Source organism: Enterobacter cloacae complex sp. ECL411, from assembly GCF_021869665.1.
Lineage (GTDB): Bacteria > Pseudomonadota > Gammaproteobacteria > Enterobacterales > Enterobacteriaceae > Enterobacter > Enterobacter intestinihominis.
Genome location: NZ_CP091486.1, coordinates 2,580,542 through 3,503,287, shown reverse-complemented (window position 1 = coordinate 3,503,287; position 922,746 = coordinate 2,580,542). Strand labels below are relative to the sequence as shown.

Genomic DNA, 922,746 nt, shown 5'->3' with positions numbered 1-922,746 from the left:
CTGTTGATAACAATGCCCGCATGGACACGCCGCCAATTAGTCTGATACCAACCGGCCTCGTCAACCAGCCGACCAATATCGTGGTAGCGAGCTATGACGCAGTGCGCCAGGGGCAGCGAGTGGCTACCCTGACGGCATCCTGGGATGCGCCGGTCGACAAGAACGGCAAACCACAGGCGGATGTCATAGCCTATCGGGTGCAGTGGAAGCGCGGTGACAATGAGTGGGTTAACGTACCGGAGACCGGTCTTCGCAATATCGAAGTGCCTGGCATCTTCGAGGGCGATTATCTGGTCCGTGTACGCGCGATCAACTCCGGCGGTGCATCGAGTCTCTGGGCCACGTCTGCGTTGACTCATCTTACCGGACGCACGGGTGACGTTCCAAAACCTGTCGGCCTTACGGCCTCTGAAGATGTTGTTTTTGGTATCAATGTTACCTGGGGGTTCCCGGCTAATACCGGCGACACCCTGAGCACTGAACTGCAATACAGCATTGCCGCTGACGGTTCGAATCCGATGCTTTTGGCATCTGTACCGTATCCGCAGAAACTTTATCAGCAGATGGGGCTGAAGGCGGGGCAGGAATTCTGGTACCAGGCGCGGCTTGTCGACAGGATCGGGAATCAGAGCGGATGGACCGACTGGGTGCGCGGGCAGGCCAGCATCGATGTATCCGACATCACCGATGTGATCCTGGAGGAGATTAAAGATTCTGAGGTATTTAAGGATCTGATTGAGAGTGCTGTAGCCAGCAGCGAGAAACTGGCCGAACTTTCTGACGCGATTAAGGAGAACGCCGATGGTCTGGCTGCCGCCGTAGGTTCGAATAAGCAGACAGCAGAAGCAATCATTGGGAACGCCCTGGCTATTGCTGATGTTGTTGTGCGCCAGACTGCGCAGCAGGGGGCTAACTCTGCGACATTCGAACAGCTCCGGGAGGTGATCGCCACTGAGACGGAAGCACGCGTCACGGATGTTACCCGTCTTGAGGCACAAACTGCACAGAATGAAGCGGGTATTACTGAAGTTCGCCAGGCGTTAGCAACGGAAACTGAAGCTCGCGCTTCTGCGGTAAGTCAATTGACGGCTGCCACTCAGGCCGCATCTGACAAAGCTGATTCAGCAGCTGCTGTAGGTGCTCAGAATACTGCATCAATCACCAACCTTAGCCAGGTTGTCACAGACCTCGATTCCTCAATGGCATCACGTCTGGAAGAACTGGGAGCACAAACTGATAAGGCCAGCGGCGGTATTCAGAGTAACTCCATCGCGCTAATAACGAGTACGCTGGCGCAGGTTGATCAGCAGGTGAGACTCAGCGCGCAGTACGGTGACAGTAAGGCCAGCATCGATCGTATTGATAATGTTATGGCAAGCGACAGGGAGGCAACAGCGCGTTCGCTGCTGAGTTTGCAGACTGACGTGAACGGCAACAAGGCAGCAATCAACAGCCTGAACCAGACGTTTTCCAATTATCAGCAGGCCACGGCCACGCAGATAAACGGCATTACGGCGACCATCAACGGGCACACTTCAGCGATCACCACCAACGCGCAGGCCATTGCGAACGTCAACGGCGACCTGAATGCGATGTACAGCATCAAGGTCGCTGTTGATTCTAATGGTAATCAGTATGCAGCAGGGATGGGGGTTGGTGTTCAGAATACGCCATCTGGAATGCAGTCGCAGGTGCTCTTCCTGGCAGACCGCTTCGCTGTGATGACTCAGGCTGGCGGTACAGTTACGCTGCCATTTGTGATCCAGAACGGACAGACCTTCATCCGGGATACGTTCATCAAGGACGGTACCATCAGCAATGCCAAAATAGGAAACTACATTCAGTCTTCAACATGGGACGGCACCGGAAATGTTGGCTGGCACATCAACAAGTCTGGCTACGCGACGTTCAATAATGTGACCGTTCGTGGCTCCATTTATGCAACCAACGGTAATTTTTCATTTAACGGGTCCGGTAATACCACAGTCATTAATGGCAACGGCGTCACCATCAATATTCCGGGTGGTGGCCGGATCGTACTTGGGACATGGTGATAATATGCCGACAGGGTTATTGATAGAGCTGAACGACGGCGGGAAACCTATGGAGATAACGGCGGGGCTGAGATGCCCGTCATTTGGAGCAAGTTTTGACAGTGGATATCAGAAAGCCAAGTACGCGGATATTTCCGGTTATGTATCCGGTTCGCAGGTGCTGTTTATCCCTCACGCAACGGCTTATCTTGATTCAGGGCTGCTTCATAAAATGAACTCGGTCACCATATCCGGTGGCCGCGTGACGCAGAACTCCACGATGAAGGATGTAAGCATCAGTGAGCGTGAAAGTACGTACACGTTCCCCGGTAGCCTCTGGCAGATATTTCCGTCAGGCCAGCGTAGTGGTGTGGGTCTTCTCATCAGCAACAGTACTGACTTCACCTCAATAACCAATGCTACACAGTCAGGACAGTGTATCTGGAAGGGTGCCGTCAATGTTCCCACTGGCGGCTGGGCAGTTCCCACGATAGCGGGGTACGACAAGTCCAAATATATCGTCTTTGGGCGCTGCAATAGCGGTAACACAGTCGATTTCGATGGCAACACGGTCAGGTTCTTCAGCCCTCCATCCACCAACGATGATGCTCCGACGACCGGCACGATAGATATTGTCATCTTTGCCAGTGGCGTGGCGCCTCAGCCGGGCACCGGCCTCAACATCTTCAATGCAGCCGGGGCTTGCACGTTTTCGACGACAAAGCGGCCTTTCGTCTACCTCAACCAACTCTGGACGCCTTCGAAAAATGCCGTAAGCATCGGCAGCGGCTATGTTCCGCTGGGCAGGTTCGGGCTGATGGCTCACGAAGTAAATGGCATGTACGTGTATCGAATGTTCGGAATAAAAATACAGAACGGCAGTGCTTCAGTTCAGGGTGGGAAATATCTCGGGCGCGAACAATATGCCATTTTTGGTAATGACACGGTAACGCCCCTCAATCTTCCCGTTCTTCCCGATATGTACGTCTGAAAAATATCACCCTTTAAATGCACCCTCGCTCCGGCGGGGGTTTTTATTGCCTGGAGAAAACATGATTTATACCACCGGCACTATCGCCATCAGCGGAAACACCCTTACAGGTACCGGCACAAACTTCACTGCCGCTGGCTCACTCATCCGCAACGGCTGTACTGTCATTGCGCTGACCAGCCCCACACAGGTGTTCCAGATTACCGCTATCGGCGGGGCAACAAACCTCACCGTGACACCTGCGGCAAGTCCTGCAATCCCTGCGGGGACAAAGTTTTCGATTTTGCTGAGCGACAGCCTGAGCGTGGATGGACTGGCACAGGATATTGCAGAAACCTTCACGATGTACCAGCGCTACATGAGTGGGTTCGCTGATGTGATGAATGGGACATCTGACGTAACTATCACCATCAATGGTGTGGCCGTCACTGTGCCGGGTCAGAGATCGCTGGCAAAGAAAGGGGCTAACAGCGACATCACCAGCCTTTCCGGGCTGACCACAGCACTAAGCGTGGCGCAAGGGGGTACTGGTGCGAAAAATGCGGCAGATGCCCGCACAAACTTCGGGCTCGGAACCGCAGCACTCAAAAACAATGTAAACGGTACGCTCGGTGATGTCTTACTGCAAGGGTACGGCAATCTAGTTAAAATCCAGCAGTATAATCCCGGATTACCTCTGGGGCAGACCGGGGTATACGGACAGTCAAGCGCCGCAGGATGGAAGCCGTCAACAGCGGGCAGCGGCTTTATGACTGCATACTCCGACGACCGCCGCCAGCAGTACTGGATCAGCATTGAGCAGGGATTTTATGTGCGCCATATTTCTGACGCAGCCTTTGATATCGGTGCGAACGTTTACCCGTGGACGCAGATGCAGGCGGTTGGGACATCTGATATCAACTTTAAGAAAGATATCACTGAACTTGATACGGAAATCGCGCTGGCAAACATCGATGCGATGGAGTTCGTATCGTTCAGGTATAAGGATGACGACAGTGAAGCAGTACGCCGTGGTGTAATCGCGCAGCAAATTGAAAAGATTGACCCGGAATACGTTCACAGCGCCGAGGGAGTGGGCAAAATGACCCTTGACCTTAACCCATTGCTTATGGATGCTCTGGCCGCCATTAAGGCACTTAACGCAAAGGTAGCAGAACTTAGTAAACAGGTTGATGAGCTAAAACAGGGTGGAGCTTGATATACCTGAAGACAGCATATTGAAACGGCTTCGCTAAGAAAACCGCCGCCCGTCTTAAGAAAGAACGGGCGGCGGCTGGTTGCTCAGTGTTCATGCCCGAGCAAACGTGGGGAATATTAACCGAACAAGATTTATAGGCCAACCTGGCGAACAGCAGGAGACTCAGAGGTCAGCCACATATCGGACTCTTCAAACATCTCCTCCAGCAAGCGGTTCAGTTTTTCCCGATCGCTTTTGCTGGCATCGCTGTTCAGGCCGTTCGCCTGCATCGGCTTCACCTTCACTTCGGCATCAGGGAAAATCTGGTGCACCCGCTTCGTCAGCTCGTCCAGAATGATTTCTCTGGCCCCTTCGAGCCCTTCAACATTTCGCTTGTCATAAACCAGCTCAACGAACATCACTCTCCATCCTTGCTGACTTGATCTGTTGATACAAAAATACTACTGTATATGCATACAGTCAATAAGCAAGTGTGGGTGCTGCTATGCCTCGTCAATATGATATTCACGCAGCTTTTTTAGCCTCTATAGAGCAAAATCCAAAGGGTTACCTTTGTCTCAAAACGAACAAATTCATCAATAATTTGCGCGAGAAGAACTGGCACTTCAGCCGTGCAGAAGCTAACTCATGGATAGAACGCTATCAACCCGGTTTTGCAGATAAGACAACTGACGGCAGTGATAACAGATACTGGATCCTGCGTAACATGGGGAGGGTCCACTGATGGGATTTGCATCACCAGCAGCTGATTACGTTGAGCGCCAGCTCACTCCCGAAATTCTGTGCAACATGGGTGCCGACAGCAGGGTTCTTGAAACTGATATGGGATTCGCGGTTATCGAGCCTGTAGTGATGAAGACACCAGGAGATGTGTTGCTGATTTTGTGCGACGGACACACACAGTTTGCCAAGCTGATGGGACGATCGCTCATAACAGACGACGGCGAAGCGATCGAAGGGTCTGCGCTGGAAGAAGTTGAGGTATTGGGTAGAGTGACGTTCTTCATCAACCGTGCGCTGAGCGATGATGACTGCCCAACAATTTAATTTTCATTGCTTAACCGTAGGCACTCGTTATCACACGATGAACAGGAGATCGTATGCTGACGATTTGGGCGCTACAGTGTAATATGCATGCCAGTCGTTGATGGGGTAGTTACTGTGGAGTGTCCACCGCTGTGTCCATCAAGAAGATTTAATCCGCATAGCGAGTAAATAAATTCATACATATGAAGAACATAAGAAATTTCTCCATCATTGCTCACATTGACCACGGTAAGTCGACGCTGTCTGACCGTATTATCCAGATTTGCGGTGGCCTGTCTGATCGTGAAATGGCAGCCCAGGTTCTGGACTCCATGGACCTGGAACGCGAACGCGGTATTACCATTAAAGCCCAGAGCGTGACGCTCGACTATAAGGCTTCCGATGGTGAAACCTACCAGCTGAACTTTATCGACACCCCAGGGCACGTTGACTTCTCTTATGAAGTGTCACGCTCGCTGGCGGCCTGCGAAGGCGCGCTGCTGGTGGTGGATGCCGGGCAGGGCGTAGAGGCCCAGACGCTGGCAAACTGCTATACCGCCATGGAAATGGATCTCGAAGTAGTGCCGGTTCTGAATAAAATCGACCTGCCAGCCGCCGATCCTGAGCGCGTAGCGGAAGAAATTGAAGACATCGTCGGTATCGATGCGACCGATGCAGTGCGCTGCTCGGCAAAAACCGGCGTAGGTGTTCCGGATGTACTGGAACGTCTGGTGCGTGACATTCCGCCGCCGGAAGGTGACCCGGATGCGCCGCTCCAGGCGCTGATCATCGACTCCTGGTTTGATAACTACCTGGGTGTTGTCTCGCTGGTGCGTATTAAAAACGGTACCATGCGTAAAGGCGACAAAATCAAGGTCATGAGCACCGGGCAGGTCTACAACGCTGACCGCCTTGGCATCTTCACGCCAAAACAGGTTGACCGTACCGAACTGAAATGCGGCGAAGTGGGTTGGCTGGTCTGTGCAATTAAAGACATCCTCGGCGCGCCAGTGGGCGATACCCTGACCGGCGCACGTAACCCGGCAGATAAAGCGCTGCCAGGCTTCAAAAAGGTGAAACCGCAGGTTTATGCGGGTCTGTTCCCGGTCAGCTCCGACGATTACGAAAACTTCCGCGATGCGCTCGGAAAGCTGAGCCTCAATGATGCTTCCCTGTTCTATGAGCCAGAAAGCTCAACGGCGCTGGGCTTCGGCTTCCGCTGTGGCTTCCTCGGTCTGCTGCACATGGAGATCATTCAGGAACGTCTGGAGCGTGAATACGATCTGGATCTGATCACCACCGCCCCGACGGTTGTCTACGAAGTAGAAACCACGTCGAAAGAGGTCATCTACGTCGACAGCCCTTCCAAGCTCCCGCCGCTGAATAATATTCAGGAACTGCGCGAGCCTATCGCAGAGTGTCACATGCTGCTGCCGCAGGAGTTCCTCGGCAACGTGATCACCCTGTGTATTGAGAAGCGTGGCGTGCAGACCAACATGGTGTACCACGGTAACCAGGTGGCGCTGACCTATGAAATTCCGATGGCGGAAGTGGTGCTCGACTTCTTCGACCGTCTGAAGTCTACCTCCCGTGGCTATGCGTCACTGGACTACAACTTCAAACGCTTCCAGGCCTCCAACATGGTTCGCGTGGACGTGCTGATCAACGGCGAGCGTGTTGATGCCCTGGCGCTGATCACCCACAACGATAACGCACCGTACCGTGGTCGTGAGCTGGTTGAGAAGATGAAAGAGCTGATCCCGCGTCAGCAGTTTGACATTGCGATTCAGGCGGCCATTGGTAACCACATCATTGCCCGTTCAACCGTGAAGCAGCTGCGTAAAAACGTTCTGGCTAAGTGCTACGGCGGCGACGTCAGCCGTAAGAAAAAGCTGTTGCAGAAGCAGAAAGAAGGTAAGAAGCGTATGAAGCAGGTCGGTAACGTTGAGCTGCCGCAGGAAGCATTCCTTGCCATCCTTCATGTTGGTAAAGACGGAAACGGTAAATAACCTTAAGGAGTTGGCATGGCGAACATGTTTGCCCTGATCTTGGTCATCGCTACCCTGGTAACAGGTCTGTTATGGTGCCTGGATAAGTTTATCTTCGCCCCAAAACGCCGTGAACGTCAGGCTGCCGCGCAGGCAGCCACGGGCGATACGCTGGACGCGAAAACCCTGAAAAAAGTCGGCCCAAAACCGGGCTGGCTGGAAACAGGGGCATCGGTCTTCCCGGTGCTGGCGATTGTGCTGGTGGTGCGTTCATTTATCTATGAACCGTTCCAGATCCCGTCAGGATCGATGATGCCAACGCTGCTGATCGGTGATTTCATTCTGGTTGAGAAGTTTGCCTATGGCATCAAAGATCCGATCTACCAGAAAACGCTGATCGAAACGGGTCATCCGAAACGTGGCGACATCGTGGTGTTTAAATATCCGGAAGATCCACGGCTGGATTATATTAAACGCGCGGTAGGTCTGCCGGGCGATAAAGTAACCTACGATCCGATAGCGAAGGAAGTGAGGATTCAGCCAGGCTGTAGCTCTGGAACTGCATGTGAAAATGCGCTGCCAGTCACTTACTCCAACGTTGAGCCAGGTGATTTTGTGCAGACCTTCGCCCGCCGTAATGGCGGTGAAGCGACCAGCGGATTCTTCCAGGTGCCAAAAGGTGAAACCAAAGAGAACGGTATTCGTCTGGTTGAACGCAAAGAGACGCTGGGCGATGTCACTCACCGCATTCTGACCGTGCCAATCGCACAGGACCAGCTGGCAATGTACTACCAGCAGCCAGGCCAGCAGCTGGCGACCTGGATTGTGCCGCCGGGACACTACTTCATGATGGGTGACAACCGCGATAACTCTGCGGACAGCCGTTACTGGGGCTTTGTGCCGGAAGCGAATCTGGTCGGTAAAGCAACCGCTATCTGGATGAGTTTCGAGAAGCAGGAAGGCGAGTGGCCGACCGGCGTTCGCCTGAATCGTATTGGCGGAATTCATTAATTTTCGTCAAAAATAACACGTAGCGGCTTTTATTCGCCGCTACGTGAATTATTTCAGCGATAAATCTCTTTGAACTAACGACATCCCCTGTCGTTGCGTATAGAATATTCCCCCGAAGTTTAAGGTTGGCCCTGCAAGGGTGCCACGGCACACGAAACCGCGTTGGTTTTCTCAGGTCGGTTTCGTGTGCTGCATTTTTGACGCATTCATTTATTGGTATCGCATGAACCCCATCGTAATTAATCGGCTTCAACGGAAGCTGGGCTACACTTTTCATCATCAGGAGTTGTTGCAACAGGCATTAACCCATCGCAGTGCCAGCAGCAAACATAATGAGCGTCTCGAGTTTTTGGGCGACTCTATTTTAAGTTTCGTGATTGCAAATGCGCTTTATCATCGTTTTCCGCGTGTGGACGAAGGTGATATGAGCCGCATGCGCGCCACGCTGGTGCGCGGCAACACCCTCGCTGAAATCGCACGCGAGTTTGAGCTGGGTGAGTGTCTGCGTCTGGGGCCGGGTGAGCTGAAAAGTGGTGGGTTCCGTCGTGAATCCATTCTTGCCGATACGGTCGAGGCATTAATCGGTGGCGTGTTCCTGGACAGCGATATCCAGACCGTAGAAAAGCTGATCCTGAACTGGTATCAGATCCGTCTGGACGAAATCAGCCCGGGCGATAAACAAAAAGATCCGAAAACGCGTCTGCAAGAATATTTGCAGGGTCGTCACCTCCCGCTGCCATCCTATCTGGTGGTGCAGGTACGTGGCGAAGCGCACGATCAGGAATTTACCATCCATTGCCAGGTCAGTGGCCTGAGTGAACCGGTGGTCGGCACGGGTTCAAGCCGTCGTAAGGCTGAACAGGCTGCCGCCGAACAGGCGTTAAAAATGCTGGAGCTGGAATGAGCGAAGAAAAAACGTATTGCGGATTTATTGCCATCGTCGGACGTCCGAACGTTGGTAAATCCACCCTGTTGAATAATCTGCTTGGACAGAAGATTTCCATTACCTCGCGTAAGGCGCAGACCACGCGTCACCGCATCGTCGGTATCCATACTGAAGGCGCTTATCAGGCGATCTACGTCGATACCCCGGGCCTGCACATGGAAGAGAAGCGTGCCATCAACCGTCTGATGAACAAGGCGGCGAGCAGCTCCATTGGCGATGTAGAGCTGGTGATTTTCGTTGTGGAAGGCACCCGCTGGACGCCGGACGACGAAATGGTCCTGAACAAGCTGCGTGACGGCAAAACGCCGGTGATCCTCGCGGTCAATAAAGTGGACAACGTGCAGGAAAAAGCCGATCTGCTGCCGCATCTGCAATGGCTGGGCAGCCAGATGAACTTCCTGGACATCGTCCCGCTGTCTGCGGAAACGGGTCTGAACGTCGATACCATCGCGGGCATCGTGCGTAAACATCTGCCGGAAGCGACTCATCACTTCCCGGAAGACTACATCACCGATCGCTCTCAGCGTTTTATGGCGTCTGAAATCATCCGTGAGAAGCTGATGCGTTTCCTGGGCGCTGAACTGCCGTACTCTGTGACGGTGGAGATCGAGCGTTTCCAGAGCAACGAGCGTGGCGGCTACGATATTAACGGTCTGATCCTCGTTGAGCGAGAAGGGCAGAAGAAGATGGTGATCGGCAATAAAGGTGCCAAGATCAAAACTATCGGAATCGAAGCCCGTAAAGACATGATGGACATGTTTGAAGCACCGGTTCACCTGGAACTGTGGGTGAAAGTGAAATCTGGCTGGGCCGATGATGAGCGTGCGCTGCGCAGCCTCGGTTACGGCGAAGATCAGTAACCTAAGACGACGAGCATATGGATGGATGGCAGCGCGCCTTTGTCCTGCATAGTCGTCCCTGGAGCGAAACCAGCCTGATGCTGGACGTCTTCACGGAAGAGTCCGGTCGCGTGCGCCTTGTTGCCAAAGGCGCACGTTCCAGACGTTCTAATCTGAAAGGTGCCTTGCAGCCTTTCACCCCGCTGCTGGTCCGCTTTGGCGGGCGAGGGGAAGTCAAAACCCTGCGCAGTGCTGAAGCCGTCTCCCTGGCGCTTCCTCTTTCTGGTATCACGCTCTACAGCGGTTTGTATGTCAACGAACTCATTTCACGGGTTCTTGAACATGAGACCCGCTTCTCTGAACTTTTCTTTGATTACCTGCACTGTATTCAGGCACTTGCTGGCGCAACCGGCACCCCTGAGCCTGTGCTGCGTCGTTTCGAACTGGCGCTGCTCGGGCACCTTGGTTACGGCGTTGATTTTCTGCACTGTGCGGGAAGCGGAGACGAGGTAGAAGACACCATGACCTATCGCTATCGTGAGGAAAAGGGCTTTATTGCCAGTGTCGTCGTCGATAACAGCACTTTTACCGGGCGCCAGCTCAGAGCACTGTATGAACGCGAGTTCCCGGACGCCGACACCCTGCGTGCGGCAAAACGCTTTACCCGAATCGCGCTCAAGCCGTATCTTGGGGGCAAACCTTTAAAGAGCCGCGAATTATTCAGGCAGTTTATGCCGAAACGCTAATGTTTTACCCCTCACCCCAGCCCTCTCCCGGAGGGAGAGGGAGAAGGTAAATGACCAAAAATACCGAGGATTGTCATGGCTGAATTACTGTTAGGCGTCAATATCGATCACATCGCCACGTTACGTAATGCACGCGGTACCGCGTATCCCGATCCGGTTCAGGCGGCATTTATCGCTGAGCAGGCTGGCGCCGACGGCATTACCGTCCACCTGCGTGAAGATCGTCGCCACATCACTGACCGCGACGTGCGCATCCTGCGTCAGACGCTGGATACCCGCATGAACCTGGAGATGGCGGTGACAGAAGAGATGCTGGCGATTGCCTGCGAGACCAAACCGCATTTCTGCTGCCTGGTGCCGGAAAAGCGTCAGGAAGTGACCACCGAAGGCGGTCTCGATGTGGCCGGGCAGCTCGACAAAATGCGCGATGCCTGCAAACGCCTGGCGGATGCCGGTATCCTGGTATCTTTATTTATCGACGCTGATTTCACCCAGATTAAAGCCGCTGCCGACGTGGGCGCGCCGTATATTGAAATTCACACCGGCTGCTATGCCGATGCCGAAAACGACGCAGCGCAGGCGAAAGAGCTGGAGCGAATCGCCAAAGCGGCAACCTACGCCGCGAGCCTGGGACTGAAGGTGAACGCCGGTCACGGCCTGACCTATCACAACGTAAAAGCCATTGCTGCCCTGCCGGAAATGCATGAGCTGAACATTGGCCACGCCATTATTGGTCGTGCGGTGATGAGTGGCCTGAAAGAGGCGGTGTCCGAGATGAAGCGCCTGATGCTGGAAGCGCGTCAGTAATGGCTATTCTGGGCTTAGGCACCGACATCGTCGAAATAGTCCGCATTGAAGCGGTGATCGCCCGCAGCGGCGATCGCCTCGCAAGACGCGTGCTGAGCGATAACGAATGGGCTATCTGGGAGGCGCATCAACAGCCGGTGCGCTTTCTGGCAAAGCGCTTCGCGGTAAAAGAGGCGGCGGCGAAAGCGTTCGGCACGGGCATTCGTAACGGCCTGGCGTTCAACCAGTTTGAAGTGTTTAACGATGAGCTGGGTAAGCCACGTCTGCGCTTATGGGGCGAGGCGCTTAAGCTGGCGGAAAAGCTGGGCGTGGCGCACATGCACGTAACGCTTGCAGATGAACGCCACTATGCCTGTGCGACGGTGATTATTGAGAGTTAAATTTTGTCCGCATGGTGCATCAGGACAAACTTATCCCACAACTGTTCTTCATTCTCGACGTGTGCCGGATCTTTTAAGATCGTATTGGGAATTGGGCACACCTTCTGGCAGGTCGGCGTTTCATAGTGGCCGATGCATTCGGTGCAGCGGTCGCTGTTAATCTCATAAATGCTGTCGCCCATCGAAATCGCCTGGTTCGGGCATTCGGGTTCGCACATATCGCAGTTGATGCATTTTTTGGTGATTAACAGCGCCATCAGGAAATTCTCAGAAACATCACAAACAGGGCGGGCATTATACGCTCATTCGTTGTTCAAACCAGTTTTTTTACCAGCTCTTCGCTGTGACGAATACGCTCTGGCGCACGCTCCAGATCCTGCTGAACCAGCGCCATAAACAGCAGGTCCGTCAGCATCATCTGCGCACTCGTCGACGAAATCGCCGCGCTGCGAGTGGCCTGTTCCTCGGCAATGGTATACAGGCAGCGGGTTGCCCGTTGCTGGAGCGCATTCGGGCTAAATCCGGTAATCGCCAGAATTTTTCCCCCTACGCGCAGGGCTTCGTCGGTGGCCATATTAATTTCACGTCGCTCGCCGGAATAGGAGATGGCCAGCAGTAAATCGTCAGGATCCATGGCCTGCACGGTCGCCAGCAGCGCGTGCATATCCTGTTCAACGATGGCGTTATAGCCGATTTTTGTCAGCTTCCAGCCAAAGTTACGCGCAACCAGTCCGGAGGCGCCGATCCCGGTCAACACAATACGCCGCGCGTCGCGAAGCATGGCTACGCTTTCCAGCAGCTTCTCTTCCGTGTTTACATCCAGCGTGGCATGCATTGCCGCCACGTTCTCCTTGATCAGCTTTTCGCCCACCAGACGCATCGGATCGTCGCCACGGATCTGGTTATGCACCGGCATTGACTGCGGATTCGGGTTGCTCACCAGTGCTTCACTGATCGCCAGCTTTAGCGCCGGAAAGCCCTTATAGCCTATTTTCTGGGCGAATTTCACCACGCTCGACTGACTCACTCCGGCTTCGCCTGCCAGCTGCTGGGAGCTGAGGTGTCGCGCGCGATCGGGCTGAGAAAGTAAAAAATCCGCCAGCTTTTTATCACTCTGGGCAAACCCTGCGTAGCGCTGACGAATACGAATTAAACAGTTCATACGGTCTCCTGGCGAAAATGTGATTACCCGCGCAAATACGAATTTTGCTCGCCTGAATGAATTTTATATTCCATTATAGTGCGTTTATTATGAATTAAAAATTCCAGAGGTAAATAACATGAATCTTGGCTCTCTTGTTTCTGAAACGCGTAACCCGCAAACCATGGATCTTGATGCACTGTCCACGCTGGAGCTGGTAAACCGCTTTAATCAACAGGATACCCTCGTCGCGCTGGCAGTCAAAGAGACATTGCCTGAGGTAGCAAAAGCCGTAGACGCCGCTGCCGGCGCTCTGAAAGCAGGAGGACGCATTATTTATATGGGAGCGGGAACCAGCGGGCGCCTCGGTGTGCTGGATGCCTCAGAATGTCCGCCGACTTTTGGCGTTCCGCACGGGCTGGTCGTTGGCCTGATTGCCGGTGGCCCCGGCGCGCTGCTGAAAGCGGTAGAAGGGGCAGAAGACAATAAACAGCTTGGTGAAGATGATCTCAGGGCGCTGAACCTGACCGCGAGGGATCTGGTGGTCGGCCTGGCGGCTTCTGGTCGTACGCCGTACGTCATTGGTGGACTGGAATATGCCAGACAGACCGGGTGCACCACAGTGGCCATCTCCTGTAACCCGGGCTCGCCGATTGCGCAGGTGGCCGCCATTGCCATCTCTCCGGTCGTCGGGCCGGAAGCGCTCACCGGCTCCACACGGCTGAAGTCGGGTACCGCGCAGAAGCTGGTGCTCAATATGATCTCCACCGGCGCGATGGTGAAATTTGGCAAGGTCTACCAAAACCTGATGGTGGATATGCAGGCCACTAACATCAAGCTGGTGGACAGAGCGTGTCGCATGGTGATGGAAGCGACAGGCGCCAGTCGTGAAGAGGCGGAAAAGGTGCTTCAGCAGACCGATCACGATGTAAAACCCGCCATTCTGATGATATTAACCGGGCTGGATGCAGCCGCGGCCAGAGCCAGACTCGAAGCCCATCACGGGTTTTTACGGGCGGCATTAGAACACCAATAAGAGGCGTGTATGGACAAAACAGCAGCGCTCGCCAGCGACATCCTGCTCGGGATCGGTGGGGAAAAAAATATTCAGCGTCTTGAGAACTGTATGACGCGTGTTCGCGTCGAGGTGCATAACGACGAACAGCTTGATTTGACGCGCCTTAAGCAGCTTCCCGGCGTGAGCGGGTACGTTAAGCAGGGGCAACAGCACCAGTTGATTGTCGGTCCGGGCAAAGCGGCGCAGGTGGTAGATGCCATGCGCGCCCTGATGACGTGCGGTGAAACGGCTCCCGCCTTTGACGATGCGGAACGCACCAAAGCGCAGGCGAAAGCCAAATACAAAGCCCCTATGAGCGATGCGCTGCGCCAACTGGCTAACGTCTTTATTCCGCTGATCCCGGCGTTTATCGCGTCGGGGCTGATCACCGGGATTATCAATATTCTTAAGCGTCCGGATATTGTCGGGGATTTTGCCACGCAGTATCCGAACCTGCTGGGTATTCTGGCGATTTTCGGCAGCGCGGTGTTTGCCATCATGAACATTCTGGTGGGGGTGAACACGGCCAAAGTGTTTGGCGGCTCGCTGGCGATGGGCGGCGTTATGGCGGGTATCCTCTCCAGCCCGCAGCTGGCGCAGATTACGCTGTTTGGCGAGGCGCTTCAGCCTGGCCGCGGCGGGGTGATTGCCGTGCTGCTGGTGGTCATTCTGATGTGCTGGATCGAGAAAAAGCTGCGCGCGGTGCTGCCAGGCTCGATTGAGCTGATCCTCAACCCGCTGCTGACCACATTGATTACCGGGAGCGTGGCGATTGTGGCGCTGCAACCGTTAGGCGGCGCCATCTCTGAAGCCATCGCCCACGGCGCGTCTCTGGCTATCGATCGCGGTGGGTTATTGGTGGGGGCTGTGCTGTCCGGAACCTTCCTGCCGTTAGTGCTGACCGGTTTGCATCAGGGGCTAGTGCCGATTCATGTCGAACTGGTACAGGCGCACGGCTATAACGCCCTGCTGCCGATCCTGTCGATGGCGGGCGTTGGGCAGGTCGGCGCGGCCATCGCGGTGCTGATGAAAACCCGCAACGCACGTCTGAAAAAGGTCATTAAAGGGGCGTTGCCGGTCGGGTTGCTCGGTATCGGCGAGCCGCTGATTTTCGGCGTTACGCTGCCGCTGGGCAAGCCGTTCCTGGCCGCCTGTCTCGGTGGCGCGGTGGGCGGGGCGTTGATTAGCTACTGGAAAGTGGCGACCGTTATCACCTTCGGGATTTCCGGTTTACCGCTGGCATTAACCATCGTGACCGGAAAAGTGATGCTCTATCTGTTAGGCTATCTGGTAGCGGTGATCGCCGGGTTCCTGTTTACCTGGCTATTAGGATTCAACGACCCAGAGGAGTAAGGTTTGGCAAATCACGAGCGTCGCGTTGTCTTTTTTGATCTGGATGGAACGCTGCATCAGCAGGATATGTTCGGCACCTTTATGCGCTATCTGCTGCGGCGCCAGCCCCTTAACGCGTTGCTGGTATTGCCCCTGTTACCCGTTATTGGCATCGCGCTACTGGTGAAAGGCCGTTCAGCGCGCTGGCCGATGAGCCTGCTGCTCTGGGGATGTACGTTTGGTCATAGCGAAGCGCGTCTTAAGCAGCTTGAACAGGATTTTGCCCACTGGTTTCGCGGGCACGTCGCCGCGTTTCCCGTGGTCCAGGCGCGCCTGACCAGCTATCTCGACGCCAACGATGCCGATATCTGGCTGATTACCGGCTCCCCGCAGACGCTGGTGGAGCAGGTCTATTATGATACGCCCTGGCTGCCGCGCGTAAACCTTATCGCCACGCAGATCGCGCGCGGCTACGGCGGCTGGGTGCTCACCCTGCGTTGCCTCGGACATGAAAAAGTGGTGCAGCTGGAGAAACGCATCGGTACGCCGCTGCGTCTGTACAGCGGCTACAGCGACAGCAAGCAGGACAACCCGCTGCTCTATTTTTGCCAGCACCGCTGGCGCGTCACGCCTCTGGGCGAACTTCAGCAACTCGAATAGTCTTATCTGTACCGGCTGTGTATAATGCCGCCCGCTTTTCGACTGGAGTATCAGCCCTTGTCCAACCCTGAACACAATCATGAATACTGGATGCGCCACGCGCTGGCGCTGGCTCAGCGCGCCTGGGAAGAGGGCGAAGTTCCCGTGGGCGCGGTGCTGGTCCATAACAATCAGGTAATTGGTGAAGGGTGGAACCGTCCGATTGGCCGTCACGATCCTACCGCGCATGCTGAAATTATGGCGCTGCGTCAGGGCGGGCTGGTGCTGCAAAACTATCGTCTGCTTGATACCACCCTGTACGTCACCCTTGAACCGTGCGTGATGTGCTCCGGGGCGATGGTGCATAGCCGAATCGGTACGCTGGTGTTTGGCGCGCGGGATGAAAAAACGGGCGCTGCTGGTTCACTGATGGACGTGCTTGGGCATCCGGGGATGAACCACCAGGTGAAAACTATCGGCGGGGTACTTGCACCAGAATGTTCGGGTCTGTTAAGTGACTTTTTTCGAATGCGTCGGCTGCAGAAAAAGCAACAAAAGGCAGAATTGAAACCGCAGGGTGATTAAGCTCGTCCGGTGCGACCACCGGATAGCTTTCAGCCAGCTGTTGCGCCTCGGCCGCCTCTTTTTCTTTCTCCAGCAGATATCCCACCAGGCTTATCTGATACTTACGAATATTTTCCACGTAGGCATACGCTTCATGCCCGCGCGCATAGCCGTACGTCAGCTTCTGGTACCACTGTTTCTGGCTAAGCAGCGGCAGGCGCTGTTTTACATCTGACCAGCTGTCCGGGTTACCTTTGGTTTTTGCCGTCAGCGTCCGCGCGTCGAGCATATGGGCATAACCCATGTTATAGGCGGCCAGCGCAAACCAGATCCGCTCCCCTTCAGGGACCGTCTCCGGCACTTTCGCCATCATATCCTGTAAATATTGCGCGCCGCCGCTGATGCTCTGTTCCGCATCGGTTCGATCGCTAATGCCGAGGCTCTGCGCGGTATTTTTGGTCAGCATCATCAACCCGCGCACGCCCGTGGGGGAGGTGGCCTGAGCATCCCAGTGCGATTCCTGGTAGGAAATTGCCGCCAGTAACTTCCAGTCAATCTCCTGAGCGTACTTCTCGAACAGCGGTTGCAGGTCCGGCAGCACGCTATCTACCGCGCGCAGGAAGGAGCGGGTGTCAACGTAATCAAAATCGTCACCGTGACCGAGATATTTCTCTTCCAGACGCGCCAGGGTGCCGTCTTCATTGATGGAATTAAAGAAATCGAGCATAGCCGCAGAGACGGTTTGATCGTCGTCCAGCTGGGTAAACCAGGTCACCGGCTGTTCGTCGGTCACATCCAGCGCCACGGCGATTTCAGGATGAACGCGCTGGAAAAGACTGATCGCCACCGAATCAGCAATGGTATAGGCCAGCTTTTTATCTTTTACCTGCTCCAGCAATTCGGTCGTGCCGAGTTTAGGATCGACCGTCCAGCTGAGGTTAGGGTATTTTTTCTCTTTCAACGCCCGCAGATCGTCAATCACCACATGGCCTGGCGCAATGGTCAATTGCTGGTCGGTGATGTCGGCCAGTGAGCGCGGGCGCAGGCTACCCACACGATAAACCACCTGCTGCGACACGGAGTAGTAGGTCGGGCCCGGCTGATAGTTTTTGCTGCGTTCGCTGTTGTACACCAGACCTGCGGCGAGAATATCGGCACGGTCATGGTCTAAATCATCAAACAGCTGGTTGATGTTCTGCCGCACGGTGACTTTCAGCTTCACGCCCAGATAGTCCGCAAACAGCTGTGCCAGTTCGTAATCAAGACCAATGGTTTTACCGTTGATATCGTCGTATATAAGCGGAGAGGAGAGGGTACTGACGCGCAACTCCCCCCGCTCCTGAATGGCGGCGATACGGTTTTCGGCTTTGCCGAACCAGGGGATAGACGGCCAGAGGGCCACTGCCAGCAGCAACGTAACAATGCCGATGAGCAGATAATTAATCTTTAATTTTTTCAATTAGTTAATTCTCTGCGACGCCGGTTGCCTCAGTGTGCTGTAGTCATGTTAAGAGTAGAGTTTGCCATTGATTGAGCGGCATTTTGCGCAAAGTAGCGCCAGTTGGCAACCAATTAGAGAGACAGGTCACATCTATTGTTAAACAAAAAGGATGATTTTATTTCGACGCAAACGGTTTCGTCAGCGCTCAGGATTCTCTATAATGACGCCCGTTTTCCCCCCTTGCGCACACTGTAAGCGCCCCGGCGCTTCGAAGACGAGAGACTTATGATGGAAATTCTGCGTGGTTCGCCTGCACTGTCTGCCTTCCGTATTAACAAACTGCTGGCACGTTTTCAGGCGGCCGACCTTCCGGTAAGCAATATTTACGCTGAGTATGTCCATTTTGCTGACCTGAATGCCCCCCTGAATGCAGAGGAGCGCGTACAGCTGGAACGTCTGCTTAAATATGGCCCAAGCCTGAGCAGCCATACACCGACCGGCAAATTAATCCTCGCCACGCCACGCCCTGGCACCATCTCCCCCTGGTCTTCCAAAGCAACAGACATCGCTCACAACTGCGGCCTGAACCAGATTAACCGTCTGGAGCGCGGTGTGGCGTACTACGTGGAAGCCTCTACCCTGAGCGACGCGCAGTGGCAGGCCGTCACAGCGGAGCTGCACGACCGCATGATGGAGAGCGTGTTTGACTCTCTGGATGATGCGCAGAAACTGTTCTCCCACCATCAGCCTGCGCCGGTACAGAGCGTGGATCTGCTGGGGCAGGGGCGTCAGGCGCTGATCGACGCAAACCTGCGTCTTGGTCTGGCGCTCGCAGAAGACGAAATCGACTACCTTCAGGATGCATTCGTTAAGCTGAATCGCAACCCGAACGACATCGAACTGTATATGTTCGCGCAGGCCAACTCCGAGCACTGCCGCCACAAAATTTTCAACGCCGACTGGATTATCGACGGCGAACAGCAGCCGAAGTCGCTGTTCAAAATGATCAAAAACACCATGGAGCAAACCCCTGACCACGTGCTGTCTGCCTATAAAGACAACGCCGCAGTGATGGAAGGTTCCGAGGTGGGCCGCTTCTTCGCCGACCGCGAAGCAGGGCGCTATGACTTCCACCAGGAGCCTGCGCATATCCTGATGAAAGTGGAAACCCACAACCACCCGACGGCGATCTCCCCGTGGCCGGGTGCGGCGACCGGCTCCGGCGGTGAAATCCGTGACGAAGGTGCGACCGGTCGCGGCGCGAAACCAAAAGCGGGTCTGGTCGGTTTCTCCGTTTCCAACCTGCGTATCCCGGGCTTTGAACAGCCGTGGGAAGAAGATTTCGGCAAGCCAGAGCGCATTGTGACCGCGCTGGATATCATGACCGAAGGCCCGCTGGGCGGCGCGGCGTTCAACAATGAATTTGGTCGTCCGGCGCTGAACGGTTACTTCCGTACCTACGAAGAGAAAGTGGACAGCCATAACGGCGAAGAGCTGCGCGGCTACCACAAACCAATTATGCTGGCGGGCGGGATCGGCAACATTCGCGCCGATCACGTGCAAAAAGGTGAGATCGTCGTGGGCGCGAAGCTGATCGTGCTCGGCGGCCCGGCCATGAACATTGGTCTGGGCGGTGGTGCAGCCTCGTCTATGGCTTCCGGCCAGTCTGATGCGGATCTCGACTTCGCGTCCGTGCAGCGCGACAACCCGGAAATGGAGCGCCGCTGTCAGGAAGTGATCGACCGCTGCTGGCAGCTCGGCGATGCCAACCCGATTCTGTTTATCCACGACGTGGGCGCGGGTGGGCTCTCTAACGCCATGCCTGAGCTGGTGAGCGACGGCGGTCGCGGCGGGCGCTTCAACCTGCGCGATATCCTGAGCGATGAGCCAGGCATGAGCCCGCTGGAAATCTGGTGTAACGAATCCCAGGAGCGCTACGTGCTGGCGGTTGCTGCCGATCAGCTGCCGCTGTTTGACGAGCTGTGCCGCCGCGAGCGCGCGCCGTATGCCGTCATCGGTGAAGCGACCGAAGAGCAGCACCTGACTCTCAGTGATACCCATTTCGACAACCAGCCGATCGATCTGCCGCTCGACGTGCTTCTCGGCAAAACGCCGAAGATGACCCGCGACGTTACAACCCGCAAAGCGGCGGGTAAAGCGCTGGATCGTCAGGGCATTATTGTGGCGGAAGCGGTTAACCGCGTGCTGCACCTGCCTGCGGTGGCGGAGAAAACCTTCCTGGTCACCATCGGCGACCGTACCGTGACCGGTATGGTGTCACGCGATCAGATGGTCGGCCCGTGGCAGATCCCGGTCGCTAACTGCGCCGTGACCACCGCGAGCCTCGACAGCTACTACGGCGAAGCGATGGCGCTGGGTGAACGCACCCCGGTGGCTCTGCTGGACTTCGCCGCTTCTGCCCGTCTGGCGGTCGGTGAAGCGCTGACCAATATCGCCGCGACGCAGATTGGCGACATCAAACGCATCAAACTTTCCGCGAACTGGATGGCCGCTGCCGGTCACCCTGGCGAAGACGCGGGCCTGTACGAAGCGGTAAAAGCGGTGGGTGAAGAGCTGTGTCCTGCGCTCGGCCTGACCATTCCGGTGGGTAAAGACTCCATGTCGATGAAAACCCGCTGGCAGGAAGGCAGCGAGCAGCGCGAGATGACTTCGCCGCTGTCGCTGGTGATCACCGCGTTTGCGCGCGTGGAAGACGTGCGTCATACCGTTACGCCGCAGCTTTCCACTGATGATAACGCCCTGCTGTTGATTGACCTCGGCAAAGGCCATAACGCGCTGGGTGCCACCGCGCTGGCACAGGTTTATCGCCAGCTCGGCGAAAAGCCAGCCGACGTGCGGGACGTCGCACAGTTGAAAGGCTTCTACGACGCAATTCAGGCGCTGGTGGCGCAGCGTAAGCTGCTGGCCTACCACGATCGTTCCGATGGCGGCCTGCTGGTGACGCTGGCAGAGATGGCCTTCACCGGCCACTGCGGCGTTGAAGCAAACATTGCAACGCTTGGCGAAGACCGCCTGGCGGCGCTGTTTAACGAAGAGCTTGGCGCGGTCATTCAGGTACGCGCCGCAGATCGCGACGCGGTGGAAGCGATTCTGGCGCAGCACGGTCTTGCAGACTGCGTGCACTATCTCGGTAAAGCGGTGCAGGGCGACCGCTTCGTGATTGAAGCCGACGGCCACCCGGTGTTCAGCGAAAGCCGCACCACGTTGCGTATGTGGTGGGCGGAAACCACCTGGCAGATGCAGCGCCTGCGTGACAACCCGGAATGCGCCGATCAGGAACACAACGCGAAGGCGAACGACAACGATCCTGGCCTGAACGTGAAGCTCACCTTCGACATAAACGAAGACATTGCCGCGCCGTACATTGCGACCGGTGCGCGTCCGAAAGTGGCCGTGCTGCGCGAGCAGGGCGTTAACTCCCACGTTGAGATGGCGGCGGCCTTCCACCGGGCGGGCTTTGACGCCATCGACGTCCACATGAGCGACCTGCTGGCAGGGCGTACCGGGCTGGATGATTTCCAGGCACTGGTAGCCTGCGGGGGGTTCTCCTACGGTGACGTGCTGGGCGCGGGCGAAGGCTGGGCGAAATCTATTCTGTTCAACAGCCGCGTGCGTGACGAGTTCGAAACCTTCTTCCACCGTCCGCAGACGCTGGCGCTGGGCGTGTGTAACGGCTGTCAGATGATGTCTAACCTGCGCGAGCTGATCCCGGGCAGCGAAGCCTGGCCGCGCTTTGTGCGTAACCAGTCTGACCGCTTCGAAGCGCGCTTCAGCCTGGTAGAAGTAACCCAAAGCCCGTCCCTGCTGTTGCAGGGGATGGTCGGTTCGCAGATGCCAATCGCGGTTTCGCACGGTGAAGGTCAGGTTGAAGTCCGTGATGCGGCGCACCTGGCTCAGCTTGAAAGCAAAGGACTGGTGGCGCTGCGCTTTGTTGATAACTTTGGCAAGGTCACCGAAACCTATCCGGCTAACCCGAACGGTTCGGCAAATGGCATTACCGCGGTCACCAGCGAAAGCGGTCGGGTGACGATTATGATGCCGCACCCGGAGCGTGTCTTCCGTACCGTGAGCAACTCCTGGCATCCGGAAAACTGGGGCGAGGACAGCCCGTGGATGCGCATTTTCCGCAACGCACGTAAACAACTAGGTTAAGTTTCTACGCCCTGACTGTAGGCCCGGTAAGCGCGAGCGCCACCGGGCTTTTTTGTCTCTGTCGCAAAATCGCGACAACTCTCTGGTCTGAGTGTCTCCAAAAGGAGACATTTAACCTGTTGATTTATATGCGGCAGGACAGGTTCCCGTTAAGGTGTTGCTTAATAGCGACACTTAGCCTGGAAATCATTCACGTAACAATCAATACGTTTTGATAATAAAAATATTACTAATCATAAGGATAGCATTAATTTTTGCAATCTGGCACGCGTGTTGCATAATAGTAACCAGTGGCTCATTCACCTTCTTATGTCAGCCCCTTCGGGACGTGCTACATAAACTTCGAATGACGCACAAAAAGGTGCCTGCCGTCCAACTACTGATTATTGCAATGCTTTATCAGGCCAGGGCGAAACGTCGAGTTAGGCACCGCCTTATTCCATGACAAAGCCGGGTTTTTACCCGGCTTTGTTGTATCTGAAGGGCAGACTCAGTTACGCTCTCCTCAAACCCGGATGAAGAGAGTAATGTGTTGAAACGCTGGCCCGCTTTCCCTCGCTCCCTGCGACAGCTCGTTATGATGGCCTTCCTGCTGATCCTGCTACCTTTGCTGGTTCTGGCCTGGCAGGCCTGGCAAAGCCTGAACGCGTTAAGTGCACAGGCGGCCCTGACTAACCGCACCACGCTTATTGATGCTCGCCGTAGCGAGGCGATGACCAACGCCGCGCTTGAGATGGAGCGTAGCTATCGCCAGTACTGCGTGCTTGATGATCGCACGCTGGAGAGGGTCTATCAGAACCAGCGTAAACGCTACAGCGAAATGCTGGACGCCCACGCCGGGGTGCTGCCAGATGACAAACTCTATCAGGCGCTGCGTCAGGATCTGAACGATCTGGCGCAGCTCCAGTGCAAAAACAGCGGTCCTGATGCCGCCGCCGCCGCCCGACTTGAAGCCTTCGCGAACGCCAATACGGAGATGGTTCAGTCCACCCGTACGGTTATCTTTTCCCGTGGTCAGCAGCTCCAGCAGGAGATTGCCGAGCGCGGCCAGTTCTTCGGCTGGCAGGCGCTGGTGCTGTTCCTCGTCAGCCTGGGGCTGGTGCTGCTCTTTACCCGCATGATCATCGGCCCCGTGAAGGGGATCCAGCGGATGATTAACCGCCTGGGGGAGGGTAAATCTCTCGGGGATACGGTCGTTTTTAAAGGCCCGCGCGAGCTGCGCTCGGTCGGTCAACGCATCATCTGGCTTTCAGAGCGCCTGGCGTGGCTGGAATCGCAGCGCCACCAGTTCCTGCGCCATATCTCACACGAACTCAAAACGCCGCTGGCCAGCATGCGTGAAGGTACGGAACTGCTGGCCGACGAAGTGGCGGGGCCGTTAACCCCTGAGCAAAAAGAGATCGTGGCGATTCTGGATGCCAGCAGCCGCAATTTACAAAAGCTTATTGAACAACTGCTGGACTATAACCGCAAGCTGGCGGATGGTGCTGTGGTGCTTGAAAGCGTTGAGATTGAACCGCTGGTGGACATGGTGATCTCCGCCCATAGCCTGCCAGCAAGAGCTAAAATGATGCATACCCAGGTGGAACTCAACGCGCCAGCCTGTCTTGCAGAACCGATGCTGTTAATGAGCGTACTGGATAATCTTTATTCCAATGCGGTGCACTATGGTACTGAATCCGGTACCATTTATATCAGAAGCAATAACAACGGTTCGCGGGTATTTATTGACGTAGCGAATACCGGAAGCCCGATTCCGGATGATGAAAAAACGCTGATCTTTGAACCCTTCTTCCAGGGGAGTCATCAGCGAAAAGGTGCGGTAAAAGGAAGTGGTCTGGGGCTGAGTATTGCCCGCGACTGCATACGACGCATGCAGGGTGAGCTTAACATCGTGAGTGATGAACGCGCCGATGTCTGTTTTCGTATCGAACTGCCTCTTGAGCCGGAAAAATCAATGAAATGAATAACAACCTGGTGAGTATGTCACACGTCTTTTACCGCGCACTGCGCGCGGTGTTTTCCAGCAAAAATGTGCGCCACAGCCTGCCCTGCTTACTGCTGGCAGGCTGTGTAACCCATGCACCGAAAAGTGCAATTAGCCACAAACAGGAAGATAAATGGCCGCAAAAACAGCTGGCTGATTTCCTTTCGACACGTTGCGATGATATCTGGAGCCTGTCGGGGCGTGATGTTGAATCCAATCCGCTGTTCTGGCTGCGCGGAATAGACTGCGCCCAGCGGCTGGCGCCCGCCGAGGCCCGTGCCCAGGCGGCGATGCTGGTGGACGATACCTGGCAGGACGCGTTTAAACGTGGGATCGTGATGGCGGATGCCAGAATCACGCCTGTCGAACGCCGCGCCAACGTGACGCGGCTGGATACTTACGTAATCAATATTCCTCCGCAGGTGCGCCCGGTCTATCAGCTCTGGCGGGACGGACAAACCCTGCAATTACAGCTGTCTGAAGAGCGTTTCCGCTACAGCAAATTGCAGCAGTCAAGCGACAGCGAGCTTGATGCGCTTCGCCAGCAGCAGGAGTCGCTGCGCGAGCAGCTGGAAACCACCACCCGCAAGCTCGAAAATCTGACCGATATCGAAAGACAGCTCTCGACGCGTAAGCCGGCAGGCAGCTATCTGCCCGATGGGTCGAAAGGCAACTCTGCCACGACGCCAGACAGTGAGATGCCGAAACAAGAGGATGTGAAGCCATGACAAGCCGTAAACCAGCCCATCTGTTACTGGTGGATGACGATCCCGGGCTGTTAAAGCTGCTGGGGATGCGTCTGGTCAGCGAAGGCTACAGCGTGGTCACCGCTGAAAGTGGGCAGGAGGGGCTGAAAGTGCTCAGCCGTGAGAAAATCGATCTGGTGATCAGCGATTTGCGCATGGATGAAATGGATGGCCTGCAACTGTTCACGGAGATCCAGAAGCAGCAGCCCGGGATGCCGGTGATTATCCTCACCGCTCACGGATCTATTCCTGATGCGGTGGCCGCGACGCAGCAGGGGGTATTCAGCTTCCTCACCAAACCGGTGGATAAAGACGCCCTCTATAAAGCGATCGACAGCGCCCTTGAGCACGCGGCGCCATCCGGCGACGACGCCTGGCGTGAATCCATCGTGACGCGTAGCCCTGTAATGCTGCGCCTGCTGGAACAGGCGCGGATGGTGGCGCAATCCGACGTTAGCGTGCTGATCAACGGCCAGAGCGGGACCGGGAAAGAGATCCTCGCCCAGGCGATCCACAACGCCAGCCCGCGCAGTAAAAATGCTTTTATTGCCATTAACTGTGGCGCGTTGCCGGAACAGCTGCTCGAATCAGAGCTCTTCGGCCATGCCCGCGGCGCCTTTACCGGCGCGGTGAGCAGCCGTGAAGGGCTGTTCCAGGCGGCTGAGGGCGGCACGCTGTTTCTTGATGAAATTGGCGATATGCCCGCGCCGCTGCAGGTCAAATTGCTGCGCGTGTTGCAGGAGCGGAAAGTACGTCCGCTCGGCAGCAACCGCGATATCGATATCAACGTGCGTATTATTTCCGCCACCCACCGTGATTTACCCAAGGTGATGGCGCGCAACGAGTTCCGCGAAGATCTCTACTATCGACTGAATGTCGTCAACCTGAAAATCCCGGCGCTGGCCGAGCGTGCGGAAGATATCCCGCTGCTGGCAAATCACCTTTTGCGCCAGGCCGCTGACCGCCACAAACCGTTTGTGCGCGCGTTCTCCACCGATGCGATGAAACGCCTGATGACCGCAAGCTGGCCGGGTAACGTACGCCAGCTGGTGAACGTGATTGAGCAGTGCGTGGCGCTGACGTCATCGCCGGTGATCAGCGATGCGCTGGTGGAGCAGGCGCTCGAGGGGGAAAACACGGCCTTACCGACGTTTGCGGAAGCGCGAAATCAGTTCGAGCTGAACTATCTGCGCAAGCTGCTGCAAATCACCAAAGGCAACGTGACCCACGCGGCGCGCATGGCCGGGCGTAACCGTACCGAGTTCTATAAATTGCTCTCACGCCACGAGCTGGAAGCGAACGATTTTAAAGAGTAATACCGCAAAATTCGCCTGAATATGATACTGTGAGCAACCGATTACGAGGCTGCTTACTGGCAAGAGTTTAAGGACCCACCATGAAAAAAATTGATGCGATTATTAAACCTTTCAAACTGGATGATGTACGTGAAGCGCTGGCAGAAGTAGGCATCACCGGGATGACCGTAACTGAAGTGAAAGGTTTTGGTCGTCAGAAGGGCCACACCGAGCTATACCGTGGCGCAGAGTACATGGTGGACTTTCTGCCGAAAGTGAAAATCGAGATCGTGGTGAGCGATGATATCGTCGATACCTGTGTGGATACCATCATCCGCACGGCGCAGACCGGTAAAATTGGCGACGGGAAAATCTTCGTCTTTGACGTGGCGCGCGTGATCCGTATCCGTACCGGCGAAGAAGACGACGCGGCGATTTAACATTCTTGCCGGGTGGCGCTGCGCTTACCCGGCCTACAGAACCCTTCGCAGGTCCGTGCAAGCGCAGCGCCGCCGGGCGATTACAGCACTTTATGCGGGCCGAAACATTCGTAATGAATGTTGTCTTTGTTCACGCCCAGCTCTACCAGCTGCTTCGCGGCATACTGCATAAACGCTACCGGCCCACACACGTAGAACTGCATCCCCGGTGCGCTAAACGCCCCTTCGTGCTGCCCTAAATTCATCAGGCCTTCGCTGTCAAAACGTGCCGCTGCGCGGTCAGCTTCAGTAGGTAAACGATACCAGGTATGCGCGGTAAAGTGTGGCAGACCCGCTCCGAGCGCTTTCACTTCATCTGCAAAGGCGTGCACATCACCGTTTTCGGCCGCGTGGAACCAGTTAACCTGCGCGCTGTGGTTTGATTTTGCCAGCGTATCCAGCATCGCCAGCATTGGCGTTTGACCAACACCTGCGGAAATCAGCGTCACCGGGGTACCCGATTCCACCGCCATAAAGAAATCACCCGCTGGCGCGGCCAGATGAACGATATCACCCACGCTGGCGACGTTATGCAGCCAGCTGGATACCTGACCGCCTTCCTCACGTTTAACCGCAATGCGATAGCCTTTGCCGTCTGGCTTGCGGGTCAGGGAGTACTGGCGAATCTCCTGGTGCGGGAAGCCTTCAGGCTTCAGCCAGACGCCCAGATACTGCCCCGGCTGGTAATCGGCAACTGGCTGGCCGTCTACCGGCTCAAACTCAAAGCTGGTGATCAGTGCGCTGCGCGGGGTTTTCTCAACGATGCGGAAAGCACGCGTGCCTTCCCAGCCGCCATTCTTGCTGGCGTTTTCGCTGTAGATCTGCGCTTCACGGTTGATGAACACGTTTGCCAGCACGCCGTATGCCTTACCCCAGGCATCCAGCACTTCCTGGCCCGGGCTGAACATTTCGTCCAGGGTTGCCAGCAGGTGACTGCCCACGATGTTGTACTGCTCAGGTTTGATCTGGAAGCTGGTGTGCTTCTGGGCGATTTTTTCCACCGCAGGCAGCAGAGCCGGCAGGTTTTCGATGTTGCTGGCATAGGCGGCAATAGCGTTAAACAGCGCTTCGCGCTGATCGCCGTTACGCTGGTTGCTCATGTTGAAAATCTCTTTGAGCTCCGGGTTATGCGCGAACATGCGATCGTAGAAATGAGCGGTCAGTTTAGGACCCGTTTCAACCAGCAGGGGGATTGTGGCCTTCACGGTAGCGATGGTTTGGGCGTCGAGCATAGCAGCTTCCTTCTGATGTTACTTTAATGATGTATTTTATATGCATCTTATAAAAATACCCCTGCAATGTAAATGGTTCTTTGCATCGTGAAAAATATGCATCACAAAGCTGAAAAGAAATCCGTTGAAAATGGCGAGAGCTTTATTGCTCAAACCCTTGCTTGGCGTGGAGGTAAACGTTTGCGTAAAATCGTTTGTCAAGACCTGTTATCGCAGAACTATTCAGTTATACTGTTGCCCGTCGTCCAACAGGACTGCCTTTTCAGGCCAAAAATTTACTTGTTAGCTGAGTCAGGAGATGCGGATGTTAAAGCGTGAAATGAACATTGCCGATTATGATGCCGAACTGTGGCAGGCTATGGAGCAGGAAAAAGTACGTCAGGAAGAGCACATCGAACTGATCGCCTCCGAAAACTACACCAGCCCGCGCGTGATGCAGGCGCAGGGTTCTCAGCTGACCAACAAATATGCTGAAGGTTATCCGGGCAAGCGCTACTACGGCGGTTGCGAATACGTTGATATCGTTGAGCAGCTGGCGATTGACCGTGCGAAAGAACTCTTTGGCGCTGACTACGCGAACGTCCAGCCGCACTCTGGCTCTCAGGCTAACTTCGCTGTTTACACCGCGCTGTTGCAGCCGGGCGATACCGTTCTGGGTATGAACCTGGCGCAGGGCGGCCACCTGACTCACGGCTCTCCGGTTAACTTCTCTGGCAAACTGTACAACATCATCCCTTACGGTATTGATGAGTCCGGTAAAATTGACTACGAAGACATGGCGAAGCAGGCCAAAGAGCACAAGCCGAAGATGATCATCGGTGGCTTCTCTGCTTACTCCGGCATCGTTGACTGGGCAAAAATGCGTGAAATCGCTGACAGCATCGGCGCGTACCTGTTCGTCGACATGGCGCACGTTGCCGGTCTGATTGCCGCTGGCGTTTACCCGAACCCGGTTCCACATGCGCACGTTGTGACCACCACCACCCACAAAACCCTGGCGGGTCCACGCGGTGGCCTGATCCTGGCGAAAGGCGGTGACGAAGAGCTGTACAAAAAGCTGAACTCCGCCGTGTTCCCAAGCGCCCAGGGCGGCCCGCTGATGCACGTTATCGCCGCGAAAGCCGTCGCGCTGAAAGAAGCGATGGAGCCAGAGTTCAAGGTTTATCAGCAGCAGGTTGCTAAGAACGCCAAAGCGATGGTGGAAGTGTTCCTGAACCGCGGTTACAAAGTGGTGTCCGGTGGGACTGAAAACCACCTGTTCCTGCTGGATTTGGTCGATAAGAACCTGACCGGTAAAGAAGCTGACGCAGCCCTCGGCCGCGCCAACATCACCGTGAACAAAAACAGCGTGCCAAACGATCCGAAGAGCCCGTTCGTGACTTCCGGTATCCGTATCGGTTCTCCGGCCGTAACTCGCCGTGGCTTTAAAGAAGCGGAAGTGAAAGAGCTGGCGGGCTGGATGTGTGACGTTCTGGACAACATCAATGACGACGCGGTTATCGAGCGCGTTAAAGGTAAAGTGCTGGACATCTGCGCACGCTTCCCGGTGTACGCATAATTCTCTGCGTTGCAGAACTGAAAAAGGCCGCTCATGCGGCCTTTTTTTATGGGCTAACGTCGGTCGAGGGAGATGGCCCCCGGCCCGGTTATCGCCAGCAAAATAAAGGCGCCAGCGATACTCACATTTTTATAGAAGTTAATCATATTTGGCAGGACCGCATCGCCCGTCATATCCCAGTAGTGGTGTCCAATCACCGCCGTTCCCAGCGTATAGAAGACAAAGATCACCGCGAGGGGGCGGGTAAAAAAGCCCAGAACGATCAGAATCGCGGCGGGGATTTCCATTACCACCGCAATAATCGCGGCCAGCATGGGCATGGGGGCGCCGAGCGACGTCATGTACTGAACGGTGCCGCTAAACCCCGTCAGCTTGGGATAACCGAAAATAATAAACAGGACCACGATAGCAATGCGGGCAATTAAAAGCAGGAGAGAACGAGAGGATCCGAAATCGAAATAACGTAAGCTGTTCATGGCAAACGACCTCTTCAGGCGATGTCTTATAAACGTAATACAGTTTTACCGCTCTCGCCATACGCTGTACGGCTGGTGATGATGTTAATTTTTAGTTAATTTATAGCGCGCTAACGACTTGCTAAAGTCAGGGATTAACGCCAGACTATCGCCTCCATTTCGGGAGGGATTCATGGTCTTGCATTCCACGCGCTGGCTGGCGCTCAGCTATTTCACCTATTTCTTTAGTTACGGTATTTTTTTGCCTTTCTGGAGCGTCTGGCTCAAGGGAATTGGTCTGACGCCTGAGACCATCGGCATCCTGCTGGGCGCGGGGCTGGTGGCGCGTTTCCTGGGTAGCCTGCTGATTGCGCCCCGCGTCAGCGATCCCTCCTTACTGATTAAAGCGGTGCGTATTCTGGCCCTGCTGACGCTGGTCTTTGCGGCCTGCTTCTGGGTCAGCCACCAGTTTGCCTGGCTGATGGTGGTGATGGTTGGCTTTAATCTGTTCTTCTCCCCGCTGGTGCCGCTGACGGATGCCCTGGCGAACACCTGGCAAAAGCAGATCACCATGGACTATGGCCGCGTGCGCCTGTGGGGATCGATTGCCTTCGTGATCGGCTCTGCGCTGGTCGGGAAACTGGTCAGCCTCTATGACTATCGCGCCATTCTGGCGCTGTTAACGCTCGGTATCGCCTCGATGCTGCTCGGTATGTTGCTGCGTCCGTCGGTGATGCCGCAGGGCGAAAGCCGCCATCAGGAGAGCGCTGGCTGGCCCGCCTGGCGCTCGCTGGTGGCGCAAAGCTGGCGTTTCCTGGCCTGCGTCTGTCTGCTTCAGGGGGCGCATGCGGCCTATTACGGCTTCAGCGCCATCTACTGGCAGGGGGCGGGCTACTCGGCTTCTGCGGTAGGCTACCTGTGGTCGCTCGGCGTGGTAGCGGAGGTCATTATCTTCGCGCTGAGCCAAAAACTGTTCCGTCGTTTCGGGGCGCGTGACCTGCTGCTGCTTTCCGCCGTTTGCGGCGTAGCGCGCTGGGGCATCATGGGCTGGACGACGGATCTGCCGTGGCTGATTGTGGCGCAAATTCTGCACTGCGGAACCTTCACCGTCTGCCATTTGGCGGCGATGCGCTATATCGCGGCGCGAGAGGGTGGGGACGTTATTCGTCTTCAGGCAGTCTATTCAGCGGTGGCGATGGGCGGCAGTATTGCGGTGATGACCGTATTTGCCGGTTTCCTCTATCAGCACCTGGGCCACGGTGTGTTCTGGGTGATGGCGCTGGTCGCTTTACCGGCCATCGTCATCCGCCCTAAAGTCGCTGCTCGCACGTAACTAGGATTCGAGCATAACGCGAATATGTTCCTGCTGCTGCGTGTTCAGGGTCTCAACGGCATGAATGAGCGGCGGCGAGAACAGCGGCAGGGCAGTTGGATAAGGCGTAATAACCAGCGCCGCCTCGCGGGGGGCGCCCTCCTTCTTAAACGCTTCCAGGCTAAGATAACGAATATTGAGCGGCAGCAGCGTTAGCTCGCGAAGCTGCTGCTCAATTAACTCCTCGCAGGCTTTATCTTCCCCCGTTAACAGGACCACCTGTTTTTCATGAAGATCGGTTTCCTGCATCAGCCAGGCACCAAAAATCACCGCCACCAGAGCCATCTCTTCACCGGAGAATCGCAGGCCAAATTCGGCTTCCAGCTCAAACAGCGCCTCTTTAGTGGTGCGCAGCAGCCGGGGGTATAGACGGTGGATCTCTTCCGGCAGACTGTTGTCGATGCCGATGTCAAATAAGGAGCGGTCCAGCGCCTGAGCCAGATGAATATACAGCTGATCGGTCAGCCCTTGCTCATCGCTGAAGTTCATCCCGGTTTGCGCCCGGAAACGGGCAATCATACGCACGATGGCCCGACGCAGGCGCTGATCCTGCTGGTGTTTATCCAGTACCGGGTCGGGTGTGCGGAGCATCATAAACAGCAGCGCCAGGAACAGCTGTTCATCACAGTGCGTTCCCTGCGGGACGCGCCGTTTCCAGTGACGGACAATTTCCTGCGCCGTAAAGTATTCCCCTCTCGATTGCGTCCAGCTGCGCTGAACGGGTGAAAACTCCGGCGTATTGCCCAGATGATGCTGAATCAGACAATATTGCAGATAAAGCTGTAAAAACTGTACGTCGCGGGACTCAAACTGGCGCTGAAGCTTGCGCGCGCAAAAGTTGATAAGCGCCCGAAGGTTCGCATCGTCATAAAGCGGGCGGGCAATGCCGTGCTGTTTGAGCGCGGTTTTTAAGGCAGGGGTAAACTGTTGGGCGACAAAATGTGGACACAGCCGAAGCGCCCTGCGCAGCCAGTGCAGCAGGCACAAACGCTGATTCAGGGCGGAGCCCTCAATTCGGTAACAACCGTCATGGTGCGTGACGATATCAAGCCGATGATAGCGCTGGATTTCATCGCGCGTCTCGGCTATATCTTGCCGTGCCAGGACGTCGTCCACGCCGTTGGCAGCGATTATGCTCTGTGCGGTGACGGCAGCATCGGGCAGGTAAAGCATCAAAAGCACCTGGCAACGGCGCTGCGAACTGGAAAGCACAGATGGAATTTCAAGCGTCGTCATCATCTGTCGGGTATCCAGTGTGAATGTTTGATAAGAATAGCTAAAGGATGGGCGCTGAAAAGCGCGCCGGCAGGCCTTTCATTCAGGATTGCTGGCGAACATCACAGAATTTTTGACGTGAGGAATTGATGCAAACAGTTAAACAAAGCGTGACAGCGTTATTTTTGGCGGTTATCACCTCCGCCGCCAGCGCACATCCTCACAGCTTTATCAGCCTGAAAACCGAACTGGTGACGGACGGCACGCAGCTCAGCGGCCTGAAGATGCGCTGGACGATGGATGAAATCACCTCCGCCGACCTGCTGTACGATGCCGGAAACGCAAAGCCCGGCGACGAGATCTGGAAAAAGCTGGCGGCGGAAGTCATGGCCAACGTGCTGGGTCAGCACTACTTCACCGAGTTCTGGCACAACGGACAAAAGGTGAAATTTCTTAACCGTCCCACGGAGTACGGTATGACCCGCGACGGCCATCAGGCGGTGCTGACGTTTATCCTTCCGCTGGCGCACCCTCAGCCGCTGGCCGGGCAGAAGTACAGGTTTTCCACGTTTGACCCAACCTACTATGTCGATATGCATTACGCCCAGGACAGCGACGTGCAGTTGCCAGAAATATTGCAAAAAAGCTGCAAAATTGCCGTGCACACGCCGACGCCCAGTGAAGAGACGCTGAACTTTGCCGTTTCCCTTGATAAAGAAGATGCGCCTCCAGAAGACATGGAATTAGGAAAACAGTTTGCGCAGGAGGTGACGTTACAATGTCAGTGATCTCCTCCCCCGTCAGTAAGCCGCGTCGCTGGCTGCACCTCTGGCCTCTGGCGCTCTTTTTGCTGTTAGCGTCTGGCGGCGCGCTCTGGCTGTGGCAGGCATGGCCGCAGGTGATGATGAAAAGTATCCTCTGGCAGCGGGAAGTTAATCAGCAGATGAGCGGGCTGCTGAAAGCCGTGGCGGAAAATCCGTCCAAAGCGGGCGGCTCTCTTCTGGCGTTCAGCTTTATCTATGGCGTGCTGCATGCCCTGGGGCCGGGGCACGGCAAAATCGTCATCACGACCTGGCTTGCCACCCATCCGTCGAAGCTGAAATCGAGTATCGGCCTGACGCTGGCTTCCTCGTTACTTCAGGGCGGTGTGGCAATTGCGCTGGTCGTGGTCGTCCTTTCGCTGCTACAGCTCCCGGCCCGCCAGCTGCATATGAGCAGCTTCTGGCTGGAGAAGGGAAGTTACGCGCTGGTAGGCTTACTGGGGCTGATTCTCTGCTGGCGGGCGCTGAAAAAATTGCGCGCGTTGCTGCAAAAACCAAAATTCAAAATCTTTACGCCGCATCACCTTCACCATAAAAACTGCGGGTGCGGGCATCAGCATCTGCCGACGCAGGAACAATTACAGAATGGTGACGACTGGCGTGCGCGCCTGATGATTGTTCTCTCAATGGGGATGCGTCCATGCTCGGGCGCAATCATGGTGCTGTTGTTCAGCAAAGTGATAGGTGTATTTGGCTGGGGCATGATCTCGGCGCTGGCGATGGCGGCGGGAACATCTCTGACTATCTCTTCGTTAGCCTTGCTGGTGCACAGCTTCCGTCAGCTGGCGGTAAAACTCAGCGGCAATAAAACGCCGGTATTGTGGCGACAGGTTGGCTGGACGACGCTTGCGCTGGCGGGCGGGGTGATTCTGCTGGTGGCTGCGGTCACGATGTGGATAAGTGCGGTGCCGGTGGGAAGGGGGTTGCGGCCTTTTTAGCCATACCTGAGGGGTTTGTAGGCCCGGTAAGCGTAGCGCCACCGGGCTTAACAGACTGGATTAACGCTTCAGCGCATCGCTCAGTTCTTCACGCATGTTTGCCAGCATGGCTTTAACAACGCGCGGGTTACCTGCAACGATGTTGCCGGTAGACATATAGTTATGGCCGCCGGTGAAGTCACAAACAATCGCGCCAGCTTCACGTGCGATCAGCTCGCCCGCCGCGAAGTCCCACGGCTTCAGTGACAGCTCAAAGTAACCGTCAACGCGGCCGGTCGCCACGTAGGCCAGATCCAGTGCAGCAGAGCCGGTGCGACGGAAGTCCGCGCATTCGGTGAACAGTTTGCCGAGGATATTCATATAAGTGGTTGCGTGCTGCTTCGCCTTGAACGGGAAGCCGGTCGCCAGAATCGTGCCGTCCAGATCGCGTGCATTGCTGCAGCGCAGACGGTAGCCGTTCAGCTGCGCGCCCTGACCGCGGGTCGCGGTGAACAGTTCGTTACGCATTGGATCGTAAACAACGGCGACTTCAGTACGGCCTTTGATGCGTACTGCGATAGACACAGAGAAGTGTGGCAGGCGCTTAACGAAGTTGGTGGTGCCATCCAGTGGATCGATAACCCATTGAACATCCTGATCGGTACCTTCATGTTCACCGCTTTCTTCGGTGATGATGGTGTGCTGCGGGTAAGATTTGCGGATCGTTTCGATAATAATCGCTTCGGCGGCTTTATCGACGTTAGTCACGAAATCATTGCTGCCTTTCTGGCTGGTTTCTACGGAGTCTGGGGTTTCGTAGTGTTTGGCAATTACATTACCCGCCTTGCGCGCTGCGCGCACGGCGATGGTCAGCATCGGATGCATCGGTCTCTCTCACTGGATGTTAAAGAACAGGAAAATCGGCGCAGAGTATAGCAGCGGGATCGGATTATGTCTCTCGTTTATGATAATATGCCCGAATATTCTTCAGACACTGAATCCAGACATCTAAAAATTATGCTGCAAAACATTCGAATCGTGCTGGTCGAAACATCGCACACCGGCAACATGGGCTCTGTGGCCCGCGCTATGAAAACCATGGGCTTAACGAACCTGTGGCTGGTTAATCCGCTGGTGAAACCAGACTCTCAGGCTATTGCGCTGGCGGCCGGCGCCAGCGACGTGATCGGGAATGCACAGATTGTGGACACCCTGGACGAAGCCCTGGCCGGTTGCAGTCTGGTGGTGGGGACCAGCGCGCGCTCCCGTACGCTGCCCTGGCCGATGCTGGACCCGCGCGAATGCGGCCTGAAAAGTATCTCAGAAGCGGAACAGGCGCCGGTTGCGCTGGTGTTTGGTCGTGAACGCGTTGGCCTGACCAACGAGGAACTACAGAAGTGTCACTACCACGTGGCGATTGCCGCAAACCCGGAATACAGCTCGCTGAACCTGGCGATGGCGGTGCAGGTGATTGCCTACGAAGTACGCATGGCATGGCTGGCGACGCAGGAAAAACCGGTCGAACCTAAAGAAGAGACGGCCTACCCGCTGGTGGACGATCTGGAGCGCTTCTACGGCCACCTGGAGCAGACGCTGCTCTCGACCGGCTTTATCCGTGAAGGCCATCCAGGGCAGGTGATGAACAAGCTGCGCCGTATGTTCACCCGCGCGCGTCCGGAAAGCCAGGAGCTGAACATCCTGCGCGGGATCCTGGCGTCGATTGAGCAGAAGAATAAAGAGTAGTGTTGATTTCCCCCTCTCCCTGTGGGAGAGGGCCGGGGTGAGGGCATCAGTCCGCACCTTTGTTATGAAGGCACAGAAGGTTAAATACCTGACTAAAACAGTCAAGTAAATAGTTGACCAATTTAGTCAGGAATGTCAGACTTGGCCCTGCTATGCAATACCCCCATTTTACAATAAAAAACCCCGGGCAGGGGCGAGTTTGAGGTTAAGTAAGACATGAGACTGACATCTAAAGGGCGTTATGCCGTGACCGCGATGCTGGACGTTGCGCTCAACTCCGAAGCGGGCCCGGTTCCGTTGGCTGATATTTCTGAACGACAGGGGATCTCCCTCTCTTATCTGGAACAGCTGTTCTCCAGACTGCGTAAAAATGGACTGGTGTCCAGCGTTCGTGGCCCGGGCGGCGGTTATCTGCTGGGTAAAGACGCGGGCAGTATTGCGGTTGGCGAAGTGATTAGCGCAGTTGACGAATCCGTTGACGCGACCCGTTGCCAGGGCAAAGGCGGCTGTCAGGGCGGCGATAAATGCCTGACCCACGCGCTGTGGCGCGATCTGAGCGACCGTCTGACCGGCTTCCTGAATAACATCACCCTGGGTGAGCTGGTTAATAACCAGGAAGTTCTGGATGTTTCTGGTCGTCAGCACAGTCAGGATTCACAACGCAGCACCCGCACGCAGGACGCCATCGACGTTAAACTGCGCGCGTAATTAAAAAGATAAGTATTCAGAATCAGGCCGGGGTGGTCACACCCCGCGTACTCGGTCGTACATCCAGCCGGTTGCCTGATTCCTTGCATTGAAGCGATGTACGGAGTTTATAGAGCAATGAAATTACCGATTTATCTCGACTACTCCGCAACCACGCCGGTGGACCCGCGTGTTGCCGAGAAAATGATGCAGTGTCTGACCCTGGACGGAAACTTTGGTAACCCAGCTTCCCGTTCACACCGTTTTGGCTGGCATGCTGAAGAGGCGGTTGATATCGCCCGTAATCAGATTGCTGACCTGGTCGGTGCCGACCCGCGTGAAATTGTTTTCACCTCCGGTGCGACCGAATCCGACAACCTGGCGATCAAAGGTGCAGCCAACTTTTATCAGAAAAAAGGCAAGCACATCATCACCAGCAAAACCGAACACAAAGCCGTGCTGGACACCTGCCGTCAGCTGGAGCGTGAAGGGTTCGAAGTGACTTACCTGGCGCCGCAGAGCAACGGGATCATCGACCTGAAAGAGCTCGAAGCGGCGATGCGTGATGACACCATTCTGGTTTCCATCATGCACGTTAACAACGAAATCGGTGTTGTGCAGGACATCGCCACCATCGGCGAAATGTGCCGTGCGCGCGGCATCATCTACCACGTGGATGCGACCCAGAGCGTGGGCAAACTGCCTATCGACCTGAGCCAGCTGAAAGTGGACCTGATGTCCTTCTCCGGTCACAAAATCTATGGCCCTAAAGGCATCGGCGCGCTGTACGTTCGTCGCAAGCCACGTATCCGCATCGAAGCACAGATGCACGGCGGCGGTCACGAGCGCGGCATGCGTTCCGGTACTTTGCCTGTTCACCAGATTGTGGGCATGGGCGAAGCGTATCGCATCGCGAAAGAAGAGATGGAAAGCGAGATGGCACGCCTGCGTACGCTGCGTAACCGTCTTTGGGACGGCGTGAAGGATATGGAAGAAGTCTATCTGAACGGCGATCTCGAGCAGGGCGCGCCGAACATCCTCAACGTCAGCTTCAACTATGTTGAAGGCGAGTCGCTGATCATGGCGCTGAAAGACCTGGCCGTTTCTTCCGGTTCTGCCTGTACGTCTGCAAGCCTGGAGCCATCCTACGTGCTGCGTGCGCTGGGCATGACTGACGAGCTGGCGCACAGCTCTATCCGTTTCTCTTTAGGTCGTTTCACTACCGAAGAAGAGATTGACTACACCATCAAACTGGTTCGTAACTCCATCGGCCGTCTGCGCGACCTTTCTCCACTGTGGGAAATGTTCAAGCAGGGCGTGGATCTGAACAGCATTGAATGGTCACATCACTAATCGGTACATAAGGAGAATTCAATCATGGCATACAGCGAAAAAGTTATCGATCATTACGAGAACCCGCGCAACGTTGGCTCTTTTGACAACAGCGACGAATCTGTCGGTAGCGGTATGGTTGGCGCGCCAGCGTGTGGCGACGTGATGAAGTTGCAGATTAAAGTCAACAATGAAGGTATCATTGAAGACGCGCGCTTCAAGACCTACGGCTGCGGTTCTGCTATCGCCTCCAGCTCCCTGGTCACCGAGTGGGTGAAGGGCAAGTCTCTGGACGAAGCACAGGCAATCAAAAACACGGACATTGCTGAAGAACTCGAACTGCCGCCGGTGAAAATTCACTGTTCAATTCTGGCAGAAGACGCGATCAAAGCCGCCATTGCGGATTACAAAAGCAAACGTGAAGCAAAATAATTGAGGTTTGAGTATGTCGATTACCCTTAGCGACAGCGCTGCCGCGCGAGTAAGCTCTTTTCTGGCGAACCGTGGTAAAGGCTTTGGCCTGCGACTGGGCGTACGTACCTCCGGCTGTTCTGGTATGGCTTACGTACTGGAGTTTGTTGACGAACCGGCGTCTGATGACACCGTGTTTGAAGACAAGGGCGTGAAGGTGGTGGTCGATGGCAAAAGCCTGCAATTTCTCAACGGCACTCAGCTGGACTTTGTAAAAGAAGGCCTGAACGAAGGGTTCAAATTTACGAACCCGAACGTCAAAGACGAGTGTGGTTGCGGCGAAAGCTTCCACGTTTAACCGCGTTCCGCTGTTATACCGATTAATTCGTGTTGCAGAAAGGCGGCAAGCGAGTGAATCCCCGGGAGCTTACTTAAGTAAGTGACTGGGGTGAACGAGCGCAGACAACGCATCTGCAGCGCGAAGTAAGAAGGTATAACCCCACCGTGGCTGTGCTACGCGTGGGGTTTGTTCTAACAGGCTACCCCTGAGATTGTTATGGATTACTTCACTCTCTTCGGACTACCCGCTCAATACCCGATTGATCTCCAGGCGCTGACGATCCGTTTTCAGGATCTCCAGCGTCAGTACCATCCGGATAAATTCGCCAGCGGGACGCAGGCAGAGCAGCTGGCTGCGGTATCACACTCCGCAACCATCAACCAGGCCTGGCAAACGCTGCGTCATCCGCTGGCGCGTGCAGAATATCTGCTCTCGCTCCACGGTTTTGATCTGGCGAGCGAACAGCATACCGTGCGCGACACCGCGTTTCTGATGGAGCAGCTGGAGCTTCGCGAAGAGCTGGATGAAATTGAACAGGCTAAAGACGAAGCGCGTCTGGAACGTTTTCTCCAGCGCGTAAAGGGCATGTTCGATACCCGCCATCAGCAGATGGTTGAGCAACTGAACAACGAGACCTGGGACGTGGCGGCAGACACTGTGCGCAAACTCCGTTTTCTCGATAAACTGCGAAGCAGTGCTGAACAACTCGAAGAAAAGCTGCTCGATTTTTAATTTCGGAAGCAATTATGGCCTTATTACAAATTAGTGAGCCAGGCTTAAGCGCCGCACCGCACCAGCGTCGTCTGGCGGTCGGTATTGACCTGGGCACCACCAATTCTCTCGTGGCGACCGTGCGTAGCGGCCAGGCGGAAACGCTGGCTGACGAGCAGGGCCGCCATCTGCTGCCTTCCGTGGTCCACTACCAGCAGCAGGGTCACGCTGTCGGCTTTGATGCCCGCGCCAATGCCGCGCGCGATCCGGCTAACACCATCAGCTCGGTTAAGCGCATGATGGGCCGCTCGCTTGCGGATATCCAGACCCGTTATCCGCATCTGCCGTACCAGTTACAGGCCAGCGAAAACGGCCTGCCGATGATTGCGACATCTGCCGGTCTGCTGAACCCGATTCGTGTTTCCGCTGACATCCTCAAAGCGCTGGCGGCGCGCGCGACGGCGACGCTCGGTGGCGATCTGGACGGCGTGGTAATCACCGTTCCGGCCTACTTCGACGATGCACAACGTCAGGGCACCAAAGACGCCGCGCGTCTGGCGGGCCTGCACGTGCTGCGTCTGCTGAACGAACCGACAGCGGCAGCCATTGCCTACGGCCTCGATTCCGGTCAGGAAGGGGTGATTGCGGTTTACGATCTCGGCGGCGGGACGTTTGATATCTCTATCCTGCGCTTAAGCCGCGGTGTGTTCGAAGTGCTGGCCACCGGCGGGGATTCCGCGCTCGGCGGCGATGACTTCGACCATCTGCTGGCGGACTACATCCGCGAGCAGGCGGGCATCAGCGATCGCAGCGATGCGCGCGTCCAGCGTGAACTGCTGGATGCGGCCATCGACGCCAAAATCGCCCTGAGCGATGCGCAGTCCGTCAGCGTGAACGTCGCAGGCTGGCAGGGTGAGATCACCCGCGACCAGTTCAGCGAACTGATTGCGCCTCTGGTTAAGCGTACCCTACTGGCCTGCCGTCGCGCATTGAAAGATGCGGGCGTTGAGGCTAACGAGGTGCTGGAAGTGGTCATGGTTGGCGGCTCAACCCGCGTGCCGCTGGTACGTGAGCGCGTAGGGGAATTCTTTGGCCGCACGCCGCTAACCTCTATCGACCCGGACAAAGTGGTTGCCGTGGGTGCCGCTATCCAGGCCGATATCCTGGTCGGCAACAAGCCGGACAGCGAAATGCTGCTGCTGGACGTCATCCCGCTGTCTCTGGGTTTAGAAACCATGGGCGGCCTGGTGGAGAAAGTCATTCCCCGTAACACCACCATTCCGGTGGCGCGCGCGCAGGAGTTCACCACCTTCAAAGACGGCCAGACCGCGATGTCCATCCACGTGATGCAGGGCGAGCGCGAGCTGGTGCAGGACTGCCGCTCTCTGGCGCGCTTTGCGCTGCGCGGAATTCCGGCGCTGCCGGCGGGCGGGGCGCATATTCGCGTCACCTTCCAGGTGGATGCGGACGGCCTGCTGAGCGTGACGGCGATGGAAAAATCCACCGGCGTCGAATCGTCCATTCAGGTGAAGCCGTCCTACGGCCTGACCGATGGCGAAATCGCCTCCATGATTCAGGACTCAATGAGCTACGCCGAGCAGGATGTGAAGGCGCGTATGCTGGCGGAACAAAAAGTGGAAGCCGCACGCGTGCTGGAGAGCCTGAACGGCGCGCTTGCTGCCGATGCCGCGCTGTTAAGCGCCGCTGAACGCCAGGTAATTGACGACGCTGCTGCGCGCTTAAGCGCCGTGGCCGAAGGCAATGACGCTGACGCAATAGAAGAAGCCATTAAAAACGTTGATAAACAAACCCAGGACTTCGCTGCTCGCCGCATGGACAAATCTGTCCGCGTCGCGCTGAAAGGCCAGTCCGTGGACGAGGTTTAATATGCCAAAGATTGTTATTTTGCCTCATGCGGACCTCTGTCCGGATGGCGCTGTTCTGGAAGCGAAGACCGGTGAAACCATTCTCGATGTAGCCCTGCGTGCAGGTATCGAAGTGGAACACGCCTGTGAAAAATCCTGTGCCTGCACCACCTGCCACTGCATCGTGCGTGAAGGTTTTGATTCTCTCGCCGAGAGCACCGAAGACGAAGACGACATGCTGGATAAAGCATGGGGTCTGGAGCCAGACAGCCGCTTAAGCTGCCAGGCCGCGGTGACCGATGAAGATCTGGTCGTGGAATTCCCACGCTACACCATCAACCACGCACGCGAGCATTAATATGGGACTGAAGTGGACTGACAGCCGTGAAATCGGCGAAGCGCTCTACGACGCGAACCCGGATCTCGATCCGAAGACCGTACGATTCACCGACATGCATCAGTGGATCTGCGATTTAGAGGATTTTGACGACGATCCAAACGCATCCAATGAAAAAATTCTGGAGGCGATTCTGTTAGTCTGGTTAGATGAAGCAGAGTAAATCACTTAACGGGCTGCCTTCAGGCGGCCCGTTTGCTAATAAGGACAAATAAAATGACCGAAGCGATGAAGATTACGCTCTCCACGCAGCCAGCCGACGCACGCTGGGGCGAGAAAGCCACCTGGAGCATCAATAACGACGGTATTACCCTGCACCTGACGGGTAACGATGATTTGGGCCTGATCCAGCGCGCCGCGCGTAAAATTGACGGCCTGGGCATTAAGCATGTCACTCTGGCTGGCGAAGGCTGGGACACAGACCGCAGCTGGGCTTTCTGGGCGGGTTACAAAGGGCCGAAAGGCACCCGTAAAATTGAGTGGGCGAACCTCGATGAAGCCGGTCAGAAAGAGCTGGAAAGCCGCCTGAAAATTATCGACTGGGTGCGCGACACCATCAACGCCCCGGCGGAAGAGTTGGGGCCTGAGCAGCTGGCGCAGCGCGCGGTTGACCTGCTGTGCGGCGTGGCGGACGACAAGATGTCCTACCGCATCACCAAAGGTGAAGACCTGCGCGAACAAAATTACATGGGTATCCACACCGTGGGTCGTGGCTCCGAGCGTCCTCCGGTCCTGCTGGCGCTGGATTACAACCCAACCGGCGATAAAGAAGCGCCGGTCTTTGCCTGTCTGGTCGGGAAAGGTATCACCTTCGATACCGGCGGTTACAGCCTGAAGCAGAGCGCGTTCATGGACTCCATGAAGTCCGACATGGGCGGCGCGGCGACCATTACCGGCGCGCTGGCGTTCGCCATCACCCGTGGTCTGAACAAACGCGTGAAGCTCTACCTGTGCTGCGCGGATAACATGGTGAGTGGCAATGCCTTCAAGCTGGGCGACATCATTCGCTACCGCAACGGTAAAAATGTTGAGGTGATGAACACCGATGCCGAAGGCCGTCTGGTGCTGGCCGATGGCCTGATTGACGCCTCTGCGCAGAAGCCGGAGCTGATTATCGACATGGCGACCCTGACCGGCGCGGCGAAAACTGCCCTTGGCAACGATTACCATGCGCTGTTCAGCTTCGACGACAAGCTGGCCGCTCGCCTGCTGGCCAGCGCGGCGGCGGAAAACGAGCCGTTCTGGCGTCTGCCGCTGGCCGAGTTCCACCGCAGCCAGCTGCCGTCTAACTTCGCCGAGCTGAACAACACCGCGAGCGCGGCGTACCCGGCGGGAGCCAGCACAGCAGCAGGCTTCCTGTCTCACTTCGTTGAGAACTACCATGAAGGCTGGCTGCACATTGACTGCTCCGCAACCTACCGTAAAGCGGCGGTTGAGCAGTGGTCAGCAGGCGCAACCGGTCTGGGTGTGCGTACCGTGGCGAACCTGCTGACGGCTGAGTGATCTTTTTTGCCGGGTGGCGCTACGCTTACCCGGCCTACAAAACCCGTAGGCCCGTGCAAGCGTAGCGCCGCCGGGCAATTGTGAAGTAGCCAAACTATGTCAGAAACCAAAAACGAATTAGAAACCCTGCTGGAGCAGGCGGCGACCGAGCCCGCCCACCGTCCGGCCTTTTTCCGCACGCTGCTGGAATCCACCGTCTGGGTGCCGGGCACCGCAGCAGAAGGGGAGCAGGTTGTCGAAGACAGCGCCCTGGATCTGCTGCACTGGGAGAAAGACGACGGCACGTCGGTGATCCCGTTCTTTACCTCGCTCGAGGCCTTGCAGGAAGCGGTAGAAGACGAACAGGCGTTCGTGGTGATGCCGGTGCGCACGCTGTTCGAAATGACCCTGGGGCAGACGCTGTTCCTCAACGCCAAACTGCCGACAGGGAAAGAGTTCACTCCGCGTGAAATCAGCCATCTGATTGGTGACGAGGGCAACCCGCTCAGCACCCAGGAGGTGCTGGAAGGGGGCGAAACGCTGCTGCTGTCTGAAGTGGCTGAGCCGCCCGCGCAGATGATTGACTCCCTGACCACGCTGTTTAAAACCATCAAGCCGGTAAAACGCGCGTTCCTCTGCTCCATCAAAGAGAGCGCTGACGAAAAGCCTGTTCTGCTGATTGGAATTGAGGCCGATGGCGATATCGACGAGATCATCCAGGCGGCGGGAAGCGTAGCGACCGACACGCTCCCGGGCGATGAGCCGATTGATATCTGTCAGGTGAAGAAAGGTGAGCAGGGCATCAGCCACTTTATTACCGAGCACATCACCCCGTTCTACGAGCGTCGCTGGGGCGGCTTCCTGCGCGATCTCAAGACCAACCGCATTATCTGATTACGGCGGGGTGACCTTCACCCCGTTGCTTCCAGCAACAGTAAATCCATCAGCAGCACCAGATTCGACTCAAACGACGTCACCCCTGCGGCTTCGGCGGCGAAATGTACCGCTTCGTCATAGAGGGCAAAATGCACGTCGGCCATACCTGCCAGCGTATTGGCCGACGCGCGGGTAAACGCGACAATCGTCATGCCGACGTTTTTGGCGATCCGCGCTTTATCCAGCACCTGCTCCGTTTCGCCGCTGCGCGAAACGGCAATAAATACCTGATAGCGTGCGGCGTTGCTGAGAAAAATATTCCGGCTGTCCCCCGGTCCGGAGATGAACGCGGTTTTTCCCAGCACCTGCAACTTCTTGGTCAGGTACTCGGCAAAAAGATATGAAAACCCGGCGCCGTAGAGAAAGAAGCTCTCTTTCTGGCGCAGCAGGCTGGCAAACTGCTGGCGTTTGTCCTGGGTAACCCACTGGAAGGTCTGCTGATAGTTGGCAATAAACCGGGCAAAAAGCGCGGGCATTTCTGCATGTTGCGCAGACTGTACGGTGATATGCGGCGTGTCAGAAAGCAGCTGCTTGCAGTGCCAGATAAACTCGCTAAATCCGCTGAAGCCCAGCTTCTGGCACAGCCGCATAATCGTCGCGGTGGAAACAAATGTCGCCAGCGCCAGCTCGCGCACCGTGATATTGCCCACCAGCAGCGGATGCTCAGTGAGGTGGGCGAGGACGCGATACTCCGCGCGGGTCAGTGACGACCCGCGTGTTAACAGCGTTGCCAGGCGGTTATCCATTATTTCGCCGGTTCTACCGGCAGATCGTCCCGTGCACCCCATTCACTCCAGGCGCCGTCATACAGCGTCACGTCATTCGCGCCAAGGGTTGCCAGCGCCAGGATCACCACGCAGGCCGTCACGCCGGAGCCGCAGCTGGCAATAACCGGACGATGCAAATCCACGCCCTGACGTTCAAAAATGGCACGCAATTCATCGGTGGTTTTCAGCTCGCCTTCAAACACCAGATCGCCCCACGGCACGTTCAGCGCCCCCGGGATATGTCCGCGTTTCAGTCCCGGACGCGGCTCATCCGCTTCAGCGTTGAAGCGTGGAGCGGGACGCGCATCGACGATTTGGGCCGTGTTTTCATGGCTCACGACCAGCACGTCGGTCAGGCGTTTCACCACGTGTGCGTCGAACGTGGCATCGAATTCGCCTTCCGGCAGCGTCACGTCGCCCTGCTGAAGCGGCAGCTCGTCGCGCTTCCAGCCCGCAAGCCCGCCCGCCAGAATCGACACTTTTTCCACGCCGAAGTTTTTCAGCATCCACCACGCCCGCGGGGCGGAAAACAGATTACCTTCATCATAAACAACAAGATGTTTGTCTTTGCTGATGCCGAGCTCGCGCATCGCCACGGAAAACGCTTCCGGACGAGGCAGCATGTGCGGCAGGGGAGAGGTGTGATCGGAGAGGGCTTCGATATCGAAAAAAACAGCGCCAGGCAGGTGCCCTGCGCGATATTCAGCGGGAACGTCACGATGCTCCTGGCCCGGAGGGGCCATGCGCGCGTCGATAATCTGAACTTCCGGGTCGTCGCCGTGCTCAATCAGCCAGTCGGCGGCGACAAAATATGAGGTGGACATGGTTGCCTCCATTCTTTTCCGTAAAAAAGGATTGTCGGTGTTTTTTCTGACACCGACAAGTTAACCACGTTCAACTCGCGAGCAAGCCCCTATTTTTTCACCGCTTCACCGTCCTGCCATGCCTTTTGCAGCGCTGGCCAGTAGTCGCGGTTGGCTTCGATCATCTCATCCAGAATCGCTTTTGCGTGCTCCATGGTCGGCACGGTGCGGTTCAGAGTAAACGCCTGCAACGCTTTCTCGTAGCTGCCTTCGATGGTTGCCTCCACCAGCAACTGTTCAGAAGCGAGCTGCTGTTGCAGGAGCGTCTGGTGGAACAACGGCACCTGACCCACGCGGACAGGCTCCGGCCCTTCGGAGGTGATATAGGCAGGTACTTCCACCACCGCATCGTACGGCAGATTGGTAATCGCCCCGCGGTTTTCCACCATCACCAGATGACGTTGGCGCAGGTTGAATGCCAGCGAGCAGGCGACATCGACGATAAATTCGCCGTGAACACCTACGTGGAAGGCGTCCGGTAAGATCCCGCTGCGCTGGTACTCTTCGGCGGCGGCAAACAGCTTTTTCTCACGTCCGTTCATCACTTCGTTGGCACGGGTATAGTCCGGGTTCTGATGCTCCACAATCTGGTTCGGCATCAGGTAGTACTGTAGATACGGGTTCGGCAGGTACTCCGGGAAGTTATCCATAATCGGCTTGATGTTGCGCCAGGTTTTCACCCATGACGGATCCGAGTGCTGCGGGTCGGTTTTGGCCGCGTCTTCCGTCAGCAGGCCAAACATCGCGATATGTTTACGCAGCTCCGGCAGCTTGTCCTCGCCGTCCACCAGCACGCGGGTAAACCAGCCGAAGTGGTTGAGGCCAAAATAGTCCACCTCCAGTTTATGACGGTCCACGCCCAGAATGGCGCCCATATTGCGCATCGCGGCGACAGGCATATCGCAGATGTTCAGCACGCGTGCGTTGGGGCGCAGGCGACGCACGCCCTCAGCGACGATCGCCGCCGGGTTGGAGTAGTTCACGATCCACGCCTTTTCGTGCGCGTAGCGTTCCACCCTATCGATCAGCTCTACCATCGGCAGGATCGTACGCAGGCCATATGCCAGCCCGCCGGGTCCGCAGGTTTCCTGGCCGACCACTCCGTGGCGCAGCGGAATTTTTTCATCCTGCTCGCGCATTTTGTACTGTCCGACGCGCATCTGAGCAAAAACAAAATGCGCGCCGCTGAAGGCCACCTCCGGATCGCTGGTGACCGTGAATTTGATGCTCTGGCTGTGGTCGCGAATGACCTTTTCCACTACGGGCGCAATGGTGTTCTGGCGCGCCTCGTCGATGTCATACAGGCGAATCTCTGCCAGGGGGAAATCGTGCAGGCGTACCATCAGGCTTTTCACTATACCTGGCGTGTAGGTGCTGCCGCCGCCGGCAATCGACACAATGAATGGGGGTGTTAACATCTTTAGCTCCTTTCAGAGAAACGTCTCAACGGCTTCTCGCATTTTTTTGACATGCAGCCCGTAGACCACCTGAACGTTGTTACCTTGTTTGATAATCCCTTTCGCGCCGGTCGCTTTCAGGCGCGGTTCGTCGATGATGGCGACGTCCTTCACCGTGACGCGTAAGCGGGTGTAGCAGTTATCAACCACCTGAATGTTTTCCCGACCGCCCAGACCGACGACGATCGATTCGCCCAGCCCGTCGTTATTTCCCTTCGCCTGGTATTCCTGTTTGCTGTAGAGGCGCGTCTCCCGATCGTCATCTTCACGACCGGGCGTTTTCATGTTGAAACGCAGGATCAGGAAGCGGAACACCACGAAATAAAGGGCGAACATGATCAGCCCGACCACGATGTACATGGGCCAGTTGGACTTTTCCGTGCCGAGCGGCAGGTTGTAGAGGATAAAATCGATAATTCCGTTGGCGCCGATGGCGTGAACGCCAAACAGGGTGAACAGCATCATGCCAATGCCGGTCAGCACCGCATGCACCACGAACAACAGCGGGGCGACAAACAGGAAAGAGAACTCGATCGGCTCGGTTACGCCGACCAGCAGCGAGGTCAGCGCCGCCGGGATCAGAATGGCTTTCGCAATCGCTTTACGCTCTGGCTTCGCGGTCATGTACATCGCCAGCGCGGCGGCGGGAAGGCCGAACATCTTGCTGATGCCGCGAGCATCCCACACCACGGTGCTGCTGAGCTGCTTCACGTCCGGGCAGGCCATCTCGGCGAAGTAGATATTGCGCGCGCCCTGGTAAGCCGTACCGCACACCTCCTGCGTACCGCCCAGTTCGGTATACAGGAACGGCGTATAGACCAGATGATGCAGGCCCGTCGGCACCAGAATGCGTTCAAGGAAACCGTAGATCGCCACCCCAAACGGACCGGACCCTTTGATCGCCAGCGCCAGGGCGCTTATTCCATGCTGTGCGTACGGCCAGAGTTCGCTCATGACCACGCCGAGCAGCATAGAGACTGGCAACATCACTATTGCGACAAAGCAGTGGCCGGAGTATATCGCCATCGCGCCGTTAAACTGGACACCGGAATATTTGTTGTACAGATAACCGGAGAGCGCCCCGGTCAGGATCCCGGCGAAAACGCCCATCTCCAGCACCTGGACGCCCAGAACCATGCTTTGTCCGGCGGCTTTCATCTGCTCTGCAGGGGCCAGTTCTCCCTGAAGCTGTAACGTCACGTTCATCGCGTTAATGAATACGATAAAGGTCACCAGCCCAATCAGCGCCGCGTAGCCTTTGTCTCGGGTTGCCAGGCCAATGGGGATCCCGACGGCAAACACCAGCGCCAGGTTGACCAGCACCGACACGGCAGATTTGGCGATCAGCTGGCCGACACTCTGGATCAGCGGATGGCCGAGAAACGGCAGGTACTCGGCCAGATTGCCGTTACCCAGCACATTCCCAAAGGCGATAAACAGACCGACGATGGGTAAGATAAGTACAGGTCCGTAAAGTGATTTTCCGAAATTTTGTAGGGCGTTCACGGCTCGTTTCATGGCTTTCTCTCTTATTGAACCGCGCACTCGGGGTGCGTCATGGTCATAAAACTAGCAGGCATGATGAGAGCTTATCCAGCTATCTTCTTGTTTTAAAAACAAATGACGCGAAAGGTAACATGTTACGTTACGCTGTGTGATCGCGGTTCCACCCTCGCATGCGAGTACGATGCCATTCTGCGAGGCGCTTTCCAGATTATAAAATTGGACTTTTTGTATTAACGAAACTTGCGGATAATACTTATCCGGACGACGACCAACAGGCCCCTCAGGCCAGGGACATAGGATGAAACCGTTTCGCTTAGCTGCGATCTCTCTCGCGCTGCTCACCACCTTTACGCTTGCCGGCTGTGATAACAGCGATGACAAACCTCAGGCCGCTGCCCCCGCAGCGTCTACTACATCAGCACAGAAAACCCCGGTAAAACCGGATCCTGAAAAGCTGGCTAAGCTGGCCGCGCAGAGTCAGGGTAAGGCGTTGACGCTGCTGGATGCCTCTGAAGTGCAACTCGACGGCGCTGCGACACTGGTTCTGACCTTCTCTGTCCCGCTGGATCCCAGCCAGGATTTTGCGAAAACGGTGCATGTGGTGGATAAAAAAAGTGGCAAAGTGGACGGCGCCTGGGAACTGGCCCCCAATCTGAAAGAGCTGCGCCTGCGCCATCTGGAGCCGAATCGTAATCTGGTCGTCACCGTCGAGCGTAATTTGCTCGCGCTGAACAAAGCGACATTCGGCATTGACTATGAAAAAGCGATCACCACCCGGGATGTTGAACCGACGGTCGGATTCGCCAGCCGCGGATCGCTGCTGCCGGGTAAAGTGGTGGAAGGGTTGCCGTTGATGGCGCTCAACGTCAACAATGTGGACGTGAACTTCTACCGCGTTAAGCCGGAGTCGCTGGCCTCGTTTGTCAGCCAGTGGGAGTACCGTAACTCGCTGACCAACTGGGAATCTGACAACCTGCTGAAGATGGCGGAACTGGTCTACACCGGCCGTTTCGACCTCAACCCGGCGCGCAACACGCGTGAAAAACTGCTCCTGCCGCTCAAAGATATTAAGCCGCTCCAGCAGTCTGGCGTCTATATCGCCGTGATGAATCAGGCTGGTCACTATAACTACAGTAACGCCGCGACGCTCTTTACCTTAAGTGATATTGGGCTGTCCGCTCACCGTTATCATAACCGCCTGGACATCTTCACCCAGAGTCTTGAAAACGGTGCGGCGCAGTCAGGCGTGACCATTACCCTTCTGAACGATAAAGGACAGACCCTGGCCGAGGCGAACAGCGACGCCGATGGTCATGCGAAACTGGAAACCGATAAAGAAGCCGCGCTGATCCTGGCCAGTAAAGATGGCCAGACCACGCTTCTTGACCTCAAACTTCCGGCGCTGGATCTGGCGGAGTTTGATATCGCCGGTAACCCGGGTTACAGCAAACAGTTCTTTATGTTTGGCCCGCGCGATCTCTATCGTCCGGGTGAAACGGTGATCCTTAACGGCCTGCTTCGCGACAGCGATGGCAAACCGCTTCCCGAGCAGCCGGTAAAACTTGACGTGCTGCGTCCGGACGGCCAGGTAGCGCGTACGGTCGTTGTGCAACCTGAGAACGGCCTTTATCGCTTCAACTATTCGCTTGATAGCGGCGCCCAGACCGGCATGTGGCATATTCGCGCGAATACGGGGGATAACCAGCAGCGCATGTGGGATTTCCACGTCGAAGATTTTATGCCTGAGCGTATGGCGCTGAATCTGACCGGGCAAAAAACGCCGGTTTCCCCGCAGGAGGATGTGGACTTTAACGTTGTGGGCTATTACCTGTATGGCGCGCCGGCTAACGGTAATTCTCTGCAAGGCCAGCTTTTCCTGCGTCCGCTACGTGACGCGGTGCCTGCACTGCCTGGCTTCCAGTTCGGTGATATTGCCGAGGAGAACCTGAGCCGCAGCCTGGATGAAGTGCAGCTTAAGCTGGACGAACAGGGGCGCGGACAGGTTACCACCGAAAGCCAGTGGAAAGAGGTGCACTCGCCGCTGCAACTGATTTTGCAGGCCAGCCTGCTGGAATCAGGCGGGCGTCCGGTAACGCGACGCGCCGAGCAGGCTATCTGGCCTGCGGCTGAACTTCCGGGGATCCGCCCACAGTTCGCCAGCAAGGCCGTGTACGACTACCGCACCGATACCACCGTCAACCAGCCGATTGTTGATGAGAACGGCAACGCCAGCTTTGACATCGTCTATGCCGATGCCAGCGGGGCGAAAAAAGCGGTATCTGGTCTGCAGGTGCGTCTGGTCCGTGAGCGTCGCGACTACTTCTGGAACTGGTCCGAGAGCGAGGGCTGGCAGTCTCAGTTTGATCAAAAAGATCTGGTTGAGGGCGAGCAGGAACTTAACCTCAAGGCCGATGAAACCGGTAAAGTCACCTTCCCGGTGGAGTGGGGCTCATACCGTCTGGAAGTGAAAGCCCCTGATAGCATGGTCAGCAGCGTGCGCTTCTGGGCGGGGTACAGCTGGCAGGATAACAGCGATGGCACGGGTGCTGCACGCCCGGATCGTGTGACGCTGAAACTGGACAAGCCATCCTATCAGCCAGGCGATACCATCAACCTGCATATTGCAGCGCCGGCCGCAGGCAAGGGCTATGCAATGATCGAATCCAGCGAAGGGCCACTGTGGTGGAAAGAGATCGACGTACCGGTTAACGGTCTGGATCTTGCCATTCCGGTGGATAAGGCCTGGAAACGTCACGATCTCTACCTCAGCACGCTGGTGGTTCGTCCTGGCGATAAATCTAAATCTGCCACGCCAAAACGCGCGGTTGGTCTGCTGCATCTGCCAATGGGGGACGAAAATCGTCGCCTGAGCATCGCACTTGATAACCCACAAAAAATGCGTCCGAACCAGACGCTTTCTGTGAAAGTGAAAGCCAGCGTAAAAGAGGGGGCTGTGCCACAGAAGGTGAACGTGCTGGTCTCGGCTGTTGATAGCGGCGTGCTGAACATTACCGACTACGTCACGCCGGATCCGTGGGAAGCTTTCTTCGGTCAGAAGCGCTATGGCGCGGACATCTATGATGTTTATGGCCAGGTGATTGAAGGTCAGGGACGTTTGGCCGCACTGCGCTTTGGCGGAGACGGCGATGAACTGAAACGCGGCGGTAAGCCACCGGTGAACCATGTCACCATTATTGCTCAGCAGGCGCAGCCGGTTAGGCTTGATGCCAACGGTGAAGGCACCATCACGCTGCCGATTGGCGATTTTAACGGCGAACTGCGTCTGATGGCGCAGGCCTGGACGGAAGACGATTTCGGCAGCAGCGAAAGCAAAATCATTGTGGCGGCTCCGATTATCACCGAGCTTAACACGCCGCGATTCCTCGCAAGTGGCGATACCTCTCGCCTGACGCTGGACCTGACCAACCTTACTGACCAGCCGCAAACGCTGAACATTGCGTTAACCGCAACCGGTAAGGTGTCGCTCGAAGGTGCTCAACCAGAGCCGGTTAAGCTGCCGCCTGGCGCTCGTAGCACTCTGTTTATTCCGGTGCGCGCGCTGGAAGGCTATGGCGATGGTGAAGTAACTGCTCAGGTGACGGGGCTTCAGCTCCCTGGTGAGACGTTTGCGCCGCAGCAGAAGAGCTGGAAAATTGGTGTACGCCCCGCATTCCCGGCGCAAACGGTGAATACGGGCACGATGCTGAACCCTGGCGAATCCTGGAGCGCGCCAGCACAGCATATCGACGGTTTCTCGCCTGCCACGCTACAGGGACAGCTGTTGCTCAGCGGTAAACCACCTTTGAACCTGGCGCGCTACATTCGTGAACTTCAGGCCTATCCATACGGATGTCTTGAGCAGACCACCAGCGGCCTGTTCCCGTCCCTCTACACCAACGCGGCACAGCTTACGGCGTTGGGCATTAAAGGCGACACCGACGATAAACGCCGTGCGGCCATTGATATCGGCATCTCCCGTCTGCTGCAAATGCAGCGTGACGATGGCGGTTTTGCCTTGTGGGATAAAAACGGCCCGGAAGAGTACTGGCTGACCGCCTATGTTACGGATTTCCTGGTGCGGGCAGGGGAGCAGGGTTACAGCGTGCCTGCCGAGGCGGTGAATAACGCCAACAGCCGACTGCTGCGCTATTTACAGGATCCGGGGATGATGTCCATCCGCTACAGCGACGACACCCAGGCCAGCAAATTTGCTGTCCAGGCGTATGCTTCGCTGGTGCTGGCTCGTCAGCAAAAAGCGCCGCTCGGTGCACTGCGTGAAATCTGGGAGCGTCACGCTCAGGCCGCTTCCGGGCTTCCGTTGATGCAGCTGGGTATGGCACTCAAACTGATGGGGGATACACCGCGCAGCCAGCAGGCGCTGGATCTGGCTCTCAAAACACCCCGTAACGACAGCCGAAACTGGATGGCGGATTACGGCAGCCAGCTGCGTGATAATGCCCTGATGCTCTCCCTGCTGGAAGAGTACAAGCTGCTGCCGGATGCGCAAAACAGGCTGTTGAACGCGTTATCTGAAGACGCGTTCAGCCAGCGCTGGCTGTCAACCCAGGAGAGCAATGCGCTGTTCCTGGCTGGACGTTCACTGCAAACCTTGTCAGGCGCGTGGCAGGCAACGACCACCCTCTCTGAACAGATCCAGAGCAGTGATAAAGCGCAGGTAGAAAACCTGAACGGCGACCAGCCTGGTGCCTTGCAGGTGACGAATACCGGCACGACGCCGCTGTGGGTACGACTGGACACTACTGGCTATCCGGAGTATGCGCCCCAGCCATCTTCTCACGTCTTGCAGATTGAACGTCATATCCTGGCGACAGACGGCAGCAGCAAGTCGCTCTCTTCACTTAAGAGCGGTGAGCTGGTTCTGGTGTGGCTGGAAGTGAAGGCAAGCCAGAACGTACCGGATGCGCTGGTGGTGGATCTGCTCCCGGCAGGTCTGGAGCTGGAAAACCAGAATCTGGCGAGCAGCAGCGCCAGCTTGCAGGACAGCGGCAGTGAAGTGCAAAACCTGCTGAATCAGATGCAACAGTCTGATATTCAGCACATGGAATTCCGCGACGATCGCTTTGTGGCCGCCGTGCCGGTCAATGAAGGTCAGCCGGTCACGCTGGTTTACCTGGCCCGTGCCGTTACGCCGGGAACCTATCAGGTGCCTGTTCCGATGGTCGAGTCCATGTACGTTCCGCAGTGGCGAGCAACGGGGTCGGCCAGTGGCCCGCTGATCGTTGTTCCGTAAGATGCAGATAGCACGCCTGATTCGCTCCCGCTGGCTGTGGCTTGCGGGAGCGCTTCTCTTTTTAGGGGGGCTGATTGTCGCCGCTGACCGCGTGTGGCCGTTGCCCCTGAAAGAGGTCAACCCTGCGCGAGTGGTGGTGGATGAGCAGGGTGTTCCGTTGTGGCGTTTTGCCGACAGCGAAGGCATCTGGCGCTATCCGGTTACCATTGAAGAGGTTTCCCCACGCTATCTTGAGGCGCTGATCCAGTATGAAGATCGCTGGTTCTGGGATCACCCTGGCGTCAATCCGCTTTCTGTACTGCGTGCCGCCTGGCAGGATCTCACCGCCGGGAGAGTGGTTTCTGGCGGGAGCACGCTTACCATGCAGGTGGCACGCCTGCTGGATCCGCATCCGCGTACCTTTGGCGGTAAAATTCGTCAGCTGTGGCGGGCGATGCAGCTGGAGTGGCATCTCTCCAAGCGTGAAATCCTGACGCTGTATCTCAACCGTGCCCCGTTTGGCGGCACGTTGCAGGGCGTGGGCGCGGCAAGCTGGACTTATCTTGGCAAACCGCCGTCTCAGCTGAGCTATTCCGACGCGGCGCTGCTGGCTGTACTGCCACAGGCACCCAGCCGTCTGCGCCCCGACCGCTGGCCGGAACGTGCCGAAGCGGCGCGGAACAAAGTGCTCGACCGCATGCTGACTCAGGGCGTCTGGTCTGAGAAGCAGGTGAAAGAGTCCCGTGAAGAGCCGGTCTGGCTGGCCCCCCGGCAGATGCCGCAGCTGGCGCCGCTCTTTTCCCGCATGATGTTGAGTAAAAGCCGCGACACAAAAATAGTCACCACGCTGGATGCAGCTTTGCAACGACAGCTTGAAGAGCTGGCAATGAACTGGAAATCGCGCCTGCCTGCCCGCAGTTCACTGGCGATGATCGTCGTGGATCATACATCCATGAAAGTGCGTGGCTGGGTAGGCTCGGTAGATATCAATGATGGCAGTCGCTTTAGTCACGTGGATATGGTCAATGCGATCCGATCGCCGGGATCGGTCCTCAAGCCATTCATCTATGGCATGGCGCTGGACGATGGCCTGATCCATCCCGCTTCGTTATTACAGGATGTTCCAAGAAAAACGGGGGATTATCGCCCCGGCAACTTTGACAGCGGTTTCCATGGGCCGGTCAGCATGAGCGAAGCCCTGGTGCGTTCCCTCAACCTGCCTGCGGTGCAGGTACTGGAAGCGTACGGCCCAAAACGTTTTGCAGGCATGCTGAGCAACGCGGGATTACCGCTCATACTCCCCGCGGGGGCGCAGCCCAACCTCTCCCTGATCCTGGGGGGCGCAGGCGCACGCCTGGCTGATATCGCTGCCGCCTATAGTGCCTTTGCGCGTCAGGGTAAGGCGGGCCGGTTGCGTTTACAGCCGGGCGATCCGCTGATCGAACGTCCGCTGCTGTCGCAGGGGGCGGCGTGGATCATTCGTCGCATTCTCGCCAGTGAAGCACAGCCCCTGCCGGACAGTGCGCTGCCCCAGGTTGCGCCGCTGGCGTGGAAAACGGGCACCAGCTATGGCTACCGGGATGCCTGGGCCATCGGGCTGAACGCCCGGTATGTCATTGGAATCTGGACCGGACGTCCGGACGGCACGCCCGTTGCCGGGCAGTTTGGTTTCGCCAGCGCAGTTCCGCTCCTGAATCAGGTCAATAACATGCTTCAGTCCCGCTCGATGGTGGATGAAGCCCGTCTGCCGCGCGATCCGCGTCCTGCAAGCGTAGGACGGGGCGTGATTTGCTGGCCGGGGGGCCAGTCCCTGCCTGAAGGGAACGAAAACTGTCGGCGTCGGCTGTCAACCTGGCTGCTGGAAGGCAGTGAACCGCCTACGCTGCTGCTGCCGGAACAAGAGGGTATTCGCGGGATCCGTTTCCCGGTCTGGCTGGATAAAGAAGGCAAACGCGTCGCAGCGGATTGTCCTGATGCGACAGAAAAAGTGCTGGATGTCTGGCCGCTGCCGCTGGAGCCCTGGCTGCCTGCTGCCGAAAAACGGGCTGCTCGTCTCCCCGCCCGTTCAGCGATTTGCCCTCCGCTGGATAACCATAATGCGGCGCCGCTGATGTTGTCAGGCGTCAGAGAAGGGGCGGTAATTAAACGTCTTCCGGGTGAGAAAAACATGACCCTGTTCGTTTCAACCAGCGGCGGGGAGGGGCAACGATGGTGGTTTTTGAATGGCGAACCGCTGGACGGACATCAGAAGAATTATTCACTGCAATTATATTTGTCGGGTAAATATCAGTTAGTTGTATTAGATGAAACAGGACAAACGGCGACGGTCAATTTTGAGTTAGATCGCTAAGTGTTACTCCTCAAGAGTTAGCTTGATAATTATCAATATCCGTTCCTGAAAAAAAACGAGAATGCGTTTTTATTTTAAGGAACGAGCAATGGAAAAAAATAAACATCAGGGAGAGGGGACTATTCCCGCCATATCCCGGCGTCAGTTTATTCAGGCAGGATCGGCGCTCGCCGCTCTGCCTTTTGTCGTCAAAACCGGCAAAGTACAGGCACAGGGCGCGGCGGTTTCAGACACTACGCCTGAAGAAAAAGTGGTGCAAACCTGTAGTACGTTTGACTGCGGCGGCAAGTGTGATATTCGTGCTCACGTCAGTGAGGGCGTTGTGACCCGAATTTCTACGCGTCCGGATAACGCGTTGGATCCGCAAATGCCCGTAATGCGCGCCTGCGTGCGTGGCCGGGCTTATCGGAAATTTGTTTACCATCCCGATCGGCTGAAATACCCAATGAAACGTGTAGGGAAACGTGGCGAAGGAAAATTCGAGCGTATTACCTGGGATGAAGCCACCACCCTTATTGCGAATCAATTAAAAACTATTACGCAAAAATACGGTGCGGCTTCACGCTATGTTCATGTGGGCACCGCTGTGTCCGGCGGGACTTTTTCCGGCGATAAAATGGTTCGTCGTCTGCTCAACTTAACCGGCGGCTATCTCGAAAGCTATCACTCGGTCAGTATGGGTAACACGGCGGCAGCAACGCCGTATACCTATGGCACCGCTGCCAGCGGCAGCTCTCTGGACACGCTGCTGGACACCAAACTGGTCATCCTCTGGGGACATAACCCGACGGAAACGATCTTTGGTCACAGCAACCACTTCTACCAGAAGATGAAGCAAAACGGCACTCGCTTTATTGTTGTCGACCCTCGCTATTCCGATACGGTTTCCTCCCTGGCCGATCAGTGGATCCCGCTGCTTCCCACCACGGACAACGCCCTGATGGACGCGATGATGTATGTGATCGTCACGGAGAACCTGCACGATCGCGACTTTATTCAGCGCTACACCCTGGGCTTTGACGAAGACACTATGCCAGAAGGCGTTCCGGCCAATGAATCCCTGATGGCTTACCTGAGCGGCGCAAAAGATGGCGTGGCGAAAACGCCCGAGTGGGCAGAGAAAATCACCCACGTGCCTGCACAAACAATTCGGCAACTGGCGCGCGACTACGCAACCACCAAACCCGCTGCGCTGATCCAGGGCTGGGGACCGCAGCGTCATAACTGCGGCGAGCGCACCGCGCGCGGCTCGACGTTGCTGGCTACGCTCACGGGTAACGTCGGGGTGAAAGGCGGTTGGGCAGCAGGCTATGGCGGCTGCGCAAACCGGAAATTTGCCGCCGGGCCAGAGATGCCGGACAACCCGGTCAAAGCCAAAATATCGGTGATGAACTGGGTGCAGGCCGCCGACGATGCCTCTCAGGTCACCGCGGACGTCGGCCTGAAGGATGCCGAAAAGCTGGACAGCAATATCCGCATCCTGTTCTCGCTGGCGGGAAATTATCTGGCTAACCAGAACCCGGATCTTCATCAGGCAACCCGTGTCCTGGAAGACGAGTCGAAAATCGAGTTTATCGTCGCAAGCGATCTGTTTATGACGCCGAGCGCCCGATACGCCGACCTTCTTTTGCCGGAAACCAGCTTTATGGAACGCTGGAATATCGGCGAAACCTGGGGCACGGCAAGCTATCTGATCCTGTCAGAAAAGCTCATTGAACCTGAATTCGAACGCCGTTCAGACTACGACTGGCTGCGGGAGGTCGCCGCTAAGCTTGGCGTCGAACCCGCGTTCAGCGAAGGGCGTGACGAAAAAGCGTGGATTGAGCACATCTGGGAGCAGACGCGTCTTTCCATGCCTGACGAAAACCTGCCGGACTTCGCGACGCTACAGAAGACGCGTCAGCACCTTTTCAAAAGCGCGCCGTTCGTCGCCTTTGAAGACAACATTCGCGATCCGCAGAATCATCCGTTCCCGACGCCGTCCGGAAAAATTGAGATCTTCTCGAAGCGTCTGTACGACATGCATCACCCGGAAATTCCGGCGCTGTCGCACTACGTGCCTGCCCATGAAGGGCCGGAAGACGCGCTGGCGAAACGCTTCCCGCTCCAGCTGATTACCTGGAAAGGAAAAAACCGCGCTAACTCCACCCAGTACGCCAACCCGTGGTTAATTGAGGCGCAGCAGCAAAAGCTGTGGATCAACCCGCAGGATGCGCAAAAACGCGGCATTGCGCAGGGAGATACCGTGCGTATTCATAACGCGCGCGGCATTTGCGAGATCCCGGCGGAGGTCACGCCGCGCATCATTCCAGGCGTTGTGGCCATGCAGGCAGGTGCCTGGTGGCAGCCGGACGAGCAGGGTATTGATAAGGGCGGCTGCGCGAACGTGCTCAGTTCCGCACGTATTACCGCGCTTGCGAAAGGGAATTCCCATCAAACCATGCTGGTGGAGGTAGCTAAAGCATGAGTCAGTTTAAACATTACGCACCGGTAAGCGACAAACAGCTGGGTTTTTATATCGACTCTTCTCGCTGCTCGGGCTGCAAAGCATGTCAGGTAGCGTGCAAAGATAAAAACAACCTTGAGATCGGACGTCGTTTCCGTCGCGTGTACGAAGTTAATGGCGGGAGCTTTATCCCGACCGGGCAGGGTGGCGTCAGCAATAACGTTTTTGCCTACACGCTCTCTATCTCCTGTAACCACTGTGCCGACCCAATCTGCACCAAAAACTGTCCGACCACCGCGATGCATAAGCGTCCGGGGGACGGTATTGTGCGCGTAGATACTGATAAGTGCGTCGGCTGCGGCTACTGCGCGTGGTCATGCCCTTACGGCGCGCCACAGCTCAACGAGCAGACCGGGCAGATGTCCAAATGTGATTTCTGCGTGGATCTACAGGCGAAGGGGGAACAGCCTGTCTGTGTGGCAACCTGTCCACTCGAAGCGATTAAATTCGGGCCGATTGATGAACTGCGGGCGAAGTATGGTGCGGTCTGTGATGTGAAAGGCTTGCCTGATTCCTCCATCACCAAACCGAACCTGGTGATCAAAGCGCATCAGGGCGCAGAGAAAGAGGGGAAACGTCATGCATGAGTTACCGCTGCTGATTTTTACGCTGTTCCTGCAAGGATCGGTTGGCGTTACGCTGTGGCTGGCCTTCGGAAGCACGCAACGCAGCGTGCTGCTGCCGGCTGCCGGAGCGTTTGTGTTGGCCAGCCTCGGTCTGCTCGCCTCCGCGTTGCACATGGGCTATCCACTTAATGCGTTCAACGCGCTGCGTCACGTATCCAGCTCCTGGCTGAGCCGTGAGATTATCTTTGCCAGTCTTTATCTTGCGGCACTTGGCCTCGCAACGCTGCTGATGTTTGTCAAAAAACCAGGCTGGAAGCCGCTGTTGGTTGTGGCAGGTCTTGTCGGGCTGGTGGATGTGTTCTGCATGGCGCAGATCTACATGCATGCGTCCGTGGTGACGTGGCATCACATTAATACCCTGGTGCTGTTTATCGGTTCGGTGGGAATTATCGGTTCAGCCTGCATGGCCGTTGGGGCACGTTCCCAGACTCGCGTGCGAACGGCGATTGTCATTATCACGCTGCTGGTGATTGCACGTCTGGTGATGCAGCCCGTCTGGCTGGCAGATATTACGGCTATGGACAACACCGTTGTGACGTTCCCACACGCACCGTTACAAATGCTGGAGCAACTGCGAACCGTGCATCTGCTGAGCTGGTGCGTTTCTGTTGCGGGTATGCTGTGCTTTGCTGCGGGCGGCTTAAAAGCGGCGCGAGGCACAATGCTGTTGGGCAGCGCCTTGCTGATTGTGGGTGAGCTGATGCTGCGCTTTGTTTTCTTCAGTATTGGCTGATGGGCGGATTAACCTTTGCCCCGGCGATGGACGTGACGCATGCGTGCGTCCGTCGCCGTTTTCGTCACTCTTCCTGCTGCGCCTGCGCGGACGTCTGTCCCGTACAGGCTTTTTCTTTTACCGACACCGGCGTCTCGGTTGATGACAGCCGCTGTATTGAATGCAGTGACTGCCTGTTTGTCTGCCCCGCTGAAGCCATCACCGGCATCACGCCGCGAAAACGTTTTCTGTGTGGCGATACGCTTGTTGGGCCTTTTACTGACCGTGCGCCAGGGGTGAATGAGCTTCTGCTGTGGCACGCGCAGCACCACGTTCGTTTTATCAGTATCGACGCGGAGCAGAATCCTGACTGGTTGCTGGCGATTGCCCGGCTGAATCTGGCGCTTCGTCGACGTGGTGAAGCAGCGTGGGCGTTTAAATATATACCCGTCAACGAGGTAAATACCGCCCGGCGTGCGCTGATGCACGTTCCCCGTGAGGATGTCCGGGTCTGTTGCGTCGTGCCCGGTCAGCGTGAGCTGCGCAGGGCGTTTTCTGCGTTTAGCGAGGCAGAGATAACTCTCGATACCGAATCCTGCGTACTCTGCGGCGCGTGCTGGCGGAGTTGTACGGAAAACGCGATTCGGTTTGAGAACGCTGAACTGGTCGTGGAAACCGGACGCTGTACGGGGTGTGGCGGCTGCGAAGCGGTATGCCAGCATGCGGCGATAAACGTGACGCAAACAGACGGGACAGCGAAAAGCGTGACCATACCGGCATATGAAGCCGTTTGTTTGACGTGCCACCGTCATTTCTGGTCATTCAGTTCTGATGAAAAGCAGTGTCCGCTCTGTTTTCACCATCAGTACGGCATGCGAAATACGAGCTGTTGCTAATCTTCGTCTCATTTTAAAAAAATGTTATGCATAACCATAGGCAATGGCGCTATTGCTCTTTATAATCCGCGCCACACCATACTCAGGTATGCAAAAACAACAGAACATTTTACAGAGGTTATCAATGGCTATTGAACGTACTTTTTCCATCATCAAACCAAACGCGGTGGCAAAAAACGTTATTGGCAGCATCTTCGCTCGCTTTGAATCAGCAGGGTTTAAGATCGTTGGCACCAAAATGCTGCACCTGACCGTTGAACAGGCTCGCGGTTTCTACGCTGAGCACGAAGGTCGCCCATTCTTTGACGGTCTGGTCGAGTTCATGACTTCTGGCCCAATCGTGGTATCCGTACTGGAAGGCGAAAACGCGGTACAGCGTCACCGCGATCTGCTGGGTGCAACCAACCCGGACAACGCGCTGGCAGGTACTCTGCGCGCTGACTACGCAGACAGCTTCACCGAGAACGGCACCCACGGTTCCGACTCTGTTGAATCTGCTGCGCGCGAAATCGCGTTCTTCTTTGCAGAAGGCGAAGTGTGCCCGCGCACTCGCTAATAATTTCGTAAATGCCGCGTGCAAACGTGGCATCCCTGCGCCAGACTTTGTACAATGCAACGCCCCGGACGAGCAGACTGCTTACCGGGGCGTTTCTTTTCAACCCACCAAGGGCCACAACGTGTAACAACGAGGCCGGAAAAAATTATGTCTGAATTAGTGAATACCTCCGAAGTCGCCATTCCTGCGGTTCCCAATAAAAATGGAAAAATTAACCTGCTGGACCTGAACCGTCAGCAGATGCGCGAGTTCTTTAAAGAGATGGGCGAGAAGCCGTTTCGTGCCGATCAGGTCATGAAATGGATGTACCACTATTGCAGCGACAACTTTGATGACATGACGGACATCAACAAAGTGCTGCGCAATAAGCTTAAAGAAGTGGCGGAAATCCGCGCACCGGAAGTGGTGGAAGAGCAGCGCTCTTCAGATGGCACTATCAAGTGGGCCATTGCCGTTGGCGATCAGCGTGTTGAAACCGTGTATATCCCGGAAGACGATCGCGCCACGCTGTGCGTCTCTTCTCAGGTGGGCTGTGCGCTGGAGTGCAAATTCTGCTCTACGGCTCAGCAGGGCTTTAACCGTAACCTGCGCGTGTCGGAAATTATCGGCCAGGTCTGGCGTGCCGCGAAAATCGTGGGTGCAGCGAAAGTCACCGGTACACGTCCAATCACCAACGTGGTGATGATGGGGATGGGTGAACCGCTGCTCAACCTGACCAACGTCGTTCCGGCGATGGAAATCATGCTCGACGATTTCGGTTTTGGTCTGTCCAAGCGCCGCGTTACGCTCTCTACTTCCGGCGTTGTGCCTGCGCTGGACAAACTGGGTGACATGATTGACGTTGCGCTGGCCATCTCCCTTCACGCGCCAAACGACGCCATCCGTGACGAAATTGTGCCGATCAACAAAAAGTACAATATCGAAACTTTCCTGGCTGGCGTGCGCCGTTACCTGGAGAAATCCAATGCTAACCAGGGCCGCGTGACCATTGAATACGTGATGCTGGATCATGTTAACGACGGTACCGAGCATGCACATGAGCTGGCTGAACTGCTGAAAGATACGCCATGTAAGATCAACCTGATCCCATGGAACCCGTTCCCGGGCGCGCCGTATGGCCGTAGCTCGAACAGCCGTATCGATCGCTTCTCAAAAGTGCTGATGGAGTATGGTTTCACCACCATCGTACGTAAAACGCGTGGCGACGATATCGACGCAGCCTGTGGTCAGCTGGCGGGTGACGTTATTGACCGTACCAAACGTACGCTGCGTAAGCGTATGCAGGGTGAGTCAATCGCGGTTAAAACCGTTTGATTATTATGCAGACACGGCGCATTTTTTGCGCCGTGAAGCATTAATTTACTGAATAACCAGCCACAATCATCACGACTGATTAATAATTACGGTGCGTTTCATACGACTTTCGGGCAGTATGTAACGACGTAACAACAGTTTAGCGTGAAGGCCTGCCAGCGCTGTCATCTGCGGCCCGACAGTCTTATACTGTTTGTTCCAGGTTAACTGACCTAAAGTTTCGCGGTGCGGGTGGCATTGTGACTCACCGGCACCTGAACCCTTATTTTCACGTACCAGTAGTTGTAGCGAATGAATACTGAAGCCACTCACGATCAAAATGCAGCACTCTCCACTGGCGTTCGTCTTCGCAACGCCCGTGAACAACTCGGACTCAGCCAGCAAGCCGTTGCAGAACGCCTGTGCCTGAAGGTTTCCACCGTTCGCGACATTGAAGAAGATAAGGCGCCCGCCGATCTGGCTTCAACGTTTCTGCGCGGTTATATCCGTTCTTACGCCAAACTGGTTCATATCCCTGAAGACGAATTACTGCCGATGATGGAGAAGCAGGCGCCTGTGCGTGCGGCAAAAGTTGCGCCGATGCAGAGCTTCTCTCTGGGTAAACGTCGTAAAAAACGCGATGGCTGGCTGATGAGCTTTACCTGGCTGGTCCTGTTCGTGGTTGTCGGCCTGACGGGCGCATGGTGGTGGCAAAACCACAAAGCGCAACAGGAAGAGATCACCACCATGGCCGATCAGTCCTCCGCTGAGCTTAATCAGTCTGGTACTAACGGCGCGCAAAGCGTGCCGCTTAGCACCGAAGGGGCTGCGACCTCCAGCGAACCTCAGGCGACAGCAACCAGCACGCCTGCAACCGATCCAGCGGCGACGCCAGAATCGACGGCGAATACCGCACCGGCTACCCAGGCCCAGGATCAGAACGCGGTCGTATCACCTTCTCAGGCCAATGTTGATACCGCCCCTGCGGCAACGGCACCGGCAGATAACACCGCGGCGTCACTGCCAACTGACCCGGCGGGTACGGCGGCACCTGCCGTTGACCCGAATGCGCTGGTGATGAATTTCACGGCTGATTGCTGGCTGGAAGTGACTGACGCGACAGGTAAAAAGCTGTTCAGCGGCCTGCAACGTAAAGATGGCACGTTAAATCTAACGGGCCAGGCACCATACAAGCTTAAAATCGGCGCACCGGCAGCGGTACAGATCCAGTATCAAGGAAAACCTGTCGATCTGAGCCGCTTTATCAGAACTAACCAGGTTGCGCGTCTTACCGTTAATGCCGAACAATCAGCAGCACAGTAACAGACGGGCAATGCGGGAGATTTTACATGCATAACCAGGCTCCTATTCAACGTAGAAAATCGAAACGGATTTACGTTGGGAACGTGCCAATCGGCGATGGGGCGCCTATCGCCGTCCAGTCGATGACCAATACGCGTACTACGGATGTAGAAGCGACGGTTAATCAAATCAAAGCATTAGAACGCGTCGGCGCGGACATTGTTCGCGTCTCAGTGCCGACCATGGACGCCGCTGAGGCGTTCAAACTGATCAAGCAGCAGGTGAGCGTTCCGCTGGTTGCCGATATTCACTTCGATTACCGTATCGCGCTGAAAGTCGCTGAATACGGTGTCGATTGCCTGCGTATTAACCCAGGCAACATCGGTAACGAAGAACGCATTCGCATGGTTGTTGACTGCGCCCGCGACAAAAACATTCCAATCCGTATCGGCGTAAACGCTGGCTCTCTGGAAAAAGATCTCCAGGAAAAGTACGGTGAGCCGACGCCGCAGGCGCTGCTCGAATCCGCCATGCGTCACGTCGATCATCTGGATCGCCTTAACTTCGATCAGTTCAAAGTGAGCGTGAAAGCGTCTGACGTCTTCCTGGCCGTTGAATCGTATCGTCTGCTGGCAAAACAGATCGATCAGCCGCTGCACCTTGGCATCACCGAGGCGGGCGGTCTGCGCAGCGGTTCGGTAAAATCGGCAATTGGTCTCGGCCTGCTGCTCTCTGAAGGCATCGGTGACACGTTACGCGTCTCCCTGGCCGCCGATCCGGTGGAAGAGATCAAAGTCGGTTTCGACATCCTGAAATCACTGCGTATCCGCGCGCGTGGGATCAACTTCATTGCCTGCCCAACCTGTTCACGTCAGGAGTTTGACGTGATCGGCACCGTCAATGCCCTGGAGGAGCGTCTGGAAGACATCATCACCCCGATGGACGTTTCCATCATCGGCTGCGTGGTGAACGGTCCGGGTGAAGCGCTGGTGTCCACGCTGGGCGTTACCGGCGGTAACAAGAAAAGTGGTCTCTATGAAGATGGCGTTCGTAAAGATCGTCTGGATAATAGTGATATGATCGACCAGCTTGAAGCCCGCATTCGCGCAAAAGCGACGATGATGGACGAAGCGCAGCGCATCAGCGTTCAGCAGGTTGAAAAATAACGTGATGGGAAGCAGGCTGCTTCCCATGTATGATTGAACCCATTCTTTGGGTTCTTTTTTGTATATAGAAAGAGAATAAACGTGGCAAAAAACATTCAAGCCATCCGCGGCATGAACGATTATCTGCCTGGCGAAACCGCCATCTGGCAGCGCATTGAAGGCACACTGAAGCAGGTGCTCGGCAGCTACGGTTACAGCGAAATTCGTTTGCCGATTGTAGAGCAGACCCCGTTATTCAAACGCGCGATCGGCGAAGTAACCGACGTGGTTGAAAAAGAGATGTATACCTTTGAGGACCGCAACGGCGACAGCCTGACCCTGCGTCCTGAGGGGACGGCGGGTTGCGTACGCGCCGGCATCGAACATGGTCTCCTGTACAATCAGGAGCAGCGCCTGTGGTATATCGGCCCGATGTTCCGCCACGAACGTCCGCAAAAAGGCCGCTACCGTCAGTTCAACCAGCTTGGCGTGGAAGTGTTTGGTCTGCAAGGTCCAGATATCGATGCCGAACTGATTATGCTGACTGCCCGCTGGTGGCGTGCGCTCGGTATTTCTGAGCACGTTTCCCTGGAGCTGAACTCTATCGGTTCTCTGGAAGCGCGTGCGAACTATCGCGATGCGCTGGTGGCGTTCCTGGAACAACACAAAGAGAAGCTCGACGAAGACTGTAAACGTCGTATGTACAGCAACCCGCTGCGCGTACTCGATTCCAAAAATCCTGACGTACAGGCGCTGCTGAACGATGCGCCAGCGCTGGGTGACTACCTGGATGAGGATTCCCGCGAACACTTTGCTGGCCTGTGCAAGCTGCTTGAAGCGGCGGGCATTGCTTATACCGTTAACCAGCGTCTGGTGCGCGGTCTGGACTACTACAACCGCACCGTATTTGAGTGGGTCACCACCAGCCTCGGTTCGCAGGGCACCGTCTGTGCTGGCGGTCGTTATGACGGACTGGTCGAGCAACTGGGTGGTCGCGCAGCACCGGCTGTAGGCTTCGCGATGGGCCTTGAGCGACTTGTTTTGCTGGTTCAGGCAGTTAATCCGGAATTTAAAGCCGATCCTGTTGTCGATATATACCTGGTGGCCTCAGGTGCGGATACACAGTCTGCGGCGATGCAGCTTGCCGAACGCGTGCGCGATGCGCTGCCGGACGTAAAGCTGATGACCAACCACGGCGGCGGCAACTTTAAAAAACAGTTTGCTCGTGCCGATAAGTGGGGCGCAAGTATTGCACTGGTGCTGGGTGAGTCCGAAGTGGCCAACGGCGAAGTGGTGGTTAAAGACCTGCGCTCTGGTGAGCAAACTACGGTAACGCAGGATGGCGTTGCGGCGCACTTGCGCACTCTATTGGGCTAAGGAGAAGGACTGCGTGGAAATGTACGAGAACGAACACGACCAGGTTGATGCGGTTAAACGCTTCTTTGCTGAAAACGGCAAGGCACTGGTTGTAGGGGTTATTTTAGGTGTTGGTGCGCTGGTTGGCTGGCGTTACTGGAACAATCATCAGGCTGACTCTGCTCGCGGTTCATCCCTGAACTACGAAAACACCGTTAGCGCAATCCGTGCCGATCAGCCGCAAACGCTGACGGCTGCGGAGAAATTTGCCGCTGACAACAAAAACACCTACGGTGCGCTGGCTGCGCTGGAAGTGGCTCAGCAGTATGTTGATAAAAACGAACTGGACAAAGCCGCTGCGCAACTGTCTCAGGGGCTTGCTGCTGCCAGTGACGAAAATCTGAAAGCGGTGATCAATCTGCGCCTGGCACGTATTCAGGTTCAGCAGAAAAAAGCCGACGACGCGCTGAAAACGCTTGATACCATCAAAGGTGATGGCTTTGCCGCTATTGTCGCTGATCTTCGCGGTGAAGCACTGCTGAGTAAGGGTGATAAAGCGGGCGCGCGTAAAGCGTGGCAAGCTGGCGTGGATAGTAAAGCTTCACCTGCGCTGAGCGAAATGATGCAGATGAAAATAAATAATTTGTCCGTCTGAGAGGGACCCAATGCAATTGCGTAAATTACTTCTGCCAGGACTGCTTTCTGTTACGTTATTGAGTGGTTGTTCACTGTTCAGTGGCGAAGAAGACGTTGTCAAAATGTCCCCGCTGCCGACGGTTGAAAACCAGTTCACTCCGTCCACCGCCTGGGACACCTCCGTGGGTGATGGTATTGGCGATTTTTATTCCAACCTGCACCCGGCATTTGCTGACGGCGTGGTCTATGCGGCCGATCGCAAAGGCACCGTTAAAGCGCTGAACGCTGATGACGGAAAAGAAGTGTGGTCCATTAACCTGGCGGAAAAAGACGGCTGGTTCTCCCGTAAACCTGCGCTGCTTTCTGGCGGCCTGACCGTTGCCGGCGGTCACGTGTATGTGGGCAGCGAAAAAGCGCAGGTTTACGCGCTGAATGCCAGCGACGGTTCGGTTGCATGGCAGACCAGCGTTGCCGGTGAATCCTTGTCACGTCCGGTTGTCAGCGACGGCCTGGTGTTGATCCATACCAGCAACGGCCAGTTGCAGGCGCTGAACGAAGCCGATGGTCTGGTAAAATGGACGGTTAACCTGGATATGCCAGCGCTGTCTCTGCGTGGTGAATCTGCTCCGGCGACTGCATTTGGCGCCGCCATTGTGGGTGGTGACAACGGTCGTGTCAGCGCAGTACTGATGCAGCAGGGCCAGATGATCTGGCAGCAGCGTATTTCCCAGGCGACCGGTTCAACTGAAATCGACCGTCTGAGTGACGTGGACACCACGCCGGTCATCGTTGACGGTGTGGTTTACGCGCTGGCGTATAACGGCAACCTGACGGCGCTGGACCTGCGTAGCGGCCAGATCATGTGGAAACGTGAGCTGGGTTCCGTGAACGATTTCATTGTCGACGGCAACCGTATTTATATGGTGGATCAGAACGACCGTCTGCTGGCGCTGAGCACCGAAGGTGGCGTGACGCTGTGGACGCAGAGCGATCTGCTGCACCGTCTGCTGACCGCACCGGCACTGTATAACGGCAGCCTGGTGGTGGGCGACAGCGAAGGCTATATGCACTGGATCGATCCAGAGAATGGCCGCTTCGTGGCGCAGCAGAAAGTGGACGGCTCAGGCTTCCTGACCGACCCGGTTGTGGCTGACGGTAAACTGCTGATTCAGGCAAAAGACGGCACGCTGTACGCGATCACGCGTTAATTACACGGCGGTTGTAGTATACTAAACGGCTCCTGTTCACTCAGGAGCCGTTTTGACATTTTTAAAAACGCTGCGAAAGCGACGTTATTTTGAATTTTATGAGGCTTCAAACATGGTACCTGTGGTCGCGCTTGTCGGGCGCCCTAACGTTGGAAAATCCACTCTTTTTAACCGTTTAACACGCACCCGTGATGCGCTGGTTGCGGATTTCCCGGGGCTGACGCGTGACCGTAAGTACGGTCGTGCAGAGGTGGAAGGACGCGAGTTCATCTGTATCGATACCGGGGGTATTGACGGTACGGAAGACGGCGTAGAGACCCGCATGGCAGAGCAATCTCTGCTGGCTATCGAAGAAGCGGATGTAGTGCTGTTTATGGTGGATGCTCGCGCTGGCTTGATGCCCGCGGATTCTGCTATCGCTAAACATCTGCGTTCACGCGAAAAGCCAACCTTCCTGGTGGCGAACAAAACTGACGGCATTGATGCCGATCAGGCCGTTGCGGATTTCTGGTCTTTAGGCCTTGGCGATATTTATCCAATTGCGGCCTCGCATGGCCGTGGCGTCACCAGCCTGCTGGAAACCGTTCTGCTGCCGTGGGTTGATGAAGTAAACCCGCCGGAAGAGGTGGACGAAGACGCCGAATACTGGGCACAGTTTGAAGCCGGAGAGGAAGGCGAGGAAGAGCCGGAAGATGACTTCAACCCGCAGGATCTGCCGATTAAGCTGGCTATCGTTGGTCGCCCAAACGTAGGTAAGTCTACGCTTACTAACCGTATTCTGGGCGAAGAGCGCGTGGTGGTTTACGACATGCCAGGCACAACGCGTGACAGCATTTACATTCCAATGCAGCGCGATGAACGTGAGTACGTACTTATCGACACTGCAGGGGTGCGTAAGCGCGGGAAAATCACCGATGTAGTGGAAAAATTCTCGGTGATCAAAACCCTTCAGGCGATTGAAGACGCCAATGTGGTGCTGCTGGTTATTGACGCACGTGAAGGTATCTCCGATCAGGATCTCTCTCTGCTCGGCTTTATCCTTAATAGTGGGCGCTCACTGGTTATCGTCGTCAACAAGTGGGATGGCCTGAGCAATGAAGTACGCGAACAGGTGAAAGAGACGCTGGACTTCCGTCTGGGCTTTATCGACTTTGCCCGCGTTCACTTCATCTCTGCCCTGCACGGCAGCGGCGTAGGCAACCTGTTCGAATCCGTTCGTGAAGCCTATGACAGCTCTACCCGCCGCCAGAGCACAGCGATGCTGACCCGTATCATGAACATGGCAGCAGAAGATCACCAGCCGCCGCTGGTGCGTGGCCGTCGCGTGAAGCTGAAATATGCCCACGCCGGGGGGTATAACCCGCCTATCGTGGTGATCCACGGTAACCAGGTGAAAGACCTGCCGGACTCCTACAAACGCTACCTGATGAACTACTTCCGTAAGTCGCTAGACGTGATGGGTACGCCTATCCGTATTCAGTTCAAGGAAGGGGAAAACCCGTTTGCGAATAAACGTAATACCCTGACGCCGAACCAGATGCGTAAGCGTAAGCGTTTGATTAAGCACATTAAGAAAAGCAAATAAGCTATTAGGACGATTTACCAACAAGCACGAAAATCATAAAGCCCGCATATGCCGGGCTTTTTTGTTATCAGGGACTACCATAAAGACGCGACAAAGCGCATGATTGGCGTGTACACAGAGGTGTACCCACAATGCAAAGTTGTGCTTCTGGGTATACCTCTAAAAGATTTGGGTACATCTCAATGTGTACCCAACTTGATAACAGATAGGTTTTTCAGGTATTCGCACATGCCAAAACTTACAGACATGCAGATCCGCGCATGGATTAAGAGCGGGGAAAGATTCGAGGGGCGAGCGGATGGCGACGGCCTCTATCTGAGGTTCCGTAAAGAGGATAAAACTCCTTTTTGGCGTTATCGGTATAAGCTGGCGGGGAAGTCCCGCACGATGATGATCGGCTCTTACTCCGATTTCTCACTTGCCAAAGCCAGAGAGGTAGCTAAAGAACTATCCGCACGGGTAGCCCTTGGATATGACGTAGCCGCAGAAAAGCAGGAACGTAAAGCCGAGGCAATAGCGAAGATTGAGGCTGAGAAGAACGCTATTCACGTTTCAGAGCTTGCCGCTGAGTATTATTCCCGCCAGATAGAAACCACCTATAAACACCCGGAGCTTTTCCGCAGTAGTCTGCAAAAGAATATCGTAGCGCTCATTGGACGGATGAAAGTTGAGGACGTTCGACCACGCCATGTTGATGCCGTCCTGCAGGATGTCTTAGAGCGTGGCTCCCCCACAGTGGCTAATGATGTTCTTCGAATGCTCAAACGGCTGTTTGATTATGCAGTGGTACGCGGGATGATTGAGGTTAACCCGGCTATATCCTTTGGTTCGAAAGATGCCGGAGGGAAGGAGCAGGGGCGCAAACGAGCATTGAGCCGTGATGAACTAATCATGTTCTTTAAAGCGTTGCGCCGTGGCAGGGGTATAAGCCGGGAGAATGAACTCACATTCAAAATCATTCTGGCGCTGGGTGTTCGAAAGATGGAACTATGCGCTGCTGAATGGTCTGAATTTGACCTTGATAATCAGGTTTGGCATCTGCCTGGCTCTCGGGCTAAGAACGGCGATGATATCGATATTCCGCTGCCAGTGCCGGTGATCGAATGGATAAAAGAGATTCGACTTTTCGCCGGAGATAGCCGTTGGTTAATCCCAGCCAGACGAGCCAGAACAACGGCGCACGTTAGCCGGTCCACGCTTAATATGGTTATGCCGTCCGTGCTGAAAGAAATGGCAGATGTTGAGCCGTTCAGTATTCACGACCTACGGCGCACCATGCGTACCCAGATGGCGGCGATTGGTATTGACCCGCTAATAGCCGAACGTTGCTTGAACCACAAAATACCCGGCATAGAGGGAATATATAACCGTCACCAGTATTTTGATGAGCGTAAAGCAGCGCTCGCGCAATGGGCTGATCTGCTGGTGGCGCTGGAAAGTGGTGAAGATTACAACGTGACGCCAATCAGGAAGACGCATAAGCTATCGTAAGAATAGATTGAGCCTAGCCCGACGGGGCGAAAAGTGGGAGGCCTTACCGCTTGGCTCAATTCTTTTTAAGGCAGTGCGTAAAAGGTGACGCAATGGCAACAGATAAAAGCAAAGCCAATGGTTTAAAGGAAAGTGTATGGGAAAAAAATGATATCCCGCCGCTTGAATACTGCTCCCTAAACCGGGCGACCAGATTGTTGGGCTGTGAAATAGATGATCTGTGGCATTGGCAAAATATAGGAGCGATAAGGTTTGCCATAGACATTGGAACTGATGTGCCAATGAATGGAGCAATATTCCCGCCAGAAAGCGATGAAAACACAATCAAGCTAGAGAGCGTGATCGATATGGTAAAGCTGATTAGTGATGCTGTCGTTTATCATGGTTTATACAAGAAGGGTTTCGAATTTACACTTACTGGCGATCCAGCAATTTCAAATGGTCAGATTAACTTTGAAGGTCTTTGTGGCGGTGTCTTTAACTTTGAACTCACTATAGACAGGAATAATCCTGAGCGTTGGGGTTCCAAAAACTTTGTGAGGATAGAAGAAAATGAGTATGCCGATCTCTTCATCAGGGTTGGAGAGTTGAGTGATTTAGACGGTCAAGAAGATAAATTGTTCATTACCCGTGCATACATCGAGGAGATTCATAATGCCAAAGAAAATGGATTCTATTTGAGTTCAAAAGGCTATGTCGGACGTAGATCGTTGCCAACGGTACGCATTACTTCTTACCAGTCAGAGATGATTGCCTCTTTGTTGAGGATTGTCGGATTCTCTGATGATGAAATACATAACCTGCCAGCAGAGCAAATCAACACCAAATTGGGGCAAATGGCTGCCGTGAAAGGGGTTCGTATAGCCCAGCCAGATAAAAATACCTGGGCCAAGTGGAGAGAAAGATTTACCCGGTGATTGAGCAAAAATCCCTAAGATTTTTCAATATATCCATAAATAAACACTCGAATTTCTTTTTAATTAACCCGTAACGACGCACAAACCCTTAATAAGGAGTTACGGGACGCATGATTACAGATACCATTCCCAAAAAAGGATATATCCGTCGCTTTCGCCTGGCTGAATTGCTGGGCGTTAGCGTTTCCACTATTGACCGCAAGGTGCGCAACGGCTCACTTCCTCGCCCGGTTAAGCTGGGTGAGAAAATAACCGCATTTGACGCGGTAGAGATTAATAACTGGCTGGCAGAACGACGCGGGAAGGTGGCGTAATGGAAAAGAAAAACCGCCCAGTACAGCAGGCGGCTAACTCAGATATTCGCACGTCTGATATTACGCCGACCACCAGCCCGGTACAAGGACCTAAGCGTACCCCAAAGAAACACCGCGCCCGCGTCTATATGCTGCGCACTGGCGTAGAGGGATGGACAGAAAATGACATCCTGCGCTACTGCCGTCTTTCATCCGGGCGCAATTATGCGTCTGAACTGGAGCGCCAGCTTGATATTCAGCTTGAGCGTATCGACGAAAAGAATCCCGACGGGATCGGGTCACATTTACGCTATCGCTTTACCGGGCGCGGTGACGTTCTAAAAGTTATTCGGCTTGTGAACCATAACGCCGACGCTGGCGGCTATCAGGGACTTTCTCAGCCTGAAATTGCCGACATTCTCAATCTATACCCGGACAATCTCACCGCCGCATAACGGAGCCGAAAATATGACTATCGAAAAAAGCCGATTCAATTCGGAGGCCGCCCCACAATCCTGCGTTACCCAGAAAATTATTCCTCAAGCGGTCGAGGGCGATATTTCTGTTATCCGGTTTGGTGGCATCAAAGTTCGCATCGTCAATATGGGCGGTGATCCGTGGTTTATTGCCAAGGATGTTTGTGCGGCACTGGAAATTGTGGATCACAAAGTGCCTATGCGCCGACTGAACGACAACGAAAAGGAGGGGTATTCAATACCCACCCTTGGTGGCATTCAGACAATGACAATTGTCTCTGAGTCTGGTTTCTACAAACTGATCGCCCGCAGCCGTAAAGCGTCAATCCCCGGAACGGCTGCCAACCGATTCAGCGAGTGGGTATTTGGTGAGGTTATCCCGTCTATTCGTAAAACAGGCTCCTATGGTGTGCCGTTCGCCTTCCTGAACGACCACAGCAAACGCAAAGCAGCTTACGACAAGAAGGCCAGCAAGCGCGGTAAAGACCTGCAAGCCTGCAAAGGTGAGAAGTCCCGCCTTATCGCCGAAGAAGTTGAATTATGGCGCAAATATCAACCTCAATTGCCGGAGGTTCACTAATGCCCACCGTCCAGAATAAAGCCTTTCCCTTGGCTGGCCTGATGTATGCAAATGTTAACGTCTGGAGCAAAGCAGCCCGCCGCCAGATTGCGACAAATAGCGACGTTTGGAACCTGTCAAAACCTGACATTTGCCACCACCAGATCTTTACAAATCTTGGTGTTTTCGGGACAAGTACGCACGCGCATGAATGCGAAGCTGGCATAACAGTGCCAGCTAATGCCAGCTCCTCATTTTCTCGTCGTGGTGACGAGGAGAGTTTCGAGACCAGTACGCGCACGCGCGAAGGTGAGTTTCTGGAGTCCATAAAAAAGGGCTTGCCGACTATCGCCAACCCGGTTTATGGTTATAGCGCACCAGCAAAATCTGGTGCCGGGATTGGCGTCCTGATAATGTTACAGGCGACACATGACGCGCCGAGCGTCTTTTTTTGTGTCCTCGCATCTGCACCCCTCTTTCCCAGCGATATGGCTATAGCCCATATTGCTCAAAAAGTAATGGTGGGCTGGATGGGGGCGGAGCGATCCGCGCCGGTTTCCTGTAACGCCGGTTACGCCAACCCTGTTCAGCTCACCACCAGTGAAATTGGCGTTTCCGGTGGTGGGAATAAATCCCAGTTACAGGAGGCTGCCATAATGGCTACTACCCCTACCCAAAATCCGCAATTTATCTGGTTAATCGCTGCCGTTCGCCGCGACATGCCGACAATTACCGCCAAAATCCATCACATTGCTGCTGAAACTGAGCGCGAAGCTCGCCGCACGCTGGCGCGGGATCACGTCTGTTTCTTTGCAGGCCGTATCCGTCTGGAGGTGGCCGCATGAACATTAACGCTTTATACCGCCATCCGTCCGAGCTTGAAGCCGAAGCGATGTTATCCCGCGAGCAGGCTTACCCGGATGATTTTACGCTGGCAGACCGTACAGCAGAACGGATGACCCGCGCCCGCGATGGGTTGGCTCACGTAATGACCGAATTAGCCCCGCACATGGACGCAGAGCAAACAGCAGCCGTCCAGTGCTGGCTGATGAAGGTTTTGGCTATTGTCGATGCCACCCTGATTGATGCGGAGGCCAGCGCATGAGCCAGTTACAACTGATTGATGCTGCCTGCCAGATTGAACAGGCACAGGCTGTTTTATCCATGTGGCTGGAGAGCACCTCCAATAAAACAGATCCCGATTTACCGCGCCTGATTGGTTCCATTCTGACGCTGTTACACGGTGTACCAGAAGCAATGAGCGAGGCTGAAAGCAAGCTGGCTGACCATGTAATGCGTGAATATCGGGAGGGCAAAGCATGAGCAACGTACTGACCATTAAACCGGGAAATCCCGACCTGTTCCACGCAGAAGCCACACCGCACGGCGTAAACATCATGACCCGCAATGATGCCGGGATGTATGAGCATGTTTGCCTTGTCCCCTATTCAGACGCGGTAACTCATCTCGATAGCGGCAGGTATGACGACATCCCTGATGAAGGATTTACCCTGCATCTGGCAGTGGCTGACGGCGGGGAGCGTGGCTGGTTCGCCTTTACAGCGCAGCACGAAGTAACAATGTGGCGCTGGCTGATTGCTGCGACGTTCATTTCTGAGATGAAGCGTAATAACGGCACAACCACCGTTACAGAGTCTGACGGCACATCGTCGCAGGTGGCGATTTACTCCAATGGCACAGCGGGCATTGTGATTTACCCGTTTGCTGAACGGCTGGCGATGGCGAACAACATCGAGGGCGCAATGATTGAGCGCTACGGCGTTGAGCAGGGAACAGAGAACGCCATTGTGTTCTACCGCGCCATGCTGGATGCGGAACGCGGAGAGCTGACCCCATTCGGGCGTGAAACGCTGGCAGAGCTACACGATCACTTCATTGCCGATCTGGATGAAAACGGCTGGCCTGAAATGCCAGCGGCGCACTGAGGGGGCGACATGATTACCAAAAACTTCCGACTGAATGCGCTGGCAAATCAGTACGCAGCGGCGCTGTATAGCCACGTCACCGCCACCAGCGGCGACGAGTATTTCGTGATTGATGCGGCCGGCGAGTCCGTCCGTGTGAACATTCTGGGCGGCACAAAGGGAATGCGCGACCTTGTGGACGGCTACGCGCTGAAAGCAATCAAAGAGCATTACCCGGCGGCTCAGTGGGAAAGTATCGGGATAGCGTACCTGTCACGATGCGTTAATGCTGGCGGGCTGACTGATGCGGGATTAGAGGCGTGGGGCAATATGACCGCCGACATGGGCGCGACCGTGGCAGGAGGCAACCATGCGTAATATCGACCTTATCCGCGAAGTGACCGCCGCCGCTGCTGGTAACTGGCCTTATGTGCTGGCTGGCATGTCTATCGACGTGCCTGATTCATCACGCCGTCATACCCCCTGCCCCGCGTGCGGCGGTACGGATCGCTTCCGGTTTGATGATAACGGGCGCGGCAGCTTTATCTGCAACCAGTGCGGCGCTGGCGACGGTTTAGACCTGATTAAGAAGGTGAACAACTGCGACACCACAGAGGCGGCACAGCTTGCCGCTGATGTGCTGGGTATTGATTACCGGGCAGCGCAAACCGACCCGGCGGCAGCGAGCCAGAGAAGGGAGCAACTGGAGGCTGACCGCCAGCAGCGTGAGCAGGAGCGCCAGAAACAGGCAGCAGAGGACGCAGAGCAGCGAAGGGCTACGTTTGCCCGTCTGTATGCCGGAATGCGCCAGAGCGTCACACGGGGCGAATCTGAGTACCTGCAATCAAAAGGGCTGACCGGGTTTAACTATCCGGTTATGCCGGATGGTTCGTTATTGCTGGAGCTGGTGGACGAATCCGGCGCAGTGGCAGCAGCGCAGACCATTACACCGCAGGGAGAGAAGCGACTTCTGACAGGTTCAGCGAAGCGCGGGGCATATCACGCCGTAAACGCACCAGAACAGCCGCAGAGCGTATTAATTGCCGAGGGGCTGGCTACCGCTCTGTCTGTTCACCTGATGCGCCCGGAGGCGCTCACAGTGGCGGCAATTGACGCCGGGAACCTGATCCACGTTGCCGGAGTAATGCGCCGGAAACACCCGCAGTCGCAAATTATTATCGCCGCAGATAACGACCACCCTACAGCAGCCTCCGAAACCGGAGCCACCAACATCGGGAAGGAGGCCGCAGAGAAAGCGGCTTTATCCGTGGCTGGCTGGGTATCGCTGCCACCGACTGACAGCAAAGCTGACTGGAACGACTACCACCAGAAACACGGGCTGGAAGTCGCTACGGCTGCGTTTAACGATTCGATGTACCAGCCGCAGGGGGAATGCGTGAAACCACAACTACAGGCCATTGAGGGCGGTAAAACTGACCAGCCAGAGAAAGACCCTCTAAAACCGCGCATTGAGAGCCGCAAAGATGGCGTTTACTGGATCACGCCTAAAGTGGACAAGGAAAGCGGCGAGATTATCAACAATGAAAGCTGGCTGGCCTCACCGATGGACGTTATTGGCACCGGGCGGGACGATAAGGATCAGTATCTGATATTGCGCTGGCTGGCCTTTGGCGCAGGCATACCGACAACAGCGGCTATCCCCCTGGCTGATATCGGGGAGCGCGAAGGCTGGCGCACCCTGAAAGCGGGCGGGGTTAATGTCACCACGAAAAGCAGCTTACGGGCGATTCTGGCCGACTGGCTACAGCGTAGCGGCTCCCGTGAATTGTGGCGTGTTGCTCACGCTACTGGCTGGCAGTGCGGGGCATACATCATGCCGGATGGGGAGATAATCGGCGCACCTGCGCAACCCGTTTTATTCAGTGGCCGCAGTTCTGCCGCTGCCGGGTACACCGTGGCGGGAACCTCAGAGAGCTGGCGTAACAGTGTTGCGCGGCTGGCATACGGTAACTACGCGATGATGACAGGCATTGCCGCCGCACTGGCAGCCCCGTTAATCGGGCTGGCGGGTGCTGATGGTTTCGGGATTCACTTCTATGAACAGTCGAGCGCGGGTAAGACCACCACAGCGAACGTCGCCAGCAGTCTGTACGGCAACCCGGACTTATTGCGCCTGACGTGGTACGGCACGGCGCTGGGGCTGGCAAACGAAGCCGCAGCACACAATGACGGGCTGATGCCACTGGATGAAGTCGGACAAGGGGCAGACCCGGTAAGCGTGTCTCAGTCTGCTTACGCGCTGTTTAACGGCGTGGGGAAATTGCAGGGGGCGAAGGAAGGCGGCAACCGGGATTTAAAGCGCTGGCGCACCGTGGCGATCAGTACCGGGGAAATGGACTTAGAAACCTTCATAGCCACCGCCGGACGCAAGACCAAAGCCGGGCAACTGGTGCGCCTGCTGAATATCCCGCTGAGTAAGGCGGTGCGCTTCCACGACCACCAGAACGGCAAACAGCACGCCGACGCGCTGAAAGACGCTTACCAGCACCATCACGGCGCTGCCGGGCGGGAGTGGATCGGGTGGCTGGCAGACCACCAGCAGCAGGCCATTGATACCGTGCGTGAGTGTGAAGCCCGCTGGCGCAGTCTTATTCCTGCAGACTATGGCGAGCAGGTTCACCGCGTGGCCGCACGCTTTGCCATTCTGGAGGCTGCTTTGCTGCTGGGCGAGGTAGTAACCGGGTGGGATGCTCAGACGTGCCGTGATGCGATACAGCACAGTTACAACGCTTGGCTGCGTGAGTTCGGCACGGGGAACAAAGAGCACCAGCAGATTATTGAGCAGACGGAGGCGTTTTTGAATGCGCATGGCCTGAGTCGCTACGCACCGTTGGGTTATGACCCCCGTGATTTACCCATCCGTGATTTAGCCGGATACAGGAAGAAGGGGAACCACGAAAGCGACCCGATAATTTTCTACACCTTCCCGGCGACCTTCGAGCAGGAGATAGCCAGGGGATTCAATGCCAAACAGTTTGCTGAGGTACTTAAACGTGTCGGGATGCTCACCCCGCCGACCAGCGGCAGAGGTTATCAGGGGCGTGTGCGAGAGGATGGCAGGCAAATCCGCGTTTATGTGCTCAACTTTATGGCAGAGGAAAGCGGCCAGCCAGAGGAGTAATCTTTTTTCACATGCGTAGTTTTAGTGTTGTCTCGGTTGTCTTTGTTGTCTCAATTTGTAAATTGAATTGATTTATAAGGTTTTTATTTCATTTCCTGAGACAACAGCGAGACAACATTTAGCTGTTTTGAGACAACATAGGGAAAGTGTGATTTTTTGCCTGGCTGGCAGTGAGACAACATTTACCCTGCGTGAGACAACACAAAACCATCAATGTTGTCTCGGCCAAATCCAGACGTGGCGCGGCCTGTAGCGCCGTGAGACAACAAAGACAACTGAGACAACACTATTTCTGCTTACTATGAAAAAAAATCGGCAGGTGTCCCACGTTAAGAAATCGTCATTAGCAAAACTAATAATCCAGTGAGGTAATAATGACAGCACAAATTTCAGCATACGGGCGGCTGGTGGCAGATCCCCAGACCCGCACCACAACGAATGGTAACAACATGGCTATGGCACGGCTGGCGGTGTCACTCCCCTGTAATGCGGCAGAGGCGGGAGAGTCAACCTTCTGGCTGGGCGTTATTGCTTTTGGAAAGCAGGCCGATGCGCTGGCAAAGCACCGGAAAGGCGACCTTGTGAGCGTGGCGGGCAATATGCAGGTGAACCAGTGGACAGGGCAGGACGGTGGCACACAGACCGGATATCAGGTGATTGCCGACAGTGTGATCAGCGCAAGAACGGTGCGCCCCGGCGGGAAGGCAGGACAGCAGGGGCAGGCAACGGACGCACTGAGACGTGCGCAGCAGCCATCCCGTGATGAATACGACCAGCGCCCACCATTCGACGATGAAGCACCATTCTGAGGGAGATAAGCATGGTAAACGACAGTAAAGCCGAGGCTCTGGAAGCAAAGGGGCTGTATCGCAGGGCAGCGACACGCTGGCAGGAAGTCATGATGTTTTGTGCTGAGGACGATGATCGGGAATGGGTAAAGCAGCGCCGTGATACGTGTCTGACGAATGCGAAGCGCCCGCCAGTGAAAACCGATGATTATGGCGATCTGCATAAAGCAGTCACTGAGACACAACACCGCATGGGAATTGCCAGACCGAACGGCGAAGCATTCAGGCTGAAGGGCAAGGCTGTTTAGGCAATGGTAATGGAACGGGAGGCCAGTAAGTACGGGCTGTTTCCCGTTTAGCAAAACGCTGATAGGCTTTATTCACATTTACTTTTAGGGGATAAAGACATGAAGGTTGTCTGGGCTATATGCGCCATCGCTCTGACGCTTACCGGCTGCGGTGAGAAGACTGACGAACAATTAATAGGGAGTGCGCAAGAAGCTGTAAGTAAAGAGCTGGCGAGTAACTATAAGCCAGGCGAATGTGATAACTGGAAAGTTATGGCCTCCGGCGGAGTGACCTCGAACAGTGCGGCGGTAGCTGTCTGCGATAATGATTTCAATGTCAGCAAGGGCCTTACATTTTCCGACCTTAAGATTTATCGCCATGATAAACGTGCTGCCATCTGTGGCGTTGTATCTGGACATACAGACGTAAGCCGTATAGGTGCGCGATTTATTTATACTGTCGGCGATAAGAAAATTGTCACCATAAAACAATCAAAATATCCGCTGCTAAGCCGATATAAAGATCCGGCAAATATTGATCTTATGAAGCTACAAAGAGATCAATATGATTTGAGGGCAAAAAATTGCCAGTAACGAAGAACCCCGCTCAGTCGGGGTTTTTTATGGTTAACGCATCAATAAAATCGATCGTGAGCATTAAATAATCATTTCAATATTCGCAATTAAGTTATTAGCCGTTGCTGATTATGCAAGTATAATTACTGTATAAATATCAGGAGGTGCTAAATGGCTACACCATCAGTTAAACCAGTATTGCTCAGTCGTGGCCAAATTGAACAGCTTCGAGCCCTGCAGGAGCAGGAGCGTAAAAAATCCCCGCTGGGTCTCGCCCCAACAATTCACGTCATCGCGCGTCAGCTAATGGATCGCGCCCTGAATATGCCGAAGGAGGCGTAATGGAGCAGTTAACCAGGCTGGCAGATACCATCGCAGAAACCTATGTTCGTGAACTGGAACGAGTGACCGGCGGAAATACAGTTGAATATAACGGCGCCTCAGGGCGTGTAGTTCCCCATAAATTGTCATCTGGGCTGGTGGACAATGTTATCTCTGCCGTTCGTGAAGACGCTGACAAGGAAGCTTCGGCATATAAATTACTGGTGCGGTTAATTGATATTAACGGGCGCGAATACCGGATTACAGCGCATGGCGCACTGGTGATAGAAAGTATGCTCAGGAATGGCCTGATGAATAGCAACAAACGTGTAGTTCACTAAGGAGGGGCTATGGAAGTCGGATCAGTTGTCTATATCATCAAAGCAGAAACAGACCAACTGCTAAAAGCCAATAAGCAGGTCGATAAATTCCTTTCACAATTACAGTCAAATTTCGACGGAGCGGACAAAGCTGCTGACAACCTTGGTGGAACGCTCAAGCAGACAAGCTCCGCTATCGATGATACCAATGTCGCTGCGGGGGCTATGTCCCGGAATGTCGCCGCAGTAGAGGGGGCGGTAGGAAAGCTTAATACCAATATTAACTCTCTAACACGGGCTATTCTCGAATCCAGATCCGGAGTCAGCAGCGCCAGCTCTGAATTTAGCCGGGCAGAATCAATCATAGAATCGCTGGGCAACCAGCTCGCTATCCTTGAAGAACAGCAAGAGGGTAGCACCAGAAGCGCCGCTATTCTGGCTGCTCAGCTCCGGGCCGGGAGTAATGCCACTGAGGAAGAGAAAAAGTCCATAGCCGATTTGACTGGCCGGCTGTACGACATGAAGAACGGCACGGAGGCAGGGGCAAAGGGAACTAAAAACTGGAAATCCACCATGCAGCAGGCGGGTTATCAGGTAAATGACTTCATCGTACAGGTGCAGGGCGGACAGTCGGCATTGTTAGCGTTTAGCCAGCAGGGTTCTCAACTGGCTGGCGCATTTGGTCCGGGCGGGGCGGTAGTAGGTGCTGTAATAGCATTGAGCTCAGTGATTGGTGGCGTACTAATTTCATCCCTCAAAGGTGGCAAGAGTGCCACTGATGCTTTATCCGAAGCCGTCGAAACAATGGATAAAGTGATAACAGTTTCTCAAAATGGCGTGGCTGCGTATTCAGATAAGTATGCAGAGCTGGCTAAAATTAACGCCTCTATAGCCACATTAATGAGAAAACAAGCCGAGCTAGAGCTTCAGTCAGCCTTATCTAAGGTATCCAAAGAGGTACAGAACGCATCAAGCGACTTTATTACATTTGGCGATTCTTTAGTCTCCTCACTTGGTAATGGATATGCCAGCGTTAAGTTATTTGATGGCTACTTGTCCACTCTCAATATCACAACAAATAATTTCAGCGATGCTCTGAAGCAGGCCGCCGCTAGCGGACAAGCGGGGCAAACTGCGATGAATTCTATGATTGCGACAGTAGGGGTCCTTTCCAGTAAATTCGATATTAGTGATCAGCAGGCTTACCAGTTCGCAAAGCAATTATCAGACATCAGCAAAAATCCATCAGACGAAAAACTAAACTCCTTAGTCAGAACATTACAGGAGTTTGGTAGCGGTGCTTCTAAAGGGGCTGATACAGCACAGGAGTATGCGGATAAGCTTCTGAAAATAGTAACCAGTAGCGCTGATGCCACTCGTAGGTTGAAGTTACTAAAAGAGATGACAGACTCTCTGACATCCAGCCAGGATAGAGCGCTACAGCTGGCAAGGCAGGAGCTGTTCATTACCAAGCAGACTGGCGACGAAAAGTTAAAAGCTCAGGCATGGCGTGACGCCGAAACACAGGGGCTTAAGGAAGGTACTCAGGCATTCCGAGACTATTACAATGTCAGGCTCCAGACATACCAGCAGCAACAAGCTAATTTAAAATCAGCAAAGGATGAGCGTAACGAGCAAAGCGCAGCAGTGTCAGCAGCCAAGAAAGCTGAGTCTCAGGCGGAGCGTAATGCAAGAGTCCTCAATGAATATCGGCAGAAAGCAGATATATCAGCAGATTCAACCAGCGATCTGTCCAGGGAGCAGGCGATTCTTGCCGCTCGCCAGAAGTTAGCTAACCCTACTCCTCAGCAAATTGCCCAAGTAGAAAAGGATGCCGCAGCTGCATGGGATAAAGCCGCAGCTCTCAAAGCTCAAAATGCTGTCCCTGAACTTAAAGAGAACGCCAATTACAATGTCCAGCGCAAAGCTCTGGAGAGTCTGAAAGACCAGAGGGACGCGAACGGTCAGCTCATCCTTTCGCAGCAGCAATATTACCAGGCGAGTGAGCAGCTTGAGCAGCAGCACCAGGTTAATTTAGCCAAAATCAGAGCAGAGCAGGCATCTGTTAACCCCATTGCCGAGGCTAGAGGACAGGTTGACCCGGTTCAACAACTGGCTAATGAGAATACTCAAAAACTGAAGCTCATGCAGCAGTACCAGCAGCAGGAGCAGGCCGTTCTAAGCCAGTCGTATAAAAACGGCCAACTGACTTATGCGGAATACATCGCTGCCAAACAGACAACAGACGCTCAGTATCTCGCGCTCAGAACCGCACAGGAAACACAGTACGAACAGCAGCGCATTGAGGCGCAGTGGGAAATTTTCCGCAATCAAAGCCAGGCTAACGAGTTGCTGGCATCATCTCTGGATGGTCTGCAAAGTGGGGCCAGTAGCGCCATTACCGGTCTTATTAACGGCACTCAAAGCCTGCAAGAATCCTTCGCTAACATCGGCACTACAATCCTAAACAGTGTTGTTGGCAGTCTGGTACAGATGGGGATGGAGTACGTTAAAAGCGCGGTGATGGCTCAGTCTGCTAACGCTACCGCCGCAACAAGCGCCGCGGCAACAGGTGCGAGTATTACGGCTTCTATGGCTCCAGCAGCGGCAGCTACAAACATCGCCACGATGGGGCAGGCGTCAACTATCGGCATGGCGGCTATGTCGGCTGCTATTCCTGCAATGGTTGGGCTGTTTGGTGGTGCTCGTTACAACGGTGGGCCAGTAAATGGCAGCTCAATGTATCGTGTAGGTGAGCACGGAAAGCCTGAGATATTCCAGGCGGCCAATGGCAGCCAGTACATGATACCGGGCGACAACGGGCGGGTGATAAGTAACAAGGATATGCAGGGAGGCGGTGGCGCAGTCATTCACCAGCAGATGAATGTGACTATTCACACGACAAATGGCATTACAGAGGAAAATTTACGGCAGATTGAATCCCGAATGTATAAAGTTGGGAGAAAAGCGGCCCTGGATGAGATGTTTAACCAACAGAGGCCGAAAGGGATATTGCCTCCAAGGAGATAGTTAAAAAAGCTGGCAGGGATGTTACCGCCAGCTTTTTTATTGCTTTACGCCTCCTGCCCCATGAAAGGGCTACAAAATATTAGACTGTTCTTGACGGATTGGACCGCCGAATAAATAGAGATCCGCACCAGCGGCGGGCTAGACGCCTGATCGTGATTTAGGCCGTCCAAAATATTCAGATTCGCGCCACTGGTTCGCAGTACGCAGTCAGGTAGGCGACGAAAAGCTCACGAAATTTGGATTGTTCTGGAAGGATTGCGGTGAGGGATCGACAGAAAAGCCTCTCCAGCAAAGGGCTAAAGCAATATTGGCTAACTAACCCATCCCAAAACACGGTGCATGGTGCGCAGTCAGGTACGCGGCAAAACTGCGCATTCAGCGTGCGTACCATCCATGCGCCGATCCCCCTCATATGCCATTGCCGCACGTTATCCAGTCAGTTTGCATGACAAACAAAAAAAGCAGAGTGGTTACTTTTCAGAATCAGGCTTCAACCCGAACCACCGCTGGAGTTTACCGGAGCCATTTCGCAGAAGTGATGCGTGATTTGCACTAAAATACTCATATTATTTCGTATTCATTTTGCGAGGAAATTCACGTAGTGAGAGACAGAACGCGCAGCTATACGACCGACCTGCCCCGTATAGGGTTGCCATTCCTTGCGAACATGCGTAGCAGGCTGGCGGATGCTGAACCGGGTACGCAGCTTTATACCCAGACCGAAAGCGGAATGTTGTATACCTTCCGGCAAGCCGACAGCTACGCCATGACAATCAACGGCGTGACGCGGGCTATTCGCACCATAACCACGAAGGCCGGGTATGGCGTCCGGGAATGGTACGTTTGTCCCCACTGTATGAAACGGGCTGCAAAGCTGTATATCGGCAAGAAAGATATTGGTTGCCGGGAATGCTGGAAACTCCACTACAAATGCCAGAGCGCCGACAGACTGGACAGGATGCGCATGAAGATACGCCAGCAGCGATACACGATTTGGGGCAACAATGACCTTACCAATAATCTGTTTAATGACATTCGCATGTTCCCAAAACCAAAGGGGATGCGCTGGGCTACGTTTGACAGGAAGCGGGCAGAGTTATCAGTTATGGAGATGGCTTACTGGCAGGCATTCAGTCCGGTAGTAGATAGAATCAGGGGCGTGGTTGAGCGTAAGACGGGGAAAGCAGCGCGAGCTATAGGGCTGGAGTTGTAGCGATATTCTGGTTTTCTGACAGAATTAGCTAAAATCAGCCAGTTATCCACCACAGCAGGGGCTGCCATAGTGACACCACGTGAAATAGCAGCGCTGACCGCCGCCAAGCTGGAGCATGAAGGCCACCAGCTTACCCCGGCAGAGGTTCGGGAAATGGAGCGTATTATTGAAGCTGATACAGTCCGGCGTAAACGGTTCGGGGAGATGATGCGAGCGCCTGCCTACCAGTGGAAGAAGCCAGCGCCGCGCAGGTAGATACGGGATTATTCCCCATGTAACTTATGCGTATTAAGCAAATTACCTTTATTCACCTTTACAGAATTGTGAGTGCGTCAGTATCGTTATCCTTCCGATTCGCATTTATTCAGGATTTGCATGTACCAGCTAAAGATAACCATCCGAGACAGCAAACCACCAATATGGCGGCGTGTGCTGGTTCCAGAGCAAATCCCCTTTAGTGAACTTCACGCGGTGATCCAGTTGGCTTTTGGCTGGAATGACGAACATCTGTATATGTTCGAGAAAGGCCGTAAAGGTGATCTAGGTAGCGAGTATCGCGTATGGGGTGAGGGTGAAAGCATGGGTAATGCGGCAATCACACCACTATGGGCAGCGCTCCAGAATGATGGTGACAAGCTGGTTTACACGTATGACTTTGGCGACTGGTGGGATTGCGTCATTGTGCTGGAGAAGCAAACACACGATACGAGTAATCAGCCCATTAGCTGCCTGCGTGGGAAAGGCACCACCCCGGCGGAAAACTCAGGCGGCTTGCATGGTTACAATGAATTGCTATTACAGGCCAGAGAGTCTGATAATCCTGAGCAGGCCGAGATCCACAATTTCCTGATGCTGGATATTGAACGCCGGGTTTACGACCTGAGCCGCATCAACGACAGATTGCAGGCTATTAACTGACCCGCATGTATTCACCTGATATTGCGTTATCAGCGCCGCCAGTATCGCGCATAACAGCACAATGACCGGGTAAACCGTAACGCACGACCGTTGCGTTAGTCTCACCGCCGCGCCGTACCTGACGAGACTCATACACCGTCACACGCTCAAGCAACCCACCAGCAACCATACTTTCAAGAGTTCGCCGGGTTGATTCGAGCTGGTGGCGCTTATCGAACGACGCCATGCCATGAAGAAGGTAGGCCACGCCCGACACATCGAACGGCGGCGCACCAATCTCACCAGTAACCCAATCGAGGCTATCAGGTTCAAAGTAGCTGAGTATCTCTTTTTTGCGGTTGGTCATTCTCATGGCTGGTAGGTTCCTTATTGTGGGATAGAGGTATCATACAATAAGAGTGGTAGCGGTAAGATTGCGACGATGCTCAAGTTTGCATGGAAGAGGTGAGCACCTTCTAAAATCATGTACACATGGGTGTACACAGATCAATGTTTAATATATAAATTTCTATATATAACAATGTACTTGTTGGTTTTATTGTCTTTCACATTAAGAAAAGCAAATAATTCTTACCGAACTCACTAAAACCCGCGCCTGTCGCGGGTTTTTTTCGCTCATTCAAAAGGTCTGCCTTCCCTGTGTGATGTCAATCACTATTCGCTTTTAACCATGTTTATATCTAAGAAAGTAGACAATCGTCGAATTTTCATCTTAAAGTCCAAGGTTCGGTACTAGACAAAACTAGCGCCTGGTTATCAAATGGTTAACCAATATTTCGCCGCATGTAAAAAATCGATCGGATACGTAACCGTTCGGCGTACATGCTGGTGTTTACAAGCACGACACATACCTTTCGGGAGAATTATGCAATCCTCTGTTAATCAAAAAGAGAGCCGAACCTTCTTCGGCCATCCTTATCCGCTCGGTTCGCTGTTCTTCACCGAGATGTGGGAGCGTTTCTCGTTTTACGGTATTCGCCCGCTATTGATCCTGTTTATGGCCGCCACCGTGTATGACGGCGGAATGGGCCTGGCGCGTGAAAACGCCTCGGCGATTGTCGGCATCTTCGCGGGCACCATGTACCTCGCCGCACTGCCGGGCGGCTGGCTGGCGGATAACTGGCTCGGCCAGCAGCGGGCCGTCTGGTACGGTTCGATTTTGATTGCACTTGGGCACCTGTCGATTGCCCTGTCGGCCATTATGGGCGACAACCTGTTCTTCATCGGCCTGATGTTCATCGTGCTCGGCTCCGGCCTGTTCAAGACCTGTATCTCGGTCATGGTCGGTACCCTCTACAAAAAGGGCGATGCGCGTCGTGACGGCGGTTTCTCGCTGTTCTATATGGGCATCAACATGGGCTCGTTCATTGCTCCTCTGATTTCCGGCTGGCTGATTAAAACCCACGGCTGGCACTGGGGCTTTGGTATCGGCGGTATCGGGATGCTGGTCGCCCTGATTATCTTCCGCGTGTTTGCCGTTCCGGCCATGAAGCGCTACGACAGCGAAGTCGGTCTGGACTCCACCTGGAACAGTCCAGTAGTGAAACGTAACGGCGTGGGTGCCTGGCTGCTGGCGCTGGCTGTGGGTGTTGCAATCATCGTCACGTTGATTGCCCAGGGCGTGATTGTGATTAATCCGGTCGCGGTGGCCAGCGTGCTGGTATATGTGATTGCCGCCTCCGTCGCGCTCTACTTCATCTACCTGTTCATCTTCGCCGGGCTGAATCGCAAAGAGCGCGCAAGGCTGCTGGTATGCTTTATTCTGCTGGTCTCCGCCGCGTTCTTCTGGTCCGCGTTCGAGCAGAAGCCAACCTCCTTCAACCTGTTCGCCAACGACTACACTAACCGCATGATCGGTGATTTTGAGATCCCGGCGGTGTGGTTCCAGTCGATTAATGCCCTGTTCATCATTCTGCTGGCACCGGTATTTAGCTGGGCATGGCCGAAGCTGGCGAGCAATAATATTCGCCCGAGCAGTATCACCAAGTTCGTGATCGGTATTTTGTGCGCGGCGGCGGGCTTCGGCCTGATGATGCTGGCGGCACAGAACGTGCTGAGCAACGGTGGAGCAGGGGTTTCTCCGTTCTGGCTGGTGGGCAGTATCCTGATGCTGACGCTCGGGGAACTGTGCCTGAGTCCGATTGGTCTGGCAACCATGACCCTGCTGGCGCCGGAAAGAATGCGCGGTCAGATGATGGGCCTGTGGTTCTGCGCCAGTGCGCTGGGTAACCTGGCTGCGGGCCTGATTGGTGGTCACGTGAAGGCCGACCAGCTGGATATGCTGCCAGACCTCTTTGCCCGTTGCTCCATCGCGCTGTTGATTTGTGCTGCGGTGCTGATCGTCCTCATTGTTCCGGTGCGTCGCATGCTGGAAAATGTGCAGACAAAACCGGCTACCGAAGCCTGATACTATTCAGCCTGCCGGGGCAGTTATCCAGCCCCGGCCCACCTCAACAGGAGAGAGCATGTCGATAACCTGTCCGGATTGCCACGCAGCGCTCGAGCCGCAAAACGGTATCGCGCACTGCGACAGCTGCAATAACGATATTCCCCTCAAAGCGCGCTGCCCTGACTGCCATCAACCGCTTCAGGTACTCAAGGCCTGCGGTGCGGTGGATTACTTTTGCCAGAACGGCCACGGTCTTATCTCTAAAAAACGCGTGGAGTTTGTTCGGGCTGAAGGTTAATCGCACACGCAGCCTTCACCTTTCTGCCACAGTTCCACCAGCGACTCGGGTGCTTCCTGCTCGGGTACCAGCACGATGATATCGGCGTAGTGCGCCTGATTTTGGCCGGTCCAGATAATCTGGATGCGGAAATAGCGCTGGTCACCTCTGCCGGGGGAAGAGGCTTGCCCGGGCGGCTGGCCGCGCGGAAAAGCCTGCTCCAGAATGCTCACCAGGCGCTGGCGCTGGGCCTCATTAAGCGAGGAGAGCGCAATGGTGCGCTGGCCGCTCAGCTTAGGGATAAAAGCGACGCCGCCTTCCCGGGCCAGCTCAACCACGGCGTCATCCGTCAGTTCCGGAACCTGCATTTACAGCACTCCTACCTGTTCCCAGGCTTGTTTTATAGCCGCCCCAACGTCGCTACCGGAGCGTTTCTCGCCGTGCGCTATCGTCAGTTTTGCAAAGGCATCAAAATCCGCATCCTGCGCCAGGTTGCGATCGCAAACCGTGTCGTACCAGGCATAACCCGCTTTTTCCCAGGCGTAGCCACCGATCGCCGTTGCGGCCAGGTAAAACGCGCGGTTGGGGATACCGGAGTTAAGATGTACGCCGCCGTTATCCTCGCGCGTTTTAATGAAATCTTTCATATGCCCGGGCTGCGGATCTTTACCGAGCAGCGGATCGTTATAGGCCGTGCCGGGTTCAGACATGGAGCGAAGCCCTTTCCCGTTGATGCCCTCCGCCAGCAGCCCTTCACCAATCAGCCAGTCTGCCCGATCGGCGGTTTGCTTAAGATGGTATTGTTTCACCAGCGAACCGAACACGTCGGATAACGACTCGTTCAGCGCGCCCGATTGTTCAAAGTAGATGAGTCCGGCTTCGGTCTCCGTCACGCCGTGGCTCAGCTCATGCGCTACCACGTCGATGGCAATGGTAAAGCGGTTGAAGATTTCCCCGTCGCCATCGCCAAAGACCATCTGCTGGCCGTTCCAGAAGGCGTTTTGATACTCACGGCCATAGTGCACGGTGCCGGTGAGGATCAGCCCTTTGTTATCGAGCGAATCGCGCTGATATTCCTTCCAGAAGAAATCATGGGTAATACCCAGATAATCGTACGCTTCATCCACCGCCACATCTCCGTTGGAGGGCTGGCCTTCATAGCGTACCTGCGTACCCGGCAGCTCCTGGGTCTGTTTCGCATCGTAGATGTCACGCTCAAGCTGACCGGCTTTATTCACATGCGGCGCGGCGGGTTTGCCCGGCATATGGGCCATCAGCGTCTGGACGTGGGTTAAGGTCTGACGGGCGCAGCGCTGCTGCGGCTCAGAACCGCTTTCGATAATACGGCGAAGAATATACGGAGGGATGACGCTATGTAGATGGGGCATGCTGCTCTCCTTATTAAAAAAGGCAATAGCAGCAGTATAGTTTGTAACCGGCGAAGATTTATCCGCTTTTACGCTGACGCGTTTTTTTCACCGGTTTGATCTCTTTCACTTCACTCTCGACCCAGCCGTCAGAAAGCCGGGTGGTGAGCACATCCCCTGCTTTAACCTGCTTCGTCTGCTTCAGCACTTTGCCGTCCGTCGCGGTGGTCACGCTATAGCCGCGGGCCAGCGTGGAGAGTGGACTGACGGCTTCCAGATGGGTGACCGCATTGCCAAAACGCTCGCGGGTGGCGCTCAGGCGTGAGCGGATATTTTCCGCGAGGCGGAACTCAAGCTGCTGGATCCGCGTTTGTGCGCGATAAACCTTCGGCTGCGGATTCTGCTGGTTCAGACGCTGAGTCGTGCGCTGCTGGCGCGATATCGCTCTCTTAAGCTGGTTATCCAGCGCGAAGTTCATCCGCTGACGCAGACGCTCCAGTACGGTTTGCTGACGCGCCAGACGCAATTGCGGATGCTGCTGTTGCAGACGATGATGAAGCTGGGTAAAGCGGCGGGTACGGTTGGCGAGGAAGTAGTCCATCGCCATCTCCAGGCGCTGCTGCCCGTTCTGGATCTGGCGCAGCAGCTCCTGCTGATTACGGCTGACCACCTCTGCCGCCGCGGACGGCGTGGGCGCGCGTAAATCCGCGACAAAATCGGCTATCGTCACATCCGTTTCATGGCCGACGGCGCTCACCACAGGGATAAGGCTGGCAAAGATTGCCCGCGCCACGCGCTCGTCGTTAAAGCTCCACAGGTCTTCCAGCGAGCCGCCGCCGCGCCCGACGATCAGGACATCGCACTCCTGACGCGCATTCGCCAGCTCAATCGCGCGCACGATCTGCCCCGGCGCATCGTCACCCTGAACGGCAGTTGGGTAGATAATGACGGGCAGGGAAGGGTCACGGCGCTTCAGGACGTGCAAAATATCGTGCAGCGCCGCGCCGGTTTTCGAGGTGATAACTCCAACACAGTGGGCAGGTGAGGGCAGGGGCTTTTTAAACTGCTGGTCAAACAATCCCTCAGCCGAAAGCATGGCTTTTAACTGCTCGTACTTCTGCTGCAACAAGCCTTCACCGGCGGGCTGCATGCTCTCGACGATAATCTGATAATCGCCGCGCGGCTCATACAGGGTAATGTTGGCGCGAACCAGAACCTGCTGGCCATGCTGAGGGCGGAACGTCACGCGACGATTGCTGTTGCGGAACATCGCGCAGCGCACCTGAGCGGTGTCGTCTTTTAGCGTAAAGTACCAGTGACCGGAAGCAGGCTGTGTGAAGTTAGAGATTTCACCGCTGATCCAGACCTGTCCCATTTCCTGCTCAAGCAGCAAACGCACCGTCTGATTAAGGCGGCTGACAGTATAAATTGAGGGGGATTGAGAGGATAACATGTGAGCGGGATCAAATTCTAAATCAGCAAGTTATTCAGTCGATAGTAACCTGCTGAGAGGCGATCGCAAGCATTTTTTTCAAAAAAGTGTAGATGCAATCGGTTACGCTCTGTATAATGCCACGGCAATATTTAACCACCCAGGTCAGAGATATTGCCCATGCTACGTATCGCTAAAGAAGCACTGACGTTTGACGACGTCCTCCTCGTTCCCGCTCATTCCACCGTTCTGCCGAATACTGCCGACCTCAGCACGCAGTTGACGAAAACCATTCGTCTGAACATTCCTATGCTCTCCGCAGCAATGGACACCGTGACTGAAGCGCGTCTGGCTATTGCTTTGGCACAGGAAGGCGGCATTGGCTTTATCCACAAAAACATGTCTATCGAGCGTCAGGCGGAAGAAGTTCGCCGCGTGAAGAAACATGAATCCGGTATCGTGTCCGATCCTCAGACCGTTCTGCCAACCACCACCCTGCACGAAGTGAAAGCGCTAACCGAGCGTAACGGCTTTGCAGGTTACCCGGTTGTGACCGAAGACAACGAGCTGGTGGGCATCATCACCGGTCGTGATGTGCGTTTCGTGACTGACCTGAACCAGCCTGTCAGCGTCTATATGACGCCAAAAGAGCGCCTGGTGACCGTTCGCGAAGGCGAAACCCGCGACGTGGTGCTGGCGAAAATGCACGAAAAACGCGTTGAGAAAGCGCTGGTTGTGGATGCGAACTTCCACCTGCGTGGCATGATCACCGTTAAAGATTTCCAGAAAGCAGAACGTAAACCGAACGCCTGTAAAGACGAGCATGGCCGTCTGCGCGTCGGCGCTGCGGTTGGCGCGGGCGCAGGTAACGAAGAGCGCGTTGACGCGCTGGTTGCCGCGGGCGTTGACGTGCTGCTGATTGACTCCTCACATGGCCACTCCGAAGGCGTTCTGCAACGTATTCGTGAAACCCGTGCTAAATACCCGGATCTCCAGATCATCGGCGGTAACGTGGCTACGGGCGCAGGTGCTCGCGCACTGGCGGAAGCCGGTTGCAGCGCGGTGAAAGTGGGTATCGGCCCTGGCTCTATCTGTACTACCCGTATCGTCACCGGCGTGGGCGTTCCGCAGATCACCGCGGTGTCTGACGCGGTTGAAGCGCTGGAAGGCACCGGTATTCCGGTTATCGCGGACGGCGGTATCCGCTTCTCTGGCGACATCGCCAAAGCGATCGCCGCAGGTGCCGCAGCCGTGATGGTGGGCTCCATGCTGGCCGGTACCGAAGAATCCCCGGGCGAAATCGAACTCTACCAGGGCCGTTCTTACAAATCCTACCGCGGTATGGGCTCCCTGGGCGCGATGTCCAAAGGTTCCTCCGACCGTTACTTCCAGACCGATAACGCCGCTGACAAACTGGTACCGGAAGGCATCGAAGGCCGCGTGGCCTATAAAGGCCGTCTGAAAGAGATCATCCACCAGCAGATGGGCGGCCTGCGTTCCTGTATGGGTCTGACCGGCTGTGGTACCATTGACCTGCTGCGTACCAAAGCGGAATTCGTACGCATCAGCGGTGCGGGTATCCAGGAGAGCCACGTGCACGACGTGACGATCACCAAAGAGTCCCCGAACTACCGTCTGGGATCATGATTTTCTTCGCCCGACCTCGTGTCGGGCGATTTATTTAATCTGTTTCACTTGCCTCGGAATTAGCGTCAATGACGGAAAACATTCATAAACATCGCATCCTCATCCTCGATTTTGGTTCTCAGTACACTCAACTGGTGGCGCGTCGCGTGCGTGAGCTGGGCGTTTACTGTGAACTGTGGGCGTGGGATGTTACGGAAGCACAGATTCGCGAGTTCAATCCAAGCGGCATCATCCTGTCCGGCGGCCCGGAGAGCACCACCGAAGAGAACAGCCCGCGCGCGCCGCAGTACGTATTCGAAGCGGGCGTACCGGTGTTCGGCGTGTGCTACGGCATGCAGACTATGGCGATGCAGCTGGGCGGCCACGTAGAAGGCTCTAACGAGCGTGAGTTCGGCTACGCGCAGGTTGAAGTCGTCACCGACAGCGCGCTGGTGCGCGGTATCGAAGACTCCCTGACCGCAGACGGCAAACCGCTGCTGGACGTATGGATGAGCCACGGCGACAAAGTCACCGCTATCCCGTCGGACTTCGTGACCGTAGCCAGCACCGAAAGCTGCCCGTTCGCGATTATGGCGAACGAAGAAAAACGCTTCTACGGCGTGCAGTTCCACCCGGAAGTGACTCACACCCGTCAGGGTATGCGCATGCTGGAGCGCTTCGTGCGTGATATCTGCCAGTGTGAAGCCCTGTGGACCCCGGCAAAAATCATCGACGACGCCGTGGAGCGTATCCGCCAGCAGGTTGGTGATGACAAAGTGATCCTCGGCCTCTCCGGCGGCGTCGACTCCTCCGTGACCGCGATGCTGCTGCACCGCGCCATCGGCAAAAACCTGACCTGCGTCTTCGTGGACAACGGCCTGCTGCGTCTGAACGAAGCCCAGCAGGTCATGGACATGTTCGGCGACCACTTCGGTCTGAATATCGTTCACGTGGAAGGCGAACAGCGCTTCCTGGACGCGCTGAAAGGCGAGAACGATCCGGAAGCGAAACGTAAAATCATCGGCCGCGTATTCGTGGAAGTGTTCGACGAAGAAGCGCTGAAGCTGGAAGACGTGAAATGGCTGGCGCAGGGCACTATCTACCCTGACGTGATCGAATCCGCCGCCTCCTCAACCGGTAAAGCACACGTCATCAAATCTCACCACAACGTGGGCGGCCTGCCGAAAGAGATGAAGATGGGCCTGGTTGAGCCGCTGCGCGAGCTGTTCAAAGACGAAGTGCGCAAGATTGGTCTGGAACTGGGTCTGCCGTACGACATGCTCTACCGTCACCCATTCCCGGGCCCGGGCCTCGGCGTACGCGTGCTGGGCGAAGTGAAGAAAGAGTACTGCGACCTGCTGCGTCGCGCGGACGCGATCTTCATTGAAGAGCTGCACAAGGCTGACCTGTACAACAAGGTTAGCCAGGCGTTCACCGTGTTCCTGCCGGTTCGCTCCGTCGGCGTGATGGGCGATGGCCGCAAGTACGACTGGGTTGTCTCCCTGCGTGCGGTTGAAACCATCGACTTCATGACCGCGCACTGGGCGCACCTGCCGTATGACTTCTTAGGCCGCGTGTCTAACCGCATCATCAACGAAGTGAACGGCATTTCCCGCGTGGTGTATGACATCAGCGGCAAGCCACCGGCGACGATCGAGTGGGAGTAAGCCCATAACCTTTCCTGCGAAGTTATAAGCAGGTAAGACTGATAAAACCCTCTGTTTACAGAGGGTTTTTCTTTTGTAACTGATATCCGAACGGGACGTGAATTATTGGCTCATCTGCCGGGATCCACGGCAGCCGATACTGCGTCGCCATGCCCCTGGCGCCTGACCATACTGACGCTTAAAGCTGCGGTTGAAGGACTGCTGAGAATCAAAGCCCAGCGCGATCGCCACGTTCAGAATCGGTTCATCGCTTTGGGCTAAGCGCTCAACTGATTTTTGCAGCTTTTGCGCGCGAATATATTCAGCGAGAGGGGAGCCGGTATGTTCTTTGAAGATCCGCTGGAGATGCCATTTCGAATAGCCGGCTCGCCTGGAGACGGTTTCAATGTCCAGGCGGCTATCAAGGTTGTTGTCGATCCAGTCGAGCAAATCGTGAATGAATGCACCCGTGTTCATCTTGCTTCCCCCTACGCCACGCATTAAAAGCATCTTTGTTTGTTGCACTTAAAGGTGGCCCGTTTTGATATTAATTGCAAGTTTTATTGTTACATTTAAATCCCTTCTCAAAACCCGTGATTTACCTTCGCGGCAAATAGCACATAAAGTGCAACAATTATTCTTGCACTTAATTAAGCGCCTTCCTACAATCGCCGCGATAGTGTATTCGCAACTGTTACAGTTTTGTGGCGATGAACGACACAAATGGCCTTAAGCCAGACCGGACAAAGGAAGTGGCGCGGCGCCTCCCGCTGCGTCTTGCCCGGCGGCTACAATAACCGGAATAAAAATAATGAGCCTGCAAAAAACCTGGGGTTACTTTCATCTGAGCGCGACGGGGGTGGTTTTACTCTCCGCGCTTCTCGTCGGGTGCGATGACAGCGTCGCGCAAAATGCCGCACCGCAAGCGCCCGTCGTCAGCGCAGCTGACGTGGTGGTGAAATCCATTAGCCAGTGGGACAGCTTTAACGGTCGCATTGAAGCGGTGGAAAGCGTTCAGCTGCGCCCACGCGTCTCCGGCTACATTGATAAAGTGAATTACACCGACGGTCAGGAGGTGAAAAAGGGCGAGGTGCTGTTCACGATTGATGACCGAACCTATCGCGCGGCGCTGGAACAGGCGCAGGCGAACCTGGCGAGAGCCAAAACGCAGGCCAGCCTGGCGCGAAGCGAGGCTAACCGTACCGATAAATTAGTCAATACCAACGTGGTATCCCGTGAAGAGTGGGAGCAGCGCCGTTCCGCCGCTACCCAGGCGCAGGCCGATATTCGCGCGGCGCAGGCGGCGGTTGATGCCGCGCAGCTCAACCTCGACTTCACAAAAGTGACCGCGCCTATCGACGGTCGCGCCAGCCGGGCGCTGATCACCAGCGGTAACCTGGTGACTGCGGGTGACAGCGCCAGCGTGCTCACCACCCTGGTCTCACAGAAGACGGTTTACGTCTACTTCGACGTGGACGAGTCCACCTATCTTCACTATCAGAACCTGGCCCGCAGCGGGCAGGGGGCGTCCAGTCACCACACGGCGCTGCCGGTGGAGATTGGTCTGACGGGTGAGGAGGGCTATCCCCATCAGGGCAAAGTGGATTTCCTGGATAACCAGCTCACGCCGAGTACCGGTACAATCCGCATGCGCGCGCTGCTGGATAACTCACAGCGTCAGTTCACGCCGGGACTCTTCGCACGCGTGCGCCTGCCGGGCAGTGCGGAATTTAAAGCCACGCTTGTTGACGATAAGGCGGTGCTGACCGATCAGGATCGTAAGTATGTTTATGTCGTTGATAAAGACGGGAAAGCGCAGCGCCGCGATATTACGCCGGGGCGTCTGGCCGACGGTTTACGTATTGTACAGCAGGGGCTGAATCCCGGGGATAAAGTCATCGTCGATGGGTTACAAAAAGTGTTTATGCCGGGTATGCCGGTTAACGCGAAAACCGTTGCCATGACCGCCAGCGCCGCCCTCAACTGATCCCTTACCTGAGAATCCAATCCATGGACTTTTCCCGTTTTTTCATCGACAGGCCGATTTTTGCCGCCGTACTGTCGATTCTGATTTTTATCACAGGATTAATCGCCATCCCGCTGCTGCCGGTGAGCGAATATCCTGATGTCGTGCCGCCAAGCGTGCAGGTGCGCGCCGAGTACCCGGGCGCCAACCCGAAAGTGATTGCCGAAACCGTGGCGACGCCGCTGGAAGAGGCGATCAACGGCGTTGAAAACATGATGTACATGAAATCCGTCGCGGGTTCCGACGGCGTGCTGGTGACTACCGTCACCTTCCGTCCGGGTACCGACCCGGATCAGGCGCAGGTACAGGTGCAAAACCGCGTCGCACAGGCCGAGGCGCGTCTGCCGGAAGACGTTCGGCGTCTGGGCATTACGACTCAGAAACAGTCGCCAACGCTGACGCTGGTGGTGCATCTCTTTTCGCCTGGTGGTAAGTACGATTCACTGTATATGCGTAACTACGCCACGCTGAAGGTGAAGGACGAGCTGGCGCGTCTGCCCGGCGTGGGTCAGATCCAGATTTTCGGCTCGGGTGAATACGCGATGCGCGTCTGGCTGGATCCAAACAAGGTGGCGGCGCGCGGACTGACGGCCTCGGACGTGGTGACGGCGATGCAGGAGCAAAACGTACAGGTCTCCGCCGGGCAGCTTGGCGCCGAGCCGCTGCCGAAAGAGAGCGATTTCCTGATCTCCATTAACGCCCAGGGCCGTCTGCATACCGAAGAAGAGTTTGGCAATATTGTCCTGAAAACAACGCAGGACGGTACGGTCGTCCGCCTGCGCGACGTGGCGCGTATCGAGATGGGTTCCGGCAGCTATGCGCTGCGCTCCCAGCTGAACAATAAAGACGCGGTCGGGATTGGTATCTTCCAGTCGCCGGGGGCAAACGCCATCGATCTGTCTAACGCGGTGCGCGCCAAAATGGACGAACTGTCCACCCGTTTCCCGGACGATATGAAGTGGGCGGCACCTTACGACCCAACGGTATTTGTGCGCGACTCGATCCGTGCGGTTGTACAAACGCTGCTGGAAGCGGTGGTGCTGGTCGTGCTGGTGGTGATCCTGTTCCTGCAAACCTGGCGCGCGTCGATCATCCCGCTGATCGCGGTGCCGGTATCGGTCGTGGGTACCTTCAGCATTCTTTACCTGCTGGGCTTCTCGCTGAATACCCTGAGCCTGTTCGGGCTGGTGCTGGCCATCGGTATCGTGGTGGATGATGCCATCGTGGTGGTGGAGAACGTCGAGCGAAATATCGAAGAGGGGCTCGCCCCGCTTGCGGCGGCGCATCAGGCGATGCGTGAAGTGTCCGGGCCGATTATCGCCATTGCGCTGGTGCTGTGTGCAGTGTTTGTGCCGATGGCGTTCCTCTCTGGCGTGACCGGCCAGTTCTACAAACAGTTTGCGGTAACGATAGCCATTTCCACGGTGATCTCCGCGATCAACTCGCTGACGCTTTCTCCGGCGCTGGCCGCGCTGCTGTTGAAGCCGCATGGTGCCCCGAAAGATTTCCCGACCCGGCTTATCGATCGTCTGTTCGGCTGGATTTTCCGTCCGTTTAACCGCTTTTTCCATCGCAGCTCGACCGGCTATCAGGGACTGGTAGGGAAAACGCTTGGCCGACGCGGTGCAGTGTTTGCGGTTTATTTGCTGCTGCTTTGTGCCGCGGGTGTGATGTTTAAAGTCGTACCCGGCGGGTTTATTCCGACGCAGGATAAACTGTACCTGATCGGCGGCGTGAAAATGCCGGAAGGCTCGTCGCTGGCGCGTACCGATGCGGTGATCCGCAAAATGAGCGAAATCGGGATGAATACCGAAGGCGTGGATTATGCGGTCGCGTTTCCTGGCCTGAACGCGCTCCAGTTCACCAATACGCCGAACATCGGGACGGTCTTCTTTGGCCTGAAGCCGTTCGACCAGCGTAAACATACTGCAGCGGAAATTAACGCGGAGATCAATGCGAAAATCGCTCAAATCCAGCAGGGCTTTGGCTTCTCGATTCTGCCGCCGCCGATTTTAGGGCTGGGTCAAGGGTCCGGTTATTCCCTGTATATTCAGGATCGTGCTGGTCTGGGCTATGGCGCGCTGCAAAACGCGGTGAACACCATGTCCGGGGCGATTATGCAGACGCCGGGTATGCATTTCCCAATCTCAACCTACCAGGCTAACGTTCCGCAGCTGGATGTGCAGGTTGACCGTGATAAAGCGAAAGCGCAGGGCGTATCGCTTACCGATCTTTTCGGCACGCTGCAAACCTATCTGGGCTCGTCATATGTAAACGACTTTAACCAGTTTGGACGGACCTGGCGCGTAATGGCACAGGCCGACGGGCAGTTCCGCGACAGCGTGGAAGATATCGCGAATTTACGCACACGCAATGACCAGGGCGAAATGGTGCCGATTGGCAGTATGGTGAAAATCACGACCACCTACGGGCCGGACCCGGTGATCCGCTATAATGGTTACCCGGCGGCGGATCTTATTGGTGATGCTGACCCGCGCGTGCTCTCTTCCGCGCAGGCGATGACGCAGCTGGACGCCATGTCTAAGCAGATCCTGCCGAACGGGATGAATATTGAATGGACGGACCTGAGTTTCCAGCAGGCCACCCAGGGCAATACGGCGCTGATCGTCTTCCCGGTCGCGGTGCTGCTGGCGTTCCTGGTGCTGGCGGCGCTGTATGAAAGCTGGACGCTGCCGCTGGCGGTGATCCTTATCGTGCCGATGACGATGCTCTCCGCGCTGTTCGGCGTCTGGCTGACCGGGGGCGATAACAACGTCTTCGTGCAGGTGGGGCTGGTCGTGCTGATGGGGCTGGCCTGTAAAAACGCGATACTTATCGTGGAGTTTGCCCGCGAGCTGGAAATTCAGGGCAAAGGCATCATGGAGGCTGCGCTGGAGGCGTGCCGCCTGCGTTTACGCCCGATTGTAATGACCTCTATCGCCTTTATTGCCGGGACCATTCCACTGATCCTAGGTCACGGGGCAGGGGCAGAAGTCCGCGGCGTCACCGGGATCACCGTCTTCTCCGGGATGCTGGGCGTGACGCTGTTTGGTCTGTTCCTGACGCCGGTCTTTTACGTGACGCTGCGTAAATTCGTGACGCGCGGCAAAGCGGAAAGAGAGGTGTTGCCTGCGTAGGACGTAGCAGATAACAAAAAGCCGCCTTCATTGTGAAGGCGGCTTTTTTTTCGCAATCCGTCAGGATTAAGGCGCTTTTTTATGCTGCGTACAGAGTTCCGGCACCGGATCGCACCCGCTGGTATCGGCTTTTTTCACCTCTTCCAGCGCGCTGGCGACGGTATGGCGCGCTAAAACCGCTAACGAAGCCTGCTCCGCTTCATCAGCGATTGATTTGAAGTACCAGCAGGCGTTGGCGCTGACCACACAGCGGGCCGGGACGTCAGGACGGGACGCCCACAGCTTTTTATCTTCAGTGACGGAAAGGTAGATATCACGCAGGGTGATCTCTTCAGCCGGGCGGCCAAGGTGAATAGAGCCGTTGCGGCCAAGCGTGGAGACGATAATGCCGTCGCGGGCGAGAGGAACCATTAATTTGCGGATAAAGCTCGGATTCGCTTCCAGGCCGTAAGCCAGGATTGCACTCGTCGAACGTTCACCCGATTGCTCCGCCATCGCTACGCTGAGAACCATCTGCAAAGCTGTCGGGAAGCGGTAATCTAACATTTTTCTGTCCTGGGTTGCGGTGAATCTTGTTCTTTTTGGCACCGCAGAGGTGAATAATCAGTGAGTAACAATATAACAAATACGGTAATTTTATTGAAGCAATCTGCGGCATACGTGAAGTAACGCTGCGCTGACACATGTCAGGACGTGTAGCGCCGGGTATACGTTCATGCGAACGCCGGATTCGGGAAATCAACGGTCACCATAATACCACCTTCGGCTGACGTACTCAGATTGACCCTGCCGTTGTGTTGCTGCGTAACGGCTTTGATGATGGCAAGCCCCAGTCCACTCCCGCTTTGGGTCTGATTAGGATCGCGGAAAAATCTGTCGAACACGCGCTCCCGCAGTTCAACCGGGATACCGGGGCCCGCGTCTGAGACGCGCAGCTGAGCGGACTTATCACGCGATTGCAGTTGTACCTCAATGCGTCCACCCTCAGGGCTGTACTTCACGGCATTCTCAATTAAATTGTCGATCAGCGACACCAGACGTTCCCGAATGCCTGCGACATGGATTTCATCGTCACCGAAGAATTCAAACTCAATCCCGCGTGCCGATGCCAGCGGCTCCAGTGCGGCCATTCGCTCCTGAATAAGCGTTGTCAGCGGCACAGGCTCCATTACCGTGTCGATGTGCGCTTCGCTGTGCTTCATCAGCAGAAGCTGATTGACGAGACGAGCAGCACGGCTATTGCTGCGAACAATGCCTGCAAGCAGCTCCTGCTGGCTTTCGCTGATGACCCAGGACTGAAGCGCCTCGACGTTGATTCGCATCGCGGCCAGCGGCGTACGCAGCTCGTGCGCGGCATCGGCAATAAACACCCTTTCCCTTTCGGCGCTTTCCCGCACCCTTGCGAGAAAGTCATTAATCGCGTCCACCGTCTGGCGCAGCTCCCTGTGCCTGGGAACGGCTTTTAAGGGAGAGAGATCGTCTGGCGTGCGCAATGAAATTTCATTCACTACCCTGTTCCAGGGGCGCATCGCGATGCGGATTGACAGCCACGCGGGAAACAGAAGAAAAGGGATGCATACCAGCAGCGGCATGACGTAATAGCCGCGCGAGTTCAGGTAGATAAAGAAATTCCAGCTGCCAGCCGGGGTGAAAAGGGTGACTTCAACGTCGGAGCGCGCGGATTTGAGCGTGCGGCTCGTCCAGGTGTGGTCTCCGGTCCGGACGCGCTGCATTTCCCCCAGGCGGCTATTTTTCACCTCCGTTGGCGCGCCACGCGAAGAAAAAATAATCTCATTATGCTTGCGAACGATCAGGTTGATAGCGAGTTCCGGATCTTCACCGCCGCCATACCCCTCCCGCAGCGCCTTGCTGAACGCGGCCAGCACCTCATTACGCGCCTGCGGCCTATCCTCCATGCTCTCAACAAGGGAAAAGAGGGTTTCGTAAGTCTCACTGCCCGTGAGTATTGGAGGGCTGCGCAGGTCCTCCAGCAAAATGAAGGTTAAAAAGAAAAACCAGAGCAACGTAAGCAGCAGCATCTGGGCGACCAGCATTCGCCTGACCAGCGTAGGGAGCCTGAGGCGGTACCAAAAATTACGCATCAACCTGCCGCCTTCTGAACCGGTACGGTATCAATGACGTACCCTACGCCCCGCACCGTTCGTACAAAGCCATCGCCAATTTTTCGCCGCAGGTTACCCATATGCACGTCGAGCGCGTTGCTGAGATTTTCTTTCGTGCCGAATATCCTCTCTTCCAGATACCGCCGCGTAAGCACGCGATCGGCGCGCAGCATTAACGTTTCAAGCAGCGCATATTCGCTTGCCGTCAGCTCAACGTGGCGTGCGCTCACCGTTACGCGACGCGTCGGAATATGAAGCGACAAACCGCGAATTTCTATTGCCTCATTTTCAAAACCGTAACTGCGTCGCGCAAGGGCTCTCACGCGTGCCAGCAGCTCGGCGAGAACAAAAGGTTTGACCAGATAGTCGTCCGCGCCCGCGTCCAGCCCGCACAGGCGGTCCTGCAGCGTGCCTCGCGCCGTCAGGATAATGACGGGGATCCCCCGGAGCTGCTGACGCAGACGCGTCATCAGGCTCATGCCATCGCCATCGGGCAGCCCCAGGTCGAGCAGGATAAGCTCCGGCACGCAGAGCTCAAGCTGATGCAGCGCATCCTCTTTCCGGCGTACCCATATGACATCAAATCCTTGATCTGCAAGGGCGAAACGTACGCCGTTGCCGAGATCCAGGTCGTCTTCAATTAGTAGAATTTTCACAAAGGTAACGGTATCAGCAGTGGATGAAGAACAGCTTAAGAAAAAAACGGTATCAGGAAATCATTCAACTTTACAGAACCAGCACGTGCTTCAGCGTTTCTTCATTTTCGGCTCATAAGAACCTTAGGGAGGGTATTCAGAATGAGCGCGCTGGCGTTTAACACCGCCTGAATCGTAACCATCTGAATCCAAAAGGGCTTCTTTAATGAGAAACTGCAAACTGCGTCACAGGTTCCCCCGTTCACTCATCGGTCGCAGCGTGAAAAGCATCCTGTCGGGGGCCGTCCTGGCGTTACTGGCTACCCCGGCGCTGGCGGCCGGGCAGCGCCAGGGCAACGTTTTAACCCTGGGGGGCGGCGTGGATGTTGCGCCACGCTATTCCGGTTCGGATAAGAGCCGCGTTACTGCGGCTCAGGTGGTTGATTACGCGATGGCAAATGGGTTCTTTATCAGTACCACCCGCGGGCTCGGCTACGGCAACCGCGTTGGCAACCTGGATTACAGCGCTGCGCTGAGCTATCGCGCAGGACGTAAGGATCGCGACGTAAGCAGCGATTCAATCGCCTCCGGCAGCGACTATCTGCGGGGGATGGGTGACGTCAAAGGCTCAGCCGTCGTTGTGCCGGGGCTGGGGTACAGGGTAACTGACTGGCTTAACGTGCAGCTGCAGGCTGAGGTCCCGGTTTCGGAAAGAGACAACGGTGAGGCTGTGCACTTCGGCATTGCCAGCCCGCTCTACACCTCTCCTGAAAACTCGGTGACGCTGGCGCTGACCGGCAGCTGGGGATCCAGCAAGTACATGCAAACGTACTACGGGGTCAGCGCCGCCCAGTCGGCCGCATCGGGATTTGCCCGACATGATGCCGGATCGGGCATATACGCCTATTCGCTGAACCTGGACTGGACCCATAAGCTCACCTCCCGCTGGAGCCTGCTTGCCGCAGCTGGCGTTACGCAGCTGACGGGAGAGGCGGGCGATAGCCCCATTGTTCAGCGAAAAACGTCTCCTGTGGGAAGTTTGAAGGTGACGTATAGCTTCTGATGGTTCAGTGAGGGCGAAGGCGCGTTTGTGACAAAACCGCACATAACCCCGTTACAGGAGCCGCAAGTACATAAAGCCCGTAGGATGGCGTGGCCCGAAGTCGGACCGTTCATCATGCGGGCTTTTTTTATCACTGTTGACCCGATAACGCCTGTTCAATCGTACGGGTAACAACGTCCGGCTGGCTGACCATCGATACATGGCTTGCCGCAACCTCCGTGGTGTTGGCGTTGATTTTCTTCGCCATTGCGCGCTCAAGCTCAGGATTGATCATCCGGTCATTTTTGCTGACCACATACCAGCTCGGTTTGTCATGCCAGGCGGCATGCGCGACTTTCTCCCCAAACGCATTGGCCTTAATGGGGCTCTGCGTCGCGGCAATCACGCTGCGCTCAACGTCCTTCACGTCAGGGGCAAAATTCTCGCTGACCGCTTTTGTCGGCAGATATAAATACCCCTCTGCCGTTTTAGCGAGGCTGGCGCTCCCTGGCGGATCAGGGAAGCTATTTGCCAGTTCTGCCGTCGACTGGCCGGAATCCGGCGCAAAAGCGGCAACGTAAACCAGTGACTTCAGCGGGCATTGTTTCCCGCCTCGCTGATTACCGTCCCGCCCCAGGAGTGACCGACCAGCACCACATCCCCATGAGCCCGGGCAATAGCACGCTGCGTGGCGGCGACATCATCTTTCAGAGACGTGAGCGGAAGTTGTACCGCAATGACCTCGGTATGGTGTTTTTGCAGCCGGGTGATCACCTTATTCCAGCTGCTCCCGTCGGCAAACGCCCCGTGCACCAGCACCACGCTGGCTTTCGTCTCTGCCAGCGCGCTGGTGGAAACCGCCAGCAGCGCCGCTGTTAATACAGACAATGCTTTTATAACAGGCTCCTTAAAAGTGATGAACCGCCGCGTGGGGCGGTACGGTGAATTCAACGGTTTTATGGTCGATGGGCTTATGCGTCGGGTCGGCAACGATGATGGTTACCTTGTGTTTCCCGGCGGGCAGCCCGACCAGGATCACCGGCTCGCCGCTGGTTTCAGCCCAGTGCCAGGGCGCGTCATCCACCACTACGTGAATATGGCCGATACGCGGAGTGACTTTCAGCGCGTCGGGTCCAAATACAGGTTCAATGCGCAGGTTTTCGACGCGGTACTGAATAAAGACCGCACCTTTACTCAGCGGTCCCGCCAGCGGTGGGTCGACGATCAGTTTTGCTGGCGGCTGGGGTTTTTCCTGCGGCGCTAGGGCGGCCGGGCCATTAACATCAGCGGCGCTCAGGCCATCCAACGGTGCGGCCAGTGCGCCAGCAAAGGACGTCAGCGCAAATACAGGAAGCAGGAAATATCGACGAATCATCTGTGTCTCTCCTCATCAGTTTATTATGGCGAGGGACACAGAAGACCATTTTTATGTATCGGGGATGTTTGCTTTTGCGGGCGTTTTGTACCGGTTTGTCAGCGTAGCGCTCGGGATACAGTGCGATACAGTTTGTCTGCCTGGAGCGAACATGCTTTAGCGCTCGGGCGAATCCACTACAAGACCTGATTGCTGTGACTGAATTTTGTCCTGATGGTGATACCAGGCGCCAATGGAGGAATAAACAAAGCGGCCAAAGAAGAACAGGAAACTGATGAGCAGTATGATGCGGGTCATCCGGGTGTTAAATCGATGTCGTTTTCGCATACGCGTAGCCTGACTCACTTTCTTTTCCTGAGTATACCCTTTTGGGCGATACGGCTATTAAGGCACAGCCGCAAGTCGGGGTCAATTCAGCGAAATGTAAAATACCGTCAATGCTTACATTAATTTATGTTATTAAAAACAACGCTTTTATTTATCGCATTGATAATTACAGGAAAAATATTCAAATAAAACGTAAGAAATGTTTATTCAGATAAATTAATTTGATTTAGGTCAACGGCATCTCGTCGTTGATATTTAAAATCCCACCTCCACTGTGCTTGCCAGGAATTTTCCGGGCATCGTGTACGTCAGGTTGGATGCCTGTCTTCATTTACCCTCTGGAGCGCAAGGGTTGTAAACGAGCATCTATGAATATTCACCACATCCTGAAGCAAAATAAAGACCGCTGGTGGGCACTTCCTCTTATATTACCCGTCGTGTTACTCCCGGTGCTTAGTGTGGCTAATACCTTAACGCAGCTGGGCGACGGTATCGTTGCGCTCTATTATCTCCCGCTCTCCTTTCTGCTGACGCTGATGTTGTTCTTTGGCCTGGAAGCCCTTCCCGGAGTGGTGGTGTCGCTGTTTTTACGTTATTACCCGTCCGTTGGGTTGTTTGAAACCGTGACCGGCATTTTGCATTTTATCGTCCCCCTGGTGCTCAGCTGGGGCGGTTACCGCGTGTTTGCGCCCCGACGCAATATGACCGCTTACGGTGACATACGCCTGATGGGGCAACGTATCTTCTGGCAGGTGTTTTGCCCGGCAACGCTTTTTCTGGTGCTATTTCAGTTTGCGGTTTATCTCGGGGTCTATGAGAGCCGCCAGAGCCTTGCAGGATTGAATCCCCTCAATATTCGGACCCTTATTAACTATCAGGGGCTGCTGGTGAGCGGGCTGACGGGTGTGCCGCTAAGCTACCTGCTGATCCGCCTGATACGTCATCCGCGCTATTTCAAGGGACTGATGTCCCAGCTCCGCACGCAAATAGACAAAAAGGTGACGGCCGTTGAGTTTGTGGTGTGGTTTTTAGCTCTGGGAGGGTTGCTGGCTATGCTGCTGCTGCCCATGAATGAAAACAGTTCCATTTTCAGCACCAACTACACTTTGTCACTGCTGATGCCCGTGATGCTCTGGGGGGCGATGCGCTTTGGCTACAAGCTGATGTCAATCATCTGGACGCCGGTCCTGCTGGTGTCGATTCACTTTTTTTATCACTACATTCCGGTGCAGGGGGGTTATGGCATTCAGCTGGCGATCACCTCATCCAGCTATCTGGTCTTTTCCTTCGTTGTGACGTACATGTCGATGCTGGCGACACGCCAGCGGACCATCAATATTCGCTCCCGCAGTCAGGCTTTTCTCGATCCGGTGGTGCATATGCCCAACCTGCGGGCGCTGTCGCGCGAGCTGGCCAGTCATCCGTGGTCAGCGCTCTGTTTACTGCGCGTGCCCGAGCTGGAGGTACTGGGACGCAATTACGGCGTACTGCTACGGATCCAGTATAAACAGCAGCTGGCGCAATGGATAAATGGCACCCTTCAGCCAAAAGAGCAAGTCTATCACCTCACCGGATATGACATGGCGGTGCGTCTGGAGGCGGAGTCGCATCAACAACGCATTGAGACGCTGGACGAGCATATTAAGCAGTTTGTTTTTATCTGGGATGGTATGCCGGTGCAGCCTCAGGTTGGCGTGAGCTACTGCTATGTACGCTCACCCGTCAATCACCTCTATCTGGTGCTGGGGGAACTGGGCATCGTGGCTGACCTCTCCCTCTCAACGAATCACCCGGAAAATCTTCAGCAGCGCGGGGCTGTTCACTTGCAGCGTAGCCTGAAAGATAAGGTGGCGATGATGAGCCGTTTGCAGACAGCGCTGGAGCAGAACGCTTTTAGCCTGTTAGTTCAGCCCGTTCGCGGCCTGCGCGGCGATCATTACCACGAAGTGCTGCTGCGAATGCGTGATGATAACGGGGCGCTGATCTTTCCCGAGCAGTTCCTGCCCATAGCACAGGAGTTTGGTTTATCGTCGCGTGTCGATTTATGGGTACTGGAGCGTACGTTGAGTTTCCTGGCACAGCACCGCCAGCGTTTGCCGGGCCAGCGCTTTGCCATCAACCTCGCACCTTCAACCGTCTACCGGGCGCAGTTCCCCCTTGAAGTGAGCCGCCTGTTAGCCAGATATGCCGTTGAAGCATGGCAGCTGATCTTTGAAGTGACCGAAAGTAGCGCCTTTGGTCATGCGGATCTGGCGGCATCCACCCTCAGGCAATTGCAAAAAATGGGAATACGGATCGCCATTGATGATTTTGGCACCGGCTACGCCAGCTATGCGCGGTTAAAAAGCGTGGACGCCGACATTCTCAAAATCGACGGCGGCTTTATTCGCAATATTGTCAGCAACAGCCTGGATTACCAGATCGTGGCATCCATTTGCCATCTGGCCCGGATGAAGAAAATGCTGGTGGTGGCAGAATGTGTGGAAACAGAAGAGATACGTAGCGCGGTGCACGCGCTAGGTATCGATTATGTGCAGGGCTACTTGATTGGGTTGCCAGTTGAGCTTGATACGTTGCTCGAAACACAGCCTTCTCAGGAGAGCGCCTTAGCCGTTACGCTGCCGCCTCAGAACTCTCTTCTTCAATCTTCAACAGCCAGCCGGTGACCGCTTCCCAGTACTGCTGCTCTTTTTCCAGATCCAGCAGCACCAGCGCGTTCTGGCTAAACCAGTCGTGCGGGAAGCTCAGCGTCCAGTGATAGTCATCCGTTTTAAGCTTCAACGTCGGCGGCGTGGTGGTCGCCTGTCGCTGATTATTGAGCAGCACGCCCAGGCGCAGAAGCTGAATGAGTGGCAGGAACTGCTTTTTCTTAAATAGCGTAAAGCGCGGCAGATCGTCGAGCTTGATGGCTTTGCGGTGATAGCGCACCAGCGTCGCCATCATGGTTTGCTGCTCCTGGTTGAAGCCAGGCAGATCGCTATTTTGCAGAATATAGGCTGAATGGCGATGCATTCCGCTGTGGTTAATGTTCAGCCCCACCTCATGCAGCATCGCGGCCCATTTTAACAGCGCGGCCAGCTGCGGATGCGCCAGCTTTGGATTCTGCTCCTCCCACTGCTCGTACATCTGAACCGTGGTTTCCAGCACCCGTTTCGCCTGTTCGCGGTCGATATTGTACTGGTTGGCAAGGCTCTGCGCGGTGCGGCTGCGAATATCCTGATGACGGAAACGGCCTTCCATCTCATACAGCACACCTTCGCGCAGGGCGCCGTCAGAGAGGCGCAGCTCTTTGATCGCCAGCGCGTCAAACACGCCGCAGAGGATCGCCAGCCCCGGTACGAACACCGCTTTACGCTCGTCGGACAAGCCCGGCAGACTCAGGGCGTCGAAACTCTTGTGCTTAAGCACCTCTTCGGTGAGTTTCACCAGGCGCTCAGGCGTAATAAACCCGTCCTTTTCACCCATCGCCAGCAGCACTTCATGGGCCGCTTTAATCGACCCCGATGCGCCCAGCGCCACGTTCCAGCCCTGAATACGATACTGCCAGGCCAGATTTTCCAGTTTTTGCACGGCGGCCATGCGCGCGCGCTGGAAGTTTTCGCGGGTGATGACGCCGCCCGGAAAATACATTTGCGCGAAGCTGACGCAGCCCATACGGCGGCTTTCAACCAGACGCGGCTCGAAATCTTCGCCAATCACCAGTTCGGTTGAGCCTCCGCCGATATCAATCACCAGCTTGCGGCCTTTTTCCGGCTGCGTATGCTCCACGCCCATAAAAATCAGGCGCGCTTCTTCGTTACCAGAGATGATCTCAATCGGGTAGGGGATAACCTTTTCCGCGCGCTTAAGAAATTCCGGCGCGTTCAGCGCCTGGCGTAGCGTATGCGTCCCGACGATGCAGACGCTGGACGGCGAAAAGCCTTGCAGACGTTCTGCGAACAGCGACAGGCAGTTAAGCCCGCGCTCCATTGCCTCTTCGCTCAGCATGTTACGCGCGTCGAGCCCATCGGCCAGATGCACGCGCTGCTTCAGACGACCGATGATCTGCATCGCGCCATCCACCTCGCGGGCGATGACCATATGGAAACTGTTTGAGCCAAGATCGACCGCAGCGAACTCCTGCGGGCGTGGGGTATTATCGTTTATTGGCATAGGTTAATCGGGTTGCTCAAGTGATTTGATGTAATCGTAAATCGCCAACTGTGACCGCACTTTACGGCGATTGCCGCGCGGTACATAGCGATTACTGAGTTCTTTGTCGATATAACGTGCTTTCACCGTATCGCTGAACAGGATCTCGATAATGTCCAGGATACGCTGCTTCAGGCGAGGATCCAGCAGCGGTGCCGCCACTTCAATACGGTAATCAATGTTACGCGTCATCCAGTCGGCGGACGAGAGGTATACGCGCTTATCACCGGCGTTATCGAAAATATAGACGCGATCGTGTTCAAGATAGCGATCCACAATGCTGATCACGCGGATGTTGTCGCTGATGCCTTCCAGTTCCGGAATGAGCGAGCACATGCCGCGAATGAGCAGATTTACCGGAACGCCGGAGCTGGAGGCCGCATACAGGCGATCCACCAGGCCTTTGTCCACCAGATTGTTGAGCTTCAGCGTGATGCCGGACGACAAGCCGTTCTGCGCATTGGCAATCTCTTTGTCGATCATATCGTACAGCAGGCGCCGTGAGTTCTGCGGTGACACCAGCAGATAATCGAAGCTCACCGGGCGGTACGGGTTCTCAATGAAGTTGAACACCCGACGCACTTCGTTGGTGATGCGGGCATCGGCAGTCAGCAGTGAATAGTCGGTGTAAATACGCGCGGTTTTCTCGTTAAAGTTCCCGGTACCGATATGGGCGTAGCGCACCACATCGTCGCCCTCTTTACGGGAGATCAGGAACAACTTGGCGTGAATTTTCAGCCCCGGCGCGGAGAAGATGACGTGCACGCCCGCTTCCGTCAGTCGGCGCGCCCAGTGGATGTTGGCCTCTTCGTCGAAGCGAGCCTGGAGCTCAACCACCACGGTCACTTTCTTGCCGTTGTGCGCTGCGTGGATCATCGCATCGATGATGCGGGAATCTTTCGCCACGCGATAAATGTTGATTTTAATCGCCAGCACGTTCGGATCGAACGAGGCCTGACGCAGCAATTCCAGCACGTGTTCAAAGGTGTGATACGGATAGTAGAGCAGCACATCCCGCTCGCGGATGGCATCGAACCCGTTGCGGAATTTATCGAACCAGATATGGCGCAGGCGCGGCAGCGGTTTGTTTACCAGATTGGCTTTGCCGACGTTCGGGAAGCCAATGAAATCTTTAAAGTTGTGGTAACGCCCACCGGGGATTATGGAGTCGTAGCGGGAGATGGTCAGCTTATCGCGCAGCATCTCCACCATCGCGTCCGGCATATCGCGCTGATAGACAAAACGCACCGGCTCTGCCGTCAGGCGCTGCTTGAGGCTGGAAGACATCAGCTCCATCAGGCTGGCCTCCATCTCATGCACCAGATCGTACTCGGCGTCACGGGTCATCTTCATCGAGTAGGCGTTGAGCGCGTCGTAATCGAAGAAGCCTTTGAAGATATCGTCCAGACAGTAGCGCAGAATGTTATCCAGCAGGATCATCGGCTTACGTCGGCGCGGGGTTTCCGGCGGCAGATTTACAAAGCGCGGGACTTTATCAGACGGTATTTCCAGCAGCGCGTAGTTAATGGTCTCACCACGAATGATTTCTACCGCCAGATAGGTGTAATCATCTTTCAGGAACTGCACCAGATCGGTTTCACGGTTGATCAGAATCGGGGTGATATGCTGGCGCAGATAGTGTTTGAAATAGTGGCGCAGCCAGTTTTGCTGATTCGCGGAGAGCTGGCGTTCGTTGATCAAGAAGATTTGGTTGCGTGCCATTTCCAGCAGCAGCTCGTTATAGAGGCCATCAAATTCCTGATCGGCTTTCATGACGCGAGACTGGATTTTTCCAAGCAGATGCCGCGAGTGGGAGTTTAAGCCCTGTTCTTCGCTGATGATGATTCGGCGTTTCAGTTCGGCGAAGCGAACCTTGTAGAACTCATCCAGATTGTTGGAATAGATGCCTAAAAAACGCATACGCTCAATCAGCGGGTTACTTTTATCGGCCGCTTCCTGAAGTACACGTTCGTTGAATGCTAACCAGCTTAGCTCTTTCTCGATATATAACTTTTCCTGACCCATTACAGCTCACACTCCAGTTCAATCACAGGACGTGGTAAATCCGTCTCGTCCTTATTATGGCGAGCATTTCCACGATATGTCCAACAGTGCCAGAAAAGTATGACAGTTATTTTTTTTGTTGGGGATTTTAGGGGGTTGGAGAAGGGAATATCGGGTAATGCAATATGTAGGTCGGGTAAGCGCAGCGCCACCCGACAGAACAAACTACTCTTCAGCCGCATGACCCTGCGGGGGTAACTTCACGCCGTCCAGCCAGGCGGCACCGTCGCGCATCTCAAGACGGCCGTCAACAAACCAGCTTACCACCAGCGGATAAATGGCGTGTTCCTGAGCCTGTACACGTTCCGTCACGTCGTCTTCGTTGTCACCGTCAAAGACCGGTACTTTTGCCTGCAAAATGACCGGACCGCCGTCCAGCTCGTCGGTAACGAAATGCACGGAGGTACCATGCTCCTCATCGCCGTTCTCCAGCACCTGACGATGGGTATGCAGGCCAGGATATTTCGGCAGAAGAGAAGGGTGGATATTCAGCAAACGTCCGTTGTAATGCGCGACGAAGGACGGGCTCAGGATACGCATGTAGCCCGCCAGCACCACCACGTCAGGCGCGTAGGCGTCAATCTCCTGCACCAGCTCACGGTCAAAGGCTTCACGCCCGGCGAACTGGCTGGCTTCCAGCGCGTGCGCAGGAATGTTCGCTTCCCGCGCGCGCTCAAGGCCGAACGCATCGGCCTTGTTGCTGAATACTGCCCGAATGGTGCCATTGATTTTCTTCTGTTTGCAGGCGTCTATAATTGCCTGCAAATTGCTTCCGTTGCCGGAAATGAGCACCACGATGTTTTTCATTCAATGACCACACGCTGTTCGGAATCGGAAGCTTTAATCGTACCGATTTTCCACGCGTTTTCACCTTTTTCTGTCAGCAGTTTAACCGCTTTATCCGCTTCGCTGGCTGGCAGGGCGATAACCATGCCCACGCCGCAGTTAAAGGTGCGATACATTTCATGCTCGCTCACGTTGCCTGCGGATTGCAGCCAGTTGAAGACGGGCGGCCACTGCCAAGAGGAGGCGTCGATCACCGCCTGGGTATTGTCCGGCAGCACGCGCGGAATGTTTTCCCAGAAGCCGCCGCCGGTAAGGTGAGCGATGGCGTGCACCTCAACGTTCTCAATCAGCTCCAGCACGTTTTTCACGTAGATACGGGTCGGGGCCAGCAGGTGATCGGCCAACGGTTTGCCGTCCAGCTCGGTGGTCAGCGGGTCGCAGCCGCTCACTTCGAGGATCTTACGCACCAGAGAGTAGCCGTTGGAGTGCGGACCGCTGGAGGCCAGCGCAACCAGCACATCGCCGTCAGCCACTTTGCTGCCGTCGATAATTTCTGATTTTTCTACCACGCCGACGCAGAAGCCTGCGACGTCATAATCTTCTCCGTGATACATGCCAGGCATTTCAGCGGTTTCACCGCCGACCAGCGCACAGCCGGATTGCAGACAGCCTTCGGCGATACCGTTAATGACGCTGGCTGCGGTATCCACATCCAGCTTGCCGGTCGCGTAGTAATCCAGGAAGAACAGCGGCTCAGCGCCCTGTACCACCAGGTCGTTGACGCACATCGCCACCAGATCAATACCAATCGTATCGTGACGCTTAAGATCCATCGCCAGGCGCAGTTTTGTACCGACACCATCCGTACCCGAGACCAGCACAGGTTCACGATATTTTTGCGGCAGCGCGCACAGTGCGCCGAATCCACCCAGGCCACCCATCACTTCCGGGCGGCGGGTTTTTTTCACCACACCTTTGATTCGGTCAACCAGCGCATTACCTGCGTCAATATCAACACCGGCATCTTTGTAGCTGAGAGAAGTTTTGTTGGTCACGGCTTAAATCCCCACGCGATTGCATAGCTAGTAAGAAAAATCGGCGCAATTCTAACAGTCCAGGCAAACGTTTGCGAGCCTATTCTCGGCGCGGGGATCTTTTTTTCTGTGCGGACTGTCCAGGGCAACAAACTTGACTCCGTTCACGAAAATGAAACCGGTTTCGGCGATCTGCTTGCAACGGCTATCCCCTTTGCACATCATCAAAATGAAACCGGTTTCTGTAACTGTTTTTGCAGAAAATAACGCAGAATGAGGGAAAGCGAATGTCAGGATTTAAAGCAGGTTTTCTGTGGGGTGGGGCCGTTGCGGCGCACCAGCTTGAAGGCGGCTGGAAAGAGGGCGGCAAGGGCGTGAGCGTTGCCGATGTCATGACGGCAGGCGCCCACGGGGTACCGCGTGAAATCACCAACGGCGTGCTGGAGGGGAAAAATTACCCAAACCACGAAGCCATCGACTTTTACCACCGCTATAAAGAAGACATCAAACTCTTTGCCGAGATGGGGTTCAAATGCTTCCGCACCTCCATTGCCTGGACGCGTATCTTCCCGAAAGGCGACGAGCTGGAGCCGAACGAAGCGGGACTCAAATTCTATGACGATCTTTTCGACGAGTGCCTGAAGCACGGCATCGAGCCGGTGATCACGCTTTCCCACTTCGAGATGCCTTTCCACCTGGTAACGGAATACGGCGGCTGGCGTAACCGTAAGCTGATCGACTTCTTTGTCCGCTTCGCGAAGGTCGTTTTTGAGCGCTATCAGCATAAAGTGAAGTACTGGATGACCTTTAACGAGATCAATAACCAGGCCAACTTTCATGAAGACTTTGCGCCGTTTACCAACTCCGGGCTGAAATATGCGCCGGGAGAAGATCGCGAACCGGTGATGTTCCAGGCGGCGCACTATGAGCTGGTGGCCAGCGCCCTGGCGGTGAAAGCGGGGCGCAAGATCAACCCATCACTGCACATCGGCTGCATGATTGCCATGTGCCCCATCTATCCGCTGACCTGTGCCCCGGACGACATGATGATGGCGATGAACGCCATGCATCGCCGCTACTGGTTTACCGACGTTCACGTGCGCGGCAAGTATCCGCAGCATCTGCTCAACTACTTTGAACGTCGCGGCTTCGCGCTGGATATCACCGAAGAAGATAAAGTGGCGTTGACGCAGGGCTGCGTGGATTACATCGGGTTCAGCTACTACATGTCGTTCGCCACCAAAGCGACGGCGGATAATCCGACGCTGGATTATGACGAGAGCAAGAGCCTGGTTTCTAACCCGTACGTGCAGAAATCGGACTGGGGCTGGCAGATCGATCCTGTCGGGCTGCGCTACTCTCTGAACTGGTTCTGGGATCACTATCAGCTGCCGCTGTTTATTGTGGAAAACGGCTTTGGCGCGATCGACATGCAGGAGAGCGACGGCACGGTGAACGACCAGTACCGCATCGACTACCTTTCCGCCCACATCCGCGAGATGAAAAAAGCGGTGGTGGAAGACGGCGTGGATCTGATGGGCTATACCCCGTGGGGCTGTATCGACCTGGTCTCTGCCGGCACTGGCGAGATGAAGAAACGCTACGGCTTTATCTTTGTCGATAAAGATAACGAAGGTAACGGCACGCTGAACCGCAGCAAGAAGAAATCGTTCGACTGGTATAAGCAGGTGATTGCGAGCAACGGCGATAACCTGTAATTGTCGGGTGGCGCTAACGCTACACTACACGTAGGCCCGCGTAAGCGCAGCGCCACCGGGCAAGACCCCGCACCCAAACCGGAGCCCAGCCTCCGGCTTTTTTGTTTTTGATTGATGTACATCAAGCAACATGGGTATGGCGCAATCCGAAAAAAGCGGTATAATCCCGCGATTTTTTTGCGGATGCCACCTCAGAGGAGAAAGAGAATGAAGATTGTGGAAGTGAAACACCCACTCGTTAAACACAAGTTGGGCCTGATGCGTGAGCATGACATCAGCACGAAGCGTTTTCGCGAACTGGCTTCTGAAGTGGGTAGCCTGCTGACCTACGAAGCGACCTCTGATCTGGAAACGGAAAAAGTGACCATCGAAGGCTGGAACGGCCCGGTGCAGGTTGAGCAGATCAAAGGTAAAAAAATTACCGTTGTGCCAATCCTGCGTGCGGGTCTGGGCATGATGGAAGGCGTGCTGGAGCACGTTCCAAGCGCGCGTATCAGCGTGGTGGGTATCTACCGTAACGAAGAGACGCTTGAGCCGGTCCCATACTTCCAGAAGCTGGTCTCTAACATTGATGAGCGTATGGCGCTGGTAGTTGACCCGATGCTGGCGACCGGTGGTTCGATGATCGCCACCATTGACCTGCTGAAACAAGCAGGCTGCAGCAGCATCAAAGTGCTGGTGCTGGTCGCGGCGCCGGAAGGTATCGCGGCGCTGGAAAAAGCGCACCCGGACGTTGAACTCTATACCGCGTCTGTCGACCAGGGACTGAACGAGCACGGGTACATCATCCCGGGGCTCGGCGATGCCGGCGATAAGATTTTTGGGACTAAATAATCGAATAACGATAAAGAAGCCGACTTTGATAGTCGGCTTTTTTTTGAATAAAAACCAACAATGACACTCAGAGGAAAACACTATGACGCGCCGTGCTATCGGGGTGAGTGAAAGACCGCCGCTTTTACAGACAATCCCGCTTAGTTTGCAGCACCTGTTCGCCATGTTTGGCGCAACCGTGCTGGTGCCAATCCTGTTTCACATTAACCCGGCTACCGTGCTGCTGTTTAACGGCATCGGTACGCTGCTTTACCTCTTCATCTGTAAAGGCAAAATCCCGGCCTATCTCGGGTCGAGCTTCGCGTTTATCTCCCCGGTACTGCTGTTGCTGCCGCTGGGTTACGAGGTCGCGCTGGGCGGCTTTATCATGTGCGGCGTGCTGTTTTGCCTGGTCTCCTTCATCGTGAAGAAAGCGGGTACCGGCTGGCTGGACGTGATGTTCCCGCCTGCGGCAATGGGGGCAATCGTTGCCGTCATCGGCCTGGAACTGGCGGGTGTCGCGGCGAACATGGCTGGGCTGCTGCCTGCGGACGGTCAGTCACCGGATTCTAAAACCATTATTATTTCGCTGGTGACGCTGGGCGTGACGGTTTTCGGTTCCGTCCTGTTCCGCGGCTTTATGGCGATTATCCCGATCCTGATCGGCGTGCTGGCGGGTTACGCGCTCTCCTTCGTGATGGGCGTTGTGGATACCACACCGATTGCCGAGGCACACTGGTTCGCGCTGCCGACCTTCTACACCCCACGCTTCGAATGGTTTGCTATCTTCACCATTCTGCCTGCTGCACTGGTGGTGATTGCTGAGCACGTTGGCCACCTGGTGGTGACGGCGAACATCGTGAAGCGTGACCTGATCCGCGACCCGGGCCTGCATCGCTCCATGTTTGCCAACGGTTTCTCCACCATCATCTCCGGTTTCTTCGGCTCCACGCCAAACACGACTTACGGGGAGAACATCGGCGTAATGGCGATCACCCGCGTCTACAGCACCTGGGTTATCGGCGGCGCGGCGATCATCGCTATTCTGCTCTCCTGCGTCGGCAAACTGGCGGCGGCGATCCAGATTATCCCGGTTCCGGTGATGGGCGGCGTTTCCCTGCTGCTGTACGGGGTGATCGGTGCGTCCGGTATTCGCGTGCTGATTGAATCCAAAGTGGATTACAGCAAGGCGCAGAACCTGATCCTGACCTCCGTTATCCTGATCATCGGCGTGAGCGGCGCGAAGGTGCACATCGGCGCGGCAGAGCTGAAGGGTATGGCGCTGGCGACCATCGTCGGCGTGGGCCTGAGCCTGATTTTCAAGCTGATCTCGGTCATTCGTCCGGAAGAAGAAATCCTGGACGCTGACGATAGCGAAAAAGCACCACATTGATCCTTTAACCGGGCGGACGATCCGCCCGGTTCTCTCCTTGCTGGTTCCGTGTTAAACTCCATTCCGATTTTATGTAAGATCTCTGGTTGAGGTATTTCTGAACGGACCGGCACAGCTCTCTCTGCCACTTTATCTCCCTGACGACGAAACTTTCGCGAGTTTCTGGCCGGGTGATAACCCCTCTTTACTGGCTGCACTGCAAAACGTGCTGCGCCAGGAACACAGCGGATACATCTATATCTGGTCACGCGAAGGCGCGGGACGCAGCCACCTGCTGCATGCCGCCTGTGCGGAACTTTCGGCGCGCGGTGACGCGGTAGGCTATGTGCCGCTGGATAAACGCACCTGGTTTGTGCCTGAAGTGCTGGAGGGCATGGAACATCTCTCCCTGGTCTGCATCGATAATATTGAATGCGTGGCGGGAGACGAGCCGTGGGAAATGGCGATCTTTAACCTCTACAACCGCATTCTGGAGTCGGGCAAAACCCGGCTGCTGATCACCGGCGATCGTCCGCCGCGTCAGCTCAATCTGGGGCTGCCGGATCTGGCGTCTCGTCTGGACTGGGGGCAAATCTACAAGCTGCAACCGCTGTCGGATGAAGACAAACTCCAGGCACTTCAGTTGCGCGCCAGACTGCGCGGATTTGAACTGCCGGAAGACGTAGGACGCTTCCTGCTCAAGCGTCTGGATCGGGAGATGCGCACGCTCTTTGATACGCTCGATCAGCTCGATCGCGCCTCCATCACCGCCCAGCGCAAGCTGACCATTCCGTTTGTGAAAGATATTCTTAAGCTGTAGTTATGCCGGGTGGCGGCTGCGCCTTACCCGGCCTACATATGGCACCCGTAGGCCCGGTAAGCGCAGCGCCATCGGGCTAAAGATCTCCCATCAGGTGCTCAACCAGCAGCGGAATCGGTCTTCCCGACGCCACGCTTCTGCCGTTCTCACGCCACAGCGCCGTCCCGCTGATATCCAGATGTGCCCAGGGGATCGCCGGCGGACAGAAGTGATGCAGCAGCCACGCCGCCGAGGCGCTTATCGCCGCATTGTTAGTCGGTGTGTTGCACAGATCGGCAATCGCGCTGTCGGTCTGCTTTTTCAGCCGTGCGTCCAGCGGCAGAGACCACACCTCGTCACCGCTCCGTTTTCCTGCCTGCGTCAACGCGGCGCGCAGCGGTTCATCCTGGGTCATCAGCCCGCTCAGCTCATACCCCAGCGCTTTCACCACTGCGCCCGTCAAAGTCGCCATATCAATGATGTAGCGGGCCTGCGGGTACCGCTGGCTGGCCCAGGCAATGGCGTCAGCCAGCACCAGCCGGCCCTCGGCATCGGTATTATTGATTTCAACGGTGGTGCCGTTACAGGCTGTTGCCACCGTGCCGGGCTGCATGGCGTCGGGGCCGATGGCGTTTTCCGCCAGCGCCAGCACGCCCATGATGCGCACGGGTAATTTCAGCTCCGCAACGGTCAGCATCAGCCCCAGTACGTTGGCCGCGCCGCACATGTCATATTTCATGGTGTACATGCCCGCGCCTTCCTTCAGCCACAGGCCGCCGGTGTCAAAGGTAATGCCTTTTCCCACGTAGCAGCGCATCGGGCCGTCGTTGGCACCATCATAATGAATAGCCAGCAGACGCGGCGGGCAGGTCGCCCCTTTGCCAACGGCGTGCAGCAGTCCAAGACCCTGCTCAGCAATATCTTTTTCGTTCAGCACCTCGCAGCGCAGGGCAGGGCTGGCGGCACACAGTTTTTGCGCCTCTTCCACCACAAACTGCGGCGTGCAGCGGTCGGATGGCATATCCGCCAGACGTCGCGCCGCGATCATGCCGAGCGCAATGGCCTGCTGCTGGCGGAAGATCGTCTCCAGCTTCGCCTGCTGTTCCGGCAGGCAGAGGGCAGTGATGCAGGTAAGACGCACCGCTTCGTCCGTCTTCTTCAGCTTCAGGTCACTGAGCCTGTGCGCCTGATTAAAGAGAAAACGCAGCACCTGCGCCAGCACCACATCGTCGATATCCGTCACGTCCAGCACGAGTTCGGCGCTGGCGGGGGCGGTAAGCAACGGTCGCAGGGCGGTGAGCAACCCTTCGGTCAGGGCGTCATGCCAGATCGTGTCCGGCAACAGAGTAATGCGCGCAAACGGCGCGCAGCCAAAGCGCGCGTCCGCGACGGTGCTCTGCTGGCGCATTTCAGCGATAAGAGCGCTATCCGGTAACAGGGAACTGTCAGCGCGCGCAATCAAATGGCTGTTCGGCTTCGCGTCTGAAAGCGCGTTGATAAACTGGTAAGTGATCATCATGATTCCTCAATCGGCGCGCGGATCCGTGCGGCATAGGTCTGCATCCACTCCTCATCTACCGCGTGATAGTGCGTTTTCTCCCGGAGGCGTTCAGTACGAAAAACGGTGAGGGGCTGGCGAGCCGTCGCCACCACGAACGAGAAGGTTTTTATGTTGGTCGCGGCGCCAAATTCTCCTTTGCTGTTCATGCACACCACGGAGAGATCGCCCGCGCGACCGAAGCGCGACATCAGCTTGTCTTCCAGTTCGAATACGACTGAATCCGCCGCCTGCTGCGGCGTCATCCCTTGCGCCATCCGGCGAACGATTTCGTAGCTGGTACAGCCCTTCATCAGGTCTTCACCGACGCCTGTAGCGGTGGCCGCGCCGGTTTCGCTGTCGCAGTAAAAGCCGGAGCCGATGATGGGTGAGTCACCGAGGCGACCGCGTTTTTTCATAAACAGGCCACTGGTGGAGGTGGCGACGCTCATCGAACCCTGTTTATCAAGGCCAATGATGCCGACGGTGTCATGTCCGTCGTAGGGGCTTAACCCCTTATCCAGCGTTTCGCGGCAGCGCTTGCGGTAGTGCTGCATGGCGCGATCCGTGAGCATAGTTTTGTCGGCAAAGCCCTGGCTCAGCGCCCATTCGCGCGCGCCCTGGCCGACCAGCAGGCTGTTATAGCGCTGACGGCTGAGCGCGTGCGCCACGCGCACCGGGTTGGCGATATCCACCAGATTCCCCACGGCGCCGAACGCCAGCGTGTCGCCGTCCATATAGGCCGCGTCCAGCTCCACCTCGCCGTTTTCGGTCGGCAGGCCACCGTAGCCGACGGATTTATACAGCGGAAAGTCTTCCACGGAAGCGACGGCATCGACCACCGCCGAAGCGACCGGTTTTCCCGCCGCCAGGGCAGACGCGGATTCCGTTACCCCTTCAAGTGCCATTCGCCAGGTTGCGATAATTCCCCACATGCTTTACTCCTGTTTTGCAAGGGTGGTGTCGGGTTGCGTAGCGGTAGTCAGCTCCGCGGCGCGGTACTGTTTATCCACGATACGCATGAAAGGCAGGTACAGCATGGCGCCAATCAGCAGGTTGATCAGCTGCATCACGCTGCCGCTCAGGTGCCCGGTGACGATAAAGCCGCTGATAACCGGCGGCAGCGTCCAGGGAATAAACACCCCGGTGGTGACGGCGACCGCGCCAATTTTCATCGCCGCATACTGCACGGTGACCAGCACCAGCGGCACCAGATTAAACGGGATGAGCATGATCGGGTTCATGATCACCGGCAGGCCAAACAGGATCGGTTCGTTGATGTTAAACACCGAGGCACCCGCACCGAGGCGCGCCACCTCTCGCATGTTTTTGCTGCGGGCGAAAATCAGCATCGCTATCACCAGCGACAGCGTGGCGCCCGCGCCGCCCATCCAGATCATGTCAAAAAACTGTTCGGTGATGATGTGCGGCGGCGTCGTTCCCGCCTGGATCGCGGCGATGTTGTCGGTCTGGTTTTCCATCCACAGCGGGCGAATAATGCCGTTGATCATCGAACCGGAGTTAATGCCCACTGACCACAGAATGGTGATACTGAATACGGTCATCAGCGCACCGAAATAAGAGGTGCCGTAGTGGCGCACCGGGGTGGCAACCACTTCATAAATAAACTGGTGGATGGTGTGGTAGTGGGTGTTTTCAAATATGATGCGGATAATAAGCACCAGAATCATCACCAGCAGGGCCGGGATCAGCGCCGCGAACGACTCCTGTACCGCCGGTGGTACGCCGTCCGGCATTTTGATGACCAGCTTTTTGCGCTTCAGCCAGCAGAACAGTTCCGTCCACAGCAGGGAACCGATCATCGCCACAAACAACCCTTTGCTGCCAATCCACTCCACCGGCATCACGGTAATGCCGCCGTTTTCCGCCACTTTGATAAAGGGCGTCAGGATCAGGAAGGCGACCAGCGCCAGGATGCCGCAGGAGATGCGGTCCTCGCCATAGTGCTCAGCCAGGCGGTAGGCCACCAGGAAGCTGATAAACAGCGACATGGTTGAGAATACCGCGTTGAATGGAATCTCTATAATCGCACTCCAGCTCTCACCAAAGGCCTGAGACATAAACTGCTGATAGGCCTGATTCGGGAAGGAGGAGATCACCAGCAGGATGGAGCCGACGATGATAAACGGCATGAATGAAACGTAGGCCCCACGAATGGCCCCAAGATGACGCTGCTGGGCCGTTTTCGCCGCCAGCGGCATCAGTTTTGCTTCAAGAAATCCCAGAACATTGTTCATTGTGAACTCCGTACAAGATTGAGAGGTGTTGTTTATGTTATGTCTGTGGATTATCAGTGAAGCGCGGCGAGCGAAAGGTGAAATCGGTCACAAAGCATTCGCTGCTCTACTATAAATCTCATAAGATTAGTTTTGGAGAGAGACGCGATGGAAATCAAACTGCATGCTAACGCCACCACCACACCGCGTATCCGTCGCTATCTTCAGCAGTCAGATAAAAGCGACAGAGAGCTAGCTGTTGAACTGGGGATCTCGGTCACCACCGTCAGGCGCTGGCGCAACCGCGACCAGGTTTCGGATAACCACACAACGCCAAAAGTGATACACAAAGCATTGAGACAAGAGCAGGCGGCACTGATAAATGCCCTGCGGGATATCACTGGGGCACCGCTGGATGAACTGCTGCTGCTGGTGAATGACGGACTCGGGATCGCCGTTTCCCGCGCGACCCTGAACCGCTATCTCAAACCGGCTTCGGTAAGACAAAAGGGGGCGTCGTTGCAGGGCAAAAAGGCACTGAAGGCCGGTATCATGCCGCAGAAGCTACTTCTGCATCATCAGCCGCTATCGCTGCATATGGACGACGGTGGGGAGCAACACCTGCTCTGGGCGCGTGAACCCGTCAGCGGCTGGTGCTACGCCCGGCTTTATGCCGGTGTCTCGCCGCAGTTGCTGACCCGCTGGACGAACGAGGTGCTGGCTGCATGTCCGGCTGATATTCAATCTATTGAGACTTTTGGGCTAGAAGTGAACTTGCCGGAGCATAACGTCATCGTAAAAGCGCATTCACAGTATTATCTTGCCCTTCAGGTCGCCGTGCCGTTACGTGAGATCATTCCGCGCGTGAATAGTGAACCGGCGGGAGAACTGTTGATCCAGCTGTGTGAATTTTTCAACCGGGGAAAAGCGCAGAAAAAGCTGGGGGAGAGTACGCCGCAGGCGTTTCTGGAAGCGCTGCGGCGTAACGATTAGACGATCCCGAGTACGTCTTCCGGCGGACGGCCGATACGCGCCTTGCCGTTCGCCACGACAATCGGGCGCTCAATCAGCTTAGGATTGTCGACCATCGCCTGAATCAGCCGATCTTCAGTGAGACTGGTATCATTCAGATTGAGAGATTTATACAGATCTTCTTTCTGACGCATCAGCTCGCGTGCGCTGCCCATGTTCAGCATCTTCAGCAACTGGCGGATCGTCTGCGCGTCCGGGGGCGTCTCCAGATACAACACCACTTCCGGATCGATGTCGTTAGACTTCAGCAGATTCAGAGTCTCGCGGCTCTTGGAGCAGCGAGGGTTATGGTAAATTTTTACCGCGTCTGTCATGACTTCTCCTTTATTACATCTTCTCGTACGGCTTAAAACGTTGTTGCAGGCCACGCAGCTGGTCGATTCGCGCATCGTAGCGGGCCTGTTGCAGGCTGCCGAGCTTCACCTGTGAGCTGGCGCTGCTTAGCAGGGAAATGGCCTGATCGAGGCGCCCCGCCAGCGCCAGACCTTCCGCACGCGCGGCCAGCTCCTGATCGCGATTACCCAGTTGCCCCTGGGCCTGGGCGAGCAGCTCCCAGCCGTTCTGGTCATCTTTATTGTTAAAGGTATAGCGGTTCAGAATGGTCACCGCCTCGCCGGGCTGGCCGCCCTGTAAGTAGGCGTTCGCCAGGTTTAGCTGCAATACCGGATTGTTGCGAATGTCTTTCGCCCCTTTCAGACGGTTGATCGCATCGGTCGCCTTTTTCTGTCCTAAATCGATATCGGTTGCGAGGTCGAGATACCACGGATTGTCAGGCGCCGACGCCAGCAGCGGCTGTAGCGCTTTACGCGCTTCATCGTACTTGCTTGCTTCCATCGCCTGGAGTGCCTGACCATACTGCGCGGCGTTCTTCTCGCGCACGTTGCCTTTCGCCAGCGCGTCCAGCAGATCGCTGGTGAGCTGATTACGTCCGGAGTTGTACATGCCAAGCGTTCTCACTTTGGCCATGTAGAAATCCTGCGAGGACTGCACGACGACCGGACGCATCTGGTTAGCACGGTTACGCGCATCCGAGAGACGGCTTTCCGGCAACGGGTGGGTCAATAGAATTTCAGGCGGGCGCGACGAGTAGCGTGCCTGGTCGAGCAGTTTTTCCAGGAAGCTCGGCATGGCCTGCGGGTCAAAGCCGGAACGCTGTAAAACCTGAATGCCGATGCGGTCTGCTTCCTGCTCGTTCTGCTGGGTAAAGCTGATCATCCCCTGACGCGTCCCCGCCAGCGTCCCGGTAAGCGCCGCCATCCCGGCCTGCGGGCTGGCCATCGCCAGCAGAATAGAGCCCAGCGCGCCCACCCAGGTCAGGGGGGCGTTACGCTTCTGATCTTCCATCGCACGCGCCAGATGGCGCTGGGTGACGTGCGAAATTTCGTGCGCCATGACGGACGCCAGCTGGCTTTCGTTATCGGAATAACGGAACAACGCCGAATGCAGCACCACGTTCCCGCCAAAGAAGGCGAAGGCGTTGATTTCGTCGTTATTGATTAAATAGAAGTGGAAGGGCGTTTTTACCGAGTCTGCGTGCGCCACCAGTCGCATCCCCAGACCGTTGATGTACTGCACCAGCAAAGGGTCGTTAATCAGCGGAGCACTGCCGCGCAGCTGGCGTACGTAATAATCACCCATCTGCATCTCCTGCCCGATGGAGAGCGTGCTTCCTGCCGTGGTGCCCATGTCCGGCAATGAATCGGACGAGTCAGCGAAAGCGGGCAACACCTGACCCACCGTCACGGTGGCAATCAGTGTCGCAACCAGTGTTTTTCTCAACTGCCTGAACATAACCACTGTCCTGTATGTTGGATGTGCTAATTTGACCGATGAACCCGCATAACGTTCATCTCCGCTGCTCTGCGAGTGTAGCCGTGTTAAGAGATGAAGAAAATCCCATTCATCAGGGTTTTGCGAAACCTGACAGTGAAACAAAAAGGAAAGTCTTTTTTGTGACAGTTAGATACAATTCACCGTCTCACTCCCGCCATTCGATTCAGGGAAGGGTTGTATGCTCGAAATGTTAATGCAGTGGTATCGGCGTCGGTTTAGCGATCCGGAAGCCATTGCTTTGCTGGTCATTCTGGTTGCCGGATTCGGTATCCTGTTCTTCTTTAGTGGCCTGTTGGCACCGCTTCTGGTGGCAATTGTGCTGGCGTATCTGCTGGAGTGGCCCACCGCGCGTCTGGAACATATCGGCTGTTCCCGACGCTGGGCGACCAGCATTGTCCTGGTGCTGTTTGTCGGCATTCTGCTGCTGATGTCCTTCGTGGTGATGCCCATCGCCTGGCAACAGGGGATCTACCTGATCCGCGACATGCCCGGCATGCTGAATAAACTGTCTGATTTTGCCGCCACGCTGCCGCGCCGCTATCCTGCGCTGATGGACGCCGGGATCATCGATGCGATGGCCGAAAACATGCGCGCCCGCATCATGACCATGGGTGACTCGGTGGTGAAATACTCTCTGGCCTCGCTGGTGGGGTTGCTGACGCTGGCGGTTTACCTTGTTCTCGTGCCGTTAATGGTGTTTTTCCTGGTCAAAGATAAAGAGCAGATGCTGAATGCGGTGCGCCGCGTGCTGCCGCGCAATCGCGGTCTCGCCGGTCAGGTCTGGCAGGAGATGAACCAGCAGATCACCAACTACATTCGCGGCAAAGTGCTTGAGATGATTGTGGTGGGCGTGGCGACCTGGATTGGCTTCGTGATTTTTGGGCTGAACTACTCGCTGCTGCTGGCGGTGCTGGTCGGATTCTCGGTTCTGATCCCGTATATCGGCGCGTTTGTGGTGACCATTCCGGTAGTCGGTGTGGCGCTGTTCCAGTTTGGTCTGGGTACGGAGTTCTGGAGCTGTTTCGCCGTATACCTGATTATTCAGGGACTGGACGGGAACCTGCTGGTACCGGTGCTGTTCTCAGAAGCAGTTAACCTGCATCCGTTGGTGATTATCCTGTCAGTGGTGATTTTCGGCGGGCTGTGGGGATTCTGGGGCGTGTTCTTCGCCATTCCGCTGGCGACGCTGATTAAAGCCGTGGTCCACGCGTGGCCGGATGTGCCGGCGGTGGAAGAGAAGTAGATTTAGTGCGGGCTGATGCCCTCACCCAACCTTCTCCCACGGGGCTGAGGGATCCCCAGTAATTTTTTTATGCAGAAGCAATAAAGTTGCTTTCTAAATGACTGAGGGCTGTCAGCGATGCCCTGGTCCGGCTGTAAATCGCTGAGGCGTTTCCTGCAGGCCGGGGCGAGGCGCAGGGATGCGCCGAGAGGGCGGCTTTACAGGGACGTTGCCTCCGCCCGTACCCGATAAGCCGGAAGGAATAAGCCGAGGGCACCGCGAAGCGGCGATTTACCGCCGGGAGCCCGGGTCGCCAGGGTGGTGGCGACTGAGCCACCCTGGCACGTTCACCGGTCATGTCGTTACAGAGTAGCAAGGAACATAAAGTGAACGGAATGACCACCACCGCCGTATGTTCCCCTCACCCTAACCCTCTCCCCGGAGGGGCGAGGGGATTGCTCAGTGCTCGCATTAATTTGTGGGGAACCCTCAGTCCACGGGGAGAGGGGGCAAACACCAAAAACGGCAACCTGGGTTGCCGTTTTGCTGTTATCAGGCGCTTTGTTTCAGCCAGTTCAACACCACGTCGTGGTGGTTGCTGGTTTTGAAATCATCAAACACGTGCTCAACTTTACCGTCAGCGTCAATCAGGAAGCTGATGCGGTGAATACCGTCGTACGTTTTGCCCATAAAGGACTTCTCACCCCAGACGCCAAACTGCTCGCAAACCTGGTGGTCTTCATCGGAAAGCAGCGTGAAGTTCAGCAGCTCTTTTTCCGCAAAACGTGACAGCTTCTCTGGTTTATCGGTGCTGATGCCCAGCACTTCCACACCGACCTTTTTCAACTCATCCATGTTGTCGCGTAAACCGCAGGCCTGTACGGTACAGCCCGGGGTCATGGCTTTCGGGTAGAAATAGACCAGAACACGCTGTCCCTGGAAGTCGGTCAAATTTACTTGCTCGCCGTCTTGATCCGGTAAGCTAAATTTCGGTGCGATATCACCGGCTTTCAGTGGGTTCATTACTCAACTCCATCCTGTTCGTGCTGCGAATAATCGACGACGCTTATACTGCCTTGCGCGTGTAATTCTGTACAGAGGGCTTTGAACGCTTGCTCGATATTTGACGCATCCTGCGAGGCAGGGCTGTGGGCGGTAATTTGAATAAACAGCGTCGGGATGGCGTTTTCATCGCCAGGCTGCGTGCGGGAAACCAGTTCGGCAATGTTCATCTGATGGCTGTCAAACAGCGCCGTAAAACGTTCAATCAGATGAGGTGAATCAGGCACTTCAACCTGTACCCAGACTGTGGCAGGCAGAGCCGGACGCGGGCGCGCGGTGGTGCGCTTCATCACAATCAGTAAATCCAGCTCTGCGCCTTTCAGCGGCAGGGTAGATTCGATGAGGGTAATGGCATTCCATGTTCCGGAAAGCAGCATGATGAACGTGAACTCTTCGCCAAGCATAGCCAGCCGGCTGTCTTCGATATTGCAGCCGCAGCTGCTCACGTGGCGAGTGATGGTATTCACGATACCCGGCCTGTCAGCACCCAGCGCAGTGATAACCAGGTAATGTTGTGATGAGGTTGTCAAACCTGTTCTTCCTTTGCGTGGTTAAGTCTTCCTAAGGAAAGCATAAAAAAAACATGCATACAACCGCCTGAGAGCCTCAGGTCGCTTGCTTTTATTACAGTTCCAAACGTAACATTGAGGCTCTTGTTCGCACAGAGGATGGCTCATGTTCACGGGAAGTATTGTCGCGCTTGTTACACCGATGGATGAAAAAGGTAATGTCTGCCGGTCAAGCATGAAGAAGCTCATTGATTACCATGTCGCCAATGGAACCTCGGCGATCGTTTCGGTAGGGACTACCGGTGAATCCGCTACGCTGAGCCACGAAGAGCACGGCGACGTTGTGATGCTGACCCTGGAACTGGCGGACGGGCGTATTCCGGTCATCGCGGGTACGGGCGCAAACGCAACGGCAGAGGCCATTAGCCTGACTCAGCGTTTTAACGACAGCGGCATTGTTGGCTGTCTGACGGTGACCCCTTACTACAACCGCCCAACTCAGGAAGGTTTGTTCCAGCATTTCAAAGCCATCGCTGAACATACTGACTTGCCACAAATTCTGTATAATGTGCCGTCCCGTACCGGTTGCGATATGCTGCCGGAAACCGTTGGCCGTCTCTCGAAAGTAAAAAATATTATCGGGATTAAAGAGGCGACAGGGAACTTAAGCCGCGTTCATCAGATCAAAGAGCTGGTTTCAGACGACTTTATCCTGTTGAGCGGTGATGATGCGACCGCACTGGACTTTATGCAGCTCGGTGGTAACGGCGTTATTTCCGTGACGGCGAACGTGGCGGCGCGTGATATGGCTGACATGTGCAAACTGGCCGCAGCCGGTCACTTTGATGAAGCTCGCGTGATTAATCAGCGTCTGATGCCGTTGCATAATAAATTATTTGTCGAACCCAATCCGATCCCAGTGAAATGGGCATGTAAGGAGTTGGGGCTTGTAGCAACCGACACGCTGCGTCTGCCAATGACACCGATTACCGACCATGGTCGTGAAATTGTCGCTGGCGCGCTGAAGCATGCCGGTTTGCTGTAAAGTTTAGGGAGATTTGATGGCTTATTCAGTACAGAAGTCGCGCCTGGCCAAGGTTGCGGGTGTTTCGCTTGTTATGCTCCTCGCTGCCTGTAGTTCAGACTCGCGCTACAAGCGCCAGGTGAGCGGTGATGAATCCTATCTGGATGCGCCGCCGCTTGCTGAACTTCACGCGCCTGCCGGCATGATCCTGCCGATCCAGAACGGTGATTATAATATTCCGGTTACCAACGGCAGCGGCCTGGTGGGTAAAGCGCTCGATATTCGTCCGCCAGCTCAGCCTCTGGCGCTGGTGAGTGGCGCGCGCACGCAGTTCACCGGTGATACAGCTTCTCTGCTGGTGGAAAGCGCACGCGGTACCACGCTGTGGCCGCAGGTTGTGAGCGTCATTCAGTCGAAAAACTATACGATTGATAAACGCGACGACGCCAGCCAGACCTTAACCACCGACTGGATTGAGTGGAACCGTCTCGATGAAGACCAGCAGTATCGTGGTCGTTATCAAGTCTCCGTTAAGCCGCAGGGTTATCAGCAGGCGGTTACCGTTAAGCTGTTGAATCTTGAGCAGGCAGGTAAACCGGTTGCCGATCCGTCCGCCATGCAGCGCTACAGTACCGAAATGCTGAACGTGATTGCAGCGGGTCTGGATAAGAACGCTGCTGATGCCGCAAACGCCGCGCAGAACCGTAACGGCTCAACGTTTGACGTGCAGAGCGGTGCAGACGATACCGGCCTGCCAATGCTGGTGGTGCGTGCGCCGTTTAACCAGACCTGGCAGCGTCTGCCAGCCACGCTGGAAAAAGTGGGCATGAAGGTGACCGACAGCACCCGTTCAACGGGCAGCATCACAGCGACCTATAAGCCGCTGTCTGAAAGTGCTTGGCAGGAGCTGGGGGCAAGCGATCCACAGCTGCCTTCCGGTGACTACAAAATCCAGGTCGGCGACCTCGATAACCGCAGCAGCCTGCAGTTTATCGATCCGAAAGGACACACGCTGACCCAGGCGCAGAACGATGCGCTGGTCGCTGCCTTCCAGGCCGCATTCAGCAAATAATAGTGAGGGCTGGTTAATCCAGCCCTTTTTATTTTCGTGCCACGCAAACGTGTGCGTGGCATAATATAGCCAGTTTTGAATACAAATCATCACACCAGGAGTAATGAAGATGCAGAAGCAAGCTGAGTTGTATCGTGGCAAAGCGAAAACCGTATACAGCACGGAAAACCCGGATCTGTTGGTGCTCGAATTCCGCAATGATACGTCAGCAGGAGACGGCGCACGCATTGAGCAGTTCGATCGTAAGGGCATGGTGAACAACAAGTTCAACCACTTCATTATGACCAAACTGGCCGAAGCCGGTATCCCGACTCAGATGGAAGCGTTGTTGTCCGATACGGAATGTCTGGTAAAAAAACTGGATATGGTGCCGGTTGAGTGCGTGATCCGTAACCGTGCCGCAGGCTCCCTGGTGAAGCGTCTGGGCATTGAAGAGGGTATCGAACTGAATCCACCGCTGTTCGATCTGTTCCTGAAAAACGACGCCATGCATGACCCGATGGTCAACGAATCCTACTGCGAAACCTTCGGCTGGGTCAGCAAAGAGAACCTGGCGCGCATGCAGGAACTGACCTACAAAGCCAACGACGTGCTGAAAAAGCTGTTTGATGACGCGGGCCTGATCCTGGTCGACTTCAAGCTGGAGTTCGGTCTGTACAAAGGCGAAGTGGTGCTGGGCGACGAGTTCTCTCCTGACGGCAGCCGCCTGTGGGACAGAGAGACGCTGGATAAAATGGACAAAGACCGTTTCCGCCAGAGTCTGGGTGGCGTGGTCGAAGCGTACGAAGCGGTTGCTCACCGTTTAGGCGTTAAGCTCGACTAAACTGCGCATTTGCCAAAGGATGTTGGCATCCTTTGGCGTCTTATCCTTGTTTACTATGGTAATCCTTTCATTAACCGCCTACGATCATAGCTATTATAAATGGAATAGTTCGAGGTGTTTATGCGCTGGCAAGGGCGTCGTGAAAGTGACAACGTAGAAGACAGACGCAGCAGTGGTGGCGGTGGTCCGTCTATGGGCGGGCCAGGTTTCCGGTTACCCAGCGGCAAGGGCGGTATTATTCTGCTGGTCGTCGTGCTGGTAGCGGGCTACTACGGTGTCGACCTGACCGGTTTGATGACCGGTGAAACCGGGCAACAGCAGCAGTATTCTCAGCGCTCCATCAGCCCGAATGAAGATGAAGCGGCGAAATTTACTTCCGTTATTCTCGCGACGACCGAAGATACCTGGGGTCAGCAGTTCGAGAAAATGGGGCGGACTTATCAGCCGCCAAAACTGGTGATGTACCGGGGCGCAACCCGCACCGGCTGCGGCACCGGGCAGTCCGTTATGGGGCCGTTCTACTGCCCGGCGGACAGCACCGTCTATATCGATCTCTCCTTCTATGACGACATGAAAAGCAAGCTGGGCGCCGACGGCGATTTTGCCCAGGGCTACGTGATCGCGCATGAAGTCGGCCACCATGTGCAGAAGCTCCTCGGCATTGAACCTAAAGTGCGTCAGATGCAGCAGAATGCGTCTCAGGCGGAGGTGAATCATCTCTCCGTACGCATGGAGCTTCAGGCCGACTGCTTCGCTGGCGTCTGGGGACACAGCATGCAGCAGCAGGGCGTGCTGGAAACAGGCGATCTGGAAGAGGCCCTGAATGCCGCACAGGCGATTGGTGACGATCGCTTGCAGCAGCAAAGCCAGGGGCGCGTTGTGCCGGACAGCTTTACCCATGGCACCTCAGAGCAGCGCTACAGCTGGTTTAAGCGTGGCTTTGACAGCGGCAACCCGTCGCAGTGTAATACCTTCGGCAAAGCTATGTGATGTTGGGGGTTGAACAGCTGGTTAACCAGCTTCAGCGTACCGGGCACCGCCGGCTGGTGGTGCTTAGCGGCGATGAAGCGTGGACGTTGAGCCAGGCGACCATCCTGCGCGATACGTTACCAGGAGACTGGCTGTGGCTGGAGGAAAACCCCTCTAAGGCCATCAGCGGCCTGCTGGGACGTGAATATCTGCACGCCGTTTTTGACGCGCGTCGCGGGTTTGACGTCTCGGCCTTCGCCGCCCTCAGCGGGACCCTGCGCGCCGGAAGCCTTCTGGTGCTGCTGGTGCCGCCGTTCTCCGTCTGGGCTAACAGGCCCGACGCGGATTCTCTACGCTGGAGCGACAGCGCCGAGCCGATCGCCACCCCGCACTTTGTTTACCATTTTTGCCGGACGCTGGCCGCCGATTCAGATGCTATCGTCTGGCATCAACATCGTCCTCTGTGCCTTCCCGTTGCGCCAGATTTACCCGCCTGGCAGCCCGCCAGCGGTGAACCGCAGCGCGAGCAGGCTGCGATCCTCGACGCGCTTCTGACCATGCCTGCTGGCGTGGCTGCCGTGACGGCCCCGCGCGGACGAGGAAAGTCCGCCCTGGCGGGCATGTTGCTCAACGGCATTCAGGATAGTGCTGTAGTGACCGCACCGGCAAAAGGGGCGACGGATGTCATCGCGCGTTTCGCCGGGGAACATTTTCACTTTATGGCCCCGGATGCGCTGCTGGCCTCCACAACAGAAGCTGACTGGCTGATTGTCGATGAGGCGGCCGCCATCCCCGGCCCGCTGCTCGAGAAACTGACGATGCGCTTTCCCCGCGTGTTGTTGACCACTACGGTGCAGGGTTATGAAGGCACGGGCAGGGGATTCCTGCTGAAGTTCTGCGCCCGGTTCAGCGGTCTGCGGCGTTATACCTTATCCACGCCAGTTCGCTGGGCTGCCGGATGTCCTCTTGAGCGAATCGTGGCGAACGCGCTGCTGTTCGACGATGCGCTTATCGATCGCAAACCGGCAGGGGAGGTAAGTTTAACGTCGCTGGCGCCCGGGGTGTGGGAGAGCGATCCGGCGCGCGGGGCAGGCGTGTATGAACTGCTGTGTGCCGCGCACTACCGGACGTCCCCCCTCGATTTACGCCGGATGATGGACGCCCCCGGCCAGCACTTTGCTGTTGCTCAGGCGGGCGCGGAGATCGCTGGCGCGCTCTGGCTGGTGGAGGAGGGCGGCTTATCCCCAGAGCTTAGCCGCGCAGTATGGGCGGGGTTTCGTCGGCCGCGTGGAAATCTGGTGGCACAGTCGCTGGCGGCGCACGGCGGATCGCCTCTCGCGGCGACGCTGAAAGGCCGACGCGTCAGCCGTATTGCGGTTCATCCTCATCGCCAGCGGGAAGGCATCGGCCAGGGGCTGATCCGCAGTGCCAGCGGAGAAGATTATCTCTCGGTCAGCTTTGGCTATACCGACGAGCTGTGGCGTTTCTGGCGGCAGTGCGGGTTTGTGCTGGTGCGAATGGGCAGCCACCGGGAGGCCAGCAGCGGGTGCTATACGGCGATGGCGTTGCTGCCGCTGAGCGAGGCGGGGCATCAGCTCTGCGAAGAGGCGCATCAGCGTTTATGTCGTGATATGCGGGTCCTGTCGGCCTGGAATGGCGAAAAGATCCCGGTGATGGATGCATGGGAAGCTACCCTTAATAGTGACGACTGGCTGGAGCTGGCGGGGTTTGCCTTTGCGCACCGGGCGTTTTCAACCTCGGTTGCGGCGCTAACGCGATTGTTGTTAGCCGTGGATATGCCGCTCCCGGCGCTGCGTGGGAAAATGGAAGGGAATACGCACGATTTCGGGCGCAAAGCGTTGCTGGCGAAGCTACGCGAGGAAACCGCTCACGCGCTTGAAAGGCTTGATTACTCTCGTAGCCAGCGGCTGAAAGCCGACATTTTGCAATGGCAATTTTTTCAATGACTTCTTCAGTAAAGTGGCATGGTCATTACCCCGCAGAGGCGTAAAATCCTGCTTAACAATTAAGGAGATCGCCATGAAACATGACCATTTTGTTGTGCAAAGCCCGGATACACCTGCTAAACAGCTACTGCTTCTGTTTCATGGCGTGGGCGACAATGCCGTCAATATGGGACAGATTGGCAGCTGGTTTGCACCCGTTTTCCCACACGCGCTGATCGTCAGTATCGGCGGCGTGGAGCCCTGCGGTCCGGACGGGCGGCAGTGGTTTTCCGTCGAGGGCGTGACGGAGGAAAATCGTCAGGCACGTATTGATGCCGTTATGCCAGCCTTTATCAATACCGTGCGTTACTGGCAGCAGCAGAGCGGCGTAGGTGCCAATGCAACAGCGCTGATTGGCTTCTCTCAGGGCTCAATCATGTCGCTGGAAAGCGTAAAAGCGCAGCCCGGACTGGTGTCCCGCGTGATTGCCTTCAATGGGCGTTTTGCGACGTTACCGCAAAGCGCGACCACGCAGACCACGATCCATCTCATTCATGGGGGTGAAGACCGGGTAATTGAGCTTTCGCATGCGGTTGCGGCCCAGGACGCGCTGATGCGTGAAGGCGGGGATGTGACGCTGGATATCGTGGACGATCTGGGGCATGCCATTGACGATCGCAGCATGCAGTTCGCGCTCGATCATCTGCGTTATACCGTACCGAAGCACTACTTTGATGAAGCGCTCAGCGGCGGTAAGCCGAATGACGATGATATCGTCGAGTTTATGTGAGGTTTCCCCTCTCCTTAGGGAGAGGGGAAACAGAGCGATTACTTCTTCTGGTCCTTCTTCGGCCAGTCGTCTTCATCGTCCCACTTGTCGTTAAAATCACGGTGCGGCGGAAGATCCGGTTTGTTGGCAAGGAACTTTTTGTGGTCAACGCGCTTGAGATCTTTAATCACGTTAAGCAGCACGCCTACCAGAAATACCAACACCAGAATCCACCAGTACTTTGAAAGCCAGTCCATTCGCTAATCCTCTTTAAGCACCCGTCAGGCGACGAGCTGCTCCATAATACGTTGATACATGCGGGCCAGCAGTTGTAAATCGGCAGCGTTCACGCATTCATTGATTTTGTGAATCGTCGCGTTAACCGGACCCAGTTCGACAACCTGTGCGCCCATGCGGGCGATAAAGCGTCCGTCAGACGTGCCGCCCGTTGTCAGCAGCTGTGGCTTAATCTCATTATAGTGCGCGATGGCGTTCACTACCGCATCCACCAGTTTACCGCGCTGCGTCAGGAACGGCTGTCCAGACAGCCACCAGTCGAGGGTATAGCGCAGCTGGTATTTCTCTAGCAGCGCAATCACGCGCGCTTTTATCATCTCGTCGGTCAGTTCGGTGCTGAAGCGGAAGTTAAACTGGACGAAGAGATCGCCGGGAATGACGTTGTTGCTGCCAGTGCCGGCCTTGATGTTGGCTATCTGCATGCTGGTTGGCGGGAAAAATTCGTTGCCTTTATCCCATTCAATGCCCACCAGTTCGTTCAGCATCGGCGCGGCGCGGTGTACCGGGTTATCCGCCAGGTGCGGATAGGCAACGTGGCCCTGCACGCCATGAATGGTCAAATTGCAGGTCAGGGATCCACGGCGGCCATTTTTCACCACATCGCCCACCACTTCGGTACTGGACGGTTCGCCCACCAGACAGTAGTCCAGACGTTCATTGCGCGTCATCAGCGCCTCAACGACCTTCACGGTGCCGTTGTGGGCGCTGGCTTCTTCATCGGAGGTAATCAAAAACGCAAGACGGTTTTTATGGTTCGGATGCTGGGCGACGAAACGCTCTGCCGCCACGACCATCGCAGCCAGGGAACCTTTCATATCCGCAGCGCCGCGTCCGAAAAGCATGCCGTCGCGGATGGTTGGCTCAAAAGGCGGGTTGATCCAGCGGTCTGCGTCGCCTGCGGGAACTACGTCGGTATGTCCGGCAAACGCCAGCGTCTCCCCCTGACCGCGCCATGCCCAGAAGTTCTGCGTATCGCCAAAATCCATGTGCTCGACGGTAAAACCGATGGCACGCAGGCGCTCAATCATTAATGCCTGACAACCTGCGTCGTCCGGGCTAAGGGAAGGACGGCGAATAAGCTGCTGAGTCAGCTCAATGACCGGGCATGACATAGACTACACCTCAACGAATAAATCTGAATAAAGGGTTTCACTGAAACCCAGCAGCATAGGCTGACCTGGCTTGCAGAGCAATGGGCGTTTGATGATTGCCGGCATTTCAAGCATCAGTTTGGCTGCGCTGTCGGCGTCGTTGATCGTGGCCCGGAGAGATTCATCCAGTTTTCGCCAGGTGGTCCCGCGGGTGTTCAGCAGCGCTTCCCAGCCCAGTTCGTTGATGGCGGAATGGAGAAACGCGGGGTCAAGCCCGTCGGCACGGTAATCATGGAAGCGATAGTCGATGTTGTGTGCTTCCAGCCAGCGGCGGGCTTTTTTAATCGTATCGCAATTCTTAATGCCGTACATCACAACCATAGTGAATCCTTTTGTTCTTGTGTGGGTTAAATGTTCAATATTTTCGAAGATATATCCTTAAGTGGAATATAACATATTCGGAATTTTTCGTGATTTACAATTCTCCATAATTCAACGAACAGCTGTACGCTGAATAGTGTTCCATCTTTTAAGCATAGTTGTCCACTCTGTATAAATTGCCAATAAACTCAGGGGGAAATTAAAAATGCTGTCATTTTTCTGACTATTTCAAAATATTGCTGTAGGTCACATAAAATTTACCCGGCAACGCTCATAGTGATCCTAAACCTACCTACACAGCGAGGCTCAATCAAAGCAATCGGTTAAAGTGACTTCACAATGATGATACGTTTTCGTAGAATGCACATAATAATAAGAGAGGTTGTTATGATTGAACATGAACTGGGGAACTGGAAAGATTTTATCGAAGGCATGCTTCGTAAATGAATTTCCGGTAAGAAATGCAAGAGCACTTAATTAACTAAAATAACCATAGTGTGAAAGAATCACACAATAAAAAGGCGGCCTGTAAAGCCGCCTTTTTTTATTTCAACGGGTTATTCCGGCTTATCCTTCAGCGGGAAACGACGGCGTATCAGCACAAAGAACAGCGGTACGAAATAGATAGCCAGAATCGTCGCGGAAATCATTCCCCCCATAACGCCCGTTCCCACCGCGTGCTGGCTGCTGGAGCCTGCGCCGGAGCTGGTGGCCATCGGCAGGACGCCAAATACAAACGCCAGAGAAGTCATCAGGATCGGGCGCAGGCGCTGACGACAGGCGTGCAGCGTGGCGGCCATCAGTTCGTGACCTTTGGCATTCATCTCATTGGCAAATTCGACGATCAGAATGGCGTTTTTCGCCGACAATCCGATTACGGTGAGGAGTCCGACCTGGAAATAGACATCGTTTTCCAGGCCACGCATCCAGGTTGCCAGCAGCGCGCCGATGACCCCGAGAGGTACCACCAGCATTACCGAGAACGGCACTGACCAGCTTTCATACAGCGCCGCCAGGCAGAGGAACACCACCAGCAGCGAAAGGGCATACAGGGCAGGCGCCTGCGCGCCGGAAAGCCGTTCCTGGTAGGACATCGCCGTCCACTCCAGGCCAAAGCCGGTCGGTAACTGCTGAACCAGTTTTTCCATAATGTCCATTGCGGTACCGGTACTGACGCCAGGCGCGGCTTCACCGACAATCTCCAGCGCCGAATAGCCGTTGTAACGCTCCAGACGCGGCGAACCGGTCTCCCAGCGTGACGTCGCAAACGCCGAGAACGGCACCATGCCGCCGGTGTTATTGCGCACATACCAGCGGTTGATATCGTCCGGCAGCATGCGGTATTTGGCAGCAGACTGAACGTAGACCTTTTTCACGCGACCGCGATCCATAAAGTCATTCACGTAGCTTGAGCCCCATGCCGTTTGCAGGGTGTCGTTAATGTCGTCGATGGAGACGCCCAGCGCCTGCGCTTTACGCTGGTCGATATCCACCTGTAGCTGAGGGCTGTCATCCAGACCGTTATGACGAACGCGGGTAAGCTGCGGATCTTTCCCGGCCAGCTCGAGCAGTTTATCGCGAGCTGCCATCAACGCGTCATGCCCGGCACCCGCGTGATCCTGAAGCTCCATATCAAATCCGGCTGAGCTGCCCAGGCCACTGATAGCGGGCGGGCTGCTGGCGAAAACGCGCGCTTCCTTGATTTTGTTGAACGCTTTAGTTGCACGTTCAATGATGGCAAAGGAGGAGCCGCTATCGCTGTCGCGCTGGTCCCAGTCTTTCAGGCGCACAAACATACGCGCCACGTTCTGCCCGTTACCGCCAGGGCCAGAGCCGACGGTGGAGAAGACGGAGACCACGTTATCCTTCTCCTGAGTATGGAAGTAGTTCTCAACCTTCTGCACCACTTTCAGGGTCTGCTGCTGGGTCGAGCCGCTCGGTAACTGTACGGAGGTGATAAACATGCCGCGATCTTCCAGCGGCAGGAACGAGGTTGGCAGCCGCAGGAATAAGAAGACCATGCCGCCGAGCAGCAGGACATAGACCACCATCCAGCGCACGCTGCGGTGCAGTACTTTACCCACGCCCGCTTCATAGCGCGCCGCATTTCGGTTAAACATGCGGTTAAACCAGCCGAAGAAGCCTTTTTGACCGTGGTGTTCGCCCTTATGCAGCGGTTTGAGCAGCGTCGAGCACAGAGCAGGGGTAAGGATCATCGCCACCAGTACGGAGAGCACCATCGCAGAGACGATGGTGATCGAGAACTGGCGATAAATCGCGCCCGTAGTGCCGCCAAAAAACGCCATCGGGATAAATACCGCCGACAGCACCATGGCGATACCGACCAGCGCACCCTGAATTTGTCCCATCGATTTGCGCGTGGCCTCGCGGGGCGAAAGCCCTTCCTCGCTCATGATGCGCTCGACGTTTTCCACCACCACGATGGCATCATCCACCAGCAGGCCGATGGCCAGCACCATGGCAAACATGGTCAGGGTGTTGATGCTGTAACCGAAGGCATACAGCACCGCAAAGGTTCCCAGCAACACCACCGGCACCGCAATGGTGGGGATCAGCGTGGCGCGGAAGTTTTGCAGGAACAGGTACATCACGAGGAACACCAGCGCGATAGCTTCGAGCAGGGTTTTCACCACATCTTCGATGGAGGCTTTTACGAATGAGGTGGTTTCGTAGGCGACTTTGTACTCCAGTCCGTGCGGGAAGTAATGCGACAGCTCATCCAGACGCTCTAACACCCGCTGCGCGGTCGCCATTTCGTTAGCGCCGGAGGCCAGTTTCACCCCCAGGCCGGACGCAGCATTGCCGTTAAAGCGGCTCAGGTAGTCATATTTTTCCGCCCCCATTTCCACGGTGGCGACATCCCCCAGACGCACTTCCGAACCGTCCTGATTCACGCGCAGAGTGATATTGCGGAACTGTTCAGGCGTCTGGAGCAGCGACTGGGAGTTGATGGTGGCGTTAAGCGCCTGGTTATCCACGGACGGCGTACCACCGAGCTGCCCCACGGCAATCTGAGCGTTCTGCGATTCGATGGCGTCGGTGACATCTTTGGCGGTCATCTGCACGCTGTTCAGCTTGTTGGGATCCAGCCAGATACGCATGGAATACTGCGAGCCGTAGGCGTCGATATCACCCACGCCGTTGATACGGCTGAGCGGGTCCTGAATATTACTGGCGACGTAGTCCGCGATGTCCTGCTTATCCATCGAGCCATCGGTTGAAACAAACGCGATGGTCAAAATATTGGTGTCACCGGTCTTACGCACGGTCACCCCCTGGTTCTGCACCGCCTGAGGCAGTTTACGCAGGGCCGATTGCAGCTGGTTTTGCACCTGCTGCACCGCTTCGTCCGGATCCGTGCCCGCCGTAAAGCTCAGGGTTACCGTCGCCTGGCCCGTGGCGCTGCTCTGCGAGGACATGTACATCAGGTTATCAAGACCCGTCATGTTCTGCTCGATAACCTGCGTGACGGTATTTTCCAGCGTCTGTGCCGAGGCGCCAGGGTAGTTCGCCGTGATACGCACGTTAGGGGGGGCGAGGTCGGGGTATTGCTCAACAGGAAGGGAAGTAATCGCCAGGACACCCGTCAGACACAACAGGATTGCTAGCACCCAGGCAAAAATGGGGCGATCGATGAAAAAATTCGCCATTAAAATGTGACCTCGTTTTGCTGCACGTCATTATTGTTTATTGCCCGCCTAACTTTAGCGGTAAGGCCCAGGTCAAACGTGGAGAAATAAAGGAGATAATGTAAATTATCATGCGCTTTTTTCAGCGCGCCTTCTTTCCCGCTATTTTTCAGCCTGCGCCGCAGGTGTCCGGAACGTCACGCTGACCTGTGTACCGCCCTGTGGCGGCTGAGAAAAGTGTAATGTTCCGCCGAGCCGTCCCGCGCGTTCGCGCATGATATTCAGCCCGTAATGCCCCGGCGGTTCACTGGCGTCGCCGATACCAATACCGTTGTCGCGGATCGTGACCGTGTGAGTACCGTCCTCGGTGGTGACGCAGCTGACCACAATCTCGCTGGCGTCGGCATGTTTAATCGCATTCAGCACTGCCTCACGCACAATTTGTAAGAGGTGCACCTGTTTTTGCGCGTCCAGCGCAAGCGATGAGAGACGGCAGTCAAGCACCAGCTTCGCGCTGGTCTGGCTTTGCAAACCGTCGAGAGACTCCTGTAGCGCGGCAGGAAGATTGGCGTGGTTGAGCGTCAGGCGGAAGGTGGTGAGCAGCTCGCGTAGCTGATGCCAGGCGTTATTCAGCTCGCGGGAGAAGTCCGTAATGATGGTCTGCGCCGGGGCATTGTCGCCCGGCACGGCATGCTTCAGCAGCGTAAGCTGAATACGCAAATAGGAGAGCACCTGCGCCAAAGAATCATGTAGCTCACGCGCGATGGTGGCGCGCTCTTCCATCAGCAGCAACTGCTGATAATGTTTCTGCGCCTGATTGAAATAGAGTCCCCGGCCCAGCATCGTCGCCACGCTTTCCATGAGCGGCAGCGGAACATCCCCGGTCGCGCTTTGCCAGCGCAGTTCGCCGTACAGGGTGTCCTGCATTAATACCGGTAAATTGTGCATTTTCTCGCCCGGGGACTCCTGTCCTTCGTAAAGCTGCCAGTCGTCACTGGTGCGCAATTGCAGGTAATTCATCTGCGTATAGTCATGCACAATTTGCAAAATATGCCGGAAGCAGTGGCTGTCTATCTGCCCGGTATTCAACGCCTGTGAGCATTTGAACAGCATTTCAAGCTGCTGATGCGCTTCATTCAGGTGGCGGGTTTTTTCGGCAACGGAGTGCTCCAGGGAACTGTACAGGGTGTGTAATTCCGCCGACATATGGTTGAAGGCGCGGGAAAGCTGGCCCAGCTCGTTGGGAAGCATAATATCCGGCGCGGGGGTATCGAACTGCCCCTGTTCGATACGCTCGCTCGCTGCCACCAGATTATTCAGCGGCAGCACAACCTGACGGCGGATGCGCCGCAGGGTCATCACCGCCAGCAGCAGGATGCCCAGGCCGCCCGTCAGCGACATGAAAATCACCAGCTGTATCTTATGTTCGGTGTAGTGCTGTAGCGCCAGCACAAAGGCATCTATCCGGCCCACGAAATCCTCTATGTGGCTCTGATACCACCCGGTATCGCCGCTGGCGATACGCGTGTCCATCTCCTGCCAGCCAAGCTGCAACTGCTGGTAACGCTGTTTGACGTCCTCTGGCACATACCAGCGGTTTAGCTTCTGCAACGCAGGCGCGCTCAGCGTTTTCTGCCAGACCGCGCGGTGCTCTGCCAGTGACGGGCTGGCGCGCTGCATTTCGTAGCCCAGGCGGTAGCTCTGCATGCGCAGCGATCCGGCGATGTTAATCGCCTCGGCGTCGCGCTGGCTGCTGGCGAGTGTAACCAGCGCAATGGCGCTGATCAGAACGGACAAGACAATCATCGAAAAGAAAGCCCGAGCCAGGCTTCCCGATACGGGGCGTTTAACGGTCACTCATCAGCTTCCTGAATTAAATTGATCTGCCACAGGTTCACTGGAAATAGTTCGCCTTCCTGGGCATTTGAACATTGCGTCGCCATGCCACTGTGGGTAAATACGATAACAATATAAAGAATAAGGTTATTGAACCAAAAACAGGTGTTGTTATGAATCGTTTTATTATGGCCAACGCTCAACAGTGTATCGGTTGTCGCGCCTGCGAAGTTGCCTGTGTGATGGCGCACAACGGGGAGCAGCACGCGCTGAGCGAGCGCCATTTTCATCCCCGCATTACGGTCCTTACCTCTGGCTTGCGAAAAAGCCCAGTGACCTGCCACCACTGTGAAAATGCGCCCTGCGCGCAAAGCTGCCCGAACGGAGCCATCACGCAACACAGCGACAGCGTACAGGTCAATCAACAAAAATGCATTGGCTGTAAAGCCTGCGTGGTGGCCTGCCCGTTTGGCACGATGGACATGCTGATCACCCCGCTTGAAAACGACAGCGTAAAGGCCTCGGCGCACAAATGCGACCTCTGCCTGGAAAGGCCGCAAGGCCCGGCCTGCGTTGAAAACTGCCCGGCAGAGGTGCTTACGCTCGCCACCCCAGCCGTGCTGGATAAGCTGGTTAAACAGCGCCGACAGCGCAGCGCAAGGCTGGACGCGCTGCCGTGGCACAGCGAGGCGGTTCAGTCAGTCCCTCCGCAAACCAAACGGCAACAGATGCAAAACACCCCGGCGTGCGGTGAGCCGGATAAGCTCAGCCCCGACGCGCGCGCCGGCCATTTTAACGAGATCTACTTGCCGTTTCGCCCGGAACAGGCGCAGCGCGAAGCATCCCGGTGCCTGAAATGTGGCGACCACAGCATTTGCGAGTGGACCTGCCCGCTGCATAACCATATTCCGCAGTGGATTGAGCGGATCAGGGCGGGGGATATCATCGGTGCGGCTGAGCTTTCTCACCAGACTAACTGTTTACCGGAAATTACCGGCCGCGTCTGTCCACAGGATCGATTATGTGAAGGCGCCTGCACCCTGCGGGATGCGTCAGGGGCGGTAACCATCGGTAATATCGAACGATATATCTCGGATCGGGCGCTGGCGATGGGCTGGACGCCGGACGTCAGCCACGTTACACCGGTCGGTAAGCGCGTCGCCATCATTGGTGCCGGTCCGGCAGGGCTGGCCTGTGCCGACGTACTGGTGCGCAGCGGCATCGGTGTGACGGTCTACGATCGCCATCCGGAAATCGGCGGATTGCTGACCTTTGGTATTCCGGCCTTCAAGCTGGATAAATCCCTGTTAGCGCGGCGCAGAGAGATATTCAGCGCGATGGGTATCCGCTTCGAGCTGAACTGCGAGGTGGGAAAAGACGTGTCGATGGCCCAACTGCAAAACGACTACGATGCCCTTTTCATCGGCGTAGGGACCTATCGTTACATGAAAGCAGGTATCCCTCATGAAGACGCGCCGGGCGTGTACGACGCGCTGCCGTTTTTAGTGGCGAACACGCGGAACGTGATGGGCCTTGATCCTGCCGCAGACGAGCCGTTTATCGACACGCAGGGGTTAAACGTGGTGGTGCTGGGCGGGGGCGATACGGCGATGGACTGCGTGCGCACCGCGCTGCGACATGGCGCGGCGAAAGTAACCTGCGCCTATCGGCGGGACGAGGCCAACATGCCGGGCTCAAAGAAAGAGGTTAAAAACGCGAAAGAAGAGGGCGCGGCGTTTGAATTTAATGTCCAGCCGGTTGAGCTCACGCTGGATACCGACGGGAAGGTCAAGGGTATCCGGATGCTGCGCACCCGTCTGGGCGAGCCGGATGCGCAGGGGCGGCGTCGTCCTGTCCCGGTGGCGGGCAGTGAGTTTGTCATGCCAACGGATGTGGTGATCATGGCGTTTGGGTTTAATCCGCACGCCATGCCGTGGCTTCAGGCGCAGGGCGTTGAAACCGACGACTGGGGGCGCATCAGTGCCTCCGTGGAGAGCCGTTATCGTTACCAGACCTCGAATCCGCAGATTTTTGCTGGCGGTGATGCGGTACGTGGTGCGGATCTGGTGGTCACCGCGATGGCGGAAGGGCGCCATGCCGCGCAGGGGATCATGGACTGGCTTGGCGTGCCGCCGCGCAACATGCATTAACGCAGACGGGCGACAAAGCGGGCATCACGGCGTAGTATAAACAGACTCATTTTGCCGTGGAGCCCGTATGTCCCTGAACATTACCGTTATTAAAGACAAAATCCTTTCTGAAAATTACTTTGTCCTGCGTAACATCACTTACGATCTCACCCGTAAGAGCGGGGACGTCATTCGCCATAAACGCGAAGTCTACGACCGGGGCAATGGTGCAACCATTCTGCTGTATAACCGTGAAAAGCAAAGCGTGGTGCTGATCCGCCAGTTTCGCATCGCGACATGGGTCAATGGCAACGCGGACGGACGTCTGATTGAAACCTGTGCAGGTCTGCTGGACGACGATGAGCCGGAAGTGTGTATCCGCAAAGAAGCCATTGAAGAGACGGGCTTTGAGGTGGGGGCGGTGCAGAAAGTCTTTGAGCTGTTTATGTCCCCTGGCGGGGTTACCGAGCTGGTTCACTTCTTCATTGCGGAGTACACCGATGCCCAGCGCACGCACCGGGGCGGTGGCGTGGACGATGAAGACATTGAAGTGCTGGAAATGCCTTTCGCTCAGGCTGTCGACATGGTGAAAAGCGGCGAGATCCGCGACGGTAAAGCGGTGATCCTGTTGCAGTATCTGCAAACCAGCGGTTTGATGAATGCTGCGTCGGTAGCGTGATAAGTTGTATTTCAGATAAATCTATCCGATAAATCCGATTGAGCCAGCCCGCCCAGGGCACGAAGATACGCCCCAGATTGACCTATTCGTTTCCGGGGCTGTGCCGTTCATGCGCTACTGCGTTTTTCTTCTCTTCTTCATTTGCGTGCTTCCCGCACCTTTGGTGTGGGCTGCGCCTGCGCAGCAGTCTTTTTCAGACTGGCAGGTGACCTGCAATAACCAGAATTTCTGCGTAGCGCGCAACACCGGCGAGCATCGCGGTCTGGTCATGACGCTGAGCCGCAGTGCGGGGGCAAAAACAGACGCCAGCCTGCGCATCGATCTCGGCGGTCTTTCGACGCCTCCGGTGAAAGAGCCTGACATTGCCCCGCGCCTGCTGCTCGATAATGTGCCGCTTCAGCTCACGTCGCAACACTGGCAGTTAACCCCCTGGCATCTTAAAACAGACGATACGGGCACCATCACCACGTTTCTGAAAACCATTCAGGAGGGGCAGGCGCTGACCCTGCGCGGGGGGAAGCAGACAATCTCTCTGGCCGGTCTGAAAGCGGCGCTGCTGTTTATTGATGCCCAGCAAAAACGCGTCGGAAGTGAAACGGCATGGATTAAAAAAGGAGATAGTCCACCGCTGAGCGTGCCGCCTGCGCCGGCATTAAAAAAGGTGGCAGTGGTGAACCCCACGCCAACGCCGCTGACGCATAACGAACTTAACGATCTGCTGGATTACGGTACCTGGCGCATGAACCACAGCCAGTGCTCCCTCGATCCGAACCGGCGTGAAGTGCGCGTGACCGCGTTGACCGATGACAAAGCGCTGATGATCATCAGCTGTGAGGCGGGGGCGTACAACACCGTCGATCTGGCGTGGCTGGTGTCGCGTAAAAAACCGTTTGCTGCCAGAAGCGTGAGATTGCGCCTGCCGTTTACCCCTTCCAGCCAGAGTAGCGACATGGAGCTGATGAATGCCAGCTTTGATGAAAAGACGCGCGAGCTGACTACGCTGGCACTGGGACGCGGGATTGGCGACTGTGGGATCCAGACCCGCTGGCGTTTTAACGGCCAGCGCTTCCGCCTGGTGCGCTACGCGGAAGAGCCAAGCTGCGATAACTGGAATGGGCCAGATGCCTGGCCCACGCTGTGGATCACCAGGTAGGGCGCTGTCGCTTACCGGGCCTACGTTTTAGCGATTTGTAGGCCCGGTAAGGCGTAGCCGCCACCGGGCACGAAGACTGCACTACAGCACGCTCAGCGCCTTCTCCACCACGTTCTCAACGGTAAAGCCGAAGTACGGGAACAGCTTATCGGCCGGGGCGGATTCACCGTAACCCTTCATGCCGACAATCGCCCCTTTCAGACCCACATATTTGTACCAGTAGTCGGCAATGCCAGCTTCAACCGCCACGCGCGCCGCGACGTTTGAAGGCAGCACCGATTCGCGGTACGCCTCATCCTGGGCATCAAAGATATCCGTTGAAGGCAGGGAAACCACGCGCACCGCGTGACCCTCGGCGGTCAGTTTCTCGGCCGCTTTTACCGTGATTTCCACCTCTGAACCGGTGGCAATCAGGATCACGTCCGGTTTACCGCCGCTGTCTTTCAGGATGTACCCGCCGCGGGCGATATTTTTCACCTGCTCCGGCGTGCGCTCGATCTGCGCCAGGTTCTGGCGCGACAGGATCAGCGCTGTGGGTCCGTTATGGCGCTCTACGGCCAGCTTCCAGCCCACAGCCGCTTCAACCTGATCGCACGGACGCCAGGTACTGAAGTTTGGCGTCAGGCGCAGGCTCGCCAGCTGCTCTACCGCCTGGTGCGTCGGCCCATCTTCACCCAGTCCGATGGAGTCGTGAGTATACACCATGATTTGCCGCGCCTTCATCAGGGCCGCCATACGCGCCGCGTTACGGGCATATTCGACAAACATCAGGAAGGTGGCGGTGTACGGCACGAAGCCGCCATGGTGGGCGATACCGTTGGCAATGGCGGTCATCCCGAACTCGCGCACGCCGTAGTGGATATAGTTTCCGGCAATGTCTTCCTTCAGGGATTTAGAGCCAGACCAGATGGTAAGGTTACTTGGCGCCAGATCCGCCGAGCCGCCCAGCAGTTCGGGCAGGACAGGGCCAATCGCGTTCAGGGTGTTTTGTGACGCCTTACGGGTGGCAATTTTCGCCGGGTTAGATTGCAGGTTTTCAATCAGCGCCTGAGTTTTCTCTTCCCAGTCTTCCGGCAGGCCACCGCTCATGCGGCGGTTAAATTCGGCCGCCAGCTCTGGATACGCTTTTTTGTAGGCAGCAAACTTCTCGTTCCAGGCCTGCTGCGCTTTTTCACCTGTTTCGCGAGCATCCCAGGCCCTGTAGATCTCTTTTGGGATCTCAAAGGCCGGGTGTTTCCAGCCCAGTTTCTGGCGGGTCAGCGCCACTTCCTCTTCACCCAGCGCCGCGCCGTGCGCCTCTTCTTTACCCGCTTTGTTCGGCGAGCCGAAGCCGATGGTAGTGCGGCAGACGATCAGGGACGGTTTGTCCTTTACACTCTGCGCTTCCTGAATCGCTTTTTTCACCGCCTCAGGATCGTGACCGTCGATTTCGTGCACCACGTGCCAGTGATAGGCTTCAAAGCGTTTTGCCGTGTCGTCGGTAAACCAGCCCTCGGTTTCCCCGTCAATGGAGATACCGTTGTGATCGTAGAAGCCAATCAGCTTGCCCAGGCCCAGGGTGCCCGCCAGCGAGCAGACCTCGTGGGAGATCCCCTCCATCAGGCAGCCATCACCCATAAAGACATAGGTGTAGTGATCGACAATCTCGTGGTCGGGCTGGTTGAACTGCGCGGCCAGCGTACGCTCTGCAATCGCCAGGCCGACGGCATTCGCCAGCCCCTGGCCCAGCGGGCCGGTAGTAGTTTCAACACCCGGCGTATAGCCGATCTCCGGGTGGCCCGGCGTTTTGGAGTGCAGCTGGCGGAAGTTTTTTAACTCCTCAAGCGGCAGGTCGTAGCCGGAGAGGTGCAGCAGGCTGTAGAGCAGCATCGAGGCGTGACCGTTGGAGAGAATAAAACGGTCGCGATCGTACCAGGTCGGATCGGTCGGGTTGTGCTTCAGGAAGTCGTTCCACAGCACTTCGGCAATATCAGCCATACCCATGGGGGCGCCAGGGTGGCCGGAATTGGCTTTTTGTACGGCATCCATGCTGAGGGCGCGAATGGCGTTGGCGAGCTCTTTACGGGACATAGTTCACTCCGTGGCAAGGTTAAAGTTTGGCGGCGAGGAGATCTTCGAGTTTGCGCTGGTCGACGGCGAACTGGCGGATGCCATCCGCCAGTTTTTCCACGGCCATTGGATCCTGATTGTGCTCCCAGCGGAATTCCGCTTCGGTCATGGGTTTCGGTTTGGGCAGAACGGTAGAGGTCGGTACCAGCTTGCGGATCACCGTCTCTTCACTCTCCTGAAGCTTTTTCAGCAGGTCAGGAGAGATGGTCAGACGGTCACAGCCCGCGAGCGCCAGGATCTGCTCGGTGCGGCGGAAGCTGGCTCCCATCACGATGGTCTCGTAGCGATGCTGCTTGTAATAATCGTAGATATTACGCACCGATTTTACGCCAGGATCTTCTTCCACCACGTACGGATCCATTGGCTGTTTCGCCTGATACCAGTCGTAGATACGCCCGACAAACGGTGAAATCAGGAACACGCCCGCTTCGGCGCAGGCACGCGCCTGGGCGAAGGAGAACAGTAGCGTCAGGTTGCAGTGGATCCCCTCTTTCTCCAGCACTTCCGCCGCGCGGATGCCTTCCCAGGTAGACGCAAGCTTGATCAGAATGCGTGACTTATCGATTCCCTGCTCCTGGTAGAGTTCCACTATGCGGCGAGCCTTGTTGATGCTCTTTTCCTGGTCAAACGAGAGGCGGGCGTCCACTTCGGTAGAGACGCGTCCCGGTATGCTTTTAAGAATTTCCGCACCGATATTGACCGCCAGCTTGTCGCTGGCTTCGGCGACCTGCTGTTCCTGCGTTTTCCCGCGCTGTTTGCCGTAGGCAAGGGCGTCATCAATCAGATGACTAAAGTGCGCAAGACCGGCCGCCTTGAGCAGCAGAGAGGGATTGGTGGTCGCGTCTTCCGGCTGGTAGTGACGAATCGACTCGATGTCGCCGCTGTCTGCAACCACGGTGGTAAATTGTTTGATGCCGTCTAGCTGGTTCATAATTACTCCTTGGAAATAAAAGAGTTAGTCGAGTGCGTTAGTTCACACTTCTGAGAAAATCATGATGGACTTAACAAAAAAGCATAGCAGACGGGGGAGGCATTGCTTTCTGAGACGGGTAACATGGCTGTTATAAATTGATAACAATTTTTATTCTGCAATGGTGAGAGTTTGGCAGCCTTCAAAGTTTAGGAGCCTGCCTGCGGCGATACTATGCGGCACACCAGGGTGTGCATAGGAACGTCGACATCACCCTTTTTGACCGAAACGTGAAAGGAATAACAAGATGGATGATCAGTTAAAACAAAGCGCTCTCGATTTTCACGAGTTTCCTGTTCCGGGTAAAATCCAGGTATCCCCGACCAAACCGCTGGCGACCCAGCGCGATCTGGCGCTGGCCTACTCGCCGGGCGTGGCTGCTCCGTGCCTGGAAATCGAAAAAGATCCGCTGGCAGCGTACAAATACACCGCGCGCGGTAACCTGGTGGCCGTTATCTCTAACGGTACGGCGGTGCTGGGGTTAGGGAACATCGGTGCGCTGGCTGGTAAGCCGGTGATGGAAGGGAAAGGCGTTCTGTTTAAGAAATTTGCCGGTATCGACGTCTTCGATATCGAAGTGGACGAACTGGATCCGGATAAATTCATCAACGTGGTGGCGGCGCTGGAGCCGACCTTCGGCGGCATCAACCTGGAAGACATCAAAGCGCCGGAATGTTTCTATATCGAGCAGAAGCTGCGCGAGCGTATGAACATTCCCGTGTTCCATGATGACCAGCACGGCACGGCGATTATCAGTACCGCCGCCATTCTGAACGGCCTGCGCGTGGTGGAGAAAAATCTCTCCGACGTGCGCATGGTGGTCTCCGGCGCAGGCGCCGCGGCCATCGCCTGTATGAACCTGCTGGTGGCGCTGGGCATGCAGAAGCACAATATTGTGGTCTGCGACTCCAAGGGCGTGATCTACAAAGACCGCGAGCCAAACATGGCGGAAACCAAGGCGGCCTATGCGGTGGAAGACGACGGCAAGCGCACGCTTGAAGACGTGATTGACGGTGCTGACATTTTCCTCGGCTGTTCAGGCCCGAAAGTGCTGACCCAGGAGATGGTGCAGAAGATGGCGCGCGCGCCAATGATCCTGGCCCTGGCGAACCCGGAGCCGGAAATTCTGCCGCCGCTGGCGAAGGCGGTGCGTGAAGACGCTATCATCTGCACCGGACGTTCGGACTACCCGAACCAGGTGAACAACGTGCTCTGCTTCCCGTTCATCTTCCGCGGGGCGCTGGACGTCGGCGCCACGGCGATCAACGAAGAGATGAAGCTGGCTGCCGTTCATGCTATCGCAGAGCTGGCGCACGCCGAGCAGAGCGAAGTGGTGGCCTCCGCCTACGGCGATCAGGATCTGAGCTTCGGCCCCGACTACATCATCCCTAAACCATTTGACCCGCGTCTGATCGTGAAGATCGCGCCAGCAGTGGCCAAAGCGGCGATGGACTCCGGCGTGGCGACGCGGCCGATTGAAGATTTCGATGCCTACGTCGATAAACTCACCGAGTTCGTTTACAAAACCAACCTGTTTATGAAGCCGATCTTCTCCCAGGCGCGCGCCGACGCGAAGCGCGTGGTGCTGGCGGAAGGGGAAGAGGCGCGCGTGCTGCATGCCACGCAGGAGCTGATCACCTTAGGGCTGGCGAAACCGATCCTGATTGGTCGTCCGAGCGTGATCGAGATGCGTATTCAGAAGCTCGGCCTGCAAATAAAGCCGGGCGTGGACTTTGAGATCGTTAACAACGAATCCGATCCGCGCTTCAAAGAGTACTGGAACGAATACTATTCGATCATGAAGCGTCGCGGGATCACCCAGGAGCAGGCGCAGCGGGCGGTGATCAGCAACACCACGGTGATCGGCGCGATCATGGTTCATCGCGGTGAGGCGGATGCGCTGATCTGCGGCACCATCGGCGAGTACCATGAGCATTTCAGCGTGGTACAGGAGATCTTCGGCTATCGCGAGGGCGTCCATACTGCCGGCGCAATGAACGCGCTGCTGCTGCCAAGCGGTAACACCTTTATCGCCGATACCTACGTCAACGACGATCCCTCCTCGGACGAACTGGCGGAAATCACCGTGATGGCGGCGGAAACCGTGCGCCGCTTTGGTATCGAGCCGAAAGTGGCGCTGCTGTCGCACTCAAACTTCGGGTCATCCAAATCCGCAGCGGCGTGCAAAATGCGCCAGACGCTGGACCTGGTGCGCGAGCGTGCGCCGGAGCTGATGATCGACGGCGAGATGCACGGCGACGCCGCGCTGGTGGAGAGTATTCGTAATGAACGTATGCCGGACAGCCCGCTGAAAGGCTCGGCGAACGTGCTGATTATGCCGAACGTGGAAGCGGCGCGTATCAGCTACAACCTGCTGCGCGTGTCGAGTTCTGAAGGTGTGACCGTCGGGCCGGTACTGATGGGGGTGTCAAAACCGGTACATGTGTTAACGCCGATTGCCTCCGTGCGTCGTATCGTCAACATGGTGGCGCTGGCGGTGGTTGAGGCGCAGACGCAGCCGCTGTAATTTATTGCCCTCGCCCCTCACCCTAACCCTCTCCCCATAGGGGAGAGGGGACTGCTCTGAGCCGTCTTTTCACCCTCGCCCCTTTGGGGAGAGGGCCGGGGTGAGGGGTAAGGGTTAAACCCAGTCCCGAACCTTAATAAACTCACTCAAGGCAGCCTCCGGGCTGCCTTCTTTTGGCGCGTAGCTGTATTCCCAGCGCACCAGCGGCGGCATCGACATCAGAATGGACTCCGTGCGCCCGCCGGTTTGCAGGCCAAACAGCGTCCCGCGATCCCACACCAGATTAAACTCCACGTAGCGCCCGCGACGGTAGAGCTGGAACTCACGCTCGCGCACGCCGTAGTCGGTGTCTTTGCGGCGTTCGACAATCGGAAAATAGGCGTTGGTAAAGCCTTCACCCACCGCGCGCATAAAGCTGAACGCGGTATCAAAATCCGGCGTGTTGAGATCATCAAAGAACAGCCCACCGATGCCGCGCTGCTCGTCGCGGTGCTTCAGATAAAAATAGTCATCGCACCACTTTTTATATTTCGGGTAAACGTCTTCGCCAAACGGCAGGCAGAGGTCGCGCGCGGTGGTGTGCCAGTGCACGGCATCCTCTTCAAAGCCATAGTAAGGCGTTAAGTCGAAACCGCCGCCAAACCACCAGACCGGATCGGCCCCCGGTTTTTCCGCGATGAAAAAGCGCACGTTGGCGTGGCTGGTTGGCACAAACGGGTTATGCGGATGCACCACCAGCGAGACGCCCATCGCCTCGAAGCTGCGGCCCGCCAGTTCAGGCCGATGCGCCGTGGCGGACGCTGGCATTGCATCACCGTGGACGTGGGAGAAGTTGACCCCGGCCTGTTCAAAAATACCGCCGTTACGCAGCACGCGGCTGCGCCCGCCGCCGCCCGCTTCGCGCTGCCAGGTGTCTTCCTGGAATTCACCGCCGTCTGCGGCGGTCAGTTTCTGGCAAATCGCGTCCTGGAGCTGCATCAGGAAAGTTTTGACCAGCTGTGCATTCGGTTTCATCAACGTTTCCTGGAGTGCGCTTTTTGATTATCGAACCAGTTGAAATAACTGATGACCCCGGAGGCGATGGCGTTCGCGATCTTCTGACGAAACGCCTTAGTGCCGAGTAAACGCTCTTCTTCCGGGTTGGTAATGAACGAGGTTTCCACCAGCACGGACGGAATAGACGGTGACTTCAGCACCACAAACGCGGCCTGCTCGGTGCTTTTACTGTGCAGACGGTGCACGGGTTTAATCCGTTTGAGGATATGCGAGCCGAGCGTCAGGCTGTTTTTGATGGTATCGGTCTGCACGAGATCAAACAGAACCTGCTGTAACAGATGGTCTTTGTCGGTGGCTTTTTTCCCGGCCACTTCATCCGCCCGGTTTTCGCGATCGGAGAGGTATTTCGCCATGGCGCTACTGGCGCCACGGTTGGAGAGCGCAAATACCGAGGCGCCTGCGGCGGAAGGGTTTGTGAAGCCATCCGCGTGAATGGACATAAACAGGTCTGCGCCGTGCTTGTGGGCAATCTCCACGCGATCGTACAGCGGGATAAACGTGTCGCCCGTGCGCGTCAGGCGGGCGTCAATACCGTTGCTGCGTAAAATTGCGCGTACATTTTTTGCAATTGCCAGCACGACGTGTTTTTCTTTCGACCCGTTTCGGCCAATGGCGCCGGTGTCGATCCCGCCGTGGCCCGGATCGAGCATGACCAGACGCTTTGCGCCAGCTTTTTTGGTTTTCGGCTTGCTGTGTCCGTTACTGGTTTTAAGCGTGCTCTCTTCTTTTGCCTGAGCCTGCTTTGCGATACCCGATAACGTTAAGGCCGCCAGCCCCGCTTTGAGAACCTGACGACGCGATGTGAGTGCTTTTAATGGTTTGAATGTGCTCATGCGGCCTGAATTGTAAAAATTGGGGTCCTGGTGTTATATCGTATCGTGTTTCCCGTTACGACAGTCCTTATTGAGAATTGTTTTACTTTTCATTTCAATACGTGACAAAGTGACATTATGCCAAATTTTGGCGAGTTTTTCCCCGGTTATTGGCTAAACGCCCTGTTCACGCCATAATCACTGTTTTTAAACCCGAAAAGGCGGTTAATACCATGGAGATACGCGTTTTTCGCCAGGAAGATTTCGAAGAGGTGATCACCCTTTGGGAGCGCTGCGATCTGCTGCGTCCGTGGAACGATCCGGAAATGGACATCGAACGGAAGGTGAATCACGACGTCAGTCTGTTTCTGGTCGCTGAGGTCAACGGCGAAGTGGTCGGGACGGTGATGGGTGGGTACGACGGCCACCGCGGCTCGGCCTACTATCTGGGCGTGCACCCGGAATACCGCGCGCGCGGCATCGCCAACGCGCTGCTTAACCGTCTGGAAAAGAAACTGATCGCCCGTGGCTGCCCGAAAATCCAGATTATGGTCCGGGAAGATAACGACGTGGTGCTGGGCATGTATGAACGTCTGGGCTACGAGCACGCGGATGTACTGACGCTGGGTAAGCGCCTGATCGAAGATGAAGAGTACTGAGTTCCACCCTGGCGACTACGACGTTCACGGTCGTCTGCGTCTGCCTTTTTTGTTCTGGTGCGTTCTGCTGTTGCAGGCCCGAACCTGGGTGCTGTTCGTGATGGCTGGCGCGTCGCGCGGGCAGGGCGATACGTTACTGAATCTCTTTTATCCCGATCACGATGCGTTCTGGCTGGGGTTACTGCCGGGCGTACCGGCGGTCCTGGCGTTTCTGTGCAGCGGACGGCGGCAAGCCATTCCGCGCTTCTGGCGCGCGCTTCGCTGGCTGTTGATCCTGGCGCAGTTTGTGCTTCTGGTCTGGCAACCCTTGCTCTGGCTGTACGGCGAGCCGCTTTCGGGTATCGGGATTGCACTGGTGGTGGCGGATATTGTCGCGCTGCTGTGGCTGGTCACGAATCCCCGTTTACGCGCCTGTTTTACGCAAGAGCCAGATTAAAACGGCACTTTTTGTCGATACTGCACTCCAACAAGCGTTGATTTACTACGTAAGGACGTCTCAATGAAATCGCTGCGTTTACTTTTATGCGCTCTCCCGCTGGCGTTAACCGGCTGTTCCACGCTCTCATCCATCAACTGGTCTGCGGCCTATCCGTGGAACTGGTTTGGATCCTCAATGGAAGTGACCGAGCAGGGCGTGGGCAAAATCACCGCCTCGACGGCGCTGGATCAGGATGCCATTCAGGATGCCATCGGCAGTGATTATCGCCTGCGCAGCGGCATGAAAACCGAGAACGGCAACATCGTGCGCTATTTCGAAGCGTTGAAAGATGACAAGGTGGCAATGGTCATCAACGGCGATAAAGGTACGGTCAACCGCATTGCGGTGATGGATGAAGAGATCCCGACCTCAGGTGGCGTGAAGGTGGGAACGCCGTTTGGCGAACTCTATCAGAAAGCGTATGGCCACTGCGCCAGTGTGCCATCGGAGGAGAGCGTGGCGGTCGAGTGTAAGGCCGACGGCAGCCAGCATATTAGCTATGTGTTCAGCGGCACCTGGAACGGTCCGGAAGGGTTAATGCCGTCTGACGACACCCTGAAAAAGTGGAAAGTGAGCAAAATTATCTGGCAGCAGTAATTTGCGCCTGAGCAAGCCGCCTCGCTGAAATCCGGGTATAATAGCCGCCATCAATGCCACGCTGTCGTGGCATCTTTATTTCAGGAGGAGCGATGTCTCAGGTTCAGAGTGGCATTTTGCCAGAACATTGCCGGGCGGCGATTTGGATTGAAGCCAACGTCAAAGGGGACGTGGATGCCCTGCGCGCGGCCAGCAAAGTTTTCGTTGATAAACTGGCCACCTTCCAGGCCAAATTCCCCGAAGCCCATCTGGGCGCGGTGGTCGCCTTTGGCAGCACCGTCTGGCGTCATCTGAGCGGCGGCGAAGGCGCAGAAGAGCTGAAAGACTTTATTCCTTATGGCAAAGGTCTTGCGCCCGCTACCCAGTATGACGTTCTGATCCATATCCTCTCCCTGCGTCACGACGTGAACTTTTCTGTCGCTCAGGCTGCGATTGAGGCCTTTGGTGACAGTATCGACGTGCAGGAAGAGATCCACGGTTTCCGCTGGGTGGAAGAGCGCGATTTGAGCGGCTTCGTCGACGGCACCGAAAACCCGGCCGGGGAAGAGACGCGTCGCGAGGTGGCTGTAATCAAGGATGGCGTGGACGCGGGCGGCAGCTATGTGTTCGTCCAGCGCTGGGAGCATAACCTCAGGCAGCTTAACCGTATGAGCGTGCATGACCAGGAGATGATGATTGGCCGTACCAAAGATGCCAATGAAGAGATTGACGGCGATGCGCGTCCGGTCACTTCCCACCTGTCCCGCGTTGACCTTAAAGAAGACGGTAAGGGGCTGAAGATTGTTCGCCAGAGCCTGCCGTACGGCACCGCGAGCGGTACGCACGGCCTGTACTTCTGCGCTTACTGCGCACGCCTCTACAACATCGAACAGCAGCTGCTGAGCATGTTTGGCGATACCGACGGTAAGCGTGACGCCATGCTGCGCTTCACCCGCCCGGTGACCGGCGGCTACTACTTTGCGCCGTCCGTTGAGCGCCTGCTGGCGTTGTAAATCGCTCTCTATTCGTAGGCCGGGTAAGCGTGAGCGCCACCCGGCAATTTCTCCTGCACCTCTTATTCCCTTTTCTGCTTCTAAATCACCAAACGGTATATAAAACCGTTACTCCTTTAGACTCCGTTATAAATATTATGACTATAAGATAGTCATCACATTTATAAGGGTGCGCAATGGCCGTTACTGTACTGAAAAAAGGATCGCTGGCACTGGCAGGTTTACTGCTGGTGGCGCAGGCGCAGGCAACCGAGTTGCTGAACAGTTCTTATGATGTTTCGCGCGAGCTGTTTGCCGCCCTTAATCCCGCATTTGAACAGCAGTGGGCGAAAGAGAACAACGGCGACAAGCTGACCATCAAGCAGTCGCACGCTGGCTCATCTAAGCAGGCGCTGGCCATTTTGCAGGGGCTGAAAGCGGACGTGGTGACCTACAACCAGGTCACGGACGTGCAGATCCTGCACGACAAAGGCAAACTGATCCCGGCGAACTGGCAAAGCCGCCTGCCGAACAACAGTTCGCCATTTTACTCCACCATGGGCTTCCTGGTGCGCAAGGGCAACCCGAAGAACATCCACGACTGGAACGACCTGGTGCGTTCAGACGTAAAGCTGATCTTCCCGAATCCGAAAACCTCCGGCAACGCACGTTACACCTATCTGGCGGCGTGGGGCGCGGCGGACAAAGCTGACGGTAACGATAAAGCGAAAACCGAACAGTTTATGACCCAGTTCCTGAAAAACGTCGAGGTGTTTGATACCGGCGGTCGTGGCGCAACCACCACCTTCGCCGAGCGCGGGCTGGGCGACGTACTGATCAGCTTTGAATCCGAAGTGAACAATATTCGTAAACAGTACGAAGCGCAGGGCTTCGAAGTGGTTATCCCGAAAACGAACATTCTGGCCGAGTTCCCGGTGGCGTGGGTGGATAAAAACGTTAAGGCTAACGGCACAGAAAAGGCGGCGAAAGCCTACCTGAACTATCTGTACAGCCCGCAGGCGCAAACCGTTATCACCGACTACTACTACCGTGTCAACAACCCGGACGTGATGAGCAAGCTGAAAGACAAATTCCCGCAGACCGAGCTGTTCCGCGTGGAAGATCATTTTGGCGCCTGGCCTGAGGTCATGAAAACGCATTTTGTCAGCGGCGGTGAGTTGGACAAACTGCTGGCAGCGGGGCGTAAGTAATGTTTGCAGTGTCCTCCAGACGTGTGCTGCCGGGCTTTACCTTAAGCCTCGGGACCAGCCTGCTGTTCGTCTGTCTGATTTTGTTATTACCGCTCAGCGCGCTGGTGATGCAGCTCGCTGAGATGAGCTGGTCCCAGTACTGGGAAGTGATTACTAACCCGCAGGTGGTGGCGGCCTACAAGGTCACCCTGCTGTCTGCGTTCGTGGCCTCGATTTTTAACGGCGTGTTTGGCCTGCTGATGGCGTGGATCTTAACTCGCTATCGCTTCCCGGGCCGCACCCTGCTCGACGCGCTGATGGATCTGCCGTTTGCCCTGCCGACGGCGGTTGCCGGTTTGACGCTGGCGTCGCTGTTTTCCGTGAACGGCTTTTACGGTGAGTGGCTGGCGAAGTTTGATATCAAAGTGACCTATACCTGGCTCGGTATCGCGGTGGCCATGGCCTTTACCAGCATCCCGTTTGTGGTACGTACCGTGCAGCCGGTGCTGGAAGAGTTAGGACCCGAATACGAAGAGGCCGCAGAAACGCTCGGCGCCACGCGCTGGCAGAGTTTTCGCAAGGTCGTGCTGCCGGAACTCTCTCCGGCGTTGCTGGCGGGTATTGCGCTCTCCTTTACCCGCAGCCTCGGTGAATTTGGCGCGGTCATTTTTATCGCCGGGAACATCGCGTGGAAAACCGAAGTGACCTCGCTGATGATTTTTGTCCGTTTGCAGGAGTTTGATTATCCGGCCGCGAGTGCGATTGCCTCGGTGATCCTTGCCGCGTCGCTGCTACTGCTGTTCTCGATTAACACTCTGCAAAGTCGCTTTGGTCGACGTGTGGTAGGTCACTGATGGCGGAAGTTACGCAATTGAAGCGCTATGACGCGCCCCGCATCAACTGGGGCAAATGGTTTCTGATTGGTACCGGCGTGCTGGTCTCCGCATTCATTCTCGTCGTGCCGATGGTGTACATCTTCGTTCAGGCCTTCAGCAAAGGGATTATGCCCGCGCTGCAAAACCTGGCCGATCCGGACATGCTCCACGCCATCTGGCTGACGGTCATGATTGCCCTGATCACCGTCCCGGTGAATCTGGTGTTTGGCGTATTGCTGGCCTGGCTGGTAACGCGCTTTAACTTCCCGGGGCGTCAGCTGCTGCTGACCCTGCTGGATATCCCGTTTGCGGTGTCACCGGTGGTGGCGGGTCTGGTTTATCTGCTCTTCTACGGTTCCAATGGCCCGCTGGGCGGCTGGCTGGATGAACACGACCTGCAGATCATGTTCGCCTGGCCGGGGATGGTGCTGGTGACCGTCTTTGTCACCTGTCCGTTCGTGGTACGCGAGCTGGTGCCGGTGATGCTCAGCCAGGGCAGCCATGAAGATGAAGCCGCGGTGCTGCTCGGCGCTTCCGGCTGGCAGATGTTCCGCCGCGTCACGCTGCCGAATATCCGCTGGGCACTGCTTTACGGCGTGGTGCTGACCAACGCCCGTGCGATCGGTGAGTTTGGCGCGGTGTCGGTGGTATCCGGCTCGATTCGCGGCGAAACCCTGTCGCTGCCGTTACAGATTGAATTACTGGAACAGGACTACAACACCGTCGGTTCCTTTACTGCCGCAGCGTTGCTGACGCTGATGGCGATTTTGACCCTGTTTTTGAAGAGTGTGGTGCAGTGGCGTTTAGAGAATCAGGAAAAACGTCAGCATCAGGAGGGAAATCATGAGCATTGAGATTGCCAATATTAAGAAGTCTTTTGGTCGCACCCAGGTGCTGAATGATATCTCGCTGGATATCCCTTCCGGACAAATGGTGGCGCTGCTGGGGCCGTCTGGCTCCGGTAAAACCACGCTGCTGCGTATTATCGCCGGGCTTGAGCACCAGACCAGCGGACATATCCGCTTCCACGGTACGGACGTAAGCCGTTTGCATGCCCGCGACCGTAAAGTGGGTTTTGTATTCCAGCACTACGCCCTGTTCCGCCACATGACGGTATTCGACAACATCGCGTTTGGTTTGACCGTACTGCCGCGTCGTGAGCGTCCGAATGCGGCCGCCATCAAAGCGAAAGTGACCAAACTGCTGGAGATGGTGCAGCTGGCTCATCTGGCGGACCGCTTCCCGGCACAGCTTTCTGGCGGGCAGAAACAGCGCGTGGCGCTGGCGCGTGCGTTAGCCGTGGAACCGCAAATCCTGCTGCTGGACGAACCGTTTGGCGCGCTGGATGCGCAGGTGCGTAAAGAGCTCCGCCGCTGGCTGCGTCAGCTTCATGAGGAACTCCAGTTCACCAGCGTTTTCGTGACCCACGATCAGGAAGAGGCGATGGAAGTAGCCGACCGCGTGGTGGTGATGAGTCAGGGCAACATTGAGCAGGTTGACGAGCCAGAGCAACTCTGGCGTGAACCGGCGACCCGCTTTGTGCTGGAGTTTATGGGGGAAGTAAACCGCCTTCAGGGTACTATTCGCGGCGGTCAGTTCCACGTTGGCGCGCACCGCTGGCCGCTGGGGTATACCTCCGCGCACCAGGGGCCGGTGGATCTGTTCCTGCGCCCGTGGGAAGTGGACGTCAGCCGCCGTACCAGCCTGGACTCACCGCTTCCGGTGCAGGTGCTGGAAGCTAGCCCTAAAGGTCACTACACCCAATTAGTGGTACAGCCCCTGGGCTGGTACACCGAGCCGCTGACCGTGGTTATGCGTGACGACGAGCCGCCGCACCGGGGGGAACGCCTGTTTGTGGGGCTGCAACACGCGCGCATTTATCACGGCAACGAGCGCATCGAGACGCGCGAGGATATTGCTCTGGCGGAGTCAGCCTGATAGGTTATTGAGTATGTTTTTCGCCCGGTGGCGTGATGCTTACCGGGCTTTTTATTGAGTAAAAAACGTGAATACACTCGAACACACCATCGGCAACACCCCTCTGGTCAAACTTCAGCGCATGGGGTGTGACAACGGCAGCGAAATCTGGGTCAAACTTGAAGGCAATAACCCGGCGGGGTCGGTGAAAGACCGGGCGGCGCTGTCGATGATTGTTCAGGCCGAAAAGCGCGGCGAAATAAAGCCCGGCGACGTGCTGATCGAAGCCACCAGCGGTAACACCGGTATCGCACTGGCGATGATAGCCGCCCTGAAAGGCTATCGTATGAAGCTGCTGATGCCGGATAACATGAGCCAGGAGCGCCGTGCCGCCATGCGTGCCTACGGGGCCGAGCTGATTCTGGTGAGCAAAGAGCAGGGTATGGAAGGGGCGCGAGATTTAGCGTTAGCGATGGCGGAGCGCGGGGAAGGCAAGCTGCTCGACCAGTTTAATAACCCGGACAACCCGTACGCGCACTACACCACCACCGGCCCGGAAATCTGGCAGCAAACCGGCGGGCGCATCACCCACTTTGTCTCCAGCATGGGGACCACGGGCACGATCACCGGTGTGTCACGTTTTCTGCGCGAGCAGGAGCAGCCGGTGACGATTGTCGGCCTCCAGCCGGAAGAGGGAAGCAGTATTCCGGGCATTCGCCGCTGGCCCGCGGAGTATATGCCGGGCATCTTTAATGCGCAGCTTGTGGACCAGGTGCTGGATATTCATCAGCGCGAGGCGGAAAATACCATGCGTGAGCTGGCCGTGCGTGAAGGCATCTTCTGCGGCGTAAGTTCGGGTGGCGCGGTAGCGGGGGCGATTCGGGTGGCTAAGGCAAACCCGGGTGCAGTAGTGGTAGCGATTATTTGCGATCGCGGCGATCGCTACCTGTCGACCGGCGTCTTTGGTGAAGAGAGTTATTCGCAGGGGGCGGGGATTTAAGCGTCATGGAGATGATTTTATTCCGGGATAACACCCGGGCGCAGCAAACCGATATTGTCGCCGTTCAGTCGCAGGTGGTGTACGGCAGTGTGGGAAACAGCATCGCGGTGCCAAATATTCGCACCCATCGACTGAACGTTACCGCCGTGCCGACGGTGCTGTTCAGCAATACGCCGCACTACGACACCTTCTACGGCGGGGTGATCCCGGACGAGTGGTTCAGCGGCTACCTGAAGGCGCTGGAAGAGCGCGAGATCCTGCGCGAGCTTAAAGCAGTCACTACCGGCTATATGGGCAGCGCCAGCCAGATCGTGCTGCTGGCGCAGTGGCTGAAGGCGATCAAAGTGCAACATCCCGATCTGCTGGTGCTGGTCGACCCGGTAATCGGAGACATCGACAGCGGGATGTACGTGAAGCCGGATATTCCTGAAGCCTACCGTGAGCACCTGCTCCCGCTGGCCCAGGGCATTACGCCCAACGTGTTTGAGCTGGAAGTGCTGAGCGGCAAACCGTGCCGTACGCCGGAGAGCGCCATTGCCGCCGCGCAGGGGCTGCTGTCTGACACGCTTAAATGGGTGGCGATCACCAGCGCGCCAGTGGCTGACGATCCGCAAAATATCCACGTCGTGCTGGTGAGCGAGGAGGGCGTTACCGTAAGCGCACACCCGCGCGTTGAGACGGACCTGAAAGGGACGGGGGATCTGTTCTGTTCGGAGCTGGTGAGCGGTATCGTCGGCGGTAAAACCGTGGCCGACGCCATTCGCATGGCGGGCGACAGGGTGACTGACGTGATGATCTATACGCAGTCGAAAGGCTACGATGAGCTTATTCTGCCTGCATAAACAAAAATGGCGCCCGAAGGCGCCATTTTACCGTGCGGCAAGAATTACTTCTTGATGCGGATAACCGGGGTTTCACCCACGGTAACGCTGCCAGACAGTTTGATCAGCTCTTTGATTTCGTCCATGTTGGAGATAACAACCGGAGTCAGGGTAGACTTCGCTTTTTCTTCCAGCAGTGGCAGATCGAATTCAATTACAGGGTCGCCAACTTTAACACGCTGGCCTTCTTCCGCGATACGTTTGAAGCCTTCGCCTTTCAGTTCAACGGTGTCGATACCGAAGTGAACGAACAGTTCGATACCGCTATCGGATTCGATAGAGAACGCATGGTTGGTTTCAAAAATCTTACCAATGGTACCGTCAACTGGAGCAACCATTTTGTTGCCAGTTGGTTTGATAGCAATGCCATCACCAACGATTTTCTCAGCAAACACTACATCCGGCACGTCTTCGATATTGACGATCTCGCCGGAGAGCGGAGCAACAATCTCAATAGTTCCGGAGTCGCTATTGCTTTTGTCACCGAACAGTTTACTAAATAAACCCATTAGACTTATCTCCTAAGCAGTAATTTGGGCCGCATCTCGTGGATTAGCAGATTGTTTTTTCTTCAATGAACTTGTTAACCAGCGTCATTAACTCGTCCGTTGTCGGTTGAGCAAGAGCCTGCTCTGCTAATACCTTCGCATCTTCGAAGTTCGTGTTACGGATAATCTTCTTGATGCGCGGGATGGAAATGGCGCTCATAGAGAATTCGTCCAGACCCATACCCAGCAACAGAAGTGTAGCACGTTCGTCGCCTGCAAGCTCACCACACATGCCAGTCCATTTACCTTCTGCATGAGAAGCATCAATAACTTGCTTGATCAAATTCAGTACAGACGGCGACATTGGCTGGTAGAGATGTGAAATCATATCATTACCACGGTCAACTGCCAGGGTGTACTGCGTTAAATCATTGGTACCGATACTAAAGAAATCAACTTCTTTGGCTAAATGACGTGCAATGGTCGCGGCTGCCGGTGTTTCCACCATCACGCCGATCTCGATTGACTCGTCAAATGCTTTACCTTCGTCACGCAGTTCCTGCTTGTAGATTTCAATCTCTTTCTTCAGTGCACGCACTTCTTCAACAGAGATGATCATCGGGAACATGATGCGCAGCTTACCGAAAGCGGATGCACGCAGGATAGCGCGAACCTGGTCACGCAGGATCTCTTTGCGATCCATGGCGATACGTACGGCACGCCAGCCCAGGAACGGGTTCTCTTCTTTCGGGAAGTTCATGTACGGCAGCTCTTTGTCGCCACCGATATCCATGGTGCGGACGATAACGGCCTGCGAGCCGCACGCTTCCGCAACCGCTTTGTACGCTGCAAACTGCTCTTCTTCCGTTGGCAGGGCGTCGCGGTCCATGAACAGGAATTCAGTACGATACAGACCTACACCTTCCGCACCGTTGCGCTCAGCGCCGTCAACGTCACGTACGGTACCGATGTTAGCGCACACTTCAACCTGATGGCCGTCCAGCGTGATGGCTGGCAGATCTTTCAGTTTAGCGAGTTCCGCTTTCTCGGTAGCAACCTGCTCCTGAACGGAACGCAGCTGCTCGATCACATCGTTAGTTGGGTTGACGTAAACCACGTTGTTTACGGCATCCAGAATCAGATAGTCGTCGTTTTTCACCTGCGAGGTGACGCTACCGGTACCCACGATGGCTGGCAGCTCCAGAGAACGCGCCATGATAGAGGTGTGGGAGGTACGTCCACCTGCATCAGTAATGAAACCCAGCACCTTGTTCAGGTTCAGCTGTGCGGTTTCAGACGGGGTCAGGTCAGCGGCAACCAGGATGACTTCGTCCTGAATCGCGCTCAGATCGATGATGGCCAGACCCAGGATGTTGCGCAGCAGGCGCTTACCGATGTCACGTACGTCAGCCGCACGCTCTTTCAGGTATTCATCGTCCAGTTCTTCCAGGGCAGTTGCCTGACCTTCGATAACTTCATGCGCAGCCGCGTCGGCCGTCATGCCTTTATCTTTAATCAGGGCTATGATTTCCTGCTCCAGCTCCTCATCTTCGAGCAGCATAATGTGCCCTTCGAAGATGGCTTCTTTTTCTTCACCGAAAGTTTCGCCAGCTTTAGTTTTAATCGCTTCCAGTTGCGCAGATGCCTTGGCACGACCGCTCAGAAAACGTTCAACTTCCTGATCAACCTTGTCGGCAGAAATTTTTTTCCGGTCAATGACGATTTCGTCTTCTTTCAGCAGCAATGCTTTGCCGAAAGCGATACCCGGGGATGCTAAAATGCCTGAAATCATAACCCTACCTTACTTGTGACTGATATTGAAAAGAACCCGGTAAACTTACTCGAGTTCAGCCATCAGCTTAACCAGATGCTCAACTGCTTTCTGCTCGTCTTCACCTTCAGCGGAGATGGTAACAACGGTACCCTGAGTCAGACCCAGAGTTTGCAGCTTGAACAGGCTTTTTGCGCTAGCGCTTTTGCCGTTGGAAGTCACAGTGATTTCAGAAGTGAAGCCTTTCGCTTCTTTAACAAACTGAGCAGCAGGGCGGGTGTGCAGACCGTTCGGAGCGGTAATGGTAACTTCTTGCTGGAACATTGTATTTCCCCAACTTATAGGTTTAGTGTTGTGGAACTAAAGTCTAGCCTGGCGACTTAACTTTAGCCTGTATAGTTAGCGCTGACGTTTCAATCGTCATTAAACATTATGCAGTGAAAGCAAGACTTGAACCAAATCATAAAATCGATTCAGCAGCGCTATTTCGTTCACCGATTAATTTCGCGCATCAAAATAATTGCTGGTTTAAATACCAGACCCAACGGGGTGAAGCAATGCCAGGAGGGGTAAAACTTTGAAGCAGGCCACAAAAAAGCACCTGAAAAGGTGCTTTTTTACGCGTTTTTAACATACTGGCATCACTGTTGCAGTTCTTTCTCTGTGAACAGATCGGCAAACAGTGCTGTGCTTAAGTAACGCTCACCCGAAGACGGTAGGATAACCACAATATTCTTGTTGGTAAAGGTTTCGTCTTCCAGCAGTTTGAGAGCTGCAGCAACCGCCGCACCGGAAGAGATACCCGCCAGAATGCCTTCCTCGTCCATCAGGCGACGCGCCGTGGAGATGGCTTCTTCATTGGTGATTGCGACCACTTTATCGATCAGCTTCAGATCGAGGTTGCCTGGAATAAAGCCAGCGCCGATACCCTGGATTTTGTGCGGACCTGGTTTGATCTCTTCGCCTGCCAGCGCCTGAGCGATAACCGGAGAGTCGGTTGGCTCAACGGCAACGGTAATCAGATCTTTTTTACCTTTCGTGCCTTTAATATAGCGAGACACCCCGGTCAGCGTACCGCCGGTGCCTACGCCGGAGATAAACACATCAACCTGACCGTCGGTATCTTCCCAGATTTCCGGGCCGGTGGTTTTCTCATGAATTTCCGGGTTGGCCGGGTTGCTGAACTGCTGGAGCAGCAGATACTTTGCAGGATCGCTGGCGACGATTTCTTCGGCCTTCTGAATCGCGCCCTTCATGCCTTTCGCGCCTTCCGTGAGGACCAGATTCGCACCCAACGCTTTCAGCAGCTTACGGCGCTCAATACTCATGGTTTCAGGCATAGTCAGCGTCAGCTTATAGCCGCGCGCCGCCGCAACATAGGCCAGGGCGATACCGGTATTGCCGCTGGTGGGTTCAACCAGCTCAACGCCAGGTTTCAGCACGCCACGCTTTTCAGCATCCCAAATCATATTCGCACCGATACGGCATTTAACGCTGAAGCTTGGGTTACGAGATTCCACCTTCGCCAGAATGCGTCCATTACCGATACGGTTCAGTCGAACCAGGGGCGTATGACCGATAGTCAGCGAGTTGTCTTCATAAATCTTACTCATGGCCTGTCCTTAACTGTATGAAATTGGGATACCGACCCAGCATACCTGTTGAACAGGTATGGGGAAGTAAGGAAATCGCATATCTATATGCTGCAAGGAAATAATGGGGATCAGTATGGAATAAGGGGCGGCATAAGCCACCCCTCTTTTACACATTTTTGCATTACTTCCATAACGCGTGCTTAGCACGGTAGCAGTCCACCCACATCGCCGTCGCGCCGCAAACGGCAACGGGCATGATGAACAGATTCAGGAAAGGGATCATGGTGAACAGGCTGGTAAGGGCACCAAACTGCATATTGGCAACCTTCTGAGTGCGCAGGGCAGTGCGCATCTCTTTAAACGGCACTTTGTGGTTATCGAACGGATAATCACAGTACTGGATAGCAAGCATCCAGGCGCTGAACAGGAACCACAGCACGGGTGCGACCGTCTGGCCGATCCCGGGTACAAAATAAAGGATGAGCAGCACAATCGCCCGCGGCAGGTACCACGCAAACTTCTGCCATTCGCGCTTCATGATGCGGGGGACATCTTTCACGATCCCCAGTACGCCCGTGTCAGGCGGCGCCGCACCGGTCAGGCGCGCTTCCAGCTGTTCGGCCAGCAGACCGTTGAACGGCGCGGCTATCCAGTTAGCTATCGTCGAAAAGAAATAGCCGAAAACCAGCAGCACGGAGATAACCGCAATCGGCCAGAGCAGGTAGTCCAACCACTGTAACCAGTCCGGCACATAGCTCATCAGGGAAGGGATCCAGCTTTCCAGTCTGGTGAACAGCCACCAGAACGCGCCCCCCATCAGAATAATGTTGATCAGTAACGGCAAAACAACGAAGCGTCGAATGCCCGGCAGGGAGACCAGTTTCCAGCCCTGAGAAAAGTACCAGACCCCGCTACGTGGGGCAGAAGAAGATGTTGAAACCATACCAGGCTGTACTCCTTTTTACACAACCAGTGGAATTGCCCGCCTATATTATCCAGTTACGGGCCAATGACCAGTTCGGAAATGTTCGAAAAACCAGCAAAAAGCACGATTTAGTTCATCTTTATGCTGTGAATGCTCTGCATACACTTGCACTTGACGTAAACGGCAAATACTCTTAGTGAGTAAATGTTTGCCGTGGTGGCAAGGTGTTAGAACAACAGAGAATATAATGATGCAGGATTTGCGTCTGATATTAATCATTGTTGGCGCGATCGCCATAATCGCTTTACTGGTACATGGTTTCTGGACCAGCCGTAAAGAGCGTTCCTCTATGTTTCGCGATCGTCCACTGAAGCGCATGAAGTCCAGTCGCGAAGACGATGACGTTGAAGACGACATCGACGGTCTTGACGACGACGGTGTGGGTGAAGTTCGTGTTCATCGGGTCAATACTGCGCCCGGCGCAGCGCATGGAGAGCATGAAGCTCCCCGCGCTCCGCAGCACCAGTATCAACCACCGTATGCCTCTGCCCAGCCGCGCCAGCCAGCGCCGCCGCCAGTGGAAGAACCTGTTCGTCATCCGTCGCAGCAGCCTGTGCAACAGCAGCCCGTTGCGCCACAGCCTGTACAGCAGCAACCTGTGCAACAGCCTGCACAGCCAGTGCATCAGCCACAGCCAGTGCAACAGCCGCAGCCGGTAGAACAACCGCAGCCTCAGCCGCAGCCGCAGCCTGAACCGCCTGCGCCACAGCCCGCTCCGTGCGTTGAGCCAGAGCCTGTTGTTGAGCCAGAACCGGTTGTTGAAAAGCCGCAGCGTAAAGAAGCGGTAATCATCATGAATGTGGCTGCTCATCATGGCACCCATCTGAACGGTGACGTGCTGCTCAACAGCATCCAACAGGCAGGCTTCAAGTTCGGCGACATGAATATTTTCCATCGCCACCTGAGTCCTGACGGCAGCGGTCCGGCGCTGTTCAGCCTGGCTAATATGGTCAATCCAGGCACGTTTGACCCGGAAATGACCGGTGATTTCGTCACGCCTGGGGTTACGATCTTTATGCAGGTGCCGTCCTACGGTGACGAGCTGCAAAACTTTAAGCTGATGCTACAGTCCGCTCAGCACATCGCCGACGAAGTGGGCGGTGTTGTGCTCGACGATCAGCGTCGTATGATGACGCCGCAGAAACTGCGCGAATATCAGGACCGCATCCGCGAAGTTAAGGAAGCTAACGCGTAATCGTCGCGTTTACTTCAACTCCTCCTCAACCCCCGCCTGTCGGGGGTTTTTCTCATTGATGGTGCGATATGGACTCAATCGAACAACAACTTACTGAACTGCGAACCACGCTTCGCCATCATGAATATCTCTATCATGTTATGGACGCACCGGAAGTGCCGGATGCGGAATATGACCGCCTGATGCGTGAACTGCGCGAGCTGGAAGCGCAGCACCCGGAGCTGATTACGCCCGATTCCCCAACGCAGCGCGTCGGCGCGGAACCGCTGGGTGCTTTCAGCCAGGTGCGCCACGAAGTGCCGATGCTGTCGCTGGATAACGTGTTTGATGAAGAGAGTTTTCTGGCTTTCAACAAGCGCGTGCAGGATCGCCTGAAGAGCGTCGACAATCTGAGCTGGTGCTGCGAGCTAAAACTGGATGGTCTGGCCGTCAGCATTCTTTATGAGAACGGCGTGATGGTACGTGCCGCAACGCGCGGCGACGGCACCACCGGGGAAGACATCACCACCAATGTGCGCACCATTCGTGCGATCCCGCTGAAGCTGCGTGGCGATAACATTCCTGCGCGGCTGGAAGTGCGCGGGGAAGTTTTCCTTCCGCAGGCGGGCTTTGAGAAGATCAATGAAGAATCGCGTCGTACCGGGGGTAAAGTGTTTGCAAACCCGCGTAACGCGGCGGCAGGTTCGCTGCGCCAGCTCGATCCGCGTATCACCGCGAAGCGACCGCTTACTTTCTTCTGCTACGGCGTCGGGATCCTGGAAGGCGGTGACCTGCCGGATACCCACCTGGGTCGTTTAATGCAGTTCAAAGAGTGGGGTTTGCCGGTAAGCAACCGCGTGCAGCTTTGCGACTCTCCAGAGGCGGTGCTGGCGTTCTATCACAAGGTTGAAGAAGATCGTCCCACGCTTGGGTTTGATATTGATGGCGTAGTGATCAAGGTTAACTCCCTGGCATTGCAGGAACAGTTGGGTTTTGTTGCCCGGGCGCCACGCTGGGCAGTGGCCTTTAAGTTCCCGGCGCAGGAGCAGATGACCTTCGTTCGCGACGTGGAATTTCAGGTAGGACGTACGGGTGCGATTACGCCTGTGGCGCGTCTGGAGCCTGTGCAGGTGGCTGGCGTGCTGGTCAGTAACGCTACGCTGCATAACGCCGATGAAATTGCCCGTCTGGGGCTGCGAATTGGTGACAAAGTGGTGATTCGCCGCGCGGGCGATGTGATCCCGCAGGTGGTTAACGTAGTGGAATCAGAACGTCCTGCCGATACCCGTGCCATCGAGTTTCCTGCCCATTGTCCGGTATGTGGTTCGGACGTTGAGCGCGTGGAAGGTGAAGCGGTAACGCGCTGTACGGGCGGGTTAATCTGCGGCGCGCAGCGTAAAGAGTCCCTGAAGCACTTTGTCTCCCGCCGGGCGATGGACGTCGACGGAATGGGTGACAAGATCATCGACCAGTTAGTTGAGAAAGAGTATGTCCATACGCCAGCGGACCTCTTTACCCTGACGGCAGGTAAGCTGACCGGTCTTGATCGTATGGGGCCGAAATCTGCCCAGAACGTGGTCAATGCGCTCGAGGCGGCCAAAAATACTACCTTTGCCCGTTTCCTTTACGCGCTCGGCATTCGTGAAGTCGGAGAGGCGACGGCGGCAGGGCTGGCGGCGTATTTCGGCACGCTGGAGGCTCTTGAGAAAGCCACCATCGACGAACTACAGAAAGTCCCTGACGTTGGTATAGTGGTCGCTACCCACGTCTTCAACTTCTTCGCCGAAGAGAGCAACCGTGAAGTGATCGGTAAATTACTGGAACAGGGCATTCACTGGCCCGCACCGGTAGTGGTTAATGCAGAAGAGATCGACAGCCCGTTTGCAGGTAAAACGGTGGTGCTGACCGGCAGTCTGAGCCAGCTCTCGCGTGATGACGCGAAAGCGCGCCTGGTGGCGCTTGGGGCAAAAGTGGCGGGAAGCGTGTCAAAGAAAACCGACCTGGTGATCGCCGGGGAAGCGGCCGGTTCGAAGCTGGCAAAAGCGCAGGAGCTCGGCATCGAGGTGATCGATGAAGCGGAAATGATGCGCCTTTTAGGAGAGTGATGTGGAAAAAGAGCAGCTCGTTGAGATCGCCAATACGGAGATGCCGTTCGGTAAATATAAGGGCCGCAGGCTGATTGATTTACCGGAAGAATATCTGCTGTGGTTTGCCCGTAAGGATGAGTTTCCTGCCGGGCGTCTTGGCGAGCTGATGGCTATCACATTACTGATCAAAACAGAGGGGCTGACCCAGCTGGTGCAGCCCCTGAAACGTCCTTAAACTTTCGCGGCGCGGGTCTCTTCCTGCGCCAGCTTTTCAGTCTGTGCCTTGTAACGCCGCGCCAGTACCGCACACACCATCAGCTGGATCTGATGGAAAATCATCAGCGGCAGTACCATCATCCCAATGACCGACGTCGGGAACAGAATATTGGCCATCGGGATCCCGTTGGCCAGGCTCTTTTTCGATCCGCAGAATACGATGGTGATTTCATCGGCCTTATTGAAGCCGCATTTGCGGGCCACAAAGACGTTAACCGCGATCACAATGGTCAGCAGAACAAGGCTTACCACCACAATAAACAGCAGCGATCCTGCGCCCACCCTGTGCCAGATGCCGTTCACCACGGCTTCGCTGAAGGCCGTGTAAACCACCAGCAGAATGGAGCTTTGGTCCGTTTTCCCGATCCATTTTTTGTGTTTCGCCACAAACGCCCCAATCCAGGGGCGGGATAAGTGTCCGAGCACAAACGGCAGTAGCAGTTGCAGACAAATTTTACCCACCTGCTCCAGATTACCTTCTGCACCATGCATGTTCATCAGCAGACCGACCAGCAGCGGTGAAACAAAGATCCCGAGCAGGCTGGAAGCCGAAGCAGAACAGACCGCCGCCGCGACGTTGCCGCCCGCCAGCGAGGTAAAGGCAATAGCAGACTGCACGGTGGCCGGCAAAATGCACAGATAAAGGAAACCGGTATAGAGTGCCGGATCGACATTCACCGGCGCCCACCAGGCAAACAGCACGCCCAGAACAGGGAAGAGGATAAAGGTGCTGCACATTACCCAGAGGTGCAGTCGCCAGTGGCTACCGCCTGCAATAATGGCTTCCCGGGAGAGTTTGGCGCCATGCATAAAGAACAACAGGGCAATGGCTGCCGTGGTCAGCCCTTCAATGACCGGAACGAAACCGCCCCGCGCCGGGAAGAACGAGGCCAGCAAGACGACACCAATCAGGGTCAGCGTAAACGGATCAAGGATACGAAAAAGTTTCATAATCACTCCTGAAAACAGATGCCGCTATTGTGCTTTCTTCCCTTTGAGAAATAAAATTGATTTATTGCATCCATTCATGAATTAAAGAGATGAATTATTCACTACGTCAGCTTCGTGTTTTCGTCACCGTCGCGCAGGCCCGCAGCTTTAGCCGGGCAGGGGAGATGATTGGCCTCAGCCAGTCGGCGGTGAGCCATAGCGTGAAAGAGCTGGAAACTCAAACCGGCGTGAAACTGCTCGACCGCACGACGCGCGAAGTGGTGCTCACCGAAGCGGGACATCAGCTGGCAACGCGTCTGGAAAGGCTGCTGGATGAACTGAACAGTACGCTGAGAGACGTCGGACGGCTTGGACAACAGCTTTCCGGTACCGTGAGAGTGGCGGCGAGCCAGACGATTTCGGCGCATCTTATTCCCCAGTGCATCGCTGAAAGTAATCACCGCTATCCGGATATCGATTTTGTTTTGCACGACAGGCCGCAGCAGTGGGTACTGGAGAGTATTCGTCAGGGGGATGTGGATTTCGGGATTGTTATCGATCCCGGAGCGGTAAGCGACCTGGAATGTGAAGTGGTACTCTCGGAACCCTTTTTATTGCTCTGCCGCGATGATGATCCTCTGGCATCGCTGTCGCAGGTGGCCTGGCAAGCCTTACAGGGGGCAAACCTGGTGTTACAGGATTATGCATCAGGTAGCCGCCCGCTGATAGATGCCGCACTGGCCGCACAGGGCGTAAAGGCAACCATTGTGCAGGAGATTGGGCATCCTGCCACGCTCTTCCCGATGGTCGAAGCGGGGATTGGCATCAGCGTTCTGCCGGCGCTGGCGCTGCCACTGCCGCAGGGGAGTCGTTTAACGGTGAAGCGTTTTGTACCCTGTGTCGAACGCCAGCTGATGCTGGTACGCCGTAAAAACAGGTCTCTTTCCGGAGCGGCACACGCCTGCTGGGATGTGGTGCGTATGCAGGCCAGGCGTCTGATGGAGGCCCGCACGCGCGATCCACTTTTTAATGAAACCAATGATCAGATATAGATATCAATCTGATGTTCTGCGGAGGGTTTATTGACGCCTTCCGCCACGGCCTGACCGCTTTCCTGTTTTGGCATCGCCTCTTCTGCCTGCTGACGCTGCAATTGCGCCAGCTGTGCCTGCAACATAGCCAGCTGAGATTCGAGCAATTCTTGCTGCTTTTGCTTTTCTTCCGCTGTGGCATCACCCATGGCGACTTCTTTAAGTTGCTGAGTGACTTTCGTTATCTGTTTGGTCAGACGGGTGATCTGGGAAGCAATGTCGTTTCCGCCGGAGCTGTTATCTACGCTGCCGATTTCCATCGCCGACAGAGAAACGGGCTTAAGAGTTGTCATATTGAGATCCTTTTCGCCATAAAATAGAGGTATCGGCAAAGAAGGCGTGAGCTTGAGTAAAACAAGCGGTTTGGCTGCAATGGGGATGTGCTATATCGCAGATAGTAAAAAAGCGCCTTTAGGGCGCTTTTTTACATTGGTGGGTCGTGCAGGATTCGAACCTGCGACCAATTGATTAAAAGTCAACTGCTCTACCAACTGAGCTAACGACCCGAAATGGTGGGCGATGACGGGCTCGAACCGCCGACCCCCTCCGTGTAAAGGAGATGCTCTACCAACTGAGCTAATCGCCCATTTCGGAACTGCTACGATAAGGTGAGAATGGTGGGCGATGACGGGCTCGAACCGCCGACCCCCTCCGTGTAAAGGAGATGCTCTACCAACTGAGCTAATCGCCCAATCTCAATTCTTATCTACACTGCGAGTCTACCGAAGTAGATGGTGGGTGATGACGGGCTCGAACCGCCGACCCCCTCCGTGTAAAGGAGATGCTCTACCAACTGAGCTAATCACCCCCGCTGTGTGGAGTCGCATTATAGGGAGAGTTGAAAATGAGTCAACGCATTTTCTAAAGTTTTTATTCGTTCGTCGTAAAATTAGTCAAAACGATCGCAAAACGGACTGTGGTGCATGATTTCTAAACAAAAACAGCAATCTCGAACCGGATAAAGTGATCGACATTGAGGAATCGGCCCACAGTGATAGAATATTGCCCATTGTTTTCTTCCCAGGATTTGCCGATTACCGGCATCTTTATAACGTAAGGCCATTTCATGAAAATCAAAACTCGCTTCGCGCCGAGCCCGACAGGCTATCTGCATGTCGGTGGTGCACGTACTGCTCTCTACTCCTGGCTTTTCGCACGCCACAACAAAGGTGAGTTTGTGCTGCGTATTGAAGACACCGACCTGGAGCGCTCAACGCCGGAAGCAATTGAAGCCATTATGGATGGGATGAACTGGCTGAATCTGGAGTGGGACGAAGGCCCATACTTCCAGACCAAACGTTTTGACCGCTATAACGCCGTAATTGACGAGATGCTGGTCGCAGGCACGGCCTATAAGTGCTACTGCTCAAGGGAGCGTCTGGATGCGCTGCGCGAAGAGCAAATGGCAAAAGGCGAAAAACCGCGTTATGACGGTCGTTGCCGTCATGACCACAGCGAGCATGCTGCTGATGAGCCTTGCGTAGTGCGTTTTGCTAACCCGCAGGATGGCTCTGTTATCTTTGATGACCAGATCCGCGGCCCGATCGAATTCAGCAACCAGGAGCTGGATGACCTCATCATTCGTCGTACTGACGGCTCGCCAACCTATAACTTCTGCGTGGTTGTGGACGACTGGGATATGGAAATCACTCACGTGATCCGTGGTGAAGACCATATCAATAACACCCCGCGTCAGATCAACATTCTGAAAGCGCTGAACGCGCCTGTACCGGTGTATGCGCACGTATCGATGATCAACGGTGACGACGGTAAAAAGCTGTCCAAACGTCATGGCGCGGTGAGCGTGATGCAGTACCGTGATGACGGCTATCTGCCGGAAGCGCTACTGAACTATCTGGTGCGTCTGGGCTGGGCTCATGGTGACCAGGAGATCTTCAGCCGCGAAGAGATGATCGAGCTTTTCTCTCTGAACTCGGTAAGCAAATCAGCCAGCGCGTTCAACACTGACAAACTGCTGTGGCTGAACCATCACTACATCAATACCATGCAGCCAGAGTATGTGGCGACTTATCTGCAATGGCACATTGAGCAGGCAAACATCGATACCCGTACGGGCCCTGAGCTGGCGGATCTGGTGAAGCTGCTTGGCGAGCGTTGCAAAACGCTGAAAGAGATCGCCGAGAGCTGCCGCTACTTTTATGAAGAGTTTGACGCGTTCGACGCCGACGCGGCCAAGAAACACCTGCGTCCGGTTGCGCGTCAGCCGCTGGAAGTGGTGCGAGATAAACTCGAAGCCATTACCGAATGGACTGCAGAAAATGTTCACCACGCGATTCAGGCAACCGCTGATGAGTTGGAAATTGGCATGGGTAAAGTCGGTATGCCGCTGCGCGTTGCGGTGACGGGGGCAGGCCAGTCTCCGGCGCTGGACGTGACCGTTCATGCCATTGGCAAATCACGTAGCGTTGCGCGTATCAACAAGGCGCTGGGCTTTATTGCTGAGCGCGAAAGCCAGCAGTAATGCTCGTAAAATACAAATAACGGCAGGGTAACCTGCCGTTTTTTATGTCTGTTATTCAGCAATACCAAGACGCGTGAGAAAACCCTGCAAACCTTCGCGAGCGAGCAGCTTGTGCAAACGTTCCTGTTCGACAGTTGTCATGTTTTCCAGCGAGTCGATAATTTGTGGAAGCAGGCTGGATGAGGTCGCCACGCCATAGAGTGAAGGGCTTTCTGCCACATGGTAAACAGCCCGACTGTTACGAATGGCGGGAAGGCTAATGATGTGCTCCTTAACGTGCGCATCAATACATATCACCCTCGCTCTTCCGCCTTTTACACCGTTGATACCCTCCGTTTTCCATCCTTTCTGTCGTATCCAGCGATTAACGGTTTGTCGGGCGACGCCCAGACTGTCCGCCAGCTCTTCCGTGGTCATTTTGCTGCGTAATCTTTTCATATTAGCGTTGGTCGCGAATCCCTAAGCGTTGTAACAATCCGGTAATCCCTTCCCGCAGTAACAGAGATGTCATCTGCTTTTGCTCATCCGGCGTCATTTCATTCGCCAGCGTCAGGAGCAGGGCGTGAAGCGAGCCTTCGTGGTACGCCTTTTCTGGCATTTCCGGCGACTCTGTTACCCTGCGTGCGCTGCGAATAAAGTCGCGCACTTTTTCATTGACGTGTACCAGACGCGCCTTGCCGCCCTGAACGCCTGGTTTTGGCGATGTAATCCAACCCTCTTTGCGTACCCATTTATTGATGGTCTGTCGGCTATAGCCAGTCAGCAGGGCTAACTCTTCTGGCGTCATTCGTTCCTTGATCATACAATTTCCTGAATATCTGTGGGGTTAATTAGTGGTTCATTTTATAGCACCGTTTTACGTGAAAACGTGACAAGCTTTACTCCTGGCTGCGAGCAGACTCGCAAAGTGATTCATTTGCATGATTTTTCGGCGGTTGAAAGGCTGAGGTTGAATTTGCCGTTGACACTGTGCGGCGGAATTCATATTATGCCGCCCGTCAACATGACAGCTTTACGATGGGGCTATAGCTCAGCTGGGAGAGCGCCTGCATGGCATGCAGGAGGTCAGCGGTTCGATCCCGCTTAGCTCCACCAAGCTCTGAACCCAACAGAGTACGGTAGGTAAAGTAACATGTGGGGCTATAGCTCAGCTGGGAGAGCGCTTGCATGGCATGCAAGAGGTCAGCGGTTCGATCCCGCTTAGCTCCACCAAAATTTAAACCCTCGTCGTCAGACGGGGGTTTTTTATATCTTGTAAAATATTTAGACTGTTTTTGTTGCAATTAACGTCGTTTTCTATACCTCACCTCAATCCAAATCAATAATTAAGTCCATAAATAGACCTAAACTTGATTCGTCCAATTAATAAACCTATTATCGATCCGGTCAATAAGACGATGGTTAAATAGATTACCCGGATTAATGAATAGAAAAATTTACAATAATGTAAAAATATTTATGATTGCCCTGGCGCTAAGCCTGATTGCGATCCCCTTTTCCCGTTATATCTCTCCGCGCGCTATCGTTAACGAAAATGATGTTTATTTAGCGTGGCTGCCCTTAAGCGCCATGCTCGCCATCGTGTTGTTATTTGGACGATGGGCAATCATTCCTTTGTTGCTAAGTTTTAGTGTTACTAATGCTTATTACTTTGATTTAGCCCCGCTACAATCTATCGTTTTATTATGTTGTCAGACGTTTGCCGTCTTCGCCGCCTGTGGCGTTATCCGTTTGATGCTGGGCAAGCGCTGGCGCCACAGCATGCCGAATAAGTACATTGGTATACGTATTTTATGGCTCGGATTTATGGTGCCTGTGGGCATCAAATTATCGATGTATCTGGCGGGGTATTTATTTGATTTCCCGGTAACAATCTCCTCCTATTTCGGCGAAGGATCTGCAATTTATAACGTTATCGATATTCAGAGTCTGATTTGCGCCGCCCTGATTTTCACCATGATGTTCTATTATCCATTAAGAATGATTATTAATCCTCGCTATGCCCGAACATTCTGGCGGCGAAGCGTGAAGCCCCTCTTTTGCAACAAAAAAGCGTTATTTATCGTTGTGTGGCTGATGCTGTTGGTCTCAATGATCGCTATTTTATGCGCACCTTTTGAGTCGCAGTTTATTGCGGGTTATTTGATGCCGACCGTTTTCATTCTTTTTACCCTGGGTATTGGTCGTTTGAGCTATGCGCTCATCTCTTTATTCTGGGCAGCCTCAGCGCTCATGTTGTTGACCTATAATTATAATTTTCTCAATGGCGTTGAATCGGGCCACTCGCTCTCCTTTATTCTGTCGGTACTCATCTCTTTCGCTATCTGCCTGCTTTACATGTCGCAGATCTATCAGAAAAGTGAATGGCTGAAACAGGGGTGGCAGGAGAGGGCGCTTACCGATCCGCTCACCGGTCTGCCTAACATTCGTGCGCTGGAAGTTTTTCTACAGCATCATCCTGAGGCCAAAGTCTGCTGCTTGCGTCTGGATAATCTGGAATTCCTGAGCCGTCACTACGGCATCCTCATGCGCGTGCACTGTAAAAAGATGATCACCGCGTCGCTGCAGCCGTTATTGCAAAAAGACGAGAAGCTCTTCCAGTTACCAGGCAGTGAACTGATGTTGGTCTTGCTGGGACCGGGCACGGCTGAACGTCTGCAATTTATGGTTGACCATCTGAACAGCCGTAAAATTATCTGGAACAAGACTGAGCTCGACATTGAGTTTGGTGCCTCCTGGGGGGAAGTGCCAAATGGAGAAAGCGTGCATCACACGCTGGGTCAGTTGAGCTGGCTGTCCGAGCAGTCCTGTTCCGGGCATAACGTCCTTGCGTTAACCAACAGTCTGGATGATGTTTCTGGTCATACGACTGACAGGGTGCTAATGCTGGCCCGTATAAAACGCGCCCTTGATATCGGTGGTCTCCATCTTTACGCGCAGCCAATTCACAACGCGCGCGGAGAAGGGTACTTTGAAATCCTTTCGCGTCTTGAAAGTGATGGTGAGATCATCACCCCTGACCGCTTTATTCCGCTGATTGCTCAGTTCAACCTGAGCCACCGATTCGACCTGAACGTGGTGGAAAAATTGCTGATGTGGATGCGCAGTCATCCATCCGGACGGGCCGGAACGCGGTTCTCCGTTAATCTGATGCCGCTGACGCTGATGCAGAACGAGATTGCAGCTGAGATCATCGCGCTTTTTGAACGCTACGCCGTTGCACCGCAAGATATCGTCATTGAGATCACCGAGGAACAGGCTTTCTCTGACTCGGGAAGCAGCATCAACAATATCCAGCAGCTGCGGGATTATGGCTTCCGCATTGCTATCGATGACTTTGGTACCGGCTATGCCAACTTTGAGCGCCTGAAGCGACTGGAGGCCGATATCATTAAGATCGATGGCTGCTTCGTGAAAGATATCTGCACCGACAGCATGGATGCGATGATCGTGCAGTCCATTTGCAACATGGCAAAAACGAAATCGCTTTGTGTGGTGGCTGAATATGTGGAATCGGCTGAACAACGCGAGATGTTGCTGCGATACGGCGTTGATTATTTGCAGGGCTATTTGATTGGTAAACCACTGCCCCTGACGGCGCTGGAGACATAAAAAAACCGGGAGCGATGGCTCCCGGTTTTCATTGAGCGATATGGATTACAGCACCAATGCTGCGATAGAGGCAGACAGGACGCTCACCAGCGTTGAACCGTAAACCAGCTTCAGGCCAAAGCGAGAAACGACGTTACCTTGCTCTTCGTTCAGGCCTTTAATCGCACCAGCGATAATACCGATGGAAGAGAAGTTCGCGAAGGAGACCAGGAAGACGGACAGGATCCCTTCCGCACGCGGGGAGAGCGTGCTGGCAATCTTCTGAAGATCCATCATCGCCACGAATTCATTGGATACCAGTTTCGTTGCCATGATACTGCCCACCTGCAACGCTTCGTGAGCGGGCACACCCATTACCCAAGCGACGGGGTAGAAGATATAGCCCAGAATACCCTGGAACGAAATACCAAGTACGGCCGCAAACAGGGCGTTCAGCGCAGCGATCAGTGCGATAAAGCCAATCAGCATCGCGGCAACGATAATCGCAACCTTGAAACCCGCCAGAATGTATTCACCCAGCATTTCGAAGAAGCTCTGTCCCTCGTGCAGGTTTGACATCTGAATGTTCTCTTCGCTGGCATCCACGCGGTACGGGTTAATCAGCGAAAGAACAATAAAGGTGCTGAACATATTCAGAACCAGCGCTGCAACCACGTATTTAGGTTCCAGCATAGTCATATACGCGCCCACGATAGACATGGAAACGGTAGACATTGCTGTCGCCGCCATGGTGTACATGCGGTTACGGGACATCTTGCCGAGGATATCTTTATACGCAATGAAGTTCTCAGACTGACCCAGGATCAGCGAGCTGACTGCGTTAAAGGATTCCAGCTTGCCCATGCCATTAACTTTCGATAACAGGAAGCCGATTGCACGGATAACCACCGGCAGAACACGAATGTGCTGGAGGATCCCGATCAGGGCAGAGATGAAGACGATAGGGCAGAGCACTTTCAGGAAGAAGAAGGCCAAACCCTGATCGTTCATGTTGCCAAAGACAAAGTTAGTCCCGTCGTTGGCAAATCCGAGCAGTTTTTCGAACATTTCGGAGAAGCCTTTCACGAAGCCGAGGCCTACGTTGGAGTTCAGGAAGAACCACGCAAGTAAAACTTCAATGACCAGCAGCTGGACAACATAGCGAATACGAATATTTTTGCGGTCAGTGCTGACCAGCAATGCGAGTGCAGTAACGACAACGAGTGCCAGGACAAAATGAAGGACGCGGTCCATATTTGCTCCAAATATGAGGCAGGTTTAATTTCCGTGCACATTCTATGTAACAAGCACAAAGAAAACGAGATCAAGCCCACACTATAGTTACATCCTGTGACGAGTCTCAAAAATAGTGATCAACAATACATTTTTGTTATGTTAGGTAAATGAGTGAAAAGTTAAGTTTGTGTGCTACGCTTCACAAATGTCTGCGCATTTTCACATTCTGTGACCTTGCTCCACCTGCCTGTCCATTGTCCCTGGCTATCAGAGTAATCATGTTAACCATTACAAATGAACTTGATAATCATTCTCATTTTGATAGCATAAAACATAGCACAGGCTATATTTCCAGAGGCAGAAATGACGAATAGTCGCGTAGAGAGTAGCAGCGGCAGGGCGGCACGCAAGCTGCGGTTCGCATTAATGGGACCTGCATTCATTGCCGCGATTGGCTACATCGATCCGGGTAATTTTGCGACCAATATTCAGGCCGGGGCCAGTTTCGGCTATAAGCTGCTGTGGGTTGTGGTGTGGGCCAACCTGATGGCGATGCTGATTCAGATGCTTTCCGCGAAGCTGGGTATTGCCACCGGGAAAAACCTGGCGGAGCAAATCCGCGATCACTATCCGCGTCCGGCGGTATGGTTTTACTGGGTCCAGGCGGAAATTATCGCCATGGCCACCGATCTCGCCGAGTTTATCGGGGCGGCGATCGGCTTTAAGCTTATTCTGGGCGTCTCCCTGCTACAGGGCGCCGTGCTGACCGGTATCGCCACGTTCCTTATTTTGATGCTCCAGAGGCGGGGACAAAAACCGCTGGAGAAAGTCATCGGCGGCCTGCTGCTGTTCGTCGCTGCCGCCTATATTGTTGAGCTGATTTTCTCCCAGCCGAATCTGGTGCAGTTGACGAAAGGGATGGTGATCCCGTCGTTACCCACCTCTGAAGCCGTATTTCTGGCCGCCGGGGTGCTGGGGGCGACCATTATGCCGCATGTAATTTATCTGCACTCTTCTTTAACCCAAAATCTGCACGGCGGGACGAGTAAAGAGCGCTACTCCGCCTCGAAATGGGATGTGGCAATTGCGATGACCATTGCCGGATTTGTGAATCTGGCGATGATGGCGACTGCCGCCGCCGCGTTTCACTTTAACGGGCATACCGGGGTTGCCGATCTCGACCAGGCGTACCTGACGCTGGAGCCGTTGCTGAGCCATGCCGCTGCCACTATTTTTGGTTTAAGCCTGGTTGCTGCGGGACTTTCCTCTACGGTTGTGGGGACACTGGCCGGGCAGGTGGTGATGCAGGGGTTCGTACGTTTCCATATTCCACTGTGGGTTCGCCGTTCGGTAACGATGCTGCCTTCCTTTATTGTAATTCTGATGGGGCTGGATCCGACCCGCATTCTGGTGATGAGTCAGGTGCTGCTGAGTTTCGGTATTGCGCTGGCGCTGGTGCCGCTACTGATATTCACCAGCAACAAATCGCTGATGGGCGATCTGGTGAATTCGACGTGGGTGAAACGCGCCGGGTGGGCCATTGTGGTCGTGGTGGTGGCGTTAAACATGTGGTTGCTGTTAGGCACAGCAGCAGGCCTGTAAAAGAAAAAGGAGCCGTGAGGCTCCTTTTAGCTGTTAATGGTGATGGCCGTGACCATGGCCTCTGCCTTTTCCGTGACCCCTGCCGCCACGGCGGTCGTCACGATCGTTCCAGCCTTCGCGGTAGCCGCGCTCGTAGGCCTTACGCTTATCCCAGCCACGGTGATAGCCGTTATCGTGTTTCCACCAGCGGTTTTTACGCCACTCATAATGTCGGTGCCAGTAGTCACGGTCGCGCCAGTAGCCACCGTCCCAGTATCTGCCGTAGTCATCACGATCGCCAATTTGTAATTTAATCGATGGCAACAGGGTGATTTCGCCCGCATTGGCGACCAGCGGGGCCGAAGCCAGTAGTACCGCTGCAAGAATCAGTGACCTGAACATACTCTTCTCCTTCACGATCGGGGCCGCTGTGCGACCTGTTAACGCAATTTTACGAGTTGGTAAACATTCGTTTCATCGCCTCAACTCCTAAATCATGAACGAGAGCACTTTTTGCTAAAAGTGTTTTTAATCTGAACTGGACAGGATCGCTTCTATCGTCTTCAGCTCTTCTGCGGAGAAATGACGATTTTCAAGCATGCCTGCAGCATCATCAATTTGTCCGGTTTTGCTTGCGCCGATGAGCACGGATGTCACCGCATCGTGGCGCAGGATCCAGGCCAGTGCCATTTGCGAAAGCTTTTGCCCCCGTTTTTCCGCCAGCGCATTCAGCTTGCGTACCTTTTCCAGCTTTTTGTCGGTGATCTGGTCCGGATTAAGGAACTTACTGCCGCTTGCTGCGCGAGAATCTGCCGGGATGCCGTTCAGATAGCGATCGGTCAACTGTCCGCCCGCCAGGGGAGAGAAGGGGATACATCCCACCCCATTTTGCTGCAATACGTCCAGCAACCCCTCTTCAGGCGCACGTTCAAACATGGAGTACTTCGGCTGGTGGATTAGACAGGGCGTGCCCAGATCCTCCAGTATTTCAATCGCCTGCCGCGCCAGTTCTGCCGGGTAGTTGGACAGGCCGATGTACAGCGCTTTGCCCTGGCGCACCACATGGTCAAGCGCTTTCATCGTTTCACGTAGCGGCGTTTGTGGATCGGGGCGGTGGTGATAGAAGATATCAACGTACTCCAGCCCCATACGCCTGAGGCTCTGGTCCAGGCTGGAAATCAGATATTTACGCGAGCCCCAGTCGCCGTAAGGCCCGTCCCACATGGTGTAGCCCGCTTTGGTGGAGATGATTAGCTCATTGCGCCAGGGCAGGAAATCCTCCTGCAGGATGCGCCCGAAGTTGCGTTCGGCTGAACCAGGAGGTGGGCCGTAATTATTGGCAAGGTCAAAATGTGTAATACCCAAATCGAAGGCGCGCTGTAAAAGTTGACGGCTGTTTTCGAGCAGCGTCGCGTCGCCAAAATTATGCCAAAGCCCCAGCGAGATGGCGGGAAGCTTGAGGCCGCTTTGTCCACAGCGGCGATATTGCATTGTCTGGTAACGATTTTTGTCAGGTTGATAACCCATGAGCGAGACCTCTGGCGCTGGAAAGAAAAATCAGTGTATGCGTTTACACTAACCTGAAGAAAATGAGCATAGCTCAGCTTTTTTCGTAAAGCATTCTTTCCAGCCCCTGATTGTCGCCAATTCTGGACACCCTTCACGCTTATTTAATACTCAGAGTGAGGTCAACGTCAGAAGGACACCTATAATATGCGTACCCCCTATTGCGTCGCCGATTACCTGCTGGACCGACTAACAGATTGCGGTGCCGATCATCTGTTTGGCGTGCCGGGCGACTATAACCTGCAGTTTCTCGACCATGTGATAGACAGCCCGGACATCTGCTGGGTGGGCTGTGCCAACGAGCTGAACGCGTCTTACGCCGCAGACGGCTATGCCCGCTGTAAGGGATTTGCCGCACTCCTGACGACTTTCGGCGTTGGGGAGTTAAGCGCCATGAACGGTGTGGCGGGCAGCTTTGCCGAACATGTCCCCGTGCTCCATATTGTGGGGGCTCCGGGTATGGCGGCGCAGCAGCGAGGAGAGTTACTGCACCACACCTTAGGCGACGGCGAGTTCCGCCATTTCTACCACATGAGCGAACCCATCACCGTTGCACAGGCGGTGCTTACCGAACAAAACGCCTGCTATGAAATTGACAGAGTCCTGACCACCATGCTGCGGGAGCGCCGTCCGGGCTACCTGATGCTGCCCGCCGATGTGGCGAAAAAAGCCGCTACGCCCCCTGTAAGCGCTCTCACTCTTAACTCCGCACCGGCCGATTCAGCCTGCATGCAAGCGTTCCGTGAGGCTGCCGAAAAGCGTTTGTCAACGAGCAAACGCACCGCGCTGTTAGCGGACTTCCTGGTGCTGCGCCACGGTTTGCGCGCGGCCCTTCAGACGTGGGTGAAAGAGGTGCCGATGGCACACGCCACCATGCTGATGGGCAAGGGCATTTTTGACGAACGACAGAGCGGTTTTTATGGCACCTACAGCGGATCGGCGAGCGCCGCGGCGGTCAAAGAGGCAATCGAGGGGGCTGATACGGTGCTGTGCATTGGCACGCGCTTTACCGATACGCTCACAGCCGGGTTTACCCACCAGCTGACGCCAGATCAGACGATAGAGGTTCAGCCCCACGCGTCCCGCGTCGGCGACGTCTGGTTTACGGGTATCCCGATGAGGGAGGCCATTGAAACGCTGACAGCGCTGTGCAAAACGCATGTGTGTGATACGCGAGCGCCATCTGATCACAGCAGCTCTTCTTTCCCCACTATCGAAGGGGCGCTGACTCAGGAGAGCTTCTGGCGAACCCTGCAAACGTTTATTCGCCCCGGAGACATTATTCTGGCTGACCAGGGGACGTCTGCTTTCGGCGCTATCGATTTGCGTTTACCGGCAGACGTGAACTTTATCGTCCAGCCGCTTTGGGGATCGATCGGCTACACGCTCGCGGCGGCGTTTGGCGCGCAAACAGCGTGTCCGAACCGACGCGTGATTGTCCTGACGGGTGACGGTGCCGCGCAGTTGACCATTCAGGAGCTGGGATCGATGCTGCGCGACAAGCAGCGCCCGATTATTCTGGTGCTTAACAACGAGGGATACACGGTTGAGAGAGCCATCCACGGGCCGGAGCAGCGCTATAACGATATTGCCCTCTGGAACTGGACGCAGATCCCGCAGGCGCTGAGCCTGGCGCCAGAGGCAGAATGCTGGCGCGTCAGCGAAGCGGAAACACTGGCGGAGGTGCTGGATAAAGTAGCACACCACGAGCGACTATCGCTGATCGAGGTGATGCTGCCGAAAGCCGATATTCCGCCGCTGCTGAGCGCGCTGACCAAAGCGCTGGAGGCGCGCAATAACGCCTGATTACCTGTCGTTTCGCCATGCCATCAACATCGGTTTGCCCGCCAGCAGGAGCCAGGCGGGCAACATCACGATACAAAGGAGCGGCAGAAGCGTGGTATCCGGCACAACAACGGCCGCCATAAACAGACTCAGCCACGCATCGCGCGTTACCACCAGTACCAGCCCCAGAATGGAGCAGGAGACGGTAATCGCCGCAGGGACAGCGTCGACGTGCTCATGCAGCATCAGCCCCAGCGCGACGCCAACAAATACCGCCGGGAAGATCCGTCCTCCCCGGAAACCACAGGCTGCAGCGATCACCAGCGCCGCCAGTTTTACCAGCGCGAACAGCAGATAATCGGAGACGCTAAAGACCTGGCTGAAGGCCAGTTGCTGCATCTCGTCCAGACCCTTAAACAGCGTAACCGTCCCGCCGATAGCGCCTAAAACGCCCAGAATAAAACCGCCCATACCCAGAATCAGCACCGGATGCTTCAGCCTGTGCATCAGACGATGCAGGCGCGGAAGACACCACACTGCGATCATTCCCAGCGCAATGGCTATCGCGACGACGACGGCACCGCTGACAATATCGGTGAGTTGCATCTGGCCATAGTGGGGGATGGGGAGTGAAAAATGAGGATGGAAAAACAGGCTGGTCGTGAGGGCCCCTGCTGCGGCGGCCATCAATGGCGCAAAGAGTTTATCCCACAGCGGCACATCATTGTCGCTGCTGAGCGTTTGCGAAAAGATGAGCGCAGCCGCTATTGGGGTACCAAACAGTGCCCCGATGGTACCGGCGGAAGCCAGAATCGTCCAGTCCAGCGCGCCAACGCGCGGGAAAAGACGCGCTCCCAGAAAGACCGCCAGCGCGATATTAACCGCCATAATGGGATGTTCAGGCCCGAGGCTTACGCCGCCCGCAAGACCGATAATCAGCGCGATAACAAGCCCCGGCAGAGCAGAGGGAGATACTGGCGCACCAATCAAGGGTTCCAGTGCCGGGTCCGGCCCGGCATGGCCCGGGCTATAGCGGATCACCAGACCTACGGCAATTCCGGTCAGGGTCAGCATCATCATGATCCACCCTGGCGAGTCAGTGCTGATGCCAAGTTTAACCGGCAGCGCGGTCCATAAAATCGTTTGCAGCACTGCCGCTACTTTCATGACGACGATGAGCACCAGGCTCGACGCTACGCCAATAATTAGCGCCGGGACAGCCAATAACAGCATGGTTCTGGCTCGCGGATGGAGCATGATGATTTCCTTGTACAAAACGGCTTAACGTTACTTTGCACAATCAGCATTGTGGCAATAGTGCAAAAGGTGCTGAAACGGTAAAGTTATTATGTGACGAAGATCGATAATCCATGGGCAGTCACCTTCTGGTCGTTGTTGTTATCACGCCTTGAATTTACAGTGTCCCAAAGATTTATTCTGACTTTAGCGGAGCAGTAGAAGAATGACAAAGTATGCTTTGGTAGGTGATGTAGGCGGCACCAACGCGCGCCTTGCCCTGTGCGATGTAAACAGCGGTGAAATTTCTCAGGCGAAAACCTATTCAGGGCTGGATTACCCAAGCCTGGAAGCGGTAGTTCGCGTCTATCTTGAAGAGCATAAAGTGAGCGTTGAAGACGGTTGTATCGCCATCGCCTGTCCGATCACCGGCGACTGGGTGGCGATGACCAACCACACGTGGGCCTTTTCAATTGCCGAAATGCGGAAAAACCTCGGTTTCTCGCACCTTGAAATTATCAACGATTTCACTGCGGTTTCCATGGCTATCCCAATGCTTAAACCTGAGCATCTGATTCAGTTCGGCGGTACGGCCCCGGTTGAAGGCAAACCCATTGCTGTTTACGGCGCCGGAACCGGTCTGGGGGTGGCGCACCTGGTTCACGTCGACAAACGCTGGGTCTGCCTGCCGGGTGAGGGCGGCCACGTGGATTTTGCGCCGAACAGCGAAGAAGAGGGCATTATTCTTGAGGAGCTACGCGCCGAGATTGGTCACGTGTCGGCCGAGCGCGTGCTTTCTGGTCCGGGTCTGGTGAACCTGTATCGGGCGATTGTAAAATCAGACGGTCGTCTGCCGGAAAATCTGCAGCCTAAAGATGTGACCGAACGCGCGCTGGCCGACAGTTGTATTGACTGCCGTCGTGCTTTGTCGTTGTTCTGCGTCATTATGGGGCGTTTCGGCGGCAACCTGGCCCTGAATCTCGGCACCTTTGGCGGGGTCTATATTGCGGGCGGGATCGTGCCGCGCTTCCTCGATTTCTTTACCGCCTCCGGTTTCCGTGGTGGCTTTGAAGACAAAGGCCGCTTCAAAAGTTACGTGCAGGACATTCCGGTTTACCTGATTGTCCACGACAATCCGGGCTTGCTTGGCTCCGGGGCGCATCTGCGTCAGGTACTTGGCCAGATCCTCTGACATCCGTCTCCCTCTCCTGCGGGAGAGGGAACGCGCTACAGGTGCATGAGCTGGCGGAACGCTTTCACTCTGCTGCGGCTTACCGGCACCTGAAAATCCAGATCCTTCAGACGCAAAATATAGGTGTTATTAAACCAGGGTTCGATCTCGCGGATCTTGTTCAGGTTGACGCAGAACGAGCGGTGGCAGCGGAAGAAGTGCGCTGCCGGGAGTTTGTTGCAAAATTCGGTGATGTTCATCGCCATTACGTAGGCCTCACGCCGCGTATAGACAAACGTCATTTTTTCGTGCGCTTCAGCATAGTAAATATCGTCGACAGGCGTGACGATGATCCGTTCGTCCTTCACCAGATTAATGGTGTCGTTTTCACGCGCTACCGGACTGGCACTGGTGGGCAGCGACTGCTGCTGCCATGCGGCTTCCAGCTTATGCAGCATGCTGATAATACGCGACTCCTGATACGGCTTGAGAATATAGTCAAACGCCTCCAGCTCGAAGGCTTCCACGGCATGCTCTTTCCACGCGGTGACAAACACAATAAACGGCTTGTGGGCGAACTGATTGATATTTTGCGCCAGCAGAACGCCGTCCAGAGACGGAATATTAATATCGAGAAAAATCGCGTCGACCCGGTTATGCTGCAAAAATTTCAGCACGTCCAGACCATCCTCAAAACAGCCAACAATCTCCATCTGGCTGTGGGTTTTGATAAGCCAGCTCAACTCCTGCTGAGCCAGAATTTCATCTTCTACGATGATGACTTTCATCTGTTACTCCGGCCTACGGCAACAAGGATATGGGGGCATTAACGGGCGTTCGTTCGTTCGGGACATAAAAAGCAATCTCGGTGCCCGGCTCAAGGCGGTGAATGTGCAGCCCGTCACCGTACAGCAGCTTGACCCGGTGGTGTACGTTCAGCAGCCCGATTTTATTTCCCGGCATTTCGTTTGATACGACGCGCTCGATCACTTTTGGATCGATGCCGTGTCCGGTATCGCGCACGGCGATTCGCACGCGGTTACCGCTTTCCGTCACGCTAATCGTGACCACGCCTTTTCCTTTACACGGCTGAATGCCGTGAACAATAGCGTTTTCCACCAGCGGCTGGATCAGCAGGCTTGGGATCACGCAGTTGACCTCTTCATCAATATCGTAAATGACCGTCAGCTTATCGCCAAAGCGTGCCTGCTCAATCGCGATGTAATCCTTGATTTGATACAGCTCTTTTTTGATGTCGATCTGCTCGTCGTCTTTTAACTCAATGTTGTAGCGCAGATAGCGCGACAGATTAAAAATCAGCTGCCGCGCGGTATCCGGATTAAGACGAATGGAAGAGGATATAGCGTTCAGCGCGTTAAACAGGAAATGGGGATTGATCTTGCTTTGCAGGGCACGCAGCTCTGCCTTATTTGCCATCTCGCGCAACTGCTCCGCACGCGAAACTTCGAGTTGGGTGGAGATAATCTGCGACAGGCCAATCGCCATCTCCTGGAGCGAGGAGGTGATTTGGTGCGCATGGCAGTAGTAAATTTTCAGCGTCCCCGTGACCACGCCTTTTTCCCACAGCGGGATCACCAGCATTGAGTGGATCTCTGGCGTCCGGTGGGCTTCATCATTGTTTTTAATGATGATTTTTCCGTAGTTAATCGCCTGTCTGGTGGTCGGGCTGATGGTATCGTCGCTGTCGCGATAATTGTGCTCACCGACGCCAACATAGGCCAGCACGTGGTCAATATTGGTGATGGCGACCGCATCGGCGTGAATATCCCGGCGGATGATATCGCAAACCTGACGTAAAGATTCGGTGTTAACGTGTCGGAAAAGCGGCAGCGTTTTGTTGGCAATATCCAGTGCCAGCTTCGCCTGACGCGCGGCGCTCGCCTCTTTTTCGCCTTCCACGCTTTGCACCAGCAGCACGATAAAGCCTATACAGACGCTTCCGAGGATCATCGGAATACCGATCTTCGAGACGATATCCAGCCCCAGCGCAGTGGTCGGTGCCCAGACGACGACCAGGATCATGGTCAGCGTTTCGCAGACCATCCCCGCGATAATCCCCGCACGCCAGTGCTGTTTTTTCGGGATTTTGCGGTTAATCCAGCCGGAGAGTACCCCGGCAATAATGCTGGTGATAAAGCAGGGGACTGCCGTCACGCCGCCAATATCAATCAGGTATCGATGGGTGCCGGCGATAATGCCTGTGATAATCCCGACCCAGGGACCAAAGAGGATCCCGCCCGACATGACGGCGATGATGCGCACGTTCACCAGCGAGCCTTCTACCGGCACGCCGGACCAGGTGCTGAACAGGGCAAACATCGAAAAGATAAACGTGACGGCCAGCAGCTCTTTTGGCGAATGGGCAGATTTATGCAACAGTTCGCGGAACAAGCGGATGCGGATAAGGAAAAAGAGACAGATCAGCATTAATGCCGCGCGGTCGAACACCGCCAGGAGCATATTGAAGATTTCGTGCACGGTCAGGCCTGGGAAAACGGGAAAAATCTATGATAGAAAACATAGGGCCAGATGACCAGCTATCCATCAGATTTATCAAATGGGGAAAAACCATAATTCTCAAAGGGGATTGCTGGCTTTTGACTGAAAGTCGCTGCTTTTTCGTTTGGGGAGAAGCGTCAGGTAACGATACTGAAAATATTGTGTTAAATCGCAGCGCTTAAAACTGCCTGATCACGATAAGAGTTCCGCTTTTCACTGCAATCGCATTCCCGTTTTAGCGCAATATATTGTTTTGCCGTTATCCCCTCGACAGCGTCTTTTTCTTCAGGTTATTTTCTAAGCATGCCACACGGGTGGCAGCGTCGCTCGGACGGTCCGGGCGCTAACGTGACTCTGAGGAATCTATGGCTGAATTCAGTCCTGAACGCCGTTTTACGCGTATCGATCGTCTCCCCCCTTATGTTTTCAATATCACTGCTGAACTGAAAATGGCTGCGCGTCGGCGCGGTGAAGACATTATCGATTTCAGTATGGGTAACCCTGACGGCCCAACGCCGCCGCATATCGTTGAGAAACTCTGCACAGTTGCCCAGCGTCCCGATACCCATGGGTATTCAACCTCACGCGGCATTCCACGCTTGCGTCGGGCGATCTCCCGCTGGTATCAGGATCGTTATCAGGTGGATATCGACCCTGAAAGCGAAGCGATTGTGACCATTGGCTCCAAAGAGGGGCTGGCCCACCTGATGCTGGCGACGCTCGATCACGGCGATACCGTCCTGGTGCCGAATCCGAGCTACCCAATTCATATTTATGGGGCGGTGATTGCTGGCGCGCAGGTGCGTTCTGTTCCACTGGTGGAAGGCGTCGACTTCTTCAACGAGCTGGAACGGGCGATTCGTGAAAGCTATCCGAAGCCGAAAATGATGATCCTCGGTTTCCCGTCCAACCCAACGGCACAATGCGTCGAACTCGAATTCTTTGAGAAAGTGGTCGCGCTGGCTAAGCGTTACGACGTGCTGGTGGTACACGATCTCGCCTATGCTGATATCGTTTATGATGGCTGGAAAGCGCCGTCAATTATGCAGGTACCGGGTGCCCGTGATGTGGCGGTTGAGTTTTTCACCCTGTCGAAAAGCTACAACATGGCGGGCTGGCGAATTGGATTTATGGTGGGAAACAAAACGCTGGTGAGCGCCCTGGCGCGTATTAAAAGTTACCATGACTATGGTACGTTTACGCCATTGCAGGTCGCGGCCATCGCGGCGCTGGAAGGGGATCAGCAGTGCGTGCTTGATATTGCCGCCCAGTACAAGCGCCGTCGTGATGTGCTGGTAAAAGGGCTTCACGAAGCGGGCTGGATGGTTGAAATGCCTAAAGCTTCCATGTACGTCTGGGCGAAAATCCCCGAGCCGTATGCGGCGATGGGATCTCTGGAATTTGCCAAAAAACTGCTTCAGGACGCGAAGGTTTGCGTTTCTCCAGGCATTGGCTTTGGTGACTACGGTGACACGCATGTGCGTTTCGCGCTGATCGAAAACAGCGACCGTATCCGTCAGGCTGTGCGGGGGATTAAAAGCATGTTCCGCGCGGATGGCCTGCTTGCAGTTAAGAGCGTCGTGGAACAACCCGAGTCGTAACGGACACCAAAAAAACAGGCGCCAACGGCGCCTGTTTTTTTGACTGCATTTTCTTAACTAGATCATCAGAGCAAACGTTCCGGCCCAAACTAAAACAATAACCGAAATGCCCATAAAGAAATATTTCACGTTTCATCGCTCCGCGTATCTTCCGGTACGCATTAAAAAAACAGAGTCCAACTGAGTATAGAGAGTTGAAATCATGCGAAAGGGGAAATCGGAATTATCCCGTTACGTCGCTAACTTCAGCTCTGAATTCTGTGCTTTCCTGTCGCCAGACGGCGCTAATGTACGCCTAAATTTCAGGAGTGACAAGAGGCATTTTTTTAAATAATTTCCGATACTTACGAGTGTCGTGGAACGGCGACAGTTTGATTTCGGTACGCAATAAATGCCTGTTGAGCGACGGTCGAAAAAAGCCGTTACGCACTGCGATTACAGGTGCTTGAAAAGGTTAGTTTCTTAGCGAAACTAACCTTCGAAAGGGGTTAGATATAAAGTGAGGCTTCGCCCAGAGGGCGGGTTTTAAAGCGGCGGTGCATCCACAGATACTGCTCAGGTGCTCGCATAATCTCAAACTCAATCACCTTATTGATAAAGGTCGCGGCTTCACTCTCATCCTCAGGATAGTTCGCCATCTCCGGTGAGATATGCAGACGATAGCCTGACTTATCCGCTTTTCTGACCATGGTCACCGTTAACATCGAGGCGCCAGAGAGACGTGAAATCACAAAGGTACCGTTCGTCGTAGCGACATCTTTAACCGCAAAGAAAGGGGCAAAGCTGCTGCCTTTAGGGCCGTAGTCCTGGTCCGGGGCAAACCAGACGGCTTCACCTTTTTTCAGGGCGCCAACCATACCGCGCAGATTGTTACGGCTGATCATCGCCTTATTTGAACGCATGCGGCCCCGCGTTTGTACCCATTCCATCAGTGCGCTGTTATGCGGGCGATAGGTTGCCATCATCGGCTGACAAAGACCCATAACGCGGCCGCCCAGCTCAAGCGACATAAAATGCACACCCACAACCATCACGCCGCGTTTTTGCATCTGGGCATGTTTGAGGTTATCCAGACCTTCAACGTCAAACCATTTACGGACACGCTCGTCTGGCCAGAACCAGGCCATACCGGTTTCAAGCAGCGCCATACCGATAGATTTAAAGTTTTCAGCGATCAGCGTTTCACGCTGCTGCGCGTTGTAATGCGGAAAGCAAAGTTCAAGATTTTTTCGGGCAATGGACTCGCGACGCTTAAGAAAGTGACGCGATGCGCTGCCGAGCTTCGAACCCAGGAAGCGAATCACGGGATAAGGAAGCTGGACCAGCAGCCAAAGTACGCCAAGGCCGAACCATGTAAACCAGTAGCGCGGGTGCAGAAACGCCCGCTGAAATTTGGATTGAGACAAAATAGTGGAACCTTTGTAAAGCCTGTGAAGGTAGCGCAGACTTCGCGATACCACGTGCCATTGAGACCGTAGGACGAGGTCATGGTTGCAGGCTTTACCGTTCTTTACGACGTTGCCTGGCCATTGCTGACTTGGGTGGGCGGCTTAATGTAGCACCGTTATACATTATGAGCTATTACTCGTTTTTGCTTAAAAAAGCGGCAATTGCAAAGCGGATTGATAAATCAGGGATTATAGGGGGAAATTAAAAGTGTCCCCTGCAGGAATCGAACCTGCAACTAGCCCTTAGGAGGGGCTCGTTATATCCATTTAACTAAGGGGACGAAGCGGCAAGAGTATAGCGTTATTTACACTTCTCGTTAAGCGCATTGCCGCCTGACTGGTCAAAGAGTCACCGTTCACGCCGATTTTTCGGCAGTTTTATCCTTTTTTTCCTGAGCCTTAAGTTCGGCCTTACGCTTGTTGGACATGTCGTTACGGATTTGCGCATGGCTCAGCAGTGCAAAGATAAAGGTTCCGCCACAAATGTTGCCTGCGAGAGTAGGCAGGGCGAACGGCCAGAAAAAGTCGCTCCAGTGGAGTGTGCCGTTAAATACCAGATAAAGGATTTCAACGGTCCCGACAACAATGTGCGTGGTATCGGCGAGTGCGATAAGCCAGGTCATTAGAATAATCACCACGATTTTCGCGCTGCCCGCTGACGGGAACATCCAGACCATAGTGGCGATGATCCAGCCGGAGATAATGGCATTAGAGAACATTTCAACCGGCGTATTTTTCATTACATCCATGCCAATCTTCACGAATGCGTCGCGGGTCGGTTCATCAAAGATTGGCATATACTCGAAGGCCCAGGCTGCAACGCCCGTACCGATCAGGTTCCCCAGCAGCACGACGCTCCACAGGCGCATCAGTAAACCAAAATTACCAAGGGTCGGATTTTGCATGACGGGCAGTACGGCAGTGACGGTGTTCTCCGTGAAAAGCTGCTGTCGCGCCATAATGACGATAATAAAGCCGAACGTGTAGCCTAAATTCTCCAGCAAAAAACCGCCCGGCACGCCTTCCAGTTGAACGTGAAATATACCTTTGGCGAGCAGAGAGGCACCCATCGACAGACCGGCTGCGATGGCCGACCACAGCAGGGCCATTGCGTCACGCTCCATCTCCTTTTCGCCATCCTGGCGAATATGCTCATGAATGGCCATGGCACGCGACGGCAGGCGATCCTCATCGACTTCTATCTCTTCTCCCCGGTCTTTCTCCTCACTTTCAATCTCATGTTCCTCATTGTTCTCGCCAATTTTTTCTTCGTTAATATCTTTCATAACTGCTCCTTCGGGGTAATCGCTCATTTAAGCGTAGCGGCTTTTGGCGCCTTGCCCGTGGGGAAGCTCTTAAATTGCTGAAAATGGCAATAAAGGTGAGACATCTCTTTCAAAGCCAATATAAAATTGCCAGCGAAACGAATTCTTAAAGACAGGCTATGCTGAAATTAGCGTGATGACGCGAGCGGGTCGTCATTGTCCTCGTAGACATCGGTAAGCGTGCTGTTACAATCACTTGCACGTTTCAGGCGGAGCCTCACAGGCTCCGTCACAGATGGCATTCAACGATAGCCATATTGTACAGGGAGAAATATATGAAGCTTCGGCTGTCGGCGCTTGCGCTGGGCGTAACGATGCTTGTGGGCTGCGCCAGCTCTGGCGAGCAAACGGGACGCTCCGATCCTCTCGAAGGATTTAACCGTTCAATGTACAACTTTAACTATAATGTGCTGGATCCATATCTGGTTCGTCCGGTTGCCGTGGCATGGCGTGACTACGTTCCGCAGCCAGCGCGTAACGGGCTGAGCAACTTTACCAGTAACCTGGAAGAGCCAGCGGTGATGGTGAACTACTTCCTCCAGGGCGACCCGTATCAGGGGATGGTGCATTTCACCCGTTTCTTCCTGAACTCTCTGCTGGGTATGGGCGGCTTAATAGATGTCGCAGGCATGGCGAACCCGAAATTACAGCGTGAACAGCCGCATCGTTTCGGCAGCACACTGGGGCATTATGGCGTAGGTTATGGGCCGTATGTGCACCTGCCATTCTACGGCAGCTTTACCGTGCGTGATGATGGCGGCGATATGGTGGATACGCTGTATCCGGTGCTGTCATGGCTCACCTGGCCGCTGTCGATTGGTAAATGGACCGTGGAAGGGATTGAAACGCGTGCGCAACTGCTGGACTCTGACGGTCTGCTGCGTCAGTCTTCCGATCCGTACATCATGGTCCGCGAGGCCTATTTCCAGAACCATGACTTTATTGCCAACGGCGGTAAGCTGAAGCCGGAAGATAATCCGAACGCGAAAGCCATCGAGAACGAATTAAAAGATATCGATTCGGAATAAATAAAAAAGGTGAGCGATGCTCACCTTTTTTAATCGTGTTGGGATTAGAACGCGTAGTTGAAGTTGGTACCAAACAGCCAGGCTTTACCTTCAGAGGTAAACTCGTAAGGGCCTTCCTGGAAGGTCACTTTCTGTCCATGCATGTACGACACGCCCGCGTCGATAGAGGCATTCTCGTTGAACGCGTAGGTTGCCCCCGCACTTACCCAGAAACGGTCCTGATCCGGAATGGAGATAGAACGCTTATCTGCCGGTACCGGACTGTCATCAAATGCCACGCCGGTACGGAACGTCCAGTTGTCATCCATATAATAGGTCGTACCAAGTGCGATACGGTAAGCATCGTGGAAGCTTTCGTCTTTATAGAACAGCGTCTGGCCGTTGCTGCCGGTGGCTTTCAGCTCCTGGAACTGGCTCCAGCTGGTATACGCGAGGCTATAGTGAATAGCCCACTGCGGCGCAACGCGGTTATAACCTGACACTTCCCACATTTCTGGCAGATGCAGTGACAGTGAACCCGGTACGGTTTGATTCGAGGTACCCCATGGAATGGTGGTGCCTGCACCCGGCACCATACCGTTGACCGGGCTCAGGATGCCGCTTTTGTAATCGCCATCGAAATCAATCTTCACTTCTGAGCGGTAGGTCAGACCCCAGCGGTTGTTTTTATCCAGTTCATACAGGATACCGGCGTTCCAGCCGTAACCCCACTCGTCACCTTTCAGGCTGGCAATTTTATTGCTGTTTTTCGGCAGCGCAGCAGTTTGCTCCCCGGAATAACGCTCGATTTTTGCATCAGCGTAGACAGCATCAAAGCCCAGACCAAAGCTCCAGTTATCGTTCAGACGATATGCGCCGCTCAGGTTAAGGTTCAGGGTCGTCAGGTCGGTTTTACCGCCGTATTCCCCGGCCGGGTAGTTGTTATTGAACTCCGTTGCCAGGCCATAGTTTGAGGTGACAGAGGCACCCCAACCAAACTGTTCATTGATTGGCGCAACAAAGTGCAGGTTAGGCACCCACGCCGTTGGTGCAATGTTATCCGCCTTCAGATCTGCGCCGGTATACTGAGATTTGCCAGAAATGTTGACATCAGGATCTATGTAAACCGCACCGGCAGAGAAGGTAGGGCGATCAAACATCATGATAAGCGCCGGGTTACGGCTTGCGTTGCCTGCGTCATCGGCAATCGCACCTTCCCCGGAATACGCACGGCCAAGGCCAGAGGAAGAAAATTCGTTTAACTGGAAGCCCGCTGACCAGGCGGACGTTGAGACGATTGCCACTGCAACTGCTAAAGCAGTTTGTTTGAACAGGGTTTTCTGGCTCATGACCATAACCTCATTGAGTTATTTTTATTCAATAATTGTTACATACCGTAACAGGAGCGCGAAGTGTAGGGTCTGAGGTATGACATACAAATCAGACCAGTGGCGAGAGTATAGGTCTGACCAGCTGGGATGTTGCAAGTTTGTTTATTAATATTTTCAAACATGTTTCATGAAACGAGATCTGGTTGGCAAAATTGTGACCAGTACGATTCATCCGAAAAGGTGAATTTTGTTTTAGATCATTTTTTAGTGTGATATTGCTCACTTATCCGGTTTTGCGCCATTAACGGCTGGAGGGGGCTCGTCCGGGGGCGTAAAATAGTCGCATCGTGTTTATCTCGCGCGCTGCGCGAATACAGAGGAAATTGAGCTATGAGTAAATGCAGTGCTGATGAAACCCCGGTTTGCTGCTGTATGGATGTTGGCACCATTATGGACAACACCGATTGCACCGCCTCTTACAGCCGCGTATTCCCTAACCGCGCTGAAGCGGAAGAGACGCTGGCCGCGCTGAGCAAGCGTGCGCATGAAGTCGAATCCGATCCATGTGAAATCAAATCTACCTTCACGGAAGTGGAAGGCGGCGTACAGCTGGATATCGACTTTGTGTTCGCCTGCGAGGCAGAAACGCTGATCTTCCAGCTGGGCCTGCGTTAATTCCTGCGGTCTCGTGCCCTCACCCCAACCCTCTCCCACGGGAGAGGGCGCAAACACTAAAAACGGTAACCCACGGGTTACCGTTTTGCTTTTACCCTGGGCATTTTCTTTTTCTTCTCTGTGCCTTAGCTCGCAATTTTTCGCTTCCCCGATTGGCTCAATGTAAAAAAATAGTTAAGACTATTATCAGGTCAGACCACTTAACGTGCGCGCAAAATTTTTTTACAGGGGAGTGTTATGAGTCAGGCATTACCGCTTATCACCCGACACGGTGACCGCATCGCCATTGTCAGCGGGTTACGTACGCCGTTTGCACGTCAGGCAACCGCGTTTCACGGTATACCGGCTGTCGATCTGGGAAAAATGGTGGTGGGGGAGATGCTGGCTCGCAGCGAGATCCCGCCAGAGGTTATTGAGCAACTGGTTTTCGGCCAGGTGGTACAGATGCCGGAAGCACCCAATATCGCGCGTGAAATCGTGCTGGGTACCGGCATGAATGTTCATACCGACGCCTACAGCGTCAGCCGCGCCTGCGCCACAAGTTTCCAGGCGGTGGCGAACGTGGCGGAAAGCCTGATGGCGGGGACCATTCGCGCGGGGATCGCCGGCGGCGCGGATTCCTCCTCCGTGCTGCCCATCGGCGTCAGCAAACAGCTGGCCCGCATCCTCGTGGATGCCAACAAAGCTCGCACTACCGGTGCAAAGCTTAAACTCTTCTCGCGTTTACGCCTGCGCGACCTCATGCCCGTGCCACCTGCCGTTGCTGAATACTCCACCGGCCTGCGCATGGGCGATACAGCCGAGCAGATGGCAAAAACCTACGGTATTACACGCGAACAGCAGGATGCGCTGGCGCATCGCTCGCATCAGCTGGCAGCGAAAGCCTGGTCGGAGGGCAAACTGACCAACGAAGTGATGACCGCCTATGTACCGCCTTACCGGGAACCGCTCGCGGAAGATAACAACGTTCGCGGCACCTCAACCCTGGCAGATTACGCAAAACTGCGCCCGGCCTTTGACCGTAAACATGGCACCGTTACGGCGGCCAACAGTACGCCGCTGACGGACGGTGCCGCCGCCGTGATCCTGATGACGGAATCCCGGGCGAAAGAGCTGGGCATCACACCGCTGGGCTATTTGCGCAGCTATGCCTTTACCGCCATCGATGTCTGGCAGGACATGCTGCTCGGACCGGCCTGGTCCACGCCGCTGGCGCTGGAGCGCGCGGGGCTAACGCTCTCCGATCTCACGCTAATTGATATGCACGAAGCCTTTGCCGCACAAACGCTGGCAAACGTGCAGCTTATGGCGAGCGAACGTTTTGCCCGCGACGTGCTGGGCCGCGCGCATGCCACAGGCGAAGTGGATCAAAGTAAATTCAATGTGCTGGGCGGCTCTATTGCCTACGGTCATCCGTTTGCAGCGACCGGGGCGAGAATGATCACCCAGACGTTGCACGAACTGCGTCGCCGTGGCGGCGGCTTTGGTCTCGTCACCGCCTGTGCGGCGGGCGGCCTGGGCGCAGCAATGGTTCTGGAGGCTGAATAATGGAAACGACATCTGCATTTAACCTTGTTGTTCGCCTTGATAACGTGGCCGTTATCACCATTGATGTGCCCGACGAAAAAATGAATACCCTGAAGGCGGAGTTCGGCGTTCAGGTGCGTGCGATGCTCAGACAGATCCGCGAAAACAAAGCGATACGTGGCCTGGTATTTATCTCGGCAAAGCCGGATAACTTTATTGCCGGGGCCGATATCAACATGATTGCCCGGGCGACAAGCGCTCAGGAAGCAGAAGATCTGGCGCGTCAGGGGCAGCAGGTGATGGCGGAGATCCATGCGCTGTCGATACCCGTTGTCGCTGCGATCCACGGGGCTTGCCTGGGCGGCGGGCTTGAGCTGGCGCTGGCCTGCCACAGTCGCATCTGTACCGACGATGCGAAAACCGTACTCGGACTGCCTGAAGTACAGCTTGGATTGCTGCCCGGTTCAGGTGGCACGCAGCGCTTGCCGCGGCTGGTGGGCGTCAGTACGGCGCTGGAGATGATTTTAACCGGTAAACAGCTGCGCGCCCGTCAGGCGTTAAAGGCGGGTCTGGTTGATGAGGTCGTTCCGCACGCAATCTTGCTTGAGGCTGCCGTTGAGCGGGCGCTGAAAGGTCGTCAGGCGAAACGCCCCCTGCCGGTGCGTGAGCGTATCCTCGCCGGGCCGCTGGGGCGCACGCTGCTCTTTAATATGGTGGGTAAAAAAACCGAGCAAAAAACCAGAGGGAACTATCCGGCAGCGACGCGCATTCTGAAGGTGATTGAAACCGGTTTATCGCAGGGCAGCAGCAGCGGTTATGCCGCGGAAGCGAAAGCGTTTGGCGAGCTGGCGATGACGCCGCAGTCGCAGGCGCTGCGCGGCATTTTCTTTGCCAGCACGGAGGTTAAAAAAGATCCGGGCAGTGAAGCTGAACCGGCTCCGCTGCGCGCCGTTGGGGTTCTGGGTGGTGGGCTGATGGGCGGCGGCATCGCGTTTGTCACCGCCAGCAAAGGCAAATTGCCCGTACGTATCAAAGATATCAATCCTAAGGGCATCAACCACGCGTTGCAGTACAGCTGGCAGAACCTTGATCGCAAAGTGAAACGCCGCCATATCAAGGCCAGCGATCGCGATAAAACCCTCGCGATGATCACTGGCGCCACCGACTACAGTGGGTTTGCACACCGCGATCTGGTGATTGAAGCCGTGTTCGAAGATCTGGCCCTTAAGCAGCAGATGGTAGCGGACGTTGAACAGCATTGCGCGCCGCACACCATTTTCGCGTCAAACACCTCGTCTTTGCCGATCGGCGACATCGCGGCGAAAGCCATGCGCCCGGAGCAGGTGATAGGGCTGCACTATTTCAGTCCTGTCGAAAAAATGCCGCTGGTGGAGGTTATCCCTCATGCCACAACCAGCCCGCAAACTATTGCCACCGTGGTGAAGCTGGCGAAAAAACAGGGCAAAACTCCTGTTGTGGTCGCGGACAAAGCCGGCTTCTACGTCAACCGCATTCTGGCGCCGTATATTAACGAAGCGATGCGGTTGCTGACGGAAGGGGAGAAAATTGAGCACGTCGATGACGCCCTGGTGAAGTTTGGTTTCCCCGTCGGCCCAATCCAACTTTTGGATGAGGTAGGAATTGATACGGGGACTAAAATTATCCCTGTGCTGGAAGCGGCTTATGGCGATCGTTTTGCGCCGCCTGCAAACTTTGTTTCCGCAATTTTGAAGGACGATCGCAAAGGCAGAAAAAATGAACGCGGTTTCTATCTTTACGCCGCGAAAGGGCGTAAAAGCAAGAAACAGGTCGACCCTTCGGTTTATGCGCTTATTCCTGTCACGGGTCAGGGAAAACTGTCGGCGGTTCAGTGTGCTGAGCGCTGCGTGATGATGATGCTCAATGAAGCGGCGCGCTGCTTTGGTGAGCAGGTGATCAAAAGCGCGCGCGACGGCGACATCGGTGCCGTGTTTGGTATCGGTTTTCCGCCATTCCTTGGCGGCCCGTTCCGGTATATGGATACCCTCGGGGCGGGTGAAGTGGTTGCGATCCTGCAACGTCTGGCCTCGCAATACGGTCCACGGTTTACACCTTGTGACGAATTATTGCAGATGGCGGAACGGGGTCAGACATTCTGGCCCGCAAGGGAAACTGATTGCGTAAACTGAAGTCAAAGAAGGGTAAATCCTGAGGTGATGGAACCTGTTCTGGCGAAATTGTAAACAGAGATTGACTATACTTACGCCATTGAGGTAAAAAACAGCGTTTCATTCACCGAATGGATCAGGCACAATGCCCGGCCATCGGGTTTTCTACCTCAGAGCATTAATCGCGGGTAGTTAACGCCGGTGATTCTGGTTAACAAAAGCGGTGCAATATGCAAGTTTTTATCATGCGTCACGGCGACGCGGCACTCGATGCCGCCAGTGACTCAGTACGTCCTTTAACCGTCTGTGGCTGCGACGAATCCCGTCAGATGGCGACATGGCTTAAAGGTCAAAAAGTGGACATTGAACGCGTTCTGGTGAGTCCGTTCCTGCGGGCAGAACAGACGCTGGATGTGGTAGGGGAGTGTATGAACCTGCCATCCAGTGTGGATGTTCTCCCTGAACTCACGCCGTGTGGCGATGTTGGCCTTGTCAGTGCTTACCTTCAGGCGCTGTGCAACGAAGGTGTCGCTTCCGCACTGGTCATTTCCCACCTGCCGCTGGTCGGCTATCTGGTATCTGAGCTGTGCCCGGGCGAAACGCCACCAATGTTCACAACGTCCGCCATTGCCAACGTCACCCTCGACGAAACCGGCAAAGGGGTCTTTAACTGGCAAATGAGTCCATGCAACCTGAAGATGGCTAAAGCCATCTGACGTGACGTGCGATATGGCGGGGTGCCGCGTGCCTCCCGCCATCCTGTCAGGGCAACTCTGGCGGCTGCCACTCCTCCACCTCAATCAATACCAGCAATGCGGCATCTCCGCCGTACTCTTTCGGTGCCTGATGAAAAGCCATCACGTGTGGATGCTGAGCCAGCCACAGCGGCGTCTGTTGTTTGAGAATATGTTTGCCGTGACCGTGCATCACGCAGGCGCAAAAAACATGCTCGCGTCGGCACGCCGCGATCAACGCCCCCAGCTCCTGCTTCGCCTGCATCTGGGTCAACCCATGCAGATCGAGGAACAGCTCCGGCGAGTAATCTCCCCGGCGTAATTTTTTCAGTTCAAAATGGCTGACGTCTTCGCGCACGTATTTCACCGCGCCCTGCGTATTTAGCAGCGGCTGAAACTCATCTGAAAAATAGTGGCTGTTATCGGCCTGCTCCTGAAGCAACCGTTTGACCGGAACCTCGCTGATTTTTTTACGCTGCGGGCGATGGACAATGGTGTCGTGCGTGATTTTACGCGTCCCGGTCATCAGCTGACGGAAGAGAGCCTGATCCTCCTCGCTGAGCGATGTTTTCTTTTTCATTCGTCATTCTCATCTCGTATTTCCGATAGTGTACCCGACTAAACGCATTTTTTAACCTCAAGCGACACGCGTCATTGCTGATTTATCGCCGTCTTCATGGCAAACTAGCCGCCGAAAATTATGCGAGCATGCCCTGGAGGAAAGAGTGGATAAAATTTTTGTCGATGAAGCAGTAAACGAGCTGCATACCATACAGGACATGTTGCGCTGGTCGGTTAGCCGCTTCAGCGCCGCCAATATCTGGTACGGTCACGGCACCGATAACCCGTGGGATGAGGCCGTTCAGCTGGTGCTGCCCTCTCTCTACCTGCCGCTGGATATTCCGGAAGACATGCGCACCGCGCGCCTGACCTCCAGTGAAAAACACCGCATCGTTGAGCGCGTGATCCGTCGCGTGAACGAGCGTATTCCGGTGGCTTACCTGACCAACAAAGCCTGGTTCTGCGGCCATGAGTTCTATGTTGATGAGCGTGTGCTGGTGCCGCGTTCGCCGATTGGCGAGCTGATCAACAACCACTTTGACGGCCTGATTAACCATCAGCCGCAGCACATACTTGATATGTGCACCGGCAGCGGCTGCATCGCGATTGCCTGCGCGTACGCCTTCCCGGAAGCGGAAGTGGACGCCGTCGATATCTCCACCGACGCGCTGGCCGTCACCGAACATAACATTGAAGAGCACGGCCTGATCCATCACGTCACGCCTATCCGCTCTGACCTGTTCCGCGACCTGCCGACGCTGCAATACGACCTGATCGTCACCAATCCACCGTACGTGGATGCCGAAGACATGTCCGATCTGCCGAACGAGTACCGTCACGAGCCGGAGCTGGGCCTGGCGTCAGGCTCTGACGGGCTGAAGCTGACCCGCCGCATCCTGGCCTGCGCGCCGGATTATCTGACCGACGATGGCGTTCTGATTTGTGAAGTGGGTAACAGCATGGTACATCTGATAGAGCAGTACCCGGATGTGCCGTTCACCTGGCTTGAGTTCGACAACGGCGGTGACGGCGTCTTTATGCTGACCAAAACGCAACTGCTTGATGCACGCGAATACTTCAGCATTTACAAAGATTAATCCAGCGGGCTTCGGCCCGTTTCACAACGCTCAAACACAAACAACAACATCGGAGCCGTGATGGCAGGAAACAGTATTGGACAGGTATTCCGTGTGACCACCTTTGGCGAGTCGCACGGTCTGGCACTGGGTTGTATCGTTGATGGCGTCCCGCCAGGCATCGAACTGACCGAAGCCGATTTACAGCATGACCTTGACCGTCGTCGTCCGGGTACCTCTCGCTACACCACGCAGCGTCGCGAGCCGGACCAGGTCAAAATTCTCTCCGGCGTTTTTGAAGGCCGTACCACCGGGACCAGCATTGGTCTGCTGATTGAAAACACCGATCAGCGCTCCCAGGACTACGGCGCGATTAAAGACGTCTTCCGTCCGGGCCACGCCGACTATACCTACGAACAAAAATATGGCTTTCGCGACTATCGCGGCGGCGGACGTTCTTCCGCGCGTGAAACCGCGATGCGCGTGGCGGCAGGTGCGATTGCCAAAAAATATCTCCAGCAGAAATTCGGCATCGTTATCCGGGGCTGTCTGACCCAGATGGGCGACATTCCGCTGGCAATCAAAGACTGGGATCAGGTAGAACTTAACCCGTTCTTCTGCGCCGATGCCGACAAGCTGGACGCGCTGGACGAGCTGATGCGTGGCCTGAAAAAAGAGGGCGACTCCATTGGTGCGAAAGTCACCGTGGTGGCCGACGGTGTGCCGGCTGGCTGGGGCGAGCCGGTATTTGACCGCCTCGACGCTGACATCGCCCACGCGCTGATGAGCATCAACGCGGTGAAAGGCGTTGAAATCGGCGACGGTTTTGACGTGGTTAAGCTTCGCGGCAGCCAGAACCGCGACGAAATCACGAAGGCGGGTTTCCAGAGCAACCATGCGGGCGGCATTCTGGGCGGCATCAGCAGCGGGCAGCAAATTATTGCCAATATCGCGCTGAAGCCAACGTCCAGCATTACCGTGCCGGGCCACACGATTAACCGCTCAGGCGATGAAGTAGAGATGATCACCAAAGGGCGGCACGATCCATGCGTGGGGATCCGCGCGGTACCGATCGCAGAAGCGATGCTGGCGATCGTGCTGATGGATCACTTCCTGCGCCAGCGCGCGCAGAATGCGGATGTGTCGACCACCATTCCACGCTGGTAACTATGAAAAAAACCGCAATCGCTCTGCTGGCGTTGCTGGCCAGTGGAGCAAGCCTGGCCGCCACGCCGTGGCAGAAAATCACCCACCCGGTAGCGGGAAGCGCGCAGTCCATTGGCGCTTTCTCCAACGGGTGTATCGTCGGCGCGCAGGAACTTCCGCTGCAGTCGGACACCTATCAGGTGATGCGCACCGACCAGCGCCGTTACTTCGGCCATCCTGACCTGGTGCTGTTTATTCAGCGTCTTGGCAACCAGGTGCATAACCTGGGGCTGGGGACGATGCTGATTGGCGATATGGGGATGCCTGCAGGTGGTCGCTTCAACGGCGGTCACGCCAGCCACCAGACCGGACTGGATGTGGACATCTTCCTGCAACTGCCGAAAACGCGCTGGAGCTCAGCGCAGCTGCTGAAACCGCAGGCGCTGGATCTGGTCTCGGCCGACGGTAAACGGGTCGTGGCCTCGCGCTGGTCGCCGGAAATTTCCAGCATGATTAAGCTGGCGGCAGAGGATAACGACGTCACACGGATCTTTGTTAACCCGGCCATCAAGCAGCAGCTTTGCCTGGATGCGGGAACGGATCGCGACTGGCTGCGTAAAGTGCGCCCATGGTTCCAGCACCGGGCGCATATGCATGTTCGCCTGCGCTGCCCGGCGAACAGCCTGGAATGTGAAGATCAGCCGCTGCCACCGCCTGGCGATGGTTGTGGTTACGAACTGCAAAGCTGGTTTGAACCGGCCAAGCCTGGAACCTCTAAGCCTGAGAAGAAGACACCGCCTCCGTTGCCGCCTTCCTGCCAGGCGCTACTGGATGAGCATGTACTTTAATGGATAATTTCGTCGATCTGTTTATGGTGTCACCGCTGCTGCTGGCGGTGCTCTTTTTTGTTGCGATGTTAGCCGGATTTATCGATGCCCTGGCGGGCGGTGGCGGGTTGCTCACCGTTCCGGCGCTGCTGGCGGCAGGCATGAGCCCTGCCCAGGCGCTTGCCACCAACAAACTCCAGGCATGCGGCGGTTCGCTCTCCTCATCGCTCTACTTTGTTCGGCGCAAAGTGGTGAATCTTGCCGATCAGAAGCTCAATATCCTGATGACGTTTATTGGCTCGACGGCGGGCGCGCTGCTGGTCCAGCACGTACAGTCCGACATTCTGCGCCAGATCCTGCCGATTCTGGTTATCTGTATTGGCCTCTATTTCTTACTGATGCCAAAGCTCGGCGAGGAAGACCGGGCGCGGCGACTGCACGGCCTGCCGTTTGCGCTGATTGCCGGTGGCTGCGTCGGTTTTTACGACGGCTTCTTTGGTCCGGGGGCAGGCTCGTTTTACGCGCTGGCATTCGTGACGCTGGCCGGGTTCAACCTCGCCAAATCCACCGCCCACGCCAAAGTCCTCAACGCAACCTCCAACGTTGGCGGTCTGCTGCTGTTTATCATTGGCGGCAAGGTTATCTGGGCTACCGGATTTGTGATGATGGCGGGGCAGTTTTTGGGCGCGCGCGCAGGCTCGCGTCTGGTATTAAGCAAAGGGCAAAAGCTGATCCGCCCGATGATTGTTGTTGTCTCGGCGGTGATGAGCGCCAAACTTCTTTATGACAGCCATGGACAGGAGATCCTCACCTGGTTGGGGATGAACTAATGAACAGTACGCATAAATACGAACAGCTGATTGAGATCTTCGACAGCTGTTTTGCTGATGATTTTAATACCCGTCTGATTAAAGGCGACGACGAACCGATCTATCTTCCTGCTGATGACCAGGTTTCATACAACCGCATCGTCTTTGCCCACGGCTTTTACGCCAGCGGTTTGCACGAGATTTCGCACTGGTGCATCGCGGGGAAAGCGCGTCGCGAGCTGGTGGACTTTGGTTACTGGTACTGCCCGGACGGGCGCGACGCCGCCACCCAGGGGCAGTTCGAAGATGTGGAGGTGAAACCGCAGGCGCTGGAGTGGCTGTTCTGCGTGGCGGCGGGTTTCCCGTTCAACGTCAGCTGTGACAACCTTGAAGGCGACTTCGAGCCAGACCGTATCGTCTTCCAGCGCCGCGTGCATGCGCAGGTGATGGAATATCTTGAGAAAGGCATCCCGGAACGTCCGGCACGCCTGATCGAGGCTTTACAAAATTATTACCATACGCCGGAGATCACGGCGGAATGCTTCCCGTGGCCGGAAGATTTATAACAGAGGAAAGAAGATGATCGCAGAATTTGAATCACGCATTCTGGCGTTAATTGATGACATGGTGGAACACGCCAGCGATGATGAGCTGTTCGCCAGCGGTTATCTGCGTGGTCACCTGACGCTGGCGGTAGCCGCGCTGGAAGCAGGGGACGATCACTCTGCCGACGCCGTTCACGCGGAAGTTACTCGCAGCCTTGAAAAAGCCATTCTGGCCGGGGAACTGTCTCCACGCGACCAGTCTTTAGTGCTGGGCATGTGGGACAATTTGTTCCAGCAGGCTAAACGCTAAGTTGCCGCCTTCTCTTCCCTCTCCCTTTTGGGGAGAGGGCCAGGGTGAGGACACCAGACCGCGCCCTACTTAACCCTTTTCCCCTTCAGCAATTTCCGCACCCACAGTCGGTTCGGATTAAGCCCCGCGAGCGTAACCCTGTCCAGCGGAACCGGCTCATCGCTCATTTGCGCGGCTAGCACTTCAGCCAGCAATGGCGCGGAGCATAATCCCCGCGAGCCTAAGCCACCCAACATAAACAGTTCCGGATAAACGGGCGCACTTACCGCCGTTTCTTTGTTGTCTGTAAGATCCTGATAGACTTCAAGCGTGGCGTCATAGTCCGGCACGTTTCCCGCCATCGGCAGGTGATCGCGGGTCGCGCAGCGTACGCCGCAGCGCGCCTGACCCTCACTGACATCAACCTCTTTCGCCCACGACGCATTCGGGAAACAGTCGAGCAGGCGCTGGCGGTTTTGCTGCTGATCCGCTTCGCTGTACTGAATATCTGTTTCACCGCGATGATAGCTGGCACCGATGCAGTGATGGCCGTTGGACGGATTTTGCGGCGTCGCGTAGCCGTCGTAACACAGCACCTGACGCAGTTTGCTCAGTTCGGGCGCGGTCGGGATATGGCTCACCTGGCCGCCGACTGGATAAACCGGCAATGACGCTGTCTGGGTAAACTGAGTGATGTGATGTCCGTTGGCCAGCACAACGCTGGCATGCTGCGACGCTTTGCCGTCAGCAAAACGCAGTTCCCAGTGCGCTGTGCGACTAAGCGATTCAACCTTGTGGGCATAATGCACTGTCAACCCACGCGACTGCCCGAGGGCTATCGCCGCAGAAGTCAGTTCAGCCGGACACAGCCAGCCGCCGAGTGGATACTGAATTCCGCCGCAGCCGGTGTCGACGCCAGCGGTCTCAGCAACCTGCTGAGCCGTCACTGCATGGGCGATGGTTTCCGGCAGCCCCAGCGACAGCATTTGGGTGATTTTCTGTTGGCTCTTCTCATCCCAGCCCAACTGCGTCACACCGCACCAGTCGTGGTCGAACGCAACCGGCAGGCTATCGTAAAGGCGACGAGCAAACGTAAACGCAGCCGGGAAGAACTGGAACAGTGCTGGATCGTGTGAACTTAATAAGGGATAAAGCGCGCCCTGACGGTTGCCTGATGCACCCATCGCCGGTGCCTCGTCAGCGCAGTAGAGCGTCACCTGCCAGCCACGGTGCAGCAGAGCCAGTGAGAGCAGGGCGCTGGCAATACCTCCGCCCACAATGGCGACCTCACGCGACGCACTGGGGCGGCGAGCAAACCAGGGTGCCTGTGCCGGGATCGCCAGATCCTGCTCCATCACCCCCACCAGCATGTCGCGTTTGCGGCCAAAGCCTTTGGTTTTCCGCATGGTAAACCCCGCCTCCTGCAACCCACGGCGGACAAAGCCCGCCGAGGTGAAGGTGGCAAGCGTCGCGCCCGGGCGTGCCAGACGTGCCATTGCGCTGAACAGGTGCGGACTCCACATGTCAGGGTTTTTGGCGGGCGCAAAACCGTCCAGGAACCAGGCGTCCACTTTCTGATGCATTGAGTCATCGAGCTTATCGGTCAGGTCGTTAATGTCGCCAAGCCACAGGTCGAGCGTGACGCGTCCGTCGTCCAGACTCAGACGATGACAGCCGCCGATAGCCGGTGGCCACTGGGCCTGAAGCTGTTCCGCCCAGTGGGCAAGCTCCGGCCAGCGCTGATGGGCAAGCCGCAGATCGTGCGCGGTAAGCGGAAATTTTTCAAAACTGATGAAATGTAATCTTTGTAAGGTAGCTTCGGGGTGTACAGCGCGAAACTGATCGAAGGCCTGCCAGAGGGTCAAAAAATTCAGCCCGGTGCCGAAACCGCTCTCCGCGACGACAAACAGGCTGCGCGGATGCTCAGGGAAGCGGGTGCTGAGATGATTTCCTTCGAGGAAGACATAGCGCGTCTCTTCCAGTCCGTTATCATTAGAAAAGTAGACGTCATCAAAATCTCGGGAAACAGGTGTACCCTCAGCGTTGAATTCGAGGTTGGCAGGTTGTATGGCGTTTTGTTTCACGTAAGTTACTCGTCCGACAGGCAGTGGCACGATCTTAGCGATGTGAGCCCATCGGTGCAAATTTCCACAGAAAATCGCTGATCGGACTTGTTCGGCGTACAAGTGTACGCTATTGTGCGACTCGAAACTTTTTATAGTGCGACTTACAGAGGTATTGAATGAAACGTGCAGTGATTACTGGCCTGGGCATCGTTTCCAGCATCGGTAATAACCAGCAGGAAGTCCTGGCATCTCTGCGTGAAGGACGCTCCGGGATCACTTTCTCTGAAGAGTTTAAAGATTCTGGAATGCGTAGCCACGTATGGGGTAACGTTAAACTGGATACCACCGGTTTAATTGACCGTAAAGTGGTTCGTTTCATGAACGATGCCTCTATCTACGCCTATCTTTCCATGCAGGAAGCGATCAAGGATTCTGGTCTGAGCGAAGACGCTTACCAGAACAACCCACGCGTGGGCCTGATTGCAGGCTCCGGCGGTTCCTCTAAAGCTCAGGTGTTCGGTGCTGACGCCATGCGCAGCCCGCGCGGCCTGAAAGCGGTTGGTCCATATGTTGTGACCAAAGCCATGGGTTCAGCGGTTTCCGCGTGCCTGGCAACGCCGTTCAAAATCCACGGTGTGAACTACTCCATCAGCTCCGCATGTGCGACCTCCGCACACTGTATCGGTAATGCGGTTGAGCAGATCCAGCTGGGCAAACAGGACATCGTATTTGCTGGCGGCGGCGAAGAGCTGGGCTGGGAAATGGCCTGTGAGTTCGACGCGATGGGCGCACTGTCCACCAAATACAACGAAACGCCAGACAAAGCATCCCGTACCTATGATGCACACCGCGACGGTTTTGTTATCGCTGGCGGCGGCGGTATGGTTGTGGTTGAAGAGCTGGAACACGCGCTGGCGCGTGGCGCGCACATCTACGCTGAGATCGTGGGCTACGGCGCAACGTCTGACGGCGCTGACATGGTTGCTCCATCCGGCGAAGGCGCGGTGCGCTGCATGAAGATGGCGATGCACGGCGTTGATACCCCAATCGACTACCTGAACTCTCACGGCACCTCAACGCCGGTAGGTGACGTGAAAGAGCTGGGTGCGATCCGTGAAGTGTTCGGCGACAACAGTCCGGCTATCTCTGCAACCAAAGCCATGACCGGTCACTCTCTGGGCGCGGCGGGCGTGCAGGAAGCGATCTACTCTCTGCTGATGCTGGAAAACGGCTTTATCGCGCCAAGCATCAACATCGACGAGATGGACGAGCAGGCGGCAGGCCTGAACATCGTGACCGAAACCACCGAACGTGAGCTGACGACCGTTATGTCCAACAGCTTCGGTTTCGGCGGCACCAACGCCACGCTGGTGATGCGTAAGCTGAAAGCGTAACCGTTTGAAGATATAGTAGAAGGGAGCCACGCGGCTCCCTTTTTTTATGCCTGAACACGGAGTTATGCATGACGGCTGTTACCCCTGAGAAGAGCGCTCCTTCCGGGAACCTTTCCCTTTTCCGCATCGCCTTTGCGGTGTTTCTGACCTACATGACCGTTGGTCTGCCGCTGCCGGTGATCCCCTTGTTCGTTCACCAGGAGCTGGGCTATGGCAACACCATGGTCGGTATTGCGGTGGGCATTCAGTTTTTAGCGACGGTTTTAACCCGGGGCTACGCCGGTCGCCTGGCGGATCAGCACGGCGCAAAACGCTCGGCGTTGCAGGGCATGTTTGCCTGCGGGCTGGCGGGGGGAGCCTGGCTGCTGGCGGCGCTGTTGCCGATAGATGCAGCGTATAAATTCGCGCTGCTGGTGGCGGGGCGCCTGATCCTCGGCTTTGGCGAAAGCCAGCTGCTGACCGGCACCCTGACCTGGGGAATGGGGCTGGTGGGACCTGCGCGTTCCGGAAAAGTGATGTCCTGGAACGGGATGGCGATTTACGGCGCGCTGGCGGCAGGCGCACCACTGGGGCTGCTGATCCACAGCCAGTTTGGTTTTGCGGCGTTGGCAGGCACCACCATGGTATTACCGCTGCTGGCGTGGGCGTTTAACGGTTCGGTGCGTAAGGTGCCCGCCCATAAAGGCGAGCGTCCTTCGCTGTGGAGCGTGGTGGCGCAAATCTGGCAACCGGGGCTTGGGCTGGCGCTTCAGGGGGTAGGCTTCGCGGTTATTGGTACCTTTGTCTCCCTCTATTTCATGAGCCGCGGCTGGGCGATGGCGGGCTTTACGCTGACGGCTTTTGGCGGCGCGTTTGTGTTGATGCGCGTGCTGTTTGGCTGGATGCCGGATCGCTTTGGCGGCGTGAAGGTGGCGGTGGCGTCATTGGTCATTGAGACCGTGGGTCTGGTACTGCTCTGGCAGGCGCCGTCCGCATCCGTTGCGCTGCTGGGTGCGGCGTTAACCGGCTGCGGCTGCTCACTGATCTTCCCGGCGCTGGGCGTTGAAGTGGTTAAGCGCGTGGCTCCGCAGGTGCGCGGCACGGCGCTGGGCGGCTATGCGGCGTTTCAGGATATCTCTTACGGCATCACCGGGCCGCTGGCGGGGCTGCTTGCAACGTCGTTTGGCTATCCTTCCGTATTTCTCGCCGGTGCGGTGTCAGCGGTGGTGGGGATTGTGGTGACGCTGGTGGCGTTTCGCAGGTCGTAGTTTTTGCCCGGTGGCGCTCCGCTTACCGGGCCTACAACCGCGCGAACCGTAGGCCGGGTAAGGCGTAGCCGCCACCCGGCAGTTTTAAGCAACCAGCCAGAAAATCGCCAGCGCAATCAGCAACGCGATAAACATCAATCCCGGACGGGCAGAAAGCGTTTTGAACGTGTCAACAACGGGGGCAAACAGCGGGTTGTAGATCGGCTGAATGTTTCTTACCTCCGGTACACCGCCTTCCCGCTCGGCGCGGCGAACGAAGATCTGATTCAGTAAATCCTGTACCTGCGCGGTGGTCAGCACCGTTTGCGGTGTCGCCTGCCAGCTCTGCTGGGCGTAATCCCGGATCATATCGAACTCGTGCGGTTCCAGCGGTTGTTTCAGTGCCGCCTGTACGCTGTGCAGGGTCGGAGTGCTCTGGGTGCTGAGCGTCTGACGCGCCTGGAGCCAGGTGACCAGATGGGTAAACTGTTTTGCCGGGATCATCTCGCCCGCTTTCACACCGGAAAGTTCCAGCATAGATTGCCAGATAAGCTTTGTCGGTTCGCCGGTGGCGGCAGCCAGCTTAGTGACCATCTGCTTGAGCGTATTATGCTCCGCAGGCTGCAATGGCCGCTCTGTAGACGGGCGCTGTTGCGGCTGCGGGATAGAAAGCTGATTGCTTTGCAGCAGGGTCAACACGGTTTTCAGCTGTTCCGGCGAAAGCTGGCTCAGGGCGGTATTACCGTACTGTTGACGGATAAAATCACTCACTGCCTGACGATTATTCCCCTGGCCCAATAGCTCGGTCAGCTGCGAGATAATCTGGCGGGTAGTATGTTGCTGCTGTGCGCTGGTAAGACGCTGGTTCAGGTTTTGTTCGGCGGCAGGGAAATGGCGCGACTGTAGCGGCGCATCGTTTCTGACGCCCAAATCGTGCTTAACGCCGGCCCATACCTCTGCGTTTTGCTGTGAGGTCAACGCAATAAGACGCGTGATAAGACGCTCCAGTACGGTGCGTTGCTGCGTGGAGAGCGGTTGTTCGCCTGGCGTGTTGGGCGTTACGGGGCCTTCACCCGGAGGGCGCGGAGGCGTACCTGAAATGGGCTGCATCGTCAAAAATCCTTAAAGTCAAACTCTGCGTAACCGGGCGGAGATATATGCCCGGCGGCGAGATTATGGCACACTTGGCAGGTTTACTTCCTCTCAAACAGGTACTCAGACGTGAAAATCCTCGTTGATGAAAATATGCCTTACGCCCGTGAGCTGTTCAGCCGCCTGGGTGAGGTTAAGGCTGTCCCTGGTCGCCCGATTCCGGTCAGCGAACTGGACGATGCAGACGCCCTGATGGTGCGCTCGGTGACCAAAGTAAATGAGGCGCTGCTCACCGGCAAAGGGGTTAAATTTGTCGGGACGGCAACGGCCGGGACCGATCATGTGGATGACCAGTGGCTTAAGCAGGCGGGGATTGGTTTTTCTGCGGCACCAGGCTGTAACGCCATTGCCGTCGTGGAATATGTATTCTCCTCGCTATTGATGCTGGCCGAGCGCGATGGTTTTGCGCTGAAAGACCGCACCGTCGGGATTGTGGGTGTGGGCAACGTGGGCGGACGTCTGCAAAAGCGTCTGGAAGCCTGGGGCATCCGCACTCTGCTGTGCGATCCGCCGCGTAAGGATAACGGCGATGAGGGCGATTTCCGCACGCTGGATGAGCTGGTCGACGAGTGCGACGTCATCACCTTCCATACGCCGCTCTTTAAAGAAGGGCCGTACAAGACTCTGCACCTGGCCGACGAAAAGCTGATCCGCCGTCTGAAGGCTGGCACTATTCTGATAAATGCCTGCCGGGGACCGGTGGTGGATAACGCGGCGCTGCTGACATGTCTCGACGAGGGTCAAGATCTTAGCGTCGTACTGGACGTCTGGGAGCCAGAGCCGGATCTCAACGTCGCATTGCTGAATAAGGTGGACGTGGGTACCGCACATATCGCGGGTTATACCCTTGAAGGCAAAGCGCGTGGCACAACCCAGGTGTTTGAGGCTTACAGCGCCTTTATCGGCCATCCGCAGCAGGTCGCGCTGGATACGCTGCTGCCTGCCCCGGAATTTGGTCGCATTACCCTTCATGGACCGCTGGATGAGGCAACGCTGAAAAGACTGGTGCATTTGGTGTATGATGTGCGCCGCGATGACGCGCTGCTGCGTAAAGTGGCGGGTATTCCGGGTGAGTTTGACAAGCTGCGCAAAAATTACCTTGAGCGCCGCGAGTGGTCCTCCCTGTATGTGATGTGCGATGACGCCCCCGCGGCGGCGCTGTTGCATCAGCTGGGATTTAACGCCGTTCACCACCCGGCACGTTAATGTCTTCTTAATGCTCCCTGTCGGATATTCCGGCAGGGACGCTTTTTTATTTCTGGAGTAAACCACCATGTCTGAAGGCTGGAACATTGCCATTTTGGGTGCCACTGGCGCCGTGGGCGAAGCCCTGCTTGAAACCCTTGCTGAGCGTCAGTTCCCGGTGGGCGACATTTACGCGCTGGCGCGTACCGACAGCGCAGGAGAACATCTGCGTTTCGGCGGGAAATCCGTGATGGTGCAGGATGCCGCCGCGTTTGACTGGACACAGGCTCAGCTGGCGTTTTTTGCCGCAGGTGCGGAAGCCACGGCATCCTACATTGAAGAAGCGACCAATTCAGGCTGTCTGGTGATCGACCTGAGCGGCCTGTTCTCCCTGGAGCCGGATGTGCCGCTGGTGGTGCCGGACGTCAACCCGTTTGTGCTGGCTGACTACCGCAACCGCAATATCATTGCAGTACCGAACAGCCTCACCAGCCAGCTGCTGACCGCGCTGAAGCCGCTGATCGACGACGGTGGCCTGTCGCGTATTTCCGTGACCAGCCTGCTGTCAGCCTCCGCTAACGGCAAAAAAGCCGTAGACGCACTGGCAGGGCAGAGCGCGAAGCTGCTGAACGGTATCCCGATCGACGAAGATGATTTCTTTGGCCGCCAGCTGGCGTTCAACATGCTGCCGCTGCTGCCGGATCGTGAAGGTTCGGTGCGGGAAGAGCGTCGTATCGTCGATGAAGCACGCAAAATTCTGCAGGATGACGGTCTGATGATCTCCGCGAACGTCGTGCAGTCTCCGGTCTTTTACGGCCACGCGCAGATGGTCGGGTTTGAAGCCCTGCGTCCGCTGGCGGCTGAAGAAGCCCGCGACGCGTTTGGCCGCGGAGAGGACCTTGTCCTGTCCGAAGAGAGTGAATTCCCGACGCAGGTGGGCGACGCTACCGGCAGCGCGCATCTCTCTGTGGGCTGCGTGCGTAACGATTACGGTATGCCTGAGCAGGTGCAGTTCTGGTCCGTTGCCGACAACGTGCGTTTTGGCGGCGCGCTGATGGCGGTCAAAATCGCGGAAAAACTGGTGCAGGAGTATCTGTACTGATGTCAGATGTGGAACAAAAGCCGGTCCACAGAATTGCCCTCGGCATTGAATACGATGGCAGTAAATACTATGGCTGGCAGCGGCAGAATGAGGTGCGCAGCGTCCAGGAGAAGCTGGAGAAAGCGCTCTCTCAGGTGGCGAATGAACCGATAAGCGTCTTCTGTGCGGGCCGCACCGATGCCGGCGTTCACGGCACGGGACAGGTAGTGCATTTTGACACCACCGCCGTGCGCAAAGACGCGGCCTGGACGCTGGGTGTAAATGCGAATTTGCCTGGTGACATTGCCGTGCGTTGGGTGAAAGCTGTGCCGGATGATTTTCACGCGCGTTTCAGCGCGACGGCGCGGCGCTACCGTTATGTCATCTACAACCAGCGCCTGCGCCCGGCGGTGTTAAGCCAGGGCGTGACGCATTTTTATGAACCGCTGGATGCAGAACGTATGCAGCGTGCGGCGCAGTGTCTGATTGGAGAGAATGATTTTACGTCGTTTCGTGCGGTGCAGTGTCAGTCCCGTACGCCGTGGCGTAACGTCATGCACATTAACGTCAGTCGTTATGGCGCATATGTGGTGGTGGATATCAAAGCCAATGCCTTTGTACATCATATGGTGCGGAATATTGTAGGCAGCCTGATGGAAGTGGGCGCCGGACACCAGCCGGAGAGCTGGATTGCAGAACTGCTGGCAGCGAAGGACAGAACGCTTGCGGCAGCAACGGCGAAAGCGGAAGGTCTGTATCTGGTTTCGGTGGATTATCCGGACCGGTTCGACCTGCCAAAACCGCCAATGGGCCCGCTGTTTTTAGCGGACTAAACAAAGGCGCAATTAGGGCTTAGACAATATGGACGTAATACGTTTTCTGATTGATTTCATCCTGCACATTGATGTTCACCTGGCGGAGCTGGTCGCGCAGTACGGCGTCTGGGTATACGCCATTCTGTTCCTCATTCTGTTCTGTGAAACCGGCCTTGTGGTTACGCCGTTCCTGCCGGGAGATTCACTGCTGTTCGTGGCGGGCGCGTTATCCGCACTGCCAACGAATGACCTGAATGTCCATCTGATGGTCGTCCTGATGATCATCGCCGCGATTATTGGTGATGCGGTCAACTACACTATCGGGCGGGTGTTTGGCGAGCGGTTGTTCAGTAATCCGGACTCGAAGATTTTCCGCCGCAGTTATTTAGATAAGACCCATGCGTTCTATGAGCGCCATGGCGGTAAAACCATTATCCTTGCCCGTTTTGTGCCTATTGTGCGCACATTTGCACCGTTTGTGGCGGGAATGGGTCACATGTCCTATCGTCATTTTGCCATGTACAACGTGGTGGGCGCGCTGCTGTGGGTACTGCTGTTTACCTATGCGGGCTACCTGTTTGGCGATCTGCCGGTGGTTCAGGAAAACCTTAAGTTACTGATTGTAGCGATTATTGTGCTTTCCGTTCTGCCGGGTGTGATCGAAATTATTCGTCACAAACGCGCGGCGGCAAAACAAGCGAAGTAAATGCACGCTGGCGGTTCGACCACTTTTTTATCCAAAGTTTCGGGCTGTTATGTTTTAATGTGCAACATTCATGGTCTGTTGGAGGCAAAAATGGCATTATTCGCCTCTTACAGCAAAACTGGCATACGACCAGGTTCAGGCAGAAAGGTTATCAATGAGCTGGATTGAACGAATTAAAAGCAACATTACCCCAACGCGTAAAGCGAGCATTCCTGAAGGGGTATGGACGAAGTGTGATAGCTGCGGCCAGGTTCTGTATCGCGCAGAGCTGGAACGCAATCTTGAGGTGTGTCCGAAGTGTGACCACCATATGCGTATGTCGGCGCGCAACCGCCTGCATAGCCTGCTGGACGAAGGTTCTCTGGTAGAACTGGGCAGCGAACTGGAGCCAAAAGATGTGCTTAAGTTCCGCGACTCCAAAAAATACAAAGATCGTCTGGCCTCTGCACAGAAAGAGACCGGCGAGAAAGACGCGCTGATCGTCATGAAAGGCACCCTGCATGAGATGCCGGTGGTTGCCGCCGCGTTTGAGTTCGCCTTTATGGGCGGTTCAATGGGCTCTGTGGTTGGTGCGCGTTTCGTGCGTGCCGTTGAGCAGGCGCTGGAAGACAACTGCCCGCTGATCTGCTTCTCTGCCTCCGGTGGCGCACGAATGCAGGAAGCGCTGATGTCCCTGATGCAGATGGCGAAAACCTCTGCCGCGCTGGCGAAAATGCAGGAGCGCGGTCTGCCGTACATCTCGGTACTGACCGACCCAACCATGGGCGGCGTTTCTGCAAGCTTCGCGATGCTGGGCGACCTGAACATCGCTGAGCCAAAAGCGCTGATCGGCTTTGCCGGTCCTCGCGTTATCGAGCAGACCGTACGTGAGAAACTGCCGCCGGGCTTCCAGCGCAGTGAGTTCCTCATTGAGAAGGGTGCTATCGACATGATCGTCCGCCGCCCGGAGATGCGCCTCAAACTGGCAAGCGTCCTGGCGAAGCTGATGAATCTGCCGTCGCCGAGCCCGGACGAGCCGCGCGAAGGCGTGGTGGTACCGGATCAGGAACCCGAGGCCTGATAACTGAAAAGGGCAGGGCCAAATGGCGCTGCCCTTTTGCTTTCTAAACCGTTAATGACAACCGGGCATCATGGAAAATAAAAGCATTCCTCAAGCCACGTCGCCCCTGGCCGCGTGGCTTTCTTATCTGGAAAACCTGCACAGTAAAACTATCGACATGGGCCTTGAGCGCGTAAGCCAGGTTGCCGCGCGCCTTGACGTGCTGAAACCTGCGCCTTTCGTGTTTACCGTGGCCGGCACTAACGGTAAAGGCACCACCTGCCGTACGCTGGAATCTGTCCTGATGGCAGCCGGTTATAAGGTAGGCGTTTACAGCTCGCCGCACCTGGTGCGCTACACCGAGCGCGTGCGGGTGCAAAACACCGAGCTGGCCGAATCGGCCCATACGGCGTCGTTTGCCGCTATCGAAGCCGCGCGCGGCGATACCTCATTAACCTATTTCGAATACGGCACCCTGTCGGCGCTGTGGCTGTTTAAGCAGGCGCAGCTGGACGTGGTGATCCTGGAAGTGGGGCTGGGCGGGCGTCTGGATGCCACCAATATGGTAGATGCGGATGTCGCCGTCGTCACCAGCATCGCGCTGGATCACACCGACTGGCTGGGGCCCGACCGCGAAAGCATTGGCCGTGAGAAGGCCGGTATTTTCCGGGCCAATAAGCCTGCCGTGGTTGGCGAACCGGACATGCCACATACCATCGCTGATGTGGCGAAAGAGAAGGGTGCTCGACTGCTGCGTCGCGGCGTGGACTGGCAGTATGAGGTGCAGGACAACGGCTGGCGCTTCAGCGACGCGCAGGGCGTGCTGGAGAATCTGCCGCTGCCGCAGGTGCCACAGCCTAACGCGGCGACTGCGCTGGCAGCCCTACGCGCCAGCGGATTAGCGGTAAGCGAGCAGGCAATCCGCGATGGCATTCAGAACGCACTGCTGCCGGGACGTTTTCAGATTGTGAGTGAGTCACCGCGTCTGATTCTGGATGTTGCACATAACCCGCATGCGGCGGCGTACCTCGCAGGACGTCTCAAATCGTTACCAAAAACCGGGCGCGTGCTGGCGGTTATCGGTATGCTTCATGATAAAGATATCGGCGGCACGCTGGCCTGCATGGAGAGTGTGGTCGATAGCTGGTATTGTGCTCCTCTGGAAGGGCCGCGCGGCGCGACTGCTGAGCAGTTGATGGAACATCTCGGCAAAGGCGAAATCTACAGCAGTGTGGTTTCGGCCTGGCGTGCCGCGATGGCGGAGGCTAAACCAGAAGATACCGTGCTGGTGTGTGGGTCATTCCACACGGTGGCACATGTCATGGAAGTGATGGACGCGGGGAGAACCGGTGGCGAGTAAGTTTCAGAACCGTTTAACAGGAACCATTGTGCTGGTCGCGCTCGGGGTGATTATTCTCCCGGGATTGCTCGACGGGCAGAAAAAGCATTACCAGGATGAATTTGCGGCCATTCCGCTGGTACCCAAACCGGGCGATCGCGACGAGCCCGATATGCTGCCAGCGGCAACGCAGGCGCTGCCAGCCCAGCCGCCTGAAGGCGCAGCGGAAGAGGTGCGCGCAGGTGATGCAGCCGCGCCGTCTCTTGACCCGTCGCGTCTGGCGACGAACAATAACATCGAGATTGATCCGGTGCCGGTAGAACAGCCTAAGCCTGTTGAGAAGCCGAAACCGGTGGAGAAGCCGCAGCCGAAACCGCAGCGGGATAAAGCGGCCGAGCAACTGGCAGCCGCTTCAGAAACGCCACCGCCGGCGAAACAGGACGCGGCCCCTACCGGCAAAGCCTATGTCGTTCAGCTCGGTGCATTGAAAAATGCAGATAAGGTCAATGAGATTGTGAGTAAACTGCGCGGCGCGGGATACCGTGTTTATACTTCACCCACCACGCCGGTACAGGGTAAAATTACCCGTATCCTCGTGGGGCCGGATGCGTCTAAAGATAAGCTCAAAGGTTCGCTTGGCGAGCTGAAGCAAATCTCCGGCCTGAGCGGTGTGGTGATGAACTACAGCGCAAACTGACAGAAATTACCCCCTCACCCTAACCCTCTCCCCAAAGGGGCTAGGGGATGGTTTGCTCCCTCTCCCTTGAGGGAGATGGCCGGGGTGAGGGGGAGGCAGACGTTCACAGAAACGTCAAAGGTGCGGTGGCGTTGAGCATTTTTTCAGCGCCTTTTTTATTTACGCGTGGGAAGGAAATCCCTACGCAAACGTTTTCTTTTTCTGTTAGAATTCGCCCCGAACTGGATGACAGGGCGTTTAATCGTGGGACACATATGGTCTGGATTGATTACGCCATCATTGCGGTGATTGGTTTTTCCTGTCTGGTTAGCCTGATCCGTGGCTTTGTTCGTGAAGCGTTATCGCTGGTAACCTGGGGTTGTGCTTTCTTTGTTGCCAGTCATTACTACACTTACCTGTCTGTCTGGTTCACGGGCTTTGAAGATGAACTGGTCCGAAACGGAATCGCCATCGCGGTGCTGTTTATCGCGACGCTGATTGTCGGCGCTATCGTCAATTACGTGATAGGTCAGCTGGTCGAGAAAACCGGTCTGTCAGGAACGGACAGGGTGCTCGGCATCTGTTTCGGCGCGTTGCGAGGCGTGCTGATTGTGGCCGCGATCCTGTTCTTCCTGGATACCTTTACCGGGTTCTCCAAAAGTGAAGACTGGCAAAAATCGCAGCTCATTCCGGAGTTCAGCTTCATCATCAGATGGTTCTTTGACTATCTGCAAAGCTCGTCGAGTTTCTTGCCCAGGGCATAAACCCTGAGATGTGGCTTAACGAGGAAAAGACGAATGTGCGGTATTGTCGGTATCGCCGGTTTCATGCCGGTAAACCAGTCGATTTATGACGCGTTAACGGTGCTTCAGCACCGTGGGCAGGATGCTGCGGGTATCATCACCATTGATGCAAACAACTGCTTCCGTTTACGCAAGGCGAATGGCCTGGTAAACGATGTGTTTGAAGCCCGCCATATGCAGCGTCTGCAAGGTAATATGGGGATCGGTCACGTTCGTTATCCTACTGCTGGCAGTTCCAGCGCCTCTGAGGCTCAGCCTTTTTACGTTAACTCCCCGTATGGCATCACGCTTGCCCACAATGGCAATCTGACCAATGCCCACGAGCTGCGTAAAAAGCTGTTTGAAGAGAAACGTCGCCACATTAACACCACGTCTGATTCTGAAATCCTGCTCAATATCTTTGCCAGCGAGCTGGATAACTTCCGCCATTATCCGCTGGAAGCAGACAACATTTTTGCCGCCGTTGCCGCGACTAATCGCCAGATCCGTGGCGCGTACGCTTGCGTGGCGATGATTATCGGTCACGGCATGGTGGCCTTCCGCGATCCAAATGGCATTCGCCCGCTGGTGCTCGGCAAACGTGACCTCGGCGATGGCCGTTCCGAGTACATGGTTGCCTCCGAAAGCGTGGCGCTGGACACGCTGGGCTTCGAATTCCTGCGTGATGTCGCGCCAGGCGAAGCGGTCTACATCACCGAGAAGGGCCAGCTGTTTACCCGCCAGTGCGCCGACAATCCGGTGAGCAACCCGTGCCTGTTCGAATACGTTTACTTCGCGCGTCCGGACTCGTTCATCGACAAAATTTCCGTTTACAGCGCGCGCGTCAACATGGGGACGAAGCTGGGCGAGAAGATTGCCCGCGAGTGGGACGATCTCGACATCGACGTCGTGATCCCAATCCCTGAAACCTCCTGTGATATCGCGCTGGAAATTGCCCGTATTCTGGACAAGCCGTACCGTCAGGGCTTCGTGAAAAACCGCTACGTTGGCCGCACCTTTATCATGCCGGGCCAGCAGCTGCGTCGTAAGTCCGTACGTCGTAAGCTAAACGCTAACCGTGCCGAGTTCCGCGACAAGAATGTGCTGCTGGTGGACGACTCCATTGTGCGCGGCACGACGTCTGAGCAGATCATCGAGATGGCGCGTGAGGCCGGGGCGAAGAAAGTATATCTCGCCTCCGCAGCGCCGGAAATTCGCTTCCCGAACGTGTATGGCATTGATATGCCAACCGCTAATGAGCTGATTGCGCATGGCCGAGAAGTGGATGAGATTCGCCAGATCATCGGGGCCGACGGCCTGATTTTCCAGGATCTGAACGATCTGATCGATGCGGTGCGCGCCGAGAACCCGGATATTCAGCAGTTCGAATGCTCGGTATTCAATGGGATCTACGTGACAAAAGACGTAGACCAGCAGTATCTCGACTACCTTGATTCTCTGCGTAACGACGATGCGAAAGCCGTCCAGCTGCAAAACGATCTCGAAAGCTTAGAGATGCACAACGAAGGTTGATGCGTATGCAGGTGAGGGCGTTCGCCCTCACTTGCAACTCCCCGTAAAATCCTGCACAGTCAGCCCTGAAATCAGCAAGGGCAAAAATCATGAAACGACTCATTGTAGGGATCAGCGGTGCCAGCGGCGCGATTTATGGCGTCCGGCTGTTACAGGTGCTGCGTGACGTTGCTGGCGTAGAAACCCATCTGGTGATGAGCCAGGCGGCGCGTCAGACCCTCTCTCTTGAAACCGATCTCTCTCTGCGCGACGTTCAGGCGCTGGCTGATGTTGTTCACGATGCCCGCGATATCGCCGCCAGCATCTCTTCGGGCTCGTTTAAAACGGCCGGCATGGTTATTTTGCCCTGTTCGATTAAAACCCTCTCCGGTATCGTAAACAGCTATACCGACACGCTGGTGACGCGTGCGGCGGACGTTGTGCTGAAAGAGCGTCGTCCTCTGGTGCTCTGCGTGCGGGAAACGCCGCTACACCTGGGACATCTGCGTTTAATGACGCAGGCAGCCGAACTGGGAGCTGTGATAATGCCGCCGGTCCCCGCGTTCTATCATCGTCCACAAACGCTGGACGATGTCATCAACCAGACCGTTAACCGCGTGCTGGATCAGTTCGATATAGATCTGCCGGAAGATCTCTTTACCCGCTGGCAGGGGGCGTGAGGCTGTGCACAAACAAGGTGCATGAAATGACTGTTTGCCCTGTTTCAGGGCAAAACTGCAACCGCGATCATATCCTCGACATTTAATTCGCTTTTTCCCTTTTTCTCTTTCCGGTTCGTTCGGCAGACCTGCTATCTTTCACCATTAAGGCAGTATCGCAACGTTTTATTAACATATTTAACGTCGTAGTTTTAACCCGACGACAATGTGGCATAAGACCTGCAAGAGCAGCCTGCAACACAACACACAACATAAACCATAATAAAATCACGGTTCTTGAGGGTAAATGTATGAAGAAGACGGTTCTGGCTCTGTCTTTGCTCGTGGGCTTGAGTGCAGCAGCAAGTAGCTATGCAGCGCTACCACAGACAGTTCGTATCGGTACAGACGCAACCTACGCGCCATTCTCCTCCAAGGATGCGAAAGGCGATTTCGTGGGGTTTGATATCGATCTGGGAAATGAGATGTGCAAACGCATGGAAGTGAAATGCACATGGGTGGGCAGTGACTTTGACGCGCTGATCCCGTCGCTGAAAGCCAAGAAAATTGATGCCATTATCTCTTCTCTCTCCATCACGGAAAAACGTCAGCAGGAGATCGCCTTCTCAGAGAAGCTCTACGCTGCCGACTCACGTTTGATTGCCGCGAAAGGCTCGCCAATCCAGCCGACCATCGACTCGCTGAAAGGCAAACATGTTGGCGTGCTTCAGGGCTCGACCCAGGAAGGTTACGCCAATGCTAACTGGCGCGAGAAAGGCGTCGATGTGGTCGCTTACCAGAACCAGGATCTGATCTACTCTGACCTGGCGGCAGGCCGTCTGGATGCCGCGTTTCAGGATGAAGTCGCCGCGAGCGAAGGCTTCCTGAAACAGCCTGCGGGTAAAGAGTACGCCTTTGCCGGCCCGTCGGTGAAAGACAAAAAATACTTTGGCGACGGCACCGGTATTGGTCTGCGTAAGGATGATACCGAGTTGAAAGCCGCCTTCGACAAAGCGTTTAATGAGCTGCGTAAAGACGGTACCTACGACAAACTGGCGAAGAAATACTTTGATTTCAACGTCTACGGTGATTAATACCTAAATGAGATGCACTGATGTGGTGCATCTTTAGGGGAAGTGTTCCAGTATGGTGCAAGCAATGCACCATATTGGACCGCCGTGTGCATAGTTAAGCATTTTAAATGCAAAAATTCCCGTTCAGAGGCATTAATCTTTGCCTGAGTGAGGGGATTAATGGCACATTAACGGCACCCCATAGTCGTAAAATCTCGTATTTAGACAGTTTGTTGAGGACAGATATGAAAAAACTGGTGTTGTCACTTTCTCTGGTACTGGCCTTTTCCAGCGCCACCGCAGCATTCGCAGCCATTCCGCAGAAAATTCGTATTGGGACTGACCCAACCTACGCACCTTTCGAATCGAAAAATGCGAAGGGGGAACTGGTCGGTTTTGACATCGATCTGGCTAACGAGCTGTGCAAACGCATTAAAGCGCAATGTACCTACGTTGAAAACCCGCTGGACGCGCTAATCCCGTCCCTGAAAGCGAAAAAAATTGACGTGATCATGTCCTCCCTGTCTATCACCGAAAAACGTCAGCAGGAGATTGCCTTCACGGACAAACTCTACGCGGCTGACTCACGTCTGGTGGTGGCGAAATCCTCTGACATTCAGCCAACCCTTGAATCTCTGAAGGGCAAACGCGTGGGCGTGTTGCAGGGTACGACGCAGGAAACCTACGGTAACGAGCACTGGGCGCCAAAGGGGATTGAAATTGTCTCTTACCAGGGTCAGGAAAACATCTACGCAGACCTGACGGCAGGCCGTATTGACGCGGCATTCCAGGATGAAGTGGCGGCAAGCGAAGGCTTCCTGAAACAGCCTGTGGGTAAAGATTACAAGTTTGGCGGTCCGTCCATTAAGGACGAAAAACTCTTTGGCGTTGGCACCGGTATGGGCCTGCGGAAAGAAGACAACGAACTGCGTGAAGCCCTGAACAAAGCGTTCGCCGAGATGCGCGCGGACGGCACTTACGACAAGCTGGCGAAAAAGTACTTCGATTTTAATGTTTACGGCGGCTAATCGCCCCGTCTGATAACGTGCGGCCCCTCCCGTTGCGGGAGGGGAAAAGACACGGTTCTACCACTCACGAGACGACAGGGCACGCGGTATGCTGTACGGATTTTCTGGCGTTATTTTACAGGGCGCGCTTGTCACCCTTGAGCTGGCTATCAGCTCCGTGGTGCTGGCGGTGCTGATAGGCCTGGCGGGCGCGGGGGCAAAGTTATCCGCCAACAGACCGCTGGCGCTGATATTTGAAGGCTATACCACGCTGATTCGCGGCGTGCCTGACCTGGTGCTGATGCTGCTGATCTTTTATGGCCTGCAAATCGCACTTAACGGCGTCACGGATGCCATCGGCATGGATCAGATCGATATCGACCCGATGGTGGCCGGTATTATTACCCTTGGTTTTATCTACGGTGCTTATTTTACTGAGACCTTTCGCGGCGCTTACATGGCCGTGCCGAAAGGGCACATTGAAGCGGCGACCGCCTACGGTTTTACCTCCTCACAAACGTTTCGCCGGATCATGTTCCCGGCCATGATGCGCTACGCGCTGCCGGGCATCGGTAACAACTGGCAGGTTATTCTCAAGGCAACGGCGCTGGTCTCCCTGCTGGGTCTGGAAGATGTGGTGAAGGCCACGCAGCTGGCGGGTAAAAGCACCTGGGAACCGTTCTATTTTGCGGTAGTCTGCGGCGTAATCTATCTGGTCTTTACGACCGTCTCCAATGGTGTGCTGCTTCTGCTCGAACGTCGCTACTCCGTGGGTGTGAAGAGGGCTGACCTGTGATTGAGATTATTCAGGAGTACTGGAAATCCCTGCTGTGGACGGATGGCTACCGCTTTACTGGCGTGGCGATCACGCTGTGGCTGCTGATCTCCTCGGTGGTCATGGGCGGCATTCTGGCGGTGTTTCTCGCCATTGGTCGCGTGTCGAACAATAAATTTATCCAGTTTCCGATCTGGCTGTTCACCTACGTGTTTCGCGGTACTCCGCTGTACGTGCAGCTGCTGGTGTTCTATTCCGGAATGTACACGCTGGAGATCGTGAAAGGCACCGAGATGCTGAACGCGTTCTTCCGCAGCGGTCTGAACTGTACGGTGCTGGCGCTGACCCTCAATACTTGCGCCTATACCACCGAGATCTTCGCCGGGGCCATCCGTTCTGTGCCGCACGGTGAGATCGAGGCGGCGCGCGCGTACGGCTTCTCGTCCGTGAAGCTCTACCGCTGTATTATTCTGCCTTCGGCGCTGCGTATTGCGCTGCCGGCCTACAGCAACGAAGTGATTTTAATGCTGCATTCGACGGCACTGGCGTTTACCGCCACGGTACCTGATCTGTTAAAGATTGCCCGCGATATTAACTCTGCCACCTACCAGCCGTTTACGGCGTTTGGCATTGCGGCAGTGCTCTATTTGATCATTTCTTACGTCCTGATCAGCCTGTTCCGTAAGGCTGAAAAACGCTGGTTGCAGCATATAAAACCGTCGACGCACTGAGAATTTATGATGGCTGAGAACAAATTAAACGTAATTGATTTGCACAAGCGCTACGGCGAACATGAAGTGCTGAAAGGGGTGTCGCTGGAGGCTAACGCGGGCGACGTGATCAGTATTATCGGCTCATCAGGTTCGGGTAAAAGTACCTTCCTGCGCTGCATCAACTTCCTCGAAAAGCCGAGCGAAGGATCGATTGTGGTGAGCGGACAGAACATCAACATGGTCCGTGATAAAGACGGTCAGCTTAAAGTGGCGGATAAAAATCAGCTGCGCCTGCTGCGTACGCGTCTGACAATGGTATTCCAGCACTTCAATCTCTGGAGCCACATGACGGTGCTGGAGAACGTGATGGAAGCGCCGGTTCAGGTGCTCGGCTTAAGCAAGCAGGAAGCCCGCGAGCGTGCGGTGAAATACCTGGCGAAAGTGGGGATCGACGAGCGGCAGCAGATCAAATATCCGGTGCACCTGTCAGGGGGACAGCAGCAGCGTGTTTCCATCGCCCGCGCGCTGGCGATGGAGCCGGAAGTATTGCTGTTTGACGAACCGACTTCCGCGCTGGATCCGGAACTCGTTGGCGAAGTGCTGCGCATCATGCAGAAGCTGGCGGAAGAGGGCAAAACGATGGTGGTGGTGACGCACGAGATGGGCTTCGCCCGTAACGTTTCTAACCACGTTATCTTCCTGCATCAGGGCAAGATTGAGGAGCAGGGGCATCCGGACGAAGTGCTGGCGAACCCGCAAAGCCCGCGTTTGCAGCAGTTCCTGAAAGGCTCGTTGAAGTAGGTTTGGCCTTTCTCCCTCTCCCTGTGGGAGAGGGCCGGGGTGAGGGCATCAGACAGCAGTGCAGCCCAATCGACCGGGTGTTCCCCCTCTCCCCGTGGGAGAGGGCCGGGGTGAGGGCATCATACCGCACCACACTCCAGCCGATACACCCAGTCGTCATACCGTACGCCGTTAATCTCGTACGCCTTCTCCAGTACCTGCGTGCGCACAAAACCTGCTTTCTCAAGAACCCGCACCGACCCAACGTTATCCGCCAGCACGTACGCGTTTATCGCCTTCACGCCCGTCTGGTTAAATGCATACTCACACACCGCCCGCAGCGCCTCGCTGGCAATGCCTTTTCCCTGCGCGTCAGGCACAACCGTGTAGCCAATATCCGCCTCTTCACGGTTCGCCGCACTGATTTGCAGGCCGATATCCCCGAGCGGCGTAACGTCGTTATGCAGACGGATCACAAAGACATGCTCCGCCATCAGGCGCGCGGCAAATACGCGGCGCGTCTCTTTTTCAGGCATGATAGCGGCCATATAGCGCATGATGTTGGGGTCTTCGCGCAGAGAGCGAAAGAACGCCCAGTCAGAAGGTTCGAAAGGGGTGAGGTGAAGCCGGGTTGTGGTGATGGTTGCCATAGTTACGCCATATCATCCAGAGATGGCGTATAACTCTAACATATTCACTGCACCACATCCCCCAGCGCCTCTTCCAGGTCATACCAGCGGAACGTAAATCCGGCCGCTTCCAGCCGTTTTGGCAGCGCGCGCTGGCCGCCCAGCACCAGCACCGAAGATTCGCCCATCAACAGCCGAATCGCCGTCGCAGGCACGCGCAGTACCGCCGGGCGATGCAGGGCATGACCCAGGGCGTGAGCAAACTGTTCATTACGTACGGGGTAGGGAGATACCATGTTAAACGGCCCGCGCAGGTCGTTATCCAGCAGCCAGAGAATACCGTTGACCATATCGTCGATATGGATCCACGCCAGATACTGACGACCGTTGCCGATGGGCCCGCCAAGCCCCATTTTAAACGGCGGCAACATTTTACCGAGAATACCGCCTTTCGGAGCAAGCACCACGCCGGTGCGCAGCAGGCAGACGCGGGTGTTATCGCTCTGCGCCCCGCAGGCGATACGCTCCCACTGGGCGCAGAGTTTATGGGTAAACTCGTTGTGCGGCGGCTCTTCTTCGGTCACCACCACTTCACCAAGATCGCCATAGTAGCCTGTTGCAGAGCCGGAAATCAGCACCGAGGGCGGCATCTCGCTGTTACGAATCAGCTCAACCAGCCTTTCGGTCATGTTCCAGCGGCTGCTGCATAAACGCTGTTTTTGCTCTTCGGTCCAGCGTTTATCAGCGATAGGCTCGCCTGCGAGGTTGATGACGGCGTCAAAGCCGTTCAGATCCTGCCGTTCCGCCAGGCCTTTCCAGATCTCAACGCCGGTGCCCAGCACCTGGCGCGCTTTCTCCGGGCTGCGCGTGACCACGGTAATGTCGTGATGCAACGCCTGCAAACGTGGAATGAGATGGCGACCAATCAGCCCCGTACCGCCGGTGAGCAGGATCTTCATACAACCTCCAGGTTTACGCCTGGCGCTGCCAGCTTAACGTCATGGAGACGGAGTCGGCGTAGCGCAGGGCGTGAAGTTTATCGATCTCCACTTCAGCATAAGTGACCCAGTGGTGTTCGCGTGCGATGTCGAGCACATCCTGAGTTAATTTTTCCAGTAGCGCAAAACGGTTGTTCTCAACGTACTGGATGATGCTTTTGGTGATCGTGCGATAGTTCAGCGCGTCATTGATGTCTTCGCTGGCGCGCGCCTTGTCTGCCGGGTAATGGATCACGACATTCACCACGATATCCTGGCGATTCGCGATCTCCTCCTCTTTGATACCAATGAATGTACGTAAGCGAAGGTTTTTTATACGAATAATAGCGTCAAGCTGGGACATTGCAGGTCTTCTCCGTGTCAGTATTTTTACCTCATCATACATGAGGAGAACACCTGCACCCAACGGGGCACAGGCTCAAGTCTGATGGATTTTTTGCATGGCGCGTTCGGTTGCCGGGCGGGTCCGGATGCGCTCAAACCAGTTGTTCACCGCCGGATAAGTGGCCAGGTCGATCCGGTGGCGTTCATGGGTGTTGATCCACGGCCAGCAGGCGATATCTGCGATGCTGTAATGCTCACCTCCCAGCCACGGTGATTTTTCCAGCCGACGGTTCAGGACCCCGTACAGGCGCTGGGTTTCGACCTGATATCGCTCAATGGCGTAAGGGATCGTCTGCGGCGCATAGGCGGTAAAGTGATGATTCTGCCCCAGCATCGGCCCCAGGCCGCTCGACTGCCAGAATAACCATTGCAGTGTGTGATGACGCTCGCGCAACTCCCCGCTCAGGAGCTTGCCGGTTTTCTCTGCCAAATAAAGCAAAATCTCTCCGGACTCAAACAGGCTTAACGGTTTGCCCCCGTCAGAAGGCAGGTTATCAATGATGGCCGGAATTTTATTGTTGGGCGAGATGGCCAGAAAAACGGGGCGGAACTGATCGCCTTTGCTGATATCCACGCGAATGATCCGGTAGTCCAGTTCGGCTTCTTCAAGAAAGAGGGTGATCTTATGGCCATTAGGGGTGGGGGCATAATAGAGATCTATCATTCTCAACTCCTGTCAGTGCGAATAGTGTTGCCATGAAAAATCAGTATAGGTGCTTGTTGTAAATCGTGAGTTTTCATCAAGTGACAGCGAGGCAAAGAGATTATATGTTGAGTGAAAACCGATCAGCCGATGAGGATGTTATGAGCCAGCCTGTAATAACGTTGTGGTCCGATGCGAACTTTTTTTCTCCTTATGTCATGAGCGTTTATGTGGCGCTGGCAGAAAAGGGGCTAACTTTTAGTCTGAAAACCGTTGACCTGGACAGCGGCGAACATCTGCAACCTCAGTGGCAGGGCTACGCGCTCACCCGCCGTGTCCCTGTGCTGGAGATTGACGGTTTTGAGTTGAGTGAATCCTCAGCGATTGACGAGTACCTTGAAGACCGCTTTGCCCCACCAGAGTGGGAACGCATCTATCCTCACGATCTGCAAAAGCGCGCCCGCGCCCGCCAGATCCAGGCGTGGCTGCGTAGCGACCTGGTGCCGATTCGCACAGAACGCTCCACGGACGTGGTGTTCGCTGGCGTCAAAAAGCCCGCCCTCAGCGAGGAAGGCTTATCCAGCGCCCGGAAGCTGATTGATACCGCGTCATCGCTGCTGTCACAGGGTAACCCAAACCTGTTTGGCGAGTGGTGTATTGCCGACACCGATCTGGCGCTGATGCTCAATCGCCTGATCCTCAACGGCGATGACGTCCCACAGCTGCTGGTGGATTACGCCACCTTCCAGTGGCAACGCGCGTCGGTACAGCGCTATCTGGCACTCTCTGCTAAGCGCGCGGGCTGATAAGACGGGGCGCTTGAGGTATGATAGGGGCAGTCTGAATTCCCGAGGAGTAACTGATGAAACTGATGTTTGCGTCGGATATTCATGGATCGCTGCCCGCGACCGAACGCGTGTTATCTCTGTTTGCCCAAAGCGGGGCGCAATGGCTGGTGATCCTGGGCGATGTGTTAAACCACGGCCCACGCAATGCGTTGCCGGAAGGCTATGCTCCCGCGCAGGTGGCGGAAAAACTTAATCATTTTGCCTCGCGCATTATCGCCGTTCGCGGCAACTGCGACAGCGAAGTTGACCAGATGCTGCTGCAATTTCCCATCACCGCTCCCTGGCAACAGGTGTTGATGGAAAACAGCCGTTTGTTCCTGACCCACGGGCACCTGTTCGGCCCGGATAACCTGCCGTCACTCGCCGCTGGCGATGTCCTGGTTTATGGTCATACTCATATTCCGGTGGCGGAAAAACGCGGGGCGTTTTACCACTTTAACCCCGGGTCTGTCAGCATTCCTAAAGGCGGTAACCCGGCAAGCTACGGCATGTATGAAGACGGGACATTAAGCGTTATCGCACTTAATGATCAGCAAGTTATTGCGCAGATAGCGATTAATCCGTAAGTTACACCACAACTGCAAACGCGCCGAAAGAGCGCTTAGACGAGAAGGTTTCCCGATGGTGGAGCAGAATCATTTGGCAAGTACTGAGTGGGTTGACATTGTCAGCGAAGAGAATGAAGTGATCGCGCAGGCCAGCCGCGAACAAATGCGTGCGGAGCGTCTGCGTCACCGCGCGACTTACATCGTTGTTCATGACGGCATGGGCAAGATTCTGGTCCAGCGTCGCACTGACACCAAAGATTTTCTTCCTGGTATGCTGGATGCCACAGCGGGTGGCGTCGTGCAGGCCGATGAAGTATTGCTGGATTCCGCGCGTCGTGAAGCGGAAGAAGAGTTAGGTATCGCTGGCGTGCCGTTTGCCGAGCACGGACAGTTTTATTTCGAAGATGAGCATTGTCGCGTCTGGGGCGGGCTGTTTAGCTGCGTTTCCCACGGACCTTTCGCCTTGCAGGAAGAGGAAGTGAGCGAAGTGTGCTGGATGACGCCGGAAGAGATCACCGCGCGTTGCGACGAATTCACGCCGGATTCCCTTAAAGCACTGGCGCTGTGGATGACCCGCAACGCCAAAAACGAATCCGCTAAACCGGAAAATAAGCCGGAAAAAGAGGAAGAGGCTGAGTAAGCCTTAACAGCTTTCCCGCAGACACAGGCTGGACGCGATGGGTTTATGGTCGCGCCAGTCTCCGTCATTTAGACGTTCCAGTAACGCTTTCCCGGCTTCAATCCCAATCTTGCGGTGCGGTACTGCCATCGTCGTCAGCGGCGGCTGACAGACGCGGCTTACGTCGCTGTCGCCAAAACCTACGACCGCCAGATCGTCGGGCACCTTGATGCGCCGACGCTGGCACTCATATAGCGCGCCGCAGGCCAGTTCATCTGATACGCACACCAGCGCATCCAGCTCCGGCCACGCCAGCAGAAACTCCGGCAATTGTGCCGCACCGGTGGAAAAGCTCGGCGGCATGGCGGCATTAATCACTCTGTTTGGCGACAGGTGGTGGCGCAGCATCGCCTTGTACCAGCCCTGCAAATGCTGCTGAAAAATCCACTGCTCCTGGTTAGCGCACAGCAGGCCGATATTCTGGTAGCCGCGCTGAATCACCATTTCGGTAAGTTCATACATGGCGGCGACGTTATCAATCCCGATATTCATATCAATAGGATCGGCACGCATTGCACCCATTTCCATCACCGGGATAGAGGCGTTTTTTAGCCAGTGTCGCACGGTATCGGAGTGCTCGACGCTGAGCAGTATCGCCGCGGCGATGTTCGAGGCCAGCAGCGTTTCAAGCAGTTTCTCTTCCTGTTCAAGACGATGCTGAGATTCCGCCAGCATAATCTGATATCCGGCTGGCTGGAGCACCTGCTGTAGCCCGGCGAACATCTCGGAACAGCCAGCTTCGGAAAGATTGGGTACTACCATCGCAATCGTCCATGACGATGCCGATGCCAGTGCGCTGGCGGCAAGATTGGGCATGTAACCCAGCTCCTGCACCGCGGCTTCAATTTTTTCACGCAGTTTATCGGAAACCTGTTCGGGCGTGCGGAGGGCACGGGAAACAGTCATCGTGCCTACGCCGGCAAGCTGCGCGACATCCGCGAGCGTTACTTTTCCGGTACTGCGCCGTTTTCGGGTTAAAGACATACATCTTCCTGCTGACAGGACGCGATTTAGTTTCATCCTTCATTTTACGTGACAGGCAGTATACGCCTTAAATCCCTTTTTTTGCTGTGATTTCGCACCAGGATAGCAATTTGATAGCGCTATCACAGTTCTGCATGTTGGTCGTTGGTAGCGCTATCTTTGTGATCGCGATCGCAGTCATTAATTGATGGGTTGAATAGAGTTTGCCCATGTCTGGTCTTTAGCGGGAGTGAAAAATGCTCAAAAAGTGGATATATGATACAACCATCATCCTACAGGATAGCGTTGAAAGCTGGCCCCAGGCGCTGGAACTGTGCGCGAAACCGCTGCTGGATTTGCAGGTCATTGCGCCGGAATATGTCACGGCTATCATTGAGCAGCATCACAGGTTAGGTCCCTACTATGTGCTGGCTCCTGGGCTGGCAATGCCACATGCGCGACCGGAAGAAGGGGCGAAAGGACTTGGCCTGTCATTATTAAAACTGAAACAGGGCGTCTCATTTGGTGCTGGTGAGTTTGACCCCGTCGATGTGATTGTGATGCTGGCGGCGCCGGACAAACATAGCCATATCGAAATGATCTCTGCCTTAGCAGAATTATTTTCCAGCGACGAAGATATGGCTGAATTACATCGGGCGAATACGCTGGAGGAGATAAAAACCGTCATCAATCGCTTCTGATTTAATTATTTAATCCGATTCATCTCAACATTACGCGTCAGCGTGATGGGGCGTACTCTACTCAAAAAAGGGGATAACAATGAAAATTATGGCTATTTGCGGCTCCGGCCTGGGCAGCAGTTTTATGGTCGAAATGAATATTAAAAAGGTGCTCAAAAAACTGGAAATTGAGGCAGAGGTTGAACACTCCGATCTCTCCTCGGCCACGCCGGGCGCGGCGGACCTGTTTGTAATGGCGAAAGACATTGCCGCCAGCGCCAGCGTGCCGGAAAGCCAGCTGGTGGTGATCAACAATATTATCGATATCAACGAACTCGAAGCGCAGCTGCGCGCCTGGTTCGAAAGACAATAATCCTGAAAAGGCGAGGTGGATATGTTTATCCTTGAAACGCTGAATTTCGTTGTTGATATTTTAAAAGTCCCTTCAGTCCTGGTCGGGTTAATTGCCCTGATTGGTCTGGTGGCGCAGAAAAAAGCCTTTTCAGATGTGGTAAAAGGCACAATTAAAACCATTCTCGGCTTTATTGTACTGGGCGGCGGCGCAACCGTGCTGGTGGGCTCTTTAAATCCGCTCGGTGGTATGTTTGAGCACGCCTTTAATATTCAGGGCATTATTCCCAACAATGAAGCTATTGTGTCGATTGCCCTGGAAAAATATGGTGCCTCCACCGCGCTCATTATGGCTTTCGGGATGGTGGCGAATATTATTGTCGCGCGCTTTACCCGCCTGAAGTACATCTTCCTGACCGGGCATCACACCTTCTACATGGCGTGCATGATTGGCGTGATCCTGACGGTCGCAGGCTTCGAAGGGGTAGGGCTGGTCTTCACCGGTTCGTTGATCCTCGGCCTGATTATGGCCTTCTTCCCGGCGATTGCGCAGCGCTATATGAAGCGTATTACCGGCAACGATGAGATCGCCTTCGGTCATTTCGGCACGCTGGGCTACGTGCTGTCCGGCTGGATTGGCAGCAAGGTCGGTAAAGGCTCGCGCTCCACCGAAGAGATGAACCTGCCGAAGAACCTCAGCTTCCTGCGCGACAGTTCGATCTCCATCTCACTGACCATGATGATTATCTACCTGATTATGGCGGTGAGCGCCGGGCGTGAGTACGTGGAGGCCACCTTCAGCGGCGGCCAGAACTACCTGGTGTACGCCATCATTATGGCCATCACCTTCGCGGCAGGCGTGTTTATCATCTTGCAGGGTGTGCGCCTGATTCTGGCGGAAATTGTCCCGGCCTTTACCGGCTTCTCGGAAAAACTGGTGCCCAATGCGCGACCTGCGCTGGACTGCCCGGTTGTCTACCCGTATGCGCCAAACGCGGTGCTGATTGGCTTCCTGTTCAGCTTCCTCGGCGGGATTGTGGGCTTGTTCATCTGCGGTCAGTTTAGCTGGGTGCTGATCCTGCCGGGCGTCGTGCCGCATTTCTTCACCGGTGCAACGGCGGGCGTGTTTGGGAACGCCACCGGCGGACGTCGCGGGGCGATGATTGGCGCCTTTGCTAACGGCCTGCTGATCACCTTCCTGCCGGTCCTGCTGCTGCCTGTTCTGGGCGCGATTGGCTTTGCGAATACGACCTTCTCGGACGCCGACTTTGGCGCCGTCGGGATTGTGCTCGGCAACCTGGCGCGCTTCCTGTCGCCGCTTGCCATCACCGGACTGGTTGTTGTGTTGTTTGCGCTGCTGGTGGCCTACAACGTCTTCGCTAAAAACAAACCTGCCAGCGGTAACGCGCAGGAAAACCCCGGAGCCAAATCATGAATGAGAATGAAATAACCGAACTGGCGCGTCAGATCCGCCTTGAGACGCTGAAATCCCTGACGCAGCTGGGTTTTGGTCACTACGGCGGCAGCATGTCAGTCGTTGAAACACTGGCCGTTCTGTACGGCGCGGTAATGAAAATTGACCCGGCCGATCCGGACTGGCCAGAGCGCGATTACTTTGTGCTGTCGAAGGGCCATGCGGGCCCGGCGCTGTACAGCACGCTGGCGATTAAGGGCTACTTCCCGATTGAAGAGCTGAGCACGCTAAACCAGAACGGAACGCGTCTGCCAAGCCACCCGGATCGCCTGAAAACACGCGGCGTGGATGCCACCACCGGATCGCTGGGGCAGGGGATCTCCATTGCAGGCGGCATGGCGCTGTCGCACAAGCTGGCAGGAAGGCCAAACCGGGTGTTTTGCATCGTTGGCGACGGGGAGCTGAACGAAGGGCAGTGCTGGGAAGCCTTCCAGTTTATTGCTCACCATCGACTGAACAATCTGACGGTGTTCGTGGACTGGAACAAACAGCAGCTCGACGGCGAGCTGGACGAAATCATCAGCGCCTTCGATCTGGAAGGCAAATTCCGCGCCTTTGGTTTTGACGTGGTGACGGTGAAAGGGGACGACATTCCGGCGCTGCTGGAGGTGACCGCGCCGATCCCTGCGACCGATGCGCGTCCGCGGGTGGTGATCCTCGACAGCATCAAAGGGCAGGGGGTGCCTTACCTGGAACAGCTCAGCAACTCGCATCACCTGCGATTAACTGAGGAAAGCAAAGCGGCGCTCAACGAGACGATTCGCCAACTGGAGGCTTCACATGATTAAGGTTGCACCGACAGGACAGAAAGATGCCGTTGAGATGCGTAAGGTCTATGCGGGTTTTGTGGCAAAACAGATTGAGGCCGGGAGCGAGATTATTGCGCTCGAAGCGGATCTGATGAGTTCGATGGCGATGGACGGCGTAGCGCGTGATTATCCACAGCACGTCATCAACTGCGGCATTATGGAGGCCAACGTGATTGGGACGGCCGCCGGGCTGTCGCTCACCGGACGTAAGCCGTTCGTCCATACCTTTACCGCCTTTGCCAGCCGTCGCTGCTTCGACCAGCTGTTTATGTCCCTGGACTACCAGCGCAATAACGTGAAGGTGATTGCCTCGGATGCGGGCGTGACGGCCTGCCACAACGGCGGGACGCATATGTCGTTTGAGGATATGGGCATCGTGCGCGGTCTGGCGCATTCAGTGGTGCTGGAGGTGACCGATGCGGTGATGTTCGAAGATGTGCTGCGTCAGCTTATCGACCTGGAAGGCTTCTACTGGGTGCGGACCATCCGTAAACAGGCGCCGAGCGTCTATGCCCCGGGGTCAACCTTCACCATCGGCAAGGGCAACGTGCTGCGCGAGGGAACCGATATTACCCTGATTGCTAACGGCATTATGGTGGCGGAAGCGCTGGAGGCGGCGCGCCAGCTGGAGCAGGAGGGGGTAAGCGCAGCGGTCATCGACATGTTTACCCTGAAGCCTATAGATCGGATGCTGGTGAAAAATTATGCCGAGAAAACCAGGCGTATTGTGACCTGCGAAAACCACAGCATTCACAACGGGCTGGGGTCGGCGGTGGCGGAAGTGCTGGTGGAAACCTGTCCGGTGCCGATGCGGCGGGTTGGGGTGAAGGAGCGTTACGGTCAGGTAGGCACGCAGGACTTCCTGCAGAAGGAGTATGGCCTGACGGCACATGACATTGTGTCGGCGGCACGAGAGTTGCTGTAATAAAAAAGGCGACCGTTGAATGGTCGCCTTTTTTTGCCGGATGGCGCTTCGCTTATCCGGCCTACAAAACCCTGGGCCCGGTAAGCGCTAGCGCCACCGGGCTTTTTAGCTTACTGCTGCTGCGAAGACTGAATCGCCGTCAGCGCGATGGTGTAGACGATATCGTCAACCAGCGCACCACGAGACAGGTCGTTCACAGGCTTGCGCATACCTTGCAGCATTGGCCCGATGGAGATCAGGTCTGCTGAACGCTGTACCGCTTTATAGGTGGTGTTACCGGTGTTCAGATCCGGGAAGATGAACACGGTAGCGCGACCTGCAACCGGCGAGTTAGGCGCTTTAGATTTCGCAACGTCAGCCATTACCGCGGCATCGTACTGGAGCGGGCCGTCGATCATCAGATCCGGACGTTTTTCCTGCGCAATGCGGGTTGCTTCACGGACTTTCTCTACGTCGCTGCCTGCACCAGAAGTACCGGTGGAGTAGGAGAGCATCGCGACGCGCGGTTCGATACCGAAGGCAGTCGCGGAGTCCGCAGACTGGATAGCGATTTCTGCCAGCTGCTCTGCGGTTGGGTCCGGGTTGATCGCGCAGTCGCCATAAACGTAAACCTGTTCAGGCAGCAGCATGAAGAACACGGAGGAGACCAGAGAGCTGCCCGGTGCGGTTTTGATCAGCTGCAACGGTGGGCGGATGGTGTTCGCGGTGGTGTGAACCGCACCGGAAACCAGGCCGTCAACTTCGTCCTGCTCCAGCATCAGCGTACCCAGCACGACGTTGTCTTCCAGCTGCTCGCGCGCAACGGCTTCGGTCATGCCCTTGTTCTTACGCAGCTCAACCAGGCGGGCAACGTAGCTTTCGCGAACCACTTCCGGGTCAACGATCTCAATGCCAGCGCCCAGCTCAACGCCCTGAGACGCCGCAACGCGGTTGATCTCATCCGGGTTACCCAGCAGCACACAGGTCGCGATACCGCGCTCTGCACAGATGGCCGCCGCTTTAACGGTACGTGGTTCGTCACCTTCTGGCAGAACCACGCGTTTGCCCGCTTTACGCGCCAGCTCGGTCAGCTGGTAACGGAAGGCTGGAGGAGACAGACGACGGCTGCGCTCGGACGTCGCCGTCAGGGATTCGATCCAGTCTGCGTTGATGTAGCCCGCAACGTATTCCTGAACTTTCTCGATACGCTCGTGGTCATCAACCGGCACTTCGAGGTTGAAGCTTTGCAGGCTCAGGGAGGTCTGCCAGGTGTTGGTGTTCACCATGAATACTGGCAGGCCAGTGGCGAACGCACGTTCGCACAGCTTGCTGACGCGCGGGTCCATCTCGTAGGCACCGGTCAGCAGGATCGCACCGATTTCCACGCCGTTCATCGCAGCCAGGCACGCTGCAACCAGCACGTCTGGACGGTCAGCAGAGGTCACCAGCAGGGAACCTGCGCGGAAGTGTTCCAGCATGTGCGGAATGCTGCGCGCGCAGAAGGTCACGGACTTCACGCGGCGGGTGTTGATATCGCCTTCGTTAACGATGGTGGCATTCAGGTGACGCGCCATATCGATTGCACGGGTGGCAATCAGATCGAAGCTCCATGGCACCGCACCCAGCACCGGCAGTGGGCTGGAATCCTGCAGCTTAGCCGGGTCAACTTTGATGACTTTCGCTTTGGAAGAGTCGTCGAAGATTTCGGACAGGTCAGGACGCGTACGGCCCTGCTCATCTACTGGCGCGTTCAGCTTGTTAACAATCACGCCGGTGATGCTGGTGTTTTTCGCACCGCCGAAGCTGCTGCGCGTCAGTTCGATACGCTCTTTCAGCTGCTCTGGGGTGTCAGTGCCCTGAGACATCACGAAAACAATCTCTGCGTTCAGGGTTTTCGCGATTTCAAAGTTCAGAGACTGGGCAAACTGGTGTTTACGGGTCGGGACCAGGCCTTCAACCAGCACCACTTCAGCGTCCTGCGCGTTTGCGTGGTAGTTGGCGATGATCTCTTCCATCAGCACGTCTTTCTGGTTGCTGGAGAGCAGAGATTCAACGTGGCTCATCTTCAGCGGTTCAGCCGCTGGCAGATTGGAGTTCTTACGAACGATGGAGGTGGTCTGGTCTGGCGCATCGCCACCGGCACGTGGCTGGGCGATAGGCTTAAAGACGCTCAGACGAACGCCTTTGCGTTCCATAGCGCGGATCACGCCGAGGCTGACGCTGGTCAGGCCGACGCTGGTTCCGGTAGGGATCAGCATAATAGTACGGGACACGGTTTATCCTCTTTCGTTACCGCCGCGTTGGGCGGGCTACAAAACAGCACCGCCAGCATTGCTGGCGGTGTGGAATCAGGCAGTCAGGCGGCACGCGTCTTGCGCGATGACCAGCTCTTCGTTAGTTGGGATAACGATAGCCGGGCGGGTGCCTTCTTTGTTGATGAAGCCAGACTTGCCGAAGCGGGCAGCCAGGTTACGCTCGTGATCGACTTCGAAGCCCAGAACGCCCAGTTTGCCCAGGGACAGCTCACGTACCATTGCCGCGTTCTCACCGATGCCGCCGGTGAAGATAACCGCGTCCAGACGACCGTCCATCAGCGCGGTGTAAGAACCGATGTACTTCGCCAGACGGTGGCAGTAAACGTCCATTGCACGTTTAGCGTCAGCTTTTTCTGCGTAGTTGTCTTCAACGTAACGGCAGTCGCTGGTGACTTCGGTCAGACCCAGCAGGCCAGACTCTTTGGTCAGCATTTTGTTGATGTCGTCAACGCTCATGCCCAGGGTGTCGTGCAGGTGGAAGATGATCGCCGGGTCGATATCACCGGAACGGGTACCCATCACCAGACCTTCCAGCGGGGTCAGACCCATAGAGGTATCAACACACTTACCGTTGCGGATTGCAGAAACAGAACCACCGTTGCCCAGGTGGCAGGTGATGATGTTGACTTCTTCAACCGGCTTGTTCAGTACTTTTGCGGCTTCCTGAGTCACATAGAAGTGGCTGGTGCCGTGTGCGCCGTAGCGACGTACGCCGTGCTCTTTGTACAGGCTGTATGGCAGGGCATAGAGGTAAGACTCTTCCGGCATGGTCTGATGGAACGCGGTGTCAAACACGGCCACGTTTTTATCTTTCAGATTCGGGAAGGATTTCAGTGCTTCAGCGATACCGATCAGGTGAGCCGGGTTATGCAGCGGTGCGAAAGACGCAGAGTCTTTGATGCCCTGAATCACAGAGTCGTCGATTACCACGGAGCTGGTGTATTTTTCGCCGCCGTGGACGATACGGTGACCAATCGCAGTCAGCTGAGCAGACAGTTCTGGTTTTTGTGCCAGAATAGTGTTAACGATAAAGTTCAGCGCTTCACTGTGAGCGGCGCCTGCACCTAAAGCCGCTTCTTGTTTGCTGCCGTCCATCTTCCACTTGATACGTGCTTCAGGCAGATGGAAACATTCGGCCAAACCAGAGAGGTACTCATCACCGTTGAGCGCATCGATGATGGCGAATTTCAGTGAAGAGCTACCGCAGTTCAGAACCAGTACTAACTTACTCGACATGGAAGTACCTATAATTGATACGTGGCTAAAAAAACGTCAATGAGTCTAAAGCGTAACGCATGCTGACTCAGACATTTATGATTAACATCATGCCAAACGAACATTCTGGCAGGATGGAAGAAATACCTATGATTTTAAGCCATTTTGAACATTTTTCAGACAATGGCATAATATGCGATAATTTGACGAGTTAACGCTTCTCGTCTACGGCCTATCAGGCTGGCACAGGATACCCGATACGGGGTAGCGATGACAAAATATTTTGAACGTTGTCATAGCCTGTTGTGGTTTTGCACGAAAATTTTAATTTTTATATGTGAAGTTGAGGTACAGCCATGTCAACACCTGAAATCCCGTCCGTGAACTTTTTTAGTCTGTTTCGTCGGGGACAGCATTACGCAAAGACATGGCCGATGGAAAAGCGCCTCGCGCCCATGTTTATTGAAAATCGCACTATTCGCGCCACGCGCTATGCGATTCGCTTTATGCCCCCGATCGCTGTCTTTACTCTTTGCTGGCAAATTGCGCTGGGTGGACAGCTTGGACCTGCCGTCGCGACGGCGCTCTTTGCGTTAAGCCTGCCGATGCAGGGATTGTGGTGGTTAGGTAAACGTTCCGTCACGCCACTTCCGCCTTCTATTTTACACTGGTTTTATGAAGTGCGTGGAAAACTGGAGGAGGCCGGCCAGGCGCTCGCCCCGGTTGAAGGCAAGCCGGATTATCAGGCGCTGGCGGACACCCTCAAGCGCGCGTTTAAACAGCTTGATAAAACATTCCTCGATGACTTGTGATTGATCATCGAAACGACGACCAAAAGAAGGCACAGTAACAATCAGTTACCGTGTCTTTTTTTTTACAGTGCAATGCGCTACAGGAGTCGAAAGATGGAAATGACCCATGCTCAACGTCTGATTTTGTCTAACCAGTACAAGATGATGACTATGCTTGATCCCGATAACGCTGCGCGCTACAGCCGCCTGCAAACCATTGTTGAACGTGGTTTTGGCTTGCAGATGCGCGAACTGGATCGCGAATTTGGCGAACTGAAAGAGGAAACCTGCCGTATCGTTATCGACATCATGGAGATGTACCATGCGCTGCATGTGTCCTGGACCAATCTGAAAGACCAGCAGTCCATTGACGAGCGCCGCGTAACGTTCCTGGGCTTTGATGCCGCGACAGAAGCGCGCTATCTGAGCTATGTGCGCTTTATGGTGAACACCGAAGGGCGCTACACTCATTTTGATGCGGGTACGCACGGCTTCAACGCCCAGACCCCGATGTGGGATAAGTATCAACGTATGCTGAGCGCGTGGCACGCCTGTCCGCGTCAGTACCATTTAAGCAGCAACGAAATTCAACAAATCATTAATGCCTGACGGAGGTGCGTGTGCAGTGTAAAGGTTTTCTGTTTGATCTGGACGGTACGCTGGTGGATTCGCTGCCGGTAGTGGAGCGTTCCTGGTGTCATTGGGCCGACAGGCACGGCATTGACCATCAGGATGTACTGAATTTCATCCATGGCAAACAGGCCATTACCTCATTGCGGCACTTCCTGGCGGGACGTCCTGAGGAAGAGATTCAGGCGGAGTTCAAATATCTGGAGCAGATTGAAGCTACCGACACTGAGGGCATCACCGCGCTGCCCGGTGCGCGCGAATTGCTTGAGCATCTGAATGAAGCGCAGATCCCGTGGGCTATCGTCACCTCCGGCTCGGTTCCTGTCGCGCATGCCCGCCATAAGGCGGCCGGTTTACCGACGCCGGACGTCTTCATTACCGCTGAGCGCGTAAAGCGCGGCAAGCCCGAACCGGATGCGTTTCTGCTCGGCGCTGAACTGCTGGGCCTTGCGCCAGCGGAGTGCGTGGTGGTGGAAGACGCGGCGGCAGGCGTGCTGGCCGGGCTGAACGCCGGAAGCCACGTCATTGCCGTTAACGTCCCGGCGGGGTCCCCCCGGCTGGAGGAGGCGGATTTTGTGCTTAATACTCTGACCGCCATCGACGTCTCGAAGGCATCAGACGGCGTTGTAACCGTCTCGCTAAAAATGTAATCCCATGATATAGCCCCGCATTACCGGGGCTTTTTTATGGCAGAATTGCTTCTCCTCCACTGACAAGGACATGTTGTGAACGGTGAACTGATTTGGGTCCTGAGCCTGCTGTTAATCGCCATCATTCTTTTTGCCACGGGCAAGGTGCGCATGGATGCCGTCGCCCTGTTTGTGATTGTCGCGTTCGTTCTGAGCGGTACCCTTTCCCTGCCGGAAGCCTTTTCCGGGTTTAGCGATCCCAACGTTATTTTGATTGCCGCCCTGTTTATTATTGGCGACGGGCTGGTACGCACCGGCGTGGCGACAATGATGGGGTCGTGGCTGGTTAAAGTGGCGGGCAGCAGCGAAACCAAAATGCTGATTTACCTGATGCTGACGGTCGCCGGACTGGGTGCGTTTATGAGCTCGACGGGGGTCGTGGCCATCTTTATTCCGGTTGTGCTGAGCGTCTGCATGAGGATGCAGATCTCCCCGTCGCGGCTGATGATGCCGTTGAGCTTTGCCGGGCTCATCAGCGGCATGATGACGCTGGTCGCGACACCGCCGAACCTCGTCGTAAACAGCGAACTGATCCGTGAGGGGCTTGAGGGGTTTAGCTTTTTCAGCGTCACGCCGATCGGGCTGGTTGTACTGGTGATGGGCATTATCTATATGCTGTTGACCCGTTTCGCGCTGAAAGGGGAGAAGCAGGACAAAGCCAAAGAGGGCTGGAAGCGGCGAACTTTTCGCGATTTGATCAAAGAGTACCGTCTGACCGGGCGCGCCCGTCGGCTGGCTATCCGCCCCGGTTCGCCGATGATAGGCCAGCGGCTGGACGACCTTAAGCTACGCGAACGCTATGGCGCGAACGTCATCGGGGTTGAGCGCTGGCGTCGTTTTCGTCGGGTAATCGTTAACGTGAATGGGGTGTCAGAGTTTCGCGCGCGTGACGTCCTGCTGATTGATATGTCCACCGCGGACGTGGATCTGCGAGAGTTTTGTAGCGAGCAACTGCTGGAGCCGATGGTGCTGCGCGGCGAGTATTTCTCCGACCGGGCGCTGGATGTGGGTATGGCCGAGGTGTCGCTGATCCCGGAATCGGAGTTATTGGGCAAAACCGTGCGCGAAATCGGCTTTCGTACCCGCTATGGCCTCAACGTAGTGGGCCTGAAGCGCGATGGCGTAGCCCTTGAAGGGGCGGTGGTGGATGAGCCGATCCTGCTGGGGGATATCTTCCTCGTGGTCGGCAACTGGAAACTGATTAGCCAGCTCGGGCAGAAAGGCCGCGATTTTGTGGTGCTGAATATGCCGATTGAAGAGAGCGACGCGTCACCGGCGCACAGTCAGGCGCCCCATGCGATTTTTTGCCTGGTGTTGATGGTCGCGTTGATGCTGACGGACGAGATCCCTAACCCGGTGGCGGCGATAATCGCCTGTCTGTTAATGGGCAAATTCCGCTGTATCGACGCCGAAAGCGCTTACAAAGCGATTCACTGGCCAAGCATCATTCTCATCGTTGGGATGATGCCCTTCGCCCTGGCGCTACAGAAAACCGGCGGGGTGGATTTGATCGTAAAAGGCTTAATGGACGCGGGCGGGGGATATGGTCCGTACCTGATGATGGTTTGCCTGTTCGTCATGTGCGCCACCATTGGTTTGTTCATCTCCAATACCGCAACGGCGGTGCTGATGGCGCCTATTGCGCTGGCGATGGCAAAATCGATGGGCGTTTCGCCCTATCCGTTTGCGATGGTGGTAGCGATGGCGGCGTCCGCGGCATTTATGACGCCGGTATCTTCCCCGGTCAATACCCTGGTGCTGGGGCCGGGAAACTATCGATTCAGCGATTTTGTAAAGCTGGGCGTGCCGTTCACCGTGCTGGTGATGCTGGTATGCGTGGTGCTGATTCCGGTGTTATTCCCGTTCTGAGAACATCGCCGGGTGGCGGCTACGCCTTACCCGGCCTACGTGATTCGTAGGCCCTGCAAGCGCAGCGCCGCTGGGCGAAAAACTACAGCGGCGAATCCTTGCTAATCTCATCCAGCGACTTCGTGAAATTGGCGTGCCGTTCACCGTGCTGGTGATGCTGGTATGCGTGGTGCTGATTCCGGTGTTATTCCCGTTCTGAGAACATTGCCGGGTGGCGGCTACGCCTTACCCGGCCTACGTGATCCGTAGGCCCTGCAAGCGCAGCGCCGCTGGGCGAAAAACTACAGCGGTGAATCCTGACTGATCTCATCCAGCGACTTCGTGAAATTGGCGTGCCGTTCACCGTGCTGGTGATGCTGGTATGCGTGGTGCTGATTCCGGTGTAATTCCCGTTCTGAGAACATCGCCGGGTGGCGGCTACGCCTTACCCGGCCTACGTGATTCGTAGGCCCTGCAAGCGCAGCGCCGCTGGGCGAAAAACTACAGCGGTGAATCCTGACTGATCTCATCCAGCGACAAATGGAAGCTCGGCACAAACACCTGCATAAAGTAATCCATCTCTTCGCTACGGCGGGAGTCGAGCGTTTTCTCCAGGCGCGTTTTCGCCAGCAGGAACTCGTTATTCCCCGCGGATAACTCTTCCAGACATTTCAGGTAGGCGCACAGCGCATCGGCCTGCTTAACCAGGGATTTCTCCTCTTCCGTATACTGATGCTCGTCGATCAGTGGCCCGAAGATATCACGCAGCTCATCAGGCACCATATCGATCAGCTTCTGCTGGGCAATCTTCTCAATGGCCTTATATTCCTGGGCAATCTGCGAGTTGAAATATTTCACCGGCGTAGGCAGATCCCCGGTCAGCACTTCCGATGCATCGTGGTACAACGCCAGCAGGGCGATACGTTCGGCATTAACCTGCCCGTTGAATTTGCGGTTTTTAATCGCGGCCAGCGCATGAGCGACCATGGCAACCTGCAAACTGTGCTCAGACACATTTTCAGTGCGCACGTTGCGCATCAGCGGCCAGCGGTTGATGAGTTTCAGGCGGGAGAGGTGGGCAAAGAAATGACTCTGACTCATAGGTTACCTTATGTCTTCACTGCGACGGACTTCATTGTGCGGGGAGGGGAGGGAAGATGCAAATTTGCAGATGTTACAGGCCGGGTAAGCGCAGCGCCACCCGGCGGAAAGTCAGCGTTACTGATGGTACCCCGAGAGGAATCGTCCGAAGCGGCTGATGGCCATTTCGAGATCGTCTTCGCGCGGCAGGGTTACAATACGCACGTGATCCGGCCACGGCCAGTTAAACGCCGTCCCCTGAACCAGCAGCACTTTTTCCTGCAACAGGAAGTCGAGCACCATTTTCTGATCGTCGTGAATATTGAAGCGCTTCGCGTCGATTTTCGGGAACATATACAGCGCGCCGTTAGGCTTCACGCAGGAGACGCCCGGAATATCATTAATTAATTCCCATGCACGGTTGCGCTGTTCATAGAGGCGGCCGCCTGGAACGATAAACTCGCTGATGCTTTGATAGCCCCCGAGTGCTGTCTGGATCGCATGTTGCGCCGGTACGTTGGCGCACAGACGCATGGATGCCAGCATCTCCAGCCCTTCAATGTAGCCTTTCGCATGTTTTTTCGGACCGTTCAGTACCATCCAGCCCTGACGGAAACCGGCAACGCGGTAAGTTTTAGACAGTCCGTTAAAGGTGACCGTCAGCAGATCGGGCGCCAGCGCGGCGATAGAGTGGTGCTGCGCCGCGTCGTACAGGATCTTGTCGTAAATCTCGTCGGCAAAGATGATCAGGTTGTGCAGGCGGGCGATCTCGACGATCTCCATCAGCAGCTCTTTTGAATAGACCGCGCCCGTCGGGTTATTCGGGTTAATGATCACGATTCCCCGGGTGCGCGGTGTTATTTTGGCGCGAATGTCATCCAGATCCGGGAACCAGTCCGACGATTCATCGCAAAGATAGTGCACCGCTTTACCGCTGGAGAGCGATACCGCAGCCGTCCACAGCGGATAGTCTGGAGCGGGAACCAGCATTTCATCGCCGCTGTTCAGGAGCGCCTGCATCGCCTGAACGATCAGCTCCGAGACACCGTTGCCAATGTAGATATCTTCAACGGTGACGTCGCGCATACCGCGAGCCTGATAGTGCTGCATAATGGCTTTACGGGCGGAATAAAGCCCTTTTGAATCGCAGTAGCCTTGTGCAGTGGGCAGGTTACGGATCACATCCACCAGGATCTCATCCGGCGCTTCAAAACCAAATGGCGCGGGGTTGCCGATGTTGAGTTTCAGAACCTTATTGCCTTCCTCTTCAAGGCGTTTTGCCTCTTTGAGTACCGGGCCACGGATGTCGTAACAGACGTTGTCGAGCTTGCTGGATTTTTCGATAGGGGACATGAACCTTTAACCTTTTCGCTATTATTGCAACTTCCTGCCGTGGAAGCAGCACGGAACAATGTACTCCCACCGCGCTTCGTTTTGAAGGGCGCACAGAAGAAGATTTTGTCCAACCAGGCAGCACTGCTGTGATTGCTTAATCTAATGATGGAGTGATTTTGCGCCTGAAATTACCGTGAAAACGCTTAATGTTGGGTTTTTTATGCTGAAAGTTTCACATAAATATTAATATTATTCTGATTTAAATAAAAAGACGATCCGGGCTGAAGCGTTAGTCCCCCTGAGTGACCATTCGTAAAACCTGAATGCTGAGATACAGTTTGCTCTATTAGCAAAGCCAGGTTAAAAGTTACTCATGTGAAATTAATGTTAAGTGTTATTAATGAATGGCCTGAATCTAAATTAAACTTTATTTATTATTAACGACGAAAATGCAACTTTCGTTAATTTTAATAAAAAGAGTGTAGTTGCTTATCATTGGCGTTAAATCCGTTATATTGCAATAAGACTTATAAATATAGTGGATTTGGGTTAAGATGTGTTTTGGGAATGCAGCGTAGCGATAGGCCTGTTACGTATATCAGCTTCTGCCTTCCTGTATTAATCGATTGTTATTGTTAAAGTAATCTCTGGCTGATTGGGTAAGTCACATCTTGCTACGCTGGCAACGCTGCGATATAGATGGCAGAAAACATGTCTTACTCTTAATGGAATTTACATCTACCTTCAGATAACGAAATATCCTGAACGCAAGAGAATAAAAATAACGTCATGAAACGTGATTTCTGACTGTTGATATACCAAAGTACAATAACTATCTGTCAGGCAGTCTGCCGGGCCGGGACGCGAGGGAAACTCTTCAGAAGGAATTGCTTAACTGTTACACACAGCTTCAACCCGGGCAGCTCCGCACGAGCAACCTGAAAGTGAAAAGATATGATAAATGCAAATCGTCCGATAATGAATCTCGACCTCGATCTGCTGAGAACGTTTGTTGCGGTCGCCGATCTCAACACTTTTGCAGCAGCTGCTGCCGCCGTTTGCCGTACCCAGTCCGCCGTGAGTCAGCAAATGCAGCGGCTGGAACAACTGGTTGGTAAAGAGCTTTTTGCGCGTCATGGACGTAATAAGCTTTTAACAGAACATGGTATTCAGCTTCTGGGTTATGCCAGAAAGATACTGCGCTTTAATGATGAAGCCTGTATGTCATTAATGTTTAGCAACCTTCAGGGAGTGTTAACATTAGGGGCGTCAGATGAATCAGCAGATACCATTTTGCCCTTCCTTCTCAACCGAATTAGCTCGGTTTATCCGAAGCTTGCCCTGGACGTTAGCGTTAAACGCAATGCCTTCATGGTTGAGATGCTGAAAGAAAACGAGGTTGACCTGGTGGTCACCACGCATCGACCTGGCCAGTATGACTGCCTGACGCTGCGTACTTCTCCTACGCACTGGTACTGTGCCGCGGAGTACGTATTGCAAAAAGGTGAGCCAATACCCCTGGTCCTGCTGGACGATCCTAGTCCGTTCCGCGATATGGTGCTGACTGCGCTCAACGAAGCCAGTATTCCGTGGCGCCTGGCGTACGTTGCGTCAACGTTGCCTGCGGTACGAGCGGCAGTGAAGGCCGGACTTGGCGTAACAGCCCGTCCGGTGGAGATGATGAGCCCCGATCTGCGTGTGCTGGGTCAATCTGAGGGACTCCCGTCGTTGCCGGATACGGAGTACCTGCTGTGCCATAATGCCGCCAGCAACAACGAGCTAGCGAAAGTGGTATTCGAGGCAATGGAAAACTACCACAATCCATGGCAGTACGCGCCTGTTACTCCGGAAGGAGGGGATGACTCCCTGATTGTGGAAAGGGATTTTGAGTGATCATTCCCCCAAAATTCTCGTAACAAAATGTAAGTGCAAAAAAGAGCCACTCGCATGATTTTTTCCTGCGAGTGGTTTTTTTTGCTATTCATAACCGCGAACGGAGCAGGGTTAAAGCAAATACCGCTTATTTATCAATGCAGAAAATGCTTTTGGTTAAGTTGTAAACGATACCTCTTCTAACTTGCCTAATACCCCGCCGATGTTAAAAAAACAGGAAATATGTTGCTGTTTTTTTGATTGAATTAACAAAAGCGTGTCTCAGATCAAGAAAATACTCCCATTTGGGGGGAGGAATCGTTGGAAAATCCTGTCAAAATAGGAGGGTTATTTTTTTTACTTCCAAAACGGACACGATTCAACAAGATGCATTTGACGTAAAGTCATGTACCCACCAGGGTTAAAGGGCACCAAATGTTAATGAGAATCGCACGTTGTAATTTAATGTGAAGAAACCTTTGTTAAAGTTGACAAAAGGTTATAGAAAGGAGTAAAAAACCCCATCATTTTGCTGTCTATGTCTCATTTCTGACAGTTAGTGTAAGGTTATTTTGTTCCTCCCCATGAATCGATGTGATGCCCATCTGCCAGCAAGAGCAGTGTCGTCGGTATCACTTTTGATGAGTAAGCAATGAGTATGTCAACATCCACAGAAGTCATCGCTCATCACTGGGCATTCGCAATCTTTCTTATTGTAGCCATTGGCCTGTGCTGCCTGATGTTAGTCGGCGGCTGGTTCCTGGGCGGTCGCGCCCGCGCAAGGCACAAAAACACACCTTTCGAATCAGGTATTGATTCAGTAGGTACCGCTCGCTTACGCCTGTCTGCCAAGTTCTACCTGGTAGCCATGTTCTTCGTCATTTTCGACGTGGAAGCGCTTTACCTCTTCGCGTGGTCTACCTCCATTCGCGAAAGTGGTTGGGTGGGCTTTGTCGAGGCCGCAATTTTCATTTTAGTGTTACTGGCCGGTCTGGTTTATCTGGTGCGTATTGGCGCGCTGGACTGGACACCTGTGCGTTCACGCCGTGAACACATCAACCCGGAAAACAGTATCTCTAATCGTCAGCAGTAACAGCGAGGCAATAAGATGGATTATACGCTCACCCGCATAGATCCTAACGGTGAGAATGACCGTTACCCCCTGCAAAAACAGGAGATCGTAACCGACCCCCTGGAGCAAGAAGTCAACAAAAGCGTGTACATGGGCAAGCTCGAACATGCCATGCACGATATGGTCAACTGGGGTCGTAAGAACTCCATCTGGCCATACAACTTTGGCCTTTCTTGCTGCTACGTTGAAATGGTGACGTCATTCACTGCGGTGCATGACGTTGCGCGTTTTGGGGCCGAGGTACTGCGTGCTTCTCCACGTCAGGCTGACCTGATGGTGGTGGCCGGGACCTGCTTTACCAAGATGGCACCGGTTATTCAGCGTCTTTATGACCAGATGCTGGAGCCAAAATGGGTAATCTCCATGGGCGCATGTGCAAACTCCGGCGGTATGTACGACATTTATTCCGTTGTGCAGGGCGTTGATAAGTTCATTCCGGTGGATGTGTACATCCCGGGCTGCCCGCCGCGTCCAGAGGCCTATATGCAGGCGCTGATGCTGCTGCAGGAGTCAATCGGTAAAGAACGCCGTCCGCTCTCCTGGGTTGTCGGCGATCAAGGTGTCTATCGCGCGAACATGCAGTCTGAGCGCGAGCGTAAACGTGGTGAACGTATTGCCGTCACCAACCTGCGTACGCCTGACGAAATTTAATTTGCGCCTGTGGGCCTGGAGAACACCTTCGCATATCACTACTCAAATAGCGCGAAGCCAGGCTTAACAGTCACCACGGACCATTTGCAATGGTGAACAATATGACCGACTTAACCGCGCAAGAAGCCGCCTGGCAGACCCGGGATCATCTCGATGACCCCGTCATTGGCGAACTGCGCAACCGTTTTGGGCCGGATGCCTTTACTGTTCAGGCCACCCGCACCGGGGTACCCGTTGTTTGGGTGAAGCGTGAGCAATTACTGGAAGTTGTCGATTTCCTCAAGAAATTGCCAAAACCTTACGTCATGCTGTTTGACTTACACGGCATGGACGAACGTCTGAGAACGCACCGCCAGGGTCTCCCTGCTGCGGATTTTTCCGTTTTCTACCACCTGATCTCAATAGACCGCAACACGGATATCATGCTCAAGGTGGCATTGTCTGAAAACGACATGCATCTGCCGACGATCACCAAACTTTTCCCAAACGCTAACTGGTACGAGCGTGAAACCTGGGAAATGTTCGGCATGACCTTCGACGGCCACCCCCATCTGACGCGCATCATGATGCCGCAGACCTGGACCGGCCACCCGCTGCGTAAAGACTACCCGGCACGCGCCACCGAATTCGACCCGTTTGAGCTGACCAAAGCCAAGCAGGATCTGGAGATGGAAGCGCTGACCTTCAAGCCGGAAGACTGGGGCATGAAGCGCGGCACCGAAAACGAGGACTTCATGTTCCTTAACCTCGGTCCAAACCACCCGTCTGCGCACGGTGCATTCCGTATTATTCTTCAGCTTGACGGCGAAGAGATTGTCGACTGCGTGCCTGACATTGGCTACCACCACCGTGGTGCCGAGAAGATGGGTGAGCGTCAGTCCTGGCACAGCTACATTCCGTATACTGACCGTATCGAATACCTCGGCGGCTGCGTAAACGAGATGCCATACGTGCTGGCCGTTGAGAAACTGGCAGGCATCACCGTCCCGGATCGCGTTAACGTGATTCGCGTGATGCTGTCTGAACTGTTCCGTATTAACAGCCACCTGCTGTACATCTCCACGTTCATTCAGGACGTCGGCGCGATGACGCCGGTCTTCTTCGCCTTTACCGACCGTCAGAAAATCTACGATCTGGTGGAAGCGATTACCGGTTTCCGTATGCACCCGGCCTGGTTCCGCATCGGCGGCGTGGCGCACGATCTGCCGCGCGGCTGGGACCGCCTGCTGCGTGAATTCCTCGACTGGATGCCGAAACGTCTGGCGTCTTACGAGAAAGCCGCGCTGCGTAACTCCATCCTGAAAGGCCGCTCCCAGGGCGTTGCCGCCTACGGCGCGAAAGAGGCGCTGGAGTGGGGAACCACAGGTGCTGGCCTGCGTGCGACCGGTATTGATTTCGACGTGCGTAAAGCCCGTCCTTACTCTGGCTACGAGAATTTCGACTTTGAAGTCCCGGTTGGCGGCGGCGTTTCCGACTGCTACACCCGCGTGATGCTGAAAGTGGAAGAGCTGCGCCAGAGCCTGCGCATCCTTGAGCAGTGCCTCAACAACATGCCGGAAGGCCCGTTCAAGGCGGATCACCCGCTGACGACGCCGCCACCGAAAGAGCGCACGCTGCAACATATCGAAACCCTGATCACCCACTTCTTGCAGGTTTCCTGGGGCCCGGTCATGCCGGCACAGGAATCCTTCCAGATGATTGAAGCGACCAAGGGTATCAACAGCTACTACCTCACCAGCGACGGCAGCACCATGAGCTACCGTACCCGCGTGCGTACGCCAAGCTTTGCGCACCTGCAGCAGATCCCGGCCGCTATTCGCGGCAGTCTGGTCTCCGACCTGATTGTGTATCTGGGTAGTATCGATTTTGTTATGTCAGATGTGGACCGCTAATTATGCACGAGAATCAACAACCACAAACCGAGGCTTTTGAGCTGAGTGAAGCAGAGCGTGCCGCCATTGAGCACGAGATGCACCACTACGAAGACCCGCGTGCGGCGTCCATTGAAGCGCTGAAAATCGTACAGAAACAGCGTGGTTGGGTGCCGGATGGGGCGATCTATGAGATCGCAAAAGTGCTGGGCATTCCGGCAAGTGACGTAGAAGGCGTAGCCACGTTCTACAGCCAGATCTTCCGTCAGCCGGTCGGCCGCCATGTGATCCGCTACTGTGACAGCGTTGTCTGCCACATTACCGGTTATCAGGGCATTCAGGCTGCGATTGAGAAGAAACTTAATATTAAGCCGGGCCAGACCACGTTCGACGGACGCTTTACCCTGCTGCCAACCTGCTGCCTGGGTAACTGCGACAAGGGACCGACCATGATGATTGATGAGGACACTCACAGCCATCTGACGCCGGAAGCGATTCCTGACCTGCTGGAGCAGTACAAATGAAAACTGTAATTCGTACTGCTGAGACGCATCCGCTGACCTGGCGTCTGCGCGATGACAAACAGCCGGTCTGGCTCGACGAATATCAGAGCAAAAACGGCTATGCCGGTGCGCGTAAAGCCCTCGGCGGCATGGCGCCAGACGACATCGTTAATGCGGTGAAAGAGTCTGGCCTGAAAGGGCGCGGCGGTGCGGGCTTCTCCACCGGTCTGAAGTGGAGCCTGATGCCGAAAGATGAATCCATGAACATCCGTTACCTGCTGTGTAACGCCGATGAAATGGAGCCGGGTACCTATAAAGACCGCCTGCTGATGGAACAGCTGCCGCACCTGCTGGTGGAAGGCATGCTGATCTCAGCGTTCGCGCTGAAAGCGTACCGTGGCTACATCTTCCTGCGCGGTGAATACATCGAAGCGGCTGAAAACCTGCGTCGCGCGATTGCCGAAGCCACTGAAGCCGGACTGCTGGGTAAAAACATCCTGGGCACCGGGTTTGACTTCGAGCTATTCGTGCACACCGGTGCCGGGCGTTATATCTGCGGTGAAGAAACCGCGCTGATTAACTCCCTGGAAGGCCGCCGCGCGAACCCGCGCTCCAAGCCACCGTTCCCGGCAAGCTCCGGCGTGTGGGGTAAACCGACCTGTGTAAACAACGTCGAAACCCTGTGTAACGTTCCGGCTATCCTTGCGAACGGCGTGGAGTGGTATCAGGGCATCTCATCAAGTAAAGATGCCGGTACCAAGCTGATGGGCTTCTCCGGTCGCGTGAAGAATCCTGGCGTCTGGGAGCTGCCGTTCGGCACCACCGCACGTGAAATTCTTGAAGACTACGCCGGCGGCATGCGCGATGGCCTGAAATTCAAAGCCTGGCAGCCGGGTGGGGCAGGGACAGACTTCTTAACCGAAGCCCACCTTGACCTGCCAATGGAGTTCGAAAGCATTGGTAAAGCAGGCAGCCGTCTGGGTACCGCGCTGGCGATGGCCGTCGACCACGAGATCGGCATGGTATCCCTGGTGCGTAACCTGGAAGAGTTCTTCGCCCGCGAGTCCTGCGGCTGGTGTACACCATGCCGTGACGGTCTGCCGTGGAGCGTGAAGATCCTGCGCGCTATCGAACGTGGCGAAGGCCAGCCTGGCGATATCGAGACACTTGAGCAACTGTGTCGATTCTTAGGGCCAGGTAAAACCTTCTGTGCCCACGCACCGGGTGCCGTCGAGCCGCTGCAGAGCGCGATTAAATATTTCCGCGACGAATTCGAAGCAGGCATCAAGCAGCCGTTCAGCAATACCCATTCTATCAATGGTATTCAGCCGAACCTGCTGAAAGCACGCTGGTAAAAACAGAATTTTGATTAACGCTCGGTTTCGGCCGAGCCAACTGGAAGCATGCTAATGGCTACGATTCATGTAGACGGCAAAGAATACGAAGTCAACGGGGCGGACAACCTGCTGGAAGCTTGTCTGTCTCTTGGCCTCGATATTCCGTACTTTTGCTGGCATCCGGCGCTGGGCAGCGTCGGTGCTTGCCGCCAGTGTGCGGTGAAGCAATATCAAAACGCGGAAGACACGCGTGGTCGACTGGTGATGTCCTGTATGACGCCAGCCACCGAAGGCACTTTTATTTCGATTGATGACGAAGAAGCCAAACAGTTCCGCGAAAGCGTAGTGGAGTGGTTGATGACCAACCACCCACACGACTGTCCGGTGTGTGAGGAGGGTGGTAACTGCCACCTTCAGGATATGACCGTCATGACCGGTCACAGCTTCCGTCGCTATCGCTTTACCAAGCGTACCCACCGAAATCAGGATCTGGGGCCGTTCATCTCTCACGAAATGAACCGCTGCATCGCCTGCTACCGCTGCGTGCGTTACTACAAAGATTATGCAGACGGTCAGGATCTGGGCGTGTATGGCGCGCATGACAACGTTTACTTCGGTCGTCCGGAAGACGGTACGCTTGAAAGCGAATTCTCCGGTAACCTGGTAGAAATCTGCCCGACCGGCGTGTTCACGGATAAAACCCACTCCGAGCGTTACAACCGTAAATGGGACATGCAGTTTGCGCCAAGCATCTGCCAGCAGTGCTCCCTCGGCTGTAACACCAGCCCGGGTGAACGTTACGGTGAACTGCGTCGTATCGAAAACCGTTACAACGGTACCGTTAACCACTACTTCCTCTGCGATCGCGGTCGTTTTGGCTATGGCTATGTGAACCTGAAAGACCGTCCGCGTCAGCCGGTTCAGCGCCGTGGCGACGACGTCATTACCCTCAACGCTGAACAGGCGATGCAGGGCGCGGCAGATATTCTGCGCCAGTCGAAGAAAGTGATCGGCATCGGCTCCCCGCGCGCCAGCATCGAAAGCAACTTCGCGCTGCGCGAGCTGGTTGGGGCGGAAAACTTCTATACCGGTATCGCCCATGGCGAGCAGGAACGTCTGCAACTGGTGCTGAAAGTACTGCGTGAAGGCGGTGTACACACGCCTGCGCTGCGCGAAATCGAATCCTATGATGCGGTTCTGGTGCTCGGGGAAGACCTGACGCAGACCGGCGCACGCGCGGCTCTGGCGGTTCGTCAGGCGGTGAAGGGTAAAGCACGTGAAATGGCAGCGGCGCAGAAAGTGGCTGACTGGCAGATTGCGGCGATCCTCAACATCGGCCAGCGCGCGAAGCATCCTCTGTTTGTGACTAACGTCGACAACACCCGTCTGGACGATATCGCCGCGTGGACCTACTGCGCACCGGTTGAAGATCAGGCGCGCCTCGGCTTTGCCATTGCCCACGCGCTGGACAGCAACTCGCCGGCCGTTGAACTGGATCGCGACCTGCAGAACAAGGTCGACGTGATTGTTCAGGCGCTGGCGGGGGCGAAGAAACCACTGATCATTTCCGGTACCAACGCCGGTAGCGCTGAAATCATTCAGGCCGCAGCGAACGTTGCCAAAGCCCTGAAGGGCCGTGGCGCTGACGTCGGTGTGACCATGATTGCCCGTGCGGTGAACAGCATCGGACTGGGCATGATTGGCGGCGGCTCGCTGGAAGAAGCGTTAAGCGAACTGGAATCCGGTTCTGCTGATGCGGTGGTAGTGCTGGAAAATGACCTGCATCGCCACGCTTCCGCCGCTCGCGTTGACGCCGCGCTCTCCAAAGCACCGCTGGTGATGGTTATCGACCATCAGCGCACCGCGATCATGGACAAAGCACACCTGGTGCTCTCTGCTGCAAGCTTCGCAGAAAGCGACGGGACGGTGATCAACAACGAAGGCCGCGCACAGCGCTTCTTCCAGGTTTATGACCCGGCCTACTACGACAGCAACACCGTGATGCTGGAAAGCTGGCGCTGGCTGCACTCTCTGCACAGCACCGTGCAGAGCCGTGAAGTGGACTGGACGCAGCTCGACCACGTTATCGACGCGGTTGTTAAGAAACTGCCTCAGCTGGCGGGCATTAAAGACGCCGCGCCTGACGCAAGCTTCCGTATTCGCGGCCAGAAACTGGCGCGTGAGCCGCACCGCTACAGCGGTCGTACTGCGATGCGTGCCAACATCAGCGTGCACGAACCGCGTCAGCCGCAGGATAAAGACACCATGTTCGCCTTCTCGATGGAAGGGAACAACCAGCCGTCTGCGCCGCGTTCGCAAATCCCGTTTGCATGGGCACCGGGCTGGAACTCCCCACAGGCATGGAACAAATTCCAGGCTGAAGTGGGTGGTCATCTGCGCCACGGCGATCCGGGCGTGCGTCTGATTGAAGCCTCCGAAACCGATCTGGACTTCTTCTCTACCGTTCCGGAACGTTTCCAGGCTCAGGAAGGCCACTGGCGTATTGCGCCGTACTACCATCTGTTCGGTAGCGACGAAATGTCCCAGCGTTCTCCGGTATTCCAGCAGCGTATGCCGCAGCCGTACATCAAGCTCAACCCGGCGGATGCCGCGAAGCTTGGCGTTAACGCGGGTGCGAACATTGCCTTTAGCTACGACGGCCAGACAATCAGCCTGCCGCTGATTATTTCTGAAAGCCTGTCAGCAGGGCAGGTGGGACTGCCGATGGGTATGCCTGGCATCGCGCCGGTCCTGGCGGGTGCGCATCTTGATAACCTTCAGGAGGCAAAAGCATGAGTTGGTTAACGCCGGATCTTATCGACATCCTGCTGAGCATTCTGAAAGCGGTCGTCATTCTGCTGGTGGTCGTCACCTGCGGCGCGTTCATGAGCTTTGGTGAACGTCGTCTGCTCGGTCTGTTCCAGAACCGTTACGGACCGAACCGCGTGGGCTGGGGTGGTTCACTCCAGCTGGTGGCGGACATGATCAAGATGTTCTTTAAAGAGGACTGGGTTCCGCGCTTCTCGGACCGCGTGATCTTTACGCTGGCGCCGATGATCGCCTTTACCTCGCTGCTGCTGGCGTTTGCTATCGTTCCCGTCAGCCCGACCTGGGTGGTGGCTGACCTGAACATCGGCATTCTGTTCTTCCTGATGATGGCAGGCCTCGCGGTGTACGCGGTGCTGTTCGCAGGCTGGTCCAGTAACAACAAATACTCGCTGCTGGGTGCGATGCGTGCTTCCGCGCAGACGCTGAGCTACGAAGTGTTCCTGGGGCTCTCCCTGATGGGCGTGGTGGCGCAGGCCGGTTCATTCAACATGACCGACATCGTCAACAACCAGGCCGACATCTGGAACGTTATCCCGCAGTTCTTTGGTTTTGTGACCTTTGCTATCGCGGGCGTGGCGGTGTGTCACCGTCACCCGTTTGACCAGCCAGAAGCCGAACAGGAACTGGCCGACGGTTACCACATTGAATATTCCGGTATGAAATTCGGTCTGTTCTTCGTGGGCGAGTACATCGGTATCGTCACCATTTCCGCGTTGATGGTAACGCTGTTCTTTGGTGGCTGGCATGGCCCGTTCTTACCGCCGTTCATCTGGTTCGCGCTGAAAACCGCGTTCTTCATGATGATGTTCATTTTGATTCGTGCGTCCTTACCGCGTCCGCGTTATGACCAGGTAATGTCCTTCGGCTGGAAAGTGTGCCTGCCGCTGACGCTCGTCAACTTGTTGGTAACGGCGGCTGTCATTCTCTGGCAGCAGCCATAAGGGGCTTTGAGATCATGACCTTAAAAGAATTACTCGTAGGCTTTGGCACCCAGGTACGCAGTATCTGGATGATCGGCCTGCACGCGTTTGCCAAACGCGAAACCCGGATGTATCCGGAAGAGCCGGTATATCTGCCGCCGCGCTACCGTGGCCGTATCGTGCTGACGCGCGACCCGGACGGTTCCGAGCGCTGCGTAGCCTGTAACCTGTGTGCGGTAGCGTGTCCGGTAGGCTGTATCTCTCTGCAGAAAGCCGAGACGGTAGACGGCCGCTGGTACCCTGAGTTCTTCCGCATCAACTTCTCACGCTGCATTTTCTGCGGTCTGTGTGAAGAAGCGTGCCCAACCACGGCGATTCAGCTGACTCCAGACTTCGAGCTGGGTGAGTACAAGCGTCAGGACCTGGTGTACGAGAAAGAGGATCTGCTGATTTCCGGTCCGGGCAAATACCCGGAATATAACTTCTACCGGATGGCGGGTATGGCAATCGACGGCAAAGATAAGGGCGAAGCAGAGAACGAAGCTAAGCCTATCGACGTCAAGAGCCTGTTACCGTAAGGAGAGGGCAATGGAATTCGCTTTTTATATCTGTGGCCTTATCGCCATCCTGGCTACGCTGCGAGTGATCACGCATACCAATCCGGTGCATGCGTTGCTGTATTTAATCATTTCGCTGCTGGCTATTTCCGGGGTGTTCTTTGCGCTGGGCGCGCATTTTGCCGGTGCGCTGGAAATTATCGTCTACGCGGGTGCCATTATGGTGCTGTTCGTGTTCGTGGTGATGATGCTCAACCTGGGCGGCTCTGAAATTGAGCAGGAACGTCAATGGTTAAAACCGCAGGTGTGGATTGGCCCGGCAATTTTGTCGGCCATCATGCTGGTGGTGATTGTTTACGCTATTCTGGGCGTTAACGACCAGGGCATTGACGGCACGCCAATCAGCGCCAAGGCTGTTGGTATTGCGCTGTTTGGTCCGTACGTTCTGGCGGTTGAACTGGCCTCTATGCTGCTGCTGGCGGGCCTGGTTGTTGCCTTCCACGTCGGTCGCGAAGAACGTGTTGGTGAGGTGCTGAGCAACCGCACTGATGACCGTGAGAAAAGAAAAACGGAGGAGCGCGCATGATCCCCTTAACACATGGACTGATCCTCGCTGCAATTTTGTTCGTTCTGGGCTTAACCGGTCTGGTTATCCGCCGCAATCTGCTGTTTATGCTGATCGGTCTGGAAATCATGATCAACGCTTCCGCGCTGGCCTTTGTGGTCGCCGGCAGCTACTGGGGCCAGGCCGACGGTCAGGTGATGTACATTCTCGCCATCAGCCTCGCGGCTGCCGAAGCGAGTATTGGCCTGGCGCTGTTGCTGCAGCTCCATCGTCGCCGCCAGAACCTGAACATCGATTCAGTAAGTGAGTTGCGTGGATGAACATGCTTGCCTTAACCATTATTTTTCCGCTGATTGGCTTCGTGCTGCTGGCATTTTCTCGCGGCCGCTGGTCTGAGAATCTGTCTGCCACCGTGGGCATTGGCTCAATCGGTCTGGCTGCGCTGGTGACAGCGTATGCGGGTATCGATTTCTTTAACAATGGACGTCAGGCCTACAGCGTGCCGCTGTGGAACTGGATGTCGGTCGGTAACTTCAACATCGGTTTCAACCTGGTGCTGGATGGTCTGTCTCTGACCATGCTCTCCGTGGTCACCGGCGTCGGCTTCCTGATCCACATGTTCGCCTCCTGGTATATGCGCGGTGAAGAGGGATACTCCCGCTTCTTCGCCTACACCAACCTGTTTATCGCCAGCATGGTGGTTCTGGTGCTGGCCGATAACCTGCTGCTGATGTATCTGGGCTGGGAAGGCGTGGGTCTGTGCTCTTACCTGCTGATCGGTTTCTACTACACCGATCCGAAGAATGGCGCAGCGGCCATGAAAGCGTTCGTCGTGACCCGTGTGGGTGACGTCTTCCTCGCTTTCGCGCTGTTCATTCTCTACAACGAACTGGGCACGCTGAACTTCCGCGAAATGGTGGAACTGGCGCCAGCGCACTTCGAAGCAGGCAACAACATGCTGTGGTGGGCAACGCTGATGCTGCTGGGTGGTGCTGTGGGTAAATCCGCACAGCTGCCGTTGCAGACATGGCTTGCCGACGCGATGGCGGGTCCAACCCCTGTCTCCGCGCTGATCCACGCCGCGACCATGGTCACCGCCGGTGTCTACCTGATTGCGCGTACCCATGGCCTGTTCCTGATGACCCCGGAAATTCTGCATCTGGTGGGTATCGTCGGTGCGGTTACGCTGGTGCTGGCAGGCTTTGCCGCACTGGTGCAGACCGACATCAAACGCGTTCTCGCGTACTCCACCATGAGCCAGATTGGTTACATGTTCCTGGCGCTGGGCGTTCAGGCGTGGGACGCAGCCATTTTCCACCTGATGACGCACGCGTTCTTTAAAGCGCTGCTGTTCCTCTCATCCGGTTCGGTGATCCTGGCCTGCCACCACGAGCAGAATATCTTCAAAATGGGCGGACTGCGTAAGTCCATCCCGCTGGTCTATATCTGCTTCCTGGTAGGCGGCGCGGCGCTGGCGGCACTGCCGCTGATTACCGCAGGCTTCTTCAGTAAGGATGAAATCCTGGCGGGCGCCATGGCGAATGGTCATATCAATCTGATGGTTGCGGGTCTGGTCGGTGCGTTTATGACCTCCCTGTACACCTTCCGTATGATTTTCATCGTCTTCCACGGTAAAGAACAAATTCACGCCCACGCAGGGAAGGGGATTACCCACCACCTGCCGCTGATTGTGCTGCTGGTACTCTCCACCTTCGTTGGCGCGATGATTGTGCCACCGTTGCAGGGCGTACTGCCGGCAACAACCGAGCTTGAGCACGGTCGCGTTCTGACGCTTGAAATCACCTCCGGCGTTGTGGCTATCGCGGGCATCCTGATTGCCGCATGGCTGTGGCTGGGCAAACGCACGCTGGTGACTGCCGTTGCCAACAGCGCGCCGGGCCGTCTGCTGGGCACCTGGTGGTACAACGCATGGGGCTTCGACTGGCTGTACGACATGATCTTCGTGAAGCCGTTCCTGGGCATTGCGTGGCTGTTGAAGCGCGATCCGCTGAACAGCCTGATGAATATCCCGGCGATCCTCTCTCGCTTTGCAGGTAAAGGCCTGCTGTACAGCGAGAACGGCTATCTGCGCTGGTATGTGGCATCCATGAGCATCGGTGCGGTTGTCGTGCTGGCGCTGCTGATGGTGTTGCGATAGTGGTTTTTGCCCGGTGGCGCTGCGCTTACCGGGCCTACGAGACCGTAGGTCGGGTAAGCGTGATCGTCACCCGACACCACAAACCGCACTAACACGTGAATTTTGTCGAATTCGTTGAAAATCGGTCCCTGAGGGACTTTAACAAGGAATAAAAATCGCCATGTTATTACCCTGGCTAATATTAATTCCCTTCATCGGCGGCTTCCTGTGCTGGCAGACTGAACGCTTTGGCGTGAAGATGCCGCGCTGGATCGCGCTGATCACCATGGGATTGACGCTCGCGCTTGGCCTGCAACTGTGGTTGCAGGGTGGCTACTCATTGACCCAGTCTGCGGGCCTTCCGCAGTGGCAATCTGAGTTCATTCTGCCGTGGATCCCACGTTTCGGTATCACGATCCACCTTGCGATTGACGGTCTGTCGCTGCTGATGGTCGTGCTGACCGGTCTGCTCGGCGTTCTGGCGGTACTCTGCTCCTGGCGAGAAATCGAAAAATACCAGGGCTTCTTCCACCTGAACCTGATGTGGATCCTGGGCGGCGTTATCGGCGTGTTCCTGGCCATCGACATGTTCCTGTTCTTCTTCTTCTGGGAGATGATGCTGGTGCCGATGTACTTCCTGATCGCGCTGTGGGGCCACAAGGCATCCGACGGTAAAACGCGTATCACGGCGGCCACCAAGTTCTTCATCTACACCCAGGCGAGTGGTCTGGTGATGTTGATTGCCATCCTGGCGCTGGTGTTTGTGCATTACAACGCCACCGGCGTCTGGACCTTCAACTATGAAGATCTGCTGAAGACCCCGATGTCCCACGGTGTGGAATACCTGCTGATGCTCGGCTTCTTCATCGCCTTCGCGGTGAAAATGCCGGTAGTTCCGCTGCACGGCTGGCTGCCGGACGCGCACTCTCAGGCGCCAACGGCGGGTTCCGTTGACCTGGCGGGTATCTTGCTGAAAACGGCGGCCTACGGTCTGCTGCGTTTCTCCCTGCCGCTGTTCCCGAACGCCTCCGCAGAGTTTGCGCCGATTGCCATGTGGCTTGGCGTGATCGGTATCTTCTACGGTGCATGGATGGCCTTCACGCAGTACGACATCAAACGTCTGATTGCTTACACCTCCGTTTCCCACATGGGCTTCGTACTGATTGCCATCTACACCGGTAGCCAGCTGGCGTACCAGGGCGCGGTGATCCAGATGATTGCGCACGGCTTGTCCGCTGCCGGTCTCTTCATCCTGTGCGGTCAGCTGTACGAACGTCTGCATACCCGCGACATGCGTATGATGGGCGGCCTGTGGGGCAAAATGAAATGGCTGCCTGCACTCTCCATGTTCTTCGCGGTTGCCACCCTGGGTATGCCAGGTACCGGTAACTTCGTTGGCGAATTTATGATTCTGTTCGGCAGCTTCAAAGTGGTTCCGATGATTACCGTCATCTCCACCTTTGGTCTGGTGTTCGCCTCCGTGTACTCGCTGGCGATGCTGCACCGCGCCTACTTCGGTAAAGCGAAGAGCGAAATTGCTGCTAAAGAACTGCCGGGGATGTCGCTGCGTGAGCTGTCCATCATCCTGCTGCTGGTCGTACTGCTGGTGCTGCTGGGCTTCTATCCGCAGCCGATTCTGGATACCTCGCACTCCGCGATGGGTAACATCCAGCAGTGGTTTGTTAATTCTGCTTCTACTACAAGGCCGTAATTCGCCATGACAATAACTCCACAACAACTGATCGCGCTGCTACCGCTGCTGATCGTCGGATTGACGGTGGTGGTTGTGATGCTCTCCATTGCGTGGCGACGCAATCACTTCCTGAATGCGACCCTGTCCGTTCTGGGTCTGAACGCTGCGTTAGTCTCCCTCTGGTTTGTTGGCCAGGCGGGCGCAATGGACGTCACGCCGCTGATGCGCGTTGACGGCTACGCCATGCTCTACACCGGTCTGGTGCTGCTGGCGAGCCTGGCAACCTGTACCTTTGCGTACCCGTGGCTCGAAGGGTACAACGACAACAAAGAAGAGTTTTACCTGCTGGTACTGATTGCCGCACTGGGCGGCATTCTGCTGGCGAACGCGAACCACATGGCCGCGCTGTTCCTCGGTATTGAGCTGATCTCACTGCCGCTGTTCGGCCTGATTGGTTACGCTTTCCGTCAGAAGCGCTCTCTGGAAGCGGCGATCAAGTACACCATCTTGTCCGCTGCTGCGTCGTCGTTCCTGCTGTTCGGTATCGCGCTGCTGTATGCACAGACGGGTAACCTCTCCTTCCTGGCGCTCGGTAAGAGCCTCGGCGACGGTATGATGCACGAGCCGCTGCTGCTGGCGGGTCTGGGCATGATGATTGTTGGCCTTGGCTTTAAACTCTCTCTGGTGCCGTTCCACCTGTGGACGCCAGACGTTTATCAGGGTGCGCCAGCGCCGGTCTCTACCTTCCTGGCGACGGCGAGTAAAATCGCTATCTTTGGCGTGGTCATGCGTCTGTTCCTGTACGCCCCGGTGGGTGACAGCGAAGCGGTTCGCGTGGTGCTGGGCATTATCGCGTTCGTTTCCATCATCTTCGGTAACCTGATGGCGCTGAGCCAGACCAACATTAAGCGTCTGCTGGGCTACTCCTCTATCTCCCATCTGGGCTACCTGCTGGTGGCGCTGATTGCGCTGCAAAGCGGTGAGATGTCGATGGAAACCGTGGGTGTGTATCTGGCCGGTTACCTGTTCAGCAGCCTCGGCGCGTTCGGCGTGGTGAGCCTGATGTCCAGCCCGTACCGTGGGCCGGATGCAGATTCCCTGTTCTCCTACCGTGGTCTGTTCTGGCACCGTCCGATTCTGTCTGCGGTAATGACCGTGATGATGCTCTCTCTGGCGGGTATCCCGATGACGCTGGGCTTTATCGGTAAGTTCTACGTGCTGGCCGTCGGTGTGCAGGCGGGTCTGTGGTGGCTGACTGCCGGTGTCGTTATCGGCTCCGCGATTGGTCTTTACTACTACCTGCGTGTGGCTGTGAGCCTGTACCTGAGCGCGCCTCAGCAGCTCAACCGTGATGCGCCGTCCAACTGGCAGTACAGCGCCGGGGGGATCGTGGTGCTGATCTCCGCCCTTCTGGTGCTAATCTTCGGTATCTATCCGCAGCCGCTGATTGAGATTGTGCAGCGCGCGATGCCGCTGATGTAAAAGCAAAAAACCCGCCTCGGCGGGTTTTTTATTGCCCAACGGCGCTACGCTTGCAGGGCCTACAGGTCTTGTAGGTCGGGTAAGCGAAGCGCCACCCGACTAAGCTAACTGCTTCCTGCTTATAAGCGGCCCGTCAATCTTCTTCATCGAGCGGTCCAGCACCTCTTCAATCACCGACGACAGCTCATTCAGCTCAAACTTCGCCACATAGCCGTCAGCCTTCACTTTGCGTATATGATCTTCGTTCGCGTTGCCGGAAAGAGACGAGTGGATCACCACCGGAATATCTTTCAGTACCGGGTCAGTTTTGATTTTGCGCGTCAGCGTAAAGCCGTCCATCTCCGGCATTTCGAGGTCGGTTAATACCAGGGCAATCTTATCGGTAACGGGGACGCCCTCAGCCTGAGCCTGCGCGGCCAGCTGAGTGATTTTCTCCCATGCGTCTTTGCCGGTGATATGCAGCTGAGCCGGGATCTCCATTGCCTGCAATCCCTTCTCCAGCATTGAGCGCGCTACTTTCGAGTCTTCAGCAACAATCGCGACAGAGCCAGGCTTGATGTTGAATTTGGTGGTTTCCAGATGGGTGGCGTGCAGATCGTGGTTCGCCGGGGTGATGTCATACAGGATCTGCTCCACGTCGAGCACCATTGCCAGATCGTTGGTATCGGTCTTATCGTCCAGACAGGCAATGCTGGTGATGTAGCGACCGCTGACGGCGGTTTCCGCGGCGTGCACCTGCTTCCAGTCGAGACGCATGATGTTCTCCACCGATTCCACGGCAAACGCCTGCACGCTGCGGGCATATTCGGTGATCAGCAAAATGTTTAGCCCGGTGGCTGGCTTGCAGCCGGCGACGGCGGCCAGATCGATCACCGGGATCACCTGGTCGCGAATATTTACCATCCCCATCAGCGGAGACTTCATTCCCGCTGGTTTGGTGAAGGTCGGCATCGGCACAATTTCGCGCAGTTTGAACACGTTGATGCCGAACAGCTCGGATTTATTTTCGTTCAGAGAGGTGCCAAGACGGAACAGCAACAGTTCAAAACGGTTGGACTGGGTCAGGTTCGCCCTGTCATCAATATCTTTCTGGAAATTATCCATTCTACCCTCAAGAGAAATGCTGGCCTTTTAATCGTTATCGGCACCCTGAGGGAAAAATGAAGGACTAAACGCTGACCTGAGCAAAATCTTCCGCCAGCTCGCATGCCGGGAACACCTCCCGACACTCTGCCAGCAGGCTTTCACAGCCGCGGACGTCATAGCGTGAGCTGACGTGAGTGACAATCAGTTTCCGGACGCCAGCCTCGCGCGCCAGCTGCGCGGCCTGACGCGTTGAGCTGTGCCCCCGGCTGTTGGCTTTTTCTTCCATCGCCGCTTCCAGCGTTGCCTCATGCACCATCACATCCACACCCCCGGCAAGCCGGAGCGCCGAAGGGCAGGGGGCGGTATCCCCAAAAATAGCCAGTTTTTTGCCCGGCTGCGGCGGCGCAAGGTAATCCTGACCGTTGATGACGCGCCCGTCTTCCAGCGTGACGGTCTCGCCGTGCTTCAGACGCTGGAACAGCGGGCCAGGTTTCACCCCATCGGCCTGCAACGCGGCGGCGTTCAGCGCGCCGGGCTTGTCATGCTCCTCAACGCGATAGCCGTAGCATTCCACCGGATGGTTAAGCGGGTAAGCGCGCACCTGGTAATCTCCGTCGTCGAACACCAGACCTTCGCCGATCTCAACCACCTCCAGCGGATAATCGGTCCACGAGCCGCTCAGGCGCAGCGTGGTCTCAACGAATGCCTGAATACCCGCAGGGCCATAAATGGTCAGCGGGTTAGCGTTACCGGCCATCGAACGGCTACACAGCAGGCCCGGCAGGCCAAACAGATGGTCGCCGTGCAGATGGGTGATAAATATTTTATCCACTTTCCCCGGGTGGTATGAGGTATGCAGCAACTGATGCTGCGTACCTTCGCCGCAGTCAAACAGCCACAGCCCGCCGCGGGTAGGATGCTTAAGATCCAGCAGAATAGCCGTCACGTTTCGTGAGCGGGTTGGCACGCCCGCGGACGTACCCAGAAAAATCAGTTCCATAACGCAATCAGCCCTTTGCCGAATGGGAAGGGGTTTAGTATAACGTGATGAACCCCAGGAAGGAGAAACACATGATCCAGTGGCAAGATCTACACCACAGCGAACTGACTATTCAGTCACTCTACGCCCTGCTCAAACTGCGCTGCGAAGTTTTTGTGGTTGAACAAACCTGCCCGTATCAGGATATCGACGGCGATGACCTGGTCGGCGAGAACCGGCACATCCTCGGCTGGCGCGATAACGAGCTGGTGGCGTATGCGAGGATTCTGAAAAGCGAAGAGGATTTTGACCCTGTCGTCATTGGCCGCGTCATTATCAGCGGAAGCGCGCGCGGTGAAAAGCTGGGCTATCAGCTGATGGAAAAAACGCTGGACGCATGCCAGAAACGGTGGCCAGACAAGGCGTTATACCTGGGCGCGCAGGCGCATTTGCAATCATTCTATGGCCATTTTGGTTTTACCCCGGTCACGGACATTTACGATGAAGATGGCATCCCACACATCGGTATGGCGCGCGAAGCGAAACAGGCGCAATAGCGAGACGTTGTCTATAGTTATCGGACTGGTGTACTAACATGGAGAAAAATATGTCATTTCAATCCTGGGATACCCGAGCAGACGACGATTTAACGCTGTTAAGCGAAACGCTGGAAGAAGTACTGCGCTCTTCAGGCGATCCTGCCGATCAGAAGTACATTGAGCTCAAAGCCCGCGCCGAGCAGGCGCTGCATGACGTGAAAAACCGCGTCAGCAACGCATCCGACAATTACTACTACCGCGCCAAACAGGCGGTTTATCGTGCCGACGATTATGTGCACGAAAAGCCGTGGCAGGGCATTGGGGTCGGTGCGGCCGTAGGGCTGGTGCTGGGCCTGCTGTTAGCCCGTCGTTAAGCCGGCAACCCCCTCCCTACACGTGGGTACTGCTATTTATCATCAGTACCCCGTATAATGTAAGGTTTTAACAGGGAGAGGTTCGCGTGCATTCGATTTCCATCGCGCTGGAACGCCTGCGCACTCAGCTTGCGCAAGCGTTACCCGCTACACCCGGTTTTCGCCATTTCGATGTCTCTTTCCCGTTAAACGACGCCTTCGATCCGCTGGCCTGGCTGGGTGTGCAGCGATGCTATCCCCAGTTTTACTGGCAACAGCGGAGCGGTGATGAAGAACTTGCCGCGCTCGGAAGCCTCGCCCATTTTGACTCTCTGGCCTCGGCCTCCCGGTTTTTGCACACCCATGACGTAGCCAATGATACCCGTATCTGCGGCCTGAACGCCTTCAACCCGGCACAGGGAAAGCTGTTTTTACCGCGCCTTCTCTGGCGACGGTCTGGCGGGGTCGCCACGCTGCGCCTGCAACTGTGGAGCGAAACGTCGCTGTGTGACGATGCCGGTGACGCACTGAAGTTTATTGATAACCTGCGCGACGCCGCGCCGATCCGCCCGTTGTCCGTGCAGATTGTGCAGGAAACCCATCATCCGGAAAAACCGGAATGGCTGGCGTTGATTCGTCAGGCGACGGATACCCTTGCTCGCGGCGATTTTGAGAAAGTTGTGCTCGCACGTGCTACAGACGTGCAGTGCCAGCAGCCCGTGAACGCCATCGCGCTAATGGCCGCCAGCCGCGCGCTAAACCTCAACTGCTATCATTTTTGTATGGTCTTTGACGCCAGCAACGCGTTCCTCGGCTCGACGCCCGAGCGACTTTGGCGGCGACGTGGCATGCTGCTGCGCACTGAAGCGCTGGCAGGCACCGTCGCCAGCCATTCTGACGATAAGCAGGCCCAGCGTCTGGGCGACTGGCTGATGAACGACGACAAAAATCAGCGGGAAAATATGCTGGTGGTGGAAGATATCTGCCAGCGTCTTCAGCACCATACCCGGACGCTGGAGATCCTCCCAGCGCAGGTGCTGCGTCTGCGCAAGGTGCAGCATTTACGCCGCTGTATCTGGACCGAACTCAAACAGTCTGATGACGAGCAGTGTCTGCATATTCTGCAACCGACGGCGGCGGTGGCCGGGCTGCCGCGTCAGGCAGCGCGAGAATTTATTGCGAAAGTGGAGCCGTTTGACCGGGAGTGGTACGCCGGATCGGCGGGCTATTTATCGCGCGATCAAAGCGAGTTCTGCGTGGCATTACGCTCCGCCCGCGTTCATGACGCCGCGCTGCGTCTTTATGCGGGGGCGGGCATCGTCAGCGGCTCCGATCCAGAGCAGGAGTGGCAGGAGATCGAAAATAAGGCCGCCGGGCTGCGTTCCCTCCTCCTGAGGGATTAATACTGATTCGTGCAATCCCGATTCATATCAAAATTCTGACTTTTTCTATTATTTATACTGTGTCGCATTCTTGATACTGGACAATCTCATGTCAGTAAGTTCTTTTAACCGACGCTGGGCGACGGTGATCCTTGAAGCCCTGACCCGCCATGGTGTCAGGCATGTGTGTATTGCTCCGGGCTCTCGCTCCACGCCGCTCACCCTTGCTGCGGCGGAAAACAGGGCTTTTATTCATCACACCCATTTTGACGAGCGTGGTCTCGGCCACCTGGCGCTCGGGCTGGCGAAAGTCAGCAACGCGCCCGTGGCGGTGATAGTGACTTCCGGCACGGCGGTGGCAAACCTCTATCCCGCGCTGATTGAAGCGGGGTTAACCGGCGAAAAGCTGATTTTACTCACCGCCGATCGTCCTCCGGAACTTATTGACTGCGGCGCGAACCAGGCGATTCGTCAGCCTGGCATTTTTGCCTCGCATCCTTCACAGACGGTCTCGTTGCCGCGCCCCACCCAGGATATTCCCGCCAGCTGGCTGGTCTCAACTCTCGACCACGCCATGAACGCACTGCGCAGCGGCGGGCTGCACATTAACTGCCCGTTTGCCGAACCGCTGTACGGCGAAATGAACGAGACCGGCCTAGCCTGGCAACAGCAGCTGGGAGAATGGTGGGAGAGCGAAAAGCCCTGGCTGCGTGAGCAGACGCATCTGGAAAGCGCTAAGCAGCGCGACTGGTTCTTCTGGCGCCAGAAGCGCGGGGTGGTGATTGCCGGGCGGATGAGTGCGGCGGAAGGCAAGCTGGCGGCGGAGTGGGCACAAACGCTTGGCTGGCCGCTGATTGGTGACGTGCTTTCCCAGACGGGCCAGCCGCTGCCCTGCGCTGACCTCTGGCTGGGGAACGCGAAAGCGGTCACCGAGCTGGCGCAGGCGCAAATTGTCGTCCAGCTGGGCTCGAGCCTGACGGGCAAGCGATTGCTCCAGTGGCAGGCCACCTGTACGCCAGAAGAGTACTGGCTGGTGGATCCGCTCGAAGGACGCCTTGACCCGGCGCACCATCGCGGTCGCCGCCTGGTGAGCGATATTGACAGCTGGCTGGAATTGCATCCGGCGGAAAAACGCAAACCCTGGGCGGTGGAGATCCCGGCGCTGTCGCGTCAGGCGTGGGAACTCACCAAAGCGCAGTGCGAGGAGTTCAGTGAAGCCGGGCTGGCGCACCGTATCCGCAAATATCTTCCCGAGCAGGGGCAACTTTTTGTCGGTAACAGCCTGGTGGTGCGCCTGATTGACGCCTTTTCGCAGCTGCCCGCGGGTTATCCGGTATACAGCAACCGGGGCGCGAGCGGCATTGACGGGCTGATCTCCACCGCCGCTGGCGTACAGCGGGCCAGCGCAAAATCCACGCTGGCGATTGTGGGGGATCTCTCAGCCCTCTACGATCTCAACGCGCTGGCGCTCCTGCGTCAGGCGTCGGCTCCGTTCGTGCTGATTGTTGTTAACAATAACGGCGGACAGATTTTCTCCCTGCTGCCGACGCCGCAAAGCGAACGTGAGCGCTTCTATCTGATGCCGCAAAACGTGCAGTTCGAACACGCCGCCGCCATGTTCAGCCTGAAGTACCATCGCCCGGAAAACTGGGACGCGCTTGAGACGGCGCTGAACACCGCCTGGCGGCAGCCTGGCGCGACGCTGATTGAGCTGGTGGTAAACGATTCTGACGGCGCGCAGAAGCTGCAACATCTGCTGGCGCAGGTGAGTCACCTGTGATCCTCGCTGGCGTCACTCAGCCCGGAAAACCAGGCTACCCCTGGCTGGTTTTCCTGCACGGTTTTTCCGGCGACTGTCGTGAGTGGCAGACCGTTGGGGCGTCGCTGCATGACTACCCCAGGCTCTACCTTGACCTGCCCGGGCACGGTGGTTCAGCGGATACGGGCGTGACGGGGTTTGCAGAGGTAAGTGAATTGCTCACGTATACCTTAATTAGTTACAACATACTAAATTACTGGCTGGTAGGGTACTCTCTCGGTGGCCGCATTGCGATGTTCCATGCCTGCCAGCATCCTGCGGGGTTAGACGGGGTGATTGTGGAAGGTGGACACCCTGGGCTGCAAGACGTCGAGGAGCGCCAGGCGCGGCTGACCTCGGACCGCCGCTGGGCGTCACGTTTTCGCAGTGAGCCGCTTGAAGCCGTCTTTGCCGACTGGTATCAACAGCCGGTCTTTACCTCCCTTACGGATGAACAGCGCAACGCGCTGATCGCGCTGCGTAGCCGGAACAACGGCCCGAGGCTGGCTGAGATGCTGGAAGCCACCTCGCTTGCCGTTCAGCCTGATTTACGTCCCGCGCTCACCGCGCGTGATTTTTCTTTCGACTATCTCTATGGCGAACGTGACGGGAAGTTTGCAGCCATCGCTGCTGAACTTAACGCCATGCGTCATGCTATCCCTCATGCCGGACACAACGCCCACCGGGACAACCCGGAAGCGGTTGCCGCGAGTCTGGCTCAGATACTACGTTATCGAACAAAGGACACGCTATGATCTATCCTGATGAAAACATGCTTTACGCGCCGGTTGAATGGCAGGACTGCTCCGAAGGCTACACCGACATTCGCTACCACAAATCCACCGATGGTATCGCCAAAATCACCATCAATCGTCCACAGGTACGCAACGCGTTTCGTCCGCTGACCGTAAAAGAGATGATCCAGGCGCTGGCGGATGCCCGCTACGACGACAACATCGGCGTCATCGTCCTCACCGGGGAAGGGGAGAAAGCCTTTTGCTCGGGCGGCGATCAGAAAGTCCGCGGCGACTACGGCGGATACCAGGATGATGCCGGCACGCACCACCTGAACGTGCTGGATTTCCAGCGCCAGATCCGCACCTGTCCAAAACCGGTGGTTGCGATGGTGGCAGGTTATTCCATCGGCGGCGGTCACGTGCTGCACATGATGTGTGACCTGACTATCGCGGCGGAAAATGCCATTTTCGGTCAGACTGGCCCGAAAGTTGGCTCCTTCGACGGCGGCTGGGGCGCGTCCTACATGGCGCGCATCGTCGGCCAGAAAAAAGCCCGCGAAATCTGGTTCCTGTGCCGTCAGTACAACGCCCAGGAAGCGCTGGACATGGGGCTGGTTAACACCGTGGTGCCGATCGCCGATCTGGAAAAAGAGACCGTGCGCTGGTGTCGCGAAATGCTGCAAAACAGCCCAATGGCGCTGCGCTGCCTGAAAGCGGCCCTCAATGCCGACTGTGACGGTCAGGCGGGACTTCAGGAGCTGGCGGGTAACGCCACCATGCTGTTCTATATGACCGAAGAGGGTCAGGAAGGGCGCAACGCGTTCAACGAAAAACGCCAGCCAGACTTCAGCAAATACAAACGGAACCCGTGATGCGTCGCGCGCAGGTTTACCGCTGGCAGATACCGATGGACGCGGGCGTGGTACTGCGTGAAAGGCGGTTAAAAACCCGTGATGGCTTTTTCGTGCATCTCCGGCAGGGCGAGCGGGAAGGGTGGGGCGAAATCGCCCCGCTTCCGGGCTTTAGCCTGGAAACGCTGGATGAGGCGCAGGCGGCGCTGATGGCCTGGACACACGAATGGCGTGAGGGGGCAGATCCGTCGCTGCCGGACGTTCCTTCCGTCGCGTTCGGCATCAGCTGCGCGCTGGCAGAGCTGGACGGCTGTTTGCCGGATGCGGCGAATTATCGCGCCGCGCCGCTCTGTTCCGGCGATCCGGATGAACTTTTCGCGCTGCTCTCCGGGATGCCTGGCGAGAAGGTGGCGAAAATTAAGGTCGGCCTGTACGAAGCGGTGCGCGACGGAATGGTGGTTAACCTGTTACTGGAAGCCATTCCCGATCTGCACCTGCGTCTGGACGCCAACCGCGCCTGGTCGCCGCTCAGGGCGCAGCAGTTTGCGAAGTACGTCAACCCGGCGTACCGCAACCGCATCGCGTTTCTCGAAGAGCCGTGCAAAACGCGCGACGACTCTCGCGCCTTCGCCCGGGAAACCGGCATTGCCATTGCCTGGGATGAGAGCCTGCGCGAAGTCGGTTTTACGTTTGTCGCCGAGCCGGGCGTCGGGGCCGTGGTCATTAAGCCAACGCTGACCGGCAGCCTCGACAAGGTGCGCGAGCAGGTTGCGGCGGCCCATGCCGCAGGGCTGACGGCGGTGATCAGTTCATCCATCGAATCCAGCCTCGGGCTGACGCAGCTGGCGCGCATCGCTGCATGGTTAACGCCGGACACCGTTCCCGGTCTTGATACGCTAAACCTGATGCAGGCCCAGCTGATTCGCCAGTGGCCGGACAGCACCTTACCGTGCCTCGACGTCGGGACGCTGGAGCCGCTGCAATGACTTTTACCGACTGGCCGTGGCGGCACTGGCGCTCCAGGAGTGCCGATACACCCGCGCTGCGTTTAGACGATATAACGCTCAACTGGTCACAGCTGGGCGAGCGTATCGATCGTCTGGCAGCCGGTTTTCAGTCTCAGGGTGTCAGAGATGGTGACGGCGTCATGCTGCTCGCCCACAACCATCCGCAGACCCTGCTAGCCTGGCTGGCGCTGCTTCAGTGCGGCGCCCGCATTTTGCCGGTGAACCCTCAGCTTCCCCGACCGCTGCTGGACGTCCTCCTGCCGCAGATGACCCTGCGCTTTGCGCTGGTGCTTAACGGTGAGTATGACGGTCTGCCTGGGCTGGTATTAAGAGAGGGTGAGGGGCAGGGCGGCGTGACGTGGCAGGCAGAACGGCTGGCCTCGATGACGCTCACCTCCGGCTCCACCGGCTTGCCAAAAGCGGCGGTGCACACCTGTGCCGCCCACCTTGCCAGCGCAAAAGGCGTGTTGTCGCTGATGCCTTATGGCGGTGATGACGACTGGCTGCTGTCCTTGCCGCTGTTTCACGTCTCCGGTCAGGGGATTTTGTGGCGCTGGTTGCAGGGCGGAAGCCGTCTCACCGTGCGTGAAAAACAGCCGCTGGAGCAGGCCCTGCAGGGCTGTACCCACGCCTCGCTGGTGCCGACGCAGCTGTGGCGGCTGCTCAATTCACACCATCCCGTTGCGCTGAAAGCCGTGCTGCTCGGCGGGGCGGAAATCCCCGTTGAGCTGACCGAACAGGCGCGCAAGCAGGGGATCCGCACGTTCTGCGGCTACGGTCTGACCGAGTTCGCCTCCACCGTCTGCGCCAAAGAGGCCGACGGCGCGCCGGACGTGGGCAGCGCGCTGCCGGGCAGAGACCTTCAGGTGGTGAACGGTGAAGTCTGGATCCGGGCGGAAAGCATGGCGGCGGGCTACTGGCGAGACGGCGCCTTACTGCCGCTGGTCAACGAGCAGGGCTGGTTCGCCACCCGCGATCGCGGCGAGTGGCATGACGGACGCCTGACCATTCTGGGCCGAATGGACAATCTCTTTTTTAGCGGCGGAGAAGGGATCCAGCCGGAAGCGCTGGAGCGCGTTATCGTCTCACATCCGCAGGTTAGCCAGGTGTTTATCGTCCCGCTGGATGACGCCGAATACGGGCAACGCCCGGTGGCGGTAGTGGAATGTGAGCCGGGCACGGATATCACGCTGTTGCCGGAGTGGGTTCAGGGCAGGCTGGCGCGCTTTGAGCAGCCGGTACACTGGCTGGCGCTGCCGTCAGAACTGAAAAATGGCGGGATAAAGATCTCCCGCCAGGCGTTAAGGCAGTGGGTCAATGCCCTGTTGAGGGGCTAATCAGCCGATATCCGGCTGCGGTTTCTGCTGGCGTCGACGCATCCAGCGCAGCACCGGCGGCACGACAATCACCATGATCGCCATCGCCAGCAGGATCTTCGTCACGCTGCTCTCCCACAGGATCGCCATGTTGCCATTGCTGATGGAGAGGGCGCGGCGCAGGTTCTGCTCCAGCATTTCCCCCAATACAAACCCTAAAATCAGCGGCGACATCGGGAAGTGCATCTTGCGCAGAATGTAGCCCAGCACGCCGAGCAGCACCATTAACACCAGGTCGAAGGTGGTGCTGTGCACCGCGTACACCCCAACCGCAGAGACGGCGGCGATGGCCGGGACCAGGAACCACAGGGGAATGGTCAGCATGCGGGTGAACAGCCCGATCAGCGGGATGTTCATTACCAGCAGCATCACGTTGGCGATCAGCAGGGCGGCAATCAAACCCCAGACGATATCGGGCTGCTCGGTAAACATCGCCGGACCCGGGGTGATGTTATAGAGCGTCAGCGCGCCCATCATTACCGCCGTGGTGCCGGAGCCCGGCACGCCGAGGGTCAGCATCGGGATAAACGAGCCGCAGGCCGAGGCGTTATTCGCCGCCTCCGGCGCCGCCACGCCGCGGATATCGCCTTTGCCGAAGCTGTCGCTGTTACCGCTCAGCTTTTTCTCGGTCATGTAGGTGATGGCGCTGGCGATAGTAGCCCCCGCGCCGGGCAGAATGCCGACGAAGAAACCGATCACCGACGAACGCAGGGTGGCACCCACACACTGCGCCCCCTCTTTGGCATTAAAGAGCATACGTCCGGTTTTACGCACCAGCGTCTGCCCGCTGCTGGTATGTTCCAGCATCAGTAAGATTTCTGAGACAGAGAACAGACCAATCACCACGACGATAAACTGCACGCCGTCGGAGAGATGAACGCTGTCGAAGGTAAAGCGATAAACCCCGGTGTTGGCATCCACGCCGACGGTGGCCAGACTGAGGCCAATCAACGCAGACAAAAACGACTTCAGCGGATTCTGCGCCATCATGCTGCCGAGACAAGCGATGGCGAACACCATCAGGGCAAAATACTCGGCCGGACCAAACGCCAGCGACCACTGGGCCAGCGCCGGGGCGAAGAGGATGATGCCGCCAATGGCGATCAGGGAGCCAAAGAACGAGCTGACGGCGGAAATAGAGAGCGCCACGCCGCCGCGTCCCTGCTGCGCCATCGGATAACCATCCAGCGCGGTCATAATGGCAGCGGCATCTCCGGGCACGTTAAGCAGTATCGAGGAAATACGCCCCCCGTATTCGCAGCCGATATAAACCGTCGCCAGCAGGATCAACGCCGATTCCGCAGGCAGGTGCAGCGCAAAGGCCAGCGGCAGTAAAATCGCCACGCCGTTGATAGGCCCAAGGCCCGGCAGCAGGCCAACGATCGTCCCGACGAAACAGCCGATCAGGGCGATCACCAGGTTTTCCGGGGTCATCGCTACCGCGAACCCCTGAGAGAGATAGATCCAGGTATCCATAGCGTGCTCCGTTAGTTAAACCATGCGCCGAGCGGCAGGGTCACGTCCAGCAGGCGGTCGAAGGCGTACCAGAGTAAAATGCCCAGTACGACCCCGGAGATCCCCGCCGCAGGCAGCGAGGCGTTAAACAGTATGCCAATCACCATCGTCAGCAGGGCGGTGGCGATCGGGAAGCCGAGCCACTCAAAGCCCCACGCGTACATCAGCAGAACAATCACCATTACCAGCAGACGTTGCAGCGTGCGGCGTGGCGGCCACTCCACGGTGTCCGGATGGCGCAGCAGCAGGGCCACCGAACAGAGCAGCATCAGGCCAACAATGCCGACGGGAAAGGGGCGTGGCCCCACGGGTTCATAGCTGTATTCGCTGTGGATCTGCCAGGCGACGAACAGGCCGCCAATGCAGAGCAGCAGCCATATCCCGGCAAAAATGCGATCGCTCATAGCGCCTCCGGTTATTTCGCCAGACCAAAGGCTTTCGCCTGTTCGCGGTAGTCATTCACCTGTTTTTTCACGTACTCGTCCAGCTGCTTGCCGTTCAGGTTGAACTCAAACAGCCCGCGCAGATCGCGCTGTTTTTTGAACTCCTCGGTTTGCTGAAGTTTTGCGAAGGTATCCACCCACCACTGGTACTCGGCGTCGGTCACTTTTGGCCCGACGAAGAAGCCACGGATGATCGGCCAGACCAGGTTATAACCCTGCTCTTTGGCGGTTGGGACGTCTGCCAGCTGGCCCGGCAGACGATTTTCTGAGAAGACCGCCAGCACGCGGATCTTATCCCCGCTCAGGTAGGGCACCATTTCGCTGAGATCGCCCGATACTGCCTGCACGTGATTGCCCATCAGCGCCGTCACCGGCTCACCGCCGCCTTCAAAGGCCACGTAACGCATTTTGTGCGGATCCACTTTGGCCTGCTGCGCCAGCAGCGCGGCTTTCATCCAGTCCTGGCTGCCGATAGAGGCGCCTGCGCCAATCACCACGCTGTTCGGATCTTTTTCCATGGCGGTCAGCAGATCTTTCAGGGATTTCCACGGGGAGTCGGCGCGAACGGCGATCATGCCGTAATCGGTGCCCACGGTGGCGAGCCAGCGCACGTCATTCACGTCATAACGACCAAATTTCCCCTGCGACAGGTTCAGCAGCGAGCCGCCGGAGAAGGCCACCACGGTGCCGGGTTCAGCAGGGCGCTGGGCGACGATGGCGTTATAGGCAACCGCGCCCACGCCGCCGGGCATGTAGGTGACGCGCATTGGTTTCTCGATGGCCTTCGTCTCCAGCAGGCTGACCTGAATCAGCTTACAGGTCAGGTCGAAGCCGCCGCCGGGTTTGGCCGGGGCGATACACTCGGTGCGGGACGGGGTGTCCTGCGCCTGGACGACAGAGGCACTCAACAGCAATACGCTTGCAGCAAGGGTAGAAAGTAATTGTTTTTTCATCGTTTATCCTCACGCCGGAGAACCGGGAGTACGGGTACGGGTGTCTTTTTTCTGATTATGTGAACCACCTTGTAGCGGTTCCGTTGCGTGATTGTTAAAACAATAACCTTTCATTTCCCTTTCACTGCGACACCAACTTTACAGGATGTGATATGCGTCTCTTACTGGCGGAAGATAATCGTGAGCTGGCTCACTGGCTGGAGAAAGCGCTGGTACAAAACGGATTTGCCGTGGATTGCGTCAACGATGGACGGGCGGCCGATCACCTTTTGCAGGGGGAAAACTATGCCGTCGCGATCCTTGATATCGGCATGCCCGGCTTCGACGGGCTGGAGGTGGTGCATCGCCTTAGAAAGCGCGGGCAGACGCTGCCGGTGCTGTTTCTTACCGCCCGCAGCAACGTGGCAGACAGGGTGAAGGGGCTGAATGCCGGGGCGGATGACTACCTGCCGAAACCGTTCGAGCTGGAGGAACTTGATGCCCGTCTGCGCGCGCTGCTGCGCCGCAGCGAAGGACGAACCCAGGAGCGCCAGCGGCTGGGAGAGCTGGAGTACGATGATGAAGGCTTTTTTCTGCTGCGCGATGAACCCCTCTCCCTTACGCCGCGGGAACTCTCTTTGCTGAAGGTGCTGATGCACCGCCGGACCCGTCCCGTCTCCCGGCAACAGCTTTTCGACCAGGTGTTCAGCCTGAACGACGACGTCAGCCCCGAGAGTATCGATCTCTATATTCACCGCCTGCGTAAGAAGCTGACCGGCAGCGGCGTGCGGATCACCACCCTCCGGGGACTGGGCTACGTGCTGGAGTGCGGCGATGAAGTGGGTTAAGCCGCAGTCGCTTTACCTGCAACTTTTGCTCTTTCTGGGTTTGCCGCTGCTGCTGTTATGGGGGCTGTCAGCCTTTAACAGCTACGTTAGCGCGCTACAGGCGGCGACGCAGGCCTATGACCGTACGCTGTTATCCTCGGCTCGCACCGTGTCTGAGCGGCTGGTGGTGCACAAGGGCAAGCTGCTGGTGAACGTGCCCTGGGTCGTGCTCGACAGCTTTGAGCTGAACATGAACGATCGCCTCTACTACAAGGTGGTTGACCCTGACGGGCGGACGATCTCCGGCTATGACGATCTGCCAAATATGCCTCCCTCCACGTCGCGCACCACTCACTATCCGGCGCTGGCGTGGTTTTATCATACCGAGTATCGCGGGCAGGCGATCCGCGTGGCGAAGCTGCTCCAGCCGGTTAACGAAGATAATGTGTTCGGGATGGCGGAAATTTACGTCGCAGAAACGTTGCAGTCGCGGCGCTATCTGGCCACTCAGCTGCTGTTTTCCTCACTCGTGTCGCAGGGGCTGCTGGTGCTGCTGACGCTGGTCCTGACCGCCTGGCTGCTGCGCCGCGTGCTGCGCCCAATGCGGCAACTCTCTTCGCTGATGGTGCGCCGTGAGCCCGGGCTGCTGGCCCCGCTGCCGGAGCTGCTGCCCTGGTCGGAAACGCGGCTGCTGATTGTGGCGTTTAACCGTTACATCGACCGGTTGCGCGGCGTACTTTCGCGGCAGGAGCGCTTCAATGCCGATGCCTCACACCAGCTCAAAACGCCGCTGGCGGTGCTAAAAACGCAGGTATCCGTTGCTCTGACGCGTAACGATCCGGCGCTGTGGCAGGAGAGCTTACGGGCAATGAACGTTACGCTGGATAACACCATCGTGCTGACGGAAAGGCTGTTACAGCTTTCGGCGGTGAAGCGGAAAGAGCAGGGGGAGCGACAGTTTGCCCCTGTCGATCTGGTGCAGGTGGTGCAAAACTGCTGCTTTTCGCGGCTGGCACAGGCGCGCAGCAAGGGTATCGATCTCGGTTATGACGGCGTACAGCAGCCGGTAATGATTGAGGGGGATGACGTTTTGCTGGGCGAACTCTGCGCTAACCTGCTGGAGAATGCGATCAAATACACGCCGGAGCAGGGCATCGTGACGGTGTACCTGCGCATGGATAACGATGCCGTTGAGCTGAGCGTGGAGGACAGTGGACCGGGTATTGCCGAAGACCAGATCTCCCAGGCCATGCTGCCGTTTCATCGGCTGGATAACGTGGGCGATGCCGCCGGGTCCGGCATTGGCCTGGCGCTGGCCAACGATATTGCCCGCCTGCACCGCAGCCATCTTCAGCTGATGCCCAGTGAAAATCTGGGCGGCCTGTGCGTAAAAGTGCGTTTTTTATTGATGATATAAATACCGATATTATCAAATCGTTACAAACTAATTGCCCGATGTCCACTGAGCGCATTGATCCCACAGACAGTCAGGTTAAAATCTCGCGGTTTTTGGACATCTCTGAATATATTGTGCGGGATCACGACAATGAAAAAAGTGGCATTAATGGGCTTAGGCCTGATGTTTGTATCGGCAGCAGCCAACGCTATTTCCTTCAACGGCTCGGCGGGCGAAGATTATACCCACCTTGGCTTTGGTCTTGGCACGGATAGCGCAGGCCTGGCGATGACCGGCGGCTGGACGCATAACGACGACGATGGGGATGCGGCAAGCCTGGGGCTGGGCTTCAACGTACCTTTGGGTCCTTTCCTGGCGACAGTCGGCGGTAAAGGGATTTACACCAACCCGAACGACGGCGACGAAGGTTATGCGGCGGCAGTGGGCGGCGGTTTGCAGTGGAAAATCGGCGACAGCTTTGGCCTGTTCGGTGAGTACTACTACTCTCCGGATTCCCTCTCCAGCGGTATCGATAGCTATGAGGAAGCCAACGTGGGTGGACGCTGGACCATCATCCGTCCTGTCACCATCGAAGCGGGTTATCGTTATCTGAACCTGGCGGGTAAAGACGGCCACCGCGACAACGCGCTGGCAGATGGTCCCTACATCGGTGTGAGCGCAGGTTTCTAATCCTTTCGGCGCGGCGTTCAGTCGCGCCAGTTTCTCTCTTCCCCCGGTCTTCGATTGCGCTATAGTGTTTTGACCATTGAAATGGGAGAACACAATGATAAACGTGGAAATGTTATCCACTGGCGACGAAGTGCTGCATGGGCAAATCATTGATACCAATGCCGCCTGGCTCGCCGATCTCTTCTTTGAGCAAGGATTACCGTTAACGCGCCGCAACACCGTGGGTGACAATCTTGAGTCGCTGGTCAACGTTCTGCGCGAGCGCAGCGAACGCTGCGACGTGCTGATTGTGAACGGCGGGCTTGGGCCCACCAGCGACGATCTCAGCGCGCTGGCCGCCGCCACGGCCAGAGGTGAAGGCCTGGTCCTGCACGAGGCGTGGCTGGCACAGATGGAGCGATTTTTCTCCGAGCGTGGCCGCGTGATGGCCCCCAGCAACCGCAAGCAGGCTGAAATTCCCGCCAGCGCGGAACTGATTGATAACCCGGTCGGCACCGCCTGCGGGTTTGCCGTTCAGCTGAACCGCTGCCTGATGTTCTTCACCCCGGGCGTGCCGTCGGAATTTAAAGTGATGGTCGAGCAGCAGATCCTGCCGCGCCTGCGCGCGCGCTTCACACTGCCTGAACCGCCGCTGTGCCTGCGTCTGACCACCTTTGGCCGCTCGGAAAGCGATCTGGCTCAGAGCCTCGATCACCTGCAACTGCCTCCCGGCGTGTCGATGGGCTATCGCTCCTCCATGCCGATTATTGAACTGAAGCTGACCGGACCGGCGTCAGAGAAAGCCGCTATGCTGGCACTATGGCCGGAAGTGCAGCGCGTCGCCGGGGAAAGCCTGATTTTCGAAGGAACGGAAGGGCTGCCGGCGCAGATCGCAGCGCATTTGCAGTCCCGCCAGCTGAGCGTGACGTTAAGCGAGCAGTTTACCGGTGGGCTTCTGGCGCTTCAGCTTACCCGGGCGGGTGCGCCGCTGCTGGCCAGTGAAGTGGTGCCGTTCCAGCAGGAGACGCTGGCGCAGACGGCGCGCTGGGCATCCGAGCGCAGAGTGAAGCATTTCGCCGGACTGGCGCTGTTTGTGGGCGGGCTGGATGAGGAGCACCTCAACTTTGCCCTGGCAACGCCGGAAGGGACCCACGCCCTGCGGGTGAAGATGAGTATTACCCGCCACAGCCTGGCCGTGCGTCAGGAGGTGTGCGCGATGATGGCGCTGAACATGCTGCGCCGCTGGCTGAACGGGAAAGAGGTCGCCAGCGAGCACGGCTGGATCAACGTCGTGGAATCGCTGTTCGTAGAGTGAGGATGTGCCGGGGCAGTGTCCCCGGCAACGGTTACGCCAGTGCGTTTGCCAGCAAGGTAATGGGATGTTCACAGCGTTTGCTGGTGGACATCTCGATCTGCCACTTGCAGGTTTCACAATCCGTCACCACGATATCTGCGCCGCTCTCTTCAATCTGCCGGAACAGCGGCGCGCCAATGGCCTGTGACGTTGGGTAGTTTTCACGCTTGAATCCGTAGGTGCCAGCGATGCCGCAGCAGCGTGAGTCCAGCACCGTCAGCTCCAGCCCCGGGATCAGCCGCAGCAGCTCCAGCGTATAGATCGACCAGCCCATCTTCTCCATATGACATGGCGTGTGATACACCACCTTCAACGGCAATTTGCCCAGCGGTAACGTCTGCCCGCTGTCCAGCTTGCGCCAGAGAAAACGGGTCGCCAGCTCAATGTGCTCGCGCAGGCCGGTGTTATCCACATCCAGCAGATGCGGATATTCATCGCGCAGCGTGAAGGTACAGGTTGACGACGTCGCCAGTACCGGTATTCCGTTGTCGACGATCGCCTCACGTAAAGAGGTGACGTTGCTTTTCGCCTGCCTGCGCGCTTTGTCGGTAAAACCGTTGGCAATCAGCGGAACGCCGCAGCACTTCTCTTTGCTCAGCAGCTGAACGCCCGTCCCCATGGCGTTCAGCACTTTCAGCAGGTCTTTCCCCAGCTGCGGATGGTTGTAGTTCACGTAGCAGCCGTGGAAGAAGGCAACCTGCTCAGCGAACTGCGCCTGTTCTGCCGCCACGGATTTATACCAGCGGCGGAAGGTGCCGTGAGAATATTTCGGCAGACTGCGGTGATGGTCGATTTTGAGCGTCGCATCCAGCAGCCTGCGCACCGGCTTCAGGGCGGTGGCGGCATTGACGACCGGCGCGAAAGGCGTCGAGAGGCTGCCCATCAGATCGGTGTGGCTCAGTATCGCGTCGCGCAGCGTCGGTTTTTGCGTACTGTAGCGGGCGCGGGCGCGCTGGATGATATCGCCTATTTTCACGTCCGACGGGCAGGCAACTTCGCAGCGTTTACAGTTGATACAGTATTTCAGCGCCTCGTCGTAGAGCGCGCCGTCCTTCAGGCGCAGACGCTCCCCGTCGGGGCCGGCCTGTTTCGGGCCGGGATAGCGCGGATCGACGCCGCTGACCGGGCAAACCGTGGTGCAGACCGTGCATTTGATACAGCTTTCAAATCGGGTGTCGTTCATTGTGCTCCCTCCCTGCGCTGGATAATCTGCTCCGCGACATGCAGCGCGGTGACGGCGCAGACGCCGCCACCGCAGCCCTGTGCCACGGGATCGTACCCGCCCAGAACCGAGCCGATGGCGTAAAGATTTTCAACCGGTTCCCCGCCCAGCTGCGGGCGCAGCTGGGTATCGACGATCACGCCGAACTGCTGCCAGGGCTGCGGGGTGAAGAAATCGCTTTGATACCAGTCCGCGCGGGAAGCGCTTTGCCGGACATCCAGCCCGAGAATTGCCTCACGCACGCCATCCCGGCTGCTCAGCAGACCGTTACTGAAGAAGCTGCCGCTTGCCAGCACCGTATAGTGTGCACGAAGCGGGATGTCGCCGTGGTTGCGGGTCCAGATTTCGCTTACCGCGCCCTCTGCCAGGGTGATTTTTTTCACCTCGTCGCCTGCCATCCAGACGCCACCCTGGGCGACAAACTGACGCTGAAGCTGGGTATGCAGACGAATGCCGGGCACGGAAGGGGGGAGCGTCGGCAGTAAACCGAGCGTACAGGGCAGGCGCGCCGAGAGCCAGCGCCAGAGCCGGTTGTCCGTTAAGCCAAAACAGGCGGGCATAAACAGGGCGTCGCAGGTCTCGCCGAGCGGTTGAAGCGCCGCGTACAGCTGCGGCCAGTAACTTTCATTATCCAGCAGGCGGGCAATGTTCACCGCACGAAACTCGCTGGGGTTTTCGCGCAGCACGTCGAGTTCGGGGAGATCAATCTCCGCCGTATCCACCTGAACACCCTGCTGTCTGAGAGACGCGGCGGCCAGATGCGGCTGGAAATCGAGGAAGCCGCTGATCCCCACCACCCGCACGTGCCCGGCAGCGATGGGGGCGACAGGCACCTCTTCCGGGCTAAGCCAGGCGGCGCGCAGAGTGCCGAGCGGCGTGACGCGCTGATGATTTTGCTCGGCGTCACCCTGCATGCGTGCGCCGCAGGCGGTCAGCAGGTGTTCGGTTTCGCAGGCAAAGCGGGCCATATTCTCTGCGCCCGTCAGGCGGTAGGGATGTTCAGGCGGCAGATCGGCGAACGATAGCGCGCCCAGTAAATCCAGCGAGCCGGAGGAGAAGTGCAGGGCACTTTGACCGCGAGTGACAATGGCGCAGCGCAGACCCCGCTGCGTCAGTTTGAGACCGCACAGCAGGCCCGCCAGCCCTCCACCCACAATCACGGTATCAAATTTCATGGTTGTGCTCCTTCTCCAGACCGCAAAGTCCCTGATAGACCCAGCGGGTAAACTCACTTTCGCGCAGGGCATCGCCCCAGGCGACGGGCTGAATGCCTTTCCAGCGCTCATTTAAAAAATCGCTGAGCTGGGCGAGCGACTGGGTTGAGGAGGTGGCATGAAAACGTTGTAGCAGCCCGGCGGCACGGCAGGCGCACAGTTCCCCCTGACAGGTGCCCATCCCGACTCGCGTGCGGCGGCGCAAATCAAGCAGGTTGTGCACCGTCAGGTTTTCCACGGCATATTGCACCTCGCCTGCGGTCACGGCTTCGCATTCGCACACCAGACTGCGGCTGAGTCGCCCTTCACCAAGCCAGGTCGGGGTGCGGTCGCCGTGGCGGTAAATCGCCGAACCGCGAAGCGGGGCAGGAAGTGAAATGATTTTGTGCAGCGTTTTTTCTGTCGATTGCTGCGAGCCGGGCAGGGCCCGCTCCGCCGTCACGCACGGCGCGGTGTTACCGAGCTTACGGCAGACGGCATCGGTGGCCCACTCCGCCATCAGCCGGTAGGTCATCAGCTTGCCGCCGGTAATGGTGATAAACCCGTCCATGCCGTCGCGTTCGGCGTGATCGAGCAGCACGATGCCGCGGCTGACGTTACGCCCGCTCGGATCGTTGTCGCTGGCGACGAGGGGACGCACGCCCGCGTAGGCACGCAGAATACGCGTCTGCGCCATCACCGGGGCCAGCTTTTCCCCTTCGCGCAGCAGAATATCCACCTCTTCGGCGGTAACGCGGTTGTAATCGATTTCGCTGTAGTCCACATGCATTGAGGTCGTGCCGATCAACGAAATGGTGTCCCCCGGCACGAGGATGTCGGCGTCAGACGGTTTACGGCAGCGGTTGATGACATGGTTATTGATGCGATGGTCGAGGATCAGCAGCGAGCCTTTGGCCGGGAACATGCGGACGGATAAATCGGCGTATTCCGCGATGCGCTGGCCCCAGATCCCCGCCGCGTTGACCACGACGGTGGCATACAGCTCGCGGTGTTCATTGTACTGCGTATCACACACGCGCACCCCGCGTACGGTATTACCTTCACGAATAAGCCCGGTGACGTGATGCCCGGTCAGGATCTGTGCGCCGTGTTCCCGCGCGTCGAGCATATTGGCGGCGGTCAGGCGGAAAGGATCAACGGTTCCGTCAGGCACTTTTACCGCGCCCAGTAACGCCGGGTTTACCGAGGGTTCAAGACGGCGCGCCTGTGCAGGATCGAGCGCCTCGGCCTGAATGCCTGCCGCCGTGCAGGCGGTGATAAAGGTTTGCTGAAAGCCGAGATCATCTTCGGGAAGGGTGATAAAAAGGCCGTTGGTCGGTTCAACGCAGTGGCGGGCGATGCGCCTGAGGATCTGGTTTTCAGCAATACACTCGCGCGCGGACTCAGCGTCAGTGACCGCATAGCGGGCACCGCTGTGCAACAGACCGTGGTTACGCCCCGTTGCGCCGGTGGCGATGTCGTGGCGTTCCAGAAGCGTGACGCTCAATCCCCGCAGGGCGCAGTCGCGTGCGATGCCGGCACCCGTCGCGCCACCGCCAATGATAATCACATCGCTGAAGCGTGGATCGTGAATAGTCATTGCCTTTCCTCTATGTTCGTTTTTTAGCATTTAGCCACATTGATCGTGTGGTTTGTTTGATTTCGAACATAAACGCGCGAAATTCGAAAGTGAAACGTGATTTCATGCGCTTTTTTTGCGCATTCTGTCATATTTCTGTAACAATCTGTGCGTTGATTCACAGTAACATTCACCGTGATTTCTTAACATCGCCGCCTCTGTAGCCGGGCGCGAGATGCCCGGTCATTTTTGAAAGGCCACGGAGGCTGTTATGCTCAGTATCTTTAAACCTGCGCCACACCGGGCGCGACTGCCAGAGGCAGAGATTGATCCTCTCTACCGCCGTCTGCGTTGGCAAATCTTCCTCGGGATCTTCTTCGGGTATGCGGCGTACTATCTGGTACGTAAAAACTTTGCGCTCGCCATGCCGTACCTGGTGGAACAAGGCTTCTCCCGGGGCGATCTGGGCTTTGCGCTGTCGGGGATCTCCATCGCGTACGGTTTTTCGAAGTTCATTATGGGGTCGGTGTCGGATCGCTCGAATCCGCGCGTGTTCCTGCCCGCCGGTCTGATCCTCGCGGCAGCGGTGATGCTGTTCATGGGCTTTGTGCCATGGGCGACCTCCAGCATTGCCGTCATGTTCGTGCTGCTGTTCCTCTGCGGCTGGTTCCAGGGGATGGGGTGGCCGCCATGCGGACGTACCATGGTGCACTGGTGGTCACAGAAAGAGCGCGGTGGGATTGTATCGGTCTGGAACTGCGCGCATAACGTCGGGGGCGGGCTTCCGCCGCTGCTGTTCCTGCTGGGGATGGCCTGGTTCAACGACTGGCACGCGGCGCTCTATATGCCTGCCTTTGGCGCCATTCTGGTGGCGATTATCGCCTTCGCCCTGATGCGCGACACGCCGCAGTCCTGCGGCCTGCCGCCGATTGAAGAGTACAAAAACGACTACCCGGATGATTACAGCGAGAAGCACGAAGAAGAGCTGACCGCGAAACAGATCTTCATGAAGTATGTGCTGCCAAACAAGCTGCTGTGGTACATCGCGGTGGCGAACGTGTTTGTCTACCTGCTGCGCTACGGCATCCTCGACTGGTCCCCGACTTACCTGAAAGAGGTGAAGCACTTCGCGCTGGATAAATCCTCCTGGGCCTATTTCCTGTATGAATACGCGGGCATTCCCGGCACGCTGATCTGCGGCTGGATGTCGGACAAAGTGTTTAAGGGTAACCGTGGGGCGACGGGCGTGTTCTTTATGACGCTGGTGACCATCGCGACGGTCGTTTACTGGCTTAACCCGCCGGGTAATCCGGGTGTGGATATGGCCTGTATGATCGTAATCGGCTTCCTGATTTATGGTCCGGTTATGCTGATCGGCCTGCACGCGCTGGAGCTGGCGCCGAAGAAAGCGGCAGGCACGGCGGCAGGCTTTACCGGTCTGTTTGGCTACCTCGGCGGTTCAGTGGCGGCAAGTGCCATCGTCGGTTACACCGTCGATTTCTTCGGCTGGGACGGTGGCTTTATGGTGATGATTGGAGGCAGCGTGCTGGCGGTTCTGCTGTTGATCGTCGTGATGATTGGTGAAAAACGTCACCATGCCGAGGTGCTGGCGCGTCGTCAGTAAGGAGCATTGCGATGAAATTAACTCAGTTAGCGACAGGCCTGCTGCTGGCGGGCCTGATGACAGGCTCCGCGCTGGCGGCGGATAAAATCGTGATCGCCCACCGTGGCGCCAGCGGTTATCTGCCAGAGCATACGCTGCCGGCAAAAGCGATGGCCTATGCCCAGGGCGCGGATTATCTGGAGCAGGATCTGGTGATGACGAAGGACGACCAGCTGGTCGTTCTGCATGACCACTATCTTGACCGCGTGACGGACGTGGCGGAGCGTTTCCCGAACCGCGCCCGTAAAGATGGCCGCTACTACGCCATCGACTTCACGCTGGCGGAGATCCGCTCGCTGAAGTTTACCGAGGGCTTCGAGATTGAGAACGGTAAGAAGGTGCAGGTCTATCCGGGGCGTTTCCCGATGGGCAAGTCTGACTTCCGTATTCACACCTTCGAAGAGGAGATCGAGTTTGTTCAGGGGCTGAACCACTCGACGGGCAAAAATATCGGTATCTACCCGGAAATCAAAGCGCCGTGGTTCCACCATCAGGAAGGAAAAGACATTGCCGCGAAGACGCTGGAGGTACTGAAAAAGTACGGCTACACCAGCAAGAAGGATAAGGTTTTCCTGCAATGTTTCGATGCCGCGGAACTGAAGCGCATCAAAACTGAGCTGGAGCCGAAGATGGGAATGGATCTCAATCTGGTGCAGCTGATTGCCTATACCGACTGGAATGAAACTCAGGAAAAACAGCCGGACGGGAAGTGGGTGAACTACAGCTACGACTGGATGTTTAAGCCGGGCGCGATGAAGCAGATTGCGCAGTACGCCGACGGCATCGGGCCGGATTACCACATGCTGGTGGCGGAAGGCTCAACGCCGGGCCACGTGAAGCTGACGGCGATGGTGAAAGAGGCGCATGCGAGCAAGATGCAGGTGCATCCGTATACCGTGCGTGCAGACCAGTTGCCGGAGTATGCGACGGACGTGGATCAGCTTTACGACGTGCTGTATAACCAGGCGGATGTGGACGGATTGTTTACGGATTTCCCGGATAAAGCGGTCGAATTCATTCACCGGAAGTAGGTTTTGTAGGTCGGGTAAGGCGAAGCCGCCACCCGACAATCAGGCTCTGCGGCCTGATGCCCTCACCCTAACCCTCTCCCACCGGGCTGAGGGATCCCCAGTATTTTTTTATGCAGAAGCAATAAAGTTGCTTTCTAAATGACTGAGGGCTGTCAGCGATGCCCTGGTCCGGCTGTAAATCGCTGAGGCGTTTGCCTTCCGGCCGGGGCGAGGCGCAGGGATGCGCCGAGAGGGCGGCTTTACAGGGACGTTGCCTCCGCCCGTACCCGATAAGCCGGAAGGAATAAGCCGAGGGCACCGCGAAGCGGCGATTTACCGCCGGGAGCCCGGGTCGCCAGGGTGGTGGCGACTGAGCCACCCTGGCACGTTCACCGGTCATGTCGTTACAGAGTAGCAAGGAACATAAAGTGAACGGAATGACCACCACCGCCGTATGTTCCCCTCACCCTAACCCTCTCCCCGGAGGGGCGAGGGGATTGCTCAGTGCTCGGATTAATTTGTGGGGAACCCTCAGCCCACCGGGAGAGGGGATAAGGACAACATCACATCTCGATCTCTATATCGCCTTTTGCCCGGCAGCAGCAGGGCAAAATTTCCCCTTCACTGATAAAGGCCAGCGGTTCGGTCAGCCAGTCTACCTGGCCTGCGACCAGACGGCAGCGGCAGGAGCCGCAGTAGCCTTCACGACACTGGTACTCGACTTCTACCTGATGTGCTTCAAGCGCCACCAGCAGAGAAGGGTGCTCTTCCTGGCACAACACCTCTGTACCCGAAAGGCTCAGCGTTACGCGGCTCATCAGAGCTGGAAATCGCTCAGGTCGTCGGTGTTGACTTCAGAATCAATCTGACCGACCAGGTAAGAACTCACTTCCACTTCCTGCGGCGCGACCTGCACGTTATCGGACACCAGCCAGGTGTTGATCCACGGGATTGGGTTAGAGCGCGTCTGGAACGGCAGGTCGAGACCGACGGCCTGCATGCGGATATTGGTGATGTACTCAACGTACTGGCACAGAATGTCTTTGTTCAGGCCAATCATGGAGCCGTCGCGGAACAGGTAGTCTGCCCACTCTTTCTCCTGCTGGGCCGCCAGCACGAACAGGTCGTAGCATTCCTGTTTGCACTCTTCCGCAATTTCCGCCATCTCCGGATCGTCTGCACCGCTGCGCAGCAGGTTCAGCATATGCTGAGTCCCGGTCAGGTGCAGGGCTTCGTCACGGGCAATCAGACGGATAATTTTGGCGTTGCCTTCCATCAGTTTGCGCTCGGCAAACGCGAAGGAGCAGGCGAAGCTCACGTAGAAGCGGATTGCTTCCAGGGCGTTGACGCTCATCAGGCACAGATAGAGCTGTTTTTTCAGGGTCCGCAGGTTTACGGTGACGGTTTTACCGTTCACGTTGTGCGTACCTTCGCCCAGCAGATGCCAGTAGCTGGTCATCTCGATCAGTTCGTCATAGTAGTGCGCAATGCCTTCGGCGCGCTTCTGGATCTGTTCGTTGGTGACGATATCATCAAACACCACCGCCGGATCGTTCACGATGTTGCGGATGATGTGGGTGTAAGAGCGGGAGTGGATCGTCTCGGAGAACGCCCAGGTCTCAACCCAGGTTTCCAGCTCAGGAATCGAGATCAGCGGCAGCAGCGCCACGTTCGGACTACGACCCTGAATGGAGTCCAGCAGCGTCTGGTATTTCAGGTTGCTGAGGAAGATGTGCTTTTCGTGTTCCGGCAGCGCCTGGAAATCGATACGGTCGCGGGAAACGTCAACTTCTTCCGGACGCCAGAAGAAAGAGAGTTGCTTTTCAATCAGCTTTTCGAAGATGTCATATTTTTGCTGATCGTAGCGTGCCACGTTGACCGGCTGGCCGAAGAACATCGGCTCTTTGAGCTGGTCGTTTTTCGTCTGTGAAAAGGTGGTATATGCCATTGCGGTGAGTCCTGTGGTGTTATTTCCCCTCACCCCGGCCCTCTCCCACAGGGAGAGGGGGAAAGAGTTCCCTCTCCCTGTGGGAGAGGGTTAGGGTGAGGGAATTTATTAGATCTTACATGCGCCGCTTTCGCAGCCATCATCCTGAATTGACGGCGCCAGGTCGTCCTGGGCGTCTTCCGCACCATCACGGGTGTTGTGATAGTACAGGGTCTTCACGCCAAATTTGTAGGCGGTGAGCAGGTCTTTCAGCAGTTGCTGCATCGGAACCTTGCCTGACGGGAAGCGCGTCGGGTCGTAGTTGGTATTGGCAGAGATCGACTGGTCGATAAACTTCTGCATGATACCCACCAGTTGCAGGTAGCCATCGTTGTTTGGCATTTCCCACAGCAGCTCGTAGTTGTTGCCCAGCGTTTCGTAATCCGGTACCACCTGACGCAGCACGCCGTCTTTCGACGCTTTGATGCTGACGTGGCCGCGCGGTGGCTCAATACCGTTGGTGGCGTTGGAGATCTGCGAAGAGGTCTCGGACGGCATCAGGGCAGAGAGCGTGGAGTTACGCAGGCCGTGAGTTTTAATGGACTCGCGCAGGCCTTCCCAGTCGAGGTGCAGCGGCTCGCTGACGATCGCATCCAGGTCTTTTTTGTAGGTGTCGATCGGCAGAATGCCTTTCGCGTAGGTGGTTTCATTGAACCACGGGCACGCGCCTTGTTCTTTCGCCAGCTCGTTGGAGGCTTTCATCAGGTAGTACTGAATGGCTTCGAACGTCTGGTGCGTCAGATTGTTGGCGCTGCCGTCGGAGTAACGCTTGCCGTTTTTCGCCAGCCAGTAGGCGAAGTTGATCACGCCGATACCTAAAGTGCGACGGCCCATTGCGCCGCGTTTTGCCGCCGGGATTGGGTAATCCTGGTAGTCCAGCAGGGCGTCGAGCGCACGAACCGCCAGCACGGCCAGCTCTTCCAGCTCGTCCAGGCTCTTAATCGCACCCAGGTTGAACGCAGAGAGCGTACACAGGGCGATTTCACCGTTTTCATCGTTCACATCGTCCAGCGGTTTGGTCGGCAGGACGATCTCCAGGCACAGGTTGGACTGGCGCACTGGCGCAACCACCGGATCGAACGGGCTGTGGGTGTTGCAGTGGTCAACGTTCTGGATGTAGATACGGCCGGTAGAGGCACGTTCCTGCATCATCAGGGAGAACAGATCGACCGCCTTCACGCGCTGCTTGCGGATGCTGTCGTCTTTTTCGTATCTGGTGTACAGACGCTCGAATTCGTCCTGATCGGCGAAGAACGCGTCGTACAGACCCGGGACGTCGGATGGGCTGAACAGGGTGATATCTTCACCTTTCAGCAGGCGGGTGTACATCAGCTTGTTGATCTGCACGCCGTAGTCCATGTGACGCACGCGGTTGCCTTCCACGCCGCGGTTGTTCTTCAGAACCAGCAGGCTTTCCACTTCCAGGTGCCACATTGGGTAGAACAGGGTGGCAGCGCCACCGCGCACGCCGCCCTGAGAGCAGGATTTTACTGCCGTCTGGAAGTGCTTGTAGAACGGGATACAGCCGGTGTGGAACGCTTCACCGCCGCGGATCGGGCTGCCCAGCGCACGGATACGACCAGCGTTGATGCCGATACCAGCACGCTGGGAGACGTATTTTACGATGGCGCTGGAGGTCGCGTTGATGGAATCCAGGCTGTCACCACACTCGATCAGTACGCAGGAGCTGAACTGACGGGTAGGGGTACGCACGCCAGACATGATTGGCGTAGGCAGAGAAATCTTGAACGTAGAGACCGCATCGTAGAAACGCTTCACGTAGTCCAGACGGGTTTCACGTGGATAATTAGAGAACAGGCAGGCGGCCACCAGAATATAGAGGAACTGGGCGCTCTCGTAGATTTCGCCCGTCACACGGTTCTGAACCAGGTATTTGCCTTCGAGCTGCTTCACCGCCGCGTAGGAGAAGTTCATGTCGCGCCAGTGATCGATAAACCCGTTCATCTGCTCGAACTCTTCTTCCGTATAGTCTTCCAGCAGATGCGTGTCGTATTTGCCCAGCTCAACCATTTTCACTACGTGATCGTAAAGCTTCGGCGGCTCGAACTGGCCGTAGGCTTTCTTACGCAGGTGGAAAATCGCCAGACGCGCAGCGAGGTACTGATAATCCGGTGCGTCGCGGGAGATCAGATCTGCCGCTGCTTTGATAATGGTTTCGTGGATATCAGACGTTTTGATGCCGTCGTAGAACTGAATGTGAGAACGCAGTTCGACCTGGGATATAGATACGTTGTTCAGTCCTTCTGCTGCCCAGTCGAGAACTCGATGGATTTTGTCCAGATTGATACGCTCGGTAGTACCGTCGCGCTTTGTCACCAGCAGACTCTGATTCATGTGGGTTTTTACCTGTCCGTGAAATAAAAAAATATCCCCCGCTTATCCACAGAACCGCCTTGTGACTAACTCTGTGGATAAATACTACATATAGGGGTTTTGCGATAAGAAGAACGCTATATGGTGAGTATTCTAGTATCGAATCTTTTCAGCACAAGGGTTGATTTTGACGTTAAATTGAGGTTGTGAAAGGGTAAAAAAGGCTAAGTCCTCGTACCGTAAGGCCTGGAAGAGATGTCAATATTCCAGAAAAAAAATTCAAAATTTGATCGAGTGCTGATTTCTTCAACGGGAGGTCAGAATTGCGCAACATGATGTCGCGCAATCTTTATAAGAATAACGAATGACGTTAGTCGTTTTTGGCGGTTGTGTGCAACATATAGTTAACATCCACGCCCGGGGCAAGTTTGAATTTATCCGTCAGAGGATTGTAGTGCAGACCCGTCATGTGCTGTTCCTTAAGCCATGTCTGGTCAACCCAGCCCAGCAGTTCGGCAGGCTTGATGAACTTCTTCACGTCGTGCGTCCCTTTCGGCACCATGCGCAGCACATATTCCGCGCTTACCACGGCCATCAGCCAGGCTTTGCCGTTGCGGTTGATGGTCGAGAAGAAGACCTGTCCACCCGGTTTCACCAGTTTTGCACAGGCGCTGACGACCGACTGCGGATCGGGAACGTGCTCCAGCATCTCCATGCAGGTCACCACGTCATACTGGTGCGCATGTTTTGCCGCGTGCTCTTCCACGGTTTCCTGGACATATTCTACCTGTACGCCGGACTCCAGCGCATGAAGACGCGCAACCTGTAGAGGTTCGAAGCCCATGTCCAGACCGGTGACGGTGGCCCCTTCGCGCGCCATGCTTTCCGCCAGGATGCCGCCGCCGCAGCCGACGTCGAGCACTTTCTTACCGAACAGACCGCCGGAACGCTCCGCGATATAGCCCAGACGTAGCGGGTTAATACGATGCAGAGGTTTGAACTCACCTTCGAGATCCCACCAGCGGGACGCCACCGCTTCAAATTTGGCAATCTCTTCGTGGTCAACGTTGTGAGCCACCGGGGATTTTTCGGCATTCATGGGCGCTTTTACTCCTTATTTAGCAAGACAAATGAGTATATCAGGCAATCCCTGTGAATAAAGCGTATAGGTTTACCTGTATCACCGCGGCTGTGTTATAATTTGCGACCTTTGAATCCGGGATACAGTAGAGGGATAGCGGTTAGATGAGCGACCTTGCGAGAGAAATTACACCGGTTAACATCGAGGAAGAGCTGAAAAGCTCCTATCTGGACTATGCGATGTCGGTCATTGTTGGCCGTGCGCTGCCGGACGTCCGCGATGGCCTTAAGCCGGTACACCGTCGCGTACTATACGCCATGAACGTATTGGGCAATGACTGGAATAAAGCCTACAAAAAATCTGCCCGTGTCGTTGGTGACGTAATCGGTAAATACCATCCCCATGGTGATATCGCGGTGTACGACACCATTGTCCGTATGGCGCAGCCTTTCTCGCTGCGTTACATGCTGGTAGATGGTCAGGGTAACTTTGGTTCTATCGACGGCGACTCCGCCGCGGCAATGCGTTATACGGAAATCCGTCTGGCGAAGATTGCCCATGAGCTGATGGCTGACCTGGAAAAAGAGACGGTTGATTTCGTTGATAACTACGACGGCACGGAAAAAATTCCTGACGTTATGCCAACGAAGATCCCAAACCTGCTGGTGAACGGTTCGTCCGGTATCGCAGTGGGTATGGCGACCAATATTCCGCCGCACAACATCACGGAAGTGATTAACGGCTGCCTGGCCTACATCGACGATGAAGACATCAGCATTGAAGGGCTGATGGAACACATCCCGGGCCCGGACTTCCCGACGGCGGCAATCATCAACGGCCGTCGCGGTATTGAAGAAGCGTACCGCACCGGTCGCGGCAAGATTTACATCCGTGCCCGCGCCGAAGTGGAAGCGGACGCCAAAACCGGCCGTGAAACCATTATTGTTCACGAGATCCCGTATCAGGTGAACAAAGCGCGTCTGATTGAAAAAATCGCCGAGCTGGTAAAAGAAAAACGCGTTGAAGGCATCAGCGCGCTGCGCGACGAGTCTGACAAAGACGGTATGCGCATCGTGATTGAAATCAAGCGCGACGCGGTGGGTGAAGTTGTGCTGAACAACCTTTACTCCCAGACTCAGCTTCAGGTCTCCTTCGGTATCAACATGGTTGCGCTGCACCATGGCCAGCCGAAGATCATGAACCTGAAAGAGATCCTGAGCGCGTTTGTGCGTCACCGCCGTGAAGTGGTGACTCGCCGTACCATCTTTGAACTGCGCAAAGCGCGCGATCGTGCCCATATCCTTGAAGCACTGGCCGTTGCGCTGGCGAACATCGACCCGATCATCGAGCTGATCCGCCGTGCGCCGACGCCGGCAGAAGCGAAGGCGTCGCTGGTTGCGCGTCCATGGGATCTGGGTAACGTGGCGGCGATGCTGGAACGTGCCGGCGATGATGCCGCGCGTCCTGAGTGGCTGGAGCCGGAATTCGGCGTGCGTGACGGTCAGTACTATCTGACTGAACAGCAGGCCCAGGCGATTCTGGATCTGCGTTTGCAGAAACTGACCGGCCTTGAGCATGAAAAACTGCTCGACGAGTACAAAGAGCTGCTGGAGCAGATTGCCGAGCTGCTGCATATCCTGGGTAGCGCAGAGCGCCTGATGGAAGTGATCCGTGAAGAGCTGGAGCTGGTTCGCGATCAGTTCGGCGACGAGCGTCGCACCGAAATCACGGCCAACAGCTCTGATATCAACATTGAAGATCTGATCAACCGCGAAGACGTGGTCGTGACGCTGTCTCACCAGGGTTACGTGAAGTATCAGCCGTTGACCGACTACGAAGCACAGCGTCGTGGCGGTAAAGGCAAATCTGCGGCGCGTATTAAAGAAGAAGACTTCATTGACCGTCTGCTGGTGGCCAACACCCACGACACGATCCTCTGCTTCTCCAGCCGGGGCCGTCTGTACTGGATGAAAGTCTATCAGCTGCCGGAAGCGAGCCGTGGCGCGCGGGGTCGACCTATCGTTAACCTGCTGCCGCTGGAAGCGAACGAACGTATCACCGCCATTCTGCCGGTACGCGAGTACGAAGAGGGCGTGAACGTCTTTATGGCAACCGCGAGCGGTACCGTGAAGAAAACCGCGTTGACCGAATTCAGCCGTCCACGTTCCGCCGGGATCATCGCGGTGAACCTGAACGAAGGCGACGAGCTGATCGGCGTGGATCTGACCTCCGGTTCTGATGAAGTGATGCTGTTCTCTGCGGCCGGTAAAGTGGTGCGCTTTAAAGAGAACGCCGTGCGCGCAATGGGTCGTACGGCGACCGGCGTGCGTGGTATCAAGCTGGCGGGTGAAGACAGCGTGGTTTCCCTGATCGTTCCGCGTGGCGAAGGCGCAATCCTGACCGTCACCCAGAACGGCTACGGTAAACGTACGGCGGAAAGCGAATACCCGACCAAGTCTCGCGGCACGCAGGGCGTTATCTCCATCAAAGTGACCGAGCGCAACGGTTCCGTTGTTGGCGCGGTACAGGTGGACGATGCGGACCAGATCATGATGATCACCGATGCCGGTACGCTGGTGCGTACCCGCGTGTCAGAGATCAGCGTGGTGGGTCGTAACACCCAGGGCGTTATCCTCATCCGTACTGCGGAAGATGAAAACGTCGTCGGTCTGCAACGCGTTGCTGAGCCGGTGGATGACGAAGAGCTCGACTCTATCGACGGCAGCGTCGCGGAAGGGGATGATGAAATCGTCCCGGAAGCGGACACCGATGATGAAGCAGCGGATGACGCTGACGAGTAACGTCTCCTGACGCATAAAGGGCCGGTTTCCGGCCCTTTTGTTTTGCGCAAGCAGACAAGTGAACGTTGCGACAAGCCGCGTTTACCGCTACCTTAACCACATTCTTTTTTCCCCGATGGCGGAGCCTCGCCCCTTTGAAATACCTCGTCTCCTTTCGTACCACGTTAAAAGTCTCTCGCTATCTGTTTCGGGCGCTTGCGCTACTGCTATGGTTGCTGGTGGCACTGCTCTCGGTGTTTTACATCGTTAACGCGTTACACCAGAAAGAAGCGGAGATCCGCCAGGAGTTTAACTTAAGCTCGGATCAGGCCCAGCGCTATATCCAGCGCACGTCTGATGTGATGAAAGAGCTTAAGTATATCGCTGAGAATCGACTGACGGCGGAGAACGGCATTCTTGCCCTCCGCGGTCGGGATGAAAAAACCGAAGTACCTGATTTCGAACCGCTCTTCCCGGACTCCGATTGTTCCGCGATGGGCAAAGCCTGGCGTGGCTCACTGGAGTCCCTGTCATGGTTTATGCGCTACTGGCGCGATAATTTTTCGGCCGCTTACGATCTAAACCGCGTCTACCTGATTGGCAACGAAAATCTTTGCATGGCGGACTTCGGTCTGCGGGATATGCCCGTCGAACGCGAAGACGCGCTGAAAAGCCTGCATGAGCGCATAGTGAAATACCGCAATGCGCCTCAGGAAGAGCGCGGGAACAACATCTTCTGGATAAGCCAGGGGCCGCGCATGGGCGTCGGCTATTTCTATGCCCTGACTCCGGTTTACCTCGGAAACCGCCTGCAAGCGCTGCTGGGGATTGAACAAACCATCCGCATGGAAAACTTCTTCACGCCGGGCAGTCTGCCGATGGGCGTGACCATTCTGGATGAGAACGGCCACCCACTCATCTCCCTTACCGGGCCTGAAAACCGCCTGAAGGTGGAGCCCAGCTGGATGCAGGAGCGGTCATGGTTTGGCTATACCTCCGGGTTCCGCGAGCTGGTGCTGAAGAAAAGTTTACCGCCATCGTCGCTGAGCATTGTCTATTCGCTGCCGGTGGACAAGGTGCTGGAGCGCATTCGCATCCTGATCCTTAACGCCATTTTGTTGAACATCGCGGTAGGCGTCGCGCTGTTTATGCTGGCGAGAATGTATGAGCGGCGGATCTTTATTCCGGCGGAAGCGGATGCTCAGCGTCTGGAGGAGCACGAGCAGTTTAACCGTAAGATTGTCGCCTCGGCGCCGGTAGGGATCTGTATCCTGCGTACTCAGGACGGGACAAATATCCTCAGTAACGAGCTTGCCCATAACTACCTGAACATGCTCACGCATGAAGACCGCCAGCGGTTAACGCAGATCATCTGTGGGCAACAGGTTAACTTTGTGGATGTGCTGACCAGCACCCACACCAACCTGCAAATCAGCTTCGTCCATTCGCGCTACCGCAATGAAAACGTGGCGATTTGCGTGCTGGTGGACGTCTCCGCGCGCGTTAAGATGGAAGAGTCATTGCAGGATATGGCGCAGGCGGCGGAGCAGGCCAGCCAGTCGAAATCGATGTTCCTCGCGACCGTCAGCCATGAGCTGCGTACGCCGCTGTACGGCATTATCGGTAACCTCGATCTTCTCCAGACCAAAGAGCTGCCGAAAGGGGTCGACCGCCTGGTGACGGCGATGAACAACTCGTCCAGCCTGCTGCTGAAAATTATCAGCGATATTCTCGACTTCTCTAAAATTGAATCCGAGCAGTTGAAAATAGAACCGCGTGAGTTCTCCCCGCGCGAGGTGATGAACCATATCAGCGCCAACTATCTGCCGCTGGTGGTGCGCAAACAGCTGGGGCTGTACTGCTTTATCGAGCCGGATGTGCCGCTGACGCTGCATGGCGATCCGATGCGTCTGCAACAGGTCATCTCGAACCTGCTAAGCAACGCCATCAAATTCACCGATATCGGCTGTATTGTGCTGCATGTCTGCCGGGCAGGGGAGTACCTGACTATTCGCGTGCGCGACACGGGTGTTGGCATTCCGGCGAAAGAGGTCGTTCGCCTGTTCGATCCGTTCTTCCAGGTGGGGACGGGCGTCCAGCGTAATTTCCAGGGGACCGGGCTGGGCCTGGCGATTTGCGAGAAGCTTATCAGCATGATGGACGGGGATATCTCCGTCGATACCGAGCCGGGTATGGGCAGCCAGTTCACCATCCGTATCCCGCTCTACTCGGCACACTATCCGGTGAAAACCACGGTCGACGGGCTGAGCGATAAGCACTGCTGGCTGGCGGTGCACAACGCCTCCTTACATGATTTCCTGACCTCGATGCTGACCAGCAGCGGTGTGCGGGTCTCACGCTATGAAGGCCAGACGCCGGACGCAGATGACATGCTGATTACTGACGTTGAGCCAGACAAGGCGTGGGCGGGGCGGGGCGTGGTGATGTTCTGCCGCCGTCATATCGGTATTCCGATTGAGCGTTCGCCCGGGGTATGGGTGCACAGTGTGGCGACACCGCACGAAATGTTGGGCTTGCTGGCGCGTATTTACAGCGTACAGCTTGAGGACAGCGATGGCGCTACCGTGCTGGCTTCCCCTGATGAGCTGGCATCGGTGAATGACGATATGATGATTCTGGTCGTCGACGATCATCCGATTAACCGTCGTCTGCTCGCAGACCAGCTTGGCTCTCTGGGCTATCAGTGTAAAACGGCCAATGATGGTGTGGATGCCCTGAATGTCTTAAGTAAGAATCATATTGATATTGTGCTCAGCGATGTGAACATGCCTAACATGGACGGCTATCGTCTGACGCAGCGTATCCGACAGCTGGGGCTGACGCTGCCGGTGGTGGGGGTGACAGCCAACGCACTGGCGGAGGAGAAGCAGCGCTGTCTGGAGTCGGGAATGGACAGCTGCCTGTCGAAGCCGGTCACGCTGGATGTACTGAAGCAGACGCTATCCGTGTATGCGGAGCGGGTGCGAAAAGCAAGACAATAAAAAAGGCCCGAAAGGGCCTTTTTTATGTGTCCGACGGCACTGCGCTTGCGCGGGCCTACGGGGTCTTTAGACCGGGTAACCGCGAGGGGCACCCGGCGTAGACAGCGACGATCAATCTTTGTCCGTTGCGCTCAGCGTCACGGAAGATAGATAGTTCAGCAGGGCGATATCGTTATCCACACCCAGCTTCATCATCGCGGATTTTTTCTGGCTACTGATGGTTTTAATACTGCGGTTCAGTTTCTTGGCGATTTCAGTAACCAGGAAACCTTCAGCGAACAGACGCAGAACTTCACTCTCTTTAGGCGAGAGACGCTTGTCGCCATAGCCACCTGCGCTGATTTTTTCAAGCAGGCGTGAGACGCTCTCAGGCGTGAATTTCTTCCCTTTCTGTAACGCCGCCAGCGCTTTAGGCAGATCGGTAGGTGCGCCTTGTTTCAGCACAATCCCTTCAATATCAAGATCCAGAACGGCGCTCAGGATCGCAGGGTTATTGTTCATGGTCAGAACAATGATCGAAATGTCCGGGAAGTGGCGTTTAATGTATTTGATGAGCGTAATCCCATCACCGTATTTATCCCCAGGCATGGAGAGATCGGTAATGAGCACGTGCGCATCAAGTTTAGGCAGGTTGTTAATAAGGGCTGTGGAATCTTCAAATTCACCGACTACATTCACCCACTCGATCTGTTCAAGTGATTTGCGAATACCGAACAGTACAATCGGATGGTCATCGGCAATAATTACGTTCATATTGTTCATGTATAAGGCTACCTTGCTACAGCAAGCTCTTGACGTAAGCGTCAATGTCGCTGATGTATTTTTCAATGCCAGAGGCATCTTTCTCACGAATTAGATGTTCCAGCGTTTCACATAACTGCTTGCCGGGAACCAGATTAAGCATGGCAAACACCCCTTTAAGCCGGTGTGCTGTCTGTGCCAGCGCTGCAAAATCCTGCGCAGCGGACTCAGTATACAACCGCTTAACATCATCTGGTACTGTATCAACGAAGAGCGAATAATATCCGCTGGCATGGAGTTCGGCATTTTCATCGCCGCCTAACGGTGACTCCAGGATCTCTTCCTGCGCCAGATTCTCTTCAATCAGTTGTAATACAGCTTCCTGCATTGCATTGCTCATATTAAAGTTGACGCGCAGCTGCCCAGGGCCGATTTTCCGCACGCCTGGCTCATCATCGCTTAAAAGCAAGCCGGAGGCAGTAAGATTAGACGGATTATCAGTTAAAAATAGATCAAATTCTTGACTCGCGAGCCTTTCGTCCGGGGTAATGCAGGACGCGCCCCAGTTTTCCAGCTGACGAACGACGATATTACGGATCTCACTGGAGGTCACGTCCACCATCACCACCACATCATCCAGCAGACGCTCTTCATCCTCTTCCTGAGGATTCGCCGCCATTTTAACATGCAAGGAGTAGCGGGTGCCGAGGGATTCGCGCGCCTTAATGTTCAGATGACCGCCCAGCTTACGCGCCAGCTGATCGCAGAGCCAGAAGGTGAGGGCATTCGCCTTACCGTAGTGGTCGCGCTGGGTATCGTTCAGGAACGGGAAGTGCAGGTTATCGATTTCGCTCACGGTGACGCCTTCGCCCGTATCCAGAATACGGAACGTCAGACGATCGTCGGTGGACTCATCGGTGCTGACTTCAAGGGTGATCTTGCCGATCTGTGTCGTGGTGACGGCATACTGAATCAACATCATCAGGATGCGACGCAGGGCATCGCGATCGCCGTGACGCTCGTCATTGGCCGGTAAATGGTTGTTGATCAGCAGCTGGAGCCCTTTGCGCTTGATCACCGGCAGGACTTCCGGAACCACCTCATCAATCAGATCCTGAATGGAGAAGAGCGTAGGGGTGCCCTTCCAGATGTCATTCTCCAGCATGTTCGCAAGCTGGATTTCGTCCACCAGACGAACCAGCGAGTCGGCCTGGCTGCTAAGCTGTCGGCTTTCCGGCGTGCTTAAATCAGCAATCTGCGTGGCGAGTGACTTCAGCGGCTGTTTAAAGGCATCGCCAATGTTTTGCATAAACGCCGCGCGGCCATGCTGGTTTTTCTCATACAGCCTTTGCGCCTGCTTGAGCTTTTTATTCACCAGCACTTCGCGATCCTGATCGCGGATGATGAAGATTTGCGTGCGCGAGGCGACCTGACTGCGGAACTGACGGATCTCATACAGTTCATTATTAATGGTGGCCTGAATGACGCCCTGATGCTGGTCCGCCATGGCCGTAATATTTTGCAGGTTAAGATGCGGCAGAAGGTGATCGGCAATTTTGTTGCTCATCACCGTCCGGTTTGCCTCCTGATCGTGAACAAGCACCCCAAGCGGCAGCACGGAAATAATCTCTTCATTCAGGGCACGAAGAACACGCAACTCGTTGCTGGTCCCAGCTGATACCGACGTCGAGTCGCTCTGGCGGCCCGACTGGAAACGGAAGGTGCTGTAGCCAAACAGCGCCAGCGCCAGCAGGCCGATATTCAACAGCAGCGGCAGCATAATGTTTTGCAGGGTATCAAGCATCAGGGTGCCAAAAGGCACCTGCCACACCAGCCGCATACCGGTTGAGTTGAGCGATGAGGCAATCTCAATCTTCGAGCCATTAAAGGAGATCGCTACGCTGTCCGGGCCTTCTTTATCCGACGGCGTGCGCATATTTTGGGTGCTGTTGTCTGGCTCCAGTCGGAAACTGTCCAGCGGCATATCCGGCGGGATAAGATCGTTAATTGGCAGATCGAAGGCAACCACGGTCGCCAGATGGCCCGGCTGGTTAAAGGTGGTTCGCAGCGTAAAGTAGTGGCCATTCTGCCAGGCAAGACGGCGTAATGACGAGAAACTTTCGCGCTCGTCCAGCGCGTTGGCCTGTTGCAGCATTTCTGCCCGACGGGAATCGACAATGCTGCCAACGGTGGTCTCTTTAAAGCCCGACGAGAGATCCTTAAGCGGCAGGGTCGAGATCAGGATCATGCTGTTGTCCTGACCGTTCAGGTAATACATGGACCACGGTACGGTCTCGGCGCCCCACAGGGTGTCCAGATAGGAGGAGATCCGCTGCGTCATCTCAAGCGTTGCGCTGTCGTGCGAGCCGAAAATCAGGGCTTCCGTCTTGCGCTGCGGTTTTTCAAGGTAATACACATCCTGCTTAAGGCGCGTTTCCTGCAACCCTTCGCCTGATGAGGTGGCAGGTGCGGCGGCGATATTGTCGTAGATTTGCCAGGTCGCGTAGCGCCACGTATCAATGCGCTTATGCACCGCATGGGTGATATCGACAATTTGATAGCTTTTATCTTTAAGCCAGGTATTCACGGCGCTCTGAACCATCACTCCCATTGTGACTAACAGCACAACGATCAACAGAAGAAAGAAACGGGTGATGCTGCCCGGTAGAAGGGAGAATTTGCTCGGGGCGGTAGTTTCAGTCTGACTCATCGATGTGTTTAACCCGTAATGGCCGCGCGGTAATGGGATAGGGCAGTATAAAGGGTAATAACTGAATTTCCAGCGTCGTTATCGGTATGACCTTGACTTTTTATCTGTCGCAACCCGCTTCAACGTCATCCGTGTGAAAGATGTACAAAACCCAGTGAAATGTACAAATATGCTGTTACAACGGCAGTAAAATAGCACGAATTAACAAGAAATTAATTTTGAAAGTGAAAAGGAAAATCTGTAATCGCCGGGCGATGGATTTAGTTAATAGTCGTTATCATTACGGACGGGTAGCACATAAAATGTCTGTTGACGTAAAGAAAGGTAAAAAAAAACCGAATGCGGAGCATCCGGTTCAATTAGGGATAAACAGACATTCAGAACTGAATGACGGTAATAAATAAAGTTAATGATGATAGCGAGGGTTATTTTAGTGGTGTTGACGGGAATTTTTTTGTCATTCAGTGCTGTACTCTTTTTTAAGTTAGTCTTTTGAATTTTATAGGATATATTTTTGTTTTGATTATCCGTGCTATATTTTTAAACTTTTGATGCTTTGTGAAAGTTCCTTGAAATTTACATATTGAAACATCTTGATGGTAAAGTGAAACATCTTCAAAGTTTTCGTATCATATTCCTGTTGGATTATTCTGCATTTTTGAGGAGAATGAACTTGCCGACTGGTTAAGAGGGTTGACCAGTAAGCAGTGGTAAATAATAAGGCATATAACAGAGGGTTAATAAAATGAAAGTTAAAGTACTGTCCCTCCTGGTACCAGCTCTGCTGGTGGCAGGCGCAGCAAATGCGGCTGAAATTTATAACAAAGACGGCAACAAATTAGATCTGTACGGTAAAGTGGATGGCCTGCACTATTTCTCTGATGACGACAGTGCAGACGGCGACCAGACCTACATGCGTCTGGGCTTCAAAGGCGAAACTCAGGTTAACGACCAGCTGACCGGTTACGGCCAGTGGGAATACCAGATCCAGGGTAACTCTGGTGAGAACGAAAACAACTCATGGACGCGTGTGGCGTTCGCAGGTCTGAAATTCGCTGATGCGGGTTCATTCGACTACGGTCGTAACTACGGCGTTGTTTACGATGTGACTTCCTGGACCGACGTTCTGCCGGAGTTCGGCGGCGATACCTACGGTTCTGACAACTTCATGCAGCAGCGTGGTAACGGCTTCGCGACCTACCGTAACCAGGACTTCTTCGGTCTGGTTGATGGTCTGAACTTCGCGTTGCAGTACCAGGGTAAAAACGGCAGCCCAAGCGGCGAAGGCCAGACCAACAACGGTCGTGACGCGCTGCGTCAGAACGGTGACGGCTACGGCGGCTCTCTGACTTACGATCTGGGCGAAGGCTTCGCACTCGGTACGGCAGTCACCAGTTCTAAACGTACTGCTGACCAGAACGCTGCGGGCTACTACGGTGAAGGCGATCGCGCAGAGACCTACACCGGTGGTCTGAAATACGACGCGAACAACATCTACCTGGCTGCACAGTATACTCAGACTTACAACGCGACCCGCGTTGGCGATCAGGGCTGGGCTAACAAAGCGCAGAACTTCGAAGTGGTTGCTCAGTATCAGTTCGACTTCGGCCTGCGTCCATCCGTGGCTTACCTGCAGTCTAAAGGTAAAGACATCGAAAACTATGGCGATCAGGATATCCTGAAGTATGTTGACGTGGGTGCGACTTACTACTTCAACAAAAACATGTCCACCTATGTTGATTACAAAATCAACCTGCTGGATGAAAATGACTTCACCCGTCAGACAGGTATCGGTACTGACGATATCGTCGCGCTGGGTCTGGTTTACCAGTTCTAATTGCTCATACTGCAACAAAGGGGCCATCAGGCCCCTTTTTTCATGCTTTTTTAGGGTCTTCAAATACGCTGTTTTAGTGTACTCTTGCCGCCCTGGCATGAGGATAATAACCAATGGATATGACTTTTTTACGCGCCAGCGTTCTGGCGACTTTTTTACTCCTGACCGCGTGTGACTCTTCTACACAGCCCGCAAAAATCGACGCACCCGCCGCGACGGTGCTGGAAGGGAAAACCATGGGGACCTTCTGGCGCGTCAGCGTGATGGATATTGATAAGTCCCGCGCTGAAGAACTACGCGGTAAAATTCAGGCGCAGCTGGATGCCGACGATCAGCTACTCTCTACCTATAAAAATGACTCAGCGCTGATGCGTTTCAATCGCTCCAGCAGCACCTCGCTGTGGCCGGTGAGCGAAGCAATGGCCGATATCGTCACGGAAGCCATGCGCGTGGGCTACAAAACCAACGGCGCAATGGACGTGACCGTTGGGCCGCTGGTGAACCTGTGGGGATTTGGCCCCAACAAGCAGCCGGTGACCACACCCGATCAAGCCGCCATCGACGACGCCCGCGCGCGTACAGGGTTACAGCATCTGGCGGTGATCTCCCAGTACGGTCAGCAATACCTGCAAAAAGACATTCCCGACCTGTTTGTGGATCTCTCCACGGTAGGCGAGGGGTATGCTGCGGATCATCTCGCGGCCCTGATGGCGCAGGAAGGTATTCCCCGTTATCTGGTTTCCGTCGGGGGCGCGCTCGTCAGCCGGGGCATGAACACCAGCGGCAGGCCGTGGCGAGTGGCCATCCAAAAACCAACCGATCAGCAGAACGCGGTGCAGGCGATTGTCGACACCAACGGGCACGGTATCAGCACCTCCGGAAGCTACCGCAACTATTACGAGCTGGATGGCAAACGTATCTCGCATGTGATTGATCCGCAAACCGGACGCCCGATTACCCACAACCTGGTGTCCGTGACGGTGATAGCGCCAACTGCGCTGGAAGCCGATGCCTGGGATACCGGATTGATGGTGCTCGGCACGGAGAAGGCCAAAGAGGTGGTGCGTCAGGAAGGGCTGGCCGTTTATATGATCACCAAAGAGGCTGACGGGTTTAAAACCTGGAGTTCACCGCAGTTCAACAGCTTCCTGGTGAGCGAAAAAAATTAAAAAGCAAGGTTGCGGGTTTTTGTTCGGTGGCGTTCAGGCAAGCTGAGCGTATGCTTGTAAGAGGAGCCGATGATGAAAAACACAACCTATCTTACCGATGAGGATCGCTGGCAGGCTGTTCTGGCCCGCGATCCGCGTGCGGATAACCAGTTTGTTTTGGCCGTGCAGACGACCGGCATTTATTGTCGTCCGTCCTGCCGTGCCCGCCACGCGCTGCGTAAAAATGTCTGCTTTTATCCTGATGCTCACCAGGCCGCGCAGGCGGGTTTCCGCCCCTGTAAGCGCTGTAGGCCGGACCAGGTCGACCCTATGGCGCAGAAAAAGGCCAACGTTGCGCTGGCCTGCCGACTGCTTGAGCAGGATGCCGCGCTGAACCTGGAGGCCCTGGCGCAGCAGGTTGGCATGAGTCCGTTCCATTTCCACCGCTTGTTTAAATCCGTCACCGGCATGACGCCGAAAGCATGGCAGCAGGCTGCGCGTGAACAACGCCTGCGTAGCCTGCTTGCACAGGGCGGTAAAATCACCGACGCCGTACTGGCCGCTGGCTTCCCGGACGGCAGCAGCTACTACCGTAAAGCCAACGGCGCGCTGGGCATGACGGCGAAACAGTACCGTAACGGAGAGGCTGCGGTCCGCTATGCCATCAGCGACTGCTCGCTGGGCCACTGTCTGGTGGCGGAAAGCGAGCGCGGGATCTGCGCAATACTGCTGGGTGATGACGACGCCGGGCTGACGGCTGAGCTGCTGTCACTGTTTCCGCTTGCCGTCCGTGAACCGATGGAAGGCGCATTTGCCGGGCGTGTTCGTCAGGTGATTGCCTCTGTCGACAGCCGCGCGACGCCGTTGACGTTACCGCTGGATATCCGGGGTACCGCCTTCCAGCAGCAGGTCTGGCAGGCGCTGCGGGCTATCCCCTGCGGTGAAACGGCGAGCTATCAGCAGGTGGCGAAGGCCATTGGTAAACCCAATGCCGTACGTGCCGTGGCGGGGGCCTGCGGAGCCAACAAACTGGCGATAGTTATCCCCTGTCACCGCGTGGTGCGTAACGACGGTGCGCTGTCGGGTTATCGCTGGGGCGCAGCGCGTAAGGTGCTATTGTTGAAACGTGAGGCGAACAACCCGGAGGGATAATGCTCGATCTTTTTGCTGATGCTGAACCCTGGCAGGAGCCGCTCGCGCCGGGGGCGACGATCCTGAGACGTTTTGCGCTTTCCCGCGCGGCGGCGCTGTTCGACGGTATTGATACCGTCACCGCACGTTCGCCGTTTCGCCATATGGTCACGCCGGGCGGGTATACCATGTCTGTGGCGATGACCAACTGCGGCGAACTGGGATGGGCGACGAATGAGCGGGGCTATGTATATGCCGCGAACGACCCGCTGACGGATCGGCCGTGGCCGCCGATGCCGGAGGCGTTTCAGGCGCTGTGTCACGATGCCGCCGTCGCGGCCGGCTATCCTGATTTTCGTCCCGATGCCTGTCTGATCAACCGCTATGCCGTCGGGGCAAAGCTCTCCCTGCATCAGGATAAGGACGAGCCTGACCTGCGCGCGCCGATTGTCTCGGTATCCCTTGGGTTGCCCGCTGTCTTTCAGTTTGGCGGCCTGCGGCGCAACGACCCGCTCAAACGGCTGATGCTGGAGCATGGCGATGTGGTGGTCTGGGGCGGTGAATCACTGCTTTTTTATCACGGTATTCAGCCGCTTAAAAATGGCGATCACCCGGTGGCGGGGGCGTTTCGCTACAACCTCACGTTCCGCCAGGCAGCGTACAGAGAATAAAAATAAGAATTATTCTTGATGTGTGTGAAAGGCAGTTTACACTGCTGGCTGATTTTTCTTGTCCGGATTGCTCTGCATGCAACTACTTCTTCTTGTCTGGCGGCAGTATCGCTGGCCTTTTATCGCGGTGATGGCGCTAAGCCTTGCCAGCGCGGCGCTGGGGATCGGCCTGATTGCCTTCATTAACGTGCGTTTGATCGAAATGGTCGACACGTCACTCTCCGTCCTGCCGGAATTTCTGGGTTTACTGCTGCTGCTGATGGCAGTCACGCTCGGGTCACAGCTGGCGCTGACCGCGCTCGGCCACCACTTCGTTTTCCGTCTGCGCAGCGAGTTCATCAAACGGATCCTTGATACTCAGGTGGAACGCATCGAACAGCTGGGAAGTGCTTCTCTGCTGGCGGGGCTGACCAGCGATGTGCGCGCCATTACCATCGCCTTTGTACGCCTGCCGGAGCTGGTGCAGGGGATCATCCTGACCTTTGGCTCGGCAGCCTATCTCGCCTGGCTCTCCAGCAAAATGCTGGCGGTAACGGCGCTGTGGATTGTTATTACCATCTGGGGCGGGTTCCTGCTGGTATCACGCGTCTATAAGCACATGGCGGTGCTGCGCGAAACGGAAGACAAGCTCTATAACGATTATCAGACAGTGCTGGAAGGGCGCAAAGAGCTGACGCTGAACCGCGAGCGCGCCGAACATATCTTCAACCATCTCTATATCCCGGATGCGCACGAATATCGTCATCACATTATTCGCGCCGATACGTTCCACCTGAGTGCCGTGAACTGGTCCAACATCATGATGCTGGGTGCCATTGGCCTGGTGTTCTGGATGGCGAACAGCCTGGGGTGGGCGGATACCAACGTGGCGGCAACGTACTCCCTGACGCTGCTGTTTTTACGCACGCCGCTGCTGTCGGCCGTTGGCGCACTGCCGACGCTGCTGAGTGCACAGGTGGCCTTCAACAAGCTGAAGAAGTTCGACCTTGCGCCGTTTAAGGCTGAGTTCCCGCGCCCGCAGGCCTTCCCGAACTGGCAAACGCTTGAGCTGCGTAACGTGACCTTCCGCTATCAGGATAACGCCTTCTCCGTGGGGCCGATAAATCTGACCATTCACCGCGGCGAACTGCTGTTCCTGATCGGCGGTAACGGCAGCGGCAAATCCACGCTGGCGATGCTGCTGACGGGCCTCTACCAGCCGCAGTCAGGCGAAATTTTGCTGGATGGTAAAGCGCTGAGCGCGGAGAAACCGGAGGACTACCGCAAGCTCTTCTCGGCGGTATTTACCGACGTCTGGCTGTTCGACCGGCTGCTGGGCCCGGAAGGGCAGCAGGCGGATCCGGCGCTGGTGGAGAAGTGGCTTGCGCATCTGCAAATGTCACACAAGCTGGAGCTACAGGATGGCAAAATCCTGAATCTCAAGCTGTCGAAAGGGCAGAAGAAGCGCGTGGCGCTGCTGCTGGCGCTGGCCGAAGAGCGCGACATCATCCTGCTGGATGAATGGGCCGCCGATCAGGACCCGCACTTCCGTCGCGAGTTTTATCAGGTCCTGCTGCCGCTGATGCAGGCGATGGGGAAAACCATTTTTGCCATCAGCCATGACGATCACTACTTCATTCACGCCGACCGTCTGCTGGAGATGCGCGACGGCAAACTGAGCGAGCTGACCGGCGATGAGCGCGATGCGGCGTCACGGGACGCGGTGGCGCGCACGGCCTGATTGCAATTGTGCCGGGTGGCCCCCGGCACACTAATTTTTCATATATGCCGTTTTTTTCTCCATCCCGACCCGCCGTTTATTCTTATTTACATATCCCCGCGCTATGCTTAACGCCAACTCATTTAATGGATTTATGATTGATGTCGGTATTAAAGAAAAACAGCGCCAGGCAGCGTGACCAGGAGCGTGCGCGGCTCATCTGGCTCCTGACGACCGATAAAGCGGTCACGTCAACGTTATTGGGTAAGCTAACCCTGGCTGAGCAATATGATGTCGGCACGCTGGCCGACGATATTGCTGAGGTAGGTGCGCTGGTTGCACATTTACCACCTCCGGATCTGGCGGACACCCTGGAGGCATTGCCTTCCGAGGAGCGCCACGCCCTGTGGCGGCTGGTGCAGGATCACGAGCGCGGTCAGGTGCTGCTTGAAGCCTCGGAAAACGTCTGGGATGACCTTATCGATGAGATGAGCGATCGGGACATTCTTGACGCCCTGCAAACGCTGGATATCGATGAGCAGATTTACCTCGTTCAGCATCTTCCGCGCAACCTGACCGGACGCCTGCTGGCTTCCCTGCCTGCCGAGGAGCGGGCGCGCGTGCGTCAGGTGATGCACTACGAGAAAAACAGCGTCGGCGCGATCATGGAGTTTGGCGTCATCACCGTGCGTCCGGACGTCACCCTGGGTACGGTGCAGCGCTATCTTCGTCGCCTGGGCAGTATGCCGGACAACACCGATAAACTGTTCGTCACCTCGCGGGATAAAACCCTGCTCGGGGAGCTGGAGCTGAAAACGATCCTGCTGAACAGCACCCAGCAGCGGGTAAGTGAGGTCATGGAAACCGAGCCGATGGTCTTCTCGCCGGAAGACGATGCCGAAAAAGCCGCGCGTACCTTCGAACGTGATGACCTGGTGAGCGCGGCGGTGGTGGATTCGGTGGGCAAGCTGATGGGGCGTCTGACCATTGATGAGATCGTTGACGTGGTCTATGAAGAGACCGATAACGACCTGCGTGCCCTTGGCGGTATCAGTGCCGAAGACGATGTTCATGCCTCCGTCGGCAAGGCCGTCAAAACCCGCTGGGCGTGGCTCGCCATCAATTTATGCACCGCGTTCGTGGCGTCCCGCGTTATTGACGGCTTCGAACATACCATTTCCCAGCTGGTGGCCCTGGCGTCGTTGATGCCGATTGTGGCGGGGATCGGCGGGAACACCGGCAACCAGACAATCACCATGATCGTTCGCGCCCTGGCGCTGGAAAACATTCAGCCGGGTAATTTTTCGTGGCTGATTTTCAGGGAGATGGGCGTCGCGCTGATTAACGGCCTTGTCTGGGGCGGCATCATGGGCGGCATTACCTGGTGGCTGTACGATGATATGGCGCTGGGCGGGGTCATGATGCTGGCGATGGTGCTGAACCTGCTGGTGGCGGCGATGATGGGCGTGATTATCCCATTAACGATGACCCGGCTTGGGCGCGACCCCGCGGTGGGGTCGAGCGTGATGATCACCGCCATTACCGATACCGGCGGTTTCTTTATTTTTCTTGGACTGGCGACGATTTTTCTTCTGTAGCCAGTGCTTTTTGCTTAAGTCGGGCAGGGAGGATGAACATCATCACAATCCCGCCCAGCACGCCAATCGCCAGGTTGCCGGTGGAAACCGTTGCCACAACCGTCACCAGCATCACGACGGTTTCAGCCACCGGCGCGTTTTTCAGCGTTCCGGGCTGAACGCTATGCCAGCTAAAGGTCTTGACGGCCACAATGGCCATAATACCCGCCAGTACCGCCATCGGGATTTTGGCCATCACCTCGCTGAGCGCCGTAACCAGCACAAGCAGTACGATACCCGCCGCAAGGGTGGAGATACGGCTTCTGCCTTTCCCCATCTCCACGTTAACGATGGTCTGCCCAATCATCGCGCAGCCCGCAATGCCGCCGTAGAACCCGGCCATAATATTCCCCACGCCCAGACCGATGCTCTCGCGGCGCTTGCTTGAAGGGGTAACGGTCAGTTCATCCACCAGCTTAGCCGTCAGTAGCGATTCCAGCAGGCCAACAAAAGCGATACTTAGCGCGCACGGCCAGATAATGCTCAGGGTTTCCAGATTGAGCGGCACCAGCAGTTGCGTAAAGCCCGGCAAACCGTCGCTCATGGAGCCTTCATCCCCTACCGTTGGCAGGATTTGCCCGCTGGTGACGGTGAACAAAGTTAGCAGCACAATGGCAATCAGCGGGGAGGGCACGCTTTTGATATAGCGTGGCACCCACAGCACAATCAGCAGCGTCAGCACGAACAGGCCCACTATCAACGGGCTTCGGCTCCAGAAATGGGGCACCTGGGCAAAGAAAATCAAAATGCCAAGGGCGTTAACAAACCCGGTCATCACCGACTGGGGAATAAAGCGCATCAGCCGCGCCATTCCCAGCGCGCCGAACAGGATCTGAATCACGCCAGCCATCACCACCGCGGGCAGAATGTACTGTACGCCGTGTTGATGGACCATCGGGCCAATCACCAGCGCGACGGAACCGGCCGCCGCCGTCACCATGGCCGGACGCCCGCCGAGCAGGGAAAGGGCGAAACAGAGCACCACGGAGGCGATAAGGCTCACTTTCGGATCCACGCCCGCGACCACGGAAAACGAAATCACTTCCGGGATCAGCGCCAGCGCGGTAATCACGCCGGCCAGGGTTTCGCGCATCAGACGTTGAGGCGAACGTAAAACGGTGGCGACATGGCCTTCTTGGGGTACAGACGAGTGAGGTAATGACATAACAATTCGCTGGTAGGGGCAGGCTTCCGTGCGCGCGATCACAAAGTGCAGCATCATAGCCAGGAAAATCGTCGGGTGCCAGCCTGTATGCCAAAACCCTACAAACAATCCATCATTAAATTTCACAATTACAATAATTTCGTAACCTTTAAACAATATTTAAAAGTTGCTACCGTGCCACCGCAGCGTGTTTCACCTGTAATTTCTACGCATCAAGCACTATTCAACTAAGGCATAAATGATGAAAAAAATGACTGCCGTGCTCTTTTCTCTGGCCGTGGGGCTGAACGCCGTCTCGCTGGCGGCGAAGGCTGACGCACCAAAAGAGCAGGAAACGGATGTCCTTTTAATTGGTGGCGGCATCATGAGCGCCACGCTGGGCACATATCTTCAGGAATTAGAGCCGAACTGGTCCATGACCATGGTCGAGCGCCTTGATGGCGTGGCGCAGGAAAGCTCTAACGGCTGGAATAACGCCGGGACGGGGCACTCGGCACTTATGGAACTGAACTATACGCCGCAGAAAAAGGACGGTTCCATTAGTATCGAGAAGGCGGTAGAGATCAACGAAGCGTTCCAGATCTCACGTCAGTTCTGGTCTCACCAGGTGAACAGCGGTGTGTTGCACAATCCGCACTCCTTCATCAACACCGTTCCGCACATGAGCTTTGTGTGGGGCGATCAAAACGTCAACTTCCTGCGCGCGCGCTACGCAGCCCTGCAACAGAGCACGCTGTTCCGCGGGATGAAATACTCTGAAGATCACGCTCAAATCAAAGAGTGGGCGCCGCTGGTTATGGAAGGCCGCGATCCGAACCAGAAAGTGGCGGCCACCCGCACTGAAATTGGTACTGACGTTAACTACGGTGAAATCACCCGTCAGCTGGTGGCCTCTCTGAAGAAAAAAGAGAACTTTAACCTGCAACTCAGCTCCGAAGTACGTGGTTTCAAGCGCAACGCGGATAACAGCTGGAGCGTGACCGTTGCCGATCTGAAAAACAACGAAGCCGAGCATGTGATTAAGGCGAAGTTCGTGTTTATCGGTGCTGGCGGCGCGGCGCTGAAACTGTTGCAGGAGTCCGGTATTCCGGAAGCGGACGACTACGCCGGCTTCCCGGTTGGCGGCCAGTTCCTGGTGTCGGAAAACCCTGAAGTGGTTAACCGTCATCTGGCTAAAGTGTACGGTCAGGCTTCTGTTGGTGCGCCACCGATGTCCGTTCCCCATATCGACACCCGTATGCTGGACGGTAAGCGCGTGGTGCTGTTCGGGCCGTTCGCTACATTCTCTACCAAGTTCCTGAAAAACGGTTCCCTTTGGGATCTGCTGAGCGCGACCACGACGTCAAACGTCAAGCCAATGATGGACGTGGGACTGGATAACTTCGATCTGGTGAAATACCTGATTAGCCAGGTGATGCTCTCTGATGAAGAACGCTTCGAGGCGCTGAAAGAGTACTATCCGCAGGCGAAGAAAGAAGACTGGCGTCTGTGGCAGGCAGGTCAGCGCGTGCAGATCATCAAACGCGATCCGAAAGAGGGCGGCGTGCTGCGTCTGGGTACCGAAGTAGTAAGCGATAAGGATGGCACTATTGCCGCGCTGCTGGGAGCATCCCCGGGGGCGTCTACCGCTGCGCCAATCATGCTACACCTGATGGAAAAAGTGTTTAAGGACAAAGTATCCAGCCCGGAATGGCAGGCGAAGCTGAAAACCATTATTCCATCCTACGGTACGAAGCTGAACGGTAACGTTGACGCCACGGAACAAGAGCTGGAATACACCAGCCGCGTTCTGCAACTGCAATACGTCAAACCGCAGGCTGCGGATGCTGCGCCGAAGGCAGAGCTGAAGCCGCAGGCGGAAAGCAAGCCGGTGGCGGATATCGCGCTGTAAGCTAAACGCAAAACGGTAACATCCATTACCGTTTTTCGTGTTTTCTCCCTCTCCCGGTGGGCTGAGGGTTCCCCACAAATTAATGCGAGCACTGAGCAATCCCCTCGCCCCTCCGGGGAGAGGGTTAGGGTGAGGGGAACATACGGCGGTGGTGGTCATTCCGTTCACTTTATGTTCCTTGCTACTCTGTAACGACATGACCGGTGAACGTGCCAGGGTGGCTCAGTCGCCACCACCCTGGCGACCCGGGCTCCCGGCGGTAAATCGCCGCTTCGCGGTGCCCTCGGCTCATTCCTTCCGGCTTATCGGGTACGGGCGGAGGCAACGTCCCTGTAAAGCCGCCCTCTCGGCGCATCCCTGCGCCTCGCCCCGGCCTGCAGGAAACGCCTCAGCGATTTACAGCCGGACCAGGGCATCGCTGACAGCCCTCAGTCATTTAGAAAGCAACTTTATTGCTTCTGCATAAAAAATTACTGGGGATCCCTCAGCCCGGTGGGAGAGGGTTGGGGTGAGGGCACCAGAACGCACCCTTTCCTGGTCGGGTAAGCGTGAGCGCCACCCGACTTATTTTTAACGAACTACTGCTTGTCCTACCGTCTCATCCGCCTTCCATACGCGATATTTCACATCCACGTTTTCCGGCGTATAAACGACAATCGGCAGCTTGCTGTTATAGCGCAGCAGACTGTTATCACCCAGATAGGCGGTGATAAATTTCTTCTCTTTCTTGCCGTCCGGGCACGCCATCATGGTGGAGACTGGCGAGGTTACTTTGTCGAAGACATAGTAGTCATAACCCCAGCCTTCCAGTGTTTTGCTTTCCAGTTGGCCGCCCAGACGATGCTGGTTGCAGTCCACTTCCAGCGTTTGGCCGATTAACAGCTCGACTTTGAAATTCCCTTCATTCTGCTGAGCCGGGAGCTGAATAACCTGGCGCTTCATCCCTTTGTCCGCTTGCGGATACGGGGCAACTTTTTCCAGCGGCTGCTCTTTTGGGGTTTCGCTGGCGAAAGCGCTGGTGCTCGCGCACGCAGCGGCGATAAGGGCGATGGCAAATTTAGGTGCGTTTTTCACTGTCATTCCTTTTTGTTAAAACGATCCCGGAAAGACTAACATAATGTATGTGAATGGTTGGCGTAATTTACTCACATTTTCATTTTAAACGGAGTAAAGAACTGCTTTTATGCTCTTTTATTGGTGTTTAATGCTGTGGTGGAGTCGGTGCAGAGATCGTGTTATTTTACGCGTTAATTATTGTTATTCATCTGTAAAGGGAGAAGAGATGGTACGGGAAAAACTGAAGACACCTGAAGGCCGCAAGTTCCTGCTGGCGTTACTGGTTGTGTTTATGATTGCTGCTGCATGCGTGGGGCGAGCAACCATTGTCGGCGTGATCGAGCAGTACAACATCCCGCTCTCTGCGTGGACAACCAGCATGTTTGTCCTGCAATCAGCGATGATCTTTGTTTACAGTCTGGTGTTCACCGTCCTGCTGGCGATTCCGCTGGGGATTTTCTTTCTCGGTGGGCGTGAGAAGCACTAAGCATTGTGCATGCGAAGACAGGCAATAAAAAACCAGCCATAAGCGGCTGGTTTTTTTGTGTAGTTTTGGTCGGCACGAGAGGATTTGAACCTCCGACCCCCGACACCCCATGACGGTGCGCTACCAGGCTGCGCTACGTGCCGACGCATAAAAGGAATACTACTCGATTCCTTTTTGATTGCAAGGGGGAAGCAACGCTAACTGATTCATAAATAATCAGTTAGCGATAAAGCGCTTCTCGTCTGTCAGCACCTGCAACAGCAAGCTGAGCTGCGGTTTCTGGTCTTTCAGCTTCTCACCTTCGAGGCTGTACGTCTGGTAATTGCCGTTGCTGTTCAGCACAAGGGACAGCGTCGGCGTGGTCACCACCAGCGTGTTTTCGCCAGCAGCCGTGACCCAGTTATGACGCCGCGTGGCGCTAAAGAGGTCTTGTCCCTGCGAGTATTCAATTGCCGGCGTGCTAACGTGCAGCAGCCGCTGCATTAACGTGGTCATGACGTCTTTATGGTCGGTCAGCATGTTGATGCGTTGCGCGGGAGTGCCCGGCCAGTGGATCACCAGCGGGACATGCAGGTTCGGACGCGACCAGTCCATGCCCTTCGCTTCGTCGCCGAGCGGCACGCCATGCCCCGCCGTGATAATGACGACCGTATTGTCCAGCTTGCCCGCGTCGCGCAGGGCGGTCAGCACGCGAGCGATCTGCGCATCGACATCACCCGCCGCACGGCTATAGCGGCGCGCGAAGCCTTTCTGATTGCTGTCATCAAGATTTGTGCCGTTAAACGCAACCCAGGAGAACCAGCGGTTATCTTCCTGTGCATAGCGCTTCAGCCAGTCTATCCACTGGTCAGCAGTCCGATCGTCAGACTGGCTCTGCGCGGCTGGCAGTGAGAAATCAGACAGCAGCGCCTGGCGGTACAGCGAGCTGTTGAAACCATCAGAGGCGAACAGCCCCAGCTGGTAGCCCTGCTGATTAAGCCCGGTAATCAATGCAGCCGGAATACGGGCCGACAGCACGCCGTCCATATAGCTCGGTGAAATACCGTAGAACAGACCGAAAATACCCGCGTCGGTCGAATTACCGGAACTCATATGCTGAGTGAATACGATGTTGTTCTCAGCGAATTCAGCCAGGGCAGGCATTTGCTTCTCATAGCGAGAATAGTTCAGGCCATCGACGGTAATCAGCAGCACGTTCTGACCGCGCCCCATGTCGCGATATTTCAGATCGCTCAGGGGATACTGCACGCTGACCGCTTCCGGATTACCCTGTTCGACCAGACGACGCTGATACTCCTGCGCGTCCAGCAGACCGTGTTTTTCAAGGAAACGACGTGCCGTCATCGGATAGGAGAGCGGCAGATTCGCGCGCTGCATGGTAATAGGGCGGTAGAAGTTCGCATCTGCCCAGATATACATCAGGTGCGAACCGATAAATGAGGCGAAAAAGAGCGCCGCGACGGGCTTCGCATAATGTCGGCGTCGGGTCAGGCTGCGGAGCTTTTGCCAGCTCCACGTCGCAAACAACATTTCGATCAGCAGGATAATCGGCACGCTGATAAACATCAGCTGCCAGTCGCGGGCGGTCTCGTTCTGATCCGGGTTAATCACCAGCTCCCAGACGACAGGATTCAGGTGCAGGTGGAACCGGGTAAAAACTTCGCTGTCGATAAGCAACAGCGTCATGCCCGCCGTCGCAAGAATGGCGGACAGGAAGCGCATCAGCCGCTGCGACATGACGATAAACGTCAGTGGGAACAGGATCAGCAGATAGGTGGCGAAGACCAGAAAGCTAAAGTGACCAACAAGGCTCATCCACGAGTAGATACGCCCGGTTAACGTGGTTGGCCAGTCCGCCACAAACAGATAACGGCAGCCGAGCACCATCGCCAACAGAATGTTGAACAGGGCAAACCAGTGCCCCCAGCTGACCATCTGGGAGACTTTTTCACGGTAGCGCTGACGATTCGTCACCATAAACTGTTGTTCGTTTCCCTTAGTGTGCCTGGTCGTCGCTAACGGATGACTGCAAAGCCTGGGCGAAAGATTTGGCGATCGCCTGACGCTGAGCCGGAGCAACGCTGGTATTGATCAGGTTGGTAACCATATTTCCCAAAACCATCAGGGAGAGATCGGTTGGCGTTTTATGTTTTTCCAGTACGTTGACCAGCTCACTGAGCAGTTGTTCAACGTGTTCGTCACTGTAGCGGGAATGTTGTGGCATAAATCAAAATCAGTTTGTTGAGAGAAGGGCGACATATTACCGTAGCAACAGCTTTTTTTCCCCTTTTTTATCTTCTGTTGCACACATGCGTTGGTGGTGGTTGAATACCGCCCGGTCTAAAAGGAGAGTTTATCATGAGTCTGGAAATCAACCAGATTGCCTTGCACCAGCTTATCAAGCGTGATGAGCAAACCCTTGAAGTGGTGCTACGCGATTCGTTACTGGAACCAACGCCTACCGTTGTCGAGATGATGGCGGAGTTGCATCGCGTCTACAGCGCGAAAAATAAAGCCTATGGCTTGTTCAGCGAAGAGAGCGAGTTGGCGGATAGCCTGCGCCTGCAACGTCAGGGCGAAGAGGATTTCCTGGCATTCAGCCGCGCTGCAACCGGCCGTCTTCGTGACGAACTGGCGAAATATCCCTTCGCCGATGGCGGTATCGTCCTGTTCTGCCACTACCGCTATCTGGCGGTAGAGTATCTGCTGGTCACCGTGCTGAATAATTTAAGCAGCATGCGTGTGAACGAGCAGTTGGATATCAGCTCAACGCACTATCTGGATATCAACCATGCGGATATTGTGGCGCGTATTGATTTAACCGAATGGGAAACCAATCCGGAATCGACGCGCTACCTGACCTTCCTTAAAGGCCGCGTGGGCCGCAAAGTGGCCGATTTCTTTATGGACTTCCTCGGTGCCAGTGAAGGGCTGAACGCCAAAGCGCAGAACAAAGGTCTGCTCCAGGCGGTGGATGACTTTACCGCTGAGGCGCAGCTGGATAAATCTGAGCGTCAGACCGTGCGTCAGCAGGTTTACAGCTACTGTAACGAGCAGTTACAGGCCGGGGAAGAGATTGAGCTGGAGTCGCTGTCCAAAGAGCTGGCGGGCGTCAGCGAAGTCAGCTTCCAGGAATTTACCGCGGAAAAAGGCTATGAGCTGGAAGAGAGCTTCCCGGCGGATCGCAGTACGCTGCGTCAGCTGACGAAATTTGCCGGTAGCGGCGGTGGGTTAACCATTAACTTTGATGCCATGCTGCTCGGGGAACGTATCTTCTGGGATCCGGCGACCGACACGCTGACCATTAAAGGCACGCCGCCGAATCTGCGCGATCAGCTCCAGCGTCGCACCTCAGGCGGTAAGTAGCGGCCATAAAAAAACCCCGCAGAAGCGGGGTTTTTCTCGACAGGTTTGCGATTACGCGCGAACGAAGTCGATGTGAGACAGTTTTGGCTTGAACGGGTGACGCTGAACAGCCTGAACTTTCACTTTTTCTTCTTTACCGCCAACAACGATGGTCAGAACTTCGCTGTAGAATTCAGCTTTGTTCTGCATGTTCCACACTTTGTCGTGATCCAGTTCGATTGCAACTGGAGCAGCTTCGCCACCGTAAACGATAGCCGGGAACTTGTTAGCGTTACGCAGGCGGCGGCTCGCACCCTTACCCTGCACGTTACGTACTTCTGCTTCGATAGTGAACATTGATTTCTCTCTGTATTTAAAACCCTGCTACAGGCGACCCAGCAGCAGGTGAGTGTTCTGCCTCACGGATGTGAAGCGGGCGGCATTTTATACTCAAATGGCTCGCGCATCAACGAAAAGTCCCGTTAACCGCGCAATTCGTTTGCCCGGCGAAAGCGTCCTTCATAGTCAAAGACCTTCTCACGCACCTGCCAGAACTGCCCTTTTTTACGGGCGACAACAAAATCAGGATGGCGCAGCAGCGCCTGCTGGCGCACGATATCGGCAACGGTTATCCAGCGCAGCGGCACGCCGGGCGTGCGGGTATGCGGGCGGATAAAGAGCTGTTCGAACGCGGTGCGCTGGGCGGGCGTCTGGACCCTGAACCGCTCGCTGACGTCTGCGCCGTCCTCGTCGTAATAGGTAATCTTTAGCCACTCGCCTTTTTCATCCGCACCGGGCTGTAAGACCATGCCGGAACAGCGCAGCACCAGCGCATCTTTCAGTTTCAGCGCCGCTTTCAGCATGTCATCCGGGTCGACCAACACCGTGTCACACTCCCGACAGCGGCGGGCAGCGATATCGTTCTCGGCGTTGCACTGCGGGCAGTTTTTGAAGCGGAAGCGGAAATCACACTGTTCGCGATGGCCTTCATCGTCTTCAAACCAGCCCTGACAGCGGCGGCCAAAATGTTCGATCAGCGTGCCGTCGGCGGTAGTTTTGCCCCAGAAAGTGTTGGCAAACCCGCAGGCCGGACAAAACACCTGTACCGGCACGTTGTCGCTCTTGCCTTTTGGCGTGCCCACTTCCGGGGAGTAGAGATCGTGCGGATTACCGGCATAATCGAGGATCAGACAGTCGGTTTTGCCCGGTGCCAGGCGCAGGCCACGGCCGACAATCTGCTGATACAGGCTGACGGATTCGGTCGGGCGAAGAATCGCAATCAGGTCAACGTGCGGTGCGTCAAACCCGGTGGTTAATACGGAGACATTCACCAGGTAGCGGAACTGCTGGGCTTTGAAAGCCTCAATCAGGCTGTCGCGCTCCGGCCCGGGGGTTTCACCGGTAATTAACGCCGCGTCGTTGGTGGGCAGAAGCCCCGTGATTTCACGCGCGTGTTCGACGGTAGCAGCAAAAATCATCACCCCTTTGCGCGTTTGCGCAAACTCTTCAATCTGGCTGATGATATGCGGCGTGATCCGCTTCTGTTTTTTCAGCTCATGGTTAAGATCCGCCTCGCTGAACAGCCCATTGCTCTGCGCCTGTAAGCGGCTGAAATCGTACTGCACGACCGGCATATCCAGCCGCTCCGGTGGCGTCAGATAGCCATGCTTGATCATGTAGCGCAGCGGAAGCTCATAGATACAGTCGCGGAACAGGGCCTTTTCATCGCCACGCACCATGCCGTGATAATGAAACTGATAAATCCAGCCCTTGCCCAGACGAAATGGCGTGGCGGTCAGGCCAAGCAGGCGTAAGTGAGGGTTCACCTCTCTCAGATGAGTGAGGATTTGCTGATACTGGCTGTCGTCGTCATCGCTGATGCGGTGACACTCATCGACAATCAGCAGGGAAAACTCGCTGCGAAACAGGTCCAGGTTGCGCGCAACGGACTGTACGCTGCCAAACACCACTTTCCCGTGGCTCTCTTTGCGCTTCAGCCCGGCGGCAAAAATATCGGCCTCCAGGCCGAGCGCGCAATATTTGGCGTGGTTTTGCGCCACTAGCTCTTTTACGTGCGCCAGCACCAGCACGCGCCCGCGAGCCAGGCGCGCCAGTTCGGCAATCACCAGGCTTTTACCGGCTCCGGTCGGGAGCACGATGGCGGCGGGTTCCCGGTGCTTGCGAAACCAGGCGAGGGTGGCATCAACGGCTTCTTGCTGATAGGGGCGTAGTGTGAACGTCATGGCTTCTCTATTCAGTTAACTCGCATATAGTATGCCACGAAACTTTTTCCCTTGAGTGGCGCAACCAGACCATTATACTGAACTGTTTCTGACTGCTTCTTTTTCGGACGCGTAGTCCGACTTCCAGCACCATTAAGGCTAAAAAGATTTCATGCGACTTGATAAGTTTATCGCTCAGCAACTCGGCGTAAGCCGCGCTATTGCCGGGCGTGAAATTCGCGCCAGCCGCGTAACCGTGGACGGCGACATTGTGAAAGACAGCGCTTTTAAACTCCAGCCTGACCACCAGGTGGAGTATGACGGCAACCCGCTGACCCAGCAGAATGGCCCGCGCTACTTCATGCTCAACAAACCGGAAGGTTACGTCTGTTCAACGGACGATCCGGATCACCCGACGGTGCTCTACTTCCTCGACGAACCTGTGGCGCACAAGCTGCATGCGGCAGGGCGACTGGATATTGATACCACCGGCCTGGTGCTGATGACCGATGACGGTCAGTGGTCGCACCGCATCACCTCCCCGCGCCATCACTGTGAGAAAACCTATCGGGTGACACTTGAGTCGCCGGTCTCGGATGACACGGCAGAGCAATTCGCGAAAGGCGTTCAGCTGCATAATGAAAAAGATCTGACCAAACCGGCGGTGCTGGAAGTCATTACCCCAACGGACGTCCGTCTGACCATCAGTGAAGGCCGTTACCACCAGGTGAAACGGATGTTTGCCGCCGTGGGCAACCACGTTGTGGGGCTGCATCGTGAACGTATCGGCGCGATTGAACTCGATCCAGACCTGGCGCCAGGGGAATATCGCCCGCTGACGGAAGAAGAGATTGCCAGCGTCGGGCTGCTTTCACGCTAAATTCAGGAGAACCCTGTGACCACCAGGCCACACTCGTCGTTTAAAATCGTATTTATCCTTGGCCTGTTGGCCATGCTGATGCCGCTGTCTATCGATATGTATCTGCCCGCGCTGCCGGTGATTTCCGCGCAGTTTGGCGTACCGGCAGGCAGCGCACAGATGACGCTCAGCACCTACATTCTTGGTTTTGCGCTCGGCCAGCTCTTTTATGGCCCAATGGCAGACAGCCTGGGGCGCAAACCCGTTATTCTGGGCGGGACGTTGATATTTGCCGCGGCGGCGGTGGCCTGCGCGCTGGCGCAGAGTATCGATCAGCTGATCGTGATGCGTTTCTTCCATGGCCTGGCTGCGGCTGCGGCAAGCGTGGTGATTAACGCGCTGATGCGCGACATCTACCCGAAGGAAGAGTTCTCACGCATGATGTCGTTCGTCATGCTGGTCACAACCATTGCGCCGCTGGTCGCCCCCATGGTGGGCGGGGCGGTGCTGGTGTGGTTCAGCTGGCATGCGATTTTCTGGATCCTGGCGATTGCCGCGCTGCTGGCCTCGGTGATGATCTTCGTCTTTATCGATGAAACGCTGCCGGTCGAGCGCCGTCAGAAGTTTCACGTCCGCACCACGCTTGGCAACTTTGCCTCGCTGTTTCGCCATAAGCGCGTGCTGAGCTATATGCTGGCCAGCGGCTTTAGCTTTGCCGGGATGTTTTCGTTCCTGAGCGCGGGGCCGTTTGTGTACATCGAACTGAACCATGTGTCACCCCAGCACTTTGGTTACTACTTCGCGCTGAATATCGTGTTCCTGTTTGTGATGACCATTATCAACAGCCGCTTTGTCCGGCGGGTCGGGGCGCTGAATATGTTCCGCGCCGGGCTGTGGATCCAGTTCGTGATGGCTATCTGGCTGGTATTGAGTGCATTGTTGGGCGTAGGTTTTTGGGCGCTGGTGGTGGGCGTAGCGGCGTTTGTTGGCTGCGTCTCGATGGTCTCATCCAACGCGATGGCGGTGATCCTCGACGAATTCCCGCATATGGCGGGCACCGCCTCGTCGCTGGCAGGGACGTTCCGTTTCGGGATTGGCGCGATTGTCGGGGCGCTGCTCTCAATGGCGACGTTTAATACTGCCTGGCCGATGCTGTGGGCGATTGCCCTCTGCGCGACTTGCTCCATCCTCTTCTATCTTTACGCCAGCCGGCCCCGTAAGACGGCGCATAAATGAGCACTTAAGGCCCGAAACGGGCCTTTTTGTTGACCCATATCAACCAACCCTCGGTTCGTTTACCCGGTGTTTGTTTCTTTTATGTAAAATCTATTTATGTAAAAAGTCACATCATTGTATTTAAAAAGGTTGAGTTAGATCGCAGAAACGGGTACATATAGCGCCGACGCGAGCCTGCAACGCCTATAAAATCCGCTAAACAGTGCAGGTTGGCGATGATGTGTTACTATAAATGTAAATAAATTGTGAAGTAAATTTGCTTCCGGGGATCTGAACGTGAATACATTACAACTCTCCATTGTCCATCGCTTGCCCCAGAGCTATCGCTGGTCGACGGGTTTTGCAGGTTCGAAAGTTGAACCGATTCCGCAAAGCGTTGCCGGGGAGGATAATTGTCTGGTGGCGCTCAAGCTGCTTAGCCCGAGCGATGAAAATGCGTGGCCGGTTATGGAACGTCTCAGCCAGGCGCTGACGGACATCGAAGTAGACAGCTCCGTGCTGGAATGCGAAGGTGAGCCGTGCCTGTTTGTTAACAGCCAGGATGAATTTGCTGCGACCTGCCGTCTGAAAAACTTCGGCGTGGCGATTGCCGAACCGTTCTCCGGTCAATATCCTTTCTGAGTGCTAGTCAGCGGACAATAGCTGGCGCGTGTAATCCTGCGCAGGCGCAGTGAATACGCGCTGGCACTCTCCCTGCTCAACGACTTCTCCCTGCCGCAATACCACCACCTGATGGCAAAGCGCACACACCACCTGTAAATCGTGGCTGATAAAGATATAGGCCAGCCGATGCTTTTCCTGTAGCCCCTTCAGCAGCGCCAGAATTTGCGCCTGCACGGTGCGGTCCAGTGAAGAGGTAGGCTCGTCCAGCACGATCAGCTCCGGTTTCAGGATCAGCGCGCGGGCAATCGCTATACGCTGCCGCTGTCCGCCGGAAAACTCAGCCGGATACCGGTGCCGGGTCTCGGGATCTAAACCCACTTCCGCCATCACTCGCTTAACGTCGATTTCACGCTGTTGTGCCGTCAGCGCGGGCTGATGAACGCGCAGGCCCTCTTCAATAATCTGCAATACGCTCAGCCGCGGGTTCAGCGAAGAGTTCGGATCCTGAAAGACCACCTGCATGCGCGGGCGGACGGGCAGCATTTGCCGGCGGCTCAGGTTTTGCAGCGGCATGCCGTCAAAGAGAATGCTTCCCTGCGAGGCGATCAGGCGCAGCAGCGCCAGGCCGGTGGTGCTTTTGCCCGAACCGGATTCGCCCACAAGCCCAAGCGACTCGCCCGGACGCAGAGAGAAGCTCATGTTTTTCAGAACATGATTGTGATCGACCACGCGACGCAAAATGCCTTTGCGGATCGGGAATGACACCGACAGGTCCTCAACCTTCAGCAACGGTGCGCTGTCAGCGTTAAGCGGAATCGGGTCGCCAGAGGGTTCGCTATCGAGCAGGCGCTGTGTATACGGGTGCTGAGGCGCGCTCAGCAGGGCAGTTGCCCTGTTCTGTTCGACGCAGCGGCCGTTTTGCATCACGGCCACCGCGTCAGCGAGCTTTTTCACGATGCCCAGGTTATGCGTAATAAACAGCAGGCTCATGTTTAGCTCGTCCCGCAGTTCACGCAGCAGTTGCAGAATTTGCGCCTGCACCGTGACGTCCAGCGCGGTGGTGGGTTCATCCGCAATCAACAGTTCGGGGCGCGTCAGCAGCGCCATCGCGATCATCACGCGCTGGCGCTCGCCGCCGGAAAGCTGATGCGGGAAATCGTTCAGCCGTTTCGCCGCATTACGAATGCCGGTGCGTTCAAGGCAGTCCAGAATTTCCCCCCGCGCTGCCTCTTTACGCATTCCCCGATGAAGTGACAGCACTTCATAGAGCTGTTTTTCCAGCGTATGCAATGGATTGAGCGACACCATCGGCTCCTGAAAAATCATGGCAATCTTATTGCCACGAATGCCGCGCAGGGTTTGCTCATCAGCGTTCAGCAGGGATTGTTCATGGAACAGAATATCCCCCTGCGGATAGCTGGCCGGCGGGGAAGGGAGCAGGCGCAGCACCGACAGTGCCGAAACGCTCTTACCAGAGCCGGATTCCCCGACCAGCGCCAGCGTCTCTCCGCGCTGGATCTGCAACGATAAATCCGTCACCACCGGGCGAGATTCGCCCTGCTTTGAAAACGCAATCGACAGATTTTCTATGCTCAGAAGAGGCCGGGTCATGTCATACCGCCTTGTTGGGATCGAAGGCATCGCGCACGGCTTCGCCAATAAAAATCAGCAGGGAAAGCAGCACAGCCACGGAGAGGAATGCGGCGATGCCCAGCCAGGGGGCCTGGAGGTTGTTTTTGCCCTGCAACAGCAGTTCGCCAAGAGACGGTGAGCCCAGCGGCAAACCGAAACCAAGAAAATCGAGCGACGTCAGGGTGGTAATGGAGCTACACAAAATAAACGGCAGGAAGGTGAGGGTCGCCACCACCGCATTGGGAAGCATGTGACGGAAGATAATTGCGCGATCGCTCACGCCTAATGCCTGCGCGGCGCGAATATAATCGTAATTTCGCGTGCGCAGAAACTCCGCGCGCACCACGCCGACCAGTGCCATCCAGCCGAACAGGACGGTGATGCCTAACAGCCACCAGAAGCCAGGCTGTACTACGCTGGACAGCAGGATAATCAGAAACAGCGTCGGCATACCGGACCAGACTTCAATTACGCGCTGCCCCCACAAATCGATTTTTCCACCGTAATAGCCCTGCATGGCGCCCGCCACGACGCCCATCACGCTGCTAAAGAGCGTCAGAAGCAGCCCAAACAGGAGCGAGATGCGGGTGCCATAGAGGATGCGCGCCAGCACATCGCCGCCGTTGGCGTCCGTTCCCAGCCAGTTTTGCGAGGAAGGCGGGGAAGGGAAGGGGGTGGACGTGGCGTAGTTAATACTGTTCGCGCCAAAGCGAATCGGTGCCCAAAGCGCCCAGCCGTGCTGCGCGATCTGTTCACGTAACCAGGGATCCTGATACTCGGCTGGCGTCGCAAACGGACCGCCAAAATCGCTTTCGCTATAGGTAGTAAGCACCGGCACGTACCAGCGATCTTTGAAATGCACCAGCAGGGGTTTATCGTTGGCAATCAGTTCGGAACACAGACTTAAGGCGAACAGGACGGCGAAGATCCACAGCGACCAGTAGCCGCGACGGTTGTGGCGAAATCGCGCCCAGCGGGCCTGATGGACGGGGCTTAAACGCGACATTAGCGGCCCTCAAAATCGATACGGGGATCGACCAGCGTATAGCTGATATCGCTGATGATATTCAGCAGCAGGCCGATCAGGGTGAAAATGTACAGTGTGCCAAACATCACCGGGTAATCACGGGAGACGGTGGCCTCATAGCCGAGCAGCCCTAAACCGTTGAGAGAGAACATCACTTCTATCAGCAGAGAGCCGGTAAAAAACATACTGATGAACGTGGCGGGAAAACCGGCAATCACCAGCAGCATGGCGTTACGAAAAACGTGCTTCCACATAATCTGCTTTTCACCGACGCCTTTGGCGCGCGCGGTGACGACGTACTGTTTGCGGATCTCATCAAGAAAGGCATTTTTGGTCAGCATCGTAAGCGCCGCAAAACCGCCGATAACCGTCGCCAGCACCGGAAGCGTGATGTGCCAGAAGTAATCGGTGATTTTCTGATACCACGGCAACGTGCTGAAATCCGCAGAGACCAGCCCGCGCAGCGGGAAGAGGTCGAAATAACTGCCGCCAGCGAAAAAGACAATCAGCAGCACGGCAAACAGAAATGCCGGGATAGCGTAGCCGATGATAATGAACGTGCTGCTCCAGATATCAAAACGGCTACCGTTGTAGACCGCTTTGCGGATCCCCAGCGGAATGGAGACCAGATAAATAATCAGCGTCCCCCACAGTCCGAGCGTGATGGAAACCGGAAGGCTTTGCTTGATCAGGGTTAGCACCGAGGCGCTGCGAAACAGGCTGTCGCCAAAATCGAAACGGACATAATCCCAGAGCATCCTGAAATAACGCTCGTGCAGCGGCTTGTCAAAACCATAGCGATGGGTGATCTCGGCGATCACCTCCGGATCCAGTCCCCGACCGCCCCGGTAGTGGCTTTCGCTGATATTGCCCACGCCCGTCCGGGCATGGCTGGCCCCCATTCCTTCACCGCCGCCGCCCGGCATGCCGCCAGCGTGACCAAAATCTATGGCCGCAATCGCTTGGTCCACCGGGCCGCCGGGGGCAATCTGCACGATAAAAAAGTTAATGGTAATGATGGCCCATAGCGTCGGGATAACCAGCAGCAGCCTGCGGATAAGATAAGCGCCCATCGTCACTCCTCAACGCCGCGCTGCGGGCAGTTTTGCGGCTTTATTCACGTCATACCACCACGTATCAAAACCAAGCGTATAAACCGGGCGAACGGCGGGCAGGGAGAATTTGTCCCAGCGGGCCACGCGATCTTCACCCATGTACCACATCGGCAGCATGTAATAGTTCCAGGTTAACACCCGGTCAAGCGCGCGCCCGAGCGGCAGAAGTTTCTCTTTATCGCCCTGAGCGGCAACGATTTTCGCGATCAGCGCATCAATCACCGGACTCTTTACCCCCGGAGCGTTGTAGGAGGAGTCGATATACCCCGATGCCCAGGAGATTTGCAGGTCTGAACTCGGCCACGGCTGGGCAGCCCACAGGGTTTGCATCATGTCGTAATCGCGACTGCGCTTGCGGTTGGTCAGCTGGGCAATATCGACCTGGCGGATATTCATGGTCACCCCAAGACGGGCAAGGTTCTTCTTAAACGGCAGCACCCACTGATCGTTTGCGCCGGAGGCAATCAGCAGTTCGAAGCTGAGCGGCTTACCAGTTTTAACATTTACTCGTAGCCGATTTTTCAACACCCAGCCAGCGTCATCCAGCAGTTTGCTGGCTTTCAGCAGGTTGTCCCGGTCGAACCCGTTTCCGTCGGATTTTGGCGGTTCAAATAGGCGGGTGAACACTTCCGGCGGGAGCTCCGCTTTCATTGGCGCCAGCAAAACCAGCTCGTCCGCGTGGGGATAATCACGGGCGGCATATTCAGTATTCTGGAAATAGCTGTTCGCCCGGCTGTAGGCTCCGTAAAACAGCGCTTTGTTCATCCATTCGAAATCAAACGCCAGGGTAATAGCTTCACGCACCCGACGATCGGAAAAAACCGGGCGCTGAATATTAAACGCCAGCCAGCGCGTGTCCTGCGCGGATTCGTTTTTATGTTCGTCTTTAACGATATAGCCTTTCGCGAAATTTTTTCCGATATACCGGGTCGCCCAGTTTTTGGCGCTGTTCTCGACACGTAAATCAAATGCGCCTGCCTTAAACGCCTCGAAGGCCACGTTATCATCCAGGTAGTAGTCGTAGCGGATTGTATCGAAGTTCCAGCGGCCCCGGTTTACCGGCAGCGTGGCTGCCCAGTAATCTTTCACGCGGGAATAGATCACGTACTGGCCCATTCGCCAGTCGGTAATGCGATACGGTCCTCCGGCCAGCGGCGGGGAAGAGAGGGGATCGCTCAGCTTATGGTTTTTCCAGAATGATTCGGGCATGACGGGCAGGGAGAACAGGCTCAGCATATTCTCTTTGTTTGGCTCAGGGAGTTCGATTCGCACGGTCAGCGGGGCGATGGCTTTCACCGTGGTGCCCTTGTACACCAGACGAAACTGCGGCACGCCTTCGGTCATAAATTTATGAAAGGTGAACGCCACATCGCGGGCGCTAACCGGCGTACCGTCGTGAAAACGCGCCCGCGGATTAATCGCGATTTCTGCCCAGCTAAAATCATCGGCGTAACGCACGTTCTCAGCGACCAGGGGATAATAGCTGCCGGGCTCGTCGTCGGAGGTGACGAACAGCGTGTCATAGAGGGATTCGGTACGCGCTGCCGCCACGCCGCGCAGGGCGAAGCGGTTAAAGTTGTCAAACGTTCCGGTCGCGGAAAGCGTCACGTTCCCGCCTTTCGGGGCGGCGGGGTTCACATAATCGTAGTGAGTAAAGTTGACCGCATACTTCGGCTCGCCAATGACGGCAAAGGCCGTGCTCTCTTTGATGGTCTGCGCCTGGCTCGACAGGCTCACCAGCGCCAACAGCATCAATACAACGCGCATAATCATAGTGCGGCGGATCCCTTTGTTCACAGGCAGGCTCGGTTGAGGAGAATAATAAGGGACAGCGCCGTGATTGTGAAATTATTCCCCGAGCGTGATGTCGGGTTGCCACGTCCTGAACTGCTCCAGCGGCATTGGTCGGCCGATCCAGTAGCCCTGAAGATAGTTCACGCCATGCTCGCGCAGCCACGCCGCCTGCTCGGGCGTTTCAACACCCTCGGCGACGGTTAACATATTCAGGCGTTCTGCCAGCGTCAGCACCGCGTCAAGCACTGGCGAGGTAACGGTTTCAGTCCCGATGGCATTCACGAAGCCACGGTCAATTTTCAGGTAATCCATCGTGAAGCGTTCCAGATAGATCAGCGCGCTGTGGCCGGTGCCAAAATCATCGATGGCGATTTCAAAACCTTCATTGTGCAGCCATTCAAACAGCTGATTTGCCTCGCGGTGGTTGATCATGTCGCGCTCGGTTATTTCCAGCACAATCTGGAAGTGATCGGGCGGAAGGGCAGCGGCAAACGCGCGCATATCCTCCTTAAAGCTTTCCGCATGCAGATGACCGGGCGCGATGTTGATCCCAAACTTGGCCCCAGGCGGGAGCACCGTTTGCAGGACAGGGGCATCGCGGATAATCAGGTCAAAAAGATGCAGCGTCAGCGGGACGATCAGCTTCTGCGCTTCAGCAAAATTAATAAAGGCATCCGGTGGAATTTCGCCCATCACCGGGTGCTTCCAGCGCATCAGGACTTCCAGCCCGGTCATTCTGAGCGACTGCGCATCCACGACGGGCTGATAGACCACGTAGAACTGGTCGTGCTTGATGGCCGTAAGGATCTCTTTCCCGGGATTCAGACGGATAGTGAGAATATAGAAATTCAGCAGACCTGCCGCAATACCGCAGACCAGGCCGAAGAACACGGCGTAGAGCAGTTCATCGGTCTTCCAGGCTTGCGCATAGACGTTAACGGTCAGAGGAATATTTTTCAGCGTGGCGGTGCGGGCAGGGACGTCAGGCAAATCCCGCGCCTGAACCAGCATTCCGGACTGGGTGGATAACGCGGAGTCGCCAATGACGATCGATATTCCGGAAAATTCATCCTGACGTGACGTATAAAGAAGGTAAGGCGTCAGGTTGATGTTCACGGAGGTAAATACGCCGCCGTCTTTTACCAGCGGATTGCGATACCAGATAGCGATCGCGGGTTTATCCGGCAGCATGGGCGTGCCCGGCAGGAGCGCGATATCAACAGGTTTGCTGATGTGTAGCTGAGGGATAAGCGTTTCCATTGGGGTATTCATCGGACCTGTTGCCGAAGAGCAGAAGGCCTGTTTATCCCGGACCAGCAAAAAGGCGCGCACGTTAATACTGAAGGCCGCGCGTGAGGTGAGCGCCGCACTGACCTCTTCACAGCTGTTCAGCGTGAGCGGCTGGAGCGTATCAATAGAGGTTTTAAGCTCGTCGAAAAAGCTCTCCATGTAGACGCTTAAATCCGTAATGAGGGTATCGTACCTGACTTCTCGCTTGTGATAACTCCAGTAAAACTGTAACGCACTCAGAAGCAGGGCGGTAAACAACCCCGTCAGAATACTGAGAAACAGTATCTTGCGGTTGCTTGAGAAGTAGCGGGTAAACATAGATGTCGTGATTCCTGAAATGACGCTGGATGTCTATCAGTGTAACGGGCAAAAAAAAACACTGCCGGAGCAGTGCTTTTTTAATCGTATCGCCAGCCAAGGGATAACCAACGATACGACAGCAATATTAACTACGGCTCAGAACGCGGCGAGCTTCGTTGTAGCGCTTCTTCCAGTAAGGTTCGTTCATGCTGGAAATCGTCACACCACTGCTGGTGGAAGCATGGACAAACTGATCGTTACCGATATAGATGCCAACGTGTCGACCGGTTGAACCTGCTCTGAACAGGACTAAATCGCCCGTACGCAGTTTAGTGCGCGAAATGGACTTGCCCATTTCCTGCTGTTCATAAGTAGAACGCGGAAGGTCTAACCCAAACTGCTCACGGAAAGTACGCTGTACGAATGCGGAGCAATCGATGCCTTTCTTGGTGCTGCCGCCCAGGCGGTAACGCACGCCTTTCCAGTCAGCATACTGATCCATAATACGCGACTTAACGTCGAGATTACGTACCATATTTTCAAATTCATCCTGAGAGGCTTGCAGTGAAGAGGAATCTTCCATTCCCACAACACGCGTCTCAGGATGCATATTCTTCGCGGTGTTCGTCGTACTACATGCCGAAAGCAGAACCGCCACTGCAATCGCCGGGATCCCCCGCAAGATATATCTCAAAATTGGTTGAGATTTGACCATTTTGTTTGTTTTCCCTTGAAGTCCTTAACGAAAATATCGTTATAAAAATGCCAACCGTGACGAGACTAATTATCTGTTCACAATGAGACAATTCTTTATGGTGAAATCTGTGGCACAACGCACAAAATTATTCACCACGATAATAATTATCTCAATGGGGCAAAACGAGTTCGAGGTTAACCGATTGCAAAGGGCATTGCGAGCAAAAAAGACCGTTTTTTTATAAGAAAATGTGATACACAACGTTACAGCGCGGAATTGCTCAAAATGCCGCCATTCATACCGGTAATCCCTGCAATTGCTTCATTTTTATCACGAATTGTATGACGGAATGATGACAGCGCTGAATGATGCCGGAAAGAAGTGACTCAGGGATCGAAAACGATCCCTGATGAATGGTGTTAATTAGCGTTATTTATTTGTTTCAGACTTGTTTAAATTTGCCGGGAAGATAGCGATCAAAAATACCTATTACGCGATCGCTCAGGGGAGTCATCAGCACCCAGGGTAAACCAATTAACACCGCCGTGAGGGAGCCTACGGCGATATCTGTCAGCCAGTGAGCGCCAATCATCACCCGCGGGAATGCAAATACCACCACAATAACCAAGGCGATGGCGAAGGCTTTTTTACCGAAATAGCGCAGCATGAAGCCAGCAAAAATCAGCAGCATCATACCGTGGTCGCCCGGGAAGCTGTCCTTCGAGGCGTCTTTGGTTGGAATATGAAGCAGCTCGCTGACGCGGTTAATATTCGGGAAAGAGAGCGACGGACTGGCGCGTTTAACCGGCATCAGATGCTGCGCCAGCTGGTTGATAATCACGGCTGCCAGCAGCATGACCAGGCCGATAATCAGAATACGGCGACGACCCGTTTTGTCTTCCTTCAGCCAGAAGGAGAGCATCAGACAGCCCATTGCCAGCAGCGAACAGCCGTCAAACGCGCGGTTGTTGGTGATCGCCACCAGCCACAGGAAGGCTTCACTCTTCGCCAGCGCCTGGTTAAAGAAGTGGAACAGCCCGGAATCCAGCGGGAACCAGAATCCGTGATCCGCCGGGATATACCAGGAGAAAAAGATCGCCAGACCGGCAGCGTTGAGCAATAAAATAGCAGGAAGTCGAGTCGTCATAGTCTTCAGCAATGTGTGAAATCAGGGGCAACGTTAGCCGCCCAAACTTAAACGAAGCTTCAACAGGCTTGACTGGAGGGCATTCCAGTCGGTATTAACCGCACTAATTAACTCTATCCGGCTGTCGGGTGGCGCGACGTTCTGGGTTTCTATAAAGAAATCCTCGCCCTGACGATTAATGCGCACCAGACCATCCGGGGTGCGCATGATCCCTTTTACCCGCTCAACCGGCGCCAGTCTCGCCCATTCCAGTATACCAATGGTGTCGAAAACCGTATCGGCATCGAAGATCCAGCCGCAGGCCTGGTGTCCCTGGCCGCTGTTCAGATTTCGACGCCAGCGCTGATGTTCCGGCAGGCTCAGCGCAGCCAGACCTTGCTTCGCGCCGTGGCTATGCGAATGCTCTGCGCTGGCAGGCAGTTGCGTCTGGTTGAGGCGGGGAAGATCGAGCAGGGCGCCATCAATGTTGCCCTGGGTGGTCTGCACATACTGACGTCCACCGCCAGCCTGCTGCCACCAGGCATTGAACGCGGCCTGACTTTCAGGCGTCGCGCGATCGGATTTATTCGCCACGATGATATCTGCCGAGGCGAGCTGGTCGCGGAAATTGTCGTTATTGATCGCTTTTTCATCCAGCAGCTGGCGGGGGTCGAGCAGGCAAAGCGTCGCACGCAGCTCAAGCCACGGCTCGTAGACCGGGGCGGTCAGTAAATCAAGAATTTGCTTCGGATGACCCAGCCCAGTGGGTTCAATCAGCAGACGGTCAGGCTTGCCCTGACGCAGCAGCGTATTCAGCCCGACCTGCATCGGCAGACCATTCACGCAGCACATACACCCGCCCGGGATCTCTTTCACCATCGCGCCGCTGTCGGCGAGCAACGCGCCGTCGATCCCCACTTCGCCAAATTCGTTGACCAGCACGGCCCACTTTTCCGCCGGATCTTTATTGGCCAGCAAATGCAGAATGGACGTAGTTTTACCGCTGCCGAGAAAACCGGTGATCAGGTTGGTTTTGGTCACGTGCGCTCCGATAAATAATTGTGATGTAGTAACAACTATCTATCATCCTGACGAAAAAATCGGGCATTGAGAAGAGGGAGGGCGAACGGAGCGTAAAACCGTTCGCCTTAAACGCAATAATCGCTAAATTTTTAACGTTTCGATAACGGCCTGACGCGCGCCGAGCCGGACGAGGCGCTGGTACGCGCCGGTGATTGCCTCGACAAAGACAGGGTTTTGCGGCAGGTCGTCGCCAAAGATTTCTTTTAGCGTCAGCAGGGCGCTAACGCGTTCTGCGTCACTGCTGGAAGCGACAATGGCCTGAAACTTGTCGCTCAGCGGATCGCGCACGTCAATGGCGTTGCCCTGGTCGTCCGTCCCGCTGACGTAGCGCATCCAGCCTGCGACGCCCAGCGCCAGTAATGGCCAGGCGGTGTTACGCTCAAGATGCATGCGGATCCCATCCAGCATGCGCTGAGGCAGCTTCTGACTGCCGTCCATAGCGATTTGCCAGGTGCGGTGCTGTAGCGCCGGGTTGGCGAAGCGGTCAAGCAGGCTGTCAGCATAGGCTGTCAGATCGACGTTGGTGATGCGCAGCGTAGGGGCCTGCTCATTCAGCATCAGCCTGCGGGCAGCCTCGCGGAAGCTGTCGTCCTGCATACATTCATTTATGTGCGCGTAGCCGGCAAGGTAGCCCAGATACGCCAGGAAGGAGTGGCTGCCGTTCAGCATCCGCAGCTTCATCTGCTCCCAGGGCAGGACATCCTCAACCATCTGTACGCCTGCAACCTCCCATTTCGGACGCCCGGCGACAAAGTTATCTTCCACTACCCACTGAATGAACGGTTCACAGCTGATGGCGCAGGGATCTTCAACGCCAAGTTCCTGGGTGATTTCCGCGAGTGAGGCGTCAGTGGCGGCGGGCACGATTCGGTCGACCATGGTGCCAGGGAAGCTCACGTGCGCCTCGATCCATCCGGCCAGCTCTGCGGATCGCTTTCCGGCCATGCCGAGAACGGCATTTTTCACCACGTGGCCGTTGTCGGGAATATTGTCGCAGGAGAGCACGGTAAACGCTGGCAGGCTGCGCTCGCGGCGGCGATGAAGCGCTTCGACCAGAATACCCGGCGCGGAATGCGGCTCAGACGGATGCTCAAGATCGTGCAGAATGCGGCTGTTGTGCATATCCAGTTTCCCCGTCGCCGGATCGATGCAGTAGCCTTTTTCGGTAATGGTGAGGGAGACAATGGCCACCTGCGGTTCGCAGAACTTCTCAATAATGGCTGCCAGCGAGTCGAGTTTTGCGTTCAGGCACTCTTTTACCGCACCGATAATAATGGGCTGATTGCCTTCGGCACCTTTCTCCAGCACGGTAAACAGATGATCCTGCGCGCGGAGCTGGCGCATGAGAACATCGCCGCTAAAGAGGCTAATCTCACAAATACCCCAGTCGCCTCCTTTGGCGTTCAGCACCCGGTTTGTTAACAACGCCTGATGCGCCCGGTGGAACGCGCCAAAGCCGAAATGGACGATGCGGGAGCGTAACTGCTCGCGATCGTAGCGGGGCTGCTGGACATGAGCAGGAAGCGCGGTGGAGGCAATAGTCTTCATGTAGTACACACCTGATTAACCATTAATTAACAATGCCAGTGTAAAGTTATATGACAACAAATTAAATTGGTAAGCCGTAAATATCCCGGTTATGTGAGTTTGATCAATCAATGTCGCGCGCTGTGTTGACCACTTCGATTAAACATGTATGGTAGTCGTCATTGAGGTAATCCATATTGGTATAACAACTTGAGAGGGTGGGGCAATGGAACAAACCTGGCGTTGGTACGGGCCGAACGATCCGGTTTCTCTTGATGATGTGCGTCAGGCTGGCGCAACGGGTGTGGTCACGGCGCTGCATCATATTCCGAACGGTCAGGTGTGGCCGGTGGAGGAAATCCAAAAGCGTCAGGCACAGCTGGCAGAGAAGGGTCTAACCTGGTCTGTCGTGGAAAGTATTCCGGTTCACGAAGATATCAAAACCCACTCCGGTGAGTGTGAAACCTGGATTGCGAATTATCAGCAGAGCATTCGTAACCTGGCGGCCTGCGGTATTGATACCGTCTGCTATAACTTTATGCCAATTCTGGACTGGACGCGTACCGACCTGGAATATGAAATGGCCGATGGTTCGAAGGCGCTGCGTTTCGATCAAATCGCTTTTGCGGCTTTCGAGCTGCACATTCTGAAGCGTCCGGGGGCGGAAGCAGACTACACCGCCGAAGAGCAGCAGCAGGCGCTGGCGTGGTTCAATGCCGCCAGTGAAGCGGACATTGAGAAGCTGGTTCGCAATATTATCGCGGGCCTGCCGGGGGCGGAAGAGGGCTATACCCTCGATCAGTTCCGCGCGCGCCTGGCGGAATATGGCGATATCGATAAAAACCAGCTGCGTGAAAACATGGCGCACTTCCTGCGCGCTATCGTGCCGGTGGCAGAAGAAGCGGGCGTGCGGCTGGCGGTCCATCCGGACGATCCTCCGCGCCCAATCCTCGGCCTGCCGCGTATCGTGTCGACCATTGAGGATATGCAGTGGCTAAAAGAGACGGTGGACAGCATCTACAACGGCTTTACCATGTGTACGGGCTCTTACGGCGTGCGTGCGGATAACGATCTGGTGCGGATGATCGAAACCTTTGGGGATCGCATTCATTTCACTCACCTGCGTGCAACCTGCCGTGAAGAGAATCCAAAAACCTTCCATGAAGCAGCCCACCTTGGCGGCGACGTGAACATGGTTGCGGTGGTGGATGCCATTCTCTCTGAAGAAGTACGTCGTAAGCAGGCGGGGGATGTACGTCCTATCCCGTTCCGTCCGGATCACGGGCATCAGATGCTGGACGATCTGCGCAAGAAAACGAATCCAGGGTATTCGGCGATTGGCCGTCTGAAAGGGATGGCGGAAGTGCGCGGTATCGAGCTGGCGCTGAAAATGACGAAGTATCCAGAGCTTCTGTAAGCCTGATTGCCCGGTGGCGCTACGCTTACCGGGCCTACGAAAAACCGGCTCTGAGGCCGGTTTTTGTGTTTTTGTAGGCCGGGTAAGGCGCAGCCGCCACCCGGCAAACGCCACAATCAGTCAGCGCGACCCATATAGCGTTTTTCTTCGATATGGATACGGATTTTCTCGCCCGCTGACAGGTATTCTGGCACCTGTACGACCAGACCGGTAGTCAGGGTAGCCGGTTTGTTACGCGCGCTTGCAGACGCGCCTTTGATGCCCGGTGCCGTTTCAACGATTTCCAGATCAACGGTCTGCGGCAGCTCCAGCGCCAGCAGCACGCCATCCCAGGTCAGCACCTGCATGTCCGGCATTCCACCTTCAGGAATAAACAGCAGCTCTTCTTCGATCTGATCTTTGGTGAAGATATACGGGGTGTAATCTTCTTTATCCATGAACACGTATTCGTTGCCGTCGATGTAGGAGAAATCAACGTAGCGACGGGTCAGGGTCACGGTATCCACGATATCGTCGCCTTTAAAACGTTCCTCCACTTTCAGGCCGGTACGGACATCGGAGAAACGCATTTTATACAGCGTTGCTGCGCCACGGGCGCTGGGTGCCTGAATGTCGATATCTTTTACAATCAGCAGTTTGCCATTGTAATTCAGTACCATACCTTTCTTAATTTCGTTCGCTCTTGGCATTGCAGTAATCCTGTTTACGGGAGGTAAAAAATATCGCGCCAAATTACTCGCGCGCGGCCTTTCAGGCAAGCGGAATTCGTGGGTTTTGCTATCAATACATAAAAGGTGTTACTGTGCGCGCAATGCCCGACTGCGCGGGCATCTGCCACCAACAGAGAGCATGTATGGATTGTCGTTCCGACTGTGGCGCGTGCTGTACCGCACCGTCCATCTCAAGCCCCATTCCAGGCATGCCACAAGGCAAGCCTGCCAATACCCGCTGCGTTCAGCTCTCTGACTCCAACCTGTGCATGATCTTTGGCTCGCCTTTACGCCCGAAGGTGTGCTCCGGGCTCCAGCCTGACGCCGAAATGTGCGGCAGTACGCGCCAGCAGGCCATCACTTACCTGCTTGAGCTGGAAGCGCTCACCGCGCCTTAAACGTCCTTAATCCGCGTCAGGCAGCTCAACGTCAGGACGCACATCACCAGCGCAATCCAGAACACCGTATGATAGTTCCAGATTTCAGCCACAACGCCCGCCAGTGAGCCTGCAATAATCCAGCCCACGCGGGTGGTATTAGTATAAAGGGTGGTGGCAGCGCCTGCCTGACCCGGCATCAGATCCTGGAAGTAGAGCATGCCGATACCGGCCAGAATGCCGATATAAATGGCGTTCAGCAGCTGTAAAGCAAGAAGCAGCGCGGGCGTATGAACCGTCAGCATACCGATATAAAACAGCAGCCCGGCAACGGCGGCGATGCGCATCAAAAAGCGCTTGCCGAAGCGCTTCGCGTAATAGCCCGCAATCAGCATGGTGGGGATCTCAAGCCCCGCGGCGGTTCCCATCATGATCCCGGCCAGCTTCTCCGGCAGATGCAGCTCATCAATAATAAACAACGGCATATTAATGATATAGAGGCTGTTCGTTCCCCACATCAGCGTACAGATAATGAATAACAGTAGTGCGTCGCGCCGGTTACGCCGCGGTGCTTCCAGCGTACCGGTCGCCACTTTCGGCTCTTTACGCATGGAAGGCAGGAAGAACCATACCATTGCGCCACACACCACGAAGGCTACCGCCGCGCTGAGGTACATTACCGTAAAGCCAAAACCCATTGCCAGCGCGTAGGCGAGCGGGGGGCCAATCACCCACGCAAGCGACACCTGCGCGCGCAGTATCGAGCTGAACATCACCGCTTCCCGCCCGGTGCGGTCGGCGTGCTCGCGGGCAAGGGCGAACATCTGCGGGTTGGCGGTCGAGCCGAAGCTGCTCAGGAACACCCCAACAAACAGCAGAATGAAATAGTTGCGGTTCCAGGCAAACAACACGCAGGCGAAAACGCCCAGCAGACAGCAAAAAACAATCAGGCTTTTGCGATCGCCTTTTCTGTCGGAACGCCCGGCCAGAAACTGGCTGACCAGGATGCCAATGATGGCGCTCCCGGTGAAGAAGAAGCCAACCATCGCCGGACGCGCGTGGACTTCGTTGGTCAGAAACAGGCTCAGCGTAGGCGTTTGTAACGCACCGGCAATACCGGTGAGGAAAGCAACAATCAAAAACGCCGTTGACGTCAAATCAAAGGGCTTTGGTGAGGCGGCAGCGGGGGTGTTATGCATGTTCAGTCTTTGCGAGTAACAGAGAGAGGCGGAGTTTACGCCGCCTGTCATTAAATAAACAGAGGGCAAAATCAAGATTGCCACAATAAATCAAAATAGCATTTCAGTTTAACGCTGTTTCGCTGAAGCGTGCTGAACCTGTTTGCTGAACATCAGCAAAAACCTCCCTATTGAAGAAGAAATGTGCTGCACTTCTAAATTCTGCAACAAGAAATGTAACTTTTCTTGCAACCTTTTGTAGAAAAGACAAGACTTCTTGAAACGTTTCAGCGCTATCTTGCATGTCCTGTAGAAGCAGGTTAGCGCATATTTTCTCAGTTAAGCTGAAACGATTCAATTTCAGCAGGAGAGGAGAATCATGTTCCAGTTATCTGTTCAGGATATCCACCCGGGCGAACAGGCCGGGAATAAAGAAGAGGCTATTCGCCAGGTCGCCGCTGCGCTCGTGCAGGCTGGCAACGTGGCGGACGGCTACGTCAACGGCATGCTGGCGCGTGAACAGCAGACCTCCACCTTCCTCGGTAACGGTATTGCAATTCCGCACGGCACCACGGACACCCGCGATCAGGTGCTGAAAACCGGCGTGCAGGTTTACCAGTTCCCGCAGGGCGTGCTCTGGGGCGAGGGGCAGGTGGCTTACGTGGCGATCGGTATCGCGGCAAGCGGTGACGAACACCTGGGCCTGCTGCGTCAGCTGACGCACGTGCTGAGCGATGATGCCGTCGCGGAACAGCTTAAATCCGCCACCACTGCTGAAGAGCTGCGTGCCCTGCTGATGGGCGAAAAACAGAGCGAAGCGCTGAAGCTGGATAATGAAACCCTGATGCTGGACGTCGTTGCGTCCGATCTGGTGACGCTCCAGGCGCTGAACGCGGCTCGCCTGAAAGAGGTGGGGGCGGCTGATACCGCCTTTGTGACCCGCACCATCAATGATAAGCCTTTAAACCTGGGTCAGGGCATCTGGCTGAACGACAGTGCTGAAGGCAACCTGCGCAGTGCTATCGCGGTCAGCCGTGCTGCGGTTGCCTTTGAGACAGACGGCGAACGCGCCGCGATGCTGGTAACGGTTGCCATGGCTGACGATCAGCCGGTTTCCGTGCTGAAGCGCCTTGGCGATCTGCTGCTGAACAATAAAGCTGAAAAACTGCTGAACGCAGACGCGGCGACGGTGCTGGCCCTGCTGACCAGCGACGATGCGCTGACGGACGACCTGCTGAGCGCGGAGTACGTGGTGCGTAACGAACATGGCCTGCATGCCCGTCCGGGCACCATGCTGGTGAATACCATTAAACAATTTGAAAGTGAGATCACCGTGACCAATCTGGACGGTTCGGGTAAACCAGCCAACGGGCGCAGCCTGATGAAAGTTGTCGCGCTGGGTGTGAAGAAAGGCCATCGTCTGCGTTTTACCGCGCAGGGTGCTGATGCTGAACAGGCGCTAAAAGCGATTGGCGACGCCATCGCGGCCGGTCTGGGGGAGGGCGCATAATGAGCAGACGTGTTGCGACCATTACGCTGAACCCGGCTTACGATCTGGTGGGCTTCTGCCCGGAAATTGAGCGTGGCGAAGTTAACCTGGTGCGAACCACCGGCCTGCATGCCGCAGGGAAAGGGATTAACGTGGCGAAGGTGCTGAAAGATCTCGGCATCGACGTCACCGTTGGCGGCTTCCTTGGCAAAGACAACCAGGACGGTTTTCAGCAGTTGTTCAGTGAACTGGGCATCGCCAACCGTTTTCAGGTTGTGCAGGGCCGTACCCGTATTAACGTTAAGCTGACCGAGAAAGACGGTGAAGTGACCGATCTGAACTTCTCCGGCTTCGAAGTGACCCCGGCTGACTGGGAGCGCTTCGTTGCCGATTCCCTGAGCTGGCTGGGCCAGTTTGACATGGTGTGCGTCAGCGGCAGCTTGCCGTCCGGCGTCAGCCCGGAAGCGTTCACCGACTGGATGACGCGCCTGCGCAGCCAGTGCCCGTGCATTATTTTTGACAGCAGCCGCGACGCGCTGGTCGCCGGTCTGAAAGCCTCGCCATGGCTGGTTAAGCCTAACCGCCGTGAACTGGAAATCTGGGCGGGCCGTAAGCTGCCAGAATTAAAGGATGTGATTGACGCTGCCTATGCGCTGCGCGAGCAGGGTATCGCTCATGTGGTGATTTCGCTGGGTGCAGAAGGTGCCCTGTGGGTTAACGCCTCCGGGGAATGGATTGCCAAACCGCCTTCTATGGAAGTGGTCAGCACCGTGGGTGCCGGGGATTCGATGGTTGGCGGCCTGATCTACGGTCTGCTGATGCGCGAATCCAGTGAACATACCCTACGCCTTGCTACCGCCGTTGCGGCCCTGGCCGTGAGCCAGAGCAATGTCGGTATTACCGATCGTACCCAGTTAGCCGCGATGATGGCGCGCGTTGACTTAAAACCTTTTAACTAACAGCAGGAGAGGAATAATGAAAACGCTGCTGATCATTGACTCCGGTCTCGGACAGGCTCGTGCCTATATGGCGAAGACCCTGCTGGGCGCGGCGGCACAAAAAGCGCACCTGGATATCATTGATAACCCGGGTGATGCTGAAATGGCGATTGTTCTGGGCGACAAAATCCCCGCGGACAGCGCCCTGAACGGCAAAAAAGTATGGCTGGGCGATATTAACCGCGCGGTGGCACACCCTGAACTGTTTCTGAGCGAAGCAAAAGGTCATGCGACGGTTTACAGCGCACCCGTTGAGGCCGCGCCGGTCGCAACCGCTGGGCCGAAACGCATTGTTGCGGTAACGGCCTGCCCGACAGGTGTGGCTCACACCTTTATGGCGGCTGAAGCCATTGAAACCGAAGCGAAAAAACGCGGCTGGTGGGTGAAGGTTGAAACTCGCGGCTCTGTTGGCGCGGGTAATGCCATCACACCGGAAGAGGTGGCCGAAGCCGATCTGGTGATCGTGGCGGCCGATATCGAAGTGGATCTGGCGAAGTTTGCCGGTAAGCCGATGTACCGCACCTCAACCGGCCTGGCGCTGAAGAAAACTGCGCAGGAGTTTGATAAAGCGCTGGCGGAAGCCAAACCTTATCAGGCGACCGGTGCGGCTAAAACGCCTGGCGAAGGTAAGAAAGAGTCTGCGGGTGCCTATCGTCACCTGTTAACCGGGGTTTCCTACATGCTGCCGATGGTGGTGGCGGGCGGCCTGTGTATTGCGCTCTCCTTTGCCTTTGGTATCGAAGCCTTTAAAGAGCAGGGCACGCTGGCGGCAGCGTTGATGCAGATTGGTGGAGGCTCCGCGTTTGCGCTGATGGTGCCGGTGCTGGCGGGCTTTATCGCCTTCTCCATCGCTGACCGTCCGGGTCTGACGCCGGGTCTTATCGGCGGTATGCTGGCCGTGAGCACTGGTTCTGGCTTTATCGGCGGTATTATTGCCGGTTTCCTTGCCGGTTACGTGGCGAAGCTCATCAGCTCTAAGCTGAAGCTGCCGCAGAGTATGGAGGCGCTGAAACCTATCCTGATCATCCCGCTGATTTCCAGCCTGGTGGTCGGTCTGGCGATGATTTACCTGATTGGTAAGCCGGTCGCGGGCATTCTGGAAGGTCTGACCCACTGGCTGCAAACCATGGGGACGGCGAACGCGGTGCTGTTGGGCGCAATCCTCGGCGGTATGATGTGTACCGACATGGGCGGTCCGGTAAACAAAGCGGCATACGCGTTCGGCGTTGGCCTGCTGAGTACCCAGACCTACGCGCCGATGGCAGCGATCATGGCGGCAGGTATGGTGCCTCCGCTGGCACTTGGCCTGGCGACAATCATTGCCCGTCGTAAGTTCGATAAAGCGCAGCAGGAAGGCGGCAAAGCGGCGCTGGTGCTGGGTCTGTGCTTCATTACCGAAGGCGCAATCCCGTTTGCGGCGCGCGATCCAATGCGTGTTCTGCCATGCTGTATCGTCGGCGGTGCGGTAACGGGAGCTATCTCCATGGCGGTAGGTGCGAAACTGATGGCACCGCACGGCGGTCTGTTCGTCCTGCTGATCCCTGGCGCCATCACGCCGGTGCTGGGCTACCTGCTGGCGATTGTTGCCGGTACGCTGGTGGCGGGTCTGTCTTACGCGGTGCTGAAGCGTCCGGAAGCGGAAGTGGTCGCAAAAGCAGCCTAAAAGAGGTGTCGGGTGGCGGCTTCGCCTTACCCGACCTACAAAAAAGCCGGGTCGCGTTAAGCGCCCGGCTTTTTTTATGCCGCCTGTTCAGCGGTCTGCTGTGCCTTCAGCCAGGCAATCTCTTCTGCCCAGATATCCGGATTGATGGTTTCCAGCACCATTGGAATGCCGTCGAAGCGGGGATCCTGCATGATAAAGCGGAACGCATCGTGGCCGATATTACCTTCGCCCAGGCTGTGGTGACGGTCTACGCGGCTGCCGAACGCGCTTTTCGCATCGTTTAAGTGCATACCGCGAAGATATTTAAAACCAACAATACGCTCGAACTCCTCGAAGGTATTTTTTGTGGCCTCGGTTGTGCGCAGATCATACCCGGCGGCAAACGCGTGGCAGGTATCAATGCACACGCCCACGCGGGATTTGTCTTCCACGCCGTCGATGATCGCCGCCAGATGCTCAAACTTAAAGCCGAGGTTGCTGCCCTGACCGGCGGTATTCTCAATCACCGCCGTCACGCCCTGGGTTTTATCCAGCGTCATGTTGATGGACTCGGCGATGCGCGCCAGACAGGCGTCTTCGTCGATTTGCATCAGATGGCTACCGGGATGGAAGTTCAGCAGCGTCAGCCCCAGCTGTTCGCAGCGCTGAACCTCATCCAGGAATGCTTCGCGGGATTTTTCCAGCGCCTCAGCAACCGGGTGGCCGAGGTTAATCAGGTAGCTGTCGTGCGGGAGGATCTGCCCAGGCCCATAGCGGTATTTCTCGCAGGCGGCTTTGAAGTCATCAATCACTTCCGCGGTGAGGGGAGCTGCGCGCCACTGGCGCTGGTTTTTGGTGAACAGGGCGAAAGCGGTCGCCTCGATTTCGGCGGCGCGAATGGCGGCATTCGCAAGGCCACCGGCAGCGCTGACGTGCGCTCCAACATATTTCATAAAAAGACTCCTGTTAACCCGAAATGCCTATGATAGCGGGTTAACAGGAGAAGGACGAGATGGTTTATGCCAACAGGCTGTGTACCGCAAGGTTAATCGCACCGCCGCCAACAATCAGCCAGATGAACAGCACCAGCGCCATCAGCAGCGGTTTCGCCCCGGCTTTTTTCAGCGCGCTGACGTGCGTGGTGACGCCCAGCGCCGCCATCGCCATCGCCAGCAGGACCGTATCCAGCGTGACCAGCATATCCACCATCGCTTTTGGCAGCAGGTGGAAAGAGTTGAAGATAGCGACCACGATGAACAGGATCGCAAACCACGGAATGGTGATTTTGCTTTTCTCGCTGCCGCCTGCAGGAGCCAGCTGTTTAACCCGCGCCGCGAGGAAAATCAGGAACGGGGCCAGCATCATCACGCGCAGCATTTTGGCAATGACCGCCGCGTTTTCCGCTTCCGGGTTAATGGCGTGACCTGCCGCCACCACCTGCGCCACTTCGTGCATGGTTGAGCCGATATAAATGCCGTAGGTTTCCGGGCTAAACCAGTGCGCCACCAGCGGATACATGGCTGGATACAGGAAGATCGCCAACGTACCGAAGATAACTACCGTCGCGACGGCAACCGTGACTTTACTGGCTTCGGCTTTGACTACCGGCTCTGTTGCCAGTACAGCCGCTGCGCCGCAGATGCTGCTACCCGCACCGATCAGCCAGCTGGTCTGTTTGTCCAGTCCAAAGATCTTCTGGCCGATAAAGCACGCCAGTAAAAAGGTGCTCGAAAGGGTCAGGACGTCGATGGCAATCCCGCTGACACCCACATCCGCAATCTGCGAAAAGGTGAGACGGAAGCCATAAAGGATGATCCCGAGACGTAATAAATGCTGCTTGGCGAAAATCACGCCGCCGTCGCAGGATTTCCAGATGTGCGGGTAAACGGTGTTCCCGACCACCATGCCGAGCAGAATGGCCAGCGTCAGGGCGCTGAACCCTGCACCGGCAACAGCCGGTATACTGCCACCCCATAAGGCCACGCCGGTAACCACGGCGCTGAGCGCGAGACCCGGCACGAAGTGCCACACTGTACGATGATGTTGTAAGGTGATTTCTGACATAACCTTCTCCTTTGTCTGGCTAAAGGTTACGATGCTCTGGCTTAAAAATAAAATTGATTATATATTTATAATCAATCTTTATAAGTGGTAAGCAACCATGCACATTACATTGCGTCAGCTGGAAGTTTTTGCCGAGGTGCTGAAAAGCGGCTCGACAACCCAGGCGTCACAAATGCTGGCGCTCTCGCAGTCCGCCGTTAGCGCGGCCTTGACCGATCTTGAAGGGCAACTGGGCGTCCAGCTTTTCGACAGGGTAGGAAAGCGACTGGTGGTGAACGAACATGGCCGCCTGCTGTATCCGCGTGCCCTGGCCTTGCTTGAGCAGGCAACGGAGATCGAACAGCTGTTCCGCGAGGACAACGGCGCTATTCGCGTCTACGCCAGCAGCACGATCGGTAATTACATCCTGCCGGAAGTGATCGCCCGCTACCGCCGGGATTTTCCGACCCTGCCGCTGGAGATGAGCGTCGGCAACAGCCAGGACGTGATTAACGCGGTGATTGATTTCCGCGTGGACATCGGTCTTATCGAAGGGCCGTGCCACAACGTCGATATCATTGCGGAGCCCTGGCTTGAGGATGAGCTGGTGGTGTTTGCTTCCCCGGCCTCTTCTTTACTCCAGGGCGAGGTTACGCTGGAGCGTCTGGCGCAGGCGCAGTGGATCCTGCGAGAGCAGGGCTCCGGCACGCGTGAGATTGTCGATTATCTACTGCTGTCCCATCTGCCGCAGTTCCAGCTAGGGATGGAGTTAGGTAACTCCGAGGCCATTAAGCATGCCGTACGTCATGGCCTGGGCATTAGCTGTCTTTCCCGACGGGTGATCGCCGAACAGCTGGAAACCGGCTCTCTGGTTGAGATCCCCGTTCCGCTGCCGAAGCTGGTGCGCACGCTGTGGTGCATCCACCATCGTCAGAAACACCTTTCCAGCTCGCTCCAGCGTTTTCTGCGCTATTGTGCCATTTAACGTTCCCCGGTGGCACTTCGCTTACCGGGGCCAGGTGCGCTTATCACTCCACATTTTTATGCTTTACTTATAATCCTGGCCGAGTCATGAAGCTCTCTTATAACTGAGCATTTCTGCCGGAAGCAACGCAGATCGTCTGCTACAATCGCGCCTCATTTATTGAATGGACAGCATTTTCACATGGTTTCAGAAACTAAAACCACAGAAGCGCCCGCGCTACGTCGCGCACTTAAGGCGCGTCACCTGACGATGATCGCCATTGGCGGCTCCATCGGTACGGGTCTTTTCGTTGCCTCTGGCGCAACAATTTCGGCAGCCGGCCCGGGTGGGGCATTATTCTCTTATATCCTGATTGGCCTGATGGTCTACTTCCTGATGACCAGCCTGGGCGAACTGGCGGCATACATGCCGGTGTCTGGTTCGTTTTCGACCTACGGACAAAAATACGTTGAGGAAGGCTTCGGCTTCGCGCTGGGCTGGAACTACTGGTACAACTGGGCGGTGACCATCGCCGTTGACCTCGTCGCCGCACAGCTGGTGATGACCTGGTGGTTCCCGGACACGCCCGGCTGGATCTGGAGCGCCCTGTTCCTGGCGGTCATCTTCCTGCTGAACTACATCTCCGTGCGCGGTTTCGGCGAAGCGGAATACTGGTTCTCTTTGATTAAGGTGGCAACCGTCATCATCTTTATCGTCGTCGGTGTGGCGATGATCGTTGGTATTTTCAAAGGGGCCGAACCGGCGGGCTGGAGTAACTGGACAATAGGCGATGCGCCGTTTGCCGGGGGCTTCTCGGCGATGATTGGCGTGGCGATGATTGTCGGCTTCTCCTTCCAGGGCACCGAACTGATTGGCATTGCGGCCGGTGAATCCGAAAACCCGGAGAAGACCATCCCGCGCGCGGTGCGTCAGGTGTTCTGGCGTATCCTGCTGTTCTATGTGTTCGCGATCCTGATTATCAGCCTGATCATTCCGTATACCGACCCAAGCCTGCTGCGTAACGATGTGAAAGACATCAGCGTCAGCCCGTTCACCCTGGTCTTCCAGCACGCGGGTCTGCTCTCTGCGGCGGCGGTGATGAACGCGGTGATCCTGACGGCGGTACTGTCTGCGGGTAACTCCGGTATGTACGCCTCTACCCGCATGCTCTACACCTTGGCCTGCGACGGTAAAGCGCCACGTATTTTCTCGAAACTGTCTCGCGGTGGCGTGCCACGCAACGCGCTGTATGCGACCACGGTGATTGCGGGTCTCTGTTTCCTGACCTCCATGTTCGGCAACCAGACGGTCTACCTGTGGCTGCTTAACACCTCTGGTATGACGGGCTTCATTGCCTGGCTGGGCATTGCCATCAGCCACTACCGTTTCCGTCGCGGGTACGTCAAGCAGGGTCATGATCTGAATAACCTGCCGTACCGGTCAGGGTTCTTCCCGCTGGGGCCGATCTTCGCCTTCGTTCTGTGCCTGATCATTACCCTGGGCCAGAACTATGAGGCCTTCCTTGCGGACACCATTGACTGGGGCGCCGTCACGGCCACCTATATTGGCATTCCGCTGTTCCTGATCATCTGGTTTGGCTACAAACTGACGAAAGGAACGCGCTTCGTTCGCTACAGTGAAATGGATTTCCCGGAACGATTTAAACAATAACCGCACTTCCTCTCTTTTAGCCCGCTCAATCGAGCGGGCTTTTTTATGGGCAGATCAGAAGCTGTAGGTCATGCCAACGGTATAGCGACGGCCATCCAGCACGGTGTCATACGTATCGTAGTCAATCTGCTTATCGAGCACGTTATACACACCGGCAGTAACCAGCAGGTTTTTGTTGGCGTTGTAGCGCATACCGACATCAACCTGAGTGTAGGACGGTGTACCCTGGGACATTGACGTGCGGCTCAGGTACTCAGACGTTTTACCGCGCAGGTTCAGACGGCTCCAGAAGCCGACGTCGGGCGTCGCCTGCCAGTCCAGGGTGGTGTTGAACATGTGTTTTGGCATTTTGTTCAGTGGCTTGCCGGAGAACTGGCCGCTCTTCTGCTCGGATTCCGTATAGGTGTAGTTTGCAGTCCAGTTCACATCGCGCGTGATTTTCCAGCCGAAAGAGGACTCCACACCGCGCATATTGGCTTTGTCCACGTTGACGCGATCGCTGACGAAATCATAGCTATGATCGCCAATCGTACAGGCGGGATCGGCGCTGCTGTTACAGCGGCGAACTTCCGTAATTTTATCCTTGAAGTCGGTATTAAACAGCGTCACACCGGCATTGAGGTTATCGTTGTTATCCCAGAGCAGGGCGAGCTCTTCGCTCAGGCTCTTCTCGGGTTTCAGATCCGGGTTGCCGACGATGATACCGTCAAGACGGCCGCCACCTGTCACCTGGCCCCAGCTGGCAGACGACTGACGCAGATCCGGCGCACGATAGCCAGCAGAAACCCCGCCTTTCAACGTCCACTGATCGGCCAGATGCCATACGCCGTAACCGCGCGGCGTCCAGTTCGTCCCGTAGTTTTGGTCTTTATCCATACGCAGGCCGCCGGTCAACGTAAAGCTTTCCGTCATTGACCATTCATCTTCGGCAAACAGGGCCCAGCTCCAGCGCGTCAGTTTGTTCAGGCCGTCAGCAGCTTCCAGCTGATTGCCGTTGTCGCGCAATTTCTCATAACGGTACTGTCCGCCGAGGGTCAACGTATGATCGCCGAGGAAGATCTGGTTCTGGTTGTTAAAGGTGGTGTTGTAGGAACGCATTTTGCGACCTGGATTATTGGTCTCTTCCTGCTGGATATAGCTGGTGGTATTGAAGTCGTCGTAATAACCACTGTGGGTTAACGAGTAGGTCGTGTGCTCATAGCGCGAGTCGCTTTTGGTATTTGGCGTACAGGTTGTTCCCCGGCAGGTTTCAGCTGCTTTCGACATCCCCGGGGTGCTGTTTCTGTCCTGAAGCTCGCGAGCAAAGTCGAGATCGAAATCGTTCTTCTCGTCCGGCGTGAAGTTCAGCGTAATGCCACCGTTACGCATTTTCTGCTCGTTATAGCCGTTCACGATTTTATCTTCTGCGCGCCGTGACAACAGCCCCGTCACTTTTGCACCCAGCAGCCCGTCAATCAGGGGACCAGAGGCGTAGGCGTTGGTCTGGAAGATATCGCCGGAGTCATGATTTTCCTGGAAGGTTGCATCGCCATGCAACGAACCGGTCCAGGCTTTGGTGTTCGAGACTTTTTTGGTAATGACGTTAATGACGCCCCCCATAGCATCGGAGCCGTAAAGCGAGGACATCGGGCCGCGGATGACCTCGATGCGCTCAATGGACTCCAGCGGCGGCAGCCAGCCTTGTTCAATACCCGAGTTGTCGCTGTTTGGGCGGGTGCTTCGCGTACTGACGCGTTTGCCGTTCACCAGGAACAGGGTGTACTGAGAGGCCATGCCGCGAATACTGATATCACTGCTACTTCCACCGCCGGTGACGACGACGCCCGGGACATCTCTCAGGGCATCGGTAACATCACGGTAGGCTTTATCTTCAATCTGCTGTTTTGAAATCACAGAGATGGAGGCGGGGGCATTCTGGATCTTTTGTTCAAAACCCGTCGCGGTAACGACAACGGTATCCTGATCGGCTGCGTGAACGAAGGGGGAACATGTGGCAGCGCCAATGGCGACGGCCAGGAGCTTAATGCGTGGTATTGTCATTTGTACATTCCGTATAAAAATGAAAAAAACTCCATCGGGATAACCCTGAGAACTGTATGTTTTTGTCTTGTAAGAACTCTTTGAGATGGAGAAGAGCCTGGAATTGTACAAAAGAATGTAGAATTGTAAACACAAATGATAATTGAAATCATTTGTGTTTGAGTGAGGGCGACGGAAAACAGGCTGGATTCAAGCGGATAGGATTATGTAAATGAGGAGAAAGGCCCGACAGGCGAGAGGCTATCGGGCAAACAGCTGTATTTACGCGAACAAATGTGTCGCATGGAAGCGAAGATGATCTTCAATAAAGGACGCCATAAAGTAATAGCTGTGATCGTATCCCGGCTGTATGCGCAGAGTCAGCGGCCAGTCCTTCTGGCGCGCGGCTTCCGCCAGCACCGCAGGCTGTAACTGCCCGGCGAGGAACTGATCGGCATCACCCTGATCCACCAGCATCGGGATAGCGTCTTCTGGCTGGCTTGCCAGCAACAGCGCACAGCTGTCCCATTCCTGCCATTTCTCTGCATCCTCACCCAGATAGTGCGTGAAGGCTTTTTGCCCCCACGGCACCTGCGTTGGGTTCACAATCGGCGCAAATGCGGACACGCTGGTGTATTTCCCCGGATTTTTCAGCGCCATTATCAGCGCCCCGTGGCCACCCATCGAATGTCCGCTTATCGCGCAGCGCTCGCTGACCGCGAACTGAGAGTGCACCAGGGCAGGCAGTTCATCGCGAATGTAGTCATACATGCGGTAATGGCTCGCCCAGGGTTGTTCCGTGGCGTTGAGATAGAACCCGGCGCCTTTACCCAAATCGTATCCGGCATCGTCGGCCACGTCATCGCCACGCGGGCTGGTATCTGGCATCACCAGCGCAATGCCCAGTTCGGCAGCAATACGCTGGGCACCCGCTTTGGTGGTGAAATTTTCGTCGTTGCAGGTCAGGCCTGAAAGCCAGTACAACACCGGTGGATTGTCCGCAGGGGGCAGGAAAATGCTGAACGTCATAGCACAGTTCAGCGTGGTGGAGTCGTGCCGCCAGCGCTGCTGTCGACCTTCAAAACAACGATGCTCTTCGAGCAGTTCCATGCAGGGCTCCTTATCCGAAAGACTATTCATAAAACGCATAATACAGAGTTTTCATTGACCTGTGAGCAACTTTCACTTTCGCAGGACGGCGAGATGTTGCATCATAAATTTACTTTTCTTTAACAATTGGAGCGATCATGGCGCTGCGTATCGCGCTCAGCGGATTTGTGGTTCTGGTCGTGGCGATGGGGATAGGGCGCTTCGCCTTCACGCCTCAGGTGCCGCTGATGATTGCCGCCGGGCAACTCACGCTTACCAGCGCGGGGCTGGTGGCGGCAATGAACTACCTGGGCTATCTGGTGGGGGCATGGGATGCTATGCGCGCTCATCGCTTCGTTGAAACGCGTCTCTGGCTTGGCATCACTGGCGCGGTGGCGCTGACGCTGCTCTCTGCGGCGGCAGATAATGCTGTCGTTCACGGCCTGCTGCGCTTTGTGATCGGCTGCATGAGCGGCTGGTCGATGGTGCTGATTGCCGCCTGGACCAACGAGCGGCTGGGGCAGCTGGGCAAGCCGGGGCTTAGTGCAGCCGTCTTTGCCGGACCCGGGGCCGGCATCGCCCTGAGTGGCCTGCTGGCGGTCTATATTCAGGCGAGATCCCTGTCTGCCGGCGCGGCATGGCAAATCTACGGCGTACTGGCGTTGGTGCTGATTGCGCTGGTGGCGCGCTACCTGCCGCGCGCGGGCCAGCTTCATCGCCCCGGTACCGCGCCTGAGCCGTTGCTGCTGACTGCAGATCTCAGGCGTCTGGTCTGGAGCTACAGCCTGGCAGGGTTCGGCTATATCCTCCCTGCGACCTTCCTGTCGCAAATGGCGGCGGTGCGTTTCCCCGGCAGCCTGTTTGCCCAGTTTGTCTGGCCAATATTTGGCGCCGCCTCGGTGGTGGGGATTGCGATCAGTATTGCCCTGCGGCATACATCAAGCGCTAACCGCAGGCTGGCGATTGTTCTCTGGTTACAGGGGATTGGCGTGCTGGCGGCCTGGCTGCTGCCGGGCATTGGCGGCTTGCTAACGGGTGGGCTGCTGGTGGGCGGCGGGTTCCTCTGCGCCGTGCAGCTCTCTCTGCTGTACGGTCGCGAGCTGGCGCCAGATCATACGCGTTATATGGCGGGACTGCTCACCACCGGGTATGCCATTGGTCAGCTGATTGGTCCGGTCACGTCGGCACTCTCGACCTGGCTCACGCACCGGCTGGAACCTGCGCTGGGGCTGGCGGGGATCGCGCTGTTCGCTGGCGGAGCGTTAGTCTGGAACCGTCAGGCTGAAAGGCAACAGCAATTGCAATAATTATCGACGTGAATACTGGATTATGTGCGTCGCCTCACGCACAATGAGCGCACACTTTTGCCACAACGAGGGCAAAAGACGCCACACCTGCAGGAGAAAAGAATGTCATCACTCAGTAAAGAAGCTGCCCTTGTCCATGAAGCGCTGGTTGCGCGCGGTCTTGAAACGCCACTGCGCCCGCCCGTGCAGGAGCTGGACAATGTTACCCGCAAGAGTCTGATCGCCGGCCATATGACGGAGATCATGCAACTGCTGAATCTCGATCTGAGCGACGACAGCCTGATGGAGACGCCGCACCGCATCGCGAAAATGTACGTCGACGAAATTTTCTCCGGCCTGGATTACGCGAACTTCCCGAAAATCACCGTCATTGAAAACAAGATGAAGGTCGATGAGATGGTGACGGTACGCGATATCACGCTGACCAGCACCTGCGAGCATCACTTTGTGACCATCGATGGTAAAGCGACGGTGGCCTATATTCCAAAAGATACGGTCATTGGCCTGTCCAAGATCAACCGCATCGTGCAGTTCTTTGCCCAGCGTCCTCAGGTGCAGGAGCGTCTGACGCAGCAGATCCTGACCGCACTGCAAACCCTGTTGGGGACTAACAACGTGGCGGTGTCTATCGACGCGGTTCACTACTGCGTGAAAGCGCGTGGCGTGCGTGATGCAACCAGCGCGACTACCACCACCTCGCTGGGCGGCCTGTTCAAATCGAGCCAGAACACCCGCCAGGAGTTTCTGCGCGCCGTGCGCCACCACAACTAATCAGACAGGGCAGGGACCATGGAGCGAAACGTCACGCTCGATTTTGTTCGCGGCGTCGCCATTCTCGGTATCCTGCTGCTGAATATCAGCGCCTTCGGTCTGCCGAAGACCGCCTATCTGAACCCTGCGTGGTATGGCGACATCACGCGCAGCGACGCCTGGACGTGGGCAATCCTTGATCTCTTCGCACAGGTTAAATTTCTGACCCTCTTTGCGCTTCTGTTTGGCGCGGGACTTCAGCTTCTCCTCAAACGCGGTACGCGCTGGATCCAGTCGCGTTTAACGCTGCTGGTTATCCTCGGTTTTATCCACGGGCTGCTTTTCTGGGACGGCGATATTCTGCTCGCGTATGGTCTGGTGGGCCTGATTTGCTGGCGGCTGATCCGTGACGCGCCCGGTGTAAAAAGCCTCTTTAACACTGGCGTGATGCTCTATGTCATGGGACTGACCGTGTTATTGCTGCTTGGCATGATCGCTAATGCTTCCACCAGTCGTTCGTGGATCCCGGATGCGGCCAATCTGCAATATGAGCAGTTCTGGAAGCTGAAAGGCGGCATAGAAGCGATCGGCAACCGGGCCGATATGCTCGGCGATAACCTGCTGGCGCTGGGGGCGCAATACGGCTGGCAGCTGGCGGGGATGATGCTGATGGGCGCAGCCCTGATGCGCACCGGCTGGCTGAAAGGAGAATTTAGCCTGCGACACTATCGTCTCACAGGCGCTGGCCTGGTACTGCTCGGCGTGATGATTAACCTTCCGGCGGTGATCGTACAGTGGCATCTTCAGTGGGATTATCGCTGGTGCGCCTTCCTGTTGCAGGTGCCGCGCGAACTGAGCGCGCCGTTCCAGACCATTGGCTATGCGGCGCTGATCTATGGCTTCTGGCCCCGGCTTTCTCGCCTGTGGATCGTCAGTGCGGTAGCCTGCGTTGGACGGATGGCGTTAAGCAATTACATCCTGCAAACGCTGATATGCACCACGCTTTTCTACCGATTCGGCCTGTTTATGAAATTCGACCGCCTGACGCTGCTGGCGTTTGTTATTCCGGTCTGGATTGTTAACGTGGTGTTTTCAGTTATCTGGCTGCGTTTTTTCCGCCAGGGCCCGCTGGAGTGGGTATGGCGACGGTTAACCGCCCTTGCGTCGGGCGTGTCATTGCGTAATACATCCAGATAACGATCTGGATCACAATCATTAACAAAACGGATGTAAGCGTTTTCATCTGTGTGAGCTTCTTCACGTAGTCTCTTCTCTCTCGCTGCCAGAATAGCCACCTTGCTAAACACAGGGGGTGTCTGTGAGTTGCTGCAATCCTTTTAAGGGTGGTGAATATGATCACCATTCGTGACGTCGCCCGCCAGGCGGGTGTTTCTGTTGCTACTGTCTCCCGCGTGCTGAACAACAGTGCGCTGGTCAGCCCTGAAACGCGTGAAACCGTAATGAAAGCCGTGACCCAGCTGGGGTACCGGCCAAACGCCAATGCTCAGGCGCTGGCGACGCAGGTCAGCGATACCATTGGCGTCGTGGTGATGGACGTGTCGGACGCCTTCTTCGGCGCGCTGGTCAAAGCGGTGGACGTCGTTGCTCAGCAGCACCAGAAATATGTGCTGATTGGCAACAGCTATCACGAGGCTGAAAAAGAGCGTTATGCCATTGAGGTACTGATCCGCCAGCGCTGTAACGCCCTGATTGTGCACTCAAAAGCCCTGAGCGATGAAGAGCTGGCCGGGTTTATGGAGCAGATCCCCGGTATGGTGCTGATCAACCGTATCGTCCCCGGTTATGCGCACCGCTGTGTCGGTCTGGATAACATCAGCGGCGCGATGATGGCGACGCGGATGCTCATCAGTAACGGCCATCAGCGCATTGGTTATCTGGCTTCCAGCCACGGTATTGAAGACGACATGATGCGCCGTGAGGGCTGGCAAAACGCCCTGAAAGAACAGGGCATTGCGCCGCTGGAGAGCTGGGTTGGTACCGGTTCGCCGGACATGCAGGGCGGTGAAGCGGCAATGGTGGAACTGCTGGGGCGTAATCTTCAGCTGACGGCCGTGTTTGCCTATAACGACAGCATGGCGGCAGGTGCGCTTACCGCGCTGAAAGATAATGGCATTGCGGTGCCGCAGCATTTATCGCTGATCGGTTTTGATGATATCCCGATTGCCCGTTACACCGATCCGCAGCTGACAACGGTGCGTTACCCTATTGCGTCGATGGCGAAACTGGCGACAGAGCTGGCGTTACAGGGGGCGGCAGGACTGTTAGATCCTGACGCAACGCATTGTTTTATGCCGACTTTAGTACGCCGCCATTCGGTCGCTATCCGACAAACTGTGGCTCCGATCACTAACTGATAACATCACGTGATGTAACCGTTTTCAATCTGTGAGTAAATTCACAGTATCTTAACAAGCCGCTGTCTATGATGTCAGCGTTTTAGGGGCTGAAACACAATGTAACGGTGATTATTCACTTTTACCGTTACCAGAATGCCTCAAACAACGAATAAAACGCATTTCTGGAGCGTTACCGAACACGGAAGCTGGACATTTTATAAGTGAACTTCGGCGATCAGTAACGTTTTATTAACATCTGCCCGCCGACCGTTTTTCACAAGAACTACCCTGCATAAAAAAAACCGGAGATACCATGAATAAGAAGGTGTTGACTCTGTCTGCTGTCATGGCAAGCATGCTTTTTGGCGCAGCAGCACACGCAGCGGATACCCGTATTGGCGTGACTATCTATAAATACGACGACAACTTCATGTCCGTTGTGCGTAAAGCAATTGAAAAAGATGCTAAATCAGCGCCAGACGTGCAGCTGCTGATGAATGACTCCCAGAATGACCAGTCTAAACAGAACGATCAGATTGACGTTCTTCTGGCAAAAGGCGTGAAAGCGCTGGCTATTAACCTGGTTGACCCGGCTGCGGCAGGTACGGTGATCGAGAAAGCACGCGGCCAGAACGTGCCGATTGTCTTCTTCAACAAAGAGCCTTCCCGTAAAGCGCTGGACAGCTACGATAAAGCGTATTACGTGGGTACTGACTCCAAAGAGTCCGGGATTATCCAGGGCGATCTTATTGCGAAACACTGGGCGGCGAACCCAAACTGGGATATGAACAAAGATGGTCAGATTCAGTTCGTTCTGCTGAAAGGCGAACCGGGCCATCCGGATGCTGAAGCACGTACCACCTACGTTATTAAAGAGCTGAACGACAAGGGCCTGAAAACCCAGCAGCTGGCGTTAGACACCGCAATGTGGGACACCGCTCAGGCGAAAGATAAGATGGATGCGTGGCTCTCTGGCCCGAACGCCAACAAAATTGAAGTGGTCATCGCCAACAACGATGCAATGGCAATGGGTGCAGTTGAAGCGCTGAAAGCACACAACAAATCCGCCATTCCTGTATTCGGTGTGGATGCTCTGCCAGAAGCGCTGGCGCTGGTGAAATCTGGCGCAATGGCCGGTACCGTGCTGAACGATGCTAACAACCAGGCGAAAGCCACCTTCGATCTGGCGAAAAACCTCGCTGATGGTAAAGGCGCTGCTGACGGCACCAGCTGGAAAATTGAAAACAAAATCGTTCGCGTTCCTTACGTGGGCGTAGACCAGTCCAACCTGGCTGAGTTTATCGGTAAATAAGTTAACTGAATTGTCTTCACTGGGCGCAATTCGTTGCGCCCTTTTATAACGCGATATGCGAGGCCAACAAGGTATAATTATGGTCAGCACAACTACTCAGTCGTCCGGTGAATACTTGTTGGAAATGACCGGTGTTAACAAGTCATTCCCCGGTGTTAAGGCGCTCGATAATGTTAATTTAAAAGTTCGTCCTCACTCTATTCATGCGTTAATGGGTGAAAACGGTGCGGGTAAATCAACATTATTAAAATGCCTTTTTGGGATCTATCAAAAAGATTCTGGCAGCATTCTTTTTCAGGGAAAAGAGATCGACTTCCATTCAGCGAAAGAAGCGCTGGAGAACGGTATCTCGATGGTACACCAGGAATTAAACCTGGTTCTGCAACGTTCAGTTATGGATAATATGTGGTTGGGCCGCTATCCAACCAAAGGTGTCTTTGTCGATCAGGATAAAATGTATCGCGACACCAAAGCCATTTTTGATGAGCTGGATATTGATATCGACCCGCGCGCACGCGTCGGGACATTATCGGTTTCCCAGATGCAGATGATCGAAATTGCCAAAGCGTTCTCCTATGATGCGAAAATCGTGATCATGGATGAACCAACGTCGTCATTAACGGAAAAAGAGGTTAATCACCTTTTTACCATTATTCGTAAGCTGAAAGATCGCGGCTGCGGCATTGTCTATATCTCACATAAAATGGAAGAGATCTTCCAGCTGTGCGATGAAATCACCATTCTGCGCGACGGCCAGTGGATTGCCACCCAGCCGCTGGAAGGGCTGGACATGGACAAGATCATCGCCATGATGGTTGGCCGTTCATTGAACCAGCGCTTCCCGGATAAAGAAAACAAGCCGGGCGAAGTGATTCTGGAGGTGCGTAACCTGACCTCACTGCGTCAGCCGTCCATCCGCGATGTCTCTTTCGATTTGCACAAGGGCGAGATCCTTGGTATCGCAGGGCTGGTGGGCGCTAAGCGCACCGATATCGTGGAAACCCTGTTTGGTATCCGTGAGAAAGCCGAGGGCACCATTACCCTGCACGGTAAGAAAATCAACAACCACAACGCCAATGAAGCCATTAATAATGGTTTTGCGCTGGTGACGGAAGAGCGGCGTTCCACCGGTATTTACGCTTATCTTGATATTAACTTTAACTCGTTAATTTCTAATATTCGCAATTACAAAAACAAGGTCGGGTTGCTGGATAATTCCCGCATGAAGAGCGATACCCAATGGGTGATTGACTCCATGCGCGTGAAAACGCCGGGCCACCGCACGCAAATTGGCTCACTCTCGGGAGGGAACCAGCAGAAAGTCATTATTGGTCGCTGGCTATTAACCCAGCCTGAAATACTGATGCTGGATGAACCTACGCGCGGTATCGACGTGGGTGCAAAATTCGAGATTTACCAGCTGATCGCAGAGCTGGCGAAAAAAGATAAAGGGATCATTATTATTTCTTCCGAAATGCCGGAATTGTTAGGGATCACAGACCGTATTCTGGTTATGAGCAATGGTCTCGTTGCCGGTATTGTTGAAACCAAAACGACAACGCAAAACGAAATTTTGCGTCTTGCGTCTTTGCACCTTTAAGATCAGGGGCTCCTCATGAGTGCGTTAAATAAAAAAAGTTTTCTCACTTATCTGAAAGAAGGCGGTATTTACGTTGTTCTTTTAGTCTTGCTGGCGATAATTATTTTCCAGGACCCAACGTTCTTAAGTCTGCTAAACTTAAGTAATATTCTGACCCAGTCTTCCGTACGTATTATCATCGCACTGGGCGTGGCAGGGCTCATCGTTACCCAGGGGACAGACCTTTCGGCAGGGCGCCAGGTGGGTCTGGCGGCGGTTATTGCGGCAACCCTGTTGCAGTCGATGGAAAACGCCAACAAGGTGTTCCCGGAGATGGCGACCATGCCGATTTTCGTGGTGATCCTGATCGTATGCGCCATCGGCGCGGTAATTGGGCTGATTAACGGCATCATCATTGCTTACCTGAACGTGACGCCATTCATCACCACGCTTGGCACGATGATCATCGTTTATGGTATCAACTCCCTGTACTACGATTTCGTCGGCGCGTCTCCAATCTCTGGCTTCGAAAGCGGCTTCTCGACCTTCACTCAGGGGTTTGTTGCGCTGGGCAGCTTCCGTCTCTCCTATATCACCTTCTATGCGCTGATTGCGGTGGCGTTCGTCTGGATCCTGTGGAACAAAACCCGCTTCGGTAAAAACATCTTTGCTATCGGGGGTAACCCGGAAGCGGCGAAAGTCTCCGGCGTCAACGTGGCTCTGAACCTGCTGATGATTTATGCCCTGTCCGGTGTGTTCTACGCCTTCGGCGGGATGCTGGAAGCAGGCCGTATCGGCTCTGCCACCAACAACCTCGGCTTTATGTACGAACTGGATGCGATTGCGGCCTGCGTGGTCGGCGGCGTCTCCTTCAGCGGCGGCGTGGGTACCGTGCTGGGCGTGGTGACCGGTGTGATCATCTTCACCGTGATCAACTACGGCCTGACCTACATCGGCGTGAACCCGTACTGGCAGTACATCATCAAGGGCGCGATCATTATCTTCGCGGTTGCCCTGGATTCACTGAAGTACGCGCGTAAGAAATAAGTTCTTCAGAATGGAAAGGCCCGCTCACGTAGCGGGCCTTTTTTTGCCCGGTGGCGCGACGCTTACCGGGCCTACAAAATCGCGATCGTAGGTCGGGTAAGGCGAAGCCGCCACCCGACATCAGTTATTACTTCTTCTGCATTTCCAGCAGCTGCTCCGGCGTCACCGCCGGATAACCTTGCGCATTTTCAGGCACTTCGTGCATCGTTGGGATCGGCACCAGCGGGCCTAAAAAGCGCGGTTCACGCTTGAACAGGTACAGGTCAGCCAGCGCGCCAAAACGGGCGCCAAACTCGCGTACGCGCACGCTCAACATATCCTTTGGCGACGGCACGGCGTAGCATTGGGCCTGGATCCCCATATGCAGGGCGATAAACAGCGCCCGCTCGCAGTGGAAACGCTGGGTGATGATGATGAAATCGTTGGTGTCGAACACCTTGCGGGTACGCACGATGGAATCAAGCGTGCGGAATCCGGCGTAGTCGAGCACGATATCGGCCGGGTCGACGCCTGCGGCAATCAGGTCTTTGCGCATCGTCACCGGCTCGTTATAGCTTTGCAGCGCGTTATCGCCGCTCAGCAGCAGATAGTTCACCTTGCCGCTGTTATAGGCGTTCAGCGCGCCCTGAATACGATACCGGTAATACTGATTGATGACGCCGGTGCGGTAATACTTGGCGGTGCCAAGCACCACGCCAACCTGGCGGTAGGGGAGGTCCTGTAGGTCGTCAAAAATGTAGGGAGCTGTTTTCCAGCTCATCCAGCGGTCGAGACCCAGCACGATCAACAGCAGTATGCCGACCAGGACAGACAGGCTGTAAAACACGCGCTTTAACATGCAGATGGCTCGTACCGATGATGAAATTTCCCTCAGGCTACTGTACCCGCCTGGTTAGCGCAAGAAACAGCGATTCAACTGAGGGGTTTTTCGTCAGACTGGCGGGCAAATCTGCCCGCCGAACAGATTATGCCAGCAGCACGCGGTCGATGGTTGAACAGCCCAGCGCTTTCAGCGTGGCTGCGGTCGCGTCCCACTGGATCAGCGGTGCATCGGCCTTTTCAGCAAGGATCGCGCGCTGAATATCCGGGTAGTCATACCCGTTCAGGCTGAGCAGGTTCAGGGCGCCCTGGAGCGGAGGCAGCGTCGGGTTAAACGCGGCGTTCTCTGCATAGCTGCCGGTGAAGATGCGGCCGTCGCGGCACTGAAGGGCGACCCCGCTTGGTGATTTGCTGTATGGCGTGTGGCTTTTATTGGCGGCGGCAATGGCCGCTTCGCTGAGCGCATCCCCTGAGAGCGCGTAACCGTGGTCCTGCTCGTCCATCAGCAGGGTTTTGATCTCAAGATCTTTAGGGCCAAAAGCATCCGGCAGGTAATCACCCAGCGTATGCGGCGCGCGTCCCGGCAGGTTGATACGCAGTTCAAGACCGCTGTTCAGCTCATTCATAAACTGGCGGCAGTGGCCGCAAGGGGTATAGTTGACGGTGATGGCGCGCAGGGCCTTTTCGCCGCGCAGCCAGGCGTGACTGATGGCACTCTGCTCCGCATGAACGGTTTGCTGCATGGTCGCACCGAGAAACTCCATGTTCCCGCCGAAGTACCAGGTCCCGCTCACGCCGCGCGCAATTGCGCCTACGTTAAAATGGGAAAGGTCAGCGCGGGCGCAAGCAGCCGCCAGCGGCAGCAGGGCGAAAGCCAGCGCGTCTTCGTCCAGCCCCGTTGCCTGTTTAAGCGTCGTGACCTGATCTGCCGTCAGCAGGGCGGGGAAATGCGCATCCGCCAGAACCGGAGCCAGGGCTGATTGCAAATTCTCTGCAAGCTGAGAGAAAGCAGCTTGAAAACGTGGATGCATGACGTTGCCTCATCAAGGTTAATGGATCGGTAGTGTACGGAGCCGTACGGCCTTTATATGTGATCCAAATCTCATTATGTATGCAACTTATGAAATGAAAATGAAATTTGCGCGACGCATCGCAAATTTTAGCCCATTACTGCCAGAATAATCGGGAAGATAAACGGCGCGACCAGGGAGGTTATAATCCCGCAGATCACCAGCGCCAGCGAGCTGAATGCCCCTTCCTGATAATCCAGCTCCGCGCAGCGTGCGGTGCCCAGCGCGTGCGAGGCGGTACCCATCGCCAGACCGCGCGCCGCTTTGGTACGAATTTTCATGATATTCAGCAGCGTATGACCAAACACCGCGCCCAGGATACCGACGAAAATCACGCACACGGCGCTGATGGCCGGAATGCCGCCGATACTGCCGCCCACGGCCATGGCAATCGGCGTAGTAACGGATTTAGGCAGAATAGAGGCGGCGATCTGCGGCGATGCGCCCATCAATAAGGCCACCGAGGTACCGGTGATCATCGCAACAAGGCTACCCACAAAGCAGATGGTTATGATGGATTTCCAGCGCGCGCGGATCTGATGCAGTTGCTCATATAAAGGAAACGCCAGCGCCACCACGGCAGGCTGCAACAAATCGTTGAGGATCTTGCTCCCGGCGAAGTAACGTTCATAAGAAATGCCGGTGAGCAGCAGAAAAGGAATAATCACCACCATGGCGACCAGCAGCGGGTTGAGCAACGGCATTTTGAAACGAACCGCAAGCTTACGCGCAGCAAAGAACACCACCAGGGTTAACGGCAGGGACCACCAGATATTCGCCATCATTTTTTTGTTTTCTCCCCGATGACCTTACGTTCGCCATGCACAATGTGTGAGCTCCAGCTGACGACCAGGAAAACTACCAGCGTACTGATGGCGCAGGAGACCACTATCGGGCCGAACTGCGCCTTAAGCACATCGTAATACTGCATAACCCCAACGCCGATAGGCACAAAAAGCAGGGCCATATAGCGAATGAGAACGAAGCACCCCGGGTTGACCCATTTCGCGGGCAGCACCTGTAATGCCAGCAGCACAAACAGGATCAACATGCCGATAATGCTGCCGGGGATGGTAATAGGCAGCAGCGACGCGATAAAAATGCCGGCGTACAGGCAGGCATAAATCAGGACGAAGGCGCGAAGGTATTGCCAGATAGTATTCAGTGATTTGCTCATGGTGAAAGTCCTTGCTGAGACGTATTCATCATACAATTAAACCTGAAAATGTGCCACGGATCACATCATGAATTTTGGGCATACCAGACATTCCAGAATGGAACGCCGGGCTTTCAACATACATGGAGAGCAGCTACTATAGCGCGTCTTTTTTCACAGGTACTCAGAATGCGTGTTTTACTGGCCCCGATGGAAGGCGTGCTCGACTCTCTCGTGCGCGAGCTGCTTACCGAGGTGAACGATTACGATCTCTGCGTGACGGAGTTTTTGCGCGTGGTCGATATGTTGCTGCCAGAAAAATCATTTTATCGTCTCTGTCCGGAACTGCATCGTCAGAGCCGCACCCCCTCCGGTACGCTGGTGCGCGTCCAGCTGCTCGGCCAGTATCCTGAGTGGCTGGCGGAAAACGCCGCCCGCGCGGTAGCGCTTGGCTCGTACGGTGTCGATCTTAACTGCGGCTGTCCGTCAAAGCTGGTCAACGGCAGCGGCGGCGGGGCGACGTTACTCAAAGATCCGGAATTGATTTATCGCGGCGCAAAGGCCATGCGTGAGGCGGTGCCATCGCATCTGCCGGTGACGGTCAAAGTGCGTCTGGGATGGGACAGCGGCGACAGGCAGTTTGAAATTGCCGACGCGGTGCAGCAGGCGGGCGCCACCGAGCTGGTGGTGCACGGGCGAACCAAAGAGGATGGTTATAAAGCCGAGCGCATTAACTGGCAGGCGATTGGCGAGATCCGCAAACGGCTTACTATTCCGGTGATTGCTAACGGCGAAATCTGGGATTATGAGAGCGCGCAGGCCTGCCTCAAAGAGACCGGCTGTAATGCCGTGATGATTGGCCGCGGTGCGCTGAACGTGCCGAACCTCAGCCGGGTGGTGAAATACAATGAGCCGCGGATGCCGTGGGCGGACGTGGTGAAACTCCTGCAAAAATACACGCGGCTGGAAAAGCAGGGCGATACCGGGTTGTATCATGTCGCGCGCATTAAGCAGTGGCTGAGTTATTTACGGAAAGAGTACGACGACGCGCTGGGATTATTTCAGGAGATCCGTACGCTACAGACGTCGGCGGATATTGCCCGTGTGATCCAGTCGAAGCAATGAGTGAAGTGTGAATACGTTTGCCCGGCGCGGAGCCGGGAAAACGTATCAGAAAATCATTTTGAATACGCCGGTTACCACCAGCAGCCCTATCAGAAATATAATCAAAATAGCCCACAATAATATTTTCATTCGCCTCTCCTGCGTATGTCTGTCGTCAGTAAGTGTAGCAGTCAATTCATAATTGGTATGAATAGGTGAAAATAAATCATTCGCTTGGGGAATAAATTTCCGGATATGAAAATGTATAACAATATGCGGATTGCCACGCGTTACTAAAAAACGGAACGTCAGTAAGCGTAAGTTGCGCCTTTATTTTTTTTGAGTTTATGGCGTAATGAAACGTTCTCTTACTTTATCTCTGAGTGCTCCCCTTATTTTTATGCTGTCCGCCTGCGCGCCAGAACATGCCACGGTGTCTCCAGTGAAAACGCAAGCCGCCGCCGCTGCTGTAAATACCCAACTAAGTCATGCCGACTGGCCAAAAAACGAATGGTGGAAAGATTTTAATGACACTCAGCTTAACGCGCTGATTGCTAAAGCGCTGGCGGATGCACCGGATATGCAAATTGCCCGGCAGCGCATCGCCCTGGCAGAAGCACAGGCGAAAGCCGCTGTCGCTGCTGATGGTCCACAAATGGATTTTTCCGCAGATGTGGAACGGCAAAAGATGTCGGCAGAGGGGCTGATGGGGCCATTCGCCCTGACTGACCCGGCGGCGGGGACAACCGGACCCTGGTACACCAACGGCACCTTTGGTCTGACGGCCGGATGGGATCTGGATTTATGGGGTAAAAACCGCGCCCAAATTGAGGCCCGCATCGGTAAGGTGAATGCGCAAAAAGCGGAGCTGGAGCAGACCCGACAGCTGCTCGCCAGCAGCGTCGCGCGGCTGTACTGGGACTGGCAGACCGAGGCCGCGGTAGGTGACGTGCTCGCGCAGATCAAACGGGAGCAGGAAAATATCATCGGTGCCGATCGTGAGCTTTACCAGCACGGCATTACCTCCTCGGTGGAAGGCGTTGAAACAGATATCAATGCCAGCAAAACCGATGAACAGCTCGCTGACGTGCACGGCAAAATGAAGGCCATTGAGGCGCGTCTGAATGCATTGACCAATACCCCTTCAGTCACGCTCGCCCGGCATGCCTTACCTGACGCAGAGGCGTCGCTGCCGTCAACGCTCGGTTATGAGCTGCTGGCTCGCCGCCCGGATTTGCAGGAGGCGCACTGGTATATCGAAGCGTCCATGAGCGAAGTGGATGCCGCCAGAGCCGCGTTCTACCCTGACATCAATTTGATGGCGTTCTTGCAGCAGGATGCGTTGCACCTTAGCGACCTGTTCCGCTCATCTGCTCAGCAAATGGGCGTAACCGCGGGGCTGACGCTGCCAATTTTTGACAGTGGTCGGTTGAATGCGAACCTGGATATCGCCCAGGCGCAAAACAACCTCTCCGTGGCGAACTACAACAAGGCCGTAGTGGACGCCGTAAACCAGGTTGCCCGGACGGCCAGCGAAGTGGAAACCCTGACCGCCAAAAATCAGCACCAGCAGCAGATCGAAAAAGATGCGGCGCGCGTCGTTGCGCTGGCACAGGCGCGCTTCAGCGCGGGGATCATTGCCGGCTCGCGGGTGAGTGAAGCAAAAATTCCGGCGCTCAAAGAGCGTATTGCCGGGTTGATGCTGAAAGGTCAGTACGTGGATGCCACGCTCCAGCTCACCTCCGCGCTGGGTGGCGGATATCATCACAGCTAAAATCGCGCATTATCTATACTTACCTCTTTGCAGATTTTCAGGAGGTGAGTATGACGCGAGTCGCAATTGTTACCGCATCGGATTCAGGAATTGGCAAAACGACGGCCCTGATGCTGGCCGAACGCGGGTTTGATATCGGGGTGACCTGGCATTCAGATGAGGAAGGGGCGCTGGCAACCTGCCGTGAAATTGAAGCGCGCGGGCAGCGTGCCGAGGCCATCCAGCTCGACTTAAGCAATTTGCCGGAAGGCGCAAAGGCCATTGAAACCCTGATTACGCGTTTCGGGCGGCTGGATGTGCTGGTTAACAATGCCGGGGCGATGAACAAAGCGCCATTTCTGGACCTGTCGTTTGACGACTGGCGGCACATATTCACCGTTGACGTGGACGGCGCATTTCTCTGCTCGCAAATCGCGGCGCGTCAGATGGTGAAGCAGGGAGAAGGGGGGCGGATCGTGAACATCACCTCGGTGCATGAACATACGCCATTGCCGGACGCCAGCGCCTATACGGCGGCCAAACATGCGCTGGGCGGGTTAACAAAATCGATGGCGCTGGAGCTGGTTAAACATAAGATTCTGGTGAACGCCGTTGCGCCTGGTGCGATCGCCACGCCGATGAATGATATGGACGACAGCGAAGTGAAAGAAGGTTCAATGCCGGAAATCCCGCTGGCACGGCCAGGGCATACCAAAGAAATAGCCAGCCTGGTGGCGTGGCTGTGTGACAGCGACGCCAGCTACACCACCGGGCAGTCGTTTATCGTCGACGGCGGTTTTATGCTGGCGAATCCGCAGTTTAAGCCAGCAGAATAAACATTCCCCTCACCCCAGCCCTCTCACCAAAGGGGAGAGGGTGTATAGAGTTCCCTCTCCCCTTTGGTGAGAGGGGTAGGGTGAGGGGCAGCAGGCCGCACTCACTCTTCATCCCGCCGCTTTTCACGATGCTTGAGCCACAGCCGTACCCCAATCACCACCGCAACAACCAGGATCAACCAGGCCCAGTGTTTAAGATGCTGATCGAGATTATGCAGCCACGGGCCTATCACTTCGCCACCCACGTAGCCAAGCGTGGTAAAAATCAGCGCCCAGGCAATCGCCCCGATAATGTTCAGCGGCAGGAAAATTTTCGGCGGTAAGCGGCTCGCGCCAATCAGTATTGGCCCAATGATGCGAAAGCCATACATAAAGCGGGTGCCAATCACAAACATATAGGGATGCCGCTGGATAAGCCGCTGAGCACGACGAATTTTCTTTTGATGCTTAGCAAAACGTTGTAAAAGCGTCGGACCAAAGCGCAGACCCAGAAAGTAGAGCAGCTGGTCGCCAATCATACCGCCTAGTGCGACGGCGGCGACCACCAGCGGGAATTTCAGCAATCCCTGATGTGCGGCCACTCCGCCCAGCAGCGTGATGGTTTCACCCTCTGCCACGCTGCCGATGACCAGCGCGGCGTATCCATATTGTTCAATAAGACCGTTGATATCCATTAAGTAAATGTCGTCTCCCTTACTGTGCCTGCGTTAATCATATACCCCATCCATCAACCACGCGGCAATCAACGGAAATTTCCCACTGTACATAAAATAATCTAAAGCCTGCATTATACTTTAGCTATCGCTGACGGGCCGACAACAAGGGGGCGTTATGAACCATGTCTGGGGACTTTTCTCCCATCCCGATCGTGAAATGCAGGTCATCCGTAACGAGAACGAAACGGTCGCGCATCACTACACCCACCACGTCCTGCTGATGGCAGCGGTGCCGGTGGTCTGCGCGTTTATTGGTACTACGCAAATAGGCTGGAACTTTGGTGACGGCACCGTGGTTCAGCTTTCCTGGTTTACCGGACTGTACCTGGCCATTCTGTTTTATGGCCTGATGCTGGCCGGGGTGGCGGTAATGGGGCGGGTCATCCACTGGATGGCGCGCAACTATCCGCAACGCCCGTCGCTGGCACACTGTATGGTCTTCGCCGGATACGTCGCGACCCCGCTGTTCTTAAGCGGTATTGTTGCGCTCTATCCACTGGTCTGGCTGTGCGCGCTGATCGGTACGGTTGCCCTCTTTTACACCGGTTATCTGCTGTATGTAGGAGTGCCAACCTTCCTCAACATCAATAAAGAAGAGGGCCTGAGCTTCTCCAGCTCTACGCTTGCCATCGGCGTGCTGGTCCTTGAGGCGCTACTGGCCCTGACAGTTATTCTTTGGGGTTATGGATACCGTCTCTTTTAAGTCCCCTGCATTGCTGGCGTAAATGCCAGCAATGCAGCATCTGGTTATGATTCTCCGCTGGCGACAACGCACGGTGACCGCTATGATGCCGAAGCCAGCCTGTGTTTATCCGTCGACACAGGCGGTGTACGTCATAACGTGCGTGAATCATTATCAGAAGTCTCATCATGCTGAAATTTCGAGTGTCACTCCTTAGTCTTGCGCTACTGTTGGGCGTCTCCGCTACCGCGCCAGCCATCGCCAAAACGCCCGCAGTTGCCACCGCTGCTGCGCAACCCCAGATTGCGTCCGGCAGCGCGATGATCGTTGACCTGAATACCAACAAGGTGATCTACGCCAGTCACCCGGATCTGGTGCGCCCGATCGCTTCCATAACCAAAGTCATGACCGCGATGGTGGTGCTTGATGCACGACTGCCGCTGGACGAAAAGCTAAAAGTGGATATCAGCCACACGCCAGAGATGAAAGGGATCTACTCTCGCGTGCGTCTGAACAGTGAAATCAGCCGTAAAAATATGCTGCTGTTGGCGCTGATGTCCTCAGAGAACCGCGCGGCGGCGAGCCTTGCCCACCATTATCCTGGCGGTTACGACGCGTTTATCCGCGCGATGAATGCCAAAGCCAAAGCGCTGGGGATGAAAAATACCCATTTCGTGGAGCCAACCGGTCTGTCGATCCATAACGTCTCGACGGCGCGTGATTTAACCAAGCTGCTGATCGCCAGTAAGCAATACCCGCTGATTGGTCAGCTCAGCACCACGCGTGAGGAGATGGCGACATTCTCGAACCCGGCGTATACGCTGCCGTTCCGCAACACTAACCATCTGGTGTATCGCGATAACTGGAATATTCAGTTAACCAAGACCGGATTTACCAATGCGGCAGGGCACTGCCTGGTGATGCGCACCGTGTTTAACGGTAAACCAGTGGCGCTGGTGGTGATGGATGCCTTCGGCAAATATACCCACTTTGCGGATGCCAGCCGCCTGCGCACCTGGATTGAAACCGGGAAAGTGCAGCCGGTGCCAGCTTCAGCGCTGGCGTATAAAAAGCAGAAAGCGGAACAGATGGCGACGGCGCAGAACGACTGAGTCGCCTGTCTGTGCCGGGTGGCGGCTTCGCCTTACCCGGCCTACGGCCCTAAAGCGGCCGGCCCGGTAAGCGGAGCGCCACCGGGCGAAAGCGCCTACTCCGGCAGCGTCCAGTCACCATCGTTGAGTGGACGCTGCATGATCAACGTATCCCGCCAGTCGCCCTTCTTATACCCTACGCTGCGCAGTTGACCGACAACCTCGAAGCCATGTTTTTTATGCAGCCGTAACGATCCCGCATTATTGTTTCCGTCACCGACCACAGCAATCATCTGCCGCCAGGGACCTTGCTCACACCGTGCAATCAGGGCATCCATCAGCGCCGAGCCAAACCCGCGCCCGGTGGTGCTGGCATCCACATAGATGGACTCCTCAAGGGTGTACCGGTAGGCCTGACGTGGACGATAAAACGTGGCGTAGCAGTAGCCGACGACAATGCCGCGATACAGCGCAACCAGCCACGGTAAACCGCTGTCGGTCACACTCTTCATCCGCTGACGCATCTCATCGACGGTGGGGGGAACTTCCTCGAACGACGCACGGCCATGAAGCACATGCCAGGCGTATATCGCCGAGATGGCATGTGCATCGTCAGGAAGGGCGTCGCGCACCTCGATTTCAGTTTCGGGTAAAATCTCTACAGCCGACATGTTCTGCCCGCTCCTTGTTTGGAAAGCCAGAGAAACGTTTCTCTGGCAACAGGCAGATACTCTAGTACGATTGAGGAGAGCTTAACAATCTCTTAAATTTGGCTATAGGCGTTCATCAGAGGCTTGCGTATTTTGCTTCTCTGTTTCGGCACTCTCTTTCCAGTATTTCTTCCGCGTTGTCTTACCAATGCCGGGGTTCATACTGTTTGTAGGGTCATTTTTGCGATAAAACTGTTTAAGCGTCTCCGGCGCTTTGTACAAATGCCCCACGTTATGCTCGGCAGGATATTGCGCGCCACGCTCGTGCAGCAACGCCAGCATCTGCTCTTTCAACGCATGCGCATCCACCCCTTTTTTGACGATGTAATCCTGGTGGAAGACATAGCACATGAAGTGGCCGTAATAGAGCTTGTGCACCAGCTTGCTGTCAATCTCCGGCGGCAGATGTTCAAACCACTCGGTATCGTTGCGACGCAGGGCAATATCCAGCGCCAGAATATCCTCTACCTCTTCGGAATGCACAGCCTGATAACGGATAGCCGCACCCGCCGCGGCGAAGCGGTGCAGGAAGGCTTTGCTGCCTTCTTCCGGCGTGCAGGCGAAGAAATCCCCGTCGGCAGTTTTGAAGAACTCGGTGAGCCAGCTCTGCGCTTCGGCAATTCCGTCCCCGGCCATTTTCAGCAGCAGGTGGTGCTCATACTTATCGCGCCAGGTCTTCATCCGCTCCGGTAAATGCGCCGGGAAGGCGTTGCCCAGTTTCTGCATAAAGCGGTCGGTGAAGTGCGGTTTGAACAGCGATACTTTCTCCAGCATCGCGTCGGTGCGACCCTTCATGGTGAAGAAGAACGGCATTTTGTCGGTGCCGAGCTTGTCGATCATCAGGAAGGTATCTTTGCCGTAGCGCTCAGCGATGTCATAAATGTCCCGGTGCATATACTCGCCCGCCACCGGCAGGTGAGTGAACTCGGCCAGAATATGACGGCGGATCTCCGTCAGCACCTCCGGCTGATTGGTGCCAATGTAAAACACCTGCTGCTTTTTCTCTGCCGGGAAGGTATCGAGGCGCACCGCAAAAACGGCCAGCTTGCCCGCGCAGCCGGAGGATTCAAACAGGCGATCCGGATCGGCGTTATAGCGCGCTGGCGTATCGGCATTGATATCGCGCACGCGGGTGATGTAATCGTGGTCATGCGCGTGACGGCCATCGTGCTGAACGTCTTCGTCCTTCACGCGGTCATCGTCAAGTTTGCTGAGGATCTGCTCTGGCGTTACACCCAGATCGATCCCCAAATGGTTAACCAGCGTCAGCTTGCCGTTTTCATCGATACGGGCAAACAGCGACATCTCCGTGTAGGCCGGGCCGCGCTGCACCAGCGAGCCGCCGGAGTTATTGCAGATCCCGCCGATCACCGAGGCACCAATGCACGAAGAGCCGATCACCGAGTGCGGTTCGCGACCCAGCGGCTTAAGCGCCTTTTCCAGCGAGTAGAGCGTGGTGCCGGGGAAGGCGAGTACCTGTTCACCCTTGTCCAGCAGGTGCAGTTTGTCGAGGCGCAGGGTGCTGATAATCACGATGTCACGATCGTAATCGTTGCCGTTCGGCGTGGAGCCTTCAGTCAGGCCGGTGTTAGCAGCCTGCATTAAAATAATCTTGTCTGCCGCAACGCAGGCGCTGAGCACGCGCCACAGTTCGAGCAACGTACCGGGGAAGACCACCGCCAGCGCGTCGCCCTGGCCGGAGCGAAAGCCCTTACGGTAGCGGGCGGTTTTGGCCGGGTCGGTAAGCAGGTGAGAGTGACCAACCAGGCGCGACAGTTCGTTAATAAAAGTAGTGTTATCGTTAGTTCGAACAGAAGACATCTTCCACTCCTTGTGGTGGGGCAAATTTCTCGCTGTAAAGCATAGCGCGATTAGCCGTTGAGCGGTCGGGTATTCATGAGAAAAATCAGAGAATAACCCTGCAAGGTTTTCAGGCTTTGTGGCACACTGCGCTTTTCGCACGGTCTGGCCGGGTGCTTCCCGCGGTTATTGATGAGAGAGAATAACAACATGAAATGGCTATGTTATGTAGGTGTCGCCGTCAGCCTGGCGCTGCAACCTGCGCTGGCAGAGGATTTGTTTGGTAATCACCCGCTCACGCCTGAAGCCCGCGACGCCTTTGTCACGGATTTACTCAAAAAGATGACGGTCGATGAGAAAATCGGCCAGCTGCGCCTGATAAGCGTCGGCCCGGATAACCCGAAAGAAGCCATTCGCGAGATGATCAAAGACGGGCAGGTAGGAGCCATTTTTAACACCGTTACCCGCCAGGATATCCGCAAAATGCAGGATCAGGTGATGGAACTGAGCCGCCTGAAAATTCCGCTGTTCTTCGCCTACGACGTGGTGCACGGCCAGCGTACCGTCTTCCCGATTAGCCTCGGCTTAGCCTCCTCTTTTAATCTTGATGCGGTGAAAACCGTCGGGCGCGTATCGGCATATGAAGCCGCAGACGACGGCCTGAACATGACCTGGGCGCCGATGGTAGACGTCTCCCGCGATCCGCGCTGGGGCCGTGCTTCGGAGGGCTTTGGGGAAGATACTTATTTAACCGCCACGATGGGCAAAACCATGGTGGAAGCGATGCAGGGCAAAAGTCCGGCAGATCGTTACTCGGTGATGACCAGCGTCAAGCACTTCGCCGCCTATGGCGCGGTGGAAGGCGGCAAAGAGTACAACACCGTGGACATGAGCCCGCAGCGCCTGTTTAACGACTATATGCCGCCGTACAAAGCGGGGCTGGACGCGGGCAGCGGCGCGGTGATGGTGGCGTTGAACTCTCTCAACGGCACGCCTGCCACCTCCGATTCGTGGCTGCTGAAAGATGTGCTGCGCGACCAGTGGGGCTTCAAGGGCATCACCGTTTCGGATCACGGGGCGATTAAAGAGCTGATCAAGCACGGCACAGCGTCTGACCCGGAAGATGCGGTACGCGTGGCACTCAAGTCCGGCATCAACATGAGCATGAGCGACGAATACTACAGCAAATACCTGCCGGGGCTGGTGAAGAGCGGCAAGGTGACGATGGCGGAGCTGGACGATGCCGCTCGCCACGTGCTGAACGTGAAATATGACATGGGGCTGTTTAACGATCCTTACAGCCATCTGGGGCCGAAGGAGTCTGACCCGGCAGACACCAATGCTGAAAGCCGCCTGCACCGCAAAGAAGCCCGCGAAGTGGCGCGCGAAAGCCTGGTGCTGCTGAAAAACCGTCTCGACACGCTGCCGCTGAAAAAATCCGGCACCATTGCCGTGATCGGTCCGCTGGCCGACAGCAAGCGTGACGTCATGGGCAGCTGGTCCGCCGCAGGCGTGGCGGATCAGTCCGTTACCGTGCTGACAGGCATTAAGAGCGCCGTGGGTGATAATGCAAAAGTGGTTTACGCCAAAGGCGCAAACGTCACCGACGATAAAGACATCGTGACCTTCCTCAACCAGTACGAGGAAGCGGTGAAGGTGGATCCACGCACGCCGAAAGAGATGATCGACGAAGCGGTTAACGCCGCGAAGCAGTCCGACGTGGTGGTCGCCGTGGTGGGTGAAGCGCAGGGGATGGCGCACGAAGCCTCCAGCCGGACCGACATCACGATCCCGCAAAGCCAGCGTGACCTGATCGCGGCCCTGAAAGCCACCGGCAAGCCGCTGGTGCTGGTGCTGATGAACGGGCGTCCGCTGGCGCTGGTGAAAGAAGACCAGCAGGCTGACGCCATTCTGGAAACCTGGTTCGCCGGTACCGAAGGCGGTAACGCCATTGCCGACGTGCTGTTTGGCGATTATAACCCGTCCGGCAAGCTGCCGATGTCCTTCCCGCGCTCCGTCGGGCAGATCCCGGTTTACTACAGCCACCTGAACACCGGTCGTCCGTACAACGCCGATAAGCCGAACAAGTACACGTCCCGTTACTTCGACGAGGCTAACGGCCCGCTCTATCCGTTTGGCTATGGCCTGAGCTACACCACGTTTAAGGTCTCTGACGTGAAAATGTCGGCGCCGACCCTGAAGCGTGACGGCAAAGTGACCGCCAGCGTGGAAGTGACCAACAGCGGTAAACGCGAAGGCGCAACGGTGATCCAGATGTACGTTCAGGATGTCACGGCCTCCATGAGCCGTCCGGTGAAACAGCTGCGCGGCTTCGAAAAGGTCAACCTGAAACCGGGCGAAACCAAAACGGTCAGCTTCCCGATTGACGTAAATGCGCTGAAGTTCTGGAATCAGCAGATGAAATACGATGCCGAGCCTGGCAAATTCAACGTCTTCATCGGCGTGGATTCCGCCCGCGTGAACAAAGCCGAGTTCGAACTGCAATAATCTTACCTTCCTCCCCATCCCCCGCCTGGCGGGGGATGCCTCTCATCTGGTACGAAAAACGGTTAAATTCACTGTTTTAAGCTACGCTTTTCTCTCAAGCCTATGAAAAAGGCCACAAAATAATGAGGAAAGCAGAATGACGATTATTAAGGGGATAACAGGGTCGGCGGTGCTACTGGCGGCGCTGAGCCTGCCGTTACAGGCCGCAGAGCCGGTTAAGGTGGGTTCCAAAATTGATACCGAGGGCGCGTTGCTCGGCAATATCATTTTGCAGGTGCTCGAAAGCCACGGCGTGAAAACGGTCAATAAAGTGCAGCTTGGCACTACGCCTGTCGTGCGCGGTGCTATCACTTCCGGCGAGCTGGATATCTACCCGGAATACACCGGCAACGGGGCATTCTTCTTCAAGGATGAAAACGATCCGGCCTGGAAAAATGCCAAAGCCGGGTACGAAAAAGTCAAAAAGCTGGACGCGGAAAAAAATAAGCTGGTCTGGCTTACACCGGCACCGGCCAACAACACCTGGACCATCGCGGTGCGCAAAGATATCGCCGAGAAAGGCAAGCTCACCTCGCTTGACGATCTCAGCCGCTACCTGAAAGAGAAGGGCGAGTTTAAGCTCGCGGCCTCGGCAGAGTTTATCGAGCGCGCTGATGCCCTGCCAGCGTTTGAAAAAGCTTATGATTTCAAGCTCGATCAGGCACAGCTACTCTCTCTGGCGGGCGGCGACACGGCGGTGACCATTAAGGCGGCGGCGCAGAAAACCTCCGGCGTCAACGCGGCGATGGCTTACGGCACCGACGGCCCGGTCGCGGCGCTTGGTCTGCAAACCCTGACCGACCCCAAAGGCGTTCAGCCAATTTACGCCCCAACCCCGGTCGTGCGCGAGGCGGTGCTGAAAGCCTACCCGGATATCGACGATTGGCTCAAACCGGTGTTTGAAAAACTGGATGCGAAAACGCTGCAACAGCTGAATGCCAGCATTGCCGTTGAGGGGCTGGATGCCAAAAAAGTGGCTGCCGACTTCCTCAAACAACAAGGGCTTGTGAAGTAACGGGACAAGGCTGTGCCAATAAAATGCCATAACCGCGTTCTGCTGCTGTTGGCCTGTGTGGCCATCGCGGCGGTCGCGTTACCTTTTGTGAATGTCGCGCCAAACCGTCTGGTGTCGGGCGAACCGCGCGCGCTGTGGCAGATCTGGGCATTTACGCCGCTGCTGCTGGGCGCGGCGCTGGCGAGTACCGTAGTCTTAGCCTTCTGGCCGGGGCGAAACGCGCTGTGGCTGACGCTTCTGCTCAGCGAAGCGCTGTTTATCGTACTGTTCTGGAGCGCAGGACAGGCGGCAACGCAGATGGCCTCGGTTGAAAGCCCGCTGGCGCGCACGTCGATTGGCAGCGGCCTGTGGCTATGGCTGGCACTCTGCCTGCTGGCCTGTAGCGATGCCATTCGCCGCCTGACGCCGATACCTGTGTGGCGCTGGCTGCTGAACGCGCAATTTTGGGTTATTCCCCTGCTGATCCTCTTCAGCGGCGATCTGAATCAACTCTCGCTGTTAAAAGAGTACGTCAACCGCCAGGAGGTGTTTGACAACGCACTGGCGCAACATCTGACGATCCTGTTCGGGACGCTGGTCCCGGCGCTGCTGCTGGGCGTGCCGCTGGGCATGTGGTGCTACCGACATCCCAGCCGCCAGGGTGCCGTCTTTACCGTGCTCAACGTTATTCAGACCATCCCCTCCGTTGCCCTGTTTGGCCTGCTGATTGCCCCCCTCGCCGGTCTGGTTAAATCCTTCCCTGCGTTGGCCGCGGCAGGCATTGCCGGAACCGGGCTGACCCCGGCGCTGATTGCCCTTGTGTTGTATGCGCTGCTGCCACTGGTGCGCGGCGTGGTGGCGGGCTTAAGCCAGGTTCCGCCCGACGTGCTGGAAAGCGCCCATGCGATGGGGATGAGTGCGCGCCAGTGTTTCTGGAAAATACAGCTGCCGCTTGCGCTTCCGCTGCTGGTTCGCAGCCTGCGGGTGGTGACGGTGCAAACCGTGGGGATGGCGGTGATTGCCGCGCTGATCGGGGCGGGCGGCTTTGGGGCGCTGGTGTTCCAGGGGCTGCTCAGCAGCGCGCTGGATCTGGTGTTGCTGGGCGTTGTGCCCACGATTGCGCTGGCGGTCGTGCTGGATGCCCTGTTTGCCCTGTGGCTCGCGCTGCTCAGGAGAAGAGCCAATGATTGAATTTCATGATGTGAGTAAAACCTTTGCGGGCCGTCCGGCGGCAAGCCATCTCAATCTGCATTTTGCCGAGGGGGCGTTCTCGGTATTGATCGGGACGTCGGGGTCGGGAAAATCGACGACGCTGAAGATGATCAATCGGCTGGTGGAGCACGACAGCGGGACGATTCGCTTTGCCGGAGAGGAGATCCGCAGCCTGCCGGTGCTGGAGCTGCGGCGGCGTATGGGCTACGCCATTCAGTCCATCGGCCTGTTTCCCCACTGGACGGTGGCGCAGAACATTGCCACCGTGCCACAGCTGGAAAAATGGTCCCGGGGGAAGATCAATGAGCGTGTCGACGAGTTGATGGCGCTGCTGGGCCTGCACGCGTCGCTTCGCGACCGCTACCCGCACCAGCTTTCCGGCGGACAACAGCAGCGGGTCGGGGTGGCGCGCGCGCTGGCCGCTAACCCGCAGGTACTGCTGATGGATGAGCCCTTCGGCGCGCTGGATCCGGTCACCCGCGGCGCACTTCAGGCCGAGATGAGCCGCATCCACCGTATTCTCGGGCGCACCATCGTGCTGGTGACGCATGATATCGACGAAGCACTGCGGCTGGCCGATCGTCTGGTACTGATGGATCACGGCGAAGTCGTCCAGCAGGGTACGCCGCTTGAGCTGTTAACGTCGCCGGCAAACGATTTTGTGCGTGAGTTCTTTGGCCGCAGCGAGCTGGGTGTCAGGCTGCTCTCGCTGCGCACCGTCAGGGACTATCTGCGTCCGCAGGATGCGCAAATCGGTGGTGAACCGCTGCATGACGGGATGAGCCTGCGCGATGCCCTTTCGGCGTTTGTCGCCCGGCAGTGTGAGGTGTTACCCGTTGCGGACGGGCAGGGTACGCTATGCGGGACGATCCATTTTCGCGATCTGCTGGCGGGGGAGGTGACGCGTGAAGTGGGTCCGTGATCCGTTACTTTGGCTGACAGGGCTGTTTATCGCCTTACTCTACCTGATGCCGCACAGCGCGGCGCTGTTTAATGCGCTTATTCCCGGGCTGCCGCGCCCGGTGTACCAGCAGGAGAGCTTTGTTAATCTCACCCTGGCGCACTTCTGGCTGGTGGCGGCGTCAAGCGTGATTGCCATCGTGCTGGGCACCGGTGCCGGTATTGCGGTGACGCGGCCTGCGGGCAGGGAGTTCCGTCCGCTGGTGGAGACCATCGCCGCAACGGGGCAGACCTTCCCGCCGGTGGCCGTGCTGGCGATTGCCGTGCCGGCGATCGGTTTTGGGCAGGAGCCTGCCATCATTGCGCTGATCTTGTACGGCGTGTTGCCCATTCTGCAAGGGACGCTGGCGGGCATTGCGGCGGTGCCTGCATCGGTGCTGAGCGTAGCGGAAGGGATGGGAATGAGCGCCTGGCAGCGGCTGCTGAAGGTTGAACTGCCGCTGGCCGCACCGGTGATTATTGCCGGTGTGCGGACGTCCGTGATCATCAACATTGGTACGGCAACCATCGCGTCGACGGTCGGGGTCAATACGCTGGGGACGCCAATCATTATTGGGTTAAGCGGGTTTAACACGGCCTATATTATTCAGGGGGCGGTTCTGGTTGCGCTGGCGGCGATTGTGGTGGATCGCCTGTTTGAACGCCTGGCCGGATACCTCAGCCAACACCGCCGCGAACAATAAACGAGTAACCTGCAAGCATAACGCCACCGATACCGCTGACGGCCATCAGTGCAAAAAGGGTAATTACGGCCAGTTTCGTTGCCTTCATCATGTGCTCCTGTTGTTAACGGAACAATTATACGGTGAAGCGCAGCTGTTAATGAACCATTAAATGCCGTTACAACGCATTTGGCCCCAGCGAGTAAACGGGATAACCATGTTCGCGCCATTCCGTCAGGAGCTGCTGCTGGGAAGCGGAGGGGACTTCGCCACACCAGACCAGCAGCGTCTGCCCCTCAAACAGTTCCGGCCTGAGCTGTGCCAGGGAGTGTGCAAGCACGTCAACGCGCCAGCCCTGCTGGGTGGCAATCCAGGCTTCGAGCCACAGCCGGGTGGTATCGTGGACGTTCCAGCCGATCACCAGCGCATCTTTGCTGTTTTTATTCCGCGCTGAGGCAAGACAGACGGAAATATAGTTAATCAGCACGCCATCAAGCATGCTGAGCAGTGCCTGTAAGGTGGTTTGCTGACACTGAAGCCGACGCCGTAGGGGAATAAAAAGATGGGTGATCAGGGTTTGCGCGGGGTAGTCTCGACCCTGTTCTTTGATCCAGCCGCGCAGACGCTGCAAATTGCCGGTCTGCAACAGCCTCAGCAGCGTTTCCTGCTGCCCGCGCCAGAGATGCTGCGTATCAGGATCGTCCTGGCTCAGAAGCGACTTCACCTTGCCGACCTGTACGCCATTGTCGATCCAGCTTTTGATCTCGCGGATCCGGTCAATATCCGCATCGTTAAACAGGCGGTGCCCGCCGTCCGTTCTTTGCGGCTTAAGCAATCCATACCGTCGCTGCCACGCCCGTAGCGTAACGGGATTGATATCACACAGGAGTGCCACTTCACCTATCGTGTAAAGCGCCATTTTCGCCCCCAGGCTTGCGCGTCCCCAGCTTAACTGTAGACCCACTTTGCGGAACCAGGAAGATTTGATTCTTTTTTGTACAAATTATACGAAAGACAGGTTATCTCCGGCAAAAGGTGTGATGACGGACACGATTTATCGCTTTTTTGGCACGTTTCAAAGAAAGTTAACCGCCATCAGTGTATGTTACGCGTTTTTAGAATGTGCGGTTTGTGAGTATGTACGAGTTTAATCTGGTGCTGCTGTTGCTTCAGCAGATGTGCGTGTTTCTTGTCATCGCCTGGTTGATGAGCAAAACGCGCCTGTTCATTCCGCTGATGCAGGTCACCGTCCGTCTGCCGCACAAATTCCTCTGCTACGTCGTATTTTCCATATTCTGCATTATGGGGACCTGGTTTGGTCTCCATATTGAAGATTCCATCGCCAATACGCGCGCCATTGGCGCGGTAATGGGCGGGCTGCTCGGAGGCCCGGTCGTGGGCGGTCTGGTGGGGTTAACCGGCGGCCTGCACCGCTATTCGATGGGCGGTATGACGGCACTAAGCTGCATGATCTCCACCATTGTCGAAGGGCTACTCGGTGGTCTCGTCCACAGCTATATGATTAAGCGCGGACGGCCGGATAAAGTGTTCAGTCCCCTTACCGCCGGGGCGATCACCTTCGTGGCGGAAATGGCGCAGATGGCGATCATCCTGCTGATCGCGCGCCCGTTTGACGATGCGTTACATCTGGTCAGCAGCATTGCCGCACCGATGATGGTCACCAATACCGTAGGTGCGGCGCTGTTTATGCGCATTCTGCTCGACAAACGCGCCATGTTCGAAAAATACACCTCGGCATTTTCTGCCACCGCATTAAAAGTTGCGGCGTCGACGGAAGGGATTCTGCGGCAGGGATTCAACGAGGAGAACAGCATGAAGGTGGCGCAGGTGCTGTATAAAGAGCTGGATATCGGGGCCGTGGCGATTACCGATCGCGAAAAGTTGCTGGCGTTTACCGGTACCGGGGACGACCACCATCTTCCAGGTAAGCCGATCTCCTCGGCCTACACTTTGCGCGCTATTGAAACGGGTGAAGTGGTGTATGCCGACGGGAATGAAGTGCCGTACCGCTGTTCCCTGCATCCGCAGTGCAAACTTGGCTCTACGCTGGTCATTCCCCTGCGGGGCGAAAACCAGCGCGTCATGGGCACCATTAAGCTTTACGAAGCCAAAAATCGCCTGTTCAGCTCCATCAACCGCACGCTGGGGGAGGGGATCGCCCAGCTGCTTTCGGCGCAAATCCTGGCGGGGCAGTATGAACGGCAAAAAGCGCTGCTGACGCAGTCAGAAATTAAGCTCCTGCACGCTCAGGTGAATCCGCATTTCCTGTTTAACGCGCTCAACACGCTGAAGGCGGTGATCCGCCGCGACAGCGATCAGGCCGCGCAGCTGGTGCAATTTCTGTCGACATTTTTCCGCAAAAACCTGAAGCGTCCCTCGGAGATCGTCACCCTCGCGGACGAGATTGAGCATGTAAACGCCTATCTGCAAATTGAAAAAGCGCGCTTCCAGTCACGATTACAGGTGTCGTTATCCGTCCCGGATGAGCTGGCGTATCAGCATCTTCCGGCCTTTACCCTGCAACCGATTGTGGAGAACGCCATTAAGCATGGGACGTCGCAGCTGCTGGGAACCGGAGAAATCATGATTTCCGCTTCCCGTTTTAACCACCATCTTGTACTGGATATTGAAGATAACGCGGGGCTGTATGAAGCCTCCGCGTCAGGCGGTCTGGGCATGAGCCTGGTGGATAAGCGCCTGCGCGCACATTTTGGTGATGACTGCGGTATCACCGTCACCTGTGAGCCAGACCGCTATACCCGAATTACCTTACGATTGCCGCTGGAGGAGAACGCATGTTAAGAGTGCTGATTGTTGATGATGAGCCGTTAGCACGGGAAAACCTGCGTGTCCTGTTGCAGGAGCAGAGTGATATTGAGGTCGTGGGGGAATGCGCCAATGCCATTGAAGGCATCGGTGCTGTGCATAAACTGCGCCCGGACGTGCTGTTCCTTGATATTCAGATGCCGCGCATCAGCGGTCTGGAGATGGTCGGCATGCTCGACCCGGAGCACCGTCCCTATATCGTCTTTCTGACGGCCTTTGATGAGTACGCGGTAAAGGCGTTTGAAGAGCACGCGTTTGATTATCTGCTGAAACCGATTGAAGAGAAACGCCTTGAAAAGACCCTGACCCGTCTGCGCCAGGAGCGTACCGCGCAGGACGTGACGCTGCTGCCGGAGCATCAGCAGCCCCTGAAGTTTATCCCCTGTACCGGGCACAGCCGGATTTACCTCCTGCAAATGGACGACGTTGCCTTTGTCAGCAGTCGTCTGAGCGGGGTATACGTCACCAGCGCTGAAGGCAACGAAGGCTTTACCGAGCTTACGTTACGCACGCTGGAGAGCCGCACGCCGCTGATCCGCTGCCATCGTCAGTACCTGGTGAACATGGCGCACCTGAAGGAGATCCGCCTGGAAGATAACGGCCAGGCCGAGCTGGTGTTACGTGCCGGGCAAACCGTGCCCGTCAGTCGTCGCTATCTGAAAAGTTTGAAAGAGGCGATAGGGCTGTAAAACTGGTACACTGCGCGCCATTGCATCATCGACATTCGAAGGCTCTATGCTAAGTAACGATATTCTTCGTAGCCTGCGCTACACCCTGAAAGCGAACAATAATGACATGGTGCGCATTCTTGCGCTCTCCGACATGGAATCTACGTCCGCCGGGTTCGACACCTGGATGACTAAAGAAGATGAAGAGGGTTTTGTTCGCTGCCCGGACATCATTCTGTCGGGCTTCCTGAACGGCCTGATCTACGACAAGCGCGGCAAAGATGAATCTGCGCCTGAGCTGGCGCTTGAGCGTCGGGTGAATAACAACACGGTGCTGAAAAAGCTGCGTATTGCGTTCTCCCTGAAAACTGACGACATTCTGGCGATCATGACCGAGCAGAAATTTCGCGTGTCGATGCCGGAAATCACCGCCATGATGCGCGCGCCGGATCATAAAAATTACCGCGAGTGTGGGGATCAGTTTCTGCGTTATTTCCTGCGTGGGTTGACGCAGCGGGTGCATAACCAGAAGGGGTGATTTTTAGCCGGGTGGCGGCCTCGCCTTACTCGGCCTAAAAACTCGTTGGCCCGTGCAAGCGTAGCGCCGCCGGGCAAAAAAAAGCCGGATTCTCATCCGGCTTTTTTATTACTTCACCTGCTGACCCGGCTTCGCGCCTTCGTCAGGGCTTAACAGGAAGATGTCTTTTCCGCCCGGGCCTGCGGCCATCACCATCCCTTCAGAGATGCCGAAGCGCATTTTACGCGGCGCCAGGTTTGCCACCATCACGGTCTGACGACCGATCAGCACCTGCGGATCAGGGTACGCGGAACGAATGCCGGAGAAGACGTTACGTTTCTCGCCGCCCAGATCCAGCGTCAGACGCAGCAGTTTGTCAGAACCTTCCACGAACTCCGCGTTTTCGATCAGCGCCACGCGCAGGTCGACTTTGGCGAAATCATCAAAGGTGATGGTCTCCTGAATCGGATCGTCCGCCAGCGGGCCGGTCACAGGCGCGGCAGCCGCTTTCACCTCTTCTTTTGATGCTTCCACCAGCGCGTCAACCTGTTTCATCTCGATGCGGTTATACAGCGCCTTGAAGGTGTTCACCTTGTGGCCGAGCAGCGGCTGCTGGATGGCATCCCAGGTCAGTTCGGTGTTCAGGAATGCTTCCGCGCGGGCTGCCAGCTGCGGCAGAACCGGCTTCAGCCAGGTCATCAGCACGCGGAACATGTTCAGACCCATGGTGCAGATCGCCTGCAAGTCGGCGTCGCGGCCTTCCTGTTTCGCCACCACCCATGGTGCCTGCTCGTCGACATAGCGGTTGGCCACGTCTGCCAGCGCCATGATTTCGCGAATGGCTTTACCAAATTCACGGCTTTCCCAGGCTTCGCCAACCGCAGCGGCGGCGTCGGTGAAGGTTTTATACAGCTCAGGATCGGCCAGTTCGGCAGAGAGCACGCCGTCAAAGCGTTTAGCGATAAAACCTGCGTTACGGGACGCCAGGTTCACCACCTTGTTGACGATGTCCGCGTTCACGCGTTGCACGAAATCTTCCAGATTCAGGTCGATATCGTCGATGCGGGAAGAGAGCTTCGCGGTGTAGTAGTAGCGCAGGCTATCCGCATCGAAGTGGTTCAGCCAGGTGCTGGCCTTAATAAACGTCCCGCGAGATTTGGACATCTTCGCACCGTTGACCGTTACGTAGCCGTGTACGAACAGGTTAGTCGGCTTGCGGAAATTGCTGCCTTCCAGCATCGCTGGCCAGAACAGGCTGTGGAAGTAAACGATGTCTTTGCCGATGAAGTGGTACAGCTCGGCGGTGGAATCTTTCTTCCAGTACTCGTCGAAGCTTAGGGTATCGCCGCGCTTGTCACACAGGTTCTTGAAGGAGCCCATGTAGCCGATTGGCGCATCCAGCCAGACGTAGAAATATTTGCCCGGCGCGTTCGGGATTTCGAAGCCGAAGTATGGCGCATCGCGGGAGATATCCCACTGCTGCAGACCGGATTCAAACCACTCCTGCATCTTGTTCGCCACCTGCTCCTGCAGCGCGCCGCTGCGGGTCCACGCCTGCAGCATTTCGCTGAACGACGGCAGGTCGAAGAAGAAGTGCTCGGAGTCACGCATCACCGGCGTGGCGCCGGAAACCACGGATTTCGGCTCGATAAGCTCGGTCGGGCTGTAGGTCGCGCCACACACTTCGCAGTTATCGCCGTACTGGTCCGGGGATTTACATTTCGGACAGGTGCCTTTGACGAAACGGTCCGGCAGGAACATGCCTTTTTCCGGATCGTACAGCTGAGAGATGGTGCGGTTTTTAATGAAACCGTTCTCTTTCAGACGGGTGTAGATCAGCTCTGACAGCTCGCGGTTCTCGTCGCTGTGCGTGGAGTGATAGTTGTCATAGCTGATGTCAAAGCCAGCAAAATCGGTCTGATGCTCCTGACTCATTTCGGCGATCATCTGTTCCGGGGAAATTCCCAGCTGCTGCGCTTTCAGCATGATTGGGGTGCCGTGGGCATCGTCCGCACAGATGAAGTTCACCTCGTGGCCGCGCATTCGCTGGTAACGGACCCAGACATCAGCCTGGATATGCTCCAGCATGTGGCCGAGGTGGATTGAGCCGTTGGCGTACGGCAGGGCGCACGTTACCAGAATTTTTTTCGCGACTTGAGTCATAGTAGGCATTACTTCTTTTAACTGTGAAAAGGGTTTTCGATATTACCAAAAGGGGCATTATTAAGTAAGCACAAACCACGGCCTTTCAGGTAAACTTGTTCATCTAAGGTCTTATTCACAAGAACAAAGGAGTCGGGATGAGTTCTCAATCCCAGGCCAAATCACCGGAAGCCTTACGAGCAATGGTCGCCGGGACGCTGGCTAATTTTCAGCATCCAACCCTGAAGCACAATCTCACGACGCTGAAAGCGCTTCATCATGTCGCATGGCTGGACGATACGCTGCACATTGAGCTGCAGATGCCGTTCGTCTGGACCAGCGCCTTTGATGCCCTGAAAGAGCAAACCAGTTCTGAGCTGCTGCGCATTACTGGCGCAAAAGCAATTGACTGGAAGCTAAGCCACAGCATCGCCACGCTCAAGCGCGTGAAAAATCAGCCGGGCGTTAACGGCGTGAAGAACATCATCGCCGTCAGTTCTGGCAAGGGTGGGGTGGGTAAATCGTCGACCGCCGTGAACCTGGCGCTTGCTCTGGCGGCAGAAGGGGCGAAAGTCGGCATTCTGGATGCGGATATTTATGGCCCGTCCATTCCGAACATGCTGGGTGCTGAAAACCAGCGTCCAACTTCGCCGGACGGTACCCACATGGCGCCGATCGTGGCGCACGGTCTGGCGACCAACTCCATTGGTTACCTGGTCACGGACGATAACGCAATGGTCTGGCGCGGCCCGATGGCCAGCAAAGCGTTGCTGCAAATGTTGCAGGAGACAATGTGGCCTGACCTCGATTATCTGGTGCTGGACATGCCGCCGGGCACCGGTGATATCCAGCTGACGCTGGCGCAGAACATTCCGGTCACCGGCGCCGTCGTGGTCACCACGCCGCAGGATATCGCGCTGATCGACGCCAAAAAAGGCATCGTGATGTTCGAGAAGGTGGAGGTGCCGGTACTCGGCATCGTCGAAAACATGAGCATGCACATTTGCAGCAACTGTGGACACCATGAGCCGATCTTCGGTACCGGCGGTGCGGAGAAGCTGGCGGCGCAATATCACACCCAGCTGCTGGGGCAACTGCCGTTGCATATCACACTGCGTGAAGATCTGGATAGCGGTAAGCCGACGGTGGTCAGCCGTCCTGATAGCGAATTCACGGAAATCTATCGTCAGCTGGCGGGGCGCGTTGCGGCGCAACTGTACTGGCAGGGGGAAGTGATCCCGAGCGAGATCGCCTTCCGCGCGGTGTAACGCCTCTGCGCGTCAGTGCCGGGTGGCGGCTTCGCCTTACCCGGCCTACCTCGATTTTGTAGGTCAGGTAAGCGTAGCGCCACCTGACTTTACCCAAGCCGATAGTGCATCAAATAATACTCTCCTTCCGGAGAATCCCCCGTCGCCTCAATGTGCCAGCCGTGGCGCTGGTAAAACGCAACCGCCCGCTCATTCTTCACCAGACACTTCAGCGCGCCTGTACTGGTAAACGTCCTCTGTACTTGTTCCAGTAACAAACGGCCAACTCCCAGACGCTGATACTGCGGGTCGACAAACAGATTGTGCAAAAAGTTATCATTTTCCCAGACGGAGGCAAACCCTACCCGGTGACCGTCGTGAATCGCAACCCAGATCTGCTCGTCACGCGTTGCGGCGTCAAAATCCTCAAGCTGCCATTCAGAATTGTCCAGCCATGGCCAGGCCACGCGTCGTGCATGCAGGTACAGCGTGCGCAGAAATGGCCGGTCGTCCTCCTGCCAGGGCCGGATCATCGTATCAGCGGTGATAGAAAATATCTCCGTTATAGGCTTTGTAGATTTTGCCATCAGCATCGCCAATCAGAACGTAATTTTCACCCATGTAGGTCCAGTGCGTACCGGCATCGGGCGCGGGAAGGTTACGTAGCTGGTACTGTTTGATGGTGTACTCTGGCGTCTGATACTGCGCGGGCGCGGTATCGCCAATCTTAAATTTGGTGAAGTCGGCGATGAACTCCTGCTCTTCATAAGCCTTAATGCCGGAAGGCGCGGCGGCCGTTTGCGGGGCTGCGAATGCGGAGCCCGCCAGAGACAGTAATACACCCAGAAGCACCAATTTACGCTTAGCCATTTTTTCTCCAGTGAAATCGTTATGGATACGCTTGTCTGCGGGGGACAGTGCGGCAGACAGCCCATTTTAAGTATCAAAACAGGGTGTGTTTGAAAAAAAATGTAACAAAAGTGAACGGTTTTGTGTAGTGCCAGCGGTTGTGAGTATTTTTGATATGAATGCGTGCTGACGGGAATAATTCATTGTAACTATCGTTTTGCTGAATTAATTCTGAAAATACATTGTTGCCATAATTTTATAAACTGTAGATCGTGCTTTTTTTTGCCACAGGCTTTAAGATTTTCAGGAAGATTATATTTTAATTAATTGCCCGTCACAGATCGGGCAATTCGTGTCTTCACTTTTACATTACGTTTTAGTATTCCGTTGAAAAGAAACTTATTTCAAGCGTGGGTTAGCGCAGGGCTGCGCCCCGTCGGGCGTTCGCTACGAGCAGGGATGATAAGTATATATAAATGAAAAACACAACAGCATTATCTGTAATATTCTTAGCAATAAGTCAGTTGGCGGGGTGCGTAATTTCTCCCGGCCAAACGTTAAGTTCCGCAGGCAAAAAAATAATTGCGCCGGCTGATCTCAATAATAGTTTAGATAAACAAATCGAAATTTATCCACTTACGCCCGGATTAATTGAGAAACTACGTCCCGCAGCAGCTAAATCTCAGGCAAATCCTAATCTTGATGAGCAGGTCAAAAAGTGGGAATACCGTATTGGAATCGGTGACATCCTGACGGTCACCGTCTGGGATCACCCGGAGCTGACTACGCCCGCGGGACAGTATCGTAGCGCAAGCGATACGGGAAACTGGGTCAATGCCGATGGCACGCTCTTTTATCCTTACGTGGGTAAACTGCACGTGGCGGGAAAAACGGTTTCCAGAGTTCGCGAGGAGATCACCGCGCGGCTGGATAACGTCATTGAAAGCCCCCAGGTCGACGTCAGCGTTGCCGCTTTCCGTTCGCAAAAAGCCTACATTACGGGAGAAGTGGCGAAATCTGGCCAGCAGGCCATCACCAACATTCCGCTGACGGTTATGGATGCCATTAATGCCGCAGGTGGGCTTACTGCTGATGCGGACTGGCGGAACGTGGTGCTGTCTCACAACGGTCAGGATTCCCGAATTTCCCTGTATGCCCTGATGCAGCATGGCGATTTAACCCAGAATAAGCTGCTCAACCCTGGCGACATCTTGTTTATTCCCCGCAACGATGCGCTGAAAGTATTCGTGATGGGCGAAGTTGTTAAACAGAGCACGCTGAAGATGGATCGCAGCGGCATGACGTTGGCCGAAGCGCTCGGCAATGCCGGTGGCCTGGACCAGAATATGGCTGATGCGACGGGTATTTTTGTTATCCGCTCGGTACGCGAGTCCGGGAAAATTGCGAATATCTATCAACTGAATGCAAAAGACGCTTCGGCCATGGTGCTGGGCACCGAGTTTCAGCTTGAGCCTTACGACATTGTCTATGTCACCACTGCTCCACTCTCCCGCTGGAATCGCGTAATAACACAGCTTGTTCCGACAATCAGCGGGGTGCATGACCTCACCGAAACGGTTCGTTATATCAGATCGTGGCCGCAATAATGTTCGAATCAATACTCGTGGTATGTACCGGAAATGTCTGCCGTTCTCCGATTGGAGAACGGCTTTTGCGCCAGCACTTGCCCGACAGACACATCACCTCGGCGGGAATACTCGGCCTTGAGGGGTATCCGGCGGATGAGTGCGCCCAGGACGTGGCTTGGCGGCATGGGATCTCCCTCGACGGTCATGTGGCGCGCAGGCTGACACGCAGGCTGATGCAGGGATCCGATCTCATCCTGGTTATGGAGCCGGAACATCTTCGCTTCATTGCAGCCATGGCGCCGGAAAACAGGGGGAAGTCGCTGCTTTTTGGGCAGTGGCTGGAGCCGCAGGATATCCCAGACCCCTATCGTAAAAGCCGTGAAGCGTTTGAATATGTGTTCGGGCTATTGGTTAAAGCCAGCCAGGAATGGGCACGTCGTTTAGGACAGAAAGGAATGAAGCATTAATGTCGTCTTACACAACAGACAGTTATGGTGCAGGGGCACCCGAACAAAATGAAATCGATCTCGTTCGTTTGCTCGGCGAAATGATCGACCACCGCACGATGATATTGTGCGTGACTTTCCTTTTCACTTTATGCGCGGGCCTCTATGCCTGGGTTACGCCACCTGTTTATCAGGCGGATGCTATGGTGCAAATAGAAAGCAAACAGGATAACGGCCTGCTCAAAGGCTTGAGCCAGCTGGGCACCGATATTTCGCCGGATGTTGCCCCTGAAATTTTACTGTTGAAATCTCGCATGATCCTCGGCGAGACCGTCGACAAATTAGATCTGACGTATCAGGCAAAGCAGCGCGTTTTGCCTGTGGTGGGGCGTCTCTGGCAGCGTCTGCAAGGGCGTGGCCAGGGCAACATAACGTTAGGCGAACTCCAGATCCCGCAGGTGGAGGGCAAAGCGCAAGAACTCACGCTGACCGTACAGGAAGCGGGAAGGTATCACCTGACGGGCGAAAACATTGAGGCAGACGGCCAGGTTGGTAAAACGCTGGTTACGCAAGGGATCGTGCTGCGGGTGACCTCGATTGAGGCGACGCCAGGCTCACAGTTTTCGCTTAAGTCGTTGACGCGCCTGGAGACGATCAATGCACTGAAGAAGCGTCTGACGGTCGTGGAATCGGAGAAACAGAGCGGTATTGTGACCTTAACCCTGACGGGTGAAGATCCTGACAAAATCGCCCGGGTGCTGAATGCGATTGCTGAAAATTATCTACAACAAAATATCGCGCGCCAGGAGGCTCAGGATTCGCGTAGTCTGGATTTTTTACAGGAGCAGTTACCGAAAATCAGAGCGGACCTGGATCAGGCTGAAGCGCGGCTGAATGCCTACCGGGCGCAGCGCGACTCTGTGGATCTGTCTTTAGAGGCAAAATCCGTCCTGGATCAGGTTGTGAACGTTGAGAATCAGCTAAATGAGCTGACGTTCCGGGAGGCAGAAATTTCCCAGCTCTTTAAAAAGAGTCACCCTACCTACCGTGCATTGCATGAAAAAAGACAAACCCTTGTGCGGGAACGGGATCGTCTTAATAACCGTGTGTCCTCGATGCCCTCCACGCAGCAGGAGATTTTACGCCTGAGCCGCGATGTTGAGTCGGGCCGCACGATTTATTTACAGCTTTTGACGCGTCAGCAGGAGCTGAATATTTCCCGCTCCAGCGCTGTCGGGAACGTGAGGATCATTGATGAGGCGGTTACACTCCCGGATCCGATAAAACCGCGAAAAGCGCTAATCATTGCGCTTGGCGTGCTGTTCGGGCTCATCCTTTCAATGGGGACCGTACTGGTACGTCAAGCGTTCAAACGTGGGATCACGCTTTCCGAACAGCTGGAAGCGCAGGGGATGCCGGTTCTGGCGACGTTACCACGTTCACAGTGGCTGTGGAGTAAAACGCATTTGCGCAGAAAAAATCCGTTTTCTCGTCGCTGGACACACAAAACCTTGGATGTGCCTTTCCTGCCAGTCGATCGACCTGCTGATATGTTTGTTGAAGCGGTACGCGGGCTGCGAACCAGTCTGCATTTCACCATGATGGAGGCTGAGAATCGCATTGTGATGATTTCTGGCCCCACGCAGGACTGCGGAAAAACGCTGGTGGCGACGAACCTGGCGGCCATTGCCGGGCAGAGCGGTCAGCGGGCGCTGTTTATTGATGCGGATATGCGCCAGGGTTATGTGCATAATATTTTTGGCCTGGAGAACCGCCACGGATTATCCTGCCTGCTGGAAGGGAAGCGCGACTTTGGGGAGGTCATTCAGCATGCTGAAAAAGGGGGAATTGACGTCATCACCTGCGGCCCGGAACCCCTGCGTCCGTTAGAAATGCTGTTAAGCGAACGGTTCATTGACATCATGTCCTGGGTTAACGAGCAATATGACATTGTCATCATCGATACACCCCCAGTTCTTGCCGTCAATGATGCCGCGCTGGTTGCCAGAGCAGCCGGAACAACGCTAATGGTTGCCCGTTACGATAAAACCAGCGTGAAAGAGATGGAGAATACCGTTAAACGTCTACAGCACGTTGGCGTGAAGGTCAGCGGCACAATCCTCAACGATATTGTTAAATCCGCAGCGCTGTTTTACAGCTCGGGGTACAGCCAGTATGACTACGGTTATGCTTCGAGGAAAAAAGGATAGGGGTGTCAGGACGGGATAATAAACCCTCTCCCGGATGGGAGAGGGGAAAGCATTACTTCGCCATCACTTCCTGCGCGGTACGCTCAACCAGAGACAGCAGGACTTTAACGTCCTCCAGCGTCACGGTTGGGTTCAGCAGGGTCAGCTTCAGGCAGGTGACGCCGTTATGCTCGGTCACCCCGACGTTTGCGCGGCCGGATTCCAGCAGCGCATCGCCAATTTTCTGGTTCAGCAGGGCGATACCGGCGTCATCCATCTGGGTCTGCGGACGGAAGCGGAACAGCACGCTTGCCAGCTGGGGTTGCATAACCAGTTCCAGAGCAGACTGCTCTTTTACGTAAGCCGCAACCTGCTGTGCCAGCGTCACGCCGTGATCGATAATTGCCGCATATTGCTCCTGACCCAGCGCTTCCAGGCTCATCCACAGTTTCAGCGCATCGAAACGACGGGTGGTTTGCAGAGATTTGGAAACCAGGTTAGGCACACCCGCTTCTTCATCGAACTCGGAGTTCAGATAAGCTGCCTGATAGCGCATCAGCTCATAATGACGCGCTTCTTTCAGCAGAAACGCACCGCAGCTGATGGTCTGGAAGAACTGCTTGTGGAAGTCCAGCGTTACGGAGTCCACAAGTTCAATGCCGTCCAGATAGTGACGATACTGCTCGGACATCAGCAGCGCGCCGCCCCAGGCCGCATCAACATGTACCCAGATATTCTGTTTCGCAGCCAGCTCGGCAATGGCACGCAGCGGATCGATAGCACCCGCATCCGTCGTGCCGGCCGTGGCCACAATCGCCAGAATCTGTTCGCCGTTCGCGTTGCACTGTTCGATTTTCGCCGCCAGATCGGTGAGATCCATGCGGGAGAATTCATCAGTTTTCACCTGCACCACGGACTGGTAGCCCAGGCCCATCAGCGCCATGTTTTTCTGCACGGAGAAGTGGGCGTTTTCAGAGCACAGCACGCGAATTTTGCGCAGATCGCCCACCAGACCGTCCTGCTGTACCGAGTGGCCCTGACGCGCGAAGAACGCATCACGCGCCAGCATCAGGCCCATCAGGTTACTCTGGGTGCCGCCGCTGGTGAAGACGCCTGCGTCGCCAGCCTGATAACCCACGCGGGTACGCAGCCATTCGATCAGCTTGATCTCAATAATGGTTGCGGACGGGCTTTGATCCCAGGAGTCCATACTCTGGTTGGTGGCGTTAATCAGCACTTCCGCCGCCTGGCTAACCACCAGGCTTGGGCAGTGCAGGTGCGCCACGCACTGCGGGTGATGAACGGACAAACTGTCTTTCAGGAAGAACTCCACGGCGCGTTCAATCGCCGCTTCGTTGCCCAGCCCTTTCGGGTTGAAATCCAGCTTAATACGGTCGCGCAGCTCCGCGACCGTTTTGCCCTGGTACATCTCAGGCTGTTTCAGCCACTGCATCACAGCCTGAGTGCTTTGTTCAATCGCCTGCTGGTAAGCTTCAATGCTCTGGGCAGAGGAGAACAAAATTGGGTTTGAATCAGACATCGTAATCAACAACTCCGGTTACGCCGGGCGAACGCCCGCAGCAAGCAGTGCCTGCTCGAATTTATCCAGGAAGACTTTCAGCTCGTCATCGCTGATCAGCAGTGACGGCAGCAGACGCAGAACGATACCGTTACGGCCGCCACGCTCCAGAATCAGGCCTGCTTCGAAGCACTTCTTCTGGATCAGTGCAGACAGCTCGCCATCGCCCGGGAAGCAACCCATGTGGTCGGCGGCTTCATGTGGCTTAACGATTTCAATACCGATCATCATGCCCAGACCGCGAACGTGGCCGATCACCGGATAGCGTTTCGCCATCTCTTTCAGCTGGCCTTTCAGCCATTCGCCCTGTGCGGCCACTTTGCCCGCGATATTCTGGTCTTTCAGGATCTTCAGCGTCGTCAGACCGGTTGCCATCGCCAGCTGGTTGCCGCGGAAGGTACCGGTGTGGTGACCAGGCGCCCACGCATCGAACTGCTTCTTGATACCGAGCACAGCCAGTGGCAGACCGCCGCCAACTGCTTTGGACATCACGATGATGTCAGGCTCAATGCCTGCGTGTTCGAAGGCAAAGAATTTACCGGTACGGGCAAAGCCAGCCTGAACTTCGTCGAGGATCAGCAGAATGCCGTGTTCCTGAGTCACTTTACGGATGCGCTGCAACCACTCAGCCGGAGCCGGATTCACGCCGCCTTCGCCCTGAACAGCTTCCAGGATCACCGCGGCAGGTTTACGCACGCCGCTTTCAACGTCGTTGATCAGGTTATCGAAGTAGTAGGTCAGCGCCTTCACGCCCGCTTCACCACCGATACCCAGTGGGCAGCGGTACTCGTGTGGGTAAGGCATGAACTGGACTTCTGGCATCATACCGTCAACCGCTTCTTTCGGAGACAGGTTACCGGTGACGGACAGTGCACCGTGGGTCATACCGTGGTAACCACCAGAGAAACTGATGATACCGCTGCGACCGGTTACTTTTTTCGCCAGCTTCAGCGCCGCTTCAACGGCGTCAGCCCCGGACGGGCCAGTGAATTGCAGGCAGTACTCTTTGCCCTGACCAGGCAACAGAGAGAGGAGGTATTCTGAAAACGCGTCTTTCAACGGCGTAGTCAGATCCAGGGTATGTAACGGCAAGCCGCTGGTAATGACATTTTGGATGCTTTTCAGCACATCAGGATGATTGTGGCCAAGCGCGAGGGTGCCTGCGCCTGCTAAACAGTCAAGGTATTCTTTATTATCTGCATCGGTGATCCACACGCCTTCTGCTTTCGTGATCGCTAAAGGCAGTTTGCGCGGATAACTCCTGACGTTAGATTCAAACTCGGCCTGACGGGCCAGATAGGTTTCGTTGCTTTTGTGGGCATCTACGGTGTCAATACGGACTTTATCCGTCATCATATCACTCCTACAACCGCCGCTTCGTTATGAGCAACGATTGAATAAAAAGTTAAAAAACAGATGGGGCCTGAAAAAAACGCCGCCAATATAGAGCCTTTTGTCACCGGGCTCAATGGTTAATTTGTTTACTGTTTTGTGACACAGGGCACAGGGGAGGGGATAACCTCATTTTCCGGCAAAAATATGCAGTTTATTCTCAATAAAAACAGTGGCTTATATATGGATTGTCAGCATTGTAAAATCAGATGAAAGAGTGTGGCAAATTGTGCGCCTGGCAGGCTAAAAGGAGGCGGAGAGCCTCCTTAGACTGTTTATTTTTGGGTAACGCGTAAAACGCCGTGTTCACGTCCCTTTGTTTTATTCCATGACGCGTCCGTAATACCGTTTTCATCCAGGCTTATCGATATCACAAAACCGTTACCATGGATCTCATAGAAATTCGCATTCAGACGTTTAACGCTGGCTTTTTTGCCGTTCACGGTAGCGCTAAAAAAGCCGTTAGAAAGGGTAGCGTTAACCGTATCCGACGAGAACGAGGCTTCGCGAAGGGGATCGTGAACGGATGCCGTTGGTTCGTGTTGTGCCGCGTTTTCCGCTTTGGTTTTGCTGATATCGCAAGATCCATCGCCAGCGCTAATTTGCGTGCATCCCGAGCGCTCTAACTGAGCACGATAGTGTGCGCTAATGGCGTGTGCAGGCGAAATACACCCAGCAAGTACGGCAGCGCTTAACACTAGCATCATTGATTTTTTCATTTTATCACCTTAAAAACGACACAAATAATAAGAAACGTACATAATGCCGATCCAGACCCCGACCGAAATAAGCAATAGATACAGGGCAGCTGAAATAAAAATGTGTTTGAGCATGTTATTGGCCATCATCATACTTTCCATCAGCGAAGTACTGTCGCCCTGAAAAGCTTCCTCTATTATGAATGTAGTCGAGTTACGTGTTTTTCTTAAAAGCCAATCCCGATGCCTGCGCCCATAGCAAGATCATTATTTGTAGAATCGCTTACGCCAGCTTTAACGATGGTGACCTGCTCCCCGTTGATTAATACACCGCGATGTTAGTAATGTCTTCATAAGCCACATGAGGACATCCCCATGAAGAAGCGTTTTTCCGACGAACAGATCATCAGTATTCTCCGCGAGGCTGAAGCCGGAGTTTCTGCCCGTGAACTCTGCCGTAAGCACGCCATTTCCGACGCCACGTTTTATACCTGGCGTAAGAAGTATGGCGGCATGGAGGTGCCTGAGGTTAAGCGCCTGAAGTCGCTTGAGGAAGAGAACGCCAGACTCAAGAAGCTGCTCGCCGAGGCCATGCTGGATAAGGAGGCGCTTCAGGTGGCTCTTGGGCGAAAGTACTGACGACAGACCAGAAGCGCGAAGTCGTGGTGTTGATGTGTGATGCGACCGGTCTGTCGCAACGTCGTGCCTGCAGACTCACAGGTTTGTCCCTGTCGACCTGCCGCTATGACGCTCAGCGTCCGGCGGCTGATGCCCATTTATCAGGGCGCATTACTGAACTGGCACTGGAGCGCAGGCGTTTTGGCTACCGCCGCATATGGCAGTTACTGCGCCGTGAAGGGCTTCTGGTTAATCACAAGCGCGTGTACCGCCTTTATCATCTGAACGGGCTGGGCGTTAAACGCAGACGTCGTCGTAAAGGGCTTGCAACAGAACGTCTGCCGCTGCTCCGCCCGGCGGCGCCCAACATGACCTGGTCGATGGATTTCGTCATGGATGCGCTGGCTACTGGTCGCAGGATCAAGTGCCTTACCTGCGTCGATGACTTCACAAAGGAATGCCTGACGGTCACTGTTGCCTTCGGGATTTCAGGCGTGCAGGTCACGCGTATTCTGGACAGCATTGCGCTGTTTCGCGGCTATCCGGCTACGATAAGAACCGATCAGGGCCCGGAGTTTACCTGCCGCGCGCTCGATCAGTGGGCCTTTGAGCATGGAGTGGAGCTGCGACTTATCCAGCCCGGCAAGCCGACGCAGAACGGATTTATTGAGAGTTTTAACGGACGCTTTCGCGATGAATGCCTGAATGAACACTGGTTCAGCGACGTCAATCATGCCAGGAAAACCATCAGCGAATGGCGTCAGGATTATAACGAATGTCGCCCGCACTCCACGCTGAATTATCAGACGCCGTCTGAATTTGCAGCGAGCTGGAGAAAGGGTAATTCTGAGAGTGAAGGATCCGACATTACTAACTGAGCCTTGTATCTAATCCTGGGGGCAGGTCAATGGTGTTGCTACCAACGTGGAAGGATGCACCCACACTAACAGCTTGCTCGTCTTTAAAGCTACCTACACCAGCAGAGAACATGACAGCCTGATCTTTCTCTACTTGAGGCATAGAGGCGATAGCTACAGCGCTAGCAGCACCTGAACGGGCTTCTTTCTTATTGCTGTCAACTTCATCTTTCAGGCTCTTGAATTGAGAGTTAGTGTTAGCTTGCGCTTGTGCGAACACTTGTTGAGCAGCTTTCAGATCTTTAGCTTGTGCTGTAGTTTGGGTATTGAGTGACTTAACCAGATTGATAGTTTTAGTATCAACTTCTTTCTTAGTGATGGTAGTTGTGATTCCGTTAGAGCCAGCTTTACCTGCATCCCCTTTATCACCTTTAGCGCCAGTGTCGCCCTTATCACCTTTGATGGAATCTCCTTTATCTCCTTTCTCACCCTTAACACCTGGAGCACCATCTTTCCCAGCTATACCTTGTGCGCCTGTATCACCTTTTAAACCTTGCGCACCTGTAGCACCATCTTTACCATCGATCCCGTTTTTACCATCAACACCATCTTTACCATCTACGCCGTTAGTCGGCTTAGGAGCGTTTTCTAATGCTGTAAGGCGGGTAGAGTTATTACCAGCCATGATAAGAGCAGTGTTAGCGTTTGTATCGGCTTGATTAGCTGTATCTTGCGCAATCTGTGCTTTATCAGCAAGAAGCTGTTTAGCCCCTTGTAAGTCACTGTTGACGTTATCAATAGCAGAAGTATTAGCTGTTGCAGTAGTTAATGCACTATTTGCTGTTTGTGCATTACGCAGGATTTCAACGTGATCACTAGCCTGATTACCTTCAACAGTGGTAAGGCGTTTACCTTGCTCAATTACAACAGTATCAGAAGCCGCAATATGGGAAGCGTTTTTATCAGCTAATGTTTTAGCCTGATCCGCCGTATCTTGTGCAGTAGAAGCAGCAGAGGAAGCAGTATTAATAGCTGTATCTTGTTGACTATTTACCTGATTGATTGCAGGGATTTTGTTAAAATACACATCAGCAATATCATTCGATAGACCATCAACTTGACCTTGCAAATTACTATGTGCTGTTTCCAGATCCTGACCACTGGAAAGAACTACATCACTAGCGGGTGTAGCAGCTTTAACAACACTAGATAACAGGATGCCAAAAACAGTAATAGCCATTACTGATTTGTTAATACATTTCATTTGAAAGACTCGCATTAATTTAATTAAGTGGTAACTGTGCTGAACTATAAATAGTTTACGTTTGGGAATGTTGATCTAAATCACAGTTAGCACATATAGCTTAAATGGTTGGATGTGATATTAAAGGCATTTAAACATTACAAAACAAGGGGTTGTATAGACACTGTGTTTCTAGATGTATAAGTTGATGTTTATAAATGAAATTATATTTCAAGTTCATTCAATGGATTTTTTAAATGTATACTTTGAATCATAATTCATAACTTTCATATGAAATTAACTTCAATTGAAGCTGAAAGTAAGCATTATGAATGAGGAAAAACGGGTTAATATAAGATTTTTAACAAAAAGTGCTATTTTTTAATAAAATGTAAAAAAAGTAACAAAATCTGGCACCAAGACCTTTTCAAGTGTTGCTATAATTAAATATTAAAAGAGAATATTCACACAGGAGAGCAATGAATGAAAGTAAGCAAAGCTTACAAATTCATAAATACTTCAGGAGTTACTTATTTCTCTTTGTAAATATGTTTTTGATTTTGACTTACTCGAATAAAACTTGTTTTATTCGTATAGGTAAGCAATTAAAGAAAGTTATTAATCTACTTTCTAATCCTTCTAATAACAACACAAATCATAGATTTGGTTGTAAGTAAAATCAAAACATTAAATTCAAAAACACCGATAGAGAAAAGCAAAAGCCAATAAAATTTATATAAGAGAGTTAGTTATTTCCCTTATCGTTCTCTTATGCCCTTTTACCTTATTGTGGTTTTCCCTCTTATCGGAATATTAAGCTTGCGTTCAGCTTGCGAAATTATTTAATCATCCATATATATTTATACAAAGTAATCGTAAGCGCTTGCGAAGCTCCCTGTTATTTATGTATGGATGGATAAGTAATTTCAGGAACAAAAAACAATTATTGACAACCGGAATGTCTGATTGTTTTTAAGTTGGTGTTTATTATTAGAATATTTGCCAACTTTTTTTATTCGAGAATTAAGCTTCTCAAAACATGTTTGTGATCACGTTAGTGATAAAATAACGAAACCTCCTAATATGAAAGGAAGATCTCCAGGCGGGGAATCATCTAATCATTTAGGAGGTTTTTGTTTATACCGCCTGATAAACAAGGAAGTAAATATTATGCCAAAATCATCTATCACTATTGGTGATGTATTCATTACTAACAATTGTGGGTTTTGTACTGTCATTGATTATACAAACAAAGATAGCGTAACTATCAAATTTGATAATACAGGTTTCATTACAAAGGTTAGAGCAAGAAATTTAAAATCAGGACAAGTAAAAGATCCCTATGCAATCTCGGTTTGCGAGGTTGGTTTTATAGGAGTGGGTGTACCAACTACGATTAATGGAAAACTTACAAGAATCTATAGTTTATGGGTACATATGCTTACACGTTGTTATAGTGAAAAGTATCACTTAGATTTCCCTAGCTATAAAGGTTGTAGTGTTGCCCCTCGTTGGTGTTGTTTTGCTAATTTTGCTAACGACATCAAAACACTTGAAGGGTATGAAGATTGGTTAGATCCGCATAATAAAATTTGCCTCGATAAAGATGCAAAAGATCCAGGTAATAAACTCTATAGTATTGATACGTGTCGTTTCATTACCTCTTATGAAAACATTGCTGATGCTTCCTATCGTCACTCTCATTGATTCCTTTCTGCCTTTCCTTATCGGTGCTCTTAGTCTTTTGTGTTCGCTCCTGCCTTGCGTGAAGAAGCGATGACCGGGAAGGCTTTAGCTTTCGACGGTCGCAAATGCTTTAGCTTTGCGGCCTACTTTCCTACGCTCAACATCATTAAGCGGTATACAAGCGGGTTAACACATTTCAGGTGCTTCATTATGTGATTTAGCTATTCCAGGTGTGATAACTGCTGTGATAAATACTGTGATAATTCGAAAAATCTTGCACCCTGCCTACGGCCCCGGTTACACTAAACACCTACAAATTGTTTGTGTGTAAATGATTGTTTTCTAAGTAATTTGACTCGGGGTAGTGTTCGCTTGAACATTTGAGAAATACCCGTATTACCTGATCTGGATAATGCCAGCGTAGGGAAGTCAGATGCCTACCCGGTCATCGCTTCTTTCCGCACGGCAGGAGCGAAACCATGCAGCCTGACCTGCTCGACTCACACGTTTTACATCAATTCCGAACCCGTTCCCCGCTCACGCACTGTATGACCAACGATGTCGTGCAGACCTTCACCGCCAACGTTCTGCTCGCGCTCGGTGCTTCCCCGGCAATGGTGAACGAAGCCGAGGAAGCGGAACAGTTTGCCGCGCTTGCCGATGCCCTGCTCGTCAACGTTGGCACGCTCACCGCGCCGCGCGCCCAGTCGATGCGTCGGGCTATTGAGAGCGCGGTAGCCGCGGGCACACCCTGGGTTCTGGACCCCGTCGCGGTTGGCGCGCTGGCGTTCCGCACCCGTTTTTGCCAGCAAATATTATCCCTTAAACCTGCGGCCATTCGTGGCAACGCCTCCGAAATCCTCGCCCTTGCCGGAATGAGTGCGGGCGGACGTGGGGTCGATTCCACCGATATGGCAGCGAGCGCGTTGACCGCTGCGCAGGCGCTTGCCCGCCAGACCCACGCCGTTGTAGTCGTCACAGGGGAAGTGGATCACATCACCGACGGCCAGCGAATCCGTACGGTCGCGGGCGGCGACCCGCTGATGACCCGCGTGGTAGGAACTGGCTGTGCGCTCTCGGCGGTCGTCGCCGCCTGCTGCTCGCTGCCTGGCGACAGGCTTGATAACGCGGCGGCAGCCTGCGGCTTTATGAAGCGCGCAGGGTCAGTTGCCCTGACTCAAAGCCGGGGGCCCGGCAGCTTTGTCTCCGCGTTTCTGGACGCGCTTTACGCGCTGGAGGAACAGGTATGACGCGCATTAATGCCTTGACTATTGCGGGAACCGATCCCAGCGGCGGAGCGGGGATCCAGGCAGACCTGAAAACCTTCTCTGCGCTCGGCGCATACGGGTGCTCGGTTATCACCGCGCTGGTTGCGCAAAACACGCGCGGCGTACAGTCGGTGTATCGCATTGACCCGGATTTTGTCGCCGCGCAGCTGGATTCGGTATTCAGCGACGTACGTATCGACACCACCAAGATCGGCATGCTGGCAGAGGCGGACATTGTTGAAGCGGTCGCTGAACGTCTCAAACACTACCAGATAAAAAACGTGGTGCTTGATACCGTGATGCTGGCCAAAAGCGGCGATCCGCTGCTCTCCGCCTCGGCTGTCGATACCCTGCGTAAAAAGCTGCTGCCGCAGGTTGCGCTGATCACGCCAAATCTGCCTGAAGCCGCCGCGCTGCTGGATGCGCCACACGCGCAAAACGAACGTGAGATGAAAGAGCAGGGGAATGCGCTGCTGGCGATGGGGTGTCGCGCGGTGCTGATGAAAGGCGGCCATCTTGATGATGCAGAAAGCCCGGACTGGCTTTTCACCCACGATGGCACGCAACGTTTCACCGCGCCACGCGTCCAGACCAAAAACACCCACGGCACGGGCTGTACGCTCTCGGCGGCGCTGGCGGCGCTGCGTCCTCGTCACGCCACATGGGCGGATACGGTGCAGGAGGCGAAGGTCTGGCTCTCGGGCGCGCTGGCAAAAGCCGATTCTCTGGAAGTGGGTCACGGTATTGGTCCGGTTCACCATTTTCATGCATGGTGGTAAGCCGTATACTGGCATGAAACTCATGCCAGAGAAAAACAGAGATGGAACAAGCGCATACCCGGTTAATTGCTCAACTCAAGGAACGAATTGCCGCACCGGACAACACGCCGCTGTATCTGAAATTTGCCGAAACGGTCAAGAACGCGGTGCGCAGCGGTGTGCTCGCGCACGGTAATATTTTGCCCGGCGAGCGCGATCTGAGCCAGCTGGCCGGAGTGTCGCGTATTACGGTGCGTAAAGCCATGCAGGCGCTGGAAGAGGCTGGCGTCGTTACCCGCGCGCGTGGATACGGGACGCAAATCAACAATATCTTTGAATATTCGCTGAAAGAGGCGCGCGGCTTTTCTCAGCAGGTGGTGCTGCGTGGCAAAACGCCCAACACCCTGTGGGTCAATAAACGCATCGTGAAGTGCCCGGAAGAGATCGCCCGCCATCTTTCCCTTGCGCCGGAAAGCGATGTGTTTTTGCTTAAGCGCATCCGTTACGTGGATGACGATGCGGTATCGATAGAGGAGTCCTGGGTACCGGTAGGATTAATTCCCAACCCGGACGACATTGGCGTCTCGCTTTATGATTACTTCCGCAGCCAGAATATCTTTCCGCAGCGCACCCGTTCCCGCGTCAGCGCCCGGATGCCGGACAGCGAGTTTCAGGCGCATATCAAGATGGACGATAAGATACCGGTGCTGGTGATCAAGCAAGTCGCGCTCGATCAACAGCAGCGGCCAATTGAGTACAGCATCAGCTACTGCCGCAGCGACCTATACGTCTTTGTGTGCGAGGAGTAGGGCCTCGCGCGTGGGGGCGCAGTCTCCACCGCGATGGCTGACTACCCAGGCGGCCACGGCATTGCCAAGCTGTACCGACTCTGGCAGTGACCATCCCGCAGCCAGCCCGGCAAGGGTACCTCCCGCATGGCTGTCACCGGCGCCGATGGTATCGACCACGGTAGCAGGAAACGCCGGAACGTGTCCGGAAGCGTCACCGTCGTACCAGACCGCCCCGTCTTTATCATGGCGTACGATTAGCGCAGCGCCAAACCGTTGCTGCCACTGAGTGCCGAGCTGTTCCACGTTCACGCCAAGCCATTCGGCGGCAAGTTCCGCCTCCTGCCGATTGAGCGAGACAACCGGTTTACGGGCCATAATCCGCGCCATCAGCGGGTCGGGAATATCCGCGATGCGCGGACCGAAATCGATAAAGAGCGTCACATCCTGAAGACGTTCCACCCAGGCCGTCAGCAGCTCGCCGCTGGGCGACGCCAGCTGGTAGCCGGACAAATAGACCAGGCTTTTCTCCGGCACGCTTAACCCGTCCAGCCAGCGTTGCTGCCACTGATTCTCCACACCGCTAAACGACATGAAGGTCCGTTCACCGTCAGGCTCCACCAGCGCCAGGCACCAGCCGTTATCGCCCGTTTCCGCTTCCACGGCGCTGTGCAGATCCTGCTTCGCCATGGCATTACGGATAATATCGGCCCACACGCCGTGGCCAACGGGAAGCGCGTTTTGCGCTGCAATGCCGAGCCGCTTGAGGGCGATGGCGATATTCAGCGCGCAGCCGCCAATATTCACTCCCTGTTGCTTCAGCTCGATATCACACCCGCGCCAGGGCAGGGCGTAGGCGTCGGCAATCACGTCGATGACCGCCGCGCCGAGCACCGTTACGGGGCGCGTAGCGTGAAGGGTTTCGAGACGGCGGGCAAAAGCACTCATACGCCCTCCCTTTGCTCCCGGAAGTGCAGCAGTTTTTCGCAGTAGCGTCCGAAATCAAGCTGGTTTACGGCATCAAGTTCGCTTTTAAGCGCCGGATCAATGGCCTGTACACCGTGCAGCGCGCCACAGATGGCCGTTGCCATCGCGCCGATAGTGTCCGTATCACCGCCCAGGTTAGCGCATAACACCGCGCAGCGGTTCGGATCGGTGCCCGCAAGTTCGACCATCGCAATCGCCGCCGGTACGGACTCCAGTGTGCTCGTGCCCGCGCCAATAAGCTGATAGATCTGCTCGCTGGCGGTCTCCGTACCGTTGGCTTCGCGCACGGTTTTCAGGGCCAGCTCAATACGAGCGGAAAGCGATGCGCTGAAGGTGGTGGTGTTCGCCTCCTGCGCCGCACGGGCAATACCCGGCAGGGCATCGGCGATGTTCTGCCAGCGCTCGCCGTCGATAGCGCGTGAAACCGCCCACGCGATCACCACCGCACCGGCGATGGCGAGATCCGATTTATGGGTCGGGCTGGAGGCTAACGCAACCTGTTCAACAAAATGTGCCAGACGCGTGGCCGGTAGCAGGCATCCCAGCGGGGAGGCGCGCATCGCCGCCCCGTTGGTGACGCCGTTATTTTCCAGCTCGCTCACCGGCTTGCCGTCACGGATGGCGTTCAGGGCAATTTTGGAGGTCGGGCCGAGCACATTCTTATTGAACGCGTCAAAATCCAGCGCCCAGTCCAGAATATGCTTACCGATAACGTCAGGATTAATTTCCCCGTGGCATTCGATAATCGCGTCGGCCAGGCACAGCGCCATCGACGTATCATCCGTAAATTCGGCCTGATTAAAGTAGCAGGCGGCATTATTCTCAGCCGGGCCGGGTAAGAAACGGTCGATCCAGCCGAAGTGCGCTTTCACCCGCTTGCGCGGCCACAGTTCAGACGGCATCCCCATCGCATCCCCTAACGCCTGCCCGTAAAGAGCACCGAGAATACGGTCTTGTTTCATTTAACTTCCCCTCGTGTCAGCGCGGTATCGCCATCAACCACCTCAATTGCGGTGATCTCTTTATCCGATTCGCGGAAAAACAGCATAAACAGCACGGCAATCACTACAATCATGATTGCACCAAACGTCCACATTCCGGCCCAGTTGAAGGTCAGCCCATTCACCGGCTCTTTATAGGCGAACATTTTTTCCATCATCACGCCGCCGAGACGGTAACCCAGCAGGCTACCAAAGCCCTGACAGCACAGCGTGATCAAGCCCTGCGCCGCGTTGCGCATATGCACGGGCGCTTTTTTATCCACGTAGATGTACGCGGTGACGTAATAGAAGTCATAGCTTACGCCGTGCAGCAGAATGCCGAGGAACAGCAGGGCGTAGGTGAAGTATTGTTCGGCGCCGCCGTAAACAAAGAAGCCGTAGCGAATGGCGGCGGTGATCAGCCCCAGCAGCAAGACCTTCTTAATACCAAAGCGTTTGGTAAAGAACGGCAGAGCGAGCATGAAGAAGATTTCAGAGAACTGGCCGAGGGTCATCCAGCCGGTGGCGTTTTTCATCCCCACTTCGGTGAGATAGCCGTTGGCAAAGATGTAGTAGAAAGCCAGCGGCATGGCGAACAGGAATGAGCAGAAGAAGAACACCAGGAAGTTTTTATCGCGCAGCAGGATCAGCGCATCCAGCCCCAGCATCACTTTGATATCCAGCTTGCCGGTGCTCTTCGGCGGGGTATTCGGCAGGAAAAGTGCGAAGACGCCGAGCAGAAGGGAGCTGGCAGCGGTCATCAGCAGCGGGATATTGGTGTCAGAGATGTCGCTATAGCCCATCATCTGCGGCAGGAAGCCGCACGCCAGGCCGGAGGCAATCCAGCCGATGGTGCCCATCACGCGGATGCGCGGGAAATCAGCCTCCACGTCATCGACGTTCGCAAAAGCGATGCTGTTCGTCAGCGCGATGGTCGGCATATAGGTCAGGGAGTAGGCCAGTAACAGCGGGAAGAAGGTGCTGAACTGGGTTTGCTGTGCTGCGAAATACATCAGAATCGCGCCAGCGAACATCAGCACGGCCAGCACTTTCTGGGCGGCAAAGAAACGGTCGGTCAGCGAGCCGACCAGGATAGGAGAGAGGATCGCGGCAATAGCGGTACAGGCATAGGACCAGCCAATTTCCCCGGCGGTAAACCCGCTCTTGCTCAGCCACAGCCACAGCGGCACAAACCACGCGCCCCAGATAAACCATTCAACAAACATCATGAATGACAGTTGGACTTTCGTTTTCATTTTTTAATCCTGCATGTCAGAGGTACGCATGTAACATACCATGTGATAATACCTTTTAAATACCTTTAAGGCGATTGTTTGATCAGTGTAACAAAAATGTTGTACATGAAACGAGCCAGCAGATTGTGCTTAAAAAAGTTGCAAATGGTGGAAAATAGGTTAAGTCGGTACCAGGCTTAGTCTGCCTGCAAAAACGTGGGCTTGGATCACACGCTCCGACATCATGTCGGACATACGGGAGCATCACTATGACTGATATTGCGCAGCTGCTTGGCAAAGACGCCGACAGCCTTTTACAGCATCGTTGTATGACCATTCCAGCCGACCAGCTTTATCTGCCTGGCCATGATTACGTAGACCGCGTCATGGTCGACAACAACCGTCCTCCTGCCGTACTGCGAAACATGCAGACGCTTTATAATACCGGCCGCCTGGGCGGAACCGGGTACCTCTCTATTCTGCCCGTTGACCAGGGCGTTGAACACTCTGCGGGGGCATCGTTTGCCGCGAACCCGCTCTATTTTGATCCGAAAAATATCGTCGAGCTGGCGATTGAGGCGGGCTGTAACTGCGTGGCCTCCACCTACGGCGTGCTGGCCTCCGTGTCGCGTCGCTATGCCCACCGCATTCCGTTCCTCGTTAAGCTGAACCACAACGAAACCCTGAGCTACCCAACCGAATACGACCAGACGCTCTACGCCAGCGTCGAGCAGGCGTTCAATATGGGTGCGGTGGCGGTCGGGGCAACCATCTATTTCGGTTCTGAACAGTCGCGTCGTCAGATAGAAGAGATCTCCGCGGCGTTCGAGCGCGCCCACGAGCTGGGTATGGTAACCGTGCTGTGGGCCTATCTGCGTAACGGCTCGTTCAAAAAAGACGGTGTGGATTACCACGTGTCTGCGGATCTGACCGGTCAGGCAAACCACCTTGCGGCGACCATCGGCGCGGACATCGTGAAGCAGAAAATGGCCGAGAATAACGGCGGCTATAAAGCGGTGAACTTTGGCTATACCGACGACCGCGTCTACAGCAAGCTGACCAGCGACAACCCGATCGATCTGGTGCGCTACCAGCTGGCGAACTGCTATATGGGCCGCGCCGGGCTGATTAACTCCGGCGGTGCGGCAGGCGGTGAAACCGACCTGACCGATGCGGTGCGCACGGCGGTGATTAACAAACGCGCGGGCGGCATGGGGCTGATCCTCGGCCGTAAGGCGTTCAAAAAATCTATGGCCGACGGCGTGAAGCTGATCAACGCGGTTCAGGACGTCTATCTGGACAGTAAGGTCACGATCGCTTAAGTCTTTTCCCCTCACCCTAACCCTCTCCCCAACGGGGAGAGGGGACTCTTCAGTGCATACGGGAAGAGGGCCGCCACCCGGCAACACATCAGCGCAAAAGCTGACAGTCCGGCGGCAACCGGCACTGCAACGCGCCGGGCAAAACTTCGATGCGGAATCGCTCGCCGCTGAGCGGCTCTCCGTCGAGGTTAAAGGTCATGCCGTGTGGGGCGATCACTTCAAACCACGCGGATTTCCCGTCGATGATATTGGGGCTCTCCTCTGGCTGCGTCAGCGTCGTAAACAGCGCCGGCAGCAGCCCGTCGCCGGTAAAAATACGCAGCTGTAATTGACCGTCATTAATCAGCGCTTCCGGGCAAAGCTGCTGTCCGCCGCCTGCCTGACGCCCGTTGCCGATACCAATCACCAGCGCGTCGCCCTGCCAGTGGAAGTTTTCACCTTGGATCTCACAGCTGTCGGGCCTGAGCGTGTCCATGCGCATCAGACCATGGATGAGATACGAAACGCCGCCCAGCGCGGCCTTCAGTTTTTCCGGCGTTTCGCTGGTAATGCGCGTGCCGAAACCGCCCGTCGCCATATTGATAAAGCAGGTTTTTTCATTCACCTGAGCAATATCGACGGCGGTAGCCTTACCGAGAATGGCCAGCTGTAGCGCTTTGCCTACATCCTCCGGAATACCGGCGCTGGTGGCAAAATCGTTGGCGGTACCGAGCGGTAAAATCCCCATCGCCGGGCGCGCTGCGGCGTTGAGGTCAATGAGCGCACCGGCGATCTCGTTGATCGTTCCGTCGCCGCCGCCGGAAATGATGGTCTGAACACCTAACCTGATGCCCTCGTCGATGTAGCGCGCCGCATCGCCTTTTTCAAACGTCACCCGCACGTGTATGCATGCTCCGTCTTCACGCAATTCGGTAATCGCCTGGCGCAGCAGATCGTTGCCTGCACTCTTGCCGTTAAGAATTAATAAACTGTCTGGATAGGTTGCCATCCGGGTTGCTCCCTTTTTTAGCTATAGAAAGAGTGTATCCCAGAGAGGGAAAAAGCGGGTAAGAACAGGATGAAAGGCAAAAAATAAGCCCGCGTAAGGGCTTTGAAATCGACTAAAGAACCCCGTAGCGCTTACAATGCATACTACTGCCGCTCAATTGACTATTGTGGTCAACGTTTGAGGTGTGACATTGGCCTTGCCTCGATTTTGAGCTGCTTACGCCAGACCCGATTATGTAGCGTTAGCGCAATGGAGCGGTAAAAAATCGATGAATTCATCCACATAATGTTCAGAAAGAAACATCCCAGCCCCAGCAAAGAGGTTATTTGCGGTGTGTAGTTCTCAACAGGGCCGAATAAAAGCGAAATCCCCGTCCAGATGAAATAAATGATGCTCATTATGCCTGTCAGCGTAATGACGAAAATATGCAGTTTATATCCAGGTAAAGAACCTCGTGTAGTCAGAAACATCGTGCTCATCACTACCAGACAATACACAATCGCTGCAATGAATACTCCCATCATAACCTTAAATTCGGGTAAGCCGAGCCAGCGAAACAGCAACAACCAGAGGGACACTTGCAGCATGGCGTAGCAAAAAATAGCCAGTAACGTGCTCACTGCCAAAGGAATTCCTGTCATATGGACGCCCACAGGAACGCCGAACCGATCTTTTAACTGTTCTTTTAATGTTTCAAGCTGGTTGGGATCATCGGTCGCCATTTTACTTTTAACCAAAGCACTTAATGCAAGGCTATCTTTAATGTATTTCATCATGGACGGGTCAATAACTTCCTGTAAATGAAAAAGACTGAATTAAACCAAAAATGTATTTACCCGTTTGTGCAACATTCTGTGGATTTCTGATATTTCCTGAGATGGCACTTCCAACGAAGGCAGAAGAATTTGAAATGGTATTCAGCAACTCACGCTGTAAGAGCAACTGCAACGCTTCTGACGGATAACGTTTGGGATACACGCCTGCCTTCATTGCTGCTTTTACACCTGAATTCGAGATGCCGGGATTGCGGATACGAATAATCTCCTCTGTTAATCGCGTACGGTCGGCCCGGCTCATTTTTTGTAATAAGGAGAGCAAACTCTCAGACGATGAACGGTTAAGAAGGCGATATGTTAATGCAGCGCTTTTTAAACCCGCAGCAGCCCCGGCAAGAGAAATCGCATCCAGGGCTGTGTTGGTTGCTGTATACCACTCCTGGGAGTCCATCCACGCAACGTAGTCATCGTGATTCATAGCAATCAACGATAGTCGGCCAAGCCCATTTGCACATTGAATTCCAGTTGCTACACCACCGGCTAAAATCACAGCGGCTATAGCACCGGAAGACCCTGCAGTGAGAGGTATAGCCATACCGGCCCCTGCCGCAAGTACAACAGTAAGAATTGCGGCTCCGCAGGAAATTGCCGTTGAACCAATTTCAGTCGCCAGGGAAGGGGACTGAATCGTAGCCGTTGTTGCGTGAACGGGGTTAACTTGTGAGGCATTTACTTTGGTTATGACTACATGACTAACCGAGCTTTCGTTTGGTGTCGCAATCCTTCTTGATGGCCGTACTAGCCACTGACGTGTACTGTCTGAGTAGATAATCCCGGCCTGGCTAAAATTTCTGCTGCAGTCAAGTTGACCTGCAAGTGCTGTGAAATTTATATCGCCGCCAGAGGCAAGACCAAGACTGCGTGCGAGTTCGTAATCTGGAAGATCCTTTGAAAGTTGTCCTGTGAATGTCACTTCATCTCTCCGTCCGTGTGAAACGTTGACTGTTAATAAATCAAGAGTAAAGGTCCTGTTAACACTTAAAATTAGGAATGTTCCGAATAGTGTTCATCCCTCTCAAATCCATTAAAAATGTGATTAGGATCCTTTGTTCGTTCGACTTGCTTAGATGATACGCCTAATGCTGACACAAACCTTTCCCGGGTCAATGCAACGCCATATTTATCAGGGGGAAAAATTTCAGGAGTTAACAAAAAAAATAAGCCCGCGTAAGGGAGATTACGCAGGCTAAGGAGGTGGTTCCTGGTACAGCTAGCATTTATGGGTTATGTTTTTCAGCGGGGGGATAATACCCGTATTGAACGAAGCGGTATGTGATCCGATTCTAAGAATTATCCCAGCGTGAAAAAATCCCGTTGATTGACTATTTGCCGTGTGGATTACGGGTATTTTCACCTTCAAAATTGCGCATCAGCAGCGCAAACTCCAGCTCTACTTCTTCAGGAACCGGCAGCCAGACCACATGGCCGTCGCCAGGTGCGACCTCAATCGCCTCACCTTTTTTGTTTTCCAGATGCTCCAGGCGGAAGTTCATGTTGCCCTGCGGTGTCATCAGCTCCAGGCTGTCGCCTTTAGTGAATTTGTTTTTTACGGCGACGGCGGCCAGCGGGCCTTTACGCTCGCCGGTGAAGTCGCCTACAAACTGCTGGCGTTCGGAAATCGAATAGCCATGCTCGTAGTTCTGGTAGTCGTCGTGGGTATGTCGACGCAGGAAACCCTCGGTATAACCGCGATGCGCCAGACCTTCCAGCGTTTCCAGCAGGCTGGTGTCGAACGGTTTACCGGCGGCGGCATCGTCGATGGCTTTGCGATACACCTGCGCGGTACGAGCGCAGTAGTAATAGGACTTGGTGCGGCCTTCGATTTTCAGGGAGTGCACGCCCATCTGGGTTAAACGCTCCACGTGCGCGATGGCGCGCAGATCCTTCGAGTTCATGATGTAGGTGCCGTGCTCGTCTTCGAAGGCGGTCATGTACTCACCCGGACGTTTGGCTTCTTCGATCATAAACACGCTGTCGGTAGGCGCGCCGATACCCAGCGTTGGCTCAACGTTGGTGACCGGGATCGGCTCGTGTTTATGCACGATGTTACCGATGTCATCCTCTTTGCCTTCCTGAACGTTATATTCCCAGCGGCAGGCGTTGGTGCAGGTGCCCTGGTTCGGGTCACGCTTGTTGATATAGCCAGAGAGCAGGCAGCGGCCGGAGTAGGCCATGCACAGCGCGCCGTGAACGAAGATTTCGATCTCCATATCCGGCACCTGGGTGCGGATCTCTTCGATCTCTTCGAGAGACAGCTCGCGAGACAGAATGACGCGGGTCAGCCCCATCTGTTTCCAGAATTTCACCGTTGCCCAGTTGACGGCGTTAGCCTGCACCGAGAGGTGAATGTCCATATCAGGGAAGTTCTCCCGAACCAGCATGATTAAACCCGGGTCTGACATGATCAGCGCGTCCGGCCCCATCTCCACGACCGGCTTCAGGTCACGAATGAACGTTTTCAGCTTGGCGTTGTGCGGCGCGATGTTCACCACCACGTAGAATTTTTTGCCCAGGGCATGCGCTTCATTGATGCCGAGCTGAAGATTCTCGTGGTTGAATTCGTTGTTACGCACGCGCAGCGAATAGCGCGGCTGGCCCGCGTAGACGGCGTCGGCGCCATAGGCGAAAGCGTAACGCATATTTTGCAGCGTTCCCGCCGGGGAAAGGAGTTCCGGTTTAAACATGTTTGTTCTCGTTCTGATGACAGGTCAGATCCGCGTGCACCAGGTGCAGCGGTAAGGGGAGATCCCCCACTTTAAGGGCGGGCATTGTAGCGCTGCGGGGCGGGGAGGTAAAGCCCGGACCCCTCACCCTAACCCTCTCCCCAGGGGGGAGAGGGGACTAAAACACCCTCTCCCCCCTGGGGAGAGGGCAGGGTGAGGGGAGAATGTTGTCAGGCAATCCTGCACGCATCCGCTTCCCAGCGATACCCCACGCCGTACACCGCGCGAATAAACGACTGGTCGGCGTCCAGCGCCTCCAGCTTGCGGCGCAGGTTTTTGATGTGGCTGTCGATGGTGCGGTCGGTCACCACGCGGTAATCGTCATACAGATGGTTGAGCAGCTGTTCGCGGGAAAACACTTTTCCCGGCTCGTGGGAGAGGGTTTTCAGCAGGCGGAACTCTGCGGGGGTGAGATCCAATAGTTTGCTGCGCCAGCTCGCCTGGAAGCGGCTTTCGTCGACGATCAGCGGGCTTTGTGCATCCAGCACCTGCAATTCACGCTGCGGCTTGCAGCGGCGGAGGATGGTTTTCACGCGAGCGACCACCTCCCGCGGGCTGTAAGGCTTGCAGATGTAATCGTCAGCGCCGATTTCGAGCCCCAGCAGACGGTCGATCTCTTCGATTTTGGCCGTCACCATCACGATGGGCACATCGGAGAAACGACGAATTTCCCGGCACAGGGTCAGGCCGTCAGTACCCGGCAGCATCAGATCCAGCAGGATCAGATCCGGCGGCGTCTGGCGCACGTAGGGCAGCACCTGGTCGCCGTGGCTGATAAGCGTTGGCGCATAGCTCGCGGCACGTAAATAGTCGATCAGCAGTTGCCCAAGTTTAGGCTCGTCTTCCACGATCAAAATACGCGGTGTGTTGTCGTCAATCGGTAACTCGGTCATGCTTCCCTCGATAAATCCCGTTCCAGAGGTAACTCTACTGTAATGCTAACCCCGCCAAAAGGCGAATGGGCGGCGCGGATGGTGCCACCATGCGCCTCCACAATGTTTACGCAAATCGCCAGCCCAAGGCCGGAGCCCCCGCTGGCGCGGTTGCGTGAACCTTCGGTGCGATAGAAGCGCTCGAACAGTTTTTCCAGCTGCGCATCCTTCACGCCAGGGGCGGAGTCCGCAAAGGTCAGGGCAAAGCGCCCGTTTTCCTGCCTGCCGGAAATATGCAACCCGCCGCCGCCGTCGGTGTAGCGGAGGCTGTTCTCCAGCAGATTAATGAACAGCTGCATCAGGCGATCTCTGTCACCGAATACCACCGCGCTGTCAGGCAGCGAGAGGTTGATTTTCAGGTCACGGCTGGCGAAGCGTTCGCGGAACGCGCCGGTCACGACTTCAAGGATATTGATCACGTCGATTGGGGCTTTCTGGTAGGCCAGGGCGCCTTCATCGGACATGGAAAGCTGATGCAGATCGTCCACCAGCTTGGTCAGCGTGCCGACTTCCGCCTGTAGCGAGGCCACGGATTCGGGGGTGAACTGCCGCAAGCCGTCCTGAATCGCCTCCAGCTCACCGCGCAGCACCGCCAGTGGGGTGCGCAGCTCGTGCGAAATGTCGGCCATAAAGTCGCGGCGCATCTGCTGGTTTTTCTCCAGCGTGCTGGCGAGCTGGTTGAAGTCCTGCGCCAGCTTGCCCAGTTCATCCTGACTGCGGGTGTCCACGCGGGTCGAGAAATCACCCGCCGCCAGCTTATGCGTGCCTTCCACCAGGCGTTTAACCGGCGCCAGCAGGCCGCGCGCCAGCGGGAAGGTGGCGAGCGCCGCAAGCAGGGTAGAAAGCGCGACAATCAGCCAACTGGTCTGGCGCTGCTGGCGGTCAAAGTTGATGTCGGTGTTGCGCGTCAGCCGCTCGACCGGCGAGGCAATAACCCAGCCCACCGTGGCGCCGTTCGAGGTAATGGCGCGCTTTGTACCGTCCGGCGGTACCGGCGAGCGCGGGCCAACGAGCACGTGCATCTCCTGATCGATCACCCAGAACTGGGTGCGCCAGCCGTGCGGCGGCATGCCCGGCCCCGGGCGGTCGTCGTCATTATCGTGCTCCAGCGAGCGCAGAATTTGAAATATAAAACGATCGTTATTGCGCAGAAAACGCCAGTTACCGTGCAGGCTATACTGTTCCCCCAGCGCGTCGCTTAAGCCCTGTAAGCGCTGTTCGTTACCGTGCTTGATGTAGTCAATAAAGCCGCGCTCAAAGCTGACCCGCACCGCCCAGTGCATGGTAATCAGCAGGACGATACAGGTAGCGAAAATCGCCACAAAAAGCTTACCGGTGATCCCCGGACGCCAGAATTTCATGGTGCACTCCTTTTGCCGCGTCGGATCACAACGTTTTTGGTCGTGTCATTCGGTACTCTGGCAAAGATAAAAGCGGGCAGGGCGATAATTACCGCCATGCTGAGGTAAGTGTATAAAAAGACCTGATGCGCGACGGGGGTGTCGGCGCTGAGATGGTGCTGACCGTACATGCCGAGCAGCAATCCGGCGACCGTGACCCCCACGCTCATAGAGAGCTGCATGATCATCGACAGCAGGCTGTTACCGCTGCTCGCCAGTTCGTCCGGCAGATCTTTCAGCGTCAGGGTGTTCATCGACGAGAAGCGCATGGAGTTGATGATCCCCTGGCAGAACAGCACCAGCGGCAGGATGTAGTACCAGCCCAGCAGCGCCACGGTCATAAACAGCAGACTAACCAGCGCCAGCCCGAGCGTGGCGGCCACTAGCACCCGGCGATAGCCAAAGCGGTTTACCACCTGCACCACAATACGCTTCATCCCCATGCTGCCGAGCACCATCGGGATCATCATCAGCCCGGCATGGAACGGCGAGAAGCCCATCCCAATCTGTAAAAATACCGGCGTCATAAACGGCAACATGCCGCTGCCGATGCGTCCGGCAAAGCTGCCGAACAGACCAAGACGGTAGGTGGGATTCTTGAACAGGTTCAGGCTAAACAGCGCGTTAGCGTTGCCTCTGGCATGCCACAGATACCAGAGAATGGCGGTGACACCCAGCGCTACCAGCAGGGCGAGCGACAGGGAGGAGATCCCCAGCCCTTTTTGTCCGTCGAGCGCCAGAGTGAGCGTCGCCATGCCAGCTGCCAGCAGGATGAAGCCAAGGAAATCAAAGCGCCGGGTCTGCATTTTATAGTTCGGCATCAGCGTCAGGGTGGCAATCGCGCCGATAATACCGACCGGCAGGTTGATCAGGAAGATCCAGTGCCAGGAGGCATACTCCACCAGAATACCGCCCAGCGCCGGGCCCAGCAGCGGGCCGACCTGAGCGGGCAGGGTGACGAAGGTCATCGCCGCCATATACTGCGCGCGCGGAACAATTTTCATCACCGTTAACCGCCCGACGGGCACCATCATCGCGCCGCCGACGCCCTGTAGCACGCGCGCCATCACCAGCTGGTCGAGGGTATTGGCCTGGGCGCAAAACAGCGAGCCGGTGGTAAACAGCACAATGGCGGTGAAGAAGATGTTCCGTACGCCCACTTTATCCGCCAGCCAGCCGCTGGCGGGCAGCATCACGGCGACCGTCAGCACGTAGGCGACAATCACCATATGCATGTGCAGCGGGCTCTCCCCCAGGCTTTTCGCCATTGAGGGGAGGGCTGTGTTCACGATGGTCGTGTCCAGCGACTGCATAAAGAAGCCGAACGCGACGATCCACAATTGCCAGCGAACGTTACTGGGTAGGTCGGTCATTTACTCGGTCACCGTGGTTCTCTTTTTACGCGAAAAACGCAGCCGCAGGCGGTCAAAGAACAGATAGACTACCGGCGTGGTGTAGAGCGTCAGCAACTGGCTCATCACCAGGCCGCCAACGATCGTGATCCCCAGCGGCTGGCGCAGTTCAGAGCCGTCACCGCCGGATATGACCAGCGGCAGTGCGCCGAACAGCGCGGCCAGCGTAGTCATCATGATCGGGCGAAAACGCAGCAGACAGGCCTGGAATATCGCCTCGTCCGGCGTCAGGTTGCCGTTACGCTGGGCATCCAGGGCAAAGTCGACCATCATAATCGCGTTTTTCTTCACAATTCCTATTAATAGCATGATCCCAATGAGCGCGATGAGGCTGAATGGAGCACCGAACAGCTCCAGCGCCAGCAGCGCCCCCACGCCCGCAGAGGGAAGCGTGGAGAGAATGGTCAACGGATGCACGTAGCTTTCGTACAGCACGCCCAGCACGATGTACACCGTGGCAATGGCCGCCAGGATCAAAATGACCTGCGAGTTCATGGTGTCCTGGAACACCTGCGCCGTACCGGCAAAGCTGCCGCGCACGGAGGAGGGCACCCCAAGCTGGGTCATGGCGCGGTTAATGGCATCGCTGGCCTCAGACAGCGACGAGCCGGTTGGCAGGTTAAACGACACGGTCGAGGCGGCGGAAAGCCCCTGGTGGTTCACCGACAGCGGCGCGTTCGACGGCTGCCAGCTGGCGAAGTACGACAGCGGGATCGCCTTGCCGTCATCATTGATCACAAACATCTTGTCCAGCGCGCTGATGTCCTGGGTGTAGCGCGGATCGACTTCCATTACCACCTTGTACTGGTTCATCGGCTGATAGATGGTGGAGACTTCACGCTGCCCGAAGGCGTTGTTAAGCAGGCTGTTGGCCGCCTCCACGTTAATGCCCAGGCGGGCCATAGTTTCACGATCGTAGGTGAGCGCCATCTCCGCGCCGTTGTTCTGGCTGTCGGAGTTCACGTCCGCCAGCTGCGGCAGCGCGGCCAGCGCTTTACGGATCTTCGGCTCCCACTCGCGCAGGGCGGCTAAGTCATCCGAGAGCAGGGTGTACTGATAGCTGGCGTTAGCCTGTCGTCCGCCGACGCGGATATCCTGAACGGCCATCAAAAACAGGTTCGCCCCCGGCTCTTTGGCGAGCTTCACCCGCAAGCGGTCAATGATCTGCTGCGCCGTTTCGTGACGTTCACCGCGCGGCTTAAGGGTAATAAACATCATCCCGCTGTTAACGCGCGAGCCGCCGGTAAAGCCGGTAACGTTGTCTACGGCCGGATCTTCCCGGATGATTTTCATAAAGTCCTGAAGCTTGCCGCGCATCGCCTGGAACGAAATGCTCTGGTCTGCCTGAATACCGCCCATCAGCACGCCGGTATCCTGCTCCGGGAAGAAGGTTTTCGGGATGGTGATATACATCCAGACGTTGAGCCCGATGGTGGCGATAAGCACCAGCCCGACAATACGCGTGTGGTTCAGCACCCATTTCAGCGATTTGCCGTAGCCGGACTGCATCGCCATCAGGACGTGGCCAAAGCCTTTCCTGCGCGGCTGTGAGTGTGGTTGGCTGCGCTTTAGCATCCAGCCGCACATCATCGGCGTTAGCGTCAGCGAAATCACCAGTGAGATACCAATGGCGACGGAGAGCGTGACGGCAAATTCGCGCAGCAGTCGCCCCGGCAGGCCGCCCATCAGCAGCAGCGGCAGGAACACCGCCACCAGCGACAGGCTCATGGACAGGACCGTGAAGCCCACTTCGCGCGTCCCCTGAAGCGCCGCCTGGAGCGGCTTCATGCCCGCTTCCAGATGACGAGAGATATTCTCCAGCACCACGATGGCATCATCCACCACAAACCCGGTGGCAATCGTCAGCGCCATCAGCGACAGGTTGTTAAGGCTAAACCCGCACAGGTACATGGCGGCAAAGGTGCCTATCAGCGATACCGGGACCGCTACCGCCGGGATCAGCGTGGCGCGCCCCGAGCGCAGGAACAGGAACACCACCAGAATTACCAGCGCGACAGAGATGATCAGCGTTTGCTCTACCTCTTCAAGCGAGGCGCGGATGGTGGGGGAGCGGTCCTGCGCAATCTGGAGATCGATGGCCGCCGGAATGGTTTCCTGAAGCTCCGGCAGCCGCGCGCGGATGCTGTTCACCGTCTGAATGATGTTGGCTTCCGGCAGCTTGCGGATCATCAGCAAAATCGCCGGTTTGGCATTGGTCATCCCGGCGTTACGCACGTCCTGCACCGAATCGGTGACGCTGGCGACGTCGCTCAGGCGCACCGCCGCGCCGTTATTGTAGTGAATAATCAACGGCTGATACTCGGCGGCGGTTTTCAGCTCGTCGTTGGTCTGGATCTGCCAGCGGTGGCTGCTGTCCTCAATCGCACCCTGCGGCTTACGCACGTTGGCGTTGCTGATAGCGGATCGCACGTCGTCAAGCGACACGCCCTGATTAAACAGCGCCTGCGGATTCAGCCCCACGCGCACGGCGGGCAAGGAGCTGCCGCCGACGTCCACGTCACCCACGCCGTCAATCTGGGCGATGGTTTGCGCCAGCTGGGTGGAGGCAAAATCGTACAGCTCGCCCTGGGAGTAGGTCTCTGACGTAAGCGTCAGGATCATGATCGGCGCATCGGACGGGTTGGCCTTGCGGTAGGTTGGACGGCTCGGCATGCCGCTCGGCAGCAGGCTTTGGGCGGCGTTAATCGCGGCCTGCACGTCGCGCGCCGCACCGTTGATATCCCGGTCGAAGTTAAATTCCAGAATGATGCGCGTGCTGCCCAGCGAACTGCTGGAGGTCATCTCGTTAACCCCGGCAATCCGCCCAAGCGATCGCTCAAGCGGCGTCGCCACCGATGAGGCCATGGTTTCCGGCGATGCGCCCGGCAGCGAGGCGCTGACCATGATCACCGGGAAATCGACCTGCGGCAGCGGGGCCACCGGCAGCAGCCGGAAGCCGAGCACGCCGCACAGGGTGATAGCGACGGAGAGTAAAATCGTCGCCACCGGACGGTAAATGAAGAGGGCGAAAAACTTCACTTACGCCTCCTCTTCACGTTTCGGGAAGCGGCTTTTTGTCCACAGGGCCAGACGGTCAAACAGCAGGTAGATAACCGGCGTGGTAAACAGCGTCAGCACCTGGCTCACCAGCAGACCGCCTACCATGCCGATGCCCAGCGGACGGCGCAGTTCGGCCCCCACGCCGGTGCTCAGCATCAGCGGCAGCGCGCCCAGCAGGGCGGCGAGGGTGGTCATCAGGATCGGGCGAAAACGCAGCAGACAGGCCTGGTAAATGGCCTCGCGCGGCGCCATACCCTGCTCGCGCTCGGCGGCCAGCGCAAAGTCGATCATCATGATGGCGTTTTTCTTCACGATGCCGATAAGCAGGATGATGCCAATTATCGCAATCACGTCCAGTTCGCTCCCCGCCAGCATCAGCGCCAGCAGCGCCCCCACGCCCGCCGTCGGCAGGGTGGAGAGGATGGTGATCGGGTGGATGAAACTCTCATACAGCACGCCAAGCACGATATACATCGCCACCACCGCCGCGACAATCAGCCAGACGGTGCTGCCCAGCGCGGCCTGGAACGCCAGCGTACTGCCCTGGAACTGGGTTTGAATATCGGATGGGAAGCTGAGTTCTTTCTCCGCGCCCAGAATGGCCTCCACCGCTTCGCCCAGGGAATACCCGTCCGGCACGTTGAACGAAATGGTGGTGGACGGGAACTGATCGAGATGGTTAATCGACAGCGGGGTGTGGCGCTCTTCCACGCTGGCAATGGCGCTGAGCGGCACAATCCCGCCGTCTCTGCTGGTCAGGCGTATCGAGTCCAGCGCGGCAAGCCCGGGCGTGTTCTCGGTGTTATGTTCAAGCACCACGCGATACTGGTTGGCCTGGGTGTAAATGGTGGAGATCAGTCGCTGACCAAAGGCGTTATACAGGGCGTTATCCACGTCGGACATGGTAATGCCCAGACGGCTGGCGGTGTCGCGGTTGACGTTCACGTACGCCGCCAGCCCTTTATCCTGCCAGTCGCTGCTGACGTCAGAAACCTGCGGCAGTGCTTTCAGCTTATCCACCAGCTGCGGCACCCAGGTGCTGAGTGCATCAAGCGAGGTGGCCTGGAGCGTAAACTGGTACTGCGTGCGGCTCACCTGCGTATCAATGGTTAAATCCTGGATCGGTTGCAGATACAGCTCAATGCCCGGCACGCGCGCCACCGCGCTTTGCAGTCGCTCAATTACCGCGTTGACGCGATCGTCGCGGTCATCGAGCGGTTTAAGGTTAATTTGCAGGCGCGCGCTGTTGAGCGACGGGTTGGTGCCGTCCACGCCCACGTAGGCAGTCAGGCTTTCCACCGCCGGATCTTTCATGATGATCTCAGACACCTGCTGCTGGCGCTGCGCCATGTTGGCGAAGGAGACCGTCTGCGGCGCCTGAAGCGTGCCCTGAATAATGCCGTTGTCCTGAATCGGGAAGAAGCCTTTCGGAATGAAAATCCACAGCATCACGCTGAGCGCCAGGGTGCCGAGCGCCACGCCGAGCGTCGCCCAGGGATGATTCAGGACTTTCGCCAGCACGCGGCCGTAGGCGGCGATAATGCGCTCGAACATCCGCTCGGAGGCGCGCGAGAAGCGGTTTTGCTTGCGCAAAGATTCGTGGCTCAGCATGCGGGCGCACATCATCGGCGTCAGCGTCAGCGACACCACGGCAGAGATCAGAATGGCGACCGCCAGCGTCACGGCAAACTCGCGGAACAGCCGCCCGACGATATCGCCCATAAACAGCAGCGGGATCAGCACCGCAATCAGCGAGAAGGTGAGCGAGATGATGGTAAAGCCAATTTCTCCTGCGCCCTTCAGCGCGGCGGCTAAGGGCTTTTCACCTTTTTCGATATAGCGCGAGATGTTCTCGATGACCACGATGGCATCGTCCACCACGAACCCGGTGGCGATGGTGAGCGCCATCAGCGTCAGGTTATTAATCGAAAAGTCGAGGAACACCATCACCGCAAACGTCCCGACCAGCGAGAGCGGCACGGCGACGGCGGGAATGATGGTTGCCGGAACGTTGCGCAGGAACAGGTAGATGATCATCACCACCAGCGCAATCGCCAGCATCAGCTCGAACTGGGTGTCTGACACCGAGGCGCGAATATTCGTGGTGCGGTCAGAAAGCACTTTCACGCTCACCGATTTTGGCAGGCTTTCCACCAGCTGCGGCAGCATGGTGCGAATGCTGTCGGCGGTATCAATAATGTTCGCGCCCGGCTGGCGCTGAACGTTCATGACAATCGCCTGCTGCTTATTGGCCCACGCCCCGAGCCAGCTGTTTTCAGCGCCTTGTTCGACGGTTGCCACGTCGCCGAGGCGGATCGGCGCGCCGTTTTGATAGGCCACAATCAGCTGACGGTACTCATCGGCGGACTGCATCTGGTCGTTGGCAGAGAGCGTGACCGCACGGGTTGGGCCGTCCAGCGAGCCCTTCGCTGAGTTAACGTTGGCGCTGCTGATGGCGGTGCGAATGGTTTCGCTGGTTAACCCCAGCGCGGCAATGGCCTGGGCATTGAGCTTAACGCGAACGGCGGGGCGTTGACCGCCCGCCAGCGTCACCAGTCCCACGCCGGTCACCTGCGAAATCTTCTGCGCCACACGGGTTTCAACCATGTCTTCCACCTGCGTCATCGGCATGGCCGAGGAGGTGACGGCAAGGGTCATGATCGGTGGATCCGCCGGGTTGACCTTGCTGTAAACCGGTGGATTCGGCAGGTCAGACGGCAGCAGGTTAGTGGCAGCGTTAATCGCGGCCTGCACCTCCTGCTCGGCGACGTCCAGCGACAGCGTGAGCTGGAACTGAAGCGTGACGACCGAGGCGCCGCCGGAGCTCTGGGAGGACATCTGCTTCAGGCCAGACATCTGGCCAAACTGACGCTCCAGCGGGGCAGTGATGGCGGACGTCACCACATCCGGACTGGCGCCCGGATAGAGGGTGACAACCTGAATGGTCGGGTAGTCCACTTCCGGCAGCGCCGACACGGGCAGAAAACGGTAGCCAATGATCCCGGCCAGCAGGATCGCCACCATCAACAGGGTCGTCGCAACCGGACGTAAGATAAACAGGCGTGATGGCCCACCTGTAGAGCTCGGCGGCATCACCTGCATCAGGCTTTTGCTCCTGTATTCTGCGCTTCCACCACCTCGACCTGCGCCCCTTCGGTCAGACGGTCAATACCGTCGGTTACGACGCGGTCGCCAGCGGACAGCCCGGCACTGATCACCACCGTCTGACTGTCCTGGATCCCGGTTTTCACCAGATGTTTGCTGACCTTGTTTTCGCTGTTCAGCACCCAGACAAAGTTGCCTTCACTGCCCATTTGCAGGGCCGCCGTCGGGATCACCACGGCGTTTTCTTCTGTCGCGACCAGCATTCGCGCATTGACGAACTGATTCGGGAACAGGGCATCGTCCTGATTGTTGAAGCGTGCTTTAAGCTTGATGGTGCCGGTGGTGGTATCGATCTGGTTATCCAGGCTCAACAGCGAACCTTCGCTCAGCTTCTGCTTGTTGGTGCGATCCCAGGCTTCAACCACCAGCGCTTTTCCGGCCTTCTGCGCCTGTATCACCGTCGCAATGTCGCTTTCCGGCAGGGTAAAGACGAGATCGATAGGGTGCGTCTGGGTGATCACCACGATGCCCGTGGTGTCGCCGCTGGAGATTTGGTTGCCGATATCAACCTGTTTCAGGCCCACGCGGCCGTCAATCGGCGCGGTGATCCGGCTCCAGTCGAGCTGGAGCTGGGCGCTGGCGACCGCGGCTTCGTCGGCCTTGATGGTGCCCTGAGATTCACTGACCAGAGACTGCTGGGTATCCAGCTCCTGGCGCGACACGAGGTTGGTTTTTACCAGCTGCTGATAGCGGGCTAAATCGCGGCGGGCATTGGCGAGGGTGGCTTTGTCTTTCGCGAGCTGCCCCTGCGCCTGCGCCAGGGCCACCTTAAACTGGCTTGGGTCGATTTCCGCCAGCAGATCGCCGGCTTTCACCTGCTGGCCTTCCTGGAAGTGGATGGCCATCAGCTGACCATCCACGCGGCTACGTACCGTCACGGTGTTGGCGGCGGTGATGGTTCCCAGCCCGGAGAGATAACGAGGCACCGCTTTATTCACCGCCGTTGCCGCCTGCACCGGTGCCAGCGCCGCGCCGCGCATACCGTGGCGCCCGCCGCCCGTTGGACGTTGTGAGGGGCTATTGGCGCCAGCAGGTGCCGTGGAGTTCGCGGACTGGCTGTGCCAGTACCAGGCGGCGGCCAGGACCACCACAATCAGACCAACGGCGATTGCCCAGCGGGATTTGTTACTGCCTTTCATCGTTATACGTTCTCGTCCTGAAACACTTTCGGGGAATGATACTAGTTTAGTCAGGTAACACAGCGGAAAAATGGAGGAAATATGGAAGACTGTCAGGAATGGTCTGAGTGTGGTGCGTTGTTTCGCCGGGTGGCGGCTTCGCTTACCCGGCCTACGGTTCGAGGATCTTGTAGGCCGGGTAAGGCGAAGCCGCCACCCGGCACAACCCCATTAGCTAAACACCACCTGCGCCCAGCGGGCCAGTCCTGCCGTAACGGAGCCAAAGTCATCGCCGCCGGCAATCGGGATCCCCGGCAGCTGTTCCGCCAGCGCTTTCTTGATCAGCGGTGAACGGGCGCTACCGCCGGTCAGGTAAATCACGTCCGGTTTCTCTTTGCCATTCTCAAGCGCCAGCTGCACCTGCTCCAGAATACGCTGTAGCGGCTGAGCCAGCGCCATTTCCAGCCCTTCCTGGGTGATAGCCGTAGCCAGATCGTCACTGATAAACGGTAGCGTAACCGCATGCTCAGGACGATCGGAAAGGGCAATTTTGCTCTCTTCGGCGGTGCGCACCACCCGGTAGCTCAGACGCTGACGCCACACCTTATACAGCAGCGCGACCTTCTCTGCATCCTGCGCATCACGCACCAGATCGTTAAGGAAACGCCCATTCGCGGTGCTGTAAAAATCACTCTGGGCAGGGACGTCGTTGATGGCAATCGCATTCCACCATGGCAGGATCGGCAGGGCGATGCCTTTCTCGGTTTGACCGCCCATGCCGAGCAGCGGCATCAGGCTCTTGAATGCCAGGGCGATATCCAGATCGTTACCGCCCACGCGGCAGCCGCTGTGTCCCAGCAGGCTGTTTTCACGATCGCGACGATGATGCCACTGCGGACCCATCAGCAGTAATGAACAGTCCGTCGTACCGCCGCCGATGTCCACCACCAGCACCCGTTTCTCTTCCGTCAGCGTGGCTTCAAAATCCAGTCCCGCCGCAACCGGCTCATACTGGAACACCACGTCACGGAAGCCAGCCCGGTGCGCTGCACGCTCAAGGATCCCCTGCGCCTGCTGGTTGGCTTCGTCGCCGCCCAGCCCCTGGAAGTTGATCGGACGGCCAATCACCGCCTGGGTGATGGCATCCGGCACCTGCGACTGCGCCTGATTGCGGATGTGCAGCATCATCGCGCAGACCAGATCTTCAAACATCGCCACCTGCTGTGGCTTCAGGCCGCTGGCGCCGAGGAAGGATTTCGGCGATTTAACGAAGTAGACCTCTTCCGGGTCTTCAGTGTACTGCCCGAGGGAAGAGAGGCCGAACTGCACGCTGGAAGGGGTAACGTCGATATCTTCCTCGCGGTTAAAGCTGACCGCACGGCGCAGCAGCGCCTGGGTCTCCGCCGCCGTGGCCGGAACCTGATGATGGCGGAACAGCCACTCGCTCACCGCTTCACGCGTGGGCGCACAGAGCATTGACGGCAACAGCGTACTGCCGTTTTCCATTTTCAGGAGCTGTGGTTGTCCGTTTTGCATTATCGCAACCGAGCAGTTTGCGGTGCCGTAGTCGAATCCAATAAACACAATAAATCCCCATGCCGATGAGAAGGGGCGAGACTTTAGCGAAATGTCTGCCAGGCGACAACAGGAATATGAAAGCAAGGCGCAACGCGATCTTTCGGTTTATGCTGAGGTAAATACAAAAGGAGAGACGATGTACACCCTGAACTGGCAACCGCCCTACGACTGGCAGTGGATGTTTGGCTTTCTTGCCGCGCGTGCGGTCACAGGGGTTGAGACCGTTACGGAGGATTACTACGAACGCAGTTTTGGCTATGTGGGGCATCAGGGCATATTTCGGGTTGTGCCAGACAGCGCAACCCATACGCTGGCGGTGTCGCTCAGCCCTGGCCTGATCCCGGTGGCGGATATTTGCCTGGATCGCATTGCCCGCCTGTTCGATCTTGATTGCGACCCGCTAAGAATTGCGCAGACCCTGGGCGACCTCGGCGCGGCGCGGCCGGGGTTACGTTTGCCGGGCGCGATGGATGCCTATGAGCAGGGCGTGCGCGCCATTCTCGGGCAACTGGTGAGCGTGGCGATGGCGGCAAAACTGGCGTCAAGAGTGGTGGCGCTGTGCGGTGAACCCATTCAGGACGCGCCGGGCTACCTCTGTTTTCCTCCGCCAGAGGTACTGGCCGCGGTGGATCCGCTGGGGTTGAAAGCCCTTGGGATGCCGCTCAAGCGTGCGGAGTCGTTGATTCATCTGGCGCAGTCGGTGGTGGACGGTGAATTCCCGCTGTTCCCGCCTGCGAACGTCGAGGCCGGGATGAAGGCGCTACAGCAGCGCCCCGGCATCGGGCGCTGGACCGCAAATTATCTGGCCTTGCGCGGCTGGCAGGCGAAGGATGTTTTCCTGCCGGATGATTATCTCATTAAACAGCGCTTTGCCGGTATGACGCCCGCGCAGATCCGTCGCTATGCTGAGCGCTGGCAGCCGTGGCGCTCGTATGCGCTGTTACATATCTGGTACACCGACGGCTGGTCGCCGTCAGTTGATGGCGAAATAGCTGGTATTCAGCAGTAGATCGAGCGGCTGCGCTTCCCCGATGGTGTCGCCGTAAATAAAGTCAATGCCGATGCCCGACAGCGTATTCATCATGATCGACTGATGGCATGGCCCGGCAATGGTTTTTATGCCCAGACGCTGGGCGTGGCCCTGAATGATGGTCACCATCATCTCATCCATCAGATTGCCGTGGACGTTGGTCACCACGTCTGCATCCAGCAGCAGATAATCAGCGGTGTTGGCGCTGAGCTGGCTGAAGACGTTCATATCGCGTCCAACCCGGGTCAGCACCACGCGACAGCCAGCCTGACGAAGCTTTTGCAGACCCTGCTGCACGTTTTCATCCGTATTGCTCAGCACATCAACGGCGATCGCCAGATGCAGCAGCCGCGCCGGCAGCGGACCTCTGGTGATCAGGTCGAGCAGCTCATCCACCAGCGTGACGCTGGCTAAACCCGCTTCTGAGAGCGGCAGCGCGACGCCCATCCCTTTGGCCGCCACCTGTGCGGCATAGGTACGGAAAAATTCGCTGAATATACGTCGGTCAAGGGCGTGCAGCAGCTCCGGCTCCGCCAGCCCGGCGCGGAAGGCATGCTCTTCCAGCACTTCCCCCTGGCTGGTCCACAACCGCAGGGAAATCAGCCAGAAGCTACTGCTCTCGGGAATGCGCGGTGAGGCGACGCTGCGGGCGATCATCAGCAGATGATTATCTTTGATCATGTGCCACTGCTCATCCAGCGACATCATGCTGCGCGTGCTGTGGATCCGCTCCTGCTGGGGTTCATAGACGGTGACCACACCGCGCCCGCTGTTTTTCGAGGCGTAACAGGCGATATCGGCCTGTGACATCACTTCCGCTGTCTGATGATTAGCGTCGTCAATCAACGTGATCCCCGCGCTGGCGCCGATGCGGTGCAGGCGTCCTTCCCAGGAAAAATGATAGTTGTTGATGGCGTCGATCAACCGGCCCGCAATATAGCGTGCGCTTTCGACGTTGCAGTCCGGCAGCAGCAGGCCAAACTCGTCGCCGCCCAGACGCGCCAGCACGTCGCTGGAGCGCAGCATGGTCAGCATCAGCGAAGAGAGTTCGCGCAGGAGCGCGTCGCCCGCCGCGTGGCCTGCGGTATCGTTCACCGCCTTAAAACGGTCAAGATCGATAAAGACCAGCGCGTGACGCTGATGGGTCTCCTGTACCGTCTGCAACAGGCGCTTAAGATGGTTTTCAAAACTGACGCGGTTCGCCAGGTGGGTAAGGGCGTCATGGGAAGCGCTGTAGCTCAGCTGGCGCAGCATTTTGCGCGACTCGGTGACATCCTGAATCACCAGCACCGAGCCGATAGCGTGCCCCTCCAGGGTGCTGAGCGGGGTAATGCTGTAATGAATGTCGAAACTGCCGCCATTCCGGCAGTTAAGCACCACATCCTGTTCGATATCGGTACGGGACATATCGCCGCTGTGGATGTTTTCCATTAACGGGCCGTTCTCGCCGAAGGTAATGTGCAGCACCTTCAGAACGGGCTGACCCAGCGCTTCGCTTTGCGACCAGCCGCTCATCTTCTCGGCGACCGGGTTCATAAAGGTGATGTTCATGTCGATATCGGTGCACAGCACCGCTTCGCCGATGGAGTCGAGGGTGATATGCAGGCGCTCTTTTTCCTGGAACAGCGCCTCGTTCAACTGCTTCACCTCGGTCATATCCATGTTGATCCCTAACAGCCGCTCCACTTCGCCCTGTTTGTTCAGCACCCGGTTCGCCAGCGAACGAATGTGGCGAATGCCATCCTTGACGCGAATGCGAAATTCCAGCTTGAAAGGCACCCTGGCCTGGAGTGACTCACGCAGTACCTGTTCGGCGTGCGCACGATCTTCAGGCACCATGGCCGCATGCCAGAGCTGCCAGGTAGGTTTAATGTGCGGGGGGATCTCGTACAGCTCAAACATCCGTTTATCCCAGCTGATCACGTCCGGCTCGAGATCCCACTCCCAGATCCCGATGCCGCCGGCTTCGTTCGCGAGGGTGATACGCTCCATCAGACGCTTATTCACCCACTCGGTCTGTTTCAGGTCGTTGATGTCTTCAATCTGGGCAATAAAGTAGAGCGGCGTGCCGTCTGCATGGCGCACAACGGAAACGGCCAGCAGCGCCCACACCACCTCGCCGCTGCGGGTGTAGTAGCGTTTTTCGAGGCTGTAGCTGTTGATCTCCCCGTTAATCAGCTGTTGCAACTGCTCCAGGTCGGTATTTAAATCTTCCGGCCAGGTTAACTGCTGGAACGTGAGCGACTGAAGCTCAGACTGACTGTAACCGAGGAAATTGCACAGCGCCTTGTTGGCCTGAAGCCACTGGCCCTCAATGCCCACCAGCGCCATACCAATCGCGGAATATTCCATCGCATTACGAAAACGTTCTTCGCTTTCAGTAATATGTTTACGCTCGGCCCGGAAGGCATACATCACCATCGTCATAATGTTGGCGGGGAGCAGCATCATCAGAAAGGGAAGCCATGGCGCGTTGAAGGTCACCATCATGTTTGAAGGTGTCATGGAGGGCGGGTTTCGCGCCATCATCAAGGACACCATCATGATGGTGAATAAAAAAATCAGGAATGCTTCCATTCGCGGCAGGCGTACCGCGCTCCACATCAGCAAAACGATGATGCAGGTGAACGGCCACGGCAGCCAGGTGATAGCCGTCCAGCTCAGGACCAGGGTGATGACCAGGGTCACCAGCGTTTCCAGCAGCAGTCTCAGGTTGCGGTGGCGCAGCAAGTAATGCGGTTTAAACAGCAGACCTAACGGTACAAGCGCCAGCGCGCCAATGGCTTCTGAAAGTACCCAAAACAGAAAATTACGCAGCGGCTCCGCGCCTGGCACCAGAAAATGAACCAGAATGCCGCCCACCAGCGGCGGCACCAGGGCGCTGCCGAGGGCAAGGCGTATCCAGTCGTTGAGGTTTTGCAGCGGGTTATACCAGGGGAGCAGCTTACGCAGCAACACCGCACCAACACAGGCCTCAATAATATTGATTGCCGTGTAGGTTAAGTTGATTGATTCCCATGAAAAGAGCATCCACGAGGCAAAAATATTGCCAAAGGAGCAGGCGAGGGCGATGCCGGGCCACATTTTTCCCGCATGGCGGTAAAACGCCACCATCATAATGGAGGTCGGGAACCACAATGGCGCCAGCAGCGAACCGAAGCGAGTCAGCTCAAGGGAAAATAAGGTGAAGATGAACGTGACCAGACCCAGACAGACAAGCCGCAGTAAAGGATGTGGGGTAGTAACCAAAACCCGCTGGTATTGTTTATTCATTACCGCTCTATCCAGGGACGCCGTGTTGTCAGGAGCCAGCTCCGGACGCGTGAAATCATTAATTTGGTTTATGCTAGTACAAACATTTTACAATTCATATGCTGAGTGCTCAGATTTTGACTTCATAGACTTATAAAATAGTTACTCTGCGAAGAAGGGGGATGAAATGGTGGAAATCCGTGCGTAAAAATTTCGCTAAAGGCGTGAAACGGCGCTTTTCAGCCCGCCTCGCATAACCTGCGCATTCGACTGGTATCACGCCCCCGAAATCCCTATAATTGCCGCGTTTGACGCTCCGGCGTCGTCCTTCCTTACATCCAGGTTAATCAGGTCGCTAAATTTATGACTGATAAGTCTCATCAGTGCGTCATCATAGGCATTGCCGGCGCATCGGCTTCAGGTAAAAGTCTTATTGCCAGTACGCTTTATCGCGAACTGCGTGAACAAGTGGGTGATGAGCATATCGGTGTTATTCCCGAAGATAGCTATTACAAAGATCAATCCCATCTTTCGATGGAAGAGCGCGTAAAAACCAACTACGACCACCCCAGTGCGATGGATCACAGTCTGCTGTTCCAGCATCTGGAAGCGCTGAAGCGCGGCGAGGCGATTGAGCTGCCCGTCTACAGTTACGTGGAACATACCCGCACCCAGGAAACGATCCGCATTGAGCCCAAGAAGGTGATTATTCTTGAAGGGATTTTGCTGCTCACCGACGCCCGTCTGCGCGAATCAATGAACTTCTCGATTTTCGTCGATACCCCGCTGGATATCTGCCTGATGCGGCGTATTAAACGCGACGTTAACGAACGCGGTCGCTCCATGGACTCCGTGATGGCGCAGTATCAGAAAACCGTTCGCCCGATGTTCCTGCAATTTATTGAGCCTTCTAAACAATACGCCGATATTATTGTGCCTCGCGGCGGTAAAAACCGTATTGCCATTGATATCTTAAAAGCGAAAATCAGTCAGTTTTTTGAATAAGCCGTGTGAATTGTGTACCGTTCAGAGATAACCTGGTTTGCCCTGACGCCGTAAGGATTCAGGGCGCGATGCACGAAAGGAGAAAGTGCCATGCGTCTTTGTGACCGCGATATAGAAGCCTGGCTGGATGAAGGCCGCCTGTCTATCACCCCGCGTCCGCCGGTTGAGCGTATTAACGGCGTGACCGTCGATGTACGTCTGGGGAATAAGTTCCGCACCTTCAGCGGCCACACGGCACCGTTTATCGACCTCAGCGGGCCGAAAGACGAAGTCAGTGCGGCGCTGGATCGCGTCATGAGTGACGAAATCGTCATCGAAGAAGGAGAGGCGTTTTATCTCCATCCTGGCGAACTGGCGCTGGCGGTGACCTTTGAATCGGTCACGCTGCCTGCGGATCTGGTCGGCTGGCTTGACGGACGCTCTTCTCTGGCGCGTCTGGGCCTGATGGTGCACGTCACCGCGCACCGTATCGATCCGGGCTGGTCTGGCCGTATCGTGCTGGAGTTCTTTAACGCCGGTAAACTGCCGCTGGCGCTTCGCCCGGGAATGATGATCGGTGCGTTGAGCTTCGAACCGCTGACCGGCCCGGCAGACCGTCCTTATAACCGCCGTCAGGACGCAAAATATCGCGACCAGCAGGGTGCGGTTGCCAGCCGTATCGATAAAGACTGATCTGTGAGTTCACTGAGGAAGCCATGAGAAGAGTTCTGACAACGCTGATGATTTTGCTGGTGGTGCTGGTGGCTGGCCTTTCAGCGTTGGTGCTGCTGGTTAACCCGAATGACTTCCGGGCCTACATGGTGCGGCAGGTTGAAGCGCGCAGCGGGTATGAACTCAAGCTGGACGGGCCGCTGCGCTGGCACGTCTGGCCGCAGCTCAGCATTCTCTCCGGACGTATGTCGCTCACCGCGCCGGGCGCCGCGCAGCCGCTTGTTACGGCGGATAACATGCGTCTTGATGTCGCGCTCATCCCGCTCTTATCCCATCAGCTCCAGGTTGAACAGGTGATGCTGAAAGGGGCGGTGATTCAGCTTACGCCACAAACCGAAGCCGTTCGTCAGGCGAATGCTCCGGTCGCACCGCGTGAAAATACTTTGCCTGACGTTCCGTCTGACACCGGCTGGTCTTTCGATATTGGTAATCTGAAAGTCGCTGACAGCGTGCTGGTTTTCCAGCATGAGGATGACGAACAGATCACCGTCCGCAATATCAACCTCAAGATGGAGCAGGACGCCAACCATCACGCGACCATGGAGTTCTCCGGGCGGATCAACCGTAACCAGCGCGATCTCAACCTGTCGATGAATGCGAACGTGAACGCCTCTGACTACCCGCACCAGCTGACGGCGGACGTTCAGCAGGTCAACTGGCAGTTGACCGGCGCGGATTTACCCGCGAAGGGGATCGCCGGCCAGGGCACGATGCAGGCGGTGTGGCACGAAGAGCGCAAACAGCTCGAACTGAACGCGCTCAACCTCCAGGCCAACGACAGTTCCCTGAAGGGGCAGGCGAGCGTCACGCTTGATGAGAAACCCAAGTGGGTGTTGGATCTGCAATTCGACAAGCTGAACCTTGAGAACCTGCTCGCGGCCCAAACGGTGAATGCGACCGATGAGGGTGTCGCGCAGGTAGGGCAAAGCCAGGTCACGCAGTCGCGTCCGGTGATCTCCTCCAGTCTCGATCTGCCTGACTACAATGGTCTGCGCGGATTTACCGCCGACATTCTGCTGAAAGCGAACAGCGTGCGCTGGCGTGGGATTGATTTTACTGACGTCAACAGCCAGATGTTCAACCACAACGGCCTGCTGGTCATCTCTGAGCTCAGCGGAAAAATGGGGGCAGGAAATCTCTCCCTGCCGGGCACGCTGGACGTACGTAAAGACGTTGCCAGCGCCGCGTTCCAGCCGCGTCTGGAAAACGTTGAGATTGGCACCATCCTGAAAGCCTTTAATTACCCGATTTCCCTCACGGGGCAGCTGTCGCTGGCCGGGGATTTCTCCGGCACGAAGATTGATGCGGACGCCTTCCGTCGTAGCTGGAAGGGGCAGGCGCACGTTGAGCTAAAAGATTCGCGCATGGAAGGGCTGAACTTCCAGCAACTGGTGCAGCAGGCGGTAGAGCGCAGCAGCAGCGTGAAGGCGAATGAAAACTACGACAGCGCAACCCGTCTCGACAGCTTTACCAGCGAGCTTGCCCTCGACAACGGTCAGCTCTCGCTCGACGAGATGCAGGGAATCTCGTCCCTGCTGGCGCTGACCGGAAACGGCGCGCTGGATCTGGTGAAAGAGACGGTTGACACCCGCTTCAACGTCCGCGTGAAGGCCGGCTGGGAAGGGGAAGGCCAGCTTGTCGAGTTCCTGAAAGAGACGCCGATACCGCTGCGCGTGTACGGAAAATGGCAGGAACTGAATTACAGTTTGCAGGTCGATCAGATCCTGCGTAAGCACCTTCAGGATGAAGCGAAACGTCGGCTGAATGACTGGGCGGACCGCAATAAAGAGTCTCAGTCTGGTAAGGACGTGAAAAAGTTGCTCGATAAGCTCTGATGCCTGTTGTGCCGGGTGGCGGCTTCGCCTTACCCGGCCTACAAAAGCCAGACACCGTAGGCCGGGTAAGCGAAGCGCCACCCGGCTTTTTTACACCTCAAAATCCATCTCATCTTCACCGCGCAGCGGTATCAGCTGCACCTTCTGCACGCGATGGCTCTCTACCTGCAAGGTTTTGATCATGTAATCCCCCACCTGGACCTCTTCGCCCGGCTGCGGAATACGTTGCAGATATTCCATCAGCAAACCGGCGATGGTGTGGTATTCGCGCTTCTCGTCCAGCGGAAGCGGAACGAACTGCACCAGATCTTCGAGCGGCATATGGCCGTTGGCGGTCCAGCTGCCGTCTGCGTTTTTCTGAATATCGTGGCGTGCATCGATCTCATCCACCTCATTAGGCAGATTACCGGCGATGGTTTCCATCACGTCGCTGAGTGTCACCAGCCCTTCCACAGAACCAAACTCATCAACGACAAACGCGAAGTGGGTACGCGCGTTGCGGAACTGCTCCAGCGCGGAGAGCAGCGGCAGCGCTTCCGGGAAGACCAGCGGTTGGCGCACCAGCGCGCGCAGGTTGAGCGGCTCACCGTGAAGCTGCTGTTGCAGCAGGTCAATCACGTGTACCACGCCCAGCAGCTCTTCTTCCTCTTCTCCGTCGGTCACCACCACGCGGGTGTGCTGGTTTTTATCCAGCAGGGCACGGATCTGCTCTTCCGGTGCCGTCAGGTCAATATGCTCAATGTCGTGGCGGGAGGTCATGATACTGCTGACCGAGCGCTGGTTGAGGTTAAGCACGCGCTCTATCATCCGGCGTTCCTGCGGGTTGAAGATCTGCCCGTCGCTGTGGTCGGCTAGCATCGCAGCGGATTCAGCATCCAGCTCGGCATCCTCTTTTTTGCCGCTCAGCAGGCGCATCACCGTATCTGCGGTGCGCTGTCGTAATGTCTGGTTCGCGGAAAGAAAACGGCGGCGGTTGAAAATGGCCAGTTGGTTAAGAAACTCAATAAGCACCGAGAAACCAATGGCTGCGTACAGATATCCTTTCGGGATATGGAAGCCAAAACCATCCGCCACCAGGCTAAAGCCAATCATCAGCAGGAAGCTCAGACAGAGAATGACGATAGTCGGGTGACTGTTCACGAAGCGCGTCAGGGCTTTACTGGCGAGCACCATCAGGGTGATGGCAATGATCACGGCGGCCATCATCACCGCCAGATGGTCAACCATCCCGACGGCAGTAATCACGGAGTCGAGAGAAAAGACGGCATCCAGCACCACTATCTGCGCGACCACCGGCCAGAATTTAGCGCCGCGCCGCTGGGTGGGGTTTTCACTGTCTTTTCCTTCCAGCCGCTCATTAAGCTCAACCGTGGCTTTGAACAGCAGGAACAATCCGCCGAAAAGCATGATCAGGTCGCGGGCGCTAAAGCTCAGACCCTGCACGCTGAATAAGGGTTTGGTGAGCGTGACCAGCCATGATATTGAGGCCAGTAACAGCAGACGCATCACCATGGCGAGCAGAAGACCCGTCACGCGGGCGCGGTCGCGTTGTGAAGGGGGTAATTTATCGGCAAGGATGGCGATAAACACCAGGTTATCAATGCCGAGCACTAATTCGATGACGACCAGCGTCACCAGCCCGGCCCAGATTGATGGATCGGCAATCCATTCCATAGTAAATGCAATACCTTCTGTTATATGACTAATGTCACACTTCGATCATGGATAAAGCAGACGGAAATTGCAATGCCGGGGTGAGATTTCTCTTAATGCTACACTCAGGTAAAACCCATTTGCGGGGCTGTGTAAATAAGTTAAATGCGAAGATTTAATTACAAAAGACGATATTTAGGATATATCGCAATAAATGGTCTGGCGCTCTATTTTGTCAATATAAAGAAAATCCGAAAACCTCAAAACTTTGCTCTTAATATTAATCTTAAAAACGAATATTAGGACGGTTGTCTCCTTGCCTGCTATTAGGTTAGCTGCAACAATTCTTCCAGCATCAAATGTTAAATCTCCTTGTTGCTATTTTTGTTTCAGTCTTTGGTGAAGGTTATACATTATCAATCACCCGTTTAAGGTGGCGGATATATTTCTCAAAAGGCCTGATCCAAGAGGGTGTCTAACCATAACGCATTGTTTAGTCAGTGGATTGGTAACTGAAAGCCAAGGGCGGTAGCGTGCCTGAAAGCGTGTGAATCAGCCTCAATTATTCTGTCAATAGCCAATGGATGAATAAGCTTTTTTTAGGACTGATGCCAGTTATATTGCTAAATGATTAACTGCATTCTGATTGTCACCACGACCCGCGCTTATTTTAATTGCACAGGATAATTACTCTGCCAAAGTGATAAATAATCAATGATGAAATCCAAAATGAAATTGATGCCATTATTGGTGTCTGTGACCTTGATGAGTGGTTGCACGGTCTTTCCCGGCAGCAATATGTCAACAATGGGCAAGGATGTGATTAAACAGCAGGATGCTGATTTTGATCTCGACAAAATGGTGAATGTTTACCCATTAACCCCACGTCTGGTAGAACAATTACGCCCACGTCCGAATGTTGCTCAGCCAAATATGTCTCTGGACCAGGAAATTGCCTCTTACCAGTATCGCGTTGGTCCGGGTGACGTCATTAACGTGACCGTCTGGGATCACCCTGAACTGACCACACCTGCGGGCCAGTACCGCAGCTCAAGCGACACCGGTAACTGGGTACAGTCCGATGGCACCATGTTCTATCCCTACATTGGCAAAGTGCACGTCGCGGGCAAAACGCTTGCTGAGATCCGTAGTGATATTACCGGCCGCCTGGCGCAGTACATTGCTGACCCGCAGGTGGACGTTAATATCGCCGCGTTCCGATCCCAGAAAGCCTATATCTCAGGCCAGGTCAACAAATCCGGTCAGCAGGCTATCACCAACGTCCCGCTCACCGTTCTTGATGCGATCAATGCCGCAGGCGGCTTAACCGACGGTGCTGACTGGCGCAACGTGGTGCTAACCCACAACGGCAAAGAGCAGCGCATTTCGCTTCAGGCGCTGATGCAAAACGGTGACCTGACCCAGAACCGTCTCCTCTATCCGGGCGATATTCTTTACGTGCCGCGCAACGACGATCTGAAAGTGTTCGTGATGGGTGAAGTGAAGAAACAGAGCACCCTCAAGATGGACTTCAGCGGTATGACCCTGACCGAAGCGCTGGGCAACGCGGAAGGTATCGATCTGACCGCCTCCAACGCCAGCGGTATCTTTGTGATCCGTCCGATCAAAGGCGAAAACGCGAAAGGCAAGATTGCCAACATCTACCAGCTGGACATGTCCAACGCGACGTCGCTGGTCATGGCAACGTCGTTCCGTCTCCAGCCATACGATGTGGTCTATGTCACCACCGCGCCGGTTGCCCGCTGGAACCGTCTGATCAACCAGTTGCTGCCTACCATCAGTGGCGTTCGCTACATGACGGATACGGCGAGCGACATTCATACCTGGTAAGCCGCGATGTTTAACAAAATTCTGGTGGTGTGTGTGGGGAACATTTGCCGTTCCCCCACGGCTGAAAGGCTGTTGAAAAATTACCAGCCTGCGTTAACGGTCGACTCCGCAGGGCTGGGCGCGCTGGTCGGAAAAGGTGCCGACGAACGTGCCGCAAGTGTCGCCCTTGAGCATAACCTCTCACTCGACGGGCACGTTGCCCGTCAGGTCTCTGGCCGAATGTGCCGGGAATATGACCTGATCCTCGCGATGGAAAAACGCCACATTCACGCGCTGTGCGATATCGCACCGGAGATGCGCGGCAAGGTGATGCTGTTTGGTCACTGGGATGGTGAGCGCGAAATTCCCGATCCGTATCGCAAGAGCCGCGAGGCCTTTGAGGCGGTATACACCTTACTAGACCAGTCTGCCCGCCAGTGGGCGCAGGCACTGAAAGCTCAGCAGGGATAACAATGACAGAAAAAAAAAGACCTTCTGCCGCCCCGACGTCGGGCAGTGATGAAATCGATATCGGTCGCCTGGTCGGGACCGTTATTGAAGCGAAATGGTGGGTGCTGGGTATAACCGCCATCTTTGCCGTGGCGGCGATCGTTTATACGCTGTTCGCGACGCCTATTTACAGCGCCGACGCGCTGGTGCAGATCGAACAAAATACCGGAAACTCGCTGGTTCAGGATATCGGCTCTGCGCTGGCCAACAAGCCGCCGGCATCGGAGGCTGAAATTCAGCTGATCCAGTCGCGCCTGGTATTGGGCAAAACGGTTCACGATCTGGGGCTGGATATCGCGGTCACCAAAAACACCTTCCCGGTGTTTGGCGCAGGCTGGGATCGCCTGATGGGGCGCAGTAACGATACGGTAAAAGTGACTGACTTCGTGATTCCAAAAGGGGCAGGGGACCAAACCTTTACCCTGACCGTGCTGGGACCAAAACAGTATCAGCTGACCAGCGACGCAGGCTTCAGCGCGCGCGGGGAAGTGGGGCAGATGCTGACCAAAGATGGCGTGAGCATCAGGGTTGGTGCCATCCAGGCGCACGAGGGCGGTGAGTTTACGGTCACCAAATTCTCGACGCTCGGAATGATCAACAATCTGCAAAACAACCTGACCGTCACCGAAAACGGCAAGGACACCGGCGTCCTGAGCATGACCTTCACCGGTGAAGACAAGGATCAAATCCGCGACATCCTGAATAGCATCACCCGTAACTACCTTGAGCAGAACGTTGAGCGCAAGTCAGCGGAAGCCGCTAAAAGCCTCGCGTTCCTCAGTAAACAGCTGCCGGAGGTGCGCGCCCGTCTGGATGACGCCGAGAACAAGCTGAACGCATACCGTCAGGATAAAGACTCCGTCGACCTGCCGCTGGAGGCGAAATCGGTTCTCGACTCCATGGTCAATATTGATGCGCAGCTAAACGAGCTGACCTTTAAAGAGGCGGAAATTTCCAAGCTCTATACCAAACGTCACCCGGCGTACCGCACGCTGCTCGAGAAACGTCGTACCCTGGAAGAAGAGAAGGCGAAGCTGAATGACCGCGTGACCGCGATGCCGAAGACGCAGCAGGAAATCGTACGCCTGACGCGTGATGTGGAATCCGGCCAGCAGGTTTACATGCAACTGCTGAACAAGCAGCAGGAGCTGAAAATCACCGAAGCCAGCACCGTGGGCGACGTGCGTATCGTTGACCCGGCGATTACCCAGCCGGGCGTGCTGAAGCCGAAGAAAGCGCTGATTATCCTCGGCAGCATTATTCTCGGCCTGATGCTCTCTATCGTCGGCGTGCTGCTGCGCTCGCTGTTCAACCGCGGTATCGAAAGCCCGCAGGTGCTGGAAGAGAACGGGATCAGCGTGTACGCCAGCATCCCGCTTTCGGAGTGGCAGAAGTCCCGTGACAGCGTCAAAACCGTTAAGGGCGTCAAGCGTTACAAACAGAGCCAGCTGCTGGCCGTGGGTAACCCGACCGACCTGGCGATTGAAGCGGTGCGTAGCCTGCGTACCAGCCTCCACTTCGCCATGATGCAGGCCAAAAACAACGTCCTGATGATGACCGGTGTCAGCCCGTCAATTGGTAAGACCTTCGTCTGTGCCAACCTGGCGGCGGTGGTGAGCCAGACCAACAAGCGCGTGCTGCTGATCGACTGCGACATGCGTAAGGGCTACACCCATGAGCTGCTGGGTACCAACAACGTTAACGGCCTGTCGGAAATCCTGCTGGGTAAAGGGGAGATCAGCGAGAGCGCCAAGCCGACCTCGATTCCGAAATTTGACCTGATCCCGCGTGGCCAGGTACCGCCGAACCCGTCTGAACTGCTGATGAGCGAGCGCTTCACGCAGCTGATCGAGTGGGCAAGCAAAAACTATGACCTGGTGCTGATCGATACCCCACCAATTCTGGCGGTCACCGACGCCGCCGTGGTAGGGCGTCATGCGGGCACCACGCTGATGGTTGCACGCTATGCGGTGAACACCCTGAAGGAAGTGGAAACCAGCCTGAGCCGCTTTGAGCAGAACGGTATTGAGGTGAAAGGGGTCATTCTGAACTCCATCTTCCGCCGTGCGACGGGTTATCAGGATTACGGCTACTACGAGTACGAATACAAGTCTGACTCTAAATAACAAAACACACCCCACACCCCTCACCCTAACCCTCTCCCCTGAGGGGAGAGGGGACTGCCTGGTGCGGTCTTTCACCCTCCCCCCTTCGGGGAGAGGGCCGGGGTGAGGGGCAGGAGGAATACATGAGCACACAACGCCCTTTGATTTCTATCTATATGCCGACATGGAATCGTCAGCAGCTGGCGATCCGCGCGATTAAATCGGTCCTGCGTCAGGATTACGATAACTGGGAACTGATTATCGTGGATGACTGTTCCTCCTCTTACGAACAGCTGCAAAAGTTTGTCGAAGACCTGAACGACCCGCGCGTGGTGTACACGCACAACGCCATCAACTCCGGGGCGTGCGCGGTGCGCAATCAGGCGATTATGCAGGCGAAAGGGCAGTATCTGACCGGTATCGACGATGATGACGAATGGACGCCAAACCGTCTGTCGATCTTCCTGTCGCACAAAGCGCAGCTGGTGACCCACGCGTTTCTGTATGCCAACGACTATGTCTGTCAGGGCGAGGTCTATTCGCAGCCGGCCAGCCTGCCGCTGTATCCGAAATCACCGTATTCCCGCCGCCTGTTCTACAAGCGCAACATCATTGGCAATCAGGTATTTACCTGGGCCTGGCGCTTTAAGGAGTGTCTGTTCGATACCGAGCTGAAGGCCGCACAGGATTACGACATTTTCCTGCGGATGGTGGTGGAGTACGGCGAGCCGTGGAAGGTGGAAGAGGCCACGCAGATCCTGCACATCAACCACGGGGAGATGCAGATCACCTCGTCACCGAAAAAATTCTCGGGCTACTTCCATTTTTACCGCAAGCACAAGGACAAGTTTGACCGTGCCAGTCGGAAGTATCAGCTCTTTACCCTCTATCAGATCCGCAATAAGCGCATGAACTGGCGCACGCTGCTGACGCTGCTGTCGGTGCGTAACGGCAAGCGTCTGGCTGACGGGCTTCGGGGGAAATAATGTTTCTGGAAGATTGCCGCGCTAACAGCTGGAGCCTGCGCCCGTGCTGCATGGTTCTGGCCTACCGTATTGCGCACTTTTGCTCGGTGTGGCGCAAAAAAAATGTGCTGAACAACATCTGGGCCGCGCCGGTGCTGGTGCTGTACCGCATCATCACCGAATGCTTTTTTGGCTATGAAATTCAGGCCGCTGCCACCATTGGCCGCCGCTTTACCATTCATCACGGCTATGCGGTCGTCATCAACAAGTTCGTCGTCGCGGGTGATGATTTCACCATTCGCCACGGGGTGACAATCGGCAACCGTGGGCCAGACAGCCTGGCCTGCCCGGTGATTGGCAATAACGTCGAGTTGGGCGCCAACGTGGTGATGATCGGGGAGATTACCGTGGGCAATAACGTGACGGTTGGCGCAGGCAGCGTGGTGCTGGACAGCATTCCGGACAATGCGCTGGTGGTGGGCGAGAAAGCCCGCGTGAAGGTGATTAAATGAACATTCTGCAATTTAACGTACGCCTCGCAGAGGGCGGGGCGGCAGGCGTAGCGCTGGATCTGCACCAGCGCGCGCTGCAAAAAGGATTACAGTCGCGCTTTGTTTACGGTTACGGCAAGGGCGGCAAGAAAAGCGTCAGCCATGATAACTATCCGCAGGTGCTGAAGCAGACGCCACGTCTGACCTCCATCGCCAATATTGCGCTGTTCCGCCTGTTTAACCGCGACCTGTTCGGCAACCTGAATAATCTCTACCGCACCGTCACCCGCACCCGCGGGCCGGTTGTGCTGCACTTCCACGTGCTACACAGCTACTGGCTGAATCTGGAAGAGGTGGTAGCGTTTTGTGGCAAAGTGAAGGCGCACAAGCCGGACACCCGTTTCGTCTGGACGCTACACGACCACTGGAGCGTGACCGGACGCTGCGCCTTTACCGACGGCTGCGAAGGCTGGAAAGATAACTGCCAGAAATGCCCTACGCTCAGCAACTATCCGCCGGTGAAGGTCGATCGCGCGCATCAGCTGGTTGAGGGCAAGCGTCAGCTGTTCCGCGACATGCTCTCGCTCGGCTGCACCTTTATCTCTCCAAGCCAGCACGTGGCAGATGCCTTCAATAGCCTGTACGGAGCAGGGCGCTGCCAGATTATCAACAACGGTATTGATGTGGCGACGGAAGAGATCCTGGCCGAACTGACGCCCGTAGCCATTACCACGGGCAAGCCGAAAATCGCTGTCGTCGCCCATGACCTGCGCTACGACGGCAAAACCAACCAACAGCTGGTGCGCGACATGATGGCGCTCGGCGACAAAATTGAACTGCATACCTTCGGCAAATTCTCGCCGTTCGAAGGCGCTAACGTGGTGAATCACGGGTTTGAAACCGACAAGCGCAAACTGATGAGCGCGCTCAACGGTATGGACGCGCTGGTGTTCAGCTCCCGCGTGGACAACTACCCGCTGATCCTGTGCGAAGCGCTCTCCATTGGCGTGCCGGTCATTGCCACCCACAGCGACGCGGCGCGCGAAGTGCTGGAGAAATCGGGCGGTAAAACCTTCAGTGAGAACGAGGTGCTGCCGCTGGTGCAGCTGTCGAAGGCCGATATCGCGCAGGCTGTTTTTGGCACGGACCTGGAATCGTTCCGCAACCGCAGCCGCAAAGCGTACAGTGGACAACAGATGCTGGAGGAGTATGTCTCGTTCTATCAGAATCTGTAGTTATCTGCTGCTGCCGCTGATCTACCTGCTGGTCAACGTCAAGATTGCCCAGCTCGGTGAAAGCTTCCCAATCACCATCGTCACCTTCCTGCCGGTTCTGCTGTTGCTATACGTTGATAAGCTTAACCTCAAAAAGCTGATGATTGCGCTGGGGATCGGGTTTGGTCTGACGGCGTTTAACTACATCTTTGGTCAGTCGCTGGACGCCAGCAAATATGTCACCTCCACCATGCTGTTTGTTTATATCGTAATCATTATTGGCATGGTGTGGAGTATTCGTTTTAAAACTATCTCTCCGCACAATTATAGGAAAATCCTCAGGTTCTTTTATATTGTCGTCGGGCTGATTGTTATGCTTGCGGCATTGGAGATGGCGCAAATTATTCTCACAGGCGGCAGTAGCCTGATGGAAATAATTTCGAAATATCTTATATACAGTAACAGCTATGTACTGAACTTCATTAAGTTTGGTGGCAAGCGTACCACTGCGCTCTATTTTGAACCGGCGTTTTTTGCTCTGGCATTAATCTCAATTTGGCTCAGCATCAAACAGTTCGGTATCAAAACCCCCAAGACCGATGCTATGATTCTTGCAGGAATCGTTCTGTCAGGGTCGTTCTCAGGGGTAATGACGTTTATTCTGTTTTACCTGCTGGAGTGGGCGTTCCAGTACCTGAACAAAGAGGCGATTAAGAAAAAACTGCCGCTGGCGATCATTTCTCTGACGGTATTTTTAGTGGGCGTAATATTCGCCTTCCCGTACATTTCTGAACGTCTGGGTGATTTGGGAACGGAAGGTTCGTCGTCCTATTATCGCATCATTGGTCCACTGGTGATGGTGGGTTATTCCTTAACCCATATTGATGGCGTAGTAAGATTCGGCTCACTTTACGAATATGTTGCATCATTCGGAATCTTTAACGGTGCGGATGTCGGTAAAACCATAGACAATGGTCTGTATCTGTTAATTATCTATTTTTCCTGGTTCGCCGTACTGTTGACACTGTGGTATCTGTTTAAAGTTTTCAAAATGATGATTAACGCGTTTGGTGATAACCAGAACTTTCGCGTGCAACTTTATCTGTTCACACCGGTGTCGTTGTTTTTTACCGGGTCAATATTTAGCCCGGAATATGCATTCTTAATTGTATGTCCGTTTATTTTGCGCAAAGCGTTGAATATTACGAGCGTATGACGAAATGAGGTGATTTATGTTTCTTAGCGTCATTACTGTCGCCTTTCGTAACCACGAAGGGGTGGTAAAAACCTGGCGCTCGCTGCGCAACCTGGCGCGCGATCCGAGCCTCACCTTTGAGTGGATCGTGGTCGATGGCGGCTCGAACGACGGCACGGCGGAGTTCCTGGAAAAACTTAACGGTGAGTTCAACTTACGTTACATCAGCGAGAAAGATAAAGGCATTTACGATGCCATGAATAAAGGCATCAACCTGGCGCAGGGGCGCTACGCCATCTTCCTCAATTCCGGCGACGTGTTCCATGAAGATGTGGCGCTGTTTGCACGCCAGCTGGCGCGCCAGAAAGAAGATGCCATGTTTATCGGTGATGCGCTGCTTGATTTCGGCGAGGGGAAAAAAGTCCTGCGCGGCGCGAAACCAGGCTGGTATATCTACCACAGCCTGCCGGCAAGCCATCAGGCTATTTTCTTTCCGATGAGCGGCCTGAAAAAGCAGCCTTACGATTTGCAATATAAAGTGTCATCAGATTATGCCCTGGCCGCCAGCCTGTACAAATCTGGCTACCCGTTCCGTCGAATTAAAGGACTGGTATCCGAATTTTCAATGGGCGGCGTGTCAACCTCGAATAATCTGGAATTGTGCCAGGATGCCAAAAACGTGCAGCGTAAAATATTACGCGTACCGGGGTTCTGGGCGGAATTATCTTATTTCTTACGTCTGAAAACGACGGGTAAAGCGAAAGCCTTATATAACAAAGCCTGAGATATAAGGAAACGTAATGCAGGAATTAAATGGATTCTCCGTGCCGAAAGGTTTTCGGGGCGGGAGCGGTATTAAAGTTCAACTGTGGTGGGCTGTACAGGCAACGTTATTTGCCTGGTCGCCGCAAATACTGTACCGCTGGCGCGCATTTTTACTGCGTCTGTTTGGCGCAAAAATAGGAAAAAACGTAGTCATTCGTCCTTCGGTGAAAATTACTTATCCCTGGAAATTAACGCTTGGGGATTACGCCTGGGTTGGGGATGACGCGGTGTTATATACCCTTGGCGAGATTACGATTGGCGCAAATTCGGTGGTTTCACAGAAGTGTTATTTGTGCACCGGCAGCCACGATTTTATGAGCCCGCATTTTGATATTACCGCTTCGCCTGTTGTGATCGGTGAAAAATGCTGGCTGGCAACAGACGTCTTTGTTGCACCCGGTGTTTCTGTTGGCGATGGCACGGTAGTCGGTGCCCGCAGCAGCGTTTTTAAATCGCTACCGGCAAATAAAATTTGCCGTGGCAACCCCGCAGTGGTGATACGCGAACGCGTTGAAACTGATTAAATTCATAAGTAGAGGAATATAAACATGTCTAAAGTCGCTCTCATCACCGGCGTTACCGGGCAGGATGGTTCTTACCTGGCAGAGTTACTGCTGGAAAAAGGGTATGAAGTACACGGTATTAAACGTCGTGCGTCTTCATTTAACACCGAACGTGTCGATCATATTTATCAGGATCCTCACGCGGCGAATCCGAAATTCCACCTGCACTACGGCGACCTGACCGATACCTCCAACCTGACCCGCATCCTGCAGGAAGTACAGCCGGATGAAGTCTACAACTTGGGCGCGATGAGCCACGTTGCGGTTTCCTTCGAATCCCCGGAATACACCGCTGACGTGGACGCCATGGGTACGCTGCGTCTGCTGGAAGCGATTCGCTTCCTGGGTCTTGAGAAGAAAACCCGTTTCTATCAGGCATCTACCTCTGAGCTGTATGGTCTGGTGCAGGAAATTCCGCAGAAAGAGACTACGCCGTTCTACCCACGTTCTCCGTACGCGGTAGCGAAACTGTACGCTTACTGGATCACTGTGAACTACCGTGAATCCTACGGCATGTACGCCTGTAACGGCATTCTGTTCAACCACGAATCCCCACGTCGTGGCGAAACCTTCGTGACCCGTAAAATCACCCGCGCTATCGCCAACATCGCTCAGGGCCTGGAGTCTTGCCTTCACCTCGGCAACATGGACTCCCTGCGTGACTGGGGCCATGCGAAAGACTACGTGAAAATGCAGTGGATGATGCTGCAGCAGGAACAGCCAGAAGACTTCGTGATCGCGACCGGCGTGCAGTACTCCGTACGTCAGTTCGTTGAGATGGCTGCGGCACAGCTGGGCATCAAGCTGCGCTTCGAAGGCACCGGCGTGGAAGAGAAGGGTATCGTTGTTTCCGTGACCGGCCACGACGCACCGGGCGTGAAGCCAGGCGACGTGATTGTTCAGGTGGATCCGCGTTACTTCCGTCCTGCTGAAGTGGAAACCCTGCTGGGCGACCCAACCAAAGCGCACGAGAAGCTGGGCTGGAAACCAGAAACCACCCTGCAAGAAATGGTATCCGAGATGGTGGCCAAAGATCTTGAAGCAGCGAAAAAACACTCCCTGCTCAAGTCCCATGGCTACGAGGTTGCCATCGCGCTGGAGTCCTGAGAATGACAAAACAACGTATTTTTGTCGCCGGTCATCGCGGAATGGTGGGTTCCGCGATTGTCCGCCAGCTTGAACAGCGCGGCGACGTTGAGGTGATTGTTCGCACCCGCGACGAGCTGAACTTGCTTGACAGCAAAGCGGTGCAGGACTTCTTCGCCAGCGAACGTATCGACCAGGTGTATCTGGCGGCGGCGAAGGTGGGCGGCATTGTCGCTAACAACACCTACCCGGCGGATTTCATCTACGAGAACATGATGATTGAGAGCAACATCATTCACGCGGCGCATCTGCACAACGTGAACAAGCTGCTGTTCCTCGGTTCATCCTGTATCTACCCAAAAATGGCGAAACAGCCGATCGCCGAGAGCGAACTGTTGCAGGGCACGCTGGAAGCCACCAACGAGCCGTATGCGATTGCCAAAATTGCCGGGATCAAGCTGTGTGAATCGTACAACCGTCAGTATAACCGCGACTATCGCTCGGTGATGCCGACCAACCTCTACGGACCGCACGACAACTTCCACCCGAGCAATTCGCACGTGATCCCGGCGCTGCTGCGTCGTTTCCACGAGGCGACTGCCGAAAACGCCCCGGACGTGGTGGTGTGGGGCAGCGGTACGCCAATGCGCGAGTTCCTGCACGTGGACGATATGGCGGCTGCCAGCATTCACGTCATGGAGCTGGATCGCGAGGTGTGGCAGGAAAACACCGAGCCGATGCTGTCGCACATTAACGTCGGGACCGGCGTGGACTGTACCATTCGCGAGCTGGCGCAGACCATCGCGCAGGTGGTGGGCTACAAAGGACGCGTGGTGTTTGATGCCACCAAACCGGACGGCACGCCGCGCAAGCTGCTGGACGTGACCCGTCTGCATCAGCTTGGCTGGTATCACGAGGTCTCACTGGAGCAGGGGCTGGCCAGCACCTACCAGTGGTTCCTGGAAAACCAGCACCGCTTCCGGGGGTAATGATGTTTTTAAGTCAGGAAGATTTTGCCACGGTGGTGCGTTCCACTCCGCTCATCTCAATTGATTTGATCGTGGAGAACGAACGCGGCGAGTTCTTGCTGGGGAAACGAACCAATCGTCCTGCACAGGGCTTCTGGTTCGTGCCCGGCGGGCGCGTGCAGAAGGATGAGACGCTAAGCGATGCGTTTGAGCGTCTCACTCTGGCGGAACTGGGCCTGCAACTGCCGATGGCAGCGGGCCAGTTTTACGGGGTCTGGCAGCACTTCTATGACGATAACTTTTCGGGCACCGGGTTCACCACGCACTATGTCGTGCTGGGGTTCCGCCTGAAGGTGAGTGAGGCAGACCTGCGTCTGCCTGATTCTCAGCATGACGATTACCGCTGGTTAACGCCAGAAGCGCTGCTGGCAAGCGACAACGCCCATGACAACAGTCGGGCGTACTTCCTTGCGGAACGTCAGGCCGAGGTGCCAGGCCTATGAAAATCCTCGTCTACGGAATTAACTACTCGCCGGAGCTTACCGGTATCGGGAAATACACCGGCGAGATGGTCGAGTGGATGGCGAGCCAGGGACATGACGTGCGGGTGATTACTGCCCCGCCGTATTACCCGGAGTGGAAGGTAGGCGAACGCTATTCCAGCTGGCGCTACCGCCGCGAAGAGGGGGCTGCGACCGTCTGGCGCTGCCCGCTCTACGTGCCGAAACAGCCCTCGACGCTGAAACGTTTAATTCATCTGGGCAGCTTTGCCCTGAGCAGTTTTTTCCCGCTGATGGCGCAGCGTCGCTGGAAGCCGGATCGCATCATCGGCGTGGTGCCGACGCTGTTCTGCACGCCAGGCATGCGCCTGCTGGGAAAACTCTCCGGCGCGCGCACCCTGCTGCACATTCAGGATTATGAAGTGGACGCCATGCTCGGACTGGGGATGGCCGGGAAAGGCAAGGGCGGCAAGGTGGCGAAGCTCGCCAGCGCCTTTGAGCGCAGCGGCCTGCACAACGTGGATTACGTCTCGACCATCTCGCGCTCGATGATGAACAAGGCGCAGGAGAAGGGTGTCCCGGCGGAGAAGGTGATCTTCTTTCCGAACTGGTCCGAAGTGGCGCGTTTCCGCGATGTGACAGACCAGGATGCGCAGGCGTTACGCGCGCAGCTCGGTTTGCCTGAAGATCAAAAAATCATTCTTTACTCAGGCAACATCGGTGAAAAACAGGGGCTGGAAAGCGTGATTGACGCCGCGCTTCAGCTGAGCGAACACCCGTGGATGTTCGTGATAGTCGGGCAGGGCGGGGGTAAAGCGCGGCTGGAAAAAATGGCCAGCGAGCGCGGACTGACCAACATCCGCTTCTTCCCGCTTCAGTCTTATGACGCGCTGCCCGCGCTGCTGAAAATGGCAGATTGCCATCTGGTGGTGCAAAAACGCGGCGCGGCGGATGCGGTGCTGCCGTCCAAGCTGACCAACATTCTGGCAGTGGGCGGAAATGCGGTGATTACGGCAGAAGCCGCAACAGAATTAGGCCAGCTGTGCAACAGCTACCCGGGCATTGCCGTTTGCGTAGAGCCAGAATCGGTTCCTGCGCTGGTGACCGGAATTGAGCAGGCACTCGCCATGCCAAAAGAGAACACGGTGGCACGTGAATATGCCGAACGCACGCTCGAGAAAGAGAACGTGCTGAGCCAATTTATTGCAGATATACGGGGATAAATCATGAGTCAAACCACTTTGTATCCGGTCGTAATGGCGGGTGGATCCGGGAGCCGGTTGTGGCCACTGTCCCGCGTGCTTTATCCAAAACAATTTCTGTGCCTGAAGGGCGACCTCACCATGCTGCAAACGACGGTTAACCGTCTGCACGGCGTGGAGTGTGAAAGCCCGGTGGTGATCTGTAACGAGCAGCACCGCTTTATCGTTGCCGAGCAACTGCGCCAGCTGAATAAACTGACCGAAAATATCATTCTGGAGCCTGCCGGACGCAACACCGCGCCTGCTATTGCTCTTGCGGCGCTGGCAGCAAAACGCAGCAGCCCGGACTGCGACCCGCTGATGCTGGTGCTGGCGGCTGACCACGTTATTCAGCAGGAAGACGCCTTCCGCGACGCGGTTCGCGCGGCGATTCCTTACGCTGAGAACGGCAAGCTGGTGACCTTCGGCATCGTGCCGGATCTTCCGGAAACCGGCTATGGCTACATTCGCCGCGGCAGCGTTACGCCTGGTGAAGGCGACAGCGTGGCCTTTGACGTGGCGCAGTTTGTCGAAAAACCGAATCTTGAAACCGCCCAGGCCTACGTGGCCAGCGGTGAATACTACTGGAACAGCGGTATGTTTCTGTTCCGCGCCGGTCGCTACCTGGAAGAGCTGGAAAAATATCGCCCGGATATCTTAAATGCCTGCGAAAAAGCGATGGCGGTGGTGGATCCGGATCTCGATTTTATCCGCGTGGACGAAGAAGCCTTCCTCGCCTGTCCGGAAGAGTCCATTGACTATGCGGTGATGGAACGCACGGCAGATGCGGTAGTGGTGCCGATGGATGCGGGCTGGAGCGACGTTGGCTCCTGGTCGTCACTGTGGGAGATTAGCGCGCATACCCCGGAGGGTAACGTCCATCACGGTGATGTGATCAGCCACAAAACGGAAAACAGCTACGTCTACGCCGAATCTGGCCTTGTCACCACGGTAGGGGTGAAAGATCTGGTGGTCGTGCAGACCAAAGACGCGGTGCTGATTGCCGACCGTAATGCCGTGCAGGACGTTAAAAAAGTGGTGGAGAAGATCAAGGCCGATGGCCGCCACGAACACCATATTCACCGTGAAGTCTACCGCCCGTGGGGCAAATATGACTCCATCGACGCTGGCGAGCGCTATCAGGTGAAACGCATCACCGTGAAGCCGGGTGAAGGGCTGTCGGTGCAGATGCACCATCACCGCGCCGAACACTGGGTAGTGGTGGCGGGAACCGCCAAAGTGACCATCAACGGTGAAGTGAAGCTGCTCGGTGAAAACGAGTCCATTTATATTCCGCTGGGTGCCACGCACTGCCTGGAAAACCCGGGGAAAATTCCACTCGACTTAATTGAGGTGCGTTCCGGTTCGTATCTGGAAGAGGACGATATCGTGCGCTTCCAGGACCGCTACGGGCGGGTGTAGCGCCGTCTTAACGCCGGATGGCGCTTCGCTTATCCGGCCTACGAATGAATAAAAAACAATTAAGCCTGTTAACGGGCGGGCCAACTGTTGCCTGAAAAAGGGGTCATCATGGAAAAATTAACCTGTTTTAAAGCCTACGATATTCGCGGCAAGCTGGGCGAAGAGCTGAACGAAGATATTGCGTGGCGCATCGGCCGCGCGTACGGCGAATACCTGAAACCACAAACTATCGTGCTGGGCGGCGACGTGCGTCTCACCAGCGAATCCCTGAAGCTGGCGCTGGCGAAAGGGCTACAGGACGCGGGCGTCGACGTGCTGGACATTGGCCTTTCCGGTACCGAAGAGATCTATTTTGCCACCTTCCACCTGGGCGTGGACGGCGGTATAGAAGTGACGGCCAGCCATAACCCGATGGACTACAACGGCATGAAGCTGGTGCGCAAGGGCGCGCGTCCTATCAGCGGCGACACCGGTCTGCGCGACGTGCAGCGTCTGGCCGAGGCCAACGACTTCCCGCCGGTGAACGAAGCGAAGCGCGGCAGCTATAAGCAGATCAACCTGCAAAAAGAGTACATCGACCACCTGCTGGGCTACATCAACGTGGCGAACCTCAAACCGCTGAAGCTGGTGATTAACTCCGGCAACGGCGCGGCAGGCCCGGTTGTCGATGCACTTGAAGCCCGCTTTAAGGCGCTGAACGTGCCGGTGACCTTCGTCAAAGTGCACAACACGCCTGACGGCAACTTCCCGAACGGTATTCCTAACCCGCTGCTGCCGGAGTGCCGCGACGACACCCGTAACGCGGTGATTGAGCACGGCGCCGATATGGGTATTGCCTTTGACGGCGATTTCGACCGCTGCTTCCTGTTCGACGAGAAAGGGCAGTTTATCGAAGGCTACTACATCGTTGGCCTGCTGGCGGAAGCGTTCCTTGAGAAAAACCCGGGCGCGAAAATCATTCACGATCCGCGTCTTTCCTGGAACACCGTCGACGTGGTGAAGGCCGCGGGCGGCGAGCCGGTAATGTCCAAAACCGGCCACGCGTTTATCAAAGAGCGTATGCGCGAGGAAGACGCCATCTACGGCGGCGAGATGAGCGCCCACCACTATTTCCGTGATTTTGCCTACTGCGACAGCGGGATGATCCCGTGGCTGCTGGTGACTGAGCTGCTGTGCCTGAAAGGACAGAGCCTGGGCGAACTGGTGCGCGACCGCATGGCGGCCTTCCCGGCGAGCGGGGAGATCAACAGCAAACTGGCACAGCCAGCCGAGGCCATCGCCCGCGTCGAACAGCACTTTGCCATTCATGCGCTGGAGATTGACCGTACCGACGGTATCAGCATGGCGTTCCCGCAGTGGCGCTTCAACCTGCGCTCTTCCAACACTGAGCCGGTGGTGCGCCTGAACGTTGAGTCCCGCGCCGATACCGCGCTGATGGAAGCCCGAACGAAGGACATTCTGGCGCTGTTGAATCAGTAAAAAGAAAACCTTACCCCTCACCCTAACCCTCTCCCCAAAGGGGAGAGGGAACTTGAACACCCTCTCCCCTTTGGGGAGAGGGCCGGGGTGAGGGGCGAGGGGAAAGGTTTAGAACTAAAGGAACAACGATGACAAATCTAAAAAAGCGCGAGCGAGCGAGAACGAATGCATCGTTAATCTCTATGGTGCAGCGTTTTTCTGATATCACCATCATGGTCGGCGGACTGTGGGCGGTGTGTTGGGTCAGCGGGCAGTCGTTCTTATACATGCACTTGCTGATGGCGTTGATTGCGCTGGTGGTGTTTCAGATGATCGGCGGCATGACCGATTTCTATCGTTCATGGCGTGGCGTCAAAATGACCACCGAACTGATGCTGCTGCTCCAGAACTGGACCTTAAGCCTGATTTTCAGCGCAGGCCTGGTGGCGTTCAGCCATGATTTTGATAATCGGCTTGTGACCTATCTCTGCTGGTATCTGTTAACCAGCGTTGGCATGGTGGTCTGCCGCTCGCTGATCCGCTTTGGCGCGGGCTGGCTGCGCAACCGTGGGTATAACCGTCGCTTTGTTGCCGTGGCGGGCGACCTGCCGGTGGGACAGGTATTGCTCGACAGCTTCCGCAAAGAGCCGTGGTTAGGTTTTGAAGTGGTGGGGGTTTATCACGACGCGAAGCCCGGCGGCGTACCATCTGACTGGGCGGGCAGCTACGAACAGCTGATAGAAGACGCGAAAGCCGGCAAAATTCACAACGTCTACATCGCCATGCAGATGAAAGATGAATCCCGCATCAAGACACTGATGCGCGAGCTGGCCGATACCACCTGCTCGGTGATCCTCATCCCTGACGTGTTTACCTTCAATATTCTCCACTCCCGTATTGAAGAGGTGAACGGGGTACCGGTTGTTCCGTTGTACGACACGCCGCTGTCGGGGATTAACCGCGTGCTGAAGCGTGTGGAGGATATCGTACTTTCGTCCCTGATCCTGCTGCTCATCTCCCCGGTGCTGTGCTGCATTGCGCTGGCGGTGAAGCTCAGCTCGCCGGGGCCGATCATCTTCCGTCAGACCCGCTACGGCATGGACGGTAAGCCGATCATGGTGTGGAAATTCCGCTCCATGAAGGTGATGGAGAACGACAAGGTGGTGACCCAGGCGACGCAGAACGATCCGCGCGTCACCCGCGTGGGTAACTTCCTGCGCCGTACCTCGCTCGATGAGCTGCCGCAGTTCATCAACGTGTTCACCGGCGGGATGTCCATCGTCGGGCCTCGTCCTCACGCCGTGGCCCATAACGAGCAGTACCGTACCCTGATCGAAGGCTACATGCTGCGCCATAAGGTGAAGCCAGGCATCACCGGCTGGGCGCAGATCAACGGCTGGCGCGGCGAGACCGACACGCTGGAAAAAATGGAAAAACGCATCGAGTTCGATCTGGAATACATCCGCGAGTGGAGCCTCTGGTTCGATATCAAGATTGTTTTTCTGACCATTTTCAAAGGCTTCGTGAACAAAGCGGCGTACTAAGATGAGCTTACGAGAAAAAACCATCAGCGGCGCAAAATGGTCAGCCATGGCCACCATCGTCATCATTGGCCTCGGCCTGGTGCAGATGACGGTGCTGGCGCGCATTATCGATAACCACCAGTTTGGTCTGCTGACCGTCTCGCTGGTGATTATCGCCCTGGCCGATACGCTGTCGGACTTTGGTATCGCCAACTCCATTATCCAGCGCAAAGAGATCAGCCATCTGGAGCTGACCACCCTCTACTGGCTGAACGTCGGGCTGGGTATCTTCGTCTTTGTGCTGGTGTTCCTGCTGAGCGATGTGATTGCCGGCGTGCTGCATAACCCGGACCTGGCGCCGCTGATGCGCACCCTGTCGTTTGCTTTCGTGGTGATCCCGCACGGGCAGCAGTTCCGCGCGCTGATGCAGAAAGAGCTGGAGTTCAACAAAATCGGCATGATTGAAACCAGCGCCGTACTGGCGGGCTTTACCTTCACCGTGGTCAGCGCCCATTTCTGGCCGCTGGCGATGACCGCCATTCTCGGCTACCTCGTTAACTCTGCCGTGCGCACGCTGCTGTTTGGCTTCTTCGGCCGCAAGATTTATCGCCCGGGACTGCATTTTTCGCTGGCGTCTGTTTCATCCAACCTGCGCTTCGGCGCGTGGCTGACGGCAGACAGCATTATCAACTATGTGAATACTAACCTCTCTACGCTGGTGCTGGCGCGCATTCTGGGCGCGAGCGTCGCGGGCGGCTACAACCTGGCGTATAACGTCGCGGTTGTCCCGCCGATGAAGCTCAACCCCATCATTACCCGCGTGCTGTTCCCGGCGTTCGCCAAAATTCAGGACGATACCGAAAAGCTGCGCGTGAACTTTTACAAGCTGCTCTCCGTGGTGGGGATCATCAACTTCCCGGTGCTGCTGGGGCTGATGGTGGTTGCCAGCAATTTCGTACCGCTGGTGTTTGGCGAGAAGTGGAACAGCATCATCCCGATCCTGCAACTGCTGTGCGTTGTGGGGCTGCTGCGCTCGGTGGGGAACCCGATTGGTTCTCTGCTAATGGCGAAGGCGCGCGTGGATATCAGCTTCAAGTTCAACGTGTTTAAAACCTTCCTGTTTATTCCGGCAATTATTGTGGGCGGGCATATGGCGGGCGCCATTGGCGTGACGCTCGGCTTCCTGCTGGTGCAGATCGTCAATACCGTGCTGAGCTACTTCGTGATGATCAAACCGGTGCTGGGCTCCAGCTACCGTCAGTACATTCTCAGCCTGTGGCTGCCGTTTTATCTCTCCTTACCGACTCTGGCGGTGAGCTACGGCCTGGGCGTGGTGCTCAACGGGCATCTGCCGCTGGCGGCGCTGCTTGCGGTGCAGGTCGCGTCAGGCGCGCTGGCATTCGGCGTGATGATTGTGCTGTCACGCAATGCGCTGGTGGTTGAGATAAAGCGCCAGTTTTGCCGTAACGAAAAAATGAAAACGCTGCTTCGCGCAGGCTAATTTTACGAGGCCATTATGAAATTACTTATTCTTGGCAACCATACCTGCGGCAACCGTGGCGACAGCGCCATCCTGCGCGGTTTATTGGATGCAATTAACACCCTTAAGCCTGAGACAGAAGTGGATGTGATGAGCCGTTATCCGGTCAGCTCATCCTGGTTACTGAACCGCCCGGTGATGGGCGACCCGCTCTACAGCCAGATGAAACAGCACAACAACGCTGCGGGCGTGATGGGGCGCGTGAAGAAAGTACTGCGTCGCCGCTACCAGCATCAGGTGCTGCTTTCTCGCGTAACCGACACCGGCAAGCTGCGCAACATCGCCATCGCGCAGGGCTTTACCGATTTCGTGCGTCTGCTGTCCGGCTATGACGCCATTATTCAGGTGGGCGGCTCGTTCTTCGTCGACCTGTACGGCGTGCCGCAGTTTGAGCATGCACTCTGCACCTTCATGGCGAAAAAACCGCTGTTTATGATCGGCCACAGCGTCGGGCCGTTCCAGGATCCGCAGTTCAACCAGCTGGCGAACTATGTCTTCGGCCACTGTGACGCGCTGATCCTGCGCGAATCGGTCAGCCTCGACATGATGAAGCGTAGCGAAATCGACACCACCAAAGTGGAGCACGGCGTAGACACCGCCTGGCTGGTGGATCATCAGGATGACAGCTTCCAGGCCAGCTACGCGGTACAGCACTGGCTGGACGTGGCGGCAAAACAGAAAACCGTCGCCATTACCCTGCGTGAACTTGCGCCGTTCGATAAACGCCTCGGCACGACTCAGGCGGCGTATGAAAAAGCCTTTGCCGAGGTGGTGAACCGCGTGCTGGACAGCGGTTACCAGGTGCTGGCGCTCTCCACCTGTACCGGTATCGACAGCTACAACAAAGATGACCGCATGGTGGCGCTCAACCTGCGCAACCTGGTAAACGACCCGTCCCGCTACCACGTGGTGATGGACGAGCTGAACGACCTGGAGATGGGCAAGCTGCTCTCCGCCTGCGACCTGACCGTGGGCACGCGTCTGCACTCGGCCATTATCTCGATGAACTTCGGCACGCCAGCCATCGCCATCAACTACGAACACAAGTCCGCGGGCATTATGCAGCAGCTCGGTATGCCGGAAATGGCCGTCGATATTCGTCATCTGCTGGACGGTTCGCTGGGTGCGATGGTGGGCGACACGCTCGGCCAGCTGCCTGCGATCAACGAACGTCTGGCGGTGGCGGTGAAAGCCGAACGCGAAAAAGGTATTGGCATGGTGAAATCCGTCCTCGACCGCGTCCGGGAGGGGAAATGAAGGTTGGTTTCTTCTTACTGAAATTTCCGCTGTCGTCTGAAACTTTTGTGCTGAACCAAATCACCGCGTTTATCGATATGGGGTATGACGTGGAGATTATCGCCCTGCAAAAGGGCGATACGCAAAACACCCATGCGGCGTATACCCAGTATGGGCTGGAGGCGAAAACCCGCTGGTTGCAGGACGAACCCGCCGGACGGATGAACAAACTGCGCCATCGCGCCGGCCAGACGCTGCGCGGCCTGCATCGCGCCTCGACGTGGCGGGCGCTGAATATGTCGCGCTATGGCGCGGAGGCCCGCAACCTGATCTTATCCGCCATTTGCGGGCAAGCGGCCCAGCCGTACCGGGCCGATGTCTTTATCGCTCACTTTGGCCCGGCTGGCGTCACGGCGGCAAAACTGCGTGAGCTGGGGGTGATTGACGGCAAAATCGCCACCATTTTCCACGGTATCGATATCTCCAGCCGTGAAGTGCTGAACCACTACACGCCGGAATATCAGCAGCTGTTTCGCCGTGGCGACATGATGCTGCCGATAAGCGACCTGTGGGCCGGGCGCCTGAAAACCATGGGGTGCCCGAGCGAGAAAATCACCGTTTCACGCATGGGCGTGGACATGGAACGCTTCACCCAGCGACCCGTCAAGGTGCCGGGCAAGCCGCTGCAAATTATCTCTGTTGCCCGCCTGACCGAAAAGAAAGGGCTGCACGTAGCCATCGAAGCCTGTCGCCAGCTGAAGGCGCGTGGTGTGGACTTCCACTATCGCATCCTGGGTATCGGGCCGTGGGAGCGTCGCCTGCGCACGCTGATTGAACAGTATCAGCTGGAAGACGTGGTGGAGATGCCGGGCTTCAAGCCGAGCCACGAAGTGAAAGCCATGCTCGACGAGGCGGATGTGTTCCTGCTGCCTTCCGTAACCGGCGCTGACGGCGATATGGAAGGCATTCCCGTGGCGCTGATGGAGGCGATGGCGGTCGGCATTCCGGTGGTCTCGACGTTACACAGCGGCATCCCGGAGCTGATCACTTCTGAGCATTCCGGCTGGCTGGTCCCTGAAAACAATGCGCTGGCGCTGGCGGACCGTCTGGCCGCGTTCAGTGATATCGATCAGCAGACGCTGATCCCTGTGCTGCAAAATGCGCGGCAAAAAGTTGAAGCAGAATTCAATCAGCAGGTGATTAATCGCCAGTTAGCGAGCCTGCTGCAAACGCTGTAACGCTGAGGTTGTATGCTGAAAAAGATTACCCGACGCCGATTTGTCTCTTCTTTATCCGTCCTGGCTGCTATGCCGCTGTTGTCACCCCGCGCTGCGCGGGCGGCAACCGGGAAGACGGTTTCTGTCGATCGTTACAACAATAAGGACTGGATCGCCGCCTTTAAGCAGGCATTTGCCGAGGGCGATACCGTTGTTGTTCCCGCCGGGTTAACCTGTGAAAACATCAATACCGGCATTTTCATTCCTGATGGCAAAACCCTGCTGATCCGCGGTGCGCTGAAGGGCAACGGGCGCGGGCGGTTTGTACTTCAGGAGGGCTGCAAGGTCATTGGGGAAGGAGAAGGGCGCACGCATAACATCACGCTGGACGTGCGTGGCTCCGACTGTGTCATTAAAGGGCTGGCGATGAGCGGCTTCGGCCCCGTCACCCAGATCTACATCGGCGGTAAAAAACGGCGAGTGATGCGCAACCTGCTCATCGATAACATCACCGTGACGCAGGCCAACTACGCGATCCTGCGTCAGGGGTTCCACAATCAGGTGGACGGTGCGCGCATTACCAACAGTAAATTCAGCCACTTGCAGGGTGACGCGATTGAGTGGAACGTGGCGATTAACGACCGCAACATCCTGATCTCTGACCACGTGATCGATAACATCAACTGCACCAACGGCAAGATCAACTGGGGCATAGGCATTGGGCTGGCCGGCAGTACGTACGACAATGACTATCCGGAACAGCAGACCGTTAAAAACTTCGTGGTGGCAAATATCACCGGCAGCAACTGTCGGCAGCTGGTGCATGTCGAAAACGGTAAACACTTTGTGATCCGTAATATCAAGGCCAGCAATATTACCCCTGACTTCAGTAAAAAGGCCGGAATTGATAACGCGACAGTAGCTATTTATGGCTGTGATAATTTCGTTATTGATAATGTCGATATGGTCAACAGCGCCGGAATGCTAATTGGCTATGGCGTGATCAAGGGCGATTATCTGTCGATACCGCAGAACTTCAAACTTAACGATATTCGCCTGGATAACCGACAGCTTGCCTATAAGCTGCGCGGGATACAGATTTCCTCCGGCAATGCCACGTCGTTTGTTGCCATCACCAACGTGGAGATGCAGCGGGCAACGCTTGAGCTGCATAACAAACCCCAGCACCTTTTCTTACGTAATATCAACGTGATGCAGGAGTCAACGACGGGGCCGGCTTTGAAGATGAACTTCGATTTGCGCAAAGACGTGCGCGGGAAGTTTATGGCTAAAAACGAGACGTTGCTGTCGCTTGCGAACATAAAAGCGGTTAATGAAAAGGGGCAGAGCTCGGTGGATATTGATCGGGTCGATCAACATGTGGTGAATACGGAACGGTTGAATTTTGCGCTGCCGCACAGGTAATCCTACAGCCTATTTTGCGACTATTCCTGGTACGGAATCGCGATCTATTCAGATTACAACTACTGTAATTTGTGGTGGGGTGACCTAGGATTACTTCATATTTACGGCAAAACATGCTGGCGAAAACAGGTTTAAAAGCTATAATTCGTCAACCATTTTAAGGTGGAAGAAATAATGATTAATTTGAAAGCAGTCATACCGGTAGCGGGTCTGGGCATGCATATGTTGCCAGCCACGAAGGCAATTCCCAAAGAGATGCTGCCGATCGTTGACAAGCCGATGATTCAGTACATCGTCGACGAGATTGTTGCTGCAGGGATCAAAGAAATCGTTCTGGTGACGCACTCTTCGAAGAATGCGGTAGAGAACCACTTCGACACCTCTTATGAACTCGAAGCGTTGCTTGAGCAGCGCGTTAAGCGTCAGCTTCTGGCGGAAGTTCAGTCTATCTGTCCTCCTGGCGTGACCATCATGAACGTGCGTCAGGCGCAGCCGCTGGGTCTGGGCCACTCGATCCTGTGCGCGCGTCCGGTCGTAGGCGATAACCCGTTTATCGTGGTACTGCCCGATATCATCATTGATACCGCCTCTGCCGATCCGCTGCGTTACAACCTGGCGGCAATGGTTGCACGCTTCAACGAAACGGGTCGCAGCCAGGTGCTGGCGAAACGTATGAAGGGCGATCTCTCTGAGTACTCTGTTATTCAGACTAAAGAGCCGCTGGAGTCGGAAGGGCAGGTGAGCCGTATCGTTGAGTTTATCGAAAAACCCGATCAGCCGCAGACCCTGGACTCCGACCTGATGGCAGTCGGCCGTTATGTGCTGAATGCCGATATCTGGGCTGAGCTGGAAAAAACCGAGCCGGGCGCCTGGGACCGTATCCAGCTGACCGATGCGATTGCCGAGCTGGGGAAAAAGCAATCCGTTGATGCCATGCTGATGACCGGTGACAGCTATGACTGCGGTAAGAAAATGGGGTATATGCAGGCGTTTGTGAACTATGGCCTGCGTAACCTGAAGGAAGGGGCGAAGTTCAGAAGCCGGATTGAGAAGTTGCTGGCTAACGACTGATAGTCCTTCCGCAGTCTGAAAGACTTTATGCGCGGCAGCCATCATTTTGTTATGTTGTTACATAAACAAAATGATGGCTGCCGCTTTTTGTTATTAATTCCTGTGATAACAGAGAGTTACCTGCTTCAAATCTGGACTGATTTGTAACGATTTGTGCTTGTTTCCGAGTCCATTTAGGACGACAATTAACGCCAGTTTTTTGTCTGTAATCAGACCTCAAAATCCTTTATTCAACATTCGCTCAGTGCACTGGTAGCTGTTAAGCCAGGGGCGGTAGCGTGCCTTTTTTACACACAATCTAGTATTGAGCAAAGCAGGAGAAGCAGGATGTTACTTCCAGTGGTGATCGCAGGAGGAACAGGGAGTCGACTATGGCCGATGTCTCGCGAGTTGCAGCCTAAGCAATTCCTTTCATTCCATCAGGGCGGATCGATGCTGCAAAATACGATTTCACGCCTCGACGGTCTGGATGTGACCGATCCGATTGTTATCTGCAATGAAGATCACCGTTTTCTGGTGGCCGAGCAGTTGAGACAAATGCATAAGCTCGCCGGGAATATCATTCTTGAACCTGTTGGGCGCAATACGGCACCGGCTATTACTCTGGCTGCCCTCCATGCACTGGAAACTGGTGAAGATCCTGTCATGCTCATTCTGGCTGCCGATCACTTGATTGCCGACACAGCCACATTCCATTCCGTCATTACCAACGCCATTCCTTTTGCAGAACAAGGCAAATTGGTTACCTTCGGTATCGTGCCTACGCAGCCAGAAACTGGCTACGGCTACATTCAGCGTGGTGAAGAACAACATGCCGATCAGTCTACCGCCTGGAAAATCAAGCGCTTTGTTGAAAAACCGGATCAGGCGACCGCTATCTCTTACCTCGAAAGTAAAGAGTATCTCTGGAACAGCGGTATGTTTATGTTCCGGGCCTCTTCCTATCTGAACGAAGTTGCGAAATTTTGTCCGTCGATCCTTGATGCATGCAAAAATGCCATGCAGCAGCCCGTCAGCGATCTCGATTTTATCAAACTCGATAAAGAGACATTCACCTGTTGTCCGTCTGATTCCATCGACTATGCGGTGATGGAACATACAGACCTGGGCATTGTGACGGCGATGGATGCAGGGTGGAACGACGTGGGCTCGTGGTCAGCGCTATGGGAAACCTCGTCGCATGATGCTAATGGCAACGCGCTGATTGGCGATGTTTTCACCCATCAGACCCGCGATTGTTATATCCGCAGCGAAGGGAAATTAACCGCAGCGTTAGGGTTGGACGACCTTATTATTGTTAATACCAAAGATGCGCTGCTGGTTTCCCATAAGGATAATGTCCAGGATGTGAAAGTTGTTGTTGAGCATCTAAAAGCCCATTCACGTGCTGAATGTCGCGAACATACCACGCGTTATATGCCCTGGGGCCATGTCGAAACGCTTGTTCGGGATACGCGTTACCGGGTTAACCGTGTAACCATTATTCCTGGTGGTGAGCTCTCGCTTCAGCTGCATCATCATCGTATTGAGCACTGGGTTGTGCTGACCGGAACGGCGCTAATTGGTGTCGAAGGGAACGAAATTTATCTCACTGAAAATGAATCAACGACAATCCCTGTGGGAAAAAAACATAAGCTCTCGAATCCAGGAAAAATAAATCTGGAAATTCTGGAAATTCAGTTTGGTAGTTATTTGGGTGAAGATGACGTACTAAGGATTTCATAATGGAAAATAACAATAAAAAATTAAGTTGTTTTAAGGCCTATGATATTCGGGGGAAATTAGGTGAAGAGCTTAATGAGGATATTGCCTGGCGTATTGGTCGCGCTTATGCGCAATGTCTGGAACCAAAACAGGTTGTTGTCGGCGGCGACGTTCGTCTGACAAGTGAGTCTCTGAAGCTGGCTCTCGCGGAAGGCTTGATGGCGGGCGGCTGTGATGTGCTTGATATTGGACTTTCTGGCACAGAAGAGATTTACTTCGCCACCTTCCATCTGGGCGTTGATGGCGGTATAGAAGTAACGGCCAGCCATAATCCGATTGACTATAACGGGATGAAGCTGGTTCGCAGCGGTGCCCGGCCGATCAGCGGTGACACGGGTTTGAAAGAGATCCAGCTCCTCGCGGAAATAAATGATTTCGCCCCATCTCAGCGTATGGGAAGCTATAAAAAGATTAACGTTCTTAATGAGTATGTTGATCATTTACTGGGCTATATCAATCTCGACAATTTCCGCATTAAACCGATTAAGTTAGTCATCAACTCCGGTAATGGTACCGCGGGGCACGTTATTGATGAAATTGAAAAGCGTTTCAAAACGGCCGGCATTCCTGTCGATTTTATAAAAGTTCATAACGATCCGGATGGTACTTTCCCGCACGGTATTCCAAATCCACTTCTGCCAGAAGCACGCCAGGATACCGCCAATGCGGTTGTTACAGCTGAAGCGGATATGGGTATCGCGTTTGACGGAGATTTTGATCGCTGCTTCCTGTTTGACGAGAAAGCCAATTTTATCGAAGGTTACTATATCGTTGGACTCTTAGCAGAAGCCTTCCTGAATAAAGAGCGTGGCGCGAAAATCATCCACGACCCGCGACTGACCTGGAATACGGTTGATATTGTCGAGCGCGCGGGCGGGATCCCTGTGATGTCTAAAACCGGTCATGCTTTTATTAAAGAGCGTATGCGCAAAGAGAATGCGGTATACGGCGGTGAAATGAGCGCTCACCATTATTTCCGTGAGTTTGCTTATTGTGACAGCGGCATGATTCCATGGTTGCTGGTTGCTGAACTGGTAATAACATCCGGACGCTCTCTTGGCTCGCTGGTGGAATCACGTATCGCACGCTTCCCTGTATCTGGTGAAATTAATCGCAAAGTGGTCCATGCTTCTGCGTTAATTGATGAGATTGAAAACCGCTACTCCTCCCTGGCTGTGGATATTGACTACACGGATGGACTGAGCATGTCTTTCCCGGGCTGGCGCTTTAACATTCGCACCTCCAATACCGAACCGCTGCTGCGTCTAAATGTGGAAGCAGATGCCGATCTGGGTTTAATGGAAGCGAAACGAGATGAGCTGTTAGGGCTGATAAAAAGCTAATTTCTAAGTTGCCTAATCGCGTGGGAAAATATTAATGTTAGAAGTCTTATTAGCGGCAATCGTAGGTTTAATTTTCTTTTTTGTTTTCCTCGCTCTGCACCTACGCATCAGGTTGTTAATGGTGCTGGTGGCTTTGTTGAATAAATCAGATTTCGGGTAAGTCTCCCCCGTAGCGGGTTGTGTTTTCAGGCAATACGCACGCTTTCAGGCATACCTGCTTTCGTCATTTTGTTCAGCGCTCGTACCAGGGCCATAGCCTCCGCAACCTGACCATCGTAGTCACGCAGCGTCAGTGAACCCCCGAACAGCTGTTTTACCCGGTACATCGCCGTTTCCGCTATCGAGCGACGATTGTAATCTGTTGTCCATTTCCACCGCGCATTACTCCCGGTCATTCGCTGATTAGCCACTGCACGGTTACGGTCTGCATATTCACCGGGCCAGTAACCCGCACCTTTTCGGGGAGGGATAAGCGCGCTGATTTTCTTACGCCGCAGTTCATCGTGACATAGCCGGGTATCGTAAGCGCCATCGGCGGCGGCTGACCTGATTTTCCGGTGGGTTTGCCGGATTAACCCGGGGAAGGCCTCTGAGTCCGTAACGTTGTTCAGCGACAGGTCTGCACAGATGATTTCATGTGTGTTGCTGTCAACTGCCAGATGCAACTTTCGCCATATACGACGGCGTTCCTGGCCATGCTTTTTGACTTTCCACTCGCCTTCACCGAAGACCTTCAGCCCGGTGGAATCAATTACCAGGTGTGCGATTTCACCCCGGGTGGGCGTTTTGAAACTGACATTAACCGACTTTGCCCGCCTGCTGACACAGCTGTAATCCGGGCAGCGTAGCGGAACGTTCATCAGAGAAAAAATGGAATCAATAAAGCCCTGCGCAGCGCGCAGGGTCAGCCTGAATACGCGTTTAATGACCAGCACAGTCGTGATGGCAAGGTCAGAATAGCGCTGAGGTCTGCCTCGTGAAGAAGGTGTTGCTGACTCATACCAGGCCTGAATAGCTTCATCATCCAGCCAGAAAGTTATGGAGCCACGGTTGATGAGGGCTTTATTGTAGGTGGGCCAGTTGGTGATTTTGAACTTTTGCTTTGCCACGGAACGGTCTGCGTTGTCGGGAAGATGCGTGATCTGATCCTTCAACTCAGCAAAAGTTCGATTTATTCAACAAAGCCGGTGCTGGTATGTAGCATTCCGCAGCTCTATCTGGTGCAATTAGGTGGAGCCGATGTTCCAATGGCATTTCTGCTTCCGGCATTGCTCCTGCCTGAATTTATTATTAATGCAAACCGGTTCTTAGCAAAAGCAACGAATATTATGCTTCTTGGCCTGATACTCATCAGCACCCTGAGCCTTGCGTGGTCGGTTGAGAAATCGATGGGTATTCGTGATATTGCCTATTTGTGTGAATTTATCGTCATCTCAAACGCCGTCTACGTTTTAGCGGTGAAAGATCGAGTTGCATTGTATAAAACTATCAACGTTATGTTGGTTTTTGTTTGCTTGCAGGCGATTACGGTCATCACCTTTAGATTTAATGAGTCACTCGAATTGGCGGTAGTGTTGTCCCCTATAAGTAAATATACGATGGGAATGAATACGCTTCAGAGCTTATTAGATGGAGCCAGGAATAACTTCTACGATCCGGTTAAAGCGGGTGGGGTTTTGTTCGTTAATGCCAATGCTGCTGCCTGTTATGCAGGAATCTCATCCTTTATGGCTTGGGGCATTTACAAGGCGTTGAAATCAAAAATCACGCTTATGATGGCTATTCTGCTCTGGGCAACCGTATTTTTTACCGGCTCCAAAGCGGGCGTCCTTTTCGCGATACTTATCCCGGCATTTATTTTCTATCTGAAACTTCAGCGTTCGACACGCGTCATTTTGAGTTCAGTAGGCGCCTCGTTTGCCATAGTATTAATCGCTATAAGCGTTGTTTTCAGCATTACCGAACAAAGCGTTTTTTTAAAAGAATCCACGGATACGGCTGAAACACGTTACGAGATATGGAACTATGCATTTGACGCATTTTTAAATAATCCACTGATGGGGCAGGGCTACGGTGGTTGGGAAGCCGATTACAGTAAGCACACTGATTATTTCCTTCCGCCACACAACACGCTTATTTATCTTTGGTCTAAGTCAGGAATTATTGCTTCAATGCTGGGGCTAGGTTTTATCCTTTGCAGCATTGGGGTTGCTTTGAGAGCAATACGAAGTACAAATAATGAACAAAAAAACATCGGCTTTTCCTTCCTGATGGTGCTTTCCTGGCTTTTTGCTCACGGATTTGGCGAAAACTTTGGCTTAATAGGTGAGCAACACCAGATGATCGTGTTAGCCGTAATGCTTGGGCTTTGCCTGGCAGCAAATTTACCAATTAATCGGCATAATAGGGTACAGGAATGAAGACGGTCGGTATTTTCAGAAACCAGCTTTTTAAGGGTTCGGAAGTTTTTATTCAGCAGCAGGCTGAAGCATTACAGTGTTTTGATAAATGCTATATCGGCAGACGCCTTATCGGGACGAAACCAGAAGGCTCAGTCGCATGTGTATTGAATGAACATGGAAATGTTTACGGTAAACTCGCAGAAATGGTGAATGCGATCACCACGTCGCAGCTGCCTTATCAGTCTGTTTTAAAATCACAGCCCTTAGACCTCATTCATGCACACTTTGCGATCGATGGACTTTATGCTTTAAAGCTGGCGCAGAAGAAAGGTATTCCTTTGGTGACAACACTTCATGGATTTGATGTGACGGTCAGTAATAAGGATTTACTGGCGTCACGGTCACCCGCCTGGATTAATTATCTTCTTCATCAACATAAAGTAAAAAGTCAGGGTGATAAGTTTATTTGTGTTTCAGATTTCATTGCCCGCCAGGCTCTGCAACACGGTTTCCCGGAAAGCAAAATCATTCAGCACTATATTGGTATTGATGTGAATAAATATCAGCCGCGTGCAAAAGAGGACGATCAAGGCATTATCCTTCATGTTGCAAGGCTGGTAGAGAAAAAAGGGACAGCCGTTTTAATCAATGCAGTCAAGCAGGTAAAGTTATTAAATCCTGATGTTAAGCTTGTGATTATAGGAGAAGGGCCGTTATTGGATGGGCTGAAGGCTCAGGTCACATCCCTTGGTCTGGATCAAACCGTTACTTTTACAGGCGCGTTGCCCCACGTCGATGTTATGGCATGGATGCGTAAAGCTAGCATGTTGGTTTTACCGAGCATTACAGCGAAAACCGGTGATGCTGAAGGGTTGGGTATGGTTCTTCTTGAAGCGGCAGTGACCGGTGTTCCTGTCATCGGTACTCAGCATGGTGGGATACCAGAGGCGATTATAGATGAGCAAACTGGATTTTTAGTTAAAGAGCGAGATGACAAGCAGCTTGCAGATCGTATCTCATACTTATCTAATAATGAAAATATAAGATTTATTATGGGGACTAATGCGCGTGAATTTGTTAATCAAAAGTTTAACTTATCTCAACAAACAACAAAATTAGAAAATATATATCAAAAACTTTTATAATAGGCTGCGCATGAAACATAATATTCTTATTGTTTGCCGCTCGTTACCCATTCATACACTTGGTGGTATGGAGCTTATTACATTAGATTTAGTATCAGAGTTGGCCAAAAATTCAAATAACGACGTTACTGTTCTAACAACTGATATTGAACCAGAAAAAAAACAACAGAATGAAAACTTCGCTGTTAGCTATGTCGCTGGCAGTCCCTCAGGTAAATATAGTCGTTATTGGTGGAGTCGAAGTTCTTTAGAAGCACGAAAAATAATTCTTGAGAAAAATATTGATTCGGTAATTAGTGTGAGCTCTGGAGCTTACGAGATTGTTAAGCTCAAAAAAGAGTTTCCAAATGTTAAATTTATTTTCCAGGCTCACGGAACTTCGTTAGGCGAAATAGTATCGAAGTTTAGATCGAAAAATATTAAATCAATAATAGGTAGTGTCAGAAACTTCTCCTGGATTGTAAAAGATATCCTGAGTTATAACCGATTCGACAAAATTGTAGCTGTTGGAGGTCATGTATATAAGCAGCTAACATCAGGTATTTTGTCACATTTTTTTGAAAAAAATAAATGTGTGTGCATCAATAATGGTGTGGATAATGCCCTATTTGGATATGACGAAAATCGACGTCTTTTGAAAAGAAGTGAGCATGATATCGAAACCAACATAAAGGTTTTCCTTTCAGTTTCACGTTTACATAAGCAAAAGGGCGTTCTAAGTGCTATTAAACTATTTAATGAATATAGAAACTTAAACAAACACTCGTTTCTAATAATTGTTGGTGATGGGCCTCATCGAAAACAAATACAAGAGTATGTACACTCTCTGGGTATAGCTGATTCGGTTTTATTAGTAGGTAATAAAACAAGAGTGCAAATAAGCGAGTACCTTTCGGCTTCAGATTGTCTTTTATTCTTAAGCGATCGTATTGAAGTCGGTCTAACCTTGAATATGCTTGAGGCGTTGACTTCAGGCTTACCTATTGTCGTTGGTAATAATTTTAAAACCACGATTGATAATCCTGGTGCTTTAAATAACTTGATTTTTTCAACTAATGTAAATGAAATAGATTGTAAAATTCAAGAGGGGCTTGAAAAAAGGAGCTCTTTTGTTACTAACGATTATAGCTTAAGTACAATGGCTAATAAATATCAAACATTGCTCGATAGAATGATGAGTAACAAATCACAATGAAAAAAGCCATTAGCCAGCTGCTTGGCGGCAATATGCTTTCGAAGGTCCTTGGTTTGGTCAGGGAAGTTTTGATGGCAAAATTTTTTGGTACAGGAGATATCAACGGGGCTTACCGTATTGCGCAAACGGGAACCCTAGTACCAATAAACTTTATGACCAGTGACAGCCTTAATTCAGCATTCATCCCATTATATAAAAAATATCTCACCGAGAATGAATTTCGTGCATCGACTTTCAAGCTCTGTATGTTTATTTTTTTCGCTCTGATATCTGTATTTATATTCATTGTTCTGTATTTTTTATCAGACTATTGGATCGGTATCATGGCTCCCGGAATTGGCGGGAATGCGCGTGAGATGTCGACTGAGTTACTTAAGATAATGGCAATTTGTTGTCCTTTCTATCTTTTTTCAGCGTTGATAAATTATTTGTCGATGGCACATGGAGATTATAAACCCATATCTATGCGGGCCTCCATTCAGAATGTCGGCATGCTGTTGGGAGTGGTTGCTGCATATTATTATAATAATTATCTATTACTTGCATGGGGTTTTACAGGTAGCTATATAATTTTTAGTATCTGGGCGCTTATCCGTGCAAGAAAGGGCACTATTCTAGCCCTCCCTGGTCGTTTTGATGCGGCCGAAGTCAAATTGGTAATGAAGAGTTTTTGGATAACGCTTCGGCCCTTGCTTATACTACCTCTAATATTGCAAGGTAATATTACTCTGGAAAGGGCACTAGCATCATTAATCAGTATTGATGTAGTGTCCGGACTCGATTATGCCCGGTTTATTACTGACACTGTTGTTTTTATTTTGTCTGTGCCAATAGCATTTGCTGGATTATCTGAATGGTCATCGCAGAAGCCAGAAGTTGTTCGAGATAAGATAAGGTTTATTTATAATTGGCTGGCACTGCTTGTTATAAACATGTCTTTTTTCATTTTTTTCTATGCAAAAGACATCGTTATTCTACTGTTTATGCGTGGTGCATTTGATCAGCACTCCGTAACGGTAACAACTGATATTATTCAAGGAATGTGCATAGGCCTTTGGGCTCAGGTGATAGGTTATATATTCATTAAGGCATTGAGCGCACATCTCAATAATAAGAAAGTATTGGTTGTGATGATGGTTGCATTGCTGAGTAATGCGGTTGTCAACCTGGCGACGTATAAAATGTGGGGTGCATTTGGGTTAGGGCTAGGGAATTCGATATACAGTTTAATGATGTTTATCCTTAGCGCGTGTTACTTAAGAATTGCAAAAGATCTTTTTCCTGTGTTAATTAAAATTTCTTTGGGGTTAATTCTTTATACATCTATTATCTTGACTCTTGGGCATTACATTATTCAACCTGATAATGTTATTTTCCGACTCTTGATTAATGGCGCAATATTTGTGATGTTTAGTCTGTTATGGGCAATGTTATTCCCATTGTACCGAAATGGTATTAAAGGGATTTTCCAAAAAAAGGGACTGAGATAGCGTATTTTTATGAACAAAAATAAAGATATAAAAGACATCGTCGTCTTATCCACGGCAGACTGGGACAACCCATTCTGGACAAATAAACAGCATGTTGCCTTAGAGCTGGCAAACCGTGGACACCGTGTTCTTTACATAGAGTCTCTGGGACTGCGCCGACCTAGTGTAAATAAGAAAGACCTTTCGCGTATCTTCCGCCGGGTTCTTAAAGCGATTAAAGCACCTCGAAAAGTGCGCGACAATGTCTGGGTATGGTCACCAATTTCCATCCCATTTAATAACTACGCTATTGTGCGTAAGCTTAATAAACTGATTTTGAGCAGCGCGCTCAAATTCTGGTGCTGGCGTTTAAAATTCAAAGACGAAACGCTATGGACCTATAACCCGTTGACCACGCGTTTTCTGGAGCCGGGTGATTTCGGTTATGTTGTTTATCATTGTGTCGACGAAATTAAAGCTCAGCCTGGAATGCCGGTAGAGATCCTTCAGGATGCAGAGGAAGAGCTTGTACGTCGCGCAGACATTACCTTTGTCACTTCTCTGACGCTTCTGAAGTCAAGAAAGCATTGGAGCGATGAGGTCTATTACTTCTCTAACGTAGCTGACTATAATCACTTTTCAAAAGCGTTGGATGATCAACTGCCCGTTCCTGCCGACCTGAACGCGATCCCGGAGCCAAGAATTGGCTTTATTGGCGCTATAAGCGGCTATAAGGTGAATTTCTCTCTCCTGGAAGCGATTGCAGAAGCTCATCCTGAGTGGTCGCTAGTGATGATTGGCGATGTTGGCGAGGGAGATCCGAACACTGATGCGACTCAACTTACCCGTCACAAAAATATTCATTTAATTGGGCCAAGGGCGTATCAGCAGTTGCCTGGTTACCTGAAGGGCTTTGCCGCAACTTTGCTGCCTAATAATTTGAATGAATATACTGCTTCAATGTTCCCTATGAAGTTCTTTGAGTATCTGGCGGCAGGGAAGGCAGTGGTGAGTGTCGATTTAGCGTCCTTGTGTGACTTTAAAGACTATTTTCGCGTTGCCCACACCCCCGTTGAGTTTATTTCAGCTCTGGAAGATATTACCTCTGGCGATCGGATTTCTGTGGAGAAATGTCAGGAGCTTGCCCGAGAATATACTTACCAGTCACGCACTGAAAAAATGTTTAAGCTAATTGATGAGAAGCGCAATGAAAGTAGCAATCGTTCATGAGTGGTTCAGTTCCTATGCGGGTTCTGAAAAAGTGGTTGAGCAAATTTTACGTTGTTATCCCGATGCGGATATTTTCGCTGTATGTGATTTCTTAAAGCCAAAAGAAAAACATTTTCTTAATAATAAAAAAGTCACTACAACATTTATTCAGCGTTTGCCATTTGCAGCAAAAAAATTCCAGTCTTATCTGCCGTTGATGCCGTTGGCTATCGAACAGCTTGATATGTCTGCTTATGACGTAGTTATTTCAAGTAGTCATGCTGTTTCCAAAGGGGTGATCACTGGCCCTGACCAAATTCATGTGTCGTATGTCCATTCTCCTATCCGTTACGCGTGGGATTTCCAGCACCAGTATCTGCGGGAATCCGGCCTGAACAAAGGTCTGAAAGGGTGGCTTGCTAAGTATCTCCTGCATAAGATTCGTATTTGGGATTACCGTACCGCTGCGGGCGTTAATCATTTTATTGGTAACTCACGGTTTATTGCGCGCCGCATTAACAAGGTTTATGGCAGACAAGCAGACGTCATCTATCCGCCGGTGAATACGGATAAGTTCGAATTCAGTGACAAAAAAGAGGATTTCTATCTGGCTGCTTGTCGCATGGTGCCTTATAAGCGTGTTGATCTTATTGTTAGTGCGTTTGCCAAAATGCCTGATAAAAAGTTAGTGGTTATCGGTGATGGTTCTGAGATGGATAAGATCAAACAGCTGGCGATGGATAATATCACGCTACTCGGCTATCAGGATGACGCTGCAATGGTCGACTATATGAAGCGTGCTAAAGCTTACGTATTTGCTGCAGAAGAGGATTTTGGTATCTCGCCTGTAGAAGCACAAGCAAGCGGTACGCCGGTCATTACTTTCGGTAAAGGCGGGTGCCTCGAAACGGTAAAACCCCTTGGTAGCGATAAACCGACTGGGCTGTTCTTCTTTGAACAAACCGCAGACGCCATATGCGAAGCAGTGAATACCTTTGAAAAATACGCCGATGAAATTAAGCCAGAAGACTGTCGCGAACATGCTTTAACATTTTCAGAGCAGCGTTTCCGTGACGAGATTAGTCAGTATGTCGATAGTGCCTGGGCTCAATACTCTGAGTCGCTGATCAATACTCAGGCTGCGCGAGTACAGAACAGTTATACTCATCCGGAAAAATAATGACCACGGCATAAATCAGCCGATTTATGTCAGGATTTAAACAATGAAAATCAGCGTATTTAAAGATCAAAAGAAAGAATTTATTTGCCGTGGGGCCTTAATTGCATCGGATTTATTTTGGCTTAATGTTTCTTTGGGGCTTTCCTTTTTAACCGTTATGTTTTTTATTGGCGACCTGAATACCTTTATGCCAATTCTACAAATTGATGTGAGGGTGTTGTCACACTTTATTCTGACAGTAATGTGTGTTTTTTGGTTTGGCGTCCGCTTACGTCATTATGCACAAAAGAAACCCTTCTGGTCTGAACTTAAAGAAACACTGCGTACTATTGTCATCTTTTCGATCTTCGATCTTGCATTAGTGGCATTTTCTAAATGGCACTTTTCTCGCTATATTTGGGCCTACTGTTGGCTATATGCCATCATTATGGTTCCGTTATCGCGTGAATTTACAAAAATCATTCTTAACAAATTTGGCTACTGGAAAAAGCGCACCGTTATTTTAGGTACCGGACGAAATGCGCGTGAAGCCTATTATGCTTTACAAAGCCATGAGGTGTCTGGTTTCAAAATTGATGCGTTTTGTGATTTTGATGCGACAGCCGATATTATGGAAGAGTGTCCGATCGTTAAAGATGAAGAGACATTGCTTACTCATTATAATTCGTTTTCAACTCAGTTCGTAGTCGCGTGCGATTTTGACGAAAAGGATAAATTTGAAAACTGGTTACGATTCCTTGCGAAACATAAGTGCCGTAACGTTATAATTATTCCTTCTCTGAGAGGATTTCCTTTATACGGCACTAGTATGTCATTTATATTTAGCCACGAAGTATTACTTCTTCAGGTTCACAATAATCTGTCTAAACTGACCTCGCGCTTTATTAAGCGTACCTTCGATATCGTCTGCACCTTAGGCATTCTTCTTGTTTCATCGCCACTGCTGGTTTACCTGTGGTATAAAGTTTCCCGTGATGGTGGGCCGGCTATCTATGCTCATACGAGAATTGGGCGCCGTGGTGAGAAATTTGACTGTTATAAGTTTCGCTCTATGAATATCAATTCAAAAGAGATCCTTGCAGAATTACTTGAGAAAGATCCTGAAGCTCGTGCTGAATGGGAAAAAGATTTTAAGTTGAAAAACGATCCGCGTATTACTGCCATTGGTCACTTCATTCGTAAAACGAGTCTTGATGAGTTACCTCAGTTATTTAACGTACTTAAAGGTGAGATGAGCCTGGTCGGCCCGCGTCCGGTCATCCACGAAGAGCTGGAACGCTATGCCGATGACGTTGAATATTATCTGATGGTAAAGCCAGGCATGACTGGCCTGTGGCAGGTGAGTGGACGTAACGATGTTGACTACACCACGCGTGTTTATTTTGACTCCTGGTATGTCAAAAACTGGTCTTTGTGGAATGATATCGTCATTCTCTTCAAAACCGTCAATGTGGTTCTGTTGAGAAAAGGCGCTTACTGAATTAAGCACATTGGATATGGACTCTAATACGGAGTTTTAATGAAAGCCTTTGTTTTTGTTAATGATAACGGCGCTGCTTTTAGCCGTTATAAAAAAAATGAGATCCCTGCGCAGTTCGTGTACGGCGTATCCAAATTAGAAAAGATGGGCTTTGAGGTAATGGTCGGTCGGGGGAATTTACTTAATGATCTTATTTCATTTTGGAAGTTCAAACCAGATTTGTTCTTTATGCCTTTTATTAAAAGAAAAACGATGCTTTTTTATATTCTGGCACGTTTTTTTTTATTTAAAACAAAGTTTGCGGGTTGGATGCATCTCGATGTTTTCGCCCCTCCAGTGTCTCGATTAAAGAAAGTAATACATTCATTGCTTCTGCCATTTTTAAAGTGTTATGTAAGAAAAATTGATGCGATTTTCTTTCTTTCGGAAAAGTCACGCGATGAAATCAAGGCCTCAAGGGGACTTCATTCTCATCAATGTCACTTTATACCATGGGGAGGGGATGCAACTTTCTATGCACCTTTTATTAATGGATTACATAACGAGAATATAATTTCGACAGGGCGTGAAAATAGGGATCTGCCGTCTGTAATATCATCGGTAAAAAATAGCGACGTTACAATTGATATCTATACCAGCGATTTAAATTTGCCTGAAAGCTATGCAAATGTAAATGGCGACATTAGGATAAATAAAGGGCGCTGGGCATATACAGACTTGCTTGAGAAAGTAAGTGCATCAAAGAGTATGATTATCCCTATTAAAACAGATAAGATCAATTATTGTGTCGGATTGTCTTCATTGATTGAGGCTATCGCTTTAGGCGTGCCAGTTATTGCTACATACAACCCTTACTGGTATGTCGATATTGAGAAAGAGAAGTGCGGTATTTATATTAAAGATAATTCTTTAATTGAATGGACGCGCGCTCTAGAAAAGTTAAATAGGGATCCCGAATTGGTTGCTCAAATGTCTAAAAATGCATTGAAAACATTCGTAGAAAAATGTGACTTTGTCCGTACGGAAGAGATGCTTGCAATGCATATAGATAATATACTCAAAAAAAAGTGATCCTTTAAAAGCTTATAAAGAATTGTATGAGTCAGTTGAGTATAGAGCTCCTCTGAATAACTAACAGAAAGTGAAAACTATGAAAATTCTTGTCACTGGTGGTGCTGGTTTTATTGGTTCAGCCGTGGTTCGGCATATTATAAATAATACTCAGGATTCAGTATGCGTGGTTGATTGTTTAACCTATGCAGGTAATGTTGAGTCTCTGGCACCAGTTGAAAAAAATTCGCGATACTCATTCTCTCTAACTGATATTACTAATGCGAAAGCTGTTGCGGATATTTTCAATTCCTTCCAGCCTGATATCGTGATGCATTTGGCTGCTGAAAGTCATGTTGACCGTTCTATCGACGGACCCGCGGCCTTCATCCAGACTAACGTAATAGGTACATTCATTCTTCTTGAAGCATCGCGTCAGTATTACGCATCACTTGATGATGATAGGAAGAAGGTTTACCGCTTCCATCACATCTCTACTGATGAAGTTTTTGGCGATCTTCACGATGCTGACGGATTATTCACTGAAGAAACACCTTATGCGCCAAGTAGCCCTTACTCGGCCTCTAAGGCGGGTAGCGATCATTTAGTTCGCGCCTGGAATCGTACCTATGGTTTACCAACGGTGATTACCAACTGTTCTAACAACTATGGCCCCTACCATTTTCCAGAGAAGTTAATTCCGCTCATTATTCTTAATGCTTTGTCGGGAAAACCGCTCCCGGTCTATGGGAACGGCGAGCAGATCCGCGATTGGCTGTATGTTGATGATCACGCCCGCGCACTGTACAAAGTGGCTACAGAGGGCAAGATCGGTGAAACATATTGTATTGGTGGTCATAATGAACGTAAAAATATTGATGTTGTAAAAACTATTTGCGCAATTCTTGATAAACTCATCGATAAAAAACCAAACGGTATTGTCAATTTTGCAGAGCTTATAACTTTTGTTGCCGATCGTCCTGGACATGATCTTCGTTATGCCATTGATGCAACTAAAATGAAAAATGATCTCGGCTGGGAGCCTCTAGAAACCTTTGAAAGCGGGATCGAAAAAACTATTCAATGGTATCTTAATAATGAAGGTTGGTGGCAGCGTGTTCTTGATGGCTCTTACGCTGGTGAACGTCTTGGCCTGAACAAATAATCGAGGTATAGCGTTATGAAAGGAATTGTTTTAGCTGGCGGTTCAGGTACACGCCTGTACCCGATTACACAAGGTGTGTCTAAGCAACTGCTCCCTATATATGACAAGCCTATGATTTTTTACCCAGTATCGGTACTCATGCTTGCCGGTATTCGGGATATCCTCATTATCACCACACCTGAAGATATGCCTGCTTTCCAGCGCTTAATGAAAGATGGCTCGCAGTTTGGTGTTAATTTCACCTACGCCGTGCAGCCCTCACCAGATGGCCTGGCACAGGCATTTACTATCGGTGAAAAGTTTATTGGCGACGAGCCTTGCGCATTAGTGTTGGGTGATAATATTTTCTTTGGTCAAAGTTTCGGTATGAAGTTGAATGCGGCGGCAAAGAAAACGTCAGGGGCAACTGTGTTTGGTTACCAGGTTCAGGATCCGGAGCGCTTTGGTGTTGTCGAGTTCGATGAACATTTCAAAGCATTATCTATTGAGGAAAAACCCCTCAAGCCTAAATCAAACTGGGCAGTCACTGGACTCTATTTCTATGACAATAATGTTGTCGACATGGTTAAGGAAATAAAGCCCTCTGCTCGCGGTGAGCTTGAAATCACAACTCTAAATCAGATGTATCTTGACCGGGGTGAGCTTGAGGTGGAGTTATTAGGTCGTGGATTTGCCTGGCTCGATACAGGTACTCATGATAGCTTGATTGAAGCTTCTCAGTTCATTCATACCATTGAAAAACGGCAGGGTATGAAAGTGGCATGCCTTGAAGAAATTGCATTCCGTAATAAATGGCTCAGTTCGGACGAAATAGCTGTTCAGGCCGATCTGCTTCAGAAAACATCTTATGGTCAATATTTGAAAATGTTGATTGGACAATAAACCGGCATGCCAATGAAAATTTTACTTGTAGGAAAAAACGGGCAGGTTGGATGGGAATTACAACGTTCTCTTTCCACTCTTGGAGAAGTCATCGCAGTAGATTATTTCGACAAGCATTTATGTGGTGACTTGACTGACCTTCCTGGCATCGCACAAACCGTACGATTGGTGAAACCTGACGTTATCGTTAACGCGGCAGCGCATACCGCTGTGGACAGAGCCGAACAAGAACGTAACCTGTCTGAGTTGCTCAATCAGAAAGGGGTTGCGGTTCTCGCTGAGGAGTCAGCGAAATTAGGTGCGCTCCTAATTCATTACTCTACAGATTATGTGTTTGATGGTGAGGGCGATCATTATCGGCTGGAAGATGAGGCGCCAGCACCGTTAAATGTCTACGGTGAGACTAAATTAGCAGGCGAGTTGGAAATTACGCGCCTTAATTCCCGACATCTCATATTCCGCACCAGCTGGGTTTATGCCACTCGTGGTAATAATTTTGCGAAAACCATGCTGCGTTTAGCTCGTGAGAAAGAGAGGTTGTCCGTTATCAACGACCAGCATGGCGCTCCGACAAGTGCTGAATTATTGGCTGATTGTACTGCACTGGCAATTCGAGAAGAGCAGAATAATAAATCTGTTGTTGGTAAATACCATTTAGTCGCAAGCGGGGAAACGACCTGGTTTGATTATGCAAATTTTGTTTTCGAAACGGCTAAAGCTCAGGGTGAGCCTCTTCTTATCCAGGAAGTTAACGGCATTTCTACCAGTGAGTATCCTACACCTGCTACTCGTCCGTTGAATTCGCGCCTCTCAAATCAGAAATTCCAGCGTGTGTTTAATGTGACACTTCCAGACTGGAAACAAGGTGTTGAACGTGTGGTAATAGAAGTTTTGGGGAAATAAAGAGTTAATAATGAAAGTCATTGATACTGAAATTCCTGATGTAAAAATTATCGAGCCGGTCACTTTTGGTGATGAACGGGGTTTCTTTATGGAAACCTGGCAACAAAAGAAATTTTGTGAATTGGTATGCGAACGTAACTTCGTGCAGGATAACCACTCAAAATCTGCAAGGAATATTTTGAGAGGTTTACATTACCAGACTCAAAATCCACAAGGAAAATTGGTACGTGTTGTCAGCGGAGAAGTCTTTGATGTTGCTGTTGATATGCGAAAATCATCAGCCACGTTTGGGCGCTGGACAGGTATTATGCTTTCCGCTGAAAACAAACGTCAACTTTGGATCCCTGAGGGATTTGCTCACGGTTTTTACGTCTTGTCTGAAAGCGCTGAGTTTGTCTATAAGTGCACTGATTATTATAACCCTTTGTCTGAACATTCCCTATTGTGGAATGATGATTCTGTTGGGATTAAGTGGCCACTTATTGATGGTGAGTTACCCCTGCTGTCATCCAAGGATAGTTTAGGCAAGACGTTCGCCGATTCCGTCTATTTTGACTAAACGATACACTGTTTGCCTATCTCGCGGCCGTTAGCGCACCAAAGGCTATCCATAAGTAACAGGCTTGAGTTAACATCGTATATACATTCAAACTGCATCGCACCGCAGTGATTATCCCCAAGACAGGAGTATGTAATGTCAAAGCAACAGATCGGCGTTGTCGGTATGGCAGTGATGGGGCGCAACCTGGCGCTCAACATCGAAAGCCGTGGTTATACCGTCTCCGTTTTCAACCGCTCCCGTGATAAGACTGAAGAAGTCATCGCTGAGAATCCAGGCAAGAAGCTGGTTCCTTTCTATACGGTTAAAGAGTTCGTTGAGTCTCTGGAAACGCCTCGTCGTATCCTGTTAATGGTGAAAGCGGGCGCGGGTACCGATGCTGCTATCGATTCCATGAAACCGTATCTGGATAAAGGCGACATCATCATTGATGGCGGCAACACCTTCTTCCACGACACCATTCGTCGTAACCGTGAACTGTCTGCGGAAGGCTTTAACTTCATCGGTACCGGCGTTTCCGGTGGTGAAGAAGGTGCACTGAAAGGTCCTTCTATCATGCCTGGCGGCCAGAAAGAAGCGTACGAACTGGTCGCGCCTATCCTGACCAAAATTGCAGCCGTTGCAGAAGACGGCGAGCCGTGCGTGACCTATATCGGTCCTGACGGTGCTGGCCACTATGTGAAAATGGTTCACAACGGCATCGAATACGGCGATATGCAGTTGATTGCCGAAGCATACTCCCTGCTGAAAGGTGGCCTGAACCTCTCTAACGAAGAACTCGCCGAGACTTTCACCGAGTGGAATAAAGGCGAGCTGAACAGCTACCTGATCGACATCACCAAAGATATCTTCACTAAAAAAGATGAAGAGGGTAAATACCTGGTTGATGTGATTCTGGATGAAGCAGCGAACAAGGGGACCGGTAAATGGACCAGCCAGAGCTCTCTGGATCTGGGCGAGCCATTATCCCTGATCACCGAATCCGTATTTGCACGTTATATATCTTCTCTGAAAGAGCAGCGTGTTGCAGCGTCTAAAGTGCTGTCTGGTCCTCAGGCCAAACCAGCCGGTGATAAAGCGGAGTTCGTTGAGAAAGTCCGCCGTGCTCTCTACCTGGGTAAAATCGTTTCTTATGCGCAGGGCTTCTCCCAGCTTCGCGCGGCATCTGACGAGAACAACTGGGACCTGAACTACGGTGAGATTGCGAAGATCTTCCGTGCTGGCTGTATCATTCGCGCACAGTTCCTGCAAAAAATCACCGATGCCTATGCAGAAAATGCAGGTATCGCAAACCTTCTGCTGGCGCCTTACTTCAAACAAATTGCAGACGAATATCAGCAGGCGCTGCGTGATGTTGTTGCGTACGCGGTGCAGAATGGTATCCCGGTTCCGACCTTCTCCGCTGCGGTGGCATATTACGACAGCTATCGTGCTGCCGTTCTGCCAGCGAACCTGATTCAGGCACAGCGTGACTACTTCGGTGCGCATACCTATAAGCGTACGGATAAAGAAGGTGTGTTCCACACCGAATGGCTGGATTAATCTGATTTAACTCAGTCTGATAGCATGGCCCGGTGAGTCTCACCGGGCTTTTTTTATCGCTTTCAGGCCCATGTTGGCTTACTTTCCCCAGCCCACTCCTTTTATTGCCGCATAAATCACTACGTTTATCCCTTTCTGAAGCAAGGCATTCGTCTTGACAGTCCCTCAACTTAAGAGGTAAAAACCTCAACAGTTGTTTATTGCGGTGGTGTGCTTACGCCTCCAGAAACTCAAACTTGAAGAAGTTAAACGAATGAAAATAACTATCTCCGGAACAGGCTATGTTGGTCTCTCAAACGGTATCCTGATTGCACAAAACCATGAAGTGGTTGCATTGGATATCGTGCAGGCAAAAGTGGACATGCTTAACCAGAAGAAGTCCCCGATCGTCGATAAAGAGATTGAAGAGTACCTGGCGACCAAACCGCTGAACTTCCGCGCAACCACGGACAAAGAAGACGCTTACCGCGATGCGGATTTTGTCATCATTGCCACGCCGACCGACTACGATCCCAAAACTAACTACTTCAATACCTCTACCGTTGAAGCGGTGATCAAAGACGTTACGTCAATCAACCCTAATGCGGTGATGATCATCAAGTCGACGATTCCAGTAGGCTTCACCAAATCTATCAAAGAAGAGTTGGGTATTGATAATGTCTTCTTCTCGCCGGAGTTTCTACGCGAGGGCAGGGCGTTATACGATAACCTGCACCCATCCCGTATCGTGATTGGCGAGCGTTCCGAGCGTGCAGAGCGTTTTGCTGCCTTGCTCCAGGAAGGCGCCATTAAAAAAGACGTGCCGGTGCTGTTCACCGATTCCACCGAGGCAGAAGCGATTAAGCTTTTCGCTAACACCTATCTGGCCATGCGCGTGGCTTACTTCAACGAGCTGGACAGCTATGCCGAGAGTTTAGGTCTGAATACCCGTCAGATCATCGAGGGCGTATGTCTCGACCCGCGTATCGGTAACCATTACAACAACCCGTCATTCGGTTACGGCGGCTACTGTCTGCCAAAAGATACCAAGCAGCTGCTGGCAAACTATCAGGCAGTGCCGAACAACCTGATTTCCGCTATTGTGGATGCCAACCGCACGCGTAAAGACTTCATCTCAGATTCTATTCTCGCGCGTCAGCCGAAAGTGGTGGGCGTGTATCGCCTGATCATGAAGAGCGGTTCCGATAACTTCCGCGCTTCTTCCATTCAGGGGATCATGAAGCGTATTAAGGCGAAGGGCGTGCAGGTCATTATTTATGAACCGGCCATGCAGGAAGACGAGTTCTTCCATTCACGTGTGATCCGCGATCTGGATGCGTTTAAGAAAGAAGCGGACGTGATTATCTCCAACCGTATGGCGGAAGAGCTGGCGGACGTGAAAGATAAAGTCTATACCCGCGATTTGTTCGGCAGTGACTAATCAAAATCGTGATATAAAAAAACCCGGCAATCTGCCGGGTTTTTTGTTTTTAAACGTTATAGAAGTTGCGGTACCAGTCGACGAAGTTTTTCACGCCTTCTTTGACTGAGGTTTGTGGTTTAAACCCAATAACGTCATACAGCGCTTTGGTGTCCGCACTGGTCTCCAGCACGTCACCCGGCTGGATCGGCATCATATTTTTCACCGCTTCCTTGCCCAGTGCCTCTTCAAGCGCGGTAATGTAATCCATCAGTTCGACAGGTGAACTGTTGCCGATGTTATACACGCGATACGGGGCAGAGCTGGTTGCTGGCGAACCGGTTTCGACTGTCCAGTCGGCATCGGCCTGAGGAATAACGTCCTGTAGGCGAATAATCGCCTCCGCAATATCATCGATATAGGTGAAGTCGCGCTTCATCTTGCCGTAGTTGTAAACGTCGATGCTGTTGCCTTCAATCATGGCTTTGGTGAATTTAAACAGCGCCATGTCCGGGCGTCCCCAGGGGCCATAGACGGTAAAGAAGCGCAGGCCAGTGGTCGGCAGATTGTACAGATGCGAATAGGTATGCGACATCAGCTCATTGGCTTTTTTGGTTGCCGCATACAGGGATACCGGATGGTCCACGGAGTCGTCAGTAGAAAATGGCATCTTACGGTTAAGGCCGTATACAGAGCTGGATGAAGCATACAGAAGATGCTGAACCTTGTTGTGGCGACAGCCTTCCAGCACGTTCAGGTGACCTACCAGGTTCGCATCTGCGTAGGCATGCGGGTTTTCCAGCGAGTAACGCACGCCCGCCTGTGCGGCAAGATGGATCACGCGGTCAAATTTCTCATTGGCGAAGAGCGCAGCCATGCCCTCGCGGTCCGCTAAGTCCAGCTTGTGGAAGGTGAAACTCCCGGATTTGAGCAGATCGAGACGGGCGAGCTTGAGGTTAGGATCGTAGTAATCATTCAGATTATCTATGCCAACAACTTCATGCCCTGCATCAAGCAGGCGCTTGCTGACATGAGAACCGATAAAGCCCGCCGCGCCCGTTACCAGAAATTTCATAGCTTCCCTCATTCACAGTGTTCTTGTTGATGCCCCACGACATCAGAATCCGACTATGATAGCGCGTCGCACTTCACTTACATAACCCATCTTTCCGATATAACTCATCGGATTCTTATAGAAAATTCCGCAGCAACGGATACACTATGGAAACAAGATTATGTTTGCCCTTTTTCATCTGTTAGGGATTGTATGACGCAAAACAACAATAACCTGGTCGCACGCAATAATGACCCGGAGCAAATTGATTTACTTGATTTAGTGCTACAGCTGTGGCGTGGTAAGTGGGTAATAGGGGCTTTTATTGCTGCTTTTATCGTTCTTGCTGCCGTTTACATCACTGTAGCCAAAGAGAAATGGACGTCATCTGCCATCATAGCCCAGCCTGATGCGGCACAAATCGCCACCTATTCCAATGCATTGAATATCCTCTATGGCGGGGCAGCACCTTCAACCTTAGATATCCAAAATCGTGCTATTGGTCGTTTTAATTCTTCTTTTTCAGCATTAGCGCAAGCGCTGGACAACCAGGAATTTCCCGAGAAATTGAGCATTGAACCTACTGTAAAGGGACAGAGTGTACCTTTAACTGTCAGTTACCAGAGCGATTCGGCTGAAGCTGCGCAAAAGCAGTTGGCCCAATACATACAGCAGGTCGACGAACAGACCGCAAAAGAATTAACGCTTGACCTCAGAGACAACCTCAAACAGCAGATCACAACCCTGAACGACTCCCTCCAGAATCAGGAGAAAGTCGCGCAGGAGCAAAAAGATCTGCGTATCAAGCAGATTTCTGAGGCGCTTAAGAACGCGGAAGCAGCGAAAATTATCACACCGCAGCTCCAGCAAACGCAGGATGTTACTCAGGAAACCATGTTCCTGCTGGGCACCGTAGCGCTCAAATCAATGGTTGATAACGAGGCGTCCCGTCCGCTGGTCTTCCCTGGCTCTTACTATCAGACCAAAAAGAACTTACTGGACATTGAAAACCTCAACGTTAACCCAGACACGTTACATGTCTATCGTTACGTAATGAAACCAGATCTGCCAATCAAGCGTGACAGCCCTAAAAAGGCCATCACCCTCATCCTTGCCGTTCTCCTCGGCGGGATCATCGGTTCTGCTGTCGTCCTTGGCCGTAACGCGCTGAGAAACTACAAACCAAGAGCCTGATTTACACACAAAAAAAGACCGGGTTTCCCCGGTCTTTTTTTATTTATGCCGTTTCCGCAAATTCTCAATCACCGCTGTTAAATCCAGCTCCTGATCCTGAAGCAGCACCAGCAGGTGATACATCAAATCCGACGCTTCGTTCGTCAGCTCCTCCCGATCATGCACGGTGGCCGCCAGCGCCGTTTCAACGCCTTCCTCACCCACTTTCTGCGCAATACGTTTGGTGCCGCTGGCGTACAGCTTCGCCGTGTATGAGCTCTCGGGATCCGCTGATTTACGCTCTGCCAGCAGCTGTTCCAGCTGATAGAGGAACAGCCACTGGTGGCTCGCCTCGCCGAAGCAGCTACTGGTGCCTTTGTGGCAGGTCGGCCCAATCGGGTTGACCAGCACCAGCAGGGTGTCGTTGTCGCAGTCTGGCGTAATGCTGACCACGTTCAGGAAGTGACCCGAGGTTTCCCCTTTCGTCCACAGACGCTGCTTGGTGCGCGAGAAAAACGTCACCTTGCCGCTGTTGAACGTTTTTGCCAGTGCCTCCTGGTTCATGTATCCCAGCATCAGCATTTCGCCTGAAACGGCATGCTGTACAACCACCGGCAGTAATCCGTCAGTTTTTTCCCAGTCCAGCTGCGCCTGTTGTTGCTCTGTTAACATACCCTGATCTCCACGCCCTGGTCGGCCAGGTACGTTTTTAACTCACCAATATTGATAATCTGTTTGTGGAACACGGAAGCGGCCAGCGCGCCGTCCACGTTCGCATCGCGGAAGGCTTCAAGGAAGTGTTCCATGGTGCCCGCGCCGCCGGAGGCAATCAGCGGAACCTGGCAGACCGCGCGCACTTTTTTCAGCTGCTCGAGGTCGTAACCGTTACGAACGCCGTCCTGGTTCATCATGTTCAGAACGATTTCACCCGCACCGCGTTTTTGCACTTCCTGCACCCAGTCCAGCGTCTCCCATTGGGTGACGCGCGTGCGGCTTTCATCTCCGGTGTACTGGTTGACATGATATTTTCCCGTTGCGGCATCAAACCAGGTGTCGATCCCCACGACAATGCACTGCACGCCAAAGCGATCCGCCAGACGCGTAATCAGCTCCGGGTCGGCCAAGGCAGGGGAGTTAATGGAAATTTTATCCGCTCCGAAAGAGAGAATTTTCGCCGCATCGTCAGCAGATTTAATCCCGCCCGCCACGCAGAAGGGTATATCAATCACCTCTGCCACGCGCGCCACCCAGCTTTTGTCCACCACACGGCCATCGCTGGAGGCGGTGATATCGTAAAATACCAGTTCGTCTGCGCCTTCTTCAGCATAGCGCTTAGCCAGGGGAACGATGTCGCCAATGATCTCGTGGTTGCGGAACTGCACGCCTTTTACAACCTGACGATCACGCACGTCCAGGCAGGGAATTATCCGTTTTGCCAGCATTGAATCGCCTCCTTCACCGTAAATTTGCCTTCCAGTAGCGCGCGACCCACGATCACGCCGCGTACACCGGTTCCGCGCAGAGCGGCGATATCCGCCAGGTCGCCGATACCGCCAGAGGACTGGAACGCCACCTGCGGATAACGCGCGCAAACCTCTTCATACAGCGAGACGTTAGAGCCTGCGAGCGTGCCATCGCGTGAAATATCCGTGCACAGCACATGCTTTAGCCCTACGGGGAGATACATCTCAACCAGCTCTTCCAGCGTCACGCCGGAGTTTTCCTGCCAGCCGCTGACCGCGACCTGCTTATTACCCTGCTCGTCAATGCGTACATCCAGCGCCAGCACCAGCGCATCCGCACCGAAGCGGCGGAACCAGCCCTTGACCGTCTCAGGATCTTTCACAGCGGTCGAACCGACCACCACGCGCGCCACGCCCGCGTCCAGTAAGGCGGCAACATCGGCTTCCGTACGCACGCCGCCGCCCACCTGCACCGGGACGTCCACGCCAGCCACCAGTGTTTTAAGCAGCGGGATCTGGCGCTTCGCCGGATCTTTCGCGCCGGTCAGATCGACCAGATGCAACACCTCAGCGCCCTCCGCTGCGTAAGCCTGTAACCGCGGCAGCGGGTCGTTGCCGTAGTCGCGCTGCTGCCCGTAATCACCCTGATGGAGACGAACAACCGTGCCGTCAATTAAATCTAAAGCGGGAATTATCATCACATCTCCAGGAAATTTTTCAGCAGCTGCGCGCCGGCGGCGCCGGAGCGTTCCGGGTGAAACTGCACGCCGTAAAAGTTATCTTTCTGCACGGCGGCGGTGAACGCCTCGCCGTAATTGCACTGGGCGATGGTGTAGGTATTCACGGGCATGGCGTAGCTGTGAACGAAATAGAAGTACGCGCCGTCTTCGATTCCCTGGAACAGCCTGTTGCCCGCTTTCGGATAAACGCGATTCCAGCCCATGTGCGGCAGCGGCAGGCCGTGGTCGGTCATTTTCGGCACGTCTTCTTCAATAATGCCCAGCAGATCAACGCCATTGCTCTCTTCGCTTCGGCGGCCAAGCAGCTGCATGCCGAGGCAAATGCCCAGCACCGGTTGAGTACAGGCTTTGATGAGATCCACCAGCTCGCGCTCGTGGATCTGATCCATCGCCGCCTGGGCGGTGCCTACACCCGGCAGAAAGAGTTTATCCGCGCGCAGCACCACGTCCGGGTCGCGGCTCACCACCGGCTCGTAGCCGTGGCGCATAATCGCCGACTGTACGGAGTTCAGGTTGGCGCATCCGGTGTCCAGAATCACCACGTTCATTACAGCACTCCTTTCGACGAGGGAAGGGCGTCACCTTCCACGCGGATCGCCTGGCGCAGGGTACGGCCAAAGGCTTTGAACAGGCTCTCGACGCGGTGGTGATCGTTTTTGCCTTTGGTTTTCAGGTGCAGCGTCAGGCCCATAGTGTAAGAAAGCGAGCGGAAGAAGTGCTCCACCATCTCGGTGCTGAGATCGCCCACGCGCTGGTAAGTAAAGTCGGCTTTATATTCCAGGTGCGGACGTCCGGAGATATCCATCGCGCAGCGCGCCAGGCACTCGTCCATCGGCAGAACAAAGCCGAAGCGGTTGATGCCGCGTTTGTCGCCGAGCGCCAGCTTCAGGGCTTCGCCCAACGCCAGACCGGTATCTTCCACGGTGTGGTGATCGTCGATATACAGGTCGCCCTTAACGGCGATCTCCATGCGGAAGCCGCCGTGAGTGGCGATTTGATCCAGCATATGGTCGAAGAAACCGACGCCGGTGTGGATCTTGCTGCCGCCTTCACGATCGAGCCAGACCTTCACGTCGATCTGCGTCTCTTTGGTGTTGCGTTCTACGTGAGAATAGCGGTCGCGTCTGGTGAGCTGCTCGCTAATCATCGCCCAGTTTAGCGTGTCGCGGTTATAGCGCAGGCCTGCAATGCCCATATTTTCGGCCAGCGTGATGTCCGTGAGGCGATCGCCAATCACATAGCTGTTCGCTTTATCCAGCGCCTCTTCGGCCAGATAACGCTCAACAAGCTTCACTTTTGGCTTGCGGCAGTCGCACTCGTCGGCAGGCATGTGCGGGCAGATCAGCACCTCGTCGAAGGCGATGCCCTGCGAGGTCAGCACCTGCATCATCAGGTTGTGCGGGCCGTCAAAGTCCGCCTGCGGGAAGCTGTCTGTGCCCAGACCGTCCTGGTTGGTGATCATCACCAGCTTATAGCCTGCTTTCTGAAGCTTCAGTAGCACCGGGATCACGTCGGGTTCAAACGCCAGCTTGTCGAAACGATCGACCTGAAAATCGCTGGGTGGCTCCGAGATGATGGTGCCGTCACGATCGATAAAGAGATACTTCTGACTCATACTTTCTCCGCTTTCAGGGCGTCAATCACGCGCTGGCTCTCCGCGCGGGTGCCGACGGTAATACGCAGGCAGCCGCTCAGGGTAGGTTGTTTATTCTGGTCTCGTAAGATAATGCCCTGATCCCACAACGATTTAAATATCGCGCTTGAGGCGGTGAAGCGCACCAGGATGTAGTTGGTCTCCGAGTCGAACACCTGCTCCACGCACGGAATCGTTTTCAGGGCATCGACTAGATACTGACGCTCCTCCAGGATCTGCGCCACACGCTCGCGCATCGCGCTGATGTCCTGCGGGGCCAGCGCCTGTGCCGCAATATCGGCAACCGGCGTTGAGAGCGGATACGGGGCGATCACTTTCAGCAGCAGGTCGATAACCGCTTTATTTGCCAGCGTAAAACCGCAGCGAAGACCGGCGAGAGCGAAGGCTTTCGACAGGGTACGCAGCACGACGAGATGTGAATACTCTTCAAGCCAGCCTGCCAGCGTCGCCTGCGGGCAGAACTCAATGTAGGCTTCGTCGGCCACAACCAGCGCTTTGCCGCGCGTCATTTCCAGCAGGGAACGGATATCCTGCGGATTGATAATCTGCCCGGTCGGGTTGTTCGGGCTACAGACAAACACCACCTTCACGCCGTCGAGGTTATCGGCGATGCCCTGCAAATCCAGCTGCCAGTTGTCCAGCGCCTGCACGTTGCGGCAGGCCACGCCAAAGGTTTCGGCGCTGACGCTGTACATCCCGTAGGTGGGCTGGCAGTACATCACCGCGTCTTTACCCGGCTCGCAGAAGGCGCGGATCAGCAGCTCAATCCCTTCATCCGCCCCACGGCTGACCAGCACCTGCTCAGGCTTCACGCCTGCATACTGCGCATAGTTCTCGATCACCGCTTTCGGCTGACACTCCGGGTAGCGGTTCAGCGTCTGCTGCGAGAACTCAAAGGCCACCGCCGTGGGGTATTCGTTGGCATTCAGCCAGACGTCGCCGTTCCCGCCCAGACGACGCGCAGACTGATAGGGCGTCAGGCGACGGACATTTTCGCGGGCTAATTCTTCGATGTTCATGCTTGCTCCTTCAGGGCGGCAACGCGCAGCGTCACGGCATTTTTGTGGGCAGTCAGGCGCTCGGCGGCGGCCAGGGTTTCAATGGTCGACGCCAGCGAGGCAAATCCCTCGCGAGAGAGTTCCTGCACGGTCATGCGCTTCTGGAAATCCGCCAGCCCCAGGCTGGAGCAGGTTGAGGTATAGCCATACGTGGGCAGCACGTGGTTGGTGCCGGAGGCGTAATCCCCGGCGGATTCCGGTGACCAGTCCCCGAGGAACACCGAGCCTGCGCTGGTTATGCTGTCGACCAGATCGCGCGCGTTGCGGGTCTGAATGATCAGGTGCTCCGGCCCGTACTGATTGGAGATGGCGATGCACTGGTCGATATCGCGAGCCACAATCAGTCGGCTGGCCGATAGCGCCTGACGCGCCGTTTCCGCACGCGGCAGGTCGGCCAGCTGACGCTCAACGGCCTCGCCCACGCGTTTTGCCATATCGGCATCTGGCGTCAGTAAAATCACCTGCGAGTCAGGGCCGTGCTCGGCCTGCGAGAGCAAGTCAGAGGCCACGAAATCCGGTGTAGCGCCGCTGTCGGCAATCACCAGCACTTCAGACGGACCGGCAGGCATATCAATCGCCGCGCCGTCCAGACGCTGACTGACCTGGCGCTTCGCTTCGGTAACGTATGCGTTGCCAGGGCCAAAGATTTTGTCGACTTTGGGAACAGACTCCGTCCCGAACGCCAGGGCGGAAATCGCCTGCGCGCCGCCCACTTTATAGATCGCCTTTACGCCGCACAGCTTCGCCGCATACAGGATCTCATCGGCGATCGGTGGAGGAGAGCAGAGCACCACCTTCTGACAACCGGCAATACGTGCCGGAGTGGCCAGCATCAGGACGGTCGAAAACAGCGGGGCAGAGCCGCCAGGAATATAGAGGCCAACGGACGCCACCGGGCGCGTCACCTGCTGGCAGCGCACGCCGGGCAGGGTTTCCACATCCACCGCCTGCAATTTCTGCGCGGTGTGGAAGGTATCAATATTTTTCACCGCGACGGCCATCGCCTGTTTGATCTCATCCCCAAGGCGGCTTTCCGCCCCGGCGATCTCCTGCGCGGTGACCTGTAACGCGTCGACCTCAGTTTTATCAAACTTCGCGCTGTACTCGCGCAGCGCATCGTCTCCGCAGGCTTTGACGTTATCGAGGATCTCCGCCACGGTGCGGGTGATGCTCTCTGAGGCGGAAATTGCAGGGCGCATCAGCAGCTCGCGCTGTTGCGCGTCGCTACAGGTATTCCAGTCGATGATTGTGTTAAAGCTCATGGTCGTTACTCCATCATCTTCTCAATTGGCAGCACCAGAATAGAACTCGCGCCCAGCGCCTTCAGTTTTTCCATCGTTTCCCAGAACAGGGTTTCGCTGCTCACCATGTGCATCGCCACGCGCTGCTGGTCGCCTGCCAGCGGCAGAATGGTTGGGCGTTCAGCGCCCGGCAGCAGGGCTATCACTTCGTCCAGGCGCTCGGTCGGCGCATGCATCATGATGTATTTGGATTCACGCGCCTGAATCACGCCCTGAATGCGGGTCAGCAGCTTGTCGATGAGCTGCTGTTTAGCCTCCGCCATCTCGCCGTCGCGCTGGATAAGGCACGCTTTGGAGCGGTAGATCACCTCCACTTCGCGCAGGCCGTTGGCTTCCAGCGTGGCGCCGGTGGAGACGAGGTCACAGATGGCATCGGCCAGGCCCGCACGCGGCGCCACTTCAACAGAGCCGTTCAGCAGACAAGATTTAAACTGCACGCCTTTTTGATCGAGGTAACGCTTCAGCAGGTGAGGGTAAGAGGTGGCGATACGTTTGCCGTTCAGCGCGGCCGGGCCATCCCAGGCTTCATCAACCGGCGTGGCCAGCGACAGGCGGCAGCCGCCGAAGTCCAGACGACGCAGGGTAAAGTAGCGTGGATCTTCGCCCTGCGCGCGGCGGGTTAATAACTCTTCTTCCAGTACGTTTTCGCCGATGATGCCGAGGTCAACGACGCCATCCATGACCAGGCCCGGAATATCGTCATCACGTACGCGCAGAATGTCGATCGGCATATTTTCAGCCAGGGCGATCAGGCGCTGGGTGTGCAGGTTGATTTTAATCCCGCAGCGGGCCAGTAGTTCGCGTGAATCATCGCTTAAACGGCCTGATTTTTGAATAGCTATGCGTAAACGTGAGTTATCTAACATTCTGTGTTCCTCGTTAACCTGTTTTAATCTGTCTGAATGCGGTCCAAAAAAAAGCCCCCGGAAGAAGATCTTCCGGGGGCTTTTTCATGCGTTCATGCACCACTGGAAGATCCAAACGTCTTCCAGCACACATCGCCTGAAAGACTAGTCAGGATGATGGTGATGATGGTGGTTTTTAAAAGGAACGCGTGTCATATAAATTCTCGTTGAATGCTTATGCATTTGATGTCTTTTAACCTAAACCAGTTGTACGCCATAAAGCAAGGGCTTTTTTTGATCATTAATTCATTTCATATTGATGGTATGAATTGTGCGTTCCATAAGGCTGGCGTAGCCTTATAACAGGCGTCGTTAAGCGGAGAATGTCATGAAAAAGGTCGCGATTGTCGGATTAGGGTGGTTAGGAATGCCACTGGCGATGTCATTAGCCGCGAAAGGCTGGCAGGTGACAGGGAGTAAGACCACGCGGGACGGGGTTGAGGCGGCGCGCATGTGCGGCATTGATGGTGTCGAGCTGCGTCTCGAACCCGAGCTTATCTGCGATACCGACGAGCTGGATGAACTGATGAATGTGGACGCGCTGGTCATTACCTTACCAGCGCGGCGCAGCGGGCCGGGCGAGACGTTTTACCTGCAGGCGGTGCAGGAGATTGTCGACAGCGCCCTGGCGCACCATATTCCGCGTATCATTTTCACCAGCTCGACCTCCGTCTATGGCGATATCGACGGTACGGCGAAAGAAAACACCGAGCGCCGTCCGGTGACCGCCAGCGGACGGGTACTGAAAGAGCTGGAAGACTGGCTGCACAATCTGCCTGGCACGCAGGTGGATATTTTACGCCTCGCCGGGCTGGTGGGGCCGGGGCGTCATCCGGGACGCTTCTTTGCCGGTAAATCCGCGCCGGATGGTCAGCACGGCGTTAACCTTGTACACCTTGAAGATGTTATCGGTGCAATAGAGCTGCTTTTACAGGCTCCGAAAGGGGGGCACATCTATAATATATGTGCGCCTTCGCATCCGCCACGCAGCACCTTTTATCCGCTGATGGCGCGCCAGCTTGGTCTGGCGCCGCCGGTGTTCAGTGAGGCGCAGGGGGAGCGCAAAGGCAAAATTATTGATGGCAATCGTATTTGCCATGAACTGGGATTTGAATATCAGTATCCCGATCCGCTGGTTATGCCCATGGAATAATTGCGCCGGCGGAGGCCATCGCACACCGCAAGGGGGCGAAGATGAAACCGCTGCTGGATGTTCTTGTTATTCTGGATGCGCTGGAAAAAGAGGGGAGCTTTGCCGCCGCCTCGGCGAAGCTCTATAAAACCCCTTCGGCTCTGAGCTACACCGTGCAAAAGCTCGAGAGCGATCTTAATATTCAAATCCTTGACCGCACTGGCCATCGCGCGCGTTTCACCCGTACTGGGCAGATGCTGCTGGAAAAAGGGCGTGACGTGCTGCATACGGTTCGCGAGCTGGAAAAACAGGCCGTCAAACTTCATCAGGGCTGGGAAAATGAGCTGGTGATTGGGGTTGATGATACTTTCCCTTTTTCGCTGCTTACCCCGCTTATTGAGGCGTTCTATCAGCGCCATAGCGTCACGCGGCTGGTTTTTATCAACGGCGTGCTGGGCGGCTCGTGGGACGCCTTAACGCAGGGCAGGGCGGATATCATCGTTGGAGCGCTGCATGAGCCTCCTCAGCTGAGTGAATTTGGTTTCGCCCGGCTGGGCGTTCTGGAGCAGATCTTTGCCGTTGCGCCTCACCACCCGCTGGCGAATGAACCGGAGCCTGTTTCAAGACGCGTCATTAAAAACCATCGCGCCATTGTGGTGGGAGACAGCTCCCGCCCCGAGTGCGGCATTTCATCGCAGCTTCTGGATGAGCAGGAGGCCATCACCGTTTTTGATTTTAAAACCAAGCTGGAACTGCAAATAAGCGGCCTGGGGTGCGGCTACCTTCCCCGTTATTTAGCACAGCGCTTTATTGAAAGCGGCGCGCTGGTGGAAAAACAGGTTTTAGCGCAGAGCAGTAACGAATCGGTATGGGTGGGCTGGAATGAACAGACCGCCGGGCTTGCCAGCGCCTGGTGGCGAGACGAAATTTTAGCAAATAGTGCTATCGCGACAGTTTACACTCAGGCAGATGATGGGAAATCAACCAGTTAGTAAAATTAATTTATGGGCAGGTTTCTCAATGTATTGCCTTTTGTATCTGGAATAGGGCAAAATGCCGCCGCTGCAAACAAATGAATAATCGACGATATAAAAGGCGTCGGTTATTTTTTTTTGCATGTACGAAACGAAACTAAAAACCAAGAGGCCGGGCTTCGTACCGGATAGATATTTACTAAAATCCGACAGTTGTTGTCGCTGAGGAAGAAAGAAATGGGGCAATTTTTCGCTTACGTGGCGGTTATCACCGTAAAGGAGAATAACTATGTCGCATAACGCAACTCCAAACACCTCTCGCGTGGAATTACGTAAAACGCTTACGTTGATTCCGGTTGTTATGATGGGCCTTGCCTATATGCAACCGATGACGCTGTTCGATACATTCGGTATCGTATCAGGCCTTACTGACGGTCACGTTGCAACGGCGTACGCCTTTGCACTGGTCGCCATTCTCTTTACAGCGCTGAGCTACGGTAAACTGGTTCGCCGTTTCCCGTCCGCAGGCTCTGCGTACACCTATGCTCAGAAATCCATTAGCCCGGCTGTTGGCTTTATGGTGGGCTGGTCATCACTGCTGGACTACCTGTTCATGCCGATGATCAACATTCTGCTGGCAAAAATTTACTTCGAAGCGCTGGTACCTTCCGTACCGTCGTGGATCTTCGTTGTGGCGCTGGTGGCCTTTATGACCATCTCTAACCTGCGCAGCATCAAGACCGTGGCTAACTTCAACACCCTGATCGTGATCCTTCAGATGGGGATTGTTGCGGTTATCGTTGGGCTGATCATCTACGGCGTTTCCCACGGTGAAGGCGCAGGTACGCTGACCAGCACCCGTCCGTTCTGGTCTGAAGGTGCGCACGTTGTGCCGATGATCACCGGGGCGACTATCCTGTGCTTCTCGTTCCTGGGCTTCGACGGTATCTCTTCCCTGTCTGAAGAGACCAAAGACGCTGAGCGCGTGATCCCGAAAGCGATTTTCCTGACCGCGCTGATTGGCGGCCTGATCTTCATCGGTGCGTCTTATTTCTTACAGCTGTACTTCCCGGATATCTCTCGCTTTAAAGATCCGGATGCATCGCAGCCTGAAATCATGCTGTACGTGGCGGGTAAAACCTTCCAGTGGGGCGTGCTGATCTTCTCCAGCGTCACCGTACTGGCATCCGGTATGGCAGCGCACGCGGGCGTTTCTCGTCTGATGTACGTGATGGGCCGTGACGGTGTGTTCCCAACTCGCTTCTTTGGTTACGTGCATCCGAAATGGCGTACCCCGGCGTGGAACGTGCTGCTGGTGGGCGCGATTGCCCTGCTGGCAATCAAGTTCGACCTGGTAACGGCCACTGCGCTGATTAACTTTGGTGCGCTGGTGGCGTTCACCTTCGTTAACCTCTCCGTGATTTCGCAGTTCTGGATCCGTGAGAAGCGCAACAAGACGCTGAAGGACCACATCAACTATCTGGTGCTGCCAGTGTGTGGTGCCCTGACGGTGGGCGCCCTGTGGATCAACCTGGAAGAGAGCTCAATGGTTCTGGGTCTGATCTGGGGTGCAATCGGTCTGATTTACCTGGCTTGCGTAACGAAGAGCTTCCGCAACCCGGTTCCTCAGTACGAAGACGTCGCGTAAGACTGTGTCGGGTGGCGGCTATGCTCAACCCGACCTACAGTTTTGTAGGCCGGGTAAGCGTTAGCGCCACCCGGCAAAAAAAAGCCGGAGACATCGCCTCCGGCTTTTTTGTACCCGCTACTCAGACAATCTCTTGCGCGTACTGGAACAGCGCTTTCAGCAGCGCCTGTTTCTCAGCATCCCCTTCATACTGGCCGTAAAGCATCTCCAGCTCCTGGGCATAGCTATTAAGAAACTCCGGTGTAAACACGTTGCGCCGATGCTGTAACCAGCGCTCCTGCTCTGCTTCATCCAGCGAGCCGGGATAGTTGCGCGCACGGTAGTTAAACATCAGCTTCTCAATACGCTTATCTGCGAAGGTGATATCCAGCGCAGGCAGGTTACGCGGGTCGGTTTGCAGCACGATGTTCATCGCCGCGCGATCGGCATCGCTGAAGAAGCCGTTATAAAGCTGCGCATCCACATTATCAGACGGCACGAACGGCTCTGCTTCGGCAAAAATGGCGACGACTTTCTCGCGCACCTGCGGGTTGTCGCGCAGCACTTTCAGGTTATCGAGGCAGTGCTGACGATTAATCCCCAGCCGGTCGGCGTCTTCCGGACGCAGCGTGTTGGCCTGCGCAAGCACCGGGCATTTATTGATGTGCACCAGTTTTACCGGTACGGCTGGCAGGTCACCCAGCGCCTCTTTCGGCGTATAAAGCCGTTCACGTAAGGTGTCGCTGTCGAGCTCAAGCAGCGGCGAGATATCCCCGGCAAGATCCACCATGATGACGGCGTTACGGTTGTCCGGATGCCAGGCAAGCGGCGCCACCCAGCTTGTGTTCCCGCGCCACGCGCCGAACATCCCTGAAATATGCACCAGCGGTTTCATCTGCGGCACGTCAATCAGCGTCATCAGCTTTTGCTTGCTGCGATGGCTCAGCAGATACTCAAACAGGCGCGGCTGCGCGGTTTTTACGAGCTTCGCCATAGCAATGGTCGCGTAGACGTCTGCCATCGCGTCGTGGGCGTTGCTGTGCTCGATGCCGTTGGCCCGCGTCAGGTGCTCGAGCCTGAAGCTCGGCAAGCCGTCGTCGTTCTCCGGCCAGTTAATTCCCTCCGGGCGCAGCGCATAGCAGGCGCGCATAATATCCAGCAAATCCCAGCGCGAATTGCGGTTCTGCCAGCTCCAGGCATACGGATCGTAGAAGTTGCGGTAGAAGATATTGCGCGTCACTTCATCGTCAAAACGGATGTTGTTGTAACCCACCACGCAGGTATCAGGCACCGTGAACAGGTCGTGGATGCGACGGGCAAATTCTGCTTCGCTAACGCCTTTATCCCGCGCTTCCTGAGGCGTGATGCCCGTCACCATCACCGCGCCCGGCTGCGGCAGGTAGTCATCGGCGGGTTTACAGTAAAACACCTCGGGTTCGCCGATAACGTTAAATTCGTCATCGGTTCGGATAGCCGCAAACTGCGCCGGTCGGTCCAGCGCCGGATGGGTACCAAAGGTTTCGTAATCGTGGAACAAAAAAGTCGGGCGCGCGGCAGAGTCAGACACCAGTAATCTCATCCTGTTAAAAATTGACGTCTCTATGGTAAACGATTGGGGTGAGCAGTCCGAATAAAAAGCACCTTCAGGCAAGAAATTTGCGAGATTTGTTCCGAAAAAATCTGCGTGCTGTCACATTTTTTTGTAATTAAGGCAGGTAACGACATCAGAACTCCCGTAAAAAGGTCATCGATTTTTACTGACCTGAGGATATACCGTTGAAACGCCGTCTGTTTATTGCTGTTTCTTTACTCGCTTCGAGTATTTCATCCGCGCTGGCTGCCGAGCCGCTGGATTTTTCACCTCAGCCGCCTGCCATCCAGGCAGGATCCTGGGTATTGATGGATTACACCACGGGTCAAATCTTAACGGCGGGCAACGAACATCAGCAGCGTAATCCGGCGAGCCTGACCAAACTGATGACGGGGTACGTTGTCGATCGTGCCATTGATAGCCACCGCATCAGCCCCGATGACATTGTGACGGTCGGACGTGACGCCTGGGCAAAAGGCAATCCGGTCTTTGACGGTTCGTCTCTGATGTTTCTGAAGCAGGGCGATCGGGTTTCTGTGCGCGATCTCAGCCGCGGCCTGATTGTTGATTCCGGCAATGACGCCTGCGTGGCGCTGGCGGATCACGTGGCGGGCGGTCAGCCGCAGTTCGTCAGGATGATGAATGACTACGTTGAAAAGCTGAACCTGCGCGATACCCACTTCGAAACCGTACACGGGCTGGATGCACCCGGTCAGCACAGCTCCGCTTATGATCTCGCCGTGCTTTCCCGGGCCATCATCCACGGCGAGCCTGAGTTCTACCACATGTACAGCGAGAAGAGTCTGACCTAGAACGGCATCACTCAGCAGAACCGCAACGGCCTGCTGTGGGATAAGACCATGAACGTGGATGGTCTGAAAACGGGACACACCTCGGGCGCGGGCTTTAACCTGATCGCCTCTGCGGTGGATGGTCAGCGTCGACTGATTGCGGTGGTGATGGGGGCAGACAGCCCGAAAGGACGTGAAGATCAGGCGCGCAAGCTGCTCCACTGGGGACAGCAAAATTTCGATACGGTGCAGATCCTGCATAACGGCAAAAAAGTGGGAACCGAACGCATCTGGTATGGCGATAAAGAGCAGATCGCGCTGGGCACGGATCAGGATTTCTGGCTGGCATTACCCAAAACGGAAGTGCCGAACATCAAGGCGAAATATGTAATGGATAAAAAAGAGCTGGAAGCGCCGATCGCCGCGCATCAGCGGGTAGGGGAGATCCAGCTGTACGATCGTGACAAGGTGGTAGCGCACTGGCCATTGGTTACGCTGGAGCGCGTTGAAAAGGGTGGCCTTTTCTCCCGCCTCGGCGATTATCTGCATCATAAACTCTAACCTTTTCGGGCAGACTGGCAGTGTTGCGAGTCTGCTCACATAATAAACACTCCTGGTTTGCCGATAATCTCGATTCTGCTTTATAGTGTATATATATACAGTAATAAACGGAGGCAGCATGGACTACAGCATCAGGCAGCAACAGAAACGTACGATCGCTGGCTTTCATCTCGTGGGGCCGTGGGAAAAGACGGTCAAGCAGGGATTTGAACAGCTGGTTATGTGGGTAGATGGACGTCATATTCAGCCGCAGGAGTGGGTGGCCGTTTATTATGACAATCCGGATGACGTTCCGGCAGAAAAGCTTCGCTGCGTTACCGCCGTAACGGTAGCGGACGATTTCACTATCCCTGATAACAGCGAAGGGGTAATGCTGACCGAAATTGCTGCCGGAGAGTATGCTATTGCCGCCGCGCGCGTCGAAAATCATGATTTCGCTACCCCGTGGTATCAGTTCTTCAACTCCCTGCTGGAAGACAGCAAATTCCAGATTGCGCCAAAACCCTGCTTCGAACGCTATCTGAACGATGGCAATGCTGACGGCTACTGGGATATTGAGATGTTTGTACCGGTAGAGCACAAAGTGGGATAATCCTGCGAAACGCAGGGTTTTTCAGCCGGGCGCGATCCACCCGGCTGAAAACACAGTACAATTGTGGTTTGCCGTAGAGCTGGAGACGGGTGTGCGCCCCGACAAGTCATTAACCCCTTTTGAAATTCGGTTATACAAACATTATCGCGTGGTGCACGGTTGCCGCATTGCGCTGGCGTTTGTGCTGACCTTCGTACTGGTTCGTTTGCTGGATATCCCGGAAGGAACGTGGCCGCTGATCACGCTGGTGGTGGTGATGGGGCCGATCTCATTCTGGGGGAACGTGGTCCCTCGCGCTTTCGAACGCATAGGTGGTACCGTTTTAGGCTCGGCGCTTGGGCTTATCGCCCTGAAGCTGGAGCTAATTTCATTTCCGTTCATGTTGCTGTGGTGCGCGGTGGCGATGTTTCTTTGCGGATGGCTGGCCCTCGGCAAGAAACCGTATCAGGCGCTGCTGATTGGCATTACGCTCGCCGTTGTGGTCGGCGCACCGGCGGGCGATATGACCACCGCATTGTGGCGAAGCGGGGACGTGATCCTCGGTTCGTTGCTCGCCATGCTGTTTACCGGCATCTGGCCGCAGCGCGCCTTCCTGCACTGGCGCATTCAGATGGCAAACTACGTCACGGCATTTAACCGGGTCTACCAGGCCGGGTTTTCGCCGAATCTGATTGAGCGTCCGCGGCTGGAAAAGCACCTGCAAAAAATCCTTAATGATGTGGTCAAAATGCGCGGGTTAATTACCCCGGCAAGCAAAGAGACGCATATCCAGAAAGCCATTTTTGAAGCCATTCAAACGGTCAGCCGTAATCTGGTCTGTATGCTTGAACTGCAAATCAATGCCCACTGGGCCTCACGCCCCAGCCATCTTCTGATGCTCAACGCGCATACGCTGAAAGAGACGCAGCAGATGACGCAACAGACCCTGCTGACCATCGCTCATGCACTTTACGAAGGTAACCCACAGCCGATACGGGCGAACAGCGAGCGGCTGAATGACATCGTCATCGAGCTCAAACAGCTGATGAATGAGCGTCAGGGCGACAATGTGTCGGAAACGCCCATCCACGGCTATGTCTGGCTGAGTATGGAGCTGGCGCGACAGCTGGAGTTGTTATCGCAGCTGATTTGCCGGGCACTGCGCAAATAAAAAGCGTATGTGATGCCTGCTGCTTCGATTCAGCAACAATTAGGTTTATGATGGTTTTAAACGATATACTCATTGTCATTCGCAGCCGCTGTCTGTTAAAACGGTTGCTTTAACGAATCCGAATCTCACATTATCAGGGGTGTAAAAATGGAAACTACCAAGCCTTCGTTCCAGGATGTTCTGGAGTTCGTCCGCCTGTTCCGCCGCAAAAACAAGCTACAGCGCGAAATCCAGGACGTAGAGAAGAAGATCCGTGACAACCAGAAACGTGTCCTGCTGCTGGACAACCTGAGCGACTACATCAAGCCAGGTATGAGCGTTGAAGCCATTCAGGGCATCATCGCCAGCATGAAGAGCGATTATGAAGATCGCGTTGATGACTACATCATCAAAAACGCTGAGCTGTCCAAAGAGCGTCGCGACATCTCCAAAAAGCTGAAAGTGATGGGCGAAATCAAAAACGTCGACGCTAAAGGCGAGTAATCGCACACTCTGTTGCCCGGTGGCGCTGCGCTTACCGGGCCTGCAAGACCGTAGGTCGGGTAAGCGTAGCGCCACCCGACAATTTACGTGGCGCAGAAAAGCAAAAAGCCTGCTCTAAAAGCAGGCTTTTTTAATTTGGCTCCTCTGACTGGACTCGAACCAGTGACATACGGATTAACAGTCCGCCGTTCTACCGACTGAACTACAGAGGAATCGTTGTGGAGGCTTATCTTAGCGGCGAAAAAACTTTTGTCAAACCTGATCTCAGGCAAAAGTGATTGTTTGATGATTCTGTCGTCATTTTGTTGTAAATCCAAACATAATTTTATGGAAAATACTTTGCAGGATACGCATTTCTGCCCCATCATTTGAAATGGAGTTTCAACTTTCTCGTTAAGGCCCATTTTGAACGTCACCGCACCCCTGCGCCAGGCGATTATGCGCACGCCCTGGTATGCAAAACGTAAGAGTTATCGAGTTCTGTTCTGGCGTGAAATCACCCCCCTTGCTGTGCCTATTTTCCTGGAGAATACCTGCGTCCTGTTGATGGGGGTGTTAAGCACCTTCCTGGTGAGCTGGCTCGGTAAAGAAGCCATGGCCGGAGTAGGGCTGGCGGACAGTTTCAACATGGTTGTGATGTCCTTCTTTGCCGCTATCGATCTCGGTACAACGGTAGTGGTGGCGTTTAGTCTTGGAAAACTCGATCCAAAACGCGCCCGGGAGGCGGCCAGACAGTCGCTGATGATCATGACCCTCTTTTCGATCATCCTGGCGGCGGTTATCCATTATTACGGCAAAGAAATTATCGACATCGTCGCGGGTGAAGCGACAGGTGAAGTGAAGGACCTGGCGCTCACCTATCTGGAAATGACGGTGCTGAGCTATCCGGCGGCTGCCATCGCGCTGATTGGTAGCGGTGCGCTTCGTGGCGCAGGGAATACCAAAATTCCGCTGCTAATAAATGGCGGCATGAACATCCTGAACATCATTATCAGCAGTGTTTTGATTTACGGTGTCTTTTCCTGGGAGGGGCTGGGCTTTGTCGGCGCGGGATTAGGGCTGACCATTTCCCGTTATATTGGTGCGGCGGCGATAATCGGCGTACTGATGGCGGGAATTACGCCATCGCTGCGCCTGACGCTTAAAAGCTATTTCCGTCCGCTTAACTTCGCCATTATCTGGGAAGTGATGGGGATCGGGATTCCGGCTAGCATCGAATCCGTGTTGTTTAATGGTGGGAAACTGCTGACGCAGATGTTTGTTGCCGGGATGGGAACAGACGTCATCGCCGGCAACTTTATTGCTTTCTCCATCGCCTCGCTCATTAACCTGCCCGGAAACGCACTGGGATCGGCGTCGACGATCATCACCGGCAGACGCCTCGGAAAAGGGCAGATTGGGCAGGCGGAACGGCAGCTTAGGCATGTCTTCTGGCTTTCAACCATTGGACTGACGGCGATTGCGTGGGGAACTGCGCCTTTTGCCGGGCTAATGGCCTCGTTCTATACGCACGAAAATGACGTGAAAGAGGTCGTGAAGGTGCTGATTTGGCTCAACGCGGCGTTTATGCCAATTTGGGCCGCGTCCTGGGTACTTCCTGCCGGGCTGAAAGGGGCGCGCGATGCCCGGTTTGCGATGTGGGTCTCCATGCTCGGCATGTGGGGCTGCCGCGTCGTGGCGGGCTACACGCTGGGGGTAATGTTAGGTATGGGCGTTGTCGGCGTCTGGCTGGGGATGTTCCTTGACTGGGCCGTGCGCGGGGCGCTGTTCTACTGGCGCATGGTGAGCGGACGCTGGCTGTGGAAATATCCGCGAAAAAAACCGGAGCAGGAGGTTTCGGAAACGGCAAGTGCCTGACAAATGTGCGAAGTGGAGAATAAATCGGCAAACGATTGAAAATCTGCATTCACCCTTTGACATCCTCAGGGCGCATCGATAATATGCGCCCCGTTCACACGATTCCTCTGTAGTTCAGTCGGTAGAACGGCGGACTGTTAATCCGTATGTCACTGGTTCGAGTCCAGTCAGAGGAGCCAAATTTGAAAAGCCTGCTTTTATAGCAGGCTTTTTGCTTTTCTGCGTTCAGTAAAATTGTCGGGTGACGCTCCGCTTACCCGACCTACAAAAACATCGAATCGTAGGCCGGGTAAGGCGAAGCCACCACCCGGCAAAAGCCGCACTATCCGTTCACACGAATTGGCGCCGTTGCCTCCACCAGCCACGGCCGCGCATCGCTGTCCACCCGGGGTGAAAGCGCCTCTCGTACCTGCTGGTGGTACTCATCCAGCCACTGTTTTTCTGACTCGCTCAACAGATGCAGCTCCACCTGGCTTAAATCGATTGGGATCAGCGTCAGCGAGGCAAACTTACAAAATCCCGGACGGCTTTCGACAATCTCCACCTGGTTTTCAATGCGAATACCGTGGCTATCGCCCAGGTAGTAACCCGGCTCAATGGTCATAATATTGCCCGCCACCAGCGGCCACGGGTTGACCTTTTGCGCAAAACGGTGCGGGTTCTCGTGGATCAGAAGCTGATGCCCTACGCCATGCCCGGTGCCGTGGTCGTAATCCAGTCCCAACTCCCACAGCGGACGGCGCGCAAAGGCATCCAGCTGGTGCCCCTGAGTGCCGGACGGGAACTGAAGGGTAATCAGCGACAGGAAGCCTTTAAGCACTGCGGTGTAGTGCAAACGCTGCTGTGGATCGACCTTTCCCCAGGCCAGGGTACGCGTCGCGTCCGTGGTGCCGTTTCGGTACTGCCCCCCGGAATCATTCAGGTAAAAGTGGTCGTGGCCGATGGGCTTGTTGCTGGCCTCGCTTGAGTGGTAATGGCACATCGCCGCGTTACTCGCGGAAGCGGAAATGGTGGCGAAACTCGGCTCGACAAAGCCAGGCTGTTGCAGGCGGAACGCAAGCTGTTTCGCCTGCACGTCAAGCTCGGTCAGCGGCATTCCCGACGCGGCCCGCTGAGGAACTTCCCGGCTCAGCCAGGCCAGGAAATTCACCCATGCCGCACCGTCCTGGTGATGACATTCACGATAGCCCGCCAGCTCCACCGGGTTTTTCGTAGCTTTCATCAGGGTGATCGGGTCGGTCTGCCAGATAATTTCCCCCTGAGGTTCAACCGCAAAGCGTAACGCCACCGGTGCGGAATCGGGATCGATCATGACCCGCTTACCCTGCGCAAGCTGCCTACAGCGCGGGATAAAGGCTTCCTGAGGCGCAATCGTGAAGGCGTTCCGCACGGCATCCGGCAGCGCATTCAGCTTGCTGTCATCCACAAACCATTCCACCGCACCCTCGCGGCTCAGCAGGGCAAACGACAGAGGCACCGGGCAAAAGGGGATATCTGAGCCCCGCACGTTCAGCAGCCAGGCGATATTGTCCGGCAGGGTAACGGCCAGATAATCCGCGCGGTGCTCTGCCAGCACGGCGGCGGCGCGCTGGCGTTTGGCGGCGCTGCTTTCGCCGCTGATGTCTACAGGCATCTCGCGGATAAGCCCTGCGGGGGCGGCAGGGCGGTCAACCCAGAGGGTATCGAACGGAGAGCGCGCGAGCGGTACCAATTCGCACGGCGTGGCCGAGAGCCGCGTAAACTCTGCATTGGTCATCAGCAGCGCATCAAAGCCGATGCGCGTGCCGGCCGCAACGTTTTTCGCCAGCCACTCGGCCAGCGGCTCGTTGTGCAGATGGTGGATCTCCACCTCGTCGAGATTGACCTGTACGCGGGCCTGAATCTGATAGCGTCCGTCAACAAACAGCAGCGCTCTGTCTTTCAGTACCAGCGCCAGCCCCGCCGAGCCGTCAAAGCCCGTCAGCCAGGCCAGCTTTGCATCATACGGTGCGCAAGATTCGCTCTGCCAGGCATCGGCGCGCGGCACAATCATCCCGTCGAGCTGATTGTCCTGTAGCCACTGGCGCAGGGCCGTAAGCGGTGATGTGGTGTGCATATTGTGTCCTTAGTATCACCTAAACGGTGGCTCATTGAAGGTGCGCAGCTTACGGGAATGCAGTTTGTCGCCCTCTGCACGCAGTAAATCGATGGCGCGAATACCAATCTGAAGGTGCTCTGAGATCGCCCCTTCGTAGAAACGGTTCGCCTGACCCGGCAGTTTGATCTCGCCGTGCAGCGGTTTATCGGACACGCACAGCAGCGTGCCGTACGGGACGCGGAAGCGGTAGCCCTGCGCGGCAATGGTGGCGCTTTCCATATCGATCGCGACCGCACGGCTGAGGTTGAAACGCAGGGCGGAGGCGGAATAGCGCAGCTCCCAGTTACGATCGTCGGTGGTGACGACCGTACCGGTACGCAGGCGCTGCTTCACCTCTTCACCCGGCATGCCGCTCACCTCTTTGGTGGCGTCGTACAGGGCGCGCTGCACTTCAGCGATACTCGGGATAGGAATGTCCGGCGGCAGAACCGCGTCAAGGACATGGTCGTCACGCAGATAAGCGTGGGCGAGGACATAATCACCAATCAGCTGGCTTTCACGCAGGCCGCCGCAGTGGCCGATCATCAGCCAGACGTCCGGGCGCAGAACCGCCAGATGGTCGCAGATGGTTTTCGCATTCGACGGGCCAACGCCGATGTTAATCAACGTAATGCCCTGACCGTCGGCGGTAACCAGGTGCCAGGCGGGCATCTGGTGCTTTTTCCACGCCAGGTCGGAGATGGCCTCTTCCGGTGCTTCGGTTTCGGCAGTGATCCAGATCCCGCCCGCGCAGGAGAGAGCGATGTAAGGGCTGTCCGGGTCAAGGATCTGGCTACAGCCCCAGCGGACAAATTCGTCTACATAGCGGGTGTAGTTGGTAAACAGTACGAACGGCTGGAAATGTTCGGCTGGGGTGCCGGTGTAGTGGCGCAGGCGTGCCAGCGAAAAATCGACACGGCGGGCATCAAAGTGCGACAGCGGTGAAAACTCTGCCGGGTGATAGATCCCGTCCGCCGTCTCATCGCCAATCTGCGACAGCTCAGTGGTCGGGAAATGGCGGGTCAGCCCCGCGCTCATGGAGCGATCCAGCGTCAGCGCTGAGCCGTCTATTACGTACGGGTAAGGGATCTCGTGCAGGGACGGTTCAACGCTGATATGCGCGCCGTAATCCTGATACAGCAGGGTAAGCTGCTCTTCCAGATAGGGGCGGAACAGCGCAGGACGCGTGATGGTCGTGCTGTAACAGCCGGAGTGGGTGAAACGCGCATAGGCGCGGGTTTTCGGATTGCTGCTGGCGCTGCCGTCCCAGGTGACAGAGAGCGATGGATAAACAAAAAGGCCCTGGGTTCTGGCCTTTTCATCGGGAAGTTTCCCTGTTTCGATATAGTCACTGATGGCGCTGCGCAGTGCATTGACGGACTGTTCATACAGCGCGTCGAGTTTTTCCAGCGCCTGAGCCGGGGTCAGGCTGGAGCCCTTATTATTCATGTCTGTCTCCTTGTTCCACAGGTGTGCGGCTATACCCGATAGTATGTCACACGCCTGTGAAACAAAAGTGAGGAGATCAGCTGTGCGCGGTTTCCTTCATCAACAGGGCGGTGGCAGCAGAAAGCAGGCAACCTGCCAGCAGATAAATCGCCACGCTATGCCAGTTCCCGCCGGAGAACGTCACCAGCGCGGCGGCGATAAACGGCGTAAACCCGCCGCCGACCACGCTCGCCACCTGATATCCCACGCCCGCGCCGCTGTAGCGGTAGCTTGCGCCAAACAGCTCGGTAAACATCGGCTGCTGCACGCAGACCACCATATCGTGAGCGATGTTCGCGAGCATGATCGCGAAGAAGACAATCCAGAAGACCGACTGTGCCTCCAGCGCCATAAAGAACGGCCAGGCGCTGAGTGTGCCGATGAGCGCCCCGGTGATATACACCCGTCGACGGCCAAAGCGATCCGCCAGCCAGGCGAAGCAGGGGATGGTCAGGCAGCTGATCCCGCCCACCACCAGGCCAATGTTCAGGAACAATTCCCGCGGCAGGCCGAGGTTTTGCGTGGAGTAGTTGAGGGCGAAGGCGGTGACGATATACATCGTCAGCAGTTCGCACAGGCGCAGGGCGATAATTTTCAGAAAAGCGCCAGGGTGCTGCACCAGCGCTTCCATCACCGGCAGCCGTTTTTTCGCGACCGGTTTTTCGCGTTGCTGCCGCTCAAACTCAGCCGACTCTTCCATGCCGTTACGGATCCACAGGGCCACCACGACCAGCACAATGCTGAAGATAAACGGAATACGCCAGCCCCAGCTCAGGAACTGCTCGTCTGTCGTGAGCTGGCTTATGAGCGACACCAGGCCCGTTGAGAGCAGCAGACCCACGCCATAACCTACCTGCACGCCGCTGCTGTAGAACGCTTTCTTATTCTTCGGCGCGCTTTCCACGGACAGCAGTGCCGCGCCGCCCCATTCGCCGCCGACGGCAAAGCCCTGAATGGCGCGAAGCGTCACCAGCAACTCCGGGGCCCACCAGCCAATCGATGCAAAGGAGGGCAAAATACCGATCAGCGCGGTGGCAATGCCCATCATCCACACGGTGAGCATCAGCATGCGCTTACGGCCAAGGCGATCGCCGAAGTGGCCGAAAATTATCCCGCCCAGCGGACGAAACAGAAAACCGACGCCGAAGGTGGCAAACGCAGCAAGCGTGCCCATGGCGGGGCTGATCTGAGGAAAGAATTCACGGTTAAAGACCAGCGCAGCGGTAATACCGTAGAGCAGAAAGTCATACCAGTCGACGACGGCGCCTGCGAAGCTACCTAAAGCGGCGCGGCGGGCGCGGTTAAGCGAAGGTGTCTCCTCGTTGCGGCGAGCGGAGATGAGGGTGGAGTCCATAGTTGTCCTGTCTGTACTGATTTTTAATTATTGGTATAAGAAAAGGTCACTCACGTTGCAGCCGTCATATTGACGGAACGTATGAGACTACCGCGACAGACGGCCTGAGAAAACGTTTTTATCTTTCCTGAAAGCGCAGAATCAATAAATTTCATCTTATCGGGTCCCAATATAAATCAGCCTGTTTGGCTCCGGTTAGGGCTGAATGGTTTACAGTAATAATGATCGCTGTGTGACGTAAGCTGAGGGAATAACGATGCAACGCCTCTTTCCTGCACTCTGGGTAGTCCTGTTTTTGGTGGCTTCGCCGCTGCATGCGGAGCCAAAAGTCTACGGCGAACAGCGCATCCACCGCTGGTGGGATGCGGTAACAGACGATATTTCCCAGACCTGGGAGCAGCCAGATCGTTACGATCTCTACCTGCCGTTTCTGAGCTGGCATGCCCGCTTTATGTATGACAAAGAGAAAACGGATAACTACAACGAAATGCCGTGGGGCGGCGGACTGGGCGTTTCTCGCTACAACGACGAGGGCAACTGGAGCGCACTCTTTGCCATGATGTTTAAAGATTCACATAACGAGTGGCAGCCCGCGATGGGCTACGGCTGGGAAAAGGGCTGGTATCTGGATAACGCAAAAGATTTCCGTCTGGGTCTGGGAGCCGCCGCGGGGATCACCGCGCGCGACGACTTTGCTAACTATGTCCCGCTGCCGTTTATCTTCCCGCTTTTCTCTGCCGGATATAAGCGCGTCACCGTCCAGTTCACCTATATTCCCGGAACCTACAACAACGGCAACGTGCTGTTTGCCTGGCTGCGCCTGGGCTTTTAAAGGGTGATCACTTTTTTGGCCACTGCGTTGGACAGAATCAGCAGCGAAAACAGGACCGACGTAACAAAGGTGAGCACAATCAGAGCAAGTTTGGTGCTCAGGGACGTTACCGGAATGAGCGCCGTCAGCAGGTGAAACACCGAGTAGTGCATGATATAGACCCCGGTCATCGTTTTGCTAATGGCGGCCAGCACGGACTCTTTAAACTCCGCATTGCGGCGAAAACGTACGCCGTTGGCCGCAATCACCAGGGCAATAATCAGGATGTAGATTTGCGATCCGGTGAGGATAAAGGCGTTTCTGTCCGCTTTAAATAGCGCAAAAAAGAAATGCCGTTCGTAAAACCACGTGAAGAGATAGATAAACGGTATGGCAATCACCGCTGCCCTGACCACATTTTTGCGGCCGATCCACGCCGCAATCTGCGGATCGCAAAAGAGCTGCCCCGTCAGATAAAACAGCAGCCACGTCCACAGGCGATACTGCGGCGACAATGAAAGCACGTGGACATCAGGATAGAGGGCTGACAGCAAATCGTACCCGTATGAGAAAAGCAGCAGGGTGGCAATCACCCCGCAAAACAGCGTTCGCCGCTGGCTGAGCCACTCCACCGCCGGATGAAAAGTGTAAATCACGACAAATGCGAACACGAACCAGGGCTGGATCAGATATCCGCGCTGATAGGGCTCCCACAGGTAGTAAATGGTTACCCAGAACAAAAAGACGATCACCAGGCTTTTGATCTTATCCAGCTGCCAGCGCGTGCCGTGTCGGGATTGCCCATCCAGATACCCTGCAACCACAAAAAACAACGGCGTGGCGATGGTCGAAATGAAGGTTAAAAAACCGAGGATCCAGTGATAGTCATAATCGTAATGGTCCCAGGTGTTGTAGATGGTGAAGAAGGTGACCGCCGTCATACAGCCCAGCGTCTTGATGATGTTCAGCCCTGTCGCATTCATTGTTGTTCAGCTTCGTCCTTACGATGAAAACACGCGTAAATTACGGGGAGTACCAGCAGCGTCAGGATTGTAGCAAACCCAAGCCCAAACATAATCACAACGGCCATGCTCTGGAAGAACACATCCAGCAGCAGGGGGGCGAGGCCAAGCACGGTCGTAAAGGCGGTGAGCAGGATGGGACGCAGGCGCGACGTGGCGGCGTAAACGATCGCACTGTGCTGATCCTGCTGCGCTTTCTGCTGCTCAATCTCTTCCACCAGCACAATGCCGTTGCGGATCAGCATCCCGCTCAGGCTCAGCAGGCCAATCAATGCCATAAAGCCAAAGGGGATCCCAGTAAGTATAAAACCGGGCGTAACGCCGATCAGCGCCAGCGGCACGGTCAGCCAGATAGCGACGGCGTTTTTCACCGAACTGAACATCAGCACCGTGATCACAAACATCACCAGATACCCGAGCGGCAGCGTGGTAAATAGCCCCTGCTGCGCTTCGCTGGAGTTCTCCGCGTCCCCGCCCCATTCGATGCTGTAGCCGTGGGGCAGAGGCAGGGCATCTATTTGCGGCTTCACGCGGGCGAGAATATCGCCGGACGTTTGCTGGCTTAGCGGGTCAGGGTCGGTCTGCACGGTCAGCACGCGCGAGCGGTCGCGACGCAGGATCAGCGGATCTTCCCACTCCAGCGCGAAGCCGCTGACGACGTTGCTCAGCGGAATATACTGCTGACGGGTCTGGCTCCATACCAGGACGTTATTCAGGTGATTGGCGTCCAGCCGCTCACTTTCCGGCGGGCGCACCACCACGGGTAACAGGTCGCTTCCTTCTCTGTACAGTCCCGCCCGGCTGCCGGAGAAATTCATCTCCAGGGCGTTATCGACGTCTTGCTTATCCACGCCAAGCTCACGTCCGAGCGCGGTGACGTACTGCGGGCGGATCACTTTGCTGCGGTTTTGCCAGTCGTTCCTGACGCTGTCCGTCGCCGGATCGCGCGTAAGAATGTTGTCTACCTGGCTGGCGATCAGACGCAGCCTGTCCGGATCGGGGCCCTTAATACGTATTTCAATGGCGCTGTCACCGGAGGGGCCAAACATCACCCGTTTCGTGCTGGCATTAACCTGCGGGTAGTTCCGTGCGATGTACTCATCAACGTGGCGGGTCAGGGCGGGGATGTTACGCTGGTCGTCCATTCTCACCATGATTTGTGCATAGTTGCTGTACTGCCGCTGTCCGCTGTAGGTCAAAATAAATCGCATACTTCCCTGACCAATCGTCGAGACCGTAGTTTCCACACCAGGCTGGCCGTTAATGGTTTTCTCGATATCGCCGGTCATCTTCTCAGTCCAGTTAATGTCGGTCCCGTAAGGGAGCCAGAGGTCGACAAAGAAAATTGGCGTACTGGATGAGGGGAAGAAGTTCTGCCGCACCGAGCCAAAGCCCCAGATGGCGGCAGCCAGCAGTGCGGCCATCACCATCAGCGTTGGCGCTTTACGCCGTAACAGCGCATTGAGCAAACCCCGGTAGATCCGATAGATGCGTTTGTCGTAGGGATCCGTTTCGTCGGCGTCTGGCGGTGCAGCGTCATGTTTAAACAGCCACCATTTAATCAGCACCGGCGTAATGGTGAGGGCTGAGAACCAGCTCAGCATCAGCGAAATCAGCAACACCTGAAACAGCGACTTACAGTATTCGCCGGTGGAGTCCTGCGACAGCCCGACGGGCGCAAAAGCCAGGATGGCGATGACCGTCGCACCCAGCAGCGGCAGCGCAGAGCGGCGAATAATCGCGTTAATGGCGTTAAGCAGGGGCGAGCCCTGCTGCCGGGCTATCAGTACCCCTTCGACAACCACAATGGCGTTATCGACCAGCATACTGAGGGCGATGATCAGCGCCCCCAGTGAAATACGCTGTAGTTCTATGCCCCAGAGATACATGATCAGCAGCGTGCCCAGCACGTTGAGCGCGAGGGAAAAGGCGATAATGAGCCCGCTGCGTAAGCCCATAAAGATCAGCAACACACCGACGACAATCGCCAGCGCCATCAGGAAATTAATGATAAATCCGTTGACGGAATGCCCGACCTCCGCCGCCTGATCGTAAAACAGGTCGATATGGATACCTGCCGGTTTCTCGGCTGACATCTGCTCAAGCTTCGCCTCCAGGGCATGTCCCACGTCGATCACGTTAACGCCGGGGATAAAGGAGACGCCCATGGTGACGGCTTTTCTGCCGTTGGCATGGTAGATGCTGGCAGGGGACGCATCCAGCCCACGTGACAGGGTGGCAATATCCCGTAAGCGGGTAGCCGCCCCAACGCCGGGCGGGGTCACTATGAGATCGGCCAGCTCGTCAATACTTTCGAATTCTCCGGTAGGATGCAGACGAATTGACTCAGTACCGGAGGGGATCTCTCCCGCGCTGGAAACCACGTTCAGCCTGCTGAGCTGGGCAGAAAGCTGGTTAAGCGTAATCCCGCGCGCGGCCATTTTGCTCAGAGAAATGTCCACGTTAATCTGCTGGATGAGGGCTCCGCCGATGGCCACTTTGCCCACGCCCGGCACGAGGACCAACTCCCGGCGCAGCTGCTCGGCATACCGGACCAGTTCCGGATTGCTGAATTCATCGCCGGAAATGGCAAAGAAAAAGCCGAACACATCGCCAAAATCGTCATTCACAAACGGGGTCACTACCCCCGGTGGAAACTGTCGGGCGGCATCTCCCACCCGGCGACGCAGTTCATCCCAGATTTGCGGCAGCGCATTTGAGTGGTAGCGCGAGGCTATATTGACCGTGATCTGCGACAGGCCGCTGGAGGAGATGGAGCTGACGTTATCCAGGTAAGGTAACTGCTGAAGCGCGTTTTCCAGCGGCAGGGTGACCTCTTCCTCAACCTGCTGCGCCGACGCGCCCGGATAATGGGTGATCACCACCGCCGTTTTGATGGTAAACGCCGGATCTTCCAGTCTGCCGATGTTCAACAGGGCAATAATGCCACCTACGCCCAGCAGCAGAATAGTCAGCCAGACGCGAACCGGGTTGCTGATAAACTGACGAGAGATATCCATTACAGTCCCCGTTCACGCGTCCAGATACGTACCGGCTGGTTGGGATGTAACTCCCCAACGCCTGCGGCCACCACGCGTTCACCCGCCTTAAGCCCACCGACGATGACGACCCCCTCAGCGCTGACTTGCCCGACGCTGACCTTACGATCTTCCAGGTGCAACGTATCGCCTTCGCCCGTCACCACCCAGACGTGTGGCTCATTGCGCGGGCGGTTATCCGGGTTAAAGACCGCTTCAACCGGCACCACCAGCGCCTCACTGCCCACGCCCGCCGGTAGGTTGGTTAAATTGATGGTGACCGTTCCGCTGACGCCGCCCACGACGGGAAAATCATCCGGGCGGGGCATGGTTAAAATCACCTGCCAGGTCAATGTGTTGCTGTCGCTACTGCCTGAGTGCTCTTTGTACACAGCGGTAAACTCGCGACCGGGCAGGGCGTTGATCCTCACTACCGGTTTGTACTGCGCATTGCGGATATCGAAGGTGTTAAACAGGTTCTCTGGAAGGCTGAACACCACGTCCAGCAGGTCGGTACGGGTCAGGGTGACGACGGGCTGGCTGGCTGAGACGACCTGATGATTTCGCACATGTACGCTGGCCGCTGTCCCGCTAAAGGGGGCGACGAGCGTCATCTGGCTTAATTCCTCGCGAGCAATCTGTAGCGCGGCGTTTGCAGAATCGCGGTTTGCGCGCTGGACATCCATCTCGGCCTTCGACACGGCCTGGCGTCCTGCCAGGGTCTGGAAGCGGTCGAATTGCCGCTGAGCCAGGGTCGCCGCCGTTTGCCTGTCGTTCAGACGCTGCCGGGCTTCGCGATCGTTAAGACTGGCGAGCCGTTGCCCCTGTTTGACAACGGCACCCTGGCGAATGTCCAGGGTCTCAATCTGCCCGGCACGTTTGAACGCGAGATCGGTGGCGTCGCCGGATTCGATACGCGCGGGAAATACGCGCTGCTGCGCGTTGCCGGCCTTCACCACCTCTGCGACTTTTACCATTTTTGGCAGGGGCGCGGCGCGGTCGGGTTTGGGGTCGCACGCCGTCAGCAGCAATAAAACAGCAGGCAGAAGAGAGAGGTAGCGCTTCACAGTATTCCCCTGATAATAATTGTTTTATTTATTTCGTCATCAATGCTGGGGTGGCACTATTCCGCCAGGGCCGAGACGACCACATAGGTAAATAAACCGATTGCTGTGCTGGCGATAATGGCAAGCGCAATAAACAAACCAAGGCGAATCAGGCTTAAACCGTACATGCATTCCTCCATGAGGTTGAAGGTGGCGCGGGATAATGAGAATGAACGTGTTGCATGTCTGACTATGAGCATAGTCGGTGAATAAATAAATGTTAAATAACCATTATTAGTGGCGTGACATACTCAGGCGAAACAAGCGATACGATAGCGTATCCCCTTTGAATAACATCCTGATATTCCTGTGCTACGTTTAATAGCATCCATTCCTTTTTTCCGTAAAAGGCATTCACGCCTGTACCCATGGGTTTGATGCGATCTCTCCTGATTCACTCACTGTTGTGTTGGTTATAAAAAGGATGCTTGATATGTATAAAACGATTCTGGTGCCGGTGGATGTATACGAAACAGCGTTGTCTGATAAAGCGCTACAGCATGCCCAATTCCTGGCGCAAAGCGCATCGGGTAATGTCCATCTGCTGTACGTTATGCCAAAGTTCTCGGCGGAACTGACCCGCGGTTTTATTGCAGACGCGAGAAAGATGGATGAATATATGATTAATAATGCTAAAGAAAAACTGGCCGCGCTGGTAAAAAAAATCAGCCTGCCGGAAGCAAATGTCCATCTACATGTTCGCAGCGGGAATATACGTGATGAGGTAATCAAACTGGCGGATGAACTTAACGTCGGCGCGATTATTGTGGGGTCGCGCAATCCCAATATTCAAACCCATTTATTAGGGTCAGAGGCGGCGAGTATCGTTCGTTATGCACATGTTCCTGTTTTCGTTATTCGTTAATGACATGAAAGCAAGGTGATTTCTGAAAAGAACCCGAGGAAGGAACGATGATAACAGAAAAGCCTCACCATCCGTATTATCAACAGACCGTTGATGAAACCCTGACAAATATCCAATCCAGCCTGGACGGACTTACCAGTGCAGAAGCCACCGCCAGACTGGAAAAATACGGTGAAAATGCCTTACCGCAAAAACCGGGTAAACCTGGCTGGCTGCGCTTTCTGGCCCATTTCAACGATGTCCTTATTTACGTCCTACTGGCGGCGGCGCTGCTGAAGCTGATAATGGGACACTGGGTGGATATGTTTGTCATTCTTGGGGTGGCCATCATCAACGCCCTGATTGGACATATTCAGGAGAGCAATGCGGAGAAATCGCTGCAAAGCATTCGTAATATGCTCTCCAGCGAGGCTGTGGTCATCCGGCAGGGCAACCATGAAACTATCCCGACGACAGCGCTGGTGCCGGGAGATATCGTGGTGATACGCGCCGGGGATCGCATTCCTGCCGACCTTCGCGTAATAGAGGCGCACAACCTGCGGGTGGAAGAAGCTATTCTTACCGGCGAATCCACGGTAGTGGAGAAAAGCAGCGATGCGCTCCACGGGGAGTTGCCGTTAGGCGACCGTTACAACCTGCTTTATTCTGGCACCACCGTCAGCTCCGGCGGGGGAAAAGGGCTGGTGGTGGCGACCGGGGGGGAGACCGAACTCGGCCATATCAACCAGATGATGTCAGACATTGAAAAACACCGTACCCCGTTGATGGTGCAAATGGACAAGCTCGGCAAGACCATTTTTATCACCATTCTGGTGATGATGCTGGCGCTGTTCGTTTTCAGTCTTATCTTCCGTGATATGCCCGTTTCAGAGTTGGTGCTGTCGCTGATTAGCCTTGCGGTGGCGGCGGTGCCGGAAGGTTTACCGGCCATTATCTCTATCATCCTCTCGCTGGGCGTGCAGGCGATGGCGCGTCGCAAGGCGATTATTCGCAAGCTGCCTACCGTGGAAACGCTGGGGGCGATGACGGTGATCTGCTCGGATAAAACCGGCACCCTGACCATGAATGAGATGACGGTAAAAGCGGTGATTACCGCGGACACCACCTACCGCGTGGAGGGAGACAGCTACGAGCCGGTGGGCAATATTCACCCTGTTGACGATCCAACACCGGTAACCGTGACCCAGGGGTCTGTGCTGGAGCGCTATCTGCGCACCGTCGATCTCTGTAATGACAGCCAGCTGATCAAAGATGAGCAGGGGCTATGGAAAATCACCGGCGGGCCCACCGAAGGCGCGCTGAAGGTGCTGGCGGCAAAAATCCCGCTTCCGCCAATTGACGCCGAATTGCGCAGTAAAATCCCATTCGATTCGCAATATAAATACATGTCCACCCTTTATCGCCTGGGCGACGAAGAGGTGATGTTAATCACCGGTGCGCCGGACGTCCTTTTCCGTCTTTGCCAGCACCAGCAGACTCAAAACGGGCTGGAGCCGTTCAACCTGCACTATTGGGAAGAGAAGATTGAAGAGTATGCGCGCGAAGGATTGCGCATGGTGGCTGCGGCCTGGAAACCGGCCGCCAGCGGGCAGCGCGAGCTGACGCATGCGGATCTGCAAGAGGGGGTCATACTGCTCGGCATTGCGGGCATGATGGATCCCCCGCGCCCGGAAGCCATTTCGGCCATTGCCGACTGCTTGCAGGCGGGCATTCGCGTGAAAATGATTACCGGGGATCATCCACAAACAGCGATGAGCATTGGTCAGATGCTGGGTATTGGCAACGCGGCGAGCGCCATTACCGGGCGCGAACTGGAGGCGATGGACGACCACCAGCTGAGCGAGGCGGCGCAAAAATACGATATCTTTGCCCGAACCAGCCCGGAAGATAAATTCCGTCTGGTGCAGGCGCTGCAAAGTAAGCAGGAAGTGGTCGGGATGACCGGGGACGGCGTGAACGATGCGCCTGCGCTGAAGCGGGCGGATGTCGGCATCGCGATGGGGATCAAAGGTACTGAAGTCACCAAAGAAGCCGCCGATATGGTGTTAACGGATGATAACTTTGCCACCATTGCCCGGGCGGTCCATGAAGGGCGTCGGGTCTACGACAACCTGAAAAAGACCATTCTGTTCGTTATCCCGAGCAACATCGCCCAGGCCCTGCTGATCATTATTGCCCTGCTGGCGGGGAACCTTATCCCGTTAACACCGGTACTGATCCTGTGGATGAACATGGCAACCTCGGCAACGCTGTCGTTTGGTCTGGCGTTTGAAGCGGGTGAGAAGGACATCATGAACCGGCCGCCGCGTAAGTCTAACCTGCACGTGATGGACGGTTACGCCATCTGGCGTGTGGTGTTTGTCGGCCTGATGATTGCCATCAGCGCCTTTGTGCTGGAGGCCTGGCTGCAACCGCGCGGTTACTCGGCGGAGTTCATCCGCACCGTGTTGCTGCAAACGCTGGTCACTGCCCAGTGGTTTTACATGCTCAACTGCCGCGTCACCGACGGCTTCTCCCTGAGTAAAGGTCTGCTGGCTAACAAGGGCATATGGATCGTGAGCGGCGTACTTCTGGCCCTTCAGCTTCTGATCGTCTATGCGCCGTTTATGCAGATGTTGTTCGGTACCGAAGCGCTGCCGTTCCGCTACTGGATCATTACCTTCCTGATCGGGTTCGCAATGTTCATGATTGTGGAAGCGGAAAAAGTCCTTACCCGGAGATGGCGCACGACGAAAGGTTAACTGAATGAGTAGGCTAAGCCTGCCCACCGGCAGGCTTTCTCTTTGACCGAGTACAGAACACTATGATTCGATTTGCCGCGTTTGTTTTTACGCTTTGTATACTGGTTCCCGCTGCATCTGCTGTAACCTACCCACTCCCACCCGAGGGGAGCCGCCTGGTGGGAGCGCCGATAACTGTCACCGTACCTGAAGGCAATACCCTGCCGCTCGAAGCGTTTGCAGCGCAGCACGGGCAAGGGTTAAGCAATATGCTGGAAGCTAACCCGGGGGTAGATCCGTTTTTACCACGTGCCGGTACAGCGCTGGTGGTGCCGCAGCAGCTTATTCTGCCGCCAACCGTGCGTGAAGGGATTGTGGTGAACGTCGCGGAAATGCGTCTTTACTATTATCCACCCGGCAGCAACACGGTTGAGGTGCTGCCTATTGGCATTGGTCAGGCCGGGCGCGAAACGCCGCGTAACTGGGTAACCGCCGTTGAGCGCAAACAGGAAGGCCCAACCTGGTCACCCACGCCAAATACGCGACGTGCTTACGCGAAGGAGGGGAAAACGTTGCCCGCGTTCGTGCCCGCCGGGCCGGATAACCCGATGGGGCTGTATGCCCTTTATATCGGCAGGCTGTACGCGATCCACGGTACTAACTCAAATTTCGGCATTGGCCTGCGCGTCAGCCAGGGCTGCATTCGCCTGCGTAATAACGATATCAAATACCTGTTCGATAACGTTTCGGTGGGGACGCGGGTACAGCTTATCGATCAGCCCGTAAAAATGACCACCGAGCCGGATGGTAGCCGCTGGCTAGAGGTTCACGAGCCGCTTTCACGCAATCGCGCGGAATTTGAATCAACCCGAAAAGTGCCGCTGCCCATTTCGGCCGCGCAAAGGACGCAGCTGATAAGTGAAGGGGCGGGCACTGAGCTGGAACGGCGGTCGGGGATGCCGGTGAGGCTTGCAATGCCCGGTGGCGTTGCGCTTACCGGGCCTACAGGACCGTAGGTCGGATAAGCGGAGCGCCACCCGACAAACTTACCAAACGCAGAAAAGCAAAAAGCCTGCTTTAAAAGCAGGCTTTTCAAATTTGGCTCCTCTGACTGGACTCGAACCAGTGACATACGGATTAACAGTCCGCCGTTCTACCGACTGAACTACAGAGGAATCGTGTGAACGGGGCGCATATTATCGACCTGCGTACGCCTTGTCAAAGGATGGATCGCCGACTTTAGACTGCTTGCTGACAAAAACAGCAAACTGACGTTTTTGCCAACGGAATGCACCATTATTGTGCAGATATACCCCGAATGGGGCAGATCGGAATCCGTTGTCACTGTCTGAAAACAGGCACCAGCGATTGGCTTTCCTTATTTTCAGCCGCTTAGCAAAGATATTTATTCGCTGCCAAAACCTGGCATCCATATTGCAAAACCTGTTTAACAACACAGCCGTTACCGGCACGCTATTTTCGAACAGGGGGCAACATGAACTTAAGACGACTGAAATACTTCGTAAAAATCGTCGATATCGGCAGCCTGACCCAGGCGGCTGAAGTGCTGCATATCGCGCAGCCTGCGCTGAGCCAGCAGGTCGCGACTCTGGAAGGCGAAATGGACCAGCAACTGTTGATCCGCACCAAGCGCGGCGTAACGCCTACCGAAGCGGGAAAAATTTTATATACCCATGCCCGTACGATCCTGCGTCAGTGCGAACAGGCGCAGCTGGCCGTGCACAACGTGGGTCAGACCCTCAGCGGGAATGTCTCCATCGGCCTGGCGCCAGGAACGGCCGCATCGTCGGTAACCATGCCGCTGCTTCAGGCGGTGCGCGCGGAGCTACCAGAAGTGCTGGTTTATCTGCATGAGAACAGTGGTTCCGTGCTCAATGACAAACTGCTCAACGGTCAGCTGGATATGGCGGTGCTGTACGATCGCTCACCGGTTGCCGGGATTACCAGCCAGCCGCTGCTTAAGGAAGATCTTTATCTGGTCGGGACCCGTGATTGCCCCGGCCAGAGCATTGATTTAACCGCCGTGGCAGAGATGAACCTGTTCCTGCCGCGCGACTACAGCGCCGTGCGTGTTCGCGTTGACGAAGCGTTCTCGCTGCGCCGTCTGACGGCGAAGATTATCGGTGAGATTGATTCCATCTCCACGCTGACTGCCGCCATTGCCAGCGGCATGGGGGTAACGGTACTGCCCGAGTCTGCCGCACGTTCACTGTGCAGCGCGGCGAATGGCTGGATGGCCCGCATCACCACGCCATCCATGAGCTTACCGCTGTCGTTGAATATGTCCGCGCGCGGCTCCCTGTCACCGCAGGCGCAGGCGGTGAAAGAGATCCTGATGTCTCTGGTCAGTAAGCCGTCGCTGGAAAATCGCGAGCTGCAACTGGTCAGCTGATATTCCAAATAAGCATAAGATGCTGGTTTTTATTATTTGTTCTTCAGCCCGGCTGACTCTAACAATAGCCTTATGTCAGATGCGCCGGAGTGAATCGTGAATTTCCAGCAACTTAAAATTATTCGTGAGGCGGCCAGGCGGGATTACAACCTGACCGAGGTCGCCAACATGCTTTACACCTCTCAGTCGGGTGTCAGCCGACATATCCGCGAGCTTGAGGAGGAGTTAGGCATTGAGATTTTTATCCGTCGCGGCAAGCGCCTGCTGGGCATGACGGAGCCAGGCAAGGCATTGCTGACCATCGCTGAGCGCATTCTCAACGAGGCCAGCAACGTTCGTCGGCTGGCAGATCTCTTTACCAACGACGCGTCAGGTGTGCTGACAATCGCCACCACCCATACGCAGGCGCGCTACAGTCTTCCGACCGTTATCAAAGCATTTCGTGAGATCTTCCCGGACGTACGTCTGGAACTGATCCAGGGCACGCCGCAGGAAATCGAAGTGCTGCTGCATAACGGTGGGGCAGATATTGGTATCGCCAGTGAACGGCTGAGCAACGACCCGCTGCTGGTGGCGTTCCCGTGGTTCCGCTGGCATCACAGCCTGCTGTTACCCGCCGATCACCCCCTAAATCAGGTTTCGCCGTTGACGCTGGAAGAGATCGTCAAATGGCCGCTGATTACCTACCGGCAGGGCATTACCGGACGCTCGCGCATTGATGAAGCGTTCAAGCGTAAAGGGCTCACACCGGACGTGGTGCTGAGCGCGCAGGATTCCGACGTGATCAAAACCTACGTCGAGTTAGGGCTGGGGATTGGCCTGGTGGCCGAGCAGTCTGGCGGAGAATATGAAGCCGGAAATCTGGTGCGCCTGGATACGCGTCATCTTTTCGACGCGAATACCGTCTGGCTGGGGCTAAAGCGCGGGCAGCTTCAGCGCAACTACGTGTGGCGATTTATCGAGTTGTGCAATGCAGGGCTGTCCGTGGATGAGATCAAACGCCAGGTGATGGAGCCGGAAGAGGTGGCGATTGATTATCAGATTTAGTCGCTAATCAGTAGGCCGGGTAAGGCGCAGCCGCCACCCGGCAAATTTACCGAACCCACAAAAGCAAAAAGCCTGCTTTAAAAGCAGGCTTTTTAAATTTGGCTCCTCTGACTGGACTCGAACCAGTGACATACGGATTAACAGTCCGCCGTTCTACCGACTGAACTACAGAGGAATCGTGTGAACGAGGCGCATATTATCGACCTGCGTGCGCCTTGTCAAAGGGGAAAACACCGTTTTTGTTCGTTTGCCGACAATTTCAGCAAACCGATGATTTAATAGCAAATTTGCTTTCAAATTGCACAGCAAATCGCGCCGCCCGCAGACAGGCGGCGCGCAGGATCAGAACAGAACGGAGTAGTTCAGACCAAACGTACGTCCACGGCCTTTATAAGTATAAAGACCCGGTGCACCGTAGGTTGGACTATACAGCCCCGGAGCGCGCTGGCCCCAGGCGGTGGTGTAGTCTTTGTCCAGCAGGTTCTCCACGCTGAAGCTGACTTTGCCCACCGGCAGGGCGTAGCTACCCAGGAAATCAACGGTGTTATAGCCATCAATCTTCTTACCGTCGGCGTCAGACACGTCGAAGGTTTGTGTGCTCTGCACGCGCAGGGCCCAGTCGCCCGGCGCCCAGTTCACCCATGCGCTGGCTTTCGACGGGCTGGCGCTGTCGACCGTCAGCTTCTCCCATTTCCCGTTTTCACGCGTTTCGGACTTGATGGCGTTAAAGTTCGCCCCGGTGCTCCAGTCGCTGTCGGTGAAGAAATAATCCACCTGGCCTTCAATCCCATAGATACGACGTTTGTCGTCTTCCAGGTTGATGGTCATGTCGCTCTTGTTGATGGTGATGGTTTTATCCGAGAGCGAGTAGTAGGCCGCCACCTGGGTACGCAGGTTATCGCCGGTGAAGCGCCAGCCCAGCTCGTAAGCATTGACCTTAATACCGTCCAGCGTTGAGTCGTTCACGTTCACGCTGTTTTGCAGGCGATAGTGACCATCGACCAGCTGATAGGTGCCGGAGCCGTAGTACTTCGCCAGGTCCGGAATTTCGAAGCCCTGGGAGAAGTTAAACCACAGCTGTTGCTGTTCGGTCAGACGTCCAAGGATCCCGGCGTTAAACAGGAAGTTGTTGTAGTCGGTTTTCCCGCCCGGCACCGCGTCAGCGGAGGTGGCTTTGCCCGTGGCGATTGCCTGCTGCTGGGCGTAACCGACAAAATCGTCCACCTTGTTTTCGGTGTACTGGTAGCGCACGCCGCCGCTCAGGGTGATAGCGTCAATGTCATAGCTGGCTTGCAGGAACGGCGCGAGGTTGGTAATGCTGTATCCCGGGTAACGGCCCACGTTGTAGGCGTTGTCCAGCTCCATGCCGCCGCTCGCCGCCGCTTTGCTTAAGTCGAAGAACTGCTGGTTGGCGTCGAACGTTTCGTGATCGGCATCCACACCCCAGGTGAGGGTCAGGTCATCCATCGGCTTGCTGTTCAGCGTCAGCTTGCCGCCGTAAAAATCGGTTTTCTGCTGGGACGCGCCAATGCTGGTCACCGCGCCTTTGCTCAGCGTCGGGAACGGGTAGTAGGTCAGGCTCTCATCACGGTAGTAAATCTGCGCAACCAGATCCTGCCCCCAGAAGTCGGTGTTCGAGTACTGCAGGTTGATCAGGTGACGCTCTGTGCCCGGGATACGGTCAGAGTTCAGGTTGTCTTTGTTATAGGCTTTGGCATCGCCCGTGACCGCAGCGAAATTCTCTCCGAGGAACAGGCCGTGCTTGCCGTCGGATTCGCTCTTGTAGTACTGGGTGGTTAACTGGAGCTGCTGATGATCGTCGATGTTAATGGTGCCCGTTCCCATCACGTCGATACGGTCGGAATACTGTAAGCCGGTCTGGGTGTTATCGATAATCACCTCGTCGCCGTTGCCGTCATACCAGCCGCCGTAGCGCTGATAGGAGACCGACAGACGTCCAGAGGCGTTGTCGTTGCCGCCGCTCACGGCTGCTGAGACGTTCTCATCATGGTCGTTATGGCTGTTAAACCCGCTTTTTGCCCCGGTCTGGAACTCCACTTCGGTCTCCGGCTGGCCTTTTTTGGTGACGATGTTCACCAGACCGCCGGTACTGCCGCCGCCGTACAGCGAGGTGGCGCCGGAAATGACTTCGATACGGTCAATGTTGAACGGATCGATAGAGTCGAGCTGGCGGCTGTCGCTGCGGGACGAGTTCAGACGCACGCCGTCCACCATCACCATCATCGAGCGACCGCGCAGGTTCATGCCGTAGTTGGTACGTCCCTGGCTGCTGACGTCCATGCCGGGGATCAGCTGGGCCAGCACCTCTTTAATCTCTTTCCCGCCCTGAACCTGCTGCTCAATTTCCGCCCGCTCTATAACCCAGGTGGTTTGCGCCATCTCTGCCACGCTGCGATGTGCCCGGCTGGCAGAAACCACAATATCTTCTTCCTTTTGTTCTTCCGCCCACGCAGAGGTAGAAAGCATGGCAAGCAAGCACGGATTTAAAACCCAAAGATGAGAACGTTTCATTGTTATGTTGATCCTGAATGTGTGTGTCAGTACTCGGTGGTCTTCATTAATGATTTAAAAACCTGGCTGCTCTCCGGGCTGGTGGTGCTCCGCCAGTGGATCACGCCGGGGGTGGTTGCCAGTTCAAACGGCTCGTCATCGTGAGCGCGATTCAGAATTCGCGCCGCGCGCCAGGCCATCAGGCTGAGCTGGGGTTCGGCAATACCGAGACGGTGCATCCCGGCATTGACGGCAAACAGGCGGTTGCTCTGCGGGCCGTCCCATTCAAGGGTAAAATCGTTGTTGATGCAGAAGGCTTCATCCTCATCCAGACGCAGTCGGGAAGAGAGCGGGGCGAGAAACGCGGGCTGCACGGCGCGGTAGCCAGTGGCGAAAATCACCACATCGCTCTCCAGCTGTTCGCGCCCGCCGTCCAGGTGATGCTGGATGCTGAGGCGCTGCCCGTTCTCCTGGCGCGTCAGCGCCGTCACCGAGCGGGACGGCATCAGGTGCGCCCAGGGTTTTTCCCGCAGCACTTCGAAGCGGTGATACATGGCACGATAGATGGCCAGCAGCGACTCCGTGGTGATCCCGTCGGAGGTCATCTTCTGCTCCTGCAACATCTGGCGACGGGCGTCGTCACCGAGGGTGGAGAAGCTGTCCACATACTCCGGCGTGAAATACTCGTTAGCAAACGCGGCTTCATCCAGCGCGTTGTAGTTGTTGCGACGCGAGATCCAGTTGAGGCTCAGCGGCTGGCCCCATTCCCCACGGAAGATATTCAAAAACAGATCCGCACCGCTCTGGCCGCCGCCGACGACGGTGACGCGCTTGCCCGCTAAATCCGGCGTGCGCAGCATCATTTCGCTGGCGTGGAAGCAGGTGTCGTCCTGCGCGGTGACGCAGTCTGGCAGATTGATCTGCTTCCCAATCCCCACGCAGACGTGGCGCGCCAGGAAGCGATCCCGCTGGGTCACGACCTCAAACAGACCGTTTTGCTCATCAAAGCTGACCTGCTGCACCTGCTGGCTGAAGGCCAGATTAGTCAGGTTATCCGCCGCCCAGCACAGGTAGTCGGCAAACTCCTCGCGCGAGACGGTGCGCTGCTCGGTAGTGAGGAAACGGTAGAACTTTTTGCGCTGTACCAGGTAGTTCAGGAAGCTGTGGCGGTTGGTTGGCTCCACGGCGCTGACCAGATCCTTAAGGAAGCTGGTCTGCATGTGGCAGTCCGGTACCATCATTCCCGGGTGCCAGGAGAAGTGCGGCTTGCGTTCAAGAAACAGCGAGCTAAAACCGTCCAGCCCCTCTGCTAGCGCGGCAATACTGAGGTTGAACGGACCGATACCAATGCCGATGAAATCATAGGTTTTCATTGCGCTGACTCCTGGGAGACCAGAAAAAGAGGGTTATCAAGATCGCAGACGTAGTTCGGCAGCATGCGGCTGCCGCCGTCGTGTTCAGAGAAGGTCAGTTTGACCGGGTTGAGGATCACGCGAATAATCTGCGGCTTAAACAGGTCGAACTTCGCGAAGCGCGCCGCAAGATCCGGATGGGCGGCCATATAGCGACGTAACACCTGCGCCAGGATCTGATAGAAGCGGGTTTCGCTCACGCCGCATTGCAGAGTGAGACGGGAAATAAAGCGCAGCACCGTGACAAAGTTGCCGGTTTGCAGGTCGTGGATGATGTAATCCGCACTGAGGCGTGCGGTGACGGCTTTTACCTGCTCCGGCAGGCTCTGCGCCTGCGGGAAATCCTCGTCCACCAGGCGCATGTCGCCCTGGAAATCCTTCAGCAGAATGCGCTGTGGGACGTAATCTTTCATCACCAGCGTGACGTTCTGGCCGTGGGCGATGAGCGCCACCCCGTAGCGGCAGAGCAGGTGATAGAAGGGGATCACCGTCGCCTCAAACAGCTTTTCCAGCCATGCGTCTGCGGTTAACCCCGAGCGTTTGATCCATGCGTCAATCAGCGGGCGCCCGTCGTTATCGGTTTCCATCAGCGCGGCCATCAGCACCGCCTGTTCGCCATCCTGTAAATAGCAGGATGGGTTCTCGCGCCAGATCACCCCCAGCATCTCCTGATAGCGGTACGGCGCCTCAGGCAATGCGGCATAACCCGGATGCGACAGATATCCGGCTGCGGGTTCGCCAAGCACCTGCGCCCCGGAGTGAATCAGCGTGGCATCGCTGGCGAACTGCTGCTGTAGCCAGCGCGAGGCCAGCGGACCGGCGGCAATATACTTGCCCGGAATACCGCGGTAGCAGGAAGTGTTGTAGATGGTCAGCGGCAGCTTGATGTCATAGGGCGCGCGACGTCTGGCGTTGGTCAGCGTGCGCAGGGACTGCTGCGCCAGATACTCATCGCCGAACTCTCCCAGCTCCACCATCTCACCGCGCGCGAGCTGTGCCAGGAAATGAATGGCAATTTTTTGCTGCCACTGCCACGGATGCAGCGGCACCGGCAGCCAGCTGTCGTCCAGATCCAGTTCCTGCCAGCGGGCGTCGAATCGGTTGCGCTCGGCATCGTCCATGGCGCTGGCGAGCAGGGTGTTGATATCGCAATCGGCGTCACTGCTCCAGACCAGACGATCGCGTTGCACGGCGACCCAGTACAGACGAAAACGCCCGCGATATTCCGGCGCGTAAAGGCGCAGGGCATCCAGCCCCCAGCCGCGGCGTCCCTTGTTGAAAATAAACTTCGGGTGACCGCGCATCAGGCACTGTAGTTCGTCCGGGTCGAGGTGGATCAGCGCATCGGCATCCAGCGTGTCACGCGCCTGCAACAGCTGCATGTCGCCCCGCAGCGTGGCGTAGAGATCTTCCATGTGCTCCGCCGTTTGCGCGTCGCTCATCTCCAGCACGGTGGCCAGTTGCAGCAGCGCGTTTTCCGCTTCGACCGCCGCGCCGCTGGCGGTGGTCAGGGTATCAGGGTCAATATGCAGCCAGCCCCAGATCCCACGCGTGGCGCTAAACTGCCAGGTCGCGTTGCCCATACTGATGCGCCAGTAGTCCGCCGAAACCGGCTCGGCGCGCAGGGTGCGTTCATATTCCAGTTCAGCGAGGATCTTCGCCACCATCTCGCGGTTCACTTTCTGCCAGAGCGCGTTCACAGTTCCACCTCATGGAAGAAGCGGTGCCGCTCGCTCATGATGAGACGGGAGCGTTTGTGCGGGAAGTCGAACTCTTTCACCGTGTCAAAACCGGCGGGCGCCAGATGGCGGAACAGACGCTGGTTGTCGAAGCGCGGTTCCGCCACAATGCGCGCCGTACGCGGTTCATCGAGATACAGATAGTGGCTGAGGCCACGCAGCCAGCTGCGGATATACTGCGCCCCGCGCCAGTTCTCTTCGCCCACCAGCATATGTAGCCCGCGGTCAAACGGCTGCCAGCGGTAGTGGCGGCCAATGCGGTCTTCCGCCGCCCAGTAGAGTTCAAAATAGCCGAACGGCTGGTCGTCAAAACAGCCGATCACCGGGTAACAATAGGTCGAGTCGAGCTGACGGCGCAGGTAGTTTTCCTGCTCGGCCTGCGGGCCCGCCATCTCCCAGAAGGCGTTCACGCGTGGGGTGTTCATCCAGCGGGTAAAACGCTCGCCGTCCAGCGCCACGTCCGCCACGCGGAAGCTCAGGGTGCGCTTAATCTGCGGATCGTAACGGCGATACACTTCGCCCTGCGGACGATGAGGGCGCAGCGGGAAGTACAGCTGACGGCTTTCATCAAACTGCATTCCGCCGCTCGCCTGCGGACGTTCGCCTTTCAGCCACAGCGGCAGCTGCCAGAATATTTCGCGCGCCAGATAATCCCCGTTTGCGAGGCTAAACAGCGCCTGCGCCTGAGGTTCATCCTGCCAGGCGGCCCACGGCAGGGTAATGCCGGTCAGGGCGGGGGAGGCTACAAACAGCTGGTCGAGGGCGTCCACCAGCCAGCCGTCCGGGAGCCCGGCCAGACGCGCAAGGACCGCGCTGCCGTCAAGACCCAGCGTCAGCGGCAGGTTTTGTTCCATGGCCGTACAGCGAAAGCCGTAGCCGGAATGGACGATGTTCGCGTTTGCCATCACGCCTTCTCCTTATAAAACGGGTTGCTAAAGTCGAAATAGATCACCGCCGGATCGACGATGGTGTTTTCGTTGCGATCGTGCAGGTAGCAGAAGAAGTTGCCTTTGCAGTTCCAGGTCGGGCTGTCGAGCACATAATCAAGGCAGCGGGTCTGCTTCGCCGTCATGCGCAGTTTGGCCAGCGCGTCACGCACGCGGGGCATCAGGTTCTCTTCGCTGTCGAAGCCGGCAGCGGCGAGCGCGGCGGTGACGGCAAGGGTAGAGTTCAGCAGCAGGTAATAAGGGAAGTAGCGCAGCAGCTGGCTCTCACCGAAGCGGTTTTCCACCTCGGTTTCGCCTGCCTCTTTCAGCCACGCGTCGGCCCCTTCGGTCCAGGCGCTGCCCTGACAATCGCGGTAGATCAGCCCAACGGGGAAATCCTGCTGCATCTCAACGAGGATATTTTGCTGGTGGGCCAGCAGGACCAGACCGTAGTCCGCCTCGGCGCTGAACAGCGGAAGCAATACACGGTCGCAGTAGGCGTCCAGCCAGCAGCGGGCGGCCTGGGCGAGCGGGAGATCCAGACGCTGGCTCAGACGGCGCACCGCTGCCGCCAGCAGGCTGTCGCCGCCGTCCGGTGCCGCCTGGGTCAGGCTCACCAGCACGTTGGTTTGGGTATCTGGCGTATCAAACAGCAGGTTGACGCGCAGGGCCATCAGGCTCTCTTCCTGAATGACGCCGCTTTCATCGCGCAGTCCGGCCCAGCCGTCTTCCTGCATCACGCGCATGGTCGGGTAGCGCGCCTGGAGTTCCTGCCAGCGTGCCGTTTTCGCCAGCCGCGCCAGGCGCATGCCGCGCTTAACTTCTTTGACCGACAGCGTGCGCACGGAGTTGGTCAGCCGCACGCTGAGGGAAAACTTAATCATGTCGCTATTGGTTTCGCTGTACAGCGAGCGGGAAGAGCTGGTAGGCAGCCACTGTGCGCCCGCCTCGCCAAGATCCCGCAGGGCGCCTTTTTCAACCAGACGCTGGCACCACGGCTGCTCCAGCAAATAGGCAGCCTGCCACGGATGCATCGGCAGCAGCCAGCGGGTGTCGGTGAAGTGGCCGAGAAGATCCGGCGCACTCTGGGCCGCGAAGCGCAGCAGACGTTCACGCAGGGAGACGTTCAGACTGTCCCCGGCAATCAGTTCATGCTCAACCGCAAACCAGCGCAGCGGGAAGCGCGAGGCGAAATCCGGCAGATAGCGGCGCGCCTCGGCCTCGTTAAACGGCTCGTGCGATTTTGGGGCAGGATGAAAAGCATGGCCGACCAGCAGCGCCTGTTCCGCTTCGGCAAAGGTCAGCGGCTTATCGCGCAGGTTTGCCCAGTTGTGGCGTAAATCAATGGCCTGCCAGGTGTGCGTATGGCTCTCCAGGACGCGCTGCTTAAAGCGGGCCAGCGTATCGGCGTCCAGAGCGCCTTTTACTGTCTCTTTTTCAAGAATGAAATCAATCAGTTGATGGAATGTGACCGTGTCACCGCCGTCGCTGTCGGCCTGAATCAGCGTGGCCGGGAAACAATACTGGTGATGCTGCGTGGGGGAGAAATAGCGTACCGGAACCCGGATGGCCTGGGTTGGGGAGAGCGGGATATGTATCTGCGATAACTCATCCGCACGGGTTGCGGGAAGATAGCGCCAGTCCTTCGTTTCGCGCAGCAGCGCGTTCAAAAAACACTGGGCCGCAACATCTGTACCGGCGGAGCGGGGCAGAGCACGCATAGATGTACCTCATTCCATTACTGATAATAATTCTCGTTATGATATTCATTCTGTTTACAGCCGCAACTATTTTTGCAATATTTGTTTTCATAAACTTCATAATTTCCACACATTTATTGACATTATCTTCACAATTCTATGCGCACCTGTACTGAGAACATCACAGACAATATGGCCCCGAAGGCAAACTGGCCCCTTGCACTGGGCGCCGGTTTATTGGGTATCGGACAAAACGGTTTGCTGGTCATGCTGCCGCAGCTGGTCTCCCTGACCGGACTGTCGCTCTCCGTCTGGGCCGGGCTGCTGATGTTCGGCTCGATGCTCTTTTTACCCGCATCGCCCTGGTGGGGACGCCAGAGCGAGCGGCACGGCTGTAAGGTCGTGATGCTGGCCTCGTTAGGGGGCTATCTGGCGAGCTTCGTCGTGATGGCGCTGGTGGTCTGGGCGATGGCCAACGGCGCGCTGAATGCCCTCTGGGGAATGGCGGGCCTGGTTCTGTCGCGCATGCTGTACGGCCTGACGGTATCGGGGCTGGTGCCTGCGGCCCAGACGTGGGCCATTCAACGCGCGGGGCTGGATAAAAGAATGGCGGCGCTGGCAACGATAAGCTCTGGCCTTAGCTGCGGGCGTCTGCTGGGACCGCCTCTGGCCGCGCTGATGCTCAGCGTCAGCCCGGTCGCACCGCTCTGGCTGATGGCGCTGGCGCCGTTTATCGCGCTGCTTCTGGTGCTGCGCGAAGCCGCCGATCCCCCGCTGCCGCCGGTGGCGCACCAGTCGACGCGGTTACAGGCCTCTATGATGCCTTTCCTGCTGCTGGCGCTGCTGCTGGCGGCGTTGGTCAGCCTGATGCAGCTTGGTTTATCGCCGCATCTTCATCCGTTATTTAATGGCGATGCCGTGCAAATCAGCCATCATGTCGCCCTGCTGCTGAGCCTGGCCGCGCTGGCGACCCTGGCGGCGCAGTTTCTGGTGGTCCGCCCGCAGCATTTTAGCCCAAGGGTTTTACTCTTGATTGCCGCGGTCTTGATGGTGGCGGGGCTTGGGCTGATGTGTCTCGCCAGTTTAGCCCTGTTCTACGTGGGCATTGTCATCACCTCGCTGGGTGCCGCCATGGCCACGCCGGGATACCAGCTTTTGCTCAACGATCGGCTGACGACGGGCAAAGGGGCAGGGGTGATCGCCACCAGCCATACGCTGGGGTACGGGGCCAGTGCGCTGCTGGTACCCGTGGTGACGCGCTTTTACGGTGAGCAGTTTTTGATTACTGCCGCATGGGGAATGGCGCTGCTGTTTCTCGCGGTGAGCGTGTGGGTACGATCGACCGATCGTACCCCTGCTGAACATTAGTGGAACGGATGAGAGGAGGTGCTGGCTGCGTCCTCACTTTGCCGCAGACGCTGGAGCGGATCCTGCTGGTAAAACTGGCAGAAACGCTGCCACAGCGCCGGGAAGCGTGGGGCGAAAAGCTCAGGTGCGCTAAAGAAATACTCGGACAGCACCGCGAAGCACTCGGCGGGATCGGTCGCGGCATAGGCATCAATGCTGGCCGCGCTTTCACCCACCAGGTCTATCTCATCCTGAATGTTTTCCATCGCCGCGTGCAGGTCGTGCTCCCATCCCGCGACTTCACGCAGCGGGATCAGCGGCACGCCGCTGGCGCGATCGCCGTTGCGGGTATCCAGCTTATGCGCTACTTCGTGAATGATCAGGTTGAAGCCCGAGGCATCGAACGAGTCCTGAATATCCAGCCAGTTGAGGATGATCGGCCCTTGCTGCCAGCTCTGCCCGGACTGCACCATACGCTGGTTGTGCACCAGCCCGATGTCATCCTCCCACTCATCATCGACGATAAACGGCGCCGGGTAGATCAGCACTTCATGGAAGCCATCCAGCCATTCGATACCCAGCTCCAGTACCGGTAAGCAGAAGAGCAGGGCGATGCGCGAATTTTTAAGCGGATCCAGTTCGAAGCCCTGTAGCGGCACCAGCCGTTTTTGCTGTAAAAAACGCTCGGCCAGCTGAATCAGCTTTGATTGCTCTTCAGGCAAGAGATTCGCCAGCACGGGGATCGCCAGAGCCTCATCCCAGGGCAGCGCCATATTTCGACCAGCTTCGTTCGTTTTCCAGGGCCACTTAATCATCGCTTTGCTCGTTACTCGCACGTGAACAAAATGGAAAGGTCAGGGGCTGTTAGCATGCCAACATACTCTGTTAAGCAGTATGACACTCCTCTTCGGCGGCATGCAGACTGGCAGCCTGTTTAAGAGGAATCCAGCCCGCATAAACTATCACTATGTGCCGTAAGGTTGATAGCGCTTTAGGGGTATCCCCTTCATTTTGTGAAGTATGTCGTACGCGGCTATGATAAATCTCTTCTTACCCTACCGTGCTTAAGGATCCCGTCAGTATGCCCGTCAATTTTGACCTCAACGATCTCTACGCCTTTCGCGCTTTACTGGAATACGGCAATTTCCGTCTTGCGGCAGAATCTATCTGCCTTTCCCAATCGGCGTTGAGTCGCAGAATTGAAAAGCTGGAGGCGGCACTGGGGACAAAACTGTTCGACAGAACCACCCGGCGCGTCACGCTGACCCTGTATGGACAGACCTTTGCCGACCGGTGCGGGCAACTGCTTGTCGACGTGGAGTCCATGCTTTCGGATATCGATAAGGCCAGCGAGGAGCGCACGGGATTAATCACCGTGGCGACGGTGCCGTCAGCCGCCTGTTACTTTATGCCGGATGTGATCCGCCGCTTTCAGTCCCGTTACCCCCGCGTGCGCATTAAACTTATCGACAGCAGCGCCGGAAATGTTATCGAGGCCGTCACCCGCGGACAGGCGGATTTTGGTATCTGCTTTGCCCGGAGTTTACAGCCCGACATCGAGTTTGTCCCGCTGGTGGAAGACGTCTACGTGGCCGCCTGCCGACGAGACAGCCCGCTTGCAAAAAGAAAAAGCCTGACGTGGCAGGCTTTTTATCAGCAGGATTATATCGGTCTGGATAAGACCTCCGGCAACCGCAATCTTCTCGACCAGCGGGTCGGACATATTCGGCCTGAGCGCCCCAGCATCTGCGAAACGCGGCACGTGACGACTATGCTCGGGATGGTTGAAGCCGGGATCGGCATTGCGGCCGTTCCCGCCATGTCAATGCCCCGCGCAGAGCATTCGCTGCTGACGTCGGTGCCTTTAACCGAGCCAGAGGTCAGGCGAACCGTGGGGTTGATTCGCCGCCGCGGGCGGATCCAGTCCTACATTGCTGCCGAACTCGAAACGCTGATCACCGAGCAGTATCGCGAGGTGCACTGACGGGCGTTAAGCCCGTTGCCGTAATGACGCTGGCCGCCTGTGGCGAGGAGAGAAAGGCCAGCAGCGCTTTTCCCTGCTCAGGATGGTCGGCCTTCTGCGTTACGGCTCCGGCGAAACGGGTAATGTACTGCATGTCGTCAGGCAACTTACCCACAAACGTCACGCCCGGGACCGGCAGAAGCTCGCTCACCTGCTGAAAGCCGAGTTCGTATTTCCCTTTTGCCACTTCAGACGCCACCGGGATGCGCTCAACCCGGTGCGCTTTATTTTGGACCTGGCCGTCGATGCCCAGCTTACGGAACAACTGGCTCTCAACATACCGGCCGCTGGCGCTGTCGGAATAAGCCATGGAATGCGCCTTCAGCAGCGTTTGCCGCAGGGCGGGTACCGTACTGATATCCGGCACCGGCGCGCCCGCTTTGACGACCATCCCGACGGGCGAATCCGCCAGCTCCACGCGGGAGCCCGCCGCCGTCCTGCGATCCTGTTCCAGTTTCGCCAGCGCATCTCCAACCATAATCACCACGTCCGCTTTTTCGCCCCGGGCGAGCCGGGCCGGAATGGCCTGCGGTGTTTTGCCCATCGACGGGCCGGAGACCACAATGAGCCTGTCGCCGCTTTGCGCTTCGTACTGCGGCGCCAGCTTCTCCAGCGCCGCTTTGAAGCCGCCAGAAATCATCACCGTTACATCCTGCGCAAGCGTGCCCGCGCTGAGGGTGGCGAAGGTCAGGGCGGCAATCACCGTTCTGAATGTAAGCATGAGGGATCACTCCTTAACGGCGGTTTGCAGGATTAACGTGCGACGACGATAGAGATAAAGCGTTGCCAGCAGGGCGCAAACGGCGGCAAAGCTCATCCAGTAGCCCGGGGAGGCTTTGTCGCCGGTGTACTCAATTAAGGCGGTAGAAATCACCGGCGTGAAACCGCCAAAGACCGCCGTTGCCAGGCTATAAGCCAGCGAGAAGCCCGCCACGCGCACCTCTGCTGGCATGATCTCCGTCAGGGCCGGGATCATCGCGCCGTTATACAGGCCGTAGAGGAAAGAGAGCCACAGCAGCACGGTCAGCATCATTGAGAAACTCGGGGCTGCCGCCAGCATCGTCAGTGCCGGATAGCTGGTCGCCAGCGCCAGCAGCGTCATGGCGATCAGCACCGGTTTGCGTCCGAAGCGGTCCGACAGCGCGCCGCCAATCGGTAGCCAGATGAAGTTAGAAATGGCTACCAGTAGCGTGACCAAAAGACTGTCCGAGGCGCTGAGCATCAGGACTTTTTTACCGAAGGTCGGTGCGTAAACGGTGATCAGGTAAAACGCGGTGGTGGTCATCGCCACCATCAGCATGCCCGCGATGACTACTGGCCAGTTGGCGAGCAGCGTTGTGAAGACCTGACGCATCGCCAGATGGTGGCGACGGGCGCTGAATTCCTCGGTCTCCTCCAGCTTGCGGCGCAGGAAAAAGATGAACGGCACAATCAGACAGCCAAACAGGAACGGAATACGCCACCCCCATTCGCGAATGGCACTCTCTTCCAGCACCATATTCAGCGCAAAGCCCATCGCCGCCGCGATCATAATGGCGACCTGCTGGCTACCCGACTGCCAGCTGGTGTAGAAACCCTTGCGGCCCGGCGTGGCGATCTCCGCCAGATAAACCGAAACCCCGCCCAGCTCGGCGCCTGCCGAAAAGCCCTGCAACAGGCGGCCGGTCAGCACCAGTAGCGGCGCCCACAGGCCAATGCTCTGATAAGAAGGGATCAGCACAATCAGAAAGGTTCCGGCAGCCATAATCGACAGGGTGACGATCAGCCCTTTACGGCGGCCCACTTTATCAATGTAAGCCCCCAGCACAATGGCCCCGATCGGACGCATCAGAAAGCCCGCGCCAAAGACGGCGAAGGTCATCATCAGCGACGCAAATTCACTGCTTGCCGGGAAGAACGTGTGGGCGATGTAGGTGGCATAAAAGCCGAACAGAAAGAAGTCGAATTGCTCAAGAAAGTTGCCCGACGTGACGCGGAAAATTGCGCCCGCTTTCGAACGAACCGTTGCAGGTGAGGTTGAGGAAACCATAATTATCTCCAGTTTTATAGTGACGTTATGCTCGTCTGTTTCTGAAAACTGGATCAGGAAGTGGAAATTGATAAGCGCAAATCGCGCATGGACTGATGCGTGTGGTGCATTAATGACAAAGCGTTGACCAGTATTTACATATTCAACAATAACTTAACATTTCAGTAATCTGTTATTTACCACATTTCGCTAAGTTGCTGATATATCAGTTTTGTGACACCGCGCAGGTGAGAAGCCAGGCGGGGCCTGGCTTGGGATTATCAGCGCAGCGCGTTCGCAATCGCGCTAAACATCAGCGACGCTTCCAGCGGCTGGGCGCTGAATGACGGCTCTGCCTGCGGCCAGGTGGACCACTGGACGATAACCAGATTTTCTTTCTGATTAACCACGATCATCTGACCAAAAATACCCAGCGCCCACAGGGAATCCTTCAGCGAATTTTCGACTTTCGGCTCCACGTTTGTGGCGGTGGCCGGCACTTCGTTGTTCCACCACTGGTAGCCGTACAAGCCCTTCGGATGCGCGGCGGACACCGATCCTTTGGCCTGTGTCCAGGCTGAGGACTGTTTCACCCAGCCCTCGGGGAGGATCTGCTTTCCGTCCGGCAGTGTACCGTTATGCAGGATAAACTCCCCGAAACGCCCCCAGTCTTCCAGCGTGGCGTTAAATCCATGCGCACCCACGTCGTGCTGGCCTTTGCTGTAGGCATGCCACACGCCGTCGCTCGCCATGCCGTACGGTTGCCAGATGCTTTTCTCCAGATACGCCGCGAGCGTCATGCCGGTGGCGCGCTCAAGCACATCGCCTAACAGCCAGGCGCCACCCGAGGAATAGGACCAGTTTTCACCCGCCGGGTGTTCACGGTGTAATCCTTTCACCAGGGTGCGCACGCAGTCGTAGGTGCCCGGTTTCGCTTCGCATTCGGTAAGCCGGGCGAAGTCTGACTGCGGGTTAGTGTAATCTTCGTTCCACGCCACGCCCGAGGTGTGGGTGATGAGCTGTTTCAGCGTTACGCCCTCCCAGGCGGTGCCTTTTAAATCCGGTTCGTACTGGGTGATGAGGTCGTCCAGGGAGTGGATTTTACCCTCTTTTATCGCAACGCCCACCAGCGCGGAAACCACCGATTTGCCCACGGAACGCGACGTCCAGAGCGTTGAGTTGGTATTGCCTTCTCCCAGGTATTTATAGGCCACTTTGCCATTTTTCAGCACCAGCATGCCGCTGACGTTCTGGCGTTTCAGGTAATCCTGAAGATTGTAAATCTTACCCTTCACCTGATAGCGGGCATCGGTGAGCGGTTTTTCTGCGGGCAGCAGCGGCGTTGCGTTGCCGTGGCGGAACACATCGCCCGCGTAGTTGCGGTAGTCATTGCGAAAGCCCACCACGCGATCGGCCTGGCTCCAGGTGAGCATGGTATGTGCGTCCGGGAGTCTGGCATCGAAAGGCGCCGGACAGGTCGTGAGGTCGGTACCGTTGCAGGCCGCCATGACGGCGGGCGAGAGCAGGCTGCTGACAACCAGCGCCGCGAGCAGCGTGCGGTTTGTTTTGATTTTCATATTTATCTCGTTTGGCTCAGGAAGGACTTCAGTTTAAGAACCTGCGGCCTATAATAAAAAACGCGTTATGGGGGAAAATCCCCCGGAAAAATCGCGTGGAGAATGACGTGGCATCCCTGATCTATTCCTTTGCCCAACTTGAGGCGTTCACCGCCGTCGCTGAGCACGGTAGCCTGATGAAGGCGGCCAGTAAACTCGGCAAAGATCGTACAACCTTGCGGGATCTGATCGATTTTCTTGAGGATGGGCTGGGCTACGCTCTGTTCCTGCGGGAGGGGCGCAGCCTGCGCCTGACGCCGGAGGGGGAGCAGCTTCAGCAGCAGGCGCACCTGCTGATGCGGCAGGTCAAAGCATTTGAGGCGTTTGCCCGATCGGTGCCGGACAGCGCCACGCATGACATTGCACTCGTTTACGATCCGTTCACCCCCAGAGCTTTTTTACAGGCGCTGATTGCCACACTGGCGGCGAAAAAGATCCGCCTGAGCCTGACCAGCGCATCGCGCGATGAGGCGGAAGCCATGCTGGCGAACGGCCAGGCCGATCTGGGGATCTGCCAGGCGCGCAACCGCAGCGTGGGCAATGAGATGGAGTGGCGGGCGTTAGGGGCGATCGAAATGGATTTTTACGCCGCAACGACGCTTTTTGCGGAGGTTGCGTCGCCGGTGGCGCTGCTCGATCTCTCTCTGGTTCCGCAGGTGATTATGCATGCCGCGTCAGATGAGCCGGTTGCCCGTCGCCTGCAAATTTCAGGGCACACGCTTTTCACTAACGAACTGGAGATGCTGCGCGGCCTGCTGGAGAAAGGGTGCGGCTGGGGATTTTTGCCGACGCATCTTCAAGCGGCGCGATGGCAAAACGTAAAAAGGCTGCACACCGAAGTGGGCAGCCAGGGGATCGGTCAAACGATGGTGACGATCTGGAAACCGGGCAGCGACAAGCGCGGGTTAATTAATGAAACGCTGTCGCTGCTGCCGTCATTGTGGAAAGACTCAGCGCTGTGAACAGCCTTTGCACTGTTTATTCTGGATCTGCTGGAAGAAATCGTTGCCTTTGTCATCCACCAGGATAAACGCCGGGAAGTTCTCCACTTCAATTTTCCAGATCGCTTCCATTCCCAGTTCCGGATACGCGACGCACTCCAGGCTCTTGATGCTGTTTTGCGCCAGCACCGCCGCCGGGCCGCCAATGCTGCCGAGGTAGAAGCCGCCGTGCTTATGGCAGGCGTCCGTCACCTGCTGGCTGCGGTTACCTTTGGCCAGCATGATCATGCTCGCACCGTGGGATTGCAATAAGTCCACGTAGGAGTCCATACGCCCGGCGGTGGTTGGACCTAAGGAGCCAGACGCGTAGCCTTCTGGCGTTTTGGCCGGGCCTGCATAGTAAATCGGGTGATCTTTGACGTACTGCGGCAGGGCTTCGCCGTTATCGAGCAGTTCTTTCAGCTTCGCATGGGCGATGTCGCGCGCCACAATAATGGTGCCATTCAGCGACAGGCGGGTGGAGACCGGGTGCGCGGAAAGCTGCGCAAGAATATCGGGCATCGGCTTGTTCAGATCAATGCTTACCACGTCGCCTTCTCCCTGCTGGCGCAGGGATTCAGGAATATACTGGCCCGGATTGTGCTCCAGCTTCTCAATCCAGATCCCCTCGCGGTTAATCTTCGCCTTGATGTTGCGGTCGGCGGAGCACGAAACACCCATGCCGATCGGGCAGGAGGCACCGTGGCGCGGCAGACGGATCACGCGAATATCGTGGGCGAAGTATTTCCCGCCAAACTGCGCGCCAAGGCCGAGGTTTTGCGCTTCCTGAAGCAGTTCCTGCTCGAGCTGGACGTCGCGGAACGCCTGGCCGTGCGCGTTGCCTTCGGTTGGCAGGCTATCGTAGTAGCGCGCAGAGGCGAGCTTGACGGTTTTCAGCGTGGCTTCCGCTGAGGTGCCGCCGATAACGAAGGCGATATGGTAAGGCGGGCAGGCCGCGGTGCCGAGGGTCCGCATCTTCTCAACCAGATAATTTTTCAGCTTCGCCGGGGTGATCAGCGCTTTGGTTTCCTGATACAGATAGGTTTTGTTGGCGGAACCGCCGCCTTTCGCCATGCAGAGGAATTTGTACTCGTCACCATCCACGCTGTAGAGGTCGATCTGCGCGGGCAGGTTGGTGCCAGTATTCACCTCTTTATACATATCCAGCGCCGCATTCTGCGAGTAGCGCAGGTTGTCTTCAATATAGGTGTTATACACGCCCTGGCTCAGCGCTGCTTCGTCACCGCCGCCGGTCCAGACGCGCTGGCCTTTCTTACCCATAATAATCGCGGTGCCGGTATCCTGGCAGGTCGGCAGCACGCCTTTCGCCGCAATCTCGGAATTGCGCAGGAATTGCAGGGCGACGTACTTATCGTTCTCGCTGGCTTCCGGGTCGCTCAGAATAGCCGCAACCTGCTTCTGGTGAGAGGTGCGCAGCATAAACGCCGCGTCGTGGAAGGCCTGCTGGGCCAGCAGGGTCAACGCCTCTGGCTCGACTTTCAGCACTTCCTGACCGTCGAACTCGGCAACGGAAACGTGCTCTTTGGTCAGCAGATAATATTCGGTGTCGTCATGCGCGAGTGGGAAGGGGTTCTGGTAGATAAAGGGTTTGTTTGACATAGCTTGCTCCACAAAAATTTAACCGCCGGAGGAAATGTCCGGCGGTCAGAAATCAGAACATCATGGACATCCACGGGTAACCAATCAGCAGCAGAGCTGCGAGGAAAATGGCACCGAAGATGGTGCCGAGGCGCCAGTAGTCTTTGGTTGGCAGGTAGCCGCTACCGTAGTAAATCGGGCTTGGGCCAGTACCGTACGGGGTAATGATCCCCATCACGCCCAGCGAGGTCACCATCAGCAGAACGAACACTTCCATATTCATGCCCGGAATGGTGGAGGCAATCGTCAGCATCGCTGGCAGTAGCGCGGTAGTGTGCGCGGTGGTGCTGGCAAACAGGTAGTGCAGCAGGTAGAACGCCAGCAGCAGGACGATGGTGGCGACACCCGGAGAGATACCGCTCATCAGCATGCCGCCTTCTTTACCCAGCCAGCTGATAAAGCCGGTGGAGGAGAGACCATCCGCCAGTGCCACCAGGGTGGCGAACCAGACGAAGGTATTCCACGCGGCTTTGTTGCCGGTGATGTCGTTCCACTCCAGCACGCCGGTCCACAGCATCAGGCCAACGATCAGCAGGGCAGCCATGGCCGGTTCAATCCACGCCGCGGCGAAGATCCACATCAGCAGCGCGCAGCACACGAACACCAGCAGCAGGATCTCATTGCGCGACAGTTTGCCCAGTTTTTCCAGTTCGCGGGTCGCCCACAGAGGTACTTCATTGTTTACCTTCACTTCTGGCGGGTAGAACCAGTAGGCCAGCAGCGGCATGGTCAGGATCAGCAGGATACCCAGCGGCAGGAAGGCGAGGAACCAGGTCCCCCAGGAGATATCAATTCCAACGGTGCTTTTCACCAGCGCCAGTGCCAGCAGGTTAGGTGCCAGAGCGGAAAGGAACATCGAGCTGGTGATACAAGCCGCGGTGATTGCCACCCACATCAGATAGGAACCGATTTTGCGCGCGCTTGGGTCGTTGGGTTTTGAACCGTACAACGGCGGCAGGTTAGCGATAATCGGGTAGATGGTCCCGCCGCTGCGCGCGGTGTTGGACGGGGTGAACGGGGCCAGCAGCAGGTCCGCAAACGTAATGGCGTAACCGAGCGTCAGGCTGCGACGGCCCAGGTACTTCACCAGAATCAGCGCCAGGCGGCGGCCGAAGCGGGTTTTGTCGTAGCCTGCGGCGAACATAAAGGCACCGAAAATCAGCCAGACGGTGGAGTTACCAAACCCGCTCACCGCCCATTTAAAGGAGGCGCCCGCCAGCTTGAATTTCGGGTCAGTCAGCTGTTCGGGGCTAAAGAGCACCCACTGGCTGCACAGCGCAATCGCCACCACGCCGGTGAGGCCGATTACGGCGCCCGGCAGAGGTTCGAAAATCAACCCGACGATGACGCCGACAAAGATGGCGAAGTAGTGCCACGCATATGGCGGCAGCCCTTCCGGAACGGGGACAAACAACAGCAGGACGGCGACAATGACGGGCAGGGCCATCATCAGCAGGCGTTTTGCTGTTCCATTTGATGCCAGATTCGCCGCAGGAGGCGTTACAGCAGTTTTTGTTTTCATAGTTTCACGTCTTAAGTTGTCAAAAATTCGTCGTACAGCGAAAACACAAATTCGATTGCTTTATTCGTTTTGCTTTTTTTAGTTATTTAAGGTGCGTTTTTGTGTTTTCAGTAATAGCGATTTAACGCATTTTTGTTTGCGCTAAATAAAAAATGATGATGTTTTTATATTGCGCCTTTGGATGCCATTACTATTGATCGCGATCAAAAAAACAGAATTGAGGACGTAATTTTATACTTTTTATAATAACCACTCTGAGTAGTGTGGTTATTCGCTATTTTTAAGCATTTTATTTATCAATTTTATAACATTATTAGTTTGGGATGTATTTTACCTTTTGATTTTAAAGGGTTTTTGGTGTGTATGGTGTATTGGCTTTACCATTGTTGATTTAACTTTTTTTAAATTAATGTGAACGTATAAAACATTCGCGCTAACACCAATGTGTTATTAATGTTATCGCAGGGATTAAATAGTTTATTAACTAACGTAATGACTTTAGAAACTAAAAAAGCTTTATATTAATGTCATGACATCGGCAAAAACACGAAATAAAAAATCCATACCGATAACGAATTCTTAATTTTTAAAGTTTGGAGTTTCTATTATGAGCACTAACGAACGTATTTTAAGCCCCTTCACATTACCGAATGGTACTGAACTGAAAAACCGTTTGTTAATGGCCCCGATGACAACCTGTACGGGGTATTACGATGGCACCGTGACCAGCGAGCTGGTGGAGTACTACCGTGCCCGCGCTGGTAGCATCGGCACCATTATCGTTGAATGCTGTTTTGTTGACGATCTCGGCCTTGCGTTCCCGGGCGCAATTGGTATTGATAACGACGAAAAAATCGCCGGACTGGCAAAAATCGCTGACGCCATTAAGTCCAAAGGTTCCAAAGCCCTTCTGCAAATTTACCACGGCGGCCGTATGGTCGACCCAAAACTGATCGGCGGCCGCACGCCGGTTGGCCCAAGCGCGGTTGCCGCGCCGCGTGACGGTGCCGCGACGCCGGTTGCTCTGACTTCAGAAGAAGTGGAAGGCATGATCGGCAAGTTCGGCGAAGCCGTACGCCGCGCAATTCAGGCCGGCTTCGATGGCGTCGAAATCCACGGGGCGAATACCTATCTGATCCAGCAGTTCTACTCCCCGAACTCTAATCAGCGCGACGACGAGTGGGGTGGCAGCCGCGATAACCGCGCGAAATTCCCGCTGGCGGTGCTGGACATTACCCACAAGATGGTGCGCCAGTATGCGGACGACGCGTTCATCGTTGGCTACCGCTTCTCACCGGAAGAGCTGGAAGTCCCCGGCATTCGCTTCGAAGACACCCTGTATCTGCTGGAAAAACTGGCCGCTCGTGGGGTGGATTATCTGCACTTCTCCCTTGGCGCCGCCCTGCGTCCTTCTATCGTCGATACTCAGGACCCGACGCCACTTATCGAAAAATACTGCGCCATGCGCTCTGACACGCTGGCGCAGGTACCGGTGATGGGCGTTGGCGGCGTGGTGAATGCCACGGATGTGAATGAAGCGCTGGATCACGGTTACGACCTGATAGCCGTTGGCCGCGCCACCATCGCCTATCCGGACTGGACCGATCGCATCGCGGCGGGCGAAAGCCTGGAGCTGTTTATGGACAGTACCCGACGCGAAGAACTGAGCATCCCGGAACCGCTGTGGCGCTTCTCGCTGGTGGAAGCGATGATCCGCGACATGAGCATGGGCGAATCTAAATTCAAACCGGGCACCTTTATTGAAAAAGTGCAGGACGATGCTAACGAACTGGTGATTAACGTCAGCCTCGAAACCGACCGCATCGCCGATATCGAACTGGCCTCCGGCCCGAGTGAAGACGTCGAGTTTGTCACCAGCTTCGAAGAGATCCGTACCCGAATTCTGGATGCCAATACCCCGCACGTGGATGCTATCACCGGCGCAACCAGCCAGAGCGAGGCGGTGAAAAAAGCGGTCTCGAAGGCGATGCTGAAATCCAGCAAAGCGCTGGCGGCAGAAGAGGGCGCTGACCCGAATGAGACTAAAAGCGTGGACGTGGTGGTAGTCGGCAGCGGCGGTGCCGGTCTGGCGGCGGCGATTCAGGCGCATGACGAAGGCGCGAGCGTGCTGATCGTTGAGAAAATGCCGACTATTGGCGGGAACACCATTAAAGCCTCTGCCGGTATGAACGCGGCTGAGACCCGCTTCCAGCGCGTGAAGGGCATTCAGGACAGCAAAGAGCTGTTCTACCAGGAAAGCCTGAAAGGCGGTGGCAATAAGAACAACCCTGAACTGCTGCGTCGCTTTGTCGAGAACGCGCCGGAGGCCATCGAATGGCTGGCAACGCGCGGCATTATGCTCAACGACATCACCACCACCGGCGGGATGAGCATCGACCGTACGCACCGTCCGAAAGATGGTTCCGCGGTGGGCGGATATCTGATTAGCGGTCTGGTGCGCAATGTCAACAAACGCAACATCGAGGTGATGCTGGATACCTCCGTGAGCGACATCATCTTCGAAAACGGCGAAGTGACCGGCGTGCGTCTGACCACCGAAGAGAACGAAACCCTCACCGTGGCAACTAAAAGCGTAATTGTCGCGACGGGCGGCTTCAGCGCCAACAGCCAGATGGTGGTGAAATACCGTCCGGACCTGGAAGGGTTCGTGACGACTAACCACAAAGGCGCAACCGGCGGCGGTATCGCACTGCTGGAGCGTATTGGCGCAGGCACCGTCGATATGGGCGAAATCCAGATCCACCCAACCGTTGAGCAGAAAACGTCGTACCTGATTTCCGAATCCATCCGCGGCGGCGGGGCGATTCTGGTAAACCAGCAGGGCAACCGCTTCTATAACGAAATGTCGACCCGCGACAAAGTCTCGGCGCAAATCATCGCGCTGCCGGAGAAATACGCTTACATCGTCTTTGACGAGCATGTTCGCGCCAAAAACAAAGCCGCGGATGAGTACATCGCGAAAGGGTTTGTCACCAGCGCCAGCTCGCCAAAAGCCCTGGCGGAAGCGCTGGGGATGGATCACCACCAGTTCCTGGCAACGCTGGAACGCTACAACGGCTTTGTGGAAAAACAGCATGACGATGATTTTGGCCGCACCACCGCGCTGCGTGCGCCTATCAACGAAGGGCCGTTCTATGCCATTCAGATTGCGCCGGGCGTGCACCACACCATGGGCGGTGTGACCATCAATACAGAAACCTGCGTGCTGGACAGCAACCACAACGTATTGCCGGGAGCGTTTGCTGCGGGTGAGGTTGTCGGGGGTATCCACGGCGGTAACCGCATCGGTGGTAATGCGGTGGCAGATATCATTATTTTTGGTACGCTTGCCGGACATCAGGCGGCTATGCGTTCGAAAACACGGTAAGGCTCCTGTTTCCCCGGCGGCGCGGTGCTTGCCGGGGCTACATCTGAGGACTTATGTAATGCCTGATAGCCATCGCGTTTACAGCTACAACGCCGTTCTGATGGGCTCGCCCATCCTCCTGAAACTCTTCTCCCATGACGAAGCCCTCGCGTCCCGCGTGTTTCGCCTGATCAAACAGTACGAAGATCTCCTCACCGTCAACCGTGCGGATTCGCAGGTGATGGATGTCAACCATGCTGCCGGTCAGCATCCGGTTGTCGTCAGTCGCCCGGTGTTTGACCTGATCCGCTGCGCGAAAGCGGCCAGCCTGCCTACAGACAGTGCGTTCAACCTGGCGATAGGCCCGCTGGTCAAACGCTGGAAAATTGGCTTTAAGGGGGACGCTGTACCGCCCGCGGACGAGATCGCCGCCTTGCTGAGTATCACGGATCCTGCGAATGTGGTACTGGATGACGCCAACAGCAGCGTGTTTCTTACACGCCAGGGAATGGAGATCGATCTGGGGGCTATCGCCAAAGGTTATATCGCCGACAGGGTGCGGGATTACCTGCATAAAGAGGGCGCCGAACTCGGGTTGATCAACCTTGGCGGCAACGTCCAGACGTTAGGCTCGCCGGAGGGTGGCTGGCGCGTCGGGCTGAAAAAACCGTTCGCCGGTGATGCGCTGATTGGCGCCATAACGGTAGAAAACCGGTCGGTTGTGACGTCAGGCACCTATGAGCGCTACTTCGAGCAGAACGGCAAACGTTATCATCACATACTTGACCCGCGTACCGGCTACCCGCTGGATAACGAACTGGACAGCGTGACGATTATTTCGCAAGACTCCCTCGACGGCGATATCTGGACCACGCTGATCTACGGCATGGGCGTGGAGCAGGGCTGCGCCGCGCTGCGTTCGCGCCCCGATATTGAAGCCATTTTTGTCACCAAAACAAAAGAAGTGGTGATCTCCTCGATGCACCACTTCCGTTTTACCCTTCTGGACGACAGCTACCGAATTACTGGCAGTACTGTTTGAGCAGGCCGACCTGTTCCGGCTGCAAACGATAGCGATATACCGGTCGACCGGTGGCACCGTAGTGAATGCTGGTGAACAGGATATTGATTTGCGCCAGCCAGATCAGGTATTTGCGGCAGGAGACGCGGGAAATGTTGACCGCATTCGCCAGATCGTCGGTGGAAAATTCTATCTCCGGATGGCTGTCGATCCACTGGCAAATGGTGCGCAGCGTCTGCGGCGTTAAGCCTTTCGGTAATTTTTTGCTGTCGGCCAGCTCCGGCGCGCCGCCGTGGATCAGCCTGTCGACGTCGGCCTGTTCATAATACTGATGCGAGCCCATCAGACTGCGCTTTGCCTTCCAGCCGTTCAGCGCCTCTTCAAAACGCGGGAACTGGAACGGTTTAATCAGGTAATCCACCACGCCATAGTGCATCGACGTCTGGATCGTTGCGGCGTCGGAGGCTGACGAAATCATGATAACGTCAATCGGGCGGCCCGATGCGCGGATGATGGGCAATAGATCCAGCCCGTTATCCTGCTGCATATAGACATCCAGCAGCACCAGATCGATCGGCTGGCCTGGGTTTGCGATCAATGCTTCGGCCTGGTTGAGCGTGGAAGCGACGCCGCAGCAGTTAAAACCCTCAACGCGGTTAACATACAGACGGTTGAGGTCGGCTACCATGGCGTCATCATCGACAATTAATACATTTATCACGCGATATTCCTCTCGCTATCCCAGGGGATCTGAACAAAAAATTGGGTAAATACGCCAGGCTCCGACTCGACGGTAATATCTCCGCCCAGGTTCTGGATCTGCTGACGTGCAAGGAACAGCCCAACGCCACGGTTTTCACCTTTTGTTGAGTAGCCCTTTGTAAAAATAGCCTCCAGCCGCTCGGGATCAATGCCGGGACCGTCATCGCTGACCTCACCGCTCAGCCAGCCGTTCTGATAATGCAGCAGCAGGCCGATCTCGCCTTCCGGCTGACCTTCCATCGCATCCAGGGCATTTTCGATTAAATTGCCCAGCACGGTGATCAGAACCGCAACCTGCTCTTCATTGCTGGTGTCAGGAAGCTGACTCTCCTCGGCCAGCGTCAGGGTCACTCCCGCCTCTTTGGCGCGGTTGATTTTACCCAGCAGGAAACCCGCAATGACCGGCGATTTAACCTTGCGCTGTATCGCGCCGATATCCGTCTGATAATTCTGTGCGGTCTGGATGATGTACTCTTCCAGCTTATCGTAGCGCTTCATGTGCAGCAGGCCGAGGATCACGTGCAGCTTGTTCATAAACTCATGCGTATGTGAGCGCAGGGCATCAACATAGTTGACCATACCATCGATACGCTGCATTAACTGGCTGATTTCGGTCTTATCGCGGAAGGTGCTGATTGCCCCGATCACCTGATTCTGGCTTTTCACGGGGACCATGTTGCACAGCAGTAGCCGTCCGTTACAGCCGATCTCCTGATCCTGACGAGCAATGCCGGTTTTCGCCACTTCCCGCAAGCTGACCAGCAATGGTTCGCCGCTGCTCTCGGAGTGCTCACCCGAGCTCAGGAGCAAAACTTCTCTGGCGGTGTGGTTAATCATCGTCACGCGCCCGTGCATATCAACAGCCATCACGCCTTCGCGCAGGGACTGCAACATGGCCTGGCGCTGCTCAAAGAGGGCAGAGATCTCGTAAGGCTCCAGCCCGAAGAGAATACGTTTCAGAACCCGGACCAGACCCCATATCGCCACTGAGCTCATCAGAACGCTGAATAAGATGGTCCACACGGCATTGAGCCGACCGCGGGCAATCTGATCTTCAACTTTATTCAGCGAAATACCCACCACGACCACGCCGATCTGGTCGTGCCGATCGTCATAAACGGGCGTAAAGACGCGCAGTGCTTCCGCGAGTGCGCCGCGGTTCACGGAGACATTCTCTTTCCCTTCGAGGGCGGGCGTCAGATCGTCGCCAATAAAATGCAAACCTAACAGCGCTTCGTTTGGATGGGAATAGCGGATCCCACGCAGGTCGGTAACCACGGTAAACAGCAGGTCGTTGCGCTTCGTCACCGCCTGGGCAATCGGCTGGATGATGCCGGCCTGCGGCGATTCCATCAGGCCACGCTTGATCTCCGGGCTGTCGGCCAGCGTTCGGGCGATACCCAGCGCAGTATCTTTCACGTCATCGCGCGTGGCACGGGTGATCTGCACAGAGTACAGCGCGAAGACCACCAGCAGCACAGAGCCGATAATGGCGCACACCATCAGCGTAACCAGCGTATTCAGCTTCATAGGGCGCTTGCGCGTCGGGGGGAAGGGCTGCAAATCGCTCATTAACACTCCGCGATGAAAAAGAAAGGGCTAATTATCGCTGATGACGGGCATTTCATAAAGCCATGTAAAGAGAGGCGTTTCGTGAGCCTTCTCTCATGTGACCTGTATAAAACACTTTATAGTGTGGGGGTACTCATAATAAGGAGGCAGTTTATGAGCATTATGCTTACCGGTACGGCCAGGGAAAGACGGCACGCCAGCACGATGAACATCGACAGATTATCTACGCTGGATATGCTTAATGTCATACACCAGGATGACGCACAAATCTCTTCTGCACTTACCCCTCACTTAAGTATGCTGGCTCGCGTGGTGGATAACGCGGCGGCGACGCTTAGTCACGGCGGACGTCTGGTGCTGATCGGCGCAGGCGCGTCCGGAGGCGTGGCGAAGCAGGCGGCAGAAGCGTTCGCGCCGGGAAAACATCCGGTCATTGCGATGACAGCAGGCGATAACGCCGGAAGCTACGCGCGCGGTGTTGCCGACCTTCAGACGATAAAATTCGGCGAGCATGACATGATGCTGGCGCTGTCCGTCAGCGGCAAAACGCCATGGGTTTGGGGCGCGATGCGTCATGCGTGGTCTCTGGGCTCAACGGTCGCGCTCATTACGGAGGATGCGCAAAGTGAAGCGGCGCAGCTGGCGAGCATGGTTATTGCCCCCGATCTGGGCGCGGATGTGGTTGCCGGGTATACCAACGCCAAAGCGGGCATTGCGCAAAGCATGATAATGCATATGGTCACCACCGGTCTGGCGATACGGACAGGACGGGTGTACAGCAACCTGCGTGTTGATCTGGAGGCAAGCAATACCAGATGGGCCGAGCGACAAATTGCCATTGTAATGGAAGCGGGGGGATGCTCCCGGGCGCAGGCGAAGGCGGCGCTGGAAAGCTGTAACCATCAGTGTAAAACGGCGGTGCTTATGGTGCTGACGGGTATGGATGCCTGGAAAGCGCATGAATTACTGGCACAGAATAACGGGTTTGTTCGCCTGGCCTTGCAGGAAGCGCCGTAATATTTCAGCGTCAAATAAAAAAAGCCCGCGTTGCGGGCTTTGCTATTTATGGGGATCAGAACTGGTAGATCATACCGATGCCAACGATGTCATCGGTTGCAATACCGTTGTCATTGTAGAAGGCATCATCTTCGTCCAGCAGGTTGATTTTATAATCAACGTAGGTGGAGAAGTTCTTGTTGAAGCTGTAGGTCATGCCCACGTCGATGTAGTTAACCAGATCCTGGTCTACATAGTCATAACCATTGCCTGGATGATAATCGTTACCACCCAAATCGATGCCTTTTGAATAGACCCACGCCAGGGATGGACGCAGACCGAAGTCAAACTGGTACTGCGCTACGGCTTCAAAGTTCTGAGTTTTGTTGGCGATGCCATCGTTGCCGTACGGAGTCATGTTGCGGGTTTCCGCATACATCATTGCCAGGTAGACATCATTCGCATCGTATTTTGCACCGATTGTCCACGCTTCCGCACGTTCACCGCCGGCATATTTGCTGAAGCGATTATAGGTACCTGCGCCGTAAGCAACCTGGTCGTTGGTACGGTCAGACGATGAATAAGCGGCACCCAGCGACAGACCGAAATCGAAGTCATAGGTAGTTGACATACCGAAGCCGTCGCCGTTCTGGAAACGAACATCATCATGGCCGTTTTTGGTGCCTTCCTGATTTTCGTTTGCGTTAGCACCTTCATTAGCACCCTGATATTGCAGTGCAAAGTTCAGGCCATTAACCAGACCGAAGAAGTCATTATTACGGTAGGTCGCCACACCGTTAGTACGGCCAACCATATAGTTGTCGGTCCAGGTATAGGAGTCACCACCAAATACTGGCAGCATATCGGTCCAGGCTTCAACGTCATACACGACGCCGTAATTACGGCCATAATCGAATGAGCCATATTCGCCGTATTTCAGGCCAGCAAAGGCCAGACGGTTAAAAGAGGTGTCGCCTGCGCCCTCGGTATCGTTAGCGTAGGTTTTATATTCCCACTGGCCGTAACCAATAAGATCGTTATTAATTTGTGTTTCGCCTTTGAAACCAATCTGGACATAGGTTTCATCGCCGTCGTCGCCTGGGTTGTCGGAGAAGGTATGACGTGCATCAACTTTACCGTACAGGTCAACTTTGTTGCCGTCTTTGTTATACATTTCCGCCGCATTTGCTGCGCCAGCCATTAATAACGCGGGTACGAGAATTGCCAGAACTTTTCTTTTCATTATATATTCCCTTTAAATATAAATTTTCTGAATATATGTAATTACCCTCCGTAACTACATGGCTGATACTATTCTATGGATTATTATTTAGGTTCAAAAATAAATGTAATTAAAGTGGTAAAAACATTACAAAATATTTCTTTTTATCTCTTTATTTTTCGCGTGAATTAATTCATTGAAAATATAGCGGGTAATTATTATTAAGTATTTCTAAATTCTATTTATTAAGGATTTTGATTCGGGTGTATTATAATTCACTCTCTTTTGAGCAACAGGATGGGATGATGGAACTTGCGCAGTGGCAGCACCGTTTTGAGCGCTGGCTCGACGAAAATCATTTTACTGATGATGCGGCGCACGATATCGCCCATTTTCGCCGCGTCTGGATGACGGCGCAGGCCATTATGGCTGACGGGGATTGCGATCCGCTGGTTGTGCTGACCGCATGCTACTTCCATGACATTGTCAGCCTGCCGAAAAATCACCCGCAGCGTAGTCACTCCTCGCGGCTGGCAGCGCGAGAAACGCGCCAGATCCTGAGCCGCGATTTTCCTGATTTTCCGCCCGATCGGTATGCGGCCGTTGAGCATGCCATTGAAGCGCACAGCTTCAGTGCCGGTATCGCGCCGCAAAGCCCGGAGGCCAAAACGGTCCAGGATGCCGACCGGCTGGAGGCGTTAGGCGCCATCGGCCTTGCGCGCGTCTTTGCCGTGTCCGGTGCGCTGGGCACCGCGTTGTTTGATGCCGACGACCCGTTTGCCGGGGCGCGTGCGCTGGATGATAAAGCTTTCGCGCTCGATCACTTTCAGACCAAACTCCTGCGCCTGCCGGACACCATGCAAACCGCACGGGGACGCGAACTTGCGCGTCACAATGCCGATTTCCTGATCCAGTTCATGGCGAAGCTGAGTGCCGAATTACAGGGCGATTACCTCGGAACCGACAGCCAGATATTGACCCATTTCCGTCGCAGTGTGCGATCCTGAACTGTGGTACTCTGTTTTCTGTCTTTATTGTCCGGTTAAGAGAATGCAGGAAAATCGATCAGTGACTGTGCCCGCGCCTGAGCGGGTTGAGAAATCAACGGCAGCCGTGCAGGCACTCCTGCGTCAGCTGCTGGAAATGTACGATGCTAAAACGCTGGCAAACCAGCTGGTGGCACATGGCGAGAGCCACTGGAGCCCGGCAATACTCAAGCGGCTGCTGATAAGCGACAGGGCAGGGCACCGCCTGAGCGACGGCGAGTTCTGTTATCTGCGTAACCTGCTGCCGCACCCGCCTGCTGCGCATCCGAATTATGCCTTTCGCTTTATCGATCTCTTTGCCGGTATTGGCGGCATTCGCCATGGCTTTGAAGCTATTGGCGGGCAGTGCGTGTTCACCAGTGAATGGAACAAACATGCCGTCCGCACCTATAAGGCGAACTGGTACTGCGACCCCAACGAGCACCAGTTTAATGCCGACATCCGCGACGTCACCCTGAGCCACAAAACCGGCGTCAGCGACGAAGAAGCCGCTGAGCACATTCGCAACACCATTCCGGCGCACGATGTGCTGCTGGCAGGCTTCCCGTGTCAGCCGTTCTCACTGGCTGGCGTGTCGAAAAAGAACGCGCTGGGACGCGCTCACGGCTTTGCCTGTGATATGCAGGGCACACTGTTCTTTGATGTTGCCCGGATTATTGATGCCCGCCGCCCGGCAATTTTTGTGCTGGAGAACGTCAAGAATTTAAAGAGCCATGACGGCGGCAAAACCTTCCGCATTATCATGCAAACGCTGGATGAACTGGGTTACGACGTGGCGGATGCAGAGGACATGGGGCCGGACGATCCGAAAATTATCGACGGCAAACACTTCCTGCCACAGCACCGCGAGCGCATCGTGCTGGTGGGATTCCGCCGCGATCTCAATCTGAAAGGCGATTTTACGCTGCGCGATTTGCCCTCGCTGTATCCGGCGCGCCGTCCGACAGTGGCCGATCTGCTGGAGCCCGCCGTCGATGCGAAATTCATTCTGACGCCAGTGCTGTGGAAATACCTCTATCGCTATGCCAAAAAGCATCAGGCCAAAGGCAATGGCTTTGGGTTTGGCATGGTCAATCCGCTTAATCCTGACAGCGTGACGCGTACGCTGTCGGCGCGCTATTACAAAGATGGCGCGGAAATTCTTATTGATCGGGGCTGGGATAAGGCGCTGGGCGAAAAAGATTTCGACGACCCTCAGAATCAACAGCACCGACCGCGGCGCTTAACGCCGCGCGAGTGCGCCCGCTTAATGGGCTTTGAGGCGCCGCAGGGCTACAGTTTTCGCATTCCGGTGTCGGATACACAAGCCTATCGTCAGTTTGGCAACTCGGTGGTGGTGCCAGCCTTTGCCGCCGTCGCAAAACTGCTGGCCTCACGCATCAGCAAGGCCGTTCAGCTGCGTCAGAGTGAGGCCGTCAATGGCGGACGTTCACAATAAGGCCACGCGGAGTAAAAACATGCGTGCCATCGGCACGCGTGATACCGCGATCGAAAAACGGATCGCTGGCCTCCTGACCTCCATCGGGTTTGAATTCAGGGTTCAGGATGCCACGCTTGCCGGGCGTCCTGATTTCGTGATCGATGCGTATCAATGCATCATCTTTACCCACGGCTGTTTCTGGCATCATCACGACTGCTATCTGTTTAAAGTCCCGGCGACACGCACCGACTTCTGGCTGGAGAAGATTGGCAGGAACGTCGAGCGTGATAAACGCGATGTTTCGCAGCTTTACGCCCAGGGCTGGCGGGTGCTGATTGTCTGGGAGTGCGCACTGCGCGGAAGAATGAAGCTGAATGACGTGGAACTGACGGAGCGGCTGGAAGAGTGGATCTGCGGCGGCGGTCAGGCCGCGCAGATCGATACCCAGGGCATTCACCCGATCACGGTTTCTTCACCTCACACGCCGTGACAATGGGTTTCGCGGGCAGTAAATATTTACCCAGCGTGACCAGCACCACGGCAAAGACAATCACGCCCAGCGCCAGCCATTCAATCGTCGACAGCACTTCGCCCGCAAAACCGGTACCCAGCAGCACGGCAACCACCGGGTTAACGTAGGCGTAGCTGGTGGCAACCGCCGGTGAGACGTTGCGGATCAGGTACATATAGGCGTTGATGGCAATAATCGAGCCAAACAGGGCCAGATACCCGACGGCCAGGAAACCTGAGAGATCTGGCATTGCCGTCAGTTTTTCACCCGTCAACGCCGAGGCAATCAGCAGCACGATGCCTGCCGCGAGCATTTCAATGGCACCCGCCATCATCCCGGAGGGCAGCTCAATGCGGGAGCCGTAGACCGAGCCGAAGGCCCAGCTCATCGAGCCGATCATGATCATAACGGCAGCCCAGGGGTTTCCGCTCAGGTTTCCGCCGCTGTTCAGCATGATAATACCTACAAGCCCAATCGCGATGCCCAGCCATTCGAGCTTACGGGTGCGGATCCCGAACAGACGACTAAAGCAGAGCGTAAACAGCGGCACGGTCGCGACGACCACGGCGGCGATGCCCGACGGCACGTTCTGGTGTTCGGCGACGGTTACTGCACCATTGCCCACCGCCAGCAGCAGCAGGCCGATCAGGGCGGCGTTAAGCAAGGGACGCAGCGGCGGTAGCCTGTGGCCGCGCAGCAATAAAAACGCCATCAGCAGCACGCCAGCCATAAGGAAACGAATACCGGCCATCATCAGCGGGGGCCAGCTTTCCACGCCAATACGAATGACAAAGTAGGTGGATCCCCAGATGATATACAGGGAAAAAAGTGCTCCAATGAGCGGTAATAAATGCCGAAAACGCATAGTCCCTCACGACGAAATAAAAAGTTCGCTCATAGTTAACGCCAAAACTATCGGGCTGGCGAGTGCTTTAATTGTGTTGTTAATGTGAAATTTTTGTTGACGTGAGGTGCCTGTTTCCGGGCGCTGAGTTTTGTTCCATACTATTCACTTAATTAGCAAAAAAAGAAGGATAGAGATTTTGGCAGGAAGTAGCTTATTAACATTACTGGACGATATCGCCACCTTGCTGGATGACATTTCAGTCATGGGGAAACTGGCGGCGAAAAAAACCGCCGGGGTACTGGGGGATGACTTGTCACTTAACGCGCAGCAGGTCAGCGGCGTACGGGCGAACCGTGAGCTGCCGGTGGTGTGGGGCGTAGCGAAAGGGTCCTTTATTAACAAGGTGATCCTTGTTCCGCTGGCGCTTCTCATTAGCGCCTTTATACCCTGGGCCATTACGCCATTGCTGATGATTGGCGGGGCGTTCCTGTGCTTCGAGGGTGCCGAAAAAGTGTTGCATATGTTTGCCGCACGCAAAGAGAAAGACACCCCGGAAATGCGTCAGCAGCGTCTGGAAGCGCTGGCCGCGCAGGATCCAAAAACGTTCGAGCGCGATAAGGTCAAAGGTGCGATCCGTACTGACTTCATCCTTTCGGCCGAGATTGTGGCGATTACGCTTGGGATCGTATCCGAAGCACCGCTGATGAATCAGGTCATGGTGCTTTCGTTGATTGCCATTCTTGTAACGGTTGGGGTGTATGGGCTGGTCGGTCTGATCGTCAAGCTGGATGATATCGGCTTCTGGCTGGAAAAAAAATCCAGCGCCATTGCCCGCGTTATCGGCAAAAGCCAGCTGGTGCTGGCACCGTGGCTGATGAAAAGTTTGTCGATAGTGGGAACTCTGGCGATGTTCCTGGTCGGCGGCGGTATTATCGTGCACGGCGTTGCTTCGCTGCATCATGCAATTGAACATCTGGCGTCGGGACATGGTTCGGTGATCGCCGCCATTCTGCCGACGCTGCTTAACCTTGTGTTGGGCTTTATCGTAGGTGTCATTGTGGTGGCAGTGGTCAAGCTGGTAGAAAAAGTACGCGGAAAATCGCATTAATTTTTGCTGACCCCGGATGCAAAAAGACCATTCCTCGTCTAAATTGAAAACGTTTCACCCTGATACAGGAGGCAGGTATGGTCTTTTTGGTCAGTGATGAAGTTAAGCCAAAGAATGGTGGTCCATGCATGATTGTCACCGGTTATTCCAGTGGAATGGTGGAGTGCCGGTGGCATGACGGATACGGCATTAAGCGGGAGGCTTTTCGTGAAGATGAGCTTCAGCCTGGTGATAAAAGGCAAAAACGCGATAAGGCTTAATCACACAACGCCCGGCCTTGCCGGGCGTTTTTACTGGCAGAAGACTTATCATATCGGATGGTGAGCGACACTCAGGGAGTGCGTGTGCAGCACAATACCTTTGTTGTAAAACAATCTTTTTTGCAGTGGCTGCATAAGCGTAGCAATCCCCGTTTGGTTGTTAACCTCTGTTTTATCGTTGTCCTGATCTTTTCCACCCTCCTGACCTGGCGCGAAGTTGTGGTACTGGAAGATGCCTATATCTCCAGTCAGCGTAACCATCTGGAAACGGTTGCCAGTGCGCTGGACAGACAACTCCAGTTCAGCGTCGATAAAATGCTGTTTTTTCGCCACAGCATGCGTGATGCGCTGGAAACGCCGCTGGCGTTTGGCGTGCTACATGATGCGGTAAAGCGTTTTGCCCGTTTGCGCACATCCCCCACCTGGCAAATTGAGGTTGATAAACAGCGCACATTGCCGATCAACGGTGTGTCGGATGCCTTCGTTGAAAAGACCACCCTTCTGAATCGCGATGATGAGTTTCTTGATAATGAACTGTCCGCCGCGCTTGAAGTGGGGTATTTATTGCGTCTGGCATCCAGTTCTTCCGGCAACGAAGAGCGCGTGATTTATGTCTCTCGCGCCGGATTCTTTCTGGAAACGGATACGCCGGAAAATGCCAGCGATATCGTGCAGCGTTACTACCATCTGGTCACTCAGCCCTGGTTTACCCAACAGTCCGAGCGTGAGAACCGTGCGCGTGCCGTGCGCTGGTTTATCTCGCCTCCTTCCTCCTTTGTGGGCAAGAAGCCGCTGATCACCGCCAGTGTGCCTGTTTATTACAATCACGTCTGGTATGGCGTGGTGGCGATGGATTTCACCTTTGCCACCCTGCGTCGTCTGCTGGTGGAGGCCATAGGCGATAACCCGGAAGGGGAATACCAGCTGTATGACAGTCGTCTCACCCTGCTTGCGACGTCTGGATCATCTGCTGCGGACGTTAATCATTTTGACGCGCCCGAACTAGCGCAGATAGCGCACGCAATAGAATCGGATTCCGAAGGCGGCATTCGCCTGGGGAGTCGTTTTGTCAGCTGGGAGCGTCTCGACCACTTTGATGGCATCGTCCTGCGCGTGCACACCCTGGATGAAGGGGTGCGCGGCGATTTCGGCAGCATCAGTATTGTGCTGGCATTGCTTTGGGCGCTGTTCACCGCGATGCTGCTCATCTCATGGCTGGTGATCCGGCGCATGGTCAGTAATATGTATTCGTTGCAGAATTCGCTGCAATGGCAGGCCTGGCACGACCCTCTGACCCGGTTGAATAATCGTGGGGCGCTGTTTGAGCGGGCGAAAATACTGGCGAAGCAGTGTGAACAGCAGGCGCTGCCTTTCTCTGTCATCCAGATCGATCTTGACTGCTTTAAGAGCATTAATGACCGGTTCGGGCACCAGGCGGGTGATAAGGTGTTGTCCCATGCTGCGGGGCTGATTGCCAGTACCCTGCGCATTAAAGATATTGCCGGGCGCGTCGGCGGCGAAGAGTTCTGTGTGGTGCTGCCCGGCATGACGCTTGAAGAGGCAGCGGAAGTTGCAGAGCAGATCCGTGAGCGTATCGACAGCAAAGAGATCCTGATTAAGAAAAGTACTACCCTGCGCGTGAGCGCGTCGTTTGGCGTCTCTGGCGCGCAGGAGAAGGGCAATTATCACTTCGAAAATCTGCAATCCACCGCCGATGCGCGTCTGTATGAGGCGAAACAGCGCGGGCGTAACCGGGTCATCTGGCAGGATCACGTTAAAAAGTAATCAAGCCCCTCGCGCCAGCCGGCCGGTCCGGTGTGCTGAGTGCGATAAACCCGTGTGGGATCGTTGTTCTTAAGGCTGACCCCCTCCCGGTTGAAGCCTTTCACCACCACGGCGAAGGCTACGCTGTCCAGCAGAGGGGCATCATTGGGGCCGTCGCCCAGGCCCAGCGTTGTCGGGTCAAATCCGTCGTGCAGGCGATACTGTTCCACAAGCCAGTGCACCGCCACGTCTTTGCCACAGCTCGTGTCCAGAATATGCCAGAAGCGAGCACCCGGGACGATCTTCAGCCCCTGCCGGGCCAGTTCGGCTGCGAAGCGTTTCATTTGTTCATCACTGTCACGCCAGATCAGCGTCACGGAAGCCTCGTGTTTACGTGCAAGCGCCGCACGGGGACGGCTTAGCCCGGTCCATTCGGCGACCACGCGCTCATCCACATCGTCGAAGGTGGTGAATTTCAGATGCATCTCCTGGCGTACCCGGGCAATAAACTGCCGGATATCGTCATGCTTCTTTTCTGAGATGAACCGTGCGGCGTTTTCCCACCGTACGTCAGGCTGGATCACCGCGCCGTTTTCCGCAATGTAGGGCAGCCCGCCAAGGCCAAGTTCCTGCTGGATGTCACGCATTTCGGACGCGGTTTTGCTGCTGCACAGAATGACTGGTACCTGTTCATCCTGTAATCTCTTCAGCCAGGAAGCGGCAGGCTGCCAGTCGAGAGTGTGAAAATCCAGCAGCGTACCGTCGAGATCGGTAAAGACGAGCAGAGTCTCCTTTAGCGAAGGCATAACGTCTCCTGAATAATGATGTTCATCTAAGAAAAGTCTTAAAAAAACTCAGCATTGATGTCCCGTTGAAGTGGAAACGATCCCGATAAACCCACACGCAGCGCATGTTTATACTCATAACCAAAATTCACATGTATAAAATATAATATTCGCTAAGAGAATATATGCTTGTAAGACAAATCTGTTGGGGATAATGTCTTACCTGCATCAGATTTCCTGGTGTAACGAATTTACAAGTGCTTCTTGCATAAGCAAGTTTGATCCCGGTCATCCCCATGACCGGGATTTTTTTCGCCTTAGCGGTTCGTTTCCGAGACACTAAAGTCATGGATATCCAGCTCGAATGCTTCAGCCAGTTCACGGTAGGTATGGTAATCACGACCATTGACCACGACACGGTCTGAATTATCCTCCGCGCGATGAACTTCGGACTCACTGATTTCATTAATGGCGGCAAGCAGGGCATCGACATCCACTTCCACCTCACGCTTAATGGTGTCGCTGTACTCTTTGTCAGTCTTCATGGCAGGCTCCTCATTTAACCGTCTCAACAGCTAAGTATAGACCGCACACAAAAACGCCATTCGCGTCAGGCGGCGATGCCAGCCAGGGTAATTTGTTCTACACTGGCTCAAAACCACAGGAGGAATGTATGAAGGTCAACGATCGGGTAACCGTCAAAACGGACGGTGGGCCGCGCCGCCCGGGCGTGGTGCTGGCAATAGAAGAGTTTAATGAAGGCACAATGTATCTGGTGTCGCTGGAAGATTACCCGCTCGGCATCTGGTTCTTCAACGAACTGGGGCACCCGGATGGGATCTTTGTGGAAACGGCGGAATAGGTCGGCGTCGGGGGCGTCTTCTCCCCGGCCCGGCTGCTGAAAAGCAAAATCTCTGGCCAGGCCAGAGATCAAGGTAGGGTACAACATGGCCGTGCAAATTAGCGCATATTAACGAAAATCCCATTCGTCACATTATCTGTCAGGCGTACGACATGGTATATCACTTGCTTATTATGCGTTTTAATTTTCCTTTTAATATTTCCTTTGTGTGACGATACTGTTTTTGCCTTGATATTCATCTGGTCTGAGATCTGAATTGTCCCTTGTCCAGCCATCCACATTCTTAGCATACTTGATTCAGTTCTGCTTAATGATAGGGTTGGTAAGTTAACCGCCCCTACATTCTTAACTTCTTTATTCAAATAATCGCCCAGAATGTCATCAAGCGACTCTGGTTTAATCGATTTCGAACTGATTAATAAGTTTTTACGCACCAACAAATACTCATCGAAATGAATATTGGCGATCGCCATAAAAACAATAAACAGGGTTCTGGGATGCTGATTAATGATCTGCTTAATGTGCTGACTGTTAGCGGGGTCGTGAATGAAACAGTCCTCATTAATAAACACCACGCCGGGCTTGTGAGTCTCACAAGCGGCTGCGAGTTCTTCAACGGTGTGTGCATCGTTGATGTCTCTCTTTCTTACCCCTCTGCTTGCTAAGTACCCGGTTAACCCTAGCCGGGTGTAGCTGCATAAATCCATAATGATCGTTGACATGGCATACCCTCACTCAATGCGTAACGATAATTCACCACCTGCCTGAGAGCTCATAAACAGCCATACGGGATGGAAAAAATCTAATAAAACCTGTGAGCATGACAAAGACTTTCAGGCGAACTCACTATCCCGTAAAGTTACGTATAATTTGCCAGGAATCATCTTAAAGTAAAGTAAATATTAAGTATTGTGAGGTGGTTAGAAACATTTAAACCGCGTCAGATATATCCTGGTAGATGTTTTTCAAGATTATTTTTAGGAATATCCTCAGAAAGACATTGCAAACACTGCGGGTTATTATTTGCGTGGAAGTTCGCTGACAATATCCGCTAAGAGATTGAATATCTCGCTGAATAAATGCTCGCAGAAGGGGGCGATAAGTGGCATCAATAATGACATTAATAAAAGGCCAACCGTCAACGTCACCGGAAAGCCGATGACGAATACCGACAGCTGCGGGGCCATTCGGTTGAGTAAACCCAATGCGAGGTTAACGGTGAGCAACAGGGTTATGACAGGCAGCGCCAGCATCAGCCCGTTGAGGAAGATCAGCCCGGCAGCCCGCACCAGCGCCAGAAAAGCATTACTGTTCACCGGGTTGTCGCCAATCGGCAGCGTGTGGAAAGTGTCCACCAGCATAGAGATGAGCCACAGGTGGCCGTTGAACGAGAGAAACAACAGCATCGCCAGCAGGTCGATAATACGCGCCAGCACGGGCATATTCAGATGGCTGCCCGGGTCAACGAACGTCGCGAAAGACAGACCCATCTGCAAACCGATCAGTTCGCCCGCCGTTCGTACCGCGGCGAAGGCGAGCTGCATCGTAAACCCGACCGCCACGCCAATCATCACCTGTTGCAGGGCAATCCAGATCGCATTCGGGGAAAAAATCGGAATATCCACCGCCGGCAGGGAAGGGGCAACGATAATGGTGATAACCATGCCCAACCCAATTTTGATGCGTTTAGGCACCGACTTTTCACTGAGTATGGGGGCGGTGGAGATCAGCGCCATGATGCGCAGCATCGGCCAGAAATAGATCCCGAGCCACTGAACAAACTGATCGCTGGTGAATTGCAGCATCGTCCGTCAGCCGATGATGTAAGGCAGATTGGTGAACAGGTTGCGCATGTAGTCCAGCAGCAAATTGAGCATCCAGGGCCCGGCAACGATAATCGCCACGAAGACGGCGATGATCTTCGGGATGAACGACAGGGTCATTTCGTTAATCTGCGTGGCGGCCTGAAGAATACTGATAATCAGACCGGTTACCAGCGCAACCAGAAGCAGGGGCGCGGCGACGGCAATCGCGACTTTCATCGCTTCCGTGCCCATCATCATGACCGACTCAGGCGTCATTGCGCGCTCCTCAACTGTAGAAACTCTGCGCCAGCGAGCTGACCAGCAGCTGCCAGCCGTCGACCAGCACGAACAGCATGATCTTAAAGGGCAGGGCAATGGTTGCGGGCGGGACCATCATCATCCCGAGCGCCATCAGGACGCTGGCGATCACCAGGTCAATAATCAGGAACGGAATGAAAATGGTGAAGCCAATCTGGAACGCCGTTTTCAGCTCACTGGTCACATACGCTGGCAGCAGAATGCGCATCGGCACCGCTTCCGGTCCCTGTAACTCGCCCGTGTTAGCGAGACGGGCAAACAGGGCCAAATCCGCTTCGCGCGTCTGGCGAAGCATAAATTCACGTAATGGCTGAGCCCCCTTTTCCAGGGCAACCTGCATGGAAATTTTATCTTCGCTGAACGGCTGGTACGCCTCGGTGTAAATCTTGTCGATCACCGGCGACATAATGAAAAAGGTCAGGAACAGGGCTAAACCCAGCAGCACCTGATTGGGCGGCGCGGACGGCGTGCCGAGCGCATTTCGCAGCAGACCAAACACAATGATGATGCGGGTGAAACTGGTCATCATCAGCAGGATCGCCGGGATAAAGGTCAGTGAGGTGATGAACACCAGCGTCTGCACGGAGAGGGACCAGCTTTGTCCCCCGTTCGCCAGCGGCGTGGAAACCAGCCCCGGCAGCTGCGCATACACAGAAGGCGCGAACAGGCCCAGACCTGCCAGCGTAAGCAATAACAAACGGCGCATCAGGATCTCCCGGAACGCTTGAGCAAACTCTTCATAACGGACTGAAAATCCGCAGGGGCCTGGGCGTTAGCCTCCACCGTGACAGGCGCAGGGGGCAGCGTGTGAAGAACGTTAATGCTGGAGGCGGTCACGCCCAGCACCAGTCGCGCATCTTCCACTTCCACAATGACCACGCGCTCGCGTGGGCCGAGTGTGGTGCTGGCGCTGACCTTCAGTCCGCGCGTGCCGGCCGTTTTCCCTGCCAGACCGAAACGCTTTGCCAGCCAGGCAGCGATAAGGATAAAGGCAATAATACCGAACAGCGCGCCGCTCACCTGAAGCAGCGGGGAGCCGGGTACGGCGGAGGGCGCGGACAGTGTTGCCTGGGTTTTCATACTTAACGGCTCAGGCGACGCATACGTTCGGAAGGGGTAATGATGTCGGTGATACGTACGCCGTATTTATCGGCCACCACCACTACTTCGCCCTGTGCAATCAGGTAGCCGTTGATCAGAATATCCAGTGGCTCACCCGCTAAACCGTCCAGGGCTACAACGGAACCCTGCGTCAGGCGCAGCAGCTCTTTAATAGTCATGCGGGTGCGGCCCAGCTCAACGGTCAGCTTGACCGGAATGTCCATAATCAGGTCGATGTCCTGTAACGTCCCGCTGACGTCGCCGCCGCCTAACTGCTGGAAGACCGCGTCTGCCGCGCTTTTCGTCGGCGTCGTTTTTTGCTCGTTTAACGCGTCAGCCCACAGATCGTCCAGTGCTCCGCTGTTTTCATCGGACGGATTGTTCATGTCACTCATTTGGGCTGTTCCTCATTCAGCGAATTCAAAATCGGGTTGATCAAGTGCTCAACGCGTAACGCATACTGGCCGTTAATTGTGCCGTACTGGCTTGTCAGCACGGGTACGCCATCTACATGGGCAATAATGCGGTCGGGTTTATCTATCGGCAAAACGTCGCCGGGTTGTAATTTCAGGATCTGCGATAACCGCATGGAGATGTCGGCAAAGTTAGCCACCAGCTCCAGCTGCGAGTGCTGAACCTGGCGCACCAGGTTCTCACGCCAGTTCTGATCTTCATGGCGTGAGTTCTCCAGCGGCGGGTTCACCAGCAGTTCGCGCAGCGGTTCAATCATGCTGAACGGCAGGCAGATGTTGAACTCGCCCGTCAGGTTGCCGATTTCGACGTGGAACGGGGTGTTCACCACGATGTCATTCGGTGAGGTGGTGATGTTGGTAAACTTCACCTGCATCTCGGAACGGACGTACTCCACTTCCAGAGGGTTAATCGCTTTCCACGCGTCGCTGTAGGATTCCAGCGCCAGCTTCAGCATGCGGTTAATCACGCGCTGTTCGGTATGGGTAAACTCGCGGCCTTCCACTTTGGTCGGGAAACGGCCATCGCCACCGAACAGGTTGTCCACTGCGATGAACACCAGGCTTGGCGAGAACACCACCAGGCCGGTACCGCGCAGCGGTTTCAGATGGATCAGGTTAAGGTTGGTTGGCACCGGCAGGTTGCGGGCAAACTCATGATACGGCTGAATGCGGATCGCACCGACGGTGATATCCGGGCTACGACGCAGCAGGTTAAACAGCCCCATTCGGAACTGACGTGCGAAACGTTCGTTGATGATCTCCAGCGCCTGTAAACGCTCGCGCACCACGCGACGCTGGGTATTGGGATCGTAGGGACGAATATTATCGTCGCCGGTCAGACCCGGCTTCGGATCGTCACTCTTATCGCTGTCGCCATTGAGCAGCGCATCGATTTCTGCCTGAGAAAGAATACTGTCGCCCATGTCGTTACCGCAGAATGAAGGCTGTATACAGAACGTCAGTGACTTCCTGCTTAGGTTGGCCGTTGACCAGCGGGGTCGCCAGCGTCTGTTTGATCGCATCGACCAGCTTTTGCTTGCCCACATCGGTGGCGAGCGCGGAGGCATCCTGACGAGAAAACAGCAACAGCAGACGGCTACGCACTTCTGGCAGGTAGTCGTTCAGACGTGCACGGGTCGCTTCATCTTTCAGACGCAGCGTAATGCCCACGTAAAGCACGCGATCCGCATCGCCGAGGTTCACGGTGAACGTATCCAGCGGGTAGAAGACCGGCGCCGGTGGAGGCGGCGCTTCAGCTTTGGCGGCTGCGCTGGAGGGTTCCTGCTGCATACGCCAGTAACTGTAGCCTGCGGTGGCGCAGGCCGCGAGGGTAATCAACACCAGCAGCGGGATCCAGATGGAACGCTTGCTTTTTTTGGTGATAGCGGAGTCTGTCATCTGATACGAGCTTCCTGTTTCGGTACAGCTTAATACGGTGATTATCCCGTGTCCGGCTTAGGTCAAAGCGTGGAAAAGACGGGGATAATCACGTTACCTCTGGCGTTTAGGCAAAGATGTCTACGGCACGGCTGCCGCGCGCGGCGGATTGCAGGGCGGCAGGGGTTGGCAATAACTCTTCGCTCTCCTCGTTAAATCCGCCATGCTGGCCTGAACGCGAAGCGTGCTGTTGTTGCCCGGATGAAGATTGCTGCTGCCCGGCAAAGCCTTCGCTGCTGACGCTGCTTTGGGAAAGCTGTATGCCGTTTTCCGCAAGCTGCGTGCGCAGGATCGGCAGGGCCGCTTCCAGCGCCGCACGAACGTGGCTGTGGGGCGAAACCATCTGCAACTGCGCCTGGTTGTCATCCAGCTTAAGCGAAATTTGCACCTGACCCAGATCTTCCGGGTGCAGGCGTAGCTCTGCGGTCTGTTGGCCCTGTCTGGTGAACAGGGTGATGTGCTGGCTTAGATTCTGCTGCCATTCGTGCGTGCCCAGCGGCTGGCTTAACACCGGCGCGGTCGCAACGGTAGCGGCAGACTGGGGGGTTGCCAGGTGACTAACGATCGGGGCCAGCGTCGCGGTTGGGCTGGCGGCAGACGACGCCGTGCTCACTACGTCCTGCTTCTCCGCGACGGCGGCAACAGCTGGCGTAACGGCTGCCGTGGCGGGCAGCGACGTGTCGCTGTCCTGAACCGACGTTTTTTCCTGACCCGTTAATGCATGGCTAAGCGGCTGATGCTGGCCGTTGTCCGTCTGGGCTAGCGCAGAGGGGAGGGCGGCACGAGGGGCGACCTCCCCGGTGCTTGCTGGCTGCGTCGCCATTGGGGTGGTAGTCTGCTGGTGCGGCAACATCGCCATCAGCGCGCTTAACCCGGCCAGCTCCTCTTCTTCAGTCGTGGTCTCGCTGTTTGCTTTCGCGTCCGTCCGGGTCAGCGCCTTCAGCGCATCCGTATTCGCTGCGGGTTTCAGACCGGAGACAAGGCTTTGCAGGGAGACGGCGGTATCTTCATCAGTCAGGGTCTCCTGGCGCGAGAGCAGCTCGGCGATTTTGGCCTGGAGCGTGGTATCACCGTTTTTTTCCTGTGCCGCTGTCGACAGCTTGCTTCCCGCCGCTTTCAGATCGGCCAGCGTCAGCGGAGCATCTTTGCCTTTGCCGGTGGTCTCGGTCAGCGCGCCCGCCAGCAGAGAGAGAAAATCTTGCGCGCCCTCAGCGCCTTTTCCGGTCAGCGTGCCGCCGGACGGGTCGCTGTCGGTCATCAGCAGTTGTTGCAGTGTGATCATTCTGGTTTCCTCATTGATGCGCGCTGGGCAAACTCATCCATTTTTTTCTGATCCAGACGGTTTTCCGCCAGGGTCGAGGCTGCAATCTGCCGGTCCTGTAAGGTTTGCCAGGCCTGCAACCGCTGTTTTTTCTCGCGCCAGAAATTCAGCGCGGTATCGACTTTTTGCGTCCACTGGTTAAGCTGCTGGCGATGCTGCTCAATCGCCTTTTCCAGCGTCTGGATAAACTGCTGATAGTTAATCCAGCGCTGGCTACCAATGCCCTGCGTCATGTCGGTGTTAAGGTTGGTGCGATATTCATGCTGATAGTCGATTAACATCTTCAACTGTTCTTCAGCCTGCTGGCACCCGCGTCGCATTGCGCCAAGTTGCAATGCGGCATCATCAACTTCTTTTTCAGCCAGATCTTTCAGCGTTGATAACGCGCTGTTCTGCGCCATGACCTTCGCCCTCCACCTGTGTTACACCTGCGGGAAAATCAGCTCCAGTGCCTGGAGGGAATCTTCCCAGTCGGCGCGTTCAAAAATACCCTGTTGCAGAAATGCCTCCAGCTGCGGCCACAGGGCAATCGCTTTATCGAGCATCGGATCGCTGCCTTTGGCGTACGCCCCGACGCTTACCAGATCGCGGTTGCGCTGGAAGCTGGAGAGCAGTTGTTTGAAGTTACGCACGCGGGCGTAGTGTTGTTCGGTGATCAAGGCCGTCATCGCACGGCTGATCGAGGCTTCAATATCAATCGCCGGGTAGTGCCCGGCTTCGGCCAGACGGCGCGACAGCACGATATGGCCGTCGAGGATCGCGCGCGCAGAATCGGCAATCGGGTCCTGCTGGTCATCGCCTTCGGTCAGTACCGTATAGAACGCGGTGATGGAACCTCCGCCGCTGATGCCATTCCCCGCACGCTCAACCAACGCCGGGAGCTTGGCGAAGACCGACGGCGGGTAACCTTTGGTGGCGGGCGGCTCGCCGATGGCCAGCGCAATCTCACGCTGCGCCATCGCGTAGCGGGTCAGGGAGTCCATAATCAGCAGCACGTGTTGGCCCCGGTCGCGGAAATCTTCCGCGATTCGCGTGGCGTAGGCGGCACCCTGCATACGCAGCAGCGGCGATACGTCCGCCGGGGCGGCGATCACCACCGAGCGGGCGCGACCCTCCGCACCAAGAATGTTTTCGATGAAATCTTTGACTTCGCGACCACGCTCACCAATCAGGCCGACGACGATAACGTCCGCCTGGGTATAACGCGCCATCATGCCGAGCAGGACCGATTTACCCACGCCGGAGCCGGCAAACAGCCCCATACGCTGGCCGCGTCCCACGGTGAGCAGGGCGTTAATTGGCCGCACGCCGGTATCCAGTACGTGCTCGATTGGCGTGCGTTGCAGCGGGTTAAAGGGTTGGGTGATCAGCGCGCCGGTTTCGGTGGTATCAGGGGAGGGCAGGCCATCGAGCGGTTTGCCGCTCCCGTCCAGCACGCGGCCCAGCAGCGCCGGACCGAGCGGGAGCTGTTTGCCGCTTTGCAGGCCGTCACCGCTGATGTTTTTTGCGTAGACGCGGGCGCCGGGCAAAATCCCTTCCACTTCCTCAAGGGGCATCAGAAACAGTCGCTGGCCGTTAAACCCGACCACTTCACTTTCCACTTCACGCGTCTCACTCCCGTCCTGACGCTCAATCACGCAGGTGGCGCCGAGCGGAAGTTGCAGACCCGTGGCTTCCAGGACCAGACCGGTGGCACGCGTCAGGCGTCCATAACGACGAACGGATGGCAGCTGCGCCATCTTCGTTTCAAAATTATCGAGCGTGTTAAGCCAGCGCGTAAGGCGAGCGGTCATCAGACGACTCCCGGTGCCGCCAGGCGGCACAGTTCCTGCCAGCGGGTCGCGACGCTGGCATCCAGATCGCCCTCATCCGCCGAGACCTTACAGCCTCCGTGATGGAGCGACGGATCGCCGCGCAGCCGCCAGCCGTGCAGGCTCAGCGTCGCGCCGAGGCTCTCTTCCACGCGCTGCAAATCATCAGGATGCACGCGCAGCTGCGGTTTGCCGCTGAACAGCGGCTCCTGCTGGAGCAGCCCCTGGATTTGCTTAATCAGCGCGGCGTTATCCACGACCGGCGTCTGGCCGATCACCTGACGGGCCGCCTCCAGCGCCATCTGCATCAGGCGCGAGGCAATCACGCTGTCGAGCGCATCCAGCGTGTGCTGAAACTCGCTCACCAGCTGCTGCATGCGGGCATGTAGCGGCGCCTGCTGCTGGCGCGCCTGCTCAATGCCCTGCTCTAAACCTTTCGCCAGCCCTTCCTGATAACCCTGTGCGTGCCCGGTCTGACGGCCTTCGTTCATCCCGGCGTTGAAGCCCTGCTCGTGCGCCTGCATTTGCATCTGGGCCAGCATCTGGGCGCGCTGTTCCTCTTCACTCAGCTCGGGCACGCCCGCCCCGGCGTCGCCCTCATCGGACGACACTATGGCAGGGGTGAACTCTGCGGTGGGAGGGGAGAGGTCGTCAGGCGTCCAGCGCTTCCACGACAGTTCATCAGACATAGGTGTCGTCTCCGCTGCCAATCACCATCTCGCCGGTTTCTGCCAGACGACGAACAATAAGCAGGATCGCTTTCTGTTCGTTCTCCACCTGAGACAAACGCACCGGGCCACGGTTGGCCAGGTCGTCGCGCAGGATATCGGCCGCACGCTGGGACATGTTGCGCAGGAACTTCTCGCGCAGCGGCTGCTCGGCGCCTTTGAGGGCGATAAGCAGGGACTCCGAATCCACTTCCTGAAGCAGGCGCTGGATGCTGCGATCGTCCACTTCGACCAGGTTTTCGAACAGGAACATCTCGTCGATAATTTTCTGCGCCAGTTCGCCGTCGAACTCGCGCACCGCCGTAATAACCGCCTCTTCCTGCTGCGTTTTCATCAGGTTGATGATTTCCGCTGCCGTTCTCACGCCGCCCATTTTGCTGCGCTTGAGGTTCTGGCCGTCGAGCAGGTTGTTCAGCACTTCGGTCAGCTCCGCCAGCGCGGCTGGCTGGACGCCGCCGAAGGTGGCGATACGCAGCATCACGTCGTGGCGCAGGCGCTCGTCGAACAGCGCCAGAATATCGGCCGCCTGGCCCCGTTTGAGGTGGACCAGAATGGTGGCGATAATCTGCGGGTGCTCGTCGCGAATAAGATCGGCGGCGCTTTGCGGTTCCATAAAGTTGAGCGTTTCGATCCCGCTGGCGGTGTCGCGCGTTTCGAGAATATCTTCCAGCAGGCTGGCGGCGCGCTCTTCGCCCAGCGCCTTAACCAGCACGGAGCGCAGGTATTCGTTGGCGTTGACGTTGAGCGCAGCAAACTGCTCGGCTTCCTGCTCAAACTCCGCCAGCACTTCGGTCAGTTGCTTGTTGGAGATCTGGCGCACGTTGGCCATCGCCGCGCTGAGGATCTGCACTTCTCGCTGAGAGAGGTGTTTAAACACCTCCGCCGCGCGATCTTCGCCAATGGTCATCAGCAGGATGACGCTCTTATCGGTGCCTGTAAGCGTATTACTCATGTTCGTTACCCATCCAACCGCGGATGACCAGCGCGACGACGCGCGGATCGTTATCTGACATTTCGCGAATGCGCTGGCTCATCACCTCTGCGCCCATACGCTGGTTAGCACGACGCTGCTGCATCTGTTCATCTTTGCTGAGACGAACTTCAACCGCTTCTTCCTCGTCCGGACGCGCGTTCTTCTGTTCCAGCGCGGCTTTTTCGGCTTCAGCGCGACGCTGAAGCTGAGGACGGACACCCTTACGCCACAGCAGCCACGCGACAATCAGCACCAGCAGCCAGCGACCTGCGGACATCAGCTGATCGAAGAACGCCTGCTGTTGCCAGAACGGCAGTTCGCCACCGGTCTCATCCACCGGGTTGAACGGTGAGTTCACAACGTTGAGGGTATCGCCACGTTTTTCAGAGAAGCCCATCGCTTCGCGGGTCAAATCTTCGATCTGCTTCATCTGCTCCGCCGTGAGCGGCAGCGGTTTACCGTCCGGCAGCGTTTTGTAGTTCACCACCACGGCAACAGAGAGACGCTGAATATCGCCCGTGTTCAGTTTGGTATGGCGGATAGTCCGGTCGACTTCGTAGTTGGTCGTTTCGTTACGGCTGCTGTTACGCGGACCGGCACTGTTCGCGGTCGAGGTCGTCTGCTGATTCGTTTGCTGACCGTTCTGCGGGTTGGCCGGCGGCGTGGAGATTGGCGCGGCGTTGGCAGGCGCAGGCTGGTTAGAGAGCGCACCCGGCACACCGCCAGGATACTGGCCACCGACCTGTTCCGTCTCATTGATCTGACGCGAGCGTAACACGGCGCGAGAAGCATCCCCGTTCGGGGCGTACTGCTCTTCGGTCTGTTCTTTATTCGAGAAATCAATCTGCGCGGTGACCTGCGCATGCACGTTGCTGTTGCCCACCACCGGGCCCAGAATAGCTTCGATACGGCGCTGGAGACGGCCTTCCACGTCGGCGGCGTATTTCAGCTGGGCGTCGTTGAGATCGCGCCCGGCGGTGTTGGACTGCGTCAGCAGGTGACCGCTCTGATCCACCAGCGTAACGTTACCCGGCGGCAGACCGGCTACCGCACTGGAGACCAGATGCGTGACGGCGCTGATCTGCCCTTCATCCAGCGCACGGCCAGGTTCGAGGTTAACCGTCACAGAGGCAGAAGGGGACTTTTGTTCGCGGACAAACAGGGACGGCTTAGGCATCGCCAGGTGCACGCGGGCACTTTTCACCGGGCCTAAGGTTTCAATCGTACGGGCCAGCTCACCTTCCAGCGCGCGCTGGTAGTTAACCTGCTCGCTGAACTGGCTGATGCCGAATTTTTCCTGATCCAGCAGTTCAAACCCAACCGCGCCGCCTTTCGGCAGCCCCTGCTGGGCGAGACGCAGGCGAAGCTCGTGCACTTTATCTGCCGGCACTTCAAGCGCACCGCCGTTATCGGCAAAGCGATACGGGATGTTCATCTGGGTCAGCTGGGTGACGATGGCACCGCCATCCTGGTCGGAAAGGTTGCTGTAGAGCGTGCGGTAATCCGGGCTTTTTGCCCATAAGACCATCGCGACAACGATCGCAATGGCGGCAGCGCCTGCCACAATCAACGGGATCTTAGGGTTGGCGCGAAGGCGGTTCATCCACTCGAGTGATTTATTCTGCGGCGCTGTCGATGCTGCTGTCGCACTCATTGCGCACCTCTTAAATCCTGGTGGTTTACGTTATTCGTGTAGAGAAACAAAACTGACTCCCGGGTCGGCAAACACGACAAAAGTTCCATACTGATGGCCCTGCCATTATTTGATGATTCGGGATTTTCTATGCGTCAAATAACCTGGTTTTTTAACGCTATTTACCGCCATTATCTTATTGACAAGCTGTTAGTCTTGACCTCGTAAAAAACCATCCAGGGGAGAGTCATGGCTATACAGGGCATTGAAGGGGTACTCAGTCAGTTACAGGCAACGGCGATGACCGCCCGTAATCAGAGCGTAACTGACCAGCCGCAGGGCATTAGCTTCGCCGGTCAACTGCATGCGGCGCTGGACCGGATCAGCGATAAGCAAAACGCGGCCCGTACCCAGGCTGAGAGATTTACCCTCGGTGAACCCGGCGTGGCGCTCAACGATGTGATGGCCGATCTGCAAAAAGCGTCGGTGTCATTGCAGATGGGGTTGCAGGTGCGTAACAAGCTGGTGTCGGCGTATCAGGAAGTCATGGGGATGCAGGTTTAATCAATACCTATCTTACGCTGGCAGCCTGATGGCTTTAATGCCACAATATTTTTTTCTTCGCATGCAGGAAAGATGATGAAAAAAGTAGCAATTGTGGCTGCAATGCTGACGTTAGCGGGATGCGTTCAGGTCGAAAACTATCAGGAAGTGGTTAAGCATCCGGCACCTTCGCATCTGGCAGGTTACTGGCAGTCGAAAGGGCCGCAGAGCGCGATGGTGAGCCCGGAGGCGATTGCCACGCTGGTGGTGACGCCAGAGGGTGATACCCTGGACTGCCGTCAGTGGCAGCGCGTTATCGCGGTGCCGGGTAAGATCATGCTGCGTTCAGATGATTATTATAACGTGACCGAAAAACGAGACGTCTATCCGCTCGATCGTGATGGGGCGGCGCTGGAGTATGACGGCATGGAACTGTACAAGGTTGACCGCCCAACGGTGGAATGCGCAGATTACCTGAGCAAGAATCCGCTGGAGAGTAAGCTTCCGTAACCGTTTTGGAGTTTGCGCCCTCTACCCGTGGTCTGAGGGATCTCCACAAAATAATGCCTTCACCGTCGGCCCCCTCTCCCTGGAGGGAGAGGGCTGGGGTGAGGGGGAACATACGGCTCTGGTGGTCATTCCGTTCACTTTATGTTCCTTGCTACTCTGTAGCGACATGAGCGGTGAACGTGCCAGGGTGGCTCAGTCGCCACCACCCTGGCGACCCGGGCTCCCGGCGGAAAATCGCCGCTTCGCGGTACCCTCAGCTTTTTCCTTCAGGCTATCGGGTCGGGCATGAGCCTGCATCCATGCAGGCCACGCCCTCTCGGCGCTTCCCTGCGCCTCGCCCCGGCCTTACGGAAACGCTTCGGCGATTTACAGCCGGACCAGGGCATCGCTGAAAGCCCTCAGTTATTATGAAGGCAACGTTATTGCTTCTGCTTTCAAATTACTGGGGATATCTCTCCCTGTGGGAGAGGGTCGGGGTGAGGGCATCAGGCCGCACCTATCCCGTACTACAGCGCGTCCTCAATCACCCAGACGCTGACGCTTCCCCCGTTACAGAAGAACGTCCCTTCGCCATCAGCCGCCGTGGTCACGGTTTCCTCGCGGTTGCCTAAAAAATCCCGCCAGGTCTTATTGCCGTAATTCTCGCCGAGGCAGATCGTCTTCTCACCGTTATCACCATTCGACAGCACCACCACACAGCCCGGTTGCTCCTCTGTCCCGCTGCGGCTAAACGCAATGCAGTTTGGATGATCGAAAAAGAGGGTTTGCACGCCGTGGGCAAAACGCTGCCGGGCGAGGATCAGCTCGTGGAGCTGTTCAATCACCGGCATATCAATGTGATACGTCTCACCATCCCCGCCAGTGTCGTCATAGCTGGCGCCAAAAAGATCCGGGTAGAACACGCTCGGCACGCCGTTTTCACGCAGCAGGATGAGCGCGTAGGCCAGCGGTTTGAACCAGGCTTCAACCGGGGCTTCCAGCGCCTGCAAGGGCTGGGTGTCATGGTTGGCCACCAGCGTTACGGCATGGAACGGATCGGCTTCCACCAGCGTACCGGTGAAAATCTGGCTCATATCGTAGTCGCGTCCCTGGCGTGACGCTTCGTGAAATTTCATTTGCAGCGGCGCGTCAAACAACATGGTTTTGCCGTCCACCTGATTGATGTATTGCTGCAATTTATCCACTTCGTGAGACCAGTATTCCGCCACAATAAATAGCGGCTGCGGGGCCACCTCCTGGACATGTTCAATCCACTCTTTATAGAACCAGGCCGGAATGTGTTTTACCGCGTCCAGGCGGAAGCCGTCGCAGTGGGTTTGCTCCATCACCCAGCGCGCCCAGTATTTGATCTCCTCCGTCACCGCGTGGTTGCGAAAATCAATATTTTCACCCATCAGGTAATCGAAATTGCCCATCTCGTCGTCGACCTGATCGTTCCAGCCTTCGCCGGTGTAGTCGTTAACGATTTTGAAGATACCGTCCTCACTGGGATTTTCAATGTGGTCGATACCGCTAAAGCATTTGTAATCCCAGATGAACTGCGAATACTGCCCGGCCCGAACGGGGAAGGTGTAGCGCGTCCAGGCTTCACATTCGATGATCTCATCGCTGATTTGGGTGCGATCCTGAGCATCCACGCGTTGCACGCGGACGGGTTCCTTTTCATCGGCCCCCATTTTATGGTTGACCACCACGTCCAGAAGCACCGCAATCTGGTTGCTTTTTAAGGCGTTGATGGCCTCCAGCAGTTGGGCTTTATCGCCGTATTTGGTGGCGACGCTGCCTTTCTGGTCAAACTCACCGAGGTCGAAAAGGTCATAAGAGTCATACCCGACGGAATAGCCGCCGGATGCGCCTTTGTAGGCCGGGGGTAACCAGACCATATTGATGCCGATTTCGTTCAGGTTGGGGGCTAATGCCGTGACTTCTCGCCACAATTCACCGCCGGTGGGGTAGTACCAGTGAAAACATTGTAAAAGTGTTGGGTTGCGCATGCACCATCTCCATGAGGTCGCGAAACTCAAGTATGGAGCAGGTTTGGCAGAAATGCCTGGCGAACGAAACGGTTAACGCTTGCCCGCCAGTTAAATGGCTAATTAATATCGCTATTACTTTGCGGAACAAGGACATGACCGCCCTGATTACCGTAGGTGGAGAGAACGGTTTTCTGGATGGAGGATTGCCCAACCAGCTTCGCCAGCTCATCCATTCTGGCTTGCAGCAATGTTTTTACCTGGCCTTCGTTGTCCAGGATCACCCGCAGCGTCGGGCGAAGCTGCTCCTGAATCTGCATCGAAGGTTCACTTTCCTGAGTGAGACGAGCCAGTGAGTGCACCGCATTAACATAGTCGGTTTCACAGATGATCAGATCATCCCATAGTCCCTGCCGCGCCAGTCGCAACATCAACTGGCTCTGCTCAAGGAGTTGCTGATAAAGGGCATAAAGTTGCGGTGCGTTACTCATTAGACGGCGTCCTGCATCAGTTGTGGCGTACCGGCAACCTCCTTCCACCCGTCAGCGATATTGCGCAGCAGGTTTTCCACCTCTTCGATGGCGCTGGCGTCGTTATTCACGTTGGCGTGCAGGAGGCGACGTACCATATAGGCATAAAGGGCAATCAGGTTTTGCGTAAGCTCATCACCGTTATTTTCCACCAGGCCAACCTTCAGCCCGTTTTCGATAATGTTGATGGCTTTTGAGAGCGCCAGCCCTTTAGCAGGAATATTACCGTCTGCCAGGAACAGACGCGCGCGTACCAGCGCGCTGAGGGCTCCATCAAATAGCATGATTACCAGCTGCTGCTGGCTGGCGCTCATCACCGCGCTTTCAACTTCTATCTTTGCGTAGGCCTGCGTGCCTTTTGCGCCGTACATGTTATCCCCCTCGGGTCTGATTAGCGTTTACTACTTGTTGCTGGACGTATTTTCGAACTGCTGCGTCAGGTAGCTGCTGGTGTTGTTCAGCGAGGTCATCAGTACGTCCAGCTGGGTAAACTGGGCTTTGTACTGCGCCACTCTTGCATCAATACGTTCGCTCACGGCGTTATATTGATCCGTTAACTTGTTCAGCGTTTTGCTGACGCCATCTTTGGCCGCCTGGATAATGCCTTTACTGGAAAGCCAGTCAGTGAGATGGGTGGCCATGGTGGTGGTGATCCCGGTGGTTTTTCCGTCACCTACAACCAGATCTTTCACCGCAGACGGGTTATCCGTCAGCGCTTTTTTCAGCTTTTCGCTGCTCAGCTCCAGCTTGCCCGTGCTTGGATCTGAGGTAATGCCAACCTGAGACAGCGTTTTATAGGCGGTTCCGCCGACGGTGTTGCTCAGCATGGTTTTCAGCTGCGTCTGGATAGTACGCAGCGTAGTGTCTCCGAGCAGGGCGCCGTTGCTGGAATCCTGCGCATCTGTGCCCGCATCAACCGCCGTATATTTGGTTAACGATGCAAAGCTGTCCTGAAGGGTGTTGTAGGCATCCACCCAGGCTTTCATCGCCGTTTCCGCTTTAGACGTATCTTTAGTAATCGTCAGCGTCTGGTTACCGGTGGTGACGTCGTTCAGGTTCAGGGTGATATCTTCCAGCGCATCGCTAATGGTGTTGCTGCTGTTTTCGATATCTACGTTATTCACCTTCAGCTTCGCGTTTTGCGCGGTAACGCTTTCCATCATACCGTTGCTGGCATCGGTGCTGGTGCCGTTGTAACCCATAAAGGATTGCAGGGCGCTATCGCCGCTTACGCTGATGCTGACCGCGTTGTCCGCTCCGGTTTCGGTGGAGGTGATGGACAGACGATATTGACCATTACCGACGTTAATAATACTGGCGGTCACGCCGGCGTCAGCTTTGTTAATCGCATCGCGAATGCCGGTCAGCGAGGAATTTGCCGCGCTGATATCGATGGTCACCGGATCTTTACCGTTTCCGGCGGTAAAGGTGATCTTGCTGTCAGCCGTGGCAATGGCCGTTTTGGTATCCGGCTGTGCGTTTTTGGTCGTCAGGGTTTGCGCCTGCGCCAGCTGCGACACGCTGATGGTGTATTTACCGGCAATCGCGCTGCCGGTAGTGGTGGCGCTGAATGCCGTGGAGCTACTCGACGTGCTGGTCGCCGTAAACAGGTCGGCTTTATTCAGCGCGGTGTTTGCAGTCTGAAACGCTTCCAGCGAACTCTTCAACGTGCCGTAAGCGCTAAGCTTGGCGGTATAAGATGACTGTTGTTTGGTTATCGGCGTCAACTGTGCTTTTTCGGCCGTGGTCAGACTATCCAGAATGTCTGCTAACTTAAGACCCGAACCGATCCCCAATGATGAAATACTTGCCATATTTATTCCTTAATCTATCGACACGTAGAACGAATAGTGGGGTTATCGGCTTTTATGGGGGAAAGTTTACGGTTAATTTCTTTTTTTTAATGGCGGGAATAACGGTAATAGAGAAGAGCTTTTCCGTGGCTAAAAAAATTAACGCGATCCTGAAAAAAGATCTAAAGGTTGGTTTGGACCAGACGATAACACCTTTGACGGCGATGAAGCCGAAGGGTGGAAACCCAAATCTAACCAAACAGATTTGATGAACAACAGGAATCGAAATCATGGCACAAGTCATTAATACCAACAGCCTCTCGCTGATCACTCAGAACAACATCAACAAGAACCAGTCCGCTCTGTCTTCTTCTATCGAGCGTCTGTCTTCTGGTCTGCGTATCAACAGCGCGAAAGATGACGCTGCGGGCCAGGCTATCGCTAACCGCTTCACCTCTAACATCAAAGGTCTGACTCAGGCTGCACGTAACGCTAACGACGGTATCTCTCTGGCACAGACCACTGAAGGCGCGCTGTCTGAAATCAACAACAACCTGCAGCGTGTTCGTGAACTGACCGTTCAGGCAACGACCGGTACTAACTCTGATTCTGACCTGACCTCAATCCAGGACGAAATTAAATCCCGTTTGGAAGAGATTGACCGTGTATCGGGCCAGACTCAGTTCAACGGCGTGAACGTGCTGGCGAAAGACGGCACTATGAAAATTCAGGTTGGCGCGAACGATGGACAGACCATCTCCATCGATCTGCAGCAAATTGATTCCTCGACTCTGGGTCTGAAAGGTTTCTCAGTAAATGGCAATGAACTGAAAGTTGGTGATGCAATTACCAATGTAGATCTGGGTGGTACAGCAGCACCAGTAGCTGTTAGCTATGCAGCTGGAACCGCGACTACTTTAGGTATCACTGATACATCAAACCTGAGCTTCCATAACGTTCTCGATTCAGATGGTGCGGCGACTAACCAATATGTTGTCAAATCCGGCGATGATTACTATTCAGCAAAACTGAATGCTGCAACAGGTGAAGTTACACTTGATACTACAGATGTAGCCTACACCACTGAGAGCGGTGCTACAGCAACTCAGAACGGCGTCGCCATTAAAATGGCCAACGCCAAAGACACTGGCACTGCAACTGGCTATGTCACTGTTGAAGGGAAAAACTATACTGCGACAGCTGCTGGAACAACAACAGTAGTTGTCGGTACTACTGCTGAATTCAGTGGCGCATCTACCAATGATCCATTAGCGCTTCTGGACAAAGCTATTGCACAAGTAGATAGCTTCCGTTCTTCACTGGGTGCGGTTCAAAACCGTCTGAGCTCTGCCGTAACCAACCTGAACAACACCACCACCAACCTGTCTGAAGCGCAGTCCCGTATTCAGGACGCCGACTATGCGACCGAAGTGTCAAATATGTCTAAAGCGCAGATCGTTCAGCAGGCTGGTAACTCCGTGCTGTCCAAAGCTAACCAGGTTCCTCAGCAGGTTCTGTCTCTGCTGCAAGGCTAATCGCCTGATTACGCTTAAACCCCGCTTCGGCGGGGTTTTTTCTATCCACGCACAAGCGTAACCCCCCAAATAACCCCTCATTTCACCCACTATTCACCCGATTAAAACCCCTCCAGAATCGGATAATCATGCCGATAACTCAACTAACGCAGGGCTGTTTATCGTGAATTCACTCTATACCGCTGAAGGTGTAATGGATAAACACTCGCTGTGGCAGCGTTATGTTCCGCTGGTGCGTCACGAAGCATTGCGCCTCCAGGTGCGTTTGCCGGCGAGCGTGGAACTGGACGATCTGCTACAGGCGGGCGGTATCGGGTTATTGAATGCAGTTGACCGGTACGACGCTCTGCAAGGAACGGCATTTACGACTTACGCAGTGCAGCGTATTCGTGGTGCGATGCTGGACGAGCTGCGCAGCCGCGACTGGGTGCCGCGCAGCGTTCGCCGCAACGCGCGCGAAGTGGCGCATGCGATGGGGCAGCTGGAACAGGAACTGGGGCGCAACGCGACGGAAACCGAAGTGGCGGAGCGTCTGGGCATTCCTGTTGAAGAGTATCGCCAGATGTTGCTCGATACCAATAACAGCCAACTCTTCTCTTATGATGAGTGGCGCGAAGAGCATGGCGATAGCATCGAGCTGGTGACGGATGAACATCAGCAAGAAAACCCGTTACACCACTTACTGGAAGGGAATTTACGCCAGCGCGTGATGGAAGCGATTGAAGCTTTACCTGAACGTGAGCAACTGGTGTTAACCCTCTATTACCAGGAAGAGCTCAATCTCAAAGAGATTGGCGCCGTGCTGGAGGTGGGCGAGTCACGGGTGAGCCAGCTGCACAGCCAGGCCATTAAACGCCTGCGCACAAAACTGGGTAAGTTATAGGTGAGTCATTCGCCTTGGAAATGCCGCACAACGTATTGACAACCAGGAGTTATCATGACGGTGCAGCAATCTAAAAGACGGCCTTTAAGCCGCTACCTGAAAGACTTTAAACACAGCCAGACGCATTGCGCCCACTGTAAAAAATTACTCGACCGCATCACGCTGGTTCGTCGCGGTGAAATCGTGAATAAGATTGCGATTTCCCGCCTCGACACGCTGATGGATGAAGCCGCCTGGCTTGAAGAGCAAAAAGAGTGGGTAGCGCTTTGCCGTTTCTGTGGCGATCTCCACTGCAAAGAGCAAAGCGACTTCTTCGATATTATCGGCTTCAAGCAGTTCCTGTTTGAACAAACGGAGATGAGTCACGGCACCGTGCGTGAATACGTGGTTCGCCTGCGCCGCCTGGGTCAGCATTTGACCATGCAAAATATCTCCCGCGATCTGCTGACGACCGGATACCTGGATGAAAATCTGGAGCCCTGGCTGCCCGCCACCAGTACCAACAATTACCGCATCGCGCTGCGAAAGTACGCGCAATATAAAGTCCAGATGCCGGGCGTCATAAAGCAGAAAGTCCACGCCGGAACAACTTCTGATATATATTAAAAAAGAATAAGATGTAGCGCAGCCGCCTTTGACGTTGCAGGCGATTTCTCTACACTACTCAAAAATTCCACTGTATCGGAGTACTTATGAAATTAGCAGTTCTGGGTCGTCAGGCGCTGATGGGGATGATGGCCGTTGCGCTGGTCGCGGGGATGAGCGTGAAAACGTTCGCGGCAGATAATCTGCTCAACAAAGTCAAAGAGCGCGGCACGCTGCTGGTTGGGCTGGAAGGAACCTATCCTCCGTTCAGCTTCCAGGGCGACGACGGTAAGCTGACCGGTTTTGAAGTGGAGTTTGCGCAAGAGCTGGCCAAGCATCTCGGCGTCAAAGCCTCCCTGAAACCGACCAAATGGGATGGTATGCTGGCGTCACTGGATTCCAAACGTATCGACGTGGTGATTAACCAGGTGACCATTTCTGACGAGCGTAAGAAGAAGTATGACTTCTCCACGCCGTACACCGTGTCCGGTATCCAGGCGCTGGTGAAGAAAGGTAACGAAGGCAGCATCAAATCCGCCGCGGATCTGAAAGGTAAGAAAGTCGGCGTCGGTCTGGGCACTAACTACGAAGAGTGGCTGCGCCAGAACGTGCAGGGCGTGGACATCCGCACCTATGATGATGACCCGACGAAATACCAGGATCTGCGCGTAGGCCGTATCGACGCCATTCTGGTTGACCGCCTGGCAGCGCTGGATCTGGTGAAGAAAACCAACAATACCCTGGCCGTCGCGGGCGATGCGTTCTCCCGTCAGGAGTCCGGCGTGGCGGTGCGTAAAGGTAACGAAGATCTGCTGAAAGCCATTGATGCCGCCATTGCTGAAATGCAGAAAGACGGCAGCCTGAAGGCGCTTTCTGAGAAGTGGTTCGGCGCAGACGTGACGAAATAAGTCTCTGACCGACAAAAAAAGGCGCTTTTAAAAGCGCCTTTTTTATTTCTCGCGCGTCTGCGTGCATAATGAAATAACAATTGTTTGCGTGACCGGAGGAACCATGTCACTACAGAATTTAACGCGCTTTCCCCGTCTGGAATTTATCGGCGCACCCACGCCGCTGGAGTATCTGCCGCGATTTTCTGACTATCTGGGGCGCGATATTTTCATTAAGCGTGACGATGTGACGCCCATGGCGATGGGCGGGAATAAGCTGCGCAAGCTGGAATTTCTCGCCGCCGATGCCCTGCGCGAGGGCGCGGATACGCTGGTCACCGCCGGGGCCATTCAGTCTAACCACGTTCGCCAGACGGCGGCAGTGGCGGCGAAGCTGGGCCTTCACTGCGTAGCCCTGCTGGAGAACCCGATTGGCACGCAGGCAGAGAATTACCTGACTAACGGTAACCGCCTGATGCTGGATCTGTTCAACGTCCAAGTTGAAATGGTTGACGCGTTGACCGACCCGGCTGCACAGCTTGATGAACTGGCGACGCGCCTGGAAGCGCAGGGCTTTCGTCCGTACGTCATCCCGGTTGGCGGCTCGAATGCGCTTGGTGCCCTCGGCTATGTTGAGAGCGCGCTGGAAATCGCCCAGCAGTGCGAAGGCGCGGTGAGTTTGTCCTCGGTGGTAGTGGCGTCCGGCAGCGCGGGTACCCATGCCGGTTTAGCGGTCGGGCTTGAACAACTGATGCCGGACGTAGAGTTGATTGGCGTGACGGTCTCCAGAAGCGTTGCGGATCAAAAGCCGAAAGTCGTCACCCTGCAACAGGCGGTGGCAGAACAGCTTGCGCTTCAGGCGAAGGCGGAAATATTGCTGTGGGATGACTACTTCGCGCCGGGTTATGGCACCCCCAATGATGAAGGGATGGAGGCCGTTCAGCTGCTGGCCCGCCTCGAAGGTATTCTGCTTGACCCTGTCTATACCGGTAAGGCGATGGCGGGCCTTATCGACGGCATCGCCCGCAAGCGCTTTAAGGATGAAGGACCCATTTTGTTTGTTCATACTGGCGGGGCGCCTGCGCTGTTTGCCTATCATCCCCATGTCTAAAAATCAGGTAGAAAAATAATAATGCAAGAAAGTATTCAACTGGTTATTGATTCGCTGCCGTTCTTGCTTAAGGGCGCGGTGTTTACTTTACAGCTCAGTATCGGCGGGATGTTCTTCGGGCTGGTGCTCGGGTTTGTGCTGGCACTGATGCGCATGTCGAACGTCTGGCCGGTGCGGTGGCTGGCGCGGTTTTACATCTCCGTGTTTCGCGGAACGCCGCTTATCGCCCAGCTGTTTATGATTTACTACGGGCTGCCCCAGTTCGGTATCGAGCTGGATCCGATCCCGGCGGCGATGATTGGCCTGTCGCTGAATACGGCGGCGTACACCTCTGAAACGCTGCGTGCGGCGATCTCGTCCATCGATAAAGGACAGTGGGAAGCGGCGGCCAGTATCGGGATGACCCCGTGGCAGACGTTGCGCCGGGCGATCCTGCCCCAGGCGGCGCGCGTGGCGCTACCTCCGCTGAGCAACAGCTTTATCAGCCTGGTGAAAGACACCTCGCTTGCGGCGACCATTCAGGTGCCGGAGCTTTTCCGTCAGGCGCAACTGATCACCTCGCGCACGCTGGAAGTGTTTACCATGTATCTGGCGGCCTCGCTGATTTACTGGGTGATGGCGACGGTGCTGTCCGCCCTGCAAAACTATTTTGAAAACCAGCTTAACCGCCAGGAGCGAGATCCAAAATGAGTGCAATTGACGTCAAAAACCTGGTGAAAAAATTCCACGGGCAAACGGTGCTGCACGGCATCGACCTTGAGGTTGAGCAGGGCGAAGTGGTGGCAATTATCGGCCCGAGTGGGTCAGGGAAAACCACGCTGTTGCGCAGCATTAATTTGCTTGAGCAGCCTGAAGGCGGGACGATCCGCGTGGGCGATATCACCATTGATACCGGGAAACCCATCAGCCAGCAAAAAGGGCTGATTCGCCGCCTGCGTCAGCATGTTGGCTTCGTATTCCAGAGCTTTAATCTCTTTCCGCACCGTACGGTGCTGGAAAATATTATTGAAGGCCCGGTCATCGTAAAGGGTGAACCAAAGGAAGACGCGACGGCCCGCGCCCGCGAGCTGCTGGCGAAGGTTGGCCTGGCCGGGAAGGAGACGAGCTATCCGCGTCGGTTATCTGGCGGACAGCAGCAGCGTGTCGCCATTGCGCGCGCGCTGGCGATGCGCCCGGATGTGATCCTGTTCGACGAACCCACATCCGCACTCGATCCTGAGCTGGTCGGGGAAGTGCTTAACACTATCCGACAGCTGGCGCTGGAAAAACGCACGATGGTGATTGTGACGCATGAAATGAGCTTCGCTCGCGACGTTGCCGATCGGGCAATTTTCATGGATCAGGGGCGAATAGTAGAGCAGGGGCCAGCTAAGGCGCTGTTTGCCAATCCTCAGCAGCCTCGAACCCGCCAGTTCCTTGAAAAATTCTTAATGCAGTAGCATTTTCACGCTCAATTTGCTCCAGATGTCGCTTCTGGAGCAAATTATCCTCCCATAGCTTCAGTTTTGTTGATTTTTTATTCCACCCGATGGGGATAAGCCATCGCCAAATTAAAGATAATCCGTCTGTGGTCGATATTTTATATAAATGATCCTGCTTTATGTGTTAGGTTATATTCACCATAATAATGATTATCTTTATCAGAGGCTTCATTCGGCAAGTATGAGGGATATAGACTTTTTCACCTGGCGACGGGAATGCGTCCTCCGGTTTCAGGAAATGACCTGTGCTGACGAGGTATATCAGGAACTTCAGCGACAAACGCAGGCGCTTGAATTCGATTATTATGCGCTTTGTGTTCGACACCCTGTGCCATTTACCCGCCCGCGAACATCCGTCCATTCCAGTTATCCGCAACAATGGATGGCGCAATATCAATCCGCGAATTATTTCGCCATTGACCCGGTACTGAAGCCGGAGAATTTCATTCAGGGTCATTTGCCCTGGACGGATGAATTATTCACGGATGCCCAGCAATTATGGGACGGCGCGCGGGACCACGGTTTACGTAAGGGAATAACCCAGTGTCTGATGCTGCCAAATCATGCGCTCGGCTTCCTCTCCGTGTCATGTACTAGCTTACAGGCACACTCGATATCCAGTGAAGAAATTGAGCTGCGTTTACAAATGCTGGTTCAGATGGCGCTCACTACACTGTTGCGCTTTGAACATGAGACGGTGATGCCGCCGGAAATGAAATTCAGCAAGCGTGAACGGGAAATTCTGAAGTGGACCGCAGAAGGGAAGACGTCGGCAGAAATTGCCATCATTCTTTCCATCTCGGAAAATACCGTCAACTTCCATCAGAAGAATATGCAGAAGAAATTCAACGCGCCGAATAAGATCCAGATAGCGTGTTATGCCGCGGCGACTGGGCTTATTTGACTGATATCACGTTCTGCGTGTCAGACGAGGAAAAGGCTGAATGCACTGCATCCAGCCTTTTTTGTTACTGGCGGTAGGCTTGTTTAATTTGCTTAACTGTATTGGCAAAAACAGCGGATTCCACCTGATCTTCCATCTGCGCGATCTGTTTTTCCATTTTAATGATCACACGTCCAGCATCAGCCTGGCCCATCGCCTGTAGCATAAGCGTCAGCAGCGACTTCAGGCAGTTTACTTCCTGTGCCAGTTCCTGGTTATTCTCGGCAGTGGCAAATTCAGGTGTGCTCATTTATTTTCCTCATTATAAAACAGCGCATGAGCGCGACGATGAAAGTTAAGGCGGCGGAGTATACCACAAGTTGCGGCAAAAAATGCAGTGGTTGTTTTTTATACTTTTACGCGTATTGATTATTGGCCGGTGCGGATTATGAAGGTAATCTGCCCAATATGTTAGCGACAATTAAATGTTTATCGCCGGTACGCCATCCGTTAATTGTTGTTACAAAAAAATGAGAGCATTTTTTAGTTTACGTTAACAAATGTTTTGGTGGCTTTTTGAATGCTGGTGCTAAAAAATAGCGGTAAAGCCCAGTACACATGGGTTTTCTTTCCACTTACTGTACAGCCTAATTTCCAAAAACGAGACCCGAATCGTATAGCCGATTTTTTAGCGTTTTAATCTTGCATGGAAAACCGTTAATATAAACCCAATTAGCAGTCAGTAGCGTTATCCCTATTCTGGAGACATTTCCTTTGATCAACGTCCTTCTTGTTGATGACCACGAACTGGTGCGCGCAGGGATACGACGCATTCTTGAAGATATAAAGGGTATTAAAGTAGCCGGCGAGGCGTGCTGTGGCGAAGATGCCGTCAAATGGTGTCGCGCGAACTCCGCAGACGTGGTGCTGATGGATATGAACATGCCCGGTATTGGCGGGCTTGAAGCCACGCGCAAAATCGCGCGCATGTTCGTTGATACCAAAGTCATCATGCTGACCGTCCATACCGAAAATCCGCTGCCCGCCAGGGTCATGCAGGCGGGGGCTGCGGGGTATCTCAGTAAAGGCGCTGCGCCGCAGGAAGTCGTCAATGCGATCCGCACCGTTCACGCAGGGCAGCGCTATATCGCTTCTGATATTGCTCAACAGATGGCGTTGAGTCAGATTGAACCGGAAAAAACGGAATCTCCGTTTGCCAGTTTGTCTGAGCGCGAATTGCAGATTATGCTGATGATCACTAAAGGTCAGAAGGTGAATGAGATTTCTGAGCAGTTGAATCTCAGCCCGAAAACGGTCAACAGCTATCGCTATCGGATGTTCAGTAAACTGAACATCCACGGTGATGTCGAACTGACTCACCTGGCCATTCGCCATGGTTTGTGCAATGCGGAGTCGTTAATAAGTCAGTGAGTGAAGCGTTCGATTCAAAAGCATTTCTGAAAACCGTCACCAGCCAGCCAGGCGTCTACCGGATGTATGATGCTGGCGGTACGGTTATCTATGTCGGTAAGGCGAAAGATCTGAAGAAACGCCTTTCAAGTTATTTCCGCAGCAACCTTGCCTCCCGTAAAACCGAAGCGCTGGTCGCACTTATACACAACATTGATGTCACCGTAACGCACACGGAAACGGAAGCGCTGCTCCTTGAGCACAACTACATTAAGTTGTATCAGCCGCGCTACAACGTTCTGCTGCGTGATGACAAGTCCTATCCGTTTATCTTCCTGAGCGCCGACACGCACCCGCGGCTGGCGATGCATCGTGGCGCTAAGCATGCGAAAGGTGAATATTTCGGCCCCTTCCCGAATGGTTATGCCGTGCGGGAAACGCTGGCGCTTTTGCAAAAAATCTTCCCTGTTCGCCAGTGCGAAAACAGCGTCTATCGCAACCGCTCCCGGCCATGCCTGCAATATCAGATTGGCCGCTGCCTGGGACCATGCGTTGAAGGGCTGGTGAGCGAAGAAGAGTACGCGCAGCAGGTGGAATATGTCCGCCTGTTTTTAGCCGGGAAAGACGATCAGGTGCTGACGCAACTGATTACCCGCATGGAAAAAGCCAGCGCGGCGCTGGAATTTGAGGAGGCCGCACGCATCCGCGACCAGATCCAGGCGGTGCGCAGGGTGACCGAGAAGCAGTTTGTTTCCAATACGGGCGACGACCTCGATGTCATCGGCGTTGCCTTTGACGCCGGCCTGGCCTGCGTTCACGTGCTGTTTATTCGTCAGGGCAAAGTGCTCGGCAGCCGCAGTTACTTCCCGAAAGTGCCGGGCGGGACTGAGATGGGTGAAGTGGTGGAGACCTTTGTCGGCCAGTTTTATTTGCAGGGCAGCCAGATGCGTACGCTGCCCTCGGAGATCCTGCTCGACTTCACGCTGGACGATAAAACCCTGCTGGCGGACTCACTTTCAGAGCTGGCAGGCCGCCGGGTGAATGTCCAGACGAAACCGCGCGGCGATCGTGCGCGTTATCTGAAGCTGGCGCGAACCAATGCCGCCACGGCGCTGACCACCAAACTTTCCCAGCAATCGACCGTCAGCCAACGTTTAACCGCCCTTGCTACGCTGCTCAAGCTGCCGGAAGTGAAACGCATGGAATGCTTCGACATCAGCCATACGATGGGTGAGCAGACCGTGGCGTCGTGTGTGGTCTTTGATGCCAATGGACCACTGCGGGCAGAGTATCGTCGCTATAACATCACCGGCATTACGCCCGGTGACGATTATGCCGCCATGAACCAGGTGCTGCGCCGTCGCTATGGTAAAGCGATTGAAGAGAGCAAAATCCCGGACGTTATCCTTATCGACGGCGGGAAAGGGCAGTTGGGGCAGGCGAAGGCGGTATTCGAATCGCTCGACGTGGAGTGGGATAAGAACCATCCGCTGCTGCTAGGGGTAGCGAAAGGGGCAGATCGTAAGGCTGGCCTGGAAACGCTGTTCTTTGAGCCGGAAGGCGAGGGCTTTAGCCTGCCGCCAGATTCCCCTGCACTGCACGTGATCCAGCACATCCGAGATGAGTCGCACGATCATGCCATTAGCGGACACCGCAAAAAACGGGCGAAAGTGAAAAATACCAGTACCCTTGAGACGATTGAAGGCGTCGGGCCAAAACGTCGCCAGATGCTGTTGAAGTATATGGGCGGATTGCAAGGATTACTCAACGCCAGTATGGAAGAAATTGCAAAAGTGCCGGGTATTTCGCAAGGGCTGGCAGAAAAGATCTACTACTCGTTGAAACATTGAGGGCTCTGTAGCAACATAGAGCTAAATTTTACTGACAACAGACAGTTACCGTCATCATGCGATTTAATATCCCTACGTTGCTTACTCTCTTTCGCGTTGTGCTCATTCCGTTCTTCGTCCTGGCATTTTACCTGCCGGTCGTCTGGGCGCCTTTTGCCTGTGCGCTCATTTTCCTGATTGCCGCCGTGACGGACTGGTTTGACGGTTATCTGGCGCGTCGCTGGAACCAGAGTACCCGCTTTGGCGCGTTCCTCGATCCGGTTGCGGATAAGGTGATGGTGGCAATTGCGATGGTGCTGGTGGCGGAACATTATCATACCTGGTGGGTGACGCTGCCTGCCGCGACCATGATTGGCCGTGAGATTATTATCTCTGCCCTGCGCGAGTGGATGGCGGAGCTGGGTAAACGCAGCAGCGTGGCGGTGTCCTGGATCGGTAAAGTTAAAACCACTGCGCAGATGGCGGCGCTGGTGTGGATGCTGTGGCGTCCGAATGCCTGGGTAGAGTGGGCCGGCATTGGTCTGCTGTGGGTTGCGGCGGTGCTGACATTGTGGTCAATGTTGCAATATTTGAACGCTGCGCGCGGTGATTTGCTTGAACAGTGATCGTTTCGGCTTAATTTTCAGCAAACGATCCTGAGATGCAAAAAATAACGTTGACTCATAACGTCATATCAGTAGAATGCAACGCATCGAACGGCGGCACAGTAAGCCGGACGATAATGAAATCAAGTGCTTAGCAAGTCGTTAAATAGTTACTTGATAACATGCGGGAATAGCTCAGTTGGTAGAGCACGACCTTGCCAAGGTCGGGGTCGCGAGTTCGAGTCTCGTTTCCCGCTCCAGATTAATGCATCGGCAGTTTGCGGGTGCAGGTCGAAAGACAAAAGATTTAAGGCGCGTTAGCAAAGCGGTTATGTAGCGGATTGCAAATCCGTCTAGTCCGGTTCGACTCCGGAACGCGCCTCCACTTTCTTCCCTGGCCGGATGGTGGAATCGGTAGACACAAGGGATTTAAAATCCCTCGGCGTTCGCGCTGTGTGGGTTCAAGTCCCACTCCGGCTACCATGGGAAATAGCAGAATAATCAAAGCAATAAGCAGTGTCGTGAAACCACCTACGGGTGGTTTTTTTGTGCCTGAAATTCACGCCCTGTGCATATCCTGTGCTCACGGGGTGCAATGAGCTGCAATCTCCAGCGTGGTAATACCGAATCGAACGTGTCGCCTCCAGCATAGAGAACCAGGTCGCTTTGCCTGTTTTCCGGTACTCTTCCGGGAAGGGGGCCCTGCTGAGCAAGCTGTAATGCTCTAGCCACCCTGAGTACAAAGTTGCTTAATTCGTGCAATCACCTCATTTCTGTACTTCTGGTGTCCGCGCATAGCCCTTGGATGGGCAATTCTGAAACAGATTGCATTACTTGTTTTGAACTCCCACAGCTTCCCCGGTATGACTGAAGAAGTCTCATAGCCGCCCAGCTCAGTAAGCACCTGTTTTATGATGTAGTCTGTTCTCCGGGCTCCGGATGCAAAGATGATGAAATCAGGCTCAAGGTGTTTAATTTGTACCGCCAGCAGCTTCAGCGAGGCTAATATGACTTCCTGCACTTCATTTTGAGGGCGATTGAGAGGGGTCAGTCCGTCGTAATCCCACGCCAGTAGATTGGCATACACGATAGCCTGAGGAGGAATATTAAGCTCCCGGGCCAGCCTGAAATGATATTGCGTGAAGCGGCTACGTGATTTGAGGTTGGTGGTGCCATAATTTTGTACCGGAAGATGTTTCCTGTAACGATCTACAGCCTCTTCAACCACCTGCCCGATGGTGACGTCAGGTATAAGTCCCAGCATCCGTGATATCGTATTCTTACCATTCAGCGTATTCCAGCCAGCGGTTTCACGTCCAACCAGCATGATTTTTACCGGTGAGTGCCAGTATTCTTCAAAGGGTACGGGTAAAAATACGCCTGAGTATTTATCTTCATTCAGGTTAAATGACTGGGCGTTAACTTCCTGCAATATCCGTTTGTACGCGTCTAATAGCTTTTCCATTCTTCAATCCTATCCCGTAATAAATTCACTTACAGATATATATTATTTTCATGATATCAATCAGATACATGAGGATAAATATGCAAAAATCCTTCCGATTCACCAATTCGTCCATCAAAGCCCTTCCGGCAAACACAGATACCAGATCTACAGAGCTTGAGGTATCTGATACCGAAGTTATTGGCCTCAAATGTCTCTCAGGTCGAACGGGTAACAAACGTTTCCTCCTGCGCTACACATTCCACGGTACCAAAAAAAGTATCAGTATTGGCAGATTCCCTGAAATTGATGTGGGGACAGCTCGCCAGATAGCTCGCCGTCATAAGGAGGCGATTGCACTGGGAAATGACCCCAAGGCAGTGCGCGATAATTATCGTGCGATGCCAACGCTTAGTGAGTTTTTTCACCAGACCTATGTTCCGTTCATCAAGCGCCATAAAAAGTCCTGGGATAAGGATGTTCAGCGTTTCACGCAATACATTGAACCTCGTCTGGGGAAGATACGTTACTGCGACCTTCGGGCCCGGGAGATCCAGCAGGTGCTTTTTGACATGCTTGAGGGCCGTATTCACGGCCAGCAGTATGCACCGTCTACCTGTAACAGGGCACTCGCTATTCTGAAAACCATGGGGCGTTATGCGCTACGACAGGATGTCCTGGAGAAGAATGAAGCCGATAAGATCCCTTTGCTGAAGGAGAATAATCAGCGGACGCGCTTTTTTGACGCCGATGAGATCAGAAGGATCCTCGACGCTGCGGCACGATACCCCAATAAGGCAGCCGGGGGACTGATAGCCATGCTGCTGTTAACCGGTACACGCAAATCAGAAATGCTGAATGTCATGCACAAACATATTGATCGGGATAACAGGTCGTTATTCATTCCTTATACTAAGAATGGTCGCAGCAGAACTGTGTATCTCAGTGATGTTGCATTATCCATTATTGATTCGATCCCACGGGCTGGCAGCAACCCCTATCTGTTTGCCGTAAAAGATAATGGAAAACCAATATCAGAACCCCGGTGGGCCTATGAAAAAATACTGGCAGAGTGCGGGATAGATAAAAGTGAAGTCTGTTTCCACACTACGCGCCATTCCGTCGCATCATTACTTGTCTCCAGCGGACAGTACAGTCTGTATGACGTTAAAGCCCAGCTTGCGCATGCCAGTATTCAGAGTACGGAGCGCTACGCAAAACTGACACCAGAGCGAATGCGTCAGACCGGGCAGGGTGTTACCGACCTTCTTTTACCCCCCGTAGCTACCAGTAAAGAACAGTGATTTTTGCATCTCTTAAACGTGGAGAATGATTATGCCGTTAAAGTGCCCTAAGTGCGGTAGTCGGAATACAGTCACAGAAACTGCCGGAAATATAGCAAAGGTGACTCGCGATGACCGGTTTCTGACATCGACATCCGGTTATATTAGCCCGGAGCAATTACCAGAATTGCTTAAAGAAATCATCAGGGCGATACAGCGTCTATTTGGATTCCTTAAACAGCGTGAAAGGAATAATGCGCCAGTGCTTATCTGCAAGGATTGTGGATATTATGAAAGAATTTAGATGACGCCTGAAGGCAATTCCAGATTCTTTACCCTGTCTATGTAACCCCGATACTTAAAACGTATCGGGTTTTTTGTTTATGAGGATTATTCAATGAAATTTATCTCGAGCTGGCAAGACCTGCCGTCGCTCCTTCTTCCCGATTCAGTTATGACTGTCTTGAGAAAAGAACTGATACTTCCATTTGATGATGAACTTTCCGCAATGAATTTTTGGTGCGAGGTGGGTGTAACATTAATGTACATTGAACCCGGTGATGTTCCCGAAGATATTAAACGACACGTACTGGATGTAATTCATCATTTAATTGCAAACCCTGAGTTCGTGGTCCATCTGACAGATGAATATTACTTGATGCTATCAATTACAGAAGATAATGGAAATGGTATTTATCTGCTATTTCATCCGGAATGCCCTTTGAAGGGGATTGACACATTAATGTCTATGGCGGAATCCCGTCTGTAAATCAGATTAAAACCAGGAGATGAAAATGAGAAAATCAAAGTTAGAGAAAAATAATAATGAACACGAGAAACTGGGGTTAAATAATGATTTAAGTGATATTGAAAAAGGTATCACTGAAGATGGCCAAATATTACCTGAAGAGAGTTATAAGCTGCTAATTGAATCAGGTCAGGCGGAAAAAATCAGCCCTAAAGCCAGCGGTATTCTGACATGGCAACTGGCTATGTCTGAAACGGATAATGAACTTTACCTGCGTCTCATGGCAAATGGCAGCGGTGGATTGTTCTCTAAAGACTGGGTCCCACTTTCTAAGATTGAAAGTGTACTCGAAGTTCAACCGACAACGGGCTTCACATCAGGCGTATTCAGATCATTATTTAAAGGAGCAAGTGCCAATAATGCCGGTTTCCTGGCCGCTGTTTTACGCTCACCGGATATATGTCTGCTTGAGGCGCACCCTGAGAAGTTGTTTACGCATGTTTTATATGCTGACTGGCGGGCGCGCCTTAAAACACTCGGTAAGGTTGGCGATTGAGAAAGGATTGCGAAGAATTAATTCTTTACCAGAACTGTTATACAACCAGAAACTACTACACACCTCTACTCACCTTTTACAGGAAAATCTATTATGCAAACCCAGTATGTCTTAAAACAGGCAGGATTAACGCTGCCTGTCACTAAATTATTTCAGCAGCACATCGTTACGCTTCTGGCAGAACAATCTCAGCAAACATCGGTCAGGGCAGTAGTCATTAATTTTCGTGACCCGGACTACAGTGCAGAATCCGGCGGATTTCATCCGGTTGAAATGCGGTTCATCCGTCAGGATAACGAATGGTATTTCGATTATGTCACAGACTTTAGTTACATGGGACGAGTCTACCCGGAACTGGAAAAGGAAATAGATTTTTGCTGGTCGGGTCATTACGTCTTCCATTATCTGTTTGGAGATATTTCATTGGTATCTGAGAAGAATGAACTCTGGTCCCTGTGGGAGAGTAATTTTATGGAATATCTCTCTATGGGGATTTACCGGGTAACGGTAACTGTGGAAAGTTGTTGACCCGTTATGAACAGGAAGAAAGCGGGCGGCAGAGAGGAATGGACTCTGGTCCTTATGGGAGGGTAATTTTATGGATTACCTGTCTATGGGGATTTACCGGGTAACGGTAACTGTGGAAAGTTGTTGACCTGTTATGAACAGGAAGAAAACGGGCATCTTTGTAATCCTCTTCATGCGCAGTACATCGCAGCATGATGATGATACTGGTTGTACCGGACCGTTCGCATAAACATGTGCAGACACGGGGGATCTCAGATCCCTCGTGATTTTTGCCCCCTATGGTGCATTCTCCAGTAGCAGGGTGATAACGGTTAATCCATTACCCCAACGACAGTATTACACCGGTAATAAATATTCATGAATACAGTCAGTTATGTGGGTTTTGAGGTGGACTATGTCATCGTTGACGATAACTGAAGGTTTTACAGATGTATAAAACTCGCGGTGAAAGGATCGCAGAAAGGCTGTGCTGGATATTACTACAACTGTATACCGGTAATACGGTATCGGTTAATGATATATGTCAGCGTTTCGCGGTCAGTCGCCGAACCGGACAGCGTGATTTGTTGAGAGTTGAAATTGTAACGGAAACTATTTCACCTGGAAGGGTAAGGCTGGCAAATTTGATAAGGGAACGAGTTAGACGAAATTTTTAATCGAATCCATATCAATTCTATAAAATATGAAACTTAACGGGAGTAAATATACACTCCCGTTATAATGCAACCTTTTTTTAACTACTCAAATGATATTAATTTAGGTGCGACAGTGTTTTTATGATGTGTTAAATTCGCAAGATCAATAATATCATTAAACAATTTTATGTCGTCGTCAGTGAGCTCTACGTCTGGATCAGCTAAATCGGCACAGGTAACATTTAACCAGTGTGTTAATGAATCAATCCTGTTTGAAGTAATATATTCAGTGTGACCAATATCCCACTTCCAGTTGATCACCCGAGCAGGTCTGAATCTCACCTCCCGAACCCCAATTGGCGTTACTGACTCTACGAGAGGGTATATCGTGTTAAGTACTTTATCATGTTCACTGTAGATATTTAAATGCCCCATTTTTGAACCGTAAGCCATTTTCATTATGTTCTCTGTATAACTTGTTATTGGGGTGGCTCCGGCCATAGAGATTGTTAAGAGAATATTATCATTTTTAATATAGGGTAATGTATTGTTTATTAATCGAGTCCCTAAAGAATGACCCATTATGATCACATTACGCTTTTCTTTAACGTATATCTCGTTTATTACGTGTGCTAATTTTTCTCTGTTATTAACTGCTGCTTTCGTTGCATTATACCAGGCCTGACGCGCTTTAAATGGAATGGAGATTGATGACAATAAAGGAGATGTTCTCAGGGGGAAGAGAGTATATAACCCCCACTTGTTCGCTATGTCAGAACTTAATATGGATAGTAGATTTGCCGATTCCCATTTATAGTATCTGACATCAAGGCCACACCCTGCTTTAATTCGGTTAAACCATGATATATCATTTTCGGTCAGAAACCCTGATACAACAAGAAGAACCGGGCATTTTTTCATGGTAACTCCATTTTTTAGCTTACAAAAATAGCACTCAATGAAAATTATATTATCCGTGTCATTACGGGGCGTTACTTGGCTGGGTGTAACGTTTCAGTGCGGATTGTATATCTTCAGCAAGTTGTTGACGGATTGAGGCCGGTTGTATTACTTCGACATCCGGTATCCAGTATTTCATTAAAGGCATTATCTGATCTGTGTGTGTTACACGTGATATCACCAGTAAATCGCCAGACCGGGAAGTATGAATTATTTCCTGTCCTGGCAATAGATGACGGTGGGTAAACCACGGAGCAACATGTGCGGAAACTGAAATAAGAACTTCGATAAGGTCTTCGCTATACCAGATACCATCTGTCTTTTCTATTTTTTCATTAATTTCGGGGATTATCCTGAAAGAGATATTACTCATGCAAACGTCTTTGACAGATGAGATAACAAAGCTTTTTAATGTACTGTCATGGGCGGCAGCGAGATACCACAATCCGTTATCATTAACCAGTCTGTATGGCTCAACAGCCCGAAACTCTTTATCTTTGTAATTAAAATTTACTTTCTTCTGTGACAGGATGGCATCGGATAATACATTCAGAATTGACATGAATGATCCGCAGTTTTCGTATGGACGTTGTTTTATCAGAAACGGGTTGTTTTTCGTGTTACCTAACAAAATACTCAGTAGTCTGTCATCCCAGCGAGGGAACAGCCCTTCAATACCCAGGATGCGCGTGAAATGACGTAAATCAGCATTGCTGCGTTGACCGAGAACACCGTCAGACAGGCGATAGCGACCATTTTGTCGAATCAGATTAAGATAGGACAGGCGCTGAGTAAGATCACGACGGATAGTTTTTTCGCAAACGTTAAATTCCTCAGATAACTCCCGGACGGCTAGTGACTCACCATTGTTCAGGCGAGTTAATATCAATCCGAGTCGATATCCAAGTTTATCGTGCTTACCCATTCGTTTATCCGGTTAATGCCAGCGAAGAGGATATTTTCAGCAAAGTAACGGACAGGATGAGTCCACTTTTACTGTGACGGAGAAAAAAATTAACTCATTAATTATCAATATATTAAAACATTGCTGGAATCATCGAATAAAATGTGGACTCATCCTGTCCATGTGTATTTTTACGTTCAGGGTGATAATTATTATCCTGACCTGTACATGACATGTTTTTGCTGCATATTTGACCATGCACTTTTGCCATCAAGTCGGAGAGGCAGGGGGGAACGTAAGATCCGAAGGTTAGAGAGGTTATCAGCAATTACAATGATGATTAATATTTTCATAATGTCGGAGAACATCATATTAGTTGAAATAACATAAAGGTGGTTCTATGTATTTACATATCAGAAAGTATCAACTCGTAAATGCGAGATGGCGTGATGTCATTGATCTGACAGATTATGAAGAAACAATCAGGCAGGTTGTCGGTACATTATTTGGAAATGATTTTATTGAGGTCAGCGTTGAAACAAATTGTTTTACTCTGACAGTAAACAGTACAAGCAGTAAAATACCACACGGCATACTGGTGAATATGGGGAAAAGGCTGGCGGCTAATCTCCAGAGTATCACCTGTCATGCCATGCGGATCTATCATGTAAATGGCCATCCTGACGCGCGGCAGTTATTTCACTGTTTTGATGCCGATTGCCTGTGATTAAGCCCCCAACTTCTGTTAAAGGAGTTGGGGGAGATTTAACGGTTATCAGACTGGAAGACAGAATGTCGGATATTTACGGGCTATGATATCCATCAGTGACTTCATTCGCGGTGTTACAGAACTAAATTTCATTTGGGGTATTTTTGCTCTTACCGCATTTTTTACATCAGTCACCGTTACTGAATAGCCTTCTGACGTCAGCCATTCAGCAACCTCTTTACAGGAATAACTTTTTTTATCTTTCAGCATAAGCCCCCATTGGCACTGAGTCAGCGCCCGGAGAAATAGTCTGACTAAAATATCATCACTACGTTTGCTTCCGACTTTTAGTTTCATATCAGAAAACACCGTCCGGCAATAGAGAAAATCACACCAGTCATCCCAGTCAGCCAGGGTCTTCAGTGTATGCGTTTGCCGCCAGTCGTCGAAAAGGGAGCGTTGCTGCAGAGCCTCTTCCATATTATCCCACGGGCGGGAAAACATCAGTAGATGCCCTTCATTCATGGCGGGCTGTACGGGCTGGCGTTTGAAATCGAATTCCAGATTAAGACGGATATCCTGTTCCCGGGATACCAGATCGCTTTCCGACAGCCACATCTCACGCGTTGATATCAACGTACTTCGGGATAACGTCTGACCGGGTAAACGATTAAGGTAAAGATCTACCATATAGTCGTTATAGTCACTGCGTGGAATATCGGCAGGAGGTTTAACGCCAGCCCTGGCATGAACAACCGGTTTTCCCTGAATAGCTCTATAGGTTAACTGCCCCCGGGTTTTCATGGCGATAAGCTGGCTGACCTCATGCTTACATGTCAACATTGATGAACCCGGATCAACAATATCGCACAGCGACTGGAAGCGGGAAGACAGTGGACCGCTCATGTTTATCTTGTTAAGTGGGCAATTTGTCAAAAAGCCATCGGTTGTGACGCTGACAACCGATGAATCAGAAGGCAAAGCATTCATGAGTTCCCCGACAACGGCGCGGATAAATCCCGTCACATGCGCAGCAAAGAATGGCTGAGTAACCGATGATGGTGGGAGGGATCTGTTTAATCCACGGGCAGTATCAAAGGCGGTTTTGGCGCGAAGGCCCTGAGCAAGTTTGCCATAAAGCGAGTTGCCAATTTCTTTCCAGAATTTCTCCTCCAGAGAACCTTTAATATGGCGATTACGGTTCTCACGGACCTGTTGAACAAAGGGAAGAAACACCGATGTTGATTCGCTGTTATGTGGGGAGGTGTCACAGATCCAGGGGACGATGATCCCATTATGGATCGTCATCTCTGCCCCGAGCGACAGAGCAAGTTCGATTTCAGGTGCCGTTGCCCATGATTCGCCACTTAATGGAAAGAATAACCCATATTGATCGGTCCGAACCGGCAGGCTGGGATAGGGAACTGATTCCGGGAACCGAAATGTGACAAGCGCAAATCCCATCACATGCCCACAGTAATCGTCCGGATTTTTACTGAGGCGGATGTTTCCGTAATCGGGTGTGAGGATATCTAATAGCCCGGTGGTATACGCTCCAGCCAGATCGTAGTCATACCAGTGATCAGACGGTGTAACCCCCATCATAAAACACTCATTGCGTCCGCCGTGGTAACAGTTGATCGGGAACGTTTCAAACAACTCTCTTGAAGGAACACTGGCGGGGTTTTTAATCGTCCGGAATGCCTGTTTCTCCGTGAGCCAGAGTTCACGGGTTTTAATGTGTGTCCCAAGGCAGACTTCAGGAGATATATTGTTTTCTTTAAGTGTTTTGGTGAACCGTGAAACTGCCATCGCCCCGATGGTGGCGGGGACACGATCAATCATCAGCTCCCGGGCGCAAAAATTGCGAACCTGTAAAGCATAACGAACCGCAATCTCGGCATCCCGCAGAGCATAGGCTTCAAACCCTGCTCTGTCGCCCAGAAGATATTCACGCATATTGGTTATGGAATAAGGGGCAGGAATGGTGAGTTTGGGAAGACCCAGTAATTCACCACATTCAGCCAGACCCATATCCCCGGGAGTGATAAGCAGTGTATCGATGAAAGCTACGTTACTGCAACGCGGAGGGGAAGTTCGTTTGTCAAACATTATCTGTTCAGTCTTTACGCGACGTTCCTGCTGTTCATCAAAATCGATACCGTAACGATTTTTGAAGCTGCTGACAGTACCGCGTATTCCTTTCAGAAGAATTTTGTAGTCTGACCAGAAATTGGCAAAGGAGGCGATATCCGCACGAATGAAATGCGCATATATATTAATAATACCGGGCCATTTTGTAATCACACCCGTTTCAAGAAGCGGTGTAATCGTTTGACAGAGAAATTCCTTAAAAGACAGCCGGGATTTTTTCTGTGAGTCAGGTGGATAGATAATGTTCGATATACCTGTATTTTCGGGTAAGACAACATAACTCTGATATGACAGAATATCATTCTGTTGTGTTTCAGGATTGAAAACATATTCGGTATCAAAACCGATATGGAGTGTCAGGTCACTTGAAATAACAGATACTTTTTCTGATGCAGGTGGTATCACAGGATAATCATCAAGCGTTTTAGGTCTTTTAAGATTGAGCGCTGGCTCTGAAGTCACGGACTGATACCCCGAGGCGGCAGCGAGGATATCCTGCAAATTATGGCTCATAGTTAACTCCGAAAAAATGCCGGGAGCTGTGTCCCGGCATAAAGAATCAAGATTTAATAACATTTACTACAGATTTGAAAATATCGGTTTTGCGTGATTCATCATCTGCATGGATAAATGAAACGAGGTTCCTGCCTGCTTTAATCAGGATACCACGTTGCGTCTTTTCCACAGACGGGGTAACGTGTGCAGATAACAGACAATGTTCATGTAAATGAAGAAACTTTTTTGAGGCGTAGCCGCCATGTAATCGGGCTTGAATGTCAAGATACATATCATCAAGAGAACCGGGTTCTCCTGATTCACTCAATACCGGATAGCCCTTCTTATCAAAAAGGCTGAGGATAGATTTACCATCATGTTCGAACAAGGTAACACCGTAAATGTATTTCATTCGAAAGGTGAGGTAATCGGTGGTGTAGACCTCCTCCTGACGATTGAAATTTTTGAGACGCCTGGCTAATTCATTAAAAACAGCACGAGCAGTAGCCGTGTCCTGCAGGGTGTAGGTATAAAGTACGAAGCCATCTGTGCCGATGAGCTTTACTAAGTTACCCATAATCGTGATAGCGAGAACTAATGCAAAGGACAGATATTTTTCATCGTTGTCTACAGCTGTGTTTGCTGCTTCAGGAAGAATGTTCAGTGCATTATTAGCATTATTTGCTGTGTTCTTAGTAACCATTTATATCACCTTTAAGTTTGTTTTGACGATGTGCATTTTCCCACTCAACAATATCATCAAGAGAGAATCGTATAGCCCGCCCAATTCTGATGAAGGGCGGGAGTTTTCCTGGGTTGCGCGATATATCTGACGCAACCGTGGATGCGGAAAGATTAAATCTTTCTGCAAACTGCTTAATGGTTAAATACATAAACCTCCGGTTTTAGAGAAGAAGAAGCCACGCGGATTTAATATCAATCCACATTCTTTGATGACTTAATGCAGGGCCCTGCAGAAGCATGCAATGACAATACCGTCCTTAAACGAGTGTTGCATCAATCACGAATCACAGATCATAGGTTCATTTTTGTGTCATAACTTTCTATGACCTGAGAAACCACTGCGTGTGATGTCGCTGCATTGTGAAAAGCGTAGCGACGGGTCGCCGTGAGTGAATGGTGATTTAGCAGATGGGAAGCGATTGCAATATCCCCGGTCGCCTGTAGTACCCGGGTGGCAAAGGTACGGCGCAGGTCATGCATCCGCAGGTTATCAATGTTGGCATCCCGACAAATACGGGCAAAGGTTGCACGCGGATATGCCAGAGGGCGGGCATTGTCGGTTAGTTGTGGAAAAATGTAAGTTTTGCTGAGCATCAGGTCCTGCTGGCACTGGACAACTGCAATGGCTGGAGGTGCAAGTGGGCAGGTGAAAGGGTGTCCGGACTTTGTATCAGGCAGTATGAGTTGATGCATATCCGGGTGCCAGTACTCCCATTTCAGGGTACATACCTCACCAATACGCATCCCCGTATAAAGAGCAAGCAATATAGAATCAGCTGCCGGTGTTTGCAGCGCTGTTGCCGCGTCAATAAAGCGCGGGATTTCTGTCGCTGATAGTGTGCGATAGCGAATGTTATTTTCTTTCAGATAGCGGACATGTGACATCGGGGAATGTGTGATCCATCCAGCACGTACTGCCAGAGAGCATATTTTGGACAATATTGCGAGGATACGGTTTACTGTTGACGGACGTAATTTTTCCCGTAAGCCAGCAGCATATTGTTCTAGTTCTCCTGCCGTGATGTCGCGAAGTTGCCGCTTGCCCCAGAACGGGCGAACGTAGAGGTTGAGTTTTGACAACTCTGACTGAGGACTCTTTTTATACAACTGCAAATCCGGTAGCCACAGGTCATTGATGGCCTGTTCCACAGTGAATCGACGGGACTGAACCGCAAGACGATTTTTATCAGCAAGCAGTTTCATCACATGCTGACGGGCATCCTCAACGCAGAGCTGAGGGAACTGACCCAGGGTTTCATATATACGCTGATTGTTTATAGTGGCACGGAAGGCCAGCGTGATCCGATTGGGATACACCAGAGCACGCAGGTTTTGGCAGTGAATATCACGGTATTCCTGACAACCCGTGAGGGGATGTGGAAGTTGGTGAATTGATTTGTTGCTGAAACGCAGATCCAGAATAGGCATCGTATTTCTCCTGTAAATGACACTGGAAAAATACGATGTGAGGTTATAGTCTGCCAGTTACAGCTTTCACAGTTCATCAGGTGAAAAAACGCAGATTCAGATATAATGGCAACACAATTCCATGTCGCCATTATATTAAGAAACTACAGTTTCATGATCTTGTTCGCTATTTTTTCGAAGTAAACCTCATTCTTAAGAAGAGTTATATTGTTTGTTTGAACACCCAGACCACTGGAGGTTGACTGGAAGTTGAGTGAACCACTTATCACTGTGGATTTTCCTGATAAAAAGGAAATCAACTCCTTGGAAGATGGTGCCCACTCAGGGTTTAAGAGTAATGCAATATAGATATATGTCTTACGAAGCAATTGTTCGATATCTTTTTTATGCCCTGTAGTGTTTTGCTTACCTTTAATGCAAATAGATTTGATTATGAACTCATCAGGGCTGGTTAAAGGCGTTTTAAACTTATTCAGTGATCCATCGTTATGAATGACTTCATAAGGCAGCATAGATAAAATGATCAATGCAATCATTTTAGGATGATAAAGGTAGTTATCACGAATGATTTTTCCTGCCTTCATTGTATTGAGCGTTGTTTGAATAAATACAAAAAGATATTCAGAGCAAAAGTAACAAAACACAACCCAGGATAGGTCAATGGCTGGAATGTTAATATCCTTAGGTAGTTTGTTTAGCCAGTATTCAGACTTCAAAAAGGTACTGATTTCAACAGTATATTCATTCATTTTTGCGCTGAAATCAAGCATTGCTACTTGACCTGATTGTTCCGTAACTGTGTGGTCTATAAATGTTAGTGTATTGCACATTTTATCCAGCGTGTTTTGAAAACAAGAAAGGAGTTCGGCATTATTATTACCATTAACCGCAGATGAAAGTTCAGTTGCAATAAATGCATCCAGTAGCATACAGATTTTTTTCGGAATGACATTTTTACGGGATTGCTGTGAATAGAAATATACTGCCAGTAAATTAAAGGCAGTGCACTCCTTTTTTAACCATTGTTCGAGCACTGGGACGTGCTGAAAAAAATTGATATGCTTAGCAGTAGATGCTGATGGAGATAGTACATGAAGAATATCTACAGCAGGCTTCATTTGCAATATTTGATCGGATTCGGTAGTCGTCATTAGTTCCAGTAATTGCTGTTCAGAAAATAGTTTAGACAGGTGATCAATGTCTTTTTGGTATTGGTTAAGTTTTTTTAAATTCCCCGGTACACGGGTTACATTGTTTTTCATTTTCTCGAACATAATTTTATCCTCGTTTGAATTAATACACTGATTTAAAAAGTAGCATGTCGTGTTAGCGAGGTAATCCTAAAACATGAATGGCAGCAGGGGCAAGCTTGAATCTGCGTAAGGATATGGCTTGAATTTAATGGTGTAATCAGTGAGTTAGAGGCTTATAGCTATTTAAATACAATAAGTTATGACGGTGTGTGGCGGGTGTAAATCGGTTAGTTTTTATGGTTAAAATATGAGCGCTATGAGGTTTCAGAGATGGTGGTGTTTAAATTACATAAAACCAAGGCCTGATAATCAGTATCAATACCGGAACGATGTCATATGATTAACACTGTCTATGGCATTGATAATGATCTATGCAAGGCTGAAATTAGCTCTGCTTCACAATGATATAGTGTTCTCTAAAGATTAAAAGGAAATAAACAGAGCCTTTCGCCGATGAATCAATGTGCTGATTTCCCTCAAATCAGCCTCAATACTACCAACATCACCAAAGACTTCACCTCTAATCTCACTTCGATTTTTCATGAAATTGGTGCTTAATAAGCTTTCTTTTTTTAATGCCATTAATTTTGGTTTTATATCGTTATAGAAGTGCTTATGGCTTACCCTGATGTTATGAATCGAGTAGTAAACTGTTTTATACATCAAAAATATAAGTAACTGGCCGAGAAGATATTCTTTTTCAATGTATTTATATTGAGAGGATTTTTCGCGTTTCGCCAGGTAGAAAACATGAGGTGCGATGATGGTGGGGATAAAATCCAGTGCTGGAGAGGTTTTGGTTTTTTCTGTTTCTCTTCCGGATTGAAGATGTTGAAGTACAGAGTATGCAATGCTTAATATTATGGCATTGCTTATATTATTAATTTCAGTTGGGTAAATATGCAGGTTGCTTATCAATTCTGAAAGGCAAAGTAAAACACCAGTGATGTTGGGTTTTCTGCCGGAGATTGTGGTGCTGTTGAAAATGTGACGATTCTTACGACTTATATTGACAAGTTTATGAGTGCAGAACTCTATATGTTCGACGATTTTATCTTGACTATTTTTAATGTATTTTGAAATGTTAGTGATCCGGCCATTCAACGTTAGTTCATCAAGCAATATATCATTTTTAATATTGCGAATTTCATCGCAATGTTCACATTGAGAAACTATCTCATGTAATACATAACTCGAAGTATTGCGTGACGATGCTGATATGTAATCTAAAATGGAATGCTCGACTTTGATTTTTTGTTTGTATTTTTTAATGCACTGTTTGATTGTTTTTTGTAGAGTATTTGAGATGTGTTTTTTATATTCTTTTAGAAAATCTTGCTCTAAAAAGAGTGAGGAGAAGATCAACTGCTGGCGAGATAATTTAATCTCAGGCTTGATCAATTTAATCCGAAAAACTCTTCCCTCCAACTCATAGCTGAACATGGAAGATAAGTCATAGTGGGGTGATAAATGTTCGAGTAACGACATTCGTGTATTCATTAGCCGCTTGAATTTATGGTCAGCATACATAAGTGTTTTTTTTATTTGCTCATCATAAAGTGGGCCGATAGCGCAGTTGGCAATACTCATTCTATCCGGAGACCTCCAGTCAGCAGGGGAATCACATTGACGGTCATCATTACTATCAAAGGGCATCAACGTTGCCGATTATGGATGATGTCAGCTTCACACACCAGAACGGGTGATATATGGATCATCATTACCCCAACGGCAGTTTTACACCATGGCTAATATGGATGCTATCTTACTAAGATAATTGGTTTTTAGCGAGTGACGAGCCAGGTTGTGTCAGTCTGTCTCATGTCGATATTACGGGGATGATGCAAACCTGAATGCTGCGATATTGGCGTGTCAGGGGAGGCATCTTACGGTATCATTTACCGCAATTTTTAAGATGCAAAGCCCTGCATCGCTAGCTTTTTCTTCAGACCAGGATGATTCATGAACGACAAAATCAGTCAGGACACGATCAACAAAGCCCTGTGGGCCGCGTGTGATACGTTCCGTGGCACCATCAGTGCTGATACCTATAAAGACTTTATCCTTACCATGCTGTTCCTCAAGTACATTTCAGATGTCTGGCAGGATCACTATGACGAATACAAAGAACAGTATGGCGATGCGCCGGAACTGATTGAAGCGATGATGGCCAACGAGCGTTTTGTACTGCCAAAAAGTGCCAGCTTTTATGCGCTGTACGAACGCCGCCATGAGCCGGGTAACGGTGAGCGTATCGATCAGGCTCTGCATGCAATCGAAGAAGCCAACGGAACCAAACTGAAAGATGCCGGGAAAAGCGTGTTCCAGGATATTTCGTTTAACACTGACCGCTTGGGTGAAGAAAAACAGAAGAACACCATCCTGCGTCAGTTGCTGGAAGACTTCGCCGGTGAAGATCTCAACCTGAAGCCAAGCCGTGTAGGTACGCTGGACGTTATCGGTAATGCCTACGAATATCTGATCAAAAACTTTGCCGCCAGCGGTGGGCAGAAAGCCGGGGAATTCTATACCCCACCAGAAGTTTCAGACCTGATTGCTGAACTGCTTGATCCGCAACCGGGTGATACCATCTGCGATCCGGCCTGCGGCTCTGGTTCGTTATTGATGAAGTGCGGACGTAAAATTGTCTCCGGACATAACAGCCGTAATTATGCGTTGTTTGGTCAGGAAGCGATTGGCTCCACGTGGTCGCTGGCGAAAATGAACATGTTCCTGCACGGCGAAGACAACCATAAAATCGAGTGGGGCGATACCATTCGTAACCCGAAGCTGCTCGATAAAAATGGCGACCTGATGCTGTTTGATATCGTGACCGCAAACCCACCCTTCAGCCTGGATAAGTGGGGTCATGACGAGGCCGAGAATGATAAGTTTGGTCGTTTCCGTCGCGGTGTACCGCCGAAGACTAAAGGAGATTACGCCTTTATCTCACACATGATAGAAACCCTAAAACCGGGGACTGGTCGTATGGGCGTAGTGGTGCCACACGGTGTGCTGTTCCGTGGCTCCAGCGAAGGCAAAATTAGGCAGAAACTGATTGATGAAAATCTGCTGGATGCGGTGATTGGTCTACCAGAGAAATTGTTCTACGGTACGGGGATTCCGGCTGCGATTCTGATTTTCAAAAAGCAGAAAGTTGATGATAAGGTGCTGTTTATCGATGCCAGCCGTGAATTCAAGGCAGGTAAAAACCAGAACCAGCTTAGCGAAGAAAACATTAAGAAAATCGTCAAGACCTACCGTGATGGCGATAACGTCGAGAAATACGCCTATCTTGCCAGCCTGAAGGAAATTCAGGACAACGATTACAACCTCAATATTCCGCGCTATGTCGATACCTTTGAGGAAGAAGACGAGATCGATTTGCTGGTGGTGCGTAAGGAACGTGAGCAACTAAAGGTGGAGCTGGCGAAACTGGAAACGGAGATGGCGGGTTATCTGAAGGAGCTTGGTTATGGCTCGTGAAATAATATTGCAAAAGCTGCCTGTAGGGTGGAGCTACAATTTATTGGATAATATTGCTGAAAGATGCAGTGGCCATACACCGAGTAAATCATTCCCGGAATATTGGAATGGTGGCATTAAATGGATTTCCCTCGCTGATTCATGTCGCCTTGATAAAGGGTACGTTTATGAAACTGATAAAGAAATATCTCTAGAGGGCATCAAAAATAGTTCAGCTGAAGTACATCCGGCGGAAACGGTTGTATTATCGCGCGACGCAGGTGTTGGCAAGAGTGGTGTTATGGCTACGCCAATGGCTGTGAGTCAGCACTTTATTGCCTGGAAATGTGATAATAAAGAAAAGCTTCATAGTTGGTATCTTTATAATTGGTTGCAGTTAAATAAAGAAGAGTTCGAAAGGCAAGCTGTTGGCTCTACAATTAAAACAATTGGTCTTCCATATTTTAAGAAATTAAGAATAGCTGTTCCTCCTTTTGACGAACAAAAGAAAATCGCCCAAATCCTGTCAACCTGGGATAAGGCGATTTCGGTGACGGAAAAGCTTCTCACCAACAGTCAGCAGCAGAAAAAAGCCCTGATGCAGCAATTGCTTACTGGGAAGAAACGCTTGCTGGATGAGAATGGGGTGAGGTTTAGCACGGAGTGGGAGTTTAAAAGAATAAGTGAAATAGCAACGCGAGTTCAACGTAAAAATGATGCTGCCGAACATCCTATTTTAACAATATCATCTTTGTCTGGATTTGTCCGGCAGGATGAGCGTTATAGTCGTTATATGGCGGGAGAAAGTGTGAAAAATTATATCCTGCTTAAAAAAGGTGAGTTTGCATATAACAAAGGAAACTCAAAAACATACGAGTTCGGATGTATTTTTGACCTTGAAGCATATGAAGCAGGACTGGTACCCCATGTCTATGTTTGCTTTAGATTAAAAAATGGGCTCAGTCACCGTTATTTTAAATATTTATTTGAGGCTGATTATCTCAAGCCACAGTTAGGGGCGTTAGTTAATACTGGGGTCCGAAATAATGGTTTATTAAATATCAAACCGACAGAGTTTATGCAAACAAAAGTCCCTGTTCCATGTTTTGAAGAGCAGGAAAGCATCGCTGATATGTTATATAACTCCAGCAGGACGATACGTGTTCTTCAGGATAAACTCGCCTGCCTGAAAGACGAGAAAAAAGCCCTGATGCAACAGCTACTGACTGGCAAACGTCGTGTTAAGGTCGATGAGGCGGTTGCCGTATGAAACTGACGAAAAGCGGTCCACTGACTGACCGGGAAATCGACTGGCTGGAAGAAATATTAATGAAGTATGGAATGGATGATTCTGTACTCTGTTTCTCTGAGCTGGATGGATTGCTGACGGCGATTTTATCAGGTCCAAATATGGTTTCACCCAATATCTGGCTGAGTGCTATTTGGGGAGGAGGCGATTATCATCCGAAATGGTCATCTGAGAGAGAGATGGAGCGTTTTGTCAGTCTGTGTTTTCAGCATATGAACGATATCGCTGGTTGCCTTTATAACGCCCCTGAACTGTTTGAGCCGATTTTCAATGAGCGTGAGGTAAAGGGGGAAAAATATACCATTGTGGAAGAGTGGTGTTTTGGTTATATGAAAGGAAAGTCACTGGATGACTGGTCTGGTCTTCCCGGTGAGTTACGGCCTTCTCTGGAAGTGATCGCTCTTCATGGCGTGGAGAAGAATTTTCCTGTACTTGAGAAAATGACCGGAGAGCAGTTTGAGAAAAGTATTTCCCTTATTCAGCCTGCTGCACTGGCACTTTATCAGTACTGGTTGTCAGTGAGAATGTCAGAGGCATCATCCCGGCCTGTTCCAGTGAAGGGGGCAGAAAACATGCCCGGGCGAAATGACCCGTGTCCGTGTGGCAGCGGTAAAAAATTTAAGAAGTGCTGTCTGCATTGATGAATCTTCATGTGACCAGTAGCGAGTAGCGCCAGAAAGAAAAGGATTAATGATGAACCAGACGTACACGCCAAAATTCCAGGAAGAATACAGCGCCAAAATTCCGGCACTGACGTTACTGACCAGCCTCGGCTGGACGTTTTTATCTCCGAAACAGATTATGGATTACCGGGGCTATAAACAGGATGAGGTGGTGCTGCGTCCGGTTCTGCGTGAAGAGCTGTCGAAGCGTTCCTTTATGGCGGGTGGCAAAACCTGCCAGTTATCGGAAAAAGCACTGGATAACCTGATATCACAGGTCTGTTCTCCGGCGCTCAATGAAGGGCTGCTCAAAGCCAATGAACGGATGTATAACCATCTGCTCTACGGTATCGCCGTCACGGAGTTTGTCGATGGCAAGAAGGTGAACCCCACCATTGCGCTGATCGACTGGGAACATCCGGAAAATAACCAGTTCCATTTTACCGAAGAATTTACGGTATTGCGGTCAGGCGGTGTCGAAACCCGCAGGCCGGATATTGTGTGTTTTGTGAATGGTATCCCGCTGGCCGTCATTGAAGCGAAAAGCCCGGCGGGTCACGGCAAGAAAGGGCCAACCATTGACGAAGGGATATCCCAGAGTATCCGCAATCAGCTCAACGACGAAATCCCGCAGCTGTTTGCTTACAGCCAGATATTACTGTCGATTAACGGGCATGACGGGCGCTACGGTACCTGTCATACACCAATGAAATTCTGGGCGGCATGGCGCGAAGAAGATATTACTTACGCGCAGATGTATGCGCTGCGCAACCATAAGTTATCGACTGAACAAATTCATGCGTTGTTTGATCATCGTCCTTCAGTCGATCTCAAATGGTATCAACAGTTAATCGATGGGGGGGAACTGGCAGTCAGCGGGCAGGATAAGCTGCTCATCAGTCTGCTTTCACCGGAACGTCTGCTGGAGATGACCCGCTTCTTCACCCTGTTTGATAAAAAAACCGGAAAAATTGTTGCCCGCTATCAGCAGGTGTTCGGGATAAAAAGACTGCTGGAACGCATCAGTACCCGCAGACCAGACGGGGGCAGGGAAGGTGGGGTGATCTGGCATACCACGGGGTCAGGTAAATCTTACACCATGGTGTTCCTCAGCAAGGCGCTGATTCTTCATGACAGCCTGAAGCGGTGTCGTATCGTGGTGGTGACGGACCGTATCGATCTTGAAGAACAGCTCAGCAATACCTTTGCATCCGGCGGCGAGTTGGCCGGGAAAAAAGACAAAGCCAATGCAATGGCGACATCCGGGCAGATGCTGGCGAAACAGATTGGCTCCGGTAAAGAACGCATCATTTTCACCCTAATCCAGAAATTTAATTCAGCGACAAAACTTCCTGAATGCGTCAATACCAGCCCCGATATCATCGTTCTGATTGATGAAGGACACCGTAGCCAGGGTGGTGAGAACCATGTGCGAATGAAACTGGCACTGCCGAACGCCGCCTTTGTAGCATTTACTGGTACGCCATTGCTAAAAGAAGATAAGACCACCAATAAATTCGGACCGATTGTCCACGCTTATACCATGCAGCGAGCGGTAGAAGATAAAGCCGTTACACCTTTGCTGTATGAAGAACGTATTCCCGACCTTGAGGTTAACGATCGGGCAATAGATGCCTGGTTTGATCGTATTACCGATGGGTTAAGCGAAGCGCAAAAAGCCGACCTTAAGCGTAAATATGCCCGTAAAGGTGAGGTTTATAGTGCAGATGATCGCATCCGTCTGATCGCACTCGATATCGCCACGCACTTCTCGAAGAATATTGATGAGGGACTGAAAGGCCAGCTTGCCTGCGACAGCAAGATTTCCGCCATCAAATATAAAAAGTATCTTGATGAAGCCGGGTTGTTTGAGTCAGCAGTAGTTATCAGCCCGCCGGATACCCGGGAAGGGAATACCGAAGTGGATGAAAGCAAACTGCCGGAAGTGACGAAATGGTGGAAGGATAATGTCGGCACGCAGGATGAGTCTGTGTATACCCGTAATGTCATCAGTCGTTTCGATACCGATGAGAAGCTCAAATTGCTGATAGTCGTTGATAAACTGCTCACCGGGTTTGATGAGCCGAAGAATACCGTGCTGTATATCGACAAGCCGCTTAAGTCCCACAACCTTATCCAGGCGATTGCGCGGGTGAACCGACTGCATCCACTGAAAAAGTTCGGTCTGCTGATTGATTATCGCGGTATTCTGGCTGAGCTGGACACGACTATCGGCAAATATCAGGACCTCGCCTCCCGAACTCAGGGCGGATACGACATCAAAGATATTGACGGGCTGTACAGCGCCATGAGCTCTGAATACAAGCGCCTGCCGCATCTGTATAACCAGCTGTGGGCCATATTTGCTGGTGTCAAAAACAAAAATGATACTGAGCAGTTACGTGCGGTACTGGTGCCTAAAATGGAAGAACGTGACGGAGAGATGGTCGATATCCATCAGAAAACCCGTGATGATTTCTTCGAGGCGTTAACGGCCTTTGCCGGATGCCTGAAAGTGGCACTGCAGTCCGCTACCTTCTTCACCGACAAGAGCTTTACGGAACAAGACCGAAATCTCTATAAAGAAACCGTAAAACAGATGTCCAGCCTGCGCCAGTGGGCGATGCAGGTAAGTGGAGAGCAGGTCAATTATGACGACTACGCTGAGCAGGTGAAAAAACTGCTGGATAAGCATGTCACCGGTGTTGAGGTTCGTGAACCGGATGGCGTGTATGAAGTCGGTAAAATGGGCAAGAGCGAAAAGCCCGAAGAGTGGGACAACAATAAAACCCGCAATGAAACCGACATCATTAAAACCCGTGTGACAAAGATGATTGAGCAGGAGCTGCGTGATGACCCGTATGCTCAGGAGGCATTTTCAAAACTCCTGCGTATGGCTATCGAAGAGGCTGAAAAACTGTTTGACCATCCGCTGAAACAGTACCTTTTGTTCCGTGAATTTGAAGAACAGGTTGAAGCCCGTAAGCTCAGCGATATCCCGGATGCACTGGCGGTAAACAAGCATGCTCAGGCGTATTACGGTGTATTTAAAAAAGAGCTACCTGAGGTTTTTGCGGTAAACGACGTTCAGGTGCAGGATAAGTGGACGAAGCTGGCTTTTGAAGTGGACAACATTATCGTCAAAGCGGTGGCAGAAAACTCCCTGAACCCCCAGGACATTGAGAAAGTCGTTAAGACAAGTCTGCTACCACTGCTGTTTACGGCCTGCCGGGAAATTGGTGCCGGAATGAATCAGGTTAACCGTATTGTGGAAACCATCATCCAGATACTGCGCGTTGGTTTGATGAAATCATGAGTGAAAAAGAATCGCCAGCAATGAAAGCGTTACGCATTGTTTATGGTGATGAGGTCATCACCGTACAGTGTGTTCCGCGTCAGGTCGTAAAGGGCAGGGTGCTCATCAAGGTTTATCCGGACTGCCGGGTTGTGGCCTCTGTACCGCCTGAAACACCGGAGCACGAGGTATTGTCTGCGCTGAAAAAACGAGGGGGCTGGATATACCAGCAACTGCGTGATTTCAGGGAGCAACAGACACACATTGTTCCGCGTCAGTATGTCAGCGGAGAAAGCCATTATTATCTCGGTAAGCAATATCAGTTGAAAGTGACAGAAGACGCTACTGTGCCGCAACGAGTGAAAATGTTGCGTGGGCGTCTGGAAGTGACTGTCAGACACAAATCGGCAGAAAAGATTAAAGCCTTGCTGGCTGAATGGTATCGGGAACGTGCCAGAGATGTTTTTCAGCGCAGGCTTGATTTACTGATTCCGCAGACCCTTTGGGTCAGTGAGCGTCCTCCGATACGTCTGCGGGCGATGCAAACGCAATGGGGCAACTGTTCAGCAAAAGGCTGTCTGACCCTGAATCCATGGCTGGTTAAGGCATCCTCAGAATGTATCGATTATGTCTTGCTACATGAGTTATGTCATGTTGCTGAGCACAACCATAGTGAGGAGTTTTACCGCTTGATGGGGCAGGTTATGCCGGGGTGGGAAAAGGTCAAGAAGCGACTGGATGGTATGGCTGGGATGTTGTTGGCAGATATGTAGTTTCTAACTTATTCCAATGGGCTCATTTGTCGGTGATGCTGCCAACTTACTGATTTAGTGTATGATGGTGTTTTTGAGGTGCTCCAGTGGCTTCTGTTTCTATCAGCTGTCCCTCCTGTTCAGCTACTGACGGGGTGGTGCGTAACGGCAAAAGCACCGCCGGACATCAGCGCTATCTCTGCTCTCACTGCCGTAAAACATGGCAACTGCAGTTCACTTACACCGCTTCTCAACCCGGTACGCACCAGAAAATCATTGATATGGCCATGAATGGCGTCGGATGTCGCGCCAGTGCACGCATTATGGGCGTTGGCCTCAACACGATTTTACGACACTTAAAAAACTCAGGCCGCAGTCGGTAAACTCACGCATACAACCGGGCAGTGACGTCATTGTTTGCGCGGAAATGGACGAACAGTGGGGTTACGTCGGCGCTAAATCACGCCAGCGCTGGTTGTTTTACGCGTATGACAGGATACGGAGGACGGTTGTGGCGCACGTATTCGGTGAACGCACGTTGGCCACGCTGGAGCGTCTTCTGAGCCTGCTGTCGGCCTTTGAGGTCGTGGTATGGATGACGGATGGCTGGCCGCTGTATGAATCACGCCTGAAGGGAGAACTGCACGTTATCAGCAAGCGATATACGCAGCGAATTGAGCGGCATAACCTGAATCTGAGGCAGCACCTGGCACGGCTGGGACGGAAGTCGCTGTCGTTCTCAAAATCGGTGGAGCTGCATGACAAAGTCATCGGGCATTATCTGAACATAAAACACTATCAATAAGTTGGAGTCATTACCATGGTGGGTTACCACCAAACGAATCAGAAAACCAATACTGGAAAAACTCTAACGCGGTGGCCAGTTTTAGTTGACCACAACACTTGCCGTGGCGTATATCTGCTTATAGAGATTGACTTTATTGTGTTTTCGGTCGAATACAAGTAAATTTGTGGTTAATGGACTAGAATTTGTTGTGTTTTTGGAGTGGATGTGAACATAGTAGATGCTCTTGTTGTCAAGAGGCTAATGAACGTTGGTGATGAAACTGTTCTGTCCATCTTAAAGTTTTCAGCGTATAGCGGAGTGGCAACACTCGAAGAACTGGCACACCACTCCTCCAATCTAAAAATATCAAACGGTAAATCTCGAGCAACTCTCGAAAGCTTCTTAGATACTGCGAACTTCCAAGCTCTCAGGGTCGAAGTACAAGCTGAGATTGATTCGTTCAAAAATAAAGGTGTTGAGATTGTTCTCTTCGGTACGAAAACCTATCCAATTGCGTTATACGGTCTCCCGAAACCTCCTCCTTTTCTATACTGCAAAGGCAATCTGAACCTCTTAGATAATAGGCTTTCATTAGCGGTTGTAGGCACTCGTGAAAACACCCCCAAGGGGGAAACCATAACGATTAAAACTATTCAAAAGTTTGCGACTTATGGCTTCACGATAGTCAGTGGACTTGCACTGGGTATCGATACAATTGCTCATCGCGCGGCATTAGACGCCAAAACACCAACGATTTCTGTTCTTGTCGATGTGGAGTCTATTTCTCCCGCAAGTAATCGGGAACTCGCTAAGGAAATATTGGACGAGGGCGGACTTCTAGTTGCAGAGAATGCACCAGGAACCAAAGCAATACCTGCGTTCTTTGCTAAGCGAGACAGGATACAAGCAGGTTTATCTACTGCCGTCTTTGCTATTGAAACTTCGATAGATGGTGGGACGATGCACGCAGTCAAATCTGCTATCTCTATGATGCGTCCTGTCTTCGTTCCTGACGCACATAAAGCTAAGTATCCAGATCTTACTATCAAGGCAATTTCAGGAACTCAACAGCTAGTTAACGAAGGGAGGGCGATACCCTACACGAGCGAATCTTATGAAGATATTCGTCTTCAATTAGAAGATATCGCGAGTTCATTTAGGTCGTTGAAAGCAAAAGGTGGCCTGCTGTGATAAAGGTCATCGTCCTCGATCTTGATGACACGCTTATTGATACATCAAGCCTCGAACCACTTCGGTCAGCTGGCCGATGGAGAGACATACCCAGGTACTTTAATGGTTGTGTCATCTATCAGGACGTTGTCGGCCTTGTTACAACGGCTCGGTCGGTTGGAATCAAGGTTGCTATCTTCTCGAATGCGCCTTCGAACTACGTTCAGGGGCTACTCAAACACTTCAGTATCACTGTTGATTATGTAGTAGCCTACCATGATGTAACGCAGCATAAGCCGAGCCCTGAGGGCGTTACTCGTATTCTCGAGTACTTCGGTGTTAGCGCCGACGAGTCAATTTATTTAGGAGATAGTAACCTAGATCGAGACGCTGCTTCCAATGCAGGAGTTGAGTTTTTCTCAGTAGATCGGGGTTCTGCCTCGGAGATCGATTCCTCACATAAGGGAATAAGCGGTCTCACCGAGCTTATTGGAAAAAACTCGACGCGGAGCTCCGCAAGAACTGGACGTTCTGAGTTAATACAATCTGGGAATAAACTTCATCTGGGATTCTATTTAGATGGTATCAAACAGGAAGTTTGGTCTTTCAAAGATAACAAGAATACTTCTGTTCGCCGCTGGGTTAACAAGACTGTTGAGCTAGCTCCTTCATTCCCAGCCATAGATATAGTTGTTCGAGCGTTAGGTCACGCTGAGCTTAGGGCTGAAGATGGCGATAAAGCATTAGATACCTTGGGCAAATCGCTGGCTGTTGCTTTAGGGGCTTCTTACCAACCTAAGATATTAGAGAAAGATCACGTATTAGATAAATCGACTAATTGCACTGCAGCACAAAGACTCCACCAGGTCAGAGGTGCCTATAAAGCCGATTTTGATTCAATAGAAGCTAATTCAAATCCGACATTTCTGATCGTTGACGACGTATTAACTTCGGGGGCTACAACTGATGAGATAACACGCTGTCTATCTCAAGCTTTTCCGAATTCAAGTATTTACATTTTTACGTTGGTTAAAACTCTCTATAGATTGGAGCTAGGCACTGACAGCCAAGAACAACAACACAATAACCAACTGTTTTCAGATTTGTACAACCCAATCATCGACTCGCTGGCGGACGAAAGTGAACTATCTAGACATGTCAGGTCGAAGTCTAGTAGCAGGCTTGTAAGCAAGAAGTTTTCTGCTAACTACGCGAGAACCAACCATAACTTCATTTTCCACAATCTTCTCCAGTATTCTATCTCGTCTGAAACGGCGTCTGGACAGCTATTTGCAGCAATTCAAGTTCTTAAGAATATGCTTCAGAGAGGGAAGCCAACAATAGCCTCGCGGAAACTGAGGAAGGCATTTGGCATTGAACTGGAGAAGAGCGGTCTTAATACATCAGCTCAGGCTCTTGTGTCAGATAAGCCAGTTTTTTGGAATAGATTGATTCGAGGCAACAAGCATTCTGGGTACTACCCAGCGAAAAGGTTTTTTGATGAGCTGATTCCAAAGTATTTCGGTGAGTACATTTTTGTAAAACAACTAATGCTCCCTGAAGTTCAGATTTACGATATGACTCAGGTCTACGTTGAACAATTCCAGAACCGACAGGTAGATTTTTACATTCCTCAAGTTGGTTTAATTATTGAGATAGATGGTCAACAGCACCAAAATTCTCAGCATTTAGATGAGATGAGGGATGCGTTTACTGAAACCTTGGGACTGAAGACAGTTCGTTTCACTGTTCAAGAAGTGGCATCTGAGAATCAGTCATTTATCAGTAAGATAAATTCGATTATTTCTCAAATTCAGATCGTTGATAGTCTAGAGCGAAATGGTGTCCTAACGCCTCCTAATGGTATTTCTTTATTGAATTACCAAGAGGCTTATGAAAATGGAGTCGATGTTACTGACTCGCGATTGAGGCTGACCTCGGCGTTGCGTTTCCAGATACTGTTATTAGAGCTTCTTGAACGAGGTCAGATCAGACTAGGGGAGTTGAAAAAACTATTCATAGTCAATCGTGATGGAACTGATTTTGCTGAAGCGGCACTGGACGACCTGAACGATTTGTTATCGAATATCTTTCGTCTCATCGGCATTGAAGAAAAGCGAATTGAGGTTGCGCTGATCGAATCAGATGAGCTTCCGAGCGAACGGTCTGGTGAAAATATATTCATCGACTTCAGCTTACTGGAGCGTTATGACGATTCCTTTCAAGTTAACCAAGACGTCATATATTCACGTACGGATTACTTCGATTTCTATCGAAACTTCGAAGATTCTGATGCTGTTTCAATAGAAACCAGTCAATTGATTGACTATGACTTTTTCGAGCTTTCATGTAGTAACCCCATTACCTACAAGCTAGATCTTAGCCCAGGCAGCGAGCAGCGAGAGTCGCTGAGATACTTCCTCAGCAACCTGTTTCTACCATACCTAGAGGATGTAGATTTCAGGGAAGGGCAGGTTGGTATCATAGGATCTGCACTTTCGAAAAACGGCACAATAGGATTGCTGCCTACAGGTTCGGGTAAGTCGATTTGTTACCAGCTGTCTGCGGTCCTGCAACCAGCCGTTAGCTTTGTCGTGTGCCCGATAAAAAGTTTGATGTATGACCAGAAAGCAGATTTGGATAGCATCGGCTTCACTCGAAGCAATTTTATTACAAGTGATTTGAAGGCAGGAGAGAAGGCCAAAGTTCAGAGAGATTTCGGACGTGGTAAGTACTTCTTCGTTTTCATATCGCCTGAGCGATTCCAAACCCATGCGTTTAGAAAAGAGATGTTGGCTATCGGACTAGATCTCTCATTTGCCTACGCGGTGATCGATGAAGCTCACTGTTTGTCTGAGTGGGGACATGATTTCAGGACTTCTTATCTGAACCTGGCAAATACAATCGAACGGTTTGCTCCTAGTGCAAGTTATATAGGCCTAACGGCAACAGCATCAGTTAACGTCTTAAAGGATATTCAAACAGAGTTTGATATCCCCGATGATTTTGTCCGTACCCCAATGGACTTCACTCGCGAGGAACTCTCATTCCACGTTATCGACGATAAAGGCCTTAAAGGTGATGCAGTCGTCAAGCTTGTTTCTGAAATGGAGGGTAAATGGAATTCCGATCGGGAAGACGGCAATAAGGCGGGGATCATATTCACACCTACCGTCAACGGAGCTAAGGGTTGTCATAGCTTAGCGGGCCGAATTTCAACACTCTTGAAGATGGATGTTAGATATTTTTCGGGGTCGGCTCCGAAAATGGGTGGATTGCAGGGAGAGGCTTTCGATAGGTATAAGCGCCAAGTTCAAGACGAATTTAAAGAAAATAAATACCGCCTACTTACTGCCACTAAGGCATTCGGAATGGGCGTGAATAAGGGGAATATTGCCTATACGATTCACTTCGGAATACCTGGGTCGATGGAGGCCTTGTATCAGGAAGCAGGCAGGGCCGGGCGAGATAAAAAACTATTCAAGGAAGTACCCGCAGATTGCTATGTGCTTCTCACAAAAGAGCCCAATTCAGCTATTCTCGACAAGATTTGGGACGCTATCACGAACGTCAAAGATCTGAAGGAGTACGTGAAGTCATTGAGTCGCGATAGCGACCTGAACACAAATCTATTCCTGATGACAAACGGCTTGGACACAATCAATGATGAGTTCAAGTTGATGGCAAATGTATACGAATTCTTTAAGTACAATCAGGAACACAACACGGTGATCATTACTGCCAGGCAGTTTGGTACGGAAAAGTTTAAATTGGAAAAGGCTATCTACCGTCTTTCTCAATTAGGTATTGTCTCTGACTGGGTAATCGAAGACTTTTTTAATGGAACGCTCTATGTCGAGTTCCAGTGCCTATCGGAAGAAGGCCTGGAAAAGAAAATTGAGCATACCGTCAGAAAGTATGATCCTGAGTTTAAGCTCGCTGATGTGTTCAGTAGTGATAACCAGTACTACAAAATTCTCTGCGACAAGCTGAGAAAAGGGTCTATCGATAAATCGCAATTTATCTTTCTTGTTCTTTTACTTTGGTCCTATGACCATTTTGTCTACAACCGCCGCCAGTCACAGAAGAACGTTTATGAACACTGTAGTTCATTTGCTGAAGGCAGGATGGATGGCAAAGAATTTAAGGAGAAGTTGGAGGGTTATTTCAGACACGACAAGTCGAGCCAACTTTTGCTCTATATGGCTGAGAATTCTGCATCGGCGAAGTTATGGCCATCAGTTTTTTTTGAAACTGATGAAGAAGAGGGCACGGAACATCTAGTAGGCAGCGAGAAGATGACGATCCTACGAGGTCAGATTTCTCGATTCCTAGAGTCATACAAAGATAATGCATTCTTGAACTACTTGAGTGGTGTGCTGCGACTAGCTTCCGATGAGTTTGATGATGCAGATGGAGAGCGAAGAATGGCATCGTCATTTGATCGGTTGATCAGTGATAATAGGGATGAAGCACTAGAGCTGGTCCGAAAAACTATGCAGCTAAAGCCAATGTTCTCTGAAAATGCGCGAAGCCGCTTTGCTCGTTTGGTCCATGAGAAATTTGATGATTTGGATTTTCTTGAGGAGGTAAATGAAGAGCTAGGAGATCCGTTCTCCTATCACACTTTGTTAGCTCCACTAGCAATTAGACTTGAAAAACTTACCAGCCTATACAAGGGGATTAATTGGTGAATGACATACAGAAACTACACCGGGTAATCGATTCACTCGAAGAGCAATCGACGCAAGTGGCAGAGTTTAATGGCCTGTTGAGCGCCGTCAACGATGCAAGAACTGAGATAGAGGCAGCGAAATCAACGCTCGCAAGTCTAGCTTATGAACAAGCTGAATTGGTTACGAAGAACTCGAATAAATTTGAAGAGTTTGACGGTCGCCTTACGTCACTGAATGATCTTCTAGGCCAGATCAAAGATGAACAGTTGAAACTAAGGCGTGAGGTTGCAGCCTTGAAGTTTGTAACACCTGATCAGTTTGAACAAGGCTGCACAGCAATTGATAGCCGCATTGCTAAACAATTAGCGGAATTGAAAAGCAAGTTAGAGGCAGCGGTGGAGTCTCAGCAAAGATCGATAAGCGGGCTACGAACCATAGTTGTTTTAGGTATCTTGGTGTTGGCTGGAGGTGTCGGATTCTTGGCTATGAATATGGTTTGAATCGCCACGGGTTTAACAGACACCTCAGAGTCATTTAAGATGGCTTAAAGAGAGGTGCCCATGAGCGGTAAGCGTTATCCCGAAGAGTTTAAAACTGAAGCAGTCAAACAGGTTGTTGATCGCGGTTATTCTGTTGCCAGCGTTGCAACACGTCTCGATATCACCACCCACAGCCTTTATGCCTGGATAAAGAAGTACGGTCCGGATTCTTCCACTAATAAAGAACAGTCAGATGCTCAGGCTGAAGTGGTTTACTGAATTTGGCCACCTGAACAGAGGTGATATGCTCACCTCAGAACAACACAGGTGTCATAATGAAAAAAAAGAAATTTCAGCGCAGAGTTTAAACGCGAATCCGCTCAACTGGTCGTTGACCAGAACTACACCGTGGCAGATGCAGCCAGCGCTATGGATGTCGGCCTTTCCACAATGACGCGATGGGTGAAACAATTACGTGATGAACGGCAGGGCAAAACACCAAAAGCCTCCCCCATTACCCCGGAACAAATTGAAATCCGTGAGCTCAGGAAAAAGCTACAACGTATTGAAATGGAAAATGAAATATTAAAAAAGGCTACTGTAGATTCAATTGGTCAACGCAACAGTTATGTGAAAACATGGGGTTGCGGAGGTTTTTTGAATGAGACGAACATTTACAGCAGAGGAAAAAGCCTCTGTTTTTGAACTATGGAAGAACGGAACAGGCTTCAGTGAAATAGCGAATATCCTGGGTTCAAAACCCGGAACGATCTTTACTATGTTAAGGGATACTGGCGGCATAAAACCCCATGAGCGTAAGCGGGCTGTAGCTCACCTGACACTGTCTGAGCGCGAGGAGATACGAGCTGGTTTGTCAGCCAAAATGAGCATTCGTGCGATAGCTACTGCGCTGAATCGCAGTCCTTCGACGATCTCACGTGAAGTTCAGCGTAATCGGGGCAGACGCTATTACAAAGCTGTTGATGCTAATAACCGAGCCAACAGAATGGCGAAAAGGCCAAAACCGTGCTTACTGGATCAAAATTTACCATTGCGAAAGCTTGTTCTGGAAAAGCTGGAGATGAAATGGTCTCCAGAGCAAATATCAGGATGGTTAAGGCGAACAAAACCACGTCAAAAAACGCTGCGAATATCACCTGAGACAATTTATAAAACGCTGTACTTTCGTAGCCGTGAAGCGCTACACCACCTGAATATACAGCATCTGCGACGGTCGCATAGCCTTCGCCATGGCAGGCGTCATACCCGCAAAGGCGAAAGAGGTACGATTAACATAGTGAACGGAACACCAATTCACGAACGTTCCCGAAATATCGATAACAGACGCTCTCTGGGGCATTGGGAGGGCGATTTAGTCTCAGGTACAAAAAACTCTCATATAGCCACACTTGTAGACCGAAAATCACGTTATACGATCATCCTTAGACTCAGGGGCAAAGATTCTGTCTCAGTAAATCAGGCTCTTACCGACAAATTCCTGAGTTTACCGTCAGAACTCAGAAAATCACTGACATGGGACAGAGGAATGGAACTGGCCAGACATCTAGAATTTACTGTCAGCACCGGCGTTAAAGTTTACTTCTGCGATCCTCAGAGTCCTTGGCAGCGGGGAACAAATGAGAACACAAATGGGCTAATTCGGCAGTACTTTCCTAAAAAGACATGTCTTGCCCAATATACTCAACATGAACTAGATCTGGTTGCTGCTCAGCTAAACAACAGACCGAGAAAGACACTGAAGTTCAAAACACCGAAAGAGATAATTGAAAGGGGTGTTGCATTGACAGATTGAATCTACAACCGCGCTCTTGATGTCAGACTCCCTGAACAGTTCTCGATAATCGGGAAACTCAGGGCGCGTTATCCTGTGGCCACTCTCTGCCATGTGTTCGGGGTTCATCGCAGCAGCTGCAAATACTGGAAAAACCGTCCTGAAAAGCCAGACGGCAGACGGGCTGTATTACGCAGTCAGGTACTTGAACTGCATGGCATCAGCCACGGCTCTGCCGGAGCAAGAAGCATCGCCACAATGGCAACCCAGAGAGACTACCAGATGGGGCGCTGGCTTGCTGGCAGACTCATGAAAGAGCTGGGGCTGGTCAGTTGCCAGCAGCCGACTCACCGGTATAAGCGTGGCGGTCATGAGCACGTTGCTATCCCGAATCATCTTGAGCGACAGTTCGCCGTAACGGAACCAAATCAGGTGTGGTGCGGTGATGTGACCTATATCTGGACGGGTAAGCGCTGGGCGTACCTCGCCGTTGTTCTCGACCTGTTCGCAAGAAAACCAGTGGGCTGGGCCATGTCGTTCTCGCCGGACAGCAGGCTCACCATGAAAGCACTGGAAATGGCATGGGAAACCCGTGGTAAGCCCGTCGGGGTGATGTTCCACAGCGATCAAGGTAGCCATTATACGAGCAGGCAGTTCCGGCAGTTACTGTGGCGATACCGGATCAGGCAGAGTATGAGTCGGCGTGGAAACTGCTGGGATAACAGCCCAATGGAGCGCTTCTTCAGGAGTCTGAAGAACGAATGGGTGCCGGCGACGGGCTATGTAAGCTTCAGCGATGCAGCTCACGCAATAACGGACTATATCGTTGGATATTACAGCGCACTAAGACCGCACGAATATAATGGTGGGTTACCGCCAAACGAATCAGAAAACCGATACTGGAAAAACTCTAACGCGGTGGCCAGTTTTTGTTGACCACTTCATACCGCAGGAGGCATGATGGAGAGCATTAATAATCAAGTGCAGTCGGTACGCCAGTTGCTGGCCATTCCCCAACTGGCCATCCCAAGCTATCAGCGACCTTACCGCTGGGGCTCCAAGAATATCTCGAATCTCTTTACCGATTTGGCAACCCATCAGGACAAGAGCGCCTACCGGCTGGGCTCGGTGGTGTTTCATCAGCACACCGATAGTGAGCAGGGCGAGATGCTTGATATCGTCGATGGTCAGCAACGCACCCTGACCCTGATGTTGACCGTCAAGGCGCTGATCGAGGTGCTGGATAACGAAAATCGCAGTGGCAAAGAGAAGAGTATCCGGTTTCAACGTCAGGATCTGCGTGAGCAATTGCAGGTCTTGCGTGGACCTATCGATGCGTTTATGCAGCGCCAGCGCTTCCCCAGCCGGGATTCGGAGTTCAACCTCAGACGCAACTATCTGGAGTTGCGTCGGCTGGTGGCCCGCCCTGAGTTTGACGAGCAGCAAATTGACTTTCTGCTCAACCGCTGTCAGGTGGTCTGCTTTGTACTGCAGGATATCTCGGAGGCGTTCCAGTTCTTCGATTCGCAAAATGCCCGGGGGCGCGATCTGGCTCCTCACGATCTGCTCAAGGCATTTCACCTGCGCGAGTTTGCCGGTCATGAGGCCAATCTCAAGGCCGAGGCGGTCGCCCATTGGGAGCGCCTGCCAAGCGACGAGCTGGCCAATCTGTTCGCCCTCTATCTCTATCGGGTACGCCAGTGGGCCGAGGGCAAGTCGGCCCGCTACTTTGGCAAGGGGGAGGTGGATCTCTTCAAGGGGGTCAACCTAGATCGGGTAGGGCATTATCCTTACGTGGAGTCGCTGCGCATCGCCCACCACTTTGTCGATGAGTACAACCGCCAGTACCAGCGCAAGATTGACGGCCAGTACATGACGTTTCCCTTTCATCTCGACCAGATGATCATCAATGGTCGGCGCTTTTTCGAGATGGCCGAGTACTACCAGACGCGGGTGGCCGCCATCGTGGCCGAGGAGTCTGATTCCGGCAAGGCGCAATCTGCCACCCTGCTCGGCGAAACGCTGACACCGATGGCCAGCAAGGTGCTATCGACCCTGGGCAGCTACGAGCGTCGCCACCGCACCGGGGATCGTTATGTGCGGGCCATGTTCGACTGCGCACTGATCTTCTATATCGACAAGTTCGGCAGCCAAGGGCTGTCACTGGCCATCGAGAAGTGCTTTATCTGGGCCTATCGCTGCCGCATCCGCCAGCAGGTAGTGCAGTTGGCAACCATGGATAACTATGTGCTGGAGCACAATCTGATCCGTGCCATTCGTGATGCTCGTCTGCCGGGAGATCTGCACGGCTTCCCTTTGCCTAGCATGAGCAGTCGAGAGAACAAGAACAATCGCAATGGTGCCGAAGATGAGCTGGTCGGGCTGTTTCGGGAGATGAAATATTATGAATGATGCAGGCGTTCGCCCCTTTTCCATTCGTGCACTGCTTGAAGATCGCGCCCGCTATCTGGTGCCCATGTACCAGCGCAACTATGCCTGGGGTGAGGGAGAGATCACCCAGCTGCTGCAGGATGTGCTGGATTATCAGCAAAAATTGGTCAGTGGTAAGGGGCCGCAAACCTACTATATCGGCACCCTGGTGGTGTTTGCCCGGGACGATGGCAGTTTCGAGGTAATCGATGGCCAGCAGCGCTTTACTACCCTCTCTCTGCTGGCCAATTGGCTCAAACATCACGCGATAGATTCGGTGGATATGAGCTGGTATCAGACCATCAACCTCGCTTTTGAGAGTCGCCCGATATCGAGCCATACCTTCGAGCGCTTATGGCAGGGTGTTGCCCCCTACGATTTGCGGGGGAGTACCTTCAATGAAGGTTTGGTGAACGGTTTTGAGCTGATTGGCAAGGCAATGGCGGATCTTGGTTTGGTAGGGGCTAAACTGACGGCCTTTTGCGACTACCTCTTCAAGCATGTGCAGATCTCTCGTATCGAAGTACCCAAGGATACCGATCTCAATCACTTCTTCGAGGCGATGAACAATCGCGGCGAGCAGTTGGAAAAGCATGAAGTGATCAAGGCGCGGCTGATGGAGACGCTGAACCAGATACCCGAGGAAGAGCATCGTCGCCAAAGTATTCATATCCTGACCCGGGTATGGGATGCCTGCGCCAATATGGAGCGCTATATCCAGTACGGCTTTACCCCGCAAGAGCGCCACCGTCTGTTTGGTGAGAGCGACTGGGGTCAGTTTGTGCCCCGTGATTTTGCCCATCTGCTTGATCTGCTAGGATCCCCAAACACGGCCGACGCTGCCGATAAAAGCCGTGCAGCTGCCGGTAGCCAAGGGCGCACCTTGTTGGCCATTTTGCAGGATGACAAGCTTGATGGTGAGCAGACGGTGGAGGAGGAGAGCGCAGGCTCCGAGCGCTTTAACAGCGTCATCAACTTCTCCAACTTCTTGCTCCATGTGCTGCGACTCGTGAGCCGCGACCCGGGTGATACGGAGGGGGTGCCGCTTGATGATAAACAACTGGTCGATCAGTTTGAGCTGCGAGTGATAAGGCAACCGGATCCAGTAGCGGCAGTTCAGCGTTTTATCTATGGCCTGTTAAAGAGCAAGTATCTGTTTGATCAGTTCATCATCAAGCGCGAGTTTGCCGATGGCAAGGATAGTTGGAGTCTGAAGCGGCTGCACTGGTATTCGGAAAAGAGCGTCAGTTACATCAATACCTTTGACAAGGATGAAAATGAGAATGGTTTCTCTGGTGTTAACCGGCGGGTCCTGATGTTGCTGTCGGCGTTTCATGTGTCGACCCCGACCCTGGTTTACAAACATTGGCTGAATGGTGCACTGAGATATCTGTTCGACAATTGTCACCCTGATCAACCGGTGGATGCCGGGGCTTATCTGTCCTATCTGGAGAGTCAGGCTCGCCGCTTTATCTTCCAGCGCTTTTTGGCGCCTGGTGAAGGGGCTTCCTATTACCAGATGCTCTACCTTGATAACGCCCTGTTGCCCGCCATCAATGTGGATGAGAGTTGGCACAAGGTGATTACATCCAAACTTCGCTTCGGTCATATCGAGAACAACTTTGTCTTCAACTTCCTCGACTATCTGCTGTGGGTACGAGATCGGAATAGCGACAAAGTTGCTGGCCCCTTTGAGTTCACTTTCCGCAGCTCGGTGGAGCACTTCTCACCCCAGCATCCGATGGATGGCTATAAACCGGTTGAGCAGAGTGCACTCCATTCGTTTGGCAACCTTTGCCTTATCAGCCACAGCAAGAACTCGCGCTTGAGTAACTTCCAGCCGCAACAGAAGCAGGAGCACTTTGAAGCAAGCCTTGCCAATAACCAGACTGATAGTCTTAAATTGCTTGCTATGATTCGGCTGATGAAAGATAAAGGTCGTTGGCTGGAAGATGAGATAGCTGTGCATCAACAAGATATGTTGCAGGTCTTACTATCCAATCAAATTCAGCAATAACGGATTGAATCTGTTTATGAAATTTGGCTGCTATCAACTAATGGGCGTTAAGTTGATTGTATGATCTGATTGATAAAGAAGGGGAGACTAAAAATCTGCTCTTCTTTGCAGCAGTTTACTGCGGTCTTTTTGTGATGCATCAGCATAAAACGTTTTACTTGTGGACCCTAAGAAATGGAGAACATTATGTCGACTGTAGATACCTCTACAGCAGAGGAACTCAATCAAGGAGGCTCAGATTTTATTCTGACTTCCCTCGAGGCTATGCGTAAGAAGTTATTGGACCTTACGTCTCGAAATCGACTTTTGAATTTCCCTATCACTCAAAAAGGGTCTTCACTACGTATTGTTGATGAATTACCAGAACAGCTTTATGAAACCCTTTGCTCGGAAATCCCGATGGAATTTGCTCCTGTGCCCGATCCAACTAGAGCGCAGCTGTTAGAGCATGGCTATCTCAAAGTTGGGCCAGATGGTAAAGATATACAGTTAAGAGCTCATCCTAGCGCTAAGGATTGGGCGCACGTCTTAGGAATCCGTACAGATTTTGATTTACCAGATAACCATAAAACGGTTGTTTCTGATTCAGATAGAGAGTTGCTGGAAAAAGCCCATCAGTTTATCTTGCAATATGCCCAAGGCCAGAATGGAAAATTAACAGGGATTCGTTCTGAATACGTTAATCAAGGTATAGCTTTGTCAGCGTTGAAGGAGGCGTGCTGCTTAGCAGGCTATGAAGGGCTTGAGGATTTTGAACGACAGGCAAAGGCTGGGAATGAGATTAGTATATCTTCTTCCAATCCCTCTCATGACGATAATCGGATACAGGCTCTGCTTTATCCAAATGAACTGGAAGCTTGTTTGCGCGCCATCTATGGTAAGGCTCAAACTGCTTTGGAGGAGAGTGGCGCCAACATCTTGTATTTGGCGTTAGGGTTCCTTGAGTGGTATGAAAGCGATTCCTCTGAAAAGGCACGTTATGCACCGTTATTTACAATTCCGGTGAGATGTGAACGAGGAAAATTAGATCCGAAGGATGGTCTTTACAAGTTTCAACTTTATTACACGGGTGAAGATATTTTGCCCAATCTCTCTTTGAAGGAAAAACTTCAGGCTGACTTTGGCCTCGCTCTTCCTTTGTTCAATGAAGAGGAAACTCCAGAGTCTTATTTTGCTTCGGTGAAGAAGGTTGTAGAGCAGCACAAACCTAAATGGTCTGTGAAACGTTATGGTGCACTTAGCTTGCTCAATTTTGGCAAGATGATGATGTATCTTGACCTCGATCCTGCCCGCTGGCCTTGTGACAAGCGCAATATATTGTCTCATGAAGTAATTCGTCGCTTTTTCACCAGTCAGAGCTGTGGTCAAGAGAATTCCGGCTTACCTGGTGGCTTCGGTGAGCATGAGTACTGCATCGATAGTTACCCTGATATTCATGACAAGGTTCCACTAATCGATGATGCGGATAGCTCGCAGCACAGTGCGTTGATCGATGCTATCCGTGGTCAAAACTTAGTCATTGAGGGCCCTCCTGGTAGTGGCAAATCACAAACGATCACCAACTTGATTGCAGCAGCTCTGCTCAACGGTAAGAAAGTCCTGTTTGTGGCAGAGAAGATGGCTGCACTGGAGGTCGTCAAACGTCGCTTGGATCGTGCGGGGCTAGGTCAATTTTGCTTAGAGTTGCACAGTCATAAAACTCATAAGCGCAAGGTGCTGGATGATATTAATGCTCGCTTGGTGAGTCAGGCGACCATGCCTACTATGGAAGAGATTGATGCTCAGATTTTGCGTTATGAAGATCTTAAGCAGCAGCTCAATGAATATGCCGCATTGATCAATAACCAATGGGCGCAAACAGGCAAAACGATCCATCAGATTTTGAGTGGTGCAACCCGTTATCGTCACAAATTAGATATTGATGCAACAGCACTTCATATCGAAAACCTTTCCGGGAAGCAGTTGGATAAAGTGACCCAATTACGGCTGCGTGACCAAATAGTAGAGTTTAGCCGCATCTACAAAGAGGTTCGTGAGCAGGTGGGGGCTAATGCAGAAATATATGAGCACCCTTGGATCGGTGTGAATAACACACAAATTCAATTGTTTGACAGCGCTCGTATAGTCGATTTGCTACAAACTTGGCAGACATCAATTATCGACTTTCAACATAGCTATCAAGAATATGTAGATAAGTGGGCGTTAGAAGGCGAAAGCCTTAATACGCTTCAATATATTGAGCAATTGGTAGAAGATCAGTCGAATCTTCCAGTGTTGTGTGGTTCAGAGCATTTCCCAGCACTTAGTGAGCTAGATTCACCCGATGCCATTGCACGGGTGCGTCACTATTTAGATAGGTTCGAGTTGCTACAAGGTCATTATGTGGCCTTGAGCCAGGTTATCGAGCCTCAAAAGCTACGACTTTTAGAACAAGGACAATCGTGTGACTTTCCTCGTGAAGAGCTGGAAAAATATGGTGCAGCAGAGGATTTCACTTTACGTGATTTGGTCAGGTGGCTTGAATCCATCCAATCAATTCATGATGAGTTATCATCTATTTATGCGCAATTAAACGATTTCAAAAATGCTTTGCCAGATGGTATTGCTTCGTATATCGATGATTCGCAAGCTGGATTGCTATTCTGCTCTGAGTTGTTGTCGATTCTGGGTGCTTTACCGACTGAGCTTATTAGAGTTCGAGATCCTCTTTTTGATGATGATGATATCGATGCAGTATTGCGCGACTTAATGTGTCAAATCGAAACATTGCGTCCTTTAAGAGATGGTCTATCTACTTTGTATCAATTGGACCAGTTGCCTTCCCAAGAGATGCTCGCGCATGCCGTTGCTGTTATCCAGCAAGGGGGATTATTTGCATGGTTTAAGAGTGATTGGCGTAGTGCCAAGGCACTGCTCATGGCGCAATCTCGTAAGCCTGACACTAAGTTTGCTGAGTTAAAACGCTGCTCAGCTGATTTGCTCAAGTATTCGGAGCTGTTACAACGGTTTGAACAAAGTGACTTTGGTAATCAACTTGGTAATGCATTCCGAGGGTTGGACACCGACTGTGAACAACTCATGTTATTGCGTGATTGGTACAAGAAGGTCCGAGCTTGTTACGGGATAGGTTTTGGAAAGCGAGTTGCGATAGGCTCTGGATTATTTAACCTAGATGGTGAGATTATCAAAGGTGTGCATTTAATCGAGAAATCGCAGATTAGCTCAAGATTAATGACTTTGGTTAAACGGGTCGAGCACGAGGCTAAGTTATTACCGCGTATTTCTAGCTTGTTGGAAGAACATGCATCTTGGTTAGGTGAGCAAGGTGTATTGATGCAATCTTACCGACAGGTGCGGAATACTCTCATTGCCTTGCAGGGATGGTTTATCAATCCAGATATATCATTAGAGCAGATGACTCATTCCTCCGAGATTTTGCAAAACATAAACGATCTTCAGATATCCCTTGAAAATGACTCGTTACAGTTAGGGGCGTTTTTACAATTAACCCCATTGGCTTGCGGTGCGTATAAAAATAATCAACTGACGTTAGACACTATTAACGACACGCTGAATTTTGCCGAGCAACTGGTTGATAAGATAAATTGCGTATCCTTGGCTACCCAGATCAGACATTTGGCTAGTGGTAGTGATTACGATTTACTATGTCGTGATGGTGGGGAAATAGTTTCGAAATGGAATGAACAGATTAAAAATGCTGAGTTATATGCGCTAGAAACAAAGTTAGAGCGGAGTCAGTGGCTCAAGTCGACTGATGGTTCTCTTAATACATTAATCGAGCGCAACGAAAGAGCAATACAGCAACCCCGTTGGTTGAACGGGTGGGTTAACTTTATTCGTTGTTACGAGCAGATGCATGAAAATGGATTGCAGCGAATCTGGAGTGCTGTACTTGCGGGCTCGCTCCCGATTGAAAAAGTTGAATTGGGTTTAGCATTAGCAATTCATGACCAGCTGGCGCGGGAGGTTATTCACATCCACCCTGAATTGATGAGAGTTTCCGGCTCACAGCGCAATGCTTTGCAGAAGTCATTTAAAGATTACGACAAAAAACTGATTGAATTACAACGTCAGCGGATTGCAGCAAAAATTGCTTGCCGAAATATACCAGAAGGGAATTCTGGTGGTAAGAAAAGTGAATATACAGAACTAGCTTTGATCAAAAATGAGTTGGGTAAAAAAACCAGACATATTCCAATTAGGCAATTGGTTAACCGTGCATGTAATGCGCTGGTTGCAATTAAACCTTGTTTCATGATGGGGCCAATGTCAGCAGCTCATTACCTAGAACCTGGACGAATGGAATTTGATCTGGTGGTGATGGACGAAGCGTCTCAGGTGAAGCCAGAGGATGCATTGGGTGTCATCGCGAGGGGCAAGCAACTAGTGGTCGTTGGTGACCCGAAACAGCTACCACCAACCAGTTTCTTTGATCGAAGTGCCGACGGAGAAGATGACGATGATGCCGCGGCTTTAAGTGATACTGACAGCATTTTGGATGCTGCTTTGCCACTGTTTCCTATGAGACGTTTGCGTTGGCACTATCGTTCACGACATGAAAAGTTGATTGCATACTCTAACCGCCATTTTTATAACAGTGATTTGGTGATATTCCCTTCCCCAAATGCTGAGTCTCCAGAGTATGGGATTAAATTTACCTATGTGTCAAAAGGTCGGTTCTCCAATCAACACAATATTGAAGAAGCCCAAGCAGTTGCTGAGGCCGTACTTCATCATGCGCAACACCGGCCGGGTGAGTCACTCGGGGTAGTGGCCATGAGTTCCAAGCAACGCGATCAAATTGAGCGCGCTATCGATGAATTGCGCCGAAATCGCCCTGAATTTAACGATGCAATCGATGGCTTATATGCCATGGAAGAGCCACTTTTTGTGAAAAACCTTGAGAACGTTCAAGGGGATGAGCGTGATGTAATCTTTATTTCCTTTACCTATGGACCTTCTGAGCATGGTGGAAAGGTTTATCAACGCTTTGGACCTATCAATTCCGATGTTGGCTGGCGTCGCTTGAATGTGCTTTTCACTCGATCAAAAAAACGGATGCATGTGTTTAGTTCAATGCGTTCTGAAGATGTATTGACGAGTGAAACCAGTAAACTTGGTGTTATTTCGTTGAAAGGTTTTTTACAGTTTGCCGAAAGTGGCAAACTAGATTCCCTCACAACGCATACCGGCAGGGCTCCAGATAGTGACTTTGAGGTTGCTGTAATGGAAGCACTCAATCACGCTGGGTTTGAGTGTGAACCTCAGGTAGGGGTTGCAGGATTCTTTATTGATCTAGCTGTGAAAGATCCAGGTTGTCCTGGCCGTTACTTAATGGGCATAGAGTGTGATGGTGCGGCTTATCACTCAGCTAAATCTGCTCGTGATCGTGACCGTTTGCGTCAAGAGGTTCTGGAGCGTTTGGGTTGGAGAATTAGCCGCATTTGGTCCACTGATTGGTTCAGTAATCCTGATGAGGTTCTATCTCCGATTATCCGTAAACTCCATGAGCTTAAAACATTGGCTCCAGACGTTGTTGTACCTTCCTATGAATATGTAGAAACGATTGAGTCAAGCGCTGAAGTGGCGTCTGACTCAATTGATTCTCTTATGCCCAATTTGGGGCTTAAGGAGCAACTTAAGTATTTTGCCACACATGTCATTGAGATTGAGCTTCCTAATGTTGATGCTGATCGTCGTTTGTTGCGGCCCGCAATGCTTGAGGCTTTGCTGGAACATCAGCCTTTATCACGTTCCGAGTTTGTTGAACGAATACCTCATTATCTGCGGCAAGCAACAGATGTATACGAAGCGCAACGCTTTCTTGACCGAGTCTTGGCATTAATTGATGGCGCAGAGGCTGAAGCGAATGATGCAGCGTTTGAGTCTGAATTGGCATAATTAGTTAAAGGTAATAAGAACAGTGACAACTGTCGGACAACGTGAACGCGCAACTCAACAGCGCGTAGTCAGGTTTTTTATTGAGGAATTGGGCTATCGTTATCTAGGCGATTGGCACACGCGTCCTAACAACCGTAATGTTGAGCCTGATTTGCTCAGTCATTGGTTGATTGACCGTGGTGTTGTGGACTGACCCCACGCCCGTAGACAAATTCTGTCCTCACGACGAGGCCTGTTCGAAGGCCTCCGGACTGACGCCGCCGAGGTGACTGTGGCGCCGGGCCCGGTTGTAGAACACTTCAATGTAATCGAAGATATCCGCCCGGGCTAGATCCCGGGTTTTGTATATTCTCTTCCTGATGCGCTCTTTTTCAATGAACTGAAGAACGATTCGGCCACCGCATTATCCCAGCAGTTGCCACGCCGGCTCATGCTCGGGACCAGGTTATTAGCCCGGCAGAAGCGCTGCCAGTCGTCACTGCCGTACTGGCTTCCCTGGTCTGAGTGCACGATGACCTCGCCGTCGGGTTTACGTCGCCAGACCGCCATCATCAGTGTATCCAGCGCCAGTTCGCGTGAGAGAGTGGGCTTCATCGACCAGCCCACCACGTTACGGGCGAAGAGATCGATAACCACCGCCAGATACAGCCAGCCCTGCCAGGTGCGGATATAAGTAATGTCGGTGACCCAGACCTGATTGGCCCGGACAATAGTAAACTGCCGCTGCACGCTATTAGGGGCAACCACTGAAGGTCTGCCAGCGATACGACGCGGCGCTTTATAGCCGCGCACGGCTTTAATCCGGTTCAGTTGCATAATACGGCCCACCCGGTTTTTACCGTAGGTTTCCCCGATTTCGTTCAGGTCGCCATGAACCCGCCGGTAACCGTATACGCCTCCGCTCAGTGAATAGGAGTCACGGATAAGCGTCAGCAGACGCTGATTATCTTTATCACGTGCCGAGACCGGGTTATGCAGCCACGCGTAGAACCCGGCCCGGGCGACATCCAGTACCCGACACATTGTCATCACACCCCATACAGTGCGGTGCTCATTGATAAAGCGGTACTTCAGTCGGGCTCCCTTGCAAAGTACCGCGCGGCCTTTTTCAGGATATCCCGTTCTTCTTCGGTACGTTTTAGCTGCGCCCGTAGTTTCAGGATCTCGCTTTTGGCTTCCAGTAAATCCCGGGCATGCTGCTCGCTGTTATCCGGTTTGATAGCCCGTAGCCACTTGTAGAGGCTGTGGGCAGAAACGCCCAGACGGTCAGATACTTCGGCAACGGAATAACCGCGTTCCGTTATCTGTCGGACGGCTTCTTCCTTAAATTCAGGTGTATATCGTGGTGTGCCCATATGCTCCCCCTATACTCAAACTATAGGGCAGGATCGTCTACCGGGGTGGGGTCAGTCCATTACTAACTGACAGTTGTACCGAATACTGGGGGCAGGTCAAGCGCTTTAGCTTGTGTGGCAACAACCTCCTTTACAGGACCAGGTAGACGATTACCCTGTGCTGTTTCTGTGCTCAACGCAATCTACGGCTATCCATTTTCTGCCAGTGGTTGCAAAGACGACCATTCAACGTCAGCAAAGTTTCGCAATGCACTGCTATGTAACTCATTGATCCTACGTAGAATTTAAAATCCCTCGGCGTTCGCGCTGTGTGGGTTCAAGTCCCACTCCGGCTACCATGGGAAAACTAGAATAAAATCAATGATAAGCAGTGTCGTGTAAACCACCGAAAGGTGGTTTTTTATTGCCTAATTTTCGCCATTCGTCATTCTTTCGCCATTCGGCTTCACCATAAAAAGAGGGCATTACTGCCCTCCGACTACCGGAACTATAGGAATTTTTCTATCATAACGTGCTGTCTGTGACGCGTTTTTATGACCATCGATTCCCTGTTTTTCGTTAAGCGTGCCTTCCAGATCCGATATCCCTTTAGATTTGCTGCTACGAAGTTAGGTTATGGTAATAACCAGGCTGAGTTAGTCTATGGCGTCGTTGATCTCTCTTTATCGGCATATGGTGCGGGCAGAAAAGTTTTGGGTCCCAGAGAGAGGTCCTGGAGTTTATTCCACGATTATATCAGAGGCTGGCAAGAGGCATCTAAAACCGCAATGGCGCTGGATTTGACCAGTGGAAGCATTACGGGGTGGCAGATGTACCAGATAGCAAAAGAGAATTGATTATGTCTCAAGAGTTAGAATTTTCGCTTCATCCACCTGTTTGGCCTGCCGTGGCCTATTTTATTGTATCTATTGCAATTTTTCTCTTGCTTTATCTCGGCAAACTAAAAGTTAACAGGCTGCATAAATACCCGCTATTTATTGCGTATAGGGTGTTTGTAATCGCTATTGCAGCCGTTCAGATAAACATCTTTGCCAATGGCTACGAGTTTGTCAGCAGCTTTTTGCATATAGATTTTGACCCCTATCGCTATGACTCGGTATATTGGGGCTCATTGTTTTTCTCCATAATTTACTTGCTGGCATTGCCCCGTAACAAGTTTTAGCATAATGAATTTTTCATTTAAGGGACGCTATGTCTTTACCGCCATTGTATGCACTGCGTGCGTTTGAAGTTGCTGCGCGGTTGAACTCCTTCAGTAAAGCCTCTGAAACGCTCAATATTACGCCGGGCGCGGTCAGCAGACATGTCCGTACCCTTGAACTGTGGTTCGACTGCGAGCTTTTCAAAAGGCAAGGTCCTCGCGTGGAGGTCACTGAAGCCGGGCGAGTGCTTGCCGGACAGCTGAACGAAAGCTTCACGAGCATTGAATGGGCCTGCCGGGCATTTCGCAGTGAAAACCATCTGCTGCGGTTAAAAACACCCAGCACCCTGACCATGAGATGGCTTCTCGACGTGCTGCGATCTTTTCGCAACAACCATCCAAAACCGCAGGTGGAGATTGCCAGCGTCTGGATGGACATTGACACCGTTGATTTCAATCTTGAGCCATACGACTGCGCCATCCTTCTCGGTAATGGCCGTTTTGGTGAGACAACGGAAAGCCAGCTGCTTTTTCATGAATGGCTTATCCCGGTTTGCACCCCATCGCTTATCGAACCGGCCCGGCAGCAGCTTTCGCAATGCGATTTGATCCATCCTTCACCGGACAGACGTGACTGGCGGCGCTGGCTGCGAAGAACAGGATTGTTTCCGGGGCTCGATATGAGCAGCGGCATGGTGTTTGATACCCTTGAACAGGGAAGTATCGCCGCGATGAACGGGCACGGCATCGCTATCGCCGACCTGCATCTCACGCTTGATACCCTGAAAAGCGGCCTGCTGGGCCTGCCGTTCAGGGAAGCTATCGCGACGGGAGATGGTTACTACCTCGTCTGGCCAAAAAATTCGCTCAAAAGAGAGAGCATCCAGCACCTTCTGGGCTGGCTGCAAAACCATACCCCGGTCGTTCCGGCTCTGGATATCGATTACCTGGAATACGATGAAAGCCGGGTTTATTAATACCGTTATGAGTAAGAGATGTTTGCCATCTTTTTATAGCGTTCTGGCAAAGCGCTGTTCAGGCTGAGTACCTTATCCAGAATATAAAATGCTGGCGTGTTTTTCTGCTGCTCAGCGTCAATAATTGCACCGCGTAATATCGTGGCGGCAGACGAAATCCTGTGAAAATATTCTTCAGTCTCAGGCGTCTGTAATTCACCCGACGTGGCGTAGCGCACGTGCGGCCAGCCGGAGAAGTCGAGCAGCGGAAGGGGCTTTCCTGCTTCAGGATGACAGGCTGAAATCAGCGCAGCCGCTTGCTTAGGGTCGCGATGGGCAACGGACAGCATGTATACGCGCTGCGAAAACGGTGACAGAGCCTCTGAGTGATGTTTCTTAGCCATAAGCATGGCCATAAAATCCTGTAAATCATCGGCTGAATCGGTGTCAGGTGGTAATACAGTTTTCAATAACTGATATAACGCATCAAGTGTCATATTTGCCCCGGATCCTCTTATCATTATTATTCAGTTTGCGGCTGAACGTTTTATCGACCCGCGCAAAGGCGGGTCGTAAAGATGATATTTGAATGCGGTCGCATCAGAAAAACGATTAATAATGGCAATCACTGTGAGTTTTTCTCACTATAGCCTCCAGGCTTCACACGCCGCCCAGGTACGCCTTTCTCACCTCCGGATCCTTCAGCAACGCCTCGCCGCTGCCGCTTAACCGAATCTGGCCGTTAACCATCACATAGCCGCGGTCGGACAATTTCAGCGCGTGGTGGGCATTCTGCTCGACCAGAAAAATCGTCATTCCGTTACGGGCCAGTTCGCGCAGCGTCTGGAAGATCTGTTTAACCACGATTGGTGCGAGGCCGAGGCTGGGTTCATCCAGCAGCAGAAGTTTAGGACGGCTCATCAGCGCCCGGGCAATAGCCAGCATCTGCTGTTCACCGCCGGAGAGCGTCATCGCCCGCTGGTTACGCCGCTCCTTGAGGCGAGGGAAGAGGTCGAACATGCTTTGCATATCTTCAGCTGCATGCTGATTGCCGACGGGGATTGTCCCCATCAGCAGGTTCTCTTCTACAGACATATCCGGGAAAATGCGTCTTCCCTCAGGTGCCTGCGCGATGCCGCCGGTGGCAACATAGTGGGTGGATTTGTGGCTGATATCCTCGCCGCAGAAGAGGATCTGCCCGTTGCGGATCCGGGGCTGACCAAAGACAGACATCAGTAATGTTGACTTCCCCGCGCCGTTAGCGCCAATCAGGGCCACGGTTTCCCCTTTGTTTACCTCAAGTGAAACCTGCTTCAACGCCTGGATCACCCCGTAAAAAACGTCCACATTATGAAATTGAAGCATCGGTGCGCTCACAGATTAACCTCGGTTTCGTCGGTGCCCAGATACGCGGCAATCACTTTTTCATTGTGCTGGATCTCAGCCGGTTTACCTCTGGCAATCACATCGCCGTGATCGAGCACAATGATGTCATCTGAAATGCCCATCACCATCCCCATATCATGCTCGATCAGCAAAACCGTGATGTCGTGGTGGTCGCGCAGGAACCGGATGATCTCGCTCAGCTTGTGCGTCTCCACCGGGTTCAGGCCGGCAGCAGGTTCATCGAGACAAATCATCTCCGGGTCGGTGCACATGGCGCGGGCGATTTCGAGGCGTCGTTGCTGGCCATAGGACATTTCCCCGGCCAGACGGTTCGCGCAATCTACCAGATCCACCACCTCCAGCCAGTAAAACGCCCGGTCCAGCGCCTCGTTCTCTGCCCGACGATACGCAGGGGTGTTCAGCACCCCCGCCAGCAGATTGCGGTTGACGCGCATGTGCTGTGCCACCAGCAGGTTTTCCACAACGGACATCTCGCGGAACAGGCGGATGTTCTGAAACGTGCGCGCAAGACCCGCGCGGTTCACCAGATGCGTGCCGCCAAACATCTTATAGAACAGGCGTTGACCAAGCTGCGCCGGGCTGAGCCAGTCGCCCGGCTGGAGTTTCTGGCCGAGCACCTGAATGACATTGGTGGTTTTATTTCGTGCATTGAACAGAATGTTGCCGCCGGAGGCCCGGTAGAAACCGGTCAGGCAGTTAAAGACGGTTGTTTTTCCCGCGCCGTTAGGCCCAATGAGTGCAGTAATAGAGCCGCGCTGCACCTCAAGATTGACGTCGTTTAAGGCCTTGATCCCGCCGAAGTGCATCATCAGATGTTCTACACGCAAAATCGTTGCGTTCATGGCGCCACTCCTTTACGCACGACAAATCCGCTGCGGTTGATGCGGATCAGACCGCGAGGACGCCAGATCATCATCACCACCATCAGCATGCCAAACAGCAGCACGCGGTATTCCGCAAAGCTGCGCAGCAGTTCCGGCGTGACGGTCAGCACAAAGGCGGCCAGTACGACGCCGACGGTGGAGCCCATCCCGCCCAGGACCACAATCGCGAGGATGAGAGCCGATTCAAAAAAGGTGAAAGAGGTGGGGTTAACAAACCCCTGCCAGGTGGCAAAAAACACCCCGGCGATACCTGCCGTCGATGCGCCCAGGGTGAAGGCCGAGAGTTTGACCAGAACGTGGTTGAGCCCCATGGAACGGCAGGCAATCTCATCCTCACGGAGCGCTTCCCACGCCCGTCCAATGGGCATTCGGGTCAGCCGGTGTTTAATGTACAGCACCAGCATGACTACCAGGAAAAGCACCGCATAGATGAAGATAAACTTCATGTTGGGGTTATAGTTCAGGCCGAAGAACTCGTGGAAAGGGACGCCGCCTTCTTTGGCGCGTCGGCCAAACTCCAGGCCAAAAAAGGTCGGGGCAGGGGCTGAAACGCCGTTAGGCCCGCCGGTGAAGGTAAGCCAGTTGTTCAGCACCAGACGGATGATCTCGCCAAACCCGAGCGTGACGATGGCGAGATAATCCCCGTGCATGCGTAACACCGGAAAGCCGAGCAGGGCGCCCGCGCCCGCAGCCATTAGCGCCGCCAGCGGCAGCATGCTCCAGAACCCAAGCCCCAGATACTGATACCCGAGCGCCAGCCCGTAAGCGCCGATGGCATAGAAGGCGACATAACCCAGATCCAGCAGCCCTGCCAGGCCAACGACAATGTTCAGCCCAAGACCGAGCAGGACGTAGATCAGTCCGAGTATAGCGACCGTCAGAACGTATTTTGTGGCCACAAACGGGAAGCAGATCGCCAGCGTGACAATCAGCGGAATGATCCAGCGCATGCGGCTTTTATACGCCGGTGGCCGGACATACACCCCCGCATTGTCGGATTCAAACCGCGCCTGTAAACGTCTTCCGGCCGCCGTAGCTGAAAAGGCGCTCAGCAAAAAGCGTCCCAGCATCACCGTGCCTACAATCCACGCCAGCCGCTGGCCGTCAAAGGTAAAGCTGTAACCATCCAGTATGACGCCCGCAATCGGGCCGAAAATAATCAGGGCGATCATTCCGGAAAAAATCGCGTCCAGAATGCAGCGCTTCAGGGAAAAGCCGTCAGAGGTCATCGCGTTGTTCCTTACACTTTAGCCACGACAGGGCGGCCCAGCAGCCCCTGAGGACGGAAGATCAGGATTAATACCAGCAATCCAAACGAGAACACGTCTTTATAATCCGAGTTCACCATCCCGGAGAATTGCGCTTCTGCGACGCCCAGAATCAGCCCGCCAAGCATCGCACCGGGCAGAGAGCCGATGCCGCCCAGCACCGCTGCCGTAAAGGCCTTGATGCCGATAACGAACCCGACGTAAAAATCAAAGGTGCCGTAATTCATGGTGATCAGCACGCCCGCCAGCCCGGCCATGGCTGCGCCGATAACAAACACCAGCGAAATAATTCTGTCGGTGTTGATACCCAAAATGGAGGCCATCTTACGATCCTGCTGCACCGCACGGCACATGCGCCCTAAGCGGGTACGGTTGATAATCCAGGTCAGCACCAGCATGCCCGCGAACGAGGCGATGAGAATAAAGACTTTGGTATAGGTTATCTGGACAAACCCTTCGCCGAGGTGAAAACGCAGCACACCATCCAGCATGGTCGGTACGCCCTGCTGCCGTGGGCCCTGGCTGAGCTGGACGTAGTTTTGCAGTATCAACGACATCCCGATGGCCGAAATCAGCGGCGCCAGACGCGTCGAATTGCGTAGCGGCTTATAGGCGATGCGCTCAATCGTCCAGCCATAAACGCCGGTGACCACGATGGTGAAAACAAGGGTTCCCAGGATCAGCAGCGGAAAGGAGTGGAGTCCAAAAAACGCCAGCAGGGCCAGGCCAATGGCCGAGAGATAGGCGGAGATCATATACACTTCGCCGTGGGCGAAATTGATCATACCGATGATGCCGTACACCATGGTGTAGCCGATGGCGATAAGACCGTAGACCGAACCCAGCGTTAAGCCATTAATTAATTGTTGCAGGAAGAATGTACTCATGGTCGCGCACCTGAATAAAGGGTTACGCCGACAGTCAGACCTGCCGGCGTTGAGCAGATTCCGTCCCGTTATGGCACTTCTTTATATTTGCCTTTGTCGTCCCACTGGTAGACCACGTAGTCAGACACTTTGAGGTCACCTTTGCTGTCCCAGGCTTTTTTACCCATCACCGTGTCGACAGGGTTGGCCTTCAGCCACTCGCTGGCTTTTACGGAATCCGTCCCTTTCGTGGCCTTGAATGCCGCTGCGATAGCCTGCACAGACGCGTAGGCGTAGAGGGTGTATCCTTCTGGTTCAAATTTACCGGCGCGGAATTTCTCGATGACGGCTTTTCCGTCCGGGATCAGGCGCGGGTCTTTACCGAAGGTCATGTAAATACCGTTGGTGTACTGCGCCCCACCGGCGGCGGTGACCATCTCTTCATTGACGATACAGTCTCCCGAGAAGAACTTCGCCTGCACGCCCTGTTCACGCATCTGGCGAACCAGCGGGCCCGCTTCCGGGTGACAGCCACCGAAGAACACCACGTCTGGTTTTTGTGCGCCAATTTTGGTCACCAGCGCGTTAAAGTCTTTCTCCCCGCGGGACAACCCTTCGTACATCACTTCCTTAACGCCGCGTTTCGCCAGCGCCGCTTTAGTGGCGTCCGCCAGCCCCTGACCGTAGGTGTCTTTATCGTGGATGATGACGACCCGTTTGGCTTTCAGCTTATCAAGAATAAAATCGCTGGCGACCTGGCCCTGCTGGTCGTCACGTCCGCACATGCGGAACATATCGCTCATGCCCCGCTCGGTAATAAGCGGGTTCGTTGAGCCGGGGGTGATGGAGAGGATCCCGGCATCGCTATAGACCTCGGAGGCGGGCATGGTCGACGAGGAGCAGAAGTGGCCGACGACCGCTTTCACTTTATCCTGATCGACTAAGCGGTTGGCGACGGCAACGGCCTGTTTGGGTTCGCAGGCGTCATCGCCCTGAACCAGTTTGATTTTCTCACCGTTGATCCCGCCAGCGGCGTTAATGTCTTCCGCCGCCTGCGTAGCGCCATGCCAGTATTGATCGCCATAGGTTGCGTTCGGGCCTGTGAACGGCCCGGCCACGCCGATCACGATATCGGCCTGTGCAGAAAAGGCCGTCACCAGACAACCGGCCAGCAACAGGGAGAGGGGAGTTTTGGTAAATTTCAGCGACATTATTATGTTCCTTAGCAAAGAGGTTTTTGCACCAGGTATAAACCCGAACGCCTGATGGCATCGTAAATCCAAAAACAAGAGCGAGAACAAAATGCACTTTAGAAGCAATCTCGTGCTTAATACGGCGAGGATCCCACGCACCGCGAAGCGCGCAGAACATTAAGCAAAAAGGTTGCCAGAATGGTTAATCCCTTGACCGGGTCACAACACGTTGAGTATAGAGCGCCGTTTTATGCGCCTTTGCGGGATGAGATGAATTTACAGCGGAGATCACATCTCCTTAACAACAAAGCCCATAAGTTGTGCAACGGTCACGATTTGCACGTTTTTGCAGCAATAAAGACCTAAACTTCAGATAGGCATGCGCGGCGATATATGTCAGGATCGTTTTTTTTATCAGGAGTATCAGCAATGGCTGAAGGCCCATTAAATGAAAGCGAGATGGCGTGGCTGGAAGAGACATTAATCTCTTACGGACACGACGATGCATCCGTGATTGACGTGTCCGAACTGGACGGCATGCTTACCGCAGTACTTTCCGGTCCCGTTGTGGTGGAGCCCGACACCTGGCTGGTGGCGGTATGGGGTGGCGAGAAGTATATTCCGCGCTGGAAAAACGATCGTGAGATGAACCGTTTTATCGATCTCTGCTTTAAGCACATGAACGATATTGCCGAGCGCCTGAGCGAATACCCGGATCAGTTTGAACCGCTGTTTGGCTATAACGACGTTGACGGTCAGAGCTATACCGTAGTGGAAGAGTGGTGCTATGGCTACATGCGCGGCGTGGCGCTGACGGACTGGTCATCCCTGCCGGAAGCGCTGGAAGCGGATCTGGCGGTGATTGCCCTGCACGGAACGGAAGAGCACAGCGAGAAGCTGGAAGCGCTGACCGAAGAGGAGTATATGGCCAGCATCGAGAGCATTCAGCCTGCGGCGCTGCGTTTGTACAACTACTGGGTGGCTAATCCGCAGCAGCCGGAAGCGAAAAAGCCGATCGTGAACGGGTCGAAGGTGGGACGTAACGATCCGTGTCCGTGCGGGAGCGGGAAGAAGTTTAAGAGTTGCTGTCTGCACTGAAAAAAGGGGCTATTCATAGCCCCTTTTTTTATCCCACTTCCGGCAGCATTCCCGCTGCAATCAGCACCTGCACCAGAATAATCACCACCCCACAACCAAACACCACGCACAGCAGCGGCTTACCACCCGCCACGCGGTATCCTTGCTGCGGATGTTGCTGGCGGCTCTTCCACGCCAGCAGGGAAGGCAGCAGCAGGGCCAGTACCGATAACGCCACGCCAGCATACCCCAGCGCCATCACAAACCCGCGCGGATAAAAGAGCGCGAAGGCCAGCGGCGGCAGGAAGGTCATCGCCCCCGTCTGTAAGCGTCCGGCAACGGTATTGCGACGCTGGAACAGATCCGCCATATAGTCAAACAGGCCAAGCGCTACGCCGAGGAAGGAGGTTGCCAGCGCCAGGTCTGCAAACAGATGTACCGCCAGCTCCACGTGTGAAGAGGCCACCACGTTACGCAGGGCAACCAGGAATCCATTCAGACCAGAATGCTCTGCCATCAGGCCGATAAAGGTGGTGGAATCAATACTGCCCAGCGTCACCAGCTGCCAGAACAGGTAAGCAATCAACGGAATGGCGCTGCCGATCACAAAGACGCGGCGCAGCTTGCGAATATCCCCGTTCATATAGCTCACGATGCTCGGCACGCTGCCATGAAAACCGAAAGAGGTGAAAATCACCGGGATGGCCGAAAGCGCCAGACCTTTCTCCAGCGGGAGGGAGAGCAGGTTAACCTTGTGCACATGCGGTGCCAGCAGCACCAGCATCACAACAAGGAAGAGAATTTTGGCGCTGAACAAAAAACGGTTAAACAGATCGACCAGCGACGTGCCCGCACAAACCACGCCGCCACCGATCAGCGTAAAGACAATGGCGCCTGTTTCCGGTGAAAGCGACGCACCGAAGCCGTCATTGATACTTGACGCAATTAGCTCCCCGGCGCCGCTGATGTAGGCGGCGGTCAGCGCGTACATCAGGAACATCATGCTGAAACCGGTGATCCACTGCCCGTAGCGTCCAAGATAGCGTGCAGCCAGGGAGCCTAAGCCGGTATCGGCAGGGACATGTTGATAAACCTCCAGCAATAATAGCGCGGTGTAACACATCAGGGCCCAAAGACCGCCCAGCAGCACTACGGTAACCCCAAACCCGACGCCGGCGGCAGCCAACGGCATGGCCAACATTCCTGCGCCAATTGTCGTTCCGGCGACGATAAAAATACTTCCCAGAGTTCTGTTCTTCACGCTTTCCTCTACAACGCTTCCATACCGCGACTCATTCTGCGGCGCAGAGTAAGGTAAAAGCACCATCTCGTCAAATCACCGTTACATAGGGTGTAATGATTAATTTACAAAAAGAAAGGGGGAACCTGCGCCAGCGCAAAGCGTGCCGTGGAGGGAGCATTTAGTCTGCTTTTTATTTGCGAGAGGTAATGATGTCAATTCACGGACACGACGTGCTGAATATGATGATTGAGTCAGGTGAGCGCTATACGGAGCAGAGTCTGGTTGAGGCGATACATGCCCGCTTTGGCGAAGCGGCGCGTTTCCATACTTGTTCAGCTTCGGAAATGACAGCCGCGGAGCTGGTGGCGTTTCTGGCGGCGCGCGGAAAATTCATTCCGGCAGCAGACGGATTTTCCACGCACGAAAGTAAAATTTGCCGTCATTGAATAAAGCGGTGCTGAAAACTCAGCACCGCTTTTCTATTAATTCTGCGTGTCGAGCGTCGACAGCTCTTTATCAATGAAGTACAGACCTTCCCCGGATTTACCTGCCAGAGATAATTTATCCAGCACGGATTTAAACAGCTTCTCTTCTTCGTGCTGTTCAGCCACATACCACTGTAGAAAATTAAAGGTTGGATAATCCTGACTGGTCATGGCGGCATGAGCCAGTTCATTAATTTTCTGGGTGATCAGCTGTTCGTGCTCATAGGTGGCACGGAACAGTTCATCAAGAGAGCCGTACTCGGCGAAAGGCGATACCACGTTATCAATGCGCGGCAGGCTGCCGGTGTCCGTCAGGTAATCAAACAGACGCTGCATGTGCGTCATCTCTTCCTGGGCATGACGACGCAGGAAGGCGGCAGCCCCTTCAAAGCTGTGATAGCTGCACCAGGCGCTCATCTGCTGATAAAGCAGGGAAGAAAATAGCTCAAGATTCATTTGCGCATTGAGCTTGTCGATCATTTCAGTTTTTAACATGGTGCAGCTCCGGTTTATTAATTCTGGTTCACGATGAGCGACACTATAATTTGTTATTTAATTATTTGCAAAAAGTAAAATAAATATTTATTTATTAAAAATACGAATGGGAATAAAACGCATTGCCGCCATTTGTATTTATTAATGAGAATTGTTTTTGTTCTTATTAAATAAACTGCCAGCGTGACTGGCAGTCGCGGTTAATACCACGGATTCTGGCTGGAAGAGGTAACGGCATATCCCTGACATTTATACTGAATGGTCACACTTTCGTTCAGACAGAGTGAACCGCTGATCAGGGTGCAGGTTTTAATCGGCTGCCCGTAGGCTGACGCGGAGGCGTAGCCCATGCGTTGGCAGGCCTTTGTTGCCGTACCGTTATTAACATAGTCATCAGACCAGGCGTTTTGGAGCATGGTCTGGCCATAGTCGAGGCGCACAATTCCGTTTGGGGCATCCGTACTACTGACTTCTGCCTGACGGTTGATGCTGCACCCGGCGAGCAACAGGATCGTTCCGGCTATGATTACACGTTTCATGTTTCACTCTGCGTGACGGGAAATACGCCATTGTAACCAACGCGACGGGACGCAATGGCCGGAATAGCCGGAGGATCTGCCCTTTCACTCTACAACGAGCCGGGCCACCGCGCGAAATTGTGAGCGCATCTTTGTTTTTTAAAACAAGTTTTCACTTAATTTGAAAGTGCGTTTGTTTGATAGTAAGGTTAAGTTGAAAAGGTATCCACAGCGGGATCGCCCGCCATGCATTCAGGAGAGACAAGATGAAAATTGCACTGATGATGGAAAACAGCCAGGCCGCTAAGAATCCCATCATCCTTAATGAGCTGAAAGCCGTTGCTGATGAGAAAGGTTTCCCGGTCTATAACGTCGGTATGAGTGATGAGAACGATCATCATCTCACTTATATTCACCTGGGCATCATGGCGAGCATTCTGCTTAACGCTAAAGCCGTTGATTTTGTTGTTACCGGCTGCGGTACCGGGCAGGGCGCGTTAATGTCCCTGAACATCCATCCGGGTGTGATTTGCGGTTACTGCATCGATCCTGCGGATGCTTTCCTGTTCGCGCAAATCAACAACGGTAACGCGCTTTCTCTGCCGTTTGCGAAGGGCTTCGGCTGGGGGGCAGAACTGAACGTACGCTTTATCTTTGAGAAAGCGTTTACCGGACGCAATGGCGAAGGCTATCCACCAGAGCGTAAGGAGCCGCAGGTGCGTAACGCCGGTATTCTGAACCAGGTGAAAGCGGCGGTGGTAAAAGAAAACTATCTGGATACCCTGCGTGCAATCGATCCTGAGCTGGTTAAAACCGCCGTCTCAGGCCAGCGCTTCCAGCAGTGCTTCTTCGAGAACTGCCAGGACAAAGAGATCGAAGCCTTCGTGCGCGGTATTGTTGGCTGATTTCCTTTGCCGGGCGGTGCGTTGCCCGCCCGGCACAGAGCCTTACTTTTTCGATGATACCGCGCTGCCTGCATTTTTGGTCAGACGCAGCGTGTCAACCATTCCCACCAGGCAGATCAGCGCGATCGCCACAAATGCCAGCCGGAAGCTCATTCCCGGCATGCCGGCAATCCCCATCGTCTCACTGACTTTTTCCCCGATACGAATACCAATTGCCCCGAGCGTGATCCCAAGTCCCACGGCAAGCTGCGTTGCGGTTGAAAACAGCGTATTGGCATAGCTCATCTGCGCAGAGGGTACATCCGCAAAGGCCAGCGTACTGATGGCTGTAAACTGGATCGAACGAAAAACGCCACCCAGATAGAGGATCAGCATGACGAGCCACACAGGAGTCTGCGGCGTAAGAAAGGCGCAGGCCAGCAGCGCCAGGACATTCAGTGAACCGTTAATCAGCAACAGCCGCTTAAACCCCAGGCTGCGGATCAGGGGCGTCGTCGCCGGTTTAATGGTGAGATTGCCTACGAAAACGGCCAGCACCAGCAGGCCAGAATGGAACGCGTCCATGCCAAAGCCGACCTGGAACATCAGCGGTAACAGGAACGGAACCGCGCTGATGGAGGCGCGAAACAGCGATCCGCCGTACAGGGTGACGCGAAACGTCGGCACTTGCATCGCATCGAGCCTGATCATCGGCCAGGTTGCCCGCTTAAAGTGGCGCAGCGCCAGGCTCAACGCGGCGACACCGACGATAAACAGCGTGGCGGTTAATCCTGTCCGCAGAGGCTCTGCGCCCATCAACTCCATCGCATAAACCAGGCTCACCATGGCAAGGGTGGTGACCACAAAACCCGGCAAGTCAAACGGTCGGCGCGTATCTTCATGCAGGTCCGGAATGATTCGCAGTGCCAGCAAAATGGCGATTATCCCCAGCGGCACATTAATAAAGAAGATCCAGCGCCAGTCGGCATAGCTTGTAATGAACCCGCCCAGCGGCGGGCCGATGATCGGCGCGACCAGCGCAGGCCACGTCAGGGTGGCGATTGCCGTGATGAGCTGATGCTTTGGCGTTGTACGTAACACGGCCAGGCGACCCACGGGCACCATCAGCGCGCCACCCATGCCCTGGAAGACGCGCATTGCGACAAACTCCTCGAGCGTGGTGGACAGGCCGCAAAATACCGAGGCCAGCGTGAAGATCGCCAGCGCGAGGGCAAATACTTTTCGCGCGCCGAAGCGGTCGGCGATCCAGCCGCTGGCGGGGATCAGCACGGCAAGGGTGATCAGGTAGGCGCTGATGCCGATATTCAGATCCACGGCCTGTACGCCGAAGCTTTTTGCCATATCCGGCAATGCGGTGGCGATCACCGTCCCGTCCAGAAACTCCATAAAGAAAGCACCGGCCACCAGCAGTGCCGCAGGCGTTAATCCACGGCTCTCTTTGCCGGATACGTTTTCACTCATTCTCTTCCTGCCCGCTCAAAAAATTTTATAAAAATTTACTGGAATTTATAAGTCTGTAACGTGCGGATTTATCGTGCCTTTTTTTAACAAACCGGCAGCACCGAGGGTTTATTAACCGTGATGCAGGTCACAAAATGGTTGATTTTTGTGATGGCGGTCATATTATAAGCGTATTGATAATAACACCTGCATAACACGTTACTGGAGCAACATAATGAAACTGCGCAAAATCCTGAAAAGCATGTGGGCTAACTACTGCACAACGTTTAAAGACGTCCCACCGGGTGCGATGTTCTGATAAAAAAACCTGCTTCGGCAGGTTTTTTTATGTCGGCGGACGACGAGAGGGAGATGGAAGGGCGTCTGTTTTGCTACTATGGCGGCCTTTGAATAAGGAGAACCCCATGTCACAAAACCTGAGCGCCGATCAGGAACTGGTATCTGACGTCGTCGCCTGCCAGCTGGTTATCAAACAAATCCTTGATGTGATTGACGTTATCGCGCCGGTTGAGGTACGCGAAAAGATGTCGACCCAGCTAAAAAACATCGATTTCACCAATCATCCTGCTGCGGCGGACCCGGTTACGCTCCGCGCGATCCAGAAAGCGATCGCGCTGATTGAACTGCGCTTCACGCCGCAGGGTGAGTCACATTAAAATAAACCGATGTTTTAAAATTAGAAACCGTTTTCTGATTTTACGTCGAAGGGCGACAGAGTCTGTCGCCCACAGAAGGCTCAAAAGAACGTCTGCACCAGCAGATAGCTCACCACGCAGGCACAGCTGACGCCAATCAGACCCGGCAGAATAAAGCTGTGGTTGATGATGAATTTACCGATGCGGGTGGTGCCGGAGCGATCGAATCCAATACAGGCCAGATCGCTCGGATAGGTGGGCAGCACAAAGTAGCCGTAGGAGGCCGGGAAGAAGGCCACCAGCATTTTCGGATCGATGCCTAACATCAACCCCATCGGGGCGACCGCGGTCAAGGCCGCGGCCTGGCTGTTGACCAGTTTCGACACCAGAAACAACACGATGGCATACGTCCAGGGATGACTCTTCACTACCCCCTCCAGTGCCATTTTCAGTTCGTCGAGATGCGCCTGGAAAAAGGTATCGCTCATCCATGCCACGCCAAACACCGAGAAGATGGCGACCATCCCCGCCTTAAATACCGCTCCGTTTGAAATGGCCGACGCATTAACCTTACAGGTCATCAGCATGATGGCCCCGGCAATAAGCATCATCATTTGAATGACAAGGTTCATCGACAGGGCCGTCATTTTGCCTTTGATCTCAAACGCCGGACGCAACTCGGGCAACGCACCCAGCAGGACCACAACGGCAATCCCGGCGAAGAAGATCCACGTTGACCAGTAGGCCTGTTTAGGGAAACGCTGATCCATCAACGTCTCCGTTCCCCCATAGATAAACTCCCGCTGTTTCGGATCTTTCAGCTTTTCCTGAAATTCAGGATCGTCTGCGAGGTTTTTCCCCCGGCGCAGGCTCCACAGTGCCGCAATGGCGACGCCAGACAGTGAGGCCGGTACGGAAACGGCGAGTATTTCGAGGATCCCCCACGCGTGGCCGATACCGTGCTGCGCACCCAGAATAGAGACCAGCGAAACGACGGCCACGGAAACGGGGGAGGCGGTGATCGCCATCTGAGAGGCCACCGAGGCAACCGCCATCGGCCGTTCCGGGCGAATGCCTTTTTTCAGGGCGATATCCGCGATAATGGGAAACATAGTGTAGACGACGTGGCCGGTCCCGCAGAGAAAGGTTAACATCCAGGTGGTAAACGGCGCGAGAAGGGTGATGTGCTGGGGATGTTTACGCAGCAGGCGCTCTGCGAATTGCATCATCACGTTCAGGCCACCGGCGGTTTGTAGTGTGGCCGCGCAGCCGATGACGGCGAGGATCGTGAGCATCACGTCAACCGGCGGTTTACCGGGTTGCAGACCAAAGACAAAACTTAAAATAAACAGGCCGATGCCGCTTATCAGCCCCAGGCCCATCCCGCCGAAGCGGGTACCTACCAGCAGGCAGAGGATAATGACAATAAACTCAATGGTGATCATGATGCTCCCTCGTTAATGAATGTAATTAAACAAATCATTACACGATGTGTGGTTATTCATTGGGAGCAAGATCTGATTTGTTAAATGTCAGCATAAGCAGGGAGTTGGCACCCACTCCCTGACGGGAGCGGGTGAAGGGACTTAGTGGTGTTGCACGGTAGCTATGTCGAGAAGATGGCGGTCCGTCTGCTCCAGACAGATCCCCGCGCGTTTCGCGTTGCGGATTTCGTCTGCGAGCGTTTTCAGCAGCATGCCATCCTGCTGCTGCTCTCTGTCCATATCACGTAAAAACTTGAGGGTAATGATGTCCTGTTGCGCTTTGGCTTCATCGGCCAGCTTGTTCAGCTTTGTACAGCGTTGCTCATACTCTTCAAGCGTTTTCTGGAACAGTTCCTCCAGAGAGGAGTAATTATCTTCAATCGTTTCAAGCTCTTTGAGTGTGGGATTGGCGCCGATGGCTTTCAAAAAGTTAAAGACACGCATCATGTGCGTGACGTTACTTTGCGCCTGAGTACGAAAGAAGGTGGCAGTGCCGTTGAGGCTTTTTCTGGAACACCAGGCGCTCAAATGCAGATGCAGATTTGAAGCATAAAACTCCAGGTTCATCTGGGCATTCAGTTTTTGCATCATCGTTTGGGTAGTCATACTCATATCCTTATTGACTGTGGGACTTGATGTCCGCTACGAAACCTGACCCGGCAGGTACTGACGATTGAATAACAGAAAAAGATTTCTGCAAGGTAAACAAACTCGAAAATTCACGTCCTGTGTTCGATTTAAATAAGCATACGCTTCTCTTTGAATTAAGAAAACTCTTAGTTGGGCTGTGTTTACCATACATTACAAATTTAAATATAGCGCAGAACAGAAAACAGGTAACGAGATATAATATTTTTTATCTATATGATTTTAATGATATTAAAATCAGTGCTTCCCATTTTTATCGTTTCAGGAAACCTTCTGTGGCGGGAAATTCTGTGAAAGTGTTAAATCAGAAATAATAACTGCAAATATATCCTGCTGTAGCAAATTTGAGCTAAATCAATTTTCACATAATATACGGTTCTGTGATCGCGTCGTAAGATTGTTATCTAACAAATCTGGAAAATGAAACGATGTTTTATATCTTTTCACCCGTAGAGGTTTATGATGACAAAAGTTGCGGTGCTGCTGGCACCTGGTTTTGAAGAAGCAGAAGCGATTATCACAGTGGATATCCTGCGTCGCTTGCAGATTGAGGTGGAAACGCTGGCCTGCGCGGAGTCCCGTGCGGTAGTGAGTTACCACAATATCCCCATGGTGGCTGACAGTACCTTAACGGAACGTTTTAATAGGCTGTATGACGCGGTCGTGTTACCCGGTGGGCCGCAGGGGAGTATCAATCTGGCGGCTAACCAGGAGGTGATCCGCTTTGTTTCCGCGCATGACGAGCACGGCAAACTCATCTGCCCGATCTGCTCTGCGGCTGCGCGGGTGCTGGGCGCAAACGGGCTACTGAAGGGGCGGCGCTACGTCTGTTCCGGCGATCTGTGGCAGACCGTTGATGATGGAGTATATGTGGATGCGCCGGTCGTGGAGGATAACAACCTCATCAGCGGCAAGGGGCTGGGGCACGCTTTTGACTTTGCGCTGACGCTCTCTGCGCGTCTGTTGGGCGACGATGCCCCCGTGCGCGATCATGCTGAACACATCTATTACCGCTGGTAAATTTTCTGCCGGACGCTAAGGCGTCCGGGTTACAGGGATTACTTAGCTGACCTTATGGATAATCCTGCTTAACTCCTTTCCATTTGTAGGACAATTACGTCCTTTTTTATGTCATTTTTCGCTGAATTTATGTACGCAATTACTGTAATTCTGCGGTGTGATGTCGCTCTCTTATGGATGATTAATTTCCCGCTAAAACTATCTCCAGCAATAACGCTTATAACGAGGTAAGCGCTAATGCCTTGTTTTAAGTCCGATTAAATAAGTTGTTCGCCATTATTCCCTACAGATAAGAATGCTAAAGCTGGAGTTTACCATGCACAAATTTACTAAAGCGCTGGCGGCCATCGGCCTGGCTGCCGTTATGTCACAATCCGCTATCGCTGAAAATTTAAAGCTCGGTTTTCTGGTTAAACAGCCGGAAGAACCGTGGTTCCAGACCGAATGGAAATTTGCTGATAAAGCCGGAAAAGATTTGGGATTTGAGGTAATTAAAATCGCCGTACCTGACGGCGAGAAAACGCTTAACGCCATTGATAGCCTGGCGGCGAGCGGCGCGAAAGGTTTCGTTATCTGTACGCCGGATCCAAAGCTGGGTTCAGCGATTGCCGCGAAAGCGCGCGGTTATGACATGAAAGTGATTGCGGTGGACGATCAGTTCGTGAATGCCAAAGGCAAACCGATGGATACCGTTCCGCTGGTGATGATGGCGGCCACCAAAATCGGCGAGCGTCAGGGCCAGGAGCTCTACAAAGAGATGCAAAAACGCGGCTGGGATGTCAAAGAGACCGCCGTGATGGCCATTACCGCTGACGAGCTGGACACCGCCCGTCGTCGTACCACCGGGTCCATGGACGCCCTGAAAGCGGCTGGCTTCCCGGAAAAACAGATCTACAAAGTTCCGACCAAATCCAACGATATTCCGGGCGCCTTTGATGCGGCGAACTCCATGCTCGTCCAGCATCCGGAAGTGAAGCACTGGCTGGTGGTGGGGATGAACGATAACACCGTGCTGGGCGGCGTGCGTGCAACGGAAGGCCAGGGCTTTAAAGCACCGGACGTGATCGGGATCGGCATCAACGGCGTGGACGCCGTGAGCGAACTGTCTAAAGCGCAGGCGACCGGTTTCTACGGCTCTCTGCTGCCAAGCCCGGATGTCCACGGCTATAAATCCAGCGAAATGCTTTACAACTGGGTGACCAAGGGGGTTGAGCCGCCGAAATTCACCGAAGTAACCGATGTGGTGCTGATCACCCGCGATAATTTCAAAGAGGAGCTGGCGAAAAAAGGACTGGGCGGTAAGTAATACGCTGTGATTGCGCCCCTCACACGCCGTGAGGGGCCTGACGTATACACTACAGGAATCACGGAGTCGTTATGCAACAGTCTGATCCGTATCTCTCTTTCCGCGGCATCGGTAAAACATTCCCCGGCGTAAACGCGCTGACCGATATCAGCTTCGACTGCTATGCCGGCCAGGTTCATGCCCTGATGGGGGAGAACGGCGCGGGAAAATCCACGCTGCTAAAAATTCTCAGCGGCAACTACACGCCCACCACCGGCACGCTGGCCATTCGCGGCGAAGAGGTGGCCTTTGCCGATACCACGGCAGCGTTAAACGCGGGCGTCGCCATCATCTATCAGGAGCTGCATCTCATTCCTGAAATGACCGTGGCGGAGAACATCTACCTGGGCCAGCTTCCGCATAAAAGCGGCGTGGTCAACCGCTCGCTGCTCAACTATGAAGCGGGCTTGCAGCTCAGGCACCTTGGGCTGGATGTCGATCCGCAAACGCCCCTTAAGTATCTCTCCATCGGTCAGTGGCAGATGGTGGAAATTGCCAAAGCGCTGGCGCGTAACGCCAAGATCATCGCTTTTGACGAGCCAACCAGCTCGCTCTCGGCGCGTGAAATTGAAAACCTCTTTCGCGTGATCCGCGAGCTGCGCAAAGAGGGCCGCATCATTCTGTACGTCTCCCACCGTATGGAAGAGATTTTTGCCTTAAGCGATGCCATCACCGTGTTTAAGGATGGCCGCTACGTGCGCACCTTCACCGATATGCAGCAGGTCAATCATGACCAGCTGGTGCAGGCGATGGTCGGGCGCGATCTGGGGGATATTTACCACTGGAAGCCGCGCGAGTACGGCCCTGAGCGTCTGCGTCTGGATAGCGTTAAAGCCCCAGGCGTGCGCACACCTATTTCACTCTCGGTGCGCAGCGGCGAAATCGTCGGGCTGTTTGGCCTTGTCGGGGCAGGGCGCAGCGAGCTGATGAAAGGGCTGTTTGGCGGGACGCGCATTACCCAGGGCCAGGTCTTCGTCGACGGGAAAAAGGTCGATATACAGAAGCCTGCGCAGGCGATTAACGCGGGCATCATGCTCTGTCCGGAGGATCGAAAGGCCGAAGGCATTATTCCAGTGCACTCGGTGCGCGACAACATCAACATCTCTGCCCGGCGCAAGTTCATCCGCGCGGGATGTCTGATTAACGACGGCTGGGAGGCGCGCAACGCTGATCACCATATCCGTTCGCTGAACATCAAAACTCCCGGGGCTGAACAGCTGATCATGAACCTGTCCGGCGGCAACCAGCAAAAAGCCATTCTGGGGCGCTGGCTGTCGGAAGACATGAAGGTCATTTTGCTGGATGAACCAACGCGCGGTATCGACGTGGGGGCGAAACACGAAATCTATAACGTCATCTATGAGCTGGCAAAACGCGGCGTGGCGGTGCTGTTCGCCTCCAGCGATCTGCCCGAGGTGCTGGGCGTCGCCGACCGCATTGTAGTGATGCGTGAAGGCGAAATTGCCGGTGAATTGCTGCATGAACAGGCGAATGAACAACAGGCGTTGAGTCTCGCCATGCCTAAAGTTAGCCAGGCTGTCGCCTGAGTAAGGAGTCAATGATGTCCTCTGTTACTACATCCGGAGCGCCGAAGTCGGCTTTCAGTTTTGGCCGCATCTGGGACCAGTACGGCATGTTGGTGGTTTTTGCCGCCCTGTTCGTTGCGTGCGCGATTTTTGTGCCAAACTTTGCGACCTTCATCAACATGAAGGGGCTGGGGCTGGCTATCTCCATGTCCGGCATGGTGGCCTGCGGAATGCTATTCTGCCTGGCCTCCGGCGATTTTGACTTGTCGGTCGCCTCGGTGATTGCCTGTGCCGGGGTCACCACTGCCGTGGTGATCAATATGACCGAAAGCCTGTGGATCGGCGTGCTGGCGGGGCTGATGCTCGGCGTGCTGAGCGGTCTGGTGAACGGCTTTGTGATTGCGCGCCTGAAGATTAACGCCCTGATCACGACGCTTGCGACCATGCAAATCGTGCGCGGTCTGGCCTATATCATCTCCGACGGTAAGGCGGTGGGGATTGAAGACGAGCGCTTCTTTACGCTGGGCTATGCCAACTGGCTGGGCTTGCCTGCGCCTATCTGGCTGACGGTAGCCTGTCTGATCCTGTTTGGTTTCCTGCTTAACCGCACCACCTTTGGTCGTAATACCCTGGCGATTGGCGGGAACGAGGAAGCGGCGCGTCTGGCGGGTGTCCCGGTCGTACGGACCAAGATCATTATCTTTGTGCTTTCCGGGCTGGTGTCGGCAGCGGCGGGGATTATTCTGGCGTCGCGTATGACCAGCGGCCAGCCAATGACCTCTATCGGTTATGAGCTGATTGTCATTTCCGCCTGCGTATTGGGGGGCGTATCCCTCAAGGGCGGCATCGGAAAAATCTCATATGTGGTGGCGGGGATCCTGATTCTGGGGACCGTGGAGAACGCCATGAACCTGCTTAATATTTCTCCGTTCTCTCAGTACGTCGTACGCGGCCTGATCCTGCTGGCAGCAGTGATCTTCGACCGTTACAAGCAAAAAGCTAAGCGTACCGTCTGATTTATTTTTAGCCACTTATCTGCTTAACTATTAACCATAGTTGACTCCCTGACCGGCCCGCCAGTTATGCTGACGGGCCGGTTGCTAAATGGCGAGCGCCGTCACACTGTCTATACTTACATGGCTGTTTTGTTCACTGTAAGGAGGATTAGGGTGGCTGACTTGTTAACCGCACCGCCTGTACTGCCCGGAAAATTTGCTTTCTTTTTTGACCTCGACGGGACGCTCGCCGGGATTGAACCGCATCCTGACGACGTTGTTGTACCGGATCTGGTGTTAGAGAATTTGCAGCAGCTCTCCCGACAGAACGAGGGGGCACTGGCATTGATTTCAGGGCGCTCAATGGCCGAGCTGGATGTGCTCGCCAGTCCTTATCACTTTCCGCTGGCCGGTGTGCACGGAGCGGAGCGCCGCGATATCCATGATCAACTGCATATAGTTTCACTCCCCGATACGCTGGTTCAGGCGCTGCATGCGCAACTCTCTTCTGCTCTGGAACTGCTTCCCGGTACGGAACTGGAAGCCAAAGGCATGGCCTTTGCGCTGCACTACCGTCAGGCGCCTCACCATGAGGCGGCGATCTTTTCGGTAGCAAGAAGCGTGGCGGAAGCCCATCCGGAGCTGGCGTTACAGCCCGGTAAATGTGTGGTCGAGATTAAACCAGCAGGAATTAATAAAGGCGCTGCTATTGCAGCGTTTATGGCGGAAGCGCCGTTTAAAGGGCGTACGCCAGTATTTTTTGGGGATGACCTGACCGACGAGGCCGGGTTCAGCGTGGTAAACCAGGCCAGTGGCATGTCTGTCAAGGTAGGGCCGGGTGAAACCGTTGCCGGATGGCGGCTGGAAAACGTCGCCAGCGTCTGGCAGTGGATATCTGATGTCGCTAACCAGCAACAACAACAAATAGCGCAAAACAACGGGAGAAATCATTATGGGTCGCTTAGTCGTCGTCTCTAATCGCATCGCACCGCCGGATGATAAAAAAGCCAGTGCCGGTGGCCTGGCGGTCGGGGTATTAGGTGCCCTCAAAGCCGCGGGTGGTCTCTGGTTTGGCTGGAGCGGGGAAATCAGTAATGATGAGAAACCGCTTAAAAAGGTGTCACGGGGCAATATCACGTGGGCTTCCTTCGCACTCAGTGAGAAGGACTATGATGAATATTATTCCGAGTTCTCAAACGCCGTGCTGTGGCCAGCGTTTCACTATCGTCTGGACCTGGTGAAATTCCAGCGTGAATCCTATGAAGGCTATATGCGCGTTAATGCGCTGCTGGCAGATAAACTGCTGCCGCTGATCGAAGAAGACGATATTTTATGGATCCACGATTACCATCTGCTGCCTTTCGCTAGGGAACTGCGAAAACGTGGTGTGAATAATCGAATCGGTTTTTTCCTGCACATTCCTTTCCCGACGCCGGAGATTTTCACGGCACTGCCGCAGCATGAAGAGATCCTTGAGGCGCTGTCCGATTACGACCTGCTCGGTTTCCAGACGGAAAACGACAGGCTGGCCTTCCTCGACAGCGTGTCCGGTAAAACCCGACTGGTTACTCACGGCGGCAAATCTCACACCGCGTGGGGACGTAATTTCCACACCGAGGTCTACCCGATTGGTATTGAGCCAGACGAAATTGCCGAGCAGGCCTCCGGTCCATTGCCTCCGAAGCTTGCCCAGCTTAAGGATGAACTCAAGCACGTTAAGAATATCTTTTCGGTTGAACGACTTGATTATTCCAAAGGGTTGCCGGAGCGATTCCTCGCGTACGAAACCCTGCTGGAAAAATTCCCGCAGCATCACGGCAAGATTCGTTATACCCAGATAGCGCCGACCTCGCGCGGTGAGGTTCAGGCCTATCAGGATATCCGTCACCAGCTTGAGACCGAAGCAGGGCGCATCAACGGGCGCTACGGGCAGCTTGGCTGGACACCACTTTTCTATTTGAATCAGCATTTTGAGCGCAAAATTCTGATGAAAGTGTTCCGCTATGCGGACGTCGGGCTGGTCACGCCCCTGCGCGACGGGATGAATCTGGTGGCAAAAGAGTATGTTGCAGCACAAGATCCTGCTGACCCGGGTGTGCTGGTGCTGTCTCAATTTGCCGGTGCGGCAAACGAGTTAACCTCAGCGCTGATTGTAAACCCTTACGATCGCGATGACGTGGCAAATGCCCTGAACCGTGCGTTAACTATGCCGCTTGCGGAACGTATTTCACGCCATTCGGAAATGATGGAGACGATCATGAAGAATGATATTAACCGCTGGCAGGCGCGTTTTATTGACGATTTGCGCGCGATCCAGCCGCAAAGTCAGGAAGGTGATCTGCAAAAAAAGATCGCGACCTTCCCTAAACTCGCCTGATTTTCTCCGGGGGCATTAATTGCCCCCAAGAGGCACCAGCAGGACATCAACCTGGCTTGACGAAACGATAGATTTTGCCGAGCATGCCGCACGAGAAAAAAAACTCTGGTTATGATTTCCGCAAATAACCAGGTCAATATTCTCTTTCTGACAGATGTCGAGTATATGCGCGCTTAATTCACCGGTCGCGATAACGGTCTGATGAATCGGATAGTCTGCCCTCTCCACCAACTCTTGCAGGAATTGGTGCGTTTCCTCCTGCAATACCTCACGTATATCTTCCAGCATCGGCGCAGCCAGCTGATTATACATTTCGGGTTCCGCGGCCAGCGTGATCAGGCTGATGCGGGCATTGGCGGGGCGGGCGATGGATACGGCTCGGGCGACAAGCTGGTGGCTTTCGGGAGAAACAGCAATTGAAACAAGCAGATGGGAGTAACTCATCACGCACTCCTTTGATGTCAGAATGACAAGTTTCCCCAGCTTTACCGCGAAACTGTCATTACTGCAAGAGGTGAATGCGTCATTAGTGTGAAGCTTATCATAATTATTCATTAATTATTCTTATAAGAAGAATAACTGAAAAGATGGCCTAAATGAAAAAAATTAACAGCTTAACGTAAATTACACATTTTCCCTTCCGGGTGGTTAACACGCCTTAACTCATCATCAACCCGGCGTAGATCGTTACGCAACGAAACTGATTTTTGTGTTACCAGCGTTAACCCACTGTTTTTACTTTATTAATTAATGGTAGTTTCAGCGTGAAGTTTTCCCCATAGCAGATCAATGCGGATTTGCCCTGTCTTTACATTTCCCAGACCCAATTCCCCAGTCCGGATGCATGAATATTCGTTCCTGAAGAATATAAACAAGCTTGGGTTGGATAAAAAACACCCAAATTACAAGTCACGCTGATGGATTTATAGGTTACATTCGCGTAAATTATGTGACGCAGATCACATTTTTTTTAAATTCCAGGGGGGGCTGCATTGTATGTGTCAAAACTGACGAGTAGAGTTTGCGTCGAATTAGGAAAAATCTTAGTTATTTGTAAGAAAAGATAAAATGTGTAACCGACATTTTGGCCATGTTAAACGGTCACGCGCTTTACGACGTACAAACCTAAATTCAACTATGCATTTGGCCTTTTCTTTTTATACCGGGTGATTTCCCGGCGACATCACGGGGTGCGGTCTTTCCGCATAAAAATAATAGTTGGTTATTCGGGATGGGAAAAATGCATACATCCGAGTTGCTAAAACATATTTACGACATCAATTTGTCGTATTTATTGCTCGCGCAGCGTTTGATTAGTCAGGACAAACCGTCAGCGATGTTTCGTCTGGGTGTTAACGAAGAGATGGCAACCATGCTGGGGGGATTAACACTTCCGCAGATGGTCAAGCTGGCTGAAACCAATCAGCTTGTCTGCCAGTTCCGTTTCGATAACCCGCAGACCATTACGCGTCTGACTCAGGAATCCCGCGTGGACGATCTGCAACAGATCCACACCGGTATTCTTCTCTCCACCCGCCTGCTCAACGAAATCAGCCAGCCTGACGACGTAGCCCGGAAGAAAAGGGCTTAACAATGAGCGAAAAAAGCATTGTTCAGGAAGCCCGTGATATCCAGCTGGCAATGGAACTCATCACGCTGGGTGCGCGTTTACAAATGCTGGAAAGCGAGACGCAACTGAGCCGTGGTCGTTTGATCAAGCTGTACAAAGAATTGCGTGGTAGCCCACCGCCAAAAGGCATGCTGCCGTTTTCGACTGACTGGTTCATGACCTGGGAGCAGAACATCCATGCTTCCATGTTCTGTAACGCCTGGCAGTACCTGCTTAAAACGGGCTTATGCAGCGGCGTGGATGCCGTGATTAAAGCCTACAAACTTTACCTTGAGCAATGCCCGCAGCAGGAACAGGGACCCCTGCTGGCGCTGACCCGCGCCTGGACGCTGGTGCGTTTTGTTGAAAGCGGAATGCTTGAATTGTCGCGCTGCAACTGCTGTGACGGCAATTTTATTACCCACGCGCACCAGCCTGCGGGCAGCTTCGCCTGTAGTTTATGCCAGCCTCCATCTCGAGCCGTAAAAAGACGTAAACTTTCCCGGGATGCTGCCGATATTATTCCACAACTGCTGGATGAACAGATCGAACACGCTGTTTAACCCGAACCTGTGGGCAAGATTCCAGCAGCGGTAAGCGATTACCGCTGCTTTTTTTTACCCTGCGTTCAGGTCACGCGCTCGAAATGAACGTCCTGCCATAGTCACTAGCGGAAGGATGATGTCGTGCTTATCTTATTAGGTTACCTGGTAGTTCTCGGTACAGTTTTCGGCGGTTACATGATGACCGGCGGGCACCTTGGAGCACTCTATCAACCGGCTGAACTTGTCATCATCGGCGGTGCAGGGGTAGGGGCTTTTATCGTTGGTAACAACGGTAAATCGATCAAGGGCACGCTGAAGGCGATTCCGCTGCTGTTTCGTCGCTCGAAATACACCAAAAGCATGTATATGGATCTTCTGGCGCTGCTCTATCGCCTGATGGCGAAGTCACGTCAGCAAGGAATGTTCTCGCTGGAGCGGGACATTGAAAACCCGAAAGAGAGCGAAATTTTCGCCAGCTACCCGCGTATTCTGGCTGACGCGATGATGCTCGATTTTATCGTCGATTACCTGCGACTGATCATCAGCGGCAACATGAACACCTTTGAAATTGAAGCCCTGATGGACGAAGAGATCGAAACCCACGAGAGCGAATCCGAAGTTCCGGCCAACAGCCTGGCGCTGGTGGGCGACTCGCTTCCGGCGTTCGGTATCGTGGCGGCGGTCATGGGCGTCGTTCATGCCCTGGCCTCGGCGGATCGCCCGGCGGCTGAACTGGGCGCCCTGATTGCCCACGCAATGGTGGGGACGTTCCTCGGTATTTTACTGGCATACGGCTTTATCTCCCCGCTGGCGAGCGTGCTGCGCCAGAAGAGCGCTGAAACCACCAAAATGATGCAGTGCGTGAAAATTACGCTGCTCTCAAACCTCAACGGTTATGCGCCACCGATCGCCGTCGAATTTGGCCGTAAGACGCTCTACTCCAGCGAACGTCCGTCGTTTATCGAACTGGAAGAGCACGTGCGCGCGGTGAAAAACCCCAACCAACAGACGACAACTGAGGACGCATGAAAAACCAGTCCCATCCGATCGTCATCGTAAAAAAACGCAAGCATAAGGGGCACGGGCACGGTTCTCACGGCTCATGGAAGATCGCGTACGCCGATTTTATGACCGCCATGATGGCCTTCTTTCTGGTGATGTGGCTGATCTCCATCTCCAGCCCAAAAGAGCTTATTCAGATTGCGGAATATTTCAGAACGCCGCTGGCGACGGCGGTCACCGGCGGGCCGCGCATTTCGAACAGCGACAGCCCGATCCCCGGCGGCGGTGACGATTACACCCAGCAGCAGGGCGAAGTGAAAAAACAGCCTAACATCGACGAGCTGAAAAAACGGATGGAGCAGGCGCGCCTGAAAAAACTGCGCGGTGACCTGGATCAGCTGATTGAGGCGGACCCTAAACTGCGCGCGCTGCGTCCGCATCTGAAAATTGACCTGGTGCAGGAAGGGCTGCGTATTCAGATCATCGACAGCCAGAACCGACCGATGTTCAAAACCGGCAGTGCCGACGTGGAGCCCTACATGCGCGATATTCTGCGTGCGATTGCACCGGTGCTGAACGGCATTCCGAACCGCGTTAGCCTCTCCGGTCACACGGATGATTTCCCGTACGCCACGGGAGAGAAGGGATACAGCAACTGGGAGCTTTCTGCCGATCGCGCCAACGCCTCGCGTCGCGAGCTGGTGGCGGGTGGGCTTGATGATGGCAAGGTCCTGCGCGTGGTCGGCATGGCTGCAACCATGCGCCTGACCGACCGCGGACCGGATGACGCCATCAACCGTCGTATCAGTCTTTTAGTGCTGAACCAGCAGGCGGAGCAGGCCATCCTGCATGAAAACGCCGAAAGTCAGAATGAGTCACTGGACGATTTAAAACAGCCTGGGGCCGTCCCTTCGGCTGCCGTTCCAACATCGCCACCAGCCAATCCGAGGTGATAGCGTGAGCATGGATATTACCGATTTTTACCAGACATTTTTTGATGAAGCCGACGAATTGTTGGCCGATATGGAGCAACATTTGCTGGATCTGGTGCCCGAGGCACCGGACTCAGAACAGCTCAACGCCATCTTCCGTGCGGCGCATTCCATTAAAGGCGGAGCCGGAACGTTTGGATTTACCATTTTGCAGGAAACGACCCATTTAATGGAAAACCTGCTGGATGAAGCACGACGCGGTGAGATGCAGCTCAATACCGACATTATCAACCTGTTTTTGGAAACGAAAGATATTATGCAGGAACAGCTCGACGCCTATAAAAGTTCGGCAGAGCCTGATGCCGCCAGCTTTGAATACATCTGCAACGCGCTGCGTCAGTTAGCGCTGGAAGCCAAAGGTGAGGCGTCTGCGCCCGTTGTCCCTGCGGCAAAACTGAGCGTTGTTGACGCCGCGGCCAAACCAGACAGTGCGCCTGATGCGCCCGCAGGAAAATTGCGCGTAGTGCTGTCACGGCTGAAAGAGAACGAGGTCAACCTGCTGGAAGAGGAGCTGGGTAACCTGGCGACGCTCAGCAACGTGGTGAAGGGTAAAGACAGCCTGGCCGCGACGCTCGACGGCGGGATCGGTCAGGATGACATTGTGGCGGTGCTGTGCTTCGTGATTGAAGCGGATCAAATTGCGTTTGAAACCGAGGCGGCGGCCGTTGAAGTGCCCGCGCCGGCAGAAATTGCCCCTGCGGTAGTTGCTGCTGCTCCGGCCCTGAAAGCCGTGCCAAAAGAGACGGCTGCCCCGGCCCGCGGTGAAAAACCGGCGGCGCGTTCCAGCGAGTCCACAAGCATTCGCGTGGCGGTGGAGAAAGTGGATCAGCTGATCAACCTGGTGGGTGAACTGGTGATCACCCAGTCGATGCTGGCCCAGCGCTCCAACGAGCTGGACCCGGTGACCCACGGCGATCTCATCACCAGCATGGGCCAGTTACAACGTAACGCCCGCGATTTGCAGGAATCGGTGATGTCCATCCGCATGATGCCGATGGAATATGTCTTCAGCCGCTTCCCGCGCCTGGTGCGCGACCTGGCCAGCAAGCTCAACAAACAGATCGAACTCACGCTGATGGGCAGCTCCACCGAGCTGGATAAGAGCCTGATTGAACGCATTATCGACCCGTTAACGCACCTGGTGCGTAACAGCCTCGACCACGGCATTGAGCTGCCGGAAAACCGCGTGGCAGCCGGAAAATCGCCAGTGGGCAACCTGGTCCTGTCAGCAGAACATCAGGGCGGCAACATCTGCATCGAAGTGACCGATGACGGCGCGGGCCTGAACCGCGAGCGTATTCTGGCGAAGGCGATTTCGCAGGGCATGGCGGTCAACGAAAACATGACTGATGAAGAAGTGGGCATGCTGATTTTTGCCCCGGGCTTCTCAACCGCAGAGCAGGTCACCGACGTTTCCGGCCGCGGCGTGGGCATGGACGTGGTGAAACGTAACATTCAGGAGATGGGCGGTCACGTTGAGATCCAGTCTAAGCAGGGCGCGGGCACCACGATCCGTATCCTGCTGCCGCTAACGCTGGCCATTCTTGACGGCATGTCCGTTAAAGTGGCGGATGAAGTCTTTATTCTGCCGCTGAACGCGGTGATGGAATCCCTCCAGCCGCGCGAAGAAGATCTGCATCCGCTGGCGGGCGGTGAGCGCGTGCTCGAAGTGCGCGGCGAGTACCTGCCGCTGGTGGAACTGTGGAAAGTGTTCGAAGTGGACGGGGCAAAAACCGAGGCCACGCAGGGTATCGTTGTGATCCTGCAAAGCGCCGGACGCCGCTACGCGCTGCTGGTCGATCAGCTGATTGGTCAGCATCAGGTGGTGGTTAAGAACCTGGAAAGTAACTACCGCAAAGTGCCGGGGATCTCTGCTGCCACCATCCTGGGTGATGGTAGCGTCGCGCTGATCGTCGATGTATCGGCACTTCAGGGATTAAATCGTGAACAACGTGTGGCGAACACAGCCGCCTGATTAAGTAAAAGGTAATAACATGACCGGTATGAGTAACGTAACGAAACTGGCGGGCGAGCCATCTGGGCAGGAATTCCTGGTTTTCACTTTAGGTGATGAAGAGTACGGTATCGACATCCTGAAAGTGCAGGAAATTCGCGGGTACGATCAGGTAACGCGCATCGCGAATACGCCAGCGTTTATCAAGGGTGTGACCAACCTGCGCGGTGTGATTGTGCCTATCGTGGATCTGCGCGTGAAGTTCAGCCAGGGCGATGTGGAGTACAACGATAACACGGTGGTGATTGTTCTGAATCTGGGGCAGCGCGTGGTGGGGATTGTGGTGGACGGCGTGTCAGATGTGCTGTCGCTGACCGCCGATCAAATCCGTCCTGCGCCGGAGTTTGCGGTCACGCTGTCGACGGAATACCTGACAGGGCTGGGTGCGCTCGGCGAGCGTATGCTGATTCTGGTGAATATTGAGAAGCTGCTGAACAGCGAAGAGATGGCGCTGCTGGATATTGCGGCGAATCACGTGGCATAAAATAATGCCGGGTGGCGGCTTCGCCTTACCCGGCCTACAAATGGCTCGAACACGTAGGCCGGGTAAGCGTCAGCGCCACCCGGCTCTTTTGTATCTTTACGCCTCCTGCTCCACCAGCTCTGCCTCCGCTTCCCGCGCCCCTTCATTCTGCGACAGCATCGCCGTCGCAATCCCGTTCCCCAGCACGTTAATGGCCGATCTCCCCATATCCAGGAAATGGTCAATCCCCATCAGCAGCAGGATCCCGGCTACCGGAATGTTAAAGCCTGGAATGGTTGCCGCCAGCACCACCAGCGACGAGCGCGGTACGCCCGCAATGCCCTTCGAGGCCAGCATCAGCGTTAACATCAGCACCGTCACCTCGGTAAAACTCAGGTGAATGTTGTACGCCTGGGCAATAAACATTGAGGCGAACGAGCAGTACACCATGGAGCCGACCAGGTTAAACGAGTAGCCGATCGGCAGGACGAAAGAGGCGATATTACGTGAACAACCAAAGCGCGCTAACTGCTCCAGCGTTTTTGGGTATGCCGCTTCAGAGCTGCTGGTGGTAAACGCCACCAGCACCGGATCTTTCAGCATCGCCACCAGACGGAAAATCTCTTTCTTCAGTACCATGTAACCCACGGCCAGCAATACCAGACAGGTCAGGAGGATCGCCACATAATAACCGCCAATAAACGAGGCATAGTTCAGCAAAATGCCCAGCCCCTGGGTGGCAATGACGGACGAAATCGCCGCGAAAATGGCCAGCGGCGCAACGTACATCACGTAGCCCGTCACCTTCAGCATAATGTGGGATACCACATCCAGCGCCGCGACCAGCGGGGCGTTGAATTTTTGGCCCAGTGACGCGCCGCCAATGCCGAAGAACATCGAGAAGACCACAATTTGCAGGATCTCATTGTTGGCCATCGCGCCGGCAATGCTGGTTGGAATGGTGTGTGACAGAAAGGCTTTCAGCGACATCCCGCTCACGGCCAGGCCGGTATCAACCGTCTCTGTCGGAATGCTCAGGTTCAGACCGCTGCCGGGTTGTTCAAGGGTAACAATAAACAGCCCCACCAGAATGGAAAGTACGGATGAGCTGATAAACCACACCATCGCTTTACCCCCGACGCGCCCAATCGTAGACGTTTCACCCAGCCTCATAATGCCCACCGTCAGGGTGCTGAACACCAGCGGGGCTATCACCATCTTGATCAGCCGCAGGAAAATATCGGTCAGCAGGGTGATGTTCTCCGACCAGGCCTGTATCGCGTCGGACGAAGCATACTCATGGATCGCCGCACCGGAAAGAATGCCCGCCAGCATGAAAATCACGATGAAGAGCGTGAGTTTGTTTGCACTTGCCACAAAAAGATCCTCTATGCGCTAAAAGAGTTTCCTGCGTCAATGCATACAAAATTTTTATTTAAGCGCAGGAAAATATTCGGGGCATAAATTGAAGTAAAGCTGCGTGAGTTACAACTTGTTTTTAATTTTTATGAAATTCGTTGTTTTTATCATGACGATATATTGTGACTCAGATCACACTACAGGCGATATATCCTCAAGTTAAGCAAGAATAATGCCCATTTTTTTTTGCTAACCCTTTGTAATGTTTGTTAATAACCTGTTAATTCGAGCGGGGTTGCCCTCTTTTTGATGAAAGTGGTTGAAGTGCTAACCATAAACTAAATTCTCAGTAACCGCGCCGGGGAATGTTTAAGCGGGGCTAACATACTGAACAGTATGAATAAAATATGGCAAGCGAACCTATATTTCTTCTGGAGGGTGGTAAATGAAAAGAAAACTTCTTTTTATCTGCGCGGGCACGCTGCTGACGGCGGCAACGGTCGGTCAGGCTCTCGCGGTCACCAGTAGCGGCACTATCGGCGCGACGTTGACGCTGACAAACGGCTGCTTGATCAACGGCTCGCCAACGCAAAACGGCATTAACTTCGGGACGCTGGATTTCGGCACTCATCCTGCAACATTCTCCACCCTGACAACCCAGTTAACCGGTGCCAGCGGAGGAAACACCTTTACCATTCAATGTACCACTGCCAGTTACACGGTGGCGATCACCGGCAACACCAACGCTACCGCACCCGGAACCGTTGTCGGCACCCCAGGTACGCCGGGCCGCTATCTGGTCTACACCGCCAATGCGGCGCAGGGCGTTGCCTACAGCCTGTTCAGCGATAGCGGTTACAACAACGTGGTTGCGAACAATGCCGCGTTGCCGGTCGCCTCTACTGCGGGTGGGGTGGATAGCTACACCCTCTACGCACGCATTACGGGCGGCGGCAATAGCGTGACGGTCGTACCGGGAACCTATACCGACACGATTAACGTCAGCGTCACCTACTGATTCAGCCATGAAGGCATTGTTATGTCTGCGCGACAGCGCAGAGGGCGTCGTGCACCCTTTTTTGACCCTGTTGGTCGGGCTGATGTTGATCCCAGACGCCGGGGCGGTGACGTCCCAGTCATTCAGGGTGAGCGCGACGGTTGTGCCTGGATGCTCGGTGAGCACCGGCACCGGCGGGCGTTTCGGTACGCTGAATTTCGGGACCCGCAGCGGCGTGGAGAGCGCACCGGTCAGCACCAGCTTTGTTGCCGACGGCGCGTTGTCCATCGCCTGCACACCGGGTGTGGCGCTAAGTATGAGCATTAACGGCGGTCAGAATTATAGCTCTGTGCGGCGGATGACGCGTTCAGGCGGGACTGAAGTGGTCGGTTACCGGCTCTACAGCAGCAGCTCTCTGGCCGCAAACAGTGAAATTGGGGTTAACCAGGCAATACCGATTACCTATACCAACAGCAATAACATCGCGCTGCCTCTTTTTGGCGTCGCGCTTTTGATCGGGTTTAGCCCGTCAGGAACGTATTCAGATCAACTCACCGTGACCTTGTCATGGTAGGAAAGGGAGAGCATTGATGAAGCCATTTTTCAGGCGGTCAGGCCTGTTGAGTCTGTTGGGGATAACGGCCCTTACAGCGGTTAAGGCGCAAGCAGCCGCAACCATTCTTCTTTGGCCTATCGATCCGTGGCTTTCGGCAGACGCCAGAGCAACTGAATTGTGGATCCAAAATCAGGGCAACAGCGCCACGACAATGCAGATACGCATTGTGCGCTGGAAACAGGAGGGCGGATATGAGCGTTACACCGCCCAGCAGGATGTGGTCGCCAGCCCGCCGATCGTGACTATCGCTAAGGGCAGTAAACAGCTTATTCGCCTGATTAAGCAGGGGACGATCCCGTCCGGCGTCGAGCAAGCCTACCGCATCATTGTGGATGAGATTCCCCAGCCGGATGCCAAAGCGGAACCGTCTATGGGCCTCAAACTGCAAATGCGCTATTCCATTCCCTTATTTGTTTATGGACAGGGGATCCCCACCCTCAACGAAGGAGAGCATCACGCGCTGGCGAACACTCAGCAGCTCAACTGGCGGGTCATTCAGGAGGAGGGGAAACCCGCGCTTGAGGTCCGCAATCAGGGGAACGTTCACGTCAGGCTCAGCCAGGTTGCGGTTGAGCAGGGCGGGCAAAAACGCACGGTTGCCGAGGGGCTGCTGGGTTATGTGCTGCCAGGCAGCACCCGAAGCTGGCCGCTTCCGGCAGGGATTTATCAGCCGAATCGGATGAGCGCGCAAATTAATGCCAGGGATACGCAATGGCAATCGACGCCCGTCAACTGAAACCGGCGATGATGATCCTGCTTTGCGTCAGTACCAGCGCATTTGCCGAAACCGGCGACGACAGTTTACCGCCGCCGCCGGACGCGCGGACGATGAACGGCGAAGCTGTATTCCAGCTCGCCCTGGTGCTGAACCACTATGACACGGGTCTGGTGGTGCCGGTGACGCAGCGCGAGGGCGCCTGGTTTATTTCAGGAGCGGATTTGCTTCGCGCCGGACTGCCGCAGGAGCATGTGCCTGCCGGAGAGGTGAACCTTTCAACGCTCTCATCGGTACGCGTAGAGTATGACAGCAGCGCCCAGCGGCTCATGCTGACGGTCCCCCGGGACTGGGTTGCGGCGCGGATCACGTCGTTTAGCGGTCAGAGCGCGCAAAGCAAGCCGCATTATGGCCGGGGCGCGCTGCTCAACTACGACGTTTATACCAACCATACCGAACATACGGGCGGCCAGGCGTCGGTGTGGCATGAGTTCCGCTATTTCAACGAAGACTATTCGTTTTCTTCGACAGGGTACGCCCGACAGAATTTCGCCGGAAGCAGCGGGCAGCAGGAAGGATACGTGCGCTATGACTCAACCCTGCTGATCACCAACGAGGAGGATGCCACCACCTGGACCGTTGGGGACGTCATCAGCGATGCGCTGAGCTGGAGCACCAGCGTGCGGATGGGCGGGATCAGCTATGGGCGCGACTTCTCCCTGCGTCCGGATCTGGTGACCTGGCCGCTGCCGGCGTTTTCCGGTGAGGCGGCCGTCCCGACCTCGGTCGATCTCTTTATTAATGGCTACCGTTCCGGCTCCACCCGCCTTCAGCCGGGGCCGTTTACCCTCACTAATCTGCCGTACATCAACGGCGCAGGGGATGCGGTACTGGTCACCACCGACGCGCTGGGACGTCAGGTGAGCACCACGCTGCCGTTTTATGTCAGCAGCGATCTGCTGAAGCAGGGGTTAAGCGACGGCGCCGTGACGCTGGGCAGCCTGCGGCGCAACTACGGTATAGAGAATTTTGACTATGGCCCGGCGGCGGGCAGCGGATCGTATCGCTACGGGGTGACCGACTGGCTGACGCTGGAGGGGCATGCGGAAGGGGCGGAGTCGCTGGCGCTCGGCGGCGCGGGCACGGTGCTGAAGCTCGGGCGTTTTGGCGTGGTGAACACGTCTTATACCCAAAGCCGGATGCGCGGCGACGAAGGGGGCCAGATGAACTGGGGCTATCAGTACAGCACCAGCGAGTTTAGCGTAGCGACCCAGCATACCCGACGCGACCGCGGCTTCGGCAACCTCGCCCTGTACGATCAGCCCACCGTTTATGATGAATATGATAACCCCGTTGCCAGCCTGAGCCGCAATACCGACCAGTACTCCTTAACCTTTAACCTCGGTGATTACGGCAATATCGGTGCGGCGTGGATCGGCGTGGAGAGTTTTGACAGCCGGAAAACCGAGCTGCTCAACCTCTCCTGGAGCCGAAATCTGTGGCGCTCAAGCAGTATTTACCTGGCGGCCAGCCGTGACCAGCAGCGGGACGACTGGACGGTTGCGCTGTCGTTGCAGGTCCCTCTGGGCGAACGTGACAGCGCCGCCGTTACCTTTGAAAACACGCCTGATGCAGGCAGCACTCAACGCATTAACTACAACCACTCGATGCCGTCTGACGGCGGCTTTAGCTGGAACATGGCCTGGGCCAACCAGTCGCGGTCGAGTAACTATCAACAGGCCACGCTCGGCTGGCGGAATAACAATGTTGAGCTTCAGGGCGGCGGCTACGGTGAGAAGGGGATGATGACCTGGTGGGGCGAGGCGATGGGCTCTGTCGTCCTGATGGACGGTGAGCTGTTTGCGGCGAACAAAATCAACGATGCGTTTGTGGTGATCAGCACCGACGGACATCCGGACGTACCCGTCAGCTACGAGAACCAGCCGGTTGGTAAAACCAATAACAAAGGTTATCTGCTGGTCAGCGGCGTTTCCGCCTATTACCCGGCGAGCTACCGCATTGATACCCTGAACTTACCTGCGGATACCCGGCTGAAAGAGACCGAGCGTCGGGTGGCGATTCGTCGGCATAACGGTTATCTGGTGGATTTCCCGATGGAGCAGGAGCGGGTTGCCAGCGTGATCCTGCATGACGCGCAGGGCAATCCGATCCCGGTGGGAAGCCAGGTCAAACGCGCGTCCCGCAGTAGCGCGGTTGTTGGTTACGACGGCCTCGCCTGGCTGGAAAACCTCAACGATGTGAATCCTCTGGAGGTCATCACCCCGGACGGTAAACGCTGTATCGCAACGTTGTACGTGGGCGCAAATCCCGAGCATAAGCTGCAAACCTACGGTCCGCTGACCTGCCGGGAGGCGCCGTGAAACGCCTGTTGATAGCCATACTGTTGCTGTTCTCGGGCAGCGGCTGGGCGGTCTGCACCGTCAGTACGGTGAACGCCTCGTTTGGCAGCGTCACCTCATTCGCCCTGAGCAGTACGGGGGAGGTGCAAACCACCGGCACGCTGGTGGTGTCCTGCGATACTGTTCTCAACCTGCTAACCAACGACTCGGTGACGCTGACCTACACCTCGGCGTCGATAGCCGCCAACAGCCGCGCCACCATGAAACGTACCGATAATGCGGCCATCGCGGACGTTATCCCCACGCGCCTGTGCGGTGCCACTGGCTGCGGCGGAAACAGTGAAGTACAAATCAGCAAAACCTATACCTGGAATGGCAACACCCTGCTCGGGCTGCTGGGGTCAAGGCGCTACAACATTCCGCTTTATTTCCGTACTGTGCCGGGGCAGAACGTCACGGCCGGGCCGTACCAGGTGTTGTTAACGTTCAGCATCAACTACAACGTGTGCGCCGTTGGCGCGGGCGGGCTATGCCTGACCCCGCAAACCGGCACGGCAACTACCTCCATTCTCCTCAACATGACCGTCACCAACGATTGCAGCACGATGACCACGCCGGACGTGAATTTTAACAGCGCGCCGCTGGTGCAAAATTTTCCCACCGTTTCGCAGTCGATCGCCGTCACCTGCACCAAGGGCAGCACCTACACCATAGGCATTAATAATGGAGCAAACGCCCTGAACAACGTTCGTCGTATGGTTAGCGGCAGCAATTTTATGAGTTACGACATCTATAAAGAGGCGACCAGCAACCGCTGGGGCGGCAGTGGCAGCGAGCGCTGGGCCAGCGCCAGCTCATCCCAGGTCAGTACCGACGGGCTTTTACGCACCTATAACTACAGCGCTAAGGTCCTGACCAGCCAGGCCACGCCGCCTGCTGGAACCTACACCGACACGCTGATCGTTGACGTCGCGTTCTGACTCCCCGCGCTTTTCCCTTTCGCAAATGTAAAGTTCCCGTGGCCCCTGCCGATAACACCGTTAATCAATCGATGAGAAGGTGTTGTATGTTGAACCGTATCCGCGTTGTCACAATGCTTATGATGGTGCTGGTCATTTTCGCACTTCTTCAGCTTATTTCTGGCGGCCTCTTTTTCTCCTCGTTAAAACAGAACCAGGACAGCTTCGCGGCCTCGAACGATTTGCGGATGCAGCAAAGCGAACTGACCACAACCTGGGATCTGATGTTGCAGACGCGTATCAATCTGAGCCGCTCGTCTGCCCGCATGATGATGGATCAGAACAACCAGCAGAGCAGCGCAAAAACGGAACTGCTGAAGAATGCGCGCGCCACGCTGGCAGACGCGGCGAAACATTACGAGGCCTTCAAAAAAATCGCCCCTCAGCCCGCAATGGCGCAGGCGAGCGCGAACATAGATGAAAAATATCTGGCCTACTTCGCCGGCCTCACGGAGCTGGTGCAGTTCCTGGAGAAGGGCAATATGGATGCCTATTTCGCGCAGCCGACCCAGGGCATGCAGAACGCACTCGGCGCGGCGCTCGGCGAGTACGCCAAAGCCAGCGGCGAGCTTTATCACTCCGCCTTTACGCAAAGCCAGAACGACTACCGTTTCGCGAAATGGCAGATGGCGGTGCTCGCCCTCGCGCTGGTCATCGTGCTGGTGGCCGTGTGGTACGGCATTCGTCATATCCTTCTTAATCCGCTTGGCCGCGTCATTGCCCATATCCGCGATATTGGCCGGGGCGATCTCACGAAAACGCTGACCGTTTCTGGTCGCAACGAGATCACCGAGCTGGCGACCAGCGTCGACCATATGCAGCGTTCGCTGATTGATACCGTCGCCAACGTGCGCGAGGGGGCGGATGCCATCTATACCGGCACGAGTGAAATCGCGATGGGCAACAACGATCTCTCGTCCCGTACCGAACAGCAGGCGTCCGCTCTGGAAGAGACGGCGGCAAGCATGGAGCAGCTCACCGCGACCGTGAAGCAGAATGCCGACAACGCCCGTCAGGCGTCGCAGCTTGCAGAAAGCGCGTCCGACACCGCCCAGCGCGGCGGTCGGGTGGTCGACGGCGTGGTGAAAACCATGCATGACATTGCCGACAGCTCGAAGAAAATCGCCGATATCATCAGCGTTATCGACGGCATTGCCTTCCAGACCAACATTCTCGCGCTGAACGCGGCCGTTGAAGCGGCGCGTGCGGGCGAGCAGGGACGTGGGTTTGCCGTGGTCGCTGGCGAAGTACGTAACCTCGCCAGCCGCAGCGCCAATGCGGCGAAAGAGATCAAAGCCCTAATTGAAGACTCTGTTTCACGCGTGGATACCGGCTCGGTGCTGGTGGAAAGTGCGGGCGAAACCATGAATGACATCGTGAATGCCGTGACGCGCGTGACGGACATCATGGGTGAAATCGCCTCTGCATCGGATGAGCAGAGTCGTGGTATTGACCAGGTCGCTCTGGCGGTATCGGAAATGGATCGTGTGACGCAGCAAAACGCCGCCCTGGTGCAGGAGTCCGCTGCCGCGGCCGCTGCGCTTGAGGAGCAGGCGAGCCGCCTGAAAATGGCCGTCTCGGCGTTCCGTCTTACTTCAAAAACAACAAATACGGTCAGCTCGCGGTCAGCGTACAGCGAAGCAACCCCGGCGCCCGTGACAACACCTACGCGCGCAGCGGTGACCGGACAAGATGAAAACTGGGAAACATTTTGACTGACAATTAAACCGCGGCTGCTTGCCGCTTGATGGGAGCGTGGATGTTAAATCGTATTCGTATCTCGACCACACTGTTTTTGATTCTGATCCTGTGTGGGGTTTTGCAGGTTGGCAGTAACGGGTTGTCTTTCTGGGCGTTTCGCGATGGCTATCAGAATTTGCAGGAAGTTGAGACGAGTAATCAGCAGCGCTCCGCACTGGCACAAACGCGTGCCGTGCTGTTACAGGCAAGCACTGCGCTGAACAAAGCAGGGACGTTAACCGCGCTGAGCTATCCGCCGGATGATATTAAGGCGCTGATGGTCGTGGCCCGCAGCAGCCTGAAGCAGGCCGACGCGCAGTTTAAGACGTTTACGGCGCAGGAGGCGGTGAGTGAGAAAGAGAAAACGCTGAAAGTCGCCATGAAAAAGACCTTTGATGTGTGGTACGGCGATCTCGACCATCAGGCGACGTGGCTGGAAAACAACCAGCTCTCTGACTTCCTGACCGCGCCGGTGCAGGCGTCTCAGGCGGCATTTGACGACAGCTTTAACGCATGGCAGCAGGATATTAACCAGTTTGTGGCGCGTGCCGGTGCGGACAGCCGTACCAGCTACCGCATGTCAGGGGTGATTTTCCTGACCATGGTGATCCTGGCCGCCCTGCTGACCGGCGGCTCGCTGTGGTGGTCGCGCAAAATGATCGTCCAGCCGCTGGCGATCGTCAGCAGCCACTTCGACAGTATGGCGAAGGGCGACCTGGCGCGTCCGGTGGCCGTGTATGGCAGGAATGAAATATCAGCGATTTTCGCCAGCCTGAAGGCGATGCAGAGTTCGCTGCGGGAAACGGTAAGCAACGTTCGTCAGGGCAGTTACGCCATGCATACCGGGATCTCCGAGATTGCGGCAGGCAATAACGACCTCTCATCCCGCACCGAACAGCAGGCGGCATCGCTGGCGCAGACGGCGGCCAGCATGGAGCAACTGACCGCGACGGTAAGCCAGAACGCCGATAACGCGCGTCAGGCGTCCGACTTGTCAAAACAGGCGGCGATGACGGCGAAACGTGGGGGCGACCAGGCTTCTCACGTCGCCAGCACGATGCAGCAGATTGCCGCCAGCTCGCAGAAAATTGGCGACATTATCAGCGTCATCGACGGTATCGCGTTCCAGACCAATATTCTGGCGCTGAACGCGGCCGTTGAAGCGGCGCGTGCCGGAGAGCAGGGGCGCGGGTTCGCGGTGGTTGCCGGTGAAGTCCGAAACCTCGCCAGTCGCAGCGCCAACGCGGCGAAAGAGATCAAAGGGCTGATAGAAGAGTCGGTCTCCCGCGTTCAGCAGGGCTCCGCGCTGGTGGATACCGCCGCGCAGACCATGCACGAGATTGTCACCTCCGTGACGCGGGTTAACGACATTATGGGCGAGATTGCCTCGGCGTCTGATGAACAACGCCGTGGTATTGAGCAGGTGGCGCAGGCCGTTACACAGATGGATCAGGTTACGCAGCAGAACGCCTCACTGGTGGAAGAGGCGGCGGCGGCTACCGATCAGCTGGCAAACCAGGCAGATCACCTTACCGGGTTGGTCGCCGTATTTAATGTGAAAGAGCACGTTGAAGCAGTAACAGAAGTCGGACGGTCACAGGCCGTGCCCGTTGTATCCTGAATGTGATTGAGAAGGCGCTATGACATCACCCATGCCCTCAGGGCAAACGTCATTATTGTTGCAGATGACACAGCGCCTCGCGCTGTCCGACGCGCATTTTCGTCGGATATGTCAGTTAATCTACCAGCGTGCGGGGATCGTGCTTGCGGACCATAAGCGAGACATGGTCTACAACCGGCTGGTGCGGCGCTTGCGCACGCTGGGGCTGGATGATTTTGGCCGCTATCTGAGCATGCTCGAAGCGAACCAGAACAGCGCCGAATGGCAGGCATTTATCAACTCATTAACTACCAACCTGACCGCGTTTTTCCGCGAGGCGCATCACTTCCCGGTGCTGGCGGAACACGCCCGTCGCCGTAGCGGAGAGTATCGCGTCTGGAGCGCGGCAGCCTCTACCGGGGAAGAGCCGTACTCGCTGGCCATCACCCTTGCAGACACCCTGGGAATGGCGCCGGGCCGCTGGAAAGTGTACGCCAGCGACATCGACACCGAAGTGCTGGAAAAAGCCCGTAACGGCGTTTATCGCCAGGATGAACTAAAAACGCTGTCTCCTCAGCAGCTACAGCGTTACTTCATGCGCGGTACCGGCCCGCATGAAGGACTGGTGCGCGTACGCCAGGAGCTGGCGAACTGCGTGGAATTTGCTCCCGTTAATTTACTGGATAAGCAGTACAACGTGCCGGGGCCATTCGACGCCATTTTTTGCCGTAACGTGATGATCTATTTTGATAAAACGACGCAACAGGACATTCTGCGTCGCTTTGTTCCGTTGCTCAAGCCTGACGGTTTACTGTTTGCCGGGCACTCGGAAAACTTCAGCAACCTCGTGCGTGAGTTTAGCCTGCGTGGGCAAACGGTTTATGCGCTGAGTAAGGAAAAAGCATGAGTAAAATCAGGGTATTGTCTGTCGATGATTCGGCGCTGATGCGTCAGATCATGACCGAAATCATCAATAGCCACAGCGATATGGAGATGGTGGCAACAGCGCCCGATCCGCTGGTCGCGCGGGATTTAATCAAAAAATATAACCCCGACGTGCTGACGCTGGATGTCGAAATGCCACGCATGGATGGCATCGATTTCCTGGAAAAATTAATGCGCCTGCGCCCGATGCCGGTGGTGATGGTGTCATCTCTGACAGGTAAAGGTTCAGAAATCACCCTGCGCGCGCTGGAGCTGGGGGCGGTGGATTTTGTCACCAAGCCGCAGCTCGGCATTCGCGAGGGGATGCTGGCGTACAGCGAGATGATCGCCGAGAAAATCCGTACCGCGTCGCGCGCAAAACTGGCGGCCCACAAGCCGATGGCCGCGCCGGCAACCCTGAAGGCCGGACCATTACTCAGCTCGGAAAAACTGCTGGTCATTGGGGCCTCAACCGGAGGAACAGAGGCAATTCGCCATGTACTCCAGCCATTGCCGCTCTCAAGCCCGGGTATCCTGATTACGCAACATATGCCGCCGGGCTTTACCCGCTCATTCGCGGAGCGCCTGAATAAGCTGTGCCAGATCAGCGTGAAAGAGGCGGAAGACGGCGAGCGCGTGCTGCCAGGTCACGCGTATATCGCCCCGGGTGACAAACATATGGAGCTGGCGCGCAGCGGGGCGAACTATCAAATCAAAATTCATGACGGGCCGCCGGTTAACCGGCACCGTCCGTCGGTGGATGTGCTGTTTCATTCGGTGGCGAAACATGCGGGGCGCAACGCCGTGGGGGTGATCCTGACGGGGATGGGCAACGACGGCGCCGCCGGAATGCTCGCGATGCACCAGGCTGGCGCCTGGACGATTGCGCAGAATGAAGCAAGTTGTGTGGTGTTCGGCATGCCGCGCGAGGCCATCAATATGGGTGGCGTAAGCGAAGTGGTCGATCTTAGCCAGGTAAGCCAGCAGATGCTGGCGAAAATCAGTGCCGGACAGGCAATACGTATTTGACTCAGGAGTATTATTTTATGGCGGATAAAGAGCTTAAGTTTTTGGTTGTGGATGACTTTTCCACCATGCGTCGCATTGTGCGCAACCTGCTAAAAGAGCTAGGCTTCAACAACGTTGAAGAAGCAGAAGACGGGGTGGATGCGCTGAACAAACTCCAGGCTGGCGGGTTTGGTTTTGTGATTTCCGACTGGAACATGCCGAACATGGACGGTCTCGAACTGCTGAAAACCATCCGCGCGGATGCAGGCATGGCCTCTCTGCCGGTGCTGATGGTGACCGCAGAAGCGAAGAAAGAGAACATTATTGCCGCTGCACAGGCGGGCGCAAGCGGCTACGTGGTGAAGCCATTCACCGCGGCGACTCTGGAAGAGAAGCTCGGGAAGATCTTCGAGAAACTCGGCATGTGAGGTGATGGAAATGTTGCAACCTGCTATGAAACCCGTTGAAGAACATTCGCCGAGCGACATTATTGCCCGTATTGGTAGCCTGACCCGCATGCTGCGCGACAGCCTCCGTGAGCTGGGGCTGGACCAGGCTATCGCCGAAGCGGCGGAAGCCATCCCCGACGCGCGCGACCGTCTGGACTACGTGGTGCAGATGACCGCGCAGGCGGCCGAGCGAGCGCTGAACAGCGTTGAGGCGTCACAGCCGCACCAGGATGCGATGGAGAAGGGGGCGAAAGCGCTGACCCAACGCTGGGATGAGTGGTTTGAGAACCCCATTGAGCTGGCGGATGCCCGCGAACTGGTAACGGACACCCGTCAGTTCCTGGGCGATGTGCCAGGGCACACCAGCTTCACCAATGCCCAGCTGCTGGACATCATGATGGCACAGGATTTCCAGGATCTCACCGGCCAGGTGATCAAGCGCATGATGGATGTGATTCAGGAGATTGAACGTCAGCTGTTGATGGTGCTGCTGGAAAATATTCCGGAACCGGCTGCCCGTCCGAAACGCGAGAACGAAAGCCTGCTCAATGGTCCACAGCTTGACACCAGCAAAGCGGGCGTGGTGGCAAGCCAGGATCAGGTGGACGATCTGCTGGACAGTCTTGGTTTCTGATTGCCCTTCTGCCTCAGGCTGTGAACGCGGCCTGAGGTTGTTCAGAACAAAAACAGCGAAAAGAGCCCGAATAAACGGGCTTTTCCCGCCATTGGATTTTCTCTGCGCTGGCATGATACCCGTGAATTAATGGGCTGCGAGCAGGCACAGTGGCAGAAGAGAACGACGACAAAACAGAAGCCCCCACACCCCACCGACTTGAAAAAGCCCGTGAGGATGGGCAGATCCCCCGATCCCGAGAGCTGACCTCCCTGCTGATCCTGGTGGTGGGCGTCTGCATAATCTGGTGGGGCGGGGAGATGCTTGCCCGCAGACTGGCGGGAATGCTCTCTGCTGGCTTACGTTTTGATCACAGCATGGTCAATGACCCCAATCTGATCCTCATTCAGATCATCAACCTGGTAAAAAGCGCCATGATCGCTCTGCTGCCGTTGATTGCCGGGGTGGTCATCGTGGCTCTTGTTTCGCCGGTCATGCTCGGTGGCCTGGTGTTCAGCGGTAAATCGCTGCAACCGAAATTCTCCAAGCTCAACCCGCTACCCGGTATTGCGAAAATGTTTTCAGCTCAAACCGGGGCTGAGCTTCTTAAAGCGATCCTGAAATCGCTTCTTATGGGCAGTGCTGCCGGGTTTTTTCTGTGGCACCACTGGCCGGAGATGATGCGTCTGATCAGTGAATCCCCCATGACGGCGATGAAGAATGCCCTGAACCTGGTCGGATTAGGCTCGCTGCTGGTGGTTCTCAGCATTATTCCGATGGTGGCGTTCGACGTTATCTTCCAGATCTTTTCCCATATCAAGAAGCTGCGAATGTCGCGTCAGGATATTCGCGATGAATATAAACAGATGGAAGGCGACCCGCACGTCAAGGGCCGTATCCGCCAGATGCAACGTGCTGCCGCGCGTCGTCGCATGATGGAAGATGTGCCGAAAGCCGATGTGATTGTCACTAACCCGACCCACTACTCCGTGGCGCTTCAGTACGACGAAAACAAAATGAGCGCACCGAAAGTGGTGGCGAAAGGGGCCGGGCTGATTGCGCTGCGCATTCGTGAAATCGCGACGGAAAACCGCGTACCGATCCTTGAAGCACCGCCATTAGCGCGTGCGCTGTATCGCCACGCGGAAATTGGACAACAGATCCCGGGCCAGCTCTACGCCGCTGTCGCAGAGGTGCTGGCCTGGGTGTGGCAACTGAAACGCTGGCGTTTAGCGGGCGGTCAACGACCTGTAAAACCTGAGAACCTTCCGGTGCCTGAAGCACTGGATTTTTTGAACGAGAAGGACACTGATGGCTAATCTGGTGGCAATGTTGCGCCTGCCCGGCAACCTGAAATCGACGCAATGGCAGATCCTTGCCGGACCGATTCTGATCCTGCTAATTCTGTCGATGATGGTGCTGCCGTTACCGGCATTTATCCTCGACCTGCTTTTCACCTTCAACATTGCGTTGTCCATCATGGTGCTGCTGGTGGCGATGTTCACCCAGCGCACGCTGGAGTTCGCCGCGTTTCCAACGATCCTGCTGTTCACCACGCTGCTGCGCCTCGCGCTGAACGTTGCCTCCACGCGTATCATCCTGATGGAAGGGCATACCGGCGCGGCGGCGGCGGGCAAGGTGGTCGAAGCCTTCGGTCACTTCCTGGTGGGCGGCAACTTCGCCATCGGTATCGTGGTGTTCGTCATTCTGGTGATTATCAACTTCATGGTTATCACTAAAGGGGCGGGGCGTATCGCAGAAGTGGGCGCGCGCTTCGTGCTCGACGGGATGCCGGGCAAGCAGATGGCAATCGACGCCGACCTGAATGCCGGGCTGATTGCGGAAGATGAAGCAAAAAAACGCCGTGCCGAAGTGACCCAGGAGGCAGATTTCTACGGCTCCATGGACGGTGCGAGTAAGTTTGTGCGCGGTGACGCCATCGCGGGCATTCTGATCATGGTGATTAACGTCGTCGGCGGCCTGCTGGTCGGCGTGCTGCAACACGGCATGGACATGGGCCACGCAGCGGAAAGCTATACGCTGCTGACCATTGGTGATGGTCTGGTGGCGCAGATCCCGGCACTGGTGATCTCCACCGCGGCGGGCGTAATTGTGACCCGCGTCAGCACCGATCAGGATGTAGGCGAGCAGATGGTGGGGCAGTTGTTCAGCAACCCGCGCGTTATGCTGCTCTCCGCGGCGGTACTGGGCCTGCTCGGTATGGTGCCGGGCATGCCAAACCTGGTATTCCTGCTGTTCACTGCCGCGCTGCTGGGCCTTGCCTGGTGGATGCGTGGCCGCGAAACTCAGCCTAAGGCAGAGCCAGCGCCGGTCAAAATGCCTGAGAACACCCAGGCGGTGGAAGCCACCTGGAACGACGTTCAGCTCGAAGATTCGCTGGGGATGGAAGTGGGGTACCGCCTTATCCCGATGGTGGACTTCCAGCAGGATGGCGAACTGCTTGGCCGTATCCGCAGCATTCGTAAAAAATTCGCCCAGGACATGGGCTTCCTGCCGCCGGTGGTGCATATCCGGGACAATATGGATCTCCCGCCCGCACGCTACCGCATCCTGATGAAAGGGGTGGAAATCGGCAGCGGTGATGCGTACCCCGGCCGCTGGCTGGCGATTAACCCTGGCACGGCCGCTGGCACGTTGCCGGGTGAGCAGACGACCGACCCGGCCTTTGGTCTGGCGGCCATCTGGATTGAGAGCGCCCTGAAAGAGCAGGCGCAGATCCAGGGTTACACGGTTGTTGAGGCCAGTACCGTGGTCGCGACGCACCTCAACCATCTGATTGGCCAGTTCTCCGCGGAACTGTTTGGACGTCAGGAGGCGCAGCAGCTGCTTGACCGCGTAACGCAGGAGATGCCGAAGCTAACCGAAGATTTGGTGCCGGGCGTGCTGACCTTAACCACCCTGCACAAAGTGCTGCAAAATCTGCTCGATGAGAAGGTGCCGATCCGCGATATGCGCACTATTCTGGAAACACTGGCCGAGCATGCGCCGCTCCAGAGCGATCCACATGAGCTGACGGCGGTGGTGCGCGTGGCGCTCGGGCGTGCCATAACCCAGCAATGGTTCCCGGGAACCGGCGAAGTGCAGGTGATTGGCCTGGACACGCCGCTGGAACGTCTGCTGCTTCAGGCCCTACAGGGCGGTGGCGGGCTGGAGCCGGGTCTGGCGGACAGATTGCTGGCGCAAACCCAGGAGGCGCTGGCGCGTCAGGAGATGCTGGGCGCGCCGCCGGTGCTGCTGGTGAATCATGCGCTGCGTCCGCTGCTGTCGCGCTTCCTGCGCCGGAGCCTGAACCAGCTGGTGGTGCTGTCGAATATGGAGCTGTCCGATAACCGCAATATTCGCATGACGGCGACCATAGGAGGGAAATAATGCGTAAGTGGCTGTGGATCTTATTTTTCCCGCTGGCGGTGCAGGCCGCAGGCGAGGGGGCATGGCAGGCCAGCAGTATCGGCTTAACGCTCAACCATCGGGGGGAGTCGATCTCCTCCCGTCCGCTGTCAGCCTCTGAGCCCGTCTCCGGGCAGATGACGCTGGTGGCCTGGAATTACACCCTGACGGGACCCACACCGGCCGGGTTGCGGGTGCGGCTGTGCTCGCTGACCCGCTGCGCGGAAATCGAGGGCCAAAATGGCATCACCCAGGCCTTCAACGGGGTGTCTGCTCAGGAACCTTTACGCTTTATCTGGGAAGTGCCAGGCGGTGGACGTCTGATCCCGGCGCTGAAGGTTCAGCGCAACGAGGTGCTCGTCAACTACCGCTAACTGCCCGCCTTTTCGCCAGTCTTCAGGCATTTCTGAAGGCTGGCTCGCAAAATTGACCTTCCCTTTTGATACAAAAGAAACGCTGTTTTATAAATCAGTGACACGCGTATTGACACTCTTTGCATTTTTGCCATTCACCACCCTGTGATGGCAGAAACAGAAAGGTTTCACCAGGTCGATACTTTTACTGTAGCCGTGTAAAAGCTCCCGGACGAGGTTTGCTTACAGGGAGTCTCCCAAAACTGATTAGGGTTGACGGCAATGAAAACACGTAAAATTGGACTCGCAAATTATCTTGCTTACGGTTCAGGGGACTTCCTCGGAGCGGGGACTACCGCCCTGACGGCCGCCTGGCTTTTGTATTTTTATACGACCTTCTGTGGACTCACACCGATTGAAGCAACCTTTATCTTCGCCGCCGCAAGGGTGCTGGATGCGGTTGTCAGTCCGTTAATGGGCTTTTTAACCGATAATTTTGGTACCACCTGGCTGGGTAAGCGTTTTGGCCGGCGTAAGTTCTTCATCCTGCTCGGTATTCCCTGCGTTTTCAGCTACTCGCTGATGTGGGTAGGGGACATGAGTTTCTGGTATTACCTCCTAACGTATCTGATCTTTGATATTGTTTACACCATGATTCTGGTGCCGTATGAAACGCTGGTGCCGGAAATGACTGACGATTTCAAACAAAAAACCAAATTCTCCGGGGCGCGTATCTCCATGGCCCAGATGTCCGCCATTCTGGCCTCCTTCCTGCCGGGGATCCTGCTCACGCATTTCGGCAAAGACAACGCGATCTCCTTCTTCTATGCAAGCCTGGTCTTCTCCGTACTTTGCGCGCTGATGCTTACTTTCGTCTGGTTCTTCACCTGGGAGCGTCCGCGGGAAGAGTGGTCTGAAGCAGCCCTGCGCGCTGAAGAAGAGAAGAAAAAGCTGACCCTGGGACAGAGCCTGAACCGTCTTTTTGTCGAATTAAGTTCGACGCTGCGTATCAAGATTTTCCGCCAGCATCTGGGCATGTATCTCGGCGGCTATATTGCCCAGGATGTGTTCAACGCCGTATTCACCTATTACGTGGTGTTTGTGCTGATGCAGGAAGCATCCATGGCGTCCAACCTGCTGGGCACGATGGCCATCTTCCAGTTCCTCGCCGTGATTGGCATGATCCCGCTGTGCATTCGCTTCGGACCTGCGCCGTCTTACCGCATGGTGGTCGTGCTGTTTGGCCTGGCCTCGCTCTCTTACGCGGTGCTTTATTACGCGGGCCTGAGCGACGTTTACGCTCTGCTGCTGCTGATCTCTGCGGTTGCTGGTCTTGGCCGCGGGGGTATCAACTACGTACCGTGGAATACCTACACCTACATTGCTGACGTGGACGAAGTGATCACCGGTCAGCGTCGCGAAGGGATCTTCGCGGGCATCATGACGCTGACCCGTAAAGCGTCCCAGGCCGGTGCGGTAATGCTGGTGGGGATCGTGATGCAGATGTCTGGCTTTGTCAGCGGTCAAAAAGTGCAGCCTGCGGAAGTGAGCCACACTATCCTGATGATCCTGAGCGTCGGCACCATTCTGGTACTGTTCTGCGGCTTCCTGGTCTCCCTGCGCTTCAAACTCAATTTGCAGACCCACAGCACCCTGCGTGAAGAGACCGCGAAAATGCGCGAGTCCGGCCATGCGATGCCGGAGGCGGCGACCCCGCAGGCCCGCGCCACCGTGGAGATGCTGGCCGGTATGCCGTATGAATCCCTGTGGGGCAACAATAATATCGGTTACCTGAATCGCAACAAGCCAGCGGCCCCTTCACTGAAGGATCGTGCGGTACTGAATTCGACATACAACAGAGGTTAAGATGATGAAAGTTTGGCCTGTCAAACATAGCCCGTTACTGCGTCAGCCTGAGCGCTTTATCGCCAGGGATGAACTGAAATCGCTGATTCAAAAGGTGACGCATAATCTGGTCAATATCCACGACAAAACGGGTGAGTTTTTGCTGCGGCTGGACGACGGGCGCGTGATCGACACCAAAGGCTGGGCCGGATGGGAATGGACGCACGGCGTTGGTTTGTACGGTATCTGGCAGTATTACTGCCAGACCGGTGACGCAGGCATGCGCGAGATTATCGACAGCTGGTTTAATGACCGTTTCGCAGAAGGCGCAACCACCAAAAACGTGAATACCATGTCGCCGTTCCTGACACTGGCGTATCGCTACGAAGAGACCAAAAACCCGGCCTGGCTGCCGTGGCTGGAAAGCTGGGCGGAATGGGCGATGAATGAGATGCCGCGCACCGAACATGGCGGCATGCAGCACATCACACTGGCGGAAGAGAACCATCAGCAGATGTGGGATGACACGCTGATGATGACGGTGCTGCCGCTGGCGAAAATCGGCAAGCTGCTTAATAAGCCGGAGTACGTCGAGGAGGCGATCTATCAGTTCCTGCTCCACGTACAGAACCTGATGGATCGTGAGACGGGGCTGTGGTTCCACGGCTGGAATTACGACGGCAATCACAACTTTGCCCGGGCCCGCTGGGCGCGCGGCAACAGCTGGCTGACCATCGTGATCCCGGATTTCCTCGAACTGGTGGATCTGCCAGAAAACAACGCCGTTCGTCGCTATCTGGTGCAGGTGCTAAATGCGCAGATCGCCGCACTGGCAAAATGTCAGGATGAGAGTGGATTGTGGCATACGCTGCTGGACGATCCTGATTCTTATCTGGAGGCGTCGGCCACGGCAGGGTTTGCCTACGGCATTCTGAAAGCCGTGCGCAAGCGGTATGTCGGTGCAGAGTATGCAGAGGTGGCGGAGAAAGCGATCCGCGGTATCGTGCAAAACATCTCGCCGGAAGGGGAACTGCTGCAAACGTCCTTCGGGACGGGGATGGGCAGCGATCTGGCGTTTTACCGCCAGATACCGCTGACCTCGATGCCGTATGGCCAGGCAATGGCGATTCTGTGTCTGACGGAATATTTACGGAAATATTTTTAATACCTGAATAATAATCTCATTACTGCAAAGCCTCTTTTAGAAGAGGCTTTTTTTTATAATGGCACCGGGAAAATACCTTACGCCATCAATATCAGGCGTGTTATATATTGATGGAGTGAATACTAGGCTGGAAATACATTACGCTTAGTATTAAATCGTGATTTTCTTCACAAAACACAATCCGTATTTATCCTATTTTTTATCTGCGTTAAGATTCTTCTAATATTCATACAAGGAGTGATGCAATGGAAAATACAATAGGCGGTATTATCGTTAACCCTGCTGTAAATATGCATGCCGATAAAATGTCTGATGAACATATCAATATGTTCGACACGGTTTTCAAGGATATTGATGGTGCGGGTTATTTCCCACTACTGTATGTCGGAAGCCAGCTTGTGGCTGGCCAGTTCCATACCTTTATTGCGCTTCGCCGTTTTATCCATGCGGAAGGCCCGGAAAAATCACTGGTTAAGGTGATTATTTTTCAAAGCCTGAATAATGACTTTGCCATTCATTCAATTTCTGAGTTTTAATGATTTTAACTACGGATGATTATTTAGACTGAAAAGGACATCATTATGTGGAAATCAGCGAAAAGGGATGAGTTTATCCCATTGGACGCGCCTGTAGCAGGTTATGAAATAGGTGTTCCTGGTATCAAAGGACCATCTCCATTGTTTATTATTCGCGCAAAAGTGAATGGTGGGATTCATCCGGGGAAATGGGTGTTCGGCAATACGGCATGGGTCCCATGGGGAGGAAGAGAGCACTTTTGTAATGAATTTGAAGTTTACGTGGGCGCTTTAAAATGGGTAGACGTTAAGGATAAACATTTCCCACCGAATATGGTTGAGGCGGGACATGAAGCCAATGGCACTAAGCTCTACGTTGCCCGTGCAAAATTCGATAACGGTCTCTTTGTGGGTAAAGCTGGAAGTCACCTCAGCAGAGGTTGCTGCATCGGCTATAACGGCAGAGAGTATGAATTAGATACCTTCCAGGTACTCGTTCACGACTGATGGCGTTCATTTATAAAAAAACCCGGCAACCGCCGGGTTTCTTTTTTACATACGTTCTATGGTTTCGATACCCAGGGTATCCAGACCCAGTTTCAGGGTCTTCGCCGTCAGCTGCGCCAGCTTCAGGCGGCTGTTACGCACCGCTTCGCTCTCGGCGGTCAGGATAGGGCAGTGTTCGTAGAAGCCAGAGAACAGACCGGCCAGATCGTAAAGGTATGCACACATAACGTGCGGCGTACCGTCGCGCGCGACCACAGAGAGCGTCTCTTCGAACTGAAGCAGGCGGGCAGCCAGCTGTGCTTCACGGTCTTCGGTAAGGGTCACCGTGGCGTTCGCCAGCATGCTTTCGTCAATACTGGCTTTACGGAAGACGGAGAGTACGCGGGTGTAAGCGTACTGCATGTACGGCGCCGTGTTGCCTTCAAACGCCAGCATGTTGTCCCAGTCGAAGATATAGTCGGTGGTACGGTTCTTGGAGAGATCCGCGTATTTTACCGCACCGATCCCAACCGCGTTAGCCAGTTTCTCCAGCTCGTCAGCAGGCATGTCCGGGTTCTTCTCGGCCACCAGGCGACGGGCGCGCTCCAGCGCTTCATCCAGCAGATCGGAGAGCTTCACGGTGCCGCCCGCACGGGTTTTGAACGGCTTACCGTCTTTACCCAGCATCATGCCGAACATGTGGTGTTCCAGCGGCACGGAATCCGGCACATAACCCGCTTTACGCACGATAGTCCACGCCTGCATCAGGTGCTGGTGCTGACGGGAGTCGATGTAATACAGCACGCGGTCCGCATGCAGGGTTTCGTAACGGTATTTCGCACAGGCGATATCGGTGGTGGTGTAGAGATAGCCGCCATCCTTTTTCTGGACGATCACGCCCATCGGTTCGCCTTCCTTGTTTTTATACTCATCAAGGAATACTACCGTTGCGCCTTCGCTTTCCACCGCCAGGTTTTTGGCTTTCAGGTCCGCCACAATGCCCGGCAGCATCGGGTTATACAGGCTTTCACCCATTACGTCGTCGCGGGTCAGGGTCACGTTCAGACGGTTATAGGTAAGCTGGTTCTGGGACATGGTGATGTCCACCAGCTTGCGCCACATCTCGAGGAAGTACGGATCGCCGCCTTGAAGTTTCACCACGTAGCTGCGCGCGCGCTCGGCAAAGGCTTCGTCTTCGTCGTAGTGTTTTTTGGCTTCACGGTAGAAACCTTCCAGGTCTGCCAGCGCCATTTCGCCTGCGTTTTCCTGCTGCTGTTTTTCCAGATACGCAATCAGCATACCGAACTGCGTGCCCCAGTCGCCTACGTGGTTTGCGCGGATCACCTTGTGACCGAGGAACTCCAGGGTACGCACGGCCGCATCACCGATAATGGTGGAGCGCAGGTGACCGACGTGCATCTCCTTCGCCACGTTTGGCGCGGAGTAGTCAACCACCACAGTCTGCGCTTCTGGCTGAGCCACGCCCAGACGGTCAGATTTCAGCGCCGCGTCAACGTGGCTTGCCAGGAACGCAGGCTCAAGGAAAATGTTGATAAAGCCCGGACCGGCGATTTCGGTTTTGCTGGCGATGCCGGTGAGATCCAGATGCGTCAGTACCTGCTCAGCGAGCTGTCGCGGCGGCATGCCCAGTTTTTTAGCCACTGCCATCACGCCATTAGCCTGATAGTCGCCAAACTGTACTTTCGCTGACTGACGAACCTGTGGTTCGCAATCCGCAGGCGCACCTGCGGCAATCAGTGCCTGACTGACTTTTTCTGAGAGAAGAGCCTGAATATTCACCTGGATACCTTACGTTTTTGATGCGGGTAAAAAACACCCACGCCAGTTTAAGAATTTAGGGCGGGAGTATACTGCAAATGCCCTCGGGCGTCAGCCCTGCGGGGGGCGAAGATCGCTCAGAATCCAGGCGAAGACGGTATGCATAATCATGCAGTCGAAAAAACCGTGATTATGCGGTTGGTCGACAGAGGGCAACAGAGTAAATTAGCGGCTTTGCGACACGAAACGAGACTGACCTATGGCGAACTGGCACACCATTGACGAACTGCATGATATTTCCGCAGATTTACCGCGCTTCACCCAGGCGTTCACAGAACTTGCCACCCGTCTCGGGCTGGATATCGCGCCGCTTGAGGCCGATCACATCTCTTTGCGCTGCCACCAGAATGCCACCGCAGAACGCTGGCGGCGTGGCTTTGAGCAGTGCGGAGAACTGCTGTCAGAGAATATCATTAACGGTCGCCCGATTTGCCTGTTCAAACTTCACGCGCCGGTTACGGTGGCGCATTGGCAATTCACCGTTGTGGAACTGCCCTGGCCAGGAGAGAAGCGTTATCCGCACGAAGGCTGGGAGCATATCGAAATTGTTCTGCCTGGGGAGCCCGAGACGCTGAACGCCCGTGCGCTGGCGCTGCTGTCCGACGAGGGGTTAAGCCAGCCGGGTATTTTCGTCAAAACCAGCTCGCCAAAAGGTGAGCGCGAACGCCTACCGAACCCTACGCTTGCCGTAACGGACGGCAGCGTGACGGTGAAATTCCATCCCTGGACTATTGAGCAGATCGTCGCCAGCGAAGCGTAAGCACTGTGAGCGTCGATCCAGACACGAATCGGGCAACGTGCCACGATGGTACGTTGAGTGAAATTTAAGGAGGATGACATGGCGCTGCTGGAAATTTGTTGTTACAGCGTGGAGTGTGCCGTCACTGCACAACGGCAGGGGGCCGATCGCATCGAGCTTTGCGCGGCACCGAAAGAAGGGGGATTAACCCCGTCCTTTGGCGTGCTGAAATCAGCTCTTCAGGCCATCACCATTCCGGTGCACCCGATTATTCGCCCGCGCGGCGGTGATTTTTGTTATACGGCGGGTGAGTTCAGTGCCATGCTTGAGGATATCGCCCTCGTCCGTGATTCCGGTTTTCCGGGCCTGGTGATCGGTGTGCTGGACGAAGACGGAAACATCGATCTTTCGCGTATGCGCCAGGTCATGCGCGCAGCCCAGGGAATGGCGGTCACTTTTCATCGTGCGTTCGATATGTGTCAGGATCCGATACAAGCCTTTGATACGCTGGCAGAACTAGGCGTGGCGCGCGTTCTGACGTCGGGCCAGCAGCCCTCGGCTGAAAAAGGACTGAAATTAATTACGGAACTAAAAGCACATTCCGGTGTTCCAATAATCATGGCGGGCGCAGGAGTACGCGCCAGCAATCTGGAACTGTTTTTAAACGCAGGGGTGGAAGAGCTACACAGCTCGGCGGGTAAATGGATACCTTCACCCATGCGTTATCGCAATACAGGGTTGTCAATGTCGACGGATGCTGAAGCGGATGAGTACTCGCGCTACGGTGTGGATGGAGAGTCGGTTGCGGAAATGAAATCGCTGATTGAACGTCATCACGTGTAGCAACGTACCGATTTTTACCGCGCATCATGTCGCCCAATATGATGCTTGCTTGTACCAGGCCCCTGCAAATTACACAGGGGCCTTTTTTTCTCCTTCATATTTCAAGCCGCAGCCGCGTTGGCCGCCTCGCTCACCCCGGTCACTTACTGATGTAAGCTCCCGGGGATTCGCTGCGTTGCCGCCTTGCTGCAACTTGAACTATTTTGGAGAAAACGTGCGACGCGTAGGCCGGGTAAGGCGCAGCCGCCACCCGGCACAAACTACGGCTTGGTCGCAATCAATACCGCACGCATCGGGGCCGGATAGCCTTCGACGGTTTTGCTGTGGTCGTCCGGATCGAGGAACTGCTCCAGCGATTCGGTGATCATCCAGTCGGTGCGACGCTGTTCCTCAACCGACGTCACGCACACATCGGCGATGCGTACATCGACAAACCCACATTTCTCCAGCCAGTTCTTCAGCGCCAGCGCGGAAGGGATGAAGTAAACGTTGCGCATCTGCGCATAGCGATCGCCTGGCACCAGAACGGCATGTTCATCGCCTTCGATGACCAGCGTTTCCAGCACCAGCTCACCGCCGCTGACCAGCTGATCTTTCAGTTGCCAGAGATGCTCCAGCGGGGAACGACGGTGGTACAGCACGCCCATCGAGAACACGGTATCAAAGGCTTTCAGAGCAGGGAGTTGCTCGATACCCAGCGGCAGCAGGTGCGCGCGCTGGTCGTTACCCAGCAGCTTACGCACCGCTTCAAACTGGCACAGGAACAGCTGCATCGGATCGATACCGACGGCCAGATGCGCGCCTGCGCCGATCATGCGCCACATGTGATAGCCGCTACCGCAGCCCACGTCCAGAATGGTGCGCCCGGTCAGGTCGGATAAATGCGGCAGAACGCGATCCCACTTCCAGTCTGAGCGCCATTCGGTATTGATGTTCACGCCGTACAGCGAGAACGGCCCTTTGCGCCACGGCATCAGGTTACGCATCAGCGTTTCGATGCGGTTGATCTGCCCGGCCGGGAGCGGCTCTTCGCTCTCCGCCGTCACGCTGTGCAGTAAATCCAGACGATGAGGCGTCAGTTCAGGCAGAAACTCCACGGCGTTGGACCACTGCTTCAACAGACCATGCTGCTGATCGCGCTGCCAGGTGGCAATTTGCGCAGGCAGGGTTTCCAGCCAGTGGGAAAGGTGGTTTTTGGCAATCAGTTGATAGAAATTACCGAACTCGATCATGCTGTGTCTCCGGCTTTCAGCGCCACCAGAGAACCAAAATTAAAGCACTGGAACCACAGTTCGCTGTGTTCAAATCCAGCTTTGCGCAGGCGCGCTTTGTGTGTTTCAACGGAATCCGTCAGCATGACGTTTTCAAGCATGCTGCGCTTCTGGCTGATCTCCAGCTCGCTGTAGCCGTTTGCACGCTTGAAATCATGGTGCATATTGAACAGCAATTCGCCCACGCTGGCGTCTTCAAAGCTGAATTTCTCAGACAACACCAGCGCGCCGCCCGGGTTCAGACCCTGATAAATTTTATCCAGCAACCGCTGACGATCGTCCGGCACCAGGAACTGAAGGGTAAAGTTCAGGACCACCATCGAGGCGTTCTGGATGTCGATATCGCGGATATCGCCTTCCACCACCTCCACAGGCGTAGGGGCTTTATACGCGTCAATGTGGCGACGGCAGCGTTCAACCATGGCCGGTGAGTTATCGACAGCCACAATCTTGCAGCCTTCGTGATGAACGTTACGACGAATGGACAGCGTTGCCGCTCCCAGCGAACAGCCCAGGTCATAGACCTGCGTGCCGGGTTGAACGAAACGCTCCGCCAGCATGCCGATCATGGAGATGATATTGGAATAACCGGGAACAGAGCGCTGGATCATATCCGGGAAGACTTCGGCTACCCGTTCATCAAAGGTCCAGTCGCCCAGGCTGGCGATAGGCGCGGAAAAAAGCGTGTCGCGATCTGACATAACGTAAAAATCCGGGAAAAATAAAGGGGCATATTGTGCGCTAATGGAAGGAGAAAACCAACTCCCAAGGCATATACCAAAGGTTAGCCAGCACCATCAGCAAAAGCGAGCACCAGGTCGCGCTCATGCCGGAACGACGCCAGCGGATCAGGCGGTGGTGAAAACCATAATAATGCATCAAACGCCCTGCAATCAGCAGCAGCCCACAGACGTGCACCATCCAGGTTTCTGCGCCATCCATCTCCATTAACAGCAGTAAAATTAACGCGACGGGAATGTACTCGACCGCGTTGCCGTGGATCCGGATTGCGCTTTGCAGCTCAGAAAAGCCCCCGTCACCGTAGGAGACGCGGTACTGCATTCTCAGGCGCACAACATCAAATGAAAATTTAATCAGCAGTAATGCACCTAACACCGCATACAGCGCGCTGACCATACTAACTCCCTGTTTTTGGCAGATGGCACGTCTCTATGATAGGGGGTGATTTCAGAAAAGAGAAGATTGTTGTGGGATGGACGGCGCGGGGCCAACCGACGGAACCGCCTGCTGCAAGGCCTGCCAGAGAGCATCGACCAGTTCAGGTGCCTGGGCAATATCCGGCGTATGTAAAAACAGGTACGGGGTGGTGGTTTGCTCCCATTTCGCGAGCGTTTGCAGCCAGACGGCGAACATCTCCTCATTCTGTTGCATGTTATCGCTGCCGATAAACCGGACCATCGGGTTCTGCGCGGTAACAATGGCGTGAACCGGTACTTTCGGTTTTTTGCGCTGGGCATCAACAACGGCTTCGCTGTGCGGGATTGCGCTGTGCACGGGGCGGCTGTCGAGGATCACGCGGTTGACCGATCGTTCATGCAGGCCGCGATTCAGCGCTTTCTCCGCGTCGCCTTTGGCAAAGAAATCTGGATGCCTCACCTCCACACCGTACGTGAAATCGTGGGGCAGGGCGTCGAGAAACTGCCAGAGGGCTTGTAGATCGCGCGGGCCGAACGTGGCGGGAAGCTGGAGCCAGTACTGGCCAACACGGTTTGCCAGGGGCGACATCCGGGTGAAAAACTCGTGGGTTAAATCATCGCAGTTTCGCAGTGCGGCGTTGTGGGAGATGGTTGCCGGAAATTTGAAGCAAAAGCGGAAATCGTCGGTGGTTTGCTCGCGCCAGCGCTCGACGATCTCCGTGCGTGGCAGAGCGTACAGCGTGGTATTGCCCTCCACGCAGTTAACATGTCGGGCGTTATTAACTAACTTACTGATTTCAATAATGCTCTGGCGCTGCTATGTATGCTTTGGGGCATCTGTGGGGCAAAATCCGCGAGCCTCTGATTCAGCATTGCGATCTGCTCACTGCTGCTGTCTGCCATCCACGCACCGTATACGTTGAAGACCATCTGGGCGCTCGCATGGCCCATCTGACTGGCAATGAAGCTGGGGTTAGCGCCAGCTGACAGTGACCAGCACGCATACGTGTGACGCGACTGATATGCTTTCCTGTGCCTTATCCCTGCTCGCTTCATCGCTGCGTCCCATAAATCACCTATCGAGTCGACTTTGTAGATGATCCCCACCTGCTGACATCTTCTGACCAGTTGAGGGTTGAAAACAAATGTACACTCGTGGCTCTCAGTTCTGCCGTATTCGCGCAGCTGAACATCGATCTGATGCTTTTTTCCAAGCCTGGTCATTTCCGCCTGATTCCTCAGGACGCTGATCGCAGGCTGAATGAGGTGTATCACTCTGTTGGTACTGGCCTCAGTTTTCGGTAGAGTGAATTCACCCAGTTTTGTATAATTACGCCTGATTGTTATTGTTCCAGCTTCAAGATCGATATCCTCCCAGGCCAGGGAGGTCAGCTCCCCATGACGGACCCCTGTGTATACTGCGAGTGACCACAGGTTTTTCGTCTGCTGATGCCGGCATGCATCAATCAGGCGAATAAATTCGTCACGAGTTAGCGGATCTGGCTCTGCCCTGGCTTTTTTAAGAGGCTTTATCCCGTCGAATGGGTTCACCTCTAAGTAACCGTGATCTGCGGCAAACTGAAACATTCCGGCAATAGTTGTCATGTAATAATTTACGGTGACAACACTTCGTCCTTTTGCCGGGACCTTCCCATTCATTGGCATCTGGTTACCGGTCAGTAAATCTTTCCTGATATACAGTAATTCCTCTTTAGTCACCGCCGACACCAGCCGATTATCCCCGATCCTTGGCACCATATTCCTTGCGACTGACTCATAACGGTTGAGTGCGTTCGCGCAGATTTCCATTCTCTTCAGATCCAGCCACTTTTCGGCAAGCTCTGACACTGTAATTTCTTTCTTACCCACCCCAAAAGTCTTGAGGTTAGGGGAGTCCGGAAACTGTGCCGCGTACTCAAATGTGCCTGTTCTGATGGCAAAGCATACCGATGTCCGCAATTCCCCGGCGATCTTCCTGTTCTTAGCGGTGTCAGGGACACCGAGGCTCTCCCTGACACGCTTACCTTTGAAATTAAACCAGATGCGCAATGTGCCACCGTGGTTTTCGACGCCTGTTGGATATGTAACTTTATCCATTGATTCCTCCAGACGCCCAAGAGCGATATGAGATTACCTTTTTCATGGCCTCAGATCACCCAGGCTGTTTGTTTTTCATTGAGGCCACCCACGCATCGACCGCTTTACGGTTATACATGCACTCGCTGGAAGGTTTCGGATTTCCGTCCGGTGAAACGTGCACATATTCCCGCCCAACCATCCAGCATTCTTTTCTGGCCCGGAGGATGGTTCCGGGCTTGAGCCCGGTAACCGCAATCAGAACCTTTTCGCTAACCCAGTCATTCGGTACCAGAAGAACAACGTCGCTCATAATCACCTCACATCACACTCAGACCACGGCAGCGGCACCACGCATTATTCAAATCGACCATTTCACCCATTGGCGGCCTCCTTGCTAAATCCGGCGTTGATAACGCTTTTGGCTATTTCGCTGGCGGTGGCGTAGGCCAGCTCTCCATCCTCACCAATAACTGCTTTCATCAGCTCATTCTGGAGAACGCTGTCATAATCGCGGGGCCAGAAATCTGTCGGCATATCGAACGCCATGCAGTAGAAGAAGGTGTCGATAGTTATTTTGGCCGCCTCCTTCTCGCTCCTTTCGGGCTGGCGATAACCGGCCTCCCATAATGCATCGACTATCGCTGACGGATCGCTCTTTGCTGCCTTGATCAGCGCCACCAATTCAAACAAGTTGGATTCACTCACTGGCGGCCTCCAGCTTTGTTTCTGCGCGGTGTACGCAGCGCAGGAAAGAAGAGGGCGTGACAATCTCCCGCAGCTCTGCAATCAGATAGCTGTCACGCGTGTGATGCATCTGCCGGTTATGCTCTTTCTCCTGATGGCGAAGCACAGATAAACGAGCGGTGATGATTCGCTTCTTTTGCCCAATGGTCCGGCGGGCATTCTCTGCCCGCTTGCGCCAAGCCTGATCGGCATCATGCTTTAACAGTTGGCCGTCGATTGCGATAAGGCCTTCTTCGGCCAGCGCCAGCTGCTCGAGGCATTCCCCAATTGTGTTCAGGGAGTCGGTCTTGATCATTGCACGGTCCATCATTTCACCTCGCTGTCTGCGTTCGCCACGACGTTATTCCACCCGCCAAAACTATTAACCATCTCTCCCAGCCTTGAGAAACAGGCATTCATCCAGCGGATGCCCCTTGGGTTTAGAGCTGGCACAGTTCCCCAATCGACGAAGTCCGCATTGCTGCGATGCATATATTTGATCAGGTCCAGCATCCGGATGTAATGTGCACGGCGACGCTCCATACTCCATCCCTTATCAGCGAGGTACGAGTCGATGAATCCCTGTAATGCTGTCTGATTAAGCGAAATATCACCGTACTGGTGGCGATATACAGGGCGACGGTGCAGGCTGACCAAATGAAACAAGTAGGCATCACATACACATGTCAGAGCCTGCCGGTGGGCCAGCTCAATAGAGCCAGCCGGATTCCAGATATCATTATTCACTTCAGAAGCCCTCCGGCTTAATGATCTGAAATCGCCCCACTGATGGGTGCTCAAGAATTTGGTATGAATCTGTCGCTTCTTTCGGCCGTGGTGCTCGCTGGTTCCAGATGGCCGCAGCCATATCACGAGCTTGCGGAGCTAGACTCACACTGCAGCAATCGCAACGGACTACAAACATTGGCTCGCCTTCATAAAGCACAGAATCGAAATCTATTTCATCGTTGCCACAAAGTGGGCAAGGAAGCAGTTCCATTATTTGGCCTCCGGTGAATAAATCGCTTTGTCGTGGCTGTACTCGCCATTCCAAGTCTTTTTCATTGGCAGCTCACCTTTCATGTACAGCTGATACAGACGGTGACAGCCTTTCTCCAGCAGTACTGGCGTAAACTTCGTGAAAGCATCCTTGCCGTGCGGGGTGATCTGCGTCTGGTCTTCCGTCAGATATTTGTCGCGGGCATATGAGGCGACGCGCCAGCGCGGATCTTTCTCTGGGTCGCGTTGCTCGTTAAACACCCAGCCACGCTCGGACGCCCACCACATCATTTTGTTGATGTTGACGCCGTTCAGCGCCTTGCTGAATGCTGGGATCGTCATGCCTTTGGTGAAGTGCTTCTCCAGGCTTTCAACAGTGGCGCTGAGGGTCCTGGTTTCGAGTGCAGCGGCTTCGGCGCGTTCTTCGGCTTCAATTACCATCAAGGCAAGTTCTTTTCGGCTAAGTGTCAGCGGTGTTGCCGGCGTTGCAATAGAGGCGCGGCGGGTGAAATAAAACTCAGCCATATCGTCGTAGAATTCCCAGGACTGATCTGTCTCGAGAATTTTGGCGTGGTTAGCTGCACCGCGTTCAGTCCAAAGAGTCAGGGTGCGAGCTTTGCTTGAGATTTGCAGTCCGCTGAAAGAGTTGCGCAAAATTTCAACATCTCCGCCAGAAAGCTTGAAGTAATGTTTACCTTCAACGAACCGGGATTTGTTGCGGTTGAAGTTGTTGGTGATCATCTGCTCGGTTGCGCCATATCCTGCCGCCAGCTGTTCAGTGGTCACAACTCGCTGACCGCGATACTCGATGATCTGCAGGTCACGGGCCGCTACTGGTGCTAATTCTGCTTTCATTGCCATCTTCATTGCTCCTTAATGCAAAACGTGATTGGCTGGCATTGTTTTACCGGTGCGCAGCTGGGCAGCGAGATCTACAAAAATCTCGTCGAGAAACTCTGCGAACCACGAATGACCGACTTCTTTCAGGCGCTGATCGTTGGCGTAGTAGAACTGGTAAACCGCCAGATAGCGTTCCTCAGGCTTGTGCTCGATCAGTGCGCACTCCACATGCTTAATCAGCAGATTTTCAATAAGTTCCCGGGTTAAGCCGAAGGTAAACTCCTCGGTTTTAAACTGGTATTGCCCGTCACGGAGTCCCCAGCGGTTTTCGCAGCTGATGAGATAAAGAAGGGCGACCGTACCGCGCATGGACTGGACGACGGTTTGAGCCCACTCATGCTGCTCTTCTAAATTAAGGGAGCCCTTGCCATAGCGGTTTTCGTCAAGCATCCAACCAGGAATCGTTACGTCGGATTGCTTCTGGATTTCCTTCAGGCGAGCAACAAGCTGCTTCACGTTATCTTTTTCAAAGTCAGTCATCTGTCTTTCTCCCGGTTATAGGTTTCATGGCTCATTACTTCCCAGTTCTTGCCGCCATCGCGGGATAGTAGCCGCCAGCGGTGATTTACCTTCAGGCTCAGATTCCCGGTGCCGATCATGCGGCAGGGGTGAATCCTCCTCGCTCTGAACTGGCTTAAAACGTGTACCGCTTTGAGGTGAACCCACTCAGGAATTCGTATCGCTGTAAGTGCCATCAGATCCCCCCATTTCATGACCCTCCGTTTTCGGAGCCTCCACTTTTTGTTTTTTGACGAACTCGACCAGCTCAGAAATGAGCTCGTCGATTAACTCCTTCCCGCTATCCGTAAGGAATTCACCGCTGCCATTAACATCAACAGCGCTGCTGTAAATTCCCTTGATAGCTTTTACGCCTTCGACATTCCCGTACTCACTGATCGCAAGCCTTTCGAATTTTCTCAATAATCCATCGAGAAGAATCTCTGTTAACTCGACCGTGTTAATGCCGCCTTTATTGAGCTTAATAACAAGGCAGTTACTGCCTGTTTTACGCTGGTGGCGTAATAACGCTGCTTTTAAAATTCGGCGTCGGTAGGTTTCAATTACGTTGTTTTTCACGACGTTCAAACTCCGAATCCATCCACATTGAAACCTGAGCCGACAAGTCAAGGCAGAGGCCAGACAGAGAAATTATTTGCTCGATATCCATATCAATAATATTGGAGTTAATTAATTCCATTAATTGATACAGGTTATCTGCTGTGTTTTTTGCGGTTTCTAGAGAGCTGTCTTTACTGAGCATATTCAGACCCCGTAAGCTTTGCGCATGAAAAGGTTAGAGATATGGCGGTATTCCTCACCATAGGTCGCGAAGAAAAGCCGTGCTGTTTTGTATGCCGCTTTATCGATTAACATTTACTTACCCATTTAAAAGTTGGTTAACGTGGTTGAGTAAATCGCTGTTGCATTCCCGCTATTTTTTTCATCAGGCCTGCATGTAGTAGTGGGTGAATCTCATCACATGTGGGCTTCCAGTCCTTAGCCTGTTGCATCTTGGCTGTGTGCCAGGCTAAGTGGGCTTCCTGTGTGGTGTTGAAAAGCCCAAGGTGTGAAATCTTTCCGTTTACGTTGATTCGTGCCCGAAACTTACCGGACTGTTTATGCCAGATAACACCCTGTGGGTATTTCCCTCGTAAACGGGCGCGATCACCTGTAAATAAGTTAAGTGCTGGGGGAACAAATATGCAGTATTCAGGACCATATATCTTGTTACCAGGGTGTAGCAGGTCCTTATCTAGCACATATCCATCGCGATAATTTTCTTTCCAGAACGCCAGAAAGTTTGAGAATCGCAGCCACTCTTCGGCAACAGTACATCCGGCGTAACTGTGCTCTAACTGTTCTGTGTGCGGTTTGTAGCAGCGAGATAACATGCCGCTCCAACGACGGTGAGCGCTGTGGTGGCACATTATTCCGTCGATGATAATAGTGCTGGGGAATTCTACGTCATAATGACCAACACCATACTCCAGGCTTTTTAAATGCCTACGCCGCGAAACTTTTGATTCAAGAAGACTATCTATTTCAGATTGGTTCATTTCAATCTCCTCTGAAATTTGGTTGCACGTATCCCCACCAGGGATGGTGTGATTTAAACTACCTATTAATTAATTTAATTTTATTTCGATGCTTTTCAGTAATTCATGTACCTTAATGATATTATCGAAAATAAGTGATGCCATTAGGCAATCAGCGTCATCACTGTCTTTTCCTGAAAAATATGATTCGTTATATACGTGAGCCAGTTCCCTGAGTTTTGCAGCGCTGACTGTGGCATAAAAAATATCATCGGCAATATCATCTCTATTCCCGATGGGGGGGGGTAACTGTCTTTGCATTATTTGCTAACTCTTCGATGTATGCGTAAGCTGTTTCACGGGTTTTATCGAAAGAGCGAATGAGGCAGGCTAAGCCGCAATCAGTTTCCTCGTTCATTTCTTCGGTGTTTTTATAAATCATTTCCAGAAGAGTATTGCCTTCGGAAATCTGAGCGACGATATCATGAAGCATGTCTAATGGAGTTTTCATTTATTTATTCTCCGGCCAATCATAACCAAGTTCATGGTTTAGAACAGAAAGATTATCCCTTAACTGATTGATACAAATTTTAATGAGTGCCGCTGGTTTATATGCAACATCTGGATCTGATTCTGCGTACTCAAGCGCATTGATTACACGATCAATATCCATCGCAATTTTGTGGACAGTTCCGTTCTCGGAAAGCATTTGCTCTACATTCATTTCATAGGCTCCGTTGTCTGCTGATGAAGTGAATTTAGCAAAATGGTAAAAGCCATGCAAATGATAAATGCTAAATTATTTACTTTTTCTTTTATGTATTTGATAAATAATATAATTATTTTAATATTATTCTTCGGTGGGCATAAAAAAACCGACCATCAGGTCGGTTGGAGGGGGATAAAGATGGGGTTTACAGGGCGGGCATTTCATCATTGTCAACATAACGCGTATGCTTAACAATAGCTGAAACAAAATGCATTTTCTCGATGCTATCAGGACTTAAGGTGATGGGCCTGTGATCACTGTTTACACTTGAGAATTGATAATCGCCATCGCGAGTTTTACTCATGATTTTTATCATGTTATGCCCATCTTTTGTTCGCACAAAAACCTCATCACCTGTATGAACTTGGGTGTTTGGCTCTATGACGACATATTCTCCAGACTGTATGCGTGGCCACATGCTGTCTCCCTTCACTTTCAGCCCATAGGCATCCCTATCCGCGCTGTATATTTGTAGCCATCCAGCGTGGATCTCTAGCATATCGATCATTCCGTCAATCCCAAGAATCGCTTCCCCTACAACTGGTACAGCTCCCGGACGGACTGATCCGACATACTCCAACTCGCTTTTAATACTGTCAGGAGCATTGTGTGGACTATCCAGCCACCCAAACGGACGATCCAAGGCCTGTTCAATCTTTCTGGCCATTTTGTCGCCTATGTTTCGATGGCTATTGCCCCCAAGCAACTGGCTCAACTGGGCAGGGCTTATCCCGCACAATTCTGCGAAAGCTGCTTTTGTCGTATGTCTGTCGCGCTTCAGGAACTCAACAATGAGCTGCTCAAGGTTTGATTTGCGTATGCTTTTTATGTCCATGTCAAAATAATCTCATTATTTAGCAATGTGGTAAATACACAAACTGCTAAATGATTATTGCATTTAATTTAGCAAAAAGCTAAAGTTGATTCATTGCAACAGGAGACCGTAATGAACAACCAATTACTTGCTTGGCGTAAGTGCTCAACAAAAGAGCAGTGGGCAGATCTTGCTAAAAAATCAGGCACATCTCCGGGATACCTGAATCTCATTGCTTATGGTCATCGCAATGCTTCCCCCAGACTGGCATTGGCGATCGAGAGCGCATCAAAGTCATTCGTGAATAAGCCAGTTATTACAAAAGAACAGTTGGTTTTCAAGAGCGGTTCTGAGGTGTGACATGTCGCGGCATGCTGGAGGAATCATGAATCACTCTGACTTCGTACGTAAATATTCATTCGATAACCCACTTCAGCGGTTGGTCATGCTTCGCATTTTAATGGGCGGATCTATGGATGGAGAAGGGGAGCGAGTAATCGATCATCAGGTACTGTACGAATTCTGTTGCTGCTCAAAGCAGGCAATGTTTAAGGAGATCAAGGCCCTTGAACGAGCAGGCTTCCTGAAAGTGAGAAAAATTGGTGCTCTCGATACCGGGCTTGCAGTTCGTCTTGAGCCAGCTCGCGGCTACACAATCACGCCAGTTCAGGAGTTTGTATGAGTAGCAAAATTCTCGGTAACGTCTGGGACGCGTGCGCAGCGCATGACATTAAGGGAGCCAAACTTGTGATTATGGCACGCCTCGCTGACTACTCGAATGATGATGGTGTCTGCTATCCGAGTGTCGAAACTATTTGCCGCCAGCTTGGGCTCGGGGAAAGTACGGTCAGGACCGCCATTGCAGAACTGGAGTCTTCCGGTTGGCTGCGTCGTGAATCACGCCGTAAAGGTAATCGCAACACGTCCAATCTTTATCATTTGAATGCCGATCGTCTCGAGGCTCTGGCACGCATTGAGAAGGACAAAGTGGCAGCGCTGAAAAAGCAGCGCAGGACTAACGGTTTTCACCCGTCAGAATCTGACACTTCAAAATCTGAACCGTCAGATTCTGTATGTTCAAACGGTTTTCACCCGTCAGATTCTGACAAAAATGGCGTTTTCACCCGTCAGAATCTGACCCCAGATCCACAAGTAAATTCAAAACATGATCCACAAGTAAATTCAAAACAAGAATCACAAGAGCTTGGCGTGTGTAGCAAAGCCTATTCTGAAAATCGCTCTTCCAAAGAGAACTATTCCAACGAGTTCGAGCAGGCCTGGCAGGCATACCCTAAACGTGCTGGCGGTAATTCTAAAGCTGCTGCCTGGAAAGCCTGGAAAGCTCGAATCAAAGACGGTGTTACCACTGTGGCAATGCTGGCTGGCGTAGATCGCTACGCGGCATATGTCCGCGCAACCGGTAGCGCCGGAACGCAGTACGTGAAACAGGCGGCGACGTTCTTTGGTCCCGATCGGCATTTCGATGAGTCATGGCAGGCGCCTGCAGTTGCGGTAAGCGGTCGATCTGGGGGACTGCCGGTTTCGGGGTTTAGTGAACAAGACTATGGCCAATCAGACTGCAACTGGTAAGCAGGAGAAATCACAATGCTGAGTATTAAACAACGCGAAGAAAGAGATGCTCTGGTGGCGAAGCGCGAAGGGCTTCGTGAAGAACTGGCGTTCGCTGTAGAGCATAAAAAACCATGGCAGTGGGGACGCTGGGAGTCTGGTGACGTCCACGCCGCCGACTGTGAAAAACATGGCAACTATCAGCGCATTTCCCTCACTGGAAAAGCATATCGTGGAGTTGAAAACGTTAAATACTCCCAGTGCCCGGAGTGTGTGAAAGCGGAACTTGCTGACATTGAATCCAGTCTGCGTGCATTACGAGTAGTCGACCTGATGGACAATGCCGGGATCGCAAGACGATTCGAAGCATGTGAATTCGATAACTACCAGGCTGTCAACCCGGATGCCGCCAAAAATCTGGCAGTCTGTCAGCGCTACACCGCCAGTTGGCCTGATCGCCTGAAAGCTGGAACTGGGCTCGTCATGACCGGAAACTGCGGGACCGGTAAAAACCATCTGGCAGTGGCCATGGCGAAGAGCATTATCCGTGGACATCTCGCTAAAGTGGAAATCACCGACGTTATGCGCCTCACCCGAGCAGTGAAAAGCACGTGGCGCCACAATGCTGAAATGACCGAGGAAGATGTCATTGAACGTTTCGCTTCATTGGATCTGCTGATTATCGACGAGGTGGGCGTTCAGTTCGGCAGTCCGACTGAAATGACCATCCTTCAGGAAATTATCAATGCCAGGTACGAAAGCATTTTGCCAACAATCCTGATCAGCAATCTTACATTCGACCAGTTGAAAGAAACGATTGGCGAGAGAATTGTGGATCGGGTTACCGATGGTGGCCGCAACCGTCTGGCATTTGGCTGGGGAAGTTTCCGTGCCATCGCGTCAGGAGTTGTAGCATGACTCCTGTCTGGAAAAATGAAGATCTGGAAGGTGCGGTGATCGGCGCAATTTTTCTGCGTGGTGCCGACCCTGAGGTACTGGATATTCTTTCCAGGGTGCCAGCCACCGCTTTCTCGGTACCGCAGTATCGGGAAATATATACTGGGATCTGCCGTCAGGCGCGTGGAGCTGGCGTTATTGACCCTGTACTGCTCTGCGAAAACATGCCAAAGCACAGCGCAATCATTATGGACTCGAGCCGTATCGCATGGGCGAAGTCGGCGCTTGTGTCCTACGTTTCCACGCTGGAGCGTAATGCAGCTGTTCGCGATGCCGAAGCTGTCATTGAAAGGGCGCTGGCCGATCTCCGGAATGCTCACAATAGTGATGCGGCTTTATCGGCATTCAGGGCCGCACAGAACAGCATTGCAGCAATTACTCTCGAAGAAAAGACCGTTCAGCCAGTTCATATCGACGACATTCTTCCTGCTGTGGTGGATCGGGTAGATGCGCGCAACCGTGGGCTTGAAGAAGCCAGAAGCCTCATGACAGGTATCGAAGAGCTGGACGCAAAGACTGGCGGCATTGAACCAACAGACTTGGTGTTTATCGCTGCGCGGCCGTCGATGGGTAAAACTGAATTGGCGCTGGATATCATCGACAAGGTTTCTGAGCAGGGCCGTGGTGTGCTGTTCTTCAGCATGGAAATGCCTAATATCCAGATCGGAGAGCGAATGGTATCTGCTGCCGGCGGCATGTCGGTTTCACGCCTGAAAAAGGCTGCTGATTTTGATGATGAGGACTGGGCCAGGCTGACAAACGGTGTAGAACGGCTGACTGGTCGTAGCATCTGGATGGTTGATTCCACCGATCTGACAGTAGATCAGATTCAACAGATAGCTACCCGCCTACAGCTTGCTCATCCGGAAATAGCGCTGGTGGTCGTGGATTACCTGGCACTCATCAAAATTGAAAGCACTGCACGATATGACCTTGCCGTCGGTGAGGTGTCAAAAGGACTCAAGCGTCTGGCTAAATCCAATAAAACTCCGGTCCTTGCCCTGAGCCAGCTTTCTCGTGGCGTTGAGTCGAGACCCAACAAACGACCGATGAACTCAGACCTCAAAAACTCGGGTGAGATTGAGGCTGATGCTGATCTGATCATGATGCTATACCGAGATGAAGTTTATAACCCTGAGTCGCCAGCGAAGGGGATCGCGGAAATTAACGTGACCAAACAGCGCAACGGTGAATTGGGTACGATCTACCGTCGATTCTATAACGGGCACTTCCTGCCAATTGACCAGGAGTTAGCAAAGCAGCGTTCGGCGCCACAGCAGAAAGCTCAGACTAGACGTTACTCAAAAGAAAGGCATTCCAGCAATGCAGACTATTAAAAACATCAAAGCAACGAGGGCAACCTTATGAAACTGGAAGCATCGCTCAAACATTTTAGTCCTCAGGGAATGCACATCAGCGACGACGTGAAGGGAACTTCTCCGGACCGCCTTACAGGAACAGATGTAATGGCGGCGATTGGCACCACCAGCAGCCGCGCGCGCTTCGGCCTGGCGGCGTTCTTCGGTAAAGCGGGAATCAGCAAAACGGATGAACAGCTCGCAGTTCAGGCACTGGCGCGATATGCGATGTATGTCGCACCGAAGAATGTTCGCAAAGCAGCTGGTGGGCAGTTCGGATGGTGCATGCAGATGTTGGCACAATTTGCCTTTGCTGATTACTCCCGTTCGGCGGCTACCAGCGTGACATGTCACAGTTGCAGCGGTACCGGACGAACAACCCGCGAACAGATTACCCGCAAGGTTTCGTACCCATGGGGTAAAGCTCCATACTGGGCCTGCCGCTCTCGTGCTGTTCGACCGTCTGACTGGGAGCAGTGGATGGAGGTAACAGAGGTTGTACCGGCGGTCTGTGATGCTTGCGAAGGCAAGGGAACGATCAGCGCCCGTTGTCGTTGCGGCGGTAAAGGCGAAGTGTTGGACCGCAAAGCGACCAAAGAACGTGGCGCACCGGTTTTCAAAACCTGTGAACGTTGCTCTGGTAATGGCTTCTCTGCTATCTCCTCGGCGACGGTACACCGTGCCATTCTGAAGCGTCTCCCGGACCTCCATCAGTCCTCATGGTCACGCAACTGGAAACCCTTTTATGAAATGCTGGTGGACACCCTGCGGCAGGGGGAGCGTCACGCGGCAGTAGAATTTGAGAAGGCGACAACTTATTAATATGATCGGAACAAATGGCGACACTTTTTTGCACGTTAGTGTTGACTTTGCATAAAACTGTCCTGTATGCTTCTAATCGTGGAAGATACCGTCCAAACGAAATTAATCATTGAAACCCTGCCTCGGCGGGGTTTTTGCTTTTCTAAGGCTGCCAATGGGTGGCCTTTTTTGTTTCCCCTCGTTCTGAGAGGACTCATGGCGATGATGTATTGACCGCTAGAATGGATTAGTCGTAACTTATTATTGTGGTGAATCCTTTCTAAGCGAAAGGGCGTTCCAGTCAACTGCTATCTGCAGGTATGCGCGCGGCTTTGCTGACTGGGGTTGAGTCACCGGGAGGCACCCGGCACCATGACAATAACAATATAAGTTTCAAATTCCTTGAGAGCCTGCTATAAAAAGCAGGCCTTTTTTTATGGTTTTGTAATCTGCTGCTACGCTTTGAGTTGTGGGAAGTAACTGAATGCCCGATGGTTCTCTTGAACCGATAGTGAATCAGCCGATACAGCTTCACTTCTGAGCATAGGTCTTACTCACACCTACCTTACAAATAGTCAACTCATTGGCCCGCCATCAAAAGCGGGCTTTTTTTATTTCAGGCTCAAGGAAACATCATCGACACGCCTACTTGTTAAATCGTCCCGAGGGCCTGACCCTTTTCAAACAAACACAGCACCCGCTAACTACGCGAGGTGAGAGCATGTATCGCATGGAAAAAATAACCACTGGTGCTGCCTATGGCGCTTCAGCCGGGAGCATCCTAAACGGCATGCTTAATGCCTACAGCCCCGAGCAGTGGAACGCTATCGGCGTGCTGGTGGGTATCATCATTGCCGTACTGACGTATCTGACAAATCTCTATTTCAAGATCCGCGAAGACAACCGCCGCAGCAGGAGCCGAGATGAACCCAACGTTGAGGAATAAGCTGGTGGGTGCCATCGTTGGCGGATCAGGGGCAATCACTATTGCTGCAGTAATGCTGGGCAATGCGGATGGACTCGAAGGTCGGCGTTATTACGCCTATCAGGATGTGGTCGGCGTCTGGACTGTTTGCGATGGGCACACCGGAGCGGACATTCGCCGCGGTCACCGCTACACCGACAAAGAGTGCGACAACCTGCTTAAGGCAGATCTGCGAAAGGTGGCAAACGCCATCGACCCGCTGATCAAGGTTCGCATCCCTGATCCAACCCGCGCCGCGCTTTACTCCTTCACCTATAACGTGGGCTCTGGTGCCTTCGCCAGTTCCACGCTGCTGAAGAAGTTGAACGCTGGTGATGTGCCGGGGGCATGCAAAGAACTGCAGCGCTGGACGTATGCCGGTGGTAAGCAGTGGAAGGGGCTGATCACCCGTCGTGAGATTGAGCGTGAAGTATGCGAGTGGGGCCAGAAATGAGCCGATTAACAGCAATCATCTGCGCTGTCGTTATCTGCCTGCTGGTCTCCATGGCCTGGGCGATTAACCATTACCGCGATAACGCCATCACCTACAAAGACCAGCGCGACAAAGCCACCAAGAACCTCCGCCTGGCTAACGCCACCATCAAAGATATGCAGACCCGCCAGCGTGATGTCGCTGCACTGGATGCCAAATACACGAAGGAATTAGCAGATGCGAATGCTGAGAATAACAGGCTTCGTGCTGATGTTGTCGCTGGTAAGCGTCGGCTGCAAATCGCCGCCACCTGCTCCAAAGACGAAACCACCGGATCCTCCGGCCTGGTTGATGGTTCAAGCCCTCGACTTACAGCAGATGCTGAACTCAATTATTGGCGTCTCAGAGACGGGATCGCCGCCGTCACAAAGCAACTGACCGGCCTGCAGGAATACGTTCGGACTCAGTGCCTGAAATAATACGGAGGTGAGCATGTATTCGTATGGCGAAAGACCGCCTACGCATTCCACACTGCAATGCCGGGGTCATGCATCCGTTACCACATGAATAACCAAGCCTCGCAATAGCGGGGCTTTTTCATGCGCATCTCACGCCTAAAAGGAAATAAATCATGGGTCAGAAAATCATTACGTTGTCCGGCGCTGCGACGGATGTTCTTTATTCGCTGTTTTTCCGTGGCGCGCTTCAGTCTGGTGACCTGCCAGCTAAATCTGGCGCTGCTGAGCTTCGGGAACTGGGATTCGCTGAAACACGCCATACCGCGACGGAGTATCAAAAGGAAAACTATTTCACCTTCCTGACCGCTGAAGGGCAGGAGTATGCCATTAAGCACCTGGCAGACACCCGCTTTGGTAAGCCGGTTGATAAGCAGTATTGCAGCGCAATCACCATTGGCGTTGAGCTGGACACTTCAGACGTACAAAAAACTATTGATGAGCTGGACGACAAAATCCGTAACAGCGATGCATTCAAAGTCCTGAAAGATGGCTGGACTTTCGAAAAGAACGGGGTGCTGATTATTAATAACGGCGAGGTGTTCGTTACCGATGCGAAGATCGACGATGCCGTATTGTCTAATGGCAATAGCGTTAAATTAAACGTCGCCGGCAAAGGCAAGCCGCACGAAGCTGGCATGACCCTCGGTGTTGAAGGTGAGCATAGCAAGGTTGAGTTTCTGGCCGATCGCTATAAGGTGCATGAAGCCGCTCAATCAGCCAGCAATAATGAAAAGACGACATTCAATGTTGGTTTGTCTTTTGGTGGCTTCCCTGGAGCAATTAGTCATGATAAGGCTAATCCCGCTGATGGCGATAAAGCTACCGCTGAACCAATCAGTTCAATTGCTTCAGCGACTGGCATAGCCACCAAGACGCGACTAACCGACGAGATGCAAGAACTGGTTGTCAAGGCTGTACGCGAAAGCGATCTGTTTACATCCATTCAGACTGCGATAGATGCTCAGGCAGCATCAACCGTTGCTCTGCAACAGGCAGTGAATGATGTAGTTGGCGATGCTATTCGCAACGCACTGAAGCCCGGTGGAATGATTTGGACGAGCTTTCAATCATGCCGGCATTAATCCCTCGAGCGTGCCGTAAGCGTGGCTGCCCTGGCACAACCACAGACCGCTCAGGCTATTGTCCCAAGCACCTTAACGAAGGCTGGCAGCAGCATCAGCGAGGGCAGAGCAGGCATCAGCGAGGTTATGGCAGCAAGTGGGACAGGCTGCGCCCAATCGTTCTCGACAGAGATAAACACCTTTGCCGTGAATGCCTGCGAAATGGAAGGTATACACCCGCTGAGACGGTGGACCACATCAAGCCAAAAGCTCACGGCGGTACTGACGATCTCTCTAATCTGGAATCAATTTGCCGCGGCTGCCATAAAGCCAAGACAGCACGCGAGCGCCTGAACAGAAATTAAGTAACGAGGTGAAGATGACTGAATCGAAACATGGTTCAGGGCTTCCGCACGCCCATGCTGCCTGCATAGTGGATGGATGCGAATTATCGGTACGATCCCGTAACAGCCACTACTGTGAAAAGCACTACATGCGCGTCCGGCGTCATGGAACGACAGAGAAGCTCAGCACAAGAAAGGATGGCAAGCTGGAGCACACTGGCGGATATCTGCTGGTGTATGCGCCCGATCATCCTTTGGCATGTGGGAGTCCTCGTGTTTACGAGCACCGGAAAGTCTATTACGACAAACATGGGGCTGGACCGTTCCGTTGTCACTGGTGTGCAAAAACCGTTGGCTGGGACACCCTTCACATCGACCACCTCGATGACTGTAAGACCAATAACGAGCCTGACAATCTTGTGCCAAGTTGCCCTGTGTGCAATCAGAAGCGAGGCGTAGACAAGATGAGAAGGACAATGCGAGAGAAATCCGATCGCAGATATACCGCTCATGGTAAGACGATGTGCCTTAACGAATGGGCTGATTACCTGGGGATTTCGAGAAACTCGATTGAATATCGACTGAAGGCGGGCTGGGACATCAGTAAGGTGTTCAGCCCACGGATTGGTAACAGTGGTCCCCCGAGCCGGAAACTGGCGAAAATCGTGCATGAGTCGGTTAAATGATATCCGCTCTCATTTGCGAAGTATGGGGGAGGGCGGGTAAAAACCTCAGGGGAATCAGCCTAAAGGACCGCCGCCTAACCTCTTTTCACATCGCCGCAGGTTAGAAAACTTTTTTATGGGGTCCCCCATTCGATGATTAATAGGAGTTTTCGATTATGTCTGGACCACCGAAAACCCCGACCCATCTACGTTTGGTGAGGGGTAACCCATCAAAACGCCCGATTAATGAATGCGAACCAAAGCCAGCCGCAGGGGTACCCCCAACGCCGAAGCATTTCGACAAGCAGGGGAAATACTGGTTTAAGCGGATGGCCGACGAGCTCGATGCGCTTGGCGTCATGTCGCAGCTGGACGCGAGAGCACTTGAGCTTCTGGTTGAGGTTTACACCGAGTACCGGCATCACTGCGATACGCTGGAGAGAGAAGGCTACACCTACGCCGTTTATAGCGACGAAGAGCCAGACGAAGGTAAAGAGCGAGAGATTCGCATGATCAAGGCTCACCCGGCCGCCATTATGAAAGCTGATGCCTGGAAACGTCTGCGCGCCATGCTCGGTGAGTTCGGCATGACGCCAGCCAGCCGCTCTAAAGTGAATGTAAAAGGTCCTGATGCGGTTGATCCGCTGGCCGAGTTTATGAAAGCGAGGGATTAATGGCTAAGGTTGCAGAAGGCATCCGCTATGCCGAGAGGGTGGTGGCGGGGGAAATTATTGCCTGTGAGTACGTGCGCCTTGCCTGCCAGCGTTTTCTTGACGATCTGGCACACGGCGAAGAGCGCGGTATTTTCTTCAGTGAGCCGCGCGCGCAGCACATTCTGAATTTCTATAATTTTGTGCCTCACGTAAAAGGCGCCCTGGCAGGCCAGCCTATTGAGCTGATGGACTGGCATGTTTTCATCCTGATTAATATTTTTGGTTTTGTTATCCCGCTGGTGAACGAAGAGACGGGGGAAACCGTTCTGCGTAACGACGGCAGCGGTCGGCCGGTGATGGTTCGGCGTTTCCGTACAGCAGATGTTGAGGTGGCCCGTAAAAATGCCAAATCAACACTTTGCTCCGGCGTGGGGCTCTATATGGCTGGCGCTGACGGCGAGGGCGGGGCGGAGGTTTATTCCGCTGCAACCACCCGTGACCAGGCGCGAATTGTTTTTGAAGACGCGAAAAATATGGTCAAGAAGGCGAAAGCCACTCTTGGGCGGATCTTCGAATTCAACAAGCTCGCTATCTACCAGGAGCAAACGGCCTCCAAATTCGAGCCTTTATCATCAGATGCGAACAACCTCGATGGCCTGAACATCCACTGCGCCATTGTCGACGAGCTGCATGCACATAAAACCCGTGATGTATGGGACGTTCTGGAGACGGCAACCGGCGCGCGCCTGCAGTCGTTGCTTTTCGGTATCACCACCGCCGGATTTAACAAAGAGGGTATCTGCTACGAACTGCGTGATTACGCCATCAAGGTTCTGCGTGGGCTGGTAAAAGACGATACGTTTTTTGCCATCATCTACACATTAGATGAAGGTGATGATCCCTTTGATGAAAAAGTCTGGCAGAAGGCAAATCCGGGGCTGGGTATCTGTAAGCGCTGGGATGATCTCCGCCGCCTGGCTAAAAAGGCGAAAGAGCAGGTTTCGGCCAGGATTAACTTTTTCACCAAGCACATGAATATCTGGGTTACCGCTGAGTCTGCCTGGATGGACATGATGAAATGGGAAAAATGCGAGTTTATCGCCCCGCAGCACGAACTTAAAACCTATCCCTCCTGGGTGGGCGTTGACCTTTCAAACAAAATTGATATCTGTGCAGCCGCTAAAGTCTGGCGCGCGCCAGGTGGCCACGTTCATGCGGATTTTAAATTCTGGCTGCCGGAAGGACGCCTTGAGAAATGTTCGCGTCAGATGGCAGAGCTCTATCGTAAGTGGGCCGAGATGGACAAGCTGATCCTTACCGACGGGGATGTAATCGACCATGCTCAGATTAAGGAAGAGCTGCAGGTGTGGGTTGCTGGCGAGAGTCTGAAAGAAATTGGCTTCGACCCGTGGAGTGCGACGCAGTTCAGCCTTGCGCTGGCAGAAGAAGGGCTGCCGCTGGTGGAAGTGCCGCAGACGGTTCGCAATTTCTCTGAGGCGATGAAAGAGGTCGAAGCACTGGTATACGGTGGCCGCTTCCATCACAGCGATCACCCGGTAATGAACTGGATGATGTCAAACGTAACCGTCAAACCTGACCGGAACGAGAACATTTTCCCGAACAAGTCCACACCAGAGGCCAAGATTGATGGCCCGGCGGCATTGTTCACAGCAATGAGCCGCGTTCTGGTTAACGGTGGCAACGACCAGCAGGATCTCTCCGGATTCTTCAATAATCCCATCATGGTAGGTTTCTGATGAAAAAAAACAAACAGCCAGGCAGGGTGAAAAGCGCTCTGCTTAACTGGCTTGGTGTGCCTATCAGCCTGACTACCGGCACGTTCTGGGAGGAATGGTTTGGCACCAGCAGCAGCGGAAAGGTAGTCACGGCCGATAAAGCCATCCAGCTATCGGCTGTGTGGGCATGCGTAAGACTGTTAAGCGAGTCTATTTCAACCCTTCCGCTGAAAATATACGTTCGACAGCCTGACGGTTCGCGTAAAGCGGCAACTGATCATCCGGCCTATTCGATACTGTGCCGCCGACCCAATTCAGAAATGACACCATCACGCTTTATGTTGATGGTGGTCGCCAGTATTTGCCTGCGCGGGAACGCCTTCATTGAGAAGAAATTCATTGCAAACCGCCTGGTTTCGCTGGTGCCTTTACTGCCGCAGAACATGGTGGTTAAACGTCTCACTACCGGGGCGCTGGAATACAAATACACTGAAAACGGAAACGAGCGCGTCATTCCGGTCAAAAACATCATGCACATTCGCGGTTTCGGTCTGGACGGTGTTTGCGGCATGATGCCGATGAAGACTGGCCGGGATGTGATCGGTTCAGCAATGGCCGTTGAAGAGTCCGCGGCGAAGATATTCGAGCAGGGTCTGCAGAGCTCAGGTTTTCTATCCGCTGATAATGCGCTGACAGACGATCAACGTGAAAGACTTCGTGGCTATATGGCATCATTCACCGGCTCCAAAAACGCCGGAAAAATTATGGTTCTTGAAGGCGGCCTGAAATATCAGGGCGTGACCATGAACCCGGAAGATGCTCAGATGCTCGAAAGCCGCGCATTTAGCATTGAGGAGATCTGCCGCTGGTTTCGCGTGCCGCCTTTCATGGTTGGTCATACCACGAAACAAAGCAGCTGGGCATCCAGCCTGGAAGGTATGAACCTGCAGTTTCTGACTCATACACTTCGACCGCTGCTGGTGAACATTGAGCAGGAAATTGGCCGGTGCTTACTCGACAGCGATGATGAAGTGTTTGCAGAATTCTCTGTTGAAGGATTGCTGCGCGCCGACAGCGCGGGCCGTGCCGCTTACTATACCAGCGCGCTTCAAAATGGCTGGATGTCCCGTAATGACGTTCGTCGTCTTGAGAACATGCCGCCAATTGAAGGGGGCGATATTTACACCGTTCAGCTCAACCTGACGCAACTGAAAAATCTCGAAAGCAGCAACCCTGCTGTTCAGGCACTGGCCCTGCGAGAGCTACACAACCACGTATTCCCCGATATTTCCTTTGAACAATCTCCGCTGAAACAGGCCGCTTAGGAGCACTTTCCTGATGAGCAAAAAACAACTTCCGGTTGCACCGGCGGGTCGTCCCTGCGCGCGTGTAACTTGTGAAACTTTACCGTCTGCACTGGACCGCTGGGACGGTGGAATTAAAGCTGCAGCCGCAGACGACAACAGCATTTCTGTTTTTGATGTTATCGGGCAGGACTACTGGGGCGAGGGTGTGACGGCGAAACGCATTGCCGGTGCACTTCGGGCAATGAACGGTGCCGACGTTACGGTGAATATCAACTCACCTGGCGGCGACATGTTCGAAGGTCTGGCAATTTACAACCTTCTCCGCGAATACGAAGGCCGTGTAACGGTGAAGGTGTTGGGCATTGCCGCCAGCGCCGCCTCGATAATTGCGATGGCCGGGGATGATATTCAGATTGGCCGCGGTGCTTTTCTGATGATCCACAACTGCTGGGTATACGCGATGGGAAACCGCCATGATTTTGCAGAACTGGCACAGTCACTGGAACCCTTCGATACCGCTATGGCTGACATCTACGCGGCGCGCTCCGGCCTTGATATGGCCGCCGTGCAGAAGCTGATGGACGCGGAAAGCTATATCGGTGGCAGTGATGCTGTGGTGAAGGGACTGGCAGACAGCCTGCTTTCTGCTGATGCGGTCAGCGACGGCGACGAATCGCCTGCAGCCGCGCTTCGCAAACTCGACGCGCTACTGGCTAAAACCAACACCCCGCGCTCTGAGCGCAGAAAACTCATTAAAGCCTTATCCGGTGGCATGCCTGGCGCTGTCACCACCAACGACGGTACGCCGGGCGCTACCGAAGATATCAAACCTGAAACCCTCAATTCACTTGAAAGCGCTCTTGCGGCGTTAGTCAAATAAGGACCCTTTATGTCTGAAGTAAACGAAATTCTGAAAAAAGTCACTGCCAGCATTGAAGAGGCAACCGGCAAATTCAACGCGAAAGCAGAAGACGCACTTAAAGAGGCACAGAAGTCAGGCAGGCTGTCAGAAGAAACAAAAGCAGCCGTTGATAAAATGGCTTCTGAGTTCAATGCGCTGCGTGAAGCTGAAAAAACCCTGAAGGCCGCAATGGGCGAACTGGAGCAACATGTTGCCCAGATGCCGCTGGCAAACGCGAAACAGGTTGTCGAGTCCGTTGGCCACCAGGTGATCTCCGCTGAAGCCCTGAAAACCTTTGCTTCCAGCGTGGAAGGCGGTAAGCGCATCAGCATCCCGGTTAAGGCTGCCCTGACTTCGGTGGATGTGCCTGATGGTGTTGTAGAGCCACAGCGCCTGCCGGGTATTGATACGGCACCGAAACAGCGCCTGTTCATCCGCGATCTGATCGCTCCAGGCCGTACGTCCTCCTCAGCTATTTTCTGGGTGCAGCAGACAGGCTTTACCAATAACGCGAAAGTGGTTCCTGAAAATACGCAGAAACCATACAGCGAAATTGAGTTCACGCCGAAAATCACTGGCGTCAGCACCATCGCGCACCTGTTCAAAGCCTCAAAGCAGATCCTGGATGACTTCGCACAGTTGCAGTCCACCGTTGATGCCGAAATGCGCTACGGACTGAAGTATGCAGAAGAGCAGGAAATTCTCTTCGGTGATGGTACCGGCGTTCATCTGCACGGCATCGTTCCTCAGGCGTCAGCGTTCAATCCGGCGTTCACTGTCGAACAGCAGAGCGGGATTGACGATCTGCGTCTGGCAATGTTGCAGGCGCAGCTGGCGCGTTTCCCGGCATCCGGTCATGTTCTTCACTTCATTGACTGGGCGCGGATCGAGCTGACCAAAGACAGCCTGGGTCGTTACATTCTGGCGAACCCTGCGGCGCTGACTGGTCCGACTCTGTGGGGCCTGCCGGTTGTTGCAACGGAAGCGGCAGCCTTCCAGGGTAAATTCCTGACGGGTGCTTTCAACGCTGGCGCGCAAATCTTCGACCGCGAAGATGCGAACGTTGTTATCTCCACGGAGAACGCCGACGACTTCGAGAAAAACATGATCACAATCCGTTGCGAGGAACGTCTGGCGCTGGCCGTCAAACGCCCTGAAGCGTTCGTGTATGGCTCCTTCAGCACCGGTGCAGGTAGCTGATAAACACTGCGGCCTTCGGGCCGCTTTTACAGGTGGGAAAATGAAACTGATCGCACTCAAACCGATTTATTTCGGCGGTACCGTCGTTACTGAAGGGCTTCCTCTGGAAACTCTGGAACAGCACGGGCGCGAGCTCATCAAAAAAGGCTATGCGATGCTCGAAGAATCAGAAAATCCTGCAGAGCAGGAACAGCAGCAGGAACAGCAGCAGGAACAGCAGCAGGAACAGCAGCAGGAACAGCAGCAGGAACAGCAGCAGGAACAGCCGGAAGTAAAAGCGGACAAGAAGGCGAAAAAATAATGGTCGACCTTGATGTGGTGAAACAGCACTGCCGCATTGATACCGACTTTACCGGTGATGATGCCTTGCTGACTTTATACACTGGTGCGGCGGCGCGTTACGTTCAGACATGGACGCGGCGAACGCTCTATGAAAAAGAAGACAGCCCTGGCTACACAGACGACCCGGACCCGATTCTTCTTAATGACGATGTGAAGGCGGCCATGTTACTGCTGATCGGACACTGGTACGCCAACCGCGAATCAGTGGCCGTTGGGCAGACCGTAGCAGAGGTCCCGTTTGCGGTTGAAGCCCTGCTGCAGCCATACCGAATTTACGGAGTGTAGGAGGGATTATGCAGGCCGGAAGACTGAGAGACAGGGTGGTAATTCAGAACATCACAACATCGCGTGATCCTTCTGGCCAGCCTGTTGAAACATGGCATGACGGCGCAGAAACCTGGGCAGAAGTAAAGGGCATCAGTGGGCGCGAGCTGGTAGCCGCTGGTGCTGAAACCGCAGTCGCCACTATCAGGGTATGGACACGATTTCGTAGCGATATAACTGCTGCGTCCAGACTCCGGGTTATGACTGGCGCGTTCAAGGGTGCCATTTTGAATATCATTGGTCCGCCAATCCCTGACTCTCGCGGTGTTCAGCTCGAAATTCTTTGCAAACAGGGGACCGAAAAATGATTGAGACGAGCCTCGATTTTTCCGGGCTGAATGACATCGCAAAGGATCTGGAGGCGCTTAGCCGCGCTGAAAACAATAAGGTTCTGCGTGATGCCACGCGCGCCGGTGCCGAAGTGCTTAAGGAAGAAGTGATCGCACGTGCTCCTGAGAGAACTGGAAAGCTGAAGAAAAACGTGGTCGTTTTGACTCAGCGCTCACGCCGCCGTGGCGAAATTACTTCCGGCGTACATATCCGTGGTCGCAACATGCGAACCGGTAATAGCGACAACACCATGAAAGCCAGCGATCCGCGAAATGCGTTTTACTGGCGGTTTGTTGAGATGGGGACAATAAATATGCCGCCTCATCCGTTTGTGCGACCCGCTTACGATACTCGCGAGGAAGAGGCCGCCAGCGTCGCCATTGCCAGGATGAATCAGGCTATTGATGAGGTATTGAGCAAGTGAATGAAGATAATATCTACGCCTTGCTTTCTCCCCTGGCAGAAGGACGGGTATATCCCTATGTTGCGCCATTAGGTAGTGACGGGAAACCGTCGGTCACTCCACCCTGGATTATCTTTTCCATCGTCGATGATGTTTCCGCTGACGTGCTGTGTGGACAGGCAGAGAGCAGGGTTTCCATTCAGGTAGATGCTTACTCAACCTCCATCAAAGAGGCGCGCGCGCTCGTGGAAGATGCTCTAGTGGCGCTACGGCCACTAAACCCGACGGAGGTCGCCAGGCTCCCCGGATACGAGCCCCATCGACGACTCTACCGCATGACCCTCGATTTCAGGGTTACCCCCTGACAATTAATTCACCCAACGAACCCGCCTGATGGCGGGTTTTCTTTTTCCAGGAGAAAGCTATGTCTGCACTTTATGAAAAATCGCAGCTGACGAAGATCCTTATTTCCTCTGCGCCAGCCACCAAAGAATCGATGGATTCCGCAACCTTCCTCGATCTGAGTTGCACCATCAAAGAAATTCAGTTCACCGGTGGTCAGAAGCAGGATATCGACGTAACAACGCTTTGCTCTACCGAGCAGGAGAATATCAACGGTCTGCCTTCTCCGTCAGAAATCTCTCTGTCCGGTAACTTTTACAAGAACCCGGCGCAGGACGCCTTGCGCGATGCGTATGACAACGATACGACCTACGCTTTCCAGGTGATCTTCCCTTCCGGCAAGGGCTTTAAGTTCCTGGCTGAAATTCGCCAGCACACCTGGTCTTCAGGTACCAACGGCGTAGTGGCGGCAACGTTCTCCCTGCGCCTGAAAGGTAAGCCTGAAAACATTGAGTCTGGCTCCTGAGAGGTCTCATGAAGAATATTAAAAATCTCGCCCTGGCTAAGATGTCGGGATTTCGTCATAAGACGGTCGCCGTTCCTGAGTGGGAAGGCGTCAAAGTGGTTCTTCGTGAGCCGTCAGGTGAAGCCTGGCTGCGTTGGCAGGAAGTGGTGAAAACGGGTGCTGATGATGAAAATGTGTCGGTATCGGAAAAGGCACACCGTAATCTTTGCGCTGACGTGGTGCTCTTCATTGACGTTCTGTGTGACACCGATAAGCAACCGGTATTCAGCGTAGACGAAGAAGAGCAGGTGCGTGAAATCTACGGCCCCGTCCATTCACGCCTGCTCAAACAGGCGCTTGACCTGATCAACAACGCGGACGAAGCGCGGGAAAAGTCTCAACCCCCGGCGTAAAGTTTCTGATGTCGCTTGCGCTCCGTATGGGGCGCACGCTCTCAGAGCTTCGGCAGAATATGACGGCAAGCGAGCTTCTGATGTGGATTGAGTACGACAGGCAAAGTCCGGTTGGCGATATTCGTGGTGACATTCAGGCAGCTCAGCTCGTCTCTGCCATCTACGGCTCGCAGGGGGCAAAAGTACCGCTGGACGATGCGATCCTGCGCTGGGGTGGTGATGAGCAATCAGCACCGAAGGACCCGTTTGCAGGGCTTGAGGCGGCGCTAACTGCTGCAACTCAGTGACTTTTTACCCAGAAAACATTAGGATTTTAGCCACTAATAATTCTGGGGATAGAAAATGGAAATTTTACTTGTTTCAATTGTAATAGGCTTAGTTCCAGCCTTAATAGCTCAAAGCAAAGGCCGCTCTTTCTTTGCTTGGTGGGTTTATGGTGCATTGCTGTTTATTATTGCCTTTGTACACTCGCTGGTAATTAAGAAAGATGTTGCAGCTGAAGAAAAAGACTTAATTGAAAATGAGGGTATGAAAAAGTGTCCGTTCTGTGCGGAAATAATCAAAAACGCAGCCATTAAATGTAAACATTGTGGCAGTGATTTGATGGCCGAATCACCTCCGGCTAAAACCGATGAAGAATACCTTGAAGAAGCCAGGCAAAAGGTCTGGAAACAATAAAAATAAAACCGCTTCGGCGGTTTTTTTACGTCTGGAGTTTGGATAAATGGCAACCTTACGCGAATTAATAATCAAAATTTCCGCCAATTCTCAATCTTTCCAGACGGAAATTTCCCGCGCCTCACGAATGGGGCAGGATTATTACCGCACCATGCAGAATGGCGGTCGGCAGGCCGCTGCTGCTGCCAGAGAGAGCGAAAGGGCGCTCTCTGATTTGACTGCCGGATTTGCATCTGCTGGAAGGGCTGCTGCCGCAGCTACGGCAGCTTTTGCAACGGGTAAAATTGTGCAGATTGCTGATGAGTGGAACTCCGTAAACGCTCGTCTTAAACAGGCATCATCTTCTGCTGATGATTTTGCCGCTTCACAGCGTCAGTTAATGGAAATCAGCCAAAGAACCGGCACGGCATTTTCAGATAACGCAAACCTTTTTTCCCGTGCAGCAGCCTCAATGCGCGAGTACGGTTATAGCTCTGACGAAGTTCTGAAAATTACCGAAGCTGTCTCTACCGGCCTCAAACTTTCCGGGGCTAACACTCAGGAGGCGAGCTCTGTTATTACTCAGTTCAGCCAGGCGCTCGCACAAGGCGTTCTTCGTGGTGAAGAATTTAATGCCGTTAACGAAGCCGGTGATCGGGTAATCCGCGCTCTGGCTGCGGGAATGGGTGTAGCCCGTAAAGACCTCAAGAGCATGGCTGACCAGGGACAGCTTACGATCGATAAGGTTGTCCCAGCTTTAATGAGCCAGTTAGGAGCATTGCAGGGCGAATTTGCCAGCATGCCACAAACGGTTTCCGGATCCCTTCAAAAAGTAACTAACTCATTCATGGCCTGGGTGGGCGGTGTAAACCAGGCAACCGGTGCTACTGATGCGTTGTCTGGCGGATTGGATAATGTTGCCCAGACGCTTGATTCTTTTACTTCATCAGCAGTGAGCGGCGCTCTGAATGACGTTGCTGACAATATGTCAACAATTACAACAGTCGCTGGGGCGCTTGTTGGTGTTGGGTTGGCAAGATACCTCAGCGGAGTTGTAACCAGCGCCAGTAGCGCAACAGGTGCGCTAATTTCAGCTGCGAAATCAGAGGTTGCCCTTGCTGTCGCGCAGGATAAAGCGGCTCAGTCTGCTGTTGCAGCTTCAAGGGCAGAAGTTTATCGAGCCCAGCAAGCTGTTCAAAGATCGCGAAGTGCAGATGTTCAGGCCGCTCAGCAAGAAAAAATTGCGGCAGCGGAAGCCAAAGTCACAGCAGCTCAAGCCAGGCTGACCACTGCTCTTGCAAGTGGCTCCGCCACAGAAAAAGTCAGGGCCAGAACTGCGCTTGAGCGTGCGCAGGCAGGGCTGGTGGCTGCAAAAAATGCCGACGCTCAGGCTATTGCTGAAAGACGGCTGGCTTCTGCGGAGGCAGCCAGAGACAGGAATCTGGCAAATCGCGTCTCCACCCAGCGAAATCTCAACAATGTAACATCAGTTGGTACTCGCCTGATGAGTGGTGCACTTGGTCTCATCGGCGGAATACCGGGTTTGGTCATGTTGGGTGCTGGTGCCTGGTATGCGGTCTATCAAAATCAGGAGCAGGCCCGTCGTTCGGCGCAGGAATACGCCACCACGATTGATGAAGTCAGTAAAAAGTCGAAGGCAATGTCTTTGCCTGAAGCTTCAGACAATGCTGAGAAAACGCGCGCAGCATTGAATGAGCAGAACAGGCTGATAGATGAACAAAAGAGCAAGATAGAAAATCTGAAAGAGCAGATGGCTGGTTATCAGTCAGTGATCAGTAATCCCGGTCCAACGACCAGCGGTGGTTTCATGATTAACCACCTGACATCTTTGGATACCGTGACCCGTGGACTGACTACAGTCACTGAACAGTTATCTGTTGAGCAGGAAAGGCTTGCCCAGATGCAGGAGAAATCTGCCTCTATCCAACAGGTTCTTGAAGGTCTTGAGCATCGGCGTGTGACGCTAATTCGGGAGGAGGCAGCGAATCAGAACCGGGCTTATCAATCACTTCTGTTGATGAATGGGCAGCACGATGAACTTAATCGATTACTCGGACTGGGTAACCAACTCCTTATGGCGCGTCAGGGGCTGGCTAACGTCCCGCTCAGACTTCCGCAGGCCGATCTCGACAAAAAGCAAACCGATGCCCTCGAAAAGAGCCGCCGGGATCTGGAGTTGTCACGCCTGAAGGGTGAAGCAAAAGAGCGCCTGCGACTGAGTTATGCAGCCGATGACCTGGGGTTAACCAGTGATCCGCAATTCCAGACAGGCCGTCAGGAGTTGATTAATAACGGTCTTGCTGAATGGCGGAATAATGAGGCCAACAAACCTAAGGCGAAGGGCGGTAAAACCGAAGGCGAGAAAACCGAGGATGTGTATAAGCGCCTTATCAAGCAGCAAAAAGAGCAGATTGCCCTGCAAGGTCAGAATACTGAACTGGCGAAGGTTAAATATCAGGTCAGCCAGGGCGAACTTGCTTCTCTGACGGAAGCCCAGAAAAAGACGGTATTGCAGAATGCTGCGCTGATTGACCAGGTTAAATTACGTGAGCAACTGCGAAATTACGAAGCCAACCTTGCTGACAGTAACGCCAGCGCCCGCGCAGCCAATGAAGCGCAACTGCTGGGATACGGGCAGGGAACCAGGTTCCGTGAAAGACTTCAGGAGCAGTTCAATCTGCGTAAGGAGTTCGAGCAGAAGAATACCGATCTTCTCCGCCAGCGTCAGGCTGGTGAAATCGACGAGACGTTCTATCAGCAGGGGCTGGCACTTAATAAGCGCTACCTCGAAGAGCGCCTGCGCGACCAGGAGGGATATTACGCAGCTTCTGATGCGCAGCGTGACGACTGGATGACGGGACTGTCTGAGGGTTATGCGAACTGGGTGGACGAAGCTACTGATTATTCTTCCATGGCCGCTGACGGCATGAAGCAGGCCATGGGTGGCGCGGTCACCACGATCACCGACATGCTCAATGGCAACGTTGACAGCTGGAAGGACTGGGGCGTGAGCGTACTGAAGATTATCCAGAACGTTCTGGTGAACATGGCTGTTGCTAATGGCGTCAGCTCAATTGGATCACTGTTCAGTTTTGGTGCCTCGTCAGCCGCAACCGCCAGCAGCGGTACCGCTATTCAGAATGCTGGCGCGAACTTTACCTTTAATGCAAAGGGTAATGTTTACGACTCTCCGTCCCTGAGCGCTTACAGCAATGGCGTTTTTCAGACACCTCAACTGTTTGCTTTTGCTAAAGGCGCAGGGATTTTCGGCGAGGCAGGTCCTGAAGCAATCATGCCCCTCACGCGGGCACCTAATGGTGATCTTGCCGTTCGCGCAGTGGGGATGCCGCAGGTTTCTGGTGGCGTGCCTTCAGTTAACTTTGGCGATATCAATATTCAGGGCGGATCATCCCAGGCGGCCAGTCAGGGAACAGCCGGTGCCGCTGGCAGACAATTGAAAGATGCCATCACTGGCGTTATTAACGAGCAGGCCAGCATGCCGGGCTCGCCTCTGTGGCGATTAATCAAGGGAGTTTAACCATGGCAGTCGAAACCTTCAGCTGGTGCCCAAAGGTTGCCTCTCAGGTTGATACAAGTTTTCGTACCCGAAAGGCGCAGTTTGGCGATGGCTATACACAGGTGGCCGGGGACGGCATCAACCCGGTAACACCTCAGTGGAGCGTGAGCTTTACCGGCGACGAGGCTTACATTCAGGCCATTAAAAACTTTCTGAACAGACATGCAGGGTGGAAGTCATTTATCTGGAAGCCACCGCTTGATCCTTCAGGTTTATGGCGCGCGGAATCCTTCCAGATATCTACCCACGGCAACAAAAAATACACCCTCAGCAGCACATTCATACAGGCATACCATCCATGAGTATTTCATCTGATGTCCAGAAACTGGAACCGGGTAAGCGCGTCCGCCTGATCGAGGTGGACGGCTCAGCGTTCGGTGCGGGTATTCTTCGCTTTCACAACGAGACAATCCCGCATACCGAGGCGGAAATCATCGCCGCAGGCGGCGACGAGTCAAAACTTGAGCCGAAGTCGGTGTGGTGGCAGGGGCAGGAGTATGGCGCGTGGCCGTATGAACTGACCGGCATATCTGTAAGCAGTGACGGCCAGAGTTCACGGCCGTCACTCACTGTTGCAAACATCAGCGGTACGATTGGCGCGCTGTGCCGCAGGTTTCAGGGGATGGCTAAAGCAAAGGTGATCATCCATGACACCTTCGCTCACTACCTGGACGCAAGAAATTTTCCTGGCGGGAACCCGACTGCGAATCCCAACGAGGAGCGCAAACAGGTTTATTACATCGACCGTAAATCAGGGTCAGACGATGAAACCGTAGAGTTTGAGCTTTCAAGTCCAGCCGATTTGCGAGGGCAACTCATTCCGACCCGGCAAATTCAGCCAATGTGCACGTGGTGCATGCGGGGCTGGTACAAAACCGGGAACGGCTGCACCTACGCCGGGCAAAACGGCTGGTTCGATAAAGACGGCAATCGGGTGGACGATCCTTCACAGGATGTTTGCTCCGGATTGCTGTCAACGGGCTGTAAACCTCGCTTCGGAGAGAATGAACAGCTGGATTATGGCGGGTTCCCAGGCGCTTCACTTCTGAGAGGATAATCATGCGCGACAAAACAGTTAGCGCCATTCTGGCCCATGCCGCCGCATCCTTCCCCGAGGAGTGCTGTGGCGTGGTTATTCAGAAGGGGCGGGTGGAGAAATACATCCCCTGCAAAAATAATGCTGAGTCGCCGACTGAGCAATTTGAACTTAATCCTGAGGATTATGCGGCCGCCGAAGAGCAGGGCACTGTGGTGGCGATCGTCCACAGCCATCCCGGCGACGGGGCAACAACTCAGCCGAGCGAGCTCGACATGCTGATGTGTGATGCCACGGAACTGCCCTGGATTATTGCATCGTGGCCGGAGGGCGACATTCGCACCGTCATGCCTCGCGGAGACCGTCCCCTCACAGGACGCCAGTTTGTACTCGGGTATGCAGACTGCTGGTCTCTCATCATGGACTATTTCCGCACCGAGCACGGCATTGAACTGCCCAACTACAGCGTAGATCGCCACTGGTGGGAGCAGGGTGAAAACCTCTATATGGATAACTGGCAGGAATGCGGTTTCCGTGAGTACGACGGTCCCGCTCAGCCAGGTGACATGGTTATCATGCAGGTTCAGTCCACCGTCCCGAACCATGCCGGGATTTTGCTTGATGGCAACATGCTACTGCATCACATGTATGGCCAGCTAAGCCAGCGTATTCCCTACGGTGGCTATTACCGTGACCGTACCATCAAAATTCTGCGTTATAAGGATTTGATGTAATGGAAAGAAAAACCGTTATCAAACTCAGCGGCTCAATGGCTCAGCGATTTGGCAGGACACATCGCCGTGCACTAACGTCCGCCAGCGAAGTTTTCAGGGCGCTTTCTAACACCATTGACGGCTTTGATGCTTATCTGCGTGAAGCTCGGGCAAAGGGACTGGATTTTGTTATTTTCCGGGATCGTCGCAATATCGGGCACGAAGAGTTTGAACTCCTGGGGCCGGGTGATGAGTTAAGAATAATCCCTGTGATAAGGGGTAGTAAAAGAGCTGGAGTTTTCCAGGCGTTGCTCGGAACGGCTCTGGTCGCTGCTGCCATATGGATGCCGGGAGTTAGTATCGCAGCAAGTAACCTCATGTTTTCCGTTGGTGCCGCAATGGCCGTTGGCGGTGTAGTGCAAATGCTCTCTCCTCAGGTTTCAGGTCTGCGAATGCGGCAGGATCCTGATAACAAACCCTCTTATGCGTTTGGTGGCCCCGTTAATACAACAGCATCCGGAAATCCCGTCCCCCTGCTTTATGGGCAGCGCGAAATAGGTGGCGCGATTATTTCCGCCGGGATTTATACCGAAGATCAGCAATAAACCAAACCACGCACTGTAAGCCACCTGACGGTGGCTTTTTTTATGGACGCGATATGACGACGACAATCATCAAAGGCCGCGGTAAAGGTGGCAGCAATCAGACCCGAACGCCTGTTGAAGCACCGGACAGCATTCAGTCCATTGCCAGGGCAAAGGTGCTGATTGCTCTTGGAGAGGGTGAGTTCGCTGGCGGGCTTGATGCTAAAAACATCTTTCTTGGTGACTCATCTTCGTATACGCCCCTTCAGAACGCCGACGGAAGTTATAACTTCAATAATGTAAAATACGAGTTCCGTTCCGGCACTCAGGACCAGGACTATATTCAGGGCTTCCCCGGCATTGAAAACGAACTTCAGGTTTCATATGAGCTGAAACAGGCTGTTCCTTACGTGCGAGCGGTATCCAACACGCAGCTCTCTGCGCTGCGAATTCGCCTGGGATGGCCAACTCTTTTGCTCCAGAAAAACAACGGCGACAAAGTCGGCACCCGCGTCGAGTATGCTATCGATCTTTCGGTCGATGGCGGGCCGTATGAAACGGTGGTTAACGGTGCTGTCGATGACAAAACTACGTCGCTTTATGAGCGTAGTCACCGCGTTAATCTTCCAAAAGCCTCGACTGGCTGGCAGTTACGGGTTCGCAGAATCACGCCGGATTCCACGAGCGTAAATATTGTGGACACCATGCGCGTTGTAGCTGTAACTGAAATTATTGACGCCAAGCTTCGCTACGTTAACACAGCGCTGCTGTATGTAGAGTTTGACGCAAAGCAGTTCCCCAATGGCATTCCTCAGGTTGTGTGCAATCCGAAAGGGCGAATCATCCGTGTACCTGATACTTATGAACCCGAAACCCGCACTTACTCTGGTACATGGGAGGGCGTATTTAAATGGGCATGGACGGATAACCCTGCCTGGATTTATTACGACATCATTCTGAACGAGCGCTTCGGGCTGGGTCAAAGAATCGATGCGACTCAGATAGACAAATGGGAGCTTTATCGCATCGCCCAGTATTGCGATCAACTGGTACCAGACGGCAAGGGCGGCAGCGGGACGGAGCCTCGTTTTCGTTGCAACGTTTATATCCAGGACCGTAATGACGCCTGGACCGTACTTCGTGATCTGGCGGGTATATTTCGCGGCATGACGTACTGGGGTGACAATAAGATGTATGTCCTGGCTGATATGCCCCGCGATGTGTGGCACATCTATAACCACGCCAGCGTTGTTGAGGGTAAATTTACCTTTGCGGACCCGAGTGAAACCACCCGAAACACTGCCGCGCTGGTGAACTGGTCTGACCCAGCTAACCACTACAAAGACACGCCTGAGCCTGTTTACGATAACGATCTGGCCATGCGCTTCGATTATCGTCAGCTCGAAATGACTGCGATCGGCTGCACCAGGCAGTCAGAGGCAAACCGGCGGGGGCGCTGGGCGCTGCTCACTAACGGTATCGGCGAGGTGGTGACCTTCAGTACTGGCATGGACGTTCCCCCTGTCGGGGAGGTGATCGGCGTGGCTGCTAACGAGCTGGCCGGAAGAACTATCGGCGGCAGGGTGAGTGCGGTTAACGGCCGCAACATAACCCTCGATCGCGCCGCTGATGTGAAGGCCGGGAACCGGCTGTTTTTGAATCTTCCATCAGGCACAGCTCAGGCCAGAACCGTCCAGGCCGTTAACGGAAACACAGTCACTGTCACCACATCCTACAGCGAAACGCCGGAGGCTGAATGTAACTGGGGTGTGGACTCTGACGATCTGTTTATAGCGCTTTTCCGTGTTACGGGAACGCGGGACAACAACGACGGCACTTTCGAAGTCACCGGGACGACTTACAACCCTGACATCTATTCCGCCGTTGATACCGGCGCAAGACTGGACGAGCGTCCAGTCAGTGTCATTCCACCTGGGGTTCAGGCCCCACCAGGAAATATTGTCGTAGACAGTTACTCTACGGTTAACCAGAACATTGCGATTACCACCATGCGCGTTGCCTGGGATGCTGTTCAGGGTGCAGTTGCGTACGAGGCGGAATGGCGGCGTGACAGCGGAAACTGGGTAAGCGTGCCCCGAACGTCTTCTCTCGGTTTTGAAGTGCAGGGCATCTACTCGGGTCGCTATCTGGTCCGCGTCAGGGCGGTGAACGCCAGCGACGTTTCATCGGTGTGGGCGACATCATCAGAAGTAAATCTTACGGGTAAAGTGGGCAACCCACCGAAGCCAGTTGGCTTTATCGCTTCTGAAAACGTGGTATTTGGTATCGAGCTGAACTGGGGATTCCCGGCGAATACCGACGACACGCTGAAGACGGAAATTCAGTACAGTCTGACCGGTACCGAAGACGATGCGATGCTGCTGGCAGACGTACCCTATCCGCAGCGCAAGTATCAGCAGATGGGCCTTAAGGCAGGGCAAATTTTCTGGTACCGCGCGCAGCTGGTGGACCGCAGCGGCAACGAGTCCGGATACACCGACTGGGTGCGCGGACAGGCGAGCATCGATGTTTCCGACATCACCGATGTGATCCTGGAGGAAATTAAAGATTCTGAGGTATTCAAGGATCTGATTGAGAGTGCCGTAGAAAGTAGCGAGAAACTGGCCGAACTTTCTGACGCGATTAAGGAGAACGCCGATGGTCTGGCTGCAGCAGTAGGTTCGAATAAGCAGACAGCAGAAGCAATCATTGGGAACGCCCTGGCTATTGCTGATGTTGTTGTGCGTCAGACTGCGCAGCAGGGGGCTAACTCTGCGACATTCGAACAGCTCCGGGAGGTGATCGCCACTGAGACGGAAGCCCGCGTCACGGATGTTACTCGTCTAGAGGCGAAAACTGCCCAGAATGAAGCGGGTATTACTGATGTTCGCCAGGCGTTAGCAACGGAAACTGAAGCTCGCGCTTCTGCGGTAAGTCAATTGACGGCTGCCACTCAGGTCGCATCTGACAAAGCTGATTCAGCAGCTGCTGTAGGTGCTCAGAATACAGCATCAATCACTGACCTTAGCCAGGTTGTCACGGACCTCGATTCCTCAATGGCATCCCGTCTGGAGGAACTGGGAGCAAGGACAGATACTGCCAGCGGCGGCATTCAGAGTAACTCCATCGCGCTAATAACGAGTACGCTGGCGCAGGTTGATCAGCAGGTGAGACTCAGCGCGCAGTACGGTGACAGTAAGGCCAGCATCGATCGTATTGATAATGTTATGGCAAGCGACAGGGAGGCAACAGCGCGTTCGCTGCTGAGTTTGCAGACTGACGTGAACGGCAACAAGGCAGCAATCAACAGCCTGAACCAGACGTTTTCCAATTATCAGCAGGCCACGGCCACGCAGATAAACGGCATTACGGCGACCATCAACGGGCACACTTCAGCGATCACCACCAACGCGCAGGCCATTGCGAACGTCAACGGCGACCTGAAGGCGATGTACAGCATCAAGGTTGCCGTGGATGCGAACGGAAAACAGTATGCTGCTGGTATGGGGATAGGTGTTGAGAATACTCCATCTGGCATGCAATCACAGGTGCTGTTTGTGGCTGACCGTTTCGCGGTAATGGCGCAGGCTGGTGGGGCGGTATCGTTGCCGTTCGTTATCCAGAACGGACAGACCTTCATCCGGGATACGTTCATCCAGGACAGCACCATCAGCAATGCCAAAATAGGAAACTACATTCAGTCTTCAACATGGGACGGCACCGGAAATGTTGGCTGGCACATCAACAAGTCTGGCTACGCGACGTTCAATAATGTGACCGTTCGTGGCTCGATTTACGCCACAAACGGTAATTTTTCTTTCAATGGCTCCGGCAACACAACGGTGATTAATGGTAATGGCGTAACCATTAATATTCCGGGTGGTGGCCGGATCGTACTTGGGACATGGTGATAATATGCCGACAGGGTTATTGATAGAGCTGAACGACGGCGGGAAACCTATGGAGATAACGGCGGGGCTGAGATGCCCGTCATTTGGAGCAAGTTTTGACAGTGGATATCAGAAAGCCAAGTACGCGGATATTTCCGGTTATGTATCCGGTTCGCAGGTGCTGTTTATCCCTCACGCAACGGCTTATCTTGATTCAGGGCTGCTTCATAAAATGAACTCGGTCACCATATCCGGTGGCCGCGTGACGCAGAACTCCACGATGAAGGATGTAAGCATCAGTGAGCGTGAAAGTACGTACACGTTCCCCGGTAGCCTCTGGCAGATATTTCCGTCAGGCCAGCGTAGTGGTGTGGGTCTTCTCATCAGCAACAGTACTGACTTCACCTCAATAACCAATGCTACACAGTCAGGACAGTGTATCTGGAAGGGTGCCGTCAATGTTCCCACTGGCGGCTGGGCAGTTCCCACGATAGCGGGGTACGACAAGTCCAAATATATCGTCTTTGGGCGCTGCAATAGCGGTAACACAGTCGATTTCGATGGCAACACGGTCAGGTTCTTCAGCCCTCCATCCACCAACGATGATGCTCCGACGACCGGCACGATAGATATTGTCATCTTTGCCAGTGGCGTGGCGCCTCAGCCGGGCACCGGCCTCAACATCTTCAATGCAGCCGGGGCTTGCACGTTTTCGACGACAAAGCGGCCTTTCGTCTACCTCAACCAACTCTGGACGCCTTCGAAAAATGCCGTAAGCATCGGCAGCGGCTATGTTCCGCTGGGCAGGTTCGGGCTGATGGCTCACGAAGTAAATGGCATGTACGTGTATCGAATGTTCGGAATAAAAATACAGAACGGCAGTGCTTCAGTTCAGGGTGGGAAATATCTCGGGCGCGAACAATATGCCATTTTTGGTAATGACACGGTAACGCCCCTCAATCTTCCCGTTCTTCCCGATATGTACGTCTGAAAAATATCACCCTTTAAATGCACCCTCGCTCCGGCGGGGGTTTTTATTGCCTGGAGAAAACATGATTTATACCACCGGCACTATCGCCATCAGCGGAAACACCCTTACAGGTACCGGCACAAACTTCACTGCCGCTGGCTCACTCATCCGCAACGGCTGTACTGTCATTGCGCTGACCAGCCCCACACAGGTGTTCCAGATTACCGCTATCGGCGGGGCAACAAACCTCACCGTGACACCTGCGGCAAGTCCTGCAATCCCTGCGGGGACAAAGTTTTCGATTTTGCTGAGCGACAGCCTGAGCGTGGATGGACTGGCACAGGATATTGCAGAAACCTTCACGATGTACCAGCGCTACATGAGTGGGTTCGCTGATGTGATGAATGGGACATCTGACGTAACTATCACCATCAATGGTGTGGCCGTCACTGTGCCGGGTCAGAGATCGCTGGCAAAGAAAGGGGCTAACAGCGACATCACCAGCCTTTCCGGGCTGACCACAGCACTAAGCGTGGCGCAAGGGGGTACTGGTGCGAAAAATGCGGCAGATGCCCGCACAAACTTCGGGCTCGGAACCGCAGCACTCAAAAACAATGTAAACGGTACGCTCGGTGATGTCTTACTGCAAGGGTACGGCAATCTAGTTAAAATCCAGCAGTATAATCCCGGATTACCTCTGGGGCAGACCGGGGTATACGGACAGTCAAGCGCCGCAGGATGGAAGCCGTCAACAGCGGGCAGCGGCTTTATGACTGCATACTCCGACGACCGCCGCCAGCAGTACTGGATCAGCATTGAGCAGGGATTTTATGTGCGCCATATTTCTGACGCAGCCTTTGATATCGGTGCGAACGTTTACCCGTGGACGCAGATGCAGGCGGTTGGGACATCTGATATCAACTTTAAGAAAGATATCACTGAACTTGATACGGAAATCGCGCTGGCAAACATCGATGCGATGGAGTTCGTATCGTTCAGGTATAAGGATGACGACAGTGAAGCAGTACGCCGTGGTGTAATCGCGCAGCAAATTGAAAAGATTGACCCGGAATACGTTCACAGCGCCGAGGGAGTGGGCAAAATGACCCTTGACCTTAACCCATTGCTTATGGATGCTCTGGCCGCCATTAAGGCACTTAACGCAAAGGTAGCAGAACTTAGTAAACAGGTTGATGAGCTAAAACAGGGTGGAGCTTGATATACCTGAAGACAGCATATTGAAACGGCTTCGCTAAGAAAACCGCCGCCCGTCTTAAGAAAGAACGGGCGGCGGCTGGTTGCTCAGTGTTCATGCCCGAGCAAACGTGGGGAATATTAACCGAACAAGATTTATAGGCCAACCTGGCGAACAGCAGGAGACTCAGAGGTCAGCCACATATCGGACTCTTCAAACATCTCCTCCAGCAAGCGGTTCAGTTTTTCCCGATCGCTTTTGCTGGCATCGCTGTTCAGGCCGTTCGCCTGCATCGGCTTCACCTTCACTTCGGCATCAGGGAAAATCTGGCGCACCCGCTTCGTCAGCTAGGCCAGTATGATTCCTCTGGCCCCTTCGAGCCCCTCTACATTACGCTTATCATAAACCAGCTCAACGAACATAAAGACCTCCGGAAACGACTGTATTTTTAAAGAGAACTTATACTGGTTATTTGTACAGTGTCAACGGTTGGGTATATAGCATTTCAGAAGAGATCCATGGGGCATGGATGGGGCAAAAAAATTGTTTTTGAGACGGTTTGGGGCATGGGTGGGACATTTTTACTCATATGAACTTTGGTGATTTTCATATGAAGGGAATTTTATGTGATTGATAATTCTAAAGAATACACATGCTCTTGGGCGTTCTTTAGTGATTTTTAAAATTGCCGCGTCACGCAGTTAAAGTGTCGGGCATACTCTTCAAGGCCAGTAATACCCAGGCGCACCCATTTCGGGTGCGACCACTGGGGCAAACCCACGTACATCATAGCGCGCTGAGGATCTCATCCGTGCTGCGCACGCGACCAATACGCGGGAAGATATGGGTCATGCTGCCCTGATGCTGATCCGCAGAGGCTGCGCTGCACGCATCTTCCGCTATCACCAGGTTAAAGCCCAGCTCCCAGGCGTTACGGGCGGTGGATTCCACACCGATGTTGGTGGAGATCCCGCACAGAATAATAGTGTCTATCCCGCGACGGCGCAGCTGGAGCTCCAGGTCAGTGCCATAGAATGCGCCCCACTGGCGTTTGGTGACTTCTAAATCGCTGTCGCGTTTACCGAGCGAGACCGGGTATGTCCACCAGTTGTCCGGCAGCGCATGCGCCGGGGCCTGAGCATCAACTGGCTGCTTTAGCGCTTCGGCGAAATCAGTGGACCAGCCGACGCGCACCATGACGACAGGCGCACCGCTGGCCCGGCATTTTTCCGCCAGACGCGCAGCACGGCTTACAACATCGTCAGCGGTGTGTGGACCACCGGCAAAAGGCAGGATCCCTTCCTGTAAATCAATGACCACAAGGGCGGTTTTGGTGGCATCAAGCGTTAACATTGTCACTCCAGTAAAATTAATTGCTTTTTTACACCTTACGACGGGATGGCCTGTTATCGGTCGGATAATTTTGTTAATTTTTGTGAGAATAGACAATAAGAGCACAGCAAACACGCGTCAGGCCGTGCTTCGCTCTTATCGTGCGGCAGAATTTCCAGTATAATAGCCGCCTTTTTTCATCCAGTTGTGACATACAGAAAGCTGCGACATCGTAGCCTGTAAGACAGGCGACAATCAGCCTGCGGCTAATTAAGGGATATCTCATGCGTACAGAATATTGCGGGCAGCTGCGTCAGTCCCACGTCGGGCAGCAGGTCACCCTGTGTGGTTGGGTCAATCGTCGTCGCGATCTTGGTAGCCTTATCTTTATTGATATGCGTGACCGCGAAGGTATCGTTCAGGTGTTCTTCGATCCGGATCGCGCTGATGCGTTGAAGCTGGCCTCTGAGCTGCGTAATGAGTTCTGCATTCAGGTGACGGGCACCGTGCGTGCGCGTGACGAGAAAAACATCAACGCCGACATGGCGACCGGTGCTATCGAAGTGCTGGCGTCCGATCTGGTGATTATCAATCGCGCAGAAGCGTTGCCGCTGGACTCCAACCACGTCAACACCGAAGAAGCGCGTCTTAAATACCGCTACCTGGATCTGCGTCGCCCGGAGATGGCTCAGCGCCTGAAAACCCGTGCGAAAATCACCAGCCTGGTGCGTCGCTTTATGGATGACCACGGTTTCCTCGATATCGAAACCCCGATGCTGACCAAAGCCACGCCGGAAGGCGCGCGCGACTACCTGGTGCCATCCCGCGTCCATAAGGGCAAATTCTACGCGCTGCCACAGTCACCACAGCTGTTCAAGCAGCTGCTGATGATGTCAGGCTTCGACCGCTACTATCAGATCGTGAAATGCTTCCGCGATGAAGATCTGCGTGCAGACCGTCAGCCAGAATTTACCCAGATCGATGTGGAAACCTCCTTCATGACCGCCGAGCAGGTGCGTGAGGTGATGGAAGCCCTGGTGCGTAGCCTGTGGAACGACGTAAAAGGCGTTGAGTTGGGCGATTTCCCAATCATGACCTTCGCGGAAGCCGAGCGTCGCTACGGCTCCGACAAACCAGACCTGCGTAACCCGATGGAGCTGGTGGACGTGGCAGACCTGGTGAAAGCCGTTGAGTTTGCGGTCTTTGCTGGTCCGGCTAACGATCCGAAAGGCCGCGTGGCTGCCCTGCGCGTACCGGGCGGTGCTGCGCTGAGCCGTAAGCAGATTGACGACTACGGCAACTTCATCAAGATCTACGGTGCGAAAGGTCTGGCCTATATTAAAGTAACCGAGCGTGCTAAAGGTCTGGAAGGCATTACCAGCCCTGTTGCGAAATTCCTGAATGCGGACATCGTGGAAGCTATTCTGGAGCGCACCGGCGCGCAGGACGGCGACATGATCTTCTTCGGCGCAGACAACAAGAAAGTCGTTGCGGATGCGATGGGCGCGCTGCGTCTGAAGCTCGGCAAAGACCTGAACCTGACCGATGAAAGCAAATGGGCGCCGCTGTGGGTGATCGACTTCCCGATGTTTGAAGACGACGGTGAAGGCGGCCTGACCGCGATGCACCACCCGTTCACCTCGCCAAAAGACATGACGGCGGCGGAACTGAAGGCAGCACCGGAAGATGCGGTAGCGAATGCCTACGATATGGTTATCAACGGCTACGAAGTGGGCGGCGGCTCCGTGCGTATTCACAGCGGTGAAATGCAGCAGACCGTGTTCGGCATTCTGGGCATTAACGAGCAGGAGCAGCGCGAGAAGTTTGGCTTCCTGCTGGACGCCCTGAAATACGGTACGCCTCCGCACGCGGGTCTGGCCTTTGGTCTTGACCGTCTGACCATGCTGCTGACCGGCACCGACAACATCCGTGATGTTATCGCCTTCCCGAAAACCACCGCAGCGGCGTGTCTGATGACTGAAGCGCCAAGCTTTGCCAACCCGGCCGCGCTGGCTGAGCTGGGCATTGAGGTGGTGAAGAAGGAAGAGAAAAACTGATATGGCATATAAGCGTCCCGTTTCGGTTCTGGTGGTCATTTATGCAGAAGACTCGAAGCGGGTGCTGATGTTGCAGCGGCGCGACGATCCTGATTTCTGGCAGTCGGTTACCGGCAGTCTGGAAGAGGGAGAGTCCGCGCCGCAGGCCGCCGCGCGTGAAGTAAAGGAAGAGGTCGCCATTGACGTTGCTCGCGAGCAACTGACCCTGAAGGACTGTCAGCGCACGGTGGAGTTTGAAATTTTTAGCCATTTACGTCATCGCTATGCACCGGGAATTGAGCGCAATACGGAATCGTGGTTCTGCCTTGCGCTTCCCCATGAGCGGGAGATCGTGTTCACGGAACACCTGACCTACCGCTGGGTGGATGCGGCGGATGCCGCCGCACTGACCAAGTCATGGAGCAACCGGCAGGCGATAGAAGAATTTGTAATTAACGCTGCCTGAGAAGGCGCGATTTTTGGAGAACTTTTTATGGCAGGTCATAGTAAGTGGGCCAACACCAAACACCGTAAAGCGGCACAGGATGCCAAACGCGGTAAAATCTTTACCAAAATCATTCGTGAGCTGGTAACAGCGGCGCGTCTGGGTGGCGGCGATCCGGCCTCTAACCCACGTCTGCGCGCGGCGGTGGATAAAGCCCTGTCCAACAACATGACGCGAGACACCCTGAACCGTGCAATCGCACGTGGCGTGGGCGGTGATGAAGACGCGAACATGGAAACCATCATTTATGAAGGTTACGGTCCTGGCGGTACGGCGGTGATGGTAGAGTGCCTGTCCGACAACCGTAACCGTACCGTTGCGGAAGTGCGCCACGCGTTCACCAAAACCGGTGGTAACCTGGGCACTGACGGTTCCGTTGCTTACCTGTTCAGCAAAAAAGGCGTCATCTCCTTCGAGAAAGGCGACGAAGATGCGATCATGGAAGCGGCGCTGGAAGCCGGTGCGGAAGACGTAGTGACCTACGACGACGGCGCTATCGATGTCTACACCGCATGGGAAGAGATGGGGGCCGTGCGCGATGCGCTGGAAGCGGCAGGTCTGAAAGCGGATAACGCTGAAGTGTCCATGATCCCTTCCACAAAAGCGGACATGGATGCAGAAACCGCACCGAAACTGCTGCGTCTGATCGACATGCTCGAAGACTGCGACGACGTGCAGGAAGTGTATCACAACGGTGAAATCTCTGATGAGGTTGCAGCGACTCTCTGATGAGAGCCTGTAAACCGTTTATGGGAGACGCGTGATGTCGATTATCCTCGGGATTGACCCCGGCTCACGCGTCACCGGGTATGGCGTTATCCGTCAGGTGGGACGCCAGCTAACCTACCTCGGCAGCGGCTGTATTCGTACCAAAGTGGACGATCTGCCGTCGCGCCTGAAGCTCATTTATGCGGGCGTGTCGGAGATCATCACCCAGTTTCAGCCGGACTTTTTCGCCATCGAGCAGGTCTTTATGGCGAAGAACGCTGACTCGGCGTTAAAGCTCGGGCAGGCGCGCGGCGTGGCGATAGTTGCCGCCGTGAACCAGGACCTGCCAGTGTTTGAATACGCGGCCCGTCAGGTTAAGCAGACGGTGGTGGGCATAGGTAGCGCGGAGAAAAGCCAGGTGCAGCACATGGTGCGTACCCTGCTGAAGCTCCCGGCGAACCCGCAGGCCGACGCCGCCGATGCGCTGGCCATTGCGATTACCCACTGCCACGTCAGCCAGAACGCGATGCAAATGAGTGAGTCGCGGCTCAATCTGGCGCGAGGCAGATTACGATAATGACAAATCAGGCTGGATGTTTATCCAGCCTTTTTTTATTATGTCGGCAGTTAATTTCATCCAGAACGCAGGAGCGTCACGTGATAGGCAGACTCAGAGGCATCATCATTGAAAAACAACCCCCGTTAGTGCTGCTGGAAGTGGGTGGCGTGGGCTATGAAGTCCATATGCCGATGACCTGCTTCTACGAATTGCCGGAGGCGGGCAAAGAGGCGGTTGTCTTTACCCAGTTTGTGGTGCGTGAGGACGCTCAGCTGCTGTACGGATTCAATAACAAACAGGAACGCACCCTGTTCCGCGAATTAATTAAAACCAACGGCGTCGGGCCCAAGCTGGCGCTGGCGATTCTGTCCGGTATGTCAGCGCCACAGTTTGTGAATGCCGTTGAGCGCGAAGATCCGGCTGCGTTAATTAAACTTCCGGGCATAGGCAAGAAAACCGCCGAGCGCCTGATTGTCGAGATGAAGGACCGCTTTAAAGGTTTGCATGGCGATCTGTTCACTCCGGCGGCCGATCTGGTGCTGACTTCACCGGGCGGGCCAGCGACGGATGATGATGCCGAGCAGGAAGCGGTTGCCGCGCTGGTGGCGCTGGGCTATAAACCTCAGGAGGCCAGCCGTATGGTGAGTAAAGTTGCCAAACCGGATGCCAGCAGTGAAACTCTGATTCGTGAAGCGCTGCGCGCTGCATTGTGAGGTAAAGGATGATTGAAGCAGACCGCCTGGTATCGGCAGGCACCATTCAGCCAGATGACGTGGTGGATCGCGCGATCCGTCCCAAACTGCTGGATGAGTACATTGGCCAGCCGCAGGTTCGTTCTCAGATGGAGATTTTCATCCAGGCGGCAAAGCTGCGCGGCGATGCGCTCGATCACCTGCTGATTTTTGGTCCGCCGGGGTTAGGTAAAACCACCCTGGCGAATATCGTCGCCAACGAAATGGGCGTTAACCTGCGTACCACCTCCGGCCCGGTGCTGGAGAAAGCAGGGGACCTGGCGGCGATGCTGACCAACCTCGAACCGCATGACGTGCTGTTTATCGATGAAATCCACCGCCTGTCCCCGGTGGTGGAGGAAGTGCTCTATCCGGCGATGGAGGATTACCAGCTGGATATCATGATCGGCGAAGGCCCGGCCGCGCGCTCGATCAAAATCGATCTGCCACCGTTTACCCTGATTGGCGCCACGACCCGCGCCGGCTCGCTGACCTCACCGCTACGCGACCGTTTTGGTATCGTGCAGCGTCTGGAGTTTTATCAGGTGCCCGATCTTCAGCATATTGTGGGTCGCAGCGCGCGCTACATGGGGCTGGATATGAGCGAAGAGGGAGCGTTTGAAGTGGCGAAACGTTCCCGCGGTACGCCGCGTATCGCCAACCGCCTGCTGCGTCGCGTGCGTGATTTTGCCGAGGTGAAGCACGATGGCACCATTTCGGCTGACATTGCTGCGCAGGCGCTGGATATGCTGAACGTTGATGCCGAAGGCTTTGACTATATGGACCGTAAGCTGCTGCTGGCGGTGCTGGATAAGTTCTTTGGCGGGCCGGTGGGGCTGGATAACCTGGCGGCGGCAATTGGCGAAGAGCGTGAGACTATCGAGGACGTGCTGGAGCCGTATCTGATCCAGCAGGGCTTCTTACAGCGTACCCCGCGTGGTCGTATGGCGACGGTGCGGGCGTGGAATCATTTCGGCATTACGCCGCCCGCGATGCCGTAAGTAGCGATTAATGGTAGCCCCGGTAAGCGAAGCGCCACCGGGGACATGCTGACTACTGCGCGGTCTTTTTCATCATACTGAAAATAAACAACACCGCCGCGCACAATACCACCGACGGCCCCGCTGGCGTGTCATAAAACGCCGAGAAGGTTAAGCCGCCCGTCACCGCGATCATTCCGATAATCACCGCGATACCGGCCATTTGCTCCGGCGTACGCGCAAAACGACGCGCCGTGGCGGCAGGGATTATCAACAGCGACGTGATGATCAGCGCGCCAACAAATTTCATCGCCACCCCGATGGTTAACGCCGTCACCAGCATCAAGAGCAGCTTCACGCGCTGAAGCTTCACGCCGTCGACAAAGGCCAGATCGGGGCTGACGGTCATTGCCAGTAAATTCCGCCACTGCCACAGCAGGATCCCGAGCACCACCACCACGCCAATGGCAATGGAAATCAGATCTTCGGGCGTGACGGCCAGCAGATCGCCGAACAGATAGGCCATCAGGTCCACGCGGATGTTTGACATCAGGCTCACCACCACCAGGCCCAGCGACAGGGCGCTGTGCGCCATAATGCCGAGCAGGGTATCAATGGCCAGGTGAGGGCGTTTTTCCAGCCAGACCAGACCGGCGGCCAGCAGCAGCGTGACGACAATCACCGCATAAAACGGGTTTACGTCCAGCAACAAACCAAACGCGACACCCAGCAATGACGCATGGGCCAGCGTATCGCCGAAATAGGACATTCTGCGCCAGACGACAAACGAGCCGAGTGGACCCGCGGCGCAGGCAAGCATAATCCCGGCCAGCCAGCCGGGCAGTAACAGTTCAATCATGAGTGTCCATTTCCCCGACGCAGGACAATTCGTCCCTGTAAATCATGGCGGTGATTGTGATTATGGCGATAGATGCCCAGCTGTTCGGCGCCACGATGGCCAAACATGGAGATAAATTCGGGATGCATTGACACCACTTCCGGCGTGCCGGAACAACAGATGTGATGGTTCAGGCACAGCACTTCGTCGGTTTTGGCCATTACCAGATGCAGATCGTGGGAGACCATCAGCACCGCGCAGTTAAGCTCTCGACGGAGCTGGTCGATAAGATCGTACAGCGCAACCTGACCGTTGACGTCGACACCCTGCGTCGGCTCGTCCAGGACCAGCAGCTGAGGGCTGTTGAGCAGGGCGCGGGCAAGCAATACGCGCTGGGTTTCACCGCCCGACAGCTTTTGCAAAGGCGCCTCAACAAGATGTCCCGCCTGAACGCGTTTTAGCGCCGGTAGGATATCCGCTTTACGCGTACCGGGACGGAGACGCAGGAAGCGGCTCACCGTCAGGGGCAGGGTGGCATCAAGATGTAATTTTTGCGGCACATAGCCGATACGCAATTTGTCCTCGCGGACGATAACACCTGCGTCAGGGGCTACCAGGCCTAATACGACGCGCACCAGCGTCGATTTGCCTGCACCGTTAGGGCCGAGCAGCGTGAGTATTTTGCCGGGCTTCATATTCAGCGACACGTCAGAAAGGACGCGGCGCTGGCCGAATGAGACCGAAACATTTTCAAGAGAAACTAAAGTCGTCATGTCAATTTAAGCTTGCAGAAGTCATCGAATGTTATAATATCACATTCCACGCATTCATTACGATGATTAGTCGCATTATGTTACAGAAAAATACGCTTCTTTTCGCAGCTTTATCCGCTGCTCTTTGGGGGACAACAGCACAAGATGTTAACGCTGCCGTTGTCGCTTCGCTTAAACCACTTGGCTTTATCGCCGCTGCCATCGCCGACGGTGTGACGGACACAGAGGTTCTTCTGCCTGACGGGGCCTCCGAGCATGATTATTCTCTGCGTCCGTCTGATGTAAAACGCTTACAGAACGCGGACTTAGTCGTCTGGATTGGTCCTGAGATGGAAGCGTTCATGCAGAAATCCGCTAAACAGGTCCCTGCGGAGAAACAGGTGACGATTGGTGAGCTGTCCGCTGTGAAACCGTTGCTGATGAAAGGGGCTGAGGACGAGGGCGACGAACACGACCACGACCATGCTCATGGCGAAAAAGGTGACGACCATCACCATCACGGTGAATACAACATGCATCTCTGGCTCTCCCCAGAGATAGCGCGGCTTACAGCGGTTGCAATCCACGACAAATTAGTGGAACTTATGCCGCAAAGTCGAATCAAACTCGACGCCAACCTGAAGGATTTTGAGGCTCAATTAGCCGCAACCGACAAACAGGTGGGTAACGAGCTCGCACCGCTTAAAGGAAAAGGGTACTTCGTTTTTCATGATGCCTACGGGTATTACGAGAAACATTACGGTCTGACCCCATTGGGGCATTTTACCGTCAACCCTGAAATTCAGCCTGGTGCGCAGCGTTTACATGAAATCAGAACACAGTTGGTTGAGCAAAAAGCGACATGCGTTTTTGCTGAGCCACAGTTCAGGCCAGCGGTCGTAGAAGCCGTGGCCAGGGGAACATCCGTGCGCATGGGAACCCTTGACCCGCTAGGTACGAACATCCAGTTGAGCAAAGCGAGCTATTCGCAGTTCCTCAGCCAACTGGCGAATCAGTATGCGAGCTGCCTGAAAGGAGATTAACGAGGAAGTGAATACGTGCAACAGATAGCCCGCTCTGTCGCCCTGGCATTTAACAATCTGCCTCGACCCCACCGCGTTATGCTGGGGTCGCTTACAGTTCTCACGTTAGCGGTCGCCGTCTGGCGGCCCTATGTTTACCACCCGAGTTCTGCCCCTATTATTAAAACCATCGAACTGGAGAAGAGCGAGATCCGCTCTCTGCTGCCTGAGGCCAGCGAGCCTATCGATCAGGCCGCACAGGAAGATGAAGCTATTCCCCAGGATGAGCTGGATGACAAGATCCAGAATGAAACCGGCATTCATGAATATGTTGTTTCTACTGGCGATACGCTGAGCAGCGTCCTGAACCAGTACGGTATCGACATGGGCAACATTAGCCAGCTTGCCGCATCCGATAAAGAGCTGCGTAACCTGAAAATTGGTCAGCAGCTTTCCTGGACCTTAACGCCCGACGGCGATCTGCAACGTCTGACCTGGGAGATGTCCCGTCGCGAAACCCGCACCTACGATCGCACCGCAAACGGTTTCAAAATGACCAGTGAAATGCAGCAGGGCGACTGGGTTAACAGCGTGATGAAAGGGACCGTCGGCGGCAGCTTTGTTTCCAGTGCCCGCGATGCTGGCCTGACCAGCGCTGAAATCAGCTCGGTGATCAAAGCCATGCAGTGGCAGATGGATTTCCGCAAACTGAAAAAAGGCGATCAGTTCTCTGTCCTGATGTCCCGCGAAATGCTGGACGGTAAGCGCGAGCAGAGCCAGCTTGTGGGTGTTCGTCTGCGTTCAGACGGCAAAGACTACTACGCCATTCGCGCGGAAGACGGTAAGTTCTATGACCGCAGCGGTACGGGCCTGGCAAAAGGCTTCCTGCGTTTCCCAACGGCGAAACAGTTCCGTGTCTCCTCCAACTTTAACCCGCGTCGTCTGAACCCGGTAACGGGTCGCGTAGCGCCGCACCGTGGCGTTGACTTCGCCATGCCGCAGGGCACGCCAGTGCTGGCGGTAGGGGATGGTGAAGTGGTCATGGCGAAACGCAGTGGTGCTGCTGGCTATTACGTTGCTATTCGTCACGGTCGCACGTACACCACCCGCTACATGCACCTGCGTAAACTGCTGGTCAAACCGGGCCAGAAGGTGAAACGTGGCGATCGCATCGCGCTGTCCGGTAACACCGGCCGGTCGACGGGCCCGCACCTGCACTACGAAGTGTGGATCAACCAGCAGGCGGTTAACCCGCTGACGGCGAAACTGCCGCGCACCGAAGGGCTGACCGGGAAAGATCGCAAAGATTACCTGGCGCAGGTGAAAGAGGTGATGCCACAGCTGCGCTTCGACTAAGCTAACACCCTCAAAAATAAGCCGGCGTCAGTGTGCGCCGGCTTTTTCTTTTGTACGCGGACGGCTGCCTCGCTACACTATCTGAATATATTTTTGCGTCACCAGACCCTGGAACCCGCATGGAAACCAAAAAAAACAATATTGAGTACATTCCCGAGTTTGAAAAATCCTTTCGCCACCCGCGTAACTGGGGCGCCTGGCTTGGCGTATACGCGTTTGCTGGCATGGCGTTACTACCTGCTTCCCTCCGCGATCCGGTTCTCGGAAAAGTGGGGTGCCTGGCAGGGCGCTTAGGTAAAAGCGCACGCCGCCGGGCGCAAATAAACCTTCTGTACTGCTTCCCGGATAAAACCGACGTCGAACGTGAAGCAATCATTGATGACATGTATACCACCGCGCCACAGGCCATGGCGATGATGGCGGAACTGGCGCTGAAAGGGCCGGAAAAGATCGTCGACCGCGTTGACTGGAAAGGGCTGGAAATCATCGACGAGATGCGTCGCAATGATGAAAAAGTGATTTTCCTGGTGCCGCACGGTTGGGGGGTCGACATTCCGGCAATGTTAATGGCATCGCAGGGCCAGAAAATGGCGGCGATGTTCCATAATCAGGGAAACAAAATCTACGATTTCGTCTGGAATACCGTGCGCCGTCGCTTTGGCGGACGTCTGCACGCCCGAAACGATGGCATTAAGCCTTTCATTCAGTCCGTACGTCAGGGTTACTGGGGCTACTACCTGCCCGATCAGGATCACGGTCCTGAGCACAGCGAGTTTGTCGATTTCTTCGCGACCTATAAAGCTACGCTACCCGCGATTGGTCGCCTGATGAAAGTCTGCCGCGCCCGCGTGATCCCGCTGTTCCCGGTTTATGACGGTAAAACGCATCGCCTGAGCATTGAGGTTCGTCCGCCGATGGACGATCTGCTGACCGCGGACGATCGCACCATTGCACGCCGCATGAATGAAGAGGTGGAAGTGCTGGTGGGGCCACATAAGGAGCAATATACGTGGATCCTGAAGTTGCTCAAAACGCGTAAACCTGGCGAAACAGAGCCGTACAAGCGTAAAGAGCTTTTCCCGAAGAAATAGGAAACCTTCACCCCTCTCCCCTTAGGGGAGAGGGGATAGGAGCTTACTCTACGGTCAGTACGCGGGTGGTATTGGTTGAGCCGATGGTGCTCATCACGTCACCCTGCGTCACGATAACGATATCACCGGATACCAAATAACCTTTGTCGCGCAGCAGGTTCACAGCATCGTGCGCGGCGGCCACGCCATCGTTGGTGCTGTCGAAGTAGACTGGCGTCACGCCGCGATACAGCGCCGTCAGGTTCAGCGTACGCTCGTGACGGGACATGGCGAAGATCGGCAGACCAGAGCTGATGCGAGACGTCATTAGCGCGGTACGGCCAGATTCGGTCATTGTGATGATCGCCGTAACCCCTTTCAGGTGGTTGGCTGCGTACATCGCGGACATCGCAATCGCTTCTTCCACATTGTCGAACTGGATATCCAGGCGGTGCTTGGAGACGTTAATGCTTGGGATCTTCTCCGCACCCAGGCAGACGCGCGCCATGGCGGCCACGGTTTCCGCCGGATACTGACCCGCAGCGGTTTCTGCTGACAGCATCACCGCGTCAGTACCATCCAGCACGGCGTTCGCCACGTCCATGACTTCCGCACGGGTTGGCATTGGGTTGGTGATCATGGATTCCATCATCTGGGTGGCGGTGATCACCGCGCGGTTCAGCTGACGCGCGCGACGGATCAGCGCTTTCTGGATACCGACCAGTTCAGGGTCGCCAATTTCCACGCCCAGATCACCACGGGCAACCATCACCACGTCAGACGCCAGGATCACGTCGTCCATCGCGTCCTGATCGCAGACCGCTTCAGCGCGTTCCACTTTCGCAACAATTTTCGCATCGCAGCCTGCATCACGCGCCAGGCGGCGAGCATAGTTCAGATCTTCGCCGCAGCGGGGGAAGGAGACGGCCAGATAATCCACGCCGATCTGCGCTGCGGTCACGATATCCGCTTTGTCTTTATCGGTCAGTGCTTCGGCAGACAGGCCACCGCCGAGTTTGTTGATGCCTTTGTTGTTGGAGAGCGGGCCGCCGACGGTCACTTCGGTGAACACCTTCATACCCTGAACTTCCAGCACTTTCAGCTGTACGCGTCCGTCGTCCAGCAGCAGGATGTCGCCAGGCACAACGTCAGCAGGCAGACCTTTGTAGTCGATACCCACTTTTTCCTTATCGCCTTCGCCTTTGCTCAGGTTGGCATCCAGCAGGAATTTATCGCCGATGTTGAGGAAGACTTTGCCCTCTTTAAAGGTCGATACGCGGATTTTTGGACCTTGCAGGTCACCGAGGATAGCAACATGGCGGCCCAGTTTAGCTGCGATTTCACGCACTTTGTCGGCACGTAATTTATGGTCTTCTGGCGTACCGTGAGAGAAGTTCATGCGCACCACGTTGGCACCCGCGGCGATAATCTTCTCGAGGTTATTATCGCGGTCGGTGGCCGGGCCTAGGGTGGTGACGATCTTGGTTCTGCGAAGCCTTCTGGACATGTAATACTCCGTTGACTGAAACAACTTTGGTGTTGCGTGAACATAGAATCGGCCTTCATCTATCGCAAGGCAGTAGCGAGGGGACCGAATGCCGTAAATCGTACATCGTCGTTATTAGGGAACATCGCTCTTTATAAGCAATTCTTTATCAAAACGCGATTCTTTCAGGGCTTCCTTGACCCGCTTCAAGTTATCCCGGAATTTTGCGCCCCGGCGTAAGGTAAAACCGGTCGCCAGCACGTCGATGACCGTCAGCTGCGCCAGGCGGGAGACCATCGGCATGTACATGTCGGTGTCTTCCGGTACGTCCAGGGTAATGGCGAGCGTTGCTTCCCGGGCCAGCGGCGTACCTGCCGTCGTCAGGGCGATGACCATCGCATCGTTGTCACGCGCGAGTTGCGCCAGCTCCACCTGGCTCTTGGTGCGGCCCGTATGGGAGATGAGTACCACGACATCATCTTCGCTACAATTCATACAGCTCATGCGTTGCAGCACAATGTCATCGGAGTAAATCACCGGCACGTTAAAGCGAAAGAACTTATTCATGGCGTCATGCGCCACGGCGGCGGACGAGCCAAGGCCAAAGAAGGCGATCCGTTTGGCCTGCGTGAGAAGATCGACCGCGCGATTCACTGAACTCATGTCCAGAGACTGGCGAACATGGTCGAGCGTGGCCATTGCCGATTCAAATATTTTTGCGGTGTAAGCATCAACGCTGTCGTCTTCATCTACATTGCGATTAACATACGGGGTACCGTTTGCCAGACTTTGTGCCAGATGCAGTTTAAAATCAGGAAAGCCGCGGGTGTCCAGACTACGACAGAATCGATTGACCGTCGGTTCGCTGACGCCCGACTCCTGTGCCAGAGCGGCGATGCTTGAATGAATCGCCTGAGCGGGCGCGGCGAGAATAACTTCAGCCACTTTGCGCTCGGATTTGCTAAGGTGTTCCAGTTGAAACTGGATTTTTTCCAGCATGTTCATTGTTAACAAGACGCTCGTGAGGGCATAAACGATTTCATAGAGATGAAACCTTGATTCGATTTAGCCGATATTACCCCCGGGACACCCGAAAGGGTAATCGTCGACAAGAAATGTTGTTGTTTTTTTTCATTACTTGATCGACGTCGGGTTTTGCTCTGACCCTGTTGCGCAAAGAATCGACGTTTGTTGCGTCACCAGACGGGCGTAATGGCCCGCGCGACGAAAAATCACCGTATCGCACGCGTCGTTAAGCGCTAATGGTTTCAGGAAACGCGTAAAAGCAGTACAGTGCATTGTAATAAAATTACAACGATACCTGGCAGAGTACCAGGAGATCTAACTGAGGAGAATGACATGGCGGTAACGCAAACAGCCCAGGCATGTGACCTGGTCATTTTCGGCGCGAAAGGCGATCTTGCACGCCGAAAATTGCTGCCTTCCCTGTATCAGCTCGAAAAAGCGGGCCAGATCCATCCCGATACCCGAATTCTTGGGGTAGGGCGCGCCGACTGGGATAAGGAGGCTTATACCAAAGTCGTGCGCGAGGCGCTCGAAACCTTCATGAAAGAGAAAATCGATGAAAGCCTTTGGGATAAGCTGAGCGGGCGTCTCGATTTCTGCAATCTGGACGTCAACGATGTAAGCGCCTTTACCCGTCTGGGTGAAATGCTGGACCAGGAAAATCGCGTCACCATTAACTATTTCGCCATGCCGCCAAGCACCTTCGGCGCCATCTGCAAAGGTCTGGGCGAAGCGAAGCTGAACGCCAAACCGGCGCGCGTGGTGATGGAGAAGCCGCTGGGTACGTCGCTGGCAACCTCGCGTGAAATCAACGACCAGGTGGGCGAGTTCTTTGAGGAGTGTCAGGTTTACCGTATTGACCACTATCTGGGTAAAGAGACGGTTCTGAACCTGCTGGCGCTGCGTTTTGCCAACTCCTTGTTTGTGAACAACTGGGACAACCGCACTATCGACCACGTGGAAATTACCGTGGCGGAAGAAGTGGGCATCGAAGGCCGCTGGGGCTACTTCGACCAGGCCGGCCAGATGCGTGACATGATCCAGAACCACCTGCTGCAAATTCTGTGCATGATTGCCATGTCTCCACCGTCAGATCTGACGGCCGACAGTATTCGTGACGCCAAAGTGAAAGTGCTGAAATCACTGCGCCGTATTGACCGCTCCAACGTGCGTGAGAAAACCGTGCGCGGCCAGTATACCGCAGGTTTTGCCCAGGGGAAAAAAGTCCCTGGCTATCTGGAAGAAGAGGGCGCGAACAAGTCCAGCAACACCGAAACGTTTGTGGCGATCCGCGTGGATATCGACGACTGGCGCTGGGCCGGCGTGCCGTTCTACCTGCGTACCGGGAAACGTCTGCCGGCAAAATGCTCCGAAGTGGTGGTCTACTTCAAAAATCCGGAACTGAACCTGTTCAAAGAATCCTGGCAGGAACTGCCGCAGAACAAACTGACTATTCGTCTGCAACCGGATGAGGGTGTGGATATTCAGATCCTGAACAAAGTGCCGGGTCTTGATCACAAACACAACCTGCAAACCACCAAGCTCGACCTGAGTTACTCTGAAACTTTCAACCAGACGCATCTGGCCGATGCTTACGAGCGTCTGCTGCTGGAAACCATGCGTGGTATCCAGGCGCTGTTCGTCCGCCGCGATGAAGTGGAAGAGGCGTGGAAGTGGGTGGACTCAATCACCGAAGCGTGGGCAGCCGACCAGGACGCGCCAAAACCGTATCAGGCGGGAACATGGGGACCTGTCGCCTCCGTTGCGATGATCACCCGTGATGGCCGCTCCTGGAACGAGTTTGAATAACCCCCATCTCTAGCCCAAAGGTGTTATTTTACCGGTAACATGATCTAACACAGCAAGTGGCATAATTTTTAATCTTTTAAGCTCCGCGTGGATTCACCCGCGGAGCTTTTTTTATTACACTCCCTTCAGACATTTTGCCCCTGTGCTCCGGATATCAGGCGTTTCAGCGTTGTTAACAACCGTCAGAAACTGTGTAAACTCCCGAGCCTGGACAGATAAATTAGAGGAGCTTTTATGAATCCGACATTGTTACGCGTAACACAACGCATCGTTGAACGCTCGAAAGAGACCCGTGCTGCCTACCTTGCCCGCATCGAACAGGCGAAGAGTGAAACGGTCCATCGCTCACAGCTGGCCTGCGGGAATCTGGCCCACGGCTTTGCCGCCTGCCAGCCTGGTGATAAAGACGCGCTGAAAAGCATGCTGCGTAACAATATCGCCATCATTACCTCCTATAACGACATGCTTTCAGCCCACCAGCCGTATGAGGTTTACCCGTCTATCATCCGCAATGCGCTGCACAGCGTGAACGCGGTGGGCCAGGTTGCAGGCGGCGTGCCGGCCATGTGTGATGGCGTGACTCAGGGACAGGACGGTATGGAGCTGTCTCTGTTGAGCCGCGAAGTGATCGCCATGTCGGCGGCAGTGGGCCTCTCTCACAATATGTTTGATGGCGCGCTCTACCTGGGCGTATGCGACAAAATCGTCCCGGGGCTGGTGATGGCCGCGCTGTCGTTTGGCCATCTGCCAGCGATTTTTGTGCCGTCAGGCCCGATGGCAAGCGGTCTGCCAAACAAGGAAAAAGTCCGTATCCGCCAGCTGTATGCCGAAGGAAAAGCGGACCGTCAGGCGCTGCTGGAAGCGGAAGCCGCGTCCTATCACGCGCCGGGCACCTGTACGTTCTACGGTACGGCTAACACCAACCAGATGGTGGTGGAGTTTATGGGGATGCAGCTGCCGGGCTCGTCGTTCATCCAGCCGGATGCGCCACTGCGTAAAGCGCTGACCGAAGCCGCAGCCCGTCAGGTGACGCGTCTGACCGGTAACGGCAACGAGTGGATGCCAATGGGCAAAATGGTCGATGAAAAAGTCATCGTCAACGGGATCGTCGCCCTGCTGGCGACCGGCGGTTCAACCAACCATACCATGCACCTTGTCGCGATGGCGCGCGCGGCGGGCATTCTGATCAACTGGGATGACTTCTCCGATATCTCCTCCGTGGTACCGCTGATGGCGCGTCTGTACCCGAACGGTCCGGCGGACATTAACCATTTCCAGGCCGCGGGCGGCGTGCCGGTGCTGATGCGCGAGCTGCTGAAAGGCGGCCTGCTGCATGAGGATGTCAACACGGTGGCGGGCTTTGGCCTGCATCGCTATACCCTTGAGCCGTGGCTGAACAACGGTGAGCTGGACTGGCGCGAGGGGGCGAGCAACTCGCTCGATCCTCAGGTTATCGCGACCTTCGAACAGCCGTTCTCTCCTCACGGCGGCACCAAAGTGCTGAGCGGTAACCTTGGGCGTGCCGTAATGAAAACCTCTGCCGTGCCGGAAGAGAATCAGGTTATCGAAGCCCCGGCGGTGGTGTTTGAAAGCCAGCACGACGTTTTACCTGCCTTCGACGCGGGTCTGCTTGATAAAGACTGCGTAGTCGTGGTGCGTCATCAGGGACCAAAAGCGAACGGGATGCCAGAATTACATAAACTTATGCCGCCGCTTGGTGTATTATTGGACCGCCGTTTCAAAATTGCGCTGGTGACCGATGGACGCCTCTCGGGGGCATCCGGTAAAGTGCCTTCAGCGATTCATGTCACCCCGGAAGCCTACGACGGCGGCCTGCTGGCGAAAGTCCATGATGGAGACATGATCCGCGTTAACGGTCAGACAGGCGAGTTAACCCTGCTGGTGGACGAAGCAGAGCTGGCGGCGCGTCAGCCACATATTCCTGACCTGAGCGCATCCCGCGTGGGTACCGGACGCGAAATGTTTGGTGCGTTGCGTGAGAAACTCTCCGGTGCGGAGCAGGGCGCAACCTGTATTACGTTTTAAGACGACTTGATTTTAACGATCTGGCGAGAGAAAACTCTGATGAAAAACTGGAAAACAAGTGCAGAAGCAATCCTGACTACTGGCCCTGTCGTGCCGGTTATTGTGGTAAACAAACTGGAGCACGCTGTCCCAATGGCGAAGGCGCTGGTTGCGGGTGGCGTTCGTGTTCTGGAAGTGACCCTGCGTACTGCCTGTGCGATGGATGCGATTCGCGCTATCGCCAAAGAAGTGCCGGAAGCGATCATCGGTGCTGGTACGGTTCTGAATGCGCAGCAGCTGGCGGAAGTGACCGAAGCGGGCGCACAGTTTGCCATCAGCCCGGGCCTGACCGAGCCGCTGCTGAAAGCCGCAACCGAGGGTTCTATTCCGCTGATCCCGGGTATCAGCACCGTTTCTGAACTGATGCTGGGTATGGACTACGGCCTGAAAGAGTTTAAATTCTTCCCGGCTGAAGCGAACGGCGGCACCAAAGCGTTGCAGGCGATTGCAGGCCCATTCTCCCAGGTGCGTTTCTGCCCAACGGGCGGCATCTCTCCGGCCAACTACCGCGACTACCTGGCGCTGAAAAGCGTGCTTTGCATCGGTGGCTCCTGGCTGGTTCCGGCGGATGCGCTGGAAGCAGGCGACTGGGATCGCATTACTAAACTGGCTCGCGAAGCGGTAGAAGGCGCGAAACAGTAACAAATGCTCAATGCATAAAGCAGGCCCTCTGGCCTGATGCTGGTCACTTTATGTGACCAGCATGTATAAGTTCTTCTTCTTCTCCCCACAAACATTTTTAATATCCCTAACCCCAGGCGTATCATTCTTCATTATTAAATAATCCCTCACTTATATATTTGATGAATAATTCATTCTTAATTTATCTGTGATGAGATTGCCTGGGCTCTTTTTATTTATTCTGTGAATAATATTACTTCCTTTGGGTCAATTCAACTTGAGGTTGGGTATTTTAATAGGAGAGCGATAGGTGTATTGTTTTTAATAAACGGAATGTTTGTAAAAAGGATAGATAATAATGTCAGGGGAATCTGAGGTGGCTCAACGGTGGGACACGTTAAACAGATATTTATTGTATTTCCCGCGTAGCAAAAATGTTATTTCTGATGTTCATTCTTTTACAGGAAAAGAGATATTAAGCGAGCCTTATCGCTATACCATTCGCTTTACCAGTCCGGATCAAAACATTGCCATTAATGCTGTTCTTAATCAAAGGGCTGAGTTTATTCTGCGTGCACCCAATCTGGAAGCCTCATGGCATGGGCAAACCTCCTGGCTGCCGGTTCGCCAGATTAATGGCACGATCACCCAATTTTCCCGGCTGATGTCTTCAGGTGACGAAGCACTGTATGAATGCGTGCTGGAGCATGAGCTGGCGCTGCTGGATCAAAATTACCGTTCTGCGGTTTACATGAACATGACAGTCCCGGAGCTCGTTACAAAGCTGATGAAGGACAGTGGTCACTTTGACGGCTACAACATTGATTTTGAGCAACTGAGCCACAGCTATCCACGACGGGAAATGATCGTTCAGTGGAAAGAAACCGATTTGCGGTTCATCCGTCGGCTGCTGGCAGAGATAGGGATCTGGTTCCGTTTTGAGAATCACAACAAAGTGAAAACGGAAACCGTCGTTATTTTTGGGGATTCTGCGCGTCGTTACAACTTCAGCGACAAACAGATGCCTTATGTCCGACATTCAGGCATGACCAGTTATAACGAATACATCACCGATCTGGAGGAGCAGCACGGCCTGATCCCAAAAAATGTGTTGGTTCGCACCTATAACTACCGTGACCCGCAATCGCCGCAGACGGATAAGACCATTAAAACGAGCGATATTCCCGAAGGTGTAACGACAGGCCAACACTATCACTATGCCGATCACTATCTTGCTGCGGGGGATTTTCACGGTGAAGAGGCGGAAACCGCCGCATTTTACGCTCGTCTGCGTTATGAACGCCTGTTGAACGGACAGAGTCTTCTGGGGGCGACAACCAGCGATCCCGAGCTTCAGCCAGGCATTATGTTTTATCCCTCAGGGCCTGTACCTGACGGGTTTAAGTCCGGGTTTGTGATAACTGCGATGATTATCCGCGGCAGCCGTGCTGAACACTATCGCGCCGTACTTTCTGGGATCCCCTATATCCACGGCTATAGCTTCCGTCCTGAATACATATCCCGGCCGGTGATAGCCGGAACGGTGCCCGCCAGAGTGAAGGCTATCGGGGGAGATAAAACCTATGCCGGACTTGATGCGGTTGGACGCTACCGGGTTAAGTTCGATTTTGACCTTGATGAAAAACGGGTCGGATTTGAAAGCGCCCTGGTACGCCTCGGCAGGCCGTACGCCGGTGACACTTTTGGTATTCACTTTCCGTTGCTGGAGGGGACTGAAGTTGCCGTAGGTTTTGAAGGCGGCGACCCGGACAGACCTTTTATCGCCCATGTCATGCACGACGGCAGCCACCCGGATTTAGTCACAAACCGTAACGATACCCGAAACGTGATCCGCACGGCCGCGTTGAACAAGATCCGTCTTGAAGATCGTCGCGGGCAGGAACACATCAAAATCTCTACCGAGTACGGCAAAGGGCAAGTGAGTGTGGGCCACCTAGTTGATGCTGAGGGCAAAAAGCGCGGGGAAGGTGTGGAGGCTCGCACCGACGACTGGATGGCGCTGCGTGCTGCCAAAGGCGTGATGATCACCACGGAAGCACAGCCCCGCGCGGGGGGTAAGCAACTGGATATGACAGCGGCTATTGCACAACTCGAAAAGGCGTTATCGCTGGCGATGACCCTACAACAAAGTGCGCTTACGGCAGGTGCGAGTAATGTGGAAACCGATCGGCAAAATGCGCTCAGCCAGACGCTGAGTCATCTCGCGGAGCCCGGTATTTTGGCATATGGAAAAAGTGGAATTGCGCAGGTTACGCCGGACAGCCTGCAATTGTCAGCCGGGAAAGACCTGATTGCCACAGCGGGCGGGAATGCCAGCGTGAATGTGGTGAAAAAATTCTCGCTGGCCGTAGGGGAAAAACTGTCGCTGTTTGCCCGCAAACTCGGCATCCAGATGATTGCCGGTGCGGGGGATATTACGACGCAGGCGCAGCGGGGCGAAATGCACATGCTGTCGCAGCAGGATTTCACGCTGACGAGCACCGCCGGGAAAATGAACGGCAGTGCCAGAAAGGGAATGCAGTTTGTCTGCGGGGGCGGCGGGATCCGGATCAGCCCGACCGGACTGGTCACGATTTTCTCGCCGACGGGCATTGAACTCAAAGCGCCGAGCCTGAAATACGACGGTCCGGAAAGTGTGTCGGTACCGACGCCATCCTTTGACAAAGGCGCCTTTAAACTTCGCTACAAACTGCACGCCGGCGATGATCCGGAGCAAATTCTGGCAAACAAAAAATTCAGGCTGACCAGTGCATCCGGACAGGTGGTGGAAGGCGTGACGGACAGCTGCGGTCGTTCACCCCTGCTCGATGCTGACGACCTCGACAGCTATAAAATGGAGATAATGGAATGACGGAGGCGAAGACAAAACCCTACGCTCCACGGGTGGTATCAGAAGGCGATATTCCGGTACACAAAACCCTGGGCGAAGTCGCCCAGACGCGCAACGTCGGGATACCGCGTCCGATGCCCGGCATTGTGATCCTCGTCCATGGCGTGAACGACGTGGGTGAAGCTTACCAGAATCAGGAGAAAGGAATACTTGTCGGGCTGGGTAAGCGACTCAACCGGCAGGATTTTTACGCCCACGAATGGAAAGACTACAGAATTATCACTCCCGGGCGTTCCCCCATCATCCCGTTTTACTGGGGATATAAACCGGTTACGCATGCTGACTACCGGGCGGACCAGAAGCGCTACCGGGAGGAGGTCGGGAAGCTGAGTGACAAAGCGCATCTGCCCTATGATGCGTACCAGGAAGATAACGAGACGAATAAAAAGTCGCTGGGTAATTACGGGAAAGGGCCGTTTCAGTACCAGAACGATAACTTTAAAAATGCACTTGATACGAGTTTTGCCAAGGGGGGCGGGACCTTTGCCAACGCAACGACGACGATCCCGGATATGCTGGGACCCGGCGCCGGTGGCTTCGGCGTTGCCGCTGCGGGATTTGCCTCGCTGCACTTCAATGATGGCGATTTTACCCATCCTATTTATGAAAACCCGCACCGCATTTACCAGTTTTTTGCCGCTCAACGGCTGGCGGATTTGATTTTAACTATCCGCCGAACTCCGGTCACAGCAAATGATGTTATCAACGTAGTGGCGCATAGTCAGGGCACTATCCTTACCATGCTGGCGAATATGTTGGTCAAACAAGAGGGATTAAAGCCTGTCAACTGTGTCATTCTTAATCACTCACCGTATTCTCTTAAGTCGCGCGCGGCTGAAAATATTCAGCCGGGTTATCAACAGACCGACGACGCCAGACAGCAGACATTTAAAAATTTCTGTCGCCTGATGCATACGCAATGGAAAGGGGGTGGGAAAATGGCAGAGAGCGAATTACTTGCTCTGGAGGCCTCCTGTACCCTGCGTAAACCTTCCGATAATCCGCTGCGAACGGATGGCAGATATTGCCGAAGCAACGACGGTAAAGTGTATAACTACTTTTGCCCGAACGATGGCGTCGTGTCGCTGGAGAATGTGCAGGGGTTTGGCTGGCGGGGCATTCCTCAGAATATTGCCAGTGATATACCGAATCTGTTTCAGCGTGTGTTTTACCAGCATGGTGAAGTAGGAAATATCCCTGAAGCTAAACCCTTTGAGCTACCACCGCGAAATGAGGGGGATGCAAAATATGCCTTTCTCACGAACGCCAGTTACAGCGCTCGCGATGTGGTGATAAATGGTGAGGAGTTACCGGAACCTTTTATTTTCAAACTTCAGGGGGAGGATAATCACCCGGATAACGATCCTAAAACCAGTGATAAACCGTATACCTATTATGTCGATCCGGACAGCCCGGACGCCTACATTTCCTATTCCGCCAAAGCCAGCGCCATTAAGCGCACAGTAACGACAACCTTTGCTGTGAACCGCTATCAAAATATTGGCTGGCAGCCTGGTCACGTTTTATCTGCTTCAGAGCTTAAAGAAGAGAGTTTTGAACGCAAGCATGAAGTTATTTATGGTGAGGTGTCAGGTTCGCGTGATTTTCAGTTAGTTACCCTTACCTGGAAGAAAACACCGGAAGAACTGCAAGCGGAATGGCAGAAAATCGACCCGGTAGGCTACAGCCAGCACTCCTCTATTGTGATGAGCGAATTTGTGCCATCGCACGCTATGGCGTTTGATTTGGCTATTGGGCAATGCAAATCATTCGATTATCAGGCGGGGAAATTTTGGGAAGGGTTGCTACATCGGGCAGACTGGCGCGATTCGCAGAACGGCAATGCCGATGCCAGAGAATATTATCGTTCGGGAAGGTTGCCAATTGCTGAGACGAAAGACTTCATGAACAGACCTGACGAAGTGCTTCCAAAGAGCACTTACGGTGTGAAAAATCAGTTTAACAAACATACCTCTTTCAAGCCTTCTCACGATCAGGTTTCAGGAAATCAAGAATTGAAAAGCCTCCAATGGGATATGCCAAAACCAATGAGTGACAGTCAACTGGCGTAAGGACAAAACATGAAAGGATTATGTACCGTTCTCGCAGCTACGTCCGTTGTGCTGGCAACCGGATGCCAGGCGAAAGAACCGCCGACACAGGTTGTTTACCGGTTCGATGATCATCGTTATCTTGAGTTAAAAGGCTGGGGCTGTGAAGGCCAGCTCTGGTATACAGATACGAAAAGGGGTATTCATTCACAGCCTTATTTTCAATTTTATCGAGTATTTACCCGTAAGTTTATTCATCCATCAGAACGATATATCTCAATTCCTAACTGGGAGGTGGATGGGTTTCATGTATCGAAAGACTATGGCGAAACATGGAAAGCTGTCGGTTTTTCCCCAGCGGGTAATGAACCAAATGGAGATAACAGAGCACCCGCAGAAGATGCAGTGTCTTTTACCGTCGTCAACGATCAGGGCTTTTTACTGACCAAGCACCGGCTGTACATGTCGTCAAAACCATTTGAAGACCCGCGCATTCTGCCCGGTGGGCCGGGGATTACCTATACCGTGGATGACGGAATGGGAAATAAAGTCAGAGGTAAGCTGGAACTCGGTTCTTCTGGCCCTGCTTGGGGGCTGGATTACATCACCAAAGAAGGTCTGCACGAAGATATAGCTCAATTTAAGACAAACTATCAGGACCTACCCGACAGCGTACCCGAGGTGAAGGGCTATACCGGCTGGGATCATATGCGCTGTGATATGGATGCGGGGCGATAACTGATGAAAGGATTATGTACCGTTCTCGCAGCTACGTCCGTTGTGCTGGCAACCGGATGCCAGGCGAAAGAACCGCCCACACAGGTTGTTTATCGGTTCGATGATCATCGTTATCTTGAGTTAAAAGGCTGGGGCTGTGAAGGCCAGCTCTGGTATACAGATACGAAAAGGGGTATTCATTCACAGCCTTATTTTCAATTTTATCGAGTATTTACCCGTAAGTTTATTCATCCATCAGAACGATATATCTCAATTCCTAACTGGGAGGTGGATGGGTTTCATGTATCGAAAGACTATGGCGAAACATGGAAAGCTGTCGGTTTTTCCCCAGCGGGTAATGAACCAAATGGAGATAACAGAGCACCCGCAGAAGATGCAGTGTCTTTCACCGTCGTCAACGATCAGGGTTTTTTACTGACCAAACACCGGCTGTATATGTCATCAAAGCCATTTGAAGACCCGCGCATTCTGCCCGGTGGACCGGGGATTGCCTATACCGTGGATGACGGAATGGGAAATAAAGTAAGCGATACGCTGGACCCCCGTTTCCCTGGCTGGGCCTGGGGAATGGTCTATATGACTAAGCAGGGGCTTAAGCACAGCACGCAGCAATTTAAGGCAAACTGGCAAGATTTACCCGACAGCGTACCCGACGTGAAGGGCTATACCGGCTGGGATCATATGCAATGCAACATGGATGCGGGAAAATAGGGAGATAAAGTGATGAAAGGCGTCATTAGGTTAAACGATCCGCTGATAAGCGGAGGAAAAGTCACTAAGGCCTCTGGGGCAGACTTTATGGGTCAGCCCGTGGCCTTGAAAGATGATCTTGTGCAGTGTCCGCTCCATAAAGGGACGTTCCCAATCACTGAATGTCACCCAACCTGGACCATGCATGGCCGTGGGGTTGTGGTAGATGGCTGTCGCGCGGCGTGTGGATGTGAAATCAAAAGTACCTTACCTGTGGCGGGAGCTTCGTAATGCGCGCGTGGTGGTTATACAAAAAACAGCCAGACTCGGTTTCCACTGTGCCAGTCGTCATGATTGTTTTCCTCTATGTGATAGCCGTCGCAATGGGCCTCGCGATCCGGGCTCTAACCTGGCCTGAACAGGAACACGTTACGGCTCTCTTTTTTGTGCCTTCAGTTATTCTGCCCATCTGTGTTGTGTCGTTGTTAGTTTTTACAAGTTTCATATTTCATGACGCCAACATTCATTATGCTGAAACCCGAAAATTCATAGCAAAAGAGCAGGAGATTAATTTAAAGGCGTATGCGCGGAAAAATATGTCTATCGCAGCATGGTCTTCAATAACCCCCCTGGAGCAACCCGCGCTGAATATGTTGAAACTGGAAGGCGAATTTCCGCTGGCACCGAAAACGCCGGTTAACATTCAGCTGGAAGATCGCTTCGACCAGACCAGGAATGAACAGATGTTTTACCGCTTACTGGACCCGATGGCAGAAAAATTGAAGGGCTATAACTACCGTATTTTTGAAACCGTTGTCTGGGTTCGTGGAGGGAGTGGATCCTGCATTGATGAACTGAGACGCACTCTGGAGCGGTTGGGTATTGAAACGGCCAGCACGTGTAAAATTGAGTACAGCACAGAATGCCCTGACTACGCGATCGTTAGCCAATGGATGAACTTATTTGATTACAGAGTTGAAAACCGGCTGATTGTTATCGTTCATTTACATGAAGAAAGCGGCGAATCAAAGAGCATGGAAAATGCATGTGCATTCCTGCTGACCAGTCATTATGTCCGGGAGGAGGGCGAAAAACCGGTATATTTATATCAGCCTATGTCTGATGTGACCGATGTAGAGGACAAAATGGCGGTCTTCCTTGAGACGGGTTCGGTACTTACGCCGAAAAATCTCTGGTATACCGGGCTGTCCCGTATTGAAAAATATCCATTAATGCAGGCACTGGACAAAAAAGCGCTCACGGTGGAACGGCTGGATATCGATGCCTCTCTGGGCGCAAAGAGTGCCGGGTATCGGTGGCTGGCTCTGGCATTTGCGGCGGATGCGGTAAAATATGCCCAGGGGGAGCAACTGGTAGCTTATTCAGACAAAAACAAATTTTGTATTACTGCGCTTTCCTCCATGAAGACAGCTATCCCAAAAAAACTTACCTGGTGTAACTGGAGTAATCCCCTTTATCCTGCGGGGATGGCGGCTTTATTCTGCGTGTTATCCCTCATTGCCTATCGTATCAGTTTCCTGGCGCAAAACGATCCGCCAGCAATCTGGGAACTGATTGCGAGCATCATCATTCCCTTCGTTATTTTTATTGGCCTCGGTATTTTTGTTTTCATCTCGAAAACGAATGAAGCCTACGAGGACATGGAATACGAATGGAAGCGATAGAAACGGAACAATGTTAATCATGTAATGTGGCTGGTCGCTTAGTTGACCAGCCTTTAGTTATTTACCCTGTCACTTTTACCGCAGTGGCCGCTTTTTTCGCTCTCGCGACGGCTTCGTCCACGTTTTCCCCGGTTGCTAATGCCACGCCCAGACGACGGCTTCCGTCGATCTCCGGTTTGCCGAACAGTCTGACCTGTAAGCCTGCACCAACCGCACCTTCGACGTTATCAAAGGTGACATTCTGGCTGGTCAGCTGCGGCAGGATCACCGCCGAGGCTGCCGGGCCGTACTGACGGATGCCGCCAACCGGCAGGCCGAGGAAAGCACGTACGTGCAGCGCGAACTCAGAGAGATCCTGCGAAATCAGTGTGACCATCCCGGTATCGTGCGGGCGAGGGGAGACTTCGCTGAAGATCACCTCGTCGCCGCAAACAAACAATTCCACGCCGAACAGGCCGTAGCCGCCCAGCGCCAGCACCGTTTTGCGGGCGATCTCCTGCGCGCGTGCCAGCGCCAGCGCGCTCATCTGCTGCGGCTGCCAGGATTCGCGATAATCGCCGTCTTCCTGGCGATGACCAATCGGGTCGCAGAAATAAACGCCATCCACGGCGCTGACGGTGAGCAGGGTAATTTCAAAATCAAATTTCACCACGCCTTCTACGATGACGCGCCCGGCACCGGCACGGCCGCCCTGCTGGGCATAGTCCCAGGCTTTGTCCAGCGTGCTGCTGTCGCGGATAAAGCTCTGCCCTTTGCCAGAGGAGCTCATTACCGGCTTAATGATGCACGGGTAGCCAATCTCCTCTACGGCCTGGAGAAACGCAGCTTTATCCCCGGCAAAACGGTAGCTGGAGGTCGGGAGCTGTAATTCTTCTGCCGCCAGGCGACGAATGCCTTCCCGGTTCATGGTCAGTTTTGCCGCTGTGGCACAGGGCACCACGCGCTGGCCTTCCTGTTCAAGGGCAACCAACATCTCAGTGGCAATGGCCTCAATTTCAGGTACCACGAAATCCGGTTTTTCGTCGGCAATTAACGCCCGCAGGGCATTACCGTCAAGCATATCGATGACGTGCGAGCGATGCGCGACGTGCATGGCGGGTGCATTCGCATAACGGTCCACCGCAATCACTTCCACACCCAAACGCTGGCATTCAATGGCCACTTCTTTACCCAGTTCACCCGATCCCAACAGCATGACGCGCGTCGCGGCAGGACGCAGCGCAGTTCCTAAACGAGTCATAAAAATCCCCCTGAAAAAGATGCGGGCAGTATAAACGAAAACGTTTGCGTCTGTCTTGTATAGGGATAACCCGGACAGGGGAGAAATTTGCGCTTCTTTAGCACTGACAGACATTTCCTGACACCCGCTCGCTTAGGCTGTGAAGGTTACGCACTGTTACGTGAGGAAAAATATGTCAGGCTGGATGAATCAACTGCAATCCCTGTTGGGACAAAAAGGCTCGTCGTCCGGCGAGCAGGGTCTGAGCAAGCTGCTTGTGCCGGGTGCGCTCGGCGGGCTGGCCGGTTTGCTGGTTGCCAATAAATCATCGCGGAAACTGCTTACCAAATACGGTACCGGCGCGCTGCTGGCGGGCGGAGGGGCTATTGCAGGCTCCGTCTTATGGAACAAATACAAAGACAAGGTGCGCAACGCGCATCAGGATGAACCGCAGTACGGGAAGCAGGTATCGCCGTTAGATTTACGCACCGAGCGTCTGATCCTCGCCCTGGTCTTTGCAGCCAAGAGCGACGGGCATATTGATGCCAGTGAACGTGCCGCAATTGAACAGCAGATGCGGGAAGCGGGCGTTGAGGAGCAGGGCAGGGCGCTGGTGGCGCAGGCCATCGAACAGCCGCTCGATCCGCAGCGTCTGGCGCAAAGCGTGAAAAACGAAGAAGAGGCACTGGAACTCTATTTTCTGAGCTGTGCTGCCATCGATATCGATCACTTTATGGAGCGCAGCTACCTGAACGCCCTGGGTGATGCGCTGAAGATCCCACAGGACGTTCGTGAGGGAATTGAGCAGGATATTCAGCAGCAGAAGCAGACCCTCGCGGGCTAGAAGGCCATGTTTCGCTTGCATCATACGCGTGTTTTGCCAACCTTATAGGATGTAAAACGAAAAAGTAAGAATGCCATGCCTCCAAAAGCCCGACGTACTCCTTATGCGATCACCACGCATGGCGATACGCGTATCGATAACTACTACTGGCTGCGGGACGATTCTCGTTCCCGGCCAGAGGTGCTCGACTATCTGCACGAGGAAAACGACTATGGCCGCCAGGTCATGGCCAGCCAGCAGGCGCTTCAGGATCAGCTCCTGAACGAAATGGTGCAGCGTATCCCCCAGCGTGATGTCTCTGCCCCGTGGTGCAAAAACAGTTATCGCTATCGCCATATTTATGAGCCGGGAAACGAATATCCCATCTACCAGCGCCAGTCTGTGCTGAGCGCCGAGTGGGACGAATGGGAGATCCTGCTGGATGCTAACAAACGTGCTGCCCACAGTGAGTTTTATACGCTGGGCGGCATGTCCATTTCCCCCGATAACGCCATTATGGCGCTGGCTGAGGATTACCTCTCCCGCCGCCAGTACGGTTTGCGTTTCCGCAATCTTGAAACGGGAAACTGGTATCCCGAAATGCTGGATAATGTCTCCCCCGATTTCGTCTGGGGTAACGATTCAGAAACGGTCTACTACGTTAAAAAGCATGCCTCAACGCTGCTACCTTATCAGGTCTGGCGTCATACGGTGGGGACCGATTCCGCCGATGATGAGCTTGTGTATGAAGAAAAAGACGAGACGTTCTACGTCAGCCTGCATAAAACCTCGTCTCGCCACTACGTGATTATCTTCCTTGCCAGCGCCACCACCTCTGAGGTGCTGCTGCTGGATGCCGAACTGCCGGATGCCCAGCCGTTATGCTTCCTGCCGCGCCGTAAAGATCATGAGTACAGTCTGGATCACTTCCAGCACAGCTTTTACCTGCGTTCGAACCGCGAGGGCAAAAACTTTGGCCTTTATAAAACCAAAGTGCGCGATGAACGGAAGTGGGAAGTGTTAATTCCTGCGCGCGATCAGGTGATGCTGGAGGGGTTCACCCTGTTTACCGACTGGCTGGTGGTGGAAGAGCGTCAGCGCGGACTGACCAGTATCCGCCAAATCAACCGCAAAACCCGCGAAGCGGTGGGCATTGCGTTCGATGACCCTGCTTACGTGACGTGGATCGGCTTTAACCCGGAACCGGAATCGTCCCGCCTGCGGTACGGCTATTCGTCAATGACTACCCCGGACACGTTGTTTGAGCTGGATATGGACACCGGGCAGCGTCAGGTGATTAAACAGGCTGAGGTCCGGGGATTTGAGTCGGAAAATTATCGCAGTGAACACCTGTGGGTGACCGCGCGCGACGGCGTTGAAGTCCCCGTGTCTCTCGTCTACCACAAGGATCACTTCAACAAAGGTAAAAACCCCATCCTCATCTACGGTTACGGCTCCTACGGATCCAGCATGGACGCCGATTTCAGCAGCAGCAGGCTGAGCCTGCTCGACCGCGGTTTTGTTTATGCGATTGCCCATATTCGCGGCGGCGGCGAGCTGGGTCAGCACTGGTATGAACACGGAAAATTTCTCAAAAAGAAAAATACCTTCAATGACTACCTTGATGTCTGCGATGCGCTGATCGCGCAGGGTTATGGCGATCCGCAACTCTGCTTTGGCATGGGGGGCAGCGCCGGAGGCATGTTAATGGGAGCCGTGGTAAACCAGCGGCCTGAACTGTTTAAAGGCGTTATCGCTCAGGTGCCGTTTGTGGACGTGGTGACGACCATGCTGGACGAAACCATTCCGCTGACCACCGGGGAGTTTGAGGAGTGGGGGAACCCGCAGGATGAAACCTATTACCGCTACATGAAAGAGTACAGCCCGTACGATAACGTCGAGGCGAAAGCCTATCCGCATATGCTGGTGACCACCGGCCTGCACGATTCCCAGGTGCAGTACTGGGAGCCCGCGAAATGGGTGGCGAAGCTGCGTGAGCTAAAAACTGACGATAATCTGCTGCTGCTGTGTACCGATATGGACTCGGGGCACGGAGGGAAATCAGGGCGATTTAAATCCTATGAAGGGGTGGCGCTGGAGTACGCCTTTTTGATTGGCCTGGCGCAGGATACGCTGCCAGGCCGCGCGGGAACTCAGGCTTCGCCTAAATAATGCTTCAGCGTCAGGCGCAGTTCCGGGCTCATTCTGTCGAGGTTGTTGTACAGCCAGCGCAGATAGCCCGGATCGTTGTCCGCCACTTCCGATACCGGTTTTCCACGATATTTACCGAACGTGAAGGTGGTCAGTAGGGCGGGGCGGCCGGTAATGGTCGCCATATCGTCCGGCGTCCAGCCGGAAGTATTCATGATATCAATCAGGAGCGCTGCGGTGATGTAGCAGTCATAGAGGGCGCGGTGATGATGCAGCCCTTCCGGCGTCCGCACGCTTAGTTTGCGCGACTTATACAGCGCCATATTGCTGTATTTGATCCCCGGCCACAGACGGCGCGCCAGCTTCATGGTGCAAATCCATTCACCGGGCATCTCCGGCAGCACGCGGCGGTCAAAGCTGGCGTTATGGGCGACATACCACTGGCTACCGTGGTAAAGAGGGATGATCTCTTCAATCCACGGCTTATCCGCCACCATCGATTCCGTAATGCGATGAATTGCCATCGCCTGCGCACTGATGGGACGGTCCGGGCGCACCAGGTGGCTCATTGGATTGACTATCTTTCCGTCAACCACGTCGACAGAGGCGACTTCCACAATTCCACCCTGCAAATCGCAGGTTTCGGTATCGATAACGCGCAGCATTGATCGCTCCTGATCCTAAAATGCCTAGCCTAATGGAATGATATCCCCTTGCCAACCCTGTCGGCCCAAAGAACCGGTTAACAGCAATTCTCCCTTATCGGCACGCACGATCAGCTGACCTTTTTCATCCCATAAGGCGCTACCGCTGCGCGCGTTCGCCATTAATACCGCGATGGCGTACTTATGCGCGAAGCGTTGTAACGAACTGATGGATTGCCGCCAGCGTTGCTCACCCACCGCCAGGCTGCTGGTGAACAGCGTTGCCTCTGGGTCTAGTTCCGGGGCGTCAGCCTGATTATCAACGATGGTTAACCGTTTATTGCCAGGATTAACACCCGCACCGTTACCCTGCGGATAGCGCCGGATGGTCGACAGGTTAGGGGTGAAAAGCGCGAGTCCTTTCTGTTGCTGGAGCGTAATACCGGCAATCACCGTGATGAAACGTGACTGCGCCGCGTGAAGGAGGGGGGCAAGCTGCAAATCGTCGGGGGGTGGGGGTAAGGTTGTTCCGCCAGGGCCGGTAAGCGAAAGCTCCGGAAAGACGACTAAATCGCACCCATGCGAGGCAGCCTCGGCAATAAAGTGCAGGTGATGTTTTACGTGCTCATCAACACAGTTGTGCCGCGGAGCATACTGAGCCGCGGCAATAGTCCATCGTGACATCGTGACTTCCTTATACACTAAGTCGCTGGGATTTTAAGATTACACCTAAATTTATCAGGGTTTTCTTATCCTGCCACATAACGCGTAAGGAAGTGTAACGGGACGTTAAGCTTATTTAACTTTAGGTTCGTACGGCAGGCGCGAGAGATTAACGGAGGCGAGGCGATGCGCAATAAGACGTTCGCGGAACCAGTCGCGCAGATGCGCGGGTTGTTCACGCTCTACCACTTCAGCCACGACGGGCATGTTGTAACGCTCTTTGAATGCGACCCCCGCGGCGGCGAGATCGACATTCACTTTGTCCATCTCGTCCTGAGGAAGGGCGGCCAGGTTAACGTTCATTTCCTTCTCCTTTTTCTGCGGCGGCAACGTTACCGCGATTGTTCAACGATGACAAGGGAGCAAAGGATGTTCCTCGACTCGTTAATTATACAGAGTTATTCTTTAGCATTCAGGCATAACGAAAAGGAATGATTGTGATGCACTTTACCCCTTCCCGCGTCGCGTGTGCGCTGGTGTTTCTGCTCTCTTCGGCAATCGCGCCATCAGCTCTGGCCCATGCGCACCTTAAGCAACAATCCCCGCAGGAAAATACCGTCGCGACGGCACCCGATGTCATTACCCTGAATTTCTCGGAGGGCATTGAACCTGCCTTCAGCGGCGTCGTGGTGACGGACGCGCAGCAGCACAAAATCCAGACCGGCGCGGTGAAGCGTGACAAGAAGGATAACGCAAAGCTGATTGTTCCTCTTGAGAAACCGTTGACGACCGGCACCTATACGGTGGACTGGCATGTGGTCTCCGTGGACGGCCACAAAACCAAGGGCAGCTATCACTTTAGCGTGAAATAGTATGCTGGCCCTGAGCTACGTAGCGTTTCGCTTTATCCATTTTGTTGCGCTGATACTACTGTTCGGCAACGCGTTATACAGTGTCTGGTTTGCACCGTCTTCGTTGCAGCGCCTCATGACGCAGCGTTTCCAGCGCCAGCAGAATATCGCGGCCTTAATCAGCCTGATGGCTGCTCTGCTGATGTTCGGCCTGCAAAGTGGGTTAATGGGCAATGGCTGGGGTGATGTCATTCGCCCGGCGGTCTGGCGCAGCGTGCTGGGCACGCAGTTTGGTGGCGTCTGGCTGTGGCAAATGGTGCTGGCCGCTGTGACCGCGGGTGCTGCATGGCTTACCCCGCAAAAGGGCTCACGGCTGTTACTGCTCGCGATGGGGCAACTGGTGCTGCTGGCGGGCGTGGGACATGCCGCGATGAACGGTGGCGCGCCGGGTGCGTTGCATCGTCTGAACCATGCGCTTCACCTGCTCTGCGCCGCCACCTGGGTGGGCGGTCTACTGCCGCTGCTGTTCTGTATGCGGCTGGCGAAAGGCCGCTGGCAGCCAGCCGCTATCTTTACCATGATGCGCTTCTCCCGCGTGGGGCATTATGCAGTGGCGGGCGTGCTGCTGACCGGGATAATCAATACGCTCTTTATTGTGGGCATAGACGTGCCGTGGGAAGCGCCTTATGTACGGCTGTTGTTGTTCAAATGTGCGCTGGTCATCATGATGGTGGCAATTGCGCTGGCGAATCGGTATTTTCTTGTGCCACGCTTTCGCCCTGATGCCGGGCGGGAACAACAGATTTTTATCAGGATGACACAGGCAGAAGTGGTGCTGGGCGCGCTGGTACTGGTGGCCGTCAGCCTGTTCGCGACCTGGGAACCCTTCTGACAAGGTTAAATAATTTATGAAAAAGACACTGCTTTCTCTTTTACTTCTCACCTGTGCCAGCAGTGCGCTGGCCGCGCCGCAGGTCATCACCGTCAGCCGGTTTGAAGTGGGTAAGGACAACTGGGCATTTAATCGTGAAGAGGTCATGCTCACCTGCCGTCCCGGTAACGCGCTGTATGTCATCAATCCCAGTACGCTCGTGCAGTATCCGTTAAATGACGTAGCGGAGCAGCAGGTTGCCAGCGGGAAAAGTAACGGACAGCCTGTCAGCGTGATCCAGGTGGATGACCCGGCAAACCCCGGGCAGAAGAAGAGTCTGGCACCGTTTATTGAGCGCGCTAAAAAGCTCTGCTAGCCGTCAGGTTTCCAGTAAAAAAAAACCGCAGGTGCTTGTAAAAGCTCTGCGGTTTTTCACATTTAGTGATGTTCTGACGCTTTTTTTCAGACCACTTTTACTGTGGACTGGAAAACCTGACGCCGTCATCTATTCTTAAAGGGCAAGGCGATTGAGCCTGCATTAATGCCAACTTTTAGCGCACGGCTCTCTCCCAAGAGCCATTTCCCTGGACCGAATACAGGAATCGTATTCGGTCTCTTTTTATCTGCATGAAAATAAACGATAAAACTCGGTTTTCGTCTCAGCAGAAGGTTCACTTCCTGTGCGCCTGCTTCAAACATACCACAACCCGGCAGGCGTAAGTCCAGTCCTTTTTGGCTGCTTTGTTAAATTTTTGTTTGTATTTTGCCTGAGACGACTGCGGGATCAATGCGCGCATGTACGGAAGCCGCAATATCATCAAGTAACGCAAAGCGGCGACGGTATTCGGCGCGTTTTTTGCTGGCAATTTCCTCCAGTGCTTTACGCTCCATCTGGAGCGGCAACTGCCAGCAGAAGGCGGAGAGTTTCTTTCCGTTCAGGCCTTCCCAGAACTCGTCGTAGCTAGCGTGAAAATGACGCCCTTTACTCAGACGGTAGCGCAGCGCGCGGAAAACATGGCCTTCATCGCTGACGGCAAAAATCGCGCTGATGTTCGAGCGTGAGGCAAGCTGGAAGATCACCTCCATCAGCACGCGTTTCGGGAAAAGCCCATGGCAGGCACGGGTAGCCTGCTTAATCACCTCCCGTGAAACATGACGACGGGGACCCTGGAGGCCGCCGATCACCAGCACCATACGGCCGTTACTGCGTGCGACACAGAACGTCAGGCTGGCAAGCAGCGTGTTGTCATTGTCATGCAGCCAAAGCGTGCTTTCGCCTTCACGTTCAGCCTTACCTGCGGACGAGGCGTGGACGGTATAGATTTCGCCGTTTTTTGCCTCGAACCGGACAACCGGCACCTCTTGCGGATTGGTCAGCGCGTGGGCGAGGGCGGTATTTGTCAGACTATCAATCCACTGATAGTGGCTGACGATAGCATCGGCCCGGTCGTTTGAGTTCAGGCCACGCATCAGATACTGGCGGTGAGTTTTGCTCGGCAAGGTAATTTGAGAGGTGAGCAGCCTGTCGAAATCATCGCGCCCGGATAGCGCCTCCAGCATGCGATGGGTGGAGGACCAGAATAAAAGCGAGCGCAGAAGGAACTTTAACCGGTAATCACGTTTGTGCCAGATTGGGCCGGGAACGCGTTTCCCTCTCACCAGTTCAGAAATAATATTTGTGCGATGCGGATAAAAAACATCGTTTTGCAGGTGTATGTTTGACACGTGAAAATCCCTCTTTTTATTCCGCATTATTTTAAAGGTCAGGGAATAAGGGATTAATAGCGCAGCGATCTTTATTTCCGGCTGGTTTATGGTTTGTTTGGATTCGCGATATCCAACGCCAGCGCATGACATTTTCTGTGGCAGCTATACTTCTTACAGGAGGCGTTATGTATCAGAAAATAGAGGGAGAACACTGGCGTCATGTCTGGGTTGTCAGCGATATTCATGGTTGCTATCAGTGGCTTATGGATGAGCTTAAACGACGGCATTTTAATCCTGATGCGGATCTGCTTATCTCGGTGGGGGATATTATCGACCGCGGTCCCGACAGCATGAAATGTTTACAGCTGATGCAGGAAAAGTGGTTTTATGCGGTACGCGGTAATCACGAGCAAATGGCGTTAGATGCGCTTGAAAATAATGATTTTAGTCTCTGGAAGATAAATGGCGGTAACTGGTTTACCGGGCTTACGGTCGCTCAACAAAAGCAGGCGAAGGATTTACTCGACGCGTGTCGGGACTTACCACACATTATTGAAATAACCTGCAAAAACGGGCTGAACGTGATTGCTCATGCGGATTATCCCGCCGCCGAATATGCCTGGCATAAGCCGGTAGATGCCCAGCGGGTGCTGTGGGATCGCGACCGGTTAATGGGCTTTATGGTGGGTAGAGGGCAGGGCATTAGCGGCGCGGATCACTTCTGGTTCGGACATACGCCTGTGGACAAGCGCTACGATTTCAACAATCTGCACTACATTGATACGGGAGCGGTGTTCGGGGGCTTTCTGACGCTGGCGCAGCTTCAGTAATAAATAACCCGCCTTCGGGCGGGTTCTCTTTGGGTTATGCAAGACGCAAGACCCAGGCATCGGTTTTACTGTCGTAATGTTCACGGTACAGAACGGAATGTTCCCCATCAAGGATCGCCGGGACGCTGGTATCTGCATCCCAGGCGTCCAGTTGCATGCACAAATCCGGATCGGATTTGCAGGGAATACTTAACGTTCGTTCGCCTTGTGCTTCGCCGCGCAATTCAGCGTCGTCGATTTCAAAAGCGCCAATGCGTACGCTGGTTTTCGTCATAATGCTCTCCGGTTTGTTGCCCAAAATCTGGTATGACCAGTGCAGTCATCCATTTTTGATCCTAGACAAGGAGAGAGAAATCGCCAGTAAAAAAATGCGTTTTTTCAGTCAGTGCGGCTGTTACCGGTAAACAGGCGACCATCGCGTACCAGTTCACGCGGATAGCTGTTTTTCAGCCGCGAGCCGACTTTTTTCGCCAGCCCGAGCGGATAGCCCTGATACGTCACGATGACTTCATCCTGTGACGGGCCGTCTTCCGGGTAAACGTCACGACCGCGATACCACTCTTCCGCTTCATGATGCGTCAGGGCGAAGGAGTTCTCACTTCCTGCCAGCGCAATGACCGCTTCGTGCTGCCAGCGATAGCCTTTGTTGTGGATCTCCGCCAGGCGAATACCGAGGCGGGAGAAACGCACCTTACCAATCAGCGGTTCGATGTTGACCGGGAACAGCCACAGCTCTTTGTCACGCATCCAGAGGCGCAGGCTCTCATCCCAGTGCAGTCCCACTTTGCTGGCAGCCGCTTGCGCCTGTGTCGCCTCACGGCCTTTGACCGGCGCGAACGGGAAGTTGCCGACCTTAAACTTAGGGACAGGCAGCGGATCGACGGCGCGGGTTTTACGCAGTCGTGCGACAAAGAACCCCTCGCAATCGTAAATCTGCGGGAAGACGTGCAGGAAGCCTTCAGGGGTGGCCGCGTGACTGGCCGAATCGAAGAGGGTGTCCAGCGGCAGAAACTCGACGGCATCCGCATAGCGTTGCCTGAGCCACAGGCAGACGTCCTCGTTTTCATCGCGGTTCAGCGTGCAGGTGGAGTAAACCAGCGTTCCACCGGGGCGCAGGGCATGAAACGCACTGTCGATCAGTTCACGCTGCGTGGCGGCGATCTCCAGGTTGCTTTCAACGGACCAGTTTTTTAACGCATCAGGATCTTTACGCACTACGCCTTCGCCGGAGCAGGGCGCGTCGAGCAGGATGGCATCAAAAGCTTCCGGCAAGGCAGCGCCAAACACGCGACCGTCGAAGTGTGTTAACGCGACGTTGTGGATCCCGCAGCGGCTGATATTGGCGTGCAGGACTTTGACGCGGCTGGCGGAAAATTCGTTGGCGAGGATCGCGCCGTGGTTGTTCATCCGGGCGGCAATTTGCGTGGTTTTAGAGCCCGGCGCCGCCGCGACATCCATCACCCGCTCAGGCTGGTTTCCGTCGGCAAACAGCGCGGCAACCGGCAGCATGGAGCTGGCTTCCTGAATATAAAACAGCCCGCTCAGGTGCTCGGCGGTGCTGCCGAGCGGCAGGCTCTCCTCGTCATCCCGCTCGATCCAGAACCCTTCCTCACACCACGGCACCGGCGTCAGCTGCCAGCCGTAGGAGGAGACGAGATCCAGAAACGCTCCGACGCTGATTTTCAGCGTATTGACGCGAATACTTCGACGCAAAGGGCGCTGGCAGGCGGCGACGAAATCGTCGAAAGAGAGATGAGCAGGAAGCGCCTCGCGCATCTGTGCGAGGAATTGTTCAGGAAGAAATACGGAGTTTTGAGCCACGGGCACACCACAGGGAAACATTCAGGCGCGCAGTGTAACATAAAGGCTCCGGCGCGTTGACACCGGAGCCTGCGAGATTAACGCGGCAGTGCCGTTCCCCATTCGCGCCACTCTTTCGGTTCACTTTCCAGCAGCAGGAAGTGTTTTCCTGCCTGCGCCTTAGGCGCCAGAGGCGTGCCAGGCGGCGTCGCGAAGGCAATGCCGCCGCGAATGAACTGGTTAAAGGTCCCCGTTTTGACCACGCCACCGGTCAGGCCGAAGTCCAGCGAGTAGCCTGAAGCCAGCCAGAACACCGAGTTGTTGCGAACCAGATGCTGATAACGCTGGCTGATGCGCAGGCCGACCATCACGCGATCGGACAGATTACCCAGCGTCAGGCTTGTTACTGTTCCCACTTCAATACCGCGGAACAGGACCGGCGTACCGATGCCCAGCGAACCGGCTTCCGGTACTTCAACCACAATGCTCAGACCGTCCAGATAACGGGAATCGGTGATGGTCGCCTCCTGCAACTCAAACTCACGACGCGCGTTGCCCCGACCCGGTTCAACGTTAATGTACGGCTGAAGTATGGTGTCGAGATGCTCAACCCCTGCGGCAGAAATTTGCGGCGTAACCACCGAGAAGCGCGAGCCTGCCCGGGCGAACGTCTGTACATATTCCGGATAAAGCACGGCGGTAGCCTGAACTTCATTGCGCGCGGTGATCAGCGTCAGCTTCTGAACCTGCCCGATATCAATTCCGAGATAGCGGATAGGCATGCCTTCTGCCAGTTTACCGGCATCAAAGGTGTGCAGGGTAATCTGTCCCCCGACGGCGCGCGCCGCGGTTTCAGACGGGAAGAGGATCCGCTTGTCACCTTTACGCATGTTGCCGCCCGCGCCGCTCAGGTTATCGAAGCTGATCGCACCGCGCAGGGCACGGGAGAGGGGAGACGCCTGTACGGTCAGCCCGTTGCCGTTGAGCTGCACTTTCGCGCCGCCTTCAGCCCAGAACACGCTGTTTGGCGTGAGCAGCTTGCGATACTCCGGCTTGATATGCAGTTCGATATCAAACGCGTCCGCACGAGGACGAACGGTGATCACTTCTCCGACCTCAAACTTACGATAAAGCACGACGGAGCCTGCCTGGACATCCGGCAGCGTTTCAGCGCTTAAGGTCAGCGTGGTGGTCGGCAGGTCGCCGAGGCTGTTTTCAATGGCTTTGTCCAGATTGGCGAACAGTGGATAGCTCTCACGCAGCGCGCCTTTGCTGCCCGGCAGAATGCGGATCCCGCCGTTAACCCACTCGCTGGCGCTGGCGCCGAGGAACTCAACGCCGTCCAGACCCACCTTCACGTCGACCCGGCTGTTCACCACAAATTTACTGTCGCCGTGCACAAGGTTGCCGTACTGCGGATCGATGGCGGCGGAGAAGGAGACCCCTTTTTCCGTCAGCTTTCGTTCCAGAACCTGACCCACCTGCACACCGTGCAGGATTAGCGGTTGACCGGCTTCGATACCATAGCTTTCCGGCGCATTCAGCTTAACCGTCAACACGCCCGGTTTTTGCAGCAGAGCTTTATCCGCCGGCGCGATGACAAAGTTTTTATTCGGTGCACCTTCACCGGGGATCAGCTCAAAGGTGCTTCCCGTCAGCAGGGAACTGATGCTGGCGTCGCTGAGGGAGAGCTTCGGATTACGCAGCTCGATGCGTGTTTTTTCCCGCAGGAGGTCCACAACGCTCGGATCCACCGTCATTTCGCCGGTAACGGAGCCGCCCGCGTTGAGGGTTAATTTTGTCAGTTGCCCGACCTCTAAACCCTGGTACATCAGCGGGGTCGAACCGGCTTTCAGGCCTTTGGCATCCGGCAGGGTCAACTTGACGATGACACCGCGCTGGCTGTGTGCCAGGTCGGCGTACAGACCAAAGGTATCCTCTGCGGCGGCAGGGCTGGAGTCAGCAGGTGAGTCGAAGGCGATAGCGCCATTCACCAGCGCCGCCAGGCTCTCAAGCTTCACTTTCGCACCGCTTAAGCTCAGGTCAGCATCGACGCCGGAGACGTTCCAGAAGCGGCTGCCTTTTTTTACCAGGTTGGTAAAACGGCGATCGATCAGTACATCAATGGTCACGCCATCTTTGTTCGGGTTAATGGCGTAGTCGTAAACGCGGCCAACCGGAATTTTGCGGAAATAGACCAGAGAACCACTGTTCAGCGAGCCCAAATCCGGCGCGCGGAGGTGGATCATCAGATCGCCGTTATTCAGCCGATATTTCGGCTGGGTATCCAGCGCAACAAAGTGATCCTGTGGCTCACCTTTGCCAGGCATCATGCCGATATAGTTACCGCCCACAAGCGCATCCAGCCCGGAAACGCCGGCCAGGGAGGCTTTAGGCGTGACCAGCCAGAACTGCGTTTCGGCGCGCAGGGCATCCTGCATGTCAGACTTAATGCTCGCCCGGACCTGGATTTTGTTCAGCCCTTTGCCGAGGGAAATATCCTGCACGGTACCCACTTCCACCCCCTGGAAGCGAACGGGGGTACGTCCGGCGACAATGCCGTCCGCAGACTGGAAATCAATCGTGATGGTACTTCCGCGATCTTCATAGCTCGTCCAGATAAGCCAGCCTGCGATCATCAGCGCGATGACAGGCAGCAACCAGAATGGCGAAATGCGGCGTTTTGTTTTAATTCTCGCTTCAGTCGGCGAAGCGGGCGTTTCCTGACTCATGTGCGTCCCAAAGTAAGCGGCTGTCCAGCCATTCCACTGCAAGAATAGTCAATATCACCGCAGAGCCGAAATAAAAAGCTGCGGGTCCCATGGTAAAAGCAAGTAACTGATCGCGATTGATGAGCGACATCATCAGCGAAATCACGAACAGATCCAACATCGACCAGCGACCAATCCAGGTCACGAATCGCAGAAGCAGGATGCGGGTGCGTAGTCCTTGTTCGCATTTAAAGTGAATGCTGATAAGTAGCGTAAACATCACCACCACTTTGGTAAAGGGCACCAGAATACTGGCGATGAAGACAATGGCGGCAACCCCCACGTTACTGTGCGCCAGAGAGATAATCCCCGAAAGGATAGTATCTTCCTGTCGGGCGCCGTTCACATAAATTACGGAGATCGGCAGCATATTGGCCGGGAATAAAAATATCAGTGAGGCGATAAGCGCCGCCCAGCATTTTTGCAGGCTGTTGTTGCGCCGCAATCTTAACGGAATGTGGCAGCGAGGACACCTCCCGCGTTTATCCGGTAAACCGGTGTAATGGCACCCCAGGCAGACGCGCAGGTTTTCATCAGGCCGGGTCGCGGGACGCTGAGGGTAAAATCGCTCCCAAAGCTGTTCAACATTCAGATGAATCAGGGTCAAAATACTCAGCAGGACCAGTGAAATAAACGCAAAAAGGCCAATGCCGGGTTGTAAAAACGCATAATCCTGCACCTTAATGGAGGCCACGCCGACGCCCACCAGATAGATGTCCAGCATCACCCACTCCTTGAGCTTTTCCAGCATGAGCAGGACAGGGCGCAGGTTCATCCCCAGAATGTTGCCAAACCACAGGTAGGCAATTGCCGCGACCAGCACCAGCGGCGCGCCGACGACGCAGAACAGCACCATAGCGCCGGTGAGCGGATCGCCCTCGCGCGTCATCTGCCAGATCCCCTGCAATACGTTAGCGTCAATACGCACGCCAAGCAGGTAGAGCTTTAACAGCGGCTCGGTCCAGGCGAACGGCATCAGCAGCAGCATGGTAACCGCCATTGCCGCCAGACGCGTCAATGACCAGTCCCGGCCATCGCGAATTTTGGCATCGCAGCAAGGGCAAAAAGCACTTTGGTGCGATTTCATCTTCGGCAACATAAAAAGCGTATCGCACTGGGGACAACGCTGATAATGTGCACGAGGCAGAGCCTGGCTTACCGTACGGACAACGATCTTTCTTGTCGGCGTAATTTGGGGTGTTTTTAGGGCCATCAGTCGCACACAGATAAGTATTGTTGAAAGTTATAATAACTCATGAACGGATTCATCTTGAGCATGAGCGCATTTAATGCTTATTTTAATAGGCTATGCGGTAATTATGTAAGATAACTAAGTGATTGAATAATGAACAAAACAGAATTCTACGCGGATCTGAATCGCGATTTTAAGGCATTAATGGCAGGGGAAACCAGTTTCTTAGCCACTCTGGCAAATACCAGTGCGTTACTGTACGAACGCCTTTCTGACGTGAACTGGGCGGGCTTTTATCTGCTGGAAGGCGACACGCTGGTGCTGGGGCCTTTCCAGGGGAAACTCGCCTGCGTACGCATCCCGGTAGGTCGCGGCGTGTGCGGTACCGCAGTGGCGACCCGTCAGGTTCAGCGTGTCGAAGATGTTCATGCGTTTGACGGCCACATTGCCTGCGATGCCAGCAGCAATTCTGAAATCGTACTGCCGCTGGTGGTTAAAAATCAGATTATTGGCGTTCTGGATATCGACAGCACGGTCTTCAGCCGCTTTACTGCCGAGGATGAGCAGGGGCTGCGCGCGTTGGCCGCAAACCTGGAAAATGTTCTGGCAGAGACCGATTATCATAAATTCTTTGCGAGCGTCGCAGGATAATCAACGGATAACGTAGCATTTACTGATAGCGTCATTATAATGTCGCCTGTTCATGCCTGCGCTTGTTGGCAACGTCCGTTGTAATCAGGAAATTTCATGGAAAATCAACCTAAGTTGAATAGCAGTAAAGAAGTTATCGCATTTCTGGCCGAGCGTTTCCCGCAGTGCTTCAGCGCTGAAGGTGAAGCGCGTCCTCTGAAAGTCGGTATCTTTCAGGATCTGGTCGCGCGCGTTGAGGGGGAGATGAACCTCAGCAAAACGCAGCTTCGTTCTGCCTTGCGCCTTTATACCTCGAGCTGGCGTTACCTGTACGGTATCAAGCCGGGTGCGACCCGTGTCGACCTTGACGGCAACCCGTGTGGTGAGCTGGACGAGCAGCACGTAGAACATGCGCGTAAGCAGCTTGAAGAAGCCAAAGCTCGCGTTCAGGCACAGCGTGCTGAACAGCAGGCCAAAAAACGCGAAGCCGCAGCGGCAAACGGTCAGGAAGACGCCCCTCGTCGCGAGCGTAAACCGCGTCCGGCACCGCGTCGTACTGAAAATAACGATCGCAAACCGCGTGCTGACAAACCAGCAGCTAAAGCCCCACGTGCGCCGCGCGAAGAGCCGCGCCACACCCCAGTTTCGGACATCAACGCCCTGAGCGTAGGTCAGTCTCTGAAGGTTAAAGCGGGTAACAATGCGATGGATGCCACCGTACTGGAAATCACCAAAGATGGCGTTCGTGTACAGCTGACTTCTGGTATGTCAATGATTGTACGCGCAGAACACTTGTTGTTCTGAAACGGAGGCCGAGCCTGGCATGAACACTTTTTTTAAGCTCACCGCGCTGGCTGGCCTGTTTGCTATAACAGGCCACGCTTTCGCTGTGGACGATATTACGCGTGTTGATCAAATTCCGGTTCTTAAGGAAGAAACTCAGCACGCGACGGTGAGTGAGCGCGTGACGTCGCGCTTTACTCGTTCGCACTATCGTCAGTTCGATCTCGATCAGGCCTTTTCGGCCAAAATCTTTGACCGTTATCTGAACTTGCTGGATTACAGCCATAACGTACTGCTGGCCAGCGATGTCGAACAGTTCGCTAAACGCAAATCCGAAGTGGGTGATGAGCTGCGCTCCGGAAAGCTGGATCTTTTCTACGATCTGTACAACTTATCGCAAAAGCGCCGTTTTGAGCGTTATCAATACGCGCTGAAAGTGCTGGAACGTCCGATGGACTTCACCGGCAACGACACCTTTAATCTGGACCGCAGCAAAGCGCCATGGCCGAAAGATGAGGCTGAACTGAATGCGCTGTGGGACGGAAAAGTCAAATATGACGAACTGAGCCTCAAGCTCACAGGCAAAGACGAAAAAGAGATCCGTGAGACGTTAAACCGTCGCTACAAATTCGCAATTCGTCGTCTGGCGCAGACCAACAGTGAAGATGTTTTCTCGCTGGCGATGACCGCGTTTGCGCACGAAATTGATCCGCACACTAATTATCTCTCTCCACGTAACACCGAACAGTTCAATACCGAAATGAGCCTGTCTCTGGAAGGTATCGGTGCTGTGCTTCAGATGGATGATGACTACACCGTTATCAACTCCATGGTGGCCGGTGGCCCTGCGTCGAAAAGCAAAGCGATCAGCGTAGGCGACCGTATTGTCGGTGTAGGTCAAACCGGAAAGAGCATGGTGGACGTGATTGGCTGGCGACTTGATGACGTAGTTGCGCTGATCAAAGGGCCGAAGGGCAGCAAAGTTCGCCTGGAGATCCTGCCAGCCGGAAAGGGGACCAAAACCCGTATCGTTACTCTGACCCGTGAGCGTATCCGTCTGGAAGATCGCGCGGTGAAAATGTCGGTGAAAACCGTGGGTAAAGAGAAGGTTGGCGTTCTGGATATCCCTGGCTTCTACGTTGGCCTGACCGATGATGTAAAAGTGCAGCTCCAGAAGCTTGAAAAGCAGAATGTCAGCAGTGTGATCATCGACCTGCGCAGCAACGGCGGCGGGGCATTGACCGAGGCCGTCTCGCTCTCCGGGCTGTTTATCCCGTCTGGCCCGGTGGTTCAGGTGCGCGATAACAACGGTAAAGTGCGTGAAGATGCCGATACCGATGGCGTGGTCTACTATAAGGGGCCGCTGGTGGTGCTGGTCGATCGCTTCAGCGCCTCTGCATCGGAAATCTTCGCTGCTGCCATGCAGGATTACGGCCGGGCGTTAATCGTCGGCGAACCGACGTTTGGCAAGGGCACCGTTCAGCAGTACCGCTCTCTGAACCGTATTTACGACCAGATGCTGCGCCCTGAATGGCCGGCGCTGGGCTCAGTACAGTACACCATTCAGAAGTTTTACCGTGTTAACGGCGGCAGTACGCAGCGCAAAGGCGTGACGCCGGACATCATGATGCCGACAGGTACCGAAGAGACGGAAACGGGCGAGAAGTTTGAAGATAACGCGCTGCCGTGGGATAGCATTGATGCCGCGACATTCGTGAAATCGGGTGATATGAAACAGTTCGGTCCGGAACTGCTGAAAAATCACAATGACCGCATCGGGAAGGATCCGGAATTCCAGTACATCATGAAGGACATCGCGCGTTTCAACGCTCTGAAAGCGAAACGGAACATTGTCTCTCTGAACTACGCCCAGCGTGAGAAAGAGAACAATGAAGATGACGCGACACGTCTGGCGCGTATCAACGATCGCTTCAAACGTGAAGGCAAGCCTCTGCTCAAAAAACTGGACGATCTGCCTAAGGATTACCAGGAGCCCGATCCGTATCTGGACGAGACGGTGCATATCGCGCTTGATCTCGCGAAGCTGGAAAAAGAGAAACCTGCCGTACAACCTGCTCCGACAAAATAATCCCCCAACAGGCACAAGAAATTGTGCCTGTTTCTTTTTGTTCCTCATCCTTCCGTCAGGCAGATTTCCAATTGTGTAAAGTTGTGTCTTTCTGGTGACTTACGCCGTCTGGATGCTTGAAAATAGCCGCAATACCCATACGATGTGGGTAATCGCATAGTGCGTTTTGTTAAACTGAGGTTAAAAGAATATTATGATGCGAATCGCGCTCTTCCTGCTCACCAACCTGGCGGTGATGGTGGTATTCGGGCTGGTGCTAAGCCTGACGGGAATTCAGTCGAGCAGCGTTCAGGGTCTGTTGATTATGGCGCTGCTGTTTGGTTTCGGCGGCTCTTTCATTTCACTGCTGATGTCGAAGTGGATGGCACTGAAATCCGTAGGCGGTGAAGTTATTGAGCAGCCGCGTAACGATATGGAACAGTGGTTGATGAGCACGGTTGCTCAGCAGTCAAAGCAGGCGGGCATAGCCATGCCGCAGGTGGCGATCTACCACGCGCCGGATATCAACGCGTTTGCTACCGGTGCGCGTCGTGACGCGTCCCTGGTGGCCGTCAGTACCGGTCTGCTGCAAAACATGAGCCGTGACGAAGCGGAAGCGGTTATTGCTCACGAGATCAGCCACATCGCTAACGGCGATATGGTCACCATGACCTTGATCCAGGGCGTGGTGAACACCTTCGTTATCTTTATTTCCCGTATTCTGGCGCAGATTGCTGCCGGATTTATGGGTGGCAACCGTGATGAGGGTGAAGAGAGCAACGGTAACCCGCTGATCTATTTTGCTGTTTCAATGGTGCTGGAGCTGGTGTTCGGTATCCTGGCAAGCATCATTACCATGTGGTTCTCCCGTCATCGTGAGTTCCACGCGGATGCCGGTTCTGCGAAACTGGTGGGTCGTGAGAAGATGATTGCTGCGCTGCAACGTCTGAAAACCAGCTACGAGCCGCAGGAAGCAAACAGCATGATGGCCTTCTGCATCAATGGTAAATCAAAGTCGCTGAGCGAGCTGTTTATGTCACACCCGCCGCTGGATAAACGTATTGAAGCGCTGCGAAGCGGCGAGTACCTGAAGTAATACCCGCCGGATGAAAAAAACCGGGCAGGAGACAATCTCCGCCCGGTTTTTTTATGCCTGCGCCTTTGGCTGGGTCACACGAAGGCCGCTAATGATAGCCGCGAGGGTCGCCAGTGTCCCTGCGGTAATCAGCGCAACGTGTGTCGCATTTTGCCCGGCAAGGTTAAACATCAACGCCACCATTGCGGCCCCGGTGCTTTGCCCTAACAGTCTTGCCGTACCCAGCATCCCGCTGGCACCACCGCTGCGATGACGTGGGGCAGAGGTGATAATTGTGTGGTTGTTAGGTGACTGGAACAGACCAAAACCTGCCCCGCACAGGATCATGCGCCAGATAATATCCAGATCCCCCGGCGAGGAGGGCAGGAGCGACAGCGCAAACAGTCCTGCTGCCATGACGATCAGCCCGATAGCCCCCAGCAGTCCGGCATGAACGCGCTCAATAAGGTACCCGGCCAGCGGGGCCATCACCATGGTTGCCAAAGGCCAGGGTGTGAGCAACAAGCCTGTTTCCACTTCCGAACGGCCAAGCACGCTCTGCAAAAAGAATGGCAGCGCAACCAGCGCCAGCATCTGGGCGCAGAACGAGCAAATGGAGGTACAAATTGATAGCGAAAACAGCGGAATACGCAGCAAATCGACCGGCAGTAACGGCACGGGCAGCGCCAGCTGGCGTCGTACAAAGAAAAAGCCGATGATAAGCAGGGCAACGATTTCTGCGGCAATGAGCGACAAAGACTGTCCCTGCGCAAATCCGCTCAGCGCAGTAATCAGAAGGCCAAAGGTCAGCGCGTTCATCACAGCGCTGGGCAGGTCAAAACGTGCCATGGTGTTTTTCGGACCATTTTCCGGAAGATAGCGCAGGGCGAAGAAGATCGCCACAATGCCCAGCGGCACGTTAATGGCAAACAGCCACTGCCACGAGGCAACGGACAGAATGGCGGCGGCAATCGTCGGCCCGGCGGCGGACGACACGGCCACAATAAAGGAGTTAATGCCCATGCCGCGCCCCAGATGGCGATGAGGATAGATAAGCCGTATCAGGGCCGTGTTCACGCTCATTAGCGCCGCACCGCCAAAACCCTGTGCGATACGCGCAAGCGTAAGGGTGTGCAGTGAATCGGAAAGGGCACAGAAGAGCGAGGTGAGAGTAAAGACCACCAGCCCGCACTGATAAACCCGGCGATAACCAAACATATCGCCCAGGAAAGAGAGTGACAAAAGGGAAATCACAATCGCTATCTGGTACGCGTTCACAATCCAGATGGAGCTTGCCGGAGAAGCATTAAGGTCTTTGGCAATGGTAGGAAGAGCCACATTGGCAATCGCACCGTCAAGGACAGCCATCGAAATGCCGATGACAATAGTGGCAATTGCCCCGTACCGCTGGGGTAAGGGCAGGCCATCAGAAACGTTTTTTTGCATGGGAAAAGAATGACTCAGTGTGAAATTATTTTCAGAGTAACTATTTTAGCATCGTTATTTCGGTTTTATGTCGCAGATTTGTAACGAAGTAAACCCAGATAGATTGCAGCGCGCATCACACGAATTTATAATAAAAACCGGTTCTGATTTTTATAAAACACTCTCCATGAGGTGATAAATGGCAATCGCAGATTTGGATAAGCAGCCAGATTCTGTTTCTTCCGTGCTGAAGGTGTTTGGCATCTTGCAGGCGCTCGGAGAAGAGCGTGAAATTGGTATTACAGAGTTGTCGCAGCGTGTGATGATGTCGAAAAGCACCGTTTATCGCTTTTTGCAGACGATGAAATCATTGGGTTATGTCGCGCAGGAAGGAGAATCAGAAAAATATTCTCTGACCCTGAAACTGTTTGAATTGGGCGCCCGCGCCTTGCAGAACGTGGATCTGATCCGCAGCGCTGACATTCAGATGCGTGAACTTTCGCGGTTGACGAAAGAGACAATTCACCTCGGCGCACTGGATGAAGACAGCATCGTTTACATCCACAAAATTGACTCCATGTACAACCTGCGCATGTATTCACGCATCGGTCGTCGTAACCCGCTGTACAGTACCGCAATTGGTAAAGTCCTGCTGGCCTGGCGCGATCGTGAAGAGGTTAAGCAAATCCTTGACGGTGTGGAATACAAACGCAGCACCGATCGCACGATTACCAGTACGGATGAACTGCTGAGCGTGCTGGATAAAGTGCGTGAGCAGGGTTATGGGGAAGATAACGAAGAGCAGGAAGAAGGGTTGCGCTGCATCGGTGTGCCGGTGTTTGACCGCTTCGGCGTTGTCATTGCGGGACTGAGCATCTCTTTCCCAACGCTGCGTTTCTCCGAAGAGCGTCTTCATGAGTATGTGGCAATTCTGCATACCGCAGCGCGCAAAATTTCAGAGCAGATGGGCTATAACGAATACCCGTTCTGATCAATGCCTCCAATAAAAACGCCGCACTCTTGCGGCGTTTCTGTAAGCGAAATTTAGCTCTGATTAGCCGTTATCCACCACAACAGATGATTTACGCAGCACAGGACAGTTGGTTAACCCGATGATCCCGCTGTCGGAATGGATGTACTGAGCCGTGCTTACCCCCTGGGCGGTGAGATATTTACACTGAATACCCAAACCCGCGGCATTCTCTTTGCTTCCCATTAATACGCCATACCCACTTAACAGCAGGCCGATCCACACAAGTGCCAGTACAATTATCGTACGAACGAGTAAACGCATCGATGCCTCTTTTTTCTTTGTTGTCATGGAGTAAGCGTAACGGGTTTACGCAGTGAAACAAGTGCACGATTCCGAAAAGCGTCTGTTGAAGGTACAGTTAGCCCCTGTTTAAGATAGCCGTGATAACCTGGCTACATCAGGTCATAAGACGGAGTGTGGAGTGAAAAAAATACGCTGGGTAATTCTGATTATAGTGCTGATAGCATGCGTGGTGCTGTGGACGCAGACTATCAATGTGATGTGCGATCAGGATGTACAGTTCTTTAGCGGCATTTGTTCAATCAATAAGTTTATCCCCTGGTAGTGGCTATTTTTGCACTGAGCGATGTCCTTACGTGGCTGCAGTGGTAAAATGACTGTTTTTACTGAGGTGGTGAAATGGGTGAGTTAATGAATTCGGGGCTGCTGAGCATTGCATCCCTGGTAATGTCTTTAGTGGTGCTGGTCGTTGGACTGGTGCTGTGGTTCTTCGTTAATCGCGCCAGCTCCCGCACAAACGAGCAGATTGAGCTGCTGGAAGCATTGTTCGATCAGCAGAAACGGCAGACTGCGTTGCTGCGTCGTCTGTGCGAAGCCAACGAGCCGGAGGAGAAAGCGGTGCCGAAGGAAGCTGATGCTCAAAAACAAGACGAGGAAGAGTTCATTCGCCTGGTGGCCGAACGATAGTCTGCCCGGAACGGGGAGGTGGCCTGACGTACGGCGTAAATCTCCTCCCTTATCAAATGTAACCCATAACATCCCAACATATAATTAAGCAGCAGTTAACTACTGTTTCAGTATACTGAAAACTGGCGAATATTTATCCTTATACAAGTCATACCGTTTCGTTGAATAAATTGTGAGCTTTAACTTTCCCGAAGTGTTTTATTTTTATCGAAACGTTTTGCTTGCCTTGTTTTGAGGCAGTGTCATAAAAATTTCATTATTTTGGTGCAGAATAACGCTTATTAAATGGTGGATTTTAATACAGTTAGCAAAATGTATTTAACATCGTTTATTCACTGTCACACTCTGGTGCATTGCGATGTTTTCAGCATAACTTTTCACAAAATGTTCTAACTCAGTCATTCCTTTAAAGAAATTCAGGGATTGGGATGGACGCTTTGAAATGATTGAGCTATGTTTAAAAAGTCTTTGATTACAGGGCGCGTCAGCGCACCCTGTGGGCGGTGAGGTCAGGTGGCGCTTCATTTGACAATTCGCATAACTGTGCAGATTGTTATGGAGTAACGCCTGAATTTGTGCGGCGGATCGAGACACGTTTAAAAATGGCTTGCCATATTAAACGTTGTGTGTGATAACACGTTTTGGGTCAAACGAGGTACAGTTCTGTTTATGTGTGGCATTTTCAGTAAAGAAGTCCTGAGTAAACACGTTGTCGTTGAATACCGCTTCTCTGCCGAACCTTATATTAGTGCCTCAAGCAGTAATGTCTCAGTTTTATCTATGTTAAAGCCTGCGGGCTAAGAAAACACTCTAAGGAATTTTGCAAATGGCAAAGATTAAAGGTCAAGTTAAGTGGTTCAACGAGTCTAAAGGTTTTGGTTTCATTACTCCTGCTGACGGCAGCAAAGACGTGTTCGTACACTTCTCTGCAATCCAGGGTAACGGCTTCAAAACTCTGGCTGAAGGCCAGAACGTTGAGTTCGAAATTCAGGACGGCCAGAAAGGCCCAGCTGCGGTTAACGTAACTGCTATCTGATCGAATCACTGCTGACTGAAGCGCTTAGCGCTTCGATCTCAGACATAAGCCTCGCCGATGCGGGGCTTTTTTATTCACTTATTTTTCAAAATGTTACGTATTCCTCTTCTGTTATTATCTTGTTGCAAACCCGCGAAATTATTAGCATTGTTTTCCCGCCTTATTATCCCTTTTTCCCGTTAAATCAGGGCGTTGATTAACAGCCCTGGGGTTAAAGTGAAAAAAAAGACAATAACGGCCAACGGAAACTTTACACCGGCACGTTTTGCACTTCTGTGTCTCGCCATCTTTTGTAGCCTTGCTTTTCTGTTAGGCCGCGTGGCATGGCTACAAATTATCAAACCGGATAATCTGGTGAAGCAGGAGGATATGCGTTCCCTGCGCGAAGTGGCGATAGACGCCCCGCGTGGGATGATTGTTGACCGTGAAGGGCGTCCCCTTGCGGTAAGCGTACCTGTCCAGGCCGTCTGGGCCGATCCCAAAACTGTGCTTGATAAAGGGGGGATCGGCTTTGATTCGCGCTGGCAGGCCCTGGCAAATGCTTTACACCTTTCTCTGAGCACGCTCGCATCGCGAATAAACAGCAATCCGCACGGGCGATTCATTTATCTAGCTCGTCAGGTTGATCCCTCCCAGGCAAAGTGGATTGATAAGCTGCGTCTTCCCGGTATCAACCTACGCGATGAGTCCCGCCGCTTTTATCCTGCCGGACACGTGGCGGCAAACCTGATTGGCTTCACTAATATTGATGGTCAGGGTATTGAGGGCGTCGAGAAAAGCTTTAACACGCAGCTCACCGGGAAGGCAGGCGTGCGGCTGGTCAGGAAAGATCGCTACGGGCATGTGGTTGAGAACCTCACGGAGGTGGCGCCCGTACCGGCACATAATATCCAGCTTAGTATCGATGAACGCCTGCAAACTATCACCGAAGACGCGCTGGATAATGCCGTGGCGTGGAATAAAGCCGAGTCAGGCGCGTCGGTGCTGATTAATATCCAGACGGGCGAAATTCTGGCGATGGCGAGCTTCCCTGACTTCAACCCCAACAATCGGGAAGGGGCAACGCTGGATGACTTTCGTAATCGCGCGATCAGCGACACCTTTGAACCGGGTTCGACCGTTAAGCCTCTGGTGCTGATGACGGCGCTACAGCAGGGGCTGGTGCAGCCTGACAGCGTGATAGACACGCATCCCTACACCATTGATGGCCATCGTATTCGCGATGTGGGCTACTACCCCGAGCTGACCATGAGCGGGATCCTGCAAAAATCCAGCGACACGGGCGTATCCCGTCTTTCTCTCGCGATGCCCGTGCAACGGTTACTTGATACCTATAAAAACTTTGGTTTTGGCGAGAGTACCGGGCTTGGCTTAACGGGAGAAAGCTCAGGTTTACTGCCGCAGCGAAAATTCTGGAGTCAGTTAGACAGGGCGACCTTTGCCTTTGGGTATGGCCTGATGGTTACCCCCCTCCAGCTGGCGCATGTGTATGCCACCATCGGTAGCTATGGCATTGAACGGCCTCTGTCCATCACCCGTATCGATCCCCCCGTGATTGGCAAACGGGTGATGCCCGGGGAGATTGTTCACGAGGTGGAACACATGATGGAGAGCGTCGCGTTACCCGGCGGTGGCGGGATCAAAGCGGCGGTGCGTAACTATCGTGTGGCGATTAAAACCGGGACGGCCAAAAAAATCGATGAACACGGTAAGTATGTGGATAAATACGTCGCCTACACAGCAGGCGTTGCGCCCGCCAGCGATCCCCGTTTTGCACTGGTGGTGGTGATCAACGATCCGAAAAACGGAGCCTACTACGGCGGGGCCGTTTCCGCGCCCGTGTTCAGCGAAATTATGGGTAACGTCTTGCGCCTGGAAAACGTGAAGCCAGACGGGCTGCCGGCAGATTCTGACCATCTGATCGTGATGCGTCACCCAGCCGTTTATAACCCTGGCGAATAGCGGTACACTTCGCCTTTTGGTTTTCGCCCTGGAGCTGTCATGTCTTTCAGTTGTCCCCTTTGCCACGCGCCGCTGACGCGCGCGGAGAAAACGTTTATCTGTCCACTGGGACATCAGTTTGACCGGGCTAAAGAGGGCTATGTCAATCTTCTGCCGGTACAGCACAAGCGCTCCCGGGATCCGGGTGACAGCGCGGAGATGATGCAGGCGCGCCGGGCGTTTCTTGACGCCGGACACTATCAACCGCTCAGGGATGCCGTTGTCGACTTACTCCGTCAATATCTGACAGAAGGCGCATCCGCCATGCTGGATATCGGCTGCGGTGAGGGCTACTACACCGCCACGTTTGCTGACGTCGCGGCTGGGAAGGGCGCCGAAACTTACGGGCTGGACGTGTCGAAAGTGGCTATCCGTGCAGCAGCAAAACGCTACTCAGCGGTAACGTTCTGCGTGGCCTCCAGCCACCGCCTGCCGTTTGAGGAAGCGAGTATGGACGCCGTAGTGCGTATCTATGCCCCGTGCAAGGCAGAGGAGCTGGCGCGCGTCGTTAAGCCCGGCGGGTGGGTTATCACCGTTACGCCGGGACCGCGTCATCTGCTGGAGCTAAAAGGGCTGATCTATGATGAAGTTCACCTGCATGCGCCGCACTCTGAACAGCTGGCGGGCTTCGCGTTAAAGCAGACGCAGTCAATGGCGTATGAGATGACGTTGCAGGGAAGTGAAGCGGTGGCGTTACTGCAAATGACGCCGTTTGCGTGGCGGGCAAAACCAGAGGTGTGGGAAACGCTGGCAGCACAGACAGAATTTCGCTGCCAGACGGATTTCAGCATCCATTGCTGGCAGCGCGAAGATTAACCCGCGAAGTGTGCCCAGAGTATTTGGGCACCAATCCCGATCAACACGATACCGCCCAGAATTTCGGCGCGTTTGCCTAACAGCGGGCCAATGAACCGCCCCACCATCATCCCCAGCGTTGACATAATCAGCGTGGCGCAGCCAATCGCCAGCGCGGTGGCGATAATATTGACCTGCAAAAACGCCAGACCGACACCGACGGCCATTGCGTCCAGGCTGGTTGCGATAGCGGTTGTCACCAGAAGCCAGAAGCCGTGGCGTTGCAGCGGCGCATCATCTTCATCGCTGTTGCCACGAAAACCTTCAATTACCATGCGTCCGCCGAGGAACACCAGCAGCACGAAGGCGATCCAGTGGTTCCACTCCAGCACAAACTGGCTGGCGAGCATCCCCAGACCCCAGCCAATAAGCGGCGTCAGCGTTTCGATTGCGCCAAAGATGAGACCGGTGCGCAGGGCTTCGGAAAATTTAGGTTTATGGAGGGTGGCACCTTTACCGATAGAGGCGGCAAATGCGTCCATGGACATGCCAAAAGCCAGAAGGATCGTAGCGGAGATATTCATAAGTGCGTCCAGACCGGGGATATCCATATGACACATCACTGCCCCCAGTAAACAGCAGTTGATGTATCTATGGTCTCGCCTGATCGCTTTTGGCATAGTAAGTGTGCTGAAAACGATCCGTACGCGCCACGTTTTGCAACGAGTATGTTGACACGTACATTTCCCGCAGGCAGGAAATCGGCTACTCCCCAACGACGGGCGCAACCTTAACATATTTTGAGAATATAAAACAACAGCGAAGATGGCTTTATATAGCCACTATATTGATAACGATTTTCATTTAGGTTTATGCGTAAATGTATCGTTAATAAATATAAGTTAATTCGCAGGGGAGATATAGCATCGGCTATATTGCTGGTTTGAGAATAATACAATACATAGCCGATGCTATAAAATTAATTCATTGAGTTTTAAGGAGTAATTTGTAGATTTTTTCCAGGTCGTCAATATTTTTGACCCGAATGAGCAGGCGGCGTTGTTCTAATTGCATCACCAGAACTCCGTCTTCGGATAAATTCATCTCTTTAATGCGGTTATATTCTATCCAGACATTGGCGAAGAAGAATCCGTGTTTTTTAAAAATGAGTTTTGGCGAGCGGATCCAGAACAGGTAAGTCGCCATTAATGCCAGCGCACATAATAACCATGTGGTTAATATTGCGCCGTGGCTGGTCACATTATTGTAAATCAGGATGACTACCAGACCGGCGAAGATAAACGCATCAATGCGCCCACGGCGTAAGAGGGGAAGGGTCAGCAGCGTCTCGCCGTGGCGGCGAGGCATAATGAACTCGTCATAGATCGCGTAAGCCAGAAGGGCAACAATAAATAAAACCAGTACGGTGTCCGTGACAGTCATTCATCCTCCAGATAAAAAGACCGGGGGCAAGCCCCCGGTCGGTAACACATTTTATTACAGACCCAGCAGGCCGACGGCGTAGCCCGCGATACCGATGACGAAGAAGCCAACGATGATCCAAAGCGGGTTCACTTTCTTACGCAGCAGCCACATACAGGCGAAGGTTAACAGCAGCGGTACCAGGCCAGGCATCAGCTGGTCCAGAATGGTCTGCACGGTGGTGACGCGCGTCTGACCATCCTGACCGGTGATCGTCGATACCACCAGCGGGATGTTCACGTGCGTCCACTTGTTAACCAAAGCCCCCATTACAAACAGGCCGAGGATTGACGCCCCCTCAGTCAGTTTTTGCAGGAAGCCGCCGCCCATATCCTTAACGATATCCACCCCTTTACGGTAACCATACGCCACGCCGTAGTAGCGGGTCAGCAGACGCACCGCGTTGAACAGGATAAAGAACAGCAGGGGACCAAGCAGACTGCCGCTCATGGCGATCCCGGCGCCCAGTGCCGCAAAGACCGGACGCACGGTACCCCAGAAGATCGGGTCGCCCACGCCTGCCAGCGGCCCCATCAGACCGACTTTAATACCGTTGATAGCACCATCGTCGATCTCAGCCCCGTTTGCACGCTGCTCTTCCATCGCCAGCGTTACGCCCAGAACAGGCGCCGCTACGTAAGGGTGAGTGTTGAAGAATTCCAGGTGACGCTTAATTGCCTGACGGCGTGCTTCGTTGTTTTCCGGATACAGGCGTTTGATTGCCGGCACCATGGAGAAGCAGAAGCCGAGCGCCTGCATACGTTCGAAGTTCCATGAACCCTGAAACAGGTTAGAACGGATGAACACGCCACGAATATCACCCGGAGTGAGTTTTTTCTCAGTGGTAGTTTTTGTCATATCAACCATTTCGCTCACCTGTTAGTCCAGTTCGTTATCGAGATCGTTGTTACCAGCAGCCTGCGCAGGGGCACCCGCGACACGGTTGTATTTCGGGCTGAGCTGGATATAAAGAATCGCCATCACCGCACCAATCACACCCAGCGCAACCAGGTTGAAGTTGGTGAATGCAGCGGTAACGAAGCCAAGGTAGAAGAACGGCATCAGATAGCCTGCGCGCATCATGTTGATGACCATCGCGTAACCTACGACCACAATCATACCGCCCGCGATATTCAGACCGCCGGTGACCACTTCTGGTATGGCGTTCAGCATACTTTGAACTTCACTGGTCCCAACGGAAATCGCCACGATAACGGCCGGAATAGCGATACGCATCGCCTGCAGGAACAGGGACGAGACGTGGATCCAGGAGAGCGCTGTCAGGTTGCCGTTATCGGCCGCCTTATCCGCCGCGTGCTGGAAGGCAACGGTGATGGTACGAACAATGATGGTCAGCACCTGGCCTGCCGCGGCCAGTGGAATGGCCAGCGCGATACCGGCACCGATACTCTGATGACCGGCGATAACCAGAACGGTCGAAATAATGGACGCCAGCGCGGCATCTGGCGCAACTGCCGCACCGATGTTCATCCAGCCGAGGGCGATCATTTCCAGGGTACCACCGATGATGATACCGGTTTTCATGTCACCGAGAACGGCGCCAATCAACGTACAGGCCACCAGAGGGCGGTGGAACTGAAATTCATCAAGTACGGACTCCATACCCGCAATACACGCGACGATGAACACCAGCACAATCTGAAGAGTAGTAATCTCCATTGCACTTCTCCTATTACATAAGCTCTATATGAAAAACCGGCCCGGGCTTATTTCCCCACTTTGCCGATCAAATCCATCATTTTCAGTTTCTGATCCGTGGAAACCTTACGGGCTTCCAGCTCGATACCGCGTGCATTCAGCTTGTTGAAGGCCTCGATATCTTTCGCATCCACTGAAATCGCGTTGTTGACCTGCGTTTTGCCCTGACGGAAAGCCATACCGCCAATGTTAACGGAGGTGATTTTCACGCCGCCTTCAACAATGCGTTCAACGTCTGTCGGGTTGGTGAACAGAAGCATCACGCGTTCGCCCGCATATTTCGGGTTGTTGTAAACGCGGATCATTTTGGCGACATCCACGACGTGCGCGGTGACGCCCGGCGGTGCAACCTGGGTAAGAAGGGTTTTACGGACAGTGTCGGCGGCCACTTCGTCACTGACCACGATGATGCGTTGTACGTTGGTCTCTTTGGTCCAGCGCGTCGCCACCTGGCCGTGGATCAGACGGTCATCAATACGCGCAAGGCCGATAACCATGTAATCGTTCGGACCCATTGGCTTCGCCGGTGCCGCGGCTTTTGGTGCAGCAGGGGCAGGGGCAGGTTTTTCAACCGGCTGTGCTTTCAGCGCCTTCACGCCTTCGCGACCGGTTTCCACCGCCAGCGCCACCAGCTCGTCAAAGCCTGGGTTGTCGTCACGCGCCATGAAGGTTTCCACCAACATTGGGATATTTACCCCGGCGACGACTTCATAATGCTCTTTATCGACGACAATGCGGCTGGCAGCGTTGAACGGGCTGCCGCCCCATGTATCCACGAGAAACAGCACGCCTTTGCTGGTATCCAGCTTCTCAAGCTGAGCAGTGTACTTTTCAATCAGCGTCTCGGCGTTTTCACCGGGAACGAAATCGATCCAGCCGACGTTTTCCTGCTCGCCCAACAGCATTTCTGCCGTTTTGAGTAACTGCTCCGCAGCCCAACCATGTGTGCCTATGACAATAGCAATGGTCACTTGCTACCTCCTATTATTATCATTTATACGTCTGCCAGGCAGGCGTACTGAGAATCGTATTGGCGAACCGAATCGATTCAGATAAGGGTTAGAGTTCTAAAAAACCAAGACTTCCGCGAATTATTTTAGATAGTGAAAAAATAATTTATGTGATGAAGATCCGTAATTTAGCTACGCCTTACAGATTTTTCTGTAAGATAAACCACGTGTGTTACAGAAGTTTGCAAAGGAACGTAAATCTTTGCTAAAAACCCATTGTCTCTGATATGTTTAGCGTCCGTTTAATTATTCAGGAGTATAGGGCTACAGCCCACTATATGGACCGTCACCGACGTCAGTCATCTTCCAGGCCATTCCGCGCCTTATTCACCGGCGACCTTCGCCACGCATCGACCCCCATTCCCTTTGAAATGCCCGAAATTAGCGGGGCACCGTTTTGTCATTCCTTTAGCAGGAGCGTGTCATGGAATTCTTAATGGACCCGTCAATCTGGGTAGGCTTGCTTACGCTGGTCGTGCTGGAGATCGTTCTCGGTATTGATAACCTGGTGTTTATTGCCATCCTTGCGGATAAGCTGCCGCCGAAACAGCGTGATAAAGCCCGTCTGATCGGCCTCTCGCTGGCGCTGATCATGCGACTGGGCCTGCTGTCCGTGATCTCGTGGATGGTTACGCTGACTAAGCCTCTCTTCACCGTCATGGATTTCACCTTCTCCGGCCGCGATTTAATCATGCTGGTGGGGGGGCTTTTCCTGCTGTTCAAAGCTACAACAGAGCTGCATGAACGGCTGGAGAACCGGCAGCATGATGATGGCCACGGTAAGGGGTATGCCAGCTTCTGGGTGGTGGTCCTGCAGATTGTGGTGCTTGATGCGGTCTTCTCACTGGATGCGGTGATTACAGCGGTTGGCATGGTGAACCATCTGCCGGTGATGATGGCGGCGGTTGTGATTGCGATGGCGGTAATGCTGCTGGCGTCGAAACCGCTGACGCGTTTCGTCAACCAACATCCGACGGTCGTCGTGCTGTGTCTGAGTTTCCTGTTGATGATTGGTCTGAGCCTGGTGGCAGAAGGTTTTGGTTTCCATATACCGAAAGGCTACCTGTACGCCGCGATTGGCTTCTCGATTCTGATCGAGCTGTTTAACCAGATTGCGCGCCGTAACTTCATTAAGCAGCAGTCGAATCAGCCGCTGCGCGCGCGTACCGCCGATGCGATCCTGCGCCTGATGGGCGGGCGTCGTCAGGTGAACGTGCAGGCGGATAACGAGAACCGTAACCCGGTTCCGGTGCCGGAAGGCGCGTTTGTGGAAGAAGAACGCTACATGATCAACGGCGTGCTTTCGCTGGCCTCCCGCTCCCTGCGCGGCATTATGACGCCGCGCGGTGAAATCAGCTGGGTGGACGCCAACCTGAGCGTCGACGAAATTCGCCAGCAGCTGCTCTCCTCGCCGCACAGCCTGTTCCCGGTCTGTCGGGGCGAGCTGGATGAGATCATCGGTGTGGTGCGCGCGAAAGAGATGCTCGTGGCGCTGGAAGAGGGCGTCAACGTCGAGGCCGTAGCGGCCGCGTCGCCTGCCATCGTGGTGCCGGAGACGCTGGATCCGATTAACCTGCTGGGCGTGTTGCGTCGTGCTCGCGGGAGCTTTGTTATCGTCACCAACGAATTTGGTGTGGTACAAGGTCTGGTAACGCCGCTGGACGTGCTGGAAGCCATTGCCGGTGAATTCCCTGATGCGGATGAAACGCCAGAAATCGTTGCCGACGGTGACGGCTGGCTGGTGAAAGGCACCACCGACCTGCACGCGCTCTCGCACACGCTGGGCGTCGAAAACGTGGTCAATGACGATGAAGACATCGCCACGGTAGCGGGGCTGGTGATTGCCGTTAACGGGCAGATCCCGCGTATCGGTGATGTGCTTGAGCTGCCGCCGCTGCAAATTACCATCGTTGAAGCCAACGACTATCGCGTTGATATGGTTCGTATTGTTAAAGAGCACTCTGTACACGACGAAGAAGAGTAACGCTATCTAGCGTAACGGCAATAAAGGCACGATGTGTCCGTTGTGACGGGCTGGCGGAGGGTTACTTTCCGCCAGCCATTTCGGAAACTCCCGCAGCGGCATCGGCCGCGCATACAAGTACCCCTGCAAAATATGTACGCTGTGGCGGCGCAAATAGCGTGACTGCTCCTCGGTTTCAACCCCTTCTGCAACCAGTTCAATATTCAACCTCTGGCCCAGCGCAATAATAATATCCGTTACCGTTGAGTTCACGGCGTCGGTGCCGATCGCGGTGGTGAAGGATTTATCAATTTTCAGCACGTCCGGATGAAGTTTTTCAAGCCACGTAAGAGAACTATTGCCCGTACCAAAATCATCAATCGCAAGCTTCACCCCTTTGCGATGCAGCTCCCGCACGATGCGGTAATCCACATCGAGCAACGCATCGCGTTCGGTTAACTCTACAATCAACTTTTGAACAGGGTTCGCCTTAAACCAGATGCGGTTAAGATCCCGGATCAGCGCAGCGCGGCGAAAATGGCTGGCGGCCACGTTGATGCCAATATGGAAATCCCGTGAGGCCGGGAAAAAGCCTATCTGCCGCACCGTTTCGCTGATGACGTAGCGGGTAAGCGGAACAATCAGGCTATGTTCTTCAGCCAGGGGGATAAAGACATCGGGAGAAATCCAGCCCTGACGCGGGTTGTTCCAGCGCAGGAGGATCTCGACGCCAACGCATTCCCGGGTGCGGGCGTTTACCAGCGGCTGGCAGAAGAGTTCAAACTCCCGGGCAGCAATCCCCATATTAATTTCCCAGGTGAAACTTATGCGTCGCGCCGTGGCAAGCCAGGCGATATAGCCCATCAGTAAACTGAGCATCAACGCCAGCGGTAGCTGGGTAGGCAGATTTTTCAATGCCATTTGGCCTGCCCCAGGGCCGCTGACCGTGACGCTGAAAGGGTAGTGCTGTGAAGACTGTTCCAGCAGGGAGGCGTGTTCATCGAAGGTCGGCGTATTCGTCACCTGCTGCCCGTCGCGGAGAAAATTATCGCCTACTCTCAGGACCACGTCGGTGATTTGTGGCCGCTGTGGCTCCAGAATCATTTTGGTGATGAGATCGATATTCACTACCTCCATCAACCCGTCACTGCCGTCGCCCGCAAGGGGTGACCACTGAATCAGTACCGGACTACCCTTTAACAGCCACCGATCGGTCAACAAGATCAGCCTGGGTTCACTGGACGGAAGCATCGGCTCAATGTCACTGACGGGCATATTTCGGCTGCCAAATACGCTCGAGCAATACAGTATTCCGTCTTTGACGAGGGCGATGGAGCGCACGGTCTGGAGGATCGCCGCCTGTTTTCGCAGAATCGGATTCGCTTCAGCGCAGGGCATATCAACCAGAAAACGTAGAGTTTCACGCTGGGTTTCTAACGCAAGAAGCACCTTATCAAGCGCACGCACGGTATGGTGAGTAAAGTCGTGGATCCGATCCTGATTAATGTTGCGCTGTGAAATAAAGCGAATGCCCAGCGTCAGGACGAGCGTAACGAGCGCAACCGTAACACAGACGATAACGCGTTTTCGGCGATAGTCTTTAATGATCGTTTGTGCAGTTTGCATGAACGGTCGCCTGATAAGCACCGGCCGGAAAAGCCAGACGCAACAGTGACAGTGTAGTGGGGAATACGTGAAGCGACGAGAGGCGGTGGGAAAATTCGCCCATCTGTTGCAGATGGGCGAAAAGGAAGGTTTAGTCGCACTGCACCTTAATGGCCAGACCGCCGCGCGAAGTCTCACGGTACTTCGCGTTCATGTCCTTGCCGGTTTCGTACATGGTTTCAATAACCTTATCCAGTGACACGCGTGGCTCGCTGGTACGGCGCATCGCCATACGCGAGGCGTTGATCGCTTTGACGGAGGCGATGGCGTTACGCTCAATGCACGGTACCTGCACCTGGCCGGCAACCGGGTCACAGGTCAGACCGAGGTTGTGCTCCATGCCGATTTCCGCCGCCACGCACACCTGCTCAGGGCTTGCGCCCAGCAGTTCCGCCAGACCGGCCGCCGCCATAGAGCAGGCCACGCCCACTTCACCCTGACAGCCTACTTCGGCACCGGAGATGGAGGCATTCATCTTGTACAGCGCGCCGATAGCGCCTGCCGCGAGGAAATAACGGATATAGATCTCCGGTGTCACGGGCTCAATAAAGTGATCGTAGTAGGCCAGCACCGCCGGAACGATACCGCACGCGCCGTTGGTTGGCGCCGTCACCACGCGACCACCCGCTGCGTTCTCTTCGTTAACCGCCAGCGCAAACATGTTCACCCAGTCAACCACATTCATTGGATCATTGGAGAATTTGTCGGTGGTGACCAGCATACGGCGAAGCGCAGAGGCACGACGTGGCACACGCAGTGGCCCAGGCAGAACCCCCTCGGTGTTCATCCCGCGGTCAATACAGGCGCGCATGGTTTGCCACACGTTAGCAAAATAGTCTTCGATCTCTTTCTTGCTGTGCAGCGCCAGTTCGTTCTGCATCACCATGCCGGAGAGGGAGAGACCGGTCTCTTTGCAATAGGCCAACATCTCGGTGGCAGATTTAAACGGATAGGGCACATTCACATCGCCCGCGCTCTCTTTGCCAAAGTGTTCTTCGTCAACGATAAAGCCGCCGCCGATGGAGTAGTAGGTTTTACTGTAGATCTCTTTTTCGCCGCTCCAGGCGTGGATGGTCATACCGTTTTCATGCAGCGGCAGGTTGTCGCTACGAAAACGCATCCCGTCATCCTGCGGGAAGTCCACTTCGTGCTGACCGTTAGCCAGCAGCAGACGACCGCGCGTTTCCACGTCGCGGATAAATGCCGGAATGGCATCAATATCAACTGTGTCCGGCATATTGCCCGCCAGACCCATAATAATGGCGATATCGGTGTGGTGGCCTTTACCCGTTAATGACAGTGAACCGTAAACGTCTACGGCGACACGGGTAACGCTTTCCAGTAATCCTTTTTCGACCAGATCATCGACGAACTGTTTACCGGCCTTCATCGGCCCTACAGTGTGGGAAGAAGATGGACCAATCCCCACTTTGAACATGTCGAATATACTAATCACTTTCACACTCCTGACAGGGTTACTGGGGTTCCAGTAACGATGTTATAACTGCGCATAGTGTAAGAGGGAACACTAACCTCGGCTTAACTATTCACATGAATTAAACTAATGGTTAACGATGGTTTAGCTAATAGCGCGACGCCGATCGCAAACCTGCCAGAAAAGGGTGGAATGTAAAGTATAGTCAAGGCTTCAGGCCGATTTGTAGCGCAAGCTCACGAATGATGCCTGCCGTCATGCCCCAGACAAAATAATGCTGATACCACGACAGCCAGACCCGATGATCGTGCCCGCGGCGGTGAATATCCAGAGGATGATAGCGGCCCAGACGAAGGGCCTCTTCAAGCGGCATTTCGAACACCGCTGAAACTTCATCGACGCTGGCGTGATACTGAAGATCGGGCGGAATAATGCCGACGACCGGCGTGACCTGAAAACCGGTTACGCTGTCCACTGGCGGCAGCACGCCAATTACCTCGACCGCCTCCGGGGGGATCGCCACCTCCTCATGCGCTTCGCGCAGCGCGGCGGCAATCAGGGAAGCATCGGTGCTGTCCACCGCGCCGCCCGGAAACGCAACCTGACCGGCGTGTTTTCGCATATGCGGTGAGCGCTGGGTAAGCAACAGACCCGGCTGTTCACGACGCACGACCGGGATCAGTACCGCCGCCTGACGTTGATTCAGCGCGGCGCGGTTAACCTGGGGCCGCAGAAGCTGAAAGCGCGACAGAAAATCATCCAGCGTCAGGTTGTCTTTCTTCACCGTGAGTTCTCCAGTTGTTTCAGGATACGATTCACTTTATCAAAGGTTTCCTGATATTCCGCCCCGGCCTGGCTGTCGGCCACAATGCCGCCGCCTGCGGAACAGTAAAGGTTACCGTCGCAGGCCGTCAGGGTGCGAATAGTGATGCTGGTATCCATGGTTCCGCACAGGCTCACATAGCCGATGCTGCCGCACCAGGCGTTGCGGCGATGCGGTTCCAGTTCGTCGATAATCTCCATCGCGCGGACCTTCGGCGCGCCGGTGATGGAGCCGCCCGGAAACGCGGCGCGGAGCAGATCGCAGGCGGTTCGCGAGGCCGGCAGGCGTGCAGTGATAGTACTGACCAGATGGTGCACCGCCGGGAAAGGTTCCACAACGAACAGCTCCGGCACGCGCACGCTGCCCGGCTCGGCGACGCGGCCAATATCATTGCGCATCAGATCGACAATCATCAGGTTTTCAGCGCGATCTTTCGGCGAGGCCGCCAGCGTCTCCGCCTGCTGGCGGTCGGCGTCAGCATCGGCAAGGCGCGGCAGGGTGCCCTTGATCGGGCGGGTCTGAATAATACCGTCAGCCAGATGAATAAAACGCTCAGGCGAAAGGCTGAGGATGGCGCCGTGTTCAAGGCGTAAAAATGCGCTAAACGGGGCCTTATTGCTGGCATTGAGGCGGGTAAATGCCTGCCATTCGTCTCCCCGGTACGCCGCCTGGAAACGCTGGGCAAGGTTGACCTGATAACAGTCACCGCTGTGAAGATACGCCTGCACGCGAGAGAATTTTTCCGCATATTCCGCCGCGCTCATGTTCGAGTGCCAGCCAGAGGTCAGCATAAAGTGTTCCGCAGTGGCGGGCCGTTGCGCCTCAAGCCAGGCCAGACGCGCCTGTACGTCTCGGTGGCTAAGCAGGGAAACCGTCTGCTTACGGTGATCCACGATTAGCGCCCAGTCATACAGCCCCACCGCCATATCCGGCAGGGAAATATCCGCCTGCGCATGCTCGGGCAGCTTTTCGAAACGGCGACCCAGATCGTAACCAAACAGGCCCAGCGCGCCCCCCTGGAAGGGCAGATCCGGATCAGGTGTGGCAGATAAGCCCAGAGCATGGATCTCGTTCTGAAGCCGCATCAGCGGATCGTCCGTGGGTGACAGCGCATCGGTCGTCAGCGTTTTAACCGGGTCGGCCACCAGAATATCAAAGCGGCTGTAGGGGTGATCCGCATGCCCGGAGTGCAGCAGCATGGCAAAAGGAAGGTGGCTCAGACGGGCAAACCAGAACTCGGCGGCGTCTGCACGCCAGGGTAAGGTCATAACAGTGGGGAAGCGCATGTTCATGTATGGCATACTACCGGGTAGCGTGAAATAATTAGCGCGAATAATTTAGCAGGAGTTAACGATGTTTGCAGGTTTACCTTCTCTCAGTCATGACCAACAGCAGAAAGCGGTAGAGCGGATTCAGGAACTGATGGGCCAGGGTATGAGCAGCGGAGAAGCGATCACCGTCGTCGCTCAGGAAATTCGCGCCAGTCATACCGGCGAGCGGATTGTGGCGCGATTTGAAGATGAAGATGAATAACCGGGCTTAAACTGCCGCGATAATCTTAATCTCCACCTTATACTCCGGTTTCATCAGCGTGGCCTGTACGGTGCAGCGTACAGGCGCGTGACCCGCCACTACCCACGCATCCCAGGCTTTATTCATCTCCGCGAAGTCGTCTTTATTCGCCAGGAAAATCGTCGCGTCCAGAATGCGGGATTTATCGCTGCCCTGTTTTTCCAGTACGGCGTCGATCTGCGCCAGGGTGTTAGCGGTTTGCTCGAAGGCGTCGGCGTCCAGATTGGCAGGGACACCGGTGTAGTACAGCGTCTGGTTGTGGATCACCACATCAGACCAGCGGGCTTCGGCATCAATGCGCGTAATTGTCATAAACGTATCCTCGTTATCTTTCATCGTCAGGCGGCAAGACTGCCATATTGTTCCGCCGTCGTCACTATTTGGGGTGGCACCGGAGAGAAGGGGCTGACATAATCCCTGTGCAAAAATACAGTGAGAGAACACCGTGGCAGACGATTTTTCCCCTGAAGGTCAGTTAGCACAGGCAATTCCCGGTTTTAAACCGCGCGAACCCCAACGTCAGATGGCGCATGCCGTCGCGCACGCCATCGACAAGGCGCAGCCGCTGGTTGTGGAGGCCGGCACCGGTACGGGGAAAACCTACGCTTACCTCGCTCCTGCGCTGCGGGCGAAAAAAAAGGTGATCATCTCTACGGGATCAAAAGCGCTCCAGGATCAGCTCTACAGCCGCGACTTACCTACGGTGGCGAAAGCGCTAAAATACAAAGGGCGTCTGGCCTTGCTGAAAGGGCGTTCTAACTATCTGTGTCTGGAGCGTCTCGAACAGCAGGCACTGGCGGGCGGTGACCTGCCGGTACAAACACTCAGCGATGTGATCGTCCTGCGCGCCTGGGCCAACCAGACGGAGGAGGGGGACATCAGCACCTGCGCGAGCGTGCCGGAAGACTCCCCGGCCTGGCCGCTGGTGACCAGCACCAACGACAACTGCCTCGGAAGCGACTGCCCGCTGTATAAAGACTGCTTTGTGGTGAAAGCGCGTAAAACGGCGATGGACGCCGACGTGGTGGTGGTGAACCATCACCTGTTTCTTGCGGATATGGTGGTCAAGGACAGTGGTTTCGGCGAGCTAATCCCCGAGGCGGAGGTGATGATCTTCGATGAAGCCCATCAGCTACCGGACATCGCCAGCCAGTATTTTGGCCAGTCGCTCTCCAGCCGTCAGCTTCAGGATCTGGCGAAAGATATTACCATTGCCTATCGCACCGAGCTCAAAGATACCCAGCAGTTGCAGAAGTGCGCGGACCGCCTGGCGCAATGCGCACAGGATTTCCGCTTACAGCTTGGCGAGCCGGGCTATCGCGGCAACCTGCGCGAACTGCTCGCGGACAAAAATATCCAGCGCGCGCTGCTGCTGCTCGATGATGCCCTTGAACTCTGTTACGACGTGGCGAAGCTGTCCCTCGGACGTTCAGCGCTGCTGGACGCCGCCTTCGAGCGGGCCACGCTCTACCGTGGGCGGCTGAAGCGGCTGAAAGAGACCAACCAGCCGGGCTACAGCTACTGGTATGAATGTACCTCGCGCCACTTTACCCTGGCGCTCACGCCGCTGACCGTTGCCGATAAATTCAAAGAGGTGATGGCGCAAAAGCCCGGCACCTGGGTCTTTACCTCGGCCACGCTGTCGGTCAACGACGATCTGCACCACTTTACCGAGCGTCTCGGCATTGAGCAGGCTGAATCCTTACTCCTCCCAAGCCCGTTCGACTATGAGAAACAGGCGCTGCTGTGCGTGCCACGCAATCTGCCGCTGCCTAACCAGCCAGGGGCGGCGCGCCATCTGGCGGCCATGCTAAAGCCGATGATTGAGGCCAACAACGGACGCTGCTTTATGCTCTGCACCTCTCACGCCATGATGCGCGATCTGGCCGAGCAGTTCCGCGCGACCATGACGTTGCCGGTGCTGTTGCAGGGGGAAACCAGCAAAGGCCAGCTGCTCCAGCAGTTTGTCAGCGCCGGTAATGCCCTGCTGGTGGCGACCAGCAGCTTCTGGGAAGGGGTGGACGTGCGCGGCGATACGCTCTCGCTGGTGATTATCGATAAGCTGCCATTCACATCGCCGGACGATCCGCTCCTGAAAGCACGCATGGAGGACTGCCGTCTGCGCGGGGGCGATCCGTTCGACGACGTCCAGTTGCCGGACGCGGTTATCACGCTTAAACAGGGGGTAGGGCGACTGATACGCGACGTCACCGACCGCGGAGTGCTGGTGATCTGCGACAATCGCCTGGTGATGCGTCCCTACGGCGCCACCTTCCTCGCCAGCCTGCCGCCCGCGCCGCGCACGCGGGATATTAAACGCGCGGTCCGCTTCCTGGCGAACCCGACGGCGGAGTAATTCTTCCCGGAGTGTGTTAAGATGCGCGCCATTTTGTGACTGACCATTGCGAGAGCGCGACGACTGATGCGAATTCTGGCTATTGATACCGCGACAGAGGCCTGTTCCGTTGCCCTGTGGAACGACGGTACGACTTTTGCTCATTTCGAAGAGTGCCCACGGGAACACACCCAACGTATTCTGCCCCTGGTAAAAACCATTTTAACCGAGGGCAACACCGCCCTGACTGACCTCGACGCGCTGGCCTACGGCCGTGGTCCGGGCAGCTTTACGGGCGTACGTATCGGGATTGGCATTGCGCAGGGGCTGGCGCTGGGCGCTGACCTGCCGATGATCGGCGTTTCAACGCTTGCGACTATGGCTCAGGGTGCCTGGCGCATGACCGGTGCCAGCCGCGTGCTGGCCGCGATTGATGCCCGCATGGGTGAAGTCTACTGGGCGGAGTACACCCGTGACGAAAACGGCGTCTGGCACGGCGAAGAGTCGGAAGCCGTGCTTAAACCTGAAGCCGTCACCGAGCGCCTGAAACAGCTCACCGGTGAGTGGGCGACGGTCGGAACCGGCTGGCCGGCATGGCCTGAGATGGCGAAGGACACCGGCCTTACGCTGGTGGACGGTAACATGCTCCTGCCTGCCGCCGAAGATATGTTGCCTGTTGCCTGTCAGCAGCTTGCAGCAGGAAAAACCGTGGCCGTTGAACACGCCGAGCCGGTTTATTTACGAAACACCGTCGCGTGGAAGAAACTTCCTGGCCGCGAGTGAATCTCAGTAACAGGAACTGAGAAAAAGGAGTCGCATCATGGCGGTTCAGACTAAAGTTGTACGCTTTTTTATGGCAGGCGCGGTTGCCATAGCACTGAGCGGGTGCGTCACCGTTCCTGATGCGATCAAGGGCACCAGCCCGACGCCACAGCAGGATCTGGTACGCGTGATGAATGCTCCGGAGCTGTATGTCGGGCAGGAAGCGCGCTTTGGCGGCAAGGTGGTTGAAGTGCTAAACCAGCAGGGGAAAACCCGGCTGGAGATTGCCACCGTTCCACTGGACAGCGGCGCACGGCCTGTTCTGGGTGAAGCCTCGCGCGGGCGGATCTACGCTGACGTCAGCGGCTTCCTCGATCCGGTAGATTTCCGCGGGCAGCTGGTGACCGTCGTCGGGCCGATTACCGGTTCGGTGGCGGGGAAAATCGGCAATACGCCATACAAATTTATGACCATGCAGGTGAACGGCTACAAACGCTGGCGTATCGCCCAGCAGGTGGTGATGCCGCCACAGCCAATCGATCCGTGGATGTGGGGTCCACATCCGTATCGTTACGGCTACGGTGGCTGGGGTTGGTACAATCCAGGCCCTGCACAGGTTCAAACAATCGTAACTGAGTAACTTACTGTTATTGTTAGGAAAGAGACAGCGGCTCAGCCGCTGTCTCTGTTTTTTTACGGACAAAACGAAAAAAAAGAGTGACGCGCTTCGCAACCTGCAATCTGAGCAATTAATAAACTGGTACGCTGAGTTAATATAATGTTAACAAACTGTTTATTATCGGGGCTGTGATGACGACGAACACTCATTTCAGAGGTGATGCATTGAAAAAGGTTTGGCTTAACCGTTATCCCGCGGATGTCCCTGCGGAGATCAATCCTGACCGTTATCAATCCCTGATTGAATTATTTGAACACTCGGTACGGCGCTACGCTGACCAGCCCGCATTTGTGAATATGGGCGAAGTGATGACTTTCCGTAAGCTGGAAGAGCGCAGCCGGGCGTTTGCGGCCTATTTACAGGAAGGGTTGGGCTTGCAGAAAGGGGATCGCGTCGCGCTGATGATGCCAAACCTGCTGCAATACCCGGTGGCGCTGTTCGGGATCCTCAGGGCGGGGATGATCGTGGTTAACGTTAACCCGCTCTATACCCCGCGCGAGCTGGAACATCAGTTGAATGACAGCGGTGCGGCGGCGATTGTGATTGTCTCCAACTTTGCCCACACGCTGGAAAAAGTCGTTGAAAGAACCCAGGTTAAGCACGTCATCCTGACGCGCATGGGCGACCAGCTCTCTACCGCGAAAGGTACGCTGGTCAACTTTGTCGTGAAATACGTTAAGCGGCTGGTGCCGAAATACCACCTGCCGGATGCCATCTCTTTCCGCCGTGCGCTGCATGCGGGCTATCGGATGCAGTACGTTAAGCCGGAGATCGTGTCAGAAGATCTGGCGTTCCTGCAATACACCGGCGGTACCACCGGCGTGGCTAAAGGGGCGATGCTGACCCATCGTAATATGCTGGCGAACCTTGAACAGGTGAACGCCACCTACGGGCCGCTACTGCACCCGGGCAAGGAGCTGGTGATCACCGCGCTTCCGCTGTATCACATTTTTGCGCTGACCATGAACTGCCTGCTGTTTATCGAGCTTGGCGGTCAAAACGTATTGATCACCAACCCGCGCGACATTCCGGGGCTGGTTAAAGAGCTGGCGAAATACCCGTTCACCGCCATGACCGGCGTGAACACCCTGTTTAACGCGCTGCTTAACAATAAAGAGTTCCAGCAGCTCGATTTCTCCACGCTGCATCTTTCTGCGGGCGGCGGGATGCCGGTTCAGCAGGCGGTTGCCGAGCGCTGGGTAAAACTCACCGGACAGTATCTGCTGGAAGGCTATGGTCTGACGGAGTGCGCCCCGCTGGTCAGCGTCAACCCGCATGACATCGACTACCACAGCGGCAGTATCGGTCTACCGGTCCCGTCGACGGAAGCTAAACTGGTGGACGATGAGGGTAACGAAGTGCCTCACGGCGAACCGGGCGAGCTGTGCGTCAGAGGGCCGCAGGTGATGCTGGGCTACTGGCAGCGCCCAGATGCCACGGATGAGATCATCAAAGACGGCTGGCTGTACACCGGCGACATCGCGGTGATGGATGACGAAGGTTTTCTGCGTATCGTCGATCGCAAGAAAGACATGATCCTCGTTTCCGGTTTCAACGTTTATCCGAACGAAATCGAAGACGTGGTGATGCAGCACAGCGGCGTGCTGGAAGTGGCAGCGGTGGGGGTTCCTTCCGGCAGCAGTGGTGAAGCGGTGAAGATATTTGTGGTCAAGAAAGATCCTTCTCTTACCGAGGAAGCGCTGATAACGTTTTGTCGCCGGCAGCTGACGGGCTATAAAGTGCCGAAGCTGGTGGAATTCCGCGATGAGCTGCCGAAATCCAACGTCGGGAAGATATTACGACGAGAATTACGTGACGAAGCCCGTGCCAAAGTGGACAATAAGGCCTGAGCTTCACGTTAATCGCCCAGACGCCGGTTAAGCCGGCGTTTTTTATGGGCGCAAACAAAAGAGAGTCCGATTTGAATTACCAGATGATCACTACCAACGACGAGCTGGCTTCGCTGTGCGAGGTGACGCGTGATTTCCCCGCTATCGCCCTGGATACGGAATTTGTCCGTACCCGCACGTACTACCCGCAGCTGGGCCTGATCCAGATGTATGACGGCAAACACGTGTCGTTGATTGACCCCCTCGGCATTACCGACTGGGCGCCAATGCGCGAGCTGTTGCTTGATACCGCCGTGACCAAATATCTGCACGCCGGCAGTGAAGATCTGGAAGTCTTTCTCAACACCTTTGGCATCATGCCGCAGCCGCTGATTGATACCCAGATCCTCGCGGCGTTCAGCGGTCGTCCGCTCTCCTGGGGCTTCGCGGCGATGGTGGAAGAGTACACCGGTCTGACGCTGGATAAGAGCGAATCGCGTACCGACTGGCTCGCGCGCCCGCTGACGGCGCGTCAGCTTGAATACGCCGCGGCAGATGTATTCTACCTGCTGCCGATTGCTGGCCAGCTTATGAAAGAGGCTGAGGCGTCCGGTTGGCTGTCTGCCGCCCTGGACGAGTGCCGCATGACGCAGCAGCGTCGTCAGGAAGTGGTTGATCCGAAAGAGGCCTGGCGTGACATCACTAACGCCTGGCAGCTGCGCACCCGTCAACTGGCCTGTCTGCAACTGCTGGCTGACTGGCGGCTGCGTAAAGCGCGTGAGCGCGATCTGGCGGTTAACTTCGTGGTGCGTGAAGAACACCTGTGGGCGGTAGCGCGCTATATGCCGGGTAGCCTTGGCGAACTGGACAGCATTGGCCTTTCCGGGAGTGAGATCCGTTTCCACGGTAAAACGCTGCTCGCGCTGGTAGAGAAAGCTCAGCAGCTGCCGGAGGACGCACTGCCAGAACCACTGCTTAACCTGATGGATATGCCGGGCTACCGCAAGGCGTTCAAAGATATCAAAGCGCTGGTGCAGACGGTGGCCGGGGAAAGCAAACTGAGTGCCGAACTGCTGGCTTCACGTCGTCAGATTAACCAGCTGCTGAACTGGCACTGGAAGTTGAAACCGCAAAATGGTTTACCGGAACTGGTCGCCGGATGGCGGGGGGAACTGATGGCTGAACGCCTGAATACCCTGCTGGAAGGGTATCCGCGCTAAAGAATTGTAGCCCCGGTAAGCGTCGCGCCACCGGGGAAATTGCCGGGCGGTACGATGCTTGCCCGGCCTACAAAACCACAAACGGATTAACGCGACTCTTCCGCTTCCGGAAGCGTCACATTCAGCTCCAGAATCGAAATATCCCCGTCTTTTTGCTCCAGCTGAACGGTGACCATTTCCGGGTCAATCTGCACGTATTTGCAGATCACTTCCAGAATGTCTTTGCGCAGCTGCGGCAGGTAGTGCGGTTCGGCGTCGCTACGACGACGTTCCGCCACAATGATTTGCAGACGTTCTTTTGCGATGTTGGCGGTGCTTTTTTTCCGCGAGAGAAAAAAGTCCAGTAATGCCATAACTTATCCTCCGAACAGGCGTTTGAGGAAACCTTTCTTCTCTTCTTCAATGAAGCGGAAAGGACGTTCTTCTCCCAGCAGACGGTCAACGGTATCCGCATACGCTTTACCCGCGTCTGCCTGTGTATCCAGGATCACGGGCTCGCCCTGGTTAGAGGCGCGCAATACGGACTGATCTTCCGGGATCACGCCAACCAGTTTGATGCGCAGGATCTCCAGCACGTCTTCCATGCTCAGCATGTCACCTTTGTTCACCCGACCCGGGTTGTAGCGGGTCAGCAGAAGGTGCTCTTTGATCGGCTCCTGGCCATTTTCCGCGCGACGAGATTTCGAGGCCAGAATGCCGAGAATACGGTCGGAGTCACGTACTGACGAGACTTCCGGGTTAGTAGTGATGATGGCTTCATCCGCGAAGTAGAGCGCCATCAGCGCGCCGGTTTCGATACCGGCCGGGGAGTCGCAGACCACGAAGTCGAACTCCATCTTTTTCAGATCGTCGAGCACCTTTTCCACGCCTTCACGGGTCAGCGCGTCTTTATCACGGGTCTGGGACGCCGGGAGAATGTAGAGGTTCTCGGTACGCTTATCTTTAATTAGCGCCTGGTTAAGCGTGGCATCGCCCTGAATGACGTTCACGAAGTCATACACCACGCGACGCTCGCAACCCATGATCAGGTCCAGGTTACGCAGACCGATATCGAAGTCGATTACGACGGTTTTCTTTCCCTTCTGGGCCAAACCAGTAGCGATGGCCGCGCTGGAGGTGGTCTTGCCAACGCCTCCTTTACCCGAAGTCACAACAATAATGCGTGCCATAGAAATTCCTTGTTAAAAGGGATCAATTTAACGGTTGAACGGTCAAAGCGTTATCTGCCAGCTGCAGACGAGCCGCTTTGCCATAAAATTCGGCTGGGATTTTATCGCTCAGCCAATATTCACCTGCGATAGACACCAGTTCTGCCGTCAGGTGAGTACAAAAAATTTGTGCTTCTCGATCGCCGCTGGCGCCCGCAAGCGCACGCCCACGCATCATACCGTAAACGTGAATATTGCCGTCTGCAATCAGTTCTGCGCCCGCACTGACGTGGCTTGTAACAATCAGATCACAGTTTGGCGCATAAATGCGCTGACCGGAACGAACCGGCAGATCAATCAATCGCGTTTTTGTGACTGGGGCTACATTTTGCGCCGAAGGCGGGGGAGCGGGAACGGTTGCAGGCGTTGCGCGCGGGGATTTTTCTCTACCCTCGTTTAACAAGGGCAAACCCGCGCGTTCAATTTCGGCTTTTAACTCTGCGTCTTTACAGCCGCTTATACCCACGATGCGCAACCCCGTGGAGACGACGGCCTGCTGGAGTCGCTTCCAGTTAACCGGCCCCTCAAGGTCGCTTACATTAACGACAACAGGAGCATGCTTAAGAAAAGCGGGAGCCTGCGCGATTTTGTCTTCTAACGCCTGACGAATAACCTCGGGTTTTGCATCATGCAAATGAACCACTGATAAGGTGAAGCTACTGCCTTTAAGCTCGATGGGCGTATTTGACATCCTGGCCTTACTCAATTTGCTATTAACCGCAACACATCGCCGCGATATTCCGAAGAGTATCAGGCATGTTATAGTCAGGAGTATATTGAGGCAAGCAACCACCCATTAATTCAGAGTAAAAACATGTTTTGTGTGATCTACAGAAGTACCAGCCGCGACCAGACCTACCTTTATGTCGAAAAGAAAGACGATTTTTCCCGCGTGCCTGAGGAATTAATGAAAAGCTTTGGCCGACCGCAACTGGCGATGCTGCTGCCGCTGGACGGCCGTAAGAAGTTGGTGAACGCCGATCTGGAGAAAGTCAAAAAGGCGTTAACCGAGCAGGGCTATTATTTACAGCTTCCGCCGCCACCGGAGAATTTATTAAAACAGCATCTTGAGGTGAGCGGAAAGAAATAAGCCCGGGTCACTCCGGGAACAACTCATCAACCGATTAGGGGTCGACCATGTATCAACATCATAACTGGCAAGGTGCATTACTGGATTATCCCGTCAGCAAAGTGATCTGCGTGGGCAGCAACTATGCAAAACATATTCAGGAGATGGGCAGCGCCGTGCCGGATGAGCCGGTTCTGTTTATTAAGCCAGAAACCGCACTGTGCGATATTCGCCAGCCGCTGGTTCTGCCGCAGGGGCTGGGCTCGGTGCATCATGAAGTGGAGCTGGCGGTGCTGATCGGCGCGACGCTGCGCCAGGCGACCGAAGAGCATGTAGAGAAAGCGATTGCGGGTTACGGTGTCGCGCTCGACCTGACCCTGCGCGACGTCCAGAGCAAAATGAAGAAAGCGGGGCAGCCGTGGGAAAAAGCCAAGGGCTTTGACAATTCATGCCCGATTTCCGGTTTCGTTCCGGTGAGTGAATTTACCGACGACCCGCAGAATATGCCCCTCAGCCTGAAGGTCAACGGCGAGATTCGCCAGCAGGGGACGACCGCTGACATGATCCATAAGATCGTTCCGCTGATTGCCTACATGAGCCGCTTCTTCACCCTGAAACCCGGCGACGTGATCCTTACCGGCACTCCGGAAGGTGTGGGGCCGCTGCACAGTGGCGACGAGCTGGACGTCAGTTTTAACGGCCTGTCGCTGAAAACCCGCGTGCTGTAAAAGCACCTTGCCGCCTGAAAAGGGCGGCAAAACTTGCATCAACGTGCCAGACTCGTTATAAGGTGCGCTCTATTTTGACGTGTGGACATCCCGATGAACGACATTCCTTTCTGGCAAAGCAAAACTCTCGACGACATGACCGACGTGGAGTGGGAATCGTTGTGTGACGGCTGTGGGCAGTGCTGCCTGCATAAGCTGATGGATGAAGATTCGGATGAGATCTATTTCACCAACGTAGCCTGCAAGCAGTTAAACATCAAAACCTGCCAGTGCCGCAACTACGAGCGCCGTTTCGACTATGAGCCGGACTGCATCAAGTTAACCCGTGAAAATCTGCCGACCTTTGAGTGGCTGCCGCATACCTGCGCGTATCGCCTGCTGGCGGAAGGTAAAGATCTGCCCACATGGCATCCGCTGTTGACGGGGTCGAAAGCGGCGATGCACGGCGAGCGTATTTCCGTGCGCCACATTGCGGTGAAAGAGTCCGAGGTGCAGGACTGGGAAGACCACATTATGAATCACCCTAATCGGTGATAATAAAAAACCCGCCGAGGCGGGTTTTTTATTGTGCGCAATTTTGTCGGGTGGCGCTGCGCTTACCCGACCTACAAAACTGACGTTGCCGTTTTGCTTTTACCTTCCAAAAAGATCGCGTTTCTTTGGCTTGAACGGCTGGGCAATCAGCACCAGCAGCGCTACCACGAAGTAGGCGACAAAAATGCCCACCAGCCACTGCGGCATCTCCAGCGTCAGAAACTCCCACTGGCGTACAGAGCAGTCACCGGAGGCCACAAACACCTGCGGCAGCCATTTATCCAGCGGCAGCCAGCTCGGGAAGCGGGCGGCAAAGTCGCAGGTCATAAACGGCGACGGGTGAAGCTGCATCTGGGTGTGCTCCCAGGCAAGCGCAATCCCTTTCCCGGCGCTGTACAGCCAGATGGCAATTGCGGCATAGCGTAACGGTGTTTTAGGTGCAATCGCACCTACCAGACCTGCGCCCATAATGCCGAACAGCGCACAACGCTCATAAATACACAGGACGCAAGGTTTCAGCCCCATCACATGCTGAAACCACAGCGCGACCATTTCCAGCGCAAAGGCGGTCAGGGCCATCAACAACCACGCTCCGCGACCGCGTGAGCACTGGTTCAAAAATCGCAACATAATCATTTCCCTGGAACATGCTTAGACAGCGCAGTGTAAACGAATTTTAATGCGCCGCAAGTATACCTGCTTGCAACAACCATTGCGTACAGGGAACGAGAGTAATTTTGATGCACAGCAAACCAACAAGGGTAAGCACCAGCGTGTACGGCAGCGCCATCCAGACCATTCTTCCATAAGAAAGTCGTATGAGTGGCGCCAGCGCCGAGGTCAGCAGGAAGAGGAAGGCCGCCTGACCGTTCGGGGTTGCCACGGAGGGGAGGTTGGTTCCAGTGTTGATCGCCACCGCCAGCAGCTCGAACTGTTCACTGCTGACAATCCCTTGCTCCATCGCGGCTTTGGCCTCATTGATGTATACCGTCCCGACAAAGACGTTATCGGATATAGAAGACAACAGACCGTTAAACAAATAGAACAGCGTTAGCTGCGAATCTGGCGTGGCCTGAAGCACAAACGCGATGATTGGCGCGAACAGATGTTGATCAATAATCACCGCCACGACGGCGAAAAACACCGCCAGCAGGGCGGTAAACGGCAGCGCTTCGGTAAAGGCTTTTCCGATAGCATGTTCGTCCGTGACGCCGCTCAGGCTGGTTGCCAGAATAATTACCGACAGACCAATCAGCCCCACCTCGGCAAGGTGGAAGGCCAGCGCAGCGATAAGCCACACGCCGATGATGCCCTGTGCAATCAGGCGCAGCGTCTCCTGGCGCGTGCGTTGTTTGCGGCTCTGCTCGTCAAACTTATGCAGCTCCTGACGGACCTGATCGGGCAACTTCGCGCCATACCCAAAAAGGTTGAATTTTTCGACCAGCACGCAGGTCGCTAAGCCGCAGATCAGAACGGGCACGCTGACCGGCGCCATGCGCAGGAAAAATTCGCCAAAATGCCACTCAGCCGCTTTGGCGATAATCAGGTTTTGCGGCTCTCCGACCATTGTCATCACGCCGCCCAGCGCCGTCCCCACGCCCGCATGCATCATCAGGCTGCGCAGAAACGCGCGGAACTGCTCGAGCACATCGCGGTTGTGCGCCTCAACGTGGCTGTCGTCCTGCAAGTTATCGCCAGGACGAGACGAGGCGACCCGGTGGTAAATACCGTAAAAGCCGACGGCGACGCTGATCACCACCGCCACAACCGTCAGCGCATCCAGGAAGGCAGAGAGGAAAGCCGCGGCGAGGCAAAACGCCAGCGAGAGCAGCGTTTTCGACGGAATGCTCAGCAGCAGACGGGTGAAGATAAACAGCAGAAGCTGCTTCATAAAGTAGATCCCCGCCACCATGAAGATCAGCAGTAGCAGGACTTCAAGATTCGACGCAATCTCGTTTTTAACATGCTCCGCGCTGGTCATTCCAATGAGCACGGCTTCCAGCGCCAGCAGCCCGCCGGGCAACAGCGGATAGCACTTCAATGCCATCGCCAGGGTAAAGATAAACTCGACGACCAACATCCACCCGGCAACGAAGGGATCCAGCAAAAAGATAACGGGATTAACGACCAGGAATACCAGTAGAGTGAGTTTGTACCAGTCAGGTGACTGACCTAAAAAGTTGCGCCACAGCGCGCGCCCAAATGAAATTTCCACGACAGACGTCCTTTCCCCGTCAAATAAGACAAGACATCAGTATACGCAAAAACGGCGGCGGAGAGGGGGATAAAGCCATTTTGTAAATTTCATAAAAATGAAACGGCGATCCCTCTTTTCTGTCTCTGCTGCGCTATCTGCCTCTGCGCGCCTCTGGTATGATGAGTGCAATTTGCTAAAGCTGTGTAATGGAAATCTCACTATGGTCATTAAGGCGCAGAGCCCGGCGGGTTTCGCGGAAGAGTACATCATTGAAAGCATCTGGAATAATCGTTTCCCTGCGGGATCAATTCTACCTGCTGAACGCGAACTCTCTGAACTGATTGGCGTCACCCGTACCACGCTGCGAGAAGTGCTCCAGCGTCTGGCGCGCGATGGCTGGTTGACGATACAGCATGGCAAACCCACTAAGGTGAATAATTTCTGGGAAACGTCCGGGCTGAACATTCTGGAAACGCTGGCGCGTCTCGATCACGAAAGCGTACCGCAGCTGATTGACAATCTGCTTTCGGTGCGCACCAACATCGCTACCATTTTCATCCGCACCGCGTTTCGTCAGCATCCTGAAGATGCGCTGAAGGTGCTTGCCACCGCCAATGAGGTGGAAGACCACGCGGACGCCTTTGCGACCCTCGACTACAACGTGTTCCGCGGTCTGGCGTTTGCTTCCGGCAATCCGGTTTACGGTCTGATCCTGAATGGAATGAAAGGGTTATATACACGCATTGGTCGTCACTACTTTGCCAACCCTGAAGCCCGCAGCCTGGCGCTCGGCTTTTACCATAAACTGAGCAAGCTCTGCACCGAAGGGCTGCACGATCAGGTCTATGAAACAGTGCGTCGTTATGGCCACGACTCCGGTGAAATCTGGCACCGAATGCAGAAAACCCTGCCGGGCGATCTGGCGATTCAGGGCCGGTAAAAGAAAAAACCTCTCTATTGAGAGGATTTTTTTCGCCCGGTGCTTCGCTTACCGGGCCTACAAAACCCGTAGGCCGGCTAAGGCGTAGCCGCCACCCGGCTAAAACGCACTACAGCGTATTCATCCGCGCCGGACACCGGTCCAGCAGCTCCACGCTGCCATCTTCATTCTGCTGCTCCAGCGACACGTCAAATCCCCACAGGCGATGCACATGCTTCAGCACTTCCTTACGCCCCTTATCCAGCGGCGCGCGGTTGTGAGGGATATAGCGCAGCGTCAAAGAGCGGTCACCGCGCAGATCAACATTCCAGACCTGAATGTTCGGTTCAAGATTGCTCAGGTTGTACTGAGACGACAGGCGCGAGCGGATCTCACGATAGCCCTCTTCGTTGTGGATCGCAGAGATCTCCAGGTAGTTGTTGCGGTCATCATCCAGTACGGTGAAGAAGCGGAAATCACGCATGATCTTCGGCGACATGAACTGGCTGATAAAGCTCTCATCCTTAAAATCACGCATCGCGAAGTGCAGCGTTTCCAGCCAGTCAGAACCGGCAATATCCGGGAACCAGTATTTGTCCTCTTCGGTGGGCGACTGGCAGATACGCTTGATATCCTGGAACATGGCAAAGCCGAGTGCGTACGGGTTAATGCCGCTGTACCACGGACTGTTATACGCTGGCTGGAATACCACGTTAGTGTGGCTGTGCAAAAACTCCATCATAAACCGCTCGGTGACTTTTCCTTCGTCATACAGGTGGTTAAGAATGGTGTAGTGCCAGAAGGTCGCCCAGCCTTCGTTCATCACCTGGGTCTGCTTCTGAGGATAGAAATACTGGCTCACCTTGCGCACGATGCGCAAGATCTCACGCTGCCACGGCTCCAGCAGTGGGGCGTTCTTCTCCATAAAGTAGAGCAGGTTTTCCTGCGGCTCGGAAGGGTAACGACGCGCCTCGGCGACGGTTTTCTCCTCCTCACGTTTCGGCAGGGTGCGCCACAGCATATTCACCTGGCTTTGCAGATACTCCTCGCGGCTCTTCTGCCGGGCTTTCTCTTCCTGCAATGAGATCTTCTGCGGACGCTTATAGCGGTCAACGCCGTAATTCATCAGCGCGTGGCAGGAGTCCAGTAGCTTCTCTACCTCGTCCACGCCGTAGCGCTCTTCGCAGTCGGTAATGTATTTGCGGGCGAAGATCAGGTAATCGACGATGGAGCTGGCGTCCGTCCAGCTGCGGAACAGATAGTTATTTTTGAAGAACGAGTTATGTCCATAGCAGGCGTGCGCCATCACCAGCGCCTGCATGGTAATGGTGTTCTCCTCCATCAGATAGGCAATACACGGGTTAGAGTTAATAACGATTTCATACGCCAGCCCCTGCTGTCCGTGCTTATACAGTCGCTCCGTTTCAATGAATTTTTTACCAAACGACCAGTGCGGATAGTTAATCGGCATCCCGACGCTGGAGTAAGCGTCCATCATCTGTTCCGAGGTGATGACTTCAATCTGATGGGGATAGGTGTCCAGACGATAGAGTTTGGCCACCCGGTCGATCTCCGCCAGGTAGACATCCAGCAACTCGAAGGTCCAGTCGGGTCCATCGCTCAGACGGGTGCTGTCCCTTGACATGGAATCTAGTGTAGCCATTAGCGCGCCCTCGTTGTTGGTCGCTCTCTCTGACTGGAGAGCCTCCTTTCAAGCATAGATCACCCCATTCAAATACGCGGGGCGCAGAAATTTTTTCTTTGCGATTTCCCGTTTTCGATACGGCAAAAAAAGCGGTGCTCGCAGAATTTTCTACTGGTTAAAAATAACGCGCAGCAGGAGATCCCAAATAAGCGCTATCCCCTGATACAGCGGGATATGTGAGTTGAGTCACCATAAAAAAGTCATATGTTGAATAATATTTTCAGCTAGGTTATCAATCTGTAATTAGATGATTGTTCTTTTGCTCATAATGGAGTGGCTATGCGTGTTGTCATACTGGGAAGTGGTGTCGTTGGCGTAACCAGCGCCTGGTATTTAAGTCAGGCGGGACATGAGGTTACCGTTATCGATCGCGAATCCGGTCCGGCGCTGGAAACCAGTGCGGCGAATGCGGGGCAGATCTCCCCGGGCTACGCTGCGCCGTGGGCGGCCCCGGGCGTTCCGCTGAAGGCGATCAAATGGATGTTTCAGCGACATGCGCCGCTGGCGATAAGCCTTGACGGCACGCAGTTCCAGCTTAAGTGGATGTGGCAGATGCTGCGCAACTGCGATACCCGCCACTACATGGAGAACAAAGGGCGCATGGTGCGCCTCGCAGAATACAGCCGCGATTGCCTGAAAGCGCTGCGTTCCTCAACGGGGATCGAATATGAAGGGCGCCAGGGCGGCACACTTCAGCTGTTCCGTACCGCGCAACAGTATGAAAACGCGACCCGCGATATCGCCGTGCTTGAAGATGCGGGCGTACCCTATCAGCTGCTGGAAGCCAGCCAACTTGCCCAGGTGGAGCCTGCACTTGCCGAGGTCGCGCACAAGCTGACGGGCGGTCTGCGTTTACCGAACGATGAAACCGGCGACTGCCAGCTTTTCACCCAGCGTCTGGCGCGCATGTGTGAGCAGGCCGGGGTGAAATTCCGCTTCAATACTTCTGTCGACAAGCTGCTGTCGGAAGGGGAGAAGATTTACGGCGTGAAGTGTGGAGAAGAGGTGATCAAAGCCGATGCTTACGTGATGGCGTTCGGATCCTATTCTACCGCGATGCTGAAAGGGATCCTGGATATCCCGGTCTATCCGCTGAAAGGCTACTCCCTGACCATTCCCGTGAAAGAGGACAGCGGCGCGCCAGTATCAACTATTCTTGATGAAACCTACAAAATCGCCATCACCCGTTTTGATAACCGGATCCGCGTCGGCGGCATGGCGGAAATCGTGGGCTTCAATACCGAACTGCTCAAACCACGTCGTGAAACGCTGGAGATGGTCGTCGGCGATCTCTTCCCGCGCGGCGGTTTCATTGAGCAGGCGACGTTCTGGACCGGCCTGCGTCCAATGACCCCGGACGGCACGCCGATTGTGGGCCGTTCGCCATACAAAAATCTGTGGACAAATACCGGCCACGGTACGCTTGGCTGGACCATGGCCTGCGGTTCGGGCCAGCTGCTTAGCGACCTGATTTCCGGGCGGACGCCGGCAATTCCGTTTGACGATTTAAGCGCCGCACGCTATCAATCAGGGTTTACCCCCTCGCGTCCACAACACCTGCACGGCGCGCATAATTAAGGAGTCGTCATGTCCCGTCCCATTCTGGCCCAGCTGGATTTGCAGGCGCTGAAGGATAACCTGCAAATTGTTCGTCGTGCTGCGCCGGGTTCTCGTGTCTGGTCGGTGGTGAAAGCCAACGCCTACGGTCATGGTATCGACCGTATCTGGAGTGCGCTCGGCGCCACCGACGGTTTTGCCTTGCTGAATCTGGAAGAGGCCATCCTGCTGCGTGAGCGCGGCTGGAAAGGACCGATCCTGCTGCTGGAAGGATTCTTCCATGCGCAAGATCTGCCTCTGCTGGATAAGTACCGCCTGACGACCAGCGTTCACAGTAACTGGCAGATCAAGGCCATTCAGGACGCGAAGCTGCATGCCCCGCTGGATATCTATCTCAAAGTGAACAGCGGTATGAATCGTCTGGGCTTCCAGCCTGAACGTGTGCACACGGTCTGGCAGCAGCTTCGTGCGCTGAAAAACGTCGGTGAGATGACGCTGATGGCGCATTTTGCCGATGCGGAAAAGCCGGACGGCATTGCCGATGCTATGGTCCGCATTGAGCAGGCGGCAGAAGGGCTGGACTGTCCGCGCTCGCTGTCGAACTCAGCGGCAACGCTCTGGCATCCCGAGGCGCATTACAACTGGGTGCGCCCGGGGATCGTTCTGTACGGCGCGTCACCCTCAGGTCAGTGGCAGGATATCGCCAACAGCGGCCTGAAGCCGGTGATGACGTTACGAAGCGAAATTATCGGCGTGCAAACCCTGAAAGCGGGCGATACGGTGGGCTATGGCAGCCGCTATCGGGCAGCGGGCGAACAGCGTATCGGTATCGTGGCGGGGGGCTATGCAGATGGTTATCCGCGCATCGCCCCGAGCGGCACGCCGGTGTGGGTCGATGGCGTGCGTACGGGCACGGTAGGCACCGTCTCAATGGACATGTTGGCTATTGATTTGACGCCATGTCCTCAGGCGGGGATCGGCTCACCGGTTGAGCTGTGGGGCAACGAGGTTAAAATTGATGATGTGGCCGCTGCGGCGGGCACTGTCGGGTATGAACTGATGTGCGCGCTGGCGTCAAGAGTGCCTGTTGTGACGGTGTAACATGTGTGTGCCGGGTGGCGGCTTCGCCTTACCCGGCCTACAAAAGCCCGAACGTAGGCCGGGTAAGCGTTAGCGCCACCCGGCAAAAAAGCAGCTACTCCTCCTCCTCCTCCATCGGCCTTACGCCGACTTTGCGCACCGCGTTATCCTCTTTCTCGGCCACCGTCCAGACCATCCCGGCAAACTCCACCTGGTCACCGACGACCGGTGCAGCCCCTAATAATTGCTGAATAATCTCGCCCAGTGTTTGCTGGTTATCGCGATTCTCCAGTCCTCCCTCCAGGCCATAAATCAGCGCCACATCCGCAAAGCGGGCGCTGGCTTCGAGGATAAAATCGCCGAAGAAACGCTGATCCAGCGCCACCGGGGGCGACTGGCTGAACAGCTTGCCAAGGGCAGGCAGGTCGCGCTCGCGGCCAATCACGCAGAGGATATCGTTCTCTCGCAGCCGCGTGCTGCCGGTCGGGTGAAGCAGGGCGTTATCCCGGAACAGGGCGGCAATACGCGTTTCAGCGGGCATATGCAGATCGCGTAACGAAGCACCCACGCACCACTTATCGGCGCTTAACTGATAGACAAACTGTTCCCACGGGTTGTCTGGGTGAATATCCAGCCCCACGCGGGAGACCGGCCAGCCAACGGGCGGTACCACCACTTTGGCTTTTTTCGCCGCCCAGCCCAGCGACGTCCCCTGGAACAGCAGCGATACCAGCACCACGAAGAAGGCGACGTTGAAGAACAGACGAGCGTTGTCTAGTCCGGCCATCATCGGGAAAACCGCCAGGATAATCGGCACCGCGCCGCGCAGCCCCACCCAACTGATAAATATCCGCTCACGCAGGTTAAACCCGCGGAACGGCAGCAGCCCGGCAAACACCGACAGCGGACGGGCGATGAAGATCATCCAGGCCGACAAAAGCAGCGCTGGCACGACGATAGGCAGCAGGTCGGAAGGCGTCACCAGCAGGCCCAGCACCAGGAACATGGCGATCTGTGCCAGCCAGGCCAGCCCGTCAAAGTTTTGCAGTATCGCATAACGGTTACGAATCGGTCGGTTGCCCAGCAGGAATCCACAGAGGTAAACCGCCAGAATACCGCTGCCGTCCAGCGCGGTGGTGACGGCAAAGATCAGGATCCCGCCGCTCAGGGCCAGCAGCGGGTAAAGGCCGGAAGGCAGCGTAATACGGTTGATTGTCTGCTGTAACAGGTAACCGCCGCCGAGACCAATGATAATCCCGAGGCCAAACTGCTGGAGGATGTGCCAGGCGAACATCCAGCTCAGGCCAGTTTCGTGCTGCTGGATCATCTCAATCAGGGTGATGGTCAGGAACACCGCCATCGGATCGTTGCTGCCGGATTCAATCTCAAGCGTGGAGCCAACGCGCTCGTTCAGCCCCTTGCCGCCGAGCAGCGAGAACACCGCCGCCGCATCGGTAGAGCCGACAATCGCGCCAATAAGCAGGCCTTCCATCATATCGAGGTTAAACAGCCAGGCTGCCATCATACCGGTCAGGCCGGAGGTGATTAGCACGCCGACTGTAGCCAGAGACAGCGCCGGGCCTAAGGCAACGCGAAACGAACTTGCCTGGGTGCGCATGCCGCCGTCCAGCAAGATCACCGCCAGCGCGAGGTTACTTACCATATAGGCGAAAGGGTAATTATCGAAGGGGATACCGCCGATTCCGTCAACCCCCGCCAGCATGCCGATAGCCAGGAAAATGACAAGAATAGGTATGCCAAGGCGCGATGAAAATGAACTTAATAAAATGCTGAAGGTTACCAGGATGGAACCCAGAATGAAAAGACTGATTATCGCTGTGGCACTCAATGTCGTCTTACTCCCACCTCAATGTGAACGCTGTTATTAAAACCCTAACATATTAACAACTGTATCTGCGTTTTATTGAGGGGGAATAACGGCTTTTTTATGCCTTTAAGACCGGATGACCGCTGATTGTTAACCGACTGCCTGAATTACCGTGTGCAAGGTGCGCCTGGGCACCCAGTGGCAAGGTAACGGTTTGCTGCTCATGGCCGAAATTCAGACCGGCGATCACCGGAATATCCAGCCGGGAACGAATGAAATCGACCATCGTCTCCAGCGTGTAGCCCGCGTCGTAATCGTTGGGGGCTGACCCGCTGAAACTGCCTAGCACAATGGCCGACTGCCGATCCAGGATCCCGGCGTGATAAAGCTGTAACAGCATGCGTTCGACGCGGAACGGGTGTTCGTTGATATCTTCCAGCACCAGAATGCCGTCCTCGATCTGCGGCAGCCACGGTGTCCCAATCAGCGATACCAGCATCGCGAGGTTTCCGCCCCACAGCTGCCCTTCACATTCCCAGTGCGGTCCGTTGCCTTGCCACGCGACGGTAAACGTCGGGTTTTGCAGGGCGCGCCAGAAATGGTCCTGCGTAAACGCATCCAGCTCCGGCGCACCAAAGTTGCCGGCCAGCATCGGGCCGCTAAAGGTAATGACGTTATGCAACGCCAGCAGGCCGAGCTGGATCGCTGTGAAATCGCTGTGTCCGCAGATTAACAGCGGATCCTGCTGCTGGCGTGCGGCCAGCCCGGACCAGTCGATGCTCTCCAGCAGTCGGCTTGCGCCATAGCCGCCGCGCACGGCCAGCACAATAGTGTTTTCACCTTCCAGCGTCGCCAGGCTGTTGATATCGCTCAGTCTCTGCGCCTCCGTACCGGCAAAACGCTGCATGCGGCGGGGGATAATTGTCTGATTTTCTACCTGATGGCCCATTTCCAGCAGGCGCTGAACGCCCCGCTGTGCCGCCTCCTGGTTGATGCAGTAGCCCGACGGTGCGATGAGATGAAACTGAGGCATGGCAATTCCTTGCTGAATGAGAATCTAATTGTCTATATCATGCCGCTTATACGCCGCCTGCTTCAAGGGGCGACGTACCGCGATGACCGGCTATAAGGATAGATGACGTGAAATTGAGATGGTTTGCTTTTTTGATTGTGTTGCTCGCTGGCTGTAGTTCAAAACATGATTATAAAAATCCCCCCTGGAATCCTGAAGTCCCGGTAAAGCGGGCCATGCAGTGGATGCCGATCAGCGAACAAGCCGGGAAGGCCTGGGGCGTGAGCCCGCGCCTGATCACCGCGATCATCGCCGTGGAGTCCGGCGGTAACCCGACGCTGGTGAGTAAATCGAATGCGGTGGGGCTGATGCAGTTAAAAGCCTCTACGGCGGGAAGAGAGGTCTATCGCTACATGGGCTGGAAGGGACAGCCATCCACCAGCGAGCTGAAAAACCCGGAACGTAATATCTCTATGGGAACCGCTTACCTGAGCATTCTGGAGCATGGCATTCTGAAGGGGATTGACGATCCGGAAGTGATGCAATATGCGCTGGTGGTGTCGTACGTTAACGGAGCTGGCGCGCTGCTCCGAACCTTCTCATCCGATCGCAAAGAGGCGATAGAAGAGATTAACGATATGGATAAAGATGAATTCTTCGAACACGTTGTGAAGAATCATCCGTCAGCACAGGCTCCACGTTATATCTGGAAAGTACAGAAAGCAATGGACGCCATGTAACGTCTTTGTCGGGCGGCAGCACGCTGCCCGACGCCTTTCAGCGCACTTTATTCGCGCGTTCCCGCGCTTCACGCTCCAGTGAAAAAATGATGCGCTGTAGTTCGCGCTCGGCGCCTGGCCCGACATTCAGAAAGCGAAAACTCAATCGCGGCGTGGTAATGGTTTCGTTTTTGCCGTCCACCACCTTGCGCTCGCTGATGGCAATCAGCTGGGCGTCAAACCAGAAGCGTCCCCATCCGCCCATATCCAGCTCGATCTGACTAAAACGCATACCTTCCACCAGCCCTTCCGGCTTCGGCATATCCATCAACGCTCCCATGCCGCCCAGCGACAGGTCGAAGAGACGAAAGCGGATCTCTTTTTTGTCCGGCATTTTCGCCTTACAGAAGTAGGCCGGGTGAAGCGGGGCGCTGATGCGAAAATACTCGCGGCGCTGCACGAACCAGAGATTAGCGGGCAGGGGGGTGATAAACGCAGGCAAACCCTGGTACACGATCGTGGTCAGGCGAGGCAGTATAAACTCGACTTTAGCCCCCTGCGTTTCGGCCATCACCGAGAGGTTTTCTGCCTGTAGCGCGGCACGGTTTTCATCGCTCTGGCTACCCAGATCCACGATCAGGTGTTCTGCCGTCACGTCCAGGATCTTGCTGATAAACTGGCTGGTTGACCAGTTGATGCGCAGCGGCACCTCGCCCTTTTTCAGGTCGCGTAACACCCCTAATACAGCCAGCGGATTTTGTTTCAGGAACTGCTCACTGTAGCTACTCACGCCAGATGGCTCCTCGATAGATGACAGACTGTCTCTGGGTTATCGGCACGCTGGCATGAAACTTAATACAAACGATCTGTTTTTCTCCGCTGATATTGATTCGGTAATAAAAATGATAATAATTGTCGTTCCCAATATCATCTAATAATAAGACGACACTATGAGCACCTCACGTTTTGCGTTATGCGCGTTGGCAGGCGCCGTCACGCTGGCATTGCAGACACAGGCTTTCGCAGAAGAACCCACCATCGTGGTAACCGGTACAGAGCAGGGCAGCGCGCTCCCTGCCTGGACCAATAGCGCCACGAAATCAGCCGTCGCGGAAAGTAAAACGCCGCAGGTGATCAACACCATCGCCGCTAAAGAGATTGAGCAGCGGCACGCCAGTTCGGTAAACGAGATCCTGCGCTATGCGCCGGGCGTTTCCACGGAGGTGCGCGGGAGCACCTCTTACATGAGCGAGTACAAAATCCGCGGGTTCAACGTCGATCAGGAGTTCTACAACGGCCTGCAACTTCCCTATAACGTCACCGGGAACACCAAAGCGCGAATCGATCCGCTGCTGATTGAGAGCGTCGATATCCTGAAGGGGCCGTCATCCGTGCTGTATGGCGGCGGCTCCCCGGGTGGGCTGGTCAATATTCAGAGTAAAAAGCCGCAGAAAGAGGCGAAAACGGAACTGGGCTTTAATACCGGAAACCGCAATCTGAAAGAGGGGTACCTGGATTCGACGGGGCAGATCGCGAACAGCGACTGGAACTATCGTCTGCTGGGCAAAGCGACGGAAAGTGACGAACAGGCGCACACCACGCGCTATGAAAACTATCTGGTGGCCCCCTCCGTGACCTGGCAGCCGGATGACAAAACGCGCCTGACCATTGACGCGCTGGCGCAAAATACGCCGAGCCTGACGCCGTCTGATCCGATGCCGCTAAGCTATCTACGGTCTAAATACGCCGATCGTCGTGACTATGCCGGGGATGAGTGGAGCGGCTTCAAACAGCGCCAGTGGATGCTGGGCTACAGCTTTGAGCATGAGTTTGACAGTGGCTGGGGCTTTAACCAGAAAGCGCGCTACTTTGACGTGGATACCCACCAGCGCAGCGCCTATTCCACCGGGACGGGCAGCGAGGTCTACCAGCTTAACCGCTTCGCCTATACCACGGAGGAAGATTTGCAGAGCTTCAACATTGATAACCAGGTTACCCGAACCGTCGCGCTGGGGGACTGGCAACATCATCTGCTGGCGGGCTTTGACTACCAGAAGCTGAACTCTCACTTCCATTATCGTTACGCCTCGTCCACACCGGGTATCGATATGCGCAATCCGAATCACTCGCAGATCGATAACGATGCGCTGGGGCTTGTAACCGCGCAGAAAAACCGTCTCGGCTATCAGCAGAATGGCTATTACCTTCAGGATCAGATTGCGTTTGGCGGGCTTAACGTGCTGGCGCAGCCTGCGCTTTGACGACTACCGTTCCGTCACCACCAACTATCTGCAAAACGGTGACAAAGCCTGGGTATCGCAGGATCGCCTCACCAAACGACTGGGGGCGCTTTATGCCTTCGACAATGGTCTCTCGCCGTTTATCAGCTATTCGGAAGGCTTCGCACCGGTATCGCCGCAGGGTACGCTGACCGCGAAAGACGTTAAGCCCACCACCAGTAAGCAGGTGGAGGGTGGGGTGAAATATCTGCTGGCGGAATATGCAACTACCTTCACCGCCTCGGTGTTTAACATTCGTCAGAAAAATGTGGTGACCAGCGATCCGGGCTTCCTCAACTACCGACAGACCGGGGAAGTGGAAACGAAAGGCGCGGAGCTTTCCGCTATTAGTCGTCCAACGGATAACCTGACGCTGATTGCTAATTATGCCTACACCCACGCCATCAATACTGAAGATGACAAGTACCAGGGCAAACGACCGACGCAGGTCCCTGAGAACGCCTTTAATCTGTGGGGAGATTTCACCTTTTACAGCACGCCGCTGAGAGGGTTAACGCTGGGGGCTGGTGCACGCTACACCGGGCCGATGGAGATCTCGCCAGCCAATGATGCAGGCAAGCTGGGCGGTACGACGCAGTACGATCTGGCGGCATCTTACCGCATGGGCGAACTGGCGCCATCGCTGGAGGGGCTGACGCTGAAAGCGAGCGCGCAGAACGTCACCAACAAAGAGACGCTCACCTGCTATGACGCGACCAACTGCTGGATAGGCCGCGACCGCACCTTCCAGGTCGGGGCGAGCTACAGCTTCTGAAAAAAGCCCGGTGGCGCTACCGCACTGAACAGTCCCCTCGCCCCTTTGGGGAGAGGGTTAGGGTGAGGGGCGCTACTGCGCCGCCTGTTTAGCAGGTGCAACATCATCGTTTGCCGCAGACTGATTCTCCGGTACGCTGTCGCACGGCTTCTCTTTCGGGCAGACCATGTCCAGCATCCTGAGCGTCACACCGTTACTCCAGCCGAAACCGTCCTGCAACGGATACTCACCGCCGCCACCGCCGGTACCTGTCGAAGAGACATCGTACTTCTCAACCAGTTTCTTCTCGCGATCGTAGGTATGCTGAACGTTTTTCAGGAAACGCCAGGTCACGTCCATCGCCACTTTCTGCTGACCATAGTTCTGCAACCCTTCCACCGCTACCCACTGCAACGGCGCCCAGCCGTTCGGCGCATCCCACTGCTGCCCGCTGTTGATGGTGGTGGTAGAAATACCGCCCGGTTTCAGCAGGCGCGACGATGCGGCTGCGGCCACTTTATCGGCGCGATCCTGTGATGCGGCCTTCACATACAGCGGGAAGAGGGCCGCGGCAGTCAGCTGATTACGCACCTTCCTGGTTTTCAGATCGTAATCCGCATACCAGCCCTCTTTATCGTTCCACAGGTGGCTCTCCATGGCTTTCTGACGTGCGGAGGCCAGCGCGTCATATTTACTTGCGCTTGCGGTATCCCCGTCTTCCTGGCTGGCACGGGCCAGCAGTTTTTCCATCTTAAACATCAACGCATTCAGATCCACCGGCACGATGCTGGTGGTGCGGATGGTACCCAGCTTCTGGGGATCGTCCATCCAGCGGGAGCTGAAATCCCAGCCCGAGGCCGCGGCAGAGCGCAGATCACGGTAAATCTCGGTGGCCGGACGGTTAGGGTTATTTTTGGCGGTGGTCACGTCATCCAGCCACGACTCAGGGCGTGGCGTGTCCAGATCGTCCCAGAAGCGGTTGAGGAGGGAGCCGTCATCCAGTTTCACTACGCGTTTGTTTGCCTGACCAGGCTGGAGCCCATCAGCCCCCTCCATCCAGTAGGCATACTCCTTCTCCATCTGCGGACGGTATTTCTTCAACGCGTCGCTGTCATGCGTGGCCAACAGTTCCACCATCAAAGAAAAGAACGGCGGCTGAGAGCGGCTCAGGTAGTAACTGCGGTTACCGTTAGGGATTTGGCCCCAGGTATCAAGCTCGTATGCGAAGTTGTCCACCATGTCGCCGATCTTATCCCAGTGGCCGCTCTCGGCCAGCCCCAGCATGGTGAAATAGCTGTCCCAGTAATAGACTTCGCGGAATCGTCCTCCCGGCACGACATAGGGTTTTGGCAGAGGCAGGAGGGAGTCCCATTTGTTCGCTTTGTCGGTGGTGCGAGTCAGCACAGGCCACAGATCGTCTATGTGTTCCCGCAGGCTCTGGCCCTCAGGGGGAACATATTTCTCACCCTCCTTCGGCAGGATAAAGTTCATCTCCACGAAGTGACGCAGGTCAAAACCGGACTGGGTATGCTGCATCCGGTAATCCGCCAGGATCATCAGCGGGTCGCTTTTGGGAACGGCATCCGCGAAGGTTTTCTGATCCGGGAACAGTTTGGCACTCTGAACGTCATTAAAGAGGGGGCCAAGAAGAATATCAGGTGAGCTTTGCTGGCTCGTTGGCTGGTCTTCAGCATAACCAAATGCGGTAACACCGAGTAGTGCGCCTGCCAACGCAAGGGGTAAAAAAGCGGGGCGTCGTGCGCGAGGTCTTATCATCGGTTCGTCTCCTGTCTTCGCTGAGCAGCGTGACCGCTGTTGTCAATTACCTGAAAACCTTAGACGAATATCGATAACTTCGCGTGTTGAATGTCCCATTTTTCGCATAACCAGATAATTCGGGTGCGCTTTCACTACACCAGGGTTGGATTACTTAATTTTTAACCACACCACGGAAAGGCCGGGTAAGCTTCACGCCACCCGGCTTAAGCCCTACAACCCTTTTTTATCCATCAGCACCGCCAAATCCACCAGACGGTTTGAGAAGCCCCACTCGTTGTCATACCACGACAGGATCTTCACCATATTCCCGCCAATCACCAGCGTTGAAAGCCCGTCGATAATGGATGAGCGCGGGTCGCCCTGATAATCACTGGAGACAAGCGGTTCATCGCTGTAGCCCAGGATGCCTTTCAGCGGCCCGCTACCGGCAGCCTGACGGAACGCGTCATTCACCTCTTCGGCGGTCACGTTGCGGCTCAGCGTCACCGTCAGATCGACAATCGACACCACTGGCACCGGCACGCGCAGGGAATACCCGGTGAGTTTACCGTCCAGTTCGGGGATTACTTTCCCGAGCGCTTTTGCCGCGCCGCTGGAATAAGGCACAATCGATAATGCTGCCGCACGCGCGCCGCGCAGATCTTTTTCTGGCTGGTCATGCAGCGCCTGGCTGTTGGTGTAGGCATGCGTGGTGTTCATCAGCCCGTGTTCAATGCCAAACTGCTGGTGCAGCACCTGCGCCGCTGGCGCCAGACCGTTAGTGGTGCAACTCCCGTTACTGACCACAAAATGCTGGGCCGGATCGTACAGCGTGTGGTTCACGCCCATTACCACCGTAAGATCATCATTTTTAGCCGGGGCGGAAATAATGACGCGTTTTGCGCCGCCGCTCGTGATATGCACCGCCGCTTTATCACGTTCGGTGAAGAAACCGGTGGCTTCTATTACCACCTCAACGTCAGCGTCTTTCCACGGAATGTTTGCCGGGTCGCGTTCACTGAATACGGTGATGCGTTGCCCGTCAAACTGTAGCGCGCCGTCCGCCGCTTCCACAGGTACCGGTAGCGTGCCGAGCAGAGAGTCATATTTCAGCAGATGGGCGAGGGTTTTACTGTCCGTCAGATCGTTAATGGCCACAATCTGGAGATCCGGATTGCCCAGCGCCGCGCGCAGGACATTACGTCCGATACGGCCGAAACCGTTAATACCGACCTTAACCATGATGCACTCCTTATCTGTGTTGTCTGGAGTTACTGTAGGTGTCAGGTCGGTTGGCGTAAATGACAAAAAAGGATCAGATTACGCCATTCTGCGGCAGTGGAAACGCTGGCGATATTCGCCCGGCGTGAGATGAAGCTGCTTTTCAAAAACGCGGCGCAGGTTGATGCTGGTCCCAAACCCGCTTTTTTCGGCAATGACCTCAAGCGGATACGGGGTCTGCTCCAGAAGCTGTCGTGCGGCGGCCAGGCGGGCTTCGGTGACATAACGGGCCGGAGGTACACCGACGTCACGCGTGAACACGCGGGTGAAATTGCGCGGACTCATGGCGACCCGTTCGGCCAGCCTTTCGACGCACAAATCTGCGGTGAGGTTTTGCAGGATCCAGCTTTGCAGTTCGCTAACCGGTCCGGTCGCGCCGGACTGCTCCAGATTATAGCGGCTGAACTGTAGTTGGCCGCCAGGCCGGCGCAGGTACATCACCATATCCTGCGCCACGTTGCGGGCGAGGGTGAAGCCGTAATCATCCTCCACCAGCGCCAGCGTCAGATCAAACCCGGAACTGACGCCGCCGGACGTCCAGACGGGACCATCCTGAACATAGAGCGGGCCGCCCTCAACGTTGACCGCAGGATAGCGGGTTTTCAACGTTTCCAGAAGCCGCCAGTGGGTCGTTGCCCGGCGCCCATCGAGAAGTCCGGCCTGTGCCAGCAGCAGGGCCCCGCCGCAGACAGAGGCGACGCGTCGCGCATGCGGCGCGGCCAGGTGCAGCCAGTCCACCACCGCAGTGCTTTCCTGCTCATTCATGCCACGGCCGGTGATGATAATCGTGTCCAGCGGCTCGCGCGGATCCAGCTCCGGCAGGCGATAGTCCGCCAGCAGATTTAAGCCGGACTGGCCATGGATCACCAGGTGAAGCTGGGTAGTGGCAATAATGATGCGGTAGCGGGGCTGCGCCAGACCGTCCGGGTGCAGACGGTTGGCCTGCATCAGAATGTCGGCTATACCGGCGGCTTCAAACAACATGCCACCATCAGGAACGATTATCAGGATCTTCTTCATGTCATGAAAAGTACCTTTCTTACAATATAAGTCAAGTGGAGGACGTTGACCGTTACCGAGCACGGTTCTGGTCAACCCCGATGCCGGCAACGGCACATATTTTGATACCCACTTAACCTGTTTTTACCGCTCGCCCTGTAAGCTATGGTGCGGGAAAGCAAAGAACTCATAACAAATTTTCATCATGTTTGTAATAAATCGTCGGAGTGGTGGAAAGCAAGCAATAGTGTAGTGACGGTAAAATGCCAAATGAAGTTCGCCTGTCGAAAGCAGCGTCTTTATTCATTACCTGGAAAAGGTGGGTTATATTTTGAGCAATGCTTTGACGAGCAAGATTGTAGTCAGGCTTAATTATTCATACGGCCCAGACGAAAGAAAATTATCTTAAGAAGGGGGGAGAGCATAAAGTTAATTTGCGGCGTGAAATTAATTTTTTCATCCTTACTGTGTTTTCTTAATTTGATGGGCCATCGTCCTGAGTATTGACGATTTGCTATCGATACAACAAATAATTCGTGTGAGATATATTCATATGCAACTGAAAAATTCTCCGTTCTACTAATTATGGTAGTGGCAGAAATAGTGGTATTACGTTAGTGATAATGGTTCTCTTTTGGGTTTTTTTGTCTTTAAATCAGTTAATTGCGCGATTTCTCTATTTTTCAGATTAATCTCAGAGTGAGGCGAATGCCTCATGAATCAGCAGTAGCGAAAAAGGAAATATTGAAAAGGCGATAAGCTCATGTAAACTTGTTTACCGTTTGTCAAAATATGTCAGGATTACGCTGGGCCTTATTCTCGAAGGCTCGTGCGGTAGCTATGCCCAAATAATAGTAACGCCCCGGAAAAACCTGACTATTTTTAACAATAGCACCTAAGTCAAATTTTATCCCCTCTCTTCATCCTCTAAATATCGCTACGGAAAAGCATATGAAACTGCGTGTATTGTTATCACTTCTGTTTGTTATGGCGGTGGCGGGCTGTAAGGCGCCGCAAAAACCAGCGATCACCGATGATACGATTGTGACCAGCCAGGTTAATGGCATCACGCTGACGCACCGTCACGCTGTTACCCCTCCGGCGGAGTTCACTCAGGTGAATGAACCGTATCGTGCTATGTACCCGGCATCCCTGATGAGCCGTCCTGACTACGGTGGAAAAGTGATCCGTACGCTTGAGACCGGAAAAACTTACGTCGTGCTTGGGCAGGTTGAACATTTCTGGATGGCGCTGGCCGATGATGGGAGTGAACAGCTGATTGGTTACGTGCCGATGCGTGCCGTGATCAAGGCCGACCAGTACGAAGCCACCGTGCGTAAACAGGCACTGCGCCCTAAAGCGCGCAAGAAAACCACCTGTGTTGATGTCGATGGCAACAGCAAAGCCTGCAAAGACAGCGCGAACGGTACCTGGATCCTGAACTAAACGGGTTTCACGAGCATATTTTTATGAATAATAAAAATTTTCATCGGATGTGGTTCCCTTTTTTTGCGTTGATTCTCGCGCTGATCGGTGGTTGTACGTCGTCTTCACACAGCGACCCCTCCCGCTACAATCTTCAGTTTCAGGCTCATCCTCAAATCAATGATTCTGCACCGCTTAAGGTCAGAGTATTGCTGCTGAAATCCGATGCGGATTTCATGTCCAGCGACTTCTACTCCTTACAGAACAACGCGTCAGCCACGCTTGGCGCGAATCTGCTGAACAGCGATGTGTTCTTCCTGATGCCGGGCCAGCTTTCGAAAACCCTGAGCGGTCAAAGCTCACCGGAAGCGCGCTATATCGGCGTAATGGCGGAATACCAGGCACTGGACGGCAAAAAATGGCGCGTCTCACTTCCTTTGCCTGTTCCCGGCGAAAACGCGATTTACCAGTTCTGGAAATGGTCCGCAGATGAACTCCAGGCCAGCGTCTTCCTTGACGTAAATGGTATCCGGGTCATCAGCCAGTAACGCCCTTCATAACAGGAAAGAGATCATCATGACGAAAGCAGAAAAGGTCGTCTGGACCGAGGGCATGTTCCTGCGTCCCCACCATTTTCAGCGGACAGAAAGTTACCTCCTCAACCACGTTCGTGAGTGGGGGGCCTTGCAGCGTTCGTATCTCTGGGGCTTTCTCGACCTTGAGCTGGATGAAGCGATGCTTCGCCAGGGCTGTATTGCCCTGAGCTACTGTAGCGGTTTGCTCCCTGACGGCACCTTTTTCCAGGTGCGCAGCGACCGCAACGGTCCGGCCCCGCTAAAAATCCCCGATAATCTTACCAATGAAAAGGTGGTGCTTGCGCTGCCGGTTCGTCGCGGTGGACGTGAAGAGGTGATTTTCAGCGAGGAGCACTCTTCTCTGGCGCGTTTTATTACGTTTGAACAAGAGGTAGAAGACGACAACGCCATGTCGGTCGGGGAAGCGACGGTTCAGTTTGGCCGCCTGCGTCTGACCCTGATGCTGGAGAAAGATCTGACGGCAGAATGGACCGCCATCGGCGTGGCGTGCGTCGCTGAAAAGCGCAACGACAACCACGTGCGGCTGGATAACAGCTACATCCCGCCAATGCTGAACGCCAATAACAGCCCGCAGCTGTACGGCATGATCAATGACCTGCACGGCTTGCTGGTGCAGCGTAGCCAGCAGATCGGCGGCCGCCTGCGCCAGCCGGGGCGTTTCAATACGTCCGAGATGGTTGAGTTCACGCTTCTTTCGCTGATCAACCGCCACCTTGGCGACATCTCACATTTAAAAACGCTGCCGCTGCTTCACCCTGAAGCGCTCTGGCGAAGCTGGCTGCCGTTTGCCACGGAACTCGCCACCTGGACGCCGCAGCGTACCGCAGAGAGCGTACTGCCGGTATACGACCATGACGATCTCGCCCTTTGCTTCGGCAAACTGATGCTGATGCTGCGTCAGGGGCTGTCGCTGGTCATGGAAGATCATGCCATCCAGCTGCCGCTGCACGAACGCTCTCACGGTCTTAACATCGCCACCGTGCCGGAGACCAGCATGGTCCGCGAATTTGGCTTCGTGCTGGCGGTAAAAGCCAATGTCCCCGGCGAACACCTGCAAACCCATTTCCCTGCCCAGATGAAGGTTGCGCCAGTCTCGAAAATTCGCGATCTGGTTCAGCTCCAGCTGCCGGGCATCATGCTTCGGGCAATGCCCGTCGCGCCGCCGCAGATCCCGTGGCATGCAGGCTACAGCTATTTCGAGCTCGAGAGGGGCAGCGAACTGTGGCACGAGATGGACAAGTCTGGGGCATTCGCGCTGCATCTCGCAGGGGAATTCCCGGGTCTCGATATGGAGTTCTGGGCCATCCGTAGCCCGACAGAATAATAAAGCGAGCGCTTAATATGCAGGAACGACAGGATACCGGCAGTGATGCCGTGTTTACCGGAGCCAGTGGGAACAATCAGCTGGTGGCGGCCGCCAATCCGCTGCTCAATGCGATTCCGCAAATCCGTCATTCGGTTTCCCACGACGATCAGGTCGGGCTGCGCCAGCGCCTGATTGACGAAATTCGCCGTTTCGAGGTGCGATGCCAGCAGGCGGGCTTACCATATGAAGTGATTGTCGGCGCGCGCTACTGCCTCTGCACGGCGCTGGACGAAGCCGCCGCTCTGACCCCCTGGGGAAGCAGCGGCGTCTGGTCAAGCAATGGTCTGCTGGTGACGTTTCATAACGAAACCTGGGGTGGCGAGAAGTTTTTCCAGCTGCTGGCACGTCTTTCGCAGAATCCGCGCGAACACATTCTGCTGCTGGAGATGATCAACTACTGTCTGCTGCTCGGCTTTGAAGGCCGCTACCGCGTGCTGGACAATGGCCGGACCCAGCTTGAAACCATCAAACAGCGCCTGTGGCAGATGATCCGTGGCGTTCGCGGCAGCTACCCGCCGCCGCTCTCGCCGCACCCGGAAGATCGCCCCGTTCTGCGCAAGCTCTGGCGGCCGATGATTCCACTCTGGGCGTGCGTGGCGCTGGTCGGCTTTATCGCCTGCCTGTTCTATATCGTGCTGAACTGGCGTCTCGGTGATAACACCAGCCCGGTGCTGGCGAAAATTTACCAGTCCCAACTGCCGGAAACCACGATCCAGCAACCTGCGCGCCAGCTGCCGGCGGTACTGAACCTGCGCGGCTTCCTGAAACCGGAAATTGATGCCGGTCTGGTGGCCGTTAAGGATGAGGCGGATCGCAGCGTGGTGATCCTGAAAGGGGACGGACTCTTTGCCTCGGCCTCAACGGTGGTGCGCGATCGCTATGAGCCGGTCATCGACCGCATCGCCCAGGCGATGAATAACGTCAGCGGCAAAATTCTGGTGGTGGGGTACAGCGACAACGTGCCGATCCGCAGCGCACGCTTCGCCTCTAACTATGAACTCTCGCTTGAGCGCGCCCGTTCGGTGCAAAAACAGCTCCAGGGTAGCCTCTCGCAGCCTGAGCGCGTCAAAGCCGAAGGGCGGGGCGAGATCAACCCGGTAGCGCCTAACACGACGCCTGAAAATCGCGCCCGTAACCGCCGCGTGGAGATTACGCTGCTGGTATCGCCTGACAATACCCAGGCCGAGCTGAACGGATTGCCGCAAGGAAACTAAGGATGCTGACTACTCTACTTTCTATACTGACCAATCGCATTCTGTGGAGCTTCCTGGGCGTAACGGCACTCGCGGCGGTCATCTGGATGATTGGCCCGCTGTTGTCCATCGTGGACACCCGGCCCCTTGAATCAGAGCAGAACCGCGTCATCAGCATTGCGGTGGTCTACCTGATTTGGGCCCAGAGCCACATTCTGCCGCGGCTGTATAACGCCTGGCTGAACCGTAAGCTGATGGACAAGCTTAACGAAAATACCACCAGCCCGGAGGCGGCCGATCCGCAGAAACGTCTGAACAGCGAGGAGCAGATCCTTGCCGGGCGTTTCGATGAAGCCGCCCAGATGCTGAAAAAAGCCCACTTCAGCAAAGCGGGACATGGCGCGCAGTGGACGCAGCGCTTCAGCACGCAGTACCTCTATCAGCTTCCGTGGTACGTCATTATTGGCGCGCCGGGTTCAGGTAAAACCACCGCGCTGGCCAACTCCGGGCTGCAATTCCCGCTGGCGGACCGCTTCGGTAAAACCGCGCTGCGCGGCATTGGCGGCACGCGCAACTGTGACTGGTGGTTTACCAACGAGGCGGTTCTGCTGGATACCGCGGGGCGCTACACCACTCAGGAGAGCGAGCAGGTTCAGGACGCCGGGGAATGGCTGGAATTTATCAACCTGCTGCGTAAATACCGCCGTCGCCAGCCCATCAACGGCGTGATTATCACCATCAGCATCTCCGACCTGCTTTCGCAGTCCGCTGAGGCCTCCCGCCAGCAGGCGGTCAACCTGCGCCAGCGTCTCTCCGAGCTGCATGAACAGCTGGGTATTCGCTTCCCGGTGTATGTGATGGTGACCAAAGCGGATCTGCTTAAAGGCTTCCGCGCCTGGTTTGCGGATTACGACAAAGCCCAGCGCGATCAGATCTGGGGCTTTACGCTGCCGTGGGAGCAGACCAAACACGCCGATTACGACCTGATGGGCAACTTCCAGCAGGAATTTTCCCTGCTGCAACAGCGTCTGGATGCTGGCCTGCCGGAAACCATGCTTAAAGAGCATGACGCCAAAACCCGTGCGGAAGCCTATCTCTTCCCGCAGGAGTTCGCCGCGCTGCGTCCGCTGCTGGCAGACTACCTGAGCACGGTCTTTGCCCGCTCAAACTTCGAAACCGAATTTTCGCCGCGCGGCATCTACTTTGCCAGCGGCACCCAGGAAGGGATGCCGTTTGACCGCGTGATGGGCGAGCTGAACCGCGCGCTCTCCTTACCTGAAGGGGAGGAAAGCACGCGCTGGGATTCGGTAAGCAAAGAGGCGCCGATCCCGGGCGCGAAGGGCCAAAGCTTCTTCATTAAAAATCTGCTGCAAAACGTGATTTTCCAGGAAGCGGGCATCGCCGGGGAAAACCGCTGGTGGGAGCTGCGCAACCGCGCCGTGATGTGGTCCGGCTACGCGGCGCTGCTGGCCCTGCTGGTGATCCTGGGTGGTCTGTGGCTGACCAGCTACGCCAAAAATAAAGCTTATCTGGAAGAGGTAGATGCAAAAGTGCCGATGCTGGAGCAGCAGAGCAAGGCGCTGCAAAACCAGCCCCAGCGCGATCTGTTTGCGCTTCTGCCGCTGCTTAACAGCCTGGTGGATCTGCCGAAAAGCGATGCCTTCGACGTTAACAACCCGCCGGTTTCCCGCCGCATGGGGCTTTATCGCGGGGATGACGTCAGCGATGCCTCGCAGTCTCTGTATCAGAAGGCGCTGGATCAGATGCTGCTGCCTGCCGTGGCGATGCACATTACCACCTGGCTGCGCAACGACAACGGCAGCGACGTGGAGTACAGCTATGAGGCGCTGAAAGCCTATCAGATGCTCTACCAGCCTAAGCATTATGACGGTAAATTCCTGCACTCGTGGGTGATGCTCAACCTGCAACGCAACCTGCCGCAGAACGTGACGCAGGCGCAGCTTCAGGAGCTGGAATGGCACCTGACGCAGCTGCTGGAGCCAAAAATTCAGGCTTCACCGTATGCGCAGGATGAGGATCTGGTGGCCCGTGAAAGGGCGCTGATCAACCAGCAGCCGCTCTCAACACGTGTATATGGCCGCCTGAAACGTCTGCTGGAGCATGATGAGAACCTGAAGCCGGTTTCGCTTTCTGATCTCGGCGGCCCGCAGAGCGAGCTGGTGTTTTCGCGCAAAAGCGGCAAGCCGGTGAGTGAGGGCGTACCGGGCCTCTACACGCCGGACGTCTACTGGAAAAGCTTCAACGACCAGATCGACAGCGTGACCACTGCCCTGCACGAGGACGATGCCTGGGTACTGGGAGCGACCACTGCCCAGGAAGATAAACAGCAGATCGACAACGCCGTGCGTCAGCTCTACATGCGCGACTTTATCGTTAACTGGGATCGCTTTCTCGCTGACATTCAGCTCAACAACAGCGCCGATCTTTCCCAGCGTATCAACACCGCGCGCCTGCTTTCAGGCACCAATTCGCCGCTGCGCCGTCTGGTACTTAACCTGAGCAAGGTGCTGACCCTGTCGCGCACTGCGCCTGCGCCGGAAGATGCGCAAAAAGCGGAAGACCAAAGCAACCGCGCCACCCGCACGCTGGAAGCGCTGTTCAGCAACGGTGACAATGCCCCGACGCAGGGCGCGGTTGTGACGCAGGCGCCTGAGCAACTGGTGACTGACCACTATGCGCCGATGATTGAGCTGGCGCAGCCGCTGGAGAAGGGCGGTAAGACCATCGTCTTTGATGATTTTCTCAAGCAGGTTGACGAGCTTTATCGCTACCTGACTGCCGTTCAGGATGCAGCAAACAGCGGTATGCCTGCGCCGGGCGGCGATGCAATCAGCCGCCTGCAAGCCAGCGCGGGACGTCTGCCGGGCGGGTTGCAAACCATGTTCAGCAATATGGCCGTCGGCGCCAGCAGCGACACTCAGCGTCGCGATCTGGAGAACGTGCGTAAGCGCATTAACGTGGAAGTGGGTGGGTTCTGCCGTCAGGCGATTGCCGGGCGTTATCCGCTGGTGCGCAGCGCCAGCACTGAGGTGACGCCGGACGATCTCGCCCGCATGTTCGCGCCGGGCACCGGACTGATGGACACCTTTTTCCGCGACAACCTGACCAACAAGGTGGACACCACCCAGGCGAACTGGCGCTTTATGCCAGGCATCGACGGTAAAACGCTGCCGGGCAGTGAAGGGCTGCTGCGTCCGTTCCAGCAGGCGCAGTCTGTCCGCGATGCCTTCTTCGCAAACGGCGCGACCACGCCATCCTTCAAGGTGACGGTGCGCACCGTGCGTATGGACAATACCATTCTGAACCTGACGCTGGACGTGGACGGCCAACTGCTGCGCTACAGCCACGGTCCGCAGGCGGTGCAGATCATGACCTGGCCGGGGCCGGGCGGGACGAACCAGGTGCGTATGCAGCTCGGTCTGGCCAATGGCAGCACCGCAACGCTGGTGACTAACGGTTCCTGGGCGCTGAACCGCTTTTTCGACAAGGCGCGCACCAACCCTGGCGCGGGTAGCCTGAGCCGTCAGGCCACCTTCAACGTCGACGGACACCAGGTCACGCTGGAGTTTGCCCCGAACAGCATCCGTAACCCGTTCCAGCTTCCCCGTTTCTCATGCCCATAACCGCAAGGACAGCCGTATGACGAATACCCCTGCGATGAACCGTTATAGCTGGTATGGCAAATTACCCAGCGCCGGAGATTTTTTGCAACGTCGCTTTCCGGATACCCTGCAACGCCAGTGGTCGCACTGGTTTCAGGTCGGCCTGCTGGCCTGGCAACAGGAAGAGCAGCGCAGCGGCGAGCGCCCGTTTTCTAAAGCCCCGGTGTGGAACTTTGTCGTCCCGCCGATGCTCGGTAGCCAGATGATTCAGATGGGCTGCCTGCTACCGGGCCGTGACAGCGTAGGCCGTCACTATCCGGTATGCCTGCAACTGAGCTTCACCCCGGCCGAGTGGTCATCCCGTCTGCTCGGGCAGGCTGAAAGCTGGTACCAGCAGCTTGGCCGTCTGGGGCTGCACGCGGTGCGTAACAGCTATTCTGCCTCCCAGCTGGATGAAATGCTGATGACCATCCCGGCGCCCCAGCCGGTTGAGCCGCAAAAGCGTTCCGACATTCTCGACGTGATTGGCTATGACGACGAGGGTCAGAGCACGCTGGGCTGGCCGCAGGCGGCGGAGTGTTTTGATCCGCTGCGCCAGACCAGCTACTGGTGGACAAACCGCTGCGACGGCTATCCGCTTTACACCCACGTCCACAGCGGAAACTTCACCGGGCAGCTCTTTACGCTGTTGTTCGATCCGGCAGGCGGCGCCCGTCCGGGCCGCCACGGTCTTTACCCGCCTATGTTTGAATAAGCAGGGATCTTATGAATATCGATAAATTTCTCGCGCCGATAAGCCCCGATAACCCCTGCGGTGAAAACCTGGAGTACGACGCTGATTTCCAGGCCATGGGGCAGGCCAGTCAGGGCAAAGCCGAACAGCAGTTTGGCGACACCATCATTCCGGCAGAGCCTGCCGACTGGAACACGGTGGAAAGACTCGCCACCAGCCTGCTGGGCCGCACCAAAGATCTTCGCGTCATGCTGGCGTTAACCCATGCCTGGACGCGTCGTCGCGGGCTGGCAGGTTACGCCGACGGGCTACTGCTGGTGCAGGAAGCCCTGTCCCGTTACTGGGAGCAACTTTACCCGCTGCTGGAAGAGTATGGCGAAACCGATCCGTTCTACCGCATTAACGCCCTCGCCGGGCTGAGCGATAAATCTGACCTGACGGTCGCGGTGCGTAACGCCTCACTGCTCCGCTCTAACGGCGATGAGATTTCGCTCCGTGACGCCCAGGCGCTGCTTGATGGCAGTAAAACAGAGTGTCCGGATTATCCGGGCGGTCGTCCACGACTGATCGATGAGCTGGCCCGGGGCGATCAGCCAGGCACCGAAGCGGTAATCGTGATCAACGAACGCCTGCTCGCCATCCGTGAACTGCTTACCGGCTATCTCGGGGAAAGTGGCGTACCGGAGATGGAACAGCTGCTGAAAACCGTCGGGCAAGTTTCGAGCGCCTGTCAGGTGACCGATATCAGCAAGTTGCTGCCGAACCGTGACGCGCAGGCTGAGCAGCACGCCGAGCCGCAGCCGGTGACCGCGTCGCCCGTTCAGCAGGTGACGGACTGGCGCAGCGTGCAGGTGACCAGCCGCGCCGACGCGCAGCTGATGCTGGAAAAAGCGAAACAGTATTTTGCGAAGTACGAACCCAGCCACCCCGCACCGCTGATGATTGAACGGGTGCAGCGGCTGTCTGAACTCAACTTTATGGACATTATTCGCGACCTGGCGCCAGACGGCGTTAACCAACTGGAAAACATCTTTGGACGCCGCGAATGACGCGTCCTGGCATTATGACGACAGGCATGGAGTCAGCCGTTTCACCTTCACCGCGCATCTTTGATGGAGAACATCATGGCAATGAGTAACAGTGGACAGAAATTCATCGCACGCAACCGTGCTCCCCGCGTGCAGATCGAATATGACGTAGAGATCTACGGCGCAGAACGCAAAATTCAGCTGCCGTTTGTGATGGGCGTTATGGCCGATCTGGTTGGCAAGCCGGTGGAAAACCTGCCAGCCGTCGACGAGCGTAAGTTCCTTGAAATCGACATCGACAACTTCGACGAACGCATGAAGGCGCTGAAGCCGCGCGTGGCGTTCCAGGTGGATAACACCCTGACCGGCGAAGGTAAGCTCAACGTCGATCTGACCTTTGACAGTATGGACGACTTCCTGCCGGACGCGGTAGCCCGCAAAGTAGAGCCGCTGAACAAGCTGCTGGAAGCGCGCACCCAGCTCTCTAACCTGCTGACCTACATGGACGGCAAAAACGGCGCGGAAGAGCTGATTGCAAAAATCCTTCAGGATCCGACGCTGCTCAAATCCCTGAGCCAGATGCCAAAAAATGACGAAAGCGCGAAAGGTAGCGAGGAATAATCGATGAGCAACCAGACTCAACAACACGATCAGCAGGCGGGCCAGGCCTTCAGCCAGGACGAGTTCAGCGCGCTGCTGAATAAAGAGTTCCGCCCGAAAACCGATCAGGCGCGCTCTGCCGTAGAAAGCGCGGTAAAAACCCTGGCGCAGCAGGCGCTGGAAAACACCGTGACCTTTTCAAACGATACCTACCGCACCATTCAGAACCTGATTGCCGGTATTGACGAGCAGCTTTCACAGCAGGTGAACCAGATCATTCACCACGAGGAGTTCCAGAAGCTGGAGAGCGCCTGGCGCGGGCTGAGCTATCTGGTGAACAACACCGAAACCGACGAGATGCTGAAGATCCGCTTTATGAGCATCTCCAAGCAGGAGCTGGGCCGCACCCTGAAGCGCTACAAGGGCGTGGGCTGGGACCAGAGCCCGATCTTCAAAAAAATCTACGAGCAGGAGTACGGCCAGTTCGGTGGCGAGCCGTTTGGCTGCATCGTAGGCGACTACTACTTCGACCACAGCCCGCAGGACGTTGAGCTGCTGGGCGAGATGGCGCGCATCGGCTCTGCGGCCCACTGTCCGTTCATCACCGGCACCGCGCCGGGCGTGATGCAGATGGAGTCCTGGCAGGAGCTGGCTAACCCACGCGACCTGACAAAAATCTTTCAGAACACCGAATACGCCGCCTGGCGTTCACTGCGTGAATCGGAAGATGCCCGTTATCTGGGCCTGGTCATGCCGCGCTTCCTGTCGCGTCTGCCGTACGGCATTCGCACCAATCCGGTCGACAGCTTTGACTTTGAAGAGCAGACCGACGGCGCAAACCACAACAGCTACTCCTGGGCGAACGCGGCTTACGCGATGGCCGCCAACATCAACCGTTCCTTCAAAGAGTACGGCTGGTGCACCTCGATTCGCGGCGTGGAGTCCGGCGGGGCGGTGGAAAACCTGCCGTGCCACACCTTCCCGAGCGATGACGGCGGCGTGGACATGAAATGCCCGACCGAGATCGCCATCAGCGATCGTCGTGAAGCCGAGCTGGCGAAAAACGGCTTTATGCCGCTGGTTCACCGTAAAAACTCCGACTTCGCCGCCTTCATCGGCGCGCAGTCCCTGCAAAAACCGGCCGAGTATCACGACCCGGATGCCACCGCTAACGCGCGCCTGGCCTCCCGTCTGCCTTACCTGTTTGCCTGCTGTCGTTTTGCTCACTACCTGAAGTGCATCGTGCGCGACAAAATCGGCTCCTTCCGCGAGCGCGAAGAGATGGAACGCTGGCTGAACGACTGGGTGATGAACTACGTGGACGGCGACCCGGCTAACTCCTCCCAGGAAACCAAGTCTCGCAAACCGCTGGCGGCTGCGGAAGTGCAGGTGCAGGAAATTGAAGACAACCCGGGCTACTACGCCGCGAAGTTCTTCCTGCGTCCACACTACCAGCTGGAAGGCCTGACCGTTTCCTTGCGTCTGGTATCTAAACTGCCGTCGCTGAAGACGAAGGACGCGTAATGATGATTGCCGGCCCGAAGGGGCCGGCAATTTGAGCGGAAGAGCTTAGCTTGTTTCTGTCAGTGAATAAGGATAGACGGTGAAACATATACTTTTGATCGCGACCAGTTTGCTGGCAGTTTCTACTCTCGCAAGCGCGGAGGCAGGAAATTACAAATACCCTCAAGCGGAAGCATTGCCTCAGGATGACACATCAAACTTCCAACGCGATCCGACGCTGTTAACAGGGTACGATTTAAATCTGAGTGCAGAGCGTTTTGCTAAAGCCTGGCTGTCGAAAACGAATGAACGTGAACGCATTAAGGCAAATATGTATCTTCTCGGCGTAGTCGACGCGTCTGAGGGCACTGCATGGTGCAAGGGCAGGCCTTTTTTGCCAAATACAATACATGAGTTTCTCTATTCTCGTTTTGCGAACTTATCGAAACAGCAAGGCGAGGAGCGCGCTTCAAAAATCATCATTGACGGCATGAAAGAATTACGCCCGTGCAAAAAAGGAGAGTGACAAATGAGACCATTATACGAACAACTTAAACGTCAGCATTACTCTTCAAATCACACACGCGCGGGTTTTGCCTCGGGTGAACAGGTTTTTTCAGAAATTGGCTACGATTATTCGACGATTATCAAGCAACAACCGGCATACGAAAATACCTGTGCGGTAAGAATGAGCCTGGCATTGTTAAAATGCAATGTTGAATTTACAGGGCGTTTACCCATAAAGACCGGTCCCTATAAGGGAAAAACAATCGAGCCTGGCGCAAAATTACTTGCCGATCAGCTTTATAAATCCCATGTGTTTGGCAAGGCAGAAATCTTTAAAGACCGCGAGGCTGGTGCACGCTCAATGTTGGGCCGAAAAGGTGTTGTTTTCTTCAATAAAATTGATGGGTATGGCGGTGGTCATATCGACCTTATCGAGCCTCTGAGTAATAATTCGTTTATATGTAACTCCGATTGCTTTCCGTACTGTCAGGAAATCTGGTTTTGGGAATTAAAATAATTACATTCAGGTGTTTAAAGACCGTATTTCTTTTGCTCACTTGCTTATCTTTTTCTGCTCGCGGTGACAACCCTTACGTTGATTTTTATCAGCAGCAAACATACCGGCAGGTGGTTAAAGATTTTGTCCTGGCGCGCTGCCTTGCGCAGGTAGCAGATAAAGGCAGTCAATTTTCTGCTGATGCGGCCCGCAGTGCGAGTGCATTTATTGAATGGATACCGTTTGATGCTGAAAACGGTACTGACAAAGTTAACGCCATTATTGGGAAGTATAAAAACCAAATTAATGGTTTCCACTCGGAGCGCAAACCTGATGTAAAAGGCGTAACCTTAAATTGTCTACGTCTTTATCATAGCGACGAACTGAATAAACTGGTTCCGCAGCTCATCATTGGCGATCCTGATCGTACCTGGATTCAGGATAATCCGCAGTAGTAAAAGACTTCACATTCTTTCCGTTCATTCAGGGGGAATGTAAGACTGTCAAATGACACGGGTCGTTTGATATGAGGCAGAGGTAAAATATGGACGGTTTTATTCAGCCCCATGCTTTCCTGTTTGCCATATAAGGGCTTTTTCGAAAGCAATATTGTTCATCCACGAAGAGTAGATATTATGGCTATTGATATGTTTCTGAAGGTCGAGGGTGTTACGGGCGAATCTAAAGATTCTAACCACACCGGCTGGACTGATATTACCTCCTTCTCCTGGGGCGCGTCCCAGCCGGGTAATATGAGCGTTGGTGGCGGCGGCGGTGCCGGTAAGGTTAACTTTAACGATCTGCACGTTAACGCTCTGATCGACAAATCCACTACAGCAATCCTGAAACACTGCGCAAGCGGTAAGCACCTGACCAAAGTTGAACTGTCCGTCTGCAAAGCGGGTGGTCAGCAGGTTGAATACACCCGCATCACCCTGGAAGACGTTCTCGTAACCTCTGTTCAGTACACCGGTGCAGACAACGGCGATACCGTTGGCGTGACCTATGCATTCCAGGCTGCGAAAGTGAAACAGCAGTATTGGGAGCAGACCACTGCCGGTGGTAAAGGTGCTGAAAGCAGCGCTGGCTGGAACATCAAAGAAAACAAAGAAGCATAACAGGAGTGGGCCCGAAAGGGCTCACTTTATCCTGTGCTTTTTAAAAGGGAAAATACTTATGCGTCCTGCTTTTGGTGCCGCCTGGAACAGATTCAGAGAAGTTAATGTCAATGTCGAGACGGTGGGTAAATTATTGGGTGGAAAAGTCCAGCACAATATCGAAGCCGGAATTTTTCAAAATGCATGCCCCATTCGTATGAGCTACGTTTTAAATTATTGTGGCGTTCCAATTCCCGCCAACAGTAGATATGCGACGGTTACGGGGAGTGATAAAAAACGTTACATGTATCGCGTAAAGGATATGATTGCTTTTCTGCCAACTGTACTGGGTAATGCAGATCTGACGGTGACGTCTCCAACACCAGGCCAATTTGCAGGTAAGCAAGGCATTATCATCTTTACCGGTCATGGCTGGAGCGATGCCACTGGACATGTCACGCTCTGGAATGGGAATATTTGCTCCGATGATTGCCATTTTCTGGGTTCTCCCGGTAATGGTTCGTTTATTCCTGGCAGCGCTACGCTCTGGAGCCTGAAATGAAACATTTACTCGCTTTCGTGCTGGCGTTGAATACCTCATATACCTTCGCCCAAACTCTGCCGGACGTTAATACCTTTTCTCAGCAACAGATTTTTGAAAACTGGGTGCAAAATCGCTGTATCGGAAAGATTGCGGATAGTACGACACTGAAAAATGATGCAAAGGCAAGCGCCGCAGCATGGCTGGAAGCCAGTAACCTGCCTGCCGAGAATTTCGAAAAGGCCGACGAGGTTATTAACACCTTACTGAAACAGAAGCTAGGTGGTACAGCACCAGTAAACTATGAGGTTTTAAAGTGCAGCCTAATTTCCCATAGCGATGCGATTCGCCAACTCAGTGTGCAAAAATAAATCTTCTGCAAAAGCTAAAAAATTAAAAAGAATACAAGGAGTTTCCATGGCAAGTCCGTCAAACGTTGCTCCAGGTTACTGTGTTGTTCAGCAACCCGGCACTCTGGATTTTCAGGCAAGACAGCTATTTGGCAATGTGCGCAATGAAAAATCCGAGTATTTTATGCAATTGAATAAAGACACTGCGTGGCTCAAGTCTGGACAAATATTAATTGTCGCTGATCCACGTAGCGATAATCAAACACAGCAGATTAATAGTTTAGCCATTGCGAAAAAGAAGGTAACCAACGCGCTTGCGACTTTGGACGTGGCCACTGCTGAATTTTTGAAAAATAATTATGATAATATAAAAGCCATAACAGGCTGGGGCGATACAATCGTCGGTGGTGTGAGTGGTGCTGGTGAGTCATATTTTAAGCAAATAGAAAATATTTTAATTAAAATTGAAGCTACCTATCAAAATTAGTACAGAACACAAGGTGCGCTTTTCGGCCAACAGTTTTATGCTGAGCGCAATGCGCTTTTCGCACAATTGAAACCCTTGTTAAATAAAATAACTAAAAAAAAGCTTAAGTTTAAAGATTATGCGGATCTTAAGAGAGCATTAGGGCTTTCCACGAAATCAATTGTCCATGAATGGAGTACTGTTGGGATTGGCGCAATCCCAGGTTACTCAACATATATTGACAGAACTGCCAAAATCACCTCTTATCTGAAAGCAGGCGGATGGGTTGCTTTAGGTTTTTCTTTTGTGAACACGTCTAACGAAGTTTATCATGCCTGCACCACTGGAAGAGAAAATGAGTGCAGCAGGGTTGCAGTGACTGAATATAGCAAATTTGGGGGTGGTGTCGCTGGTGCTGCATTAGGCTCATCCCTGGCGGCTCCCATTTGTCTTGCATTAGGTGTACCCACAGCGGGGACAGGAACACTCATCCGTGGTTTAGTGGTTGGTGCAGTCGGGGCTGCGGGTGGAACACAAATCGGTGGGTTTGCAGGAGAACAGCTCAATAACTTAATTTTTAGCGGAGAATAAAGTGATTTTTAATAATATTTACTCTGCTGTTATTATATGTCTTTTTGCTGCCTTTATAATCCTGGTTATTTCATTTTATATAGACTATCGGAAAAAACATCGCCAGGTTAACCAAATATATTCGATATTCACAAATCAACAGTTGCTCAAAAAAGAAGATTATCAAACCTGGCAAAATCTTGGATTCTGGGGGTTTGGTTTTCTCACCACAATTTTATCACGGATCTTACAGGGTAAGCGTGTGAGACTCACTGAGTGTCGTTGGCTTGAGCCACAGTCGTGCAATGAAATTTTGTCTGCCTTTGAGTTATCATGGGTTAAGTCGTACAGAAGAAAAATCATTATTGCCACTATTATATTTTTAGTGCTGTTAATTCTTTCCATCGTTAATAATATGTAATCCTATTCTGAAATTTAAATGATGCCTTTCTGAATTAACCCCCAAACCCCGCCGTTTTCACCCCCGAGAGCGGCAGCGTTTGAGCGCTAATCATACCAGCAGGAATACGCCATGCGATTCACGATTATTTCTACGAAACCCGGTCATCAGCCGCCGCAAAGCAGCTGTGATTTTTATGCCCCGGGCGGCACCATTGGGCGCGGTACGGATAACAATCTGGTGCTGCCGGATAATGACCGCACCATCTCGCGTTTGCAGGCCATCGTTCACGTCGACGCCAGTGGCGAATGCCGCGTCACGAACCGCGGCAGCGTTACCCGCGTGGTACTGAATGATATCCCGCTGGAGCGTGGGCGTCAGGTTGAGCTTCAGGATGGGGATATTCTCGGTATTGATGATTATCGCATTGAAGTCAGCGAACTCATTCATGACACCCAGCCCGTAAGCCGCATGGCGGCCAGCATGCAGCAGGCGCGCCCAGCGGCGACACCTGCTCCGGCGGCACAACCGAAACCGGCCAGCGCCGCGCCGCGCGGAAAAGCTGAACCTACGGCCGTGCCGTCGGAAATCTGGGACAGCCTGATGCAGGAGTTCTCCATCTCCGACAGCATCTCCAGCAATCGGGCAAAGCCACAGCCCGCGGCCTCCCACGACCCGTTCTCCCAGCCTGCGGCCCCGGAGCGGAATGCCGAAGACCCGCTGGCGATGTTCAACGATGCCGATCCGTCGCTTGAACGTAAAAACGTGGACCCGGACACGCTGTTCAGCGATGAAGCGTTGTTTAAAAAAGAGAGCATCTTTGACGATGTCACCCCTTCAACGCTGGTACAGCCGGACGAAAGCAAACCTGCCCAGCCAAAGGAAGAGGCGTCGGATGAACTCGATCCGTTAGCCCTGTTTGGCGGGTCGGCGAGCGCGCCTGCCGCGCGTCACGATGACCCCCTTGGCCTGATGGGCGGCGCGCCGTTAACCCATCCGGATGAAATCGTGGCTGATAAGCCGGAGCCAAAGCCTGAAGCGCAAGCCGCACAGGAAGAGGATGCGCTGGCCAGTTCACCGCTGTTCGATCCGGAACCGACTGAACCACAGGACGCGCCGCGCGCGGAAGAAGAGCCCGCGCGTCCCGATTACGCTGGCTTCACCATGCCAACGCCGCAGGCCGTGGCGCGCAGCAACGCGCAGGCACCGAAAGGCCGCCTGCGTATCGACCCGGTTAAAAACGCTGCATCGCCTGCTGCCTCAGCGCAGACCGGCGAGCGGGGCGAGGTGCTTCAGGGCGAACTGCTGGAGGCGCTGCTGGAGGGCATGGGCCTGAGCGAAATGCAGCCGGTGCCGCAGTTTGACCGGGAAAATATGCGTCAGCTGGGGCAGATCCTGGGCATGTTCTCGCAGGGAACCGTGGCGCTGCTCTCCTCGCGCTCCATTCTCAAGCGCGGGGTGAAGGCCGATATGACCATGGTGCTTGACGATGCCAACAACCCGTTCAAGCTGCTGCCAACCGGTAAAACGGTCCTGATCCAGATGTTCGGCACGCCGATGCCGGGCTTTATGCCGCCGACCAAATCGGTGCGTGATGCGCTGATCGATCTGCAGGCGCACCAGTTGGGGATGATCTCCGGTATCCGCGCCATTATCGCCGCCATGCTGCAATCCTTTAACCCGGAACAGCTGGAAGAGCAGGCGAAACAGAACGGAATGACGTCACGCCTGGCGCTGCCGGGCAGCCGTAAAGCCGCGCTGTGGGATTATTTTGTTCGCAGCTATGGCGAGACGGCGGGCGAGATCGAGGACGACTTCCATACCCTGTTTGGCGAAGCCTTCCTCCATGCCTATGACATGGAGGTCAATCAGTACAAAGACTCACAAAGCGGATCGGAAGAAAAATGAATATCGCAACGGCTTCTCTCTCCCGCCAGGGGACGCGCGCCAGCAACCAGGATCAGACGGGAGAAACCATTGGGGAACGTTCAGCCTGCTTTGTCGTCTGTGACGGCATTGCGGGCCTGCCGGGCGGCGAGGTGGCCGCTGAGCTGGCCCGCAACAGCATTATTTCCCGCTTTGACGGCGACAAGCACCTGAATGCGCAGCATATTCGTGACTACGTCCAAACGGCGAACCGCACCATCCTCAGCGAACAACAGGCCGTGCAGGACTATCGCCGGATGGGCACCACGCTGGTCAGCCTGTTTATCGACAGGGATTACCGTCTGGCTTACTGGGCGCACGCTGGAGACAGCCGCCTGTACCTGTTTCGCCGCGGCTGGCTGTGGCACGTCACCACCGACCACAGCCTGGTGCAGCAGATGAAAGATGCCGGGCATCAGACCGACGATCTCAACAGCAACCTCCTGTATCTGGCGCTGGGTATTGAGAATGGCGGACCGGAAGCGAGCTACAGCGATGTCGTGCAGGTTGAAGACGGTGATGCGTTTTTACTCTGCACCGACGGTTTCTGGCACGGCGTCAGCGAAGAGCAGATGAAACAGTCGCTGCACATGGTCAATACGCCACAAGAGTGGCTGACCTTGATGAACCAAATCATTCAAAAGAATGCTGAACAGGAGGGCAAAGCTCAGGATAACTATACCGCCGTGGCGGTGTGGATGGGCAACCCTCAGGACACCACTTTGCTGCATACGCTCTCTGACGCAGCACAATTTCTTCCCTGCGGAACTGATTAGACACACAAGGATTGATATGAAACTTTGGCTATCGGGTTTGGCTCTTCTGACGGTGGCGACCACCGCACAGGCTGAAAACTTCCGCATCGTGCAGTCTCCTGCGCAGAAGCTGGATATCTGGATCGACAACATTAAAGACAATACGCCGCAAAGCTGGTGTAAGGCGGACGTGGCGCTGCGTATCGTGGCGAACGGCAAGAAAGAGGTTTCGGTGCTGGAAAACTTCGTGCCGCGCCTTGGCTCGCTGCTGGAGCACCAGTGTAGCAAACTGAATACCCTGAACTGGACGCTTAACGATCCGGAAGGCACGACGCTTGCCCGGGGCACAGCGGCTAAAGCGCAGGACTGGGCGCTGGTGGTGAAACAGCAGGAAACGGCGGCGGCAACGACCACCACCTCAGGCGCGCTGCTACCGCCTGACCAGAATCCGGAGACGCACACCGTGGCGGCAGATCGTACGCCATGGCAGGAGTTCACCCTTCAGGACGGTTGCCACCTGCGCACCTTCTGGGAGGGCGGTTCCTCCGCGCCAGCGCTGTTTATTCCCGATTCCGACACCACTCGCTGCGGCAACGGCAGCTGGCTCAGCGGCCACACCGTGGTGACGCAGAATCGTAACGGGACGCAGAAAGCGATTCCGGTCACCTACATTCACGGCTTCCCGGTGATGGGACTGAACAACGCGGTTGATCCTGAAAAGGCGCTGATCACCTCCGTCAACAAAGAGCGCATGGTCTTCAGCACCCCGAACAGCGATCAGAGCTGGATGATCCTGCCGTACGACAGCACCCTGAACGGCTGGAAGAGCAACGGCACGGTGGCGGTGGAAATCACCCGTGAGATCGCCAGCGACGACGCCAGACTCCAGGCGCGTATCGCAGAGGTGAAGAAGATCTGGAGCGCATGGGTTGCACCGGGCGCGGAGCTGAACGTTGTTCTGATTGACACGCTGCGTCCGCAGCTACGCGATCCGGCTGTGGGCGCCTGGCGCGCGGCGAATTAAGGAGGGGCTATGAATACGCTTTATCAACGTCTGGCGGGTGAGTCGATTAGCGACGCGCTGCTTCGCCTGGAAGCCGAAATCAAAGCTCGTCCGGCGGATGCCGATCTGCGCGCTGCGTTTGTGCAGTTTCTGATCCTCAGCGGCAACTGGGCGCGCGCCCTGACCCAGCTGAAAAGCTGGCTGGCGCTGAAGCCGCAGGCAAAACCAACCGTAACGCTGCTGGAGCAGGCCATTCAGGGTGAACAGCAGCGGGCGCGCGCGTTCGCGGGAGAGGTACGACCGGCAATGCCCGAGGCGCAGTGGCCGTGGCTGACGACGTTAGCCCAGGCGCTGAGCGAAAGCGCAGGGCATGCGCAAACGCTGCGCCTGGCAGCACTCGAACAGGCCCCGGCAAGCCGCGGGCAGGTCACGCTGGAGAATGAAGAGAGCCACACCTTTGAATGGCTGATGGACGGCGATGCCCGTCTGGGGCCGGTGTGTGAAACCCTGGTCAACGGCCGCTATTTCTGGGTGCCGTTCTGCGCCATCGACACGATCCGTTTTCAGGCTCCGGCCAGCGTGACCGATCTGGTGTGGCGTCATGCTCTGGTCCGCCTCACGGACGGCACCGAGCAGGTGTGTCAGATCCCGGCGCGTTATCCGTTTGCTGACGGAGCGCCAGACAGCGTTAAGCTGGGGCGCACCACCGAGTGGCTTCCACTCGACGATGACGGCACCCTGTATGAAGGCATGGGGCAGAAAGCCTGGCTGAGCGAGCAAAGCGAAAGCCCGCTGCTCACCCTGAGCCTGGTGACGTTCGCCGCGGATGGCGCGGATGAGTAATCCCGCTGGCGAAGGCGATCTGCTGCGCAGCGGCTGGCAGGCCCGCAGCAGGCAGGAGAAAGTGGGGGCACGCGACAAAATGCAGCCGTCACTGCTGGATCGTCTGACGGATAACGATCCGGAAAAAAAACGCGAGTCCGCCAACAGTAATCTGATTACCCACGCCGCGCTGCGTCGTAACGTCCTGCGGGATTTACAGTGGTTGTTTAACACCATTAACCACGATGCCTCCAGCGATCTGAGTGGTCTGACGCAGGTGAGCCGTTCTGTCGTTAACTTTGGCGTCGCGCCGCTGGCGGGGAAAAGAATGTCCGATATCGAATGGCACGACATTCAGCGCAAGCTCACCGAAGCGATTATTAACTTTGAACCGCGGATCCTGCCGCAGGGGCTTCAGGTTCGCTGCGTGTCCGATACCTCCTCATTAGATCTGCACAACGTGCTGTCTATCGAAATCAAAGGCCGCCTGTGGTGCGTACCGTATCCGCTGGAGTTTCTCTTTCGCACCGACGTCGATCTTGAGAACGGCCATTTTGAACTGAAGGATGCGGGGTAATTATGGAAAGCAAACTGCTCGAATATTACAACCGTGAACTGGCCTATCTGCGCGAGATGGGCGCGGAGTTCGCCGAACGCTACCCAAAAGTGGCGGGGCGGCTCGGCATGCGCGGCATCGAAGTGGCGGATCCGTACATAGAGCGCCTGATGGAAGGTTTCGCCTTCCTGACCTCCCGCGTGCAGATGAAAATGGACGCCGAATTTCCACGCTTTTCACAGCGTATGCTGGAGATGATTGCGCCAAATTACCTGGCGCCTACGCCGTCGATGGCGATCGCTGAGATTCAGCCCGACAGCAGCCGCGGCGACCTGAGCAAAGGCTTTATTGTGCCGCGCGGCACCATGATGGACAGCCTGGCGCTGAAAAAAACCGGCGTTACGTGCAGCTATACCACGGCGCACGAGGTCAACCTGCTGCCGTTAAAAATTGAGCGGATCGAGCTGGGCGGCGTTCCCGCCGATCTGCCGCTGGCCCAGCTCGGCCTGAGTCAGCGGGGGATCAGCAGCGCCTTACGGATCCGCATTGCCTGCGATGGCCCGCAGCATCTTGGGCATCTGGATTTTGACCGCCTGGAGTTCTTCTTAAGCGGCCCGGACATCGAGGCGCTGAAGCTGCTGGAGCTGGTGATGGAGCACCACGCGGGTATTGTCTGCCAGACGGTCAGCAAGCAGCCCCAGCGCCAGCTGCTGTCGTCTGACGCCCTGCGCCAGGAAGGCTTTGATGCGGATCAAGCGCTGCTCCCGGACGATCTGCGTAACTTCGACGGCTATCGCCTGTTGCAGGAGTACTTTGCGTTCCCGGCGCGTTTTCGCTTCATCAGCCTGAGCGGGCTGGGCAAGCTGATCCAGCGCTGCGAAGACGAAAAAGCGTTTGATATCTTCATTCTGCTCGACAAGAGCGACGATCAGCTGGAGCGCGTGGTGGATGCCAGCCACATGGCGCTGCACTGTACCCCGGTGATCAACCTGTTCCCGAAAGTGGCGGCCCGGCAGAAGCTGAGCGAAAGCCAGCATGAATACCATCTGGTGGTGGATAACATCCGCCCGCTGGATTATGAAATTTATGCTGTGAAAAAAATCTATGCCAGTGCGGATGGTCAGCGGGACGACCAGACGTTTCGTCCGTTCTGGAGTACCTGGAGCGGAGACGCGGGCAACTACGGCGCCTATTTTTCCCTGCGCCGTGAACAGCGCGTCCTCTCTGAACACGCGCTGCGCTACGGCACCCGCACGGGCTATATCGGCTCGGAGGTCTTCGTCTCGCTGGTGGATGCGCAGCACGCGCCGTGGCAGGAGAATTTGCGCTACATTTCCGCCGAGGTGCTGTGTACCAGCCGCGACCTGCCGCTGATGCTCCAGCAGGAGCTTGGGCAGTTTATTATGGCCGACTCCATGCCGGTGAAGGCGTTAACCCTGCGTAAAGGCCCGACGCCGCCGCGTCCGGCGCTGGCGGAAGGGTTCAGTACCTGGCGGCTCATCAGCCAGCTGCAAATGAACTACCTCAGCCTGATGGACAGCGAAAACGAAGAGGGCGCTGCCGCGCTGCGTCAGCTGTTAGGGCTGTACGCTAACCTCGCCGAGACGCCGGTTGCCCGTCAGGTGGATGGCGTTCGTCACTGCGTGCTGGAGCCGGTGCACCGCCGCGTGCCGGAACCCGGCCCGGTGGTGTTCGCCCGCGGGATCGGCATCACCCTGACGGTGGACGAACGCGCCTTTTCCGGTGCCAGCCCGTGGCTTTTCGGCAGCGTGCTGGAACGCCTTTTTGCCCGCCTGGTCTCCATCAACAGCTTTACGGAGTTCACGCTCAAGAGCCAGCAGCGCGGCGAAATCGGCTACTGGGCGCCGCGCATGGGTAAAAGGGCGCTGGTATGAGTGAAGTTGCCCCTGCAACGCTGCGCGTGCATCGCCTGACGCCGCTGCCCGATGCGTACTGGCGCGGAGTGCGCGAGACGCCGTGGCGCTACGATCTGTTTCAGCTGTTAAGACGTATTGATGCCCAGGGCGGTGAACGTTACCCGCTGGGGCGCGCGCCGCTGCCTAAATTTGAGCCGCTGCGTATTGGTCAGCAGCCTTCAATGGGGTTTGCGCCGTCAACGGTTGCCGAGGTCCGGCAGCGGGAAGAGAACGGACTGCATGAGGTTTCCATTCTGAGCTTCGGCCTGTTTGGTCCTAACGGCCCGCTGCCGGTACACATGACCGAGTATGCCCGCGAGCGTATTCATCATCATCAGGATCACAGCCTCAGCGCGTTTGCCGACCTCTTTCACCACCGCCTGACGCTGCTGTTTTACCGCGCCTGGGCGGACGCGCAGCCTGCCGTTTCACTGGATCGCGACGACAACAGGCGCTTCGAAGGGTATCTTGCATCGCTGATTGGCATGGGTCAGCCCGGCCAGATGTCGAAAGGCAGCCTGAGCCCGCATGCCCGCTTTACTCACGCCGGGCACCTGACCCGCCACGGGCGGGACCCGGAAGGGCTGGAGAAGATCCTGCGCAACTATTTCAACATTCCGGTCAGGTTGGTGGCCAATGTACCGCAGTGGATGCCGCTCTCAACGCGGGAGCAGGCACAGCTGGGTGAGGGGCGTCGCCTGCCGCGCATGGGGGAGTCCGCTTTTCTTGGCATTGCGGTACGCGACGTGCAGCATAAATTTCGTCTTGAGATTGGCCCGTTGAGCGCTGACGAATACAACCGTTTTCTGCCGGGCGAAGGGTGGGTCACCGAGCTGCGCGACTGGGTGCGACAGTACGCCGGGGTGGAATTTGAATGGGAAACACGGGTGATCCTGCGCGCCGATGCGGTGCAGGGCACCACGCTCGGCAGCGCCGGGCGATTAGGGTACAACACCTGGCTGGGCCTTCAGCCTCAGCCTGTTCCGCGTGGCGATCTGGTGTATCGCGCAGAGCGATAATCCTTCCGTATACCGAATCATTGTTAATGGAAACTAACATGTCAGAAATTAGCCGTGCCGTGCTTTTCGGCAAACTGGATACGCTGTTATTTACCTCTCTGGAAAGCGCGACTGCCTTCTGTAAGCTGCGCGGCAACCCGTACGTTGAGCTGGTGCACTGGCTGCATCAGCTGATGCAGCAGCAGGATGGCGATCTGCAACAGGTCATCCGTCACTTCGCCCTTGATGAACAGCAGCTGACGCGCGATATCGTGGCGGCTCTGGATGCCCTGCCGCGTGGCGCGAGTTCCGTCTCTGATCTTTCCGAGCATATCGACAGCGCCGTCGAGCGCGCCTGGGTCTACGGCTCGCTGAAGTTTGGCGTCAGCCGCATCCGCGGCGGCCATTTGTTGATCGGCATACTGAAAACGTGGAATCTGGCTAACGTGCTGAAAAGTATTTCGGCGCAGTTCACCCGTCTTAACGTCGAGGTGCTGATCGAGCAGTTCGACGCTATTTGCGCCAGCAGCAAAGAGAGCCAGCAGGCCGCCGCCGCTGCGGACGCAGCTGCCGGGGCAGTACCGGCTGCGCAGGGCACGCTGGCGCAGTATGGTCAGGATCTGACGGCGCGCGCCCGGGATGGGAAAATTGACCCGGTGGTGGGGCGCGATGAAGAGATCCGCCAGATGGTCGATATTCTGATGCGTCGTCGCCAGAACAACCCCCTGCTGACCGGGGAAGCTGGCGTCGGGAAAACGGCAGTGGTGGAAGGGCTGGCGCTGCGTATCGCTGACGGCGACGTGCCTGAGCCGCTGCAAAACGTTCAGCTGTGGCTGCTGGATATCGGCATGCTTCAGGCCGGAGCGGGCATGAAAGGGGAATTTGAGGCGCGCCTCCAGGCGCTGATTAACGAGGTGCAGTCCAGCGCCACGCCGATTATTCTGTTTATCGATGAGATCCACACCCTGATTGGCGCTGGCGGCCAGCAGGGTACCGGTGATGCCGCTAACCTGCTCAAGCCTGCCCTGGCGCGTGGGCAACTGCGCACCATCGGCGCGACCACCTGGGCGGAATACAAAAAATACATTGAGAAAGATCCGGCGCTGACCCGCCGTTTCCAGACCGTACAGGTTCACGAGCCGGATGAAGCGAAAGCTGTATTGATGCTGCGCAGCACCGTGTCGCCGCTGGAAACTCATCATCAGGTTTTACTCCTCGACGAAGCGGTCAGCGCGGCGGTGAAACTGTCGCATCGCTATATTCCTGCGCGTCAGCTGCCGGATAAAGCGGTGGCGCTGCTGGATACCGCCTGCGCGCGCGTGGCCGTCAGCCAGAGCGCGCCGCCTGCCCAGCTGGAAGACTGCCTGCGTCATCTGGCGGCCCTGGACGTGGAGCTGGAGATTGCCGAACGTGAAGCGCGCGTGGGGGCGGGCGATCCGGCGCGCGTGGCGACATTAAGCGCCGAACGTGACGCGTTCGAAACCCAACGCGAGGCCCTGGCTAGTCGCTGGGAAGAAGAGCGCACGCGGGTGCAGGAAATTATCCGTCTGCGTGCCGCACTGTTTGCGGCGAGTGATGAGGATACGGCTGAACTGCGCGGCCAGCTGGCAGAACAGCAGCAGGCGCTGAAGACCTTACAGGGTGACGAACCGCTGCTGTTTGCCGCGGTCGATGAAAACGTGGTGGCTGCGGTGGTTTCGGACTGGACCGGGATCCCGCTGGGCCGGATGGTGAAAAATGAGATCGACGCGGTGCTGAACCTGGCTGATACGCTGAACCAGCGGGTTATTGGTCAGCGTCACGGTCTGGATCTGATTGCCCGTCGGGTAAAAACCTCGCGGGCGAAGCTTGACGATCCGAACAAACCGGTCGGCGTATTTATGCTCTGCGGGCCGTCCGGCGTGGGCAAAACCGAAACCGCGCTGGCGCTGGCGGAGTCGCTTTACGGCGGCGAGCAGAACGTCATTACCATCAACATGAGTGAATTCCAGGAAGCGCACACCGTTTCGACGTTAAAAGGTGCGCCTCCGGGCTATGTGGGCTATGGTGAAGGCGGCGTCTTAACCGAGGCCGTGCGCCGCCGTCCCTACAGCGTGGTGCTGCTGGACGAAATTGAAAAAGCGCACCCGGACGTGCACGAGATCTTCTTCCAGGTCTTCGACAAGGGCTGGATGGAGGACGGCGAAGGGCGTCACATTGATTTCCGTAACACCATTATTATTCTGACCTCTAACGTCGGCACCGAGCTGATCGCAGCCATGTGCGCCGACCCGGAACTGATGCCGGATCCTGACGCGTTAAGCGGCGCCCTGCGCCAGCCGCTGCTGGAGGTGTTCCCGCCTGCGCTGCTGGGCCGCCTGCTGGTGGTGCCGTATTACCCTCTGAGCGACGAGATGCTGGGGCAGATTGTGCGTCTTCAGCTCAGGCGCATTCAGCGTCGTCTGGAAGAGAATCACAATATTATTTCTGAATTTGACGACAGCGTGGTCGAACAGATTGTTCAGCGCTGTACCGAGGTTGAGTCGGGCGGGCGTATGGTGGATGCGATTCTGACCAATACGTTGCTGCCTCAGATGAGCCAGATTTTACTTACCGCCAGCCGCAGCGACGAGCAGTACCGACGTCTGCATGTCACCTGCGAGCAGGGCGAGTTCCACTGTCAGTTTGCCGCGTAATAATCATCAAGAGAACTGTAAAAGATGACGGATAATGATAACAATCGGACTGTCCCAAACGCGCTCCCGGTCGGGTACCGTTTCAATGAGTTTGAGATAAAAGAGGTGATTGGCGGCGGCGGATTCGGCATCGTCTATCGCGCCTGGGATCACCAGCTCGAACGCACTATCGCTATCAAAGAGTTTATGCCTTCCTCCCTCGCCGTGCGCGGCGAGGATATGACGCTGGTGCTGCGCAGCGAGCGCTTCGGCAAAGCGTTTTCTGCCGGTCTGAACAGCTTCATTCAGGAAGCCCGCCTGCTGGCGCGCTTTAACCACCCGAACCTGCTGCACGTGCTGCGCTTCTGGGTGCAAAACGACACGGCCTATATGGGGACGCTGTTTTACAGCGGCACCACGCTATCGCGTCTGCGCGAAGAGAAACCGGAGCTGATTAACGAGGCGTGGATCCGCCGCATGCTGCCAATGCTCTTCGGCGCCATCAAAACGATCCACGATGAGGGCTACCTGCACCGCGACATCTCGCTGGATAACATTCAGATTCAGGATAACGGCCTGCCGGTGCTGCTCGATTTCGGATCGGCGCGCCGCACCATCGGTAATCTCTCGGATGAGACGGAAACCATGCTGCGTCCGGGTTTTGCGCCTATCGAGCAGTATACCGACGACAATGAAAGCGAGCAGGGGCCGTGGACGGATATCTACGCGCTCGGCGCCGTATTGCGCACCCTCATCGTCGGCTCTCCGCCGCCGGTCAGCGTGGTGCGTTCGATTCAGGACACCTGCAAACCACTGGTGGAACTGATGCCGCAGGGGTATTCCATTCCGCTGCTTCAGGCCATCGACAAGGCGCTGGCGCTGCATATGGAAGACCGTCCGCAATCCATCGAAGAGTTTGCGGCGCTGATCGAGATGCCCGTCGCCGGTATCGACGAGGTGCTGACCGCGAAGAAGACCGGCACAATGCTGGTGCCGGTGGAAGAGGAGACATCTGCTTCCGCGCTGGACTGGCGACGTTACAAGCTTCCGGGGCTGGTGGCCGCGGGCGTGCTGGTTGGGGTGGTTGCCGGTGCGATGCTGTTCGGCGGCGGCAGCCACGAAACGCCAGCGCAGACGGCGCAAACCCCTGCCGTGAGCCCTCCGGCTGAAACCTCCGCCGCAGCGGAAACCAGACCAGCAACGGCCGACGTGAGCGAGCCGGTAGCGCCACCTGCTACGGCGCAGCAGAGTGCGTCGCCTGTCGACGCCAGCCCGGTCGCGCTGGTCTATATCCGCATGCTTGATGGCGAGACGCTGAAGGTGAACGGCGAGCCGAAAGCGCTGCGTCCGGGGAATAACGGTTACGCATCGCTGAAACTGCCTGCGGGCGAGACCCGCATTGAACTGGAAGGCAATGGAAGAACGCGTACCCAGACGCTGGATATTGCGAAGCCAGGCACCTGGCTGGTGAATCCGTAAGCCTGCGGGTAACAGGACGGAGCGAATGTATAACATCAAGTTTGTCTATCTGTTCCACGAGAACGTCTCGCCAGCGCTGTTTGCGAAAATAATCCGCCCGTCCGTTGCCGGACAGTGGATTATGTCGGTTCCCGACCATTCGCTGCGCTCGCTCTTCACGCGCTACGATCTGCTGCGCACGATCACCGGTGCGAATCCTTATCAGTCCGGGCGCAATACCCGCACGCTGATCGCGCAGGATTTAGAGATGGGCAGAGTGGTTGCCATTGACGAAAGTTTTCGTGACTGGTCATCAGTAACGGAAATTTTTTATATCAACGCCAAAGGGCAACTCCAGGCTGCCTCGCTGGTCGGCCTGGGCTGGTATCCGGTGAGTACGATTGTTGACCGCTACGAAACCATGGTGAGAACGTACGGATCTCGCCCTGCGCCAACGGTACTGCCAAAACAGGTAGTGAAATCTAAAACGGCACAGGTGCCGGATGAACCTACTCCCGGCAAGGACGGTAAAACCTATGCCGGGCAGCTTCAGAAGATGACCAAAGCAGAACGCTGGCAGGCGCGTAAGGATCTGATTGCGAAGGGGAGCAATAGCCTTTATCCGGATGCCCAGATCGCCGCGAAACGTCTGGCAGCGAATAATATCGCGGTGGAAAAAGCGAAGCTTGCGGAAAATATTTATAAGACCGTGAACCCGCTGGAAACCACACCGGGCGTGCCGGAGGGATGGACAGATATCAGTAATGACGATGCGCTGTTAGGAAAGTTCGGGCTGAACAAATCCATGCTCTTTGACGATGATACGTCCCCCAATTTTCTGGCGCGCGTCTATCAACCGAAGCCGGAAGTGTTTGGTGCAGATATGAACCCCACGCTGGTATTCAGGGGATCGCGCGAGCCTGGTTTCGCCTCTCTGTCTGAGAATGTCTCCTCTCTACTGACCAAAGGGGAACTGGCGCCGGTGGTAAACGGGGCTGACTGGTCGAATAACTTCTCACAGGGCATGGGTATGGCTTCAGATTATTATAAAAAGGCCGTGAGTATCGGTAAGGAGCTGGCAAGGTCAGGGCAGAATATTGATATTGCCGGTCATTCCCTTGGCGGTGGTCTCGCCTCTGCAACCTCTATGGGCAGCGGGAAAGCGGGGTGGACGTTTAACGCCGCCGGCCTCAATGCCGGAACCGTAGAAAAATACGGCGGTAAGATATTAGGCAGTACGGATAATATCCAGGCGTATCGGGTTGAAGGTGAACTGCTGACGAAGATTCAGGAAGTTAACCCCTGGGAAGATCTGAAAACGATGAAAGGGCATGTCCCTTCGTGGATCCTCAAAGAGGAAATCTCTGCGCTGAGCCCTAATGCTGCCGGAATACCCCATGATCTTCCCGGTGGAACCGGAAGCGCGCTGGACCGCCACGGAATTAATCAAGCGATTGATTGCATAGAGCAACAGAAGGATGAGGATATTTCGATAATCGGGAGTCGATTGTGAAAAAAGGGTTGATGGCTTTTGTCGCGTTATGTTTTTTATTCATGATTCAGGGGTGTAAGCAGGATATGGACCTTAATCCACAGGACTACTTCAGCGGCCAGCAGCTTGAACTGGCGAAAGCGATTGAGGAAGGCGACGTCGATGCGGTGAAGACGCTTGCGCCAGACAGCGACCTTAATCAACCAGGAAAGCAGGATATGACCCTGCTTTTCTGGGCCCTTGGCAACGCAATTAATGATAAAAAAACGTCGAGCCATTTAAAGGTGATTACGTTGCTAGTTAAGGATGGCGCAGATCCGCTCCAGCCTCGACCGCAGGGAAAAAGCAGTCCTGCTGAATTTGCCCTAAAGGGAGACAGTGCGGACTGGATCGACGCGATGTTGGACGGTGGCCTCTCACCCAACGTGAAAGATAAGGTTTTCCACGAACCGATCGTCTTCCAGTCGCTTAAAGCGAAAAATACAGAGACGCTGGAAGCCATGCTCGATCGCGGTGCTGACGTCAACTCAACCAACTCACTGGGTAAAACGCTGGTGTTTGATGCGCTGGATAACCAGGCTTACGATCATGTCTTGTTGCTGCTCGATCGGGGAGCGGATCCGTCAATTAAGGCCAAAAATGGCTGGTCGATGAGCAATGCGCTCGCGGACGCGCTGAATGGACTTGACCGAGGCAGTGAGCAATACGAGAAATTAAACGAAATAAAAGAGAAGCTCATCCAGAAGGGGGGCGAATGGCCACCCGCGCCGGTTAAGTGATTGCTCAACTGTCATGAACGCCAGAGATAAGGTTTTCGTTTTCTGGGGATGCATGGATGCCCTGGCCATTGTGCTCTATTGTGCCCAGTCCGTGCGACATGACAGGATCCCTTTTATTTCCGATATACACGCCTTCAGTACGGTTGTGAACACGCTGTCTGCTGGTGGGTATAGCGCTCTGGTTATTCTTTTCTTTATTCTCGATTTCTTGTTGTTGCTCTCTTTTATTGCCTCAGCATGGTGCTTCTTCGCCCGGAATTTATACGCGAGAAGACTGGCGCTCTACCAGGAAATACTGCGTCTGGTTGGATTTCGCTACTCAGTTTCCCTTTTTCCCCTGGTGTTAAGTTTCACGGGCGTGATGAATGTCTGGCTAAATGGCTTTTTGTTCTTTTTGTCAGAGTTTCTGAAAATCTATTCCCTGTGGATTTATAAATATGAAGGGGAAAGGCCCCCAGTTAAAGAGTAAGACGGCCAATAACCAGAACATTCACGTTTAAAAAAACCTTGCGTTAAAAATATTCTCAGCATAAACCATTACGGAATAAAGATTATGCTCAACCGAATTACCGTTCAGCTCCCGGTTGAGGGGCTGCTTTTCTGGAAACTCTCCGGCCGCGAGGCGATGTCCGAGTCGTACGCGCTGACGCTGACCCTGCTCGGCACGGATGCGCGCATTGACCGCAGCAGGCTGCTGGGCCAGCCGGTCACGGTGACCATCCCCACGCAGAGCCTGCTTACTCCCCGCTATATCAACGGTAAGGTGACGCGCGTGGCGGTGAGTGCCGTGGAGCTGACGGGCACCCGCTATGCGGTCTACCAGCTGACTGTAGAGCCGGACCTGTGGCCGATGAAGCGCGACCGTAACCTGCGGATTTTCCAGGGCCAGACGGTACCACAGATAGTGAAAACCCTGCTGGGTGAGCATCAGGTTAACCTCGAAGACAAACTCACCGGCAGCTACCGGGTGTGGGACTATTGCGTGCAGTATCAGGAGTCGAGCCTGGACTTCATCAGCCGCCTGATGGAGCTGGAGGGGATTGCGTATCACTTCAGCCACGAGGCGGACAAGCACACCCTGGTACTGACGGACGCCGCGACGCAGCATCAGCCGTTCAGCGGCTATGAGGTCATTCCTTACCATCAGACGCCGTCCGGCGGCAGTACGGATGAAGAGGGCATCAGCCAGTGGGCGCTGGAGGACAGCGTGACGCCGGGGATTTACAGCCTCGACGACTACGACTTCCGCAAGCCGAACGCGTGGCTGTTCCAGGCGCAGCAGAACCCGGCGTCACCGAAACCGGGAAGCATCGACGTGTACGACTGGCCGGGGCGCTTTGTGGAGACAGGCCATGCGGAGTTCTACGCCCGTATCCGTCAGGAGCGCTGGCAGGTGGAGCATCAGCAGATTCAGGCGACGGCCACGGCGGCGGGCATTGCGCCGGGCCACATCTTTACCCTGACCAACGCGCCATTCTTCAGCGATAACGGCGAGTATCTGGTGACGGCGGCGGGGTATCACTTCGAGGAGAACCGCTACGCCAGCGGCGAAGGTGAAACCATTCACCGCACCGATTTCACCGTTATCCCGGCGTCGGTGTCGTACCGTCCGGCGCAGAGCACGGCGTGGCCGCGGACCTACGGCCCGCAGACGGCGAAAGTCGTGGGGCCGCAGGGGGAGAGTATCTGGACGGACAAATATGGCCGCGTGAAGGTGAAGTTCCACTGGGACCGTCTGGCGAAGGGCGATGACACCAGCTCCTGCTGGGTGCGTGTCTCCAGCGCATGGGCGGGCCAGGGTTACGGCGGGGTGCAGATCCCGCGCGTCGGCGACGAGGTGGTGGTGGACTTTATCAACGGCGACCCGGACCGACCGATTATCACCGGCCGCGTGTATAACGAAGCCAGCATGCCGCCGTGGGCGCTGCCGGCTGCGGCAACGCAGATGGGCTTTATGAGCCGCACGAAAGACGGTTCAGTGGACAACGCCAACGCCCTGCGCTTTGAGGACAAGGCGGGCGCAGAGCAGGTGTGGATCCAGGCTGAGCGCAATCTGGATATTAACGTCAAAAACGACGAGTCTCATTCTACTGAAAAAAATCGTACCCAGTTTGTTGGTGAAGATGAAACGTTACGGGTAGCGAAAAACCAGAAATCAGGGATTAAAGGCGATGTGATATGCCTGACGGGTAAGAGTCGAACCGATAAAGTCGTTAACAACTTTATACTTTCCGCAGGGAATACGCTGAGACTGGAATGTGGTGAGAGTGCCCTCGAGCTATCCAAAGACGGTAGCGTTCATATCATTGGTAATAACTTTAACTTTACTGCAAAACAGACTGCACAAATTAATACACTCTCCGGCGAATTACATTTGAATCCTGATGATGGACGAAACGTCATCGATCCGCCTGGTGCATCTCTTCAGGGCGAAATCCAGCAGGAAGTAGATGGTTTTTTTGTAATTAATGCCAATAAGTAAGAGTGATCAGAATGGCCGAATATATTCTTCAGGAAGCAACTCTCGCCTTACCCGATGTATTTAAAGACAGAACAATGAATTTATTTACCCTGAGTGATAATGGAGCAAGTGAGTTTACTTTTGTTGTTTCTCGTGCGAGTGCAAAACATGAAGATAAAGTTCATGATGCGGCAACTCGCCTGGTACGAGAGCTGGAAATCACGGTGCCCGATTTTCGTCTTGAATCCTCTCAGATGACTTCTGTTGATGGTCACCCGGCGGTAGAGCTTTTTTATCAATTTAAAAATGATAACTCAGCCATCTTTCAGAAGCAGACGGTGATTTTGCTCGGTGACCATCCTGGCGGACAAAAGCTGGTGTGTTATATTGGCACATGTCCTGGCGAATTCAGCGATTATTATCATAATCAATACTGGGAAATTATTCGCAGTATTAAATTCCACAAACCAGCTCTGACCGAAACTAAAGACATGCTCGCTGCCGACAGCCTGGGGCCATTTTTTGCGCTTGATGTTGAGAGTAAGGTACTTAGTGTTTTTGAAAAAATTCAGGAACTTTATGGACATCTTTCGCTTCAGCGGGCGAAAGAGGGGCAATATCTGCTTTTTGATAAACAGGGTAAACCGCTCAGTATTGCCCCCGTTCCGGGCAGCCAACCCCTTCGTTACGCGCTGTGGACGACTTTCGCAGACGAGTCACATCACTTGCTTTCACAGCTTTCCGTTTGCCGTCAGGTCGCTGGCTCTGACCAACTTAGTACACCCGATCGGATACGTGGATATCTGATGGCACAGCGTGCCGAATAATTATGTCCGAATGTCTGGCCGCTCGCGAAGATGATGAGATTGCTCATACAGCCTCAAAAGGCTGGATGATTGCAGGATTGGTTGGTGGGGCCATTCTGGGCGCTGCTGCCGTTGTCGTCACTGGAGGGACCGCGCTGGTTGCTGTTTCTGCCGTTGCGGCTGGTGCATGTGCTGCGGGTGGGTTAGGAGAACTCCTCGGCAGTATGTCATGGGCTCCACGCCACACGACAGGTACGCTGAAAGAAGGTTCACCCAATGTTTTTATCAACAGCCGAAAGGCTATCCGCGCTCATCTGTCAGCCGGAGAGTGTGACGAGCACAGCGGTAGCTTGCAACGGGTTGCGGAAGGGTCGATAAAGGTTTACATCAACAACTTTCCCGCCTCCCGCATTGGCGATAAATTGACGTGTAGCGCTGAGATTAGTCAGGGATCGCGTAATGTTATTATTGGTGGAAGCAAAGTTCAGACCGATGAAATAAGCCCTGAAATCCCTGAATGGGTAAACTGGACGATGCTCGCCGTTGGTGCCGGAGCGATGGCGGTGCTGGCCAGTCCGGCAATCGCACTTCTGAGTACCCTCGGTGCGATGGGCGGTGGCACTGTTGGTAGCTACGCGGGTGGAATGCTGTTTGGCGAAGGCAGCGACGGGCAGAAATGGGGGATGCTGATCGGCTCTGTTATCGGCGGCGGGGCTGGCATGAAGGGTGGTGCAAGGTTTGATGCGTGGCGGGCTGGTAAATCAATGTCGCGCGTTAGTGCGGAACCCGTTACAGCCCCTGCTTCGCCAAGGATGAGCTTAAGCGAAGCCGTAGGGAAACAACGAGCCGAAAAATGGATCACTCGTGGTAGAGAATTAGCGGAGAATCGTGATCCTGCTTTGTCTGCTTTACTCAGTGATGAGCAAGTAGGCGCATTGTATGGTTATACTACCGATCCTGGCTACAAAATGGTAAACCCAGCATTACGAGGTATGAAACCAATGACTAAAGAAATGGAAGCATTTACTCAACATATAAATGATGGCTTGGACCAGCTTCCTGCTTTTAGTGGAGAGACATACCGCGGGATGAACAGCTTACCTTCACACATATTGGAAGGATATACTCCGGGCAAAACAGTTATCGATCCAGCCTTTGTTAGTACTGATGTTAATCAAGGCTTCAGCGGTCCTATCCAAATGCGTATTGAAGGTTTTTCCGGTCGGAAAATTGACTTCCTTTCAGAATTCAATGCAACAGAGACTGAAGTGCTATTTAAGCCTAATACATCGTTTGAGGTTATCAGCAGGTCAGATGAGCTTGGGATAACAAATATAGAATTAAGGGAAATACCATGATCGACCTTCATACTGAAGACTCTGAAATAAATCATTATGCCGATCGCTATCGTTCATACATGCCAATTAATGTCCGTAAGGCAATAAAAAACAACGGTATTGATGGTTTAACTTCTTCACAAGCCTGGGATGAAACATTACCTTTAATTACGACTGAAGATATTTCACGTGATAAAGCACTTGGGGCGCTGGTCGGTTTGGCTGTTGGGGACGCAGTCGGCACTACTCTCGAGTTTAAGAAAAGAGACAGTGAACATGTAGCGGATATGATTGGTGGCGGACCTTTCCAATTAAAACCTGGCGAATGGACAGATGATACGTCCATGGCATTATGTCTGGCGGAAACTTATCTTTCAGAAAACAGAATGCATACCGATGTACTTAGAAAATATCTCGTCAAATGGTATCTTAACGGTGATAATAGCAGTAATGGTCGGTGTTTCGATATTGGCAATACGACGCGATTTGCGCTTGAACAGTATATGCGTATCGGGCCTTCCTGGTATGGTAATACAGAAAAACACACTGCTGGTAATGCTGGGGTTATTCGTCAAGCTCCGGTGTCTATCTTTCGTCGAAAATCGCTGCGTGCGATTTACTTCGAATCCCAGGCTCAGAGTCGCGCAACTCATGGCGCGGTAGAGTCAATTAATGCATGCCAATTTCTCGGATTGGTATTGCACTATTTAATTAACGGTTATCAAAAAGAAGAAGCTTTTTCGCATCATGTTTTTCCTTTGTGCGCGCGTGTAATGATCATAAATGCGGGTGAATATAAGCAAAAAACTCGCGATCAGATTCGTTCAAGTGGTTATGTTATCGATACGCTTGAGGCCGCGATGTGGTCCGTATGGAATACTGATAACTTCCGGGATGCGATTCTGCTGGCCGCCAATCTTGCCGATGATGCTGACAGCGTTGCGGCGACAGCGGGACAAATCGCTGGAGCATTATATGGTTATTCCGGTATTCCGCAGGAGTGGAAAAGCAAACTCGTACAGCACGAACGTATCGCCAAAATGGCTGGTGAACTGTTCGATAGAGCTCCAGAGGATAATTTTTTATAATTATATTAGTCATCGGGCACGGGTATTGTACCGTGCCTCTTTCTTTGTCTGTACCTAATGTTTTGTTAGCTAAAAACATCCCTGCGTGTCAAACAATTTAAAATACAGATTCTTTCAGAAGAGAAGATGTGGTTACCATGGTTTGTGGATAAAAAATTATATTAAGCTGGGTTGAATTAATGGTGTCATTGGTATAATCAATCAACGGTTCGGGCCAAAAATTACGCTTGGTAGCAAAATCTCTCGCTTCGTTAAGCTGTATTTTGATGTTTTGTGGTGTTTGGTTTGGAATAGAAGTGTGATGTGAAGTGAGATGACGACACGACAATGCTTGGAGATACAACATGTATAAATGTGGTATGTTATGATGCATTGGCTTTTCTTTATTCTCTTTATGATTTGGACACAGACGCTTATATGGAATGGAAAAGACTTGTTCAGTAAAAAACAATGGTTCCTGGCCGGGTTGATGTTTGTTCTGGTGCTGGTGGCTACGGTTGTTATTGGTTTTACGTTGAAATGGTTAGCTCTGTCAATGTCATTATTCTCCGTCGCAACGGCGAAACAATATTCAATTATCTTTTCCATGTCTTTACTGTGCGTATGGGGACTAAAAGTTACCGTTGTGCTGCTCTGCACGATCTTTTCCGGGATTATAGGAAGGCACAAAAAATACAATGCGAAAAATTATGAAGCAATATCGTCTATAACACCCGTCGTTGCGCCTGGCTTACTTATCGTTGCAAAATGCCTGGTTTCCCTGGGTAGCGTCCTTATGTTTTCAGGTTTATGGCTTAAATAAGCACGATATTTAATAAAAAATATCTCAATGAACACTGAGATTAGTCCATAGTGGAATAAAGATTATGCTCAACCGAATTACCGTTCAGCTCCCGGTTGAGGGGCTGCTTTTCTGGAAACTCTCCGGCCGTGAGGCGATGTCGGAGTCGTTCGCGCTGACGCTGACCCTGCTCGGCACGGATGCGCGCCTTGACCGCAGCAGGCTGCTGGGCCAGCCGGTCACGGTGACCATCCCCACGCAGAGCCTGCTTACTCCCCGCTATATCAACGGTAAGGTGACGCGCGTGGCGGTGAGTGCCGTGGAGCTGACGGGCACCCGCTATGCGGTCTACCAGCTGACTGTAGAGCCGGACCTGTGGCCGATGAAGCGCGACCGTAACCTGCGGATTTTCCAGGGCCAGACGGTACCACAGATAGTGAAAACCCTGCTGGGTGAGCATCAGGTTAACCTCGAAGACAAACTTACCGGCAGCTACCGGGTGTGGGACTATTGCGTGCAGTATCAGGAGTCGAGCCTGGACTTCATCAGCCGCCTGATGGAGCTGGAGGGGATTGCGTATCACTTCAGCCACGAGGCGGACAAGCACACCCTGGTACTGACGGACGCCGCGACGCAGCATCAGCCGTTCAGCGGCTATGAGGTCATTCCTTACCATCAGACGCCGTCCGGCGGCAGTACGGATGAAGAGGGCATCAGCCAGTGGGCGCTGGAGGACAGCGTGACGCCGGGGATTTACAGCCTCGACGACTACGACTTCCGCAAGCCGAACGCGTGGCTGTTCCAGGCGCAGCAGAACCCGGCGTCACCGAAACCGGGAAGCATCGACGTGTACGACTGGCCGGGGCGCTTTGTGGAGACAGGCCATGCGGAGTTCTACGCCCGTATCCGTCAGGAGCGCTGGCAGGTGGAGCATCAGCAGATTCAGGCGACGGCCACGGCGGCGGGCATTGCGCCGGGCCACATCTTTACCCTGACCAACGCGCCATTCTTCAGCGATAACGGCGAGTATCTGGTGACGGCGGCGGGGTATCACTTCGAAGAGAACCGCTACGCCAGCGGCGAAGGTGAAACCATTCACCGCACCGATTTCACCGTTATCCCGGCGTCGGTGTCGTACCGTCCGGCGCAGAGCACGGCGTGGCCGCGGACCTACGGCCCGCAGACGGCGAAAGTCGTGGGGCCGCAGGGGGAGAGTATCTGGACGGACAAATATGGCCGCGTGAAGGTGAAGTTCCACTGGGACCGTCTGGCGAAGGGCGATGACACCAGCTCCTGCTGGGTGCGTGTCTCCAGCGCATGGGCGGGCCAGGGTTACGGCGGGGTGCAGATCCCGCGCGTCGGCGACGAGGTGGTGGTGGACTTTATCAACGGCGACCCGGACCGACCGATTATCACCGGCCGCGTGTATAACGAAGCCAGCATGCCGCCGTGGGCGCTGCCGGCTGCCGCGACGCAGATGGGCTTTATGAGCCGCACGAAAGACGGTTCCGTGGACAACGCCAACGCCCTGCGCTTTGAGGACAAGGCGGGCGCAGAGCAGGTGTGGATCCAGGCTGAGCGTAATATGGACACCAGCGTTAAGAATGATGAAACGCACAGCGTTGGTGGCGCGCGCAGCCATTACGTGAAGAAAAATGAGCTGCATCGTGTTGAAGCGAACCAGATCCAGGCCGTGAAAGGCGGAACCGAGATCCTGACGGGAAAAGGCAAGCTGGATGCAGCGGTAGAGCAGTATGTCATTGCTTCCGGGACGAAGCTGCGGCTGGTCTCGGGTGAGAGTGCTATTGAGCTTAACGCTAACGGCAAAATTAACCTGATTGGCAAAGAGTTTAACTTTTTCGTGGAAGGGGATGGTTATATCACCACGGGTGGTAAGCTGCACCTGAATACCTCGGGAACCAAGCCGGGCACAACGGCACCGGGATCGGGGCATAAAGGGGATATTGATGCGGCGGTGCAGGAGAAGTTTTCTCCAAATAAAAGTGCTAAGAATCCGGCTCCCGCAGTTTCAGCGCCAGCAGCATCCAGACCAAAACCAACAACAAAATTTGCAGCAGCTCCACCATTAAAAGGGAGTTACGTTTATCAAAATAATTCCTACAACTCTGATGTGATGCCCTTCAGTGAAGATGTAGTTAAGGAAATCAATAAGTCACCAACGCTTCAGACACAATTAAAAGATCTAAAAGATAAAGGGTGGGCTATCCAGCCGGGAGCCGCAGGAGGGGGGAGTTACGCTGATACTAATAACAAATTGATTGTCATGGACCCTGAACACATGGAGGATACAGCCACAACTGTGCAAACTCTGGCACATGAGGCAGGGCATGCAACTTATCCTGTTGCGGTAGATGCTTCGAGTAAGGAAAACTTCATCAACAGCCAGCTTATGGATGAAGGTGGAGCAACGCTGAATAACATTAAAATACAACGCGAGATCCTTGCAAACGGCGGTATTGATATTGATATAGCGGGAAGTGCCGAAAACCTAAAAGCATATAATTCTGCATATGATAAAATGGTGAGCGGTGAGTTATCTCGCATTGATGCAGCCAAAGCAATAGGAAAAGTGTATGGTAAAGGCGAAATAGCCTCAGGGACTAATTTAAATTATAATGATTACTATGGAGGATTCTATGGAAAGTAGGATGATTAAAGCTACATTCCTCATTGTTCTTCCACTATTTTCAGCATTTACCTATGCAGGGCATAATAAAATGAATCAAGATTCGTTGTGGCAAATGATCAAAGAAATGAAATCAGTGTGGGGTAAACAAGTTGAGGATGTCAGTAAACTGTTTAACCAACCGCTGATTAATAATACACAGGAGAAAGAAGACCGTTATACTTCAGCTCCCTTTACGTTAACTGATGGCACACGGATCAGCGATGTGGATGTTCGTTTATGGGGAAATGGCGATAACAGCGTATCTTTGATTTCTTTCGTAATTAATCATCCATGTATTACTCTTGAACAAGTCAAATCTCATTTTCCAGATCTGAAATTGTCTAATATCCCTCGCGGAAACACGCCGGGACAATCAGTTGGATATCGCACTCCTACCGATGAACGCGGGCTGGCATGGGCATTTAGCTTTCCAGTTTTGAATCAGGAATGCCTGAGCAGGGTAGTTATGTCACGCTACGAACATTAAGTTGCGAGGCAACTTTACGGGCTGTGAAAGAAGATAATTATCAAACGGCCAATAATATCGCTGCCCCTAAAGTTTTTGCGGAAAAAAAAGAAAGTGCTAACGTTGTAATGATCTTGTCCCTCTGAGTCGCTAAGCAGTAATTAATATTGGCTGTATAAACTTTAGCGCTTTTAATCTTATTTTTCTAATATCATCCCGAGTTCACTTATGAAATACACCCTCCAGGAAGGTTCGTTTTCCCTTTTCCCTGCTGCCTGGCAGGATAACAGCATGAACATTATTCGCGATGACGAAAGCGGGTTATCTGTAGTGGTCAGTCGCGGCGTCATCCCGGATGGCAGCAATTACGAACAAGAGTTTCACCGCCAGTGGGATGTGCTGCGTTCTCAGATGGGTGAGATCGCCCAGAGCGAATTTCAGCACGTAAAAGCCGGGCCAGACGGAAACATTAGCGGACTGGAAGTTGAGACCACCTTTGACCGTAACGGCCAGCGCCTGTGGCAAAAACAGCTGGCCGTGCAGACGCCGGGCAAACCGGTACTGATGATTTTTACCCTCTCGGCCTTAAAAGCCTTTACGGAAGAGGACGAGGCGCGCTGGAGCGCACTGAAGCAGAGTCTGACGCTAAACGACAACCGGAATGTGTAAGGCATGAGCGATAACAACGCGGCCCGTAAGGGCGACGAGATTATTCACTCCAGCATTTTTGCTGATATTACCAGCATTGTGGCGGAAGGCGCTGCCTATGCGGTGATTGGCGCGGCGGTGGGCGCGGCAGCGACCGTCGCGGCCCCACTGCTGGGAGCCGGGGCCGCAGCGGCAGGCGTGGCGGCAATTGGATCCAGCTGTCTGTTGAGCGGCATTATTGGTGGGGTTCTGGCGAACGTCGCGGGGATCACCGACGATATCAGCAATGCTGCTGAAGGGCTGGGCAACGCGCTTTTTCCGCCGTCGCCTGCGGGTAAGATCACCACCGGTTCAAATAACGTTCTCACCAACGCAATCCCCGCCGCGCGCGCGGCAGGCACGCTGACGCCCGCCGATACCCCTTCCCCTGAGCCGCAGTCGCCGGGCAGCTTTGCCGATTACGCGGGCATGCTGCTTGCCGCTGCCGGACAGTTCGGCAGCGAAATGTGGCAGCCGAGCGTGGCCTCTGCCGCTGCCGGGACCTCGCCGCTGGAAGAAGACAAGGTGGCGTGCGAGAAACACTCCGGGCCGCAGTATCTGGCGGAAGGCTCGAAAAGCGTCTTTATCAACGGGCAGCCCGCGGTGCGTGCAAAAGATCGCACCACCTGCGAAGGCACCGTTTCCGACGACGTCTCCCCGAACGTGATCATCGGCGGCGACACCCTCACGGTCCGCGATATTAAAAGCGGCAAAACGCCGGGCCTGGCGCTGGGGATGATTGCGCTCTCCCTGCTGCGCGGGCGTCCGGGCAAGATCCTGAAAAACATGCCCTGCGCGCTGGCTGCTGCCGGTGGCGGGATGCTGGCCGATATGGCCGTCAACGCCGTGTTCGGCTCCTCGCACCCGGTTCACGCCGCTACCGGTGTGAAGGTGCTGAATGACGACGACGAACTCGATTTCTCGCTGCCGGGGCGCTTCCCGCTGCGCTGGCAGCGCAGCTACAACAGCCTGACCACCCGCGAAGGGCTGTTTGGTCTGGGCTGGGCGACCACCTTTGACAGCTATCTGACGCTGGAAGAAAACAACGCCACCTGGTTCGATGAAACCGGGCGCGAGCTGAGCTTTGAACTGCCGCCGGTCGACCGCGCGTTTTACAGCATCAGCGAAGGCATTATCATCCGCCGCAATGAGAGCGGCGACGTGGCGATTGCCGACGATGACGGCGCGGTGTGGCGTCTGTATAAACCAACCCGGGCGAACTCCTCAATCCTGCGCCTGGCCTCCCTCAGCGACGAATACGGCAACGCACTGCTGACGGCGTGGGATGAACACGGGCGGCTGGTCGGTCTGCACGATGAGCCGCGAGCGATCGACGTCACTCTGCGTTATGAAAATGAACGTTTCCCGCAGCGCGTTACCTCGGCGAGCCATTTTGACGGCAACCAGACATGGCCGCTGATGCAGTGGGGGTATGACGCGCGCGGCCAGCTGGCCAGCGCAACGGATGCCTCCGGCGTGGTAACCCGTGAATACCGTTATAACGATGATGGCCTGATGGTCTGGCACCGTCTGCCGGGCGGTCTGGAGAGTGAATACCGCTGGCAAAAATTCGACCACTGGCGCGTGGTGGAAAACCGCACCAGCACCGGCGACGGCTGTCGCTTTAGCTATGATCTAGCCGCCGGGCTGACGAACGTCGATCACTACGACGGTCAGACGCGAAAGCATTACTGGAACGCGCAAAACCTGATTGTTCGCTACGTTGACGAGCGCGGTGAGAACTGGCGCTACGAGTGGGATGACAACGAACTCCTCACGCGCCGCATCGATCCGCTCGGTAATGCCGTTACCTTCGTCTATGACGACATGGGTAACCGGGTGCAGGAGATCGACGCCGACGGCAATACCCGCACCACCACCTGGCTGGAGCACCGTGCGCTTCCGGCCTCCATCATCGAAGCCGACGGTAGCGCCACCCGTTTCCTGTATGACGAACATCACGGGTTGAAGTGCGTGGTGGATCCGATGGGGCAGACCACGCTGCTTCGTCGGGACGAGTTTGGTCAGGTCGTGGAAGAAGTTGATGCCGCCGGCAACAGCCGCTACCAGGAGTACAACGAGGCCGGGCAGATGGTGCGTGTTACGGACTGTTCGGGCCGTGTGACACAATACCGTTATCATCCGCTGGGCTGGCTGGTGGCTGAGATAAGCGCCGACGGCGAAGAGACGCGTTACCGCTACGACGCCGCGGGGCGTCCGGTGCAGCTCGACCGTCCGGAAGGCTGGACCGAGTCGCTCAAATGGAACGCGCGTGGCCTGCCGGTGAAGCATGCGGGCGCCGACGGGAAAGAGAGCGAGTTCAGATACGACGAGGCAGGGCGCTTAACCGCCACCCGTAATACGCAGGGTGAAGAGGTGCGTCGCCGCTGGGACAGCCGCGGGCGTCTGATTGCCCTGGAAAACGAAAACGGCGAAGCGTACCAGTTCCGCTGGGGTGCGGACTCGCTGCTGCTGGAAGAGGTGGGGCTGGATGGCGTGGCCTCGCAGTATCGCTACGACGCCTGCGGGCGTACGATAGCGCGCACCTTTGCCGCTGGACATCCGGAGGCCATTACCCATGCCTTCGCCTGGAGCGCGAGCGGCCAGCTGGTCGCCCGCACCACGCCGGAAGGGCAGACCCGCTACCATTACACCCCGTCCGGCCTTCTGAGCCGGATTGGGCTGCATCCTACGCTTTCAGCCGATGCCTGGAGCGCCGAAGCCGAGCAGGAGCTTGTGTTTGAGTATGACGCGATTGGACGCGTCACGCGCGAAACGGGCGAACACGGAGAGCTGGCGTGGGAGTATGACGCCCTCGGTAACCGCACCTCCGTCACGCTGCCCGATGGCCGCGAGCTGAAGCAGTTCTACTACGGCAGCGGACATCTGCTCAGCATTGCCCTTGATAAGCTGTCGGTCTCCGACTTTACCCGCGACGAACTCCATCGTGAAACCAGCCGTACCCAGGGGCTGCTGACCACCCGCAGCGAATACGACCGTCTTGGCCGACTGCATCGCCGGGACGTTTTTACCGGCAATGCCCAGCGCCCGTCGCCGCGCCGCTGGTCCCGCCGCTGGGATTACGACTACCGCAATAATCTTGTCCGCGAAGAGCGGGACGATAACCCGTTCAGCTGGTACCGCTGGCAGTACGACAGCGCAGGGCGCCTGCTCGTTCAGGACGGCACGCTGCCCGGCCAGGAGCAGTGGCGCTGGGATGCGGCCGGTAACCCGCTTGAGGGGGCTGCTGAGAAAGTCACGCACAACCGTCTGACGCAGCTCAACGGCATTCGCTGGCGTTATGACATCCATGGCCGCACCGTGGAGAAGGATAACGGCCAGACCCGCTGGCACTACCGCTACGACGGCGAGCACCGCCTGACGGAGGTCATCAGCCAGCCGCGGGACCGCAACAGACCGCAGACGGAGGTCAGCTTCCGCTATGACCCGCTCGGGCGACGCATCAGCAAAACGCGCCGCCAGATGCTGGGCGGCCAGCCAACCGGTAAGCCTGTCACCACGCGGTTTGTCTGGGAAGGGTTCCGCCTGTTGCAGGAAGTGCACGGGGATGTGCCGCTGACCTATGTCTACAGCGATCAGGACAGCTACGATCCGCTGGCGCGAATTGACGGCGTTGATGCCCCGGAAATCTTCTGGTTCCACTGTCAGCCCAACGGCACACCGGAGCGGATGACGGATATCGAAGGGCAGGTGCGCTGGGAAGGGGTGAACAGCGCCTGGGGCAAACTGCTGCGGGAAAGCGAAACGCAGGTATCAGGATATTCCCAGAACCTGCGCATGCAGGGGCAATACCTGGACCGCGAGACAGGGCTGCACTACAATCTGTTCCGGTATTACGACCCGGACTGCGGACGGTTTACGCAGCAGGACCCGATAGGGCTGGCGGGGGGGATAAACCTTTACCAGTATGCGCCGAATGCGCTGGGGTGGGTGGATCCGTGGGGGTTGTCGCCTTGTAAGCCCGATAAACATCTACCTGATGCGGAACCTGGGCAATATAATTACAGGGGTATACATAAAGACCATCCCGAATGGGAAAATGCACTTAATGGTAAGGTAATTCCTGGGGATGTTCATTCATCAATAACTCCGGAGCAACATAACTTCGGAGGGGTATCCAGCATCAGCCCCTATACTTCGTGGACAGATAGTCCAGATGTAGCTAGAGGCTTCGCAGGGCCTGATGGGGTCATATTGAGAGTCAAAGTTGGTGCTCCTAAGCCTGGCGATTCTTGGTCGTGGGAGTATTCTTTTGATGAATGGATGGAACGCGAAATCTTACTTAAAGGAATTCGAAGTGGCGATGTGGAGGTATTCCTACCATGATAAATGATAAACTTATTGAGTATGCACGAGAAAAAATACCGGATGAGTTTCGTTCTTATCTAAATGAAAAGAATAATCTTCAATGTGCATCATTTATAAGTAGTACTCAAAATGAATTGAGAATAATGAAAGCGCATAAAGAAAATACTAAATTTACAGGGTTGAAAGTTAATGGTCTTGATGATTTAATCATTGCCCTTGAAAATTTTGAAAAGGAAAATGTATTCGTAATTAATATCCGAAGTAAGTTGTACTCGTTCAAGATTTATTCAGATGAAAATAATAATACTTTACTGGGTGTTATTATCCTTAAACTTAAAAAGAAAACTGCAGAGGAAATTCGATTTGGCCGAGAAATACTTGGTATTACGACACCACCCCCTGATATAGAAGATGATTAGTCAGTTTTAATTTTGATTGCATACAATTTCCCCGGCGTGTGCATGCATAGCATTCTGGCATGTATTTGTGCTCGCGTTCATCTTTGAATTATCTATCCAATTAAAACATCACCTCTATTCATTATATCTATAATTAATTCTGATTTGTTGCGTTTTAATTAAGGTTTTGATGAAAAATGAAAATAACTAATCAGCTGAAGAGGAAGTTATTGGTCCTGGATGGTATAGATAATGACTTTATAAATTATGGCGCAGAAATAGCATGCCCTGAATGCGAAGGCGTAATAGTCTATTCCATAGTAAACTCATATGAGTTTGACACGCTCTCTGAAGAGGTAAAATGCTTTTTGGTTAAGAAAATGAGATGCGTGAAGCTTGTTAGTGAATATAATAAATATAACTACGATGAAAGCCAATTAGACGCTTCGAAAAACATTTGTTCAAAGTGTTTGAAAGAGTTTTCTGCTGTATTAACGTATAAAGAAGTGCAGCCAGCCCGATATCGGGTATATCTTGTGGGGCTTTTTGAAGGTGATTTGAAACAGATCAAACTTTAAAAGTTGAGGTTTACCAATGATTGAAAATCTCATTTGTATTAAAGAAAATGACCTGCTTCAATGGGCGTGTGGTGAAAGTAACATACTGGTTAGTATGCCATTTTTAGACTATGCACTGGTCGACTCAACACGTCAGTTAGTCTTTGCGTTAAGCGAGCCAAAGCCACTATCAACCGTTTTGACCATCTTCAATCCGCAGGGCGAAAAACTATTTTGGTCAGCACCTCCTGAAGGCGCAGCTTTCTGTTACTTAACTTTCAACCTGTCAAAGCAAGTGGTTGTGGTCTGTAGCTATGCGGAAAAGGAAAACGGCTGGCATGACTGGTTTTATTCCTGGGATATGAAGCATAATGCTTTGTCTCAATTGGGCCCTGCGTATTAACATCAAAAGCGCCAAAAAACGATAACAATAACTGTTGGCAAAAGAGGGACTGTACAGCAGTACCAACAAGCAGTTTAAAAAACAGAGTTAAGAGGCAAAGGATGAGCACGGTTTAGATTGTCATTTTAACCTATATCAAACCACTCGAAGAGATTGACGCAGTGATACCTGCTCATGTGGAGTGACTTAAAAGGTTATTCAGAGGGGATATTTCTGGCATTGGGTAGACGGAGCCCAAGAACCGGTGGAGTCATACTCGCTAAATGTGAGAGTCTGGTCTCTCTCGAAGAACGCTTGCGTGAGGTTCCTTTTCAGGCATTAAAGCTTGCGACTGCCGACATCATTCTCTTTGAACCCAGTATGAAAACAGAACTATTAGAAAATGTGTTTTAACCCCGCAATAAAAAAACCAATCAAACGTTAATGACCGTCTTGGGCGACTGCATCGCCGGGACGTCTTTACTGGCAACGCCGAGCGCCCGTCGCCGCGCCGCTGGTCCCGCCGCAGGGATTATGACTACCGCAATAACCTGGTGCGCGAAGAGCGGGACGATAACCCGTTCAGCTGGTACCGCTGGCAGTACGACAGCGCCGGGCGCATGCTCGTTCAGGACGGCACGCTGCCTGGCCAGGAGCAGTGGCGCTGGGATGCTGCCGGTAACCCGCTTGAAGGCTCTGCTGAGAAGGTCACGCACAACCGCCTGACGCAACTGAACGGCATTCGCTGGTGCTATGACATCCATGGCCGCACCGTGGAGAAGGATAACGGCCAGACCCGCTGGCACTACCGCTACGACGGCGAACATCGCCTGACGGAAGTCATCAGCCAGCCTCGGGATCGCAACAAGCCGCAGACGCAGGTCAGCTTCCGCTACGATCCACTGGGCCGCCGCATCAGCAATACGCACCGCCAGATGCCTGACGGCCTGCCAACCGGTAAGCTGGTCGCCACGCGGTTTGTCCGGGAACGGTTACGGCTGTTACAGGAAATGTGCGGGGATGTGCTGCTGACCTACGTCTACAGCGATCAGGACAGCTACGACCCGCTGGCGCGTGTTGACGGCGTTGATGCCCCGGAAATCTTCTGGTTCCACTGTCAGCCCAACGGCACGCCGGAGCGGATGACGGATAGCGAAGGGCAGGTGCGCTGGGAAGGGGTGAACAGCGCCTGGGGCAAACTGCTGCGGGAAAGCGAGACGCAGGTATCTGGGTATTCCCAGAATCTGCGGATGCAGGGGCAATACCTGAACCGTGAGACAGGGCTGCACTACAATCTGTTCCGGTATTACGACCCGGATTGCAGAAGGTTTACGCAGCAGGACCCGATAGGGCTGGCGGGGGGGATTAACCTTTACCAGTATGCGCCGAACGCGCTGGGGTGGGTGGATCCGTGGGGGTTAAAATGTGGTTTTTCTCAAAAGGATCGTATAACACAAAGATGGGTGGATAGATTAACAGGGAAAAAACCCGCTGATGTTCATAATATTTTGACATCCAAAGGTTGGACGAGAACATATCCACAAGCCAATAAACCAGGAGCTATCCAACATATTCAATATGTCAAAACAACAAAATCAGTTACTACGTACAAATTAGATTATCATCCCGGAGGGACTCCAACTCAACCTAATATTCATGGTAATGATTACTGGAAAGTTTATCGCGAAGTTGATGGTGCTGATGTAGTATATGGGAGAATTGGTCATGGAGAGTTTAAAAATTATGATTTAATAACCGATTCACCTGTTTATGTTGACGGAGTTTTACTTAATGGGGGGGTATAAAATGATTGATTTTAATGCTGATATTTTATCAGGAAGAGCACTAGGTAACGTTTTTTTGGGGGATAATATCAGTAAGTACATAAGCGAGTTATATGCTGGCTATAAGGTAACTTACTTTGATTATTTCTTGCCTGATGATAAGAAAAGGCTTGCATATATTGTAGATGACACAATGACAATCGCTACCCTTGAAGATGGAACGATCATTTCTATTGGTTGTAACGTAAACTATAAGGGGAGGTATAATAAAATATTACAAACAGGCCAAACGATGGGGGAAATAATAGGGTTGACTTACAAACAGCGTATATTTAATGGCTGTATTATTATAAATGACGACTTTGGTTTTTCATTCGAGTTGCCAGCGCCATATGATGAAATTGCAGATAGCATTGCACATGTTCCACTAGATCTTGTTCTTAATGAAATCCGTGTTGCTGATTACTCTGATTGGAACCCACAAAAAATAAAACGCTGAAGTGTGGGTTAGGGTTGATCCCTCGGATTATTTACTTTACATAAAACCCTAGGTAAGCATTCTCTGGAGTCATGACATCCACTGTCGTAAGTAAAATACCCAGCGCCCGTCGCAGCGCCGCTGGGATTACTACTACCGCAATAACTTGGTGCGCGAAGAGCGGGACGATAACCCGTTCAAATGGTACCGCTGGCAGTACGACAGACAGTGCCGGGCGTCTCCTGGTTCAGGACGGCACGCTGGCCGGAGAGGAGCAGGGGGTCTGGGATGCAGCCGCTAACCCGCTCGAAGGTTCTGTTGAGAACATTACGCACAACCGCCTGGCGCAGCTGAATGATATTCGCTGGCGTTATAATACCCATGCTTGCACTGTAGAGAAGGATAACGGCCAAACCCGAGGAACCGCAACAAACCGCAGACGCAGGTCAGCTTCCGCTACGATCCGCTCGGTCGCCGCATCAGTAAAACGCGACGCCAGAAGCTGGGCGGACAGCCAACCGGCAAGCCATCACCACCCGGTGTGTCTGGGAATGACTGCCTACTGGGGGAAGCGCACGGGGATGTGCTGTTCACCTACGTCGACGAAAGTGGTCAGGACAACTACGATTTGCTGGCGCGTGTAGATAGTGTTGATGCTTCATATATCTTCTGGGTCCATTGCCAATCCAACGGCACGGCACAACTTATAACTGATATCTAAAAGCAGTAATTTTGTTGCAGGTTCGAGTATTGGTAATGTTTTTCCATAACAATCATATGGAACAAGAATAAAAGTCTAGGGAATATAATGAGTGATAAGATCATGCAAACAGTAGATCTGCTAATTTCACATAGTCAAATATTGTTACGATCCAGAGACTATGACGAAAAGCTGAGTCAGTGGGGAAAAGGTAATGTTTCTCAAGGCGCTGTTTTACACAAGGATTATGTTGTATTCGATCCATTACCAGAGGACGCATTTGGAGCAAACGTCAATATCAAAATAGATAATGCTTTTAAATTAGATCAAAATGCACAACGCTGCATTGTTGTTCCATTTTTTATTACGGATAAAAGTAAGATCCAGATCGTATCTGCGACAGAGAAATTTGATGTAAGCATTAACGTAACCGGCAAGATTTATTCGCTCTTTTATGAGGTTTGTGAAGGGGACGAGATTTATTATAATTTTACTCTTGTGCCTGAAAAAGAAGCAATCCCTGCTAAGTTTTTATTAGACGACCCTTGGGGAGGGAAAAAATACAATCCTCTAAAAGAGGGTTTTTTTTAAAGTTAATAATAACTAAATCGAATGAAAAAAAATCATACGTTAAACAAGAAGTTCACCACATGAACCTCGTTAACGAAGTAATCTTTCCCTTCCGTACGCATCTTGCCTGCTTCTTTCGCGCCTTGCTCACCCTTGCAGGTGATAAAGTCTTAAAACGCGATAGTCTGCGCACGAATGAAGCCCTTCTCAAAGTCGGTGTGGATCTTACCGGCCGCGTGAGGCGCAGTCGCACCGACAGGGATGATTCACGCGTTCACTTCTTGCACGCCCGCGGTGAAGTAGGTTTGCAGGCTGAGCAGCTCATAGCCCGCGCGGATCACGCAGTTCTGCCCCCGCTCGGCCATGAACTCTTTATGGTCGCCGTCGATGATTTCAGCGATATCGGATTCAACCGCGGCGTAAACCGCTACCTCTACAGAACCTTTACCGCTTGAAGACTCTGCTGAGAAGGTCACGCACAACCGTCTGACGCAGCTGAACGTCATTCGCTGGCACTACCGTTATGACGGTGAACATCACCTGACGGAGGTCATCAGCCAGCTGCGGGACCGTAACAGGCCGCGGACGCAGGTCAGCTTCCGTTACCCTCATACATTGTGACATTCCCAACAGTCAATCAATATAGAGGTGATCCTTTGGGTTATCATCAAGCGTTACAGGTAAAATTAGATGTAACTGGCTTAGATGTAATTGAACCCCGGAAAAATACATTTTTGATCTTAAACACAAAAGATCTCGTTGTCTCTAAAAGAATTGTTAAAAGTGGGAGGAGTTGTGGTTGAGGTGAAAAAATATTATAAAGGAAGTGTTGATTTTATTGCAGGTGAAGGGACTATTCTCAATGAGTTCATAGGAGAGGTAGCCACGCGACAAATAAATATTATAGATGGAAATTATTATGCTTCTTCCTCTTTGCTAGATAAAAAAGAAAAAGTTGGCTTCCTGCTGTATGATGGTAAGAAAAGCGACCTGGACTTAAGTGACGCCGAAGAAATTTCAAATGAGGAATTTGAAGTTTTCTGGCAAACATCAACGGGTTCATTGCAAGAAAAAAAGCGAATAAAATACTTGTCTGGAGATGCTGTGGAACCTTTGAAAAAATCCACAGTTATTGCTCATATTGTGAATAATAAAGGGAAGTGGGGTAAAGGTTTTGTTCTGTCCCTTTCAAATAAATATCCTGCGGCAAAAAAAAGCTATCTTAGTAGCTTCAAAGAAAATAACTTCCCAGAATTAGGGGTGGTTGATTTTGTTATGGTTGATGCTCAGGAGAAGATATTTATTGCGAATATGTATGCGCAGGATGGTATAAAGAAAAATATCAACGACAAAAAACAATACGTATGTTATGACTCTCTGAAAGTTTGTCTTGAAAAATTATCTGACTTTGCTTTAGTTAATCGCCTTTCTATACAAATGCCAAGGATAGGAGCTGGCCTCGGTGGTGGTGATTGGAATGTCATAGAGTCATTAATACTAAAAAATATTTGCTATAAAATGATTGATTGCAATGTAATAACTTTATAATTTTAAATAAAAATTTAACCATATATTATGGTATTTCTGGCGGTTTCTTAGGCAAGGCTTTTTATTTAAAAGGGCAAGAACTTAAGTATGATAATATCTATAATAATATACTATTGGACAAGGAAACGAGTTTCACGATGATAAAAAATACGTCGAGGCTTTAGAGCAATACCAAAAAGCCTGGCAAGCTCTTCCTGAGCCAAAGCTCCAATGGGAGCTCGCCAACTGGATCTCTGCTTGCATGTACAGCGCATATTTTGATCTCGCGGATTACGCTGAGGCAGAGAAATGGGGAGAGACGACATTACGGACACGTGGATCGGATATAGACACTGCACCCTTAATCGATCTCGGCATGGTCTGTTATGAGTTGAATCAATTCGAGGAAGCGTATAAATATTTTAACGATGCTTATAACTACAGCAAAGAGCGTGCGTTTCAGGATAGACCTAAAAAATATCTGGAGTTCTATCTGCGCAAAAGGGGATAAGTTCGTTACTCTATAAAAAAATCCACGCCAAAGCGTGGATTTTTTTAATTCAAAACAAATCAAACATTAAACAAGAAGTTCATCACGTCGCCATCTTTAACGATGTAATCTTTCCCTTCCGCACGCATCTTGCCTGCTTCTTTCGCGCCTTGCTCACCCTTGTAGGTTATGAAGTCTTCAAACGCGATAGTCTGCGCACGAATGAAGCCTTTCTCGAAGTCGGTGTGGATCTTACCAGCCGCCTGAGGCGCAGTCGCACCCACAGGGATGGTCCACGCACTTCTTTTACGCCCGCGGTGAAGTAGGTTTGCAGGCTGAGCATCTCATGGCCCGCGCGGATCACGCGGTTCAGACCCTGCTCGGCCATGAAATTTTCACGATCGGCGTCGTTCATTTCAGCGATATCGGATTCAACCGCGTTCCAAAACGCTACCACTACAGAACCTTTATCGCCTGAAGAGTCTGCTGAGAAGGTCACGCACAACCGCCTGACGCAGCTGAATGGCATTCGCTGGCGCTATGACATCCATGGCCGCACCGTGGAGAAGGATAACGGCCAGACCCGATGGCACTACCGCTACGACGGCGAGCACCGCCTGACGGAGGTCATCAGCCAGCCGCGGGACCGCAACAGGCCGCAGACGCAGGTCAGCTTCCGCTATGACCCGCTCGGGCGACGCATCAGCAAAACGCGCCGCCAGATGCTGGGCGGGCAGCCAACCGGCAAGCCGGTCACCACGCGGTTTGTCTGGGAAGGGTTCCGGCTGTTGCAGGAGGTGCACGGGGACGTGCCGCTGACCTACGTCTACAGCGATCAGGACAGCTACGATCCGCTGGCACGTATTGACGGCGTTGATGCCCCGGAAATCTTCTGGTTCCACTGTCAGCCCAACGGCACGCCGGAGCGGATGACGGATAGCGAAGGGCAGGTGCGCTGGGAAGGGGTGAACAGCGCCTGGGGCAAGCTGCTACGGGAAAGCGAGACGAAGGTATCAGGATATTCCCAGAACCTGCGCATGCAGGGCCAATACCTGGATCGTGAGACAGGGCTGCACTACAATCTGTTCCGGTATTACGACCCGGACTGCGGACGATTTACGCAGCAGGACCCGATAGGGCTGGCGGGGGGGATTAACCTTTACCAGTATGCGCCGAACGCGCTGGGGTGGGTGGATCCGTGGGGGTTGAGCCGTAAATGTAAGGATCCATCTAAAGAAGCTACGAAATGGCAAGGTCAAGGTGATTACAAAGGTATAGATGTCTACAAAAATAGGAAACTGAAAAAAGGCACGATTTTGTATGCATTATATCCGAACGGTGATACTCCTCCATCATATGCGGTGACTTATCCAACCGTTAGGCAAAACAAAGGAAATGCTATAGGCTACCATGAAGCGCTTCAGGTTAAAATTGATCCTCATCGTACATTAAGAACGCAAGTAAGAGCTTATTATGTCAGCGAGGATATTGATGTCGCATATGGAAGAGCATTGGCTAATAACATTTATGGCCGAGGGGGAGGGATGCAATTCTTTATCCCTGAGGAATTTAGAAATCTACTGATACCGGGGAAGGTTAGAAGCATATGATTGATTTTGAAATTAACATCGCAGATGGCAAAGTTAAGTTAGATAATAAATATCTTTTCATACAACGGGAGGATACGTTTATAGTTTCTGAACTTTACAAATATCTTGAATCAAAAAATAAAATGCAAAGATTAATTCCTTATCATTATACCGTTAATACCGTTCTTTGGTTTGATAAGAAATTTGAGCTTATAATACGCCCATTATGCTTTAGCAATTTTCCATTTATGGTGCAATTAATTTATAAAGAGGGTGAGTATTATCAGGCAATAAGTGATTGGAATAAAGTTTCTAACATTGATATGCTAAACAAAGAAGTTGATTTCTTATATCGTTGGGTAGCAGAGGAATATGATCTTGGAGAACCAGATGCAAAAGAAAAACATAGTGTAACATGGCGTTTGGAATGGGGTGATATTACTGTCTGCTATGACATTAAATCATTCAATTGCGGTATCTATATAACATGGAATTAACTATCAAATAAGTATCGCATGTTGACTGTTTTTTGATCTTTTCTTTTTTAATAATCGATACGCATAAACATATCAATGGTGTACCACGTCCACAGGTGGTCGATTCAGTGTAGTTAATGAGGGGTAAATAATTGCACACGTTCCTCTAGATCTCATTCTTAATGAAATCCGTGTAGCTGATTCCACAGATTGGAGCCTTCGAAAATAAAACGCCCCAGTATGAATTAGGATTTATACTACGGATTATTACTTGATAAAAAGCCCAGCGCAAGCATTCGCTGGAACTATGACATCTTCTGTTAAACTGTGTAGAGCTCTAACGAGCGTGCCCGCTGCACTGTTGCAACTTTTCAAGTGCATATCTTGAATAAATTAATGGTGGAACATTACAGCTGCTAGGGATAGGACGCAATTACCCTATGATTTAGTCGGTGTGGATCTTACCGGCCGCCTGAGGCGCAGTCGCACCGACAGGGATGGTCCATGCACGCACTTCTTTTACGCCAGCAGTGAAGTAGATTTGCAGATTCAGCAGCTCATAGCCCGCGCGGATCACGCGGTTCAGGCCCGGCTCTTCCAGACCCGGCTCGGCCATTAAATCTTCACGATCGGTGTCGTTCATTTCAGCGATATCGGATTCAACCGCGGCGCAAACCGCCACCACTACAGAATCTTCACCGCTCGAAGATTTTGCTGAGAAGATCCCGCACAACCGCCGGTCGCAGCTCAACGGCATTCGCTGGCGTTATGACATCCATGGCCGCACCGTGGAGAAGGATAACGGCCAGACCCGCTGGCACTACCGCTACGACGGCGAGCACCGCCTGACGGAGGTCATCAGCCAGCCGCGGGACCGCAACAGACCGCCTGACGGAGGTCAGCTTCCGCTACGATCCGCTCGGGCGACGCATCAGCAAAACGCGCCGCCAGATGCTGGGCGGCCAGCCAACCGGCAAGCCGGTCACCACCCGGTTTGTCTGGGAAGGGTTCCGGCTGTTGCAGGAAGTGCACGGGGATGTGCCGCTGACCTACGTCTACAGCGATCAGGACAGCTACGATCCGCTGGCGCGTATTGACGGCGTTGATGCCCCGGAAATCTTCTGGTTCCACTGTCAGCCCAACGGCACGCCGGAGCGGATGACGGATAGCGAAGGGCAGGTGCGCTGGGAAGGTGTGAACAGCGCCTGGGGCAAACTGCTGCGGGAAAGCGAAACGCAGGTATCAGGATATTCCCAGAACCTGCGTATGCAGGGGCAATACCTGGATCGCGAGACAGGGCTGCACTACAATCTGTTCCGGTATTACGACCCGGACTGCGGACGGTTTACGCAGCAGGACCCGATAGGGCTGGCGGGGGGGATAAATCTTTACCAGTATGCGCCGAATGCGCTCAAGTACATTGACCCGCTTGGATTATGTAAGGTTAAAAGCGCAAGAGCGCGACAAGCGAAAATGCTAAAGGATGATGTAGGATATAATATTAGTCCAAAAAGTTGGGACCAATATCCTGCAATTGGTCGCGATGGTACATTCATTACGGACAAAAAAGGAGCGTTGAAATATTTCAATGGCATTGAAGACGGAGATGTAACTATATCTAAGTCTCTTTCCTTAATAATTGAAAAAGATATGGGGTTATATCCAGGTTCACTAAGTGAAGGATTTAATATCAGAAAGATTGGCGGAATCTCTAATATGCAGCCACGAAGTCCATTAAGTGGTAATGATTATTTCTTAGGTCCGGGTCAACATTTACCTGGTGGGGCTCCAGAAATGGTGATAAATTCCGTACCAACATCAACTCCAGTAGCTATAAGGGTGAATGTAAATTGAATAAGATGCCAAATGAAGCGATTATTGTTATTGATATAGCTGGGAACCTTATAAAAACCCGGGCTTTTGGTCAGCATTTTATTAAAAAAATGCAGGTATTAGGTTTTTCATTATTAGATGAGTTTATGGTTAGGCCTGTAAGCGATGATCTGGATAAGCAGAGAATTATTAGAATTCTAATTAGCGAGGGTGCTCTTTTTTTATATGGGAATGGTTGGTATCCATCAGAAGTGATGGAATATTACAAAGATCAAGGCATAAATTTCGGCATTTATAAGATTATATATTGGAGTGATAAAGATACGTACCATATAGAGGAAAGGTAACCCTCCAAAAATAAAAGATGTAAAATATATCCTAGGTATTTATGGATTTTATTTTATATGCCACGCATTTCGCCTGATTCCCCTCCCTTGATTTTATTCGCCATCCGCTTGCCGCTTAGTAGAACCTGCTCTAAGGGGGGATTGAGAATATTATCCATAACCGCCTGACGCAGCTGAACGGCATTCGCTGGCGTTATGATATCCACGGCCGCATCGTGGTGATGGTTAACTGTCAGACTCACTGGCATCACCCGGTTTGTCTGGGAAGGGTTCCGGCTGTTGCAGGAAGTGCACGGGGATGTGCCGCTGACCTATGTCTACAGCGATCAGGACAGCTACGATCCGCTGGCGCGAATTGACGGCGTTGATGCCCCGGAAATCTTCTGGTTCCACTGTCAGCCCAACGGCACGCCGGAGCGGATGACGGATAGCGAAGGGCAGGTGCGCTGAGAAGGGGTGAACAGCGCCTGGGGCAAACTGCTGCGGGAAAGCGAGACGCAGGTATCAGGATATTCCCAGAACCTGCGGATGCAGGGGCAATACCTGGATCGCGAGACAGGGCTGCACTACAATCTGTTCCGTTATTATGACCCGGACTGCGGACGGTTTACGCAGCAGGACCCGATAGGGCTGGCGGGGGGGATAAACCTTTACCAGTATGCGCCGAATGCGCTGGGGTGGGTGGATCCGTGGGGGTTATCGTGCAGAAATAGCTGGAATGATTTCCAGAGCAAAACTCGAGGTGCTTTTGCTACAAGAGGTCATGCTGCACGGGCCTACCGAGCTACTCATGGAATTTCAAAGCCAGATTTCCCTAATCCGGCGACATACCTCGATGCAGGAAAAATTAGTAGGCATTTAGAACTATTCAAGGGAGGGGTTACTAAGTTCGTTTGGGGTATTAATCCTGAATTTAGTCATTTAGGTCCTCCAGGAGGCCACTTTGTTATGCCAAGGACCGTTGCTGATGACTTAATTAGACGTTCGGGTGGGAACATTCCAAAGCTTGAAAGATTGTTAGGGTTAAATGCAGGTGATCTCGGAGACGCTCCTTTAAGAGTTGATATTAATAATCCGACAGGTTTAAGAATGCCAACAGGAAATGAACGAGGAGCAAATGAATTTTGGTTGCCGGGAGGATATACTTCAGGTGGTATCCCAGAGACGGCCATAGATCCTACTCCGCTAAATCAATTAAAGATCACACCGTTGAAAAATTAAAAAAAAGGAGGCGCAATGGATAAAATAATATTTAATAATTATGGAGTAATCCTTATCGAAAGAGAAGGGCGTTTTTTTATTAGGTTTTATTCAGGGGGGATAGTTATGAAAGAAGAGGAAGAAGAATTGAGCATTGATGAGGCCAAAAAAGTTCAAATGAGTGAAAAGGATGCTTATGAGGTTTTAATAGCCATTGAAAAAAAGAAAAGCTAAATTATTGGCCTCATTTTTAATAATTACCTGTCGATCAGTAATAAGGATGGTTTTTTACTACAAACCAAAATAAGTCGCTCAATGAGGTTCTTTGTAAAAGTTAACTTTAGCCAATTATAATAGAGAACTAAAAACACGCATGGGGGGCGTTTTTTGTTCAAAGCGATTAAAAGTTAAATAAAAAATTATCTCATAGAAATCTGTAAGAAGTAATTTTCCCCTTCCACAACCATCTTGCCCGCTACTTTCATGCCTTGCTTATCCTTGTCGGCGTGGAGTCCTTATACATTATAGCTTGAGCACGTATAAGCCCTTGCTCTAGGCGCACGCAGGGGGGCTGTCTACCCGCAGCGAATATGACCGTCTTGGCCGCCTGCATCGCCGGGATATAGTTACCGGTAATTCTCAGTGCTCTTGGTTGCACCGCTGGGATACTACCGGTAACCCGCACGAAGGCTCTGCTGAGAAGGTCACGCACAACCGCCTGACGCAGCTGAACGGCATTCGCTGGCGCTATGACGTCCACGAACGCACCATGGAGAAGGATAACGGCCAGACCCGCTGGCACTACCGCTACGACGGCGAGCACCGCCTGACGGAGGTCATCAGCCAGCCACGGGACCGCAACAGACCGCAGACGGAGGTCAGCTTCCGCTACGATCCGCTCGGGCGACGCATCAGCAAAACGCGCCGCCAGATGCTGGGCGGCCAGCCAACCGGCAGGCCGGTCACCACCCGGTTTGTCTGGGAAGGGTTCCGGCTGTTGCAGGAAGTGCACGGGGATGAGCCGCTGACCTACGTCTACAGCGATCAGGACAGCTACGATCCGCTGGCACGTATTGACGGTGTTGATGCCCCGGAAATCTTCTGGTTCCACTGTCAGCCCAACGGCACACCGGAGCGGATGACGGATATCGAAGGGCAGGTGCGCTGGGAAGGGGTGAACAGCGCCTGGGGCAAACTGCTGCGGGAAAGCGAGACGCAGGTATCAGGATATTCCCAGAACCTGCGCATGCAGGGGCAATACCTGGACCGTGAGACAGGGCTGCACTACAATCTGTTCCGGTATTATGACCCGGACTGCGGACGGTTTACGCAGCAGGACCCAATAGGGCTGGCGGGGGGGATAAACCTTTACCAGTATGCGCCGAATGCGCTGGGGTGGGTGGATCCGTGGGGGTTAAGCCGTGAGTGTAGCGGTAAAACGAAACCTCATTTCTACGTCGGTCCAGCGGGGCCAAGCGCTACAATGCCTTCTACAGCCTATCGCTATATGAGGTATCTTGAGGATGACGGTACTATTAATGCATGGGTGCCTAAAACATTTGAATCCAAATCCGCACCAGTCACTTATTTTGGTTTTGATAAATTAGACTCCGGCCGCACAGTAAGAGATGCATTCCAGATCAAAGGAGCAGATAAATCGAATCCACTTGATCCTTTGGATAAATCATGGAGTGATGGACGTCTTAGAGCTGAGTTTGATACGCTTCAATTATATGAAAATGGTGTTCCGCAAGTGCGAACCCCGAGAATGTTCGGCGATAGACCAGGAGCGCCACTTGAACCGTTTACTAAGGCATACCCTGAATACGGCCAAGGTAATGTTCAACAGCTGCATGCTGAAAATAGAGTTATTAATTTCGACAAGATTGATATTCTGCCAGAGGAACCATGATAAATTTACAATCTTATAATGAAGTGTTAGATTTCCTGGAGCTGTTTTTTCAAAAATATATTCTTGATTCTAATTGTTTGCAGGATATGCAATCTATTTTAGATGATTGTCGAAAAGAAAAAATGGTGGCTATTCGAGCTATAGACTCATGTTTTATGGAATATAGGCGAAAGACTCAAGATTATAGAGTCCCTACTCATGAGGAACAGGAGATATGGAAACAGTTGTTCAATATATGGCAGTAAAATATTAAATAAAAATGGCTGGATGGGTTTTTACTTAATATCCCGTATTATTTTGCTAAGGTTAAGCTATTACCATCGGTGTCAGGAGGTAATCTGTTTTTTTCGAATGTGTTATTAAAATTCAGGAGTAAAATGAATGACAGTGGAAAAGTTACGAAAGAATCTTGTTTTTTTAATAAAAGAATATGTTCGGGAAAGTCAACAGGAAGCATTTTATGATGACATATCAAAGCCTGATGTGCCAGTGAAAGGTATTTTAGCTGACTTTAATAAAGTCAAAACAAGAACCGATGATGAAGCGGATGGAGATTTGATACGTGATATTTACTTTTATTTTTGCTAACTAATAGTTATACGGGGAATTGATTTTTTCAGGTTGTTTATTATGTTTGTTTTTTTATGGGAGGTGAGTAGGTTGATGCATGGGGAAGGGTAAATGACTCTTGACTCGTCCCAATCCTTACCCTCCCCTATGAGGGACATTAGAAATATATTAATTACAGATTTTATTTTATATATCACGCATTATGCTGATTTCCTTCTTTTAACTTTATCCAAAACCTGTTCGCCGCTGATGATAATCCGTTCGAAGGGCGATTGAGAAAATTACCCATAACCGCCTGCTGCAGGAGGTGCACGGGGACGTGCCGATGACCTAAGTATACTGCGACCAGACAGTGATGACCCGTTGGCACATGCTGACGACGTTAATGCCCCAGAGATCTTCTGGTTCCACTGCCAGCCCAACGGCACGCCAGAGCGGATAATGGATATCGAAGGGCAGAAGCGCTGGGAAGGGGCGAACGGAGCCTGCGTAAGCTACTGCTGGAAAGCGAGACGCAGATATCCGAGTATCTCCAGAATTGGATGTGCCAAACAAACCAGTGTATGAAATCAGGGATGCCTATCATGAATTACGATTCATATAATGAAGTACTCGATTATCTCAGGTTTTTTTTCAACGAAAGAGTGGATTCATCAATTTATTTAGAAAAACTAATGACTTTGATTGAAGGATCTCGCACTGAAAAAACGGTGATAATAAGAGCAATTTATGAAACGTACATGCAGTATGTAAAACAAAGTAGAGATGGCATAAAAATTAACGCTGAGGAAAAAGAAATGTGGATTGACTTATTGCACCACTGGCAATAAGACTTTATTGTTATGCGGGTGTCATTGTAAATGGTTATAATAAATATAATTTGTACGCGGAAAATGCTCCTCATATGGATGTTCTCATGTTGAGTCGATTATATTATTAAGATCTTGTCAGACAATAAAAAGTAAATCAGGACAAAATGATTGAATTAAAATTTAAACCGATTACAGGTGAACTAAATCTTGATGATCTGCCTTTGGAAATTGATACTGAAGAAGGCTTTTGTAAGTGTGATTTATACCGCGAATTAGTAAAGCACAAAGCCGTTAAGAAAACCATGCCAAATCACTACCTTGTTGACTCAGCAGTGTTTTCCGATAAAGAATTTCAAGTTACTATACGCCCAGTGCTATGGTTTTCCTTTTATGCTTCATCTTGTTGATAAAAACAGTCAATACTATAAAGCATTAAATGATTGGAATGCTCGAACTAATATTCACATACTAAATGAATCAGTAAAAAGTTTGTCTGATTGGCTGAAAGAATCACTAAACCTGGACACGCCTGCTACCATGGAAACAGACATTATTAGGTGGAACTTTGCGTGGGGGCGGGTTTCAGTCTCATATGAGACAAAGTCGTTTAATCATGGGATATATATAGTTTGGAATATAACGTAGTCACTTCCAGACAAGGTTGTTTAGATATGTTAGAAATGAAACTTGATGTTCATACTGGATTTGTAGCAATTAACAACTACCCAATCGAATTAAAAGATGTTGATACTTTTAAAAATTCCGCATTTTACAAGTTCTTCTCGCCATTGGCTAAAATAGGTCCTTTTTATTTCGCTATCGATAATATTAAATGGAAAGATCAAATTTTCATTTTGGAACTGAGGCCCTCAGCATTTTCTTTTACTCCATCATTATTCCTTACTAGTAAGGATGGAAATTTTTATAAAACGCTAGAGGATTGGGATAAAAGGGCTAGTCTGAGTAATTTATCGGATGAGCAGCAACGCTTGACAGCCTGGGTTGAGAGTGAAATAACCTCAAAGCCTAAACTTAAAATTACAACCCCCCCATATGGAATTCAATGGGAGCATGAATGGGGAAGTATTGTTGTACAGTCTAATGAAAAAAGCTTCGATTGTGGTATTTATATCGAATGGAATGTTTGATTAAACAATGTTATTAATTAATAAAACCCCTCATTTTCTTCTCGCCTTACTTTTTTATTAATAAAGTTAAAATCTAAAAAAATGAAAATAACTAATCGACTGAAAAAGAAGATATTAGTCCTGGATGGCATTGATAATGACTTTATAGATTATGGCGCAAAAATAGCATGCCCTGAATGCGAGGGTGTAATAGTCTATTCCATCGTAAACTCATATGAGTTTGACTCGCTCTCTGAAGAGGTAAAATACTTTTTGGTTAAGAAAATGAGAGGAGTGAAGCTTGTTAGCGATCATAATGAATTTAGCTATGATGAAAGCCAATTACACATTTCGAAAAAAGCATGTTCAAATTGTTTAAAAGAATTTTCTACTGTATTAACGTATAAAGAAGTGCAGCCAGCCCGATACCGGGTATATCTTGTGGGGCTTTTTGAAGGTGATTTGAAAAAGATCAAACTTTAAACGTTGAGGTTTACCAATGATTGAAAATCTCATTTTTATTAAAGAAAATGACTTGGTTCAATGGGTATGTGGTGCAAGTAACATACTGGTTAGTATGCCGTTTTTAGACTATGCAATGGTCGACTCAACTCGCCAGTTAGTCTTTACGTTAAGCGAGCCAAAGCCATTACCAACCGTTTTGACCATCTTCAATGCGCAGGGCGAAAAACTATTTTGGTCTGCACCTCCTGAAGGCGCATTTTTCTATTACTTAACTTTCAACCTGTCAAAGGAAGTGGTTGTGGTCTGTAGCTATGCGGAAAAGCAAAACGGCTGGCATGAGTGGTTTTATTCCTGGGATATGAAGCGTAATGCTTTGTCTCAATTGGGCCCAGCGTATTAACATCAAAAGCGCCAAAAAACGATAACAATAACCGGTAGCCAAAGAGGGCCGAATAAGCAGTTCCAACAAGCGGTTTAAAACAGAGCTAAGAGGCAAAGGATGAGTACGGTTTACATTGTCATATTGACCTATATCAAACCCCTTGAAGAGGTTGACGCAGCGATACCTGCTCATGTGGAGTGGCTAAAAAAGGGGTATGCAGAGGGGATATTTCTGGCATCGGGTAGACGGATCCCAAGAACCGGTGGAGTCATACTCGCTAAATGCGAGAGTCTGGTCTCTCTCGAAGAGCGCTTGCGCGAGGATCCCTTTCAGGCGTTGAAGCTTGCGACTGCCGAAATCATTCCCTTCGAACCCAGTATGAAGGCAGAACTTTTAGACAATGTGTTTTGACCCCCCAATAAAAAAATCCACGCCAAAGCGTGGATTTTTTTCACTCAAAACTAATCAGACGTTGAGTTGTGATTTGTTGTGTAACGTGCTGATTATTATGTTTTTAATTATTATATTTATGACTTGTACTCATTATTGTACTCACTTTAGCAAAAAAAGCAGTTCGGAAAATGGGTCGTCCGTTTTTTAATCAAAACTAATCAAGAAATCATTGCTTTGGTAATCAAATGGTGTCCATCACTCCTTTATTCCCAAACTACCTCCGTGGCGAGATAGTTATGTATGACTGAGCGGACTGTCAGTGTGCCTTGTTGAAATACCACATATCGATAGATGTCATCTTGAACATTAACCCAACCATCATCTAAGTCTTGACCTGTCATGACGCGAGTCTGAATCGCCACGGATAATCTAGACACTTCCTAGCCGTTGATAATACTGGTTTTCATATTCTGTCGGTGACATCTGATCGCTGGAACCATGCCGACGCTTACTGTTATAAAACATTTCGATGTAATCAAAAATATCGCTGCGGGCTTCTTCCCGCGTTCCGTAGCTCTTTTTCTTTATCCGTTCGCGTTTCAACAACTGGAAAAAGCTTTCTGCAACCGCATTATCATGGCAGTTACCGCGACGGCTCATGCTGCCCTCCAGGCCGTGTGATTTCAGGAACGACTGCCACTCATGGCTTGTGTACTGACTGCCCTGATCCGAATGAACCAGCACCTGTTTTTGGGGATTACGGCGCCATACAGCCATCAGCAGTGCGTTCAGGACAATGTCCTTTGTCATCCGGGATTGCATGGACCAGCCGATAATTTTGCGTGAGAACAGATCAACAACCACGGCAAGATACAGCCAGCCTTCGTGGGTCCTGATGTAGGTTATGTCCGTTACCCAACGCTTATCCGGAGCATCCGGATTGAACTGTCGCTGGAGCCTGTTGGGCGACACGATACTGGCCTCGCCTTTACGTGCCCGCGGGCTCCGGTATCCGACCTGAGCCTTTATCCCGACACGTTTCATCAGTCGCCAGACTCTGTTCACTCCGCACTGTTGCCCGCTGTCCCGCAGATCCAGATGGATTTTGCGATAACCATAGACGCATCCCGATTCCAGCCAGAACTGTTTAATCTGTCCTGTCAGTCTCAGGTCTGCCTGATGGCGTTGTGAATGCGGCTGCTGAAGCCAGGCGTAAAAACCACTGGGATGAACATCCAGCACCCGACAGAGCAGGCGAACAGGCCAGCAACAGGTGTTGTCACGGATAAAGGCGTACCTCAGTCGGACAGCTTTGCGAAGTACGCCGCGGCTTTTTTTAATATGTCCCGTTCGTCGGTAACCCGCTTCAGCTCTTTCTGGAGACGGCGGATCTCGGCCTGAGCATCTGACTGTTCTTTATTAGCGGAAGAATCCGGACCGTACTTCTTTATCCAGGCGTAAAGGCTGTGGGTGGTGATATCGAGACGTGTTGCAACGCTGGCAACAGAATAACCGCGATCAACAACCTGTTTGACTGCTTCAGTTTTAAACTCTTCGGGATAACGCTTACCGCTCATGGGCACCTCTCTTTAAGCCATCTTAAATGACTCTGAGGTGTCTGTTAAACCCGTGGCGATTCAGTCATCATTCTACTTCCAACTTCTGGCCAGCCAGCAAAAGGGCCACCGGCTTCTTCGAAGTCGTTACGTTGGTTTTGATTCATTGATATCAGTGGAATGGCACTTACAGAGATTGGATCGTCCAACATTGGCTCTCCGTACTCGTAGAAAGCATGGCCTCTGGCATTTTTCAAAATAACCCGATGTATGCGTTCTATCTCAGGTAGCCAAAGAATCTGCTGTCTGCCATATTCATTCACTGTAATCTGCTTAGCTGCCTGTAGTCGAGTAGCAAGGGATGGGTTACGTGTAAGCGCCCTCCCGATTTTTGTATTTCTTTGCGCTGAAGGGTCTGTGCTTCCTGCCTCCACGCAACTCAGAAAAGTAACGAAGTACTCTTCATCCAATGAGAAGCTGGTATTACATTCCTTGCATACTTCGACTTGCGGTACATGGGGCGGCAGAGGTCTTTCTAGTAACCCTTTTGTCGGAACGTGATCTCTATTTGTATGACGATCAATAATGGGCAAACCGCAATGGATACACCAGGTTTTGTGCCGATCATCGGTAAAATGCTCTATTTCTTCCATACATCCTCTCTAAATGTCATATTGCTGTTGCTTTTTTGTTCTGTAAGCCACGCAGTTTCAACGATTAAAAAGTTACTGATGCATCAACCAGCCATCCCATGTACATAAAACTAGTATCAATCCTGTTGTTAGTCGCAGTAAAGTGTGTTTGGTGCTTTTGATATCATAGAGATAACACGGATCACACGATTTTCCACTAGTAACATTAACTGGGGGTATCTGATACAAATGTTGCGTATAATGCTGGCATCAAAACTTAAAAAGTCTGAGTAAGATTAAATTGAAAGCTATTGATTTATTTGCTGGTGCGGGAGGTTTTTCGCTTGCAGCCTTTGAGGTTGGCATTGATGTTCAAGCCGCAATTGAGCTTGATAAGCAAGCCTCTGATACTTACTACCACAACCTTGTTGAGAAGCTTGGCGCACAAACTCAGGTGTTCTCCCAAGACATCAATGATGTTGATATTGGCTCTATGATGAAGTTTCAGGGCATCAAGCAGGGTCAGCTTGACATTCTGCTCGGTGGTCCGCCATGTCAAGGGTTTTCATCACACCGCATTAATGATGCAGGAAAAGATGACCCAAGAAATGCTCTATTGATACGTTACTTTGATTTCGTTAAGAATCTAAGACCAAAAGTATTTCTGGTTGAAAATGTGCCGGGTCTCCTTTGGCCTCGCCATGCAGAGTATTTGAACAATTTTGTCGCTCTCACGAGAGCACATGACTATCAAATCGTGGGTGATCAACCCTTCATTCTTAATGCGAGAGATTATGGTGTTCCACAGAGCCGTAAGCGTGCTTTCATACTCGCAGTAAGAAAAGACATATGCACTGATGGTTTTGAATGGCCTCCAAAAGCGACTCATACCAAATCAGGTTCAAGGGCGTGGGCAACATCTTCTACTGTGTTTGAACGTCCTCCTCAATCAGTATTGATTGAGCTGAAAGATAGACTTATTGAGAAATTTGATTTCACAATGGAAGACGCTGAAACCTGCATTAAGTCGTTAAATTGGGGTCAACCCGTAGATTCCAATGATCCATGTCATGTTCATATGATGCATTCTCCTGAACTGACTGCTCTGTTTGAAAACACCCCTCTCTTAGGGGACAGAACTGAATCGGGAAGGATATTGGATTGTCATAAAAATTACAGTGGCCATCTGGATGTGTATGGAAGAATCTATCCCCATATACCATCAAATACTGTTACTACGGGTTGTAATAACCCTTCGAAAGGCCGTTTTGTTCATCCGTGGCTACCACAGGGGATTTCTCTCAGGCATGCTGCACGTTTACAGACATTCCCTGACGATTATGCTTTTTTGGGGGGATCAATGTCTGTTGCTAAACAAATTGGGGTGATGCTGCCAACTTACTGATTTAGTGTATGATGGTGTTTTTGAGGTGCTCCAGTGGCTTCTGTTTCTATCAGCTGTCCCTCCTGTTCAGCTACTGACGGGGTGGTGCGTAACGGCAAAAGCACTGCCGGACATCAGCGCTATCTCTGCTCTCACTGCCGTAAAACATGGCAACTGCAGTTCACTTACACCGCTTCTCAACCCGGTACGCACCAGAAAATCATTGATATGGCCATGAATGGCGTTGGATGCCGGGCAACCGCCCGCATTATGGGCGTTGGCCTCAACACGATTTTCCGCCATTTAAAAAACTCAGGCCGCAGTCGGTAACCTCGCGCATACAGCCGGGCAGTGACGTCATCGTCTGCGCGGAAATGGACGAACAGTGGGGATACGTCGGGGCTAAATCGCGCCAGCGCTGGCTGTTTTACGCGTATGACAGGCTCCGGAAGACGGTTGTTGCGCACGTATTCGGTGAACGCACTATGGCGACGCTGGGGCGTCTTATGAGCCTGCTGTCACCCTTTGACGTGGTGATATGGATGACGGATGGCTGGCCGCTGTATGAATCCCGCCTGAAGGGAAAGCTGCACGTAATCAGCAAGCGATATACGCAGCGAATTGAGCGGCATAACCTGAATCTGAGGCAGCACCTGGCACGGCTGGGACGGAAGTCGCTGTCGTTCTCAAAATCGGTGGAGCTGCATGACAAAGTCATCGGGCATTATCTGAACATAAAACACTATCAATAAGTTGGAGTCATTACCGCTTCTGCTATCTTGCCCACATAAATATAGATAGAGAGCGCAATCCCTACAGGTATGATTACACATTATTCAAATTAAATGTTGAATTTGCATCTGGTGGAGATATAAATGAGCTGTTTGAAATTCTTAGGCAGGAACTAAATAATACTGTTAGTGTTTTTAAACAACGGTTGCAAAGTTATATCGCGGGGCGAGATAATCTTGAAACAGGGCTTAAATATGCAGAAGCTGACTTTCAAGTGCCAAAAGGAATGATGCTCATAATTAAGGATCGACTCATTATCATTGAAAGGTATTCGGCACATTTTGTGAATGCACAGGGTTTCAAGGAAATTAATGAAATGTCAATAAAATTCATTGGCTATATAAGAGAATATGCCCCTGAACTTTAAGATAAAATAAGCGGTTTTTGTCGAGGCACTTTTGATCAACGTCAGTGCCTCTCTTTTTACAGTAAAGTGAAAATGGACGATATTGTGTAATTTTCATTGTTTATTAATATGAAACTTTTTGTCTATGTCTACCCATTCGTCCAGTTTATCAGCCCATTCCTGCATCATCACTTTACGCTCATCAAGATAAGTTGCATGGTTATATGTGCGACGAACATTGTTGGTATCAGCGTGTGCAAGTTGGGCCTCAATAGCATCAGGTCGATAGCCCATTTCGTTTAAACGCGTACTTCCTGTAGTTCTGGTTGCATGGGGGCTATAAATGCCACTCCAGCCGAGGCTTTTTAGTAGCTGGCGCAGGGAGTGCGATGTCATTGGACCTTTCGGATTATCCCTGCCCGGAAAGAGGTGCTGTCGATGCCCGGTTAATCCCTGTAGTGTTCTGAGCATTTTGACAGCTTGTAAGGGCAGGGGAATAACGTGTTCTCTGCGGGCTTTCATCCGCGCTGCCGGAATGGTCCACAGGGCGTTATCAAGATCGAATTCTGTCCATTCTGCTTCGGTGGCTTCTGTAGGACGCGCCAATGTCCACCACATAAGCCACATGCAATAGTTAACCTGGTACGAGCCACGACTATTGTCAAAACAGCTTAATAACTTTCCGATTTGCTGAGGATTCAGTGCTTGTTTGTGCTGTGTCTTATTCGCTGGAAGTGCCTTGCGGACAGGCCAGACAGGATCGCTGTCCGCTCTAAGCGTCGCTACGGCAAGCTCAAAGACTGATGAAATTGTGCGCCGAGCTTCAGCGGCAACGGTCGGTGCGCCGCGTTTGGCGGTCTCCTGAAGAATTTTAAGAATGTGGTGTGGGGTGATTTCCCTGACAGGGAGTTTACCAATGGCGGGGAAAACCACACGTTCAAGCATATCCAGTCGGCGCGTTTTGGTGATTTCGGCCCAGTCTTTCATCTGCAACCACTCTTTGGCGATTAGCTCAAAGGTGTTAGATGCGTCATTGACCTTGCGGATCTTATCTAACTGACGAGCTTGTGTTGGGCTAACTCCAGCTGCGACTTGCTTACGCGCTTGCTCGCATTTTTCGCGAGCTTCGGCAAGTTTGACCGTCGGGTATTCACCCAACGCAAACATGCTGGATTTACCGTTGAGTTTAAACCGATAGCGCCATGCTTTTTTGCCATTGGGTTTCACTTCGAGGTAGAGACCATTGAAATCATTGAGCCGATAGAGTTTTTCTTTCGGCTTGGTAGTGCGGCATTGCGTATCAGTGAGCATAACGGGGCCTTGTTTATTTATTATACCGTTATTGTACTCACTTAAAATGAAGATGGAAGAATGTTGTACTCATCCATGTACTCATTTTTGACAGCGTTGTTACGAGATGAATTGAGACATTGTGAAATGAAAAATCCACACAATTGCGTGGATTTTATAGAGTTTTACCGTTGTTATGAGATTCAGTGAAACCTCATGAGACAACAAATTTTATTTAGACGTTAAACAGGAAGTTCATCACATCGCCATCTTTAACGATGTAGTCTTTCCCTTCAGCACGCATCTTGCCTGCTTCTTTCGCGCCTTGCTCACCCTTGTAGGTGATAAAGTCTTCAAACGCGATGGTCTGCGCACGAATAAAGCCTTTCTCGAAGTCGGTGTGAATTTTACCAGCCGCCTGAGGCGCAGTTGCACCCACAGGGATGGTCCACGCACGCACTTCTTTTACACCAGCAGTGAAGTAGGTTTGCAGGTTCAGCAGCTCATAGCCCGCGCGGATCACGCGGTTCAGGCCCGGCTCTTCCAGACCCAGTTCGGCCATGAACTCTTCACGGTCGGCATCGTCCAGCTCGGCGATATCAGATTCAACGGCCGCGCAAACCGCTACCACCACAGAACCTTCAGCCGCGGCAATTTCACGTACTTTGTCGAGGTACGGGTTGTTCTCGAAACCGTCTTCGTTAACGTTGGCGATGTACATGGTTGGCTTCAGGGTCAGGAAGCTCAGGTATTTGATCGCCGCTTTGTCTTCTTCAGTCAGGTTTTTCAGCGCGCGCAGCATGCCCGCATTTTCCAGCTGTGGCAGACATTTTTCCAGGGCAGCCAGTTCCGCTTTCGCGTCTTTGTCGCCGCCTTTGGCTTTCTTCTGCACGCGGTGAATGGCGCGCTCGCAGGTGTCGAGGTCAGAGAGGGCCAGCTCGGTGTTGATGACGTCGATGTCGTCAGCCGGATCCACTTTGTTGTTAACGTGGATAATGTTGTCGTTCTCGAAGCAGCGCACAACGTGGCCGATCGCTTCGGTTTCACGGATGTTGGTCAGGAACTGGTTGCCCAGGCCTTCACCTTTGGATGCGCCTTTTACCAGGCCCGCGATGTCCACGAACTCCATGGTGGTCGGCAGAATGCGCTGCGGCTTCACGATTTCCGCGAGCTGGTCCAGACGCGGATCGGGCATAGGAACAACACCGGTGTTCGGCTCGATGGTACAGAACGGGAAGTTCGCCGCTTCAATACCTGCCTTGGTGAGCGCGTTGAACAGGGTGGATTTGCCCACGTTTGGCAGACCGACGATACCGCATTTGAATCCCATTTCTAAATCACCTTAATATCTTGATAATCAATCCGTTAACGATAACCGATTGAAGAAAAGTAAATAACTACGCCTATTATACACGTAACCCGCGCGACGCGCGGTAAAAAAGCCCCATGGCGCCGATTATTGCGCTTTGAAAGCGTGCAGTCGATTGGTGGCTTTCGTCAGGCCGTCCTGAAGCCAAATCTCGGTGCAGCGGGCCGCTTCGTCCACCGCTTCGTCAATCAACTTCTGCTCAGAAACCGGTGGTTTACCCAGTACGAAACCAACAACTTTGTTTTTATCGCCCGGATGGCCGATTCCCACGCGCAAACGGTGGAAATTAGGGTTATTACCCAGTTTGCTGATGATGTCTTTAAGGCCGTTGTGGCCGCCATGACCGCCGCCCAGCTTGAACTTCGCCACGCCTGGTGGCAGATCCAGTTCGTCGTGGGCCACCAGGATCTCATCCGGATTGATGCGATAAAACGTTGCCATAGCCGCCACGGCTTTGCCGCTCAGGTTCATAAAGGTGGTTGGCACCAGCAACCGCACGTCGGCACCCGCAAGATTGATGCGTGAGGTATACCCGTAAAACTTGGGTTCTTCACGCAGGGGAGCGCGCAGACGTTCCGCCAGCAGATCAACATACCAGGCGCCGGCGTTATGGCGGGTAGCGGCATACTCTGCGCCCGGATTGGCGAGGCCGACAATCAGTTTAATCGTCACGATTTACTTCCTAATGGGTTCCAGATCTGGCGCGTAGTTTACTGTCTGGCGCGCCGCTTGACAAAGTTCTGCCTGCTGTACACCGAAATGCGAATAATTTCTTCTTTGAACAATTAGAATTTCAAGCTGTTCAATGTCTTATTTGTAAATTTTTGTCCGGGAGTTATCTGTAAATGTGATCATTCACGCAACTCATATAAGTGGCGTTGTCTATACTTTACACACAAGGAGAAGGGGTTTTTCCCCTGACAACCCAAAGTTCCGGAGGTGACATATGAAACGCAAAAACGCTTCAATGCTCGGTAACGTGCTAATGGGGTTGGGACTGTTCGTGATGGTCGCCGGTGTCGGTTATTCAATTTTAAACCAATTACCGCAGCTTGACCTCCCACAATACTTTGCGCATGGCGCGGTGCTGAGTATCTTCCTCGGTGCGGTATTGTGGCTCGCCGGGGCGCGCGTGAGCGGACATGAGGAAGTCTGCGATAAATACTGGTGGGTGCGCCATTACGATAAACGATGCCGCCGCGACCAGCATAAGCACGGCTAGTGCCCCATAAAGAACACCGAAACGACTTCATCTGAAGTCGTTTTTTTTTGCATGACGCATTGACCCTCACGTAACGTAAGGCTTCAGAGTAGCGACACTGGCAGAACAAAAGGAGCCGTTATGTTGATTCAGGTGGGTGAACTGGCGAAACGTGCTGGGATCACCGTGCGGACTTTGCATCACTACGAGCAAACAGGGCTGTTGTTACCTTCTGCCAGAAGCGCGGCAGGCTACCGGCTTTATAACCTGGCGGATGTGCAACGTCTGCATATGATCCAGACGCTGGCAAAAGCCGGGCTGGAGCTTGCCGAAATCAGGGATTTTCTGGAACAGCGTTCGCTGTCATTAGCGGAATTACTCGACGGGCAAATCACTTTGCTGGACAAGCAACTGCGTAGCATCCATACGCTGCGCAACCGGCTGGTGGAATTGCGTACCGGGCTGACCGACGATGCGACGCCGGATCTGGAATCCTGGCTACAGACTCTGGAGTTAATGAATATGTACGATCGCTGGTTTAGCAAAGAAGAGTTGCAGCAACTGCCGTTTGCGGTAGAGAAAGAGGCGCTGGCGGATATCTGGTCGGGTCTGGTGACGGAGGTTAAACACTTGCTGGAACAGAACGTCAGCGTCACGGACGCGCGGGCGACCGATTTGGCTTCACGGTGGATGGAACGCCTGGAACAGGATACCGCAGGTAAACCGGAATTTTTGACCCGTCTGAACGAAATGCACAGCGTGGAGCCGCAGATGCAGGAGCAAACCGGCATTACACCGGAGATTACGGATTACATCACGCGGGCGTTTGCCGAATCAAAGCTCAGCATCTGGGAGAAATATCTCACTGCCGAAGAGATGGCCTTTACCCGGGCGCACTACTTTGACCGGATGATGGAGTGGCCGCCGCTGGTGGCAAAGCTACATCAGGCGCAGCGGGATAATCTCAGTCCCGCTTCTGACTATGCGCAAAAGCTGGCAGAAAAGTGGCTGGTTTTATTCCAGTCCTATGCGGGAACAAACCCGCAGACCCAGCAAAAATTTCGTCTCGCCATGCAGCAGGAGCCGCATCTGATGAAAGGTACGTGGATGACGCCTGCCGTGCTTGAATGGCTCCAGCAGGCGATCGGGGTGATGATGCAAAGACGTGTCTCTGCATCAGATGACTCACAGATCCGCTAATGCAGCTTCACGGTTAGGGTAGAAGGACAATCGGCCAGGGATCGGCTGCACGCCCGCGCGCGCCATGGTGCGCAGGGGCTGGAATTCGAGGTTACTGATCCGCAGCTCGCAGCCTTCCGGCAGGCGGGCAATAAAGCGCTGGAAGGCATCCAGACCGCCGGCATCCAGCACCGGGACGGCATCCCACTTCAGCACCACAATCCGTTTGCCCGCGATGCGGGACGCCAGATCGCTGAACAAACCTTCCGCCGCGGCGAAGAACAGCGGGCCAATCACGCGCAACACCAGCACATCGTCAGGCACCTCAACGTTAACCGGGGAGAGACGCGTCATCTGCGCGATACGGCGCATAAACAGCAGCGAGGCCAGCACTATGCCGACGCTGATAGCGATAACCATATCAAACAGCACGGTCAGCGACATGCAGATCAGCATCACGATGATGTCATCTTTCGGCGCACGGCGCAGCAGATTCACCACCTTATGCGCCTCACTCATATTCCAGGCCACCATCAGCAGCAGCGCAGCCATGGCAGAGAGCGGAAGCCATGAAAGCAGTGGGGCAAGGATCAGCAGCGCCATGATCACCAGCAGGGAGTGAATGACCGCGGAAACCGGTGATGTCGCGCCCGCACGTACGTTCGCGGCGGAACGGGCAATCGCAGCCGTAGCCGTAATACCGCCGAAGAACGGTGCAACGATGTTCCCTAAGCCCTGACCGACTAGTTCGCTGTTGGCTTTGTGCTTAGTGCCGGTCATGCCGTCGAGCACGACGGCGCAGAGCAGGGATTCAATCGCGCCCAGCATTGCCATGGAGAACGCGGCAGGCAGCAGAGCGCGAAGGGAATCCCAGCTCAGGGTGAAGCTGGAGCCCGGCATGTCCCACGGCAGAACCAGCTGCGGCAGCAGCTGCGGAATACCGTTACCCTGTGAGCCATCCGCCAGAACATAGTGGAACTGGGAGCCAATGGTGGCGACCTGTCCACCGAGCAGGTTGACGACGCCCATCACCGCGCAGCCCAGCAGCAGAGCGGGGAGATGCCCCGGGAGACGAATGCCTAAGCGAGGCCAGACGATGAGTGTGCCGAGGGTAACGATGCCAATGGCTGCATCGCCCAGGTTGGCCGTCGGCAACGCCATAAACAGCGCGCCCACTTTCTGTAAGTAGTGCTCCGGAACATGGGCCATTTGCAGGCCGAGGAAATCCTTAATCTGCATGGTCCCGATGGTAATCCCAATCCCCGAGGTGAACCCCAGCGTCACGGAAAGGGGAATATATTCAATCAGGCGACCAAAGCGGGCCAGACCGAACAGAATTAAAAAGATGCCGGACATCAGGGTGGCAACCAGCAGGCCTGCCAGACCAAACTGTTGGGAAACCGGGTAGAGGATCACCACAAAGGCGGCAGTTGGGCCGGAGACGCTGAAGCGGGACCCGCCCGTCAGCGCAATCACAATCCCCGCAACGGCTGAGGTGTACAGCCCGTACTGCGGCGCGACGCCGCTACCAATCGCCAGTGCCATCGCCAGCGGGATGGCAATAATCCCGACGGTGATCCCGGCTATCAGGTCACGAACGAAGCGTGACGACGTGTATTTCTCTTTCCAGCAGGCGTCGATGAGGGCGCGAAAGGGCAGAACATGTGAGGAGGTTACGTTTTTCACAATTATCTATCATCCGTGTGCGCATCATCTGTCATATGAATGGCAGGTGAAGGAGGCATAAGTCATACAAATAAATACTATAAACAAAAAAACCCGCCGTAGCGGGTTTTTTGGCCGTGTTCGATCAGTGTTCGAACATTGCAGAGATCGATTCTTCGTTGCTGATACGACGAATCGCTTCGGCCAGCATCCCGGACAGAGTCAACGTACGCACGTTTGGCAGCGCTTTGATCTCGTCGCTCAGTGGGATGGTATCGCACACCACAACTTCGTCGATGACGGAGTTACGCAGGTTGTTTACCGCATTGCCGGAGAAGATCGGGTGTGTTGCGTAAGCGAATACGCGTTTCGCACCACGCTCTTTCAGCGCTTCAGCGGCTTTACACAGCGTACCGCCGGTATCGATCATGTCGTCCACCAACACGCAGTCGCGGCCAGCCACGTCACCGATGATGTGCATCACCTGAGAAACGTTAGCACGCGGACGGCGTTTGTCGATGATCGCCATGTCGGTATCGTTCAGCAGCTTCGCGATAGCTCGAGCACGTACCACGCCGCCGATGTCTGGAGAAACCACAATCGGGTTGTCCAGATTCAGTTGCAGCATGTCTTCCAGCAGGATTGGGCTGCCGAAAACGTTATCAACCGGCACGTCGAAGAAGCCCTGGATCTGCTCTGCGTGCAGGTCGACCGTCAGTACGCGGTCAACGCCGACGCTGGAGAGGAAGTCTGCGACAACTTTAGCGGTGATTGGCACACGCGCGGAACGGACGCGACGGTCCTGACGTGCATAGCCAAAGTAAGGAATAACAGCAGTGATACGGCCAGCAGAAGCGCGACGCAGCGCGTCGACCATAACAACCAATTCCATCAGGTTGTCGTTCGTTGGAGCACAGGTGGACTGGATGATGAAAATATCACCACCGCGTACATTTTCGTTAATTTGTACGCTGACTTCGCCGTCGCTAAAGCGACCTACAGCGGCGTCGCCGAGGGAAGTGTACAGGCGGTTGGCAATACGTTGTGCTAGTTCCGGGGTGGCGTTACCAGCAAAAAGCTTCATATCAGGCACGAGAAGAACCTCAGGCATGCGTCCAGTGGTGGATAGCGTTCGCCGCAAACTGCGGGGCCTAAGCAAACGCTATCCAGGCGGTGTATTATAGAGCGCGATGCAACGTCTGGAACAGGGTGACGTTGTCACCGAAACTCAGTCTGCGCCAGAATGGCCTGCTGTAGGGGGGAGGTGTTCATCCCGCGTGCTACAAAACCATGCAGCCAGTCCGGCGCTTGCTCAAGCACCTGACGGGCGGCGGATTCGGTGTCAAATTCAGCAAAGACACAGGCCCCTGTACCGGTCAGGCGCGACGGCGCGTATTCTAACAGCCAGGAAAGCACCGCATCAACCTCGCGAAAACGTTTTCTTGCGATATCCTCGCAATCGTTGCTGAATTCACAATTTAATAACGTTTTTATTGACCGTACCGGGGTATTTCTTTTCAGGTCAGGATCTTTAAAGATGACCGGGGTAGGAATGCTCACGCCAGGGTGAACGATCAGATACCATTTTTCCGGCGGATCGACCGGCGTGAGGATTTCGCCCACCCCTTCAGCAAACGCCGCGTGGCCGCGCACAAATACTGGTACATCGGCGCCCAGCGTCAACCCTAATGCTGCCAGTTCGTCCGTCGTCAGACCGCAGCCCCACAGGTGGTTAAGCGCCACCAGTACGGTCGCGGCGTTTGACGAACCGCCGCCAAGACCGCCGCCCATCGGCAGGCGTTTGTCGATACGGATATCCGCACCGCTTCCCGCTGGCAGACGACCCGACGACGACGCCGTTTTCATCAGCAGGCGGGCAGCGCGCACGATCAGGTTATCGTCATGCGCCACGCCGTCGACTGGCGTCAGCAGGCAAATCTGCCCGTCCTGACGCGGTTCGATTGAGATCGTGTCGCCGTAGTCGACAAACTGAAACAGGGTTTGCAGGGTGTGATAGCCGTCAGCGCGCTGCCCGGTAATGTAGAGAAACAGGTTCAGTTTTGCGGGAGAGGGCCAGTGGGTCATCATTTAACGATCCAGTTATCCATTTTCAGCTTGATACGCTGGCTACCCTGCGTCAGCTCCATATTGGACGGCAGCGATGGTTGCGTCTTGCTGTCATACGCGCTGTACACCACTTTCCAGGTTTTACCGCCCTGGGTGTAGTTAACCTGGCTCAGACGGTATTGGTCATCAAGCGTATAGTCGGTGGCGTCACCCGGCAGGCCAAGGATCCACTGGCGCAGACTATTGAGCGGAATCGGCATCCCGGTCAGTTTGCCAATCATCTCTTCGGCGTCGGTCGCGGTGTAGTGCTGGCCTTTGTTATCGGTGATCTGCGCTTCGCCAGGCTTCGCGTTAAGCTCCAGCTCGGTGCTGCCCAGCGGGTTGAGCAGCAGCAGGCGATAGTTGTCCTGCCCCGTTTGCTGCCAGAAGAAGCGAGCATAAACTTTTTGTTCGTCAGAGAGATATGCAAATGCACCGCGGGTCTGGTACTGGCTTAATTTCAGCACATCCTGCTGGTGCTGACGCCACTGCGGTGAGTCGGGGCTTTTGCCCGGGCCTTTCGGCTGATGAACGGAACAGGCGGTCAGAACCAGGGCCGCCAGAGGCAGCAGGCGAATCATTCGGGTCATAATGATGACAAATCCTTGAGATACGTTGCAGTTATAACTGTTAATGCTAGCGTTGAAGGGTGCCACCGTCTACGTTCAAATTATCTCAAAGCGCGGCGTAAGCTATTACTCCGAAAGGGGGCAGTCTCTTTTATTGATCTCGCGCATCCTGTATGATGCGTCCTGCTAACCTTATTAACGCTGGTACTACTCCCGCTCAACATGACCCTATTAGCACTCGGTATTAACCACAAAACGGCCCCGGTTTCACTGCGAGAACGCGTTACGTTTTCGCCGGATACGCTCGACCTGGCGCTGGATAGCCTGCTTGCACAGCCGATGGTGCAGGGTGGCGTGGTGCTGTCGACGTGCAACCGTACCGAGCTCTATTTAAGCGTGGAGGAGCAGGACAACCTGCACGAGGCGCTGATCCGCTGGCTATGTGACTATCACAACCTCAACGAAGAAGAGCTGCGCAACAGCCTGTACTGGCATCAGGATAACGATGCGGTCAGCCATCTGATGCGTGTGGCCAGCGGTCTGGATTCGCTGGTGCTGGGCGAGCCGCAGATCCTCGGCCAGGTGAAAAAAGCCTTCGCGGATTCCCAGAAAGGGCATCTGAAAGCCAGCGAACTGGAGCGAATGTTCCAGAAGTCATTCTCCGTGGCGAAGCGTGTGCGAACCGAAACCGACATTGGCGCCAGTGCGGTTTCGGTTGCTTTCGCGGCCTGTACTCTTGCCCGTCAAATCTTTGAATCGCTGTCGACCGTCACCGTACTGCTGGTGGGGGCGGGCGAAACCATCGAGCTGGTGGCGCGCCATCTTCGCGAACACAAGGTGAAGAAGATGATCATCGCTAACCGCACCCGCGAACGTGCGCAGGTGCTGGCAGATGAAGTGGGCGCTGAGGTGATTGCGCTGAGCGACATCGATGAACGTCTGAAAGAGGCGGACATTATTATCAGTTCTACCGCCAGCCCGCTGCCGATTATCGGGAAAGGGATGGTCGAGCGTGCGCTGAAATCCCGCCGCAATCAACCGATGCTGCTGGTGGATATCGCCGTTCCGCGTGATGTCGAACCGGAAGTGGGCAAACTGGCGAACGCCTACCTGTACAGCGTGGATGACCTGCAAAGCATCATTTCGCACAACCTTGCCCAGCGTAAGGCGGCGGCTGTGCAGGCGGAAACCATCGTTGAACAGGAAACCAGCGAATTTATGGCCTGGCTGCGCGCGCAAAGCGTCAGCGAGACCATCCGCGAATACCGCGGTCAGGCGGAGCAGGTGCGTGATGACCTGACGGCCAAAGCGTTAGCGGCCCTTGAACAGGGCGGCGACGCGCAGGCGATTATGCAGGATTTAGCCTGGAAACTGACCAACCGCCTGATCCATGCCCCAACCAAATCTCTTCAGCAGGCTGCCCGTGACGGGGACGATGAACGCCTGACTATTCTGCGCAACAGCCTCGGGCTGGAATAGCGCCCTATACCCATTTTCTAAGACAAGGTGCATTTACGCCTATGAAGCCTTCTATCGTCGCTAAACTGGAAGCTCTGCACGAGCGCCATGAAGAAGTCCAGGCGCTGCTCGGCGATGCCGGGACCATTGCCGACCAGGAACGTTTTCGCGCGCTGTCGCGTGAATACGCGCAGTTAAGTGATGTTTCAAAATGCTTTACCGACTGGCGACAGGTCCAGGAAGATATCGAAACCGCGCAGATGATGCTCGACGATCCTGAAATGCGCGAGATGGCCCAGGAAGAGTTGCAGGACGCTAAAGCGCGGTCAGAAGAGATGGAGCAGCAGCTTCAGGTCCTTCTGCTGCCAAAAGATCCGGACGATGAGCGTAACGCTTTTGTGGAAGTCCGCGCCGGTACCGGCGGCGACGAAGCGGCGCTGTTCGCCGGAGATCTGTTCCGTATGTACAGCCGTTATGCGGAATCACGCCGCTGGCGCGTAGAGATCATGAGCGCCAACGAAGGCGAGCATGGCGGCTACAAAGAGGTTATCGCCAAAATCAGCGGCGACGGCGTTTATGGTCGGCTGAAGTTTGAATCCGGTGGTCACCGCGTGCAGCGTGTGCCTGCGACAGAATCTCAGGGACGCATTCACACTTCGGCCTGTACGGTGGCGGTCATGCCCGAGCTGCCGGAAGCGGAACTGCCGGATATCAACCCGGCGGATCTGCGCATCGACACCTTCCGCTCTTCAGGGGCGGGTGGTCAGCACGTTAACACCACCGACTCCGCTATCCGTATTACTCACCTGCCCACCGGGATTGTGGTTGAGTGTCAGGACGAGCGATCCCAGCACAAGAACAAAGCTAAGGCGTTATCCGTGCTGGGTGCCCGTATCCACGCGGCGGAAATGGCGAAACGCCAGCAGGCGGAAGCCTCTACCCGCCGTAACCTGCTGGGCAGCGGCGACCGTAGCGATCGTAACCGCACCTATAACTTCCCGCAGGGGCGCGTAACCGACCACCGCATCAACCTGACGCTCTACCGTCTGGATGAGGCAATGGAAGGCAAGCTCGATATGCTGATTGAGCCTATCGTGCAGGAATACCAGGCCGACCAGCTGGCGGCGCTGTCCGAGCAGGATTAATGGATTTTCAGCGCTGGTTACGTGAGGCGGCCCGTGAACTTTCAGAAAGTGAAAGCCCGAAGCGGGACGCCGAAATTCTGCTTGAGCATGTGACGGGTAAAGCCCGCACGTATCTGCTGGCTTTCGGCGAAACCGAACTGACAGCTGAACAGCTATCGCAGCTGGAGGCGCTGCTCGCCCGCCGTAAAACCGGCGAGCCGGTGGCGCATCTGGTTGGCGAGCGCGAGTTCTGGTCACTTCCGCTGTACGTCTCAGCGGCCACGCTGATCCCGCGCCCGGACACCGAGTGTCTGGTGGAGCAGGCGCTGGCGCGGTTACCGGCGCAGTCGTGTCAGATCCTCGATCTCGGTACCGGCACCGGCGCGATTGCGCTGGCGCTTGCCAGCGAGCGGCCGGACTGTATCGTGATGGCGGTAGACGTGATGCCTGATGCGGTCGCCCTCGCGCGGCGCAACGTTGAACGGCTGAGGCTGAACAATGTTTCCGTTCTGCAAAGCAGCTGGTTTGCCGCGCTTGAAAGCCGCATGTTCGAAATGATTGTCAGCAATCCGCCCTACATCGACGAAGACGATCCGCATCTCGCGCAGGGCGACGTGCGTTTCGAACCGTTGACCGCGCTGGTCGCTGCGAATCAGGGACTTGCGGATCTCGATCACATTGTGACAACGTCACGGCAACATTTGCTTCCCGGTGGCTGGCTGCTGGTGGAACATGGGTGGACGCAGGGAGAGGCGGTGCGAGCGCTGTTTACGCGTGCCGGATACGCCGCCGTGGAAACCTGCCGGGATTACGGCGGCAATGAACGTCTGACGCTGGGGCAGTGGTCATGAGCCTGTTTACGCTGCTGATCTCCGTTCACCTGGTTTCCGTTGCCCTGACCATCGGCTTTTTCATTGTCCGCTACTGGTGGCGCTACAGCAATAATCCGCTGATTAACGCCCGCTGGGTACGTATCGCCCCACACGGTATCGACACAGTGCTGTTCCTTTCCGGAGCCGGGTTAATGTGGAAGACCGGCTATCTGCCATTTACTGATAAAGGCCTATGGCTGACTGAAAAGCTGTTTGGCGTTATCATCTACATCGTTTTGGGTTTTATCGCGCTTGGGCGTCATCGTCCGCGCAGCCAGCAGAAAGGGTTTATCGCCTTTCTGCTGGGTCTGGTGGTGCTGTACATCATCATTAAACTCGCCACCACAAGAATACCGTTACTGGGGTAAGTCATGAGGTCCTTAGCCGATTTCGAATTTAACAAAGTGCCGCTATGCGATGGTATGATCCTGATTTCAGAGATGATCCGCGACGATTTCACATCACAGTACGTTTACGCTGAACTGGAAAATCTGGTCAGCCTGGCGCGCGAAGAGATCAATCAGGCACGTCCGCAAGACTGGCAATTAGAGAAGCTGATTGAGCTTTTCTACGGCGAATGGGGTTTCTGCGACACGCGAGGCGTGTATCGCCTGTCTGACGCACTGTGGCTGGACCAGGTGCTGAAAAATCGACAGGGTAGCGCCGTCGCGTTGGGCGCCATTTTACTGTGGGTTGCGCACCGACTGGATATTCCACTGGTGCCGGTCATTTTCCCGACGCAGATGATTTTGCGGGCGGAGTGGCTGGACGGTGAGATGTGGTTAATCAATCCGTTTAACGGCGACACGCTGGATGAGCATACGCTGGACGTCTGGCTGAAAGGCAACATCAGCCCGATAGCGGAGCTGTTCAATGAAGATCTCGATGAAGCCGATAACGCCGAAGTGATCCGCAAGCTGTTGGATACGCTGAAGTCTGCGCTGATGGAAGAGCGTCAGATGGAGCTGGCCCTGCGCGCAAGCGAAGTGCTGTTGCAGTTCAATCCGGAAGATCCGTACGAAATCCGCGACCGCGGCCTGATTTATGCGCAGCTCGACTGCGAACACGTGGCGCTGAATGATTTGAATTACTTCGTAGAGCAATGTCCGGAAGACCCGATCAGCGAAATGATTCGCGCGCAGATCAACGCGATCGCGCATAAACACATTACACTGCATTAATCTTAATTCCGATTCACACCTGAATAAGGCGATCCTATGAAACAAAAAGTGGTTAGCATTGGTGATATCAACGTGGCAAACGACCTGCCGTTCGTGCTGTTTGGCGGTATGAACGTTCTGGAATCCCGCGATCTCGCTATGCGCATCTGCGAACACTACGTGACCGTGACCCAAAAGCTGGGCATCCCGTACGTGTTTAAAGCCTCTTTTGACAAAGCCAACCGCTCCTCCATTCACTCCTACCGTGGCCCGGGCCTGGAAGAGGGGATGAAGATTTTCCAGGAGCTGAAACAGACGTTTGGCGTGAAAGTGATCACCGACGTGCACGAAGCGTCTCAGGCACAGCCCGTGGCTGATGTGGTAGACGTGATTCAGCTTCCGGCGTTCCTGGCGCGCCAGACTGACCTGGTAGAAGCGATGGCGAAAACCGGTGCCGTGATTAACGTGAAAAAACCGCAGTTCGTGAGCCCTGGCCAGATGGGTAACATCGTCGATAAGTTTATCGAAGGTGGTAACGACCAGGTGATCCTGTGCGACCGTGGTTCAAACTTCGGTTATGACAACCTGGTTGTGGATATGCTGGGCTTCAGCGTAATGAAGAACGTCTCTAACCAGTCTCCGGTGATTTTCGACGTGACCCACTCCCTGCAATGTCGCGACCCGTTTGGCGCCGCGTCTGGCGGGCGTCGTGCGCAGGTGACCGAACTGGCGCGCGCCGGTATGGCAACCGGCCTGGCGGGTCTGTTCATTGAAGCGCACCCGGATCCGGTTAACGCAAAATGCGACGGTCCATCTGCGCTGCCGCTGGATAAGCTGGAGCCATTCCTGAAACAGATTAAAGCGATTGACGATCTGGTGAAGAGCTTCGACGAGCTGGATACCAGCAACTAATAAAAAAACCCGCTTCGGCGGGTTTTTCTTTGCCCGGCGGCGCTACGCTTGCGCGGGCCTACGGGTTTCGTAGGCCGGGTAAGCGCAGCGCACCCGGCAAAAAAATTACGCAAATATCGTCATCAGATACGCAATAAACAGCGCCATATGCGCCGCGCCGTTCAGCACATTGGTGCGACCGGTTGAGAAGGAAATCTGACACAGCAGCAATGAAGCTACCATCACAATCATCTCTGGGGCACCCAGCGCAAACTGCAATTCATTCCCCGTCATAAAGGCAATAAGCGTTACCACCGGAACGGTAAGGGAGATGGTCGCCAGAACGGAGCCAAAGAACAGATTCATCGCACGCTGCACCTGATTATTGAGCACCGCTTTCAGCGCTCCCAGGCCTTCTGGCGACAGGATCAACAGGGCTACCAGGAAACCGGTAAAGGCGACCGGCGCGTTCAGTTCAGTTAACAGCGCCTCCAGCGGGTTCGCATTCATCTTGGTGACCGCAATTACCGCAATCAGATGCACGATCAGCCAAACCGTGTGCCACGCGCTGCTGTGGGCCGACGGCTTACCGTGATGCGGGTCATCATCGTCGCCGTCGTCTTCATGCTCGTAAACAAACAGGCTCTGGTGCGTTTTGGTCTGGATCAGCAAGAACACGCCGTACATTGCCGCGGAAATCAGCGCCACCAGCAGCGCCTGGCCGGTGGTGAAGTTTGCGCCCGGCAATGCCATCGGGAATACCAGCACGATAATCGCCAGCGGGAATAGGGCGATCAGATACTGTTTAATGCCAAAAAGGTTCATGTACTGGGTGGCAAATTTGCGGCCACCTAATAAAAGCGAAAAACCGACCAGGCCGCCGGTAACAATCATAATGATGGAGTAGAGCGTATCGCGCATTAACGTTGGTGCGGCGTCGCCGGTGGCCATTAATGCGGAAATTAGACTGACCTCAAGAATCACAACCGAAAGGCTTAAAATTAATGACCCATACGGCTCTCCAAGACGGTGGGCTAAAACATCCGCATGGCGTACCACGCTAAATGCACTGGTTAAAATACCCACCAGAGCCAGAATATTGATCCCCACAACCACTGGCAATGACTGACTGCTTCCCCAGAAGAGCAGCACAGCCAGTGCCAGAACCGGGAAAATGAGAGAGGTCTCCTTGTGGCGGGTCTTTACCGCCTCGTGTGTTGCTGTCATGTGTTTCTCCAACAGTGCAGGTGCTTGTAATTATAGATAGATTTTGAGGGTGTTAAATTAACAGAAAACGGTTAAATACCCTGTATTTTTTACTTAATTTTACCCTTTAATGGGAATTTTCTTCCTGAAGCTTATAATACCTTATTTACACAAAATATTAATTTAATAACAACGCCTTGCGCTCTTAATTAGTTCATTTCTCGCTGTCGGCTGGCACCCTGGGGTATCGTCGTCCACACTTATCTTTTAGCCAAAAGAGAGGTTAACGATGCCATACAAATCGAAAAGCGAATTACCGGATAACGTGCAAAACGTACTGCCTGCCCACGCTCAGGATATCTACAAAGAAGCCTTTAACAGCGCCTGGGATCAGTACAAAGATAAAGAAGATCGCCGGGACGATGCCAGCCGTGAAGAGACGGCGCATAAAGTGGCCTGGGCCGCCGTAAAAAATGACTATGAGAAAGGAGATGATGACAAATGGCACAAAAAGAAATAGCTGCCGAATAATACGCTGCCTCCATTTTGACATTTCAGGCGGTTGAACTGCCGCTGTATTGCATCTGGCCCGCGAATTGCTTATCGTTTCTCAACTGCTGTTAAAATGAACAGCACAGAATGCCGGGAAGGCGCATTAAAGATGTCGCAAGGAAGCATGCAGTGGCGGAGGTGGAATGTGTTAACGCGTGATTTCTTGATGAAGGCAGATTGTAAGACGGCATTTGGTGCTATTGAGGAATCGCTTCTGTGGTCGGCTGAACAACGTGCGGCGTCGCTTGCGGCAACGCTGGCCTGCCGCCCGGATGATGGCCCGGTCTGGATTTTTGGTTACGGCTCTCTGATGTGGAACCCGGCGCTCGAGTTTGTTGAATCGGCAACCGGAACGCTGCCTGGCTGGCACCGCGCCTTCTGTTTGCGCCTGACCGCCGGACGCGGCAGCGCCTGTCAGCCTGGACGTATGCTTGCACTAAAAGAGGGCGGGCGCACCACGGGCGTGGCATACCGGCTGCCGGATACCACGCTGGAAGATGAGCTGACACTGCTGTGGAAGCGCGAGATGATCACCGGCTGCTATATGCCCAGCTGGTGCAAGCTGGAACTGGACGACGGTCGCACCGTCAACGCGCTGGTGTTCATTATGGATCCGCGCCACCCGCTGTATGAAGCCGACACCCGAACCCAGGTGATTGCCCCGCTGATTGCCGCCGCCAGTGGACCGCTGGGCACTAACGCCCAGTACCTTTTCTCGCTCGATCAGGAGCTGACGCGTCTCGGTATGCAGGACGACTGTCTGAGTGAGCTGGTGGTGAAGGTTAAAGCGCTGCTGGAAGGGAACCCGCTCAGCAATACGCTGCGCCCGGGTTTTGCCTGATAATACGCCCGGCTGGCCGGGCGTTTATGGTTATGCTGCCACGTAACTTACGGAATGTTCGAGCGACTGGCTGTGGCTGTCGATCAGCACATCCCAGGTGCCGGTGTAAGGCACCGTCAGCCAGGCCTTATCATCCTGGACGGTAAGGATATCTGCCTGCGATTGCTTTTGCCCTTTTGTACTCATCAGATGGATGCGGCAACGTTCTGAGCAACGCACCACTACCGTATCCCCGCCAAACAGTTTCAGACTCGTTTTAACTCGTGCCATTTTTTATACCCCGTCGTTTTGCCCATCCCGAGCGTGATGTTGTTCATAATTTACTCATTGCATAACACCAAAGGGGAAGGTGGGTGATGCTGATTTCGATCAAAAAATGGCGCAACGATTAAACAAAAATGACAAAATTTCTGAAACTTTCAGCCGACGCGCGTTTTCCCTGCTTAACGCGCGTCCGGGAAAAATTATATGCGGAAATGGCCAGCGGTCTCAGCAAGGTCGCCCGCCTGGCTTTGCAGCGCGCTGGCCGCAGCAGCAGACTGTACAACGAGTTCAGCGTTCTGCTGCACCATGCGATCCAGGTGAGTCACCGCGTGGTTAATTTCATGGATGCCTTTCATCTGCTCGCGGGTGGCAATAGATATTTCACGCATAATGCCAGACACGCTCCCGACGCTGGCGCGGATCTCATCCATGCTGTCGCCCGCAAGGTGCACAAACCGGGAGCCGGTTGCAACGCTTTCGGTAGTGGAGTCAATAAGGGATTTTATCTCTTTCGCCGCCTGAGCGCTGCGGCTGGCCAGATTACGCACTTCCCCCGCAACGACCGCGAACCCACGGCCCTGCTCACCGGCACGAGCCGCTTCGACGGAGGCGTTAAGCGCCAGAATGTTGGTCTGGAAGGCGATGCCGTCAATCACGCTGGTGATATCGCCAATCTTTGCAGAAGCCACTTCGATGGACTGCATGGTGCTGATTGCCTGCGAGACTACTTCGCCGCCGCGCGCTGCGGCCGCAGAGGCCTTACTGGCCTGGTCGTTGGCTTCTTCGGCCGATTCATTCGACTGGGTAACGGAGGCGGTTATCTCTTCCACGGCGCTGGCGGTCTCACGCAGGCTGGACGCGGCCTGCTCGGTTCGTCCGGAGAGATCCTGATTGCCTGCCGCAATCTCCTGCGCGGCGTTTTTCACTGAGGCGCTGGCGTCGCGAAGCTGGACCATCACCACCGAGAGCTTATTGCTGAAGGCGTTAAACGCCTGCGCAATTTGCGCCACTTCGTCATCGCCGCTATCCGGCAGACGCTGGGACAGATCGTTGGTGCCGTTGGCAATGCTGTGCATCGCGTCGCGAATGTCGGACAGGCGCTTAAGCAGGCGGGCTATCAGGAGGTGGACAATGGCGCCGCTAAGAAGCGCCAGAATCACCAGCGAGATTGCCGACGCTTTCAGCAAGGAACGCATGCCGGAGGTGGCGTCGCTGCTGTCGAGGGCGACGACCAGCAGCCAGTTCGTGCCCGGCACGGCTGAGGCGATAAAGGTTTTTTCCTCATCATTCAGCGTCCCGTCGACCGGATTACCGCTCTTCAGCGCCGCAAGGTCGATGCCTTTGATCGTCCCGGTAAACGGCTTCAGCGTCAGGGTCGGCTCGTTGGCGGCAATAACCGTGCCGTCGCTGTTCAGGAGCAACCCGCTGCTGGCAGGCGTTGGGTGGATCCCGCGCACGTTCGCCACCACGCTATCCATGGCGACATCGCCCGCTACCACTGCTTTCAGAGTACCATTCTCCTTCACCGGTACGGCAAACGTCACCACCAGCTTCCCGGTCCCGGCATCAACGTAGGGCGCCGTCACAACCGGGCCGTCCGTGCTCACCACCTGCTGATACCAGGGACGAATGGTTGGGTCATAATCCGCCGGGACCCCCGCAGGATCGGAGAATTTCGCCGTCTTGCTGGCGTAGCCTGCGTAGACGTTGGTGAAGCCGCCCGCCTGGGCTAATTGCTTAAATACCGGAACCGGATCGTCAGCCAGCGCGATACTCTGCGCGGAGGCAATCACCGTCATTTTGCTTTTGACCCAGTCGGCAATCGCCATATTGTGGCTGGCGCTGGTGCTGGTCAGTATATCGCGCTGCGACTGCTGATTATCCTGGCGCGTGACCTGAAAGTTGATAATGGTATTAAGAAGAAGGGCGACGACCATACAGCCTGTCGTCGCCGCAATGATGCGGGCGCGAATGGATCTGAACATAAGTGTAATACCTGCTGTGTTGTTTCCATGCCTATCGGCAATGGCGCAGGTAAACTTGATGCTGAAACCGCGTCCATAAGAAAATAATATTTTTAGCGATTTATTATTAAAAAGTTAATACTTTATCAGCGGTAAGAGTCCATTCAGCCAGTTCAACCAGCGTGCCAATTTCCACGCCATCAATCAGGGGCAGCCCGGTAATGCCGCGACCGTCGGTACAGGTTTTGCACAGCTTGACCGGAACGTTTTGCGCGGTCAGGATCTCCAGCATGTGTTGTATGTTGTAGCCCTCAGCGGGTTTCTGCCCCTTCAGCGCGGCCGTGACGGCATCGGACATCAAAAAGAGGCGCAGCTCCAGCTCACTCTCCTTATCGCGCAGCGCGATTGCCAGGCGCAGACTGTTAAAAAGGGATTCACTGCCGTAGGCCGCACCGTTGGCGACGATCACAATCTTCTGCATGTTGACTCCTGTTCTTTGAAAAGGCACGAATATTGCTTCTCATACCGAAGAATATGTATCGGAGAGAGAAACGATGACAATAGTGGCTGGCAGTTCGCCTGGCGCGACCGAATGGTTCCAGCGTGCAAGAATGCTGCGGGAGGAACAGCTCGGCAGATTAGCGCAGCTGGGCGCACTGGTGAACGGCATCAGTCGACTGGTGCATATGCTACAGTGCGAACGCGGTGCGTCAAATGTCTGGCTCTGCTCGCAGGGTAAATTGTACGGGCCTGAATGCAAGGCCAGCAGGGCTTTGGTGGATGAAAACCTTGCGGCATTGCACCTCCTGTTTAGCGAACCGCTGCCGGGCAGCGCCCTCTGCGAACGTATCGCCAGTGCACTGCACGGCCTTGAAACGCTGATGGTGCTGCGTGATGGCGTTACAGGTCAACGCGTCACCGCGCCGCAGGCGATGGAACACTACAGCCGCATACTGCGGCATCTGCTCAATATCGTACCTCAACTCAGCGACAGCATTGACGATCCGCACATCGCGGGCCGATTTGTGGCCCTTTACAGCCTGATGCAGGGCAAAGAACTTGTGGGACAAGAGCGGGCGTTAGGGGCTATTGGTTTCACCCAGGGATTCTTTGACGATGAAACTCGCCAGCGGCTGGTGGATCGCATTGATGGCCAGCAGGCCTGCTTTGAGGTTTTTATCTCCCATTGCACTCCAGACGTGCAGGAGACGTTTACCCTCAACTGTCAGCCGGGTCTGGAGACTGAAAAACTCAGGCGTGAAGCGTGCACCCGCCAGCCTCCGGCAGATAATGGCGATACCGCCCTCAAATGGTTTGCCCTGCAAACCGCGCGTCTTGAGCATCTGCGTACGCTGGAGGAGGTAGCCATTGCCGATCTGATGACGGCAGTTGAGGAGCGTCGTTATAGCGAAAACCTGCACGTAGACGATGAGTACGACGATATCCTGGCGCGATTTCCGGATAGACCACTGCTGCCGCTGGTGCGCCAGCAGGCGCGTGAAATTGAGCAACTCTCCCGTCAGCTTGCTTCCCTGCGCGACACGCTGGAGGAGCGCAAGACCATCGACAAAGCCAAAAGCGTGCTAATGACGCATCAGAACATGAGCGAGGAGCAGGCGTGGACAGCCCTGCGCAAAATGGCGATGGATAAAAACCAACGCATGGTGGATATCGCCCGTGCGCTCCTTACGGTGAAAAATCTGTGGAAGATACCCCCTGGGGAGTAGTTGCACAGTCAGTGGGCATTTTATGCCTGATTGAGGTGCGTAAAACAGCGCTCTCCTTGCAGAAACCCCGTAACGCCGGGGTTAAAAAGCTGGCATCACCTTTGCATTAACAGATTAACTATTTTTGACGATGCGCCAACGGCGGTGCATACGTCTTCGGGATAAAGGCGTCCAGCGGTGCTTCAGCACCGTCGGGCGCTTTTTTTTGCCTTTTTTCAGGAGCAATTATGGCGGATTTGTCGAGACGGCGGTTATTGCAGGCCAGCATGATGGCGAGTGGTGCGATGCTGTTGCCGGGTGTCATGCAGGCCGCATGGGCGGCGGGGTCAGATAAGCCGGAGCAGGATACCGTGCGTATCGGGTTTATCCCCCTGACCGATTGCGCGCCAGTGGTTATCGCGGCCCTGAAAGGGTTCGATAAAAAACACGGCATTACCATTGTACCTACTAAAGAGGCGAGCTGGGCGGCGGTGCGCGACAAGCTGGTGGCAGGGGAGCTGGACGCCGCACACATTCTTTACGGCCTGCTGTACGGACTGGAGCTGGGTATCGCGGGCAAGCCGCAGCAGATGGCGAACCTGATGACTCTCAACCAGAACGGTCAGGCCATTACGCTCTCCAGCGATCTGGCGGAGAAGGGCGTTCGTGATCTCGACGGGCTGAAAAAGCTGATTACACAGCAGGCACCGGGAACCTACACCTTCGCGCATACCTTCCCGACGGGGACACACGCTATGTGGCTCTACTACTGGCTGGCCAGTGCGGGCATTAACCCGTTTGACGACGTGCGCACTGTGGTGGTCCCGCCGCCACAGATGGTGATGAACATGCGCATCGGCAACATGGTCGGGTTCTGCGTCGGCGAGCCGTGGAACGCGCGGGCGATTAACGACCGCATCGGGTTTACCGCCGCCACGTCACAGTCCATCTGGGCCGATCACCCGGAAAAGATCCTCGGCACCCGACGCGACTGGGTGGTGAAAAATCCGCACACCGCACGGGCGCTGGTGAGCGCCGTGATGGAAGCCGCGCGCTGGATCGAGGCGTCAGCGGAAAACAAACGTGAAACCGCGCAGATCCTCTCGCGCCGCGCATGGCTCAACTGCAAGGAACAGTACCTCACCGGACGCATGCTCGGCGAATACGACAACGGGCTCGGTCAGCGCTGGCAGGATGCGCACCCGATCCGTTTCTTCAATGAGGGTGCCGTGAGCTACCCGTATCTCTCCGACGGCATGTGGTTCTTAACCCAGTTCCGACGCTGGGGTTTGCTCAACGCCGCGCCGGATTATGCGGGCATCGCACAGCGCATTAACCAGACCGCGGTCTGGCAGGATGCCGCGACCGCCGTGGGCGGCATGTCCACACCGTCATCACCGTATCGCAGCAGTACCCTGATGGACGGTACCGTCTGGAACGGCACCGATCCGGAAGGGTACGCCAACCGCTTCGCCATTCACCGTAAAGGGGCCTGAGTATGCAGCATCTGCAAAATACGCAACCACAAGAGAAGTCAGAGAGCGGGGAAGTGATTGTCCTGCCTCCGCTACAGGTTCGCCGTCGTGCGCCAGCGTTTACGCGTCGGATGAATGAGTTTTTACAGCGCGTCATCCCGGCGCTGCTCGGTCTCGGTCTGCTGGTGATGCTCTGGCAGCTGGCGGCGATAAACAGTAAAGGTTTCCCGACGCCGCTCAGCACGCTCGATTCGGCCATGACCCTGTTTGCCGATCCGTTTTATCGCGACGGGCCAAACGATATGGGCATTGGCTGGAACGTGCTGGCGTCGTTGCAGCGCGTCGCCATCGGCTTCGGTCTGGCGGCGCTGGCGGGCATTCCGCTGGGCTTTTTGATTGGGCGCTTCACCTTTTTCTCCCGCATGTTCAACCCGCTGATCGCGCTCCTGCGTCCGGTCAGCCCGCTGGCCTGGCTGCCTATCGGCCTGCTGCTGTTCCAGAAAGCGGAGCCCGCGTCGAGCTGGACCATTTTCATCTGCTCCATCTGGCCGATGGTCATTAACACCGCCGAAGGGGTGCGCCGTATTCCGCAGGACTACCTCAACGTGGCCCGGGTGCTGCAACTCTCAGAGTGGACCATCATGCGCCGCATTCTTTTCCCCGCCGTGCTGCCTGCGGTGTTGACCGGGATACGTCTCTCCATTGGCATTGCCTGGCTGGTGATTGTCGCCGCCGAGATGCTCACCGGAGGTTTAGGCATTGGCTTCTGGATCTGGAATGAGTGGAACAACCTCAACGTCGAAAACATTCTCATCGCCATCGTCATCATTGGCGTGGTCGGGTTGCTGCTGGAGCAGGGGCTGATGCTGATCGCCCGTCGCTTTAGCTGGCAGGAAAAATAAGGAGTGAAGATGAAACCTTTAATTCAGGTCCAGGCCGTGAGCCAGCGTTTTTCCACCGCCAGCGGCGAGTTTCTGGCGCTGCAAAACGTCTCTTTTGATATCCACGAGGGCGAAACCGTCAGTCTGATTGGTCACTCCGGCTGCGGCAAGTCGACCCTGTTAAACCTGATCGCCGGGATCACGCTGCCGACGGAAGGTGGGCTGATTTGCGACAACCGCGAAATCGCCGGGCCGGGGCCTGAGCGTGCGGTAGTGTTTCAGAATCATTCGCTGCTGCCGTGGTTAACCTGCTTCGACAACGTGGCGCTGGCGGTGGATCAGGTCTTCTGTCGCACCATGAGTAAGGCCGAGCGCAAAGAGTGGATTGAGCACAATCTCGACCGGGTGCAGATGGGCCACGCGCTGAATAAGCGCCCCGGGGAGATCTCCGGCGGTATGAAGCAGCGCGTCGGTATTGCCCGGGCGCTGGCAATGAAGCCGAAAGTGCTGCTGATGGATGAGCCGTTTGGCGCGCTCGATGCGCTGACGCGTGCCCATCTTCAGGACTCGGTGATGCAGATCCAGCAGGCGCTGAACACCACCATCGTGCTCATCACTCACGACGTGGACGAGGCGGTACTGCTCTCTGAGCGCGTACTGATGATGACCAACGGCCCGGCGGCCACCGTGGGTGAGATCCTGCGCGTCGATCTGCCGCGCCCGCGCAACCGGGTGCAGCTGGCGGACGATAGCCGCTATCACCACATGCGCCAGCAGATCCTCCATTTCCTCTACGAAAAACAGCCGAAAGCGGCGTAATGAGGGGGCATGATGCGACTGGTCATTATCGGTAATGGTATGGCGGCAACCCGGCTGATTGCATCGCTCACCGGGCGTGTGCCCGGTCGTTTTGCTATCACCGTCATCGGTGACGAGCCGGAGCAGGCGTACAACCGCATCCAGCTTTCGCCGGTGCTGAGTGGTGAAAAGCAGGCGGAGCACATCTGTCTGCACGATGAAGACTGGTACACGGCACGAGGCGTGACGGTGCTGCGAGGAGAAACGGTGCTCGCAGTAGACGTTAACGCGCGTAAAGTGCGTACCTCTGCTCGCACGCTGGGCTGGGATGCGCTGGTGTTTGCCACCGGGTCTACCCCTGTAGTGCCGCCGATCCCCGGCGGCGATGCGCCGCATGTGTTCACCTTTCGCACCCTGGCTGAGACCCGCGCCATCCAGAACCTCTCCGGTCCGGCGGTAGTGCTGGGCGGTGGCGTACTTGGCGTGGAAGCAGCGGCAGCGCTGGCGCGCAACGGTGACAACGTCACGCTTATCCATCGTGGTCCCTGGCTGATGGAACAGCAGCTGGATCAGCAGGCGGGACTGCTGCTTGAAGAGGCGCTGGCGGCGCGGGGTGTTAGCTGTGAATTCACCTCTGGCATCGCGGCGATTAACGGCAAGAGCGTGACGCTACTCAACGGGCACAGCGTCACCGCCGCGCGCGTGGTGCTGGCCACGGGTGTACAACCCAACGTTGCGCTGGCAAAAGCCAGCGGCATTCACTGCGCGCGCGGCATCGTAGTGGATCAACAGATGCAAACCTCCGTGCCGGCTATCTACGCCATCGGCGAGTGCTGCGAAATTGACGGCCAGACATTTGGCCTGGTCGCCCCCTGTCTGGCGCAGGCGGATATTCTCGCCGCGCGGCTGGCCGGGGAGATCACCGCGCCGTTTACCCGGACCGACAACGGCGTGCGTCTTAAGGTGACCGGCGTGGAGCTGTTCAGCCTCGGACGCGCGACGGCGCAGGCGGACGATGTGGTATGGAGTTCATGGGATCCGCTGACCCGTCACTATCGACGTTTACTGATCCATCAGGGGACGCTGGCTGGCGTGCTGCTGCTGGGTGACTGCCGCAGCGCGGCAACCTTTACCGATTTACTGGCAACGGCTGCGCCCGCCCACGCGGACTGGCTGTTCGATCGTTTCACAACGCAACCGCAGGTTGCAGGACAGAACGCTATGACAAAACCTACTCTGGTGGTGGTTGGGCACGGTATGGTCGGCCATCATTTCCTCGAAGACTGCGTTAACCGCAATTTGCATCAGCAGTATCAGATTATTGTTTTTGGCGAAGAGCGCTATGCGGCCTATGACCGCGTGCATCTGTCGGAATATTTTGGCGGACGCAGCGCGGACTCGCTCTCGCTGGTGGCGGGGGAGTTCTTTGCCGATAACGGTATAGAGCTGCGCCTCTCGCAGCAGATTGTCGCTATCGATCGTGATGCACACGTTGTGCGTACCGCCAGCGGCCATGAAACCCACTGGGATAAGCTGGTGCTGGCGACCGGCTCGTACCCGTTCGTACCGCCCGTTCCGGGCAGCGATCTGCCGGGTTGTTTTGTCTACCGCACCCTCGACGATCTGGACAACATTGCGGCCCATGCGGCAGGCTCTCGCCGCGGCGTGGTAATTGGCGGCGGCCTGCTGGGGCTGGAGGCGGCGAATGCGCTTAAGCAGCTAGGGCTGGAAACCCACGTGGTGGAGTTTGCGCCGAACCTGATGGCGGTGCAGCTCGACAGCGACGGTGCGGCAATGCTGCGCAGGAAAATTGAGGCGCTGGGCGTAGGGGTACACACCAGTAAATCGACGACGGAGATTGCCACCGCAGACGACGGGCTGGTGCTGCGCTTTGCCGATGGTGAACAGCTGGAAACGGACATGGTCGTCTTCTCTGCCGGTATTCGTCCGCAGGACGCGCTGGCACGCAGCAGCGGGCTGGCTATTGGCGAGCGCGGCGGGATCTGTATTGACGACGGCTGCCGGACCTCCGATCCGGACGTGCTTGCTATCGGGGAATGCGCGCTGTGGGAGGGGAAAATCTTTGGCCTGGTGGCCCCGGGCTACCAGATGGCGCGCGTGGCCGCCGCTGTGCTGGCGGGTGAGGAGAAGCGCTTCACCGGCGCGGATATGAGTACCAAACTCAAGTTGCTGGGGGTGGATGTGGCGTCGTTTGGTGATGCCCACGGGCGCACGCCGGGGGCGCTGAGCTACCAGTGGACGCACGGGCCGCAGCAAATCTACAAAAAAATTGTGGTCAGTCACGACAGCAAAACCCTGCTGGGTGGCGTGCTGGTGGGCGATGCCAGCGAATACGCCACGCTGGTGCAGATGATGCTTAACGGCATCAGTCTGCCAAAAGAGCCGGAAACGCTGATCTTACCCGCGTCGTCAGGCTGCACGCCGAAAGCGCTGGGCGTGGCGGCGCTGCCGGAAAGCGCGCAGATCTGTTCGTGTCATAACGTCAGCAAAGGGGATATCTGCCTGGCGGTAAGCGCGGGCGCAACGGATATCGGCGCCATTAAGCAGTGCACCAAGGCGGCGACCGGCTGCGGAGGTTGTAGCGCGCTGGTGAAGCAGGTGATGGAGTTCCAGCTTGCGGAGCAGGGCGTGGAGGTGAAAAAAGATATCTGTGAGCACTTCCCGTACTCGCGTCAGGAGATATACCACCTGGTGCGCGTCAACCATATCCGGACCTTCGACCAGCTTATCAGCCGTTACGGACAAGGGCACGGCTGTGAGATCTGTAAACCGCTGGTGGGATCAGTGCTGGCCTCCTGCTGGAACGAATACCTGCTGAAACCGGCGCATCTGCCGCTGCAGGACACCAACGACCGCTACTTTGCCAATATTCAGAAGGACGGAACGTATTCCATCGTGCCGCGCATGCCTGCCGGGGAAGTGACGGCCGACGGACTGATCGCCATCGGCCAGATTGCGAAACGCTATAGCCTTTACAGCAAAATCACCGGCGGACAGCGTATTGACCTGTTTGGCGCCACGCTCGAACAGTTGCCGGAAATCTGGCAGGCGCTGGTGGAGGCCGGATTTGAGACCGGTCATGCGTACGGGAAATCCCTGCGCACGGTGAAATCCTGCGTCGGGTCGACCTGGTGTCGCTATGGCGTGCAGGACTCCACCGGCCTTGCGGTCAAACTGGAGCATCGCTACAAGGGGTTACGTGCGCCGCACAAAATCAAAATGGCGGTCTCCGGCTGTACCCGTGAGTGCGCAGAGGCGCAGAGCAAAGACGTGGGGGTGATTGCCACGGACAAGGGCTGGAACCTTTATCTGTGCGGCAACGGCGGGATGAAGCCGCGCCACGCGGATCTCTTTGCCAGCGATCTGGACGACGAAACGCTGATCCGCACCGTTGACCGTTTCCTGATGTTCTACATTCGCACGGCAGATCGTCTGCAACGCACCAGTACCTGGATGGATAACCTGGAAGGCGGCCTCGACTATCTGCGCGAGGTGATCCTGAACGACAGCCTTGGGATCGCCCACGAGCTGGAGCAGGAGATGGCCCGGGTGGTGGAGACCTATCAGTGCGAATGGCAAACCACCCTCAACGATCCTGATCGCCTGGCGCTGTTCCGCACCGCGGTGAATGTCCCTGCCGCGGCGGAGAGCAAGCGCTGGCAGGAAATTTGCGGCATCAATGATATCCCCGAGCAGGCGGGCATCGGCGCGCGGCTTGGCCGAAAACCGATTGCGCTGTTCCGCTTTGGAACGTCCGTTTATGCCCTGGACGACCTGGAGCCGGGCAGCAGCGCGAACGTGCTTTCGCGCGGCATCCTTGGCGATGCAGCGGGCGAGCCGGTGGTGATTTCCCCGCTTTACAAGCAGCGCATACGTCTGCGCGATGGGTGTCAGGTGGAGAACGGCGAACCCGTGGTGCGCGCCTGGCCGGTAAAAATTGAAAACGGCAAGGTTTGGGTTGGAAGCCAAGAGCTGGTGATGCGTGCGGAGGCCTCATGACGGAAACCCGTACAACGTGCCCTTACTGCGGGGTGGGCTGCGGCGTGGTCGCCAGTGTGGAAGATGGCGCGGTAAGCATTCGTGGGGATGAAACTCATCCGGCGAACTTTGGTCGCCTGTGCGTAAAAGGATCTGCCCTCGGGGAAACGACGGGGTTGCAGGGACGTCTGCTGCGCCCGGTTGTTGACGGCATGGAGGTGGCATGGCCGCAGGCGCTGGGTGAAGCGGGCGAGCGGCTACGGAAGATCATCAACGTATGGGGGCCGCAGGCGGTGGCGTTTTATGCCTCCGGCCAGCTGTTGACCGAGGATTACTATGCGGCCAACAAGCTGATGAAAGGCTTTATCGGGGCGGCGAACATTGATACCAACTCGCGGCTGTGCATGTCGTCGGCGGTGGTGGGCTACAAACGCGCCTTCGGTGAAGACATTGTGCCGTGCAGCTACGAGGACGTGGAAAACAGCGATCTGGTGGTACTCGTTGGCTCAAACGCGGCCTGGACGCATCCGGTGCTGTATCAGCGGCTGGTGCAGGCAAAACGCAGCAACCCGCAGATGAAAGTGGTCGTGATAGATCCGCGCAAAACCGCCACCTGCGATGTCGCTGACCTGCATCTGGCGCTTAAGCCCGGCAGCGATGCCGGGCTGTTTGTGGGGTTGCTCAATCTGATTCAGGGGAGCGGCGAGTGGCCGATTCCTCACGTGGCCGCGTTTTGCGATCTGCCTTCAGACGAGATTGGCACCTTCTACGACTGGTTTGTCACTGCGCCACGCGCGATCACGCTCTACACCATGGGGATCAACCAGTCCTCCAGCGGCAGCGACAAGTGTAACGCCATCATTAACGTGCATCTTGCCAGCGGGAAGTTCAACCGTTCGGGCTGCGGCCCGTTTTCGCTGACCGGACAGCCAAACGCCATGGGCGGGCGGGAAGTGGGTGGGCTGGCGAACCAGCTGGCGGCGCACATGAACTTCGAGCCGGACGATCTTTCGCGTGTGGCGCGTTTCTGGGGAACCGAGCGGCTGGCACAAACGCCGGGGCTGATGGCGGTAGAGCTGTTTGACGCGATTGCCCGCGGCGAGGTGAAGGCGGTGTGGATCATGGGCACCAATCCTGCCGTGTCACTTCCCGACAGCCACGCGGTGTGCCAGGCCCTGGCAGCCTGCCCGCTGGTCATAGTATCTGAGGTGATGCAGGAGACGGACACCAGCCGGTTTGCTCATATCCGTTTTCCCGCCCTGGGCTGGGGCGAAAAAGACGGAACGGTGACCAATTCCGAGCGGCGTATTTCGCGCCAGCGCGCGTTTCTGCCTGCGCCGGGCGAGGCCAGACCGGACTGGTGGATCATCGCCCGGATCGCAGAGCAGCTCGGTTATGGCGATGCCTTCGCCTGGGAACACCCTCATGAGATATTTTGTGAACATGCGGCGCTGACGGCGTTTGAAAATAACGGCGAACGGGCGCTAAACCTGCGCGAACTGGCGTCGCTGTCGCGAGAGGCGTGGGACGAGCTGGCGCCTTATCAGTGGCATGCCGGTGATTTCCCGCAAAGAAATCTTGTACCGGTTGATCCTTCCTCACATGGGGCAGGCGTCGACGAATTGTACCCCTTGATACTGAATACCGGGCGGATCCGCGATCAGTGGCACACCATGACGCGCACAGGGTATGTTCCGCGCCTGATGCAGCATATCGATGAGCCTTTTATTGAGATGAACGCAACCGATGCGGCGCGCGCGGGGCTGACTGACGGCCAGCTGGCGCGGATAAGCTCCCCGCGCGGGGTCATGGTTGCCAGAGTACGTATCTCTACCGCACAGCGTGCGGGCGAGCTGTTTGCGCCGATGCACTGGAACGCGCAGTTTGCCCGGCAGGGGAAGGTCAACGCGCTGGTGGAAGGGCGGGTTGATGCCTGGTCCGGCCAGCCGGAGAGTAAACAAACCGCGGTGAGGATCCTGCCCTGGCTACCCGCCTGGCAGGGGGAGCTGTATGCCCGCGAGTTGCCAGCGCTGCCGCTGTCGGTCTGCTGGTGGCGTAAAGCCTCACGTCTGACGGTGGCGGGGGAGCAGCCGTTGCTGTCGTGGGTCATGGCGTACGCCAGCGGTCGGGGCTGGCAGTTACAGGTGGCACAGACGGGAGAACGCAGCAGCGTGCTCGCCTGGCATCACGGCGAGCTGATGCTGGGCTACTGGGAGGGCCAGACGCTGCCGGCGCTGGCGCATGCGTTTATTGAAGAAGCCTTTGCTGCTGCGCCCGTACAACTCGCTGAACGCCACGCGCTGCTGCAGGGACAACGGCCGGGCGAAGATGCCGATCCCGGGCGAATTATCTGTAGCTGCTTTAGCGTGGGTGAAAATACGATACGTAAGGCGATAGCCGGAGGCTGTAATTCTGCCGCAGCGCTGGGCGTGAAGCTGCGTTGCGGTACGAACTGCGGCTCCTGCCTGCCGGAGCTGAAAGGGTTGTTGGGATAATAGTGTAAAGGCGTCAGGTGGCGGCTTCGCACCGGCACGAATTTGTAGGTCGGGTAAGGCGAAGCCGCCACCCGACAATTCTGTTCAGGATATTCCTGAAATTTCTGTTAAGACTGGTTTTCAGGGCTTATGGCGTTAACATAATAAGTGTTTGTTCATAAACACAGGTTCTGATTGACGACGTTGAAGGCTGTATCGTCCCGCATCCGTTTTTTGCTGTTACTCCCCCTTTTTACGGCTGGAGCCGTTCACGGTGCGCCGAAATCCTTCGTGCAGCAGGCGCAAAATCCGTTTGATAACAACGGCGATAGTTTGCCGGATCTCGGTATGGCGCAACCGACTACCGAAGGCGAAAAGCACCTGGCTGAAATGGCAAAGGCCTTCGGTGAAGCCAGTATGATCGATAACGGCCTGACGGCCGGGCAGCAGGCGCGACAGTTCGCGTTTGGCAAGGTGCGGGATGCCGTCAGCGGGGAAGTCAACGAGCAGATCGAATCCTGGCTTTCCCCCTGGGGTAACGCCAATGTCAATGTACTGGTGGATGACGACGGTAACTTTAACGGCAGCAGCGGAAGCTGGTTTATCCCCTGGAGCGACAACACCCGCTATCTGAGCTGGAGCCAGCTTGGCCTGACGCAGCAGACAGACGGGCTGGTGAGCAACGTCGGGATCGGGCAGCGCTGGGTTGCCGGAAACTGGCTGCTGGGCTACAACACCTTTTACGACAACCTGCTGGAAGACAACCTTCAACGTGCCGGACTGGGCGCAGAGGCGTGGGGCGAAAACCTTCGCCTGTCGGCCAATTACTACCAGCCGTTCGCTGGCTGGCAGCCGCGTTCCGACATCCGGGAGCAGCGCATGGCGCGCGGGTACGACATAACGGCCAAAGCCTGGCTTCCCTGGTTTCATCACCTGAACACCAGCGTCAGCTTTGAACAGTATTTTGGCGATAACGTCGATCTGTTTAACAGCGGTACGGGGTATCACAACCCGGTTGCGGTCAACCTGGGGCTGAATTATACCCCCGTTCCGCTGGTCACCCTGACGGCTGCCCATAAGCAGGGGGAGAGCGGCGTTAGCCAGAATAACCTCGGGCTGAAGCTCAACTATCGCTTTGGCGTGCCGCTGGCGAAACAGCTTTCCGCCGGGGAAGTGGCGGCGACGCGCTCGCTGCGGGGTAGCCGCTATGATTCACCTGAGCGTGATAATCTGCCCGTGATGGAATTCCGTCAGCGTAAAACCCTCTCGGTCTATCTGGCCACGCCGCCGTGGGATCTTAAGCCAGGCGAAACTGTGATGCTGAAGCTGCAAATTCGCAGCACGCACGGTATCCGTCAGATCCACTGGCTGGGTGATACCCGGGCGCTCAGCCTGACCTCACCGGCAAACAGCAACAGCAGCGATGGCTGGAGCATAATCATGCCCGCCTGGAACGACGCGGAAGGGGCGAAAAACGAATGGCGGCTTACGGCCGTGGTGGAAGATAAGGATGGGCAGCGTGTCTCCTCCAATGAGATCACGCTTTCCGTGGTGCAACCGCTCGTCGCAATGCCTGCCGACGATCCACGGTGGAAGTTGCTGCCGGATGAGTAAGTTAAAAAATGCGCTCCTGATGCACCCAGACGGCGGCTTCGACGCGGGATTTTAACTTCATTTTCTTCAGCATGTGTTTGACATGCACTTTGACCGTGCTCTCGGTGATGTCCAGACGGCGGGCGATCATTTTGTTCGGCAGACCCTGAGCAATCAGCTTCAGAATGTCGCGCTCGCGCGGGGTCAACTGGCTGACGTCACGGTCAGACGTGGCGCGGTTCGCACGCAGGCTGGCGGCCAGTACCGGCGTTAACGCTTCACTCAGCACCATCTCGCCTGCGGCAGCCTGTTGCAGCGCCTTGAGCAGATCTTCTGGCTCCATATCTTTCAGCAGATAGCCGTCTGCCCCCCGCTTGAGGGCGGTGACCACGTCTTCTTCATGGTTTGAGACGCTGAAGACCACCACCCGGCCAGAGAGGGATTTCTCCCGCAGCTTGTCGAGGGTTTCCAGGCCATTCATGCCCGGCATGTTGAGATCGAGCAAGATCAAATCAGGATCGAGCGATTCGGCAAGTTCAATACCCTGTTCGCCGTTGCTGGCTTCCCCGACGACGGTGATATCGGGCGCCATGCTGACAAGCTGTTTAACGCCAGTGCGCAGCATCGGATGATCGTCAATCAACAGGATAGATGCCGGTTCCTGATTAGTCATGGTTTTCTCCTTGAGCAGTTATGAGGGGCTTTTCGGGTATAAAGGTGACCACGACTTCGGTGCCACCTGACTCTCCCCGGCGAACCTGGCAATCACCGCGCAGGCTTTGCGCGCGGTCTCGCATGATGATTAAACCATAATGGTTCGTTCGTTCGGCATTTTCCGGCACGCCGCGGCCGTTATCCTGAACCCTGAGCTTCACCTGATTATCCTGGCAGCTGACGGTGACCGTGACGGCCGTCGCCTCGGCATGCTTAAGCACGTTGCTCAGGGCTTCACGGGCAATTTGCAGCACATGGATCGCCTGGTGAGAGGGGACAAAACGCGGTGGCAACTGGTAATCCAGCTTCACCGGGAAGCCCAGCCTGGCACTAAATTCCTGACAGCTGGACTCCAGCGCAGGGCGTAGCCCCGGCTCGGTGAGCTGTAAACGGAAGGTGGTCAGCAGCTCGCGAAGCTGAATCCACGAGGTGTTAAGCTCGTTGCGGATCTGGCTGAGCAGCTGTTTGCTGCTCTCGGGCATGCCTTCGTCCTGCATTTGCAGGCAACTCACCTGCATCTTCATGCAGGAGAGGGACTGGGCGATGGAGTCGTGCAGCTCGCGGGCGATGGTGGCGCGCTCCTCCATCACGATCAGCTGCTGCTGTTTCTCCTGGTGACGGTCGAGCGCCAGCGTGGCCGTGAGCTGCTCTACAAGAGTATCGACCAGCTGCTGCTGGTCGTGGCTCAGATGACGTCCGGCGGGCAGGGTGGCCAGCAAAATACCGTACTGGGTATGGCTGTCCATCAGCCGCCACTTGAGGGTCGTGCCGCTGGTGGTAAGCGGCGGCAAGCCGCGCGGGCACAGATGACACCCTTTATCGTCGCAGGAGATGTCCGACTGACAGGTAAATTCCTGATGGTTTTCCTCATCTTCAACGTCGTAAACCCGTAGCTCAAGATCGTGGAGCAGAGTCAGGTTTTGCAGGCCGTTCAGTACCGGCGAGAGACGCTCGCAAAGCGGTACCTGCATATGCAGGCGACGGTTCGCCTGCCAGAGGAAAGAGAGGATCTCGTTTTTCTGCTCAAGCCCGGCGGTTTTCTCCTGGACGCGTTTTTCCAGTACCGCGTAGCTTTCAGATAGTTCCGCCGACATGGTGTTGAGCGCCTCGCCGAGCATCGCCATTTCGTTGCGCCCGCTGATGTGCGTGCGTTGGGTAAAATCGCGCTGTGTGACGGCGCGGGCCATCGCCAGGAGTTGCTTCCAGGGGTTAAGCAACCGCGCGCGCAGCCAGATAACCGTGAAAATCAGCAGCAAACCCATAAACAGCGCCATTGCGCGGTGAACCATCACTACGCGGTCAATGCGTAACTCTGTGGTGCGATCGAACGAGGAGACGAGATGATCGATGCGTGACACAAACCCGGCGACATCCTGGGCGACCGTTTCCCGGTCTTCCGCCCGCTTTAACCCGGGCTCCAGCTGAGTATGCCAGTAGCCCTGAAGCGCCTTAAGCTGAGATTGCTGGCCGTCACGGATGGCGGCTCTTTCCAGTTCAGGGCTGAATGCGGTACGCTCCATTTCGTCGATAAGCGGTTGGTCAGCCTGCGTCAGCGGCACCGACGCCAGCAGCCGGTAACTCTGCATACGTAGCGAGCCTGCCTCGTTGATGGCATGCGCATTACCCTGCACACCCTGTACCAGCCAGCCAGAAATAGCCATGCCGGTCACACCGATAGCGGTGGACAGCAGAACAATAAGCGCCAGCTGGTTAACCAGCGTCAGCGGAGATAAACATCTTTTTAACATAGAGTTGCCGGGCTCCTGACGTGACCTGATTGCAGGAATGGCGCTATTCTGGTGCATACCCTGGAGTATACCCATACCAATAAAGGATTACCTCTAAATTGCCAGAGAGGTAACGGTTAGTGGGTGGACGAAGCAGGGATGCGTCAGCACCGTGAAAAACCACACCTTTTTTACGATTTGCATCTACTCATTAAGAGTGATGGCTTTTTTTTCGCCGCAAAACCTCCCACTTTTCCTTTGATTTATATCAACTTACCGCCGCCCTAAAGCCCTAATGTTTGCAGCATCATTCGAGAATCAGAGGTGTCTATGAGTCACTCTTCCGCTCCCGAAAGGGAAACTGGTGCCGTTATTACAGACTGGCGTCCAGAGGATCCGGCGTTCTGGCAACAGCGCGGCCACCGTATAGCAAGTCGTAATCTGTGGATTTCCGTGCCATGTCTGTTACTGGCGTTTTGCGTCTGGATGTTGTTCAGTGCGGTTGCGGTTAACCTGCCAAAAGTGGGCTTTACCTTTACCACCGATCAGCTGTTTATGTTGACTGCGTTGCCGTCGCTTTCAGGCGCACTGCTGCGCGTTCCTTACGCGTTTATGGTGCCGGTCTTTGGTGGTCGTCGCTGGACGGCTTTCAGTACCGGGATCATGATCGTGCCGTGCGTGTGGCTCGGTTTTGCGGTGCAGGATACCTCTACACCGTTTAGCGTGTTTGTGATTATCTCTCTGCTGTGCGGCTTTGCGGGGGCGAACTTTGCGTCCAGTATGGCAAACATCAGCTTCTTCTTCCCGAAAGCGAAGCAGGGTGGTGCGCTGGGCATTAACGGCGGTCTGGGTAACATGGGCGTGAGCGTGATGCAGCTGATTGCTCCGCTGGCGATCTCGGTCTCCATCTTTGCGGCCTTTGGCGGCGGCGGTGTGACGCAGCCCGACGGTTCAGTGCTGTTCCTGCAAAATGCCTCCTGGATTTGGGTACCGTTCCTGGTGGTCTTTACCCTGGCGGCATGGTTCTTCATGAACGACCTGTCCGCGTCCAAAGCGTCCCTGAGCGAGCAGCTGCCGGTTCTGAAACGTGGCCACCTGTGGGTAATGGCATTGCTGTATCTGGCGACCTTCGGCTCGTTCATCGGTTTCTCCGCAGGCTTTGCCATGCTGTCGAAAACCCAGTTCCCGGACGTACAGATCCTTCAGTTTGCCTTCTTCGGTCCGTTTATTGGCGCGCTGGCACGTTCGCTGGGCGGGATGATCTCCGACCGTCTGGGCGGAACGCGCGTTACGCTGGTGAACTTTGTATTGATGGCCATCTTCTGTGCGCTGCTGTTCCTGACGCTGCCTGCGGGTGGTGAGGGAGGTAACTTCTTTGCCTTCTTCGGCGTCTTCATGGTGCTGTTCCTGACCGCCGGGCTGGGCAGTGCGTCTACTTTCCAGATGATCTCTGTCATCTTCCGCAAGCTGACCATGGACCGCGTGAAAGCGCAGGGCGGGAGCGACGAGCAGGCGATGCGTGAAGCCGCCACCGATACCGCTGCGGCGCTTGGGTTTATCTCTGCGATTGGCGCGATTGGCGGCTTCTTTATTCCAAAAGCGTTCGGTATCTCACTGGATCTGACCGGCTCTCCGGCGGGTGCGATGAAGGTATTCCTCGTCTTCTATATCGCCTGTGTGGTCATCACCTGGCTGGTATATGGCCGTAATACCAAGAAAAACAAGTAAGCTTGATTATCCGTTTGCGCGGCCTGAGTGCCGCGCTTTTTTTAATCGCTTAATAGTTACAACATACTAATAGCGTTTCCCGTAGTCGCACGCAGGTAACGCTGTGATCGCCATCGCTTTACAGGTGTCTCTACCCCTTAATACCTAAGATGTTAAATTTTGCTCCGCTTATTGTACGATAAATAAAATATATCCATATAAATCATTAAGTTAAAAAATATTAACAGCTACCGCTTTGGTGGTATTTGATCTAATACCCCCCCTCAGAGACCCCCTCCGTCTTGATCGTTATCAATTCTCACCATCTTTCATAGCGTTACCTTCGCTGCAAATCAGCAATGTCGATTTAGAGAGCCACAGGCTCCACACAGGAGATACCCGATGAGCAAATTTTTGGACCGGTTTCGCTACTTCAAACAGAAGGGTGAAACTTTTGCCGATGGGCACGGCCAGGTTCTGGATACCAACCGGGACTGGGAAGACGGTTACCGTCAACGCTGGCAGCATGACAAAGTTGTCCGTTCTACCCACGGTGTAAACTGCACTGGCTCATGTAGCTGGAAGATTTTCGTTAAAAACGGTCTGGTGACCTGGGAAATGCAGCAGACCGACTATCCGCGTACCCGTCCGGATATGCCGAACCATGAACCGCGCGGCTGCCCGCGTGGGGCCAGCTACTCCTGGTATCTCTACAGCGCCAACCGTCTGAAATACCCGCTGATGCGTAAACGCCTGATGAAAATGTGGCGTGAAGCGAAAGTGCAGCACAGCGATCCGGTTGATGCCTGGGCATCCATCATCGAGGACGCCGACAAAGCGAAAAGCTTCAAACAGGCGCGTGGTCGCGGTGGTTTCGTTCGTTCTTCCTGGAAAGAAGTGAACGAGCTGATTGCGGCCTCCAACGTCTATACCGTGAAAACTTACGGTCCTGACCGCGTGGCAGGCTTCTCGCCAATCCCGGCAATGTCGATGGTCTCTTACGCCTCCGGCGCGCGCTACCTTTCACTTATCGGCGGTACCTGTCTGAGCTTCTACGACTGGTACTGCGACCTGCCGCCAGCGTCGCCGCAGACCTGGGGCGAACAGACCGACGTGCCGGAGTCCGCTGACTGGTACAACTCCAGCTACATCATCGCCTGGGGCTCTAACGTTCCGCAGACCCGTACCCCTGATGCGCACTTCTTTACCGAAGTACGTTACAAAGGGACCAAAACCGTTGCCGTGACCCCGGACTACGCCGAAATCGCCAAACTGTGCGACCTGTGGCTGGCACCGAAACAGGGTACTGATGCCGCCATGGCGCTGGCGATGGGCCACGTCATGTTGCGTGAATTCCACCTCGACAAGCCAAGCCAGTATTTCACCGATTACGTGCGTCGCTACACCGACATGCCAATGCTGGTGATGCTTGAAGAGCGTGACGGCTATTACGCCGCTGGCCGTATGCTGCGTGCTGCGGATCTTGTGGACGCGCTGGGTCAGGAAAACAACCCGGAGTGGAAAACGGTCGCCTGCAACAGCAACGGCGAGCTGGTGGCGCCAAACGGTTCTATCGGCTTCCGCTGGGGAGAAAAAGGCAAATGGAACCTGGAACAGCGTAACGGCACCACGGGTGAAGAGACAGAACTTCGCCTCAGCATGCTGGGCAGCCAGGACGAAATCGCCGATGTCGGCTTCCCGTACTTTGGTGGTGAAGGTTCCGAGCACTTCAACAAGGTTGAGCTGCAAAACGTTCTGATGCACAAACTGCCGGTTAAGCGCCTGCAACTGGCGGACGGTTCTACCGCTCTGGTCACTACGGTCTACGATCTGACCATGGCGAACTATGGCCTGGAGCGCGGTCTGAACGACGAAAACTGCGCGACCAGTTATGACGACGTGAAGGCTTATACACCAGCCTGGGCGGAGCAGATCACCGGTGTGCCACGCGCCCAAATCACCCGTATCGCCCGCGAATTTGCGGAAAACGCAGACAAAACTCACGGTCGCTCCATGATCATCGTCGGTGCCGGTCTGAACCACTGGTATCACCTCGATATGAACTATCGCGGCCTGATCAACATGCTGATCTTCTGCGGCTGCGTCGGGCAGAGCGGCGGTGGCTGGGCGCACTACGTGGGCCAGGAAAAACTGCGTCCGCAGACCGGCTGGCAGCCGCTGGCGTTTGCCCTTGACTGGCAGCGTCCGGCTCGTCACATGAACAGCACCTCCTACTTCTATAACCACTCCAGCCAGTGGCGCTACGAGACGGTGACCGCGCAGGAGCTGCTGTCTCCGATGGCAGATAAATCCCGCTACAGCGGCCATCTGATTGACTTCAACGTGCGCGCTGAACGCATGGGCTGGCTGCCGTCTGCACCGCAGTTGGGCACTAACCCGCTGCGCATTGCGGAGGCGGCGAAGAAAGCGGGCATGTCACCGGTGGACTACACCGTGAAATCGCTGAAGGATGGCTCAATCCGTTTTGCGGCAGAACAGCCTGAGAACGGCAAAAACCATCCGCGTAACCTGTTCATCTGGCGCTCCAACCTGCTGGGTTCGTCCGGTAAAGGCCATGAGTACATGCTGAAATACCTGCTCGGTACCGAAAACGGTATTCAGGGTAAGGATCTCGGCAAGCAGGGCGGCGTGAAGCCAGAAGAAGTTGAATGGAAAGACAACGGTCTGGACGGCAAGCTGGATCTGGTGGTAACGCTGGACTTCCGTCTGTCCAGTACCTGCCTGTACTCCGATATCGTGCTGCCTACCGCCACCTGGTACGAAAAAGACGACATGAATACGTCGGATATGCATCCGTTTATTCATCCGCTGTCTGCGGCCGTTGACCCGGCGTGGGAATCAAAAAGCGACTGGGAAATCTATAAAGACATCGCGAATAAATTCTCCGAAGTCTGTGTAGGGCACCTGGGCAAAGAGACCGACGTGGTGACGCTGCCAATCCAGCACGACTCCGCTGCCGAACTGGCGCAGCCGCTTGACGTGAAGGACTGGAAAAAAGGCGAATGCGATCTGATCCCGGGTGTGACCGCGCCGCACATTATTCCGGTTGAACGTGATTACCCGGCTACGTACGAGCGCTTTACCTCTATCGGTCCGCTGATGGAGAAGATCGGTAACGGCGGTAAAGGCATCGCCTGGAACACCCAGAGCGAAATGGACCTGCTGCGCAAGCTCAATTACACCAAAGCAGACGGCCCGGCCAAAGGCCAGCCAATGCTGAACACGGCAATTGATGCAGCGGAAATGATCCTGACCCTGGCACCGGAAACCAATGGCCACGTGGCGGTGAAAGCGTGGGCGGCTCTGAGTGAATTTACCGGCCGTGACCATACGCATCTGGCGAAGAATAAAGAAGAAGAGAAAATCCGCTTCCGCGATATTCAGGCTCAGCCGCGCAAGATTATCTCCAGCCCGACCTGGTCTGGCCTCGAAGATGAACATGTGTCCTATAACGCCGGATACACCAACGTTCACGAGCTGATCCCATGGCGCACGCTCTCTGGCCGTCAGTCTCTGTATCAGGATCACCAGTGGATGCGTGACTTCGGTGAAAGCCTGCTGGTTTACCGTCCGCCAATCGATACCCGCTCCGTGAAAGCGGTGATGGGGGCGAAATCAAACGGTAACCCTGAGAAGGCGCTGAACTTCCTGACGCCGC

General features: G+C 54.5%; 825 protein-coding genes, 15 tRNA genes, 24 pseudogenes, 1 riboswitch and 1 other annotated feature (2 of these 866 only partly in view). Of the genes and pseudogenes, 554 read left to right on the top strand and 310 right to left on the bottom strand.

What is annotated here, in order from left to right; translation table 11 throughout:
• From L3069_RS16605 to L3069_RS16595, 3 genes are all read left to right on the top strand, one after another.
• Positions 1-2,054: the 3' portion of a phage tail protein gene (locus L3069_RS16605; RefSeq protein ID WP_039270165.1), read on the top strand. Its footprint begins 1,801 nt before the window's first position; the window shows 2,054 of its 3,855 coding nt (coding positions 1,802-3,855); its start codon lies off the left edge, out of view; the stop codon is at positions 2,052-2,054.
• Between the two features lie 4 nt (positions 2,055-2,058).
• Positions 2,059-3,024: a DUF6453 family protein gene (locus L3069_RS16600; RefSeq protein ID WP_039270167.1), complete on the top strand. Its 966-nt coding sequence runs from the start codon at positions 2,059-2,061 to the stop codon at positions 3,022-3,024.
• Positions 3,025-3,085: 61 nt separating this feature from the next.
• A complete protein-coding gene (locus tag L3069_RS16595; protein WP_080373380.1) occupies positions 3,086-4,222 on the top strand; it encodes a tail fiber domain-containing protein in 1,137 nt (378 codons plus the stop codon).
• Between the two features lie 131 nt (positions 4,223-4,353).
• Here the strand turns inward: L3069_RS16595 and L3069_RS16590 are convergent, their stop codons facing one another.
• Positions 4,354-4,620, bottom strand: a complete 267-nt coding sequence (locus L3069_RS16590; protein WP_039270169.1) for a DinI family protein — start codon at positions 4,618-4,620, stop codon at positions 4,354-4,356.
• A gap of 86 nt (positions 4,621-4,706) precedes the next feature.
• Between L3069_RS16590 and L3069_RS16585 the strand changes: the two genes are divergently transcribed.
• From L3069_RS16585 to acpS, 9 genes are all read left to right on the top strand, one after another.
• Complete coding sequence (locus L3069_RS16585; RefSeq protein ID WP_039270171.1) at positions 4,707-4,946, top strand: hypothetical protein; 240 nt, start codon at positions 4,707-4,709, stop codon at positions 4,944-4,946.
• Complete coding sequence (locus tag L3069_RS16580) at positions 4,946-5,269, top strand: hypothetical protein (protein WP_047050338.1); 324 nt, start codon at positions 4,946-4,948, stop codon at positions 5,267-5,269. Before L3069_RS16585 ends, L3069_RS16580 begins: the two co-directional genes overlap by 1 nt.
• A gap of 182 nt (positions 5,270-5,451) precedes the next feature.
• The gene (gene lepA, locus L3069_RS16575) at positions 5,452-7,257 is read left to right on the top strand and encodes a translation elongation factor 4 (protein ID WP_022649041.1); all 1,806 of its coding nucleotides are present in this window, start codon (positions 5,452-5,454) and stop codon (positions 7,255-7,257) included.
• 15 nt (positions 7,258-7,272) lie between these two features.
• Positions 7,273-8,247 carry a signal peptidase I gene (gene lepB, locus L3069_RS16570; protein ID WP_022649040.1) on the top strand — a complete coding sequence of 325 codons (975 nt, stop codon included), beginning with the start codon at positions 7,273-7,275 and terminating at the stop codon, positions 8,245-8,247.
• A 223-nt stretch (positions 8,248-8,470) separates the two neighbouring features.
• A complete protein-coding gene (rnc, locus tag L3069_RS16565) occupies positions 8,471-9,151 on the top strand; it encodes a ribonuclease III (RefSeq protein WP_038417063.1) in 681 nt (226 codons plus the stop codon).
• Positions 9,148-10,053: a GTPase Era gene (gene era, locus L3069_RS16560; protein ID WP_022649038.1), complete on the top strand. Its 906-nt coding sequence runs from the start codon at positions 9,148-9,150 to the stop codon at positions 10,051-10,053. The genes rnc and era overlap by 4 nt, the downstream gene beginning before the upstream one ends.
• Before the next feature lie 17 nt (positions 10,054-10,070).
• Positions 10,071-10,778, top strand: a complete 708-nt coding sequence (gene recO, locus L3069_RS16555; protein ID WP_015572142.1) for a DNA repair protein RecO — start codon at positions 10,071-10,073, stop codon at positions 10,776-10,778.
• A gap of 75 nt (positions 10,779-10,853) precedes the next feature.
• A complete protein-coding gene (gene pdxJ / locus L3069_RS16550) occupies positions 10,854-11,585 on the top strand; it encodes a pyridoxine 5'-phosphate synthase (protein WP_015572143.1) in 732 nt (243 codons plus the stop codon).
• Positions 11,585-11,965, top strand: coding sequence for a holo-ACP synthase (gene acpS / locus L3069_RS16545; RefSeq protein ID WP_038416520.1), 381 nt, complete (start codon positions 11,585-11,587; stop codon positions 11,963-11,965). Before pdxJ ends, acpS begins: the two co-directional genes overlap by 1 nt.
• Here acpS and L3069_RS16540 read toward each other — a convergent pair.
• Both L3069_RS16540 and L3069_RS16535 read right to left on the bottom strand, forming a co-directional pair.
• Positions 11,962-12,222 carry a YfhL family 4Fe-4S dicluster ferredoxin gene (locus tag L3069_RS16540; RefSeq protein WP_023300734.1) on the bottom strand — a complete coding sequence of 87 codons (261 nt, stop codon included), beginning with the start codon at positions 12,220-12,222 and terminating at the stop codon, positions 11,962-11,964. The genes acpS and L3069_RS16540 overlap by 4 nt on opposite strands.
• A gap of 56 nt (positions 12,223-12,278) precedes the next feature.
• Positions 12,279-13,127 carry a MurR/RpiR family transcriptional regulator gene (locus L3069_RS16535; RefSeq protein ID WP_023300733.1) on the bottom strand — a complete coding sequence of 283 codons (849 nt, stop codon included), beginning with the start codon at positions 13,125-13,127 and terminating at the stop codon, positions 12,279-12,281.
• Between the two features lie 118 nt (positions 13,128-13,245).
• Between L3069_RS16535 and murQ the strand changes: the two genes are divergently transcribed.
• From murQ to tadA, 4 genes are read left to right on the top strand one after another with little or no spacing between them, the layout of a single operon-like run.
• The gene (gene murQ / locus L3069_RS16530; RefSeq protein ID WP_038416519.1) at positions 13,246-14,142 is read left to right on the top strand and encodes an N-acetylmuramic acid 6-phosphate etherase; all 897 of its coding nucleotides are present in this window, start codon (positions 13,246-13,248) and stop codon (positions 14,140-14,142) included.
• Positions 14,143-14,151: 9 nt separating this feature from the next.
• On the top strand, positions 14,152-15,516 hold the full coding sequence (locus tag L3069_RS16525) for a PTS transporter subunit EIIC (protein WP_038416517.1): 1,365 nt from the start codon (positions 14,152-14,154) through the stop codon (positions 15,514-15,516).
• 3 nt (positions 15,517-15,519) lie between these two features.
• Positions 15,520-16,155 carry a phosphatidylglycerophosphatase C gene (gene yfhb, locus L3069_RS16520; protein ID WP_022649033.1) on the top strand — a complete coding sequence of 212 codons (636 nt, stop codon included), beginning with the start codon at positions 15,520-15,522 and terminating at the stop codon, positions 16,153-16,155.
• Between the two features lie 24 nt (positions 16,156-16,179).
• On the top strand, positions 16,180-16,719 hold the full coding sequence (gene tadA, locus L3069_RS16515) for a tRNA adenosine(34) deaminase TadA (RefSeq protein ID WP_023300729.1): 540 nt from the start codon (positions 16,180-16,182) through the stop codon (positions 16,717-16,719).
• Here the strand turns inward: tadA and mltF are convergent.
• Positions 16,607-18,157, bottom strand: coding sequence for a membrane-bound lytic murein transglycosylase MltF (gene mltF, locus L3069_RS16510; RefSeq protein WP_032623752.1), 1,551 nt, complete (start codon positions 18,155-18,157; stop codon positions 16,607-16,609). The two genes, tadA and mltF, sit on opposite strands and share 113 nt — an antisense overlap.
• 267 nt (positions 18,158-18,424) lie before the next feature.
• Between mltF and purL the strand changes: the two genes are divergently transcribed.
• The 5 genes from purL (at position 18,425) to glnB (ending at position 26,780) form a co-directional block, all read left to right on the top strand.
• Positions 18,425-22,312, top strand: coding sequence for a phosphoribosylformylglycinamidine synthase (purL, locus tag L3069_RS16505; protein WP_038416516.1), 3,888 nt, complete (start codon positions 18,425-18,427; stop codon positions 22,310-22,312).
• 532 nt (positions 22,313-22,844) lie between these two features.
• Positions 22,845-24,278, top strand: coding sequence for a two component system sensor histidine kinase QseE/GlrK (gene qseE, locus L3069_RS16500; protein ID WP_038417062.1), 1,434 nt, complete (start codon positions 22,845-22,847; stop codon positions 24,276-24,278).
• On the top strand, positions 24,275-25,027 hold the full coding sequence (gene qseG, locus L3069_RS16495; RefSeq protein WP_100167756.1) for a two-component system QseEF-associated lipoprotein QseG: 753 nt from the start codon (positions 24,275-24,277) through the stop codon (positions 25,025-25,027). The genes qseE and qseG overlap by 4 nt, the downstream gene beginning before the upstream one ends.
• On the top strand, positions 25,024-26,361 hold the full coding sequence (glrR, locus tag L3069_RS16490; RefSeq protein WP_015572150.1) for a two-component system response regulator GlrR: 1,338 nt from the start codon (positions 25,024-25,026) through the stop codon (positions 26,359-26,361). The genes qseG and glrR overlap by 4 nt, the downstream gene beginning before the upstream one ends.
• A gap of 80 nt (positions 26,362-26,441) precedes the next feature.
• A complete protein-coding gene (gene glnB / locus L3069_RS16485; RefSeq protein WP_003860685.1) occupies positions 26,442-26,780 on the top strand; it encodes a nitrogen regulatory protein P-II in 339 nt (112 codons plus the stop codon).
• 80 nt (positions 26,781-26,860) lie between these two features.
• On the opposite strand, the gene hmpA is transcribed toward glnB, so the two are convergent.
• Positions 26,861-28,051, bottom strand: a complete 1,191-nt coding sequence (hmpA, locus tag L3069_RS16480; protein WP_038416514.1) for an NO-inducible flavohemoprotein — start codon at positions 28,049-28,051, stop codon at positions 26,861-26,863.
• A gap of 87 nt (positions 28,052-28,138) precedes the next feature.
• Here hmpA and L3069_RS16475 point away from each other — a divergent pair, with 87 nt between their 5' ends.
• Together L3069_RS16475 and glyA are read left to right on the top strand one after the other, a co-directional pair.
• A complete protein-coding gene (locus tag L3069_RS16475) occupies positions 28,139-28,369 on the top strand; it encodes a hypothetical protein (protein ID WP_122974144.1) in 231 nt (76 codons plus the stop codon).
• Positions 28,356-29,609, top strand: a complete 1,254-nt coding sequence (gene glyA, locus L3069_RS16470; RefSeq protein ID WP_003860678.1) for a serine hydroxymethyltransferase — start codon at positions 28,356-28,358, stop codon at positions 29,607-29,609. Before L3069_RS16475 ends, glyA begins: the two co-directional genes overlap by 14 nt.
• 53 nt (positions 29,610-29,662) lie before the next feature.
• On the opposite strand, the gene L3069_RS16465 is transcribed toward glyA, so the two are convergent.
• Positions 29,663-30,085 (bottom strand): DoxX family protein, encoded by a 423-nt coding sequence (locus L3069_RS16465; RefSeq protein WP_038416512.1) that lies wholly within the window; start codon positions 30,083-30,085, stop codon positions 29,663-29,665.
• Positions 30,086-30,257: 172 nt separating this feature from the next.
• Between L3069_RS16465 and L3069_RS16460 the strand changes: the two genes are divergently transcribed.
• The gene (locus L3069_RS16460) at positions 30,258-31,397 is read left to right on the top strand and encodes a 3-phenylpropionate MFS transporter (RefSeq protein WP_022649024.1); all 1,140 of its coding nucleotides are present in this window, start codon (positions 30,258-30,260) and stop codon (positions 31,395-31,397) included.
• On the opposite strand, the gene csiE is transcribed toward L3069_RS16460, so the two are convergent.
• Complete coding sequence (gene csiE / locus L3069_RS16455) at positions 31,398-32,675, bottom strand: stationary phase inducible protein CsiE (RefSeq protein WP_023300722.1); 1,278 nt, start codon at positions 32,673-32,675, stop codon at positions 31,398-31,400.
• A gap of 125 nt (positions 32,676-32,800) precedes the next feature.
• Between csiE and L3069_RS16450 the strand changes: the two genes are divergently transcribed.
• Together L3069_RS16450 and L3069_RS16445 are read left to right on the top strand one after the other, a co-directional pair.
• Positions 32,801-33,439: a DUF1007 family protein gene (locus L3069_RS16450; protein ID WP_022649022.1), complete on the top strand. Its 639-nt coding sequence runs from the start codon at positions 32,801-32,803 to the stop codon at positions 33,437-33,439.
• Positions 33,430-34,410, top strand: a complete 981-nt coding sequence (locus L3069_RS16445) for a nickel/cobalt transporter (protein WP_023300721.1) — start codon at positions 33,430-33,432, stop codon at positions 34,408-34,410. Before L3069_RS16450 ends, L3069_RS16445 begins: the two co-directional genes overlap by 10 nt.
• A gap of 60 nt (positions 34,411-34,470) precedes the next feature.
• Here the strand turns inward: L3069_RS16445 and suhB are convergent, their stop codons facing one another.
• Entirely contained in the window at positions 34,471-35,274 is an 804-nt protein-coding gene (gene suhB / locus L3069_RS16440; protein WP_022649020.1) for an inositol-1-monophosphatase, read from the bottom strand.
• Between the two features lie 132 nt (positions 35,275-35,406).
• Between suhB and trmJ the strand changes: the two genes are divergently transcribed.
• The 11 genes from trmJ to sseB all read left to right on the top strand — a co-directional run bounded on the left by trmJ (position 35,407) and on the right by sseB (position 44,251).
• Positions 35,407-36,132: a tRNA (cytosine(32)/uridine(32)-2'-O)-methyltransferase TrmJ gene (trmJ, locus tag L3069_RS16435; RefSeq protein WP_015572157.1), complete on the top strand. Its 726-nt coding sequence runs from the start codon at positions 35,407-35,409 to the stop codon at positions 36,130-36,132.
• Between the two features lie 216 nt (positions 36,133-36,348).
• Positions 36,349-36,840, top strand: a complete 492-nt coding sequence (gene iscR, locus L3069_RS16430; RefSeq protein ID WP_003860665.1) for a Fe-S cluster assembly transcriptional regulator IscR — start codon at positions 36,349-36,351, stop codon at positions 36,838-36,840.
• A 117-nt stretch (positions 36,841-36,957) separates the two neighbouring features.
• Positions 36,958-38,172: a cysteine desulfurase gene (gene iscS / locus L3069_RS16425; protein ID WP_006176692.1), complete on the top strand. Its 1,215-nt coding sequence runs from the start codon at positions 36,958-36,960 to the stop codon at positions 38,170-38,172.
• A gap of 24 nt (positions 38,173-38,196) precedes the next feature.
• Positions 38,197-38,583 carry a Fe-S cluster assembly scaffold IscU gene (gene iscU / locus L3069_RS16420; protein WP_003860661.1) on the top strand — a complete coding sequence of 129 codons (387 nt, stop codon included), beginning with the start codon at positions 38,197-38,199 and terminating at the stop codon, positions 38,581-38,583.
• Positions 38,584-38,596: 13 nt separating this feature from the next.
• A complete protein-coding gene (gene iscA, locus L3069_RS16415; RefSeq protein WP_003860659.1) occupies positions 38,597-38,920 on the top strand; it encodes an iron-sulfur cluster assembly protein IscA in 324 nt (107 codons plus the stop codon).
• Positions 38,921-39,118: 198 nt separating this feature from the next.
• Positions 39,119-39,634 (top strand): co-chaperone HscB, encoded by a 516-nt coding sequence (gene hscB / locus L3069_RS16410; RefSeq protein ID WP_022649017.1) that lies wholly within the window; start codon positions 39,119-39,121, stop codon positions 39,632-39,634.
• Positions 39,635-39,648: 14 nt separating this feature from the next.
• Positions 39,649-41,499 (top strand): Fe-S protein assembly chaperone HscA, encoded by a 1,851-nt coding sequence (gene hscA, locus L3069_RS16405; RefSeq protein WP_038416510.1) that lies wholly within the window; start codon positions 39,649-39,651, stop codon positions 41,497-41,499.
• A 1-nt stretch (position 41,500) separates the two neighbouring features.
• Positions 41,501-41,836 (top strand): ISC system 2Fe-2S type ferredoxin, encoded by a 336-nt coding sequence (gene fdx / locus L3069_RS16400; RefSeq protein WP_003860652.1) that lies wholly within the window; start codon positions 41,501-41,503, stop codon positions 41,834-41,836.
• Between the two features lies 1 nt (position 41,837).
• Positions 41,838-42,038: a Fe-S cluster assembly protein IscX gene (gene iscX / locus L3069_RS16395; protein WP_003860650.1), complete on the top strand. Its 201-nt coding sequence runs from the start codon at positions 41,838-41,840 to the stop codon at positions 42,036-42,038.
• 53 nt (positions 42,039-42,091) lie between these two features.
• Positions 42,092-43,378, top strand: a complete 1,287-nt coding sequence (gene pepB, locus L3069_RS16390; protein ID WP_022649015.1) for an aminopeptidase PepB — start codon at positions 42,092-42,094, stop codon at positions 43,376-43,378.
• A gap of 96 nt (positions 43,379-43,474) precedes the next feature.
• On the top strand, positions 43,475-44,251 hold the full coding sequence (sseB, locus tag L3069_RS16385) for an enhanced serine sensitivity protein SseB (RefSeq protein WP_032623766.1): 777 nt from the start codon (positions 43,475-43,477) through the stop codon (positions 44,249-44,251).
• A gap of 17 nt (positions 44,252-44,268) precedes the next feature.
• On the opposite strand, the gene L3069_RS16380 is transcribed toward sseB, so the two are convergent.
• The 4 genes from L3069_RS16380 to L3069_RS16365 all read right to left on the bottom strand — a co-directional run bounded on the left by L3069_RS16380 (position 44,269) and on the right by L3069_RS16365 (position 48,898).
• A complete protein-coding gene (locus L3069_RS16380) occupies positions 44,269-45,039 on the bottom strand; it encodes a MurR/RpiR family transcriptional regulator (RefSeq protein WP_023306706.1) in 771 nt (256 codons plus the stop codon).
• Complete coding sequence (sseA, locus tag L3069_RS16375) at positions 45,039-45,884, bottom strand: 3-mercaptopyruvate sulfurtransferase (RefSeq protein WP_023300716.1); 846 nt, start codon at positions 45,882-45,884, stop codon at positions 45,039-45,041. Before sseA ends, L3069_RS16380 begins: the two co-directional genes overlap by 1 nt.
• 89 nt (positions 45,885-45,973) lie before the next feature.
• Entirely contained in the window at positions 45,974-47,341 is a 1,368-nt protein-coding gene (locus L3069_RS16370; protein WP_038416509.1) for a 6-phospho-alpha-glucosidase, read from the bottom strand.
• A gap of 12 nt (positions 47,342-47,353) precedes the next feature.
• Entirely contained in the window at positions 47,354-48,898 is a 1,545-nt protein-coding gene (locus tag L3069_RS16365) for a PTS transporter subunit EIIC (RefSeq protein WP_038416508.1), read from the bottom strand.
• A gap of 286 nt (positions 48,899-49,184) precedes the next feature.
• Here L3069_RS16365 and L3069_RS16360 point away from each other — a divergent pair, with 286 nt between their 5' ends.
• The 34 genes from L3069_RS16360 to L3069_RS16195 all read left to right on the top strand — a co-directional run bounded on the left by L3069_RS16360 (position 49,185) and on the right by L3069_RS16195 (position 86,543).
• Positions 49,185-54,137: an alpha-2-macroglobulin gene (locus L3069_RS16360; RefSeq protein WP_236901889.1), complete on the top strand. Its 4,953-nt coding sequence runs from the start codon at positions 49,185-49,187 to the stop codon at positions 54,135-54,137.
• 1 nt (position 54,138) lies between these two features.
• Positions 54,139-56,466, top strand: a complete 2,328-nt coding sequence (pbpC, locus tag L3069_RS16355; protein ID WP_038416506.1) for a peptidoglycan glycosyltransferase PbpC — start codon at positions 54,139-54,141, stop codon at positions 56,464-56,466.
• 88 nt (positions 56,467-56,554) lie between these two features.
• A complete protein-coding gene (locus L3069_RS16350) occupies positions 56,555-58,933 on the top strand; it encodes a DMSO/selenate family reductase complex A subunit (RefSeq protein ID WP_022649007.1) in 2,379 nt (792 codons plus the stop codon).
• Positions 58,930-59,559, top strand: a complete 630-nt coding sequence (locus tag L3069_RS16345; RefSeq protein WP_038416505.1) for a DMSO/selenate family reductase complex B subunit — start codon at positions 58,930-58,932, stop codon at positions 59,557-59,559. The genes L3069_RS16350 and L3069_RS16345 overlap by 4 nt, the downstream gene beginning before the upstream one ends.
• Positions 59,552-60,331, top strand: coding sequence for a DmsC/YnfH family molybdoenzyme membrane anchor subunit (locus tag L3069_RS16340; protein WP_032623777.1), 780 nt, complete (start codon positions 59,552-59,554; stop codon positions 60,329-60,331). Before L3069_RS16345 ends, L3069_RS16340 begins: the two co-directional genes overlap by 8 nt.
• Entirely contained in the window at positions 60,331-61,206 is an 876-nt protein-coding gene (locus tag L3069_RS16335) for a 4Fe-4S binding protein (RefSeq protein ID WP_038416504.1), read from the top strand. The genes L3069_RS16340 and L3069_RS16335 overlap by 1 nt, the downstream gene beginning before the upstream one ends.
• A 124-nt stretch (positions 61,207-61,330) precedes the next feature.
• Entirely contained in the window at positions 61,331-61,762 is a 432-nt protein-coding gene (gene ndk / locus L3069_RS16330; RefSeq protein ID WP_003860625.1) for a nucleoside-diphosphate kinase, read from the top strand.
• Between the two features lie 147 nt (positions 61,763-61,909).
• Positions 61,910-63,076, top strand: a complete 1,167-nt coding sequence (locus L3069_RS16325) for a bifunctional tRNA (adenosine(37)-C2)-methyltransferase TrmG/ribosomal RNA large subunit methyltransferase RlmN (protein ID WP_003860623.1) — start codon at positions 61,910-61,912, stop codon at positions 63,074-63,076.
• 291 nt (positions 63,077-63,367) lie between these two features.
• Positions 63,368-64,378, top strand: a complete 1,011-nt coding sequence (gene rodZ / locus L3069_RS16320; RefSeq protein WP_023306698.1) for a cytoskeleton protein RodZ — start codon at positions 63,368-63,370, stop codon at positions 64,376-64,378.
• A 26-nt stretch (positions 64,379-64,404) separates the two neighbouring features.
• The gene (gene ispG, locus L3069_RS16315; protein WP_038416503.1) at positions 64,405-65,523 is read left to right on the top strand and encodes a flavodoxin-dependent (E)-4-hydroxy-3-methylbut-2-enyl-diphosphate synthase; all 1,119 of its coding nucleotides are present in this window, start codon (positions 64,405-64,407) and stop codon (positions 65,521-65,523) included.
• A gap of 81 nt (positions 65,524-65,604) precedes the next feature.
• Complete coding sequence (gene hisS, locus L3069_RS16310; RefSeq protein ID WP_022649001.1) at positions 65,605-66,879, top strand: histidine--tRNA ligase; 1,275 nt, start codon at positions 65,605-65,607, stop codon at positions 66,877-66,879.
• Between the two features lie 13 nt (positions 66,880-66,892).
• Positions 66,893-67,513, top strand: coding sequence for a YfgM family protein (locus L3069_RS16305; RefSeq protein WP_032622338.1), 621 nt, complete (start codon positions 66,893-66,895; stop codon positions 67,511-67,513).
• Between the two features lie 10 nt (positions 67,514-67,523).
• Positions 67,524-68,702 (top strand): outer membrane protein assembly factor BamB, encoded by a 1,179-nt coding sequence (gene bamB, locus L3069_RS16300; protein ID WP_022648999.1) that lies wholly within the window; start codon positions 67,524-67,526, stop codon positions 68,700-68,702.
• 112 nt (positions 68,703-68,814) lie between these two features.
• Complete coding sequence (der, locus tag L3069_RS16295; RefSeq protein WP_022648998.1) at positions 68,815-70,287, top strand: ribosome biogenesis GTPase Der; 1,473 nt, start codon at positions 68,815-68,817, stop codon at positions 70,285-70,287.
• 228 nt (positions 70,288-70,515) lie between these two features.
• Complete coding sequence (locus L3069_RS16290) at positions 70,516-71,778, top strand: site-specific integrase (protein WP_022651589.1); 1,263 nt, start codon at positions 70,516-70,518, stop codon at positions 71,776-71,778.
• A 92-nt stretch (positions 71,779-71,870) separates the two neighbouring features.
• A complete protein-coding gene (locus L3069_RS16285; RefSeq protein WP_022651588.1) occupies positions 71,871-72,695 on the top strand; it encodes a hypothetical protein in 825 nt (274 codons plus the stop codon).
• A 110-nt stretch (positions 72,696-72,805) separates the two neighbouring features.
• Entirely contained in the window at positions 72,806-73,009 is a 204-nt protein-coding gene (locus L3069_RS16280) for an AlpA family transcriptional regulator (RefSeq protein WP_022651587.1), read from the top strand.
• Entirely contained in the window at positions 73,009-73,443 is a 435-nt protein-coding gene (locus L3069_RS16275; RefSeq protein WP_100167755.1) for a hypothetical protein, read from the top strand. The genes L3069_RS16280 and L3069_RS16275 overlap by 1 nt, the downstream gene beginning before the upstream one ends.
• A gap of 13 nt (positions 73,444-73,456) precedes the next feature.
• On the top strand, positions 73,457-74,044 hold the full coding sequence (locus L3069_RS16270; RefSeq protein ID WP_022651585.1) for a BRO family protein: 588 nt from the start codon (positions 73,457-73,459) through the stop codon (positions 74,042-74,044).
• Positions 74,005-74,868: a host cell division inhibitor Icd-like protein gene (locus tag L3069_RS16265; protein ID WP_232926138.1), complete on the top strand. Its 864-nt coding sequence runs from the start codon at positions 74,005-74,007 to the stop codon at positions 74,866-74,868. Before L3069_RS16270 ends, L3069_RS16265 begins: the two co-directional genes overlap by 40 nt.
• Positions 74,865-75,128 carry a hypothetical protein gene (locus L3069_RS16260; protein ID WP_058648769.1) on the top strand — a complete coding sequence of 88 codons (264 nt, stop codon included), beginning with the start codon at positions 74,865-74,867 and terminating at the stop codon, positions 75,126-75,128. The genes L3069_RS16265 and L3069_RS16260 overlap by 4 nt, the downstream gene beginning before the upstream one ends.
• The gene (locus L3069_RS16255) at positions 75,125-75,346 is read left to right on the top strand and encodes a hypothetical protein (RefSeq protein WP_047724781.1); all 222 of its coding nucleotides are present in this window, start codon (positions 75,125-75,127) and stop codon (positions 75,344-75,346) included. The genes L3069_RS16260 and L3069_RS16255 overlap by 4 nt, the downstream gene beginning before the upstream one ends.
• Positions 75,343-75,969, top strand: a complete 627-nt coding sequence (locus tag L3069_RS16250; protein ID WP_022651581.1) for a hypothetical protein — start codon at positions 75,343-75,345, stop codon at positions 75,967-75,969. The genes L3069_RS16255 and L3069_RS16250 overlap by 4 nt, the downstream gene beginning before the upstream one ends.
• 9 nt (positions 75,970-75,978) lie before the next feature.
• The gene (locus L3069_RS16245) at positions 75,979-76,326 is read left to right on the top strand and encodes a hypothetical protein (RefSeq protein WP_000628971.1); all 348 of its coding nucleotides are present in this window, start codon (positions 75,979-75,981) and stop codon (positions 76,324-76,326) included.
• A complete protein-coding gene (locus tag L3069_RS16240) occupies positions 76,319-79,090 on the top strand; it encodes a TOPRIM and DUF927 domain-containing protein (protein ID WP_100167753.1) in 2,772 nt (923 codons plus the stop codon). The genes L3069_RS16245 and L3069_RS16240 overlap by 8 nt, the downstream gene beginning before the upstream one ends.
• A 374-nt stretch (positions 79,091-79,464) precedes the next feature.
• Positions 79,465-79,899, top strand: coding sequence for a single-stranded DNA-binding protein (locus tag L3069_RS16235; RefSeq protein ID WP_100167752.1), 435 nt, complete (start codon positions 79,465-79,467; stop codon positions 79,897-79,899).
• A gap of 11 nt (positions 79,900-79,910) precedes the next feature.
• Positions 79,911-80,186 (top strand): PerC family transcriptional regulator, encoded by a 276-nt coding sequence (locus tag L3069_RS16230; protein WP_022651578.1) that lies wholly within the window; start codon positions 79,911-79,913, stop codon positions 80,184-80,186.
• A 99-nt stretch (positions 80,187-80,285) separates the two neighbouring features.
• Complete coding sequence (locus tag L3069_RS16225) at positions 80,286-80,759, top strand: hypothetical protein (RefSeq protein WP_100167751.1); 474 nt, start codon at positions 80,286-80,288, stop codon at positions 80,757-80,759.
• Positions 80,760-80,912: 153 nt separating this feature from the next.
• A complete protein-coding gene (locus tag L3069_RS16220) occupies positions 80,913-81,083 on the top strand; it encodes a hypothetical protein (protein ID WP_172754439.1) in 171 nt (56 codons plus the stop codon).
• The gene (locus L3069_RS16215) at positions 81,083-81,403 is read left to right on the top strand and encodes a hypothetical protein (protein WP_100167750.1); all 321 of its coding nucleotides are present in this window, start codon (positions 81,083-81,085) and stop codon (positions 81,401-81,403) included. Before L3069_RS16220 ends, L3069_RS16215 begins: the two co-directional genes overlap by 1 nt.
• Before the next feature lie 9 nt (positions 81,404-81,412).
• Positions 81,413-84,412: a tail protein (tape measure) gene (locus tag L3069_RS16210; protein WP_100167749.1), complete on the top strand. Its 3,000-nt coding sequence runs from the start codon at positions 81,413-81,415 to the stop codon at positions 84,410-84,412.
• A 601-nt stretch (positions 84,413-85,013) separates the two neighbouring features.
• Positions 85,014-85,625: a hypothetical protein gene (locus L3069_RS16205; RefSeq protein ID WP_022651574.1), complete on the top strand. Its 612-nt coding sequence runs from the start codon at positions 85,014-85,016 to the stop codon at positions 85,623-85,625.
• 69 nt (positions 85,626-85,694) lie between these two features.
• On the top strand, positions 85,695-85,880 hold the full coding sequence (locus L3069_RS16200; protein WP_032645661.1) for a hypothetical protein: 186 nt from the start codon (positions 85,695-85,697) through the stop codon (positions 85,878-85,880).
• A 120-nt stretch (positions 85,881-86,000) separates the two neighbouring features.
• Positions 86,001-86,543: a plasmid pRiA4b ORF-3 family protein gene (locus L3069_RS16195; protein ID WP_022651573.1), complete on the top strand. Its 543-nt coding sequence runs from the start codon at positions 86,001-86,003 to the stop codon at positions 86,541-86,543.
• On the opposite strand, the gene L3069_RS16190 is transcribed toward L3069_RS16195, so the two are convergent.
• Positions 86,536-86,895: a hypothetical protein gene (locus tag L3069_RS16190; RefSeq protein ID WP_022651572.1), complete on the bottom strand. Its 360-nt coding sequence runs from the start codon at positions 86,893-86,895 to the stop codon at positions 86,536-86,538. The two genes, L3069_RS16195 and L3069_RS16190, sit on opposite strands and share 8 nt — an antisense overlap.
• Positions 86,896-87,408: 513 nt before the next feature.
• Between L3069_RS16190 and L3069_RS16185 the strand changes: the two genes are divergently transcribed.
• Both L3069_RS16185 and L3069_RS16180 read left to right on the top strand, forming a co-directional pair.
• Positions 87,409-88,950 (top strand): peptide MFS transporter, encoded by a 1,542-nt coding sequence (locus tag L3069_RS16185; RefSeq protein ID WP_023306697.1) that lies wholly within the window; start codon positions 87,409-87,411, stop codon positions 88,948-88,950.
• 58 nt (positions 88,951-89,008) lie between these two features.
• A complete protein-coding gene (locus L3069_RS16180; protein WP_038416502.1) occupies positions 89,009-89,230 on the top strand; it encodes a zinc ribbon domain-containing protein in 222 nt (73 codons plus the stop codon).
• On the opposite strand, the gene L3069_RS16175 is transcribed toward L3069_RS16180, so the two are convergent.
• The 3 genes from L3069_RS16175 to xseA are packed head-to-tail and all read right to left on the bottom strand — an operon-like array spanning position 89,227 to position 92,029.
• Entirely contained in the window at positions 89,227-89,577 is a 351-nt protein-coding gene (locus L3069_RS16175) for a protealysin inhibitor emfourin (RefSeq protein WP_023300706.1), read from the bottom strand. The two genes, L3069_RS16180 and L3069_RS16175, sit on opposite strands and share 4 nt — an antisense overlap.
• Positions 89,578-90,597, bottom strand: a complete 1,020-nt coding sequence (locus L3069_RS16170) for a M4 family metallopeptidase (protein WP_032623783.1) — start codon at positions 90,595-90,597, stop codon at positions 89,578-89,580.
• Positions 90,598-90,655: 58 nt separating this feature from the next.
• Positions 90,656-92,029 carry an exodeoxyribonuclease VII large subunit gene (gene xseA / locus L3069_RS16165; RefSeq protein ID WP_038416500.1) on the bottom strand — a complete coding sequence of 458 codons (1,374 nt, stop codon included), beginning with the start codon at positions 92,027-92,029 and terminating at the stop codon, positions 90,656-90,658.
• Positions 92,030-92,188: 159 nt separating this feature from the next.
• Between xseA and guaB the strand changes: the two genes are divergently transcribed.
• Together guaB and guaA are read left to right on the top strand one after the other, a co-directional pair.
• A complete protein-coding gene (gene guaB / locus L3069_RS16160; protein ID WP_003860601.1) occupies positions 92,189-93,655 on the top strand; it encodes an IMP dehydrogenase in 1,467 nt (488 codons plus the stop codon).
• A gap of 68 nt (positions 93,656-93,723) precedes the next feature.
• On the top strand, positions 93,724-95,301 hold the full coding sequence (gene guaA, locus L3069_RS16155; protein ID WP_038416499.1) for a glutamine-hydrolyzing GMP synthase: 1,578 nt from the start codon (positions 93,724-93,726) through the stop codon (positions 95,299-95,301).
• Between the two features lie 102 nt (positions 95,302-95,403).
• On the opposite strand, the gene L3069_RS16150 is transcribed toward guaA, so the two are convergent.
• The gene (locus L3069_RS16150; RefSeq protein WP_006811509.1) at positions 95,404-95,757 is read right to left on the bottom strand and encodes a helix-turn-helix domain-containing protein; all 354 of its coding nucleotides are present in this window, start codon (positions 95,755-95,757) and stop codon (positions 95,404-95,406) included.
• Between the two features lie 334 nt (positions 95,758-96,091).
• Between L3069_RS16150 and L3069_RS16145 the strand changes: the two genes are divergently transcribed.
• Positions 96,092-97,267: an efflux RND transporter periplasmic adaptor subunit gene (locus L3069_RS16145; protein WP_022648992.1), complete on the top strand. Its 1,176-nt coding sequence runs from the start codon at positions 96,092-96,094 to the stop codon at positions 97,265-97,267.
• A gap of 23 nt (positions 97,268-97,290) precedes the next feature.
• Positions 97,291-100,443: a multidrug efflux RND transporter permease subunit OqxB gene (gene oqxB / locus L3069_RS16140; protein WP_038416497.1), complete on the top strand. Its 3,153-nt coding sequence runs from the start codon at positions 97,291-97,293 to the stop codon at positions 100,441-100,443.
• A gap of 66 nt (positions 100,444-100,509) precedes the next feature.
• Here oqxB and L3069_RS16135 read toward each other — a convergent pair whose 3' ends face one another.
• The 3 genes from L3069_RS16135 to L3069_RS16125 form a co-directional block, all read right to left on the bottom strand.
• On the bottom strand, positions 100,510-100,989 hold the full coding sequence (locus L3069_RS16135) for an Rrf2 family transcriptional regulator (protein WP_003860591.1): 480 nt from the start codon (positions 100,987-100,989) through the stop codon (positions 100,510-100,512).
• Positions 100,990-101,156: 167 nt separating this feature from the next.
• Positions 101,157-102,545 carry a HAMP domain-containing sensor histidine kinase gene (locus L3069_RS16130; protein ID WP_038416496.1) on the bottom strand — a complete coding sequence of 463 codons (1,389 nt, stop codon included), beginning with the start codon at positions 102,543-102,545 and terminating at the stop codon, positions 101,157-101,159.
• Positions 102,545-103,222 (bottom strand): response regulator, encoded by a 678-nt coding sequence (locus tag L3069_RS16125; RefSeq protein ID WP_038416495.1) that lies wholly within the window; start codon positions 103,220-103,222, stop codon positions 102,545-102,547. The genes L3069_RS16130 and L3069_RS16125 overlap by 1 nt, the downstream gene beginning before the upstream one ends.
• Positions 103,223-103,427: 205 nt before the next feature.
• On the opposite strand from L3069_RS16125, the gene L3069_RS16120 reads away from it, so the two are divergent.
• Positions 103,428-104,264 carry a MipA/OmpV family protein gene (locus tag L3069_RS16120; protein ID WP_038416494.1) on the top strand — a complete coding sequence of 279 codons (837 nt, stop codon included), beginning with the start codon at positions 103,428-103,430 and terminating at the stop codon, positions 104,262-104,264.
• A 130-nt stretch (positions 104,265-104,394) separates the two neighbouring features.
• Here the strand turns inward: L3069_RS16120 and L3069_RS16115 are convergent.
• From L3069_RS16115 to L3069_RS16105, 3 genes and pseudogenes are all read right to left on the bottom strand, one after another.
• A pseudogene (locus tag L3069_RS16115) lies at positions 104,395-105,017 on the bottom strand (alpha/beta hydrolase).
• 133 nt (positions 105,018-105,150) lie between these two features.
• On the bottom strand, positions 105,151-105,618 hold the full coding sequence (locus L3069_RS16110) for a DUF6130 family protein (RefSeq protein ID WP_038416493.1): 468 nt from the start codon (positions 105,616-105,618) through the stop codon (positions 105,151-105,153).
• Positions 105,619-105,774: 156 nt separating this feature from the next.
• On the bottom strand, positions 105,775-105,945 hold the full coding sequence (locus tag L3069_RS16105) for a YfgG family protein (protein ID WP_017383512.1): 171 nt from the start codon (positions 105,943-105,945) through the stop codon (positions 105,775-105,777).
• Positions 105,946-106,313: 368 nt separating this feature from the next.
• On the opposite strand from L3069_RS16105, the gene L3069_RS16100 reads away from it, so the two are divergent.
• On the top strand, positions 106,314-108,611 hold the full coding sequence (locus L3069_RS16100) for an EAL domain-containing protein (RefSeq protein ID WP_051979833.1): 2,298 nt from the start codon (positions 106,314-106,316) through the stop codon (positions 108,609-108,611).
• On the opposite strand, the gene ppx is transcribed toward L3069_RS16100, so the two are convergent.
• From ppx to purM, 4 genes are all read right to left on the bottom strand, one after another.
• Positions 108,559-110,097 (bottom strand): exopolyphosphatase, encoded by a 1,539-nt coding sequence (gene ppx, locus L3069_RS16095; RefSeq protein WP_003860570.1) that lies wholly within the window; start codon positions 110,095-110,097, stop codon positions 108,559-108,561. The genes L3069_RS16100 and ppx overlap by 53 nt on opposite strands.
• Positions 110,098-110,100: 3 nt before the next feature.
• On the bottom strand, positions 110,101-112,161 hold the full coding sequence (ppk1, locus tag L3069_RS16090) for a polyphosphate kinase 1 (RefSeq protein WP_006811494.1): 2,061 nt from the start codon (positions 112,159-112,161) through the stop codon (positions 110,101-110,103).
• 204 nt (positions 112,162-112,365) lie between these two features.
• Positions 112,366-113,007: a phosphoribosylglycinamide formyltransferase gene (gene purN / locus L3069_RS16085; RefSeq protein WP_022648982.1), complete on the bottom strand. Its 642-nt coding sequence runs from the start codon at positions 113,005-113,007 to the stop codon at positions 112,366-112,368.
• A complete protein-coding gene (purM, locus tag L3069_RS16080) occupies positions 113,004-114,041 on the bottom strand; it encodes a phosphoribosylformylglycinamidine cyclo-ligase (RefSeq protein WP_022648981.1) in 1,038 nt (345 codons plus the stop codon). Before purM ends, purN begins: the two co-directional genes overlap by 4 nt.
• Positions 114,042-114,307: 266 nt before the next feature.
• On the opposite strand from purM, the gene L3069_RS16075 reads away from it, so the two are divergent.
• The 4 genes from L3069_RS16075 to L3069_RS16060 all read left to right on the top strand — a co-directional run bounded on the left by L3069_RS16075 (position 114,308) and on the right by L3069_RS16060 (position 118,743).
• Positions 114,308-115,738 carry a 6-phospho-beta-glucosidase gene (locus tag L3069_RS16075; RefSeq protein ID WP_038416492.1) on the top strand — a complete coding sequence of 477 codons (1,431 nt, stop codon included), beginning with the start codon at positions 114,308-114,310 and terminating at the stop codon, positions 115,736-115,738.
• 207 nt (positions 115,739-115,945) lie between these two features.
• Positions 115,946-116,572: a uracil phosphoribosyltransferase gene (gene upp / locus L3069_RS16070; protein ID WP_022648979.1), complete on the top strand. Its 627-nt coding sequence runs from the start codon at positions 115,946-115,948 to the stop codon at positions 116,570-116,572.
• An 82-nt stretch (positions 116,573-116,654) separates the two neighbouring features.
• Positions 116,655-117,944: a uracil permease gene (gene uraA / locus L3069_RS16065; protein ID WP_022648978.1), complete on the top strand. Its 1,290-nt coding sequence runs from the start codon at positions 116,655-116,657 to the stop codon at positions 117,942-117,944.
• Between the two features lie 97 nt (positions 117,945-118,041).
• The gene (locus L3069_RS16060) at positions 118,042-118,743 is read left to right on the top strand and encodes a DnaA inactivator Hda (protein WP_211482948.1); all 702 of its coding nucleotides are present in this window, start codon (positions 118,042-118,044) and stop codon (positions 118,741-118,743) included.
• Between the two features lie 76 nt (positions 118,744-118,819).
• On the opposite strand, the gene L3069_RS16055 is transcribed toward L3069_RS16060, so the two are convergent.
• From L3069_RS16055 to celB, 3 genes are read right to left on the bottom strand one after another with little or no spacing between them, the layout of a single operon-like run.
• Positions 118,820-120,238, bottom strand: a complete 1,419-nt coding sequence (locus L3069_RS16055) for a M17 family metallopeptidase (RefSeq protein ID WP_038416491.1) — start codon at positions 120,236-120,238, stop codon at positions 118,820-118,822.
• Positions 120,238-121,194 carry a N(4)-(beta-N-acetylglucosaminyl)-L-asparaginase gene (locus L3069_RS16050; RefSeq protein ID WP_038416490.1) on the bottom strand — a complete coding sequence of 319 codons (957 nt, stop codon included), beginning with the start codon at positions 121,192-121,194 and terminating at the stop codon, positions 120,238-120,240. Before L3069_RS16050 ends, L3069_RS16055 begins: the two co-directional genes overlap by 1 nt.
• 3 nt (positions 121,195-121,197) lie before the next feature.
• Positions 121,198-122,517, bottom strand: coding sequence for a PTS cellobiose transporter subunit IIC (gene celB, locus L3069_RS16045; RefSeq protein WP_023306683.1), 1,320 nt, complete (start codon positions 122,515-122,517; stop codon positions 121,198-121,200).
• A 147-nt stretch (positions 122,518-122,664) separates the two neighbouring features.
• On the opposite strand from celB, the gene L3069_RS16040 reads away from it, so the two are divergent.
• On the top strand, positions 122,665-123,489 hold the full coding sequence (locus L3069_RS16040; protein WP_038416489.1) for a homeodomain-like domain protein: 825 nt from the start codon (positions 122,665-122,667) through the stop codon (positions 123,487-123,489).
• On the opposite strand, the gene arsC is transcribed toward L3069_RS16040, so the two are convergent.
• Positions 123,486-123,842 carry an arsenate reductase (glutaredoxin) gene (arsC, locus tag L3069_RS16035; protein ID WP_022648973.1) on the bottom strand — a complete coding sequence of 119 codons (357 nt, stop codon included), beginning with the start codon at positions 123,840-123,842 and terminating at the stop codon, positions 123,486-123,488. The genes L3069_RS16040 and arsC overlap by 4 nt on opposite strands.
• Positions 123,843-123,855: 13 nt before the next feature.
• The gene (bepA, locus tag L3069_RS16030; RefSeq protein ID WP_038416488.1) at positions 123,856-125,319 is read right to left on the bottom strand and encodes a beta-barrel assembly-enhancing protease; all 1,464 of its coding nucleotides are present in this window, start codon (positions 125,317-125,319) and stop codon (positions 123,856-123,858) included.
• A 220-nt stretch (positions 125,320-125,539) separates the two neighbouring features.
• On the opposite strand from bepA, the gene L3069_RS16025 reads away from it, so the two are divergent.
• Positions 125,540-126,604, top strand: coding sequence for an AI-2E family transporter (locus tag L3069_RS16025; RefSeq protein ID WP_003860546.1), 1,065 nt, complete (start codon positions 125,540-125,542; stop codon positions 126,602-126,604).
• A 531-nt stretch (positions 126,605-127,135) separates the two neighbouring features.
• Here L3069_RS16025 and bcp read toward each other — a convergent pair.
• Positions 127,136-127,606, bottom strand: coding sequence for a thioredoxin-dependent thiol peroxidase (bcp, locus tag L3069_RS16020; RefSeq protein WP_022648972.1), 471 nt, complete (start codon positions 127,604-127,606; stop codon positions 127,136-127,138).
• Positions 127,606-128,175, bottom strand: coding sequence for a glycine cleavage system transcriptional repressor (locus tag L3069_RS16015; protein ID WP_000213743.1), 570 nt, complete (start codon positions 128,173-128,175; stop codon positions 127,606-127,608). The genes bcp and L3069_RS16015 overlap by 1 nt, the downstream gene beginning before the upstream one ends.
• Positions 128,176-128,320: 145 nt before the next feature.
• Between L3069_RS16015 and dapA the strand changes: the two genes are divergently transcribed.
• The 6 genes from dapA to ypfH all read left to right on the top strand — a co-directional run bounded on the left by dapA (position 128,321) and on the right by ypfH (position 134,778).
• Positions 128,321-129,199 carry a 4-hydroxy-tetrahydrodipicolinate synthase gene (gene dapA / locus L3069_RS16010; RefSeq protein WP_003860542.1) on the top strand — a complete coding sequence of 293 codons (879 nt, stop codon included), beginning with the start codon at positions 128,321-128,323 and terminating at the stop codon, positions 129,197-129,199.
• Positions 129,200-129,215: 16 nt separating this feature from the next.
• Positions 129,216-130,250 carry an outer membrane protein assembly factor BamC gene (gene bamC / locus L3069_RS16005; protein WP_022648971.1) on the top strand — a complete coding sequence of 345 codons (1,035 nt, stop codon included), beginning with the start codon at positions 129,216-129,218 and terminating at the stop codon, positions 130,248-130,250.
• A gap of 109 nt (positions 130,251-130,359) precedes the next feature.
• Entirely contained in the window at positions 130,360-131,073 is a 714-nt protein-coding gene (purC, locus tag L3069_RS16000) for a phosphoribosylaminoimidazolesuccinocarboxamide synthase (RefSeq protein ID WP_038416487.1), read from the top strand.
• Between the two features lie 120 nt (positions 131,074-131,193).
• Entirely contained in the window at positions 131,194-132,063 is an 870-nt protein-coding gene (locus L3069_RS15995) for a neutral zinc metallopeptidase (RefSeq protein WP_022648970.1), read from the top strand.
• Positions 132,063-134,009 (top strand): tRNA(Met) cytidine acetyltransferase TmcA, encoded by a 1,947-nt coding sequence (locus L3069_RS15990; protein WP_038416486.1) that lies wholly within the window; start codon positions 132,063-132,065, stop codon positions 134,007-134,009. Before L3069_RS15995 ends, L3069_RS15990 begins: the two co-directional genes overlap by 1 nt.
• A 73-nt stretch (positions 134,010-134,082) precedes the next feature.
• Positions 134,083-134,778 (top strand): esterase, encoded by a 696-nt coding sequence (gene ypfH, locus L3069_RS15985; protein WP_038416485.1) that lies wholly within the window; start codon positions 134,083-134,085, stop codon positions 134,776-134,778.
• Between the two features lie 38 nt (positions 134,779-134,816).
• Here ypfH and L3069_RS15980 read toward each other — a convergent pair whose 3' ends face one another.
• The 3 genes from L3069_RS15980 to L3069_RS15970 are packed head-to-tail and all read right to left on the bottom strand — an operon-like array spanning position 134,817 to position 136,526.
• Positions 134,817-135,014 carry a YpfN family protein gene (locus L3069_RS15980; protein ID WP_000383991.1) on the bottom strand — a complete coding sequence of 66 codons (198 nt, stop codon included), beginning with the start codon at positions 135,012-135,014 and terminating at the stop codon, positions 134,817-134,819.
• A 24-nt stretch (positions 135,015-135,038) separates the two neighbouring features.
• A complete protein-coding gene (dapE, locus tag L3069_RS15975; protein ID WP_038416484.1) occupies positions 135,039-136,166 on the bottom strand; it encodes a succinyl-diaminopimelate desuccinylase in 1,128 nt (375 codons plus the stop codon).
• Positions 136,167-136,169: 3 nt separating this feature from the next.
• Positions 136,170-136,526: an ArsC family reductase gene (locus tag L3069_RS15970; protein WP_015572203.1), complete on the bottom strand. Its 357-nt coding sequence runs from the start codon at positions 136,524-136,526 to the stop codon at positions 136,170-136,172.
• A gap of 387 nt (positions 136,527-136,913) precedes the next feature.
• Between L3069_RS15970 and ypfM the strand changes: the two genes are divergently transcribed.
• Positions 136,914-136,973, top strand: coding sequence for a protein YpfM (gene ypfM, locus L3069_RS15965; protein WP_100181659.1), 60 nt, complete (start codon positions 136,914-136,916; stop codon positions 136,971-136,973).
• Between the two features lie 110 nt (positions 136,974-137,083).
• On the opposite strand, the gene acrD is transcribed toward ypfM, so the two are convergent.
• Both acrD and narQ read right to left on the bottom strand, forming a co-directional pair.
• Positions 137,084-140,197 (bottom strand): multidrug efflux RND transporter permease AcrD, encoded by a 3,114-nt coding sequence (gene acrD / locus L3069_RS15960; protein WP_022648965.1) that lies wholly within the window; start codon positions 140,195-140,197, stop codon positions 137,084-137,086.
• 141 nt (positions 140,198-140,338) lie between these two features.
• On the bottom strand, positions 140,339-142,033 hold the full coding sequence (narQ, locus tag L3069_RS15955; protein ID WP_100167843.1) for a nitrate/nitrite two-component system sensor histidine kinase NarQ: 1,695 nt from the start codon (positions 142,031-142,033) through the stop codon (positions 140,339-140,341).
• 152 nt (positions 142,034-142,185) lie between these two features.
• Here narQ and aegA point away from each other — a divergent pair, with 152 nt between their 5' ends.
• From aegA to L3069_RS15940, 3 genes are all read left to right on the top strand, one after another.
• A complete protein-coding gene (gene aegA, locus L3069_RS15950; RefSeq protein WP_071881503.1) occupies positions 142,186-144,162 on the top strand; it encodes a formate-dependent uric acid utilization protein AegA in 1,977 nt (658 codons plus the stop codon).
• Positions 144,163-144,229: 67 nt separating this feature from the next.
• Positions 144,230-144,820: a GDP-mannose pyrophosphatase NudK gene (gene nudK / locus L3069_RS15945; RefSeq protein ID WP_022648962.1), complete on the top strand. Its 591-nt coding sequence runs from the start codon at positions 144,230-144,232 to the stop codon at positions 144,818-144,820.
• Between the two features lie 109 nt (positions 144,821-144,929).
• Positions 144,930-145,973, top strand: coding sequence for a DUF1176 domain-containing protein (locus L3069_RS15940; protein WP_023300667.1), 1,044 nt, complete (start codon positions 144,930-144,932; stop codon positions 145,971-145,973).
• A gap of 81 nt (positions 145,974-146,054) precedes the next feature.
• On the opposite strand, the gene tkt is transcribed toward L3069_RS15940, so the two are convergent.
• Positions 146,055-148,043: a transketolase gene (gene tkt, locus L3069_RS15935; RefSeq protein ID WP_022648960.1), complete on the bottom strand. Its 1,989-nt coding sequence runs from the start codon at positions 148,041-148,043 to the stop codon at positions 146,055-146,057.
• Between the two features lie 19 nt (positions 148,044-148,062).
• Positions 148,063-149,013 carry a transaldolase gene (tal, locus tag L3069_RS15930; RefSeq protein WP_022648959.1) on the bottom strand — a complete coding sequence of 317 codons (951 nt, stop codon included), beginning with the start codon at positions 149,011-149,013 and terminating at the stop codon, positions 148,063-148,065.
• A gap of 286 nt (positions 149,014-149,299) precedes the next feature.
• Here tal and maeB point away from each other — a divergent pair, with 286 nt between their 5' ends.
• Complete coding sequence (maeB, locus tag L3069_RS15925; protein ID WP_038416480.1) at positions 149,300-151,579, top strand: NADP-dependent oxaloacetate-decarboxylating malate dehydrogenase; 2,280 nt, start codon at positions 149,300-149,302, stop codon at positions 151,577-151,579.
• Between the two features lie 114 nt (positions 151,580-151,693).
• On the opposite strand, the gene hemF is transcribed toward maeB, so the two are convergent.
• Both hemF and amiA read right to left on the bottom strand, forming a co-directional pair.
• A complete protein-coding gene (gene hemF / locus L3069_RS15920; protein ID WP_038416479.1) occupies positions 151,694-152,593 on the bottom strand; it encodes an oxygen-dependent coproporphyrinogen oxidase in 900 nt (299 codons plus the stop codon).
• On the bottom strand, positions 152,593-153,468 hold the full coding sequence (gene amiA / locus L3069_RS15915) for an N-acetylmuramoyl-L-alanine amidase AmiA (protein WP_023306670.1): 876 nt from the start codon (positions 153,466-153,468) through the stop codon (positions 152,593-152,595). The genes hemF and amiA overlap by 1 nt, the downstream gene beginning before the upstream one ends.
• 212 nt (positions 153,469-153,680) lie before the next feature.
• On the opposite strand from amiA, the gene L3069_RS15910 reads away from it, so the two are divergent.
• From L3069_RS15910 to pdxK, 10 genes are all read left to right on the top strand, one after another.
• Positions 153,681-154,106, top strand: coding sequence for a GNAT family acetyltransferase (locus tag L3069_RS15910; protein WP_003861292.1), 426 nt, complete (start codon positions 153,681-153,683; stop codon positions 154,104-154,106).
• Entirely contained in the window at positions 154,093-154,542 is a 450-nt protein-coding gene (locus L3069_RS15905) for a DUF2919 domain-containing protein (RefSeq protein ID WP_023306669.1), read from the top strand. Before L3069_RS15910 ends, L3069_RS15905 begins: the two co-directional genes overlap by 14 nt.
• A gap of 63 nt (positions 154,543-154,605) precedes the next feature.
• Positions 154,606-155,181: an RpoE-regulated lipoprotein gene (locus L3069_RS15900; protein ID WP_038416478.1), complete on the top strand. Its 576-nt coding sequence runs from the start codon at positions 154,606-154,608 to the stop codon at positions 155,179-155,181.
• Positions 155,182-155,273: 92 nt separating this feature from the next.
• Positions 155,274-156,173, top strand: a complete 900-nt coding sequence (locus tag L3069_RS15895; protein ID WP_022648953.1) for a Dyp-type peroxidase — start codon at positions 155,274-155,276, stop codon at positions 156,171-156,173.
• 176 nt (positions 156,174-156,349) lie between these two features.
• The gene (locus tag L3069_RS15890) at positions 156,350-157,363 is read left to right on the top strand and encodes a sulfate ABC transporter substrate-binding protein (protein WP_022648952.1); all 1,014 of its coding nucleotides are present in this window, start codon (positions 156,350-156,352) and stop codon (positions 157,361-157,363) included.
• Positions 157,363-158,196 carry a sulfate/thiosulfate ABC transporter permease CysT gene (cysT, locus tag L3069_RS15885; RefSeq protein WP_022648951.1) on the top strand — a complete coding sequence of 278 codons (834 nt, stop codon included), beginning with the start codon at positions 157,363-157,365 and terminating at the stop codon, positions 158,194-158,196. Before L3069_RS15890 ends, cysT begins: the two co-directional genes overlap by 1 nt.
• Positions 158,196-159,071, top strand: a complete 876-nt coding sequence (gene cysW, locus L3069_RS15880) for a sulfate/thiosulfate ABC transporter permease CysW (RefSeq protein WP_003861305.1) — start codon at positions 158,196-158,198, stop codon at positions 159,069-159,071. The genes cysT and cysW overlap by 1 nt, the downstream gene beginning before the upstream one ends.
• Positions 159,061-160,155 carry a sulfate/thiosulfate ABC transporter ATP-binding protein CysA gene (gene cysA, locus L3069_RS15875; protein WP_022648949.1) on the top strand — a complete coding sequence of 365 codons (1,095 nt, stop codon included), beginning with the start codon at positions 159,061-159,063 and terminating at the stop codon, positions 160,153-160,155. Before cysW ends, cysA begins: the two co-directional genes overlap by 11 nt.
• Positions 160,156-160,222: 67 nt before the next feature.
• The gene (cysM, locus tag L3069_RS15870; RefSeq protein ID WP_022648948.1) at positions 160,223-161,134 is read left to right on the top strand and encodes a cysteine synthase CysM; all 912 of its coding nucleotides are present in this window, start codon (positions 160,223-160,225) and stop codon (positions 161,132-161,134) included.
• Between the two features lie 5 nt (positions 161,135-161,139).
• Entirely contained in the window at positions 161,140-161,976 is an 837-nt protein-coding gene (gene pdxK / locus L3069_RS15865) for a pyridoxine/pyridoxal/pyridoxamine kinase (protein ID WP_022648947.1), read from the top strand.
• 44 nt (positions 161,977-162,020) lie between these two features.
• Here pdxK and crr read toward each other — a convergent pair whose 3' ends face one another.
• The 5 genes from crr to cysZ all read right to left on the bottom strand — a co-directional run bounded on the left by crr (position 162,021) and on the right by cysZ (position 166,812).
• Complete coding sequence (gene crr / locus L3069_RS15860) at positions 162,021-162,524, bottom strand: PTS glucose transporter subunit IIA (protein ID WP_022648946.1); 504 nt, start codon at positions 162,522-162,524, stop codon at positions 162,021-162,023.
• Positions 162,525-162,567: 43 nt separating this feature from the next.
• Entirely contained in the window at positions 162,568-164,295 is a 1,728-nt protein-coding gene (gene ptsI / locus L3069_RS15855) for a phosphoenolpyruvate-protein phosphotransferase PtsI (RefSeq protein ID WP_022648945.1), read from the bottom strand.
• 45 nt (positions 164,296-164,340) lie between these two features.
• Positions 164,341-164,598 carry a phosphocarrier protein Hpr gene (gene ptsH, locus L3069_RS15850; protein ID WP_000487600.1) on the bottom strand — a complete coding sequence of 86 codons (258 nt, stop codon included), beginning with the start codon at positions 164,596-164,598 and terminating at the stop codon, positions 164,341-164,343.
• Positions 164,599-164,915: 317 nt separating this feature from the next.
• Positions 164,916-165,887, bottom strand: coding sequence for a cysteine synthase A (cysK, locus tag L3069_RS15845; RefSeq protein WP_006811453.1), 972 nt, complete (start codon positions 165,885-165,887; stop codon positions 164,916-164,918).
• A 163-nt stretch (positions 165,888-166,050) separates the two neighbouring features.
• The gene (gene cysZ / locus L3069_RS15840; RefSeq protein ID WP_022648944.1) at positions 166,051-166,812 is read right to left on the bottom strand and encodes a sulfate transporter CysZ; all 762 of its coding nucleotides are present in this window, start codon (positions 166,810-166,812) and stop codon (positions 166,051-166,053) included.
• Positions 166,813-167,041: 229 nt separating this feature from the next.
• Between cysZ and zipA the strand changes: the two genes are divergently transcribed.
• From zipA to L3069_RS15825, 3 genes are all read left to right on the top strand, one after another.
• Entirely contained in the window at positions 167,042-168,049 is a 1,008-nt protein-coding gene (zipA, locus tag L3069_RS15835; protein ID WP_038416477.1) for a cell division protein ZipA, read from the top strand.
• Positions 168,050-168,117: 68 nt separating this feature from the next.
• Positions 168,118-170,133 (top strand): NAD-dependent DNA ligase LigA, encoded by a 2,016-nt coding sequence (ligA, locus tag L3069_RS15830; RefSeq protein ID WP_038416476.1) that lies wholly within the window; start codon positions 168,118-168,120, stop codon positions 170,131-170,133.
• A 1-nt stretch (position 170,134) separates the two neighbouring features.
• On the top strand, positions 170,135-170,350 hold the full coding sequence (locus L3069_RS15825; RefSeq protein ID WP_003861328.1) for a DUF3820 family protein: 216 nt from the start codon (positions 170,135-170,137) through the stop codon (positions 170,348-170,350).
• Here L3069_RS15825 and L3069_RS15820 read toward each other — a convergent pair.
• Positions 170,347-171,342, bottom strand: a complete 996-nt coding sequence (locus L3069_RS15820) for a bile acid:sodium symporter family protein (protein ID WP_038421494.1) — start codon at positions 171,340-171,342, stop codon at positions 170,347-170,349. The two genes, L3069_RS15825 and L3069_RS15820, sit on opposite strands and share 4 nt — an antisense overlap.
• A gap of 89 nt (positions 171,343-171,431) precedes the next feature.
• Here L3069_RS15820 and L3069_RS15815 point away from each other — a divergent pair, with 89 nt between their 5' ends.
• The gene (locus tag L3069_RS15815) at positions 171,432-172,373 is read left to right on the top strand and encodes a LysR family transcriptional regulator (protein ID WP_038416474.1); all 942 of its coding nucleotides are present in this window, start codon (positions 171,432-171,434) and stop codon (positions 172,371-172,373) included.
• Here the strand turns inward: L3069_RS15815 and L3069_RS15810 are convergent.
• The 5 genes from L3069_RS15810 to L3069_RS15790 all read right to left on the bottom strand — a co-directional run bounded on the left by L3069_RS15810 (position 172,364) and on the right by L3069_RS15790 (position 173,220).
• Positions 172,364-172,705 carry a FlxA-like family protein gene (locus L3069_RS15810; RefSeq protein WP_022648939.1) on the bottom strand — a complete coding sequence of 114 codons (342 nt, stop codon included), beginning with the start codon at positions 172,703-172,705 and terminating at the stop codon, positions 172,364-172,366. The two genes, L3069_RS15815 and L3069_RS15810, sit on opposite strands and share 10 nt — an antisense overlap.
• 137 nt (positions 172,706-172,842) lie before the next feature.
• Positions 172,843-172,918, bottom strand: a tRNA-Lys gene (locus tag L3069_RS15805).
• Between the two features lie 4 nt (positions 172,919-172,922).
• Positions 172,923-172,998: transfer RNA gene (locus L3069_RS15800), tRNA-Val, on the bottom strand.
• A gap of 29 nt (positions 172,999-173,027) precedes the next feature.
• Positions 173,028-173,103, bottom strand: a tRNA-Val gene (locus L3069_RS15795).
• Positions 173,104-173,144: 41 nt separating this feature from the next.
• Positions 173,145-173,220, bottom strand: a tRNA-Val gene (locus L3069_RS15790).
• 258 nt (positions 173,221-173,478) lie between these two features.
• Here L3069_RS15790 and gltX point away from each other — a divergent pair.
• The gene (gene gltX / locus L3069_RS15785) at positions 173,479-174,894 is read left to right on the top strand and encodes a glutamate--tRNA ligase (RefSeq protein WP_022648938.1); all 1,416 of its coding nucleotides are present in this window, start codon (positions 173,479-173,481) and stop codon (positions 174,892-174,894) included.
• A gap of 51 nt (positions 174,895-174,945) precedes the next feature.
• On the opposite strand, the gene L3069_RS15780 is transcribed toward gltX, so the two are convergent.
• Positions 174,946-175,332: a YfeC-like transcriptional regulator gene (locus tag L3069_RS15780; protein WP_032622330.1), complete on the bottom strand. Its 387-nt coding sequence runs from the start codon at positions 175,330-175,332 to the stop codon at positions 174,946-174,948.
• Between the two features lies 1 nt (position 175,333).
• On the bottom strand, positions 175,334-175,696 hold the full coding sequence (locus L3069_RS15775) for a YfeC-like transcriptional regulator (protein WP_022648936.1): 363 nt from the start codon (positions 175,694-175,696) through the stop codon (positions 175,334-175,336).
• 217 nt (positions 175,697-175,913) lie between these two features.
• On the opposite strand from L3069_RS15775, the gene L3069_RS15770 reads away from it, so the two are divergent.
• From L3069_RS15770 to L3069_RS15760, 3 genes are all read left to right on the top strand, one after another.
• A tRNA-Ala gene (locus L3069_RS15770) sits at positions 175,914-175,989 on the top strand.
• Between the two features lie 41 nt (positions 175,990-176,030).
• Positions 176,031-176,106: transfer RNA gene (locus L3069_RS15765), tRNA-Ala, on the top strand.
• A gap of 210 nt (positions 176,107-176,316) precedes the next feature.
• Positions 176,317-178,506, top strand: coding sequence for an EAL domain-containing protein (locus tag L3069_RS15760; RefSeq protein WP_038416472.1), 2,190 nt, complete (start codon positions 176,317-176,319; stop codon positions 178,504-178,506).
• Positions 178,507-178,551: 45 nt separating this feature from the next.
• Here L3069_RS15760 and nupC read toward each other — a convergent pair whose 3' ends face one another.
• Positions 178,552-179,739, bottom strand: coding sequence for a nucleoside permease NupC (nupC, locus tag L3069_RS15755; protein WP_022648934.1), 1,188 nt, complete (start codon positions 179,737-179,739; stop codon positions 178,552-178,554).
• Between the two features lie 345 nt (positions 179,740-180,084).
• Here nupC and L3069_RS15750 point away from each other — a divergent pair, with 345 nt between their 5' ends.
• Positions 180,085-181,323 carry an Nramp family divalent metal transporter gene (locus L3069_RS15750; protein ID WP_032623830.1) on the top strand — a complete coding sequence of 413 codons (1,239 nt, stop codon included), beginning with the start codon at positions 180,085-180,087 and terminating at the stop codon, positions 181,321-181,323.
• A gap of 33 nt (positions 181,324-181,356) precedes the next feature.
• Here L3069_RS15750 and ypeC read toward each other — a convergent pair whose 3' ends face one another.
• On the bottom strand, positions 181,357-181,704 hold the full coding sequence (gene ypeC, locus L3069_RS15745) for a DUF2502 domain-containing protein YpeC (protein WP_022648932.1): 348 nt from the start codon (positions 181,702-181,704) through the stop codon (positions 181,357-181,359).
• 126 nt (positions 181,705-181,830) lie between these two features.
• A complete protein-coding gene (gene mgrA, locus L3069_RS15740; protein ID WP_038416471.1) occupies positions 181,831-182,829 on the bottom strand; it encodes an L-glyceraldehyde 3-phosphate reductase in 999 nt (332 codons plus the stop codon).
• Between the two features lie 186 nt (positions 182,830-183,015).
• Here mgrA and ipdC point away from each other — a divergent pair, with 186 nt between their 5' ends.
• Positions 183,016-184,674 carry an indolepyruvate decarboxylase gene (gene ipdC, locus L3069_RS15735; RefSeq protein ID WP_038416470.1) on the top strand — a complete coding sequence of 553 codons (1,659 nt, stop codon included), beginning with the start codon at positions 183,016-183,018 and terminating at the stop codon, positions 184,672-184,674.
• Here ipdC and L3069_RS15730 read toward each other — a convergent pair whose 3' ends face one another.
• Complete coding sequence (locus L3069_RS15730; protein ID WP_038416469.1) at positions 184,675-185,910, bottom strand: ion channel protein; 1,236 nt, start codon at positions 185,908-185,910, stop codon at positions 184,675-184,677.
• A gap of 205 nt (positions 185,911-186,115) precedes the next feature.
• Between L3069_RS15730 and glk the strand changes: the two genes are divergently transcribed.
• Positions 186,116-187,081 (top strand): glucokinase, encoded by a 966-nt coding sequence (gene glk / locus L3069_RS15725; RefSeq protein WP_100167844.1) that lies wholly within the window; start codon positions 186,116-186,118, stop codon positions 187,079-187,081.
• 35 nt (positions 187,082-187,116) lie between these two features.
• Here the strand turns inward: glk and L3069_RS15720 are convergent, their stop codons facing one another.
• Positions 187,117-187,848: a LytTR family DNA-binding domain-containing protein gene (locus tag L3069_RS15720; protein WP_032623833.1), complete on the bottom strand. Its 732-nt coding sequence runs from the start codon at positions 187,846-187,848 to the stop codon at positions 187,117-187,119.
• Positions 187,849-187,861: 13 nt separating this feature from the next.
• Positions 187,862-189,559 (bottom strand): sensor histidine kinase, encoded by a 1,698-nt coding sequence (locus L3069_RS15715; protein ID WP_038416468.1) that lies wholly within the window; start codon positions 189,557-189,559, stop codon positions 187,862-187,864.
• A gap of 386 nt (positions 189,560-189,945) precedes the next feature.
• On the opposite strand from L3069_RS15715, the gene alaC reads away from it, so the two are divergent.
• Positions 189,946-191,181 (top strand): alanine transaminase, encoded by a 1,236-nt coding sequence (alaC, locus tag L3069_RS15710; RefSeq protein WP_023300650.1) that lies wholly within the window; start codon positions 189,946-189,948, stop codon positions 191,179-191,181.
• 57 nt (positions 191,182-191,238) lie between these two features.
• Here alaC and ypdK read toward each other — a convergent pair whose 3' ends face one another.
• From ypdK to L3069_RS15690, 4 genes are all read right to left on the bottom strand, one after another.
• The gene (ypdK, locus tag L3069_RS15705; protein WP_099458937.1) at positions 191,239-191,310 is read right to left on the bottom strand and encodes a membrane protein YpdK; all 72 of its coding nucleotides are present in this window, start codon (positions 191,308-191,310) and stop codon (positions 191,239-191,241) included.
• Positions 191,311-191,669: 359 nt separating this feature from the next.
• The gene (gene lpxP, locus L3069_RS15700; protein WP_168713920.1) at positions 191,670-192,590 is read right to left on the bottom strand and encodes a kdo(2)-lipid IV(A) palmitoleoyltransferase; all 921 of its coding nucleotides are present in this window, start codon (positions 192,588-192,590) and stop codon (positions 191,670-191,672) included.
• Positions 192,591-192,838: 248 nt separating this feature from the next.
• Positions 192,839-192,910, bottom strand: a tRNA-Arg gene (locus tag L3069_RS15695).
• A gap of 75 nt (positions 192,911-192,985) precedes the next feature.
• Complete coding sequence (locus L3069_RS15690; protein WP_022648872.1) at positions 192,986-193,915, bottom strand: formate/nitrite transporter family protein; 930 nt, start codon at positions 193,913-193,915, stop codon at positions 192,986-192,988.
• A 314-nt stretch (positions 193,916-194,229) separates the two neighbouring features.
• Here L3069_RS15690 and mlaA point away from each other — a divergent pair, with 314 nt between their 5' ends.
• The gene (gene mlaA, locus L3069_RS15685) at positions 194,230-194,982 is read left to right on the top strand and encodes a phospholipid-binding lipoprotein MlaA (protein WP_022648871.1); all 753 of its coding nucleotides are present in this window, start codon (positions 194,230-194,232) and stop codon (positions 194,980-194,982) included.
• A gap of 44 nt (positions 194,983-195,026) precedes the next feature.
• Here mlaA and fadL read toward each other — a convergent pair whose 3' ends face one another.
• Positions 195,027-196,310, bottom strand: a complete 1,284-nt coding sequence (gene fadL, locus L3069_RS15680) for a long-chain fatty acid transporter FadL (RefSeq protein WP_022648870.1) — start codon at positions 196,308-196,310, stop codon at positions 195,027-195,029.
• Positions 196,311-196,682: 372 nt separating this feature from the next.
• Here fadL and L3069_RS15675 point away from each other — a divergent pair, with 372 nt between their 5' ends.
• The 4 genes from L3069_RS15675 (at position 196,683) to sixA (ending at position 201,357) form a co-directional block, all read left to right on the top strand.
• Positions 196,683-196,967: a YfcZ/YiiS family protein gene (locus L3069_RS15675; protein ID WP_038416466.1), complete on the top strand. Its 285-nt coding sequence runs from the start codon at positions 196,683-196,685 to the stop codon at positions 196,965-196,967.
• Positions 196,968-197,204: 237 nt separating this feature from the next.
• On the top strand, positions 197,205-198,515 hold the full coding sequence (fadI, locus tag L3069_RS15670; RefSeq protein ID WP_022648868.1) for an acetyl-CoA C-acyltransferase FadI: 1,311 nt from the start codon (positions 197,205-197,207) through the stop codon (positions 198,513-198,515).
• Positions 198,515-200,662 (top strand): fatty acid oxidation complex subunit alpha FadJ, encoded by a 2,148-nt coding sequence (gene fadJ, locus L3069_RS15665; RefSeq protein WP_038416465.1) that lies wholly within the window; start codon positions 198,515-198,517, stop codon positions 200,660-200,662. The genes fadI and fadJ overlap by 1 nt, the downstream gene beginning before the upstream one ends.
• A gap of 209 nt (positions 200,663-200,871) precedes the next feature.
• The gene (gene sixA / locus L3069_RS15660; protein WP_003861375.1) at positions 200,872-201,357 is read left to right on the top strand and encodes a phosphohistidine phosphatase SixA; all 486 of its coding nucleotides are present in this window, start codon (positions 200,872-200,874) and stop codon (positions 201,355-201,357) included.
• 46 nt (positions 201,358-201,403) lie between these two features.
• Here the strand turns inward: sixA and smrB are convergent, their stop codons facing one another.
• Positions 201,404-201,955: an endonuclease SmrB gene (gene smrB / locus L3069_RS15655; protein ID WP_022648866.1), complete on the bottom strand. Its 552-nt coding sequence runs from the start codon at positions 201,953-201,955 to the stop codon at positions 201,404-201,406.
• Positions 201,956-202,100: 145 nt separating this feature from the next.
• Here smrB and prmB point away from each other — a divergent pair, with 145 nt between their 5' ends.
• From prmB to L3069_RS15625, 6 genes are read left to right on the top strand one after another with little or no spacing between them, the layout of a single operon-like run.
• On the top strand, positions 202,101-203,033 hold the full coding sequence (gene prmB, locus L3069_RS15650) for a 50S ribosomal protein L3 N(5)-glutamine methyltransferase (protein ID WP_022648865.1): 933 nt from the start codon (positions 202,101-202,103) through the stop codon (positions 203,031-203,033).
• A gap of 60 nt (positions 203,034-203,093) precedes the next feature.
• Positions 203,094-204,179: a chorismate synthase gene (aroC, locus tag L3069_RS15645; RefSeq protein WP_022648864.1), complete on the top strand. Its 1,086-nt coding sequence runs from the start codon at positions 203,094-203,096 to the stop codon at positions 204,177-204,179.
• 2 nt (positions 204,180-204,181) lie between these two features.
• Positions 204,182-205,006, top strand: coding sequence for a penicillin-insensitive murein endopeptidase (mepA, locus tag L3069_RS15640; RefSeq protein ID WP_003861385.1), 825 nt, complete (start codon positions 204,182-204,184; stop codon positions 205,004-205,006).
• Entirely contained in the window at positions 205,006-205,815 is an 810-nt protein-coding gene (locus L3069_RS15635; RefSeq protein ID WP_022648863.1) for a sulfite exporter TauE/SafE family protein, read from the top strand. The genes mepA and L3069_RS15635 overlap by 1 nt, the downstream gene beginning before the upstream one ends.
• Complete coding sequence (locus tag L3069_RS15630; protein WP_023300646.1) at positions 205,815-206,360, top strand: elongation factor P hydroxylase; 546 nt, start codon at positions 205,815-205,817, stop codon at positions 206,358-206,360. Before L3069_RS15635 ends, L3069_RS15630 begins: the two co-directional genes overlap by 1 nt.
• 13 nt (positions 206,361-206,373) lie before the next feature.
• Complete coding sequence (locus L3069_RS15625; RefSeq protein ID WP_022648861.1) at positions 206,374-206,649, top strand: YfcL family protein; 276 nt, start codon at positions 206,374-206,376, stop codon at positions 206,647-206,649.
• 65 nt (positions 206,650-206,714) lie between these two features.
• Here L3069_RS15625 and mnmC read toward each other — a convergent pair whose 3' ends face one another.
• Positions 206,715-208,712 (bottom strand): bifunctional tRNA (5-methylaminomethyl-2-thiouridine)(34)-methyltransferase MnmD/FAD-dependent 5-carboxymethylaminomethyl-2-thiouridine(34) oxidoreductase MnmC, encoded by a 1,998-nt coding sequence (gene mnmC / locus L3069_RS15620; RefSeq protein ID WP_038416464.1) that lies wholly within the window; start codon positions 208,710-208,712, stop codon positions 206,715-206,717.
• A gap of 158 nt (positions 208,713-208,870) precedes the next feature.
• Between mnmC and fabB the strand changes: the two genes are divergently transcribed.
• Positions 208,871-210,088 (top strand): beta-ketoacyl-ACP synthase I, encoded by a 1,218-nt coding sequence (gene fabB, locus L3069_RS15615; protein ID WP_022648859.1) that lies wholly within the window; start codon positions 208,871-208,873, stop codon positions 210,086-210,088.
• A gap of 68 nt (positions 210,089-210,156) precedes the next feature.
• Positions 210,157-211,335, top strand: a complete 1,179-nt coding sequence (locus L3069_RS15610; protein ID WP_038416463.1) for an MFS transporter — start codon at positions 210,157-210,159, stop codon at positions 211,333-211,335.
• An 84-nt stretch (positions 211,336-211,419) separates the two neighbouring features.
• On the opposite strand, the gene flk is transcribed toward L3069_RS15610, so the two are convergent.
• Positions 211,420-212,424: a flagella biosynthesis regulator Flk gene (gene flk, locus L3069_RS15605; RefSeq protein ID WP_100167845.1), complete on the bottom strand. Its 1,005-nt coding sequence runs from the start codon at positions 212,422-212,424 to the stop codon at positions 211,420-211,422.
• 111 nt (positions 212,425-212,535) lie between these two features.
• Between flk and pdxB the strand changes: the two genes are divergently transcribed.
• The 15 genes from pdxB to hisP all read left to right on the top strand — a co-directional run bounded on the left by pdxB (position 212,536) and on the right by hisP (position 226,629).
• Positions 212,536-213,672 carry a 4-phosphoerythronate dehydrogenase PdxB gene (gene pdxB / locus L3069_RS15600; protein ID WP_023306650.1) on the top strand — a complete coding sequence of 379 codons (1,137 nt, stop codon included), beginning with the start codon at positions 212,536-212,538 and terminating at the stop codon, positions 213,670-213,672.
• Positions 213,673-213,739: 67 nt separating this feature from the next.
• Positions 213,740-214,753 carry an aspartate-semialdehyde dehydrogenase gene (locus L3069_RS15595; protein WP_023306649.1) on the top strand — a complete coding sequence of 338 codons (1,014 nt, stop codon included), beginning with the start codon at positions 213,740-213,742 and terminating at the stop codon, positions 214,751-214,753.
• A complete protein-coding gene (gene truA / locus L3069_RS15590) occupies positions 214,753-215,565 on the top strand; it encodes a tRNA pseudouridine(38-40) synthase TruA (RefSeq protein ID WP_001286071.1) in 813 nt (270 codons plus the stop codon). The genes L3069_RS15595 and truA overlap by 1 nt, the downstream gene beginning before the upstream one ends.
• Before the next feature lie 28 nt (positions 215,566-215,593).
• Entirely contained in the window at positions 215,594-216,253 is a 660-nt protein-coding gene (locus tag L3069_RS15585) for a DedA family protein (RefSeq protein ID WP_006811410.1), read from the top strand.
• A gap of 154 nt (positions 216,254-216,407) precedes the next feature.
• Positions 216,408-217,313 (top strand): acetyl-CoA carboxylase, carboxyltransferase subunit beta, encoded by a 906-nt coding sequence (gene accD, locus L3069_RS15580; RefSeq protein WP_022648854.1) that lies wholly within the window; start codon positions 216,408-216,410, stop codon positions 217,311-217,313.
• A gap of 70 nt (positions 217,314-217,383) precedes the next feature.
• Positions 217,384-218,652, top strand: coding sequence for a bifunctional tetrahydrofolate synthase/dihydrofolate synthase (folC, locus tag L3069_RS15575; RefSeq protein ID WP_038416461.1), 1,269 nt, complete (start codon positions 217,384-217,386; stop codon positions 218,650-218,652).
• On the top strand, positions 218,642-219,328 hold the full coding sequence (gene dedD / locus L3069_RS15570) for a cell division protein DedD (protein WP_023300639.1): 687 nt from the start codon (positions 218,642-218,644) through the stop codon (positions 219,326-219,328). Before folC ends, dedD begins: the two co-directional genes overlap by 11 nt.
• A gap of 254 nt (positions 219,329-219,582) precedes the next feature.
• Positions 219,583-220,071, top strand: coding sequence for a colicin V production protein (cvpA, locus tag L3069_RS15565; RefSeq protein ID WP_000262116.1), 489 nt, complete (start codon positions 219,583-219,585; stop codon positions 220,069-220,071).
• Between the two features lie 33 nt (positions 220,072-220,104).
• Positions 220,105-221,622 carry an amidophosphoribosyltransferase gene (purF, locus tag L3069_RS15560; RefSeq protein WP_008502595.1) on the top strand — a complete coding sequence of 506 codons (1,518 nt, stop codon included), beginning with the start codon at positions 220,105-220,107 and terminating at the stop codon, positions 221,620-221,622.
• A gap of 89 nt (positions 221,623-221,711) precedes the next feature.
• A complete protein-coding gene (locus L3069_RS15555; RefSeq protein WP_015572254.1) occupies positions 221,712-222,281 on the top strand; it encodes a UbiX family flavin prenyltransferase in 570 nt (189 codons plus the stop codon).
• A gap of 290 nt (positions 222,282-222,571) precedes the next feature.
• Complete coding sequence (gene argT, locus L3069_RS15550; RefSeq protein WP_015572255.1) at positions 222,572-223,354, top strand: lysine/arginine/ornithine ABC transporter substrate-binding protein ArgT; 783 nt, start codon at positions 222,572-222,574, stop codon at positions 223,352-223,354.
• Between the two features lie 224 nt (positions 223,355-223,578).
• Positions 223,579-224,361: a histidine ABC transporter substrate-binding protein HisJ gene (hisJ, locus tag L3069_RS15545; protein ID WP_003861421.1), complete on the top strand. Its 783-nt coding sequence runs from the start codon at positions 223,579-223,581 to the stop codon at positions 224,359-224,361.
• A gap of 88 nt (positions 224,362-224,449) precedes the next feature.
• Positions 224,450-225,136: a histidine ABC transporter permease HisQ gene (locus L3069_RS15540; RefSeq protein WP_006811404.1), complete on the top strand. Its 687-nt coding sequence runs from the start codon at positions 224,450-224,452 to the stop codon at positions 225,134-225,136.
• A complete protein-coding gene (locus L3069_RS15535) occupies positions 225,133-225,846 on the top strand; it encodes an ABC transporter permease (RefSeq protein WP_003861424.1) in 714 nt (237 codons plus the stop codon). Before L3069_RS15540 ends, L3069_RS15535 begins: the two co-directional genes overlap by 4 nt.
• A gap of 9 nt (positions 225,847-225,855) precedes the next feature.
• A complete protein-coding gene (gene hisP / locus L3069_RS15530) occupies positions 225,856-226,629 on the top strand; it encodes a histidine ABC transporter ATP-binding protein HisP (protein ID WP_003861426.1) in 774 nt (257 codons plus the stop codon).
• Between the two features lie 119 nt (positions 226,630-226,748).
• Here hisP and L3069_RS15525 read toward each other — a convergent pair whose 3' ends face one another.
• The 4 genes from L3069_RS15525 to yfcG form a co-directional block, all read right to left on the bottom strand.
• Entirely contained in the window at positions 226,749-227,258 is a 510-nt protein-coding gene (locus tag L3069_RS15525; RefSeq protein WP_038416458.1) for a GNAT family N-acetyltransferase, read from the bottom strand.
• A 44-nt stretch (positions 227,259-227,302) separates the two neighbouring features.
• The gene (locus L3069_RS15520; protein WP_023300635.1) at positions 227,303-228,196 is read right to left on the bottom strand and encodes a TIGR01777 family oxidoreductase; all 894 of its coding nucleotides are present in this window, start codon (positions 228,194-228,196) and stop codon (positions 227,303-227,305) included.
• Positions 228,197-228,209: 13 nt separating this feature from the next.
• Positions 228,210-228,578, bottom strand: a complete 369-nt coding sequence (folX, locus tag L3069_RS15515) for a dihydroneopterin triphosphate 2'-epimerase (protein ID WP_038416456.1) — start codon at positions 228,576-228,578, stop codon at positions 228,210-228,212.
• 75 nt (positions 228,579-228,653) lie between these two features.
• A complete protein-coding gene (yfcG, locus tag L3069_RS15510) occupies positions 228,654-229,283 on the bottom strand; it encodes a GSH-dependent disulfide bond oxidoreductase (RefSeq protein ID WP_038416454.1) in 630 nt (209 codons plus the stop codon).
• A 140-nt stretch (positions 229,284-229,423) separates the two neighbouring features.
• On the opposite strand from yfcG, the gene yfcF reads away from it, so the two are divergent.
• From yfcF to yfcD, 3 genes are read left to right on the top strand one after another with little or no spacing between them, the layout of a single operon-like run.
• Entirely contained in the window at positions 229,424-230,068 is a 645-nt protein-coding gene (gene yfcF, locus L3069_RS15505) for a glutathione transferase (RefSeq protein WP_038416453.1), read from the top strand.
• 56 nt (positions 230,069-230,124) lie between these two features.
• Entirely contained in the window at positions 230,125-230,676 is a 552-nt protein-coding gene (yfcE, locus tag L3069_RS15500) for a phosphodiesterase (RefSeq protein WP_023300633.1), read from the top strand.
• 55 nt (positions 230,677-230,731) lie between these two features.
• Positions 230,732-231,298: an NUDIX hydrolase YfcD gene (gene yfcD / locus L3069_RS15495; RefSeq protein WP_023300632.1), complete on the top strand. Its 567-nt coding sequence runs from the start codon at positions 230,732-230,734 to the stop codon at positions 231,296-231,298.
• 3 nt (positions 231,299-231,301) lie between these two features.
• Here the strand turns inward: yfcD and L3069_RS15490 are convergent, their stop codons facing one another.
• Complete coding sequence (locus tag L3069_RS15490) at positions 231,302-232,321, bottom strand: LacI family DNA-binding transcriptional regulator (RefSeq protein WP_023300631.1); 1,020 nt, start codon at positions 232,319-232,321, stop codon at positions 231,302-231,304.
• Positions 232,322-232,557: 236 nt separating this feature from the next.
• Here L3069_RS15490 and L3069_RS15485 point away from each other — a divergent pair, with 236 nt between their 5' ends.
• The 5 genes from L3069_RS15485 to L3069_RS15465 all read left to right on the top strand — a co-directional run bounded on the left by L3069_RS15485 (position 232,558) and on the right by L3069_RS15465 (position 236,539).
• Positions 232,558-233,001 (top strand): PTS sugar transporter subunit IIA, encoded by a 444-nt coding sequence (locus L3069_RS15485; RefSeq protein WP_022648839.1) that lies wholly within the window; start codon positions 232,558-232,560, stop codon positions 232,999-233,001.
• A 79-nt stretch (positions 233,002-233,080) separates the two neighbouring features.
• On the top strand, positions 233,081-233,353 hold the full coding sequence (locus L3069_RS15480) for a PTS sugar transporter subunit IIB (RefSeq protein ID WP_003861447.1): 273 nt from the start codon (positions 233,081-233,083) through the stop codon (positions 233,351-233,353).
• 21 nt (positions 233,354-233,374) lie between these two features.
• A complete protein-coding gene (locus L3069_RS15475) occupies positions 233,375-234,766 on the top strand; it encodes a PTS ascorbate transporter subunit IIC (RefSeq protein ID WP_017383437.1) in 1,392 nt (463 codons plus the stop codon).
• Complete coding sequence (locus L3069_RS15470; protein WP_038416452.1) at positions 234,763-235,593, top strand: transketolase; 831 nt, start codon at positions 234,763-234,765, stop codon at positions 235,591-235,593. The genes L3069_RS15475 and L3069_RS15470 overlap by 4 nt, the downstream gene beginning before the upstream one ends.
• Positions 235,586-236,539 carry a transketolase family protein gene (locus L3069_RS15465; protein ID WP_038416451.1) on the top strand — a complete coding sequence of 318 codons (954 nt, stop codon included), beginning with the start codon at positions 235,586-235,588 and terminating at the stop codon, positions 236,537-236,539. The genes L3069_RS15470 and L3069_RS15465 overlap by 8 nt, the downstream gene beginning before the upstream one ends.
• A 110-nt stretch (positions 236,540-236,649) precedes the next feature.
• On the opposite strand, the gene pta is transcribed toward L3069_RS15465, so the two are convergent.
• Together pta and ackA are read right to left on the bottom strand one after the other, a co-directional pair.
• Positions 236,650-238,791, bottom strand: coding sequence for a phosphate acetyltransferase (pta, locus tag L3069_RS15460; protein ID WP_022648836.1), 2,142 nt, complete (start codon positions 238,789-238,791; stop codon positions 236,650-236,652).
• Between the two features lie 75 nt (positions 238,792-238,866).
• Positions 238,867-240,069, bottom strand: coding sequence for an acetate kinase (ackA, locus tag L3069_RS15455; RefSeq protein WP_022648835.1), 1,203 nt, complete (start codon positions 240,067-240,069; stop codon positions 238,867-238,869).
• Positions 240,070-240,404: 335 nt separating this feature from the next.
• Between ackA and yfbV the strand changes: the two genes are divergently transcribed.
• The 4 genes from yfbV (at position 240,405) to L3069_RS15435 (ending at position 244,027) form a co-directional block, all read left to right on the top strand.
• Complete coding sequence (gene yfbV / locus L3069_RS15450) at positions 240,405-240,860, top strand: terminus macrodomain insulation protein YfbV (RefSeq protein ID WP_003861459.1); 456 nt, start codon at positions 240,405-240,407, stop codon at positions 240,858-240,860.
• Positions 240,861-240,953: 93 nt separating this feature from the next.
• Entirely contained in the window at positions 240,954-241,448 is a 495-nt protein-coding gene (locus tag L3069_RS15445) for a YfbU family protein (protein WP_008502874.1), read from the top strand.
• A gap of 11 nt (positions 241,449-241,459) precedes the next feature.
• Positions 241,460-242,119, top strand: a complete 660-nt coding sequence (locus L3069_RS15440) for a sugar phosphatase (protein ID WP_022648834.1) — start codon at positions 241,460-241,462, stop codon at positions 242,117-242,119.
• A gap of 75 nt (positions 242,120-242,194) precedes the next feature.
• On the top strand, positions 242,195-244,027 hold the full coding sequence (locus L3069_RS15435) for an SLC13 family permease (RefSeq protein WP_022648833.1): 1,833 nt from the start codon (positions 242,195-242,197) through the stop codon (positions 244,025-244,027).
• 480 nt (positions 244,028-244,507) lie between these two features.
• On the opposite strand, the gene yfbR is transcribed toward L3069_RS15435, so the two are convergent.
• Together yfbR and alaA are read right to left on the bottom strand one after the other, a co-directional pair.
• The gene (yfbR, locus tag L3069_RS15430; protein ID WP_022648832.1) at positions 244,508-245,107 is read right to left on the bottom strand and encodes a 5'-deoxynucleotidase; all 600 of its coding nucleotides are present in this window, start codon (positions 245,105-245,107) and stop codon (positions 244,508-244,510) included.
• A gap of 117 nt (positions 245,108-245,224) precedes the next feature.
• Positions 245,225-246,439, bottom strand: a complete 1,215-nt coding sequence (gene alaA / locus L3069_RS15425; RefSeq protein ID WP_022648831.1) for an alanine transaminase AlaA — start codon at positions 246,437-246,439, stop codon at positions 245,225-245,227.
• A gap of 936 nt (positions 246,440-247,375) precedes the next feature.
• Here alaA and lrhA point away from each other — a divergent pair.
• The 14 genes from lrhA (at position 247,376) to nuoN (ending at position 263,970) form a co-directional block, all read left to right on the top strand.
• A complete protein-coding gene (gene lrhA / locus L3069_RS15420; RefSeq protein ID WP_032622483.1) occupies positions 247,376-248,314 on the top strand; it encodes a transcriptional regulator LrhA in 939 nt (312 codons plus the stop codon).
• A gap of 631 nt (positions 248,315-248,945) precedes the next feature.
• Positions 248,946-249,386, top strand: a complete 441-nt coding sequence (nuoA, locus tag L3069_RS15415) for an NADH-quinone oxidoreductase subunit NuoA (RefSeq protein WP_003861475.1) — start codon at positions 248,946-248,948, stop codon at positions 249,384-249,386.
• A 15-nt stretch (positions 249,387-249,401) separates the two neighbouring features.
• Positions 249,402-250,076: an NADH-quinone oxidoreductase subunit NuoB gene (gene nuoB / locus L3069_RS15410; RefSeq protein ID WP_003861482.1), complete on the top strand. Its 675-nt coding sequence runs from the start codon at positions 249,402-249,404 to the stop codon at positions 250,074-250,076.
• Between the two features lie 89 nt (positions 250,077-250,165).
• Positions 250,166-251,968 carry an NADH-quinone oxidoreductase subunit C/D gene (nuoC, locus tag L3069_RS15405; protein ID WP_003861484.1) on the top strand — a complete coding sequence of 601 codons (1,803 nt, stop codon included), beginning with the start codon at positions 250,166-250,168 and terminating at the stop codon, positions 251,966-251,968.
• A 2-nt stretch (positions 251,969-251,970) separates the two neighbouring features.
• Positions 251,971-252,471, top strand: a complete 501-nt coding sequence (gene nuoE, locus L3069_RS15400; protein ID WP_006176513.1) for an NADH-quinone oxidoreductase subunit NuoE — start codon at positions 251,971-251,973, stop codon at positions 252,469-252,471.
• Entirely contained in the window at positions 252,468-253,805 is a 1,338-nt protein-coding gene (gene nuoF, locus L3069_RS15395; protein WP_003861487.1) for an NADH-quinone oxidoreductase subunit NuoF, read from the top strand. Before nuoE ends, nuoF begins: the two co-directional genes overlap by 4 nt.
• Positions 253,806-253,859: 54 nt before the next feature.
• Complete coding sequence (nuoG, locus tag L3069_RS15390; RefSeq protein ID WP_038416450.1) at positions 253,860-256,583, top strand: NADH-quinone oxidoreductase subunit NuoG; 2,724 nt, start codon at positions 253,860-253,862, stop codon at positions 256,581-256,583.
• Positions 256,580-257,557, top strand: coding sequence for an NADH-quinone oxidoreductase subunit NuoH (gene nuoH / locus L3069_RS15385; RefSeq protein ID WP_022648828.1), 978 nt, complete (start codon positions 256,580-256,582; stop codon positions 257,555-257,557). Before nuoG ends, nuoH begins: the two co-directional genes overlap by 4 nt.
• 14 nt (positions 257,558-257,571) lie before the next feature.
• Positions 257,572-258,114, top strand: coding sequence for an NADH-quinone oxidoreductase subunit NuoI (gene nuoI, locus L3069_RS15380; RefSeq protein ID WP_003861491.1), 543 nt, complete (start codon positions 257,572-257,574; stop codon positions 258,112-258,114).
• A 10-nt stretch (positions 258,115-258,124) separates the two neighbouring features.
• On the top strand, positions 258,125-258,679 hold the full coding sequence (gene nuoJ, locus L3069_RS15375) for an NADH-quinone oxidoreductase subunit J (RefSeq protein WP_038416449.1): 555 nt from the start codon (positions 258,125-258,127) through the stop codon (positions 258,677-258,679).
• A complete protein-coding gene (gene nuoK / locus L3069_RS15370) occupies positions 258,676-258,978 on the top strand; it encodes an NADH-quinone oxidoreductase subunit NuoK (RefSeq protein ID WP_006176506.1) in 303 nt (100 codons plus the stop codon). Before nuoJ ends, nuoK begins: the two co-directional genes overlap by 4 nt.
• Positions 258,975-260,816 carry an NADH-quinone oxidoreductase subunit L gene (gene nuoL, locus L3069_RS15365; RefSeq protein ID WP_023300625.1) on the top strand — a complete coding sequence of 614 codons (1,842 nt, stop codon included), beginning with the start codon at positions 258,975-258,977 and terminating at the stop codon, positions 260,814-260,816. The genes nuoK and nuoL overlap by 4 nt, the downstream gene beginning before the upstream one ends.
• 160 nt (positions 260,817-260,976) lie before the next feature.
• Positions 260,977-262,506: an NADH-quinone oxidoreductase subunit M gene (nuoM, locus tag L3069_RS15360; protein WP_023300624.1), complete on the top strand. Its 1,530-nt coding sequence runs from the start codon at positions 260,977-260,979 to the stop codon at positions 262,504-262,506.
• Positions 262,507-262,512: 6 nt separating this feature from the next.
• Positions 262,513-263,970, top strand: coding sequence for an NADH-quinone oxidoreductase subunit NuoN (gene nuoN, locus L3069_RS15355; RefSeq protein WP_022648825.1), 1,458 nt, complete (start codon positions 262,513-262,515; stop codon positions 263,968-263,970).
• A 99-nt stretch (positions 263,971-264,069) separates the two neighbouring features.
• Here nuoN and L3069_RS15350 read toward each other — a convergent pair whose 3' ends face one another.
• Both L3069_RS15350 and rbn read right to left on the bottom strand, forming a co-directional pair.
• Positions 264,070-265,074: a chemotaxis protein gene (locus L3069_RS15350; protein ID WP_023306639.1), complete on the bottom strand. Its 1,005-nt coding sequence runs from the start codon at positions 265,072-265,074 to the stop codon at positions 264,070-264,072.
• A 64-nt stretch (positions 265,075-265,138) separates the two neighbouring features.
• Complete coding sequence (gene rbn, locus L3069_RS15345; RefSeq protein ID WP_022648823.1) at positions 265,139-266,056, bottom strand: ribonuclease BN; 918 nt, start codon at positions 266,054-266,056, stop codon at positions 265,139-265,141.
• Positions 266,057-266,127: 71 nt separating this feature from the next.
• On the opposite strand from rbn, the gene L3069_RS15340 reads away from it, so the two are divergent.
• From L3069_RS15340 to menE, 8 genes are all read left to right on the top strand, one after another.
• Complete coding sequence (locus L3069_RS15340) at positions 266,128-266,592, top strand: GNAT family N-acetyltransferase (protein WP_038416448.1); 465 nt, start codon at positions 266,128-266,130, stop codon at positions 266,590-266,592.
• Positions 266,593-266,642: 50 nt separating this feature from the next.
• On the top strand, positions 266,643-266,948 hold the full coding sequence (gene elaB / locus L3069_RS15335; RefSeq protein WP_022648821.1) for a stress response protein ElaB: 306 nt from the start codon (positions 266,643-266,645) through the stop codon (positions 266,946-266,948).
• 86 nt (positions 266,949-267,034) lie between these two features.
• Positions 267,035-268,330 carry an isochorismate synthase MenF gene (menF, locus tag L3069_RS15330; protein WP_038416447.1) on the top strand — a complete coding sequence of 432 codons (1,296 nt, stop codon included), beginning with the start codon at positions 267,035-267,037 and terminating at the stop codon, positions 268,328-268,330.
• 88 nt (positions 268,331-268,418) lie between these two features.
• Positions 268,419-270,089, top strand: coding sequence for a 2-succinyl-5-enolpyruvyl-6-hydroxy-3-cyclohexene-1-carboxylic-acid synthase (gene menD / locus L3069_RS15325; RefSeq protein ID WP_022648819.1), 1,671 nt, complete (start codon positions 268,419-268,421; stop codon positions 270,087-270,089).
• The gene (gene menH, locus L3069_RS15320; protein WP_038416446.1) at positions 270,086-270,862 is read left to right on the top strand and encodes a 2-succinyl-6-hydroxy-2,4-cyclohexadiene-1-carboxylate synthase; all 777 of its coding nucleotides are present in this window, start codon (positions 270,086-270,088) and stop codon (positions 270,860-270,862) included. Before menD ends, menH begins: the two co-directional genes overlap by 4 nt.
• The gene (menB, locus tag L3069_RS15315; protein WP_014832749.1) at positions 270,859-271,716 is read left to right on the top strand and encodes a 1,4-dihydroxy-2-naphthoyl-CoA synthase; all 858 of its coding nucleotides are present in this window, start codon (positions 270,859-270,861) and stop codon (positions 271,714-271,716) included. The genes menH and menB overlap by 4 nt, the downstream gene beginning before the upstream one ends.
• Entirely contained in the window at positions 271,716-272,681 is a 966-nt protein-coding gene (gene menC / locus L3069_RS15310) for an o-succinylbenzoate synthase (RefSeq protein WP_038416445.1), read from the top strand. The genes menB and menC overlap by 1 nt, the downstream gene beginning before the upstream one ends.
• Entirely contained in the window at positions 272,678-274,039 is a 1,362-nt protein-coding gene (gene menE, locus L3069_RS15305) for an o-succinylbenzoate--CoA ligase (RefSeq protein WP_038416443.1), read from the top strand. The genes menC and menE overlap by 4 nt, the downstream gene beginning before the upstream one ends.
• Here the strand turns inward: menE and L3069_RS15300 are convergent, their stop codons facing one another.
• From L3069_RS15300 to L3069_RS15290, 3 genes are read right to left on the bottom strand one after another with little or no spacing between them, the layout of a single operon-like run.
• Positions 274,040-275,554, bottom strand: coding sequence for a tripartite tricarboxylate transporter permease (locus tag L3069_RS15300; protein WP_023300617.1), 1,515 nt, complete (start codon positions 275,552-275,554; stop codon positions 274,040-274,042).
• Positions 275,555-275,565: 11 nt separating this feature from the next.
• Positions 275,566-275,997 (bottom strand): tripartite tricarboxylate transporter TctB family protein, encoded by a 432-nt coding sequence (locus tag L3069_RS15295; protein ID WP_022648813.1) that lies wholly within the window; start codon positions 275,995-275,997, stop codon positions 275,566-275,568.
• A gap of 11 nt (positions 275,998-276,008) precedes the next feature.
• Positions 276,009-276,989: a tripartite tricarboxylate transporter substrate binding protein gene (locus L3069_RS15290; RefSeq protein WP_038416442.1), complete on the bottom strand. Its 981-nt coding sequence runs from the start codon at positions 276,987-276,989 to the stop codon at positions 276,009-276,011.
• 152 nt (positions 276,990-277,141) lie between these two features.
• On the opposite strand from L3069_RS15290, the gene tctD reads away from it, so the two are divergent.
• The 4 genes from tctD (at position 277,142) to L3069_RS15270 (ending at position 281,175) form a co-directional block, all read left to right on the top strand.
• Entirely contained in the window at positions 277,142-277,816 is a 675-nt protein-coding gene (tctD, locus tag L3069_RS15285; RefSeq protein WP_017693014.1) for a transcriptional regulator TctD, read from the top strand.
• On the top strand, positions 277,803-279,212 hold the full coding sequence (locus L3069_RS15280) for a sensor histidine kinase (protein ID WP_038416441.1): 1,410 nt from the start codon (positions 277,803-277,805) through the stop codon (positions 279,210-279,212). Before tctD ends, L3069_RS15280 begins: the two co-directional genes overlap by 14 nt.
• 129 nt (positions 279,213-279,341) lie before the next feature.
• Positions 279,342-279,881: a YfaZ family outer membrane protein gene (locus L3069_RS15275; protein ID WP_022648809.1), complete on the top strand. Its 540-nt coding sequence runs from the start codon at positions 279,342-279,344 to the stop codon at positions 279,879-279,881.
• 94 nt (positions 279,882-279,975) lie between these two features.
• Positions 279,976-281,175: a nicotinamide mononucleotide deamidase-related protein YfaY gene (locus L3069_RS15270; RefSeq protein WP_023300615.1), complete on the top strand. Its 1,200-nt coding sequence runs from the start codon at positions 279,976-279,978 to the stop codon at positions 281,173-281,175.
• A 31-nt stretch (positions 281,176-281,206) separates the two neighbouring features.
• Here the strand turns inward: L3069_RS15270 and glpC are convergent, their stop codons facing one another.
• The 3 genes from glpC to glpA are packed head-to-tail and all read right to left on the bottom strand — an operon-like array spanning position 281,207 to position 285,229.
• Complete coding sequence (gene glpC / locus L3069_RS15265) at positions 281,207-282,397, bottom strand: anaerobic glycerol-3-phosphate dehydrogenase subunit GlpC (RefSeq protein WP_023306631.1); 1,191 nt, start codon at positions 282,395-282,397, stop codon at positions 281,207-281,209.
• Complete coding sequence (gene glpB / locus L3069_RS15260; protein WP_038416439.1) at positions 282,394-283,611, bottom strand: glycerol-3-phosphate dehydrogenase subunit GlpB; 1,218 nt, start codon at positions 283,609-283,611, stop codon at positions 282,394-282,396. The genes glpC and glpB overlap by 4 nt, the downstream gene beginning before the upstream one ends.
• Positions 283,601-285,229 carry an anaerobic glycerol-3-phosphate dehydrogenase subunit A gene (gene glpA / locus L3069_RS15255; protein ID WP_038416438.1) on the bottom strand — a complete coding sequence of 543 codons (1,629 nt, stop codon included), beginning with the start codon at positions 285,227-285,229 and terminating at the stop codon, positions 283,601-283,603. The genes glpB and glpA overlap by 11 nt, the downstream gene beginning before the upstream one ends.
• A gap of 250 nt (positions 285,230-285,479) precedes the next feature.
• Between glpA and glpT the strand changes: the two genes are divergently transcribed.
• Together glpT and glpQ are read left to right on the top strand one after the other, a co-directional pair.
• The gene (gene glpT, locus L3069_RS15250; RefSeq protein WP_022648804.1) at positions 285,480-286,832 is read left to right on the top strand and encodes a glycerol-3-phosphate transporter; all 1,353 of its coding nucleotides are present in this window, start codon (positions 285,480-285,482) and stop codon (positions 286,830-286,832) included.
• Between the two features lie 11 nt (positions 286,833-286,843).
• On the top strand, positions 286,844-287,902 hold the full coding sequence (gene glpQ / locus L3069_RS15245; RefSeq protein WP_038416437.1) for a glycerophosphodiester phosphodiesterase: 1,059 nt from the start codon (positions 286,844-286,846) through the stop codon (positions 287,900-287,902).
• Between the two features lie 542 nt (positions 287,903-288,444).
• On the opposite strand, the gene yfaE is transcribed toward glpQ, so the two are convergent.
• The 4 genes from yfaE to ubiG all read right to left on the bottom strand — a co-directional run bounded on the left by yfaE (position 288,445) and on the right by ubiG (position 293,301).
• On the bottom strand, positions 288,445-288,699 hold the full coding sequence (yfaE, locus tag L3069_RS15240; RefSeq protein ID WP_003859419.1) for a class I ribonucleotide reductase maintenance protein YfaE: 255 nt from the start codon (positions 288,697-288,699) through the stop codon (positions 288,445-288,447).
• Positions 288,699-289,829, bottom strand: coding sequence for a class Ia ribonucleoside-diphosphate reductase subunit beta (gene nrdB, locus L3069_RS15235; RefSeq protein WP_022648802.1), 1,131 nt, complete (start codon positions 289,827-289,829; stop codon positions 288,699-288,701). The genes yfaE and nrdB overlap by 1 nt, the downstream gene beginning before the upstream one ends.
• A 108-nt stretch (positions 289,830-289,937) precedes the next feature.
• On the bottom strand, positions 289,938-292,223 hold the full coding sequence (gene nrdA, locus L3069_RS15230) for a class 1a ribonucleoside-diphosphate reductase subunit alpha (protein WP_100167641.1): 2,286 nt from the start codon (positions 292,221-292,223) through the stop codon (positions 289,938-289,940).
• Between the two features lie 349 nt (positions 292,224-292,572).
• Positions 292,573-293,301, bottom strand: coding sequence for a bifunctional 2-polyprenyl-6-hydroxyphenol methylase/3-demethylubiquinol 3-O-methyltransferase UbiG (ubiG, locus tag L3069_RS15225; protein WP_100167642.1), 729 nt, complete (start codon positions 293,299-293,301; stop codon positions 292,573-292,575).
• A gap of 146 nt (positions 293,302-293,447) precedes the next feature.
• Here ubiG and gyrA point away from each other — a divergent pair, with 146 nt between their 5' ends.
• Positions 293,448-296,084: a DNA topoisomerase (ATP-hydrolyzing) subunit A gene (gene gyrA / locus L3069_RS15220; RefSeq protein ID WP_022648800.1), complete on the top strand. Its 2,637-nt coding sequence runs from the start codon at positions 293,448-293,450 to the stop codon at positions 296,082-296,084.
• Between the two features lie 134 nt (positions 296,085-296,218).
• The gene (gene rcsC / locus L3069_RS15215; RefSeq protein WP_038416435.1) at positions 296,219-299,065 is read left to right on the top strand and encodes a two-component system sensor histidine kinase RcsC; all 2,847 of its coding nucleotides are present in this window, start codon (positions 296,219-296,221) and stop codon (positions 299,063-299,065) included.
• A gap of 111 nt (positions 299,066-299,176) precedes the next feature.
• Here the strand turns inward: rcsC and rcsB are convergent, their stop codons facing one another.
• The gene (rcsB, locus tag L3069_RS15210; RefSeq protein ID WP_003859405.1) at positions 299,177-299,827 is read right to left on the bottom strand and encodes a response regulator transcription factor RcsB; all 651 of its coding nucleotides are present in this window, start codon (positions 299,825-299,827) and stop codon (positions 299,177-299,179) included.
• Positions 299,828-299,843: 16 nt separating this feature from the next.
• Entirely contained in the window at positions 299,844-302,516 is a 2,673-nt protein-coding gene (gene rcsD, locus L3069_RS15205) for a phosphotransferase RcsD (RefSeq protein WP_023300606.1), read from the bottom strand.
• 745 nt (positions 302,517-303,261) lie between these two features.
• Between rcsD and L3069_RS15200 the strand changes: the two genes are divergently transcribed.
• The 6 genes from L3069_RS15200 to mgtE all read left to right on the top strand — a co-directional run bounded on the left by L3069_RS15200 (position 303,262) and on the right by mgtE (position 310,600).
• Positions 303,262-304,353 (top strand): porin OmpC, encoded by a 1,092-nt coding sequence (locus L3069_RS15200; protein WP_023306624.1) that lies wholly within the window; start codon positions 303,262-303,264, stop codon positions 304,351-304,353.
• 113 nt (positions 304,354-304,466) lie between these two features.
• Complete coding sequence (gene apbE, locus L3069_RS15195) at positions 304,467-305,522, top strand: FAD:protein FMN transferase ApbE (protein ID WP_100167644.1); 1,056 nt, start codon at positions 304,467-304,469, stop codon at positions 305,520-305,522.
• A gap of 72 nt (positions 305,523-305,594) precedes the next feature.
• A complete protein-coding gene (gene ada / locus L3069_RS15190; RefSeq protein ID WP_038416433.1) occupies positions 305,595-306,653 on the top strand; it encodes a bifunctional DNA-binding transcriptional regulator/O6-methylguanine-DNA methyltransferase Ada in 1,059 nt (352 codons plus the stop codon).
• A complete protein-coding gene (gene alkB, locus L3069_RS15185; protein WP_236901888.1) occupies positions 306,653-307,303 on the top strand; it encodes a DNA oxidative demethylase AlkB in 651 nt (216 codons plus the stop codon). The genes ada and alkB overlap by 1 nt, the downstream gene beginning before the upstream one ends.
• A 76-nt stretch (positions 307,304-307,379) precedes the next feature.
• Positions 307,380-309,023: a multidrug ABC transporter permease/ATP-binding protein gene (locus L3069_RS15180; RefSeq protein ID WP_003859392.1), complete on the top strand. Its 1,644-nt coding sequence runs from the start codon at positions 307,380-307,382 to the stop codon at positions 309,021-309,023.
• Positions 309,024-309,163: 140 nt separating this feature from the next.
• Positions 309,164-310,600, top strand: a complete 1,437-nt coding sequence (gene mgtE, locus L3069_RS15175; protein WP_006811337.1) for a magnesium transporter — start codon at positions 309,164-309,166, stop codon at positions 310,598-310,600.
• On the opposite strand, the gene L3069_RS15170 is transcribed toward mgtE, so the two are convergent.
• On the bottom strand, positions 310,563-311,858 hold the full coding sequence (locus tag L3069_RS15170; protein WP_063135869.1) for a SulP family inorganic anion transporter: 1,296 nt from the start codon (positions 311,856-311,858) through the stop codon (positions 310,563-310,565). The two genes, mgtE and L3069_RS15170, sit on opposite strands and share 38 nt — an antisense overlap.
• Before the next feature lie 187 nt (positions 311,859-312,045).
• Between L3069_RS15170 and mqo the strand changes: the two genes are divergently transcribed.
• Positions 312,046-313,695: a malate dehydrogenase (quinone) gene (mqo, locus tag L3069_RS15165; protein WP_032623890.1), complete on the top strand. Its 1,650-nt coding sequence runs from the start codon at positions 312,046-312,048 to the stop codon at positions 313,693-313,695.
• A gap of 570 nt (positions 313,696-314,265) precedes the next feature.
• On the opposite strand, the gene eco is transcribed toward mqo, so the two are convergent.
• On the bottom strand, positions 314,266-314,775 hold the full coding sequence (gene eco / locus L3069_RS15160) for a serine protease inhibitor ecotin (RefSeq protein ID WP_032622478.1): 510 nt from the start codon (positions 314,773-314,775) through the stop codon (positions 314,266-314,268).
• Positions 314,776-314,977: 202 nt separating this feature from the next.
• On the opposite strand from eco, the gene L3069_RS15155 reads away from it, so the two are divergent.
• On the top strand, positions 314,978-315,238 hold the full coding sequence (locus L3069_RS15155) for a DUF2534 family protein (RefSeq protein WP_006811332.1): 261 nt from the start codon (positions 314,978-314,980) through the stop codon (positions 315,236-315,238).
• A 66-nt stretch (positions 315,239-315,304) separates the two neighbouring features.
• Here the strand turns inward: L3069_RS15155 and L3069_RS15150 are convergent.
• The 3 genes from L3069_RS15150 to L3069_RS15140 form a co-directional block, all read right to left on the bottom strand.
• A tRNA-Pro gene (locus L3069_RS15150) sits at positions 315,305-315,381 on the bottom strand.
• 73 nt (positions 315,382-315,454) lie between these two features.
• Positions 315,455-317,215 (bottom strand): LPS biosynthesis-modulating metalloenzyme YejM, encoded by a 1,761-nt coding sequence (gene yejM, locus L3069_RS15145; RefSeq protein WP_022648735.1) that lies wholly within the window; start codon positions 317,213-317,215, stop codon positions 315,455-315,457.
• Positions 317,216-317,234: 19 nt separating this feature from the next.
• A complete protein-coding gene (locus L3069_RS15140) occupies positions 317,235-317,462 on the bottom strand; it encodes a YejL family protein (protein WP_001135586.1) in 228 nt (75 codons plus the stop codon).
• A 134-nt stretch (positions 317,463-317,596) separates the two neighbouring features.
• Here L3069_RS15140 and yejK point away from each other — a divergent pair, with 134 nt between their 5' ends.
• Positions 317,597-318,604: a nucleoid-associated protein YejK gene (gene yejK, locus L3069_RS15135; RefSeq protein ID WP_017693031.1), complete on the top strand. Its 1,008-nt coding sequence runs from the start codon at positions 317,597-317,599 to the stop codon at positions 318,602-318,604.
• Between the two features lie 51 nt (positions 318,605-318,655).
• Here the strand turns inward: yejK and rplY are convergent, their stop codons facing one another.
• Positions 318,656-318,940, bottom strand: a complete 285-nt coding sequence (gene rplY / locus L3069_RS15130; protein ID WP_022648733.1) for a 50S ribosomal protein L25 — start codon at positions 318,938-318,940, stop codon at positions 318,656-318,658.
• Between the two features lie 125 nt (positions 318,941-319,065).
• Complete coding sequence (locus L3069_RS15125; protein ID WP_022648732.1) at positions 319,066-320,826, bottom strand: DEAD/DEAH box helicase; 1,761 nt, start codon at positions 320,824-320,826, stop codon at positions 319,066-319,068.
• A 151-nt stretch (positions 320,827-320,977) separates the two neighbouring features.
• Between L3069_RS15125 and rsuA the strand changes: the two genes are divergently transcribed.
• The 3 genes from rsuA (at position 320,978) to L3069_RS15110 (ending at position 323,521) form a co-directional block, all read left to right on the top strand.
• Positions 320,978-321,685, top strand: a complete 708-nt coding sequence (gene rsuA / locus L3069_RS15120) for a 16S rRNA pseudouridine(516) synthase RsuA (protein ID WP_022648731.1) — start codon at positions 320,978-320,980, stop codon at positions 321,683-321,685.
• 15 nt (positions 321,686-321,700) lie between these two features.
• Positions 321,701-322,900, top strand: coding sequence for a Bcr/CflA family multidrug efflux MFS transporter (locus L3069_RS15115; RefSeq protein WP_022648730.1), 1,200 nt, complete (start codon positions 321,701-321,703; stop codon positions 322,898-322,900).
• A gap of 276 nt (positions 322,901-323,176) precedes the next feature.
• The gene (locus L3069_RS15110; protein WP_003859372.1) at positions 323,177-323,521 is read left to right on the top strand and encodes a YejG family protein; all 345 of its coding nucleotides are present in this window, start codon (positions 323,177-323,179) and stop codon (positions 323,519-323,521) included.
• Positions 323,522-323,524: 3 nt separating this feature from the next.
• Here L3069_RS15110 and yejF read toward each other — a convergent pair whose 3' ends face one another.
• From yejF to L3069_RS15065, 9 genes are all read right to left on the bottom strand, one after another.
• Complete coding sequence (gene yejF, locus L3069_RS15105) at positions 323,525-325,114, bottom strand: microcin C ABC transporter ATP-binding protein YejF (protein WP_038416431.1); 1,590 nt, start codon at positions 325,112-325,114, stop codon at positions 323,525-323,527.
• A gap of 1 nt (position 325,115) precedes the next feature.
• Entirely contained in the window at positions 325,116-326,141 is a 1,026-nt protein-coding gene (locus tag L3069_RS15100; protein ID WP_038416430.1) for a microcin C ABC transporter permease, read from the bottom strand.
• Positions 326,141-327,235, bottom strand: a complete 1,095-nt coding sequence (locus tag L3069_RS15095) for a microcin C ABC transporter permease YejB (RefSeq protein WP_038416429.1) — start codon at positions 327,233-327,235, stop codon at positions 326,141-326,143. Before L3069_RS15095 ends, L3069_RS15100 begins: the two co-directional genes overlap by 1 nt.
• A gap of 9 nt (positions 327,236-327,244) precedes the next feature.
• Positions 327,245-329,050 (bottom strand): extracellular solute-binding protein, encoded by a 1,806-nt coding sequence (locus L3069_RS15090; RefSeq protein ID WP_038416428.1) that lies wholly within the window; start codon positions 329,048-329,050, stop codon positions 327,245-327,247.
• A gap of 75 nt (positions 329,051-329,125) precedes the next feature.
• Complete coding sequence (locus tag L3069_RS15085; RefSeq protein WP_038416427.1) at positions 329,126-330,679, bottom strand: cyclic di-GMP phosphodiesterase; 1,554 nt, start codon at positions 330,677-330,679, stop codon at positions 329,126-329,128.
• 127 nt (positions 330,680-330,806) lie between these two features.
• Positions 330,807-331,376, bottom strand: a complete 570-nt coding sequence (mepS, locus tag L3069_RS15080) for a bifunctional murein DD-endopeptidase/murein LD-carboxypeptidase (protein WP_003859364.1) — start codon at positions 331,374-331,376, stop codon at positions 330,807-330,809.
• A 424-nt stretch (positions 331,377-331,800) separates the two neighbouring features.
• Positions 331,801-332,505, bottom strand: coding sequence for a phosphatase PAP2 family protein (locus tag L3069_RS15075; protein ID WP_038416426.1), 705 nt, complete (start codon positions 332,503-332,505; stop codon positions 331,801-331,803).
• Positions 332,506-332,538: 33 nt separating this feature from the next.
• Positions 332,539-333,525: a GTP-binding protein gene (locus L3069_RS15070; RefSeq protein ID WP_022648724.1), complete on the bottom strand. Its 987-nt coding sequence runs from the start codon at positions 333,523-333,525 to the stop codon at positions 332,539-332,541.
• Between the two features lie 123 nt (positions 333,526-333,648).
• Positions 333,649-335,115 carry a mannitol dehydrogenase family protein gene (locus L3069_RS15065; protein ID WP_038416424.1) on the bottom strand — a complete coding sequence of 489 codons (1,467 nt, stop codon included), beginning with the start codon at positions 335,113-335,115 and terminating at the stop codon, positions 333,649-333,651.
• 205 nt (positions 335,116-335,320) lie between these two features.
• On the opposite strand from L3069_RS15065, the gene uxuA reads away from it, so the two are divergent.
• On the top strand, positions 335,321-336,511 hold the full coding sequence (gene uxuA / locus L3069_RS15060; protein WP_022648722.1) for a mannonate dehydratase: 1,191 nt from the start codon (positions 335,321-335,323) through the stop codon (positions 336,509-336,511).
• A 116-nt stretch (positions 336,512-336,627) separates the two neighbouring features.
• On the opposite strand, the gene yeiP is transcribed toward uxuA, so the two are convergent.
• Positions 336,628-337,200: an elongation factor P-like protein YeiP gene (gene yeiP, locus L3069_RS15055; RefSeq protein ID WP_003859355.1), complete on the bottom strand. Its 573-nt coding sequence runs from the start codon at positions 337,198-337,200 to the stop codon at positions 336,628-336,630.
• A 164-nt stretch (positions 337,201-337,364) separates the two neighbouring features.
• Between yeiP and L3069_RS15050 the strand changes: the two genes are divergently transcribed.
• Positions 337,365-337,619 carry a YkgJ family cysteine cluster protein gene (locus tag L3069_RS15050; RefSeq protein ID WP_032622476.1) on the top strand — a complete coding sequence of 85 codons (255 nt, stop codon included), beginning with the start codon at positions 337,365-337,367 and terminating at the stop codon, positions 337,617-337,619.
• Here the strand turns inward: L3069_RS15050 and setB are convergent.
• Both setB and L3069_RS15040 read right to left on the bottom strand, forming a co-directional pair.
• Entirely contained in the window at positions 337,616-338,797 is a 1,182-nt protein-coding gene (setB, locus tag L3069_RS15045; protein ID WP_038416423.1) for a sugar efflux transporter SetB, read from the bottom strand. The two genes, L3069_RS15050 and setB, sit on opposite strands and share 4 nt — an antisense overlap.
• Before the next feature lie 103 nt (positions 338,798-338,900).
• On the bottom strand, positions 338,901-339,080 hold the full coding sequence (locus tag L3069_RS15040; protein WP_139152663.1) for a hypothetical protein: 180 nt from the start codon (positions 339,078-339,080) through the stop codon (positions 338,901-338,903).
• Positions 339,081-339,155: 75 nt separating this feature from the next.
• Between L3069_RS15040 and fruB the strand changes: the two genes are divergently transcribed.
• The 3 genes from fruB to fruA are packed head-to-tail and all read left to right on the top strand — an operon-like array spanning position 339,156 to position 342,926.
• On the top strand, positions 339,156-340,286 hold the full coding sequence (gene fruB / locus L3069_RS15035; protein ID WP_022648705.1) for a fused PTS fructose transporter subunit IIA/HPr protein: 1,131 nt from the start codon (positions 339,156-339,158) through the stop codon (positions 340,284-340,286).
• Entirely contained in the window at positions 340,286-341,224 is a 939-nt protein-coding gene (fruK, locus tag L3069_RS15030; RefSeq protein WP_236901887.1) for a 1-phosphofructokinase, read from the top strand. The genes fruB and fruK overlap by 1 nt, the downstream gene beginning before the upstream one ends.
• A 16-nt stretch (positions 341,225-341,240) precedes the next feature.
• Positions 341,241-342,926, top strand: a complete 1,686-nt coding sequence (gene fruA, locus L3069_RS15025; protein WP_022648704.1) for a PTS fructose transporter subunit IIBC — start codon at positions 341,241-341,243, stop codon at positions 342,924-342,926.
• Positions 342,927-343,000: 74 nt separating this feature from the next.
• On the opposite strand, the gene nfo is transcribed toward fruA, so the two are convergent.
• Together nfo and L3069_RS15015 are read right to left on the bottom strand one after the other, a co-directional pair.
• Entirely contained in the window at positions 343,001-343,858 is an 858-nt protein-coding gene (nfo, locus tag L3069_RS15020) for a deoxyribonuclease IV (protein ID WP_023300589.1), read from the bottom strand.
• Between the two features lie 64 nt (positions 343,859-343,922).
• Complete coding sequence (locus tag L3069_RS15015; RefSeq protein ID WP_022648702.1) at positions 343,923-344,969, bottom strand: YeiH family protein; 1,047 nt, start codon at positions 344,967-344,969, stop codon at positions 343,923-343,925.
• Positions 344,970-345,066: 97 nt separating this feature from the next.
• Here L3069_RS15015 and yieE point away from each other — a divergent pair, with 97 nt between their 5' ends.
• Both yieE and L3069_RS15005 read left to right on the top strand, forming a co-directional pair.
• Positions 345,067-345,933 carry a DNA-binding transcriptional regulator YeiE gene (yieE, locus tag L3069_RS15010; protein WP_017383387.1) on the top strand — a complete coding sequence of 289 codons (867 nt, stop codon included), beginning with the start codon at positions 345,067-345,069 and terminating at the stop codon, positions 345,931-345,933.
• 180 nt (positions 345,934-346,113) lie between these two features.
• On the top strand, positions 346,114-347,583 hold the full coding sequence (locus tag L3069_RS15005) for an amino acid permease (protein ID WP_022648700.1): 1,470 nt from the start codon (positions 346,114-346,116) through the stop codon (positions 347,581-347,583).
• Between the two features lie 54 nt (positions 347,584-347,637).
• Here the strand turns inward: L3069_RS15005 and L3069_RS15000 are convergent, their stop codons facing one another.
• Together L3069_RS15000 and fghA are read right to left on the bottom strand one after the other, a co-directional pair.
• The gene (locus L3069_RS15000) at positions 347,638-349,623 is read right to left on the bottom strand and encodes a ligand-gated channel protein (RefSeq protein ID WP_023306610.1); all 1,986 of its coding nucleotides are present in this window, start codon (positions 349,621-349,623) and stop codon (positions 347,638-347,640) included.
• Positions 349,624-349,884: 261 nt separating this feature from the next.
• The gene (fghA, locus tag L3069_RS14995; protein ID WP_038416422.1) at positions 349,885-350,712 is read right to left on the bottom strand and encodes an S-formylglutathione hydrolase; all 828 of its coding nucleotides are present in this window, start codon (positions 350,710-350,712) and stop codon (positions 349,885-349,887) included.
• A 137-nt stretch (positions 350,713-350,849) separates the two neighbouring features.
• Between fghA and L3069_RS14990 the strand changes: the two genes are divergently transcribed.
• The 7 genes from L3069_RS14990 to mglC all read left to right on the top strand — a co-directional run bounded on the left by L3069_RS14990 (position 350,850) and on the right by mglC (position 359,043).
• Positions 350,850-351,998, top strand: coding sequence for a YbfB/YjiJ family MFS transporter (locus L3069_RS14990; RefSeq protein WP_038416421.1), 1,149 nt, complete (start codon positions 350,850-350,852; stop codon positions 351,996-351,998).
• Positions 351,999-352,100: 102 nt separating this feature from the next.
• The gene (gene folE / locus L3069_RS14985) at positions 352,101-352,769 is read left to right on the top strand and encodes a GTP cyclohydrolase I FolE (RefSeq protein ID WP_017383384.1); all 669 of its coding nucleotides are present in this window, start codon (positions 352,101-352,103) and stop codon (positions 352,767-352,769) included.
• 18 nt (positions 352,770-352,787) lie between these two features.
• Positions 352,788-353,945 carry a DUF418 domain-containing protein YeiB gene (yeiB, locus tag L3069_RS14980; protein ID WP_038416420.1) on the top strand — a complete coding sequence of 386 codons (1,158 nt, stop codon included), beginning with the start codon at positions 352,788-352,790 and terminating at the stop codon, positions 353,943-353,945.
• Between the two features lie 155 nt (positions 353,946-354,100).
• Positions 354,101-355,123: an HTH-type transcriptional regulator GalS gene (gene galS, locus L3069_RS14975; protein ID WP_003859324.1), complete on the top strand. Its 1,023-nt coding sequence runs from the start codon at positions 354,101-354,103 to the stop codon at positions 355,121-355,123.
• 295 nt (positions 355,124-355,418) lie between these two features.
• A complete protein-coding gene (gene mglB / locus L3069_RS14970; protein WP_022648695.1) occupies positions 355,419-356,417 on the top strand; it encodes a galactose/glucose ABC transporter substrate-binding protein MglB in 999 nt (332 codons plus the stop codon).
• A gap of 79 nt (positions 356,418-356,496) precedes the next feature.
• Positions 356,497-358,017, top strand: coding sequence for a galactose/methyl galactoside ABC transporter ATP-binding protein MglA (gene mglA / locus L3069_RS14965; protein ID WP_003859320.1), 1,521 nt, complete (start codon positions 356,497-356,499; stop codon positions 358,015-358,017).
• A 15-nt stretch (positions 358,018-358,032) separates the two neighbouring features.
• Entirely contained in the window at positions 358,033-359,043 is a 1,011-nt protein-coding gene (gene mglC / locus L3069_RS14960) for a galactose/methyl galactoside ABC transporter permease MglC (protein WP_022648694.1), read from the top strand.
• 127 nt (positions 359,044-359,170) lie between these two features.
• On the opposite strand, the gene sanA is transcribed toward mglC, so the two are convergent.
• From sanA to L3069_RS14940, 4 genes are all read right to left on the bottom strand, one after another.
• The gene (gene sanA / locus L3069_RS14955; protein ID WP_022648693.1) at positions 359,171-359,881 is read right to left on the bottom strand and encodes an outer membrane permeability protein SanA; all 711 of its coding nucleotides are present in this window, start codon (positions 359,879-359,881) and stop codon (positions 359,171-359,173) included.
• A 127-nt stretch (positions 359,882-360,008) separates the two neighbouring features.
• A complete protein-coding gene (gene cdd / locus L3069_RS14950; RefSeq protein ID WP_022648692.1) occupies positions 360,009-360,893 on the bottom strand; it encodes a cytidine deaminase in 885 nt (294 codons plus the stop codon).
• Between the two features lie 128 nt (positions 360,894-361,021).
• The gene (locus L3069_RS14945) at positions 361,022-361,717 is read right to left on the bottom strand and encodes a CidB/LrgB family autolysis modulator (RefSeq protein WP_038416419.1); all 696 of its coding nucleotides are present in this window, start codon (positions 361,715-361,717) and stop codon (positions 361,022-361,024) included.
• Complete coding sequence (locus L3069_RS14940) at positions 361,714-362,109, bottom strand: CidA/LrgA family protein (protein WP_022648690.1); 396 nt, start codon at positions 362,107-362,109, stop codon at positions 361,714-361,716. Before L3069_RS14940 ends, L3069_RS14945 begins: the two co-directional genes overlap by 4 nt.
• A gap of 168 nt (positions 362,110-362,277) precedes the next feature.
• Here L3069_RS14940 and dusC point away from each other — a divergent pair, with 168 nt between their 5' ends.
• Positions 362,278-363,213 (top strand): tRNA dihydrouridine(16) synthase DusC, encoded by a 936-nt coding sequence (dusC, locus tag L3069_RS14935; RefSeq protein ID WP_038416418.1) that lies wholly within the window; start codon positions 362,278-362,280, stop codon positions 363,211-363,213.
• A gap of 45 nt (positions 363,214-363,258) precedes the next feature.
• On the opposite strand, the gene yohP is transcribed toward dusC, so the two are convergent.
• Positions 363,259-363,342 carry a small membrane protein YohP gene (gene yohP, locus L3069_RS14930; RefSeq protein WP_000698460.1) on the bottom strand — a complete coding sequence of 28 codons (84 nt, stop codon included), beginning with the start codon at positions 363,340-363,342 and terminating at the stop codon, positions 363,259-363,261.
• A gap of 205 nt (positions 363,343-363,547) precedes the next feature.
• Between yohP and mdtQ the strand changes: the two genes are divergently transcribed.
• Together mdtQ and L3069_RS14920 are read left to right on the top strand one after the other, a co-directional pair.
• Positions 363,548-364,966, top strand: a complete 1,419-nt coding sequence (gene mdtQ / locus L3069_RS14925; protein ID WP_063135937.1) for a multidrug resistance outer membrane protein MdtQ — start codon at positions 363,548-363,550, stop codon at positions 364,964-364,966.
• 50 nt (positions 364,967-365,016) lie between these two features.
• Positions 365,017-365,781: an SDR family oxidoreductase gene (locus tag L3069_RS14920; protein ID WP_022648687.1), complete on the top strand. Its 765-nt coding sequence runs from the start codon at positions 365,017-365,019 to the stop codon at positions 365,779-365,781.
• Between the two features lie 101 nt (positions 365,782-365,882).
• Here L3069_RS14920 and L3069_RS14915 read toward each other — a convergent pair whose 3' ends face one another.
• Positions 365,883-366,455, bottom strand: a complete 573-nt coding sequence (locus L3069_RS14915; protein ID WP_022648686.1) for a DedA family protein — start codon at positions 366,453-366,455, stop codon at positions 365,883-365,885.
• A gap of 157 nt (positions 366,456-366,612) precedes the next feature.
• On the opposite strand from L3069_RS14915, the gene L3069_RS14910 reads away from it, so the two are divergent.
• Together L3069_RS14910 and pbpG are read left to right on the top strand one after the other, a co-directional pair.
• Positions 366,613-367,200: a Yip1 family protein gene (locus tag L3069_RS14910; protein ID WP_003859296.1), complete on the top strand. Its 588-nt coding sequence runs from the start codon at positions 366,613-366,615 to the stop codon at positions 367,198-367,200.
• Positions 367,201-367,367: 167 nt separating this feature from the next.
• Positions 367,368-368,291 (top strand): D-alanyl-D-alanine endopeptidase, encoded by a 924-nt coding sequence (pbpG, locus tag L3069_RS14905; protein WP_006811291.1) that lies wholly within the window; start codon positions 367,368-367,370, stop codon positions 368,289-368,291.
• Between the two features lie 95 nt (positions 368,292-368,386).
• Here pbpG and L3069_RS14900 read toward each other — a convergent pair whose 3' ends face one another.
• A complete protein-coding gene (locus L3069_RS14900) occupies positions 368,387-368,941 on the bottom strand; it encodes a GNAT family N-acetyltransferase (RefSeq protein ID WP_022648685.1) in 555 nt (184 codons plus the stop codon).
• A gap of 102 nt (positions 368,942-369,043) precedes the next feature.
• Positions 369,044-370,801, bottom strand: coding sequence for a D-lactate dehydrogenase (gene dld, locus L3069_RS14895; RefSeq protein WP_038416416.1), 1,758 nt, complete (start codon positions 370,799-370,801; stop codon positions 369,044-369,046).
• 189 nt (positions 370,802-370,990) lie between these two features.
• Here dld and bglX point away from each other — a divergent pair, with 189 nt between their 5' ends.
• The 5 genes from bglX (at position 370,991) to L3069_RS14870 (ending at position 377,176) form a co-directional block, all read left to right on the top strand.
• A complete protein-coding gene (gene bglX, locus L3069_RS14890; protein WP_038416415.1) occupies positions 370,991-373,288 on the top strand; it encodes a beta-glucosidase BglX in 2,298 nt (765 codons plus the stop codon).
• A gap of 136 nt (positions 373,289-373,424) precedes the next feature.
• On the top strand, positions 373,425-374,342 hold the full coding sequence (locus L3069_RS14885; protein ID WP_022648682.1) for an ABC transporter substrate-binding protein: 918 nt from the start codon (positions 373,425-373,427) through the stop codon (positions 374,340-374,342).
• Between the two features lie 12 nt (positions 374,343-374,354).
• On the top strand, positions 374,355-375,512 hold the full coding sequence (locus L3069_RS14880) for an ABC transporter permease (RefSeq protein WP_038416414.1): 1,158 nt from the start codon (positions 374,355-374,357) through the stop codon (positions 375,510-375,512).
• Positions 375,505-376,455, top strand: a complete 951-nt coding sequence (locus L3069_RS14875) for an ABC transporter ATP-binding protein (protein WP_038416413.1) — start codon at positions 375,505-375,507, stop codon at positions 376,453-376,455. The genes L3069_RS14880 and L3069_RS14875 overlap by 8 nt, the downstream gene beginning before the upstream one ends.
• Positions 376,439-377,176 carry an ABC transporter permease gene (locus L3069_RS14870; protein WP_022648679.1) on the top strand — a complete coding sequence of 246 codons (738 nt, stop codon included), beginning with the start codon at positions 376,439-376,441 and terminating at the stop codon, positions 377,174-377,176. The genes L3069_RS14875 and L3069_RS14870 overlap by 17 nt, the downstream gene beginning before the upstream one ends.
• Here L3069_RS14870 and L3069_RS14865 read toward each other — a convergent pair.
• On the bottom strand, positions 377,151-377,264 hold the full coding sequence (locus L3069_RS14865; protein ID WP_022648678.1) for a protein YohO: 114 nt from the start codon (positions 377,262-377,264) through the stop codon (positions 377,151-377,153). The two genes, L3069_RS14870 and L3069_RS14865, sit on opposite strands and share 26 nt — an antisense overlap.
• A 69-nt stretch (positions 377,265-377,333) precedes the next feature.
• Positions 377,334-378,074 carry an HTH-type transcriptional regulator MlrA gene (gene mlrA / locus L3069_RS14860; RefSeq protein ID WP_023300578.1) on the bottom strand — a complete coding sequence of 247 codons (741 nt, stop codon included), beginning with the start codon at positions 378,072-378,074 and terminating at the stop codon, positions 377,334-377,336.
• Between the two features lie 218 nt (positions 378,075-378,292).
• Here mlrA and L3069_RS14855 point away from each other — a divergent pair, with 218 nt between their 5' ends.
• The 3 genes from L3069_RS14855 to L3069_RS14845 are packed head-to-tail and all read left to right on the top strand — an operon-like array spanning position 378,293 to position 381,208.
• Entirely contained in the window at positions 378,293-379,978 is a 1,686-nt protein-coding gene (locus L3069_RS14855) for a sensor histidine kinase (protein WP_038416412.1), read from the top strand.
• Positions 379,972-380,691 (top strand): two-component system response regulator BtsR, encoded by a 720-nt coding sequence (btsR, locus tag L3069_RS14850; RefSeq protein ID WP_022648676.1) that lies wholly within the window; start codon positions 379,972-379,974, stop codon positions 380,689-380,691. The genes L3069_RS14855 and btsR overlap by 7 nt, the downstream gene beginning before the upstream one ends.
• A gap of 46 nt (positions 380,692-380,737) precedes the next feature.
• Entirely contained in the window at positions 380,738-381,208 is a 471-nt protein-coding gene (locus tag L3069_RS14845; RefSeq protein ID WP_015572337.1) for a DUF1456 family protein, read from the top strand.
• A gap of 108 nt (positions 381,209-381,316) precedes the next feature.
• Here the strand turns inward: L3069_RS14845 and metG are convergent, their stop codons facing one another.
• Positions 381,317-383,350, bottom strand: a complete 2,034-nt coding sequence (metG, locus tag L3069_RS14840; RefSeq protein WP_023300575.1) for a methionine--tRNA ligase — start codon at positions 383,348-383,350, stop codon at positions 381,317-381,319.
• 137 nt (positions 383,351-383,487) lie between these two features.
• Between metG and apbC the strand changes: the two genes are divergently transcribed.
• A complete protein-coding gene (gene apbC / locus L3069_RS14835; protein WP_022648674.1) occupies positions 383,488-384,597 on the top strand; it encodes an iron-sulfur cluster carrier protein ApbC in 1,110 nt (369 codons plus the stop codon).
• 89 nt (positions 384,598-384,686) lie between these two features.
• Here the strand turns inward: apbC and L3069_RS14830 are convergent, their stop codons facing one another.
• Complete coding sequence (locus tag L3069_RS14830) at positions 384,687-385,163, bottom strand: GNAT family N-acetyltransferase (RefSeq protein WP_032622520.1); 477 nt, start codon at positions 385,161-385,163, stop codon at positions 384,687-384,689.
• Positions 385,114-385,446: an RcnB family protein gene (locus tag L3069_RS14825; RefSeq protein WP_022648672.1), complete on the bottom strand. Its 333-nt coding sequence runs from the start codon at positions 385,444-385,446 to the stop codon at positions 385,114-385,116. The genes L3069_RS14830 and L3069_RS14825 overlap by 50 nt, the downstream gene beginning before the upstream one ends.
• A gap of 455 nt (positions 385,447-385,901) precedes the next feature.
• On the opposite strand from L3069_RS14825, the gene L3069_RS14820 reads away from it, so the two are divergent.
• The 3 genes from L3069_RS14820 to L3069_RS14810 are packed head-to-tail and all read left to right on the top strand — an operon-like array spanning position 385,902 to position 389,670.
• Positions 385,902-387,032 carry a polysaccharide export protein gene (locus L3069_RS14820; RefSeq protein ID WP_063135936.1) on the top strand — a complete coding sequence of 377 codons (1,131 nt, stop codon included), beginning with the start codon at positions 385,902-385,904 and terminating at the stop codon, positions 387,030-387,032.
• Complete coding sequence (locus L3069_RS14815; RefSeq protein WP_038416409.1) at positions 387,032-387,481, top strand: protein-tyrosine-phosphatase; 450 nt, start codon at positions 387,032-387,034, stop codon at positions 387,479-387,481. The genes L3069_RS14820 and L3069_RS14815 overlap by 1 nt, the downstream gene beginning before the upstream one ends.
• Positions 387,481-389,670, top strand: a complete 2,190-nt coding sequence (locus L3069_RS14810; RefSeq protein WP_126509633.1) for a polysaccharide biosynthesis tyrosine autokinase — start codon at positions 387,481-387,483, stop codon at positions 389,668-389,670. The genes L3069_RS14815 and L3069_RS14810 overlap by 1 nt, the downstream gene beginning before the upstream one ends.
• Positions 389,671-389,722: 52 nt before the next feature.
• On the opposite strand, the gene L3069_RS14805 is transcribed toward L3069_RS14810, so the two are convergent.
• The 3 genes from L3069_RS14805 to L3069_RS14795 form a co-directional block, all read right to left on the bottom strand.
• Positions 389,723-391,189: an aspartate aminotransferase family protein gene (locus L3069_RS14805; protein ID WP_038416407.1), complete on the bottom strand. Its 1,467-nt coding sequence runs from the start codon at positions 391,187-391,189 to the stop codon at positions 389,723-389,725.
• Between the two features lie 18 nt (positions 391,190-391,207).
• Positions 391,208-392,584: a diaminobutyrate--2-oxoglutarate transaminase gene (locus L3069_RS14800; RefSeq protein ID WP_032623920.1), complete on the bottom strand. Its 1,377-nt coding sequence runs from the start codon at positions 392,582-392,584 to the stop codon at positions 391,208-391,210.
• 311 nt (positions 392,585-392,895) lie between these two features.
• Positions 392,896-393,339 (bottom strand): hypothetical protein, encoded by a 444-nt coding sequence (locus L3069_RS14795; protein WP_022648666.1) that lies wholly within the window; start codon positions 393,337-393,339, stop codon positions 392,896-392,898.
• Between the two features lie 354 nt (positions 393,340-393,693).
• On the opposite strand from L3069_RS14795, the gene L3069_RS14790 reads away from it, so the two are divergent.
• Positions 393,694-394,814, top strand: a protein-coding gene (locus L3069_RS14790; protein WP_088581779.1) for an IS3 family transposase whose coding sequence is annotated in 2 segments (ribosomal slippage) — positions 393,694-393,952 and positions 393,952-394,814 — 1,122 coding nt in all. Because the reading frame shifts where the segments join, the coding sequence is not laid out codon by codon here.
• Here L3069_RS14790 and L3069_RS14785 read toward each other — a convergent pair.
• On the bottom strand, positions 394,807-396,057 hold the full coding sequence (locus L3069_RS14785) for a YadA C-terminal domain-containing protein (RefSeq protein WP_227022508.1): 1,251 nt from the start codon (positions 396,055-396,057) through the stop codon (positions 394,807-394,809). The genes L3069_RS14790 and L3069_RS14785 overlap by 8 nt on opposite strands.
• 945 nt (positions 396,058-397,002) lie before the next feature.
• Between L3069_RS14785 and L3069_RS14780 the strand changes: the two genes are divergently transcribed.
• The 4 genes from L3069_RS14780 (at position 397,003) to L3069_RS14765 (ending at position 400,557) form a co-directional block, all read left to right on the top strand.
• Positions 397,003-397,743: a hypothetical protein gene (locus L3069_RS14780; protein WP_126509616.1), complete on the top strand. Its 741-nt coding sequence runs from the start codon at positions 397,003-397,005 to the stop codon at positions 397,741-397,743.
• A gap of 326 nt (positions 397,744-398,069) precedes the next feature.
• Positions 398,070-398,166, top strand: a riboswitch (TPP riboswitch).
• A 35-nt stretch (positions 398,167-398,201) separates the two neighbouring features.
• A complete protein-coding gene (gene thiM / locus L3069_RS14775) occupies positions 398,202-398,972 on the top strand; it encodes a hydroxyethylthiazole kinase (RefSeq protein ID WP_038416389.1) in 771 nt (256 codons plus the stop codon).
• The gene (gene thiD, locus L3069_RS14770; RefSeq protein ID WP_023300565.1) at positions 398,969-399,769 is read left to right on the top strand and encodes a bifunctional hydroxymethylpyrimidine kinase/phosphomethylpyrimidine kinase; all 801 of its coding nucleotides are present in this window, start codon (positions 398,969-398,971) and stop codon (positions 399,767-399,769) included. Before thiM ends, thiD begins: the two co-directional genes overlap by 4 nt.
• 41 nt (positions 399,770-399,810) lie before the next feature.
• Positions 399,811-400,557 (top strand): GntR family transcriptional regulator, encoded by a 747-nt coding sequence (locus L3069_RS14765; protein WP_022648658.1) that lies wholly within the window; start codon positions 399,811-399,813, stop codon positions 400,555-400,557.
• On the opposite strand, the gene L3069_RS14760 is transcribed toward L3069_RS14765, so the two are convergent.
• Genes L3069_RS14760 through L3069_RS14750 form a run of 3 tightly spaced genes read right to left on the bottom strand, consistent with a single transcriptional unit; the run spans position 400,531 to position 403,759 of the window.
• A complete protein-coding gene (locus L3069_RS14760; RefSeq protein WP_023300563.1) occupies positions 400,531-401,484 on the bottom strand; it encodes a PfkB family carbohydrate kinase in 954 nt (317 codons plus the stop codon). The two genes, L3069_RS14765 and L3069_RS14760, sit on opposite strands and share 27 nt — an antisense overlap.
• Positions 401,481-402,485, bottom strand: coding sequence for an ADP-ribosylglycohydrolase family protein (locus tag L3069_RS14755; RefSeq protein WP_038416388.1), 1,005 nt, complete (start codon positions 402,483-402,485; stop codon positions 401,481-401,483). The genes L3069_RS14760 and L3069_RS14755 overlap by 4 nt, the downstream gene beginning before the upstream one ends.
• Positions 402,482-403,759, bottom strand: coding sequence for a nucleoside permease (locus L3069_RS14750; RefSeq protein WP_022648655.1), 1,278 nt, complete (start codon positions 403,757-403,759; stop codon positions 402,482-402,484). Before L3069_RS14750 ends, L3069_RS14755 begins: the two co-directional genes overlap by 4 nt.
• Before the next feature lie 248 nt (positions 403,760-404,007).
• Between L3069_RS14750 and fbaB the strand changes: the two genes are divergently transcribed.
• Positions 404,008-405,060, top strand: a complete 1,053-nt coding sequence (gene fbaB / locus L3069_RS14745; RefSeq protein WP_022648654.1) for a class I fructose-bisphosphate aldolase — start codon at positions 404,008-404,010, stop codon at positions 405,058-405,060.
• 88 nt (positions 405,061-405,148) lie between these two features.
• On the opposite strand, the gene yegS is transcribed toward fbaB, so the two are convergent.
• The 11 genes from yegS to yegD form a co-directional block, all read right to left on the bottom strand.
• Positions 405,149-406,048 carry a lipid kinase YegS gene (yegS, locus tag L3069_RS14740; RefSeq protein WP_038416387.1) on the bottom strand — a complete coding sequence of 300 codons (900 nt, stop codon included), beginning with the start codon at positions 406,046-406,048 and terminating at the stop codon, positions 405,149-405,151.
• Between the two features lie 170 nt (positions 406,049-406,218).
• Positions 406,219-406,824 carry a hypothetical protein gene (locus L3069_RS14735; protein WP_023306583.1) on the bottom strand — a complete coding sequence of 202 codons (606 nt, stop codon included), beginning with the start codon at positions 406,822-406,824 and terminating at the stop codon, positions 406,219-406,221.
• 7 nt (positions 406,825-406,831) lie between these two features.
• Complete coding sequence (locus L3069_RS14730; RefSeq protein WP_038416386.1) at positions 406,832-407,797, bottom strand: hypothetical protein; 966 nt, start codon at positions 407,795-407,797, stop codon at positions 406,832-406,834.
• A 409-nt stretch (positions 407,798-408,206) separates the two neighbouring features.
• On the bottom strand, positions 408,207-409,568 hold the full coding sequence (gene yegQ, locus L3069_RS14725) for a tRNA 5-hydroxyuridine modification protein YegQ (protein WP_038416385.1): 1,362 nt from the start codon (positions 409,566-409,568) through the stop codon (positions 408,207-408,209).
• 209 nt (positions 409,569-409,777) lie between these two features.
• Entirely contained in the window at positions 409,778-410,500 is a 723-nt protein-coding gene (gene baeR / locus L3069_RS14720) for a two-component system response regulator BaeR (RefSeq protein ID WP_015572364.1), read from the bottom strand.
• Positions 410,497-411,900: a two-component system sensor histidine kinase BaeS gene (gene baeS / locus L3069_RS14715; RefSeq protein ID WP_100167822.1), complete on the bottom strand. Its 1,404-nt coding sequence runs from the start codon at positions 411,898-411,900 to the stop codon at positions 410,497-410,499. Before baeS ends, baeR begins: the two co-directional genes overlap by 4 nt.
• A complete protein-coding gene (locus tag L3069_RS14710; protein ID WP_063135750.1) occupies positions 411,897-413,312 on the bottom strand; it encodes an MFS transporter in 1,416 nt (471 codons plus the stop codon). The genes baeS and L3069_RS14710 overlap by 4 nt, the downstream gene beginning before the upstream one ends.
• A complete protein-coding gene (gene mdtC, locus L3069_RS14705) occupies positions 413,313-416,390 on the bottom strand; it encodes a multidrug efflux RND transporter permease subunit MdtC (RefSeq protein ID WP_022648648.1) in 3,078 nt (1,025 codons plus the stop codon).
• Positions 416,391-419,513 carry an MdtB/MuxB family multidrug efflux RND transporter permease subunit gene (locus L3069_RS14700; protein WP_063135751.1) on the bottom strand — a complete coding sequence of 1,041 codons (3,123 nt, stop codon included), beginning with the start codon at positions 419,511-419,513 and terminating at the stop codon, positions 416,391-416,393.
• Positions 419,513-420,715, bottom strand: a complete 1,203-nt coding sequence (locus L3069_RS14695) for an MdtA/MuxA family multidrug efflux RND transporter periplasmic adaptor subunit (RefSeq protein WP_032623941.1) — start codon at positions 420,713-420,715, stop codon at positions 419,513-419,515. The genes L3069_RS14700 and L3069_RS14695 overlap by 1 nt, the downstream gene beginning before the upstream one ends.
• 210 nt (positions 420,716-420,925) lie before the next feature.
• Positions 420,926-422,278 (bottom strand): molecular chaperone, encoded by a 1,353-nt coding sequence (gene yegD, locus L3069_RS14690; protein ID WP_236901886.1) that lies wholly within the window; start codon positions 422,276-422,278, stop codon positions 420,926-420,928.
• Positions 422,279-422,408: 130 nt separating this feature from the next.
• Here yegD and alkA point away from each other — a divergent pair, with 130 nt between their 5' ends.
• Entirely contained in the window at positions 422,409-423,281 is an 873-nt protein-coding gene (gene alkA / locus L3069_RS14685) for a DNA-3-methyladenine glycosylase 2 (RefSeq protein ID WP_038416380.1), read from the top strand.
• On the opposite strand, the gene L3069_RS14680 is transcribed toward alkA, so the two are convergent.
• Positions 423,246-426,575, bottom strand: a complete 3,330-nt coding sequence (locus L3069_RS14680) for a diguanylate cyclase (protein WP_038416379.1) — start codon at positions 426,573-426,575, stop codon at positions 423,246-423,248. The two genes, alkA and L3069_RS14680, sit on opposite strands and share 36 nt — an antisense overlap.
• A gap of 342 nt (positions 426,576-426,917) precedes the next feature.
• On the opposite strand from L3069_RS14680, the gene udk reads away from it, so the two are divergent.
• The 3 genes from udk (at position 426,918) to asmA (ending at position 430,105) form a co-directional block, all read left to right on the top strand.
• Positions 426,918-427,559, top strand: coding sequence for a uridine kinase (gene udk, locus L3069_RS14675; protein ID WP_000130320.1), 642 nt, complete (start codon positions 426,918-426,920; stop codon positions 427,557-427,559).
• Positions 427,560-427,649: 90 nt separating this feature from the next.
• Positions 427,650-428,231, top strand: a complete 582-nt coding sequence (gene dcd / locus L3069_RS14670) for a dCTP deaminase (protein WP_006811250.1) — start codon at positions 427,650-427,652, stop codon at positions 428,229-428,231.
• Positions 428,232-428,254: 23 nt separating this feature from the next.
• Entirely contained in the window at positions 428,255-430,105 is a 1,851-nt protein-coding gene (gene asmA / locus L3069_RS14665) for an outer membrane assembly protein AsmA (protein ID WP_038416378.1), read from the top strand.
• 90 nt (positions 430,106-430,195) lie between these two features.
• Here the strand turns inward: asmA and L3069_RS14660 are convergent, their stop codons facing one another.
• On the bottom strand, positions 430,196-431,779 hold the full coding sequence (locus L3069_RS14660) for a TerC family protein (RefSeq protein WP_236901885.1): 1,584 nt from the start codon (positions 431,777-431,779) through the stop codon (positions 430,196-430,198).
• A 693-nt stretch (positions 431,780-432,472) separates the two neighbouring features.
• On the opposite strand from L3069_RS14660, the gene L3069_RS14655 reads away from it, so the two are divergent.
• The 23 genes from L3069_RS14655 to L3069_RS14545 all read left to right on the top strand — a co-directional run bounded on the left by L3069_RS14655 (position 432,473) and on the right by L3069_RS14545 (position 459,250).
• Positions 432,473-433,609 (top strand): polysaccharide export protein, encoded by a 1,137-nt coding sequence (locus tag L3069_RS14655; protein ID WP_038416376.1) that lies wholly within the window; start codon positions 432,473-432,475, stop codon positions 433,607-433,609.
• 6 nt (positions 433,610-433,615) lie between these two features.
• Positions 433,616-434,059 carry a low molecular weight protein-tyrosine-phosphatase Wzb gene (wzb, locus tag L3069_RS14650; RefSeq protein ID WP_003862078.1) on the top strand — a complete coding sequence of 148 codons (444 nt, stop codon included), beginning with the start codon at positions 433,616-433,618 and terminating at the stop codon, positions 434,057-434,059.
• A gap of 2 nt (positions 434,060-434,061) precedes the next feature.
• The gene (gene wzc, locus L3069_RS14645; protein WP_038416375.1) at positions 434,062-436,224 is read left to right on the top strand and encodes a tyrosine-protein kinase Wzc; all 2,163 of its coding nucleotides are present in this window, start codon (positions 434,062-434,064) and stop codon (positions 436,222-436,224) included.
• A gap of 122 nt (positions 436,225-436,346) precedes the next feature.
• Complete coding sequence (wcaA, locus tag L3069_RS14640) at positions 436,347-437,189, top strand: colanic acid biosynthesis glycosyltransferase WcaA (protein WP_006811246.1); 843 nt, start codon at positions 436,347-436,349, stop codon at positions 437,187-437,189.
• Positions 437,189-437,680, top strand: a complete 492-nt coding sequence (gene wcaB / locus L3069_RS14635; protein WP_023300548.1) for a colanic acid biosynthesis acetyltransferase WcaB — start codon at positions 437,189-437,191, stop codon at positions 437,678-437,680. Before wcaA ends, wcaB begins: the two co-directional genes overlap by 1 nt.
• Positions 437,677-438,894, top strand: coding sequence for a colanic acid biosynthesis glycosyltransferase WcaC (gene wcaC, locus L3069_RS14630; protein WP_023300547.1), 1,218 nt, complete (start codon positions 437,677-437,679; stop codon positions 438,892-438,894). The genes wcaB and wcaC overlap by 4 nt, the downstream gene beginning before the upstream one ends.
• Complete coding sequence (gene wcaD / locus L3069_RS14625) at positions 438,869-440,089, top strand: colanic acid polymerase WcaD (protein WP_022648637.1); 1,221 nt, start codon at positions 438,869-438,871, stop codon at positions 440,087-440,089. Before wcaC ends, wcaD begins: the two co-directional genes overlap by 26 nt.
• A gap of 16 nt (positions 440,090-440,105) precedes the next feature.
• Positions 440,106-440,852 carry a colanic acid biosynthesis glycosyltransferase WcaE gene (wcaE, locus tag L3069_RS14620; protein WP_038416374.1) on the top strand — a complete coding sequence of 249 codons (747 nt, stop codon included), beginning with the start codon at positions 440,106-440,108 and terminating at the stop codon, positions 440,850-440,852.
• A 16-nt stretch (positions 440,853-440,868) separates the two neighbouring features.
• On the top strand, positions 440,869-441,417 hold the full coding sequence (wcaF, locus tag L3069_RS14615; protein WP_003863512.1) for a colanic acid biosynthesis acetyltransferase WcaF: 549 nt from the start codon (positions 440,869-440,871) through the stop codon (positions 441,415-441,417).
• Between the two features lie 24 nt (positions 441,418-441,441).
• Positions 441,442-442,563, top strand: coding sequence for a GDP-mannose 4,6-dehydratase (gene gmd / locus L3069_RS14610; protein WP_003863514.1), 1,122 nt, complete (start codon positions 441,442-441,444; stop codon positions 442,561-442,563).
• 2 nt (positions 442,564-442,565) lie between these two features.
• On the top strand, positions 442,566-443,531 hold the full coding sequence (locus L3069_RS14605; RefSeq protein WP_015572377.1) for a GDP-L-fucose synthase: 966 nt from the start codon (positions 442,566-442,568) through the stop codon (positions 443,529-443,531).
• Between the two features lie 2 nt (positions 443,532-443,533).
• Positions 443,534-444,013 carry a GDP-mannose mannosyl hydrolase gene (locus L3069_RS14600; protein WP_074133620.1) on the top strand — a complete coding sequence of 160 codons (480 nt, stop codon included), beginning with the start codon at positions 443,534-443,536 and terminating at the stop codon, positions 444,011-444,013.
• Complete coding sequence (wcaI, locus tag L3069_RS14595; protein WP_022648633.1) at positions 444,010-445,233, top strand: colanic acid biosynthesis fucosyltransferase WcaI; 1,224 nt, start codon at positions 444,010-444,012, stop codon at positions 445,231-445,233. Before L3069_RS14600 ends, wcaI begins: the two co-directional genes overlap by 4 nt.
• A gap of 3 nt (positions 445,234-445,236) precedes the next feature.
• Positions 445,237-446,673, top strand: coding sequence for a mannose-1-phosphate guanyltransferase (gene cpsB / locus L3069_RS14590; RefSeq protein WP_023300545.1), 1,437 nt, complete (start codon positions 445,237-445,239; stop codon positions 446,671-446,673).
• Between the two features lie 108 nt (positions 446,674-446,781).
• Positions 446,782-448,152, top strand: coding sequence for a colanic acid biosynthesis phosphomannomutase CpsG (gene cpsG / locus L3069_RS14585; RefSeq protein ID WP_022648631.1), 1,371 nt, complete (start codon positions 446,782-446,784; stop codon positions 448,150-448,152).
• Between the two features lie 128 nt (positions 448,153-448,280).
• On the top strand, positions 448,281-449,675 hold the full coding sequence (gene wcaJ, locus L3069_RS14580; protein WP_038416372.1) for an undecaprenyl-phosphate glucose phosphotransferase: 1,395 nt from the start codon (positions 448,281-448,283) through the stop codon (positions 449,673-449,675).
• A 1-nt stretch (position 449,676) separates the two neighbouring features.
• Entirely contained in the window at positions 449,677-451,155 is a 1,479-nt protein-coding gene (gene wzxC / locus L3069_RS14575) for a colanic acid undecaprenyl disphosphate flippase WzxC (protein WP_038416371.1), read from the top strand.
• 15 nt (positions 451,156-451,170) lie between these two features.
• Complete coding sequence (gene wcaK, locus L3069_RS14570) at positions 451,171-452,451, top strand: colanic acid biosynthesis pyruvyl transferase WcaK (RefSeq protein ID WP_022648628.1); 1,281 nt, start codon at positions 451,171-451,173, stop codon at positions 452,449-452,451.
• Positions 452,448-453,668: a colanic acid biosynthesis glycosyltransferase WcaL gene (wcaL, locus tag L3069_RS14565; protein ID WP_038416369.1), complete on the top strand. Its 1,221-nt coding sequence runs from the start codon at positions 452,448-452,450 to the stop codon at positions 453,666-453,668. Before wcaK ends, wcaL begins: the two co-directional genes overlap by 4 nt.
• Before the next feature lie 12 nt (positions 453,669-453,680).
• Entirely contained in the window at positions 453,681-455,072 is a 1,392-nt protein-coding gene (gene wcaM, locus L3069_RS14560; RefSeq protein ID WP_038416368.1) for a colanic acid biosynthesis protein WcaM, read from the top strand.
• A gap of 174 nt (positions 455,073-455,246) precedes the next feature.
• Positions 455,247-456,143 carry a GalU regulator GalF gene (gene galF / locus L3069_RS14555; RefSeq protein WP_038416367.1) on the top strand — a complete coding sequence of 299 codons (897 nt, stop codon included), beginning with the start codon at positions 455,247-455,249 and terminating at the stop codon, positions 456,141-456,143.
• A 327-nt stretch (positions 456,144-456,470) separates the two neighbouring features.
• Positions 456,471-457,868, top strand: a complete 1,398-nt coding sequence (locus tag L3069_RS14550) for a mannose-1-phosphate guanylyltransferase/mannose-6-phosphate isomerase (RefSeq protein ID WP_032103498.1) — start codon at positions 456,471-456,473, stop codon at positions 457,866-457,868.
• A complete protein-coding gene (locus tag L3069_RS14545; RefSeq protein ID WP_032609656.1) occupies positions 457,868-459,250 on the top strand; it encodes a phosphomannomutase/phosphoglucomutase in 1,383 nt (460 codons plus the stop codon). Before L3069_RS14550 ends, L3069_RS14545 begins: the two co-directional genes overlap by 1 nt.
• A gap of 185 nt (positions 459,251-459,435) precedes the next feature.
• Here the strand turns inward: L3069_RS14545 and L3069_RS14540 are convergent, their stop codons facing one another.
• Positions 459,436-460,404, bottom strand: a complete 969-nt coding sequence (locus L3069_RS14540; protein ID WP_072201439.1) for an IS5-like element IS903B family transposase — start codon at positions 460,402-460,404, stop codon at positions 459,436-459,438.
• Between L3069_RS14540 and L3069_RS14535 the strand changes: the two genes are divergently transcribed.
• The 14 genes from L3069_RS14535 (at position 460,384) to ugd (ending at position 476,851) form a co-directional block, all read left to right on the top strand.
• Complete coding sequence (locus L3069_RS14535) at positions 460,384-461,670, top strand: O-antigen ligase (protein ID WP_236901884.1); 1,287 nt, start codon at positions 460,384-460,386, stop codon at positions 461,668-461,670. The two genes, L3069_RS14540 and L3069_RS14535, sit on opposite strands and share 21 nt — an antisense overlap.
• Positions 461,667-462,797, top strand: a complete 1,131-nt coding sequence (locus L3069_RS14530) for a glycosyltransferase (RefSeq protein WP_023295010.1) — start codon at positions 461,667-461,669, stop codon at positions 462,795-462,797. Before L3069_RS14535 ends, L3069_RS14530 begins: the two co-directional genes overlap by 4 nt.
• Before the next feature lie 10 nt (positions 462,798-462,807).
• On the top strand, positions 462,808-463,992 hold the full coding sequence (locus L3069_RS14525) for a glycosyltransferase family 4 protein (protein ID WP_038416365.1): 1,185 nt from the start codon (positions 462,808-462,810) through the stop codon (positions 463,990-463,992).
• Complete coding sequence (gene murJ, locus L3069_RS14520; RefSeq protein ID WP_038416364.1) at positions 463,989-465,482, top strand: murein biosynthesis integral membrane protein MurJ; 1,494 nt, start codon at positions 463,989-463,991, stop codon at positions 465,480-465,482. Before L3069_RS14525 ends, murJ begins: the two co-directional genes overlap by 4 nt.
• 9 nt (positions 465,483-465,491) lie before the next feature.
• The gene (locus L3069_RS14515; RefSeq protein ID WP_023295007.1) at positions 465,492-466,691 is read left to right on the top strand and encodes a glycosyltransferase; all 1,200 of its coding nucleotides are present in this window, start codon (positions 465,492-465,494) and stop codon (positions 466,689-466,691) included.
• Positions 466,669-467,850, top strand: a complete 1,182-nt coding sequence (locus L3069_RS14510) for a glycosyltransferase family 4 protein (RefSeq protein ID WP_023295006.1) — start codon at positions 466,669-466,671, stop codon at positions 467,848-467,850. The genes L3069_RS14515 and L3069_RS14510 overlap by 23 nt, the downstream gene beginning before the upstream one ends.
• A gap of 43 nt (positions 467,851-467,893) precedes the next feature.
• Positions 467,894-469,330 carry an undecaprenyl-phosphate galactose phosphotransferase WbaP gene (gene wbaP / locus L3069_RS14505; protein WP_038416362.1) on the top strand — a complete coding sequence of 479 codons (1,437 nt, stop codon included), beginning with the start codon at positions 467,894-467,896 and terminating at the stop codon, positions 469,328-469,330.
• A 39-nt stretch (positions 469,331-469,369) separates the two neighbouring features.
• Positions 469,370-470,401, top strand: a complete 1,032-nt coding sequence (locus L3069_RS14500; protein WP_038416361.1) for a glycosyltransferase — start codon at positions 469,370-469,372, stop codon at positions 470,399-470,401.
• Between the two features lie 79 nt (positions 470,402-470,480).
• Positions 470,481-471,545 (top strand): dTDP-glucose 4,6-dehydratase, encoded by a 1,065-nt coding sequence (gene rfbB, locus L3069_RS14495; protein WP_038416360.1) that lies wholly within the window; start codon positions 470,481-470,483, stop codon positions 471,543-471,545.
• A gap of 15 nt (positions 471,546-471,560) precedes the next feature.
• Positions 471,561-472,427, top strand: a complete 867-nt coding sequence (gene rfbA, locus L3069_RS14490; protein WP_032609646.1) for a glucose-1-phosphate thymidylyltransferase RfbA — start codon at positions 471,561-471,563, stop codon at positions 472,425-472,427.
• 12 nt (positions 472,428-472,439) lie between these two features.
• Positions 472,440-473,330, top strand: a complete 891-nt coding sequence (rfbD, locus tag L3069_RS14485; RefSeq protein WP_038416359.1) for a dTDP-4-dehydrorhamnose reductase — start codon at positions 472,440-472,442, stop codon at positions 473,328-473,330.
• Positions 473,331-473,340: 10 nt separating this feature from the next.
• Positions 473,341-473,889 carry a dTDP-4-dehydrorhamnose 3,5-epimerase gene (gene rfbC, locus L3069_RS14480; RefSeq protein ID WP_023295000.1) on the top strand — a complete coding sequence of 183 codons (549 nt, stop codon included), beginning with the start codon at positions 473,341-473,343 and terminating at the stop codon, positions 473,887-473,889.
• 135 nt (positions 473,890-474,024) lie between these two features.
• Positions 474,025-475,431, top strand: coding sequence for an NADP-dependent phosphogluconate dehydrogenase (gndA, locus tag L3069_RS14475; protein WP_038416358.1), 1,407 nt, complete (start codon positions 474,025-474,027; stop codon positions 475,429-475,431).
• Between the two features lie 253 nt (positions 475,432-475,684).
• Entirely contained in the window at positions 475,685-476,851 is a 1,167-nt protein-coding gene (gene ugd / locus L3069_RS14470) for a UDP-glucose 6-dehydrogenase (protein ID WP_038416357.1), read from the top strand.
• A 49-nt stretch (positions 476,852-476,900) separates the two neighbouring features.
• On the opposite strand, the gene L3069_RS14465 is transcribed toward ugd, so the two are convergent.
• The gene (locus L3069_RS14465) at positions 476,901-477,905 is read right to left on the bottom strand and encodes an NAD-dependent epimerase (protein WP_038416356.1); all 1,005 of its coding nucleotides are present in this window, start codon (positions 477,903-477,905) and stop codon (positions 476,901-476,903) included.
• 192 nt (positions 477,906-478,097) lie between these two features.
• Here L3069_RS14465 and wzzB point away from each other — a divergent pair, with 192 nt between their 5' ends.
• Positions 478,098-479,078 (top strand): LPS O-antigen chain length determinant protein WzzB, encoded by a 981-nt coding sequence (wzzB, locus tag L3069_RS14460; RefSeq protein WP_038416355.1) that lies wholly within the window; start codon positions 478,098-478,100, stop codon positions 479,076-479,078.
• Between the two features lie 39 nt (positions 479,079-479,117).
• Here the strand turns inward: wzzB and hisIE are convergent, their stop codons facing one another.
• From hisIE to hisL, 9 genes are all read right to left on the bottom strand, one after another.
• Positions 479,118-479,729 (bottom strand): bifunctional phosphoribosyl-AMP cyclohydrolase/phosphoribosyl-ATP diphosphatase HisIE, encoded by a 612-nt coding sequence (hisIE, locus tag L3069_RS14455; protein ID WP_038416354.1) that lies wholly within the window; start codon positions 479,727-479,729, stop codon positions 479,118-479,120.
• Positions 479,723-480,499 (bottom strand): imidazole glycerol phosphate synthase subunit HisF, encoded by a 777-nt coding sequence (gene hisF, locus L3069_RS14450; RefSeq protein WP_038416353.1) that lies wholly within the window; start codon positions 480,497-480,499, stop codon positions 479,723-479,725. The genes hisIE and hisF overlap by 7 nt, the downstream gene beginning before the upstream one ends.
• The gene (gene hisA / locus L3069_RS14445) at positions 480,481-481,218 is read right to left on the bottom strand and encodes a 1-(5-phosphoribosyl)-5-[(5-phosphoribosylamino)methylideneamino]imidazole-4-carboxamide isomerase (RefSeq protein ID WP_023300528.1); all 738 of its coding nucleotides are present in this window, start codon (positions 481,216-481,218) and stop codon (positions 480,481-480,483) included. The genes hisF and hisA overlap by 19 nt, the downstream gene beginning before the upstream one ends.
• Entirely contained in the window at positions 481,218-481,808 is a 591-nt protein-coding gene (gene hisH, locus L3069_RS14440; RefSeq protein ID WP_003859485.1) for an imidazole glycerol phosphate synthase subunit HisH, read from the bottom strand. Before hisH ends, hisA begins: the two co-directional genes overlap by 1 nt.
• The gene (hisB, locus tag L3069_RS14435) at positions 481,808-482,875 is read right to left on the bottom strand and encodes a bifunctional histidinol-phosphatase/imidazoleglycerol-phosphate dehydratase HisB (protein WP_038416352.1); all 1,068 of its coding nucleotides are present in this window, start codon (positions 482,873-482,875) and stop codon (positions 481,808-481,810) included. Before hisB ends, hisH begins: the two co-directional genes overlap by 1 nt.
• Positions 482,872-483,933, bottom strand: coding sequence for a histidinol-phosphate transaminase (gene hisC, locus L3069_RS14430; RefSeq protein ID WP_038416351.1), 1,062 nt, complete (start codon positions 483,931-483,933; stop codon positions 482,872-482,874). The genes hisB and hisC overlap by 4 nt, the downstream gene beginning before the upstream one ends.
• Complete coding sequence (gene hisD / locus L3069_RS14425; RefSeq protein ID WP_038416349.1) at positions 483,930-485,234, bottom strand: histidinol dehydrogenase; 1,305 nt, start codon at positions 485,232-485,234, stop codon at positions 483,930-483,932. The genes hisC and hisD overlap by 4 nt, the downstream gene beginning before the upstream one ends.
• Positions 485,235-485,239: 5 nt before the next feature.
• A complete protein-coding gene (gene hisG, locus L3069_RS14420; RefSeq protein WP_032623983.1) occupies positions 485,240-486,139 on the bottom strand; it encodes an ATP phosphoribosyltransferase in 900 nt (299 codons plus the stop codon).
• Between the two features lie 45 nt (positions 486,140-486,184).
• Positions 486,185-486,308 (bottom strand) — a sequence feature (His leader region).
• Positions 486,284-486,334 carry a his operon leader peptide gene (hisL, locus tag L3069_RS14415; RefSeq protein ID WP_099516347.1) on the bottom strand — a complete coding sequence of 17 codons (51 nt, stop codon included), beginning with the start codon at positions 486,332-486,334 and terminating at the stop codon, positions 486,284-486,286. Its footprint overlaps the feature before it by 25 nt.
• Positions 486,335-486,506: 172 nt before the next feature.
• On the opposite strand from hisL, the gene L3069_RS14410 reads away from it, so the two are divergent.
• From L3069_RS14410 to L3069_RS14395, 4 genes are all read left to right on the top strand, one after another.
• Positions 486,507-487,331 carry an SDR family oxidoreductase gene (locus L3069_RS14410; protein ID WP_006811206.1) on the top strand — a complete coding sequence of 275 codons (825 nt, stop codon included), beginning with the start codon at positions 486,507-486,509 and terminating at the stop codon, positions 487,329-487,331.
• 41 nt (positions 487,332-487,372) lie between these two features.
• The gene (locus L3069_RS14405) at positions 487,373-488,302 is read left to right on the top strand and encodes a LysR substrate-binding domain-containing protein (protein WP_022648603.1); all 930 of its coding nucleotides are present in this window, start codon (positions 487,373-487,375) and stop codon (positions 488,300-488,302) included.
• Between the two features lie 219 nt (positions 488,303-488,521).
• Positions 488,522-488,584: a membrane protein YoeI gene (gene yoeI, locus L3069_RS14400; protein WP_099458931.1), complete on the top strand. Its 63-nt coding sequence runs from the start codon at positions 488,522-488,524 to the stop codon at positions 488,582-488,584.
• A complete protein-coding gene (locus L3069_RS14395) occupies positions 488,574-489,932 on the top strand; it encodes an APC family permease (protein ID WP_022648602.1) in 1,359 nt (452 codons plus the stop codon). The genes yoeI and L3069_RS14395 overlap by 11 nt, the downstream gene beginning before the upstream one ends.
• Before the next feature lie 121 nt (positions 489,933-490,053).
• On the opposite strand, the gene sbcB is transcribed toward L3069_RS14395, so the two are convergent.
• Positions 490,054-491,490, bottom strand: coding sequence for an exodeoxyribonuclease I (gene sbcB, locus L3069_RS14390; RefSeq protein WP_022648601.1), 1,437 nt, complete (start codon positions 491,488-491,490; stop codon positions 490,054-490,056).
• 191 nt (positions 491,491-491,681) lie between these two features.
• Here sbcB and dacD point away from each other — a divergent pair.
• From dacD to L3069_RS14370, 4 genes and pseudogenes are all read left to right on the top strand, one after another.
• A pseudogene (dacD, locus tag L3069_RS14385) lies at positions 491,682-492,854 on the top strand (serine-type D-Ala-D-Ala carboxypeptidase DacD).
• Positions 492,855-492,972: 118 nt separating this feature from the next.
• Positions 492,973-493,446, top strand: coding sequence for a DNA gyrase inhibitor SbmC (sbmC, locus tag L3069_RS14380; RefSeq protein ID WP_022648599.1), 474 nt, complete (start codon positions 492,973-492,975; stop codon positions 493,444-493,446).
• Between the two features lie 91 nt (positions 493,447-493,537).
• A complete protein-coding gene (locus tag L3069_RS14375; RefSeq protein WP_022648598.1) occupies positions 493,538-494,596 on the top strand; it encodes an FUSC family protein in 1,059 nt (352 codons plus the stop codon).
• A gap of 147 nt (positions 494,597-494,743) precedes the next feature.
• On the top strand, positions 494,744-495,079 hold the full coding sequence (locus L3069_RS14370) for a DUF496 family protein (RefSeq protein ID WP_000450410.1): 336 nt from the start codon (positions 494,744-494,746) through the stop codon (positions 495,077-495,079).
• A 136-nt stretch (positions 495,080-495,215) separates the two neighbouring features.
• Here the strand turns inward: L3069_RS14370 and L3069_RS14365 are convergent.
• A tRNA-Asn gene (locus L3069_RS14365) sits at positions 495,216-495,291 on the bottom strand.
• A gap of 161 nt (positions 495,292-495,452) precedes the next feature.
• Here L3069_RS14365 and emmdR point away from each other — a divergent pair.
• Positions 495,453-496,936, top strand: a pseudogene (gene emmdR / locus L3069_RS14360) (multidrug efflux MATE transporter EmmdR).
• Positions 496,937-497,039: 103 nt separating this feature from the next.
• Positions 497,040-497,115 (top strand) — tRNA-Asn (locus L3069_RS14355).
• 143 nt (positions 497,116-497,258) lie between these two features.
• On the opposite strand, the gene L3069_RS14350 is transcribed toward L3069_RS14355, so the two are convergent.
• From L3069_RS14350 to shiA, 3 genes are all read right to left on the bottom strand, one after another.
• Positions 497,259-499,031 (bottom strand): aminopeptidase P family protein, encoded by a 1,773-nt coding sequence (locus L3069_RS14350; RefSeq protein WP_038416347.1) that lies wholly within the window; start codon positions 499,029-499,031, stop codon positions 497,259-497,261.
• 15 nt (positions 499,032-499,046) lie between these two features.
• Positions 499,047-500,501, bottom strand: coding sequence for an AMP nucleosidase (locus L3069_RS14345; protein WP_022648595.1), 1,455 nt, complete (start codon positions 500,499-500,501; stop codon positions 499,047-499,049).
• Between the two features lie 76 nt (positions 500,502-500,577).
• Entirely contained in the window at positions 500,578-501,894 is a 1,317-nt protein-coding gene (gene shiA / locus L3069_RS14340) for a shikimate transporter (RefSeq protein WP_038416345.1), read from the bottom strand.
• Positions 501,895-502,150: 256 nt separating this feature from the next.
• Between shiA and pagP the strand changes: the two genes are divergently transcribed.
• Complete coding sequence (pagP, locus tag L3069_RS14335; RefSeq protein ID WP_023300518.1) at positions 502,151-502,726, top strand: lipid IV(A) palmitoyltransferase PagP; 576 nt, start codon at positions 502,151-502,153, stop codon at positions 502,724-502,726.
• On the opposite strand, the gene L3069_RS14330 is transcribed toward pagP, so the two are convergent.
• Genes L3069_RS14330 through L3069_RS14320 form a run of 3 tightly spaced genes read right to left on the bottom strand, consistent with a single transcriptional unit; the run spans position 502,723 to position 507,832 of the window.
• Positions 502,723-503,646 (bottom strand): acyltransferase, encoded by a 924-nt coding sequence (locus L3069_RS14330; protein WP_161956935.1) that lies wholly within the window; start codon positions 503,644-503,646, stop codon positions 502,723-502,725. The genes pagP and L3069_RS14330 overlap by 4 nt on opposite strands.
• 38 nt (positions 503,647-503,684) lie before the next feature.
• Positions 503,685-506,747 (bottom strand): efflux RND transporter permease subunit, encoded by a 3,063-nt coding sequence (locus tag L3069_RS14325; RefSeq protein ID WP_038416344.1) that lies wholly within the window; start codon positions 506,745-506,747, stop codon positions 503,685-503,687.
• Positions 506,747-507,832 carry an efflux RND transporter periplasmic adaptor subunit gene (locus tag L3069_RS14320; protein WP_038416343.1) on the bottom strand — a complete coding sequence of 362 codons (1,086 nt, stop codon included), beginning with the start codon at positions 507,830-507,832 and terminating at the stop codon, positions 506,747-506,749. The genes L3069_RS14325 and L3069_RS14320 overlap by 1 nt, the downstream gene beginning before the upstream one ends.
• A gap of 472 nt (positions 507,833-508,304) precedes the next feature.
• Between L3069_RS14320 and L3069_RS14315 the strand changes: the two genes are divergently transcribed.
• From L3069_RS14315 to ldtA, 3 genes are all read left to right on the top strand, one after another.
• A complete protein-coding gene (locus L3069_RS14315; protein ID WP_023300514.1) occupies positions 508,305-508,736 on the top strand; it encodes a universal stress protein in 432 nt (143 codons plus the stop codon).
• A gap of 47 nt (positions 508,737-508,783) precedes the next feature.
• On the top strand, positions 508,784-511,477 hold the full coding sequence (locus L3069_RS14310; RefSeq protein WP_038416342.1) for a cation-transporting P-type ATPase: 2,694 nt from the start codon (positions 508,784-508,786) through the stop codon (positions 511,475-511,477).
• A 62-nt stretch (positions 511,478-511,539) separates the two neighbouring features.
• Positions 511,540-512,472, top strand: a complete 933-nt coding sequence (gene ldtA, locus L3069_RS14305) for a L,D-transpeptidase (protein ID WP_032622405.1) — start codon at positions 511,540-511,542, stop codon at positions 512,470-512,472.
• A gap of 83 nt (positions 512,473-512,555) precedes the next feature.
• Here ldtA and L3069_RS14300 read toward each other — a convergent pair.
• A tRNA-Asn gene (locus L3069_RS14300) sits at positions 512,556-512,631 on the bottom strand.
• Positions 512,632-512,951: 320 nt separating this feature from the next.
• On the opposite strand from L3069_RS14300, the gene nac reads away from it, so the two are divergent.
• Both nac and cbl read left to right on the top strand, forming a co-directional pair.
• The gene (nac, locus tag L3069_RS14295) at positions 512,952-513,869 is read left to right on the top strand and encodes a nitrogen assimilation transcriptional regulator NAC (protein WP_022648585.1); all 918 of its coding nucleotides are present in this window, start codon (positions 512,952-512,954) and stop codon (positions 513,867-513,869) included.
• Positions 513,870-513,965: 96 nt separating this feature from the next.
• Positions 513,966-514,916: an HTH-type transcriptional regulator Cbl gene (gene cbl / locus L3069_RS14290; protein ID WP_003859532.1), complete on the top strand. Its 951-nt coding sequence runs from the start codon at positions 513,966-513,968 to the stop codon at positions 514,914-514,916.
• A 99-nt stretch (positions 514,917-515,015) separates the two neighbouring features.
• On the opposite strand, the gene L3069_RS14285 is transcribed toward cbl, so the two are convergent.
• The 6 genes from L3069_RS14285 to L3069_RS14260 all read right to left on the bottom strand — a co-directional run bounded on the left by L3069_RS14285 (position 515,016) and on the right by L3069_RS14260 (position 523,225).
• A tRNA-Asn gene (locus tag L3069_RS14285) sits at positions 515,016-515,091 on the bottom strand.
• Positions 515,092-515,258: 167 nt separating this feature from the next.
• Positions 515,259-517,448 carry a TonB-dependent siderophore receptor gene (locus L3069_RS14280; protein ID WP_038416341.1) on the bottom strand — a complete coding sequence of 730 codons (2,190 nt, stop codon included), beginning with the start codon at positions 517,446-517,448 and terminating at the stop codon, positions 515,259-515,261.
• Between the two features lie 26 nt (positions 517,449-517,474).
• Positions 517,475-518,800 carry a lysine N(6)-hydroxylase/L-ornithine N(5)-oxygenase family protein gene (locus L3069_RS14275; protein WP_023306541.1) on the bottom strand — a complete coding sequence of 442 codons (1,326 nt, stop codon included), beginning with the start codon at positions 518,798-518,800 and terminating at the stop codon, positions 517,475-517,477.
• A complete protein-coding gene (gene iucC, locus L3069_RS14270; protein WP_038416340.1) occupies positions 518,797-520,539 on the bottom strand; it encodes an IucA/IucC family siderophore biosynthesis protein in 1,743 nt (580 codons plus the stop codon). Before iucC ends, L3069_RS14275 begins: the two co-directional genes overlap by 4 nt.
• Entirely contained in the window at positions 520,536-521,483 is a 948-nt protein-coding gene (locus tag L3069_RS14265; RefSeq protein ID WP_038416339.1) for a GNAT family N-acetyltransferase, read from the bottom strand. Before L3069_RS14265 ends, iucC begins: the two co-directional genes overlap by 4 nt.
• Positions 521,483-523,225: an IucA/IucC family siderophore biosynthesis protein gene (locus tag L3069_RS14260; protein ID WP_038416338.1), complete on the bottom strand. Its 1,743-nt coding sequence runs from the start codon at positions 523,223-523,225 to the stop codon at positions 521,483-521,485. The genes L3069_RS14265 and L3069_RS14260 overlap by 1 nt, the downstream gene beginning before the upstream one ends.
• Positions 523,226-523,363: 138 nt before the next feature.
• Here L3069_RS14260 and L3069_RS14255 point away from each other — a divergent pair, with 138 nt between their 5' ends.
• Positions 523,364-524,572, top strand: a complete 1,209-nt coding sequence (locus tag L3069_RS14255) for an MFS transporter (protein ID WP_038416336.1) — start codon at positions 523,364-523,366, stop codon at positions 524,570-524,572.
• Here L3069_RS14255 and mtfA read toward each other — a convergent pair.
• Positions 524,569-525,366 carry a DgsA anti-repressor MtfA gene (gene mtfA, locus L3069_RS14250; RefSeq protein ID WP_022648578.1) on the bottom strand — a complete coding sequence of 266 codons (798 nt, stop codon included), beginning with the start codon at positions 525,364-525,366 and terminating at the stop codon, positions 524,569-524,571. The genes L3069_RS14255 and mtfA overlap by 4 nt on opposite strands.
• Positions 525,367-525,632: 266 nt before the next feature.
• On the opposite strand from mtfA, the gene L3069_RS14245 reads away from it, so the two are divergent.
• Positions 525,633-526,535 (top strand): LysR family transcriptional regulator, encoded by a 903-nt coding sequence (locus tag L3069_RS14245; protein WP_023300505.1) that lies wholly within the window; start codon positions 525,633-525,635, stop codon positions 526,533-526,535.
• On the opposite strand, the gene L3069_RS14240 is transcribed toward L3069_RS14245, so the two are convergent.
• From L3069_RS14240 to L3069_RS14230, 3 genes are all read right to left on the bottom strand, one after another.
• Positions 526,507-527,295, bottom strand: a complete 789-nt coding sequence (locus L3069_RS14240) for a substrate-binding domain-containing protein (protein WP_038416335.1) — start codon at positions 527,293-527,295, stop codon at positions 526,507-526,509. The two genes, L3069_RS14245 and L3069_RS14240, sit on opposite strands and share 29 nt — an antisense overlap.
• A 6-nt stretch (positions 527,296-527,301) precedes the next feature.
• Positions 527,302-528,603, bottom strand: a complete 1,302-nt coding sequence (locus L3069_RS14235) for an MFS transporter (RefSeq protein ID WP_023300503.1) — start codon at positions 528,601-528,603, stop codon at positions 527,302-527,304.
• A 260-nt stretch (positions 528,604-528,863) separates the two neighbouring features.
• Positions 528,864-530,159, bottom strand: coding sequence for a serine hydrolase (locus L3069_RS14230; protein ID WP_023300502.1), 1,296 nt, complete (start codon positions 530,157-530,159; stop codon positions 528,864-528,866).
• A 95-nt stretch (positions 530,160-530,254) separates the two neighbouring features.
• On the opposite strand from L3069_RS14230, the gene L3069_RS14225 reads away from it, so the two are divergent.
• Positions 530,255-531,160: a LysR family transcriptional regulator gene (locus L3069_RS14225; RefSeq protein ID WP_038416334.1), complete on the top strand. Its 906-nt coding sequence runs from the start codon at positions 530,255-530,257 to the stop codon at positions 531,158-531,160.
• On the opposite strand, the gene fumA is transcribed toward L3069_RS14225, so the two are convergent.
• Positions 531,149-532,798, bottom strand: a complete 1,650-nt coding sequence (gene fumA / locus L3069_RS14220) for a class I fumarate hydratase FumA (protein WP_063135752.1) — start codon at positions 532,796-532,798, stop codon at positions 531,149-531,151. The two genes, L3069_RS14225 and fumA, sit on opposite strands and share 12 nt — an antisense overlap.
• A gap of 52 nt (positions 532,799-532,850) precedes the next feature.
• Entirely contained in the window at positions 532,851-534,359 is a 1,509-nt protein-coding gene (locus L3069_RS14215) for an anion permease (protein WP_074133615.1), read from the bottom strand.
• Positions 534,360-534,966: 607 nt separating this feature from the next.
• On the opposite strand from L3069_RS14215, the gene L3069_RS14210 reads away from it, so the two are divergent.
• Positions 534,967-537,747: a flavocytochrome c gene (locus L3069_RS14210; RefSeq protein WP_046619333.1), complete on the top strand. Its 2,781-nt coding sequence runs from the start codon at positions 534,967-534,969 to the stop codon at positions 537,745-537,747.
• A gap of 58 nt (positions 537,748-537,805) precedes the next feature.
• Complete coding sequence (locus L3069_RS14205; RefSeq protein ID WP_038416330.1) at positions 537,806-538,768, top strand: FAD:protein FMN transferase; 963 nt, start codon at positions 537,806-537,808, stop codon at positions 538,766-538,768.
• Here the strand turns inward: L3069_RS14205 and dcuR are convergent.
• Positions 538,749-539,468: a two-component system response regulator DcuR gene (dcuR, locus tag L3069_RS14200; RefSeq protein ID WP_023300497.1), complete on the bottom strand. Its 720-nt coding sequence runs from the start codon at positions 539,466-539,468 to the stop codon at positions 538,749-538,751. The genes L3069_RS14205 and dcuR overlap by 20 nt on opposite strands.
• Positions 539,465-541,081: a sensor histidine kinase gene (locus L3069_RS14195; RefSeq protein WP_038416329.1), complete on the bottom strand. Its 1,617-nt coding sequence runs from the start codon at positions 541,079-541,081 to the stop codon at positions 539,465-539,467. Before L3069_RS14195 ends, dcuR begins: the two co-directional genes overlap by 4 nt.
• Before the next feature lie 153 nt (positions 541,082-541,234).
• Between L3069_RS14195 and L3069_RS14190 the strand changes: the two genes are divergently transcribed.
• On the top strand, positions 541,235-542,098 hold the full coding sequence (locus tag L3069_RS14190) for an N-acetylmuramic acid 6-phosphate etherase (RefSeq protein WP_023300495.1): 864 nt from the start codon (positions 541,235-541,237) through the stop codon (positions 542,096-542,098).
• Positions 542,099-542,153: 55 nt separating this feature from the next.
• On the opposite strand, the gene ompC is transcribed toward L3069_RS14190, so the two are convergent.
• The gene (gene ompC / locus L3069_RS14185; protein WP_022648565.1) at positions 542,154-543,320 is read right to left on the bottom strand and encodes a porin OmpC; all 1,167 of its coding nucleotides are present in this window, start codon (positions 543,318-543,320) and stop codon (positions 542,154-542,156) included.
• A gap of 284 nt (positions 543,321-543,604) precedes the next feature.
• On the opposite strand from ompC, the gene L3069_RS14180 reads away from it, so the two are divergent.
• Genes L3069_RS14180 through L3069_RS14170 form a run of 3 tightly spaced genes read left to right on the top strand, consistent with a single transcriptional unit; the run spans position 543,605 to position 546,255 of the window.
• The gene (locus L3069_RS14180; protein ID WP_022648564.1) at positions 543,605-544,306 is read left to right on the top strand and encodes a phosphohydrolase; all 702 of its coding nucleotides are present in this window, start codon (positions 543,605-543,607) and stop codon (positions 544,304-544,306) included.
• Between the two features lie 43 nt (positions 544,307-544,349).
• Entirely contained in the window at positions 544,350-545,783 is a 1,434-nt protein-coding gene (locus tag L3069_RS14175; RefSeq protein ID WP_088581788.1) for a DNA cytosine methyltransferase, read from the top strand.
• On the top strand, positions 545,764-546,255 hold the full coding sequence (locus L3069_RS14170) for a very short patch repair endonuclease (RefSeq protein ID WP_038416327.1): 492 nt from the start codon (positions 545,764-545,766) through the stop codon (positions 546,253-546,255). The genes L3069_RS14175 and L3069_RS14170 overlap by 20 nt, the downstream gene beginning before the upstream one ends.
• Here L3069_RS14170 and yedA read toward each other — a convergent pair.
• Complete coding sequence (gene yedA, locus L3069_RS14165; RefSeq protein WP_038416325.1) at positions 546,227-547,141, bottom strand: drug/metabolite exporter YedA; 915 nt, start codon at positions 547,139-547,141, stop codon at positions 546,227-546,229. The two genes, L3069_RS14170 and yedA, sit on opposite strands and share 29 nt — an antisense overlap.
• A 175-nt stretch (positions 547,142-547,316) precedes the next feature.
• On the opposite strand from yedA, the gene L3069_RS14160 reads away from it, so the two are divergent.
• The 3 genes from L3069_RS14160 to dgcQ all read left to right on the top strand — a co-directional run bounded on the left by L3069_RS14160 (position 547,317) and on the right by dgcQ (position 550,276).
• Entirely contained in the window at positions 547,317-548,231 is a 915-nt protein-coding gene (locus tag L3069_RS14160; protein ID WP_236901917.1) for a DUF808 family protein, read from the top strand.
• A 77-nt stretch (positions 548,232-548,308) separates the two neighbouring features.
• On the top strand, positions 548,309-548,491 hold the full coding sequence (locus L3069_RS14155; protein WP_022648559.1) for a YodC family protein: 183 nt from the start codon (positions 548,309-548,311) through the stop codon (positions 548,489-548,491).
• Positions 548,492-548,575: 84 nt separating this feature from the next.
• Positions 548,576-550,276, top strand: coding sequence for a cellulose biosynthesis regulator diguanylate cyclase DgcQ (dgcQ, locus tag L3069_RS14150; protein WP_063135753.1), 1,701 nt, complete (start codon positions 548,576-548,578; stop codon positions 550,274-550,276).
• Here the strand turns inward: dgcQ and L3069_RS14145 are convergent.
• Both L3069_RS14145 and yodD read right to left on the bottom strand, forming a co-directional pair.
• On the bottom strand, positions 550,261-551,061 hold the full coding sequence (locus L3069_RS14145; protein WP_023300489.1) for a mannosyl-3-phosphoglycerate phosphatase-related protein: 801 nt from the start codon (positions 551,059-551,061) through the stop codon (positions 550,261-550,263). The genes dgcQ and L3069_RS14145 overlap by 16 nt on opposite strands.
• Before the next feature lie 296 nt (positions 551,062-551,357).
• The gene (gene yodD, locus L3069_RS14140) at positions 551,358-551,585 is read right to left on the bottom strand and encodes a YodD family peroxide/acid resistance protein (protein ID WP_017383339.1); all 228 of its coding nucleotides are present in this window, start codon (positions 551,583-551,585) and stop codon (positions 551,358-551,360) included.
• 128 nt (positions 551,586-551,713) lie between these two features.
• On the opposite strand from yodD, the gene dsrB reads away from it, so the two are divergent.
• Positions 551,714-551,902 carry a protein DsrB gene (dsrB, locus tag L3069_RS14135; RefSeq protein ID WP_003859583.1) on the top strand — a complete coding sequence of 63 codons (189 nt, stop codon included), beginning with the start codon at positions 551,714-551,716 and terminating at the stop codon, positions 551,900-551,902.
• Between the two features lie 98 nt (positions 551,903-552,000).
• Here dsrB and rcsA read toward each other — a convergent pair whose 3' ends face one another.
• The 14 genes and pseudogenes from rcsA to fliF all read right to left on the bottom strand — a co-directional run bounded on the left by rcsA (position 552,001) and on the right by fliF (position 563,523).
• Entirely contained in the window at positions 552,001-552,624 is a 624-nt protein-coding gene (gene rcsA / locus L3069_RS14130) for a transcriptional regulator RcsA (RefSeq protein ID WP_022648556.1), read from the bottom strand.
• Between the two features lie 290 nt (positions 552,625-552,914).
• A pseudogene (gene fliR, locus L3069_RS14125) lies at positions 552,915-553,707 on the bottom strand (flagellar biosynthetic protein FliR); the annotation flags it as partial.
• A 6-nt stretch (positions 553,708-553,713) separates the two neighbouring features.
• The gene (gene fliQ, locus L3069_RS14120; protein WP_003859587.1) at positions 553,714-553,983 is read right to left on the bottom strand and encodes a flagellar biosynthesis protein FliQ; all 270 of its coding nucleotides are present in this window, start codon (positions 553,981-553,983) and stop codon (positions 553,714-553,716) included.
• Between the two features lie 10 nt (positions 553,984-553,993).
• Positions 553,994-554,731 (bottom strand): flagellar type III secretion system pore protein FliP, encoded by a 738-nt coding sequence (gene fliP, locus L3069_RS14115; protein WP_022648554.1) that lies wholly within the window; start codon positions 554,729-554,731, stop codon positions 553,994-553,996.
• Positions 554,731-555,105, bottom strand: coding sequence for a flagellar biosynthetic protein FliO (gene fliO / locus L3069_RS14110; RefSeq protein ID WP_022648553.1), 375 nt, complete (start codon positions 555,103-555,105; stop codon positions 554,731-554,733). Before fliO ends, fliP begins: the two co-directional genes overlap by 1 nt.
• 2 nt (positions 555,106-555,107) lie before the next feature.
• Complete coding sequence (fliN, locus tag L3069_RS14105) at positions 555,108-555,521, bottom strand: flagellar motor switch protein FliN (protein WP_003859592.1); 414 nt, start codon at positions 555,519-555,521, stop codon at positions 555,108-555,110.
• The gene (gene fliM / locus L3069_RS14100; protein WP_006811158.1) at positions 555,518-556,522 is read right to left on the bottom strand and encodes a flagellar motor switch protein FliM; all 1,005 of its coding nucleotides are present in this window, start codon (positions 556,520-556,522) and stop codon (positions 555,518-555,520) included. The genes fliN and fliM overlap by 4 nt, the downstream gene beginning before the upstream one ends.
• A 4-nt stretch (positions 556,523-556,526) precedes the next feature.
• Entirely contained in the window at positions 556,527-556,997 is a 471-nt protein-coding gene (fliL, locus tag L3069_RS14095) for a flagellar basal body-associated protein FliL (RefSeq protein ID WP_003859598.1), read from the bottom strand.
• A gap of 106 nt (positions 556,998-557,103) precedes the next feature.
• Positions 557,104-558,318: a flagellar hook length control protein FliK gene (gene fliK, locus L3069_RS14090; RefSeq protein ID WP_038421486.1), complete on the bottom strand. Its 1,215-nt coding sequence runs from the start codon at positions 558,316-558,318 to the stop codon at positions 557,104-557,106.
• A complete protein-coding gene (gene fliJ / locus L3069_RS14085) occupies positions 558,315-558,758 on the bottom strand; it encodes a flagellar export protein FliJ (RefSeq protein WP_006811155.1) in 444 nt (147 codons plus the stop codon). Before fliJ ends, fliK begins: the two co-directional genes overlap by 4 nt.
• A 21-nt stretch (positions 558,759-558,779) precedes the next feature.
• On the bottom strand, positions 558,780-560,150 hold the full coding sequence (gene fliI / locus L3069_RS14080; protein ID WP_032624018.1) for a flagellar protein export ATPase FliI: 1,371 nt from the start codon (positions 560,148-560,150) through the stop codon (positions 558,780-558,782).
• Positions 560,150-560,857 carry a flagellar assembly protein FliH gene (fliH, locus tag L3069_RS14075; protein WP_022648550.1) on the bottom strand — a complete coding sequence of 236 codons (708 nt, stop codon included), beginning with the start codon at positions 560,855-560,857 and terminating at the stop codon, positions 560,150-560,152. Before fliH ends, fliI begins: the two co-directional genes overlap by 1 nt.
• Positions 560,850-561,848: a flagellar motor switch protein FliG gene (gene fliG, locus L3069_RS14070; RefSeq protein ID WP_003859608.1), complete on the bottom strand. Its 999-nt coding sequence runs from the start codon at positions 561,846-561,848 to the stop codon at positions 560,850-560,852. Before fliG ends, fliH begins: the two co-directional genes overlap by 8 nt.
• Positions 561,841-563,523 (bottom strand): flagellar basal-body MS-ring/collar protein FliF, encoded by a 1,683-nt coding sequence (fliF, locus tag L3069_RS14065; RefSeq protein WP_022648549.1) that lies wholly within the window; start codon positions 563,521-563,523, stop codon positions 561,841-561,843. Before fliF ends, fliG begins: the two co-directional genes overlap by 8 nt.
• Before the next feature lie 228 nt (positions 563,524-563,751).
• On the opposite strand from fliF, the gene fliE reads away from it, so the two are divergent.
• Positions 563,752-564,066, top strand: coding sequence for a flagellar hook-basal body complex protein FliE (gene fliE / locus L3069_RS14060; RefSeq protein WP_038416322.1), 315 nt, complete (start codon positions 563,752-563,754; stop codon positions 564,064-564,066).
• 75 nt (positions 564,067-564,141) lie between these two features.
• Positions 564,142-564,555 (top strand): lipoprotein YedD, encoded by a 414-nt coding sequence (gene yedD, locus L3069_RS14055; RefSeq protein ID WP_022648547.1) that lies wholly within the window; start codon positions 564,142-564,144, stop codon positions 564,553-564,555.
• Positions 564,556-565,061: 506 nt separating this feature from the next.
• Here the strand turns inward: yedD and amyA are convergent.
• The 4 genes from amyA to fliD form a co-directional block, all read right to left on the bottom strand.
• Complete coding sequence (gene amyA / locus L3069_RS14050; RefSeq protein WP_038416321.1) at positions 565,062-566,549, bottom strand: alpha-amylase; 1,488 nt, start codon at positions 566,547-566,549, stop codon at positions 565,062-565,064.
• Between the two features lie 98 nt (positions 566,550-566,647).
• The gene (gene fliT, locus L3069_RS14045; protein WP_006811148.1) at positions 566,648-567,019 is read right to left on the bottom strand and encodes a flagella biosynthesis regulatory protein FliT; all 372 of its coding nucleotides are present in this window, start codon (positions 567,017-567,019) and stop codon (positions 566,648-566,650) included.
• On the bottom strand, positions 567,019-567,429 hold the full coding sequence (gene fliS, locus L3069_RS14040) for a flagellar export chaperone FliS (protein WP_003859616.1): 411 nt from the start codon (positions 567,427-567,429) through the stop codon (positions 567,019-567,021). The genes fliT and fliS overlap by 1 nt, the downstream gene beginning before the upstream one ends.
• Positions 567,430-567,459: 30 nt before the next feature.
• Positions 567,460-568,872: a flagellar filament capping protein FliD gene (gene fliD, locus L3069_RS14035; RefSeq protein ID WP_023300484.1), complete on the bottom strand. Its 1,413-nt coding sequence runs from the start codon at positions 568,870-568,872 to the stop codon at positions 567,460-567,462.
• A gap of 269 nt (positions 568,873-569,141) precedes the next feature.
• On the opposite strand from fliD, the gene L3069_RS14030 reads away from it, so the two are divergent.
• From L3069_RS14030 to sdiA, 8 genes are all read left to right on the top strand, one after another.
• Positions 569,142-570,386, top strand: coding sequence for a FliC/FljB family flagellin (locus L3069_RS14030; protein WP_038416320.1), 1,245 nt, complete (start codon positions 569,142-569,144; stop codon positions 570,384-570,386).
• 163 nt (positions 570,387-570,549) lie between these two features.
• Positions 570,550-571,269, top strand: coding sequence for an RNA polymerase sigma factor FliA (locus L3069_RS14025; protein WP_003859623.1), 720 nt, complete (start codon positions 570,550-570,552; stop codon positions 571,267-571,269).
• A gap of 54 nt (positions 571,270-571,323) precedes the next feature.
• On the top strand, positions 571,324-571,875 hold the full coding sequence (gene fliZ / locus L3069_RS14020) for a flagella biosynthesis regulatory protein FliZ (RefSeq protein ID WP_023300482.1): 552 nt from the start codon (positions 571,324-571,326) through the stop codon (positions 571,873-571,875).
• A gap of 86 nt (positions 571,876-571,961) precedes the next feature.
• Positions 571,962-572,762: a cystine ABC transporter substrate-binding protein gene (gene tcyJ, locus L3069_RS14015; protein ID WP_023300481.1), complete on the top strand. Its 801-nt coding sequence runs from the start codon at positions 571,962-571,964 to the stop codon at positions 572,760-572,762.
• 103 nt (positions 572,763-572,865) lie between these two features.
• On the top strand, positions 572,866-573,852 hold the full coding sequence (gene dcyD, locus L3069_RS14010; protein WP_038416319.1) for a D-cysteine desulfhydrase: 987 nt from the start codon (positions 572,866-572,868) through the stop codon (positions 573,850-573,852).
• A 21-nt stretch (positions 573,853-573,873) separates the two neighbouring features.
• Entirely contained in the window at positions 573,874-574,542 is a 669-nt protein-coding gene (gene tcyL / locus L3069_RS14005; RefSeq protein WP_022648540.1) for a cystine ABC transporter permease, read from the top strand.
• On the top strand, positions 574,539-575,291 hold the full coding sequence (tcyN, locus tag L3069_RS14000; protein ID WP_038416318.1) for an L-cystine ABC transporter ATP-binding protein TcyN: 753 nt from the start codon (positions 574,539-574,541) through the stop codon (positions 575,289-575,291). The genes tcyL and tcyN overlap by 4 nt, the downstream gene beginning before the upstream one ends.
• A 223-nt stretch (positions 575,292-575,514) precedes the next feature.
• Complete coding sequence (gene sdiA, locus L3069_RS13995) at positions 575,515-576,237, top strand: transcriptional regulator SdiA (protein ID WP_038417053.1); 723 nt, start codon at positions 575,515-575,517, stop codon at positions 576,235-576,237.
• A 64-nt stretch (positions 576,238-576,301) separates the two neighbouring features.
• Here sdiA and L3069_RS13990 read toward each other — a convergent pair whose 3' ends face one another.
• Positions 576,302-576,526: a DUF2594 family protein gene (locus tag L3069_RS13990; RefSeq protein ID WP_038416317.1), complete on the bottom strand. Its 225-nt coding sequence runs from the start codon at positions 576,524-576,526 to the stop codon at positions 576,302-576,304.
• 464 nt (positions 576,527-576,990) lie between these two features.
• On the opposite strand from L3069_RS13990, the gene uvrY reads away from it, so the two are divergent.
• The 6 genes from uvrY to L3069_RS13960 all read left to right on the top strand — a co-directional run bounded on the left by uvrY (position 576,991) and on the right by L3069_RS13960 (position 580,543).
• The gene (gene uvrY, locus L3069_RS13985; protein WP_017384478.1) at positions 576,991-577,647 is read left to right on the top strand and encodes a UvrY/SirA/GacA family response regulator transcription factor; all 657 of its coding nucleotides are present in this window, start codon (positions 576,991-576,993) and stop codon (positions 577,645-577,647) included.
• Positions 577,644-579,476 (top strand): excinuclease ABC subunit UvrC, encoded by a 1,833-nt coding sequence (gene uvrC / locus L3069_RS13980; RefSeq protein WP_038416316.1) that lies wholly within the window; start codon positions 577,644-577,646, stop codon positions 579,474-579,476. Before uvrY ends, uvrC begins: the two co-directional genes overlap by 4 nt.
• Before the next feature lie 56 nt (positions 579,477-579,532).
• Positions 579,533-580,081 (top strand): CDP-diacylglycerol--glycerol-3-phosphate 3-phosphatidyltransferase, encoded by a 549-nt coding sequence (gene pgsA / locus L3069_RS13975; RefSeq protein ID WP_003859652.1) that lies wholly within the window; start codon positions 579,533-579,535, stop codon positions 580,079-580,081.
• Between the two features lie 163 nt (positions 580,082-580,244).
• Positions 580,245-580,320, top strand: a tRNA-Gly gene (locus L3069_RS13970).
• Positions 580,321-580,371: 51 nt separating this feature from the next.
• Positions 580,372-580,445: transfer RNA gene (locus L3069_RS13965), tRNA-Cys, on the top strand.
• An 11-nt stretch (positions 580,446-580,456) separates the two neighbouring features.
• Positions 580,457-580,543: transfer RNA gene (locus L3069_RS13960), tRNA-Leu, on the top strand.
• 241 nt (positions 580,544-580,784) lie between these two features.
• Here the strand turns inward: L3069_RS13960 and L3069_RS13955 are convergent.
• Positions 580,785-581,525 (bottom strand): hypothetical protein, encoded by a 741-nt coding sequence (locus tag L3069_RS13955; protein WP_063161840.1) that lies wholly within the window; start codon positions 581,523-581,525, stop codon positions 580,785-580,787.
• 80 nt (positions 581,526-581,605) lie between these two features.
• Here L3069_RS13955 and L3069_RS13950 point away from each other — a divergent pair, with 80 nt between their 5' ends.
• The 4 genes from L3069_RS13950 (at position 581,606) to L3069_RS13935 (ending at position 584,619) form a co-directional block, all read left to right on the top strand.
• Positions 581,606-582,808, top strand: coding sequence for a site-specific integrase (locus L3069_RS13950; protein ID WP_063161839.1), 1,203 nt, complete (start codon positions 581,606-581,608; stop codon positions 582,806-582,808).
• 376 nt (positions 582,809-583,184) lie between these two features.
• Entirely contained in the window at positions 583,185-583,556 is a 372-nt protein-coding gene (locus L3069_RS13945; protein WP_232926113.1) for a hypothetical protein, read from the top strand.
• A gap of 25 nt (positions 583,557-583,581) precedes the next feature.
• Complete coding sequence (locus L3069_RS13940; protein ID WP_047653980.1) at positions 583,582-584,091, top strand: hypothetical protein; 510 nt, start codon at positions 583,582-583,584, stop codon at positions 584,089-584,091.
• Between the two features lie 93 nt (positions 584,092-584,184).
• Positions 584,185-584,619 (top strand): DUF2787 family protein, encoded by a 435-nt coding sequence (locus tag L3069_RS13935; RefSeq protein ID WP_077064134.1) that lies wholly within the window; start codon positions 584,185-584,187, stop codon positions 584,617-584,619.
• 737 nt (positions 584,620-585,356) lie between these two features.
• Here L3069_RS13935 and L3069_RS13930 read toward each other — a convergent pair.
• A complete protein-coding gene (locus L3069_RS13930) occupies positions 585,357-586,175 on the bottom strand; it encodes a DUF726 domain-containing protein (RefSeq protein ID WP_032255346.1) in 819 nt (272 codons plus the stop codon).
• A gap of 61 nt (positions 586,176-586,236) precedes the next feature.
• Positions 586,237-587,139: a YafY family protein gene (locus L3069_RS13925; protein WP_000515818.1), complete on the bottom strand. Its 903-nt coding sequence runs from the start codon at positions 587,137-587,139 to the stop codon at positions 586,237-586,239.
• 379 nt (positions 587,140-587,518) lie between these two features.
• On the opposite strand from L3069_RS13925, the gene L3069_RS13920 reads away from it, so the two are divergent.
• On the top strand, positions 587,519-587,845 hold the full coding sequence (locus tag L3069_RS13920) for a hypothetical protein (protein WP_000280683.1): 327 nt from the start codon (positions 587,519-587,521) through the stop codon (positions 587,843-587,845).
• Positions 587,846-587,893: 48 nt separating this feature from the next.
• On the opposite strand, the gene L3069_RS13915 is transcribed toward L3069_RS13920, so the two are convergent.
• From L3069_RS13915 to L3069_RS13890, 6 genes are all read right to left on the bottom strand, one after another.
• Entirely contained in the window at positions 587,894-590,494 is a 2,601-nt protein-coding gene (locus tag L3069_RS13915; protein ID WP_100167829.1) for a hypothetical protein, read from the bottom strand.
• A 46-nt stretch (positions 590,495-590,540) separates the two neighbouring features.
• Positions 590,541-591,179 carry a hypothetical protein gene (locus L3069_RS13910; RefSeq protein ID WP_100167830.1) on the bottom strand — a complete coding sequence of 213 codons (639 nt, stop codon included), beginning with the start codon at positions 591,177-591,179 and terminating at the stop codon, positions 590,541-590,543.
• The gene (locus tag L3069_RS13905) at positions 591,169-591,369 is read right to left on the bottom strand and encodes an AlpA family transcriptional regulator (RefSeq protein ID WP_000281555.1); all 201 of its coding nucleotides are present in this window, start codon (positions 591,367-591,369) and stop codon (positions 591,169-591,171) included. Before L3069_RS13905 ends, L3069_RS13910 begins: the two co-directional genes overlap by 11 nt.
• Before the next feature lie 142 nt (positions 591,370-591,511).
• The gene (locus L3069_RS13900; protein WP_032636140.1) at positions 591,512-592,648 is read right to left on the bottom strand and encodes a site-specific integrase; all 1,137 of its coding nucleotides are present in this window, start codon (positions 592,646-592,648) and stop codon (positions 591,512-591,514) included.
• Positions 592,649-592,791: 143 nt separating this feature from the next.
• Positions 592,792-593,922 carry a hypothetical protein gene (locus tag L3069_RS13895; protein ID WP_100167831.1) on the bottom strand — a complete coding sequence of 377 codons (1,131 nt, stop codon included), beginning with the start codon at positions 593,920-593,922 and terminating at the stop codon, positions 592,792-592,794.
• Positions 593,923-594,324: 402 nt separating this feature from the next.
• Positions 594,325-595,557, bottom strand: coding sequence for a hypothetical protein (locus L3069_RS13890; protein WP_047653985.1), 1,233 nt, complete (start codon positions 595,555-595,557; stop codon positions 594,325-594,327).
• 306 nt (positions 595,558-595,863) lie between these two features.
• On the opposite strand from L3069_RS13890, the gene L3069_RS13885 reads away from it, so the two are divergent.
• The 17 genes and pseudogenes from L3069_RS13885 to hhe all read left to right on the top strand — a co-directional run bounded on the left by L3069_RS13885 (position 595,864) and on the right by hhe (position 622,657).
• Entirely contained in the window at positions 595,864-597,387 is a 1,524-nt protein-coding gene (locus L3069_RS13885; protein WP_047653986.1) for a type I restriction-modification system subunit M, read from the top strand.
• Positions 597,377-598,636, top strand: coding sequence for a restriction endonuclease subunit S (locus tag L3069_RS13880; protein ID WP_077064139.1), 1,260 nt, complete (start codon positions 597,377-597,379; stop codon positions 598,634-598,636). Before L3069_RS13885 ends, L3069_RS13880 begins: the two co-directional genes overlap by 11 nt.
• Positions 598,633-599,316, top strand: coding sequence for a YecA family protein (locus L3069_RS13875; protein ID WP_047653988.1), 684 nt, complete (start codon positions 598,633-598,635; stop codon positions 599,314-599,316). The genes L3069_RS13880 and L3069_RS13875 overlap by 4 nt, the downstream gene beginning before the upstream one ends.
• Positions 599,317-599,368: 52 nt before the next feature.
• Positions 599,369-602,653, top strand: a complete 3,285-nt coding sequence (locus L3069_RS13870; protein ID WP_047653989.1) for a type I restriction endonuclease subunit R — start codon at positions 599,369-599,371, stop codon at positions 602,651-602,653.
• A complete protein-coding gene (locus L3069_RS13865) occupies positions 602,650-603,405 on the top strand; it encodes a M48 family metallopeptidase (RefSeq protein WP_047653990.1) in 756 nt (251 codons plus the stop codon). Before L3069_RS13870 ends, L3069_RS13865 begins: the two co-directional genes overlap by 4 nt.
• An 86-nt stretch (positions 603,406-603,491) precedes the next feature.
• Positions 603,492-604,189 (top strand): IS1 family transposase gene (locus L3069_RS13860; RefSeq protein ID WP_232926114.1). Its coding sequence is split into 2 segments (ribosomal slippage): positions 603,492-603,741 and positions 603,741-604,189, totalling 699 coding nucleotides; the frame shifts between segments, so codons are not numbered across the junction.
• Positions 604,190-604,374: 185 nt separating this feature from the next.
• Positions 604,375-604,446 (top strand): hypothetical protein, encoded by a 72-nt coding sequence (locus tag L3069_RS27470; RefSeq protein ID WP_112929249.1) that lies wholly within the window; start codon positions 604,375-604,377, stop codon positions 604,444-604,446.
• On the top strand, positions 604,433-605,362 hold the full coding sequence (locus L3069_RS13855) for a DNA-processing protein DprA (protein WP_045896958.1): 930 nt from the start codon (positions 604,433-604,435) through the stop codon (positions 605,360-605,362). The genes L3069_RS27470 and L3069_RS13855 overlap by 14 nt, the downstream gene beginning before the upstream one ends.
• Positions 605,359-610,035, top strand: a complete 4,677-nt coding sequence (locus tag L3069_RS13850) for a RecQ family ATP-dependent DNA helicase (protein ID WP_100167833.1) — start codon at positions 605,359-605,361, stop codon at positions 610,033-610,035. Before L3069_RS13855 ends, L3069_RS13850 begins: the two co-directional genes overlap by 4 nt.
• Complete coding sequence (locus L3069_RS13845; protein ID WP_047653993.1) at positions 610,032-610,517, top strand: hypothetical protein; 486 nt, start codon at positions 610,032-610,034, stop codon at positions 610,515-610,517. The genes L3069_RS13850 and L3069_RS13845 overlap by 4 nt, the downstream gene beginning before the upstream one ends.
• 60 nt (positions 610,518-610,577) lie before the next feature.
• A pseudogene (locus tag L3069_RS13840) lies at positions 610,578-610,766 on the top strand (transposase); the annotation flags it as partial.
• 65 nt (positions 610,767-610,831) lie between these two features.
• Positions 610,832-611,090: pseudogene (locus tag L3069_RS13835) on the top strand (transposase); the annotation flags it as partial.
• Positions 611,091-611,157: 67 nt separating this feature from the next.
• Positions 611,158-612,309 carry an IS30-like element IS30 family transposase gene (locus L3069_RS13830; protein WP_001254932.1) on the top strand — a complete coding sequence of 384 codons (1,152 nt, stop codon included), beginning with the start codon at positions 611,158-611,160 and terminating at the stop codon, positions 612,307-612,309.
• A gap of 9 nt (positions 612,310-612,318) precedes the next feature.
• Positions 612,319-613,224: pseudogene (locus L3069_RS13825) on the top strand (IS3-like element ISEc52 family transposase); the annotation flags it as partial.
• Positions 613,225-613,248: 24 nt separating this feature from the next.
• A complete protein-coding gene (locus L3069_RS13820) occupies positions 613,249-614,700 on the top strand; it encodes a DUF262 domain-containing protein (protein ID WP_100167664.1) in 1,452 nt (483 codons plus the stop codon).
• Positions 614,693-616,735, top strand: coding sequence for a DUF262 domain-containing protein (locus tag L3069_RS13815; RefSeq protein WP_100167663.1), 2,043 nt, complete (start codon positions 614,693-614,695; stop codon positions 616,733-616,735). The genes L3069_RS13820 and L3069_RS13815 overlap by 8 nt, the downstream gene beginning before the upstream one ends.
• A 186-nt stretch (positions 616,736-616,921) precedes the next feature.
• Entirely contained in the window at positions 616,922-622,657 is a 5,736-nt protein-coding gene (gene hhe / locus L3069_RS13810; protein WP_100167662.1) for a DUF4011 domain-containing anti-phage protein Hhe, read from the top strand.
• 220 nt (positions 622,658-622,877) lie between these two features.
• Here hhe and L3069_RS13805 read toward each other — a convergent pair.
• Together L3069_RS13805 and L3069_RS27395 are read right to left on the bottom strand one after the other, a co-directional pair.
• Positions 622,878-624,012 (bottom strand): annotated as a pseudogene (locus L3069_RS13805) (IS3 family transposase).
• 464 nt (positions 624,013-624,476) lie between these two features.
• Positions 624,477-624,608: pseudogene (locus L3069_RS27395) on the bottom strand (integrase); the annotation flags it as partial.
• On the opposite strand from L3069_RS27395, the gene L3069_RS13800 reads away from it, so the two are divergent.
• The 3 genes from L3069_RS13800 to L3069_RS13790 are packed head-to-tail and all read left to right on the top strand — an operon-like array spanning position 624,546 to position 626,130.
• Complete coding sequence (locus tag L3069_RS13800) at positions 624,546-624,848, top strand: DUF4225 domain-containing protein (protein ID WP_227022506.1); 303 nt, start codon at positions 624,546-624,548, stop codon at positions 624,846-624,848. The pseudogene L3069_RS27395 and the gene L3069_RS13800 sit on opposite strands and share 63 nt — an antisense overlap.
• A 2-nt stretch (positions 624,849-624,850) precedes the next feature.
• Positions 624,851-625,174, top strand: a complete 324-nt coding sequence (locus tag L3069_RS13795; protein ID WP_023306512.1) for a hypothetical protein — start codon at positions 624,851-624,853, stop codon at positions 625,172-625,174.
• Between the two features lie 29 nt (positions 625,175-625,203).
• A complete protein-coding gene (locus L3069_RS13790; protein WP_038416291.1) occupies positions 625,204-626,130 on the top strand; it encodes a LysR substrate-binding domain-containing protein in 927 nt (308 codons plus the stop codon).
• Between the two features lie 5 nt (positions 626,131-626,135).
• On the opposite strand, the gene L3069_RS13785 is transcribed toward L3069_RS13790, so the two are convergent.
• From L3069_RS13785 to L3069_RS13760, 6 genes are all read right to left on the bottom strand, one after another.
• The gene (locus L3069_RS13785; RefSeq protein WP_038416290.1) at positions 626,136-626,606 is read right to left on the bottom strand and encodes a hypothetical protein; all 471 of its coding nucleotides are present in this window, start codon (positions 626,604-626,606) and stop codon (positions 626,136-626,138) included.
• Positions 626,607-626,769: 163 nt separating this feature from the next.
• A complete protein-coding gene (locus L3069_RS13780; protein ID WP_032622411.1) occupies positions 626,770-627,486 on the bottom strand; it encodes an ABC transporter ATP-binding protein in 717 nt (238 codons plus the stop codon).
• Complete coding sequence (locus tag L3069_RS13775) at positions 627,483-628,358, bottom strand: ABC transporter ATP-binding protein (protein ID WP_038416288.1); 876 nt, start codon at positions 628,356-628,358, stop codon at positions 627,483-627,485. The genes L3069_RS13780 and L3069_RS13775 overlap by 4 nt, the downstream gene beginning before the upstream one ends.
• Complete coding sequence (gene livM / locus L3069_RS13770) at positions 628,355-629,629, bottom strand: high-affinity branched-chain amino acid ABC transporter permease LivM (protein ID WP_038416287.1); 1,275 nt, start codon at positions 629,627-629,629, stop codon at positions 628,355-628,357. The genes L3069_RS13775 and livM overlap by 4 nt, the downstream gene beginning before the upstream one ends.
• A gap of 11 nt (positions 629,630-629,640) precedes the next feature.
• The gene (locus L3069_RS13765; RefSeq protein ID WP_003859667.1) at positions 629,641-630,555 is read right to left on the bottom strand and encodes a branched-chain amino acid ABC transporter permease; all 915 of its coding nucleotides are present in this window, start codon (positions 630,553-630,555) and stop codon (positions 629,641-629,643) included.
• Between the two features lie 68 nt (positions 630,556-630,623).
• A complete protein-coding gene (locus tag L3069_RS13760) occupies positions 630,624-631,745 on the bottom strand; it encodes a branched-chain amino acid ABC transporter substrate-binding protein (protein WP_038416286.1) in 1,122 nt (373 codons plus the stop codon).
• Positions 631,746-632,156: 411 nt separating this feature from the next.
• Here L3069_RS13760 and L3069_RS13755 point away from each other — a divergent pair, with 411 nt between their 5' ends.
• Positions 632,157-632,825, top strand: coding sequence for a YecA family protein (locus L3069_RS13755; RefSeq protein WP_038416285.1), 669 nt, complete (start codon positions 632,157-632,159; stop codon positions 632,823-632,825).
• Positions 632,826-632,853: 28 nt separating this feature from the next.
• On the opposite strand, the gene tyrP is transcribed toward L3069_RS13755, so the two are convergent.
• Positions 632,854-634,065, bottom strand: a complete 1,212-nt coding sequence (tyrP, locus tag L3069_RS13750; RefSeq protein WP_038417048.1) for a tyrosine transporter TyrP — start codon at positions 634,063-634,065, stop codon at positions 632,854-632,856.
• Between the two features lie 188 nt (positions 634,066-634,253).
• Here tyrP and L3069_RS13745 point away from each other — a divergent pair, with 188 nt between their 5' ends.
• On the top strand, positions 634,254-634,493 hold the full coding sequence (locus tag L3069_RS13745; RefSeq protein WP_038416284.1) for a YecH family metal-binding protein: 240 nt from the start codon (positions 634,254-634,256) through the stop codon (positions 634,491-634,493).
• Positions 634,494-634,529: 36 nt separating this feature from the next.
• On the opposite strand, the gene ftnA is transcribed toward L3069_RS13745, so the two are convergent.
• Positions 634,530-635,027 carry a non-heme ferritin gene (gene ftnA / locus L3069_RS13740; RefSeq protein ID WP_022648525.1) on the bottom strand — a complete coding sequence of 166 codons (498 nt, stop codon included), beginning with the start codon at positions 635,025-635,027 and terminating at the stop codon, positions 634,530-634,532.
• A 200-nt stretch (positions 635,028-635,227) separates the two neighbouring features.
• Positions 635,228-635,566, bottom strand: a complete 339-nt coding sequence (gene yecR / locus L3069_RS13735; protein WP_022648524.1) for a YecR family lipoprotein — start codon at positions 635,564-635,566, stop codon at positions 635,228-635,230.
• A gap of 245 nt (positions 635,567-635,811) precedes the next feature.
• On the opposite strand from yecR, the gene L3069_RS13730 reads away from it, so the two are divergent.
• Complete coding sequence (locus L3069_RS13730; RefSeq protein ID WP_003859680.1) at positions 635,812-636,450, top strand: RpiB/LacA/LacB family sugar-phosphate isomerase; 639 nt, start codon at positions 635,812-635,814, stop codon at positions 636,448-636,450.
• A 42-nt stretch (positions 636,451-636,492) separates the two neighbouring features.
• Here the strand turns inward: L3069_RS13730 and L3069_RS13725 are convergent, their stop codons facing one another.
• Positions 636,493-637,911 carry an MFS transporter gene (locus L3069_RS13725; RefSeq protein ID WP_038416283.1) on the bottom strand — a complete coding sequence of 473 codons (1,419 nt, stop codon included), beginning with the start codon at positions 637,909-637,911 and terminating at the stop codon, positions 636,493-636,495.
• A 214-nt stretch (positions 637,912-638,125) separates the two neighbouring features.
• Here L3069_RS13725 and azuC point away from each other — a divergent pair, with 214 nt between their 5' ends.
• Positions 638,126-638,209, top strand: coding sequence for a stress response protein AzuC (gene azuC / locus L3069_RS13720; RefSeq protein ID WP_003859682.1), 84 nt, complete (start codon positions 638,126-638,128; stop codon positions 638,207-638,209).
• A 106-nt stretch (positions 638,210-638,315) separates the two neighbouring features.
• Positions 638,316-638,567, top strand: a complete 252-nt coding sequence (locus L3069_RS13715; RefSeq protein ID WP_003859683.1) for a DUF2766 family protein — start codon at positions 638,316-638,318, stop codon at positions 638,565-638,567.
• 80 nt (positions 638,568-638,647) lie between these two features.
• Here L3069_RS13715 and L3069_RS13710 read toward each other — a convergent pair whose 3' ends face one another.
• The gene (locus L3069_RS13710; protein WP_022648521.1) at positions 638,648-639,991 is read right to left on the bottom strand and encodes an anaerobic C4-dicarboxylate transporter; all 1,344 of its coding nucleotides are present in this window, start codon (positions 639,989-639,991) and stop codon (positions 638,648-638,650) included.
• A 141-nt stretch (positions 639,992-640,132) separates the two neighbouring features.
• Complete coding sequence (locus tag L3069_RS13705; protein WP_038416282.1) at positions 640,133-640,636, bottom strand: non-heme ferritin-like protein; 504 nt, start codon at positions 640,634-640,636, stop codon at positions 640,133-640,135.
• A 504-nt stretch (positions 640,637-641,140) separates the two neighbouring features.
• On the opposite strand from L3069_RS13705, the gene L3069_RS13700 reads away from it, so the two are divergent.
• The 6 genes from L3069_RS13700 (at position 641,141) to otsA (ending at position 647,941) form a co-directional block, all read left to right on the top strand.
• Entirely contained in the window at positions 641,141-641,698 is a 558-nt protein-coding gene (locus tag L3069_RS13700) for a DJ-1/PfpI family protein (RefSeq protein WP_032624817.1), read from the top strand.
• Between the two features lie 316 nt (positions 641,699-642,014).
• Positions 642,015-643,004 (top strand): arabinose ABC transporter substrate-binding protein AraF, encoded by a 990-nt coding sequence (araF, locus tag L3069_RS13695; RefSeq protein WP_017384422.1) that lies wholly within the window; start codon positions 642,015-642,017, stop codon positions 643,002-643,004.
• 71 nt (positions 643,005-643,075) lie between these two features.
• Positions 643,076-644,590, top strand: coding sequence for an L-arabinose ABC transporter ATP-binding protein AraG (gene araG / locus L3069_RS13690; protein ID WP_023300465.1), 1,515 nt, complete (start codon positions 643,076-643,078; stop codon positions 644,588-644,590).
• A gap of 14 nt (positions 644,591-644,604) precedes the next feature.
• A complete protein-coding gene (araH, locus tag L3069_RS13685) occupies positions 644,605-645,585 on the top strand; it encodes an arabinose ABC transporter permease AraH (protein WP_022648516.1) in 981 nt (326 codons plus the stop codon).
• 153 nt (positions 645,586-645,738) lie between these two features.
• Positions 645,739-646,542 carry a trehalose-phosphatase gene (otsB, locus tag L3069_RS13680; protein ID WP_022648515.1) on the top strand — a complete coding sequence of 268 codons (804 nt, stop codon included), beginning with the start codon at positions 645,739-645,741 and terminating at the stop codon, positions 646,540-646,542.
• Positions 646,517-647,941, top strand: coding sequence for an alpha,alpha-trehalose-phosphate synthase (otsA, locus tag L3069_RS13675; protein WP_022648514.1), 1,425 nt, complete (start codon positions 646,517-646,519; stop codon positions 647,939-647,941). Before otsB ends, otsA begins: the two co-directional genes overlap by 26 nt.
• A 15-nt stretch (positions 647,942-647,956) precedes the next feature.
• On the opposite strand, the gene uspC is transcribed toward otsA, so the two are convergent.
• Positions 647,957-648,385, bottom strand: a complete 429-nt coding sequence (gene uspC, locus L3069_RS13670) for a universal stress protein UspC (RefSeq protein ID WP_023300463.1) — start codon at positions 648,383-648,385, stop codon at positions 647,957-647,959.
• 796 nt (positions 648,386-649,181) lie between these two features.
• Here uspC and flhD point away from each other — a divergent pair.
• The 6 genes from flhD (at position 649,182) to cheW (ending at position 654,587) form a co-directional block, all read left to right on the top strand.
• Entirely contained in the window at positions 649,182-649,532 is a 351-nt protein-coding gene (flhD, locus tag L3069_RS13665) for a flagellar transcriptional regulator FlhD (protein WP_003859693.1), read from the top strand.
• Between the two features lie 2 nt (positions 649,533-649,534).
• On the top strand, positions 649,535-650,113 hold the full coding sequence (flhC, locus tag L3069_RS13660) for a flagellar transcriptional regulator FlhC (RefSeq protein ID WP_022648512.1): 579 nt from the start codon (positions 649,535-649,537) through the stop codon (positions 650,111-650,113).
• A gap of 123 nt (positions 650,114-650,236) precedes the next feature.
• Positions 650,237-651,124, top strand: coding sequence for a flagellar motor stator protein MotA (motA, locus tag L3069_RS13655; RefSeq protein WP_003859696.1), 888 nt, complete (start codon positions 650,237-650,239; stop codon positions 651,122-651,124).
• Positions 651,121-652,050 (top strand): flagellar motor protein MotB, encoded by a 930-nt coding sequence (motB, locus tag L3069_RS13650; protein WP_022648511.1) that lies wholly within the window; start codon positions 651,121-651,123, stop codon positions 652,048-652,050. The genes motA and motB overlap by 4 nt, the downstream gene beginning before the upstream one ends.
• Positions 652,051-652,054: 4 nt before the next feature.
• Entirely contained in the window at positions 652,055-654,064 is a 2,010-nt protein-coding gene (cheA, locus tag L3069_RS13645) for a chemotaxis protein CheA (protein ID WP_023300462.1), read from the top strand.
• A 19-nt stretch (positions 654,065-654,083) separates the two neighbouring features.
• Positions 654,084-654,587, top strand: coding sequence for a chemotaxis protein CheW (gene cheW, locus L3069_RS13640; RefSeq protein WP_003859699.1), 504 nt, complete (start codon positions 654,084-654,086; stop codon positions 654,585-654,587).
• 96 nt (positions 654,588-654,683) lie between these two features.
• Here cheW and L3069_RS13635 read toward each other — a convergent pair whose 3' ends face one another.
• A complete protein-coding gene (locus L3069_RS13635; RefSeq protein WP_023306494.1) occupies positions 654,684-655,943 on the bottom strand; it encodes a dicarboxylate/amino acid:cation symporter in 1,260 nt (419 codons plus the stop codon).
• A 427-nt stretch (positions 655,944-656,370) separates the two neighbouring features.
• On the opposite strand from L3069_RS13635, the gene L3069_RS13630 reads away from it, so the two are divergent.
• The 18 genes from L3069_RS13630 to L3069_RS13545 all read left to right on the top strand — a co-directional run bounded on the left by L3069_RS13630 (position 656,371) and on the right by L3069_RS13545 (position 675,759).
• Positions 656,371-656,943: a spore coat protein U domain-containing protein gene (locus L3069_RS13630; protein WP_038416281.1), complete on the top strand. Its 573-nt coding sequence runs from the start codon at positions 656,371-656,373 to the stop codon at positions 656,941-656,943.
• Between the two features lie 7 nt (positions 656,944-656,950).
• Positions 656,951-657,496: a spore coat U domain-containing protein gene (locus L3069_RS13625; protein WP_100167660.1), complete on the top strand. Its 546-nt coding sequence runs from the start codon at positions 656,951-656,953 to the stop codon at positions 657,494-657,496.
• 16 nt (positions 657,497-657,512) lie between these two features.
• Positions 657,513-658,274 (top strand): molecular chaperone, encoded by a 762-nt coding sequence (locus L3069_RS13620; protein WP_023300459.1) that lies wholly within the window; start codon positions 657,513-657,515, stop codon positions 658,272-658,274.
• Positions 658,250-660,634 (top strand): fimbria/pilus outer membrane usher protein, encoded by a 2,385-nt coding sequence (locus L3069_RS13615; RefSeq protein WP_063135770.1) that lies wholly within the window; start codon positions 658,250-658,252, stop codon positions 660,632-660,634. Before L3069_RS13620 ends, L3069_RS13615 begins: the two co-directional genes overlap by 25 nt.
• The gene (locus L3069_RS13610; protein ID WP_038416278.1) at positions 660,631-661,593 is read left to right on the top strand and encodes a spore coat U domain-containing protein; all 963 of its coding nucleotides are present in this window, start codon (positions 660,631-660,633) and stop codon (positions 661,591-661,593) included. Before L3069_RS13615 ends, L3069_RS13610 begins: the two co-directional genes overlap by 4 nt.
• Positions 661,594-661,679: 86 nt before the next feature.
• Entirely contained in the window at positions 661,680-663,347 is a 1,668-nt protein-coding gene (gene tar, locus L3069_RS13605; RefSeq protein ID WP_063135771.1) for a methyl-accepting chemotaxis protein II, read from the top strand.
• Positions 663,348-663,391: 44 nt separating this feature from the next.
• A complete protein-coding gene (gene tap, locus L3069_RS13600) occupies positions 663,392-664,993 on the top strand; it encodes a methyl-accepting chemotaxis protein IV (RefSeq protein ID WP_038416276.1) in 1,602 nt (533 codons plus the stop codon).
• 19 nt (positions 664,994-665,012) lie between these two features.
• Positions 665,013-665,879 carry a protein-glutamate O-methyltransferase CheR gene (gene cheR, locus L3069_RS13595; protein ID WP_017384409.1) on the top strand — a complete coding sequence of 289 codons (867 nt, stop codon included), beginning with the start codon at positions 665,013-665,015 and terminating at the stop codon, positions 665,877-665,879.
• Entirely contained in the window at positions 665,876-666,925 is a 1,050-nt protein-coding gene (locus tag L3069_RS13590; protein WP_014884341.1) for a chemotaxis response regulator protein-glutamate methylesterase, read from the top strand. Before cheR ends, L3069_RS13590 begins: the two co-directional genes overlap by 4 nt.
• 17 nt (positions 666,926-666,942) lie before the next feature.
• Positions 666,943-667,332 carry a chemotaxis response regulator CheY gene (gene cheY, locus L3069_RS13585; RefSeq protein ID WP_000763862.1) on the top strand — a complete coding sequence of 130 codons (390 nt, stop codon included), beginning with the start codon at positions 666,943-666,945 and terminating at the stop codon, positions 667,330-667,332.
• Between the two features lie 10 nt (positions 667,333-667,342).
• Positions 667,343-667,987, top strand: a complete 645-nt coding sequence (cheZ, locus tag L3069_RS13580) for a protein phosphatase CheZ (protein ID WP_022648501.1) — start codon at positions 667,343-667,345, stop codon at positions 667,985-667,987.
• A 149-nt stretch (positions 667,988-668,136) separates the two neighbouring features.
• The gene (gene flhB / locus L3069_RS13575) at positions 668,137-669,285 is read left to right on the top strand and encodes a flagellar biosynthesis protein FlhB (RefSeq protein ID WP_022648500.1); all 1,149 of its coding nucleotides are present in this window, start codon (positions 668,137-668,139) and stop codon (positions 669,283-669,285) included.
• The gene (flhA, locus tag L3069_RS13570; RefSeq protein WP_003859723.1) at positions 669,278-671,356 is read left to right on the top strand and encodes a flagellar biosynthesis protein FlhA; all 2,079 of its coding nucleotides are present in this window, start codon (positions 669,278-669,280) and stop codon (positions 671,354-671,356) included. The genes flhB and flhA overlap by 8 nt, the downstream gene beginning before the upstream one ends.
• Positions 671,356-671,748: a flagellar protein FlhE gene (locus L3069_RS13565; protein WP_038416275.1), complete on the top strand. Its 393-nt coding sequence runs from the start codon at positions 671,356-671,358 to the stop codon at positions 671,746-671,748. Before flhA ends, L3069_RS13565 begins: the two co-directional genes overlap by 1 nt.
• Positions 671,749-672,009: 261 nt before the next feature.
• Positions 672,010-673,593: an MFS transporter gene (locus tag L3069_RS13560; protein ID WP_022648498.1), complete on the top strand. Its 1,584-nt coding sequence runs from the start codon at positions 672,010-672,012 to the stop codon at positions 673,591-673,593.
• 4 nt (positions 673,594-673,597) lie between these two features.
• Positions 673,598-674,737, top strand: coding sequence for a glycoside hydrolase family 105 protein (locus tag L3069_RS13555; RefSeq protein WP_032622451.1), 1,140 nt, complete (start codon positions 673,598-673,600; stop codon positions 674,735-674,737).
• A 245-nt stretch (positions 674,738-674,982) separates the two neighbouring features.
• Positions 674,983-675,273 carry a hypothetical protein gene (locus L3069_RS13550; RefSeq protein ID WP_038416274.1) on the top strand — a complete coding sequence of 97 codons (291 nt, stop codon included), beginning with the start codon at positions 674,983-674,985 and terminating at the stop codon, positions 675,271-675,273.
• A 45-nt stretch (positions 675,274-675,318) separates the two neighbouring features.
• Entirely contained in the window at positions 675,319-675,759 is a 441-nt protein-coding gene (locus L3069_RS13545) for a DUF3421 domain-containing protein (protein ID WP_022648495.1), read from the top strand.
• 45 nt (positions 675,760-675,804) lie between these two features.
• On the opposite strand, the gene argS is transcribed toward L3069_RS13545, so the two are convergent.
• The gene (argS, locus tag L3069_RS13540) at positions 675,805-677,538 is read right to left on the bottom strand and encodes an arginine--tRNA ligase (protein ID WP_038416273.1); all 1,734 of its coding nucleotides are present in this window, start codon (positions 677,536-677,538) and stop codon (positions 675,805-675,807) included.
• A gap of 238 nt (positions 677,539-677,776) precedes the next feature.
• Here argS and L3069_RS13535 point away from each other — a divergent pair, with 238 nt between their 5' ends.
• Positions 677,777-678,337, top strand: a complete 561-nt coding sequence (locus L3069_RS13535) for a VOC family protein (RefSeq protein ID WP_023306486.1) — start codon at positions 677,777-677,779, stop codon at positions 678,335-678,337.
• 78 nt (positions 678,338-678,415) lie between these two features.
• The gene (gene cutC, locus L3069_RS13530) at positions 678,416-679,159 is read left to right on the top strand and encodes a copper homeostasis protein CutC (protein ID WP_038416272.1); all 744 of its coding nucleotides are present in this window, start codon (positions 678,416-678,418) and stop codon (positions 679,157-679,159) included.
• Positions 679,160-679,419: 260 nt separating this feature from the next.
• Here cutC and cmoB read toward each other — a convergent pair whose 3' ends face one another.
• From cmoB to L3069_RS13435, 19 genes are all read right to left on the bottom strand, one after another.
• Complete coding sequence (gene cmoB, locus L3069_RS13525; protein WP_032648765.1) at positions 679,420-680,391, bottom strand: tRNA 5-methoxyuridine(34)/uridine 5-oxyacetic acid(34) synthase CmoB; 972 nt, start codon at positions 680,389-680,391, stop codon at positions 679,420-679,422.
• Positions 680,388-681,131, bottom strand: coding sequence for a carboxy-S-adenosyl-L-methionine synthase CmoA (gene cmoA, locus L3069_RS13520; RefSeq protein ID WP_038416270.1), 744 nt, complete (start codon positions 681,129-681,131; stop codon positions 680,388-680,390). Before cmoA ends, cmoB begins: the two co-directional genes overlap by 4 nt.
• Positions 681,132-681,171: 40 nt before the next feature.
• Positions 681,172-681,567 carry an MAPEG family protein gene (locus tag L3069_RS13515; protein ID WP_003859737.1) on the bottom strand — a complete coding sequence of 132 codons (396 nt, stop codon included), beginning with the start codon at positions 681,565-681,567 and terminating at the stop codon, positions 681,172-681,174.
• A gap of 51 nt (positions 681,568-681,618) precedes the next feature.
• Entirely contained in the window at positions 681,619-682,392 is a 774-nt protein-coding gene (locus L3069_RS13510; RefSeq protein ID WP_063857575.1) for a DUF72 domain-containing protein, read from the bottom strand.
• The gene (locus L3069_RS13505) at positions 682,371-683,684 is read right to left on the bottom strand and encodes a site-specific integrase (protein ID WP_236901883.1); all 1,314 of its coding nucleotides are present in this window, start codon (positions 683,682-683,684) and stop codon (positions 682,371-682,373) included. Before L3069_RS13505 ends, L3069_RS13510 begins: the two co-directional genes overlap by 22 nt.
• Before the next feature lie 55 nt (positions 683,685-683,739).
• Positions 683,740-683,976 carry an excisionase family protein gene (locus tag L3069_RS13500; protein ID WP_023294930.1) on the bottom strand — a complete coding sequence of 79 codons (237 nt, stop codon included), beginning with the start codon at positions 683,974-683,976 and terminating at the stop codon, positions 683,740-683,742.
• 62 nt (positions 683,977-684,038) lie between these two features.
• Complete coding sequence (locus L3069_RS13495; protein WP_006811087.1) at positions 684,039-684,371, bottom strand: hypothetical protein; 333 nt, start codon at positions 684,369-684,371, stop codon at positions 684,039-684,041.
• Positions 684,364-684,720, bottom strand: coding sequence for a hypothetical protein (locus L3069_RS13490; protein WP_045898565.1), 357 nt, complete (start codon positions 684,718-684,720; stop codon positions 684,364-684,366). The genes L3069_RS13495 and L3069_RS13490 overlap by 8 nt, the downstream gene beginning before the upstream one ends.
• On the bottom strand, positions 684,717-685,136 hold the full coding sequence (locus L3069_RS13485) for a hypothetical protein (protein WP_006811085.1): 420 nt from the start codon (positions 685,134-685,136) through the stop codon (positions 684,717-684,719). Before L3069_RS13485 ends, L3069_RS13490 begins: the two co-directional genes overlap by 4 nt.
• A 1-nt stretch (position 685,137) precedes the next feature.
• Positions 685,138-685,389, bottom strand: coding sequence for a Lar family restriction alleviation protein (locus L3069_RS27465; protein ID WP_006811084.1), 252 nt, complete (start codon positions 685,387-685,389; stop codon positions 685,138-685,140).
• Complete coding sequence (locus tag L3069_RS13480) at positions 685,389-686,249, bottom strand: ORF6N domain-containing protein (protein ID WP_023337029.1); 861 nt, start codon at positions 686,247-686,249, stop codon at positions 685,389-685,391. The genes L3069_RS27465 and L3069_RS13480 overlap by 1 nt, the downstream gene beginning before the upstream one ends.
• Before the next feature lie 12 nt (positions 686,250-686,261).
• The gene (locus tag L3069_RS13475) at positions 686,262-686,768 is read right to left on the bottom strand and encodes a hypothetical protein (RefSeq protein WP_232961391.1); all 507 of its coding nucleotides are present in this window, start codon (positions 686,766-686,768) and stop codon (positions 686,262-686,264) included.
• A gap of 186 nt (positions 686,769-686,954) precedes the next feature.
• Positions 686,955-687,365: a hypothetical protein gene (locus L3069_RS13465; protein ID WP_032650068.1), complete on the bottom strand. Its 411-nt coding sequence runs from the start codon at positions 687,363-687,365 to the stop codon at positions 686,955-686,957.
• Complete coding sequence (locus L3069_RS13460; RefSeq protein ID WP_016240231.1) at positions 687,346-687,549, bottom strand: hypothetical protein; 204 nt, start codon at positions 687,547-687,549, stop codon at positions 687,346-687,348. The genes L3069_RS13465 and L3069_RS13460 overlap by 20 nt, the downstream gene beginning before the upstream one ends.
• A gap of 136 nt (positions 687,550-687,685) precedes the next feature.
• Complete coding sequence (locus L3069_RS13455; RefSeq protein ID WP_236901882.1) at positions 687,686-688,345, bottom strand: hypothetical protein; 660 nt, start codon at positions 688,343-688,345, stop codon at positions 687,686-687,688.
• Between the two features lie 69 nt (positions 688,346-688,414).
• On the bottom strand, positions 688,415-688,645 hold the full coding sequence (locus L3069_RS13450; RefSeq protein WP_232961385.1) for a hypothetical protein: 231 nt from the start codon (positions 688,643-688,645) through the stop codon (positions 688,415-688,417).
• Positions 688,611-688,835, bottom strand: coding sequence for a hypothetical protein (locus L3069_RS13445; protein ID WP_047363371.1), 225 nt, complete (start codon positions 688,833-688,835; stop codon positions 688,611-688,613). Before L3069_RS13445 ends, L3069_RS13450 begins: the two co-directional genes overlap by 35 nt.
• On the bottom strand, positions 688,836-689,048 hold the full coding sequence (locus tag L3069_RS13440; RefSeq protein WP_032665917.1) for a hypothetical protein: 213 nt from the start codon (positions 689,046-689,048) through the stop codon (positions 688,836-688,838). It abuts the gene before it with no gap.
• 190 nt (positions 689,049-689,238) lie between these two features.
• Positions 689,239-689,928: a S24 family peptidase gene (locus L3069_RS13435; RefSeq protein WP_032635107.1), complete on the bottom strand. Its 690-nt coding sequence runs from the start codon at positions 689,926-689,928 to the stop codon at positions 689,239-689,241.
• 111 nt (positions 689,929-690,039) lie between these two features.
• On the opposite strand from L3069_RS13435, the gene L3069_RS13430 reads away from it, so the two are divergent.
• The 34 genes and pseudogenes from L3069_RS13430 to L3069_RS13265 all read left to right on the top strand — a co-directional run bounded on the left by L3069_RS13430 (position 690,040) and on the right by L3069_RS13265 (position 719,700).
• On the top strand, positions 690,040-690,267 hold the full coding sequence (locus L3069_RS13430) for a transcriptional regulator (protein ID WP_001064664.1): 228 nt from the start codon (positions 690,040-690,042) through the stop codon (positions 690,265-690,267).
• A gap of 25 nt (positions 690,268-690,292) precedes the next feature.
• Positions 690,293-690,589 carry a hypothetical protein gene (locus tag L3069_RS13425; protein WP_032635108.1) on the top strand — a complete coding sequence of 99 codons (297 nt, stop codon included), beginning with the start codon at positions 690,293-690,295 and terminating at the stop codon, positions 690,587-690,589.
• Positions 690,586-691,497 carry a helix-turn-helix domain-containing protein gene (locus L3069_RS13420; protein WP_236901881.1) on the top strand — a complete coding sequence of 304 codons (912 nt, stop codon included), beginning with the start codon at positions 690,586-690,588 and terminating at the stop codon, positions 691,495-691,497. Before L3069_RS13425 ends, L3069_RS13420 begins: the two co-directional genes overlap by 4 nt.
• 15 nt (positions 691,498-691,512) lie before the next feature.
• Positions 691,513-692,394, top strand: coding sequence for an ATP-binding protein (locus L3069_RS13415; protein ID WP_236901880.1), 882 nt, complete (start codon positions 691,513-691,515; stop codon positions 692,392-692,394).
• Positions 692,391-693,770 (top strand): replicative DNA helicase, encoded by a 1,380-nt coding sequence (locus L3069_RS13410; RefSeq protein ID WP_023296241.1) that lies wholly within the window; start codon positions 692,391-692,393, stop codon positions 693,768-693,770. The genes L3069_RS13415 and L3069_RS13410 overlap by 4 nt, the downstream gene beginning before the upstream one ends.
• Before the next feature lie 27 nt (positions 693,771-693,797).
• Positions 693,798-694,613, top strand: a complete 816-nt coding sequence (locus tag L3069_RS13405; protein WP_232961380.1) for an antitermination protein — start codon at positions 693,798-693,800, stop codon at positions 694,611-694,613.
• A 700-nt stretch (positions 694,614-695,313) separates the two neighbouring features.
• Entirely contained in the window at positions 695,314-695,538 is a 225-nt protein-coding gene (locus L3069_RS13400) for a class II holin family protein (protein WP_023622516.1), read from the top strand.
• Positions 695,516-696,010, top strand: coding sequence for a lysozyme (locus L3069_RS13395; protein ID WP_045619499.1), 495 nt, complete (start codon positions 695,516-695,518; stop codon positions 696,008-696,010). The genes L3069_RS13400 and L3069_RS13395 overlap by 23 nt, the downstream gene beginning before the upstream one ends.
• Positions 696,007-696,468, top strand: coding sequence for a lysis protein (locus L3069_RS13390; protein WP_045619497.1), 462 nt, complete (start codon positions 696,007-696,009; stop codon positions 696,466-696,468). The genes L3069_RS13395 and L3069_RS13390 overlap by 4 nt, the downstream gene beginning before the upstream one ends.
• A gap of 152 nt (positions 696,469-696,620) precedes the next feature.
• Entirely contained in the window at positions 696,621-697,589 is a 969-nt protein-coding gene (locus tag L3069_RS13385; protein ID WP_236901879.1) for a DUF1983 domain-containing protein, read from the top strand.
• Entirely contained in the window at positions 697,577-697,933 is a 357-nt protein-coding gene (locus tag L3069_RS13380) for an HNH endonuclease (RefSeq protein WP_072256050.1), read from the top strand. Before L3069_RS13385 ends, L3069_RS13380 begins: the two co-directional genes overlap by 13 nt.
• A 14-nt stretch (positions 697,934-697,947) precedes the next feature.
• Complete coding sequence (locus L3069_RS13375) at positions 697,948-698,598, top strand: HNH endonuclease (protein WP_053086243.1); 651 nt, start codon at positions 697,948-697,950, stop codon at positions 698,596-698,598.
• A gap of 155 nt (positions 698,599-698,753) precedes the next feature.
• Complete coding sequence (locus tag L3069_RS13370) at positions 698,754-699,251, top strand: phage terminase small subunit P27 family (RefSeq protein WP_236901878.1); 498 nt, start codon at positions 698,754-698,756, stop codon at positions 699,249-699,251.
• On the top strand, positions 699,251-700,987 hold the full coding sequence (locus L3069_RS13365; protein ID WP_042889604.1) for a terminase large subunit: 1,737 nt from the start codon (positions 699,251-699,253) through the stop codon (positions 700,985-700,987). Before L3069_RS13370 ends, L3069_RS13365 begins: the two co-directional genes overlap by 1 nt.
• The gene (locus L3069_RS13360; RefSeq protein ID WP_071283826.1) at positions 700,987-702,291 is read left to right on the top strand and encodes a phage portal protein; all 1,305 of its coding nucleotides are present in this window, start codon (positions 700,987-700,989) and stop codon (positions 702,289-702,291) included. Before L3069_RS13365 ends, L3069_RS13360 begins: the two co-directional genes overlap by 1 nt.
• A gap of 13 nt (positions 702,292-702,304) precedes the next feature.
• Positions 702,305-703,153 carry a head maturation protease, ClpP-related gene (locus tag L3069_RS13355; protein ID WP_236901877.1) on the top strand — a complete coding sequence of 283 codons (849 nt, stop codon included), beginning with the start codon at positions 702,305-702,307 and terminating at the stop codon, positions 703,151-703,153.
• Positions 703,154-703,162: 9 nt separating this feature from the next.
• Entirely contained in the window at positions 703,163-704,374 is a 1,212-nt protein-coding gene (locus L3069_RS13350; protein ID WP_032622508.1) for a phage major capsid protein, read from the top strand.
• Positions 704,375-704,414: 40 nt separating this feature from the next.
• Complete coding sequence (locus tag L3069_RS13345; RefSeq protein ID WP_236901876.1) at positions 704,415-704,675, top strand: hypothetical protein; 261 nt, start codon at positions 704,415-704,417, stop codon at positions 704,673-704,675.
• Positions 704,675-705,001, top strand: coding sequence for a head-tail connector protein (locus L3069_RS13340; protein WP_236901875.1), 327 nt, complete (start codon positions 704,675-704,677; stop codon positions 704,999-705,001). The genes L3069_RS13345 and L3069_RS13340 overlap by 1 nt, the downstream gene beginning before the upstream one ends.
• A gap of 8 nt (positions 705,002-705,009) precedes the next feature.
• Positions 705,010-705,348 (top strand): phage head closure protein, encoded by a 339-nt coding sequence (locus L3069_RS13335; protein WP_236901874.1) that lies wholly within the window; start codon positions 705,010-705,012, stop codon positions 705,346-705,348.
• On the top strand, positions 705,345-705,794 hold the full coding sequence (locus L3069_RS13330) for an HK97-gp10 family putative phage morphogenesis protein (RefSeq protein ID WP_063857662.1): 450 nt from the start codon (positions 705,345-705,347) through the stop codon (positions 705,792-705,794). Before L3069_RS13335 ends, L3069_RS13330 begins: the two co-directional genes overlap by 4 nt.
• The gene (locus L3069_RS13325; RefSeq protein ID WP_236901873.1) at positions 705,791-706,138 is read left to right on the top strand and encodes a DUF3168 domain-containing protein; all 348 of its coding nucleotides are present in this window, start codon (positions 705,791-705,793) and stop codon (positions 706,136-706,138) included. Before L3069_RS13330 ends, L3069_RS13325 begins: the two co-directional genes overlap by 4 nt.
• Before the next feature lie 59 nt (positions 706,139-706,197).
• Positions 706,198-706,617: pseudogene (locus tag L3069_RS13320) on the top strand (phage tail tube protein); the annotation flags it as partial.
• Positions 706,618-706,649: 32 nt separating this feature from the next.
• On the top strand, positions 706,650-707,033 hold the full coding sequence (locus tag L3069_RS13315) for a phage tail assembly chaperone (RefSeq protein WP_040117541.1): 384 nt from the start codon (positions 706,650-706,652) through the stop codon (positions 707,031-707,033).
• 8 nt (positions 707,034-707,041) lie between these two features.
• A complete protein-coding gene (locus L3069_RS13310) occupies positions 707,042-707,320 on the top strand; it encodes a DUF4035 domain-containing protein (RefSeq protein ID WP_023305929.1) in 279 nt (92 codons plus the stop codon).
• A gap of 55 nt (positions 707,321-707,375) precedes the next feature.
• Positions 707,376-707,711, top strand: coding sequence for a zinc ribbon domain-containing protein (locus tag L3069_RS13305; RefSeq protein ID WP_032665364.1), 336 nt, complete (start codon positions 707,376-707,378; stop codon positions 707,709-707,711).
• Between the two features lie 46 nt (positions 707,712-707,757).
• On the top strand, positions 707,758-711,249 hold the full coding sequence (locus tag L3069_RS13300; protein WP_236901872.1) for a phage tail tape measure protein: 3,492 nt from the start codon (positions 707,758-707,760) through the stop codon (positions 711,247-711,249).
• Positions 711,250-711,251: 2 nt separating this feature from the next.
• Positions 711,252-711,590 (top strand): phage tail protein, encoded by a 339-nt coding sequence (locus tag L3069_RS13295; RefSeq protein ID WP_058683958.1) that lies wholly within the window; start codon positions 711,252-711,254, stop codon positions 711,588-711,590.
• Entirely contained in the window at positions 711,587-712,345 is a 759-nt protein-coding gene (locus L3069_RS13290; protein ID WP_016240208.1) for a phage minor tail protein L, read from the top strand. Before L3069_RS13295 ends, L3069_RS13290 begins: the two co-directional genes overlap by 4 nt.
• Before the next feature lie 2 nt (positions 712,346-712,347).
• Positions 712,348-713,058, top strand: a complete 711-nt coding sequence (locus L3069_RS13285; protein ID WP_236901871.1) for a C40 family peptidase — start codon at positions 712,348-712,350, stop codon at positions 713,056-713,058.
• A complete protein-coding gene (locus L3069_RS13280) occupies positions 713,058-713,642 on the top strand; it encodes a tail assembly protein (RefSeq protein ID WP_236901870.1) in 585 nt (194 codons plus the stop codon). Before L3069_RS13285 ends, L3069_RS13280 begins: the two co-directional genes overlap by 1 nt.
• Before the next feature lie 53 nt (positions 713,643-713,695).
• Positions 713,696-717,532 (top strand): phage tail protein, encoded by a 3,837-nt coding sequence (locus tag L3069_RS13275; RefSeq protein WP_236901869.1) that lies wholly within the window; start codon positions 713,696-713,698, stop codon positions 717,530-717,532.
• A gap of 4 nt (positions 717,533-717,536) precedes the next feature.
• A complete protein-coding gene (locus L3069_RS13270) occupies positions 717,537-718,502 on the top strand; it encodes a DUF6453 family protein (RefSeq protein ID WP_039270167.1) in 966 nt (321 codons plus the stop codon).
• A 61-nt stretch (positions 718,503-718,563) separates the two neighbouring features.
• Positions 718,564-719,700 carry a tail fiber domain-containing protein gene (locus L3069_RS13265; RefSeq protein WP_080373380.1) on the top strand — a complete coding sequence of 379 codons (1,137 nt, stop codon included), beginning with the start codon at positions 718,564-718,566 and terminating at the stop codon, positions 719,698-719,700.
• 131 nt (positions 719,701-719,831) lie between these two features.
• Here L3069_RS13265 and L3069_RS13260 read toward each other — a convergent pair.
• The 3 genes and pseudogenes from L3069_RS13260 to L3069_RS13250 form a co-directional block, all read right to left on the bottom strand.
• Positions 719,832-720,098: pseudogene (locus L3069_RS13260) on the bottom strand (DinI family protein).
• 272 nt (positions 720,099-720,370) lie between these two features.
• Positions 720,371-720,466: pseudogene (locus L3069_RS13255) on the bottom strand (hypothetical protein); the annotation flags it as partial.
• A complete protein-coding gene (locus tag L3069_RS13250) occupies positions 720,463-721,029 on the bottom strand; it encodes a hydrolase (protein ID WP_022648490.1) in 567 nt (188 codons plus the stop codon). The pseudogene L3069_RS13255 and the gene L3069_RS13250, both read right to left, overlap by 4 nt.
• A gap of 263 nt (positions 721,030-721,292) precedes the next feature.
• Here L3069_RS13250 and aspS point away from each other — a divergent pair, with 263 nt between their 5' ends.
• The 6 genes from aspS (at position 721,293) to ruvB (ending at position 726,548) form a co-directional block, all read left to right on the top strand.
• Positions 721,293-723,065, top strand: coding sequence for an aspartate--tRNA ligase (gene aspS, locus L3069_RS13245; RefSeq protein ID WP_023300446.1), 1,773 nt, complete (start codon positions 721,293-721,295; stop codon positions 723,063-723,065).
• A gap of 1 nt (position 723,066) precedes the next feature.
• A complete protein-coding gene (gene nudB, locus L3069_RS13240) occupies positions 723,067-723,510 on the top strand; it encodes a dihydroneopterin triphosphate diphosphatase (protein WP_023300445.1) in 444 nt (147 codons plus the stop codon).
• Positions 723,511-723,537: 27 nt separating this feature from the next.
• Complete coding sequence (locus L3069_RS13235) at positions 723,538-724,278, top strand: YebC/PmpR family DNA-binding transcriptional regulator (RefSeq protein WP_003859747.1); 741 nt, start codon at positions 723,538-723,540, stop codon at positions 724,276-724,278.
• Positions 724,279-724,312: 34 nt separating this feature from the next.
• Positions 724,313-724,834 carry a crossover junction endodeoxyribonuclease RuvC gene (gene ruvC / locus L3069_RS13230; RefSeq protein ID WP_014884319.1) on the top strand — a complete coding sequence of 174 codons (522 nt, stop codon included), beginning with the start codon at positions 724,313-724,315 and terminating at the stop codon, positions 724,832-724,834.
• Between the two features lie 80 nt (positions 724,835-724,914).
• Positions 724,915-725,529, top strand: a complete 615-nt coding sequence (ruvA, locus tag L3069_RS13225; protein WP_022648487.1) for a Holliday junction branch migration protein RuvA — start codon at positions 724,915-724,917, stop codon at positions 725,527-725,529.
• Between the two features lie 8 nt (positions 725,530-725,537).
• Positions 725,538-726,548 carry a Holliday junction branch migration DNA helicase RuvB gene (gene ruvB / locus L3069_RS13220; RefSeq protein ID WP_006811035.1) on the top strand — a complete coding sequence of 337 codons (1,011 nt, stop codon included), beginning with the start codon at positions 725,538-725,540 and terminating at the stop codon, positions 726,546-726,548.
• A gap of 52 nt (positions 726,549-726,600) precedes the next feature.
• Here ruvB and znuB read toward each other — a convergent pair whose 3' ends face one another.
• Positions 726,601-727,386 carry a zinc ABC transporter permease subunit ZnuB gene (gene znuB / locus L3069_RS13215; protein ID WP_022648485.1) on the bottom strand — a complete coding sequence of 262 codons (786 nt, stop codon included), beginning with the start codon at positions 727,384-727,386 and terminating at the stop codon, positions 726,601-726,603.
• Positions 727,383-728,138: a zinc ABC transporter ATP-binding protein ZnuC gene (gene znuC, locus L3069_RS13210; RefSeq protein WP_038416269.1), complete on the bottom strand. Its 756-nt coding sequence runs from the start codon at positions 728,136-728,138 to the stop codon at positions 727,383-727,385. The genes znuB and znuC overlap by 4 nt, the downstream gene beginning before the upstream one ends.
• 77 nt (positions 728,139-728,215) lie before the next feature.
• Between znuC and znuA the strand changes: the two genes are divergently transcribed.
• The 3 genes from znuA to lpxM all read left to right on the top strand — a co-directional run bounded on the left by znuA (position 728,216) and on the right by lpxM (position 731,586).
• On the top strand, positions 728,216-729,160 hold the full coding sequence (gene znuA, locus L3069_RS13205; protein ID WP_032622452.1) for a zinc ABC transporter substrate-binding protein ZnuA: 945 nt from the start codon (positions 728,216-728,218) through the stop codon (positions 729,158-729,160).
• A 15-nt stretch (positions 729,161-729,175) separates the two neighbouring features.
• Entirely contained in the window at positions 729,176-730,495 is a 1,320-nt protein-coding gene (gene mepM / locus L3069_RS13200) for a murein DD-endopeptidase MepM (RefSeq protein WP_022648483.1), read from the top strand.
• Positions 730,496-730,614: 119 nt separating this feature from the next.
• Positions 730,615-731,586 (top strand): lauroyl-Kdo(2)-lipid IV(A) myristoyltransferase, encoded by a 972-nt coding sequence (gene lpxM, locus L3069_RS13195; protein WP_022648482.1) that lies wholly within the window; start codon positions 730,615-730,617, stop codon positions 731,584-731,586.
• A gap of 43 nt (positions 731,587-731,629) precedes the next feature.
• Here the strand turns inward: lpxM and pyk are convergent, their stop codons facing one another.
• Both pyk and L3069_RS13185 read right to left on the bottom strand, forming a co-directional pair.
• A complete protein-coding gene (gene pyk / locus L3069_RS13190; RefSeq protein ID WP_003859767.1) occupies positions 731,630-733,072 on the bottom strand; it encodes a pyruvate kinase in 1,443 nt (480 codons plus the stop codon).
• Between the two features lie 114 nt (positions 733,073-733,186).
• The gene (locus L3069_RS13185; RefSeq protein WP_003859769.1) at positions 733,187-734,056 is read right to left on the bottom strand and encodes a MurR/RpiR family transcriptional regulator; all 870 of its coding nucleotides are present in this window, start codon (positions 734,054-734,056) and stop codon (positions 733,187-733,189) included.
• A 354-nt stretch (positions 734,057-734,410) separates the two neighbouring features.
• Here L3069_RS13185 and zwf point away from each other — a divergent pair, with 354 nt between their 5' ends.
• From zwf to L3069_RS13140, 9 genes are all read left to right on the top strand, one after another.
• Positions 734,411-735,886 (top strand): glucose-6-phosphate dehydrogenase, encoded by a 1,476-nt coding sequence (gene zwf, locus L3069_RS13180; protein WP_022648481.1) that lies wholly within the window; start codon positions 734,411-734,413, stop codon positions 735,884-735,886.
• A gap of 234 nt (positions 735,887-736,120) precedes the next feature.
• Positions 736,121-737,932, top strand: a complete 1,812-nt coding sequence (gene edd, locus L3069_RS13175) for a phosphogluconate dehydratase (protein ID WP_038416268.1) — start codon at positions 736,121-736,123, stop codon at positions 737,930-737,932.
• A 39-nt stretch (positions 737,933-737,971) separates the two neighbouring features.
• The gene (kdgA, locus tag L3069_RS13170) at positions 737,972-738,613 is read left to right on the top strand and encodes a bifunctional 4-hydroxy-2-oxoglutarate aldolase/2-dehydro-3-deoxy-phosphogluconate aldolase (protein ID WP_003859774.1); all 642 of its coding nucleotides are present in this window, start codon (positions 737,972-737,974) and stop codon (positions 738,611-738,613) included.
• Positions 738,614-738,950: 337 nt separating this feature from the next.
• Entirely contained in the window at positions 738,951-741,464 is a 2,514-nt protein-coding gene (locus L3069_RS13165; protein ID WP_038416267.1) for a type VI secretion system tip protein VgrG, read from the top strand.
• Positions 741,461-743,575 carry a DUF3274 domain-containing protein gene (locus tag L3069_RS13160; RefSeq protein WP_038416266.1) on the top strand — a complete coding sequence of 705 codons (2,115 nt, stop codon included), beginning with the start codon at positions 741,461-741,463 and terminating at the stop codon, positions 743,573-743,575. The genes L3069_RS13165 and L3069_RS13160 overlap by 4 nt, the downstream gene beginning before the upstream one ends.
• A 9-nt stretch (positions 743,576-743,584) precedes the next feature.
• Positions 743,585-744,292 (top strand): hypothetical protein, encoded by a 708-nt coding sequence (locus L3069_RS13155; protein ID WP_038416265.1) that lies wholly within the window; start codon positions 743,585-743,587, stop codon positions 744,290-744,292.
• Between the two features lie 3 nt (positions 744,293-744,295).
• Positions 744,296-745,003 carry a hypothetical protein gene (locus L3069_RS13150; protein ID WP_038416264.1) on the top strand — a complete coding sequence of 236 codons (708 nt, stop codon included), beginning with the start codon at positions 744,296-744,298 and terminating at the stop codon, positions 745,001-745,003.
• Positions 745,004-745,015: 12 nt separating this feature from the next.
• Positions 745,016-745,273 (top strand): PAAR domain-containing protein, encoded by a 258-nt coding sequence (locus tag L3069_RS13145; protein WP_022648473.1) that lies wholly within the window; start codon positions 745,016-745,018, stop codon positions 745,271-745,273.
• Entirely contained in the window at positions 745,273-746,667 is a 1,395-nt protein-coding gene (locus tag L3069_RS13140) for a hypothetical protein (protein WP_038416263.1), read from the top strand. Before L3069_RS13145 ends, L3069_RS13140 begins: the two co-directional genes overlap by 1 nt.
• Positions 746,668-746,728: 61 nt before the next feature.
• On the opposite strand, the gene purT is transcribed toward L3069_RS13140, so the two are convergent.
• Positions 746,729-747,907: a formate-dependent phosphoribosylglycinamide formyltransferase gene (gene purT / locus L3069_RS13135; protein WP_023300436.1), complete on the bottom strand. Its 1,179-nt coding sequence runs from the start codon at positions 747,905-747,907 to the stop codon at positions 746,729-746,731.
• A gap of 172 nt (positions 747,908-748,079) precedes the next feature.
• On the opposite strand from purT, the gene L3069_RS13130 reads away from it, so the two are divergent.
• Together L3069_RS13130 and ptrB are read left to right on the top strand one after the other, a co-directional pair.
• Positions 748,080-748,730 (top strand): tellurite resistance TerB family protein, encoded by a 651-nt coding sequence (locus tag L3069_RS13130; RefSeq protein WP_022648470.1) that lies wholly within the window; start codon positions 748,080-748,082, stop codon positions 748,728-748,730.
• Positions 748,731-748,805: 75 nt separating this feature from the next.
• Positions 748,806-750,881 carry an oligopeptidase B gene (gene ptrB / locus L3069_RS13125; RefSeq protein ID WP_038416262.1) on the top strand — a complete coding sequence of 692 codons (2,076 nt, stop codon included), beginning with the start codon at positions 748,806-748,808 and terminating at the stop codon, positions 750,879-750,881.
• Here the strand turns inward: ptrB and exoX are convergent.
• The 3 genes from exoX to L3069_RS13110 form a co-directional block, all read right to left on the bottom strand.
• Positions 750,863-751,525, bottom strand: a complete 663-nt coding sequence (exoX, locus tag L3069_RS13120; protein ID WP_022648468.1) for an exodeoxyribonuclease X — start codon at positions 751,523-751,525, stop codon at positions 750,863-750,865. The genes ptrB and exoX overlap by 19 nt on opposite strands.
• A 24-nt stretch (positions 751,526-751,549) precedes the next feature.
• Positions 751,550-752,188 (bottom strand): nitrilase-related carbon-nitrogen hydrolase, encoded by a 639-nt coding sequence (locus L3069_RS13115; RefSeq protein ID WP_022648467.1) that lies wholly within the window; start codon positions 752,186-752,188, stop codon positions 751,550-751,552.
• A 111-nt stretch (positions 752,189-752,299) separates the two neighbouring features.
• Complete coding sequence (locus L3069_RS13110; RefSeq protein ID WP_003859784.1) at positions 752,300-752,530, bottom strand: DNA polymerase III subunit theta; 231 nt, start codon at positions 752,528-752,530, stop codon at positions 752,300-752,302.
• Between the two features lie 137 nt (positions 752,531-752,667).
• On the opposite strand from L3069_RS13110, the gene yobA reads away from it, so the two are divergent.
• The 3 genes from yobA to L3069_RS13095 are packed head-to-tail and all read left to right on the top strand — an operon-like array spanning position 752,668 to position 754,265.
• The gene (yobA, locus tag L3069_RS13105; RefSeq protein WP_038416261.1) at positions 752,668-753,039 is read left to right on the top strand and encodes a CopC domain-containing protein YobA; all 372 of its coding nucleotides are present in this window, start codon (positions 752,668-752,670) and stop codon (positions 753,037-753,039) included.
• A 1-nt stretch (position 753,040) separates the two neighbouring features.
• Entirely contained in the window at positions 753,041-753,910 is an 870-nt protein-coding gene (gene copD / locus L3069_RS13100; protein WP_038416260.1) for a copper homeostasis membrane protein CopD, read from the top strand.
• Between the two features lie 16 nt (positions 753,911-753,926).
• Positions 753,927-754,265, top strand: coding sequence for a YebY family protein (locus L3069_RS13095; RefSeq protein WP_022648464.1), 339 nt, complete (start codon positions 753,927-753,929; stop codon positions 754,263-754,265).
• A 125-nt stretch (positions 754,266-754,390) separates the two neighbouring features.
• On the opposite strand, the gene L3069_RS13090 is transcribed toward L3069_RS13095, so the two are convergent.
• Entirely contained in the window at positions 754,391-754,588 is a 198-nt protein-coding gene (locus L3069_RS13090) for a hypothetical protein (RefSeq protein WP_071881497.1), read from the bottom strand.
• A 45-nt stretch (positions 754,589-754,633) separates the two neighbouring features.
• Positions 754,634-755,614 (bottom strand): VirK/YbjX family protein, encoded by a 981-nt coding sequence (locus L3069_RS13085; RefSeq protein ID WP_038416259.1) that lies wholly within the window; start codon positions 755,612-755,614, stop codon positions 754,634-754,636.
• A 167-nt stretch (positions 755,615-755,781) separates the two neighbouring features.
• Here L3069_RS13085 and pphA point away from each other — a divergent pair, with 167 nt between their 5' ends.
• Positions 755,782-756,426: a protein-serine/threonine phosphatase gene (pphA, locus tag L3069_RS13080; protein ID WP_038416258.1), complete on the top strand. Its 645-nt coding sequence runs from the start codon at positions 755,782-755,784 to the stop codon at positions 756,424-756,426.
• A gap of 34 nt (positions 756,427-756,460) precedes the next feature.
• On the opposite strand, the gene L3069_RS13075 is transcribed toward pphA, so the two are convergent.
• From L3069_RS13075 to yebS, 4 genes are all read right to left on the bottom strand, one after another.
• Complete coding sequence (locus tag L3069_RS13075) at positions 756,461-756,700, bottom strand: YebV family protein (RefSeq protein WP_006811010.1); 240 nt, start codon at positions 756,698-756,700, stop codon at positions 756,461-756,463.
• Positions 756,701-756,804: 104 nt separating this feature from the next.
• Positions 756,805-758,253: a 16S rRNA (cytosine(1407)-C(5))-methyltransferase RsmF gene (rsmF, locus tag L3069_RS13070; RefSeq protein ID WP_202195747.1), complete on the bottom strand. Its 1,449-nt coding sequence runs from the start codon at positions 758,251-758,253 to the stop codon at positions 756,805-756,807.
• Positions 758,254-758,324: 71 nt separating this feature from the next.
• Positions 758,325-760,958, bottom strand: a complete 2,634-nt coding sequence (locus tag L3069_RS13065; protein ID WP_022648460.1) for a PqiB family protein — start codon at positions 760,956-760,958, stop codon at positions 758,325-758,327.
• Complete coding sequence (yebS, locus tag L3069_RS13060; protein WP_023300360.1) at positions 760,927-762,210, bottom strand: membrane integrity lipid transport subunit YebS; 1,284 nt, start codon at positions 762,208-762,210, stop codon at positions 760,927-760,929. The genes L3069_RS13065 and yebS overlap by 32 nt, the downstream gene beginning before the upstream one ends.
• A gap of 132 nt (positions 762,211-762,342) precedes the next feature.
• Between yebS and L3069_RS13055 the strand changes: the two genes are divergently transcribed.
• The 4 genes from L3069_RS13055 to htpX all read left to right on the top strand — a co-directional run bounded on the left by L3069_RS13055 (position 762,343) and on the right by htpX (position 766,766).
• Positions 762,343-762,840: a GAF domain-containing protein gene (locus L3069_RS13055; protein WP_038416256.1), complete on the top strand. Its 498-nt coding sequence runs from the start codon at positions 762,343-762,345 to the stop codon at positions 762,838-762,840.
• A gap of 96 nt (positions 762,841-762,936) precedes the next feature.
• A complete protein-coding gene (proQ, locus tag L3069_RS13050) occupies positions 762,937-763,623 on the top strand; it encodes an RNA chaperone ProQ (RefSeq protein WP_003859895.1) in 687 nt (228 codons plus the stop codon).
• 19 nt (positions 763,624-763,642) lie between these two features.
• Entirely contained in the window at positions 763,643-765,691 is a 2,049-nt protein-coding gene (gene prc / locus L3069_RS13045; protein ID WP_003859896.1) for a carboxy terminal-processing peptidase, read from the top strand.
• A gap of 193 nt (positions 765,692-765,884) precedes the next feature.
• Positions 765,885-766,766 (top strand): protease HtpX, encoded by an 882-nt coding sequence (gene htpX, locus L3069_RS13040; RefSeq protein WP_003859899.1) that lies wholly within the window; start codon positions 765,885-765,887, stop codon positions 766,764-766,766.
• Positions 766,767-766,817: 51 nt separating this feature from the next.
• Here htpX and L3069_RS13035 read toward each other — a convergent pair whose 3' ends face one another.
• On the bottom strand, positions 766,818-768,191 hold the full coding sequence (locus L3069_RS13035; RefSeq protein ID WP_038416255.1) for an MFS transporter: 1,374 nt from the start codon (positions 768,189-768,191) through the stop codon (positions 766,818-766,820).
• Between the two features lie 178 nt (positions 768,192-768,369).
• On the opposite strand from L3069_RS13035, the gene kdgR reads away from it, so the two are divergent.
• The gene (gene kdgR, locus L3069_RS13030) at positions 768,370-769,161 is read left to right on the top strand and encodes a DNA-binding transcriptional regulator KdgR (RefSeq protein ID WP_022648455.1); all 792 of its coding nucleotides are present in this window, start codon (positions 768,370-768,372) and stop codon (positions 769,159-769,161) included.
• Between the two features lie 63 nt (positions 769,162-769,224).
• Here kdgR and L3069_RS13025 read toward each other — a convergent pair whose 3' ends face one another.
• Positions 769,225-769,464, bottom strand: coding sequence for a YobH family protein (locus L3069_RS13025; protein ID WP_022648454.1), 240 nt, complete (start codon positions 769,462-769,464; stop codon positions 769,225-769,227).
• Positions 769,465-769,624: 160 nt separating this feature from the next.
• Between L3069_RS13025 and mgrB the strand changes: the two genes are divergently transcribed.
• The 6 genes and pseudogenes from mgrB (at position 769,625) to rlmA (ending at position 773,983) form a co-directional block, all read left to right on the top strand.
• Positions 769,625-769,768 (top strand): PhoP/PhoQ regulator MgrB, encoded by a 144-nt coding sequence (gene mgrB / locus L3069_RS13020; RefSeq protein WP_003859906.1) that lies wholly within the window; start codon positions 769,625-769,627, stop codon positions 769,766-769,768.
• Positions 769,769-769,842: 74 nt separating this feature from the next.
• Positions 769,843-770,130, top strand: a complete 288-nt coding sequence (locus tag L3069_RS13015; protein WP_038416254.1) for a YebO family protein — start codon at positions 769,843-769,845, stop codon at positions 770,128-770,130.
• Positions 770,131-770,799: 669 nt separating this feature from the next.
• Positions 770,800-770,944: pseudogene (locus L3069_RS13010) on the top strand (DUF2627 domain-containing protein).
• Positions 770,945-770,956: 12 nt separating this feature from the next.
• Positions 770,957-771,166 (top strand): transcription antiterminator/RNA stability regulator CspE, encoded by a 210-nt coding sequence (gene cspE, locus L3069_RS13005; protein WP_001062678.1) that lies wholly within the window; start codon positions 770,957-770,959, stop codon positions 771,164-771,166.
• Between the two features lie 216 nt (positions 771,167-771,382).
• Positions 771,383-773,128 carry a peptidoglycan glycosyltransferase FtsI gene (gene ftsI, locus L3069_RS13000; protein ID WP_038416253.1) on the top strand — a complete coding sequence of 582 codons (1,746 nt, stop codon included), beginning with the start codon at positions 771,383-771,385 and terminating at the stop codon, positions 773,126-773,128.
• Between the two features lie 39 nt (positions 773,129-773,167).
• Complete coding sequence (gene rlmA, locus L3069_RS12995; RefSeq protein WP_038416252.1) at positions 773,168-773,983, top strand: 23S rRNA (guanine(745)-N(1))-methyltransferase; 816 nt, start codon at positions 773,168-773,170, stop codon at positions 773,981-773,983.
• Here the strand turns inward: rlmA and mntP are convergent.
• The 5 genes from mntP to manX all read right to left on the bottom strand — a co-directional run bounded on the left by mntP (position 773,980) and on the right by manX (position 778,134).
• Positions 773,980-774,546, bottom strand: coding sequence for a manganese efflux pump MntP (mntP, locus tag L3069_RS12990; protein WP_032622454.1), 567 nt, complete (start codon positions 774,544-774,546; stop codon positions 773,980-773,982). The two genes, rlmA and mntP, sit on opposite strands and share 4 nt — an antisense overlap.
• A gap of 400 nt (positions 774,547-774,946) precedes the next feature.
• On the bottom strand, positions 774,947-775,405 hold the full coding sequence (locus L3069_RS12985; RefSeq protein WP_038416251.1) for a DUF986 family protein: 459 nt from the start codon (positions 775,403-775,405) through the stop codon (positions 774,947-774,949).
• A 54-nt stretch (positions 775,406-775,459) separates the two neighbouring features.
• Positions 775,460-776,311, bottom strand: a complete 852-nt coding sequence (locus L3069_RS12980) for a PTS mannose transporter subunit IID (RefSeq protein ID WP_006810994.1) — start codon at positions 776,309-776,311, stop codon at positions 775,460-775,462.
• A 12-nt stretch (positions 776,312-776,323) separates the two neighbouring features.
• Positions 776,324-777,124: a PTS mannose transporter subunit IIC gene (manY, locus tag L3069_RS12975; RefSeq protein ID WP_022648448.1), complete on the bottom strand. Its 801-nt coding sequence runs from the start codon at positions 777,122-777,124 to the stop codon at positions 776,324-776,326.
• A 47-nt stretch (positions 777,125-777,171) separates the two neighbouring features.
• Positions 777,172-778,134, bottom strand: a complete 963-nt coding sequence (gene manX, locus L3069_RS12970; RefSeq protein ID WP_022651434.1) for a PTS mannose transporter subunit IIAB — start codon at positions 778,132-778,134, stop codon at positions 777,172-777,174.
• 463 nt (positions 778,135-778,597) lie between these two features.
• On the opposite strand from manX, the gene yoaE reads away from it, so the two are divergent.
• A complete protein-coding gene (gene yoaE / locus L3069_RS12965) occupies positions 778,598-780,157 on the top strand; it encodes a CNNM family cation transport protein YoaE (RefSeq protein ID WP_023300354.1) in 1,560 nt (519 codons plus the stop codon).
• A gap of 6 nt (positions 780,158-780,163) precedes the next feature.
• Here yoaE and L3069_RS12960 read toward each other — a convergent pair whose 3' ends face one another.
• From L3069_RS12960 to pabB, 4 genes are all read right to left on the bottom strand, one after another.
• Complete coding sequence (locus L3069_RS12960) at positions 780,164-781,762, bottom strand: EAL domain-containing protein (protein ID WP_038416250.1); 1,599 nt, start codon at positions 781,760-781,762, stop codon at positions 780,164-780,166.
• A 130-nt stretch (positions 781,763-781,892) separates the two neighbouring features.
• Positions 781,893-783,257, bottom strand: coding sequence for an L-serine ammonia-lyase (gene sdaA, locus L3069_RS12955; protein ID WP_022648444.1), 1,365 nt, complete (start codon positions 783,255-783,257; stop codon positions 781,893-781,895).
• A 184-nt stretch (positions 783,258-783,441) separates the two neighbouring features.
• A complete protein-coding gene (locus L3069_RS12950; RefSeq protein WP_022648443.1) occupies positions 783,442-784,020 on the bottom strand; it encodes a CoA pyrophosphatase in 579 nt (192 codons plus the stop codon).
• The gene (pabB, locus tag L3069_RS12945; RefSeq protein WP_038416249.1) at positions 784,017-785,351 is read right to left on the bottom strand and encodes an aminodeoxychorismate synthase component 1; all 1,335 of its coding nucleotides are present in this window, start codon (positions 785,349-785,351) and stop codon (positions 784,017-784,019) included. The genes L3069_RS12950 and pabB overlap by 4 nt, the downstream gene beginning before the upstream one ends.
• 61 nt (positions 785,352-785,412) lie before the next feature.
• Between pabB and L3069_RS12940 the strand changes: the two genes are divergently transcribed.
• Complete coding sequence (locus tag L3069_RS12940) at positions 785,413-785,592, top strand: YoaH family protein (protein WP_022648441.1); 180 nt, start codon at positions 785,413-785,415, stop codon at positions 785,590-785,592.
• 6 nt (positions 785,593-785,598) lie between these two features.
• Here the strand turns inward: L3069_RS12940 and L3069_RS12935 are convergent, their stop codons facing one another.
• On the bottom strand, positions 785,599-785,943 hold the full coding sequence (locus tag L3069_RS12935; RefSeq protein WP_022648440.1) for a RidA family protein: 345 nt from the start codon (positions 785,941-785,943) through the stop codon (positions 785,599-785,601).
• A gap of 133 nt (positions 785,944-786,076) precedes the next feature.
• Between L3069_RS12935 and L3069_RS12930 the strand changes: the two genes are divergently transcribed.
• From L3069_RS12930 to rnd, 5 genes are all read left to right on the top strand, one after another.
• Positions 786,077-787,987, top strand: coding sequence for an ATP-dependent DNA helicase (locus L3069_RS12930; protein ID WP_038416248.1), 1,911 nt, complete (start codon positions 786,077-786,079; stop codon positions 787,985-787,987).
• A 66-nt stretch (positions 787,988-788,053) separates the two neighbouring features.
• Positions 788,054-788,749, top strand: coding sequence for a tRNA (adenosine(37)-N6)-threonylcarbamoyltransferase complex dimerization subunit type 1 TsaB (gene tsaB / locus L3069_RS12925; protein ID WP_023300348.1), 696 nt, complete (start codon positions 788,054-788,056; stop codon positions 788,747-788,749).
• Between the two features lie 37 nt (positions 788,750-788,786).
• A complete protein-coding gene (locus L3069_RS12920) occupies positions 788,787-789,368 on the top strand; it encodes a Slp family lipoprotein (RefSeq protein WP_023300347.1) in 582 nt (193 codons plus the stop codon).
• A gap of 203 nt (positions 789,369-789,571) precedes the next feature.
• A complete protein-coding gene (gene fadD, locus L3069_RS12915; RefSeq protein ID WP_072201026.1) occupies positions 789,572-791,257 on the top strand; it encodes a long-chain-fatty-acid--CoA ligase FadD in 1,686 nt (561 codons plus the stop codon).
• A gap of 83 nt (positions 791,258-791,340) precedes the next feature.
• Complete coding sequence (gene rnd / locus L3069_RS12910; protein WP_123059168.1) at positions 791,341-792,456, top strand: ribonuclease D; 1,116 nt, start codon at positions 791,341-791,343, stop codon at positions 792,454-792,456.
• Between the two features lie 86 nt (positions 792,457-792,542).
• Here rnd and minE read toward each other — a convergent pair whose 3' ends face one another.
• From minE to minC, 3 genes are read right to left on the bottom strand one after another with little or no spacing between them, the layout of a single operon-like run.
• Positions 792,543-792,809: a cell division topological specificity factor MinE gene (minE, locus tag L3069_RS12905; protein WP_003859937.1), complete on the bottom strand. Its 267-nt coding sequence runs from the start codon at positions 792,807-792,809 to the stop codon at positions 792,543-792,545.
• Positions 792,810-792,812: 3 nt separating this feature from the next.
• A complete protein-coding gene (minD, locus tag L3069_RS12900) occupies positions 792,813-793,625 on the bottom strand; it encodes a septum site-determining protein MinD (protein ID WP_003859938.1) in 813 nt (270 codons plus the stop codon).
• Positions 793,626-793,647: 22 nt separating this feature from the next.
• Positions 793,648-794,355, bottom strand: coding sequence for a septum site-determining protein MinC (gene minC / locus L3069_RS12895; RefSeq protein WP_023300345.1), 708 nt, complete (start codon positions 794,353-794,355; stop codon positions 793,648-793,650).
• Positions 794,356-794,478: 123 nt separating this feature from the next.
• Between minC and L3069_RS12890 the strand changes: the two genes are divergently transcribed.
• The 3 genes from L3069_RS12890 (at position 794,479) to L3069_RS12880 (ending at position 795,995) form a co-directional block, all read left to right on the top strand.
• On the top strand, positions 794,479-794,754 hold the full coding sequence (locus L3069_RS12890; RefSeq protein ID WP_006810982.1) for a YcgL domain-containing protein: 276 nt from the start codon (positions 794,479-794,481) through the stop codon (positions 794,752-794,754).
• 47 nt (positions 794,755-794,801) lie between these two features.
• Positions 794,802-795,461 carry a fumarylacetoacetate hydrolase family protein gene (locus tag L3069_RS12885; RefSeq protein WP_038416247.1) on the top strand — a complete coding sequence of 220 codons (660 nt, stop codon included), beginning with the start codon at positions 794,802-794,804 and terminating at the stop codon, positions 795,459-795,461.
• Between the two features lie 93 nt (positions 795,462-795,554).
• On the top strand, positions 795,555-795,995 hold the full coding sequence (locus L3069_RS12880) for a YcgN family cysteine cluster protein (protein ID WP_038416246.1): 441 nt from the start codon (positions 795,555-795,557) through the stop codon (positions 795,993-795,995).
• A gap of 99 nt (positions 795,996-796,094) precedes the next feature.
• Here the strand turns inward: L3069_RS12880 and dsbB are convergent, their stop codons facing one another.
• On the bottom strand, positions 796,095-796,625 hold the full coding sequence (gene dsbB / locus L3069_RS12875; RefSeq protein ID WP_032622423.1) for a disulfide bond formation protein DsbB: 531 nt from the start codon (positions 796,623-796,625) through the stop codon (positions 796,095-796,097).
• A gap of 46 nt (positions 796,626-796,671) precedes the next feature.
• Positions 796,672-798,210, bottom strand: a complete 1,539-nt coding sequence (nhaB, locus tag L3069_RS12870; protein ID WP_038416245.1) for a sodium/proton antiporter NhaB — start codon at positions 798,208-798,210, stop codon at positions 796,672-796,674.
• A gap of 202 nt (positions 798,211-798,412) precedes the next feature.
• Here nhaB and fadR point away from each other — a divergent pair, with 202 nt between their 5' ends.
• Positions 798,413-799,132: a fatty acid metabolism transcriptional regulator FadR gene (fadR, locus tag L3069_RS12865; RefSeq protein ID WP_003859951.1), complete on the top strand. Its 720-nt coding sequence runs from the start codon at positions 798,413-798,415 to the stop codon at positions 799,130-799,132.
• 109 nt (positions 799,133-799,241) lie between these two features.
• Here fadR and L3069_RS12860 read toward each other — a convergent pair whose 3' ends face one another.
• Entirely contained in the window at positions 799,242-800,774 is a 1,533-nt protein-coding gene (locus L3069_RS12860; protein WP_038416244.1) for a SpoVR family protein, read from the bottom strand.
• A gap of 321 nt (positions 800,775-801,095) precedes the next feature.
• Between L3069_RS12860 and L3069_RS12855 the strand changes: the two genes are divergently transcribed.
• Together L3069_RS12855 and dadX are read left to right on the top strand one after the other, a co-directional pair.
• A complete protein-coding gene (locus L3069_RS12855) occupies positions 801,096-802,394 on the top strand; it encodes a D-amino acid dehydrogenase (RefSeq protein ID WP_038416242.1) in 1,299 nt (432 codons plus the stop codon).
• Between the two features lie 9 nt (positions 802,395-802,403).
• Entirely contained in the window at positions 802,404-803,474 is a 1,071-nt protein-coding gene (dadX, locus tag L3069_RS12850) for a catabolic alanine racemase DadX (RefSeq protein ID WP_022648427.1), read from the top strand.
• 94 nt (positions 803,475-803,568) lie between these two features.
• Here dadX and L3069_RS12845 read toward each other — a convergent pair whose 3' ends face one another.
• Both L3069_RS12845 and ldcA read right to left on the bottom strand, forming a co-directional pair.
• Entirely contained in the window at positions 803,569-805,302 is a 1,734-nt protein-coding gene (locus L3069_RS12845) for a potassium/proton antiporter (RefSeq protein ID WP_058646897.1), read from the bottom strand.
• A gap of 97 nt (positions 805,303-805,399) precedes the next feature.
• Positions 805,400-806,314 (bottom strand): muramoyltetrapeptide carboxypeptidase, encoded by a 915-nt coding sequence (ldcA, locus tag L3069_RS12840; protein WP_038416239.1) that lies wholly within the window; start codon positions 806,312-806,314, stop codon positions 805,400-805,402.
• A gap of 107 nt (positions 806,315-806,421) precedes the next feature.
• Between ldcA and emtA the strand changes: the two genes are divergently transcribed.
• A complete protein-coding gene (gene emtA / locus L3069_RS12835; protein ID WP_022648424.1) occupies positions 806,422-807,033 on the top strand; it encodes a membrane-bound lytic murein transglycosylase EmtA in 612 nt (203 codons plus the stop codon).
• 37 nt (positions 807,034-807,070) lie between these two features.
• On the opposite strand, the gene L3069_RS12830 is transcribed toward emtA, so the two are convergent.
• On the bottom strand, positions 807,071-807,802 hold the full coding sequence (locus L3069_RS12830) for a flagellar brake protein (RefSeq protein ID WP_022648423.1): 732 nt from the start codon (positions 807,800-807,802) through the stop codon (positions 807,071-807,073).
• Between the two features lie 160 nt (positions 807,803-807,962).
• On the opposite strand from L3069_RS12830, the pseudogene L3069_RS12825 reads away from it, so the two are divergent.
• Positions 807,963-810,066: pseudogene (locus tag L3069_RS12825) on the top strand (TonB-dependent siderophore receptor).
• Positions 810,067-810,138: 72 nt separating this feature from the next.
• Here L3069_RS12825 and L3069_RS12820 read toward each other — a convergent pair.
• The 3 genes from L3069_RS12820 to L3069_RS12810 all read right to left on the bottom strand — a co-directional run bounded on the left by L3069_RS12820 (position 810,139) and on the right by L3069_RS12810 (position 814,104).
• Entirely contained in the window at positions 810,139-811,821 is a 1,683-nt protein-coding gene (locus L3069_RS12820) for an alpha,alpha-trehalase (RefSeq protein ID WP_038416238.1), read from the bottom strand.
• 213 nt (positions 811,822-812,034) lie between these two features.
• Positions 812,035-813,045 (bottom strand): type I glyceraldehyde-3-phosphate dehydrogenase, encoded by a 1,011-nt coding sequence (gene gap / locus L3069_RS12815; RefSeq protein ID WP_038416237.1) that lies wholly within the window; start codon positions 813,043-813,045, stop codon positions 812,035-812,037.
• A gap of 78 nt (positions 813,046-813,123) precedes the next feature.
• Entirely contained in the window at positions 813,124-814,104 is a 981-nt protein-coding gene (locus tag L3069_RS12810) for a GlxA family transcriptional regulator (protein ID WP_038416236.1), read from the bottom strand.
• A gap of 930 nt (positions 814,105-815,034) precedes the next feature.
• Here L3069_RS12810 and L3069_RS12805 point away from each other — a divergent pair.
• From L3069_RS12805 to comJ, 46 genes and pseudogenes are all read left to right on the top strand, one after another.
• Positions 815,035-815,529 carry a hypothetical protein gene (locus L3069_RS12805; RefSeq protein WP_023300336.1) on the top strand — a complete coding sequence of 165 codons (495 nt, stop codon included), beginning with the start codon at positions 815,035-815,037 and terminating at the stop codon, positions 815,527-815,529.
• 23 nt (positions 815,530-815,552) lie between these two features.
• The gene (tssJ, locus tag L3069_RS12800) at positions 815,553-816,056 is read left to right on the top strand and encodes a type VI secretion system lipoprotein TssJ (protein ID WP_022648418.1); all 504 of its coding nucleotides are present in this window, start codon (positions 815,553-815,555) and stop codon (positions 816,054-816,056) included.
• A 28-nt stretch (positions 816,057-816,084) separates the two neighbouring features.
• Entirely contained in the window at positions 816,085-817,428 is a 1,344-nt protein-coding gene (gene tssK, locus L3069_RS12795; RefSeq protein ID WP_022648417.1) for a type VI secretion system baseplate subunit TssK, read from the top strand.
• Between the two features lie 17 nt (positions 817,429-817,445).
• Positions 817,446-818,684 carry a DotU family type VI secretion system protein gene (locus L3069_RS12790; RefSeq protein ID WP_003859963.1) on the top strand — a complete coding sequence of 413 codons (1,239 nt, stop codon included), beginning with the start codon at positions 817,446-817,448 and terminating at the stop codon, positions 818,682-818,684.
• Positions 818,685-818,686: 2 nt separating this feature from the next.
• Complete coding sequence (tssM, locus tag L3069_RS12785; RefSeq protein WP_100167658.1) at positions 818,687-822,307, top strand: type VI secretion system membrane subunit TssM; 3,621 nt, start codon at positions 818,687-818,689, stop codon at positions 822,305-822,307.
• Between the two features lie 16 nt (positions 822,308-822,323).
• On the top strand, positions 822,324-823,040 hold the full coding sequence (gene tagF / locus L3069_RS12780) for a type VI secretion system-associated protein TagF (RefSeq protein ID WP_006810959.1): 717 nt from the start codon (positions 822,324-822,326) through the stop codon (positions 823,038-823,040).
• A gap of 11 nt (positions 823,041-823,051) precedes the next feature.
• On the top strand, positions 823,052-824,068 hold the full coding sequence (gene tssA / locus L3069_RS12775) for a type VI secretion system protein TssA (RefSeq protein ID WP_038416234.1): 1,017 nt from the start codon (positions 823,052-823,054) through the stop codon (positions 824,066-824,068).
• A 75-nt stretch (positions 824,069-824,143) separates the two neighbouring features.
• Positions 824,144-824,668, top strand: a complete 525-nt coding sequence (tssB, locus tag L3069_RS12770; RefSeq protein ID WP_022648413.1) for a type VI secretion system contractile sheath small subunit — start codon at positions 824,144-824,146, stop codon at positions 824,666-824,668.
• A 3-nt stretch (positions 824,669-824,671) separates the two neighbouring features.
• Complete coding sequence (gene tssC, locus L3069_RS12765) at positions 824,672-826,171, top strand: type VI secretion system contractile sheath large subunit (RefSeq protein ID WP_006810956.1); 1,500 nt, start codon at positions 824,672-824,674, stop codon at positions 826,169-826,171.
• Between the two features lie 79 nt (positions 826,172-826,250).
• Complete coding sequence (locus tag L3069_RS12760; RefSeq protein WP_038416233.1) at positions 826,251-826,676, top strand: Rap1a/Tai family immunity protein; 426 nt, start codon at positions 826,251-826,253, stop codon at positions 826,674-826,676.
• Positions 826,677-826,679: 3 nt separating this feature from the next.
• Positions 826,680-827,174, top strand: a complete 495-nt coding sequence (locus L3069_RS12755; RefSeq protein ID WP_022648411.1) for a T6SS effector amidase Tae4 family protein — start codon at positions 826,680-826,682, stop codon at positions 827,172-827,174.
• Positions 827,159-827,608 (top strand): T6SS amidase immunity protein Tai4 family protein, encoded by a 450-nt coding sequence (locus L3069_RS12750; RefSeq protein ID WP_051979828.1) that lies wholly within the window; start codon positions 827,159-827,161, stop codon positions 827,606-827,608. The genes L3069_RS12755 and L3069_RS12750 overlap by 16 nt, the downstream gene beginning before the upstream one ends.
• 180 nt (positions 827,609-827,788) lie before the next feature.
• The gene (locus L3069_RS12745; protein ID WP_014884229.1) at positions 827,789-828,271 is read left to right on the top strand and encodes a type VI secretion system tube protein Hcp; all 483 of its coding nucleotides are present in this window, start codon (positions 827,789-827,791) and stop codon (positions 828,269-828,271) included.
• A 58-nt stretch (positions 828,272-828,329) separates the two neighbouring features.
• Positions 828,330-828,812 (top strand): type VI secretion system amidase effector protein Tae4, encoded by a 483-nt coding sequence (locus L3069_RS12740; protein ID WP_023300327.1) that lies wholly within the window; start codon positions 828,330-828,332, stop codon positions 828,810-828,812.
• Positions 828,809-829,162, top strand: coding sequence for a T6SS amidase immunity protein Tai4 family protein (locus L3069_RS12735; protein ID WP_038416232.1), 354 nt, complete (start codon positions 828,809-828,811; stop codon positions 829,160-829,162). The genes L3069_RS12740 and L3069_RS12735 overlap by 4 nt, the downstream gene beginning before the upstream one ends.
• Before the next feature lie 46 nt (positions 829,163-829,208).
• Entirely contained in the window at positions 829,209-829,628 is a 420-nt protein-coding gene (locus L3069_RS12730) for a hypothetical protein (protein WP_227022504.1), read from the top strand.
• A 75-nt stretch (positions 829,629-829,703) separates the two neighbouring features.
• Positions 829,704-830,198 (top strand): hypothetical protein, encoded by a 495-nt coding sequence (locus L3069_RS12725; protein ID WP_227022503.1) that lies wholly within the window; start codon positions 829,704-829,706, stop codon positions 830,196-830,198.
• Between the two features lie 511 nt (positions 830,199-830,709).
• On the top strand, positions 830,710-832,485 hold the full coding sequence (gene tagH / locus L3069_RS12720) for a type VI secretion system-associated FHA domain protein TagH (RefSeq protein ID WP_032624080.1): 1,776 nt from the start codon (positions 830,710-830,712) through the stop codon (positions 832,483-832,485).
• Positions 832,482-833,279 carry a PP2C family serine/threonine-protein phosphatase gene (locus tag L3069_RS12715; protein ID WP_022648406.1) on the top strand — a complete coding sequence of 266 codons (798 nt, stop codon included), beginning with the start codon at positions 832,482-832,484 and terminating at the stop codon, positions 833,277-833,279. The genes tagH and L3069_RS12715 overlap by 4 nt, the downstream gene beginning before the upstream one ends.
• A gap of 16 nt (positions 833,280-833,295) precedes the next feature.
• Positions 833,296-834,282: a hypothetical protein gene (locus L3069_RS12710; protein WP_022651409.1), complete on the top strand. Its 987-nt coding sequence runs from the start codon at positions 833,296-833,298 to the stop codon at positions 834,280-834,282.
• Between the two features lie 9 nt (positions 834,283-834,291).
• Positions 834,292-835,104, top strand: coding sequence for a type VI secretion system accessory protein TagJ (locus L3069_RS12705; RefSeq protein ID WP_038416231.1), 813 nt, complete (start codon positions 834,292-834,294; stop codon positions 835,102-835,104).
• Positions 835,097-835,660, top strand: a complete 564-nt coding sequence (gene tssE / locus L3069_RS12700; RefSeq protein WP_015570336.1) for a type VI secretion system baseplate subunit TssE — start codon at positions 835,097-835,099, stop codon at positions 835,658-835,660. The genes L3069_RS12705 and tssE overlap by 8 nt, the downstream gene beginning before the upstream one ends.
• 2 nt (positions 835,661-835,662) lie before the next feature.
• Positions 835,663-837,534 carry a type VI secretion system baseplate subunit TssF gene (gene tssF / locus L3069_RS12695; RefSeq protein ID WP_023300321.1) on the top strand — a complete coding sequence of 624 codons (1,872 nt, stop codon included), beginning with the start codon at positions 835,663-835,665 and terminating at the stop codon, positions 837,532-837,534.
• Positions 837,531-838,574: a type VI secretion system baseplate subunit TssG gene (gene tssG / locus L3069_RS12690; protein WP_038416230.1), complete on the top strand. Its 1,044-nt coding sequence runs from the start codon at positions 837,531-837,533 to the stop codon at positions 838,572-838,574. Before tssF ends, tssG begins: the two co-directional genes overlap by 4 nt.
• A 38-nt stretch (positions 838,575-838,612) precedes the next feature.
• Positions 838,613-841,228, top strand: a complete 2,616-nt coding sequence (gene tssH / locus L3069_RS12685) for a type VI secretion system ATPase TssH (RefSeq protein ID WP_038416229.1) — start codon at positions 838,613-838,615, stop codon at positions 841,226-841,228.
• A gap of 24 nt (positions 841,229-841,252) precedes the next feature.
• Positions 841,253-842,686 carry a serine/threonine-protein kinase gene (locus L3069_RS12680; RefSeq protein ID WP_038416228.1) on the top strand — a complete coding sequence of 478 codons (1,434 nt, stop codon included), beginning with the start codon at positions 841,253-841,255 and terminating at the stop codon, positions 842,684-842,686.
• Positions 842,687-842,711: 25 nt separating this feature from the next.
• Positions 842,712-844,178 carry a hypothetical protein gene (locus tag L3069_RS12675; protein WP_038416227.1) on the top strand — a complete coding sequence of 489 codons (1,467 nt, stop codon included), beginning with the start codon at positions 842,712-842,714 and terminating at the stop codon, positions 844,176-844,178.
• 11 nt (positions 844,179-844,189) lie between these two features.
• Positions 844,190-844,936: an ankyrin repeat domain-containing protein gene (locus tag L3069_RS12670; RefSeq protein ID WP_032624824.1), complete on the top strand. Its 747-nt coding sequence runs from the start codon at positions 844,190-844,192 to the stop codon at positions 844,934-844,936.
• 52 nt (positions 844,937-844,988) lie between these two features.
• The gene (locus tag L3069_RS12665; protein WP_227022502.1) at positions 844,989-845,405 is read left to right on the top strand and encodes a hypothetical protein; all 417 of its coding nucleotides are present in this window, start codon (positions 844,989-844,991) and stop codon (positions 845,403-845,405) included.
• 84 nt (positions 845,406-845,489) lie between these two features.
• Complete coding sequence (locus L3069_RS12660; protein ID WP_038416225.1) at positions 845,490-847,418, top strand: type VI secretion system Vgr family protein; 1,929 nt, start codon at positions 845,490-845,492, stop codon at positions 847,416-847,418.
• Between the two features lie 11 nt (positions 847,419-847,429).
• Entirely contained in the window at positions 847,430-848,224 is a 795-nt protein-coding gene (locus tag L3069_RS12655; protein ID WP_038416224.1) for a DcrB-related protein, read from the top strand.
• A 2-nt stretch (positions 848,225-848,226) separates the two neighbouring features.
• Positions 848,227-849,561 (top strand): PAAR domain-containing protein, encoded by a 1,335-nt coding sequence (locus L3069_RS12650; RefSeq protein WP_038416223.1) that lies wholly within the window; start codon positions 848,227-848,229, stop codon positions 849,559-849,561.
• Positions 849,558-850,628, top strand: coding sequence for an ADP-ribosylarginine hydrolase Tri1 (gene tri1 / locus L3069_RS12645; protein ID WP_236901868.1), 1,071 nt, complete (start codon positions 849,558-849,560; stop codon positions 850,626-850,628). Before L3069_RS12650 ends, tri1 begins: the two co-directional genes overlap by 4 nt.
• A gap of 364 nt (positions 850,629-850,992) precedes the next feature.
• Positions 850,993-851,430: a hypothetical protein gene (locus L3069_RS12640; RefSeq protein ID WP_225303296.1), complete on the top strand. Its 438-nt coding sequence runs from the start codon at positions 850,993-850,995 to the stop codon at positions 851,428-851,430.
• A gap of 64 nt (positions 851,431-851,494) precedes the next feature.
• Positions 851,495-854,077: a type VI secretion system Vgr family protein gene (locus L3069_RS12635; RefSeq protein WP_038416220.1), complete on the top strand. Its 2,583-nt coding sequence runs from the start codon at positions 851,495-851,497 to the stop codon at positions 854,075-854,077.
• A gap of 1 nt (position 854,078) precedes the next feature.
• A complete protein-coding gene (locus L3069_RS12630) occupies positions 854,079-854,585 on the top strand; it encodes a hypothetical protein (RefSeq protein ID WP_223861961.1) in 507 nt (168 codons plus the stop codon).
• 207 nt (positions 854,586-854,792) lie between these two features.
• On the top strand, positions 854,793-855,233 hold the full coding sequence (locus L3069_RS12625) for a DcrB-related protein (protein WP_038416219.1): 441 nt from the start codon (positions 854,793-854,795) through the stop codon (positions 855,231-855,233).
• 3 nt (positions 855,234-855,236) lie between these two features.
• A complete protein-coding gene (locus tag L3069_RS12620; RefSeq protein WP_165771747.1) occupies positions 855,237-859,598 on the top strand; it encodes an RHS repeat-associated core domain-containing protein in 4,362 nt (1,453 codons plus the stop codon).
• Positions 859,595-859,999, top strand: coding sequence for a hypothetical protein (locus L3069_RS12615; RefSeq protein WP_023300299.1), 405 nt, complete (start codon positions 859,595-859,597; stop codon positions 859,997-859,999). Before L3069_RS12620 ends, L3069_RS12615 begins: the two co-directional genes overlap by 4 nt.
• Before the next feature lie 176 nt (positions 860,000-860,175).
• Positions 860,176-860,556, top strand: coding sequence for a hypothetical protein (locus tag L3069_RS12610; RefSeq protein WP_023300298.1), 381 nt, complete (start codon positions 860,176-860,178; stop codon positions 860,554-860,556).
• Positions 860,557-860,572: 16 nt separating this feature from the next.
• Entirely contained in the window at positions 860,573-860,938 is a 366-nt protein-coding gene (locus tag L3069_RS12605; protein ID WP_038416218.1) for a hypothetical protein, read from the top strand.
• A 116-nt stretch (positions 860,939-861,054) separates the two neighbouring features.
• Positions 861,055-861,331: pseudogene (locus L3069_RS12600) on the top strand (YciI family protein).
• A 32-nt stretch (positions 861,332-861,363) separates the two neighbouring features.
• Positions 861,364-862,722 (top strand): annotated as a pseudogene (locus L3069_RS12595) (RHS repeat domain-containing protein); the annotation flags it as partial.
• A 1-nt stretch (position 862,723) separates the two neighbouring features.
• Positions 862,724-863,200: a hypothetical protein gene (locus tag L3069_RS12590; protein WP_032628402.1), complete on the top strand. Its 477-nt coding sequence runs from the start codon at positions 862,724-862,726 to the stop codon at positions 863,198-863,200.
• Positions 863,201-863,271: 71 nt separating this feature from the next.
• The gene (locus tag L3069_RS12585; RefSeq protein WP_022651387.1) at positions 863,272-863,823 is read left to right on the top strand and encodes a hypothetical protein; all 552 of its coding nucleotides are present in this window, start codon (positions 863,272-863,274) and stop codon (positions 863,821-863,823) included.
• A gap of 164 nt (positions 863,824-863,987) precedes the next feature.
• Complete coding sequence (gene comJ / locus L3069_RS12580) at positions 863,988-864,470, top strand: competence protein ComJ (RefSeq protein WP_038416216.1); 483 nt, start codon at positions 863,988-863,990, stop codon at positions 864,468-864,470.
• A gap of 32 nt (positions 864,471-864,502) precedes the next feature.
• Here comJ and L3069_RS12575 read toward each other — a convergent pair.
• Positions 864,503-864,910, bottom strand: a pseudogene (locus L3069_RS12575) (DUF933 domain-containing protein); the annotation flags it as partial.
• Here L3069_RS12575 and L3069_RS27460 point away from each other — a divergent pair.
• The 3 genes and pseudogenes from L3069_RS27460 to L3069_RS12565 form a co-directional block, all read left to right on the top strand.
• Positions 864,897-865,055 (top strand): annotated as a pseudogene (locus L3069_RS27460) (RHS repeat protein); the annotation flags it as partial. The pseudogenes L3069_RS12575 and L3069_RS27460 sit on opposite strands and share 14 nt — an antisense overlap.
• Before the next feature lie 153 nt (positions 865,056-865,208).
• On the top strand, positions 865,209-865,997 hold the full coding sequence (locus L3069_RS12570) for a macro domain-containing protein (RefSeq protein WP_071881496.1): 789 nt from the start codon (positions 865,209-865,211) through the stop codon (positions 865,995-865,997).
• Positions 865,998-866,238: 241 nt separating this feature from the next.
• The gene (locus L3069_RS12565) at positions 866,239-866,487 is read left to right on the top strand and encodes a hypothetical protein (protein ID WP_198924011.1); all 249 of its coding nucleotides are present in this window, start codon (positions 866,239-866,241) and stop codon (positions 866,485-866,487) included.
• A gap of 59 nt (positions 866,488-866,546) precedes the next feature.
• On the opposite strand, the pseudogene L3069_RS12560 reads toward L3069_RS12565, so the two are convergent.
• Positions 866,547-866,935, bottom strand: a pseudogene (locus tag L3069_RS12560) (DUF933 domain-containing protein); the annotation flags it as partial.
• A gap of 7 nt (positions 866,936-866,942) precedes the next feature.
• Here L3069_RS12560 and L3069_RS12555 point away from each other — a divergent pair.
• Positions 866,943-868,076, top strand: a pseudogene (locus tag L3069_RS12555) (RHS repeat domain-containing protein); the annotation flags it as partial.
• Positions 868,073-868,552 (top strand): hypothetical protein, encoded by a 480-nt coding sequence (locus L3069_RS12550; protein ID WP_094948303.1) that lies wholly within the window; start codon positions 868,073-868,075, stop codon positions 868,550-868,552. The pseudogene L3069_RS12555 and the gene L3069_RS12550, both read left to right, overlap by 4 nt.
• Positions 868,553-868,979: 427 nt before the next feature.
• On the opposite strand, the pseudogene L3069_RS12545 reads toward L3069_RS12550, so the two are convergent.
• Positions 868,980-869,228 (bottom strand): annotated as a pseudogene (locus tag L3069_RS12545) (DUF933 domain-containing protein); the annotation flags it as partial.
• On the opposite strand from L3069_RS12545, the pseudogene L3069_RS27455 reads away from it, so the two are divergent.
• The 12 genes and pseudogenes from L3069_RS27455 to L3069_RS12480 form a co-directional block, all read left to right on the top strand.
• Positions 869,227-870,385 (top strand): annotated as a pseudogene (locus L3069_RS27455) (RHS repeat domain-containing protein); the annotation flags it as partial. The pseudogenes L3069_RS12545 and L3069_RS27455 overlap by 2 nt on opposite strands.
• A gap of 5 nt (positions 870,386-870,390) precedes the next feature.
• Positions 870,391-870,711, top strand: coding sequence for a hypothetical protein (locus tag L3069_RS12535; protein ID WP_227022518.1), 321 nt, complete (start codon positions 870,391-870,393; stop codon positions 870,709-870,711).
• Positions 870,712-870,845: 134 nt separating this feature from the next.
• Positions 870,846-871,932: pseudogene (locus L3069_RS12530) on the top strand (RHS repeat-associated core domain-containing protein); the annotation flags it as partial.
• A 15-nt stretch (positions 871,933-871,947) separates the two neighbouring features.
• On the top strand, positions 871,948-872,145 hold the full coding sequence (locus tag L3069_RS12525) for a hypothetical protein (RefSeq protein WP_023300305.1): 198 nt from the start codon (positions 871,948-871,950) through the stop codon (positions 872,143-872,145).
• A gap of 331 nt (positions 872,146-872,476) precedes the next feature.
• Positions 872,477-873,823 (top strand): annotated as a pseudogene (locus tag L3069_RS12520) (RHS repeat domain-containing protein); the annotation flags it as partial.
• Between the two features lie 381 nt (positions 873,824-874,204).
• Positions 874,205-874,411, top strand: a complete 207-nt coding sequence (locus tag L3069_RS12515; protein ID WP_100167860.1) for a hypothetical protein — start codon at positions 874,205-874,207, stop codon at positions 874,409-874,411.
• A gap of 566 nt (positions 874,412-874,977) precedes the next feature.
• Positions 874,978-875,223, top strand: a complete 246-nt coding sequence (locus tag L3069_RS12505; protein WP_038416206.1) for a hypothetical protein — start codon at positions 874,978-874,980, stop codon at positions 875,221-875,223.
• 146 nt (positions 875,224-875,369) lie between these two features.
• Positions 875,370-875,612, top strand: a complete 243-nt coding sequence (locus L3069_RS12500) for a hypothetical protein (protein ID WP_227022500.1) — start codon at positions 875,370-875,372, stop codon at positions 875,610-875,612.
• 264 nt (positions 875,613-875,876) lie between these two features.
• A complete protein-coding gene (locus tag L3069_RS12495) occupies positions 875,877-876,353 on the top strand; it encodes a hypothetical protein (RefSeq protein ID WP_038416205.1) in 477 nt (158 codons plus the stop codon).
• 81 nt (positions 876,354-876,434) lie between these two features.
• Entirely contained in the window at positions 876,435-876,815 is a 381-nt protein-coding gene (locus L3069_RS12490; protein ID WP_038416204.1) for a hypothetical protein, read from the top strand.
• Positions 876,816-876,831: 16 nt separating this feature from the next.
• On the top strand, positions 876,832-877,197 hold the full coding sequence (locus L3069_RS12485) for a hypothetical protein (protein WP_038416203.1): 366 nt from the start codon (positions 876,832-876,834) through the stop codon (positions 877,195-877,197).
• A 99-nt stretch (positions 877,198-877,296) separates the two neighbouring features.
• Positions 877,297-877,590 carry a YciI family protein gene (locus L3069_RS12480; protein ID WP_038416202.1) on the top strand — a complete coding sequence of 98 codons (294 nt, stop codon included), beginning with the start codon at positions 877,297-877,299 and terminating at the stop codon, positions 877,588-877,590.
• A gap of 411 nt (positions 877,591-878,001) precedes the next feature.
• On the opposite strand, the gene L3069_RS12475 is transcribed toward L3069_RS12480, so the two are convergent.
• A protein-coding gene (locus L3069_RS12475) for an IS3 family transposase (protein WP_088581786.1) occupies positions 878,002-879,149 on the bottom strand; the annotation gives its coding sequence in 2 pieces (ribosomal slippage) (positions 878,002-878,912 and positions 878,912-879,149; 1,149 coding nt in all).
• A 44-nt stretch (positions 879,150-879,193) separates the two neighbouring features.
• The gene (locus L3069_RS12470; protein WP_127365411.1) at positions 879,194-879,781 is read right to left on the bottom strand and encodes a hypothetical protein; all 588 of its coding nucleotides are present in this window, start codon (positions 879,779-879,781) and stop codon (positions 879,194-879,196) included.
• A 280-nt stretch (positions 879,782-880,061) separates the two neighbouring features.
• Between L3069_RS12470 and L3069_RS12465 the strand changes: the two genes are divergently transcribed.
• On the top strand, positions 880,062-881,165 hold the full coding sequence (locus tag L3069_RS12465) for a DNA cytosine methyltransferase (protein WP_236901867.1): 1,104 nt from the start codon (positions 880,062-880,064) through the stop codon (positions 881,163-881,165).
• 33 nt (positions 881,166-881,198) lie between these two features.
• A protein-coding gene (locus L3069_RS12460; RefSeq protein WP_095033700.1) for an IS1-like element IS1B family transposase occupies positions 881,199-881,896 on the top strand; the annotation gives its coding sequence in 2 pieces (ribosomal slippage) (positions 881,199-881,448 and positions 881,448-881,896; 699 coding nt in all).
• A gap of 500 nt (positions 881,897-882,396) precedes the next feature.
• On the opposite strand, the gene L3069_RS12455 is transcribed toward L3069_RS12460, so the two are convergent.
• The 3 genes from L3069_RS12455 to pth all read right to left on the bottom strand — a co-directional run bounded on the left by L3069_RS12455 (position 882,397) and on the right by pth (position 885,613).
• A complete protein-coding gene (locus tag L3069_RS12455) occupies positions 882,397-883,593 on the bottom strand; it encodes an integrase arm-type DNA-binding domain-containing protein (protein ID WP_063135811.1) in 1,197 nt (398 codons plus the stop codon).
• 214 nt (positions 883,594-883,807) lie between these two features.
• Positions 883,808-884,902: a redox-regulated ATPase YchF gene (gene ychF, locus L3069_RS12450; protein WP_010432886.1), complete on the bottom strand. Its 1,095-nt coding sequence runs from the start codon at positions 884,900-884,902 to the stop codon at positions 883,808-883,810.
• 126 nt (positions 884,903-885,028) lie between these two features.
• Positions 885,029-885,613 carry an aminoacyl-tRNA hydrolase gene (gene pth / locus L3069_RS12445; RefSeq protein WP_006810922.1) on the bottom strand — a complete coding sequence of 195 codons (585 nt, stop codon included), beginning with the start codon at positions 885,611-885,613 and terminating at the stop codon, positions 885,029-885,031.
• Between the two features lie 274 nt (positions 885,614-885,887).
• On the opposite strand from pth, the gene ychH reads away from it, so the two are divergent.
• Both ychH and L3069_RS12435 read left to right on the top strand, forming a co-directional pair.
• Positions 885,888-886,163: a stress-induced protein YchH gene (gene ychH, locus L3069_RS12440; protein WP_022648382.1), complete on the top strand. Its 276-nt coding sequence runs from the start codon at positions 885,888-885,890 to the stop codon at positions 886,161-886,163.
• Between the two features lie 120 nt (positions 886,164-886,283).
• Positions 886,284-887,342: a MerR family transcriptional regulator gene (locus tag L3069_RS12435; protein ID WP_038416190.1), complete on the top strand. Its 1,059-nt coding sequence runs from the start codon at positions 886,284-886,286 to the stop codon at positions 887,340-887,342.
• Here the strand turns inward: L3069_RS12435 and dauA are convergent.
• From dauA to lolB, 4 genes are all read right to left on the bottom strand, one after another.
• A complete protein-coding gene (dauA, locus tag L3069_RS12430; protein WP_038416189.1) occupies positions 887,328-889,007 on the bottom strand; it encodes a C4-dicarboxylic acid transporter DauA in 1,680 nt (559 codons plus the stop codon). The genes L3069_RS12435 and dauA overlap by 15 nt on opposite strands.
• A 124-nt stretch (positions 889,008-889,131) precedes the next feature.
• On the bottom strand, positions 889,132-890,079 hold the full coding sequence (gene prs, locus L3069_RS12425; protein WP_003856663.1) for a ribose-phosphate diphosphokinase: 948 nt from the start codon (positions 890,077-890,079) through the stop codon (positions 889,132-889,134).
• Positions 890,080-890,204: 125 nt separating this feature from the next.
• Positions 890,205-891,074 carry a 4-(cytidine 5'-diphospho)-2-C-methyl-D-erythritol kinase gene (gene ispE / locus L3069_RS12420; RefSeq protein ID WP_032624093.1) on the bottom strand — a complete coding sequence of 290 codons (870 nt, stop codon included), beginning with the start codon at positions 891,072-891,074 and terminating at the stop codon, positions 890,205-890,207.
• Positions 891,071-891,682 carry a lipoprotein insertase outer membrane protein LolB gene (gene lolB, locus L3069_RS12415; RefSeq protein WP_003856665.1) on the bottom strand — a complete coding sequence of 204 codons (612 nt, stop codon included), beginning with the start codon at positions 891,680-891,682 and terminating at the stop codon, positions 891,071-891,073. Before lolB ends, ispE begins: the two co-directional genes overlap by 4 nt.
• Before the next feature lie 201 nt (positions 891,683-891,883).
• Between lolB and hemA the strand changes: the two genes are divergently transcribed.
• The 6 genes from hemA to kdsA are packed head-to-tail and all read left to right on the top strand — an operon-like array spanning position 891,884 to position 897,187.
• The gene (hemA, locus tag L3069_RS12410) at positions 891,884-893,140 is read left to right on the top strand and encodes a glutamyl-tRNA reductase (protein WP_003856666.1); all 1,257 of its coding nucleotides are present in this window, start codon (positions 891,884-891,886) and stop codon (positions 893,138-893,140) included.
• Between the two features lie 41 nt (positions 893,141-893,181).
• Positions 893,182-894,264 (top strand): peptide chain release factor 1, encoded by a 1,083-nt coding sequence (gene prfA, locus L3069_RS12405; RefSeq protein WP_003856667.1) that lies wholly within the window; start codon positions 893,182-893,184, stop codon positions 894,262-894,264.
• Positions 894,264-895,094 (top strand): peptide chain release factor N(5)-glutamine methyltransferase, encoded by an 831-nt coding sequence (prmC, locus tag L3069_RS12400; protein ID WP_038416188.1) that lies wholly within the window; start codon positions 894,264-894,266, stop codon positions 895,092-895,094. The genes prfA and prmC overlap by 1 nt, the downstream gene beginning before the upstream one ends.
• Complete coding sequence (sirB2, locus tag L3069_RS12395; protein ID WP_038416187.1) at positions 895,091-895,483, top strand: invasion regulator SirB2; 393 nt, start codon at positions 895,091-895,093, stop codon at positions 895,481-895,483. Before prmC ends, sirB2 begins: the two co-directional genes overlap by 4 nt.
• 3 nt (positions 895,484-895,486) lie before the next feature.
• A complete protein-coding gene (gene sirB1 / locus L3069_RS12390) occupies positions 895,487-896,296 on the top strand; it encodes an invasion regulator SirB1 (protein ID WP_022648376.1) in 810 nt (269 codons plus the stop codon).
• Positions 896,297-896,332: 36 nt separating this feature from the next.
• Complete coding sequence (gene kdsA / locus L3069_RS12385; RefSeq protein ID WP_022648375.1) at positions 896,333-897,187, top strand: 3-deoxy-8-phosphooctulonate synthase; 855 nt, start codon at positions 896,333-896,335, stop codon at positions 897,185-897,187.
• 105 nt (positions 897,188-897,292) lie between these two features.
• Here the strand turns inward: kdsA and chaA are convergent, their stop codons facing one another.
• On the bottom strand, positions 897,293-898,393 hold the full coding sequence (gene chaA, locus L3069_RS12380; protein ID WP_003856672.1) for a sodium-potassium/proton antiporter ChaA: 1,101 nt from the start codon (positions 898,391-898,393) through the stop codon (positions 897,293-897,295).
• A 268-nt stretch (positions 898,394-898,661) separates the two neighbouring features.
• Here chaA and chaB point away from each other — a divergent pair, with 268 nt between their 5' ends.
• Together chaB and L3069_RS12370 are read left to right on the top strand one after the other, a co-directional pair.
• Positions 898,662-898,892 carry a putative cation transport regulator ChaB gene (gene chaB, locus L3069_RS12375; protein WP_003856674.1) on the top strand — a complete coding sequence of 77 codons (231 nt, stop codon included), beginning with the start codon at positions 898,662-898,664 and terminating at the stop codon, positions 898,890-898,892.
• A 177-nt stretch (positions 898,893-899,069) separates the two neighbouring features.
• Positions 899,070-899,765 carry a gamma-glutamylcyclotransferase gene (locus L3069_RS12370; protein ID WP_017384255.1) on the top strand — a complete coding sequence of 232 codons (696 nt, stop codon included), beginning with the start codon at positions 899,070-899,072 and terminating at the stop codon, positions 899,763-899,765.
• 30 nt (positions 899,766-899,795) lie between these two features.
• On the opposite strand, the gene L3069_RS12365 is transcribed toward L3069_RS12370, so the two are convergent.
• From L3069_RS12365 to L3069_RS12355, 3 genes are all read right to left on the bottom strand, one after another.
• Positions 899,796-900,035, bottom strand: a complete 240-nt coding sequence (locus L3069_RS12365) for a hypothetical protein (RefSeq protein ID WP_015570352.1) — start codon at positions 900,033-900,035, stop codon at positions 899,796-899,798.
• Between the two features lie 194 nt (positions 900,036-900,229).
• On the bottom strand, positions 900,230-902,014 hold the full coding sequence (locus L3069_RS12360; protein WP_023306429.1) for a methyl-accepting chemotaxis protein: 1,785 nt from the start codon (positions 902,012-902,014) through the stop codon (positions 900,230-900,232).
• A gap of 106 nt (positions 902,015-902,120) precedes the next feature.
• On the bottom strand, positions 902,121-902,474 hold the full coding sequence (locus L3069_RS12355) for a DsrE/DsrF/TusD sulfur relay family protein (RefSeq protein WP_023300288.1): 354 nt from the start codon (positions 902,472-902,474) through the stop codon (positions 902,121-902,123).
• A 73-nt stretch (positions 902,475-902,547) separates the two neighbouring features.
• Between L3069_RS12355 and nasR the strand changes: the two genes are divergently transcribed.
• The 7 genes from nasR (at position 902,548) to L3069_RS12320 (ending at position 914,940) form a co-directional block, all read left to right on the top strand.
• Complete coding sequence (gene nasR, locus L3069_RS12350) at positions 902,548-903,720, top strand: nitrate regulatory protein NasR (protein ID WP_023300287.1); 1,173 nt, start codon at positions 902,548-902,550, stop codon at positions 903,718-903,720.
• Between the two features lie 227 nt (positions 903,721-903,947).
• Positions 903,948-905,195 (top strand): CmpA/NrtA family ABC transporter substrate-binding protein, encoded by a 1,248-nt coding sequence (locus L3069_RS12345; protein WP_100167864.1) that lies wholly within the window; start codon positions 903,948-903,950, stop codon positions 905,193-905,195.
• A gap of 2 nt (positions 905,196-905,197) precedes the next feature.
• Positions 905,198-906,076: a nitrate ABC transporter permease gene (gene ntrB / locus L3069_RS12340; RefSeq protein ID WP_038416186.1), complete on the top strand. Its 879-nt coding sequence runs from the start codon at positions 905,198-905,200 to the stop codon at positions 906,074-906,076.
• Between the two features lie 9 nt (positions 906,077-906,085).
• Complete coding sequence (locus L3069_RS12335) at positions 906,086-906,874, top strand: ABC transporter ATP-binding protein (RefSeq protein ID WP_038416185.1); 789 nt, start codon at positions 906,086-906,088, stop codon at positions 906,872-906,874.
• Between the two features lie 12 nt (positions 906,875-906,886).
• Positions 906,887-910,873, top strand: coding sequence for a nitrite reductase large subunit NirB (gene nirB, locus L3069_RS12330; protein ID WP_074133641.1), 3,987 nt, complete (start codon positions 906,887-906,889; stop codon positions 910,871-910,873).
• Complete coding sequence (locus L3069_RS12325) at positions 910,870-913,347, top strand: nitrate reductase (protein WP_038416184.1); 2,478 nt, start codon at positions 910,870-910,872, stop codon at positions 913,345-913,347. The genes nirB and L3069_RS12325 overlap by 4 nt, the downstream gene beginning before the upstream one ends.
• A gap of 174 nt (positions 913,348-913,521) precedes the next feature.
• Positions 913,522-914,940, top strand: a complete 1,419-nt coding sequence (locus L3069_RS12320) for a YchO/YchP family invasin (protein ID WP_063135809.1) — start codon at positions 913,522-913,524, stop codon at positions 914,938-914,940.
• A 1-nt stretch (position 914,941) separates the two neighbouring features.
• Here the strand turns inward: L3069_RS12320 and narL are convergent, their stop codons facing one another.
• Together narL and narX are read right to left on the bottom strand one after the other, a co-directional pair.
• The gene (gene narL, locus L3069_RS12315; RefSeq protein ID WP_003856701.1) at positions 914,942-915,592 is read right to left on the bottom strand and encodes a two-component system response regulator NarL; all 651 of its coding nucleotides are present in this window, start codon (positions 915,590-915,592) and stop codon (positions 914,942-914,944) included.
• On the bottom strand, positions 915,585-917,381 hold the full coding sequence (gene narX / locus L3069_RS12310; protein WP_022648364.1) for a nitrate/nitrite two-component system sensor histidine kinase NarX: 1,797 nt from the start codon (positions 917,379-917,381) through the stop codon (positions 915,585-915,587). The genes narL and narX overlap by 8 nt, the downstream gene beginning before the upstream one ends.
• Positions 917,382-917,690: 309 nt before the next feature.
• On the opposite strand from narX, the gene L3069_RS12305 reads away from it, so the two are divergent.
• Together L3069_RS12305 and L3069_RS12300 are read left to right on the top strand one after the other, a co-directional pair.
• On the top strand, positions 917,691-919,088 hold the full coding sequence (locus L3069_RS12305; RefSeq protein ID WP_022648363.1) for a NarK family nitrate/nitrite MFS transporter: 1,398 nt from the start codon (positions 917,691-917,693) through the stop codon (positions 919,086-919,088).
• A gap of 381 nt (positions 919,089-919,469) precedes the next feature.
• Positions 919,470-922,746, top strand: partial view of a nitrate reductase subunit alpha gene (locus tag L3069_RS12300; protein ID WP_038416181.1) — the 5' portion only. Its footprint extends 467 nt past the window's final position; 3,277 of the gene's 3,744 nt are visible here — the first part of the coding sequence; its start codon is at positions 919,470-919,472; its stop codon lies beyond the right edge, outside the window.

What these genes read in the sequence shown, in the direction of transcription:
- L3069_RS16600 (WP_039270167.1), top strand. Translation starts at nt 2,059, where the DNA reads ATGCCGACAGGGTTATTGATAGAGCTGAACGACGGCGGGAAACCTATG.
- L3069_RS16595 (WP_080373380.1), top strand. Translation starts at nt 3,086, where the DNA reads ATGATTTATACCACCGGCACTATCGCCATCAGCGGAAACACCCTTACA.
- L3069_RS16590 (WP_039270169.1), bottom strand. Translation starts at nt 4,620, where the DNA reads ATGTTCGTTGAGCTGGTTTATGACAAGCGAAATGTTGAAGGGCTCGAA.
- L3069_RS16585 (WP_039270171.1), top strand. Translation starts at nt 4,707, where the DNA reads ATGCCTCGTCAATATGATATTCACGCAGCTTTTTTAGCCTCTATAGAG.
- L3069_RS16580 (WP_047050338.1), top strand. Translation starts at nt 4,946, where the DNA reads ATGGGATTTGCATCACCAGCAGCTGATTACGTTGAGCGCCAGCTCACT.
- lepA (WP_022649041.1), top strand. Translation starts at nt 5,452, where the DNA reads ATGAAGAACATAAGAAATTTCTCCATCATTGCTCACATTGACCACGGT.
- lepB (WP_022649040.1), top strand. Translation starts at nt 7,273, where the DNA reads ATGGCGAACATGTTTGCCCTGATCTTGGTCATCGCTACCCTGGTAACA.
- rnc (WP_038417063.1), top strand. Translation starts at nt 8,471, where the DNA reads ATGAACCCCATCGTAATTAATCGGCTTCAACGGAAGCTGGGCTACACT.
- era (WP_022649038.1), top strand. Translation starts at nt 9,148, where the DNA reads ATGAGCGAAGAAAAAACGTATTGCGGATTTATTGCCATCGTCGGACGT.
- recO (WP_015572142.1), top strand. Translation starts at nt 10,071, where the DNA reads ATGGATGGATGGCAGCGCGCCTTTGTCCTGCATAGTCGTCCCTGGAGC.
- pdxJ (WP_015572143.1), top strand. Translation starts at nt 10,854, where the DNA reads ATGGCTGAATTACTGTTAGGCGTCAATATCGATCACATCGCCACGTTA.
- acpS (WP_038416520.1), top strand. Translation starts at nt 11,585, where the DNA reads ATGGCTATTCTGGGCTTAGGCACCGACATCGTCGAAATAGTCCGCATT.
- L3069_RS16540 (WP_023300734.1), bottom strand. Translation starts at nt 12,222, where the DNA reads ATGGCGCTGTTAATCACCAAAAAATGCATCAACTGCGATATGTGCGAA.
- L3069_RS16535 (WP_023300733.1), bottom strand. Translation starts at nt 13,127, where the DNA reads ATGAACTGTTTAATTCGTATTCGTCAGCGCTACGCAGGGTTTGCCCAG.
- murQ (WP_038416519.1), top strand. Translation starts at nt 13,246, where the DNA reads ATGAATCTTGGCTCTCTTGTTTCTGAAACGCGTAACCCGCAAACCATG.
- L3069_RS16525 (WP_038416517.1), top strand. Translation starts at nt 14,152, where the DNA reads ATGGACAAAACAGCAGCGCTCGCCAGCGACATCCTGCTCGGGATCGGT.
- tadA (WP_023300729.1), top strand. Translation starts at nt 16,180, where the DNA reads ATGCCGCCCGCTTTTCGACTGGAGTATCAGCCCTTGTCCAACCCTGAA.
- purL (WP_038416516.1), top strand. Translation starts at nt 18,425, where the DNA reads ATGATGGAAATTCTGCGTGGTTCGCCTGCACTGTCTGCCTTCCGTATT.
- qseG (WP_100167756.1), top strand. Translation starts at nt 24,275, where the DNA reads ATGAATAACAACCTGGTGAGTATGTCACACGTCTTTTACCGCGCACTG.
- glrR (WP_015572150.1), top strand. Translation starts at nt 25,024, where the DNA reads ATGACAAGCCGTAAACCAGCCCATCTGTTACTGGTGGATGACGATCCC.
- glnB (WP_003860685.1), top strand. Translation starts at nt 26,442, where the DNA reads ATGAAAAAAATTGATGCGATTATTAAACCTTTCAAACTGGATGATGTA.
- hmpA (WP_038416514.1), bottom strand. Translation starts at nt 28,051, where the DNA reads ATGCTCGACGCCCAAACCATCGCTACCGTGAAGGCCACAATCCCCCTG.
- glyA (WP_003860678.1), top strand. Translation starts at nt 28,356, where the DNA reads ATGTTAAAGCGTGAAATGAACATTGCCGATTATGATGCCGAACTGTGG.
- L3069_RS16465 (WP_038416512.1), bottom strand. Translation starts at nt 30,085, where the DNA reads ATGAACAGCTTACGTTATTTCGATTTCGGATCCTCTCGTTCTCTCCTG.
- L3069_RS16460 (WP_022649024.1), top strand. Translation starts at nt 30,258, where the DNA reads ATGGTCTTGCATTCCACGCGCTGGCTGGCGCTCAGCTATTTCACCTAT.
- csiE (WP_023300722.1), bottom strand. Translation starts at nt 32,675, where the DNA reads ATGATGACGACGCTTGAAATTCCATCTGTGCTTTCCAGTTCGCAGCGC.
- L3069_RS16450 (WP_022649022.1), top strand. Translation starts at nt 32,801, where the DNA reads ATGCAAACAGTTAAACAAAGCGTGACAGCGTTATTTTTGGCGGTTATC.
- L3069_RS16445 (WP_023300721.1), top strand. Translation starts at nt 33,430, where the DNA reads ATGTCAGTGATCTCCTCCCCCGTCAGTAAGCCGCGTCGCTGGCTGCAC.
- suhB (WP_022649020.1), bottom strand. Translation starts at nt 35,274, where the DNA reads ATGCATCCGATGCTGACCATCGCCGTGCGCGCAGCGCGCAAGGCGGGT.
- trmJ (WP_015572157.1), top strand. Translation starts at nt 35,407, where the DNA reads ATGCTGCAAAACATTCGAATCGTGCTGGTCGAAACATCGCACACCGGC.
- iscR (WP_003860665.1), top strand. Translation starts at nt 36,349, where the DNA reads ATGAGACTGACATCTAAAGGGCGTTATGCCGTGACCGCGATGCTGGAC.
- iscS (WP_006176692.1), top strand. Translation starts at nt 36,958, where the DNA reads ATGAAATTACCGATTTATCTCGACTACTCCGCAACCACGCCGGTGGAC.
- iscU (WP_003860661.1), top strand. Translation starts at nt 38,197, where the DNA reads ATGGCATACAGCGAAAAAGTTATCGATCATTACGAGAACCCGCGCAAC.
- iscA (WP_003860659.1), top strand. Translation starts at nt 38,597, where the DNA reads ATGTCGATTACCCTTAGCGACAGCGCTGCCGCGCGAGTAAGCTCTTTT.
- hscB (WP_022649017.1), top strand. Translation starts at nt 39,119, where the DNA reads ATGGATTACTTCACTCTCTTCGGACTACCCGCTCAATACCCGATTGAT.
- hscA (WP_038416510.1), top strand. Translation starts at nt 39,649, where the DNA reads ATGGCCTTATTACAAATTAGTGAGCCAGGCTTAAGCGCCGCACCGCAC.
- fdx (WP_003860652.1), top strand. Translation starts at nt 41,501, where the DNA reads ATGCCAAAGATTGTTATTTTGCCTCATGCGGACCTCTGTCCGGATGGC.
- iscX (WP_003860650.1), top strand. Translation starts at nt 41,838, where the DNA reads ATGGGACTGAAGTGGACTGACAGCCGTGAAATCGGCGAAGCGCTCTAC.
- pepB (WP_022649015.1), top strand. Translation starts at nt 42,092, where the DNA reads ATGACCGAAGCGATGAAGATTACGCTCTCCACGCAGCCAGCCGACGCA.
- sseB (WP_032623766.1), top strand. Translation starts at nt 43,475, where the DNA reads ATGTCAGAAACCAAAAACGAATTAGAAACCCTGCTGGAGCAGGCGGCG.
- L3069_RS16380 (WP_023306706.1), bottom strand. Translation starts at nt 45,039, where the DNA reads ATGGATAACCGCCTGGCAACGCTGTTAACACGCGGGTCGTCACTGACC.
- sseA (WP_023300716.1), bottom strand. Translation starts at nt 45,884, where the DNA reads ATGTCCACCTCATATTTTGTCGCCGCCGACTGGCTGATTGAGCACGGC.
- L3069_RS16370 (WP_038416509.1), bottom strand. Translation starts at nt 47,341, where the DNA reads ATGTTAACACCCCCATTCATTGTGTCGATTGCCGGCGGCGGCAGCACC.
- L3069_RS16365 (WP_038416508.1), bottom strand. Translation starts at nt 48,898, where the DNA reads ATGAAACGAGCCGTGAACGCCCTACAAAATTTCGGAAAATCACTTTAC.
- L3069_RS16360 (WP_236901889.1), top strand. Translation starts at nt 49,185, where the DNA reads ATGAAACCGTTTCGCTTAGCTGCGATCTCTCTCGCGCTGCTCACCACC.
- pbpC (WP_038416506.1), top strand. Translation starts at nt 54,139, where the DNA reads ATGCAGATAGCACGCCTGATTCGCTCCCGCTGGCTGTGGCTTGCGGGA.
- L3069_RS16350 (WP_022649007.1), top strand. Translation starts at nt 56,555, where the DNA reads ATGGAAAAAAATAAACATCAGGGAGAGGGGACTATTCCCGCCATATCC.
- L3069_RS16345 (WP_038416505.1), top strand. Translation starts at nt 58,930, where the DNA reads ATGAGTCAGTTTAAACATTACGCACCGGTAAGCGACAAACAGCTGGGT.
- L3069_RS16340 (WP_032623777.1), top strand. Translation starts at nt 59,552, where the DNA reads ATGCATGAGTTACCGCTGCTGATTTTTACGCTGTTCCTGCAAGGATCG.
- L3069_RS16335 (WP_038416504.1), top strand. Translation starts at nt 60,331, where the DNA reads ATGGGCGGATTAACCTTTGCCCCGGCGATGGACGTGACGCATGCGTGC.
- ndk (WP_003860625.1), top strand. Translation starts at nt 61,331, where the DNA reads ATGGCTATTGAACGTACTTTTTCCATCATCAAACCAAACGCGGTGGCA.
- L3069_RS16325 (WP_003860623.1), top strand. Translation starts at nt 61,910, where the DNA reads ATGTCTGAATTAGTGAATACCTCCGAAGTCGCCATTCCTGCGGTTCCC.
- rodZ (WP_023306698.1), top strand. Translation starts at nt 63,368, where the DNA reads ATGAATACTGAAGCCACTCACGATCAAAATGCAGCACTCTCCACTGGC.
- ispG (WP_038416503.1), top strand. Translation starts at nt 64,405, where the DNA reads ATGCATAACCAGGCTCCTATTCAACGTAGAAAATCGAAACGGATTTAC.
- bamB (WP_022648999.1), top strand. Translation starts at nt 67,524, where the DNA reads ATGCAATTGCGTAAATTACTTCTGCCAGGACTGCTTTCTGTTACGTTA.
- der (WP_022648998.1), top strand. Translation starts at nt 68,815, where the DNA reads ATGGTACCTGTGGTCGCGCTTGTCGGGCGCCCTAACGTTGGAAAATCC.
- L3069_RS16290 (WP_022651589.1), top strand. Translation starts at nt 70,516, where the DNA reads ATGCCAAAACTTACAGACATGCAGATCCGCGCATGGATTAAGAGCGGG.
- L3069_RS16285 (WP_022651588.1), top strand. Translation starts at nt 71,871, where the DNA reads ATGGCAACAGATAAAAGCAAAGCCAATGGTTTAAAGGAAAGTGTATGG.
- L3069_RS16280 (WP_022651587.1), top strand. Translation starts at nt 72,806, where the DNA reads ATGATTACAGATACCATTCCCAAAAAAGGATATATCCGTCGCTTTCGC.
- L3069_RS16275 (WP_100167755.1), top strand. Translation starts at nt 73,009, where the DNA reads ATGGAAAAGAAAAACCGCCCAGTACAGCAGGCGGCTAACTCAGATATT.
- L3069_RS16270 (WP_022651585.1), top strand. Translation starts at nt 73,457, where the DNA reads ATGACTATCGAAAAAAGCCGATTCAATTCGGAGGCCGCCCCACAATCC.
- L3069_RS16265 (WP_232926138.1), top strand. Translation starts at nt 74,005, where the DNA reads ATGGCGCAAATATCAACCTCAATTGCCGGAGGTTCACTAATGCCCACC.
- L3069_RS16260 (WP_058648769.1), top strand. Translation starts at nt 74,865, where the DNA reads ATGAACATTAACGCTTTATACCGCCATCCGTCCGAGCTTGAAGCCGAA.
- L3069_RS16255 (WP_047724781.1), top strand. Translation starts at nt 75,125, where the DNA reads ATGAGCCAGTTACAACTGATTGATGCTGCCTGCCAGATTGAACAGGCA.
- L3069_RS16250 (WP_022651581.1), top strand. Translation starts at nt 75,343, where the DNA reads ATGAGCAACGTACTGACCATTAAACCGGGAAATCCCGACCTGTTCCAC.
- L3069_RS16245 (WP_000628971.1), top strand. Translation starts at nt 75,979, where the DNA reads ATGATTACCAAAAACTTCCGACTGAATGCGCTGGCAAATCAGTACGCA.
- L3069_RS16240 (WP_100167753.1), top strand. Translation starts at nt 76,319, where the DNA reads ATGCGTAATATCGACCTTATCCGCGAAGTGACCGCCGCCGCTGCTGGT.
- L3069_RS16235 (WP_100167752.1), top strand. Translation starts at nt 79,465, where the DNA reads ATGACAGCACAAATTTCAGCATACGGGCGGCTGGTGGCAGATCCCCAG.
- L3069_RS16230 (WP_022651578.1), top strand. Translation starts at nt 79,911, where the DNA reads ATGGTAAACGACAGTAAAGCCGAGGCTCTGGAAGCAAAGGGGCTGTAT.
- L3069_RS16225 (WP_100167751.1), top strand. Translation starts at nt 80,286, where the DNA reads ATGAAGGTTGTCTGGGCTATATGCGCCATCGCTCTGACGCTTACCGGC.
- L3069_RS16220 (WP_172754439.1), top strand. Translation starts at nt 80,913, where the DNA reads ATGGCTACACCATCAGTTAAACCAGTATTGCTCAGTCGTGGCCAAATT.
- L3069_RS16215 (WP_100167750.1), top strand. Translation starts at nt 81,083, where the DNA reads ATGGAGCAGTTAACCAGGCTGGCAGATACCATCGCAGAAACCTATGTT.
- L3069_RS16210 (WP_100167749.1), top strand. Translation starts at nt 81,413, where the DNA reads ATGGAAGTCGGATCAGTTGTCTATATCATCAAAGCAGAAACAGACCAA.
- L3069_RS16195 (WP_022651573.1), top strand. Translation starts at nt 86,001, where the DNA reads ATGTACCAGCTAAAGATAACCATCCGAGACAGCAAACCACCAATATGG.
- L3069_RS16190 (WP_022651572.1), bottom strand. Translation starts at nt 86,895, where the DNA reads ATGAGAATGACCAACCGCAAAAAAGAGATACTCAGCTACTTTGAACCT.
- L3069_RS16185 (WP_023306697.1), top strand. Translation starts at nt 87,409, where the DNA reads ATGCAATCCTCTGTTAATCAAAAAGAGAGCCGAACCTTCTTCGGCCAT.
- L3069_RS16180 (WP_038416502.1), top strand. Translation starts at nt 89,009, where the DNA reads ATGTCGATAACCTGTCCGGATTGCCACGCAGCGCTCGAGCCGCAAAAC.
- L3069_RS16175 (WP_023300706.1), bottom strand. Translation starts at nt 89,577, where the DNA reads ATGCAGGTTCCGGAACTGACGGATGACGCCGTGGTTGAGCTGGCCCGG.
- L3069_RS16170 (WP_032623783.1), bottom strand. Translation starts at nt 90,597, where the DNA reads ATGCCCCATCTACATAGCGTCATCCCTCCGTATATTCTTCGCCGTATT.
- xseA (WP_038416500.1), bottom strand. Translation starts at nt 92,029, where the DNA reads ATGTTATCCTCTCAATCCCCCTCAATTTATACTGTCAGCCGCCTTAAT.
- guaB (WP_003860601.1), top strand. Translation starts at nt 92,189, where the DNA reads ATGCTACGTATCGCTAAAGAAGCACTGACGTTTGACGACGTCCTCCTC.
- guaA (WP_038416499.1), top strand. Translation starts at nt 93,724, where the DNA reads ATGACGGAAAACATTCATAAACATCGCATCCTCATCCTCGATTTTGGT.
- L3069_RS16150 (WP_006811509.1), bottom strand. Translation starts at nt 95,757, where the DNA reads ATGAACACGGGTGCATTCATTCACGATTTGCTCGACTGGATCGACAAC.
- L3069_RS16145 (WP_022648992.1), top strand. Translation starts at nt 96,092, where the DNA reads ATGAGCCTGCAAAAAACCTGGGGTTACTTTCATCTGAGCGCGACGGGG.
- oqxB (WP_038416497.1), top strand. Translation starts at nt 97,291, where the DNA reads ATGGACTTTTCCCGTTTTTTCATCGACAGGCCGATTTTTGCCGCCGTA.
- L3069_RS16135 (WP_003860591.1), bottom strand. Translation starts at nt 100,989, where the DNA reads ATGTTAGATTACCGCTTCCCGACAGCTTTGCAGATGGTTCTCAGCGTA.
- L3069_RS16130 (WP_038416496.1), bottom strand. Translation starts at nt 102,545, where the DNA reads ATGCGTAATTTTTGGTACCGCCTCAGGCTCCCTACGCTGGTCAGGCGA.
- L3069_RS16120 (WP_038416494.1), top strand. Translation starts at nt 103,428, where the DNA reads ATGAGAAACTGCAAACTGCGTCACAGGTTCCCCCGTTCACTCATCGGT.
- L3069_RS16110 (WP_038416493.1), bottom strand. Translation starts at nt 105,618, where the DNA reads ATGATTCGTCGATATTTCCTGCTTCCTGTATTTGCGCTGACGTCCTTT.
- L3069_RS16105 (WP_017383512.1), bottom strand. Translation starts at nt 105,945, where the DNA reads ATGCGAAAACGACATCGATTTAACACCCGGATGACCCGCATCATACTG.
- L3069_RS16100 (WP_051979833.1), top strand. Translation starts at nt 106,314, where the DNA reads ATGAATATTCACCACATCCTGAAGCAAAATAAAGACCGCTGGTGGGCA.
- ppx (WP_003860570.1), bottom strand. Translation starts at nt 110,097, where the DNA reads ATGCCAATAAACGATAATACCCCACGCCCGCAGGAGTTCGCTGCGGTC.
- ppk1 (WP_006811494.1), bottom strand. Translation starts at nt 112,161, where the DNA reads ATGGGTCAGGAAAAGTTATATATCGAGAAAGAGCTAAGCTGGTTAGCA.
- purN (WP_022648982.1), bottom strand. Translation starts at nt 113,007, where the DNA reads ATGAAAAACATCGTGGTGCTCATTTCCGGCAACGGAAGCAATTTGCAG.
- L3069_RS16075 (WP_038416492.1), top strand. Translation starts at nt 114,308, where the DNA reads ATGTCAGGATTTAAAGCAGGTTTTCTGTGGGGTGGGGCCGTTGCGGCG.
- upp (WP_022648979.1), top strand. Translation starts at nt 115,946, where the DNA reads ATGAAGATTGTGGAAGTGAAACACCCACTCGTTAAACACAAGTTGGGC.
- uraA (WP_022648978.1), top strand. Translation starts at nt 116,655, where the DNA reads ATGACGCGCCGTGCTATCGGGGTGAGTGAAAGACCGCCGCTTTTACAG.
- L3069_RS16055 (WP_038416491.1), bottom strand. Translation starts at nt 120,238, where the DNA reads ATGATCACTTACCAGTTTATCAACGCGCTTTCAGACGCGAAGCCGAAC.
- L3069_RS16050 (WP_038416490.1), bottom strand. Translation starts at nt 121,194, where the DNA reads ATGTGGGGAATTATCGCAACCTGGCGAATGGCACTTGAAGGGGTAACG.
- celB (WP_023306683.1), bottom strand. Translation starts at nt 122,517, where the DNA reads ATGAACAATGTTCTGGGATTTCTTGAAGCAAAACTGATGCCGCTGGCG.
- L3069_RS16040 (WP_038416489.1), top strand. Translation starts at nt 122,665, where the DNA reads ATGGAAATCAAACTGCATGCTAACGCCACCACCACACCGCGTATCCGT.
- arsC (WP_022648973.1), bottom strand. Translation starts at nt 123,842, where the DNA reads ATGACAGACGCGGTAAAAATTTACCATAACCCTCGCTGCTCCAAGAGC.
- bepA (WP_038416488.1), bottom strand. Translation starts at nt 125,319, where the DNA reads ATGTTCAGGCAGTTGAGAAAAACACTGGTTGCGACACTGATTGCCACC.
- L3069_RS16025 (WP_003860546.1), top strand. Translation starts at nt 125,540, where the DNA reads ATGCTCGAAATGTTAATGCAGTGGTATCGGCGTCGGTTTAGCGATCCG.
- bcp (WP_022648972.1), bottom strand. Translation starts at nt 127,606, where the DNA reads ATGAACCCACTGAAAGCCGGTGATATCGCACCGAAATTTAGCTTACCG.
- dapA (WP_003860542.1), top strand. Translation starts at nt 128,321, where the DNA reads ATGTTCACGGGAAGTATTGTCGCGCTTGTTACACCGATGGATGAAAAA.
- bamC (WP_022648971.1), top strand. Translation starts at nt 129,216, where the DNA reads ATGGCTTATTCAGTACAGAAGTCGCGCCTGGCCAAGGTTGCGGGTGTT.
- purC (WP_038416487.1), top strand. Translation starts at nt 130,360, where the DNA reads ATGCAGAAGCAAGCTGAGTTGTATCGTGGCAAAGCGAAAACCGTATAC.
- L3069_RS15995 (WP_022648970.1), top strand. Translation starts at nt 131,194, where the DNA reads ATGCGCTGGCAAGGGCGTCGTGAAAGTGACAACGTAGAAGACAGACGC.
- L3069_RS15990 (WP_038416486.1), top strand. Translation starts at nt 132,063, where the DNA reads ATGTTGGGGGTTGAACAGCTGGTTAACCAGCTTCAGCGTACCGGGCAC.
- ypfH (WP_038416485.1), top strand. Translation starts at nt 134,083, where the DNA reads ATGAAACATGACCATTTTGTTGTGCAAAGCCCGGATACACCTGCTAAA.
- L3069_RS15980 (WP_000383991.1), bottom strand. Translation starts at nt 135,014, where the DNA reads ATGGACTGGCTTTCAAAGTACTGGTGGATTCTGGTGTTGGTATTTCTG.
- dapE (WP_038416484.1), bottom strand. Translation starts at nt 136,166, where the DNA reads ATGTCATGCCCGGTCATTGAGCTGACTCAGCAGCTTATTCGCCGTCCT.
- L3069_RS15970 (WP_015572203.1), bottom strand. Translation starts at nt 136,526, where the DNA reads ATGGTTGTGATGTACGGCATTAAGAATTGCGATACGATTAAAAAAGCC.
- acrD (WP_022648965.1), bottom strand. Translation starts at nt 140,197, where the DNA reads ATGGCGAATTTTTTCATCGATCGCCCCATTTTTGCCTGGGTGCTAGCA.
- aegA (WP_071881503.1), top strand. Translation starts at nt 142,186, where the DNA reads ATGAATCGTTTTATTATGGCCAACGCTCAACAGTGTATCGGTTGTCGC.
- nudK (WP_022648962.1), top strand. Translation starts at nt 144,230, where the DNA reads ATGTCCCTGAACATTACCGTTATTAAAGACAAAATCCTTTCTGAAAAT.
- L3069_RS15940 (WP_023300667.1), top strand. Translation starts at nt 144,930, where the DNA reads ATGCGCTACTGCGTTTTTCTTCTCTTCTTCATTTGCGTGCTTCCCGCA.
- tkt (WP_022648960.1), bottom strand. Translation starts at nt 148,043, where the DNA reads ATGTCCCGTAAAGAGCTCGCCAACGCCATTCGCGCCCTCAGCATGGAT.
- tal (WP_022648959.1), bottom strand. Translation starts at nt 149,013, where the DNA reads ATGAACCAGCTAGACGGCATCAAACAATTTACCACCGTGGTTGCAGAC.
- maeB (WP_038416480.1), top strand. Translation starts at nt 149,300, where the DNA reads ATGGATGATCAGTTAAAACAAAGCGCTCTCGATTTTCACGAGTTTCCT.
- hemF (WP_038416479.1), bottom strand. Translation starts at nt 152,593, where the DNA reads ATGAAACCGAATGCACAGCTGGTCAAAACTTTCCTGATGCAGCTCCAG.
- amiA (WP_023306670.1), bottom strand. Translation starts at nt 153,468, where the DNA reads ATGAGCACATTCAAACCATTAAAAGCACTCACATCGCGTCGTCAGGTT.
- L3069_RS15910 (WP_003861292.1), top strand. Translation starts at nt 153,681, where the DNA reads ATGGAGATACGCGTTTTTCGCCAGGAAGATTTCGAAGAGGTGATCACC.
- L3069_RS15905 (WP_023306669.1), top strand. Translation starts at nt 154,093, where the DNA reads ATGAAGAGTACTGAGTTCCACCCTGGCGACTACGACGTTCACGGTCGT.
- L3069_RS15900 (WP_038416478.1), top strand. Translation starts at nt 154,606, where the DNA reads ATGAAATCGCTGCGTTTACTTTTATGCGCTCTCCCGCTGGCGTTAACC.
- L3069_RS15895 (WP_022648953.1), top strand. Translation starts at nt 155,274, where the DNA reads ATGTCTCAGGTTCAGAGTGGCATTTTGCCAGAACATTGCCGGGCGGCG.
- L3069_RS15890 (WP_022648952.1), top strand. Translation starts at nt 156,350, where the DNA reads ATGGCCGTTACTGTACTGAAAAAAGGATCGCTGGCACTGGCAGGTTTA.
- cysT (WP_022648951.1), top strand. Translation starts at nt 157,363, where the DNA reads ATGTTTGCAGTGTCCTCCAGACGTGTGCTGCCGGGCTTTACCTTAAGC.
- cysW (WP_003861305.1), top strand. Translation starts at nt 158,196, where the DNA reads ATGGCGGAAGTTACGCAATTGAAGCGCTATGACGCGCCCCGCATCAAC.
- cysA (WP_022648949.1), top strand. Translation starts at nt 159,061, where the DNA reads ATGAGCATTGAGATTGCCAATATTAAGAAGTCTTTTGGTCGCACCCAG.
- pdxK (WP_022648947.1), top strand. Translation starts at nt 161,140, where the DNA reads ATGGAGATGATTTTATTCCGGGATAACACCCGGGCGCAGCAAACCGAT.
- crr (WP_022648946.1), bottom strand. Translation starts at nt 162,524, where the DNA reads ATGGGTTTATTTAGTAAACTGTTCGGTGACAAAAGCAATAGCGACTCC.
- ptsI (WP_022648945.1), bottom strand. Translation starts at nt 164,295, where the DNA reads ATGATTTCAGGCATTTTAGCATCCCCGGGTATCGCTTTCGGCAAAGCA.
- ptsH (WP_000487600.1), bottom strand. Translation starts at nt 164,598, where the DNA reads ATGTTCCAGCAAGAAGTTACCATTACCGCTCCGAACGGTCTGCACACC.
- cysK (WP_006811453.1), bottom strand. Translation starts at nt 165,887, where the DNA reads ATGAGTAAGATTTATGAAGACAACTCGCTGACTATCGGTCATACGCCC.
- cysZ (WP_022648944.1), bottom strand. Translation starts at nt 166,812, where the DNA reads ATGGTTTCAACATCTTCTTCTGCCCCACGTAGCGGGGTCTGGTACTTT.
- zipA (WP_038416477.1), top strand. Translation starts at nt 167,042, where the DNA reads ATGATGCAGGATTTGCGTCTGATATTAATCATTGTTGGCGCGATCGCC.
- ligA (WP_038416476.1), top strand. Translation starts at nt 168,118, where the DNA reads ATGGACTCAATCGAACAACAACTTACTGAACTGCGAACCACGCTTCGC.
- L3069_RS15820 (WP_038421494.1), bottom strand. Translation starts at nt 171,342, where the DNA reads ATGAAACTTTTTCGTATCCTTGATCCGTTTACGCTGACCCTGATTGGT.
- L3069_RS15815 (WP_038416474.1), top strand. Translation starts at nt 171,432, where the DNA reads ATGAATTATTCACTACGTCAGCTTCGTGTTTTCGTCACCGTCGCGCAG.
- L3069_RS15810 (WP_022648939.1), bottom strand. Translation starts at nt 172,705, where the DNA reads ATGACAACTCTTAAGCCCGTTTCTCTGTCGGCGATGGAAATCGGCAGC.
- gltX (WP_022648938.1), top strand. Translation starts at nt 173,479, where the DNA reads ATGAAAATCAAAACTCGCTTCGCGCCGAGCCCGACAGGCTATCTGCAT.
- L3069_RS15780 (WP_032622330.1), bottom strand. Translation starts at nt 175,332, where the DNA reads ATGAAAAGATTACGCAGCAAAATGACCACGGAAGAGCTGGCGGACAGT.
- L3069_RS15775 (WP_022648936.1), bottom strand. Translation starts at nt 175,696, where the DNA reads ATGATCAAGGAACGAATGACGCCAGAAGAGTTAGCCCTGCTGACTGGC.
- L3069_RS15760 (WP_038416472.1), top strand. Translation starts at nt 176,317, where the DNA reads ATGAATAGAAAAATTTACAATAATGTAAAAATATTTATGATTGCCCTG.
- nupC (WP_022648934.1), bottom strand. Translation starts at nt 179,739, where the DNA reads ATGGACCGCGTCCTTCATTTTGTCCTGGCACTCGTTGTCGTTACTGCA.
- L3069_RS15750 (WP_032623830.1), top strand. Translation starts at nt 180,085, where the DNA reads ATGACGAATAGTCGCGTAGAGAGTAGCAGCGGCAGGGCGGCACGCAAG.
- ypeC (WP_022648932.1), bottom strand. Translation starts at nt 181,704, where the DNA reads ATGTTCAGGTCACTGATTCTTGCAGCGGTACTACTGGCTTCGGCCCCG.
- mgrA (WP_038416471.1), bottom strand. Translation starts at nt 182,829, where the DNA reads ATGGGTTATCAACCTGACAAAAATCGTTACCAGACAATGCAATATCGC.
- ipdC (WP_038416470.1), top strand. Translation starts at nt 183,016, where the DNA reads ATGCGTACCCCCTATTGCGTCGCCGATTACCTGCTGGACCGACTAACA.
- L3069_RS15730 (WP_038416469.1), bottom strand. Translation starts at nt 185,910, where the DNA reads ATGCTCCATCCGCGAGCCAGAACCATGCTGTTATTGGCTGTCCCGGCG.
- glk (WP_100167844.1), top strand. Translation starts at nt 186,116, where the DNA reads ATGACAAAGTATGCTTTGGTAGGTGATGTAGGCGGCACCAACGCGCGC.
- L3069_RS15720 (WP_032623833.1), bottom strand. Translation starts at nt 187,848, where the DNA reads ATGAAAGTCATCATCGTAGAAGATGAAATTCTGGCTCAGCAGGAGTTG.
- alaC (WP_023300650.1), top strand. Translation starts at nt 189,946, where the DNA reads ATGGCTGAATTCAGTCCTGAACGCCGTTTTACGCGTATCGATCGTCTC.
- L3069_RS15690 (WP_022648872.1), bottom strand. Translation starts at nt 193,915, where the DNA reads ATGAAAGATATTAACGAAGAAAAAATTGGCGAGAACAATGAGGAACAT.
- mlaA (WP_022648871.1), top strand. Translation starts at nt 194,230, where the DNA reads ATGAAGCTTCGGCTGTCGGCGCTTGCGCTGGGCGTAACGATGCTTGTG.
- fadL (WP_022648870.1), bottom strand. Translation starts at nt 196,310, where the DNA reads ATGAGCCAGAAAACCCTGTTCAAACAAACTGCTTTAGCAGTTGCAGTG.
- L3069_RS15675 (WP_038416466.1), top strand. Translation starts at nt 196,683, where the DNA reads ATGAGTAAATGCAGTGCTGATGAAACCCCGGTTTGCTGCTGTATGGAT.
- fadI (WP_022648868.1), top strand. Translation starts at nt 197,205, where the DNA reads ATGAGTCAGGCATTACCGCTTATCACCCGACACGGTGACCGCATCGCC.
- fadJ (WP_038416465.1), top strand. Translation starts at nt 198,515, where the DNA reads ATGGAAACGACATCTGCATTTAACCTTGTTGTTCGCCTTGATAACGTG.
- sixA (WP_003861375.1), top strand. Translation starts at nt 200,872, where the DNA reads ATGCAAGTTTTTATCATGCGTCACGGCGACGCGGCACTCGATGCCGCC.
- smrB (WP_022648866.1), bottom strand. Translation starts at nt 201,955, where the DNA reads ATGAAAAAGAAAACATCGCTCAGCGAGGAGGATCAGGCTCTCTTCCGT.
- aroC (WP_022648864.1), top strand. Translation starts at nt 203,094, where the DNA reads ATGGCAGGAAACAGTATTGGACAGGTATTCCGTGTGACCACCTTTGGC.
- mepA (WP_003861385.1), top strand. Translation starts at nt 204,182, where the DNA reads ATGAAAAAAACCGCAATCGCTCTGCTGGCGTTGCTGGCCAGTGGAGCA.
- L3069_RS15635 (WP_022648863.1), top strand. Translation starts at nt 205,006, where the DNA reads ATGGATAATTTCGTCGATCTGTTTATGGTGTCACCGCTGCTGCTGGCG.
- L3069_RS15630 (WP_023300646.1), top strand. Translation starts at nt 205,815, where the DNA reads ATGAACAGTACGCATAAATACGAACAGCTGATTGAGATCTTCGACAGC.
- L3069_RS15625 (WP_022648861.1), top strand. Translation starts at nt 206,374, where the DNA reads ATGATCGCAGAATTTGAATCACGCATTCTGGCGTTAATTGATGACATG.
- fabB (WP_022648859.1), top strand. Translation starts at nt 208,871, where the DNA reads ATGAAACGTGCAGTGATTACTGGCCTGGGCATCGTTTCCAGCATCGGT.
- L3069_RS15610 (WP_038416463.1), top strand. Translation starts at nt 210,157, where the DNA reads ATGACGGCTGTTACCCCTGAGAAGAGCGCTCCTTCCGGGAACCTTTCC.
- flk (WP_100167845.1), bottom strand. Translation starts at nt 212,424, where the DNA reads ATGCAGCCCATTTCAGGTACGCCTCCGCGCCCTCCGGGTGAAGGCCCC.
- L3069_RS15595 (WP_023306649.1), top strand. Translation starts at nt 213,740, where the DNA reads ATGTCTGAAGGCTGGAACATTGCCATTTTGGGTGCCACTGGCGCCGTG.
- truA (WP_001286071.1), top strand. Translation starts at nt 214,753, where the DNA reads ATGTCAGATGTGGAACAAAAGCCGGTCCACAGAATTGCCCTCGGCATT.
- L3069_RS15585 (WP_006811410.1), top strand. Translation starts at nt 215,594, where the DNA reads ATGGACGTAATACGTTTTCTGATTGATTTCATCCTGCACATTGATGTT.
- accD (WP_022648854.1), top strand. Translation starts at nt 216,408, where the DNA reads ATGAGCTGGATTGAACGAATTAAAAGCAACATTACCCCAACGCGTAAA.
- folC (WP_038416461.1), top strand. Translation starts at nt 217,384, where the DNA reads ATGGAAAATAAAAGCATTCCTCAAGCCACGTCGCCCCTGGCCGCGTGG.
- cvpA (WP_000262116.1), top strand. Translation starts at nt 219,583, where the DNA reads ATGGTCTGGATTGATTACGCCATCATTGCGGTGATTGGTTTTTCCTGT.
- purF (WP_008502595.1), top strand. Translation starts at nt 220,105, where the DNA reads ATGTGCGGTATTGTCGGTATCGCCGGTTTCATGCCGGTAAACCAGTCG.
- L3069_RS15555 (WP_015572254.1), top strand. Translation starts at nt 221,712, where the DNA reads ATGAAACGACTCATTGTAGGGATCAGCGGTGCCAGCGGCGCGATTTAT.
- argT (WP_015572255.1), top strand. Translation starts at nt 222,572, where the DNA reads ATGAAGAAGACGGTTCTGGCTCTGTCTTTGCTCGTGGGCTTGAGTGCA.
- hisJ (WP_003861421.1), top strand. Translation starts at nt 223,579, where the DNA reads ATGAAAAAACTGGTGTTGTCACTTTCTCTGGTACTGGCCTTTTCCAGC.
- L3069_RS15540 (WP_006811404.1), top strand. Translation starts at nt 224,450, where the DNA reads ATGCTGTACGGATTTTCTGGCGTTATTTTACAGGGCGCGCTTGTCACC.
- hisP (WP_003861426.1), top strand. Translation starts at nt 225,856, where the DNA reads ATGGCTGAGAACAAATTAAACGTAATTGATTTGCACAAGCGCTACGGC.
- L3069_RS15525 (WP_038416458.1), bottom strand. Translation starts at nt 227,258, where the DNA reads ATGGCAACCATCACCACAACCCGGCTTCACCTCACCCCTTTCGAACCT.
- L3069_RS15520 (WP_023300635.1), bottom strand. Translation starts at nt 228,196, where the DNA reads ATGAAGATCCTGCTCACCGGCGGTACGGGGCTGATTGGTCGCCATCTC.
- folX (WP_038416456.1), bottom strand. Translation starts at nt 228,578, where the DNA reads ATGTCCCAGCTTGACGCTATTATTCGTATAAAAAACCTTCGCTTACGT.
- yfcG (WP_038416454.1), bottom strand. Translation starts at nt 229,283, where the DNA reads ATGATAGATCTCTATTATGCCCCCACCCCTAATGGCCATAAGATCACC.
- yfcF (WP_038416453.1), top strand. Translation starts at nt 229,424, where the DNA reads ATGAGCCAGCCTGTAATAACGTTGTGGTCCGATGCGAACTTTTTTTCT.
- yfcE (WP_023300633.1), top strand. Translation starts at nt 230,125, where the DNA reads ATGAAACTGATGTTTGCGTCGGATATTCATGGATCGCTGCCCGCGACC.
- yfcD (WP_023300632.1), top strand. Translation starts at nt 230,732, where the DNA reads ATGGTGGAGCAGAATCATTTGGCAAGTACTGAGTGGGTTGACATTGTC.
- L3069_RS15490 (WP_023300631.1), bottom strand. Translation starts at nt 232,321, where the DNA reads ATGTCTTTAACCCGAAAACGGCGCAGTACCGGAAAAGTAACGCTCGCG.
- L3069_RS15485 (WP_022648839.1), top strand. Translation starts at nt 232,558, where the DNA reads ATGCTCAAAAAGTGGATATATGATACAACCATCATCCTACAGGATAGC.
- L3069_RS15480 (WP_003861447.1), top strand. Translation starts at nt 233,081, where the DNA reads ATGAAAATTATGGCTATTTGCGGCTCCGGCCTGGGCAGCAGTTTTATG.
- L3069_RS15475 (WP_017383437.1), top strand. Translation starts at nt 233,375, where the DNA reads ATGTTTATCCTTGAAACGCTGAATTTCGTTGTTGATATTTTAAAAGTC.
- L3069_RS15470 (WP_038416452.1), top strand. Translation starts at nt 234,763, where the DNA reads ATGAATGAGAATGAAATAACCGAACTGGCGCGTCAGATCCGCCTTGAG.
- L3069_RS15465 (WP_038416451.1), top strand. Translation starts at nt 235,586, where the DNA reads ATGATTAAGGTTGCACCGACAGGACAGAAAGATGCCGTTGAGATGCGT.
- ackA (WP_022648835.1), bottom strand. Translation starts at nt 240,069, where the DNA reads ATGTCGAGTAAGTTAGTACTGGTTCTGAACTGCGGTAGCTCTTCACTG.
- yfbV (WP_003861459.1), top strand. Translation starts at nt 240,405, where the DNA reads ATGTCAACACCTGAAATCCCGTCCGTGAACTTTTTTAGTCTGTTTCGT.
- L3069_RS15445 (WP_008502874.1), top strand. Translation starts at nt 240,954, where the DNA reads ATGGAAATGACCCATGCTCAACGTCTGATTTTGTCTAACCAGTACAAG.
- yfbR (WP_022648832.1), bottom strand. Translation starts at nt 245,107, where the DNA reads ATGAGTCAGAGTCATTTCTTTGCCCACCTCTCCCGCCTGAAACTCATC.
- alaA (WP_022648831.1), bottom strand. Translation starts at nt 246,439, where the DNA reads ATGTCCCCTATCGAAAAATCCAGCAAGCTCGACAACGTCTGTTACGAC.
- lrhA (WP_032622483.1), top strand. Translation starts at nt 247,376, where the DNA reads ATGATAAATGCAAATCGTCCGATAATGAATCTCGACCTCGATCTGCTG.
- nuoA (WP_003861475.1), top strand. Translation starts at nt 248,946, where the DNA reads ATGAGTATGTCAACATCCACAGAAGTCATCGCTCATCACTGGGCATTC.
- nuoB (WP_003861482.1), top strand. Translation starts at nt 249,402, where the DNA reads ATGGATTATACGCTCACCCGCATAGATCCTAACGGTGAGAATGACCGT.
- nuoC (WP_003861484.1), top strand. Translation starts at nt 250,166, where the DNA reads ATGGTGAACAATATGACCGACTTAACCGCGCAAGAAGCCGCCTGGCAG.
- nuoE (WP_006176513.1), top strand. Translation starts at nt 251,971, where the DNA reads ATGCACGAGAATCAACAACCACAAACCGAGGCTTTTGAGCTGAGTGAA.
- nuoF (WP_003861487.1), top strand. Translation starts at nt 252,468, where the DNA reads ATGAAAACTGTAATTCGTACTGCTGAGACGCATCCGCTGACCTGGCGT.
- nuoG (WP_038416450.1), top strand. Translation starts at nt 253,860, where the DNA reads ATGGCTACGATTCATGTAGACGGCAAAGAATACGAAGTCAACGGGGCG.
- nuoH (WP_022648828.1), top strand. Translation starts at nt 256,580, where the DNA reads ATGAGTTGGTTAACGCCGGATCTTATCGACATCCTGCTGAGCATTCTG.
- nuoI (WP_003861491.1), top strand. Translation starts at nt 257,572, where the DNA reads ATGACCTTAAAAGAATTACTCGTAGGCTTTGGCACCCAGGTACGCAGT.
- nuoJ (WP_038416449.1), top strand. Translation starts at nt 258,125, where the DNA reads ATGGAATTCGCTTTTTATATCTGTGGCCTTATCGCCATCCTGGCTACG.
- nuoK (WP_006176506.1), top strand. Translation starts at nt 258,676, where the DNA reads ATGATCCCCTTAACACATGGACTGATCCTCGCTGCAATTTTGTTCGTT.
- nuoL (WP_023300625.1), top strand. Translation starts at nt 258,975, where the DNA reads ATGAACATGCTTGCCTTAACCATTATTTTTCCGCTGATTGGCTTCGTG.
- nuoM (WP_023300624.1), top strand. Translation starts at nt 260,977, where the DNA reads ATGTTATTACCCTGGCTAATATTAATTCCCTTCATCGGCGGCTTCCTG.
- nuoN (WP_022648825.1), top strand. Translation starts at nt 262,513, where the DNA reads ATGACAATAACTCCACAACAACTGATCGCGCTGCTACCGCTGCTGATC.
- L3069_RS15350 (WP_023306639.1), bottom strand. Translation starts at nt 265,074, where the DNA reads ATGGATAATTTCCAGAAAGATATTGATGACAGGGCGAACCTGACCCAG.
- rbn (WP_022648823.1), bottom strand. Translation starts at nt 266,056, where the DNA reads ATGGAACTGATTTTTCTGGGTACGTCCGCGGGCGTGCCAACCCGCTCA.
- L3069_RS15340 (WP_038416448.1), top strand. Translation starts at nt 266,128, where the DNA reads ATGATCCAGTGGCAAGATCTACACCACAGCGAACTGACTATTCAGTCA.
- elaB (WP_022648821.1), top strand. Translation starts at nt 266,643, where the DNA reads ATGTCATTTCAATCCTGGGATACCCGAGCAGACGACGATTTAACGCTG.
- menD (WP_022648819.1), top strand. Translation starts at nt 268,419, where the DNA reads ATGTCAGTAAGTTCTTTTAACCGACGCTGGGCGACGGTGATCCTTGAA.
- menB (WP_014832749.1), top strand. Translation starts at nt 270,859, where the DNA reads ATGATCTATCCTGATGAAAACATGCTTTACGCGCCGGTTGAATGGCAG.
- menC (WP_038416445.1), top strand. Translation starts at nt 271,716, where the DNA reads ATGCGTCGCGCGCAGGTTTACCGCTGGCAGATACCGATGGACGCGGGC.
- menE (WP_038416443.1), top strand. Translation starts at nt 272,678, where the DNA reads ATGACTTTTACCGACTGGCCGTGGCGGCACTGGCGCTCCAGGAGTGCC.
- L3069_RS15300 (WP_023300617.1), bottom strand. Translation starts at nt 275,554, where the DNA reads ATGGATACCTGGATCTATCTCTCTCAGGGGTTCGCGGTAGCGATGACC.
- L3069_RS15295 (WP_022648813.1), bottom strand. Translation starts at nt 275,997, where the DNA reads ATGAGCGATCGCATTTTTGCCGGGATATGGCTGCTGCTCTGCATTGGC.
- L3069_RS15290 (WP_038416442.1), bottom strand. Translation starts at nt 276,989, where the DNA reads ATGAAAAAACAATTACTTTCTACCCTTGCTGCAAGCGTATTGCTGTTG.
- tctD (WP_017693014.1), top strand. Translation starts at nt 277,142, where the DNA reads ATGCGTCTCTTACTGGCGGAAGATAATCGTGAGCTGGCTCACTGGCTG.
- L3069_RS15280 (WP_038416441.1), top strand. Translation starts at nt 277,803, where the DNA reads ATGAAGTGGGTTAAGCCGCAGTCGCTTTACCTGCAACTTTTGCTCTTT.
- L3069_RS15275 (WP_022648809.1), top strand. Translation starts at nt 279,342, where the DNA reads ATGAAAAAAGTGGCATTAATGGGCTTAGGCCTGATGTTTGTATCGGCA.
- L3069_RS15270 (WP_023300615.1), top strand. Translation starts at nt 279,976, where the DNA reads ATGATAAACGTGGAAATGTTATCCACTGGCGACGAAGTGCTGCATGGG.
- glpC (WP_023306631.1), bottom strand. Translation starts at nt 282,397, where the DNA reads ATGAACGACACCCGATTTGAAAGCTGTATCAAATGCACGGTCTGCACC.
- glpB (WP_038416439.1), bottom strand. Translation starts at nt 283,611, where the DNA reads ATGAAATTTGATACCGTGATTGTGGGTGGAGGGCTGGCGGGCCTGCTG.
- glpA (WP_038416438.1), bottom strand. Translation starts at nt 285,229, where the DNA reads ATGACTATTCACGATCCACGCTTCAGCGATGTGATTATCATTGGCGGT.
- glpT (WP_022648804.1), top strand. Translation starts at nt 285,480, where the DNA reads ATGCTCAGTATCTTTAAACCTGCGCCACACCGGGCGCGACTGCCAGAG.
- glpQ (WP_038416437.1), top strand. Translation starts at nt 286,844, where the DNA reads ATGAAATTAACTCAGTTAGCGACAGGCCTGCTGCTGGCGGGCCTGATG.
- yfaE (WP_003859419.1), bottom strand. Translation starts at nt 288,699, where the DNA reads ATGAGCCGCGTAACGCTGAGCCTTTCGGGTACAGAGGTGTTGTGCCAG.
- nrdB (WP_022648802.1), bottom strand. Translation starts at nt 289,829, where the DNA reads ATGGCATATACCACCTTTTCACAGACGAAAAACGACCAGCTCAAAGAG.
- nrdA (WP_100167641.1), bottom strand. Translation starts at nt 292,223, where the DNA reads ATGAATCAGAGTCTGCTGGTGACAAAGCGCGACGGTACTACCGAGCGT.
- ubiG (WP_100167642.1), bottom strand. Translation starts at nt 293,301, where the DNA reads ATGAATGCCGAAAAATCCCCGGTGGCTCACAACGTTGACCACGAAGAG.
- gyrA (WP_022648800.1), top strand. Translation starts at nt 293,448, where the DNA reads ATGAGCGACCTTGCGAGAGAAATTACACCGGTTAACATCGAGGAAGAG.
- rcsB (WP_003859405.1), bottom strand. Translation starts at nt 299,827, where the DNA reads ATGAACAATATGAACGTAATTATTGCCGATGACCATCCGATTGTACTG.
- rcsD (WP_023300606.1), bottom strand. Translation starts at nt 302,516, where the DNA reads ATGAGTCAGACTGAAACTACCGCCCCGAGCAAATTCTCCCTTCTACCG.
- L3069_RS15200 (WP_023306624.1), top strand. Translation starts at nt 303,262, where the DNA reads ATGAAAGTTAAAGTACTGTCCCTCCTGGTACCAGCTCTGCTGGTGGCA.
- apbE (WP_100167644.1), top strand. Translation starts at nt 304,467, where the DNA reads ATGGATATGACTTTTTTACGCGCCAGCGTTCTGGCGACTTTTTTACTC.
- ada (WP_038416433.1), top strand. Translation starts at nt 305,595, where the DNA reads ATGAAAAACACAACCTATCTTACCGATGAGGATCGCTGGCAGGCTGTT.
- alkB (WP_236901888.1), top strand. Translation starts at nt 306,653, where the DNA reads ATGCTCGATCTTTTTGCTGATGCTGAACCCTGGCAGGAGCCGCTCGCG.
- L3069_RS15180 (WP_003859392.1), top strand. Translation starts at nt 307,380, where the DNA reads ATGCAACTACTTCTTCTTGTCTGGCGGCAGTATCGCTGGCCTTTTATC.
- mgtE (WP_006811337.1), top strand. Translation starts at nt 309,164, where the DNA reads ATGTCGGTATTAAAGAAAAACAGCGCCAGGCAGCGTGACCAGGAGCGT.
- L3069_RS15170 (WP_063135869.1), bottom strand. Translation starts at nt 311,858, where the DNA reads ATGCTGCACTTTGTGATCGCGCGCACGGAAGCCTGCCCCTACCAGCGA.
- mqo (WP_032623890.1), top strand. Translation starts at nt 312,046, where the DNA reads ATGAAAAAAATGACTGCCGTGCTCTTTTCTCTGGCCGTGGGGCTGAAC.
- eco (WP_032622478.1), bottom strand. Translation starts at nt 314,775, where the DNA reads ATGACAGTGAAAAACGCACCTAAATTTGCCATCGCCCTTATCGCCGCT.
- L3069_RS15155 (WP_006811332.1), top strand. Translation starts at nt 314,978, where the DNA reads ATGGTACGGGAAAAACTGAAGACACCTGAAGGCCGCAAGTTCCTGCTG.
- yejM (WP_022648735.1), bottom strand. Translation starts at nt 317,215, where the DNA reads ATGGTGACGAATCGTCAGCGCTACCGTGAAAAAGTCTCCCAGATGGTC.
- L3069_RS15140 (WP_001135586.1), bottom strand. Translation starts at nt 317,462, where the DNA reads ATGCCACAACATTCCCGCTACAGTGACGAACACGTTGAACAACTGCTC.
- yejK (WP_017693031.1), top strand. Translation starts at nt 317,597, where the DNA reads ATGAGTCTGGAAATCAACCAGATTGCCTTGCACCAGCTTATCAAGCGT.
- rplY (WP_022648733.1), bottom strand. Translation starts at nt 318,940, where the DNA reads ATGTTCACTATCGAAGCAGAAGTACGTAACGTGCAGGGTAAGGGTGCG.
- L3069_RS15125 (WP_022648732.1), bottom strand. Translation starts at nt 320,826, where the DNA reads ATGACGTTCACACTACGCCCCTATCAGCAAGAAGCCGTTGATGCCACC.
- rsuA (WP_022648731.1), top strand. Translation starts at nt 320,978, where the DNA reads ATGCGACTTGATAAGTTTATCGCTCAGCAACTCGGCGTAAGCCGCGCT.
- yejF (WP_038416431.1), bottom strand. Translation starts at nt 325,114, where the DNA reads ATGACCCGGCCTCTTCTGAGCATAGAAAATCTGTCGATTGCGTTTTCA.
- L3069_RS15100 (WP_038416430.1), bottom strand. Translation starts at nt 326,141, where the DNA reads ATGTCGCGTTTAAGCCCCGTCCATCAGGCCCGCTGGGCGCGATTTCGC.
- L3069_RS15095 (WP_038416429.1), bottom strand. Translation starts at nt 327,235, where the DNA reads ATGGGCGCTTATCTTATCCGCAGGCTGCTGCTGGTTATCCCGACGCTA.
- L3069_RS15090 (WP_038416428.1), bottom strand. Translation starts at nt 329,050, where the DNA reads ATGATTATGCGCGTTGTATTGATGCTGTTGGCGCTGGTGAGCCTGTCG.
- L3069_RS15085 (WP_038416427.1), bottom strand. Translation starts at nt 330,679, where the DNA reads ATGTTTACCCGCTACTTCTCAAGCAACCGCAAGATACTGTTTCTCAGT.
- mepS (WP_003859364.1), bottom strand. Translation starts at nt 331,376, where the DNA reads ATGGTCAAATCTCAACCAATTTTGAGATATATCTTGCGGGGGATCCCG.
- L3069_RS15075 (WP_038416426.1), bottom strand. Translation starts at nt 332,505, where the DNA reads ATGACGACTCGACTTCCTGCTATTTTATTGCTCAACGCTGCCGGTCTG.
- L3069_RS15065 (WP_038416424.1), bottom strand. Translation starts at nt 335,115, where the DNA reads ATGAAGACTATTGCCTCCACCGCGCTTCCTGCTCATGTCCAGCAGCCC.
- uxuA (WP_022648722.1), top strand. Translation starts at nt 335,321, where the DNA reads ATGGAACAAACCTGGCGTTGGTACGGGCCGAACGATCCGGTTTCTCTT.
- yeiP (WP_003859355.1), bottom strand. Translation starts at nt 337,200, where the DNA reads ATGCCAAGAGCGAACGAAATTAAGAAAGGTATGGTACTGAATTACAAT.
- L3069_RS15050 (WP_032622476.1), top strand. Translation starts at nt 337,365, where the DNA reads ATGGATTGTCGTTCCGACTGTGGCGCGTGCTGTACCGCACCGTCCATC.
- setB (WP_038416423.1), bottom strand. Translation starts at nt 338,797, where the DNA reads ATGCATAACACCCCCGCTGCCGCCTCACCAAAGCCCTTTGATTTGACG.
- L3069_RS15040 (WP_139152663.1), bottom strand. Translation starts at nt 339,080, where the DNA reads ATGCAAGATAGCGCTGAAACGTTTCAAGAAGTCTTGTCTTTTCTACAA.
- fruB (WP_022648705.1), top strand. Translation starts at nt 339,156, where the DNA reads ATGTTCCAGTTATCTGTTCAGGATATCCACCCGGGCGAACAGGCCGGG.
- fruK (WP_236901887.1), top strand. Translation starts at nt 340,286, where the DNA reads ATGAGCAGACGTGTTGCGACCATTACGCTGAACCCGGCTTACGATCTG.
- fruA (WP_022648704.1), top strand. Translation starts at nt 341,241, where the DNA reads ATGAAAACGCTGCTGATCATTGACTCCGGTCTCGGACAGGCTCGTGCC.
- nfo (WP_023300589.1), bottom strand. Translation starts at nt 343,858, where the DNA reads ATGAAATATGTTGGAGCGCACGTCAGCGCTGCCGGTGGCCTTGCGAAT.
- L3069_RS15015 (WP_022648702.1), bottom strand. Translation starts at nt 344,969, where the DNA reads ATGTCAGAAATCACCTTACAACATCATCGTACAGTGTGGCACTTCGTG.
- yieE (WP_017383387.1), top strand. Translation starts at nt 345,067, where the DNA reads ATGCACATTACATTGCGTCAGCTGGAAGTTTTTGCCGAGGTGCTGAAA.
- L3069_RS15005 (WP_022648700.1), top strand. Translation starts at nt 346,114, where the DNA reads ATGGTTTCAGAAACTAAAACCACAGAAGCGCCCGCGCTACGTCGCGCA.
- L3069_RS15000 (WP_023306610.1), bottom strand. Translation starts at nt 349,623, where the DNA reads ATGACAATACCACGCATTAAGCTCCTGGCCGTCGCCATTGGCGCTGCC.
- fghA (WP_038416422.1), bottom strand. Translation starts at nt 350,712, where the DNA reads ATGGAACTGCTCGAAGAGCATCGTTGTTTTGAAGGTCGACAGCAGCGC.
- L3069_RS14990 (WP_038416421.1), top strand. Translation starts at nt 350,850, where the DNA reads ATGGCGCTGCGTATCGCGCTCAGCGGATTTGTGGTTCTGGTCGTGGCG.
- folE (WP_017383384.1), top strand. Translation starts at nt 352,101, where the DNA reads ATGTCATCACTCAGTAAAGAAGCTGCCCTTGTCCATGAAGCGCTGGTT.
- yeiB (WP_038416420.1), top strand. Translation starts at nt 352,788, where the DNA reads ATGGAGCGAAACGTCACGCTCGATTTTGTTCGCGGCGTCGCCATTCTC.
- galS (WP_003859324.1), top strand. Translation starts at nt 354,101, where the DNA reads ATGATCACCATTCGTGACGTCGCCCGCCAGGCGGGTGTTTCTGTTGCT.
- mglB (WP_022648695.1), top strand. Translation starts at nt 355,419, where the DNA reads ATGAATAAGAAGGTGTTGACTCTGTCTGCTGTCATGGCAAGCATGCTT.
- mglA (WP_003859320.1), top strand. Translation starts at nt 356,497, where the DNA reads ATGGTCAGCACAACTACTCAGTCGTCCGGTGAATACTTGTTGGAAATG.
- mglC (WP_022648694.1), top strand. Translation starts at nt 358,033, where the DNA reads ATGAGTGCGTTAAATAAAAAAAGTTTTCTCACTTATCTGAAAGAAGGC.
- sanA (WP_022648693.1), bottom strand. Translation starts at nt 359,881, where the DNA reads ATGTTAAAGCGCGTGTTTTACAGCCTGTCTGTCCTGGTCGGCATACTG.
- cdd (WP_022648692.1), bottom strand. Translation starts at nt 360,893, where the DNA reads ATGCATCCACGTTTTCAAGCTGCTTTCTCTCAGCTTGCAGAGAATTTG.
- L3069_RS14945 (WP_038416419.1), bottom strand. Translation starts at nt 361,717, where the DNA reads ATGATGGCGAATATCTGGTGGTCCCTGCCGTTAACCCTGGTGGTGTTC.
- L3069_RS14940 (WP_022648690.1), bottom strand. Translation starts at nt 362,109, where the DNA reads ATGAGCAAATCACTGAATACTATCTGGCAATACCTTCGCGCCTTCGTC.
- dusC (WP_038416418.1), top strand. Translation starts at nt 362,278, where the DNA reads ATGCGTGTTTTACTGGCCCCGATGGAAGGCGTGCTCGACTCTCTCGTG.
- yohP (WP_000698460.1), bottom strand. Translation starts at nt 363,342, where the DNA reads ATGAAAATATTATTGTGGGCTATTTTGATTATATTTCTGATAGGGCTG.
- mdtQ (WP_063135937.1), top strand. Translation starts at nt 363,548, where the DNA reads ATGAAACGTTCTCTTACTTTATCTCTGAGTGCTCCCCTTATTTTTATG.
- L3069_RS14920 (WP_022648687.1), top strand. Translation starts at nt 365,017, where the DNA reads ATGACGCGAGTCGCAATTGTTACCGCATCGGATTCAGGAATTGGCAAA.
- L3069_RS14915 (WP_022648686.1), bottom strand. Translation starts at nt 366,455, where the DNA reads ATGGATATCAACGGTCTTATTGAACAATATGGATACGCCGCGCTGGTC.
- L3069_RS14910 (WP_003859296.1), top strand. Translation starts at nt 366,613, where the DNA reads ATGAACCATGTCTGGGGACTTTTCTCCCATCCCGATCGTGAAATGCAG.
- pbpG (WP_006811291.1), top strand. Translation starts at nt 367,368, where the DNA reads ATGCTGAAATTTCGAGTGTCACTCCTTAGTCTTGCGCTACTGTTGGGC.
- L3069_RS14900 (WP_022648685.1), bottom strand. Translation starts at nt 368,941, where the DNA reads ATGTCGGCTGTAGAGATTTTACCCGAAACTGAAATCGAGGTGCGCGAC.
- dld (WP_038416416.1), bottom strand. Translation starts at nt 370,801, where the DNA reads ATGTCTTCTGTTCGAACTAACGATAACACTACTTTTATTAACGAACTG.
- bglX (WP_038416415.1), top strand. Translation starts at nt 370,991, where the DNA reads ATGAAATGGCTATGTTATGTAGGTGTCGCCGTCAGCCTGGCGCTGCAA.
- L3069_RS14885 (WP_022648682.1), top strand. Translation starts at nt 373,425, where the DNA reads ATGACGATTATTAAGGGGATAACAGGGTCGGCGGTGCTACTGGCGGCG.
- L3069_RS14875 (WP_038416413.1), top strand. Translation starts at nt 375,505, where the DNA reads ATGATTGAATTTCATGATGTGAGTAAAACCTTTGCGGGCCGTCCGGCG.
- L3069_RS14865 (WP_022648678.1), bottom strand. Translation starts at nt 377,264, where the DNA reads ATGAAGGCAACGAAACTGGCCGTAATTACCCTTTTTGCACTGATGGCC.
- mlrA (WP_023300578.1), bottom strand. Translation starts at nt 378,074, where the DNA reads ATGGCGCTTTACACGATAGGTGAAGTGGCACTCCTGTGTGATATCAAT.
- L3069_RS14855 (WP_038416412.1), top strand. Translation starts at nt 378,293, where the DNA reads ATGTACGAGTTTAATCTGGTGCTGCTGTTGCTTCAGCAGATGTGCGTG.
- btsR (WP_022648676.1), top strand. Translation starts at nt 379,972, where the DNA reads ATGTTAAGAGTGCTGATTGTTGATGATGAGCCGTTAGCACGGGAAAAC.
- L3069_RS14845 (WP_015572337.1), top strand. Translation starts at nt 380,738, where the DNA reads ATGCTAAGTAACGATATTCTTCGTAGCCTGCGCTACACCCTGAAAGCG.
- metG (WP_023300575.1), bottom strand. Translation starts at nt 383,350, where the DNA reads ATGACTCAAGTCGCGAAAAAAATTCTGGTAACGTGCGCCCTGCCGTAC.
- apbC (WP_022648674.1), top strand. Translation starts at nt 383,488, where the DNA reads ATGAGTTCTCAATCCCAGGCCAAATCACCGGAAGCCTTACGAGCAATG.
- L3069_RS14830 (WP_032622520.1), bottom strand. Translation starts at nt 385,163, where the DNA reads ATGGCAAAATCTACAAAGCCTATAACGGAGATATTTTCTATCACCGCT.
- L3069_RS14825 (WP_022648672.1), bottom strand. Translation starts at nt 385,446, where the DNA reads ATGGCTAAGCGTAAATTGGTGCTTCTGGGTGTATTACTGTCTCTGGCG.
- L3069_RS14820 (WP_063135936.1), top strand. Translation starts at nt 385,902, where the DNA reads ATGAAAAACACAACAGCATTATCTGTAATATTCTTAGCAATAAGTCAG.
- L3069_RS14815 (WP_038416409.1), top strand. Translation starts at nt 387,032, where the DNA reads ATGTTCGAATCAATACTCGTGGTATGTACCGGAAATGTCTGCCGTTCT.
- L3069_RS14810 (WP_126509633.1), top strand. Translation starts at nt 387,481, where the DNA reads ATGTCGTCTTACACAACAGACAGTTATGGTGCAGGGGCACCCGAACAA.
- L3069_RS14805 (WP_038416407.1), bottom strand. Translation starts at nt 391,189, where the DNA reads ATGTCTGATTCAAACCCAATTTTGTTCTCCTCTGCCCAGAGCATTGAA.
- L3069_RS14800 (WP_032623920.1), bottom strand. Translation starts at nt 392,584, where the DNA reads ATGATGACGGATAAAGTCCGTATTGACACCGTAGATGCCCACAAAAGC.
- L3069_RS14795 (WP_022648666.1), bottom strand. Translation starts at nt 393,339, where the DNA reads ATGAAAAAATCAATGATGCTAGTGTTAAGCGCTGCCGTACTTGCTGGG.
- L3069_RS14785 (WP_227022508.1), bottom strand. Translation starts at nt 396,057, where the DNA reads ATGAAATGTATTAACAAATCAGTAATGGCTATTACTGTTTTTGGCATC.
- thiM (WP_038416389.1), top strand. Translation starts at nt 398,202, where the DNA reads ATGCAGCCTGACCTGCTCGACTCACACGTTTTACATCAATTCCGAACC.
- thiD (WP_023300565.1), top strand. Translation starts at nt 398,969, where the DNA reads ATGACGCGCATTAATGCCTTGACTATTGCGGGAACCGATCCCAGCGGC.
- L3069_RS14765 (WP_022648658.1), top strand. Translation starts at nt 399,811, where the DNA reads ATGGAACAAGCGCATACCCGGTTAATTGCTCAACTCAAGGAACGAATT.
- L3069_RS14760 (WP_023300563.1), bottom strand. Translation starts at nt 401,484, where the DNA reads ATGAGTGCTTTTGCCCGCCGTCTCGAAACCCTTCACGCTACGCGCCCC.
- L3069_RS14755 (WP_038416388.1), bottom strand. Translation starts at nt 402,485, where the DNA reads ATGAAACAAGACCGTATTCTCGGTGCTCTTTACGGGCAGGCGTTAGGG.
- L3069_RS14750 (WP_022648655.1), bottom strand. Translation starts at nt 403,759, where the DNA reads ATGAAAACGAAAGTCCAACTGTCATTCATGATGTTTGTTGAATGGTTT.
- fbaB (WP_022648654.1), top strand. Translation starts at nt 404,008, where the DNA reads ATGACTGATATTGCGCAGCTGCTTGGCAAAGACGCCGACAGCCTTTTA.
- yegS (WP_038416387.1), bottom strand. Translation starts at nt 406,048, where the DNA reads ATGGCAACCTATCCAGACAGTTTATTAATTCTTAACGGCAAGAGTGCA.
- L3069_RS14735 (WP_023306583.1), bottom strand. Translation starts at nt 406,824, where the DNA reads ATGATGAAATACATTAAAGATAGCCTTGCATTAAGTGCTTTGGTTAAA.
- yegQ (WP_038416385.1), bottom strand. Translation starts at nt 409,568, where the DNA reads ATGTTTAAACCGGAACTCCTTTCCCCGGCGGGAACGCTGCAAAATATG.
- baeR (WP_015572364.1), bottom strand. Translation starts at nt 410,500, where the DNA reads ATGACCGAGTTACCGATTGACGACAACACACCGCGTATTTTGATCGTG.
- baeS (WP_100167822.1), bottom strand. Translation starts at nt 411,900, where the DNA reads ATGAAATTCTGGCGTCCGGGGATCACCGGTAAGCTTTTTGTGGCGATT.
- L3069_RS14710 (WP_063135750.1), bottom strand. Translation starts at nt 413,312, where the DNA reads ATGACCGACCTACCCAGTAACGTTCGCTGGCAATTGTGGATCGTCGCG.
- L3069_RS14700 (WP_063135751.1), bottom strand. Translation starts at nt 419,513, where the DNA reads ATGCAGGTGATGCCGCCGAGCTCTACAGGTGGGCCATCACGCCTGTTT.
- L3069_RS14695 (WP_032623941.1), bottom strand. Translation starts at nt 420,715, where the DNA reads ATGAAAGGCAGTAACAAATCCCGCTGGGCAATCGCCGTTGGTCTGATT.
- alkA (WP_038416380.1), top strand. Translation starts at nt 422,409, where the DNA reads ATGTACACCCTGAACTGGCAACCGCCCTACGACTGGCAGTGGATGTTT.
- L3069_RS14680 (WP_038416379.1), bottom strand. Translation starts at nt 426,575, where the DNA reads ATGAATAAACAATACCAGCGGGTTTTGGTTACTACCCCACATCCTTTA.
- udk (WP_000130320.1), top strand. Translation starts at nt 426,918, where the DNA reads ATGACTGATAAGTCTCATCAGTGCGTCATCATAGGCATTGCCGGCGCA.
- dcd (WP_006811250.1), top strand. Translation starts at nt 427,650, where the DNA reads ATGCGTCTTTGTGACCGCGATATAGAAGCCTGGCTGGATGAAGGCCGC.
- asmA (WP_038416378.1), top strand. Translation starts at nt 428,255, where the DNA reads ATGAGAAGAGTTCTGACAACGCTGATGATTTTGCTGGTGGTGCTGGTG.
- L3069_RS14660 (WP_236901885.1), bottom strand. Translation starts at nt 431,779, where the DNA reads ATGGAATGGATTGCCGATCCATCAATCTGGGCCGGGCTGGTGACGCTG.
- L3069_RS14655 (WP_038416376.1), top strand. Translation starts at nt 432,473, where the DNA reads ATGATGAAATCCAAAATGAAATTGATGCCATTATTGGTGTCTGTGACC.
- wzb (WP_003862078.1), top strand. Translation starts at nt 433,616, where the DNA reads ATGTTTAACAAAATTCTGGTGGTGTGTGTGGGGAACATTTGCCGTTCC.
- wzc (WP_038416375.1), top strand. Translation starts at nt 434,062, where the DNA reads ATGACAGAAAAAAAAAGACCTTCTGCCGCCCCGACGTCGGGCAGTGAT.
- wcaA (WP_006811246.1), top strand. Translation starts at nt 436,347, where the DNA reads ATGAGCACACAACGCCCTTTGATTTCTATCTATATGCCGACATGGAAT.
- wcaB (WP_023300548.1), top strand. Translation starts at nt 437,189, where the DNA reads ATGTTTCTGGAAGATTGCCGCGCTAACAGCTGGAGCCTGCGCCCGTGC.
- wcaC (WP_023300547.1), top strand. Translation starts at nt 437,677, where the DNA reads ATGAACATTCTGCAATTTAACGTACGCCTCGCAGAGGGCGGGGCGGCA.
- wcaD (WP_022648637.1), top strand. Translation starts at nt 438,869, where the DNA reads ATGTCTCGTTCTATCAGAATCTGTAGTTATCTGCTGCTGCCGCTGATC.
- wcaE (WP_038416374.1), top strand. Translation starts at nt 440,106, where the DNA reads ATGTTTCTTAGCGTCATTACTGTCGCCTTTCGTAACCACGAAGGGGTG.
- wcaF (WP_003863512.1), top strand. Translation starts at nt 440,869, where the DNA reads ATGCAGGAATTAAATGGATTCTCCGTGCCGAAAGGTTTTCGGGGCGGG.
- gmd (WP_003863514.1), top strand. Translation starts at nt 441,442, where the DNA reads ATGTCTAAAGTCGCTCTCATCACCGGCGTTACCGGGCAGGATGGTTCT.
- L3069_RS14605 (WP_015572377.1), top strand. Translation starts at nt 442,566, where the DNA reads ATGACAAAACAACGTATTTTTGTCGCCGGTCATCGCGGAATGGTGGGT.
- L3069_RS14600 (WP_074133620.1), top strand. Translation starts at nt 443,534, where the DNA reads ATGTTTTTAAGTCAGGAAGATTTTGCCACGGTGGTGCGTTCCACTCCG.
- wcaI (WP_022648633.1), top strand. Translation starts at nt 444,010, where the DNA reads ATGAAAATCCTCGTCTACGGAATTAACTACTCGCCGGAGCTTACCGGT.
- cpsB (WP_023300545.1), top strand. Translation starts at nt 445,237, where the DNA reads ATGAGTCAAACCACTTTGTATCCGGTCGTAATGGCGGGTGGATCCGGG.
- cpsG (WP_022648631.1), top strand. Translation starts at nt 446,782, where the DNA reads ATGGAAAAATTAACCTGTTTTAAAGCCTACGATATTCGCGGCAAGCTG.
- wcaJ (WP_038416372.1), top strand. Translation starts at nt 448,281, where the DNA reads ATGACAAATCTAAAAAAGCGCGAGCGAGCGAGAACGAATGCATCGTTA.
- wzxC (WP_038416371.1), top strand. Translation starts at nt 449,677, where the DNA reads ATGAGCTTACGAGAAAAAACCATCAGCGGCGCAAAATGGTCAGCCATG.
- wcaK (WP_022648628.1), top strand. Translation starts at nt 451,171, where the DNA reads ATGAAATTACTTATTCTTGGCAACCATACCTGCGGCAACCGTGGCGAC.
- wcaL (WP_038416369.1), top strand. Translation starts at nt 452,448, where the DNA reads ATGAAGGTTGGTTTCTTCTTACTGAAATTTCCGCTGTCGTCTGAAACT.
- wcaM (WP_038416368.1), top strand. Translation starts at nt 453,681, where the DNA reads ATGCTGAAAAAGATTACCCGACGCCGATTTGTCTCTTCTTTATCCGTC.
- galF (WP_038416367.1), top strand. Translation starts at nt 455,247, where the DNA reads ATGATTAATTTGAAAGCAGTCATACCGGTAGCGGGTCTGGGCATGCAT.
- L3069_RS14550 (WP_032103498.1), top strand. Translation starts at nt 456,471, where the DNA reads ATGTTACTTCCAGTGGTGATCGCAGGAGGAACAGGGAGTCGACTATGG.
- L3069_RS14545 (WP_032609656.1), top strand. Translation starts at nt 457,868, where the DNA reads ATGGAAAATAACAATAAAAAATTAAGTTGTTTTAAGGCCTATGATATT.
- L3069_RS14535 (WP_236901884.1), top strand. Translation starts at nt 460,384, where the DNA reads ATGCGTGATCTGATCCTTCAACTCAGCAAAAGTTCGATTTATTCAACA.
- L3069_RS14530 (WP_023295010.1), top strand. Translation starts at nt 461,667, where the DNA reads ATGAAGACGGTCGGTATTTTCAGAAACCAGCTTTTTAAGGGTTCGGAA.
- L3069_RS14525 (WP_038416365.1), top strand. Translation starts at nt 462,808, where the DNA reads ATGAAACATAATATTCTTATTGTTTGCCGCTCGTTACCCATTCATACA.
- murJ (WP_038416364.1), top strand. Translation starts at nt 463,989, where the DNA reads ATGAAAAAAGCCATTAGCCAGCTGCTTGGCGGCAATATGCTTTCGAAG.
- L3069_RS14515 (WP_023295007.1), top strand. Translation starts at nt 465,492, where the DNA reads ATGAACAAAAATAAAGATATAAAAGACATCGTCGTCTTATCCACGGCA.
- L3069_RS14510 (WP_023295006.1), top strand. Translation starts at nt 466,669, where the DNA reads ATGAAAGTAGCAATCGTTCATGAGTGGTTCAGTTCCTATGCGGGTTCT.
- wbaP (WP_038416362.1), top strand. Translation starts at nt 467,894, where the DNA reads ATGAAAATCAGCGTATTTAAAGATCAAAAGAAAGAATTTATTTGCCGT.
- L3069_RS14500 (WP_038416361.1), top strand. Translation starts at nt 469,370, where the DNA reads ATGAAAGCCTTTGTTTTTGTTAATGATAACGGCGCTGCTTTTAGCCGT.
- rfbB (WP_038416360.1), top strand. Translation starts at nt 470,481, where the DNA reads ATGAAAATTCTTGTCACTGGTGGTGCTGGTTTTATTGGTTCAGCCGTG.
- rfbA (WP_032609646.1), top strand. Translation starts at nt 471,561, where the DNA reads ATGAAAGGAATTGTTTTAGCTGGCGGTTCAGGTACACGCCTGTACCCG.
- rfbD (WP_038416359.1), top strand. Translation starts at nt 472,440, where the DNA reads ATGAAAATTTTACTTGTAGGAAAAAACGGGCAGGTTGGATGGGAATTA.
- rfbC (WP_023295000.1), top strand. Translation starts at nt 473,341, where the DNA reads ATGAAAGTCATTGATACTGAAATTCCTGATGTAAAAATTATCGAGCCG.
- gndA (WP_038416358.1), top strand. Translation starts at nt 474,025, where the DNA reads ATGTCAAAGCAACAGATCGGCGTTGTCGGTATGGCAGTGATGGGGCGC.
- ugd (WP_038416357.1), top strand. Translation starts at nt 475,685, where the DNA reads ATGAAAATAACTATCTCCGGAACAGGCTATGTTGGTCTCTCAAACGGT.
- L3069_RS14465 (WP_038416356.1), bottom strand. Translation starts at nt 477,905, where the DNA reads ATGAAATTTCTGGTAACGGGCGCGGCGGGCTTTATCGGTTCTCATGTC.
- wzzB (WP_038416355.1), top strand. Translation starts at nt 478,098, where the DNA reads ATGACGCAAAACAACAATAACCTGGTCGCACGCAATAATGACCCGGAG.
- hisIE (WP_038416354.1), bottom strand. Translation starts at nt 479,729, where the DNA reads ATGTTAACAGAGCAACAACAGGCGCAGCTGGACTGGGAAAAAACTGAC.
- hisF (WP_038416353.1), bottom strand. Translation starts at nt 480,499, where the DNA reads ATGCTGGCAAAACGGATAATTCCCTGCCTGGACGTGCGTGATCGTCAG.
- hisA (WP_023300528.1), bottom strand. Translation starts at nt 481,218, where the DNA reads ATGATAATTCCCGCTTTAGATTTAATTGACGGCACGGTTGTTCGTCTC.
- hisH (WP_003859485.1), bottom strand. Translation starts at nt 481,808, where the DNA reads ATGAACGTGGTGATTCTGGACACCGGATGCGCCAACCTGAACTCCGTA.
- hisB (WP_038416352.1), bottom strand. Translation starts at nt 482,875, where the DNA reads ATGAGTCAGAAGTATCTCTTTATCGATCGTGACGGCACCATCATCTCG.
- hisC (WP_038416351.1), bottom strand. Translation starts at nt 483,933, where the DNA reads ATGAACATCGAAGAATTAGCCCGCGAAAATGTCCGTCGCCTGACGCCC.
- hisD (WP_038416349.1), bottom strand. Translation starts at nt 485,234, where the DNA reads ATGAGCTTTAACACAATCATCGACTGGAATACCTGTAGCGACGCGCAA.
- hisG (WP_032623983.1), bottom strand. Translation starts at nt 486,139, where the DNA reads ATGTTAGATAACTCACGTTTACGCATAGCTATTCAAAAATCAGGCCGT.
- L3069_RS14410 (WP_006811206.1), top strand. Translation starts at nt 486,507, where the DNA reads ATGAAAAAGGTCGCGATTGTCGGATTAGGGTGGTTAGGAATGCCACTG.
- L3069_RS14405 (WP_022648603.1), top strand. Translation starts at nt 487,373, where the DNA reads ATGAAACCGCTGCTGGATGTTCTTGTTATTCTGGATGCGCTGGAAAAA.
- L3069_RS14395 (WP_022648602.1), top strand. Translation starts at nt 488,574, where the DNA reads ATGTCGCATAACGCAACTCCAAACACCTCTCGCGTGGAATTACGTAAA.
- sbcB (WP_022648601.1), bottom strand. Translation starts at nt 491,490, where the DNA reads ATGAGATTACTGGTGTCTGACTCTGCCGCGCGCCCGACTTTTTTGTTC.
- sbmC (WP_022648599.1), top strand. Translation starts at nt 492,973, where the DNA reads ATGGACTACAGCATCAGGCAGCAACAGAAACGTACGATCGCTGGCTTT.
- L3069_RS14370 (WP_000450410.1), top strand. Translation starts at nt 494,744, where the DNA reads ATGGAAACTACCAAGCCTTCGTTCCAGGATGTTCTGGAGTTCGTCCGC.
- L3069_RS14350 (WP_038416347.1), bottom strand. Translation starts at nt 499,031, where the DNA reads ATGCACACCACATCACCGCTTACGGCCCTGCGCCAGTGGCTACAGGAC.
- L3069_RS14345 (WP_022648595.1), bottom strand. Translation starts at nt 500,501, where the DNA reads ATGAATAATAAGGGCTCCAGCCTGACCCCGGCTCAGGCGCTGGAAAAA.
- shiA (WP_038416345.1), bottom strand. Translation starts at nt 501,894, where the DNA reads ATGGACTCCACCCTCATCTCCGCTCGCCGCAACGAGGAGACACCTTCG.
- pagP (WP_023300518.1), top strand. Translation starts at nt 502,151, where the DNA reads ATGCAACGCCTCTTTCCTGCACTCTGGGTAGTCCTGTTTTTGGTGGCT.
- L3069_RS14330 (WP_161956935.1), bottom strand. Translation starts at nt 503,646, where the DNA reads ATGACGGCGGTCACCTTCTTCACCATCTACAACACCTGGGACCATTAC.
- L3069_RS14325 (WP_038416344.1), bottom strand. Translation starts at nt 506,747, where the DNA reads ATGGATATCTCTCGTCAGTTTATCAGCAACCCGGTTCGCGTCTGGCTG.
- L3069_RS14315 (WP_023300514.1), top strand. Translation starts at nt 508,305, where the DNA reads ATGTATAAAACGATTCTGGTGCCGGTGGATGTATACGAAACAGCGTTG.
- L3069_RS14310 (WP_038416342.1), top strand. Translation starts at nt 508,784, where the DNA reads ATGATAACAGAAAAGCCTCACCATCCGTATTATCAACAGACCGTTGAT.
- ldtA (WP_032622405.1), top strand. Translation starts at nt 511,540, where the DNA reads ATGATTCGATTTGCCGCGTTTGTTTTTACGCTTTGTATACTGGTTCCC.
- nac (WP_022648585.1), top strand. Translation starts at nt 512,952, where the DNA reads ATGAACTTAAGACGACTGAAATACTTCGTAAAAATCGTCGATATCGGC.
- L3069_RS14280 (WP_038416341.1), bottom strand. Translation starts at nt 517,448, where the DNA reads ATGAAACGTTCTCATCTTTGGGTTTTAAATCCGTGCTTGCTTGCCATG.
- L3069_RS14275 (WP_023306541.1), bottom strand. Translation starts at nt 518,800, where the DNA reads ATGAAAACCTATGATTTCATCGGCATTGGTATCGGTCCGTTCAACCTC.
- L3069_RS14265 (WP_038416339.1), bottom strand. Translation starts at nt 521,483, where the DNA reads ATGGCAAACGCGAACATCGTCCATTCCGGCTACGGCTTTCGCTGTACG.
- L3069_RS14260 (WP_038416338.1), bottom strand. Translation starts at nt 523,225, where the DNA reads ATGCGTGCTCTGCCCCGCTCCGCCGGTACAGATGTTGCGGCCCAGTGT.
- L3069_RS14255 (WP_038416336.1), top strand. Translation starts at nt 523,364, where the DNA reads ATGCGCACCTGTACTGAGAACATCACAGACAATATGGCCCCGAAGGCA.
- mtfA (WP_022648578.1), bottom strand. Translation starts at nt 525,366, where the DNA reads ATGATTAAGTGGCCCTGGAAAACGAACGAAGCTGGTCGAAATATGGCG.
- L3069_RS14245 (WP_023300505.1), top strand. Translation starts at nt 525,633, where the DNA reads ATGCCCGTCAATTTTGACCTCAACGATCTCTACGCCTTTCGCGCTTTA.
- L3069_RS14240 (WP_038416335.1), bottom strand. Translation starts at nt 527,295, where the DNA reads ATGCTTACATTCAGAACGGTGATTGCCGCCCTGACCTTCGCCACCCTC.
- L3069_RS14235 (WP_023300503.1), bottom strand. Translation starts at nt 528,603, where the DNA reads ATGGTTTCCTCAACCTCACCTGCAACGGTTCGTTCGAAAGCGGGCGCA.
- L3069_RS14230 (WP_023300502.1), bottom strand. Translation starts at nt 530,159, where the DNA reads ATGAAAATCAAAACAAACCGCACGCTGCTCGCGGCGCTGGTTGTCAGC.
- fumA (WP_063135752.1), bottom strand. Translation starts at nt 532,798, where the DNA reads ATGTCAAACAAACCCTTTATCTACCAGAACCCCTTCCCACTCGCGCAT.
- L3069_RS14215 (WP_074133615.1), bottom strand. Translation starts at nt 534,359, where the DNA reads ATGAAAACAAAAACTGCTGTAACGCCTCCTGCGGCGAATCTGGCATCA.
- L3069_RS14210 (WP_046619333.1), top strand. Translation starts at nt 534,967, where the DNA reads ATGAGCACTAACGAACGTATTTTAAGCCCCTTCACATTACCGAATGGT.
- L3069_RS14205 (WP_038416330.1), top strand. Translation starts at nt 537,806, where the DNA reads ATGCCTGATAGCCATCGCGTTTACAGCTACAACGCCGTTCTGATGGGC.
- L3069_RS14195 (WP_038416329.1), bottom strand. Translation starts at nt 541,081, where the DNA reads ATGAGCGATTTGCAGCCCTTCCCCCCGACGCGCAAGCGCCCTATGAAG.
- L3069_RS14190 (WP_023300495.1), top strand. Translation starts at nt 541,235, where the DNA reads ATGAGCATTATGCTTACCGGTACGGCCAGGGAAAGACGGCACGCCAGC.
- ompC (WP_022648565.1), bottom strand. Translation starts at nt 543,320, where the DNA reads ATGAAAAGAAAAGTTCTGGCAATTCTCGTACCCGCGTTATTAATGGCT.
- L3069_RS14180 (WP_022648564.1), top strand. Translation starts at nt 543,605, where the DNA reads ATGGAACTTGCGCAGTGGCAGCACCGTTTTGAGCGCTGGCTCGACGAA.
- L3069_RS14175 (WP_088581788.1), top strand. Translation starts at nt 544,350, where the DNA reads ATGCAGGAAAATCGATCAGTGACTGTGCCCGCGCCTGAGCGGGTTGAG.
- L3069_RS14170 (WP_038416327.1), top strand. Translation starts at nt 545,764, where the DNA reads ATGGCGGACGTTCACAATAAGGCCACGCGGAGTAAAAACATGCGTGCC.
- yedA (WP_038416325.1), bottom strand. Translation starts at nt 547,141, where the DNA reads ATGCGTTTTCGGCATTTATTACCGCTCATTGGAGCACTTTTTTCCCTG.
- L3069_RS14155 (WP_022648559.1), top strand. Translation starts at nt 548,309, where the DNA reads ATGGTCTTTTTGGTCAGTGATGAAGTTAAGCCAAAGAATGGTGGTCCA.
- L3069_RS14145 (WP_023300489.1), bottom strand. Translation starts at nt 551,061, where the DNA reads ATGCCTTCGCTAAAGGAGACTCTGCTCGTCTTTACCGATCTCGACGGT.
- yodD (WP_017383339.1), bottom strand. Translation starts at nt 551,585, where the DNA reads ATGAAGACTGACAAAGAGTACAGCGACACCATTAAGCGTGAGGTGGAA.
- dsrB (WP_003859583.1), top strand. Translation starts at nt 551,714, where the DNA reads ATGAAGGTCAACGATCGGGTAACCGTCAAAACGGACGGTGGGCCGCGC.
- rcsA (WP_022648556.1), bottom strand. Translation starts at nt 552,624, where the DNA reads ATGTCAACGATCATTATGGATTTATGCAGCTACACCCGGCTAGGGTTA.
- fliQ (WP_003859587.1), bottom strand. Translation starts at nt 553,983, where the DNA reads ATGACGCCTGAGTCGGTCATGATGATGGGCACGGAAGCGATGAAAGTC.
- fliP (WP_022648554.1), bottom strand. Translation starts at nt 554,731, where the DNA reads ATGCGCCGTTTGTTATTGCTTACGCTGGCAGGTCTGGGCCTGTTCGCG.
- fliO (WP_022648553.1), bottom strand. Translation starts at nt 555,105, where the DNA reads ATGAAAACCCAGGCAACACTGTCCGCGCCCTCCGCCGTACCCGGCTCC.
- fliN (WP_003859592.1), bottom strand. Translation starts at nt 555,521, where the DNA reads ATGAGTGACATGAACAATCCGTCCGATGAAAACAGCGGAGCACTGGAC.
- fliM (WP_006811158.1), bottom strand. Translation starts at nt 556,522, where the DNA reads ATGGGCGACAGTATTCTTTCTCAGGCAGAAATCGATGCGCTGCTCAAT.
- fliL (WP_003859598.1), bottom strand. Translation starts at nt 556,997, where the DNA reads ATGACAGACTCCGCTATCACCAAAAAAAGCAAGCGTTCCATCTGGATC.
- fliK (WP_038421486.1), bottom strand. Translation starts at nt 558,318, where the DNA reads ATGATCACACTGCAACAACTGCTGATGACCGACAGCGACCCGTCCGGC.
- fliJ (WP_006811155.1), bottom strand. Translation starts at nt 558,758, where the DNA reads ATGGCGCAGAACAGCGCGTTATCAACGCTGAAAGATCTGGCTGAAAAA.
- fliI (WP_032624018.1), bottom strand. Translation starts at nt 560,150, where the DNA reads ATGACCGCTCGCCTTACGCGCTGGCTTAACACGCTCGATAATTTTGAA.
- fliH (WP_022648550.1), bottom strand. Translation starts at nt 560,857, where the DNA reads ATGTCTGATGAACTGTCGTGGAAGCGCTGGACGCCTGACGACCTCTCC.
- fliG (WP_003859608.1), bottom strand. Translation starts at nt 561,848, where the DNA reads ATGAGTAATACGCTTACAGGCACCGATAAGAGCGTCATCCTGCTGATG.
- fliF (WP_022648549.1), bottom strand. Translation starts at nt 563,523, where the DNA reads ATGAGTGCGACAGCAGCATCGACAGCGCCGCAGAATAAATCACTCGAG.
- fliE (WP_038416322.1), top strand. Translation starts at nt 563,752, where the DNA reads ATGGCTATACAGGGCATTGAAGGGGTACTCAGTCAGTTACAGGCAACG.
- yedD (WP_022648547.1), top strand. Translation starts at nt 564,142, where the DNA reads ATGAAAAAAGTAGCAATTGTGGCTGCAATGCTGACGTTAGCGGGATGC.
- amyA (WP_038416321.1), bottom strand. Translation starts at nt 566,549, where the DNA reads ATGCGCAACCCAACACTTTTACAATGTTTTCACTGGTACTACCCCACC.
- fliT (WP_006811148.1), bottom strand. Translation starts at nt 567,019, where the DNA reads ATGAGTAACGCACCGCAACTTTATGCCCTTTATCAGCAACTCCTTGAG.
- fliS (WP_003859616.1), bottom strand. Translation starts at nt 567,429, where the DNA reads ATGTACGGCGCAAAAGGCACGCAGGCCTACGCAAAGATAGAAGTTGAA.
- fliD (WP_023300484.1), bottom strand. Translation starts at nt 568,872, where the DNA reads ATGGCAAGTATTTCATCATTGGGGATCGGTTCGGGTCTTAAGTTAGCA.
- L3069_RS14030 (WP_038416320.1), top strand. Translation starts at nt 569,142, where the DNA reads ATGGCACAAGTCATTAATACCAACAGCCTCTCGCTGATCACTCAGAAC.
- fliZ (WP_023300482.1), top strand. Translation starts at nt 571,324, where the DNA reads ATGACGGTGCAGCAATCTAAAAGACGGCCTTTAAGCCGCTACCTGAAA.
- tcyJ (WP_023300481.1), top strand. Translation starts at nt 571,962, where the DNA reads ATGAAATTAGCAGTTCTGGGTCGTCAGGCGCTGATGGGGATGATGGCC.
- dcyD (WP_038416319.1), top strand. Translation starts at nt 572,866, where the DNA reads ATGTCACTACAGAATTTAACGCGCTTTCCCCGTCTGGAATTTATCGGC.
- tcyL (WP_022648540.1), top strand. Translation starts at nt 573,874, where the DNA reads ATGCAAGAAAGTATTCAACTGGTTATTGATTCGCTGCCGTTCTTGCTT.
- tcyN (WP_038416318.1), top strand. Translation starts at nt 574,539, where the DNA reads ATGAGTGCAATTGACGTCAAAAACCTGGTGAAAAAATTCCACGGGCAA.
- sdiA (WP_038417053.1), top strand. Translation starts at nt 575,515, where the DNA reads ATGAGGGATATAGACTTTTTCACCTGGCGACGGGAATGCGTCCTCCGG.
- L3069_RS13990 (WP_038416317.1), bottom strand. Translation starts at nt 576,526, where the DNA reads ATGAGCACACCTGAATTTGCCACTGCCGAGAATAACCAGGAACTGGCA.
- pgsA (WP_003859652.1), top strand. Translation starts at nt 579,533, where the DNA reads ATGCGATTTAATATCCCTACGTTGCTTACTCTCTTTCGCGTTGTGCTC.
- L3069_RS13955 (WP_063161840.1), bottom strand. Translation starts at nt 581,525, where the DNA reads ATGGAAAAGCTATTAGACGCGTACAAACGGATATTGCAGGAAGTTAAC.
- L3069_RS13950 (WP_063161839.1), top strand. Translation starts at nt 581,606, where the DNA reads ATGCAAAAATCCTTCCGATTCACCAATTCGTCCATCAAAGCCCTTCCG.
- L3069_RS13945 (WP_232926113.1), top strand. Translation starts at nt 583,185, where the DNA reads ATGAAATTTATCTCGAGCTGGCAAGACCTGCCGTCGCTCCTTCTTCCC.
- L3069_RS13940 (WP_047653980.1), top strand. Translation starts at nt 583,582, where the DNA reads ATGAGAAAATCAAAGTTAGAGAAAAATAATAATGAACACGAGAAACTG.
- L3069_RS13935 (WP_077064134.1), top strand. Translation starts at nt 584,185, where the DNA reads ATGCAAACCCAGTATGTCTTAAAACAGGCAGGATTAACGCTGCCTGTC.
- L3069_RS13930 (WP_032255346.1), bottom strand. Translation starts at nt 586,175, where the DNA reads ATGAAAAAATGCCCGGTTCTTCTTGTTGTATCAGGGTTTCTGACCGAA.
- L3069_RS13925 (WP_000515818.1), bottom strand. Translation starts at nt 587,139, where the DNA reads ATGGGTAAGCACGATAAACTTGGATATCGACTCGGATTGATATTAACT.
- L3069_RS13920 (WP_000280683.1), top strand. Translation starts at nt 587,519, where the DNA reads ATGTATTTACATATCAGAAAGTATCAACTCGTAAATGCGAGATGGCGT.
- L3069_RS13915 (WP_100167829.1), bottom strand. Translation starts at nt 590,494, where the DNA reads ATGAGCCATAATTTGCAGGATATCCTCGCTGCCGCCTCGGGGTATCAG.
- L3069_RS13910 (WP_100167830.1), bottom strand. Translation starts at nt 591,179, where the DNA reads ATGGTTACTAAGAACACAGCAAATAATGCTAATAATGCACTGAACATT.
- L3069_RS13905 (WP_000281555.1), bottom strand. Translation starts at nt 591,369, where the DNA reads ATGTATTTAACCATTAAGCAGTTTGCAGAAAGATTTAATCTTTCCGCA.
- L3069_RS13900 (WP_032636140.1), bottom strand. Translation starts at nt 592,648, where the DNA reads ATGCCTATTCTGGATCTGCGTTTCAGCAACAAATCAATTCACCAACTT.
- L3069_RS13895 (WP_100167831.1), bottom strand. Translation starts at nt 593,922, where the DNA reads ATGTTCGAGAAAATGAAAAACAATGTAACCCGTGTACCGGGGAATTTA.
- L3069_RS13890 (WP_047653985.1), bottom strand. Translation starts at nt 595,557, where the DNA reads ATGCCCTTTGATAGTAATGATGACCGTCAATGTGATTCCCCTGCTGAC.
- L3069_RS13885 (WP_047653986.1), top strand. Translation starts at nt 595,864, where the DNA reads ATGAACGACAAAATCAGTCAGGACACGATCAACAAAGCCCTGTGGGCC.
- L3069_RS13880 (WP_077064139.1), top strand. Translation starts at nt 597,377, where the DNA reads ATGGCTCGTGAAATAATATTGCAAAAGCTGCCTGTAGGGTGGAGCTAC.
- L3069_RS13875 (WP_047653988.1), top strand. Translation starts at nt 598,633, where the DNA reads ATGAAACTGACGAAAAGCGGTCCACTGACTGACCGGGAAATCGACTGG.
- L3069_RS13870 (WP_047653989.1), top strand. Translation starts at nt 599,369, where the DNA reads ATGAACCAGACGTACACGCCAAAATTCCAGGAAGAATACAGCGCCAAA.
- L3069_RS13865 (WP_047653990.1), top strand. Translation starts at nt 602,650, where the DNA reads ATGAGTGAAAAAGAATCGCCAGCAATGAAAGCGTTACGCATTGTTTAT.
- L3069_RS13855 (WP_045896958.1), top strand. Translation starts at nt 604,433, where the DNA reads ATGAACGTTGGTGATGAAACTGTTCTGTCCATCTTAAAGTTTTCAGCG.
- L3069_RS13830 (WP_001254932.1), top strand. Translation starts at nt 611,158, where the DNA reads ATGAGACGAACATTTACAGCAGAGGAAAAAGCCTCTGTTTTTGAACTA.
- L3069_RS13820 (WP_100167664.1), top strand. Translation starts at nt 613,249, where the DNA reads ATGGAGAGCATTAATAATCAAGTGCAGTCGGTACGCCAGTTGCTGGCC.
- L3069_RS13815 (WP_100167663.1), top strand. Translation starts at nt 614,693, where the DNA reads ATGAATGATGCAGGCGTTCGCCCCTTTTCCATTCGTGCACTGCTTGAA.
- hhe (WP_100167662.1), top strand. Translation starts at nt 616,922, where the DNA reads ATGTCGACTGTAGATACCTCTACAGCAGAGGAACTCAATCAAGGAGGC.
- L3069_RS13800 (WP_227022506.1), top strand. Translation starts at nt 624,546, where the DNA reads ATGACCATCGATTCCCTGTTTTTCGTTAAGCGTGCCTTCCAGATCCGA.
- L3069_RS13795 (WP_023306512.1), top strand. Translation starts at nt 624,851, where the DNA reads ATGTCTCAAGAGTTAGAATTTTCGCTTCATCCACCTGTTTGGCCTGCC.
- L3069_RS13790 (WP_038416291.1), top strand. Translation starts at nt 625,204, where the DNA reads ATGTCTTTACCGCCATTGTATGCACTGCGTGCGTTTGAAGTTGCTGCG.
- L3069_RS13785 (WP_038416290.1), bottom strand. Translation starts at nt 626,606, where the DNA reads ATGACACTTGATGCGTTATATCAGTTATTGAAAACTGTATTACCACCT.
- L3069_RS13775 (WP_038416288.1), bottom strand. Translation starts at nt 628,358, where the DNA reads ATGAACGCAACGATTTTGCGTGTAGAACATCTGATGATGCACTTCGGC.
- livM (WP_038416287.1), bottom strand. Translation starts at nt 629,629, where the DNA reads ATGACCTCTGACGGCTTTTCCCTGAAGCGCTGCATTCTGGACGCGATT.
- L3069_RS13765 (WP_003859667.1), bottom strand. Translation starts at nt 630,555, where the DNA reads ATGAGTACATTCTTCCTGCAACAATTAATTAATGGCTTAACGCTGGGT.
- L3069_RS13760 (WP_038416286.1), bottom strand. Translation starts at nt 631,745, where the DNA reads ATGTCGCTGAAATTTACCAAAACTCCCCTCTCCCTGTTGCTGGCCGGT.
- L3069_RS13755 (WP_038416285.1), top strand. Translation starts at nt 632,157, where the DNA reads ATGGCTGAAGGCCCATTAAATGAAAGCGAGATGGCGTGGCTGGAAGAG.
- L3069_RS13745 (WP_038416284.1), top strand. Translation starts at nt 634,254, where the DNA reads ATGATGTCAATTCACGGACACGACGTGCTGAATATGATGATTGAGTCA.
- ftnA (WP_022648525.1), bottom strand. Translation starts at nt 635,027, where the DNA reads ATGTTAAAAACTGAAATGATCGACAAGCTCAATGCGCAAATGAATCTT.
- yecR (WP_022648524.1), bottom strand. Translation starts at nt 635,566, where the DNA reads ATGAAACGTGTAATCATAGCCGGAACGATCCTGTTGCTCGCCGGGTGC.
- L3069_RS13730 (WP_003859680.1), top strand. Translation starts at nt 635,812, where the DNA reads ATGAAAATTGCACTGATGATGGAAAACAGCCAGGCCGCTAAGAATCCC.
- L3069_RS13725 (WP_038416283.1), bottom strand. Translation starts at nt 637,911, where the DNA reads ATGAGTGAAAACGTATCCGGCAAAGAGAGCCGTGGATTAACGCCTGCG.
- azuC (WP_003859682.1), top strand. Translation starts at nt 638,126, where the DNA reads ATGAAACTGCGCAAAATCCTGAAAAGCATGTGGGCTAACTACTGCACA.
- L3069_RS13715 (WP_003859683.1), top strand. Translation starts at nt 638,316, where the DNA reads ATGTCACAAAACCTGAGCGCCGATCAGGAACTGGTATCTGACGTCGTC.
- L3069_RS13710 (WP_022648521.1), bottom strand. Translation starts at nt 639,991, where the DNA reads ATGATCACCATTGAGTTTATTGTCATTATCCTCTGCCTGCTGGTAGGT.
- L3069_RS13705 (WP_038416282.1), bottom strand. Translation starts at nt 640,636, where the DNA reads ATGACTACCCAAACGATGATGCAAAAACTGAATGCCCAGATGAACCTG.
- L3069_RS13700 (WP_032624817.1), top strand. Translation starts at nt 641,141, where the DNA reads ATGACAAAAGTTGCGGTGCTGCTGGCACCTGGTTTTGAAGAAGCAGAA.
- araF (WP_017384422.1), top strand. Translation starts at nt 642,015, where the DNA reads ATGCACAAATTTACTAAAGCGCTGGCGGCCATCGGCCTGGCTGCCGTT.
- araG (WP_023300465.1), top strand. Translation starts at nt 643,076, where the DNA reads ATGCAACAGTCTGATCCGTATCTCTCTTTCCGCGGCATCGGTAAAACA.
- araH (WP_022648516.1), top strand. Translation starts at nt 644,605, where the DNA reads ATGTCCTCTGTTACTACATCCGGAGCGCCGAAGTCGGCTTTCAGTTTT.
- otsA (WP_022648514.1), top strand. Translation starts at nt 646,517, where the DNA reads ATGGGTCGCTTAGTCGTCGTCTCTAATCGCATCGCACCGCCGGATGAT.
- uspC (WP_023300463.1), bottom strand. Translation starts at nt 648,385, where the DNA reads ATGAGTTACTCCCATCTGCTTGTTTCAATTGCTGTTTCTCCCGAAAGC.
- flhD (WP_003859693.1), top strand. Translation starts at nt 649,182, where the DNA reads ATGCATACATCCGAGTTGCTAAAACATATTTACGACATCAATTTGTCG.
- flhC (WP_022648512.1), top strand. Translation starts at nt 649,535, where the DNA reads ATGAGCGAAAAAAGCATTGTTCAGGAAGCCCGTGATATCCAGCTGGCA.
- motB (WP_022648511.1), top strand. Translation starts at nt 651,121, where the DNA reads ATGAAAAACCAGTCCCATCCGATCGTCATCGTAAAAAAACGCAAGCAT.
- cheW (WP_003859699.1), top strand. Translation starts at nt 654,084, where the DNA reads ATGACCGGTATGAGTAACGTAACGAAACTGGCGGGCGAGCCATCTGGG.
- L3069_RS13630 (WP_038416281.1), top strand. Translation starts at nt 656,371, where the DNA reads ATGAAAAGAAAACTTCTTTTTATCTGCGCGGGCACGCTGCTGACGGCG.
- L3069_RS13625 (WP_100167660.1), top strand. Translation starts at nt 656,951, where the DNA reads ATGAAGGCATTGTTATGTCTGCGCGACAGCGCAGAGGGCGTCGTGCAC.
- L3069_RS13620 (WP_023300459.1), top strand. Translation starts at nt 657,513, where the DNA reads ATGAAGCCATTTTTCAGGCGGTCAGGCCTGTTGAGTCTGTTGGGGATA.
- L3069_RS13615 (WP_063135770.1), top strand. Translation starts at nt 658,250, where the DNA reads ATGGCAATCGACGCCCGTCAACTGAAACCGGCGATGATGATCCTGCTT.
- tar (WP_063135771.1), top strand. Translation starts at nt 661,680, where the DNA reads ATGTTGAACCGTATCCGCGTTGTCACAATGCTTATGATGGTGCTGGTC.
- tap (WP_038416276.1), top strand. Translation starts at nt 663,392, where the DNA reads ATGTTAAATCGTATTCGTATCTCGACCACACTGTTTTTGATTCTGATC.
- cheR (WP_017384409.1), top strand. Translation starts at nt 665,013, where the DNA reads ATGACATCACCCATGCCCTCAGGGCAAACGTCATTATTGTTGCAGATG.
- L3069_RS13590 (WP_014884341.1), top strand. Translation starts at nt 665,876, where the DNA reads ATGAGTAAAATCAGGGTATTGTCTGTCGATGATTCGGCGCTGATGCGT.
- cheY (WP_000763862.1), top strand. Translation starts at nt 666,943, where the DNA reads ATGGCGGATAAAGAGCTTAAGTTTTTGGTTGTGGATGACTTTTCCACC.
- cheZ (WP_022648501.1), top strand. Translation starts at nt 667,343, where the DNA reads ATGTTGCAACCTGCTATGAAACCCGTTGAAGAACATTCGCCGAGCGAC.
- flhA (WP_003859723.1), top strand. Translation starts at nt 669,278, where the DNA reads ATGGCTAATCTGGTGGCAATGTTGCGCCTGCCCGGCAACCTGAAATCG.
- L3069_RS13565 (WP_038416275.1), top strand. Translation starts at nt 671,356, where the DNA reads ATGCGTAAGTGGCTGTGGATCTTATTTTTCCCGCTGGCGGTGCAGGCC.
- L3069_RS13560 (WP_022648498.1), top strand. Translation starts at nt 672,010, where the DNA reads ATGAAAACACGTAAAATTGGACTCGCAAATTATCTTGCTTACGGTTCA.
- L3069_RS13555 (WP_032622451.1), top strand. Translation starts at nt 673,598, where the DNA reads ATGAAAGTTTGGCCTGTCAAACATAGCCCGTTACTGCGTCAGCCTGAG.
- L3069_RS13550 (WP_038416274.1), top strand. Translation starts at nt 674,983, where the DNA reads ATGGAAAATACAATAGGCGGTATTATCGTTAACCCTGCTGTAAATATG.
- L3069_RS13545 (WP_022648495.1), top strand. Translation starts at nt 675,319, where the DNA reads ATGTGGAAATCAGCGAAAAGGGATGAGTTTATCCCATTGGACGCGCCT.
- L3069_RS13535 (WP_023306486.1), top strand. Translation starts at nt 677,777, where the DNA reads ATGGCGAACTGGCACACCATTGACGAACTGCATGATATTTCCGCAGAT.
- cutC (WP_038416272.1), top strand. Translation starts at nt 678,416, where the DNA reads ATGGCGCTGCTGGAAATTTGTTGTTACAGCGTGGAGTGTGCCGTCACT.
- cmoB (WP_032648765.1), bottom strand. Translation starts at nt 680,391, where the DNA reads ATGATCGAGTTCGGTAATTTCTATCAACTGATTGCCAAAAACCACCTT.
- cmoA (WP_038416270.1), bottom strand. Translation starts at nt 681,131, where the DNA reads ATGTCAGATCGCGACACGCTTTTTTCCGCGCCTATCGCCAGCCTGGGC.
- L3069_RS13515 (WP_003859737.1), bottom strand. Translation starts at nt 681,567, where the DNA reads ATGGTCAGCGCGCTGTATGCGGTGTTAGGTGCATTACTGCTGATTAAA.
- L3069_RS13505 (WP_236901883.1), bottom strand. Translation starts at nt 683,684, where the DNA reads ATGGATAAAGTTACATATCCAACAGGCGTCGAAAACCACGGTGGCACA.
- L3069_RS13500 (WP_023294930.1), bottom strand. Translation starts at nt 683,976, where the DNA reads ATGAGCGACGTTGTTCTTCTGGTACCGAATGACTGGGTTAGCGAAAAG.
- L3069_RS13490 (WP_045898565.1), bottom strand. Translation starts at nt 684,720, where the DNA reads ATGATGGACCGTGCAATGATCAAGACCGACTCCCTGAACACAATTGGG.
- L3069_RS27465 (WP_006811084.1), bottom strand. Translation starts at nt 685,389, where the DNA reads ATGGAACTGCTTCCTTGCCCACTTTGTGGCAACGATGAAATAGATTTC.
- L3069_RS13480 (WP_023337029.1), bottom strand. Translation starts at nt 686,249, where the DNA reads ATGGCAATGAAAGCAGAATTAGCACCAGTAGCGGCCCGTGACCTGCAG.
- L3069_RS13475 (WP_232961391.1), bottom strand. Translation starts at nt 686,768, where the DNA reads ATGACTGACTTTGAAAAAGATAACGTGAAGCAGCTTGTTGCTCGCCTG.
- L3069_RS13460 (WP_016240231.1), bottom strand. Translation starts at nt 687,549, where the DNA reads ATGCTCAGTAAAGACAGCTCTCTAGAAACCGCAAAAAACACAGCAGAT.
- L3069_RS13455 (WP_236901882.1), bottom strand. Translation starts at nt 688,345, where the DNA reads ATGAACCAATCTGAAATAGATAGTCTTCTTGAATCAAAAGTTTCGCGG.
- L3069_RS13450 (WP_232961385.1), bottom strand. Translation starts at nt 688,645, where the DNA reads ATGCAAAGACAGTTACCCCCCCCCATCGGGAATAGAGATGATATTGCC.
- L3069_RS13445 (WP_047363371.1), bottom strand. Translation starts at nt 688,835, where the DNA reads ATGAAAACTCCATTAGACATGCTTCATGATATCGTCGCTCAGATTTCC.
- L3069_RS13440 (WP_032665917.1), bottom strand. Translation starts at nt 689,048, where the DNA reads ATGAATGTAGAGCAAATGCTTTCCGAGAACGGAACTGTCCACAAAATT.
- L3069_RS13435 (WP_032635107.1), bottom strand. Translation starts at nt 689,928, where the DNA reads ATGGACATAAAAAGCATACGCAAATCAAACCTTGAGCAGCTCATTGTT.
- L3069_RS13430 (WP_001064664.1), top strand. Translation starts at nt 690,040, where the DNA reads ATGAACAACCAATTACTTGCTTGGCGTAAGTGCTCAACAAAAGAGCAG.
- L3069_RS13425 (WP_032635108.1), top strand. Translation starts at nt 690,293, where the DNA reads ATGAATCACTCTGACTTCGTACGTAAATATTCATTCGATAACCCACTT.
- L3069_RS13420 (WP_236901881.1), top strand. Translation starts at nt 690,586, where the DNA reads ATGAGTAGCAAAATTCTCGGTAACGTCTGGGACGCGTGCGCAGCGCAT.
- L3069_RS13415 (WP_236901880.1), top strand. Translation starts at nt 691,513, where the DNA reads ATGCTGAGTATTAAACAACGCGAAGAAAGAGATGCTCTGGTGGCGAAG.
- L3069_RS13410 (WP_023296241.1), top strand. Translation starts at nt 692,391, where the DNA reads ATGACTCCTGTCTGGAAAAATGAAGATCTGGAAGGTGCGGTGATCGGC.
- L3069_RS13405 (WP_232961380.1), top strand. Translation starts at nt 693,798, where the DNA reads ATGAAACTGGAAGCATCGCTCAAACATTTTAGTCCTCAGGGAATGCAC.
- L3069_RS13400 (WP_023622516.1), top strand. Translation starts at nt 695,314, where the DNA reads ATGTATCGCATGGAAAAAATAACCACTGGTGCTGCCTATGGCGCTTCA.
- L3069_RS13395 (WP_045619499.1), top strand. Translation starts at nt 695,516, where the DNA reads ATGAACCCAACGTTGAGGAATAAGCTGGTGGGTGCCATCGTTGGCGGA.
- L3069_RS13390 (WP_045619497.1), top strand. Translation starts at nt 696,007, where the DNA reads ATGAGCCGATTAACAGCAATCATCTGCGCTGTCGTTATCTGCCTGCTG.
- L3069_RS13385 (WP_236901879.1), top strand. Translation starts at nt 696,621, where the DNA reads ATGGGTCAGAAAATCATTACGTTGTCCGGCGCTGCGACGGATGTTCTT.
- L3069_RS13380 (WP_072256050.1), top strand. Translation starts at nt 697,577, where the DNA reads ATGCCGGCATTAATCCCTCGAGCGTGCCGTAAGCGTGGCTGCCCTGGC.
- L3069_RS13375 (WP_053086243.1), top strand. Translation starts at nt 697,948, where the DNA reads ATGACTGAATCGAAACATGGTTCAGGGCTTCCGCACGCCCATGCTGCC.
- L3069_RS13370 (WP_236901878.1), top strand. Translation starts at nt 698,754, where the DNA reads ATGTCTGGACCACCGAAAACCCCGACCCATCTACGTTTGGTGAGGGGT.
- L3069_RS13365 (WP_042889604.1), top strand. Translation starts at nt 699,251, where the DNA reads ATGGCTAAGGTTGCAGAAGGCATCCGCTATGCCGAGAGGGTGGTGGCG.
- L3069_RS13360 (WP_071283826.1), top strand. Translation starts at nt 700,987, where the DNA reads ATGAAAAAAAACAAACAGCCAGGCAGGGTGAAAAGCGCTCTGCTTAAC.
- L3069_RS13355 (WP_236901877.1), top strand. Translation starts at nt 702,305, where the DNA reads ATGAGCAAAAAACAACTTCCGGTTGCACCGGCGGGTCGTCCCTGCGCG.
- L3069_RS13350 (WP_032622508.1), top strand. Translation starts at nt 703,163, where the DNA reads ATGTCTGAAGTAAACGAAATTCTGAAAAAAGTCACTGCCAGCATTGAA.
- L3069_RS13345 (WP_236901876.1), top strand. Translation starts at nt 704,415, where the DNA reads ATGAAACTGATCGCACTCAAACCGATTTATTTCGGCGGTACCGTCGTT.
- L3069_RS13340 (WP_236901875.1), top strand. Translation starts at nt 704,675, where the DNA reads ATGGTCGACCTTGATGTGGTGAAACAGCACTGCCGCATTGATACCGAC.
- L3069_RS13335 (WP_236901874.1), top strand. Translation starts at nt 705,010, where the DNA reads ATGCAGGCCGGAAGACTGAGAGACAGGGTGGTAATTCAGAACATCACA.
- L3069_RS13330 (WP_063857662.1), top strand. Translation starts at nt 705,345, where the DNA reads ATGATTGAGACGAGCCTCGATTTTTCCGGGCTGAATGACATCGCAAAG.
- L3069_RS13315 (WP_040117541.1), top strand. Translation starts at nt 706,650, where the DNA reads ATGAAGAATATTAAAAATCTCGCCCTGGCTAAGATGTCGGGATTTCGT.
- L3069_RS13310 (WP_023305929.1), top strand. Translation starts at nt 707,042, where the DNA reads ATGTCGCTTGCGCTCCGTATGGGGCGCACGCTCTCAGAGCTTCGGCAG.
- L3069_RS13305 (WP_032665364.1), top strand. Translation starts at nt 707,376, where the DNA reads ATGGAAATTTTACTTGTTTCAATTGTAATAGGCTTAGTTCCAGCCTTA.
- L3069_RS13300 (WP_236901872.1), top strand. Translation starts at nt 707,758, where the DNA reads ATGGCAACCTTACGCGAATTAATAATCAAAATTTCCGCCAATTCTCAA.
- L3069_RS13295 (WP_058683958.1), top strand. Translation starts at nt 711,252, where the DNA reads ATGGCAGTCGAAACCTTCAGCTGGTGCCCAAAGGTTGCCTCTCAGGTT.
- L3069_RS13290 (WP_016240208.1), top strand. Translation starts at nt 711,587, where the DNA reads ATGAGTATTTCATCTGATGTCCAGAAACTGGAACCGGGTAAGCGCGTC.
- L3069_RS13285 (WP_236901871.1), top strand. Translation starts at nt 712,348, where the DNA reads ATGCGCGACAAAACAGTTAGCGCCATTCTGGCCCATGCCGCCGCATCC.
- L3069_RS13280 (WP_236901870.1), top strand. Translation starts at nt 713,058, where the DNA reads ATGGAAAGAAAAACCGTTATCAAACTCAGCGGCTCAATGGCTCAGCGA.
- L3069_RS13275 (WP_236901869.1), top strand. Translation starts at nt 713,696, where the DNA reads ATGACGACGACAATCATCAAAGGCCGCGGTAAAGGTGGCAGCAATCAG.
- L3069_RS13270 (WP_039270167.1), top strand. Translation starts at nt 717,537, where the DNA reads ATGCCGACAGGGTTATTGATAGAGCTGAACGACGGCGGGAAACCTATG.
- L3069_RS13265 (WP_080373380.1), top strand. Translation starts at nt 718,564, where the DNA reads ATGATTTATACCACCGGCACTATCGCCATCAGCGGAAACACCCTTACA.
- L3069_RS13250 (WP_022648490.1), bottom strand. Translation starts at nt 721,029, where the DNA reads ATGTTAACGCTTGATGCCACCAAAACCGCCCTTGTGGTCATTGATTTA.
- aspS (WP_023300446.1), top strand. Translation starts at nt 721,293, where the DNA reads ATGCGTACAGAATATTGCGGGCAGCTGCGTCAGTCCCACGTCGGGCAG.
- nudB (WP_023300445.1), top strand. Translation starts at nt 723,067, where the DNA reads ATGGCATATAAGCGTCCCGTTTCGGTTCTGGTGGTCATTTATGCAGAA.
- L3069_RS13235 (WP_003859747.1), top strand. Translation starts at nt 723,538, where the DNA reads ATGGCAGGTCATAGTAAGTGGGCCAACACCAAACACCGTAAAGCGGCA.
- ruvC (WP_014884319.1), top strand. Translation starts at nt 724,313, where the DNA reads ATGTCGATTATCCTCGGGATTGACCCCGGCTCACGCGTCACCGGGTAT.
- ruvB (WP_006811035.1), top strand. Translation starts at nt 725,538, where the DNA reads ATGATTGAAGCAGACCGCCTGGTATCGGCAGGCACCATTCAGCCAGAT.
- znuB (WP_022648485.1), bottom strand. Translation starts at nt 727,386, where the DNA reads ATGATTGAACTGTTACTGCCCGGCTGGCTGGCCGGGATTATGCTTGCC.
- znuC (WP_038416269.1), bottom strand. Translation starts at nt 728,138, where the DNA reads ATGACGACTTTAGTTTCTCTTGAAAATGTTTCGGTCTCATTCGGCCAG.
- znuA (WP_032622452.1), top strand. Translation starts at nt 728,216, where the DNA reads ATGTTACAGAAAAATACGCTTCTTTTCGCAGCTTTATCCGCTGCTCTT.
- lpxM (WP_022648482.1), top strand. Translation starts at nt 730,615, where the DNA reads ATGGAAACCAAAAAAAACAATATTGAGTACATTCCCGAGTTTGAAAAA.
- pyk (WP_003859767.1), bottom strand. Translation starts at nt 733,072, where the DNA reads ATGTCCAGAAGGCTTCGCAGAACCAAGATCGTCACCACCCTAGGCCCG.
- L3069_RS13185 (WP_003859769.1), bottom strand. Translation starts at nt 734,056, where the DNA reads ATGAACATGCTGGAAAAAATCCAGTTTCAACTGGAACACCTTAGCAAA.
- zwf (WP_022648481.1), top strand. Translation starts at nt 734,411, where the DNA reads ATGGCGGTAACGCAAACAGCCCAGGCATGTGACCTGGTCATTTTCGGC.
- edd (WP_038416268.1), top strand. Translation starts at nt 736,121, where the DNA reads ATGAATCCGACATTGTTACGCGTAACACAACGCATCGTTGAACGCTCG.
- kdgA (WP_003859774.1), top strand. Translation starts at nt 737,972, where the DNA reads ATGAAAAACTGGAAAACAAGTGCAGAAGCAATCCTGACTACTGGCCCT.
- L3069_RS13165 (WP_038416267.1), top strand. Translation starts at nt 738,951, where the DNA reads ATGTCAGGGGAATCTGAGGTGGCTCAACGGTGGGACACGTTAAACAGA.
- L3069_RS13160 (WP_038416266.1), top strand. Translation starts at nt 741,461, where the DNA reads ATGACGGAGGCGAAGACAAAACCCTACGCTCCACGGGTGGTATCAGAA.
- L3069_RS13155 (WP_038416265.1), top strand. Translation starts at nt 743,585, where the DNA reads ATGAAAGGATTATGTACCGTTCTCGCAGCTACGTCCGTTGTGCTGGCA.
- L3069_RS13150 (WP_038416264.1), top strand. Translation starts at nt 744,296, where the DNA reads ATGAAAGGATTATGTACCGTTCTCGCAGCTACGTCCGTTGTGCTGGCA.
- L3069_RS13145 (WP_022648473.1), top strand. Translation starts at nt 745,016, where the DNA reads ATGAAAGGCGTCATTAGGTTAAACGATCCGCTGATAAGCGGAGGAAAA.
- L3069_RS13140 (WP_038416263.1), top strand. Translation starts at nt 745,273, where the DNA reads ATGCGCGCGTGGTGGTTATACAAAAAACAGCCAGACTCGGTTTCCACT.
- purT (WP_023300436.1), bottom strand. Translation starts at nt 747,907, where the DNA reads ATGACTCGTTTAGGAACTGCGCTGCGTCCTGCCGCGACGCGCGTCATG.
- L3069_RS13130 (WP_022648470.1), top strand. Translation starts at nt 748,080, where the DNA reads ATGTCAGGCTGGATGAATCAACTGCAATCCCTGTTGGGACAAAAAGGC.
- ptrB (WP_038416262.1), top strand. Translation starts at nt 748,806, where the DNA reads ATGCCTCCAAAAGCCCGACGTACTCCTTATGCGATCACCACGCATGGC.
- exoX (WP_022648468.1), bottom strand. Translation starts at nt 751,525, where the DNA reads ATGCTGCGCGTTATCGATACCGAAACCTGCGATTTGCAGGGTGGAATT.
- L3069_RS13115 (WP_022648467.1), bottom strand. Translation starts at nt 752,188, where the DNA reads ATGTCACGATGGACTATTGCCGCGGCTCAGTATGCTCCGCGGCACAAC.
- L3069_RS13110 (WP_003859784.1), bottom strand. Translation starts at nt 752,530, where the DNA reads ATGAACGTTAACCTGGCCGCCCTTCCTCAGGACGAGATGGACAAAGTG.
- yobA (WP_038416261.1), top strand. Translation starts at nt 752,668, where the DNA reads ATGCACTTTACCCCTTCCCGCGTCGCGTGTGCGCTGGTGTTTCTGCTC.
- copD (WP_038416260.1), top strand. Translation starts at nt 753,041, where the DNA reads ATGCTGGCCCTGAGCTACGTAGCGTTTCGCTTTATCCATTTTGTTGCG.
- L3069_RS13095 (WP_022648464.1), top strand. Translation starts at nt 753,927, where the DNA reads ATGAAAAAGACACTGCTTTCTCTTTTACTTCTCACCTGTGCCAGCAGT.
- L3069_RS13090 (WP_071881497.1), bottom strand. Translation starts at nt 754,588, where the DNA reads ATGTTTGAAGCAGGCGCACAGGAAGTGAACCTTCTGCTGAGACGAAAA.
- pphA (WP_038416258.1), top strand. Translation starts at nt 755,782, where the DNA reads ATGTATCAGAAAATAGAGGGAGAACACTGGCGTCATGTCTGGGTTGTC.
- L3069_RS13075 (WP_006811010.1), bottom strand. Translation starts at nt 756,700, where the DNA reads ATGACGAAAACCAGCGTACGCATTGGCGCTTTTGAAATCGACGACGCT.
- L3069_RS13065 (WP_022648460.1), bottom strand. Translation starts at nt 760,958, where the DNA reads ATGAGTCAGGAAACGCCCGCTTCGCCGACTGAAGCGAGAATTAAAACA.
- yebS (WP_023300360.1), bottom strand. Translation starts at nt 762,210, where the DNA reads ATGGCCCTAAAAACACCCCAAATTACGCCGACAAGAAAGATCGTTGTC.
- L3069_RS13055 (WP_038416256.1), top strand. Translation starts at nt 762,343, where the DNA reads ATGAACAAAACAGAATTCTACGCGGATCTGAATCGCGATTTTAAGGCA.
- proQ (WP_003859895.1), top strand. Translation starts at nt 762,937, where the DNA reads ATGGAAAATCAACCTAAGTTGAATAGCAGTAAAGAAGTTATCGCATTT.
- prc (WP_003859896.1), top strand. Translation starts at nt 763,643, where the DNA reads ATGAACACTTTTTTTAAGCTCACCGCGCTGGCTGGCCTGTTTGCTATA.
- htpX (WP_003859899.1), top strand. Translation starts at nt 765,885, where the DNA reads ATGATGCGAATCGCGCTCTTCCTGCTCACCAACCTGGCGGTGATGGTG.
- L3069_RS13035 (WP_038416255.1), bottom strand. Translation starts at nt 768,191, where the DNA reads ATGCAAAAAAACGTTTCTGATGGCCTGCCCTTACCCCAGCGGTACGGG.
- kdgR (WP_022648455.1), top strand. Translation starts at nt 768,370, where the DNA reads ATGGCAATCGCAGATTTGGATAAGCAGCCAGATTCTGTTTCTTCCGTG.
- L3069_RS13025 (WP_022648454.1), bottom strand. Translation starts at nt 769,464, where the DNA reads ATGCGTTTACTCGTTCGTACGATAATTGTACTGGCACTTGTGTGGATC.
- L3069_RS13015 (WP_038416254.1), top strand. Translation starts at nt 769,843, where the DNA reads ATGGGTGAGTTAATGAATTCGGGGCTGCTGAGCATTGCATCCCTGGTA.
- cspE (WP_001062678.1), top strand. Translation starts at nt 770,957, where the DNA reads ATGGCAAAGATTAAAGGTCAAGTTAAGTGGTTCAACGAGTCTAAAGGT.
- rlmA (WP_038416252.1), top strand. Translation starts at nt 773,168, where the DNA reads ATGTCTTTCAGTTGTCCCCTTTGCCACGCGCCGCTGACGCGCGCGGAG.
- mntP (WP_032622454.1), bottom strand. Translation starts at nt 774,546, where the DNA reads ATGAATATCTCCGCTACGATCCTTCTGGCTTTTGGCATGTCCATGGAC.
- L3069_RS12985 (WP_038416251.1), bottom strand. Translation starts at nt 775,405, where the DNA reads ATGACTGTCACGGACACCGTACTGGTTTTATTTATTGTTGCCCTTCTG.
- L3069_RS12980 (WP_006810994.1), bottom strand. Translation starts at nt 776,311, where the DNA reads ATGGTTGATATGACAAAAACTACCACTGAGAAAAAACTCACTCCGGGT.
- manY (WP_022648448.1), bottom strand. Translation starts at nt 777,124, where the DNA reads ATGGAGATTACTACTCTTCAGATTGTGCTGGTGTTCATCGTCGCGTGT.
- yoaE (WP_023300354.1), top strand. Translation starts at nt 778,598, where the DNA reads ATGGAATTCTTAATGGACCCGTCAATCTGGGTAGGCTTGCTTACGCTG.
- L3069_RS12960 (WP_038416250.1), bottom strand. Translation starts at nt 781,762, where the DNA reads ATGCAAACTGCACAAACGATCATTAAAGACTATCGCCGAAAACGCGTT.
- pabB (WP_038416249.1), bottom strand. Translation starts at nt 785,351, where the DNA reads ATGAACATGCGCTTCCCCACTGTTATGACCTTACCCTGGCGTGCAGAC.
- L3069_RS12940 (WP_022648441.1), top strand. Translation starts at nt 785,413, where the DNA reads ATGTTTGCAGGTTTACCTTCTCTCAGTCATGACCAACAGCAGAAAGCG.
- L3069_RS12935 (WP_022648440.1), bottom strand. Translation starts at nt 785,943, where the DNA reads ATGACAATTACGCGCATTGATGCCGAAGCCCGCTGGTCTGATGTGGTG.
- tsaB (WP_023300348.1), top strand. Translation starts at nt 788,054, where the DNA reads ATGCGAATTCTGGCTATTGATACCGCGACAGAGGCCTGTTCCGTTGCC.
- L3069_RS12920 (WP_023300347.1), top strand. Translation starts at nt 788,787, where the DNA reads ATGGCGGTTCAGACTAAAGTTGTACGCTTTTTTATGGCAGGCGCGGTT.
- rnd (WP_123059168.1), top strand. Translation starts at nt 791,341, where the DNA reads ATGATCACTACCAACGACGAGCTGGCTTCGCTGTGCGAGGTGACGCGT.
- minE (WP_003859937.1), bottom strand. Translation starts at nt 792,809, where the DNA reads ATGGCATTACTGGACTTTTTTCTCTCGCGGAAAAAAAGCACCGCCAAC.
- minD (WP_003859938.1), bottom strand. Translation starts at nt 793,625, where the DNA reads ATGGCACGCATTATTGTTGTGACTTCGGGTAAAGGAGGCGTTGGCAAG.
- minC (WP_023300345.1), bottom strand. Translation starts at nt 794,355, where the DNA reads ATGTCAAATACGCCCATCGAGCTTAAAGGCAGTAGCTTCACCTTATCA.
- L3069_RS12890 (WP_006810982.1), top strand. Translation starts at nt 794,479, where the DNA reads ATGTTTTGTGTGATCTACAGAAGTACCAGCCGCGACCAGACCTACCTT.
- L3069_RS12885 (WP_038416247.1), top strand. Translation starts at nt 794,802, where the DNA reads ATGTATCAACATCATAACTGGCAAGGTGCATTACTGGATTATCCCGTC.
- L3069_RS12880 (WP_038416246.1), top strand. Translation starts at nt 795,555, where the DNA reads ATGAACGACATTCCTTTCTGGCAAAGCAAAACTCTCGACGACATGACC.
- dsbB (WP_032622423.1), bottom strand. Translation starts at nt 796,625, where the DNA reads ATGTTGCGATTTTTGAACCAGTGCTCACGCGGTCGCGGAGCGTGGTTG.
- fadR (WP_003859951.1), top strand. Translation starts at nt 798,413, where the DNA reads ATGGTCATTAAGGCGCAGAGCCCGGCGGGTTTCGCGGAAGAGTACATC.
- L3069_RS12860 (WP_038416244.1), bottom strand. Translation starts at nt 800,774, where the DNA reads ATGGCTACACTAGATTCCATGTCAAGGGACAGCACCCGTCTGAGCGAT.
- L3069_RS12855 (WP_038416242.1), top strand. Translation starts at nt 801,096, where the DNA reads ATGCGTGTTGTCATACTGGGAAGTGGTGTCGTTGGCGTAACCAGCGCC.
- dadX (WP_022648427.1), top strand. Translation starts at nt 802,404, where the DNA reads ATGTCCCGTCCCATTCTGGCCCAGCTGGATTTGCAGGCGCTGAAGGAT.
- ldcA (WP_038416239.1), bottom strand. Translation starts at nt 806,314, where the DNA reads ATGCCTCAGTTTCATCTCATCGCACCGTCGGGCTACTGCATCAACCAG.
- L3069_RS12820 (WP_038416238.1), bottom strand. Translation starts at nt 811,821, where the DNA reads ATGATAAGACCTCGCGCACGACGCCCCGCTTTTTTACCCCTTGCGTTG.
- gap (WP_038416237.1), bottom strand. Translation starts at nt 813,045, where the DNA reads ATGGTTAAGGTCGGTATTAACGGTTTCGGCCGTATCGGACGTAATGTC.
- L3069_RS12810 (WP_038416236.1), bottom strand. Translation starts at nt 814,104, where the DNA reads ATGAAGAAGATCCTGATAATCGTTCCTGATGGTGGCATGTTGTTTGAA.
- L3069_RS12805 (WP_023300336.1), top strand. Translation starts at nt 815,035, where the DNA reads ATGAAACTGCGTGTATTGTTATCACTTCTGTTTGTTATGGCGGTGGCG.
- tssJ (WP_022648418.1), top strand. Translation starts at nt 815,553, where the DNA reads ATGAATAATAAAAATTTTCATCGGATGTGGTTCCCTTTTTTTGCGTTG.
- tssK (WP_022648417.1), top strand. Translation starts at nt 816,085, where the DNA reads ATGACGAAAGCAGAAAAGGTCGTCTGGACCGAGGGCATGTTCCTGCGT.
- L3069_RS12790 (WP_003859963.1), top strand. Translation starts at nt 817,446, where the DNA reads ATGCAGGAACGACAGGATACCGGCAGTGATGCCGTGTTTACCGGAGCC.
- tssM (WP_100167658.1), top strand. Translation starts at nt 818,687, where the DNA reads ATGCTGACTACTCTACTTTCTATACTGACCAATCGCATTCTGTGGAGC.
- tagF (WP_006810959.1), top strand. Translation starts at nt 822,324, where the DNA reads ATGACGAATACCCCTGCGATGAACCGTTATAGCTGGTATGGCAAATTA.
- tssA (WP_038416234.1), top strand. Translation starts at nt 823,052, where the DNA reads ATGAATATCGATAAATTTCTCGCGCCGATAAGCCCCGATAACCCCTGC.
- tssB (WP_022648413.1), top strand. Translation starts at nt 824,144, where the DNA reads ATGGCAATGAGTAACAGTGGACAGAAATTCATCGCACGCAACCGTGCT.
- tssC (WP_006810956.1), top strand. Translation starts at nt 824,672, where the DNA reads ATGAGCAACCAGACTCAACAACACGATCAGCAGGCGGGCCAGGCCTTC.
- L3069_RS12755 (WP_022648411.1), top strand. Translation starts at nt 826,680, where the DNA reads ATGAGACCATTATACGAACAACTTAAACGTCAGCATTACTCTTCAAAT.
- L3069_RS12745 (WP_014884229.1), top strand. Translation starts at nt 827,789, where the DNA reads ATGGCTATTGATATGTTTCTGAAGGTCGAGGGTGTTACGGGCGAATCT.
- L3069_RS12740 (WP_023300327.1), top strand. Translation starts at nt 828,330, where the DNA reads ATGCGTCCTGCTTTTGGTGCCGCCTGGAACAGATTCAGAGAAGTTAAT.
- L3069_RS12735 (WP_038416232.1), top strand. Translation starts at nt 828,809, where the DNA reads ATGAAACATTTACTCGCTTTCGTGCTGGCGTTGAATACCTCATATACC.
- L3069_RS12730 (WP_227022504.1), top strand. Translation starts at nt 829,209, where the DNA reads ATGGCAAGTCCGTCAAACGTTGCTCCAGGTTACTGTGTTGTTCAGCAA.
- tagH (WP_032624080.1), top strand. Translation starts at nt 830,710, where the DNA reads ATGCGATTCACGATTATTTCTACGAAACCCGGTCATCAGCCGCCGCAA.
- L3069_RS12715 (WP_022648406.1), top strand. Translation starts at nt 832,482, where the DNA reads ATGAATATCGCAACGGCTTCTCTCTCCCGCCAGGGGACGCGCGCCAGC.
- L3069_RS12710 (WP_022651409.1), top strand. Translation starts at nt 833,296, where the DNA reads ATGAAACTTTGGCTATCGGGTTTGGCTCTTCTGACGGTGGCGACCACC.
- L3069_RS12705 (WP_038416231.1), top strand. Translation starts at nt 834,292, where the DNA reads ATGAATACGCTTTATCAACGTCTGGCGGGTGAGTCGATTAGCGACGCG.
- tssE (WP_015570336.1), top strand. Translation starts at nt 835,097, where the DNA reads ATGAGTAATCCCGCTGGCGAAGGCGATCTGCTGCGCAGCGGCTGGCAG.
- tssF (WP_023300321.1), top strand. Translation starts at nt 835,663, where the DNA reads ATGGAAAGCAAACTGCTCGAATATTACAACCGTGAACTGGCCTATCTG.
- tssG (WP_038416230.1), top strand. Translation starts at nt 837,531, where the DNA reads ATGAGTGAAGTTGCCCCTGCAACGCTGCGCGTGCATCGCCTGACGCCG.
- tssH (WP_038416229.1), top strand. Translation starts at nt 838,613, where the DNA reads ATGTCAGAAATTAGCCGTGCCGTGCTTTTCGGCAAACTGGATACGCTG.
- L3069_RS12680 (WP_038416228.1), top strand. Translation starts at nt 841,253, where the DNA reads ATGACGGATAATGATAACAATCGGACTGTCCCAAACGCGCTCCCGGTC.
- L3069_RS12675 (WP_038416227.1), top strand. Translation starts at nt 842,712, where the DNA reads ATGTATAACATCAAGTTTGTCTATCTGTTCCACGAGAACGTCTCGCCA.
- L3069_RS12670 (WP_032624824.1), top strand. Translation starts at nt 844,190, where the DNA reads ATGGCTTTTGTCGCGTTATGTTTTTTATTCATGATTCAGGGGTGTAAG.
- L3069_RS12665 (WP_227022502.1), top strand. Translation starts at nt 844,989, where the DNA reads ATGGATGCCCTGGCCATTGTGCTCTATTGTGCCCAGTCCGTGCGACAT.
- L3069_RS12660 (WP_038416225.1), top strand. Translation starts at nt 845,490, where the DNA reads ATGCTCAACCGAATTACCGTTCAGCTCCCGGTTGAGGGGCTGCTTTTC.
- L3069_RS12655 (WP_038416224.1), top strand. Translation starts at nt 847,430, where the DNA reads ATGGCCGAATATATTCTTCAGGAAGCAACTCTCGCCTTACCCGATGTA.
- L3069_RS12650 (WP_038416223.1), top strand. Translation starts at nt 848,227, where the DNA reads ATGTCCGAATGTCTGGCCGCTCGCGAAGATGATGAGATTGCTCATACA.
- tri1 (WP_236901868.1), top strand. Translation starts at nt 849,558, where the DNA reads ATGATCGACCTTCATACTGAAGACTCTGAAATAAATCATTATGCCGAT.
- L3069_RS12640 (WP_225303296.1), top strand. Translation starts at nt 850,993, where the DNA reads ATGATGCATTGGCTTTTCTTTATTCTCTTTATGATTTGGACACAGACG.
- L3069_RS12635 (WP_038416220.1), top strand. Translation starts at nt 851,495, where the DNA reads ATGCTCAACCGAATTACCGTTCAGCTCCCGGTTGAGGGGCTGCTTTTC.
- L3069_RS12630 (WP_223861961.1), top strand. Translation starts at nt 854,079, where the DNA reads ATGATTAAAGCTACATTCCTCATTGTTCTTCCACTATTTTCAGCATTT.
- L3069_RS12625 (WP_038416219.1), top strand. Translation starts at nt 854,793, where the DNA reads ATGAAATACACCCTCCAGGAAGGTTCGTTTTCCCTTTTCCCTGCTGCC.
- L3069_RS12620 (WP_165771747.1), top strand. Translation starts at nt 855,237, where the DNA reads ATGAGCGATAACAACGCGGCCCGTAAGGGCGACGAGATTATTCACTCC.
- L3069_RS12615 (WP_023300299.1), top strand. Translation starts at nt 859,595, where the DNA reads ATGATAAATGATAAACTTATTGAGTATGCACGAGAAAAAATACCGGAT.
- L3069_RS12610 (WP_023300298.1), top strand. Translation starts at nt 860,176, where the DNA reads ATGAAAATAACTAATCAGCTGAAGAGGAAGTTATTGGTCCTGGATGGT.
- L3069_RS12605 (WP_038416218.1), top strand. Translation starts at nt 860,573, where the DNA reads ATGATTGAAAATCTCATTTGTATTAAAGAAAATGACCTGCTTCAATGG.
- L3069_RS12590 (WP_032628402.1), top strand. Translation starts at nt 862,724, where the DNA reads ATGATTGATTTTAATGCTGATATTTTATCAGGAAGAGCACTAGGTAAC.
- L3069_RS12585 (WP_022651387.1), top strand. Translation starts at nt 863,272, where the DNA reads ATGACATCCACTGTCGTAAGTAAAATACCCAGCGCCCGTCGCAGCGCC.
- comJ (WP_038416216.1), top strand. Translation starts at nt 863,988, where the DNA reads ATGAGTGATAAGATCATGCAAACAGTAGATCTGCTAATTTCACATAGT.
- L3069_RS12565 (WP_198924011.1), top strand. Translation starts at nt 866,239, where the DNA reads ATGTACAGCGCATATTTTGATCTCGCGGATTACGCTGAGGCAGAGAAA.
- L3069_RS12550 (WP_094948303.1), top strand. Translation starts at nt 868,073, where the DNA reads ATGATTGATTTTGAAATTAACATCGCAGATGGCAAAGTTAAGTTAGAT.
- L3069_RS12535 (WP_227022518.1), top strand. Translation starts at nt 870,391, where the DNA reads ATGCCAAATGAAGCGATTATTGTTATTGATATAGCTGGGAACCTTATA.
- L3069_RS12525 (WP_023300305.1), top strand. Translation starts at nt 871,948, where the DNA reads ATGGATAAAATAATATTTAATAATTATGGAGTAATCCTTATCGAAAGA.
- L3069_RS12515 (WP_100167860.1), top strand. Translation starts at nt 874,205, where the DNA reads ATGACAGTGGAAAAGTTACGAAAGAATCTTGTTTTTTTAATAAAAGAA.
- L3069_RS12505 (WP_038416206.1), top strand. Translation starts at nt 874,978, where the DNA reads ATGAATTACGATTCATATAATGAAGTACTCGATTATCTCAGGTTTTTT.
- L3069_RS12500 (WP_227022500.1), top strand. Translation starts at nt 875,370, where the DNA reads ATGATTGAATTAAAATTTAAACCGATTACAGGTGAACTAAATCTTGAT.
- L3069_RS12495 (WP_038416205.1), top strand. Translation starts at nt 875,877, where the DNA reads ATGTTAGAAATGAAACTTGATGTTCATACTGGATTTGTAGCAATTAAC.
- L3069_RS12490 (WP_038416204.1), top strand. Translation starts at nt 876,435, where the DNA reads ATGAAAATAACTAATCGACTGAAAAAGAAGATATTAGTCCTGGATGGC.
- L3069_RS12485 (WP_038416203.1), top strand. Translation starts at nt 876,832, where the DNA reads ATGATTGAAAATCTCATTTTTATTAAAGAAAATGACTTGGTTCAATGG.
- L3069_RS12480 (WP_038416202.1), top strand. Translation starts at nt 877,297, where the DNA reads ATGAGTACGGTTTACATTGTCATATTGACCTATATCAAACCCCTTGAA.
- L3069_RS12470 (WP_127365411.1), bottom strand. Translation starts at nt 879,781, where the DNA reads ATGGAAGAAATAGAGCATTTTACCGATGATCGGCACAAAACCTGGTGT.
- L3069_RS12455 (WP_063135811.1), bottom strand. Translation starts at nt 883,593, where the DNA reads ATGCTCACTGATACGCAATGCCGCACTACCAAGCCGAAAGAAAAACTC.
- ychF (WP_010432886.1), bottom strand. Translation starts at nt 884,902, where the DNA reads ATGGGATTCAAATGCGGTATCGTCGGTCTGCCAAACGTGGGCAAATCC.
- ychH (WP_022648382.1), top strand. Translation starts at nt 885,888, where the DNA reads ATGAAACGCAAAAACGCTTCAATGCTCGGTAACGTGCTAATGGGGTTG.
- L3069_RS12435 (WP_038416190.1), top strand. Translation starts at nt 886,284, where the DNA reads ATGTTGATTCAGGTGGGTGAACTGGCGAAACGTGCTGGGATCACCGTG.
- ispE (WP_032624093.1), bottom strand. Translation starts at nt 891,074, where the DNA reads ATGATGACCCACTGGCCCTCTCCCGCAAAACTGAACCTGTTTCTCTAC.
- lolB (WP_003856665.1), bottom strand. Translation starts at nt 891,682, where the DNA reads ATGACCCGAATGATTCGCCTGCTGCCTCTGGCGGCCCTGGTTCTGACC.
- hemA (WP_003856666.1), top strand. Translation starts at nt 891,884, where the DNA reads ATGACCCTATTAGCACTCGGTATTAACCACAAAACGGCCCCGGTTTCA.
- prfA (WP_003856667.1), top strand. Translation starts at nt 893,182, where the DNA reads ATGAAGCCTTCTATCGTCGCTAAACTGGAAGCTCTGCACGAGCGCCAT.
- prmC (WP_038416188.1), top strand. Translation starts at nt 894,264, where the DNA reads ATGGATTTTCAGCGCTGGTTACGTGAGGCGGCCCGTGAACTTTCAGAA.
- sirB2 (WP_038416187.1), top strand. Translation starts at nt 895,091, where the DNA reads ATGAGCCTGTTTACGCTGCTGATCTCCGTTCACCTGGTTTCCGTTGCC.
- sirB1 (WP_022648376.1), top strand. Translation starts at nt 895,487, where the DNA reads ATGAGGTCCTTAGCCGATTTCGAATTTAACAAAGTGCCGCTATGCGAT.
- kdsA (WP_022648375.1), top strand. Translation starts at nt 896,333, where the DNA reads ATGAAACAAAAAGTGGTTAGCATTGGTGATATCAACGTGGCAAACGAC.
- chaA (WP_003856672.1), bottom strand. Translation starts at nt 898,393, where the DNA reads ATGACAGCAACACACGAGGCGGTAAAGACCCGCCACAAGGAGACCTCT.
- chaB (WP_003856674.1), top strand. Translation starts at nt 898,662, where the DNA reads ATGCCATACAAATCGAAAAGCGAATTACCGGATAACGTGCAAAACGTA.
- L3069_RS12365 (WP_015570352.1), bottom strand. Translation starts at nt 900,035, where the DNA reads ATGGCACGAGTTAAAACGAGTCTGAAACTGTTTGGCGGGGATACGGTA.
- L3069_RS12360 (WP_023306429.1), bottom strand. Translation starts at nt 902,014, where the DNA reads ATGTTCAGATCCATTCGCGCCCGCATCATTGCGGCGACGACAGGCTGT.
- L3069_RS12355 (WP_023300288.1), bottom strand. Translation starts at nt 902,474, where the DNA reads ATGCAGAAGATTGTGATCGTCGCCAACGGTGCGGCCTACGGCAGTGAA.
- nasR (WP_023300287.1), top strand. Translation starts at nt 902,548, where the DNA reads ATGACAATAGTGGCTGGCAGTTCGCCTGGCGCGACCGAATGGTTCCAG.
- L3069_RS12345 (WP_100167864.1), top strand. Translation starts at nt 903,948, where the DNA reads ATGGCGGATTTGTCGAGACGGCGGTTATTGCAGGCCAGCATGATGGCG.
- ntrB (WP_038416186.1), top strand. Translation starts at nt 905,198, where the DNA reads ATGCAGCATCTGCAAAATACGCAACCACAAGAGAAGTCAGAGAGCGGG.
- L3069_RS12335 (WP_038416185.1), top strand. Translation starts at nt 906,086, where the DNA reads ATGAAACCTTTAATTCAGGTCCAGGCCGTGAGCCAGCGTTTTTCCACC.
- nirB (WP_074133641.1), top strand. Translation starts at nt 906,887, where the DNA reads ATGCGACTGGTCATTATCGGTAATGGTATGGCGGCAACCCGGCTGATT.
- L3069_RS12325 (WP_038416184.1), top strand. Translation starts at nt 910,870, where the DNA reads ATGACGGAAACCCGTACAACGTGCCCTTACTGCGGGGTGGGCTGCGGC.
- narL (WP_003856701.1), bottom strand. Translation starts at nt 915,592, where the DNA reads ATGACTAATCAGGAACCGGCATCTATCCTGTTGATTGACGATCATCCG.
- narX (WP_022648364.1), bottom strand. Translation starts at nt 917,381, where the DNA reads ATGTTAAAAAGATGTTTATCTCCGCTGACGCTGGTTAACCAGCTGGCG.
- L3069_RS12305 (WP_022648363.1), top strand. Translation starts at nt 917,691, where the DNA reads ATGAGTCACTCTTCCGCTCCCGAAAGGGAAACTGGTGCCGTTATTACA.